The sequence below is a fragment of the Vibrio sp. QJM3NY_39 genome (assembly GCF_057785895.1).
The window spans coordinates 2,188,791-3,111,536 of the sequence record NZ_CM173505.1 but is presented as its reverse complement, the minus strand read 5'-3'; the positions used below and the strand labels follow the sequence as shown (position 1 = coordinate 3,111,536).

Below are 922,746 nucleotides of genomic sequence, written 5' to 3'. Positions count from 1 at the left end.
ATGAACATACTGGTCGTACTATGCCAGGTCGTCGTTGGTCTGAAGGTTTACACCAAGCTGTTGAAGCTAAAGAAGGTGTGAAGATTCAAAATGAAAACCAAACGCTAGCATCGATTACATTCCAGAACTTCTTCCGATTGTACGAAAAACTGTCAGGCATGACAGGTACTGCTGATACTGAAGCTTTCGAATTCCAGTCTATCTACGGCCTAGAAACGGTGGTTATCCCAACCAACAAGCCTATGGTTCGTAACGATATGCCAGATGTGGTTTATCGTACTGAAGAAGACAAGTTCAATGCGATCATTGAAGACATCAAAGACCGTGTTGCGGCTGGTCAGCCATCACTGGTTGGTACGGTTTCTATCGAGAAATCTGAACTGCTGTCTAACGCACTGAAAAAAGCAAAAATTAAGCACAACGTACTAAATGCTAAGTTCCATGAGATGGAAGCTGAGATCGTTGCGCAAGCTGGTATGCCGAGTGCGGTAACTATCGCAACTAACATGGCAGGTCGTGGTACCGATATCGTGTTAGGTGGTAGCTGGCAGGCACAAATTGAGAAGCTAGATAATCCAACGAAAGAGCAGATCGACAAGATCAAAGCTGACTGGAGAGTTGTTCACGATACAGTTCTTGAGTCAGGTGGTCTGCACATCATTGGTACTGAGCGTCATGAATCTCGCCGTATCGATAACCAGCTACGTGGTCGTTCTGGTCGTCAAGGTGATGCGGGTTCTTCTCGTTTCTACCTATCAATGGAAGATTCTCTACTACGTATCTTTACGTCTGATCGTATGGCTGGTCTTATCCAAAGTGGTATGGACGAAGGCGAAGCGATTGAATCTAAGATGCTGTCTCGCTCAATTGAAAAAGCTCAACGTAAAGTGGAAGGTCGCAACTTCGACATCCGTAAGCAGCTTCTTGAGTACGATGACGTAGCCAATGACCAACGTAAGGTTGTTTATGAGCTACGTGATGAACTGATGAGTTCTGATGACATCAGCGAGATGATCGAACACAACCGTGAAGATGTACTTGCGTCAGTCATTGATGAATACATCGCTCCTCAATCTCTTGAAGACATGTGGGATATCGCGGGTCTGCAAGATCGTCTGAAGAATGACTTCGACCTAGACTTTGATATTCAAGGTTGGTTAGACGAAGACGACAAGCTTTATGAAGAAGCATTGCGTGAGCGTATTCTTGGTATGGCGGTAGATTCGTACAAACAGAAAGAAGAAGTGGTTGGTGCTCAAGTACTGCGTAACTTCGAGAAGTCTGTGATGCTACAAACGCTAGACGGTCTTTGGAAAGAGCACTTGGCTGCGATGGATCACCTTCGTCAAGGTATCCACTTGCGTGGTTATGCTCAGAAGAACCCGAAACAAGAGTACAAGCGCGAGTCGTTTGAACTGTTTGAAGGCCTACTAGATGTACTGAAAACAGACGTTGTGACCATCCTTTCTAAAGTTCGCGTTCAGCAACAAGAAGAAGTTGAAAAGATGGAAGCTCAGCGTCAAGCTCAAGCTGAACAAGCGGCGCGTCGTGCACAGGCACAACACGCAACGGCTGAAAACCAGCTAGGCGGCGATGAAACTGATGCAGTATCTCCACAAACGGTAGTACGCGATGAGCGTAAAGTGGGTCGTAACGAACCATGCCCATGTGGAAGTGGTAAAAAGTACAAACAGTGTCACGGTAAAATTGACTAATGCTTTGCTGTAGTGGCTGATAACTTCGTCGGCGATGCTCATTTACACTTGTAAACTCCGCGCCGCCTCCTCGTTCTCAACCAATATAGCTTTGCCTTAATATAATTTTGATAAAAAGAGTCGCTTAGGCGGCTCTTTTTGTATGTAAATTTCATGACTTATCTTTTTGTCGAAAGGAAAGTCGTCATTCCCTATAGTGAGGAACGAGCGCAGTAGGGAATCTTGTTTGATAGTTTGGCTTAAGGTTGTTGTATGAGCTTCCCAACTCAGTCGTTACTCCTCTGGAGAATGACGTATTCAGGGGCAGCTTGAGCGAAGCGTTTTATTAAGGAACATCATCATATGAAAAGAATCCATATTGTCGCGGGCATTATCTTCAACCAAGATAAGTCACAGGTCTTTATCACTAAACGCCCAGACGACAAGCACAAAGGCGGTTTCTGGGAATTCCCTGGTGGTAAAGTAGAAGCGGGCGAAACCATTGAGCAAGCGATGGCTCGTGAACTTGATGAAGAGATTGGCATCAAGGTGACAGAGCAGTCTCTGTTTGAGCACCTTGAATTTGATTACAGTGACAAGTCGCTTAAGTTTGATTTCATTCTTGTGACTGATTTCGAGCAACAACCTTATGGTAAAGAAGGGCAACAAGGTGAATGGGTCGATCTTGAATCATTGAGCCAATACGCATTCCCTGAAGCGAATTTGCCCATTTTAGAGCGAGTAATAAAAGAGTTTTCGTAATTGCTAGCCTGAGTTTGAGATTGTTGTTAGTTTAAAGAGATTAATCGAATGAACGTTGCTGCGACAGATGAGCAGTGACGGTAACCAAAACAATGGAGATATTCGCAGTGGTAAGAATTGCAATTGCAGGAGCAGCTGGCCGTATGGGTCGTAACTTGGTGAAAGCCGCTCACCAAAATTCAGAAGCAAGCGTTGGCGCTGGTTCAGAGCGCCCAGAGTCATCTTTGGTCGGTGTTGATGTTGGCGAGTTATGCGGTGAAGGTCGTTTTGATGTAGCTCTAGTTGATGACCTTTCGAAAGCGATTGAAGAGTTTGATGTGATCGTCGACTTTACCGCACCTGTGAGCACATTAGCGAATATTGAACTTTGTAAGCGTCACGGTAAAAAACTGATCATCGGCACTACTGGTTTCTCTGAAGAAGAAAAGCAGGTCATCGATGCAGCATCAAAAGATATGTCTATTGTAATGGCACCAAACTACAGCGTTGGTGTGAACCTAGTATTTAAGCTGCTAGAAAAGGCCGCTAAAGTGATGGGCGATTACTGTGATGTTGAAATCGTAGAGGCTCACCACCGTCATAAAGTCGATGCACCTTCTGGTACTGCGATTGGCATGGGCGAAGCGATAGCCGGAGCGATGGGCAACGAGCTAAATGATGTCGCTGTATGGTCACGCGAAGGCATTACGGGCGAGCGTACAAAAGATGAGATCGGTTTTGCGACCATTCGTGCCGGTGACATCATTGGTGAGCATACCGCTATGTTTGCTGATATTGGCGAGCGCGTTGAAATTACCCATAAGGCAACGGATAGAATGACCTTTGCCAATGGTGCGATCAAGGCGGCTGTTTGGCTAAATGACAAGCCAGCAGGCTTTTATACCATGACGGATGTCCTTGGTTTGAATGACCTGTAAATAGATATTTATGCGCTGGCAATTGCCGGCGCTTTCTTTATTTGGTGGCTTTTCCTTAATAATCTCTCTTCTACGATCTTCCTTCTACTTTCTTTTTATCGCCATTTTTTCTCTATTTTTGTGCTATTTATGCAGTCTTTAGTGTGTTTTTTGTTTTAGGTCTTTAAATTACTATGTTTTCTCTTGGTATTTATCGATTGCGTTTTGTTGCTGATATTTTTGGCACTCTATGGTTAGCTAAAATGACGGGTTAAAATTAGAAAATCGTAATATTCCTATTAATAGAGTGTAAAAGTTGAACTTTTGAAGCTTTGATGGGGGAAATTGAATTAGTTCTTACAAATGTTTAATTTCTTTCTCGTTAAATGTTGACACGTATCACGCAGATCACTAGAATATCGCCAATTTGTCTAATTTCCATAAACACGCAGTTTTTGGTGTTACAGGAAGGTAGATTTGCAAATTAAATCAATTTTAATGCATTTTTATTTCTGGAGGTTGTCTTGAAGAAGTCAGCACTACTCGTCCTAGAAGATGGGACAGTATTTCACGGTGAAGCCATTGGCGCTGTAGGTTCTGCAGTTGGTGAAGTCGTTTTTAATACCTCGATGACGGGGTACCAAGAAATCCTCACTGATCCTTCCTATTCTCAACAAATCGTTACCCTTACTTACCCTCACATTGGCAATACCGGAACCAATTCCGAAGACGAAGAATCTTCTTCAATCCACGCTCAAGGCCTTGTGATTCGCGATCTCCCTCTAATCGCTTCTAACTTCCGTAATGAACAATCCCTTTCTGATTACCTTAAGTCGCAAAACGTTGTTGGTATCGCGGATATCGATACTCGTAAGCTGACGCGTATTCTTCGTGAAAAAGGCGCACAGAACGGTTGTATCGTAGCGGGTAACAATTTAGACGAAGCTTTGGCTCTAGCTAAAGCAAAAGAATTCCCTGGCCTGAAAGGTATGGACCTTGCGAAAGAAGTTACAACAAAAGAAGCGTATCAATGGAAACAAGGTTCGTGGACGCTTACGGGTGGACTTCCTGAAGCGAAAGCAGACTCTGAATTGCCATACCACGTTGTTGCTTATGACTTCGGTGCAAAACGAAACATCCTACGAATGCTTGTTGACCGCGGCTGCCGCCTAACGGTTGTTCCTGCTGAAACTTCAGCAGAAGAAGTACTCGCTCTAAACCCAGATGGTGTTTTCCTTTCAAATGGCCCTGGTGACCCAGAACCATGTACTTACGCAATTGAAGCAACAAAAGTGTTCCTAGAAAAAGGTTTACCAATCTTTGGTATCTGTCTAGGTCACCAGATTCTTGCTCTTGCGTCAGGCGCTAAGACAGTGAAGATGAAGTTTGGTCACCACGGTGCAAACCACCCGGTTAAAGATTTAGATCGTGATGTTGTGATGATTACTTCACAAAACCACGGCTTTGCTGCTGACGAAGACACGCTTCCAGAGACATTACGAGCGACTCATAAGTCTCTATTTGATGGTTCTCTACAAGGTATCCACCGTACAGACAAACCAGCATTTAGCTTCCAAGGTCACCCAGAAGCAAGTCCAGGTCCAGAAGATGCGGCACCGCTATTCGACCACTTCATTGAATTAATTAACCAGTCTGTTGCAAACAAACAAGACAAAGCGTAATCCGGAGTAGTAGATAATGCCAAAACGTACTGACATTAAAAGTGTTCTAATTCTAGGTGCTGGTCCGATTGTTATCGGTCAAGCATGTGAGTTTGATTACTCTGGTGCTCAAGCTTGTAAAGCACTTCGCGAAGAAGGCTACCGAGTTATTCTTGTAAACTCGAACCCAGCGACAATCATGACTGACCCAGACATGGCTGATGCGACTTACATCGAACCTATCCAATGGGAAGTGGTTCGTAACATCATCGCTAAAGAGAAGCCAGATGCAGTTCTACCGACAATGGGCGGCCAAACTGCACTTAACTGTGCGTTAGATTTAGAAAAATACGGCGTACTTGAAGAGTTCGGCGTAGAGATGATTGGCGCAACTGCTGACGCTATCGATAAAGCTGAAGACCGCTCTCGTTTTGATAAAGCAATGAAATCGATTGGTCTTGAGTGTCCAACAGCTGATACAGCGAAAACGATGGAAGAAGCTTACAAAGTTCAAGAAATGGTTGGTTTCCCTTGTATCATTCGTCCGTCGTTTACGATGGGTGGTACAGGCGGTGGTATCGCTTATAACAAAGAAGAATTTGAAGAAATCTGTCGTCGTGGTTTGGACCTATCTCCAACCAACGAACTTCTTATCGATGAATCACTTATCGGTTGGAAAGAGTACGAGATGGAAGTGGTTCGCGACAAGAACGACAACTGCATCATCGTATGTGCGATTGAAAACTTTGACCCAATGGGTATTCACACTGGTGACTCGATCACAGTAGCTCCGGCTCAAACGCTAACAGACAAAGAATACCAACTAATGCGTAACGCATCTCTAGCAGTACTGCGTGAGATTGGTGTTGAAACAGGTGGTTCAAACGTACAGTTTGGTATCAACCCGAAAGATGGCCGTATGGTTATCATCGAGATGAATCCACGTGTATCTCGTTCTTCTGCACTTGCTTCTAAAGCAACAGGTTTCCCAATCGCTAAGATTGCAGCGAAACTGGCTGTTGGCTTTACGCTAGACGAGCTAATGAATGACATCACTGGCGGTGCAACGCCAGCATCATTCGAACCAACAATCGACTACGTAGTAACTAAGATTCCTCGTTTTAACTTCGAGAAGTTTGCAGGTGCTAACGACCGTCTAACGACTCAAATGAAGTCGGTTGGTGAAGTTATGGCTATCGGCCGTAACCAACAAGAATCTCTACAGAAAGCACTTCGCGGTCTAGAAGTTGGCGCAACTGGTTTCGACGAAATGGTCGACCTAGATGCACCTGACGCTCTAACGACGATTCGCCATGAACTTAAAGAAGCTGGTTCTGACCGTATTTGGTACATCGCAGACGCTTTCCGTGCTGGTATGTCAGTTGATGGTGTATTCAACCTAACGCAAATTGACCGTTGGTTCCTAGTTCAAATCGAAGACATCGTAAAACTAGAGCAAGAACTTAAAGCGAAAGGCTTTGCTGGGCTGAATAAAGACGAGCTAATGAAGCTTAAGCGTAAAGGTTTTGCTGATGCTCGCCTGTCTAAGATTCTAGGTGTGGCAGAAAGTGAAATTCGTCGCCTACGTGACCAATACGATATTCACCCAGTCTACAAGCGCGTAGATACGTGTGCGGCTGAGTTCTCTTCTGATACGGCTTACATGTACTCATCTTACGATGACGAATGTGAATCGAACCCAACAGACAAAGAGAAAATCATGATCTTAGGCGGCGGTCCAAACCGTATCGGCCAAGGTATTGAATTCGATTACTGTTGTGTACACGCATCTTTAGCACTACGTGAAGATGGCTACGAAACAATCATGGTTAACTGTAACCCTGAGACCGTTTCGACAGACTACGATACGTCTGACCGTCTGTACTTCGAACCAGTAACTCTGGAAGACGTACTAGCAATCGTTCGTGTTGAGAAGCCAAAAGGCGTTATCGTTCAGTACGGTGGTCAAACACCACTGAAACTGGCTCGTGAGCTTGAAGCTGCTGGCGTACCAATCATTGGTACTAGCCCAGACGCAATCGACCGTGCAGAAGACCGTGAGCGTTTCCAAGTTGCTGTTGACCGTCTTGGTCTTCTACAACCAGAAAACGCGACAGTAACAACAATGGAGCAAGCGGTAGAGAAATCTCGCGAAATCGGCTTCCCATTGGTTGTTCGTCCTTCTTATGTTCTTGGTGGTCGTGCGATGGAAATCGTATATGACGAGCAAGACTTACGTCGCTACTTCAACGAAGCAGTAAGTGTTTCAAACGAATCTCCAGTACTGCTTGATAGCTTCCTAGATGATGCAATTGAAGTCGACGTTGATGCGATTTGTGACGGTGAGCGCGTTGTTATTGCGGGTATCATGGAGCATATCGAACAAGCGGGTGTTCACTCAGGTGACTCAGCATGTTCTCTTCCTGCTTACACGCTAAGCCAAGAAATCCAAGACGTAATGCGTGAGCAAGTTGAAAAGCTAGCGTTCGAGTTGGGTGTTCGTGGTCTAATGAATACGCAGTTTGCTGTTAAGAACAACGAAGTGTACCTAATCGAGGTTAACCCTCGTGCAGCACGTACAGTACCGTTCGTATCGAAAGCAACAGGCGCAGCAGTCGCTAAGATTGCAGCTCGTGTTATGGCGGGTCAATCGCTAGAGTCTCAAGGCTTTACGAAAGAAATCATCCCACCATACTACTCAGTGAAAGAAGTTGTTCTTCCGTTCAACAAATTCCCTGGTGTTGACCCACTATTAGGCCCAGAAATGCGCTCTACTGGTGAAGTTATGGGTGTTGGTGCAACGTTTGCTGAAGCATACTCTAAAGCTGAATTGGGTTGTGGCAACATCTACCCAGAAGGCGGCCGTGCACTTCTTTCTGTTCGCGAAGGCGACAAAGAGCGTGTTGTTGACCTAGCATCTAAGCTATCTAAGCTTGGCTACCAGCTAGACGCAACACACGGTACTGCAGTTATCCTTGGCGAAGCGGGTATCAACCCACGTCTAGTAAACAAGGTACACGAAGGTCGTCCTCATATTCTTGACCGTATCAAGAACAATGAGTACACGTACATCGTGAACACTGCGGCTGGCCGTCAAGCGATTGAAGATTCTAAAGTTCTTCGTCGTGGCGCACTGGCTGAGAAAGTGAACTACACGACGACGCTAAATGCTGCATTTGCGACTTGTATGGCGCACACTGCAGACGCGAAAACGTCAGTAACTTCAGTTCAAGAACTGCACGCACAGGTTAAAGCTTCTCTAGCTTAATTGACTAACATGTATCGCTGTTAAGCGGATATAAATGCTCAAAGCCCACTCTTCGGAGTGGGCTTTTTTATGCCTGTCATCTGGTGAAAATCTGGTAATGGCTAAATGATGAAAATTTGGAATAGGTTACAATCTTGTGTTTCGTTGTTGATTGTTTGCTCACGGTGGTAAGTTGTCGCTACACGAGAATTTAAGGCGTTGGGTATATGGAAATCACTCTAGAAATATTGGCTATCTTGTTTGTTGTTGCAACGGCAGCAGGCTTTATTGATGCAATGGCTGGCGGCGGTGGGTTATTGACTCTACCGGCATTGCTAGCGGCTGGAGTTCCACCAACGCAGGCACTGGCAACCAATAAACTCCAAAGCTCCTTCGGCAGCTTCTCTGCGAGTTGGTATTTCGTGCGCAATGGTATCGTTAGTATTAAGGAGATGCGCCTCGCTATCTTTTGTACCTTTATTGGTTCTGCAATTGGTGCCGAGCTAGTCCAACACATTGATGCGAGCTTACTGACCAGTGTTATCCCGTTGCTGCTCATCGCTATCTCTCTCTATTTCCTGTTAGCCCCCCCAACTAGAGCATCTGAAGGAAAACAGAAGATCTCTGAGGCGATGTTTGCTCTGTGTGTTGGTGGCGGTGTGGGTTTCTATGATGGCTTTTTTGGCCCAGGAACAGGTTCTATCTTCACCGTCTGCTTTGTTGCGATTGGTCACTTCTCGTTAGTCGATGCAACGGCGCGCACTAAGGTACTTAACTTTACCTCGAATATCGCGGCCTTAATTTTCTTTATTTTGGCTGGTTTGCCAATTTGGGAGTTAGGATTAGTGATGGCGGTTGGTGGCTTTATGGGCGCTCAGCTTGGCGCTAAAGTAGTAGTGACAAAAGGGCAGAAATGGATTCGCCCTCTTGTGATCGTGATGTCGATGCTAATGGCGTCTAAACTGCTTTGGGAACAGCATCAACAATGGATTCTATCAGTGTTTTAACTCGCGGAGACTGGTAGCTATTCGGTCTGACACAGATATGAATTGGTCGAATTAAACCTGTTAATTCGTGGAAGCTAAACAGGTATTGAGACTTAATATTGAGTGTTTTTACGATTGAGAGTGGGATTAAGGCTGGTCCAGTCCCACCCAATGCAAGTTGCGCTGCTGCGGTGTAGGCATCCATCTCCATCAAGGGTTTAATTCCAAACTTTTCTAACACTGAGAGCTGATAAGAGTTGGCAGGGTTGGTCATATCGTTGGTAATCACCAATGGAGGAAGCTCCGTTAACGGCGACTTACTCACTATGTAAAACGGCTCATCAAATAGATGAAAGGTCATCAACCCATGATGCGGTGGCAACAAGCCAGCACACAACCCCAAGGTCGCCTTGCCAGATTGCACTCGCTCTATGATTCTTGGCGTGTGGTTGGTGGTTATGGTGATGTACTTATCTTGCTGGATAAATTGGCCCATCATCTCACCTAAATAACCGGCTATCAGAGACTTAGAGCTGTCTAGGGTGATGAGAGTGGTATCTTCCAACTCTTGCTGTTCATAAATAAGCCCGCGAAGTTCATTGAATGTAGGGCCAATACTCTCGATTAATGCAAGCGCATCTGGCGTGAGTTTTATCTGTCGGCCACTCGGCTCAATGAGCTTTTTACCTAGCTTCTTTTCTAAATTCGCAATCCGTTTACTGACCGCTGATTGGCTGATATAAAGCAAACTGCCTGTGCGGCTCATGGTCTTTGCTTTACTCAATACCAGTAGAGTTTCGATTCCTTCGAGTAGCATTGGGGTATATTCATGAAAGTTGGGAATGATTGAATCAAGTTACCTGAAACGACATTCATTCTCTAGTCTTGAGCTCATAGATATCAAACAAGCTAGGAGTTTTGAAGCTAGCCCGTCAGTTAATTAGTCAGTTACTTAGGTTCTCTTAACTAGGCTCGCGATGCGTTGGCCGAAATAGAAAGCAGTCTGAAGATCGTTGCTGTTGATGTGATTACTGGTGCTATCTGCCATCTCATCTTCACTGGCGACCAAACCAATGCTTGATCCTGTGCGATTCAAACCTAAGTTATCAATGTGCTTTGAGATATCAAGCCCTGCCCAAATCATGCCATGCTGACAAGCCAGAGTGAAAAAGCTCAACAAGGTTTGTTGTTGCTCACCGTTAAGGCTGCCGCCAGTGGTAAAGCCTGCTGCGAGTTTATTTCGCCACGCTTTCTTACAGTAGCTATCACTGCTTGCATCCATAAAACTCTTAAACTGCGCGGCTGGTGAACCCATGTAAGTCGGGGATCCAAAGATAATGGCGTCACAGTTATCTAATGACTTGAGCTTATCGTCATTGTCATACCTTCCTTCGACCACTTCAGAAGATAGCACTTCGACAAGGAGTACTGAGTTAGGTTGTTGAGTGTTAATACCTTCAGCGATTGTCTCTGCAACTTGCTTAGTTGCTCCATTCTTAGAGAAGAAAACAATGCCCACTTTACCAATACCCATCTTGAACTCCCGTTTGCCAATGTTAGTAAATAAAATCTTTTATAAAGCTATTTGTTTATTAATATAGCCTGTGGACTAGATAAGTAAATAAAAAACATTACTAAATTGGTGGGCTAATGGACTAACTAAATTGAGTTTTAGGAAAGGAGGGGATCTTTGATGAGTGGAAATAGAGGGTATAGTGATTTGAAACCGGATCAAAAAAGGCTCCTTTACGGAGCCTTTCTCTTTGTAATGATAGCTTATTTGATGGCGAAGGTCGGCAATGATAAATGCCAGCGAATAGCGCCAAGTCTAATCAATAGTGTTGAGAACACGCCGGCCAGAAATGCAGTTTCTGAGTCGTGCCCCATACTGATCGCCATGGTGTGGAAAGCGCCACCAATGATACAAGCGGTCGCGTAGACTTCACTTCTTAGAATCATTGGCACTTCACGGGCAAGTACGTCACGGATAATACCGCCACCGCAGCCGGTGATGACACCCATGATGATAGCAACTAATGCAGAATCTTGATAAATCAGTGCTTTTTCTACACCAATGCCAACAAATACCGCTAAGCCTATCGCATCACATACTGGCAGGATCCACCAAGCCAGGCGTTTGGGGCGTCTTACTATAATCATGGTCAGCAAGCAGGTGGTGATGATGACCCAAAGATAGGTGGTGTCGGTGATCCAAAACACGGGAGTTGCACCCAGAGCCATGTCTCGAATTGTACCGCCACCAATTGCGGTTACACTGCCTAAAACGGCTACGCCAAAGGGGTCCATCTTAAGACGGCCAGCAACAAAAACGCCTGAGACGGCAAAGATGGCAGTGCCAAATAAATCGATAATATAAAGCAGCATGGAGTCCATGATACTGGTGCTCTTATGGTTAAAATTGTAGGGACAGGTCGGTGGCGAATTGTACGAAAAAACGCAGCAAATAGTTAGTGATTTTGCCTAGCTCTATCGAAGAAATCGCACACTTGTTGGATCGCTTGCAAAGTTCTCGTTGTTGGGCGATTAATCCAGTCAGAATTGAGTGACCAAATCTGATTTTGAGCAACTGCTGGGATCTCATTTTGCCAAGTTTGCCACATGGTTCCATTCTCAATCGCGTGCTGAGACGTGAAGATCACTTGCGGTTTCCTTAATACAACTTGTTCAATACCAACTTGCGGATATGGGGAGGCGCTGTCTTCAAAAATATTGTGGCCACCACAAAACTCAAACACCTCACTTGGCCAGTGCCCTTGAGCAACAGTGATGATTGGCTTCTCACTGAGTTGGTAGAAGTAGTTTACTGGCTCGGCATCTTTGTATTTTAGTCTCAACGCGTTGAGCTGCTCTCTGTATTGCTGAGCATTATTTTCGCCAATACTTGGATCGCTAGCGTATTGGCTCAGTTGTTCAATATTGGTTGCGATACTGTCTAGGCTTTTGGTCTTGGAGTAGTAAATATTAAAACCAAATTGCTCTAGTTTCGCGAGCTCTCTGGGCGGGTTTCCGGCTGGCCACGCAAGAATCAAATCAGGCTGAAGAGCGATGATCTTCTCAACCTTGATACCTTGATAGTTTGCCACTTTTTCAAGCTTATCGGCTTGTGGTGGGTAATCACTTCGTTCACTTACGGCAACAAGGCTGTTGCCTAAACCTGCGCTGTACGCGAGCTCAGTGGCATGAGGAGCAAGGCTGACCACGCGTTGAGCTGGCTGTACTTTTTCTTGAGTCCGTGGTGCTTCTTCTGCAAATGATAAAGGCAGCCATAAGCTGGAAGACAAAATAGTAAGGCTTGTAACAAGTGCTGAAGGTTTCACTCTAAATCCCTTGGTGAATAAATAGTAAGGCTAGGCTTTGTAAAAATATCCAGATAGCGATGCGACCAAAGAGTAGTTTCTGAACCTGAGACAGATGCAGAGCTGACGGTGCGATTCTTCCGCCTAATTTCGCGCGAATGGCTTTAGTGTTGTCGTAAATCGCAGGACCACCTAATGATAACTCCAGCTTGTTGCCAACGGCCGTGATCAACCAGGCAGGGCCGGGCAGTGGCCAAGAGCGACTCTGAACTAACATCATCTTAAACGTGTGTGTGGCTTTATCACCACATACGATCATCAAAGCAAAAAAACGCATCGGTATAAATTCGAGAATCGCGACTATCTTGATCGCCGTTGAGCCGAACGGAGAAAATTGCTTGCGACTTGGCGACCAAGCTCGAGCTAATTCGACCACAAGGCGATACATTAACGCGGCGATTCCACCACCAATGGCGTACCAGAACAACACACAAACTACGTTACGAGCGTAGCCCATGATGATGGTTTCTGTGGCGGCTTTGCCTAGGCCAAGTGACGAAAGTGATTCAGTTTGACGATTGATAATCGGAGCCAGTAACTGACGAGCAGCAGCTTTATCTTCTCGGCCTAATGCTTTGATTAACTGATTTGCCAGCTTTTCATTATTGCGCCAATCAATTGCGAGTAATAACAGTGCTAATTCAAATAGTTGAGATTGCCAAACCAATGGTTGCAGTGCCAGAAGAATAACCAGAGTCGGCAGTACCATTAACCCCCAGGCTAATGTGCCTGAGATTAAACTTTGGGAATAGTTGTGGTTGTTATTAACCTTGCTTGCTAAAAGCTCAGCAAACTTATGCAATAAGGTCGTGGGGTGTGCGGCATGGGGGATAGGTAAAATTAAATGAAAAAGCAGTGCTCCCCACATCACAAGGAGCACGCCATTTGCAAATACCTGATCAAACAGTGTTTGCATGTCTAGTCGCTTACTTTAGTAGGGCAACCATCTTGATAACCATTTCAGAAGAGCTTTGCGCTGCTAGTGGCAGGAACTCTTCGAAGCTCATTGGTGACTCTTTGTCTGCAACGTCAGAGATTGCACGAACAACCACGAATGGTACTTGGAATTGGTGACAAGCTTGAGCGATAGCGGATGCTTCCATCTCTACAGCAACGACAGATGGGAAGTGCTTGCGGATGAACGCTTGGCGTTCTGCTGTGCAAACAAATGCGTCGCCAGTACAGATAAGACCGCGAACGGCATGCTTATCTTCCATTTGAGCTAGAGCTTGTTCAGCAACAGCCATCAGTTTGTCGTCAGCTTTGAACGCTGCAGGTTGACCTGCCATTTGGCCGATTTCGTAACCGAAAGCTGTAACGTCTGCATCGTGGTGACGAACTTCAGTTGAGATAACCACATCGCCAAGATTCAGTGTTGAATCAAAACCGCCAGCAGAGCCAGTGTTCAGAACGACATCTGGTTGGTATTCGCTTAGTAGGATTGAAGTACCAACAGCCGCTGCTACTTTACCAATGCCAGATTGAAGCAAAACAACGTCAACACCATTTAGCTGACCAGAGAAAAAGGTACAACCGCCTTTATTAACTTCAGTAATGTCTGAAATTGCTGCTTTTAGGATCGCAACTTCTTGCTCCATTGCGCCAATGATGCCGATTTTCATGTGTAGTCTCTTAATAAATAATATTTAAACAGTAGAGCGAAATTGTAGCATGGATAAGAAGTGTCGAGCGATTGCCCAGAGGTACTTCTCATCCGAATAGCAGCGATTTATCTGCGTATTCTTTTATCTACTTGATTAGGCCTTCGCTTTTCAAGCTAGCACGAAGTTGTTCAGCTCGTTTTCGGTTTACGCCAAAATCAGAATGGCCAGTACGAGACTCTGAACGCACGATCAGTTTGCCATCCGTGATCTTAAGCTCTAAGTCATCGACAAAGCGCATGATGCGAGAGGTACATTCAACACGCAGATAATCTTCTGTTTTACTCGCGGTTTTCGATCCCGGTAAGGTTAGTGCAACCTGCTCAATCGCATCTAGGTTTGCTGAATCTGATAACTCAAACGCGGCCAATGCGTGCTGCTCACGATCATCTTGAGTTGATACGCAGTTTGGTTTGTCTCCACAAGGTGATGAAGTTCTATCTTTCATGTCCGTGATTCCTTGGCTGCATGCGGTTAATGTTAAAAGTGATAGCGAGAGGAGAGCGGCTTTTTTCATAGTGTTTCCTATGGCTTGTTTTTAATTCTAATTGTAGTTATCGGTATTGGCTTATTTGTAATTGTTTTACGTATTTTCGTTGTGCTTTTGATAAACGAATCTAATTCAAAAAAGGATCCATCATTGGATCCTTTTTTATAGTAACGAACTGAGTAATAAAGGAAACCTAATCACACTTCTAGGTAATCTAATATCCCTTCTGCTGCTTTGCGGCCTTCATCGATAGCGGTCACCACCAAGTCAGATCCTCGAACCGCATCACCACCTGCAAAGATCTTGCTGTTGGTGGTTTGGTATTGAAACTCTTGTTTGCCGGAGGCTTTGATTCGCCCCCATTGATCGAGTTCCACACCGAAAGGTTCTAACCATTCCATCGCATGAGGTTGGAAACCAAATGCCATGATCACAGCATCGGCTTCAAGAATATGTTCACTGCCTTCGACAGGTTCTGGACGACGACGACCAGCTTCATCTGGCTCACCCAAAGCAGTTTTCACGACTTTGACACCAACCACATGACCAGCGTTGTTAAGCTCTAAGCCAATAGGTTGTAGGTTGAACTTGAACTTCACACCCTCTTCACGTGCATTTTTTACCTCACGGCGAGAGCCCGGCATGTTCGCTTCATCTCGGCGATAAGCACACACAACATTCGCGGCATGCTGACGTATCGAAGTTCGGACACAGTCCATCGCGGTATCACCACCACCAAGCACGACCACTTTTTTGCCCTTCATGTCGATGAATGGCGTTGGGTTATCCAGTTCCATGACTCTGTAGGTATTGGAAACAAGGAATGGTAGGGCATCATAAACGCCCGGTGCTTCTTCATTATCTAACCCAGCACGCATGTTTTTATAAGTACCGACCCCTAAGAAAACAGCATCATAGTCATCGACAAGTTGTTGTAGTTGAACGTCTTTACCGATTTCGGTATTCATCTTAAACTCGACGCCCATACCACTAAAGATACGGCGACGGTTTTCCATGATGCCTTTCTCGAGTTTGAACGATGGGATACCAAACGTTAGTAGGCCACCGATCTCCGGGTAGCGGTCAAATACCACGGCCTTCACACCGTTTCGAACTAAGATATCAGCTGCAGCAAGACCTGCGGGGCCAGCGCCAATGATCGCGACCTTTTTGTCGGTCCATTCAACGTGAGACATGTCTGGTTTCCAGCCCATCTCAAACGCTTTGTCATTGATGTATTTTTCAATGTTGCCGATGGTTACTGCGCCGAAATCGTCGTTGAGGGTACAGGAGCCTTCACATAGACGATCTTGAGGACAAACTCGGCCGCAAACCTCAGGCAAGCTGTTGGTTTGGTGGGACAGTTCAGCCGCTTCGATAATGCGTCCCTCATTGGCAAGTTTGAGCCATTGAGGGATGTAGTTATGGACTGGGCACTTCCATTCACAGTAGGGGTTACCACAGTCTAAACAGCGGTCGGCCTGTGCCTTAGCTTGTTGCTTCGTGAAAGGTTCGTAGATCTCTACAAACTCAATCTTACGTATCTTGATTGGTTTCTTCGCTGGGTCTACGCGATTCACATCAATAAATTGGTATACATTCTGGCTCATGATTGGCTCCTTCCAATTATTGCGCTTGAACACGAAGTTCAGCAGAGCTGCGGCTTTGGTGACCGAGCAAGGTGTTGAGATCCGCCGTCTTCGGCTTCACTAGGTAGAACTTTGGAATCCATTCATCAAAGTTCGCCAGAATAGCTTCAGCGTGTACTGAGCCAGTCTCTTCTAAGTGCTCCGCAATCAGGCCGCGTAGATGTTCTTGGTGGATAAATAGATCAGACAGAGAAAGTGCTTCGACCGATTCGTTGTTCACTCGGCCTTGGAAGTCGTCATTCTTGTCCATCACATAAGCAAACCCACCTGTCATACCGGCGCCGAAGTTCACTCCGGTTGCGCCAAGAATGGCAACAATACCACCGGTCATGTATTCACAGGCATTGTCACCTGCACCTTCAATCACGGCAACGGTGCCTGAGTTACGCACGCCAAATCGTTCGCCTGCAGTACCTGCTGCAAATAGCTTGCCTCCGGTCGCACCATACAAGCAGGTATTGCCGATGATAGTCGCTTCATTACAAACAAATGCAGTGCCTTGGTGAGGTTTGATAACCACCTTACCGCCCGCCATGCCTTTGCCGACATAGTCATTGGCATCACCCGTCAGATACAGCTCAACGCCGCCAGCGTTCCAAACCGCAAAGGATTGGCCTGCTGTACCATCGAGATACAACTTAATGGGTGAGCCTGCCATGCCTTGGTTACCGTAACGTTTGGCAATTTCGCCAGAGATTCGAGCACCAATCGAGCGATCGGTATTGATCACGTTGTAGTAAAGGCTGGTGGATTGACGTTTCTCAATCGCATCGATTGCATCATCAAGGATCTGTTGGTTGAGTTGAGCCTTATCAAAGGGTGCGTTTGGCTCTGTCCAAAACAGTGGATGACCTTCAGCAGATACCGGAGCTTCCAATATCGAAGAGAGATCGAGCTTGCTCTGTTTCGCCGTGAGGCCTTGAACGGCTTCAAGCAAATCAGTACGACCAATCAGATCAGTAAGTTTCTCTACGCCAAGTTCTGCAAGGTACTGGCGAACTTCATCGGCTAGGCCAGTAAAGTAGTTCACCACCATGTCTGGCAGGCCTTTGAAGTATTCACGGCGTAGCGTTTCATCTTGAGTCGCAACACCCGTTGCACAGTTGTTTAGGTGACAAATTCGTAAGAACTTACAACCCATCGCGACCATTGGCGCAGTCCCGAAACCAAAGCTTTCAGCACCGAGAATCGCGCCTTTAATCACATCAAGGCCAGTTTTCAGACCACCATCGACTTGTAGACGGATCTTATGACGAAGCCCGTTAGCAACCAATGCTTGCTGGGTTTCCGCGAGCCCTAGCTCCCAAGGACAGCCAGCGTATTTCACCGAAGTCAGTGGGCTTGCCGCGGTACCGCCGTCGTAACCTGAAATGGTGATCAGATCCGCATAGGCTTTTGCTACACCAGTAGCAATGGTGCCCACACCCGGTTCCGATACTAACTTCACTGAAACCAAGGCTTTAGGGTTCACTTGCTTAAGGTCGAAAATAAGCTGCGCTAGATCTTCGATAGAATAAATATCGTGGTGCGGAGGAGGGGAGATCAGTGTTACCCCTTGAACTGAGTATCTCAGTTTGGCGATTTCTGCGGTGACTTTATGTCCTGGCAGTTGGCCACCTTCGCCCGGCTTCGCACCTTGTGCGACTTTGATTTGCAGAACATCTGCATTGGTTAGGTAATGTGGCGTCACACCAAAGCGACCGGAAGCTATCTGCTTGATACGAGAATTACGATCAGTACCAAAGCGTCGTGGATCTTCACCACCTTCACCAGAGTTAGAGTAGCCTCCTAATCGGTTCATCGCCATGGCCAGTGCTTCATGAGCTTCAGGGCTTAAGGCACCAATCGACATCGCTGCAGAGTCGAAGCGCTTAAAGAGATCGCTACTCGGCTCGACTTGTTTTAGTGGCAGAGGTTGATCGGCTTTTTTGAGGATCATTAAGTCGCGCAGCATAGCAGCAGGACGAGCATTAACTTGCTTCGCAAAAGATTGATAATCTGATGTTTCGCCTGTCTTTACGGCTGTTTGTAAGGTACTGACTACGTCTGGGTTGTAGGTGTGGTATTCACCGCCATGTACGTATTTGAGCAAGCCACCATGTTCCAGTGGTTTACGTTTAGTCCATGCTTTACGAGATAGGTTATAGATATCTTGTTGGAAGTCGCTAAAGCTAGCGCCTTGGATACGAGTCGTTACACCTCGGAAACACAAGTCAACGACATCGGTATGCAAACCGACCGCCTCAAATAACTGCGAGCAGCGATAAGAAGCAATCGTCGATATACCCATTTTCGACATGATCTTATACAGACCTTTGTTGATGCCGTTTTGGTAATTTTGCAATGCAGTGCGATAGTCTTTATTTAATGAACCGTCGTCCAACATTTTGCCCAATGCTTCATAAGCGAGATATGGATAAACTGCGGTTGCACCGAAGCCAAGCAGAACTGCAAATTGGTGCGGGTCACGTGCGGTTGCAGTCTCAACCACGATGTTAGCATCACAACGCAGGTTGTTGTCAGCAAGTCTGGTTTGCACCGCACCGACAGCCATCGCTGCTGGAACCGGCAGCTTGCCTTTCTCTAAGTGCTTGTCTGAAAGTACAATCAAAACAGCACCATCACGGACCTCTTGCACCGCACGATCACACAAGTCATTAATGGCTTGTTCGAGAGCTTTATCAGCAGGAGCATAATGCATGCTAAGAATCGCGTGGCCATAGTGTTTTTGATTTAACTGCAGAAGTTGCTGCATGTCAGAGTAGACCAGAACGGGCGAATTAAATGTCACACGATAGGCGTGACCGTCGGTTTCGCAGAACACGTTCATCTCTTGGCCGATACTGGTAGCTAAAGACATAACATGCTTTTCACGCAGTGGGTCAATCGGTGGGTTGGTGACCTGTGCAAACATTTGACGGAAATAGTCAGTGACGAGACGCTCTTTCGAAGAGAGCACAGCCATCGGCGTATCATCGCCCATCGAGCCTACTGCCTCTTGTCCCATATCACCAAGCACACGCAATACTTGGTCCGACTCTTCGTTGCTCATCGCAAACTGTTTTTGGTAGGTCTTGAGCGTGTCATCGTCAAAGCTGCGCTTACCGACTTGCTCATCGGGCAGATCGGAAAACGGTGTGAGTTTGTGAACGTTCTTTTCCATCCACTCTTTATAAGGGTGGCGACCTTTAAGGTCATTGTCGATCTCGTTAGATTGCCACAGTTTACCGCGGCGTGTATCTATGACGAGTAGTTCACCTGGGCCGACACGCCCTTTCTCTGCCACTTCGTCTGGCGCGTAATTCCAGATGCCCACTTCAGAGGCCAGCGTGATCAGGTTGTCTTTGGTAATCACATAACGCGCAGGGCGTAAGCCGTTTCTATCTAGGTTACACGCAGCGTAACGACCATCAGAAAGGACGATACCTGCAGGGCCATCCCACGGTTCCATATGCTTGGAGTTGAAGTCGTAGAATGCACGCAGATCGGGATCCATGTCTGGGTGGTTTTGCCAAGCGGGCGGCACGAGCATACGCATCGCTCGGAATACATCCATACCACCGGCAAGGAACAGGTCGAGCATGTTATCTAGGCTTGATGAATCTGAGCCTGTCTCATTCACAAAGGGTGCGGCCGTTTGTAAATCGGGCAGCAGTGGTGAAGAGAATTTATAGGCACGAGCTTTAGCCCACTGACGGTTACCTTCGATGGTATTGATCTCACCATTGTGCGCCAAATAGCGGAATGGCTGAGCCAGTGGCCAACGCGGCTGAGTATTGGTAGAGAAGCGCTGGTGGAACAGGCATATCGCCGATTCCATACGTAAGTCAGCAAGATCGAGGTAAAATCGTGGAAGATCGGCCGGCATACACAGACCTTTGTAAACCATGACTTGTGTCGAAAGGCTACAAATATAGAAATCTTTATCTTCGGTGATCTGTTTTTCAATTCGACGACGAGCGATGTAAAGGCGTCGTTCTATATCGCGTTCACGCCAACCCGCGGGAGCTGAGATAAACACTTGTTGAATATTGGGAACAGAATCTTTGGCTATTGGGCCTAAAACATCGGTGTTGGTTGGCACGACACGCCAGCCAGCTACGGTTAAAGTCTCTTGAGCGAGCTCTTTATTGACGATGTCTTGCGCGGATTGCGCTTTGATTGGGTCTTGGCTGAAGAAAATCATGCCGACAGCGTATTGCTTGCCGAGCTTGAAGTTATTCTCTTCTGCAATAATTCTGAGATAAGAGTCTGGCTTCTGTAGCAATAAGCCACAGCCATCTCCTGTTTTACCATCCGCAGCAATACCACCACGGTGTGTCATGCGATCGAGGGCTGAAATAGCAGTTCGTACCAACTTATGACTCGGTTGGCCTTCCATTTGCGCTATTAAACCAAATCCACAGTTGTCTTTTTCAAGACTAGGATCATATAGAGCCATTGCAATTCTCCCTTTTGCTTCTCTGTCATCCAGACAGTAAATGACTAACTATTCATATACTTGTTATTTTTTATAAGCTTATAGTTTGTCTTTAACTAGTTAAAACGTTATTGGTTGTGTTAACAAAACCGATTGGTTTTATTTTCACCAGCTTTACAACGTATAGCTAATTGTGTTTAAGGTCAAGTTCATGGTTAATTATCATGCGTAAACGCGATTAACCACGTAATAATCTAAAATAGTAGAATGATATCAAAGGGATATAAAAGGTAGGTGTTAATGGGATTTAACATGTGCAACGAAGGGAATGTCCCAGGAGCCGTAAGGTAGATAGAAAAAAGGCTAGCATCGAGTGCTAGCCAAACATAAAAGTTAGGAAGGGTGTTGCTTTTCCTCTAGGCTAACGTCATCGACGTTAGCCCGAGAAATATTATGCGGAAAGCATGAGTGAATCAGCTTTCGCTTCTAAGTTTGAGTTACCCATTAAGAAGTCATCAATGGCAATTGCACATTCACGACCTTCATTAATACAACGTACAACCAGAGACTGACCAGTACGCATATCACCAGCAGCGAAAACGCCCTTCTGGTTCGTCGCAAAACCTTCAGAAGCGACGTTACCGCGCTCGTCCAGTTTAATGTCTAGTTGAGCAAGCACGCCTGTAGGCTCTGGGTGTAAGAAGCCCATTGCAAGGAATGCCATGTCACATGGAATAACACGTTCAGAGTTCGCTACTTCATCAAAACCTGGACGTTCGCCTGGTTTTGCGTCTTGCCAAACGATGTCAGCGATACGTAGACCCGTTACTTGACCTTGATCGTCGCTAATGAACTCTTTGGTTAAGATGTTCCAATGACGTTCACAACCTTCTTCGTGAGAAGTGGTGGTTTTCATGATCATTGGGTATTGAGGCCAAGGCATATTTGCAGGGCGTTTCTCTGGTGGGATCGGCATGATCTCAACCTGAGTAATGCTTGCTGCTTTATGACGGTTTGATGTGCCTACACAGTCAGAGCCCGTATCACCACCACCGATAACCACAATGTGCTTATCTTTAGCGTGAAGCTCTTCTGTTTTTAGGTCTAAGTCGTTGGCACGGCGGTTGTTTTGACCAAGGAATTCCATGGCAAAGTGAACGCCTTTCAGCTCACGACCTGGGATTGGCAAGTCACGTGGAACCGTAGAACCACCTGTTAGCAATACCACATCAAACTCTTGGCGTAGCTGTTGAGCATTAACATCAACACCGATGTGTTGGTTCACTTTAAACTCAACGCCAGCTTCAGCCATTAGGTTGATCTTACGATCAATTACGTCCATACCCAGTTTGAAATCTGGGATACCGAAGCGAAGTAGACCACCCACTTTCTCGTCACGTTCAAATACCGTTACCGAGTGACCTGCACTGTTTAGCTGTTCAGCTGCGGCTAAGCCTGCTGGGCCTGAACCGATAACTGCGACAGTTTTCCCTGTGCGAGAGCGTGGTGTTTTAGGCTTTGCGTACCCTTCACGGTACGCAGTTTCTACAATCGTTTTCTCTATATTACAGATAGTGATTGGGTCTTGGTTGATGCCAAGAACACAGGCACTTTCACAAGGAGCAGGACAAACACGACCTGTAAACTCAGGGAAGTTATTGGTAGAGCTAAGAATGTTCCAAGCCTCTTCCCAGCTGTCGCGATAAACAGCGTCATTGAATTCTGGGATGATGTTACCAATCGGACAGCCGTTGTGACAGAAAGGTACGCCACAGTCCATACAACGAGATGCTTGAGTATTGATCTTTTCACCAAACTCTTCGTTAAGTACGAACTCTTTGTTGTCTTCAATTCGAACTGACGGGTCGAGCTTCTTTGGAAGCTCACGACCGTGTTCTAAAAATCCAGTAGGCTTACCCATTATACTGCCTCCACTTCTTCCGTTTGTGCCTGTTGTGCTTCAGCTTTACGCTTTTGAAGAACCGCTTTGTAGTCGCGTGGCATTACTTTAACTAGCGATGCAACACTTGCTTCAAAGTTGTCTAGGAAAGACTGAGCAACTTCACTTCCTGTGAATTCAACATGCTTAGTTAGCATATCTAGTAGAAGATCTTTATCTTCTTGTTCAATTGGATCTAGGTCTACAAGTTCTGCGTTGAGCTTAGTCTCGAAGTCACCTGCTTTATCCCAAACATAAGCGACACCGCCACTCATACCTGCTGCAAAGTTACGACCTGTTGAACCAAGGATAATTGCTGCGCCACCTGTCATGTATTCACAACCGTGGTCACCAACACCCTCAACAACAACCTTCGCGCCAGAGTTACGAACACAGAAACGTTCGCCAGCCATACCGCGAATGAAAGACTCACCAGAGGTTGCACCGTAGAAACATACGTTACCCACCACGATGTTATCTTCAGCAACGATAGTAGATCTTGCATCTGGGTACAGTACCAACGTACCGCCAGACAGACCTTTACCCCAGTAATCGTTCGCGTCGCCTTCTACTTCGAACTTAACGCCTTTCGCAAGGAACGCACCGAAAGATTGACCAGCACTACCGTGGAACTTAACGTTCATTGGCTGTGGTAAACCTTGGTCTTTGTAAACCTTCGAGATTTCGTTCGACAGCATCGTGCCTGCTGAACGGTCCGTGTTGATGATAGGGAACTGAGCGGTAACCGCTTCACCTTTCTCAAGCGCTGGGATTGCAGCCTGAATCAACTTACGGTCTAGAACATCTTCAAGATTATGATTCTGTGTTGTCTGGTTGTAGATACCATCTTCTGCACGAGCCTGCTCAATGTGCAGTACCGGTGTTAGATCTAGGTTCTTGTACTTCCAGTGACCGATGTCATCACGAACTTTAAGTTTGTGTGATTGACCAACCATCTCATCGATAGAACGGAAGCCAAGTTCAGCCATTACTTCACGTAGACCTTCAGCCATGTATTGGAAGAAAGTGACTACGTCTTCTACGCGGCCGTCGAAACGCTCACGAAGAGTTTTGTTCTGTGTTGCGATACCAACAGGACATGTATTCTTGTGACACTTACGCATCATGATACAGCCTTCAACAACTAGAGCAGCTGTAGCTACGCCCCATTCTTCAGCGCCAAGTAAGGTTGCGACTGCAAGGTCACGTGGTGTTTTCATCTGACCATCAGACTGAACAACGATACGGTTACGTAGGCCGTTTTTCAGTAGTGTTTGGTGCGTTTCCGCTAGACCCAGCTCCCAAGGCAGACCGGTGTGACGGATAGAAGACATCGGAGATGCACCCGTACCACCATCAAAACCTGCGATAAGTACTACGTCAGCTTTCGCTTTTGCTACACCTGATGCAATCGTACCTACGCCAGCTTCTGATACTAGCTTTACGTTGACACGGCCATTACGGTTCGCGTTTTTCAGATCGTAGATCAGCTGAGCCAAATCTTCGATTGAGTAGATATCGTGATGTGGCGGTGGAGAGATAAGACCTACGCCCGGAGTCGAGTGACGCGTTGCGCCGATCCAATCATCAACCTTATCACCAGGTAGTTGACCACCTTCGCCAGGTTTCGCACCTTGAGCCATCTTGATTTGCAGCTCATCAGCGTTAGATAGGTAGTAAGACGTTACACCAAAGCGACCAGAAGCCACCTGTTTGATTGCTGAACGTTCCCAGTCGCCATTTTCTTTACGCTCGAAACGTGCTGGGTCTTCACCACCTTCACCTGAGTTCGACTTCGCGCCAATGCGGTTCATTGCAACAGCGAGTGTTGAGTGAGCCTCATGCGAGATTGAACCGAAGCTCATTGCGCCTGTTGCGAAACGCTTAAGGATTTTCTCAATAGGTTCTACTTCCGCTAGAGGAATAGAGCCTGCTGGGTTCTTGATGAAATCAAGTTGGCTACGTAGTGTTGCTGCGTTGTCGCCTTGAGCATCAACGGCGTTCGCGTACTTCTTGAATTGACCGTAATCTTTGTTACGCGTCGATTCTTGAAGTAGAGAAATGGTTTCTGGGTTGAATAAGTGCTTCTCACCACGTTGTTTCCACTGGTAAACACCACCAACATCAAGAACTTGAGCTGGGATTTCACGAGCAGGGTAACCAACACGGTGACGAACCAGTACTTCTCGTGCGATATCGTCGATCGTTAGACCTTGGATACGAGAAACAGTACCTGTGAAGTATTTTTCAACCACTGATTTGCTAACACCAAGTGCTTCAAAGATTTGAGCGCCGTGGTAAGACTGCAGCGTAGAGATACCCATCTTCGAGAAGATCTTCAGTAGACCGCCGTTAACACCCTTACGGTAGTTATCGAATAACTCACGTGGATGAACGTTTGGATCTAGCTTCTTAGTACGTTGCAGTTCAACAATCGTTTCGATAACTAGGTATGGGTTAACTGCGTTTGCACCGTAACCAATTAAGGTTGCAAAGTGGTGTGTCTCACGAGCGTCGCCCGTTTCAACCACGATGTCACACTTAGCACGTAGCCCTTTACGGATTAGGTGGTGGTGAACCGCGCCAACCGCCAGCATTGCTGGGATAGCGGCATGGTTTGAGTTAACCGCACGGTCAGTCAGTAGAATGATAGAGTAACCATCAATAACCGCATCTTCCGCATATTGGCAGATACGTTTAAGTGCGCGCTCTAACTTACCTTGGTCTCCGTTCGCTTGGAATACGATATCCAGCGTCTTCGACTGAAGGTGCTCATTATCGATTGCACGCAGTTTTTCTAGCTCAGAGTTAGAAAGAACAGGAGACTCAAGTTCTACTTTTTGACAGTGTTCAGGTGTTTCAGCAAGTAGGTTCTGATCTTTACCTAGGTAAGTGTTCAGAGACATAACCATACGCTCACGAATCGGGTCGATCGGCGGGTTAGTTACTTGTGCAAACAGCTGTTTGAAGTAGTTTGAAAGGTGCTGCGATTGATGAGAAAGAATCGCGAGCGGCCAGTCAGCACCCATTGCAGAAAGTGGCTCGTAGCCTGTTTTTGCAAGAGGGAGAATGATTTCGTTTACTTCTTCAGAGCTCACACCAAACGATTGTTGTTTGTGTAGCAGTTTCTCTGGAGAAGGTTGGTTAAACTCGTTGCTCGCATCTGGTAGCTTTTTCAGGCTCAGAAGGTTCTCTTCAACCCATTTCTCGTAGGGTTGCGATTTAGCGATACCGTCTTTCACTTCTTCATCAGAAATGATGCGGCCTTGCTCAAGGTCAGCAACGAAGATACGGCCAGGTTGCAAACGACCACGATATTCAACGTTTTCAGGTGCGATCTCAACAACACCAGACTCAGACGCCATCACTAGGAAGTCGTCTTTAGTTACTGTGTAGCGAGAAGGGCGCAGACCGTTACGGTCAAGCGTTGCACCAACTTGAACACCATCGGTGAAACATACTGACGCTGGGCCATCCCATGGTTCCATTACGTTCGCGTGGTACTGGTAGAACGCACGACGAGTTGGATCCATGTTTTTGTTTTCTTGCCATGCTTCCGGGATCATCATCATCAACGCATGTGGCAGAGTTCGACCTGAAAGAACAAGTAGCTCCAGCGCCATATCGAAGTTTGATGAGTCTGAGCTACCTTCTTGACAGATAGGAAGCAGCATGTCGATTTCAGCTTGTGTAAACAGATCCGATTCTAGGATTGCTTCACGTGCTTTCATCCAGTTCAGGTTGCCGCGAACCGTATTGATCTCGCCATTGTGCGCGATGTAACGGAAAGGCTGAGCTAGACGCCAACGTGGGAATGTATTGGTAGAGAAGCGAGAGTGTACCAGTGCTAGAGCTGTCACCATAGTTGGGTTTTGCAGGTCTAGGAAGTACTGAGGAACTTGTTCAGTTGTTAGCTGACCTTTGTACACCAATGTCTTGTAAGACATAGAGTTGATGTAGAAGTCATCACCGATATTTGAAACGCTTTCTAGGCATACACGAACCGTGTAGTTACGTAGAACATACAGTTTACGCTCAAGCTCTTCTGGTGTGATACCAGGGCCGCCAGAAATAAATACGTGTTCAAATTGAGGTTCAGTGCTTAATGGGTCAGCACCAATCATTGAATTGTCAGTTGGAAGTTCACGGTAGCCGATAACTTCTAACTCAAGGCGTTGTGCATTGCGTTCTAGAATGTCACGACACTGTGCACGTTTGTATTCATCTTTAGGGAAAAGTACAACACCAACACCATATTTTTCAAAAGATGGCAGTTTAATTCCAAGCTTTACGGCTTCTTCTAGTAAGAATTCGTGCGGCTTCTGTAGCAGGATACCTGCACCATCACCAGAACACGGATCGCAGCCTTGGCCGCCACGGTGTTCCATACGTGCAAGCATATCGAGTGCTTGAGTTACTACATCATGAGATTTGCGATTCTTTAGATGCGCAACAAAACCGATACCACAAGCGTCATGCTCCAATTCAGGAGTATACAGACCCTGTGAGTTCTGCTCTTGATCTACCATAGATACATCCTTCCAGTTAAATCTAGGCGCAACTTATTTGTATTAAGTTAGCCTTGTCCTTTTATATTTATGGGTCTAAACCTGCCTATGCTGGCGGTTTGAATCCTTTCCGTATCTCGCAGGAAAAGTATTGCGAGAAAAACAATCCTTAGTGATATCCGTTTATTTTTAGCCACAAACTAGTGGTTTATATAGGTGGGATATGGGTATCACCGACTTATTGGCAAGTTTTAGGTGTAAGTAAATACTCAAAAATAGCCAATATGTGTAAGTATCCTACAATTTTGTCTAGGCGAATTGCAATGAAAGTTGGTCCATGTAGACCATTTTTTTCGTTTTATTTTGAATTTAATGTCTAACAAATGTGCAACATTAGGCAAATAGAGCCGATTTTTTGCATGTTTATTGATATTTGATAGGTTGCTCGCAAAAAGCCTTGCGTAAACTAATTGGTCGAATTTTGCAGGGATGTAATTTTTTTTCAGAAAAAGACTGAGATTCATTTTTATTTACTTGAGCACTTTGAAAATATGCAATTACACGAGTTGGTTAATACTATCGGCCAAGACCTTCAACGTCGTTATGGCGAAAAGGTTCACAAGCTGACACTTCATGGTGGTTTTAGCTGCCCAAATCGAGACGGCACAATCGGTCGCGGTGGTTGCACTTTTTGCAATGTGGCGTCTTTTTCCGACGAACAAACTCAGATTCAAAGTATTGCCGATCAATTAAAAGACCGTGCGGGTGAGATTGCCCGTGCTAAGAAGTATCTTGCTTACTTTCAGGCATACACTAGCACTTATGCTGAAGTGCAGGTGCTCAAGAATATGTACGAAGAAGCCCTTAAAGCTCCGGGTGCCAATATTGTTGGCCTTTGCGTTGGTACAAGACCCGATTGCGTGCCTGATTCTGTATTGGAACTGCTGTCGGGTTACGTGAAACAAGGCTACGAGATTTGGCTAGAGCTCGGACTACAAACGGCCAATGATAAAACCCTCAAGCGAATTAACCGTGGCCACGATTTCGCGGTGTATGAAACGATCACTCGGCGTGCTCGTGCTTTGGGGATCAAGATATGTACCCACCTTATTGTTGGCCTGCCAAAAGAAACCAAAGCGGACAACCTTGAAACTTTAGATAAGGTATTAGCCGTTGGCACCGACGGTATTAAGCTGCACGGGCTCCATATAGTAGAGGGCAGTACCATGGCTAAGGCGTGGAAGGCCGGAAAGCTAGAAGCACCAAACCTTGAGGAGTACATTGATATCGCGACTGAGGTGATTCAACGTACTCCAGCAAACGTGGTTTATCACCGAGTATCTTCTGCGGCACGACGCCCGACGTTACTCTCTCCTTTGTGGTGTGAGAACCGTTGGTTAGCGATGACTGAGATTGGCCGTTCGCTTGATAAAACTGGCGCACAAGGCATCAAAACTGGCTCTGCATTCGAGTACACGCTGCCCGTTTTAAACGCGGTCAATTGATAGGAAATGGTGACTGTCGGTAACAGCAGATAAAACCAAAAAATAGTGGTAACATTTCCCTCACAGATTTTATGGTATAGATTGAGAGTAAATGGAACTGGTAATGACTTGGTTGTGGGACAGGGCGTATGGCTACGGTATTTATATCGTTGTTGTATTGCTGATTGCTCTCATCTGCTGGCATCTTTATTCACGTTATCAGTCGCATCTTGAAAAACTTCTACTCGCTACTCCATCGCCACTCTACTTTGTTGATGTTCGAAGTGGAGAGATCTTATATGCCAATCGCCAAGCTATGCAGCTGCTTGGTATTCGCCAAATTGGCGTTAACTTTCGATTCCCTACCGTTGAAAGCGAGAATAGCTTTCGTCATTACTTAACCAATCACATCAACTCTCGATCATTTGAGCAGGTCTCACTGTGGGCGCTGTCTGAATTTGAGTCCTTTAAGATCAATTTGGTTGGTCGCAGGATCCGTTTTAGAAGTAAGAAAGCGTGGATGATTCACGCATCACCGTATAAAAATACAGATGAAGAGGTGTCCCAAGAAGTTCGTGAGCTTAATGTCGCGCGTACCGCTTTGGATTCTTTATCTGAGCTGATTTATGTAAAAGATCAAAAGGGTGAGTTGGTGACGAGTAATCGCTCGTTTAAAAAGTTTTGGCATGGTCGCTCAGAAGAGGGCACTTTGAGTGTTTCTGGCGGGGCTTTAAAAGGTCGAGTCAGTGAACGTTCGTGGACAACGGATCAAGACGGTAAGGGTTGCTTGCTTGAAACCTACCAAAGTGTCTTGCTCTCGCAAGATGGATCAACCATAGGCACGCTCTCAATTAGCCATGATGTGACCGATTGGCACGACATGCAGCAAAAGTTGCGCGGCGAAATGGAAAAGCGAAAAGATACCGAAGTCGCGCTCGCCCAACGTGACACCATCCTCCAAAACATCTTGGAAGCGAGCCCTGACTCGATTGGTATCTTCAACGAAAATATGGTTTACCAAGCGTGTAATAAGCCATTTGTGGCAGCGCTGGGTATCTCGGAAGTGAGTGATTTGGTCGGTAAGCGCCTGCAAGATGTGGTGCCTAATAGTATGTATATGCGTATTTCAGACACCGACCACCAAGTGCTTCATCAAGGTAAGTCATTACGCTATATCGATAAGGTCGTCTCTAGTGATGGCGAATACACTTGGTATGATGTGGTGAAATCACCGTTTAGAGATCTGGCATCAAGCACTAATGGTGTATTGATCATGGCGCGTGATATTACAGAACGTTACCTTGCGGAGCAGAAACTTGAAGAAGCCAACCTTGAGCTTGAGCGTCTTAGCTTTATGGACAGCTTGACTCAGGTTTCCAACCGCCGTCGCTTTGATGAGCAGCTTTCGACGCTGTGGCATTATCATGTGCGTGAGAAATTGCCACTGACGATTATGCTGTGTGACATCGATTTCTTTAAAGGTTACAACGATTTTTACGGGCATCAACAAGGTGATGATGCTCTGATCCAAGTCTCTCAGGCATTTAAGCAGGTGCTGAACCGTTCATCGGATTGTGTGGCTCGTTACGGTGGTGAAGAGTTCGGCTTTATTCTACCTAATACCACGGCTGAGGGTGCTCAGCTGGTGGCACAGCGTATCCATGACGGGATCCTTAAATTGGAACTGGCGCATGAGAAATCGAATGTCTCTGAATTCATCACGGTGAGTATTGGTATTATCTCTTACATTCCGACACCTGATGATGAAATGGATTCGGCGGTTGCCTTGGCTGACAGTGCGTTGTATCAAGCTAAATCTGACGGTCGAAACCGTTCTATGGTGCATCCTTCCTCAATTCGATAAGCACATTTATCTCTTGCTGCCCCTCTATTTATCCCACTTATCTGTTTTAAACAATATAACTGTAGCTCTCTTGCTGCGTGTGATGTAGCTAGCTTACCTCCTCTCTTTAAACAGGGTAGAATATTGCTAGTCTTATCGCATGGAGCGTTAAATGAAACCCATGAAAAATCTCGCTCAGTATTACGTGGATCTACTCGTAAAACTGGGGATTGTCCGCTTTTCTATCTTACTCGCCTTAGCGCTTGTAGCCCTCGCAGTTGTTGTGCAAGTGGGTATTACCCTCGCACTCAAAGGTAATGTTGATGATATCGACATTGTCCGTTCGGTTTTCTTCGGTTTAGTGATCACGCCTTGGGCGGTTTATTTCCTATCAGTGGTCGTTGATCAGCTGGAAGAGTCTCGTCAAAGGTTGGCGAAATTGGTCTCTAAGCTTGGTGACATGCGAGAGCGAGATCAAGAGCTCAACAATAAACTGCAACTCAATATCGAGAAGCTTAATCAAGAAATTGAAGAGCGTGAAAAAGCGGAAGAAGCGCGTGCAGAAGCAATGCACGATCTCGAAAATGAGGTGTTCCAGCGTGAGCGAACTCAGCTTGAACTTGCAGAGCGTACGGCACTGCTACGCTCATTTATTGATGCCTCTCCTGATCTTATTTACTATCGCAATGAAGATGGTGTGTTTTCTGGTTGTAACCGTGCAGTTGAAGAGCTTACTGGCAAGACAGAAAAAGATCTCGTTGGCTTAACGCCTTGGGATGTGTATAGCAAAGAGATCGCTCAACAAGTTGTTGAAACCGATAAGAAGGTATTTGCTGACAACCAAGCGCTGACTTATGACCAATGGTTGGAATACCCTGATGGTCGTAAGAGCTACTTCGAACTGCGTAAGGTGCCTTTCTACAGTAAAGAAGGTCGTCACTTGGGCTTGGTCGGTTTTGGCCGTGATATTACTGAGCGTAAAGAGCACCAAGAGTCACTGGAGAAAGCCAGTCGTGATAAGACCACCTTTATCTCAACCATTAGCCACGAGTTAAGAACGCCGCTCAATGGCATCATCGGTTTGAGTCGTATGTTGTTGGATAGCCAACTGACGACCGAGCAGCGCAAGCAGATGCAAACCATCAAGGTGAGCGCGGTGACATTGGGTAATATCTTTAACGATATTATCGATATGGACAAATTTGATCGTCGTAAACTTGAGTTATTCCCAACTCCGCTCAACTTTGAAGATTTCGTTGTCGAGATCGAGAGTATTTCTGCGTTAATGGCAGAGCAAAAAGGGTTAAGGTTTGATCTTGAAAGGTTATCGGATCTTCCTGCTGCGGTCGAAGTGGATGGTACTCGTCTTAGACAGGTGTTGTGGAACCTTGTTAGTAATGCCATGAAGTTCACCAAAGATGGTGGTGTGGTGATGACAGTCAGCGCTGAAGTTGATGGCGACTTTGCCAACATCACCATGGAAGTAGAAGACACCGGAATTGGTATTCCTGAAAGTGAAATTGAGAAGATCTTCGCGATGTACTACCAGGTGAAGTCGGGAACAGATAATCTACACGCTGTCGGTACCGGAATTGGTCTTGCCGTGTCTCAACAGCTGATCAATATGATGGATGGTCACATTGAAGTCACCAGTGAAGAGGGCTTTGGTAGTACCTTTACAGTTTCGATTCGAGTGCCTGTTAATCACGATACTCAGGCTCTGATCAAAACGCCAAGAAAGCAGTCCAACCTCAAGATCTTCATGGTCGAAGATATTGAGCTTAATATCACAGTAGCTCGCTCTCTACTTGAAAGCCTTGGTCATGAAGTGACAGTCGTAATGACGGGTAAAGAGGCGCAAATCGTTTTCAACCCGAAAGATTATGACTTGGTATTACTGGATATCCAGTTACCAGATATGACAGGCTTCGATATTGCTCAATACTACCGCGAGAAATACAGCAAGCTGCCGCCTTTGGTGGCATTAACCGCAAACGTATTAAACAACAAGCAAGAATACTTCCAGAAAGGCATGGACGAAGCGATCAGTAAACCACTGTCGGTTCGTGCAATCCAGGATGTCATCAGCGATCTTATCGAGGATGCGCCAGAGGTTATTGAGAAAGCCAAGGGTATTGATACAGCAAAGGATGTTGAAAAAGTAACCAGTGTTGAAAAAATAACAGGTGTTAAGAAAGTAACCGGTGCTGAGAAAGTAGTAGGTGTTAAAAAAGTAACAGCGAGTAAGCCTGCTCTTTCAACGATTGATACTACTTTGCTTGATATTGATATGCTAGAGTCTTATGTTGACATTGTCGGGTCGAAACCGGTTTTGGACAGCATCGTGATGTTTGAAGATATGATGCCGGAATATATGGAAATATTGAATTCCAACATGGTGGCGAAAGATCAAGACAGCATCGTTTCTGAAGCGCATAAGATTAAAGGTGCGGCAGGTTCAATTGGTCTGAAGCGCATACAGCAAGTTGCTCAGAAAGCTCAATCTCCAGATATGCCTGCGTGGTGGGAGAACATTTCAGATTGGGTTGATGAAATAAATAACGAATACCAGAATGACATTGAAGTATTAAAGAGTTGGTTAAATCAAAGGTAGAAGAATAATGAAAAAATTAGCATTCGCCGCATGTGTCGTGGCATTAGCGGGTTGTTCTGCACCACAAGTAGAGTGGCAGCAGGATAACCAAGTAGAAATATCTGCAGCGACAGTCACAATGAAAAGCAACCTGTGGCACAACAAGATGCCTACGATTGGAGAGGCTCAAGATAAGACTCTGCATGGTTCTATCTACCTAGAGTCTGACTCACAACTACCAGCAACGCTTGCGGTTGAGAGTGTGACGGTTAAACAGGGTGCGGATACCTTGTTGGTAACAGCTGACGATCTTGATTTAAGAACACACAGTGAAACTCAGTGGGAAGTCGCTTTTGTATGGCAGCTAGAGATCGATAGTGACAAACCTGTTGATGTTGCGATTGAACTCAAAGACGGCGAAACCGTGAAGTGGCTCGTCGAGAAAGACGTTAAGGTTGATACGGTTTACTAAAACCTTAGCGATCAATGAACAATAAAAAAGGGAGAATGCATTGGCATTCTCCCTTTTTAATCACTATTGATTACGCTTCGACTGTTAGAAGTACTATTGGTTTACAAGTACTATCAGTTTATAAGTACTAACGGTTTAGAAGTGCTATCGGTTTAGAACAGCTAACCGACTACAAGAACTAAACGGCCCGAAGCGCGAATCGAATTAGTCTTCTAGGTCACCACAAAAGCGGTAGCCTTCACCGTGAATCGTTGCGATGATTTCTGGCGTACCAGAAACAGACTCAAAGTGTTTACGAATACGACGGATTGTTACGTCTACAGTACGATCGTGTGGCTTAAGCTCACGGCCAGTCATCTTCTTAAGAAGGTCTGCACGTGTTTGGATCTTACCTGGGTTCTCACAGAAGTGAAGTAGAGCACGGAACTCTGAACGAGGTAGCTTGTAGCCTTCGCCATCTGGGCTAACCAGAGAACGACTGTTGATGTCTAGTACCCAACCATTGAACTCGTACTTCTCAACGCTACGCTTTTCTTCTTGAACAGAGCTTGTGCTCATTGAACGGTTAAGAAGGTTACGTGCACGAATAGTCAGTTCACGAGGGTTGAAAGGCTTAGTGATGTAGTCATCAGCGCCGATCTCTAGGCCAAGGATCTTATCAACTTCATTATCACGACCCGTTAAGAACATAAGCGCTACATTTGCTTGCTCACGTAGTTCACGCGCAAGTAGTAGGCCATTCTTACCAGGAAGGTTGATGTCCATAATTACAAGGTTAACTTGGTTGTCAGATAGCACTTGGTGCATCTCTTCACCGTCGCTAGCCTCAAAAACAGCATATCCCTCTGCTTCAAAAATACTCTTTAGAGTGTTACGAGTTACTTGCTCATCTTCAACGATAAGAATCTGCGGGGTTTGCATTTGGCGGTACCTAAATTTGTGACGAAACTGTGCTAATAGAATAAATTCTAGGCAAAAACATAACATACAGGTAATGTATTTTTGATGATAACTTAAAGTTTTCAAAAAAACACTTACTTCCAGCTATCTGCCTTCCTTGAAGTATTGCCCAATAACGTAGATCCAGTACGCCTTTCAATCATTCTGTTAGTGATTGCTGTGGATTCTATAATGTTAACAGCATGCTAACAACGCGAGAATGTTAATTCCATTCACTTTGTTGATTTACATCAATTGCCGTATCGCAACAAACTTTAATAGTATGGCTACAACTTGACCAATGTTATGGTGATTATTTAGCAGCAAAACTAGAATGATTATTCGAGATAGTTCTCACATCTCGCTTGCTAAAGACCAGATTTTGAACCAAGGAAGCTGAAAGCTGTCCTTAGAGTCTAGTAGATAAATATGCGCAATCAACTCTAATTCAATATTAAATTGAGCATAGAACAATGAAAACAAAGGATTAATTCTAACAACATATAAAAGCATAGAGGCACACCCGCATTAGACGGCAACGCCTTACTCACGGAGGATATATGCACGATATAACACCTGATTTGTGTGACGAGTTTGAAAGCAAAGTCACCCAACTGAACATGCCATTGCAGAACTTCGGTCAACGTGGCGCATTCTGGGGAAAAATTGTAACAGTTCGTTGTTATCACGATAATTCCAAGGTTCGCGAGGTTTTAGAGACTGACGGAAGTGGCAAAGTGCTCGTCGTAGACGGTAATGGCTCGTGTCAGAAAGCACTGCTTGGTGATCAATTGGCGATTCTAGCTATAGAAAACGGTTGGGAAGGCGTGATTGTGAATGGTGCGGTTCGTGATGTAGCGATGATGGCGCAGATGGATCTTGGTATTCAAGCGCTTGGGGCATCACCATTTAAAACCGAGAAGCACGGTGTTGGGCAAGTTAATGTCACGCTCACGGTACACAATCAACTGATTCAGCCTGGTGACTATATATATGCTGATTGGAATGGTGTGCTAATTTCAACGGAATTGTTGATTGAATCTTAACGGGCTTATCAATCACGAAATGAGATAGATTAGAAACGAAATCCTAATCCCACTTCAACACCTTGCTGCCACTCTTCATAATCAAGGGTGGCATGCAAATCTAGATTGTCGGTCAGTTGTACTCGGCTTGAAACCTCAGCAGCGACTGACTTTTCACTGTCCTCGGTTTCATCTTTATAAGTGTGCAGAGAACTGTTGAAAGAGACTCTCTCTGAGAATTGATAGCTGACACCACTCAAGAATCCACTCTCATATTTTAGTAAATCACTATTAATACGTGTACCAACATAAAGATCTACATCAGCAAACAGACTGTAAGAATAGCCACTATCGACTTTCCAAGTGTCAAAGCTTTCACTTGATGCATTTTGTGTTGAGATAAAAAACTTATGGGCAGAACGATCGATTTGACTGGGTAGCAAAGGCAAATTGTTTAACAGAGGTAGGCTGCTCGCTGAACAAACAACAGGCATAGCAAAGGCTAAAAGAATAAGTAATCTCTTCATTTCCCACTCCTGATGTCATTATTATTGTTCTTCGAACGTTATCGTTCAATTAAAGCACAAGATTTGTACGTTCGCTGCACAATCGATATAGCATTTTGTTATGGCTATATATGCAATGGGTTAACTTTGTTGTTCTGATATCAAACCCAACCTTTGAATTGTAGGCTTATAACCGCTGTTTTATCCCTGAAATGGCGGTTTGCTCTGAAAAATGGTGTGAATGTAAAAAAAAATCAACTTTTCATTGACGTGTAGTGCTAAAAATTGATACACGTAGAGTAAAGCACAAGCAGAGAATTTGATATGCAGCACGTAAGCCACCTAGTAATGACCACCACCATTATTATTACCGACATTCACATTGTTGGGGCAGGCTGCTAAGTAACGGATTTTAAAAAAAAGGCCTGTATCCAACAAGATACAGGCCTTTTTTTGTACCATTTTTATGACTTATGGAGAAAGGGATGCGCGTTTTAAAGTTTGGAGGTTCATCATTAGCTGATGCAGATCGTTTTTTACGAGCAGCAGATATCATCGCTAATAATGCCCAGCAAGAAGAGCTAGCCGTTGTACTATCGGCTCCAGGAAAAACAACCAATAAGCTGGTTGCTGTTATTGAAGCAGCACTAAAAAATGGTGAAGCAGACGTACAGATCACCGAGATCGAATCATCATTCGCTGCATTGTTTACAGAGATTCAAGCGGTATTGCCGTCAGTCGATGGCTCTGCATTTCAAGAGCAGGTCGATACCTCTCTTGCTCAACTTAAGCAGTTCGTGAATGGTATTAACCTACTGGGTATGTGCCCAAATCACGTAAATGCTCGCATCATCAGTAAAGGTGAGCGAATTTCAATCCAGTTGATGAAAGCGGTACTTGAAGCGAAAGGCCAACCGGCAAGCCTGATTGACCCAGTTCAATACCTATACGCTAAAGGTGACCACCTTGAAGCGATGGTCGATGTGGATGTTTCAACTCAGAACTTCCGTCAATCACCGCTTCCACAAGGTCACGTAAACATTATGCCGGGCTTTACGGCTGGTAATGAAAAAGGTGAGTTAGTAACGCTTGGTCGCAATGGCTCTGATTACTCAGCAGCGGTTCTAGCGGCATGTCTACGCGCTGATTGTTGTGAGATCTGGACAGATGTCGATGGTGTTTACAACTGTGACCCGCGTTTAGTGGATGATGCTCGTCTGCTTAAATCGTTAAGCTATCAAGAAGCGATGGAGCTTTCTTACTTCGGCGCTTCGGTTCTACATCCGAAGACTATCGCTCCTATCGCGCAATTCCATATTCCTTGCCTAATCAAAAACAGCTTTAACCCACAGGGTGCAGGCACTTTGATTGGCCAAGACACTGGCGAAGATAACCTAGCGATCAAAGGTATCACTACGCTAAGTGACCTAACCATGGTTAACGTATCTGGCCCAGGTATGAAGGGCATGGTAGGCATGGCGAGTCGTGTGTTTGGCGCGATGTCTTCTGCAGGCGTTTCTATCGTCCTTATTACTCAATCTTCTTCAGAGTACAGCATCAGCTTCTGTATTGAATCGGCTGACAAAGTGAAAGCGAAGCAAGTGCTGTCAGACGCGTTTGAACTTGAACTTAAAGATGGCCTATTAGAGCCTGTTGAGTTCATGGATGATGTTGCGATTGTGACGCTGGTGGGTGACGGTATGCGTACTTCACGTGGCGTTGCTTCTCAGTTCTTCTCTTCTTTAGCTGAAGTAAACGTCAACATCGTTGCTATCGCGCAAGGTTCTTCTGAGCGTGCGATCTCTGCGGTTATTCCTGAAGACAAAATCTCTGAAGCGATCAAAGCGTGTCACGAGAACCTATTTAACTCAAAGCACTTCCTTGACGTATTCGTTGTTGGTGTTGGTGGTGTTGGTGGTGAGCTTGTTGACCAGATCCAACGTCAACAAGGCAAACTGGCTGAAAAAGGCATCGTGATTCGCGTATGTGGTTTAGCAAACAGTAAAGGCTTGTTGCTAGATAGCGATGGTCTGCCGCTAGAGCAGTGGCGTGATCGCATGTCGAGCGCGACAGAAGAGTTTAGCTTAGCGCGCTTAAATGCACTTGTTCAACGTAACCACATTATCAATCCAGTATTGGTTGACTGTACGTCTAGCGAAGGCATTGCGGCGCAATACGCTGATTTCCTAGCGGCTGGTTTCCACGTGGTAACACCAAATAAGAAAGCAAATACAGCGAGCATGGCTTACTACCATCAGCTTCGTGAAGTTGCACGTAATTCACGTCGTAAGTTGATGTACGAGACAACAGTAGGCGCAGGTCTACCGGTCATCGAAAACCTACAGAACCTAATCTCTGCGGGTGATGAACTTGAGAAATTCAACGGCATTCTTTCTGGTTCACTGTCTTACATCTTCGGTAAGCTTGATGAAGGTATGACACTCAGTCAAGCAACCAATATTGCAAAAGATAACGGCTTTACTGAACCGGATCCTCGTGATGATTTATCGGGTATGGATGTGGCGCGTAAACTGCTTATTCTCGCTCGAGAAGCGGGCATGGCACTTGAGCTTGAAGATGTTGAAGTTGACCAAGCATTGCCACCGGGTTTTGATGATTCAGGCACGGTTGAAGAGTTTATGGCTCGCTTGCCAGAAGCGGATGCTTACTTCCAAGAACAGTCAGCGATCGCAGCAGAAGGAGGCAAAGTACTTCGTTATGTGGGTGAAATCGCCGATGGTAAGTGTAAAGTTCGTATTGCAGCTGTTGATGGCGACGACCCAATGTTCAAGATTAAAGATGGCGAGAACGCATTAGCATTCTACAGCCGTTACTACCAACCGATCCCTCTAGTATTACGTGGCTACGGTGCGGGTACTGAAGTTACAGCAGCAGGCGTATTCTCTGATGTGATGCGTACTCTTGGTTGGAAATTAGGAGTTTAGGAATGAGTTCAAGTGATATGGATGTTGTTGTTTATGCACCTGCATCAATCGGCAATGTCAGTGTAGGGTTTGATGTGCTGGGGGCAGCTGTGTCTCCAGTGGATGGCACGCTGCTCGGTGACCGAGTTATGGTTAAAGCAGGTGATGAATCATTCTCACTAAAAACAGCAGGCAGTTTTGTTTCTAAGCTGCCAACTGAAACCAAAGAAAACATTGTCTACGACTGCTGGGTTGTGTTCTCTAGAGAGCTTGATAAAAAAGGCGTTGCGGTTAAGCCTTTGGAAATGACACTAGAAAAGAACATGCCTATTGGTTCTGGTTTAGGTTCAAGTGCTTGTTCAATTGTTGCGGCACTGGATGCTTTAAACCGTTTTCATGGTCAGCCACTGAATGAAACTGAACTGCTTGCTCTGATGGGCGAAATGGAAGGTAAAATTTCAGGTGGCATCCACTACGATAACGTTGCACCCTGTTACCTTGGTGGTGTGCAATTAATGCTGGAAGAGTTAGGTATCATTAGTCAAGAAGTGCCATGTTTTGATGACTGGTACTGGGTAATGGCATATCCGGGCATTAAGGTTTCAACGGCAGAAGCTCGCGAGATTCTACCTTCTCAATATCGTCGCCAAGATGTCATTGCTCATGGTCGCCATTTAGCGGGTTTCATCCATGCTTGCCACTCTGGTCAGCCAGAGCTAGCAGCGAAGATGATCAAAGACGTGATTGCTGAACCATATCGTGAGAAACTGCTTCCAGGGTTTGCTGATGCGCGTAAATACGCAACCTCAGCTGGAGCGCTTGCTACTGGGATCTCCGGTAGTGGTCCAACTCTATTTAGCATTTGCAAAGAACAAGATGTCGCCGAGCGTGTTGCACGCTGGTTAGAACAAAATTACGTACAAAACGAAGAAGGATTCGTCCACGTTTGTCGCTTAGATAAGCAAGGTTCGATCGTTACAGGAAGTGAGTTATGAAGCTGTACAACATCAAAGAAAATGACGAGCAAGTCTCTTTTGGCCAAGCCGTTCGTCAAGGTCTAGGCCGCAATCAAGGTCTATTTTTCCCATCTGAACTGCCAAAGTTTGATGATATCGATGCGCTGCTAGCAGAGGACTTTGTCCCTCGTAGTTCAAAGATTCTTTCGGCTTTAATCGGCGATGAGCTACCAAAAGAACAGGTTGCTCAATTGGTAGATGCGGCGTTCCAGTTCCCTGCACCTATCAAGCAAGTAAAAGATGGTGTTTACGCGCTTGAGCTTTTCCACGGCCCAACACTCGCGTTTAAAGATTTTGGTGGCCGCTTTATGGCTCAATCTTTAGCAGCTGTTTCAGATGGTGGTCAAATCACTATTTTAACGGCAACATCAGGTGATACTGGTGCGGCGGTTGCGCACGCTTTCTACGGTATGGAAGACATCAATGTTGTGATCCTTTACCCGAAAGGCAAGATCAGCCCACTGCAAGAGAAGCTGTTTTGTACGCTAGGTAAGAACATCCATACTGTGGCGATCGATGGAGACTTTGATGCGTGTCAGGCGCTAGTGAAAGATGCATTTGACGATGCTGAGCTGCGTAAAGAGATTGGCCTTAACTCGGCAAACTCTATCAACATCAGCCGTTTAATGGCTCAGATCTGTTACTACTTTGAGGCGGCTTCTCAGCTGACTAAAGAGCAACGTGAGAACCTTGTTATCTCAGTACCAAGTGGTAACTTTGGTAACCTTACAGCAGGTCTACTTGCTAAAGCACTAGGCCTACCTGTGAAGCGTTTCATTGCTGCAACCAACGAAAATGACACGGTTCCTCGTTACCTAGAAACAGGGCAATGGGATCCAAAGCCAACGGTAGCAACAACATCAAACGCGATGGACGTGAGCCAACCAAACAACTGGCCTCGTATTGAAGAGCTTTGCCAACTGAAAGGTTGGGGCTTAGATACACTAGGTAAAGGTAAGGTATCTGACGAGCAAAGTGCTGAGTCAGTACGTGATCTAAAAGCACAGGGTTACCTATGTGAACCACATGGTGCGATTGCTTACCGTCTACTGGAAGAGCAACTGCAAGAGAACGAAACTGGTCTGTTCTTGTGTACTGCACACCCAGCGAAATTCAAAGAAGTGGTTGATGATATTTTAGGTACGGATATTGAACTGCCAGGCCCGCTAGCAAAACATGCGGCGATGGAGTTGTTATCTGAAGATCTTGATAATGATTTTGAAGCGCTAAAAGTAGTGCTTCGTCGAGTTCAACCGTAACGTACATCTGTATTGTTGAACAAATAAAAACGGCGCTCAATGAGCGCCGTTTTTGTATTCTAATTCAAGCTCTAAAAATTATAGAGACTCAGTGAACGTACGTGCGATAACGTCACGTTGCTGTTCAGTTGTTAGAGAGTTGAAACGTACAGCGTAACCCGATACACGGATAGTTAGCTGTGGGTAGTTCTCTGGGTTAGCAACTGCATCTTCTAACGTTTCACGCTTAAGAACGTTAACGTTTAGGTGTTGACCGCCTTCGATGCGTGGTGCTGCTTCGATTGCAACTTCACGGCTTTCGTAGTCGCCTAGGTCTGCAGATGAGATAACTTGGTCAGCTTCGAAACCTGCAGTAGCAACAACACAACGAGCTTCATTCTTTTCGTTGTCTAGTAGCCAGATTGAGTTTAGTAGGTCATCGTTTGCTGCTTTAGTAATTTGAATACCTTGGATCATAACTATCTCCTAGTCCACTGAATGTGGTTTGATTATGGTGTTAACTTTCGATTTTTGTTGAGCTGGGTAATATATACCTAATATCTGTAAGGTTAACATTGATTTAAGTCAAAAAACAACCAAAAACCATAATTTTACAAAGGTGATTATATTGAGGTAAATCAATAAAACCTTTGAAAACAAAGTAATTACAAAATATTTTAAAGTATAAAAAATATTTAACAGTCTTATTTGTTGTAAGTTTACTACATTTGTTGTGTTTTTATTGAACTACAAACGATACGACCCTTTATTTATTAAGCATTCTGAAAGTGTAAAGTGATTTAATGACAAACAATAATTCATCCTCAAAACCTCAAACCAATATTAAGTTTATTGGTGCTCATGTGTCTGCTGCTGGTGGTGTTGATCAAGCGCCAATGCGCGCAAGAGAGATCGGTGCCAATGCTTTTGCGCTGTTTACCAAAAACCAAAGACAGTGGGCAGCAAAGCCGCTGGAAGCGAAAACCATTAGTGCGTTTAAAGCCAACTGTAAGATGTTGGGCTTTAGTGCTGAGAATATTCTTCCTCATGACTCCTACCTTATTAACCTAGGAGCACCAGAAGAAGAGAAGCTAGAGAAATCGCGTGCGGCTTTTATTGATGAAATGGAGCGTTGTAATCAACTAGGACTCACGCTTTTGAATTTTCATCCTGGGAGTCATTTGAAGAAAATCTCAGAAAGCGAATGTTTGGCCAAGATCGCTGAGTCTATCAACTTGGCTCACCAAGCGGTGCCTGATGTAATTGCAGTGATTGAGAATACCTCAGGGCAGGGGACTAATCTGGGTTGGAGATTTGAGCACCTAGCAGAGATCATCGACCAAGTAGAAGATAAGTCGCGTGTCGGTGTGTGTTTAGATACTTGCCATACGTTTACGGCCGGTTATGACTTACGAACAAAAGAAGCGTGTGAGCATACTTTTGCTGAGTTCGAGCGCATTGTGGGTATGCACTATCTAAGAGCAATGCACATCAATGATTCAAAAGCTGAGTTTGCGAGCCGAGTCGATCGACATCATTCTTTAGGAAAAGGCGAGATTGGCTGGGATTGTTTTGAGTATATTGCCTCGGATTCTCGCTTTAATGGTATTCCTCTTATCTTGGAAACCATTGATTCGACGATCTGGAAAGATGAAATTCAACAACTTAGAATGTTCCATCGCTCAGCAACGGCAGTGAGCGAAGAAGCGTAATAATAGAGGGGGAAATTTATTTCCGTCTATTTCTAAAAATTGGCACCTTTCTTTCATAGTACTAAAGTGAATATGTAGTTCACGATGTCTTAGAGGAGGTGCCTTTATGTATTCAATCACCCAAACTTCAACTGTTGCTGTCGCACGCCGTTTACCAACACCAAACCGTCACGTGCATAACCACGGGCACCATCGTACACAGCAGAAAAGTGGTTAATCGAGATAAACACAACTTGAACTGATTATTATGATTCATCAACAAGTTAACCCTACACATCATGTTTATTGATAGCTGTATGAGGTATAACTAGAGCCTAATTTAGGACAGTTAGCCGATACAGCTATTTTTTTGTCTGGCGAAAGCCGCTAGAAACCTTGATGATTGGGAAGTAAAACGATGAGCGCACCAAAGACTTGGGAATCCATTATTAATGATGAACGTGACAAAGAGTACTTTCAGAGTGTGCTCGCGTTTGTTGAACAGCAACGCAATAGTGGGAAAACCGTCTACCCTCCTCAAGAGCAGGTGTTCAGTGCTTTTGATATGACGCCTTTTGAGTCTGTACGCGTGGTTATCCTTGGGCAAGACCCTTATCACGGTGCCAACCAAGCTCACGGCTTAGCATTCTCTGTGCTGCCTGGCGTTAAAATCCCACCGTCTCTACGTAATATCTACAAAGAACTCGCACAAGATATAGACGGCTTTGAGATCCCGAGTCATGGTTACCTCGACACTTGGGCATCTCAAGGGGTATTAATGTTGAATACGGTACTTACAGTAGAAGAGGCAAAAGCACACTCACATGCTAAGTGTGGTTGGGAAACCTTTACCGATGCCATCATTGCTGAGCTACATCAGCGTTCTGAGCCGATCATATTCTTACTCTGGGGCGCGCATGCCCAAAAGAAAGGCCAAGCTATTGATGAAAACAAGCATCATGTTTTGGTCGCTCCTCATCCATCGCCATTATCCGCCCGTCGTGGCTTCTTTGGTTGTCAGCATTTCTCAACAACCAACAAGCTACTTTCTTCTATGGATCAACAACCTATAGATTGGCGATTACCAACAGAGTTGTAGGTTGGTGGTTTTCTGAGCAGGGTCAAATCATAAATGAGTATCTTCGTATACACTTGTAAATAGTAGGTGTAATGGAGTGCAATACTATGATGATTGAAAGGATAAGACGAGAGCATGGCTATATGGCTCGTTTGCTCGCGATACTCAACAATAAGTTAGAGCATCTAAAACAAGAGCGAGAAATAAACTATAGCTTGATCGCAGAGGTGGTTCATTATCTCATGAACCATTCAGATAAGGTGCATCACCCGAAAGAAGACGTTATTTATCGTTACTACCTCAAGCAATATGGCAGCGAGCAAATGATTGAAGACTTGGAGCTGGAACATCAATTGCTTTCTGAGAAAACAGCGGACTTTTTAGGTGTGGTCGATATGATCCTCCAAGATGCGGTTGTTCCTCAACAAGTCTTTATTGAACAGCTTGAAGCCTTTGTTAAAGCTCAACGAAAGCACATGGAATATGAAGAGAAGCATGTGTTACCGATGATTGTGAAGGCATTCACGGTCAAAGATTGGCAAGAAGTAGAGTCTCAATGGCTTCAACCGGAAGACGACCCTGTCTTTGGAGAGACAATTGCCGATCAGTACCGCCAACTTGCGGCTCGTGTTCGACAGAATGAGCAAGAGTGCGTGTAGCCTGTTGTCGTATTGAAACGCTGCTATTATTAGGCGCTCTCTATTAAGACGCTCGCTTTCAAATTGTGCTCTAAATCGAAGAGTGGTTTCATACAATAAAAAAGGTTCATCGCGGCTTTCCGGGGAAAGCCGCTTTTATCTTCAAGAAGAAGTAGTCTGTATCTCGATACCCATACCCCATTCGCTTGATTAACTTTATCTTGTTGTTTATCCCTTCCAGTGTGCAGGTGTTCAACGGATAACTTGCCGATGCGATAATGCCGTGAAGATAAGGACTCAGTTTTCGTGCGAACTCTTTCAATGGCTTAATTCCACTCTCTTGCACTTGTTCCCACCACGTGTCCCAGAGCCCCTTCGCGTGCCCTTCGGATTCACAATACCAAAGCTCTTTGAGTTGGGCTCCGAGTATATAAGTGGTCATTAAGTCCTTATTGATATTCAATATTTCAGTAAGATAGCTATCTTGACGTGTATTTAAGTTGCCTCTATTTTTCAGCAGTACCCACCGTGAGCGCTTCACCCATTGCCTCGCTTTTTTATCTTGCTTGAGTTTGTTGGCTTGGTCGACTCTGACTCTATCCATCACCTCGCGACCGAACTTAGCAACAACATGGAATAAGTCGTAAACGATTTTTGCGTTCGGGCAGTGCGCTTGAACTTCAAGGTCAAAAGCCGTATTCATGTCCATCGCTACTGCTTCGATATTTACCCCATTCTCGCCTAGCTGCTCGAAGAACGGCCGTATGTCCTTGCGGCTGCGGCCTAATCCAACCCAAATGACTTGATGAGTCTTCGCATCAGCGATGACGGTGGCATATCGATGCCCTTTAAAGATGGCGAACTCATCCATCACGAGCTGCTTTAGCTCACCCCATTTCACTGGCGGCACCACTTGTCGAAGTCGGCGTTTATCTATTTCTTTAATGGTGTGCCAATGAACGCCCGTAATTTGGGATATATGCTTAATGGGAAGCAGGGGTAGCAGTTGTTCTATATAGCTTTTTAGGCGCTTTGTTATACGAGCATAAGGCTCTAACCAAGAGAGAGATTCTGTTTTTATGCCGCAGTCACGACACTTAATCCTTCGAGTTTGAACGGAAAGTTCAACAGGCACACCGAGCAACATGGCATCCTTTACGTGACGCCATTGATACTCATGGATAGCCTCGGCCTCAAGACCACAAAGGCATTTAGCCTCAGAGCTAGGTTTAAGAGTCAGGGTAATAAGTGATGCTGTCTGGAGAGACTTTACTATTTGAAAGCCTTCCCAGAATGAAGATAGGAAAGTATGATTCGGCATAGAAACGGTAGTTTGTGTATGATTTTTGTTTGGCGACTAAACCATATCACTTACTACCGTTTTTGTTTTTAGTTCCCGCTAATCCGCGATGAACCAATAAAAAGCCCCATGCAGTTCTCTGCATGGGGCTTTTCTTTGTCTGGTTTATTATTGTCTGGCTTGTTATCAGGCTAAATAACTAGGCCTCTAATTTTAATTACCGACTCAAACCGAGAGTAACTCATTAACCAAGAGTGACTAATTAACTAAGAGCTACTAGTTTTGCTCTTCACGCTTGAAGACGAGCTCTTTCGCGTTCGACTCTTCTTCAACGAAGTAGTAACCCGCCGTATCAAATTTGGTCAGCGCTTCAACGGAATCAATTTTGTTCTCAATGATGTAGCGAGCCATCATGCCACGCGCTTTCTTGGCGTAAAAACTGATCACCTTGTACTGACCATTCTTACAGTCTTTAAAAACTGGCGTGATGATTTGACCATCGAGGCTCTTCGGCTTCACAGCTTTAAAGTATTCGTTCGATGCTAGGTTGATCAACATATTGTCGCCTTGAGCATTTAGCACTTCATTCAGCTTGTCTGTGATGATGTTGCCCCAGAACTGGTACAAGTTAGTGCCACGCTCATTAGCTAAGCGTGTGCCCATCTCTAGGCGGTAAGGCTGCATCAAATCCAATGGCTTCAATAACCCATATAAGCCAGAAAGCATGCGCAGGTGATTCTGTGCGTAGTCAAAATCATCGTCCGACAGTGTTTCAGCATCTAGGCCAGTGTACACATCGCCCTTAAAGGCTAGGATTGCTTGGCGTGCGTTGTCTTGGGTAAAGGTCTCGCTCCATTGCTCAAAGCGCGCTACGTTCAGCCCAGCAATCTTATCGCTTACCTTCATCAGAGCTGAAACATCAGCAGGTGTCAGCTTGCGGCACTCTTCAATAAGCTCTGCAGAGTGTTCAACAAACTCTGGCTGGCTGAAGCGCTCAGTCGCTAATGGTGATTCGTAATCTAATGTCTTGGCTGGAGAAACGACAACTAACATAACTTTACCCTAATCGGTTATCTAACTGGATGCAGCTAGAGTATAGAAAAAACATCAACTTGTCTTTATGACTCTTCCTATTACTTTGATAGACAGATAGAAATTGCAAACAGATAGAAATCGCAGACAAAGAAAAAGGCTAAGGTCGAAACCTTAGCCTTTCTAATGATTTTAGGATGAGTGATGAATCACTCCAACAAGATTACTTCTTCTTGTTGTTAACCCAAATACCATCTTCCAATTGAGCCTTAAGCTCTGGGAAATCATCCGCATCAAACGTGGGTACTTTACCCGCGTCTAATTGACGGTTGTAGTCTTTCGCTAGCTTAATCACGATGCCCGATAGCAAGATGATCGCTACCAAGTTCACAATCGCCATTAGACCCATCGATACGTCAGCCAATGCCCATACCGTTGGCAATGTCGCCAAAGAACCGAACATAACCATACCCAGTACAACGATACGGAACAGCACGAGGCCCTTCTTATTGTTGTGCTCTAGGAAGATAAGGTTTGTTTCAGCGTACGAGTAGTTTGCAATGATTGAAGTGAAAGCGAAGAAGAAAATCGCTACCGCTACAAAGATGCCACCCCATTCGCCCACTTGTGCCGTTAGTGCACGTTGCGTGAGTTCGATACCCGTGACTTCACCGTGTGGTACATATTCACCAGACATCAGGATGATTGCTACTGTTGCAGAACAGATAACAATTGTGTCCATGAACACACCTAGCATTTGCACATAACCTTGCGATGCTGGGTGCGGTGGGTAAGGCGTAGCAGAAGCTGCTGCGTTTGGCGCAGAACCCATACCCGCTTCGTTCGAGAACAAACCACGTTTGATGCCGTTAATCATCGCTTGTGCGATCGCGTAACCTAGGCCACCAGCTGCTGCTTCTTGCAGACCGAATGCACTCTTGAAGATAAGAGCCAGAACTTCAGGCACTTTCTCAATGTTCATTAGCATTACGTAGATAGCGATAGCTAAGTAAGCCAGTGCCATGATTGGAACAATGATTTCTGCAGTGCGGGCAATCTTACGGATACCACCGAAGATAACGAATGCAGAGATAATTACGATACCAACACCAACGTAGCCACGCTCAAAGTCGAATGCCGTGTTCATTGCACTTGCAATCGCGTTCGCTTGAACCGCGTTGAATACTAGACCAAATGCGATGATTAGGAAGATAGAGAATAGAACCCCCATCCAACGCATACCTAGGCCTTTCTCCATGTAGTATGCAGGGCCGCCACGGTAGTTACCGTCGTTATCACGCGTTTTGTATAGCTGTGCTAGTGTGCTTTCAGCAAATGATGTTGCCATACCTAGCATGGCGATTAGCCACATCCAGAAGATAGCACCAGGGCCACCGGCGGTTAGTGCCACAGCAACACCTGCCATGTTACCTGTACCTACACGAGCAGCAAGACTAGTACAAAGAGCTTGGAAAGAAGAGATACCAGCACTGTCTGCTTTACGGCTGTTTCTAAGAACAGAGAACATGTGGCCGAAATGGCGGAATTGAATGAAGCCTAGTCGTACAGTGAAGTAGATACCCACACCAACGAGTAAGTAAACTAAGATAGATCCCCAAAGGAGATCGTTCATCAAATTGATTAAGTCTGTCACGTGAACCTCGTAATTGAGTTTAAGCACCGATCTTGCGTCCGAGCCTTCCTCTAGATCACCTATGCCAGTGTCAATAGTTGTGTCGGCATTAGATTTATATTTATTTGTTGCGATCTAGATTGTAAATGTCGCTTCATGCATCCATTTTACGTATCAGTGTATTTTTTGACGGGCGGATAATGCAGCGAGACGGCCTAAAAATCAATATGCAAATACATTTATATTAAAATGACATTTCACTAATAACACACCTTTTGTTAACACAATTTTCAACAATACAGCCCAATAAAAGTCACATTATCGGGACATAATATCAACAACAACCAAGGCACCTCCAAAACAAGAACGACATCCTATAAAGATGACGTCAGCCTAGGTTTTACAAGGTATAGTGAAGATCTGTATTTTTTTCTAGGGCAATGAGAACCCTCTACCGCACGGCACAATACGCACTTAAATGCATTGTAGTAAAAATACCATTCCATTCGCACAATGAATTAACATTCCATAACCCCTAATTTAATCGTTTACTTAGGTTTGTTTGCTTGTTTTTTGTACATAAAAATCCCCACAATGTGTGAGCATGCATAAGAAAACAGAACAAAACCTTCATAGATTTGAAACAAATGAGAAACAAATCAAGGTTATTGTGAACCTAAATATGATATTTAATGGTTCGTAAGAACGATTCCCACGGAAGGAGATATGGCTTATGGATAGCTTTCAATTCGATGAACTATCAGAACTAGAAATGCCTCGTGCAACTCAAAAAACTCGCTCTAAACCGCTCAAGCGTAAATGGCGTGAAATCGAGGCTATCAACGATCGTAGACAGCTTGAGAAAGAGCTCAGAGAGATGAATCTCGGTCTCGATTTTAGCCTTGATGATATAAAGCTTTAATCTGCACGACAAGAAATCAGATAGCAAAAGGCACCTATACAGGTGCCTTTTTTATGGTTCATCGCGGATTAGCGGGAACTAAAAACAAAAACGGTAGTAAGTGATATGGTTTAGTCGCCAAACAAAAATCATACACAAACTACCGTTTCTATGCCGAATCATACTTTCCTATCTTCATTCTGGGAAGGCTTTCAAATAGTAAAGTCTCTCCAGACAGCATCACTTATTACCCTGACTCTTAAACCTAGCTCTGAGGCTAAATGCCTTTGTGGTCTTGAGGCCGAGGCTATCCATGAGTATCAATGGCGTCACGTAAAGGATGCCATGTTGCTCGGTGTGCCTGTTGAACTTTCCGTTCAAACTCGAAGGATTAAGTGTCGTGACTGCGGCATAAAAACAGAATCTCTCTCTTGGTTAGAGCCTTATGCTCGTATAACAAAGCGCCTAAAAAGCTATATAGAACAACTGCTACCCCTGCTTCCCATTAAGCATATATCCCAAATTACGGGCGTTCATTGGCACACCATTAAAGAAATAGATAAACGCCGACTTCGACAAGTGGTGCCGCCAGTGAAATGGGGTGAGCTAAAGCAGCTCGTGATGGATGAGTTCGCCATCTTTAAAGGGCATCGATATGCCACCGTCATCGCTGATGCGAAGACTCATCAAGTCATTTGGGTTGGATTAGGCCGCAGCCGCAAGGACATACGGCCGTTCTTCGAGCAGCTAGGCGAGAATGGGGTAAATATCGAAGCAGTAGCGATGGACATGAATACGGCTTTTGACCTTGAAGTTCAAGCGCACTGCCCGAACGCAAAAATCGTTTACGACTTATTCCATGTTGTTGCTAAGTTCGGTCGCGAGGTGATGGATAGAGTCAGAGTCGACCAAGCCAACAAACTCAAGCAAGATAAAAAAGCGAGGCAATGGGTGAAGCGCTCACGGTGGGTACTGCTGAAAAATAGAGGCAACTTAAATACACGTCAAGATAGCTATCTTACTGAAATATTGAATATCAATAAGGACTTAATGACCACTTATATACTCGGAGCCCAACTCAAAGAGCTTTGGTATTGTGAATCCGAAGGGCACGCGAAGGGGCTCTGGGACACGTGGTGGGAACAAGTGCAAGAGAGTGGAATTAAGCCATTGAAAGAGTTCGCACGAAAACTGAGTCCTTATCTTCACGGCATTATCGCATCGGCAAGTTATCCGTTGAACACCTGCACACTGGAAGGGATAAACAACAAGATAAAGTTAATCAAGCGAATGGGGTATGGGTATCGAGATACAGACTACTTCTTCTTGAAGATAAAAGCGGCTTTCCCCGGAAAGCCGCGATGAACCTTTTTATTGAATCATTGAAAGGCGGTTAGATTACTTGTTCTTAACGGCTTTCTTTTTCTTAGCGATTTTCTTTTTCTTAGCAATTTTTTGCTTCGCAACCGCTTTCTTGTCTTCTTTCTTCGGTTTCTTCTTCTTCGTTACCGCGGCTTTCTTATGCGTTGGGCGCATGCCTTCGATGAAGCGTTCTTTGATCGCATCTTCAGTGTAACGAGCCACACGTTCAATCATTAGCTGATCGTGCGCTTCAATGATAGAAACCGCGTTACCTTTCTTACCTGCACGAGCCGTACGGCCGATACGGTGAAGGTAGACATCTGCTGTACGCGGCATGTCGTAGTTAATAACGTGGCTCACATCTGGAAGATCGATACCACGAGCTGCGACGTCAGTTGCCAGCAGTACGTTGATAGAACCATCGCGGAAACGAGAAATCGCGTTGTTACGACGATCTTGAGGCATTTCACCTTGGATCCACACACATGGAATCTGTGCGCTTTCTAGTTGACCTCGTAGCTCGCCTAGGCGATCACGCGTCTTCAAGAAGATGATGCTGCGTTCAGCTTGCTCTGTGATGATATGTTTTAGGATATCAAGCTTGTGCTTAGCTGAATCGGCGCGGTGATACCATTGAGTGATCTTCTTACGTTCACGCAGTGATGATTTAGCATCGATCTCTGCTGGGTTTTTCAGTAGATCTTCAGTGAAACCTTCAATGCCTTTACCTTCTAGCGTTGCTGAGAACAGTAAAGTTTGTTTACGCCAGCGACACTCTGCAGACAGACGGTCAACAACAGGGCCAAAGCCCATGTCTAGCATACGGTCGGCTTCATCGAGAACCAGCCATTCAATCGCACGACAATCGAAACGCTCGCCTTCGATGTACTCCATTAGACGACCGGGTGTTGCCACCACGATATCTTGGGTTGTACTTAAGATGTCAGCGTGCTCTTGGTACATCACACCGCCCGTGATCGTAAAGATGTTCAGGCTGGTGTATTTAGCAAGCTCACGTGCTTGTTCGGTGATCTGCATTGCTAGCTCACGCGTTGGCGTCAGGATAAGCATACGTGCAGGGCCAGATTTCTTACGTGGGAAATCCAGTAGGTATTGCAGTGCTGGCAATACAAATGATGCTGTTTTACCAGTACCTGTTGGCGCAGAAGCCAAAACGTCTCTTCCATCTAACGCTTGCGGGATTGCTTCAGCTTGTATCTGTGTTGGACGTTCGTAGCCCATTTCGTCAATTGCTTTAAGCAGCTCTTGGTTTAGATCGAGTTCTGCAAAGGTTCTGATCACTGTTGTTTCTCCACAAGCAATAAATGTTTCTGCCTCAAAAAGCAGACGATAAAAAAGAGTAGTCGGACATTATAGAAGCATTAGTGATTAGGATCACATGGTATTTGCTACATCTTGAGATAAAAATCTTTAGTAAGGGCAATAAATGCCTCGCTATAACCGCCATCGTGATGGATCGTAAGCGATTCACGCTGCAAATCTTGCTCACAAACAGGATCTTTAGACAATTCAAACAGGACTCGAATTGCCGGTTTTCTGTCTGTTGTTTTTACATCAAGGCGCTTCGCTAGGTACCAACCACATTGTTGGGCAAGCTTGATGAAGCCTTCTCCCTCGGTCGTCGGCAGTATAAAACTGGCTGTGGCGGCATCGGTCGTTATCTCGAAACAACGCTGAGCAAGCTCAAGGTGATCCAAGCTGTTGGTGTGCCTCGCGGTGGCTCTTTGGCTTTGCTGTGCCTGCTCTCCAGAGTTGAAGTAGGGTGGATTACAAATTATCGCATCAAATCGTTGCGATAAATCCGTGGTTAACACGCTGCCATGATGAAGGGAGATGCGATCTTGCCAAGGCGACTGCTCAATATTGACTGTTGCTGCATCAATAGCGTGCTGATCAATATCTATCGCAGAGATTGAAGCATCCTCAAAACGCTGCGCGGCCATCAAGGCCAACAGACCTGTTCCTGTTCCAATATCGAGTACACATGATCTTTGTGGCAGGCTTACCCAAGCGCCAAGTAACACGCCATCGGTACTGACGGGCATGCCACTTTGTCCTCCGTAAATAGAGAATTTTTTGAAATTGAAGCTTTTGGTTTCGGTTTTTTTGTCTTTCATGAATGTTCTGGATATCGATATATTTTAAGTGATTAGCTCTAATGTTAATTAATTGTATAGCTCAATGTTCTATTTGAGAGTTCATTGTTGTTAATTATGGTTAGTTTATAATTATGGCAATATTTCCATATCTAGTGGAATCCACTGCTTTTGGTTCTCAAATGCAAATTTATATGGTGTTTTTTTGTGGTGACTTGCAGCTAGCCAAGTGTTTCGTCATTATGCGCGACTATTTTATAGATTGATTGGCAGCTTCTTGCTGTAACATTCACGTAAGCACAACATAAATTCATAAATATAATTAAGGATTATCTGTGAAACAGAGTCTAAAACTAACAGATATAATGGCATTGGGCTTTATGCTTTTTGCGTTTTTCTTAGGTGCGGGTAACATCATCTTCCCACCTCTTGCTGGCCAATTAGCTGGTGACCACTTTCTTCCAGCGATGTCTGGTTTCCTGCTGACCGCCGTTGGTCTGCCGTTAATCACTATCGTCGCAGTTGCAGTGGCTGGTGGCTCTTGGGGTCATCTAACCAAAGATCTTCCAAAGCGAGCTGCAACTATCATGGCTGTGCTGATCTTTATCATCATCGGTCCTGCATTTGCTGCGCCACGTACCGGCCTTGTTGCTTATGAGATGGCGGTGAAACCGTTCTTCATCGATGCCTCTCAAGCTCACCTCACTCTTTTTTCGATTGCATTCTTTGTGGTAGCGATGTTCTTCTCATGGTCGCAAGGTAAGCTTATCGACGTAATCGGCAAGGTACTGACACCTGCACTATTTGTTGGTTTGGTTGTACTGGCAGTTGCTGTGTTCGTTAACCCACAAGGCGACATTCTTGCGGCTCACGGTGAGTACATTACTCAGCCACTGACCAAAGGTTTCCTTGAAGGCTACAACACCATGGATACGTTTGCTTCGTTGATGTTTGGTATGCTGATTGTTGATGCGATTCGCAGCAAGGGCATTACTGATCGTGCAGCGACGACTAAGTACCTTATCAGCGCAGGTTGTATTGCCGCGGCTGGTCTAGCGTTTGTTTACATCTCTTTGTTCTTCCTAGGCGCAACAAGTGCAACAGTTGCAGCGGGTGCGGACAATGGCGGCGCTATCTTAAGCCTTTACGTTCAATCGTTGTTTGGCCCATCAGGTCAGCTAGTGCTTTCAGTGATCGTATTACTGGCATGTCTAACAACGGCGATTGGCCTTGTTTCAGCATGTTCTGATTACTTCAGCTCGCTAACGCCTTTGTCTTACAAGACTTGGGTAATCATCAACGGTGTAGCTTGTGCAACCGTAGCGAATGTTGGCCTTTCTCAACTGATTTCTCTGTCTGTTCCAGTACTGTTTGCATTGTATCCAGTCGCTATCGCGTTGGTTGCTCTGACGTTCTTGCGTAGCCGTTTCCCTAATCCAAAAGCCGCTTACCGTGTGGTTGTATTAGTGTCTCTACTGTTTGCTCTTATTGATGGTGCTAAAGTAGCGGGTGTCGATGTGTCTGCACTTAAGATGCTGCCATTGTTCGAGATTGGTATGGGTTGGTTGCTTCCAACTGCTGCTGCAATCATCTGTATGTTCTTTGTTGGTAAAGCAACAGAACAAGAGATGGCTGAAGAGACCGTTTAATCTTCCGTTGAGATTAAATCGTTAGTCTGTATTCAATACAAAGTTGAATGGAAAAGGCCTCATTACTTCGCAGTAATGAGGCCTTTTTGTATCTAATCGATGATGTTCTTTCTGCCTGAAGCTCTTAGCCTTGAACTCTTAGCTCGTAGTTCTTAGTTCTTAGTTCTGAACTCTAAGGAAGCAGAACTTATAGCTTTTCGCTGTACTCGACGAGTACTTGTTCAACCCAAGTTGCGATACGTTCGTCGCTGAGTTCGTACTGTGAATCTTCATCCAGAGCCAAACCAACAAACTGAGACTTGTCTTCTGTTAATGCTTTAGATGCTTCGAATTCGTAGCTGTCATCGTTTGGCCAGAAGCCGACAAACTCAGCGCCTGCGGTTTTCAATTCATCATGCAATAGACCCATCGCATCTAAGAACCACTCACCGTAGCCCTCTTGGTCACCTAGACCAAACAGAGCCACAACCTTGCCTTTCATAGGCGTTGTTGCGATGTCTTCCCACAACTCATTCCAGTCTTCTTGAATTTCACCGAAATCCCACGTTGAGATACCAAGTAGTAAAAGGTCGTAGTCCGCCATAAAAGAAAGAGGGGTTTCTTTCACGTTATGGATATCAACTAGGTCTTCACCAATAATGCCGCGAATTTTCTCTGCTGCCATTTCGGTATAGCAGGTGGTTGAGCCGTAAAATAATCCAATTTTCATAGCAAACGTTCGATTTTAATTTCAGATGGCGAATTCTAACCATAAATCGACTTCGATTGCAGCGATTATCCGCTCAAGTCGTAATTTTTATGGCATTCATATTTGCTCTGACATACTCTCAAAACAGTTTCCAATATTGTGAGTAACACTATGCAGTCGCCTCAAGGGCAGAGCGCAGACCACGGTCTCGTTGAGCAGTTTTTAGATGCTATGTGGATGGAGAGGGGGTTATCGGAGAATACGCTTGTCTCATATCGTACCGACTTGTCCAAGCTTCTAACGTGGATGGAAAAGAACAATTACCGCCTCGACTTTATTAGCCTTTCAGGGCTACAGGATTATCAAGGCTGGTTAGCCGACGCCGATTTTAAGCAGACTTCGCGTGCTCGCATGTTGTCGGCGATTCGTCGCTTGTTCCAATACTTGCACCGCGAGAAAGTGAGAGGCGATGATCCGAGTGCATTGTTGATCAGCCCTAAGCTGCCACAGCGCTTGCCAAAAGATTTGAGTGAAGAGCAAGTTAATGCACTGCTAGAGGCTCCTGATCCCAATGACCCTATTGAGCTTCGCGATAAAGCGATGCTTGAGTTATTATATGCAACTGGTCTTCGTGTGACCGAGTTAGTCAGTTTGACTATGGAAAATATCAGCCTAAGACAAGGCGTGGTGCGTGTTATTGGTAAAGGCGGTAAAGAGCGCTTGGTGCCAATGGGCGAAAATGCCGTGGACTGGATTGAGACTTTTATTGAACAAGGTCGGCCACAACTGCTCGGCGAAAACAGTTCTGATGTGGTTTTTCCGAGTAAACGCGCCAAGCAAATGACCCGTCAGACGTTCTGGTATCGTATTAAGCATTACTCGGTTGTTGCTGGTATAGATACAGAGCTATTGTCACCACACGTATTAAGACACGCTTTTGCGACTCATTTACTGAACTATGGCGCAGATCTCAGGGTCGTACAGATGTTGCTTGGGCATAGTGACTTATCGACAACCCAAATTTATACTCACGTGGCGACCGAAAGGCTGAAGCAAATTCACGCGCAGCATCACCCACGTGCTTAAATCCATTTATTTTTAAGGTGAACTTAATGAGCGTATTACGCCGTCTTCCTCTATTAGTGCTTCCTCTCATGATTACTGCATGTAATGCATCAGAAGCGAAAGTAGAACAAACATCAACAGCCGTAGAAGTTGCTCCAGCTCAAGCTATTGATACAGCAGCGTTAACTAAGCGTTTTGAAAAAATCGGTATCAAGGTAGAGAAGATCGTTCCTTCAGACATCGATGGCCTATTAGAAATTCAAACTAACAGTGGCATTATCTTTTCTTCTCCAGAGGGCGATCACTTTCTAGCCGGCACTCTTTACTCTCTGGATGATAACGGCAAATTCAGTGACGTTCTGGCTGAGCGTCAAGCTCCACTTAATGCTGAAAAGGTCGCGGCGATGTCGGATACGGTTATCGAATATAAAGCCGATAACGAAAAGTACGTTGTGACGGTATTTACTGACATTACCTGTGGTTACTGTGTTCGTCTGCACAGCCAAATGCAAGGCTATAACGATCTAGGTATTACCGTTCGTTACATGGCTTACCCACGCCAAGGTGCGACAGGACAAGTTGCCGATCAAATGGCGGCAATCTGGGCTTCAGATGATCCAAAAACAGCCATGCACGATGCTAAAGTAAACCGTCAAATGCCAGCGTCTGGCAAAGACCTAGCAGAGCAGAAGCAGATCATCGCCAAACAATACCAATTGGGTCGTGAGCTTGGCATCAATGGCACTCCTGCTATCGTACTAGCAAGCGGTGAGTTGGTGAGTGGTTACTTACCGCCAGCACAACTTCTTCAACGTTTAGAGCAATAATATCGTTTCTGTATTGCCAATTTATCCCTCATGTTTTTGATTTAAGGAGTGGCCTGATTAATATCAGGCCCATTTTTATATGATAGAGATCCAACGCCGTCCTGAGGTCGACACTTCAGTCTTACCTGCTCACTTACCTGACTTGTTAAAGCGCATTTATGTGAGTCGCGGAATCGACAGTGCTGACCAACTAGAGACAGCAGCGAAAGGCTTGCACTCTTATCAAAAACTGGGCGGCATTGATGCTGCGGTTGAATTGTTGTTCAAAGCCATTCAGCAGCAAAAACGCATCATCATTGTTGGTGACTTTGATGCCGATGGCGCAACCAGTTCGGCGTTGTCTGTGCTTGCTCTGCGTATGTTGGGCAGTTCCAACGTCGACTATCTCGTCCCAAACCGTTTTGAAGATGGCTATGGCTTGAGCCCTGAGGTTGTCGAACAGGCGATCGAACTTGGCGCTGAAGTGATCATGACGGTCGACAATGGCGTCTCTTCGATTGACGGTGTCCGTTTCGCTAAAGAGAAAGGGCTAGACGTTCTGGTTACTGATCATCACTTACCGGGCAATGAACTGCCAATCGCCGATGCGATGGTCAATCCGAACCTAGAAAGCTGTGCATTTCCTTCAAAAGCGCTAGCGGGTGTTGGCGTCGCCTTTTATCTGATGATGGCGTTGTGTGTTCACATGCGTAAGTTGGGTTGGTTTGCAGAGCGCGGTATGACAGAACCTAAGTTGATGGAACTGATTGACCTAGTGGCACTGGGTACTGTTGCGGATGTGGTTCCACTTGATGAAAATAACCGAATCTTGGTGCACCAAGGGCTACAACGCATTCGTGCGGGCAAAGCTCGTCCGGGTATTCAAGCCTTGATTGAAATTGCTAAGCGAGACGCTAAGCGTTTGGTTGCCTCCGATTTTGGTTTTGCGCTTGGTCCACGTATCAATGCGGCTGGCCGATTGGATGACATGTCTTTTGGTGTTGAGCTGCTAATGAGTAACAACATCCATGCCGCGCGTCGAATGGCCAGCGAGTTAGATGGCTTGAACCAAACACGTAAAGAGATCGAAGAGGGCATGAAACAAGAAGCGATGGCTTTTTGTGAGCGCCTTGAATTTGGTAAAGACGATTTGCCTTCTGGTTTGGCGCTGTTTCAACGTGATTGGCACCAAGGCGTAATCGGTATTCTCGCTTCGCGTATCAAAGACAAATATCATCGCCCAGTGATCGCATTTGCTGATGGTGGTGAAGGCAGCATCAAGGGTTCATGTCGTTCGATTCCAGGTTTGCACATGCGCGATGCGCTAGACAGAATCGATACTCAAAATCCTGGCTTGATCTTGAAGTTTGGTGGTCACGCAATGGCTGCTGGCTTAACCATTATGGAAAAAGACTTCGAGCGATTCAGCAAGATGTTTGATGACGTTGTGCGTAAAGAACTCGGTGAGACGGCACTTAAGGGCATTATCTTGTCTGATGGTGAGCTGTTACCTGAAGAGTTCTCAATGCATACCGCTGAGACGTTGCGTTCAGGTGGTCCGTGGGGCCAAGCTTTCCCAGAACCCATCTTTGATGGTGAATTTAAAGTGCTGCATCAAAAACTGGTAGGTGAAAAACACCTTAAATTGATGCTAGAACCTCTATACAAAGGCCACCCAACCAATGTGATGATTGATGGTATTGCTTTCAATGTTGATTTACGTCGCTGGCCAGATGCGTCCGTGAAAACGGTTCATCTTGCATTTAAGCTCGATATCAACGAGTTTCGTGGCAACCAATCGTTGCAGTTGATGGTTGACCATATTGAAGCCAAATAGTTGAAGCCAAATAGCGTTATCGTTCACTGAATGATGTTCATCATTTAGCCCCAAATTCAACAAGCTCTGTTCAAAAACAGGGCTTGTTTTCTTTCTTTCCCTTACAAATTTCACGTGTTTTTTCTGTCTGTCAATTTTATATTCCATTAAGTTGTTGAATCTTGGCTTTCCGCTCTAAAAAATTCTGTATCTCCGTCACACTTTTGAGTACAATTCTTCGGTTAAATTCTACTCATAAATGATGAGCTAAAATGTTTGAAATCAATCCTATTAAAAACCGTCTGCAGGATGTGTCTGAACGCACAAATATCCTGAGGGGGTATCTTTGACTATGACGCTAGAAAAGAGCGTCTAGAAGAAGTAAACGCAGAATTAGAACAACCGGATGTATGGAACGAACCTGAGCGTGCTCAAGCGCTAGGTAAAGAACGTTCTGCATTGGAAGCAGTAGTAGAAACGATCGACCAACTTGACCAAGGTGTTGAGGATGTTGAGGGTCTATTAGAGCTTGCGGTTGAGGAAGAAGACCAAGAAACGTTTGACGAAATCGAACCAGAACTTGCAGAGCTAGAAGCTAAGCTAGAAAAACTGGAATTCCGTCGTATGTTTGCTGGCGATCACGACGCATCAGATTGCTACATCGATTTACAGTCAGGCTCGGGCGGTACAGAAGCTCAAGACTGGACTTCAATGATGTTGCGTATGTACTTACGTTGGGCAGATTCGAAAGGCTTCAAGACTGAAGTGATCGAAGTGTCTGATGGTGATGTTGCTGGCCTTAAAGGCGCAACGGTACGTATTTCTGGTGAATACGCTTATGGTTGGTTACGTACAGAGACAGGTGTTCACCGTCTAGTTCGTAAGTCACCATTTGATTCAAGTGGCCGTCGTCATACTTCATTTGCATCTGCGTTTATCTACCCAGAGATTGATGACAACATTACGATCGATATTAATCCTTCTGACTTACGTATTGACGTATACCGTGCTTCTGGTGCTGGTGGTCAACACGTAAACACCACGGAATCGGCGGTACGTATTACTCACGTTCCAACCAACACCGTGGTTCAATGTCAGAATGACCGTTCGCAGCATAAGAACAAAGACCAAGCGATGAAGCAGCTACGTGCTAAGCTTTTTGAACTTGAGATTCAAAAACAAAATGCTGAAAAACAAGCGAGCGAAGAAACGAAATCAGACATTGGTTGGGGCAGTCAAATCCGCTCTTACGTACTGGATGATTCTCGTATCAAAGATTTGCGCACCGGCATCGAAAACCGTAATACTCAAGCGGTTCTTGACGGTGACTTAGACAAGTTTATTGAAGCTAGCCTGAAATCAGGTCTGTAAGCTTTACCAACTATTAAGCTTTACCAATAATATTGGTAAAAATGCCTATATTTTCAAAAATATAGCTGTCCAAATTATAAAAGCAAGGTACATCTCTAATGACTGATGCTGTTCAAAACGAAAACGCACAAGAAGCTTCTTCACCTGAAGAGAACAAACTAATCGCTGAGCGCCGTAGCAAGCTGGATCACATCCGCTTAAACTGCAAAGCGAACGGTCACCCAAATGATTTCCGTCGCGAGCACCTAGCTGGCGATCTTCAAGCGGAATTCGGTGAGAAGACTAAGGAAGAGTTAGAAGAGCTTAACCACATCGTTGCGATCGCTGGTCGTGTCATGGCGAAGCGTGGTCCATTCCTTGCGATTCAAGAAACTTCTGGTCGTATCCAAGCATACGCAGCGAAAGACGTACAAAAAGTACTGAAAGAGAAGTACCAAGGCCTAGATATCGGTGACATCATCGGTGTTAAAGGTGCGCTTCACAAATCTGGTAAAGGTGATCTTTACGTGAACATGGAAGAGTTTGAACTGCTAACGAAAGCACTTCGTCCTCTACCAGAGAAGTTCCACGGTCTAACTGACCAAGAGATGCGTTACCGCCAGCGTTACGTTGACCTAATCGTGAACGAAGACTCTCGTAACACATTCATCGTGCGTTCTAAGCTTGTGTCTTCAATCCGTAACTTCATGAGCTCAAAAGGCTACCTAGAAGTTGAAACGCCAATGATGCACGTGATCCCGGGCGGTGCTACAGCGCGTCCATTCATCACTCATCACAACGCATTAGACATCGACATGTACCTACGTGTTGCACCTGAGCTTTACCTTAAGCGTCTAGTAGTTGGTGGTTTTGACCGTGTATTCGAGATCAACCGTAACTTCCGTAACGAAGGTCTCTCTCCACGTCACAACCCAGAATTCACAATGATGGAATTCTACCAAGCGTACTCTGACTACAAAGATCTAATGGATCTAACGGAAGAGATGCTAAGCACAGCAGCGATGGACGTTCTTGGTTCTACTTCTATGCCTTACGGTGACGAAACGGTTGAGTTCGGTGGCACTTACGCTCGCATGAGCATGTTCGATGCAATCAAACACTACACGCCTGAAAATGCAAACATTCAAGCTCTGACTGAGGATGATCTTCAGAACAGAGAATTGATGGTTAAAATTGCAGAAGAAGTGGGTCTGTACGTTGAGAAATTCTGGACATGTGGTCAGCTTCTTGAAGAGATCTTTGGTGAAACGGCTGAGCCTCAGCTCATTCAACCAACGTTCATCACGGGTTACCCAGCGGACATTTCTCCATTGGCTCGTCGTAGCGACAGCAACCCATTCTTCACAGACCGCTTTGAGTTCTTCATCGGTGGCCGTGAAGTAGCAAATGGTTTCTCTGAGCTTAACGATGCACAAGACCAAGATGAGCGTTTTAAAGCGCAAGTTAACGCAAAAGACGCGGGTGATGACGAAGCGATGTACTACGATGCAGACTACATTACTGCACTAGAGCACGGCTTACCGCCAACAGCGGGTCAAGGTATTGGTATCGATCGTCTAGCGATGCTATTTACAAATACGCACACAATCCGTGACTTGATCTTGTTCCCGGCAATGCGTCCACAAGCGTAATACTCGCTTATGTGATGTAACAGCCCATCTAATTAAAAAAGCCACCTTCGGGTGGCTTTTTCTGTTTTTAGGCTGCAAAACCTAGCCTGTACCGCACTCTTGATTCGAAAAACCATTATTTCTGACATAGTCTTACTATTGAGACATAAAATCTAAGATAGTCTCACTACTATACGTCCTGCGCTGAATACGATCTCGTGGCATTTTGTCGAACGATGAAGCAGTGACTCGTATTAGCTTGATTTAAATAAAAATAGAATAAGGAAGAAGGATGGGAACTCAATTTAAGATGGATTCCTTACCAGGTTCTCTTATCGTCGTTGGTGGTGCGTACGAACCCTGGTTATCAGTGTTAGAGCAAGTGGGTTGGCAATGTACCCAGTGTGCAGATTTACGAAAAGCCGATGCCTTGATTGCTGACATTGGCCCATGCATTGGCATTGTGGATCTTAGTCATGATGAGTTTAGCCTTAACGGTATCGCTAATCTCGTGAGTAACAACAAGCAAGTAAGATGGCTCGCCTTTATTCGTGAATCGCAATTGAGCTCTGATACCATTTGCCAATTTATCGTGAACTTCTGTATCGACTTTTTCACGGCGCCAATCCCAGATGCCCAGTTATTGAGTACCATTGGTCACCAACTGGGTATGCTCAAGCTTGAGCAGAAAGTATGGCCAAACTACGGCATCAACAACAATATGGGCTTGCTTGGCGACTCTGTGGCTGTGAAGCGTTTGAGAGACCAAGTAAAGCGCATTGGGCCGACAGATGTCAGTATCCTGATTTACGGAGAGAGTGGAGCAGGAAAAGAGACGGTTGCACGCTCAATTCATCAAAACTCTTCGCGAGCGCAAAAGCCATTTTTAACGGTCAATTGTCGTGCCTTATCTGAAATGAGAATAGAAGCCGAGGTATTTGGTATCTCAGCACAGCCCGCTGCAGCACCTTGTCTGTTGGAAGAAGCCGACGGCGGAACCATCTTACTCAATGATGTATTGGCGATGCCACGTAATCAGCAGTTGAACCTGCTGCGTTTCTTACAAGAAGGTAAAATTGAAACTGCGGATGGTCCTAAACCTGTCGATGTGCGTATTCTGGCCGCGAACTCTTCTGATATCGAAAAGGCATTGATCGAGGGCGACTTCAATGAAGAGCTTTATCATTACATCAATGTTCTGCGTATTCACGTTCCGAGCTTGAAAGAGCGAGTGAGTGATATTTCAGTACTGGCTAATCATTTTTTACGTGAGTATTCAAAAGAGTTTAATGCTCAAGCCAAGAGCTTTTCAGACGATGCTATCCGCTCGATGAATCGTTATCACTGGCCGGGCAATGTGCGTGAGCTGATGAATCAAATTAAGCGTGTCGTGCTGATGTCGGATGCGGTGATCATTGACGATCAACAACTTGATTTACCAAAACAGAATGATGAGCGCCGCAGTCTCAAAAGTATCCGTGAGCGTTCAGAGCGAGATGCGTTGTTGATTGTTCTGGAATCTTATGGTGGTCAAGTATCGTTGGCCGCTAAGGAGCTTGGAGTTTCGCGTGCAACCATGTACAGATTGCTGAATAAACATGGCCTGATTTCTGAAGGTGTTGTTTAGAGCTCTCTATTCATTATTCTATCCAGTTAATGTAAATATAAGAGCCACGCATGATGCGTGGTTTTTTTATATCTATTGCTACAACTTCTCGTTGATCGTTGATCGTTGATCGTTGATCGTTGATCGTTGATTGCTGACAGATTGATAGATTGAGCTATTGGAGGCTCGGTCTTTAAGAGAGATGTTCTGTGATTTTATATAATCATAGTGAATATGTTATATATAAAGTGATATGCAACTGATATTTTGGGTGAATAATTTGTTTTGAAATTGTTAATCAATTATCGGTTGAATAATATACTCACTTGGTTAGACTTTAACCGTGAAAGCAATAGCTTAACAAAGACTTATTTGCTTTTATTATCTCATTTCTTTTTGGATTTTTTAGTTAGTTTGGAGGCGCAAATGAAACATTTCGATTTTATACAGCATATTTGCGCGTCGTTTGATCCGTGTACTGACATGGTGACTGTTATGTCACAAACATCAGCCATGGCCGATCGAAACACCCAAGATAAACCTAACTAATAGATCCGTACCCTTATTTGGCTGCGGAAAAATAGCAGCTAAGTGAGAAGCCCTCATACTATCTAACACGCTATTTTTCCTCAGTTTATTTTACAACTGGAGAGTTATTATGCGTCACTCAGTATACTTAAAACTAGCAACAGTCCTTATCCGTGCAGATCTTCGTCGTGAAGAACGTGAATGGCAACGAAAAGTTCGTCGTAGTTCATACGATCTACCATGGAACAATACTCATTTATTGAGAGATATTGGCCTTGAAGCCGATGGTCGACCAATTGGTTTTTCTGAACCTGAAGTCGTTACGATTGAACGTCGAGTTCGTCACCTTCGTCGAGTCTTAAGCGCGCGAATACCGACGTAATCTTGTGGGGTGATAGCGCCTTTCACCCCTTAAGATAAATATCAGTGATAGTTGTGGCGTCGAAAGTGCAAGCTTTTGAACTAAAACTGGCCAAAAAAGAGAAGCACTTGTTTCTCTTTTTTGCTTTTTTAAGCCGTTATGTGTGCTTTTTTAAGCCGTTATGTGTGCTTTTTTAAGTCGTTATCTAGTAAAGAAAAAGAGTTCTACTACGCTTTATAGAGCAAGGGAGGCTGGCTATGCAAAAGCATCAATTAGATATGTGGTTACATGGAGAGCACAAAGACTCTTATCAAACACCAAAGGTATACGTTATTGGCTGTTCCGATATCTCGGAATATCTATTAGCAGTGGAATATAAACACAAGCTAGAACCGGTAAAGCAAGACGGTGAGCCGCTTCACTTTGGATCCTTGGATCAAGTGAAAGAAGAGTTGCTCCGGCTCGGTTTTGAAAAGGCGTATCTTCGCTTACACAACGCCTATGACGAGTTTGGTAATGAGCCAAGCCAAAGCTACTGCGATATTGAACTGGCGCTCAAACCTCATTAGAGAGCGTTCGTAGCTAGAGATTGATTCTAGTTACAGGCGGTTTGTAACATACTGATAGTTTGGTCCATCTATGCTAGATAAGAGCTCTATGCGTAATGGGTTGTCAGCAATTTATGGGTGAATTGAGTCCGTAGATAGAAACCACGTGGCTTAGTCTTGATAGGTTTTCCACTTGCACCGTAAGCTTCTGTTAACACGCGACTGTTGGCCGCTTTTGGTCTTAAATGCAGTGCTTCACCGTGTCTTGCTGTTATCTGCTCAACGTTACCCAACACGATCAACTCCATCAGCTCTTCCCAATCTCTTTTCAGGAGTTCGTTTTCAGCTAGGCTTGGTGTCCAGAGTAATGGGGAGCCAACATGCCTTTCTGCCAGCGGAATCTCTCTTTCTCCCTCTACTGGGATCCACAACACTTTAGACAGCTTGTTTCGAACGTGACTGGTTTCCCAAGTTATGCCTTGCACGCCCATCAATGGAGCGACACAAACAAAGGTGGTTTCGAGTGGCTTTCCAGAGTAGCCAATCGGGATGCTTTTAAGCTCGATACCGAGTTTGGCAAAATCTTGTTCTGGTTTACTGCCAGCGGGCGCACCCAAGTGCCATTCCAATAGTTGTCCAACCCAGCCTTTATCACGCTTGAGGTCGTTTGGCATCACCATCTCAGCTTCATCGGCGAGCTCTTTAAAGGTCATTCCGGCGATAGCATACGCTCTATCTAGCAGCTCTTGTTGTGTTTGTGGTTCTGGTTTCATAATAAAAGACATGATCAAAAAAATGATTTTACCAGAAGTTATCACCATATGACGACTGGTTAAGAAATGATCTCCTTGTTAGGAAAGGGATCAAACTCATGGTTATCCACAGGACATAAAGGTAATTAATTGAAATATTAATTTAGTGGATAAATAAACAGGGGTTTATGGTGGATTAAATGCTTGCCAAATGGGGCTCAAAATGAATCTTTCGCTTACTAGTGTGGATAAACATCGGAGTGGTTGATCTTTAACCATGTTCTGTTTTTGAAAGATCTTTTACTTTTTTAATGTTTTTAAAAATGAAATTCTAATTCTAATTAATTGATTTTTAATTAAATAAATTATATTTACTCGACTTGGTGTTTTTGATGTTGATGAATCTATGGATTAAAAAAAACGATTGCGGGTAATTCTTCACATAGTTATTCACAGAAAAGGTGAATAAATGTGGTCTATGTCTCACTCTTGTGTGGGTAACTAGAATTTGAGCAAAACTTATCCATATTCTTAGTTAATATTCATAAATATAGCGCTTGTCACGTCACTAAGTTTGCTCCGATTGGGGATATGTGGAAAAATCAGAGTAATTAAAAATTTAGATAGAGGTTGGCCAGTGATAGATGGCGATGGTTACCGATTAAATGTTGGTATTGTAATCTGTAACAACCATGGTCAGGTCTTCTGGGCTAAACGATACGGGCAACATTCATGGCAATTCCCTCAAGGGGGAATAGATGAAGGTGAAACTCCGGAACAGGCAATGTACCGCGAGTTGTATGAAGAGGTTGGCCTTACTAAAAAGGATGTAAAGATCGTCGCGACAAGTCGTCATTGGTTACGCTATAAGCTGCCCAAACGACTGGTTCGGTGGGATTCTAAACCTGTCTGTATTGGACAAAAACAGAAGTGGTTCCTTTTACGCTTAGATTGCGATGAATCGCAGATCAATATGCAGCGTGGAAGTACACCTGAGTTTGATGGTTGGCGTTGGGTGAGTTACTGGTACCCAGTTCGACAAGTTGTTTCTTTCAAGCGAGATGTTTACCGTCGAGCGATGAAAGAATTCGCATCTTTAGCAATGCCGTTTAAAGAGCGAAAAACAAAAGGAAAACGCAAATTGCGTAGAGGTTAAGCATGCTCAGTCAACTAAGGGAAATAGTTGAACACGTATCAAGAGTTGAAGATGTGTCGACGGCTCTTGATATTTTGGTTAAAGAGACATGCAGTGCGATGCAGACGGAATGTTGCACCGTGTATTTGGCAAATAATGATATGCAGCGTCTTGAGTTGATGGCAACTCAAGGCCTGATCTTCAAAGGCAATAGCATTCACATTGGTTTTGACGAAGGTCTGGTTGGCCTTGTCAAAAGAAGTGCTGAACCTATCAACCTTGCACAAGCATCTGCTCACCCTGCTTATAAGTTTTTTCCAGAGCTTGGAGAAAAGGTTTATCACTCTTTTCTCGGCACTCCGATTATCCATCGCAAGCAAGTGCTTGGCGTATTGGTCATTCAACAGAAGTCTCCTCGTTTATTCAGTGAGATGGAAGAATCCTTCCTTGTCACACTCTCAGCACAACTTGCGGTTATTGTGGCGCACGCTCAAACTCAAGGCCATTGGCTTTTAGAGCAACAGAAGCTACCTAAGATTAAAGGTATTGCAGCTTCATCGGGCGTTGCGATTGGTGATTTATGGTGGGATAACACTCAGCCTGAACTCACCGATGTTTATCCAGCATCGACGCTTAATGTTGAAAGAGAGCATGAAATGCTGGCAGTCGCCGTCGAAAATGCTCTCAATGACTTTAAGCGAATGCGAAAGCGCCTAGACAGTGAAATAAATAAAGACGCGTTGGCGATCTTTGACCTGTTTACTCACTTACTCAACGATCCCATGTTGCGTAAGGATCTTAAGAGCCAAATCCAGAAAGGCGATAAGGCCGATTGGGCATTAAGGCAGGTTGTTGAGAGCTACTCGAATCGCTTTGCTCGTATGTCAGACGTGTACCTTCGTGAGAGGGCACAAGACATCCGAGAGCTTGGTCAAAGATTACTCTATTTCCTTCACAATTCTGAACATGAACTTCGCACGCTAGATAAGCCAATTATTTTGGTGGTTCGAGAGTTAACGGCTTCGGTATTGGCCTCTATTCCCAAAGAAAAACTTTTAGCTGTTATTTCTTTGGAAGGGGCGGCGAACTCACATGCCGCGATTTTATCTCGAGCTTTGGGTATTCCTTCTGTTATGGGGGTTAACCTAAATCTTGCTCAAGCTAATGGTAAGCAAGCGATTGTCGACGGGTATAGTGGCGAGATCTTTATTGAGCCGACTCAAAACCTGCTCAAAGAATATCAAGGGCTGATTTTAGAAGAGAGTGAGCTCTCTTCTATGGTCAATCGAGAACTATACTTACCGGCAAAAACGCAAGACAACCAGCAAGTCGAGATCCTGCTTAATGCGGGCTTGAGTGCCGACACCAATATCGCTATCAACCAAGGCGTTGATGGGGTGGGGCTGTATCGAACCGAAATTTCTTTCTTGTTGCAGCAGAGGTTTCCGTCAGAGGACGAACAGTTCAAGCAATACCGTTCTGTACTCGCGAGCTACCCTGAGAAGCAAGTGGTGATGCGTACACTCGATATCGGTGGCGATAAGGCCTTACCTTATTTTCCAATCGAAGAGGACAACCCATTCCTTGGCTGGCGTGGTATTCGTTTTACGCTCGATCATCCTGACATCTTTATTATTCAGTTACGTGCCATGCTACGTGCGAGCTGTGAAAGCCATAACTTGAGTATTTTGCTGCCGATGATCTCTGGTGCTCAGGAACTGGATGACGCGCTACAACTTATTGAACAAGCGTATGACGAAGTGCATGAGCTTGATAACCGAGTGCGTATGCCTCGCGTTGGTATCATGATTGAAGTACCATCAATGCTTTACATACTGCCGCTGATTGCTGATAAGGTCGACTTTGTTTCAGTCGGTACCAACGACTTAACTCAATATTTATTAGCGGTTGATCGGAACAATTCACGAGTATCTGATGTCTATGAATCAATGCACCCAGCGGTGATCATGGCATTAAAACAAATTCATGATACTTGTAAGCAACATCAATTACCTGTGTGTATTTGTGGCGAGCTAGCCGGTGATCCTATGGGCGCGTTGTTACTGATTGGGTTGGGGTATGAGACGTTAAGTATGAATACCTCAAATGTCGCGAGGACTAAATATTTGATTCGCCAATCTAACTTGAGTGAATTACAGGATTTGGCAAATAGAGCGCTTTCAAAACCATATGGTAGTGACATATATAGTATGATGCTGAACTATTTCGAAGAGCGTGAATTTACAGGCTTCATTCGAGCAGGTAAAAAATAGGATTTAACGTGTCATATGAACTGATAGGCTTGTTAGCGGGCCTTGGTGCTATTGTTGGTGTTTTAGCGGGCTTGCTAGGCATTGGCGGTGGTTTGCTGGTAGTTCCTGCCTTGCTATTTTTGCTTCCTAAAGCGGGTATTCCTCAAGAGTTTGCGATGCAAATGGCATTGGCTACCTCGTTATCAACCATTATTGTCACCTCGGGATCGTCTGCAATTAACCATTTAAAATTGGGTAATGTGGAACTTTTTGTCGTTAAGTGGTTGATGCCTGGCGTGGTGATTGGTGGTTTCCTAGGTTCTTTTGTCGCCGACGTTATTCCTGCTCAATATCTGCCAAAAGTCTTTGGTGTGATTGTCTTGGTATTGGCGTTGCAGATGTTGTTGTCGATCCGCTCTAAGAGTCAAAAGCTGATGCCGGGTTCAGCTAAGACCATGTTATGTGGTGGCGGTATTGGTTTGGTTTCAAGCTTGGCTGGTATTGGTGGTGGTTCTTTATCGGTACCCTTCCTTAATCATCACGGTGTGGAAATGCGCAAAGCGGTTGGCTCATCCTCTGTATGTGGTTGTGTTATCGCGATTTCGGGAATGTTAGGCTTTATTTGGCATGGCTCTTCTGTCGATGATCTTCCGGCGTATAGCTTGGGTTATGTTTATCTACCGGCTTTGATCGCGATATCTTGTACCTCAGTTCTGACCACACGAGTTGGCGCTAAACTGGCCACTCAATTACCAACCCCCGTACTGAAGAAATTCTTTGCGGTATTTTTAATGTTTATAGCAGCCACTATGCTGCTGTAGTGTCTTTTCTGTTAGCTGTTGAGTTAACCGTTATTCAATTTTAGATAGAGAGCCAAGTATGTCTCAGGGTTTTATCGAATTCCCAAATATCGATCCTGTTCTTATTGAACTAGGACCAATCTCAGTTCGTTGGTACGGCCTAATGTACCTTGTCGGTTTTATGTTTGCTCTTTGGTTAGCAAATCGCCGAGCTGATCAACCCGGTAGTGGTTGGACTCGAGAGCAAGTATCAGACTTACTGTTTGCCGGCTTTCTAGGTGTGGTATTGGGTGGTCGTATTGGCTACGTACTTTTCTACAATTTTGGCCTTTTCATTGAAGATCCACTCTACCTATTTAAGGTATGGACTGGCGGTATGTCTTTCCACGGTGGTTTGATTGGTGTGATCACCGCGATGTTTTGGTATGCCAAAAAGAACGGTCGAACCTTCTTTGGTGTCGCTGACATGATTGCACCATTAGTGCCATTTGGTTTAGGTATGGGGCGTATGGGCAACTTCATGAACAGTGAGCTATGGGGTCGTGTTACTGATGTGCCATGGGCGATTGTATTCCCTAACGGTGGTCCACTTCCTCGTCACCCATCTCAGCTTTATGAAATGGCGCTTGAAGGTATTGTACTGTTCTTCATCTTGAATTGGTTCATCAAAAAGCCGCGCCCTCTTGGTTCTGTATCAGGATTATTCCTAGCAGGATATGGTACATTCCGCTTCCTAGTTGAATACGTACGTGAACCTGATGCTCAGCTAGGTTTGTTCGGTGGATTTATCTCTATGGGACAAATTTTGTCACTGCCAATGGTTATCATCGGTGTGCTGATGATGGTTTGGGCATACAAGCGTGGTCACTACAAAGATGAATTACCACAACAAACGAAGTAAGGAATTGGTGTGAAACAGTATTTAGATCTCTGTCAGCGTATCGTTAATGACGGTACTTGGATTGAAAATGAACGCACAGGCAAGCGCTGCCTAACCGTAATCAATGCTGACCTTGAATATGATGTTGGTAATAACCAATTCCCACTGGTAACAACACGTAAAAGTTTCTGGAAAGCCGCAGTTGCTGAGCTGCTTGGCTATATCCGCGGTTACGACAATGCTGAAGATTTTCGCAAACTAGGGACTAAAACTTGGGATGCGAATTCTAACCTGAATGAAGCATGGCTGAATAACCCTTACCGCAAGGGTGAAGACGACATGGGCCGTGTTTATGGCGTTCAAGGACGTGCATGGGCAAAACCTGACGGCGGTCATATCGACCAACTGAAGAAGATTGTTGATGATCTAACAAACGGCATTGATGACCGCGGCGAGATCTTAAACTTCTGGCAAAAAATACCCCCGAAAAAACTACTAGTAAGTAATCGCTTGAGTAAAAAACCTTTTATATCAATACATTCTGCCTGGTTTAAATATGGTAGTAACTACCAGTACACACTACCAGTTGGCCAAGGAGTTTAATCATGAAACAGTATTTAGAATTATTGGAAGACGTATATAAAAATGGAGCACAGAAAGGTGATAGAACAGGAACAGGAACTTGTTCAGTGTTTGGTCGCATGTACCGTGTTGATTTATCAAAAGGTTTTCCGCTTTTAACTACTAAGAAAGTATTTTTCAAAGGTGTGATCAATGAGTTGCTATGGTTTATATCAGGTAGTACTAATGTAAATGATCTAGATGCAAAAATTTGGGATGAGTGGGCATTAGAAGATGGCTCTTTAGGCCCTGTATATGGTAAGCAGTGGACAGCATGGGAATGTAAAGATGGATCGATTATCAATCAAATTGATTATGTAGTGGATTTGTTGAAGAATAACGCTACATCACGTCGTATTCTATTCCATGGTTGGAATGTTGAATATCTACCCGATGAAAAACTTAGCCCTCAAGAAAATGCTAGTTTAGGAAAAATGGCTCTTCCTCCTTGTCATTTGCTATATCAATTTCAAGTGATTGATAATAAGTTAAATTTAATGTGCACGATACGTTCTAATGATCTTTTCTTAGGCCATCCATTCAACACGGCTCAAGCTGCTTTGTGGGTTCATATGTTGGCTCAACAGTGTGATTTAGAAGTTGGCGAGTTGATTATGTCAATTGGAGATGCACACATTTACAATAATCATATAGAACAAGTTGAAGAGCAGTTATCCCGTACTCCTAGCAAACTTCCTACTCTTAAGTTAAAACGTAAACCAGATTCAATCTATGATTACAAGTTAGAAGATTTTGAATTGGTTGGATATGATCCTCAACCCGCTATTAAAGCTCCAGTTGCAGTTTAAACCAGTAGAAATAATTCATCCGCTTTTAGCGGGTGAATATATAATATCGAATTTTTGTGGGATGATTTTAAAGCTTCTTTCAAAAGTAAATTCGCTAAATAGTTTTTTCCGTCAAGAGCGAAATGATTAATACTAAGTGATAAGATTGCACTGAATGTATTTCATGGAGGTTATTTTGTACATAGAGTATATATATACTGTCAAATCAAACGAGTCACTTTTGAGTAATGAAAGTAGTTTTTATCATTTACTTCAAGCGTATGATGAAATAAAGATAGAGAATGGCTGTGTTTTATTTTCAGAGTGTGAATTTAAGATTGAAATTGATATTTTCGATCCTGTTTCCACAAGTAAAAGATGTATCGCTATAAAGCTATCACTACTTAATGAAGGTGACGAGGGGAAATTTAAGAGTCTACTTAAATTAATTAAAGAGATCATGTATAAAGTTACTGAATCCTCCCCTGAAGTTGTCTGGGATGATCTAGCTAGTAACCTTTGTGAAAAGGCCTACCCAAAAATACATTATTCGGAGAATCTACTAAGAAGGTTAATTACAACATTTATGGTTGTTAATGTTGGGTTTGGCTGGCACAAAAAGTCGGTGCCTGATGAAGTAAACAACACTATAAAGAGTAATAATAAGAAGGTAAGTGAGAATTATTTATACCAACTGGATTTTATACAGCTTTCTAATTTACTATTTAACAAATATACAAAAGTTAATGTTGAAAAACGGATTTCAGAAATAACTAAATCTTTAGAGAATAAAAGTGAAATAACTTCTGATGACATAAAAAAAATCAAAGATGTATTACCAGAATCGAATTGGCAACGATATTTTAAACCTCTAATTAATTGTGATGATAGTTACTTGATTAAAAAGTGGGAGGATTTATATCAACTTCGATGTAAAGTTGCACATAATAGATTTTTATCAGAATGTGAGTTTGATAATATTGAAACTCTTACAAAAGAACTAAATGAAAAGTTCGAAGAAGCACTAAGTAATATTAGGAATGTTATTGTTAGTGAAGATGATAGAGATAGGGTGGCTGAAAATATAATATCAAACTCTAGCCCTACATTAGACGTTTTTTTAGAATCTTGTAAATCATTAGATAAATCATTAAGTGATCTTAAAAACCTCAGTGGTTTTAATAAAGATGCTACTTTTAGTGATAACTTGACTGAGATTATTGACTTTTTCAAACAAAAATCATGTCTAAATGACTTAGAGATATCAAAGGTAGTTAATATATTTAACCTTAGGGGTGACATTTTAAGTAATATTGATTTTTCTTCTGAGAGCCAAGATCTTACCGCGGATATATCGATTGTTCAGGATCTAATAGAAACAATTGAAGAGTATAATGAAGGGTTGCGTATTGGTAACTCTCGAATGCAAGGATATTTGTGGGAAGCATCTCTGCAAGCAAAGTAACTAACTGATAAATTTTTAACGCAAGTCAACAGCATTTAGAATTTGAGTATCATGCTAAGTTACGCTGACTCACACAACATTTATTAGTTGGATGATACCCAGATCATACTACATCGTAATCTAATTGGTGTCATAGGCTAGCCTTATAGAAATAGCTGCCAATCATAACATAAAGAGGTTGGCAGCATACTCGTTTATGATTCAAATTTTTCATCGTTGAATGGTAGTATTAATTGTTAGCTAAAACTTCGGCTCTAATGTCGGGTGTTGTCCTATGGATATGTAGCTAACAGCTTTTTTGAGTTTTGTAGAAGACGATCTGTAAATTCTTCGTTAGGTATATTCAATAACATTGCTAGCTTTACAGTTGTTTCTTCTAATAGTGCTTTATGAAAATCAGAGTTATAGGTCTTACCAGTAAAAGGTAAATCGGTTTCTATTAGCACAGATTCTCTAGGAATATGAGCCAGTAAATTTTGACCTTTTTTGGTTTTGACCATTTTATGATTGAAAGAGAATTTGGCACCAAGATCCAGTAGCTTACTAGCTTGCGGAAGTGAACCTGTAAACCAATGCATTATTGGTGTTAGTGAACTAGTGTTCATTTTCATTTGCAGGATGTTTATAAGCTTAGCTTCTGCCTTCAGGCTATGAATTGAAAGTATTTTCGTCGCTTTGCTGGCGGAGCTTGCTTCTAAAATTTTAGATAGTACCGCTTCTTGTACGCTCAAGCTTTCTTTGAATGTTGTTGAACCATCCAAACCTATCTCACCGACAATAAAGGCATCGTTTACATATTTAGTAAATGAATAATGATCATCGTAGCGGGAGTTTATAAGCTGAGGATGCATGCCTAGTGCAGGAATCATACCCGATATACGTCTAGATTCTTCCATATTCTTAGGCCATGCTAAAGGTGTAGTTGTGACGGCTATTGTTGCTACTTCTGGATCTAGTTTAAATAAGCCACTTTCAAAGCCAGGGAGTAGATCACAGTGACAATGAAAGTCAATATACTTAATGTCGTTACTAATCATGTAAATTAGTCCCTATCTAGTATGACTTAGTTACAGTCACATCTTTGACTATGCTATATACTTCGTTTAATCCACGTTCGTACATACAAGCTATATCATTCCATTCATTATATACACCAGTTAGTGTGCCAGATTTATGGATCTCGCTGCTAGGCTTGATTAGTCCATTTTCTAATCGGTATCCTGCAAACTGTACTGATAAAATGTCTTTCGATTCTGCATACACGCTACCATTTTTACCTGCTTTGATCTTTACTGCTTTGAAGTCTGGAATTGCGACATATTTAGACTTATCTGATATAGATGCTTTTTGGAAAGATGCTTTACGGATAAGGCAGGGATAGCAATAACCGCAATTACCAACCCCACCCGTACCACCTAATCTTTTGGATTTTAAGCCATGTTTATCCCAACGCATTTTTGTCGGTGAAGCACATGATAAGGTCTCGTGCGCATGTTTGGTTAACAACTGCTTGTTTTTACAGTTGCTCATCATTTCACCTTTGGTCATATGTCGATATGGATTTTCTAACTGAATATCTAAACCTAACCCAAGGAATATTTCTTTCATTTTGCACATGAAGTTGGGATGTACTGTTTTTGTGCTATTAGCTCCTAACCTAAGGGGGTCTAGGGGCACATTTAAAGCGATGAAGCCATTTTCAGGAACAATAAGCTTACACGGTTCACCCATGCCTGAAGCTAAGTAAGCAGCCATCGATACGAACATAAAAGAGCGTGATCTTTGACTGTTCTCCGAACCGATGTGTGTATTACTGTTTCTGAATACATTTTTGTCAAAAGTTAAGCAGCCTTTTACGTAGCCTTTGAAGTGGTTGGGATAGTGTTTTTTTAATGCATCCTCAACAGAGTTTTGATAGTTTTGCGTACCATCGGCTGTATAGTGTCCAACAAACAGAGAGTCTGTTTTTTCACTCAAAAGGTCAATTGCACCGATGAAGCTATCTAACCCTCCAGATAGCAGCGAGACGGCTTTTACTGACATCGGCGGCTCCGTACTTTTAACGCACTCCAAAAGATTATCTTTATCGCGCTCTCTAAATTGTATGTTCCAGAAATCACCAGTAATGAATGACAGAACTTCTTCTATTTTTCCTTTAAGTGGTAGCCATAAATTAATGTTGTTTACTGGGAAGTAAATATCAAATTCACGAGTCCACCCATCTTGAGAATACTCTTTTCGGCTAACTCTTGTATCGGCAGCATAGACTAGGGTTGATAGGTTTAGTAGTTCAGATGCATGTGCGTTTGGTTCTACTAGGTGCTTCTTTGCTCTTTTAACAAATGCACCTACACCGTATTTTGTCTTTGAATGAGCCTTCGGTAAATCTACGGAAACTACTAAACTGTTATTATCTCTCAGGGAAACATTATCACTTGAGTTTATTAAACCAATTACAGAACATCTTTTCATTATTCGTCACCAACCGACTCTAAGATCTCAAATACATTTGTATATATTTCATCTATTTTTCCAACCAACTCTGTATCCATGATATCTAATCCGTCCGAAATTAGATTTGAGATTGCATCGCTAGCACAACCTTCAATGTACCCCCCAAGCTCAAGGAGAGTTTTTTGTAATTGCTCAGGGTTTGCTTTTTCTGCCACAACATTGTTACCGATATCATTAATGATTCTCTCAGTGACGCTTTTACCAATAAAGCAGCTAAGACTGGCATTGATCTGCTCTGGAGTTATGCTACTTAAGTCAGTTATTCCCATTGTCGTTGTCATCTCAATGACTGTCTCGATATATGCACTTCGAGCAACAGCATCAGGAATGTTGCTAGTGGTAACATCACAGATTTGATCAGACACACGAAGTAATAATTCATCTGCGGTTTCGTTTGGCTTTAACGTTAAATTAAAGCTTTTGGCTACAGCATCAGTGCCACGTTGCGCTACATCAGTTAAGAATGAAAGTAAGTTGCTCGCAGCTTTTGTTGAACTCCCCATCCTTTTTACAGCGGAATTTTTTCCTCCCGTATTTTTAACGTAACGACTTATCCCACGCTTCATTGAGCCAGTGTCACCAGTTCGGAAGTAGCGATTCATATCGGTTCTAGGAGCTTTGAATCGTTGTCCACTTTCTGGTTTTATTTGCGGTTTTTGGGGTGTAGTCTGTTGCTGTTGCTGTTGCTGTTGCTGTTGCTGTTGCTGTTGCTGTTGCTGTTGCTGTTGCTGTTGAGACTCTCCGCTTCCACCCTCAAGCCAAGTAGGAACTAGGGGGTTATTGCTGTTGGGGCCTTTATTTGGTGTAGATGTACCCATTATTTACTCTTCTTTAGTTGCAGCTTAGCCGTTGCGGCAAGAGTTGTATTGTCAGCTTCCGCCCAGTCTTTGAGTAGTTCTTTAAGTTCGTTTCGAGCATCATCAGTTAACTCTGCTCGCTCCCAACCAGAAACTGCCCAAGTTCCAATTTTACGTTCAGGAATGTCGGTAATGCCTCGCAGGAGTTTTAATTGAAGCTCTTTAAAGCACTTACATAAAAGAATGGCCCCAAAGTAGTACTCTGGAGCTTTCTGTGTGCTGGATGTACTGTGAATTTTCGTAATCAAGACATCCATCAATTTATCGGCATCATCAGCGGATAATTGCTCTACAGTGCTTTGTGCTCCTGCAACCACGAAAGAATCTCCTGCGAGTAGTTTTAGTGATCGTTCAATTAACTCATTACTCTGGGTTAATCCAATGAATCTTACTTTTTCTCGCGTTAGGAAGAAATATGGAGCAAGGTTCAGTTCGGATAACTGCGGTTCAATTCTTATCCAGTTGGCTAACCAAGTATCTTTTTCTATATCGAATAAAGGCTTTTGTGCTGGTAGAGGCCCGTCAGTTTCTTCATCCAGATTCTCATTGAATGTAGATAGCTCTTGTACTTTTAGTGAGTGAGAAAAACCTTCGGAGGTACTTAGGCTATCTAATCTAAGCAACTCATACGCGTTGGGGTTAAATCTTTCTAAAAGCATGAGCTTAATCAGTACATTTTCTTTAATGGCTTCCTTGTAACCTGCACTTTCAGCAACTAATAGCCTAGTCATAAATGCATTTAAAAATCGCTTTATTTGACGTGGATTGCCTTTTGTACCCAGGTTTAAAGCAGGAGCAATTTGAGAGGTCATGAAGAATAAATCTTTGTCTTCTTTAGATAAGTTTTTCCCCGTCCATTTCTCAAATTGTTCAATGGAAATACTTCCTTTTGCCCAAGGCTCTTTTAGAATTGTGCGAGCATGTTCAAGAACAGTATTAAATTCATCGCTACCTTGTTTACATACATTTTCTGCTATGAGTAAGGTGAGATAAATCGACGTTTCATTTTCATTAAGAGCTGGAATCCTGAATGGGATCTGTATCAGTTTTTCAAGGTAGTTTCGCGTATACGCCATACCGCCAACTTCTTCTGATAGATTAGGGAAGTGACGACGAACTGAATACTCGATCATTGTTTCATCTGCAGCGACAATGAAAGCTGTATTTGGCATAAATAAAAACAGCTTCATTGCTTCCATCGTTGCAATTGCTGTATCTGGTAGGCAACGGTCAAGATCGTCAACCAAAATTACCAATCTGTCTATGTCAGCTGCTTTGAGTAGCTCTTTATACTCTTGTCTGAATTCTGTTATCTCAGTTACAACACGCTTGCTTTCTGTTTTTCCAATGCACTCCTTGAGCTCGGCCAACCCCTTCGACATATCTTCTTGTCCTAGATTTCCAGCGCTATTGGTTAAACTCTCAATTATCTTGGATAAACCTTGTATTGTTGCTGGAGTGGGCACTCCTGTTAAGGCTGTAACTCCCCAGTTCGTTACTGTTTTTGCTGTTTTAAACCAGTCAATTCGTTTTAGAAATGAGTCGGCTGATTCTTTAAACCCTTCTATTGATGATCTGCTTTTTATCAAATCATTAGTAATTTGCTGCATCAGTGCAGTCTGAGCGTCTTCAAGTCCCTGATATAGCCACGAATTAAATCTAACACATACTGTCTTTTCATCGCTTTCGTAAGACTGTTCAATCATCGATAAAACTGAAGATTTTCCCGCCCCCCAGTCACCATGAATACCTATAGAAACTGGCAACCTTTGTTGGTCGTCAAGTAATGTTATGATTGCTTTACTTATGGATTGATAGTTTAGTAGGTCTACATTTGATTCGTTGTCTGGCCAAAGCACTTTATTGTCCTTACCTAATTTGACTTAGGGTTTAGTCGATTTGGTCAGTGATTGCAGGGGGGAGTGCCACTAAAGTAGCCTTTTGAAAGCTGACCTGAACATTATTCATATGAGTGATATGCTACTGAGTTGTAAGTTATCATTCAACGAGTTAGTCAAGTTTTTGTGGGCAATGACTACAACTAAAATTTGGAGGGAAATATATTGTTGCGAATGGTTATTCTTACTTTGATCTAAAGCCTTTTATAAATGCTACCTGTGAAACACTGATGATGAAAACTGCACGTAAATTCTGGATATCTCGTCCCGTTAATAGTGAACGGAGCCACCCAGTATAGCTATTGTCTGTCAGTACGTCTGCATCGGTAAACTAAAGCCATTTTGCGGAACTATCTTTTCGAAGAGCATGAGAAAGATCCTTTGAACTACAACTTTCTACTGTCAAGTTATAGTCAGGCCATTAGCTGAAATGTTGGGAATACCACTCACAAAAGACTTATTAAGTACGCTGCAACTTTATCTCTGAAAGTGCGTCCACCTCCAGTTGCGTTTATCCAGAAACTTCCACTCGCATCTTTTTTAAATGCTGCACACTTACCCCAATGGGAAGCACTCTTATCGTAGTTCAATCGACCTAAAATCTGACCAGTAGAAAATAGCTCATCCTCGCTAAGATTATTATTGTGTGTTAAGTGATATGCGACGATGCCTAACGCTTGCCAGGTTTGCATAGAACGATGAAATCCGTTGCTATCTTGCTTAAACTTGGTTTCTAAGCACGAAATCCAACCTTTCATGAGTGGTATCACCGTTTTAAGAGCATCATTGATAACTTGCTCGGTGATTAGAGTTTTGTCTGGTAAGTGGGTAGGTAGCTGTTTTTCGATTCTAGCGCCTTTACCTCCCAAACTAGCAAGTAAAATTAACATGAGAGTACTTTTAGTTGTAACGTAACTATCTGATTTTGTTATTTTATTAAGTTCAGATACCCCACCAAATGCATTCAGGTTAAGAGCTAGTGCAATTTTTTCCGCACCAAGATTAAGTGGAGATTCTTGAACGTGTGTAGCGATATATTGTGAATAGACTCTGGTATCTATTGCATTGATATCAAAGAATAACTTCGATAGTACTTCTTCATTTACCGTTTCATTTTGTCGATAGTAAATACTAAGCTGTACATCGACAGAAGCGAGAGCTTGTTTTTGTTTCGTAGTTAGACCACTTTTGTCTGCTTTTTTGCCTGTAAATGGATCAACTCGATTTAGAAGGTTACTGAGTGCGCTTATAGCTAGAAAGCCATCCACAATCGCTGAGTCATTTTTATCGAATTGTAGACTTGCTAGTCTATTGTGCTGCATTTCGTCACGCACTTTTCTATATGCAACCAAGGAAATTTTAGGGATATCGATAGGAGTGTTATTTATAACACTCTTTAGGTAGTAATTTTCTAGTTTGCTGAGTCTCTCTTTGTTCACAGACCGTTCGTAGCTTGCGGAAAACTTTTCCTGAAACAGGTGTTCTTTAGGAAGGGAAGCCAGTAACTCCTCAATACTTATATAGCTTTGAAGTAACGATAAGCCGCCAAGCATGTTGGTACTTTGAATTCCACTTATGATCAGTTCGTCTGCGTTTCTCATTTGTTTTTTTTAACACATTGATTTATTTAAATGATAAAGAAAAAAAGAAAAAAACTCTTGATCGGGGCGTCGCCCCGATCAATGATGCGCCCATGAAATATTTAATGAGACATTTTTGATGAACAAACCTATTAATGAAAAGCGACGATTTGGGGCGACCACAAAGAAAGTGTTTGGTTGTGTAACACACACTCCGTTCAACGGTGTTTATACAATGTCCACTGTCATGTCTGTGGCAGATCTTTTACGATCTTGTTCATTTGATTTAATTCCTGCGCATCTAAAAGTTCTCTATAAAGAGATTCAGCGAGTTGCTAGTCCAAGCAGAAGGCAAGGCTTTGAGGATTATTGCTATAAGCATTTAACCGCCTCTACTGAGATTAGTGGGGTTATTCCGCCTGTTCTAATCGGTTGTATGTCAGAAGTTGATATCGAGTTCAGTGAAGAGCCACGATTGAATGACATGTTGATGATGCAACCAGATGAAAATTTCGTGGTTGATGGTGTAAACAGGCTCTCAACAGTTGCGACGATCTTAGGAGGATATGACCAGTCTCTTCTTAAAAACATTAAAGAGTCTGATGCTCGACTGAAACGTAGGGTTGAACTCTCAGGTCTGCTTCAAGAATTAAGTGTTCAAGTCTTGTTTATTTTCCGAAAAGACAAAGCTCTTTCTGAGGCTGACTTTTCTCAAATCTTCGCAGATGTGAATGGGCAAGCTACCCCTATGAGTACTAATAAGCTTATGAAATTAGCTAGAACAGATGATGTGGTCATGTTTGCTCGTGAGATTAGTGCATTACCTATTATTACGTCACATGGTGGCATGAGTTTTGATGCAAATACGGTCACGGTGAAAAGTGAATTTGTTCTTACTTTAAATACAGTTACCCGTTTTATTCTTGGTGCTTTAGGTGGTGAGCGCATGCAGGGGAAAGTGCGTGGTGTTCGAGAAATGCATGATGGAGCGATTCTTTCCAAAAAGCACTTAGACCCAATTAGAAGTGATTTAATACTGTTTTTTGAGACATGGATTGATTGTCAAGGCGATGCTTATTCACAGGATAGAACTGGTTTTCAGTTAGTTGCAACGCTCATTCAAGGTCTAGGATTAGTATTTAATAATCTTTGGGTGATATATGAAAGCATTGCTCCTGCAGAACGCACCAATCATATTTATCAAGCAGCAAAAAAGCTTGGGAACCTTGACTATTCACGTATGGCTACCCACTGGTCTGATTGTAGTTGTGTGAGTTTAAATGAAAATGGGATGTATATTGTGAATACTGGAGGCTCTAGTAGCAGAAAAGGTTTTGCAAAGCACTTATCAATTAGGTTAGGTGTTCAATATCGATCTAGGTAGTTCCAATCAACACAGAACTGAGCAATTTTTGAAGTGATCTTTACGCTTGCGTTAGCTCTTTTAGGGTTACAGGTTGGCTGTTACTTAGTAGGTAAGGATAGTAGATGGATAACGATTATGATGTAAGAAAAGAGCTTTTAGAGTTATTTGAGGAAGAAAAATTAGTGGATGAGTGGCTGAATAATCCTAAATGGTTTTTTGATGGTTTGACACCGTTAGAAATACTACTAGAGCCAGATGGGAAAGAAATGATTCTAACTATTCTGAATAAAATCCGTTACGGTAACCTCTCATAAGTGGCATTAAAGGACACTTTCGTATTTATATGGGTCTATGAATTACAACAGCCTTCAATAAAGGTAATTATGCACATTAGCTCAAGTTTGTAGTCATAGTACATATGATACAATACACATTGAATTGATGAGTGGATGCATGTATATGACAGAGTTGTTTATTCAAGGTGGTAGTGAAATTGATCGTACAGATTTAGAAAGTCACTTGTCCTCTTTATGTCAGCTAGAAAATGTAGGGATACTGCTAGGTGCAGGTGCTTCCAAAAGCGCTGGCGGTATGGTTATGAAAGATATTTGGTTAGACTTTATGTCTCGCAATGAGCTGAAGATACCGATACTTAGAGATAAATATAGGCTGATAAACCAAGAAGAGATTGAAGCTGACTCTGTTAATATTGAACTCTTGATCGATGAAGTGCTTAAAAACAAAAGTGTAGTAGATACTTGGCAGCAAGACTCATCTGAACTTCAAGATATTTTGGTTGAGTTATACCGTTCAGTTACAAAAGCTGCTTTGTTAGTTGACTCAGAATTCCCTGAACTTCATGTTGGACAGCATGAAAAGTTCGATAAACACAGAAATTTGTTAGAAAAGCTGCTATCTAATCGACAGCCAGGTCAAGCCGCTCCATCCATTTTTACTACAAATTATGATCTAGCCGTTGAGTGGTCAGCGGAAGAATCAGGGATCAACCTTGTCAACGGCTTTTCAGGCATTCACTCAAGAACCTTTCAACCTCATTCCTTTGATCTAGGGTTTCGAAATGTAAACGCAGTGGGTGAAGCACGTTTCGGGCATTACAATATGTACTTATATAAACTCCACGGCTCATTAACTTGGTATCAAGATGAAAGTGGGGATGTTATAGAGTGCACTAGTGCGAAAGCTTATCAGGATTTTATCAAACCACTGGTGACAACTAGTAATTTTATTGGGAACCAGCGTCTCATTTATCCTGGAGCAAATAAATACCACCATACAATAGGTTTTGTCTATGGTGAGATGTTTCGTCGATTCAGTGAGTTTTTGACTAAGCCACAGACTACCTTATTTATTAATGGCTATGGTTTCGGTGATTACCATATCAATAGAATCATTCTCGGTGCTCTACTTAACCCATCTCTTCATATTGTTATCTGCTATCCAGAATTGGCAGAACTTAGTGCAAACAGTCAACTTCAAAATGGATTGAGTCAAGCGCAAAGATGCATTGATAAAATTAGAAAGATGAAACTAAATCAAGTGACAATCATTGGTGGTACTGATGCTTACTTTGATAACTTCGTTGATTTGATTCCCAAACCAGTATTATTCCCTAAAAACAATGCGGCTAAGGTGATAGTTGAAGCTCTTCAAAACCTTGGTTTAAGTAGCAGAGGGGAATAAGTGATGAGCTATTACGAGATGTCCCAAATAGGATATGTGGTCTCACTCGAAGGTACTAGAGTTCGAGTTAACCTGCTGGATAGTCACAAGGGGCAACTAGCCTCGCATAGGGGCGGAGTAAACTCGGTGTCTCAGCCAGGAGACTTAATTGGTTTTGAGGCTGGTAGACATTTAGTAATAGCTCGTGTAGCTGATATGTCCTTTGTTGAACCAGAAAAAGCACATGCGACTAAGTTTGGTACGATGAATGTATCAGATATCCCATTGAGGCAGTTAGTTTGTCATGCGATTGGGCACATCAAGTCTACCGAAGACAGACTATGTTTTATTTCTGAAAACTGGATGCTGCCTCCTTTAGGAGCTAAAGCGGTTCCACTAGATAAAGAGCTTTTAAATGTTGTGTTCGGCATACCAGAAGAAGAACATAAGTTTTCTTTAAGGCTTGGCAGCGATGCCAGAACCCGTACTGTAGAAATTCGAGCTGGTGTAAATAAGTTGCTAAGTAGGCATTTAGCTGTGTTGGGTAGCACTGGCTATGGTAAATCTAATTTCAATGCTTTGATAACGAGACAGATAACAGAGCTTTTCCCGAGCGCTAGAATAGTAATTTTTGATATTAATGGGGAATATGCTCAAGCATTTGAAGGTTTGAAAAATGTTCGGCAAACTGTATTAGGCGTAGGTACAAATACAGAATCTAGTGACGTATTTGCAAAAGAGCATGTTAACTACCATCGAATACCTTACCAGTCATTAGGTTGGTCTGGGTTAATAAAGCTACTTAGGCCTAGTGATAAGACTCAGTTACCAGCGCTACGAAATTCGTTGCGTTCTTTAACTTTTGTAAAGGTGAATCCTGCAAATCCAAATGAAATGTTGATAGAGCAAGGAAGTACAATCTCTGGTAATGCAGCTAGTTTTCCTCTAGTAGATGATTGTAGTCAAGATAACCAAGCTCATTTAGGAGCATGGCTTAAAGCTTTACAGCAACAGAATGTGAATAGGCAACTTCAATGGCCCCCGTTTAAAGGGTTAGCCAACCTGGTTGCGGAGTTTGGTTGTGTAGCTGCGAGTAGAAATGCAGGTTCAAGTGAAAGGAATGCTTTCAACTATGGAAATGTTCTCCCTCTAATCAAGGTTATTCAACAACTATCTGAAGATTCTCGTTTTACTGAAGTGTTGGATACATCTGGTGGGCAAGCAATAAATACGTCGAATGCTTGGGATACCCCTTTACAGGATGAAGTTAATTATATCTTTGGTAATCCCAAAGGTGAGTCCCAGGATTGGAATGTACACATAATCAATCTAAAAGGCCTGGCAGATGACTTATCTCCATTAGTCCTAGGTGCTCTATTAGAAATGTATGCAGAAGTACTCTTTAAGCGAGGGCAAAATAACAGCCACCCAACGTTGCTTTTGCTAGAAGAAGCTCATCAATACCTCAGAGACCCATACGCTGAAGATGCACATCAATTAAAAGCCTATGAACGACTTGCTAAAGAAGGTCGAAAATTTGGTTGTTCATTATTAGTCAGCACACAGAGGCCATCGGAACTATCTTCTACGGTTTTAGCCATGTGTTCCAACTGGTTGTCATTAAGATTGACTAACGAGAGGGATCTTAATGCGTTACGACATGCAATGGAAAATGGGAATGAAAATGTTTTAAGCGAAATTTCTGGTTTACCTAGAGGTGATGCTGTGGGGTTTGGTTCTGCGTTTAATATTCCAGTAAGAATGACCATTGATGAGGCGAAACCTGGGCCAGCTTCCACAGATGCTAATTTTGCTGATATTTGGAGTACTCCAGTTTCTCCTATAACGTTGTGACGTTAAGTTAGATGACAAATTCGATAGAGTTATAGATACAATTTAAAAATCATAATTGTATCTGTTTGGTAACTAGCTCTCGTCACCATAAAGCAAATGTAATAAAAGTTGATGGGTGTTCTTGTTTTGTATTTAGGAGGTAAATGTGGGCAGGGTCGGAACTAAGCTAAAGATGAAGCGTATTAGGCCGTATTTATCAACTAAACTCCCCGAGTTTCAGCAAAATGAATCATTTGAAAAATATAAAGCTAGGTTGCCTTATCGACTCAGGCACATACCTGATGATGTATTAGAACAATGGCCGTTTGACGTTGATTTTGTTACAAAAGCACTTAATCAGGTGAAAAGTTTAGCGTGCTGGAAGTACCAACTAGTTGAGCTAACAAACAGTGAGATTTTAGCCATACGTCATTATCCATATGATGAAAGTAAGTTATTCCCTAAAGCGCATGAATGGTTAAAGCCACAAGGTCTTCCATTGCGGCCTGTATGGTTTGATTCAATGTTAGTACAAGGTACTTTCATTAGGCCGATCATCGTAGCTCACAATGCTAGCACTCAAGTCCATCCTATTTTATCTTTGGAGCACGCTAATTTAGAACCGATGTTCGCTCCATATCACCTTCTAGAAGGTAACAGGCGCTTATCATTACTTCGTGCCATGATTGAAGTAAAGATGGAAGTAGTAAAAAATAGGCACTTTGTGTGGCTCGTTAATATGAGTTGAAATCAAAAAGGGGGGCTTGAGCTTTACATGTGCACCTGTTAGCCCGAAACTGGCTGATTAGTCTGAACAATCCAGTAGCACTTGGAGTAATATTATTTTTTATTACAATATGTGGCGTGAAATTCAGATTCACTAATATCAAGCACGTCTTTCAAAGCATCTAGTTCAGCGGTAGTTAGCACGGTTTTCTTGTTTATCCCAAAACGGCCTCGATATATATCGTACCCTCTGTCTGATAAGTGTTTGAGTAGTGATGTGATAGCACCTTTTAGGTGCGATGTATACTTAGGCGAAGGTAACTGTTTATTATTGCTATTGTGCGTTTTTTGTTCGCTTAGTAGGATTGTACTGATATTATTATCAATATCAGTGTTGAGTTTCTTAAACGCGACTCTTAATGCGTTGTTTTCATTTCTCAATCCCTTGATCGTCTCTTCAAGTATTTTTACTTCTTGTGCAAGTACGGGATCTTGTACTTTCGCAGAGACTCCTGTTCTTTGAATGATGCTTCCTTTATCAATGTTTTGCTCTTGTTTTCGCAAGCGAACATACTCACCTAACTTCGAACCAGTGTTTGTTACTGTTGACACTGCTGGACTACCAAAAGAGTCAAGGCATCTTTTGGCAACACCGCTCAAGGAGATCTCGACTCCATCTGCTTTCATGTGATCGCAGGTGGTCTTTATATTCTGTGCGTTTTCTCTTCTTTTGCTATTAGCGGATTTACATAATTCATCGTATAAAATAGCTGACGGTGACGGTGACGGAGATACTGCGGTATTCATTTTGAGTTACTCCCAATCGATTCAAAAGTATTTGCGTCGAGTCTAAAAAGCTTCTCTTCGCTTTTACTCACTAATTCACTTATTTTATGGCTTAATGCAGGTAATTCTGATAATGCAACATCGCCATTAAGAAGGTTTTCAGCACTCTCTGCCCCGACATTGCTTATAAGCACATCTGTCATCAAGTTGGTAGCTTGTAGCCGCTGTTCGTTACTCAATTTAAACATAATGTCACCTAGATTATTCATAGCCATAAACTTAGCAATAGCCTGCTCTAAATCAGGAACAGAAGTGTCATCAGAGTCCATGAACTCAGGAAGAAACTCTGAAACTGTTGAGAGAAAATGAGTCAGTTCCAAGTTGCTTGATTCGCCAAAACTATACCGAATCTCTTCTTCTGTGGACTTGGTAAACATGGATACTGGCAGGTTAGAATTAGCCTCATTATTTTTGTCTTTATACGCCATCCACGCATCAAGTTTGGTTACTGAAGCCTCGTAAAATTTCATGCGCTCAGACCATTCAGTTAACATGTTAGAAAGGATTCGCAGTTCACGATCCTCACGACCCGATAACTTGTTGTATAACTGGGTATTACAATCGTCCTCAGCATCAATTATGGACTCTCTGATCTTGTCAATTGCAGCTACTTTTTTCTTGATCTTCCTTATTAACTGATTTCCTTCTACAACCTGACCTAAAAGAAACATCGGCCCAGTTATCCAAAATCGACATTGAGGGCAGGATGGCCCTCTATCTCCGACTGGGACAGGTGCACCATGTTTTCTGTAAGGATCAAGACCTCCTTCTTCACAACTTGCACCAGGGCAAATACCTGAAAGCTTTATAGATACGATTCCAGCGTTCTTTTTCAATGCATCAAAAGCTGTGTATCCATTGTTAGCATAGGTTTGGTTAGTAACAAAATGTTCACTAACTTGGTCAATTTCTGATTCAATAAATTCAAAATCAGACACATTGCTATCCTTATTACGTGCAGCCTCCAAATACTCCCTTACTTTCGCATGAGAAGGATTATCGTAATGAAGTGTCATAACATAAGTTTTATGTCCAGCAACAAACTGCTGAACAATTCCTAGAGGAACTCCTTTATCGAGCAAATCTGTAATTCCACTCACTCGCAATGTGTGGATATCGTAACGAGATTCGTTAGGTGCTCCCTCTTTAGTCAAAGATATTTTTCTGTGCGTGTCAGGAAGTTTTTCGTTTATTCGTTTCTCTGCTTCGCTACAGAGTAATCCCCACGCTTTTTTTATAATGTGGGTTGCAACTGGTTTTGATTGGTCGTCAGATCTCTGTTGTGATGGATCACGGAACAAGCAATAGAAAGTTTTGTCTGTTGCTATGCTTTCTTCGGTCAGAAGTTTTCCAAGAGAATCTTTTCCTCTTCGCTCTGGGTAGGGTGAGTATTTACGGAGCCATTGGTACTGGTTTTTCAATGATGCAAGTAGTTCATCACAAACCCAAGGGATATCGTAACCATCATCTGAAGTCTTATTGGTTGTAATGTGCAAGCCGAGTACGTCAGTAATTCCGAGAACACCTGATGGAAGTGTTTGCAATAAACCTTCTTGTCTTTTTTCGTTGCCGATCTTATTTTTGTTCTTAACTAGCTGCTTTTCCTCAAAGTCATAGATAAAGTCATCCCCTTCTCCTGAGTCAAGAAGTTGAGCTTGAATCTTTCGCGTTGGAATCCAGAGCATAAAGTAGAGAAGATTAGCAACGGATGGGCAGAATACGTTGTGTTCATATTCTCCAGTTTCATGATTTGTTAAATGCACATAAGCAAACGAGAATTCTTTTTTGGGGAAAGCGTAATCATTTTCAATGATTAAATTTCGAATTTCATTCATTATCCTTGATTCAATCGGTGTTCGCTTGGTTCCTGAACTGGAAGCCTCTGCAAATCTATCCCATTTAGTATCAACAGGATTAACAAATGTACTTAGCGTTTTACGATTGTCAGGCTTCTTGTAAAGAGTGTCATGGCAGTAATCAAAGAACTGCCTATACATTGTCAAGTGTCTGTTACAGGCTATAAGAGAGTAACTGTTCTTAAGGTGATTCCGCAGTGTTTGTCCTTCAGCGTAATCATTTATATGTACCGCTCTGACAATATCAAGTGGGGATTGCGGGATATGATTAAGTTCGGAAAGCCAATCAAGGAAGTATCTTGAAGAAGCCGTGCGTGATTGAACCTGAGTGTCATTTATAGATAAGCAAAAGCCAGAAAGAAGCTCAGTCCACAGCTTAAGTTCAGGCAGTTTGTCTGAGTACAAACTAAAGTCAACAAGGTCATAGATCGTCTTTTTAGTTCTCCTCATGTACTTTCTGTGCTTTAACTTTAGGTCGGGGTTATCATGTTTTGAGTTGAAAAGATCCCTACACATATTTGTGTAAGCATTAAACGTTGAGCCATTCTTTCTAGTTTGTGCTTCTGGTGATGATGTGGTTTGGTAATTCTTTTCATACAGAGCAACTTGCCTATCCAGAAATTCATCACTGACCTGTTCAATTCTGGTGAAAGTAGATGACCTCACCATAGTTTTAGCGTTACTACCAAGCTTCTTGTTTGCTCTAGTTGCTTCAGAAGCTTCATGTATACGACCAACAAAATCATATGTATCGGAGTTTACAAATTCAGGGTATTCACAGTGCTTTACATTGTTTTTATGAAGCATCCAGTATTCAAAAGGATTACTAGAGAGTTTTCTTACATACGGGAAAAGCACATACCCCTTGGTATGTAGAAAGCTTAGTAATTCAAGAGTGTTTCTTGGAGTTTTATTGGAATGTTGCCTCTTGAGTCTTTGTGATTTGATACCGCTATCTGCAACGACTTCATTTAAAAGCGAGGCCATCGCGTTTACAGCTTTAGCGAAACTATCCTGAGGTTTTATTATCTCATCTATGAATCTAGTACCGAGAGCGTCGTTGTAATGAAATGCCCCTTCTTTAAACAGGCTTTTTGCTTCCTCAAGGTTGGCTGGCTTGATTGTCTTTGCAAGTTTTCTTTGCTCTTCAAGGCTGAAGCTTTCTACCTTCAAATGGCACTTATAAGAAGTTTCTTCGCCTATAGCTTTCGTGTAACTGTCGGCAAAAATGTATGTCGGCATGTATTTTTTGTCATTACTTGAAGACTTAGTGGCAGCAAATAGCCTAATTCTATCACCATTAATTTTGCTAATACTTTTGTTGAGTGGCTCTAATAACTCTTTCCAAGTAAGTTGAATTTTTGCGCTCACATATTCTTTTAAGAGTTCGTCAAACTCCTCTTTTGACGGGGTTTTGAGTATACAAAATAAGTTACTAGATGGATTAAACTTAACTACCTCACTTGTTAATGGAGATGTATATTCTTCAAATTCATTCGTTACATAATCCATGTAGTATCTACCTTTGTATTAACATTGTGTCGATTTCTCCGCCAGTCAACCATGAAACCTTCCATGAATTTGGTAGTTTTGTAATTGCTGGGTTATTTTCGAATCTCTGCTGAATTTGCATCCTCTCTTCAACATCTGTATCGATTCTTTTTTCGAGTTTTGCCCTGTCTTGAGCATCTTGTAAGACTTGGCGAGCTTTTTCTGGTGATATGTGGGTGTAAATAGCAGTAGATGAGAGTTGTTTATGTCCCATATATTTGCGGATCATTAACAAATCCATCTCTAAAACGTCTGCACAGTAAAAACCATAATGATGTCTCAGACTATGTCCTCTACGCCCATCCAAATTGATACCATACTTTTTCTCTAGTCTTTTACATGCTCTATTTATGGCTTTGCGCATTGACCTCTTAGTCATTGGGTCGCCATTGTTGTTAATAAAGTAATATGGATGGTGTGAATACTGACCTCTCGCTTCACTCATATACTGTATGTGTAAGGTCAACAGGTATCTCTCAACCTCTTCTCTAATAAACCACATGGAAGAAGTTTCAGTTTGTTCGTCGTCATACTTTATGCCCTTCCACCCAGCGCTCGATGAAAGCGCACCCAGATTAATTCTTGGCTTAAGTCCGTACATTGTTTTAAGAAGCTCGCCACGAGTACCAGTGCGTTTCTTCCCCGTATTACAAAGCCAAGACATACTAGAGGTCTCTGGATGGGCAAGAGTTACACTCAATCTACCATTAACAGGTTCAACATCATTTACGAGAATTTGGAGAATCTCACACTGCCGCCTGCCACCATAAGCTGCCATTAACAAGATGATCTTATCGCGTACGTTTGTTGTCTCTTCGATAAGAAGTGGTACGTATTCTGGAGGGAAATACTTGACTACTGTCGTGCCAGATTTAGACCTTCTATGACCTCTTTTCGTTTCTGTATGCGCTGCTCTTGTACTGTTGGATTTTCTTTTGATATGAAATAGGAGACTGGTCTTCAGATGGGAACTGTATTCATAAGAGCGACTGATTGAGTCTTCAAGATCTCTTTCTTCCGCAGGGAGAAGCCTTCTTTCGTTTTTCAAGCCAAAAACAAATCGACAGAACTGTTTTGTAGTGTTTTTACAATATGTATAGTCGGCTGTTTTTGCAGATTTCCAGCCTAAAACAGAGCCTTTATCAAAAGCGTTCAAAAAGTCTTCAATAAGCATCTCCCAGTCATTGGTATTTTTTGTACTGGGTTTTGCAACTAGATAGTAATAGTCAAAAAGCAAACCAATGTAATGAACATCCTTGCTAATAGTCGCATAGGAGGCATGACCTTCTTTTTGAAGATAACGTGCATACCTAGCAACAATGAATGAGGCATGCGGCTCAATACTCTCAAGAAATAGGATTAGCGCAGGCATAGTTTCGTAGTCTGGTGCGGAAATCCCTAAATGAATAACTGTATGTATCGTGTTCATAGTTTAATACGCGCATCAGGCTGATTAAAAAAGCATCTATTGATGTTAGGACACATTAAGTAGTAGTACAACTAGTAGGGGGTATTGAGCGTAGAAATGATTGTTCAAAGGCTCATCTTTGTCGTTATTTTAGGAATCTATAAGATCAAAAAAGATGCCACTAGTAGTAAGGTGTAGGGGGTAATAATATAACCCAGGTGAGTTCCACATGGGTTGTTTGCGTCCGTGTATGTATAGCCACCACTTCTCTCTGCTTGGTGACACTTTGTACCTAAACAGTACTCAGCGCTCTTGTGATGTTCCATTAGGCCTGAACTTCAACATGGTGCAAGTGTATGTGTTCCTAGCAATCATGGCACAAATCACTGGTAAGAAAGCCGGTGTGGCTTACCACAAGCTGGTTAATGCACATATCTACGAAGATCAACTCGCACCTATGCGTGATATCCAGTTGAAGCGTGAGCCTTTAGCTGGGCCAACATTCCATATCAATCCTGAGATTAAGTCTTTAGAAGATTTGGAAACGTGGGTGACGATGGATGACTTCTGGGTTGAAGGCTACGAATGCCACGAAGCGATTAAGTACCCATTCTCGGTTTAATCTAATCTGCTTTGATTGACTGATTGATCGAAAGGCTGCCTCTGCGCAGCCTTTTTTATTTCTGATGCTTGGCTTGCTTACCATTCGTAAAACCAATAATCTTGAGTGGTCTTTTCTAACCACAGAACTACTATGACTCGCTCGCATTGCTTTGTATTGCAACACGACTTTCCTATTGCTTTCTACCCTGATAAAAACCAGTTGGTGATTGATAGTGAAGAGATTCATTTAGAGCCACTACAAGCAAGGCTGCTCAGCTATTTCATCGAGAAGCGCGGGCAAGTGGTTAGTACGCAGCAGATAGCTGCTGATGTGTGGCAAAGAACTCAAGTGTCTGACAACTTGGTCAGACAGGTCATCAGTTTATTGCGCAGTCAGCTTCTGGATAAAGCACGTCCGTATCGCATCATTCAAACCATTCCTAAGCAAGGTTATCTGTTTGATATTGAGATAATTCAGCCTAGCGTTGAGACTACTCCTGCAGAAGATATACTCCCACCTGAAACTAAAGTTGTTGTTTCTAAGCCCAAAAATAAAACTATCGCCTTTATTACAACCGCTGTATTAGCGTTCGGTTTGATCGCAATTTTGGCATGGAAAAGCGATGTCCCAACCAATGACACTGTGGGTATTGCCGCTAATCAAAGTAATATGATTCCCGTTTATATCCATGATATTACGCTCGATTCTGCGGACGATTATGAGATGTCGGAAAGTGTATACAACTATCTTTTCTATGGATTGAATTCGGCTAAAAACTTATCGGGTTACCACTTCTCTCAGCTATCGAAACAGGGCAAGCAATCACTTGCCAATAATGGTGTCGAACTTAAAGGTTGGCTCAAGAAAAAGGGCGGTGACTATGTACTGAGCGTGCTGATACAAAACAACCGCCAGCCCAATCAAAGCCAGAAAGTGGAAAAGAGCTTTAGCCAAGACAACTTCTTTGATGCTATTGGGGATGTGATTCTTGAGATTAAAGCCATAATTGCCCCTATGAGTTCAGAATACGGCGTAGTCAGTCATCGAGTGACCGCTATTGATAACTACGATGATTGGAAGGTTATTTCAGAGGGGATATCGCTTTTCTACCAAGGCAAAGGTGGACAGCCATTTGCAGAGATCGCACTTCAGTTGGATACGATTCAACAGCAAGGAAGAGACAATTATCTGGTCAATGCCTTATTGTCGTATTCGGAATCTTTGGCTTATTTGCAAAGTCATGAGCAAGAAGATCGCGAACATGCACTGCAACTGGCAAAGCAAGCCTTTGAGATGAATCCGCGTTGTGATATTGCCAACCTTACCTTGGGTCTTGCACTGTTAATCAACCAACATGCTAATCAAGCTTTCCCTTACCTTTTTTATGCTGCCGAAAGTACACCGAGCCCAATCAGTTTTTATCTACTTAGTGTGGCTGACAAGCTGTCGGATAACCCCGAAGGTTCGCAATACAACTATCAGCGCTATACCGAAGTGAAAAAAGAGTATAATGGCCAACTGTTTGATCTTATTGAATCTTTATAAAAAACAAACCTTTCCTAAACCACATAATTCTCTTTGAAGTGAAGACGTTGAGTTACCGCTAATAGTAACGGCTCTTCCGCAAGGTTTTCTTGTGCCGACAGGCTTCTCAACATGTTTGATTATTGTTTGGATTCAGGCTCGATTGCCTTGCATCAAGCGTAAAAATATCGACTTCCACATACTGGTAACCAAATCATTAATTATTTGGGGTACACACATGTTGAAGAAGTTTGCTGTTCAGATCATTCCAATTCAGATCTTCTTATTCGTCTTTTGGTTCAAAAATGGCTTTATCGATAAAGTGATGGGCGTTGTGCTTGTCTTTATTACGCCCGATACCGCTTATTCAGGTGACACTTGGGCTGGCTGGAAAGGCTATATTGTAGGAACTTGGGATAAGAGCCAAATCGGTCATGCTCTACTGAGTCCAACATTCGATTTTATGTTCCCGATTCTGATTGCTTTGCAATGTGTGCCGTTTTTACTGGTTATCCGTTCGGTACTTGCAGGTGAGTTCATGGTGGGTAAAGAGCGTCCGTGGTTGCTCTATGCTGCTTTCGCTTCTTTGTTTGTGACTGCTTGTATGGCTTTCACTCAAACCATCACTGGCGCAAGCGACGGGCAGTATTTATGGCAATTTATCGGCTTTGGCATGGTCGCCATTATGTATCTGCGTAATGAGCAAGGTAAGTAAGCGTTTTTTAGATGCGAATAAACGGGATGTGAGATACGAAGGGTAGCTAGATACGAGTAAACGAGATGCGGGATACGAAGAACGTGTTTAGATTTGAGTCAGTAAGATACGAAATATCAAAACGCAGATAATGAGAGGCAGTCGCTTTTCGTTATTCGTTTACCCGAATATCGTATCTGCTTTTAGCTCTTCGTTACTCGTTCACTCGCATCCCGTATCTGCTTTTTGCTTCCCTCATCTGCTCTTAAAAAGAAAAAGCCCGCAACCTAGGAGGTTGCGGGCTTTGTTATAAGCGATGTGTCTTGTTAGCGGTTAAGCTATCTAATTATTTAGCGATTAAGCCGTCAGTGCTAACACGGTACCAGGCAGTACAAGGAATACCGCAATAAGGTAACCAGCCACTACAGATTTATTCTTCACAGCCATGTCAGAAATAATATCAGCGGCTTTTACTGGTAGTTCACGTAGGAACGGAATACCAAAGATGAATACCGTTGCCATGATGTTGAACACCAAGTGTACTAGAGCAATCTGCAGTGCGAATACTGCGAACTCACCAGATACTGCTGTCGCTGCTAATAGCGCGGTAATACACGTACCGATGTTTGCACCCAGAGTGAATGGGTAAACGTCACGTACTTTAAGAACACCTGAACCTACTAGTGGAACCATCAAGCTTGTTGTCGTAGAAGAAGACTGAACAAGGATAGTAACGATAGAGCCAGAAGCGATACCGTGGATAGGACCACGACCAATTGCATTCTTTAGAATCTCACGAGCACGGCCCACCATCAGGCTCTTCATTAGCTTACCCATTACCGTGATAGCTACGAAGATAGTCGCGATACCTAGAACGATAAGCATGATACCGCCAACAGTGTCGCCAAATGTCGATAGTGGCTCTTTAATCGCACTGACTACTGGTTTAGTGATTGGCTTGATGAAGTTAAGACCACCCATGCTCATATCACCTGTTGCTAGCATCGGTGATACTAACCAGTGAGAAATCTTCTCTAGAATACCAAACGCCATCTCTAGTGGTAGGAAGATAGCAACAGCTAATAGGTTAAAGAAGTCGTGAATCGTCGCACTTGCGAATGCACGTTTGAACTCATCTTTACAACGAACATGACCAAGGCTAACTAGCGTATTGGTTACTGTAGTACCAATGTTCGCACCCATGATCATAGGGATTGCTAGCTCAACAGGTAAACCACCTGCCACAAGGCCAACGATAATTGAAGTAACTGTACTTGATGATTGAATAAGTGCTGTTGCCACTAAACCAATCATTAAGCCTGCAACTGGGTGTGAAGCAAATTCGAAAAGAACCTTTGCTTGCTCGCCTGTTGCCCATTTGAAGCCTGTACCAACCATTGAAACTGAAAGTAATAGTAGGTAAAGCATGAATGCCAAGTTAGCCCAGCGTAGCCAACGAGTTGTGCTCGAGATAGGCGCTGCTGCAGTAGTAGCTTGGTTCATAATGTTTTCTCCATTGGACCGTTTAAGTCTGTGTTTGGTCTGTTTGTTTAATCTGAGCGTGATGTTAGAGGGGAAATATTTCAGTAATATTACATTTTGGTGTAGGTAAGACTTTTTTGTGATGATTTGCTGTTTAAATATTTTAATAGCAAATGTTGGTGATTTAAGTGACTGTTTTAGATGATCTTTATTGGTGATTTTAATGAGTGATATAGATCTTAAAAGTTAGAAAAAAATTGAAAATAATCGCCTTAATATTACATTATGAAATCACACACTTCGATAAAATAAGTGGTAATGGGTGTTTAGGTTAGGTTTTTCCGAGTTTGTTGAGTGGGAGTGTCATATTTGGTATAACAGGGTATCGACTCTTTCATTACGGCACATCTATGTCGCACCTCAACTATAACCACCTTTATTACTTCTGGATGGTTTGCAAACAAGGTTCTGTCACTAAAGCTGCAGAAGCTCTATTTTTAACACCACAAACGGTAACAGGTCAGATAAAAGCGTTAGAAGAGCGTATGGATGGCAAGTTAACTAAGCGGAATGGGCGCAGCGTTGAGCCGACTGAGCTGGGTCAGTTGGTATTTAAGTATTCAGACCGTATGTTTGGTTTGAGTTATGAAATGCTGGATATTGTGAATTACAGCCAACACTCAAATATTTTGTTTGATGTTGGCGTTGCGGATGCTCTGTCCAAAAGGCTCGTCAGCAAAGTTCTGATGTCGACCATCCCTTCAGATAACAGTATTCATTTACGCTGCTTTGAATCTACCCATGAAATGCTTTTGGAACAACTCTCTCAACATAAGCTTGATATGATCTTATCTGATTGTCCTGTTGATTCTAGCCAAAGCCCAGGCTTGTTTAGTAAAAAACTAGGCGAGAGTGGTATGAGTTTTTTCTGTTCAGGCAGTGTCGAAGACGTGAGTTTCCCCGCTGTATTAGAAGAAAGAAAACTGTTAATCCCGGGCAGCCGAACTTCTATGGGGCGTAAAGTTCTGCAATGGTTCGATAGACAAGGGCTTAAGCCTGATATTTTAGGTGAGTTTGATGATGCTGCATTGATGAAAGCCTTTGCTCGTTATCATCATGACGCCATTTTCTTAGCTCCCACACTCTATATGTCTGAAGTTGAAGAAGACACATCACTACAGTTGTTGGGTGGTATTGAAGAGTTAAAAGAGGAGTACTACGTCATATTTGCTGAGAGGATGATCCAACATCCAGCAGTAAAAAATGTATGTGACGCAGATTTTAGCAAATTGTTCGAGTGAGATTGTTTGTTAATGAATTGATATCGATTATCATAACCCTACCATATGCCGGAAATACTGATAGCCCGTAGTTGGCGTAAAGGTTGTAGGGAGCCAAACTATGAACTTAAAAGAGATGGAGAAGAACTCAGCACAAGCTGTGATTCTACTCAAAGCCATGGCCAACGAGCGTCGCTTACAGATCTTGTGCCTATTACATGGTACTGAGCTGTCGGTTGGGGAGTTGTGTGGTAAGTTGGAACTGAGTCAGTCTGCTTTATCTCAACACCTTGCGTGGTTGAGAAGAGATGGTTTGGTCGAAACTCGCAAAGAAGCTCAAACTGTGTATTACACATTGAGCAGTGAAGAAGTAAAAGCGATGATTAACCTACTGCATGGTATTTACTGCAAGTAGCTTATTGCTGGTAGGAGGGGGATTTCTTATCAGTGATAGAATGACACAAGGAAGTGTCAGTATTTCATGTCGAATGTTAGTGCCTATCTATTTACCTACCTACCTATTTATCTATTTTCTTGTCTGTTTTTTATATGCTTAGTTGTCTATCGGTCAGCGATATATCTTGTAGTAAGCTGGTATCTGTCGGCAAACCACGTGCTTTTAAGTAAGCTAAGTAATGTTCAGTAAGAAAAATCGCTGTGTTACTCAAAATTTAGATATAAAAAAACCGGCCGAGGCCGGTTTTTTTCGTTTTGCGTTGTAATCAAATTTCTATTAAAGAGCTTTGATTGCAGCAGCGAAACGAGACTTATGACGTGCAGCTTTATTCTTATGAATAAGGCCTTTAGTCGCCATGCGGTCTAGAAGAGGTGTAACTTCTACAAGAGCAGCAGTTGCAGCTTCTTTATTGCCAGCTTCAATAGCTGCAATAGTTTTTTTCATGTAAGTGCGCATCATAGAACGACGGCTAGCATTGTGCTGGCGACGTTTCTCAGCTTGGATAGCGCGCTTCTTAGCAGATTTACTGTTTGCCAAGGTCTAACTCCCAAAAACTTAGTTCGGTGACAATTTAAGGGCGAGGACTATCCCTCATAGGCGCTTAATTGTCAAATGATTTGTGCAAAAACCAATCTCAGCCAAAACAAATTTTGGTATGGAAAGGTCATCGCGGTTAAGATGGCGGGGATTCTAACAGCATTTTTAGACCAATGCTAATAATTATGCTTCTAAGGACAGGATAGTATTTATCCTTGCTTGAAAGTAATCAACCAGTGTCAGAGGTTTCTGTGAGTAAACGACTATTAAAGTCAGGCCTGATTGTCAGTGCAATGACTTTTGTTTCCCGTGTGTTGGGGCTAGTACGTGATGTAGTAGTAGCAAATTTGATGGGAGCAGGAGCGAGTGCCGACGTATTTTTCTTCGCTAATAAAATTCCTAATTTCTTACGTCGACTTTTTGCAGAAGGTGCGTTTTCTCAAGCGTTTGTTCCTGTATTAACAGAATATCACGCCGCAGGTGATAAAGATAAGACACGAGATTTAATTGCTAAAGTGTCGGGTACGCTCGGGGTTTTAGTGTCTATAGTGACCGTTATCGGAGTCTTGGGCTCGGGTGTGATCACTGCGATGTTTGGTGCAGGTTGGTTTATCGACTGGTTGAATGACGGCCCAGCAGCCCCTAAATTTGAGCTGGCGAGCTTTATGCTCAAGATTACCTTTCCTTATTTATGGTTTATTACCTTTGTTGCTTTATCTGGTGCCATTCTTAACACATTAGGTAAGTTTGCCGTCTCCTCTTTTACACCTGTTTTCTTGAACGTAATGATCATTGCTTGTGCTTGGTTTCTTGCTCCTAATTTAGAACAGCCTGAAATTGGCTTGGCAATCGGTGTGTTTCTTGGTGGTTTAGTCCAATTTCTTTTCCAAATGCCTTTCTTGATAAAAGCGGGTGTTCTGGTTAAGCCGAAGTGGGGCTGGAGAGATCCGGGCGTTGTAAAGATCCGCACGCTAATGATCCCAGCTCTGTTCGGTGTATCGGTCAGCCAAATTAACTTATTGTTTGATACCTTTATTGCTAGCTTCCTAGCGACCGGTTCGATCAGTTGGTTGTATTATTCAGACCGACTGCTTGAATTCCCACTAGGTCTATTCGGTATTGCGATTGCGACTGTCATTCTTCCTGCTTTGTCTCGTAAACACGTTGAAGCTCAAGGTGAAGGGTTTGCGCACACAATGGACTGGGGTGTGCGTATGGTGTTGCTGCTTGGCATTCCTGCGATGTTAGGCCTGATAGTGTTAGCTAAGCCGATGCTGATGGTGCTCTTCATGCGTGGTGAGTTTTCGCCACATGATGTACAGCAAGCATCAATGTCATTGGTTGCTTACGCATCGGGTTTGCTTAACTTCATGCTGATTAAAGTGTTAGCTCCGGGCTATTACTCTCGCCAAGATACTAAAACCCCTGTGAAGTACGGTATTATCGCCATGGTCACCAACATGGTGTTCAACGCGATTTTTGCGTATTTCTATGGTTATGTTGGTTTGGCGATAGCGACGGCATTGTCTGCCTTTGTGAATATGGCCTTGTTGTATCGTGGATTACATCTTGCTGGTGTGTATCAATTATCTAAGACAACCTTGTTGTTCAGTGCCAAATTGATTATCTCTGGCGTAGTGATGGTCGCGGCGATTTTATGGCAGTTGGATAATATGCAACATTGGCTTGAATGGAGCTTTAGCCAGAGAGCGCTGACATTAACAGGCTTGATTGGACTTGGTGGCTTTGTTTATATTGTTTCGGTACTGATTTTAGGTATCCGAGTAAAACATTTAAAAGCAGCGACAGATTAATACTGATTAGTATATAATCCGTCGGTTTCACACAATAAATGATGCAAATAACAGGTTTTAGCTGATCATAATGGAACTGATCCGAGGTATACACAATATTAAAGCGCAGCATCATGGCTGTGTATTAACCATAGGTAACTTCGATGGTGTTCATTTAGGACATCAAGAGGTTCTGAGTCAGGTTTCTAAACAAGCTGCAGCATTAGGGCTCCCTTCTGTTGTCATGACGTTTGAACCACAGCCTATGGAGCTGTTTGCCCGAGGTAAAGCGCCAGCACGTTTAACTCGCTTACGAGATAAATATGTGCAACTGAGTAAGCTAGATATCAGTCGGTTGTTGTGTGTGAATTTCAATCAGTATTTTGCAAGCTTATCCGCAGAAGCATTCATTAAGGATCTTTTGGTTGATAAGCTTGGTGTGAAATTCTTAGTGGTTGGTGACGATTTTTGCTTTGGCAAAGGTCGAACAGGTAATTTCGCGATGCTTAAAGAAGCGGGTGAAAAATATGGTTTTGAGGTGGTAAGCACCCAAAGCTATTGCTTAAATCAATTACGAGTAAGCAGTACTGAGATACGGAATGCACTAGCGGTCGATGATTTGGCTGCAAGTGCTACCATGTTAGGGCGTGACTACAGTATTAGTGGTCGTGTGTCTCATGGTCGTAAATTAGGGAGAACTATCGGTTTCCCTACCGCTAACATTCCATTAAAACGTTGTGTTTCTCCTGTATCGGGAGTGTATGTTGTTGAAGCATTGGATATCGACGGTGTTCCTGTCGGTGGCGTTGCTAATATTGGACAACGACCAACGGTTAATGGTGTAAGGCAGCAATTAGAAGTGCACTTTTTTGACTTTAAAGCCAATTTATATGGTAAACAGTTAGAAGTACGACTTTTGCACAAACTGCGCGACGAGATAAAATTTGAATCGTTCGACGCACTAAAGAATCAAATAGAATTGGATGCTGAAGCCGCAAGGGTGTGGCTGCTTCAGCTAAAGAATTAGTCGGATGATTCCACCGATTAACATAATGTCTAACTTCGCCCAATATAACGGAATTAAGAATCGATGAGTGATTATAAAGATACCCTGAACTTACCAGAAACAGGGTTCCCAATGCGTGGCAATCTGGCAAATCGTGAACCAGAAATGCTTAAGCGTTGGTACAAAGAAGACCTTTACGGTGAAATCCGTAAGGCAAAGAAAGGTAAAAAATCTTTCGTGCTGCATGATGGCCCTCCATACGCGAACGGCGACATTCACATTGGCCACGCGCTGAATAAGATTCTTAAAGACATTATTATCAAATCTAAGACCCTTTCTGGTTTTGATGCACCGTACATCCCAGGTTGGGACTGTCACGGTCTTCCAATCGAGTTAATGGTTGAGAAGAAGAAAGGTAAGCCTGGTCAGAAGATTTCGGCTGCTGAATTCCGCGAAGAGTGTCGTAAGTACGCTGCGGGCCAAGTTGAAGGTCAGAAAGAGAGCTTCAAACGTCTTGGTATCATGGGCGAGTGGGATAAACCTTACCGCACTATGGATTTCGGCACTGAAGCGAACATCATTCGTTCTCTAGGCAAAATCGCAGACAAAGGTCACCTTCTTAAAGGTTTCAAACCAGTTCACTGGTGTACTGACTGTGGTTCTGCTTTGGCTGAAGCTGAAGTTGAATATAAAGATAAAGTTTCTCCATCTATCGATGTGAAATTTACAGCAGCTGACGAAGCGGCGCTTCTAGAGAAATTTACTCTAGCTGAAGGTCACGCGGGTCAGGGCGAAATCTCTATCGTTATCTGGACGACAACACCTTGGACTCTGCCGGCTAACCGCGCAGTATGTCTACGTGATGATCTTGAGTACGTACTTATCCAAGTTGAAGCGAATGGCGAACAGCCAGCTCAACGTATCGTTGTTGCTTCTGAACTAGCAAAAGACGTAATGGATCGTACAGGTATCGAGCACTTCCATAACCTTGGTTTTGCGACTGGTGCTGATCTTGAGCTTTCTCAGTTCAATCACCCGTTCTACGACTTTACTGTTCCTGCTGTTCTTGGCGACCACGTTACAACGGATTCAGGTACTGGTGTGGTTCACACTGCGCCTGGTCATGGTCAAGAGGATTTCGTGGTTGGTAAGAAGTACGACCTAGAAATCGCTAACCCAGTAGGCTCAAACGGCGTTTACCTGCCAGATACTGAGCTATTTGCTGGTCAGCATGTATTCAAAGCGAACGATTCTGTTTTAGAAGTTCTAAAAGAGAAAGGTGCACTACTGCATCACCACGCTTACGAGCACAGCTACCCACACTGTTGGAGACACAAAACTCCAATCATCTTCCGTGCAACACCACAATGGTTCATCTCTATGGATCAAGCTGGCCTACGTGCAAAAGCACTAGAGTCAACGAAGAGTGTTGAATGGATGCCTGAATGGGGTCAAAGCCGTATCGAAGGTATGATCGAAGGTCGCCCTGAGTGGTGTATCTCTCGTCAACGTACTTGGGGTGTGCCAATTGCTCTGTTCGTTCATAAAGAAACATCAGAACTTCACCCAGATAGCCCAGCACTTATTGAAAAAGTAGCGAAGCTTGTGGAAGAAAAAGGCATTCAAGCTTGGTGGGATGTAGATGCTGCTGAACTAATGGGTGCTGAAGACGCTGACAAGTACGAGAAAGTACTTGATACGCTAGACGTATGGTTCGACTCAGGTGTAACGCACTTCTCTGTTGTGGATTCTCGTGAAGAGTACAACTTCCCGAATGAAGAAAGAACGCACAGTGCTGATCTTTACCTTGAAGGTTCTGACCAACACCGTGGCTGGTTCCAGTCATCTTTGATTTCATCTATCGCGATGAAAGACGAAGCACCATACAAGCAAGTGCTAACGCACGGTTTCGTGGTTGATGGTAACGGCCGTAAGATGTCTAAATCTATCGGTAACGTTGTTGCTCCTAAAGATGTAACGAACAAGCTAGGCGCAGATATTCTACGTCTATGGGTTGCTTCTACGGATTACACTAACGAAGTTGCGGTTTCTGACGAGATCCTTAAGCGTTCTGCTGATGCTTACCGTCGTATTCGTAACACGGCTCGTTTCTTCCTAGCGAACTTGAACGGTTTCAACCCTGAAACGGATCTAGTTCCTGCTGAAGAAATGGTCGCACTTGATCGCTGGGCTGTTGGCCGTGCTCAAGCTGCACAAGAAGAGATCGTTAAAGCATACGGTGAGTACAACACTCACGGTGTGACTCAACGTCTAATGCAGTTCTGTTCTATCGAAATGGGTTCTTTCTACCTAGACGTAATTAAAGACCGTCAGTACACAGCGAAACAGGGCAGCCATGCTCAACGTAGCTGTCAAACGGCGCTTTACTACATCGTAGAAGCTCTAGTTCGTTGGATGGCGCCTATCATGTCGTTCACTGCAGATGAAATCTGGAACGAGATGCCTGGCGAACGCGACACGTTTGTATTCACAGGCGAGTGGTTCGAAGGCCTATTTGGTCTTGCTGACGACGAAGAGCTAAGCAACGAATTCTGGACTGAAATCCAGTCAGTTCGTGGCGCAGTGAACAAGCTTCTTGAAGATGCTCGTAAAGAGAAAACGATCGGTGGTGCATTGCAGGCTGAAGTGACTCTATACGCTGACAACGCACTGGCTGCTAAAATCAACAAGCTAGAAGATGAGCTACGTTTCGTACTTATCACCTCTGCTGCTGTTGTTAAGCCGCTTAGCGACAAGTCTGATACGTCTCAAGCGACAGACGTTGCAGGCCTATACGTTGAAGTTGCAGCAACTGAAGCTGAGAAGTGTGACCGTTGCTGGCACCACACTCCAGATGTAGGCACAATCGAAGGTCACGAGAAAATTTGTGGTCGTTGTGTGTCGAACATCGACGGTGAAGGCGAAGTGCGTAAATACGCATAACGACTCAGAGAAAGACTGAACTTTTTGTAAAAATCATAGCCCCAGTATCAACTGGGGTTATTTTTAATTATAGGAAATGTGTTTAACCGAGTTGAGTGCTCATCATCCCTTAAACAGGATGATTAAATGGGTACTGGCTTCGTAAATACTAGGAATAGAAATGAGTGAAGTTTCGTTAAAACAATCTGGTGTGCGTTGGTTATGGCTGGCTCTGTTGGTCTTCCTTGCAGATATTGGCATCAAACTATTCGTTATGGACAATATGGGTTATGGCTGGGCAAACCGTATTGAGGTGTTACCATTCTTTAACTTTTTGTATGTCCATAACTATGGTGCAGCATTTAGCTTTCTGAGCGATCAGAGTGGCTGGCAACGTTGGTTGTTTACTGGTATCGCCTTTGCGGTAACGGGTATGCTGACATACTGGATGAGTAAACTACCTGCGGCAGAGAAGTGGAATAACATTGCTTATGCGATCATCATTGGTGGCGCTGTTGGTAACGTATTTGACCGAGTAGTACACGGCTTTGTTGTCGATTACTTAGATTTCTACTGGGGTACTTACCATTGGCCTGCATTCAACTTGGCTGATATGGGGATCTGTATCGGTGCTGCGATGATTATCTTAGATGGCTTTCGCAAGAAAGATGAAAGTAAATAGGCGACTCAGGCATTAATGAGTATTAAGTAAATCGCTTTTAAATAGATTGCCCTAAAGTCAGTCTATGACTCACAGAATAGAATAGCCCTAAGCGCTGTCGGTTGATTCCGACGGCGCTTTTTTTTATGCTTCAGTCAACAAGGAAGCAAAGCACAGCGCATCCTCAAATAATAAAGAAATCTAAGGAAAGTAACGTGGCAGCAATTAAAAATGATTCAGCAGTAACTCTACATTTTACGATTAAAATGAAGGATGGTTCAGTTGCCGATAGCACCGAAAATATGGGTAAGCCTGCGAAGTTCGTTATGGGTGATGGCAGCCTAAGTGAGAACTTTGAACAGTGCCTGATTGGTCTTGAAACGGGGACTGAAAAGTCTATCGAATTGAAGGCGCAAGACGCCTTTGGTATGCCAAATCCAGATCATATCCATCATATGGATCGTGCTAAGTTTGTTGGCGATTCTGAAGTCGAAGTTGGCACTATTATGGCTTTCTCAGGTCCTGATGGTATGGAAATCCCAGGTATTATCACTGAGATCGCGGGTGATTCAGTGACGGTTGATTTTAATCATCCATTAGCAGGCCAAGACGTTACGTTTGACGTCAACATCTTAGCAGTGGACTAACTATCTTAGCGTTAGAATCGCTATCTTAACTTTAGAATCGCTATCTTGACGGTTGAATAACATCACCTTACAGCTGTGATGTAACCCAGAGCTTCACTGTCTAGGCGCTTCACTGTAGAATGCGAGCCTCGCTGACAGCGAACTCTATAGAAGCAACCTTAGTACCGCGGTAAATGATGAGCAATGAAATGAAAATAATGTTAGCTAACCCTCGTGGCTTTTGTGCCGGTGTCGATCGTGCGATCAGTATTGTTGAGCGTGCACTCGAAATGTACCAGCCACCGATCTATGTTCGTCATGAAGTGGTACACAACCGCTTTGTTGTTGAAGGGCTCAAGCAGCGTGGTGCTATTTTTGTCGAAGAACTGAGTGAAGTGCCAGACGATAACATCGTAATTTTCTCTGCTCACGGTGTCTCTCAAGCGGTTCGTAAAGAAGCGAAAGAGCGTGAACTCACGGTATTTGATGCAACATGCCCATTGGTAACTAAAGTACATATGGAAGTTGCTCGTGCGAGCCGCAAGCATATGGAAGTAGTACTGATTGGTCACGCGGGTCACCCTGAAGTGGAAGGCACCATGGGTCAGTACGCTAGCAAAACCGGTGGAATGTACTTGGTTGAGAAACCAGAGGACGTACAGAACTTAGTGGTGAACGATCCGAGTAACTTGCATTACGTTAGCCAAACCACATTGTCCGTTGATGAAACTGCTGATGTGATTGAAGAGTTACGCCGTGTGTTCCCTGAGATCCAAGGCCCACGTAAAGACGACATCTGCTACGCGACTCAAAACCGTCAGGACGCAATTCGTGAGATGGCCGGTGATGTTGATGTGGTGATAGTTGTTGGTTCTAAGAACTCATCGAACTCAACTCGTTTAAAAGAGCTAGCTGAGAAGCTCGGTACGCCAGGTTATCTAACAGACTGCCCTGAAGACATTCAAACTGAATGGGTTGAAGGGAAAAAGAAAATCGGTGTAACAGCCGGTGCTTCTGCTCCTGAAGAGTTGGTAAACCAAATCTTAGATCGTATTCGTGAGCTGGGTGCTACCGAGGTTGAAGAGATTCAAGGTCGTGAAGAGAACATGTTCTTCGAAGTACCGAAAGAGCTGCAGATTAAGCAAGTCGACTAATCACTATTGATGTGTGACAAGATCGATTCGTAACTCTATCAATTCGCAAACACTATCGATTTGTAAACACTATTGATTTGTAAACAGCAGGAAGCCAACGTTGATGCGTTGGCTTTTTTGATCGTGCTTTGGAGCCGGTTGTCGAGTTTCTAACGGGTTACTGGAGACCGAGTAGCTCTTTCAGTGTCTTGAGGTAGCGGCGGCTGACAGGCACTTCAAAACCAGTCAGTGTGATGATCTCCGCTAATCCATTTTCCAACAGTTTGATCTCTTGGATTGATTTTATGTTGATCAAATATTGTCGATGACAACGGATCAAATCGGTTTTCTCCTCCAAGATCTTGAGCGTTAACTGTGAGGTCGCCGTTTGTGAGGAGCTACGAACATGCACACCACTGATATCCGAATAAGCGCACTCGACTGTTTGGCTTGCCATAATCACTATGCGGTTATGGCCGATACATGGGATCTGTTCTAAACGGCAAGGAGCAATGGCAGAGATGTCTTGTTCCGGCGCTTTGTGGTTCTGCTTGATGACCTTATTCAGACGACAAACACTCTTGTTTAATCGACAAGGTTCAACCGGCTTGAGTAGGTAGTCAAAAGCGTTATCTTCAAATGCCTGAATTGCATATTGGTCGTAGGCAGTGACGAATACCACGTAAGGCATGGTATCTGGATCAAGCATGCTTAACAGTTCAATCCCGGTAACCTGCGGCATTTGGATATCCAAATACACCACATCAGGCTTGAGCAGATTGATCTGTTTAAGTCCTTCGATCGCGTTACTTGCTTGGCCGATGATTTCCACTTCTCCGGTTTCGGTCAGTAGTTCAATCAGTTCTTCGCGAGCAAAAAGCTCATCATCGACAACTAATGCCTTTAACATCCTACAATCTTCATCTTGGTTCTATCCCTGCTTGATTCACGCTTATCTTTTAAATGTCGGCTTCTAAATGTTTCAACTCGGAGCGATTCGTCTCCGAAAATACCTTTATTTTAGTATAGGTATGATAAAGCTCATTCGAGTGAATTGCTGTGGTTGAGATTCTATTTTTAGTGCTGAATCTTGTCCAAAGAAATTAGTGAGTCGTTTATCAACAATTTCCATCCCTAAACCGACATGGTCTTGAGAAGGCTTTTGATAGTTGCCTGCATTGTCTTCAACGGTCAACTTGACCCCACCCTTGAAAGCCTCGCTATAGATCTTCACTTTGCCACCTTCCAGCATGTTAGAAATCCCATGTTTGATGGCATTTTCTACTAGCGGTTGTAGGGTAAAGCTTGGCAGTTGCGACTCGTACAGTTGTGGGTCGATATCCCATTCCACTTCTAATCGATCGGTAAAGCGTGCTTTCTCTATGGTTAGATACGCATTCACGTGTGCCAGTTCATCTTTGAGTTTTACAGTGTTGATGTTCTGCTTCAGGTTACTTCTAAAGAAGTGAGACAGATGCTGAATTAGCTCCCGAGCTTTATCTGGGTCGCGACGTGTCACGGCACTGATGGTGTTAAGCGCATTGAACAAGAAGTGTGGGTTCACTTGAGCGTGCAGCAGTTTTATTTCTGCTTGGGTAAGCAGCGTTTGCTGTTGTTGATAATTACTAAACAGGATCTGGCTCGACAATAGCTGAGCGATACCTTCCCCCATCGACATATTGATGGTCGAGAATAGTTTCAACTTTGGCTCATACAGTTTGATGGTCCCGATGACTTCGTTTCCTGCTCTTAACGGGATAATTAGCGCGGAGCCTAACTTACAATCCTGCGAAAGGGAGCATTGGTATGGATTCTCTTTGCCATCAAGGTAGATGATGTCGTTCTGCTCCATCGAAGTGAGCGTGCTCTGCGATGAAATAGGGGTGTTCGGAATATGGTGTTCATCACCAATCCCGATGAACGCTAGGATTTTTTCTCGGTCGGTGATCGCCACCGCACCAACGTTAGTCTCTTCGTAAATGATCCGCACGATTTTTTGCGCATTATCCGAATTGAATCCACCATGCAAAATACCCACTGAACGCTCGGCGATGGTTAATGCGCGGCGTGAGAAAGTTGCCGAATACTTCTCGAAGATGGTTTTCCGATCTTGGATGATGCTCATGAACAGCGCCGCACCCACTGAGTTAGCAATGATCATTGGCGCGGCAATATCAGAAACCAGAGCGTAGGACTGCTCGAATGGTTTCGCGACCGCTAACAGAATTAGCATCTGAATAATCTCTGCAAACAAGGTAACAGAGAAAACCACCAATGGATTAAACAGCTGGCTCGCTTTGTTCTTTCTGACGAGATAAACGTGCAATAGGCCGCCAATCAAGCCTTCAGCGGTGGTGGAAATAGCACAAGCCAAGTCTGTGAAGCCGCCTAATGAGTAACGGTGAATACCGCCAGTAAAGCCGACGGCAAAGCCAACGACAGGGCCGCCAAATAGACCACCCATGACCGCACCCATCGCGCGCGTATTGGCTATCGCGTCATTAATCTGTAGTCCAAAATAGGTGCCCATAATACAGAACAGAGAAAACAGAACATAACAGCTGACTTTATGACTTAAGCGTGAAGAGATGCTCAACAAAGGGAGAATCAGTGGAGTTTTACTTAGCATGTAAGCAATTACTAAGTAAACACAGGTTTGTTGCAGCAGAGAGAGAATGAGTTCCATATTTTCACCTATTGAGACGCTGGTTAAGTGTAAAGCTCATTGCGTGGTAACGGTAGCTTTGCTTGTGTTTTCGTTGGTTATATCGAGTGACGATTGCTTGTCAGGTGGAGATACCAATATTGATGTACTAATGCTGAGATACAGTAAAGCCCATCACAGAGGACGGGCTTTAGTCTTAATTTCCACGAATCACTGGGTGATTACGGGAGCAAGCGAAGTGTGTTTGGCTTGTTCTTTCGTCTCTCTATGAAGACGTGTCTCTTGTTCTCAAGAGTCTGAAAGAACTAGGCGGTTTTGGTGACGCCTTTTGCTTCTTTTTCTTCTTCATCAGCAAGGTCGATATCGCCTTTGCCTTTTGAAATTTTGATAACGTAAGCCGCAATTCCGAATGCACTCACTACGCCGATGATGGTTGAAAGCTGCATTGGTAGACCGAAGCCCAGTTGGCTGTTGTTCAGGATGAATGTGATACATACAGATGTCATGAACACAGCTGGAACCGTTGTTACCCAGTGCAGTTTATTGTGACGAAGTAGGTAAGCTGAAGCTGTCCATAGCATCATGACTGCTGTTGATTGGTTAGCAAAACCGAAGTAGCGCCAGATGATGCCGAAGTCTACTTGAGTCAGGATGCCACCGATAACGAACAGTGGTAGAGCCATCAGTAGGCGGTTACGCAGTGTCTTCTGTTCCATGTTGAAGTATTCAGCAAGGATAAGACGGCTTGAACGGAACGCTGTATCACCAGAAGTGATAGGTAGGATAACCACGCCAAGGAAAGCAAGGATACCGCCAAATACACCCAGTAGGCCAAATGAAGCGCTGTATACCACATTACCAGGGCCGCCGTTTGCAATCGCGTCAGACAAAGACTCAACTGAACCGAAGAATGACAGAGCAAGCGCACACCAGATTAGAGCGATGATGCCTTCACCAATCATTGCACCGTAGAATACGAAGCGACCATTTTTCTCGTTTTCCATGCAACGCGCCATTAGTGGAGACTGAGTTGCGTGGAAGCCAGAGATAGCACCACAAGCGATGGTGATGAATAGAGCTGGCCAAAGCGGTAGATCGTTAGGGTTCATGTTAGTGAACATGTCTTTCATCTCGAAGCCACCCATGATTTGGTGCTCGTCAGATAGACCAATCGCAGTGATTAGGCCAACAGACATAAAGATAAGCAGTGCACCGAACAGTGGGTAGAAGCGACCAATGATTTTATCGACAGGGACAATCGTTGCGATGATGTAGTAAGCAAAGATGATGACAACCATAGTGCTCGTAGACATTACGAAATCAGTTTGGTCGTTCACTAGGTTAGTGATCATGCCTGCTGGAGCAGAAACGAATACCACACCAACAAGAAGCAGTAGAACAATGGCAAAGATGTTCATAAAGTGTTTTGCGCCATTGCCTAGGTAACGTCCAGTGATGGTTGGAACCGAAGCGCCACCATTGCGGATAGATAACATACCTGAGAAGTAGTCGTGTACGGCACCTGCGAAGATACAACCTAGCACGATCCAAAGCATTGCTGCTGGGCCGTAAAGGGCACCCATGATAGGGCCGAAGATTGGACCTACACCTGCAATGTTAAGCAGTTGAACTAGGTAAACCTTTGGCGTCGACATTGGAACGAAGTCCACGCCGTCTTGCTTAGTATGAGCTGGTGTTTGACGCTTTTCATTGATACCGAAAATCTTCTCGATAAAGGCACCGTAAATAAAGTAGCCACCAATGAGTGCTGCAACACAGGTAAGAAACCACATCATAATTTGTTATCCCTGAATGTATTAATTAAGTCAGGGTGTATATTAAAGGAGTGTATGAGAAGAAACTTCCGCTATGAGAGTGAGTGGTCGAATAGCTAATTAAGTGGTGTTATAACTGATTGAGCGGTTTGTTCTCTTGCTGAAGAGGACAACAATAGACAATGAGTGGACATCAGTACGTGTTCAGCGGAGAATCGCCACAATGGCAGTGCTTCGTCAGGAAGTGGTGAAGTAACAATATAAAGGATTGAAATGAAAAAAATAATAGCACTATTCGCCGTGGCATTTAGCCTTGCAGGATGCAGCGCCAATGTTCAAGATTTAGCGGCCGAAGGCAATTGGCAAGAGATTGGCTATCGTGACGGGATCAAAGGTAACACTCAACGTTCTTACCAAGAGATGACTAAGCTTGGAACGGTAGACCAATCAAGCTACAGCAAAGGTTACTATCTAGGTGTTGCTGAATACTGCAACCCAAACCATGCTTATCAAATTGGCTTATCTGGCCAGGTTTATGAAGGCGTTTGTTCAGGTACGGAAGACGCTCAACGTTTCCGTATGGAATGGCAGCGCGGCTGGGATGAGTTTTCTAACGACTACTAAGCTCAAACTAGCGATTAGAAAATAAAAAGACCAGTGCCGCATGTGTACTGGTCTTTTGTATGTCGTTAAAGTAGCTGTCTAAATGAGAAGCTACAAACCAAATTAAGATTACTGATTATTCTCGACCGCTTTTCTCAAGAAACCATTTTGTTGATCAAGTTGAGCCTTAGCTGATTCTAACCCCAGCCCTGTCAGAATCATCAAAATAGACAGTTTTACATCATAATCGGTGGTTTTAAGTGTCGAAACTGCAAGGGCTTTATCACACTCCGTCGCTTGGATAACGATACGAGCAGCGCGGGCAACCAATTTTTCATTGGTTGCTTTTACGTCGACCATCAGATTTTGGTAGCTCTTACCGATACGAATCATGCTGGCAGTCGTTAGCATATTTAGCACTAATTTTTGCGCCGTACCTGATTTGAGGCGTGTTGAGCCAGTCAATGCTTCCGGGCCAACCACTGGGCTTATCGCGATTTGAGCAATCTCAGCAATCGGAGAGCCAGGGTTACAAGACAGCGCAACCGTCACCGCGCCAATCTGATTGGCGTAGTTTAGTGCACCAATTACGTAAGGTGTGCGGCCACTAGCCGCGATACCTACCACGACATCATTTTCTGAAAACTGAATTGCATTCAGATCTTCAATACCGAGAGTCAGCGAGTCTTCAGCGCCTTCTTTGGCTTTTAAAATCGCTTCGGGTCCGCCAGCGATGAGGCCGATAACCATCTTGTCTGAAACGCCAAAAGTCGGAGGGCATTCTGAGGCATCTAAAACACCTAGTCGGCCACTGGTGCCTGCACCCATATAAATCAGTCGACCACCGTTTTGAAAAGCGTGAGCGATCTTATCAACCGCTTTCGCTATCTGGGGCAGTTCCGCTTCGATCGCCAGTGGAACCTGTTTGTCTTGTTGGTTAATCTTTTCAACCACTTCGAGAGAGGTGAGCAGATCAATATCCATAGTGTCAGGGTTTCTCCCCTCCGAAACGAGGTGCGAGAGCGCTGATATGAGAGCGTCGTTACTCATAATGATCCTTAAATGGTGATTCTAAAATGGTGGTTCTAAAGTTGTTTAGTCAGCACGATATAGAACGCCTAGAGAGGCAGGTCTACTTGCGCCAGTCACTTCTGGTAAATTACTTGGCAGTTGATGAACATGACGTTGAGCAAGCCACGCAAAGGCCATGGCTTCCATGTAATCGGCATCAACGCCTTTACTGGTCGTCGACTCAACCTCCCAGCTAAGAAGCAGTTGAGACAGTCTCTTCATCAACAATGGATTTCTCGTACCACCGCCACACACATACAGTGCAGGTTGGTTACCCAAGCGATAAGTTTCCACTTCATTGGCTATCGTCAATGCGGTGTATTCACAAAGTGTGTACTGAACATCTTCTGCTGCAAGGCCTTTAAATTCTGTTAATTGTTGCTCTAGCCACGGTAGATTAAACAGCTCTCTGCCAGTGCTTTTCGGTGGCATTTGAGATAGATAAGATTCGTTCAACAGCTGTTCGAGTAAAGCTGGACTTAGTTGGCCTTTTAGCGCGAACAGCGCATCACGGTCAAACTTCTCACCCGTGTGTTTATCTACCCAAGCGTCCATCAACATATTGCCCGGGCCAGTATCATAACCAAGAGTAGGCTGATTCGGGCGCAGCACTGAAATATTCGAGATTCCACCAATGTTCAACACCACAACCGAGCTGTCTCGCGGGTGAAAAATCGTATGGTGAAATGCTGGCACTAACGGTGCCCCTTGCCCGCCAAGCGCCATGTCTTTACGTCGAAAATCAGCGACTGTTTGAATCTGTGTTTTAGCGGCAATGATATTGGCATCACCCAGCTGCATGGTAAATGGTGAATCCCCCGTTGGCTGGTGGAATACTGTTTGGCCATGGTTACCAATCGCAGTCACGGATGATGCAGGCGTATCTGACTTGTTGAGAAGTTGTAGAACCGCATCAGCAAATAGATGACCAAGCTGGTGGTCGAGTTCACCAATGGCAATTAAATCCGTTTTCTGACCAATACAAACCTCAAGCAGACGGGCTTTTAGATCATCTGGCATAGGGAACTCATCATGAGCGAGTAATGTGATGCGCGAATCTTCAATCGACACTAAGGCCGTATCAACGCCGTCCATACTCGTCCCCGACATCACACCGATATACAGTTCTTTATGATCCATTCCTAAGCTCTTGCCCTGCATTCTTAAAGTCTTCCACAGATTGGTTTAAAAACATTGTAAAGCAAATTTAAAGAGAATAATCTCGGGAAGTTTATGAAATTAGGTTTAATAAGGGATAAATATGGGACCGTTGTGGGTAGATGTTGCGGGCTATGAGCTAACAGCTGAAGACAGAGAAATTTTAGAGCATCCAACCGTTGGTGGTCTCATCTTATTTGCTCGAAACTACCACGATAGCAAACAGCTTTCGGCGTTAAACAAAGAGATCCGCAAGGTAGCGAAACGTCCTATTTTGATTGGTGTTGACCAAGAAGGTGGCCGAGTGCAGCGCTTCCGCGATGGATTTTCAATTATCCCTGCCGCTCAAGAATTCGCGACTAATAATAATGGTGAGCAGTTAGCAGAACAGGCGGGTTGGTTGATGGCGGCGGAATTGATTGCCCATGATATCGATCTGAGCTTTGCGCCTGTATTAGATAAAGGTCACGACTGTAAAGCGATTGGTAGCCGAGCGTTTGGTGAAGATATTGATACCATCGTTCGCCACAGTAGTGCTTTTATTAAGGGCATGAAATCGGTTGGAATGGCGACAACAGGGAAGCACTTCCCAGGACACGGCGGTGTGATTGCTGATTCGCACCTTGAAACGCCTTACGATCCTAGAGACGACATCTTTGAAACCGACATGGCCATCTTCAAGGCGCAAATTGAAGCTGGAATATTAGATGCGATGATGCCCGCGCACGTGGTTTTTTCGCACTATGATGATCAGCCAGCGAGTGGCTCTGAGTATTGGTTGCAGAAAGTATTGAAGCAACAGCTTGGATTTAAAGGCTTGGTGTTCTCTGATGACCTAACTATGGAAGGTGCTGCGATTATGGGTGGGCCAGCCGATAGAGCGAAGGCTGCTCTGAATGCGGGGTGTGACATGGTGTTGATGTGTAATAAGCGAGATGCACAAATTGAGGCTCTTGATCACTTAGCGATTCAAGAGGTGTCTTTAGCCAACTCATTGCTTAAAAAGCACAGCTTTGATTTATCGACGCTTCACTCGGATAGTCGATGGAAAAAGGCCTCAGAGCAAATTAAGCGAATGTTAAACGCTGGGTGATAAATAAACACTCTATAAGTTTGAAGAAGGCGATATGAGAAATATCGCCTTTTTTGTATGTGTGGGGCGCGGTTTAAACTGGTTTGTGTATCAGAATGAATTAAAGAGGGTGTGTAAATTTTAATTTACAATAAATGTTTTTTATTGTTTACACTTGCAATCGTTTTTGTAGCTGTTATTGTGTTTTTAAAGATTGTTAGCCCAAATGGAAATGTTGGGTGTAAAAATAAATATACAGGTTGAGTTATGCAGAAAAGTGAATTAAGCAATGTCAATATCATCGACGAACAGGTACTGATTACTCCAGAGGAGTTAAAAGCAAAACTACCTTTGAGTGATAATGCTCGTCGTTTCATTCAAGAGTCTCGTGAAACGATAGCAAATATCATTCATAAGAAAGATCATCGCATGCTTGTAGTATGTGGCCCATGTTCTATCCATGATATTGAAGCTGCAAAAGAGTACGCGAAACGCTTAAAAGATTTATCTGAGCAGCTTAGCGACCAACTGTATATTGTAATGCGTGTTTACTTTGAGAAGCCTCGTACCACTGTTGGTTGGAAAGGCTTGATCAATGACCCACATCTAGATGGCACTTTCGATATTGAGCATGGTCTGCATGTTGGCCGTGAGCTACTTGTTGAACTCGCTGAGATGGAAATTCCACTAGCGACAGAAGCGCTAGATCCAATCAGCCCGCAATACCTAGCAGATACATTCAGCTGGGCAGCAATCGGCGCTCGTACGACTGAATCACAAACCCACCGCGAAATGGCGAGTGGTCTTTCAATGCCAATCGGCTTTAAGAATGGTACGGATGGCAACCTAGGTACTGCAATCAATGCAATGCAGGCGGCTTCTTCTAGCCACCGTTTCATGGGTATCAGCCGTGAAGGTCAAGTTGCACTACTAACGACGCAAGGTAACCCAAATGGTCACGTAATTTTACGTGGCGGTAAGCAGACGAACTACGATTCAGTATCTGTACACGAATGTGAGCAAGAGCTGGGTAAGTCTGGCTTAGAGGCGGCACTAATGGTTGACTGTAGCCATGCGAACTCTCGTAAAGATTTCCGTCGCCAACCGCTGGTGGCTGAAGATGTCATCCATCAGATTCGTGAAGGTAATAAGTCGATTATCGGCCTGATGATTGAGAGCCATATTAACGAAGGAAACCAATCTTCAGATATACCTCTCAATGAGATGAAATACGGGGTATCTATTACCGACGCGTGTATCAATTGGGAGTCAACTGAGGCACTATTGAAACATGCACATACGGAATTAGTCCCGTTCTTAGAGAACCGCTTGAAAGGTTAGTCAGAGTTTAAATTTAAGTGCCTCATCTAATGGGGCATTTTAAGATCTGTTGCTAACGAACCTGCATCAGTGCGGGCTTTTAGATTAGCACGGGCTTATAGATTAGTAAGGAATAAAATGGCCGTTGAACTGAACGAATTACGCGACCAAATCGATGCTGTCGATAAACAAATGTTGGATTTACTGGCTCAACGACTGGCTCTAGTAGAGAAAGTCGGAGAAGTAAAAAGTGAACATGGTTTACCTATTTATGTACCAGAGCGCGAAGCTGCGATGCTGGCGTCTCGTCGTCAAGAAGCCGAGAAAATAGGGGTTCCGCCACAGTTAATCGAAGATATTTTGCGTCGTACGATGCGTGAGTCTTATGCCAGTGAAAAAGATTCTGGTTTTAAGTGCCTTAACCCAGAGTTGCGTTCAGTGGTTATCGTTGGTGGTAATGGTCAACTTGGTGGTCTGTTTGGCCGTATGTTCAAGCTTTCTGGTTACGAAGTGAAAATCCTTGGCAGCCAAGATTGGGATAGAGCCGATGAGATCTTAGATAATGCTGGCCTTGTAGTTGTAACGGTTCCAATTCACCTGACAGAAGGTGTGATTGCGAAGCTGGGTAATCTACCAAGCGATTGTATTCTTTGTGATTTGACGTCGATTAAATCAAAGCCTCTACAAGCAATGATGAACATGCACCAAGGCCCAGTGGTTGGGTTGCACCCAATGTTTGGTCCTGATGTTCCAAGCCTTGCGAAACAAGTGATTGTTTACAGTGATGGGCGTGGCTCTGAAAGCTACCAATGGTTACTGAATCAATTTGGTATTTGGGGCGCGAGCCTTTGCCAGATGGATGCTGCTGAACACGATCACGGTATGACTCTGATTCAAGCACTACGCCACTTCACCTCTTTTGCTTACGGCTTGCACCTAAGTAAAGAGAACCCGAACATTGATCAGCTTCTGAAGCTAAGCTCGCCAATCTACCGACTTGAGATTGCGATGGTTGGTCGTCTGTTTGCTCAAGACCCGAACTTGTACGGTGATATCATTCTTTCTTCAGATGAGAACATTGAGATGATTCGACGTTTCCATAGTCGTTTCGGTGAAGCATTAGAAATCTTGGATGGGAAAGATAAAGCCAAATTCGTTGATAGCTTTAATCAAGTCAGTGATTGGTTTGGCGACTACTCGCAGCAGTTCTTGCAAGAGAGCCAAAATCTTTTAAAGCAAGCGCATGACTCGATTCATCGTGGCTAATACTGATTTGAAATCATAAAAAAGAGCGACCTGATGGTCGCTCTTTTTTTATCTAATCCAGAACTAAAAGTAGTTGGCCTACTGTAGGCTAAAAGCAATTAGATCATCATAGGTCAAACCAACAGATCTTGGCCATTAATAAATAGTTAGCCAGTAACAACTAGTTAGTCGTGATAGGTTTTTTGCTCTCTTCACTCGATACCGTGTCGATGGTCGAGCTAATGTAAGGCACGTTAGTCAGGTTGATCTGCAAGCGAACCACATTATCAATCAGTTGAACCAGTGGGCCCCACTTAACCTTTTTCTCTTTCTCGAACACGTAGTTGAAGTTTTCCGGTGTCCAATCCATCAAGTATTGAGGGTTCAGTGAACGACCAAGGAAGCGTACTTCATAATGCAAGTGTGGGCCGGTAGAGTTGCCTGAGTTACCACAGCTTGCAATCACATCACCTTTACTCACAAACTGACCGCTGCGAACTTTGAATTTTTGTAGGTGCGCGTAAGAACTCATGAAACCGAACGAGTGACGCATAGTAATAAAGTTACCGAAGCCTTTTTTACTTGGGCGTACCGTTTCAATGACTCCATCTGCGGGCGCTACAATATCTTCACCACGCTTACACGTTAGATCGATACCAGTATGTACATGGCGTTTACCTGAAATAGGGTTAGTGCGGCTACCATAAGAAGAAGAGATACGTTGATAAGCCATCGGACTGTCGTTTGGAATCAAACGGAACATTGTCGCTCTTACTGCTGAATCGACTGCAGCCGCATCAATGCGATCTTCTAAAGAAATATCATCGGTAAGCAGTTCTTCATCTGCAAGACCAAGCACGGATTCAACATCGAATACACGCTTACCAAGCAGTTGAATGGTGCCTTCTTTTTCTGTCAGTGTTTGCGATAGCGAATGGTTGGTTTCTACTTGCTCAGCGTAAAGAAACTCGGTTTGCTCTTTTTCAACAATCAGCGTTTCAATCAACTGTTGTGCATCACCCGCTTGCATTGCGAGCTCTTGTTTACCTTCGACGTGCATGTATGCAGCTCCGCCAATTAACAGTGGTACTGAAAAAATGGCAGTGGTGCACATGAGCACGGCTTTTCGGCCGAAGTAAAACGTCTGTTCCCCATTGTTAGAGGGAATAGTAATGGAAATTTTTTTAGACATGGTTCTGTATTAACTAAATGCTTCTAATAGAAAAAAGGGTAATGGAGACATTATTCCTTACCCAAATCGGTAAGGTGTTCAATCTCTCTGTAAAGCAGTTCATCGTCGCCGACATTAAGCTCAACAAGGCGCTTAAGGTGGCTAATACTATCAATATCTAAATGCTCTATGCGTAAACGCATTGAGGTATTGATGGTAGAGACTATCGTTGCTTCTAACTGAATATTGATATCACTGTTGGTGAGCTTAAAGCTGACTTGAACAGGAGCATCGTGGCTGAGTTGTTGCCATTTATCACACTGAATGAGTAAACCATGAAGAGATAAGTCTTGCACCGAGCCTGATACATTTACTTGTCCTTGTGAGATCTCAGTCGGGACTTGATAAATAACTCGTGAAAATTGACGTCTTTCAAGCATAGGTAATTTCTCTATATCAATAGGTAAATAGTAAGCCAGATATATCAAAGGCCGCTATTATCGCGGCCTTTGTTCAAAATACAAGCTAATTTACTTAGCAATACGCTTGTACTTGATACGGTGCGGTTCAGCCGCTTGTGCGCCCAGAGTCTTCTTCAGCCACTCTGTGTATTCAGTATAGTTACCTTCGTAGAAGTTAACTTGACCTTCATCACGGTAGTCTAAGATATGGGTCGCAATACGGTCAAGGAACCAACGGTCATGCGAGATAACCATTGCACAGCCAGGGAACTCAAGCAGCGCTTCTTCAAGTGCACGTAGAGTTTCGACATCAAGGTCATTGGTTGGTTCATCGAGTAGCAGTACGTTGCCGCCCGCTTTCAGCAGTTTAGCAAGGTGAACACGGTTACGTTCACCACCAGAAAGCTGACCGATGATTTTCTGTTGGTCGTTGCCTTTGAAGTTGAAACGAGAACAGTAAGCACGTGCAGGGATTTCGAAGTTGTTGATCTTAATGATATCAGCGCCTTCAGAGATCTCTTGGAATACTGTTTTGGTGTCGTCCATGCTGTCACGGAACTGATCAACAGAAGCAAGCTTAACCGTTTCGCCTAATTCAACTGAACCTGAATCTGGCTGTTCTGCGCCGCTTAGCATCTTGAATAGTGTTGATTTACCTGCACCGTTGGCACCTACGATACCTACAATAGCGCCTTTAGGCATGCTGAACGATAGGTCGTCGATAAGAACACGGTCACCAAATGACTTAGTTAGGTTCTTAACTTCAAGTACCTTGTCACCTAAACGCTCACCCGGCGGGATGAACAGTTCGTTGGTTTCGTTACGCTTCTGGTATTGGCCAGTCGTCAGTTCTTCAAAACGAGCCATACGAGCTTTAGACTTAGCTTGACGGCCTTTAGGGTTTTGACGCACCCACTCAAGTTCTTTCTCGATTGTCTTTTGACGTGCGCTTTCGCCTGATTTTTCTTGTTTCAGACGCTCATCTTTCTGCTCTAGCCAAGATGTGTAGTTACCTTCCCATGGAATACCTTCACCACGGTCAAGTTCTAGAATCCAGCCAGCAGCGTTGTCTAGGAAGTAACGGTCGTGGGTAATTGCCACAACAGTACCGCTGTAATCAACAAGGAAGTGCTCAAGCCAAGCCACTGATTCTGCATCCAAGTGGTTAGTTGGTTCATCAAGAAGCAGCATGTCTGGCTTCTCTAGAAGTAGACGACAGATCGCAACACGACGACGTTCACCACCGGATAGGAGTTCGATTTTCGCATCCCACTCAGGAAGACGAAGTGCATCAGCAGCACGCTCTAGAGCTGTCTCTAGGTTGTGACCGTCTTTCGCTTGAATCAGAGCTTCTAGTTCGCCTTGCTCTTTTGCTAGTGCGTCAAAATCTGCATCTGGTTCTGCGTAAGCTGCGTAAACTGCGTCGATACGTTTAAGTGCGTCTGCAACATCAGAAACCGCTTCTTCTACGATTTCACGCACTGTTTTTGATTCGTCTAGTACAGGCTCTTGCGGTAGGTAACCGACTTTAAGACCTTGTTGTGCACGAGCTTCACCATCAATATCAGTATCAATACCAGCCATGATACGTAGTAGGGTAGATTTACCTGAACCATTTAGACCTAAAACACCGATTTTAGCGCCAGGAAAAAAGCTAAGAGAAATGTCTTTAAGAATTTGACGCTTAGGTGGAACAGTTTTGCTCACCCGAGACATGGTATATACGTATTCAGCCATTGCCGATCGATCCTAATTTATTGTTCAAAATTGTCGTCTATTTTATACCAATATCCCCAAAGATGTTACTCCTAGGACAGAAAAGCCATTCTTGAACTAATCCTTACCTATTATTGTCACATTGGTCATTAAAACTATATTTAATAAGCTTCTGAGGCGAAGTGTTAAATATTAATAATATTTACACTCAATTTCTTTACATTTGATGTGATGTCGGGCGTAAATAGACTTCACGTATTCATACACGCACTAAGGAAAGAGCGAATGTTTTTCCGCATTGGTAATACGAAAATTGCTGTGGCTGCATCGGCAATTTTGTCTTCATTTTCACTGGCTCCGATGGCTATGGCTAGCAATGCCTCCGAGCTTGAAATGCAGCGTGATGTTTATGACAGAGCGCAAGAGATTTTAGACAACCGCGATCTAGAAGCTTATTCCGCGCTACGTAACAAAATTCAAACATATCCGTTAACGCCTTACACTGATTATCGCTCCTTCTTATTAGGCTTAGGTGATCGCACACCTGCTGAAGTGGATGCCTTTATTGAAGAGAATAAAGCCCTACCATTTTCGAATCGTATGCGTGCGCCTTATTTAGATTTATTGGCGGCTCAAAAACAGTGGAGGACGATCCTTGAGTTTCAAACCAAAGAGCCTGTTGGTGAAAAATATCAATGTATCTACTACCGTGCGAATTATGAACAAGGAAACAAAGAGCTCGCCTTCAAAGGTGCGAAGCAGCTTTGGTTGAGTGGCAGTGGTGTCGATGATAGCTGTGATCCGCTCTTCGAAAGTTGGGATGAGGCGGGTTTAAGAACGGATGAGCTGATATTACAGCGAATGCTATTGGCGTTTGATAAACGAAACGGCAAGTTAATGACCTATCTGATCAAGCAATTGGATCATGATGAGTCAATTGCTCAAGCTAAGCAGATGAAGGCGTTGTACAACAAGCCTGAAAATGTACTCGCGTTTGCTAAGAAGCACCCAGCGAATGAATTCTACCAAGCTCAAACAGAATTTGGTTTCGAGAAGCTAGCAAGGAAATCAGCAAACAGCGCTCAAGAGGTTTTTGATGATGTTGTGAAAGCTCAAAAGTTTTCGAAAGAAAAATCCCAAGAACTAGCGGACTACCTAACGTTCCGCTTGATCAATACCGACTCTGAAGAGTTGATGGCGTGGCGAGACAAAATGCTCGAGAGTTCATCAAAGCAAGTCTTGTTGGAAAGACGTGCTCGCTTAGCTATTCAGCATGCAGATTGGACTGGCTTGAAAGAGTGGATTGCGCGCTTAGGTGATAAGCATCAGGCTTCGCTCCGCTGGCAGTATTGGCAGGGTAGAGCAGAGATAGCACTCGGTGATACTGCTAAGGGTAACAAACGACTGTCAGATATCTTGGCTCAGCGTAATTTCTACAGTGTGGCTGCGGCTAAGCAGTTAGGTAAGCCAGTTCAGTACCCAACATCGACACTCAAATACAACGCTGAAACAGTAAAGCCATTTGAGACTTCTTTGGTTCGAATCGGCGAGCTGATTGACCGAGATAAAATTGCGGCAGCGAAGAGTGAATGGCGTTGGTTGTTAACCAATGCTGATAAAGATCAGAAATCAATGCTCGCAGCTCATGCTGCGACGCAGCGTTGGAACCACTTTACAGTCACAGCGAGTATCTCTGCGAAGATGTGGGACAACATAGATCTACGCTTCCCTGTTGCTCATAAGTGGTGGTTTAATTTCTACGCCGAAAAGCACGATATAGACCCGATTACCTTAATGTCTTTAGCGAGACAAGAGAGTGCGATGGATTCAGAAGCTCGCTCTCCAGTTGGCGCGCGTGGCATCATGCAAATTATGCCAAAGACGGCGCAATATACGGCGAACAAACATAAGATTAAATATCAGGGCAGCGATGATCTTTATGATGTCGGCAAGAACATTGAGATTGGTAGCCACTATCTAGATGGTCTATTAGCTCAATATGATAACAACCGTATTTTTGCATTTGCTGCTTATAATGCAGGCCCGAGTCGTGTGAAACAATGGCGTTCACGCAGCGATGAAAAGCTCGATGCATTTGCTTTTATCGAAATGATTCCATTCAAAGAGACTCGTGGCTACGTTCAGAATATCTTGATGTTTGAGACTTACTATCGAGATATCTTGGGCGAGAAAGGGATGTTTTTAGCGCCCCATGAGGCCGAAACGAAATACTAGGGGTTCGGTACTTTCTCTGAAACTGAGTAATATTAAAGGCAGTGAGTGCGAACCAGTTCCACTTGCTGCCTTTTTACATTGGATCAAAGCAAGTGTTTCGGTATAAAGTGTTAAACGCTTTCAATCATTAAGCGGCTACTTCAAGCCAAAATTTAAAAGTAAGTGTAGAGATATGGCATCACAACCTGAATATGAGAATTGGCAACAACTAATGGATTTGGTAAAAACAGCGGCTGAGAAAGATCAGCATGAACTGTTGTTGACCATGATGATGACACCTGATGAGCGAGATGCTTTGGTCGCTCGAGTGAATATTCTTTGTGAACTCATGAAAGGGGACATGTCACAAAGACAGGTGAGCCAAATGTTAGGTGTGGGTGTGGCTACGATAACGCGAGGCTCTAATGAGCTAAAGGCTAAATCTGAGCAAGAGAAAGCGGCAATTGCAGAGCTGTTACTTAAGTAAGCATTTAAACAGTAAGCCTAAGAACTTGATAAAAACGCTAACCATAGGTTAGCGTTTTTTGTTTTTATCCCGCTCAATGATATTACCTCTAGAGAGGCGAAATATCGTGTTTCTTAAACAAGACTAAGCAGGGAAGTGCTTAGGGTTAACAAATGGGATCAGCGCTAGGATTAAAGCTTGGCTATATACAGAACTGCGAGATAGTTGGTTATGTGTCAATAAGCCAATCGCACCGCCTTTTTGTTTTATGTTGTCGGTGCCGAAGACTTCATCCATCACATCACCTAGCTCATTCGCATGCTGGAGTTTATCAAGCACAACGGGTGGCAGCATCAAGCTTGCAGATCGAGATTCTCCGCGCTGACCGTTTGCTTCAACGACCATCCAAGCAAATGTAACCTTTCCTTCTATTCCAGACTCTAATCCAACATAAAAATCCGCATCAGGTTGAGCTTGAGTTGCGTTGTGAACGCGATTTACCGCACCTTGATAAGTCTCGTCGTTGCTCATCGGTTGATCAGAGACACCGCTAGGGACGCTGATGCCTTTGAAATCAAATTCAGTATCAGGAAAAGCAGATAAGAATGCACTTTTAACGGCGTTAATTTTAGCTGGGTTCAGCGATGCGATGATTACAGATTTCATGTATTGGATTCTTTTTGTTATCGATTAAATTGAGTTGATGCTGTCGGTACCAATCACTCAGTTCTTCTAATGGCATAGGTTTGCCGAAGTAATAGCCTTGCAGCATATCGCACTGTGCTTCTTGCAACCACTGATGCATGCTTTCAGTTTCGATGCCCTCGGCTGTGACCTTCTTACCCTGAGCATGACATAACCCGATAACCGGTTTCACTATGTTCTGATTATCGGTCTCAATTAAGGTGTCTAAAAAGGCTTTATCGAGCTTAATTTTTTGAGTTGGATACTGCACCAGTTGAGTGATGGAGGTGTAGCCAGATCCAAAGTCATCAATGGCTAATCGATAGCCCATATCAGATAGTTCGTTAAGCAGCGGAAAACCTTCAGAGTTTGAGTAAAAGGTTTCGGTAATTTCAAAATCAATCAAACTTGGCGGAATTCGATTTAAATCGGCGTGCTCTTTGATGAAGTCAGCAAGAACAGTCGTTTCAATCCCAGCAGAAGATAAGTTAATCGACAACTGAATTGCGTGATCAAACTGAGCCTGAAGTCGATGAAAAGAAGCAAATGCATTCTGAATGACCCACTGATCAACCTGATCGAATAATCCAGTCTGCTCGGCAATTGGAATGAATTCATCAGGTGGAACCAAGCCTAGTTGCTCCGAATTCCAACGTAATAACACCTCAACACCAATAACATGGGTTCCGGTTGAATCCATGTACGGCATATAAACGAGCCTAAATTCATCATCAAAGTTCTTGTCTCTGAGTGCGCGTTCAATGTTTGCTTGGCGTTGAATCGCTTTGTCTAAATCTCGTGAATAGTCAGCAAATTGGTTTTTACCTGCGCGTTTGGCTTGGTACATCGCGGTATCAGCGTTCGACAGTAGCTTTTCGATGGAGTGGCCATCATTGGGGTAGGTAGCAATACCAATACTGACCGTGATCGGAAAGCTCCCTGATTCTGTGATAAAACCTTTTTGTAGTGGCGTCAGTAAGCTATCAGAGAATCTATGCGCGATATTCCCTTGGCGAGTAGGCGCGTTAATGTACACAACGAACTCGTCTCCAGAAAGTCGGGCTGGCATACAATGAGCGTCAAACTCTGTTTTATAGTGGCTACAAATATCTGAAATACGCTGAGCAAAACTGACTAGAATGGAGTCGCCGATTTGATGTCCATATTTGTCGTTCACAAACTTGAAGTTATCTAGGTCAAAGTAGAGAACCCAGGTTTTGGTATTCGAGCTAGGCTTGGGTAATGATTGCTGAACGAAGGTTTGAAATTGATGCCTATTGGCTATTTGGGTTAATTGATCATTCTCGGCCAATAGCTTGGTCTGTTGGTAGGTGTTATCTAACTCTTGGTACATGTCATAAAAACGCTGTGATAGGCGGCCAAGCTCATCACGAGTGCCTAAGCGTTCGATGTTCTTACGTTGTTTTTTTTCGACTTGCTGCAGTTGTCGGTCGAGTCGTGTTATCGGGGATATCACACTGCGAGACAAAAGCATGAGTAGCAGAGCAACCGTCACAAACGCGGATAGTGCAAAGGACAAACTCAGCTTATTCCAAATTGATTCGAGCTTGTTTTCCAATAGGAATGGCGCCGGGTCAACTGTGGCGTATAGTTCTGGCGCAAGCTTGACTGAGTGGGTGACATTATTTTCCAGAGAAACCGCTATAGATGTGAAGAATAAGCTGGTTTGGTAGTCGAACTCTATCTGTTTTCTCAGCGCATTAAATTTATCGAGAGAGACTGACACAACAACAAAGAACACATCGTCGGGGTGATTGTTTGCGGTTGGGAAAATCGTTTTTTTGTCTACCTTTTCGTAGTGAACCAACATCCCTTCACCTTGAGAGTTTTGAATATAGTTGGTACTTGATGCTGCTAAGGTGTCTTGATAGTACTGATCCACAAAATCCAATATTTTGCTGTCAATCTGAGTGCGTGAGTCGCTGTTATTATCAGCGTAATAACTCAACTTTCGCTGACTATTGAGAAGCGCTAACCCGGTATAGCTTTCATCGTCATCTTGCAAGAAGTGTATGGCTTCTCGAAGGTTACTAACCAGTTCAAGATCGCGAGATAAGTTTTGTTCAGTGAGAAAGTAACGCTTCACCATGTCACTTTGGGTCAAGGTGTAAGAGTAGCTATTTAGGAACGAGCGAGACTGTCGAAAATATCCTGCCAACTTTTCCATGTTCAGCTGAAGTGCGTTGTCTTCGCGTTTGATAAAACTGCTTTTCTGCGTTGAATAAATAATATAGCTAGAAGCTGCGGTACTGATCAGTATCACAGGGGTTATCAGTAGTAAGATTTTCGTACTTAGCTTCATAGTTAATGACAACACTATTTATAATTTAAGCGCGTAAGTTTATGTTACTTAATACTTACTCGCTATTAATTACACGTAGTTCGATGATTTCCTGTGAAGGGGGTAAGGTTTTGTCTTTATTGATAAAAAAGCCACTAATGAGTTTTTTGTTAAGAAGGTGTTGAATGGTGTGGGTTAGAAGGCATGTACAGCCAGTGAAATAATCGAGTCATGTCTCAGGAATACGTAGTGTGAGTATTCCTGAGTACGAGTTATTCCACTAGCCGCAGGTTTTAGCATTTGGCCTACTGTAGGCCAAATGCTTATAGCAGATTTAAACTTATGCCAGCTTTAAACGTTTGTTCGTTAAAAACTTATGTTTGTTAAGAGCTTATGTTCGTTGAAAGCTATGACAACTTAACCTGCGTCGCTTTGATGTTTTCACTTGGATAACAACCCAACACTTTAAGGTGACGAGTAATGGCAGTTAGTTCTGTTATCGCTTGCTGCATATTATCTGCATCCAAGTGTGCTTCTAAATCAACGTAGAACATCTCTTCCCATGGGTTACCCATGATAGGACGAGATTCCAGCTTAGTCATGTTGATACCCAAGCGTTGTAGGATTAGTAGAGTTTCTACCAAAGAACCCGCCTCTTGAGAAGTCGACATGATCAGTGTCGTTTTAGCTGGGATTTGAGTTGATACTTCTACCGGCTTACGCGCCACAACGATGAAACGAGTGTGGTTCTCAGTTTGGTTTGCAATGTTGCCTTGGATTGGCTGAAGCCCATAAAGCTTGCCGCTCGATGCATTGCCAATTGCTGCCACATCATCGCCCTCCAGATCTTTAACCTTCTTCATTGCATCAGCTGTACTTGCGCAAGACTCAAGGCTGACACCTTTAAGACGACTCAAAAATTCACTGCACTGTTGGTGAGGTTGTGGGTGTGAATAGAGGGTTTTGATGTCTTCTAAACGAATATCATTTTTCGCAACTAAGCAGTGTTCGATAGGCTGAGACAGCTCACCCACGATGTATAGCGTTGTATGTTGCAGAAGGTCATAAACTTCGTTGATTGAACCAGAACTGGTGTTCTCAATCGGCAGCACACCGTAATCGGCATGACCAGATTCCACCGTCGATGCGACTTCTTTGAAGTGATTGCAGTTAAGCTCTATCAATTCCATATTCTTACGGCTGAAATATTCACGGCTAGCAAGGTGAGAATATGATCCCTTAGAACCTAAGAATGCAACCCGAGCCAGAGGTTTACGGCTTTGTGGGTTCGCTAGGTTTTGTAAGTATGACTGCTGTAGTAAAACGGAATCTTCGATGATGGTGTGAAACAGTTTAGTAATGTACTGCGCATCAAGCTCATATTTATCTTTGCCGTTGTTAATCAGCTTAACCAGAAGCTGCTGCTCACGAACGGCATCGCGTACAGGTTTTGATGTTTCTACCTTGCTTTTCGCAACTTCGATACTGAGTTTGCGACGTTCGGAAAGTAAACTCAGCAGTTCGTCATCTAAATCATTAAGACGAAGGCGGATATCATCCAGTGAAATTGAGCGGTCAGTCATAAATGTGTCCTTATAAAAAAGCCTCCCTAGTGTGGGAGGCTTCTTGTTCGTTTTTGACTTGTTTTTCTAAAACGACTCAGCCTCCGATTTACGGAAGAAAAAAGAAGTCAAAAATAAACAAAGATTGAGTGTGCATAAAAAGTGATTGTTTTATGAATGTTTAAACACAATAAGCAAGCGAGCTACGAGCGTCAAGCAAAAAAATAGCGCCCTGAGGCGCTATTTTTTAATCTGTTCTCTTTCCTTATTCTACTTCAGCTTCTAGCTCTTCGATTTCAGGCTTTTCAGCGCGGCGCGCTTCAGGTTTATGGCGTAGCTTGTTGAGTTGACGCTCTAGTTTTTGTTCTACTTCGTTGATAGCTACGTAGAGGTCGTCATGGATTGATGAAGCAACAAGTTGGCCTTTTGGTACGGTTAGAACCGCTTCAAATTTTTTCTTCTTGTTTGGTTCTTCACTAAAGCTCGCTTGGCAGCCAATGATGTCTACTTGCCATTTATCCAGCTTTTTAAATTTGCTTTCTATGTGATCACGGATTGCAGAGGTAATGTCGATGTTTTTACCAGTGATGTTCATTTTCATAGAAGTTTTCCTCTGTTGTATCCCTCATGGGTTAACTTCAGATTACGACTTTCAGGAATAAAGAATGTGATCTAGATCTTGTTTTGGTTGGGTGGGATAAGCATTAAAATCAAATGTGATCTCACGCAAGTCTTAGTATCTTTTTGGCGAAAAATGCTTGTTATCTCTATGAAAAACGATAACTTGGAGGCAAGGCTTCGCTAAAAATTAAACCAGTTTTTAGGGGCGCCTTACAGCTTATTGAAAGTGTTTGATTGAAATTTACCCAATAGTGTTTTGTGATGTAGATCTCGTGATATATATCACTATGTAAGCTTTCTCTGAATTTGATAAGCAAAAGCCGCATAAATTTTCTTATGCGGCTTTTGTGTTTTTAATTTTCCTTAGCACCTTAGCACCTTAGCACCTTAGCACCTTAGTTCCCCTGGCTCTTAGGGTTTAAGACAAACTAATCGTTGGTTTTTAGTAGTCTCGCTGTCCCATTTTCTCGGATAGCATTGATAGCTTGTAACTGCTTATAGATTACAAAGTAACGGTTGATGTTGGCGACATAGGTCACCGGTTCTTTGCTCACGTATTTACGAGTGATGATTTCTACGTTTTTAAACCAGATGTTTGGGTTGTAACCTTTCTGCTTGGCAATGCGCCTCATCTTTCTGATCTTAGCAGGACCAGCGTTGTAAGAAGCCAAAGTGAAGTAGATTTGGTTATCTGGCGTAATGGCAGGGTCGTCAAAATACCTGTCCTTAATGAAACGCATGTATTTCACGCCCGCATGGATGTTGTTATCCACCTTATGTATGTTTTTGATGTTGACGTTTTTGTCTTTGGCGGTACTCGGTAACACCTGCATCACACCAATAGCTCCACGGTGAGAAACCCGGCTTTGATCCAGTCCTGACTCTTGGAAACCTTGTGCAGACATCATCAAAGGGTCGAATTCGTATTTACTCGAATACTTTTCAAAAACATCTGACAGCTTAGCCACTCGGTCTATTTTATTTGGGTTGAGCGCTCTACCTAACCAGCGAGTGTTGTCGATGTATTTCTGATAGATAACATTTCCGAGTAGGGTACCTGTTCGTGCCGTCTTGACGTATTTGTTGATCTCTTTTTTTAGTTGAGGGCTATTTTTTCTTAATGCCCACGCTATTTGGCCATTTTCACGTAAGGGTAAATCGTGATGGACCTGAATGTTTTCCATTACGTCAGTCCATAACTTTGCTTTATGGCTATCTAGGATTGTGCCTTGTATATAGCCTTGGTTGACCAACTCTATCAGCTCGTAGTCTTGTAATGACTCCTCAATAAAGTGGACATGCAGCGGTGGTAAGTCTAATTCATTCAGTTCTTTATTGACTCTTTGTACACTCTCGAAGTAACTCGAACTTGCACGGATCCAAACCTCTTTACCGCTCAGTTGCTTGATTTCGGTGATAGGGGCTGAGTTCTTTCCTGTGATAATCAGTTCTTTTCCATCTTTAATCATTGGGTCGGAAAAATCGATGATTCGCAATCGCTTGTCGGTGATCGTCAGGTTCGCGACAGCGACGTCGCCATAACCAGATTCTAATGAGGGAAGTAGATCATCTCGCTGCACTGGGATGATTTGAACATTGAGGTAAGGGTGTTTCTTACGAAGGCTCTTCTCAAAGTGGTAGAGCATTTCAGCCACGATGCCTTTTGGTTTGCCATCCTCGATATAATAAAAACCAAGATCTGCAGACACGAGCACTCTAACCGTCCCTTTGGTTTTGAGCACATCTAAGTCACCCATGTAAGGCTTGTTGCTTAACGGGGACAGTTCTAATGCGTAGGATAATTGGCCAAATAGCGATATCCAGATAAATAATAACAACCTACTCACATCCACACTCCATGTTGATGTTTTGTTAAAAGTTATCTTTTGAAGATACCGTGTATTATGCGATTCATCAAGTTTACGAAATTAAGTTCAAAAAAAACGCGCTAATAAATTAGCGCGTTTTCGAATAAATATGACAACGTTGATTAAGGCAGTGGGTTTAACTCAATCAATTTTTCTGTTCTTGAAGCTGCGTCTTCTAAACCTAGTTGTTTATAAGCTTCTAACTGAATATCCAAAGACTTACGTGCAGCAATTGTGTCTGGGTAAGTCTTCTGCAGCTCTTGTGTTCGGTTTACAGCTGCAATCCAAGCTTCACGGCGTAGGTAGAAATCAGCGGTTGCTAAGTCATACTCTGCGAGGCGGTTCTTAAGTGCGAACATGCGTTTTTGCGCATCTTCCGCATAAGGGCTGCTAGGGAAGCGTTCCAGTAGTCGTTTGAAGTCAGCAAACGCGAGTTTCACTGGCTCTGGGTCTCGGTCACTACGGTCGATATTAAAAATGTCGTGCATGAAGTTACGGTCTTGTGCCATGTGCGTTAGGCCGCGCATGTAAAGCACCCAGTCTTGTTTTTCATGAGTCGGGTTTAAGCGTAGGAATCGAGAAATGGTGGCAAGGCCTAACGCCAAGTCATCATTTTTGTAGTACGCGTAAATCAGATCTAGCTGTACTTGTTCCGAATAGGCGCCGAATGGGTAACGAGAGTCTAAAGCTTCTAGCTTTTCGATTGCAGAAAGCCAGCTACCGCTCTGTAGGGACTCTTGAGCGTCAGAGTAAAGAACCGATGGTGGTACATCCGGTACTATTTCTTCAGTACTTGAACAGCCAACTAAGAGTGATACGGCTAATAGACCCGATAAAGTAAGGTGTTTCATGTCAGGCGTCGATTCCTTGAATTAAATATTTCGTAAGCTTCCGTTACTTTCTAACCAGTAACAGATACAATGATGCAATTATTCTATTTTATCCATACTAATGGGTATTAGTCTCACGGTTTTTAAAAAAGTTCGATATGGCTCAGCAGATAACATTAACAGACACAGTAAAAAGCAGCCAGTTAGGTCAACGTTTAGACCAAGCTGTCGCTGAACTATTTACCGATTTTTCTCGCTCTCGTATTAAAGAGTGGCTTCTTGACGGCAAAATCCAAGTGGATGGCGAAGTTATCACTAAACCGCGCACGATAGTTTTGGGCGGTGAAGCGATCATCCTACAAGCGGAGCTTGCAGATGAAGAGCGCTGGGAAGCACAAGATATTCCGCTAAACATTGTCTATGAAGATGATGATTTATTGGTTATCAATAAGCCTCGCGATCTGGTTGTACACCCAGGCGCAGGTACGCCGGATGGAACCATACTAAACGCATTGCTTTTCCATTACCCTCAGATTGCAGAAGTACCTCGTGCGGGTATTGTGCACCGTCTTGATAAAGACACAACCGGTCTTATGGTTGTGGCTAAGACGGTTCCAGCTCAAACTCGCCTTGTACGTGCTCTTGCTAAACGTCGTATTACTCGTGAATATGAAGCAATTGCTATTGGTAAAATGACCGCGGGTGGTGTGGTTGAGAAAGGCATTAGCCGTCATGCAACCAAACGTACTTTAATGGACGTGAATGAATTAGGTAAGCCTGCGGTAACTCACTACCGTGTTGCGGAGCACTTCCGCGAACATACTCGTATTCGCCTACGCCTAGAAACGGGTCGTACTCACCAAATCCGCGTTCACATGTCATACCTTCAGCATCCGTTGTTAGGTGATATTGCATACGGTGGTCGTGCACGTATTCCAAAAGGTGCATCTGAAGAGCTGACGACAATGATTCGTTCTTTTGATCGCCAAGCGCTGCATGCTGTAATGCTTAAATTTGTTCACCCTATTACTGGTGAAGAAGTTGAGTTCCACGCACCTGTTCCAAATGACATGGTTGTGATGGCAGAAGCATTACGTGTTGATGCTCGCGAAAACATAGAAGACGACATTTAATCGTGTCAATGATCATCCCTGACTGGAACGCACCAAAAAACGTGAAAGCATTTGCTTCGACTCGTTTCGATGGTTGTTCTACAGGTGTTTATCAAGGGTTAAACCTCGGTATGCACGTTGGGGATGATACTTCGTTTGTTGAAAGCAATCGAATATGGCTAAAGCAACAATCTAAGATGCCCACAGCTCTAGTATGGCTAAATCAAACTCACTCAACGGATGTCGTTACGGTTTTAGAACCGGTGACGAATGTTCTTGATGCGGATGGTGCATTTACCTCTGCAAAAGGTGTCGTGTGTTCAGCGATGACGGCTGATTGCTTGCCAGTACTTCTTACCGATACCAAAGGCACTCAAGTCGCGGCTGTTCATGCGGGTTGGCGTGGTCTTGCTGGTGGCATTCTTGAAAATGCCGTCGCAAAGTTTTCAAATCTAGATTCAGGTAATCAGATCATGGCTTGGCTTGGCCCTGCAATTGGCAAAGATGCATTTGAGGTTGGCAACGATGTGTTGGAAGCTTTTGTTCGTTTTGACCCTCAAGCTAAATTAGCATTTCAAGCCAAAGCTGAACCTGGAAAATGGCTGGCAAATATGTCTCAACTCGCGACTCAACGACTAATGAAAGTTGGCGTGACTTCAGTGACAAACTCGAATCTATGTACATACGCAGATTCAGATGCTTTCTATTCTTATCGCCGTGATGGCATTACTGGACGTCAGGCTACATTTATTTGGTTAGAGTAATCTCTGGCTAGCACAACCACTCATCCAGCTCATTTATATTTTCATATAAGCTCTATTCTTCACTCTTATCCCTTGAAAATCCGCGTTACCGTATCCATCTTCTAACCATAAGATAAACATATCTAAGAGTAGGAAGGTTGGCATGCGTCTCGATCGGTTCACTAGTAAATTCCAAATTGCGATATCTGATGCTCAGTCGCTCGCATTAGGTCGTGATCACCAATATATAGAACCTGTACACCTAATGGTGTCTTTGCTTAATCAAGATGGCAGTGCGATTCGTCCATTGCTTACTATGCTGAACATTGATGTTGTTCAATTGCGTTCTAAATTGAGCGAAATATTAGACCTAGTGCCAAAAGTAAGTGGTATCGGTGGTGATGTTCAGCTTTCGAATGCCATGGGAACTTTATTCAACCTATGTGACAAGGTCGCGCAAAAGCGCCAAGACAGTTACATATCTTCAGAAGTATTCCTACTCGCAGCAATTGAAGACAAAGGTCCTTTAGGGAACTTACTTAAAGAGTTAGGCCTTACTGAGCAAAAACTATCTCAAGCTATCGAGCAAGTTCGTGGTGGTCAAAAAGTCGATGACCCGAATGCGGAAGATAGACGCCAAGCATTAGAGAAGTTCACCATTGATCTGACTGAAAGAGCAGAGCAAGGCAAACTAGATCCTGTGATTGGTCGAGACGATGAAATCCGTCGTACTATCCAAGTACTTCAACGCCGTACTAAGAATAACCCCGTTATTATTGGTGAACCTGGTGTCGGAAAAACGGCAATCGTTGAAGGTTTGGCGCAGCGCATTATCAATAATGAAGTACCGGAAGGCTTGAGAGGGCGACGAGTTCTTTCATTAGACATGGGCTCTTTGATTGCAGGTGCTAAATATCGTGGTGAATTTGAAGAGCGCTTGAAATCGGTTCTCAACGAATTATCGAAAGAAGAGGGCAACATTATTCTCTTCATCGATGAAATTCACACCATGGTAGGAGCAGGTAAAGGCGAAGGCTCTATGGACGCCGGTAATATGCTGAAACCAGCATTGGCTCGTGGTGAGCTGCATTGTGTAGGCGCAACGACACTCGATGAACATCGTCAGTATATAGAGAAAGATCCTGCATTAGAGCGTCGATTCCAAAAAGTGATAGTCGATGAGCCAACCGTTGAAGACACAGTTGCGATTCTTCGTGGTTTGAAAGAGCGCTATGAACTTCACCATCATGTAGAAATTACTGACCCAGCTATCGTAGCGGCGGCAACGTTATCTCATCGATACGTTTCAGATCGTCAGTTACCAGATAAGGCGATTGATCTCATTGATGAAGCGGCTTCGAGCATTCGTATGCAGATCGATTCAAAACCTGAGTCGCTAGATAAGCTCGAGCGTAAAATCATTCAATTGAAGATCGAACAGCAAGCTCTCACTAATGAAAATGATGAAGCCAGTGAAAAGAGGCTTCGCACGCTGCAAAGTGAACTTTCTGAGAAGGAGCGGGATTTTGCAGAGCTTGAAGAAGTTTGGAACGCTGAAAAAGCGGCGCTTTCCGGGACGCAACATATCAAATCAGAGTTAGAACAAGCTCGTATGGATATGGACTTTGCAAGGCGTGCTGGCGATCTTAACCGAATGTCTGAATTGCAATATGGTCGAATCCCAGAGTTAGAGAAGCAGTTAGACCTCGCGACTCAAGCTGAAATGCAAGAAATGACCTTATTACGCAATAAGGTAACTGACGCTGAAATTGCCGATGTTCTTTCAAAGCAAACCGGTATTCCGGTTTCTAAAATGCTAGAGGCAGAAAAAGAGAAGCTTCTGAAAATGGAAGGTGTTCTGCATAAGCGGGTTATTGGGCAAGCCGAAGCGGTAGAAGTGGTATCGAATGCGATTCGTCGTAGTCGTGCTGGTTTATCCGATCCAAATAAGCCGATTGGTTCTTTCTTATTTCTTGGTCCAACGGGCGTAGGTAAAACCGAACTGTGTAAAACATTGGCTAACTTCATGTTTGATAGTGACGATGCCATGGTTCGTATCGATATGTCTGAGTTTATGGAGAAACACTCAGTGGCTCGTTTGGTTGGTGCTCCTCCAGGTTACGTTGGGTATGAAGAAGGTGGTTACTTAACTGAAGCTGTTCGTCGAAAACCTTATTCTGTGATTCTGCTTGATGAGGTAGAGAAAGCGCACCCTGATGTTTTCAATATTCTATTGCAGGTTTTAGATGATGGACGATTAACCGATGGACAAGGTCGCACGGTCGATTTCAGAAATACCGTAGTGATCATGACATCTAATCTTGGCTCTTCGAGAATTCAAGAAAACTTCAATACGCTCGATTACCAAGGAATAAAGAATGAGGTGATGGAAGTGGTAGGTAAGCATTTCCGCCCTGAGTTTTTGAACCGTGTTGATGAAAGTGTCGTGTTCCATCCATTAGGCCAAGCTCACATCGAGTCAATAGCCGCTATTCAGCTTGAGCATTTGAAGAAACGAATGGAAGACAACGGCTATGAGCTTGAAGTTTCGGACAAAGCACTGAAGTTGATCTCTCAAGTCGGTTTTGATCCTGTCTATGGTGCGAGGCCTCTTAAAAGAGCAATTCAGCAGAGTGTTGAGAACCCATTAGCGAAAGCGATACTTGCAGGGAAAATCAATCCGGATAAGAAAGTGCAGCTATTAGTGAATAACGACCGAATTATTGCTCACCAATAATCAAGGTAAGAACGATAGGTACGATTAGTCGAAATTAAGACGTAATCGTACCTATTTTGAACGCTTTGTGTGAATAGTGTCCGAACGATCGCCTGCTGCGGTCTTTTTTCGTTTTTGGCCTTGTGCAAAGGGGGATTCTCTCTATAATGCGCCTCCGTTGCCAGGGATAACTAAGCGGTTTGAACTAAGTAACGAGACGACATTAAGCATTTAAGATGCTTTGAAAAATTAGCTGGAAAAAGTGTTTGACACTGGAACCCAATTCGCTAGAATGGCCGTCCACTTAGAGAGGCTCCTTACTAAAAGGAACGCTCAATAAGTAAAGCTCTTTAACAATTTAAACCTATCAATCTGTGTGGGCACTCGTTGATGAATATCAAAACGTTTTATCTTCCCTTTTTATTAAGAGAAGTAAAACAGATTCCTCGGAATCAACTTTGGTTTCAATGAACTGAGTGACCAATACGAATAACTACTTTCTCTTGTAGAAAGAAAGTATTTGGCACAGTCAATTCATTATCTTTCTGTTGGAAAGATAATAGCTTTAGAATTACATGTTCATTTTCGAATGAATATTAGTTTTGAAGTCAGTATTCATTGAGCCGACAAAATCTTAAATTGAAGAGTTTGATCATGGCTCAGATTGAACGCTGGCGGCAGGCCTAACACATGCAAGTCGAGCGGAAACGACACTAACAATCCTTCGGGTGCGTTAATGGGCGTCGAGCGGCGGACGGGTGAGTAATGCCTAGGAAATTGCCTTGATGTGGGGGATAACCATTGGAAACGATGGCTAATACCGCATAATGCCTACGGGCCAAAGAGGGGGACCTTCGGGCCTCTCGCGTCAAGATATGCCTAGGTGGGATTAGCTAGTTGGTGAGGTAATGGCTCACCAAGGCGACGATCCCTAGCTGGTCTGAGAGGATGATCAGCCACACTGGAACTGAGACACGGTCCAGACTCCTACGGGAGGCAGCAGTGGGGAATATTGCACAATGGGCGAAAGCCTGATGCAGCCATGCCGCGTGTATGAAGAAGGCCTTCGGGTTGTAAAGTACTTTCAGTTGTGAGGAAGGGTGTGTAGTTAATAGCTGCGCATCTTGACGTTAGCAACAGAAGAAGCACCGGCTAACTCCGTGCCAGCAGCCGCGGTAATACGGAGGGTGCGAGCGTTAATCGGAATTACTGGGCGTAAAGCGCATGCAGGTGGTTCATTAAGTCAGATGTGAAAGCCCGGGGCTCAACCTCGGAACTGCATTTGAAACTGGTGAACTAGAGTGCTGTAGAGGGGGGTAGAATTTCAGGTGTAGCGGTGAAATGCGTAGAGATCTGAAGGAATACCAGTGGCGAAGGCGGCCCCCTGGACAGACACTGACACTCAGATGCGAAAGCGTGGGGAGCAAACAGGATTAGATACCCTGGTAGTCCACGCCGTAAACGATGTCTACTTGGAGGTTGTGGCCTTGAGCCGTGGCTTTCGGAGCTAACGCGTTAAGTAGACCGCCTGGGGAGTACGGTCGCAAGATTAAAACTCAAATGAATTGACGGGGGCCCGCACAAGCGGTGGAGCATGTGGTTTAATTCGATGCAACGCGAAGAACCTTACCTACTCTTGACATCCAGAGAAGCCAGCGGAGACGCAGGTGTGCCTTCGGGAGCTCTGAGACAGGTGCTGCATGGCTGTCGTCAGCTCGTGTTGTGAAATGTTGGGTTAAGTCCCGCAACGAGCGCAACCCTTATCCTTGTTTGCCAGCGAGTAATGTCGGGAACTCCAGGGAGACTGCCGGTGATAAACCGGAGGAAGGTGGGGACGACGTCAAGTCATCATGGCCCTTACGAGTAGGGCTACACACGTGCTACAATGGCGCATACAGAGGGCAGCAAGCTAGCGATAGTGAGCGAATCCCAAAAAGTGCGTCGTAGTCCGGATTGGAGTCTGCAACTCGACTCCATGAAGTCGGAATCGCTAGTAATCGTGAATCAGAATGTCACGGTGAATACGTTCCCGGGCCTTGTACACACCGCCCGTCACACCATGGGAGTGGGCTGCAAAAGAAGTGGGTAGTTTAACCTTTCGGGGAGGACGCTCACCACTTTGTGGTTCATGACTGGGGTGAAGTCGTAACAAGGTAGCCCTAGGGGAACCTGGGGCTGGATCACCTCCTTATACGAAGATACTTACGATGAGTGTCCACACAGATTGATTAGGTTTAGAAAGTTTAAGAGTAGAAATACTTTTCCAGATGGGGCTATAGCTCAGCTGGGAGAGCGCCTCGCTGGCAGCGAGGAGGTCTGCGGTTCGATCCCGCATAGCTCCACCATCTTTAAGTGTTTTTCTTTGAAAATATTTAAAAATGGTTCATTAGTTTGAATCAAGCTCTTTAACAATTTGGAAAGCTGACTGATTAGCTTAATTATTTTTACTTTTTAAAAAAGTAAAACAAAACGGCCAAGGCTGTGATTAAGTTAATCAAATTTAAAAGTTCTCAATGTTTATCTTATCATTAGATAAACACAACAAACACATTCAAGTGTCTTGTATTCGAATCAATGTTTACATTGATTCACAATTGAGTCCGGCAAACAGTTATCAAGAATTAACCCTTCTTGATGACAACCAAAACCTTGGTTAGTTGCCATACGCTTATTTGTCTTCACTTTTTAAAGTGAAAGCAAATAGAAACCCTTTCGGGTTGTATGGTTAAGTGACTAAGCGTACACGGTGGATGCCTTGGCAGTCAGAGGCGATGAAAGGCGTAATAACTTGCGATAAGCCCAGATTAGGTAGTAATAACCTTTTGAGTCTGGGATTCCTGAATGGGGAAACCCACGTGCATAAGCACGTATCCTGTTGTGAATACATAGCAACAGGAGGCAAACCGGGGGAACTGAAACATCTAAGTACCCCGAGGAAGAGAAATCAACCGAGATTCCGAAAGTAGCGGCGAGCGAAATTGGATTAGCCCTTAAGCTTTTAATGAGACAGACGAAGGCTCTGGAAAGTGCCGCAGTAAAGGGTGATAGCCCCGTAGTCGACATCTCATAATCAGTGAAAACGAGTAGGGCGGGACACGTGATATCCTGTCTGAATATGGGGGGACCATCCTCCAAGGCTAAATACTACTGACTGACCGATAGTGAACCAGTACCGTGAGGGAAAGGCGAAAAGAACCCCTGTGAGGGGAGTGAAATAGAACCTGAAACCGTGTACGTACAAGCAGTAGGAGCACCTTCGTGGTGTGACTGCGTACCTTTTGTATAATGGGTCAGCGACTTAATTTTAGTAGCAAGGTTAACCGTTTAGGGGAGCCGTAGGGAAACCGAGTCTTAACTGGGCGTACAGTTGCTAGGATTAGACCCGAAACCAGGTGATCTAGCCATGGGCAGGTTGAAGGTTGAGTAACATCAACTGGAGGACCGAACCGACTAATGTTGAAAAATTAGCGGATGACTTGTGGCTAGGGGTGAAAGGCCAATCAAACCTGGAGATAGCTGGTTCTCCCCGAAAGCTATTTAGGTAGCGCCTCGGACGAATACTACTGGGGGTAGAGCACTGTTAAGGCTAGGGGGTCATCCCGACTTACCAACCCTTTGCAAACTCCGAATACCAGTAAGTACTATCCGGGAGACACACGGCGGGTGCTAACGTCCGTCGTGGAGAGGGAAACAACCCAGACCGCCAGCTAAGGTCCCAAAGTATAGCTAAGTGGGAAACGATGTGGGAAGGCTCAGACAGCCAGGATGTTGGCTTAGAAGCAGCCATCATTTAAAGAAAGCGTAATAGCTCACTGGTCGAGTCGGCCTGCGCGGAAGATGTAACGGGGCTAAGCTATACACCGAAGCTGCGGCTACGTACCTTAGGGTATGTGGGGTAGGGGAGCGTTCTGTAAGCCGTTGAAGGTGGTCTGTAAGGGCTGCTGGAGGTATCAGAAGTGCGAATGCTGACATGAGTAACGATAAAGGGAGTGAAAAACTCCCTCGCCGGAAGACCAAGGGTTCCTGTCCAACGTTAATCGGGGCAGGGTAAGTCGACTCCTAAGGCGAGGCCGAAAGGCGTAGTCGATGGGAAACGGGTTAATATTCCCGTACTTCTTACAATTGCGATGGGGGGACGGAGAAGGCTAGGTGGGCCTGGCGACGGTTGTCCAGGTTCAAGTACGTAGGCGGAAAGTTTAGGTAAATCCGGACTTTCATTAACGCTGAGATACGATGTCGAGCTACTACGGTAGTGAAGTCATTGATGCCATGCTTCCAGGAAAAGCCTCTAAGCTTCAGATTGTAAGGAATCGTACCCCAAACCGACACAGGTGGTCGGGTAGAGAATACCAAGGCGCTTGAGAGAACTCGGGTGAAGGAACTAGGCAAAATGGTACCGTAACTTCGGGAGAAGGTACGCTCTTATCAGTGAAGTCCCTTGCGGATGGAGCAGACGAGAGTCGCAGATACCAGGTGGCTGCAACTGTTTATTAAAAACACAGCACTGTGCAAAATCGTAAGATGACGTATACGGTGTGACGCCTGCCCGGTGCCGGAAGGTTAATTGATGGGGTTAGACTTCGGTCGAAGCTCTTGATCGAAGCCCCGGTAAACGGCGGCCGTAACTATAACGGTCCTAAGGTAGCGAAATTCCTTGTCGGGTAAGTTCCGACCTGCACGAATGGCGTAATGATGGCCACGCTGTCTCCACCCGAGACTCAGTGAAATTGAAATCGCTGTGAAGATGCAGTGTACCCGCGGCTAGACGGAAAGACCCCGTGAACCTTTACTACAGCTTGGCACTGAACATTGAACCTACATGTGTAGGATAGGTGGGAGACTATGAAATTGCGTCGCTAGATGTGATGGAGTCGTCCTTGAAATACCACCCTTGTAGTTTTGATGTTCTAACGTTGGTCCCTGAATCGGGATTACGGACAGTGCCTGGTGGGTAGTTTGACTGGGGCGGTCTCCTCCCAAAGAGTAACGGAGGAGCACGAAGGTGGGCTAAACACGGTTGGACATCGTGTGGTTAGTGCAATGGCATAAGCCCGCTTGACTGCGAGAATGACAATTCGAGCAGGTGCGAAAGCAGGTCATAGTGATCCGGTGGTTCTGAATGGAAGGGCCATCGCTCAACGGATAAAAGGTACTCCGGGGATAACAGGCTGATACCGCCCAAGAGTTCATATCGACGGCGGTGTTTGGCACCTCGATGTCGGCTCATCACATCCTGGGGCTGAAGTCGGTCCCAAGGGTATGGCTGTTCGCCATTTAAAGTGGTACGCGAGCTGGGTTTAGAACGTCGTGAGACAGTTCGGTCCCTATCTGCCGTGGGCGTTGGAAAATTGAAAGGGGCTGCTCCTAGTACGAGAGGACCGGAGTGGACGAACCTCTGGTGTTCGGGTTGTCATGCCAATGGCATTGCCCGGTAGCTAAGTTCGGAATCGATAACCGCTGAAAGCATCTAAGCGGGAAGCGAGCCTTGAGATGAGTTTTCCCTGGCACTATAAGTGTCCTAAAGGGTTGTCGTAGACTACGACGTTGATAGGCAGGGTGTGTAAGTGCTGCGAGGCATTGAGCTAACCTGTACTAATTGCCCGTGAGGCTTAACCATACAACACCCAAGGGGTTTTGTGGACTCAGAAGTACCAGACCTTGAATGCGTTTGAAGAGAAATAACTTTTAGATAAGCTTTCCGAATTTTAAAATTTGCTTGGCGACCATAGCATTGTGGACCCACCTGATTCCATGCCGAACTCAGAAGTGAAACACAATAGCGCCGATGGTAGTGTGGGGTTTCCCCATGTGAGAGTAGGACATCGCCAGGCTTTAAATTAAATCTTTAGGTTGACCGACCTGGAGATATGGACGCTCACTTAGTGAGTTGACCACTGCGGAGTGGTAGTTCAGTTGGTTAGAATACCGGCCTGTCACGCCGGGGGTCGCGGGTTCGAGTCCCGTCCACTCCGCCACTTATTCAGAGGTTCAGCTCTTTAAAACTGAAATAGGGGTGTAGCTCCAATTGGCAGAGCAGCGGATTCCAAATCCGCGTGTTGGGAGTTCGAATCTCTCCACCCCTGCCATATTTAAGGCTCTAGCAGAAATGCTAGAGCCTTTTTGTTTTCTGAATCTAATATACGCAATTAGCAAAGCAGCGGATTCCCCGACTTACCAAAACAGCGCGTGTTGGGAGTTCGAATCTCTCCACCCCTGCCATATTTAAGGCTCTAGCAGAAATGCTAGAGCCTTTTTGCTTTCTGAATCTAATATACGCAATTAGCAAAGCAGCGGATTCCCCGACTTACCAAAACAGCGCGTGTTGGGAGTTCGAATCTCTCCACCCCTGCCATATTTAAGGCTCTAGACTGCGCGTCCCGGCAGAAATGCTCGAGCCTCTTTGTTTTCTATTATTTGGATATTAACCATCTCTCCAAATAAAAACCTCTCTTTATCTTCAAAATATCATCCTCGATATGCACCTATTTCCTAATGACGACTAGTATGAAAATAGAGATCATTTATTTGGAATTGTTATGAGGTTATTTTGTACATCAGCTCTTATCTTTTGTTCGTTTTACGTATCGGCAACCTCATGGGAAAAAGAAAAGAGCCCGACAAGACACTCAACCTCATCAATCGGAAGTTATGCCAATGGTTGCCTTGATGGCGCAGAGGCTTTGCCTATTGATGGGCAGGGCTACCAAATTATTCGCCCTCAGCGAGAACGCTACTATGGTCATACCGAGGCCATTCAATTTGTTGAAAGACTAGGTGTAATTACAAGCGAGCAGTTCAACACCAACTTATTAGTTGGCGACATTTCGTTACCTCGAGGGGGACGCTTCTCATCTGGTCATTCAAGCCACCAGACAGGGTTGGATATTGATATATGGTTAAGGCTCACTGATGAGAGACTTTCCGAGAATGAACTCGCGGTTCCTAAGCCTATAAGCGTTGTCGACCTTACCAATTACAAATTACGTAAATCAAATTGGACGAATGATCATTTTCAAGTGATTCGCTATGCAGCCAAAGATGAAAAAGTGGTACGAATTTTTGTTCATCCTGTCATTAAACAAACTCTTTGTGACCAAGAAAATTCTGATGCTAATGAGCGAGCTTGGCTAGGTAAAATCAGGCCTTGGTGGGGACACCATTCTCATTTTCATGTTCGTTTAAAATGTCCTAAAGGCAGTTCTAACTGTATAGCTCAAGCAAATCCGCCAAAAGGTGATGGTTGTGGAGATGAACTTGCAAGTTGGGCTCCGCAGACCATTCCAGTTCCTCCACCTAAAAAAGTGGCTAACGGTAAGAAAAAAAAGAAAGTTAAAGTGATGCCTAGCCAGTGTTTGGCTTTGATATCGAATAATTAATCGAGTTTATCGAGGCTTTTTACAATGGTAATGCCACTGGTTTTCTCGACCTTAAAACTGGAGAAATGCCACACTTTTGTCTAGAGTTTATAAACACGTAATTAAGAACATCGTTTGATATTAAAAAAACAACAACGACAACAGTAGGAACAATGGCGAATTTGATAACGTTTGGTCAGGGATGGAGAGTTTTGGGGTGAAAGATACGGCTTATGTGCAGTTGTGAAATCAGAGTCTGATACCCGTCGATAGATAATTCAAGGATAAGACTATGACTATGATTTGTGCAAAGGAATTTTCAGAATGGTTACGACATAGGTTCAGTACGGAAAACTCAGGTATTTCTATCTCAAGGGATGATATTAATCAACTGACCGGTAGACAACGATTAGACCCTAGTTTCGTCAATGATGTGCACTATGAATTAATGCAGTATGGAATGGCATTTGTAACAGACACCAGTAGGGAGAATTTTTATCTTGTTCCTATAGCGCAAGCGATAAATTGGCGAGAGCGACTCGAATATCAATTTGAAAAAGAGCTCTTCTGCAATATTTATCCAATTGGTAAATCGGGTTAAAAAAAAGGTTCAACTTGATGATTAAGTTGAACCTTTTCTTTTTTAGGTCAAGCCTTGAATGATAACAAACTTCTCTAGTAGCTCGTCGTCAGTTTCAATATGGTTTGGGTCAGTGATTATGCACTTTGTAATAGGGCACACTGACTGACATGTTGGCTTCTCATAGTGACCTTTACACTCAGTACATAAATCAGGATCGATTTCGAAGATACTGTCACCCATCGTGATTGCGCCATTTGGGCATTCTGGGTCACACATATCGCAGTTTATGCACTTGTCAGTTATTAACAGAGCCATTGCTTTCTTCTCAGTAGAGTTTCTAGGTAAAGTTATTTACCTGAAGCGTTACGTGTATCTTGGCCTGCGCTCAAGTTACGCATTAACAAACCAAATTCTAGGTCAAGGTCAGCCGGTACTGGAATAAATACAAAGTGACCGTTACCTTTTGCGTCATCTACTGGCTGAGATTTACGGTTCTCCATAACTTCTAACTTGAAAACGATGTTACCTTTTGGTGTCATCATTTCTAAGCTATCGCCAACTAGGAACTTGTTCTTCACTTCGACTTCCGCTAAGTCACCACGGCGGTTGCCAGTGAATTCACCTACGAATTGTTGAGTATCTGAGATTGAGTAACCGTACTCGTAGTTTTGGTATGTGTCGTGAGTGTGGCGACGCAAGAAACCTTCAGTGTAGCCACGGTGAGCTAGGCTCTCTAGCGTACCCATTAGGCTCTCATCAAATGGCTTACCTGCAACAGCATCATCGATAGCTTTACGGTAAACCTGTGCTGTACGTGCACAGTAGTAGAAAGACTTAGTACGACCTTCAATTTTCAGAGAGTGAACACCCATCTTCGTTAGGCGCTCAACGTGTTGGATTGCACGAAGGTCTTTTGAGTTCATGATGTAAGTACCATGCTCATCTTCAAACGCTGCCATTTTCTCTTCAGGTTTGTGTGATTCAGAAAGTAGAACGACTTCATCAGTTGGTTTACCAAGACCTAATGTGTTGTCTGGACGTTCGTCTTGAACTTCAATACCCTGAGTTTCGACTTCTTGAATAGCGACACCTGTAGGGTTAGCTTCAACGATCTGACCGTTCTCGTCTTCTTTTGCAGCTTCTGTCTTGTATTCCCAACGACAAGCGTTAGTACAAGTACCTTGGTTTGGATCGCGTTTGTTCATGTAACCAGAAAGTAGGCAACGACCAGAGTAAGCCATGCATAGAGCACCGTGAACAAAGATTTCTAGTTCTGTTTCTGGGCAGTGTTCGCGAATCTCTTCGATCTCTTCAAGAGATAGCTCACGAGATAGGATCACACGCTCAACGCCTTGAGTTGACCAGAACTTAACGGTCGCCCAGTTTACTGCGTTTGCTTGAACTGAAAGGTGGATCGGCATTTCAGGGAATGATTCACGTACCATCATGATAAGACCTGGGTCTGACATGATAAGTGCGTCTGGGCCCATCTCAACAACTGGCTTAAGGTCGCGAATGAATGTTTTTAATTTAGAGTTGTGTGGCTGAATGTTACATACAACATATAACTTTTTGCCTTGAGCATGAGCTTCATCGATACCGATTTGTAGGTTTTCGTGATTGAACTCGTTGTTACGAACACGAAGGCTGTAACGTGGCTGGCCTGCGTATACTGCATCTGCGCCATAGGCGAATGCGTAACGCATGTTTTTAAGGCTTCCTGCCGGTGATAATAGTTCAGGTACAAATGGTTTCTGTGTAGTCATTGCTTCGTTCTCTAATCTGATCTCAAGTCAGGTTGATACCACCAAGTGATATCAAAGGGGCGCAAATTTTACGCTAAAATGAGTTTGGTTGATAGCCCTAAAGATAACAATGGTATTAAGAAGCGAGTTGATAGGTATTGATAAGCGGGAGTAGGAAAGAAAATAAGCTCAGGTATCGTCGATACCTGAGCATCAAATTGAAACAATTAAGCGTTAGGTTGAGTTAACCCGCCTAATGATTCGAATAGGTTTGGTAGGAAAACACTGAACTCACCACAAAGTAGAGAGAAGTCTGCATCAAAACGTGCAGCTTGATCTTCGCGAGGAATATCGTCGTTCTCATCTTTTAGTTCATCACTGAATTTCAGGCGCTTGATACTGCCATCTTCAGCAAGGATGAACTCAATGCGATCTTGCCAGTTGATCAGAAGCTTAGTCACAACTTTGTTGGCTTCAATGTGGTTTTTAATCTCATCCGCTTCTAGTTCTTGTTTCTTAACTCGAACAATGCCGCCGTCTTCTTGGATTGATTTAAGCTCAGCTTCATCGAGCATGGTGATACCTTGAGGCGTATCACCTGATTTAACCCACTCAGTTAACGTTGTTTCAATCGCTTGCTCTGGAATTGCAGGTACTACTGGCAGGCTGCCCATTGTCTTACGTAGCAATGCCAATACATCTTCTGCTTTTTTGTAGCTACTAGCATCAACTACAATAAAGCCTTCTTTCGGCATGATCAGTGCGTAAGTGAAGTTACTGCGGCTGAAAGCACGAGGAAGAAGATCGATGATGATGTCTTCTTTTAGGCTGTCTTTCTCTTTCTTTTTCAGAGGAGTACCAGACTCCGCTTCAAGCGTTTCTACTTTTGCATTCAATGAATCTTTGATCACAGAAGCTGGAAGCATTTTCTCTTCTTTCTTTGCACAGATTAGAATGCGGTTTTCTGATACGTGCGTCATCATATCGCCGTGTCTACCCATCGCATTTACCCAACCAAACTTCTGTTTGTCTTGGCTACCACAAGGGGTAAAACGGAACTCTTCAAGTTGTTTCTCTAACTGATCTGCGTTGAAGTCTATATCACGATTAAAGCGATAGACGAGGCAATTCTTAAACCACATAAATATTTCTCATACCTTTATCTGAAGACGCTCATCATAGGAGATTTCGATCCATTTGTCTTATACCTGCAATAAAAATTAAAAGTGAAATGTTTGAGACAGTTATATGAAAATTTGTGTTCAAAGGTCACAAAAGTGTCATAATTAAACCAGATAATGCAATGCGTTGATTAAATACTAAGGCTATTCAATTATGTCGAGAAGGATTCTGGTCGTTGAAGATGAAGCACCTATTCGTGAGATGTTGTGTTTTGTACTTGAGCAAAAAGGCTACCAAGCAGTAGAGGCTGAAGATTACGATACAGCGGTAAACAAGCTATGTGAACCTTTCCCAGATCTAGTATTACTAGATTGGATGCTACCTGGTGGTAGCGGGATAAACTTTATCAAGCACATGAAGCGTGAAGAGTTAACTCGCAACATCCCAGTGGTGATGCTGACGGCTCGTGGTGAAGAAGAGGATAAGGTTCGCGGTTTAGAAGTGGGTGCTGATGATTACATCACCAAGCCATTTTCACCAAAAGAGCTCGTGGCTCGCCTGAAAGCGGTTATCCGCCGTGTAACGCCTACTGCATTAGAAGATGTGATTGATGTACAAGGCCTTAAGCTAGACCCAGTATCTCACCGCGTTACCGCAAGTGAAGGTCCAGTTGATATGGGCCCAACCGAATTCAAAATGCTGCATTTCTTTATGACTCACCAAGAGCGTGTGTACAGTCGAGAGCAACTACTGAACAACGTTTGGGGTACCAACGTTTACGTTGAAGATCGTACGGTAGATGTTCATATTCGACGTTTACGCAAAGCACTTGAATCTGCTGGTCATGACAAATTAATTCAAACGGTTCGCGGCGCAGGCTACCGTTTTTCTACAAAGGCTTAATGTGGCTTCACTGCCCAGTTTATGGAGTCCTGAATGGTTGAGAAGTTAACCTGGAAAAAGCTAGCCTGGGAGCTGGCTTTTTTTTACGCACCTTGGATTATAGTCGGATGGATATTCGGTTATTTACCTTGGTTATTGCTGGCTGCAACAGTATTACAGTTAGCATGGCATCTACACTATCAAATGCGTTTGTCTGCTTGGTTGTGGGATGAAAAGCGGTTAACACCCCCTTCAGGCTCTGGAAACTGGGAGTCTCTGTTTAACGGTATCTATCGTATGCAGCAGAGACAGCGTCGTAAGCGCAAAGAATTGACCAACCTTATCCGCCGTTTCAGAAACGGTGCTGAATCCCTTCCCGATGCCGTTGTGGTGTTTCGCGGTGAAGGCAATATTGTTTGGTGTAACAAGCTTGCTCAGTATTTACTGGGTTTTCGCTGGCCAGACGATTCAGGTCAACCGATCTCTAACTTGATCCGCACGCCGGACTTCATCAAGTATCTTAATAAACAAGACTTTTCAGAACCGTTAGAGATGCCTTCGCCACTTAACGTGGAGCGCATGCTTGAGCTTCGTATCGTACCGTATACCGAGGGCGAACACCTCATGGTAGTACGTGATGTTACTCAGCTAAAACAACTGGAAGGCATGCGTCGTAACTTTTTCGCTAACGTTTCTCACGAGCTACGCACTCCAATGACCGTACTTCAGGGCTATCTTGAAATGACGGAAGATCCAGACATGGTCGTTGGGCCTATGTGGCCTAAGGCTCATGGTGTGATGACTGAGCAATTGAATCGCATGAACAGTTTGGTCAATCAGCTTCTTACTCTTTCTAAGATAGAAGCGGCGCCAATGCATGAATTGGATGAAGTGGTTAACGTTCCGGCGATGTTGGAAGTTCTTGAAAAAGAAGCAGCTAGTCTCAGTGGAGAGCGAGAACACAAGCTGGAATTTGATATTGATAAGAGCTTACGCGTATTAGCTGATGAAGATCAGTTAAGAAGTGCGATATCGAATCTAGTGTACAATGCAGTGAAATACACGCCGCCTGGTGCGACCGTAAAGGTTCGTTGGTATCAAACCAGTCAAGGTGCGTGTTTGGATGTGTCAGACACTGGAGACGGTATCGAACCACAACACTTGCATCGACTTACCGAGCGTTTCTATCGTGTTGATAAAGCCCGCTCACGAGACACGGGCGGTAGTGGTCTTGGACTCGCGATTGTTAAACATGCGTTGAGTCATCATGATTCACATTTGGAAATTCAAAGTGAAGTGGGTGTTGGTAGCCGATTCCATTTCACGCTGCCTAGCCGACTGACAGTGTCATGAGTTCTTTAATACGCAGGATGCGTTTCCCCATCAGTTCATTATTAGCATTAGCTTTGGTTACCCCTGTACATGCCGAGCAAGGTGTAGATTCTCTTCCTGATTATTCTAAGGTACCGGGTATTTCTGGCAGCTTGTTGTCTGTCGGTTCGGATACTTTAGCGGGAATGACTACGTTATGGGTTGAAGAGTTTAAGTCTTACTACCCGAACGTGAATGCTCAAGTTCAGGCTTCTGGATCATCCACTGCACCTCCTGCATTAACGGAAGGTACTGCTCACCTTGGGCCGATGAGTCGTCCAATGCGCCTACGAGAAGTGGAAGCGTTCGAAAGGGAGCATGGCTATAAGCCGACGGCGCTTCGAGTTGCTATCGACGCGATTGGTCTTTTTGTACATCGTGATAATCCTATCGAGGGGCTTAATTTTCGCGAAATTGACAGCATATTTTCAGAGACATTGCGCTGCGGCGCGACTAAGCCGCTAAATAATTGGCAAGATTTGGGCATCGACCAACCGTGGGCAAAACATCGATTCCAACTATTTGGTCGTAATTCCGTTTCGGGAACCTACGGTTATTTCAAACAAAACGCATTATGCGGCGGTGACTTTAAGAACCGAGTTAATGAACAGCCAGGATCTGCGTCGGTTGTACAGTCGGTCGCTTCATCAATCAGCGGGATAGGGTACTCAGGTATTGGTTATCGAGTGGCCGGTGTTAAGTTGATTCCTATCGCAGAGTATGGTTCTGATTATGTAGAGCCGACTCGAACGAATATCTTGAGCGGTGATTACCCTCTATCTCGCTTTCTTTATGTGTATGTGAATAAGCACCCAGATAAACCACTTTCTCCTGTTGAAAGAGAGTTCCTCACTTTTGTGTTCTCAAAGCAAGGGCAAGAACTGGTAGAGAAAGATGGCTATTTAGCGATACCGTCAGAGTTTGCTGAGCAAGAGTTGGCAAAAATTGGACTCTGATTTAGGTACTATGAACGTCGAAACTTAACGTAGAAACAGCTTGCTAGCCGCAGGCTGTTTTTATTTTGTCGGCGCATCATTCAAGCTTCAACGACCACCCAACATCTTGCCAGCGTCGTTGTTCTTCTTTGAGTTCATAATCAAGCAGTTGATTTTCAGCTAACCAGTCGATGGTATCTCCTTCTAAACACCAATTCTCATCTTGCTCAATGGTTAATTTTACATTCGGTATTGGCGATTGGCTTCGCTGTCGATTGAGCAGGATTGCTATCCTCAGTATTCGAATTAACAACGCTACCTGCCCTGTATTGAATAGCGTGAGATCCGGTAAGTAACTAAGCTTAATCGCTTTTCTTTGATAGCGAACTAATGTTGAGATCAGACGCTGCTGCTCAGTATTGAAACCGGGCATAGTCGTATGTTTAAGTAGATAAGCTGAATGACGGTGATAACCTTGGAATGCGATACTTTGTCCAACTTCATGAAGCAATGCAGCCCATCCAATTAGATCATAAAGTTCATTATTTACCGCAGTACTCACCTGAGGTTGCGCTTGTTTCAGTAATGAAAGGGCGAGTGCTTTGACTTTCTGGCCATGAACTACGTCAACATGGTATCGAGAGACAAGCGTTTCGGCGGTTCTTGTTCGAACATCAATATCTTTAAACCGATCTTCCATGTCATAAAGAACCCCTTCTCTTAAGGCACTATCGGAGAAATGCAATTCATTGATGTTGAGCATATCCATAACTGCTGAAAGAATGGTGACGCCAGCGGCAAACACCGGCTTTCTTTCATCACTTAAACCTGAAAGGTCTAATCCCTTAGATGATGGAAATTCACATAAGTGGTTCTTCAAATAGGATAGGCGTTGCGGCGTAATGAGACCATCGGTGAACCCTAGGCCAATGAGTACCTCTTTTATTGATTTAGCCGTCCCTGATGAGCCAAAGGCAACTTCCCAAGAGATTTGTTTATATTCTTCAATTAATGGCATCAACAGGCGAGTAGCAGAGACATAAGCATCGGAGAAGTGCTGTGATGTCAGTCCTCCATCGGCAAAGAAGCGCTGAGTAAAACTGACGCATCCCATCGGTAAGCTACGCATTATTTGGGGTGTAAAGCCTTGCCCTGCGACGATTTCGGTACTCCCGCCACCGATATCAATAACTAATTTGGACTCGGAAGCGGTTTGAGTGTGCTCTACGCCGTTATAGATAATTCGAGCTTCTTCTTGACCTGAGATGATCTCTATTGGGAAAGGAAACAATGGTTTAGCTTGCTCTAAGAAGTCTTTGGTATTTTTAGCCTTTCTTAGGGTATGAGTCGCGACGACTCTGACATCATCAAGTTCAAAATCCGCTAGTCGTTCTGCGAATACCTTGAGGCACTCCAATCCCCGTTCGATAGCGCTTTCGGATAAGAAGTTACGCTCATCCAACCCATCGCCTAACCTCACTTTCTGTTTATGTCTGCTGACTAATTGCAGGTGTTGTTCGAATACTCGGGCAACCACCATATGAAAGCTGTTCGAACCTAAATCGATAGCGGCAATACATCGAGAATGTTTGTTATCAATTAGCGGCATGACTTCTTCTCTTGTTTGTACTTCTTGCGAGCAAGTTTCTCCATACGTTTAATATAGTGGTAAGTGGAGAGTTGTGACGTCGGGTAATCAAGTGGGTTTGCTGGTGGTTGTATGTAAGGGTTGCTCATCGATTGCTCTAGCACTCGGGCTTTGTTGCTGTCATCGAAATGAAATTCGGTGATATCGATAATGGTTTGCTTGATCTTTGGATCTAAAATTGGGGCTGCAACTTCGATACGATGATCAAAGTTTCGTGTCATCCAGTCTGCAGAGGAGATATAGACTTTTGGATTTCCAGCGTTACCAAAGATCATCACTCTCGGGTGTTCGAGAAAACGATCGACCACACTAACAATCTCAATCTGCTCACTGATGTTGGGGACTCCTGGTACGAGAGAGCACATACCACGAATGACCATTCTCACTTTTACATTGGCTTGGCTGGCCTGATAGAGCTTCTCAATGATCTCTCGGTCGACCAAATTGTTGAGTTTTAGAGTGATGCTTGCAGGCTTGTTCTCTATCGCGTTTTGTATTTCATTATCTATCAATTGATACAGACGTTTTCTTGTATTCTGTGGTGACACAATCAGTTGTTTGAACTGTGATTCTTGATAAGGGTTTTCAATGTACTTAAAGGCTTGTCTCACCTCTTGGGTCAAATCTTCATTCGCAGTGAGCAGAGAAAAATCGGTATACACGCGCGCTGTTACTTCATGAAAGTTACCGGTGCCAATATGAGCGTAATGCGCCGTATGCTTGCCTTCTTTCCGTTTAATGAGCAGCAGCTTAGAGTGAATTTTCAAACTTGGGATACCATGGATGACTTTTATACCGGCTTCTTGAAGTTTCTTTGTCCACTGAATATTGGCTTGTTCATCAAAGCGGGCTTGCAGCTCAACGACGACAGTTACTTTTTTACCATTGTGTGCCGCATCGATGATCGAGCTAAGGAGTTTTGAGCCTTCTGCAACACGGTAAACGTTTATTTTTATGGAGGTTACCTTCGGGTCAAAGGAAGCCTGCCTCACGAGTTCAGTAATGTGATTAAAGGTGTGATAAGGGTAATGCAACAAGATGTCACGAGCTTTGATCGCTTCGAAATAGTTTGGGTAGTGACTGAAATGCGCGCACTTAATCACGGGTAGTGGACGATTAACTAAATCACGTCGATTAAGGCTTGGGAACTCAGAGAAATGTTTGAAGTTATGATAGCGACCTCCGGCGATAACACTGTCGTAGTCAGATAGTTTTAGTCTGACTTGTAAGAAACTGAGCATTTCAGCTGGCATTTCTGACTCATAGATAAGGCGTATCGGTAGTGCCGTTAAGCGCTGTTCTAAACCTAAAGACATAGATTCTAATAAGCTGCTTTCATTGTTCTCTTGAAGGTCATAATCGGCGTCACGAGTCATTTTTATAGCAAAACAACGTAATGAGTCATACTCAAAGAACCCTTTGAGCAAGTCATCTAAACAAAATCGAACTATATTATCTAACAAGATCAAAGTCGTACGCTGTGAACCAGAAGCTTCCGGTAGCTTAACAAACCGAGGGAGGGCTTCTGATGGAATTTCGAGTAACACGTATTGAGAAGATGTCTCTCGCTCAATGTCGATGGCTAAGTAACTTTGCTCGTCTTTCATAATATTGAGCAACTGGCTATCTTCGTTCAAGAGAAACGGAGTTAAATGTGGAAGCACTTTTTTCTTAAAGTACTTTTTGATCCACTCACTTTGCTCTTCGCTGATTTGCTGTTCGTTGACCAGAAAAATACGATTGCGCGCCAGTTCCAATAGTAAGTCGCTATACAGTTCATGGAATCGAGCATCGAGCTTACTTGCTTTGCTCTGCATTTGAGTTAGTAGGGTTTTCTGCGAGTTGGCAGGTAATTGAGGATCTTGAAGTAAGATCTTTCGTTTCACATCAGCAAATCGGACTTTGTAAAACTCATCGAGGTTTTTCGAGTAAATACCTAAAAAACGAACTCTTTCGATTAAGGGAACTGATTTGTCGGCCGCTTCTTGGAGTACTCTTTCGTTGAAGGATAACCAGCTAAGTTCTTTTGTGACATAGTCTTTTTCCATCGAGATGATAATCCTTGAGTGCTGGCTATAGAGCTGATTACTTTAATTTAGAATGACAAAATTCACAAAATCTATGATCTTACTTTAAGAAATATGGTCAACAAACTTGTTATTAGTTTCAGTTGTTTAACGTAACTTGTAATATAATTGTCATCTAACGTACATATTATGTCAGTAGCTAAAAAAAGGTAGATAAACAGATGGCTTCAGCCCAATTTTCATTGAAAGAGCGCGACAAAAAAAGATGGTTAAAAGATCGTCTCGTCCGTTTTTCGGTGACATGTGGTGCAGTCAGTGTTCTAGCTGCTCTGGTGCTGATCTTTGTTTACTTGGCGATGGTCATTTTACCGGTATTTTCTGATACTGGTTTAGAGACTGACCAAGCCGTGAAGACCGTTGCTGTAGAAAAGCCTATCGCCTTATCCGTAGATGAATACGGTCAGCATGCGTTTACTATCGAAAAATCCGGTTTGGTTCAGTTTTGGGATTTAGAGTCTCAAAATACACATTCTTACTTTGAGCGTAATGTTTTAGCTAACCCCATCGCTTTTTCTCGAAATACCCCATCTGAAAACTGGTTTGCCTTTGCCGATAGCGCAAGCAACCTTGCTTTTTTCTACCCTGAGTATAGTGCGCCCGTGCTGCAAAAGGGCAGTGAAGCCGAACCTAAAATTGAGCAAATCGATCTCCCTGAACCATTTTTAAATGATGAATCATCAAACGGAGCAACAATCGAAAAATTCGCGTTCTCTAAGAATGGACGTGGTATCACGGTTGCCGCTCAGTTAAGCGATCAACGAGTTTTGGTTAAGTGGTACCAGAGTGATCTTACTGGTCAGTATGTTTTTCAAAAGAGACAATGGTTGTCGGATAAGTTGGGTTTACAGCAACAGTTGTTAGTCACACCTGATGGTCAAACCTTATATCTCCGAGCACAATCGGATTTAGTGATATTAAAGCTATCAGATAGCGGCTTCAATGTTCGTGAAGTGATTGAGCTTAGCTTGAATGATGCAAAGCACTCGGTGAAAAGTATCGATTTACTGTCTGGAGCTTATTCACTGTTGGTTACGCATGAGGACGGACAGGTTTCTCAGTGGTTTGATGTACTCAAAGATGAAAAGCGTAGCCTGACCCATATTCGAGACTTCCAACTTGCTGAACAAGTGCAATTTATTCTGCCCGATACTTATAGAAAAGGTTTTTATAGTTTCTATAAGAACGGCACATTACAAAGCCACTATACGACCAGTGAAAAGCTGTCGCTGTTCGAGCGCGCATTTGATAAGTCACCACAATTAGCGGCTATGTCTGCCAACGAACTGCATCTGGCTACGTTGATTGATGGCACCATCAGTGTGGCTAAGGTCGATAACGAATATCCGCAAATATCATTCTCATCGCTTTGGCAAAAAGTCTGGTACGAAAGCTACCCAGAGCCGCAATACGTTTGGCAATCAACGTCGGCGAACGATGACTTTGAAGAAAAATTCAGTTTAGTCCCTATCACGTTTGGTACCATCAAGGCCGCTCTGTTTGCGATGATGTTTGCCGTGCCAGTTGCTGTGCTCGGAGCCATTTACACCGCATACTTTATGTCTCCAAGAATGCGAAGAGTCGTGAAGCCGTCGATAGAACTGATGGAAGCTCTTCCGACCGTTATCATAGGGTTCTTGGCTGGGCTTTGGTTTGCTCCAATTGTCGAAACGCATCTAACGGCAGTCTTCTCATTAATGGTGTTGTTACCACTGAGCACATTGTTGACTGGACTTGTTTGGTACTGTTTGCCGAAGATGGTGACGAGCCGCTTCGCTAATGGTTGGCACGCCTTGATATTGATTCCGGTATTGATGATTACCGTGGTCGCTGTATTTGCTGGTGGAAACAGCATTGAAGCCTTGTTGTTTGAAGGTGATATTCGTACCTTCTTAGCTAGCTATGGCATCGACTTTGATCAACGTAATGCGCTGGTGGTTGGTTTCGCTATGGGCTTCGCTGTCATCCCTACCATTTTCACGATTGCAGAAGACGCTATTTTCTCTGTGCCAAAACATTTATCCGATGGCTCACTGGCTTTGGGAGCGACGGCGTGGCAGACACTTATCTATGTGGTTTTATTAACGGCTAGCCCAGGTATTTTTTCAGCAGTTATGATGGGACTTGGGAGAGCGGTTGGCGAAACCATGATCGTTTTGATGGCTACAGGTAACACCCCAATTCTTGACTGGAATATTTTGGAAGGGATGAGAACGTTATCGGCAACGATTGCTGTTGAATTACCAGAATCTGAGGTGGGCGGTTCTCATTTCCGCTTGCTGTTCTTGGCTGCACTCTTGCTGTTTATCTTTACATTCGCGGTGAATTCAGTTGCTGAGTGGGTTAGACAAAGACTGAGAGATCAATATCGTGCGCTGTAGTTTTAAAGGTTCACCTCAATCTCTATCAATGGCTGTTAGCTGTTTGATTAGCGTATCTCACGAACTTGGCTCTTTCTTGGGTTCAGCACGTCAGAGCAAGGTCGTTCATGATGAATAAACTGAAGTCATTATTGTCTTGGATTAAATCAGGCTCTCCGTGGATTTGGCTTACGGGCGGTGCAGTGAGCATCAGTATGCTCTCTGTTCTTGGCCTAATGCTGTTGATTGGCTGGAAGGGTTTAACCTATTTTTGGCCAGCTCCTTTGTATCAATGGCAAGTCGACTCCAAAGATTTGTCGTTAGTGGTCGATCTTGACGAAACGGTATCAAAGCAAGATGTATTGATTGGTCAGTTATATGAACGTAAATACATCCCGATAGAGCAAGTTCCACAAGTACACGACCTCTTGTCGCCTCAAAATTTGTCGACGGGACTAATTCAGCGCTTAAGTATCAAAGTCGCCAACAGAGAACTGTACCCTGCGGACTTTGTTTCTATTCTGGATGTTAACTTACGAGAACCAACAACTCCGCTTGATTGGATTGTGATTGAACGAAGTCGAGGTGGTTATTTCTTTGGTAAACCGGTTGGTTTTAAAACCGCTTCTGGCACCTTTGATTCGAACATAGACCAAAAACTCGAACAAGGCTTGGCGTTCGCTGATACGTTACGTAAAGAAACGTCGCGTGTTGTGAACCAAGAAATCCGCAATATCAGTTGGCAATTGGAAAATCTGCGCTTAGAAAAACGTAAGTTTGAACTCAATGAGTCAGTGAGCGATGAATACCTTAAAACTTATACTCAAACTAAACTGGAACTAAATCGCCAGTTAGCGGAAGCAGAAGTAAAGCTTGAGCATCTTAGAACACAGCTCAATGTCGAAAGCTTGTTGGTGGAAGATATGACAGGAGAGCAGGTTGAAATTTCGCTCAGTCATATCTTGGATTATTGGTACCCGAATAATATGTCTTATCTTGAAAAGGTTGGGCATTGGGGCAAGCAAGTTTGGAAGTTTTTATCTGAAAACCCACGAGACTCAAACTCTGAAGGTGGGGTGTTTCCTGCGATCTTCGGCACTGTGTTGCTGGTTATTCTCATGTCGATCGTAGTGATGCCACTTGGTGTCGTTGCTGCTATTTATCTTCATGAATATGCAAAAAACAACGCACTGACTCGTTTGATCCGTATTGCTGTAATTAACTTAGCGGGTGTACCGTCGATTGTGTATGGCGTATTCGGCTTAGGCTTCTTCGTCTATACCATCGGTGGTTCTATCGATTCTTTGTTTTATGCAGAGCGATTGCCAGCACCGACATTTGGTACTCCAGGTCTTTTATGGTCTGCATTGACCTTGGCGGTATTAACATTGCCCGTTGTTATTGTAACAACGGAAGAGGGCTTAACGCGTATCCCTAGCTCGGTGAGGCATGGTTCATTGGCGCTTGGTGCTACTCAGTTTGAGACCCTTTGGCGTATTGTTTTACCGATGGCAAGCCCTGCGATTATCACGGGGTTGATATTGGCCATCGCGAGAGCTGCGGGGGAAGTGGCTCCATTAATGCTGGTAGGTGTTGTGAAGCTAGCATCAAGCTTACCTGTAGATGGTCAGTTCCCATATCTACACTTAGAGAGAAAGTTCATGCACTTAGGCTTTCATATCTACGATGTTGGTTTTCAAACATCTAATATCGAAGCGGCACGACCTTTAGTGTATGCGACTTCATTTTTATTGGTTACGGTTATCGTTGGACTGAATTTAACAGCCATTAATATCCGTAATAACTTGCGTGAAAAATACCGAACCTTAGGACAAGATTAAATGTTCTCGATTAATGAAACCTTGGGTTACCAAGCACCACTTGATGTTCACAACCTGAAGGATGAGCAAATTGCTATCTCGATTGAAGGGCTGAATCTTTATTATAAAGAGAGCCAAGCACTCGATGATATTTCAATGCAGATCCCTAAGGGGCAGGTGACGGCTTTTATCGGCCCTTCTGGCTGTGGTAAGTCGACTCTTTTGCGCTGCATTAATCGCATGAACGATCTTGTTGAAGGCTGTAAGGTTTCCGGGAAAGTGAAGCTTCATGGTAAGAACGTGTATCACCCTAAGGTGGATGTCGCGACTTTACGACGTCGTGTCGGCATGGTGTTTCAACGTCCAAACCCTTTCCCTAAATCTATCTATGAGAATGTGGTTTATGGATTGAGGTTGCAAGGTGTGAGCAACAGCCGAGATCTTGATGATGCAGTTGAACGCTCTCTGCGCGCCGCGGCGTTGTGGGATGAAGTGAAAGACCGTTTGCATGAAAACGCTTTTGGTTTATCGGGTGGTCAACAGCAGCGTTTGGTTATCGCTCGTGCGGTTGCCATCGAACCTGAAGTGTTGTTATTGGATGAGCCAACATCGGCACTCGATCCGATTTCGACATTGACGATTGAAGAGTTGATCAACGAACTTAAGACTCAATACACCGTTGTTATTGTTACTCATAACATGCAGCAGGCAGCTCGCGTGAGTGACCACACCGCTTTTATCCATATGGGTAAGTTGATCGAGTACTCAGATACTGATTCTATATTTACTTCGCCATTGAAAAATCAAACGGAAGACTACATTACAGGTAGGTACGGCTAACGTTTAAGTTCGCGCTATCTAGAGCTAAGTCACTCTGAAATAAACGACTTTATTCATTTCTTTTAAGGAGCTGACATGCATTTTGGTCGCCACATCTCAGGACAGTTTAATGTCGAATTAGAATCTATCCGTACACACGTATTAACTATGGGTGGATTGGTAGAGCAGCAGTTGTCATTTGCGATGCAAGCGCTTCATAAAGATGACTCGGAACTGGCCAAAAAAGTAATTCGTGACGACCATAAAGTGAATGCGATGGAAGTTTCAATCGATGAAGCATGTACTCGTATTATTGCTAAGCGTCAGCCGACTGCCAAAGATCTGCGTTTGATTATGGCGATCATCAAAACCATTACTGATCTAGAACGTATTGGCGATGTTGCTTCTAAAATCGCACAGGGTGCGATTGAGATCCCTTCTACGAAAGAGCAAAAGTTTCACGTCTCGTTAGAGCCATTGTGTCGTCAGGCAATTACTATGTTGCATCAAGTATTAGATGCTTTTGCTCGTATGGATGTCGATGCTGCGGCAGAAGTACATAAACTTGATGATAAGCTGGATGCGGAATACGAGGCCGTCATTCGTCAGTTGATGACGTACATGATGGAAGATCCTAAGAACATCCCCAATATCCTACAAGTGATGTGGTCAGCCCGTGCGATTGAGCGAGTGGGAGATCGTTGCCAAAATATCTGTGAATACATTATTTACTTTGTGAAGGGTAAAGATGTACGCCACCTTGGTGATCAAAGCCTAGATGACGCACTGAAGTAGGTATTAACTTTAGAATCGAATAATTGCACCAAGGTTAAGGTTGATTGTTGTGTCGTAAGGCACGAACGTCTTATTGTGATCAAAAATATTCATATCAACACCAGCACGTAGCCCAAGCATTGGTGTCGCTTGGTACACGTAGGCACCGCCTAGGCTTAAACCATGTGCTGTCTTCTCTTCTACTTCACCTGAGCGTGTTTTCGTTCCATCATAACTTGCCACACCAATTTCAGCCTGAAAGCCATGGATTTGGTTTCTTCCAAACATGTTCTGGATACCAACACGATACGCATCAACCGTTTCATCATATCGATCGCTGTCATACCAAAGATGAGAGTAGCTTAGGTAAATGGCGCCTAGATTTGCAACATCAGTAATACCCGCCTGGATCCCAAAACCATGATAAGCGCCGATTTTTACTTCAGGAGATAGGTGAAGGCCGTTTGAAAATGCAGGTGTTGAAAATAAAGCGGAAGTGAGAAGGAGTGTTTTTAATTTCATGGTACCACCGAGGTAAATTTAGCTCTCCTTAGCATTATGTCGATCCATGGGGCAAGCCAATAAAGCGACTGGATAACACTCATATTGTAATATTTACAACAAGTGGACTAATTCGTATTGGTTATATCGATGATAATGTTTACTTATTGGTACGCATGATTACTTTGCTCACAACCCAAACAGATTGTGAACAAAGTGTTTAATTGATGGAAAGCTATTCTTAGAACTTGTATCCGACAGTGAAAGATAACTGATCGATGTCATAGTCATCCATCATGATGAAGTTGAAGCGTAGGTCGGTATAAAGACCGAAATCAAAATTTGCTCTAACTCCGGTGCCTAGCAATAGAGAAGTATTGTTGTCTTTGATACTTGCACTACCGTCAGGCGTATTTAACGTGATCTTTTCCTCTACACGAGCAAAACCAATAGCACCGTATGGCTTTACATCAAAGCCATTGAGGAAGAATGCATAGCCGATGTCTGTGTCTATTTTGAAGGTTGAAACTTTAGTCTCATATCCATAGCCTTCAAAATTTTCATCTTCTTTACTCGTATCTGATGAGATATTCACACCAAAGATTCGGTTAATGTCATAACCATATTCGAGCTTTAACCCATTACCTAAATCGCTTCGAGAGAAATTTGAATCTAGATGATCGACTTCACTAGAAACAATACCGAAACCAATACGATGTCCAGAATAGTCTTTCTGAGCATAAGCTGATGAAGCAGAAGTGATTGCGATAACGGTTAGTGCTGTAGTTAGTAATTTCATATAAATAACGCTCTTGATGTTTAATTATTGCATCCTTATATTTGATTGACTCCCTGTCGATGGAGTGAATATTAAACAGTGTCATATTTTTAAGCTAAATAGGTTCTCGTATATCTGTAATAAGCATTACTTATTAATCTGTTGTAGTAGCGCATGTTTGATTACATCGAAAAGCCAGGATATGAGAGGGTTATTGCGGTTTTTAGTGTGTATATGGCTGTAAACGCTGACATTTTTGTATTTAGTGTCAAGATCTACATCTATAGCTCTCAGCGTTGGGTAGTTATCTATGGGGAATAGGTTGGAATGTGGCATGTACATATCTGAGTTCGCCACGACATCGATGATAGCCATCAAAATCTCGGAACGAAAGCCAATACTGTGTGGAATTGAACGTGACTCTAATATGTTGGCTGCATGGCTAAAATTGTCGTTCCAGCCAGGAGATATCATTGATGCTATTTCATAACCTGCTAACTCTTCGGGACTGACTGAAGCTTGCTTTATCGGATGATCCTTTCTTACAAATAATCGTCCGGTAATTTCCACCAGTTTTTTTACATAAATTTCTTTTGATGTAAAAGGAAGCTCGTAAGCAACGCCTAATAGAACCTCTCCTTTCTGTATATCTTCACAAGATGAGGTAGACCAACTTACAAGCTCAAGTTTTGAATTTGGTGCTTGTCTCATAAGCTCTTTATATAAGGTACCGGATAAACAAGCGAGTACTACAGGTGATAACGCTATCTTTAAGGGGTAGTCAATTTCACTTGGATTAAATCGATTGGATGCATTCACAGCGGTCATTAGGCCATCAAAGTGTGGTGTTATTTCATTGATGAGTTGCTCACTGAATGAGGTAGGTTGCAGGCCACCATGAACCTTTACGAAGAGGTCATCATTGAAGTGATATCTTAGCTTCTGTAGGGCTTGGCTGACTGCTGGCTGCGAAACAAAGAGTCGCTCCGCAGCCTTTCTGGTATTTTTTTCTTGATAAACAATCAGAAATGTTCGTAACAGGTTTAAATCAAGAGAGCTGAATAAGTCTTTAGCCATATCTATCCATGAAAATTTTTTGCGCTATTTAATCTAATATACGTCAGTCAGTTAGATTAGTCAGCGAGGTTCTCTGGATTTGTGTTAGCGACTATTACCCTAAGCGTCGAGAGCGGCTCTCACGCTGGATATCTTGTTAACATCAGTTATTGGTATCTGATAATCATCAATATCATCACTGCCCATTTGAGCGTATGAATTGCTTTCCATTAAGCTAGGTCTTGTCGATTTACCTGAAAGGTGAAGTGCAGGTACTTGGGTATTGCTTCGAATCATCTTAGCATTCGTTGCGTTGACGCCAGCCCCAGCCATGATGTCGATTCTTCCATCTGCTTGTTTGACCATATCTGCTAATACATGGATTCCTTGCTCTGCATTTGCAGCAAGCCCTGATGTTAGGATTCGTTCACAGCCGAGCGCTATGACCTGTTCTAATGCTTTTTGGTAATCAGAGCTTTGGTCAATGGCTCTATGAAACGTAATTCCTAAGTTCAACGAGTGAGCCTTGTCTGCCAGCTGCTGCATTTTTGGCATATCAATACTTCCGTTCGGTGCTAATACGCCCAGAACCACTCCATTCAACCCTGCACTTGAGCAAGCTTCAATATCTTCAAGCATACATAGCATGTCGTCATCATCGAAAATGAAGTCGCCTTGTCTTGGCCGTATCATCGCGTAGACAGGAACGGATGAAATTTTTGCCGCTTGTTTCATCATTCCGAAGCTTGGAGTTAACCCGCCAAGTGCCAATGAAGAGCAAAGCTCAATTCGATTCGCGCCACCAGACAGTGCGTTATGTAGAGATTCTAAGTTATCGATACAGACTTCAATTTCGATGTTCATCATGTTTGCTCATTTAAAGAGATACTGACTAAATAATAGCAATCTAGGTATGATTTTGAATAGGTGTTAGCAGAGGGAAATAGGGGTAAACTTTTGCTTTGTCGCTACCCCAATTCACTTTCAGGTAGGGAAGTGGTGAGGTCGTGTAAAAACAAAAAGCCCGAAGCGTTAACTTCGGGCTTTTAATAGGACTTTACTTCTTAACTGATTGGCGGTGCGCTTTGCGCTATTAGCTTATGCTTTATTTCTCTTTATAGAGAGTCTTCCAACCATTAACCCGTGTTGAGTTCGGGCTTAAGAGGTAATTACTTGCTTAGGTCGTCAGCGTGCTCAGATAGGAACGCTGCAACACCTGTTGGTGATGCGTCCATACCTGCTTTGCCTTCTTCCCATTGTGCAGGACAAACTTCACCGTTCTTCTCGTGGAAGTTTAGTGCGTCTACCATGCGTAGCATTTCGTCGATGTTACGACCTAGTGGAAGATCGTTAACTACTTGGTGACGTACAAGGCCGTCAGCGTCGATTAGGAAAGAACCACGGAAAGCAACGCCTGCTTCTGGGTGCTCAACATCGTATGCTTTGCAGATCTCGTGCTTAACGTCAGCAATTAGAGGGTATTTAACTTGACCGATACCGCCATCAGCGATAGCAGTGTTACGCCATGCGTTGTGAGAGAATTGTGAATCGATAGAAACACCAATTACTTCAACGCCTTTAGCTTGGAAATCTTCTAGACGGTTGTCGAAAGCGATTAGCTCTGAAGGACAAACGAAAGTGAAGTCTAGTGGGTAGAAGAAAACTACCGCTTTCTTACCTTTAGTGAATTCTGCGAAGTTGAAGTTATCAACGATCTCGCCGTTACCTAGAACAGCTGCTGCAGTAAAGTCAGGGGCTTGACGACCTACTAGTACCATTTGGAATCTCCTAAAAAATTAGTTGGCCCAACACATCTTTGTTTGGGCTCCGTTTCTACGGGACAAACTATAGTACAATCGGTACTATAGAAAAAAGCGAATTAAATAGATTAAGTTAATCGAAAAAAGCGATGAGCTTATTCTTTGTTCAGTCCTTAGGTCTGCTGACCTTTGCCCAACTTATCCTACTCATATTACAGAGTAATTTCATGAATAAATGGCCAAGTCTTAAGCAACTTTATTATCTCGTTACTCTTCATGAAACTCGCCATTTTAGCGATGCTGCTGATCGCTGTTTCGTCAGCCAATCCACGCTAAGTAAAGGCATTCAAAATCTTGAAGAGCTGATTGGTTGTCCTCTCTACGAGAAGAAAGATAAAAAGAGCCCATTGGTTTTCACGCAAGCGGGTGAGCTGGTGGTGAAACATGGACGAGAGCTACTGGCGAAAGGACAAGATCTGGTTGAGCTCGGAAATTTATGTAACGGGGATGCGATGCAAGGGCAGCTGCGAGTTGGATGTATTCCTACCATTGCGCCATTCCTTCTATGTGATTTGGTGCAAGAAGCCAACCATCGTTTTCCACAGTTGAACTTACTGTTACGTGAAGACACGACGACTAACTTATTGGCTGCATTACGTCATGGTGAGTTAGATGTGCTGATTCTGGCTCTGCCTGTCGATATCGACAACATGGAGAGTAAAGTTGTTGGGCAAGACCCGTTCAGAATGGTGATCAGTCGTAATCAAGCAGATGGCATTCGTGTTCCGATTAAATACGATGACTTGCCAGATGAGTCTGTATTTTTGCTAGAGAACGAGCACTGCTTAACCGAGCACGCGGTATCAGCTTGTAAGTTAACCGATAAAGAGAAGATAAATCCGTTCACAGCCACAAGCCTCCACACATTGGTGCAAATGGTAGCAAATGGTTTAGGAACCACCTTTATTCCGCAGATGGCTATCGATCACGGCTTGCTTGAAAACCAAAACCTAGTGGTGATCGATCCTCCAGGCCAACAGGCATACCGAGATATTGGTCTGGTCTGGCGACCAAGTTCGTCTCGTCTAGAGACATTCCATCAGTTAGCGGATGTGGTGTCTGAGCTGCTTTAAAGTTTGTCACCTTACAACAGTACTTGATTGCCATGTTTGAATAAATCCATACGATTATGCTTAATCGTATGGATTTCTAGGTCTTGTTAAATGAGACTTTAAAGCTCCATAAAGTAAATAGAAAAGCACTGCAATACTCATATAAGCAGGAAGTGTTCCAAACAAGGATGAATAAACATCAAGTAGGCTACTATTTTTATTTCCTAGTATTATTTTTTCCCCATCGTTGATAAATAATACGTTATAGTATCGCTTCTCTATCAATTCAAAATTGAACTTATGTACAGAGCGCTTTCCCTCTATATCTAATAGATAGTAATAGGTTTTTAACCCTCTCATATGGACGTTAATATGATCAAGTTGTATTACTTTTGCTTGTTTTTCTATGCCAGATGTCCAGAATTTGTATGTATCTCCAACAATTTCGTAAAGTGCAAAAGATACAACAGCATAGCCTATTAGAAAAAAGAAAACTTTAAATATGGGAATGATTTATTCATAAACCGCTACCACATTTTTCTTTTGAAAGCGCAAACTTTTCTAAAAGCCCCAGAGAACTTCTCATCTTTAATATTGATCCGCAATATACATGACTAGTGCTTGTTTCTTTATACTCTTCAACCTTAAAGTAATAAAAAGTAGATAGCGATATGGCTATGATAAAATAAATACCGATATGATGATTTTTAGTTTGGTACTTATCATCCCTATTTTTTATTATCAGTGCTAACTGTGCCACGGTAAACACTAAGAGAAAAAATACAAAAAATGAGCTTAGTACAGTAACAAAGTAAACTCTATCTGAATCATACTCTCCAGAAGGGAAGTATATGAATGGGTAACTGCATACAGTGATGATAACTAGGCATATTATTGAATTTTTATAGTTTGATACTTTCATTTGTACTCTAAAGAACCGTAACTTTTTGGGCTCCTCATTATGAGATGCCAGTATATTCTCCGAACCATTAAGTGGACCAAATGAATAGTCGTCAATTGCTTTTATATAAGTTTCCAACACTCCGGAAGAAGCAGCTACATCCTCTACTGTGAATGTAACAACAGTGATACAAGCAATGACAGGAGCTGAATTCGTTATAACCTCTGCATCAAGCCTATTGATAAATATGATTTTTTCACTTTATTACGGAGGTGGTTGTATATGGCGGGTAATATAAACTTCATCAATACATTATTCAACTAGTTTTATATTTGATATGGTGTGCGGATTGGTTGTTTATTGTAATGAGTTACGGGGTAAGCGGCAGTGCATTTCTATCGATTAAAGTTACCTAATATTGAGCCTCATAGTTTTATGAGGCTCTTCTTATTGTCATATCACTCTACTTCCGCTTCTTCTGGCTCGACTTCTTCCTGTAGCTCTAATAAGTTAATCGCTATCGTGACAAAGTCGCTGTCTGTAATAATGCCTACTAGTTCGTGGTTTTCTACGACAGGTAAACAGCCCACTTTGTGTTTCTGCATATAAACAGCTGATTCTTTCAATCCTGCTCGTGGTTCTACAGACATTACGCTTTTGTGCATGATGTCGTTGAGCGGTGTAGCAAGAGTAAATGATTGAGCTTGTGGGATGTTTTGCAGGCTGGATTCTTGAGCGGCTAGAACGTCTCGCTGTGTGACGACGCCAAGTAGTTGCCTCTCGGAATCAACGACCGGAATATGGCGGATATCAAGCGCTTCCATCATGTGCTTAGCATCGGCCAGTGAGTGTGAGCGCAATAGGGTATGAGGGTTGCGAGTCATCATATCTTCAACCTTGATCATACGAACCTCCTTCTTTTTCATTTGTTGCTATTACTATAGTTTTTTATCCAAAAAATAACTGAGATCTGACGCATTCTTGGGTGAGTTTTATGCAACTAATTCTTTAGTTTGAGGTGGTGAATCAGTAGCACTATTTTACGCCTTTTTACAATAATCCAGTGCTGTAAACCTTGCTATTGCGGCTCGTGTGCCTATACTAGCCCACTGCGAAATTTTTAGTCGTGTTTGTGATGTGTTTCTGGTAACGATTGACTTACCGTAACGATTGATCTGCAACCATGATTTATTCTTCGTCAACAGCACAAATCTCATCAACTAAGACAAGACTACAAACATGCAAGTTTCAGATTTTCACTTTGACCTACCAGATGAACTTATTGCTCGCTACCCTCAAGAGGAGCGCACAGCAAGCCGCCTGCTTAAATTAGATGGCAACAGCGGTAACCTAGCTGATGGTTCGTTTAAAGACGTTTTAGACTTGGTTGAGCCAGGCGATCTTGTTGTTTTTAATAACACTCGCGTGATTCCTGCTCGTGTATTCGGTCGCAAGGCCTCAGGCGGTAAGCTTGAAGTGCTAGTGGAGCGTATGCTCGATGAGAAAAGCATTCTTGCGCATGTTCGTTGTTCTAAATCACCGAAGCCGGGCACGAAGTTGTTCCTTGGTGAGAACGATGAGTATGAAGCTGAAATGGTAGCGCGTCATGATGCGTTGTTTGAAATCCATTTCACATCCGATCAAAGTGTTCTAGAGATTCTTAACAGCGTTGGTCACATGCCACTGCCTCCTTACATCGATCGTCCTGATGAAGATGCAGATAAAGAGCGCTACCAGACTGTCTATAATGAAAAGCCGGGTGCGGTTGCAGCGCCAACAGCAGGTCTTCACTTTGATGACAAGCTCATGGCTGGCATGAAAGAAAAAGGTGTCGAGTTTGCTTACGTGACGCTTCACGTTGGTGCTGGCACGTTCCAGCCGGTAAAAGTAGATAATATCAACGATCACCACATGCACGCAGAGTACGTTGAAGTACCGCAAGAAGTGGTTGATGCCGTTGCAGCAGCAAAAGCTCGCGGCGGACGCATTATCGCTGTCGGTACAACCTCTGTGCGTTCACTAGAAAGTGCGGCTCAAGATGCATTGACAAATGGCACTGAGTTAGTTCCTTTCTTTGGTGACACAGAAATCTTCATCTTCCCTGGTTATGAATACCAGTTGGTGGATTGCTTGATTACCAATTTCCACTTACCAGAATCAACACTGATCATGTTGGTGAGTGCATTTGCTGGTTATGACAATGTGATGGGCGCATACGATCACGCAGTGAAGAGCGAATACCGTTTCTTCAGCTACGGTGATGCGATGTTCATCAATAAGAAAACGAGCTAATTTTAGCTGGTTATAAACGATATAAGCAGAATTTACGGGTGCTAGCAGTAAGCTAGGAGTCGGGCAGGGTGTCTGTCTAATCTCTCGCAAGGAATACGCGACCGCTCCTCATAGAACTCGCTAGATTGAACTTATGTTTAGCTTAAGGTTCTGAATTATCAGTCAGATTGTTTCTCTGGCATATTGGAGGCTTCGTGAAATTAAAATACGAACTTAAAAAAACAAACAGCGGCGCACGTCGTGGTCAACTTCAGTTTGAACGTGGTAGCGTTGAAACACCAGCATTCATGCCTGTAGGTACTTACGGTACGGTTAAAGGCATGACTCCTGAAGAAGTGAAAGACACAGGTGCTGAAATCTTGCTAGGTAACACGTTCCACCTATGGTTACGCCCTGGTCAAGAAATCATGAAACTGCACGGTGACTTGCACGATTTCATGAACTGGAAAGGACCTATCCTGACTGATTCAGGCGGTTTCCAAGTATTCAGCCTAGGTGCGACGCGTAAAATCACTGAAGAGGGTGTTCACTTCCGTAACCCTGTAAACGGTGACAAGATCTTCATGGACGCTGAAAAGTCGATGGAAATCCAAAAGGATCTAGGCTCAGACATCGTAATGATCTTTGACGAATGTACGCCTTACCCTGCAACGCATAAAGAAGCTAAAGACTCAATGGAGATGTCTCTTCGTTGGGCTCAGCGTTCACGCAATCACTTTGACAAGCAAGAAAACCCGAACTCACTATTCGGTATCGTTCAAGGTGGCGTATACGAAGACCTTCGTGATGTATCCGTTAAAGGCTTAACAGAGATTGGTTTTGACGGTTACGCTGTTGGCGGCCTAGCAGTAGGCGAACCAAAAGAAGACATGCACCGTATTCTTGAGCACACATGCCCTCAACTGCCTGAAGATAAGCCACGTTACCTAATGGGCGTAGGCAAACCTGAAGACTTGGTTGAAGGTGTTCGTCGCGGTATCGACATGTTTGACTGTGTAATGCCAACGCGAAATGCACGTAATGGCCACCTGTTTGTCACTGAAGGTGTGATCAAGATCCGTAATGCGAAGCATAAAACGGATACAACACCACTAGATTCAGATTGTGACTGTTACACTTGTAAGAACTACAGCAAGTCGTACTTGCATCATTTGGATCGTTGTAACGAAATCCTAGGTGCTCGACTGAACACGATTCATAACCTGCGTTTCTACCAACGAATTATGTCAGACATTCGTCAATCTATTGATGAAGACCGTTTTGAAGAGTTCGTTGCTGAGTTCTACGCAAGAATGGGGCGTGAAGTGCCACCGTTAGGTAAAGAATCTTAGTATTTCTTTTTTTGCGAGCCCCATCTCTATTCCTAGAGATGGGGCTTGAAAATAAAGGGGTACAACCCAATTAGACAAACAATTACCAAAATATAATAGAGGATGTTTTTAATGTTTATTTCTCAAGCTCACGCAGCAGTAGAAGGTGCACCAGCAGGCGGCGGTTTCGAAATGCTTATCATGCTAGGTATGTTCGCTGTGATCTTCTACTTCATGATCTACCGTCCACAAGCTAAGCGCGTAAAAGAGCATAAGAGCCTTATGTCTTCTATGGGCAAAGGCGATGAAGTTCTAACAAGCGGCGGTCTAATCGGTAAGATTACTAAGATTGCAGAAGACAGCGACTACGTTGCTATCGAACTGAACGCAAACAACGAAGTTGTTATCAAGAAAGACTTCGTTACAGCAGTGCTACCAAAAGGTACTCTGAAATCACTATAAACAGCTAGAGGATCCTCGCTGTGCTAAACCGTTATCCGTTATGGAAGTATTTGATGGTGGTGTTTGCCATCGCTATCGCCGCGTTGTACGCACTTCCGAATATATACGGTGAAGATCCGGCAGTTCAAGTTACAGGGGCGCGTGGCGCCTCTGTAGATCTGTCTACGCTGGATGCTGTCACCAATGCTCTGGAAGCAGAGAACCTTTCTACTAAATCCGTTGCTCTAGAAAACGGTTCCATTCTTGTTCGCTTTAATGATACAGATACGCAAATTAGTGCCCGTGATATCATCACAGAAGCACTAGGTGATGATGTTATCGTTGCTTTAAACCTTGCGGCTTCAACTCCTGATTGGCTTGAATCTATTGGTGCTGCACCAATGAAACTGGGTCTTGATCTACGTGGTGGTGTTCACTTCTTAATGGAAGTGGATATGGATGCTGCGATGCAAAAGCTAGTTGGCCAACAAGAAGAAGCCTTCCGTAGTGAACTTCGTGAAGAAAAAATTCGTTACCGTGCTATTCGCCCATCGGGTAAAGATGCAGTTGAAGTGATTCTACGTAACGAAGAGCAGCTTGCTGAAGCGAAATCGCTACTGCAATCTAAGCACCAAGATATGACGTTCGTAGATTCAGAATCTAATGGTCGTTTTTCTTTGGTTGCTCGTTTTACAGATGCTCGTCTTCAAGAAATCCGTAACTACGCAGTAGAGCAAAACATTACCATTTTACGTAACCGTGTTAACGAACTTGGTGTTGCTGAACCTTTGGTTCAACGTCAAGGTGCTAGCCGTATCGTAGTGGAATTGCCTGGTGTTCAAGACACGGCGCGCGCTAAAGAAATTCTTGGTGCAACGGCGACACTTGAGTTCCGTGAAGTTGATAGTAGTGCTGACTTAGCCGCTGCCGCTTCTGGTCGTGCCCCTGCGGGTAGCGAAATCAAGCAAGATCGTGATGGTCGCCCTGTGGTACTTAAGAAGCGCGTTATTCTAGGCGGTTCAAGTATTACTGATGCAAGCTCAAGTGTTGATGAATATGGTCGCCCACAAGTTAACATCTCGCTAGACAGCGAAGGTGGTAGCAAGATGTCTACATTCTCTCGTCAGAATATCGGTAAGCTTATGGCTACGGTATTTGCAGAGTACAAAGACAGCGGTCGTAAAACACCAGAAGGTCGAGTGATCTTAAGTAAGCACGAAGAAGTGATCAACCAAGCGACGATTCAATCTGCGCTAGGTCGTAACTTCCGTATTACGGGTATCGACTCAACGGCTGAAGCTCATAACTTGGCACTTTTACTGCGTGCTGGTGCATTGATTGCACCTATCTCGATTGTAGAAGAACGTACGATTGGTCCATCTATGGGTCAACAAAACATCGATATGGGTATCATGGCGATGGTTTGGGGTATGGCTGCAGTAATGTTGTTTACTCTGCTTTACTACCGTACTTTCGGTTTGATTGCGAACGTTGCTCTGATGGCTAACTTGGTGTTGATTATCGGTGTGATGTCGATGATCCCGGGGGCTACTATGACTCTGCCAGGTATTGCCGGTATCGTATTGACGGTTGGTATGGCGGTCGATGCCAACGTACTTATCTTTGAGCGTATACGTGAAGAACTTCGAGATGGACGCAGTCCACAACAAGCGATTCACCAAGGTTATGCGAACGCATTTAGCACCATCGCCGATGCCAATATCACCACACTACTAACAGCAATCATTCTATTTGCTGTAGGTACAGGTGCAATTAAAGGCTTCGCGGTAACGCTGTCTATCGGTATCTTAACTTCAATGTTTACAGCTATTGTCGGAACACGTTGTATCGTGAACCTGATGTATGGCGGCAAACGCGTTAAGAAACTGTCGATCTAAGGCTAGGAATTAATATGTTTCAGATTCTAAAAGCAGAAAAAATGATCGACTTTATGCGTTGGTCAAAGGTTGCCTTTTTATTCTCAATCTTGATGATTGGTACTGCCATCTTTACCTTAACAACGAAATCGTTGAATTGGGGTCTAGATTTTACCGGTGGTACTCTGATTGAAGTGGGTTTTGAGCAACCAGCAAACCTACCTGATATCCGTAGTGCACTAGAAGCGGAAGGTTTCGGTGATGCAACGGTACAGAACTTTGGTTCTGCACGTGAGGTCATGGTTCGTTTACGTCCACGTGACGGTGTTGCTGGCGAAACGCTTGGTAACCAGATCCTGTCTGCAATTAAAGATGGTACTGGTGAGCAAGTTGAGATGCGTCGTATCGAGTTCGTTGGCCCTAATGTGGGTGACGAGCTAACAGAAGCGGGTGGCCTTGCTATCCTTGTTTCTCTGATCTGTATCTTGATCTATGTATCAGTGCGATTCGAATGGCGTTTGGCAGCAGGTGCGGTACTAGCACTGGCGCACGACGTTATCATCACACTGGGTGTGTTCTCTCTAATGCAAATTGAGGTAGATCTTACCATCGTAGCAGCCTTGCTAACGGTAGTCGGTTATTCCCTCAACGATACCATAGTAGTATTTGACCGTATTCGTGAGAACTTCCGTAAGATGCGTAAGGGTGAAGCACCTGAAGTATTGAACAGCTCAATCACACAAACATTGAGCCGTACATTGATTACTTCTGGTACAACGTTATTCGTAGTTATCGCGCTGTTCGCTCAGGGCGGTGCTATGATTCACGGCTTCGCAACTGCACTTCTATTGGGTATTACCGTTGGTACTTATTCTTCTATCTACGTTGCATCTGCACTCGCTATGAAGTTGGGTATTACGCGTGAACACCTAATGCCACCACAAGTGGATAAAGAAGGTGAAGAGTTTGACGAAATGCCTTAGGCCTTGGCTTAACAATTTTCGCTGAACCAAAAAAACCGCTAGGCAACTAGCGGTTTTTTTACGTCTGTATTCTGTCGAGAAGCTCTACGCAACTTATTGGCGAAGTGCATTGTGCTCGTCGCAACTAAACAGCCATCTTGCTCGTAGCTCGTAGCTCGTAGCTCGTAGCTCGTAGCTCGTATCGCAGATACAAAAAAGCCCCGCAATAGCGAGGCTTTGAAATTTCTATGCGCCCTTGAAAAAAGGAGCATTAACGTAAGGTCTGAATTACTTCAGCATACCTTCGTTAGAGTTCTCACGAACGTGCTTAAGAATAGACTTAACACCACGTGCGCTTGAAGCAACAACATTACCAGACGTCATGTAATCAGTACCGCCAGCAAAGTCAGTCATGATAGCGCCAGCTTCACGAGCGATTAGATCGCCAGCTGCTAGATCCCATGGCTTAAGGCCTAGTTCTAGGTAACCGTCAACACGGCCAGCCGCTAGGTAACATAGGTCAAGTGCTGGAGAGCCAGTACGACGGAAGTCCGCACAATCAACGAATAGACCAGAGATGATCTTCATGAAAGATTCAGAGTGTTGTTTTTGCTTGAATGGGAAACCAGTCGCTAGAACAGTACCTTGAAGGTCTTTAAGTTGAGTAACACGCATACGAGCGTTGTTAAGTTGAGCGCCAGAGCCACGTTGAGCTGTGAATAGCTCGTTTAGCATTGGGTCATAAACACAAGCAACTTCTGTACGACCGTTCATACGAACAGCAATAGATACAGAGAAGTGAGGGAAACCTTTTACAAAGTTGTTGGTGCCATCTAGTGGGTCAACGATCCATTGTACGTCAGAATCTTTACCTTCAGTCAGGCCTGACTCTTCAGAAATAATGCTGTGCTCTGGGTAAGATGATTTGATTGTCTCAATAATCATGTACTCAGCTTCTTGAGCAATGTTAGTAACGTAATCGTTGTTACCTTTTAGAGACGATTCGATCTTATCAGTTGTTTCTAGAGATTTAGCAATATGGTTGCCAGCTTTACGCGCAGCGCGTATCGCAATGTTTAGCATTGGATGCATAGGTTTTTCCCACAAGATGTTAAAGAACAGTTTAAAGCGGCGGCGAGTATACCAAATTTTTTGCAAAAGGGAAGTGGTTGTTTTTTGAACTCTTGAATTCACATTACGAGAAGGGTCTGACCATTTTACTTAGCTATGTGTTAATATCTCGCGATTATTTTTAAAGTGGTGTCATATAGCATGTTAGACAATGTAAAAGTCGTTCTGGTTGGTACGTCTCATTCGGGAAATATCGGATCAGCAGCTCGCGCAATGAAAGTGATGGGTTTGAGTCAATTAGTTCTTGTAGACCCTCAATGTGAAGTTGACGAGCAGACCTTAGCACTGGCTGCGGGTGCTGGTGACATCGCAGAAAACGCGACCATTGTGTCTACATTGGATGAAGCAGTAAAAGACTGTGGTTTGGTGGTTGGTTCAAGTGCACGTTCACGTACGCTTGAATGGCCAATGCTAGAGCCTCGTGAGTGCGGACAAAAGTTTGCCGTTGAAGGTCAAAAGCACCCAGTCGCATTAGTCTTCGGCCGTGAGCGTACTGGCTTGACTAACGATGAGCTTCAGAAGTGCCACTTCCATGTATGTATCCCAGCCAACCCTGAATACAGCTCATTGAACCTAGCGATGGCCGTGCAGACGCTAAGCTATGAAGTTCGCGTGGCACACCTTGATATGGTTGCGAGCCAATATCAGCCACAGCAACAAGATGAGTACCCACGTCACGAAGAACTAGAAATGTTCTATGAACACCTTGAAAAAGTGATCATTGATACCCAATTTATCTCTAAGGATAAACCGGGTCAGGTGATGAACAAGCTACGTCGTCTGTTCAGCCGAGCTCGTCCTGAACTGCAAGAGATCAATACTCTACGTGGCATTTTGACTTCAATTGAGAAGAGCAAAAACGACAAATAAAACCCACTCTGCTTGTAGGGATGAATACCTGACTAAAATAGTCAACTAAATACTTGACCAATTTAGTCGGGTATGGGAAAATTCCAACCACATAAACAATGTGGATACGGTGTGATATGAAACTTACATCTAAAGGAAGATATGCGGTAACAGCTATGCTAGATGTAGCACTGCATTCGCAAAAGAGCCCAGTTCCTCTGGCTGATATTTCAGAGCGACAAGGCATCTCGTTATCTTACTTAGAACAACTATTTTCTAAGTTACGTAAAGCTGGCTTAGTTGCTAGTGTTCGTGGTCCTGGCGGTGGTTACCGTTTAGGTGCTGAAGCGAGCGACATCGCTGTCGGAACTGTGATTGCTGCAGTCGACGAATCAGTGGACGCAACTAAGTGTCACGGTCGAGCAGACTGCCAAGGTGGTAGTCGTTGTTTAACTCACACCTTATGGCGTGATTTAAGCTCCCGAATCAGCAGCTTCTTAAACGACATTACGCTCGGTGAGCTAATGAAAGATAACGAAGTTTTACAGATTTCTGATCGCCAAGATATCGATCTTGCGGTTAATAATGGTTTTGCACATAAAAATACGAGCACTACAACGATTAGTGCAGCACCTCACGGTGTTAATGCCCGCTCTTAGCGGTCAGTTTTTACATTGGAGTAGAAAATGAAACTGCCTATTTACTTTGACTATTCAGCTACATGCCCAGTCGATCCACGTGTTGCTGAAAAAATGGTTCAATGCATGACGATGGACGGTAACTTCGGTAACCCTGCATCTCGTTCACACCGTTACGGCTGGCAGGCAGAAGAATCAGTAGATAATGCTCGTGAGCAAATTGCCGATCTACTAAATGCAGACCCACGTGAAATTGTTTTCACGTCAGGTGCTACAGAGTCAGATAACCTTGCTATCAAAGGTGCAGCGCACTTTTATGAGAAGAAAGGTAAGCACGTAATTACGTGTAAAACAGAACATAAAGCGGTTCTTGATCCATGTCGCCAACTAGAGCGTGAAGGTTTTGAGGTTACATACCTTGAGCCAGAAGCTAACGGCATCATCGATCTAGACAAGCTACAAGCTGCAATGCGTGAAGATACAGTTCTTGTTTCTATCATGCACGTGAACAACGAGATTGGTGTAATCCAAGATATCGCTGCAATCGGCGAGTTATGTCGCTCACGCAAGATCATCTTCCACGTTGATGCGGCTCAGTCTGCGGGTAAAATCCCACTAGACGTAAAAGAGATGAAAGTTGACCTTATTTCATTTTCTGCACACAAAGCATATGGCCCTAAAGGCATCGGCGCTTTGTACGTTCGTCGTAAACCTCGTATTCGCCTAGAAGCGCAAATGCACGGTGGCGGTCATGAACGTGGTTTCCGTTCTGGTACGCTTGCTACTCACCAAATCGTGGGTATGGGCGAAGCGTTTGCTATCGCTAAACAAGACATGCAGAAAGATTACGATCACGCACTAGCACTTCGTGAGCGCCTACTTAAAGGTGTTCAAGATCTAGAAGCAGTAACAGTAAACGGCGACTTAGACCAACGTGTACCACACAACCTAAACGTGAGCTTTGCTTTCGTTGAAGGTGAATCTCTGCTTATGTCTCTAAAAGACCTAGCAGTATCATCAGGTTCTGCATGTACATCAGCAAGCCTAGAGCCTTCATACGTTTTACGTGCTCTTGGTCTGAACGATGAACTGGCACACAGCTCAGTACGTTTCTCATTCGGCCGTTTTACAACGGAAGAAGAAATCGACTACGCGATTGCACAAATTCGTGTAGCGGTAAATAAATTACGCGACATGTCTCCTCTATGGGATATGTATAAAGAAGGGATTGATTTGAACACTGTTGAGTGGGCTCATCACTAATCTCACGGAAATAGAGGATTCGAGGTAACTATCATGGCATATAGCGAAAAAGTAATTGATCACTACGAAAACCCACGTAACGTAGGTTCGTTTGATAAAGAAGACCCAAGTGTAGGTAGCGGCATGGTTGGCGCTCCAGCTTGTGGTGACGTAATGAAACTGCAAATCAAAGTATCTGCAGAAGGTATTATTGAAGACGCAAAATTCAAGACTTACGGCTGCGGTAGCGCAATCGCTTCTAGCTCACTAGTAACTGAGTGGGTTAAAGGTAAAAGTATTGATGAAGCAGCTGCAATCAAAAACTCTGAAATCGCAGAAGAGCTTGAGTTGCCACCAGTAAAAGTTCACTGTTCAATTCTTGCTGAAGATGCAATCAAAGCAGCGGTTGCGGATTACAAAAAGAAGCACTAATCGCTTCAATACCGTAATCACGTCGAAAAAATAAGTAATATTTGGGAGCACCCTTTGTGCTCCCACCTGAGTTCTCAATTTATATAAAACACAAGGTTGTAGTATGGCCATCACCATGACAGATACGGCAGCAAGCCGAGTTCAAGCTTTCCTAGATAACCGTGGTAAAGGTCTCGGATTACGCTTAGCAGTAAAAACTACTGGCTGTTCGGGTATGGCGTATGTACTGGAATTCGTTGACGAGCTTAACGAAGAAGACGAAGTGTTTGAGCATTCAGGTGTTAAGGTCATCATTGATCCAAAGAGCCTAGTATACCTAGATGGTACTGAGCTTGATTATGTAAAAGAAGGCCTAAACGAAGGTTTTGAATTCAACAACCCGAACGCGAAAGGCGAATGTGGTTGTGGTGAGAGCTTCAATGTTTAAACGCTTGAATCGTTAAGCGTTGTAAGCGAAGAATAAAATTAGGCTCTGAACAAAGAGCCTAAACTTAGGACCACCTTTACATGAATCATTTCGAATTATTTGGGCTACCACTTCAGTTTCAACTGGATGGTAGCCTTCTTTCTTCTCAGTTTAGAGATCTGCAACGCCAATTCCATCCTGATAAATTTGCGATAGCTTCTGAGCGTGATCGCTTATTAGCCGTGCAAAAAGCGGCACAAATCAATGATGCGTACCAGGTATTGAAGAATCCGATCAGCCGAGCAGAATACCTGCTGGTTCAACACGGTGAAGACATTCGTGGCGAACAACAGACCATGCAAGACCCGATGTTCCTGATGGAGCAGATGGAATTGCGTGAAGAGCTAGAAGACATCGCAGACAGTTCTGAACCCGAAGATGCGCTATTTGCATTTGAAGGCAAGGTTAGCAAAATGTATAAACAACAATTAAGCGCTATCCAACAAGAACTCGAAAGCGAAGCTTGGCTTGAAGCTGCAGACCGAGTAAGAAAGCTTAAGTTTATTGCAAAATTAAAGAATGAAATCGAATTAGTTGAAGATCGTTTGATCGGCTAATTTGTATAACAAGGACACCTCCATGGCACTACTTCAGATTGCAGAACCAGGGCAAAGCGCCGCTCCTCACCAGCATAAGCTTGCTGTGGGTATTGATTTAGGTACAACAAACTCGTTGGTTGCTGCAGTACGCAGTGGCGAGGCGAGTACACTCGTTGATCAACAAGGTCGAAGCATTTTACCTTCAGTTGTTCACTACCAATCGGAATCTTATACGACTGGTGATGAAGCGCGTGCAAATGCACAGACTGATCCTAAAAATACCATTATCTCAGTTAAGCGATTAATCGGTCGCTCACTGTCAGATATTCAACAGCGATACCCGTCTCTGCCATATCAGTTTGAAGAAAGTGATAATGGTTTGCCTGTGATTCGCACAGAGCAAGGTAATAAAAACCCAATTCAAGTATCAGCAGACATTCTGCGAGCGCTAGGTCAACGTGCTGAGTCAACACTCGGTGGCGAGCTATCTGGTGCAGTGATTACCGTTCCTGCGTACTTTGATGATGCACAGCGTGCTGGTACGAAAGACGCGGCGCAACTGGCTGGTCTTCACGTGTTACGCCTTCTTAATGAACCTACTGCCGCGGCGATTGCTTACGGTCTGGATTCAGGTAAAGAAGGGGTAATCGCCGTTTATGACTTGGGTGGTGGTACGTTTGATATCTCTATATTGCGCTTGTCTAAAGGTGTCTTTGAAGTACTAGCAACCGGTGGTGACTCTGCATTAGGCGGCGACGATTTTGACCATTTGATTGCAGAACATTTCCAAGCGCAAATGGGCTTATCAGAGCTAACGGCAGAACAGAACCGTATTCTTCTAGACGCAGCAACAGAAGCGAAGATTGGCTTATCTGAAGCTGAAAGCGTTGATGTTGATGTACTAGGTTGGTCTGGTTCATTAACTCGTGAAGAGTTCGAAGAGATCATCAAGCCGCTGGTTAAGAAAACGCTACTTTCGTGCCGTCGCGCACTGAAAGATGCTGAAGTTGACGCGGACGAAGTTCTGGAAGTGGTTATGGTTGGTGGTTCAACTCGTACCTTACTTGTCCGTGAAATGGTGGGTGGCTTCTTTGGTCGTACTCCATTAACCAGCATTAACCCTGATGAAGTGGTTGCGATTGGTGCGTCGATTCAAGCGGATATCTTAGTTGGCAACAAGCCTGACTCTGAGATGCTACTTCTAGATGTTATCCCACTTTCCTTAGGTATCGAAACTATGGGTGGCTTGGTCGAAAAGATCATCCCTCGTAACACCACGATCCCTGTTGCTCGCGCACAAGAATTTACCACGTTCAAAGACGGTCAAACTGCAATGACAGTGCACACCGTGCAAGGCGAGCGTGAAATGGTCGACGACTGTCGTTCACTGGCTCGATTTGCTCTGAAAGGCATTCCGCCAATGACAGCAGGTGCTGCGCATATTCGTGTCACTTACCAAGTGGATGCTGATGGCCTGTTATCGGTTACCGCGATGGAGAAGAGCACTGGCGTTCAAGCTGAAATCCAAGTTAAGCCTTCTTACGGTCTAAGTGACAACGAAGTGGCTAGCATGCTGAAAGATTCGATGACGTTTGCAAAAGAAGACATGCAAGCGCGCGCTCTGGCTGAGCAACGCGTAGAAGCGGATCGTGTTATCGAAGGCCTTATTGCTGCAATGCAAGCCGATGGTGACGAGCTGCTTGATGAACAAGGAAAACAACAACTTGTTCAAGCGATTGAAGCACTGATCGAAGTGCGTAATGGCGATAATTCCGATGCCATTGAACTAGAAATTAAGAATACCGACAAAGCGAGCCAAGACTTTGCTTCTCGTCGTATGGATAAATCAATTCGAGCTGCACTGTCAGGTCAGTCAGTCGATAATATTTAATAGTTAGAGAATAGATAAACATGCCAAAGATTATTGTTTTACCTCACGAAGATCTATGTCCAGAAGGCGCTGTTTTAGAAGCAAAAGCTGGTGAGACGGTTCTTGATGTTGCACTGAAGGCCGGTATTGGTATTGAACACGCATGTGAAAAGTCGTGTGCATGTACTACATGTCACGTTGTGATTCGTGAAGGTTTCGACTCATTAGAAGAAAGTGATGACCTAGAAGACGACATGCTAGATAAAGCATGGGGTCTGGAAATGGAATCTCGTCTTGGTTGCCAAGCTAAAGTGGCGGATACTGACCTTGTTGTTGAGATTCCAAAGTACACATTGAACCTAGCTTCTGAAGAGCACTAAGCACTCAGCTTCTGAAGAGCATTAAGAATTCAGCTCGACTAAACGTGTTAGTAAAACTGGCATAGAATATAAATCATGAAGATGACAAATCGTCGCTGATAAATATAAGGAAGTGTTATGAGCTTGAAATGGATTGATTCGCGAGATATTGCGATTGAACTATGTGATTTATACCCAGATACCGATCCTAAAACCGTACGTTTTACGGACTTGCATCAATGGGTGTTAGATCTTGAAGATTTTGATGATGAGCCGAATCACTCGAATGAGAAAATTCTAGAGGCCATTATTTTGTGCTGGATGGATGAGATGGACTAGCCCTCTTGTTCTATAATTTGGCCGTTGGTTGGAATTTATCCAATATAAAATACAGCCAAGTTAACAATTCTTACTAAAAAAAGCGGACCTTATGGTCCGTTTTTTTATCAAAATGACATTTTTCTCCTACATAATGCTAACATCAGTCCGCTAATAAAAAATAATCAGAACCACACACTCAAGGTGGTTCATGACAAGGAGAAATCATGTCTACACAGATGTCAGTATTTTTAAGTCAAGAAGCTGCCCAGCCTCAGTGGGGAGCAAGAGCTATTTTATCGTTTTCTGAAGCGGGAGCGACAATTCACATTGGTGAAGGCCACGACTTAGGGGCGGTTCAACGTGCTGGTCGTACGCTTGACGGACAAGGTATCGCATTGGTTTCACTTAGCGGTGAAGGGTGGGATTTAGAAAGCGTTTGGGCTTTTTACCAAGGCTACCGTGGACCAAAGAAAAAGAATGCATTGGAATGGGATACACTTTCAGAAACCGATCAAGCTGAGCTAGAAGCTCGCATTCGCTCTACTGATTGGACTCGTGACATTATCAACAAAACCGCTGAAGAAGTGGCACCTCGTCAATTAGCGACGATGGCTGCGGAATACATCAAGTCAGTAGCTCCTGCGGGCACAGTTAAAGCGAAAATCGTTAAAGACAAAGACCTACTAACCGAAGGTTGGGAAGGCATCTACGCGGTAGGTCGCGGCTCTGAGCGTACTTCTGCAATGCTTCAACTGGACTTCAACCCTACCGGCGACGAAGGCGCACCTGTATTTGCTTGTCTGGTTGGTAAAGGTATTACTTTCGACTCAGGCGGTTACAGCATTAAGCCAGGTCAATTCATGACAGCAATGAAGGCTGACATGGGCGGCGCGGCGACTATTACTGGTGGTTTAGGTCTAGCGATTGAACGCGGCCTGAACAAGCGTATTAAGCTTATTCTATGTTGTGCAGAGAACATGATCTCTGGTCGTGCATTGAAGCTTGGCGACATCATTACTTACAAAAATGGTAAGACGGTTGAGATCATGAATACCGATGCGGAAGGTCGCTTGGTTCTTGCTGATGGTTTGATGTACGCAAGTGCACAAAACCCTGAGCTGATCATCGACTGTGCAACGCTAACCGGCGCGGCTAAAAACGCACTGGGTAACGACTACCACGCGCTATTGAGCTTCGATGATGAGTTATCTCACCAAGCACTAACGGCGGCAAACCAAGAGAAAGAAGGCCTATGGCCATTGCCTCTTGCTGATTTCCACCGTGGCATGTTGCCTTCAAATTTTGCTGATCTTTCAAACATCAGCTCTGGTGATTACACTCCGGGTGCAAGTACCGCTGCTGCGTTCCTTTCTTACTTTGTAGATGACTACAAAAAAGGTTGGATTCACATGGACTGCGCGGGTACTTACCGTAAGTCATCAAGTGATAAGTGGGCTGCAGGCGCGACCGGTATGGGTGTTCGTACACTGGCTCGTCTTCTTATCGACCAAGCAAAATAATAATAAGAGTGAGCGGTATTTCGATACCGCTTATTCATCAACTCAGATCGAATGATCTTAGTAATTTCAGTATTTAATAACAAAAAAATGAAGTGAAGGAATCCCTATGGCTCTAGAAAGAACGTTCTCAATTGTTAAGCCGGATGCAGTTAAGCGTAACCTTGTTGGTGAAATCTACCACCGCATTGAAAAAGCAGGCCTACAGATTATTGCCGCTAAAATGGTTTCTCTTACTGAAGCGCAAGCAAGTGGCTTCTATGCAGAACATGAAGGTAAAGAGTTCTTTGGACCACTAAAAGAGTTCATGACTTCTGGTCCTATCATGGTTCAAGTACTTGAAGGCGAAAATGCGATCGCTCGTTACCGTGAACTAATGGGTAAAACTAACCCAGAAGAAGCGGCTTGCGGCACTATCCGTGCTGACTACGCAATCAGCATGCGTTACAACTCAGTACACGGCAGTGACAGCCCTGAGTCTGCAGCTCGTGAGATCGAATTCTTCTTCCCAGAATCTGAAATTTGCCCACGTCCAGCTGAATAAGCAGACAACAGCAAGTATCAATAAAGGCTTCACTTCGGTGAAGCCTTTTTCGTATGTGGACTTTGCATTCTCGATAATCTATTTAGTCGTCATTCCCGAGAGCGACGTAGGAGTGTAATCGGGAATCTTTTCTTCAAATTGGTTATTCTCAGACCGAACAAGACAGTTGTTCAAATTTTAATCGCTTAACTTTGAATGTCTTAATAAACACAGGGTTTTACAGCGCTTGTTGAAGTTGCGTAAAGCCTGTACAATTCGCGCCCTTAATTATTGTTCCGTCATTGAGAGGCATCATGACCACAGCTAAAGTCAATCTACTCGATTTTGATCGTAAAGGTCTTCGTAAATTTTTCACAGAAGAACTGAATGAGAAAGCGTTTCGAGCAGAGCAAGTGATGAAGTGGATTTATCACTTCGGTGTCGATGACTTCGAACAAATGAACAACATCAACAAAAAATTACGTGAGAAACTGCTGCATCGCTGTGAGATTGTTGCACCTATCGTTTCTGAAGCTCAGCACTCTGCAGATGGCACCATTAAATGGGCGATGAGCGTTGGTGACCAAGACGTTGAGACGGTATACATCCCAGACGGTGACCGTGCGACGCTATGTGTATCTTCGCAAGTAGGTTGTGCGCTTGAATGTAAATTCTGCTCTACGGCTCAACAAGGCTTCAACCGTAACCTGAAAGTTTCAGAGATCGTTGGTCAAATCTGGCGTGCTGCACGTGAAATCGGTTTAGAGAAAGATACGGGTCGTCGTCCAATTACTAACGTCGTAATGATGGGTATGGGTGAGCCTCTGCTTAACATGAAGAACCTAATTCCATCATTAGAGCTGATGCTTGATGATCTAGGATTCTCACTGTCTAAGCGTCGTGTGACAGTATCAACATCTGGTGTTGTTTCTGGTCTTGATCAGATGACAGACAACATCGATGTAGCTCTGGCGATTTCTCTACACGCACCAAACGATGCACTACGTAGCCAAATCATGCCAATCAACGACCGTTGGGATATCCAAGATTTCCTAGCATCGGTTCGTCGTTACATTGCTTCTTCAAATGCTAACCGCGGTAAAGTAACGGTTGAGTACGTTCTATTGGATCATGTGAATGATGATATGGACCACGCTCGTGAACTTGCTGAGCTAATGAAAGAGACGCCTTGTAAGATCAACTTGATTCCATTCAACCCTTATCCGGGTTCGCCTTACAAGAAGCCAAGTAACTCTCGTATTGATCGCTTCCAAAAAACGCTGATGGAATACAACTACACAGTAACGGTTCGTAAAACACGTGGCGATGATATTGATGCCGCATGTGGTCAGTTGGTTGGTGATGTCATTGATAGAACCAAGCGTACTAAAATGCTGAAAGCCGCCTCTGAAGCTAACTTAATCGCAGGTGATGTGATTCAAGTAAAAGCGGTTTAAATACCATTTAGATCTAAACAAGCCAGAAGGATTCCTTCTGGCTTGTTGCTTTTCTGGAAGGTGAATTTCCAAAAATTGGATTTTTTCCCCACGCTTTCTTACATTTTTCGTTAAATTTTGGACAAAACCATGAGCTGACGGTAAATTTTGTCGAAAGTGTTTTTGCCTTGTAATGGCATTAGCTTATGATTAAATAATCTTAAATTAATTTAAGTGCTCGCTTGTTACCCGATAATCGTCAATGTGTCTATTTAGGTTGGCTACTTGATAAACTAGCTTCCTGAGAAAGTCGCTCACCAACAGTGTGTGGTTTTCTACTTTAAGGGTTGATGAACCGGGTGACAGGAAAAATTCCACATAGTAGGTTGTAAGATTGAGCTTAAACGAAAATAAAAAATGCTCTCATCAACCTGCAATAATACTTTAGAAGTTCACTCTCTATGAACACAGAACAAGAAACACAAACGCAAGAAACTGTCGCTCCAGCAATTGAAGCGGGAACGCTGCTCAAAAATAAACGAGAATCTCTTGGTTTAACACAAAAGCAGATCTCTGATCGCTTGAAGTTACGCGTTACGCTTATCCAGCAAATTGAAGAAAACCAATTCGAGTCAGATCAGGTTGCCACCTTTATGCGTGGTTACATTCGTTCATACGCGAAATACGTCAATCTTGATGAAAAAGTCGTGTTGAACGCGCTTCATCATTCTGGTGATGCCCAACATCAAGAACAAGAAATGTTGAGCTTCTCTCGTAAGACTAAAACCGAGAAGCACAACAGCCGTATTATGCTCCTTACTTGGAGTATCTTTGCTGTGATTGTGGGTATCTCCTCACTTTGGTGGTGGCAGAACCAACAGCAAGACACCTTATCTCAATCTTTAGCCAATACTGAAAGCTCGGAAGAGCTAGTGGTAGAAGAGTCGCTTGATCCTGAGCTGACTTCATTAGAAGTGATTGAAGCCGAGCAAAACACAGAAACATCTCCTGTTACTGAAAATTCTGATGAGCTTACTGAAGTGAGTTCAGCTGAAAATTCAGTAACTCTTGACCCTGTTGAAGTCATTGAAGAAGCACCAGAAGCAGCGGACGTTACTTCTGTTACTGCAGAATCAGAGACTGTAGCGCCTGAAGCTGTGGTTAACGAGCTAGTGATGCAGTTTTCTGCTGATTGCTGGATCCAAGTGAAAGATGCTTCGGGCAAAACGTTATCTACCGGCATTAAAAAAGCAGGCCAGACATTAAATCTTTCTGGAACTGCACCATATAAAGTGATTCTGGGTGCGCCTGAAGGCGTATCGATGACATTTGCAAGTGAACCTGTCGACCTTTCTGGGTATACTTCAGGCAAAGTAGCTAGAATAACCTTACCTTAGAGTTAATATGCAACACGAATCTCCTATTATTCGTCGCAAATCAACCCGTATTTATGTGGGTGATGTGCCGATCGGTGATGGTGCACCAATTGCTGTGCAATCCATGACCAACACAAGAACAACAGATGTCGCCGCGACCGTCGCTCAAATTCGAGCTTTGGAAAAAGTGGGGGCAGATATCGTTCGCGTATCTGTACCGACTATGGAGGCCGCTGAAGCCTTTAAGCTAATCAAGCAGCAGGTCTCTGTTCCTTTGGTTGCTGACATTCACTTCGACTACCGTATCGCTCTTAAAGTGGCAGAGTATGGGGTTGACTGTCTGCGTATCAACCCAGGTAACATCGGTAACGAAAGCCGCATTCGCTCTGTTGTGGATTGTGCTCGTGATATGAATATCCCGATTCGTATTGGTGTTAACGGCGGTTCTCTTGAAAAAGAGATCCAAGAGAAATACACAGAGCCTACAGCAGAAGCGCTGGTTGAATCTGCAATGCGTCACGTCGATATCCTAGACCGTCTGAACTTTGATCAATTCAAAGTCAGCGTGAAGGCTTCTGATGTATTTCTAGCCGTCGGTTCTTACCGTTTGCTTGCTAAACAGATTGATCAACCACTTCACCTAGGTATTACTGAAGCGGGTGGAGCTCGTGCGGGTTCTGTGAAATCGGCTGTAGGTTTAGGCATGTTATTGTCTGAAGGTATCGGCGATACGCTGCGTATCTCGCTAGCAGCAGATCCAATCGAAGAGATCAAAGTGGGCTTTGATATTCTTAAATCTTTGCGCATTCGCTCGCGTGGCATCAACTTTATTGCGTGTCCAAGCTGTTCTCGTCAAGAGTTCGATGTTATCAACACCGTTAACGCCCTTGAAGAACGCTTAGAAGACATAGTGACTCCAATGGATGTCTCTATCATCGGTTGTGTCGTTAACGGCCCTGGTGAAGCTGAAGTGTCTCACTTAGGCCTTGCGGGCAGTGCTCGTAAGAGTGCCTTCTACGAAGACGGTAAGCGTCAGAAAGAGCGTTTTGACAACGATGACCTTGTCGACAAGCTTGAAGCGAAGATCCGAGCAAAAGCATCGGTGCTTGATAAAGCAAATCGCATTGATGTAGAAAACTTAGAAGATTAATACAACGCGATGGGGTGTGATTGTCTATTCGCACTAACACCTGGTCGTGAGAAATTACGGAATAAATACTGTGGCTAAAAATATCCAAGCAATTCGAGGCATGAACGACTGCCTACCAACTCAATCACCACTGTGGCAGAAAGTAGAAAGCGCAGTTAAAAGTGTGGTGAGTGCATACGGTTACAACGAAGTACGTATGCCTATCGTTGAAGAAACGAACCTATTTAGCCGTGCGGTTGGTGAAGAGACAGACGTTGTTTCTAAAGAGATGTACACCTTTGATGACCGTAATGGTGATAGCCTAACGCTGCGTCCAGAAGGCACAGCAGGTTGTGTACGTTCATGTATTCAAAACAGCCTTATCAACCGTGATGAGCAGCGCCTATGGTACATGGGTCCAATGTTCCGTCACGAGCGTCCTCAAAAAGGTCGTTACCGTCAATTCCACCAATGTGGTGTTGAAGTGTTTGGCCTAGACGGTCCAGACGTTGACGCAGAACTTATCATGATGACAGCACGTCTATGGCGTGAACTAGGCATCGATAAGCACGTTCGCCTCGAGCTGAACTCAATCGGTTCTCAAGAAGATCGAGTAAGCTATCGTACAGCGTTAGTGGCTTTCCTTGAGCAACACATTGATGTGTTAGATGAAGACTGCAAACGTCGCATGCACACTAACCCTCTACGTGTACTTGATACTAAGAACCCGGATGTTCAAGCTATCTTAGGTGACGCACCTCGACTATCTGAATATTTAGGTGAAGAATCGAAGCAACATTTTGCTGGTTTGTGTGAACTTCTTGACGCTGTTGGTATCGAATACCAAGTTAATGAGCGTCTAGTACGTGGCCTAGATTACTACAACCGCACCGTATTTGAGTGGATCACTGATAGCCTTGGTGCTCAAGGCACAGTTTGTGGCGGCGGTCGTTACGATGGTCTTGTTGAGCAACTAGGTGGCAAAGCAACCAATGCTGTTGGCTTCGCAATGGGTCTAGAGCGTCTGGTTCTTATGATGGAAACGCTAGAGCTAACAGAAGTTCGCCGTAGCGTTGACGTATACGTGGTTGCTGCTGGCGAAGGTACTATGATCGCAGGCATGCAGTTAGCGAATCAATTACGCGATACCGTTGAAGGCGTACGCGTAATGAACCACTTCGGTGGTGGTAACTTCAAGAAGCAATTCAAGCGTGCTGACAAAGTAGGTGCTGTTGTAGCACTGGTACTTGGTGAGAACGAAGTTGCTGACAATACAGTTGTGCTAAAAGATCTGGTTGGCGGCGAGCAAGAAACCGTGTCTCAAACGGACGTTGCAGAGAAAGTTGCTGCGCTAATCTAATTAGCCATTGAGCAAACGCTCATCATGAATATCAACGTCAGCACTATGCTGGCGTTTAAAGAATTAAAGAGGACAGGAAGTGGAACTTTACGATAGCGAAGAGCAACAAGTTGAAGCCATTAAAGATTGGTGGAAAGAGAACGGTAAAGCCGTAATCTTTGGTGCAGTTATTGGTTTAGGCGGTCTATTTGGCTGGCGCTATTACCAAGATTCAGTCGTTGAAGCGCGTGAAGTCGCTTCAGAAGGCTACACCTCTGTAATTTCAGCTCTTGATGCTAAGGGCGTTGATGCTCAATCTGATATTCAAGCTTTTATCGACGCTAACGAAGACGCTGAATACTCTGTACTTGCTGCTATGCAATTAGCAAAAGCGCAAGTTCAAGCGGGTGAGCTTGCAGCAGCACTTGAACAGCTTGAGTGGGCAAAATCGGCAACTAAGGATGCGGCTCTTACGCCACTACTGACTTACCGTGCTGCACGTATCAAAGCTGAGCAAGGTGAATTTGACGCAGCATTGACTGATCTTGAAGCGATGACTGACGAATCTTGGACTGGCCGTGTTGCTGAACTGCGTGGTGATATCTCACTTCGTAAAGGCGATACAGATGCGGCTTACAGTGCTTATTCTGAAGCACAACAAGCAGCTGATGCGAGCCAGACGCTTCAAATCAAACTTGACGACCTAGCTAAATAAGGCGCTTTGAATGAAGAAGATGTTTCCAAAAGCGGCGTTGTGTGCGATTGCTCTTGGCCTATTGGCTGGCTGTGCGGGTGAAGAAGACACCGTAATCATGGCGCCAGTACCAACAGTAAATAGCGAGTTCACTCCTAGCCAGGAATGGTCTACGTCGGTTGGTGATGGTGTTGGCCACTACTTTTCAAAACTAACGCCAGAATTGGCTTACGACAAAGTGTTTGTTGCGAGCCGTGAAGGTATGGTTAAAGCGCTTGACCCTGAAACAGGTAAAGAGCTGTGGAAAGTCGATCTTGAGAAAGAAGTACTGGCTCGTTTATCGGGTGGTTTAACGGCGGCTTACGGCAAAATATTTGTTGGTTCTGAAAATGGCGAAGTGATCGCTATGGATGAATCAACCGGTGAAGAGCTGTGGCGTGTATCAGTAAATGGTGAGGTGCTTGCATCCCCAGCAACTGAAAGCAACATGGTTATTGTTCATACCAGTCGCGGTATGTTGATCGCGTTAGATCAAGAAAGCGGCGAACAAAAATGGACGATTAGCACTGAAGTTCCAAGCCTAACACTTCGTGGCGATAGCTCGCCTGTTGCTGTTTCTGGCGGTGTATTCTGGGGAACGGCAAATGGTCGTTTAGCAGCCGCAATTGTTGACCGTGGTCAGCTTATTTGGCAACAGCCAGTAGGCACACCAAAAGGTGCAACGGAAATAGATCGTTTGGTTGATGTTGATGCATCACCGATTGTTCTTGGCGGCACCCTGTATACAGTAGGTATTAATGGTCAGCTAATCGCTATCGATCTTCGTTCTGGTAAGCCAATTTGGAAGCGTAACTATTCGTCAGCGATTGATTTAGCAAGTGACGGCAGTCGTTTGTTCGTTGTTACCGACAAAGACCATGTGGTTGCGGTTGATGCGCGTAGTGGTACTGAACTTTGGAGCACTCCATTGTTAGAAAACCGCTTACTGACAGCACCTGCTATTATTAATGGTTATGTAGTTGTGGGTGATACAGAAGGTTATCTGCACTGGTTAGATCGTTCATCGGGTGAGTTTGTTGCTCAACAGCTCGTCGATGATAGCGGCTTTGCGGTTGCGCCAATTGAAATGCCTGAAGGCTACTTAGTGACGACTCGCAATGGCGATGTAAAGAAACTAACGATTAGCCAATAAAAGCGTGATACAATTCACAGTCGGCTCCTGGTTGGTAACAGCTAGGAGCCGTTTTGTTGTTATAAATTAATAAACCGTGTGGTTATAGGTAAGAGTTTAAACTTGCGATCAAGTGCTTACCTATAACTACATTTAGAGAAGAAATTGTAGAGGTTGTTATGGTACCTGTTGTTGCTCTAGTAGGGCGTCCGAACGTAGGTAAATCTACGTTATTTAACCGATTGACTCGAACTCGTGATGCATTGGTTGCGGATTTCCCTGGCTTAACGCGTGACCGTAAATACGGTCATGCTCATTTTAGCGAGCATGACTTTATTGTTATTGACACTGGTGGTATCGACGGTACCGAAGAAGGTGTTGAAACTAAAATGGCTGAACAGTCGCTAGCGGCGATTGATGAAGCTGATGTCGTTCTATTTATGGTAGATGGCCGTGCGGGTCTAACACCTTCAGACGTGGCTATTGCTAAGCACCTTCGTCAACTAGAAAAGCCTTCAATGCTAGTAGTAAACAAGGTTGATGGTATCGACCCTGATGCTGCAAGTGCTGACTTCTGGCAGCTAGGTGTAGAAGACATGTACCAAATCGCTGCAGCGCACGGTCGTGGCGTAACAGCGTTGATTGATCTTGCTCTTAACCCGTTCGCAGAAGCGTTAAAAGCAGAGAATGGCGAAGTAAGCGATTTAACTGAGTTTGAAGACGAAGAAGAAGAGCAAGTTGATTTCACTGAAGAAGAAGCTGAAGAAGAATTCAAGCGCCTTCAAGATCAACCAATTAAGCTAGCGATCATTGGCCGTCCTAACGTTGGTAAATCAACACTAACTAACCGTATTCTTGGTGAAGAACGTGTTGTTGTTTACGATATGCCAGGCACAACTCGTGACTCTATCTACATTCCAATGCAGCGTGATGAGCGTGAATACGTTCTGATTGATACTGCAGGTGTTCGTCGTCGTAAAAATATCAACGAAACAGTAGAGAAGTTCTCAGTGGTTAAAACACTGAAAGCAATTGAAGATGCTAACGTTGTATTGCTGCTTATTGATGCTCGAGACAACATCTCTGATCAAGATTTAAGCTTGTTAGGCTTTGCGTTGAATGCTGGTCGTTCAATTGTTATTGCAGTAAACAAGTGGGATGGTCTAGACAGCGATGTTAAAGATCGCGTTAAGAAAGAACTAGACCGTCGTTTAGGTTTCGTTGATTTCGCACGTATTCACTTTATCTCTGCACTTCACGGTACAGGTGTTGGTCACTTGTTTGAATCTGTTCAAGAAGCTTACAAGTCAGCGACGACTCGTGTTGGTACTTCTGTGCTAACTCGTATCATGAAGATGGCGACTGATGATCACCAACCGCCTATGGTTCGTGGCCGTCGTGTTAAATTGAAATACGCGCACGCTGGTGGCTACAACCCACCGATTATCGTTATCCACGGTAACCAAGTACGTAACTTGCCAGATTCATACAAACGATTCTTGATGAACTACTACCGTCGTTCACTAGAGATTATGGGTACACCTATTCGCATTCAATTCCAGAACAGCGAGAACCCATTTGAAGCTAAGACAACCAAGCTGACAATTTCTCAAGAACGTAAACGTAAGCGTATGATGAGCATGGTTAAAGGTCGTAAGTAAACCTTTCCAATAGATTTGATACCCGAGCCTGTCTCGGGTATTTTTTTAAGCAAAATTCACGTTAAGCCATAACCTCATATCTCCATATCGTGATGGGTTAACGAATTAGACTCAATTTCAAAAGAAGAACGATATGACCACTAGCGATTCCATGACACCAGCGACATCCATGAAACCAATAATAGTTATCACACCAACCATCACTCAATTTTGTCATCAGGCTTGGCAGATCAAAGCAAAGGCGTTGTACGTTGAAAACGATGACAGCAAAACCTACCTGATCACCGACATGACACCTTTCCACCCAGTGAGTCATATTTGGCCAGATCACCCTGCAGACCAAGGCTTTGTTAATGTTGGTGACGTGCAATATCCCGTTGAAGACTGTCTTGTTGGTGCAATAGAACAATCTACTGGCAAGCTTCATATCGCAGCAGATATCCCTGTTAAGCGTGATACGGAAGGGTGGACGTTTGTGGTTGTCCACCAGCTACCTGTATCTGCTTCTATGATTAAGGTTAGCGACGAAGTCATGTTGACGGTTGATAAAGAGTATCAAGCTAGTTTGAGCCGTGGTCACAGCGCTGGCCACATCGCTTTCCTAGCCTTGAATAAAGTATTGGCTGAGAGCTACTGGCGTAAAGATGCAGATAGAAAAGATCCGCTTGGCAGTTATGACTTCAATAGCTACGCGCAAGTGACTAGCTTTGTGACTCCCGAGTTGTGTACCGATAAATATCGTTTGGGAAAAACCCTGAAGAAGCGCGGTTTGAATGTTGCAGACATGCTAACCAATCTTGATGGTATCGAAGCCGACATCAATCAGATGATTAAAGGTTGGCTCGCAGACTCGACGCCAGTAGCAATGAGACTGGAAGGTGAGGCATTAACAGACTCTCGCTATTGGGAATGGCAGTTGGATAGCGACACTTTAGTGTCTATTCCTTGTGGTGGTACTCACATCGAGAATACGTCAGAGCTTAAGTCTTTATCGGTTAAGTTTACCCAGTTAGATGACCAGCATATTGAAATGCTGACGCATGTAATACGATGATTTAGACTACAGATCGAAATGGCTTGTGCTGTTTATTTTATTTTTATATGTAACTTTTAATATAAATCACTATTTAAAATTGAAATGCAGCACATGTAACTTATGCTTTCGGTGTGTGGTGATATAAATATTCTTTTTGGGGTAGATCGCTGATCAAAATAGATAAAGCGAAAGATCAACCTATGATCTTCGATTGTGTGTACGGCTTATTTAGTGTGTTATTATTAACCAATAGCAAGCTTGCATAAGAACAAGCTGTACCCTATTACACAATTGAAAGCTTTAGTGAATGGAACAACAATTTTTATTAGAAGGCCATCGAGCCGTCAACAGTTTGCTGCGCAAGCTTGCTCTAGGGATGGATCGCAAAGATTTAAACCATAAGATCATTCAGCTTACCGAGCAGATTTTTGGGCAGCGCATGGCTTCAATTTTACTGCTCAACTCTGAGTCAAAGACTTTACACCTTGAATATGCCCCAAACCTGCCTGATTTTTACAATCAGCAGATAGAAGGGGTTGGGATTGGTGCAGGGATTGGCTCTTGTGGCGAGGCGGCTGCACTCAAGAAAGCAGTGATGGTCTCCAATATAAATACACATCCAAACTGGGCACCTTTCTTAGCCTTAACCAATCAAGCCAATTTACATGCCTGTTGGTCGGTACCTATCATCTCATCGCACGGTCATGTACTGGGTACCTTCGCCATTTATAGCCAGTACATATCTGAGCCGCATGAATTTGAGCTTGAGATCTTAGAGCTATTGGCCTCCCTATATTCGGTCGCATTAGAAAAGTTTGAACTGGAGAATCAGCTTAACTTTTTTGCCAATCGTGATTCTCTTACCCATTGCTTGAATCGTCGCGCATTGTTTAATGAGGCTGAGAAAGTGTTGGCTAAGCGATGTTTTGGTGACAAGGTTATGGCGTGTCTGTTTGTTGATGTCGATAAGTTCAAATCGATTAACGATACTTATGGTCATAGTTTTGGTGATGATGTGCTGTTGGCGGTTGCAAAAGTCCTCGATGAGGCTACCACAGCATGTGCCAAGATAGGGCGTTACGGTGGCGATGAGTTTGTGGTGTTCTCTTGCTTTGATGATCAAAAAAGCATTGTTAGCTTCTACCACGACTTAGAGAAAGCACTGCAACAAGCGCTTTATATCAATGATGTGCAGTTCTCAGTGAGTGTTGGGTTGTCTTGTGAGAAAGATCCTCAAGGATTAGACCAGTTGATCGCACAAGCTGATAAGAACATGTATCAAATCAAGCAAGCCAAGTCTCAGCGGTAGTAGATTGTAAAAATAGTAGTGAATTAGGAAATGCTAATGAGTGAAAATATCTGCCCTAAGTGCCAGTCTGAGCTAACTTGGGATGGCAAGTATCACTGTGAAAGTTGTCAGGCTCACTTTACTAAAGTTGGGTTTTGCCCTGAGTGCAGCAGCCAACTTGAGAAGCTTCAAGCCTGTGGTGCGGCGAGCTATTTTTGTAATGCCGATTGCAACGAATTGAAGTCTAAGTCGAGAGTAAAATTCGAATTCCAACCAGCGGAATAGCCTTAAGCTACATGGTTTGAACGATTATCGTTGATGCTTTATCAAAGACCCAATACCAAAGTGTTGGGTCTTTTTTGTATCTGATGAACAGGAATGTGTCATCTTGGTTCATTCTCATCGTCACTGCACCAGCATGAAACATAGTGACATGATCGCTATGCACTCCATTGGTGTGATTTTCTTTTAACTCCCATAAATACAACTACTTATAAATAATTTTGTTGGTTTATAAGTTTGGCACTCTTCTTGTAACTCTGTAATTGAATAACAAAAATACAATTATGGAGTAATATCATGAACAAGGTGTTCAATTTATCGCTAGCTGCACTGTGTACAACACTTTCATTTTCTTCTGCAACAGTGCTTGCTGCTGATGAGACCATCAAGGTCGGTGTTCTACACTCACTCTCTGGCACTATGGCGATCAGTGAAACCACGCTAAAAGATACCGTGCTAATGCTTATCGAAGAGCAGAACAAAAAGGGCGGTTTGCTTGGCAAGAAGTTGGAACCAGTGGTTGTTGACCCTGCGTCAAACTGGCCGCTATTTGCAGAAAAAGCACGTGAGCTTATCGAAAAAGAGAAAGTGGATGTGGTGTTCGGTGGTTGGACATCGGTATCACGTAAATCCATGCTGCCTGTTTTTGAAGAACTTAACAGCATCCTTTTCTACCCAGTACAGTATGAAGGCGAAGAGTCTTCTAAAAACGTTTTCTACACCGGTGCCGCGCCAAACCAACAAGCGATCCCTGCTGTGGATTACTTGATGGAAGAGCTTGAAGTTGAGCGTTGGGTACTTGCAGGTACCGATTACGTTTATCCACGTACCACCAATAAGATCCTTGAAGCCTACCTAAAAGATAAAGGTGTCGCAGAAGAAGACATCATGATCAACTACACGCCATTTGGTCACTCTGATTGGCAATCTATCGTTTCAGACATCAAAAAGTTCGGCGAAGCAGGCAAGAAAGCCGCTGTGGTTTCTACTGTGAATGGCGATGCGAACGTACCTTTTTATAAAGAGCTTGGTGCTCAAGGCATTTCATCTGAAGACATCCCAGTTATTGCATTCTCTGTTGGTGAAGAAGAACTGTCAGGTATGGATACAGAACCACTGGTTGGTCACTTAGCGGCATGGAACTACTTCATGAGTGTTGATACCGAAGCCAATGAAGAGTTCGTTGAAACGTGGCAGTCGTTCATCAAGAGTGAAAAGCGTGTCACCAATGACCCAATGGAAGCGCACTATGTTGGCTTCAACATGTGGGCTCAAGCGGTCACTAATGCGGGCACAACCGATCCTGAATCTGTGCAAGATGCCTTGATTGGCGTGTCTGTTCCTAACCTTTCTGGCGGCTACTCTACCATGCTGCCAAACCACCACATTACTAAACCAGTCCTGATCGGTGAAATCCAAGACGATGGTCAGTTCGACATCGTTTGGGAAACAACTGGCCTAGTGGCGGGTGATGCTTGGTCGAGTTACTTACCTGAATCGGCAAAACTGTTCTCTAGCTGGTCGAAGCCATTCTCATGCGGTGCGTTTAACGTCGAAACGAAGAAGTGTTCTGGCGGTAACTAGAGCGTCAATTCAGGAATATTGAGCCTTCGGTTTGGGAAGAACGCGTCTGTTTAACGGGCGAAGCGAACGGAAGGCTCATCGTTTCAGGTAACAACCACTATCCACACATCCTCCAAGTAAAAATAACAATATCTAACTTGGTTGGTTAAGGAAGCAGGGATGAAAAACGTATTAAACGTATTTAAGGCGCTGTTGCTCATAGCAGTCAGTGCTCAGTTGGCTTTTGCTGGAATAACGGATGAAGCTAGCTTTACCAAGGCGCTAGTTGGTAAGAAAACATCGGATAAAGAATTAGCTATCGATTGGGTGATTGAGACGCAAACGGAAGATGTGTCGAAACCTATTTTAGATGGCTGGTTAAACGGAAACCTTTACTACTTTAATGAGAAACAGAGCGAGCAGTACAAACAGCTCTACCTTATTCAAAACATCAAAACAGCGACGTCAGCTCAGTCAGTATGGACTGATTCAACGCTTAATATCGAGAATGCGAGACAGTTTAAAAAAGTTCGTGTGAATAACAAACTTCGCGGGATGTTACGCGGGGAAATTGCTTCTATTGGACTGAACAGCAGTAATACAGAGGTGCGTTACAAAGCGGTTCTGGATCTATTAGGAACCAAAGATTCTGCCATCATCGAACGACTCACTGAACTCAGAGCAAATGAATCAGATGGCAAAGTAGCCGAGCTAATGGATTTGTCGTTAGCCATTTCCACCTCTCTTAATAACAGTGCCACCATTGAAGATCGAGTCACGTCGATTGAGCGAGTCGGTGACTTCAAACACTCGGTTGTTCTGAAAACACTGAATCAACTACTGAGCAGTGAGCAAGACCCAAAAGTCTTGGCAGTGGCAGAGCGTGCGATGGACGGTTATCAACAGAGCCAAGCACTCTATTCGGGGGTTGAAACGGTATTCTTTGGTTTGAGCTTAGGTTCGGTATTGGTGCTGGCGGGCATTGGCTTGGCGATTACCTTTGGTGTAATGGGCGTTATCAACATGGCTCATGGCGAGCTAATCATGATTGGCGCTTACACTACCTATGTCATGCAATTGTTGATGCCCAATCATATTGGTTTGGCACTGATACTCTCTATCCCTGCTGCGTTTATTGTTTCTGGTTTGGTGGGCATTGTGATCGAGCGAAGTGTGATTCGTCATCTTTATGGTCGCCCATTGGAAACCTTACTCGCGACCTTTGGTATCAGCTTGATCTTGCAGCAAGCCGTTCGCTCGATTTTCTCTCCATTGAACCGCTCAGTAAGCACGCCTGAATGGATGTCTGGCGCACTTCAATTAAATCCAATGTTGTCTCTGACTTATAACCGACTTTATATCGTCCTGTTCTGTGGTTTGGTGTTTATGGGCTTATTAATGGTTCTGAAAAAGACACCACTAGGCTTGCAGGTTCGTGCCGTTTCTCAAAACCGTGGCATGGCTCGTGCGATGGGTATTCGATCGGAACGTGTTGATGCGATGACCTTCGGTTTAGGCTCTGGCGTCGCAGGAGTTGCGGGTGTAGCGCTTTCTCAACTGACTAACGTTGGCCCAAATATGGGGCAGGCGTACATCATTGATTCTTTCATGGTGGTGGTATTCGGCGGTGTTGGCAATCTATGGGGCACACTAGTCGCAGGGCTCAGCCTTGGCTTATTTAATAAGATTTTAGAACCATGGGCTGGTGCGGTTCTCGCCAAAATTCTAGTACTGGTTTTCATCATTCTATTTATTCAAAAACGCCCACGCGGACTCTTCCCGCAACGTGGTCGTGCGGCTGAAGGTTAAGGACAACATCATGCAGTCAAAATCATTTGTACTTTCGGCAATGCGTGGTGACAAAGGTGGCCAACTGACCATCCTTGCCATTCTTGCGGCCGTCATTCTTATCCCACTGGCTAACACCATGTTACCAAGTGGGCACCCGCTCCATGTCGAGACTTTCACTATCTCACTAATGGGTAAATACCTGAGCTACGCAATGTTGGCGTTGGCGCTCGATCTTGTGTGGGGCTATCTCGGAATATTGAGCCTCGGCCACGGTGCTTTCTTTGCGCTTGGTGGTTATGCGATGGGCATGTACTTAATGCGCCAGATTGGTGACCGTGGGGTTTATGGTGATCCAATCCTGCCTGACTTTATGGTGTTCCTTGATTGGTCGGCGTTGCCGTGGTTCTGGCAGGGTTTTGATCAGTTCTGGTTCGCGTGCTTAATGGTGGTGTTGGTGCCGGGCGCATTGGCTTACTTGTTTGGTTACCTTGCTTTCCGCTCTCGCGTATCAGGGGTTTACCTTTCTATCATGACTCAGGCGTTAACTTACGCATTGATGCTGGCATTTTTCCGCAATGAAATGGGTTTTGGTGGCAACAACGGACTGACGGATTTCAAAGACATCATCGGCCTGAGCTTGCAGAGTGATGGGGTCAAGATAGGTCTGTTTGTCGCGACTGGTATTGCGCTTATTCTCAGCTACATCGCTTGTCGTATGGTGGTGACCAGTCGATTAGGTCGTGTGGCATTAGCGATTCGTGATACGGAATCGCGTACTCGATTTATGGGCTACGACGTCGATGGCATCAAGCTGTGGGTCTTCGTTCTTTCTGCTGTTATCGCGGGTATTGCTGGGGCTTTATATGTCCCTCAAGTTGGTATCATTAACCCGGGAGAATTTGCCCCGCTTAACTCGATTGAGATTGTGGTTTGGGTTGCCTTAGGCGGTCGTGCCACTCTGTTTGGTGCCATTGTTGGGGCTTTGATTATCAACTACGCCAAGAGCTGGTTTACGGTTGAGTTCCCAGAGGTGTGGTTATTTGCTCTGGGTGGGCTATTCGTTCTTTCGACCATGTACTTCCCACAAGGTGTGATTGGTTTTGTCAGTGAAAAGTGGCGGCAGCTGCGCAAGGCATCGAATGGGAAAAACCAAGATAAAGATAAGGATGATCAGCACAAAGCCAAGGAGGTGATCGCATGACCACATTTAATAGCGTAAAGGAATCGGTTCAGGCGTTCACTCGTCGAGACCAAGTCTTTGATTACCTCAAACCCGATATTCATCCTGCCATCGATACCCGTCACAACGTGTTGTTGTACGTGGAAGGCGTCAACAAGAGCTTCGATGGTTTCCAAGCGATAAACGATCTGAACCTCTACATCAATGAAGGAGAGCTTCGCTGCATCATTGGCCCTAATGGCGCAGGTAAAACCACCATGATGGACATCATCACAGGTAAAACTAAGCCGGACACTGGCGAGGTGTGGTTGGGTTCGAACATCAACTTATTGAAGATGAACGAAGCCGAAATCGCCAATGCAGGCGTTGGGCGTAAGTTCCAAAAACCGACCGTGATTGAGTGTTTAACCGTGTGGCAGAACCTTGAGTTAGCGATGGCCGGTGACCGCTCAGTGTGGGCAACTTTCATTGCTGTGATGTCTGGTGAGCAGAAAGACAAGCTGACCTCGGTACTTGAGCTGATTCATTTAAAAGACGAAGCGGCGAATTTGGCAGGTAACCTGTCTCACGGTCAGAAACAGTGGTTAGAGATCGGCATGTTATTGATGCAAAACCCCAAGCTGTTGCTGGTGGATGAGCCCGTTGCAGGCATGACTCACCAAGAGATGGACCGTACCTCTGAGTTACTTAACTCACTAGCAGGCAAGCACTCGGTTGTGGTAGTCGAACACGATATGGACTTCGTGCGCTCCATTGCAAGCCATGTCACCGTGCTTCATCAAGGTCATGTGTTGGCCGAAGGCACTATGGAGCAAGTGCAGGCTCACCCAGAAGTTAAACAAGTTTATCTCGGAGAATAGGATGTTAGAGGTTAAATCAGTTAATCAATATTACGGTGAGAGCCACACGCTGTGGGATTTGGACATGCAGATCCCAGAAGGCAAATGCACAGTGCTAATGGGGCGCAATGGCGTCGGAAAAACGACTCTGCTGCAATGCATCATGGGATTGGTTAAGGTCGAAAGCGGTGATATCTCATTATCGGGTGAGTCGCTGCTGAAAACCGATGCTGAAGAGCGTGCGCGCCAAGGTATCGGTTATGTGCCGCAAGGTCGTCAGATCTTTCCGATGCTCACGGTTCAAGAAAACCTAGAAGTAGGCTTGCCGATTCGAGAAAAGGGCGACCGTAAGATCCCTGAGCTCATCTTCGATATATTCCCAGTGTTAAAAGAGATGCTGCATCGACGTGGTGGCGACTTATCCGGTGGTCAGCAACAACAACTCGCGATTGGTCGTGCATTGGTGGTTAACCCTAAGTTATTGATCTTAGATGAACCGACAGAAGGTATTCAGCCCAATATCGTGCAAGAGATTGGCGACATCATTCGCATGCTCAACGAGAAGATGGGACTCACGGTTCTGCTTGTCGAGCAAAAGCTACCATTTGCGAGAAAGGTCGGTGACCGTTTTTGTATTCTCGACCGTGGTCGTCAGGTAGCAGAAGGTGAAATGAAAGGGCTCAATGAGTCTTTGATTAAGGAGTACCTAACCGTATGAGCTCTCTATATTCTTCGAGTGAAGCAATAAACACCTCTTTAGCGGGAGTGTTGTCTCTGAATGAGACCATCGAGCAAGATATCCGAGACGGTTGGCAAGCGAGCTTAAACCTCACTTTTGTCGACCGCGGTGATAAAACCGTTTTAAAGAATCGTCAGCAGTCTGGTCCGCTTGCGGTGCAACGCCCCTTGTATCCTGATGGGGAAACGTGTCACACCTACTTACTCCATCCCCCCGGCGGAGTAGTAGGTGGTGACACACTCAATATTGAAGCGACCATCGAAAGCGGTGCGCATGCGTTGATCACCACACCCGGTGCGACCAAGTTTTATCGCTCAAACAACAAGTACGCCAAGCAGAAGCAGACCCTACGAGTGAAGAAAGGTGCACGCTTGGAATGGATGCCGCAAGAGAACATCTTTTTCCCGAATGCACACGTTCGTTTAGATACTGAAATTCGCCTAGAAAAGGGTGCACAATTTTGGGGTTGGGAGATGCACTGTTTTGGACGTCCTGCACAGAATGAGGGATTCGAGCATGGTCACCTCGTTGGGAAAACAGAAATCTATCTTGATAATCAAAGGCTTCTGACTGAAGGTTTTAATTTTCATGGTGGCGATAAGTTAATGATAAATATGGGATTACTTGACTATTCAATGATGGGAACCTTTTATATCACTTCAAATGAGAAGCAAGATTTAGAGTTGGTACAGAGCTTGCTCTTATCTATTACACAGCAAGCTTCACAGCAATCAGTTACATCAAAAACGTCGAGTGAACCCACATTAATATTGGGTGCGACTCAGATAGAAGGATTGATTGTGGTGCGAGCCTTGGGTAATTGGAGTGAAGACATCCTCCAGGCCTTTGGTCAGATATGGCAAGCAACTCGCTCTCATTTATGTGGTACGACTCCTGATTTACCAAGGATTTGGGCGACTTAGCGATTAGCCCTTTTTGTACCTAGGGTGACTTCCGACCCTAGGTACATTTTTTCAAGCTTGCTGTGATTGAATCCCACTTACTGCTCATGCGTTTTGAGCAATAAGAAAACAACACTAACAGCGGGCGGCTAAATGGAATTAACACCAAGAGAAAAAGATAAGCTACTTATCTTCTACGCAGGAATGCTGGCACAGCAGCGCAAAAAAAAAGGCTTAAAACTCAACTATCCAGAATCTATTGCACTGATCAGCAGTGCCATTCTCGAAGGTGCCCGTGAGGGTAGAACCGTTTCAGAATTAATGGATTTTGGGCGCACACTTCTTACTGTCGATGACGTTATGGAGGGGATCCCTTCCATGATCCCTGATGTACAAGTCGAAGCCACTTTTCCTGATGGCACCAAGCTGGTGACCGTTCATGAACCTATCGTGTAGGGAGAAGTAATATGGCTGGTTCCACAAAACAATACTCAGGATTCGTTCCCGGAAAAGTAGAAACCGCTCCCGGTGACATCACTCTCAATGAAGGCCGCGACACAACGTCAGTTAAAGTTCAAAACATTGGCGATCGTCCTATTCAAATTGGCTCTCATTATCACTTCTATGAAGCAAATCCTTCGCTGATCTTTGATAGAGAAATCACTAAAGGTTTTCGACTTAATATTCCTGCGGGCACTGCAACTCGATTCGAGCCGGGTCAGTCGCGCAGCGTCGAGTTAGTGCGTTACGCCGGTAAGTTAGAGATCTATGGCTTCCAAGGAAAGGTGATGGGCAAGCTTTAAGCGCTCTTCACGGAAATAATTAAAACAACAAAGGATTGATCATGGCGACGATATCCAGACAGGCTTACGCCGAAATGTTCGGGCCAACAGTTGGAGACCGAGTGCGTCTTGCTGACACTGATTTATGGCTAGAAGTTGAAAAGGATTACACCGTATACGGCGACGAAGTGAAGTTCGGCGGCGGCAAAGTTATCCGTGATGGACAAGGGCAAAGCCAACGTCCAAGTGCTGAGACACCGGATTTGGTGATCACCAACGCCATCGTATTAGACTACTGGGGCATCGTGAAAGCCGATGTCGCAATTAAAGATGGCCGAGTTCTGGCATTAGGCAAAGCGGGCAACCCAGATGTTCAACCGGGTGTTGATATTGTTATTGGTCCGGGCACCGAAATCTTAGCGGGTGAAGGCTCTATTCTGACGGCTGGTGGCATTGATTCACACATCCACTTTATTTGCCCACAACAGATTGAAGAAGCACTAGCATCGGGTGTGACTACCATGATTGGCGGTGGCACTGGGCCAAATACGGGTACCAACGCAACCACATGTACGCCGGGGCCTTGGAACATGCACCGCATGCTGGAATCACTCGATCAATTCCCAATGAACTTTGGTTTGCTCGGTAAGGGTAATGCCAGCCAACCGGAAGCTCTACGTGAACAAGTCGCCGCAGGCGCAGTTTGTTTGAAGTTACACGAAGACTGGGGAACCACACCTGCGTCAATCGATACCTGCTTGAGTGTTGCTGACGAGATGGACGTACAAGTTGCGATTCATACCGATACCTTGAATGAATCTGGCTTTGTTGAATCGACACTTGGCGCAATCGGCGACCGCGTGATTCATACCTATCACACCGAGGGTGCGGGCGGTGGTCATGCTCCTGATATTATTCGTGCTGCAGGTGAGCCGAACGTTCTGCCTTCTTCAACTAACCCAACACGACCTTACACCATAAACACCGTCGATGAGCATTTGGACATGTTGATGGTATGTCATCACCTTTCACCATCGATTGCCGAAGATGTCGCGTTCGCCGAATCGCGTATTCGCCGTGAAACCATTGCCGCAGAAGACATTCTTCATGATTTAGGTGCGTTTTCTATGATCGCTTCGGATTCTCAAGCGATGGGGCGAGTGGGTGAAGTAATAACTCGAACTTGGCAAACCGCGCACAAGATGAAAGTTCAGCGCGGTAGCCTAAAAGAAGATTCAGACTACAGCGATAACTTCCGTCTAAGACGTTATGTCGCTAAGTACACCATCAACCCTGCGATTACTCATGGGATGTCTCATGAAATCGGTTCTATCGAAGCCGGAAAATTAGCAGACTTAGTGTTGTGGAAGCCCGCTTTCTTTGGTGTGAAACCAAGCGTGATTTTGAAAGGCGGCATGATCGCCATGGCACCAATGGGTGACCCAAACGCTTCAATCCCAACCCCTCAGCCAGTTCACTACCGCTCTATGTTTGGTAGCTATGGCAAGGCATGTCAGAACACATCAATGTTGTTTGTCTCTAAAGAAGCCAAAGCTCAGAACATTGATAAACAGTTGGGTTTGCAGAGTTTGATTGGCGTAGTAAGTAACTGCCGAAACATCAGCAAAGCCGACATGAAACTCAATGATTGGATGCCGAAGATTGAGGTGGATTCTCAGACGTATCAAGTACGTGCCGATGGTGAATTGCTAACTTGTGAGCCAGCTGAAGAGCTGCCAATGGCTCAAAGATATTTTCTATTTTAATAGCTCGGCTGAAGGCTTTCATTTTAGCTCTGAGCTGAAGGTTCCTGTTTTAGCTCCTAATTGAGGGCTCTTTGGCTGAAGGCTCTTATTTTGAACGTTATAAATCTCACAAGGAGATTGAGGTAATAGCATGATTGAACTGACCCAACTGAATACTCAAATACAAAATGCACCGGACGGTTACTTGAGCCTGCCTATTGATAGCCGCATCAAAAGCCGCCTTAAGGTGATGCTAGATGACGGGCGCAATGCAGGGCTGTTTCTACCACGAGGTCATATCTTGCGTGGTGGCGAACAACTCTCAAGTGAATGCGGTTTAGTCGTAGAAGTGAAAGCGGCACCAGAAACTGTTTCGACTGTTTACTGTGAAGACCTGCTCCTTTTAACGCGAGTGGCGTATCACCTTGGTAACCGTCATGTTCCGCTGCAAGTGGAAGCGGGTTGGGTTCGTTACCAACACGACCATGTTTTGGATGAAATGGTGGAAGGCTTAGGCGCGAAGGTGACCACCGAGAAACAACCGTTTGAACCAGAAGGCGGTGCTTATGGCGGTCGCTCTGGTGGACATCATCACCATCATTAATCGAGTCATTGGTGACTCAAAAAAACATTGATTTAAACACCAACGATATTAATAACAATAATACCAATCACAGTAAGTAAGTGATCAACAATAGCGCAGAAAAAAGGCTTGAGAACAAGGCATAATTTTTCGATAAGTAGTTATTCTACAATCAAAAATTATAACGCAGTTATCGAGTATTTTAGCAAGCTAGGGTGAGCAATTATTTACTACGATTGGTATAAAGCAAGGAACTCGCGATGAACTTTAAAACAGCTGCAGGCTTATGCACTTTCACAATAACTTCTCTAACAACATCAACGATGGCTTTGGCTCACCCTGGTCATGGATCTCACTCGGTTCATGAGTCTCACTCGTTTATGTCTGGCTTAACTCACCCTGTGACTGGTATGGATCACCTGATCATGCTGATCGCTTTTGGTCTATTAATTGGCGCACTGTCGTTTTCAACCAAGATAAAAGCTGCTCTGATTGGCGGTGGACTGGCGTCTTTAGTGGTAGGGCTTATTGCAGGCCAAGCCTTAGGTTTCTCTGTAATTGTTGAGCCAGCCATTATCGCTTCTCTGTTCGTCGTCAGCTTATGTTTATGGCACGTGTTCTCACCATCAACCAAGCGTGTAAACAGCGTATTGGTCGCTTCTATTGCTATGCTGTTTTTCCATGGTTACGCACACGGTGTTGAAGCCGCGAGCAATCTGACTCAGTTCGCAACCGGTATGAGCATCAGTGCTCTGGCATTAATGGTTATCGGTACGTTTGTTGGCCGCGCGGTTTACTCTAAATGGATGTCGGTCGGTGTGGCTTCAGCAAGCGCACTATTGCTGTTAGGCGCGTAAGCTCTCGAACTTTTTGATTCTAGAAGACAGAGAGCAAGAGTATGACCACAACAGAAAATATCGCCATTTATCGTCTCTTTCAATTGATCAGTCCATCGTTGCCGATTGGTGGTTTCACTTATTCGCAAGGTCTCGAGTTAGCGGTTGAAGCGGGGTGGGTGACCAATCGCGATAGCATGGAACAGTGGCTTAATACCATCGTCAGTTCCAGTGTCGCGACTTTGGAATTGCCCATCTTAGAGCGCCTTTATCACGCTCTAGAAAAGGGTGAAATCGATGAGATTGAGCATTGGTGTAACTACTTATACTCAAGCCGTGAAACCAGTGAATTGCGAGCGGAAGAAAAGCAGCGCGGGCATGCCTTGAACACCTTGTTGAAGCGCTTGGATATCGATATTTCGCTGGTGGATTCTGTTGATAGTCACCCAAACCAATTGTTGGGCATGTGTATGGCGGCTCAGCACTGGGGCATTGATTTAGAAAGCCTCAAGCAAGGTTACTTATGGAGTTGGCTTGAAAATATCGTCACCGCAGGCGTCAAGCTAGTGCCTTTAGGTCAAACCGATGGTCAGTTGGCATTGATTAATATCACCAACACCTTTCCTGAGGTGATCGAAAAGGCATGCTCGATAGAAGATTGGATGATAGGCAGCTTTTCGCCATCAATGGCATTAGCAAGTTCACTGCACGAAACACAATACACACGACTATTTCGTTCGTAGCGGTTAGCACTAGCGATGTAGCAAAAAGAATATAAGGAAGTAGACAATGGAAAGTTATAAGCAACCCCTTCGAATTGGTATTGGTGGCCCGGTAGGGTCTGGTAAAACAGCATTGTTAGAGGTGCTATGTAAGGCGATTCGCGACAAGCTAAACATTGCTGTGGTAACCAACGACATCTACACCCAAGAAGATGCCAAGATACTCACACGTGCTGAAGCTCTCGAACCTGATCGCATCATTGGTGTAGAAACCGGTGGTTGCCCGCACACGGCGATCCGTGAAGATGCGTCGATGAACTTAGCTGCCGTAGAGGAGCTTGCTAAGCTGCATAAGAATCTTGATGTGGTGTTTGTTGAAAGCGGTGGCGATAACCTGAGTGCGACGTTCAGCCCTGAGTTAGCCGACCTTACTATCTACGTGATTGATGTTGCTGAAGGGGAGAAGATTCCACGTAAAGGCGGCCCCGGTATTACACGATCGGATCTGTTGGTCATCAACAAGATCGATTTAGCTCCGTACGTGGGTGCCTCGCTTGAGGTAATGGAGCAAGACACGCAGCGTATGCGTCCAACCAAGCCATATGTGTTCACCAACCTAAAAGAGAGCCAAGGCTTAGACTTCATTATCAACTTTATCTTGACCGAAGGGATGCTAACCATGAAGGAGCCTTCTACGACTGAGTAGGATTTGAATCAGGTCGTTTCTTTTTAAGCCAGTAGATACAAAAAAGCCCTGTCGATTATTCGATAGAGCTTTCTGGTTTTAAATGATTTTTAACGTCCTAGTTGAATCTAAAGCTCGCTCTTCGCGACTCTTGTTGTCACTTGCGATTCAATCACGCCATCTTCAACTTGAGTGGTGATCACTTCACCCACCTCAACATCATTAATCGATGACACGGTCTTGCTCGATGCAGAATGGGTAATGCTGTAACCACGCTTTAGAGTTGCCAGTGGGCTCACTGTTTCTAGCTTCTCGGCAGCCATAGCTAGCTGGTGGCGAGTGGTTAGTAGTGTTTTATCCATCGCATCCAATAGTTTTTGCTCTGAACGTTGCAGATGCAGCTTCTGTTCACCAAGGCGCTTTACTGGTGAGTTCAGCTGAAGTTGGTGCCGCTTACGCTCAACACGCTGTGCATGCTGCTTTAAGTATTGAGTCATACCACGACGCAAACGCATGTCTAAGTCATCAAGCTGCTGACTCTGCGTTTGCAGTTGGTAGCTCGGGTGTTGTTTCTCTAAGCGGTATTTCAACGTTTGAGTTGATTGCGCTTGTTTGATTAACACATGACGAATCGCACTCACTAAACGAGCACGTTTAGAGGCATAAGCTTGCTCTTTATGACTGTTGTCACGGCTAACCAATTCAGCGGCTGCTGATGGCGTTGGAGCACGCATATCTGCGACGAAATCGGCGATAGTGACATCGACTTCGTGGCCAACGGCGCTGATAATCGGGATCTGACTTGCTGCAATAGTGCGAGCAACGATCTCGTTATTGAAACACCATAAGTCTTCTAATGAACCGCCGCCACGACCCACGATCAATACATCACACTCGTTACGCTCATTGGCACGTCCAATCGCTTGAGCGATCTGAATCGAAGCTCCTTCACCTTGTACCATGGTCGGATATACGATGACTGGCAATGACGGGTCGCGTCTTTTCAGTACATCGAGAATATCGAAGAGGGCTGCGCCGGTTTTCGAGGTGATGACACCAACGCACTTAGGATGTTCTGGTAGAGTTTGTTTACTGGACTGAGCAAATAGCCCTTCTGCAGCGAGGTTCATCTTCAGCTTTTCAAACTCTTGCTGAAGTTTACCATCACCTTCTGGCTGCATGCTTTCGATGATGAGTTGATAGTCACCACGTGGCTCATAAAGAGAAAGACGAGCTTTGACTAGAACTTGATTACCGTTCTGAGGCTTAAAAGTCACACGACGGTTATTGCCACGAAACATAGCGCACTTAACTTGAGCGCGAGAGTCTTTAAGCGTGAGGTACCAGTGACCAGAGACAGGTGCAGAGAAATTTGAGATTTCACCAACGAGCCAGACTATTCCCATTTCGTTTTCTAATAGGAGACGAACCTCTGAGTTGAGGCGAGAAACAGTAAAGATGTTTGGATTAGTCATAAAAGCACTATCTTTCCTTGAAGGAAGGTCTTTCTTGGAATCTCACAGGGCGTGAGTATGGAAGATAGCGGCAATATAATACATAGCAAGGGGGTAAATGCAAATTAAAAATACAAAAATGTGTAGCCAAGCGATTTCGTTGGCCGTATAATCCGTCCGCAATATCTAATCCAAATGCAGTTTGATTTTCCTTAATTGGCTGCCCTCATTAGGCGAAACGATGAGATTGGATTGTTTCTTTTTACTCCTATTATTGTGAGATATTGCAAATGCTAAGAATTGCCAAAGAAGCGCTGACATTCGACGACGTACTGCTAGTGCCAGCACACTCCACCGTTCTCCCTAATACAGCTGATCTTCGCACTCAGCTGACGAAGAATATTTCCCTAAACATCCCAATGATCTCTGCATCGATGGATACTGTGACAGAAGCTCGCCTAGCGATTGCACTGGCACAAGAAGGCGGAATAGGCTTCATTCATAAGAACATGTCTATTGAACAGCAAGCTGAAATGGTTCGCCAGGTTAAAATTTACGAAGCAGGTGTGGTTTCTCACCCTGTGACTGTAAACCCTGACGCGACAATCGCTGATGTTGTAGCCCTTACTCAAAAACACGGCTTCGCCGGTTTCCCTGTTGTTACTGAAACAAACGAACTTGTTGGTATTATTACTGGCCGTGACGTTCGCTTTGTGACTGACCTTTCTAAGAAAGTTGACGTAGTAATGACGCCTAAAGCTCGCCTTGCTTCTGTTAAAGAAGGTGCAACTCGTGAAGAAGTTCAAGAGAAAATGCACGAAGCGCGTGTTGAAAAAGTTCTTGTTGTAAATGATGACTTCCAACTAACTGGAATGATCACTGCGAAAGATTTCCATAAAGCAGAACGTAAACCAAACGCTTGTAAAGATGAGCGCGGCAGCCTACGTGTAGGTGCAGCTGTTGGTGCTGGTGCTGGTAACGAAGAGCGCGTTGCCGCTCTTGTTGAAGCTGGCGTAGACGTTCTACTTATCGACTCTTCACACGGTCACTCTGAAGGCGTACTTAACCGTATCCGTGATACGCGTGCTGCATACCCTGATCTACAAATCATCGGTGGTAACGTAGCAACTGGCGCTGGCGCTCGTGCTCTTATCGAAGCGGGTGTTAGTGCGGTTAAAGTAGGTATCGGCCCGGGTTCAATCTGTACGACTCGTATCGTTACTGGTGTTGGTGTTCCTCAAGTAACAGCAATCGCAGACGCAGCTGAAGTGGCTAACGAATACGGTATTCCAGTAATCGCAGATGGCGGCATTCGCTTCTCTGGCGATATCTGTAAAGCTATCGTTGCTGGCGCATCTTGTGTGATGGTTGGTTCAATGTTCGCGGGTACTGAAGAAGCACCGGGTGAAGTTATCCTTTACAACGGTCGTTCTTACAAGTCTTACCGTGGTATGGGTTCTCTTGGCGCTATGTCTCAAGGTTCTTCTGACCGTTACTTCCAATCTGACAACGCTGCAGACAAGCTTGTTCCAGAAGGTATTGAAGGTCGTATCGCATACAAAGGTCGTCTAAAAGAGATCGTTCACCAACAGATGGGCGGTCTACGCTCAAGCATGGGCCTAACGGGTTCTGCAACTGTTGAAGATATGCGTACTAAAGCTGAGTTTGTTCGTATCTCAGGTGCGGGCATGAAAGAATCTCACGTACACGATGTTCAAATCACGAAAGAAGCACCTAACTACCGTTTAGGTTAATAATACGTCCAAACGTTTGAATAATGTGCTGATTTAGTCGGCACATTATTTTATCTACCGTCTGTTTTGTTAAAAGTCCGATTTTCTCAAAACACGTGGTTAAAGATATCTAACGAAAACGTTTGCTTTATTTCTTGAAGAGTTAATCAGAGGTGAGTAAACTCGCCTCCGTTTTATCACATAGCCAATAAGACTGCTTACAATGACTAAAAATATTCATGACCAACGTATTCTAATTCTGGACTTCGGTTCTCAATACACACAGCTAGTAGCTCGTCGTATTCGTGAGATCGGTGTTTACTGTGAACTTTGGAGCTGGGACGTAGAAGAAGCGGATATTCGTGAATTCAATCCAGACGGTATCATCCTATCTGGTGGCCCTGAAAGTGTAACGGAAGAGAATTCTCCACGTGCACCTCAGTACGTATTTGATTCAGGTGTTCCTGTCTTCGGTATCTGCTACGGCATGCAAACGATGGCTGAGCAACTTGGCGGTAAAGTAGCAACGTCTACTGAGCGCGAATTCGGCTACGCAGCGGTACAAGTGACAGGTGAATCGGCACTTTTCGCTGACCTTGAGACGACTCAAGATGTTTGGATGAGCCACGGTGACAAAGTGGTTGAAATTCCTGCTGATTTTACAAAAATCGCAGAGACAGACACTTGCCCATACGCAGCAATGGCAAACGAAGATAAGAAATACTACGGTGTTCAATTCCACCCAGAAGTAACGCACACTAAAAACGGCCTAAAAATGCTTGAGAACTTCGTTCTTAACGCGTGTGGTTGTGAAGGTCTGTGGACTTCAGCGTCTATCATTGAAGATGCAGTTGCACGTATTAAAGAGCAAGTAGGTGACGACGAAGTTATCCTTGGTCTTTCTGGTGGTGTTGATTCATCTGTAGTTGCGATGCTTGCTCACCGCGCTATCGGCGACAAACTAACATGTGTATTTGTTGATAACGGTCTTCTTCGTTTAAACGAAGGCGAGCAGGTTATGGACATGTTTGGTGACAAATTCGGCCTTAACATCATTAAAGTTGATGCTGAAGAACGTTTCCTTAACGCTCTGGAAGGTGAAGCTGAACCAGAAGCGAAACGTAAGATTATCGGTCACGTATTCGTAGATATCTTCGACGAAGAGTCTAAGAAACTGAAGAATGCTAAATGGCTTGCTCAGGGTACTATCTACCCAGACGTAATCGAGTCTGCAGCATCTAAGACTGGCAAAGCACACGTAATCAAATCTCACCACAACGTTGGTGGCCTTCCTGATGATATGGAAATGGGCCTTGTTGAGCCTCTACGTGAGCTGTTTAAAGATGAAGTACGTAAGATCGGCCTAGAGCTTGGTCTTCCATACAACATGCTTTACCGCCACCCATTCCCGGGTCCAGGTCTAGGTGTTCGTGTACTTGGCGAAGTGAAGAAAGAGTACTGTGATTTACTGCGTCGTGCTGATGCTATCTTCATTGAAGAGCTTCATGCTGCTGACCTTTACCACAAAGTATCTCAAGCATTTACGGTATTCCTACCAGTACGTTCAGTTGGCGTAATGGGCGATGGCCGTAAGTACGATTGGGTTGTATCTCTACGTGCTGTAGAAACTATCGACTTCATGACTGCTCACTGGGCACACCTACCATACGACTTCCTAGGTAAGGTATCTAACCGTATTATCAACGAAGTTAACGGCATTTCACGTGTTGTTTACGATATTTCTGGTAAGCCACCAGCAACTATCGAGTGGGAATAATCTCTTAGAGATTTAACCAGTTTTGATTAAGATCTTAAGCCTCGAACTCAGTTCGAGGCTTTTTTCTTTTCGATTCATTATATTGATTCATTGCATTAAAGGCTTATGAGCAATACCTCGAAACCAAATGAGTTGGAAACTAGATATCAGCTCAAGAAAGTATGAGACGCGTTGTTACGTGTAACTATACATAAAACTATCACTCGCACTTTTTATAAATTCATACCGCAACAGCTAGGCTATTCCCCGTGTGCCACATACTCTTTGATGGACTTATTAAGGACAGATAAGAGAATCCATCATGTTAAAAATCAAATATTTGGCGACAATAGTTGGCTGCACTTTAGCAGCTCACAGTTACGCGTCTTTGAACATTCAACCTGATCCGCAAAACCCGAATGGTTACCTTGTTGAAAAGTCGGCATTACAAGCTGCTGAACAAGCGAAAACATCCGATCCTATGTATGCGATCTGGTCACAAGCATTACAAACTCGTCCCAACAGTATTGTTGAAGCGATTGAGCCGGGTTTAGCCTCGAATCCTGAAAACGTAAAACGGGTTGAGCGTGTGTTCCCTCAATCTGAATGGGACTTCCTCACTCAGATGGCTGCGCCAGAATACACATACACTCGCTTCTTACGCGCGATTGGTAAATTCCCAGCCTTCTGTGGAGAGTACACCGATGGCCGTGACTCCGACGCTATCTGTAAAAAATCCATCATTACGGCCTTTGCTCATTTCTCACAAGAGACGGGCGGCCACATCGCAATAGACAACACCTCTGATAACCCATTAGCGCTAGAAGAGTGGCAGCAAGCGCTGGTGCATGTTCGTGAGATGGGTTGGTCTGAAGGTCAAGAAGGTTACACTACGGGATGTGGCCAGAACGATTGGCAAAATGCGCGTTGGCCTTGTGCCGCAGGGCAGGGTTACTTCGGGCGTGGTGCTAAACAGCTTTCTTATCACTTTAACTACGGCGCGTTCTCGGAAGTGATGTTTGATGGTGATGCGACGGTTCTATTGAATAACCCGGGGTTAGTGGCGGATTCTTGGTTGAACTTGGCTTCTGCTATCTGGTTCTTCCTTACGCCTCAAGCACCTAAACCAGCAATGCTGCACGTGATTGACCGCACTTGGACACCCTCTCAACGCGAATTGGATGCAGGTATTGGTTATGGATTTGGTACCACGATCAACGTGATTAATGGCGGTATCGAGTGTGGTGAGCAAAATAAAGACAAAGGCCAACCTGTTAACCGTATTCGTTATTGGGAAGGGTTAGCTGCGCACTATGAAATTCCTGTAGAAGCGGATGAAGCCAATACTTGTTGGCAGCAAACGCCTTACGGAAGCTTGAATCTCAACGGCGCGACCGATGTGTTGTACACCAACTGGGATGGAAACTGGAAATACTACGCAGACCGCCCAGAAGGCTACTCATTTGAATGTGAGCTTGTGGGCTTCCAAACCGCTTATTCTGCGTTGGTGGCTGGCGATTACGAGAAGTGTGTGACCAATTTTTATGGATCTCATGCGAGCTGGCCTGAAGTGAAAGTGGTCGACAAGCTTGATCCGGTAGACCCTGGTACTGATCCTGGTGGTAACGGTTGGAGTGCGACCAAGGTTTACAACGCTGGAGACCAAGTTACTCACAACGGTGCAACCTACGAAGCGAAATGGTGGACACAAGGGGATGACCCTGCCAATGGTGGCCCTTGGACATTGGTTACTGGAGAGCCAACTCCACCCGTGACAGATCCATCGCCAGTTGACCCTGCACCTGTCGATCCTGCTCCGGTTGACCCAACACCAGTTGACCCACCAATCACAGAACCGCCTGTTACCGAGCCGCCTGTCGTCGTTGATCCATCAGTGTTTATCACATGGCAAGCGGGCGTTAGCCAAGTGAGTAACGGTGATAAAGTGACGCATAACGGCAAGTGTTTCGTGGCTAAAAACGGCCCGGGTGTATGGGAAAGCCCGGTTCAGTCGAATTGGTTCTGGGATGAAATTAGCTGTAATTGATCGTCTGAATACTGAAAAGCGGTCTAACCGACGAGTTCAGTAGTACGACCATAATGATATAAATAGTCAAAAGCCGAAAGTTTCTACTTTCGGCTTTTTTTCGTTTCGAACTTGGCTATCTAAGCAGGGCTATTGGTCTATTTGGCTATGTTGAAGCGCATTTAAAGACTAATTATCCAGTTAGAGGATAAAGTTCTGTACAAATGGTGATTGTGAATTTATATTCAAATTTAATTTATATTTATTCTTTTTATTTTAGGGTTAAGGTGTACCTATGGAACAGACAGATATCACGTCACTCATCCCCATTGTGATTACTTTGGTGTTGTCGTTGGCGACAAGGAATGTAGTGATAGGCCTATTTGCAGGTGTGCTGAGTGGTGTGGCAATGCTCACTGGTATGTTTAGCGAACTTAACCCGCTTGATACGTTTGGTACTATGGTGAAAGGTTACTTAGTCCCTCAACTTACCGACAGCTATAACGCAGGTGTGATCATGCTGTTGGTGTTCATCGGTGGCTTTGTCGCTTTGATGGAAAAATCCGGTGGTGGTGTTGCGTTTGCCAAGCGTGTTACTCAATGGGTAAGCAACAAATGCCAAGCTCAAATCTCAGCATGGTTTGGTGGAATCGTTATATTTTTCTCAGACTTAGGCACCCCTTTAATTGTTGGCCCTGTTTTTCGTCCCCTTTTCGATAAACTGAAACTCTCAAGACAGAAGCTAGCATTCATCATCGACTCAACCTCGTCGCCCGTTGCTATTCTTATCCCTTTCATTGGATGGGGCGTTTACATCATGAGTCTGATTCAAAAAGAACTCACGGCGTTGAATGTCAACATGTCTGATTGGGATGCCTTCATCGGTGCGATTCCTTTTCAGTTCTACGCATTCCTAGCGATTTTCATAGTCCCGTTAGTGTCCGTTAAAGGTTTAGACTTTGGGCCAATGGCAAAAGCCGAGCGTGATTGCCAAGCGGGAATCGATACTGGCGTGAATAGCGACTCACTGAATCCGTTCTCGCATAAAAATGCAAAGGCATCTTTTGTTTGGGCTCCATTGTTAGTGATGCTGGTGGTGTTGTGTGCCATGTTAGTTCCACAAGGCTTCCCGTTTCAAAAGGTCGCGGGTTCATCGTTCAGAGCGGCTTTATCATCGGCTTATTTCTTTGCGGCGATTACCTTGATCTCGCTAATGGCTTACTACGGTGTAAGAAAGCTGTCTGATGGTGTTGCAGTGTATTTAAAAGGCATGGGAAACATGATGCCCGTAGCGATCATCTTAGTATTGGCATGGGCGTTAAGCACAGTCGGTAAAGAGCTAGGTGCAGCGGCCTATATCGCCGAGCAAGCACAGAGCGGCTTTCCATACTGGTTAGTACCAGCGGTCGCTTTTTTGTTGTCGGCGATTATTTCATTCGCAACGGGATCGTCGTGGGGAACCTTCGCGATAATGATGCCATTGGTTATTCCAACCGCGATTGCGATTGATGCACCGCTACTCGTCGCAATTGGCGCTGTGTTGTCTGGTGGTTTGTTTGGTGACCATTGCTCACCGATCTCTGAAACAACGATTCTTTCTTCAACAGGGGCAGGGTGTGACCAGTTTGAACACTTTAAGACGCAGCTACCTTATGCATTGATGAACGGCTCTATCGCTTTGGTTAGTTTTGTCGTGGCAGGCTTTACTGGAAGTGCATGGGTGGTTCTAGGTGCGCTTGTTGCTCAGCTTATCCTTGTGACTCTGTTAGCTAAGCGCGATGCAAGTAAAAACGCTTCTTCAGAAGTTCAATCTCAAGTGTCTGAATCTAAACCACAACAAGCGTAATTTAAGATTACAAATGAGAGACTAGATACGGGATGCGAGTAAACGAGTAGCGAAAAGCTCGCTCCCTATCGTTCGTCACTTTATACCTCATATTCCTTACTCTATCTGTCATTCCCTATAGCGAGGTATGAGCGTAGTAGGGAATCTCTCGCGTTTACTGTTGGTGTATATATTGAAAGGCAGATTCCAGATATCTCGTTCCTCGATTCTGGAATGACGACTGAGTGAGTAGATGCGGGATGCGAGTAAACGAGTAGCGAGTAGCGAAGAGCTCGCCCTCTGTTGCCTACGTTTGCTATTAAGGGGGCGCTTACTCAAATCTAAAGACTTTTTCGCATCTCGTATCTCGTTACTCGCATCTTTTTTATAGTGTGATAGGGAATCTGCTTATTGATAGTTTCTATGAATCAATGTGGCTTGTTATGAAACTAATTTTCCATAAGATCATTTGTACAATCTTAGTTTGCGATAACTGGATTACCTAGTTGTACGGTTTATAGATTAAAATTTTCTGATAATTTTTATCGTTTTTTTTTAATCAACCACTTTAATAAGGTAAATTCGCAATGTCCACCAAACTAGCTAACCCAGCGCCACTAGGCTTAATGGGTTTCGGTATGACCACTATTCTTCTTAATATCCACAACGCAGGTTTTTTCCCAATCGATTCTATGATTCTTGCAATGGGTATTTTTTACGGTGGTTTGAGCCAAGTTATCGTGGGCACTATGTGTTTCAAACGTGGTGACACGTTCGGTACGACAGCATTTACTTCATACGGCCTATTTTGGTTATCTCTAGTTGGTTTGATCGTGATGCCTTACATGGGTCTTCCAGCAAGCCCTGCTGCATTCATGGGTTGGTACCTACTACTATGGGGCATCTTCACAGGCTTCATGTTCATCGGTTCTCTATGTTACCCAGTAGCGAAGCAAGTAGTATTCGGTTCACTAACGATCCTGTTCTTCCTACTTGCAGCTCGTGATTTCACTGGCAGTGAACTAATCGGCACTATCGCTGGTTTTGAAGGTATTTTCTGTGGCGCTTCAGCTATCTACTTTGCAATGGCACAAGTAATCAACAACGAATACGGCCGTACAGTACTGCCTATCGGTGAGAAGAAAGCACCTCAAATGGCAACACAAGAAATCGCTGCTTAATACTCTAACTCGGGAACAGTTAGTTTGTTATAAGCCGTTTATTGGTTATGAATAAAACAAAAGGGGTTAGCCGAAATGGCTAACCCCTTTTTTATGCGTTATTAATAGCGCTATTTGTTAAAGCGATCTATTTGCTAAGGAAAGCTTAAGCTGAAGGTTGCTCTACAGGTTTAGTGTCTGCAGCTTCTGCTTCAGGAGACTTACCTGTTTTACGCTTGTACTTCTCTTCCCAGTAAGTAGCACCTTTGATACCTAGTTTTACAGGATTAAATGTGTACTCAGTTACGCCTTGTTTCTGTTGCTCTTCATAATCAGCAAGTGCTTTAAGCGCTGGCTTCGACATGAAGAAGATGATCAGAATACCTACGATGTTTAACCATGCCATCAAGCCAACACCAACATCACCCATTGCCCATGCAAGGTTAGCTGTTTTGACTGTGCCATAGAAAACCGCAGTGATAAGAACAAGCTTAAGTACGAACATCATGCCAGGGATCTTGATGGTACGACGTAGGTAAGCAATATTCGTTTCTGCGATGTAGTAGTAAGCAAGAATCGTTGTAAATGCGAAGAAGAACAGAGCAAATGCGATGAATGGCTTACCAATGCCTGGTAGCGCACTTTCAATAGCAAGCTGTGTAAATACAGGACCATTCGCGCCAATGTTTGCTGCTAGGTTCTGAACAAGGAACACGCCTTCAGCGCCGCCGTGAACGTTGTAAGCACCAGTGATGATGATCATGAACGCTGTAGCAGAACATACTAGAAGAGTATCGATGTAGATAGAGAACGCTTGTACCAAACCTTGCTGAGCTGGGTGATCGACATTTGCCGCTGCTGCCGCGTGAGGACCAGTACCTTGACCCGCTTCGTTTGAGTAAACACCACGCTTAACACCCCAACCAATTGCAGCACCAAAGCCCGCCATAGGTGTGAATGCATCGCCAAGAATCATTCCGAAAACAGCTGGCACTTGGCCGATGTTTAGCAAGATGATAACGAACGCGATAATGATGTAAGCCAATGCCATGAATGGAACAACAATTTGTGTGAAGTTCGCAATACGTTTAACACCACCAAAGATGATGAAAGCAAGGATGATAGCAACAACAGTACCAGTGAAAATTTTAGCGAAACTGAATGTACCGATAGCTGTTTCAATCATGTCGCCTGAACCAAATGCAGCTTCTACAGCATTACCAATACTGTTTGACTGAACACCTGGAAGCAAAATACCACATGCAAAAATAGTTGAGATAGCGAAGATCCATGCGTACCACTTCTGGCCCATCGCTTTTTCAATGTAGTAAGCCGGACCACCACGGAACTGGCCTTCGTCTTCTTCTTTGTAGATTTGCGCTAGCGTAGATTCTGCGTAAGCAGTCGCGGCGCCAAAGAAGGCTACAACCCACATCCAGAATACTGCACCCGGACCACCGAAACCGATAGCGGCAGCAACACCGGCAATGTTACCTGTACCTACACGGCCAGATAGCGAAACGGCAAGAGCTTGGAAAGACGAGATGCCTTTTGTAGAGCTTTTACCTGATAGTAGCAAGCGCCACATTTCAAAGAAGTGACGGATTTGAACAAATCGAGTCATGATGGAGTAGAACAAACCTGCACCTAAACATAGGTAGATAAGTACTGGGCTCCAGATTATTCCATTCAAAAAATCAACGAATGACTGCATGAGTATTTTCCCTGTTAGTTTTGCTTATGATTGTTTTTCGAACAACACAATACTTCACTTGTAACCCAAGTGTTAAATTATTTAACTGCGCATTAGGATTACTGTGACATAAAGCAAGTTACAGAGGGGGTTTGTTAACGCTTAGTTCTAATTCGATAATCGTTCCATTTAACTTTATATGCAACTGTGTGTATTTATTGGCGTTTTGCAGAGTGAATAAATAGTGATTAATACAAAAATGGAAATTTGAGCCATGCAGAAGAGACAAAATCGAGAGAAACAGAGGTGAAAATCGCTTAGCATGAACGGCTGATATATGAGTGGTGAGATGGATTTGATTGGAATATATCACCTGTATCGAGTGATCTCGCAGGCCTAAGAAACTGTGCATTTGAAGGCTCGAGAATTCTGGCCTTCATGTTTACTGAGTGAAAGTGGCTAGTTTGATACGTGTTTCAAACAACCACAAACCCTCGCTCCTCTAGTTCTTGAGCGAACTCAGACTGAGTATTTGGTTCGCCATGTATCAAATGCAGCTCTTTTGGTGGAACGGAAATTCCTGCTATAAATCGGTTGAGATCCTCTTTATCGGCATGAGCCGAGTAGCCAGACATGCCATGAATTTGAGCATTAACCTCAACGTCTTTGTTATCAATAAAAACCTGTGTTTTACCTTGTTGCAACTCGCGCCCGAGCGTTCCGTGTGCTTGATAGCCCGCTAAAATCAAATCGGTGCGTTTATCTGGAAGCAAAGCCGATAAGTAGTTCATGATCCTGCCGCCCTGACACATTCCAGAAGCTGCGACCACAATTGCGGGTTCACCTGTCGACTTAAGACGATTGACGATTTTCTTGTGCATTCTATGCCCATCAACGGTAATGCATTGCTCAAAAGCGAGTGGGTGACGTTTCAGCTCTAGGCGCTGTTTAGCTTCTTGACCCCATAACTCTTTAAAGCGTCGGTATGAACGCGTTACTTTCTCTGCCATAGGCGAATCGAGGATGATAGGAATATCGGCGCTGAGTTGATGCTCAAAGATCAGGTTTTCAATATCAAACAACAGTTCTTGTGTTCTTCCGATACTAAATGCCGGGATCAGGATGACACCACCATTGAGTAGTGAACGGTCAATAATTGCTTTGAGACGCTCAGAGCGTGTTGCAATATCGTCGTGCGTGCTGGTGCCATAAGTGGCTTCAATAAATAGGTAATCGGCTTGTTGTGGTGGTTTTGGATCCGGCAGCAGTGGCGTGTTACTTGGGCCCAAGTCGCCTGAAAAGACCACCACTTCTTGGTTTGGTAACTTAAGCTCAATATAGGCGGAGCCTAAGATATGCCCAGCAGTTTGAAAACGAGCATACAGAGTATTTGGCCTATGATGATCCCTTCCGTCGTTTTGCTGTTTAGAGACAATTGGAAACCACTCTCCATAAGGCTTGGGAGCAATCAACGAATGAATTTTTTTAAGGATGAGTTTGGATTGTTTATGGCTGAGCCCTTGCAGTTTTAAGCCGTCTTCAATCATTAAAGGAGCGAGTTCAGCCGTCGCCTGAGTGCAATAAATCGGTTGGTTAAAGCCACTGGCGAGTAACCAAGGTAATCGACCAATATGATCAATGTGAGTATGAGTCAGCAGCAGAGCGTTAAGGTGGGACGTTTCAAATTCAATATCAAGAGGGCGTGCGTCTTCCCCTTGAAGCTTTTTACCTTGAAGATCTAAACCTTGAAAAAGGCCACAATCGATGAGTACCGCTTGGCCTGAATCTCTTAATTCGTGACAAGATCCGGTGACAGTATGTTTGCCGCCATGGTGAATCACTTCCATCGTTTACTCCCATTGCTCTATAAAGCCATTAACACCTGTTTTTATTTTGCGGATAAGCGCCGGCATGTAAAACAAGAACAATGAGAGTTGCGATCGTTGAGTGTCTTTTTAAGTAACTGAGCGATGACTCAGTGTATTCGTTGCGAGTTAGCTCCTGTTCCCTCTGTGACTACCTTATTAACGCGTAGAAGAACGGTCTGAATCCAGCTCTGGGTTTTGTTGAGCCTCTAAACGAGCCACTTCGGCATCAAGCTCTGCTATTTTTTCTGCCATGAGCACATGACAGCGATTCGCTAACTCTCTTGCGTCGCTGAGCTTGTATCCGGATACATCTATAGGCTCAAGCATCTCGGTGATCACAATGCCATTATTAACTCGGTTGAGGTCAATCTTATTGTGCGTGGTGCTGGTGCACATAGGGGTGATAGGTACACCGGCTTCAATGGCCATTCGGAAAGCGCCCGTTTTGAATGGCAGTAATCCACGCCCTTTACTGCGCGTTCCTTCAGGGTAAACCCAAACAGACAGATCTCGCTGATGAATGGCTTCCGCCACTTGCTTGATGGTATCGCGTGCTTTGGATTTATCTTCGCGGTTAATCATGATGTTACCGGTGATCCAATACAGCAGACCAAAGAAAGGCACATACAACAAATCACGCTTGCCTAAAGAAACGGTGCGAGGCCTTAGCATTCCTGGGTCGGTCACAAAGTCTAATATGCTTTGGTGGTTAGAGATGTAGACGCTTTTTTCTGATGTCGGCGCATTGTCTAGGCCGCGCTGCACCAGTTTTACACCGACGATCTTTTGGAGTTGATTGAACCAACGGCAGAAAACGTACACATGCTTAGGGTTCTTGGGGCTAAACAAGCAGTAAACAAAAGCACATAGAGTGGTGAAAATAATAAACACCGTAGCCAAAATAATACGAAGAACAGCAAGCACAATTCACTCCTTACTCACCGCAAGATTGCAGTGATTAAATAGTTTTAGATGCTTGAAGTTTTCACTCTATTTAACCGAATTGCAACAATTAACTGTTCTAGGGTTCTTTTTTTAGATCTTTATATAAAACAAGGACTAACAATGGGTGTTTGACACGATTATCGAGCTTACACGTGTTCACCAGTAGGTAGGTATGTTCACCAATACTGTTTATTTGGATCCGACTTTTCTAACCATTCAGGATTTTGACGCGACTCTAAATAGAGTTGTAGGCCGTTATAGGACATGAAAGCTGCAGGGCCACCAAGATGTTCGAAATAGTCAAAATAATCATCTTCGAGTGAACAAAGGTGAGCTAAATCTTTAACGTTATTCATCATTGCCCATTGAATGGCAAATACAGGCGCTATTGAACCTGAAATACTGACCTCTTCGACATTTGGATTGAACAGTGAATTGGCTTGCTCAAGCTGTATCTCTTCTTGTTCAGACTCTTGCTGTAACACCTCTTCGATGATCTCTGAGCGTTTGGTATTAGAGACATTCTTGTTCAGCTTGGCGATTCGCAGTGCGTAGCTAAAACGGTCTGTTGAAACGATGTCGACAAGTTGCGATAGCAACTCTTTGTCTACGCCCGCAGCCTTGGTGAAATAATCGATACACGAATTGATTGAAGCATAACGAGTACCGTCGAGTTCAAAGCCACTGGTTTCGTCGTAGGCCTCGATTACAATGTCATCAACCGACAAAGGCCAACCTTTATAGTCGATTCGCTGTTTGGCGATTTGATACATATTCCAAGCACTGCGCCCAAACCCGCCAAGCGTCGAGCCAGAGAAATCTGAATCAATAAGCTCTTGTTCCGTCCAATTTTCCCCAATCCCTAAGTGCTTTGCGTACTTATCGATGAGTGCGTGTTTTATCTGATCGCGCACAGCCCAAATCGAAGTCAGATCTTTTGCATACCTAACACTCGCGCACTCTTTACAAGCTGGCAGTGCAATCGGTGAATAGTCTATCTTGGCAATAGCTTGTGCAGTCTTAGGGAATTCAACAACATCATTGGAAGGTTCACCACAAAACCAACAGGTGTGGCGCAGGTTGAATGGGATGTCTATGTGTGAGTATGTGGTCATTAGTCTTTTATCGGCTGGGTGCTTGGGTTTGTTTGGTTATCAAAACAATTATCCCTGTTCAGGCTTGTCCTTGCACGCTGTTATTGGGGCTTCTGACTATATTTAACCAACGACAATAATAAAATCAACGCAATTCGGAGGCTGTATATGCTGTTTACTCTCGCTTTGCTCTGCATTTTTCTGGTGGGATATCTCGCCCAAACTACCGGCCTTTGTATGGTTCGGGGAGTTAAAGAGGCGACAAACGGATCACCAATGTTGATTGTCGCGATTGTGTTTAGTGGCTCATTGGCTTGGGTGTTTATGGCATTAGGATCGGCAGTGGAAGGGCGATCGTTATCTTCTGCGTTTTGGCCGAGTCTGTTTTCCCTGTTTGGTGGTTTTCTATTTGGTATTGGAGCGGCAATTAATAGTGGTTGTGGCGTCTCTACGGTGAGCCGCTTAGCTCGTGGTGAAGTGGTTATGTTGGCGACCATATTAGGGTGGTTCATCGCATGGTTGTTGTTTGTTCCGGTGTTGCCGACGGAGTTAAAAGGATCTCGGTTGGTATTATCTGATTTTTCCCGATATGCATTCCTTGGGATCATTTCGTTCATTATTGTGGTGAGTTGCTACTTCATGAATGCGATAAATCGCAAGTTATGGTTCTCAATGTTAGGGATTGGGTTAATGGCGGGCTTTGTTTTCTTGTATGAACCGCATTGGACGCCAAGTGGGTTATTGAAATCAATGGGTACTTCACTCTGGCATGGAAAAGTTGAAGATTGGCCAAGCAGCGAGCGTTTTATATTAATGGCCATGCTATTGGTTGGCATGGTCAGCGCCGCGTTATTTACTGGGTCTTTTTCTTTGAGGTTGAGCTCTATACGTCGATTGGGCAAACATTTGGTTGCTGGTGTACTTATGGGATTTGGAGCAGTAATGGCTGGTGGCGGGAACGATACTCAGCTGTTAGTGGCGATGCCTGTGCTGTCGTTGGCGGGTGTTTTTTCTGTGTTGAGTATTATTGTGGGCATATACACCGGAGTTAAGTTGATTCAAAGCCGATAGTTAGAGACAGTACGTAAATAACATGAGCACGTAATTTGAGAACATAATGAAATACATCGGAATTGATGGCTGCAAGGCGGGTTGGATCGCTTGGATTGTCTCTGATAACGCGGTGCCAGCGTATAAAGTGGTAAACACGCTCGATGAGTTGGTTGATGATCTTACGGAAGCAACGACGTTAATTGATATGCCTATCGGCTTTAGTGATTCACAGACTCCGGATAGGTTATGCGATAAAGCGGCAAGGCGTTTTCTAACCAGCAAGCGCGGTTCTTCAGTGTTTCCGGTACCGTGTCGTGAGGCGGTTTACCAAACTGATTATATTGCAGCGTGTAATGTGAATGTGGAACAGCTTAGCAAGAAGTTCTCGAAACAGACTTGGGGGATTGTTCCTAAAATCCGAGAGTTGGATAAACTTATCGATGATCACCCAAACTTATTGATCAGAGAGTCTCACCCTGAAGTGGTGTTCGCAGCATTGAAAGACGAACCGCTGACGTTTTCCAAACGAACACAAGAAGGCAAAGAGGAACGGCTTTCTATTATTCAGCAACTCGCCCCTCAATGGTGTGACGGCTTGTCGTTGGCCATTTCAAATACCAAGCGTAAAGACGTCGCGATAGACGATATTTACGATGCGTTCGTACTTATGTTGGTTGCCTATTACGCTCCGCAATTATCGACCTTACCTGAGCCTTCAGATGTTGGTGGAGAGGCGGATGTCGACCAGAACGGACGAGTTCGAGAGATTGTTTATTGGAACAAAACGCGCTAACAAAGCGTGCGCTCAACTTGGCTTAATATGTTACTTTCCAACTTCTGCTACTTTTCACTCTTACTATTTTTGAGTCTTTGATATGAAACGTTTTATTGTCGGCTGGCTGGCCACTGTGCTCAGTGCTGTGAGTAACGCCCAAGTTGCCCCTATATCTCAATGGCAATGCGACATGATGGAAAAGAACAACGTCTTGAGTAGTGGTGCGCCTGTTGGTTGTGAGCGACTATCCAAAGTGGATTTCGATTTCATTAATTTCAAAGGGGAAATGCAACAGGGTAATATGATCGTGCTTGATGTTATTGCGCCTGCTGTTGAACAAATCTTTTCAGAGCTCAAACAGCGCAATTTCCCTCTTCATTCTGCTCGCTTAATGCGTGAATTCAGAGGTGACGATAACGCCTCAATGGACGCGAACAACAGCAGTGCGTTTAACGCTCGTCCTATTACTGGCGGAGGGGGTTGGTCGAAGCATGCCTATGGTGTGGCGATAGACATCAACCCAGTTCAAAATCCTTTCTTAGAGTTCGATAGCCACGGACAAATCACGGTAAAGCCATCACAATCGGCAACCCGCTATGTGAACCGTACTCGCTTTCGTGCTCGTGACGAAATTGAACGCCGAGGCATGGCAGAAGATGTGGTTGAGCTGTTTGCCTATCACGGATTCATGATCTGGGGAGGGGATTGGAACAGCCCAATCGATACTCAGCATTTTGAGGTTGGCTCAAAAAAATTCGTTAACCAACTGCTTTCTAAACCGCTACCTGAAGCTAAAGTGCTATTTGATCGCTACGTCGAATTTTATCGACAATGTTTTAATAAGAACCACAGTGATTCAAAAAATAAAGGTGAGAACGCAGAAAAAGCTCGAGCTATCTGTGCAAAGAAAACAGTCGGGACTTTTTAGTGCTATGTTTATCTAGAACCGTTTGTGTTTTAGCAAGTTAAACTCGCTTCAGGTGTGTTTTGAATCGCTAAGGTCAGCGCTAGTCGTTGGCCTTTTTTGTATTCATTTCTTCAATAGAACACCGAGTATTGAAAAGGTTATTGGGTATCCATTCGTCAATCATCAATAATCGAATACAGCGCAAAGTCATCGGTTTGTCATCGAAAAACTCATAGCGTTAACGTTATGTGAGAACCATGGCTGGTGGGGGAACTATTTGTCGAATCGCCAGTATTATTAGTGAACTGATCACAACGGACCAACTAATGAAAAAGATACCTTTGGCTTTAACTCTTTTAAGCACTCTACTTTTTTCACAATATACTTTGGCTACAGACTCTTCAAATACCACTCAAAATCCTACTTACGAACTCGATGGTAAGGCGGTATTAGGCCGAACTGAGAATGTGTACCTCTCTAGTGTTCAAGGGCTTAAAGACGTTCCTTTCATTGGTAAAATTGATACCGGTGCAGAAACCACTTCTATGCATGCTGAAGACATTCATGTGAAGAGCACGAATGCCGATTACAAGAATCTTAAAGACAAAGAGCTGATGGCGGCATTAACCGAAGACCTGTTGAACAATTCCGATGTTGATTACGATGATTGGAATGGCAGTACCTTTGCGAAATATGAAGCTGTGGTGTCTTTTAAAGTTCAAAACCCGCGCACGGGAGATATGGTATTAATCGAAGCGCCTTTAGAGCGTGTCAGCATGATACGTAGCCGCACCAGCAGCACGCCTTTACTTCGTCCTACCGTAAAAATGTCACTCACCATTGCGGATCAAGAATTGAAAACAGACGTTAACCTTACCGACAGAAGTCATTTTTCAGCACCAGTGCTGATTGGCAAAACTTTTCTTGCTGAAAACGCTTTAGTGTTTGCGGGCTATGACTACTTGCAAGAGCAGGAAAACGCGACAGTAGTAGGTCGAAAAGAGGTAGTGTCTATTTCGGGAATGGCGATGAATGCGACCTTCTCTTTAAAGAATCGTTACAGCATTTTGCATTCAAAAAATATCGATGTAGACAAGAAAAACAGCGAAGTCACGTTTGATATGGTCGACAACGACGGCAAGCAAAAAGAAATGACGCTGCCATTAGTTCGTATGTTGAGTGTGGGCGGTAAGAAGAGACCTTTAGTGTATGTGCCCGTCCAACTCGATGAAAACACAACACGAGATGTTCTAGTTTACTTACGTGACCGTTCTAGCAGTGAGTCACAGTTGAGATTTGGAACGAGCACCGCTAGCGAATTTTTCATGATTGATACCAACGCTGAAAATATTCTCTCTAAAGGTTCTGAGAGTTTCAGCGAGGTTGCGAAAAAGAGTGAGCCGTTGATTATCTCACCGGAGGAAGGTATCACCTTAGATGGTTTCCCTATGAAGGCAGTTGCCTCATTCACCGTAAACACGCCTTTGCTAAAGGTTGATAGTTTTGAAATGACAGGAAAGGGCAAAGATACGTCCGTTGAATTTTTCCTTATTGATGCGAATGGTGAACAACAGAAAGTCATTAAGAAAGTAATTAAAAAGCTTCGAGTCGGTGATGATGTTCGCCCAGTTGTTAGTGGTGAGTTTTTAGGCGCTGGTAAAGTTCGCCAACAAGAGTTTGCTATCGACGTGTTGAACACTAATGAAAAAGAGGCTTACTTCGTCTTAGGTAAGAAGATGGCGAAAGATGGGGTATATGTGAATACTCGTTCTGACTATCTTTTGAAATCGGAGCCTTTGTTTAAAGTAGGGCATATAGAAGTTGTTGAAGTGAACGGTATGAAATTCCCTGCCAAGCTAGACACTGGCGCGGATGTCAGCTCAATGAATGCAGTCAATATCAAGCGATTTAAGAAAGATGGCCAAGACATGGTGAGTTTTACCTATCAAAACAACCAAGGCGATAAGCAAGAGTTCACCAAGCCAGTGATTGATGTCATGCGCATTAAAGCCAAGAAAGGCGAGAAGGTGAACATTCGCCCTGTCGTCGAAATGAAGGTTAAGTTAGGTGACTTAGAGAAAGAGGTAAGGGTAAACCTTCAAGATCGCTCTCGCTTTGAATACAGCATGATCCTAGGTAAGAACTTCTTAAAGCACGGCGCAGTAGTGAGCAGCGATGAAGATTACTTGTTGGGTGATATGGATTAACCTCTAAATCGATCTCGTTTAGGTTTGCAATAGAACTATTTTAAATGACCACATACTTCTACGTTGGAGTGTGTGGTTTTTTATTAATTCTATATTTTTTTAATATCAATGGTTTGGGTCGATTTGTGATTTTAAGTACCTAATGTTTAGGCAAAAAAAGGGCCAACTCTTTCGAGTTGGCCCTTTCCAAACGTTTGGTGGAGCTGGCGGGAAGTGAACCCGTCGCCCTGCTTTTCTCATCAAAATCAACAGGTTAAAGTGTGTGGTTTTGGTTTGTAAATCAGCTTTTAGTACCCATATCTTGTACCATGTTAGTACCTATTTCAATACCTATTTTAGGTGAGTGGTGATTCTTTTTGTTGGGAATCAGTTAGTGGTTCAGTTCTTTTTTGGGGAGTTGAACTGGCGTCCAATAGTTCTTAAATTAATAAAAATACGAGCTTTGATTGAAGAGTGACTTTCAAGTTTCTTATCCATTCTTAATGGCTTTAAGAATTCTTAAAACTAACGTATAAAATTAAGAATTAGACTGTTTTTTAGTCAAAAGTAACAATTATCCTGCCAGAGGGGGATTGTAATAGGCTAGTCAACGTGATGACTATTTCTGTATAGATAGGCCATTTTGCTTGAAAGCAAAAAGCGGCACTGCTTAAAGTTATATCTGCGTTTTTCACTCGCCCTTGCCTTGAAACGTAATAGCACAAGCCTTGTGGTTACGTCTTTGCCAATTTTGGATGAATTTAGCTTTCGTTGAAGTGCATCAAAGCAATTGCTCATTTGGAAAAACGTCAGATTAACGGGCTCGTTTGGGAAAAACGTCAGATTAACGGGCTCGTTTGGGAAAAACGTCAGATTAACGGGCTCGTTTGGGAAAAACGTCAGATTAACGGGCTCGTTTGGGAAAAACGTCAGATTAACGGGCTCGTTTAGGAAAAACGTCAGATTAACGGGTTCGTTTAGGAAAAATGTCAGAGTCAGCTTATTTCTCAGTTTTCCTGTCTATATCTGGGCTAAAACTTAGGGTTAAAATGAAAATGAAAATGAAAATGCAACTGTTTACTACTGGCACTCATATTGATTTATGTGGATGCACTTAATGAAAACCAGATCTGGTTTTTGATTTTCTGTTAGCAAATCCCATCTAGCCACCATTGATAATCTAACAAGGCTCAATGTCCATTTAAGCTAAATATCAAATCAATTATTGATGACGCTCTTTACTATCAACATAAACAGTTCATAACAGCAATTATCGCCTTCTTTTGCCGAAGGCAAGCCATCGAAAAATGACGGCTTATGCCAACGGCACAGCGTAGGCTACTCAGCCATTAGTTTTTCGTATTGATGTGCGTAATTTGAATCCTCGTTTCGGCAACTATCACATTGTAAGCACTCGACATCATCAGCTAGCTCAATAGCCTCTAGTAAGTCATCACCATCTAACTCAGCACTACAATCATTGTGGTAGCCGCCAGGGTCAGTAGAGCCTGTACAATGTTGCGACAGCCATGGTGATAGAACATACTTCTGAGCATGACTAAGACTATCAAAGCTCGTATCAATAGCTAACTGTGCAATGCCCCCCACCTTTTGCTCTTCATTGTCAAAGACACCACGCTCTAGTAGAGCTGCCAATAGTTTCTCAGTTACAGTCATAGATTAAATCTCCTTAATTTAAGTTTGGTAAACATTCAGTGATCCCTGCTCGTAAGGTTCTTAAATTGTTTAAATACGGCAGGTAATCACGGCTTTGCACCCCATGCCTTGCGATAAAATTGTGGAAATCACGTTGGCAATCTAGGTACTCGTCAAAGAACTCTCCACACTGTTCATTCTTTCTCATCGCTTGGTTGAAGCGCTTTCGAGAGTATGAATCCAGCATTTTCAGCCCTGGGTGATTAGCTTGAAATAGCTCAGAACCTTGCTCAAACCTTGCCGCAACAAGCTCCAATGCATATTGCTTATTCACATTCGCAAGGAAGCTATCAAAATCCATCACTATTAATCGCTCACCTGAGTTCAGTGCCTTGTCGTACATAAACTCCAACGCACCACGTTTAATGTTCTTTAACGGATCTTCGTAAACAAATAGAGTGGCTTCAGCATCACTGATCAGTGCGTTCTCATAGACCAGTGGGTACTTTTCATCTGTCGTCCCCGAGTCTTCCTGATACTTACACTCAATGTTCAATGTGTTGAACAAGCGAGTTTTGGTGATCTTGTTACCTTTGAAATCCAAGGTTTCAAATGTCAGAGATATGTTCTCCGCTCTGAACTCCATCTTGGTTTTGTGCTTGGTTGAATAAGCACTGTAGATAGATGGATAAGGAATATCTTTAATCACATTTACGCCAGGGATCTGCTTAAGTACTGCAAAGATCTTTGACTCAAATGCTTTACCATTTTGTACCGCTTTTTGTCCGTTCATGATTTTTGCTCCATTCATTTACTGCAAATAATCTTATGATCGGTTTGAAATTAAGTCAACTTAAAATTTGCAGTTTTTTATTCCTGCATTTTTTCTTGACGTATTTGCTTAAAGTAACCACAATGGGTGCAAGTTAAAATTTGAGGTGTTGGAATGAGACTACGACTATCAGAGGTAGCGGATATTCATGCTGGCTACCCATTTCGCGGGTCAATCAAACATGACCCAAATGCTTCCGTCCAAGTAGTGCAAGCAAAAGACATCAGTGACCTAGGTGAGTTGCAAAGCACCGAGTTGGTGAGAACGGAATTAACAGGTAAGAAGCAGCCTATGTGGCTTGAACAAGGCGATGTCCTGTTCATTGCCAAGGGGATGAGAACCTATGCAGCTTACGTTCCTGAACAAATAGAGGACGTAATTAGCTCTCCTAGCCTGTTTCAGATCCGCATCAAGTCATCGCAACTAGATAAGATAAACCCAATGTTTTTGGCGTGGCAGCTCAATCAAAAGCCTGTTCAGCAGTACTTTAGAAAGAGTGCTGAAGGCAGCACACAAACAAATATCAGAAAGCCAGTATTGGCCGATGTTGAGCTAGCGATACCAGAGATAGAAAAACAGAACACTATTGCGAAGCTCTATGCAGCAAGCATTAAAGAAAATGCCTTACTTCATGAACTTATAAAGAATCGTCAGCAGCAGCTTAATGCTATAGCTACTGACTTAATCCAGAATTCTGAACAATTTAAGGGCTAGGAAATCATGCCACACACTAAAATCAATCAAGATGACATCAACAAAGCGGTATGGGGAGCGTGTGACACCTTCCGAGGTACGGTTGATCCGTCTATCTATAAAGACTTCATCCTTACTACCTTGTTCCTAAAATACATCTCTGATGTTCACCAAGACAAAGTCGATGAACTGAAAAAAGAGTACGGTGACATCCCTGAACTGATCTCAGAAATGATGGAAAGCCAATCTTTCAAAATCCCTGTAGGTTCAACATTTTGGGATCTGTATGAAGCTCGTCATGAACCTGGTAATGGTTCTCGTATCGACCAAGCTTTACATGCGATTGAAGAAGCCAACGGCACTAAGCTCAAGAATGTCTTCCAAGACATCAGCTTTAACACCGACAAGCTAGGAGATGAAAAGCAGAAGAATGACATCCTTCGCCATCTGTTGGAAGACTTTGGTAAAGATACGCTAAACCTTCGCCCAAGCCGCGTTGGTTCACTGGACGTGATTGGTAACGCCTACGAGTACCTCATCAAACACTTCGCTGCTGGTAGCGGTAAATCGGCGGGCGAGTTCTATACACCACCAGAGGTTTCAGACCTTTTATCTATCATCCTAGAGCCGCAACAAGGCGATAGCATTTGTGACCCAGCTTGTGGTTCAGGCTCACTATTGATGAAGTGTGGCAAGCAAGTACAGAACAACTTTGCAGGCTCTAAGCAGTACGCTCTGTTTGGTCAAGAAGCGATTGGCTCTACTTGGTCGTTAGCGAAGATGAACATGTTCCTACATGGTGAAGATAACCATCGCATCGAGTGGGGCGACACCATTCGTAATCCTAAGCTGCAAGACAAAGAAGGTGGTCTATTGCATTTTGATGTAGTAACAGCCAACCCTCCGTTTTCGCTCGATAAGTGGGGGCATGAAGATGCAGGTAATGACCACTTTGGTCGCTTCCGCCGTGGTATCCCACCTAAGACCAAAGGTGACTACGCATTTATCTCACACATGATAGAAACTTTGAAACCGAAAGCAGGCCGCATGGGTGTGGTTGTGCCTCACGGCGTATTGTTCCGCGCTTCATCTGAAGGAAAAATTCGTAAGCAACTAATTGATGAAAACCTGCTAGATACCGTAATTGGCCTACCTGAAAAGCTGTTTTTCGGTACCACTATTCCTGCTGCAATTCTTCTGTTCAAAAAGCAAAAAGACGATAACAAAGTACTGTTTATTGATGCTTCTCGCGAGTTCAAGTCTGGTAAGAACCAGAACCAGCTCACGTCTGAGAACATTCAAAAAATTGTTGATACTTATAAGGCGCGTGAAACCACGGACAAATACTCTTACCTAGCTTCGCGAGAAGAAATTGCCGAGAACGACTACAACCTCAACATCCCTCGTTACGTTGATACCTTTGAGGAAGAAGAAGAGATCGATTTGGTTGCAGTTCGTACCGAGCGATTGGCACTACAAGATGAACTTTCTGACCTCGAAATTGAAATGGCAAGTTACCTAGAGGAGTTGGGTTATGGTGCCTAACGGTTGGGACTTTGGAAGAGTTGACGATTTTTTTGTTCTTCAACGTGGTTATGACCTGACGAGTAAGAATAGAGTAGAAGGGGCTGTTCCCGTTTACTCATCTTCAGGATTAGCATACTTTCATAATGAAATTAAGGTCAAAGGGCCAGGGATCGTAACGGGTCGAAAAGGCAGTGTAGGTAAAGTGTTCTTGGTACAAGAAGATTTTTGGCCCCATGATACAACCCTGTGGATCAAAGATTTCAAAGACAATCATTTAGAGTTCGTGGCCTATTTTCTAAGATCCTTGAAGTTAGAAAGACTTGATGAGGCTTCTTCAGTGCCAACGTTAAACCGTAATAATGTGCATCGAATCAAAGTTTCATTTCCTCCAGTTTCAGAACAACGCAAAATCGCAAAGGTTCTTTCAACATGGGACAAAGCGATTACTACCACTGAAAAGCTGATCGAAACTAGCAAGCAGCAGAAAAAAGCCCTGATGCAGCAGATTTTGACGGGTAAAAAGCGTTTGGTTAATCCTGCAACAGGCAAAGCGTTTGAGGGGGCGTGGGAAATTACCCATCTCAAACCTTTGTTGATTGAAGAGAAGTCTCGTAACAAGGATAACAGGGTAACTCGTGTACTTAGTGTTACCAATCACAGCGGCTTCGTTTTGCCTGAAGAGCAATTTTCGAAACGAGTAGCAAGTGACAATATCAGCAATTATAAGGTAGTAAAACAGGGGCAATTTGGCTATAACCCTTCTCGTTTAAACGTTGGATCATTTGCATGTTTAAAGCAATTTAGTGAAGGCGTTCTTAGTCCTATGTATGTTGTCTTTAGTGCTGATAATACCAAGCTTCAAAAGGAGTATCTGAGCTTTTGGATGCAATCAAATGAAGCTAAACAAAGGGTAAAAAATAGTACTCAAGGCTCTGTAAGAGAATCTGTCGGGTTTGATGCTTTGTGTCGCTTCCCTTTCATTTTACCGACTCTAGATGAACAGAATAAAATTATTTCTGTTCTTTCTACTACAGAGAAAGAAATCAAAGTGCTTGAAGCCAAGCTTGCTCACTTCAAGCAAGAGATAAAGGCATTGATGCAGCAGTTGCTGACAGGCAAGCGCCGAGTAAAAATCGATGAGGTTGAAGCCGCTTAATAGAGTATCCCCTCTCCATGAGAGGGGGTTAACTACTTCGGTTTCGGGCAAGGGATAAATTTAACGGGTTCATAATGACATGAAATTAAAAACATTAACTTTAGAAAACTTCCGTGGCTTCAAACGTTTTGAGTGCGATTTTCAGCCTGGCATTAATGTATTGGTTGGCTTAAATGGGTTTGGTAAATCGTCTCTGCTTGATGCGGTTATGTTGGCGTACGCTCAATTCATTGGCGGGTTTGGAACCGCCAGTAACAAGAATATCTCAGACGCTGATATTCATAAGGCTAAGCATCTTTTAGGTGAAACCGAAGATGATGGATTCAACATGGAATATCAATTGCCGACCTCGGTCACTATCGATACTTACCCTAGCGAATGGCATGATTTTCCTGAGTCATGGTCAAGAGTTAGGAATACGTTAAAAGGTGGGACAAGTAACCCTTCTGAACCTAAAAAGTGTGCTCACAACTTACAATCTCTTGTCAGAAGTAATGAACCAGTCACTTTGCCATTATTTAGCTATTACGGTACATCTCGACTTTGGCCTTCAAATAAGATGAACCTGAATTTTTCGAAGCTTGGCCCTAGCCGATTAGATGTCTATACAGACTGTTTAGATCCTGCATCGAAGTATGACAAGTTTAGTTCTTGGCTGAAAAAAGAAACGATAGCTGATCATGAACGTAAGATGCGCATCATTGAAGAATCTGGGTTAGAAGGTGCAATTGTAAAAGGTTCCACTGTTCGAGGACGCTTATTAGATGGAGTGAGACAGGCTATTAATATTTGCCTAGCTAACAGCGGTTGGAGCAATATTCGATACAGTGCAAATGCTGAAGAAATTGTAGCAACACATAGAGAGCAAGGGGATATTCCCGTTTCTCACCTAAGTGATGGCGTGCGCAATATGATTGGAATGGTTGCTGATATTGCTTACAGAGCTGTGAACTTAAACCCTAAACTTGATACTAAAGCCGTAGTTGATACTCACGGTATCGTGCTGATAGATGAAGTTGATATGCACCTTCACCCACAGTGGCAAAGATCGATTCTTGGTAGTTTGAGAGACGCATTTCCAAATATTCAATTTATTGTTACTACGCATTCACCTTTGGTTATCAGTGATAGCAAAGGCATTCATGTCAACTTGTTAAATCACTCAGAAAAGGCAACTCCATTACCTGAATTATATGGTCAAGATGCTAACTCTGTTCTTCTCGATATTATGGATACCGATATTCGAAATGCTGAAGTGAATACGAAAATCGGGGATTTGCTTGATGCTATCCATGATTCAAATATCAAGACGGCAAAACAACTACTAGCGGACTTACAAGCCGACTTGCCAGCGGGTAACTTAGAACTATCTAAAGCAAAACTATTGCTTCGTAAGAAGGAGCTAAGAATTGCGAAAGATAACTAAACTTGCAGGGTATGAGCCGCAACAATTGACGGATTGGAAACGAGCCAATCCGAATAAGCGATATCCACAGCTTAAAGATGGAGGTGTTCGCCAAGCAATCCGCACGGAAGCACTCGCTGAACAACACTTCTTATGTGGTCATTGTTGTCAGGCTTTATCTGGTGATGGCGATTGTCATAATGAACATGTAGAAGCACAAGACATCAATCAAAATCGAACTTTGGATTTCAGCAATATCATTGCTAGCTGTAACACATTGAACCAATGCGGTGATTCACATAAATCTCAAGCTCTTCCACTCACCCCGTTTATGGATGAATGTGAGACTGACTTAGTCTTTAAACTCAGTGGTCGTGTTTCAGGTAAAAGCCCTGGTGCTATTGAAACTATCAGGGTTCTAAATCTTGGTGATACCGAAAAAAATAATAAAAGCCTAATCGAAAAGAGAAAGCAGTTATCTCTCGCTTTATTGACTGAGCATGCCATTGCTCCAGAGGATGAAGAAGAGTTGGCAGAAGACCCAGAACTGCTTGCAGACGTTATCAATGACCTCCTTACCCCTGATAATGGCAAACTGAAACCTTTTGCGCCTGTGGTGGCTAATGTATTAAGGCAATGGATCGCATAATGAACAATTCCAATAACGTACCTAACTTCCGAGAAGAGCAGAGTGCTAAAATCCCTGCACTGACTCTGCTAACTAATTTAGGCTACACCTTTATCCCACCTAATGAATGTTCGGTTAAACGTGGAAGCCAATCAGTGGTTATTCTTCCTGATGTGTTACGTGATGTGCTTAAACACAAAACCTACAACTTCATGGGCAAGCAGCACAAGCTATCAGAAGCTGCCATCGATAAAGTTATTCATGAGCTGGCGAACCCAGCCATGAATGAAGGCTTAAAGGCCGCGAATGAGAAGCTGTACAACGCCCTCACTTATGGCATCAGTGTCACCGAGTTTATCGACGGTAAGAAAGCGAACCCGACCATCGACATCATTGATTGGGAAGCACCAAAAAACAATAAGTACCACTTCACCGAAGAGCTAGAAGTAGAAAATGCTTATGGGACAGGTAAGCGTATCCCTGATGTAGTGTGTTTTGTAAATGGCCTTCCTTGGGTAGTGATAGAAGCGAAACGCCCTGATTCCTCTTCTGAAGGGAAACCAACTGTATCGGAAGGTATCTCGCAGAACATCCGTAACCAAAAGGTAGATGAGATCCCTCATCTGTTCGCTTATAGCCAACTATTGGTCTCTGTGAATGGTCACGAAGGTCTATACGCTACCTGCGGAACGCCTGAAAAATTCTGGGCGAAATGGAAAGAAGAAGAGATCACTGAGGCAACCTTTGCACGTTTAAAGAACACGCCATTAGCACAAGACAAACTCAACCTTATCTTCAATCACCGTTCTGCCAAAGTGCGTGACGAGTACCTGTCACTGATTGCTGGTGGCGATCTTGTGGTTACCGACCAAGACCGTTTATTAGTCTCACTCTTACGTCATGACCGCCTATTGGAAATGACTCAGCTTTTTACACTGTTTGATAAAAAGGCTGGCAAAATTGTCGCTCGTTATCAGCAAGTCTTCGGCATTAAAGCGTTAATTGAACGTGTTACCTCTTTTGATGAGCAGGGCGCACGTAATGGTGGCGTGATCTGGCATACAACAGGCTCAGGTAAGTCGTTCACTATGGTCTTCTTATCCAAAGCCCTTATTTGGCTTAAAGAGTTAGCCAAGTGCCGTGTCGTTGTAGTGACTGACCGTGTAGATCTTGAAGACCAACTTGCCCGTACCTTTGCTTCAGGTGGCGCGTTATCGGATAAAGATAAGAAATCGGCAATGGCGACGACAGGTCGCCGTTTAGCAGATCAAATCGGTAAAGGGAACGAACGTATTATCTTCTCCATCATCAATAAGTTTGGTACGGCTATCGAACTCCCAGAGTGCTATAACAATAGCCCAGATATTATCGTATTGGTTGATGAAGGACACCGTAGCCAAAACGGTGAGAACAACATTCGAATGCAACAAGCCCTGCCGAAAGCCGCTTATATTGGCTTTACGGGGACACCATTGTTGCAAGACGATAAAACCGAGAACAAGTTCGGTAAGATCATCCACTCGTATACGATGCAACAAGCTGTAGAAGATAAAACGGTAACACCTTTATTGTATGAAGAACGTATTCCTGATCTCAGCACTAATGACAAAGCCATTGATGCGTGGTTTGACCGTATTACCGATAAGCTGTCTGAAAAACAACGAACTGACTTGAAGAAGAAGTTTGCTCAGAAAGGTCAAATCTATCAAACCGAAGGTCGATTGGAACTCATCGCCCATGATATTTCCGATCACTTCCAAAACTTCAAACACCAAGGTTTGAAAGGTCAACTTGCCTGTGACTCAAAAGCCTCTGCTATTCAATATAAGAAGCTTTTAGACCAAATAGGTAAAGTGACTTCCGTTGTCGCAATGTCTGCGCCTGATACTCGTGAAGGCCACGATACTGTCGATGGTGAAAGCAAAGACATAGTGCAAAATTGGTGGAAGGAAAACGTCCTTAATTCTGATTTTGGTCAAGATGAAAAATCCTATACCCAGCACATCATCGATGAGTTTGGTAAAGATGATGGCCCTGACATCATGATTGTCGTGGATAAGCTTCTGACAGGTTTTGATGAACCCAAGAATACCGTGCTTTACATCGATAAGCCGATGAAGCAACACAACTTGATTCAGGCGATTGCTCGTGTAAACCGTCTCCATCAGAAAAAACAATTTGGTTACTTGATTGATTATCGCGGCATCTTAAAAGAGTTAGATGCGTCGATTGCCAGCTATCAAGAGCTGGAAGAGCGTATCAAAGGCGGATTTGATATTGATGACCTGAAAGGTCTCTATAGCCGCATGGACACTGAATATAAGAAGCTACCAGGTTTCTATAGTGACCTGTGGGCAACGTTTGAAGGTGTACAGAACAAGCAAGATGGTCAAGCGCTTCGTCAAGTACTAGCACCCAAGATTGACACGATTGATGGCCAGCTTACCGACACCAATTTGAAAAAACGTGAGGACTTTTATGCATCACTCACAACGTTTGCTAACTGCCTGAAAGTAGCTTTGCAATCAGCGACATATTTTGAAGATAAGAGTTTTGATGATAAGCGTGAGCTGTACAAAAAGACGTTGAAATCGATGTCTGAGTTACGTCGCCAAGTCCGTGAAGATGCGGAAGAGACCGTTGACTACGATGAATATGCTGAAAATATCCGAACCATGCTGGATAAGCACATTGGCGGTGTAGAGATCCAAGAGTCTCAAGGCGTCTACTTAGTCGGTAACATGGGTAAAGATGTTAAACCTGAAGAAATGACCGACGATGAAGCTCGTAACAAAAAAGATGCTATCACTGGTCGTGTCACTAAGATGATTGATCAGGATCTCGCAGATGACCCATATGCTCAGGAGTATTTTTCTAAGTTGCTAAAACAAGCCATCGAACAAGCGAAAGAAATGTTTGATGCCCCAGTAAAGCAATACCTGTTGTTTGCTGATTTTGAAGAACAAGTAAAAGAGCGAAATGTCGAAGGTATGCCTATTGACCGTTTCTCCGAACTTGATCCAAAAATCAAACGTCACGTTCAAGCTTACTACGGGTTATTCCTGAAAAACCTAGCCGATAGCAATGCGCTAAGTGAAGATGAACGCTTCGATTATGCAATGCAAATCGATGAGGTGGTGACGGCATCTGTGGCTGAATTTTCAATTAACCCACAAGAGATTGAAAACCACATTCGCCGTAAACTGCTACCTGTGCTGTTTAAAGCCGTCGGCATGGACACTGCGAAGGTGATTATTACCGATATTATCCAAATCACTCGTCTGGGTGTGGCAGGTCATCATTAATGACTTCAGTAAGTTCTAATGAAGGCAATAAAGAGGAATACAGCTTCATCTATGGTGATGAGGCTGTTACCTACGAAGTCGTTCGTAAGCCCGTCACAGAAGGCCAAAAGCGAAAGATAACCATCAAAGTTCATCCTAACTGTGAAGTGGCAATTACCGCACCAGAAGATACCGAACGTGGAGATATTCATGATGCGGTAATGAAGCGTGCTAAGTGGATCTATGACGCACTAAAGGAGTTTCGTACTCACTTGGAGTATGTTCAACCCAAGCATTATGTCAGCGGTGAAATGCAGTTTTACTTAGGGCGCAGATATGTACTTAAAGTTGTGGAAGACATTGAGGCTTTACCTTCGGTAAAAATGAATCGAGGTAAGCTCTTGGTAACCTTAACTCGTTTTAATGAAGACAAGACTGCTATGGTTCGAGCTTTGGTAAAGAACTGGTACCAAGTTCGTGCAGAGCGTATTTTTCATGATCGTCTTGCTGAACTTCTTCCACAAGCGACTTGGGTTGAGGGAATACCCAGCTTTCGTGTTCTTCCCATGGCGAAGCAGTGGGGTAGCTGTTCAGCAAAAGGTAACTTGATGCTCAACCCTCACTTAATCAAAGCACCAAAAGAGTGTATTGACTATGTGATCCTACATGAGCTTTGCCATATCGCAGAGCACAACCATAGTGAGCGTTTCTGGCGCTTGTTAACTAGCGTCATGCCACACTGGAAGGAAGTAAAAAGTAAACTGGATGGTATGGCTGAGTTGTATTTGAATGAGTAAGATAGCTTACAAGAATTTGAAATATAACTAAATTACATTGTACAGGGTCATAGTATAAAGCAATGTACCCTTTACTCTGCACTAAAAACGAAACAAGGATAGGATCTCGTGATAGACAATAAAAACAACGAAAAGCTAATACAAGGTCAAATTGATACCGCTTGGTTCGTAGGTGCAACTTACGGCGATGATGATCAGCTAGATAACTTTATTGAGCAAGGTATTTGGAAGAATGGATATAGTGACAAATACCTAGATCAAGTTAGGTCTATGCAAAAAGGCGAGAAAATCGTCATTAAGTCTGCTTTTACGCGCAAATACGAACTTCCATTTGATAACCGTGGGCATATGGTTTCTGTCATGGCTGTCAAAGCCATTGGCACAATCACTAATAATTTAAACGATGGGCAAACCGTTCAGGTTGACTGGTTAGAAAAGTTTGATGAGCCAAAGCAGTGGTACTTCTACACCAATCGAACGACTGTCTGGCGCATCGACAATACGAGCTGGATGAATAAAGCGCTTCTCGATTTTACGTTTAAGGGTGCTCAACAGGATTACGGCAAATTTGCCAATGCTCCATACTGGAAAGAACGATTTGGGGACTCACCTAAAAATGATGTTCGATTCAAGTGGGCTAACTTTTACGAATCGTTTGCAGATAAACTGCTCTCGCACAAAAGTGATCGTAAAGCGCTCACTGCTTTTATCATTGAGCTAGCTAACGAATACCAGCTCTCTTACATTATCGGTAAAGACCTCGATGATATTTGCCCATTTACAGTAATGGGTATTTTCAACCGTGGAGTAACAGAGCAAAACCGTAAAGCTCTTGCTAGCGCCCTAGCCCAGTTTTTGTCCGTAGATGAACCTATTCCAGAATCCTTTGAAGCGATCCCTATCCTCAATAACCAGAAGTCATGGTTCTTTGCTTATGAGAAGAACAGAGGTGAGAAGGATATCGATAACCTATGGTCTATATACGAATCTGCATTAACGTATGCAGACTCTGAAAATGAAGACACTCAGAATGCTTTTGCAACTCTATATAATCAGGTATCCAGCCAACTGGGTGTAGGTTGGAACTTAACCATGGGGCTGTTTTGGATCAGGCCATGGGCATATCCTACGTTGGACACGCAATCTCGGGACTACCTGAGTTCATTAGGGATTAACTTAAGTAAAACGGGAGCTAAAGCTCGTTGTAGTGCTAAAGATTACCTAACATTAATGAACAATTTGGAAATTCGCTTCTCAGAAGAAAAATTTCCTGTCCACTCTTACCCTGAACTGTCATTAAAGGCTTGGCAACAACCATCTAAGAAGATCAGTAAAGAAGATAACTCTCCAGATAAACGAGATGGCTGGAAGCCTCTAATACTTGAGCGTATTGAGCGGCTTTGTCGCTCAAATGAGTCAGCGGTATTCACTAGAGAGCAATTTCATACAGGGTATTTGGAAGAGCTAAGCAGTCTATTTCCCGACAATAATACACCTGACATGACTATAGACCGTCAAATGCAAATTTTACGAGATGAGTCAATTATTGGCTTCTTAAAACGAGGCCAATACGAATGGTATGGATACGAAGATATTGTTGATGATCTTAGTTATGTCAATGAATCAGTCGAGTATTTAGAACCTTACAATGTCACTAACATCATCAATGACGGTTGCTTTCTAACGGAAGAAACAGTGACGCACTTACTTCAAAGACTAAGGGATAAGAAGAACCTAATTCTTCAAGGCCCACCAGGTACAGGGAAAACTTGGTTAGCTAAGCGTTTAGCTTATGCCTTAATCAACGAGAAAAAAGAATCGAACCTTTGTGCCGTTCAGTTTCATCCAAACCTATCATATGAAGATTTTGTGAGAGGTTGGCGTCCATCAGGAGATGGTAAACTCACACTGTGTGATGGGCCATTCCTCGAAACTGTCGAACTAGCTCGTGAGAATCCAAATCAAAAGTACGTTGTTGTCATTGAAGAAATTAACAGGGGTAATCCAGCACAAATTTTTGGTGAGATGCTGACACTCTTAGAGGCAGATAAGAGAACACCAAGTGAAGGCTTAGCTCTAAGCTACAAGAAGAATAATAACGAACGTGTTTATATTCCAGAAAACCTATACGTGATTGGAACAATGAATATTGCCGACCGTTCTTTAGCCCTCGTTGATTTGGCATTAAGACGTCGATTCGCATTTTTTACTTTAGAAACGACCCTAGATGATACATGGATGAATTGGGTTTCAACGGCTAACCAGATCCCTATTCCCTTTTTGCTTACTGTTAAACAAAAGATCGATCACCTAAATAATCTCATTGAAACCGATCAAAGATTGGGGAAACAATTTAAAGTCGGCCATAGTTATGTCACCCCATCGTTTAGCAGTGAGATCACTGACCCTTTATCTTGGTTCTCTGATGTTGTTAACACTGAGATTTACCCGTTACTCGAAGAATATTGGTTTGATTCCATAGAAACGGCTGAAAACGCGCGATTAGCTCTTTTAGAAGGGTTGTAATGAGTAACTGGGAACGGGAAAAAGTTGGAATCATTCCAGTTAAAAATCTCTGGCTGCTAATGCTGTATGCGTCTGACTGTCGCTATCTAGCTGAGCACCTAGCTGATTCAGAAGCATCGCAACATGATGCGCTTGAACTGGTTGGTAAAGTGCTTTGTGATCTCCTTGAATCTAGGATGAGAAGAGAGCTATCCAAGTCTTTCATCAACCGAAAAAACGAGTTGAATCGTGTGAGAGGGAGAATAGATGTTCTTCAATCAGAAAGAAAAATGTCACTCTATAGGGGAAAAGTAGTCTGCCATTTTGAAGAAGTGTCAGTCGATACTGCCCGAAACCGCTATACCTTAAACGCTTTGCAAAAAATCCAAAAAATCACGCAAAATAAAAACCTTTTAGTTCGTTCAAGGGTAATTAGCCAGCAATTAAAACAACTAGGTATTAGCGACACACTGGTTGTTGGATATAGCCCCTTCAACGAAAGATTTGGTCGCCATGAAAATGAAGATCGAAAAATTATCCAGCTAGCTGAATTGATCCACAGCATGATGCTAATCAGTGAATCGATGGGGTCTAAATTGCTACCCAAACCAGAGAAACAAGAACAGTGGGTCAGAAAACTGTTCGAGAAGGCAGTTTCTGGATTTTACAAGCTAGCACTGCCAAGACAGGGGTGGAAGGTTTCATCAAACAAGCAACTCAGATGGCAAGTTGAACAAGAATCAACTCTCATACCATCTCTATTACCAACAATGGAGCTGGACATTCAACTTGATCATCATCAACTCAAGCAACGAATTGTCATAGATACAAAATTCACGAATATAATAACAAAAGGACGCTTTGATAATACGACGTTTAAGAGTGGGTACATTTACCAACTTTATGCGTACATCATGAGCCAGAAGAAAGAGCAGGATCTACTTTCGCTGGCATCATCTGGAATGCTTTTACACCCATCAGTGGGAGAGCATTATGATGAAGTAGTGACAATTCAAGGGCATCAACTACGATTTTGTACTGTTGATTTAATGGCTAAACCGAGTGAAATAACAAAGCGCTTAGAAAGCCTGATACTCTAATTTTTTACAGGTGTAACGACTAGGCACGAGTAAAGTCGTGAAGCTCATATTCTAGCAATGCTATCTGGAACTAAGAGAGCTGCTCTTCTTTGTTCCAGTGTCGCTTCACGGTAGGTAATGAGAGACTAGTCGCTGCTGCTACTTTCGATTGACTAAGCCCTTTTGCTTTATATTCTTGAATTTTAATTGTAGTTGCTGTTGCCTCAGGTCTGCCAACTCGCTTACCTTCTGCTCTAGCACGGGCTTGCCCTTCCATCGTTCGTTCACGAATCCGATTTCGTTCGAACTCGGCAAAGGCAGAAAACATTTGCAGCATCAACCGCCCTTCAGCAGAGCTAAGGTCTTGGATTGGCAAATCTAATGATATTGGAGTGATCCCCTTTTCAAGCAACATACTAATCGTATGCTGAACATCAATATTGTCTCTACCCAGTCGATCTAGTTTTAAAACAATCAGGCTATCACCAGGTTCCAACTTATGCTCAACCAAAGTTCTGAATGCCTGTCGTTCCATTGCTGGCGCGGAACCCGAGATAGTTTCGGTGACCACTCGATTTGGCTGGATTTCATATCCAGCATTACGAATAGCTAAAATTTGGTTGTCAGTGGTCTGTTCACTTGTTGATACACGACAGTACGCAAATACACGACCAGAGCTCATAATAAACCTCGCATTGGTGTCATAACTGGTATCAAATATATCAATGGTATCATAAATGTTCAATTGGTATTTTATGATACTAGTATTTGACTATCTTTTCAGGGTGTCAATAAATGGATGTTTTTTGATACCATTTTAATTAGAAAGGGTCGGCATCAGTGTAGTAACTATTCATTACTCTCAGAAAGCAGAGTTTGTGATTTGATATACCACTGTCATTATTTTTGTATTGGTTAGTTGAATGTGTATTGTTGCTATTTGTTGTTTCACCTTTGAGCATTTGAATAAACATTTGCTTTTCATGAGCCGCACTATCTGTGTACGTTCCATGAGTATCGATATAGTCATTAAATACATCTAGGACTGATTGTTGTGCGGCGGGCTTTTGTTGACAATAAGGAATGAGCTTTTTCAGTTGATAGTTATCTACCATTGGAAACGCATATCTCCAATTTGGGCTTCTCTGCAAGTAATGAGTTAACACATCGCTATTAACATTGTTGACGCAGACAAATTGAACATTTTCTAACTGTAATAATTCCGATACGAGATATTTAAAAAAACCTTTACGTCGATAATCGGGGTGCAAATAAATCAGCCCAATCGCGGGACAAGATCTCAGGATATTTTGCCATTCAGTGAAACTTTGCGCAGACCGCTTCTTTTTTCTCAGTTTATAGACAGCGTTTGCAATAAGAGGAGGGAAGGTATTAGGTGCTCTGATTTCTAGCTCAAGAAAATCGAACTTAAGATAAAAAGCCTGCTCAGGATAAGTTTTTGACTCATTATAGATCTTTGCGATTTCTTTAGCAGCGTCGCGGACAGTGTCCATTTTTAACCCCGTATAATTACTAAACCTCAGACTATGAATGTTATAGTACGCATTCGGGATTTTGACAATATATTCTTTTAAATCAATTATTTAAGTTATAATAAGTGCGATAATTGGAGGGAGGGGAGGAGGAGCTTTTGTCTAAGTGTCCCACACTCTGGTAGTGCGACTAATTTAAATAATAGATAAACCTGACATTTTAAATTTTTTCAGTATTAATAATTGTTAACTTTAATTTTGTTGGAGTTTAAATCTTAATTTTAATTTAAGTTCGATCAAAAATATGGTATAACAATTATAACTTTCATAACAATTATAAATTTATATAACTTATGTAAGGAGTGAATTTTCACCAGGTGATTAACTGTGGAAGTTCTGGTTTTCTTTACATTTAAAATCGTGCCTCACATGGCAACATGACTGCCACGGGTGGCAACGTTAATGCCACAGGTGGCAATTCGGTCGCACTCCGTGAGTGCGATAAATTAAGAACACTGCACTCATTGTATGCTCTTAATTTAATGTAATTGTTGCGATTTCCAAGTTAAGAACACTATAAATAATGCGTTGTTCGAACATTTTTCTCGAGAAAATTGAATTTTACTATTTGTTCGTTTTGATACAGTAAAATTTCCAATTAACTGCTCATCAATCTTTGTTTCTTAGTCTTGTTTGCTTTACGGCGGTCTGCTTTCAATAGCTCTCTTTCTGTTCTACTGATGTGCTTGACTAGATCAAATGGTTGGACTTTTAGAAAATCCCAATTAAGTAGGTCGATGTATGGTTTGAGTACATCAGGTCGAAATTCTGAGCCATAGCGATCGAATGTAATGCTACCGTGCTTGTGTCCGACGATCCCTTGCGCGAAGCGTGTTTCAACATCATTTTTCTGCTTATACATATTGAGCACGGTGTGTCTAAAAGAGTGAAATGTATACCCTGTATTAGCTTCTATTCCTAATTTTGTTTTGTATGTTTCGTTAAACCAACGTGATGCTTCTTTAGCGTACCCCTTCCCTTCATAAAAAGGTAACCCAGTAGCAAATAACCGATCCTCGCAAGATTCTACAAAATGAAGAAAACCTAACTCAATTAATGTGTTATGAATTGGGGTAATACGTTCTGATGAATCAGTCTTAAAATCTTGTGATGGATGGCATTCAGTAAAACTGATGCACCAAATATCATCAATTTTAACGATGTTCTCTCTAAATAGCTGAGCTAACTCATTCTGCCTTGCGCCTGTGTAAAGAGCGAGAATTGGAAGCCAATAGTGAAAGCTATGCAGCATATCGTTATGTGTAAAGATGGGGGTAGAGAAGAGTTTAAGAAGCATGTCATCACTAAACGGATGTCTATCGTCACTCTCTTTCTTACTTTCTTTTTTTGTTTGTGTTTTGATACTTTCGAAATGATTATGATCGAGATATTGATGCCGTATAGCCCATTTACAAAGGCTCGACACCTTTTGCAAGTAGTCTTTTACCGTGGTTTTACCTAAGGTGTCTAGAGGCTTTGGTAGTGCTTTGTTTTTTTTAATAGCATCTAGTAACGATAGTCCCGCAAACTCTTTTTTCTTATGAATGTTTGAAGGCAATTCTAGTAAGGCGTCTCTTATGATAACAGCCTCTCTTCGGTTGATACTATTGGCTGGTTTGTCATGCAACAACTCGGAAACCGAATGAACTTTTGCTCGAGATAGGTCTAGAGATCTCGGTTTTATAGATAACTTCTTTTCTTCCTCATATTCTTCGAATAGCTCTTTTAGTGACCGATTATCTTTGACTGTTGCAACATTGGATATGACCTGAGCCGCAGGCTCAGAAGATAGCGATTTAGCTAGGTCAGGATCGGAGTCGACTTTGAGCATAACTTTTTCTAACTGCTTTACCACGGCTTCACATGCTTGCTGATCACTATTTTTTAGTGCTAATTGAGCATCTTTTGCGTATTGAAATACTTGAGTTAGGGCTTGTCGCGTTTGCCATACTAAGGGATCTATCGGTGATAACTGAAACTGGGTCAATGCTTCGTTGGCAAGTTCAGTTGGAGGTTTCTCTGATTTATAAAGGTACTCCACAGGAGACATCAGAGTATTTATGTTCTCTGCACTCAGGTTATCAAATTCCGCGACCTGACTAAGCATATCTGCCATGTAGGCTCGTGAGAGTCCCCCCATCGGATCTATAGCACATTCGATTTTCATCAGTGTAGCACCAGTATGTACGGCAATAAGTTCGTTTGCAGCTTCGAGAGAGAGGTATTGCTTAATAGTCATGATCCGTTCTTTGATAGTAGCTTCCAGCTTGAGTGCTTTTACATGAGCTGTCATTTTATCTGATGTATGAAGTGATTTTTTGATTTCGGTTCGATTGCCGAAAAAGCGACGATACAAAAAAGGCACTTGGTATCGAAAATACCAAGTGCCTGTCTTTTTTTGAGTTAAGTATTTCATTTTAGTACCTATTTCTAGTACCACATACTCAACTTTATCACTGTATACTTGTAAGTCTATGTTCTTACATACAAAGATTTTGATTTGGTGGAGCTGGCGGGAGTTGAACCCGCGTCCAAAAATCATTCATCATTGGTACTACATGCTTAGTCGATCTTTAATTTCACCAGCAACCTGCGAACCGACACGCTAGTTAAAGGCTAACCTGAATTGTTATTCGCGCTTTTCCTCTCAGGTGGGAGAATCCGCGCTAGCTAGTTTGGGTTTGATCTCTTATTGGTCCCCGTCTTACGAGCGGAAGCTAGGGTAAGAGAGCTCTGAGCAGGTTATTAAGCTGCTAGTGCGTAGTTTTCGTCGTTTGCGACTATTTTTTTGCGGCTTTTAACGTGGCCAACCGCCCCACGGCATGCACCTCAGACTTCAAAATTCCTGTCGAATCCTAAATCAGCCCCAAGTGTTATTTGCATAGTACCAGAAAAGCTTTGTCTGTCTAGCACTGTGCGTTTAAGTGCTTAAAATTAACGCAAATTACTCTTCATAATTCGTGCTTTATCTCTCGCCCAATCTTTTTCTTTCATATCAGTACGTTTATCGTGCAGCTTTTTACCTTTCGCTACGCCAACTTTAATCTTCGCCCAAGAGCGAGACCAGTAAAGTGCGGTTGCGACAAGTGTCATGCCTTCACGGTTAATACGACCGATAAGGTTGTCGAGTTCTTTTCTCGACATTAGTAGTTTACGGATGCGTGTTGGGTTCGCCACGATATGAGTGCTCGCTTGAGTTAGCGGAGTAATCGTCATACCACTGATGAATGCTTCGCCGTCTCGGATGTAGACGTAGCTTTCTGCGATATTGGTTTTGCCTTCACGTAGGGATTTTACTTCCCAGCCTTGTAGCTCAAGCCCCGCTTCTATCTCATCATCGATGAAATATTCGTGGCGAGCTTTCTTATTAAGCGCAATGGTATTGCTACCGGCTTTTGATTTTGATTTATTCTTTGCCATAATGGCCTCATTATACGGATTGCACCCTAGTTGGGGAATCCTTTTTATTTGCGCTCTGGCCCAATACAATTAAAATTGCAGTTTGTGTTAATGTAACGCTGTCTTTAACAGGAGTCTATATGCCAAAGGTTACTCGTTCAGCATTAGTGTCTTTTAGTGCCGACCAGATGTTCAGCTTGGTCAATGATGTTGCTCGTTATCCTGAGTTTTTGCCAGGATGTTCTGGTTCTCGTGTGATCGAATCTTCAGATTCTGCGATGGTGGCTTCGGTTGATGTCTCTAAAGCGGGGATCAGCAAAACATTTACTACGTCAAATCGAATGGCAGATGGTGCTGAGATCTTAATGGAGCTGGTGGACGGCCCGTTCAAAAAGCTGCAGGGTGGTTGGTATTTCACTCCACTAGATGACCAAGCTTGTAAGGTCGAGCTTAAGTTAGAGTTTGAATTTTCTAGTCGAATGATAGAAATGGCATTTGGTAAGATTTTCAATGAGCTGACGAGCAATATGGTCAGTGCTTTTACTCAACGAGCTAAACAGGTTTACTAAGCCATGACTATTGAATCCGATATGATCCACGTAGAAGTTGTGTTTGCGCTTCCACATGAGCAGCGTGTATTTACCTTAGTGGTGAATAAGAACGCGACCGTTGAAGAGATTATTGCACAGTCTGGTGTTTTAGAATTGTATCCAGAGATCGACTTGGCGAAAAATAAAGTGGGTGTATTCAGCCGCAACGTTAAGTTGGATGCAACCGTTCGAGATAAAGATCGTATCGAAATCTATCGAGCGCTACTGGCCGATCCAAAAGAGATTCGACGTAAGCGTGCAGAGCAAGCAAAAGCGGCGGCTGCTAAATCGTAATACCAAACAAATTTGAATGATAAAGAAGCTCGCATTGGCGAGCTTTTTTGTACCTGCTGGTTAGTTCGATGAAAATTTATTTGTTAACGGATATTAAAAAGCCTGCTCATGTGAGCAGGCTTTTGCGATTCATACTTTGTCGACTGATAGCTTTGTTGGTTGAAAGCTAGCGAAGGCTTTCGAAGAACTCATCACTGGCTTCAAAGTCACCATTGATCGTTACTAAGGTGCCAGTCGCATCAAAGTTAACAACAAGATTTTTTTGAATCGAGTCTTCATGGCCTTTTGTGTGGAGGTAAATGTAGTACCACGTATCTGGGTAGCCATTTTCGATAAGCATAGGTGAGCCCATAACGTAACGAACTTGTGTTTTTGTCATGCCAAACTTCAGCTGGTCGACAGCTTCTTGTTCAACATAGTTACCCTGATTGATGTCAATTCGATAAACCAACTTCTCTAGTAGAGAGCAACCGGTCAACATTGTTAGTGCAAGTGGAACTGCAACTAACCACTTTTTAATTCGCATAGTCTGAGATCTTTCTTCGCTAAAATACTGCCTGATAATAAACAAGCTCCAGCAAGAAGTAAAAAGCTCCTTGCGCTTTGAGCTTGTTATGACTGGCAATTTTGAATTAAGTTGCAAAATTGCCAAGAATTTTCGGTAATTTATCAGAAATTTGCTGAATGTTTAACTTAAGCTGCGATTAATAATTCTTTTGCGTTGGCTAATGTCGACTCTGTAATCTGGCTACCACCGAGTAGGCGAGCAAGCTCTGAAATACGTTGTTGTTCATCCAAGGTATGCATTTGCGTTTCTGTTTTGCCTGATTTTGTGTTCTTCGCAACGAACAGTTGTTGGTGCCCGCAACCAGCTACTTGAGGTAAGTGAGTCACACACATCACTTGGGTAGATTCTCCCAGCGTACGCAGCATTTTTCCGACTACGGCAGCGGTTGGCCCACTGATACCTACATCGACTTCATCGAAAATTAGGCTTGGTGTATCTACTTTTTGCGCAGTGATCACCTGAATCGCTAATGAAATACGTGAAAGTTCACCACCGGAGGCTACTTTAGCAATTGGCTGCATCGGTTGGCCCGGGTTAGTTGAAACAATGAAGGTCACGTTATCCATACCCAATGGCGATGGGTGCGTGTTGGTGTTGTTTACTTCAATGGCAAACTGCGCTTTTTCCATACTGAGTTCGTGCATGCTCTGAGTAATCAGCTTATTGAGCTCTTTCGCGTAACGAGTTCGTGACTTATGAAGTTTATCTGACTTAGTCACGAACGACTGATATTGATTCTCGACGTCGTTTTCTAACTCATCCAATTTTTCATCGGAGCAATCAAGCGCTTCGACTTGCTGTAATAAATCTTGGTGGTGTTTATACAGATCTTCTGGCAACACGTGATGTTTACGAGACATCGACATCACTTTTGAGAAGCGTTCTTCAACGTAAACCATGCGGCCTGGATCGACATCAATGCTGTCTAGATAAGTTCTTAGTTCATTGTTGGTCTCTTCAATCTGAATGATGGCTTCAGAGAGTAGGTTAGGCAGATCAACTAACCGTTCATCAAGCTCTGCTAATTGAATTAGGGAGTGATTGGCCGATTGCAGAATACTAAGCGCATTAACTTCTTCGCCTTCAAAAATAAGCTCGATAGCCTGCTGGCAGGTTGAGGCCAATTCTCCGCTATTGGAGAGGCGCTTATGCTCTTGTTCGAGGTCTTCATATTCTTCCTCTCCAATAGACAGCTCATTTAACTCTTTGATTTGATATTCAAGGAGCTGTTTTTGAGCCTGGTTTTGCTGGCTATTTTCACGTAACTCTTTTAAGTGATTATCTGCTTGTCGCCATGCTTGGTAAGCATTACGTGTTGATTTCAAAAGGTTCAAATGACCAGCGTATTGATCAAGCATCACCATTTGATAGTCGCTTTTCATTAACTGATGGTGCGCGTGTTGACCATGAATGTTGATCAACAACTGACCTAGCGATTTCAATTGTGAAAGAGGAACGGGGCTACCGTTGATGAATGCACGAGAGCGACCTTCTTTAGAGATAGTTCTACGTAGGATACATTCACCGCCATCAAGCAGTTCATTGTCTTCTAACCAGCGGGTTGCATGCAGATTGTTCTCAAGTAAAAAAGCCGCACTGACTTCGGTTTTATCTTCACCTTGTCTTACCATTCCCGCATCTGATCTTCCCCCAAGACATAAGCCTAAAGCATCGATAGCGATAGATTTACCTGCACCAGTTTCACCGGTGATTGTTGTCATGCCTTTAGAGAGTTCTAGCTGTAAAGACTTAACAATAGCGAAATTATTAACACTTAAATGAGCCAGCATTTTATTTACCTGTATAACTGAACAATACTGTATATAAGCTCAGTATATACTGTTTCTTTATACAGTAAAGTCGACAGGTGAAAATTTTTTGTGACAGCTCTCAGAATTGATGCTGTTCGTAGGGCTCTGAAACTACTATAGATTCCCAACTCAGTCGCTCCTCCCTCTTGAGAGTGACGATGTGAATCATTGAGACGAAGAGAGAGCGGGCTTTTTACTGGCAATAAAAAAGGCTGACGCATGTCGTCAGCCTTTCAAATTTCGGTTATTACTAGAGTCGTTTGTTTAGAACAGCTTACTCGACCAACCTAGTTTGTTACGTAGAACATGGTAGTAATTGTAATCTTTAGGGTGGATCAGCTTGAGCACATTCGGGCTTTGGTAAATGTGGATCTCATCGCCAGGGGAAACTGGAAGCGAGATTTGGCCATCGCAGCTGACTTCCTGAGTACCGCGGTTATCAGGCGATACGATCAGCTTGATACGACGTTTTCCATCCACCACCAGTGGGCGGCTTGAAAGAGTGTGCGGGAACATCGGTACTAATGAAATTGCATTTAGGCTTGATGATAGGATAGGGCCGCCGCCAGAAAGCGAATAAGCAGTAGAACCTGTCGGGGTTGAGACGATCAAGCCATCAGAGCGCTGTGAGAAGGCGAAGCTGTCATCGATATACACTTCGAACTCGATCATGTGCGCGACTTGGCCGGGGTGCAGTACAGCCTCATTAAGGGCTGCATTGTGGCTTTTTATCTGGCCGTGACGATGAATTTCAGTTTCAAGTAAGAAGCGCTCTTCTTCCATGAACTCCCCCTTAAGCACATCAGTCAGCGCGCTCTGGAAGTTTTCAGGGTTGAGATCGGTTAGGAAACCAAGATTACCTCGGTTAACACCGATGACTGAAATGTCGAAACGCGACAAAATACGAGCGGCACCGAGCATATTTCCATCACCACCCACTACAATGGCGAGATCGGCACGTTTACCTAATTCAATCAGGCTAGAAAAATGTTCTTGTGGGATATCGTCCAAAATGCTGGAGAGCCTATCATCAACAAACACTTGATAACCCTCAGTACTTAACCACTGATAGAGCTCTCTATGAGTCTGAATTGCTTGCTGATCTCGAGGTTTACCAATAATTGCGATGACTTCAAATGGCTTTTTCATAACGTTTCCAAACGAATTAGGCTTGAATCAAAATTCTTCATCCCCATAATAAAGGCAAGTTGAACGTCTATGCGAGTGTTTTATATCAATTTGAGGCGCAAACACGCCTGTCACTGGCATTGAAAACGAATTCTGGAGATATCATGAGCAACGAAGAAAACAAAGTAACCGAAGAAGAGCTAGATCAGATCATTGCTGAAGCTGAGAAAGTTGAAGAAGCTGAACTGAATGAAGACGCGGCTGATGAGCAGGAATCAAAAATTGCTCAACTAGAAGCCGCACTGCTTTCTAGTGAGTCTAAAGTGAAAGAGCAGCAAGATTCTGTTCTTCGCGCAAAGGCTGAAGTTGAGAATATGCGTCGTCGTACTGAGCAAGAAGTGGATAAAGCACGTAAATACGCGCTAAACAAATTCGCTGAAGGCCTACTACCTGTTATCGATAACCTAGAGCGTGCGGTACAAGCTGCAGATGCTGAGAACGAAGCGGTTAAGCCGATTCTTGAAGGTGTTGAGCTAACCCACAAAACGTTCGTAGATACAGTGGCTAAATTTGGTCTTACAGAGATCAACCCTGAAGGTGAAGCATTCAACCCTGAATTCCACCAAGCAATGTCGATTCAAGAAAGCCCAGACCACGAGTCAAACACTGTGATGTTTGTTATGCAGAAAGGCTACGAGCTTAACGGCCGTGTTATTCGCCCTGCAATGGTAATGGTTGCTAAGTAATTGAGTAGCCGCTTGCTAAGCAGTTGATTATTGTAGTTGTGAAGTAAGACAATAGCGGCGACAAAACAATTCACAGGTTAACATGAAATGAAAAGAGAGGCATATGCCTCTCTTTTTTTATGCCTGTAACTTGAGAGTCCACGTGAATAGTCACCAAAATCGCATTAAGAATGTCGTTCTTTTTATTTTATTCAGAACAGTGATTTAGAGTTTTATATTATGAAACTGGTTGTTAATGAAGAAATGTTTTGATGTCACACTTGTAATGTTTTTGTAAATAAATGCTTTTAATTGTTACCTTTGTATGTAAAATCCACTGCAATATAGCGATTTGGGTCGCATATATAACTATAAAAGTACAATTTTTAAACACAACAAACTGGAGAAGAACGATGGACAAATCGCTCTCAAGTAAGATTTTTGTAGGCTTGTTTGCCGGCCTTATTATTGGTACTGCTATTCAGTACCTATTCAGCGGCATTGCTATTTTTGATACGTACCTACTCGGCGCAGCTGAAGGTGCTGGTGGTATGTTCGTATCACTTATCAAGTTGCTTGTAGTACCTCTTGTATACGTATCTATTGTTTGCGGTATCGTTGAGCTAAAAGATATTCGTTCATTCGGTCGTCTTGGTGGTAAAACCTTTGGTCTTTACATTATTAACACCATCATCGCGATTTCTGCAGCGCTAACGATTGGTCTTATTTTCCAACCGGGTGCTGGTGCGAATCTAGCGGGTACAGTTTCTGAGACAATTGCGCTTACAACAACTGAAACGCCAGATATCTTCTCTCTTGTTGTAAACATCGTTCCTAGCAACCCTGTAGAAGCGTTTGCAAGTGGCGACATGCTGCAAATCATCTTCATGGCTATTCTGACTGGTCTTGCTATCCAAGCTCTTGATTCTCGTGGTGGCCCAGCTATCAAGACATTCAAGATGGCTAACGAAATCATGATGAAGCTTATCGGCCTAGTAATGAGCCTTGCGCCATACGGTGTATTTGCTCTGATGATTCAATTAGGTGCAACACTTGATGCAAACACGCTAATGTCAGTTGCTGGCTATGTAGCGCTTGTTGTAGCAATGCTTGTGTTCTGGATCTTCTTCTTCTACCCAATGATGGTTGGTTCATTCACTGGTATTTCTCCAAAGCAGTTCCTACGTGCAACTCGTGAGCAAATCCTTTTCTCACTATCGACTGCAAGTTCGAACGCGACGATTCCAGTAACAATGCGTACTCTAACGGACAAACTGAACGTATCTAAGTCAGTGGCAGGTTTCGGTGTACCACTAGGTGCAACAATGAACATGTCTGGTGTATCTATCTACATCGCACTAGCAACTATGTTCGTAGCAAACGCATTCGGTCAGCCAATCAACACTGCTGACATCTTCACTCTAGGTCTAACTATCCTGCTACTGTCTATCGGTGCTGGTGGTGTTCCTGGTGGTGGTGTGGTTATGGTCGGTGTTCTATTGCACCAACTAGGTTTGCCACCAGAAGGTCTAGCGATTGTTGCTGCTGTTGACCGTATCTGTGACATGTTCTGTACTTCTTCTAACGTTGTTGGTGATACTGCGGTTAACACTATCGTAGCGAAATCTGAAAACGAAATTGGCGTTGAAGCTAACGAAGAAGCTGAGCTAAAGAAAGCAGAAGCATAATTCTTAATTAAGATTCGATAACTAAAAGCCCCGCTCAATGAGAGCGGGGCTTTTTTGTCTCTGCTGAGAAGTGCTTTGGGTTATCTGATAACTTGGCTAAAAAGATCTTTGATTGGTGTTAAGTCTCATTTTTTCTTTTTACTCGTGCCGAATTGGCCATCAGTTTTCAATCTTTAATATAGATCACATATAATAATACAATATTATTTTACTGTTCTGGCAACCTACATTATGACGACATAAAGGAAACCCAATAATGAAGCTGTCTTACCTTAGCCTACTGACTGCCAGCCTTTTAGCCGCTCCCGCTCTTGCTTCTAATCACGATATTGGTCAACAGTTCAATCTTGACCCTGCAAAAGCACCAGCACAAAACTTCGATTTATCTAAATGGAAAATTAACTTACCGGAGCTGACGACTGAAGGGTCTAGAAAAGGTAAAACGCTGGAGATTGGTAAAAAGGAACTGTCGAATGTAGACACGCCTTACGTTCACCCTAAATGGTTCTACACGGATGCTGAATCTGGTGCGATGGTGTTTGTGGCTCCGAATACAGCTCCAACGACGCCAAACAGTAAAAACACGCGTAGTGAGCTAAGAGCTATGCTAGCGGATAGCTACTCTGCTCCGAGTAACAATTTCGCTATTTCAAGCCACGAGAACGCTGAAGAGTTTGGTTCTATCGGTGGGCAGATGACGGCAACACTTTCTGTTGATCAGGTGAGTACCAGCGGTAACTATAAGAAAACTGGTGCATTCTCTGTGGTTATTGGTCAAATCCATGGGTCGGATAATGAACCTCTGAAAATTGTTTACCGCAAACTACCGGAGCATGAGCATGGTTCGTTAACGTGGAACTATGAATTAAACCCGCCGACAGAGATGAAAAATGCGAAGGATGAAAACGGTAAGAAGCTTCGTAAAGACATTCGCCATGATGTATTTGGCCAATACAACCTGAAAAAAGGCAGCTCTGATCCTACTGATGGTATCAAGTTAGGTGAAGTGTTCTCATATGATGTGAATATCAAAGATAACATCATGCATTTAACCTTTATTAAAAATCCAAACTCAGCCGACCCTATTGTGAAGACGTATGATGTTGACTTGGCAAAGGGTAAATATCAGGGGCACGATATCGATCTTGGCTATGGTCAAGATTGGATGTACTTCAAAGCGGGTGCGTATAACCAGTGTAATACTAAGAAGTCGAGTTCCGCCTGTGAGTGGCGTGGTATGGAAGCGGGTGACTACACCCAAGCAAGCTTCTACCAGTTAGTTCTTAATCAATAATATTGCCTAATCAAAAATATTGCCGAATCAATAACGGTTCGACGCGCTGTTAGTTGAAAAAGACCTTCCATATGAAGGTCTTTTTTTATGCGAGATAGAATAGGGAGACATTTTATTTATGAAGATGAACGCGTGAATATGTCAACTTTCGAGCCTTAAGCAGTAAGGGGTAAGCCACTTTTTACCTTTAAGTAGAAAGATAGAGGGAAAAACAGATTTTTTTTACCTATTTCCCTTGAAAATTAGTTTGCAGCCCTTATCTATGGTGCATACGAAAGCAAAATACATTTGCATTTAAATTTTGTGTATTAGGGTTGAATCCCTGATTACTACCCCCCACATAGTGGGTATAGCAAAAAACTAAATAGAATTTATTCGGAGAAAGCCTGATGGGTCGAATCATTGGTATTGATTTAGGTACTACTAACTCTTGTGTTGCTGTTCTTGACGGTGACAAACCACGCGTATTAGAAAATGCTGAAGGCGAACGCACAACAGCATCGGTAATCGCATACACTGAAGGCGAGACGCTAGTTGGTCAACCTGCGAAACGTCAAGCAGTTACTAACCCTCAAAACACGCTATACGCAATTAAGCGTCTAATCGGTCGTCGTTTTGAAGATGAAGAAGTTCAACGCGATATCGAAATCATGCCTTTTAACATTGTTAAAGCTGATAACGGTGATGCATGGGTTGAAGCGCAAGGCCAAAAAATGGCTGCTCCTCAAGTATCTGCTGAAGTTCTTAAGAAAATGAAGAAAACAGCTGAAGACTTCCTAGGCGAAGAAGTAACTGGCGCAGTAGTAACTGTTCCTGCTTACTTCAACGATGCTCAACGTCAAGCAACGAAAGATGCTGGCCGTATCGCTGGTCTAGATGTTAAACGTATTATCAACGAACCTACTGCTGCTGCTCTGGCTTACGGCCTAGACAAGCAAGGTGGTGATCGCACTATCGCTGTATACGACCTTGGTGGTGGTACATTCGATATCTCTATTATCGAGATCGATGAAGTAGAAGGCGAGAAGACTTTCGAAGTTCTTTCAACTAACGGTGACACTCACCTTGGTGGTGAAGATTTCGATAACCGCATGATCAACTACCTAGTAGATGAGTTCAAGAAAGAGCAAGGTATCAACCTTAAATCTGATCCACTAGCAATGCAGCGTGTTAAAGAAGCAGCAGAAAAAGCGAAAATCGAGCTTTCTTCTACTACTCAAACTGACGTAAACCTACCTTACGTTACTGCTGATGCGACTGGTCCTAAGCACATGAACATCAAAGTGACTCGTGCGAAGCTTGAGTCTCTAGTTGAAGACCTAGTTCAACGCTCTCTTGAGCCACTAAAAGTTGCTCTAGCAGATGCTGATCTATCTGTAGGCGAAATCACTGACGTTATCCTAGTTGGTGGTCAAACTCGTATGCCTATGGTTCAAGCTAAAGTAACTGAATTCTTCGGTAAAGAGCCACGTAAAGACGTGAACCCTGACGAAGCTGTTGCAATGGGTGCTGCTGTTCAAGGTGGTGTACTAGCTGGTGAAGTTAAAGACGTTCTTCTTCTAGACGTTACTCCTCTATCTTTCGGTATCGAAACGATGGGCGGCGTAATGACTAAGCTTATCGAGAAAAACACAACTATCCCTACTAAAGCGGATCAAGTGTTCTCTACAGCTGAAGACAACCAAAGCGCAGTAACTATCCACGTTCTTCAAGGTGAACGTAAGCAAGCGACTTACAACAAGTCTCTTGGTCAGTTTAACCTAGAAGGTATCCAACCAGCACCACGTGGCATGCCACAAGTTGAAGTAACATTCGACCTAGATGCTGATGGTATCCTGAACGTATCTGCTAAAGATAAAGCGACAGGTAAAGAGCAGAAGATCACTATCCAAGCATCAGGCGGTTTGTCTGAGGAAGAGATCGAAGCAATGGTTCAAGAAGCAGAAGCTAACAAAGAAGCTGACAAGAAGTTCGAAGAGCTAGTAACTGCACGTAACCAAGCTGACCAAATGATTCACGGCACTAAGAAGCAAGTAGAAGAAGCTGGTGAAGCTCTACCTGCAGACGAGAAAGCTAAAATCGAAGCAGCTATCGAAGCTCTAGAATCAGTTAAGTCTGGTGACGACAAAGAAGCTATCGACGCTAAAGTTCAAGAACTTATGCAAGCAGCTCAAAAGCTAATGGAAATTGCTCAACAGAAAGCTCAAGCTGAACAAGCTGGTGCTGACGCTGGTGAACAACCTAAGCAAGACGACGATGTGGTAGACGCAGAGTTTGAAGAAGTTAAAGACGATAAAAAATAATTTCGTCGCAGAGTAGCCTGATTTCATTGTCGGAAGTGCTCACCTACTAGCGTAGGCTCCGCGCTTCCTTCTAGAACTCAAGCTACTTGCTTAGAAATTCATTGTCTCAAAGACTTATTAATACGGGCGTCAGAGGTAACTCTCACGCCCGTAAATTTGTATTTAGACTTGTCGATCTAGATAATAGCTTTATTCGGCGTTTCAGCCGGCAGAACTTTTATCTAGATTGATACATAGACTACTGAAGTGATCATTCGGTAGTAGCAATTATTTGGTGACCTAGAACATGTCAAAACGTGATTTTTACGAAGTATTAGGCGTAAGCCGCGATGCATCAGAGCGCGATATTAAAAAAGCGTACAAACGCTTAGCGATGAAATTCCACCCGGACCGTAATCAGGGTGATGACAGCGCAGCAGACAAATTTAAAGAAGTAAAAGTAGCGTACGAGATCTTAACCGATGCTCAAAAGAAAGCAGCTTACGACCAATACGGCCACGCAGCTTTTGAACAAGGTGGCATGGGTGGCGGCGGCGGTTACGGCGGCGGTGGCCAAGGTGACTTTGGCGATATCTTCGGTGATGTGTTTGGCGATATCTTTGGCGGCGGTCGTCGCGGTGGTGGTCAAGCGCGTGCACAACGTGGTTCTGATTTGCGTTACAACATGGAGCTTTCTCTAGAAGAAGCCGTTCGTGGTGTATCTAAAGAAATCGAAGTACCAACTCTTGTAGAGTGTGATATTTGTGACGGTAGCGGCGCGAAAGCGGGTTCTTCTGCACAAACGTGTGGTACTTGTCATGGCCACGGCCAGGTACAAATGCGCCAAGGTTTCTTTGCGGTTCAACAGACTTGTCCTACATGTAACGGTAAAGGCAAGATCATCAAAGACCCATGTAACTCATGTCATGGTCAAGGCCGCAAACAGAAGACGAAAACGCTTAACGTTAAGATCCCAGCAGGTGTTGATACTGGTGATCGCATTCGTCTATCTGGCGAAGGCGAAGCAGGAGAGCACGGCGCTCCAGCCGGCGACTTGTACGTACAAGTACACGTAAAAGAGCACAACATCTTTGAGCGTGACGGCAACAACCTTTACTGTGAAGTGCCAGTAAGCTTCTCTATGGCTGCTTTAGGCGGTGAAGTTGAAGTTCCAACACTAGATGGTCGTGTAAACCTTAAAGTGCCAGAAGAAACACAAACGGGCCGTATGTTCCGTATGCGTGGCAAAGGCGTGAAAGGCGTTCGTGGCGGCGGTGTAGGTGACCTAATCGTTAAACTAGTGGTTGAAACACCGGTTAAGCTAAGCTCTCGTCAGAAAGAACTATTACGTGAATTCGAAGAGACATGTTGTGGTGAAGCGGCAAGCAAGCACAAGCCAAAGTCTGAAGGTTTCTTCAGCGGCGTTAAAAACTTCTTCGATGACCTAACTAAGTAATTGATAGTGATTTGAAAATCTTAAAGCCTGCCAGTGTGCAGGCTTTTTTGTATCTGTAGATCAGAGAAAAGAAGCTCAGAGAAGAAAGAGTCGATATTTCTCAGACAAACTATCGAGCCCTTTGGTGGTTGCTCTTGTTACTTCCAACACGCTTCTGGCTCTGAAACACCCGAGTGGTGTAATTCCAACTTATCGGTAGTTGAGTCTAAGCACTCATCATTCACTTGTTGAGAAAGCGGTTCTGCTTGAATGGCATAGGTTGTACTACTCGCCGAAATCGCTAACGTGTATCGGCTGGTGTCGGTATCGCAAAACAAACATGTCCCTCCGGAAATAATATTCTCCGCTGCGGATGCATAGTTCCCCGTGTACAGCGTCTCCATTTCCAATTGTATCTTTGTTATATCAGCTATCGCGGTGACTCGGTGCGCTTTAACTACATGGCTCGTATAACTTGGATACGCAATGGCACCAAGTATCCCCACGATGGCGACAGCGATCAATAATTCGATCAATGTCATCCCTCTAATGCTTAAGTTGTTGTTGTTGCATATATTTCTTCGAATCATCGCGAGTAGTTTCCTTTAATATCTCTGCCTATTTTTCTCCGGTGGTAGCATCGGCGCAAGATTAAATACGGTTACGAACGGTATTACATAGGAATTTGGGAAATGACTCGCGGGTTTACTTTAATAGAGCTGTTAATCACGGTGTCGGTGTTATCGATACTGATAGCCACGGCTGCCCCGAGTTTTAGTTCAGTAACGAAAACTGTGAAGATGCAGCGATTGGCTGGCGAGTTGAATGGTTTTCTTATTCAGGCTAAGTCAGAGTCAGTAAAAAGGAATCAAGATCTTTGGGTTCATTTCTCGATGGAAAAGAATGAAGTGCAATCAACTGGAGATTGGACTATTTGGTTAAAACCGACCGAAGACTTGTCAGGAGAAACCTTACTGCAGTTGTCGGGCGAACCCTTTCGCGACCTTTCTTTTTCTCATAACTACACCGGAGACAGAATCACTTTTGAGAGCGTTCGTGGAAGGCCTTCTCGCGGGACTCTCTATCTGGCTCCTAATGCAGATTCAACCGATCGGCTTTTGATCAAATTATCCAGCCCTCCAGGGCGAATTAAGGTGTGCGGTGAGTCGAGTGCACAGTATGGCTATGATGCGTGTTAAATCGACAGCTGTAGCTCCTAGCAAGCAGCAAGGCACATCACTGATTGAATTAATGGTGGCCTCTGTGATTGGCGTGTTCGCTATTTCGATTATCGGCAGCGTCTTCATTACGGGGCAGAGAATTGCTAAAGATAAAGGCATTGAGTTATTACTGCTGCAAAATCTAACCAGTACGATGCAGGTCATGAAAGAAGATATCCAACGAGCGGGCTACGATGGCTCTAATGGTTACTCAATCAAGTTATCTGGAGCGAGCAATACCATCCAAGTGAGTGGCGGTGTTGCCGTTGGGTTTGTCTATTTCAGAGAGGGCTCGAACGGAAACAAAGATAATCGAAATATCGTTTATCGGAAAGATGGAACCAAGCTACAAATTTGTGAGAAGGGCACCACTGTATCTGAGGCGATTCCTACTTTTAATCAGGTTACTGGATGTTACTCACTTTTCGATGACAGCCTGATCGAGGTAGACGCATTCAGCATTGATGCTCAGTTATTAGAGCAACACTCTATTAAAACCACGCTTACCGATATCAGCATTACGGCTTCAATTCCAACCGCAGGTGTTACCAAATCGGTTTCGGTTTCCGTTAAACAAAGGAATTGGCAATGATGGTGTTTAGAAAGCAACGCGGCGTGGTGACCTTGTTGATCACATCGGTGCTTTTAGTTGGTGCTTTAGTGGTGACGTTAGGCGCGTATCGCAGTGTGTTTCATCAAATTAAAGTTGCCCAAAATGAGGTGGAAGGGCGCAAAGCCCACTGGTTAGCAGAAGGTGGTTTAGAGTGTGGTTTCACTTACATCGCTGAAAATGATCTGACTGCTATTCCCAATGATTTAATGGATCATTGTCAGCAATCGAAAGTCGTTACGTTGGAATCAGAAGCCCTCACACCGAATGTATTGGTATCGAGCTCTGAGTCTTTATCGTTGAACAAAGAGATTAGCTTTGAAGACGCTTCGGGATTAGGAGTAATGCAAACCAATTCGAGTTTAGAATTTATTTCTGATCACAACATCGACATCAATCCCGATATTGCTCTTACTGCTGTTGATGGTATTAACGAGTGTGTCTCTGTTCGATTTTTAGATAGTGTTATCTATAAGCAAAAGGGAGGAGGACGTTTAAAGACAATTACACCAGAGTCACCTCCTTTTCCTTCCTTCGAGTCATGTCAACAAACCACCAATATTAGCAGTGATGCAATTATCGACTCTTCGGGTTCATTACCTTCAAACTCATTTCAATCAGACTTCAAATTTGATCCTGATATAGATACGTTCTCTAATTATTTTGGAGTACCTAAAACGTCAGAGAACATCGACCAAATTAAGCTTGATTATCATGTTATCGACCTGATTGACCGGACTACATCTCCTCCTAAACATTCAGACTTGGTTAGTGGGAAATATGAAGGTAATAAGTGTAGCAAAGCTATTAATGATGCCTTTTCAAGTGGGGAAAATAAGGTCTGGGTTATAGGTGATTGCGTGGTTTACTCACCTGCGATTAATGTCGTTGAACCTATCCCAGGAGTTATTACGCCACGTTCATTAGTGATTCAAGACGGCATCGTTGCGAACGGTAACGCAAGCGTATTTGATGGATCTTTTTATCATCTAAATGATATGAGTATATTTGATAATCCTAACTCTCCCGATGTCGATACCGACCTATTGAGTGGTTTGTGGGCTAAAGTTCCAGATACGGTTCCTATCGCAGGTTTAGTACAGATCAATTCGGTTTATATTGGATTTGCTTCTTTTTTTCCTAAAGGAGGGATGTTCTTTGATTCCGTTGGTGGGTTATCGACAATTCAGGGGTCAATCAATCTGGTTTATATCGGTGAATACAACCCTCATAGTGCTCCTTTGAAAGCGAAGTGGAAGCGAGGATCATGGAATGATTTCTAAACACTCAGGTTTTAGCCTGATAGAGGTTCTTATCTCTTTTCTATTGATCGGTGTAGCTTCTCTAGGGTTGGTTAAGCTGCAAGTTTATGCGGAGCAAAAGTCGGACTTTGCGCTTCACAGTGTGGAGGCTCTGCATTTTGCTGAAAGGCAGATGGAATATTATCGGACTCGTGTCTCGGATGTGAGTGGGGCGGTCGGGCTAATTCCTTTTTCGGAACTTAATCAGGCGAACCATTGTCTCAACACTGTAAGTTCAGACCCCTTATCCGGTTTATCAAGCTCTGCCTATGCGATGACTTGTGAGGTGTCCAATGCCAATGGTGCTTTGTCTGGCGCTTTGAAAAACATTACGGTGACTGTTGCATGGCAAGATCGCATGAACAAACCGCAAAGTATTTACCTAGAAACTATGCTCTCCAAATACAGTGAGTTTGATTGATCTATTAAGCAAACGTTTACTGCACGCCAAGGCCTACGCATCCCCTTTACTGATAGTTTTCACTCCTCGGACATTGTTTACGTGCCAGTTAAAACTCTGTATATGGAATGGTGTTTTTTGTGTTTTTATATTGTTGCTGTTGTACAGTATTTTTGCAAAATATGTCTCCATTTATGGAAAATGATGTGGAACCTTGTGCTTTTTAACAGCGACTTTAATAGAATATGTGCTGCACCAATAGGCCATGGTCAAAACTTTTATTAGGCCTAAACAAACAACATCACATATGGAGTTACAATGAGTAACCAAGCTGTAAAAAAAGCACCATCGACTGAGAAGATCAGTGGGATGGATCGCTTTCTAAACTTCATTGAACGCGCCGGCAACAAAATTCCAGACCCTGCAATTCTGTTCTTCTGGGCTCTAGTTATCGTATGGGTAGCATCTGCACTTTTATCGAATCTTTCATTCGACCTAATCAACCCTCAAACGGGTGCTGCTCTAGAAGTAAACAACCTATTAACTGGTGAAGCGCTTGCTAGCTTCCTAGCGAATATGGTTACCACGTTCACAGGCTTCGCACCGCTAGGCATAGTACTTGTTGCTATGCTAGGTGTTGGCGTTGCTGACTCTTCAGGCTTCATTACGACTGGCCTTAAGAAGATGCTGAACTTCACGCCAGCTAAGCTATTAACGCCAATGCTAATCTTGGTTGCTATCGTGTCTCACACAGCAGCAGATGCAGGTTACGTTCTAGTAATCCCTCTTGGCGGTATCATCTTCCACGCAGCGGGTCGTCACCCTCTAGCGGGTATTGCAGCAGCGTTTGCTGGTGTATCAGGTGGTTTCTCAGCGAACTTCATTCCTTCAGGTATTGACCCGCTACTAGCAGGCTTCACTCAAACAGCGGCAAACGTTCTTGACCCTGCATACGTGGTTAACCCTCTAGCGAACATTTTCTTTACTGGTTTGTCTTCAGTTCTCATTGTTGGTATCGGTTGGTACGTGACAGAGAAGATCATTGAACCTCGTCTTGCAAAAACACCAGTAGATGAAGATGCTGAACAAGCACCGGATCTAGGTACGTTCACAGCGATTGAATCTAAAGCATTCAAATTCGCGGGTTGGGCAATGGTGGCTGGTATTGGTTTGCTAATCGCAGCTTTGGTTCCTGAAAACTCAGCACTTCGTTCACCTGAAGGTGAGCTAACAGCGTTCTCAGCACCAGTGATGAAGTCTATCGTTCCTCTGATCTTCATTCTGTTTATTATTCCGGGTATCGTCTACGGCCGTGTAGCAGGTACTTTCAAGAATAGTAATGATGTTATCAAAGCAATGTCTGAGACGATGGCAACGATGGGCGCATACATTGTAATGTCGTTCTTCTGTGCTCAGTTCCTTTCTGCATTCGCTCAATCAAACATCGGTACTATGCTGGCGCTTTACGGTGCTGAAGGCTTGAAAGCGATGGATCTTCCTGGTGAAGCAACGGTTGTTGGTATGATTCTACTAACGGCTGCAGTTAACCTTCTTGTAGGTTCTGCTTCAGCTAAGTGGGCACTGATTGGTCCTATCCTAGTTCCTATGCTAATGGTTGTGGGTATCTCTCCAGAGCTATCTCAAGCGGCTTACCGTGTAGGTGACTCAGTGTCTAACATCATCTCTCCACTGATGGTGTTCTTCCCACTGGTTGTTGTTTACTGTCAACGCTACGTTAAGTCGACTGGTATCGGTACTCTAGCTTCTCTAATGATGCCATTCTCGATTGCTATGTTAATCGGTTGGTCTATCTTCTTGCTAGGTTACTGGGCTCTTGGTATCCCACTAGGTATCCAAGCTCCTTACACTTACACAATGTAAGATTGAACTAAGCAAAATTAAGCTTTATTCATTACTAAGCCCGCACCGAAATGTGCGGGCTTTTTTTTCGCTATTTTTTTCTATTTTTTTTATAGCCAAAACTTTCTATATCCAAAACTTTTTATATTCAAAATAAAGGCTCTCAGCTTATACTCCGGATCACGGCTAATTGTTGGCCGGTAAAATTAGGAAATCCAAACCACATGAAGATTCTGCTTTTAGTAGGGTTAATTGTTTTAAATGGTCTGTTTGCCATGTCAGAGATTGCATTGGTAGCAGCAAAAAATAGTCGGCTGAAACGCTTAGCCGAAAAACATCGCTCCGCTCAGATTGCTCTTGAGCTCAAAGAAAACCCAACCCGCTTCCTTTCAACCATTCAAATCGGTATTACGGTAATCGGCCTACTCAGCGGTATTGTGGGCGAGGCGACGCTCTCTGGGCCACTGGCCGTTCAACTTGAGCTGTGGGGATTCGACCCAACACAAGCGAATATCTTGTCTACTGCAGTAGTCGTTGTCGGTATTACTTACTTCGCGATTGTTGTGGGTGAGTTGGTACCAAAGCGTTTTGCTCAGTCTCAAGCTGAAAACATCGCCGTGTTAGTCGCGCTGCCAATCTTCTGGTTATCTAAAATCGCGACGCCGTTTGTGTTTGCGTTGTCTGCATCAACCGAAGGTATTCTCAAGTTAATGGGACGTGGTGGTGAAGAAGACAGTGTGACTGAAGACGATATTCATGCACTGGTGAAAGAGGGCTCTGAATCAGGTGTGATAGAGCGTGGCGAGCAAGAGATGATTCGCAATATCTTACAGCTTGATGACCGCCTTGTGAGCTCTTTGATGACGCCACGCCGAGACGTCGACTTTCTAGATATTGAGCAACCTGTAGAGCAGATATTTAAGAAACTGCGCTCTTCAAAGCACAGTGTATTTCCATTATGCCAAGATCATCTCAATAAAGTGGTCGGTACGGTGTCGTCCAAAGCCTTGCTGAATCAGGCGGGCAATTTAAGTATTCAAGTGATCATGGGGCTGTCTAAGTCGCCGATCTATGTTCCAGAATCGATGAAGGCACTGCGGCTACTTGGCTACTTTAAAGAGTCGGGTACCGAGATGGCATTCATTGTCGACGAGTATGGCGATGTGCAAGGCCTTGTGACTCATTACGATATTCTTGAAGCGATTGCAGGTGAGTTATCCAATAACCCCAATGACCTATGGACAGAGCAAGTGGAAGGCGGGTTGCTGGTGGATGGATTAATCCCTATCAGTGAGCTCAAGAACCGTTTAGAGCTGTCAGAGTTAGAAGGGGAAAGCGAAGGCTTCCAAACATTGAATGGCCTTGTGACTTGGTTAATCGGGCGTTTACCCGATACGGGAGAAGTCGTTCAGTGTCAGCAATGGCAGTTTGAAATTATCTCGGTCGAGAACAACCGTATTGTGAGTGTGAAAGCGACAGAAATAGTCAATGAGCTAGGCGATGCTGTTAGTTAGATAAGTCGCTAGATATTTAACGAACAAGCCTGCGCTTGTTGTTCAATATCTCTTTATTGTTCATAATCACTAAGATTAGGTATGCTTCTCCGCATACCTTTTTTTGTTCTTATCCTTTGTTTTCTGGAGTTCCCTTTGTCAGACCATCAATTCACCCCTCAAGATGAAATCTTCATGCGACGCGCCATTGAGGTTGCTAAGCAAGCAGAGAAAGAGGGAGAGGTTCCCGTTGGTGCCGTGTTGGTAAAGGAGGGTGAGATTATTTCTGAAGGTTGGAACCGTTCTATTGGAAGCCACGATGCCACGGCACACGCAGAAATCGAAACCTTGCGTAAAGCTGGGCAAGCTTTAGAAAACTATCGCTTACTCGATACCACCTTATACGTCACGCTTGAGCCTTGCCCAATGTGTGCAGGTGCCTTGTTACACAGCCGAGTAAAGCGCATTGTGTTTGGTGCCCCTGACTTAAAAGCGGGTGCAGCAGGTACGGTATTGAATCTCTTTGAAAGCCAAGCCTCATACCACTATGCAGACGTGGAAAATGGTTTGTTAGAACAAGAGTGCCGTGATCAACTGCAAGCGTTTTTCAAGCGTCGTAGAAAAGAGATAAAAGAAAAACGAAAGCAAGACCGTCTGTTGGAAGAGCAGTGTTTAGAATCTGACAAGGCAAGTAACAAGAATAACGTCAGTAACAAGAATAAGGTCTGTAACAAAAAATAGCAGCAAGCTTTCGGCACTCTCGATAGCAAGAGTGCCGCAGAAAACTTACTCGGTATATTTACTCAGAAAGTATCTGCATGAAAGCACGGTTGCGCCAAATGATTTTCTTCTTATTATTTGAAAGCATACGCTTACGACGGTTTGCAGCAACGGTCTTATCAAGGCGCTTCGATTTCAGTTTACTCTTCATCATTTCAACGATTTCCTATTTGTCGTCTGGCTTTGTAATTATGACTTCAGTTTTAATTATAGTGGTTATTTGTTTATGAGCTCTGTCGCGAACTTAGCGATACCTTTTGAGTAACCATCGCGATGGCCAGTGTCTGAATACAACAGAACATCATGGCGCTTATGGTGTGTCGTTATAAAGTTCGATTGTTACTGCAATATGACACCTCAAGTTTAACTGTCACTTTGCTGGTTTAGTTTCTCAATGCGAATTAGCCAATACGAACCAGTGGCTCATGTATAAAAAAAAAGAGCAACGCTATATAGAATTGCTCTTTTTTATTTATTTGGAAGACTCAGCTTCGTCGACAGCGGATTCAGCCGCACTGATTGTCGATTCAGCGCCCGAGATCTCTAAAGGTGGGATAACCACCAAACCTTCGAGGCTCGCTTCTTCTTCTTTATTTCGCTTATTCACATGACCAATAATGCTTTGGTAATAACGGCGAATATTCTCAACGTAATTCCTTGCTTCATCACCACGCGCATAGCCGTATCGAGTTTGGCTGTAGTACTTCTTTTGTCTCAATAGAGGAAGTCGATCTTTGACATCACCCCAAGCGTCAGGGTTGCCGCCTTGTGCTTTAGTTAAGCGGCGAGCATCCATCATGTGACCGTAACCTACGTTATATGAGGCGAGGGCAAACCAGATCTTTTCATGTTGAGTAATTGAGTCAGGAACTCGATTCACGATACGACGTAAATATTCCACGCCACCTTGTACCGACTGTTTCGGGTCAAGACGATTGGTTACACCTACGCTCTTCGCGGTTGGCAACGTCAACATCATCATGCCACGAACACCTGTGGGAGAACGCGCGACTGGGTTCCAGTGTGACTCTTGGTATGCCAAAGCTGCGATTAAGCGCCAATCAAATTCTTGCGAGTATTTCTGAAATAGTGGCGACCATTTAGGTAGCTTGCTGTCCAATGCGCGGATAAAGGCACGAGTATCAACGTAGTCAAAGGTACCAATGTGACCGATGTATTTCTCTTCCAGTGAAGCCAATTCACCAGACTGTTTAAGGTTACCGAAGAACTCAATCAGCAACGCATACAGGCTTTCATCTTCTGAACGTTCTAAGTACCAAGAGATAGGTTGGTCTTCTGTAAGTTCAAAAGCCAAAGCCACGTCTGGGTATAAACGTTGTGCGAGTGACAGCTCAATCGAATCCGCCACAGTAAACAAGCGTTCCCCTGTAGAGACTTCTTTTAGCAGGTCGTTGATGTCAGCATTGCCGATCGCATCGTAGATAAAGTCATCGTGTGTGTTTTGCAGCTGTTTTAGTGTTGGCTCAAAGTGTGAGTCTTTCACTACAACCAAAGATGGCGTCAATGTGTCAGTAGACGCTACCTCTTCTGGTTCAGTTTGTGCTTTTACGAAATCAGCCTGACGCTCATTCTCAAACCTGATCAGTTGCTCAAGGTTTCTTGGTCGCCACTGACCTTTTTTGTACACGACTTGTTGGCTTACATAGTAATAAGCAGGCGCAGCGCGATAGGCACGTGTCAGGTTGCTGTTTTGTGTTAACCCCGTTGCGATAAGATCGATCTCGCCTTTCTTTAACGCCGGAAATAGGCCGGATAGACGGTAAGCGGGTTTAACCTCAAGCTTTACACCAAGTTCTTCTGCAAACTCGCGAGCTAACTCGTAATCCAAGCCAGCAGGACCATCTGGACCGATGTAATAAGAGAGTTGGTTATTCAGGGTGCCGACACGAAGAACGCCACGCTCTCGTATCTGCTCAAGGACACTTTTAGGTTCAGATTCAATCTGGCATCCAGCCAACCCAAATAGGGCAATAGCGAGCAGAAGAAACTTAGACGAAAAGATGAGCGTAAATTTAGGCATCAAAATGAAATCTCGAAAAGTGGAAGCCCCTTTATACCAAACCCCGCAAGGCTGGCAAAGCAGGTTTATTTAAACAGTTGTAAAAGTGGTGATAAATGCAGCAAAAGTACCATTTACACAGAAAGATAAAAAAAATAACGCAAACGGTTGCTTTTGGTGTTACGTCACAAAAAGAAATGCTTTATAATGCGCTCGCATTGAAGAGGTGGAATCGGCATAGGTTTGGCAACCTTCGGGAATAGCTTCGAAGAAAACAGTTAGGTTGTTCCTATAACCCACTGAATTTATTCCAATACTACCTTAATCAACTGCATAAGAGACGTAAGCACATGAGAATTTTGCGTGGCTCCCCAGCTCTATCTGAGTTTCGTGTTAACAAGCTTTTAGAGCTTTGTCGTGAATTAAGCTTACCTGTAACAGGTATTTACGCTGAGTTTGCCCACTTTGCTGATCTAACGGCAGACCTAGATGAGTCTGAAGTTGAGAAGCTAGAAAAGCTACTGACTTACGGTCCAACGATTGAAGAGCATGAACCTGAAGGTTTACTGCTGCTTGCAACGCCACGTCCAGGCACTATCTCGCCTTGGTCTTCAAAATCAACAGATATCGCACACAACTGCGGACTGGCTAAAGTGTCACGTCTAGAGCGCGGTACTGCTTTCTACATTGAAACCTCTTCTGAACTTTCTGAGCTTCAACTTGTTGAGCTGAAAGCAATTCTGCACGACCGTATGATGGAAGTGGTTTTCACTGACTTCGAATCAGCAGCGGCACTGTTCACTGTTGCTGAGCCTGCTCCTTATGCGGAAGTTGACCTACTAACTGGCGGACGTAAAGCGCTTGAAAAAGCAAACGTTACCCTAGGTCTAGCACTTGCAGAAGATGAGATTGATTACCTTCTTGAAAGCTTCACTGAGAAGCTAGGTCGTAACCCGACTGACATCGAGCTAATGATGTTTGCACAAGCGAACTCAGAGCACTGTCGTCACAAGATCTTTAACGCTGATTGGACTATCGATGGCGTTAAACAAGAAAAATCATTGTTCAAGATGATTAAGAACACTTTTGAAACGACACCAGAGCACGTTCTGTCTGCTTATAAAGATAACGCAGCGGTAATGACCGGTTCTGAAGTCGGTCGTTTCTTCCCAGATCCAGAAACTCGTCAGTACAACTATCACCAAGAGAAAACACACATCTTGATGAAAGTTGAAACGCACAACCACCCAACGGCAATCTCTCCATGGCCGGGCGCATCAACAGGTTCAGGCGGCGAAATCCGCGATGAAGGCGCGACAGGTATTGGTGGTAAGCCAAAAGCGGGTCTGGTTGCTTTCTCTGTATCTAACTTAAAAATTCCTAATTTTGTTCAACCGTGGGAAACGGACTTTGGTAAGCCAAGCCGTATCGTGACTGCGCTTGATATCATGCTTGAAGGCCCTCTTGGTGGCGCAGCATTCAACAACGAATTTGGTCGTCCAAACCTACTAGGTTACTTCCGTACTTACGAAGAGAAAGTAAACTCTCACGCAGGTGAAGAAGTACGCGGTTACCACAAACCAATCATGCTGGCGGGTGGTTTAGGCAACATTCGTGATGATCATGTTCAGAAGAAAGAGATCCCAGTAGGTGCAAGCCTAATAGTTCTTGGCGGTCCAGCAATGAACATTGGCCTTGGTGGCGGTGCTGCATCTTCAATGGATTCGGGTTCTTCTTCTGAAGACTTAGATTTTGCTTCTGTACAACGTGAAAACCCAGAAATGGAACGTCGTTGTCAGGAAGTTATCGACCGTTGTTGGCAGCTTGGTGATGCGAACCCAATCGCATTCATCCACGATGTGGGCGCGGGCGGTATCTCGAATGCACTTCCTGAGCTAGTCGACGACGGTGAACGTGGTGGTATCTTCAACCTACGCGACGTACCAAACGATGAGCCGGGTATGAGCCCACTTGAGATTTGGTGTAACGAATCTCAAGAGCGTTACGTAATGGCGGTTGCTGATAAAGACTTAGCGACATTTGAAGCGATTTGTAAGCGTGAACGCGCTCCATTCGCGATTGTTGGTAAAGCAACAGAAGAACGAGATCTTAAATTAGAAGATTCACACTTCGACAACACGCCAATCGACATGCCGATGGACATCCTATTAGGTAAAACGCCTAAGATGCACCGTGACGCGAAAACGCTAAAAGCGAACAACCCAGCGATTGACCGTTCTGGTATCGAAATGAACGAAGCGGTTGACCGTATTCTTCGCCTACCAACAGTGGCAGAGAAAACATTCCTTATTACTATAGGTGACCGCTCGGTAACTGGCCTTGTAGCTCGTGACCAAATGGTTGGCCCATGGCAGGTTCCTGTCGCTAACTGCGCAGTAACTGCAGCAAGCTACGACTCTTACCACGGTGAGGCAATGTCTCTTGGTGAGCGCACTCCGGTTGCACTTCTAGACTTTGGAGCATCTGCTCGTCTAGCGGTTGGTGAAGCCATTACTAACATCGCAGCGACTAACATCGGCGATATCAAACACATTAAACTGTCGGCTAACTGGATGTCTCCAGCGGGTCACCCTGGTGAAGATGCAGGTCTTTACGAAGCGGTTAAAGCCGTGGGTGAAGAGCTATGTCCGGCACTGGGTCTAACTATCCCAGTGGGTAAAGACTCAATGTCGATGAAGACTAAGTGGGAAGAGAACGGTGAGCAGAAAGAAGTGACTTCTCCGCTTTCTCTCGTTATCACAGCGTTTGCACGTGTTGAAGATGTTCGTAAGACGATTACGCCACAACTTCGTACAGACAAAGGTAACACGTCACTGGTACTTATCGACCTTGGTAACGGCCAAAACCGCATGGGCGCAACAGCACTTGCTCAGGTTTACAAGCAGCTTGGTGATAAACCAGCAGACGTAGACAACGCGGCACAGCTAAAAGGCTTCTACGAAGGCGTTCAAGCACTTGTAGCTAACGACCAAGTTGTTGCTTACCACGATAAAGGCGATGGCGGTCTATTCGTAACGCTAGCTGAAATGGCGTTCGCAGGTCACTGTGGTGTTAATGCTGATATTGCAGCCCTTTTAGCTGCATCAGAGAACAGCGAAGACACGCTAGCAGCACTCTTCAACGAAGAGCTAGGTGCGGTAATCCAAGTTCGCAACGATGACCTAGACGCTGTTCTTTCTACTCTTGCAACAAATGGCCTAGAAGCGTGTTCACACGTAATTGGTTCTGTTGAAGCATCAGACGAAGTAGTGATTAAGTCAGGCGCAGATGTTGTAATCCAACGTAACCGTACTGAACTGCGTACTATCTGGGCTGAGACTACGCATAAGATGCAAGGTCTACGTGATAACCCAATCTGTGCAGATCAAGAATATGAAGCGAAGAAAGACAACTCAGACCCAGGTCTGAACGTGAAACTAAGCTTCGACGTAAATGAAGACATTGCAGCTCCTTACATCAACACGGGCGCTAAACCTAAGATGGCGATTCTACGTGAGCAGGGTGTTAACTCTCACGTTGAAATGGCAGCAGCATTTGACCGCGCAGGCTTCGAAGCGACTGATATTCACATGAGTGACATCCTAACGGGTCAAGCGGTACTAGAAGAGTACAACGGCCTTGTGGCATGTGGTGGCTTCTCTTACGGTGATGTACTGGGCGCTGGTGAAGGTTGGGCTAAATCAGTTCTGTTTAATGATTCTACTCGCGACCAATTTGAAAACTTCTTCAAGCGTGAAGATACTTTCTCTCTAGGTGTGTGTAACGGTTGTCAGATGTTGTCTAACCTGCGTGAACTTATCCCGGGTGCTGAGTACTGGCCACGTTTCGTTCGTAACGAATCTGAGCGTTTTGAAGCACGTTTCAGCCTAGTTGAAGTTCAGAAATCTGATTCTGTATTCTTCAATGGCATGGAAGGTTCTCGTATGCCAATCGCTGTTTCTCACGGTGAAGGCCGCGTAGAAGTGCGTGATAACGACCACCTAAACGCGATTGAAAACTCAGGTACAGTTGCTCTACGTTACGTTGATAACAACGGTAACCAAACGCAGCAATACCCGAACAACCCGAATGGTTCACCAAACGCTATCACTGGTTTAACGACTGCAGATGGCCGCGTGACTATCATGATGCCGCACCCAGAGCGTGTATTCCGTACGGTTGCTAACTCTTGGTCTCCAGAAGGTTGGGGCGAGAATGGTGCTTGGATGCGTATGTTCCAAAACGCACGTAAGAACGTGGGGTAATCAGGACGCGTTAATCTAGATTAGATTAAGCAAAAACCAAAAACGCAGATCGAAAGGTCTGCGTTTTTTTATTAGATTTGATGTTTCAATAGCTAGGATCAAAAAAGCCGCTGGATTTAACCCCAGCGGCTTCGTATTCTAGCGCTTAGATTAGTTGTTGCTGTGTAGTTCGCTGTTTAGTTCAACAGCAGACTTGTTCGCTAGGCACTCAATTTGACCTGTGATCGAGTTGCGACGGAACAGAAGATCAGAAACGCCAGCTAGGTCGCGAGCTTTGATGATTTCTACTTCGTTACCTTCTTTATCTAACATGCGAACCTTAGTACCCGCAGTCACGTAAAGACCAGACTCAACCGTACAACGGTCGCCCATTGGGAAACCAAGACCTGCGTTTGCACCTAGTAGACAGTTTTCGCCGATAGAGATAACCATAGTACCGCCACCAGACAGAGTGCCCATGATAGAAGCGCCGCCGCCGATATCAGAACCGTTACCCACAACAACACCCGCAGAGATACGACCTTCAACCATGCTTACGCCAGTAGTACCTGCATTGAAGTTGATGAAACCTTCGTGCATTACTGTTGTGCCTTCACCTACGTGTGCGCCAAGACGAACACGAGAAGTATCAGCAACACGAATACCTGTTGGTACCACGTAATCTACCATTTTAGGGAATTTGTCTACGCAATCTACAGACAGAGCGCGACCCGCAAGGCGAGCTTCGATTTGACGCTCAGCTAGTTCAGGAAGGTCGATAGGACCTTCGTTTGTCCATGCGATGTTGTGCAGTAGACCGAAGATACCGTCTAATACCGTACCGTGTGGTTGTACTAGGCGGTTAGAGATAAGTTGTAACTTTAGGAAGCCTTCGGCAACAGATGCTGGCTTCTCGTCAGTAGCAAGAACAACAAGAACAAGTGGCTGTTCAGACGCTGCCGCTTTTTCTGCGAAAGATGCGTTTGCTGCATCGTCGTTTGCTGCGAATGCTTTCGCTAGTTCTGCGCTTTGTGCAGCAGAGATTTCTATAGCTTGGTTGCCTTCAGCGTAACCTGACACTTCAGCTACAGTTGCTACAAGAGCGTCGCTTGGGTTTAGAAGTGGGTTAGGGAAGAACGCTTCAATGATTTTATTGTCGCGGTTTTTGGTTGCCGTACCGAAGGCTAGTGAAAAATAAGCCATGTTGAATCTCCATGTGTTGAGTCTTGATTTTGCTATTCATAGCAGTGACTCGAATAATGAGTGCTGCCGTTAGCAAAGTTAATTTAATTGCGTTCATCATAAAGAGAGCGCCCTCGTTATGAAAGGGCGTATCGGGATAAAGTCTGTAAAATGATATTGCTTGTCTTTTTAGCGATATTTTTTATTATCCGGATATTATACCTCGCTCTTAAATATGGGCGTGCTTACTTAAGTAGCGCGGTGCCATTTCATTTCCACACCTGACACTTATCTTTAGCCCATCCTCTTGTTAGCAGTATCAATAGAGTGAGTCACACTTTCTTTATAAATTCATGTTTATTATCAGAATTATTCGACTTCTGTTGATTAATCGCTTGTGCCTACAGTTAGGGTAAATACTCAATTTCCCAGACGTGTAATTAAGAGAACGATCACTAAAACCCTGCAAGATGTCAGTATATTGCCTGCCATAACGACATTAAAACGATTAATAAAGGATCTTCTATGAATTTTACTAAGTCTTTACTGGTGCTCTCTATCGGCGTAGCGATGGTTGGTTGTGGCTCGGATAGTGACGATATCACAGTGACATGTGATACCGCGGAATCTTGTACCAAGTTTACTGTTTTACACACCAACGATAACCACGGTCGTTTTTGGGAGAACAGTAAAGGTGAGTATGGAATGGCTGCACGAAAGACCTTGATCGACAGTATTCGTGCAGAAGTCACTCAAAACGGTGGTGAAACCATTCTATTGTCTGGTGGTGATATTAATACTGGTGTGCCTGAGTCTGACATGCAGGACGCGGTACCAGATTTTGTTGGTATGAACCTTCTTGGTTACGACGCAATGGCATTAGGTAATCACGAATTCGACAATAGCTTAGATGTACTAGAGATGCAGGCGGAATTGGCTGATTTCCCGATGCTAGCAGCGAATATTTACATCAAAGATGGAGACACAGTTACTGATGAACGCCTTTTCTCTCCATATAAAGTCTTTACTATTAATGGGTTAAAAGTTGCGGTTATTGGCTTAACAACCAAAGACACAGCGAAGTTGGTTAATCCTGACAACGTTGCGACGATCCATTTTGCTGACCCACAAGTCGAAATCAAAAAAGTGCTAGAAGAAATTAAAACCAAAGAAACGGTCGATTTGGTTTTTGCTACTACTCATATGGGGCATTATGCGAATGGTCAACATGGTAGTGAAGCGCCTGGCGATGTATTACTTGCTCGGTCTTTAGAAGAAGGCCAATTAGACGCAATTATTGGCGGGCACTCTCAAAACCCTGTTTGTATGGAAGGCAATGAATATGCTGATTTTAATCCGGGAGATGACTGTAAACCTGATCAGCAAAATGGCACTTACATCATGCAAGCTCACGAGTGGGGTAAGTATGTAGGTCGAGCTGACTTTGAATTCTATGACGGGAAGCTGCATTTAGTGAAGTACGACCTAGTTCCCGTGAATTTGAAAGAGAAGGATGAAAACGGCGATTATCAGTTTATCCAAGCTGAGATTGAACCAGATTCAACAGTGATTGCGACGCTTTCTGCTTATCAACAACAAGGTCAAGAGTTGCTTGATGAAGTGATCTCAAATACAGATGCGAAGCTTGAAGGTGACCGTAATGTGGTTCGTTCTGAACAGACTAACCTTGGTCACTTATTAGGCCAAGCTTACCGAACCTACGACTTAGTGAATGCTGATTTCGGTGTGATGAACTCTGGTGGTGTACGTGATTCGATTGAGGCGGGGGATGTGACTTATCGTGATGTGTTGACGGTCCAGCCTTTTGGTAATTTCGTAACCAAAGCAACGATGACGGGGGCTGAAGTAAAAGAGTATTTAGACGTTGTTGCGACGATGACGGCAGGTTCTGGCGCTTATGCCCAATTGGAGAATATTAGCTTGACCGTAAATTGTGACTCGAGTGATGTGACCATACGTGACATTAACAATAAAGGTTTCAGCTTAACTGATACTTATACCTTCTCTGTGATCAGCTTTAGTGCGGCTGGTGGTGATGATTATCCGGTAATCGATGTTGAATCGACGCAGTTGGCGGATGCCTTCGTACTTCGTGAGTTCTTTGTGAAGCATCCTAATATAACAGCTGCAAATTATGCACCAGAAGCTGGTAAGTTAATCTATATGAGTAATGGCTTGGAAGTGAAAGGCTGCCCTGCGAGCTAATTCATTGATATCGTAAAAATAGCCAGCGAATCGCTGGCTATTTTTTTATCATAATTTAATGGTTCAGAGCTTAAACAAACAGCGCCTTATGCGCTTGTTCAATCCCTTCAATCAGCATCTGCATACCGATAACCGCGAGTATCAAACCCATCATTCGAGTAATCACGTTCAGTGCGCTTGGCCCTACTGCTTTCACGAAGCGTTCGCCAAACACAAACAATACGTAGGTTAAGATGCACAATAGGCCGAAAGCGATGATGGTGATGACGGTTTCATAGATGCCTTCGGTACTAGCAAAGTTCATTGCGGTGGCAATGGTGCCCGGGCCAGCTAGTATTGGCATGGCTAGTGGTGATACTGCAATACTTAGCGCCGCGTCTTGTTGGGCATCTGAGTTGACCTTCTCTTTTGCTTTCGAGTGTGTCGATTCACCTTGTAGCATGTGGAAGCCAATCAAGAAGACCAGAATGCCACCAGTAATGCGCAATGCGTAAAGTGTGATTCCAAAGAGGTCGAAGATCAGCTTGCCAGAAATGGCAAACGTGCTGACGATGATGAATGCGATAAACACTGATCGGAAGGCAATTGATTTGACTGTTTCCCTATCATTGTCACCGGTTAATCCAAGAAATATAGGCGTATTGGCAATAGGGTTCATGATGGCAAAAAAGCCCATGAACACGGTAATGGTATGAATGATGAGCTCTTTCATATTATTCCTTTGAAAAGATGCAGTTAAATACAAATATTGAATAAAAATAAATACTAGAGCAAGTATGAATAAAAAACAGCCAGCATAAGGCTGGCCGTGTAGTTTTAGTGATAGGAGTAGAGTTTTGGTTGTTCGTTATTGTCGTATTTCAATCAACACTCCGATCTTGGCAGCTCGGAGCTGACAACCACTTCTATTGTTATGCGTTTTGATATTCACTCACTGCCACAGCTAATGCAACCGTCGCACCTACCATTGGGTTATTGCCCATACCGATGAAGCCCATCATGGCCACGTGAGCAGGAACAGAAGAGCTACCAGCAAACTGAGCGTCTGCGTGCATTCTGCCCATGGTGTCTGTCATGCCGTAAGATGCAGGGCCTGCAGCTACGTTGTCTGGGTGTAAAGTTCGACCTGTACCGCCGCCTGAAGCGACTGAGAAATAAGGCAAACCTTGGCGAGTACGCTCTGCTTTATAGATACCTGCAACAGGGTGTTGGAAGCGCGTTGGGTTAGTTGAGTTACCCGTAATACTTACATCCACTTCTTCTCTGTGCATAATCGCTACGCCTTCACGTACATCATCAGCGCCGTAACACAAGATCTCTCCGCGAGGGCCTTGTGAGAAGCGGCGACGTTCTGTTTCAACAAGTTCACCGGTTTGGTAATCGTATTGAGTACGAACATAGGTAAAACCATTGATGCGAGAAATTAAGTAAGCCGCATCTTTACCTAGACCATTTAGGATTACTTTCAATGGGTTTTGACGTGATTTGTTGACGTTTAGCGCAATTTTAATCGCACCTTCTGCTGCAGCAAAAGACTCGTGACCCGCAAGGAAGGCGAAGCAGTGACTCTCTTCATTGAGAAGACGCGCAGCTAGCGCACCGTGGCCGATCCCCACTTGGCGTTGCTCAGCAACACTGCCAGGTTTGGTGAATGCTTGAAGGCCTTCACCAATGATATTTGCTGCTTGTTCTGCGCTGGTGGCTTTGCGAAATAGCGCCAGTGCTGAGCCAAGGATATAAGCATCGGCAGCGCTTTCAAAAGCAATAGGTTGGGTATCCATCACTAACGCTTTTGGGTCGACATTGTGTGATAGACAGTATTGGTTCGCTTGCTCTAAAGAGTCGAAGTTCATTTCTGCCAATACGCGAGTTACTGATTCATTAAATTGAGTGTTCATCATATCTTTCCTCTAAATTGGCAAAATTACTGTTGGCGTGGGTTAATAGTGGTCACGGCTTCATCGAAGCGGCCATAGGTCCCTGTCGCAAGGTCGGCCGCTTCATTCGCTGGCACGCCTTGGTTAATCGCCTTCATCATTTTGCCGAGGTTGAGATATTCGTAGCCAATCACTTCGCTGTGATCATCAAGTGCAAGCTTGGTCACGTAACCTTCTGCAAGCTCTAGGTAACGTACGCCTTTTGCAGCGGTTGAGTAACTAGTACCCACTTGGCTGCGCTGTGTTTGACCTAAGTCTTCTAATGCAGCGCCAATTTCTAAGCCGCCTTCAGAGAATGCAGACTGAGTTCGACCGTAAACAAACTGCAGGAAGATTTCACGCATGGCTACGTTAATAGCATCACATACTAAGTCGGTATTGAGCGCTTCAAGAATGGTTCTTCCGGTGAGGATTTCTGCTGCCATCGCGGCTGATTGAGTCATGCCTGAACAACCAATCGTTTCGATTAGTGCTTCTTCGATGATGCCGTTTTTTACGTTCAGCGTTAGTTTTGCTGCACCTTGTTGTGGTGCACAAGTGCCGACGCCATGGCTTAAGCCAGAAATAGCGATGACATCTTTTGGACTAACCATAGCGCCTTCAACTGGAATTGGTGCTGAAGTGTGTAGATCACCCCTTTGAATAGGGCACATTGATTGAATTTCTGAAGAGTAGTGCATAATGTTTTCTCACAGTTAGAGTCGTTGAAGACCTAGGGCGTTGAGAAAACAGGACGTGTTGGAAGAGGTGCGGCTAATTCACTACAGATCTTGAGTATCGATAATCCAAAGGCGTCATGGAACTTGGCCTTAATAGACTAAGTCCATTTCAAAATGGAGGAATAGCGATACATCCAACAGTATTACCTGTTTTCGATTCTGTAGGAGTCATTAGCACTGTTCGGAAGAACGGGCGGTTGAAGCAAAAGCTTAGGTGGAACCCCATCACCTGATGGCTATAGATTAGATCTTTATCACACTTTCATGCAAGCGAATGTTTAGAGCAATTTCGACTATAAACAAGCTTCATTATATTTCGATAAGTATAAAAAAAACGCCAATAACGAACTCTGATTAGAGGCGTCATTGGCGTTTTTTAGAAAGCGATCAGCTAGTTACGCTGCATCTTCTTCTGCGTCTTCAACAGCTTCAAGCTTCTTAGCTTTTTTCGGAGCTGGTTTACGCTTAGCACCTAATGCGTAAAGAACTTCTTCTTTGTTCTTCGCTAGGTACATTGCAAGTTCTTCTTGCTTGCCTTCATCTTCAACTAAATCGCTTTTGCCTAAAAGTTCAAAAAGCTCATCAGCCATATCCAGCATTTTGTCGTATGCGTCGGCTTCGGCTTTAGAGGTAAAAGTCATTTTCTCTTCTCCGTTGCGTTCCACCACGTACTTGACGATAACAGCCATGGTTAATCCTCTAAGTTTGATAAATTTTACTGGCTTTTTATACAGTTTCTGATGTTAAAAGTCCAGTTGGAGCCCTAACAATGCGGCCTCAATCTTGATGTGTAGCCCAGTCTTCACAATAACTCATGAAAGATTTCAGCAGCGGGCTCTGGTATTTGTCTTTGTGTACCAGCATCCAGAAACGTCGTTTCATGTCGAGTGGCACATCGAGCGCTTTTACTCGGCCTGAATCAATCGCTCGTTGTGCCGCCAGTCGTGATAGACATGCGAATCCAAGATTGGCGGAAACTGAATTGATGATCGCCTCTGTGGTGTTGAGTTCAAAGGATTCATACCAATGTTCGATGCGCGGTGCGACGGCACGAAGGAAAAACTCACGAGTCCCTGATCCTGATTCACGCAGGATCCAGTGACTATTTTCTAAATCGCTTAAAATCACTTTTTCTTTGGCAACAAGAGGATGTTGATTACTAACAATAATACACATTTCATCGCTGCTAAACTGACTCGAAATGAGTTCTGGATGTAATGTTTTTCCTTCAATTAACGCGATATCCAGTTCATAATCCACCAACTTTTGACAGATCAGGGCACTGTTTGAGATGAACAAGCTTTGGTCTTGGTGCTGAGTTTTTTCTCGAAAGCCAGACAAAATAAAAGGTGCAACCTGATTACCGATCGTGTCACTCGCGCCAACCTTGAGATTGCCACTTAAGGGCTGGTCGTCACGGAACAGAACATCGATGCCTGCTGCCCGGTGAAGAATCTCATCAGCTAAAGGAAGCAGTTTATGTCCTTCTTGATTGAGAATTAATCGGTTGTTGACCCGGTCAAATAGAGAGTGCCCTAGCTGTTTTTCCATTTCACCGAGTGCCATGCTAACCGCGGCTTTAGAGAGAAACAGAGCTTCCGATGCGGCGGTAAGTGTCGAATGCTGGGTAATGGTGACAAACACTTTGAGCTGTTTGATTGAGATATTAGCCATCAGGTTCCTACTTTTACGCTGCTGGTGGAATTGGTTGTTCAGTATTGGTGAACGCTTGTTATATATAATTGGATATAACTTAACGAAGTGCAAGCGTATTATGGCTTCAACAAGCTGATGAGTTCACAAGTTTTGTGAATTAAGTTCAAGAGAGGCTCACATGATTCAACGTATTAAATATAGATTAACAGGAGCTCCAACACCCATGGCTGGGTTAGCACTAGCAATCGCAAGCTTAGGCTGGTGCTGGGATGGCGTATTAGTCGCACAAGGTATTTTGCATACTCCAGGCTTAGTGCAGTGGATCAGTGCAGGTATTGCAGCGGTATTGCTTCTTGTTTTAGCTGTGAAATTTTTGATTCACGGCCACTTATTACGTGAAGACCTTGCTCATCCTGTTGTCGGCAGTGTTGTACCCACATTCGCAATGGGTTGTATGGTGGTGTCTGCTTCGTTGGCTCCAATCTCTCAATTCTTTCAAGAAGCTGTGTGGCTCGCTTCGGTAGCGTTACATGTCGTGTTCTTGGTGGGCTTCTTATACCACAGAGCTAAAAACTTTGAGATTCACCACATGGTGCCAAGTTGGTTCGTGCCACCAATCGGTATTATCGTGGCAGACGTTTCTTTTTCAGGTAACCCAATCTTAGAACCTGTTGTTCACGCGACTTTAGTCTTTGGTTTATTGGTTTATGCCGTAATGCTCCCGCTCATGATCTACCGTTTGATCTTCTCTCATGAAGTGCCTGACGCAGCAAAACCAACCATTGCGATTATGGCGGCACCAGCAAGTCTATCTTTAGCTGGCTACCTAACGGTGACGGCAAATCCTTCGCCAGTGATCATTGGGTTACTCTTTGGCATTGCAGTGTTGATGACGTTTATTATCTACATCGCGTTTTTCAAACTACTTCGTCTGCCTTTCAGCCCTGGCTATGCGGCGTTTACATTCCCAATCGTGATTGGTGCAACGGCGTTATTCAAATTGGCGGCTTGGATGCAAACTGTTGGTGTGGAAACTCACTATGTGGATCAAGTCTTCAACCTAGCGTATCTAGAATTGATTGTGGCAACGTTTGTGGTGGGTTATGTGGCGGTTCGTTATTACATGAATTACAAACCTCACCGTGTTCTAAGCGCGGTAGGCAGTAGATTGTAAGAAGCAATAGTTCAAAAGATAAACGGACCTTAAGTTTTCAGTATTTCATAAGCTTATATTCCTAATCCAAACTCGGCACTTATGCTAATCTGGCTTTATATTGTGGCAAGATTAGCGTGAGTGCACTTTGTTTACTGTTTACCATTCCAATAAAGTCGATACTTTAAAAATCCTTCTCGTTCACTTAATCAAAAGTGATCCTTTAGCCAACCCTTTCGAAAAAGAGCAGATCTTGGTTCAGAGCCCAGGTATGTCTCAATGGCTTAAGATGGAACTCGCCAAAGAGTTTGGTGTAGCAGCAAATATAGACTTTCCTCTTCCAGCAACCTTCATTTGGGATATGTTTACCCAAGTGCTTCCTGATGTACCTAAACGCAGTGCTTTTAACAAAGAAGCGATGACGTGGAAGCTGATGAGTTTGCTATCCGCTAAGCTTGACCACCCTGATTTCTTACCCCTACAGCGGTATCTTGAAAACGACGAAGATGACTCTAAGTTGTATCAATTAGCCGAGAAAATTGCCGATATCTTCGATGGCTACTTAGTGTATCGACCTGAATGGATGGCGATGTGGGAAGCAGGAGAGCCTGTTGCTGAATTGGTCGATGATGAAGGGCAGCAAGAGCACCCTTGGCAACCGATTTTGTGGCAAGCACTCTATGAGCAAACCCTGTCTCAAGGCCAATCAAAATACCACCGTGGCAATTTGTACCACGACTTCATTGAAGCGCTAGCCAATCAACAAGGTCAATTGCAACATCTGCCGAAACGCTTATTTGTGTTTGGTATTTCTTCGTTGCCTCCTCGTTACATGGATGCGTTGAAAGCACTCGGTGAGCAGATTGATGTGCACTTGATGTTTACCAACCCTTGCCAACATTACTGGGGCGATATTCGCGACCGTAAATATTTGGCAAGAGTTGAAGCCCAGCGTCGTAAGCAGTTTGCGTTGGTTGATGGTTTACCTCAACTAGAAGGCGAAGTATCACCATTGAAAGATGGTATTGAAGCCAACGTTGAAGATGAACTACACACCAGCCAAGCCGTGGGTAATAGTTTACTTGCGTCTATGGGTAAGCTGGGTAGAGATAACCTGTTTTTGCTGTCTCAATCAGACAGTGAAGAGCATGAGTTCTTTATTGATGTTGAGAGGGATAACCTACTGCATCAACTGCAAGCCGATATTCTCCAGCTAGAAGAGCATCAAGACGACCACATCTTAGACTCCAGCAATCATAAACAGGTGGTTGAGCTTGGCGATCGCTCGTTGACGGTACACGCTTGTCATAGCCCAATGCGTGAGGTTGAAGTCCTTCATGATCAGTTGTTGGCGATGTTTGATGCCGATCCAACACTAAAACCACGCGATATCATCGTAATGGTGTCTGATATTAATGCTTATAGCCCAGCGATTCAGGCGGTATTTGGTAATGCTCCGGGTGAGCGTTATATCCCTTACTCGATCTCTGATAGAACCGCAGACCAAGAAAGCCCGATTCTGACCGCGTTCATGCAGCTGGTCGCGTTGCCGAATACGCGTTGTTTAGCTTCTGAATTGTTGGAGCTACTAGAAATCCCAGCGATGATGGCACGCTTTGGTATTGATGAGTTTCAATTCGAGCAAGCTAAGCAATGGGTTGAAGAAGCGGGTATCCGTTGGGGTGTCGATGCTTCAACGGCGACAGAATTTGATCTACCTGCGACCGAGCAAAATACTTGGCTATTCGGCATTCAGCGCATGTTATTAGGATATGCGATGTCGGACTCTGCAGGTTTATTTGAAACTGAACACTCTCCGATTGCCGCTTATAACGAAGTTCAAGGCATTAACGCCGAACTTGCAGGTAAGTTAGCGCACTTTATCGATCGTATTGCCCATTACCGTCAACGCTTAACTGAAACACAATCTATCGATAATTGGCGTGAAACCTTGCTGCAAATGATTGATGATTTCTTTGCGGTTGAGCTGGAAGGTGAGGTGGTGCTCAAATCGATTCGCGATGCACTTTCGCAACTGAATGAACAGCTTGATGATGCCTTGTATGAACAAGAGTTGTCGCCAAGCATTATCTACCAGTACCTCAATAATAAGTTATCTGGCGCGCGTATTAGCCAGCGTTTTTTAGCTGGCCAAGTTAACTTTTGTACCTTGATGCCGATGCGTTCTATTCCGTTCAAAACGGTTTGTTTGTTAGGTATGAATGATGGTGTTTACCCTCGCTCAATGCCGCCAGAAGGTTTTGACTTGATGAACGGACGCACACTACCGGGGGATCGTTCTCGCCGTGATGATGACCGCTATCTATTCTTAGAGGCGATGCTGTCAGCGCAAGAATGCTTGTACATCAGCTATGTCGGCCGTTCGATTCAAGATAATACTGAGCGAGTGCCATCGGTGCTGGTTTCTGAATTGATTGAATACTGCCAGCAGAACTACTGCTTAAGTGAAGACCAAGCCTTACCAAGTGATGATTCAGGCATCAACCTGACTCAAGCGATCAGCTTTGAACACACCATGACACCATTTAACCCTGCAGCCTTTACTCAAGGTGACGCAAACCATGTGCTGAGTTACGCCAAAGAATGGCTTCCTGCGGCTAACCGTTCCGGTGAACGTAGTGGTGAATTCAATCGTGCCTTGGATGACTATTTGTTGGGTGCAACGTACCCGTTGGAATTGGATCTGGTTGAGTTACAGCGTTTTTGGCGTTTGCCAGTGCAGTACTTCTTTAATCGTCGTCTAAAAGTGTTGTTTGAGCCGCCACTTCCTGTGATGGAAGACGATGAGCCATTTGTACTTAATGGTTTAGAGAGTTTCCAACTTAAGGATGCTTTGCTGCAAGTGTTGCTGGACCATCCCGAAGGCGCAGACGAAGCGGTGCGCCTGTTTGTCTCTGAGCAAAAAGCACAGGGCCGATTACCGGTCGGCGCCTTTGGTGATATCGAATTTGAAACCAATCGTGTTCAAGCGGAAGACTTAGCTAAAGAGATTCGATTTGTGAGCGGATCACCGCAACAAGATCTCGAAGTGAATATCGAATTTGATGTGTTGGGCGAAGGTAAGCCTGTTCGCTTGATGGGCTGGTTAACTCAAAACTATCAATCAGGGCTAGTTCGTTTTCGTAGCGGAAAAATACGCTCTCAAGATTACTTGGCTGCGTGGATTGATCATCTATGTTGTGCAGTCATGGGGCACGGAAAAACGACTCATATTATTGGCTACGACAGAAAAGAAGGCGTGGTTCACCAAACGCTACAACCTATCGGCGATGCGCAGCAGGCGAAGAGCTTGCTGGCTGAATTAGTGCGACTGTTTTATCAAGGCATGACAACACCGCTACCTTACTTCCCGAAAACCGCATTGGCTGGCGTTGAGGCTGGCTTTAGTCGTGGTAAATGGGTCGATGACGAAGAAAAGTCTCTTAAGAAAATGGCCGATACCTTTAATGATAGCTTCGCCTTTACGGGCGAGGGCAGAGATACTTATCTCTCTCGAATTTGGCCTAAGTGGGACGATGAGTTGGCTGTTGAGTCACGTATGTATTCAACGCTTGTGTTACAGGCCGCAAGACTTGCCGCTGCCGATCTTGAAGATCAGGAATAATCGACAGTGATCAGTAAGATCGCCAACGATACTAACGTCAAAGAGATGCGTTTGAATAAAGGCATGGAAAATAAAGAGTTAGATGTAAATTTGGAGTGCAGTGCTTATCAAAAGGTTAGAGGTAATCGAGGTATAAGCTTAGTAAAAGCGATAGATAGTGATTTGCGGAAAGTCAGGGTACAGGAAATAAAGTGGCCGCCAGTAAATCATTATTAGTGTAGGGCGTTCGCTGTACGGCCACAGGTCAGAGGGACCATTATTCAGTGGTTCAAAGTAACGCATGAGTATAAAACTCGTAGGCGCTCCTGAACTCGTGGGCGCATAGTAGCGAGGCGATCTGAATTGATCCGTGAGAGAGATCGCACTAACTATTAACAAATTGGCGTAGGACGTAAATTGAATGACGTTTTCTACGCTAGGTCACATTTGTAACAGACTAATTTATCAGAAGGCAGTAAGGCATGACGACCACAAGCAGTGTTCAGGTAATCGCTCCACAGACACTCGATACCATGACGTTTCCACTTCATGGCGCGCGTTTAATTGAAGCATCAGCGGGTACGGGTAAAACATTTACCATCGCTGGCTTGTATTTGCGCCTACTGCTTGGGCACGGTACCGCTGCGCCGCAAGGTGATCTGACTGAAGCTACTCGACACCATGAAGAGCTTACTGTAGACCAAATTCTGGTGGTGACCTTTACTGAAGCCGCAACGGCAGAGCTACGCGATCGTATCCGCGCTCGAATCCATGATGCACGCATTGCGTTTGCTCGTGGGCAAAGTGACGACCCAGTGATTGCTCCTTTATTACAAGCTATCGATGATCATGCTGGCGCTGCGAAAACTCTGCTCAATGCTGAAAGGCAAATGGATGAAGCGGCGGTATACACCATTCACGGTTTCTGTCAGAGAATGTTGACTCAGAATGCCTTCGAATCTGGAAGCCGTTTTGATAATGAATTTGTGACCGATGAAAGCCATCTGAAAGCACAAGTGGTAGCCGACTATTGGCGTAAGCAGTTCTACCCGCTGCCAATTCAACTGGCTGGTGAAGTGCGAAATATTTGGGGCTCTCCCGCTTCGTTATTGGCTGACGTAAATCGCTACCTGACAGGATCTCCGCTGAAGTTGACCGTAGATGCGATGTCGGGCGACTTACAAACGCTACACAACCAAAACCTAGACAAAGTGAAGCAACTTAAGGCGTTGTGGTGCGAATCCGAAGCGGACTTTTTGGCTTTGATTTCAGGTTCAGATGTGAACAAACGCAGCTACACCAAGAAGTCTCTGCCTACTTGGTTAGAAGCCGTCACAGCATGGGCGCAGAGCGACACTCATGATTACCAGTTTCCAGATAAATTAGAGAAGTTCTCTCAAGCAACCCTAATTGAAAAAACACCAAAAGGTACTGCCCCTCAACACGCGGTGTTTGAGGCTATTGAGAATTTCTTAAACTCTCCTGCAGACCTGAAAGCCCCGTTGTTGGCACATGCGATTACTCATTGTCGAACTATGTTGGCTAAGGCTAAACAGCAGAAGCAGTGGCTATCATTTGATGACTTGCTAACTCAGTTATCTGCGTCCATTGATGTGGATGAGCAGTCATTGTTGGTGGAGCGAATTCGAACCTTATACCCAGTGGCGATGATCGATGAATTCCAAGATACCGATCCGCTGCAGTACAGTATTTTCAGCCGAATTTATCTCGATAACCCGCAGTGTGGTCTGTTTATGATCGGTGACCCGAAGCAGGCAATTTACGGCTTCCGTGGCGCAGATATCTTTACCTATATCAAGGCGAGAAACCAAGTTAGTGCTCACTATACATTGGGGACTAACTGGCGTTCGAGTGCTGATATGGTCAGTGCGGTAAACCAAGTGTTTATGAATTCGGATAGCCCGTTTATCTACGACCAAGATATTCCATTTTTGCCCGTCGCAGCCAGCCCATCGGCTGATAAACGCCAATGGGTAATGAACGGAGAAACTCAGCACGCACTTACCTTTTGGCTGCAAGATGCTGAAGATAAGCCCTTACCAAAAGGCGAATATCACAAAGCCATGGCCGAGGCGACGGCGAGTCAAGTTCAAACCATTCTGACGGCTTCTCAAAACGAACAAGCCTATTTTGATAACGGCAAAAAACAACATGCCGTGAATGCGGGTGATATTGCTGTCTTGGTTCGAACCGGTAGTGAAGGTCGCCTGATTAAGAACGCGTTGTCTGAACAAGGCATTGCAAGCGTGTATTTGTCTAACCGAGATAGCGTTTTCACCAGCTTGGTCGCACAAGATATTCAGCGTTTATTACAGGCGGTGCTGACACCTGAAAATGACCGTGCATTACGCGCCAGTTTAGCGTCGGAGTTGTTTGCTCTGGATGCCGCCTCATTGGATGAACTCAACAACGATGAAGTGGTTTGGGAAAATGTCGTTAACGAATTTCGAGAATATCGTAAGTTGTGGCTGCAACGTGGCGTGCTACCAATGCTTCGCTGCGTGATCAGTAAACGACATCTCGCGGAACGTTTACTGGAAGAAGAAAATGGTGAGCGCTCACTCACTGATTTGATGCACATTGGCGAATTGTTGCAACAAGCAAGACAAGAGCTCGACAGTGACTATGGCTTGTTGCGTTGGTTGGCAGAAGCGATATCAGATGCACAAAATGGTTTAGGCGGTAGTGATGACGACATTCAACGCCTTGAATCAGAAAGAAACTTGGTTCAAATCGTTACCATTCATAAGTCGAAAGGCTTGGAATATGACCTCGTATTTTTGCCGTTTGTCGCGAGTTACCGTGAGGCGAGTGAAGGCAAGTTCTACGATCACGATTCAGATACCACAGTGCTTGATATTACCGGTAGCGATAGCGCATTGGCACAAGCCGATAAAGAGCGATTGGCAGAAGATTTACGTTTGATTTACGTGGCGCTTACTCGTGCTGTTTATGGATGTTTCATTGGCATGGCACCGCTACGTAAAGGGCGTTCAGCCAAAGAGCCAACAGGCGTTCACTTGAGTGCTATGGGCTACTTGGTTCAAAACGGACAAGAGCAAGGCATCGCCGAGTTACATCAAGCTCTGTCAGCGATTGAGGGTAAGAATTCAAGCGTATTACTGTCTGAAACACCAACCGCTCACGAGCAAGTGTTTGTTCAGGCAGAACAAGTGAGTGACGACCTACAGGCTAGCGAACTGAAGGCTTCAATTGACCGAGCTTGGCGTATCACCAGTTACTCGGGGCTTGTAAAACAAGGCAGTCACGGAGCAAGCCATGACGCTACGATTGAGGTGTCTGGCTTCGATATTGATTCAGCCGATGAGCAAGATGAGTCGGAACTGATTGAACCGGAACGTTCTATATTCACGTTCCCTCGCGGTGCTCGCCCTGGTACCTTCTTACATACCTTGTTTGAGGATGTTGAATTTACCGAGCCAGCAACCAGTGACCATAACACGCAAGTAATCACTCACTTGTTAGAGTCAGAGCAATACGAAATCGAATGGTTACCGGTGCTTCAACAGCTTGTTGATACGGTGCTAAACACGGCTTTAGATGGAAAGAACTTAAAGCTGAGTGAGAAAGACTCAACTCAACGACTGGTTGAGATGGAATTCTTGTTGCCGATCGAAGTATTAGCATCCTCTGAACTTAATCAAACCATCCAGTATCACGATCCATTGTCGGCAAAAGCGGGTGATTTAGGCTTTCAAACGGTGCGAGGCATGTTGAAAGGCTTCATCGATTTAGTATTTGAACATAAAGGCAAATACTATGTACTCGACTGGAAATCGAACCACTTAGGTGATGATGTTTCTGTCTACCATGGTGAGGCATTGAAATCGGCGATGGCCGACCACCGTTATGATCTGCAATATCAAATCTATGCGTTGGCATTGCACCGCTTCTTACGCAGCCGCGTAGCAGGTTACAGCTATGAACAACATTTCGGTGGCGTTTATTACTTGTTTTTAAGAGGAATGGACGGCCAATCTCAACAAGGTATTTTCTCGGCGAAACCTACATTGGCTTTGCTCGATGAAATGGATCAATTGATTGACGGTAAAGTGATAGACAGACGTTCAGCACAATTGAATGACAATGAAACTGGACAGATGGGGCTTCTATAATGACAACAACGACCATTAATACCAGCATAGAAACAGCGAGCTCAGTTAAGCCAGTTTCACTTATCCCTGAACAGCTCATGGATGTATTGAAGTTCCTCGCGGATAAGGGCTCGATTCGTCAGCTGGATTATCAGTTTGCTCGTTTTATTGCGCAGCAAGCGACAAGTCATTCTCAAAAACTCGGCTTTCTTGCTGGGGTCGTGAGCCATGAACTAGGCAAGGGGCATATTTGTACTCAGCTTATACAAGCTCAAACGGCAGGCCCTGAACTAACGACAGATCTAGCTCAGTTACTCGGTTTGTATGGTGAAACGGCGCTGCAACTGAACCAAAAATTGTTGGGGATTGATTGGGGTATGACCTTGCAGTCGTCCAATCTTGTCGGCACAACTAATGACTGCGTTAAGCCGCTGATGTTTGATGGGCAGCGTGTCTACTTGCAACGTTATTGGAACTACGAAGTTGTGTTGGCTGAGATCTTAAACCGTTTAAGTAAGCCAGTAGAGTTCAATATTGAGCAGAAAAAAGCGCTGACTGAAACGCTCAATCAACTATTCGCACGCAGTTACCATTTTCTGTTCAATGCCTTAGCAAAGGCTGAAGCAAACCAACAAACCTCTCAAGTGTTGCGCCAGCAGCTGGTGTGTGATCATCTAGATATCGTCGATGAACAGGCTTTGGATTGGGGTTCTATCGATCAAGCGATTGTTCAAGCCAAGCAAGTGACCGATTTAGATGTACTGGATAGTCTAGTGCCGTTATCTGTCTGTTTGAACTGGCAAAAGGTCGCGGCAGCGGTGGCGTTAAGTCGTCGTTTCGCGGTGATTTCTGGTGGGCCGGGCACGGGTAAAACCACTACGGTAACCAAATTACTATCGGCGATGGTTGAGCAATCGTTAAGCCAAGGTAAAACACCGACGATCAAGCTCGTGGCACCGACAGGTAAAGCGGCGGCACGTTTAACTGAGTCGATTGGTAAAGCGATTGAGCAGCTGCCATTAGCACCTGAAGTGAAGGCCAACATACCGACGGAATCGAGTACCTTGCACAGACTGCTCGGCGCGATTCCTAATCGAGCGGAGTTTAGACACAACCGACGTAATCCACTTCACCTTGATATCTTGGTGGTGGACGAAGCATCGATGGTCGACTTATCCATGATGTATAAGCTGGTGGATGCACTTCCTGAACACGCAAGGCTGATTCTACTTGGTGATAAAGATCAGCTCGCTTCAGTAGAGGCTGGTGCGGTGTTAGGTGATATCTGCTCGTTTAATTCAACAGGCTACAGCACAGCGCAAGGCAATTTGATTGCGGAAATGACAGGCTTTGATGCAATAGCGAATACACAACAAGCAAAAGCGGGAGTCGTTAATCCTCCGGCGATTGCAGATAGCTTGTGTATGCTGCAGAAGAGTTACCGCTTCGATGCGCGTTCAGGTATCGGGCAGTTGGCAAAAGCGATCAATAACGGTTCTGCTAATCAGGTCGATCAAGTGTTTGCTAAAGGGTTTGGAGACATTGAAAATCACCCGCTGTCGAGTGATAGCTATAACTTGATGCTGCGAACTCTGGTCAATGAGTATGGTGCGTATCTGAACCGAATGAATGTACCGTTAGAAGAATTAGAAACTCAAGAAGCGAGAGCTAAATCGGTGCTCGACTTGTTCAGCCAATGTCGATTGCTGTGTTCCATTCGTGAAGGTGACTTTGGTGTTAAAGGCCTTAACCACAGAATCGAAAGGGCGCTTGCAGCAAGACGGTTGGTGAATCCACACAACGATGAACTGTGGTATCACGGGCGACCAGTAATGGTAACGCGCAATGATCATGGCTTGGGCTTATACAATGGTGATATTGGTATCTGTATGCTTGAGGCTGATGCAACGACTTTAGAGTTAAATAGTGCGAATTCCACACCTAGATTGAAGGTGTATTTTGAATTGCCCGATGGCAGTGTGAAAGCAGTGCTTCCAAGCCGAGTCCCCGATCATGAGACCGCTTATGCGATGACGATACACAAATCTCAAGGCAGTGAGTTTGATCTGACCTTAATGATCTTACCGCCAGACTTCAGCCCTATTTTAACGCGCGAGCTTATCTATACAGGGATTACGCGTGCTAAGAAACGACTGATGATGTTCAGCGATACAAATGTGTTGAAGCGTGGGATTAAGGTGAAAACAGATCGAGTGAGTGGTTTAGGCAGTCGCTTAACGAATTAGTCGTTAATAGCCGCTAGAAAAGGGCTTGAACTTAGAGCTAGATAAACACAAAGCAACCATCCCTGGTTGCTTTGAACGTTATTAAGACTCTTTGCCTAAAAACGCTCGAGTAAATGATATATGGTTTATCTTGTATTTTGCTTGGCAATTCAAGATAAACTCTTTTAGATTTTCGCTCACAGGGAACACGCAGTGTACGTCTAGCCCTTCTAAGAATTGGTTATCAGCCATATCCCAAAAACTTTGCAGCGAGTTACAAACAATGGTTCTCATATCAATGTTGCTCTTTTTGCTGTTTATATCAACGGTCAGAACGGCTTCTAGCGTGTTGACCGTTAACGGGTATAGCAATCCGTGCAGTGGCCACCTCAATGAGTTCGATATGACTATCGAGATGGCAATTCCAATAAAAACATTTGTTAATATTATAAAGCGCCTAAATTCTATACAATTATTCCTGTGAGTGAAAGTGCATATTTGATAAATCTCATATAGTAAACGATTACATTTGCAATTATTTTTCTATTAAATTGAGATTCCGCTCCAAAACTTTATTTATACGTTTAGCGCTAAGATTTTTGAGTTTCTCTGATAGTTATAAAGCCCCTGTTTTTCCATCGGTAATTCATCAACACCTATCTCGTAAAAACCCTGTTCGCGGAACCAATGAAGGCTATGTGTGGTGAGGACAAAAATCTGGTCGATATCACGAGATTTCGATTGATGACGCATGTAATCCAGCAATAATTGTCCACGGTTTCCATCTCGATAATCAGGGTGGATAGCGACGCACGCCATCTCTGCCATGTGATCTTCTGGATACGCATATAGTGCTGCGCAGCCAATAATTAGACCGTCTTTTTCGATAATGGTAAAACGATGGATCTCTTGTTCTAACTGTTCTCTTGAACGACGAACGAGAATACCTTGTTCTTCAAGCGGGCGAATAAGGTCAAAGATACCTCCGATGTCATCGATCTGAGCTTGTCTGACTTGCTCTGCACTCGCCATAACCACTTGGGTGCCAATACCATCAAAAGAGAACAGCTCTTGGATTAATGCGCCGTCGACTTTGTAGCTGATTAGGTGGCAACGAGGGACTCCGGCACGACAAGCGGAGATCGCACCTTTCAAGAAGCGCAGTGTTCCTGTGCTCATGTCTTCGGCTGGTTTTTGAGATTCCGTTAAGCGTTCTAGAATTTGTTTGGCGTCTTTAGGGAAGAGTTCGGCGAGTACATTGCCGCTTTCATCTGTTACCCCTTGTTCGGAGCAGAAACCAATCAGCTTGTCGGCCTTTAAACGAATAGCAACCTGAGTTGCGACTTCTTCAGAAAGCAGATTAAAGCTTTCGCCTGTCACGGAGCTAGCTATAGGCCCAAGAAGGACGATGGAACCTTGGTCAAGTGTGCGATTAATCCCTTCGATATCGATTCGACGAATACGCCCGCTGTGGCAATAATCCGTACCATCATCGACACCTAGCGGCTGAGCGGTAATGAAGTTACCACTCATGACATTGAGTTGAGTGCCTGCCATTGGGGTGTTGTTTAGACTCATTGAAAGTCGAGCTGTGATGGCCAGTTGTAGTTGACCAGCGGCTTGCATTGCCACACCTAAAGAATATTCGTCGGTGACTCTAATGTTCTTGTGATAAGGCGTATGGCAATCTTGCTTTGCTAACAGTTGGTTGATCTGTGGTCTGGCTCCATGCACGAGAACAATCTTGACTCCCAGGCTGTGGAGGAGGGCTATATCACTAATAATGTTCCCGAAATTCTTATCGGCAACGGCTTCGCCTCCCAGCATAATGACCATGGTTTTGCCACGGTGAGCATTCACGTAAGGTGTTGATTGTCTGAAGCCTTTTACTAGCGCTGTACTTCTTAATTTCACAGAACAAATCCATTTGTTTATTTATTCGTTAATTTAGCATTTAAATTCAATTCTAAACAACATGTTTTTGGAATAAAGCGCAAACTATTCTCATCGAGACTTCATTATACAAACTGTCTCAGTGTAGAATGTATACAGCATCTTTATGAGTAGTAACCGAATGCAACAAGCGCCAGCACGAAAGAACAAGATCGATGAAATAACGAAAAACCTTTACAGTGAAGCAGAACAACGCAATCAATCTAAATTGAAGCGTAAGATCATCGAACGTTGCTTGATGGTATTAGCCTTGGTGGGCTCATTTGCTGTGGTTTCTTTATTTAGCGATGTGCTTTCTCGAGTACAAGATGCAGCAACGCCTGACCACTTGCTATACGGTACTTGGGTAGAGCAGGATGTTGCCCATTATGCGACAGATGAGTTTGTGCTCAATGCGAATGGTGTGTCAGTTCGTGGCTCGGTTGTGTCGACTAACTTTGACTTTGACGGTAGCTACTTTGAATATGAAACAGGTGATAAAAAGTACCGCTTTCGTATGACTAATGCTGACAATACCGAAATGGTGCTCGATTCAGGTGCTCACTACAATCCTATCTTCCGTCTTAAGGGATATATCGATAATTCAGTTCGATAGGTTATCTTACTGTAAACTCTTACAATCTAAGATTGTGTTATCTGACCGTTTTTGTCATCCTCGATGCATAGAATTTTTAGGATGACTCTTGTGATTAAAAAATGGCTTCCCCTTGTTGCCGCCTCTTTCTTATTTGGCTGTGCTCAACCCACCGATCGTGCTCAACAACACCTTGATGATGAATTTCCCCGTACCTTAAATAAGGTCGATCAGGTTGAATCCAACAAACCAAGAGACTACACCGCGTTTTCAGAACAAGCTGAGATGGTGGTTTCTAAGTCCCCTTCAATGGCTAAGATCTATGAACCGCTGTATCAACAACTCAACGAGTGGGCGATGCTGAGCGGTGATCCTAGCGAATTAGCTAACTTTGGCGTTCAAACCGCTCAACTTGGTGGTGGAGATAAGCAAGGTAATGTTTTGTTTACCGGCTATTTTTCTCCTGTCATAGAATTGCGTCATGAAGCGAATGAAGAATATCGTTTTCCTGTTTATGGACTTCCTGATTGTGATAAAGAGTGTCCGACTCGCGAAGAAATTTATAATGGTGCATTAGAAGGGCAAGGCCTTGAACTTGGCTATGCAGCAAACCGTATCGATCCGTTTATGATGGAAGTGCAAGGCAGTGGTTTTGTGCATTTTGGTGACGACGATACGCTCAAGTACTTTGCTTATGCTGGTAAAAACAACAAAGCTTACGTGAGCATTGGTCGTGTATTGATCGACCGAGGCTTAGTTCCTCGCGAAAAAATGTCACTGAAGGCAATCAAAGAGTGGGTATTGGCGAACGAGCCTGAAGTGGTAAAAGAGCTACTTGAACAAAATCCTTCTTTTGTCTTCTTTAGTTCTAGAGAAGACTTGTCGGTAATGGGAAGTGCTGGTATTCCATTGTTACCAATGGCTGCGGTTGCAGGTGATCGCTCTATTCTCCCTATGGGAACACCAATACTTGCGGAGGTTCCATTACTGAATGCCGATGGTACTTGGAGTGGCGCGCACCAACTAAGATTGTTACTGGTTTTGGATACCGGTGGCGCAGTTAAGCAGAACCATTTAGATCTCTACCACGGTATGGGCCCAAGAGCGGGTACTGAAGCGGGTCACTACAAGCATTTTGGTCGTGTATGGAAGCTTGGCTTAGATGGCAGTGCAACCGAAGCGCCTTGGGCTTTGCCTCCTGAAAAGGTCGAGTAAACAACAATAAAATAGGGCATTGAAAGCGAATCGCTAATCCCCTAGACTTTTAATTCAAGAGTGCGTATAAAACGCACTCTTTTCTTTTTCTCAGAAATAAATTGGCGGCAATAATGCGTGAATTGACCACACCAGCTTCAGAAAACTATGACCAACGATTTGGTGGTACTCGCCGCCTATATGGCAATAGTGAAGTCGACATACTTAGAGCAGCGCACGTGTGCGTGATCGGTATTGGTGGCGTAGGTTCATGGGCTGTTGAAGCGCTTGCTCGTACCGGTTTAGGTGAGCTGACTTTGATCGATATGGACGATGTGTGTGTGACTAACATCAATCGCCAGATCCATGCAATGTCGGGTACCGTTGGCAAAAGCAAAATCGAAGTGATGGCTGAGCGCGTTAAGCTGATTAACCCTGAGTGTAAAGTTAACTTGATTGATGATTTCATTGGCCCTGACAATCAGGCTGAGTACTTGTCGAAAGAGTTCGATTTTGTGTTAGATGCGATTGATAGCATGAAAGCCAAGGCTTCGTTGTTGGCGTATTGTCGTAGTAACAAAATCAAAGTGATCACCACGGGTGGCGCGGGTGGGCAAGTCGACCCAACTCAAATTAAAGTCGCCGATCTGACTAAGACAATTCAAGATCCGCTAGCGAAGAAGCTTAAAGATACTTTACGTCGTCACCACAATTTTCCTAAGAACCCAGATCGTAAATTTGGTATTGATTGTGTGTTTTCTACTGAGCAACTTAAATACCCTCAAGCTGACGGCAGCGTATGTGCTGCGAAAGCGACTGCAGAAGGGCCAAAACGCATGGACTGTGCGACGGGGTTCGGTGCTGCGACAGTAGTCACTGCAACTTTTGGCTTTGTGGCTGTTTCTCGTATCGTAGAAAAGATCGTTCAAAAGCACTCTAAGTAGTTCTCTCTTGTTTGCTTAAGAATACTTAATCATCGTCATCTTTACACTTAGTCATAATCTATTGGATATTAACATGATGTCATTCCCAAGCTCTCCATTTGGCTCTGAAATTACCAGTGATGATATTGTCGCAAAAATGCAGACATTCAGCGGTTGGGAAGACCGTTATCGCCAAGTGATTCAATGGGGAAAGAAACTGCCCAACATGCCTGATGAATTGAAAAATGAGCAGGTTGTTGTGTCTGGTTGTGAAAGCCAAGTGTGGCTAGTCTCTCAGAATGTCGATGGGGTTTGGTCTTTTTGTGCAGATTCTGATGCTCGTATCGTGCGCGGTCTGATTGCATTAGTGATGGCTGCGTATGACGGCAAAACATCAGAGCAGATTCAAGCGTTCGATATTGACGACTACTTTGAAAAAATCGCTCTAATCACACACTTGAGCCCATCTCGCGGTAATGGTTTAAAAGCGATTGTTGCTCAAATCCAAGAGCTAAGTACGTAGTCCATTACGAACAAGCAAATATAAAAAGGGTTGACGAAGAACGCCAACCCTAAACAATTTCGCTACTCGCTACTCGCTACTCGCTACTCGCTACTCGCTACTCGCTACTCGCTACAGCATATCTACTGCTTTTTCTATCGCAGCTATAAGCTTATCAACATCATCCATGTTGTTGTAAATCCCAAATGAAATTCGTACCGTTCCTTTCACATTAAGCGCATCCATTAATGGATGAGCACAATGATGTCCTGCGCGTACCGCGATACCTTGTTGATCTAACAGTGTCGCAATGTCTTGATGGTGAACACCATCCATTACAAAAGTAATCACGCTTGCGTTGGGCTGATACCCCAAAACCTGAATATCATCCAGTTTACTGAGTGCACGGTAGGTTTCGTGTTGAAGCTGGTGGATATGATTTTCGACATATTGCTGTGCAAAACCACTCAACCATTCTATTGCGGTGCTTAATGCTATCGCACCGGCTACATTTGGTGTTCCGGCTTCGAACTTACCAGGCAGTTCAGAAAAAGTGGTGCCAGAAAAAGAGACTCGCTCAACCATTTTGCCACCACCGTGCCAAGGTGGCATCGCTTCGAGCAATTCAAGTTTGCCATAAAGTACACCGATACCCGCAGGGGCATAGAGCTTGTGTCCTGAAAATACGTAGAAATCCGCACCTAAAGCAGCAACATCAACTGGTTCATGAACGATGCCCTGTGCGCCATCGACCACAACAATCGTATTCATCTTGTGGGCTTTTTCTATGACAGCTTCAATTGGCTGACGAGAACCCGTCACGTTGGTTATCTGAGCTAATGCAACAATCTTGGTTCGTTGATTTAAAAGCGTATCAAACGCGACTAGGTCAAATTCGCAATCCGATGTCATCGGTAATTTAATGACTTTAGCCCCGGTTTGTTCTGCCACAATTTGCCAAGGCACAATGTTGGCGTGATGCTCCATTTCGCTAACTAAGATCTCATCGCCAGGCTGAAGGGTACTTCTTGCGTAGGTTTGAGCGATCAAGTTAAGTGCTTCGGTGGCACCGCGAGTCCAGATGATCTCTTTTGAAGATCTTGCACCAATAAACTGAGCGACCTTATCTCTTGCCGCTTCAAACTGACTGGTCGCGTTCGCTGTTAAGCTATGACTACCACGGTGAACATTGGCATTTTGTTTGGAGTAATATTGGCTAATGGCATCAATAACCACCTGAGGTTTTTGTGTTGTTGCCGCGCTGTCTAAGTAAACCAACGGTTGTTGATTGATGGTTTGTGATAACGCAGGGAACTGCTCTCGGATGTGATTGATATCAAGCATCTATTCTTACCTAAAATCTTGGAAATTGGTGCTAGCGTTATGCTTAGCGGTATCGTTATTTTATCGCGACTTGTTAACCGTTGCTGACTAATCTTGATGATTCCAGCTATTTTCTCGTTCTTTGACTTGAGCAAACAGTCTTTGGTTAACGGGAACGTCTATCTGATGCTTGAGTGCAGTCTTAATAAGGTAGCCGTTAATGAAGTCGATCTCTGTCTTGCGTTGGTAAAACATATCTTGCTTCATGGATGAGTTGTTCTGCGCCGTGGCTTGGATAACCTGTTTGACGCTTGCTTCCAATTCATCGAATGAACAAACGATCCCTTCGGCTTGCATAACCTGCGTGAGCTCTTTAACGATAGAACTCAAAATATCCTCAAACCTTTTATCTGCAAGTTCGCCATTCTTGATCTGTTCAAGGCCCGTGAGTGGGTTGATCGCACAATTGATGGCGAGCTTAGTCCAAAGCGCGGTTTCTATTTGTGGGTTCCAACGCACAGCAGGGAGAGCATCATCTAAGACATCAACTAAAAACGTACACTGTTGGCCAGTTTGGTTGAAAGCACCCAATTGAGTTTGGCCCAATCCCGTGTGGTATACATTGTTGCGGTTGGGCTTGAATGCCGCTTGGGTGGTGGTCGCTAGTACTACCGGGTGAGTATCAATTTGAGCTGCTATCTGATCGACCGCGCCCATTCCGTTATGCATGAACATAAGAATGGTGTCAGAGTCGAGATATTGAAGTAACGGAGTAGTGGCTTCTTCTACTTGCCAAGCTTTGACAGTGAAAATAACCAAGTCACTCGCTAATAGCTTTTCGATATTGTTGTTACTGAAGGGATTCGAAGTTTGGTCATCAAGTGATAAGTCTATTGAGTTATCAGTGGAGCGGCTCCACAAAGACACATTATGACCAGCTTGAAGTAGTTTTATCGCCCACAAAGAGCCGATAGCCCCAGGTCCAACAATCGTGATGTTCACAGCAATACCGAGATAAGAAAGTGATGCTGAAAGGATAACGAGACATTAAATGAAAGCAATAAAAAATGGCACCCGAGGGTGCCATTTAGGAAACTTTCTTAGAAGTTCGATTAGAACTTGTAAGTTACTGCTAGGTAGTGGCTCACACCTGAAGTTTTACCTGCGAATCCACCGTCTTCTAAACCGTAAATAGTTTCGTATGCTTTTAGGCCGTAACCTACAGCGTAACGATCTGAGTGCCAGTAGATGCCGTTATACATTGCGCCGCCGCTGCTTTCTGCGCTGTACTCGTCTTCCATCGCAAATTGCCAATCAATGTAACCTTGGTAAGAGATGAATGAACCGTTCTCGAAGAAGTAGAATGGTTTGAACCAGTTCATAGAAACTTGGTAGCCGTTCCAATCTTTAATGTTTGAATCGTAGTTACCGTAAAGGTTTAAGCCAATTTTGCCTAACCAAGGAACCATTACGTCAGAACCTAGACCGATTTTTTGTTGGTTAACACCAAAAGTAGTGTCAGTTGTGTTAACGCCGTCCCAAGTGATTTCAGAAGCTACGTAAAGCTCTTGAACTGGACCGAAAGACAGATCTGTACCAGTTAGGCCGTCAAGAGACATACGTGGAGCAAACTTCATGAACATTTTTGCTTGGCTGTCTGCTTTATCGCTACCTGGATCCGAAAGTAGGTTAAATACATCAACATAGCCATATAGGTCGAAGATTCCTGAACGACCGCCAAATTCCATCTCTAGGTAATCATGTGATGATTCACCTGGAAGCTCATCAAATGCACCCATAAGGTTGAATTGCATCCACTTGTAATCATTTTTGTGGATGTCGCCGTCAGAATAATCAGCCGCCATTACTGGAGCAGATGCTGCTGCAAGTAGGCCAAGAGTTAAAAGTGATTTACGCATAATGGAACTCTCTATGTTTAAAATAAGTAACCCGCTAATCCGTGCGTGTTTGTATGTCCGAATGCCGAGCATAATAGCGATTTTGTTCTCAAATAAAAGTGAGACAGAGTGAAAACTATAATTATTATGGTGAGGTTGATCACACTAACGATCTAAATGATGGAACTTTAAGATGGTAATGCATCTTGATGCACCCCTGTTTCTATTGATTTTGTGAAATTAGATTATTTTGTGGATAAATCGGTGAAATACTGCGCTAAGCAAACGATTCTACTAAATAGAGTGACATGCATATCAAAATCAACAGTATTCCTTTCTAATAGTTTTCTCTTTAAAAATGACTCATTCAAACCTCCTTTCAATCTTGTCTTTGATCTATTTTTGACCAACTGCGTAGTGATGTTGGAATCAATTGATGAACAACTCATGTGATGACTGACTAGGAATTTCAACCTAGCTACTTTTTGAATCACGGAGAATTAAAGACAGTTCACTGCACTAGATTTTGAGACAATTTTTAAAGATTAGTTATTGGACTAATCATTTGTGTGACGAACTGGTCTAACTTTTTTGGAGAGAAGACCGATGAAATATTCACCATTATTCGCTGTTGTGTTGTCAGCCCTGTTCATTGTTGGGTGTGATGATGACGATGAACCAACAACTCAACTACAAGCTGTACATGCATCGCCAGATGCTCCGTTGGCTAATGTCTTAGTAAATAGTCAGGCTCGTTGGAGCGGTGTCGATTATGCTCAAGCATCCGGATATGCCTCAGTAGATCAAGGTCAAACTACCCTGCAAGTAGATGCCCAACTCCCAGGTGACGCAGTAGCGACTGTGATTCCGCCAAGCCAATTCGATTTGAGCGGTGATCTAGATTACACCGTAATGGTGGTCGGCGATGCTGATGGTTCTAATAACCCGGTTGAGGCGTTAGTTGTTACAAGGCCTGCTGAGGGAACGGCAACAAGTTCAAGTTTAGATGTGCAAGTTGTTCACGCGGCAACAGGGGTTGGAGATGTGAACTTATACGTAACGGCACCGAATGATCCATTGGGCGCTCCGCTTGGCACTCTCGCTTATAAAGACTTTACTGACGTACTCAATATTCCAGCAGGGCAATACCGAGTGAGATTAGAAACAGTGAGCGGCAGTGCTATTGCTTTTGACTCTGGAGAAATCACTCTGTCTGGCGGTAGTGAGCTAACCATAGCGGCGGTGCCAAGAGCTGACTCCAATAGCGCTTCACCTGTAAAATTGATGGTGATGGATGGAACTGGATCATCTTTAATCTACGATATGGCAGAAACTGCAGAAGTAAGAGTCGGGCATTTAGTCGATGGTGCACCGGATGTCGATGTGTTCGTTAACGCTACTAAGTTTGCTCCTCTTGATGCTCTGATGTTTAAAGAGATTCGCGGCTTCCTAGACTTGGCTGCAGGTAGCTACGATATTGATATTTACGAAACTGCAACGACGACTCCAACATTTATCGATGTTGATGGTTTAGCTGTATTTGCTGGAATGGATTACAGCATTTATGCAGTGGGGACTGTCTCTCCATTGAACTTTGAAGCACTTGTCGTTCCTGAAAACCGTCGTCCGGTAGCGACTAGCGCAGTATTGAACATTACCCATGCGGCGGCAAACCCAGTTGCAGCTTCGGTTGATATTTACTTGACTGAAAACGTGGGAATCTCTGGTAGCACTCCGGCACTAAGTGATGTGAAGTTCAAAGATTACGCGAATGGTATTTATGTGGCAGCGGGATCTTACTACGTGACAATTACTGTAGCAGGAGCCCCAACTACTGTTGCCATTGACTCTGCGCCTGCAACTTTGGCTAACGGAGTTGTGTATCAAGTCGTCGCGATTGATGACTCGACGGGAACCGGTTTTAACTTAATCGTAAGTGATACAACAGATTAGCGTTTAAGTCTCTGCTGGCAGAAAGTAAAAGAGGGTAGCACTGGGCTACCCTCTTCTCTTCTCTTCTCTTTTCTTTTACTCTTATTCGTGGTTGTTTTTGGCTTTTTCTAATAAATCAGTGAAAAAGTGGCGTAACGAGTAGAGCATGATCAAACTTGGAATCACCATTAATGACGTTAGTATAAAGAAGGTTGACCAATCATTGAGGAAGTCGACCAGCTCACCGCTAAATGAAGCCAGAGTTGTACGACCGAAATTTCCCAATGATGCGAGCAAGGCATATTGCGTTGCCGAGAAAGCTTGCCCAGTTAGTAGCGTTAAGAAGGAAACGAATGCCACTGTCGAAAAGGCGGTTGTGAAGTTATCGACAATAATCGTTGCAAGGAATAAGTTTTCATTGGGTCCTACTTGAGCAATCCATGCAAACATTAGGTTACTGGCTGCCATTGCTACGCCGCCAATCATTAGCCCACGTACAATACCAAATTTCACATTGAAGACACTGCCTAGCAAGGTGAAGAATATTGTTGCACCCCAACCAATTAACTTGGAGTAGTGGCCGATTTGTTCATTGCTAAAGCCGATCTCTTTATAGAAGGGAATTGACATTCTGCCTAAGAAGGCTTCACCTATCTTAAACAGGAATACGAACAGCAGAAGCGTAATAGCAACTTGAACACCGTTTCGCTTAAAGAAATCGTAGAAAGGTTCCAACACTGTAACGCTTAGCCAGGCCACAACTTTAGAGCCCACAACTTTATTATGGCGCTGTTGTGCTTCTTTTTGTAATGCTTCACGTTGTGTTGTTGGTTCTCCGACAAACAGGGTGAATAGCATCAGAATGATAACGACACCGGCCATACCGTAATAAACACCATTCCAACCTATGGTATCGGCGTTGATAAAGGCGAGATAACCAGGAAGAGAGTAGCCTGTCCACCATCCCATCACTGCCATTGCGGATGCTTGCGGTAATTTGGTAGATTCAGATTTAGGAAATGAATCAATACGGAAGGCATCAATGGCTATATCTTGGGTTGCCGACGCAATCGCAATTCCGAGAGCCAACATTGAGGTGAACATCAAGTCATTGGCAGGGTTTACCCCGGCAATGAACAGCGTGCAGATCAATACAAAGCTTTGGCATAGAAATATCCAACTGCGTCGTTGACCCAATATCGCATGTAGAATCGGCAGTTTGACTCGGTCTACCAGTGGTGCCCAAAGAAAGTTAATGGCATAGACGGCAAATACACTACCGAAATAACCGATAGCAGCACGAGTTAATCCTGCATCTTTTAGCCAGCCTGACATGTTAGAGCCGATAAGAACCCAAGGAAAGCCACTCGAACAACCCAACATAAACACCCAAAGTAGGCGTTTATCTAGGTAGCTACGGAAAGTCTGCATCCAAGAAAGAGAGGGAGTGCCAGATGACATAGGGCGTCCTTGTATAGAAAAACGCCCTTAAGAGGTTAAGGGCGCTGTATGAGATTACTTAAGAAGTGTTACTTTGTTGATGATGATAGGGTCGACTGGAATATCGGACATGCGGCCCATTCGCTTAGTCGGAATGGTTGCCATCTTTTGAACGACATCAAAGCCCTCAGTCACTGTACCAAATACAGCGTAACCAGGGTTACCACCTTTAGCATTTAAGAAATCGTTGTCAGCAAAGTTAATGAAGAACTGACGAGTCGCAGAATCTGGCGCATTAGTGCGAGCCATTGCTATCGTTGCTGTATCATTCTTTAGACCGTTACTGCCTTCATTTTTGATAGGAGCATAAGTCGCTTGTTGATTCATATCTTGATCAAAGCCACCACCTTGAGCCATGAAACCAGGAATTACTCGGTGGAAGATAGTGCCTTCGTAGCTGCCGTCTGCCACGTATTTTAGGAAGTTTTCAGTACTAACCGGAGCTTGCTCTTGGTTTAGCTCTATCGTGAAGTCGCCTAATGTTGTTTCAACGTTCACTTTAGGGCCTGCCCAAACGCTCGCGCTCACTAGCATTAATACAATATAAGTTAGAATACGGCTCATTAGAAACGTTCCTTCATGTAGTTTTGTAGTTCAGGGTCGTTCGCGATTTCAGTAAGAACCAAGTTGATCACATCGTTAAGAACCATTGAGATGTCGTCGTTTGAAGCACTTAGCGCTCCAGTACGAGTTGCGGTACCGTTGAATGTTTTAACTAGCTTACCTTCAGGTGTCTCGGCCGTTACTTCAAGCGTTACTTTACCGTTCATTTTGTTTTCCATAATGGTGTGTTCTACGGTAACAAGTGCTTCTTGAATCTCTAAAACAATGGAGTTTTCACTGTTTACGCTTGCTCGAAAACCTTGAGACTCTAACTGTTGAGCTACTGCGTTCTCTAGCGAAATACGCATGTTTTGTTTAGCGTGAATTGGCTGAATGTTTGAACGGCCACTATCAACCAAGGCTACATATTGAGCGGCACGAACATCTTTACTGGTTAGTGTGTATGTTTTGCCTTGTACAAGGTTGCTTGAGCTTAGTGAAGCTTCTGGCATTACATTGATCTGTTCTTGCTGAGGGGCAGAACATGCTGTCAATGCCATAATAGAAGCAGCCAAAATCAGTTTTTTCATTCCTTTATCCTTTCTAAATTCACACCAGAAGCTCGGTATCTTAAATTCTTGTGAAGTCGTTTCTGCTTATTTATTAAAATTCGCAGGCTCTCTTGTTGCTTGTAATATCTCAAATTTTTGGTTTAGTTCAAGCGTTTCAACGTTAGCTTCACCAAATAGTCTTGCTAGTTTGACATCGTATCCGAGGTGTCGGTTGCCAATAACAATTAATTTGCCTCCGTTGCTAAGAACATGCTTTGCATCACAGAACATTTGCCATGCAATGTGGTCTGTAATCGCTTGTTGCTGGTGGAACGGAGGATTACACATAACTAAGTAAGTGCTGTTCTTCTTGAAGCCATCTAAACAGTTGTTGGCAATGAACTGGAAGTTGCCTTCTTCACCAAGGTTATCCTTGACGTTTTGGCGCGCCGATTCCACCGCCATAAAGCTTTCATCCACACAGGTGATACGAGCTTGTGGGTTCAATTGCCCAGCTTTTACACTCAATACACCGTTGCCACAGCCTAAGTCGATAATATGACGTAGCTCAGGATCTTGAGGGATGTGCTCTAGCATATAACGAGCGCCTTGATCGAGTGCTTCCCCTGAGTAAACATTGGGTAAATTTTTCAGGCGGATATCTTCACCGTCTACGTCCCATTCAACATAAGGTTCTACTGTTTGAATCGGTTGGCAGTTTGGAGAAGAGAACACAAGGCGATGCTTTTTCTTAGCCAGAGAGGTTTTGGTTTCACCCAGATATTTTTCAAACAGGTTCAGTGTTGAAGTGTGAATCTCTTTTACTTTATTCACACCAATCACTTGGCAGCCTTCAGGCAATGCTTGGCGCAACTGGCTCAACTGCCATACTAGGTGGCGGTTGGTTTTTGGCAATTGCATGATCACAAGGTCGATACCGTGTGGAATATCATCCATAGTGTTTAAAAAGTTCACACGGTTGCTTTGATTACGTTGCAAGTTTTTTAGCGTTCCGCGATGAGATATAAAAGAGTCACTCATCATGGTCACGTCATGATCTTTGGAGAACCAAGCGGATAGGGCACCAAAACTGTCGTTCATGATCAGAATGTGTTTACCAGGTTCAAGATTCATCTCTTCAACATGGCTAATCAGGTATTCGTCGCCGGCATCCCAAGCTTGAAGGGTTTCATTTGAACGATTGGGGAAACGATTTAGGGTTAAAGTTCTATCGTGAAGGGTAAGTTCAGTTTTCATTGCTTGAGATACTTATGTAAGAAATAACAAAGATATTGTCTCAAATGCAGCCTGAACAAGATATAAAAAACTCGACTAAACCCCACGAGTCAGCGATGAAATACTCAGACAGTCGGTTAGTTAGGGTTTATACTGGAGCGACAGATAATGCCAATACGCTATTTAAGGAATCACAATGATCCAAGAAGTTATCGAAACAAAATTGCACAATGAGTTTTCACCAAGTCATTTAAACGTGGTGAATGAGAGCTATATGCACAATGTTCCGGCTGGTTCTGAGAGTCATTTTAAAGTGATTGTTGTCAGCGATGTGTTTGAAGGTCTGCGTCTTATTGCTCGTCACCGAGCAGTAAATAAAGCACTTTCAGAAGAACTGGCGAATAATATTCACGCGCTATCCATTCATACCTATACAAAAGATGAATGGATGAAGCAGTTAGATAACGTGCCAGACAGCCCTATGTGTATGGGCGGTGGAAAGTAATAGATTCAATACATATAAAGAGAGGTGGTTATGCCGCCTCTTTTGTCATCAAAACTATGTGTTTTTAGGTTTTATATCACTCAGATTGATGTCAAATTGAGCTGTCAAAAATACCTACAATGAGTAATGTTTTTATTAACAGTGTTTCAACATAACACGTAAAATATTAGTTTGTGACAGAGTATTAATCTCTTGTTTAAAACACGTTCTAAAAGCCATTCTATCTGTGCGGCTCGTCAAATTTATACATATTTGAGAGTCCATATGCTTCAAATCTCACCAAATAAAGGCCGTATTCAAGTTATTGGTCATGGCATCAAGTTGTCAAAAAATGCTAGAATATGGCACCTGATAAATCTCACATAATTCTTGTGATGAGTTTATTAATGTATTGTTGCGATTTTGGTATCTCAAATTTACCAAAACCGGACACTGTAATGTCGTGTCTAAGGGCGATTTTAAAACGTCCTGAATTTACGCAATTAAAAGAATCTTTTTCCCGATAAAGTAGTGCAAGTGCGTATGATTACAATAAAGAAGGGTTTGGATCTTCCTATCGCAGGAACTCCATCCCAGGTGATTAATGATGGTAAGTCCATCACTAAAGTCGCCTTGCTTGGCGAAGAGTACGTTGGTATGCGTCCTACGATGCATGCTCGCGTTGGTGATGAAGTGAAGAAAGGCCAAGTTCTTTTTGCAGATAAAAAGAACCCAGGTGTTGTATTTACTTCTCCAGCAAGCGGTAAAGTTATTGAAGTGAACCGTGGTGCTAAGCGTGTTCTTCAATCAGTAGTGATTGAAGTAGCAGGCAATGAGCAAATCACGTTCAATAGCTATGAAGCTAACCAACTAGTAGGCCTTGACCGTGAAACGGTTAAAGCTCAATTAGTTGAGTCTGGCGCATGGACCGCTTTGCGAACTCGTCCGTTCAGCAAGGTTCCAGCAGTTGATTCTGAAACTCAGGCTATTTTCGTTACTGCTATGGATACTAATCCGCTAGCAGCTGAGCCAGAATTAATCATTAACGAGCAGTCTGATGCTTTCGTTGCTGGTTTAGATCTTCTTTCAACTCTGACTAACGGTAAAGTGTACGTTTGTAAAAAAGGTACTAGCTTACCTCGTTCAGCTCAGTTTAACGTTGAAGAACATGTTTTTGATGGCCCACACCCTGCAGGTCTTGCAGGCACGCATATGCATTACCTGTATCCGGTAAATGCACAAAACGTAGCGTGGAGCATTAACTACCAAGACGTGATCGCATTCGGTAAGCTTTTCCTTACTGGTGAGATTTACTCTGAGCGCGTTGTTTCTCTGGCTGGTCCAGTAGTTAACAACCCTCGTCTAGTTCGTACTCAAATTGGTGCTAGCCTTGAAGAGTTGACGGACAGCGAGTTGATGCCAGGTGAAGTTCGCCTGATCTCAGGTTCAGTGCTATCTGGTGTTCACGCTTCAGGTCCACATGCTTACCTTGGCCGTTACCATCAACAAGTTTCGGTTCTTCGTGAAGGTCGTGATAAAGAGCTATTCGGCTGGGCTATGCCTGGTAAGAACAAGTTCTCTGTTACTCGTTCATTCCTTGGTCACGTGTTTAAAGGTCAGTTGTTCAACATGACAACGACAACGAACGGTAGTGATCGCTCTATGGTTCCAATTGGTAACTACGAGAAAGTAATGCCATTAGATATGGAGCCTACTTTGCTGCTTCGCGATCTATGCGCTGGTGACGTTGATAGTGCACAAGCACTTGGTGCGCTAGAGCTAGATGAAGAAGATTTAGCACTGTGTACCTTTGTATGTCCTGGTAAGTACGAGTACGGTCAGTTACTTCGTGAATGCCTAGATACAATTGTGAAGGAAGGGTAATTTTCATGGGCCTTAAAAAGTTTATTGAAGACATCGAGCATCATTTTGAACCAGGTGGTAAACACGAAACGTGGTTTGCGCTTTACGAAGCAGCAGCAACACTTTTCTACACACCAGGTACTGTTACAAAGAAAAGCTCGCATGTCCGTGATAGCGTTGATTTAAAACGTATCATGATCATGGTTTGGCTTGCGGTATTCCCAGCAATGTTCTGGGGTATGTACAACGCAGGTGGTCAGGCTATCGCAGCACTAAACCACATGTATTCAGGTGCAGAACTAGTTTCTATCATTGATGGTAACTGGCACTACTGGCTAACCGAAATGCTTGGAGCCTCCTTAGGGGCCGATGCAGGTTGGGGTAGTAAGATGCTCTTGGGTGCGACTTACTTCTTACCTATCTACGCAACGGTATTTATCGTTGGTGGTTTCTGGGAAGTACTGTTCTGTATGGTGCGTAAGCACGAAGTCAACGAAGGTTTCTTTGTTACTTCTATCTTATTTGCGCTTATCGTTCCGCCAACGCTTCCTCTATGGCAAGCAGCACTAGGTATTACCTTTGGTGTTGTTGTTGCGAAAGAGATCTTCGGTGGTACGGGTCGTAACTTCTTGAACCCTGCTCTTGCTGGTCGTGCGTTCCTGTTCTTTGCATACCCTGCACAGATTTCAGGTGACGTAGTTTGGACTGCTGCAGATGGCTTCTCTGGTGCAACTGCTCTTAGCCAATGGGCTCAAGGCGGCGGTAGTGCACTAATGAACGTAACATCAGGTGAAGCAATCACTTGGATGGACGCATTCATTGGTAACATTCCAGGTTCTATCGGTGAAGTTTCAACGCTTGCACTTATGATTGGTGCAGCAATGATTGTTTACATGGGCATTGCTTCATGGCGCATCATTGCGGGTGTAATGATAGGTATGGTTGCAGTATCAACACTATTTAACGTGATTGGTTCTGACACTAATGCAATGTTCAGCATGCCTTGGCATTGGCACCTAGTTTTAGGTGGCTTCGCGTTCGGTATGTTCTTCATGGCGACTGACCCAGTATCAGCTTCATTTACCAATAAAGGTAAGTGGTGGTACGGCATCCTAATCGGCGCAATGTGTGTAATGATTCGTGTAGTTAACCCTGCATACCCAGAAGGCATGATGCTTGCGATTCTATTCGCAAACCTATTTGCTCCTCTGTTTGACCACGTTGTAATCGAGAAGAACATTAAGCGGAGACTAGCGCGCTATGGCAAGTAATAACGATAGCATTAAAAAGACGCTGTTTGTTGTTATCGCATTGAGCCTAGTGTGCTCAATCATCGTTTCAACAGCTGCAGTTGTTCTTAAACCTAAGCAACAAGAGAACGCGGTTCTGGATCAGCAAACTAAGATCCTTGAAGTTGCGGGCATTGAGCTTACGGGTAAGATTCCAGACCTGTATAAAGAGAACATCGAACCTCGTCTAGTTGATTTCGCTACTGGCGATTTCGTTGACGGCGACGCTGCTGCATACGACCAACGTAAAGCGGCAAAAGATCCAGCTCAGTCAATCAAGCTTTCAGCTGAAGATGACATCGCTAAGATCATTCGTCGTGCTAACACGGGTACGGTATACCTAGTGAAAGATGGCGCTGAAACTTCTAAAGTTATCATCCCTGTTCACGGTAACGGTCTATGGTCAATGATGTACGCATTCGTTGCGGTAGAAACTGATGGCAACACAGTTTCTGGTATCACTTACTACGAGCAAGGTGAAACTCCTGGACTTGGTGGTGAAGTTGAGAACCCAACTTGGCGCGCTCAATTCGTTGGTAAGAAATTATTCGACGAAAATCACAAACCTGCTATCCAGGTTGTTAAAGGTGGCGCTCCTCAAGGTTCTGAGCACGGTGTAGATGGCCTTTCTGGTGCAACACTGACCAGCGTTGGTGTTCAACATACATTTGACTTCTGGTTAGGTGATATGGGCTTTGGTCCGTTCCTAGCAAAAGTTCGTGACGGAGGTCTGAACTAATGTCTAGTGCAAAAGAAATTAAAAAGAGCATCTTAGCGCCTGTGTTGGATAACAACCCAATCGCGCTACAGGTTCTTGGTGTGTGTTCTGCTCTTGCGGTAACCACTAAGCTAGAAACAGCATTTGTTATGACTATCGCGGTAATGTTCGTTACTGCTCTGTCTAACTTCTTCGTTTCTTTGATCCGTAACCACATTCCTAACAGTGTGCGTATCATCGTTCAGATGGCAATTATCGCATCATTAGTAATCGTGGTAGACCAAGTGCTTAAAGCATACTTATACGATATCTCTAAGCAGCTATCTGTATTCGTTGGCCTAATCATTACTAACTGTATTGTAATGGGTCGTGCTGAAGCATTCGCAATGAAGTCTGCGCCAATCCCATCTTTCATCGATGGTCTTGGTAACGGTCTTGGTTACGGTTTCGTTCTTATCACTGTTGGTTTCTTCCGTGAGCTTCTAGGCTCTGGCAAACTATTTGGTATGGAAGTACTACCTCTAGTGAGCAACGGTGGTTGGTATCAGCCAAACGGCTTGATGCTTCTAGCACCTTCTGCATTCTTCCTAATTGGTTTCTTGATTTGGGCAATTCGTGTGTTCAAACCAGAACAAGTAGAAGCGAAGGGGTAAGGTAGTCATGGAACATTATATTAGTCTGCTAGTTAAATCGATTTTCATCGAAAACATGGCACTTTCTTTCTTCCTAGGTATGTGTACGTTCCTAGCGGTATCTAAGAAAGTTAAAACTTCTTTTGGTCTTGGTGTTGCGGTAGTTGTAGTTCTTACAATTGCTGTTCCTGTAAACAACTTGCTTTACACCAATATCTTGAAAGAAAATGCACTGTTTCCTGATGTTGATTTAAGTTTCCTTAACTTCATCGCATTCATCGGTGTTATCGCGGCACTTGTACAAATCCTAGAGATGGTTCTAGACCGTTTCTTCCCACCTTTGTACAACGCACTAGGTATCTTCCTTCCATTGATCACAGTTAACTGTGCAATCTTTGGTGGTGTATCTTTCATGGTAACTCGTGACTACAACTTTGCTGAATCTGTTGTTTACGGCTTCGGTTCTGGTGTGGGTTGGATGTTAGCTATCGTTGCTCTTGCGGGTATCCGTGAGAAGATGAAGTACTCTGACGTACCTCCAGGTCTACGTGGCCTTGGTATCACGTTCATTACTGTTGGTCTGATGGCGTTAGGCTTTATGTCTTTCTCTGGTGTTCAACTGTAGGGTAAGCACCCAGTAATAAGGAATAACAAATGCAAAGCATTATTCTTGGCGTAGCGATGTTTACCATTATTGTATTGGCTCTAGTACTAGTGATTCTTTTCGCTAAGTCTAAGCTAGTACCATCAGGTGACATCACTATTGCTGTAAACGGCGACCCTGAAAAGGCGATCGTTACTCAACCTGGTAGCAAGCTACTTGGTGCCCTAGCTGGCGCTGGTATCTTCGTATCGTCTGCTTGTGGTGGCGGTGGCTCTTGTGGTCAGTGTCGTGTAAAAGTTAAGTCTGGTGGTGGCGACATCCTACCAACTGAACTTGATCACATCACCAAAGGCGAAGCTCGCGAAGGCGAACGTCTTGCATGTCAAGTTGCTATGAAAACTGACATGGAGATTGAGCTAGACGAAGACATCTTTGGTGTTAAGAAGTGGGAATGTACAGTTATCTCTAATGATAACGAAGCTACTTTCATCAAAGAGCTAGCACTTGCTATCCCTGAAGGTGAAGAAGTTCCGTTCCGCGCGGGTGGTTATATTCAGATTGAAGCTGAACCACATCACGTGAAATACGCAGATTACGATATTCCTGACGAATACCGTGGTGACTGGGATAAGTTCAACTTGTTCCGTTACGAGTCTATCGTTAAAGAGCATTCGATTCGTGCTTACTCTATGGCTTCATACCCAGAAGAGAAAGGCATCATCAAGCTTAACGTGCGTATCGCAACTCCGCCGCCAAACAACCCTGACGTAGCTCCTGGTGTGATGTCTTCATACATCTGGTCTCTTAAAGAAGGCGACAAATGTACTATTTCTGGTCCATTTGGTGAGTTCTTTGCTAAAGACACAGACAATGAAATGGTATTCATCGGTGGTGGTGCAGGTATGGCGCCAATGCGTTCACATATCTTCGACCAACTTAAGCGTCTTAACTCTACTCGTAAGATGTCTTACTGGTACGGTGCACGTTCTAAGCGTGAGATGTTCTACATTGAAGATTTCGATGGCCTAGCGGCTGCAAACGAGAACTTCGTGTGGCACTGTGCACTGTCTGATCCTCAACCAGAGGACAACTGGGATGGTTACACAGGTTTCATCCACAACGTATTGTACGAAAACTACCTGAAGGATCATGAAGCTCCTGAAGACTGTGAGTACTACATGTGTGGTCCACCAATGATGAACGCGGCTGTTATCGGCATGCTGAAAGATCTTGGTGTAGAAGATGAAAACATCCTACTAGATGACTTCGGTGGTTAATCCATTTAAGTGATTGATATTATGGCTGACTCTTATGAGTCAGCCATTTGTTTTTCTAAGACTACTCGTGACAACAAACTGGCTTATATAAGAAAGAGTAAGGCATTCAAAATACCTATTTTTTACTCTTATTTTTCCTTATATAAACCCTTAACCTTAAACAGGAGTAAGCAAGTGAGAATTTGGCTTGTTGCATTAACTTCTTTGATTTTTCTTGCGGGCTGTGATCAGGCAAGAGAGCAAGTGCATTTAAGTGGCCCTACAATGGGTACCAGTTACAATATTAAGTACATCAATGGTGATGAATTTCCTGAGTCTAACGAAGTTCATACCGAGATCGACCGTCTGCTTGAAGAAGTGAATGATCAAATGTCGACCTACCGTGAGGACTCAGAACTTAGCCGTTTTAACCAGCATAAAGGTGCCGATGCATTCGAAGTATCTGAACAAACAGCTATTGTTGTGAAAGAAGCGATTCGTTTGAACGGTCTTACTGAAGGTGCATTGGATGTTACGGTTGGGCCATTAGTTAACCTTTGGGGTTTTGGTCCTGAAGCTCGTCCTGAAGTGGTTCCATCAGATGAAGAGCTTGTAGCTCGCAAGGCTAAGGTTGGTATTCATCACTTAAGCGTTGAAGGTAATAAGCTAAGCAAAGACTTGCCTAACTTGTATGTTGACCTTTCAACTATCGCAAAAGGTTGGGGTGTGGATGTCGTTGCTGATTACCTTGATTCAATTGGTATTCATAATTACATGGTTGAAGTAGGTGGTGAAATCCGCTTGAAGGGTTTAAACCGTGAAAGTGTGGGTTGGCGTATCGCCATAGAGAAGCCAACTGTCGACGAGCGCAACATTCAAGAGATCATCGAGCCGGGTGATATGGCGATCGCAACATCTGGTGACTACCGTAACTATTTTGAGCACGATGGTGTTCGTTACTCACACATCATCAACCCTGAAACAGGCAAGCCGCTTCATCATAAAGTGGTTTCTGTAACCGTTTTAAACCCGTCTTCAATGACTGCAGATGGCTTATCTACAGGCCTTATGGTCTTAGGTGAAGAAAAAGGACTGGAAGTCGCGAACCAACATAACATCCCTGTGTTCATGGTGGTAAAAACAGCAGATGGCTTTAAAGAAATTGCTTCTGAAGCATTTAAGCCATACTTAGGTAAATAAGGTAAGCGAGATAATTATGAATACATTTCTGATTACATTTGGTGTTTTTCTTGCAGTAATCGCAGCGATGTCTATTGGCTATATTATCCAAAAGAAAGTTGTGAAGGGTAGCTGTGGTGGCTTAGGGGCTGTTGGTATTGATAAAGTATGTAACTGTCCTGAACCTTGTGATGCGCGCAAAAAGCGTGAAGCACGTGAAGCGTACCGCGAAGAGAAACTGGCTGAGCGTCAGCAAAAAGAAGCTTCTTGGAATAAAGATCGTATTGCTTAATTGCGATTAGCAGCAATAACGATTAGGAGCGAAACCTGCTCCTCAAAAAACAAAGAGCCCAAGGTTAACACCTTGGGCTCTTTTCATTTTAAAGGCTGACTCGATTCGTGCTCTAGGAAAACAGGAGTTACTCATTAACGCGTTGAAGGTTATTACGAGCGCATATCAACTGGTTTCGACCTTGCTTTTTCGCGGTATAAAGTAGCTCGTCTGCTGCTTTGATTTGCTCGTCTAAAGAGCCTTCTTGGTCGGTCACGCCAATGCTCATGCTCACTTTAATCACATGTGAATCATGCTGTACTTCATGATTTTCAATTGCGACTCTCATCGACTCCAAGGTCTCTATAAAATCTTCAAATGGTTCGCATGACTGAATGCAAAACTCTTCGCCACCGAAGCGAGCCGCTAAATCATCTTTAAAGTGCTCTTTGATGATTTTACCAATCTCAATTAATACCGCGTCACCACCGTCGTGGCCGTAGGTATCATTCACCTTTTTAAAAAAGTCGATATCCATCATGGCGATACTGCGATGTTCGCAGCCTTTACATGTTTGATTGAATAGGTAGCGACGGTTCCAAAGTCCGGTCAGAGCATCCTCGTTTGCATGACGAAACAGTTCGTTGGTCGCTTCTTTCATGTCGAGTAATTGGTGAATACGGCAGAAAAATTCTTCTTGGTTAAATGGCTTATAAAGGAAGTCGTTGGCGCCAGCTTTAAGGAAGCGAGCAGTCATTGTGCGATCATCACTGCCAGATAGGCCGAGAATAGCGAGTTGATTACGATCGTGTTGGACTCGAATATCACGGGTCATCGAAATGCCATCTTTGTTCGGCATGTCATGGTCGGTAACGACAAAAGTGATATCAGGATCGTTTTGGAGGAGCTCTAGTGCTTGCTCTCCATCTTCCGCTTGAATCGTTTGAATATATTGATGCTCAAGAAGTTGGACGACATATCGACGAACCACAGCAGAATCATCAACAACTAAAGCTTTATGGTATCGGTTATTCGAGATTCGATTAACCAGAGGAAGTAAGTAACTGACTGACGACATGCTGTCTTTGAGGATGTAATCAAGCACACCTTTTGCGAGTACTTGCTCTCGAAGTGTGTTGTTGAACATGCCCGTGAGCACAATGATTTTTTGTTGATAGCCGAGTACCAAATCAATGATCTCACCATCTTGGCCATCGGGTAAGCAGTAATCGAGCACCGCACACAAGAAATCCGTCTCTTGCTCTAAGATAGCTTTGGCTTCTGCTACAGATTCAGCCAGTGAAACATCATAGCCATCATTTTTAAATTGCTGGTACAGGTAGTTTCTGAATGCACGACTGTCTTCTACTACTAGTATTTTCTCACTCAAAAGCTATCCCTACTTATAGACTAAATACTCCTTAACAATACTATCAGAATAGTAGGCGGCTATTGAAGAGAAACCTCTTGAGCTGGACTCCAGATCATTTTAAATCTAGGAATAATTGATTATACTGTTCATAGATACAGTTGTAAGGTGAGTTATTCCCAAATGTGTAGTGCGGGCGAAGAGAAAGTTAGAAAAATAATCCATGTTGATATGGATTGTTTTTACGCAGCTGTAGAAATGCGAGATAACCCATCTTATAGAAATCGCCCGCTCGCCGTCGGGGGACATGAAAAACAGCGCGGGGTTTTGAGTACATGTAATTACGAAGCTCGCAAGTTTGGTATTCGTTCTGCAATGCCAACAGGAAAAGCGCTGCAGCTTTGCCCCAACCTGTTGGTTGTCCCTGGGAGAATGTCGGTCTACGTCGATATATCGAAAAAGATCCGCGAAATTTTTTCTCGATACACATCCATCATCGAACCTCTTTCTTTGGATGAAGCTTTCCTTGATGTCACCGATTCCAAGCAATGTCATGGTTCGGCCACACTGATTGCAGAGGCGATTCGTCACGATATCTGGAATGAACTCAACTTGACCGCTTCGGCTGGCATCGCTCCAATAAAGTTTCTAGCGAAAGTAGCGTCAGATATGAACAAACCTAACGGACAGTTTGTGATTCCTCCACAAGACGTACAAGCCGTGATTGATGAGCTCCCACTCGAAAAGATTCCCGGTGTTGGCAAGGTCAGTATCGAAAAACTGCATCAAGCAGGCTTCTTTACTTGTAAGGATATTAAGGAGTCTGATTATCGCGATCTATTGCTCAGGTTTGGCCGTCAAGGTGCATCACTATGGAAGCGCAGTCATGGAGTTGATGACCGAGAAGTTATCATCGAACGTGAACGAAAATCGGTAGGTGTGGAGCGCACCTTTACTCAAAACATTTCTACCTACGAGGAATGTTGGCAGGTGATCGAAGATAAGCTGTTTCCTGAGCTTGAAACTCGTCTCGAAAAAGCCAGCCCAAGTAAAGCGATCATCAAGCAGGGCATTAAGCTCAAGTTCGCCGACTTTCAACAAACCACAATTGAACACATCCACGCCTCTCTAGATCGTGAACACTTCAAAGAACTGTTAAGTGAAATACTGAAAAGACAACAGGGGCGAGAAATACGCCTGCTTGGTTTGAGCGTGATGCTACAACCCAAAGATCAAATGCGTCAGTTGAGTTTCTTTTAGGCTGTCTTGTTTAGAGAGTAATAAGAATAGAGGGTAGGTGAGGATAGAGGATAAGTGGGAATAGAGTAATGAGATGTGCACTGATAAGCACCGACTAGACTTCATAGCCTAGCCAGTTTCTATATCAATACGTGAGATGCCTTATCTAGGAAGCTGTTTAACTCGCGCTAAGGTATCACTGAATGGTTGCTGCTCTAACTTTCCGTAACCGACCATTTTGCTGGCTTTAAGCTTAGTTGAAAGCGGGGTTGCTATTCCGCATAGAAAACGCGTAATGGCTTCGTCGGTGATCAATTGTTGGCTCTTAGATACAAATTCATGAATCCATGTCATTACGGTTTCGTCGTCAACGGGTTCAATATCGACGGTTGGTAATATTGCCACCTCACCACGGCATACCGAGCAATGACCACATTTTTTTGGTGCCTTATCATCGGCAAAGTAGCTCGCTAGGCGTGAGCTTAGACAAGTGTCTGCCTCAAAGAAGCTCAGCATTTGGTTAAGACGGTTTATTTCACTGTTCTCTTTTTCTTTAAACAATTCAGTTAGACGTTCCGATAACTGCATCATGTCTTCAGAGGTGTTGTGGATCGCATATACATCTGTGATCTGCTTACTTTCCAACTCAATCCAACCTTGTTCATTGAAATAATCGATTGCCGCAATCACACGCTGACGATCAGTCTGGAAATGTGTCCACAGCGCATCGAAATCAACTTGGCACCAGACTCTGGCTTGAGGCGAGCACTGGAAAATCGCTTCGACAAAATGACGACGTTCGCCTTGGAACTGTTCGGTGATCTGCTGCTTCGGGCGAACGAACTTAAATTTGTAGTCAGCAAAGTAGCTGTACTTCGGCTCAATCACGCCTTCAATTTCGAGATACACCAGTAGCGTTTTTAGCGGCAACTGACGAATGTTGGATTCACGTGATAGCTGGTTAAGCATAATCTCCCATTGGTTTGAGCCAGAAGCGCCAATGTTTTGATTTTCGTAGATCTCTTTCAATACTGCTTGAATCGATATGTTGTCTGGCGTATCGCCAAATACGAAGTTCTCTAGTGTACTGAGGCCGTACTTGTTGGCGAGAAGAAGACATTCTGAAGGCTGGCCATCTCGGCCTGCTCGACCGATCTCTTGCGAGTAGTTCTCTATCGATTTAGGTAAATCAAAGTGAATGACTCGGCGAATGTTCGATTTATCGACGCCCATACCAAACGCAATGGTGGCCACGATACAGTTTACGTCATCATTCATGAATTGATGTTGAATTACATCTCTGTTTTCTGGCTTAAGACCTGCATGATAAGCAACAGCATTAACGCCAGCGTTACGAAGTTGCTGAGCCACCATCTCTGCTGTTTGTTGAAGGGTGACATAAACAATAGTCGGATCAAGAGAAGCTTGATTAACGACGTTGCACAAGGTTTCTAGTTTGCTGGTTTGTTCGCAAGGTTGAATCGACAGATCGAGGTTTTGACGATAGAAACCCGTAACCACAACACGTTCCTCATCGATATCAAACTTAGACTTCATATCTTGGATAACTGATGTGGTCGCGGTTGCTGTCAGCAGCAGTACCTGAGGAATATTGAGCTGTTTTTGGTACTGGGGAAGCTTTAGGTAGTCTGGTCTAAAGTTATGCCCCCATTCTGAAATACAGTGCGCTTCATCGACCACCAGTAACGAGATTGGTACTTGGGAGATAAACTGGCGAAAGCGTTCGTTCTTAAGACGCTCAACCGAGATCATCAGGATCTTGGTGTCTCCGTTACGTACCGACTGCATCACTTGTTGGGTGGTTTGTCTGTCTTGGCTTGATTCGATTGCAGCTGCGCTAATGCCTTTGCTGTGCAAGAAGCTGAGCTGGTCTTTCATTAAAGCTAACAGTGGCGATATCACTAAGGTTAAATGTGGCAATGCTAGCGCTGGCAACTGATAGCAAAGCGACTTACCTGATCCGGTTGGGAATATGGCCGCCGTCGAATGACCAGATAGAACATTATCAATGACTTGCTTTTGCCCATTACGCAGTGAGTCGAATCCGAATACTTGTTTTAACTTCTGCTCAATCATTTATGTTCTACCTGAATTATTAAGTGTCGTATTGATGATAAAGCGAGCGTCCATTCATGATAGCGTCGCTTGATGAATCAAATGTCTTGCACCTGATTGTACCTAATTCTATTCTGTAGCTCCTATAGAAAAGCACCCCAATAGTATGAATAAGTCTGAGCTTCGCCAAATAATCTTAGAGCAACTCGAATCCCGACTACGTATCGCCCAATCTGCGACTCAGCGTGCGATTGATGCTGCCACCGATGAAGAGACCGTGCCAGAGCACAAGTACGATACATTGGCATTAGAAGCTTCGTATCTTGCTCATGGCCAAGCCGTAAGAGTGCAAGAGTGTGAAGACGACATTCAGTGTTATCGTAACTTAGTGTTACGCGACAGTGAGCGAATTACGGTGAGCAGCTACGTTGTGGTCATTGACGAGCATGATCAATATAAACACTTTTTTATGGGGCCGAGAGTCGGCGGACTTTCTGTCTCGTGGAATGAGAATGAGATTGCCATCGTGACGGCAAATGCACCTTTTGGCCAGGCTCTAATGGGTAAAGAAGTCGGTGATGAAATTGAGTTTAAGGTCGCAGATAAACAGTTTTGCTACGAAGTAATATCTATCGACTAACTGAGTAACGGATATATATAAAACGTTTCTCTGACAAAGAAGCATATACCAAGGGTATAGTAATCGGTCAGATTGATGAGAGGGTGTTATGAAAAAAAGCGTATTAATTGCATCATTAACAGTGGTTACCGCTGTTGTGAGCCTGCCAACTTTTGCAGCTCAGTGTCGAGTTGATTTGAAAAATGAATTACGAATCGATGACCAAAAAGTCGAAATCCATCAAGTGAATGGTGATACTGCCGTTTTCGATGGCAACAACGACTTATATATCCATGGTGAGAAGGTTGAGCTTGATGCCGACCAACAAGCGGCGATTGAAAAATACCGCGAAAGCATGAGTGAGTACTTACCACGAGCGAAACAAATGGCGAACGATAGCCTAGCGTTAGCGAATGACGTGATTGATGATATTGCGGCTAGCCTAGATTCACCGGATTCATTTGATAATGTAAAAGAATCAATGAAAACCTACTTTGCTGAACTGGAAGCTCGTTACTACAAAGATGGCGAGTTAGTGTTACCAGCAGACAGTTTTGATTCGATGGCCAATGGTTGGTCTGAAGATTTCGAAAAGGCTAAGGAGATCTTTAACCAAGAGTTTATCTCAAGTGCCTTTAATGCGATGTCAGAAAAAATGAAGCAAGACGGCGGACTAAATCTGACCGAAATGGCTGATAGCATGGCTGAATTAAAGCTTAAAGTTGAAGAGCGAATGAAAGAACACTCTCAACAAGTGCAAGAGGAAGCGAATGAGTTCTGTGATTCACTTGATGAGATGGCAGAACAAGAGCAAGAGCTGCATGAAATCATTCCGAACCTAAAAGACTATCAAGTATTCACGATCTAATCTGAATTGACTGATGAATAACAAGAGCACCGTTTGGTGCTCTTTTTGTATGTATGTGCTTATGGATGTGGGTGTTTATGGATCTATGAATTCAGCCGCACGAGCATTTAACCCGATATATTTTCTTCGTTTCTTCGTTTTCCTAGGTCTACATCTTGACTGATCGTTATTTGGCGAACGATAACACCGGTAGATTGTTAACTTTGTGGTTGTAAATAGCGCATTGATTGTAAAAATTAGAGAATTGTTCATTTATTGGTTGTACCTATCATTGCTTTTTATTACTGTACTTCTAAACTAGTTCACTGATTTTTGATGCGGGCAATATGGACCAACAATCTTCCTCTTCAAGAGAGCACTTTAGCTCTCGTTTGGGTTTTATTTTAGCAGCGGCGGGTGCAGCTGTTGGCTTAGGTAATATTTGGGGTTTCCCAACTCAAGTTGCCAGTAACGGCGGTGGCGCTTTTCTGCTTGTTTACCTAATCATGATTTTCGTGGTTGCTTTCCCGATGCTGGTGGTTGAGATGGCGATTGGCCGCCATGGTCAAGCGAACCCTGTCGATAGTATGCGCTCGTTGACGACAAATCCGTTAGGTAAGAAAGTCGGTGAATTTGTCGGTTGGATTGGCCTAAGTGTCCCAAGTGCCGTGTTGGCATTTTATAGTATTGTTGGAGGCTGGTTGATCTGCTTCCTCATTGGTGCTGTCGCTGATCTGATAGGTCTAGAGGCTGTTGCTGATTGGTTTAAAGGCTTCAGTGTTGAGCGAAATGTATTTGGCACTGTCGCATTCTATGTGCTGACTATCTTGATTGTTCAGGGCGGTGTTAAGCAAGGTATCGAGAAATGGTCGACTCGTTTGATGCCTGCGCTGTTTGTTTTGTTTGGCTTACTGTTTGTTTACATCATGACCCAAGCTGGCGCGATGGAAGGCCTGAAACATTACCTAGTTCCAGACTTTGAGAAAGTTTGGGACAGAAAACTGATTCTAGCGGCAATGGGGCAAGGTTTCTTCTCGCTGACTATTGGCGGTTGCTCGATGTTGGTTTATGGCTCTTACTTAAGTAAGAAAGAGAACCTGCCAAAAATGGCAATGAACGTTACCTTAGTCGATACTGCTGTTGCGTTTATTGCGGGTTTAGTCGTCATGCCTGCAATGTTTGTAGCGATGCAGAAAGGGGTACAAATCTACGCTGAAGATGGCTCATTATTAAGCTCTGACACGCTAGTATTTACGGTTCTGCCTTTGATGTTTGATAGCTTAGGCGTACTTGGTCAGATCTTCGCAATTGTCTTCTTCTTGTTGCTAACGATTGCTGCTCTTACTTCTTCAATTTCGATGCTGGAAGGACCTGTAGCGCTAGTGAGTGAGCGTTTCAATACAAGACGAACGCCAACAAGCTGGGTGATTGGTGGTGCCATCGCATTGTTCAGTGTGGTGATTGTTTACAACTTTGCCGCGATGTTTGGCATGGTGGCGATGATTGCGACTCAGTACCTTCAACCGATTGCTGCACTGATGTTCTGCGTGTTTGGTGGTTGGGTATGGAGTCGAGCTTCTAAGGTGAAAGAGCTTGAGCAAGGTTGCCCTGATTTCCAATTGGGTTGGTTTGGTAAAGTTTGGCCAATGTATGTGAAGTTTGTGTGCCCAATCCTAGTCGCAACGGTTATCTGGGCATCTTTCGGCTAACGCTGATCCCTATCTGGACTCTCTGTAAACCCTCAGAAGAACTTGAAACGTTAAGCACAAAGCCACTCATAAAGAGTGGCTTTGTTGTTTTTAAGTGGCACGAACAAGATAGAAAAAAGGCGCTGAACATAATAGTCAGCGCCTTCGTATTTCTAGTTAAGCAATCGTGATTACTTAATTTCCATACCTTGAGCCTGTAAGTCTGCATGGTAAGAAGAACGTACAAACGGACCACAAGCGGCGTGAGTGAAGCCTAGCTCTAGAGCAATTTCTTTCAGCTCATCGAACTCAGAAGGCGGCACGTAGCGTTCTACTGGTAAGTGGTGACGGCTTGGTGCTAGGTATTGGCCTAGTGTCAGCATCGTTACACCATGTTCACGAAGGTCTTTCAGTACTTGAACGATCTCTTCTTTCGTCTCACCAAGGCCCATCATCACCCCTGATTTTGTTGGGATAGTTGGGTGCTGCTCTTTGAATTTCTTCAATAGATCAAGAGACCATTTGTAGTTCGCACCTGGACGCGCTTTGCGGTATAGACGCGGCGCTGTCTCTAGGTTGTGGTTGAAAACATCTGGCGGGTTGTCTTTCATTAGATCAAGTGCCACATCCATACGACCACGGAAGTCTGGTACCAGCGTTTCGATACGAATATTTGGGTTTTGCTCGCGAATTTCACGGTTACAGTCAGCAAAGTGTTGGGCACCGCCGTCACGCAAGTCATCACGGTCAACTGAAGTGATTACTACGTACTTCAGTTTCATGTCTTTAATCGTCTTAGCCAGTTTCTTCGGCTCTTCTGCTTCAGGAGCAACAGGGCGACCATGGGCAACATCACAGAACGGGCAGCGACGAGTACAGATAGCGCCAAGAATCATAAACGTTGCCGTACCGTGGTTAAAACACTCGGCTAGGTTAGGGCAAGACGCTTCTTCACAAACTGAGTGCAGGTTGTTTTTACGCATTGCTGATTTGATTTCTTGAATACGATGGCTGTCTGAAGGAAGTTTAATCTTCATCCATGCAGGCTTACGTAGAACTTCTTTCTGTTCAGCAGGCATATTCTTTACGGGAATTAATGCCATTTTGTCAGCGTCACGATATTTAACGCCTTTTTCCATTTGGATTGGTTTGCTCATGATTTTATGCTTCTGCTGTAATGTTACTGGTGGCTTGAATGTCTACTTGGTCATAGCCGAGTAGTTCTACTAGCTCTTGTATTAACTGTTGCTCAACGTTTTCTAGTTCACTTGGTCCGCCGAGTTGGCTTACCTGCGCCATTTCCATGCCTTGGTAACCGCATGGGTTAATACGTAGGAATGGAGACAGGTCCATATCGACGTTGAGTGCTAACCCGTGGAACGAGCAGCCACGTCGAATACGTAATCCGAGTGAGCAGATTTTCTTGCCATCGACATAGACACCAGGAGCGTCAGGTCGGGCAGTTGAATTTATATTGTAAGCTTTCAGAGTGTTGATTACGAGGTTCTCAATATGAGTCACCAAATCACGTACTCCGAATTTTTTGCGGCGGATGTTAATCAAAAAGTAAGCGACTAACTGACCTGGGCCGTGATAAGTCACTTGGCCACCGCGATCGCTTTGAATGACAGGGATATCACCAGCATTTAGTACATGCTCGGCTTTGCCTGCTTGTCCTTGAGTGAAGACAGGGTTGTGTTCAACCAACCAAACTTGGTCTACGTCTTCTTCTGTACGTTCGTCTGTGAACTTATGCATGGCTTTCCATACAGGTTCGTAATCCTGACGGCCTAATTTTTTTACGATTAGCTTATTTTGCAAAGTAGCACTCCCCCAAGGATTAATAAAGTGAACGCATTATAAACGCGAAACATGATTCTAACTACAGACGGACTGCAAGGTTTTTCAACTTTCTTTGTGTTTATTGAAAATTAAGTTGAATGAATTTGACCTAGATAGGGTGCTTCAAACAAAAACAGCGGCAATAAGCCGCTGTTTTTCATGTGTAATCGGAGATTACAGAACCATACGAACGATTTCTATCTCGCCCAGTTCTTTATAAAGCGTTTCTACTTGCTCAATTGAAGTCGCCGTAATATTTATAGAAACAGAGTGGTAGTTACCTTTCGCACTCGGTTTTAGCGTTGGGCTGTAGTCACCAGGAGCGTGACGCTGGATCACTTCTAGCACTAGCTCAGTAAGTTCTGGCTTTGCATAGCCCATTACTTTGTAAGTGAATGAACAAGGGAACTCTAAGAGATCTTTTAGTTTTGCATCAGAATTGATGTTCATGAATAGCTCCAAAAGGCTAGACTCTCGCAAATTGGCGAAATGTCGATAAAAAGCGTGTTCGGTCAACAGACACGAGTAATAGGGCGGAATATTACGTGTAAATATCTCTGAACTCAAGATCAACAAAAGCCGCACATGGCGGCTTTTAGTTCGTCAATGAGTAAATAATGAACTTACTCATTGAGTTAGCTTTGCACTGAGCTTGTGTATTGCTCAGTGCAAAGCTTTGACTGGTTTAGAATAACCCCTTAAACAGCAATACTAGGTAGTCCCATAGACGGCTAAATAAGCTGCCTTGGTCTACATCTTCAAGTGCAAGTAGTGGGTATTCAGCAACGTCTTCACCATCAACTTGGTAGAATAGTTTACCGACAACATCGCCTTTGCTAATTGGTGCTTCTAGTTCCTTTTCAAGAACGAAGCTTGCTTTTAGGTTCTTAGCTTGACCACGAGGTAGGGTAACGAAAGTATCTTCGTCGACACCTAGTGCAACTGTATCCTTGCTACCCATCCAGATCTTCTCTTCTACGAAGGTTTCACCGGCTGTGTGTGGCGCCACTGTTTCGAAGAAACGGAAGCCGTAGCTAAGCAGCTTTTTGCTTTCTGTTTTACGAGCGTTAGCATTTTTAGTTCCCATCACAACAGCAACTAGGCGCATTTTGCCTTCGGTTGCTGAGCTTACTAGGCTATAACCTGCCTTGCTTGTATGGCCCGTTTTGATGCCATCTACGTTCATGCTCTTATCCCATAACAGACCGTTACGGTTGTACTGGGTGATGCCGTTGTAAGTGAATTTTTTCTCTGAGTAGATACGGTACTCATCAGGAACATCGCGAATCAGCGCCTGACCAAGTAGCGCCATATCATAAGGTGTTGAGTATAGATTCGGGTTGTCTAGACCGTGCACGTTAGCAAAGTGCGTGTCTTTCATGCCGATAGAGCTTGCCCATGCGTTCATTAGGTCAACGAATGCATCTTCAGAACCAGCAATATGTTCAGCCATTGCAACAGTAGCATCGTTGCCTGATTGAATGATGATGCCACGGTTCAGTTCTTCCACTTTAACCGTTGTGCCCACTTCAATGAACATTTTCGATGAATCTGGGAAGTTTTTAGCCCAAGCATTCTCACTGATTACAACATCGTCGTTTAGATTGATGTTGCCACGTTCTAGCTCTTGGCCGATCACGTAGCTCGTCATCATCTTGGTTAAACTTGCTGGAGAAAGTTGAGTGTTCATCTCTTTCTCTGCTAGTACTTTGCCTGAATGGTAATCCATCAGAACAAAACCTTTAGCGGCGATTTGCGGTGCATCAGGGACTACAATTGGAGCGGCGAATGACGATATAGCTATCGTTGCAGAAAGAGCAACAGAAGTAGCAAAAATCGATTTAACAAGTTTATTAGATTTAATCATTTTGAATGCAATTATTTGGTGAACTATTCATATATTAACAGAATCACTCTGTCACACCAGAGCGCTGATTACCAGAAGTAACTGTTAGATTAATTAGCGGGTTAGTGTGTGTTTTTTTATATAAGCTGACGGGTAACCCATTAGCTTAACTTGTTCTAATTTCTCTTGAGTCAGAGCATAGTCATGAAATGGCCCAAGCATCAGACGGTAGTTATCGTCATTTGGCTGCAAGAACGTTGCTACAGCTAGCTTTTCACCTAGATCTTGGGCTAACTTCTCGGTTCTGTCTTCATGTGGAGAAGTGGCTACCTGAATAATAAATTGTGGCAAAGCGGCCTTTTTATTCGCGTCGGTTGGCATCGCTACGGTGATGACTTCTATCTCAACATTTGCGGTGCCGGTTCTCAACACATCGAGCTTATAAGCTGCCGCATAACTAAGGTCAATGATTCGGCCTTCATGGAATGGACCGCGGTCATTGATACGAACAATCGTCGTTTTATTGTTATCAGTATTCGTCACTTTTACATAGCTTGGAATTGGCAATGTTTTGTGCGCTGCCGACATGGAATACATGTCGTAGATCTCGCCGTTAGACGTTAAGTGACCATGAAATTTCTTACCGTACCAAGAGGCTTTGCCTTTCTCGGTAAAACCTTCGGTCTTCTTTACGATCTTGTAGTCTTCGCCACGCAAAGTGTAATCCGTGTTACCACCTAAACTATAAGGTTCATATTGAGGGTGAGCATCTTCTAGATGCTCCACCGAGATAGGTGCATCCGGTGCAATATCCGAATCAATATCGTAGCGACCGGTTGGCTTTTGTGAAGAGCAGCCGTTGATCAAAATCGCCAAGCCTAGAATAGAGGCTATTTTTTTGATTGGCAGCTCATCAACCAAAGATGCTTTTCTTTGAAATATTGTAATAGACATCGATTAGGTCGCCTTTGAAAATGCTTTTCTGTGTGTATGGATCGACATTAAAATACCAAAACCAGCCATAAGGGTAACCATTGAAGTACCGCCATAGCTGACGAGAGGTAGAGGAACACCAACCACGGGTAGAATACCGCTTACCATGCCAATGTTTACAAAGATATAAACGAAGAAGCTCAGTACAATACTGCCGCCCATCATTCGACCAAATGCTGTTTGCGCTTGGCTCGCGAGTACTAAACCCCGTCCAATAATGAATAGGTAGATAGCAAGCAAGAACAAAATACCAATCATGCCCCATTCTTCGGCTATTACCGCAAAAATGAAGTCAGTGTGACGCTCTGGAATGAATTCCAGTTGGGATTGAGTTCCTTGTAGCCAACCTTTTCCTGATATACCACCAGAACCTATCGCAATCTTACTTTGAATAATGTGGTAGCCCGCACCTAATGGATCTGATTCAGGCTCAAAAAGGGTTCTTACTCGTACTTTTTGATATTCACGCATCAAAAAGAACCATAAGATTGGGATAAATGCCCCTAACGCTATTGCGGCACTGGTAATGATTTTCCAACTTATACCAGCCAGGAATATCACGAAGATACCGGATGCGGCGATAAGGATAGATGTACCCAAGTCGGGTTGCTTAGCGATTAAAATGGTAGGTACAAACACCATCACTAGCGAGATCGCTAATGTTTGAAAGGTTGGCGGCAGTGATCGTTTACCGATAAATCGAGCCAGCATCAAAGGTACCGCAAGCTTTAATAGTTCAGAGGGTTGGAATCGAACAAAACCGAAATTTAACCAACGTTGGGCACCCTTAGATGCCTCACCAAAGAACAACACGCCCAAGAGTAAGATGACACCGCCTGCAAATAACAGCGGGGCCAAGGTTTCATACGTACGAGGCGAAAGTTGTGCTAAGAAGATCATGACACCTAAAGACAGCACCATACGCATTGCTTGGCGATCCATCATCGCAAGACTTTGTCCGCTGGCGCTGTACATGATCAATAAGGCAAAGCCCATCAACACCAGAATGCCAAGCAATAGCGGCAAGTCGATATGCAGCCGTTCAAATAGGGCTCTATTTCGTCCAGTAGAAGGATCAAGTTTCATTATTTTGTTGCCTTACTTTCATCTTCTTCAGCGAGAATAATATGGTCTAATATTTTTCTAACGACAGGGCCGCCATTTGATGAGCCACCACCTGCGTTTTCTAATACGATAGTCACAACCGCTTCTGGATCTTCAAAAGGAGCATAACCGGTAAAGAGTGCATGATCGCGTAAATGCTCTGCGATTTCGTCCGCGTTGTATTCTTCGTCTTCTTTGAGACCGAATACTTGCGCAGTTCCTGATTTACCAGCGGTTTGGTAAGACATCTTTTGGAATGAACGTCTTGCAGTACCTTTCTTACCGTGGTTTACCAGTCTCATGCCTTCTTGCGCGATATCCCAGTATTTCTGCTTAACACCAGTGATTGGAGGATAAGTTTCGATCTCTGATACCGTTTGGTCATCGAATGGCTGACCATTATCGATCGTCGCACGTAATAGGTGAGGCGCTGTTACTTCACCTTCGTTGACCAATACAGACGTGGCTTTAGCGATTTGCATCGGTGTTGCCGTCCAATAGCCTTGTCCGATACCAACAGGGATGGTGTCACCTTGATACCAAGGCACACGGTGTCTTGCCATTTTCCATTCACGAGTTGGCATGTTAGCTTTACTTTCTTCGTAAATATCAATGCCTGTGTAGTCACCAAAGCCGAATAGCATCATCCATTGAGATAAACGGTCGATACCTAGATCAAAGGAGATTTGGTAGAAGAAGGTATCAACTGATTCTTCAATCGCTTTCTCTATATCAACAACACCGTGTCCCCAACGTAACCAGTCGCGAAACGGCTTGGTTTTGGAGTTAGGTATTTTCCAATAGCCTGGATCATTACGCGTTGTATTCGGTGTAATCACACCTTCTTGTAGAGCAGCAACGGCAATAAACGGTTTGATCGTAGAAGCTGGTGGATAAATACCCAATGTGGCACGGTTAACCAAAGGTCGATCTTTGTTCTGTAGTAGAGCGTTATAACCTTTAGAGGAGATACCATGTACAAAGGCATTTGGGTCGTAGCTTGGGCTAGACACCATTGCTAACACGCCATTGTCTTTCGGGTCAAGAACGATGGCAGAGCCACGGCGTCCATCGAGCAGTTTGTGCACGTATAACTGAAGATTGATGTCTAAGTTAAGTACAATATCTTTACCCGGAACCGAAGGGACAAATTTTAGTGTGCGAATGACTCGTCCACGGCTGTTTACTTCAACTTCTTGATAACCCGCGGTGCCGTGCAGCATGTCTTCGTAGTAGCGCTCAATACCAAGTTTACCGATGTCACGTGTTGCTTTGTAATTGGCGTCTTTTTCTTCTCGTACTAAGCGTTGTATATCGCGATCATTGATGCGCGATACATAGCCAATAACGTGAGTCAGTACATCACCATACGGATAAAAACGTTTTAATGTGCCTGTTACCTCAACACCCGGAAATTTATGCTGGTTTACAGAGAAGACCGCAACTTGCTCTTCGGTGAGCTGATTTAGAATAGGCACTGACTTGAAGCGTCGTGAATTGCGGCGGTCACGATTAAAACGCTCGATACGTTCAGGTGGAATCTCGATTAACGTTTGTAGACGGACGAGCGTGTCATCCATATCTTTGATTTTTTCGGGCGTAATTTCTAGGTTGAAAACGGGGCGGTTTTCGGCAAGAAGTACACCGTTGCGATCGTAAATCAAACCACGGTTAGGTGCGATTGGAACGACCTTGATACGGTTGTCGTTAGAACGGGTTTTATAGTCTTGATATTGGTTGACCTGAATGTTGTACAGGTTAACAACCAACATCGACATCATGACTATGATCCCCGCAAACGCAACAAAAGCACGACTAGTAAATAGTCGTGCTTCTGCTTTGTAATCACGGATTTGGCTACGTTTACGTAACATTAACGCTTATTCTCGATGATAAGGGTGGTTAGCAGTAATGCTCCAAGCTCTATACAAGCTTTCAGCCATGATAACGCGTACTAATGGGTGAGGGAGAGTAAGCGCCGATAGAGACCAGCTTTGGTCTGCAGCCGCTTTACACGCAGGTGCTAATCCTTCAGGCCCGCCAATAAGGATAGAAACGTCGCGTCCATCCAACTTCCAACTTTCCAATTGCTCTGCCAGTTGTGGGGTATCCCACTTTTTACCTGGGATATCAAGCGTGACAATGCGGTTGCCTTTTGGCACTGCTGCCAACATTGCTTCGCCTTCTTTTTGAAGAATACGTGCAATATCAGCATTTTTACCACGTTTTCCCGCAGTGATCTCAATGAGTTCTAATGGCATATCATGGGGGAAGCGGCGTTTATATTCTTTAAAGCCTTCTTCAACCCACTTTGGCATTTTTGTACCAACTGCGATTAACTGGATCTTCAACGCTTAGCCCCAAAGTTTTTCTAGTTGGTACAGCTCACGATGTTCTTCTTGCATAACATGAAGCATGCTTGTTCCCATATCTAGAACAACCCATTCACCTTCTTGCTGCCCGTCCATGCCTAGTGGTTGCATACCAGCTTTACGCACTTCATCGGCAACGTGTTGTGCGATAGAGGCAACATGGCGCTTAGAGGTGCCAGTACAAACAATCATGTAATCAGTAACACTTGACTTGCCTTCTACATCGATAGTAACAATCGATTCTGCTTTCATGTCGTCGGCTTTGTCTGCAAGAAAATCTTTTAGTTCTTCACGTAACACGGGGTGTTCCTTTAATCTGAATTTAGCTTTTTAGGATCTGTTGACCCTAGAATATACCACGCTTTTATGCGTGAAATGGGATTGAAGCTGAAGGGATACAAAACTCTACGCTTAACTGATGAATTAGTGGCCAAGGCGACTGTTCATATTGAGTTTTTGTCATCAATTCGGCTTGAGTCAGCAACGCAAACAACGAATGTAATTGAGAAATCGAAACTCTTGTTAGCGCAGCGTTATAAAGAGGCTTTTTAGATTGCCAGATACGGTGTTTTTCGAATACTTGGCCGATCGGCATCTGTTTCATTTGTTGCTGCATTTGTAATAGCAAGGCAAGTTCACGTTGTATGCTACGCAGTAAAATGACTGGCTCTACACCTTCAGCTTCCAGTTGCCTTAGAATTCGTTGTGCACGATTACCTTTTCCAGCCAGTAACGCGTCACTCCAATGGAATGGAGTAAAGTGGTTGTGGCGGCTCAGTGATTCTTCTAAGCGTACTAGGGTAAGTTTTCCGTCAGGGTATTGGAGCGCTAGCTTTTCTAGGCTTTGAGTGAGAGCAAATAGGTTACCCTCGTGCCATTGTGCCAGCATTTGAATCGCTTCAGGGTCTGGAGATAAGCCTATTTGACGGCAGCGCGCTTGGACAAACTGAGGTAAGCGGCTGACATCTGGCGTTAGGCAACTGATCCAGTGACCCTGATTAGACAGTGCTTTAAACCATTTAGCACTTTCTTGAGCCTTGGTTAGCTTCGTACCAATCAAGACCAACAGAATATCGCTGTGGATATGCTCTGAGATTGCCAGTAACTCTTTGGCTATAGCTGCATTGACTCCTGATTCCGGCAGCTCAAGCTCGATGATTTGACGGCTAGAGAACAGGCTTAATGCTTGAGTACAGTCATAGACTTGATTCCAGTCCAGACTGTTATCAATAGCAAAGCGGTGACGTTCATCAAAGCCTTGCTGTTTTGCAACCTTTTGAATCGCTTCTCGACTCTCTTGTAACAGCAGAGGCTCGTTACCGAAAATGAGGTAAACATTACTTAGCTGTTTAGCAAGTTGCTCTGATAAGCGGTCAGCAAAAATACGCATCAAATAAACCTATTGTTCAGCTGATTCGACGGGCTCTGTCGTTTCCGTAGAACTTGGATCTATTTCGACATTCTTGATGTTGTATTGTTTCTCAAGCTCTTTCACTTGAACCTGTTCAAGCTGGTCTAGGTTCATACTATCAGCTGAAATGTTCGCTTTTAGTCGAGCCATCTGACGAAGAATTTGGCTTGTTGCAAGCTTACGCATTTCATCTTCAATCATGTCGCGCTCAACCGATTTTGCGAGTGCCGTTAGCGGGTTATCTAGGTAACTACGAGTCACGCTGGTTGAGAATGTTTTTGAACCTAGATCGGGAATGGTCACTCGATATGAAGCGTAGAACGTCAGCTCAATTTCTGCTGCTCGAGTATTCTGATAAAGAGATAAAGTTCGTTCGCCAACACCCTCACTAATAATGTGCAAGTTAGGTGTGTTCTCAGCCGGTGGCACAATTTCTACATCATTCATACGCAGCTGGCCTTTCATCATACGTGTGAACGTACTGTATTGGTCGTAACTGGTCACAGAGATCTTGTTGAGCTCTTCTGGTACGGAGTAATCACCACGTAGGTGGAAACCACAGGCACTCAGTAGGCTAACGGTTAAAACAACAACAGTAACTTTCAATGAAGATAGTGAAATCAGGCGCATTATTTGATGGCTCTCATGAAGGTAGAATACTTATTTAAAGGCTTTAATTCGTTAGAATTGTTGAGCTATGAATCTAAAGCGCTTAAATAAGTAGACAGGGCGATGTCGCACCCTGTCTAAAGACTGCTGAAAACAAAATAAGTTCGCTTCAGCAGTTATATGTGCAGACTAAAGCTGGTTCGCTTTAATCTGCAACTGTTAGTTTGCCAATGTTAGCTAGCAAATATTAGTTAGCTACGATGTTTAAAAGTTTACCAGGTACGAAGATAACTTTACGAATCGTTAAGCCATCTAGGAACTTCATAGCGTTTTCATCGTTTAGACCAAGTTCACGAACTTGCTCTTCTGTCGCGTCAGCTGCAACCGCTAGTTTCGCTCGTAGCTTACCGTTGATCATGACAACGATAGTCTTCTCGTCTTCAACTAGTGCTTTCTCGTCAAACGTTGGCCATGTTGCTGAGTCTACGTTTGATTCACCCAGAGCAATCCACATTTCGTAAGAGATGTGTGGAGTCATTGGGTAAAGCATGCGTACTACCGCTTTTAGCGCTTCATCAAGGATTGCACGATCTTGTACAGATTCTTGAGGTGCTTTCGCTAGCTTGTTCATCAGTTCCATGATTGCAGCGATGGCTGTGTTGAACGTTTGGCGACGGCCGATATCGTCCGTTACTTTCGCGATAGTCTTGTGAATATCACGACGAAGTGCTTTCTGGTCACCAGATAGCGCAGAAGCGTCAACAGCTTCAGCCGCACCCTTAGCAGAGTGAGCGTGAACCAGTTTCCAAACACGCTTAAGGAAGCGGTTTGCACCTTCAACGCCAGACTCTTGCCACTCAAGCGTCATATCTGCAGGTGATGCAAACATCATGAATAGACGTACTGTATCAGCACCGTACTTGTCTACCATCTCTTGTGGGTCTATACCGTTGTTTTTAGACTTAGACATTTTGATCATGCCTGAGTGCTCAACGTCGCGGCCTTGGTTGTCTACAGCTTTTTCAATGCGACCTTTCGCGTCACGGTCGATAGTCACGTCAGTTGGAGCAATCCACTCTTTCGTGCCTTTCTCGTTCGTGTGGTAGAACGCATCAGCCAGAACCATGCCTTGACATAGAAGCTGCTTGAACGGTTCATCAGATGTCACGTAACCCGCATCGCGTAGCAACTTGTGGAAGAAACGAGAGTAAAGCAGGTGCATACATGCGTGCTCGATACCACCAACGTATTGGTCAACTGGCAACCAGTAGTTTGCTTTCTCTGGATCTAGAATGTCGTCAGCTTGTGGTGAACAGTAACGTGCGTAGTACCATGAAGATTCCATGAACGTATCGAACGTATCAGTTTCACGTAGCGCTGGTTCGCCATTGAATGTTGTTTCAGCCCAAGATTTATCTGCCTTGATTGGGCTAGTTACGCCATCCATTACCACGTCTTCTGGAAGAATGACTGGCAGTTGGTCTGCTGGTACTGGGTGAACTTCACCGTCTTCAGTGGTTACCATTGGGATTGGAGCACCCCAGTAACGCTGACGAGATACACCCCAGTCACGCAGACGGAAGTTTACAGTCTTCTTACCTTTGCCTTCTGCTTCAAGCTTCGCAGCAATTGCATCGAATGCTTCTTGGAACGCAAGACCATCGAATTCGCCAGAATCGAACAGTACACCTTTCTCAGTGTAAGCCGCTTCAGACACATCTAGCTCAGAACCGTCTTCAGGTTTGATTACTGGGATGATATCGATGCCGTACTTAGTTGCGAATTCGTAGTCACGTTGATCGTGAGCGGGAACCGCCATTACCGCACCTGTGCCGTAGTCCATAAGAACGAAGTTCGCTACGTAAACAGGAACAACACGACCGTTAAGAGGGTGGATAGCCGTTAGGCCAGTATCCATACCTTTCTTTTCCATCGTTGCTAGTTCAGCTTCAGCCACTTTGGTGTTACGACATTCTTCAACGAATGCTGCAAGCTCAGGGTTGTTCTGTGATGCTTTCTCTGCAAGAGGGTGACCTGCAGCTATACCAACGTAAGAAACACCCATTAGTGTGTCTGGACGTGTTGTGTACACTTCTAGTGGCGCTTCTTCACCGTTAACAGCGAAAGACAGCTCAACACCTTCAGAGCGGCCGATCCAGTTACGCTGCATGGTTTTCACCATTTCAGGCCAACCTTCTAGGTTGTCTAGGTCGTCTAGTAGCTCTTGAGCGTATTCAGTGATCTTAATGAACCACTGTGGGATCTTCTTTTGTTCTACTGGAGTGTCACAACGCCAGCAGCAACCGTCTTCTACTTGCTCGTTCGCTAGTACAGTTTGGTCGTTTGGACACCAGTTAACAGAAGAAGTCTTCTTGTAAACTAGGCCTTGTTCGTAAAGTTTAGTGAAGAACTCTTGTTCCCAACGGTAGTACTCAGGAGTACACGTTGCGAATTCACGTTTCCAGTCGTAACCAAAGCCTAAAAGTTTAAGCTGGTTTTTCATGTATTCGATGTTTTCGTAAGTCCACGGTGCAGGCGCTGTGTTGTTTTTTACAGCTGCATTTTCTGCAGGTAGGCCGAATGCATCCCAACCGATTGGTTGCATTACGTTTTTGCCTTGTAGACGTTGGAAACGAGATACCACATCACCGATGGTGTAGTTACGCACGTGACCCATATGCAGTCGGCCACTTGGGTACGGGAACATAGAAAGACAGTAGAATTTTTCTTTATTTGGGTCTTCACTTACAACGAAAGTCTCGCTGTCATCCCAGTGTTGTTGAACCTTTTGTTCAATCTCTTGCGGGTTATATTGTTCTTGCATCGATGGTATCCGGTTATCTTGGAATTTGTGAGTTCGGTTAGAACAGAATCTTACAGATCGTCATAGAATACCTAAAGGAGCTTAGTACAACAATAGTTATACCCTTCATACTTGCAGTTGCAGCACGGTTGATTGCGTAAATTCAACCAAATTACTTAGGACAGCTATACTTAAGGGTATGAATTGCATTTGTTTGTTAGGGACTGGTCGCTTCACTTAAGGTCAGTTCACTAAGATAAAGCTTGGTCATCTTAAGGAGGTCGTTATGCCGAAGAAAAAAGCACTCTATGAAGAAGTCGTCGAAGAGGTGATAGAAACGCTGAAGCATAGTCCTGAAGAGCTTAACAACAAAATAGAAACGTCAGGTAAATATGCGAAAGCAGCCAATGATATGACCAAAGATGAGCTCTCATTGATCTCTGCCTACGTGAAGTCGGACTTAAAAGAGTTTTCCGAAAGTTATGAAGAGAGTAAAGGTGGTTCATTTTATTTAATGATCACAGATTCTATTTGGCAAGGACTCTTGGATATCACTGATCGCACTAAGGTTGAATGGGTTGAACTGTTTCAAGACTTAGAACATCAAGGCTTGTATCAAGCTGATGAGGTTATTGGGCTCGGGACACTTGTCTGTGATGAGTGTGGGCATCAAACCGAATATAACCACCCAACGACGATTATTCCGTGTATTAAATGTGGCTCGACAGGGTTTAGCCGCAAAGCGCTTAAGCCGTAAATACTGGCGGCATAGCATCTTCAACTTTACACCGTAGTAATAAAAAGGGTTGACTGAATCAGCCAACCCTCAACAACTTTCCGTCGAATCTCGAATCTCGAATCTCGAATCTCGAATCTCGAATCTCGAATCTCGAATCTCGAATCTCGAATCTAGTCTTTTCTTCTCATAAACCAGCCAGCTACCAAACTAAGCAACGCCCAGATATACAGTGGCCAAGTACCGACCACGTGATAAGGGGTTTGACCATCCGTTGAAATGAGTTCAGCTTTCAATACTGCGGTTTCAAACTGCGGTATTTGCTTGATGATCCTGCCTTTGTGATCCGTTACTGCCGTTACACCATTGTTGGTGGAGCGAATCAGCGGCTTACCCAGCTCCAGAGCACGCATCTGTGCGATTTCCATATGTTGCAACGGGCCAATAGAACGACCAAACCACGCATCGTTAGAGAGTGTTAAGATAAAGTCAGTTTCATCTGTTACGTTCTGCCTAACTTGGTCATTAAAGATGATCTCATAACAAAGCGCCGGTGCTAGATGACGTCCATTTGCCACGATGTTTGGTTGAACAAAGTCGCCACGGCTAAATGATGACATTGGCAAATTAAAGAAAGGTGCTAATGGGCGCAGGATATCTTCAAACGGAACAAACTCACCAAACGGTAACAGGTGGTGTTTATGGTAGCGTTCGTCTGGATCGTAGCTGTACTCACCATATGGATTAACACCAAGAGAAAGAACACTGTTGTAGTATTTCTTATCTTCAGACTGGTTAAGCACACCAGTAATGATCGAGCTGTTGTTCATCTTCGCTGCGCTATCTAAGTTACGTAGGAAAGATGGGATCTCAACTTCGAATGCTGGAATAGCCGCTTCAGGCCAGATGATGATATCCGCTCCCCAATTTTCTCTGCTTAGGTCGGTGTACTTCATCATGGTTGGCCAGCGATGACTCGGCAGCCATTTGCTGTCTTGATCGACGTTGCCTTGTATTAAGACGACTGACGTTGTTTTTTCAGGGTTCGGCGTGACCCAATCGATGTTGCGAATACCAAAGCCAGCGCAAAATACGACAGCGGGAATAATAGCGATACTCCATGCCCTGTTAACAATCGCATAAGCGAATGCAGAGGCTGAAACAATGATCGCTAGAGTTACTAGCTCTACGCCGCCAATCGGTGCAAATGAACCTAATGGTGAATCGATTTGGCTGTAACCTAGCCATAACCACGGGAAGCCAGTCATTACCCAACCACGCAGCCAATCACTGATTAACCACAATGCAGGAGCCGCGAGGAAAAAGCGGCTTAGGTTATTAGCAGGGAAGTACTTGTTTAAACTCCAAGTAAATAGGCCGGAGTAGACCGAAAGATAACCGACAAGCAATGCCATTAAGAATAAATTGGCAGCCAGAGGCATTCCGCCAAAGCCATCAATACTGACGTATACCCAACTAATACCAGTCGTGAATTGGCCTAAGCCCCATGCGTAACCAATCCAAAGCGCACTTTTAGTAGAACGGTTGTGGATCAGTAACAGCAACAAAGCTGGGCTGAGAATAGCAAGAGGCCATATTGAATATGGAGCGAATGAAAGGGTTGTTATAGCGCCAACAAAAACGGCCGCAAGCGGCCGTAATAGGCGATGAATAAAGGTCTTAGTCATCTAATTTCTGTCATCTCTTTAGAGAGAAGTTGTTATTCTTCGATAGTCGGAAGAGGCTGCTCGTCAGGGATGGTTACCTGTAGCTGAATCACACGACGGTTATCTGCTGATGTTATTTTGAAATGGTAGTTTCCGATTTCTACAATTTCGCCACGAACAGGCAGATGACCGAGTGCTGTCATTACCATACCACCCACAGTATCGACTTCATCATCACTGAAGGAAGTGTTAAACGTATCGTTGAACTCTTCAATGGTGGTTAAAGCTTTAACCGAATAGGTATGCTTACTCAGCTTACGAATATCTAGCTCTTCTTCATCGTCGAACTCGTCTTCAATTTCACCAACGATTTCTTCGAGGATATCTTCAATGGTTACCAGGCCAGAAACACCGCCAAACTCATCGACAACAATAGACATGTGGTAACGCTCTTCTTGGAACTCCTTGAGCAGGCGATCAACTCGCTTACTTTCAGGAACAACCACGACAGGGCGAATCACTTGTTCGATATCAAATGGGGCACTTTCTGAACCCAAATACTTAAGTAGGTCCTTCGCTAATAGAATGCCTTCAACATGGTCTTTATCTTCACTGATCACTGGGTAGCGAGAGTGTTGAGCATCAGTAATAAGCGCAATCAATGTATCTAAATCATCGGTGCGTTCAACTGTAACCATTTGAGAGCGAGGCAGCATGATATCGCGTACTCGCATCTCTGAAATTTCCATAACACCCTCGAGCATGTCGCGTGTGTCGTGGTCAATTAGGTCATTAATTTCTGAGTCGCGGATTACATCTACGAGCTCTTGGCGATCTTTTACTTCACCTTGAAATAGTTGGCCTAGGCGTTCAAAGAAGGACTTTCTACTCGGACCTTCAGATTTTTTACTTCCCTCAGAAGTGGGGGGGTTACCTTCGTTCATGATTTCTCAAAAAATAACGCTATCAGAAGTGTGATAGCACACGTTACAACTCAGATTCCTGCGAAAATCACAGGTTCGATGAGTTATTGTTTCTCTGCAACCTACTTTACTAGAATCAATTTACTTTTCTAGAATATACGGGTCTTCAAACCCCATAGTTTGCATGATTTCTGTCTCGAGTGACTCCATCTCTTCAGCTTCATCATCTTCGATATGATCATAACCTAGCAGATGCAGACTGCCATGTACAACCATATGAGCCCAGTGTGCTAGCAGAGGCTTATTTTGCTCTTCTGCTTCTTTTTCGACAACTTGGCGGCAAATAATGAGGTCACCCAGTAGATCTAATTCCATTCCTGGTGGTGCTTCAAATGGGAAAGACAGCACGTTAGTTGGCTTATCTTTTCCACGATAGTCATGATTGAGCTGGTGGCTCTCTTCTGTATCAACAATACGAACGGTGAGCTCGGCATTCTCTTGAAACTGAGGAATTGTCTTATCTAACCAAAGCTGAATATCTTGCTCAGTTGGAAGTCCTTGCTCATTTTCGACCGCTATTTGCAGGTCTAGTTCAATAGACATCTATTTATCACCTTGTTCTGTAATTACAGAGCTATTTTGTGTTGCTAATTGTGTCGTAACGGCTTGCTGAGCTTCAAGAAGTTTGGCTTCACGCTCTTCACGTTTGCGCTTTTCAAACTCTTTGCGCTCTTTCTGGTCTTTTGCTTCCCACTTCTCGTACGCATTGACGATACGAGCAACGACAGGGTGGCGAACGACGTCTTCAGAGATGAAGAAGTTAAAGCTAATGTCATCCACTTCGTTGAGTACTTCAGTTGCATGACGTAGACCTGACTTAGCTCCACGAGGTAAATCGATTTGTGTAATATCACCAGTGATCACAGCGCGTGAGTTAAAACCGATACGGGTTAAGAACATCTTCATCTGTTCTACCGTGGTGTTTTGGCTCTCATCAAGAATGATAAACGCATCATTTAATGTACGACCACGCATGTAAGCCAGTGGCGCAACTTCAATCACGTTGCGCTCAATCAGCTTTTCAACACGCTCGAAGCCAAGCATCTCAAACAGTGCATCGTAAAGTGGACGCAAATATGGGTCTACTTTTTGGCTTAAATCACCCGGTAGGAAACCAAGCTTCTCACCGGCTTCAACTGCAGGGCGAGTCAGCAGAATTCGGCGAACCTCTTGGCGTTCAAGTGCATCAACCGCAGCCGCAACAGCTAAGTATGTTTTACCAGTACCAGCAGGTCCAATACCAAAGGTGATGTCATGAGTTACCATGTTCATTAGGTATTGAGCTTGATTGGGTGTGCGTGGTTTGATGACGCCTTTTTTAGTCTTAATGGTCACTTCTTTGCCGTAGTCGATTTCAGACTCGACGTGTTGCTCCAAAATGCCAGACTCAGTGACCGCCAGATGTACTTGCTCTGGTTCGATATCGATTATGTTGCCTTTAACTGGAGCCGTTTCAACATAGAGGTGTTTGATGATGTCTAAAGCTGCGGCAGTTGTGTGAGGCTTACCGACAATGGTGAAAAAGTTGCTACGGTAATTAATCTCAACACCCAGACGACGCTCAAGGTGCTTGATGTTGTCGTCAAATGGTCCGCATAAACTTGCCAAGCGCTTGTTGTCTGCTGGCTCTAGATTTATCTCTAAGGTAACGATTTTATTGCTCAAATTAGCCTCTCATTTTGTGCCACTCACTCTTAAATAAAAAAAAGAGCAAGAAGCCCGATTTAGACCGGGCTTCTGATGGTGATTCCCTATTTCTAAGATGGTCACTTAGTTAGGTAATTTCAAGCTTTGTGTTTGAGCTTTGTGCTCAAACAGTTGTATTACCTATGGCGTAAACGTGGCTACACCTAGCTCGTCTTCACGTTTTGTTTTTTCCATCATTTCTGCTGGAGACATTACAACGCGTAGACCCATGTCTTTTTCTGTGCGAACTAGCTCACCACGTAGTGAGTTGGTGTAAACCTCAGTGATCTTCACGTCTACGAACTGACCGATTAGGTCTGCAGAACCTTCGAAGTTCACAACACGGCTGTTTTCAGTACGGCCACGCAGTTCCATTAGATTCTTTCTTGATGGACCTTCAACAAGGATACGCTGCTCTGTGCCTAGCATTAGGCGAGAGAAACGCATAGCTTGTGTGTTGACTGTCTGTTGCAGCTCCCACAGGCGATCTTTCTTCTCTTGTGCTGGTACATCACATGGGTAATCTGCGGCAGGTGTACCTGGACGAGGAGAGAAAACAAAGCTGAAGCTCATATCGAAATCAACTTCTTTAATTAGCTTCATTGTATCTTGGAAGTCTTGCTTAGATTCACCAGGGAAACCAACAATAAAGTCAGAGCTGATTTGAATATCAGGACGAGCTTTACGAAGTTTGCGGATAATAGACTTGTACTCGATTGCCGTATGCGGGCGTTTCATCATCGTAAGAATACGGTCACTACCACTTTGTACAGGCAAGTGTAAGAAGCTCACTAGCTCTGGCGTATCTTTGTAAACTTCAATGATGTCATCACCAAATTCAAGCGGGTGGCTTGTAGTGAAACGAATACGGTCGATACCATCGATAGACGCAACTAGGCGAAGTAGTTCTGCAAATGTGCAGATGTCGCCTTCGTAAGTAGGGCCACGGAATGCGTTTACGTTTTGGCCTAGTAGGTTTACTTCACGTACGCCTTGCTCTGCCAGTTGTGCAACTTCGTAGAGCACATCATCCATTGGACGGCTAACTTCTTCACCACGAGTATATGGAACAACACAGTAAGTACAGTACTTAGAGCAGCCTTCCATGATAGAAACGTAGGCTGTTGCACCGTCTGCTTTAGGTTCCGGCAAGTTATCGAACTTTTCGATCTCAGGGAATGAGATATCCATTACTGGCTTTTCGTTAGACAGTGATGACTTAATCATCTCTGGCAGACGGTGTAATGTTTGTGGGCCAAAGATAACGTCTACGTACGGTGCTCGTTGACGAATGTGATCGCCTTCTTGAGTTGCTACACAGCCACCCACACCGATCACTACACCTTCTTTTTTATCTTTAAGCGTTTTCCAACGACCAAGCTGGTGGAATACTTTTTCTTGCGCTTTTTCGCGGATAGAACAAGTATTCAATAGTAGTACGTCTGCTTCCTCAGGTACTTCAGTTAGCTCGTAGCCATTTGCAGCGTTAAGCAGGTCGGCCATTTTTGATGAATCGTATTCATTCATCTGACAGCCCCAAGTTTTAATTAGCAGTTTCTTACTCATTATATGTTCGCTCGATCGTTAGTTTAATTTAAGGGAGCAAATCGCCCATTATTCATCCGCCAGTAGTGTTTGTCATAATTCGGTATTCAATTTTATGACTGGCTCTAGCGGCAAGCGGCGTATTGTACTGGTTTCAAAACCGACTGACTAGTAGTCTGAACAAATCTCTTATGTAGTGGTTTTTATTATTGTTAACGCCATATACCATAAGGGATAACCCTTTTTTCGAATAAGGTTTTTGGTTACAAGTTAGTTATGAAAAAGTACAATCAAAAACAGTCAAAGAATCAAACTGATAAGTACAAAATATGAACAGTTACGATATTGTGGTAGTCGGTGGCGGCATGGTTGGCGCAGCAACAGCGGTCGGCTTTGCGAAGCAAGGGCTGAGTGTTGCGGTGATCGAAGGTTTTGCCCCACAAGCTTTTGGTGAGTCACAAGCGATGGATACTCGTGTGTCTGCGATTTCTCAAGCATCGGTCGATTTACTTGAAGGTCTTGGTGCGTGGCAAAGTATCGCAGCGATGCGCGTGTGTTCTTACAAGCGTTTAGAAACGTGGGAGCATCCAGAGTGTCGTACTCGATTTGATGCTGCATCACTGGATCTGCCCCGTCTAGGCTATATCGTTGAGAATAGGCTCATTCAACTAGGATTATGGTCTCAATTTGATGCCTACGACAATCTCGAACTGTTATGCCCAGAAAAGCTGGATGAGATTGAGTTTGGTGAAACCAATATCGTTAAGCTTCAATCAGGAGCTGAATTATCAGCGAAGTGGGTGGTTGGGGCTGATGGCGCGAACTCAGCCGTTCGTCAGCAAGCTGGAATTGGTATTACAGCGTGGGATTACCGACAACACTGCATGCTTATCAATGTCGAAACCGAGCAGCCTCAACAAGATATTACTTGGCAGCAATTCCTACCAAGTGGTCCTCGTTCATTTTTGCCATTGTGTTCTCTAACCTCTGACGGTCAAGAAGTCGGGCAGGGATCGTTGGTTTGGTATGACTCCCCATCTCGTATAAAACAATTATCATCGATGAGCCCTGAAAAGCTGCGTAATGAAGTACTCGCTAACTTTCCTAAAGAGCTAGGTGATATCAAGGTATTGAATTCTGGATCTTTTCCTCTGACACGACGTCATGCTCAATCATACTCGAAGAATAATTGTATTTTAGTCGGAGATTCAGCGCATACGATTAACCCTTTAGCAGGGCAGGGGGTTAACTTGGGCTTTAAAGATGTGGCTGCACTATTGGATATCACCAAAGAGAAAGGTGAATTGAATCAATCTGTGGCGAGACGCTATGAAGTGATCAGAAGAGGTGACAATCTAATGATGCAAAGTGGCATGGACTTCTTCTATAAAACGTTCAGTAATGACATTGGCCCGTTAAAGTTTGTCCGCAATGCTGCACTAAAGTTAGCAGAAAACTCAGGGCCGATTAAAGCTCAAGTCTTGAAATACGCCTTGGGCCTTTAAAACGGTTAGATCAGGTTGTTTATATAGAGAAGGAGAGCCGATGCTCTCCTTTTTTGTTTTTGTTGTAATGCTTATTGTTGCTGAGTGACACAAACTGGTGCATCAAGGTCTAACGAGTAACCGGTATAGGTCAGAGAACCATCTTCAATGTTACGCGTGAATGAGGTGATGCTGTTGGAGTGCTGGTTTGCGGAGATAAGCCATTGTCCGTCATTAGTGATATGAAAGTCGCGAGGGAACTTGCCTTCAATATCGTAACTGTCCATAAATATGAGCTTTTGAGTAGTTGAATCTATTCGAAAACAACTGATTCTTGATTGATGTCGGCAAGATACGTAAAGGAATTGCTCATCTGGCGATAGCTTAATTGCAGCCGCGGCTTCTCCTTTCTCCGTATTAGGAAGTGCGTCAACCTCTTCCACAATATTCCACAGCCCTAAAGACTTCTCCAAAATCAATATCGTTTCCGAGAGCTCACACACCACATAGGCTTTATCTTCAGCTTGGTTAAAGACTAGGTGACGAGGTCCATTCCCTGCTGGCACTTTAATAGACTGCATTGGCTCATCAAGGAATTCTTCTTGTTCTTCGTCGAAGCAATAGAAGTTGATTCGATCGGCTCCGAGATCGACGGTAACAAACTGCGGAGAGTTATTCAGGAAAAGGCTTTGATGAGCATGTGGGCCAGTTTGTCTTTCTTTGTTCGGCCCTGAGCCAACCATTTTGAGAGTTTTGAGTCGTTTATCGATATTACCATTGATACTTAAACTAAAGATATCGAATGTCCCTGACGAGTATTGCGATGTAATAGCAAACTTATTGTGGGGATCTATCGCAACGTGGCAGGGGTGATCCCCCGAGATGAGGCCTGTATTGGACGTGATTTGTGAGTCAACATTAGGTATATGAATGAGCTTCGGTTGTTTCTTTTGCTCAACCTCAGCTGCTGTATAGATTCCAGACTTTGTCGCGGTGATAAAAGAGGGGTTATGACATTCGGCAATAAGCTCTAGAGGTAATAGTTTTCCTGTTTCTAGATCTAACTGAGTTTGATAGACACCTTGGCTATTACTTGGAGAATCTGTGTAGCAACCGATCGTTAAAGGGAGGGTTTTCATAGGTAGTCATACTCAGTTAGGAAATGGAGCAGACATTGTCTAATAAAATCGCAGTAAAAGTGAGGTTATAGAAGAGAATACTTGGTGACTTGGCTTGCAGATTTACATATTCCAGATAAAACAAAACCCAGCTAAAAAGCTGGGTTTCATTCAATGATGGTGCGGTCGGAGAGACTTGAACTCTCACACCTCTCGGCGCCAGAACCTAAATCTGGTGCGTCTACCAATTCCGCCACGACCGCAGCAAAGCTTTTACTCTAGCGAAGAGTATAGTCATATCGACATTGGTGATTCAATATAACGTTGTTTGTACTTTTTCTTTCATAAAGAAAGAATGGTGGCTACTGCGGGATTCGAACCTGCGACCCCATCATTATGAGTGATGTGCTCTAACCAACTGAGCTAAGTAGCCAATAATGAATTTTATGTATTCACTATTTTATCTCTAATTAAAGAGAAATAATGGTGCGGTCGGAGAGACTTGAACTCTCACACCTCTCGGCGCCAGAACCTAAATCTGGTGCGTCTACCAATTCCGCCACGACCGCAGCAAAGCTTTCCTCTCTACTAAGCAAAGAGCTTAGCGAAGAGTATATAGTTAAGAAGACTTATGGTTTGTCTAAGTAACGTTGTAATGGCTGGGCTACCTGGATTCGAACCAGGGAATGCTGGCATCAAAAGCCAGTGCCTTACCGCTTGGCGATAGCCCAACAGGATATCAATTAAGACATCTAAATAATGGTGCGGTCGGAGAGACTTGAACTCTCACACCTCTCGGCGCCAGAACCTAAATCTGGTGCGTCTACCAATTCCGCCACGACCGCAGCAAAGCTTTTACTCTAGCAAAGAGTATAGTTAAGAAGACTTATGGTTTGTCTAAGTAACGTTGTAATGGCTGGGCTACCTGGATTCGAACCAGGGAATGCTGGCATCAAAAGCCAGTGCCTTACCGCTTGGCGATAGCCCAACAGGATATCAATTAAGATATCTAAATAATGGTGCGGTCGGAGAGACTTGAACTCTCACACCTCTCGGCGCCAGAACCTAAATCTGGTGCGTCTACCAATTCCGCCACGACCGCAGCAAAGCTTTTACTCTAGCAAAGAGTATAGTTAAGAAGACTTATGGTTTGTCTAAGTAACGTTGTAATGGCTGGGCTACCTGGATTCGAACCAGGGAATGCTGGCATCAAAAGCCAGTGCCTTACCGCTTGGCGATAGCCCAACAGGATATCAATTAAGATATCTAAATAATGGTGCGGTCGGAGAGACTTGAACTCTCACACCTCTCGGCGCCAGAACCTAAATCTGGTGCGTCTACCAATTCCGCCACGACCGCAGCAAAGCTTTCCTCTCTACTAAGCAAAGAGCTTAGCGAAGAGTATATAGTTAAGAAGACTTATGGTTTGTCTAAGTAACGTTGTAGTGGCTGGGCTACCTGGATTCGAACCAGGGAATGCTGGCATCAAAAGCCAGTGCCTTACCGCTTGGCGATAGCCCAACAGGATATCATTTAAGATATCTAAATAATGGTGCGGTCGGAGAGACTTGAACTCTCACACCTCTCGGCGCCAGAACCTAAATCTGGTGCGTCTACCAATTCCGCCACGACCGCAGCAAAGCTTTTACTCTAGCGAAGAGTATAGTCATATCGACATTGGTGATTCAATATAACGTTGTTTGTACTTTTTCTTTCATAAAGAAAGAATGGTGGCTACTGCGGGATTCGAACCTGCGACCCCATCATTATGAGTGATGTGCTCTAACCAACTGAGCTAAGTAGCCAATAATGAATTTTATGTATTCACTATTTTATCTCTAATTAAAGAGAAATAATGGTGCGGTCGGAGAGACTTGAACTCTCACACCTCTCGGCGCCAGAACCTAAATCTGGTGCGTCTACCAATTCCGCCACGACCGCAGCAAAGCTTTCCTCTCTACTAAGCAAAGAGCTTAGCGAAGAGTATATAGTTAAGAAGACTTATGGTTTGTCTAAGTAACGTTGTAATGGCTGGGCTACCTGGATTCGAACCAGGGAATGCTGGCATCAAAAGCCAGTGCCTTACCGCTTGGCGATAGCCCAACAGGATATCAATTAAGACATCTAAATAATGGTGCGGTCGGAGAGACTTGAACTCTCACACCTCTCGGCGCCAGAACCTAAATCTGGTGCGTCTACCAATTCCGCCACGACCGCAGCAAAGCTTTTACTCTAGCGAAGAGTATAGTTAAGAAGACTTATGGTTTGTCTAAGTAACGTTGTTTGTTCTTCTTTCATAAAGAAAGAATGGTGGCTACTGCGGGATTCGAACCTGCGACCCCATCATTATGAGTGATGTGCTCTAACCAACTGAGCTAAGTAGCCATCTGAGAGCGAAGTAATATAATATAATCTCGCTTCCAATGCCATTATCTTTTTAAAGATAATTACACTTTAAATTGTGGCTGGGCTACCTGGATTCGAACCAGGGAATGCTGGCATCAAAAGCCAGTGCCTTACCGCTTGGCGATAGCCCAACAATGATATCAATTAAGATATCTCAATATGGTGCGGTCGGAGAGACTTGAACTCTCACACCTCTCGGCGCCAGAACCTAAATCTGGTGCGTCTACCAATTCCGCCACGACCGCTTTACTTTCCTAAAAACTCTTTGTTGTTAAGAGACAGATGTTTAATAACAAACAGAGTGCTTAGGAAATGGTGGCTACTGCGGGATTCGAACCTGCGACCCCATCATTATGAGTGATGTGCTCTAACCAACTGAGCTAAGTAGCCATTTCCAAATTGTTGCTCATTTCGAGACGTTGCCGCTTCGTTGTGAACGGGGCGCATTATGCGGAGTTGAGCGAAACCCGTCAACTTTTTTTTTGAATAAATCGCGAATAAACATCTGTTCGGTTTCTTTTTAGGCAAAGAGGTGTATTTGTCGACAAAAAACAGGTCTAAAAGGCGATATATATAGGAAGTTAAGTTTTGGATGTGGGGCTATTTCTAAAGGGGGAAAACAAAAAGGCCAGTGAATTCACTGGCCTTTTTTCTAGATGTTTAATCAGAATTATACGTTGAAGCGGAAGTGAACTACGTCACCATCTTTAACGATGTATTCTTTGCCTTCAAGACGCCATTTACCTGCATCTTTTGCTCCGCTTTCACCGCCAAATTCGATGAAATGTTCGTAGCCAACTACTTCTGCACGGATGAAACCTTTCTCGAAGTCGGTGTGGATCTTACCAGCTGCTTGCGGTGCTGTTGCACCGATAGGAATAGTCCAAGCACGAACTTCTTTAACACCGGCAGTAAAGTAAGTTTGAAGAGTCAGTAGCTCGTAACCAGAGCGGATCACTCGGTTAAGGCCTGGTTCTTCAATACCCATGTCAGCTAGAAACTCTTCACGATCTTCATCGTCAAGCTCAGAAAGTTCAGATTCGATTGCAGCACACACAGCAACAACAACGTTGTTCTCTTTTTCTGCATATTCGCGAACGGCGTCTAGGTAAGGGTTGTTTTCAAAACCATCTTCAGCAACGTTTGCAATGTACATTGTTGGCTTAAGCGTTAGGAAGTTAAGGTAGTCGATTGCTGCTACTTCTTCTTTGCCAAGTTCAACAGTACGAGCCATACCACCTTCAGTCAGGATAGGTAGAAGCTTTTCAAGAACTGTAGTTTCAAATTTAGCGTCTTTATCTCCGCCTTTTGCTTTTTTAGCATTACGGAAGATTGCACGTTCACAGCTATCTAGATCGGCAAGAGCAAGCTCAAGGTTGATCACTTCGATATCTTCGATTGGAGATACTTTGCCTGAAACGTGAACGATGTTTTCGTTTTCAAAGCAGCGTACAACGTGACCGATAGCATCAGTTTCGCGGATGTTAGCTAGGAATTTGTTACCTAGACCTTCACCTTTAGATGCGCCAGCAACTAGGCCTGCGATATCTACGAATTCCATTGTCGTTGGAAGGATCTTCTGTGGATTAACAATTTTTGCTAATGCATCTAAGCGTAGATCTGGAACCGGAACGATACCTGTGTTTGGTTCGATCGTACAAAATGGAAAGTTTGCTGCTTCGATGCCTGCTTTAGTCAGTGCGTTAAACAGAGTTGACTTACCAACGTTTGGTAGACCAACGATGCCACATTTAAAACCCATGATATAAACCTTATTCTGCTTTGAACGTATGTAAGCGATTTTGTGCTTTTGGTAGGCCATCTTTCAATAAGATGTCTAGGCTACGAACCGATTCGTCAACGACAGCCTCGATACACTCTTGCTCTTTCGCAGGAGCTTTGCCTAATACATAACCTGCAACTTTATCTTTGTGTCCTGGATGGCCAATGCCTAATCTAAGACGATAGAATTCTTTATTGTTACCCTGCTTGCTGATGATGTCTTTCAGACCATTATGTCCACCATGACCACCACCTTTTTTAAACTTTCCAATACCTGGAGGAAGATCTAACTCATCGTGAGCGACCATGATCTCTTCTGGTTTAATTTGGTAGAACTTTGCTAAGGCAGCAACAGCTTTGCCTGACAAGTTCATAAAAGTCGTTGGGATCAGCAAGCGAAGATCTTCACCATGAACCATGATACGACCCGTTAGGCCAAAGAACTTTGGTTCGTTCTTTAGTGTTACGTTATGTACACGCGCTAATTCTTCAACTACCCAAGCACCCGCATTGTGGCGAGTTTTGGCGTATTCTGGACCTGGATTAGCCAGTCCAACGAGAAGTTTTATTTGTTGGCTCAAGGTATGGATCTCTCTTGGGATTTCAAAAAGCGCCGTATGATATCACAGTTTATGAAAAAGGTGCGAGCTAGCTGATAGCAACACGATGATTCCTGACTGTGGTGAATTGCGGCTTAATATTGGTTAGACATAAAAAAAGCACTTCATTCAATGAAGTGCTTAATATGTCTCTCTCACGAGTTTCTAAAACAAAGCTTTTCTACAACAAAGCTATAGAGCTTTGATTAGTTAAACATCGCTGAGATTGATTCTTCGTTGCTGATGCGGCGAATTGCTTCAGCAAGCATGCGAGAAAGGCTTAGCTCAGTCACTTTGCCTGTCGCAGCCATCTCTGGAGAAAGCTTGATTGAATCTGTAACAATAACTTGGTCTAGAACTGAGTTACGGATGTTTTCTGCAGCAGTACCAGAGAATACAGCATGAGTAGCGTAAGCGAATACACGCTTAGCACCGCGCTCTTTAAGCGCTTCAGCTGCTTTACACAGTGTGCCACCAGTATCGATCATGTCATCAACGATAACACAGTCACGACCTTCAACATCACCGATCAGGTTCATTACTTCAGAAACGTTAGCACGTGGACGACGCTTATCAACGATAGCGATGTCAACATCACCTAGCGCTTTAGCGGTTGCACGAGCACGTACAACACCACCAAGGTCTGGAGAAACCACTACTGGGTTTTCTAGGCCACGGTTAGCCATGTCTTCTAGAAGAACTGGAGTGCCGAAGATGTTATCAACAGGTACATCGAAGAAGCCTTGGATTTGCTCTGCGTGTAGGTCGATAGTAAGAACGCGGTCAACACCAACGTTAGAAAGGAAATCTGCAACAACTTTTGCAGTAATAGGCACACGAGCAGAACGTACACGACGATCTTGACGGGCATAACCGAAGTAAGGGATTACAGCAGTAATACGGCCAGCAGAAGCACGGCGCATTGCGTCAATCATTACCACCAATTCCATAAGGTTGTCATTGGTTGGTGCACAAGTTGATTGAATCAGGAATACATCGCTACCACGAACGTTTTCATTGATTTGAACAGCGACTTCGCCATCAGAAAAACGGTCTACAGTAGCATCGCCAAGAGAGATGTATAGACGATCAGCAATACGTTGGGCTAGTTCAGGTGTTGCGTTACCAGCAAATAGCTTCATATCAGGCACGGTGGAAACCTCGGGTTGCGTCCAGTTTTAAATAGATTGTGGGTGGGCTGATTGGTATTCAGCCAAAGTTTCTTTCAAAGGCGAAATGTTTCGTCCTCTCGCGACAAACGCGGAAACTGTGTCAGGCAGTTGCTCTAGCACCGATTCGGCTTCTTTTTTGCTGCTAAATTCAGCAAAAACGCATGAACCCGTACCAGTCAATCTCGACGGCGCGTATTGTAGCAGCCATGAAAGTTGCTTATCAACCTCTGGGTACAGCATTCGCACAATTTTTTCGCAATCGTTTACGTATTCTTGCTCTAGAAGCGTTGCTAGTGCTCGCTTCGGCGTATTTCGAGTTAATTCTGAATGTGTGAATATGTCTACAGTTGCTATGCTCACTTGAGGTTTGACAACGAGATACCATTTTTCATCCGGATTAGCGGGCTGTAGCTGTTCTCCAACCCCTTCGGCAAAGGCGGCGTGGCCTCGAACGAAGACCGGAACGTCAGCACCAAGCTGCAAACCGATTTCGGCAAGTTGATCATCAGAGAGGTTGAGTTGCCATAAATAATTAAGCGCGACCAGCACGGTTGCTGCATTTGAAGAGCCCCCACCAATGCCACCTCCCATTGGCAACACTTTCTTGAGTTCAATATCCGCACCGAAAGACGTTGAGGTATATTGCTGCAGCGCAGTAGCGGCTTTCCAGATCAAGTTGTCTTCAAGTGCTACCCCAGGAATTTCTGGTGTGATTGTTATCGAGCTAGTTTCTGAGTTTGCACTAACCGTCAGTTCATCGCCAAATTCGACAAACTGAAATAAGGTCTGAAGTTCGTGATAGCCATTGTCGCGTCGGCCAGTGATATAAAGAAATAAATTCAGTTTAGCCGGCGAAGGCCAGTGGGTTGGCGTTGTTATCATTTTTTCAGTGTCCACTTCGAAACTACAATGTTGATTTTGTTCTCGTCTTGCTTGAATGACAATCGAGTAGGGAGTGGGATTGTCTCTACCTTAGTGTTGTCTTCACTAGAGTTCTTGTTGTCTTCACCAGATAATAGTTTACTCGGCATCTCTGTATTTCGATAGTTATCAAAATTCAGTGTCCATAGTTGGTTGCTAACTTGTTTGGTGAGAGATTCAAGCGTGTTGGTGGTGTTCAATTGGTAGCTATCGGCTTGATCTGGAATGCCAAGGAACCATTGTGGTAGATGGTCAATAGGAATCTGTAATCCAGTAAGTTGCTCTACCAATACAGATGCACTTGCGTGAGTGAACACCTGATCATCATAAGTGACTACCTTGGCACCCGATGGATCAATGGTGAGGTTCAAGGCGGTTTGACCAAGGAAAGTGGTCAGTCTTAATTGACTCTGATTTGGTGAATGCTTCCAAATGAAATTTAGGCTTTGGCGTTGCTCTGGAGAAATGTAAGCGAGCTTGCCTGAGGCTTGGTAGTTTTCTATCTGTAAAAGCCGGTCTTGGTGACTTTGCCACTCGACGCTGGTCGGTTGTTCTGGGATAGAAGAGCAACCCACCATAATTATGGTCATAAAAATAAGAGACGTGATTTTACGAAGCTTGTTCATATTTGCTCACAACTTGTTCAAATTTATCTAAAAAACGTCTCAACTATAGCATTGAATTCACGAAGTCAGGAAAACAAATCCCGCTTGCTCTTTAAATAGAGCCATGCATCAAGTAAAATTCGCCCCTTGTTTCCATTCCCTGATCGAGAACTTCTGATACATGTCTTTGCTTGCCGTAGGTATCAATCACAATACAGCGTCGGTTGAATTGCGAGAAAAAGTCGCTTTTGGTCCAGATAAATTATCTGAGGCACTCAAGCAACTTAACGCAAATGCACACGTAAATGGAAGTGTCATACTTTCTACCTGTAATCGAACTGAAGTGTATTGTGACGTCAAAGGCGTGGCAAAAAACAAGCTCATCGATTGGTTGTCAGTTTTCCATCAAGTTAGCCCTGAAGAGCTAAAACCCAGCATTTATATCCATGAAGAGCAGGCCGCGATTAAACATTTAATGCGCGTAGCTTGTGGTTTGGACTCCTTGGTATTGGGTGAGCCGCAGATCTTAGGTCAGGTGAAGCAAGCTTATACGGACTCGCGAGAGAACAAATCTGTTGATGCTTCAATGGAAAAACTGTTCCAGAAATCATTTTCTGTCGCCAAGCGTGTTCGAACTGAAACTGAAATTGGCGGAAGCGCAGTGTCTGTTGCTTACGCAGCCTGTACGTTAGCTAAACACATCTTTGAGTCGATTGCCGATTCAACCGTGTTATTGGTTGGTGCGGGTGAGACGATTGAATTGGTGGCTAAACACCTTTCTGCGAATGGCTGCATTAAGATGATAGTGGCTAACCGAACTCGTGAGCGTGCTTTAGGTCTAGCTGAAGAGTTTGGTGCTGAAGTGATCAGCCTGAATGAGATTCCTGACCATTTGCATAGAGCGGATATCGTGATCAGCTCAACTGCAAGCCCGCTGCCTATTATTGGTAAGGGCATGGTAGAGACCGCACTTAAGACAAGAAAACATCAACCTATGTTGTTGGTTGATATTGCAGTTCCTCGTGATGTGGAATCTCAGGTCGGCGATCTGAATGATGCTTACCTATATTCCGTTGACGATTTGCAGTCGATCGTTGATGGCAATATTGAACAACGAAAAGTAGAAGCGATTCAAGCTGAAGCAATAGTTAGTGAAGAAAGCGCCGCGTTTATGAGTTGGATGCGTTCACTGCAAGCGGTAGACAGTATTCGTGATTACCGTAAATCGGCCAATGAAATCCGAGAAGATTTATTAAGTAAGAGTTTACAATCACTTGCCGCTGGCGGTGACCCTGAGAAAGTCTTACTTGAGCTAAGTAATAAGCTCACAAACAAATTGATCCATGCTCCAACGCGTGCACTTCAAAGTGCAGCTGAGCAAGGAGAACCTGCAAAATTAATGGTCATTAGACAGAGTTTGGGCTTAGAAAACCCTCAATAATATTCGACCTCCAACAGAATAAGACATTATGAAAGCCTCGATTCTAATAAAGCTTGAAACACTTGTTGAACGCTATGAAGAAGTTCAACATCTACTTGGTGATCCCGGTGTACTTGGGAATCAAGACAAATTCCGTGCCTTGTCAAAAGAGTATTCTCAATTAGAAGAGGTGACGGGGTGCTTCAAATCATACCAGCAAGCTCAAGAAGATTTAGAAGCTGCTGAAGAGATGGCAAATGAAGACGACGCAGAAATGCGCGAAATGGCTCAAGAAGAGATCAAAGATGCGAAAGCGAACATTGAACGTCTGACTGATGAGCTGCAAATTCTTCTGATTCCAAAAGATCCAAACGATGAGCGTAACTGTTTCTTAGAGATTCGTGCCGGTGCTGGTGGTGATGAAGCGGGTATTTTTGCGGGTAACCTTTTCCGCATGTACTCTAGATTTGCCGAGAAAAAAGGTTGGCGCGTTGAGGTGATGAGCAGCAATGTTTCAGAGCAGGGCGGCTTTAAAGAGATGATCGCTAAAATCAGTGGCGACGCTGTTTACGGCACCATGAAGTTTGAGTCTGGCGGTCACCGTGTACAACGTGTGCCTGAGACTGAATCTCAAGGTCGTGTTCATACATCAGCATGTACCGTTGCGGTTATGCCTGAGATCCCAGAAGCGGATCTACCAGAAATCAAAGCGGGCGATCTTAAGATTGATACTTTCCGTGCATCTGGCGCGGGTGGTCAGCACGTTAACACCACGGATTCAGCAATCCGTATTACTCACTTACCAACAGGTACAGTAGTAGAGTGTCAAGACGAGCGTTCTCAGCATAAAAACAAAGCGAAAGCGATGGCGGTTCTTGCAGCTCGTATCGTTCAAGCTGAAGAAGAGCGTCGTGCTGCTGCGATTTCAGATACACGTCGTAACCTATTAGGTTCTGGTGACCGTAGTGACCGTATTCGTACGTACAACTACCCTCAAGGTCGTGTTTCTGATCACCGCATCAACTTAACTATCTACCGCCTGAACGAAGTTCTGGAAGGTGATATGCAAAGCCTGCTTGATCCTGTTCTACAAGAGCACCAAGCCGATCAGCTAGCAGCACTTGCTGAGCACAACTAATTACTATGCAGTCAGCATATACGGTTGAAAGTGCTTTAAAGTCAGCAATCGTACAGCTTCAAGAGGGCGATAACACATCGCCCTCGATTGATGCTGCGGTACTGCTTTGTCACGCCTTAGATAAACCTAGATCTTACCTACTGACTTGGCCTGAGAAACATCTCACTTCAGAACAAGAATCCGAATTCCATACCCTTCTAAAACGTCGTTTAACCGGTGAGCCAGTTGCTTATATTGTTGGTGAACGTGAGTTTTGGTCACTGCCTTTAAAAGTCTCTCCTTCTACTTTAATCCCGCGTCCAGATACGGAACGTTTAGTTGAAGTGGCGTTAGACAAAACGTATGGCAAGCAAGGTGCGATTCTCGATTTAGGAACTGGAACTGGTGCGATTGCTTTGGCATTAGCGTCTGAGATGCCGAACCGACAAGTGACGGGTATTGATCTTCGCCCTGAAGCGCAGCAACTTGCGACAGAAAACGCTCAGCGATTAAATATCACTAACGCCACTTTTTTACATGGCAGTTGGTTTGAACCTTTGAACTCGGTGAATTCTGAAGAAGAAGCGGTAAAGTTCTCATTGATTGTCTCGAACCCACCTTACATTGAGAAGAATGACCCTCATTTATCTCAAGGTGATGTGCGTTTTGAACCGATCACAGCGTTAGTTGCTGAAGAGAAAGGTTTAGCTGATATTCGATACATCTCTGAAAACGCACGCGGTTTTTTAGAAAACGAAGGCTGGCTAGCATTTGAACACGGCTATGACCAAGGCTTGGCGGTACGTGAGATAATGCAACAACTGGGCTACTTGGATGTGGTTACAGAAAAAGATTACGGTGATAATGACCGAGTGACACTAGGTCGTTACTGTTCATAGGCTGCTGTTCATCATCTTGTGATCAATAGATGATTAACTGGCTAAATTGATACCTTTAACTCGACAATACACTTAACTCGATAATGCATTTAACGCGGAAATACAGAGAATTAACGCAGAAATACAGGGCATTAACGGGTATTGTTTGGCTCGTGTTAACGAAAGCACATATAAAAATATAAAGGAATACCATGTACGAAGGTTTAAAACATTTTCACCTACTAACGATTGCTATAAGCGCGCTACTTCTTTCGATTCGTTTCGCTCTGATGATGGTTAACTCACCAAAGCTTAAGCATCCTTTCTTGCAGCGTTTCCCTCATATCAATGACTCGTTGCTGCTGCTATCGGGTATTGGTTTGATTTTTATCACTGGCTTTATTCCATTTACACCAGCAGCGCCATGGTTAACCGAAAAACTAACTTGTGTTATGGCTTACATCGCACTGGGCTTCTTTGCACTTAAGTTGGGTAAAAACAAGCTATTGAGAGTTTTCTCTTTCTTTGGTGCGCTTGGCTGGTTAGCGATGGCAGGCAAAATTGCAATGACGAAGACACCAACATTTTTCGGTTAATTATCTCCTTATTTCGGTTAGTTACGTATGTACGAATTTTTTGATGAAGACTTTGACCAGCTAGAGTTAGCTGAAGGTGCATTGATCTTAAATAAAGCGATTAACCCAGAAACTCAAGACAGCTGGGCTGAGCAAGAACTGGCGAGATTGTTAAAAGACGCTGAGTTTGCTTTGGTTAATGAAACCGATGAGCAGCAGAAGTTTGAATCTTTTATTCGACTATTCTTTTACGAGTGGGGTTTTGCTGGCGATAAAGATGCGTACTTCTCTTCGGAAAACGCATTCATCGATAAAGTGCTCGAGAGAAAGAAAGGCATCCCTGTGAGTCTTGGTGCGATTTTTCTTTTTCTAGGTCGCAAGCTAGGCTTCCCTGTAGAGGGCGTCTCTTTCCCTACTCAATTCTTGCTAAAAGTGAGTTGGTACGGGCAAGCAGCCGTCTATATTAACCCTTACAACGGTGAGTATGTTGGCGTACAAACTTTACGAGCTTGGTTAATCGGCCATGATGGCCCACTCGCTAAGGTGAAAGCGGAACACTTAGAGGTTGCCGATCACCCAACGATTATTGGTAAGTGGCTAGCGTTGCTTAAGAGTGCATTATTGCGAGAAGAGCGTTATACGCTTGCATTGAAGTGTACTGATCTTGCGTTAACGTTTGTGCCGGATGATCCGTATGAAATCCGTGACCGTGGCTTTATTTATCAGCAGCTAGACTGTCATCAAGTTGCTGCAACGGATTACCAATACTTTATCGACCAATGCCCAGATGACCCTGCATCTGAGTTACTGAAATCTCAAGTGAACGTCATGAACGAAAAGACAGTGGTTGTTCACTAATTAATAATTATTTAGAGAGAATATGATGGAACAGAAAACAGTTCACATTGGTGACATGCCAATTGCTAACGACAAACCATTTACGCTATTTGCAGGCATGAACGTTCTTGAATCTCGCGATCTAGCAATGCAGATCTGTGAGCACTACGTGAAAGTAACAGAGAAGCTGGGCATCCCTTATGTATTTAAGGCGTCTTTTGATAAAGCGAACCGCAGCTCAGTTCACTCATACCGTGGTCCAGGTATGGAAGAAGGTCTTAAAATCTTCCAAGAGCTGAAAGATACCTTTGGCGTGAAGATCATCACTGATATTCACACTGAAGCACAAGCTCAGCCTGTTGCTGATGTGGTTGATGTAATCCAGCTTCCAGCGTTCCTTGCTCGTCAAACTGACCTTGTTGAAGCGATGGCTAAGACCGGTGCTGTAATCAACGTGAAGAAGCCTCAGTTCATGAGCCCAGATCAAGTGGGTAATATCGTTGATAAGTTTGCTGAGTGTGGCAACGACAACATCATTCTTTGTGAACGTGGTTCTTGCATGGGTTATGACAACTTAGTTGTTGATATGCTTGGTTTCGGTGTAATGAAAAAATCATCAAACGGCAGCCCAATCATCTTTGACGTGACTCACGCGCTTCAAATGCGTGATCCATCAGGTGCGGCCTCTGGCGGTCGTCGTGAGCAAACGGTTGAACTTGCTAAAGCAGGTCTTGCGACGGGGATTGCGGGTCTGTTTCTTGAGGCTCACCCTAACCCGGATCAAGCACGCTGTGATGGCCCATCGGCGCTACCTCTAGATAAACTAGAGCCGTTCTTGAAGCAGATGAAAGCACTTGATGACCTTATCAAAGGCTTTGAGCATATTGATATTAAATAATTGAGATGGATGTGAAGTAACGGAAACGTTATTTAACAAAAGTTGAGTTAAGAAAGCCCAGTTCCTTGAATTGGGTTTTTTTTATCTCGTAAAAGCAGCCGAACATAAATCGTTCATTTAAATCGTTGTTAACGAGGCGGGTTATTACCTAAGAAACTCGTATATGAGTATGAGGTCTGTCCTGTTTATAGTGAATTACTGATGTTCATCACACTTTATAAGTAAACGATTGCCTGTGATGCAGGGGAAGTTTGAGTGTAATCTCATAATTTTGTTACACTTAACTGCCGATCTATGCGTGACCAATTCGACATAAATATGAAATCGTCGTGTTACATCTAGAATGTTAATTTAAGATTAGTCATGTTGAAGTCTTATTGTTCGAACTCCAGGAAAGGGGTCGCAATAGATTATAAAAAGCAGTGGATTCCCCTAAAAGTTCAAAGGTATGACAATGAAGCAACGCCTTATTCTAAAGACAGCACTAAGTGCTGCAATCCTAGCTACTCTAGCTGGGTGTGCGTCTCAATCAACTCAAGATTGGAACCAAGACGAAACTTACAAGCTAACGATTCTTCACACAAACGACAACCATGGTCGTTTCTGGCAGAACAAATACGGTGAATACGGCATGTCTGCGCGTAAAACGCTTGTTGATCAACTTCGTGCTGAAGTTGAAGCAGAAGGCGGTAGCGTGTTGCTTCTATCTGGCGGTGACATCAACACTGGTGTGCCAGAGTCAGATCTTCAAGATGCAGAACCTGATTTCAAAGGTATGAATAAAATTGGTTACGATGCAATGGCATTGGGTAACCACGAGTTTGATAACTCACTAGACGTACTACAAAAACAGATCGATTGGGCTAACTTCCCAATGCTGTCTGCAAACATCTACGACAAAGCAACAGGTGAACGCAAGTTCCAAGCTTACGAGATGTTTGAAAAGCAAGGTATCAAGATTGCGGTTATCGGTCTAACAACTGAAGATACGGCAAAAATCGGTAACCCTGAGTTTATCGCTGGTATCGATTTCCGTGACCCGAAAGAAGAAGCGAAGAAGCTGATCGCTGAACTTAAAGAAACAGAGAAGCCAGACTTAATCTTCGCTGTGACTCACATGGGTCACTACGAAAACGGCCAACGTGGTGTTAACGCACCGGGTGATGTAGCACTTGCTCGTTACCTAAACGAAGGCGACCTAGACATGATCGTTGGTGGTCACTCTCAAGAGCCTGTATGTATGGAAGGCCCTAACGTTGCGAAGAAAAACTTCAAGCCGGGTGATGAGTGTAAACCAGACGTACAGAACGGTACTTACATCGTTCAAGCTCACGAGTGGGGCAAGTACGTAGGCCGTGCTGATTACGAATTCCGTAACGGCGAACTAGAGATGGTGAGCTACGATCTGGTTCCAGTTAACCTTAAGAAGAAAGTTAAGATTGACGGTAAGAAGCAACGTGTTCTTATTCAAGATGAAATCGCACAAGATCCAGAGCTACTTGAATTCCTACGTCCTTTCCAAGAGCAAGGCCAAGCACAGCTAGAAGTTCAAATCGCTGAGACAAATGGCAAGCTTGAAGGCGATCGTAACGTGGTGCGTTTCCAACAAACTAACCTAGGTCGTTTGATTGCGACTTCTCACATGGAGCGTGCACAAGCAGACTTCGCTGTGATGAACTCTGGTGGTGTTCGTGACTCAATTGAAGCGGGCAATGTCACTTACAAAGATGTACTGAAGGTACAACCTTTTGCAAACATCCTGACTTACACAGACATGACAGGTAAAGAAGTTCTAGATTACCTAAACGTTGTGGCGACGAAACCAATCGATTCTGGTGCTTACGCGCAGTTCGCTGGCATTTCAATGACAGTAGCAAACGGTGAAGTATCGAATGTCTTCATCGGTGGCAAACAGCTTCGTTTAGACGAAACATACCGTTTCACAGTGCCAAGCTTCAACGCGGCTGGTGGCGACGGTTACCCTAAACTTTCTGATCACCCTGGTTACGTGAACACAGGTTTTGTTGATGCTGAAGTACTGAAAGAATACCTAGAAGCGAACAGCCCAGTTGACGTGAACAAGTACGCACCTTCTGGTCAAATGGTTTACAAGTAATTGAACCCAGTTGATTGAGTCAATAGGTGCTAAATTAGATTGACTCTAGCACCATGATAAATTTAACTAAAGCGACGCCTCGGCGTCGCTTTTTGTTTATCTATCGTTTGGATTTGTTATGACCCCTGCAATCAATCTCGCTAAGAAAAAGAAAATCGCTCATAGCGTGCATCAATATCACCATGATGCGAATAATACGAACTACGGATTAGAAGCCGTTGAAGCGCTTGGGCAGGATCCTAAACGTGTATTTAAAACGCTTTTGTTCTGTTTGAATGGCGTCGCTAAAGATTTAGCTGTTGCCGTTATTCCCGTTGATCAGAAGCTAAACCTGAAGCTTGCGGCAAAAGCGGCAAAAGGCAAAAAAGCAGAGATGGCGAACCCTGATATTGCTCAGAAAACTACGGGTTATGTGGTGGGTGGGATCAGCCCTCTTGGTCAGAAAAAAGCCTTGCCTACCTTTGTTCATTCCAGCGCGACAGATTTTGAAACGATATGCGTGAGTGCAGGGAAGCGCGGGCTAGAAATTGAACTCGACCCGAAAGACTTAGCGCTACTGACTCGCGGTCAGTTTGCTGATCTATGTTTATAGATTGTCGTCGTCATGATGATATAACTACCAAATGACAAACAAAAGCGCCCGCTAGATTAACCTAGCGGGCGATTTTATATTGAGTGTCTATCCTGAAATGTGCTTGTACATTGAGGACGAATTATGACTACTTCTTCAGACCTAAAGTACCACCAACACGCTTCGGTGCAGGCTTACCGCTTCGACGATCGTTATTGTTGCGATCTGTGCGGGTGCGATCCGAATTGTTTCTATCTGAATTAGAACGCTCTGAACGAGAGTTCGATTTCCAGTTCTCGGTATTGCCACCGCTTTCACCATTCGATGAGTTACGGCCACGTTTCGAGTTAGGCGCATGACGGAATTCATCCGCATTATTACCGCGATAGGTGCGAGTACGGTTCTCGTTTTGATTACGGCGCGCTGTGGAAGTTTGGTTTTCTTCACGGCTATCAAAAAGTTTTGCGTCTGTCGCTTTGCGAATGCGTTGACCTTTCGCGTTCATTTTTGATGCATCTTCAGTACTTACAGAGCCTTCACACATCGCTAAAATTTCAGTGATCTCTTCGTCGCTCAGGTAGCGCCATTTCCCGTTAGGAATGCCGTCTAATGAGATGTTCATAATACGAACTCGGCGCAGCTTAAATACCTCGTAACCCAATGCTTCACACATACGGCGAATTTGGCGGTTAAGGCCTTGCGTTAGTGTAATTCGGAACGAAAACTTGGTTTCTTTCTCGACCTTACATGGCAAGGTAACAGTATCGAGAATATGAACGCCAGCGCCCATTTGCTTCAAGAACTCAGTCGTAATCGGCTTATCTACACGCACCACATATTCTTTCTCGTGGTTGTTACCTGCACGTAGGATTTTGTTTACGATGTCGCCATCGTTGGTCAAGAAGATAAGACCATCAGAAGGCTTATCTAGACGACCAATAGGGAAAATACGTTTGTGGTGGCCGATAAAGTCGACGATGTTGCCAGGAATATCACGTTCAGTAGTACAGGTGATGCCTGTTGGTTTATTAAGAGCAATGTAGATTGGCTTCTCTTTTGAGCGAACAGGTTTATTGTCGATCTCAACATCATCACCGGGCAAGACTTTAGTACCCATTTCAGGGATCTTACCGTTAATAGTAACTCGGCCTGCATCAATGAGTTTGTCGGCTTCGCGGCGTGAGCAAAAACCAGTTTCACTGATGTATTTATTAAGGCGTTTAGCTTGGGGTTCTTGTGACATGATATTCTCTTAGCGTTTCACAACGGAAATATAGATAAACAAAAAGCAACCTTTTGATAGTTGCTTTGAGTTGGGATTCGTTAACTGAGGACGATTTTAGCACTTGGTGTGAGTCTAGGCACGAAATATCGATCTTGATGCAATTCGCTATCAGTGTACTTATCTGTTTCAACCAGTTAACTGGTGCGTTTTTGATGGCGCTCTCTGTTCTCCAGCTTTTTCTCATTACTCTTTCTGAGCATAACGTAGACTGCGCCAGTGCCACCATGAAATTGCTGAGCAGAGTGAACACATTGAACGTCGTTAATTTGCGTGAGCCAATTCGCTACGTAGCTTTTCATCATTGCTGGTGGGTTCGAGCGCTCACCTTTACCGTGAACAATGATAACGGTGCGAACATCCATTCTTAAACACTGGCGTAAAAATGAGAGTACTTCGTTACGAGCGTCTTTCAGTGTTTTCCTATGAAGGTCGAGTTTGGCTTGAATAGGGTATTTGCCTAAGCGCAGCTTTTTGTATACGCCTTCTTGTACACCATCTGTCTTGTAAGCAATGACGTCGTCTGGCTTGATCATTGGTGAGTAGTCTAATGATAAGTAGTCTTTCTCGTCGTCAGACAGCCACATAGCGGCTTCACGCTTAGCAAGGTGAGATTCTGTGACTCGGTGTACTTTCTGGTGTTCGGCGGTGTCATGGTCGATACGTTTAACATCGCCCATCATTTCTTGGAATAGGTCTAAGTCGTCATCATGAGACATAGTGTGTATCTCAAGTTGGAGAAGGATAGGGTAAGTATACCTAAGTTGAGGCCGGGTTTAAAAATGAAAAAACCGGAGAAGACAATAAGTCTGCTCCGGTGCAAAGCGTTTTTACATCCACCCAAAGAAAATGATACTTAAAAGTAGATGATTTAGGCTGAGCGATTCTAGTGAGGAGATTTTTCAGTCATAACTTTGTAGATGAAGAAGCCTCCATAAAACATCATGAGACCCAGAGCCCCGAATATTACTATCATTGAAGATAGCCCCACTGCATTACCAAATAGGAGTTCTAGCCAAAAGTCCATGTGTATACCTCAAAGTTATATGACATGGCTCAGTGTATTAATTAGCGTTATCAATTCACTGATCTGGATCAATCCTGTTTCATAAGTTAAATACTTGTTGTTGAGTGTGTGTTTTTCGTCACATCAGCCGTTAGGTTGTACGTCTTTTGTTCGAACGATTCGATATTGTAAAAAAGAGTGAAAAAAGCTCTTGCGCATAAATTCAGAATCCGTATTATACGCTTCATCGACAGGCAATCAGCCAGTTAGATATCTCGGTGAATAGCGCAGCTTGGTAGCGCATCTGGTTTGGGACCAGAGGGTCGGGGGTTCGAATCCCTCTTCACCGACCACATTAAAGAAAGCCGTAGCAGAAATGCTACGGCTTTTTTGCATTTCAGGATAAAGATAATCACTTGGTCAACGGGTTCGCCTGATGTTCAAAACAAGCTCTTCACTGACCGTATTAAAGAAAGCCTGCTCATTGAGCCGGCTTTCGTCGTTTCCGGGTATGAGAAATGGGATTAGAACTTAGGTAGGGTTCGCCTGATGTTCAAAATAAGCTCTTCAACACCACATTAAAGAAGCCGTAGACCATTTATTATAGAGAAGGGCTACGACATTTTTGCATTCAGGTATATGCGACATTCCCTAGAGCGACGAAGGAGCGAATAGGGAATCTATTGTTGTTCTAAATATCCCACATAGAGAAAAGGATTGACTTAATAAGCCCGTCCCAAATCTGTTTACTTCACATCACAAGTAATGTTTTTGATTGGTGTCTCTGAGGTAACAAAGCAAATATACGCTTCAACAGGATTATTTGGACCAATTCGAATGTAACCTGCCTGTACTTCATCTTCGTTAAAGGTCACCGAGTGAGAGTTACCTGTCTTGCCATCGTAAAAGCTTGCTTCAAAATTACCATTCATTTGGCTTGCGATACGGTTGCGTGTCGTAGACGTCGTGAACGTAATATTCGCGCATCGCATGGGTGGCTTCTCAGTAATCAAAAACTGTCCGCTTTCTTTATCTAGCACGCCGCCTTTTGTATCTGGCTGAATGTCGATGGCTTGAAACTGTTCGATGGTACAAGTTTCTTTGGCAGACGCTGCCGTGGGCATCAGGATCGCGAGGGCTAAAGGTAAAGCGAAGAGTACTGGTTTCATGAGAACAACACCGTGTATAAAAAGAGCGAAAGATAATAGCACCGTTATGGTGCTATTAAATGTAATGATTCTGTTATTAGGTAATGGTTATATTATGAGAAGGTCATGGTATCGAATTTAGTTAGTTGTCGTCACTAACCTCAAATTGACACTGAGCCTGTTGGCTTTGTGATTGTTGAGTGACATTAAAACCTTTCTCTTTTAACAACTGCAAAAGGTTACCTTCGCCAACTAGATGCAAGGCGCCAACCACGATCAAATAATTCCCATTTGAATCGAGTTTCCAATTATTGGCGGATAGTTTGTTTGCCCAGTCGATATTGCGATCAGTTAAGAATGCTTTCTCGAGTTCAGGCGACATCTCAGACAGCTCTGCGAAGGCTTCCAGCTTCGCTAAATCACCTGCTTTCCAGCTTTCGATTAAGCAATGAACCACACGATCAGTTTGGTCAAATTCTTCAAGGCTACTGACTAACCATTCTTTACCGTCGTCCTTTTGTTTTGTCATCAGGTCTATTTGGAACTGTAGGGGCTCTAAACTGATTACCGGAACATCTTGGATCGTTGCTTTGTGAGCTAGTGTCGCATCAACGCCGCTGGCGGAGCCATAACCAAGGTTTTTTAGCTGCTGCATCTGTATGGAAAGAGAAGTCGCCCAAGGCGGTGAGCTAAGCAGTTGTTGCGTCGGCATCTCCAACGATTTTGATATGTCGGTTAATAATTGCAGTTGTTCTTCATTGAGCACATCGGCTGTGGTGAGTTTGCTGTGAGGATATACAACGCCATCAGACTTTCTGATATCCGTTTCGATAACTAACCCATCACTGTTTTTTAGCGCATCGGTGATCGCTGAAGGAAGTGGGTACATACTCTCGTCCCCAACGTGCACGGAACCTAAGATAGTGAGTGTCAGTTCATCCTTTTTTGCTTGCCAATAAAGGGGCTCGGCGACCGCTTGCCTAGCTGAAAAAGCGAGAACGAATAAAGTCATGTAGAAGAATGGGCGCAAAGGGAGCTCCTTTAGGAAGTCTTAAACTCGTTAAAATCGATTTTGACGGTGTTTTTTAACGGTTTTTTTTGAGAACGATGTCACGTTGTTTGTACGAAAAGTATAACAACACCAACAAACTCTTAAACCTTTCTCAGTAACAACGACATGATTTTATGAAATCCTTTCAAAAGATTGTGATTCAATTCTCAAATATTACGTCAAAATAAAACTGACGGAACTGTCGATGTCGGTAACTTTATGATTTTAATCAGGTTAATTTTATCAATATTTTTTAGATTTGAAGCCGATCACTTTATTAACTTGATTTAATTCACGGCGAAAAATAAGGCCATATAGTTTATCTAACTTTTGAAGCGTTCTATTTTGCTTCTGACTCAATTTTTTAAATTTATGGGTGAATACGATGTTGAAGAGAAACTTACTATCTGTAGCGGTACTGGCTGGTTTAACGGGTTGTGCGGTAACACAAGCACCAGAACAAAAAGTGGTTAATGCACTGGCTGATAACCTTGATGTGCAATACGAAATCTTGACGAACCACGGCGCAAACGAAGGCATGGCTTGTCAGGATTTAGGCGCAGAGTGGGCATCATGTAACAAAGTGAACATGACTCTGAGCAACGACGGTGAAGCGATCGATTCGAAAGATTGGACTATCTACTTCCACAGTATTCGCCTTATCTTAGATGTTGATAATGAGCAGTTTAAAATCACTCGTGTAACGGGCGACCTACACAAACTAGAACCTACAGATAAGTTCGATGGTTTTGCCGCTGGTGAAGAAGTGATTCTTCCACTAACAAGTGAATACTGGCAACTGTTTGAAACCGACTTTATGCCGGGTGCATTTGTAACGGCGCCAAACGCTGAACCTAAGATGATTGCTTCATTGAATACGGAAGATGTCGCGTCGTTCGTAACAGGTTTGGAAGGAAACAACCTTAAGCGTACACCTGATGACAACAATGTCATGGCAACAGCGGTTACTCGCTTTGAAAAGAATGCTGATCTAGCAACGCAAGATGTATCCACAACGCTTTTACCAACCCCAATGTCGGTAGAAGCGGGCGAAGGTTCAGTGAGCATTGCTGGAGGTATTGCCCTACCTAAAGACGCATTCGATGCTGAGCAGTTCGCTGCAATTGAAGAACGTGCAGATGTGGTAAACGTAGATGTGAGTGGCGACCTACCTGTTAGTGTTGCTGTTGTTCCTACTCAGTTTACGGGTGATTTAGCGAAATCTGGCGCTTATGAACTAAGCATCTCGGAAGAGGGGATTGCGATTAAAGCGTTTGATCAAACAGGTGCTTTCTACGCCGTTCAGTCTATTTTTGGCCTAATAGACAGTCAGAACGCTGAATCATTACCACAACTGTCGATCCAAGATGCGCCACGCTTTGACTACCGCGGTGTGATGGTAGATGTTGCTCGAAACTTCCACTCAAAAGATGCCATCCTAGCCACGCTAGATCAAATGGCAGCCTACAAGATGAACAAACTGCACCTTCACTTAACGGATGATGAAGGCTGGCGTTTAGAAATTCCGGGTTTACCAGAGCTAACGGATGTAGGGTCTAATCGTTGTTTTGATTTGGAAGAGCAAAGCTGTTTACTGCCTCAGCTAGGTTCGGGTCCAACAACAGACAACTTTGGCTCCGGTTTCTTTAGTAAAGCGGATTACGTCGAGATCTTAAGCTACGCAAAAGCGCGCAGCATCGAAGTAATTCCAGAAATTGATATGCCAGCACACGCTCGTTCTGCTGTGGTATCAATGGAAGCGCGTTACACTCGCCTAATGGCGGAAGGCAAAGAAGCTGAAGCAAGTGAATATCGCTTGATGGATCCACAAGATACTTCAAACGTGACGACGATTCAGTTCTACGATAAGCACAGCTTCATCAACCCATGTATGGAATCATCGACTCGCTTTGTTGATAAAGTGATTACTGAAATTGCAGCAATGCACAATGAAGCGGGCATGCCGCTAACGACTTGGCACTTTGGTGGCGATGAAGCGAAAAACATTAAGTTAGGCGCAGGCTTCCAAGATATTAATGCAGAAGACAAAGTGGCGTGGAAAGGTAACATTGAGCTCGACAAGCAAGATAAGCCATTCCAACAGTCTCCACAATGTCAGTCTTTGATTGCTGATGGTTCAGTGAGTGATTTCGGTCACCTACCTGGCTACTTTGCAAAAGAAGTATCAAAAATTGTTGCAGACAAAGGAATTCCTCACTTCCAAGCTTGGCAAGATGGCTTGAAGTATGTGGAAGAGGGTGAATCTGGCTTCGCTACTGATACGACTCGCGTTAACTTCTGGGACGTTCTTTACTGGGGCGGCACTTCATCAGTTTACGACTGGTCTGCGAAAGGTTATGACGTAATTGTTTCTAACCCAGATTACGTATATATGGATATGCCATACGAAGTAGACGCAGCAGAACGTGGTTACTACTGGGCAACGCGTGCAACCGATACTCGTAAGATGTTTGGCTTTGCTCCAGAGAACATGCCACAAAACGCAGAAACGTCATTAGACCGTGACGGCAATGGCTTCAGTGGTAAAGGTGAGATTGAAGCGAAACCTTTCTACGGTTTGTCTGCGCAGCTTTGGTCTGAAACTGTACGTACTGACGAGCAGTATGAATACATGGTGTTCCCTCGCGTACTTGCAGCAGCAGAGCGCGCATGGCACCGAGCTGATTGGGAAAACGACTACAAAGTGGGCGTTGAATACTCTCAAGATACTGACTTAGTGAATAAGCAGTCTTTAAACAGTGACTTTAATCGCTTCGCGAATATTGTAGGGCAACGTGAATTGGCTAAGCTTGAGAAAGCTGGCATTGATTACCGACTGCCAGTACCGGGCGCTCAGGTTGTTGATGGCAAGCTAGCGATGAACGTACAATTCCCAGGCGTAGAGCTTCAATACTCAGCTGATGGTGAAAACTGGCTGACTTATGATGAGCAGCAACGTCCTTCGGTTTCTGGTGAAACGTACATCCGCTCTATCTCTGAAAGTGGCGAGAAAGTAAGTCGAGTAACTTCGGTAAAATAATCGACAAGCAACATTAATAGAAGAGCTCCCTAGCTTTTATCTGATTCAGATAAGAGTGGGAGCTTTTTTTTCGTCCAAATCAAGTTAGCCACTTCTCTTAAACTGAAACATATAGAAATAGCCTTTATGTATATCGTCAACAATGTACATAAGGTGAGTTCCATCGCAAAAGTGACGCGCTTCTCATTATTCTCTTCAAAAAATAAGTCTCTCATCAAAAACTCTAAATCAGGTGTGATTGAACTAACTTAATCTAATTTTGTGACGTGAAATAACGTGATCTCGATCTGTGTATTTTTAAGTCTTAACTTTTTTATTAAATTTTATATTTTTAAGTGATTGATTTAAATATATTAAATAACTTGTTCTTTTTTGATAGTGAGAGAGATCACTCTGCTTACTCTTTTATTTTGAAACGCAAATTAATTCGAGCAACATAGATTTCATGCCAGGGAGGCAACTAACTACTCAAGCGGTGAAGGTGAATGATGTACCGAAGATGTGCCGCTGAAAAAATCAAACTAAGGCAGTTTACTATGAAAAAAATTATTGCTCTAAGTGCACTTTCTCTTGCTTTTGCTTCTAGTGCTTTTGCTGGTTCTTCTTACGTTACAGGTAACATCCAAATTCATGACGATGGCCGTATCCACGGTTCTGATATGACTTCTACGCTAGAAGCTGGTCACACGTTTGACAACTCTCTAGGCGGCTTCACGGTTTATTCTGAGTTTGATGGCATCCAACTTGGCAAACTTGAATCTGAAAATGGCGGTGCAGGTAATACTACTCCAGGCATCACTGTCGGTGGTGAGCAATCTTTCAACATTACTGACAAATTATGGGTTGCTGCTGGTTACCAACACCTATTCTCTGCAGGTGAGAGCATTCAGTTCCGTCCATTAGTTAAGATCGGTTACAACTTCGATAACGGTATCTCTATTAGCAACCGTACTCGTGCACACATCGATGATACTTCGGCTAATGCTGACACAGACTACCGCATGGATAACCGCATTGGTTACACAGTGAATGCTGACCTAGCACTTAGCTACAACAACGTATACATGATTGATGCTGAAGCGATGGACCATGAGTTACGTGCTACATGGACTCGTCAAGGTGTTCAACCTTACTTTGAGTTCCGTAGCCAAGCTAACGGCGTAGATTTCGCAAACGGCGATTCTAAGCAGAACAACGCATTCGTATTCGGTGCTTCTTACGGCTTCTAAGCCGATTCACTTGGCTGCTTAGTCGATTAGATTATTAGCCGAGTGAGCTTCTTCGCTAAATAGCTTTTTGTTAAATAGCTTCTTAGCCAATTAGCGAGAAATATAGCGGCACTAACAGCCCGGTTGGTACCGCGACAAGATTTGCTTTACTGTCCAAAAGCAAAGAGCCTAGCAAGTAAACCACAGTCTTGGGTTTACTCATGCTAGGCTCTATTTTTATGACTTCTTTTAATTGCTTGGCGTTGGTCTAGTTAAGCTTTATTTTCCGTTGTAATGACGGTACTCAAACACCTGACCTTCTTCATTAAACGCATACACAGAATACTCGTCTTTCTTATCGCCATATTCCATGCCCGGAGAGCCCATTGGCATGCCTGGAACCGCTAAGCCAATCGCATTACGTGGTGGATTTTCTAAAAAGGCTTTCACGTCCTCTGCTGGAATGTGCCCTTCAAATACGTAACCGTCGATCTCTGCAGTGTGGCAAGAGGCTAGTTTTTGCGTTACCCCTAACTTCTGCTTTATTGGATTCATATCATCGTGGAGCTTCTCTGTAACATCGAACCCAGCATCTCGCATATGTTCTGTCCATTCTGTGCAGCAGCCACAGTATGGAGACTTATGGTTTCGAACATCAGTCGCGAGAGCTTGTCCTGAAATTGCAGCGAGTGCTGTAAGAGTCATAATTTTACGAATCATGGTTAACCTCATGAATATGGTTTTTGTTGATATTAGAATGTGTGGGTTTGAAAAGTCTTAATCTGTTGGCATTGCTTACTACCGTGATTGACGACATCGCCATCGCAGCGCCTGCAACGACAGGGCTAAGCAGAAATCCGAAAAATGGGTAGAGCACACCGGCTGCGATAGGAATACCAAGGGAGTTATAGATGAAGGCACCAAACAGGTTTTGCTTCATGTTTCTCACGGTCGCTTGAGATAGCTCGATCGCGTTGCTTACTGATAATGGCGATGAGTTGAGTAGCGTCATTTGCGCACTTTCAATCGCGACATCACTGCCACTGCCCATTGCGATTCCTATATCTGCTTGAGCAAGAGCTGGTGCATCGTTAATACCGTCTCCGACCATAGCAACACTCTTATATTGCTGTTGCAGCTGAACAATATGTTGAGCTTTCTGCTCTGGAAGCACTTCCGAGATAACCTCGTCGATACCGACGTCTTTACCTATTGCTTGAGCCACAGAGTCATTGTCACCCGTTAATAGCACAGTGTGAATTCCGGCGGATTTTAGTTGAGCTATCGCCTGTTTGCTATCTATTTTTAACGCGTCTGAAATGCCCAATATGCCTTCCAGTTTTTGGTCAATCACAATGAAAATAGGCGTCCACGCTTGCGAGCGGCAAAGTTCGATAAAATCCGCGCCAATCTCAGTATTGATGCCTAACTGGGTTAGGTATTTAAGCGAGCCAACTTGCACGTTCTTGCCGTTAATTGTTGCCTGTACGCCAAGCCCTCGTTGGTTTTCGAACTCGCTATGAGGTAGTGCTGAAACTTGTAGGCTCTCTGCATATTGGCAAACGGCTTTGGCGAGTGGGTGCTCAGATCCCACTTCTACTGAATAAGCATAAGCCAGTAACTCTTGCTCCGTTAGATTAGAGTAAAAGGCCTGTTGAACGGTTGGTTTGCCTTGGGTCAACGTACCTGTTTTATCAAACACAACAGCATCGATCTTGCTGGCAGACTGCAATACATCCGCATCTTTAATAAGAACGCCAAACTCAGCGGCTTTACCCACGCCAACAGTAATCGACAGTGGCGTTGCTAGGCCTAACGCACATGGACAGGCGATAATCAGTACAGTGGTTGATACCACGAGCATGTAACTTGCACTAGGTTGCGGGCCAACAAGAAACCAAACTAAGGCGGCAATGGCGGCGATTGCGACCACAACAGGTACGAACACGGCCGAGATAGAATCGGCAAGCTTAGCAATCGCAGGTTTGCTGCTTTGTGCTTGGCGAACCATCTGAATGATTCGAGCCAGCATGGTGCTTGAGCCAATTCCAGTCGCTTTAATCACTAAGCTGCCATCACCATTAATGGTACCTGCTGAAACGCCATCATTAATCGATTTAACGTTGGGAAGCGGTTCGCCGGTCAGCATTGATTCATCGATGTAGGATTCACCCGAAACCACAACGCCATCGACAGGGACTTTTTCTCCCGGTTTTACACGCACTTGCATACCGACTTGAATGGCTTCGACGGCGATGGTCTGTTCTTTACCATCGACGATAACCACGGCTTTTTGAGGCTGTAAGTTAATCAGTGCCTGTAAAGATTTGGTGGTGCGTGCTTTGGCTTTGGCTTCAATGTAGTGTCCTAAAGAGATAAGGCCGATAATCATTGCACTTGCTTCAAAATAGACATGACGCGATGGTTCTGGGAACCATGATGGAATCAGTACAACCAGCATTGAATAGAACCATGCTGCACCCGTGCCTAAAGCGACCAAGGTATCCATGGTCGCACGCTTATGCATGAGAGACTGCCAAGCATTCGTGAAGAAGCTGCGTCCCGAGGTCGCAAGCAGTATCAAACAGACCACACCAACCAATCCCCAAGCCAATTGGTCGTTAAATGTAACAATGGTCATGCTGCCACCGAACAGACCCCACGCCATCAGCGGAGCTCCGATAACCAGCGCGCTTACTGAATTCTTTAGGAAAGCTTTTTGGGTACGAAGTTGTTGTTCTTGCTGTTTTTGCTGTTGAGTCGCCGCGTCATCAACGAACTCGGCACTATAACCTGCGGTTTTTACCGATTCTATTAGCGCGCTTTCGATGACGTCCCGTGTTTTAGAGGTGAAAACCAAGGCTGTCTGTTCAGCGAGGTTGATCTGAGCTTGGTCGACGAACTCATTCTTTTTCAGTGCCTTCTCTACCGAAGAAACACAACTCGCACACGTCATTCCCTCAAGAACAAGGTGATAGGTATATTGGCTAGCAGCAGGTTTATTTGGTGTCGGCTCCACTGGCGCTGTTTTTTTATCGTCTTCTGAATCTGAATTAGATAAAGGCTCATTAACTTCAGAGTAGGAAGCCGCGTGATAACCCACGCTTTCGATCAACTCAATAAGCTCGGATTCTGAAAGCAGAGTAACCAACGACAATTCATGTTTGCTGATTTCTAGGTCTGAGGTTTGCTCGGTTTGTTCAAGTGCTTGTGTCAGCTTGTTCACGCACTTACCGCAGCTAAGACCGGATAACGAAAGGTGCAGTTTATTGCCCATGCTATAACCAAGCGTCGCTAACTGTTCGTTGAGTTGAACGTAATTAATTGGAGTCGAAATATCGATGTGGGTCGGCGATATATCATTGATCGTCGTATTGTCGAGTTCGCCAAACAGTGTGCGAACTTTCTTCGCACAACCCATGCAATTTAGGCCGTTGAGCGCGGTTGTGTAATGGTTCATATCGATACTCCAATTCTCATCTACGCCTAACATAAACCTTCCCGTAAGGGTAAGGTCAAACATAAATTCAAGAATTTGATCTTAGTGGCATGTGAATGAGTGGGGTACGTTGGTGAAATAAGCGGGAGCTAAAGAAAAGCGTGGCTATAATTTATGGGCTCAGGCTATAGATTTGCTACATCGAAGCTGAATTTGGCCTTTCTACAGTGGCTTTCGCACAAGATCCGCGCATTAATCATTCACTACTGATTGTAGATTTAAGCGGTGGTGATAAAATAGCGCCCAAAATTTAGTGATATTTGGCTATTACAGACTTTGTATTAGACCCCACTAAAAGAATCACCTACATAATCAAGGTATTTAAATGACGGTTAAAACTCGTTTTGCTCCTAGCCCAACTGGCTATCTTCACGTTGGTGGTGCACGTACTGCACTTTACTCTTGGCTATTCGCTAAGAACCAAGGTGGTGAATTCGTTCTACGTATCGAAGACACGGACCTTGAGCGTAACTCTCAAGAAGCGGTTGATGCAATTCTAGAAGGCATGCAATGGATGGGTATGGAATGGGATGAAGGTCCTTACTACCAATCTAAGCGTTTTGACCGTTACAACGAAATGGTTGATAAGCTACTTGCTGAAGACAAAGCATTCAAATGCTACGCGTCTAAAGAGCTGCTTGACGAAATTCGTACAGAGCAAGAAGAAAACAAAGAAATGGCTCGTTACGATGCGAACCACCCTAAAATTGTTGCAGCAAACGAAGCAGCAAAAGAAGGTGATGCGTGCGTTATCCGTTTCCGTAACCCTAAAGAAGGCAGCGTAGTATTTGATGACCAAATTCGTGGTCGCATTGAAATTTCTAACAGCCAACTTGATGACCTAATCATTCGTCGTACAGACGGTGCTCCAACTTACAACTTCGTAGTGGTAGTGGATGACTGGGATATGGGTATTACACACGTTGTTCGTGGTGAAGACCACATCAACAACACACCTCGTCAAATCAACATCTACGAAGCACTAGGCGCGCCAGTTCCAACTTTCGCTCACTGTGCAATGATTCTTGGTGATGACGGTGCGAAGCTTTCTAAGCGTCACGGTGCTGTTTCTGTAATGCAATACCGCGATGAAGGTTACCTACCAAATGCACTGAACAACTACCTAGTTCGTTTAGGTTGGTCTCACGGTGACCAAGAGATCTTCTCTCAAGAAGAGATGATTGAGTTCTTCAGCCTTAAAGCAATCAGCAAGTCTGCATCTGCATTCAACACTGAAAAGCTGCTTTGGTTGAACAACCACTACATCAAGACTTCTGAGCCTGAGTACGTTGCAAAATACCTGCAATGGCACCTAGACGCACAGAAGATCGATACAACAAACGGCCCAGCGATCACTGAAGTGATCAAGCTAGTTGGCGAGCGTTGTAACACACTTATCGAACTTGCTGAGCAGTCTCGTTACTTCTACGAAGACTTCTCTGAGTTTGAAGCTGGCGCAGCTAAGAAGCACCTACGTGGTGTTGCTAAAGGCCCACTAGAACTTGCTCTTGCGAAGGTTGAAGCACTTGAAGATTTCACTACTGTAAACATCAAAGACGGTGTGATCGCAGCGGTTTGTGAAGAGCTAGAGATCGGCATGGGTAAAATCGGTATGCCACTTCGCGTAGCAGTAACAGGTGGCGGTCAGTCTCCTTCTGTTGATGCTGTGATGGAGCTTGTTGGTAAAGAGCGCGTAATCGCTCGCATCAAGATGGCTCTTGAGTTCATCGCTGAGCGTGAAGCTAACGCTTAATTGAGCGATTGCTAGATTCAAAAAAGGGTCAGCAACTTGGTTACTGACCCTTTTTATTTGTCTTGAGCTTCGTCGCTTAGAGCTTTGCCGATTAGCGCTTTTTCGATTAGAGCTTTGTCGATCCGAATTCTGCTGATCAGAACTGGATTCGTTATAGCTTGTCGTCAGCAATCATTTGGGTCGCTTGAGCCGCTGTTTTCTTATCGAACAAGATATCCATCATCGCTTTGATGCGTTCCATATCGTCGCCAAACTTTGATAAATTTCCGCTATTCGGTGCTTTAAACTCAACGTTGCCTATGCGTTGTTGATCTTGATAAGCTGAGATCTTAGCATCCGCCACAAAGGTTCTGAAATCCCAGCTCCAGCGAGAGACATAATCAAGCGTAATGTCCTCTGGATTATGTTCTGAACCGTCGGCAACCACTTTACATTTAACCTGATTATTCAGACACCAATCAAGCATAGAATCGAGGAAAATGCTGCGTGTTTTTACATCTTCCACGATCGTGATATTTTCGATGTTGTTTGCTTCAGGAAGTGCATTGCCCGAATACTTCGGAGCACTGCAACCTGCGAGTAAAAAGACAACAGCAAGAGCTAGCCAGTTTTTCATTATCTATCCTAGATTTTTTTGAAGATGATGGAAGTGTTGATCCCGCCAAAGGCAAAGTTGTTGCTCATTAGGTATTCAACATCCAGTTCGCGGCCTGAGCCCGTGATGTAATCAAGTTTACCGCAGCGTTCGTCAATGTTTTCAAGGTTCAATGTTGGACTGAACCAGCCTGAATGCATCATCTCTAGGCTTAACCAAGCTTCAATCGCACCACATGCGCCAAGCGTATGACCAAAGTAGCTTTTTAATGAACTGATTGGCACTTCGCCAAAGATATTCGCGGTTGCGTTACTTTCTGCAATATCGCCTTTTTCAGTCGCAGTGCCATGTGCTGAAACATAACCAATCTTCTCAGCTGGAAGTTGAGCATCCTTTAGAGCTTTTTCCATACAGATTTGCATGGTTTCCATCTGAGGTTGGGTCACATGAGCTGCATCGCAGTTGCTGGCAAAGCCGACAATCTCAGCGTAGATCTTTGCGCCGCGAGCGACGGCATGTTCATACTCTTCGAGCACAAGCGTACCTGCGCCTTCACCGATGACTAGACCATCGCGCTCACTGTCGTAAGGGCTAGGGGATTTTTCTGGTGTGTCGTTTTTTAAACTGGTAGCAAAAAGGGTATCGAAAACGGCAGACTCAGTTGGGCATAGTTCTTCACCACCACCAGCAACCATCACGGTTTGGTAGCCGTGTTTGATCGCTTCATAAGCGTAACCAATCGCTTGGCTCCCTGAAGTGCAGGCACTGCTGGTGGGAATCACGCGTCCGCGCAAGCCAAAGAACAGTCCAACGTTGACCGCAGCAGTGTGTGGCATCATTTGAACATAGGTAGTTGCTGTGATTGCTCGTGTCGATTTCTCGTTAAGCATTACACCGAATGCGCCAACTGCATCGGTACTGCCAGTTGAAGAGCCGTAGGCAATGCCTGTTTCGCCGTTAGTCAAAACATCATGTCCAATCAACCCTGCTTGTGTTAAAGCACCTTCAGTCGCGACAGTGGCTAAGCGAGAAACCCGGCCCATGCCTCGAACCTGTTTACGTTTGTAGTGTTTTGGTAACTGGAAGTCATCAATAGGCGCAGCTAGCTTAGTGTTGAGGCCATCATACTGCTCAAAGCTTGGCATATATTGAGTGGCATTTTCACAAGCTTTCAGTTTTGGCTCGATGTGCTGCCAATCATTACCAAAGGCAGTAACACCAGACATGCCTGTTACAACAACGCGGCGGGTCATACTAGGCCTCCATTAACTGAAATTACTTGGCGAGTGACGTAGCCTGCAATATCAGACATTAGGTAGCTGACTAGGCCTGCTACTTCTTCTGGCTCGCCCATTCGGCGCAGTGGCACTTGAGGAAGGGCATGATCTTTCACGTGTTCGTCAACCATACCGGTATCAATTAAACCTGGAGCGACACAGTTTACCGTGATCTTGCGTTTCGCTAGCTCTAAAGCTAGAGACTTAGTCGCGCCAATCACGCCGGCTTTTGCTGCAGCATAGTTGGTTTGACCGCGGTTGCCCATGATGCCAGATACCGACGCCAGAGTAACGATTCGACCGCCTTTGCGTTTTTGAACCATTGGCATCACGCACGGGTGAAGTACGTTGTAGAAGCTGTCGAGGTTGGTATGGATAACACCATCCCACTCTTCTTCAGTCATGGCTGGGAATGCTGTGTCACGAGTAATACCGGCATTATTTACAACACCATAATAAGCGCCGTGTTCGGCAATATCTGACTCAAGCTTTTCGCGACATTCGCTGCGATTGCTGATATCAAATCGGATCAGACGTCCTGCGCCACCGAGCTCGGTGATCGACTTTAATGTGTCTTCAGCACCTTGCTTGTCACCCATGTAGTGAACGGCGATTTCAAAACCGTCTTTCGCGAGTTGAATAGCGATCGCTTTACCAATGCCTTTGCTGGCACCTGTGACTAAAACCTGACGGCTCATGATGGGCTCCTAGTTTTCATTTCTTGTAATTTTTGTTCGGTCGGCACGTAGACGTTGAGTTGACATTGAGCCACTAACTCACCTTGGTCTTCGACTCGGGCGGTAAACACGGCCATGCCACTGTCTTCCATCAGTTGCTCGGCGTAGATATCAAGTGTCTGACCTTGAGTGAACTCATCACATAGTGACTTGTAGCGACGAGAACCAAGTAAGAAGCCGATTGGAGGAGTCGTGCCGTTTTTCAGCGCATGGTATCCAGACCATGCAGCCACAGATTGCGCCATAAATTCGATACCGACATAAGCCGGTACGGTTTGAGATTCGGCATTAAAGAACAGGTTATGAGCACCAATATCGACCTGACAGTGAATCGACAACGCCTCTACATTGATAGCACGATCGATTAATATCATCGGATCATCGTGTGGAAGAAGTTGGTCTACAGAAGGGATATCAGTCATTTACTACACCAAAGATCAGGCTAATGTTGTTGCCACCAAAAGCGAACGAGTTGCTTAAGATGTTCTTTACTTTAAGTTTCTGGGAACAGTTTACCAAATCAATCTCAATATCTTCAGCTTTATCCTGACATTTTTGTAAGGGAAGCGGTAAGTCATATTTTAAAATATGCCATGCTATTGCAGCCTCTATCGCACTTGCGGCTCCAAGAGTATGCCCGGTGAGAGGCTTGGTGGAACTGACGGGAACCTTGTTTGCAAAAATACGATGAATGGCTTTGCTTTCCATTGAATCATTGAGTGGAGTTGCGGTGCCATGAGCATTGATATAACCGATATCTTCTGCTTGTAACTGTGCAGATTTTAACGCCTTTCTCATCGCTTGTTCTGCGCCGTTCCCTTCTGGATGGGGCGCTGAAATATGATGTGCGTCAGAGCTATCGCCACAGCCTAACAAGGCAATGCTAGGTATATTCTGGTTTGTATTAGCAACATTCAGTTTTGTTTTGCTGAGCAACATAAATGCTGCCGCTTCTCCGATGTTGATGCCATCTCGAGAGGCGCTAAACGGCTGACAATGTGTGCTTGAAAGTGCTTCAAGACCATGAAAACCATTGAGCGTCAGCTTACATAAGGTGTCGACACCTCCAACCAACACAGCATCAGCCATTCCAGAATCTAACAAGCGTTGAGCGGTAAGAAAAACACGGCCGCTTGATGAGCAGGCGGTCGAGATTGCGTAGTTTGGCCCTGTTAATGAGCAATATTGACTAACAAACTCAGAGGGATTCCCTAGCTCCTGTTTGGAGTAGTGATAATGCTCAGGAAACTCACCGTTTGCCAATTTATGTTTGAAAGCGGCTTCACCATCAGAAATCCCCGAGGTGCTTGTGCCGATAACAACAGCAATTCTATCTGCGCCAAATTGTGATTTTGCTTGCTCGATAGAGTCTTGGATTTGATTTAGAGCTGATAACGCCAGTTGATTGTTACGAGTGGCGTATTGTGCGAGATTGGATGGAACCTCTGGCAGTTCGCCTGCGACCTTACCCACGATAGTGTGCTTACCATCATTCAGCATATCGCTTACTTCAACCATGTTTGATTCGCGTGTATCTTTGAGGCAGCCATGAATGTCAGCAACGCTTGAGCCTAATGCGGAGTGGAAACCACAGTCTTGGATATAAATAGGCATGATGTTTAGCTCTTACTTGGGTTATCGACAATCGTTGAGTTCAACGTTTGTATAGTGATGGTGTAGCCTTGAATCAAATGCTTGAAAACAATGTCTCCAGAGAGCTTCGGCTCATTAGCTTTTGCTTGATACTCTATACGAATAATGGCTTGTTGGTCGTCGTCAAACACGGTTCTTGTATTGTCAGTATCGACTAGATGCCAACTTATGTTTTGCAAAGGCTGAGTCCAGGCTTCAGTCGGCCATAAGGTCAGCATCAAATTAAATAGCACCTGTTCAGGTTGTGGCAAAGTTGCGCCAAGCCCAGACAAAACCTGCGTATCAATCACTTGATTTTGATATTGCAGCGATAGGATGCGAGTACCCCAAGAAGAAAACCCCGCCAAAACCACTTTATCCGCTGTCACTTCGACTTGAACAGGAAGTTGCTGCGTATCGTCTTGCCATGTTGCGCTGATCAGTTGGCTCGCCGTAAATGAGTATCCCAGTTCAGCAGGCAGCGGCAAGGCTAGCTCGGTGTCTTTGTCGATTGCGACACTTGCACCTGTAGGCTGTTGAGACACCATCGAACAAGCGCTGAGTAATAAGCTCAATCCAACGGCTAGCGCTACCTTGATTGTTTTGTTCATCTAAAAGCCTCTCGAGAGTTTGATTTTTCCGCTGCTTGTTCGTTGTTGATTGCAAGTGGAGAAAGCAACCACGCGACGAAAATACCCGTTAGGACGGTAACACCGAAGCTATGAATGGCATGAGTCTGACTCAGTGACAATAAGCCAAATGAAAGTAGCGTCGTGAGGCCTGACAAAGTAATCGCCAATAGGGTACTCAGGGATTTCTTCTGCTCAGCAAAGAACAGGGTATAGTCGATACCAATTCCTAAAATTAGAATTAGTCCAAGCAGATTAAACAGATTCAGTGTCGAGCCTAAAATGCCCGTGACCGCTAAACCTGCGACTCCGGCAATCAATGAAGGCAACAGCATTAATAGGCTTTGCTTCACACCGTAGCGCCAACCTAAAACCATCCCAATAGCGGCCAAAGCTATCAATAATAGCTCGGTGATCTTGACTCTGTATTCCGCAAAGAGTGCGGAGATTTCATCGGCTTTATTAAGGTATTTAACACCTTGTTGCTGAGCAAAGCTTGAATCGAGCCATTGAGAGAACAGTGCTGAGTTTGTAACGTCTTTGATCAAAATGACTGACGCCGCTTGTCCATCGATAGGTTTTAACCAAAGTGGTCGAACAGGTTCTGACACCGGTGATTCTAAAAATCCAGATACCGTGATTGCTTCGAACTTAGGTAATTCTGGAAAGCTAGGCCAACCAAGCGTGTTCTGTAAGATATGGCTTTGCTGGCGATAGAGTTGTTCAACCAATTGATAGTTATCATGCTGGTCTTGTTTACTTAACAACTGTTGATTGATGCTGCGATATCCTGAGATACCTTGGCTATCGATTAAAGAGTCTAAGCTCGCGGTGATTTCTGCCAGTTTTTTGAGTAGCTTTTGATCGCTCTTAGCGGTCACCAGCAGCATATTTTGGCCACTGCCTAATCCTGATATATCAGTAATGGCTTGCTCTTGCTGTTTGAGTTGATCAGGCATCGCTTGAAGTTGGCGAATATCGTCGTCGTAGCGAATTTGACTGAGTGATATCAAGCTAACGACAGTCACTATTAATGGTAAGCCAATTCTAAACTTTTGGTTGCTCCAGAGACTTAACCAAGTATGCCAAAGCTTCGACAAGGGAAGCGGGCGTTCTTGGCTTGGTTTTGCAGCTAAAACTGGGTACCAACACACCACGCTGGCGTAAGCCGCAATAAGCCCAATCGACGAAAACAGAGCAAGTTGCTGTAAACCCGGGAAAGGTGCCACCAACAGACCTAGGTAGCCAATCAAGCTGGTGATCAGCCCCAAGGTGATCGCAACGATAATATGTTTCAACCCTTTGTCGCTTTGCCATTGGTTACCAGCCGCCAAACGGTCAGTCAGGTAATGAAAGGAGTAATCGATGGACACGCCAATTAAGCTGGCACCGAACACCAAACTAAATAGGTGAACCTTGCCGAAGATAGCGACGGTGCTTGCAAGAGCAACCAACAACCCAGTGCTGATGGAAAGCAAGGATAAGGCAAGTGGTAGGGCACTACGAAACGTCAACCACACCAATAAAATAACACCGGCTAATGAGCCCAAACCAATGGTACTGATTTCTGATTTCGCGCTTTCGGTGCCGTAATTTGCGTAGAACACCACACCGGTATGCTGCACTTTGACGCTAAACTGTTTTTCGACCTCGCGCTCAATTGAATCAAGATCAGGAAGTTGTTCTTGAATCGCCAAGCTATAAGGCGAGCCCGCCAGAGTCGCCGTGACCAAAATATGAGTTTGATCATTAGATTGAGCGGTGAGGTACCCCTCTTTCAGAACAAAGTTACTTGATTGAACGCCAACAGCACTGATGTAGTCGCGAAATAGTAGAAATGGGTCCATCGACAGTTCGGCTGCAGTGACGCCTGAGAACGGATTGTACAGAGACTGAATCACATATTGAGCTCGTGAATCAGGCGAGTGGGTCAGCGTCTCTTTTTGTTGTTGGGTAAGCAGTTGAGCTCGGTGACGAAAGTAGAAATCGCTCCATTGGCTTTGGGTGCTGGCGCTGATTTTGCCTTGAACTTGCTGAAACAGAGTTGGCTGACTTGAAAAAGCTCTTTGGTTGAGAGCTTTTTCAAAAGCGTCGGTCGCAATCATTGCTTGGTCGATGTCGGGGGCGCTGATGATAAACACTACTTGCTCGCTCATCGAGCTGGATATCTGCTGAAAGGCTTGCTCTACCATTGGGTCTTGCTGGTTTTCTGGTAGTAACTTTAGAATGTTGCTTTCAATCGGTACCGACGAAGAAAAAGCGAATTGTTTGATTAACAATCCGCTAAATAGTACTACGATAACAAGCCAAACAAGGGCCAGACTAGAGTTGGAATTGTTGCGCTTCAGCATCTGATAATACTTCCGGTAGATGGCTTAATTGGCTAAATTCGATCACCGTGCTGTCTCCACGAATCTCTCTCAACTCAATACGTTCAATATCATTTTTACCTTGCAGCGTAATGGCTTCAAACACCGCGTTCATCGGAGCACTTTTCGGCTTTAGAGTGAGTGTCCATCGTGTGTCTTGTGAACTTGCGTTTGCACTTTCATCAGTGTTTGTAGTGGTTGCAGGCTCAAAGTCGAGTGAGAATTGTTCTTGGAGTTTTTGCGTATCCCCGTGGAACACCGATAAGAATATATGGCTGAAATAAAACGCCATTGGGTTTTCTTTGTCGGTGATGATTTTAGCGGGTTGATCGGCAAACCTTTGGCTCAGTTTGTTATCGGTTAGCACCAAGCTAACAGGAAAGGGGGTAGTTTGTGTCCAAAGCAAACCATTCGACTTGTCTAACAGGAAAGTACCTTGTGATGTTAGAGGCTGGGCGAACATTTCCATGTTGCGCGTTTGGGTGAACTCACCACGCACTATGTTGTTTGCGCTTAATACTGTTTGCAGATCTGAAATAGAACCAACCGTAGCTGTACTTTCATTAGCAATAACAAAACTACTCGCCATCATTGAGGCAAGCCCTAGTAGTGCGATGCTGATGTGTTTGCGACTGCGTTTAAACAGACTCATGTTTCACCTGCTGCTGTGTGTTAGATACTTGAGGTTGGTCTGATTGTTGGTCGCTTGGTTGCTGCTCAGTTGATTGGGGTAAGCAGCCAAACTGGTGCCAGTACTCGACTTTATCTGTAAACACTTTCGGTGAAGCGAAGCACATCTCTTGTTCTTCAATGGTCACCGCAACCTGCATTGTGTGGGCGCGTGTCATGCGAACACCTGTGTTGGCATCGTGAATTTCGTAGTCAACACGCAGGCGGTTTTCCCATTCAGTCAACTTAGCCGATACCTTGATCTGATGATTGAACGGTATCGCCTTAATGTACTTTACACGCGTTTCGATGATCGGCCACATGTAGCCTGAGTCCTTCATCTCATGGTAGTTGTACTCAATCTTATCCATCATGATGCGCCTTACTTCTTCAAAAAATCGGAAGTAATTACCGTGATAGATCACGCCCATCGGATCGGCATCTTGGAATGAGGTAATCAGAGTCACCTCAGATTGTAATGGATGAAGGATTTCAGACATAAATCACTCTCAACAATATTGCGTAAAGGGTTGGCTACTTTATGAAGTTAGCTACTCTATGAGTAAAGTGACCAGTGCTGACTTTGAATACGAGCAATGAAGTGGCGTAGATCGCCTTCAAGTGGTCGATCTTCTACGATAAATTCAAACTCTTTAAGCACTTCGTCGCGAATATGCTTTAGGTTTTCACTCATGTGGTGCTCATCAAGCTCATTGTGGCGTTTACGAAGCTCAAGCGCTTGTGTACCCGCCAGAAGAGATGCTGCCGCAACTTGTTCAGTCAGTTCAAGAACACGTAGACAATCACGAGCCGCAATGGTGCCCATGCTGACTTTGTCTTGGTTGTGACACTCTGTTGAACGAGAGAACACGCTTGCTGGCATGGTGTGTTTCAATGCCTCTGCTGTCCAAGCTGAAACGCCAATCTGCACCGCCTTGAAGCCATGGTTGATTGGCTTACGTTCGCCTTCTGCGCCTGTTAGGTTAAATGGCAGACCGTTATTGAACTTGTAGTCCATCAACTGCGCCATTTGACGGTCAAGTAGGTCTGCAAGGTTGGCTACCGCTGTTTTTAGTGTATCCATTGCCATTGCGATATGGCCACCGTAGAAGTGTCCACCGTGCAGTACGCGCTCATTGTCGCCATCGATAATTGGGTTATCGTTAGCGCTGTTCAGCTCGTTCTCAATCATTTGGCGTAGCCAAGGTAGAGAGTCTTGAACCACACCAATAACATGTGGAGCACAACGCAGTGAATAACGATCTTGTAGGCGATCACTGTTGCGTGGCGGGCGATCGGCTTGCAGGTCATCGCGTAGCCATGCAGCAACTTGTTGTTGACCAGGGTGAGGTTTCACTGCGAACAAGGCTTCATCGAAGTGGAAATCGTTGCCTTGCATACCCACAGACACCATTGCCGTGATCTTAGTCGACAGCTGAGCTAGGTATTCTGCGCGCTTGTAGGCGATACAAGCCAGAGCCGTCATTACTGACGTGCCATTCATCAATGCTAAGCCTTCTTTTGGCTTAAGCTTGATAGGGTTAATCCCTAGCTCTTTGTAAACGTCACTAGTAGGGCGAACTTCACCTTTGTAGATAACATCGCGCTCACCAATCAGTGCTGCCGCTAAGTAAGACAGCGGCGTTAAATCGCCACTGGCACCCACCGATCCTTCTTGAGGAATACGTGGTGAGATATCTTGGTTGATCAGAGTAACGATCTGGTTGAGCAAATCATGAGTCACACCAGATACACCTTGTGACAATGAACAAAGGCGTGTTGCTAATACCGCACGAGATTGTTCGTGAGACAATATTTCTCCTAAACCACAGCCATGAAAGCGCGTTAGATGCAGTGGTAATTCATCAACAAGGTTTGGCGGAATCGCAACGGTACATGAGTCACCGTAGCCCGTTGTCACACCATAGATCACGCCTTCTTCTTTCAATAGGCGTTCTAAAAAAGCGACACCACGGTCGATTTTTGATGTGAATGCTTCACTTGAGTTCATCGAGGCTTTTGCGCCTTGTGAGATAGCGACAACGTCCTCGATCGTGAGGCGTTCGGCACCAAAGGTGATGCTATTTGGATTCTTTTTCGTCATGGTGCTTGCTCAATGTCCAAAAATTAAAAAAGTTGTACCACTGAAGCGGTGCTTTCAGTGTGTAGTGCTCAAGTCGGTCTGCGTATTTTTGCACGACTTGCTGTAAAGATTGTTCGCGATTTTTTCTGGGTAGTTCTATCTTGTCGCTAAAATGCTCGAAATAGACATTAAAATGCGGCTTAGATTGTGAGTCATCACGTAGCCCAAATAATAGAAATACTGGCGCTTTGAGAACAGAGGCTAACATAAATGGCCCTTGAGGGAAGGGCGCTTCCTTACCCAAGAACTCAGCCCATACTGAACGGCTCTCTTTGCTGGTGGAGGTTCTATCGCCAACAATTACAATCCACTCACCTTGTTCCAGTTTCTGTTGCAACAAGATAGCAGTATCAGGCCCCATTGAAGTTACCTGAATCAGGTTTAAATCAGACTGCGGGTTGACCGCTTTCATCACCGAATTAAAACGCTCAGCGTGCTCGGTAAAAACCAATGCATTGATTTTGATGTTCGAGTGTCTGCGACCCAAAGCTCGACACAGTTCGATGTTGCCAAGATGAGAACCTAGGATTAGCACACCTTGCTTATTTGCCACCATGCTCTCAAATTGTTCTTGACCATGAATGCTCAGGTTATCGACCGAAAAATCCCCTTTCCATGCAACCAACTTGTCTAGCATGGTATGGCCAAACGAGAGCAAATGGTTATAACTGGTTAATTCAGCGGGTAACTCAATATTCTGTTGTTCAGCGTATGCCTTAAGCTGAAATAGGTACTGTTCTGAGGCGTTTCGTGCACGTTTGCCCGTTAGGTGGTAGTAACGCATCACGCCGCGTAAAATCAGATTAAATACGCCTCGGCCTAACAAGGTATAAACGGCCAATAACAGTTTGATTCCCAGCACAGTGCCGCGTTCTTGAGTACGCGACCAATGGGGTTGTTCTGGACCTATTTGTTCGGAATTTACTTGTCTTGAATCTGCCGAGGAACCTTGGCTATTTTCAGCTGGCAAACTCTTAGCTGCAGATAAACTCTCGGCGGAATCTGATTTGAAATGACGAGCAATCAATTTTGGTGCTCTCGGCAGCATGCCGAAGAACAGTCTTGTGTGCATCCAACTGATTTTTACGTTGTCCCACAGTGCATCGAAATGAGAGATACCATTTTCTGGGTAGATAACACGCGTTTCAACGAAGTCGATATCGCAGCCTTCCCAATACAGGCGAACCAGAATCTCGATATCAAAGTCCATTCTCGAACCGACATCGTATTTATTCAGTACGGTTTGCGTCTTATCGATTGGATACGCTCTAAAGCCACACATGCTGTCTTTAATCGAGAGAGATAGGGTTTCTATCCATACCCAGATATGTGTCGCGTAGCGTCCGTAGAGCCTTGCCTTAGGTACGCTCTCGTCATAGACAGGCTGACCAGAGATAAGGTGCTGGGGCTTAGTTTGTGAAGCTTGGATTAATGCGGGTAGGGCGTCTAGGTCATGTTGCCCATCAGCATCAATCTGAATGGCATGACTAAAGCCGAGCTCTTGCGCTCGCTTAATGCCCGCTTTTACCGCGCCGCCTTTGCCTTGGTTGTGATCAAGTGTTACCAAAGTCACGCTTGGGCTATCGGCAAGTGGAGTCAGAAACTGTTTGGTCGCGAGTTCACTGCCATCATCAACAATAATGATCGGAAGTTTGAAATTAAGAAGTGATGAGACCACAGTTGGCATGGTTGCACCGTGGTTAAAGCACGGTATTAGGAAGCAAGCCTTGTAGTTGCTTTCTTCAAGTGCGTGTTGAGAAACAGCCTCAGCGCTATTCACTTTTCTCTCCCAGCTTCATTTTGCCTGAAGAGTGAATCTGTTCGCCGTTGTTTGAGGTGTAACTAAAGCTAAGTTTGTCTTTGTCAGCGTCCCACTTGAGTGACAACTGTATGGTCGAGTCTGGCAGGATCGGTTCTTGGAATTTGATGACTTCCATGCCTTTAAAAAAACCAGGGACACTCAGTTCTTGGACTGCGTAGTGAAGTGCCCAATCAATCTGTGTAACACCAGGAAGAATAGGAAAGCTCTTGAAGTGCCCCTTAAAATCGGTGATGTCTCCAGTAATATGGAGTGTCAGGGTCGATTCTTTCTCTGCAGTGTCAACAGCAATGATGTTTGGTTTTCTCTTATCCATAGCGTGTGCTTAGAATCCTTGGGCTGAAAATGGGTGTTGTGACAAAAATATAAAAAGACAGTCTCAGTGTAAAACACGATAAGCGATTTCTATGATTTTACGAGCTGCTCTATGTGAGAGGTTAACCGCTTACCTTGGCTGTTGAGTGGAATCTCATCAACAACACGATATTTTCTTGGGATGGCGATCGGTTCTAACCACTTTCTCAACTCTGAACGCAGCATCAACCAGAATTTACCTTTACTCATGGTTGCGAGTTTCGCTTGGCCTTGATCTGATAATACCAAAACCGACGCTAAGATTAAGCGCTCAGGTTCTTCAAATGGAATCACCACGCATTCACTGACCCAAAGGAGTTGCTCTAGTCGTTTTTCGACTTCAACCAGTGATACTCGTTTTTCTTCTATCTTGATCACTCGATCGGTTCGGCCTTTCAATATGAATTGATTGCTCGAGACCATTTCGCACTCATCGGCGGTTTGATACCAGTTGTTTTTGTCGATGTAGGGCGACAATAACTTAATGCAATTCTCACTGTTGAGACTAGCCTCAATACAGTCAAAAAGCTGCCAAGGTGTTTGAGCGCTCTGTTGCTGACGAAATGCGATACCGCCGGTTTCAGTGCTACCAAAAACCTCGATGGGGAAATGTCCTAACAAGTTAAGAGCTTGGTGAGCCGATTCGGTTGGTAAAGGGCCACCAGAAGAGAACACACCAGCTAGCTGTGCAGGTTTTGTCTCGTGTTTTAATCGCTTGAGTAGCGCAGGGCTACTGATCAGCACGCTCTGTTTGTTAGCGTGAGATAGGATTTGTTCAGGGTACTCAAGATTGTGTCGAGCAAATGGAACACCAGAACAAAGTGGCCATAAAATTCGGAACAACAGACCATAGATATGTTGGTGTGAGACCGTACTGTGGACTCTGTTGCCCTTAAGTAAATCGCCCCAGTTTTTGTCTAGCTGAGCGATTTCAATATCTAGGTGCTCTAAGGTTTTGTCTATAGCTTTGGGCGTACCACTTGAACCTGAAGTAAACAGGGTCAATTGGATGGCTGCCAAATCAATGGGCGTAAGATTATCGATTAGAGGTTGTTGTGCTTTGGGGTTTGAGTCCAATAAGTTTTGGATATTGCGAACGTTACTAACATCAACTTCACCAATCGAGTCATCAACTAACAGGCAGTCAAAATGTTCACTCAATTCGGCAAGTGCACAAGGTTGATAGTTACCCGGTAAGATGATGTGTTTTTTGCTGACAGCACATGCCAAAAAGGCCACCGAAAATAGGCAGCTGTCTTGGGTACAAATCGCGACTCGTTGAACAGGGAATGGAGATAAAAGGTGTACGAGTTGAGATAAGTCGTCGTTAAATGTTTGCCATGTAATCTCGCAATTGTCGTCAAAGCAAACAATAGAGTCAGGCGATCTATTTTGACTGAGAAGATCAGACAACGAAACATAGGTTACAGTTTGGGTCATAACAATTTAACTCTGGCGAATGCGCTGTCTAACTACCCACTCACCCGCAAAGAGTAACCCGGCAAACAAATAGCTGAGTAGGCCATTGTATAAGGTCCATATTTCAAGCGGTTGGAAGCAAGTGTAAAGTGCGATTGAGCCATTAATAACGAAGAACAGACACCAAATTTTGGTGACTTTTCGTGTGTAATCAACGCCACTTTGCGGAAGTTCAGGCTCTTGGATGCGAGCAAGGCGTTCGATAATTGTTTGAGGTTGCCATAGGCTTGTAGCAAATACAGCCAACATACAAACGTTAACGATAACGGGATAGTAGGTTAACCAACCATGTTGCTTGAACGTTAACCCTAATACCAACAGAACAATTCCGGCACTTCCACTGATCCAAGCTAAGTGTTTTAGCTCTTTGATTTTAGCCTGACCACCAGTGAAAATGCGTACAGTAAAGATAACGGCCAGAACAATGCCAACGGTTTGTAGACCAAACTTGTTGAGCCCAAAGTAAACCGCTATTGGATAAGTGAAAAGTATGATTGCCGACAATAAAGTCAGCAGAGGACGCATTATGCGTCCTTCAATAGTTCAACCACAGACTCTACAACGTCATTAACGGTGCGTACTGCTTTGAACTCTTCAGGTTTGATCTTTTTACCCGTTACGTTTTGTAGATGTACGACTAGATCAACGGCATCAATGCTGTCTAGGTCAAGATCGAGATAAAGGTGAGCTTCAGGAGTGATATCTTCAGCATCAAGCTCAAACAGCTCAATCAGCGCATCTTTAACCTGGTTGTATACTTCTTGTTGGTTAGCTTGTGTCATAAAGATCTGTCTAGTTGTTCGTTTGAGATGAGATGTAATTAGCTAGGTTTTCAACCGAAGCAAAGTGCTGGCGAGTGTTTGAATCGTCGGCATCGATAACAATGTTATATTTTTTCTTGATAGCAAGACCAAGCTCAAGGGCGTCGATAGAATCCAGTCCAAGTCCATCGCCAAATAGTGGAGCCTCTGTTTCAATTTCATCAATGCTCATATCTTCAAGGTTCAGTGCGTCGATGATCAGTTGTTTTAATTCGTTGTGTAATGTTTCCACTTTGGCCTACTTAGTGCTTTATCTGAAATACTGCTTCAAGGGGGCGATTCTACATTATGCGTTGTATTTTCGAAATGCTGATATCGCCGTCGTTTTATTGAAGAGCTAAATACTTTCTTCGGAAGGGAAAATACTTTGTGCAAGATGATGGTTAAGGCGTCTTGCTGCCGAAGTTAAGTTGTTCGAATTCTCAATAAATGGTGCGACTTCTATTTTACCTTTCACCGCGACATGAAAAAAGGGTTTCGTAACAGGAACTTGATACCATTTTTTCTCTTTCGTTAAGAATGTCGGAGAAACCGTAATGTGAATCACGCGTAAATCGGTTTGCGTTCGAGTGGCTATTTGTGCTGCACCACGTTGTAATGATGGTTCAATTCCTGGCGTTGTGCGAGTTCCTTCAGGAAAAACAAGCAACACGTTGCCACGTGAAAAACGTTCTTCACAGCGCTCTAAAAGGTCGTCAGGTGCTTGGTTAGGTATGTATCCCGCCGCTTTGACGATCCTTTTCATAAAAGGGTTTTCCCATATTGCAGCCTTAACGAGGCAATCGCATTGCGGCAGTTGAGAGGCGATCAGCACGTAGTCAATCAAACTTGGGTGATTGGCGATGATGATGCAGTTGCGATCTTCACGGAGCAGTTCGGCGCCATCAATTCGATAGTCAATAGCGCCAGTGAACTTCATTATTTGGCAAAAAGCATTGAATGAAAAGCGAATCAGTCGTTGAGCTTTAAGCTCTTTTTTAATGGTGTTAGATGTGGTGAGTGCGATCGACGGCAAGATCAAGAAGCTGAGAACTAAGCCTCCTAGACCAAAGATGGAGAAGCAAAGCCCTGTCGCGAATACTCGCCAATATTGATCGACCTTACTCATTCTTGAGTTCCAGTTTTTACGTTGTTGACCCACGACCAAGCTTGGTGCTTGCCTGCAATCGTCCAACGTTGGGTATCCAAAAGGATATGTTGTAGCGTTTGAAGGCCTTGTGGCAACTCGGATACTGATTGACTTGTTTCTACTGCTCTATAAATAGAGTAGTCATCGCCCGCAGTGAGAATTAAGCCTAACGCGTAATCTGCGTAGTTTTGCGTCTCATATTCCTGGTAGAGCTCTGGCAGAGGTTGGTCGAAATCAATGACTAAAACACGGTGCGATGGATGTTGGTAGAGGTAAAGGTACGCCTCAATCAATGCATTATGGAAGGTGTCTTGTCCGGCCGCTATTGAGGTCAGTGGAATTGGTGCTTTCGCGGCAATCGTTGTGAGGCCAGCAGCCGTGTTGTGTACTGATTGCGAGAATGCCATTGGCGAGGCATCATCACCTTCTAATATAGATTGAATTAAGATGGCGGTTCGGTGCAGTTCACCATGCCGACTGGCAAACACTAGGTAATCAATCGAGGTGTCTTTTAACAGAACCAATGCGGTTTGGACAGCAAGCTTGCTTTGTACGCTCATTCGGCGGCGCATCATTGGCGGGATGGCTTTAAATTCAGCTGTACCATTGTCTGGCCAAGCTAAATTAGCGCTCCATGTTTGCCATTCGGCATCAGAATTAAGACCGGCCGCATTTGCAGACCATTTCTCAATATTAAACGACATTAATTTGGATTGATTTGACATAGAGTATTGATTTGCTTTGGGTCTAACTAAATACTATGCGCGCTTATAAATAAACACAGGTAAGGGATTTAAATGAAATTACTAAAAATAGCCGTTTCAATATTGTTCATATTCGTTCTTGCAGGCTGCGGACGTGTACAGCCAGTAATGAATGTTGAGGATACTCCAGTTGCACTGAATCTTCAAAGTAAACAGGTGAAATCAGCTATTTATGAATCAGCTGAGAACCGAGGTTGGTTGGTTTCAGAGATAAAGCCTGGCTTGATCCGTGCAGAGCTGTATGTTCGCTCACACCATGCTGTGGTTGAAATTCCTTATAGTGACAAATTTTACTCTATTCTTTACGTTGAATCAGAGAATTTGAAGTATGACGATGGTGAAATACACCGTAATTACAACCGTTGGGTTAATAACTTAAACGTTGATATTAAACGTAAGCTTGCACAAATGGCAGCTGAGTAATCCTCTATTATTTAAAGTTAGGTTTTTCGTGTCGGAATATAAATTAGATCCATTCAACGCTTTAGAAGCAAAAACAGAAGCGCAGAAATTGTCTTTCGCTCCCATTGTTTTTCATACTGCCCGTACACTTCGTGATTTAGGTATCTTGCAATCGTTAGATGACGCGGGTATTAGTGGTTTACCTGCGGAGACTCTTTCGGAAATAACGGGCGTATCTGAGTACGGCGTAAAAGTTCTGCTCGATATGGCGTTAAGTGCTCATATTGTTATTTGGGACAAACCTAACTATAAAATGGCTAACCTTGGTTTCTACCTTCTGCACGATGGGATGACCAACGCGAACATGGACTTCACGGCTGATGTTTGTTACGCCGCGATGATGCATTTAACGGAAGCGATTGAAGAAGGCACACCTGCGGGCTTAAAAGAGCTAGGTGACTGGGAAACCATTTACCAAGGTTTGTCTCAATTGCCAGAAAAAGCAAAAGAGAGCTGGTTTAAGTTTGATCATTTCTATTCAGACCGTTCGTTCTCTGTTTTGCTTGAGAAGGTCTTCAGCAAGAAACCTAAGTCGCTGGTGGATATCGGCGGTAATACGGGTAAATGGGCGATGCAGTGCTGCAACCACGACTCAGATGTTGATATAACGATTGTAGATTTGCCACAGCAACTAGAAATGGCAATGGCAAACGCGACACTACATGGCCATCAAGACCGAGTAACGCCATTCCCAGCCAACATGCTCGACAAACAACAAGTGTTGCCGACGGGTGCGGATGTGTGGTGGATGAGCCAGTTCCTTGACTGCTTCTCGCCAATGGAAATTCTAAGCATATTAAAACGAGTTCGCTCTCATATGTCAGAAGAGGCGACTGTCTATATCCTGGAACTGTTTTGGGATGCACAGAAATACGATGCGGCGTCTTATAGTTTAAATGCGACTTCTCTTTACTTTACTTGTTTGGCCAACGGTAACAGCCGTTTTTACCGCAGTGAAGATTTCTTAGAAATCGTTGAGGAAGCTGGCTTTGAAGTGGTGACTCGTACCGACGATATCGGCCTCGGTCACACACTGCTTGAATTGAAAGCTAGCGCGCAATAAAAATAACAAATATGGCTTAAATAAATGAAGAAAATATCAACTCAAGTGGTGATCATCGGAGCTGGACCATCAGGGTCTGTTGCCGCGTCTTTGCTTCACAAGAAAGGCATCGATGTTCGAGTGATTGAAAAGAGTCTTTTTCCTCGCTTTTCTATTGGCGAAAGCCTGTTACCTGCTTGTATGGAAGTGATTGAACAAGCCGGTATGAGCAAAGCAGTAGCTGAAGCTAACTTCCAATTTAAAGATGGCGCGGCTTTCCGTAAAAATGACGTTTATACGGCGTTCAATTTTGAAGATAAGTTCTCTTCTGGACCGGGAACCACGTTTCAAGTTCAACGAGGCGCCTTTGATAAGGTGTTAGCCGATGCTGCTGAAGCACAAGGTATTACCATTGATTATCAACATGAGTTGATGGGCATTGATTTCACCGAAGGCAGCACGACTTTAGATGTCCAAGTTCTTGATGGAGAGCGTTATCAGCTCGAAGCTCAGTACGTTTTGGATGGCAGTGGCTTTGGCCGAGTACTGCCTAAAATGCTTAACTTGGAAGAGCCGTCATCGCTTCCTCCACGCAAAGCTATTTTCACGCACATTAACGATCATATTTCAGCAGCAGATACTGAACTAGAATATGACCGCAATAAAATTCTCATATCAGTGCATCCATCTAATCCTGATGTTTGGTACTGGTTAATTCCGTTTAGCAACGGCGTCTCATCATTTGGTGTCGTCGGTGAGCCTAAGTTCTTCGAGTCATACCCGGAAGATAAGATTGCCGCTCTTAAGCAATTAGCAACCGAAGAGCCTGGATTAGCTGAAATTTTAGCAAATGCCGAATACCCAAACCCTGCAGGTGAAATAGGTGGCTATTCTGCCAACGTAAAGCACCTTGCAACGGATAAGTATGCGCTGCTGGGTAATGCCGGTGAGTTTCTTGACCCTGTATTTTCATCAGGCGTTACGATTGCGATGAAGTCGGCCCAGTTTGCCGTAGAGTGTGTGGAAAAGCAGCTTAATGGTGAGAACGTCGATTGGGAGCGCGATTATGCGGCTCCGTTGATGGTGGGCGTAAACACTTTTAGAACGTATGTTGAGGGGTGGTACTCAGGTACTTTGCAGGATGTGATTTTCTATCAAGATCCAAACCTGAAGATTAAGCAAATGGTATGCTCGATTTTAGCTGGTTACGCATGGGATCAAACTAATCCGTACGTGAAAGAATCGCAGCGTCGATTGGCGACACTGGCAGAGATATGCCGAAGCTAGGTAGTCTATTCAGTGTGTGAGAGTATCTTCAAGCGCTAAGGTGACTAACCTACAAACAAAAACAGCCGCAAATGCGGCTGTTTTTGTTTCTGAAAATATGGGATTTCAATTCAATCGAGTGAAGACTACTTCAAGTCGATGCTGTTCAGTCGTCCCATAAATATCAACAGATCAATCACATCTTTATGGGCATCAAGCAGGGCGCGTTTGGTTTGGCTATAAGCGGCAAGTCGTCCATGCTTTCTGATTGAGCACACTTTGGTTTTGTATTTGTAGTCGCCGTTATCTGAGAATACACGCCACTTAGCGATGTAGCATTCGTCGCGGTGTTCAGGATCAGTCTGGGTAGGATTAGGCTTGAATACAATTTTTGGCTCTAAACTATGAGGTAGGCGCGTCATCAGATAGGGCTCTTTGAGGACTTTGGGCCAAAACTTGCCCCAAAGCTGTCTGCCCAGTTCGTCTCGTAACTTGATGGTTTTCTTTAGTGCTTTGTCTTCACCCATACGAACAAAACCGACAGAACGATGTAACACCGTATCTTCGGGAGTATGGATGTGGATTTTAAAAGCGGTTTGGCCTTTCGATATAAATCGATAACCGGTCGCACCAATTAGATTATTCTGGCTCATAGTTTGCTAAATGATGATTATGTTATTAATAAGGTTACGACAAATACGTTAAAACCGAAACTAATCATCATGAAAAAAATATAGCCTTAACAAAAGTGCTAAGGCTTTATTAGAAACTATGAAGTGAGCTTGTCGCTAACTACATGATTTTCTGCATTACATCACCAATTTGAATGCTTCCAGCAAGGCTAGGTTGATCAATCGTGAGTTCAGCTTCGTTCTCATAAACGCGAGAAACGGTCAGTGTGATATCGCTTTGAGAGACCTTATTACGTGGCAAGCCTCGTTGGTCGATAAACGAACCGGTGTGCCACAGTTGCAGTTTGTCACCTTGTTGAACGCCATGCATTCGACCTAAATCAATGGTCACAGTGTTACCAAATACTGCAGCCACCTCTGGAAGCGTGATTTTACATGATACTTCTGATTCCAAGTCCAACATAATATTGCGGCTGACGCGAAGCATCATACTGCCGTAGGTTGATGCCCAGAAACGAGCACTGCGCGTATCAACCTCACTGGTCTTAGCAAAAGGCCATTTTGCCACTTCACGATAGCTGCGGTTATAAACCTGATGACCTGTTTTGCCATCGAAGACTTGCATTTCTAAGGCAAACTGGCGGTTTATAATGTCGTCTTTTAGAAGCTTGGATTCAATGGTCGCAGTTAAATCGGTGATATCACCGCCGATAATGTACTGTGCTCCCGTGTCTTGTGCGATCATTTTGATCACTTCCGGTCGACGCTTGTCGATATCGTAATTGGTTGTACCAACAGAAACAAAGCTACGAGATTCTTGGGCCAGTTGTCGGTCAACGACATGGCTAAAATCATCACCAATATTATAGATTCTGCCCATTACAGCTTGTTGTGGGGAAGTCACATCAATGTTGCCGACCAAAAATGTTTTCTTATATTGGCTCTCATGGCAAGCATTTGCCGAAGGGTAGATGTCGATCCTTGCAGTGACCATTATATTGCCACTGCGTTTTTTCTCTTTTTCTACCAAGATGTAGCGCACTTCATGATTGGTAAATTGAAACTCTTTCTTGTTTGCGTCGAGATAGGGCGTGAGGTTGGAGATACTACCAATATCAGCACCTGAGAACTGGATTGCTTTATATACCGCGTCTTCCAGAGCATGGACCCTTGCCGTTTCCTCTGACGATACGATGGCTGCGGTACCGGTAACTTCATACCAAGAGGCATGAGCACTGAAGCTTATGGTTATCAGTGAACTTATTGAAAATAAGTAAGAAATTATTTTTTTCATCTATTCGTTACCAGTTGGGTATAAATATTGCTTAACAAATAACTATAAGCTTGAAGCTGACTTAAGTGCGTTTTTCTTAATCTGAACCATTAATGAAAAGCAAAGACTGTTCCAACATTGTAATCCATTGAAAAGAATAATGGTGAGAACATATTGGAATAGGTAGCACTAAACATATCTGGAGATTAGAGAATGAAAAAATGGCTCGTAGTAATGAGTGTCATGTTACTGACATCATGCGCTTATTCGCCGATCTATAACGGCAAGTCTGAATATTCAGGCAGTCAGTTTATGTTGATGGACAGCCCTCGTCATACCATGGACTTTTTCGTGGAAAGTATGACTGAAGATTTGATCATTTCGAATACGAGTATTTCAGCAAGAACTCCAATTGCGATAACTTCGTTTGTTGACCTGCAACACATGGACACAACAAACTGGCTAGGAAACTCGGTATCAGAAGGCTTCATTCATCAGTTTCAGCGTCGTGGCTTCAAGGTGGTTGATTTTAAAACAACAGGTTCTATCCAAGTCACTCACCAAGGTGATTTTGCATTAAGCCGTGATTGGAAAGACTTAGCTCAAGAGCAAGATGTCCAGTACGTGCTGACAGGCACTATGCTTCGCCAAGAGGGCGGTGTTCTAGTTAATGCTCGTGTGGTAGGTATGCAAACTCGTATTGTGGTAGCTTCCGCGCAAGGCTTTTTGCCAGCGGATCGTATTGGTCGAGATCTAGATACTCTGAACAGCATTCGAACTCAAGATGGTGTCATTATTCGTTCTGATCCAACGATGACTCAGCCTTACACCGTTATTCTTCGCCCCTAGGAGTTCGAGATGAAGAAGTTAATATTTGTTGTTGCCGCTTTACTGCTTGTTGGCTGTCAGCCTCTGCAAAACATGAGGCCAGATGATTACTTAGTTGCCGTTGGTTACGCGAGTATCAGTGAGCAAAAGGGACGTAACGACGAGGAAAGGCGCATTCGTGCGATGAGAGCTTCCAAGATCGATGCTTATCGTGAACTTGCTGAACAAGTGTATGGCATGCGAGTGAGCGGCCGAGCAGAGCTGGAAGATCAACGCCTTGGCACTGAACGTACTTCTGGTGCAGTTGATGGCGTAATCCGTGGCGCAGAAGTAGTGCGCAGCTACCCAGTGGGTGATAGCTATGTAACAGAGCTCCAATTAGATATCCGTAAGATGGAACAGCTACGTAATTACGGTGAAGTTCAGGCAGTGCCTGAGAAGAGACAACAAACGTTGTTCTAGTTTTAGGAGCATCCAGTTTAGTTTACCTAATTATATTGGCTGCCACTCGCTTTCCAGATGGCGTATCGGCAACCAATAACGGTTATGACTAAGAAAGCGGCAAGTATAAAAATACTTGCCGCTTTTTTGTGTTTATCGTTTATTAGGGGCATTTACAGGTTTAGAGAGACTTTGACGGTGTAGCGAGAAGGGTAGGCTGAGATACAGATACAGATACAGATACAGATACAGATACAGATACAGATACAAGCAAGAAGGGTGTTGTGCGAAGAAGATTAGACCAATTAGGCTTTTACATTGGTTCCCAGCGTAGAAATCGTATGCGTTTGGCCACCGGCATTGTAAGTCATACCAATTTTACCATGGCTTTGCTGCATCATATTGCTGAGTTTTTTGAAACTAAGGTGTGCTCGATTCAAGGCTTCGCCATTGACTAGGTTCGCTTGGTGGCAGTCGTGCACTATGGACTTGATGGTCGCGACTAACTGAGCAAGTTCAGGGTTCTCGGTCAATTCTGAGATATTGGTATGGGTAGCAATTCGTTGATCGGTTGATTTTAGCTGTTCAACAAGGACCACTTTTTCTTTGGCGATTCGCTCAATATCGTTTGATTGTCGGCTCGTAATAGCGGTTTTCTCTGAACTTAGTAATTCAGATAAGGCTTTGGCATTTTGAAGTTGAAAATTAACTAAATCTGCTAGTGCCGCCATAACGTAAACCTATTCATAACCTCGTGTACTTTAAGACAATAACTTCAATGAAAAGTTAGTGTTTTCTTAAAGGCCTTTTAATTCATCTTCGAACTTGATCATGTTGTCAGCCAGTTTTTCTGGATCGACAGTGTATGAACCATTCGCAATCGCTTCTTTGATCGCAGCAACTTTTACAGAGTCAAAGCTTGGTTGTGCAGCCATGTCTTGATGGAGCTGACCAATCGCTTTGCCTTGTTGGCTTAGTGAAACCGCGTCTTTGCTTGCTGGTGATTTAGTTGACACATCAGAACGTGATGCCTCAGAGCTAGAATCAGAGCGTACTGTTGGTCGGTTAGTGGTCGTTAGGGTTTGCCCTGAACGAATATTATCAATGCCTGCCATAGTTAAGCCTTTTTCTTCAAAAATGGGAACCTGTACAGTCAATATCGACCAAGGGTTCGAATACTTTAGCAATTTTTAGCTCAATAGTCGAAAAGGGACAAAACACCGCAGCCGTTATATTTTGGCGTTAAAGTTGAGAGCAAAATAACTAACGATACCGTCAATTTAGAAGTAAAGAGTTAAAAGTAAACCGTGACTTCAGACATGCTGGTAACAATACCTTCAATTATACGCTGTGATTTATCATTTTTCACTCTTACTTGATCACCCATTGAGCCATCCGTAAGCGCAGTCCCTTTGGTGGTAATGGTCATGCCACCTTTTACTGCCTGTATGATAACCTTCTCGTTTCGGCATACGACACAGATATCGCCTCTTTCGACAACATCACCTGGCCTCAGGTTCTTTTTTACCTTAGCGCCGATCACTTGTTGGGGAGCGGTGAAACCTTGGCGACGAAACTTGTTAAGCGAAATCATAGCGGTGGTGACATCGTATTGACCAACGATTTCGCCTCTTGCTAGTGAGCGTGTTGTTGTGACTAGTGGTACTGACATTGAAAGGCGTACCGGCACGTAAACTCGCCACTCATCAGGAACACATTGCACTAAAACCGTAATACTACTGCGGGTATTGTTGGTGGTTGAGGCGCTGGTATCTAGAGGAATAGGGCAATCTGTTGCTTTGATTCTAGAGTCCACATTTGCTGAGTTAACAAAGAGTTCGCCGCCTTGTGGCTGCTCAACTGTCTCTAGGATGTGTTGTTCCGCCGCAGACTGAATCATTTCAATTTGCTCTGGAGTCGCAGCTTGTACAAAAAAACTAAACAATATTGATAAAATGCCGATAAACTTAGCGACAGTTTTAAAAGTAGCTCTACACATTGCTATGGAAAAAAGCGGCAGATTTGTTTTATGATATATCATTCCGTTTCTCTAGTGGTTCGTAGCCTGCAGTAGACTAACACTTTTTATCCAAAAAAGTTTGATATGGAGATGAGCTCATGACGGGTATTCTTGATTCAGTGAATCAGCGTACGCAACTCGTCGGTCAAAACCGATTAGAATTACTAACCTTTCGCCTAATGGGGCGTCAGCGTTACGGCATTAATGTTTTTAAAGTAAAAGAAGTACTTCAGTGCCCTAAACTGACAAAAATGCCAAACTTGAACCCACTGGTTAAAGGTGTAGCACACATTCGTGGCCAAACGATCTCTGTAATCGATTTGAGCTTAGCGATTGGTGGCCGTCCTACAACGGATGTTGAAAAGTGTTTTGTGGTTATTTCTGAGTTTAACCGAACCATCCAAGGTTTCTTGGTCAGTTCAGTAGAACGCATTATTAACATGCACTGGGAGTCGATTCTTCCGCCGCCAGATGGTGCAGGCAAAGCCCACTACCTGACTGCAGTCACCAACATTGATAATGAGCTGGTAGAAATTCTTGATGTAGAAAAAATTCTAGCGGAGATTTCACCTGTTGATGAAACAATGGACAGCAAAATTGCTGAAGAAATCGCAGAAGTAGAACAAGGTAAAGAATTGGTTCGTCGTATCTTGATTGCTGATGATTCAACCGTTGCTCGTAAGCAGGTTCAGCGTGCGATTGAGTCGATTGGTTTTGAAGTTATTTCGGTGAAAGATGGTAAAGAAGCCTATGAGAAGCTGGTGGAGATGTCATCAGAAGGCAGTATTTACGATCAGATTTCATTGGTGATTTCAGATATCGAAATGCCAGAAATGGATGGCTATACGCTAACTGCTGAGATTCGTCGTCACGCCGAACTTAAAGATCTATACGTAATTTTACACTCATCATTGAGTGGTGTATTTAACCAAGCCATGGTTGAGCGTGTAGGAGCTAACTCCTTCATCGCGAAGTTCAACCCCGATGAGCTTGGTGCAGCGGTAAAAGCTGCGTTAACTAACTAAAAGAGACATTAATGACTGCTATAACAATAAGTGATCAAGAGTATCGCGATTTCAGCCGTTTCTTAGAATCTCAATGTGGCATTGTATTAGGTGACAGCAAACAGTACTTAGTGCGCAGCCGTCTAAGCCCATTAGTAACGAAGTTTAAGTTAGCTTCGTTGTCTGATTTGTTGAGAGATGTAGTAACAGGTCGAAACCGTGAGCTGCGCGTGGCTGCAGTCGATGCCATGACGACGAACGAGACACTTTGGTTCCGTGATACTTACCCGTTTGCTGTGCTTGCGGATAAACTTCTACCGGAAATAGCGGCAAATAAACGTCCTATTAAGATTTGGTCTGCGGCAAGCTCTTCAGGCCAAGAAGCATACTCAATGGCAATGACGATTCTTGAAACTCAAGCTCGTAAGCCAGGTATGTTGCCAAATGTATCGATTACCGCAACTGACATCTCAGCAAGTATGTTGGATATGTGCCGCACTGGCGCGTACGACAACCTTGCATTGGGACGTGGACTTTCTCCTGAGCGTCGTCGTACTTTCTTTGAAGATGCGGGCGATGGCCGTATGAAAGTGAAAGATAACGTTAAGCGCATGGTGAACTTCCGCCCTCAGAACCTGATGGACAGCTATGCATTGTTAGGTAAGTTCGACATCATCTTTTGTCGTAACGTGCTGATTTACTTCTCGCCTGATATGAAATCAAAGGTACTTAACCAGATGGCAAACAGCCTGAATCCTGGTGGTTACCTATTATTGGGTGCGTCTGAATCGTTAACAGGCTTAACGGATCGTTTTGAAATGGTTCGCTGTAATCCAGGCATCATCTACAAATTAAAGTAATGAGTGGCACCAGTACTAGGTGCAACGTTACTGCCTAATTTCAAAACCCAGCCAAGTGCTGGGTTTTCTTTTTCCGGCTTAACCTATATCTTTAAGTCAGAGTGACATTCCAATTTACTCTATTTTTTGGCTTGTATATTGCAAGTTTACCCACGAGTAACCTGTAAAAGTATTGATAGCCCGCTTTGTTTTAAAAGTTGGTATATATATTGCTTTGGTTATCTCATAACAGTCAGTTCTTGAGTTGAGGTTTACATGGCTATTTCTTTTGACAATGCTTTAGGCATTCACCAGCACACAGTTGGTGTACGTGAGCGTAACGCTGAGGTGCTTTCCACCAATATCGCGCAAGCAAACACGCCTGGGTATAAAGCAAAAGGATTAGACTTTAAGAAATCGCTGCAAGCGGCAAGTTCTGGGGCAAGCATTGGTCTTAGCCGTACAGATGGTCGGCACATTTCTGCCTCAACAACGGTGAACGGGGAAACGAAGTATCGAATTCCTACCCAACCTGATACAGGAGATGGCAACACGGTTGATTTGGATTTGGAAAGAAACCTTTTCATGCAAAACCAAATTAGGCATCAAGCCTCTCTCGACTTCCTAGGAAGTAAGTTCAAGAATTTAACTAAAGCGATTAAAGGGGAATAATTAGATGAGTTTATTCAATGTATTCAATGTGACTGGTTCTGCGATGAGTGCTGAATCTGTTCGTCTAAATACGACCTCGAGCAACCTTGCGAATGCGGACAGTGTAAGTAGTTCTGCTGAAGAAACTTACAAGGCTCGCCACGCAGTGTTCGGCGCTGAGTTAAATAAAGCACGCAACAGTGGTCACACTGTGCCTGTGAAAGTATTAGGTATTGTGGAAAGCGATAAGCCGTTGAGCGCGGAGTACAACCCAGATCACCCATTAGCGAATAACGAAGGCTATATCTACAAGCCTAACGTGAACGTTATGGAAGAAATGGCAAACATGATTTCGGCATCACGCGCGTACCAAACAAACGTGCAGGTTGCTGACTCGAGTAAACAAATGCTGCTGCGTACGCTGCAGATGGGTCAATAAGGATAAGGAGGTAGCACATGGCTGGAATCAACAACAATGTTGGTCAAAGCGGCTTGTCCTATGTTGACCAGCTGAAGAGTCTTCAAGATGGCGCTAAAAAGCCCGACGAAACAACAGGTAAGCAGGATCTTAAACAAGAAGACTTCTTATCTTTGTTGACTAAGCAATTAGCCCAACAAGACCCTTTTAAGCCGGTTAGCAATGACCAGATGATTGCGCAAATGGCTTCATTTGCGACCGTAGATGGCATTGGCAAAATGAATACACAGTTTGAAAGCTTGAATTCATCAATGACTTCTAACCAAGCATTACAGGCATCCTCTTTGGTTGGCCGCGATGTATTGGTTCCTGGTGCGGCAGGTGTGAAACCCGGTGATGGCGGTATGGCGTCAATGGTTAAGCTTCCTCAGGCAATGGACAATGTAATCGTCCGTGTTGAGAACGAAGTTGGACAATTGGTTCGCACTTTTGATATCGGCTCTAAACCATCAGGCGACACACGTGTTGAATGGGACGGAAAAGACGAAGACGGTAACCCATTGCCGGCTGGTAAATACAACGTGAAAGCGTCGGGTTTACTGGATGGCGAGAACACAGAGTTCCAAGTTTCCAGTTATGCGAACGTGAACAGTGTGCTTCTTGGTAAGGGCGATGGCAACGTACTACTCAATCTGGCTGGTTTCACATCGCCAGTACGACTTGCTGAAGTACTAGAAGTTGGTAAAGCGTAACGCTTTAAAAGAGTGATTATGCTAGCTAGAGAGATTAGGAGAATATTGGAATGTCATATGTAGCTTTAAGCGGTCTATCCGCTGCACAACTAGACCTGAATACAACCAGTAACAACATTGCGAACGCAAACACATTCGGCTTTAAAGAGTCACGTGCGGAGTTTGGCGATGTTTACTCAAGTTCGTTATTCACTAACGCAAAAACGACGGCAGGTGGCGGTGCGCAAGCTAGCCAAGTGGCGCAACAGTTCCATGAAGGTTCAAGTATTTATACGAACAACCCAATGGACTTACGTGTAAGTGGTACAGGTTTCTTTGCAGTATCGAAAGACCGTATGGTACCGGAGATCAATGAACTAACGCGTAATGGTGCATTTCACCTAAACAAAGACAACTACATGGTTACCGCTAACGATGAGTTTCTTTTAGGTTACGATGTTGATCCAAACTCGGGTGAAGTTCTTTCTTACGCGCCAAAGCCTCTCGACATTCCTGCTGAGTTTGGTAAGCCAAAACAGACAGAAAACATTGAAGTAGGAGTTAACCTTCCTGCAAACGGTGATCTTAAAGACCCGGCTGCATTTAACTTCAAAGATGCTGATACTTATAACCGTGCAACGTCTTCGACGGTATACGATTCTATGGGTCAGTCTTACAAGTTAACGACTTACTACCTCAAAGATCAGACTCAACCAAACACTTGGCAGACGTACTACACCATGTCAGATGAGAACGGTGAAAAGCCGGTCAACATCACGGGTGGTGATGCAACAAATGCACAAGGTCATGTTGGTCACACAATGAAGTTCAACAATGACGGTACATTGGCGAGCCTTAACAATGGCCAACCAATTAACTCTGAAGCACTAGGTGCAGGAGCTAACCCAATTGATTTGAACGGTGCAGATCCAACGCAGGTGCTTAAGTTTGGTCTAGATTCATCAACTCAGTTTGCCGCTCCATTTGAACTGACTAAGTTCGATGAAGATGGCGCGACAACAGGTTTCTTAACTAAAATCGATTTCGATGAGTACGGCAGTGTTTTAGGTACTTACTCAAATGGTGAAAACGTGATGCTTGGCCGTGTAGGCTTGGTTCGTGTACCCAATGAGCAAGGCCTAGATAAGAAAGGCGGCACTCAGTGGGATTCTACTAATGACTCAGGTTCTAAAATCTGGGGTGAATCGAACAAAGGTTCATTTGGTAGCATCAACAACGGCTCGCTAGAGCAGTCGAACATCGATATGACTCAAGAACTGGTTGATTTGATTTCTGCTCAACGTAACTTCCAAGCGAACTCTCGTTCTCTAGAAGTACACAACCAACTGCAACAGAATATTCTTCAGATTCGTTAATCGTTTCGAGCGTTTGAATCATCTGCGAATACCCAATTCAATGTTATTGAATTGGGTATTGTTGCTGAATTTGATATGGCTGTTTACTTTTCTATTTGCCGCCCCTATTGCCGCACGGTAATGCCACTGGCAACAATTCTTCCTCAATGATCCTTTTGTGATCCCTCTTCTTCGTTGTTTTCTATTTAAACTATTGATAAATAACAGTTAAAAATACTGGCACAGTGTTTGCTTTGTTAGCCCCAGAAGATGATTTTTTGGAGCAAAATTATGGATCGCGCACTGTTTCTTGCCATGAGTGGCGCTAAGCAAAATATGCAAGCTTTGCAGCTACGTGCTAACAACCTTGCCAACGTAAGTACAACGGGTTTCCGTGCTGATTTAGCACAAGCACGTTCAATGCAAGCGTACGGTGAAGGCATGCCTACTCGTGTTTTCAGCATGACAGAACGTCCGGGTCATAATTTCGCACAAGGTAGTGTGGTCACCACTGGCCGAGATCTTGATGTCACTATTCAAGGTGATGGTTGGATTTCAGTGATGGATAACACAGGCCGTGAAGGTTTAACGCGTAATGGTAATCTAAAGGTTGACCAAAACGGTTTGTTAACCAACGCAAGCGGTCACTTGGTGTTAGGTGAGAATGACGCACCAATCACGCTCCCAATCCCGGTCAGCAAAGTAGAAATTGGTACAGATGGTACGATTTCGGTGATTCCTCAAGGCGCTCCAGCTGAAGAATTAGCGATTGTTGACCGTATTAAACTTGTACGCCCAGACAACCAAAGTTTGTTTAAAGATACGAATGGTCTATTCCGTTCGAAAAACCCAGAGCAGGCATACGAAGCAGATGCAGCGGTAACGTTGCTTAAAGGTGCCATCGAAGGCAGTAACGTAAATGCTGTAGGTGAAATGACCAGCCTAATTGACTTACAACGTCAGTTTGAAATGCAGGTCAAGATGATGAGCACAGCAGAGGAAATGGACAAATCGTCTGATTCACTGCTTCGTATGAGCTAATAGAATTTAAAGGAATTTGCTATGCATCCAGCATTATGGGTAAGTAAAACAGGTTTAGACGCACAACAAACCAATATCTCAACGATTTCGAACAACCTTGCCAACGCCTCGACCATTGGTTTTAAAAAGAGCCGTGCGGTATTTGAAGATCTGTTCTATCAGAATATCAACCAGCCAGGTGGCCAATCGTCTCAAAATACTGAGCTGCCAAGTGGCTTGATGTTAGGTGCAGGTTCAAAAGTAGTCGCAACTCAAAAAGTGCACACTCACGGTAACGCGCAAACGACGTCTAACAGCTTAGATATGATGATTGAAGGCGACGGCTTCTTCCAAGTTGAAATGCCAGATGGTGAAACAGGTTACAGCCGAAATGGTCAGTTCACTCTGAACGGTGACGGCGCGATCGTTACATCAGGTCAAGGTTATGCTCTGCAACCAGAAATCGTGATTCCTGAAGATGCGATTTCGGTAACTGTTGGTAACGACGGTGAAGTATCAGTACGCCTACGTGGTGAGCAAAACAACGTCGTGGTTGGCCAAATCACCATCACTGACTTCGTAAACCCAGGTGGTTTAGAGCCTGTAGGTCAAAACCTTTACTTACCAACCGGTGCTAGTGGCGACCCGCAAGAGGGTGTTCCTGGCTTTGATGGCTTAGGTAATATTCGTCAGTCGATGCTAGAAACATCGAACGTCAACGTAACCGAAGAGCTGGTTAATATGATTGAAGCTCAACGTGTTTATGAAATGAACTCGAAAGTTATCTCGTCGGTAGACAAGATGATGAGCTTTGTTAACCAACAGCTGTAATTGGTTTATTTGCCGTTTACTTTTTTAATTAATAGATCTGTTTTTGCTAATTGATCCATTTACCACTGCCTGCTGAGAGTATATTGCCATGAAACGTATTTTTTGTTTAGCTCTGTTTATGTCTATGACGGGTTGTGCTGTACTGGATCCGATCGAGACTCCAGCAGAAGAAAACGCAACCACAGTAGTTGATGCAGTGGAAGGTGATAAGTCGGCTCAAGAGAGCTCAGGCATTATCGACACGCTTCGTGGTCGTACCGATCCAGTTGCTGGTGACCCTGCATGGGCGCCAATCAACCCAAAAGAAAAACCAGAACACTACGCAGCAGCAACGGGCTCACTGTTCAATGTTAATCACATTGGCAGCATGTATGACGACTCAAAACCTCGTGGTATTGGTGACATCATTACCGTGGCGTTGGACGAGAATACTCGAGCGACCAAGAAAGCCAACGCAGACATGTCTAAGTCGAATGATGCAACAATGGAGCCGCTGGCAGTTGGTGGCCAAGAGTTGACGATCGACAAGTACAATTTTTCTTATGATCTGAGTAACACCAACACCTTTGCCGGTGATGCGTCAGCCAACCAAAGTAACAGCATCAGCGGCTACATTACCGTTGAAGTTATCGAAGTATTAGCCAATGGTAACCTAGTGGTTCGTGGTGAAAAGTGGATGACACTGAACACGGGCGATGAGTACATCCGCCTAAGCGGCACTATTCGTCCTGATGATATAGACTTCGAAAATACCATCGCTTCAAACCGTGTTTCTAACGCACGAATTCAGTATTCAGGTACGGGCGTGCAGAAAGATATGCAAGAGCCTGGATTCTTGGCACGATTCTTTAATGTATCACTGTAAAGCTTGAGAGGGTGTCGAGATACTGACAGCCTCTATCACGCAGCCATATTTAGCTAAGCTATTATAAATTAAAGCAATACAGACAGGTTATTCAATGAAAAAACTAACACTCGTACTATTCGGCATGCTATTTCTTGCCACCAGTGCCCATGCTGCGCGTATCAAAGACGTGGCAAAAGTGGCGGGTGTTCGTAGTAACCAACTTGTCGGTTATGGTTTGGTGACTGGTTTACCGGGTACAGGTGAGACAACTCCCTTTACCGATCAAACGTTTAACGCGATGCTGCAAAATTTTGGCATTCAATTGCCGCCTGGCACTAAGCCAAAAACCAAAAACGTAGCGGCAGTAATTGTTACCGCTGAGCTTCCTGCGTTCTCTAAGCAAGGTCAGGAAGTTGACGTAACAGTGTCTTCTATCGGTTCAGCAAAAAGCCTTCGTGGTGGTACCTTGCTACAGACCTTCCTGAAAGGTCTAGACGGTCAAGTGTATGCGGTCGCACAAGGTAACTTGGTAGTAAGTGGCTTTAGTGCACAAGGTAACGACGGTTCTAAGATTGTCGGTAACAACCCTAACGTCGGTATCATATCTAGCGGTGCGACGGTTGAGCAAGAAATCCCAACTCCATTTGGCCGTGGTGACTACATCACTTTCAACCTAATCCAATCCGATTTTACAACGGCTCAGCGCTTGGCTGACGCGGTTAATAATTTCCTAGGCCCACAAATGGCTTCAGCGGTCGACGCGACGTCAGTCAAAGTTCGCGCTCCTCGTGAAATCAGCCAACGTGTGGCTTTCTTATCTGCCATTGAAAATATTGAATTTGACCCTGCAGAGGGTTCTGCAAAAATCATTGTTAATTCTCGTACCGGTACCATTGTGGTTGGTAAGCACGTGCGCCTAAAAGCGGCAGCGGTAACGCACGGTGGTATGACGGTCGCAATCAAAGAAAACCTCAACGTGAGCCAACCGAATGCATTTTCTGGTGGTCAAACGGTCGTCGTTCCTGATTCTGATATCGAAGTCACCGAAGCCGATGGCAAGATGTTCAAGTTTGAACCGGGTCTAACGCTGGATGATTTGGTTCGAGCGGTCAACGAAGTGGGCGCAGCGCCTTCTGATTTAATGGCAATCCTTCAAGCACTGAAACAAGCCGGTGCAATTGAAGGCCAATTGATCATTATCTAAGGAATAAAGCATGATTAAGAATAACAATGACATCGGCTTTATTCACGACATCGGTAGTTTAGACCGTCTTCGTCAACAAGCCGTAAACGGTGAAGAAGGCAGCGAGAAAGAAGCATTAACCGCGGCGGCAAAACAGTTTGAATCGATTTTTACTTCAATGCTGTTTAAGTCGATGCGTGATGCTAACTCTAGCTTTAAGTCGGATATGCTGAACAGCCAGAACGAGCAGTTTTATCGTCAGATGCAAGATGACCAAATGGCGAGTGAGTTGAGTGCTTCAGGTTCATTAGGCCTTGCGGACATGATTGTTGCTCAGCTAAGTGCAGGTCAAGCAAGTGATGCGACAGAAGACAAGGTTCGCAGTGAAGGTTTTGATACCTCACTGGAAAGACCTCAGTATTCAGGTCGTTCAGAAGAGAAAGTCTCTGAAGTTCAATCTGCTAAGTCAACAACAGACGTGTCAGCAGCAAAACAACCCGCTTCATTTGATTCGCCAGAATCTTTTGTTACCTCAATGAAGCCTTACGCTGAAAAAGCGGCGAGTGCACTTGGCGTTGATTCGTCACTGCTATTAGCACAAGCGGCACTTGAAACAGGTTGGGGCTCTAAGATGATTAAGAACTCTTTGGGCAACAGCAATAACTTATTTAACATCAAAGCAGATAGAAGTTGGAAGGGCGATAAGGTCGCGACTCAAACTCTTGAGTTCCATGGCAAAACCGCCGTTAAAGAGTCAGCTTCCTTCCGTTCTTACTCTAATTTCGAAGATAGCTTTAATGATTACGTGAAGTTCTTGAACGAAAATCCAAGATACGAAACGGCGCTACAGCATCAAGGCAATTCAGAGAATTTCATCAAGGGTATTCATCAGGCTGGTTACGCAACTGACCCTAACTATGCAGACAAGGTTTTACGAGTTAAAGCCAAGATTGATGAGATGAACTAGCGTCATAAATCAACATAGAGAGCTTGCTACTGGCAGGCTCTTTTCTTCTCCGTCCCTTCAGTTCTTACGCGTAATCCATAGTTATCTCCTTACACTTCAATAAATTATTGTCTTTTAACTCTCCATCGTTTGTGTTGGCACATATATTGCTTTTATCTTAGTAATATGCGGTTGTAGTTAATCAGTTCATTCTGGTTTTGTTAAGTTTTTTTGGGGGCATTATGGCGTCGGATCTTCTGAATGTAGGGGCACAAAGTGTTCTTACGGCTCAGAGACAGCTCAACACCACAGGTCATAACATTTCTAACGCCAACACAGAGGGCTATAGCCGCCAGTCTGTGATTCAAGGTGTGAATGACCCGCGCCAGTACGGTGGGCAATCCTACGGTATGGGTGTGCATGTGGAAAATGTTCGCCGCTCTTGGGATCAGTTTGCCGTCAAAGAACTTAACTTATCGACAACCAATGCCGCCAACAAAGGCGATACCGAAGCCAACCTCGATATGCTGTCGAGCATGTTGTCGTCGGTCGCTTCAAAGAAGATTCCAGAAAACCTCAACGAATGGTTTGATTCCGTTAAGACTCTCGCCGATACCCCGAATGATGTGGGTGCGCGTAAGGTCGTGTTAGAGAAAGCTGGGCGTGTCACTAAAACCTTGAATGAATTCCATGAAACGGTACGTCAACAGTCTGATTCTACGAATAAAAAGTTAGAAGTCGGCATTGAACGTGTTAACCAAATTGCGGTTGAGATTCGTGATGTTCAGCGTTTGATGATGCGAACACCAGGGCCTCACAATGATTTACGAGATCAGCACGAAAAGCTGATCAATGAGTTATCTGGCTACACCAAAGTGACAGTAACGCCACGCTCTAATGCGGAAGGATTTAACGTCCATATTGGTAATGGTCATACCTTGGTTTCTGGTAGCGAAGCAAGTCAACTGAAGTTGGTTGATGGTTTACCTGATACGCATCAGCGTCGACTGGCGATAGTTGAAGGTAAGTCTTTGAAGCCGATTACCAGTAATGATATCGATGGTAAAATCGGTGCCATGCTCGATATGCGAGACGAACACATTCCTGACATCATGGATGAACTTGGGCGTTTGGCGACGGCTTTCTCGGAGAAAGTAAACTCACTTCAATCACAAGGTTTGGATCTCAATGGCAATGTTGGCCAAGATATCTTCACCGATGTGAACTCTGAGCGAGTGGCGAAATCACGCGTGACGGCTGGCAGCCAATCAAAGGCTGATGTTGCCGTATATATTGATGACACCTCTGCCTTGAAAGGTGGCGAGTATGGTCTTAAGTATGACGGCAGTGACTATGTCGTGACCAAACCTGACGGTGAAACGGTAAAAGTCAGCACAAATTCAGCAGGCAATGCTTTTTATCTAGATGGGATGCGAGTCGAAGTTCGAAACCCGCCTGAATTGGGTGAGAAGCTGTTACTGCGTCCAACGCGTAACTTTGCGGCTCAGATTCAGATGGAAACCAAAGACCCTAGAGATATTGCCGCACAAAGTTATGAGGCATCGACCACGTTTGCGAAAGGCTCGGCGGGGTTCAAAATCCTAGCGGCCGGTCAATTGCGTGAATTTGAAGTGATTGTTTCACCAAAAGGTGAGCAGTTTGCCGTGACTGACCCGAAAGGCAATATTTTAATGCAGCCGCAGCCGTACCCACCTGAAGGGCCGGTTACGATTAATGGTACAACTTTCGAGTTAACCTCTGGCGCTGTGGCAAACGATAAATTTACGGCAAACCTTGTCCCATCAGAGGGTGACAACGGTAACTTGCGTAAGCTGCAAGATCTCCAAACTGGAAAGATCTTGAATGATGGCGAGTCTACGATTTTAGACCTTTACCACAACTTGAATACCAACACGGGCCTGAAAGCGTCGACGGCAAATCGCTTAAGCGACATTGCCACCTTAGAAAAGGAATCCGCTCAGGAACGTATTGCTTCAGTGTCGGGGGTTAACCTCGATGAAGAAGCGGCAAATATGATGAAATTTCAGCAAGCGTACATGGCTTCCTCACGCATCATGCAAGCGGCCAATGATACGTTCAATACTATTTTGGCTCTGAGGTAGGAAGTATAAATGTTGAATCGTATTTCTAGCTTCCACAATTACCAATCTGTTCAGAACGACTTGCGCCGTCAAGAGAACAAGATACATCACAATCAAGCGCAACTTGCTTCTGGTAAGAAGTTGCAGTCGCCAAGTGATGATCCTCTTGCGACTCACTATTTACAGAATATTGGTCAGCAATCAGAGCAGCTTAAGCAATATAGTGACGCAATCGTCTTGGTTCGTAATCGATTAGAGCATCATGAGGTATTGGTCTCCAACACCGAAGGCTTTGCTGATGAAGCAAAACGAACCGTGATGGAAATGATTAACGGTGCGCTTTCTCCAGAGGACCGTTTAGCGAAGAAACGCGAGATCCAAGAGCTATCAAATAATTTTCTGCATCTAGCTAACTCTCAAGATGAGTCGGGTAACTACACGTTTGCGGGTACTAAGCCGAAGAATCAACCCTTCTTTAGAGATAACCAAGGTAACGTCAGCTATCAGGGCGATGACTATCAGCGAAAGATGCGTGTAGCGAGTAGCTTCGAGATGGCGATGAATGATCCAGGCAGTAAGTTATTTATGGAAATAGATAACCCGTTTGGTGATTACGAACCGCAGTACGAACTCGAACCCGCTTCTGAATTACTTTTGGAACGTGCGACGAACTCAGCTGAAGATGGGTCAACGTATAAAGTGACGTTCGTTGATATGCAGACAGGAAATTATGCTTATCAACTTGAAAAAGATGGCGCAGTGGTGGCCGCAGAAGACTTTGATCCTTCGACTGGCATTGTCTATGAAGGGCTGAATATCCAAATCAAAGGCCAAATCACTAAAGGTGATTCGATCACCTTAGAACCGCGAGAGACTTTCTCTATCTTTGATACGTTCAAAGAAGCTGCTGAGCAGGCTGAAAACCCGGTATCGGATGCATCAGCAACAGCGAAATTGCACCAAGTAACCGAAGAGTTCCACGCCGCGTTTATCCATTTGACCAAGGCGAGAACCGATGTTGGTGCGCGTTTAAGTACGCTGGATATTCAAGAGCAACAGCATGAAGATTTTAAGTTGTCTTTAGCCAAAGCGAAAAGCAACTTTGAAGATTTGGACTACTCGAAAGCCATCATTGAGTTCAATGAAAACTCTCGAGCATTGCAAGCTTCTCAACAAGCGTTTGGTAAAACCAAAGACCTGACCTTGTTTAACTATATTTAATGATCAATCGATATTTAGTGGTGAACTAACACTCACCATTGAAGTTAGATTCTTTGCCGTATGTGCTATGCCGTATGAGCGAATCACTTCAACCTTTGCCGGTTTTTTATACAAGATGTCATCTGTCTGAAAATAGCGGCAAAAAGCGGCAATGGGTCAACGAAGGTACTTTTTGTTCCCCAAGCTAGTTAAACCAAATCGAGTTAAGTTTTAATTTAAGTGATTGATTTTATATATATTAAAAATTAATCGAAACAGTATTAAACTTGGCATATAACTTGTATCTGTATTGGTCATTAAATGATTTATACAGATCTTAAACCCTGCATAGGGTTTAGCGAGTAATACACGGTCAGTGCTTATCCATATGAGAGTAAAGCTGGCCGCTTCGCAGAAAGTTTGCGAACTCATAAGGAGAGCAAAATGGCTATTAATGTAAGCACTAACGTTTCTGCTATGACAGCACAGCGTTACCTGAATAAAGCGTCTAATGATTTAGCGACCTCTATGGAGCGTTTGTCGTCAGGGCATAAAATCAACAGCGCGAAAGATGATGCAGCTGGTCTGCAAATCTCTAACCGTTTAACGGCGCAATCACGTGGTTTAGACGTGGCAATGCGTAATGCCAATGATGGTATTTCAATTGCACAAACCGCTGAAGGTGCGATGAACGAATCAACCAACGTGCTACAACGTATGCGTGATCTGGCGATTCAATCATCAAACGGTACGAACTCGGCAGCGGAACGTACAGCGCTTAATGAAGAGTCTTCGGCACTTCAAGATGAGCTAAACCGTATCGCGGAAACGACCTCGTTTGGTGGCCGTCGTCTGTTGAATGGTTCATTTGGTGAAGCATCTTTCCAGATTGGTTCTAGTTCTGGTGAAGCGATGATTATGGGACTCACTAGTGTTCGTGCTGATGACTTCCGTATGGGCGGTACTACGTTCGATTCTGAAAACGGTAAAGATAAAAGCTGGGAAGTGCCGCCAACCGCGAGCGACCTTAAGTTTGAATTCAGAACCAAAGCGGGTGAAGACATCGTTTTAGATATCAATACCAAAGCGGGTGATGATATTGAAGAGCTTGCTACTTACATTAATGGTCAATCTGATCTTGTGAACGCATCGGTTACCGATGATGGTCGCATTCAACTATTTGTTGCTGAACCTGACCTTGAAGGTGCAATGTCGATCTCTGGTGGCCTAGCATCTGAGCTAGGTATTAAGAGTGAAGGCCGTGCAACATCGGTTCAAGATATCAGCCTGACTAGCGTTGCAGGTTCACAAAACGCAATCAGCGTGATTGATTCTGCAATGAAGTACGTAGATTCACAGCGTGCTGATTTGGGTGCTAAACAGAACCGTCTAAGCCACAGTATTAATAACTTGGCAAACGTTCAAGAGAACGTAGACGCTTCTAACAGCCGAATCAAAGATACGGACTTTGCGAAAGAGACGACGCAAATGACCAAATCACAAATTCTGCAACAAGCAGGTACTTCGATACTTGCTCAAGCAAAACAGTTGCCTAACTCTGCAATGACACTATTGCAATAGTTATTGGTTGAACTTGCTGCTCGTGTTCAGACGTGAGCCATGCAGCAAGGGAAACTGGCAAGCATACTTACTATGAGTGTTTAGCTCTCTCATCTCTCACCTGCTATTCATTTTTACGGTAAGAATGCAACGGCGAGTCAGAAATGTGTTCATTTCTCGATGATCTCCACACAGGCTCTGACCTGCCAACTAGCCCCGGTTCTCTCAAAGGAAAAGGGGCTTTTTCCTTTCTGTTATTTATCTCTCTGTTTTCTATCTTTCTTATTTCTATCTTTTTGCTTTCTACCTTTTTGTTTTCCTGTCTTTTGCGTTTCCCACTGGTTTCTAACTTTAGATTTCTGATCCTTAAGTTTGAATTCACCCCATTTTCTTCGTTACAAATGTTCTGACTGGCTAGATAAATTGCACAATCTTTATGCCCATCAATGATCTTTGGTGATTGATCATTTCTGAGCTTTGACTAATTTGAACGACAGTTAGCGTGTTTTTTGAACAAGTTAGGATCTTTAGCCCATTAAATCCAATAGCTGTTTTAGAAAAGTGAGAAATTTAAATTGCTGATAAATAAAGAGTTAATATTTTATTTGTGGTTTTTTAAAAGTTTTTCTAAAGCTTCGGGATTTTGAGCCGTTATTAAAAGTAACTTTGAGAGAACTACTTGGTTTTCCGAGACGTCGGAAACCGCTATACCGGAAAATCAATTGGAGAAATCACCATGGCAGTGAATGTAAATACAAACGTTTCAGCGATGACAGCGCAACGTTACCTAAACAACGCAAACAGCGCACAACAAACATCAATGGAGCGTCTAGCTTCAGGCTCTAAAATCAACAGCGCGAAAGATGACGCTGCGGGCCTACAAATCTCTAACCGTTTGAACGTTCAGAGCCGCGGCCTTGATGTTGCTGTACGTAACGCGAACGACGGTATCTCTATTGCACAAACTGCTGAAGGTGCAATGAACGAGACAACCAACATCCTGCAACGTATGCGTGATTTGTCTCTACAATCTTCAAACGGCTCAAACTCAAAATCTGAGCGTGTAGCGATTCAAGAAGAAGTAACAGCACTGAACGACGAACTAAACCGTATCGCGGAAACGACGTCTTTTGGTGGTAACAAGCTGCTTAACGGTACTCACGGTACTAAATCATTCCAAATCGGTGCGGATAACGGTGAAGCGGTAATGCTTCAACTGAAAGACATGCGCTCTGATAACGCTCAGATGGGTGGTAAGAGCTACCAAACTGAGAATGCGAAAGACAAAGACTGGAACGTTCAAGCTGGCGCAAACGACCTAAAAATGTCGTTCACTGATAACTTCGGCCAAGCACAAGAAATCGATGTGTCTGCGAAAGCGGGCGACGACATCGAAGAGCTAGCAACGTACATCAACGGTCAACAAGACTCTGTTAAAGCGTCTGTAACTGAAGACGGTAAGCTACAAATGTTTACTGGTAACAACAAAGTTGAAGGCGAAGTGGCATTCTCTGGCAGCCTTGCTGGCGAACTAGGTATGCAACCTGGCAAAGACGTAACGGTTGATACTATCGACGTAACATCAGTTGGCGGAGCACAAGAGTCTGTAGCAGTTATCGATGCGGCACTTAAGTATGTGGATAGCCACCGTGCTGAGCTAGGTGCTTTCCAAAACCGTTTCGACCATGCGATCAGCAACTTAGACAACATTAACGAAAACGTTAATGCATCTAAGAGCCGTATTAAAGATACCGATTTCGCGAAAGAAACGACTCAGATGACTAAGTCTCAGATCCTTTCTCAAGCTTCAAGCTCGATTCTTGCTCAAGCGAAGCAAGCTCCGAACTCGGCACTTAGCCTACTAGGTTAATTGATTTAAAGGCCACGTTGCCAAGTTGGTTATAAGCGCTGTTGATCATAAGTGCTGTTGATCATAAACGTTAACGTTAGGCTTCCACAAATTAGCTCGTGGTGAGAGATGAGCGCTAAACAGACCCAGCTTCGGCTGGGTTTTTTATTGCCTGTAATTTGGCGAAGGTGTATTTGGAAAAGTGCAATGTTGGTAAGCAGGAGCAAAAGCGAGATTCCCTATCACGTTCGTCCCCCGCTGTAGGGAATGACGGAATGTAAATCAACAAATTGAGCCGTTATTCGTCATCCCAGAATCGAGTAGAACGAGATATCAGGGATCTCTTTTGGTTTTTATATTCAATACCATGCTCATTAATCTAAGCCGACGGGAAGCTTTAGCGAATGTCGCCCTATTAATTGAAGCCCGATCACACTTTTCCTTGTTGTTGAAAATAATACGAAAAAACTCGCAATTTTTATTAAAGCTTCTAATTAAGGGGCCGTTAAAGGGATTGAGAGAAATGATATGTACCAATGTAAGGTGAGAGAGACACTGGTGCATAAACAAAATTGACATGTATTTGTGTGAGGTGAGAGTCACATAAGTACATTAAAAAATGCCTAAAGGAGATCAACTATGGCGATTAATGTAAGCACTAATGTGTCTGCAATGACGGCTCAGCGCTACCTAAATAGCGCGGCTGAAGGTACTCAAAAATCAATGGAGCGTTTGTCTTCTGGCTATAAAATCAATAGCGCAAAAGATGATGCTGCAGGCCTACAAATCTCTAACCGCTTAACGTCGCAAAGCCGTGGCCTAGATATGGCTGTGAAAAACGCGAATGATGGTATCTCTATTGCACAGACAGCTGAAGGTGCAATGAATGAGTCAACCAACATTCTGCAACGTATGCGTGACCTTTCTCTTCAATCTTCAAATGGTTCAAACAGCAAATCTGAACGTGTTGCGATCCAAGAAGAAGTCTCTGCTCTAAACACAGAGCTTAACCGTATTGCTGAAACGACCTCTTTTGGTGGTAACAAGCTTCTTAACGGTACTTACGGCAGCCAATCTTTCCAAATCGGTGCAGATTCTGGTGAAGCAGTAATGCTGACGATGAATAACATGCGTACTGACACTCAAGACATGGGTGGCAAGAGCTACGGCGTTACAGAAGGCAAAGATGCTTCTTGGCGTGTAGCTGCAGGTTCTGATCTGACTATCAAATACAACGATAAGTTTGGTGAAGCACAAGAGTTGTCTATTTCTGCGAAGGAAGGCAACGATATGGAAGAGCTAGCAACTTACATCAATGGTCAGAGCCAAGACGTTAAAGCGTCAGTTGGTGAAGGCGGCAAACTGCAACTTTTCGCTTCAAGTCAAAAAGTTGAAGGTGATGTTGAGTTCGGCGGCAGCCTTGCAGGTGAACTTGGTATTGGTGCAGCTAAAGACGTGACTGTTAACGACATTGACGTAACATCGGTTGCTGGCGCGAACGAAGCGGTATCTATCATTGATGGCGCACTAAAATCTGTTGATAGTAACCGTGCTTCTCTTGGTGCTTTCCAAAACCGTTTTGACCACGCAATCAGCAACTTAGATAACATCAACGAAAACGTTAATGCATCTAAGAGCCGTATCAAAGATACTGATTACGCGAAAGAAACGACAGCAATGACGAAGTCTCAAATCCTACAACAGGCGAGTACTTCTATCCTAGCTCAAGCAAAACAATCACCATCAGCAGCTCTAAGCTTATTGGGCTAAACTTACCTCGGTAAGTAGCGGTAAACTCTACTCTGGGTAGAGTTTTACTGTATGGCTCACAAAGGAGGGAGGGAGACTGTTATGGAAATACCATCCAACGCATCGAACATCCAGCCTTATGGCTCACCTAATGGCATTAAATTTGCAAGCGATGAAGGTAGTAGTGCGTCGAGCACTTCACGACTGAAAGAAGCAACATCTTATGGCAAGGTAGAAAAATCGAAAGAGCAAGCTACTGAAGCGGCGATTCAATTAGCTCAACATCGACAAGAGTTAAACGATGAAGAGCGAGTCAAGATGGTAGAGAAGGTAAACGAGTTTATCTCCTCTCTCAACAAGGGTGTTGCCTTTAAAGTCGATGAAGAGTCGGGGAGAGATGTGGTTACCATTTATGAGACCACAACCGGTGATATTATTCGCCAGATCCCTGACGAAGAAATGCTTGAAATTCTAAGACGCCTAGCAGCCCAAAACTCAAATAGTAGAATATTTGAGGTGAAGGTTTAAGTCGTATTATTGAGGTGATTTAATGAGTTTTGGCCCAATGGGGATTTCGTCTGGCATGGATATCAATTCCATGGTCAGCAAAATTGTTGATTCGGAGCGTGTACCTAAACAGCAACGAATTGATAATGAACGAACGCGAATTGATACCAGTATTAGTGCCTATGGAAGACTCAGAGAATCCCTTGATTCGATGAAAAACCTGATGACAAACTTTCGTCAGGAAAAAGCTTTTGCTGTGCGAACAGTTGAAAGTACCGATGAAGGTCTTGTCTCTGCAACCGCGACTACCGAAGCGATCGCTGGCAAATATGCCATCGATGTGTTGCAGCTTGCCCAGAGTCATAAAGTGGCTTCTGATGTACTGTCAGAGGACATGAAATTTGGCCCAGGTAAGCTGCAGGTTTCGCTTGGTGATGACAGCTTTGATGTGCAAGTTGGCGACAGATCGAAACTTATCGATGTCGTTCGCAGTATAAACGGCGCAGATAGCAATCCAGGCGTTCGTGCATCTATTATCAATGATGTCGAAGGCCCACGACTTATTGTCGCCTCGAACCAGTCTGGTTCAGATCAGCAGATCAGCATTAATGTAGAGTCTGATGCTGCTAATCCTCTAAAAAAACTCGAATACAAAACTCTAGAAGAGCGTGTGAAGGCGCTTGAGAAAGCGCGCCTTGCTGCACAAGATGTTCTTGCTCTAACCCCTGCAGGAAAAGCCGTTGAACTCATCGATGAAGCGATCGCTAACGATGACCCAAATGCGAGTGAAAAATTCGATGAAGACGGAAATGTTATCCCAGCAACCCAAACCGATTCTGCCTCAGATGTTGACGGAGACTCTCAAAGTCTTAGCTACGGCGAGCAAGCTGCAGCCGATGGTCAAGTTGCCCTAGATGCAGCTCAGGCGTCAAAGTCTGTGATGCCCGAAGACAATATCCCAGGTTGGACTGAAACAGCCTCAGGAACTCTTTTAGATTCTTACTACACACCAGAACTTGAGCTTGATGAAAAAGCAATAGAGAAGGCGCCTGATGTGCCGGGGTGGTCAAATGCTGCCTCGGGTACTCTGACCGATTCCTACGTGACGCCGAAAGAAGCTCAGCAAAAGCTGGAAGCTGAACAAGCGCGTATCGAAGATAAAATTTCACAAGAAAAAGCCGATTTGGCTGAGAAAGTTCAAAAAGGCGAATTGACCGCGGAACAAGCCAAAAAAATTGAGCGTGCGAAATTAGAACCCGAAGAGCGTGAGCTTTTAGAGAAAGTCGATAAAGTGCAAGCTGAGCTCGAACAGGCACAACAGTCTTTTGATACCTATAGCGGTATGGCTGAAGTTCAGGCGGGGCAAGATTCAATGGTCGTTCTAGACGGCGTCGCACAGCTTTCGAGTAATAACAATGTGATTGAAGATGCCGTAGAAGGTATCGATATCACGGTGAAAGGAAAAACGCCAAAAGATAAGCCACCGGCTGAAATCGGTGTTGAGTACGACCGTAATAGTGTGCGCCAAGACATTGAATCTTTCGTTAACTCTTACAATCAGTTTTATCAAGTGTCTAAGAACTTGGCGGGCGTTGATCCAACGACTGGCCAAAAAGGGCCGCTTTCTGGCGACAGTACTGTACGTAATGCCGACTCGCGATTGAAAGGGGTGTTCTCATCAAGTATTGAAGGCGCGCCTGATAATCTCAAGTCATTGACTGAATTTGGTATCACGACCACAAGGCAAGGCTCGCTAGAAATTAACTACGACATGCTTGATCGTCAACTTAATAATAACTTCGATAAGTTGGGTGAGTTCTTTGGCGGCAACAATGGTTTCGCCAAAAAAGTGGAAGATGCGATTCAAGGTATCACAGGTATCACAGGTTCGATTCGTACTAGAGAAAAGAGCTTAGTCGAGCAAAATTACCGCTTGGTTGATGATCAAAGCGCACTCGATCGCCGCATGGACAGCCTAGAAAACCGCACACATTCTAAGTTTACTGCCATGCAAGATGCGACTAGCAAGATGCAATCCCAGCTGGGCAGTATGATGAATGCGTTGGGCTAATAGATGAACAGTCAGCTGCAAGAGCTTTGTGAACTCGATCAATTAATTATCTCTAAGCTTGAATTTAGTGAAATTAATGCTGAAGAAATAACGCGGCTTGTCGATAACAGAGAACAGTTATTGCAAAACGTGCTTCAAATAATCGACTCACACCCCGACGTTAAGCAAAGTTCTGAATGGTTTGAAGCCATTACCAGAACCAGAAAATTAGTCGAATTGATGCAGTCTGAGACGACTCGAGTAGGTAAGAACCTACACAAATACCGTCACGGCGCTAAATCAGTTCAACAATACAAAAAGTTTTTATAAAAGAGGTTTACTATGCGCGGTTCTTTACAGGCATATAAAAAGGTATCAGTGGATAGTCAGCTAACAGCTGCCTCACCGCATAAGATTGTACAAATGCTAATGGCAGGTGCTATCGAGCGCTTGATTCAAGGTAAAGCGGCAATGCAAGCGGGCAACATCCCAGTGAAAGGCGAGCGACTTGGTAAGGCTCTGGATATCATTATTAGCCTACGTAGTTGCCTGTCTATGGACGATGGTGGCGATATTGCGAAAAACCTAGATCAACTTTATGAGTTCATGATCACGCAAATTTCTGCGGCAAATCACAAAAATGACCCACAGCCTATTGATGATGTTATCGATATTATCCGCGAAATTAAGAGCGCTTGGGACCAAATTCCGAACGAATATCACAACTTGACGTCTGCTGACGTAGGTATTTAAAGAAAAACTGCAGTTTTAACCAATCTCATATCCCTTAATTGGTTGGTTGCCTTATTTTTTTAATCAAATAAAATAGAAGCCATTAGATAGCCTAATGGCTTTTTTCGTTGCTGATTTCCTAAATTTGTCCACGTAGACCATAATCATTGATACTTTTCTCTGTTTTATCGATTACGTCGCTCACCGTTTTTCTGCATCGCACCAAAATAAAGGCAATAATTCCTACTTATGCAAGGTTTGGCAAAACTGCTTGTCGTCGACGATAGCGCTCAAGATCGTCACAATTTAAGCACAATATTAGAGTTTGTAGGAGAGAGCTGCGAAGTAATCAGCTCTGAACAAGCACGTAAAGTTGATTGGTCACTACAGTGGGCCGGCTGCATTATTGGTACCATTAAAGGTAAAGGCTTCAACGCATTACTGAATGAAAAGCTTGTTCACGCCAATCACATCCCTTTACTGGTGATTGGTAAAAACAATCACCCGGTTGACGAGCTAACTAACTATGTTGGCGAACTTGAACTTCCTCTTAACTACCCGCAATTAAGTGATGCATTAAGGCACTGTAAAGATTTCTTAGGCCGCAAGGGTGTTCAAGTGGTGTCTTCGGCACGCAAGAACACACTGTTTCGCAGCTTAGTAGGGCAAAGTGCTGGCATTCAAGAAGTACGTCACTTAATTGAACAAGTCTCTTCTACGGAAGCGAACGTGCTGATTCTTGGTGAATCTGGTACAGGCAAAGAAGTCGTAGCGCGTAATATTCACTATCACTCTAAGCGCCGTTCTGGGCCTTTCGTGCCTGTGAATTGTGGTGCTATTCCACCAGACTTACTCGAAAGTGAGTTGTTTGGTCATGAGAAGGGCGCATTTACTGGTGCGATTACCGCACGAAAAGGTCGCTTTGAATTGGCTGAAGGTGGCACACTGTTTCTTGATGAAATTGGCGATATGCCAATGGCAATGCAAGTTAAGTTGTTGCGTGTACTGCAAGAGCGCTGTTTTGAACGCGTAGGTGGCAACAGCACCATTAAAGCTGACGTTCGTGTGATTGCAGCAACACACCGCAATCTTGAAGACATGATCGACGATGACTCGTTCCGTGAAGACCTTTATTACCGCTTGAATGTGTTCCCAATTGAAATGCCGGCGCTTCAAGATCGTAAAGAAGACATTCCACTGTTGCTTCAAGAGCTAATGACTCGAATGGAAGCGGAAGGCAGTATGCCTATCTGCTTCACGGCACGTGCTATCAATTCTTTGATGGAGCACTACTGGCCAGGTAACGTTCGTGAGCTAGCGAACCTCGTTGAGCGAATGGTTATCCTGTATCCGAATAGCTTGGTTGATGTGAATCATCTACCCACTAAATATAGATACAGTGATATCCCTGAGTTCCAGCCTGAATTTAATCGCTTTGTGTCGGAAGAAGAGCAAGAACGTGATGCACTTTCTGATTTGTTCTCAGAAAATTTCAGCTTTGACCAGCAAGATGATCTTGCCGATAACGCGAATGCGCCTCAAGAGTTACCACCAGAAGGTGTTAATTTGAAAGAGCTGTTGGCGGATATGGAAGTGAACATGATTAACCAAGCCTTGGAAGCGCAGGGTGGCATTGTTGCCCGTGCTGCAGACATGCTTGGAATGCGCAGAACCACTCTGGTTGAAAAAATGCGTAAGTATAATCTACAGCGATAGAGCTCAGATCCGTGTTCAGCGATATCAAATTAAGACGGGTGTTGAGTTAAAGCATCGTTTTGGTTGAGAGAATAGAGAGGGCATAGTCGAGTTGTTGCTTGCTTAACTATGTGATAAATATAGCAAATAGCCTGACGCGTGTTTTACGTGTCAGGCTGTTTTAGTATTTGAGGCAAATTTTTGACATGCACGGATCTAACGAATCAGAAAATCAGTCACACCTAGATTCAGTTGAACAGCAGGTTGAGCGCTATAAGCAAGTGCTTGATGTGATGCCAGCAGGTGTCATCTTGTTAGATACTCATGGTGAAGTAAGGGAAGCGAACCCAGAAGCGCACCGAATTTTAGGTGTGGAACTGGTGGGCGAGAAGTGGTTTTCGGTTATTCAAAGTGCCTTTGATCCAAAAGACGATGATGGACATGAGATCTCACTGAAGAATGGGCGTAAGGTTCGTTTGGCTATTTCAGCTTCTACCACGGGTCAACTTATCTTGATTACCGACCTGACAGAAACTCGTCTTCTACAGTCTCGCGTGAGTGATCTTCAGCGCTTGTCGTCGTTAGGCAGAATGGTAGCCTCGTTGGCACACCAGGTTCGTACGCCACTTTCTAGTGCGATGTTGTATGCATCCAACCTTGCCGCGCCGAACCTGCCGCCAGCAACAAAAACGCGCTTTCAATCTAAGCTTATGGATAGGCTCCATGACTTAGAGAAGCAAGTGAATGACATGCTGTTGTTTGCTAAAGGTGGCGACAACAAGGTTGTGAAGCCATTTACCGTTGCTGAACTGATCACTGAATTTCACCCAATGGTGGAAGCGGCATTAAAATCGAACCAGATTGATTATTGCCAGGAAGTGGAAGGCGAAGAAACTCAGATGTTTGGCAATGCTAATGCTATAGCTTCTGCTCTGAGCAACCTAGTTTTGAACGCAGTGCAAATTGCGGGTAAAGAATCGCAGATTGATGTTTTTTTTAGGCCCGTAAACGGCGAGCTTAAGATATCAGTGCAAGACAGTGGCCCCGGCGTACCGAAAGAGCTTCAAGGTAAAATTATGGAACCCTTCTTTACCACTCGTTCGCAAGGTACAGGTCTAGGTTTAGCCGTTGTACAAATGGTCTGTCGAGCACATGAAGGCCGACTGGAATTGATATCAGAAGAAGGGGACGGCGCATGCTTTACTATGTGTCTACCGCTGGAAAGAAGCGCTTCTTCTGAAGACTAATAAGTTTTAACTGAATTTACACTGGAGAATCCTATGGCTCAAAGCAAAGTGTTAATCGTCGAAGATGATGAAGGTCTACGCGAAGCCCTTGTCGACACTCTCGCGCTTGCTGGCTATGAATGGCTGGAAGCGGATTGTGCGGAAGATGCTCTGGTAAAATTGAAATCGAACTCCGTTGATATTGTTGTCTCTGATGTGCAGATGGCAGGTATGGGCGGCTTAGCACTGCTAAGAAATATCAAGCAGCATTGGCCAAATCTACCAGTATTGTTGATGACAGCGTATGCCAACATTGAAGACGCCGTTGCCGCAATGAAAGAGGGCGCTATAGACTATATGGCAAAGCCATTTGCGCCTGAAGTACTGCTCAATATGGTGAGCCGTTATGCTCCGGTAAAATCGGATGATAATGGCGATGCCATCGTTGCCGATGAGAAAAGCATCAAGTTAATGATGTTGGCTGACAAGGTGGCTAAAACCGATGCTAACGTCATGGTGTTGGGGCCAAGTGGTTCTGGTAAAGAGGTCATGTCTCGCTATATTCACAACGCTTCGAGCCGTAAAGACGGTCCGTTTGTTGCGATTAACTGTGCCGCGATTCCAGATAATATGTTGGAAGCAACACTGTTTGGCTACGATAAAGGCGCATTTACTGGTGCTATTCAAGCTTGTCCTGGTAAATTTGAGCAAGCTCAAGGCGGTACTATTTTGTTGGATGAGATCAGTGAAATGGATCTTAGCCTACAAGCGAAACTACTGCGCGTGTTGCAAGAGCGCGAAGTTGAACGTCTTGGTAGCCGCAAGAGTATCAAACTGGATGTTCGTGTTCTGGCAACCAGTAACCGCGACCTAAAGCAGTATGTTTCTGAAGGGAATTTCCGTGAGGATTTATACTACCGCCTGAATGTATTTCCAATTACTTGGCCAGCACTGTGTGAACGTAAAGGCGATATTGAGCCGCTTGCGAAGCACTTGGTTGAGCGCCATTGCACCAAGCTTGGTATGCCCGTTCCTGTTCTGTCCGAGCAAGCCATTAGTAAGCTCGTCAATTATCCGTGGCCGGGTAATGTGCGTGAACTGGATAATGTCGTGCAGCGCGCTCTAATTCTGAGTGAGCAAGAAAATATTTCAGGTGAGCACATCTTGCTTGAAGGTGTCGATTGGCAAGACGCAAGTGGTCTACAGCAAATTGTTGAAGGCAATAGTGTTGCAGCGCCAGATATCAAGCCGATTGCTGAAGCGAACCCTATTGGTAAAGTCGTGGCTGCCAGCGAAGGGCTTGGAAATGAGCTTCGAGATCAAGAGTATGCAATTATTCTTGAGACGCTGATCGCTTGTAATGGCCGACGTAAAGAAATGGCAGAAAAGTTGGGCATTAGCCCTCGCACATTGCGTTATAAGTTGGCGAAAATGCGCGATGCTGGAATAGATATCCCAAACTGAGGATAGATTAGTAGTGTCAGCTTTCTGACTAGTGTAATACGATATCTAGTCAATTTAATGTGTGGCACGCTAATTGCTCTGTCAATAATACAGCTAAATAGATAGTCATAATTTTGACTCCTGAGGTAGTAGATGAGAATAGATGGTTTACAAGGCGAAATGCAGGCAATGATGGTTGAAGCTGCTAGCGCGCGTCCTGCTGCAACGGGGCAAGCGGTCGGTGCAGATTTTGGCAACATGCTGACGCAGGCCATTAATAACGTGAACTCATTACAAAAAACCTCAGGTGATCTTCAAGCTCGTTTTGATAGTGGCGACCAAAGCGTGTCTCTATCGGACGTGATGATTGCTCGTAATAAATCTAGTGTGGCTTTTGAGGCGACGATCCAAATTAGAAATAGATTGGTCGAATCGTACAAAGAGCTGATGAATATGCCGGTATAAGTTGGGTAATTAAATAGTGGCAGATAATAGTCAAACAACAGATTTAACCGTAAGCGATAGCAATGACCATGCACTCATTGCAGGTTCGGAGCTTGATGGGGAAGGGCAAAATCCCGATCTAGGTGAACGCAGTTCCTCTAAGTTCGATATGGCCGTCGGTGATCTCGATTTACTTCGTCAGGTCGTCTTAGTCCTATCTATTTCTATCTGTGTAGCGCTGATTGTGATGCTGTTTTTCTGGGTGAAAGAGCCAGAAATGCGTCCATTAGGGGCTTATGAAACAGAAGAGTTGATTCCCGTTCTTGATTACTTGGATCTACAAAAGATCGAATACACTCTTGAAGGTAACACTATCTCGGTACCGGCTAGTGAGTACAACTCATTAAAGCTTAATATGGTACGAGCGGGTTTGAATCAAGAGCGAAACGCCGGTGATGACATCCTCATGCAAGACATGGGTTTTGGTGTATCACAACGTTTAGAGCAAGAGCGCCTTAAGTTAAGTCGTGAAAGACAGCTTGCGAAAGCCATTGAGCAGATGAAACAGGTACGTAAAGCTCAGGTTTTATTAGCCTTGCCAAAGCAGAGTGTCTTTGTTCGTCACAATCAAGAAGCCTCAGCTTCCGTATTTCTGACTCTGAAAACGGGCAGTAACCTCAAGCAGCAAGAAGTTGATTCTGTTGTCGACATGGTGGCAAGTGCCGTTCCGGGAATGAAAACCTCACGTATCACGGTGACCGATCAGCATGGCCGACTGTTGAACTCAGGTTCTCAAGACCCGATGTCAGCTGCGCGTCGTAAAGAACATGAGCTAGAGCGCAATCAAGAGCAAGCGCTGCGTGAAAAAATTGACTCTATCCTAATTCCTATTCTTGGGTTTGGTAACTATACCGCTCAGGTTGATATTCAGCTTGATTTTAGTGCAGTGGAACAAACGAGAAAACGTTTTGATCCGAATACGCCAGCGACTCGAAGTGAATACACGTTAGAAGATTACAACAACGGCAACACTGTGGCTGGTATTCCTGGTGCTTTGAGTAACCAGCCTCCTGCAGATGCTTCAATTCCCCAAGATGTTGCTCAGATGAAAGACGGTGCGATGACGGGGCAAGGCTCGGTTCACAAAGAAGCGACCCGAAACTTTGAGCTAGACACAACCATCAGCCATGAACGTAAACAGAGCGGCACGGTTAACCGTCAGACGGTATCGGTAGCGATCAAAGACCGTCAATCACTGAACCCTGATACGGGCGAAGTGGTTCATACGCCAATCCCTGCCAGCGAAATTAATGCGATTCGTCAGGTACTGATTGGTACTGTCGGTTTTGATGAAAATCGTGGCGATTTACTCAATGTGTTAAGCATGCAGTTCGCACCACAAGTGACGGATGTTGTCGCTGATGTGCCAATTTGGGAGCATACAAACTTCAATGATTGGGTACGCTGGTTTGCGAGCGCGTTGGTTATTATTGTCGTGGTATTGGTACTTGTTCGCCCTGCAATGAAGAAACTGCTTAACCCAGCAGCTGACGACGACGACCAAATGTACGGCCCTGATGGTATGCCAATTGGTGCCGACGGCGAAACCAGCTTAATTGGTGGTGATATTGAAGGTGGCGAGTTGTTTGAATTTGGTTCAAGCATCGACTTACCAAACCTTCATAAAGACGAAGACGTGCTGAAAGCAGTACGTGCACTTGTAGCGAATGAACCAGAGCTAGCAGCTCAAGTAGTTAAGAATTGGATGGTAGATGGCTAACGAAATAGTTCCACAACAAACGGAAGGCGGTGAAGTGCTTGATGTCTCTAGCGTGGATATCGATTCTATCTCAGGCGACGAACGTGCTGCGATCTTGTTACTAAGTTTAAATGAAGAAGATGCTGCTGGTATTATTCGTCACCTAGAGCCAAAGCAGGTTCAGCGTGTGGGTAGTGCAATGGCGCGAGCGACTGATCTATCCCAAGAAAAAGTGGGAGCGGTTCATCGTGCTTTCTTAGATGATATTCAGAAGTACACCAACATTGGTATGGGCAGTGAAGACTTCATGCGTAATGCGCTGGTCGCTGCCTTGGGTGAAGACAAGGCGAATAACCTTGTTGACCAAATTCTTCTTGGTACTGGCTCGAAAGGTTTGGACTCACTGAAGTGGATGGATCCTCGTCAGGTGGCGAGTATCATCATCAACGAGCACCCTCAGATTCAAACCATTGTGTTGTCGTACCTCGATTCTGATCAGTCGGCTGAGATTCTGTCTCAATTCCCAGAAAGAGTTCGTCTGGATCTGATGATGCGTATTGCTAACCTTGAAGAAGTTCAACCTTCGGCTCTTGCTGAATTGAATGAAATCATGGAGAAGCAGTTTGCGGGTCAAGCGGGTGCTCAAGCTGCCAAAATTGGTGGCCTGAAAGCCGCGGCTGAGATCATGAACTACATGGACAATAATGTGGAAGGCGTCTTGATGGATCAAATCCGAGATCAAGACGAAGATATGGCAACGCAGATTCAAGATCTTATGTTTGTCTTTGAAAACCTTATTGAAGTTGATGACCAAGGTGTTCAACGACTGCTGCGTGATGTTCCACAAGACGTTCTACAGAAAGCGCTTAAAGGTGCTGATGACGGTCTACGTGAGAAGATCTTCAAGAACATGTCTAAACGTGCTGCCGATATGATGAGAGACGACATTGAGGCGATGCCGCCAGTAAAAGTCTCCGACGTGGAAGCGGCTCAAAAAGAGATATTGGGTATTGCGAGGAAGATGGCAGACAGTGGCGAGATTATGCTGTCTGGTGGCGCCGACGAGTTCCTTTAATACAGAAACCTCAAGAGCCCCACACTGTTGGGGCTTTTCTTTATCCAATCTCGAACCCAAGATTAACTCCGTTCAACGGCTTGAATTTACAATGCAGCTGGACGCATTCATAGGTAGGTACTGATATGTCAGGTGATAGAAAACGCGGCTTCCTTCGCCCTGAAGAAGATAATACGGTTGCCCAACCTCAGAAATGGGGGTTGCCTGACTACACCTCTGATGTGAATAAACAAGCCAAAGAAACGGCCTTTAATTACGATCCTAGTTGGATGCCGACGGTTGAAGAAGCCATTGAAGACGAAGAGCTTGTTCTGACTGAAGAGCAAATCGAACTGATTAAGCAAGGTGCTTATCAGGAAGGGCTTCATCAAGGCCAAGAAGCTGGCTTTAAACAGGGTTACGAAAAAGGTAAAGAAGAAGGGTTTGCTGCAGGCCACGAAGAAGGCAACCAAGCCGGCAAGCTTGAAGGCGTGACTGCTGGTCAAGAGTACATTCAGCAGCAAGTTGCCATCTTTATGGGGCTAGCCAACCAGTTTGCTCAACCGTTAGAGCTGATGAACGCTCAGGTAGAGAAGCAATTGGTGGACATGGTACTGACCATGGTCAAAGAAGTGGTTCATGTTGAAGTGCAAACCAACCCACAAATCATATTAGATACCGTCAAAGAGTCGGTTGAATCGTTGCCGATCTCAGGTCATGCGATCACATTGAAGCTTAATCCCGAAGACGTCGCGATTATTCGTTCTGCGTATGGAGAAACTGAATTGGATTGCCGCAATTGGACGTTAGTTGCAGAGCCGGCACTCAACCGTGGTGACGTACAAATCGAAGCGGGTGAATCGAGCGTTAACTACCGTATGGAAGACCGTGTGAAAAATGTCATTCAAAACTTCTGTGGCGCAAACCGTCATCAGGGTCATGAGTAATGCTTGAATTAGCAAATCGTCTTAGCCAATACAAAGTCGAAGGGCTAAAATCGCGACCAATTGCCTCTGGTAAGTTAGTACGCGTTGTTGGCTTAACGCTCGAAGCGACCGGTTGTAAAGCACCCATCGGCAGCCTGTGTTTAGTAGAAACCATGTCTGGTCAGATGGAAGCCGAAGTCGTCGGCTTCTCTGGCGATAACTTATTTTTGATGCCGAGTGAACAAATCACTGGGATACTACCTGGCGCTCGTGTGACCCCCGTGACCACTGAAAGCGGCATTCCTGTCGGAATGGAATTGCTTGGCCGAGTGATAGACGGTGTGGGTAATCCACTTGATGGGCTAGGTCCCATCTATACCGAACAACGCGCTTCATTTAATGCTGAGCCAATCAACCCTTTAGCTCGAAAACCGATTTCTGAACCGCTTGATGTCGGCTTGAAGGCCATAAACGGTTTGCTGACGGTAGGTAAAGGTCAGCGTATTGGTCTGTTTGCTGGTTCCGGTGTCGGTAAGTCGGTCACGCTCGGGATGATGACTCGAGGCACAACCGCGCAAGTGGTGGTGGTGGGTCTAATCGGTGAGCGTGGACGAGAAGTTAAAGAATTTATTGAAGAGATTCTTGGCGAAGATGGACGCAAACGATCTGTGGTGGTCGCTGCTCCTGCGGATTCATCGCCACTGATGCGATTGAAAGGTTGCCAAACTGCACTGGCTGTCGCTGAGTACTTCCGCGACCAAGGTTTAGATGTTCTTTTATTAATGGATTCATTGACCCGTTTTGCTCAGGCTCAGCGTGAAATTGCTCTGTCTGTGGGTGAGCCGCCAGCAACTAAAGGTTATCCGCCATCAGTATTCGCCAAGCTTCCTGCGCTGGTGGAACGTGCGGGTAACGGCAACGATGAACAAGGCTCTATCACGGCTTTCTTTACCGTTTTAACTGAAGGTGATGACTTACAAGACCCCATTGCCGATGCGTCACGAGCGATTCTTGATGGTCACATTGTTTTATCGCGTGAGATGGCCGATGCCGGACATTATCCTGCGATTGATGTCGAGAAATCCGTCAGTCGTGTTATGCCGCAAATCACCACCGAAGAACATGTATTGATGTCGAAAGCGGTGCGCCAAGTACTCTCTATCTGTCGTAAAAACCAAGATTTGGTATCGATTGGTGCTTACAAACCGGGGACTGACCCTGCCATTGATAGTGCCTTCACCTTGAAACCGAGGTTGGACGAGTACTTACAGCAAAAAATGAAAGAAACGGTTCCCTATGACATGTGTGTCAACATGTTGAAACATGTATTGGGTGGCTAACGAGTGAATAAGGTTAGTCATGGATAACGCATTAGAATTTTTGCTCGATCAAGCCAAGGATCAAGAGAACCAAGCCGTACTAGCGCTCAACAAAGCGAATTCAGAGCTTCAAGGTTACTATGAACAGGTCGCTCAGATTGAAAAGTACCGACTTGATTACTGTCAGCAACTTATTGACCGCGGAAAAGCTGGACTCACAGCGAGTCAGTATGGTCACTTGAATCGTTTCTTAACTCAACTAGATGAAACATTATCTAAACAGAGAGAAGCGGAGCACCATTTTAAAAACCAAGTCGACAACTGCCAAAACTACTGGATGGAGCTACGTAAAAAGCGTAAATCGTACGAGTGGTTGATGGAGAAAAAACAGAAAGAGAAGGCAAAGCTGCAAGATCAAAGAGAACAAAAGCAAATGGATGAGTTCTCGACGCTGATGTATGGCCGAAAGAAGATGTGATCCTAAGCCCTGAATGACGAAGGTGTTGCCGTTCAGATTGTGAAAACAGAACTAATAGGCATGTTTCTTGCTCCGTTTTATATAAAATTGCGCGTTATGCCCAGCAAAGGCATGAAAAGCACCCGACTTTCTTTTTGTTGTCCGATTTATGGCAGCAAAGCTAGTAGATAGAGCTTGTATATATGAATGTTAGCCTTTCCTCAAATTCAGCGACCAACAAAACGTCATCGTTGTTGGACACCGGTTCTGCCTCTTCCAAGGTAGAAGAGACCGGCGACTCTAAAGGTTTCTTAGAGTCTTTTAAAGAAGCGCTAGGCTTTGAAGAAAGTGACAGCAAAGTGGCAGTAAAAGACACTGATGGCACCCCAAAATCAGATGAAAAACAGACCTCTTCGGAAGACGAAGTATCGGCTGAAAAGACTAAAGGTGATTCAACTGAGTCTAAGATCGCTGATGAGGCTAGCGAAGCTCAAACCAAGCAGGCTAAAGCAGCGACGGATGCTGAAAATACGGCTACTAGCAACGCAGCTACTGAACAGACGTCTGAACTAAATTCACAGTCGAGCGATAAAGCCTCGTCGAAACCGTCTGATGACGATACCTTGGCTGCGGCTCAGCCCAAAGGTGATTCTGATACACAATCCGCAGAGCTGAATGCTCAGGGGGCATCTCAAGCTAGTGCTGCGATGAGTGAAGGCAATAAATTGCTTGGTCAGTTGGACGAGGCAAACAAAACACTGAATCAACCTGACAACGGCAAAGGCTTGCCTCAGCAAGTGAAGGCTGATGAAGCTCAAGGCAAGATTGTAGGTGCCACTGCTGTGGGCGTTCTTGCGACCGACACCGTGGGTAAACCGGCACAACAAACCAATGCAACAAATCAAGAAAACGGTCTTGAGGTCGATTCTGAAATTGCCGTGCTTACCGGAGGTAAGGGTGTTTCACAGTTGACTGATGATGAAATTCGACAGTTGATGGATAAAGGCGTCACCCCAGAACAAATTGAAGCGAGTATGAGCCGAGAGTTGCGCCAAAAGAACGCGGCCAGTGCGGTTGCTGCCGATCAGAGTCAAGCATTCTCAGCAGCAGATATGGAACTCGCAAAACAGGTTGATGCCCATACCAAAGCGTTAAACCAATTGAATGGACAAATCGAATCAGAACAGTCTGTTGTCGATGGTCTGGTTCAAAAGCAACAAAGTGGCGCTAAGTTGACGGTCGATGAGCAAGCTGCGCTGGCTCAAGCAACCTCTAACTTAGAAGTATTGAATCAACAGCTAACCAATGTTCAACAGCAAGCAACGGCTTTACTAAGCCAAGCTCCGAACGTGAACAGCACACCCGGTGAACCCGCCGCTATTGATTGGGACAACAATGATTCAAATGAAGCCAAAGCCTTAGCCGCGGTGGCATCAACAGCTGCAGTAGCGACGGCTGCACAACAAGTATCAGCGCAGGCCGCTTCTCAATCAACAAATAATGCTCTTACGGATAAGGCGGCAATGCTGCACGCCAATAATGCGCATGCGGCTCAACAGGCAGCAGTTCAGCAATTACAACAAGGGAATGCAGCTCCAATGCAGCAGCAAGCGGCCTTAGATCCTAGCCTAACGGCACAAAGCCTAGCGATGAATGCAACGCCAGCTGCCACAAAAGTAGGCTCGACTGATGCGCTTCTTAAAGCGGGCGCTGGTGCCGCTGCATTGTCTGGTTTGGGTAAAGCGGGTGCTAAAGAAGATTCTAAAGACTCGACCTTTGCTCAGCAGATCGCTTCTGCGGCTGGAGCACAAGGTACAGCAACGGTTGGTTCAGCACCTACACGAGCTGAAATTCAAGCTGCTCAACAAGCGCCTTTACAGCTCACCAAAGAGCTAGCCAATGAGCAGGTCGCGGAAAAAGTCCAAATGATGATGTCTAAGAACCTCAAGAACTTGGACATTCGTCTCGACCCACCAGAATTGGGTCAGATGAAAATCCGAATGACCATGAATAATGATGTGGCGAACGTGCACTTTACGGTTAGTAATCAGCAGGCAAGAGAGGTGATTGAACAAACCTTACCTCGCTTGAGGGAGATGCTTGCTCAACAAGGCCTACAACTAGCCGATTCGTCAGTTCAGCAACAGAGCTCTGGTCAGGGACAGGATAGATACAACAATGGTGAGCAACAATCCGGCACTAACCGCACAAATGATGGCCAAGGTGATGAAAACCTTGATAGTGGCAGCAATCTTGAATTGAATGTCGCATCAAAGCGTGATGGAATTAGTTATTATGCCTAATATCAGGCTAAGAACACTTGGTTGATAGAAAGAACCATCAGTTAATAGAAAGTACTGTTAGTTAATAGAAAGAACCGTCAGTTAATCGAAAGAACAGGAAGTTAGAGTAAAGTATGGCAGAAGAACAAGATGCACCTAAAGGGAAGAGCAAGCTCCTTATCATCATTATAGCGGTAGTCGTTTTGCTGCTTGGCATAGGTGGTGCGCTGTTCTTTTTCTTAGGCTCCGATGATAGTGCCTCTGAATCTCAGTCTCAGCCAGCCACCGCAGTGGTCGCAGCAGAGCCTGTCATGTATGTTAATATTCCTCAGCCTTTCTTGTTTAATGTGACGGGGGATAAAAAAGATCGCCTAGTTCAGATAAAAGCACAGCTGATGGTACGTGGCAGTAAGAATGAAGACCTCGCACGTTACCACTCTCCACTCGTAGAAAGTACGCTACTGGCCACGTTCGCTTCGGCAACGGTTGATCAATTACGCTCACCTACTGGGCGAATTGAACTGCGTGACAAGGCAACTGAAGATATTAAAGCAAGTCTGGCTCAAGCTGTTGGCCAGCCTGTGATTGAAAAAGTGTTATTCACTGACTTCGTAATTCAATAGGTAATTTGTGACCGATTTATTAAGCCAAGACGAAATTGATGCGCTATTACATGGCGTTGATGATGTTGAAGAAGTTGAAGATGTCTTAGAAACCGAGAATGACAGTGCGGTCAATTTCGACTTCTCATCTCAAGATCGAATCGTCCGTGGTCGAATGCCGACCCTTGAACTTATTAACGAGCGCTTCGCACGTCATATGCGGATCAGTTTGTTCAATATGTTACGTAAAACGGCTGAAGTGTCGATCAATGGCGTACAAATGATGAAGTTTGGTGAGTACCAAAACACATTGTATGTACCCACCAGTTTAAACATGGTTCGTTTCCGCCCGTTGAAAGGTACGGCGCTGATCACTATGGAAGCACGCCTTGTATTTATTCTTGTAGAAAACTTTTTCGGTGGTGACGGCCGTTTCCACGCCAAGATTGAAGGTCGTGAATTCACGCCAACAGAAAGACGAATTATTCAGTTACTGCTGAAAATTGTTTTTGAAGATTACAAAGAAGCTTGGTCTCCAGTGATGGGGGTTGAGTTTGAATACTTGGATTCTGAAGTGAACCCAAGCATGGCGAACATTGTGAGCCCAACCGAAGTGATTGTTGTGAGTTCATTCCACATTGAAGTGGATGGCGGTGGTGGTGATTTCCACGTCGTGATGCCTTATTCCATGGTTGAGCCGATTCGTGAATTGCTTGATGCCGGTGTTCAATCAGACAAAATGGAAACCGACGTTCGTTGGAGCACCGCGCTGCGTGATGAAATCATGGATGTGCCAGTCAATTTTCGCGTGAACTTGTTAGAGCAAGATATTTCCCTGCGTGATTTGATGGAATTGCGCCCAGGGGATGTCATTCCCATGAATATGCCTGAACACGCGACGATGTTTGTCGAAGAACTGCCGACTTATCGTGTGAAAATGGGGCGTTCTGGTGAGAAGCTCGCGGTACAGATTTCGGAAAAAATTCAAAGACCGCATGTGGTCAAAACTGATCTCGCTTTTCTAGGCAAAGACCTAATGTCTGAGCTCGAAAACAGCGATGATGACGAATAGCAAAATAGATAAAAGTATAGGAATTGGTAATGGAACCTAGTGAAGATCAAAAGCTAGCAGACGAATGGGCTGCAGCACTTGGTGAAGACCCTTTAGCACCGTCAATTGATGTTGATGATGTGCTTGCGGCACCACTTGATGAGCTAACCGATTCATCATCTCCGATTTCTGAAGATGAGCGTCGTAAACTGGATACCATCATGGATATCCCAGTGACTATCTCGATGGAAGTTGGCCGTTCTCAGATCAGTATCCGTAACTTACTTCAATTGAACCAAGGTTCGGTAGTAGAGCTCGATAGAATTGCTGGTGAGTCACTAGATGTGATGGTTAACGGTACTCTGATTGCTCACGGAGAGGTGGTTGTGGTGAACGACAAATTTGGTATTCGTCTGACTGACGTAATTAGCCAAACAGAACGAATTAAGAAGCTACGTTAATGCGCTTTTCGCCAAAAAGATTGGTGGGTTCGTCTCGCGGAACATTGGGAATAGGGCTGTTGTCTACGCCTTCTATTGCTTTTGCCGCGCCTCCTTCTCTTGATTTAGCGACCACTTTTGGGTCGCTAATTTTCGTTATCGCCTTCATCTTATTTATTGCTTGGTTACTCAAGCGAATGCAAGTGCCTGCGATGTCGAATCAACAAGGTTTGGCTATTGTTAGGCAAATTCCTGTTGGTACTAAAGAACGCATTGCGATTGTGCAAGCAGGTGATGAACAGTTCTTAGTAGGCATTACCACACAGTCGATTCAGCTGATCTCTAAGCTCGATAAACCTCTTACTCAGGAGATGCTGGAAAAAAGTACATTTTCAAGTCAGCTTTCCCAGCTAATTAAAAAAGATGCAAACAAGTAACGGACTTTTCACCTCATCTTACCTTTGCCAAATCGGATCTTTTCGAGCGGTAAAAGCGTTGTTGGTTCAGCTCATCCTCCTCTGTTCTTTAGTGTTCAGTGTATCGGTATTTGCACAGGCTGAAGATGGCACTGTCATTCCAGCGAATGCAGCAGGCTCAGAGTCGGTTACCATCAGCACGATGGAACAAGATCAAGCTAAATCGCAAACCATGACCACTGGTAGTTTAACGGGCAATGGTGGTGGCATTCCTGCCTTTACCATGACAACCAACGCCAATGGCGGTGAAGACTACTCGATCAATTTACAGATATTGGCTCTAATGACCATGCTTGGCTTCTTGCCGGCAATGGTAATTTTGATGACGTCGTTCACCCGTATTGTGGTGGTGATGTCGATTTTGCGTCAGGCAATGGGTCTCCAACAAACGCCTTCAAATCAAGTGATTATTGGTATCGCGATATTTTTGACCTTTTTCATCATGTCACCAGTGATCAATCAAGTGAATGAACAAGCGGTTCAGCCTTATCTCAATGAACAAATATCGGCACGACAGGCGTTCGACGTTGCCCAAGGCCCGATCAAGTCTTTCATGCTCAAACAAACCCGAATCAAAGATCTAGAAACCTTTGTTGAGATCTCAGGTGCGGAAGTGACTAACCCTGAAGATGTTTCCATGGCGGTTCTGATTCCAGCGTTTATCACGTCGGAGTTGAAAACGGCTTTCCAAATCGGCTTTATGCTGTTCTTACCTTTCTTAATCATCGACTTGGTGGTCGCCTCGGTATTGATGGCTATGGGTATGATGATGTTGTCACCGATGATTGTATCGTTACCATTTAAGTTGATGCTGTTCGTTCTTGTTGATGGTTGGAACTTGATACTCTCCACTCTCGCCGGCAGTTTTGCCTTGTAGCTGGGGGAATAATGAATCCTGAAATATTCGTAGAGTTGTTCCGAGATGCACTTTGGATGGTACTGATAATGGTATGTGCCATTATTATTCCTAGCCTATTGATTGGTTTAGTCGTAGCGGTTTTCCAAGCTGCGACGTCTATCAACGAACAAACATTGAGTTTCCTACCGCGTTTGATCGTGACGTTATTGGCGTTAATGATGTTTGCTCACTGGATGACTCAGATGATGATGGAGTTTTTTTTCGAACTCATCGAACGCTTGCCGCAAGTTCTGTATTAAACCAATATGGAATACCCAACGAGCCTTGTACTAGAGTGGTTAGCCAATTATTTTTGGCCATACACTCGCATCTCAGCCATGCTGATGGTGATGACGGTAACAGGGGCACGCTTTGTGTCGCCGCGTATCCGTCTGTATTTAGGTTTGGCGATCACCTTTGCTGTGATGCCCGCAATCCCAGCAGTTCCTAAAGAGATTGAGCTGCTGTCCTTCCAAGGATTCTTGACGGTATTTGAACAAATCGTGATTGGTGTCGCCATGGGGTTTGTTACTCAGTTTTTGATTCAAACTTTTGTTATGCTCGGTCAGATTTTAGGTATGCAATCGAGTTTGGGTTTTGCCTCTATGGTCGATCCTGCGAACGGTCAAAATACGCCAGTACTTGGCCAACTGTTCATGCTGTTGGCGACCATGTTTTTCTTGGCGACCGATGGTCACTTGAAAATGTTGCAACTGGTGGTGTTTAGTTTTAAAACCTTGCCGATTGGCAGTGGGTCTTTAACCGCCGTCGATTTCAGAGAGCTGGCATTGTGGCTTGGCATCATGTTCAAAACAGCATTAGCGATGTCGTTATCGGGTATTATTGCGCTGCTGACGATTAACCTTTCATTTGGTGTAATGACACGTGCGGCACCTCAGCTAAACATATTTTCTTTGGGTTTTGCATTTGCGCTACTCGTGGGTCTGTTACTTTGTTGGTACATCCTTGGCGGCTTGTTTAGCCACTATGAGCTATTTTGGATACAAGGCGAGCAACAGATATGTCGTCTAATCCGGTTAGATTGCTAGGAGACTGAAATGGCAGAGTCAGACGGTCAAGAACGCACAGAAGACGCCACGCCCAAACGCTTGCAACAGGCCAAAGAGAAAGGGCAGGTTGCAAGGTCAAAAGAGCTGGCGTCAGCATCGGTATTGATAGTCGGTGCGATTTCTTTAATGTGGTTTGGCGAATCGATGGCGAAGGCTTTGTTTGAGGCCATGCAACGCCTGTTTTCACTCAGTCGTGACGAGATTTTTGATACTAACAAGCTACTGGAAATAGCGGGTGGCGCATTAGTAAACTTGTTGTTCCCACTGTTCTTGATTCTCATCACTTTGTTCGTTGCTGCTGTGATTGGCGCTGCGGGTGTTGGTGGGGTCAATTTCTCAATGCAAGCCGCTATGCCAAAGGCATCTAAACTCAATCCTTTGAGTGGTATCAAGCGTATGTTTGGCTTACAAAGCTGGGTTGAACTGCTGAAATCTATCTTGAAAGTGGCTTTGGTATCGGGCATGGCCATTTATCTGATTCAAGCTTCTCAACATGACTTGATGCAGTTGAGTATGGATGTGTACCCACAGAATATATTCCATGCCTTAGATATTTTGCTCAACTTTATCCTATTGATCAGTTGTTCTCTACTCATCGTGGTCGCCATTGATATCCCATTCCAGATTTGGCAACACGCCGATCAGCTGAAGATGACCAAGCAAGAAGTTAAAGACGAATTCAAAGACACTGAGGGTAAGCCCGAAGTGAAAGGTCGTATTCGTATGCTGCAACGAGAAGCCGCTCAACGTCGAATGATGGCTGACGTTCCTCAAGCGGATGTGATTGTGACCAACCCTGAGCACTTTTCAGTGGCGCTTCGCTATAAGCAGAATCAAGATAAGGCACCAATTGTGGTTGCTAAAGGTGTCGATCACATGGCGATGAAGATCCGTGAAATCGCACGAGAAAATGACATCTATATTATTCCAGCACCGCCATTGGCTAGGGCGCTTTATCACACCACAGAGCTAGAACAACAAATTCCTGACGGTCTGTTTGCAGCAGTTGCACAAGTGCTTGCATATGTTTTCCAGCTTAAGCAATACCGAAAAAAAGGTGGAGAGAGGCCAAAACTGCAAGATTCTAATATGCCGATCCCACCTGATTTACGACATTAGATCAATTGCTTGAGCTCAGCTTGATGAACCCTGATAATAGCAACTTAGCTACCCCTCTTGTTTCCGAGGTGATGGCGATAATTTGACGTGAGATGTTGGTACAGTGTTTGCTATATCAATTCCGAACATATTAGCCCATAGCAACATAGCTTAGACCTAGGCCTCAATCTGCTTAGTGAGATAGCTACAACATAGCGAAACTGCCTAGATTTATGAAATTCACCCTGCCTTTTGCGGACAAGCTACCTAAAATTCCTAACCGTGCCATGCCTGCGATTGGCGCGCCTGTTATGGTGCTTGCAACGCTAGCTATGGTGGTGTTGCCCATTCCAGCTTTCTTGTTGGATATGTTCTTCACCTTCAACATTGCACTGTCTATGGTTGTGCTATTGGTTTCGGTTTATACCCGTCGGCCTTTAGACTTCGCTGCATTCCCGACCGTACTCCTGATTGCGACTCTGCTCCGCTTGGCCCTGAACGTTGCTTCGACACGTGTGGTATTGCTCCATGGCCATGAGGGTGGTGACGCTGCCGGTAACGTTATTGAAGCCTTTGGTAACGTGGTTATCGGTGGTAACTATGCGGTTGGTTTGGTGGTGTTCTTGATCCTGATGATCATCAACTTCATGGTTGTCACCAAAGGTGCGGGTCGTATCTCGGAAGTAAGTGCACGTTTTACCCTTGATGCTTTACCAGGTAAGCAGATGGCAATCGATGCCGACTTAAATGCAGGTTTGATCGACCAAGATCAGGCTCGTACTCGACGTTTTGAAGTAACCAAAGAAGCCGATTTCTACGGTTCAATGGACGGTGCATCTAAGTTTGTTAAAGGTGATGCGATCGCCGGTATCTTGATCTTGTTCATCAACATTATTGGTGGCTTGAGTATTGGTATGGTTCAGTTCGACCTTGGTTTTGGTGAAGCAATCGAAATCTATACACTACTGACTATCGGTGATGGTCTGGTTGCTCAAATTCCATCGTTATTACTTTCTATCGCTGCTGCGATGATGGTAACGCGTCAAAATACTGATGAAGATATGGGGCAACAGCTCTTCTTCCAACTGTTCGACAATCCTAAATCCTTGATGATCACCGCCGCTATCCTTGGCATAATGGGTATTGTGCCGGGTATGCCTCATTTCTCGTTCTTGAGCCTTGCTGTCGTTGCAGGTGCCGGTGCCTATTACATTGATAAAAAGAACAAGAAAAAAGCTGAACAACCCAACCTTCCAGCTACGGTTGAAGCGAGTGGGGAGACGGGTTCTCAGAAAGAACTTTCGTGGGATGATGTTCAGCCTGTTGATATTATTGGCTTAGAAGTTGGCTACCGCTTGATTCCTCTAGTTGACAGAGACCAAGGTGGCGAATTGCTTGAACGCGTTAAAGGGGTGCGTAAGAAGCTGTCTCAAGATTTTGGTTTCTTGATCCCAGCAGTACACATCCGCGATAACCTAGAATTGACGCCAAACAGTTACCGACTCACCTTAATGGGGGTTGCGGTTGGTGAGGCTGAGATTAAGCCGGATATGGAATTAGCCATTAACCCAGGCCAAGTGTATGGAATGATCGATGGTGAGCCGACGATTGACCCTGCCTTTGGTCTAGAAGCCGTGTGGATTCGTGAAGAGCAGCGTGAACATGCGCAAGCCTTAGGTTACACGGTTGTTGATTCATCAACCGTGTTGGCCACTCACCTCAGTCAACAGCTAACGAATAACGCATCACAACTGATTGGTCACGAAGAAGTACAAAACTTACTTGAGATGCTTAGCCGTTCAACGCCTAAGCTGGTAGAAGGCTTTGTACCGGACCAATTACAGCTTGGCGTCGTTGTGAAAGTGCTACAGAACCTATTGAATGAAGCCATTCCAATTCGTGATATTCGAACAATAGTCCAAACTTTGTCGGAGTACTCAAGTAAGAGTCAAGAACCTGACATACTTACGGCGGCTGTTCGTATCTCTTTGAAACGACTAATTGTTCAAGAAATCAATGGTATAGAGCCAGAATTGCCCGTGATAACCTTGATCCCAGAGCTGGAACAAATCTTGCATCAAACCATGCAGGCATCCGGCGGAGAATCTGCTGGTATTGAACCTGGTTTAGCCGAACGTTTACAGACCTCACTCAGCCATGCCACACAAGAGCAAGAGCTGAAAGGTGAGCCAGCAGTGCTACTGACCTCTGGTGTATTACGTTCAACTCTGGCTAAGTTCGTGAAGAACACGATCCCAAGCTTGAGAGTGTTATCTTACCAAGAGATACCGGACGAAAAGCAGATACGTATAGTACAAGCTGTTGGTAATTAAGCCGCCTAATTAGAACGGACGATCGAATTGAAAATTAAACGATTTTTTGCAAAAGATATGCGAACCGCACTGCTCCAAGTTAAAGAAGAACTTGGCTCAGAAGCGGTGATCATGTCTAACAAAAAGGTCGCAGGTGGCGTGGAAATTGTTGCCGCTATTGATGGCGAATCTAGCCCGTCGACAGCGAGCCAGAGATTAAATAAACCTCAGCAGCCTGCGCAAAGCCAATATACGCAAATGGCCGCGCCCGCAGCACCGGCAGGGCGTCGTCAATTAGACGATGACAAGGTTAGCCTACAGACAAGTGCTGAAGGTGGACGCTCAATGACCAAACGCTTTGCGAATATGCTAAAGCAATACAGTCATGGTGCCGATGATGACCCACAACACCGTGCAGAAAATGAAGACTCGTTGTCAGCATTGCTAAATCGCCAATCCAGCACGGGTCATAAGCCACATAGTAATCATCAGCCACACAATAATCGTCAGTCTCTCGGCAACCAGCCGTCTCTTGGCAATCAACAATCTTCCGGTAATCAGCAATCTCACGGGAGCCTCGATTCAGCATTTGCTCGTGAAACCGGCTTATCTAAATTGATTGCCGAAGACCGCAGAGTAGAGCGTCCGGCACCTCGTTTGGATCCTACCCGTTATGATCGTGGTCGTGAGAACCCTCAATCGAAAGGTTCAGATGCAGAAATGGAGACGATGCGTGAAGAGATGACCTCAATTCGTCGTCTGTTAGAGCATCAAGTATCAGGGCTAATGTGGCAAGAAGTTGAGCGTCGTGAACCGCTTAGAGCAATGCTTATCAAACGCCTTGAGCGTATGGGTGTATCTGCCGAACTTGCCGATCAAATGGCTTGCTACATCCCTGAAGATACCAAGCCTGCACGTGCATGGAAGGCCTTGTTAGCACTGGTTGCTGACCAGATCTCGGTAACGCAAAAAGATATTTTAAAACGCGGTGGTATTGTGGCCTTATTGGGCCCGACTGGCGTAGGTAAAACAACGACGGTTGCTAAGCTAGCAGCACGCGCAGCCATGGAATATGGCGCCGACAACGTCGCACTAGTGACAACGGACACATATCGTATAGGTGCACATGAGCAGTTATCGATTTATGGTCGAATTATGGGTTGTCCTGTAAGAGTTGCTAAAGATTCTAGTGAATTGGCCGATGTAATATATCAGTTACGTAATCGTCGCCTGATTCTGGTCGATACTGCAGGCATGGGACAACGAGATGTTCGCCTATCTGAGCAGTTAGACACATTGATGCAAGAGAGTGGTTCCGTTATCAATAGTTACCTTGTGTTGCCTGCAACCGCACAGCGCAAAGTACTACAAGAAACCATTGAACACTTTAGAAGAATCCCGTTGTCGGGATGTATCCTGACTAAGCTGGATGAATCCCTTAGCTTGGGTGAGTTCATCAGTGTGGTAATACAAAATGCATTACCAGTTGCTTACATAGCAAATGGTCAACGAGTTCCTGAAGATATCGTCATAGCTCAGCCAAAGTATATGATTGCTAAGGCCAATGAGTTATTAGAAAAATCTACAGAGAATGAACCTCATTACTGGAATAGCGATTCTGAAGGGCTCTAGGCGGCGGATAAATATGAATGAGAATATGATATACGATCAAGCTAGCGGCCTCCGTCGCTTAACCAAGCCTTCACTCACAAAAGTTATCGCTGTAACCGGTGGTAAGGGAGGCGTCGGTAAATCGAATGTGACGTTAGGTATGGCTATTTGTATGGCTCGCCAAGGCAAGAAAGTCATGGTACTGGATGCCGACTTAGGGCTGGCTAACGTAGACATCATGCTGGGCATTCGTTCTAAACGAAACCTGGGTCATGTGTTGGCTGGCGAATGTGAACTTAAGGATGCGATTGTCGAAGGGCCGCACGGAATTAGAATTATTCCAGCGACATCTGGCACACAAAGCATGACTGAACTTTCACACGCTCAACACGCTGGGTTGATTCGTGCATTTGGTTCGCTTGAAGATGAGATGGATATCTTGTTGGTTGATACCGCTGCGGGTATTTCAGACATGGTAATTAGCTTCTCAAGAGCGGCGCAAGACGTGGTTGTTGTGGTTTGTGATGAGCCTACCTCAATCACAGATGCATATGCACTGATCAAGCTTTTGAGCCGAGAGCACCAAGTTCAGCGATTCAAAATTGTTGCAAATATGGTCAGAAGCTACCGCGAAGGCCGAGAATTATTTGCAAAGTTGACTTTGGTCACAGAGCGCTTCTTGAATGTGAGCCTCGAACTCGTAGCATGTATTCCTTTAGATGATAAAGTACGTCAATCAGTCAAGAGACAGAAAATCGTAGTAGATGCGTACCCTCGCTCTCCAGCTGCATTGGCAATCAGCTCTTTGGCTAATAAAGCATTGACCTGGCCAATACCAAAAACGCCAAGTGGACACTTGGAGTTCTTTGTTGAAAGGCTGCTGAATCGTACTGAATTTATAGAGGAACCATTTGGTGAATAAAGCGCTTACTTACGATCAACATGCTAATCACAATAGCCAACAGGCTTTTTTTGAGAAGTATTCTGTGTTGGTTAAACGTATCGCTCATCACTTGTTGGGGCGATTACCGCCTAATGTCTTGGTTGATGACTTAATTCAAGCTGGCATGATTGGCTTGATTGAAGCGCAACAAAACTATGATGGTACCAAAGGCGCAAGCTTTGAGACGTATGCAGGTATTCGGATTCGCGGAGCTATGTTGGATGACATTCGCCGTGGTGACTGGGTGCCGAGATCGGTTCATAAAAACAATCGAGAAATCAGCAGTGCAATCGCGGAATTAGAGGGTACCCTCAACCGCGACCCAAGTGATGCCGAAGTAGCAAAGCACATGGGGCTGAGTTTAGACCAGTACCACAACGCTTTAACTGATATTAATTGCTCAAGACTTGTCGGGATCGAAGATTTAGGCGTCTCAGATGATGTAATATCTCCGAATGAAGACTCTCAAGATAACACGCCTTTTCAAGGGGTTGCTGATGAGTCATTTCGTCAAGCTTTGATCGATTCGATAAAACAACTTCCGGAAAGGGAAGGCCTCGTGCTTTCGCTTTATTACGACGAAGAACTCAATTTAAAAGAGATTGGGGAAGTACTAGGTGTCAGCGAATCTCGTGTCAGCCAAATACTGAGCCAATCTATGCAGCGTTTACGCACTAAGTTAAGTGCTTGGACACAGAACGACTAACAACACTGATTCTATTCAGTGGAGGCTAATTTGAACAAAAACATGAAAATTCTCATTGTTGATGATTTTTCAACGATGCGCCGAATTGTTAAAAACCTACTTCGCGATTTAGGTTTCAACAACACTCAAGAAGCAGACGATGGCTTAACCGCGTTACCTATGCTGAAAAAAGGCGAATTTGATTTCGTGGTAACTGACTGGAACATGCCAGGCATGCAAGGTATTGACCTGCTTAAACACATTCGCGCAGATGCAGAACTTAAGCACCTTCCAGTGCTTATGATCACTGCGGAAGCGAAGCGTGAGCAGATCATCGAAGCAGCGCAAGCGGGTGTTAATGGTTACATTGTGAAGCCTTTCACTGCTGCAACGCTGAAAGAGAAACTTGATAAGATTTTTGATCGCTTATAAGCATCAATAAGTTTTAGGCACTTCTAGGCAAACACTGACCGATAAGATCTCTGTTTATCTCGATAGCCTAAGCGCACAAAGTATGCGGAGTAAGGCCGAACTCAGGATGATTTCATTAGAACAAGCAAAAAAATTAGTAGAGCTGCTTGAGAACGATAAGCAGCAAGATGCTGATTCTCTTGTTAGAAGCATTTATGAAGACAATTTTAGTCTTCAAGACAATCCAATGCTTCAAGAAATAGGAAGTTTGACTCGCGACCTCCATGACTCTTTGACTCAATTCAATTTCGATGAGCGCATCAGCGTTATCGCAAATGATGAAATCCCTGACGCAAGGGATCGCCTTCAGTATGTCATTGATAAAACGGAAGTTGCGGCAAATAAGACGATGGACGCTGTCGATCGTTGTATGCCAATTGCAGACAACCTACACGAGTGTTTACTTCAAGTAAGGCCTCAATGGAATGAACTGATGCATGGCCGCATTGAGCTGGCACAATTTAAAGCTTTATGTCACCGCATTGATGGATTGCTTGTCCAAGTAGAAGGCGATAGTACTGAACTACGTGGACAATTGACTGAAATCTTGATGGCTCAGGATTTCCAAGATTTAACTGGGCAGATAATTAGCAAAGTTATTACCTTGGTGAATGAGGTTGAAGGACGTTTGGTCGAGATTCTCACCGTATTCGGTGCGAATCAAACAGAGCCAACTCCAGAGTCAGAGAAGAAAGCATCTATCGCGCCTGAAGGTCCGATTCTGAACCCAGAAGAGCGTGAAGATGCTGTTGCATCTCAAGATGAAGTCGACGATTTGTTATCCAGTCTTGGATTTTAAAGGTAACGTATGAGCTACGATTTAGACGAAGATATTCTTCAGGACTTTTTAGTCGAAGCAGGAGAGATCCTTGAACTCCTATCAGAACAACTGGTAGAGCTTGAGAATAACCCTGACGACAAAGACCTATTAAATGCTATTTTCCGTGGTTTCCATACAGTAAAAGGTGGTGCTGGTTTCCTAGCATTGACTGAGCTGGTGGATACTTGTCATGGTGCTGAGAATGTGTTCGACATTCTACGAAACGGCCAGCGCAGCGTAACATCAGGTTTGATGGATACCATGCTGCAGGCGCTAGATACAGTTAATGTACAGTTTCAAGCCGTGCAAGATCAGGAACCTTTAGTGCCAGCTGATCAAGCTTTATTGGATGAACTTCACCGCCTCTGTAAACCACAGTCGACCGATGAAGCTGCTCCAGTAGAAGCCCCAGCACCAGTAATCGCTGAACCCGCTTTTGAAGCGCCTGCTGAACCGATCGCCGAAAGCGCAAGCATTAGTGCATCTTCAGTGGATGATATCTCTGAAGATGAGTTTGAGCGTCTGCTTGATGAGCTTCATGGTAAAGGTGGTTCACCAACAGCATCTTCTGTATCAACACCGCCGCCAGCTCCTGTTGCTCCTCAGTCAGTTGCTGAGAGTGGTGATATTACGGATGACGAATTCGAAAAGTTATTAGATGAACTGCATGGTGCGGGCAAGAGCCCGACGGCAGTAGGTTCAGCGCCTCCTCCTCCGCCAGCACCTTCTTCCGCACCCGTTTCGGCGATGTCTGAAGGTGATGACCTGATGAGCGACGAAGAGTTTGAGAAGCTACTAGACCAGTTACATGGTTCAGGTAATGGACCAACTATTGAAGAGCTAGATGCAGCAACTAAACCTGCTGCAGCGAAGCCTATTGCACCAGTGCCTGCTCCACAAGTCGCTCCTAAGCCATCTGCTCCAGTCGCTGTTAAAGAAGCACCAGCGAAAGCTGAAGTTAAAGTGCCAGCGAAGAAACAACAAGCCGACGCTACAGTTCGTGTCGACACGTCAACACTGGATACCATCATGAATATGGTGGGTGAGCTGGTGTTGGTTCGTAATCGACTTGTAAGCCTTGGCTTAAACAGTAACGATGAAGAGATGGCAAAAGCTGTCTCGAATTTAGATGTTGTTACCGCAGACCTCCAAGGTGCGGTAATGAAGACTCGTATGCAGCCGATCAAGAAAGTTTTTGGTCGTTTCCCACGAGTTGTCCGCGACCTTGCTCGTAGTTTGAAGAAAGACATTGTTCTTGAAATGCGCGGGGAAGAAACGGATCTTGATAAGAATTTAGTTGAAGCACTTGCCGATCCTCTGATTCACTTAGTGAGAAACTCTGTGGATCACGGTATTGAAATGCCTGAAGCCCGTATTGCGGCTGGCAAATCACAAACGGGTAAAGTGATTCTTTCCGCCTCGCAAGAAGGTGACCACATTGAACTGGCTATCGTTGATGATGGCGGCGGCATGGACCCTGATACGTTGCGTGCTATTGCGGTTAAACGTGGTCTGATGGACGAAGATGCCGCATCTCGTTTATCAAACAAAGAATGTTTCAATCTTATCTTTGCTCCTGGCTTCTCAAGTAAAGAAAAAATCTCGGATATCTCAGGTCGTGGTGTAGGCATGGACGTTGTGAAAACAGCGATCAACACACTGAATGGCTCGATTGATATTGATTCAGAGATGGGACAAGGCACCAAGATCACGATCAAGGTTCCATTGACGCTGGCGATTCTGCCAACCTTGATGGTCGGTGTTGCTGGTCATCCATTTGCATTGCCATTGGCTTCTGTAAACGAGATCTTCCACCTAGATTTAAGCCGTACAAACGTGGTTGATGGCCAGTTGACGATTATCGTTCGCGATAAGTCTATTCCGTTGTTCTACTTGCAAAACTGGCTGGCACCTAAAGCGGGTATTGTGGAATTGCGTAAAGGACACGGCCATGTTGTTATCGTACAACTTGGTAGCCAACGTGTTGGTTTTGTTGTTGATACGCTTATTGGCCAAGAAGAAGTAGTGATCAAACCACTTGATAAACTACTACAGGGCACGCCAGGAATGGCAGGCGCGACAATTACAAGTGATGGACACATTGCATTGATTCTAGATGTGCCGGACTTGTTGAAGCAGTACGCAGCTGCGTCAAGAATTTAATTTAAGGATAAATATGGCGATTAAAGTATTAGTCGTTGATGATTCGAGTTTTTTTCGTCGTCGCGTTAGCGAGATCATCAACTCAGAGGCTCGCCTAGAAGTCATTGATGTAGCAGTAAACGGTAAAGAAGCGGTTGAGAAAGCGAAACAGCTGAGACCTGACGTAATCACGATGGACATCGAAATGCCTGTCATGGACGGCATCACCGCCGTTCGTGAAATCATGGCTGCGTCGCCAACGCCTATTTTAATGTTTTCATCGCTAACGCATGATGGTGCGAGAGCAACGTTAGATGCGTTAGACGCTGGTGCTCTAGACTTCCTACCTAAGAAGTTTGAAGACATCGCACGTAACCGCGATGATGCTGTCGCATTGCTTCAACAACGTGTGATTCAGATTGCAGCAAAGCGTGCGTTTATGCGCCGTGCTCCTATTGCGCCACGAGCTACAGCCACACCGGCAACAACTTCAACACCATTGCGCCAACCGATTTCAGCCGCAGCTTCAGCAGTGAAACCAGCGGTTGCATCAACGGCGAAATTCAGAGCTTCGGGTAAAAAGTATCAATTAACTGCAATTGGTACTTCTACTGGTGGCCCTGTTGCACTACAGAAAATTTTGACGCGCATCCCTGCACACTACCCACATCCGATTGTGTTAGTTCAGCATATGCCAGCAACGTTCACTGCCGCTTTTGCTAGCCGACTGAATACCTTATGTAAGATTGAGGTTCGCGAAGCACAGGACGGAGATGTGTTGAAACCTGGAGTGGCTTATCTTGCTCCTGGTGGTAAACAGATGATGGTTGACGGCCGTGCAGGATCTGCTCGCTTAAGAATTATCGATGGCGGCGACCGAATGAATTACAAACCTTGTGTGGATGTAACCTTCGGCTCTGCAGCGAAGATCTACGGTGACAAAGTCTTGTCTATGATACTGACCGGTATGGGCGCTGATGGTCGAGAAGGTTCGCGTATGTTAAAAACTGCGGGCTCGACAATCTGGGCGCAAGATGAAGATAGCTGTGTTGTATATGGTATGCCTCAAGCTGTAGCAAAAGCTGGCATTTCTACTGAAGACCTCCCTCTAGACCGCATTGCGGAAAGGATTTTGGTTGAAGTTGGGTTAGCTTAGGTAAATCGAAATGATTGTTTGGAGTGTTGCAAACCAAAAAGGTGGTGTTGGTAAAACGACCTCGACCGTGACCCTAGCAGGTTTACTTGCGTTGAAGGGGCACCGTGTTCTGTTGGTTGATACTGACCCGCATGCATCACTAACCACCTATCTGGGTTACGACTCAGATACGGTGGAATCGAGTCTGTTTGATCTATTTCAGTTGCGTGAGTTTAGCGCGCCGACAGTAAGACCTTTGATTTTACAAACTGAAGTCGAAGGTATCGATATTATTCCCGCGCACATGTCTTTGGCAACATTAGACCGTGTGATGGGAAATCGAAGCGGTATGGGGTTGATCTTGAAGCGTGCTTTGGCCGCTTTGAAAGACGACTATGACTATGTACTTATCGATTGTCCGCCGATTTTGGGCGTGATGATGGTCAACGCATTGGCTGCCAGTGACCGTATTTTGATTCCGGTACAGACTGAGTTTTTGGCAATGAAGGGCTTAGAGCGCATGATTCGCACTTTGGCTATCATGCAGAAGTCTCGCAAAACACCGTTTAAGGTGACGATTGTCCCGACGATGTACGACAAGCGAACTAAAGCATCACTGCAAACATTAACTCAGCTAAAAGAAGATTATCCAAATCAAGTTTGGACGTCCGCTGTGCCGATAGACACTAAGTTTCGAGATGCTAGCCTAAAGCGCTTACCAGCATCTCATTTTGCATCGGGTAGTCGTGGTGTATTTGCTTACAAACAGCTGCTTATTTATCTCGAAAGGCTGGCGATAAATGAGCGCGAATAAAGAATCAACAATGGCGCGATCAAGTTTATCAAGTGAACAAGCACTTGATGATTACTTTACTGCGCTGTTAGGTGATGAAATGCTGGATTCTGACGAATTTTTTGTTGACGAGACCAGCGATGAGTCATCATCTGCAGAGCCAGAGCCAGAGCCAGAGCCAGAGCCAGAGCCAGAGCCAGAGCCAGAGCCAGAGCCAGAGCCAGAGCCAGAGCCAGAGCCAGAGCCAGAGCCAGAGCCAGAGCCAGAGCCAGAGCCCAAATATTCGAGTTACTCGACCTATGCCGAGTTGCGAGAAGCTGAATTTGAAGTGCCCAATCTGGAAGACGTTCAAAAATTACTGAGCCGCTTAGAAGCGACGAACGTGGTTGATGAACTGAATCTTGATGAATTAATGGATCAGAACACGCAGAAAATCGCTCAGCAAGCAGACATGCAAATGTTTGATGCTGCGGTGGAATCCGTTCAGCTTTCTGTAGAGTCTGAGATTCAAGACTGGAACCTCCCAGAGTCAGATTCGTCAATGGTTGTTGATCGACCTGTTGAACGACCAATTGAGCAGCAAGCCGAGTCTCCAATAGCGGAAGAGTCACCAATAGCTGAAGAGTCGCACGTTGAAGCTCTGCAAGACGGAACTCACACTGAAGAGTCAGAAATTGAATCTATCAGTGAACCCGAGGTTGAGGTTGAGGTTGAAACTCAATCTGGCGGTATTGAACGGTTTACATCTTGGGAAACTACGGCTCGAACAGAAGATTTTCAGGTACTGTATTTTGATGTCAACGGGGTAACATTTGCTGTTCCTCTTGATGAGCTTGGTGGTATTCATCGCCTTGAAGAGCTAAGCCATTTGATTGGTAAGCCTGCTTGGTATTTAGGTTTGCAAACAAACCGAGAGAGTCAGTTAGATGTGGTCGACACCGCAAAGTGGGTGATGCCTGAAAAACTAACGAATGATGAATACAAAGAAAACTATCAATATATAGTGATGCTTGGCGAAAGCTTATGGGGGCTTGCGGGTACTGAACTGAAAGGTACCGAGCTTCTTAATACTGATAAAGTTCGTTGGCGAGAAATGGCAGGTAAACGCCCATGGCTCGCTGGTATGGTAAAAGAAAAAATGTGTGCTTTGATTCATGTTGAAGCATTGATCGCCATGCTAAACGCAGGGCTAGATGTAAAAGCATTAAGCTAGTAATAAGCATTAGGCTAACAATAAACGCATCAAGTTAATAATAGTGGTCGGTAACGACGGCAAGAGGATTAAATATGTCTCATATGAGTGAAATTGAAGTAAGAAAAGACCCAACCAATGATGAAGTACTTCAATGGGTGACATTCCAGCTAGAAGAAGAAACTTACGGCATTAATGTTATGCAGGTACGTGAAGTACTTCGCTACAGTGAAATTGCTCCAGTACCGGGTGCTCCAGATTACGTTCTAGGTATTATTAACCTACGTGGTAACGTTGTTACTGTTATCGACACTCGTTCTCGCTTTGGTTTGATGCAAGGTGAAATCACAGACAACACTCGTATCATCGTTATTGAATCTGAGCGTCAAGTCATTGGCATTCTAGTAGACAGCGTTGCTGAAGTGGTTTACCTACGTTCTTCTGAAATCGACACAACTCCAAGTGTTGGTACTGACGAAAGTGCTAAGTTCATCCAAGGTGTTAGTAATCGTGATGGCAAGCTGCTTATCTTGGTAGATCTAAACAAACTATTAAGCGAAGACGAATGGGATGAGATGGCTCACCTGTAATGTTTGAAGCGCTTCCTTTAAGCCCTGTTGCTCTGATTGCCGGAGTCGGGGTTTTTACATTATTCATCGTGATTTTGATTAGCAAAGTAAAACGTGCGATTCAAAAGCAGCTCGATCAGTCACGCCTGCAAGTTCGTAACTTGGACAAAGAGCTTCAAAAATCGAGCAAGCAATTGCTTGAGGTTCGCTCTGTCGTGGTTGGCCTTGGTCAGAAAGTGACGGAACAGCAAGATCTAATCAAGCACTTGAATGAACGCATTGTAGAGCTGGAACATGTTGATACCGATGGGCGCTTGTACACGCGTGCAACGAAGATGGTTCAGCTTGGTGCAGGGATAAACGAACTGATCGAAGAGTGTGAATTACCTAAAGCTGAAGCTGAGCTGATGATGTCTCTGCAGAATAAGCTCGCGGGTAAGGAAAAAATCCCTTCGCTAAGAAGTAACCCTTCATCGTACGATGAACAACCAAATGCATCTCATAAGCGCAGAGACCCAACTCGACGTCGTTAAATTGAGCGCTCGCTGCGTGTTGAGTAATTGATGTTTATCGTGCACTCCTCTTAAAAGAAGCTTCGGCTTCTTTTTTTATGCCTGACAGCTCTATATAGAACGATGTTTATAAGTGCTTGTATCTAAGGCAGTATCTTGTTTGTTGATGAAAATGTGTAAATTGTGATGCGGTGGTAACAGTTTCTTACGGAGTTTGTTCTATCGAAAACGCCTAGTCCTGTTTTGTCACCATATTGGTGTGCTACTATAGCCCTTTCATTACTCGACTAAATTTACCTATGCTTGAAGTCTCAAATTTAACTGCTATTCGTGACGACAGGGTTCTATTTGAATCGTTGTCTTTTCAATTGAAACCCGGTGAGCTGGTTCAAGTTGAAGGTCGTAACGGTACTGGGAAAACGACACTCCTTAGGATTATCACCGGCTTAGGTGATCGTGATGAAGGTACTATCTCTTGGGATGGTGAGTCCATTGAAACGAGTCGAGATGTGTATCACCAAAATTTGCTTTTTCTGGGTCACCAAACTGGCGTAAAACGCGAGCTTAGTGCCTATGAGAACCTGAGCTTCTATCAATCGATTCACAGCAGTGGAACGAGTAAGGAAGAACTTTACAATGCATTGGCTCAAGTCGGCCTTGCTGGACGAGAAGACGTGCCTGCAGGTCAACTTTCGGCGGGTCAACAGCGCCGTGTAGCATTGGCTCGTCTGTGGTTAAGTAAGCAAATGTTGTGGATTCTAGATGAACCGCTGACTGCCATTGATAAGCAGGGCGTTAAAGTTCTTGAGTCTCTTTTTTCTCAGCATGCAGACAACGGTGGCATTGTGTTATTGACCACACACCAAGACATGTTTGCTGATAGCCCGAAACTAAGAAAAATAAAGTTGGGTGAGTAATATGATTTCTTCAATGACAACGATCATTCGACGTGAGCTGTTGATCGCATTTCGTCGCCAAGCCGATATCTTTAACCCTCTGTGGTTTTTTATCATTGTCATCACCCTTTTCCCATTGAGTATCGGCCCTGAGCCAAACCTACTTGCGCGTATCGCAGCGGGCATTGTTTGGGTTGCTGCTTTACTTTCTGCATTACTCTCTCTCGAACGACTATTCCGAGATGATTTTCAAGATGGCGCCCTCGAGCAGATGATGCTGATGCCCATCCCGTTGCAGTTGGTAGTATTGTCCAAGGTCATAGCGCACTGGTTATTGACAGGGTTACCATTAATATTGATCAGTCCGTTGTTAGCGGTACTGCTGTCCTTAGATTTCGATACTTGGTTATCGGTGGTCTTAACGTTATTGGTTGGTACGCCTGCATTAAGCTTTATTGGTGCGATTGGTGTCGCTTTAACCGTTGGATTACAAAAAGGCGGTGTGCTGTTAAGTCTGCTTATTTTGCCGTTGTATATCCCAATTCTTATATTTGCTACATCAGCGATTGATGCGGCAGCACTAGGCGTTGCGTATAACGGTCAATTAGCTGTGTTAGGGGCAATGCTAATGGGCGCAATGACGCTCACCCCATTTGCCATAAGCGCAGCGCTGAGAGTGAGTGTTAACTAGTTAATTATCTGATTAAAACTAGCTAACTAAGCGTTCACTTCCACTTTGTTTGTTCAGAGTGAACTAATTGAAGCTTTTAAACTCATAGAGTCACTGAAAGAGACAGTAAGCCAAATAAATTATAATAATTATAGCTGTAATAGCTGTAAGCAATATGAAGTAAGAGTGAGATTACAACATGTGGAAATGGCTCCATCCCTATGCCAAAGCAGAAACCTCTTATCAGCTTGCTGGTAAACTTCTGCCATGGTTCTCTATCCTAGCGCTATTGTGTCTATCCGCCGGTACTGTGTGGGGGCTTGCATTTGCGCCTTCTGATTACCAACAGGGCGATAGCTTCCGTATCATCTATATCCATGTTCCGTCTGCAATTTGGTCGATGGGTGTATACATGTCGATGGCAATTGCGGCATTCATCGGCTTGGTATGGCAGGTGAGATTATCAGACATGGCTGCATTGGCTATGGCGCCTATTGGTGCTGTATTTACCTTCATAGCGCTGCTAACCGGTGCTGTTTGGGGTAAACCAATGTGGGGTGCTTGGTGGGTTTGGGATGCGCGTTTGACCTCAGAGCTGATTCTTCTATTCCTATACTTGGGTGTGATTGCACTACACCACGCGTTTGACGACCAAAAAACCGCAGCGAAAGCAGCAGGTATTTTGGCGATCGTTGGTGTCATCAACCTACCTATCATTCACTTTTCAGTAGAGTGGTGGAATACACTTCACCAAGGCGCGACGATTACTAAGTTCGATCAGCCTTCTATTTCAAGTGACATGCTATGGCCGCTTCTTCTCAACATCTTCGGCTTCGCCTTTTTCTTTGGTGCTGTGACTATGGTTCGTTTTAGAAACGAAATCATCAGTAAAGAAAGTCACCGTCCGTGGGTTCGTAAACTCGCGGCTGATAAAGCGTAGTAGGGTAGGTAATTATGTATTTTGAATCTCTGAGTGATTTCTTTGCCATGGGTGGCTACGCCTCATATGTATGGAGTGCATTTGGAATCACATTCCTCGCGATGATCATTTTACTGGTCTTAAGCGTTCGTCGTGGTAAGCAATTACTAAATGAAGTACAAGCTAAGATTGATCGTCAAGCTCGTATCGATGCAGCAAAAAATATGGAGAACACTCTATGAACCCAAGACGTAAAAAGAGGCTGGGCATTGTCTTAGCGATCTTTTTTGGTATCAGTGCAACTGTTGGATTAATGGTTTATGCGCTTAACCAGAACATGGATCTGTTCTACACGCCAACTGAGCTTGTTAACGGCAAAGACGGCAAGAAACCTGAAGTTGGCCAACGTCTGCGTATTGGTGGCATGGTTGTAGTCGGTTCTGTAAGCCGTGACAACGAATCACTACGTGTAAGCTTTGACTTGAAAGATGTTGGTCCTAAAGTAACGATTTTATACGATGGCATTCTTCCTGATCTTTTCCGTGAAGGGCAAGGTATTGTTGCTCAAGGCGTTCTGAAAGATGCGACAACAATTGAAGCTTTCGAAGTCTTAGCGAAACACGATGAAGAGTACATGCCTTCTGAAGTTGCTGAAGCAATGAAGAAAACCCATGAGCCAATGCAGTACTCGACAGAACAAAAAGAAGGAAGTGCTCAATGATAGCCGAGATCGGCCACTTTGCCATGATCCTGTCCTTAGGGCTGGGATTGCTATTGAGTGTGCTCCCGCTGTATGGGGCAGCTCGAAATAACACATTATTAATGAATAGTGCACGACCGCTATCATGGGGTATGTTCGGATTCTTAGCGATTTCGTTTTTTATCTTGTGCTACGCGTTCTACACCAATGATTTTACGGTTCAATACGTAGCAAGTAACTCGAATAGCCAACTTCCTTGGTACTACCGAATCACAGCGGTTTGGGGTGCTCATGAAGGTTCATTACTGCTTTGGGTTCTTATCCAAGCGGGTTGGACGGTTGCAGTAGCGACGTTTAGCCGTGGTATGCCTCAAGAGTCAGTGGCTCGCGTACTGGCTATCATGGGTTTGATTACTGTCGGCTTCTTGCTGTTCATTATAGTAACGTCTAACCCGTTCTTACGTACACTGCCTTACTTTCCTGTCGATGGCCGTGACTTGAATCCACTACTGCAAGACCCGGGTTTGATTATTCACCCGCCTATGCTTTACATGGGTTATGTAGGTTTCTCGGTTGCGTTCTCTTTCGCTATTGCTTCTCTAATGAGCGGTCGTTTAGATACGGCATGGGCTCGTTGGTCTCGTCCTTGGACAATCGCGGCATGGTTATTCCTAACGGTAGGTATCGCACTTGGTTCATGGTGGGCTTACTACGAGCTTGGCTGGGGTGGCTGGTGGTTCTGGGATCCAGTAGAAAACGCTTCATTCATGCCTTGGTTGGCTGGTACAGCGCTGATGCACTCGCTTGCGGTAACAGAAAAGCGTGGCACATTTAAAGCCTGGACAGTATTGCTGGCTATCTCTGCATTCTCTTTAAGCTTACTAGGTACATTCTTAGTTCGTTCGGGCATCTTGGTATCTGTTCACGCATTCGCGTCAGATCCTGCTCGTGGTATGTTTATTCTAGGTTTCCTAGTGTTCGTTATCGGTGGTTCACTGCTGTTGTTTGCTGTTAAAGGCGCATCGGTTCGTGTCCGTGGTAACTTTGATTTGGTTTCTCGTGAAAACGCACTACTCGGCAACAATATCTTATTGATTGCTGCGTTAGTGGTTGTGTTAGTGGGTACGTTGTTACCACTTGTTCATAAGCAGTTAGGTCTGGGCTCGGTTTCAATCGGTGCACCATTCTTTGATATGTTGTTCTTCTGGTTAATGATCCCGTTCTCGTTCCTATTGGGTATCGGTCCACTGATCCGTTGGAAACGTGACAACCTGTCTAAGCTTATTAAGCCAATGTTAGTTTCGGGTATCTTCTCGTTAGGTTTAAGTGCACTAATGGTGACCATGCTAGCTGACCGCTTCAGTGGTACTGCTTTTGCTGGTTGGGTGATGGCGTTCTGGATCTTCTTCATGCATGGCTTTGAGCTGCATGAGCGTGCAACACACCGTCATACCTTCATGAAAGGCCTAACTAAGCTGCCTCGTAGCCATTGGGCAATGATCTGTGGTCACATGGGTTTAGCTGTAACAGTGATCGGTATCGCGATGGTGCAAAACTACAGCATCGAACGTGATGTGCGTTTAGCGCCAGGCGAAAGCTACCAACTTGAAGAATACAGCTTCCTGTTTACCGGGGTTCGTGACAAAGATGGCCCTAACTATGATGGTTACATTGCTGACTTTGAAATTACCAAAGAAGGCAAATACATCAACACGCTTCACGCTGAAAAACGTTTCTACACTACAGCTAAGTCTATGATGACTGAAGCGGCGATTGATCGTGGCGTAACGCGCGACCTTTATATCGCAATGGGTGAGCGTTTAGACGACAACAAATCTTGGGCTGTACGTATCTACTACAAACCATTTGTACGTTGGATCTGGGCGGGTTCTTTGATCATGTCGATTGGTGGTGTGATTGCTATCAGTGACCGTCGTTACCGTTTCCGTAAGCCAACGAAAAAGTCGGCTCAAGAGCAGGAGGCTTAATTCGAATGAACAAGAAGATTTTATTCATTCCATTGATTGCGTTCATGGTTCTAGCTGGAATCTTTGCAACTCAATTGATGCGTAACCAGTCGGGTGATGACCCGACTAAACTTGAATCCGTATTGATTGGTAAGCAGGTTCCTGAGTTTGGCCTAGAGGATTTGGAACAGCCGGGTAAGTTTCATGATCAAGCTATCTTTAAAGGTGAGCCTCTGCTTCTTAATGTGTGGGCGACTTGGTGTCCTACTTGTTATGCAGAGCACTCTTACCTGAATAAGTTAGCGGATCAAGGTGTTAAGATTATTGGTCTTAACTACAAAGATGATCGTAATAAAGCGGTTGGTTGGTTAAAAGAACTGGGCAACCCATACTTAATCAGCTTGTTCGATGGCAACGGCATGTTAGGTCTTGACCTTGGCGTATATGGCGCTCCTGAGACCTTCCTCATTGATGCCAGCGGCGTGGTTCGTTACCGCCATGTTGGTGACGTGAACCCGACTAACTGGGCATCGACGCTTCAGCCGATGTACCAAGAGTTATTGGAGGAGGCGAAATGATTAAACAAACACTTGTAGCAATGTTTGCCACCTTCGCTATCTCTGCGTCGGTAACGGCTGCGCCTATCGAATTTCATGAGTTTGATACGGTTGATCAAGAGCAACAATTTAAAGATTTGAGCAATACGCTTCGTTGCCCAAAATGTCAGAACAACACGATTGGTGATTCGAACGCGGAACTTGCGGTCGACTTGCGTCAAAAAGTGTATGAGATGACAAAAGAAGGCAAGTCTGAGCAAGAAATTATTGATTATATGATTGCTCGTTACGGTAACTTTGTAACGTACAACCCACCACTGACCTTAGCCACATCGATCCTATGGGTTGGTCCGTTTTCGGTTGTTGTATTAGGTTTTGGTTTGATTGTTTTACGAAGCAGAAAGTCAAAATCAAAAGCAGTAGAGTCCAATAAAGACTGGGATGCAGACAAAGAAGCACGTTTAAAAGCGTTACTCGACGAAGAGAACGACGGAGATAAACAGTAATGACTCTATTTTGGATTTCTACAATTGTCCTTTCGCTAGCAGCGATTTTAATGATTGTTCTGCCTTTTTTGAACAAGAAGGAAAACAACGATGAAGTGCTTCGTGATGAGTTGAATAAAGCCTTCTATAAAGATCGCTTAGTTGAATTAGAAGTAGAAGCTGAAGAAGGCCTTGTTGATAACGAGCAAGAACTGATCGCTGACTTAAAACAGTCGCTACTTGATGACGTTCCAACGGAAGAAAAGGTCAAGAAGACACAAATATCTACGCTGGGTGTCGTTGTACCATCAGTGATCCTGGTTCTGGTTGTGACTTATGGTATGTACTTTCAATTTGGTGCATTAGATAAGGTTCAACACTGGCAAGAAGTGAGTTCGAACCTTCCTGAGTTGTCAAAAAAGTTAATGTCATCAGAAGGTGGCACGCTTACCGATGATGAACTTGAAGATTTGACTCTAGCGCTTCGTACTCGTCTTCACTATCAACCAAAAGATTCAACCGGTTGGTTACTGCTTGGCCGTATTGCATTAGCAAACCGTGACGCAGAAACAGCGAAAGATTCAATGGAAAGAGCCTACAAGCTTGAACCTAAGAATGAAGATGTTCAGTTAGGTTTCGCTCAAGCACTAATGCTTTCTCCTGATGAAGCCGATCAAAACCAAGCGCGTTTGATTTTGAGCCGTTTGATCCAAAACGATTATGTCGACCTTCGAGTGTTCTCACTGCTAGCGTTTGATTCTTTTGAACGTCAAGATTACCCGGGTGCTGTGAAGTACTGGAGCATCATGCAACAGATGATTGGTCCACAAGACAGTCGCTACGAGATGTTGTCACGCAGTATTGAAAGTGCTCAGAAGAAAATGGGCGACACCATGGGGGTTGACCAAAGTAAGAGCGTTGCAGTAACGCTTGAGCTGTCTGGCGATGTGAACGCTGATCCTAAGTCTGTGTTGGTTGTTTCAGTACATAGAGCTGATGGTTCGCCAATGCCGGTCGCTGCAGCCCGTTACCCATTGGGTTCTTTCCCTCGCACTGTTGTTCTCGATGATGGTAACAGCATGATGGAAGGCTCGAAGTTGTCTAGCCTTGAAACTCTGATGGTTAGAGCTAGGCTTGATACAGATGGTAACGTTTCAACTCGCGATGGTGATTGGTACGGTGAAAGTGAAGTGGTTGAACTGGGTGCTCCAGTGACCATTAATATAAATAAGCAATATTAATCATCATTTTGCATAGGTGTTAGCTATTCCGATTTTGCAACAAACGGTATAGACTTACGCAACCAATTGAGGCCAGCGATTGCTGGCCTTTTTTTATTATATGAATTCCTTATGGAAAAGGTGATATGTCTGTCAGTGTTTTAAGACTCTCGAGTTTACTTTTTATCGCAAGCTTAACGGTGGGCTGCTCTAGCGCGCCAGATGAAAGCACAAACGATAATAACCTCGAAACCTCTGAATACGTCGAAGAGTCCCACCCGAATGACCCTTTCGAAGGGTTCAACCGAGCGATGTGGGATATCAACTACGAATATCTTGATCCTTATTTAGTTCGTCCTGTTTCACTCGCTTATGTTGGCTACACCCCTGTTCCAGTTCGCTCTGGTATCTCAAATTTTTTAGCCAACTTAGATGAACCTGCAAGCATGGTGAACAACATATTCATGGGTAATGGCGAGAAAGCACTCGACCATTTCAACCGTTTTTGGATTAACTCAACTTTTGGTCTGTTGGGCCTAATCGATATTGCCAGTGAAGCGGGTATCACCAAATATGACGACAAGTCATTTTCTGATGCGATTGGTCATTATGGGGTAGGGAATGGGCCGTACTTTATGGTGCCGGGTTATGGTCCTATTACGACTCGTGAAGTGACGGAGCAAGTGGATAGCTTATATGTGCCTTTAGCTCTGTTGAACTTCTGGGCGAGCCTCGGAAAGTGGGCATTTGAAGGTATGGAGACTCGAGCTCAGTTAGTTTCTCAAGAAGCTTTGTTGGATGACTCGCCAGATCCATATGCTCTGACTCGTGAAGTTTACATTCAGCGTCGTGACTTTAAAGCCGAAATCGAACCGGAAGAAGTCGATCTGGAAGAAGAAGATTTCATTGACGGATACCTAGAAGATTACTAGATATAAGATTTTGAATAACTGATAAAAGAAAGGCTTGATGTTGAAAATAACATCGAGCCTTTTTTATATTTGCTACTTTAGATTAAGTAACCAGATTAGAAACGGTAGTTAGCTTGGATACCTACTAGCCAAACATTACCAGTCGTTGTGCCGATAAATTGACCGCCAACAGCTTCGGCTGCATCGTCAGATGCGTAACCACGAGATTCTGTGATCGGAGCATCTTTAGCAATGATGTAAGTAAAGCCAGCATCCAATGAAAGCTGTTCAGACCATTGGTAACCAGCACCAACACTTAACCATGTGCGGTCAGTTTCTGGAATAGTGATAGTACGGTTTTTGTCGCTAACTGCAGAAGTATCGTAAGCTACACCAGTACGTAGTGCTAGTTTTGGGTCAACTTGGTAAGTTGCACCTAAAGCAAGGCGGTAGTTATCTTCCCAGTTTTCAACTTTAACTGTATGGCTGCCATATGTGTTCAGCTCTGCTTGAAGCTTCTCGAAAGAGCTCCAATCAGTCCAGTTGAAACTAGCGTGAACTGCCAATGCTTTTGTTAGTTGATGGAAACTTGCAAGTTCTGCTGTTGCAGGAAGTGCTAACATCATATGGCCGTTGTCACGTTGACCTGGTGTCATGCCAAAGCCAATGCCTTCTGCGTGACCTTCTAATTTCAGTTCAACCTCAGACTTGTAAGCAAAACCGATGCGGTGGTCTTCGTTGATCTGCCACGCTGTACCTACTTGCCAACCCCAAGCTGTATCATCGCCTTCCATATATTTCAATGTAGTACCAGCAGGAACGGAGATTGGCATTTTATTTGAGTCTAGTGCGACTGCGTTTTTTGCTGGTGCTGTTGCGCCAAAGCTACCTTCACCCATAACGTAACGAATACCACCACCAATGCTAACTTGCTCAACAATTTGGTAAGCAAAGTTTAGGTTAGCTTCTTTAGTGATTACGCTTGCTTCGTTACCGAAGTGAGAAGCATTGAAGTCATCCCCTAGATTAGTTTCCATGCCGTAGTTTGTGCCAAATGCAAAACCGATAGCGAACTTTTCATTATAACGGTGAGAAATGTAAAGATTCGGGATAATAGCGTCATCTGCGAAATCGTTTGAAGATGCTTGGCTTTTACCTAATGCAGGGTGAGCGTGGTTTACTTCACCTTTAACATCAATGTTAGGGTTAACGTAAATGCCACCAACAGAAACCTGTGTACCTTCTAGGTAAGTCAGCATTGCAGGGTTACGCCACTGTGCGTCTGCACCGTCAGCCATTGCAGCTTCACCAGCATACGCGCGGCCTAAGCCTGTTGCTGAGTATTCTGCTAGTTGAAAACCAGCCGCTTGAGTGACGGTAGAAGTCGAAAGTAGTCCAACTGCCACTGCAGCAGATAGAAGAGTCTTATTCATTTTCATTATTATGTTCGCTGAATCATAAGTATTTAGTGTCGTGATTCTACTTTTAGAGTCATTACTTTAAAAATGAAATTCGAATAAAACAGTGTTTTAGGGATTAAATGAGTAAATGTGTTTAATTATTAGAGAAATAATCTAAATGTTTCGGCTGTGTTGCGAAGTTTGAGCGTACACTTGTAGGCATATTTTGCCTCTGCAGGCTACAGTTGTAAGCTTAAATTGATGTTGGTCAGTGGGTTATGCAATAAAAAAGGGTCGCATAATGCGACCCTTTGGGATTACTCATTAGCTTATATTAGAAGCTGCGGCTGTATTGCAGACCCATCAGAATTGCATCAGCACGAGTTGTTGCTGAAATTGACGAAACAACAGAAGTTGATTCGTTGACTTTAACATCGTCGCCCATTAGGTATGTGAAACCAAAGTCTACGTTTGATGCTTCGTTGATGTGGTATGTGAAACCAGCTGAGAACCATTGGCGGTCTGAATCTGGCACTGAAACTGAAGTTACTTCATCTTGTGCGCTAGTGTCATACATGTAGCCGGCACGAAGTGTCCAATCACGATTCATGTAATATGTACCACCTAGAGAGTAGTGCATACCATTTTGCCATTCGTAATTATTTAGAACACCCGCTTTTTCTGCTTCTAGCTTGTCAAATGAGCTCCAACCAATCCATTGTACTGAATAGTGAACCGCGAATTTAGTATCTTCGATTTTGTGAAAGCCAGAGAACTCAACAATATCAGGTAGAGGCATATAAAGAGTATCATCTTTATATTCAGTGCCTTGGTAACTGATATCTCCTTCAGCTTCAAGTTTCGGAGAGTAGTGATAAGCCAAACCAAAACGGTTGTTTTCATTCAATTCGAAAACAGTACCAAGGTTAAAGCCAACAGCCCAGCCATCTGCTTCAGCGTCAAGAACGGTTTGTCCTGCTTGAGGTAGCAATGGGCTAGGTGGAGTACCAACTTCTGAACTCATTGTTCGTTTCAGCTCGCCTTTACCGTAAATAAGATCAAGGCCAGCGCCGAAGCTCCATTGATCGTTTAAACGGTACGAACCAGCTAGGCCAAAGTTAACACTTTTTACATCTGTAAGACCGCCGTATTCACCACCCACATAGCTATCGCTGAACTCAGTTTTTGTACCAAAGTTCGAATAAGCATTGAAGCCTACAGCAAACTTTTCGTTGATAGGAACAATAAGGTGAATATTTGGAGCTATAGAAGTATCACCAGCATCGTCATAATCAGCATTGCTGGAGGTGCTTCCCATGAAGCCTTTATAGGTAGCATCCTTAACTTCAATCATTGAAGTAATACTTTCAAAACCAAGAGATAGCTCAGTTTTGTCAAATAGTGCCATTGCTGCAGGGTTACGTGCCATTACTGATGCGTTATCTGCGATTACTGCATCACCAGCGAAAGCTCGGCCGATGCCGGTTGCTGATTGTGCGTTAAGTTGGAAACCTGCTGCCATCGCTTGCGAAGACGCCAGTGTGATTGTTACTGCTAAAAGAGACTTTTTAAACAGACGCGTGTTGTTGGTAGTCATTCATTTATTCCTTTATATATCCGCCTCTACAGGGCGATTAATTTGAGCAATTGCTCAATGGTGGCTGATCCTATTCGCAAGTATACGATATACAAATCCGACCATTGGAAATTTTGAGGGTAAAATTATGGAAATGACGCCTATCTGGCACGAAAATGGTGTGAAATGCTGTTTTTTAGAGTTTTAACTCTAGAGGTATTGGTGTGGTGAATGGTTTTGCGGTTTATTGATAAATAAAGCCCAGCAATATCAGTGATATACTTGCTGGGCCTTTTGTTACGGGGCTTTGAGAGCGAATTAGCTCATCGGTTTAATCATTTTGGTTAGCTTTTCGGCGATTTTAGAGACATCCTCGCCATCTTCGCCGACAAGGATCAAACTGCTGCCATCGATCGGTGTTACTGAGCCTGACATGCCTTTTTCATCAAAGTCGATAGACTTGTCAGTCGGAATTCCAGTTAAAAACAGAGTGACTTTGCCTTTTTCACCTTGGAAAACCATGTGCATTGCGTTGGACTTACCAAAACCGCAATGGTTTAGGTAATACACATGATAAGGGAATGCTTCATCAAACTGGTAAGCAAATGGATTCATTTTTGCGTTGATCTGTTGTGATGTAACTTGTTCGTCGATTGAACTAACAAAACTTTTCTCATCAACAACATGTTTCATCGCGGTATCGACCAAACTTGCTTGAGCTGGAGCAACCAGTGCGTTTCCCCAATTAACCTGTCCAACCAATAAGCCTGCAACGAACGCAACTGAAGCGGCCATCGCCATTGCTCGTCGAGCAAAAGTAGGTCTTACGACTTTACTTTCTTCGCTCGATGTTTGATTGAACAGAATGCGATCAGCAAGATCGTCTGGCACATCAACATTCATTGCTGAATGGATCTGCTTATCAAGCGATAGTACATCGTCTAAGAAGTGACTATTGGCTTCACTACTTGCTACAGCATCGATAATATCTGGTGTTCGTTGTTTAGGTTCCGACAAAACACGACGACGAAATTCTAAATCATCCATTATGTTGCCCCCTCTCTGCCTCTTCTGTATCCAGCATCTCTTTCAACTGATTTCGAGCTCTGAATAAACGTGTCATTACTGTGTTTTTGTTGAGATTGAGGATATCTGCAATCTCTTCACCACTAAATCCACCAATCACTTGTAGGAAGAGTGGTTCACGGTAATCAACTTCAAGTTTCATGATCTGAGCTTGCAACCACAAATGTTGATGGTGCGGGTCATCACTGACACTAGCATCATTACCATGATCGTCGATATCAACTAGATCAAACTGTTTGCGTTCAAAGCGACGTGCGTTCTCGCGCCTCAAGATAGTAATAAGCCAAGACTTAGCGGCTTTTTCATCTTGAAGGCTATCTAATGACTTCCATGCACGAAGGCAAGTTTCTTGCACTAAATCTTCGGCAATGGTTTTGTCTTTGCATAACCAATAAGCGTAGCGAAAGAGGTCACGATGATAAGCACGCACGAGTGCTTCGTATTTTCTTTGTTTGTCCATATCAGAGTTGACCGGACGCTTGGCTGTTTTCTTTCCAAACATTTTTATTATTGACACACGAGCCTCCATAATTGCTCTGCGTATAGCTGTCCTCTATACGTTGTGCTTCGTTTTTATATTCTGTTTCGTTTTTAGGGCTAACGATCGGCAGGAAACCGTAAAATCACATTAAAATTGATCTACTTCAAAATCTAAGGCCTCGAACAAGCTATAGTACACCTTGTCGTCTAGTTAGTCATTCGTGGCTAGCATGTTGAGCAAGACGACACTTCCTTTTGAAGGCTGACTTTACTTTCTCCTAATCAGGAAACTGATTATTTCAATTGGCGTTAAGTTAATTGCTTTATATACATTCCGACCACACAGTTTTGTGTGGTTTTTTTTTGCCTCAAGAAAACCATTCCCTACACAGCGATAACAGTCTTTGCTTACAATAGTTTAGTCTCTTACGACAACCTTTCCCCCCAAAAGGTTCGCCTGAATGCGCAGTTATATTTTCAAACAGTGAGATACTCGTATCACGTTTATTTAAACGCTCGTTTGATTTAATTAACAACTTCTTTACAATGCTTCAGGTCAGACCTCTTAACATTAAGGAGAAACCATGGGCAAACAGGAAGTCAAAACCCGTTCTGGAGAACGTGTTGCCGTTGTCGCTGGATTACGAACCCCATTCGCTCGTCAGAGCACAGAATTTAGTCAGGTGCCTGCAGTCGACCTAGGCAAAATGGTTGTGAGCGAAATGCTTGCAAGAACAGATGTCGATCCTGCGCTTATTGAACAAGTGGTGTTCGGCCAAGTAGTGCAAATGCCAGAAGCACCGAACATTGCACGTGAAATCGTGTTGGGTACAGGCATGGACATCAATACCGATGCCTACAGTGTGACACGAGCATGTGCGACCAGCTTCCAAGCGGCAGTTAACGTGACCGAGAGCATTATGGCTGGCACGATTGATGTCGGTATTGCAGGCGGTGCGGATTCTTCTTCTGTATTGCCAATCGGTGTTTCGAAAAAGTTAGCGGCAAACTTATTAGCGCTCAGCAAAACCAAAACAATGGGTCAAAAGCTTAAGATTCTTAAAACGCTTTCCGTTAAAGATCTTATGCCAGTACCACCGGCAGTCGCAGAATACTCGACAGGTTTATCCATGGGACAAACCGCAGAGCAGATGGCAAAAACTCATGGTATCACTCGTCTAGAACAAGATGCGCTCGCTCATCGATCTCACTCTCTGGCTTCTCAAGCATGGAAAGAAGGCAAGATTAAAGATGAAGTTATGACGGCATTCCCGGCACCTTATAAAAAGTATCTAGCGGAAGACAACAATATTCGCCACGACTCAACGGTTGAAGGCTACGCTAAATTACGTCCAGCATTTGATAGAAAATACGGCAGTGTAACGGCAGCCAATGCCACGCCTCTTACCGATGGCGGCGCTGCGGTGATGTTGATGCGCGAAGGTAAAGCTAAAGAGCTAGGCTTAGAAGTGCTTGGCTATATTCGTGGCTATGCATTCTCAGCGATTGGTGTTGAAACGGATATGTTGATGGGGCCAACTTACGCGACCTCTCAAGTATTGAAGAATACCGGTCTAGAATTATCAGATCTAACGCTTATCGAGATGCACGAAGCATTTGCAGCCCAAGTTCTGGCTAACGTTAAAATGTTTGCAAGTGACGAATTTGCTCAGAAAAACCTTGGCCGTGAAAAAGCGCTTGGCGAGATTGATATGGAGAAGTTCAACGTTCTGGGTAGCTCAATTGCTTACGGACACCCGTTTGCAGCGACTGGCGCACGCATGATGACCCAAACACTACGTGAACTGAAACGTCGCGGCGGCGGCTTAGCACTGAATACAGCTTGTGCGGCTGGTGGCTTAGGTGCAGCAATGATCTTGGAGGTGGAATAATGTCTACGACTCTTGATGTGAAAAAAGAAAAGAAAGCAGTCAAAAAAACGGATTCAACTCCAGTGGCTGCATCCAAAAATGACAAGACAGTTACAAACGATGAAGCCGTAAAACAGGCGACCGCATTTTCTTTAACTATCGATGACCAAGATATTGCATGGCTAGCGATCGATGTGCCAAACGAAAAAATGAACACGCTACAAGCGGCGTTTGCCGAAGAAATGAAAGCCATCTTCGAGCAGTTGAAGGAAAAGCAAAGCCGAGTTAAGGGCTTGATCGTTCATTCACTAAAGCCAGATAACTTCATTGCTGGTGCTGATGTTCGAATGCTGGATGCTTGTAAGACGGCTGATGAAGCGCAGTCTCTCGCTCGTCAAGGACAGGAGATGTTCCAAACACTCTCAGATCTTCCGTACCCAGTAGTCGCAGCGATTCACGGTCCATGTTTAGGTGGCGGCTTAGAGTTAGCTCTGGCATGTGATTACCGCGTATGTACCGATTCAGACAAGACTCGTCTTGGTTTGCCAGAAGTTCAATTAGGTTTGTTGCCTGGCTCTGGTGGTACACAGCGTTTACCTCGCCTTATCGGTTTGCTGCCTTCTCTTGACCTTATTCTTACGGGTAAACAACTGCGTGCTAAGAAAGCGAAATCGCTCGGTGTAGTCGATGCTTGTGTGCCAGAAACTATCTTGCTTGAAGTCGCTAAGAGCTTTGTTGAAAAGAACTCAGGCGGAAAAAAAGGCAAGCGTCTTGCATCTAAAAGCCAAGCTTCGACCAAAGAGAAGCTTATTTCACGCACGGGTCTTGGTCGCAAGGTGATTTTTGAACAGGCTTCGAAGAAAACTAACCAGAAAACACGCGGCAATTACCCAGCAGCAGATGCGATTCTAGATGTAATTCGCTATGGCCTAGAGAATGGTTTTGATAAAGGCCTTCAGTATGAAGCGAAGCGCTTCTCTGAATTGGTGATGACCGCAGAATCTAAAGCTCTCCGCTCTATTTTCTTCGCAACCACTGAAATGAAAAAAGAACACGGTGCAGACGCAGAACCTAAAGCCGTTAAGCGCGTTGGTGTATTGGGTGGCGGTCTAATGGGGGCGGGTATTAGCCATGTTAGCGTTGCTAAAGCTAAAGTACCGGTTCGTATTAAAGACGTATCCAATGAAGGTGTTCTGAACGCACTTAACTACAACTTTAAGTTGTTCGACAAGCAACGTAAACGTCGCATTTTGAGTAAAGCTGAACTTGAAAGTAAAATGCTACAGCTTTCTGGTGGTATCGACTTTACGAGCTTTAATCACACCGATGTCGTGATTGAAGCCGTGTTCGAAGACCTCGATCTTAAGCAATCGATGATTGCCGACATTGAGGCGAATGCGAAACCTGAGACTATTTTTGCGACCAACACTTCTTCATTGCCAATCCACAAGATTGCAGAGAAGGCACAGCGACCTGAAAACGTTGTCGGTCTTCACTACTTCAGTCCTGCAGATAAAATGCCATTGGTTGAAGTTATTCCTCATGAAACAACGTCAGAAGAGACGATTTCGACAGTTGTTGCATTAGCGAAGAAGCAAGGCAAAACGCCAATTGTTGTTAAAGACACGGCGGGTTTCTACGTGAACCGTATTCTTGCTCCGTATATGAATGAAGCTGCATACTTATTGTTGGCAAATGAGCCGATTGAAAAGCTCGATAGCACGTTATTGGACTTCGGTTTTCCGGTTGGCCCTATCACCTTATTAGATGAGGTGGGTGTTGATATCGGCGCGAAGATTATTCCAATTTTAGTGAATGAGCTTGGCGATCGTTTCCAAGGCCCTGATGTGTTCGATATTCTTTTGAATGACAACCGTAAAGGCCGTAAGAGTGGCAAAGGTTTCTACACTTACAAAGGTAAGAAGAAAGAAGTCGATAAGTCAGCTTACAAGCTGCTTAAGCTGCAACCAGATCCTAAGTTGAGCGATAACGATATCGCGATGCGCTGTGTGTTACCTATGCTAAACGAAGCGGTTCGTTGTTTGGATGATGGTATTATCCGCAGCCCACGTGATGGCGATATTGGTGCTATTTTCGGTATCGGTTTCCCTCCATTCTTAGGAGGTCCGTTCCGATACATGGATCAAATTGGTATTAAGTCATTGGTCGAAATGATGAACGACTTCGCTAAGAAGTACGGTGATCGTTTTGCGCCATGCGATGGCCTACTGACACGTGCTGGTTTGGATGAGTCTTTTTATAAGTAACTCTCTCTACAAGTAACGTTCTAGCACATTGATTATCAAGCCCGTATCAAGCAATTGATGCGGGCTTTTTTTATTTTTTTGAGTGTGCGAAAGGAAGGAGATTTCCGACTCAGTCGTTCCTCCTTCTCAGGAATGACGGGGGAGTGTGTGTTCTGTCAGGTAGCGTTGGCTTGGTGTGGGAGATTCCCGGCTCAGTCGTTCCTCCTTCTCGGGAATGACGAGGAGAGGGATGTGTTTTGCCAGATATTATCGGTGTGTCGGGAGATTCCCGATTCAGTCGTTTCTCCTTCTCGGGAATGACCAAAGAGAGGTTGAAAGTAAGCTATTAGTGTTAATAGGGGGATTGTGGCTAATGCATTGCAATCGAAACTACCGTCATCTCCTAAAGCGACGAAGGAGCGTAATAGGAGATCTGATTTTGTGCTTCATCCAAGAAAAAAGGTTGATGCTTTCACATCAACCTTATGATTTTTATTCCAGTTTTATCAGCCAAGCTCACAGTCTTTAGGGCGTAACTGAAACTCATCAATTGAGCCAATCTCCACACCTGCCGACAACTTCTGTTCCTCATTATGAGCATTACCATGGGCATGCATGATCAGACGATTTGCCGTGCGAGGTTTAAGTTGGCTGACAACAAAACGCATCATGTCTGAGCGTGTTAGACCTTTGAGGTCTTCCAAGACACGTTCTCTCTGATTGAATTCCAAGTCCTTATTGCCTATCGCAACCCATAAACGTTGAGCGCGACCGCGCAAGGTGGTATCTGGCGTTGAAATCTGATTCCAGAGGCCGCGTTTACTGCTATGCCATTGATAGTCGTTAAGCTCCAGCAGCACCATGTAAAAGGCATTGAGGAACTCATCTATAGAGGCTAATAAGTCTGCCGGGGCAGCATTCGGTGATTGCACATACAACACAATACCTGGGTGTCGGTTCAACGGCATATTGCCAGTGCCGACCATATAGCCTAGCTGCTGCTTGGTACGAATCTCATGGAAGAAGGTGGCTGACATCAAATGGTTGGCCAATGAATACAGCGCAATATTTTTAGGTGAAATATCAGCACACTGGTAGTAAACCACGATGGCTGAATCATCTTGATTACATACGACTTCGCGTTGGAAGCTACCGTTTTCACCCAACATGATTAACGGGCGTAGTGACTCTTCGTAAGCTTGGTCTTGAACACGTAATGCATCTTTTAGCGTTTCAGCCATCTTGTGTGCATCGGCTTTTTTCCAATCACCATACACAAACATTTCGACATGCAGTTCTGCCAAAATCGCTTGAACAAAAGAAGAGAGTTCATCGACCTCAATCGTTTCCAATGCTTCAATTAAAACGGAATAAGGCGGGTTATTTGGCTGAAGTATTCCGGTCATCGCATTAAACAGTTGCGAAATAGGACGATCTTGCGACGCATTATTCCAGTTTCTGAGCAATTGGTGCTTAATAGTTTCAAAGCGTGTTGGACTAAAGTCGCGTGCTTGGAAGCGCTCAAGGATCATATTGAGCAGCTGTGGTTGCTTTTCGCTGAATCCCGAAAGCGTGAGTGTTACACCGCCCTGATGGGTATACATGTTGTAGCCCATACCCGCAATCTCAGCCTGATACGTATCTTTTTCAAGCGAGTCCAAGAACATCTCTACACACAAGCGTGTTTTAACGATGTTTCTCGGGGTGGCGACTGAGTGTGGGCTGTCGATAGCGATATACACCACACCTTTAGGTACTCGAAATTGATGGTCTTGGAGGTGCCATAACTTAAAGCCATCCAGTTCTTCTAACAGTTGTGGGTGCTTAGCATCACCTTCGAGTTCAGCAGGGTCTAAGTCGTAGCAAATAAATGGGTTTTTACTTGGCAGCTCAAACATCCAGCCGGGGTTGATGCACGTAAAGCACTGGGTCTGCTCTGGGCTAAAAGGTGTGACGGAGTAGGGCGTAAAGTACCACTTCGCTTCTCTATCATACTCGAAGCCTTGAGCTACGATGGTGACCCGCATGTTGTCGACAGATAAGTAGGGAAGCAAAGATCGTTGTAATTCTTCGTCAAAGTGCGACATCTTATAATCGCCATACACTACGTCTTGCTCTTGATAGTGCTGCATGTTAATAACAAGATGACTGACGACATCGAGCGGTCTGGAGGGCTCTTGAAAGCGGAAAGCGGACTCTAAAACGGCGCGCTTTTCAAGATAACGCCACTCTTCGATGCCTTGTTGTTCAATGAGTTTGATGTACTGAAATATTGCTTGAACGACGTTATCGGTTTTGGTTAAGCCTTCGATGGTCATTGAACAACTGATCGTGAAATCACGATAGTTACTGCCACTTGCGCCGCCACCTGCCGAGAGGGAAGTAATCCAACCTTTCTCTTTCAGCTGCATCATCAAACTGCCTTCGCCTTCGTAACCGATAAGGTGTGCAAAGAATGATAATGGCTTAATCCCATAGTGCTCGTCCATGCTTGGCATAGGGAAGGTTAAAATTAGCTTTCGTACTTCTTTTATCGGCTCTACGTGTACCTGTACGCCAGTGCTTAACTCGCCAATAATCGGTACTTCAACCTTTTTGCCTTGTAGTTTGTGATTGGTAATCGAGCTAAAACGCTCCTCAACCCAACTTTGCATCTCATCTAATGATTGATTGCCAGACAGTGTCAGCGTCATTAGATCGGCTGAATATTGTTGCTGGTAGAAAGCCAAGATCTCTTGTCGAATCGTTTCACCGTTTCGGTCACCCAACGTCTCGATATTACCGACAGAAAACTTCGAGAATGGATGATTGTTATTAACCAGTTCTTTGGTAACTTGGTATAAGCGTCGCGAGTCGTCGTTGAGTTTCATTTTGTATTCTGAATCAACGGCTTGGCGTTCTTTGTCTAGTGCTTCTTCGTTAAAAAGTGGTGCTGTGAAAAATTGGCTGAAGCGATCGAGTGCGGTTTCAAAGGCATTCAATTCAACGTCAAAAAAGAAGCAGGTGTGTTCGGTTCCGGTCCAAGCATTGTTGCTACCGCCATGTTGGCTGATAAAACTTTGGAACTCTCCGACCTTTGGATACTTTTCAGTTCCTAAAAATAGCATATGCTCTAAGTAGTGCGCTAAACCCTCTCGGTCGGTAGGGTCATCAAAATGCCCGACATTAACGGCGAGTGCGGCTGCAGCTTTTTGAGCGTTCTGATCGTGAACTAACAGTACTCGCAATCCGTTATCCAAGGTTACGTAACGGTATTGATGTTCATCATTAGGGCTTAAATGCACAGAAGCATCTCCAGAGAAGGTGGTTTTTAAATTATGTACGCGATGATTTGAGGTGCAAACCTTGCGATCACATTTTGGGATATGAAGAGCTTTTTGGCGACTTCTAAATCATTTTTATCGATTTTTATCAGTGATTTATTTTCTTTTAATAAGATTGTTAAGAAAGTCGAACTCTTTAGCAAGTGACTTGATATAATTATTTATATAGACTGCGGCTTCTCTAGTTTGAGAGCCAAACGCTAAGTAGCGTATCGCTGATATGGGATATATCGACTTTCGAAATGTTACGTAGACAGGACTGAACATGAAAATATTCATAATGCGCCACGGTGAAGCAGAACATTTTGCGGACTCGGATGCAGAACGAGCGTTAACCAAGCGCGGGAAAATGGCATCTCTTGCAGTGGCTCAAGCTGCAAATGAGCAGGGGATTAGTCAATTCGATAAAGTGCTTGTGAGCCCATATTTAAGGGCACAAGAAACGTGGTTAGAAATATCTCAGGCGTTTTCCGGAAAGAAAGTAGAAACCTGTGATGATATTACGCCTTATGGAATGTCTGACGACGTGTTTGATTTGACTTTAGCGATGGCTGAAGTAGAAAAACTAGAGACCATTTTGTTTGTTTCTCATTTACCTCTAGTTGGCTACTTAACCGCTGAGTTCGCGACAGGCATGGCACCACCAATGTTTCCGACTTCTGGATTAGCTTGTATCGAATTCGACCTTGAGACACAAAAGGGCGAGTTACTTTGGAATATTAATCCATAGACTAGACAAAGCTCGTTGGGCTCTTTTTTTACAAAAAAAAGACAAAGTTGAAGACAAATAAAAAGGGCACCTCAATGCAATTGAGATGCCCTTTGTCATTTCTGAAACGCTGTTTGTACGAATCAATAACTGGCTAGTTAACTTTTGTTGAATAAACAGCAAACTAGAGGTTATTTATCGGGAATGGAAAGTAAAACCAGCAGCGCGCCGTTGCCGCCAAACTCTAATGGTGCTTGGTGAAAAGCCATTACATCCGGGTGCTGTGCTAACCACAAAGGCACTTTCTGTTTTAGAATGTGCTTACCGATACCATGTTGAACACAAGCACACGCGACACTTTCTTTAATGCAATGAGCAATCATTGCACCTAACTCGCGTTTCGCTTCTTGTTGAGTCATACCGTGCATGTCAAGATACACATCAGGTACGTAGACACCACGACGTAAGCGCTTCACCTCATACTTAGAGACATCATCACGCGCATAACGTGTTGGGCCTTCTTCGCTAAGATGCGGAATGAACTCATCCGAGAAATAAAACTCGCTATCACTGGCTTGTCTTGCCGTGCGAGTAATTTCTTTTTGCTTGGCATTTCTTTTTGGCTGCTGGACTATGGTATCCTGTTGCAACTTTTTAACGCCCTTTACTGCATCGTTGAATAGGGCGAAATCGTCATCGAAGTCGGTGTCTTTTTTGCTCATCAGGTTATGAATTCTAATTAGAAACGTAATTAGCAGTATTGTAGCGCTTTTCGGAGACAATTTTGGATAAGATTTTTGTAGAAGAAGCGGTATCAGAACTACACACGCTTCAAGATGTGATTCGTTGGACTGTTAGTCGCTTTAACGCAGCGGGCCTTTTTTATGGTCACGGCACTGATAACGCGTGGGATGAGGCGGTACAACTTATTTTACCTACTCTTTATCTGCCGATTGATGTTCCTTCGCATGTGATGAACTCTCGTCTAACGAGCAGCGAACGTCTGCGTATTGTTGAGCGCGTAATCAAGCGTATCAATGATCGTACACCAACGGCTTACCTAACCAACAAAGCTTGGTTCTGTGGTCTAGAGTTCTTCGTTGATGAACGTGTTCTTGTGCCTCGTTCGCCAATTGGTGAGCTGATCGAAGCTCAATTCCAACCTTGGTTAACTGAAGAGCCAACGCGCATCATGGACCTTTGTACGGGTAGTGGCTGTATTGCTATTGCTTGTGCTCATGCATTCCCTGATGCTGAAGTAGACGCGATTGATATCTCTACTGACGCATTGCAAGTTGCTGAGCAGAACGTTCAAGATCACGGCATGGAGCAGCAAGTGTTCCCAATCCGTTCAGATCTTTTCCGTGATTTACCAAAAGAGAAATACAACCTGATCGTATCGAACCCACCGTACGTGGACGAAGAAGATATGAACAGCCTGCCAGAAGAGTTTACTCATGAGCCGGAACTTGGCCTAGCAGCGGGTACTGATGGCCTTAAACTGGTTCGCCGTATTCTTTCTAACGCACCAGATTACCTAACTGATGATGGTATCTTGATCTGTGAAGTGGGTAACTCAATGGTTCACATGATGGACCAATATCCAGAAATTCCATTTACTTGGATTGAGTTCTCGAATGGCGGTCATGGCGTATTCATGATCACTCGCGAGCAGTTAGTGGCTTGCGCAGATGAGTTCTCTATCTACAAAGACTAAGTTTTTTATAGACTAAGTTTGCACAGACTAAACTTTGTATCGAAAAAGCTTCTTTGATTAGATTCGGGTTACCTTCGTTATTAAAGAAACCCTATCTGTATTAATTTAAACGCCATGCAGCAGTGCATGGCGTTTTTTATTGCCTAAATTTTGGATATCGTACTTAGCGTTGAGGATTGGTTTCATATTATTTAGTTGCTTAATGTGAATAACTATCACATATTGATATTCAATGTTTACTCGTTTTAGTGAGTTAAGGAGAATTCGCGATGAGCTTTGATACATGGATTTATTATTTATTAGCTGTGCTGGTTTTGACAGCTTCGCCCGGGCCAAGCTCTTTATTATGCATGACCAAAGGTGTGCAATCTGGCTTTAAATTATCGATATTTACCGCGCTGGGTAGCTTAACTGCGATTACTGGAATTCTAACGTTATCGTTTACTGGGCTGGGTGTGATTATCGCTTCGTCTGAGGTGGTGTTTAATGTCATTAAATGGACCGGTGCTGCTTACCTTATTTATCTTGGTTGGAAGTCACTACGTTCTAGCCAACAAGATTATGACAGCCTATCCAATCAACAAGCCGATTCTAAATCTGTTAAAGAAAGTGCTGCGCAGCATTATTTAAGTGGCTTCATTGTTGGTGCGAGCAATCCCAAAGCTATCCTATTTTTTACCGCACTTTTTCCGCAATTTATTGACCCATCGATCGCTCTGGTTCCACAGTTCACCGTGTTTGCTTTGACCTTTATTGTAATGGAATTGTCTTGGTTATTGGTTTACGCCTATTTAGGCGCGAAGTCGTCAAATTGGTTGTTTGCTAAAGGCCGAGCCAAGGTATTCAATCGTGTAACAGGTGGTGTATTTATTGGTGCTGGAGCACTGCTTTCGACGACAAGCCGAGCATAATTGATGAAGTGATTGATGGCTTGAATAGTTACAGAATATTCTTGATGCTGTAATAAAAGGTTAATATTAATGTGCTTGCTGATATCGGTGTAAAGTCGATATATTGGTGTTACACCATCACGTTCTCAGGAGAGACATATGCAGCATCAAGAAATGATTCAACACAGTAATTTTGGCGTAATCAGTCGTACTTGGATTTTCTCTACCCTTTCTCTTGTGGGTATTCTTGCTCTAATGTAGTCATTTTATGGCTCTATATTTTTAGTTTTTATTATGAATACACTTTTCAAAAAGTCTTCAAAGTTAGAACTCTTCCTCTCGTAAATGTGGCTTTTCTCATCAGGCTAGCCACTTAGCTTTTTCCTAGTAACTATTTTTATTAACATCCACTTCCTTCTAAATAGCCACTTTCTAGTTAGTAGCGATTTTCTCTGAGTAAACTCCTTCTTTTCGCAAAGCAACCAAGTCGCCTTCTCTTAACAGGCTAGACATGTAACCTGCTCTGAAGTTGTTACCAAACTGTGATAATCTTAAATCATCTTTTATCTACAGTGTGCCTCTCATGTCTGTCTGGGATTCTATTTCATTTAACAATCGATTTATCGTATTACCTCGACTGTTCTATACCCCAATTCAACCTACACCGCTCAGCAATGTCCAATGGCTCGCATGGAACCATAATCTTGCGAATGAACTTGGCTTTCCGTCATTTGAAAACGCTTCCGAGGAATTGCTTGAGACGTTATCCGGTAATGTTGAACCTGAGCAATTCTCACCAGTAGCAATGAAATACGCAGGCCACCAGTTTGGCTCTTATAACCCTGATTTAGGTGATGGAAGAGGGCTGTTATTAGCTCAAGTGGTAGCGAAAAGTGGTGAAACGTTCGACTTACACCTTAAAGGTGCGGGTAAAACTCCATATTCTCGTATGGGCGATGGCCGTGCTGTTATTCGCTCAACCGTTCGTGAGTATCTATGTAGCGAAGCGATGGCGGGGCTTAATATCCCAACCACACGTGCATTGGCAATGATGACCAGTGACACGCCTGTTTACCGTGAGAAGAAAGAGTGGGGTGCATTGTTGGTGCGTGCTGCTGAGTCACATATCCGTTTCGGTCACTTTGAACACCTGTTTTATACCAATCAGTTGGCAGAACATAAATTATTGGCCGACAAAGTCATCGAATGGCACTTCCCAGAATGCCTCGATGAAGAGAAGCCCTACGCAGCCATGTTTAATGAGATTGTTGATCGCACTGCAGAAATGGTCGCATTGTGGCAAGCGAATGGTTTTGCTCATGGAGTGATGAACACCGATAACATGTCAATTATCGGGCAAACCTTCGATTACGGCCCATTCGCGTTCCTTGATGAATATGACCCAAGATTGATCTGTAATCACTCGGATTACCAAGGTCGTTATGCTTTTAATCAGCAGCCAAGAATTGGATTATGGAATTTGTCGGCACTGGCTCATTCTCTTTCGCCGCTGGTGGATAAAGCCGAACTTGAGGCTGCACTCGAACAATACGAACCACAAATGAATGGTTATTTCAGTCAGATGATGCGTCGTAAGTTGGGGCTGCTTTCGAAACAAGAAGGTGACAGTCGTTTGTTTGAATCTATGTTTGAGCTGATGTCGCAAAACAAAGTCGACTACCCAAGATTCTTTAGAACGCTGTCGAACTTGGATACCTTGTCGCCACAGGAAGTGATTGATTTGATTATCGACCGCGAGGCAGCAAAGCTATGGATGGATAACTACTTACAACGCTGCGAATTAGAAGACCGTTCAGTGGCAGATCGCTGTGAAAAGATGAGACAGGTGAACCCGAAATACATCCTCAGAAATTACCTTGCTCAACTCGCCATAGATAAAGCGGAACGCGGTGATAGCAGCGATATTGAAGCACTAATGGTGGTTCTGGCTGACCCTTATGCAGAACACCCAGACTATGAACACCTTGCAGCTCTGCCTCCTGAGTGGGGCAAAGCCATGGAAATCAGCTGTTCCTCTTAACCTTCGATGATTCTTTGAGTCGCTAAGTACAGGTAGAGGTCACTAAGATGTGATCTTTATCTGTTTGTTCGTCTAACTTTACAAACATGTCAATAATCAAATAATCGTCCAGCCTATACACTATGTGAATAAGTTGTAAATTTAATAGGTTTGGGCGATGCCAACAAATACTCGAATTCTCGTGGTGGATGATGATCAAGAAATCCGCGAGCTGCTGGAAGAGTACCTCACAAAATCGGGTTTCGATGTCTCTTCTGTTGGAGACGGTGTTGAATTAGAAACCCACCTGCAAAGCCAAGGTTATCCCGATCTGATTCTGCTCGATGTTATGCTCCCCGGTGACGATGGTTTTACCTTGTGTCAGCGAGTTCGAAAGCAATCCAATGTGCCAATCATCATGCTGACTGCAGTCTCGGATGAAACCGATCAAATTATTGGTTTAGAAATTGGTGCCGATGATTACATTGCCAAGCCATTTAGTCCGCGCCAATTAATGGCTCGTATCAAAGCACTACTACGCCGTGTTCAAGTGGTGGATGACAAACCGAGTGATGCACTGCCAAAGCAAATCATTTTTGGTGATTGGACACTTGATACGCTCGCGCATCGAATTTCCCACAATGAAAATTCAGAAGAAATGGACTTGTCGGGCAGTGACTTTTCTTTGTTAATGCTGTTCTTAACTCGTCCTAACGAAGTTCTCGACCGAGATACTATCTCTTTCGCAACCAGAGGCCGAGAAGCGCTGCCTTTTGAACGTGGCATTGACGTGCAGCTTAGTCGCCTGAGAAGCCGATTGGGCGACAGCGGTAAATACCCTCACTACATCAAAACCATGCGCGGCAATGGCTACATTCTTGCTGTGCCTGTTCAGTATGAGCACTAAGCATGACCTATTGTTAATGAAGTAATGCTAATTAAGTATTTCCAATGAAGTATTCTGTATGAAGTATCTCGTATGAACTGGTTGAGCAGGTTAAAGCCAAACTCTTTGGTCGCAAGAACCTTGTTGCTGACGCTGTTAGCGGTGGTGATCGCTCAGGGTATCGCAACGTCTATTTGGTATAGCGAATCCAAGCACAAAGAACTGGAGGGGATTCGTTCTGCCTCTTCGAGCATGGCGAACATGTTTGCCTCAACGGTGACTTTCTTCCAGTCTCTGCCCGTTAAATATCGTCATATCGTGTTGGATCAGATCCGCAATATGGGCGGTACGCGTTTCTTTGTTTCTTTTAATAAAGAGGCTTTGATTGTCGAACCGATCCCAGATACCCGCTTAAAAACCGCCTCGATTGAAGCCATAGAAAGTGTTTTGAGTAGCAAACTCAATAAAGTGGCGTCAGTGCGGGTTGATTTCTCTCGACCTGAACACCTTCGCTTGCTTAAAAACGACATCTACTTAAGCGATCTTCCGCGATCATGGGCGCATCATACGTTAACGTTAGAACCTCTTAATCCACCTATCTTGGTTGTTCAGATTGAATTAGCCAGTCACGAATGGGTGTACATTGCGGCATTGTTGCCAGCGCCATATGTGAAGCTCGACGATACGATTCTTGGCAGAGAGCAGGTGATCTTCTTAGTTTCTTCAACGCTCATTCTACTGGTGCTGACTTACTTGATGATTCGTCGTCAAGTGCGACCTCTTAAAAAGCTGGCAAGAGCGGCTAATGAAATGAGCATGGATATTCAGCAGCCCCAACTAAAAGAAGAAGGGGCAACGGAACTGGTGACGGCGACCCGAGCTTTTAATCGTATGCAGCAACGGATTCGTCGTTATGTTGCCGACCGAGAGCATTTGTTCTCGGCTATCTCTCATGACTTGAAGACGCCAATCACCCGTTTAAGGCTTCGAGCCGAGCTATTGGAAAGTGAGGTCAAGAAAGACAAGTTCAACAAGGATTTGGATGAGCTTGAGATGATGGTGAAAGGCGCATTACAAGCGGTCAGAGACACCGACCTTCATGAAAATAATGCCATTATCGATCTGAACGAGATGATGCTCTCTGTGATTGAACTACACAATCAATACCAAACTCAGGTCGAGTTTGAACCTGCAGTGATTGAGCCTTTTGTTGCCAAACCGCTAGCGATCAAACGCGTGCTTACTAATCTTATCGATAATGCTGTGAAATATGGACAATCAGCTGAGGTGGATATCAGCAGTGATTCTGTGTGGGTCATTGTGACGATTCAAGACCATGGCAAAGGTATCCCTGAAGACAAGTTAGAGTTGGTTTTCGAACCCTACTTTAGGCTTGCAACCGACGACCAAGGACACGGTCTAGGGCTCGGGATCTGTCGCAATATTCTGCATGGACACGGCGGAGATCTCATTATTCGCAACTCCTCTCAAGGTGGCTTAGAAGCCAAAGTCTATATACCAAGAGGCTTAGAAGTGTAATGTAACAATTGTGTTACATAGGGCTTACCTTTTGTTTCAATCTTATAAATCAGAATAAGTAGACTCTTTATTGAACCGGACGTCGAGTCCGCTAAACATGGAAGATTATAATGAAAATCAATAAAACCCTACTTACTCTATCTCTTCTTGCTGCCTCAACATTTTCTCAAGCTGGTGAAGTGGAAGTGCTTCACTGGTGGACTGCCGGTGGCGAAGCGAGATCCGCAGCGGTACTGAAAGAGATGATTGAAGAACAAGGCCATACTTGGAAAGATTTTGCTGTTGCTGGTGGCGGCGGTGAAAGTGCGATGACTGTTTTGAAAACTCGAGCAGTATCGGGCAATCCACCTTCTGCAGCGCAGATCAAAGGTCATGATATTCAAGAGTGGGGTGGTTTAGGTTTTCTAACGTCTCTCGATGCGACTGCTAAACAAGAACAGTGGGATGAACTACTACCAGAAGTAGTGACTAAAGTGATGAAGTGGGATGGTGAATATGTAGCAGTTCCTGTCAACGTTCACCGTGTTAACTGGCTTTGGGCTAACCCTGTTGTTTTAGAAAAATCAGGCGTTACGGTTCCAACGACATTAGATGAGTTCTTTGTTGCTGCAGACAAGATTAAAGCGGCTGGCTTCATTCCACTGGCTCACGGTGGTCAACCTTGGCAAGACGCGACGGTATTTGAGGCAGTAGCACTTGATGTACTAGGCAGTGAAGATTACAACAAAGCGTTCGTTGATCTTGATATGGACGTATTATCTGGCGACAAGATGGTGGAAGTGTTCACCAAATTCAAAAAAATGCGCGACTACATCGACAGCAACTCTCCAGGTCGTGATTGGAACGTCGCAACTTCAATGGTTATTAATGGCGAAGCCGCGATGCAAATCATGGGTGACTGGGCGAAAGGTGAATTTACTGCGGCAGGCAAAGTACCGGGTAAAGACTACATCTGTGCACCAGCTCCAGGTACTGACGGCCAATTTACCTTCAATATCGATAGCTTTGCGTTCTTTGAGTTAAGTGACAAAGAGAACCAAAAAGCGCAGCAAGACCTAGCGAAAACCATTCTTACTAAAGACTTCCAAGAAGTCTTCAACCTTAACAAAGGTTCAATCCCTGTACGTCTAGATATGGACATGTCTAAATTCGACCAATGTGCGTTGGACTCAATGGCAACCTTCAAAGCAAGTGCTGAATCTGGCGATCTTGTTCCGAGTATGGCTCACGGCCTAGCGACAACAAGCTACGCTCAAGGCGCTATCTATGACGTAGTGACCAACTTCTTCAATGATAAAGATGCCGATCCTAAACAAGCGGCAGCTAAGTTAGCTAAAGCAGTGAAAGCCGCTATCTAATCTAACTTGATAAGCAACGCACAACGCACGTGAGTGACGGGATGTGTTGCTTTATCGAACCCCCAGGGTGGGTAGGCTCGTAGGGAGTCTATCTGCTCTTCACTTCTAATTCTGATATGCGTGATGCTGATGTGGTGCCGAAAGGTAAGCCATTGGCTCGATTGTGCAACAAGGATAAGTTATGGAGCATGTTTTGACTGAGTCGACTCCAAAATCCACAAGGAGCCAGCCTGCGCCAAAACCAAGTTTTGCTGACAGGTTACAACATTGGTTACCTAAAATTGTACTGGCGCCAACTGCGTTAGTGACCGTGGTGTGCATCTACGGCTACATTTTTTGGACGGCAGCGTTGTCGTTCACCAACTCTCGATTTCTGCCGAGCTTTAACTTCGTTGGTTTAACCCAATATGAAAAGCTGATGGACAACGATCGCTGGATTACCTCAATCACCAACCTCGGTTTGTTTGGTTTTCTATTCATGGCGATTGCTATCTTGCTAGGTGTTGGCTTAGCAGTATTACTTGACCAGAACATCCGCCAAGAAGGCGCGATTCGTACCATCTATTTATACCCAATGGCGTTGTCGTTCATCGTGACGGGTACGGCGTGGAAATGGATTCTTAATCCGGGTCTTGGTATTGAAAAACTGATGCATGACTGGGGTTTTACTGACTTCAGGTTCGATTGGCTCGTCAATTCAGAAATGTCGGTCTACACCTTGGTTATCGCAGCACTTTGGCAGTCTTCAGGTTTCGTGATGGCAATGTTCTTAGCGGGGCTGCGCGGTATCGATTCATCAATCATTAAAGCGGCACAAATTGATGGAGCAAGCTTACCCACTATCTATCTCAAAATCATTTTACCTTGCTTGCGCCCTGTGGTTTTCAGTGCGGTGATCATTACTTCTCACATTGCAATTAAGAGCTTTGACCTTGTTACGGCAATGACGGCGGGTGGCCCAGGTTATTCATCGGATCTTCCTGCTCTATTCATGTACGCACACTCCTTTACTCGTGGACAAATTGGCCTTGGTGCTGCTAGTGCCATGATGATGCTTGCCGGTATCTTAGCGATTCTCGTGCCTTATCTTTACTCTGAACTTAGGGAGAAAAAGTCATGATGAATAACGTCAACTTTGCTCGAATCTTTATTTATTCAGCACTGCTTTTCTTCTGTTTAGTGTACCTAATGCCATTATTCGTGATGGCGCTGACGTCATTCAAAACTCTGCCTGATATCAAGGCGGGCAACCTGATGAGCTTGCCGAAAGAGTGGGTGTTCGATGCTTGGTATAAAGCGTGGGATACCGCCTGTACGGGCGTGAAATGTGAAGGCATCAAAGGCTACTTCTGGAACTCATTCCAAATGGTGATTCCTGCGGTTGCGATTTCAACATTGCTCGGTGCATTCAATGGTTATGTTGTGACGAAATGGCAATTCAGAGGCTCGAATCTGTTCTTCAGCTTGCTGTTGTTTGGTTGCTTCATCCCATTTCAAGTGGTGTTGTTACCAATGGCAACCATGCTTGGCAAGATGGGGTTAGCGAACACAACCATCGGCTTGGTGATTGTGCACGTTATCTACGGTATGGCATTTACCACACTGTTTTTCCGTAACTTTTATATCTCGATTCCTGATGAATTGATCAAAGCGGCAAAGCTTGATGGTGCAGGTTTCTTTACGATTTTCTTCAAGATCTTATTACCGATCTCGACACCGATCATCATGGTGACGGTGATCTGGCAGTTCACCGCAATCTGGAATGATTTCTTGTTCGGGGTGGTCTATTCCGGCTCAGAAACTCAGCCGATCACCGTGGCATTAAACAACCTAGTCAACACCAGTACTGGCGTTAAAGAATATAACGTCGACATGGCTGCCGCGATCATCGCCGCACTGCCAACGCTGTTGGTGTACGTCTTCGCAGGAAAATATTTTGTTCGTGGCCTAACGGCAGGATCAGTAAAAGGATAATTACCCATGGCAACATTAGATTTAAAACAGATCCGTAAAACCTATCGCAACGCGGACAACGAAACGTTAAAGGGCATCGACATTAGTATCGATTCGGGGGAATTTTTGATACTTGTCGGCCCTTCGGGGTGTGGAAAATCCACCCTAATGAATACCATCGCTGGGCTCGAAAATATTAGCTCGGGTGAAATCGTGATTGATGGTGTCGATGTGGCGCAGGTTGAACCTAAAGATCGCGATATTGCGATGGTGTTTCAGTCTTACGCGCTTTATCCAAACATGACGGTACGCGGCAATATCGCTTTCGGTTTGAAGATCCGCAAGATGCCGCAACAAGAGATCGAGGCTGAGGTTAATCGAGTGGCAGAAATGCTGCAAATCGAACAGTTGCTTGATCGTAAACCGTCGCAACTTTCTGGTGGTCAGCGTCAACGTGTCGCGATGGGACGTGCTCTAGCTCGTCGTCCTAAGCTGTATCTGTTTGATGAGCCGCTTTCTAACTTGGATGCCAAGCTGCGTGTTGAGATGCGTCATCAGATTAAACGTCTGCACCAGAAGCTGAATACCACGATTGTTTATGTAACCCATGATCAAATCGAAGCGATGACTCTCGCTGATCGCATCGCAGTAATGAAAGACGGTGAACTGCAGCAGTTAGGTACACCTCAAGAGATCTACACCAAGCCAAACAATATGTTTGTGGCGGGCTTTATGGGTTCACCTTCTATGAATTTCATTAAGACCATGGTGGATCTTGATGATGAGCAAAACCCGATCATCAAAGTGGTGGGTACCGCCGAACAAGAACACCATATCCGATTGCCACAGAGTATGCGTGACCAAGATGGCAAGGAATTGGTCATTGGATTGCGTCCTGAACACATTACCGAGCAAGAAGGTGATGATGTGTCGGCAACCACAAAGCTAGACCTGCAATTGGAAGTGTTGGAGCCAACAGGGCCAGATACCATCGCAATGGTTAAAGTGAACGACCAAGAAGTAGCGTGTCGTTTATCGCCAGAATTTGAAGTGTCGGTTGGGCAAATGGCGCCGCTTCATTTTGACTTATCAAAGGCGGTATTCTTCGATGCTCAAACCGAAGCGAGAATCGAATTCTAACTTCTAGTTGCTGAGTTAGTTTAACCATCAAAGTTCATGTCTAAATCAAAGGCAGTATCACCAACGAGTAATAAGTAATGTGATGCTGTCTTTTTCGTTGTCTATACTTGCTTTTTATTCCTTATAAAAACAGAGGGGTAAACGATATATATACTTCTACTGCAATAATATCGTGATTTAGTATCCCTTAGCTCTATAAAGCTGACGTAGAAACGCGTAGGATCACACTACTTTAGATCAAACACTAGGTTGCACTTTGGTGCATAGACAGAATAAAACATGAAACTAACAGCAAAACCAGCGGCGAATAACGCTTTACTTATTTCTATTACGACACCGGATTTTAAAGGTGACGAAGCAAAAGAGTCTCTTGCCGAACTTGCTCGCTTAGTGTCAACCCTAGGGTTTAAAGTCGTCGGTACGCAATCGCAACACCATAGTTCATCTCAACGACAGAATGTGTTGGGTGCAGGTAAGCTTGCCGAAATTGCACATCTAACTGGTTACCAAGGCTCTATTGAAGAAGCTGAAGATGAAGATTTTATTGATGAGTCGTTTGATTTTAGTTCTGAAATCGATGAGCTAGATTTTGATGATCTTCCAACGGGCAATTTCCAATACGGTGCCGCTGATGTTGTGGTATTCGACTGTGATTTAAGTCCATCTCAAATGCGTACTGTTGAGGCGAGTTTGGGTGTGGAAGTATTTGACCGTACTGGCATCATCATCGAAATCTTTAGTCGTCACGCTCGTACTCGTACTGCCCGTCTGCAAGTTGATATCGCTCGTCTAAACTACTTAGTGCCACGACTTCGTGAAACGGCTGAGGGTGATAAAGAGCGTCAAATGGGTCAGGGCGCAGGTGAAACTTCACTAGAGCTAGACCGTCGTAACGTACGTGACCAAATTGCTGCGCTTAAGCGTGAGCTAGTAAGCGTACAAGATGAAATGAAGACCCGACGCACAAGGCGCGCGGAGCTTTTCACTGTTGCTTTAGTTGGCTACACCAATGCCGGTAAGTCTTCGATGATGCGTGCAATGACCGCAACCGAAGTGGTGGGTGAAGATAAACTGTTCGCAACGCTAGATACTACGGTTCGTGCACTTCAGCCGATTACTCAGCCACGTATCTTGGTTTCAGATACCGTTGGTTTCATCAAGAAACTGCCACATGATCTGGTTGCTTCATTCCACTCAACGCTAGCAGAAGCGCACGATGCTTCATTGTTGCTTTATGTGGTTGATGCTTCAGACGTTTCATTCCGAGCTCAGCTTGATGTGGTACACGACGTATTAGCACAAGTGGGCGTTGAAGGTAGCGAAAAACTATTAGTGCTCAATAAGTGCGATAGATTGACTGAAGAACAGCAATTAGAGCTGATCGAAGAATTCCCTGATGCGATGCTAACGTCGACTCGTGATCCGTTAGATATCACGAAACTGCACAAGTACATCGTTGGTGTTGCTGAAGAAGGCATGATCGAAGAAGAGATCACTATCCCTTATTCTGGACAAGGCATCATCGGTGAGATTCGCTCAAACATGAGTGTGGTTAAAGAAGAGTACGACTACGAACACATCAAATTAACGGTTCGTTCAAGCGCCATTGATTTAGCGCGACTGAAAAAGCGTATGCAAAACTCTTAATCGTCTATCAAATTTAGATAAGAACACCTAAAGAAAAAGCGACCTAAGTGGTCGCTTTTTTTATTCGTTGAGCCTAGCTAATTTAAGTTTAGCTAAGTCATGAGTCACTTAAGCCATTCTTTGAGTTGGCTTCCAGCGTGCTAGCTCTGGATCAAGCTTGATGCCTTGTGAGGTCAGCAAGTTAATGCGAGCCAAGTAGGCTGCGCCATGCATTAGGTGTTTTGCTAGATCAACGGCATTACGCTGTTGGTAATCATCTAGGTAGCTGTCTTTTGCCCATGCGTTGAATGCGCCAAGTGCAGGGCCTGCCCATACTTGGTAATCCATTTCACGCCCTTGTTCACCTGTGTTTGACCAACGGCTCGAAAGACCCAAGTACCAACGGAAGATCAACGCCATTTTACGTTTCGGATTGCCTTCAGCACGTTCGATTTGTTTAGGGTCGCGCTCGTTAAAGTGCGCCACAGTGCCAGCCCAAATGTCATCCAGTGTTGAACGGAATACTTGCTTCTCTAACTTCAGGCGTTCTTCTGCTGGAATCGCTTCAATTGAATCGTAGCGCGTGTATAGCTCGTATAGCTTGTTTGCACGCATTGGGAACAAGGTGCCGCGTTTAACCACTTGCAGTTTCACACCCATTTCGAACATGTCTGCCGCCGGAGCCATAGTCACGTCAGCCATTTCGGTTGTCGAAAGCAGCTTACGTGTGTGTTCGCTTGCGCCAGCCTCAACACACGCTTGGTTGATTGAACCGGTAACAATGTAAGCAGCACCCATGTTAAACGTCGCTAGAGCAGCGTCAGGCGTGCCTACGCCACCACCACAGCCAACACGCAGCGGAGTTTTGAATTGGTACTGTGCTTGGATTTGCTCTTTCAGTGCAAGAATCGTTGGTAGTAGTGTTACTAGCGGACGGTTGTCGGTGTGACCACCAGAATCCGCTTCTGCGGTAATGTCATCAGCCATAGGAACCAGCTGTGCCAGCTCCATCTGTTCTGCTGTGATTCGGCCTTCATCAACCAAAGCTTGCAGCATTTTTACAGGAGCGGGCTGCATGAACTTACTTGCGACTTCAGTACGGCTTACCTTAGCAATAACTTTGTTGCCGATCTGAATCTCACCTTGTGCATCACGGCTAAGGCCAGCTGCACGGTAGTGAACGATTTGCGGTGTTAGACCTAAGAAGGCAGAAGCCTCAACAGTTTTCACTTTGTGCTTCAAAAACAGCTCTACACTGCCGCGCTCTAGTGCGGGTTCGCTTGGGCTATGAATCAGGTTAAACGCATAAGGGCCGTTTGGCAGTGCTGCTTGAATACGGTTGATCGCTTGCTCAACGCGAGACGGGATTAAGCCCGCCGCGCCAAATGAACAAAGAATGCCAGCTTGACCAAGCGCAATCACTAACTCTTCAGATGAAATGCCGTTTGCCATTGCACCTGCATAGTAAGCGTATTTTACGCCGTGGCAGCGACGAAAATCTTCGTCGCCTAGGCTTTGTGTACCAAGAGCTGGAGCAAATGCGCTAACAGGCTGGCTGTTTGCTGCGCTAGCTGAATCGCCCGATGTAATCTCAGCTTGTTGGCTTACGCCTAAGCCTTTTTCTGGGTGGTTCACGACGTAACAAGCAAGGCTTAAGTCTTTCAAGATTGTCGACATTGCTGCGTTATCGAAATGAGTAGTGCTCCCTTCAATCTGCCAAGGCCACGGAGATAGCTTTTCGTTATTGATTGTAGTTTGAGTTGTCATACTAAATTCTTTCCTAATTCTTTGTCTCTAATGGCGGCTTAAGCTTTATTGATAACAGAGGCTTCTTCGATACAAATTGCGATGTCTTTCACTTCATAAATACGCAGACCATCTTTGCTCAGGTTTGCGTCGCCAACGATGATGCGTTTGCCGTCTTCGTCTTTGATTGCAGTGATGTGTACATCCAGTGACATCTGTTTGTTCAGAGGGTTAATCTGACCACGGTATTTCCATTTCACTTCAGATTGGATTTGGCCAAATTTCGGATTGCGGAAGCCAGCGCCAAGCTCTTTGTTTAGTGCGTAGGTTTGCATTAACTCGATGATCGCTTCGACACCTAGAGAACCTGGCATTACTGGGTCTTGATGGAAGTGGAACTGGAAGAACCAATCACTTGGGTCAATCGTACGCTCAGCGTATAGGTAACCCAGACCGTCTTTACCACCATCGCTAGTGATCTGCACTGTATCGATAAAGTTCAAGCGACCGCCAGCCAATTTGTAGTGCTCTTGCACTTGGCCAGTAGCCGAAACGGGTGCATTGAAGTAACGCGTCGTTTTGTCTAACAGATTGATGTTTACATCCGGTGTACGGTTGTTATCAACGTGCCAAGGGTGGGTCACCTTACCGTTGTCCAAACCAAGTTGGTCTTTCAGTGCTGCACCTTTGAAGTAACCAAATACCGCTGTACCTTGGTAGAACGGCACGCCATCGGTGCTCAGTTCGAAGCTAAAGCTCTGTACGATGTTGGTGCCCATCATTACGGTTGAAAGCAGGCGAGAATCGTTGGTGATCGTTTTGCCACGTAAATCGACGTTACGCAGCATTTTGCCGCTGCCGTCTAGGTTACGGAAAAACAGTTCTTCACCTGGGAAGCCCAGAGTGGTGCCCATGTAGCCTGAGATGAAGCCGTTTGGCTGCAATGAAATTTCCATCAATACCGAGTAAGGCATCAAGGTGTGATGGCTGTTTTCATCAAAGTACCATGCGTTTTCTGGCACTTCGTATTCAGCGATACATGAAGATGGTTTCTTGAATTCACCACGTTTACCTTCAATCTCAACCACACGTGTAGTTAGCTGCAAGTCGCCACACGGAGTACGTGGTGGAATCATTCCGCGGTAGATAGAGAAATCAGGACCGAAACATTTCTCAATATCACCAGTCGCGAATTCGAACATGTGGTAAGGCGTGAACGGAACTGTGTCTGGCGTGCGGTTCGGGTAATCAGGTGTTACCGGCGCTTCAACGTGTTGAAGTGGAACGACACCTTTGTTTGGCGCTGTTGCTAGGTCTTCGATTTGAGCCATTAAGGGCGCATTAGCTGAAGCCTGTTGGTTAACCGCTGGTGTATGACCCAAGTTTTTAATCACAGGAGTCGCGACCGTTGTCTCTGCTACGGTGTCAGCAACTAAGATCTTAGCTGTCTCTAAAGAAGGCAAGTAACGAGTACATTCGTCGTCTTCTTTGATCATCACACCCAAGTTTTGGAAATCAACAATCACTTTGCCGTTCAGCAAAATATCGATGTTAGCTTTCGCGTATGGGCGAGGGCTTAGACCAATCTCAGTTACTTCCATGCGGTAAGTCAGTTCTGCCGATTGTGGTAGAACTTGACCACGACAACGCACTTGTTGAGGGGCATTTTCAAGCGGTTGGAAACGACCATTTTGAACAAGCGTGTGCATGCCAAGATGCATCATGAAGAATTGAAGCAGTTGACCACAACCTTCTGCCATCAAAGAGCCAGCCATTACTGAGTCATCTTTGAAGTGACAAGGGAAGTACCAGTGCTCAGGCTCTAGCTGCTTGTGACCTTCAATCAGACCAAGTCCCCATGTGCCGCCTTGCGGTTCAACACGGCTAACCTTTTCGATCATCATGAACTTCTCTGAGCTGAAGCACAAAGAAGGCTGGTGGCTATTGGATTGGTGAGTTGGGCCAAAACATTCTGCAATGTTGGCAGTCAGTAGATGACGCAGTTCTTGGTGGTTAAACTGGGTTTTAGGACAGTGCAACATAGGGTTGAAGCGTTGCTTAGTGGCAAGTTTACGAGCCTTGATTTCATCTTCAGTGTGAATCACACCTTTGCCATCTGCTAACTCTTCATCAGTGAAGAAGCCCGCACAGCCGTTATCCATTTTCAAGATCATCTTGTCGCCAACGAAACATTCGTACGAGAAGAAGAACAGCAGCGTGTTGCCATTGCGAGCAAAGTTGTTGATTGAGATATCGTAACGCAGTGTATCGCCACCACGAGGCAAGTCGCCAAGGAAGGTCAGCGTACAATCTAACAAGCGGTAAACACGCTCGCCTTTGTTTTCAAAATCGATACCTAGGTAGCTGATCAGCATTAGGTCACACTGACCAGATTCTACCGCTACAGCCCAAGGGATCTGACCATCAACAAGATACGGCGCATCAACAGGGATGTCGTATTCGGTGGTCATTGTGCTTGGCTTGTAGTCGTTAACGGTCGCATTGAGCTTAGTCACACGAGATACCAATAGGTAGTCGGTGGTTGGCAAGCGAACGCGGCGCGAGTAGCTATCGATAATCGCGTAATCAGGACCAAATACGTTGGCGATATCGCCTTCAGCGTATTCAACCAGATCATCGTAATCCCAGATACATGGCTTACGGATAGGTTTTACTGGTGCAGGCGTCGCAAGTACGTTGACTGGCATTGACTGAACCTGAGCCGGTTGAGCTTGAACAGGCTGAGCTGATGTTTGTTGACCACTCGTTTGTTGACCATTTTTTTGTTGGCTAGTCGTTTGTTGAATCAGGGCATTGCTATCTAAACCAGATGTAACTGCGTTTAGCTGCGCTTTTAATAGTGCATCAGCCATTTGCATGCCTTGGGCACGAGTGTGCAAGAATGCTTTGTGTACCTGCTGCGCTGCTTGCTGGTTTTGAGCAAAAGCTTGGTTGTGTGGTGTTACAGACGGCTGTGATGCTGCATCCGTATTAGCGTCGATATTCGATACGCCATTTTTAGCGGATAGGACATGAGTCATATTGCTGTGGTTACCTGTTAGCTGACTGTGGCGAGTTGGCGCCAGAGTAGGTGATACTGATGTAGGAGTTTCGATGACTTGCTCTACCGCGTTCTGCGCTAATGCGTTCTTCTCTAACTCTTTTTGCGCAAGGGCTGCTTTGATGTTTGCTGTCGTTGGAACCGACGCCACTCTTGCTGCTTGTTTACCAGAAGCTTTCTGTTGAATCGTTGCTAAGTTAGTCACTGGGGTTTGGGCAATATGTTGATAGATATCGCGACCACCAAGAGTCACTTGCTTAACCAATTGACGTTTAGCATCACTCGCCAGTTCACTGCTTAAACGAACCGATAGTGATTGAGATTCAACACTCGATTGGCTTAGTAGCAGCTGTGAACATTGTCCTTCGCTGATGTTGGCAACAATCGCGCTCTTAGAGTTGACATTTGGATTTAGAGACTCAAGGTTCAGGTTGAGCAGACCGTGTAGCAGGCTTGCCATGCCAGAAGCTGCGGAGCAGTGACCCACACGTTGGCTTGCTTGAGTCGTCCTTGTGTTCCCTAGGCTGAGAGGCGAAGACTCTGGTGCATGGTTAAGCTCAAGCAGAGAAACATCGTTCGAGCTCATACCGACTTGAGTCAGTAACTCATCAACAACGGCGTTGTTACGCTCGCTTGAACCAAAGGCCAATGCGTTGATGCTGCCGTAAGCCGTATCTTGGTCGCTCGCTACTCGGTTTTCTTCAACAAGTACAATTGCACCAGCACCTTCGCCTACATTCCAACTGCCGTCTTGCGGTTGTCCGAATTTTGGAGCAAGCGACACTGGGCTCATGCTGTTCTTCAGAATCACATGCTCTGCACTGCCACTAAGGTCAACGGCTGCAATCACGACTGCGTCCATTGATTCTTGCGACATTAGGTTTTGCGCGACATCGATACAACGAGCAACCGACTGTTCAGCGGCTGAAATCGTAAACGCAGGGCCGTTAAAGTCCCACAATGAAGAGATACGCGAAGCCATGATGTTGCCAATGAAACTGGTGTATTGGTTCAGCTTGGCTGCGTCCATCACACTGTCCATCGCGATGGTTTCTAGCGCTTGGTATTCGTCTTGAGTTAGTTCGATACCCATGTTGGCAAAGCTGTCAGCCAATTGGCTATGCAGGTTTACGCGTCCACGGAATTGGTGCATCTCAAGCTCTGTTTCCATCGCAACTAAAACCGCAACCTTTTGGCCTGCAACAAGCTTGGCATCTTTGATGGCTTCGTCTGCCACTTTCATCAGTAGCAACTGTTGAGAGATCAAACGGTCATCTTCATTAGGCGGCACTTTAAAGCGTAGGAAATCGAGATCGAATTGATCGATGTACGCTCCGTTTGGAATGCCGTGTAAACCAAATTGATTCAGTAGTTCTGGATGTTGGTCTAAGCCTTTCCAGCGTTTCTTAGGCAAAGCAATGAAAGCATCGTTGTTGGTCTCAATCGCAGTGCTTAGCGCATTGATGCTTTGCAGAGAACCGAAGTGAGACGCGAGGCCAGTAATGCTTAAATTAGACGGCTGTAGGCTTGGAGACGCTGACTCTAGAGTCTGGTTTACATGACTCGTGTCTGAATACGCTTCAAGCAGTAAGTGAGCGTTACAACCACCGAAACCAAATACAGAAACACCCGCACAGCGCTCTGAGTTGCCCGCTTTACTTGGCCAAGGTTGAACCTGCGTTGGCAGAGTTTGTGAGCCAAATAAACCTTCAGGCGATGATAGTGGCTTGTCCAAATTAATACTTGGAGGAAGCACGCCTTCTTTCATCGCAAAGATCATCTTCATGATCCCTGGCATACCTGCCGCAGTCAGTAAGTGACCGAGGTTTGACTTCGCAGAGCCAATCAATGGTGGGTTAGAACCATTTAATTTGTCAGCAAAGAAACGCTCCATTGAGGTTAACTCAACCTTGTCACCTAATGGTGTGCCGGTTGCGTGACACTCAATCACCTCAATGCTGTCTGGTGTTAGGTTTGATGCTTCGTAAGCGCGTTCAAAGGCTTGGACTTGCCCTTTGCTATTTGGGCTTAATACGAACTGACCACGACCATCGTTCGACAAGCCAATACCGCTAACGACTGCGTAAATGTTGTCGCCATCACGCTCTGCATCAGCTAAGCGTTTTAGGACTAAAACACCAGCACCTTCGCCAGCAAACAAACCTTTACTGTTGCTATCAAACGGAACCGACACACCGTGGTCTGGGTAAGCGTGGAAGATGGAGAAACCCATGTTGATGAAGAATGGGTCAGCACCGGATACCGCGCCTGCTAACATCATGTCGGCTTTGCCTGTGTTCAAGTAATCACACGCTAACTTCAATGAATACACTGAACTTGCACATGCCGCATCTAGGCTAAGTTGCACGTTACCTAAACCCAATGCATCAGCCACTAATTTAGAGGCGTTATGTGCAGCTGCACCATTGATCGGATTGAGGGCTTGCGCGGTTTTATTGGTTGGTAGCAGTGAAAATTGGTCATTAGCCAATTTATCTTTAAGTGCTTTCTCGACCACCGAGTGATACATCGGCAGAAACAGGTCGTTTGAACGTGTGGTTGGGAACGAAAGGGCACCCATGATCACGCCTGTGCGCTCTAAAACATCGGCATTTAAATTAATGCCTGCGTCGGCTAACGCCTTACGACTGGTATCCAAAGCCCATAGGAAACTCTGGTCAACACCGTTGAATGATTCTGCTGTCAATCGGTAGCCATTGCTGTCGAAATTGAAGTTTTCGATATAGCCGCCTTTATCACAGTAAAAGCGGTCTGACTCACCTTGCACGCCCTGATAGCTTTCAGGTTCAGCACCTAATTTTTCAGCGCTTAATGTGGTTCGAGAATCTTTTTTATCTAGCAAGTTTTGCCAAAAGTCTTTTGGCGTATCCGCTTCTGGGTATTGGTTAGCAATACCGACAATCGCGATCTTATTGCACTTCACTTGCTGTTTGTTCTGAACTTGAGCCTGAGCCTGAGCCTGAGCTTGATATTGAGATGACTTCGATTGAGAACTCATACTAGCTCTCCTTGATGATTCACTGCGCTGCCTTGAGACACACCACTTATTTGCTTAGCGGCGGTGATCTGTTGTTCTAGCCCTTGGATAAGAGGCTCGACAGACAGCGGGATTTGATGAGTAATGAGCTGACCAATGCATTTGATGAGCGTGACAACATCGTCACCGCCTTTGGCATTGGAAGCGATTGTGCAGTACTGGCCGGCTACGTCGTCGCTACGATTGATCTTGTCGATCAATGTGCTGGTTTGACGATCGGCACCGACTTCGACAAACAGACGCGCACCTTGTTGACGTGCACTCTGGATCAACGCGGTGAAATCCAGCGTCGAACAGAAAGTGTCGGCAATCGAAAGGGCGATGCTGTCGCTGTCTATATTGATTGGTGCGCCAGTCGGTAGACCTGCTGCGCTGATAAAGCGGATGTGCTTTGGCAATTCGTCGAACAGTGGTTGCGTGTAAAACTCACGCACTTGGCTATGTTGGCTCAATGCTGGTGTAGTGTGCATTGCGGTAACACGGTTAGCGGCAATGCCACGTTTACCCAGTTTCTTGAGCAATGCACGACAGGTGCTTTCACAACCTGCCAGTACGCAAGTGTCACCTTGGATGATAGCGAGATAAGCGCGTGGGAATTCTGGTAACAGAGCCTCAATCGCTTGTGCATCACTGCGAACCACAAAGCTATTCCACTGGATATTTTCGTCGCTGTTTAGCTGCCAATCCCGACGCACGGCTGTGAGTTCACCAGAAATAGCCGTGGTAAAAATAGGGCTGGTTTGAGTCATCTCAATCAGCGCATGTGGGTTCTTCCAAACATTTAAGCTGGCCCACATCGAGGCTTCACCTTTGGAGTAACCCAAAGCGAAATCTGGCTGCACTTTGAATTCATCACATAGCAGTTGTGTTAACAGATAACTGCTGCCTACACCGGCAATTGCCAATTCACTAAGCGACATTTCTTGCGAGTCGTCAGCGTAGGTTTTGTCAGCCTGCAGCATCTCTTTCAAGTTACCTTCACGTTCTAAACGAGCAAATAACTGTGGGAAATGGTGGTGAAACTCGCGCAACATGCCGGGATAAACCGTGCCAACACCAGGGTAAACAAATGCAACGCCACCTTTGCTTTGAGGCATCGGTGAGAAACAACTGCCCGCTGGCGTTTTGTATTGGCTATTGTCAGCCATTACTTTTGGCAACGCATTTTCTAGCGCTGTGATCTCTTGTAGTGCAGCATCGATTGAAGCGGCTTGAATCACGATGTTTGCGTTAAGGCCAACATTGTGCTGAACGCTTTGAAAGTGGCTTAGGTTTGAATACATCAAGCTGGCGATAGCAAGTTCGCTGTCCGCCGAATCGCTAACGCATTTAAGCTCAGCTCTTAGTGAGGCTAGCTTAGAAACTAATTCAGCTTGGTCATTGCCAGAAACCACAAACATCAAACGCTCGCTCGATAGCAATGGCTTTGGTTCGTGCAAACCGGTCGCTTGAGTCAATATCAGGCTGGTGGCTTTTTGGCTATCGTCACTGAAAGTTAACGCAGCAACCCGTGCTTTGTTCGGTTCAGTAAACCAGTAATTGTTAGGTAATGAATGGCTCGGCAATGAACGGCTCGATATCGCCTCAATCATATTCAACAATTCATTAAACTGCTGCGAAGCAGATAGGGTTGAGTATTGTTGTTGATGGCTTAAATCTGAAGCGGGGCGGCGTGACATCTCTAGAGCAAGTTGAACGCTATCTCCATTATCCAAATCGAGAGTTTCGGCAAAGCCCGCTAAATTCGCGTGTGGGTGAATCTTATTCTGAGCAGCATTTAACGCACTTAACATCAACAATGATGGTGAGTGAGAATCCAAACAGAGTTTAACAGCAGTGCCTTGATTTACAGTCTCAATCGCACGGCTAAGTGCTTGATTAAAATTGCCATCAACGACAACGGTTATCATGTCTGGGAGCGAGGGGAATAAGTCGGCAGAAAGCTCAGCCGCATTTGCTGGCTGAGCTAAAAGAGCGATGCGCAACGGCATCGCTTTATTAGAAGGAACAGTCACTATGACAATTGCTCCTTTTCTGCGTTCTTAGTAGCTTCTTTTTTCGATACTGCTGAGCTAGACTTCGGCAAAAATGCGTCGTTTAAGCTCTTGCTGATGGTGACTTTTGCACCTTTCATTACTGCGCTTAAACGACCATCTTGGTGGTAAAGCGAGATATCAGCTTGCAGCGAACGAGCCGTGCTTTTTATCACGCTCAGCTCTAGCCAACCTTGGTCACCATCGTGCATAGGTGCGTAACAAATAAACTCACCGATTGCAGACGGTAGGCTTGCCGCGCCGTATTTCAATCGAGCCCATACCAACATGGCTTGCAACAGATAATCTTCAGCAAATGGCTGGCTATCGCCAAAGCCTTGCTTAGGAATAAATGCTCCGCAGTCGCTGTTTTCAATCTGGGGCAACTGGCATTGAGCCAATAAACCTAAGTCGTCGAAGCGTTCGACTGAGGTAATACCTTGCAATCTTGGTCCATGAAACAGAGTGCCGTCACTGTATAGAGCTTGTGCCGTTGTTACAGGTGCTGAAGTGTTGGCCTCAAAGCGTTTTACTGACGCTTGTTGAACATCTTCAGACACTTGCACAGAGGCAACTTGCAACTGAGCTTGATACTGTGGTCGCCCTTGGCAACTGATCACCGCTTTTAGCTGATCTTTTGATTTAGCATCAGAAGAAAGAACCAGTTTCAGCTCTTGCATTTCATCGGTATCAAAAATCACACCTTTCAGCAGTTTGTAGTTGTGAACGCTAACGTTCACCCCTAACAGTTGCTCAGCGACTTCACGCATCCATTGGATGGCACACACTGTCGGTAACACTGGGTTACCGGCAATGCAGTGATCTTGAATGAAAGGCAATGCCTTTGGATCAAGATGACGTGTCACAGTGATGCTTGTATTCAGCGGACTCTTTGCAAGATGCACAGACTCCGCATTAAGCTTTTTTACAGCAGCTTCCTTGTTGTCAGAACCTTGCATGCTTGTACCAACCAGCAATTGAATGCCAGTTTCGTTCAGTAGTTGAGAGCTAAACAGCTCTGCACCTGCTTGAAGAGGAATTACGTACACACCACGCTCTGTGAACATACGTTTCAGTGCTGCATTTACCATGCCGCCATCCCACGGTCCCCAGTTGAAGCTCATCACTTTTGCTTGAGGGTTACGAGCAGACAGCTGCAGAGCCGCTTTGTTTAGGATTTCGTTAGACATCGAGTAATCACTTTGGCCTGTGTTTCCGTAGAAACCCGCCGCCGAAGAGAACATCGCAATCAGTTTTAGCTTGCTGCTATCAAGACCACCAAGAACCGCTTCTAGTCCGCCCACTTTCGTGCCGTAAACCATGTTCAGTTCATCAAGCGTTTTATCTTGAATGTGCTTGTCAGCCAGTACGCCTGCACCGTGGATAAGACCTGTGATGCTGTCGAAATTCGCCAGCGTTTTAGCTACTGACTCATGGTTCGATACATCTAGGCTTAGGTATTCAGCGCTCGCGCCAATCTCGTTGAAAGCGGCAAGTGCTGCGTTGATTTCAAGGCTGCTCAATACCGGTTTTAGCAAGGCATCAACTTTTTTCGGTGTTGGTTTGTCACCTGTTGCTTGTAGGTGAGCAATAGCCGCTGGTTTTAGCTCTTTCTCTTGCTTGCCCTGTGCCCACTGAGGTAGCTCAGCTGAAGTAATATGCTTACTACGACCTGCAAGAATGAAATGAGACTTACATTGCTTAGCAAGCGTCAGTGCACATTCAAACGTCACGCCTTTAGCGCCACCAGTTACGAGAACTTTGTCGCTCTTGGTGAGTTGAGCGCCTGTGTTCTTCGTTTGTGCAGCTCCTGGTGTTGCCGCAATCAATGTTGCACGACCAGATTCACCGTTTTCCGCATGGCTAAGGCCGATTTCAACCGTGTTGGTATCGATATCGAACAGTTCGCCTGTGATAGCTTCAGCTAGGTGACGAGCATCAATAGAAGCGTCAGCATCCAATGCACGGCAGAACACGTTTGACCATTCATGGCTCAGTGTCTTAGTTAGACCAGACAGCGCCGCTTGGTTAAGTTCTGCGTTCGCTAATTGCTTAGTATCTAGGTAACCAAAGCCACCATCGATACGGCTTAGTGTGAAAAACACGCTGCGACCAGAAACGGTATTCAGCTGACCATTTAGGTGCTTCGCGAATAAGAACGCTGTGGTTAGTGAAGCTCTTGAGTCTGCATTCAAGTTAACCGCTTGCTCGTTGCTTTGTTTCGCATCAACGATAGCTTGTAAATGAATGAAGCCAGCAATCACTTTGTTCGACGTTTTAAGGTCTGCTTCGATGTCGTTAATAACTGCAGTCACACCAGCATCATCGACGCTGTTGAGTGTGTAGCTTGCGATTTCACTGTTTAAAGGTGACGCGGCAGAAAGGGCACTACGCACTACGGCAACTTGAATGCCGTTAGCGGTCAACTTTTCTGCTAGAACACCAGCGTTGTGACCATCATCTGTGATCACGACACAAGCGTCTTTTGAGAAACAATCGACGAGTTTATCTGCCGCTGGTAGCTTTTTTAGCGCTACCTCATTGTGTGGAGGAAGTTCCGCTGTCGCTGTTTCTGCGATAGGCGTTACTGACTCAGCTTTTGGAGTCGCTACGGGTGCAGCAGCGGATAGCTTGCTTTGCATGTAAGTAACGATTTCACCAAGCGTACGACACTCAGCTAGGTCTTCAGGGTTTAGTTCTGGCAGCGTTGGTAGCTGGTCTTGAACTGTACCTAGAATTTCAACACGTTTGATTGAGTCGATACCAAGGTCTGCTTCCATGTCCATCGCTAGGTCAAGCATTTCTGCTGGGTAACCTGTTTTGTCGGCAACCACTTCCATCATTGTTGATTGAACATGAGCAGGGTTTAAGTCGTTGCTCGTGCTTTCTACTGCAGCTGTAGCTGCTTCTGGAGCAGGCGCAGCGTTAGGAGCTAACTTACTGTTCATGTAATCAACGATTTCGCCCAGTGTACGACACTCAGCTAGATCTTCAGGATTTAGCTCTGGCAGTGTTGGTAGCTGGTCTTGAACCGTACCAAGGATCTCAACACGTTTGATTGAGTCGATGCCAAGGTCTGCTTCCATGTCCATTGCTAGATCAAGCATTTCTGTTGGGTAGCCCGTTTTATCCGCTACTACGCTCAGCATTGTGCTTTGAACTTGCTCGGCGTTTAAACCGTTTGATACTGCTTGCGCAGGTACTTGAGCCGCTACAGGAGCAGAAGCCGGAAGCTTGCTGTTCATGTAGGCTACGATTTCGCCTAGAGTGCGACACTCAGCGAGATCTTCAGGGTTCAGTTCTGGAAGAGACGGTAGCTCGTCTTGAACAGTCCCTAGAATTTCAACACGCTTGATTGAGTCGATACCAAGGTCAGCTTCCATATCCATTGCTAGGTCGAGCATTTCTGTTGGGTAGCCCGTCTTCTCTGCTACTACTTCTAGCATGGTTTTTTGAACGACAGCCGCATCTAGTCCGCTAGCTGCTTGAACTGAAGTTGCTGCAGTTTGAGCGACTACTGGTGCCGAAGCTGGAAGCTTGCTGTTCATGTAAGCAACGATTTCGCCAAGAGTACGACACTCAGCTAAGTCTTCAGGGTTTAGCTCTGGAAGAGTAGGCAGTTCATCTTGAACCGTACCAAGAATCTCAACACGCTTGATTGAATCGATACCAAGGTCTGCTTCCATGTCCATTTCTAGATCAAGCATTTCCGTTGGGTAACCTGTCTTCTCAGCAACCACTTCTAGCATGGTTTGTTGAACGACTTTTGCATTAAGACCGTTAGCTGCTTGAACAGGAGCGGTTGCGCTTGGCTGTGCTGCCACAGGCGCTGATGCTGGCATCTTGCTGTTCATGCTTTTACTGTTCATGTAGCCGACGATTTCGCCAAGAGTACGACACTCAGCTAAATCTTCAGGGTTCAGCTCAGGTAGGTTTGGCATTTCGTCTTGAACGGTACCAAGAATCTCTACGCGCTTGATTGAGTCGATACCAAGGTCTGCTTCCATGTCCATTTCTAGATCAAGCATCTCCGTTGGGTAACCTGTTTTCTCAGCGACCACTTCTAGCATCACTTTTTCAGCATCTGCTGATTGTACTGCTACTGGTGCAGCCACAGGAGCTGGTTGTGCTTTAACTGGCACAGGCTGAGCTGCAACCGGTGCTGCTGCTTGAGCGGCTACTTGTGGTGCAGGCACGGCTTTCTGGACTGGAGCTTGCTGAGCTGTTGTATTTTGAACTGGTGCTGCTTGAACAGACTGAGCTTGTACAGGAGTCGCTTGTACTTGAGCTACAGGCTGTTGAACGATAGCTGCTGAAGTAGTTGGAGTAGCTGGTGCTTCAATTGCTGGTTGAGCATTTACTGGCGCAACGAAGGTTGGTTGCGCTGTTTGTACTGAACCTTGCGTCAGCATGTTAAGTGCAGAGCTGTTGCTGTGTGCTTGCATCTCTAGGTAATGAGCGTGCGCTTTTAGCGTTTCAGCTTGGTGCTGGTGGAACATCTCCATAGAACGCTGTAGGTTCTCAGGAATTGCTACGCCTGCTGTTGCCATTTTCGCTTGCTCAGACATTAGGGTGTTGAACGTGTCACCGTATTGCTGAGGAATCGCAAGGAACTGCTGATGTACTTCTGCTGCTTGTTGTTGAGCATTGAAGAATGACTGCAATGAAGACTCATCAACCGTTACTGAAGCTGTTGGCTGAACAGTTGCTGGTGCAGGTTGTGCTACTTGAGGCTGCTGAGCTGCTGTTACTACTTGTGCACTTGGTGCTGGAGCAGTTGACGGTTGTACATTTGAAGCTTGAGGAGCAGCCACAGGTACTTCAACGATTTCTGTTTTGAACACTTCTTTTTCCACGATTTTCTCGACTTCAACTTTCACTTCAACAATCTCAGTCTTTTCGGTGACGTTGCCCGAAGCCAATGATTGATCCATTTTCTTACGAGTAGCAGGGCTGATGTAGTTGGTTGCATTCAGCTTGATGTTCATTGGTGATGCCTTCGCAGGTTCAGCAATGTCAGCTTGGTAAGGGTCAATGTTGTCTAATGAAACACCTGCTACGCAAAGTTGAACCGCAGCTAAACGAAGCTGTTGGTCACTGTCGCCTTTAGGGCTTGGGTTGATGCTGATTGCGTAAAGTTCTTCGTTCTTATCAGCCAGTGTTTTTTCAACCAGCTTTTGAAGAATGTTCTTTGGACCGAACTCAACGAATACACGCGCGCCTGCTTCATACATCGCTTCAATTTGCTCGCTGAAACGAACCGATTGCAGCATGTGCTGTTTGAATGCTTTCTTGATTGCTTTAGCGTCTTTGCTGTGCAGTTTGCCCGTTGCGTTTGAGTAAAGCGGCAGCGTTGGAGCGCTGAATGAAGCTTTATCAATTGCAGCAGCAAATGGTTTTTGAGCGTGAGCAACAAGCGGTGTGTGGAACGCGCCAGAAACAGGCAGAGCAATCGCTTTGAAGCCTTGATCAGTTAGCGCTTGTGCTGCTTGTTGAACCGTCGCAGTTGGACCTGCAATAACCAGTTGAGTCGGAGCGTTGTAGTTGGCAATGCTCACGCCTTCGAATTGGCTGATGCAGCTTTCAACGGCTGGAAGTTTGTCTGCGTCTAGGATGACCGCAAACATAGTACCGCTGTCGTCTTGTTCTGGTGTCGCAGCCATAGCATCGCCACGAGCGAAAGCTAACTGGTAGTAATCGTCTTGCGAGATAACACCCGATGCACATAGTGCACTTAACTCACCAAAGCTGTGCCCTGCGACCATGTCGGCTTTGAAGCCAGCTTGAGTCATGATGTCGAACTGACCCATAGACACAGTACCAATCGCACTTTGCGCATTGGCCGTGTTGGTTAGTACCGCTTCTTGAGCTTTGGTTGCTTCTGGTGTGAAAGTTGGAATTGGGAACAGAATCTGCGACAGAGCCGTTTTCTTGTGTTGACCAAATACTTGATCCGCTTGAGCAAGCTGTTGGCGCATCTCAGGGTAGTGACACGCAAGCTCGCGACCCATGTTGAGGTATTGCGAACCTTGACCTGCAAATAGCGCTGCCACTTTACCTGCGCCGTTTGCAGCAATCAGTGCCGACTCACGGTAGCTAGTTCCGTTTGGCATCTGCCAATGTGCTTTGGTTTGGCTCTCAAGCATAGAAAGCGCTTGAGTCAGTTGCGCTTGAAGGTCTACTTGGTCAGTGACAACTAAACCAATACGAGCATGCTTAGCGTCAATTTCGCGTAGAGCGTGTTGCTCAGCAAGCGCTTCCAGCTTGAACGCAGCATCTGCAGTTTGAGTTGAAACCTGTTTTAGTTCATTGATCAGTGCTTGACGAGATTCTGCGCTGAATAACAGAGTTTGCGGTACTTGGCGCTGACGGTATTTGTCACCGCGAGCGTGTTCTGGAGTGTACTCTTCCAATACAACGTGGAAGTTAGTGCCACCAAAACCAAATGAGCTGATACCTGCACGGCGTGGTGTGCCGTCAACACGTTTCATCCAAGGACGCGTTTGTGTGTTTAGGTAGAACGGTGAGTTCTCGATATCCAACTTAGGATTCGGAGCCGATACGTTGATCGTTGGCGGCAGTACTTTGTGGTGTAGTGCTAATGCAGCTTTGATTAAACCTGCAGTACCCGCGGTTGATTTAGTGTGACCAATTTGAGATTTCACAGAGCCTAACGCAATGTGTTGCTTCTCTTCATTGTTCTCACTGAATACCGAGTTTAAGCCGCCAAATTCAGCAACATCACCTGCAGCAGTGCCTGTACCGTGCGCTTCTAAAAGGCCAAGCGTGTGCGGTGCGAAACCAGCATCATCGTAAGCACGTTTTAGTGCTTTTGCTTGTCCTTCAGGGCGAGGTGCGTAAATACTCTTGAACTTACCATCCGAAGAAGAACCCACACCTTTAATCACTGAGTAGATTCTGTCGCCATCGCGCTCTGCATCTTCAAGACGCTTAAGAGCAACCATGCCGATGCCTTCACCAATCATCATGCCTTTTGAGTCGATGTCGAAAGGTTGAATGGTTTCATTGGTGGTAAATGCAGGTGTTTTAGAGAAACTCATGTACATGGTTGGCGAGTTATCAGTACACACGCCACCAGTGATCATCATTTCACTGCGGCCTTCAACCAGCTCACTAAGAGCCATGCGCATTGCGGCTAGAGAACCTGCACACGCAGCATCTACGACACAGTTGATGCCACCAAGGTCAAAGCGGTTAGCAATACGACCTGAAATTACGTTACCCAATGAACCAGGGAATGAGTTCTCTTCCCAGTGGATGTATTGGTCTTGGAATTTTTTGATCAGCATTTCGCTGTCTTCGTCGTTGATGCCACTGCTCTTGAAAACTTTTTTCAAAACAGGGTATTGCAGACGAGCATTCAGGCTTTGAGCGATCTTCTGACCACCACCCACACCGAGCGTGATACCGATCTTATCGCGATCGTAGCCTTCAGGCAGCTTGGCATCTTCAAGAACTTCTTTAGCAACGATCAGAGAAAGCAGCTGTGAAGTGTCTGTCAGTTCTAGGATATTTGGCGGAAGGCCGAACTCCATTGGGTTGAAGTCTACTTCTGGGATGAAACCACCGCGCTTACAGTAAGACTTGTCTGGCGTAGTACGATCTGAATCGTAGTAATCTTCTGGACGCCAGTGCGTATCTGGTACTTCAGTAATCGCATCGATCTTTTCGCTGATAAGATCCCAAAATTTATTCAGGTAGCGAGAGTTTGCAAACATGCTCGCCATACCAACGATAGCGACAGGCATATCTTTAAGGCGTTTATTCAGTCGAGAATCGTCGACTGATTCCGGTGTATTTGTCTCGGGTTGGCTCATTATGAGTCTCCACTAGAAATCACAGAAAGTGATGTCGTGTTTTGAGGCTGCGCTTTTAAAGCTATAGAAAGAAAATCTGAAACAGACTTAGGGAAGCGCAGCTGAAAATTCAGGTTGCTGAGTGGCGGCAACCAGATAGAAATTAGTTTTTCGAAGTGCGTTGACTTACGAGAGTAGGGGAGGTGTTTCATGCGCGACGGTGGCATTCAAATGTTGAGGCGATGTCCATTAAAATCCTGTTCAAAGTCTGACTAAACGACAAGTCGGTATCCGCAAAGAAAACGTGTGAATTTGTTTAATGGTTGAGCAGGCTACCCGAGGTGAGTGGTCGATACAATGCTCCCAGAGGCCACTATGATCTGTTCAGACCAGATGAATTTGGCATGGTTTTGATTTTTGTATTTTTAATTTAATTAACTTATTGATAATTAATGGGTATGGGTTGTTTTTTAGTGTTTTTACTCTATATTTTGACTTGGTGAGATCTATGTCATATTTTTGTAAGTAACATTTAATGGATGCCTCTTGTGTAAGGCTAAGTGTGATCTATGTTTTAATTTGTTATTATTTGAAAAATTAGTTTTAAGTCCTCATATGAAGGGGGTTTCCCTCCCGTATTCTCTAGGTTCTGCTTAATTCATAGGTGAGTTAAATTTGTTCGATTGGGTTGTTCCAATCGTGTTGTGAAGAGTGATTTATAGAAGTGAGTGCGAGCTAAATGAAAACTCCAGTTGTTGATTTGTGGCTATGTTCTCTGAGTAACTTAAATGACCAGCCAAACAATGTATCTCAGCTCAAAAAGAGGCTGACAATCGACGAGATAGCCAAAGTTGAGCGCTATCGAATGCCCTCATCTCAGACTCAAGCTTTGTATGTTCGAAACTACCTAAGAAAGGTGCTGTCTAGCTATTCTGATTTGATGCCTGAAGCGTGGCGTTTTGAATATGGTCAGAAAGGAAAGCCAAGCTTAATTGAGAAACAACAAATAGAAACCGGCCTGAATTTCAATATCAGCCATAGCAAAGAGCATTTGTTGATCGCAGTTTGCCAATTCCAAGAACAACCACTTCAACTAGGTGTAGATATCGAACATGCAAGAAGCTCGACCAATATCGATTCGATCATGAAGCACTATTTTTCAGATGCAGAACTTACGGATTTACTTGAACTCAACAAAGAAGAACAGAGAGAGCGTTTTTTCGATCTGTGGGCATTGAAAGAGTCGTACATCAAAGCGACGGGCAAGGGACTAGCGACATCGTTGCGAAGCTTTTCGTTTGATTTCTCTAATTTGACGGAGCAAACATTGCCAATTCACTCTTCGGATTTTCAACCAAACTTGCAGGATGAAATTAGATTGTATAGCGAAATCAGGCTATATAGCGGGATTGGGTTGGATTTGGATTCTGCTCAAGAAGACGATATTTCTACAGATTGGCAATGTTGCTTGGGTCGATTAGATGACCAGTACCGTTTTGCCGTGACTCTTGGTGGAAATTTGCTACCCATGCAGATAGAGATGAGAACCTTTTCGTTGTCTCATCTCTTTTAAGCTAGTTTGGTGAGGTGAAGTTAACTCGTTTCGCCAAGCATCGCTTTTAATACTTTGGCAGGCACGGGCTGCAGTTGCTTGTCTTTATCTAGGCAAACCATTTCGATATCACCAATCACCGCAGGCTTAGTTGCATCTTTGCGCCACACTTCTTGTCGCCATAGCGTTTTGTATTTTCCATCGAGTTCAAAAGAGGTTCGGATGTCGCAAATCTCAGCGAACTCAACTCCATCTTGAAAAGTCATGTTGGCTTTATAGACCGCAAACCCCAGTCCATGCTCGTTCCACAAGGTTGCCAGTTTATCGCTACCCAAGACGTGTTCGCGTGCACGCTCAAAGTACTTTAGAAAGTTAGGGTGATAAACCACACCTGAGTGATCGGTATCTTCATAGTAAATTTGTACTGGGTGATGGTAGATCTGACTCATTGGTATCAACTCTTGTTAAGTAGTGAAGTGGTAAATATGGCTAAGTTGTGCAGCACTTTACAGGATAGGTTGAAATTACTTCAAGGCATCATAGCCAAACTCGCTTTTGGTCAGACCTCATTTGGCCTCATTCATTACTAATACGTTGGTCAGCTTCCACCCATTTACAAATATTCTATGTGTCACTTCCCACCCATTAATTTTTGCAGCGAGTTGGCGACTACTACAGGCAGATCTCATGAAGCCTTATGGTTAAAGGGTTGTTAATGCCTTGTTTCAATGTGGCGCGCTAATTGCCTTAATGAAAGCACGCAGTTCCCATTGATGGGCTGCTTTGTTTACTAAGGAGAATAATAATGTTTAAGCCTCTTACCCTGCTGTCTGTCTCTGCTCTGGCACTCACTAGCTTCAACGCTGCCGCTAACTGTGATCCAGGTGAAATTGTGATTAAGTTCAGTCACGTAACCAATACTGATAAGCACCCGAAAGGCATTGCTGCTTCTTTACTAGAAGAGCGAGTAAACACGGAAATGAACGGCAAAGCTTGTATGCAAGTTTTCCCGAACTCAACACTTTACGATGATAATAAGGTACTGGAAGCCCTGTTAAATGGTGATGTTCAAATGGCAGCGCCATCGCTGTCTAAATTTGAGAAGTTCACTAAGAAATACCGCATTTTTGACCTTCCTTTCCTATTTGAAGATGTAGAAGCTGTTGACCGTTTCCAAAACTCAGAGTCAGGCGAAAAACTGAAGAATGCAATGAAGCGTCGTGGCTTACAAGGTCTAGCGTTTTGGCACAATGGCATGAAACAGATGTCGGCGAACAAACCTCTGATCAATCCTGAAGACGCGGAAGGTTTGAAATTCCGTGTTCAAGCATCAGATGTATTGGTGGCTCAGTTTGAACAACTAGGCGCTAACCCACAGAAGATGTCTTTTAAAGAAGTATACGGCGGCCTGCAAACTAAGGTTATCGATGGCCAAGAGAACACATGGTCAAACATCTACGGTAAGAAGTTCTTTGAAGTACAAGACGGCGTAACTGAAACCAATCACGGTATCTTGGATTACCTAGTTGTAACGTCAAACGACTTCTGGAAAGACCTACCTGAAGATGTACGTACACAGCTTGGCACTATCGTTCAAGAAGTATCTGAAACACGTAATGCAGAATCTTCAAAAGTTAACCTAGCGAACAAAAATAACATCATCGAAGCCGGTGGTGAGGTTCGTACACTTACGCCTGAACAGCGTGAAGCATGGGTAGCTGCACTTCAACCAGTATGGAAGAAGTTTGAAAAAGACATCGGTTCAGACCTTATCGATGCAGCGTTAGCTTCAAACCAATAACACCGCTAAGGGAGTGGCGTGCATTTCGCCACTCCTTATTAAAATAACTATAAGCGGAGTCAATTATGGATAATCCTCAAATGGAACAACCAAATTCTAGCGAATCAGCACTGGAAACCTCTCTTTTTTCCAAAGTCGGAAGAGTTACGGATGTGATTGAAGAGTCATTAATCGCATTTTTCCTTGGCGCAATGACGCTACTTACTTTTGCCAATGTGGTATTCAGATACGCATTCAATGGCAATATATTGTGGGCACTAGAACTGACTGTGTTCATGTTCGCTTGGATGGTGTTAGTAGGCGCATCTTATGGCGTTAAAAAACACTTTCACATTGGTGTTGATGTCATTATTAACCTTGCCCCAGAGAAGCTACGTAAAGTGTATGCGTTAATCGCCGTTACAAGCTGCCTAGCCTTTTCAATCCTACTTCTTATCGGTTCTTGGAATTACTGGTACCCGTTCGCGACCGAGCGAGCTTGGTATGAAACCGATGATATTCCAATGCCAGAGATGCTTCAGTTTCTTGCCGACTGGCTGAATGAAGGCGAGCGATACGAGAAACTGCCACGTTTTATTCCTTATATGGCGCTGCCGATTGGTATGGCAATGCTGACGTTCCGATTTATCCAAATCGCTTATCAAGTGGCGACGGGCAAGCTTGACCGCATGATTGCAGGCCATGAAGCCGAAGAAGAGCTGGATGCATTGAAAGCTGATGTGTTAGCGGGTTCTGATGAAGACGCGACAGCAGTATTGGACTCGAACACGTCAAATAAGACGAGCGAATCGGGTACAAAATCTAACGGTAAGGAAGACTAATCATGGCAATGTTATTTCTATTTTTAATGGTAATTGCTTTCATGTTGGTCGGTGTACCAATTGCGATTTCCCTTGGTTTATCGAGCGTCATATTCTTGTTGATGCACTCTGATGCGTCACTAGCTTCGGTTGCACAAACGCTGTTTAATGCATTTGCAGGCCACTACACACTCTTAGCGATCCCTTTCTTTATCTTGGCCTCTAGTTTCATGTCTACAGGTGGTGTGGCGAAACGTATTATCCGTTTTGCTATCGCAATGGTCGGCTGGTTCCGCGGCGGTTTAGCGATGGCGTCGGTTGTGGCATGTATGATGTTCGCAGCGTTATCTGGATCGTCTCCAGCAACGGTAGTGGCAATCGGTAGTATTGTTATCGCTGGTATGATCAAAAACGGCTACACAAAAGAGTTCGCGGCAGGGGTTATCTGTAATGCGGGTACTTTGGGTATCTTGATTCCACCGTCAATCGTGATGGTAGTTTACGCTGCGGCGACGGATGTATCTGTAGGTCGTATGTTCCTCGGTGGCGTGATTCCTGGCCTGTTGGCAGGTGTGATGTTGATGATTGCTATCTACATTGCAGCACGTATTAAGAAGATTCCTGCACAGCCGTTTGTGGGCTGGGGTGAGATGTTCGCAGCAGCAAAAGACGCAAGTTGGGGTCTGCTACTGATTGTCATCATTTTGGGTGGTATCTACGGCGGTATCTTTACACCGACGGAAGCGGCGGCTGTTGCAGCGGTATACGCGTTCTTTATTGCCAACTTTATCTATAAAGATATGGGGCCTTTCGCTGACAAGAAGAATACAAAGCCTGCTTTGGTTAAGGTGTTCCAAACCTTCTTCCATAAAGATACCAAAGACACGCTCTATGATGCAGGTAAGCTGACGATCATGCTGCTGTTTATCATTGCCAATGCTCTGATTCTTAAGCATGTACTGACAGAGGAACGCATTCCTCAGATGATCACTGAGTCTATGCTTTCTGCAGGCTTAGGTCCGATCACCTTCTTGATTGTGGTGAACGTTCTACTCTTGATTGGTGGGCAGTTCATGGAGCCATCAGGCTTGCTGATCATCGTTGCGCCATTGGTATTCCCAATTGCAATTGCACTGGGCATCGACCCCATTCACCTAGGCATCATGATGGTTGTGAACATGGAGATAGGGATGATAACGCCGCCTGTGGGGCTCAATTTGTTTGTGACCGCCGGGGTCGCGAAGATGTCGATGATGAACGTGGTAAAAGCAGCGTTGCCGTGGGTTGGCGTGATGTTCTTGTTCTTGATTATCGTAACTTACGTACCTTGGGTATCAACATGGTTACCGACCACCTTGATGGGGCCAGAGATCATCACTAAGTAGATAGTGAAGTAACAACGAAGTGATGAGGAGGGTTAAACCTCCTCATCGATAATCTTGCCATATCTAGAACCTGAATCAATCTGCTCATACAGCGCTCTTTTTGCCTCTAATTCTGGCGTGTATAGATCGACATGATTGTCAGTATAAAAAATACCATCTATCTCGAAAGTATCGGTGATCGAGGGAACTCTTGTTTTCTCACCCATAGTTATTTCCTTATTACTTTGATTGCATAACATCCTGTTATCAAAATAAGTATAGGTGATCTTGCTCCCAAATCTAATTTAGTTTTCGTTTTGTCTGTATGACTCTTTCACTAACTGGTGTTTTTGCATCTTATCGTAGAGTGTTTTTCGGGGAAGTTGCAGCCGATCCATCGTCTCTTTGATGCTGCCATTACACTCAATAAGCGCTTGCTTTAACGTGTTTTTCTCAAAATCACAAACCAGTTCTGCTAACGACAAATGTTGGGTCGACTCCGAAGTACTGTCTGATAAGTGAGATAGCTTGCCTAAAAGTACGAAACGCTCCGCAGTGTTACGCAATTCTCGTACATTTCCCGGCCAATCGTGGGCTAAAAGCTCGTGCAGTTCTTTCTGTGGAATTGCCGGGGCTGTTTTGCCATAACGTGCCGCAGCGACCAGTAAGAAGTGGTGGAAGAGTGCTGGGATATCTTCTTGGCGGCTTCTCAACGGCGGTAAATCTAGGGTGACAACATTCAACCGGTAGTAAAGGTCTTGTCTGAAAGTTCCTTCTTCAGCTGCCTTTTTCAAGTCAACTTTGGTTGCGGCGATTACTCGAATATCAAGTGGGACCAATCCGTTTGAGCCAACTCTTTCGATGACGCGTTCTTGCAAGACACGTAACAGGCGAATTTGTGCCTGCATCGGCATGGATTCTATCTCATCTAAAAATAGGGTTCCGCCTTGAGCAAACTCGAACTTGCCAATGCGTTTACTCTCAGCACCTGTGAATGCGCCTTTTTCATGGCCATACAACTCACTTTCAATCAGATTTTCTGGAACCGCCCCGCAATTGACGGCAACAAAGTTTTGTTCTCGTCGACTGCTTTGCTCGTGTAGGGATCGTGCGACTAATTCTTTGCCCGTGCCTGTCTCACCAAACAACAAAATATCGGCGTTAGTGTCGGCAACGTGGGTGATGATAGAACGCAGCTCGGTCATTGATTGCGTGTCACCAATGATTCTTGGTCCAAGCGCTTTACTGGCTTTGAGAGAGCGCTTCAATTCAAGATTCTCAAGGGTAAGTTGGCGTTTTTCTATCGCTCGCTTAGTGGTTTCGATTAGACGTTCATTGGCGAACGGCTTTTCAATGAAGTCATAGGCGCCGTCTTGGATTGCTTGCACGGCCATGGAGATATCGCCGTGGCCAGTGATCATGATTACGGGGACTTCTTTGTCTTTGTGCATTACGGTGTTGAGCAAGTCATGCCCGGAAATACCCGGTAAACAGATATCAGTGATGATGACGTGGGGTAAGCCGTTCTCTTGAATTGCGAGCAGAGCTGATTCGGCATCGGGAAAGAACTCCGCTTCAATATCGGCGAGCTCAAAGCTCTGTTCAATCGCCATTCTTAGGTCGGATTCATCATCAATGAAATAGACGTGACACATAGTGATTCCTTTACTTCTTTGTATTCTGATTATCGCTGAGTTTTTTGCTTGTTGGTTGACTCGCTTGTTCAATAGCTAGCTTGCTAACGGTTTAATCTCAGTCTGTTGTTTTTGGTTTGGGTGTTGGTTTTTTTTCTTTTTGTTCTTGCTCAACAAGGGGCAACTCTATGCTGAATCGAGCGCCACCTTGAGGGCTGTGACCGGTAACGAGCTTGCCGTTGATTCCGCGGATTATTTGTTGAGAAATCGATAACCCAAGTCCAAGTCCGTTTTTCTTGGTGGTATGGAAAGGTTCAAAAAAAACTCCGCTCGAAGAAGAAGTGAAGCCGGGGCCATTATCATCGACATGAATCAGCAAGGTGCTGGCTTGTTGATGGTCGGATTCCCTAATCTCTAACAGAATAGCTAATTGTTTGTCGTCTTGTTGTTCCATCGCCTGAATCGCGTTGGTCAGCAAATTAATGATCACTTGTTCCAATTGAATGGCGTTGGCGAGCACGCAAGCATCAAAGGTTTTAGGGAGTTCGTTGACCTTAACTCGTTCACTCTTGAGTTGTGGTTTCATCAGCTCTCTTGACGAGTGCAATACGGGAAGTATCTGCAACGTATGTAATTCTTCCGCGGTGGATTTCTTTGCAAAAGAGCGAAGCTGGTGGCTGATTTTCGCCATGCGATCAGTGAGCGCTGAGATTCGCGAGAGGTTGTCATCGACACGATCGATCTTTTCTTTGGCAAGAAACAGTCGGCCGTTGTCGGCATAACTGCGAATCGCAGCGAGAGGGTTATTTAACTCATGGCTGATGCTTGCCGACATTTGCCCTAGCACCGCCAGTTTCGCGGCTTGGATGAGTTCGTCTTGTGTCTGTCTCAGTACATGTTCGGTTTCGATACGATGTTTAATTTCGACGTGCAGCTCTGATGTGCGCTCAAGCACTTGAAATTCTAGCTTTTGCTTGGCTTCAGATTGCAGCCTATCAATTTGGGCACGCCTTTGTTGTCGATGGTGATTGAGCTGCATCGTTAGATAAATAATCGCAAAGATAAGGCTGAGAACTACAAGGTAAGCCACCAAGTCCCACCAAACTAAGTGGGTCGGAGAAAATACTCGTATGGTGAGTTTCGGTTCGGCTAAGAAGCGTGAAGAGCTAAAGAATTGCTCTTGGACGAGCTTGTGCGGAGACTCAATATTGCTAGTAGCACTCTCGAAATCACCAGAGAAGTGAAGGCTTTCTATTTTGGTATCGAGATATTGTCTGCTTTCTTGAATTCGAGCTTGCTGTGCTTGGCTCAGCGGCTGAAGGCTCTTGAACAGCCATTCAGGATTACTCGACATGAATACGATTTGGTCTTTATCGTCAGCAACAAAAAAACTCTGTTTGCCTTTCCAACTTGCTTCAATCAGTGATAAATCCATCTTTACGACAATGACGCCAATAATCTCAGCGGCATAGGAGACGGGGTAAGAATAATAATAGCCTCGCTTCCCAGACGTTGAACCTAGCGCAAAGTATTGATTTTCATTACCTTGAATGGCTTCTTGATAGTAGGGACGGAAAGCAAAGTTTCGACGAATAAAAGAATGCGGTTGATTCCAGTTACTGGCTGCGATAGTGGTGCCAATGCTGTCTAATAAATAAGTGTCGGACGCTTGAATCACCGAATTTACGTGCTCTAGATAGCGATTGGTGAGTTCGATTTGCGCAGAGTTACTTGGAGAGTGAAGGGCATCGACCAGTTCTTTGTCTTTTGAAAGCAGCTCGGGAATGTGCGCGAACTTATCCAATTGGCTTGAAATATGAACCGAAAAGCGGTCTAGCTTAGATTGATGATCATTTAACAAACTTTCATGACTTGTACTCCACACCCAATGACCGCCAAAGACCATCAGTAGACTGTATATGGCCATTAATAGTATTGGGATTCTAAAAGCTTGAAACATGAAGGCTCTCCGCTAATTTCTTTGGTAATCAATCAAGCCCGTCTTCTCTCATTTATGGTAGCAAATAGCGGTAGTTTTTGCTGAAAGGAGAAAGTCGACAGGTGGGGGTAGGTTAAGGGTTTGTAACGGGGATTGTTGAAAAAGTTATCGACTCTGAGGGGTAAAACAAGAGCAAGATCTCTTTTTAAGGTTTTTAGCAAAAAAAGCCCTCGATTCCCTTGAAAAAGTCGCTATTGTCCCCATTTCTGTTGTGCTAAGTGATGATTTGATCGTTTTTGTATCATTTAGTTGGACGAATTTAGAGCATTCATCATCATGCAGAGGTGAACGGCTCGACAGAGATTAAACAGATCGCTAGAATGTCGCATCTAAAATTTCTGTCCTGAGGCTAATCGGAGATACCTTTCTTGTTTCCGAAAACAAGCTTCACTGCTTTTTATAAGTGCGTGAAAACGTTTTATAACTGCGTGAGAACGTTCAATAAGCATGTGAAGAACGAAGATATCGCTGATTAGTCTGGTGTTTGGTTGAATAATCAATTCAGACATCAATGCTCGATTTTAAATTAGGTGTTCGGATAGAGCACTACACAAGAATGCAGCCAACAACGTCGGCTTTTGAATTAAAGCTAAGTTACGGCTCATATGCTCAGATTACTGAGCCAGTTTTGAGGTTTATATAATGCAAGTTACTGTTGAAACGCTAGAAGGCCTAGAGCGCCGTCTTAATATTACTGTTCCTGCTGCTAACATCGAAGATGCAGTTACAGCTGAACTACGCAACATCGCGAAAAACCGTCGTTTCGATGGTTTCCGTAAAGGCAAAGTGCCTATGAAGATGGTTGCTAAAATGTACGGCAAAGCAGTACGTCAAGACGTGATGGGCGAAGTAATGCAACGTCACTTCATCGAAGCGATCGTTAAAGAGAAAATCAACCCAGCTGGCGCACCTACTTTCGCACCAGTTGAAAACAACGAAGGCGCTGACCTAGTATTCAACGCAACTTTTGAAGTTTATCCAGAAGTTGAGCTGAAAGGTCTAGAAAACATCACTGTTGAGAAACCAGCAGTAGAAGTTAAAGAAGCTGACGTTGAAGAGATGATCGAAACTCTACGTAAGCAACAAGCAACTTGGACTGAAGTTGAAGCTGCTGCTGACGCTGGTTCTCGTGCAACTATCGACTTCGTTGGTTCTATCGACGGTGAAGAGTTCGAAGGCGGTAAAGCTGAGAACTTCCCACTAGAGATGGGTGCTGGTCGCATGATCCCTGGTTTTGAAGACGGTATCGTTGGTAAAACAGCAGGTATGGAATTCGAAATCGAAGTAAACTTCCCAGAAGATTACCACGCTGAAAACCTAAAAGGTAAAGCTGCTAAGTTCTCTATCAAGCTGAACAAAGTTGAAGCTCGTGAGCTTCCAGAACTAAACGAAGAATTCGTTTCTAAGTTCGGCGCAGCTGAAGGCGTTGAAGGCCTTAAAGCTGAAGTTCGTAAGAACATGGAGCGTGAGCTTAAGCAAGCTGTTAAGAACCGCATCAAAGAGCAAGCAATCGACGGTCTAGTTAACGAAAACAACATCGACGTACCTTCTGCTCTAATCGATCAAGAGATCGGTGTTCTACGTCAACAAGCTGCTCAACGTTTCGGTGGCAACACTGAAGCTGCTGACCAACTTCCACGTGAGCTGTTCGAAGAGCAAGCTAAACGTCGCGTAGTTGTAGGTCTTCTTCTTGGTGAAGTAATCAAGACTGAAGAGCTAAAAGCTGACGACGAGAAAGTTAAAGCTATCATCGAAGAGATGGCTACAGCATACGAAGATCCAACAGAAGTTATTGCTTACTACGAGCAAAACGAGCAAATGATGAACAACATGCGCAATGTTGCTCTAGAAGAGCAAGCTATTGATGCAATCATCGCTAAAGCTCAAGTTTCTGATAAAGAAGTTAGCTTCAACGAGCTAATGAATCAGCAACCTGCTTAATATAGTAATATCTGACGTAGAAGGTTGACGTACGGTCAACAATTCTGCTAACAATGGTCCGTATGATTTAATCATTCGGGCCATTTATTTTAGGGACATAAGAATATGAGCTACCAAGAAAAAAATACAATGCCATCGATTATGGACGCACTAGTTCCTATGGTGGTTGAACAGACTTCCCGTGGTGAACGTTCTTACGATATTTATTCTCGTCTATTAAAAGAACGTATCATTTTCTTAACAGGTCAAGTGGAAGACCACATGGCAAATCTTGTCGTGGCTCAACTGCTTTTCTTGGAATCAGAAAACCCAGACAAAGATATCTATCTTTACATCAACTCACCTGGCGGTAGCGTAACAGCGGGCATGTCTATCTATGACACAATGCAGTTCATCAAGCCAAACGTGAGCACAGTCTGTATGGGTCAAGCTTGCTCTATGGGTGCATTCTTACTAGCGGGTGGTACTCCTGGTAAGCGTCACGTGCTTCCAAACTCACGTGTAATGATTCACCAGCCACTTGGCGGCTTCCAAGGCCAAGCGTCTGATATTCAAATTCACGCGCAAGAGATCCTAACGATCAAACAAAAGCTAAACAAACTATTGGCAGAGCACACTGGTCAGCCTTTAGAAGTTGTTGAGCGTGATACAGATCGTGATAATTTTATGTCTGCTGATCAAGCAGTAGAATACGGCTTGGTAGATTCAGTTCTTAATCACCGCGGTCAATAATTGCACGGCAATTGTTTAACGCAAAGTGATTCAAATTGATATACACTCAAGCATAGAGAGTAAAGGCTAAGAGGTTAGCGAATGACAGATAAAAGCAAAGAGGGTGGTAGCGGTAAACTGCTTTACTGCTCTTTCTGTGGCAAAAGCCAACACGAAGTTCGCAAGTTAATCGCAGGTCCTTCTGTTTACATTTGTGATGAATGTGTCGATCTTTGTAACGACATTATTCGTGAAGAAATTAAAGATGTTCTTCCTAAGAAAGAATCGGAATCGCTGCCAACGCCGCGTGAGATTCGTGAGCATCTTGACGACTATGTAATCGGTCAAGAATACGCGAAGAAAGTGCTAGCAGTTGCGGTATACAACCACTACAAGCGTTTGCGTAATGGTGACACGACAGCTGAAGGCGTAGAGCTAGGTAAGAGTAACATTCTTCTTATCGGTCCTACTGGTAGTGGTAAAACGCTACTGGCTGAAACACTGGCTCGTTTCCTAGACGTTCCTTTCACAATGGCAGATGCAACAACACTAACCGAAGCCGGTTATGTGGGCGAAGATGTTGAAAACATCATCCAGAAGTTGCTTCAGAAGTGTGATTATGACGTAGCGAAAGCAGAACGCGGCATTGTTTACATCGATGAAATCGACAAGATTTCTCGTAAAGCTGAAAACCCATCAATCACGCGTGACGTGTCTGGTGAAGGTGTACAGCAAGCTCTACTTAAACTTGTTGAAGGTACAGTTGCTTCAGTTCCACCTCAAGGTGGTCGTAAGCATCCACAGCAAGAGTTCTTGCAAGTGGACACGTCTAAGATCCTATTTATTTGTGGCGGAGCGTTCTCTGGCCTAGATAAAGTGATTGAGCAACGTGTAGAAAAAGGTTCGAGCATCGGTTTTGGCGCAGAAGTGCGTTCAAAAGATGAAGCAAAAACTGTGGGTGAACTGTTCACTCAAGTTGAACCTGAAGATCTGGTGAAGTACGGTCTAATTCCGGAATTCATTGGTCGTCTACCCGTGACAACGACATTGACAGAACTTGACGAAGAAGCTCTAGTTCAAATTCTTTGTGAACCGAAGAATGCGCTTACTAAGCAGTACGCAGCATTATTTGAAATCGAAGAGACTGAATTAGAATTCCGCGACGATGCTCTACGTGCAATTGCGAAGAAAGCAATGGAACGTAAAACGGGTGCTCGTGGTCTGCGTTCTATCTTGGAGGGTGTTCTACTAGAAACTATGTACGAACTGCCATCTTCGACAGATGTAAGCAAGGTTGTGATTGATGAGTCGGTAATTAATGGTGAGTCAGAACCACTGTTGATTTACAGCAACTCAGATAACCAAGCAGCGGTTGCAGAGTAGGTCTTTTTTAGACAAGTCACTCAAATTGAAAAAGGAGGTAAGCAATTACCTCCTTTTTTTTATTCTTCCATTGAATCCAGTCGTTTAAGCCCCATATACTGCTTTATAAGTTAAAGCGGAAGAGAGAAATATATGAACTTGGAACGTTCCGAGCGTATCGAAATCCCCGTGCTACCTCTACGTGATGTAGTGGTTTACCCACACATGGTTATTCCATTGTTTGTCGGTCGTGAAAAATCGATTACTTGCCTTGAATCGGCAATGGAAGCTAACAAACAAGTACTACTTGTAGCGCAGAAAGAAGCGGACACTGATGAGCCTTCAATCGACGACCTATTTAACGTAGGTACAGTCGCTACTATTCTTCAGTTGCTAAAGCTGCCTGATGGTACTGTGAAAGTACTTGTCGAAGGTCAGCAGCGTGCAAAAATTCACCAGTTCAAAGAGAGTGAGTTTTTCTTAGCGGATGCCGAATACGTTGTAACCTCAGAACTTGACGAAAAAGAACAAGAAGTGGTTGTTCGCAGCGCGATCAATCAATTCGAAGGCTTTATTAAGCTAAACAAGAAAATCCCACCAGAAGTTTTGACGTCTCTGAACGGTATTGATGAGGCTGCACGCCTAGCCGATACGATTGCAGCGCACATGCCACTTAAATTGGTTGATAAGCAGCACGTTCTAGAAATTGCAGATGTGACAGAACGTCTGGAATTCTTAATGGGCCAAATGGAGTCTGAAATTGACATCCTGCAAGTTGAAAAACGCATTCGTGGCCGCGTTAAGAAGCAGATGGAGAAATCTCAGCGCGAGTACTACCTGAATGAGCAAATGAAAGCGATTCAGAAAGAACTGGGCGAGATGGACGACGCACCTGATGAATTCGAGACTCTGAAGAAGAAGATCGAAGATTCAAAAATGCCTCAAGAAGCTCGTGAAAAAACCGAGCAAGAACTGCAAAAACTGAAAATGATGTCGCCAATGTCTGCTGAAGCAACAGTAGTACGTAGCTACATTGATTGGATGGTTGGTGTTCCTTGGGCTAAGCGTTCAAAAGTTAAAAAGAATTTAGCGAAAGCGGAAGAGGTCTTGAATGAAGACCACTACGGCTTAGAGCGTGTTAAAGAACGTATCCTTGAATACTTGGCAGTACAAAATCGAATTAACAAGCTAAAAGGTCCAATCCTTTGTCTTGTTGGTCCTCCTGGTGTAGGTAAAACCTCGCTAGGCCGTTCGATTGCAGCGGCAACGGGCCGTAAGTACACTCGTATGGCTCTTGGTGGCGTACGTGATGAAGCGGAAATCCGCGGTCACCGTCGTACTTACATCGGTTCACTTCCGGGTAAACTGATCCAGAAGATGTCTAAAGTTGGTGTTAAGAACCCACTGTTCCTATTAGATGAAATCGATAAGATGTCTTCTGATATGCGTGGCGACCCATCTTCAGCGCTTCTAGAAGTGTTAGATCCAGAGCAAAACGTTGCATTCAACGATCACTACCTAGAAGTAGATTACGATCTGTCAGACGTCATGTTTGTTGCAACGTCTAACTCAATGGACATTCCTGGCCCGTTACTGGACCGTATGGAAGTGATTCGTCTGTCGGGTTACACAGAAGATGAAAAGCTGAACATCGCTAAAAGTCACTTACTGGACAAACAAGTCCAACGTAACGGCCTTAAGCCTCACGAGATTAATATCGAAGATTCAGCTATCGTTGGCATTATTCGTTATTACACGCGTGAAGCGGGCGTGCGTAATCTAGAGCGTGAAATCTCGAAGATTTGTCGTAAAGCAGTTAAGAATATCTTGCTAGACAGCAGCCTTAAGTCTGTAACGGTTAACATTGATAACCTGAAAGAGTACTTAGGCGTTCAACGTCATGACTTTGGTAAAGCGGATGAGAGTAACCGTATTGGTCAAGTGACGGGTTTAGCGTGGACTCAAGTGGGTGGTGACCTACTGACTATCGAAACTGAATCAATGCCAGGTAAAGGTAAGTTAACGCAAACCGGTTCTCTTGGCGATGTGATGAAAGAGTCGATTCAAGCAGCCATGACTGTGGTTCGTTCTCGTGCGGAAAATCTGGGTATTAACACAGATTTCTACGAGAAACGTGATATTCACGTTCACGTACCGGAAGGTGCAACACCAAAAGATGGCCCAAGTGCGGGTATCGCAATGTGTACTGCATTGGTATCCAGTCTAACGGGTAATCCTGTGAAAGCTGAGGTCGGTATGACCGGTGAAATTACCCTTCGTGGTGAAGTTTTACCTATCGGTGGTTTGAAAGAAAAACTGCTTGCAGCACACCGTGGCGGCATCAAAACTGTCTTGATTCCTAAAGACAATGAGCGTGATTTGGAAGAGATTCCAGACAATGTAATCGCTGACTTAAAGGTGATTCCGGTCCAATGGATTGATGAAGTACTTAAAGTCGCGCTAGAACGAGATCCGTCAGGGGTCGAGTTTGACGTGAAAAAATAGTGATGCATAGCAAAAATAAGTAAAGAATTACGCTGATAGACCCGAAAAGGCTTGTCAGCGTTTTTTTTGGACGCTAAGTTATTTGACTAAAGCTGCAGCCCTTTTGCAATAAGGCTTGCGGCTAAATTAAAACCAAAATGGAACGTATAGTCATCGAGAAGTAGTCACAGATGACACATAGGGGAAAAACAGTGAATAAAACACAACTAGTAGAATCAATCGCAGAAAACGCAGACATCTCTAAAGCTTCAGCTGGTCGCGCTCTAGACGCTTTCATCGAAGCAGTTGGCACAACGCTACAATCAGGTGACCAAGTTGCACTTGTTGGCTTTGGTACTTTCAGTGTTCGTACTCGTGCTGCTCGTACAGGTCGTAACCCAAAAACTGGTGAAGAGATCCAAATCGCAGAAGCTAAAGTACCTGGCTTCAAAGCAGGTAAAGCACTTAAAGACGCATGTAACTAATTTTCACTGCTGAAACCTCAATTTTAGAGAGGGGAAGGCAGTAAAATGCGTTTACTGTTTGAAAAATGATGTTTCATTCTTAGACAGTATGTGTGCAAAGCACATTGAACTTATTTAAATTATGCGCATCCTACTGATGCGCATTTCTTTTTCTGATAATATCGCGTGAATAGATTTTTATTTTGAAGCCAATGCTTCATATCCGGAGAGCACTTAAATTATGATGGATCGATTACGCGAAGGCGTGAATAGCATCGCGGTAAAAATTATCCTTGGGTTGATTATCCTGTCATTCGTATTCGCAGGTGTAGGCAGCTACATCACCGGTGGCGGTAACAACGCAGCAGCTAAAGTTGGCAACACAGAAATTGCTCGTGGTGAGTTCGAACAAGCTTACCAAAACGAACGTAATCGTATGCAGTCTCAACTTGGCGATTACTTCGCTCAAATGCTTGCAGACCCTGCATACGTAGAGTCTTTCCGTAAATCAGTACTTGATCGCATGATCAACGATGTTCTACTTGAGCAGCAAGCTGAGTCACTAGGCCTACGAATCAGTGATTCTCAAATCCGTACAATGATTCTAGAAATGCCTCAGTTCCAAACTGCTGGTCAATTTGATCAAGAAGTTTACCAATCAGCACTGCGTCGTGCAGGTTTCAGCGCAGAAAGCTTCGCTGAATACATGCGTCGTGACCTAATGCGTAACCAGCTTGTGACTGCGCTTCAAGGCAGTGAATTTGTTCTTCAAGGCGAAATCGATACGCAAAGCAAACTTATTGCTCAAACTCGTGACATTCGTACAGTGACCTTGTCTGTTGCTGATCTAGCGAAAAACATCAAGCTAACTGACGAGCAAATCGAACAGTACTATTCTGAGAGCCCTCAAGCTTACACTCGTCCAGAGCAAGCTAAGGTGTCTTACATCGAGCTTTCAGCTGAAGCACTTAAGTCTCAGCTTGAAGTAAGCGATGAAGAAGCACAGAAATACTATCAAGAGCACCTAGACAAGTACTCAACTGAAGAGCAACGTAAAGTTAGTCACATCTTAGTTCAAGGCGATGACGAAGCGAAAGCTCAGTCAATCCTAGACGAGCTAAATGCAGGCGCTGATTTTGCTACGCTAGCGGAAGAGAAATCTGACGACTTCGGTAGTGCAGATGTTGGCGGTGACTTAGGTTGGATTGAACGCGATGTTATGGACCCAGCATTCGAAGACGCGGCTTTCGCTCTTGAGAATATTGGCGATACTACTGGCCTAGTTAAATCTGATTTTGGCTACCACATCATCAAGCTAGACGAAGTAAAAACGTCTCAAGCTCAGCCTTATACAGAAGTAGCGGCTGAGATTAAGCAAGAACTACTAGATCAGCATGCTGTAGACCAGTTCTACGAACAGCAAACTGAACTAGAAAAAGTAGCGTTTGAATTCCCAGATTCTTTGGATGATTCTGCTGAAGCTATCAATGCGAAGATCACGACAACTGATTTCATCTCTCAAGTTGACGCTCCGGAAGTTCTGATGACGCCTGCAGTTATGCAAGCTATCTTGAGCCCTGAAGTGAAAGAAGACGGTCTGAACTCTGAAGTTATCGAAGTTGCACCTGAGCACGTGATTGTTGTTCGTGTAGAAGAGACTCGCGACGAGACAGTTCTTCCTCTAGCTGAAGTGAAAGATCAAGTTGTCGCTGCATTGTCTGCTGTACAAGCTGAGCAACAAGCAGTTGAGCTAGGTGTTTCTCTAGTGAACGAGCTTAAGCAAGGTAACGAAGCAGTACTTGCAGATAACAACCTTGAGTTCACTGAACTTGAAACGATTGACCGTAACTCGCCATTAGCGGCGTCTGTATTCGCTCTAGCGAAACCAGAAGCAGGTCAAACTGTGTTCGGTCAATCTAAAGACCAAGACGGTAACATCGTTGTTGTTGAGCTTTCTAAAGTAACGGCTGAAATCAACCCGGCTTACAGCACTCAAATTGGTGCACAGTTGGAACGAGTTGGTAATCAGCAAGACCTTACTAATGTACTAAACGTACTGCGTAAAAATGCAGACGTTGAATACTACGTAGTGGGTCAGGGTCAGTAAGCTCAGGTTAGTTTGAGTTAGCTTAGCTCGGTAGTTAAGCCTGTTAGGTGACTGACTACCGAGAATCAACATGCGATGGTTGTTGTTTTGCCAATTAGGTTTATTCGATAAATCAGATTTGCGAGCCAACAAACAAGCTAATGAAAACAAGATGTATAACGAAGCGGGTCACTTAGGTGACCCGCTTTATTTTTATCTGGTGATTGTGTTATCTAGTGCGGCAAATGCATAAATTACGTTTTTTGTTCAAAGGAACGGTTTATGCGCACGATATGTTCAACACTACTTCTTTCATTTCTGATGGCCCTTAGCTCCCCAGCGTTTTCTGATAGCCCAACTAAAGCTGAGCTTTACGATGGCATCGAGATTACGGTAAACATCAATACTGCGACGGCAGAAGAACTCTCAGCGCTATTAGTTGGTGTTGGGGACAAGAAAGCCCAAGAGATCGTCGATTACAGAGATCAAAACGGTGCGTTTACGACTGCTGATGATTTGGTGAGTGTGAAAGGGATAGGTGAAGCCACGGTTGAAAAGAACCGCGAAAGAATTCAACTTTGATCCGTTTTTCTACTTGTTAGAAATGAAGCGATAGATATGAAGCCTCCGGCCAGTGCACCTGCTAGGTGGGCTTCAATCGCGACACGAGCATTAATCAGTTCGCCAGTGGTGCTAGAAGGGCCAACAAGCTGCTCCCAAGCGATTTTAGTGATTAATCCCAATACTAACAGCCAACTTGATCTCCTACCGTTTAAAGCCTCACTGAGCGCGAATAAGCCAAACAACCCATGCAAAGTGCCAGATAGGCCAACATAGATCTGAATACTCGAAAACAACAGAGCGATCCCAGTCACTAAACTAATCACAAGCAGAGCCAGAACAAGCTGTTTTTTACTCGGTTGAAACAGATAGCTGATGATCCATAAGCCTGCTAGATTCATAAGAAGGTGCGAGTAGTTGGTATGTGAAAAGTTTCCTGTTAGGATTCGCCACCATTGCCCCTCGGCAATCGCATTGTTATCCCAAACGACCCAAGCTTGTATTGGCTCAAATTGGAATAAGACGCATAAAAGTGAAGTGAAAATTAAAACAGGGTACACATTAAATCCATGTCTCGTTATTGCCCCCAATGCAGTAAGGCTTTGAAAGCTTGTATTTGTCAGTGGGTTACACCACTCGAATCGAATGTTGAGCTTATCATTCTTCAGCACCCATCAGAAGAGCATCGCCCGATGGGAACTGCGCGTATCCTCTCGTTATCTCTAAATAACAGCGTGACGCTTGTCGGTGAAGATTTTTCAGACAACGAACAATTGAATGCATTGCTGGCCGATGAACAGTACCAACATGTAATTTTATATCCAAGCGAAAACTCTGTTTCAGTTGAGTCGGCAACATCTCCTAATAAGAAGCTGCGTGTGATTTTATTGGATGGGACGTGGAAGAAGGCGTTTAAGATGTGGCAGGTGTCGAGTAACTTGCATGCGCTGAGCACCGTTCACTTACCGAAAGACCTCAAGGGTAATTATCGAATTCGTAAAGCGCCAAGTGAAAACAGCCTTTCTACCGTCGAAGCTGGCTATCATTTGCTTAGCTTGCTAGAGAGTGATGGCGACTTTACCCCGTTACTAACGGTATTTGACCAAATGATTCAGTTTCAAATCAATCAAATGCCGCCGGGTGTGTTTGAGAAAAACTACTTAGATTAAGCCGATTCATTGGTGCGAGTCAGGAATTAAAACTCGGTATGCGCCGAGAACAGTTGCTGATGCATTTTCTGTGCAAGATCATCGGTCATGGATGAGATGTAATCGGCTATCACGCGCATCTTTCTAGATTCATCTTGATGCTGTAGCCATTGCTTCTTGATGGGCAGTGGCAGCAAGCGTTCAGGATCAGCGCTGAACGCTTCAAACATGTCCATGATGATCTGTTGGCCCTTATATTCGATGACCTGAACCTGAGGGACTTGAATCACGAACTCGCTGACAAAGTGTTTCAGTTTATCGAGTGTGCCGTCCATGCTCGGTTCAAGCACGGCATTGTAAGCCAACAGCACATTCTCAAAGCTAGCATCCACTCGTTCAATCGAAATACTGGTCAACAGAGCGTTAACTATCCCACCAATCGCATCTTTTCGACGATACTGCTCACCAGAGAAAAGCATCTCTGTAATTGAATCTAGGTGTTCACAAATCCAAGGATCGGCCATCTCTTCAAGTTGAGGGTAAGCTGAATCTACCCATTGAGCTTTGGTCACAGAGCCAAGCACAATCGCATCTTCTAAATCATGCACGCCATACGCGATGTCATCAGCCAACTCCATGATTGAACAATCAAGTGACTTATATTTGGTCTTATTGTGCTCAAGTGGCTCGGTATGCGTTTTTCTTTTCTGTTTTAGAAGCTGTTGGTCGCTACTTGAAAGCGGCTCCAGTACCCAGTTAAAAAGTTCTTCATCATGATCGTAGATGCCTTTTGCTGGCATCCAATCTTTGGCTCGGAGTTGTCGTTGGTGCTTAACAGGCTCAGACTGTAATTTAGCTTGAACTTCGCTAAGAAGTGAAGGGTATTTAATCAGCCCCAACAGAGTGCGTCGAGATAGATTCATCCCGTGATGTTCGGTGTAGGGTTCTAATTGAGTCACTATTCGGAACGTTTGGGCATTGCCTTCAAAGCCACCATGGTCGCGCATCATATAGTTCAACGCGACTTCACCACCATGCCCATAAGGCGGGTGGCCAATGTCGTGAGCTAAACACAGTGAATCAATCAAGCTATCTGAGGGGAGAAGATCTCGAAACTCGGGCTGCTTTTTCTTGAGTTGAGCGACAATGCCAGTACCAAGTTGTGCGGCTTCTAGCGAATGGGTAAGGCGAGTTCGGTGGAAATCGTTTACCGTGGTGCCATGAACTTGAGTTTTTGCTTGGAGGCGACGAAAAGCCGCAGAGTGAAGCACACGCGCACGATCGCGTTGATACGGGCTGCGGTGGTCATCACGTCTTATTTTATGTTCATCATCATTTCGATGTTGCCATTCTTGTGCGAGTTCAAATGATGGTTCGAGTTGGACAGTCAAAATAGCACCTATCAATCTGATTTATTTAGCTAATTACACTCAAGTTATACCTAGCTAGCTGATTTCGTCTAGTGATAATTCAAAACTCGGTGCAAAGGTGGTGAGAAAGTAATCCATTTCTGGGCTTTTACGTTGTTCGAGAGTCTCTTCCAACCTGCGTTTAGCTTGCTCGTATTCGTGATTGCCCGCGCTGAGTTCTTCCAGACATTTTAGGTAAGCACAGATAGTGTCTGCTTGTTTCACAATGCTTTGTTCTTCTTCGCTTGCCGTCCCGGATATTAAGAATGGGGCGAAGTCATCTTGAAACTCTTCTGGCAGCATCGAAAGTAGCCTTTGTTCTGCTGCCGCTTCTATCTTCTTATACTCTTGTGCGATGTCTGGATTGTAGTATTTAACTGGCGTCGGTAAATCCCCCGTTAGTACTTCACTGGTATCGTGGTACATACCAAGCAGCGCAATGTGCTCGGGGTTGAGCTGGCCAGCAAACTTCTTATTTTTAATTAATGCCAAGGCGTGTGCGACGAAAGCAACTTGCAGGCTGTGTTCTGAAATGTTCTCACTTGAGACTGATCGCATGAGGGGCCAGCGTTGGATAAGCTTCATACGGGCAAGATGGGCAAAGAAATGGCTTTGTTTCATAAGAGTCCTTATAGTACCAATCGTAGTAAATAACTGGTCATCCTAGCTTGTTAAAAAACTCGATAACTATGTTAGAATTTTTGATTGTAGAATAACTACTTACCAAAAAGTTCTGCCTTGTTCTCAAGCTTTTTCACTACGCTATTTCTAAACACTTACTTACTGTGATTGGTATAAACAATGCTCCACTCGTACCTTATGTTTGCCATAAACTGCACGAGACAGCGGATACAAAAAAGGCTCCCAAACAGGAGCCCTTTAAGCATAGAAGTGATTGATTACAAGTTAAAGTCTTTTAAAACAGCAAATTGTAGTCATCTTTCTTTGTGCTAATTAACCTTCGATGAGGTCGTCTTGGTTGTAAGTTTGCAAGAAGCGCTCAAGACGACCAATCGCGATTTCTAGGTCTTCTATATGTGGCAGAGTCACGATGCGGAAGTGATCCGGTTTTGGCCAGTTGAAGCCAGTACCTTGAACCAATAGCACCTTCTCTTGCTTAAGGAAATCGAGCACGAATTTCTGATCGTCTTTGATGTTGTACATGTTGGTGTCGATCTTAGGGAACAGGTACATCGCGCCTTTTGGTTTCACACAAGAAACGCCAGGGATCTTGTTGATCAGTTCCCATGCACGGTCACGTTGCTCAAGCAGTCGACCACCAGGAAGAATCAGTTCGTTGATACTCTGATAACCACCGAGTGCTGTTTGGATGGCGTGCTGCATTGGTACGTTGGCACACAAACGCATCGAGGCCAGCATTTCTAGCCCTTCAACGTAGCCTTTCGCTATGTGCTTCGGACCCGTTAAGAACATCCAGCCACCACGGAAACCACACACGCGGTAAGCCTTAGATAGACCATTGAATGTGACCATTAGTACGTCTTCAGCAAGCGTTGCGACTGAAGTATGTACGGCACCGTCGTAAAGCACTTTGTCGTAGATCTCATCAGCGAAGATGATTAGGCCGTGCTCACGTGCGATTTCGACAACTTGCAGTAGGAAATCACGGCTGTATACCGCGCCCGTTGGGTTGTTCGGGTTGATAAGAACGATGCCGCGAGTCTTTGGTGAGATCTTCGCACGCATGTCGTCTAGATCTGGATACCAATCAGCATCTTCATCACACAGGTAGTGAACCGGTGTACCACCAGAAAGCGCAACAGACGCTGTCCATAGTGGGTAGTCCGGAGCGGGAACTAAGATTTCATCACCATTATCCAGTAGCGCCTGCATAGACATAACGATAAGCTCTGATGCGCCATTACCAATGTAAACGTCTTCTACATCAAGGTTACGTAGGCCTTTTTTCTGGTAGTGCTGAACAACCGCTTTGCGGGCTGAATAGATGCCTTTTGAGTCACAGTAACCTTGAGATGTCGGTAGGTTACGGATTACATCAACAAGGATTTCATCAGGGGCGTCAAAACCAAATGGGGCGGGGTTACCAATATTAAGCTTTAGTATTTTATGCCCTTCTTCTTCCATGCGCTTAGCATGTTTGAGTACAGGCCCCCTGATTTCGTAGCATACGCTGTTGAGTTTTGACGACATCCCGATATTTTGCATTGCCGATTTCCTGAAATTAATTTAAATACTTTATTAAAGTACCGCAAAATGGGGTTTGATAGAATAAAAATCTGATGAATGTCGCATTTCAGTGTCACGTTTGGTCTTTTTGTTGTCACTCTTTTCTAAATTTTAATTAATCGCTTTCTTTGTTGTTGTCTAAGATGAATAAAGAGGCTGGATCGCTTAAAATCACAGGAATGTTCAAAAGATATAGTAGATTCTTGATCTAAGTGGGTGCTGCCCATAAAGTATCAAACTAATATAATAATAATTTAGATGTGAACGAGGTCGATTTGTCACATTTCCAGCAAACTATCTCCGCTTTGATTGAGCGAGTACAAAATGCCCAAGCAAGTGAAGTTCGTTGTGTTGAAGTTCTAACGCAAAAACCATCGTTTGCATTTATAGAATGGCTTCATGCTCAACCGCTCTTTCCAAAGTTCTACTGGCAGTCACGTGACACTCGTGAAGAGGTCGTCGCGCTCGGTCAACTGCACACTTTTTCTGATCCTGCTCCCGCATACGCAATTCTTGGTGAAGACCAACGAATCTGGGGTGGACGTTCATTTGATGGACATACCGCAAAGAACCGTCGTTGCATGGAATCGTTTTTCTTCCTTCCTCAGGTTGAATTAATCCGCTTTGACGACACTTGGTCGCTAGCGGTTAACTTGTCTCCTGATCGCGTTGCCTCCATTAATGCTTTGAATAAGCTTTCTGTAGAAGCGGCGATATTGGCACCTTTGTCGGCTCACATTGAACAGATTAACCACGTTCCAGAACGAGAACAGTGGGGTAATTTGGTCGATAAAGTGCTTCAGGGCATTAGCGACGAAGAGTACAAGAAAGTTGTTTTAGCGCGTAAAACCACACTGCAGCTCGATGCGCCAATCTGCGCGGCTCAATTACTCAAGGCCAGCTACCTGCAAAACCATCACAGCTTTCACTTTATGTTGGTATTAGATTCTAAACACAGCTTTATTGGCTCAACGCCAGAGCGTTTGTATAGCCGGTATGGGACAGAGCTGGATACTGAAGCTCTAGCGGGAACCATTGGTCGCGGAGAAAACGCGACAGAAGATATGGAGTTAGCGAACTGGCTTTCTCAAGACAGTAAAAACCTCAATGAGAACCAGTATGTGGTCGACGACATCATTGAGCGCCTAACTCCTCATTCTCAAACGGTCCATGTTGAAAAGGATACGCGTCTTGTGCGCTTGCGTAAGGTGCAGCATCTTAAGCGTAATATCCACGCTCAGCTTAATAATGGCGTTAACGGTGTGCAGTTGCTTGCTGCATTACAGCCGACTGCTGCGGTGGCGGGTTTACCGCGTAAAGAGGCGATGGACTTCATTCTTGAACACGAACCGTTTGCGCGAGGCTGGTATGCAGGCTCTGTTGGCTATATCAGTCATCAGAGAGCAGAGTTTTGTGTCGCGATTCGAAGTGCGTTAGTTGTAAACGATCAAGTACAGCTGTTTGCTGGTGCGGGGATCGTGCCGGGGTCGGTTGCCGAGTATGAATGGCAAGAATTGAACAAGAAGATGTCGACCTTACTCAGCTTGATTTCGGATCACCCGCCGTTGGGTGTGGCGTCATGAATCACGACCAAGCCGTATTAAATAGAGTTTGGAGTCACACATTACTTGAAGAGCTAGCACGCAACGGTGTTGAACATGTTTGTGTTGCACCGGGCTCTCGCTCAACGCCGTTAACTCTCGAAGCTGAAGCCAACCCCAAGTTAACCTTACACACGCACTTTGATGAGCGTGGTCTTGGATTCTTAGCTTTAGGTTTAGCTAAAGCCAGTGATAAGCCAGTTGCCGTGATTGTTACCTCTGGTACTGCTGTCGCTAACCTTCTCCCTGCGACAGCTGAATCTGGGCTGACACGAGAGAAGCTGATTTTGCTGACCTCTGATAGACCCATCGACTTGGTCGACTGTGGTGCCAATCAAGCGATTCAGCAACAGGGTATCTTTTCTTCCCATGTTGAAAGTGCTTTAAACTTACCAAGCCCTAGTACACAAGTTTCTCTGAATTGGTTGCTGACATCGGTTGATCACGCGCTGGTGAAACAACGCAATGTTGGTGGTGCGATTCATATCAACTGTCCGTTCCCAGAACCTCTATATTCTGCGAATAGCGCGGAAATGTATGCGGAATACACATCCAGTGTCGCTGGGTGGAAAGCTTCGACAAGCCCGTATACCAATACCTACTTGCCTAACCATTTGAATGAACAGCCAGTCGCGCCGGGCGATTACGTTGCCCGTAAAGGTGCGGTGATTATTGGCTCTATCGATAATAAATCAGCGAGAAAAGCAAAACAGTTTGCATCAGCTTTAGGTTGGCCAATTTTCTGCGATCCTCAATCGGGCGTAAGCAGCGATTGGAAACATTATGATCTTTGGATGCAGAGTGACGTAGCGAAAGAACAACTTAACCAATGTGATTTCATCCTTCAGTTCGGTGAGCGCATTGTTTCTAAGCGCCTTAATCATTGGATAAAGTCGCAAGCATCATCATTCTGCTCATCACAATATATTGTTGTGTCACCAGATACGCACCGAATCAACCAAGATCATCTGCCTCAAACTCATATCGTTGCTGCTATCGAGTCATGGGTATCAGAGCAGCATTTACCCACCTTGCTAGGCCAGCATGCAGGTTGGGCGGCTCCTTTAATCGAGGTCGCAAATACTGTTCAGCAACTCGCCCTCGCGCAAATATCCAACAATGACCAATTGACGGAACTCAGTGTTGCCGTTGACTTGTCGTCTAGACTTAAAGGCAGAGAGCTATTTGTGGGAAATAGCTTGATGGTAAGGCTGGTGGATATGCTGTCATCAATATCTGCGAATCAAGTTTACAGTAACCGTGGTGCATCGGGCATTGATGGCTTGGTGGCGACGGCTGCGGGCGTGGTGAAAGCCAACCAGAATCCTTTGTTGATGTTGATTGGTGATACCTCTTTGTTGTACGACCTCAATTCACTGGCTCTGCTGACTCATAATTTAACGCCGATGGTTATTGTTGTGACCAACAATGATGGTGGTGCAATCTTTGACTTGTTGCCGGTACCAGAGCAGCAAAAACAGTCACTTTATCAAATGCCTCATGGTTTCAGTTTTGAACACGCTGCTGCGCAGTTCCAACTTGGTTACGCTGCACCAGAAACCTTGAATTGCTATCAAAACATTATCGAACAACATTTCGAACAGGGTCAGGGTACCTTGCTCGTTGAAGTTAAGACGCCTCCCGAACAAGCGTCTACTTTGCTGAAACAATTCAGTTCAATGCTCACCGAGGCATTAGCCTAAGGACTTTACATGCTTTACTCCAATTATTACCCAGCTGTACAAGAACCTTCCGACAAACCTTTGCTTGTTTTTTTACATGGTTTACTCGGAAGCGGGGATGATTGGAGTGCATGTCATCCATATCTAGAGGATTTTCCTCGTCTTTGCATAGATTTGCCTGGGCACGGACAAAGCCGCTTTATCGATCCGGTAGGCTTTGATCATTGCTGCAAGAAAATCGTTCAGTGCATTACTTCTCAACTTGCCCTCAACGATCTTCCTGCGGATTACTCTATCGTGGTAATTGGCTACTCTATGGGAGGAAGGCTCGCCATGTATGGGGTGACAAGCCCTTGCTTCGAAACACTCAATCTAGAGAAAGTCATTATTGAAGGTGGCAACTTTGGTCTGGAGCGTGATGAAGAACGAGCACAAAGGTTAGTACATGATACGCAGTGGGCTGTCCGCTTTGCGCAGCAGTCGATTGAAGATGTTTTAGACGATTGGTATCAACAAAGCGTCTTTTCTTCACTAAATCATGAGCAAAGACAAACTTTGGTCATAAAGCGTAGTGGTAACCTTGGAGTATCCGTAGCAAATATGTTGTTATCTACTTCGTTAGCTAAGCAACCGGATTTACGTGCCACATTGAAATCTCATGAGCATTTATTGCATTATGTGTGTGGAGAAAAAGATCGTAAATTCATGGAGCTAGCTGAGAATAGTGGCTTTGAATATAGTCAGGTTGATTACGCGGGTCATAATGTTCATTTTGAGCAACCAGAGTTGTTTTCAAACTTGATCATCCAATGTATCGCCAGTCGTCGCTAATCTGACTGAGCGGATCTCTAGTCTCAAGCACTATCAAAAGCAGAGCAACACCGTCACGACTACTTGTTAGTCGTGGTCTCTAATAGAACAATGGGAATCACCATGGCTAAAACAGTAGGCATCACAGAAGAAGAACTTTACGCGGCAGTTAACTGGAGCGATGAAAGCAGTCAATTCGAAGATATTCAGTACCACAAGTCTGACGACGGTATTGCGAAAATCACGATTGCGCGTCCTCAAGTCCACAATGCGTTCCGTCCACAAACCGTAAAAGAGATGATCAATGCGCTGGCTGATGCTCGTTATGACGAGAAGGTTGGCGTAATCATTTTGACGGGTCTTGGTGAGAAGGCGTTCTGTTCTGGTGGTGACCAAAGTATTCGTGGTGACTACGGCGGCTATCAAGATGATTCAGGTACACATCACCTGAACGTACTTGATTTCCAACGTCAAATTCGTACTTGTCCAAAACCAGTAATCGCAGCGGTATCGGGTTGGGCGGTCGGTGGTGGTCATGTTCTTCACATGATGGCAGACCTTACCATCGCAGCTGAAAACGCTCAGTTCGGTCAGACAGGTCCTAAAGTCGGTTCATTCGATGGCGGTTGGGGTGCTTCTTACATGGCTCGTATCGTTGGCCAAAAGAAAGCGCGTGAAATCTGGTTCTTGTGTCGTTTCTACGATGCTCAAGAAGCATTGGACATGGGCCTAGTAAACACAGTGGTACCTGTTGCTGATCTAGAAAAAGAAGCCGTTCGTTGGTGTCGTGAAGTTCTTCAACACAGCCCAATGGCGCTGCGTTGCTTGAAAGCCGCACTAAACGCAGACTGTGATGGTCAAGCCGGTCTACAAGAGTTGGCGGGTAACGCAACCATGATGTTCTACATGACAGAAGAAGGCCAAGAAGGCCGAAACGCATTTAACGAGAAGCGTCGACCTGATTTCGACAAGTTCCCGCGTAACCCATAGTCTTTCTCTTCTTTAAAATGAGTCGCTAATAGCGGCTCGTTTTGTTTTGATGTTCCCCGTTTTTTAGGAAACTTTATGAACTCAGTGAATTCTCAGCGTCACGCTAAACTCTACCGTTATCAACTACCTATGGATAGTGGTGTGATTCTTCGTGACAATAAGTTGAACGAACGTGTTGGCTATGTCATCCAACTTGAGTGTGACGGTAAAACTGGCTTTGGCGAAGTTGCGCCTTTGCCAGGTTTTAGCCTAGAAGATGCCGAGCAAGTCGGTATTCAACTGCAACACGAACTAGAGCTTTGGAGCCACAACAACCCTCAAACGCCTTTTGATGAGCTATATCCTTCTGTTGCCTTCGGCTTTTCGATGGCGATGATGGAATTACGAGGCGAGCTCAACGCAGAAGGTAACTACCAAGCGGCGCCGTTGTGTACAGGAGATCCAGATGAACTTATTCCTGTGCTTAATGAGATGAAAGGCGAGAAGGTCGCTAAGGTAAAAGTTGGCCTTTATGAAGCAATCCGTGATGGCATGTTGGTTAGCTTATTTCTTGAATCGATTCCTGATTTAACGCTAAGACTAGATGCTAACCGCGCGTGGAAACCTGAAAAAGCGAAGCAGTTCATTAAGTACATTTCGCCGTCACTGCGTCAGCGCATTAGCTTTATAGAAGAGCCTTGCCAAAAGCCAGAAGGCAGCTTGGCATTTGCCATCGACCATGGCGTTGCGATTGCATGGGATGAAACCCTGCAAGAAGCGGTAAGAAGCCCTGAGTTTGATCTTAGTGATTTAACGGGTGTTAAGGCGGTTGTGATTAAACCAACCTTGATTGGCTCAGTAGAGCGTTGTGTTGCTATCATTGAACGCGCGCAACAACTTGGTATTAAACCTGTACTAAGCTCAAGCATAGAGTCTAGCCTTGGCTTAACTCAGATTGCTCGATTGGCGCAGCAGTACTTGCCTAATGAAGTTCCAGGGCTTGATACGATTGGCTTGTATCAGCAACAGCTAGAAGTCTCTTGGCCGGGTTGTCAGCTTCCAGTTTCAACGCTTGAACAGCAACAATTGATTTGGTCTTCTTAGGCTGATCGTTCGATTGGCTTAGACCGTTCTCAATCTATAACTTGGTTATCTTATGATGCGCCCACAATCTAATCATCACCCGCTCTGGGTACAGTGGGCGCAGCAGAACCCACATCAAACAGCGTTAGTGACTCCTAACCGCGCTTACACTTGGCAGCAAGTGTCTGTGCTGGTGAGTGAGTACCAACAACAGTTGTCTCATCAAGGCCTATCTGCAGGTGATGTACTGACGATTGTCGGTAAGAACCAAACTGAAGTGATTCCTGTGTATCTTGCGGCCTTAAATTTAGGTGTGGTTTGTGCGTTTACAATGCCTCAGCCAGCAGCTCGTTTAACGCAGAAGCTTGAATCCCTCTATGGTCAGTTAGACAGACGTTACCTTTGGCTATTAGATAGCTGTGGGTTAGATCATTCTGATGTTGTTGACCTCAAGACTGTATTGGTGACGCTACCTTGCTTGAACGAAGTTAAGGTCGATGGTGATGACAAACCAACAACACCGCAAAATCCTAACTTTAATCCTCAATCTTTAGCGAGCATCGTATTCACTTCTGGCTCTACCGGAAACCCGAAAGCGGTGGCTCACACGCTGCAGCAACACTTATGTTCAGCTCAGGGTTTACTCGACGTTTTCAACTTTGAACAAGCTGACACTTGGTTGCTTAGCCTACCTATGTACCATGTGTCAGGATTGGCGATTGTCCATCGTTGGTTGGCGGCTGGTGGCTGCATCAAAATAGGGTCAGGTAAGCTTGAGTCAGACATCGAAGGTTGCAGTCATGCCTCTTTAGTGGCTACTCAACTACATAGGTTATTGCAGAGTAAGCAAGCACTTACTCTAACTCATGTGCTTTTAGGCGGTAGCCATATCCCAGAAGCGCTAGGGCTTGAAGCTCAACAAATGGGCATTGAAACTTGGCTTGGATACGGCATGACAGAAGCGGCTTCAACAGTGACCGCGAAGCAAGTCGATTCTAGTAATACTGCAGGTTTTGTTCTCGACCAACGCCAGTTGAAAATTGAAGATCAACGTATCTATATTGGCGGTAATACACTTGCTTCTGGTTATTACTATCAAGGTGACTTTACGCCACTGGTGGATGACCAAGGTTGGTTTGACAGTAAAGACCTCGGTGAATGGGATGGCGAACAAGTATCGATTATTGGCCGAGCGGATAACCAGTTTATTTCCGGTGGTGAAAACATCCACTGTGAAGAAATTGAGCGAGCACTCAACCAATTACCTGAAGTTAAACAAGCCTTTGTGGTCCCTGTTGAAGACAGTGAATTTGGCTTTAGACCGATTGCGATTGTCGACTGCGATGAACTACCTACCAAAGAGTGGTTTGCAGAACAGTTACAAGGAAGCCTAGAGCGATTTAAGTTTCCTATCGAGTATTATCAGATGCCTGAGCAAGAACAGCAGGGGATCAAAGTCTCGAGAGCAGGCTTGGCATCTTGGTTGTTGAAGCATAGAAACTAAAAGCCGAAGAACACTGGAAGATGTGTGTCGTTTGCTAGATTGAGAGGCGGTTAGTTAATTTAGCAATTAGATAGTTCAAAACAGAATTTATTATCTTTATAACCATCCATCATAATAAGCCCTATAAATAACGGATTATAGAATAAGGTCTTATTATGAAAATTGCTCTCATCATTGCGGTTTTACTGCAGATAGGCCAAGCAGTGACGTCGTCTGGGCTAACTCGATCGTTGGCTGAACTCACCGCATTTGTATTGGTTGTGGTACTTGTTTTGATGAAAAGGGAGAGCCAAAAGAGTGAAAAGCCCCTGTTTGACTAGTGACTGTTGTAACAATGAATATATACGATAAAGGCAAAGCCCATTTGAGCTTTGCCTTTTTGTTTTGTTGCTCGCTAATCTGAGTGTCTAGGTAACCGAACAACCAGTTAAAGCGTTTCTTTGCGAACTAAGCAAGAGTTAACCACGCCAAAGAACCTGTCGAAATCATCGTCCACATCGTAATACCAAACATCAATGGCTTCGGCCCTGCTGCTTTTAACTTCTCTACAGAAATACCACAGCCAATTAAGAACAGACACACAACCAACGCGCGTTTGGACACATCAAAGATCCCTTGGTAGACCATCTCAAATTGTGGCAGCAAGTCACTAATAGCAATGGCAGCGCAGTAGAAGAAAATGAAGTAAGGAATCGTAATCTTCTTTTGATCGTTCTTGAAGATCATCGCGCTGACTAAAGCGATTGGGATGATCCAAAGTGCACGAGCGAGCTTCAATGTTGTCGCTGTCGTCAGTGCTTCTTCACCGTAAGCCGAAGCTGCACCTACCACAGAAGATGTATCGTGAATCGCAATGGCGGCCCAAGTCCCAAATGTTTGTTGGCTTAACTCAAGCGCGTGGCCAATCATCGGGAATAAGAATAGAGCTACCGAGTTCAACACAAATACCGTAGCTAACGCCAAGCCAATCTGTTCATCGTCCGCTTTAATCGCAGGTGCTACAGCTGCTATCGCGCTACCACCACAAATAGCGGTACCTGAAGAGATAAGGTAGCCCGTGGTGCGATCCAATCCCATTCGTTTGGCTAAGAACCAACCAATGACTAACGTACCAATGATGGTCGTGACAATTAAACCAATACCGTCGCCTGTTACCGCCAATGCTTTTTCAAACTGAATGCCAAAGCCTAAGCCGACAATCGAGTAGGCCAGTAACTTCTTTGTGAGTTTGCCTACTTCTAGATGCTCAGGGACTAAACCTAAACTAGCAAGCAGGAAGCCAATAACGAGGGCCGTCGGTGAGCTTACCCAAGGTGTTAAGCAAAACAGTGCAGCAAGATAAAATGGAGCAGACTTTTTTAGGTTCATTGTATTTAGAGTCTTGTTGTGTTGTCACGTTATTGTAATGAGACCACTATACGTTCAATAAAATGATAAGTAAGTCTAAATGAATTGAACAAACGTTAAGGAAAACTTAACGCTTGTTCAGCTGATATGAATAAAGGGCTGGTTAGCTAGCGTAGTGTTCCGCGAAGGTCTGAAACTGACTGCCGAAGAGTTTTGCATGAGGCATCTTTAGCGAGAATTGGCTTGCCAGCTTCTATCTCTAACTTGGTCCAGAAGCGGGTTGGTAGTCCTTTGCAGGCACTGCCTTTGTAACGACTGAAGTAGCTGCCCCATAGCCCTTTGAGAGCCATTGGAATGACAGACACAGGAGATCGTTTGATAATCAGCTCCATTCCACGCATGAACTCTGCGACTTCACCATCAGAGGTTAGCTTTCCTTCTGGAAAAATACAGACGATGTGGCCTTCATGCAGGGCGCGTTCTACTTCTTTAAAAGCATTTCGAATAGAGCTACGGTTGGTTGCGGAGATTGGAATAACCCCAGCTCTTTTCAAGAAACGTCGAATAGGCGGCAACTTGGTGTAATCTTCTTCCATCACAAAGCGGATCAAGCGAGGGCAAACGGCGCTCAGCAATAATGCATCCATATAACTCACATGGTTGCAGATAATCAATGCGCCGCCTTTTTCTGGAAGGTGATGTAAATTTTTATGTTTAACTCGGTACATGGTGTGAGTGACCACCCACGTAAAGAAACGGAAAGCGTAAATAGGCACCTGATAAAACAGATACAGCATAACCAAAGTGTTTCCTATCGCGAGCAGTACAAATAGCTGTGGAATTGAAAGCTCCAGAATACTAAGGCAAACAATACCTAAAACAGCGCTCCCGACCATGAATAGCGAGTTGTAGATATTGAGCCCGGCGATTACTTGAGCTCGCTCATTTGGCTTTGCCCGTAGCTGCATTAGAGAGTAAAGCGGAACAATAAAGATACCGCCAGAGATCCCCAGTAGTAGAAGATAAGCAAACAGCGGCCATAGTTCTGAATACGTCACAAACTGATGGAAAGAGTTAAAGTCAGGCAAAGACTCTGGAATGGATATCGCCATCAACAGGCCGAAGATCGAAATACCTAGGCTGCCCATTGGCACGATGCCGATTTCAATGCGGTGATTAGATAACTTATCGCAAGCCAACGAGCCAATCGCAATGCCTACCGAGAACAGTGCCAATAAAAACGCGACAGCGCTTTCAGTACCGTTTAGGTAAACCTTGGTGAAGTTGGGAAACTGAGTGAGGTAAGCTGCACCGAGGAACCAGAACCAGCTGATCGACATCAGTGCTTGAAAGGTTGGGCGGTCTTTTTTGGCAATAGCGAGTGTTGCGCGGGTTAGCTTTACTGGCTGCCACTTTACTTTCAGATCTGGTGCATTACTTGGCGCTTCTGGGATAAAGTAACTTGATACATACCCGAGTACGGCGAAAGAAACAATACACACAGCAGCAATGAGTTTTGCGCTTTCTTCTGACGCAATAATACCAGCACCTAGAGTACCGATTAGGATGGCTAAGAATGTGCCTGTTTCAACCAGAGCATTTCCGGACACAAGCTCTTTGGTTTCTAACTGTTGCGGAAGTAGGGCGTACTTAACGGGGCCAAAGAAGGCACTTTGTGTCCCCATCAAAAACAGAAGTAGCAGTAATATTTCGTAGCTTTCGTAGATAAATCCGACCGCACCCAGTGACATTATCACCACTTCAAGAAGCTTAACTTTACGGATAAACCACGATTTTTCATATTTGTCTGCCAGCACACCAGCCAAAGCAGAAAATAGGAAGAAGGGCAGAATAAAAAGGCCAGCGGCCAAATTAATGAATAAATTGCTGGAAATAGGTAGCGTGTCTACGCTTGCGAAAGCAACAAACAGTAACAGAACATTTTTGAATATGTTGTCATTAAAGGCTCCCAGAAATTGGGTAATAAAGTAGGGTAGGAACCTTTTTTGCGTTAACAGCGAAGATTGGCTGCTGTTGTTCATTGTCTTTCCTTGGATGATTACCAGTTGGTTAAGTAGTTTGAGACTAGGTTATTGATCAACTCTTTACCATCGATAGGCTCAGAGGCGAAAAATTTATCATCAACGCTAAGTAGAGTAATTCCATGTACTCCAGACCATAATACACGGCTGGCTTTAACGACTTCGCTTTCAGTATGTTCAGGAGCAATCGCGATTAATAGTTGCTCTAGCATACCTGTCATTCTATCGATACGGTTCGATTGCCATTCAGGAAGGTTTTCACCGTTCATGTTGTGCTCAAAGATAAGCTGCCAACGGTGAGGGTGTTTTTGTGCAAAATCGTGGTAGCAGTAGGCTAGGTTGAATAGAGCTTGCTGAGGATTGCTCGATTGTTCAACTGCTACAGCAGATTCTGACGCCAGTTCATCTAATGTTTGAGCAACAACATGCAATAGCAATAGGTTGTAGTTGCCGAATACATTCACCAAGGTACTTGGAACATAACCAATCATATTGGCGATTTTGCGTAGACTTAACTCGTGATAAGAGTGCTCTTCTAAGAAGTCGGTCACCGTTTTTAAGGTTAATTGCACTAATTGTTCGCGAGTGTGATCGTTTCGTCTTGCCATGGGTACTTTCTATTAAATGAACATCGTTCAATATTTTAATGCTGCCCCAGAGTGCCGTCAATCCCTTCGCTAGTTTAGTAATCAATTAATAGCCGCAATATTATGATACATGTGTAAACGTCGTGAATATTTCATTGTTCTTTGTTAACGAGTATGATTAAGGTGTCGAAAGATAAAAAACCTATAAAGGATAATAATGAAACGATTTTTCTCACTAGTCGCGATCCTGTTGGTAACAGTCGCGGTGACGCCAATCGCGGAAGCGAAAAAGTTTGGTGGTGGTAAGTCATTTGGCAAAAGCTTTAAAACGGCTCCAGCACCAAAACAACAAAACACGAATTCGATCCGTCAAGATCAAACAGGTAAGAACACAGCAGCTAACTCTAGCAAGAAAGGCCTTATGGGCGGTCTGCTAGGTGGTTTACTTGCTGGTGGTCTTTTAGCTGCATTCTTTGGTGGCGCATTTGAAGGTATCCAGTTCATGGATATTCTGATTATGGGTCTGATTGCTTTCCTAGCGTTTAAATTCCTACGCGGAATGTTGGGTGCGAAGCAGGGCTCAATGAATCAGCAGAATGCACGTGGCCAACAGCCAGCATTCGGCGGCATGGGTCAGAACAAGTTTGAACAACCTAAGCAACAACCAAATGTTCATAACTTCGAGCAAGCACAACCTCAATCACAAGGCACTGCTGGTGGCTTCGGTTTTGGTGCACAAAGCGATGTTCCACATAACTACCCGCCGGGCTTTGATCAAGCGGCATTCATCAATGGTTCTCGTGAGCACTACCGTACACTGCAAGGTGCATGGAACCACAACGAGCTAAACACGATTGAAGAATACGTATCTCCAAGCCTATTTGAAGACCTAAAAGCTGAGCGTAATAAGCTAGACGGTGATCAGCACACAGACGTAATGTACGTTGATGCTGAAATCGTTCGTGCAGACCACGATGGTAGCAAAGCACAGCTAAGCCTTCAGTTTAGTGGTCGTTACCGTGACACTGCGGATGGCGTTGAAGAAGATATCACAGATATCTGGCACCTAGAGCGTGACCTAACAACTGACAATGCACCTTGGTTAATTGTTGGTATTCAAGGCTAATTCCAAGATTTAACTCAACATCAATATGATGTAGTTATTCGGAATGACACCAAATAATTGAAAGCCCCTGCTGAGAAATCAGCAGGGGCTTTTTTGTGTGCTAAGGATATGTATCTGTAAGTTGCTGTTGGGAAATTGGCTTTGAGCTTTTTTTGGGGAGGAGAGAGAGCTTTAGATTCACGGAGCAATACCAATATGACGAAACATGCGGAACAGACAAATAACATGAGTAAAGGAAGAGTGTCATCACGACAAATATTAGGAGATGTATCTTATTCAAAGATTGGATTAACCTGAGACTAACTAGTTTTATTTGGATTTGATGAGTAATGACAAAGTTCTTTGAACCCGTATTGGATCCTGAGATTAGTTTGCAGCAGAAACAGATAATTGCGAATGAATGCGAAGAATATGTATCGATCAATTGCTTAGGCTGCGCTGCTTATCTGGTTTGTGAGCGTCATGCTGAAGTATGGGATCACTGATGTTTGAATAGGCTAGTTCGCTTAGTCTTTTTTGCTGTAGTGTGGGTTGGTGTTTAGTTAGTTGAGGGCCGTGTTTAGAAAGATAGGTTCGGCAAGATACGTTTAGAAAGATATAAAGTTCAGAAACGAAAAAAGCCAACTCAATGAGTTGGCTTTTCGATTTTCCAATTAAGGATAATATGGTGGAGGGAGACGGATTCGAACCATCGAAGGCAGTGCCGGCAGATTTACAGTCTGCTCCCTTTGGCCACTCGGGAACCCCTCCAGGGTGTGTCTTACTCTTCACAAAGTAAGCCTAAATTGATGTTTTCCCATAAGCCCATCAATCAGGTTGTTCTCTTAACTCTTATAAAGAGGTAAGAAGAATATGGTGGAGGGAGACGGATTCGAACCATCGAAGGCAGTGCCGGCAGATTTACAGTCTGCTCCCTTTGGCCACTCGGGAACCCCTCCAGGGTGTGTCTTACTCTTCACAAAGTAAGCCTAAATTGATGTTTTCCCATAAGCCCATCAATCAGGTTGTTCTCTTAACTCTTAAAAGAGGTAAGAAGAATATGGTGGAGGGAGACGGATTCGAACCATCGAAGGCAGTGCCGGCAGATTTACAGTCTGCTCCCTTTGGCCACTCGGGAACCCCTCCAGGGTGTGTCTTACTCTTCACAAAGTAAGCCTAAATTGATGTTTTCCCATAAGCCCATCAATCAGGTTGTTCTCTTAACTCTTAAAAGAGGTAAGAAGAATATGGTGGAGGGAGACGGATTCGAACCATCGAAGGCAGTGCCGGCAGATTTACAGTCTGCTCCCTTTGGCCACTCGGGAACCCCTCCAGGGTGTGTCTTACTTTTCACAAAGTAAGCCTAAATTGATGTTTTCCCATAAGCCCATCAATCAGGTTGTTCTCTTAACTCTTATAAAGAGGTAAGAAGAATATGGTGGAGGGAGACGGATTCGAACCATCGAAGGCAGTGCCGGCAGATTTACAGTCTGCTCCCTTTGGCCACTCGGGAACCCCTCCAGGGTGTGTCTTACTTTTCACAAAGTAAGCCTAAATTGATGTTTTCCCATAAGCCCATCAATCAGGTTGTTCTCTTAACTCTTAAAAGAGGTAAGAAGAATATGGTGGAGGGAGACGGATTCGAACCATCGAAGGCAGTGCCGGCAGATTTACAGTCTGCTCCCTTTGGCCACTCGGGAACCCCTCCAGGGTGTGTCTTACTTTTCACAAAGTAAGCCTAAATTGATGTTTTCCCATAAGCCCATCAATCAGGTTGTTCTCTTAACTCTTAAAAGAGGTAAGAAGAATATGGTGGAGGGAGACGGATTCGAACCATCGAAGGCGGAGCCGGCAGATTTACAGTCTGCTCCCTTTGGCCACTCGGGAACCCCTCCAGGGTGTTTTTTCCTATCTCATAATGGATAGGCTAAAGAGATGTTTTTCCCAACGCATCTCTCAAGTGCGGAGCGCATCATAGCAAACACGTTAAACCTGTAAAGAGTTTTTCTTATGGTTTTGTGTTAAATGCTGCCTTTTTGGGCAAAGATGGCGAAAAGTATGCATATTGCTCGTGAAGTGAACACCTACGCTCAGGTTTACGTAGTGACAGGTAACACCTTGAGGTAACTGGCTTTCTGTATTGTGTTTGGTTTGTGTTATTGGCGAAGAAACGTAAATGGAATTTAACCTAGATTTACACTTCTTGACGTTACAGCATTCATCAGTTGATAGAATACGGTTAATTTCATTTATAGATAATAAATCTTACTTGCAGACCATTATTATGAAGCATAAATCTGTTTTAACCCTGCTTAGCTTGTCGATTCTTATGGCGTCTCCAGCCGCACTCGCAAAACGCATGGGCCCAAGTACTGTTACTGTTGTTACTGAGCAGGTTGATATTCACCAAGTTAGCCAGTCTCTTTCTTTGGTCGGTAAGTTAGAAGCCGAACAATCTGTGATCATTACTTCTGAAGTGGCTGGTAGAGTTGACTCTATCAACATCAAAGCCAACCAAGACGTCACTAAAGGGCAGATGTTGGTTCAATTAGATGATGACAAAGCCAAGGCCGCGGTTGCAGAGGCTCAAGCGTACCTAAAAGACGAAAAACGTAAGCTAGCGGAGTTCCAACGATTAGTTAAACGGAATGCGATTACGCAAACTGAAATTGACGCGCAGAAAACCAATGTTGAAATTGCCAATGCTCGCCTAGCTGCCGCCAATGCCAATCTTAAAGACTTACACATCAGCGCGCCTTTCTCTGGCACGGTCGGTTTTATCGACTTTAGCCGCGGAAAAATGGTGACAGCAGGCACTGAACTCGTGACCTTAGATGATTTGTCTGTGATGCAGTTAGACCTTCAAATTCCGGAGCGCTACCTTTCTAAGCTGTCTAAAGGCATGACAGTGACGGCTCGCACCAGTGCATGGGGCGAGACTCAGTTTACTGGCACAGTGGTAGGCATTGATTCTCGTATTAACGCTGAAACCTTGAATTTACGAGTTCGAATCCACTTTGATAACAACAATGATTACTTGAAGCCGGGCATGTTAGTAGCCGCGGATATGGACTTCCCACCAGTCGAAGCACCGATTATCCCTGTTCAAGCGTTGGAGTACTCAGGTACGAAGCGTTTTGTTTATGTGATTGGCGAGGATAACAAGGCAACTCGAACAGAAGTGTTCTTGGGTGCGCGTATCGATAACGAAGTCGTGATTGATAAAGGCATCGAAATTGGTCAGAAGATCGTGGTGCAAGGTATCGTGAACATGCGTGACGGAGTCTTGGTTCAAGAGCTTGCCGTTAATCGCCCAACTGATGCAGCAAGTGATAAAAAAGCACAAGAAGGCGCTAACTAATGTTGTTATCTGATGTTTCTGTAAAGAGACCAGTAGCGGCTGTCGTATTGAGCCTGCTTTTGGTTGTGTTTGGTATCGTCTCTTTCAATAAGCTCGCGGTTCGTGAGATGCCAGATATTGAAAGTCCAGTGGTGTCGATCAGTACTCGTTATGAGGGTGCGTCTGCCACCATCATTGAAAGTCAAATAACCTCCAATCTTGAAGACCAATTATCCGGTATCAGTGGTATCGATGAGATCGAATCCACAACGCGTAACGGCATGTCGCGTATCACTATTACCTTTGAGCTTGGTTACGACCTCAATACGGGGGTGAGTGATGTGCGTGATGCGGTCGCTCGTGCTCAGCGATCATTGCCTGATGAAGCCGACGACCCCATTGTTTATAAGAACAATGGTAGTGGCGAAGCCTCGGTCTACATTAACTTAAGCTCGACTGAGATGGACCGAACGCAGTTAACCGACTACACCGAACGTGTGTTGATTGACCGCTTTAGTTTGATCTCAGGCGTGAGCTCGGTGGATATCTCGGGTGGCTTGTACAAAGTAATGTATGTGAAGCTGAAACCAGCCCTAATGGCGGGTCGTGGTGTTACTGCTTCTGATATTACTACAGCGCTAAACAATGAGAACATTGAAAGCCCAGGCGGTGAAGTACGTAATGACGCGATCGTGATGTCGGTTCGTACTGCACGATCTTACACTGAAGCCAAAGATTTCGAATACCTAGTCGTAAAACGTGCGTCTGATAACACACCTATCTATTTGAAAGATGTGGCTGATGTGTACATTGGCGCAGAAAACGAAAACTCGACGTTTAAGAGTGACGGCATTGTTAACGTTAGTATGGGGATTGTGCCTCAGTCAGATGCGAACCCACTTGAGGTTGCCGACTTAGTGCACAAAGAAGTTGAGGCGATTCAGAAGTTCCTGCCTGATGGGACTCGTTTGGCTGTTGATTATGACTCAACGGTGTTTATCGACCGTTCGATCTCTGAGGTATATAGCACACTCTTTATTACGGGTGGTTTGGTTATCCTCGTGCTTTACGTCTTTATTGGCCAAGCTCGTGCGACACTTATTCCAGCGGTGACGGTTCCGGTATCTTTGATTTCGTCATTTATTGCTGCGTACTACTTCGGTTTCTCTATTAACCTGATTACCCTGATGGCACTTATCCTGTCGATTGGCCTAGTAGTAGATGACGCCATCGTGGTTGTTGAGAATATTTTCCATCACATCGAACGTGGTGAGTCGCCACTGCTTGCGGCCTATAAAGGGACGCGTGAAGTAGGCTTTGCGGTAATCGCAACCACGCTAGTACTGGTCATGGTGTTCCTACCAATCTCGTTTATGGATGGCATGGTAGGTCTTCTGTTTACAGAGTTCTCAGTGTTACTCGCGATGTCAGTGATCTTCTCGTCGGTGGTCGCACTGACGCTAACACCAGTGTTAGGCAGTAAAATCCTGAAAGCGAATGTTAAACCGAATCGTTTCAACCTATTTATCGAACGTGTGTTTGGCAAGTTAGAACTTGGCTATAAAGCGGTACTGCGTCGTGCTTTGAATTGGCGTTGGGCAGCTCCAATCATCATTATCGCGTGTATGGGCGGTAGCTACGGTTTAATGCAACAAGTGCCGTCACAACTGACTCCGCAAGAAGACCGCGGTGTTATATTTGCATTTGTTCGTGGCGCTGATGCAACCAGTTATAACCGCATGTCTGCCAACATGGACATCGTTGAAGAGCGCCTAATGCCTCTGCTTGGTCAAGGATTCTTAAAATCATTCAGCATCCAATCGCCAGCGTTTGGTGGTAATGCCGGTGACCAAACGGGCTTCGTGATCATGATCCTGGAAGATTGGGATGAACGTGAAGAGACCGCTCAGGAAGCGTTGAACGAAGTTCGTAAATCTTTAAATGGCATTCCTGATGTACGTGTATTCCCGTTCATGCCGGGCTTCAAAGGTGGTTCAAGTGAGCCTGTGCAATTCGTACTGGGTGGCTCTGATTACTCTGAGCTTCAGAAATGGGGCGAACTGTTAAAGCAAGCGGCTGAAGATTCACCAATGATGGAAGGTGCGGACATCGATTACTCGGAGAAAACACCAGAGTTATTGGTAACCGTAGATAAGCAACGTGCAGCCGAGTTAGGCGTTAGCGTTTCGGATATTTCAGATACGTTAGAAATCATGCTTGGCGGGCGCAGCGAAACTACGTTCGTTGATCGTGGTGAAGAGTACGATGTTTACCTTCGTGGTGATGAAAACAGCTTTAACAACGCTAATGACTTAAGCCAAATCTACATGCGAACTCAGTCTGGCGAGCTAGTTACGCTCGACACGCTGACGCACATTGAAGAAGTGGCATCCTCGATTCGTTTATCGCACTACAACAAGCAGAAATCGGTGACCATTAAAGCGAACCTAATGGAAGGTTACACGCTGGGTGATGCTCTGGATTTCCTTGATGAACAAGCGATTGAGCAGTTACCAGGCGATATCTCAGTGAGCTATTCTGGCGAGTCAAAAGACTTTAAAGAGAACCAATCAAGTATCTTAGTGGTATTTGCGCTAGCGATGCTGGTCGCGTACTTGGTACTGGCCGCGCAGTTTGAAAGCTTCATTAACCCGCTGGTGGTGATGTTCACCGTACCTATGGGTATCTTTGGTGGCTTCTTAGGTTTGGTGTTGATGAATCAAGGGCTTAACGTCTACAGCCAGATTGGTATGATCATGTTGATCGGTATGGTGACCAAAAACGGTATCTTGATTGTGGAGTTTGCTAACCAACTTCGTGACCGTGGCATTGAGTTTGAAAAGGCGATCATTGATGCTTCGGCTCGACGTTTACGTCCAATCCTGATGACGGCGTTCACCACACTAGCCGGTGCAATCCCATTGATTACTTCAACGGGCGCGGGTTATGAAAGCCGAGTGGCTGTGGGTACGGTTATCTTCTTCGGTATGGGCTTTGCAACTTTGGTTACTCTGTTCGTAATCCCTGCGATGTATCGACTGATTTCGGGCTCAACACGTTCTCCAGGTCATGTGGAAGCGGTTCTAAATAAAGAGCTGAGCCACGATAACGTGGGAAGAAGCTCTCACGGCTAATGAACACGCACGGCTAATGAACATGGAATAGTGTAACAATATTGAAAAGCCTGCGTTTGCTCCTAGCGAATGGCAGGCTTTTTTTGTATAACAAACAGAGCTCAACGAATTAATACAATAAATCGAATAAAGGAAAGTAAAGTGGCTGAATTTAAATACAAAGATCTTTCTCAAGAAGAACAAGACAAACTAGACGCAGCAACCTTTCGTCGCCTGTTAGCACATTTAGATAGCAACAAAGATGTGCAAAACATCGACCTGATGATCTTGGCGGGCTTCTGCCGCAACTGTTTCAGCAAGTGGTACAAAGCCGAAGCTGAGCAACAAGGCCTAGACTTGGATATCGATGACGCTCGTGAGCGCGTTTATGGCATGACTTACGATGAGTGGAAACAAAACCATCAGCCAAAGGCGACGCCTGAACAGCTAGCAGCATTTGAAGCGAAGCAGAAGCCAGAATAATTTGTCGATTTAGCAGCAACGATTTATAGATCAAGCAGCACTTAGAACAAACCGCATATAGCAAAAGAGCCCATCAGGGCTCTTTTTAATTTTGTACATTGTCTTAGCTTTGAATGCTAACTTCGAACTTAAGCCAGCTCACCTGTTTGCGAGAAAGCTTCTAGCTTCGCTGCATAAGGTTGTAGGTCACCAATATTTAGATTTACCCACTCGTCATTAAAGTAAGTATCTAAGTAACGTTCGCCACTGTCACATAATAAAGTCACGATAGAGCCTTTCTCTCCGCGTGCTTTCATTTCACTGGCTAGTTGAAGCACACCGTACATATTGGTACCGGTTGATGCGCCAACTTTGCGGCCAAGAATATCAGACAGCCAATGCGTAGTAGCGATACTTGCTGCGTCTGGAATTGTACGCATCTCATCAATCACACCTGAGATGAAGCTAGGCTCTGCACGTGGGCGACCGATACCTTCAATTTTGCTGAATGTGTTGCCTTTGACATCCGCGTTGCCTGTTTTGAAAAATTCATGGAATACAGAATTCTCAGGGTCGACAACACAAAGTTTAGTTTCATGCTGTTGGTAGCGAATAAAACGACCAATGGTTGCTGATGTACCACCTGTACCTGGGCTCATTACCACCCACGTTGGAACTGGGTGATCTTCCATCTGCATTTGATTGAAAATTGAGTTGGCAATGTTGTTGTTACCACGCCAGTCGGTTGCGCGCTCAGCGTAAGTAAACTGATCCATATAATGCCCATTCAACTCTTCAGCCAAACGACGAGACTCTGCGTAGATTTCGTCAGAACGCTCAACAAGGTGCGCTTGACCGCCGTAGAATTCAATCTGTTCAATTTTCTTTTTCGCTGTGCATTTTGGCATTACCGCAATAAACGGAAGGCCAAGCAGGCGAGCAAAGTACGCTTCAGACACCGCTGTACTGCCTGATGAAGATTCAATGATCGTGGTTTCTGGGCCAACCCAACCATTACAAATCGCATAGAGGAAAAGGGAACGCGCTAAACGATGCTTCAAAGAGCCTGTTGGGTGTGTACTTTCATCTTTAAGATAAATATCAATGCCTTCTACGCTAGGTAGATCGAGCTTGATCAGGTGCGTATCCGCTGAGCGTTGGTAATCGGCTTCAATTTTACGAATCGCGTTGTTAATCCATTGATGGTCAGTACACATAGGCGTTCTCCTGAGACTAAGTAGGAATTCTTTGTAATTGGTATGGTTATAATTTAGCGATATCCAAGGAGAAAAACTTTGCCATATTTCCTTTGTTTTGCTTAAATTGTAGAAAATTATTCTCTTTAAAACTGATTTGGTGAAAGTGTGATAGATGCCGTAGATAAAAAGATATTAAGGTTGTTACAAGAAGACAGCACGCTGTCGTTGAATGACATATCTGAAGCGGTCAACCTGACGACCACGCCTTGTTGGAAAAGACTTAAGCGGCTTGAAGAGAATGGAGTTATTGAGAAAAGAGTCGCGTTGTTGAACCCTGAAAAGCTCGATCTTTCCTTTACCGCGTTCGTATTGATTAAAACCAGTGATCATTCTCATGAGTGGTATGGTCGTTTTGTGAATACTGTGTCTGAATTTCCAGAAGTGATGGAGTTCTATCGTATGGCGGGCGAGTATGATTATATGATGAAGGTTCAGGTGAAAGACATGAAGTGCTTTGACGACTTTTACAAACGCTTAGTGAATAGCATTGATGGTATATCTAATGTGACGTCGACTTTTGCGATGGAACCACTGAAGTACACGACAGCATTGCCGCTTTAAGCTCAACCTAATCTTATGCTACCTCTCGTTTCAGTTTAGACATCGCCTTTGCGATAAAGAAAAGGATTATTCATGTTTGCAAAAGTATCTACCGCAATCCAGTTGGTATTAGCGGTCGCCATTTTTTTCTTGGGCTACACCATCTATTCATTTACCAATAAAGTCGGGGAGATCGTCGATACTTATCCGCAAGTTATTGAAGACTTATCGGGTCTTACCAAGGGACTAAAAGTGGAAGAGCTATTAGCGTTTGCTGAGCATGTTAATGAGCTTGCTCCTCAGGTGTTGAATACTGTAGAAGATGTCCGTAAAACCATCGATGAAGTTAATCAAACTGTTTCATCGGTCGATAGCAAAATCCCCGCTATCTTAGATGAAGTTAAGAGTGTTCGAACCGAAGTAGAGCAAGTAAGAACCGATGTTATTCCCCCAACATTGACAGAATTAAAACGATACCGTGTCGATGTAATGCCGCCAATGCTCGCTGAAAGTAAATCTTATCGAGAGCAAACCATTCCAGTGATTGTCACTGAATCCGAAATGCTTAGAGCTGAAGTGCCTGATATTTTGGTGCAAGCTAATTTGCTAGCCGATAAGAGTAGAGAGTTAGCTCAGGGAGCTGCAGAAGGTGCGGTGAAAGGGGTGGTGCTATCACCATTTAATCTACTGCGAGACGCTGGAGATGGCATTAAAATGCGAGTACAGAGTGAATTCGAGCCGACGTTAGAGGTTGAATAGACTTTACTGTTTTTGTGTGACGTTCTTTCGTCAGCGTTACTAAAAAGGGGCTAGGTATGATACCTAGCCCCTTTTGGGTTTGAACGTGCTTGTTCGCCGTTTCTAAAAATGTACGTCGCTTTTAAAAAATGCTCACAGTTATAAAAAGTGTTTGCTCGTTACTTGGTAAAGCGCATCACACCTTCTTGAACGGCTGTCGCGACTAGCTCACCTTTTTGGTTGTAAATCTCACCACGTACTAAGCCGCGAGTGTTGGCCGCGGTCGGGCTTTCAATCGCATATAGCAGCCATTCATCCATTTTGAATGGACGGTGGAACCAAATAGAGTGGTCAATCGTCGCAACTTGGAAGTTTGGCGTCATGATCGATACTTCATGAGGGTGAAGCGCTGTCACCAAGAAGCCCCAATCAGACGCGTATGCCAACAAATATTGGTGAATAAGCTGGTTGTCTGGCAACGCACCATTTGCTCTTACCCACAGGTATTGTTTCGCTTCGGCTTTTTTAGGGTTTAGTGGATTAACGACCGTAACAGGGCGCATCTCAATCGGTTTTTCTCCACAGAAGGTTTTGCGTAGCTTCTCTGGTAAGAATTCAGCGATATGGCTCGCTAACTCGGTTTCTGATGCAAAGTTCTCTGGCCCTGGAATATCAGGCATTGCAATTTGGTGTTCAAAGCCTGGAGCATCGCCATGATAAGAAGCTGTGAGATAGAAAATAGGGCGGCCATTTTGAATTGCTTTAACACGACGTGTGCTAAAGCTGCGTCCATCTCTTAGGTTTTCAACATCGTAAATAATTGGCTTTTCAGGATCACCAGGGTACAGAAAGTAACTATGGAACGAGTGAACACTACGGTCGTCTTGAACGGTATAGCGAGCCGCAGAAAGCGCTTGTCCCAATACCTGACCGCCATAAACCTGGGGAAGACCTAGGTTCTCACTTTGCCCTCGGAATAAACCTTCTTCCAGCTTTTCTAGCTGAAGTAAACTGAGTAATTCTTGTAAAGGTTGACTCATCGCCAGCATTCCTCTTCGTAAAATGGGTGTCAGATTAGTGTGCTAATCATTTAGCTTAGTCAAATATCTGTCAATAAATCATAGGGTTTCGAGACAGAATATGAAAGCTCTCTTATAATTAGGCCGTAGATTTGTCGATTCCGACAAACATGTTGAGAGAAATTGAATATGAAAAAGGCTCTAATTTTTATTACGTCTTTATTATCGTTTGGCCTATTGGTTGGTTGCCAAGCAACATCAGAAATGAATGCTTCTCAAGAAGCCGTTGCAGAGAATACCCAAGTGATTTCAGGTACAGTAAGCTATCGTGAACGAATTGCATTGCCAGAGAATGCAGTTATTACCGTAACGCTAGAAGATATTTCACTTGCTGACGCACCATCAACGGTGATTGCGACTCAAGAATTCACAGCTGATGGTAAGCAAGTCCCTTTCGCATTCGAATTGAGCTACGACAACAACAAAATTCAAGCTAACCACCGTTACAACATGCGCGCAACGATTCATGTCGACGGTAAGTTACGTTTCACAACAGACACAATTAAGTCTGTAATTACTGATGTAGAAAACACGCAACAAGCAGACTTGCGCTTGGTTGGTGTTCGTTAACTAGGAATGGATGCCATATCAAGGCATCTTGATTAGCTGATTAGCTGATTAGCTGATTAACTAGTTATGTAATTGATGGCAGCTCTAGGGCTGCCATTTGTATATTCTGAGTTTTACCTTTCCTGCGTCACTCACTTCAACCCCTTCTTCGACCAGATGCTTCTTTTGGCGATCAAACGAATCACCCTTCAAAGAGATCTCACCTTTGCTGTTAATCACCCTATACCAAGGTAGTTTACTTCCTTCAGGCAAGTTGCCTAATGCTCTACCTACATGTCGTGCATAGCCCGGAAAACCTGAAAAACGTGCTATGTCTCCATAAGTTGTTACTTTCCCATATGGAATTTGGTGAATCACAGCAAAGATTTGGAGCAAAAATTGGTCCATACTAAAAGTTCCTAGTTCATTAATACCACGGATCGGTAGAAGGAGAGGGCTATGGTATTTTCAACGTTTCAGTTCTTGATAACCACATTATTAGCGGTTGTTTGCGCGAGAGCAATCAGTTTAAGTGAGGGAGACATCCCAGTACTTGCAATGGTTATTCCTGCTTTATGGATCTTACCGCAGGGAGGCATCGCAGGGTTAGCTTTGCTCGCATCCATGACTGCCTATGGTTTAACCCTGCCTTTACAACCCATCACGCTGTCTGTCAGTGCGTGGGTATTATTCCCACTGCTTATGGTGGTCTTTTCAAAACGCAGTAGTTTATCCGTCGTGATTATTTCTGGCTTGATTGTAGCAACTTTGCAAGTCGGGATTATGGTCACGCAGTCAGCAGGTAAGCTTGATGGCGCTCCCTGGATTACCACACTACAGACTTTGTCGATCATTGTGATTTGGTGGGCAGCGAATCACCTTAAACCAGCCAGCCGACACAGCTGGTGGTCATTAGGTTTGATTCTTCCATTGTGGATAGCCGACTTACCTTATGCAGCTTTGGTTGCCTTGTGTGTTACAGGCATTATGGCATCGATGGAAACACTGACGCGTTTGAAAACCTTCCGATGGAATAAGCTATTGTGTTGGACATTACCAACGGTCGGTTTTGCTGCTCTGGTGATTACTCCAAGCATTGAGGTTCCAAGTCCGGTATTTGTGGTTTGGTTGTGCCTGTTAGGCACGGCATGGATGACAGATTACATCCTTCGCACCGAAGATAACGAAGATATAGATATCTAGCACCACAGAAACTCAAGCCGTTAGAACGCAGGTAAATGGTGAATTTACCTGCGATTTTCTAGTGGTTTGAATAAAGGATAAGCACTTAGACAGCAATTGTTCAAAAATAGGGTCGAAGAGCTTGCAATGGTTGCTGCGATGCTTAATAATCCAATCACTCTTTGAGGCAAGCCTCTTAGAAAAAGAATCTATGGAGGCTCTGGTCCTCCCGCAACACTAACTTGTGAACTCGGTCAGGCCTGGAAGGGAGCAGCCGCAGCAGGCGACGTGTGTGCCGGGATGTGGCTGGGGCTTCCACCCATATAAAAAGCCGCTCTTAATGAGCGGCTTTTTGCTATCTCAAGCTTTTTAATTGTAGTTTTAAATAACGTCTTTAAGTCTATTGATTAGCTACTCTAGCGCTTACTTGTCTTGTACTAATCGCTCTTTATCTAATAACGCGCGTTTACGTTCCAATCCCCAACGGTATCCACCTAGCTCCCCATTACTTCTCAGAACGCGATGGCAAGGTATCAGCACGCCAATTCGGTTTTTACCACAAGCTGATGCTACCGCTCGAACGGCTTTTGGTTTGTCGATCTCATCGGCTACTTCACTATAGCTCACAATATCGCCTTCTTTGATGCTCAATAAAAACTGCCATACCTTAATCTGAAATGCAGTTCCTCGAATATCCAGTGGCAAATCAGGTCTTGGGGCGCCTTGACTGATGTGTTGATCGAGTGCTTCTATCCAGAAATCCAACTCGGGCGTATCTAGTGACGCAGAAATTGTCAGTTCGGCTTTTGGGAACTCGCTACTCAATTGTTCTAATAGTGCTTGTTCATTGTCACCAAATTGCACGAAACAGACGCCTTTATCGGTCGCGGCCATCATCATGAAACCGAGTGAGGTTTGGCGGCATGCATAATTGATTGTTTCGCCAGCGCCTCCTGCTCGATAGGCTTTTGGTGCCATACCGATGTTGCGAGTTGCTTCTCCATAGACACGACTGATTGAGCCAAAACCAGAGGCGTAGATGGCGTCGGTTACGCCGTCTCCTTGTTTTAGAGAGCTCTTAAAGTGACGCATTCGAACGGCATCTTGATACGCTTTAGGTGACACTCCGAATGCTTCCTTGAACAGCCTTTGTAATCGTGAGGGAGATAATTCCGCAATTTCACCTAAGCGAGAAAGTGTGAGTTTCTCATCAGCGTGCGCTTCAATGTGGCGTGCAACTTCTACCAATTTTTCCACTCGAGAGTTTCCCGGAAAAGGGTGGCAGCGTTTGCATGGCCTGAAGCCTGCCAACATCGCCATTTCAATGCTTTCAAAGAACCTCAAGTTCTCAGGTTTTGCAGGCCTCGCAGAACACGATGGCAAGCAATAAACACCCGTAGTGATAACACCATAGAAAAATTGCCCGTCGAAAGACTTGTCTCTGACGGCTATCGCTTTTCTCATTTCGAGTTCTGGTGGCATTGGCATGGCTTAATCTCTACTTAATTACTGGTCTATCACTATCTAACCGCATGTTCGGTGATGGTTCCATCCGTTTCTTGCTAACTAATTTTATTATAAGCACTTGAGGTTCAATCGCTCTTGGATTGAACAATATAGATATAACGCAAAAATCGGATGTTTTGTATTTCTGTGGGTCGCTAAGATTGATCATATACCAATTATTTAAGAGTGAACTGAACCATGACATCGACTATTAATATCTCAATGAATGCCCGTGTGTGGGCAATGCTGATTGTTCTTTCCATGCTATGGGGAGGATCGTTCTTCTTCGTTGGTGTTGTGGTTACTGATCTTCCTCCGTTAACCATAGTCGCGCTTAGAGTGGGAATTGCTGCCATCACTTTGTGGATTATTGCTTTGATGATAGGGCTTCGCCCGCCTAAAGAGTTGCGTGTTTGGGGGGCCTTTTTAGGAATGGGTTTACTTAATAATGTCGTCCCGTTCGCGCTTATCGTATGGGGGCAAACTCAAATCGCGTCTGGGCTAGCGTCGATCCTTAACGCAGCGACACCGATCTTCGCGGTTGTGGTGGCAGGAATACTATTACCTGATGAGCGTGTAACACCGCTAAAACTCGTGGGTGTCGGCATTGGTTTTGTTGGTGTGGTTGTGATGATAGGGTTGCCTGCTCTGAGCGGAGGTGGCAGTTTTATTGCTCAGTTGGCAATCATCGCGGCTGCTTTGTCATACGCTTTTGCAGGAGTGTACGGTCGTCGATTCAAAGCTATGGAGATCAATCCGATTATCACAGCGGCAGGGCAAGTAACAGCATCAACGATTGTTTTAACCCCTGTTGCGTTAATGGTGGATGGCCCACTTGATGTTGTAGCAATGAGTGGATATACATGGGCGGCTATCGCTGGGCTTGCAGTTTTATCGACAGCGGTCGCTTATGTTCTGTACTTTAAAATTCTAGAACTGGCAGGGGCGACCAATGTTTTACTCGTTACCTTGTTAGTGCCTGTTTCCGCCATCTTGCTTGGTTCTCTGTTCCTCAATGAGTCGTTAGAAGTTATTCACTTTGTTGGCATGTTGTTGATCGCTATTGGCTTGTCGGCCATCGATGGAAGATTGTGGCGCCGTATTAAACTGGCGAAGACTTGAGTGGTATATCGCCCCCAATCTTCATCACAAAGCCGTTTTTAGTAAACGGCGTTAATTCGCAGGCAACACAACAGCAGACGCTTCTTCGTCTGAATCTTCTTTGTCTTCTACTTGTTCAGCAACCCAATCAATTGTCTTTGTTAAGTAGAGCTTGTTGGTTTCTATATCACACCAACTTTTTGACAGCCCTCGGCGATTAAACTCACTGCCAATCGCTGCGAGTGTTTGGTTGCTTGAGCGCCCGTAATACAAGGTGTCGCACAGTTGCAGGTTCGACATCGATTGAGGATACGTATTGACTGACGAGGCGTTCATACTTAAAGCTTTGGATTGATTGTGTGTGCAGCCAGTTAGGCTCAGGAAAAAGAAAAGGATTAGCGTATTTTTCATGGTGTATCAGGTCTGTTGCCGATGATTAGAAGAGAGTATTGCCATGATTGCCACACTAATTTGTCAATTTCTCGCCAACTAGTTATAGACCAAGACTTTCCTCCCAGTTAGAAAGCGTTATTAAGCCAACGACGAAAACGGTATTAACGACCAAATGCGCAATTTTGTACAAAAGTTGTGAGAGCCTATAGAGTAGACTGATAAGTCGCTCGATAATTAAAAGGCTTGGGGATGGTTATGGATAACAAAAAGCGTTCTAAAGAGAAAGCCGAATACAAGATCACAGAAGAGCTCGGTGGCCTTGAAATCCTCAATGCAGAATATGAAAAGCAGAACTTCTCACGTCACAGCCATGAAGGTTACACTCTCGGTGTGATTGAGCAGGGTGCTCAGCGCTTCTATCGAACGGGAGGGCATCATGTCGCGCCTCAAGATGCCATCATTCTGGTTAATGCTGATGAAGTTCATAGCGGTCATTCTGCTACCGAAGGTGGTTGGGCGTATCGTGCAATGTATCCACTGCCAGAACAACTTGCCAAAATCACGCAGGAACTCAATCTGCCGAATTACGGGGCTCCTTACTTCCCTAGAGCGGTGGTTGAAGATCCTGAACTAGCCAATCAACTCAGATTAGTATTCAACACGATTGATGAATCAGATAATCGCCTGCTAAGAGAAACCTTAATGTACGGGATGTTGGTTAAACTGATTAGCCGACATGGCAAATCGAGCCTTAAACCTCAATTAGATGGAAAAACTCAACGGCAACTTATTCTAGTGAAAGAGTTTTTAGACGATTTTCCACAAGCGGATGTGTCATTGGAAGAATTGTCGAAGCTTGCGGCTTTAAGCCCATTTCACTTGGTGCGCTCCTTTCAAAAAGAATTTGGTCTTCCGCCACATGCATATCAAATTCAATCCCGACTCAGGCTTTCGCGTAAGTTGCTAAAGCAAGGGCATTCGATCTCGGACACTGCTCAAGAGTGTGGCTTTCACGATCAAAGCCATTTTCATCGACATTTTAAGAAAGCCAACGGTTACACCCCAGGTCAGTATATTAAGATGCGTTGATCTGATCGCTTTTAACTTTGTGCTTTGGCGATAAAGCAAATTTGTACAATCGAATAAGTGAGTGCTCTTTTACAGTGGAAAACCAATGTAACGAGAACTAGGAAAATATGGATAACAACACAATGGATAAACGTACGCAGTTATGGAAAGGCGTTATGGCAGCGATGCCGTTAAGTATTGCCGTCATACCGTGGGGCATATTAGCGGGCTCGTATGCGATAGATGCTGGACTGAATCAGCTTTAAGCTCAGGCTATGTCTGCCATTTTATTTGCAGGTTCAGCTCAACTGGTGGCTGCGGGTATGTTTAAAGCGGGCATTGGTTTAGGAACTATGTTGTTAACCACGCTGTTTATTACGTCAAGACACTTTCTTTATAGTGTCTCTATGCGTGACAAAATTAGTCATCTGCCAGCTCGTTGGCGTTTATTGCTTGGTTTTTGGCTCACTGATGAGCTGTTCGCGATTTGCAGTGGGCAATCCCAACAAGAGTTTAATCGTTGGTATGCCGCAGGCGTAGGCGGCGGATTTTACCTCGTTTGGAATATTGCCAGCTTTGTCGGCATTGTCGCAGGTAGTCAAATTCCATCACTTAACGAGATTGGCCTCGATTTTGCGGTCGCCGCGACTTTCATTGCTTTGGTTTTTCCTTTGATTCGAACACTGCCAACGGTGGTGTGTGTTGTGGTGTCATTGGTGACCTCTGTGGCAATGGCGGTCAATCAGGTTGAAGGAGGGCTAATGATTGCTGCGATTTCAGGTATGTTGGCGGGCTTCATTAGTGAATCATTTGTTGAACGCAACAACGCTCAGAAACAAGCCAATGAAGGAGAGTCTGCATGATTTGGTTATCGATCGTACTCATGACCGCGATTGTTTTTTTCAGTCGATATGTGTTTCTAGAACCTACAATTCCTCTTCGGCTAAATAGCACAGCGAGGCGTCTACTACGTTATTCAAGCCCTGCGGTATTAACGGCTATTTGGGGGCCGATAGTGTTTGCACCAGAACAAACATTTTGGCCAAGTCTAGATAATCCTTACTTGATTGGTGCGGTGGTGACAGGCTTATTGATCTGGAAAACAGGCAATGTGCTGCTAACGATCGGTGTCAGCATGGCGGTGTTCTTGTTCTACAACCTTGTCGTGGTTGATTTCCTTTTCCATTAATACGCAGCTCAATTGATACGGTGTGTCGCGGCATTAGTTATCCTCGTGTCAAGTTTATGAGTCATTACTTGAAACGAGTTCCCCTAGGTTCAATTTAGTATAAATACCTGTGCTCCTTTATTCAGAGGCGATCTGTCCTTACCTCCCTAAACATTTCCGAATGATGTTTCTTATTTGAATGCAATTGATTTTATATGACTTCGTGCTGTTTAATTCGTTTTACTTATGGATCAAAAGAAAGTAAATTTGCAAATAATTCAACATGTTGAGTTGCTATTTTACGTATGTAGATTTCGCAATTAGGTAAGATTTAAATGAATTGGTTTATTGAAGTATTAAAGAAGCCTATGGAGTTTCGAGGGAGAGCTCGTCGCAAAGAGTACTGGTACTTTTTCGCTGTAAGCGTCGTAATTACTCTCGTTTTAACTCTCATAGATCAAGGGCTAGGTTGGTATAACTCGAATTCTGCGATTGGAATTTTAAGTGGGGTGTTCTCTTTATTTATCATCTTACCAAGCTTATCAGTCACGATACGCAGGTTACACGATATGGGAAGGACTGGATGGTGGGTACTTCTCTTTTTTGTTCCAGTAGCCGGCTTTTTTATCATGCTATGTTTCTTAGCATTCAATGGTACTGCAGGAGCAAACAAGTATGGTGATAATCCTAGATCGGTAACCCAAGTTTAATTTGCTCAATATGATGCGTTATCCGCGGCATTTAAGGGTGTGTTCGATGATCTATCTATATGTCGAACGCATCGCGTAATTAATTTAACAGGATATAAGGACCTAACAATGTACAGATTTCTCGTAATCTTATTTCTACTCGTACCTCTGAAATTATCGGCTGCGCAAGATACTAAGCAAGCATTAGTACAAGAGCTTCTTCAGATCATGGATGTCGATTCCACGTTGGACGCGGTATACGTTCAAATGGATAGCATGATGACCAATATGTCTAAAGAGCTAGAGGTTTCGGAGTCAGAACGAGCTATCTTTGATGATTACTATCAGAGTATGAACGAGTTGATGAAAGAAGAGGTCAGTTGGCAAAAGCTGGAACCAAAAATTGTAACGATCTACAGTAATCAATTCACTGAAGATGAGCTCGGTGCGATGATTGATTTCTACAAAACAGAACATGGGAAAAGCATTCTGAAAAAAATGCCAACTGTGACGACAGAGTCGATGGTTATGACTCAGTCATTAATGCAGCAAGTGATACCTAAGGTTCAAAAGTTAACGATCAAACTAAAACAAGATCTAAAAGCACATAGAGGCTCCTAATTAGAAGTCATCAGGTTGGTGATTCTAATTAACGCTCTATACTTGTTCGATAATGCCTCTATTCTCACAACACCGTGTGTATTCCATGTAATGACTTATGTGTTGCGAACGTAATCAGGCATAATAGCGTCCCCACAGCTGAATCATTTTAGGTGTGGGGTTCGTGTTTTAAGGTTTTGGTAAGGAGTTAATTTGGCTAAGAAGTATTATGTGGTTTGGAAAGGTCGTATACCGGGTATTTTTACCACTTGGAATGAGTGTAAATCGCAAGTTGATGGCTTTGCTGGTGCGAGATACAAATCGTTTCCTACATTAGGTGAGGCTGAATCTGCTTTCGGTGGTAAAACGTCGTCTGCGTCAGGTTCTTCGGCTACAAAGCCAAGCTCTGCGGGTAAGGCGACTAAAGCGAAGGTTCCGCCCCTCTCTCAACAACAAATCACTGATATGCCTTTTGATATCAAGATCTTTACTGATGGCGGTTGTGAGCCAAACCCAGGTGAAGCCGGTACAGGCTTAGCGGTGTACCAGAACAACGATTTAACTGAGTTGTGGTATGGTCTTTACCAGCCAATGGGTACTAACAATACCGCCGAGCTACAAGGTTTGAAGCAAGCATTTATAATTGCAAAAGAGAAACTGCAAGCCGGCTTGTCTGTTGCAATTTATAGTGACTCAAAATACTCGATTGACTGTATTACTAAGTGGGCAACGGGCTGGGAGAAAAAAGGTTGGACGAAGTCGGGTGGTGAAATCAAAAACCTCGATATCATCAAGCCAGCTTATGCGATGTACCAAGAGCTCGCTTCTCAAATCACTATCCACCATGTTAACGGTCACGTTGGTATTGAAGGTAATGAACTTGCAGACCGAATGTCTATCGTTGCGATTGCTTCTAAAGAACAAGATCTGAATCGATATACAGAGACAGACGATCTTACTGAGATATTAGCGTTGCGAGCGGGTTAAGAAAGCTCGGCGAGCTGTTTTTAATCACGGAAGCAAGTCTAGCCCAGCGTAGGGCTAGTTTTATCCAAACTAATACCATATTAAGCGTTACAGTGCGCATCAATGTAACGCTATGGTTTGTGTCTTTCTCTTCTAGTTTCTAATTCATTTCACATCTATTTACGTGTTTTTAGATAATCTTAAACTGGGTTTTCTATCCAATGAGACAGCTGTTGAGCTTGTTTAAGAGAGTTAAATCGCTTCTCTACTCTGGTTCTTGCCATCATTCCCATTTCTGTTTTGTCCTCGCTACTTAATTGCGCAAAACGCTCTATGCTTTCTCTTAACTCTTCGACGTTTTTTTCATTCACTAAAAATCCGGTGTCAGATGTGACAATTTCCTTACAGCCCATTATGTTGGTTGTAATCACGGGAGTCCCGACTGCCATGGCTTCTTTTAGTACTAACGGTCCAGTATCGACACAACCTGTTTCTGAAAAGCAGAAAGGAGCGACTAAACAATCGTAGCTCGGTAAGTGCTCTTTTACCCACCCATGAGGCTTTGAACCAAGAAAGCTGACATTTCGAGTTAGCCCTTGTTGTTCGACTTGCGTTTTTAACTGGGACTCTAGATCTCCAGTACCGACGATATCGAGATGAATGTCCAGAGGCTCGGCTATGGGTGCTAAGGCATCAATGAGAAAGTGGATACCTTTTTGTTCAACTAATCTTCCAAGGAAAACAAAGCGAAGCTGCTTGGTTTCGGTCTTTGGGTGTAGTTGAAATTGCTTGGTATTTACACCGCAATGCAGGAGCTTAATATTACCTTTTGCCATGTGATTAAAGTCGGTGAGCATGTCTTTACAGACCGCGACCACAAAATCGCTCGATGTAATCTTATGTTCAATATCGTAAGCGAATTCGTAAACATCATGGCCATGGGCGACAAACGAGCAAGTGATGTTGAGAAGCTTAGCGGCGACAATAGCGTGGGCAGTGGTGTGTTGGCAGAAGTGAGCATGGACATGGTTAACGTCTTTTTCTGCGAGTTGTAACGCCAACTTAAATCCATAAGCGAAAAGTGACTTCTTCGGCATGCTAGTCTGCTTAGATACAAACGAAAGCGCTTTGACAAAACCCACCCAGTTGATGCTAGTTATCTTGCCCGCCCGAACATCCTTGCCAATTTTCACGATGTCATAGTCGAAAGCTTTTTCACTTTCTTCTACTTCGAATGCCATTACGCATACCTGATGCCCACACGCTTTCACGGAGTCGACTTCTGTCTGAATGAATGTCTCGCTCAGTACAGGGTAGGTAGGCGCTATAAATGCTACTTTTTTCATTTTTTGCTCCTTTTACTGGCCACTAAAATGGATTAAGCAAGATACGAACCAAGATGAAAGAGTATTTTTTCGGCGCTTCTTAATGGTTTTCTTGTGGTTATCGTTAGGTTGCTACTGGTTTTCTCAAAATGGCATTCAAATTGGAGATTTGAGTATTTCTGCAGGCAGCGCTTGGTCGTCATTTTGCGAACAAGCACGTAGGCTGCTGATATAAAGCCAGTTTAATAGTGAGGAATGCTCGGCACAGGATATGCAGAAGTAGCTGTACAACGTATAAATTTGAGAGCGTCACTATGGCTAAAGTTAGTATTGTTATTCCTACTTATAATTGTTTGGACTATCTTCCGAAGGCAATCGGCAGCGTACTCAAACAGACTCATCAAGATATCGAATTAATCATTATTGACGATAACAGCAATGATGGAACGTCAACTTATCTCGCATCCATACACGACGAACGCATAGTTAAAATAGCGACTCTGGGTGTAGGTGCACCTCAAGCCAGAAACCTAGGGATTGAAAAGGCGACCGGTGAATTCATCGCTTTTTTAGATGCCGACGATTTCTGGTATCCAGAGAAAATCGAGCGACAGATCGAGTTCCATCAACGAAACCCTGAGTTGGCGATGAGTTTTACCAATTACGAACATCTCACTGAAGACTACCAAGTGATTATTGACTGCTTTAGCTATTGGTCACAGTTCCAAGAGAAAGATGAGTTGTTCTTCAATATTGAAAAGCCACTGGAGTTCATTATTGAAAACAACGTGATTGGTACATCGACAGTGATGGTTAGAGCTGATGTGTTCTCTCAAACAGACAGTTTTAATGCTGATATAAAGTATGGGGAAGATTGGGAGTTGTGGCTTCGACTAAGTGAGAATCATCAGATTGGTGTGCTGAATTCAGTGCAGGTTGGTTATTTAATGAGGTCGAGTTCCGTCACTCAAACTGAAAGCTTCAAATTGAGGAATTTGCAGTCTATAGAGACTATTCTTCAGCGTTACCAAAATGGCAGTGAACGTTGGAACCTGCCTTCTTCTAGCTTTAAAATCGCAAAGGCGAGAATACTAGAAGGCTACGCTGACTATTATCGAAGCCTACACCACAACAAACAGGCGGTTGCTTATAGCTTTCGATCTTTGGTTATGGCCCCTCAAAAGCGAACGTTACGACACCTAATCGGTGACTGTAAGAGTTTCCTAACACCCGCATGGTAAGGAACAGGTGATTGCTATGGGGTCTTTAAAACAGTCAGCCTATTACGCCATTGGTATTGTGATGATGAAAGGAATATCACTAGTGATGATTCCTTACATTACTCACAAAATGACGCTAGCAGAATACGGTTCTTTAGAAGCGATTGTTTTGTTAGCCGATATTGGAACGATATTGTTTAGCTTTGGTATCGTTGAGGCAATGTACCGTTATGTGGGCGTGGTTGATGGCGATGAAAAACGGGAACTCATCTCGAACTGTTTTACGTTAAGTGTTTTGGTGTGTGTACTAGGAGGGCTATTAATTGCGCTCAGTATGCCGTTGTTACTCTTAATGTTGCCCGTCGAATTTCAACCCTACCAAATTTTACTACTGCTTATTCCTACGATGCTTGATGGGGCAATCTCTATTCCTCTTACCCTAATGCGAATGAACGCGATGGCGAAGCGATTCTGCTTGCTTAATGTATTGAAAGCGGGTGTTCAAGCCTTCATGACTTTTGCGCTGCTTGAGGCCGGATATGGTATTGATGGTGTGTTGATTTCGGCTGCAGTCTCTAGTGTGCTGCTAATGATCTGTTTAGTCCGCTATCAATGGCAAGAGATGGGAACATTTGGTTGTTTTAAATACTCCACTAAGATCTTGAAGTTTGGGTTACCCGCTTTGGTCGGGGGGGCATCAATGTACATGATCACGGGTTTAGATCGTTGGGTCATGGCAAGTTTCGTTGGAGTCGAAGAGCTGGCGATTTATGCAGTCAGTGGTAAATTTGCGTTGATTCTCGGATTGTTATTACAACCCTATGCACTTTGGTGGTTCCCAAACCGTGTCGCCATTCTTCAACAAACAGGCGGCAGTAAACATTGTGCTGATAAAGCCTTAGTCGGCGTTAATTTTGCCATCGTATTGGGTGCTTTGATGATTCTAACTGTTCCAGGTTTTATCGCTTTAATTTTGCCAAGTAGCTATCAATATGCGGGTACGATTGTTGTCGCATTGCTTGCCATTAGTGTTATCAAGAACGCAGGTGACTATTTGAATCTTGGCTGTTTCAGTGGAAACTCAAGTCAATCACAAATGTGGATTCAAGGCGGATGCGCGATCTTGGCCGCTATTGGTTATGTCACCGTGACGCCCATTTATGGCGTGTGGGGTGTTATTGTTGTTCTCTGTGGCACTTACATATTGCGATTACTACTTTTATATTTCGTTAGTCAAACAATGGAGCCGTTACCTTATCAGCACAGTAAGTGGATTGTAGCGCTCAGTATTGCGGTAGTTGCGGTCACTTGTGATCGATTGCTCGGGTTGGTGCTCGTTGATGTTCATGACTTTATTTTAGGAAGCTTTATGGCAGTGATGACGCTTGTGGCCTTTATTAAATACTCGGTCATCATGATCCCTCAGGCGGTACTTGATAGGTTCACGTCAAACAAACCTTCACAGGTAAGTTGATATTACCTCCTATTCAGAACTTGAATGTTTCTAAGTCAGTGAATCAAAAGTCTTAGAAGTTTTAAATAAAACACTGTTCATAATGTTTATGATTAGATAGTATTTATAGGTTTGATGAATATTAACTATGGAAAGAATTATGAATAAGTGGATTGTACTTTCAGCTCTGTTTTCGACCTTCTCTTACGGTGCCTTAGACCTTTCTAACTCTGATTTATCAGCGGGAGACTTTGATGTACCAGAAGCCATCTCGTTGGAACAACAAAACATCGTATGTGAAAGTGTTGTTTGTAATTCTGTCTCTGAACCTAAATCTGTTCCGGTTGTTGGCGACGTACCTGAACGCGAGCCGAATCAAACGTTAGAAACTCTCGCGAGTGCGATTTATATCGTCGGTGAGATTGGGGTTGCGGAAAACCTGTCGACTCCAGAATACGAGCAATTCTTCGAAAACTAATTCAAGGGGTGTGGCAGAGTATTGGCACAGCTTTCAAGTGTTACTATAAAAGATTTCAAATGCTGTTATAAAAGGTAATATTGCGGTTAAACGATTCAATAACCTTGGCATATTGTAACTAGGAAGCCCCAATGGAAATATGGAAGTTGCTGCTGTTTATCCCTGCTTGTTTTGCGCTCAACATGACGCCAGGCCCAAACAATTTGTTATCAATGAACAACGCTCGCTGTTATGGATTTCAAGCTGCTTTAGTTGCTGGGTTAGGAAGAATTGCTGCCTTTTCTGGCATGATCGCGTTAGCTGCATCGGGCTTAGCCGTTGTGCTTTATACTTCTGAAACCTTGTTCTTTCTCATCAAGCTGTTTGGCGCCATGTATTTATTGTGGATTGCGTTTAACTTATGGCGCTCACAAGCCAGCCCTATTGTTGGAATTGATCGTAACAAAAATTGGTTCGGCCTAGTCAAACAAGAGTTTACACTCGCAGCTGGCAACCCTAAAGCCATTCTTATCTTCACCGCATTCCTTCCTCAATTTGTCGATGTTTCAGCGAACGTAAATGCTCAATTCTTTGTTTTAGGAAGCACGTTCCTTGTGTTAGAAATGCTCGCTATTTCTATCTATGCTGCTTTTGGCTTATATCTACGAAATTGGTTTTCAAAACCTCAAATGGCCAAGCGCTTCAATAAAGCCTGCTCTGTGTTTCTTGCTCTATCTGGTGCGAATTTGTTAGTGAGCCGTCAGTAGGGTTCGTTCTGCTGTTTACACGGATAGAAGGAATGCGATGAGTAATCAAGACCTTTCACAAATGGGCGCTGCGCAGGTTTCTTTAACTGAGCGTAATGGCTTTCCTTGTATACATAAACAAGGGGCTGGCGAGGTTGAAGTCGCTTTTTACCAACACGCAGCGCAGCATCTTGATGGAGTGAATACGCCTCGACTTCTTGCGGTCGATGGCTGTGAGCTGTATCTCGAATACATTCCTAATTCGGTTTGTCTTGCCGAGCTACAAACGACAAGTGATGTGTTTCAGCAGCTCGCTAGTATTCACTGTTCTCAATATCGACCAACATTTGAAGTTAAGCGCCATCAATGGAGTTTAGATGACACTGCGCCGGCTTTATCTTCCCTACAATTGCCTCAAGTTACGCAAGACAGTCTTAAGTATATTCAATCTCAGAGTGATGCGATTTTTAACCATGACACGTTAATTTCGGGTGACTCCAATGAAGGGAATTGGGGGAGAAGAGATAATGGACAGCTCGTGCTATTTGACTGGGAGCGTTTTGGTTTTGGCAGCCCTGCGATAGATTTGGCACCACTCGTTTCGCGAATGGGTTCCTTGCCAGATTATGAGCGTATTGTTGATCAGTACCTTTGCTATAACATCTTGATTCCGCGTGAAGATTTAATAAAGCAATTGATCATGGCTAAAAGCTGGATTGTAGTCGAAGTCACGAATATATTAGTCACGCGTAACAACCCTGAAGCTTCGAAATACATTAATTGGTTTAGAGAGCAATTGCCAACTTGGCTGGCTTCAGTTGAAGGCAGATTGTAGCTGAAGGGCGGTTGTAGTTAATCTATAAAGGTCTATCTATGAATATTGTCTGTGCGGAAAAACAAGAACTGGCTGATATCTACCAGCTTGAACATGCTTTGTTTGGCGACCACGCCTATCCGCAGTTTTTCTTTCGTCAGGCCTTTGATTGCTGGGGAAAAGGCTTGTTGGTGGCGAAACAGGATTCGCAAGTTGCGGGTTATGTGTTGATGACACCAACAGACAAGCCACAAGAATATTGGATTTTGTCACTGGCCGTTGATGGTCAATTTCGAGGTATGGGAGTGGGACGTTCGTTGATGGAACAGGCGATAACGATGCTGCCTAAAGAATCCAAGGTGTTGCTTACCGTTGATCCAAATAATGCGTCGGCTTGTGCGCTTTATGTGTCTATGGGTTTTGTCACTATCAAAGAAGAGTCGAACTATTTTGGCGATGATGAGCCAAGGTTGGTAATGCAGCTCATTGTCTAGTTTCTTGCTAACGTTGTTTATTCAAAGGCGCACACCTTAATTAAAGGTTCACAGACCTAGGTCAACATCACGATACCGTGCATCAACACCACGCTAGAGGTCAGTCGGGTTCGCATATCAAAATAGCCATCGGGGCCTTCACTTTGGTTCTCTTCTCTCATCGACCTTTCCGCCCGCCAAACCGCAATATAGCCGATGATAAGAATCAGGGTGGTGAGAAACTCTTTTTGTTCCCCAAGTAGCACCTCTACCCACGCGACTAACACAATCACGTTACTTAGAACCAGAGCCTTATTGCTAGATTGGCTTTCGAAATTTTCGATGCCATTTCCCCACAAAATACCCGACAAAAAACTCAAGATGACCACGCTGTAGGTGATGAAGAGTGTCTCGCCACTCAGGCCTAGGAATTGGCTGTCGGTCAGAGACAACAATAGGCCAAATAGAAACGGGATTAGCCCCATGTAACCCAGCTTGGCCATGGTATTGCGGGTTTGAGTTGTCGCCATATAATCGGATCTCATAGCTGTTGCTCAATCGCATTTTTGAGTGTCGCACTCACCGGTGATGTCGAGCTAGGGAAGGTTGCCACCACTTTACCCTCTTTGCTGATCAGGAATTTGTAGAAGTTCCACTTGGGTGTCACACCAGCTTGCTGTTGTATCTCTGCAAAGACAGGGTTAGCGCTACTGCCAGATAACGTAGCTCTCGCCATCATTGGAAAGGTAACGCCGTAGTCTAGGTAACAGATTTTAGCTGATTTTTCTTCGCTTCCTCTGTCTTGACGAAAATCATTGCTCGGAAAGCCGACAACCGTGAAACCTTGGTCTTTATAGGTTTGATGCAATTGCTCGAGTTGTTCGAATTGAGGAGTGAAACCACATTGGCTGGCTGTGTTTACAACCAAAAGGGTTTTGCCTTGAAACTCTTCACACAGCTCTATCTCTTCGTTCGAATTTAGTAACCGTTGTTTACCGTTGAGTATCTCAGGGCAACTCGCTGCAAAAGCGATAGAGCTCGTTAGGCTTGCAATCAGGGCGGTGGAGCAAAGCAGTGAAGATTTCATGGGTTTGGCTCATTTTAGTTGGCGTAACTGTTAGTACTCTTGCGCAGCGCGAAATGATCACTTTTCTGGTCATTAACCGTCACTATTTATGAACTAATCAAGTGTCATCGCTGATGAGATACGGAGCGACCAAACGACTTATGTTCACCCTTGCGCCAAGGCGAGCGGCTAACAGATACATGCCTCCGATTTTACGGTGTAGGAACAGGGCGTCTGCTGGTGGTGTGTGCCAAAACTCTTGTTCCATGCTGAGTATAGTTCCGGCTTCGCGTAGCTTTTGAGCGAGTCCACTGGCTTTAAAATCGTACTCTTCGTCGACCAACATAGGTTCACACGCCATTGTCACTAAGTTGAGAATGGCTTGGCGCTGATCGGGGAGAATCGTCTCGCTAAAGAACCCAATCTGCTCTAGCGCCTTGTTGAGGCCTTGTTCATCGTGATTAATCACAGAGGTAAAAGCCAAGCGATAGCCATCACTGAAGCGGTCGGTGTATTCACGGGTTGCTCCAAAATCTAACAGCCCAATCTGGCGCGTGTTTTCAACGTAGAGGTAGTTGGCAAAATTAGGGTCGGTCTGCACCATCTGCAAGTCGAACAACTCCCTGAACATGAGTTCGAGCAAGCTGCGCATGACAAAATCACGAGTACTTTGATCGTAACCTTCTATTTTCTCAATCGAGACGCCTTCAATGAAGTCCATCGCAAGCACTGATTCTGAAGACATTTGAGGGTGAATCTTAGGTACAACGAAGTGAGCGTGTTCTTTCAGTGCATGATAGTAACGAGTCGCGTAGTCAGCTTCGCGAGCATAATCTGCTTCATCATGGAGCTGTTTCTTTGCTTCTTCTAATAAGCTTTTGTAATCGACAGACTTGGGTATCAAACCGACGATGTTAAGCAATGTACCTACGTTGTCCACATCACTGTCGATGCTTTTTCGAATGCCTGGATATTGGACTTTGATGGCAAGTTTGTCCCCCGCATCACTGTAGGCTTGGTGAACTTGTCCGATGGACGCACTGGCGATAGGTTTAAAGTTGAAGGAAAGGAATTCGGCTTTCCAGTTGATGCCGAGTGAGCTTTCTAACACTTGGTTGAGTTGCTTTGTTGGTAGTGGGTCGGCGTCTGAGCGCAGGCGAGAAAGAATGTCGGCGAGTTCCGGTTCGAGGACATCGCCCGCGTCCATTGATAACATCTGCCCAAGCTTCATGGCAGCACCGCGCAGGTGGGCGAGTTGATCAGTCAGGCGTGCAATGTTCTGCGGGGTGAGTAATAAGTCTTTTGCTTTGGGCCTGTTGCCTTGTGCAATCTGCTTGGTGCCTTCCGTTATCACGTTGCCCGCGACCCTTGTTGCCAGCGAGGCAAACTTGCTGAATCTAGAAATTCGATGTGTAGGAAGGTTTCTCTCTTTTGCCGACATAAAGGTTCTCACTTAGTTATCAAGACTCACTACAAAGTTCTATCAATCATTACCCAACCGAATGTTTTGTTGTGGTAACTTGTCTCGCGAAACAGTAAACAGAATTTAAAGGACAAAACATGAAGTTTATTTGGTTAAAAGTCGCGGTTACCGTTTTAGTTTTTGCTGCGCTGTTTGGTGTGGTGTATTACAAAGTCGCAAGTGGTATGTCTTAACCAAGTACTATTTTGTGCAGCTGTTACCATCGCAGCGTGACTTTCCAGTTAGCCAGAAAGAGACTTTGTATCGGTTCTTGGCAAACCGAAGATAACACCAGTCGGCCACTGGCTTGAATATCGCCCAACGTAAAGGGGCGTATAGCCAACCTTTTCCTACTAAGCGCCACGCTTGGTAGGTCACGTCTAAGCCCAGCAGCAGTTTTCCATTCTCATCCAGTGCATGCAAAATGGTGTTGGCTGCGTCGGCATCAATCTGAGGGTAGTCTGAAAAGGCTTCACTGTAGATATCGATGGTTTGAATCTTATTCTCGGCATCATGCTTTGCAAGTGCCGCCATCTCCTTTGCGCACAACGGGCATGTCCCATCGTAAAATATCGTAAGTTGTGTCATCGTCTGTTCGCCTATCATTTCACGAGTGAACCTTCAGTTACCCGTTAAGTCGGCACCCGTCAATTCAATCACTTGTTATTCAATAATCTAGCAATGGCTACGTTATTGCACCTTTTAAAGATCACTTACCTTGTATCCAAAGCTCTAAGAATGTCTGACGTAGACACTTTGTTCATCCTTTCAAGTCCTTGATTGTTTGGTCAAATCTCGGGTTTATGGACAAATGATAACAAAGCGTCCAATAAAGGTGTGCCTTCAATATATAAACATCAATCAATTCAATAAGTTGAAATTGGCTTGGAATATGCTCTATCGAACCTACGAATTGCTAAAGGATTTTCTCTAATTTGGGCATGGCAGAAAACCCTAAAAGCATAAGTACGGATAAATGGAGAGAGAACATGAAGGTTATAAATTATTTACTTAGTGTGCTTTTGTTGTTTAGTAGCCCCCAGTTGGCATGGGCTACGGTTGATGTTATGGAACTCGATGGTAACGCGACCAGCGATAATAGTGGTATTGATTGGGACGATGTAAATAACCCCAACAGCATGGTCGGGATTGCGGAGTTTTTCCAAAAAGACCGTAACGGTGTGGATCAAATCTTTTGGAAGGGTGGATCGAAAGATGATTCCGACATTACGGATTGGGCATTTCGAAGTGCGTCGCCACAACCGAAAGATGACTTTACCAATGCGTATGCCGCTGCCTTTGAAAGCGAAGGTGACTTGCTGATTTACTTTGGTGCAGACCGATATGCGAACAATGGTGATATGTACATTGGCTTCTGGTTCTTACAAGACCAGGTTGGATTGCCGGATGGGAAAACTAAAGGCGACTTTGTTGGGCAACATGTCAATGGAGACATCCTTGTGCTGATTTCATTCCCACAAGCAAGTGGCGGTAATCCGTACATAGAAGTGTTGCAGTGGGATTTGAATAATGGTGATGTCACCGACAACATGACGAGAATTTTCCAAACTGACGGTGACCCTAAATCGAATGATTTTGTGGGGGCAAGATGTGGCAGTGGCGCAGTCGGCGTCGAAAAGATCTGTGCGATTTCAAATGATGATTCTATCGGTGCAATTGCTCTACCCAATGTACAAGGTTGGGACTATCTAGCTAAAACGGGTGAAACAACCTCTATTCCAACCGAGAGCTTTGTGGAAGGTCGATTAAACTTGTCAGCTCTGTTGAATGATGAGTTCGGTATTGAGGATATTCCTTGTTTCAGTAGTTTCTTAGTGGAGTCTCGAGCTTCTCGTTCGATTGATGCATCTTTGGCTGACTTCGTTGTCGGTTCATTCAGTTTATGTAGCATCAATATAGCGGCGACTTGTAACACAACCAGCTTTACGGTTGATGGCATGTTCAACATCGATTACACCGTGACGGTAACCAATACCGGCCCTGGTTCGTTAGGCACCAATGGTGATTACGAAGTGGCCTTTTTATCTGAGTCACCAATCTTAGGTGCGCTTCCTGTCGTGGGTAACGGTGATGAAGTGTGGAGTGTCGGCGAGTCATTCTCATTCATGGGGAATTATCTGTCTGTAAATAACGGAGCCGTCGGCGTGATAGATGGTGCGGTGGATCTTGATGGGCTTATCGTGAATGCTCAAGCGCCAGTGGCTTACAATTGTCCACCAATAGACTTGAGCCCGATGGTTGAGATTTCTAAGGTGTGTAATAGCTTCTTAGAGGTTGATGGCGGCCAAGTTGTGCTTAAGAAAACCTATGATGTTGAAATATGTAATACCGGTGATATCCCATTGGCCATTGAATCGCTGGTGGATTCTAAGGATGACTCTTTGAGTCGTTCTGATTTACCTACTGAAGTAGTCAACAGCAGTTATTACCTCGACTTTGCTTTACCTTGTGATGATCTTGAGGATGTGACCACATGTGGTGCTGGTAATATGTGTAGTGCATTAAGTGCCGACCCTGAGCTGTTTGCTTGTAAAACGGGTGAAGGAGAGTGGATACCGAACTTTGGTGATGCGATTGGTCAAGTGTGTACACAAGTAAGTAAAACTTATGCACCAAATGTGTTACCAACCGGAACTGCAGGGATGCTATCTAATCAAGTGACAGCAACGTTTGACTCGCTGTTCTTGCAACAAGCATTTATGGAAACATCGAACATTGCAACCTGTGATGTTTGTCCATTTACTGTACCTGAGCCTTAAGTACTTTCATTAATTGAGTACAACTAAACTCCAAAGCAGCCTAGTTCGTTAGGCTGCTTTATTAGTTTATTAGTTAGCTTAGCTAGCTAGGCGACTTAAATTACTATCTGATGTTTTTTTATCAGCTTATATAAGGTCGTCCGAGAAATAGATAACGCTTTGGCGGACTGGGAAATGTTGTAGTGGTGCTGCTGAATCACTCGACGAACATTTTTTGAAGAAAGTCGAGTATCATTTTCTACGTCGGGCGACGCGTCTTTCAATTGAATTCCCATATGACGAGTAGAGAGGGCGCTTGAATTAGAAAGAACGATCGCCCTTTTTATGCAGTTGAATAACTCTCTGACATTGCCCGGCCAATGGTACTGTTTCATTTGCTCAAGGGTGTCACTAGGCAGTTTGGTTTTGGATGCGTAATTGTGCTTCAGCTCAAATCGAACCAAATCTTCAATGTCTTCTTTGTGATCATTGAGTGGCACTAGGTCCAATGGAAGTACATTGATCCGATGAAAGAGATCCTTTCGAAATTTACCTGCAGCAACGGCTTGTTCGATATTGACGTTGGTGGCGAAAATCACACGGCAATCTATGGGTAATTGGTTGTTACTGCCTAATCGCTCTATCAAGTTATTTTCTAGAAAGTGGAGTAAGTAGGTTTGCAGCGACAGTTCAAGGTCGCCGATCTCATCCAAAAATAGCGTGCCACCATTCGCTCTTTCCACGTGTCCGACGTAGCGTTTGTTTGCTCCCGTGAACGAGCCTTTTTCAAAGCCAAATAACTCTGAGTGAATCAAGGATTGTGGAATTGCGCCACAATTTACAGCGATGAAAGGTTTCTGACTGCGGGCAGAGGCTTCATGTATCAAACGTGCGCATAGGCTTTTTCCTGTACCGGTTTCCCCTTGAATCAGCACTGGGAAATCGTTGTTAGCGATCTTGGCTATCTTCTTTTTAAGTTGCTGGATGGTTCTGGATTGCCCCACCAATTGACATTCATTGCACGAGACAGGCTTAGGTTTAGTTTGCTTGGTGTCTACCATGCCATACGCATGCCCTAAATTTCGACAAAGCCATTCTGTATCAATAGGGAGGTGGTAATAATCCCAAAAGGTTTGCTTAATGAGTGATAAGTTACGGCTTGGTGGTTGGCTGCAGATAGCAATTGCTTTTAAACTTGGAAAGCGAGCCTTCAGCATTGATATTTGCTCACATTGCTTGTCTATTGAGGATGATGCTAGACAAGAAACCACAATTGGTGCGTAGCTGTCGCTGCGTTTATCGAGTAAGTGAATGGCCTGTTCGGTCGTTTCTGCAATTTGAGCTTCCCAGTTATGGAGACGCAGTTCTCCCACCCACTGATTATGGTGCGGGCATGCGGTGTTGCATAACAAAATCACAGAACGAGTTATTGGCTCAGGTGATACTCTTTTTGATGACATTGTGCTCACTCTTCATGCTTCGATTCCACGATGAAACCTTCAGTAAGCCCCCTAAATGTCCCATAAGCTTAGAAGCAAAATTCAATTAATTCGAGTACACAAATCTGATGGCGTTTGGCTGACAAGTGCCATTCTCTCAAGCGGGAAAGCCAATCTGGTGCTTTACTTACTGATATTTATGCTTATTAGTAAAGGTATTCACGAATATCGTGTTTTTACTGTTTTGTTTATTGATGATCACACAGTAAACTCCGCGCTAGTCACTAACGATAAAGAGCTGATATTGATGATAATTAACGTAGCAAAAAAGTTCATTTTGGCAGCGTCTGCGCTGGTGCTAAGTGGTTGTGTGAGCTATAGCGTGACTGAACAAGAAATGACGAACTACCTACAAGATTCAGTGATGTTAGATCAAGAAGTCGGTGTGCAAAACGTTATGTATGCGCAAGTGGCTGTCGATGACTTAGCGGTGAAAATTGGCCGAGCTGATGCCGAGCGCGTTTCTGTTCTGGCGAATACCAATGCACAAGTTCAGGTGTTTAACGTGCCGAACATGAGGTTGGATCTTGATATCGAGTTCAGTGCGATTCCTGAATATGACAAAGAGAGTGGCGAGATTTATTTGAAATCACTGCGTTTAGAGCGCTTTGAAGAAAAAGATAAACAGCTTTCGCCTGAGGTCGCCAAACTACTTAAGCCTGCCGTTTCTATGATTGGCTTTGCTTTGTCCCAGTCACCGGTTTACAAACTGGACAGCAATAAGGTTCAAGAGTCATTGATCAAGTCATCGGAACCTAATCTTGTGATTAAAGACAACAAGCTGGTCATCGAGTTATTCGATTAACCATTAACCATTAGCATTTAGCTTAGACTTAGATTTAAAACACAATGGCTGCCGATTTAGTGGCCATTTTTGTTTGCGTTGAACAAGTAATGCTTCTGTTTTTGGGCTGTCTATTAAGCTTGTTTTCTCAGGCCCATTTATTGAATTCGCTGCGTATCTAATCTTTACTTTACTCTTGTGAGCAAGTCATCGCTTCAGTCATCAAATCATAAGAAAGAAAAGGTGAGCGAACTATGAAGAATCCAGTGATAGCGGATACCAAGCCAGTCAAAGTAGAGCTAACAGAAGGGGAGGAGTATTACTTCTGTACCTGTGGTAAATCGAAAAACCAACCTTACTGCGACGGCTCTCATGCAGGAACCGGCTTCAAACCGAAGAGTTTCGTGGCCGAGGAAAACGGCGACGCTTACCTGTGCCGCTGTAAGTATTCAAACAATCTCCCTTTTTGTGATGGCACCCATAAACAGTTTACGGCTGAGCAAGTGGGTCAAGAAGGCCCTGATGTTCATATCCAAGCAGCAACGCCCGATCTCTCGCCAGCAGCTTCTGCAACCAAAGAAGAACCCACGGTTGAGTTCATTCATCAATTAGCACGAGATGGTTTATCTAAGGTCGGGCATCACGGTCCAATGACCTCAATGGGCGTGCCTAGGTACTTGTTACCTCACTGGGACGATATTCAAGTGATGGTTGCACAAATGGCGACTAAGCCTTTGTTGGAGAATGTGCCAGTCGGTACTGAGCTTATTATTGGGCCAAAAGCGAAAAAGCCGCTTAAATTGAACATCTCCTTGTTTGTATCTGACATGAGTTTTGGGTCTTTGTCTGAAGAGGCGAAAGTGTCCTTGGCGACGGGCGCGGAGCTTGCGGGAACGGGGATCTGCTCGGGAGAGGGCGGAATGTTGCCCGAAGAGCAAGCCGCGAATTCTCGCTACTTTTATGAATTAGCTAGCGCACAATTTGGTTACGACGAATCTAAGCTCAAAAACGTTCAAGCCTTCCATTTTAAAGGCGGGCAAGGTGCCAAAACCGGAACAGGCGGTCACCTACCGGGGGTGAAAAACATTGGCAAGATAGCAGAGGTGCGCGGCATTGAAGCGGGTACAGCGGCGATTTCTCCACCCACCTTTGTTGATCTAAAAACGGTCGAAGATTTCAAAAAGTTCGCCGACCGAGTTCGAGAAGTGACGGGCGGAATCCCAATTGGCTTCAAGTTGAGTGCCAATCATATTGAAGAGGATATTCAGTTCGCACTCGATGCCAGTGCCGATTACATCATTTTGGATGGTCGAGGCGGTGGTACTGGGGCGGCGCCAGAAATGTTCCGTGACCATATTAGCGTGCCCACTATTCCAGCACTTGCTCGTGCCAGAGCCTATCTAGACAAGCAAGGCGTAAGTGACAGAGTCACCTTAATCATTACTGGTGGGCTTCGTGTTCCAATGGACTTTGTAAAAGCGATGGCGCTTGGCGCAGATGGTGTCGCTATCTCAAACAGTGCCATGCAGTCGATAGGGTGTGTTGCTGCCCGAATGTGTAACACCAACAATTGCCCGGCGGGTATCGCGACTCAAAAAGCCGATTTACGCCAACGGTTAAATGTCGAAAAGGCATCGAACCAATTGAAAAACTTCTTCGAAGCCTCGACTGAGTTGATGCAAGTGATGGCAAGGGCGTGTGGGCATGATCATTTGAATCAATTCAACCCTCATGATTTGGCAACATGGAATCGCGAGATGGCAGAGCTATCGGGCGTTGCTTATTCGGGTATCGGTTCATTAAATCAACTTAAGTAAACAGCATTTCGATACAGCACACCTACTGCATTTGTGGGTGTGCTTATTTTTGCCTGTGTCATACAACGCCATACTTCACCCGTCGTAATTTTCTGATTTATAGGTTCTTTTGAATTATTTTCTATTTTTTGAAAATATCGCTTTACCTTAAGTTAACTTGAGGTTTTATCATCCTCCCCAATCTAAATACACAGACAATCGCCTCTGAAACCATGAATGTGGAAGGTGATACAAATGAATTAGGAACCAACAATGAAAGTACTAGCGATTGGCGCGACCAACAGTAAAGCATCGATTAACCAACAATTAGCAGCGTACACTGCAAGCTTAGCCGAGGGCGCGCAAGTAGAGGTGCTCGATCTTAATGATTTCGAGATGCCTATTTACAGTGAAGACAGAGAAAAAGAGTCCGGCGTTCATCAACACGCGCAGCGTTTTTTTAGCAAGATTGGCGAAGCAGATGCTGTGGTCATCTCTTTTGCAGAATACAACGGTTCATACACTGCAGCCTTTAAGAATGTGTTTGACTGGACATCACGAATCGACATGAAAGTGTACCAAGGCAAGCCTGTTGTTATGCTCTCCACATCACCAGGCCCAGGCGGCGCAAGCTCTGTGTTGTCGTCTGCAGTAAGTTCTGCACCTTACTTTGATGCTGATGTGAAGGGGTCGATGTCAGTGCCGAGTTTCTACGACAACTTTAATGTAGAAACCGGTGAGATCATCAATGCCGAAATGGCGGAGAACTTGAAATCGATCATGAGTCAGATTTAGAAATCGAATGACATCTGATTCAACAAATCAGTTATGATCGTGGCTGATTTTCGTTGAGCTCTCTGTCAAAGTTTAAGGTTAATCATTGGTGAGGGCTGGAATAGGCCGCTATTCTAAAGTTAAAGTAAGCTTTAAATATTTATGATCTCAAGGATAGTGTAACAATGAGAAACATTGTATACCTCACCATAGGCCAGTTGGCAGAGCGCAGTGGCGTGGCTCCTTCTGCCTTACGTTTTTATGAAACTAAAGGGTTGATTGCTTCGATTCGTACTAACGGAAATCAACGCCGTTATCAGTCGGCGATGTTGAGACGAATAGCGTTGATACAAGTGGCGCAGTCGATAGGTTTCACGTTGGAAGAGATTACCGAAGAGTTATCGACACTGCCGATGAACCATACCGCGACTAAGCGAGATTGGGAGCGAGTTGCGAAGAAGTGGCAGGGGCAGCTCGACAGCAAAATGGCGCAGATTAAATCGCTACAAGAAAACCTAACCGGCTGTATCGGTTGCGGATGTTTGAGTATGCAGAAATGCCACTTGTTGAACCCTGAAGATATTTTGCATGATCAAGGGCAGGGCGCACAACGGATCGTTGAGTAGCCCTGACTTAAGGTTCCCTATTTGAGATCGTCGAATCCAATGCACTCAATCTGATGGTCAGCTAGCCACTGTTTTAGCTCTGGGCTAGTGAGAAGCTGATGCTCTTCGACGCGTTTATCACTGTAGCCTGATAGTGATTTTAGCTCTTCATCAACACTAAGTGATGGATGACACATCAACTCGACAGTACCGTTAGGCATGGCAGTTTGGTAGCTCAACAGAATATCTTGCAAGTTGCTAAGAGAGACCCCGTCATCAAAAAAGCGCATGTCAAAAGCATTAGGTGTCGGTACTAAGAGAGAATCTTGCCCGTTCACAATGTTGTCGATGCGTCTTACAGGCAGGCCAATCGTATTAGCTGATCGAGTAAACGCCGCTTTGAGAGGTTTAAATACGCCCCCAAAATGATGGCTATCGATATGGTTGATCTTTAAATCTGCATTGATAGCCGCTTGGTATTGCGCGTTAAGTTCAAGCACAACTTCGCCTTCGACCACATCGACTTTGTTGAACAAGGCTGCTTTGTCTAAGAAATTACCTTGATCATCAACCAAACTTGGTACTAATTCAGGTGCGCTAAGAGGTTTTCCCGCAGTAACCGTAAAGTGCAAGCCTACTTCCGGAACCAAACCTTGGTGATAAAGCTCAATGGCGTGTTGGGTTCCAGGTTGGTTCATCATGATGGTGGTTGACTTCACTACGCCTGCTTTGAAGCACTCAACAATGCCATGATTTACCGTTTCAGTGAGGCCGAAATCATCGGCGTTCAGTATTAGTTTCATCGTGACCTCTGGTGACTAAAATGGATTGTGAACAACTTGAATTAATCTAATTTCGACTGAGTTAATGTACATAAGGTTACTGCTCACTTTGTGTTAATCGATGAGCGAACGCAGGCATAAAGTCTAAGTTTTCTCGAATCGTTTCTAATAACGCCTCATCAATGTGTGAGCCGCTATCAACAATAGGATTAAGGATCAAAGCGCGTTTAGCTAATGCAATATCCCCCGTCATCGCGGCCTTCACTGTTAAGGTTTCAAACTCTTTCATTTGTTGGATTAGGCGTAACGTATCGTTATCAAAAGGTTCGACATTCAATGGAAGGATCGCGCTGTTAGTAATAACTGAGCTGACTTCTACCGCGCAGTCATCAGGAAGCCCTTGAATCGCCCCATTATTGCGAGTGTTGACGTGCATGATAGAACGCTTGTTGTTGTGAATACTGCTCATTAGTTCACAAGCTGCTTCAGAATAATGGGCACCACCTCGTTCTTCTAATAATTTCGGTTTGGTATCCAGCATTGGGTCTCTGTAGATTTCGAGCAATTGTTGTTCAACTTTTGCAACCAAGTCGGCGCGATTAGTGCTGTTTTCAGACGCAGCAAACTCTTTGTCTAAGATGTCTCTGGATTGGTAGTAGTAACGTAGGTAAGCACAAGGAACGATGTTCAGAGAACGAATCAGTTCAGCGTCCCATTCAAAGGGAGGGATGTTTTGAGGCATCATTTGGTCATTGCCTCCGAGGAGTTGGTCTATCACTTCTTGGAGCTTGTCTTCGCCGTTATGAAGTACTTTTCGGGCCCACACTAGATGATTCAAACCTGCGATTTGCATGGTGATGTCTTCGCGTACAGCGCCAAGCATTTTTGCTGCTCCGCGCTCCATGTTCACGGGGATATTGCACAAGCCGACCGTCTTGATGGTTGAGTGCTTAATCAAGGCCTCGGTCACCATACCTGATGGATTGGTAAAGTTGAGCAGCCACGCATTGGGGCAAAGTGTTTCCATCTCTTTGGCGATCTTTAATGCAATTGGTATGGTTCGACAAGCATTAGAGAAACCACCCAATCCGTTAGTTTCTTGCCCTATCATGCGATACTTTAAAGCAATTCTTTCATCACGTAGCCTTGCTTCTAATCGACCTGCCCTAAACTGAGAACAGACAAAATTCGCGTCCACAAGCGCTGCTTTTCGGTCTGTCGTGAGGTGCACTGTGATGTCACAGTTCGCTTTTCTAATCATTCGCTGCGTCAAATCTGCAATCACTTGAGCTTTTTCCATACCTTCTTCGATATCGACAAGCCAAAGATCAGAAATAGGTAATTCGTGATAGCGTTTTAGTAAGCCTTCGATCAGCTCAGGGGTGTAACTTGATCCACCACCAATGACCGTAACTTTGAGTTTTTGTGCTTGCTTCATTTGACTCACCATTATTATGTAGATTATATGGTTTAATCTATATGATGAGTCAGTACGTCTACAAACCAGTATTGATGATTTATGAATTAATGAGGTTAATCTATGGGGCTGTTTGAAAATCGCCAACAAACATTGTCGTTGCTGCACACCTTCAGTGTGGCGGCTAAACATTTAAGCTTCACCCTTGCCGCCGATGAACTATTTCTGACTCAAGGTGGAGTCAGTCATCGCATCAAGAAACTTGAGCAGCAGCTTAAATTTAATCTATTTGTGCGTAAAACGAGAAAGCTAGAATTGACCCCAGAAGGACAACGCGTTCTCTCGATGCTGAGTGTCTCATTCGAATCTATTTTCTCTGAACTGATGGACATTCAAACTGGAGAGTTAAGTGGCGAATTGTACATAGCAACCTCTCCTTATTTTGCGTCGTCTTGGTTAATGCCGCGCCTACCAGAGTTTAGACAGTTATACCCGAATTTAAGTATTAAATTACAAACCAAACAGAACCAATCTGACTTTCAGTTTGAACCTTATGACGTGGCAATTTTCTACAGCGAGGGTCACTATCCGAATCATTATAGTGAGCGACTATTTTCAGGGATTAGAACGCCTGTATGCAGTCCTGAATATGCGAAGAGGTTCAATCTTGAGAAGGGCTTGCAACAATTGGATAGTGTGCAGTTTATTCATAGTGGAGACGTGACGGCTTGGCAGCGTTGGTTGGAAGCGGCTCAAAGTGAGGTTGATTGTACTCTAAAGTGTGATTACTACAGTGACAACCGTATAGCGATGGACGCGGCAAGGTTATCGATGGGTGTAGCACTAGGAAGACTCGAGTTTGCGACAACTCAAATTGAACAGGGTGGGTTGGTTGCTCCTTTTATGAGTATTGAGTCGGGTAAAGGTTACGATCTTGTATGTCCGAAAGGGATGGAGCAACGGACTAAGTTTCAAGTGTTTACTCAATGGGTTAAGCAGCAGTTATGACAGAATAGCATGCCTAGACAAAAGCGAATTTAAGGTCTAGTTTGGGTGGTTCTTTCTTTCAATAAAAAGAGGTGAGTTATGTTCAGCCATGTTTTTCTCGGAACCGAAGATATTGAACGTGCGAAGTCGTTCTATGATCCAATTATGAAGATGCTTGGTTACAACGAAGGCTCAATCGATCCTAAAGGGCGTTGTGTTTACGTGAGCAAAACGGGTGTACTAGGTTTAACCAAACCGATTGATGGTCAGCCAGCGACTTATGGCAATGGTATGACGGTAGGATTCTTGGCGAGTTCACCAGAAATGGTGGATGAATGGCATCGCATCGGCGTCGAAAATGGTGGTACTAGCATTGAAGGTGGCCCCGGAGCGAGAGGTTCTGACGAGCGTCGCTTGTACATGGCTTACTTGCGAGACCTTGATGGAAACAAGATTTGTGCAACTCACTTTATGCCATAGTTTACGTTATGCCACAGTTCACCTTATGTCATAGTTAACTTTATGCCACAGTGGCGTATAATTAAGTCATATTGATTGTTCAGGGTTAGTTTATGATGCTCTGAACTAACCCGTTATTTTAAAGACTGGCTGACTATTGCAAAGGACTTGCTAGATGAAACCGAATGAACTGTTTTATGAAAGCTTCGAGCGTTGCCGGATTGATCAAGAATTCTTGGAAAGCTTTCTGGCAGACTTCTGCGAGCATAACCCAAGGTTTTCAGAACGTTTTGAAAAGATAGGGTTAGAGCAGCAAACTAAGATGCTTAAGGCCTCGATCATTCTTATTTATAATTCCTCTGGTCTGCCAAGTGTGCGGAACTCGGTCAAGAAACTGGGTAAAAGGCACAAAGATTTGGGGTTGGACATTTCAGAAATTGAATTAAACGAATGGTTTAATTCGTTGCTCAATACGGTTAAAAAGTACGATCCTCATTATGATGAGAACGTAGAACGAGCTTGGGCAGAAACGCTGGATGCTGGTCTAACGATCATGAAAAAAGAGTGTGTTGAAAAATAAGATAAGCTTCGCATAACAACACGAGGTTTATCTTATTTTTAAATTATGGCTTTTAATTCATTGCCCTAAATGGTTTTTATTCAGGGTAATGAATATGTTGGCTTAAAAGGTAAAGCCAGTTTGAATACCTAAAGTTGTTTCCTTGGTATACCAATCATTTGAACCTCCGAGCTCATACCAATCAAACCCTACACGAGTCAACAGCTTGGAGTTGCCAAACAATGGTTTTGATGACTTGTACTCTGCGCCGATACCGTAAGTTAAGCCAAAATTACCATGAGAACCTTTATGAACTTCATTTCCTTTGCTAGAGCTATACACCAACTTTGTATCTGAGTGTGAATAGAAAGCACCAAACTTGCCCAAAATAGCAAAATTTTCACTGAAACTGTGTTTGTACACAGGCGTCAACGAGAGCATTAAGGTGTCGAACTCTTCCTTTCGTTGTACTGTCTCGTTGTTGCTGTAATCAACGTAACTGTCTTTGTCATCGACGCTGGTAATAAACAATGTTGATTCTACATACCAGTTGCTTTGTGCGATCTGGCTACCCAGTGTGAACTGGCCACCGACATCATCACTATCCATACCAACACCACCTAAAGCATACATTTCATTTGCTGCGAATGCTGAAGAGCCCGTAACTGATGCAATGGCAAGCGCCGCTAAGACTAATTTTTTCATTTTATTCTCTAAGGTTCGTAAATTTCGGGAGAGGATTCTAGCGATATTTTCAAAATAAAAAACACTGTTCGAATGAGTGGAGAGACGATTAAATAAAGATTAAATATATCAATAATGAGGAGGGTAGGTTTGAAGGCTCGGATTATATTTTTTTAGGTATGATAGGGAGTGTTGAACCTCAATTTAATTATTGATTTTTAGCATTTTTATTGGCTTTCGGATTATTTGTACCTCAATGAAAAAGCCCTAGCGGTGAATCTTCGCTAGAGCTTCATTTAGATTGAATTAGAGAGCAATTTAATAGAGATTAAATACTAGGGATGACTAGTCTTTCCGCTTGTGCGTAAGGGTAAAGTAACCAGTGGCTTAAAAGTGAGCAGCCCAGCCAACCAGGAAGCCTTGTGAAGCGGTATCGTATTCAAAGGTACCTTTGTTTTCGTAATCAACCCAGGTCGATTTGTAGGCGACATTTAAGTCAGACCAATTGTTTATCTGGTATCGCACGCCAGTTAATAGAGATGAGGTAAAGTCGGTGTCACTGCCAAGCCCTGCATCAATAGTTGCGTGAAACTTCCAATCCTTATTGATCTGCGTTATCCATCTCACACCTATTTGGTAGTCAACCCAATCTTCATCGAGTGATCGGTCTGCACTTAGATTACCACCTGAACCGTAAAGCTTGGCATCAATGTCGTTATCCCACCAACGAAGCCCAAACAGATAATCAATCGTGCCAAAATCGTACTGGTAGCGCTTAAAACCCTTCACATCTAAAACACCTTGTCGGATATCAAGGTTGCCCCTCAATACCTCTAGGTTGCTACCTAACACTGAGTTTGTTTTTCCGCTTAGCTTCATGTAGCTGTAGTCGAAATAGTAACCCCACTGATTGTCATAAATGCCCTCTAAGCGCAGCATTGCACCCATATCGATATGATCCATGATGAACGCAGGATCAACATCGACATCTGTGGATATTTTTCCAATCGTACTATCACCACGAATATTTAAAGCAAGCGCATAAATTTCTATGCTGTGTTGCCACTTTTTCGTGTCCGATTGTGAACTTGCTTCTTGTGCATTTACGGTTGAACTCGCAGCCAACACTGATGCGATTAGGTAATGCCATTTAGCCATATTGATATCCTTATCTGGTTTGAAGAGTGCACACTATAAATGTATGTATTAATTAGCCATTTTCTATATATGCAACTTGTATATTGCTGATTGTAGACTATGTTTTTTTAAAAAGAGCCAAATTTAAAGAGTGGGAATATGAAGCTACAAAGTGTTTTCTTGTTGGTAGCGGTTTTAGGCTTAACGCCTATTGCGTTGTCTTACGGCTACGCCCCCGTTATTTCTATGGATTATCTTTTCGGAATTGATGCTAGTTCTATCAACGTGACTCATATTTTTCGAGCCGTGATGGGGCTGTATTTGGCACTGGCTCTGTTTTGGGTTAGTGGCGCATTGATAAAAAAGTATCGACTGCCAGCGCTTTATAGTTTGGTGGTTTTTATGTTGGGTTTGGCTGCAGGCCGAGTGATTAGTTTAGTCTTAGATGGAATGCCACACTGGCTGCTTTTTGTCTATCTAATTTTAGAGCTTGGCTTTGGTTTGGTCGGAATAAAAATGATTCACAAAGAACAATCTGAAACAATATAAGGACATTATATGAAAGGGATTTTTCACCTTCTTACCTTGAGCGTGTTGAGTAGCTTTTCGCTATCGGCATGGTCGGCACAAGAACAACCTAATATCTTCGTCATTTTCACCGATGATATTGGCATCTCAAACTTGAGTGCTTATCACAATGGCGTGATGAGTAGCGAAACACCAAACATCGATAGTATTGCTGAGAAGGGAATGCTTCTGACAGACTACTATGCGCAGCCATCTTGTACCGCGGGTCGTTCTGCTTTCTTAACCGGGCAATTACCAGTTAGAACCGGAATGCACTCTGTTGGGTTACCTGGCGGTCCCGTTGGTTTAAGTGCGGATACGCCAACGCTTCCAGAGATGCTCAAAACGATGGGGTATGTGACTGGGCAATTTGGTAAAAACCACCTTGGTGATAGAGATGAATTTTTACCGACAATGCACGGTTTTGATGAGTATTGGGGTTGGCTGTATCACTTGAATGCGATGGAATATACCGAAGATCCAGATTGGCCAAAAGATGGCTCTTTGGATGCCTTTGCACCTCGTAATGTTATTTACGCAAAATCAGATGGCAAAGGTGGCCAAACGATCGAAGACGATGGTGCATTGTCGATTGAGCGTATGCGTACACTCGACGATGAAGTAAATAAGCATGCTATCAACTTCATTGAACGAGCCGTAGAAGCGGATAAACCATTCTTTACTTGGTACTGCCCATCTCGTGGCCATGTATGGACGCACCTTTCTCCTGAATATGAAGCGATGCTTGGCCAAAACGGTTGGGGGCTGCAAGAAGTGGTCATGAAAGATCTTGATGACCACGTCGGGGAAATGATGGCGAAAATGGAAGAGTTAGGCATCGCCGATAACACCATTATCATTTTCACGGCAGACAATGGCCCTGAGATCATGACTTGGCCTGATGGCGGCATGACGCCTTTCCATGGTGAAAAAGGTACCACTTGGGAAGGTGGCGTAAGAGCGCCTGCATTGGTGAGTTGGCCGGGTAAAATCCCTGCGGGTAGCGTAGGCAATGGCATCTTTGATGGTATGGACTGGTTACCAACATTGGTTGCAGCCGCGGGTGGTCCAACGGATCTAAAAGAGAAAATGCTGAAAGGTCACGATGGCTTTAAAGCGCACCTTGATGGTTACAACCAAGTGGACATGTTGACAGAGAAAGGCGAGTCAAACCGTAAAGAGATTTACTACTACGAACGAGATAAGCTGCAAGCGGTTCGTATTGGTGATTGGAAGGCACACTTTGTGGTTCAAAATCACGGTTGGAGTGGTCCGAAAGAAGAGCTTAACGCACCGTTACTCTTTAACTTACGTCGTGACCCATATGAGCGAGCGGCAGAAGAGTCGGGCATGTACTTGAAGTGGATGGGGCAGAAAATGTGGGCATTTGGTCCTGCACAAGCTGCTGTTCAACAACATCTAGCAACTTTCCAAGAGTGGCCCCCAGTGACACCAGATTTACCAGCTGAGAAAACAGGTGGTGTGGGTAACTAATACGCACTTGTCTCAAGTAGTTGGGACAGTAAAGGCTGAGTAGAAATACAAAATCCCGTTGGAGACTCTAATCGTCGCCAACGGGATTTTTCTTTTCCGTACTCACGCTACTATTTTGTTTCTACTTTGAACGAGTTTACTGAATCTTCAGCGTGGTATTGCGCTCTATAAATTGAACAGGAACCATTAATTTTACTAAGCTGGTGTCTTGTTCTTGAATTTGGTTAACCACAATTTTCACTGATTCACGCGCAAGGCGTCTAAAATCCTGCTTGAAGGTGGTCAGTTGGTAGTTGAGCCATTGAGTCTGCGGGATATCATCAAAACCAATCACTTGCAGGTCTTCTGGGATACGAAGCCCAAACTCTAAACGAGCTACATCCATTACCGCCATCGCAAGGTTATCTGTCGCACAAAACACCGCTTGCGGATTCGTTGCTTCGTTGAACATGTCGCGGATGATCTCTAACGAATCAAGGTAGTCGTAATCAGCTTCAATAACTCGAGCCTGTTTGCCTGTTAAGTCTTCAAATTCTGTGCAGAAACCGACTTGGCGCTCGCCATTAGTAAACGTTGGCACATTACCCGTCACATAAGTCGCAGTCTTGATACCAAGTTTATGAAAGTGTTGCGCTGCAAATTGCCCTGCCGCGTAGTTATCACTCACAACATGGCTACTCTTCGTCCCTTCAACAACACGCGCGAACTGAACGATAGGGATGTCAAACTCTTCACACTCTTCATAAAGTGACTTATTGAATGTCGCAGAAGCAGCAATCACACCATCAACACGATATTGGAAAATATTCGGAATCGAGTGGATGTCGTTACCGTCGACTTGCCAAGGGATAAGCACAGCAGAATAGCCCTGTTTTTGTAACTCAGTAGAGATGAGTTGCAGGGTTTTCATGTGAATTGGGTAATCAGCATCAGGGAAGACCAAACCAATCAACTTAGATTCATTTGTCGTTAGGCTACGAGCAAAGGCATTCGGGCGATAGTTGAGTGCTTTTGCGGCTTCGAATACTTTCTGTTTGGTCTTTTCAGACACCGAACTGCCCGGAACAAATACACGAGAAACGGTAGATTGAGAAACGCCAGCCAGCTTAGCGACATCTTTTGAAGTAACGGTTGGTTTTGACGCCGTGGAGTGTTTTGGAGAGCTCATAGAAGATACTTTTGAACTAAATTGACAGTGCACAGAGTACCATAATTAGGTACGTATTCAAAAATACAATATGCCATGATGGGATGAAAAATAAGGGTTAATAGAGAATGTTGGATATTATTCTGGGTATGACCCAAAAAAAGCTCTGCATTAAGAGCAGAGCTTTGTTTAGCGAATTTATGACTCGATTAACTGGGTGTTAGAAGTAGTAACGGATACCCGCAGCGAATTGGTCATCGCTGTTTTCGTAATGGTTACCTACGGACTTGTCGTTACCATTATCGAATTGGTATTCAGTCCATACTAAGAACTTGTTCTTCTTAAAGTGGTATTCAAGGCCAGGGATAATCAACTGACGATCGTAGCCATTAGCGTTGTCGTCTGTGTCCGTTAAGTAGTTAACGTTAAAGGTTGGACGCAGACCATTTTCAAAGTGGTAGTAGGTGAAGAATTCAGCACCACGGTGGTCGTAGAATTCTGCTTTGCTGGTGGTTTCCCAGTTAGAACCTTGGCTGTAGGTGAAACCGACAAATAGGCCATCATTGGTGTAGTTCACACCTAATAAACCGATGCGCTGTGTGTCGCCATCTTTGATGTTTTTCACGCCAGCATCAACATCATCAAACTCATTCTGGTGGTAAGCCAAACCAATGGTTAAGCCATCCATAACCGTGTATAGGGTTGATGCGCCCATACCGTTTTTCAGTGTTGCGGTTAAACCATCCGCAAGGCCAACATCTTCACGAGTTGTCTGATAAGTGAAGCCGTATTTCCAGTTATCGCTGATGTTGTTGCGGTAAGTGACAGAGTTTTCCGCGCGGCCTGTGCCTGATGAAATACCCCAGTCAGACAGGTTGTAGTAACCAGAACCACGCGAACCAAAAACACGACCCATATCGGTAAACCAAGCCACATCGTAGAAGGTAGACCACTGTTTAGTACCCGCGGCAATCTTGCCGTATTTCTCGTGCTCTACACCTGCGTATAGAAGTCGGTCGTAAATATTGTCGCCGTTAGCACCTGAGTTGTAACCCCATTCGGCATGGCCAAAGCCAGTCCAATCGTTGTCTAGTCCCATTTGACCTTTAAGGCCGAAACGAGAACTACCGCTGTTCCATTCGCCATTATCTTTTTCCCAAGAATTGGTATCTGAGTTAAAGACTTCTCCTTTATCTTGGTAACGAACGTCAAAACGGCCATCGAGAGTGAGGCTATCGCCTGCGTCATTGGTAAAAGTATGTGCAGCAAAAGCAGAACCCGACGTAAGCGCCGTCAGGATCACTGCTGAAAGAATCGACTTTTTCATTGTTATTCTCTTTATTCGAGCCGTAGAAAGCCGCCGTGCTTTCAAGCTCGTTATATTAGTAATGGTTTGGCAGGGTGTACCCCATCCATGAGGCACTAATTGGATCAATTATTGGTGGAGCAATTATTGATTGATGAAGCAATTAATTGATTGAAGCATTGATTGGTAGAGCACTTGCTAGGAGCGAGAAGGATCTTCTAGCAAGTCATAGCAACCCAAATTAGATGTCGGCTTGGGTTGCTATTGTTTGGTTTCTATCTTTTGGCTTTTATCGCTAGGATTAAGGCATTTTTATTAAAGCACCTGTATTAAAGCATTAGGATTACAGCGTTGGGTTCATGATAGATGAAGTGCGTTCGAACACGTCCAGACCTTGCTGCTGTAGCCAGTAAGGAAGGTCAATAAGAACCCAGTTCTCAGACAGCTTGTCACCGTCACGGTAGTAAACGTCAACCACTTGCATGTTTGCGCGTACTTCGCCGCCAGTCATACCTAGGAAGCCACCTGTAGGGGTGTTTGATAGGTTTGGCCAACCGAAGAAACAAGAGAAGTTACCTTCAGCGAAACGACAAACGTGGCCGTTGAATTTCTTGTCTTTCAGGTTGTTACGGAAAGGAAGTTGGTGCTGTTGTTGGTAACGAGGAATCGTGTAAGACGCGCCGATACCACATGGGCCGTACCAAATCATGTCTTTTGACCAGCTCTTCGCTAGTACTTCTGGTGGGCAACCCATCGCGCCGCTGTCGTTAAGAGCAGACAGGTCATCAACCATTTTGTTTACTAGAGCAAGTGTCGCAACACCTTCTTCTGGAGCCGCATCTTCAAACAACAGACCATCGTGATTACGTGGGCCAGGGTAAACAAAGTGCTTACCGGTTGATGGTGGAAGTGGGTAGCAACCCGCTTGATCCATCATGCCTAGTAGATCTAGGAACAGGCCAGTTTTTGTGATTTTGCCGTTAACAACACAGTTAAACTCTGCGTAGCGAACGTTCATGATCTTGCCTGTAGGGCGCATGCCTAGGTATTCAGCGTCGAACAGACCCATGAAGTGACCCATGCTCATTACCCAAATTTCATCTGGGTTAACTTCGTTGTTACCGCCGATGAAGATATCTTGACGACGCTGCATGCGTGTCATTGATTTCATCATTGGTGCCCAGAATACGTCAGCCGCTGCTTGTGCGCCTTCTTGCTCACGGAATGGGTAAACACCACGCCACAAGTAATCTTCAGAAGTGTGTGCTTTTAAAACTTCAGCCACGTTCTCGTGAGTAGCGTTTTCGATAGCGTCAAAGTAATCGCGAACAATGCGTTTAGCTTCTTGATATTTAGACATAGTAAATTCTCTTTTTTGTTGTCGAGCCAACATTCGGAACAGGACTCGATTTGGATTTTGTTACCGGCTGATTTCTCAGCCGGATTGATGTTTATTTCGTGTCTTTAGAGGTTTTCAACTTTTAAAGGTTTTCAACTAAAGGGGATTAAGCTTTTGCTGTTTCCGCTTTTTTGCTCTTGTCGAAAATGCCGCCTTTCAATGTTTCTGGTAGAGATAGCCACAGTAGACCAGCCAGAATCCATACGATTGGTGAACCCCACATTGCTGTTGCTAGGTCTGAACGCTCTTGGATGAATACCAACACCATTGGGGCCCACATGCCGATGATACGACCACCGTGGAACAGCGCTGCACCGAAGCTACGTAAGTGAGCTGGGAACAATTCAGAGAAGTAACCACCCCATACCGCTGAAGCAGACAAACCGAAGTTGTAGATAAGGCCTAGGATAGCCAGCATGTTTAGGCTGCCGATCATCACGTCGCTTGGTGCCACGAAGAATACTGAAGCCATTACACCCGCAAGAATGAAACCAAACGCGTTCACTTTACGACCGTATTTGTCAGCGATTGCACCCCATACCCAAGCACCGAATAGCGAACCGAATGCAGAGATAGAGAAGATGATGCCGATAGTCGCACCGTCGAATTGACGCACGTCTTTTAGGTACGTTGTCACAAAACCAGAGAAGAATTGGTAACCGTAGAAATTAAGACCAGCCAGCAATAGACAAGTAATCGTTAGCTTGCGGTATGGTGCGCTTAGCATTTCACCCCAAGAACCTTTCTTCGCTGGTTTATTCGATGCTTCAGCAGCGGCTTGCTCTTCTTCACCGTAGGCGATCACTTTCTTGTCGCTAGGTAGGATGAAGATCATTAATGCAGCAGCAACGAGAGGAGGAATACCACCCACCCACATTAGGCTCTGCCAAGGTGCATCGATGCTAGAAATAAACGCCGCGTATGCGCCCATTGCCATTAGGGCAACCGAGAACATAGAAGAAGCGAATGCCGTTAACTTACCGCGAACGCTTGGTGTGAATAGGCCGATCATCAGGCTTACTGCTACGGTGAAGTAGCCACCTAAAGAAATACCGATGATGAAACGCATTGCTGCCCACATCGCGTAGTCAGTAAACATCATGTTGATGATGGTTGCGCCACCGTTCAGTGCAGTGATGACAATAAGAGTCGATTTCTTACCAAAGTTTGATGCCACCCATGCACAGCTTAAGGCACCAATAAGTGCGCCAACCGACTGCCATGTATAGAACTGAGCGGTATCCGCTAAGTTAATACCATCATACGCATCAACGATGTATGGGCGTACGTAGTCAATAATTACAAAGTTATAACAATAGAAAAAATAGCCAACTAGAATTGCAAGATAAGCAGCTACCCTTTGAATCATAGGAACTTCGCTCATGTGTTTTTTAGTAGTCATGACCGATAAACCTTTATTTTTTATAGGGTGTTTTTAGTTTCGATTATTGTGTGGCGGTTATTGAATATCACCACACCATCTTCATTTCGGGAGAGATAATAGAATTTTTGTGGTTATTAGATCCGTGATCAAAGTCAATTTTAAAATGAGTGCGTACCCATTTTGTGCATTTTAGTGATCTTGATCTCATTAGATCGTTGTTTTGGGACTTTTTGAGCATTTAGAGTGTTTAATCATCTATCTTAGTGACAATACTCACACTTACTGTGGGTTTTTGAGGGAAAATATCGATTTTTGAGTACTATTGGCGGCGAATGAATTGCGAAATATAATAAACGGAATCTAAAAATGGTTACGTACTCAAGTTTTGTGGTTATTGCTTTATATGTGCTAACTACATTATTTATCAGTTACTTAGTGAATAAGCGTTATAGCGTTGGTGGCGATTTCTCAACGGGCGGAAAACAATTTGGTTGGTTTACGGCAGGTGTGTCGATTCTTGCAACCTACATCAGCGCGATGACGTTCGTGGGCATGCCGGGTTGGGTTTATAGCTCAGGCATGGAAGCAATGAGCGTCCATTTGAATTACCCAATAGTGATCTTTTTCGCTGTGGTTTTCTTTGTCCCGGTGTTTTACAAACTCGGCCTGACTTCGATTTATGAATACCTAGAGCACCGCTTTGGCGTTGTTGCTCGCACGATCAACTCAATCGTGTTTATTGTGGTTCAGTGTATTTCGGCTGGGGTAATTTTGTATGCAGTAGCACTGATCTTGGTGCAAGTGTTGCCGGTGAGTATCTCCGAGGCGATCATCTACATCAGCTTATTTACGGCTTTGTATACCTATGCGGGCGGTATTTCGACCGTCATATGGACAGACATGCTGCAGTCGGCGGTGCTGATCATTGGCAGCATTGCGATCTTTACCTTATTGCTGATGAAGATTGATGCGGGTGAGGTGTTGTCTCCTGAACATCTGAATATCATCAATCTCGATTTCGACTTGGGAGTTGATACTACACTGTGGGCGGGTGTGGTTGCCGTGAGTTTCTTACATCTGAGTGTGTATGGCACTAACCAGTTGATTATTCAAAGAACATTGGCAACAAAAAACGTTGAGACGGCACAGAAATCGATGCTGCTTTGTGGTTACGGCGCCTTCTTTATCTACCTGTTTTTCTCTGTTATGGGCGTTCTTCTGAGTGTCTTTTATCAAGACCAAAGCTTTGAAAACAGCAATGAAGTGATTCTCGATTTTGTATTCAATCATACCAACCCAATCATTGTTGGACTGGTGATTTCAGCTCTGTCGGCAGCGGCAATGTCGACCTTGGATTCAACCTATAACTCAATGGCAACGGTCGCAACGTTCGATTTCTACAAGCGCTTTTTCCGTAAAAAAGCCTCTGATGCACACTATGAATCGGTGGCAAGAAAAATGAGCCTCGTCGCGGCGGCTTCGGTTGTTGTGCCAGCTTTACTGGCCGTTTCAAATGAATCAGTGCTCAAGACTATCGCTAGCCTGACTTCCATTTTTGTCGGCATTCGTCTTGGCTCTTTCATCCTGGGTTTGTTCTTTAAACGAGCTAACGAGAGCGGCGTAATTGCGGGCAGTATTGGCAGTGTGGCTGTGGTGTTCATTGCAAAATACTATGGCATATCTTGGCCTTGGTTCGCCTTAATCGGCACTGTGGTTTTCTTAGTGCTAGGTGTTGTCGTTAGCCATTTCTATGGGCAAGTAACTGAACAACAAAACGAATTCATCGCCAAGCAAAAACACTTGTTTGCAAAACCTACGGCGAGCCATTACGGCTTGCTAGTGTTCGCTGTCGTCACGATTGCGGCTTGTACTGTTATTCCTGATTGGCTTTATGCCGCTCTTTCTTAATGAGTAAATCTTCTCAACTGGCTAATTTTTAACAGGTAAATGTATGCTGTCCATTTTTGATATCTACAAAATTGGTGTGGGGCCATCGAGCTCACACACTAACGGCCCAATGATTGCGGGTTTCCATTTCACTCAATTAGTCGCGGATAAAATCACGGAAGTGGTTCGTGTTCAGGTCGATCTTTATGGTTCGTTATCGTTAACAGGAATTGGGCACCATACCGACAGAGCAACTATTCTAGGTTTGCTTGGCAATAAGCCTGATACGATTAAAATCACTAGCGCTAATGAAGCGATGCGCCTTGCTATCGACAGTGGTGAAATGCAGTTGAGTGGCCATCACACCATTGGCTTCAACTATCAAACCGACATGCTATTTCACGAAGACAATCTGCCTTTACATGAAAATGGCATGATGATTACCGCGTTTGACCAAAGTGGTAATGTGATTGTAGATGAAACTTATTACTCGATTGGCGGCGGTTTTATCGCAACCGCTGATGAACTGAAAAATGGCACTCAAACCCAAGCAGTAGAAGTCCCTTTCCCATTCAAAAATGCCGATGAAATGCTGCGAAAAGCAGAAGACAGCGGCATGAGCTTGGGTGGCATGATTCTGAAAAATGAAGCGGCTTTCCAAGGCGCTGATGTTATCTCAGAAAAGGCCGATCAAATCTGGCGAGTGATGACTCGTTGTATGGAACGCGGCTTTGAAACGGAAGGCATTCTTGATGGCGGTTTGAACGTGACACGTCGTGCACCGAACCTGCTGAAAAAGCTGGAAGCAAATGCGGCCGTTGAAAACGACCCAATGGAAATCATGGACTGGATTAACTTGTTCGCTTTTGCGGTGAGTGAAGAAAATGCGGCTGGTGGCCAAGTGGTGACATCACCTACTAATGGTGCAGCGGGCGTTATCCCTGCGGTGTTGATGTATTACCATCGCTTCATTAAAGAACTCGACACTAAGCAACTGAAAGACTTTTTGGCCGTATCGGGTGCGATTGGTATTTTGTACAAAACCAATGCTTCAATTTCTGGTGCCGAAGTAGGGTGCCAAGGTGAAGTGGGCGTGTCGTCTTCTATGGCGGCAGCGGGTTTAACGGCGTTACGCGGTGGCAGCAATGAGCAGATTTGTATTGCTGCCGAGATTGCGATGGAACATTCACTCGGTATGACATGTGACCCGATTGGTGGCTTGGTACAAGTGCCATGTATTGAACGAAATGCAATGGGTTCCATGAAGGCGATTAATGCTTCACGAATGGCACTCAAACGTAACAGCAAGAGCCTGATCTCATTAGATAAAGTGATTGCCACTATGTATCAGACGGGTAAAGACATGAATAAGAAGTATCGTGAAACGTCATTAGGTGGTTTGGCGCTGATTCATTTAGCTCACCCTTGTGAATAGAAAGCGTAAATAAACGATATACGTTTCAAAATAACAAAGCCCGGCGCATCTAGATTTTAGATACCTTAGATAGCTGGGCTTTTGTTTTCCGCTTAAAGAAAAGGGCCGTATCGCGAAGTGAACTAGTCTTCTAGAGGAAGCAGATAGCTGTTCTTCAGTTCCTTAACCGAGATGTTGGATTGAAGCGCGCTCACGCCTTTGACTCGCCTGATCGAGCTAATACGCTCAAAGTACTCTTCCAAATCTTTAGCCAGCACTTGAACCATGTAGTCAGCACCACCTGCAATACAGTGGCACATCGGAATCCAATCGGTTACTTCAACAAATTCTTCAAACGGTTCGGTGTTTTCAACCTCGTGGTTGCCTAGAGTCACTAAGGTAAAGCCTGCTACGTGCAAACCTAACTTCTTGCGGTTGAGTTTGGCGGCGTAACCATCGATATAGCCTGTCTCTTCCATACGTTTCCAACGGCGCCAGCATGGGGTTTCGCTGAGGTTAACCTTTTCAGCGAGCTTACTGTTGCTCATGCGACCGTCTTGTTGGATGTGTCCTAAGATGGCGATATCTGTGTCATCTAACACTTCTTTAGTGGATTCTTTCTGTTTCATGGCTATTTTAGAAAAGTATTGCTCAAATTTGCATTAATATTAGCCTATATAGCAATTTAATTCCTAGTCGAATCTGTAAACTCTCTCCGTATAAATACTTTACTTATTAGGAGTGAGAGGAAATGAGCTCTCAGTTAATGCTGGCGTTCTTGCTGTTTTCAATATCTATTGCAATTACACCTGGGGCAGGAAATATCGCATTACTTGGGATATCAAGTCGTTATGGGTTTGCCGCGACTTTACCTTTTATATCTGGAAACGCTTTTGGCATCATCATCGTACTGGCGGGTTCTAGCGTCGGTTTGGTGAGTCTATTCACCCTTTATCCAGAGCTATACAACATTTTGAAATACGCGGGCGCGGCTTACTTGCTGTTCATGGCGTGGTCGATTGCGAATATGCAAATCGAAGAAAGCACCGTCGACAATCGCTCGGGTTTCATGTCTGGCGTATTGGTGCAGGTGTTGAACCCTAAAGGTTGGATTGCTTCGCTTACGGTCTTTTCGCAGTTCATCACTCCGAACGCAGACTACCTGATTCAAGTGGTGACCATTATCGCTGGTATGGTGATCACGGGCGTACCGTGCATGTTGGTGTGGGCGTATTGCGGCACCATGCTTAAAAAGCTACTGCAATCACCAAAACAGATGATGTTTGTGAACCGTTGCTTGGGCGGAAGCTTAGCGATGGTGGTTGCCTTTATGCTTTATCAACCAGCATAAAGCCTCTCTACAAATAAAAAAACCACTCCTAAATCCATAGGAGTGGTGTCTAAAAATCGACTAAGTCGTTAACAATAAAGTATTAAGCTAACAAATATTTAAGGAATCTTGAGTTAAAAGCTTTTAAGCCTAAAAGCTTTTAAATATAAAGGTTAAGCCGTTTCAGCCTCTTTAACCGGAGCTGAGTTACGGATTAGATGGTCAAATGCACCTAAACTTGCTTTCGCGCCTTCACCCATCGCAATGATGATCTGTTTGTAAGGTACTGTTGTTACATCACCCGCCGCAAATACACCTTTCATTGATGTTGCACCATGAGCGTTAATCTCAATCTCACCGCGTGGTGACAGCTCAACTTTTGAACCCTTCAACCATTCACTGTTTGGCATCAGGCCGATTTGAACAAAGATGCCGGCAATGTCGACTTGCTTCAGCTCATCGGTGTTACGATCTTTATATTCCAAAGCCGTTACGCGGTTGCCATCACCAATCACTCGCGTTGTTTGCGCCATCTTGATGATTTCGATGTTTGGTGTTGCGTTCGCTTTGTCGATCAGCACTTGGTCTGCACGCAGTGTGTCTGCAAATTCAAGTACGGTTACGTGTTCAACGATACCCGCTAAATCAATCGCCGCTTCGATACCGGAGTTACCGCCCCCAATAACCGCTGTTTTCTTGCCTTTGAACAGTGGGCCGTCACAGTGTGGGCAGTAAGCAACGCCTTTGTTGCGGTATTCTTGTTCACCCGGAACATTCATTTCACGCCAGCGAGCACCAGTACTGGTGATTACCGTGCGAGATCGTAGTGTTGCGCCGCTCTCTAGTTCAACGTGGATGTAGCCGTCTTCTGTGTCTTCGGCTGCTATGATGTTCGCAGCGCGCTGCTCAGTCATTATTTCTACACCGTACTCTTTTACGTGCTCTTCTAAGCTAGCTACTAGCTTAGGGCCGGTGGTTGCTTTTACTGAGATAAAGTTTTCAATCGCCATGGTATCCATCACTTGACCACCGAATCGGTCAGCAACAACACCAGTGCGAATGCCTTTACGTGCCGCATAAATTGCCGCTGAAGAACCCGCAGGGCCGCCGCCTACAACCAATACATCAAACGGTGCTTGTTGGTTTAGGTTTGCCGCTTTCTTTTCTGCTGCGCCTGAATCGACTTTGTTCAAGATTTCTGCCAGTGACATACGACCTTGACCAAATAGTTCACCGTTAATGAACACGCTTGGTACTGCCATAATGTCGCGAGACTTCACTTCGTCTTGGAATGCGGCGCCATCAATCATGGTTGTCTTAATAAGCGGGTTAATCGCCGACATCATGTTGAACGCCTGAACTACTTCTGGACAGTTTTGGCATGAGAGTGAGATAAAGATTTCTACATTAAGCTCTTGATCTAATTCTTGAATTTGCTCAATTACGTCAGCTTCAAGCTTGATAGGGTGACCACCACTATGAAGCAGTGCGAGTACCAGTGACGTGAACTCGTGACCCATTGGCAAGCCAGCGAAACCGATCGCAGTGCCTTTCTCTTGGTTCACTACCTGCATGATAGGGCGGCGAGTGCTTGCGTTATCATCTCGAATTACTTCAATTTTGTCGGTGAGAGAGGCGATGTCATTCGCCAGATCTTGAAGTTTGTTCGCGGTGTCGCTGCTATCAAGGCTCAGCACTAACTGAACATTGGTTTTTAGGTTTTCTAAGTATGCTTTTAGCTGCTGCTTCATTGCTTGATCTAACATAATCGTGCCTGCTCTTAAATTCTGTGTCTTGGTATTGACCAATACCTTCTTGCTGAAAAAGGAAAATAAAAAGTGGGCGCAAGTCGGCAAATATTGTGGTGTTGATGGTTTGAAAGGGTGGCGCGCAACTGCCCTTTAGGAGGGAGGCCGAAGCGCGCCTGTAGAACCGTTTAACTGTTCTGTTTTACTTGTTCTTTCTTAGCAGTTCTTGTTTGAACTCGGCTTTGATTAAATCTTGCCTACTAGGTCTAGAGATGGCGCTAGAGTCTCTTCGCCTTCTTTCCATTTAGCTGGGCAAACTTCACCTGGGTGAGCGGCGACGTATTGTGCTGCTTTAACCTTGCGTAGCAAGTCTTCAGCGTCACGGCCAATACCTTCAGCAGTGATTTCCATTGCTTGGATAACGCCTTCTGGGTCGATTAGGAAAGTTGCACGGTCTGCAAGGCCTTGACCTTCGCGCATAACGTTGAAGTTGTTTGTGATGCTACCTGTTTGGTCGCCTACCATGAAATATTCGATAGTGCCGATTTTGTCAGAAGTATCATGCCATGCTTTGTGAGAGAAGTGAGTGTCAGTTGATACTGAGAAAACTTCTACGCCGCGAGATTGAAGCTCTGCGTATTTGTCTTGTAGGTCAACTAGCTCAGTTGGACATACAAACGTGAAGTCTGCTGGGTAGAAGAAGAATACAGCCCACTTGCCTTTAACGTCTTGCTCAGTGATTTCTACGAACTCGCCGCTTTTGAATGCTGTTGCGTTGAATGGTTTGATTTCTGTGTTGATCATGATTCGACTCTCTTTCTAATTTGTAGTGTTTAACGCTATCCCGCGTCGATGGAGATATATTGCATTCGCACCGGAAATTAGTGAAATCGGACATTTCTATAGATTCAATAGGCAAATCCTATCTTTGAAAGAACAAGGCTATCGATAAAAGCTATCAACAAGAATTATCAACAGAACTTATCAACAAAAACTATCAAAGTGGGCAGGGCTCTATCTGGGTAGCTATGCTCTTTAGGTTGTTATCTATTTAGGCTTATCTCTATTCGCGCAAACATCTATTCACGTAAACATCTATGTAGGCATGGCTTCTTTAAGTGAGAGGAGGTTTCATGTTAATCGGTAAATAACGAAATATTATCATTAATATAATTTATGATAATTTCAGTTAATCACTGTCTCTCCCTATACTCTCTTCATCGAAACGAAACATCGAAGCCAGTCTTCGAAACGCACAGAATTAAAAACGAATTTGGAGCAAGTTATGAAAATGAATCACGTAGGCCTAATGGTTGGCGATATGGACAAAGCAGTTGAGTTTTACACGAAAGCTTTAGGTCTAAGAATCGTAATGAACAACACCAAAGTGATGGAAGAGCGCGAATCAGCAATCGGCCGTATGTGTATCGCAGTATTTGGTGAAGGCTTCAAAGGCTTCAACATTGCTCACCTAGTAACGTCTGATGGTATTGGTGTTGAGCTGTTCGAAATGAAAGATCGCCAAGAGCGTCACGACGTTGATTTCTCTCGCTTAGGCATCTTCCACTTCTGTCTACAGCTTCCAAAAGAGCAGTTTCATTCAGCTATTAAGCGCGTTGAAGAGTATGGCGGAAAGGTTCGTATGGACATCATGCGTTACCACCCAGAAGACGAACTAAAACAAGCACAAATGGTTTACCTAGAAGACCCGTTTGGCAACCTATTCGAATTTTACTCGCACACATACGAAGATACGTACGCGACTGATTACGAGTAATAGCGTTATTGCCTTCTATAGGTAGAAAAATTGAAACACCCCCTAAAGAGGATTGGTAGAGATACCAATCCTTTTTTTGTGTCTGCGGTATAGGGTTAGAAGTTACAGATAAGCCAGAGCAAGTGAGTGCTTTGTATGTTCTCGGTTGCACTAAAACAAACCGACAGTGTTGCTCTATAGTGCAGCATTGGCTTGAGCGAAAGCTTAACTGATTGATAAGTATAATGTTAAATCATTGGCATATATGTTGCTCTATTGCCTTTATGTAAATTGTATACAATAAAAAATACATAAAGGAAGTCACATGGAACAGAACAGTGAATTGATCTACGGATTAGACGATCGACCATCAGTCAAAGCAGCCAGTTACGCGGCGCTGCAGCATGTATTAGCCAGCTTTGTCGGCATTATCACACCCACGCTCATTATTGGCGGTGTCTTAGGATTGGGTGAACACATCCCTTATTTGATCAGCATGGCACTGATGGTGTCTGGGGTTGGTACCTTCATCCAAGCTAGGAAAATAGGGCCAGTTGGCGCAGGGATGATCTGTGTCCAAGGGACCAGCTTTGCGTTCTTAGGTTCTGTCTTAGGTGCGGGTTTTCTTGTTAAAGCGAATGGAGGTGGGCCGGATGAAATGCTCGCCACCATTTTTGGTGTCTGCTTCTTTGGTGCATTTGTCGAAATCGTCCTATCGCGCTTTATCGAAAAACTCAAAGTAGTGATCACGCCCGTTGTGACCGGTATCGTTATCACGACGATTGGTGTCTCTTTGATTAAAGTCGGCGTCACTGATATCGCTGGTGGTGTTGGCGCAGAAGATTTTGGTTCTGGAAGCAACCTGATGTTGGGTGCGATTGTGCTCGGAACCATAGTGGCACTTAACCTAAGCAACAACACCATGGTAAGGCTGTCGTCGATTTTAGTCGGATTGGTTGTAGGGTGGGGCGTTGCTATTCTGATGGGCAAAGCGCCAATGGTTTCTTTTGCATCTCAACCGCTATTGAGTATCCCTGTCCCATTTAAATATGGTTTCGCTTTTGATTGGCAAGCCTTCCTCCCTATTGCTTTTATCTACTTGATTACTGTTATTGAAACGACGGGCGACCTTACTGCCAACAGTATGTTCTCAGGACAGCCAGTTAAGGGGCCAAAATACATCAATCGACTCAAGGCGGGCGTGCTAGGTGACGGTGTGAACTCGCTTATCGCCGCTGTATTTAATACTTTTCCGAACACGACTTTCAGCCAAAACAATGGTGTGATTCATTTTACCGGAATCGCGAGCCGCTACATTGGCTACTTCATTGCGGCAATTCTTTTTCTATTAGGTCTATTTCCCATCTTAGGCGCGGTATTAATGACGATTCCAAAGCCAGTATTAGGCGGAGCGACATTGGTGATGTTTGGTACGGTTGCTGCGGCGGGTATCAAGATTATCGCTAGTGAGAAGCTGGATCGTCGCAGAATCATGACGATTGCCATCTCATTAGGTTTAGGACTGGGGGTAATGCTGGTACCGGATTTATTGAAAGAAGCCCCCACGCTAGTGCAAAGCATATTTGGCTCACCAGTAACGATGTCGGGTGTTGCTGCTCTTTTGATTACAGGGCTGATGTCTTTGGTTCCAGAAAACAAAACCAAGCCTGTGGCAAGTTCGGTACAAACCAGTAAAGCGTAACTTATACAGCCGAGAAGAAACGTAGGTGACTGATTACGGACAATTGCGCTTAAGGCAGAAAAGTCGAAACATCTCTTAAAGAGGATTGGTATAGATACCAATCTTCCTTTTTGGGTTGTTTATGATAGACATGGTTCGACTTATACATCGTCATCAGCTAAATACCTTCTGCTGACGTACGAGATACAAAAACTAAAGAGTAGTTCCGAAATGCTCAGTGAGGAAATCCAAAAACACTCGAACCTTGCTCGGAACTAGCTGGCGGTTTTGATAGATTGCGTATGTGCTGGTTTCATAGTTACATGGGCTAAACGTAAACTCAGGAAGCAATTGCACCAATTTACCTATTTTAAGTTCTTCTTCAATCGCCCATTGTGGGAGCAGGGCAATACCACCACCGTTTAATATCAATTGCTTTTGCCCGTTCACAGAGTCGACTTCCATGTAATAAGAGATGTCGATTTTTTGCGGTTTTCTATCCAATACAAACCAATCATGCCACCCCTTGTAGCCATAAACCAAGCAGTCATGTTTTGCTAGATCTTCAAAATGTTGAGGAGCTTTTTTTCTTCTTACATAGTTAGGGCTGGCGCATAGAATAAAGTTGTTTTGGACGAGCTTCTTAGCGATTAAATTAGAATCCGGTAGTCGGCCACTGCGAATCGCGATATCCACATTTTCTTCGATCAGATCGACCACTCTTTCAGTGATTTCAATTTCAATATCGACCTCGGGAAAGGCAGCCCTAAAGGTAGGAACAAGGGGCAAGATTTTGCTTTCTCCAAACGCAACGGTCGTGCTTATTTTGAGGCTCCCTCTCGGCGAGTGATGCAATGCGCTGACGACTCGTTTCGCTTCATCAAACTCGCCCGTAATTCGCTTGGAATATTGATAGAACAATTGACCTGCTTCAGTGACCCCTACGTTGCGTGTCGAGCGCTCTAACAGTCGCACATTGAGTTCTTCTTCCAACGCCGAGAGCTGTCGTGAGATAGAAGAGGGCTGAATATCAAAAATCCGACTGGCTTTGGAGATACTTCCTTGTTCAACCACGCAGTTGAAATAGGCAAGACGATTGAAAAGGCTCATGTGTATTCCTCATTAAACGACGGTTTCAGTTCTTTCAAAATGCAGCCTTCTAAATAAGATGGTTGGCGCCCGCAGCATAAGTGACATAGATGTTTTAACTGTTCTTTAATGTTAGCTTAATTGCTTTTAAAGCAAAACTGAATTGCTTCTCGGCAGATTCAAACCTTAGGTTGTTGTCTTTATGATTCTCCACATCATTACCAACAACGAGCAATAATCATGAATGCAATTAAAACAGCCACTATCGCAGCCTGCTTTTCGGTAACAGCCCAACATTTGATAGAGAAGCTCATTACGAGCGGAACCCGTGTCGTCGCTTTTGGGCGTATCGGCGATGAAGCAAGAGCAAAAAGCTTAGAAGATAAGTATTCAGGTCATCTGACCGTGTTACTTGGAGACCTTACGGATGAAGTGCAAAGCCAAGCGCTTGCTGCTGAGGCTTCAAAAATCTTAGGTCATATCGATGCTCACTTTCATTGCTCTGGCATTTATATCTGGAGTCATTGGACTGATGTGGAAGTGAGTAAAATGTCTGACTTATGGAACGCGAACTTTATGACGGCGTTTGTCTTCGGAAGAGAAATGTTTAAATTAATGAAGTCGCAAGGGAAAGGTTCAATGATGTTCGTTTCCGCTCGTGATACAGCACGTAACATACCCGCAGGATTCGGGCCTTACATGGCATCTAAAATAGCATTGAATGCTTTGGTCGAAAGCTTGGCTGCAGAGGCGGCTTCATCTAATGTTCAAGTGAATGCGGTGTTGCCGACCATTGTTGATACTGAAGTAAATCGACAAGCACTTCCTGAGGCTGACCACTCTACGTGGGTAGATCCTGCTGATTTGGCAGATTTGATGATGGAGTTGACCCAACCTAATAAAACTTATCTAAGTGGTTCTCTAATAACCGTTAACAACAAGATGCATTAATCATAAGTTAGTAAGTTTGGATAGCATTGTGCTATCTGCAACAAACTAACAACCGAATTACCCCTAAAGAGGATTGGTAGCGATACCAATCCTTTTTTTGTGTCTAAATTAAGGAAATAGTCTTTAAAGTCGCTGAATAATCGTAACTAACCAAATTGTCAATATCGAACTAAGCTTTCTTAACGATATTAGCTTAAATGGAAGGTGTCTAATGAGAAGAGAATTTGAGCGATGGATGGTCAAACAAGAGCGTAAAAAGCCAAATACTTCCTACCAATATGCTCAGGCTATCGAGAAAGTATCAAATCACTATTCGACACATACTCAGCAGAATATTGATTTATACAGAATTCTAGATACTGATCTTTTATGGAACATTAAAGAAGATTATTCCATGCATGGGAAGTTTAGCGAGTTTGGTGGGAAAGGAAATGGGACGATTAGAAACGCTGTGGCAACTTATTACAGATATAGAATGGAGTGGGCAGTAAACTCATCTTTACCTAAAGATCTTGAGGAAGAAGATATCTCGACATCTGATTGTGGTAATAGGGATGCTTCGGACGATAAGTCTTTCAATTTATCTTACGAGCGTGATTTACAATCATCTATGATTCTTCAAATCGACTCTCTTTTCCCAGAATATCAAATATATGGTGGCGATACTTTAGAAGGGGTGGAGTTTGCCATTAACGGAAAAAGAATTGATATTCTTTTAGAGCACCAATTAGACAAGACATTTTTAGCGCTGGAATTAAAAGCAGGAATAGCTGATTTTAAAGTGTTTGGCCAAGTCGCGATGTACCTAGGGTTATTAGAAGAAAGATTCCCTGATCGGAGCTGTAAAGGAGTGATTGTTTGCGGCCAGGTCGATGAGTCATTAGCTCTTGCTTGTAAAATGAGCAATAGGGTGGCCTTAAAACAATATGATATGCAACTTGTGCTAAATGATTATAAATAAAGATCCCTTTTGATTCGAGGGTATAAATTAGGCTTAGCCTTGTGTGGTTATTAAATATAAGGGAAAGATATGAATACCGACAACGCCCCTATTGTTGTTGCTCCTGATAATAGCACCTCAGCTCTTCAACGAGTGAATATCATGGATAATAGCTATTACAGTGAAAAGTGGCTCCAAGAACTGATATTTAAAAATGAGCGACTGCTGCCGTTTTATGAGATTGAACCTGATTATGTAGGGGCTTTTCCTGTGTGCATGGAGCTACCAACGCGATCCGGTAGGGTTGATTGTCTACATGTTACTAGTACGGGACGATTAGTTATTACTGAAGTGAAGCTATATCGAAATCCAGAATCAAGACGAGAAGTTATGGGGCAGATTCTGGATTATGCGAAAGATCTTGTGTCTATGGATTATATGATGCTCGATGAGAGTATTAAAAAAAGTACAAACGGTCGTTCACTTTATGATTTCGTTCATGACATCGACAAAAACGTTTATGAAGCCAATTTCATTGATGCCGTACAAAAGAATTTGAAACGAGGGCGCTTTCTACTGCTAATTGTTGGTGATGGAATTCGAGAAGGTGCGTTTGATATTAAGGAGTTTTTAAACCGAAACGCATCAATGGAGTTTACATTTGCAATGGTTGAAATGCGTGTCTTCCATATGAATGACAAGCATTTTCTTGTACAACCGCAGGTATTGCATAAAACGAATATAATTCAAAGGCATGTTATATCTATAGAAAATCACTCGAGTGACCATGTAGTCGAACTTATCGAGGATGCCCCTCCTCAAAACTCTCCATTAATGCAGAAAGCTCAAGATCGTTCTGAATTTAATGAAACATTCTGGCGTGTATTTCTTCTTAACATCAAACTAAATGATAAGACTCAACCTCTTCCTACAGCGTCAACCCAAAGCCATATATCCTTCCAGTTACCACCTACTACTTCTGTGAGTTGGATTACAGTGTATAAGCTTGATAATGGAGAGGTAGGTGTATTTGCCCGTTTTGCTAAAAGCCCACAAGGAGAAAAACTTTACCAAGATATACGCTTATCCAAGAGTCTTTTTCAAGAGTCATTATTGGGAGAGGCGATTTGGGTAGATACTGAGAGGAAAATAATCTTGCCCAAGATGAAGTTCAAATTAAATGACCGTGGCAATTGGAAAAAAGCTCATGAATACTACCAGACCCAACTCAATATTTTGATTGATGAACTGCGACCGCTTCTTAAGCGTCTAGTCAGTAACGATAATTTTGACCCCGTTTAAATGAACTTGAAAATTGCCTTAATGGATTGGTCGAGATACCAATCCTTTTTTGTTTGGATTTTTTGGAACAGTAGCTTATCTATATGCGGGTGATTGAGAAATGTACAAATTTAAGACGTTGTTAAAGTTGACGTTTTGACGATAAAACCTTTCATGAATATGACGGAAGAAAGTGTCGTTCATGAAAACATTCCGTCATCATACCGAATGGTAGCCTTGGCTGAGCAGTGACTATACTCAGCATTATATTGCTAACCGACAACAACGAAAATAGAGAAACATGCAGAGATTAGCGCACACAAACCACATGAAAAAATTACATATTATCTTTACCGCTCTTGTTCTTATGATATTAGCCGGATGCACCTCAACGTCGGCTGTCGGCAGTTCTAAAACAAAGGAATATGCCAAGTCACATGCTCTTGTTGGTAAAGCTTCTTGGTATGGCGATAAATTCCATGGAAGGCTCACAGCAAGTGGTGAGACGTATAATATGAATGCGAATACTGCGGCTCATAAAACCTTGCCATTCGGCACTATCGTGAGAGTGACCAATACAGACAATAACAAGTCTGTTGATGTGAAAATTAACGACCGAGGCCCTTACGTAAAAGGCCGAGTTATCGACCTTTCGCACAAGGCATTTGCAAAAATCGGCAATGTTAAGCAAGGCACCGTGCCTGTTAAAATCGAGATTGTTGATGATAGTAATACCTTTCGATATAAACACTAGAATCCCCTCCTAACCTCCCCTTGGTGTACATCTACGATCCCTTACCAGTAGTGGGAAAGGGGAGGAACAGAACCTCGATATCGGTGAATCAATAGCTCATTTATGCTTACTCAATAAGGCTGCTTTGTAGCCTTTTTTGTGCCTTTCGATAATCCATTTTTAATAAGATTATCTTATTTCTAATATGTGGGTTGATGATGTTATGTGGTCAATAAATCAGTGTCTTAGCTTTCTTATTATTAGGGTTCATTGAAATTCATTGTGAAATAATGAAAAGCTGAATTAATCCAAAATTGGTTGTGGCGGGCGTGTAATAGAAAGGGGGAGGTACAATTGATGGGAGAAGAAGACTCTCAAAGTGAGGGAAATTACATTTCGTTACTCACTGAAGTAAATCTGAAATATTAGTGACACGGTTCTGAAATTTTTGGTGTTTAGCTTATGGGCTTCTATGTCGTATTCAAATAAGGAAATACCCGTGAAGCTAACCCCTGTCGTTGCAGCTGTAATTATGTCTTTTAGCTCAGCAAGCTATGCTTTCAGTCTGCAACAATCAGCCAATGAAAACAGTGAAGATCTCGTATGGACAGGGCACCTAAGCCCAGACAGCGACACGGTAATGTCTGCGATGCTCGCGGCTCATATTTATGGTGGAACGGCGACAGTGCCTGAGCCAATCAACCCTGAATCGACGTTTATCTTGAACTACTGTAATGCAGAATCGCCACGAGTAGAGACAGATTACTCTCCATATAGAGTAGGGCTGGTGGACTTCAACCAAGTGACTCAACTAGCGCCAACCATCGACCAAGCATCTATTGTTGCTGTGGTCGATCACCATGCGATTGGTGGCTCACCGATTAATACGGGCTTTGTTGCGTAATTAAATTTATAGATAGAGCTACCCCATTTCGTGTGTTTCTTAGTCAATACGACAAGTTTCAGGCATACCTAACCCAGTAAGCTTGTTCAACGCTTTTATCATCGCGTAAGTCTCACCCACCTGCGCATTGTAATGTCTTAAGCTCAATCGTCCTCCTAGTAACTGTTTAACTCGATACATCGCTGTTTCTGATAGTGAACGTCTGTGGTACCCATACCGCTCTTTCCAATACTTATTTGAGCCGTATAACTTCTGGCAACCCACGGCGAGGTTTCGAGGATGACCACGCTCCCAGAAGGCTGCCCCTTCTCTTGGGGGAATAAGCGCAATGGCTCCCTTACTCTTAATAGCAGCATGACACAATCTCGTGTCGTAAGCTCCATCACCAGACACCTCAAGGATACTTCGGCGTGTTTGTTTCAGTAAGTTCGGGAGGACTTCTCCATCTGTAACCGTCGATAAACTTAGCTCGGCTGCGATAATTTCATGAGTGCTTGTATCAACGGCAATATGCAGCTTTCGCCAAACTCTACGCTTGCCATCTGTCCCGTGTTTTTTGACTTTCCATTCACCTTCGCCATAAACCTTTAGGCCAGTTGCATCAATGGCCAGGTGCTGTATTGCTCCTCTCGCTTTAGTCTTAAATGAGACCTCAACTTGCTTTGCTCTACGACTGATGCAGGTGTAATGCGGACAACTTAATGGAACATGGGCAAGCCTAAATATTGAGTCGATAAACCCTTGCAGAGCTCTCAGTGGCATAGAAAAAACTCGTTTCACCATGAGCGCTGTCGTGATAGCTAAATCGCTGAACCGACGTGGCCTCCCGCGCTTACTCTGTTTGCTTTGCGCCCACCCGTTTATTGCCTCTTCATCAATCCAAAAGGTCAGAGAGCCACGGTTAATAAGTGATTGGTTGTATTGCTTCCAGTTGGTTGTTTTGTAACGAGGTTTAGGCATAGAGCTACGAGAAGGAGTGAACGTAGCTGATCAGATCGTAGGCTCTTGATTTAGTTCCATTGAATTACGCAACAAAGCCATTAATACGCCACAAATTGTTGAGATGGATATTCGAGGCTGGGGATCGGCTGCAACTATTCTGGCTGACAACGCTGAAAAGCTTGATGTGACTTTACCTAAGCACCTTGCTTGTGTCGGCTTAGGCGCGATTCTTTCTGATACCGTGGTGTTCCAATCATCAACCACCACTGAACACGATCGTGAATACGCAGAGAAACTGGCAAAGGTTGCAGGCATTTCAGACATCGAAGACTTCGGTCAACAGATGTTGATTGCTAAATCAGACCTTAGCCACCTTTCATCTGAAACCATCCTGACACTGGACTACAAGAACTTTAAGTACGGTGGCAAACAAGTGGGCATCGGCGTTGCTGAAACACTAACCGCTCAACAACTGATTGACCGTAAAGATGAGCTTTTGGCAGCGATGAAGTCTTATAAAGAAGAGAACGGCTTAGATCATCTGTTCTTCTCAATCACAGACACTAAGAACAAAGAAGCTAATTTACTGTGGGTGGACGAAAGCGATTATCAAGTCATTAAGTCAGCTTTCAATGCCGAACCAACAAGCGACATGCTGACCCTAGAAGGCGTCACATCTCGCAAGCGTCAGATTGGCCCAGCGGTTCAAAAGGCAATTGAAAGCTTGTAGATAGTAAGAGCCGTTATTTTATAAATAAATTCTGAAAGGGATTGGTAGAGATGCCAATCCCTTTTTTGTTTGGGTGTCTAAATGGGATTTGGACAAAAACGTTTCAGTAGTTTTACTAAATTAGCAACTCATGGATAACTACAGATATGGAAAATCACTCAATTTAGTGTTCAATATTGATGGTACGGAACGGTATGAAGAGACCTAATTACTTAAAACAGGAATCACTGTTTTACTCCACAATAAGGCTCTCTTACAGAGTGTACTGAAGACCCCTTTCGGTATTGACTTAAGGTTGAATTATACCTCAACTCTCCTCGGTTACTGTGCTTAGCTTGTTGCCACTGTTGGATAAGATAGTTTCTTCATAAATCCAAAATATCAGTGATCCTAGATTCATTAAGGCGTGATTATAGTGCAAGCATTAATGGTTAACATGACAAGCCCCCTCATCGACACAACTATACCGTAGTCAAAGCAACGCACCTGTTACCTAACAGGGTCGACAACGTTGCGATCATTGGTTTGTTAATGTAATCGCTTTCTACTGCTACGTCGTCAAGCCAGTAAATATCTGCAAGTAGGTGAAGATCTTCAATCAATGCTTGGCAACTTTCCTCAGTCACTTTTGAAATATCACTAGGGAAATCATCACTGAGATCGACAATGATCACTCGTTGATGCTTTTTTAGCTTCAATCTTACAATATCTTCTAAATCGGCCATGCTTTTCTCTCTGTGGAAAATAAACATCACACTTTGGCCCTCTCCGATATCGTAGATCTTATAGCGTCGATCATTGAGATAAATAATATTGAATTTCATGTTATCGATTCCTCGGGATTTAAATAATCAGCCAAAATGAAAATGTTGAGTTGGCATTAGACGTTAATTTTTAACTCAATGTCGTTTGAATTGAGTTTGCTTAACTTCACTTAAAGACTCAAAGAATTAGAGAAATTCAAATGTGAATCTCTCAAGTCATATTTGAATTTCTGTAAACCATATTCAGGACACTGTTGGTTATTTATGATCTCTGCATTCATGGTTTTCTAGGAAAGAAAACCTAATGCAGCAAAGGAGATAGGTTCAAAAAAGAATCTAAGTAGCATCAATTAACAGTTGTCAACCCAATGAAAAATATCAATAAATATCTTTTGTTATTCTCTCTTCTTGTAAACGGTTTTTTCTCAAGTTTTGCATGGTCTTCGAGCTCGATGTTGGAGGATGTGTCTGCAATAGCCAAGCTCATTTATGACAGTGAACCTCAAATTGAAGCGACGAGTGATGTCAAACAAATCAGTAATAATCAATCTCTGACGTATCGAATTACAAAGGCAGAAGCCGAAAGCGATTTGTGGTCGATTGTTATTATTGACGGACAAAGTGACGAGATAGCAGCTGGTGGTCAGCAATTGATTACTAATATCGACAATATGAATTTTCATCGAGAACTCGATGGTAGCTTACTTATCAAAATCTCGAAGTACCGACCTGGTGATGTGAACGCTACTAACTGGTTACAAGCCCCAGAAGGTAGCTTTTATCTCGTGAAGTATGTGTACTTATAGGGTAGATAACATGAAAAAAATATTTGCCTATTTCCTGCTAATTCTCTTATTGATTAGCGCTATACCGAGTTTTTTTGGCGAAAAGCCTGCATTGGTCCTTAATCACGCTGATAGTTCATTACCCATTGAGCCTTTGTTAAGCACATTAGTTAAAAATCAGATAACTCCGCTAGGTATTGAGAATCAACAAGACGAAACTACATTAATCTTTGAAAGTAAAAAAGAACAGCGAGAAGCGCAACAGGTATTGTCATTGGCGTTTCCGTTAGCTCATTCTCATTTTTCATTCGTCAGTGCAGCACCTCAGCTATTTAGCCAGGTAGGGCTAACACCCATTAACCTTGGATTAGATCTTCGTGGTGGCGTGCAGTTCATGCTGCAAGTTGAAATAGATGATAGCGTGAGAAGTTTGGTAGAAGCGACATCGACGAATGCTCGCCACGTGGCTCGTGCAGAAGGGATACGCAGTCGAATTGCTGACATAGACAACAATGGATTCTCGGTCATTATTACTAATTTAAGTAGTCGTGATTCAAACAGTATTCAAAACGTAACCGACCACATGCGTTCACAGTTTTCTGAATGGAAAATCAGTGTAAACGACAACGTATTACGTTTTTCGCTTGATGAAAGCATTAAAGAAGAGCAGGCAAGCCTCGCTATGCAGCAAACCCTAAATATTATGCGCCAGCGTATTGAAAGTTTAGGTATTACTGAGGCCGTCACCCAGCGTCAGGGGGCTGACCGTATATTGATAGAGCTTCCGGGCGTTCAAGATCCTCAAGTAGCGAAGCGTGTTATTGGTGCGACGGCGACGATCTCTTTTCATACGGTTGTTGATTCAAGCCAAGCTGCACAGACTCATACTACGCGTGATGGGGAATCTGTACGCTTGTCTAGACAACCGGTGTTAACGGGAGAGTACATTATTGGTGCATCCGCATCGGTTGGCGAGTTTGGACAACCTGAAGTGAACCTAGTGTTGAGCAGTGCGGGAGGCAGCAAAATGTCTGACTTCTCACGTAGTAACATCGGTAAACCTATGGCGACCTTATACAGCGAATATCATCAAGATCATAACAACCAACTTGTTCAACGCCATGAAGTGATCAACGTTGCTACGATCCAAAGCCAATTAGGAAGTCGTTTTAGAATAACGGGTATCGGGCAAATTTCCGATGCACAAGACCTTGCGCTAATTCTACGCTCTGGGTCATTGACCGTACCTGTGACCATTATTGATGAGCAAGTGATTGGTCCAAGCCTAGGTGAAGAAAATATCCAAAAGGGTTTGCTCGCGGTGATGGTAGGTTTAGCTCTGACATTTGTGTCGATGCTGGTTTTGTACCGAAAGTTGGGTGTTATAGCTTGTGCCGCGCTTATCACCAACATTGTCATGATTGTGGGTTTCTTATCATTGATACCGGGAGCAACGCTTACTTTGCCGGGTATTGCGGGCCTTGTACTCACCATGGGCATGGCGGTTGATACTAACGTTCTGGTGTTTGAACGAATCAAAGAAGAAATGCGTTCAGGAAGGTCGCTAGCGAGCGCGATACCAAGAGGCTACAAAGAGGCAAGAAGTACGATTATCGATGCAAACCTGACGTCGTTGATCACTGCGATTATTTTGTTTGCGATTGGCTATGGTGCGGTTAAGGGCTTTGCAATAACGCTCGGGATTGGACTGTTAACCAGTATGTTTACGGGATTACTCTATAGCCAAATGTGGATGACAAAACTTTGGGGGCATGACAATGACAAAGCTTAACCAACAAGTCGCTGATATTCAGTGGTCAAAAGTAAGGTGGAACGGTTTGTTAGTTTCACTAGGGTTGATGTTTATATCAATTGTCCTGATATCGACCAAAGGTTTCACGCTTGGGCTTGAGTTTACCGGTGGTATTTCCCATGTCGTCAATGCTGATGCCCCGGTGAGCTTGGAAGCGATGCAGTCAGCCTTGAATACGGTATTTGATGAATTACCCAATCTAGTGCCCGATGTTACCTACCAAACTTGGCAGTTACAGTTTCCTATTGGCGGAACGGGTGAATTGGAGTTGTTGCAGTGGTTAAGAGCTGTAGAGTTGGAGCTAGGCCATCCGCTTAATCTAGTGTCGAGCTCAGTTGTTGGCGCGCAGGTGGGTGAGCAATTATTTGAGCAAGGTGGTTTAGCCCTGATTGTTGCGTCTATCGCCATTATGTTTTACTTAACTGTGCGTTTTGAATGGCGATTAGCTCTGGGTGCGATTGTTGCTCTACTGCATGATGTGCTGGTGGTTCTAGCATTGTTTGTGGTGTTTTCGATTGAATTTAATCTCACCGCTCTTGCTGCGTTGCTTGCTGTGGTCGGTTACTCGCTCAATGACTCTATTGTGATCGGAGACCGAATTCGTGAGTACCTGACTCGCAGACCGGATCAGAGTACCAGTGAATCTACGGATCAAGCGATACGAGCGTCATTATTTAGGACTCTGGTGACCTCAGGAACGACGTTGTTGACGGTAAGCAGTATTGGCCTTATCGCAGGCGGTACATTAAGTGGATTTGCGTTTGCATTGTTTGCTGGGATTATTGTGGGCACTTGGTCTTCATTAGTGATCGGTACAGCAATACCGGAAAGGATCGGCTTGTCTTCTGAGCATTATAAGCCCAAAGCTCCTTTGTTAGATGAAGGCGGTAATCCTATTCATAGTGAATAGTCCACCGTTTATAGCTAATAGCTAATTGAAAACTTATGGCTCCTATATTGGAGCCTTTTTTGTGCCAAAGGAATTATTCATCATCTTTCGTCTAATGTACCAAATATGCTTTTAGATTTTAGATTTTAGATTTTAGATTTTAGATTTTAGATTTCCTATTGGTGACTATTTGGGATGTTATTGAAAATTTAAAATAGTAGTGTGCTCATTTTATCGAATGAATGTATGTTTATTAATAATTTACAGTGAGCTCTATTTTGAATTTCTGTAATTCGTCGTAAACAATAGTTGGTTAGGTACAATTTACTCGACATTAAATATTGAGGAACACATTATGAACAAAATTGTATTAACTATCTCTGCTATTTTACCTTTAACTCTTTCTGCTGTTGCGAACGCAAACCAGAACATCGACTTTTCAAACCCAGTGTCGACTTATTCTTATGCGAATCTAGGTTATGATAGTGATGGTTTTACAGCTGGCATTGCTGCAAGCCAGGAGCTAAACAATGGTTCAACCATGTTTGAATACATTGGTTCTAACGATTTCTACCAACATAATTTTATTGCGACATTAGCGAATAGTGATAGCGATGCCGCTCTTCAGTTGGATTACCTATGGGACACCGATTACAAGGATACAAGTAAAAACTCACATACGGTGTTTTTTAATGCCATAAAAACAACCTCTATTAACTCTAACCTCAGCCTTTCTCCATTAATGGGGCTAGGCTTTAATACCAATGACTTATCGACAAACACAAGTTATTTAGCTAATGCGGCACTGACGATGACCTACGCATTCACTAGTCAAGTTTGGCTTGATGTTACACCAGAATACACTTATAGCTTTAACGATCAAAAACAGAAAGTCGGCGGTAAAGAGAGTTACCGTGATTTATCTATTGAAACCAATTTAGGTTTCAAATTAGCGCCAAATCAGTTTGTTGAAGCGACATATCGTTACGATGAAAACAATGATCACCATACTGGTATCAGTTACAACATGAGCTTTTAACCCACAATATCCCCCTTTGTTAAGTGACTGTATTTACCCTAATTTTGGAGTGTACAGTTACTTAATGAATAATGTCTTTATTTTATTGACAATAACTAATAACCAGTAGCTAACAAATGATAGTTCAATTGATTATTAGCTAAGCGTAACGTTTGATTAAATGTTAAATGTTAAATGTTAAGTGATAGGTGTAACCATATATGGTAAATATAACTGCTCAGCCATTGATTCTTTATGGGAAAGTTCCCTTTAAATACATTTATTTTGGTTTATCTTCTTATGTAATTGTTATGTGTGGTTTTTTGTCTTTGATAGGAGGGATGGGTTAAAGAAAATGATCTTCATAGATAAGTTTAATCGCAAAGGGAAGTGTAATCGCATAGTGAAGTAATTCGCTATGCGATAGTTAAAGATAAAATATATTTATGATGATATTCGTAATGTTAGAAATGACATAAAAATCAAGTAACCAAGAATAACGGCAATAAGTGGGAAGTATTTCATGATTTATCTCCATCGATTATTGATGATTATTTATCGCATAACTACTTCACGAAGCACATGAATTAGAGAAATTCATTATCGCTCGAATTTATAATTAACCATTCTTAATTCATTTCAATTTTTATTCTTACTAATCATATTGATAGTAATAATAGTATTCCCTCTGAGAGGGGCTCTCTACTAAATCAAAGGTCAATTATGGTCGCTCGACTTTTAACACTTTTCTTTTCAATCCAAATTGTTTGGTTTAGTTCATTCGCTCACGGACAAGACAAGCCCAGTTTTGTGGATACCTCAACGCCCAATAGCACTCTATCTGGTTTTATTAAGTATTCTGAGCACGTGATCCATTATTGGCAGCTTGAGCAGCTCGATTTACCTGAAGCCCAACATGCTTATGCCCAAGTAACGCGTACCATGGATCTGTCGAACCTTCCCAATCGGAGTCGAACCGTGGTCGTGATGGAAAGAATCATTTTGCTGCACGAAATTCTAAATAGGTTAGGACAAGACGTTCAATTACATCCTTCAGAAATGGCATCACCAACGGGTGACACTGGTCACCAATGGCGCCTTGCTAATACAGATATTTTGATCGCTAGGCAGACGAATGGTGAGAAGGTTGGCCAATATCTATTTACGACCACTTCCATTAATAGCTTATCGAAATGGTATCGCCTGATCTCAGCGTCTACGGAGAAAAGTGAACATGACGTTGATTTGTACCATGAGTTTTTAATTCTCCCAGGCCCGCTATTTTCAATATCATTGATTAAATCTTTACCAGAAAGCTTTAATACCTTATACGCATCGATTCCTCTTTGGCAGTGGTTCGCTTTAGTGAGCGTCTTTTTGTTATGTCGATTTATGATTAAGTTAAGCTTCTCGCTTGGCGAACGTTGGAACTTACATTGGTATCGAAATGGACTGAAATGGCAAGTTGGCCGCCAGTTATCTTTGGTTGGGGTTGTCTTTATCCTGTTTATTACCCGAAAAGTGATTGATGACGGAATATGGATCACTGGAGGTATCTACCAGTTTTTGTCTACCTCTTTTTTGATTGGCCAGTTTTTCTTCGTTGCGTGGTTGATCATGACCATATTCAATTACTTTGCTGAGCTGTATGTATTTAATAAACACGAAGGTAAGTATGTTGACTCCTCTTTAATTACGGTACTCGCGCGTATTTTTGGTGGCCTCACGATTGCCATCTTGGGCATTTATGTGGTCGATTTTATGGGCTTCTCTATCTCCCCGATCGTGACGGGTTTAGGGGTTGGTGGTTTGGCGGTAGCACTCGCCATTCGTCCTGTACTGGAAAATGTGATTAATGGTCTGACTTTGTATGCTGATGGTGGAATTAAAATTGGGGAACTTTGTCGTTATGGCGACAATCTAGGGACGATTGAGAGCATAGGGTTACGGTCTACGAGAATTAGAACGCTAGAACGTTCATTAATTACTATTCCTAATTCCGAGTTTGCCAACATGGAAATTGATAATCTAGAGCGTCGTGATAAGCGTAGAATGAGCCACCGCTTGAGGTTGCGGCCAGAGCTGACTCAAGACCAACTCAAACTCCTGGTTGTTGGTATTAGGCGACTGTTGTTACAACATCCTAAACTGGATGAAGATCCGGTGAGAGCAAGGTTTGTGGGCGTTGGTGAGTTTGCGATACACATCGATATACTCGCTTATATTATATGCAAAGACCATGAAGAGTTTCTTGCTGTGCAAGAGGATGTGATGTTTTCGGTGATGCAGCAAGTTGAAGCGGTAGGTGCCCAGTTGGCATTCTCTAATCAATACCAACTTGCGCAAGCACTTAACCCTATTGAGGATGAACTCAAAGAGAAAGCGACCGAAACAGTTAAGCAGTGGCAGGATAACAATAACTACCCATTCCCTGACTTTAGTTATGAATTTAAAGATGGAATCAAAGACAGCATTATGTACCCTGCGAAAAGTTCATCGGTTCGCGCAAATGGAAATGGTTAAAACAGAAAGCTTTACCCTAAGGTGATCATCGCTAATTTGAATTTCTCTAATTCATCGTGTTTGCCTTCTATTTACTCCAAAGTAGCGTCAAAATATTTAAGCTACTTTGGAGATATCCATGCCTCGTATTCGTTCTTCACGCATACTTCTTTCTTTTTCTGTTTTACTTATGTCGATGGGGTGTTCGACCGAAGACTCACCACTGATTGGTGATACGCCTCGCCCTGTCCGTTTGACTGAAGTCCAAGCCGTGGGTCATCAAGAAATAAGACGTTTTCCTGCTCAAGTTTCTGCGTCGAAGGAAGTCGAGCTCGCTTTTAGAGTGGGTGGTGAAGTCGTTGAATTTAACTTAAAGCCATCGCAAAGAGTGACAAAAGGCGAAGTCATTGCTCGACTTGATCAGCGAGATTTTAAAACTGAAATCACATTGAAAAAATCGGAGTTTGATTTAGTCAAAAGAGAATTAGATCGAGCGACCCAAATGATGAAAAAGAATCTATTGGCTCAAGCGGAGTTTGATGGCATTCAAGCTCGTCTTCAAGTTGCACAGGGAGCTTTACAGCTTGCACAAGACAGGTTGAAAGATACCGTCATTACTGCGCCTTACAGTGGTCGAATTGCAACGACTCACATTGAAAACCATCAACAAGTGCAAGCTCACCAAGGTATCGTCCTTTTACAAGATCATGAAATGATAGATGTCACGATCCAGTTACCTGAAAACGTACTTAGCCAGATGGATGCTAAGAGAATTGACCCATCTTATCAGCCCTTAGCGACCTTTAATGGCTCATCGATTTCCTACCCTGTGACTTATAAACAGCATAAAACGCAAGCAACAGCAGGAACACAAAGCTATGAAGTGACCTTTACTCTGGTCGCGCCAAAAGATAACCATACTGTGTATCCAGGTATGGGAGCAACGCTACACCTTGATATCGATAAAATCATTGCAGATAAGCAAGGTGCTCAACGTTTTGTCGTTCCTGCTAGCGCCATTTTAGACAATGACCTGATTGGTCAACCTCAAGTCTGGGTATTTCAGAACGGACACGTTTCTCCGTTAGATATCACCATTCAAGGAGTGTCGGCACGTGGTGCTATTGTTTCTGGAGAGCTCTCTCAGAATAGCTATGTGGTGAGTGCTGGTGTCAGTCAATTGTCAGAGGGCATGAGAGTTACGCCCATCGTTCGCGAGCGAGGTTTATAATGAACCTAACTAATTACGCAATTAAAAACAAAGTCATAAGCTGGCTCGTCGTTGCCATTTTATTGGTGGGCGGTGTGCTTTCGTTTCGTGGTTTAGGGCAATTGGAATTTCCAGCATTCCCTATTCCACAAGCTATGGTTAACACCACGTACCCTGGTGCCTCTGCAATGCAAGTTGAGGAGGAGGTCACCTTACCGCTTGAGCGTGCGATTTCTCAGCTTGAATATGTTAGAGATGTCGAATCTTTTACCAGTGCTGGGCTGTCTCAGATTGCGGTGATATTAAAAGAGACCATACAAGCAGAACAACAACCGCAGGTATGGGATGAATTGCGCCGCAAGGTGAATGATATTCAGCCTAGAATGCCACCGGGAGTGAATCCATCGCAAGTCATTGATGATTTTAGCGATGTGTATGGCATTCTCTACAACATTACGAGTAATGAATACACTTATCGCGAACTACAAAATTACGGTGAATACCTTCAGCGTGAGCTTCTTGCCATTAAAGGGGTAAAGAAAGTTAACTTGGCCGGGCTAGTCTCTGAACACATTGTGATTGAGATTGCTCAGCAAGATCTTAATACGTTGAACCTTGACCCTGCTTGGCTTTCTCGTTTGATTCAAAATCAGAACATGGTGTCCAATGGTGGTGATTTACTACTTGATGGACAATCGATCCGAATCCATTCCTCTGGTGAGTTTAATGAAATTGAAGCGTTAAAATCATTTAAATTTAGCCCGCCGGGAAGCAATGACCTGATCCAATTAGGTGATATCGCAGAAGTAAGCCGTCAGTTTCAAGATAAAGCTTATACCTTGTATCGTAACAATGGTGAACAAGCAATTTCTCTTGGGATCTCGTTTGCGAACAGCGTCAATGTGGTTGATGTTAGTGAACGTGTCAGTAATAAATTGGCAGAACTCGATTTTGCTCGCCCAATTGGCATTGAATTAAACAAAGTGTACGACCAAGGCGATGCGGTTGATAAATCGGTGTCTGACTTTGTGATGAGCCTAGTCGAAGCGGTATTGATTGTTATTGTCGTGCTGTTATTTGCAATGGGTTTGCGTTCAGGCATTTTAATGGGGGCTATTTTATTACTGACTATCCTCGGCACCTTCATTGGAATGAGTATTCTAGGCGTTGAGATTCAAATTATTTCACTTGGTGCTTTGATCATTGCACTGGGAATGCTGGTTGATAATGCGATAGTGATAACTGAAGGTGTCTTAATCGGCCTGAAGCGTGGATTGACCAAACGTAAAGCCATTGAATCCGTTGTTAAACAGACCCAGTGGCCCCTGCTTGGTGCAACACTGATTGGTATTATTGCATTTGCCCCGATTGGTTTGTCTGCCGACGCAACGGGGGATTTCTTAGGGTCTTTATTCCAAGTATTAGCGATTTCTTTATTACTAAGTTGGGTGCTTGCTATCACGTTAACGCCGTTCTTCTGCGAACTGATGTTTAAAGAAGAAATAGCCAAAGGTGAATCAGAGCATATCGATCCTTATCGAGGGGTGATATTTACCCTGTATCGCACGGTTCTTAATACCGCACTAAAAAACCGCGTCGCGACTATGGTCATCACACTGGTCTTGCTTATTTCTGCTGTGATCGGGTTTGGCTCTGTAAAACAGGCCTTTTTCCCGCCATCGAACACGCCAATTTTCTATGTGGATGTATGGCTGCAACAAGGCACAGACGTTCGTGAAACAGAACAACGCCTAGAGCAGATCGAACGTACCGTGAGCGGGTTTAATGACGTTCATAATGTCACAACTGTCGTAGGTGCGGGTGCTCAGCGATTTATTCTGACTTATGCACCTGAAAAATCATACAGCAGTTACGGGCAATTGATTGTTGAAGCGAAAGACTTAGCCGCGATCGAAACGATGTTACCCCAGATGAAAGCAAGGCTTGAAAGTCTGCATCCGGATATTGATTTTAAGTTTAAGTTAATGGATTTGGGCCCTGCACCTGCCGCTAAAGTAGAAGCGCGCTTTTATGGTGCGGATCCACAAGTGTTGAGACAACTTGCTGCTCAAGCGAATGAGATCATGCGTAATGAGCCAAAAGCAACCGCAGTTCGTCACTCGTGGCGAGAAAAAACTCAAGTACTTGAACCACAACTTGATGGTGCAGCAGCAAGGCGAGTAGGTATAACAAAGAGTGATCTTGATAGAACCTTGTTACGCAATTTAAACGGTGAGCAGATTGGCTTGTTCAGAGATGGCAGTCATATCATGCCGATTGTCATGCGCGCGCCAGATGAAGAACGTTTTGATATCGATAGATTACCTGAGTTACAAGTGTGGAGCCAAGACCAAAGCCGTTATATCCCAATAACACAGGTCGTTTCCGACTTTAATTTGACGACGGAAGACTCTTTAATTGTTCGTCGTAATTTTAAACGCGTGATTTCCGTTATGGCCGATGTGACGCCATTTGGTGATGATACGGCTGAATCTTTGCGCCGTTTGGTCGCCCCTAAAATCGAAGCAATTGAACTCCCTCAAGGCTATCATTTTGAGTGGGGGGGGGAATATGAAAGTCAGCAAAAGGCGACCAACAACCTAATGGGTTCATTGCCAATGGGATACCTGATCATGTTCTTGATTACGGTATTGTTATTCAACACCATTCGTCAGTCTTTGGCTATTTGGTTGACGGTACCACTGGCATTAATTGGTGTGAGTGCGGGCTTACTATTAATGAATATTCCGTTCTCGTTCACAGCATTGCTAGGGCTATTGAGCTTATCAGGTATGATTGTGAAGAATGGTATTGTGTTGGTGGAGCAAATCAATATCGAAACCGACCAAGGTTCAAACCTTAACCGTGCGATTGTAGATGCGAGTGTGAGTCGTGTTCGACCTGTGTGCATGGCGGCAATTACTACCATGTTAGGTATGATCCCGCTGGTGTTTGATGCCTTCTTCCAGTCGATGGCGGTGACCATCATATTCGGACTTGGGTTTGCTACACTACTAACTTTAGTGGTATTGCCTGTGATTTATGCCTTGCTGTACCGAGTAAGCTATCGTTAACGTCTCAATGTTCAATACCTTTCATTAGGGTAAGAAAGAACGTCCAGAAGTGTATAGGATTAAGCTGATACCAATAATGTTGGTATCAGCTTTTTTGTTCGTATTAGCCTGGAGGAAGTGAACGATTTAGTACTCAAATTTGCAGAAAGATACGTGCTGTTATCAATGTATATAACAGTACTATTCAGCTAGAAAGCCACCAGTGTGACCACCTTAAAACGTCCATACATTGCTATCGAATCTCTGTGATGAAAACTCGGGAAGATGTTCGTTAAAGGCACCAATGTTTACTGGGCCGTCAATATATACTGGTTCAATGTTTACTGGTTCAGAGGAGCATTTACATAGAAGAACGTAGAGCAAGTCGAGCGATTAAAGTTAGAGTGGGTATTTTGAGGGGGATAGTATTGTGGGCTGTTGGAGTGGAAACTGGGTGCCGTTGTTTAAACAGAAAAACCCACACAATAAGCAATCTACAGTGCGGGGTTTGATACGAAAAATTACAGCAATGCGCCGATATCTTGTACGATTTCTGTAATACCGATAGTAAAGAACTGCACACCCATACAGATAAGCAGAAAACCCATTATTCGGGTAAACGCGTTAATACCATTTTGACCCAAAGCTTTAAGTAACGGGTAAGCCATACTCAGAATAAAAGCGGCGACTAAGCTCACGACACCAAATCCGCCAATGACTCCTGTATAAATACTTATCTTTTCTAACTCTTCTTCACTAGATGCGATTTCAGCAGCAAGGCTAATAATCAATGCCATTGTTCCGGGGCCGCACAGTGATGGAATTGTAAGGGGCACTAAAGCAATCGAATCTTGCCCGACACTGCCATCCATACTTTCTGGTTTTGGAAACAGCATGTTAAAGCCAATCGCACAAATGATGATCCCGCCACCCAAACGTAAGCTCGGAATGGAAATACTAAACAGCTCCAAAACAGAAGCACCAATAAAAAAGGTGATGCACATGGCGATGAATAGGTAAAGCCCAACGGTTTTCGCTTGTGAAACGATATAACTCTTGTCTCGGCCCTTACTTAAACCAAGAAGAACGGTGGCAGCGGCTGGTGGGTTCATCATTGGCAACAAGCCGAGAACAGTTAGAGTTAAATAGGTGAATAACGTTTCTATGTGCATACAGTTTCCTTTAAATGTAGGTGGATTTTTGTGTCATTGGGTAGTGGTTAAATTATTAGGTGTCGCTTAATCTCGAATCAAATTAATGACTAAATGGCTGACTAACTGAAATGATTGGCTAGATAAATGATTGACTAGTTAACTAAGTTAAAGAAGCATTAACTGTGCAAGATATAGAACACTAAAGAATGAAATCGCATCGGTTAATGTAGTGAGCAGTGGGCTAGATAACATGGCTGGGTCGAGGTTTACGCGCTTGAGAATTAGGGGCAAAGCGCCACCGATCATGACTGCACAAGTGGACGATATCGTGTAGGCAGCCGCGACTAACACCGGTAATAAATGACTTTGCTGACCATGGGTGAACAACATGAGTAGGGCAATAACCAAACCAATTGCAAGACCATTGATAGCGCCAATCGGTAACTCTTTGGCGACGACAAACAACCAGTCTTTAGCGGAAATATGCTTTGTTGATAATTCTCGAATAGAAACAGCAACGGATTGGTTGCCCGCGGCCCCGGATAAGTTAGCCACTAAGGGTAAAACGGCAGCTAATACGGCAACTTGTTCGATAATATGTTCAAAGGAAGCGATGATCGATACCGCGGCATAGCTCAAGATTACCGATGGCAACAAAAATGTGAGGCGTCGGATATTACGTTGTAATAGCGGCATAGTACGAAACTCGTCACCGCCAAATATACCGCTGGCTTCACGTTGTTGTTGTTCGGATTTCTCATATAACGCCTGGTTTAACTGGGTGTGACCAACGATACCAATTTGAAAGCCATGTTCGTTGATAACAGGAACGGTAGAGTGTGAGGTAGAGTCGAGCACACTTTTTAATGATTGGAGATCAAAATCTGCAGGTACGGTGGGGACACTTGTATCAATATGATCGAGCAATCTATCCCAAGATTGAGCGAGAAACAGTTCTCTAGTTTTGACCGTACCTAAGTAGTTACCGCGTTTGTCGTGTAAATAAATGTAGCGCCATTCAATTCGTTCAGAGCTTTGCTCGCCTTCACGCAAGACGGTCTCTAAGTCTGAAATGGTTGCCCAGCTTTCTAGTTTGATTATCTCATTCTTGCAAATTCGCCCAACGGAACCATTAGGAAAAGACATCGCGGATTTTTCTTCGTTTTCCCAAGTTTCGGGTAGTGAGGATTCAAGGGCTTTGTGAAGTGGTTTAGGTAGGCTACGTAATAGAGAGCGGCGAACGTCTGAACGCATATGTAAAAGAATGTCTTTCGCACTGTCGATAGGAAGGTTTGAAAATAAGAGTGCACGCTCTGGCTCTGTTAGGTAATCCAGAAAGTCAGCAGCCAGATTAGGCTGCTGAGTACAAAGCAACACCCAAAACTGCTCACACTGTGCGTTGGTGAATTTTCTAATCACGAATGGAAGATCGGTCAGGTTAGCACTTTCTATTTGTTTGATAATGCCATCACTAGTCCCGGACTGCATTGCTGAAATTAACTCGGAGTACAGCAGCTCGGCGTCAGTGTTAGGTAATGGAACGGTTATTAAGGTCATAATAATGGGCTACACTGCAATGTGATTACGTTTGCGAATGATTCGGATAAACAAGGTGATAAAAGCAATTGCCATCAGCATTAAGCTGGTGAAGAGAAACCACTTGGTGATGAGTTCTTGATGTTGATGTAGAAACGGGTGACGCATAATGGACTTTCCTGCATAAAGCAGGGTTAACACCCACACGATGGAACTGGTCATGCTGATCATGACAGTGCGGATAAAGCTCAGGTGTGCAATGCCCATCAGCATCGGGGTTAGAACTCGAACGAAAGGAATAAAGCGGGACACGAACAATGATAGGAACCCGAATTTATTGAGAAGGCGCCTTGCTCTAGGTAATGAATCGTCAGGCAGTACGACTTCAATTTTGTTCATGAAACGTGAACCTTCTAACCAGCGTCCTTGTAGATAACCGATAATGGTACCTAAACAAGCCGATAAGCTGAGAGCAGTCAGGGCGGTATAAAAATCCACAGCACCTAATCCAACTAGTCCACCTACAAACAAGACCAGTCCATCCCCAGGGAGAGGCAAAAACACAAAACTCGACTCTAGAAATAACACAACCGCAAGCAGTAGCAGCAAGATATGGAGTGAGTTGATCTCAAGTAGCGTGTCAAAATCTTGTATCCAAATGGCGGATAATATTTCATTCATACTCTTTCCTTAATGGTATCAAACGACGTAACAGCCAGATCGAATGATCTGGCTGTTGTGCTTCGTGTTAGTCGAACATCAAAATTAAATAAGCGAAGAAGAGGACAAGGTGGGTCGCACCATTCAGTGAGTTGGTTCTGCCGCTGCTAAAGCTAACGCTGGTCATAAGAAGCGTTGCAGCCAGTAACACCATTTCTGCGGGTTCTAAGCCTAATCTCAAGGGCTGGTCCATTACGCCAGAGATGAGTAAAACAGCTGGTACGGTCAATGCTATCGTTGCTAATACCGAGCCGAAAAACAGGTTGATGGCTCGCTGCAGTTGATTTGTTAGGGCTGCTTTGACGGCACCAACGGCTTCTGGCGCGAGAATAATAAGGGCAACAATAAGGCCGCCAAGGGCTGCTGGAGCACCCATCACGCTAATGCTGTCGTTAATTGGAATCGCTAAGCCTTTTGCCAGAAGTATCACGATGAGCAAGTAGCTAATTAACATCAAAGTATGAAATAAATTGCTGCTTACCGGGCCGTGGTGGTCGTGTTCACTTTTATTGTCGGCATCAATGAAGAAGTGTGTATGGCTACGTGTTTGTACGAACAGAAATACGCCATATAACGCAATCGAGGCGAGAACCAATGTGCCCATTAAGCTCAATGACATGTTCCCGTTGTCACTACTGCTGGTAAAGTTTGGCAAGATCAGACAAAGCATCGCAAGAGGAATAATGGCAACTAGATACGCTTTAATGCCATCCAAATTGTAGGACTGGGTGTGATACTTCATCCCACCAACTAATAAGGTAATACCGACAAAGCCATTCAATACCGCCATGATCACAGCGAACATCGTATCCCGGGCAAGGACTGGATTCGGATCGCCAGTCAGCATAACAGAAGAGATCATAATCACTTCTAATGAGATGACCGCTAACGTGAGGATAAGAGTACCAAATGGGTCCCCTAATTTGATGGCTAAAGAATCTGAGTGGCGAACCACCGCGAAAATTGCGGTCATTGCGACATAAAAGAGTACCGCTGTAGTGATGACATAAGAGAAGATTGAGAGACTTGAGGTCAGCATGCTTTCACCTAAAGTCTTGAAGAATATTACAGTCAAAATACCAAGGAGCAGCGTTTTCTCTTGTTTTAAAATCTTATACATTTGAGCTTCTCGTTGAGGCCAACATCGTAAGGTCCTAGTGACTTTGTCGGTTCGCGAATGTTCACTACGTCCTCCATAAGGTAGTGATTTGCTCATAGCTTATGGTTGTGGGAAGAGGTTGAATATGAATTAGAGAAATTCATAAATGCTTCAATTGTTGCCCCAATTCTGAATTTCTCTAATTCGTCGATTTTAAGTTCATTGATTTCAATAATGGCGTTAACAAACTGCAAACCGCAGTTCATAAATTGCCTTTGGAGTCACAATGAAAACATTACGCAAATGTATACCGACTAATTTAATTCCTACTACTCTTGTCTCTGCGCTTGTACTTAGTCTTTCAAGTACCTCGGTAATCGCTGATATCAACTTGGCTGAGCGCACGATTCCAACGCCTGTGGGGATATCGACAACGTTTGCTGAAATGATCGAAGGTAGAGGCAGCATTCCAGAGATTCCTGTCCCTGAAAGTACAGAGGAGTGGCTTGAATTTCAGTCTATGTTTGATGCACCCGGAGTTGAACTCGCGAAATCAGTAGCGGAACGTTTTGAAGTAACGTATGAAGCAAAAAAATTTGCAGGAGTAGATACCTTTTTTGTCACGCCCAAAATAGTCTCATCTGAATATAAAGATAAGTGGCTAGTTCATATTCATGGTGGCGCGTTTGTTTTTGGTGGGGGTGAATCGGCACTTCGAGAGGCAATTTGGGTCGCGAATGGGTTAGGGGCAAAAGTGATTTCAGTTGATTATCGTCAGCCACCATTACATCCATTTCCAGCTGCAATTGATGATGCCGTTGCTGTTTGGAAAGAGCTAATGAAAACTCAAACAGCAGAATCGACCGCTATTTTTGGCACATCTGCGGGCGGTAATTTAACGTTGGCAACGACACTAAAAATACAAGATATGGATTTACCGGCTCCGGGAGCGCTTTTTATTGGTTCATCGCGGATTAGCGGGAACTAAAAACAAAAACGGTAGTAAGTGATATGGTTTAGTCGCCAAACAAAAATCATACACAAACTACCGTTTCTATGCCGAATCATACTTTCCTATCTTCATTCTGGGAAGGCTTTCAAATAGTAAAGTCTCTCCAGACAGCATCACTTATTACCCTGACTCTTAAACCTAGCTCTGAGGCTAAATGCCTTTGTGGTCTTGAGGCCGAGGCTATCCATGAGTATCAATGGCGTCACGTAAAGGATGCCATGTTGCTCGGTGTGCCTGTTGAACTTTCCGTTCAAACTCGAAGGATTAAGTGTCGTGACTGCGGCATAAAAACAGAATCTCTCTCTTGGTTAGAGCCTTATGCTCGTATAACAAAGCGCCTAAAAAGCTATATAGAACAACTGCTACCCCTGCTTCTCATTAAGCATATATCCCAAATTACGGGCGTTCATTGGCACACCATTAAAGAAATAGATAAACGCCGACTTCGACAAGTGGTGCCGCCAGTGAAATGGGGTGAGCTAAAGCAGCTCGTGATGGATGAGTTCGCCATCTTTAAAGGGCATCGATATGCCACCGTCATCGCTGATGCGAAGACTCATCAAGTCATTTGGGTTGGATTAGGCCGCAGCCGCAAGGACATACGGCCGTTCTTCGAGCAGCTAGGCGAGAATGGGGTAAATATCGAAGCAGTAGCGATGGACATGAATACGGCTTTTGACCTTGAAGTTCAAGCGCACTGCCCGAACGCAAAAATCGTTTACGACTTATTCCATGTTGTTGCTAAGTTCGGTCGCGAGGTGATGGATAGAGTCAGAGTCGACCAAGCCAACAAACTCAAGCAAGATAAAAAAGCGAGGCAATGGGTGAAGCGCTCACGGTGGGTACTGCTGAAAAATAGAGGCAACTTAAATACACGTCAAGATAGCTATCTTACTGAAATATTGAATATCAATAAGGACTTAATGACCACTTATATACTCGGAGCCCAACTCAAAGAGCTTTGGTATTGTGAATCCGAAGGGCACGCGAAGGGGCTCTGGGACACGTGGTGGGAACAAGTGCAAGAGAGTGGAATTAAGCCATTGAAAGAGTTCGCACGAAAACTGAGTCCTTATCTTCACGGCATTATCGCATCGGCAAGTTATCCGTTGAACACCTGCACACTGGAAGGGATAAACAACAAGATAAAGTTAATCAAGCGAATGGGGTATGGGTATCGAGATACAGACTACTTCTTCTTGAAGATAAAAGCGGCTTTCCCCGGAAAGCCGCGATGAACCTTTTTATTGGCACACCAGCGGTTGATTTGAAAGAAACATCGGATACTTGGCACACATTGAAGGGGCTAGATTCATTAGGTCATCGTGAAGGATTAATTCAAGCGACATTTGATTTATATGCTGATGGTGAGGCATTGGATAACCCACTAATTTCACCTATTTACGCAAATATAGATGCTTTTCCACCCACTGTTTTTATTTCAGGAACTCGTGATTTATTACTGAGTGATACGGTTCGAATGCACCGATTACTGCGCAGCGCTGATGTTGAGACTGAGCTTCACGTTTATGATGGTCAGTCTCATGGTGATTATATGAATGGACTCGTTGCGGACATGCCTGAATCGGAAGATGCTATCAAAGAGATTGGCTTATTCTTCAATAAGCATATCAATTAGTTTTAGTTTACAAAAGTCTCCAAAATAAGTGACCGATATGAAGTAACTTGATGTTCAAGAGTTACTTCTCTGGTTGCACCACTTTATCGAAGAAGCTTTGCATCGCTTGGTGCAACAGTTGGTTCAATGGGAAGCCACGTTTAGATTGTAGGTAGCCACCGTTAATTTGAATGGACCTCATCTCTCTAGGGACAACAGGAAGAGGATAGCAACTCAACTCTGGTTCATTTTCTGTCATGAAGGTACTGCCGAATGAAAAGGCATCAGAGTGTTTTAACTTGTTAAGTAAAACTCGAAGACTATGAGTGGATAACACAATATTAGCCTTGTAGCCTTTCGCTAAATAAAGGTCTTCAACTGGCGCACGCTTCGAGTTAATTCCATCTGCGAGTATCCGAGTTATAGGAAGGTGGTGAATATCTTCCCAAGCACTGCCGTTACTAAGCACAGGGTGGTTTTTGCGGGCAATAAGGCTCAGCTTGATTTCTTTCAATTTATGTTGATAAATTTCTTGTGGTAATGGGAATTGGGCGAAGTGGAGCATATAGTCAACTTGGCCATTAAGCATGTCACTCAAGCTTTGTTCTTGCCAGTAAACCAGTTTGAAGTTGGCATTAGGTAATACGCTTCGCAGCTCACTAAAAATACCATCACCGTATTGCTCTAGCAGGAAAATGTTCATTGCTATCGATACTTCACCGGTGAACTGTTGAGGGTCAAAATTTTGATAAGACTCAACGACTTTAACCAATGGTGTGAACATTTCATCGGCCGCTTCTGCCAGTTTTTCAGCTAGTTCAGAAGGTTCTACTCCATGTGCTTTACGTATAAACAGTTGATCGCCAAACGTTTCTCTCAGCTTAGCTAGACCACGACTGACGCTAGTTTGTGATATCCCTAGTTTGTCTGCGGCCTGATGTGTGTTTCGTGTTTCTACAACCGCTTGCAATAGTTTCAGTAGGTTTAAATCTAAATCGCGAAGTTCTTTCATCGTCAGTCCTTAACTATTGAGAGAATTCCATTGTAGTGTTCCACACAAATGACGCAAACTTCTTTTTGTCAGTATTGACTTCTGAGAACCACCATTGGGATAAGTGGACAGCAGTACCTTCAATAAGGCGAATTATTGTTTAGCTTGGATAGCTCAGTCATTAAGAGGTTGCTTTCAGTTTTTAGTTGTTCAGCAGAAAGATCGCCATACGCACGTTTAACGATGATTTACCCAAAGCTAGGATAGTTCTTCAATAATCAGGTTTTGATTTAAGTTTGGAGTGTTTTCCGAGTCAATTAGCACTGCGATTTTTCTGTTGCCCATAATTTGTTTGTGACCATCCTTTATGTAGTTAGTTGTGCTATATCGGGATAAGTCACATTTGTTCAAATGAGAGCTCTCGAAAACATTAGAGTAATAACCCCAATTTAGGGTGGGGTATAAGTAATTTACGAAACAAGCTGCTTAGCTAACTAAAATAAACTCCTAACTTCTCCCCCAATCTGCGTCTTCGATCTATTGTAGTTCGCGGAAAAGGAGAGCATTCCCAATCAGACAAGCATTTCGATTCCCCCCAAAAAAATGGAACGCCGAAGCGTTCCATTTTTCGTATCTGATTTAACTTAAACTTGCTCGCTTGGGTGTCCCCACATTAGCTCGCTTGCGTAAGGGCCAGTGACGGTTGAAGTAGATTCTCCCACGCCGTCTAGTGCGCCAGGGGTCAGTGCTTTAGCGAACCAGCACTCAAGAGGTGCAAGTGTTTTTACTGGCGGAAGCACATTATGTGGCGTGTTGTAACGGTTTCCGTAATGGATAGGGTCGCCCATTACGAAGATAACGTCAGCGTCGAGTTGCTTCTCGGCTTCTTCCATCAATCGAGTCGCGTAGCCTTTGCCTTGGTATTCTGGCAATACAGCTAAAGGGGCAAGCACATAACACTTCAGGTGTGGTGCTGCGTCTATTGTGATTGGTGTGTAGCATGCGTGTGCTACGCTTTCATGCACGATAGAAAAGCTGCCATCGGCAATAAGATCGTCGGCAAACTCTGCGTACAGTTTTGCATGGCGTTCGTCGTAAAGCCCGCCTGCAGCGGCGAAAGCTTGGTATTGAATTTCATAAGGGGTTTTCATTTGAAAAATTCCTAACTTAAATTATTTGTTGCTAGCGTTCTCTGATAGATATCTTTAGATAGAGAGTTACTTTAGATAGCCAACAACGTTCTATTGAGCTTTAAGTGAGGTACTTATAAATCCAGCAGCAGTAAATACTTAGCTATGAAGCGCTCTTTAATTTGTTCTAACGGGTAATCACCATCCGAGAACAAGTAATTGAGTGCGATACCATCGATATCGGCGATTAACATGTGGCCGTCGACAATGCTGTTGGCATTTGGGATGTCACATAGAATAACTTCAAAAGAATCCATCATCAGTTGGTAGCGTTCGTCCAACAGGTCTTTTAATATCAGCCTTAACGACGGCTGACATTTCACTTGGTAATCAAGTTGATAAAACAGTTTTTGTTGTGGGTCGGCCATCGACAAGAAGATGTGCTCAATAAGGTTAATAAACCTCTCTTTTACCGACATTCCCTCACTAGACAAGTCAACACTTTCGCCGACTTCATTAATGATCTCTGCCATGCGAACAAACACCTGTCTTAGTAGGTCATCTTTATTTTTGAAATGATGAAAAACTAAACCCTTCGATACTTTTGCCGTTTCACACACCTGTGCGATAGACGTTTTTTCAAAGCCTTGTGTCGCGAATAATTCAATCGCGGCTTGGATTGCTTGCTGCTTCTTGTCCATGGGAATCACTCAATTATTTTACAGACCGACTATCCGGTCTGTAATTTGTAGTGCGGATAATATACAACATAAATGAGGATCACAAGATCTTTAAAGATCGTTGAATTTGAGTAGGTATAGGTTTGGGAGTAGTCGGCTCAAGATAGGCAATTATCTAGAGCCTAGGTGTTCAGCGTACCCATCAGTGATATTGGCATCATCAGCACTGTAAGCCTACGACTTTAGTCCGGTAGGAGAGTGCCCAGTCCAATTTTTGAATGCTCGACTGAATGCGCTCGAGTCTGAAAAGCCAAGTTCGTGAGCTACATAGGTAATATTGCCGTCGTTCTGATTCAGTAACGTCATGCTCAGTTCAAGTCGGTATTTATCGAACAAACGACGAAAGCTCACACCTTGTTGTTTAAGCTTACGATTCAGGGTTCGAGGGCTGATGTGAAGATTGTTCGCCACGCTATCTAGGTTGGTGTCTTTCACCGCGAGCACTTTGAACGTTTCATTCACTTTGTAGATCAGGTTAGTTTTTAATGTTTTTTCCATCTGTTGATCGGCGATTCGTACTAGCTCTGCATGAAAGTCAGCTTGGAATTGGCGAGGTTTCGTTTGGACAAGGTTGTTAGGAAAAAGGAGGTAGCGGGCTGGGAAGCCTTCCTTCATCTCTACATTAAAGACACGCTCATAGATGCTCAAGAACTCATCACCGATGGTGTTCTTGTGGATGTGAATGGCGAGCTTTTGATTCGGCGCATTAAGGTATCTGCGAACGAGCTTGATCATAATACTGAAATAGAGCCCCAAGCTGATGTGTGTCATCAGTGTGGTTTCGTCAATGTACTCGGGTGTGACGCCCCAAAGCTCAATTTCGCCACTCTCTGTTTCACGACTGAATATTTTCAGTAGCGGATGTATATGAATGGAGTAGCGACTCAGCAGTTGGCAAAAGCTGGCGAGATCTGGCGCGGTGAGCATGGCCATTACCGGCGCGCCCATTTCAAGCTCATCGAAGTAGCGAGCCGATTCATCAAATAAGTCGATCAGCTCATGATCAAAATGTTGGTAGATATTGTTGATGGCGGTTTGAAGCTGATAAGCCGAGATCGATTCGGCGGAGCAAAGTTGTTTATAGGCCTCTGTTCCCGACCAGATGTCGCTGCTGTCTCCAATTCTAGCCTGAATAGCAGAATCTAAAGTTTTAAACCAGAATATGGGCAATTGAGTACTGAAACTTTCCACCATAACTCCCTGTTATTACTGGTGATTGAAGAGTGTTCTTCTCGTTAATATGCCCAAATTAAAGGATTTGTTTACGGGTTACAAGCAATGAAACTCTCAGTTCAACTTTAGAATTTGTAATCAACACCTACTGAAATCACGTATTGCGATGATTGGTAATACTCAATATTCGAATTTGTTGTCTTGGCGCCAAGTAGTGATACCAAAGACCAGTTTTTTGTACCAAAGATATTGGTGTATTCATAAGCAACGAAGGCGCCAAAGTCTTTGTCTTCACGAGTCTCATTAAAGATTGGGTTCTCTTTATCATAGCTGCGTTTTGCTGCATTGAGTGTAAAAGCAAGGCCATGATTCCCAAATCTTTTCGCTAGGTTGATTTCCGCGCCAAGGCTCAAGAACGATAGTGCATCACCCTCAGAGTCTGATGAGAAAACATTCATTGAAGGTGTGAGAATGCCAGAGCCATCTTTCAATAAATACTGGTAACCAGACTTGAGATAAAAATATTTTCGTTCTCGAATCATTAGTGCGCGTTCTTCTTCAGTTAAACCAAGGCCCTTTAGGCCGGTGTTTTCTTTTTTAACGTCGGACTCACCAGAGGCGACATCGAGATTAAAGTTCGAGCCCATTATTCTTGAAAGCTGCATTCGAACGACATTACCGGTGAGGTCGGTTTCTTTTCTATTTGAGTCAACGGCATAAGGGTCATCCCATACTTCACCTGATATCAGAGTTGGTAAGATAGAAAATTCAACCACCATACCGTTCTCGACTTGCTGCCTATATCCAATTTCAAATGCCAACGTACCTGTGATGATGTCGTCTCTTGAGGTACCTAAGAAAAACTGTTTGTGATTCAAAGCGCCAAAGGTGTATTGCATTGAACCCAAAACAGCGACCATTCCCTCTGCTTCGGTATTACCCGACGACATTAAATCGGCTTGAGATTGATGATTGCTTTGCCCAACATCTAGGTTGCTTGAGTTTGCGGTGAAGCCTGTTAAGAAGGTCATGTTGCCACTGAAGCCTTCGCTTGGTGCTAGAGCTGCGTATGAGTAAGGTGCAAGCGTCAGACTCGCCAAAAATAGGAAAATAATATGTTTCATCAATAGACTCGTACTTGAATGATTTTCTAAATTGAACTGCTTCGAAAGTGAATTGCTTGTTAAAGCGCAATCGGGGCCTTTCTGTTTGCCCAAGGTTTGGCGTTTTCTAGTTGATAGGCCAATTCAAATAACAGGCGGTCGTTGCCCCTTGCTGCAGAAAAGTGGCTACCGACGGGAAGGTTCTGCTTGTTCCAATACAAGGGAACCGACATTGCCGGATTACCTGCCACGTTTTCGATTGGTGTATAAGACATTAATTTCTCTGAACGTGCCCATATCTCTTTGCCTGAGTGCGTTTGTTGGTCGAAATATTCAATATCTAAAGGAACATGGTTTGCACAAGGAGTCAGCCATACGTCGATGTCTTTAAAGAATTCTCGGTTGTGACTGAGTGCGAAATTTCGGCATCGCTCTTGAGAGTCGGTATACAAGCTAGGAGCGGCTTTCAAGCGCGCTTGCATCGTACGAGCTAAATAGACGATGTTATCGCTTACTTTGTCGGGCATCGATTCTAGCGGCATGCCTAGGCGGTCGAACTGCTCAGCAAAGCTTGCCATCTTGTTGCCAAATACGCCCATGTAGTTGTGCATGAATACATCGCCATCTTGTATCGGTTGATCAACTTCGATAACGATATGCCCAAGATTTTCGAGCAAAGAGACCGTAGAACGAATAGCTGCGAGCGTATCTTCATCGGGAAGCCTGCCGTGGATATCTTTGAGGGTGACGCCAATTTTTACCTGACGGTTAAGAGAAGCATTAACCATTCCTATGGGAGTTCGAGGAAAAGGCGTCTCAAAGTCATTTTTTGTATGATGCTCTGTGACTGATACAGCCAAAGCTGCATCACGAACGGTTCTCGACATAAACGATTGATGAGTAAAATCTTCGTTTGTTGAGCCGTCAGTTAGCCCTGAAATCAAAGATTCTCGACTTGGCTTAAAGCCAAAAATACCTGTCGCTGAAGCGGGCATGCGCGAAGAGCCGCCACCATCAGTGGAATGCACTAATGGTACATAGCCAGCAGCAATCGCCGCTGCGCCACCACCAGTCGATGAGTGAACACCTCGGCTTAGATCCCATGGGTTACGCGTCGCGCCATAAAGGGGATTCTGTGTGCAGCCTAGTGCCATCATCTCGGGGATATTCGTCATACCAATGGTGTTGAGCCCTGCATTCTGTGTTGCACGAATAAACCAAGAGGTAGCGTTGGGCTTTCTACCTTGGTTTAGCTTCGATCCCATGGTGCATTCAAGCCCGACAACATCAACGCAGTCTTTCGCTAAGAAAGGCACGCCTGCAAAAGGGGAGTTCGGGTTAAATGAGTTGGCACGCTCTAGCGCTAAGTCAAAGCACTCAGAAACAACCGCATTTACTTGATCGTTTGTCTGGCGAATTTTATAGATGGCTTCTTGTACGAATTCTTTTGGCGAGGCTTTTTTGTCTCTTATCAGATTTGCCATCTCAGTCGCATCCAGTGGCGAGTCAACGGTTTGGTGATCTGAAGGCAAATTTGTTGGTGAAGTTGGCGTTGCATTCGCTAAGGTCGGCAGAGAGAGAGCCGCAGCAGAAACAGCACCTTTCCCCATAACTTTGAAAAAATCTCTGCGTTTTAATTCATTGATAGTCATCGTTTCTATCCCAAGTTAGAAAGTCACTATCCTTGTTTCGAAACCTAGCTCGCTAGGCTTAGCGTCACTCCGTGTGCTTATTTATGGGATTAGAATAAAGATTAGCGTGTTGGCTTGCAGTGCAAATACCGCCAATGTTCATACCATTCACGCCAACTGGTTTGTCGGGTTATGTATAGGGAGAGGTTATCGCTCAGCTGTTAACCAAAAGCTGGACAAGTCTTCAAACAGAGCGTCATTGTCTAAAATACTGAGATGGTTTTCGTTGTAACCGCGAATTTGGTCGGCATTCAATTGAGCGGGGCGCGACAACTGGCTTGATAAATTGATGACGCCATCGCTACTGTTGGTATTAAATAGATCGCCCGAGTTATAACCAAAGGCCAAAAAGTGGGTATACATAAACAAACAGCATGAGTTTAATAGTAGCAATAAAACAACGCTTAATAAAAAGGCAAGCAAGCGACTAAAAAGTTCGCTTGCCTGCCTTTGAGTTTTAGTTACTCAGTGAGTAACTCTTGAACGCTAAAGCGTGTTTTTGTACACCTTACCGTCTTTCATGATGACTTTCTTAGCATCATCATTCATTACACACTCAACGCCTGCCAGTGGGTTGCCATCGATAATCAATAGATCGGCATACGCGCCTTCAACGATCTGACCTAACTTGCCTTCTTGGTATGGGTGTTGGTAAGTCGACATCTCGAACAAGCGTCCACAGTTTGATGTCGCCATGCGAAGTGCTGTGATGGTGTCGAATGTTTTCTCAATCGCACCAAGTTCATTCAATTGTGTAGCATGAACGTTGGTTTCACCCACGCAGTCAGTGCCAAAAGCAATGTTCTGAATATCGTATTTCTTAATCAGTTCCGCCGATTTGAACATGGCTTTACCTACGCGTTCTGTCTTTCGGTATGTCTCTTCGTTCGGCAGTGGGATTTTGCGTTCTGCAATCAATGAAGAGGTAAAGTAAGACGGAATCACCCAAATGCCTTTCTCTTTGATGATCTCGGCAATGTCGTCATCCATAATTGTCGCGTGTTCGAAAGACATCACGCCCGCTTCGGCTGCTCGGCGCATCGCATCAGAGGTGTGGATGTGCGCGGCAACATAAGTGCCATAATCAGAAGCGGCATCAACCGCGGCTTTCATTTCTTCTGATGTGAATTGCAACGTGTCTAGTGGGTCGAACGTTGAAGATGCACCGCCACCTGCCATGATCTTGATTTGAGAAGCGCCCATAAACAACTGTTCACGCACGGCTTTTAATACTTCTGAACGACCATCAGCAATTTTCATGGCACCTAGCTTCATCATTGGTGAATCTTCGTGACCGTTTGCCAAACGTTCTTGTGCTTGGTTCTGACGGTAATCGGAGTGACCACAGGTTTGAGATATAGCGGCCATTGAAGGAAGAATTCGTGGGCCAGTTGCGTAACCGTTATCGATACTTTTCTTTAGGCCAAGCGTGTTACCCGCCACATCACGAATAGTCGTAAAACCGCGCATCAACATCTCTTCTGAAATCTTTGCTGAGCGAATCGCCACTTCTTCACGGGTCATTGTATCAATGACATTAAAAGAGGCAGAGAGCGTGATATGAACGTGCGCATCAATCAGGCCTGGCATGACCGTGCCGCCTTGAGCATCAATAATTTCATCGGCTAACGTTGAATCAATCTCGCCAATCTGAGTGATCAAGTTATCTTCGATGAGGATTGATACGTTCTCGATTAAGTTGCTATCAACACCGTTAAATACGTTCGCGTTAGTGATTAGCTTTTTCATAGTCTGCACCTTTTGGAAATGAGTGTGTGTCGCTGATGGAGTCATAATATGGGGCGCAGCATTTGAAGAATGGCCATTTGGTGACAAGCAATAACGAGACTTATCTTTTGGTGCTTTTCTATATTTCTAAGTTTTTCCTATTCGAACGTTCAGGTGTATTTCAAATCGTCGTCACCTTGTTTTGAGAGTCAATTTACCGAACTGTAACCGGCTCTGAAACGGAAGGCTTAAGGAAAATACTGAATGAGTTCATTGGCTTATGAATTGAACGTTAAATTGACAATATCTTATAAAATGTTAAATCGGTGTCAGTATTTTGGGGCTCTGACATTGGTCTGAAATTTAAGTTCGTTCTATGAGGCAACATCCTTACATCAAGAAAAATATATGGTTAAGGATTAACTCATGAAAAAACAAAATATCTCGGCAGTCGCCCTTTTAGCACTGATTATTACAGGTTGTGGCGGAGAAAGTTCGTCAGGAGGTGACAGTACAACTTCTAACAACGCTAATGCTCCAAGTAATCCAAGTAATCCAAGTAATCCCGACTCATCATCTACCTCTCAGCAGCCTGACATTAAAGCTCTTAGCAACAATATGATTTTTGCTATCGAAGGCTTTGTCGATACAACGGCTCCGATCAGAAATTATTCTTCTATTTCCGTTAAAAATGAACTGCCTGCATTCAAAGGTGGGGATACTCAGAAGGTTGATGTGGATATCGCGGTACCAACGATCGTTATCGATAATGGCAGTAACTTTGTTAACGATTGGCACTGTTATGAAACCGCAGGGTTAAGGGCGCAAAGGAAAAGTCATCAGTTACTTGTGGACGGTACAATTTCTGAATATCGATACGATATGCAAAGCAACGCTTGTTCTAGTGAGCTCTTGGGATCGTATGTGTTTAATGATGTGGTGTTCGACAGTTCGTTGGAATTTAAAACCGTTGGCAGCGTAGTTTCCAAAGATGAGAACGGAGTGGAGTCTAATCTACCCACTTACGATTTTATCGCTCAAGCTTATGGAGAGCAGTCAAAAGAGCGGTTCGGTGATTCTTGGGAATTATTACAGCGCGACAAAATTAATGCAGCAGCTAAGGAGGTTGGGGCTTCGATCTTTGAATTGAACACTTCATCTGGAAAGATCGATTTGGATCTAGGTCAGCTTAATAGCGACACTCTTATCGATTTCGCTTCACTAGATACAAATCAATTATTGAATGGTGCGATTTGGGGGATGCCCGGTCAAGGCGTTGCCGATGAAAAATGGTGCCGAATTGTGAACATTCCGGAAGATTTAAGCCAGAACAGTATCAAGTACCAATCTGTTATCTCGACAAATTGTGCGAGGTCGGCACAACGTTATTGTGATGCCTTTGGTTCATCGTTTTCGAGTGGTAACTACCCACCAGCAGCTCCTATCGCTTGGGATAGTAACACGGCGAGTAATGCCCAATTGAACTCTGATGAGCAGTACCGAAGAGATGCTCAAGGTCACTTTGTTGTGAACAGTTCTGGTCAGAATGCGTTTGTCCTCTCATCCAATTCGGTTGTGATTCCTATTTTTGGTTACACCAGTCCGCGAAGTGATGGGCAAGTTAACAAAGCCGGTCTTAATAGTTGGGCTGGTCACGAAGGTCACTGCCAAAACGTGATGAATAGCCGACACACAAAGATGGGGATTGGATACAAAGTCAGTAAGTCAGATACATCGAAGATGTCTTATTGGACGCAAGATTTCAACTAACACACTCATTGCTTAAATATGGGTCATCCATTTAGCGTCTCTATTCTTTCTTTAGTTGGTAGTGGCAGGTTACTCGGTAGTGGAAGGTTACTTGGGAGTAGCAAATTACTCGAGAGTGGCACTTTGCTCGATAGTGCCATTTTACTTTACAGTGATACGTGGTCGATCAGGATTATTGAAGGTGGAGGTGCGAAGACATTATGACGATTCATTTGTGTTGTGAATGATTTTGAGTGGTGTCATGAAATGGTAAGTTTTGCTTCTATTCGAACGCTAAGATGTATTTCAAATCAAGGCTACTTATCAAATTAGAGAGAGACAGAATGACTAAATCAGACAAAGTTTACGGGTTCAACACACCACAACGCCTATTTGTAGGTTACACGTTAGCCGTGCTGGTGGACTTAGTCGTGCTTAACTTTTTCGATGAGTACTGGGACTTCGTCAATATTGAATCTTTTACTATTTCTTTGATAGCGGCGTTGTTACTGCAGTTATTGTTGAAGCTCTCTATTGGCTTAGAACACAAGGTAGCGGATTACTTCAAACAGAAATCTGGAACGGCACCTAAGGTGTATCGAGCGCTGTCGACATACATTATTCTTGTTGGCTCAAAATTTGTCATGCTAGAAGCGATAAACCTTATGTTCGGTGACAAGGTGAGCTTCACAGGCCCTTGGGGCGGTGTAGTTGCGTTCTTCGCTGTGGTATTTACGATTCTGGTTGCTGAAGTGATTGTGTCAAAAATCTACTTTGCTCTGGATGAAAAGCAAGAATCAAATGAGAAAGCACTAAAAGAGCCCAACGCGTAACAGAACTAAAATACATATGTGAATAACAGACGAGCCAGCTGAATAAGCTGGCTCGTTTTCGTTTGTGTGGCGATAACCAATTCGCTCCGCTTATTGGCTTTATTTTCCGTAAACCACACCCCCTCTTAACACCGTCATCAACACCTGAGTCTTGGCTATTTGTCTTGCTGACACTGTGGTGATGTCCCGGTCGAGAATGGCGAAGTCCGCTGATTTCCCAACCTCAATAGAACCTGTTACGTCTTCTATTCCAAGACTTTTGGCTGCATTGAGCGTGTAAGCGTCGATAGCTGTGTAGATATCAGTTAGGCCTGTTTTGCCCATGATTAAGCTATTTGCGATGCCAACTAAGGGATTGATGTCGTGTACGTTCCAGTCACTGCTCAGGGTGATATTGGCATCGGTTTTGAGTATCGCGTCTAGGTTCATCATGGCTTTGGCGCGGCGAGCACCAAGGAAGTCTTCGGCCCATTGGTGTTGGTGCTTGGCTACGTAATCGGAACCGACTTGGAAATCCGCCGAGACATTGAGTTGCTTGAAGCGGGGCACATCTTCATCATTGATTAACTCTATGTGAGTTAGGGTGTAAGGTTTTTGCGAACCTTGTTTACGCACGCTTTCAATTGCATCAAGCGATTCACGAACGGCGCCATCACCAATAGCATGAATGTGAGCGCTAAAGCCGATTTTATCGAGCGCGGTGAGCCACTCTCTCATCTGTGCTGGTGGAATATAGTTTAGGCCATTGGGAGATTGTGGCAGATAGGTATCTAAATAGGGCGCGAGTGTTTTTGCTGTACCGTTAATGAAGATGCCATCGCTGTACATTTTTACCTGATCGACAAGCAGCAAGCGGTTTTTGTCATCGGAATACATCTCCTCAAAGACTTCTAATTGAGAGGGAATCGCCATTGATGGGTAAACCCAAGGGCGCAATGACACGCGAGCAGTCAAATCTTGGTTTTGCTCGGCTTCTAGCCAAACGTCATACCAACCTCGTTTCCAATACATCCGGCCGTCACCAATGGTGGTAATGCCGTGCGCAGCGACTTCTTCAAGCCCGAACATTAACCCTTGATAGCTTTGTTCAAATAGCTCGCTTTGGCTGTTCCACGCCATCTCCATAATTTGGTCGCCAGCGTTGTCTAGTAAGATGCCGTTAAGCTTGCCGCTGTCTTGGTATTTTAAATAAGCGCCACCTTGTGGAGCAGGAGATTGTTGGCTGATTCTGGCTATTTTTAAGGCTTTTGAGTTGACCCACATCGAGTGAGAGGTTTGCTCCATAAGCACCACGGGGCGATCAGGGAAGATGCTGTCGATGATCTCAAGTGGTGTGTATTCAGAGTCGCTGTCGAGTGTTGACTCAAGAGAAAAACCATAACCCATCAGCCAACCTCTGCCATTGGTCTCGGCGTTGATTTTACAGGCTTCTAAGTAAGGGGTTTGTTCTTCGAGTGTGGCTTCAGAATCCAGTTCGCAATTACCACCCAACTCTGAGGCGGCTTCAAAAACATGGTTATGGTTATCAATGAACCCCGGCAAAACAAAGGCATTTTCTAAGTCGATGACATCGGTATTTTTCCCTTGAAAAGCTTTTGCTTGCGAGTTGTCACCGATGAAGATGATCTTGCCTTTATGGGTAACGATCGAGTCTGATTCGCGATGCCCATATATGTCGGCATTGGTAAAGATCTGGTCTGCGGTTAGGCTTTGAGAAAAAGCCGATGGCACAGTGACTAGGCTAGCGAATAATGCAATCCATGCAGTGCGTGGCAAAGTGAGCTTATTGTTCATTATTATTTATTCCATGTTCCACTGTTTGGTAAGTATAGAAAGCGAGTGGCCAGTGTGAAACTCTACATGAATGACAAATAAAAGCCGCGCCTAATCAATAAATTGTGGCTTGAACAAATCTTCAATCACAACTCTTTTCTTAGGCTTTCACACAGATCTTTTCTGTATTCGTCATAAGAGTTATAGCCATAGAGTTTCCAAGTGTGATCACCCTTAATGTTGTGGTTGTAGGTGATCTCGCCTATCCACTGCTGACGTGTGGCAAGAATCATATCGCGAATTTTTAATAATAAAGTGTCCATAGTTGCTCTCCTGATTAAGTTCACCTGAAGTATATTTAGCGGTGACAACCGGATGAGTATCGTTAGCGCAATGTTCAATACTTTTCAGTCAATGTACTCATCTGAATGGTTTGATGCGTATACTTTCAATATTAAAACGTCACTGAGCATCGCAATGAAAGGTTACTTGGAAAAAGTGCCACAACGAATTGGTACATCATGGCGCTATAAGAAAATCGTCGAGAACGGTAAAAGCTATGGTTGGCACCGACATGAAGAGTACGAGATCGCGATTCATCGTCACTTTACTGGCCATAGCTTTATTGGGCATCACCAAAGCGATGTGTTTCACAACCACATGATCTTGGTTGGGCCAGATTTACCTCATGCCATCTATTCGGACGAGAGCACTGATGATTCGCAAATATGTGAAACGCACGTAGTTTGGTTTCGCAAAGATTGGATAGAGCAATTGATAGCGTGCTGTCGAGAGCTCGAACCGTTACGTGCATTGCTAGAGGAATCAAAGAAAGGGCTTCAGTTTTCACCCGCTACTGCAGAGAAAGCGACGGAATTGTTGAACAAGGTGATGAACCAGTCGCCACATCAACAACTGCTTACCTTGTTCTCTTTGTTTGCACTTTTGCTTGAGGATCAAGAGGTAGTGCAGTTGATTAACCCTGTCTTCAACTCGGATGATGAAGATGAAGTCAGCGATAAGTTGGACAAGGTTGAAGCTTTCTTGGTGAACAATTTTAATCACGACATCTCGGTTAATGACTTAGCCAAGCATCTCTACATTAGTGAGAGTAGCGTTAGGCGCTTATTTCAAAAGCACTACAACGAGAGTTTTAGTCAAAGGCTAAAGAAAATTAGGCTCAATGTGGCGTGTGATTTATTGATTAATACTTCACTGCCAGTGAATCTGATTTTGGAGAAAGTGGGATACGACAACCAAGCCAACTTTAATCGCCAGTTTAAATCGTATAAGCAGGTGACTCCGACTCAATATCGAATAGCAATGAAACACCATTGATTCATTCACAGACTAAACAATTCACATAAGATTCTGAATAAATTACAGTTAGGTGAACTTTAAAAATGGATTTAACGTATTACCAAGGATGTAAGTTTATGTTTTCACAAGGCTTACTCTCATTACTAATAAAAAAAAGCCGAGGTTAGGATGAAAAAAATATTATTGCTGCTTAGTGTGATTCTATTGGGTGGTTGCGTGGGCATGCCTGAAACAGTAAAGCCCGTTCAACAATTTGAATTGGAACGATACTTAGGAAAATGGTACGAAGTGGCTCGTTTAGACCATTCGTTTGAGCGTGGCTTAGACAACATCAGTGCCGAATACAGCTTGCGTGATGATGGTGGCGTTAAGGTAATTAACCGCGGCTATTCGGCTGAAGATGGCGAATGGAACGAGGCGGAAGGCAAAGCGTATTTTGTGGAAGGCAGCGAACAAGGCTATTTGAAAGTGTCTTTCTTTGGCCCTTTCTACGGCGCTTATGTGGTGTTTGAGTTGGATAAAGAGAACTACCAATACGCGTTTGTTTCGGGCCCAGATACTGACTACTTGTGGTTACTTTCAAGAACACCAGAGGTTGCGCCAGAAGTGATGGAGAAGTTCAAAGCGATGTCTAAAGAGCGTGGCTTCAATACTGATGAATTGATTTACGTTGAGCACAGCAAATAAGCTGAGCGCGCGAAGTTAACGACAGTTGATTGAGAAAAAGGAACAGATGAAGAGTGCACCTGTTCCCTTTTTATTGGTTTCGTGTTTTGTATGAACTAGCCTTGTCGACGAACCTGCAACACGCTGAGCACCGATAGTGAAAGGAAGAACGCAGGATCACTCCAGCCGAAGCCAACAAAAATGCCTGTAAACGCGGCATACAGGGTGATGATGACACCCAGCATGTTGGCCACAACCAAACCTTGGATGAGCTTTTTGGCACTGACTCCGGGCTCAATATCTCGCAATAACCAGCTTATCGCGGCGATACCACCAAGGAAGATACTGGTGTGTTGAGATAGAAAGTAAGCGTACTTATCATTAATTTCCACGCCGTACATGGGCCACATCACCGTTGGTAGAAAAAACAGTGCGATGGCAAACCCTGCGTAAATGATGCCGTGTAGGCTTAAAAACGTTTTATTGTTCATGTTGTATCTCTCTATCTCGTGCCTTTTGCTGTTTCTATTTTCATTTCAATCGCTTTGTTTTCATTCAGCGGACGAACGACTTAACTAGTCGTTGATTGGGCCTTTGTTAATGGTAGTTAAAGGCTGATTAACGTCAAAAATTACACCACGTACTTCGTCGACGCCCATCTGTTTAAGGCGAGCGCTATGCATCGCTAGGTACGTCTCTGCACTGAGTTGGTCTTCAAAAAGATAGACACCACCGCCCAGTTTTTCAGCTTCGTTCTCTGTCCAGATTTTCCAGATCATACCCGGTTCGTTGTTAATAGACTTTGCTAGGTCAACGAGTGCGTTCGACATATCTTCACCAAATGGGCCGCTAAATTCAAAATCGACTTGTAATAATTTCATGGTTATTTCTCCAAACAGTTACTTGGTATTGTGCTGAGACTCATGGTCATTGCGCAAAACATAGGAGGCTTGATTGCCTGTTGAAATAGATATTACCTGTAAAAAAAAGACAGAAAAGTTCATAATATAGTCATTAACTGTCAGGATTTTAGACCAATGAGATTAAAAACCACCCTCGATCAGTGGCAAACCCTTTACGAGATTGACCGCGCAGGCAGTATTCAGGCAGCGGCATTGCAATTGAACAAGAGTCACACCACGCTGATCTATGCGCTGAGAAAGTTGGAAGATCAATTGGGTGTCTCTTTGGTTCAGGTCGAAGGTCGTCGGGCGGTGCTGTCGGAAGACGGAAAGTCACTGCTGCGCCGAGCGAGTAGCATGCTGGAACAAGCCAGAGAGTTGGAGTTGATCAGTGAACAACTGGCGAAAGGTGTAGAGTCTGAAATTGTGGTTGCGGTTGATCACTTGTGCTGTCTTGAGCGTCTTTATCAACCGATGGCTACATTTTTGACGGAGAACAACACCACATCGATACAAGTGATAGAAACATCACTTTCTAAAACAACGGAAATGGTGACTCAAGAACTGGCTGATGTGGCTATCATCAACTTGCCTATTACTAATTACTCAGCCGAAGCCTTTGGTTTTACGATGATGGAACCTGTCGTTGCTTGCTCACACCCGTTAGCTAGCATGTCATCCATATCGCTTAATCAGCTGTCGTCTCTTCCACAAATTGTGGTGAGAGATTTAGGTGCTCAAGCTAGTCAAGGCAGTAAAAAACAAGGTGAGAAAAAGGATGTAGGGTGGTTGAAGTCGAGTCAGCGTATTACGGTGGATAATTTCGACCATGCGTTTGGCGCGGTAGGGCAGGGTGTGGGCTATTGCCGATTGCCTAAGCACATTGTTGAAAGTCGAGGAAGTGACAAGCTCACTGTGTTGAATGTCGAAAATGGCAGTGGGTATCACGTTCCGCTGCACCTGACTTTGCCAAAAGGAGCCAAGACTGGCCCTGCTGCTAATCGTTTCTATGAACTGCTTCTTGAATCAGCCCAGAATGCGGACTAGGTGCTATGAGAAACTTAGCTATGGGCTATTAACGAGGCTGATTGCCGTTTAAGAATAGCGCGACACATTCGCGAGTGTAGTGAAGTCTTTCTTCTTCAGATTCTCCGCTATCGTGTCCGAAGAATCCCCAATACGCTGACTTACCATGGAACATAAGCAGCAGTTGTCTGGCTGCAATGACTGGCGAGCTTGATGTCGACAGTGTGAGATCACCAGAATCTATTTTCGACTGCAAATAATCAGCAAGTAACTTGGTGGTTTTCTGAGGGCCAGTTTCTAAATAGATAGAGGCGATCTCTGGATGCGTATTCGCTTGGCTAATGGCATTTTGAAAGGTTTGTCTAGATTGTTCATCAAGTAATAAATCCTGAAACTTCACACCAAATTTCACCAACTCATCACCCACCGCAGCATCCATATCAAAGGCAGCAGGACTGAGTTCTCGCTCCGCACACTTGGTTTGCATGCAGGTTTCGAAAAGTTCGTCTTTGTTTTTAAAGTGAGAGTAGACCGTTTGCTTGGAAACGTTCGCTGCTTTGGCTATCTGATCCATATTGATCTTGAAGCCATGTTCAGAGAAAAGTTGGCTTGCTGCGGTTAAGATCTGCGATCTCTTCTGTTCACTCTTGATGATTTTAGTCACGTGCTTGCTTCTCGTTACTTAGTGTTGTCTCGTTACCTAGTTTGTCTCGTTGCTTGGTGCCTGTTGGTGCTCAGTTCTATGTGTCTCGTTTTACGCTAAGCATTATGCTTTTTGTGATGGTTTTATCAATCATTAACGATGAAACTTATTTTTAACATAATCAAACTAGACAGTCTAGTTTGATTTGGTTAGTCTAAAAAAAGAACATAATTGAGTACCGCATAGGAACAGTACGTATGTATAAATTGATGAAGGGAAGCGCAGTGGCAGTGGCGTTGTCGGCTTTTCTTGTTGGATGTGGTGAAAAGGAACAAGCCCAAGAGTCGGTTGATTCAACCGCTGAAACGGCATCGAGCGTCCAAACCATTTTAACCGTGGAAACGATGGCCTTGGCGCTGTCTTCCTCTTATGCAGTACAACGCGAATATGTCGGTGTGGTTAAGGCGGGTCAACAGGCTAATTTAGGTTTCGAACTGGCGGGCAAAGTAAACGAGATTCTGGTGGATGTCGGTGACACAGTCACAACGGGTCAGCCGTTGATTCGATTGGATACCCAACTTTTGGAAACTGAATCTAGTCAGTTGAAAGCTCAAGCTGAAGAAGTCAAAGCTCAGTTGAGCCTTGTTGCAGCGAACCTTAAACGTCAGCGTTCATTGAAAGCTAAAGGCTTCAGTGCTGAGGCGGAAATTGACTCGCTAACCAGTGAGCAACGCGTATTGCAGGCGAACTTGCTGCGTATTGATGCCTCGGTAAAAGGCAATCAATTGAAGCTGGTGAAATCGACAGTTCGTGCGCCATATTCAGGGACCATCGCAACACGCTTTGTCTCGCTTGGAGATGTAGTGAATGTAGGGAATCCGACTCTTACACTGCTTGCCTCTGAAGGGAAAGAAGCCTTTATCGGTATTCCTGCCCATCAAATGAAAAAGGTTACTTCACTTTCCGCACCAAGTATTCGCGTCGGGCGAGATGAATTCGCTGTGAGCCTGTTGAATCCGGGCGCAATGGTTGACACACAGTCTCGCAGTGTCGGTTTACGTTACTTGTTTCCTGAACAATCGTCGGTGTTAGAAGGGCAACTTGCCTATCTGAAATTTGATGAGCAGATTGATGACCAAGGCTACTGGGTGCCATTAACGGGTTTGATTGACGGCCTACGCGGTGTGTGGAACATCTTTGTGATTGGTGAAGACAACAAAGTTGAGCGCCGAAGTGTTCAAGTGTTGTTTGCCAACAATCAACAAGCGTACGTGAGTGGGGCGATTGAAGACGGTGAACAAGTGATTGCCAGTGGTTTACATCGTTTAGTTCCCGGACAAACCGTGAAGCCAGCAAGCGTTACTGCTGAATAGGGAATAGCATGAAAATCATAGAGACTATTTCCAACACTCGGCTGCTTATCTTAATGACCGCACTGCTGATGGTGAGTGGTATTTCTGCGTTCATGACGTTGCCACGTGCAGAAGATCCGGTGATCATCAACCGTTACGCGAACATTACTACCAGTTTCCCCGGCGCCAGTGCCGAGCGTGTTGAAACCTTGGTAACAGAAGTTATCGAGAACAAGCTCCGCGAGTTAAGTGAGGTTAAACTCGTGAGCTCGACGTCAAGGCCGGGCGTGTCTATTGTCACCTTAGAATTGAATGACACCATCACCGAACCTGAGCCGGTTTGGTCTCAAGCTCGCGACAAGCTATCTGACATCGAATCCATTTTGCCTGCAGGCTCTCACTCTCCTGATCTCGACAGCGACCATACCTATGCTTTTACCACGATTACGGCGCTAACTTGGTCTGGTGCCGGCGAGCCTGACCGATTAACGTTGGGGCGCTATGCCAAAGAACTCGCTAAGCGATTACGAACCTTGTCGGGAACTGAATTCGTTGATGAATACGGGATGCCGCAAGAAGAGATTCAAATCAGCTTGCGTACTGCCGATGCAGCGGCGTTAGGGCGCTCAAGTGCCAATATTGCTGAGTCGCTAGAAGGGGCAGACGCCAAGAACTCCGCCGGTGAGTTAGTGAGTGCTTATTCTCGCTTTGGCTTAGAAATTAAATCTGAACTCGATTCTATTGAACGCATTAAGCAAGTGCCAATAGCCACTGATAGCAATGGTCACATCATCCGTATGGAAGACATTGCTTCTGTGAAACGTGGTGAGAAAACCCCACAAGACCAGATTGCTATTATTGATGGTGAGCCGGGTGTGATTGTCGCGGCAAGAATGCATCCTGATCTGCGAGTTGATAATTGGACGTCGCGAGCTAATGCTCTGATTGGTAAATTTGAGCAAGAGTTACCAAGTAACGTTAAGGTGACAGTGCTGTTTAATCAGCAAGGTTATACCGAGACTCGCTTAGACGATTTAGGCAAAAGCTTGATGATCGGTTTTGGTCTGATCTTGATTGTGCTGTTCGTCACCTTGGGTGTTCGTGCTGCAATATTGGTGGCGATTTCTTTGCCGTTAACGTCACTGCTTACATTGTCGATCATGAAAATGACCGGTGTGCCGATTAACCAGATGTCGGTGACGGGCTTAATTGTGGCGCTTGGGATCATGGTCGATAACGCGGTGGTAATGGTTGATACCATTCAAGCTTATCGTTTGAAAGGGCAACAACGAGCGGAAGCGACCATGAACGCATTGAAGCATTTATGGGTTCCGTTACTGGGCTCGACACTCACCACTGTCCTAGCCTTTGCACCGATTATTTTGATGCCTGGCGCATCGGGTGAGTTCGTGGGGGGAATTGCGATTACCGTTTCTTTCTCTTTGATCGGTTCTTACATTATTTCACATACCCTAATTGCGGGCTTGGCGACTAAGTTACTGCCGAAACAACTCAGTGATGTTGATAAGAAAGGTCAGCACCATTGGTACATGACCGGTTTGAGAATTCCGGCTTTGACGCGTTGGTTCTCGTCTTCTGTCCGCTTTGGTGTGACGCATCCAATCATCACGATTGCTCTGGTGTTGTTGGTACCGTTTACTGGTTATTGGAGTATGTCTCAGCTGACTGAGCAATTCTTCCCACCATCAGATCGAGACATGTTTGAGATTCAGGTGTACATGCCGCCGCAAGCGAGTGTTTATGCGACGAAGAATACCTCTGAGAAAATAGACGACATCATTCATCGTTACCCTGAAGTAGAACGTATCGATTGGCTGGTGGGCGCTAATTTCCCATCGTTCTATTACAATCTACAAGCTAGACAAAACAACGCGCCGTACTTCTCGCAAGCCATGGTGAAAACAGAAAACTTTGATCAAGCCAATGCGCTAATTCCTGAACTTCAAAAGGTGCTAGATAAAGAAGTACCACAGGCGCAGATCTTGGTGCGTAAACTGAACCAAGGGCCTCCATTTACCGCGCCAGTAGAACTGCGTGTGTATGGTGAAAACCTCGATACGCTGAAAGCGATTGGTGAGGATGTGCGCTTGATTCTGGCGGGTGTGCCTCATGTGACTCACACAAGGGAAACACTGCAACCGGGTACGCCTAAGGTGTGGTTGAAGGTCGATGAAGACACTGCGAAACTTAACGGTATTTCGCTCAATCAGTTCGCAGGTATGTTGCAAACTACGCTGACTGGTCGTGAAAGCGGCTCTGTGATAGAGGGCAGTGAATCGGTGCCAATTCGTGTTCGTGTCGCGGATGACGCGCGTGAAAACTTAGCGCATTTAAGCAATATCCGTTTGCCGATAAGCTCTGAGGTCTACTCGACGGGCATCAATGTGTCGACTCTGGCAGAGCTGGAATTGACGACTAGTCGTGGTGCGATTACTCGTCGTAACGGGCAGCGTGTGAATACCATCGAGGGTTACATTGAAGCGGGTGTCTTACCTCAAACTGTCCTTAATGAATTCCAAAAACGCTTAGCAAGCTATGAGATGCCATCGGGTTACACGATTGGTTTTGGTGGCGAATCCGCTGAACGAGACAATTCAGTCAATAGCCTGATATCGAATGTCGCCGTTGTGGTGGTATTGATGGTGTTGGTGGTGGTGATGTCGTTCAACTCGTTCCGAATGAGTAGCATCATCTTCATGGTAGCAGGACTGGCTGGTGGGTTAGGGCTGTTGTCGGTGTGGATTTTCGGTTATCCGTTCGGCTTTACGGTGATCATCGCGATGCTCGGGATTGCGGGCTTAGCGATTAACGCCGCCATCGTGATTCTGACGGAATTGAAACTTGATAAGCAAGCCTCATCAGGCAATGTGGATGCGGTTGTTGAGGCAGTGATGTCGTGTACTCGCCATATCAGCTCAACCACGATTACAACCGTTGGTGGCTTTATGCCGTTGATTATTGCTGGTGGCGGTTTCTGGCCTCCTTTTGCGGTCGCGATTGTCGGCGGTACAGTATTAACCACCCTTATCTCGTTCTACTTTGTACCTGTGATTTATCACTTGATGACTCGAAATCAGCGAAAAACCATCGCAACTCAAGCGGCATAACTGTTTTTCAATTTAACTACTCTTCAATTTAGCTACTCTTTAATTGCCCATAATCGAGCCGTATCAGGCTCGATTATGGTGTTGTTATTCTCGATAAATTCATCCCAATTCCTACCTTTTTGTTGTGCTTTTCACCGCTATTACACTCTCAATTAGTCAAATTATCCTTTCTGTGAGCCACAATATTCTTTCTGTTAGTCATTATATTCTTTCAATTCGTCACATTAGTGCATCGATGAATGCTTGATTATCTTGTTGGTGAATGAGTGGGTGTTTTGAATAATCTAACCTGTGAATACCTTGTAAATGGTATGTGAATTCACAATTTTGACGGGCGTCACACTTCTATTCATTCGCTCTTTCTAATGTACCTTGAACTTGCCCCGAGCTTTGGTGGTGAGCGAGTGTTGATCTACTTTTTCTAAATCCCTTGTCAGTACTGGTTCCATCTGTGTAGCACGCTATTAATGTGTGTCTTGATCGCTTACTGCTTCTTAGTTTTCGTCTTCATAAATGGAAGGTTAGTTTCCAAGTTTGTTTGGTGAGCTTTCAATTTCAACTCTTCATAATGCGCCAAATGTAACAATGTATTTCAAAGTGTAACAATTAAGTCATGTTTTCTGTGTGGTTTTAACTCAGCAGTAACGAGCCTTATTGCATTGCTTTTTGAGATGCGGCGTTTCACATGCTCAACACATAAATATTCTAATGATCATGACAACCAGTACTCAGACGTTCGTTCTGAGACTGGATAACCATCGAGAAAGTTAATGGAAGCTTCAAGATATAAACGCATTTTATCGAGGACAAATTTGTCGAAGATTGGTTTGCTGGGAACCGTTCTGATGCTCGAAGGATGTAACTCCGCATTGCTCGACCCAAAAGGTAGCGTTGGCGTTCAGGAAAAAGAGCTGATTATCACGGCTCTGTTGCTGATGTTGATTGTCGTCATCCCAGTGATTCTGATGACCATCTACTTTGCTTACCGATACCGCGAGAGCAATACCACGGAAGAGTATGCACCTGACTGGGCACACTCAACCAAGATCGAAGTGGTGGTATGGACGATTCCAATCATCATTATTGCGATTCTGGCCACCATCACTTGGCGAACAACACACGAACTGGAGCCTTCCAAGCCTCTGGAGAGTAACGTTAAGCCGATGGTGATCGAAGTGGTCTCTCTGGACTGGAAGTGGCTGTTCATCTATCCGGAGCAAAACATTGCGACGGTTAACTATGTTGCGTTCCCGAAAGATGTACCGGTGACGTTTAAGCTAACTTCAGACAACATCATGAACGCGTTCTTTATCCCGCGTCTTGGTTCACAGATCTACGCGATGCCAGGAATGGTGACCAAGTTGAATTTGATTGCAAACCACGAAGGTGACTTCAAAGGCTTTGCATCGAACTACAGTGGAAAAGGGTTCTCACAGATGAAATTCACCGCATCAGCTCTGCCTGATCAAGTGGCGTTTTTAAACTGGGTGGAGAAAGTGAAAGCAAGTCCTGATCGTATTGAAGATTGGGAGCAGTTCCGTTCATTGGCCGCGCCAAGTGTGGCTGAACCTGTGACTCTGTTTTCTAGTATTCCACCATTTTTATTCACTGATGTCGTGACCCAGCACCCTGGTTCAATGAACTGTTTGCCGGAAACCCAAGGATAATCGTCATGTTTGGAAGATTAACTCTAGACTCAATTCCCTACCACGAACCCATTATTTTGATCACCTTAACCACGATCGCTTTAGTGGGTAGTTTAGTGGTGTATGCGGTAACAAAAGCCGGTAAGTGGCAATACCTATGGAATGAATGGTTTACGTCTGTAGACCACAAAAAACTAGGCTTCATGTACATTGCGGTCGCGATGGTGATGTTAGTTCGTGGCTTCGCCGATGCGGTGATGATGCGCAGTCAGCAATTGCTTTCTGCAGCTGGTGAGACTGGCTATTTACCGCCACATCACTACGACCAAATCTTCACGGCTCACGGCGTGATCATGATTTTCTTCGTCGCGATGCCACTGGTTATCGGTTTGATGAACATCATCGTACCGCTGCAAATTGGCGCTCGTGATGTTGCATTCCCTTATCTGAATAACTTGAGCTTCTGGCTGTTTGTGGTGGGTATTATCTTAACCAACATGTCGCTTGGCTTGGGTGAGTTTGGCCGCACGGGTTGGTTGGCGTATCCGCCGTTGTCTGGCATTGAGGCGAGCCCGGGAGTCGGGGTCGATTATTGGATATGGGCACTGCAAATATCCGGTGTGGGTACCACGTTAACGGGTGTGAACTTCTTCGCGACTATTTTGCGCATGCGTACTCCATCTATGCCAATGATGAAGATGCCAGTGTTCACTTGGGCATCTCTGTGTGCCAACATCCTGATCATCATCTCTTTCCCAATCCTAACGGTCACCATCGCGTTACTGACTTTGGATAGATACATCGGCACGCACTTCTTCACCAATGACCTTGGTGGCAACGTGATGATGTATGTGAACTTGATTTGGGCATGGGGACACCCTGAGGTGTACATCCTAATCTTGCCTATCTTCGGTGTGTTCTCTGAAGTGACTGCAACCTTCTCTCGCAAAAAACTGTTTGGTTATACCTCGTTGGTATGGGCGACGGTGGCTATCACTATTTTAGCGTTTGTGGTTTGGCTGCATCACTTCTTCACCATGGGTTCTGGCGCCAATGTGAATGCCTTCTTCGGCATCGCGACCATGATTATCTCTATCCCAACCGGGGTTAAGATCTTCAACTGGCTATTCACCATGTACAAAGGTCGTATCCGCTTTACCACACCAATGATGTGGACGGTCGGTTTCCTAATCACCTTTACTGTAGGTGGTATGACGGGCGTATTGATGGCGGTACCGGGGGCAGATTTCATTCTGCATAACTCGGTATTCCTGATTGCGCACTTCCACAACGTAATCATCGGTGGCGTGGTCTTCGGCTGTTTTGCTGCAATTGGTTACTGGTTCCCGAAAGCGACCGGATTCACTCTGAACGAGCTTTGGGGAAAACGCGCATTCTACTGCTGGATCATCGGTTTCTTGATGGCGTTCTTGCCGCTTTACGCTCTGGGCTTTATGGGCATGACGCGTCGTTTGAGCCAAGACATCAATCCTGAATTCTTCCCTCTACTTGCGGTTGCGGCTGCAGGTACGGGCGTGATTGCAATGGGTGTGGTGTGTCAGTTCGTTCAGGTTTACGTGAGTGTTCGTGACCGCGACCAAAACCGAGATCTAACCGGTGATCCATGGGGTGGACGTACATTCGAATGGGCAACGTCTTCACCACCGCCGTTCTACAACTTTGCAAAACTGCCTAAGGGCGATGAGATCGATTCGTTCTGGTATCAAAAGCAAAGTGGCGAGTTTGATCCAACTCAGGAAGAAGAATACGAACGTATTCACATGCCGAAGAATACACCGACAGGTATTTATGTGTCTGCATGGGCGTTGGCATTTGGCTTCGCAATGATCTGGTACATCTGGTGGCTAGCGGCTGCAAGCTTAGTGGGCATCGTGGTGACGTGTATTCAACACAGCTACAACGACGATGTGGACTACTACGTGGAAGTTGAAGAGATCAAAGCGATTGAAGCGGCTCGACGTGCACAGCTTGCAGAAGCGAAAAAACAGTCAGTGAAAGGCGATCATTCTGGTCGTGGTAACAGCGCTGACAGTGATGCTGATAGTGGTAATAACGACAATAAAGATGACTTGGAGACGACGTATGCAAGCTAATACTCCGTCACACACTTATGATCTTGCAAATTCGCATGATCACCACCACGAAGCTGCGGGCAACAAGTTGTTTGGCTTCTGGGTTTACTTGATGAGTGACTGTGTCCTGTTTGCCACGCTTTTCGCGACTTATGCCGTGCTTGAGAGTGGATCGATTGCAGGGCCGACAGGTAAAGACATCTTTGAACTGCCGTTCGTGTTTGTCGAAACCATGATGCTGCTGTTCAGTAGTATCACATTCGGTTTTGGCATGATTGCGATGAAGCGCAAAGACGTGACCGGACTGAAGCGCTGGATCAAAGTGACTTTCGTATTGGGCTTAGCCTTTATCTGTATGGAAGTGTATGAGTTCCATCATTTGATTGCAGAAGGTTATGGCCCTCAAGAAAGTGCATTCCTTTCTGCATTCTTTACCTTGGTTGGCACACACGGTTTGCACGTAACGTTTGGCCTGATTTGGATGGCGGTGGCGTACCACCAACTTTCAACCAAAGGCTTGAACGACAACATGTCGATGCGCTTCCAGTGCTTGAGCTTGTTCTGGCACTTCCTTGATATCGTTTGGATTTGTGTATTTACCATCGTGTACTTAATGGGGGTGATGTAATGGAACAGCATCTAGACAGTGGTGCAACGGATTATGTGAAAGGCTTTATTGCGTCACTGATTCTCACCATTATTCCGTTCTACATCGTGTGGGCGCATGTGTTACCAAGCACAGAAACGTACGTGATCTTGTTCGGCTGCGCGTTGGTGCAAATTTTTGTGCACTTTAAGTACTTCTTACATATGGAAGCAAAATCTTCCGATGGACGTTGGAACTTGGTGTCACTGATGTTTACCGCCATTGTTGTATTGATTCTTATCGCTGGCTCGGTATGGATCATCTACAACATGAACGTCAACATGAAGTTGTAGGCTAGGGTATGCTGAAAAGATATCTGTCTATCACCAAACCGGGCATCATTTTCGGCAACCTGATTTCTGTTGCGGCGGGGTTCTTCCTCGCCGCAAAAACAGAACCAGCCAGCGCGATGTTGTTACTGACAACATTAGCGGGTGTAGGACTTGTGATTGCATCAGGTTGTGTTGTGAACAACATCTTTGATCGAGACATCGACCAAAAGATGAAGCGCACACAAAATCGAGAATTGGTTCAGGGCAACATCAATACAGACGTCGCGTTCGTCTATGCCTTGGTTTTACTGCTAGCAGGCACAGCGCTACTGTTTCAGTTCGCTAATCCGATCTCTGCGGTCATGGTGTTGCTTGGCTATGTGTTTTACGTCTTTTTCTACACCATGTGGTACAAGCGTACATCGGTTTACGGCACTTTAGTCGGCAGTATCTCTGGCGCAGTTCCGCCATTGGTGGGTTATTTGGCGGTGACGAATTACATCAGCCTTGAAGCGGTATTGTTGTTTGTGATGTTCTGCTTATGGCAAATGCCACACTCGTACGCGATCGCGATGTTCCGCCTTCAGGATTATCGAGATGCAGGCATTCCTGTGTTACCGGTGAAAGAGGGCGTCGACAAAGCGCATCAGCACATGAAAGCGTATGTTGTGGCGTTTGGCGCAGTCTCTTTAGCGCTGTTCCTACTCGGAGAAGCAGGTTATGAATACCTAGCGGTGTCGGCGGCGGTTTGCTTTATGTGGACCAAAGTGACATTTCGCAAAGTCGATTGCCTCAACTACATCCAGTGGTCAAAGACGGTCTTCAAGGTTTCTCTGCTGGTGGTGATGAGCATCAGTGGTGTGCTGGGACTGGAGTTGATTCCGTTGCCTACGTTTTTTTGATTTAAGTTTGTCGTTGAACTCTCAATGTTCTGAAGTCCGAGGGTTTGACGACTTTTTATCTGTCCCGCTTTAAGCTATTACCCTTCAAAAATATCACTAAACCAATCTTCAAGTTGCTCTCGTTTGTCTTGAGGGCCATTGATTACCACTAATCCATTCAGTGTCGCTTGCTCCCAAGAGATCGTTCCGTTGGCCAATGCATCGAACACGTCGAGCTCTGTAATAAGCAATAAATCTTTCTCTGTCGGCAAAGTGTCTCTTCCTGAAACGTTCACGCCTTTTTCAATGCTGATTTGGCTGTAGTGACCTTTAATCGCTTCAAATAAGTTGAATTCAATCTTACTCGGATGGGCCTTTGCGAGTGCTGACTTTATCGCAAACAGTTTGAAATGATCCGGTTTATCTAGGTTTCCGAACTCGTCATCTTGTCGAGCATTAATGATGTTGCCAAATACTTCTAGTGAACCGGGCTCTGTCACTAAGCTAAATCCGGTTTCTTGGTGTAAGCCGCAAGCTAATAGCAGAGAAGAACCGAGTGAAAGCAATAGAACAAAACGTTTTAGCATGTGCGAACCTTAAACGAAGTAGGGCAGCTTCCTTACTCCAACAATAGACCTAGATCGTTGAGTTAAGGTTGCGAACTGTACTAACAAATAAACGATAAAGGGACCACAATGAGTCCCTAAGTTATCGACTCGCCATCCTTAGCAGCCTTTGATAATTAACGAACGATGAGCATGATCTCTTCTGGAGTCATTGGCTTATCGAAGTAGCTCATGAATTGACCGAAGCCTTTGATGTCGCCATTCGAGAACTTGAATGCACCAGACTGTAGGTTGGTACCTATCACTTGTTGAGCGTTTGGACCCGCAATCAAGATTTGGTTCAGTACGGCACGAGTGGTGTCGATTTGAACGTCTGCCCCTTGAACCGATTCTTCGTGTAACTGAGCAATACCGTTACGGATTTCGATAGTGAATGCTTCGTTCGTATCCGAGAAGTTGTACGTCAGCATCATGTTCACGTCTAACGAGTTCTCAGCGATAAGTGTTGAAGTCATCATGTCGAAGATCTGCTTGCTTGGTAGCGCAGTAAGAACGTCAACAGAAGCGAAGCTGATCATGTTAGAGAAATCACGACTACCTTCTAGTTCAGCTGCAGCATTCAATGCCCAGTTGCGCCAGTTGATGTTCACTTGATCTGCAGACCATGCTTTGTAAGCTTGTGCTTTCAGTAAGCGTGCTTCCATGTCATCTTTGTTTACCGTGATTGGGTAAGAAAGAATCTCTGCTGCAAAGGTGTAGTTCTCAGCCTTAATTGCGGCTTGTGCAGTAGTAAGGATGTTGTCACGACCGCCCATGATCTCTACGAATGCTTTAGCGCGTTGCTCGTAAGCCATTGGCTCTAGCTGCCATGGATCCGCTTCGAAGAAACCGTTGTAACCTACGTAAATCTGACGCACGGCATGTGCCACAGTGCCGTAGTGCTCACCTAACCAAGGGTGCTCTGCAAGGTGCTTAGGAAGTTTAACCACTTCAACTAGCTCGTCTGGCGTCATACCTTTGTTCATGTAACGGATAGTTTGGTCATGCGTGTATTGAATCGCATCACGGTAGGCCGTTAATACGTCAGATACCGCTTCTTTACCTTCAACAGGACGACCGTGAGAGTTAATCATGATCTCAGTGTCGAACTGACGCATTACGTCGATGCCCTTGAACCACATTGATGGGTCACGGAATTTAGTACCACGGATGGTGTGAAGGTTAGGGAAGTTTTCGCCTTGAAGTACTTCAGCCGCGTGCAGGATTTTTTGCTCTGGGAAGTAAATCACTAGCTCATCTTTGGTTTCAGATGGCACGTTCTCGATGTGCATCTTAACGCCAGCAATTTCAATTTCGATGTGGCTTTGGCTTGGTACCAGCAGGTTTGGTTCAATGAACGAGATTGCACCTTGCATGAAACGTGGACCAAGGCCGTCGTTTACTGTGCCGTGCTCACCTTCTTCTACGTGCTTAGCACCTGTGTAAGAAGTACGATGACCAAGTAGAGTACCTAGGTTTGAAGACCAGTTAGCCACTGCTGCGGTTAGGCCTTCTTCAGCGATGATTTTTACTTCGCCTGATGCTACTTCTTCATCAGTCACCCATGCACGCACACCAGAGATGTGGTCGATGTGGTTGTGAGAATAGATGATTGCTTTAACCGGTTTGTCTGTGATTTGACGGAACTGTTCTTTAACCGATTGAGCCATTTCTACCGACTCGCCTGGATCAACAATGATGATGCCGTCCGTACCTTCGATCATGACAGGAGTGTCTAGACCGAAGCCGTAACCAAGATAAATATTGTCATCCACTTTGATGATTGCTTGGTCCATTTTACGACCGTGCTTGGTTAGAATTGGATGAACGTGATCAGATTCTTCTGTGTAAGCCAGAGAGTCGCCCGTTTTCGATACAACTTGGATACGCTCGCCTTTGCCCCAGAATAGGTTTGACTTGTGTTCGAATAGAACCTCGCTCTTGTAGCGAGCATCAAGGTCAATGTTTTGGTATTGCGCAGCATTTGCTGTCTGAAGTTCTTGGCCTACTTTCGATGTCGCTTCTACAGTTGGAGTTGCAGATGCAAAACTAGAAGCAAATAGAGCGCTCGCAACAGCAACAGCCATTTTTTTGAATGTATTAGTCATGGTAGTGACCTTATTTTGGATACAGGAATTGGATTTCTTGAGCCAAATGATAGAGGTGGGAAAGGTCGCTATCTACGCGCTAATAGGATATCGATATATCGATATATCGTTTTTTCGATGGTTTATTTATCTAATGATTGTATTGACGATTTATATTGATCTAAATCAATTAGTAACTGGGGCTTGCAACAGATACAAAAATGCCCTGAAATTCAGGGCATTTAATTTGGAACTAATGGCCGTTATATAAGTGTTTACCGAGAACCTTAATACTTACCGAGAACCTCAGTACTTACCAAGCACCTAAGTATGACTTGTAAGATTGTAGGCGAACCGTTGCTGCGCCGATTACATCAATGAAGCCCCAGAACGGATGTGGTTTCTCAGCCGAGATCCAAGCCGCGCCAGTTGAACCTATAGGGATGTTGTAACCTTCAGGTTCGATGATCTCAAGTACGATAGTACGACCTAAACCATTACCGTTTCTTACCACGTGTTGACCGACGCTTTGTGGTCCCTGAAGCGGAGAAATACTCGACTCACCGGTACCTGCATTAAAGCTGTGTACTTTTGCTCGGAATACATGCCCTGGGTAGGCATCAACGAAGAATTCAGCGAAGTCTCCTACTTGAACATAGCCATAAGTTTGGTCTGAAATACGCATCTCAAGGAACTTTTTGCTGGTGTTGTAGAGGTGCATGTTACCCATTACAGAACCTTCAGCAATATTCACTATCGAAACCTGACCATCAAATTCAGCCCTAATGGTTTTCTTCTCTTGCGCCCAATTTACTTTTTGTAGGTCGGCTTTTAACGACACAAGTTCAGCGTGCAACACTCGAAGATCGGAGTCGTACTTTTCTACGTCACGCATATTGAAGATTTCAGGTGACGTTTCAGCACGCTCTAAGTCGCGATTCATTTGCTTGATCTCTTCTTCTTTCTGAATAATTGAAGATTCGATCTTTGCTTTGTCGGCGGCAGAGTCAATGTCGACGAGTGTGTAAATTACGTCGCCTTCTTTAACCATTTGGTTGTGCTCAACAAGCACTTGGTCGATCTGCTGGCCAAAGATAGGTGACATCACCGCGTGTGGTGCTTTCACTGTGGTTGAGTTCGTTAAATCAACGGGTGCCCACAAGCGAGAGATAACCGCTAATACCGCAAGAATCGTTACACCGCCAATGGCAGCCCACGTGTAGTTTTTGAAGTTCTTCTTAAGTGCGCCTGTCGCAAACAGTGACCATACAATAAGGATGTATGGGATCATCATCTCTTTCATTATGCGACCTCTTTTTCTGTAGGGGATGGTTTTGTTGGAGTCTTTTCTCCTGAAGACTGTTCTTTTGAAGATTGCTCTACTGGAGCCTGTTGTGTTTGAGACTGATTCGTTTGAGACGGCTCTGTTACCGATTGTTCAGGTGATACGTGGACTGCAGCTGTCTCTGTATTGGTCGCGTCTTGTTTAGGTTGTACACCACGGCGAATCACATCACTCAGTGATTGACCAATATGTTTCCAATTCGCCAACGCGATAACCAAGGCGATAACCCAGAATGTTTTGCTGATGAAGAGTCCGCAAAGTGACAGTGCAAACACGATCTGTACGTGAGCGCTTTTGTGCTCTTTTGCTTTATGTACACCCAGTTCATGCAACTGCCACATGCCGTAAACACCGGCTAATACCACAGCAATTGTCACTGAAAACAAGTAACCAGAGAAGTATTCCATCTGGAAGAAGTTCATCATCATTTCATTGGGATGGTTGTTGAATTGAGACATGTCGATGTCTTTAGAATGGATAGTGCCTAACGGTGCAAGAGCCCATGCACCAGCAAACATCACCGCCATAAACAGGCAGAATTTAATCAAGACCATAGCAACGGCCCAGATCTTCTGGAAAACGATTTTTATAAAGTTCATATCTCAACCTACATCAATAAGAAGAGAGAATTTGCAGCCTAGAAGTCACCTTTAATGACATATTAAAAAGTAGATGTTTATTATGTGGGTAGATTGGTGCTCATAATAAACAAAAGTAATAGATGACATTTAAAGTGATATTGCTCAGTCCAGACAACCGATTCTCGGTATCAAGAAGCGAATATGCTCCTCTACAAATCAATCTCTATTATTTGTCAGCAGACGTAAATTAGATGGCTATGAGGCGTTCGAATTAATATTCGTGCGGCTTTTCAGCGACTGTCTTTATTACGTGTATTACCTCGGCAATCGAGGGGCTCTTCCATGACAATTGACATACCAAAGTAAAACATTTGTCAGTTTTCTGTTTGGGCTGATAATTGATTTGTTAGCAGGATAATAGGAAGAGTTTTGACCAGTATCTACCCAGAATTACGATTTGATAATATCGTAATTACGATTAGTAGTTATAACTCTAAATCGGTAGGTCGATTTATTTGAAAAGGCTCATATAGACATAGAAAACATTGTTCATTAACTTGGTTTGGATCAAGGAAATGATTAATAAAATCATCAGTAAGTAATTTATTGAAATTGATATTTTTACACATTTTTTACACTAGAAAGAGTGATGGATATGAATGATGAAATATATATGACTGATAATAAGTTTGGTCCGTAAAGGGAGTTATTCACTGAGTATTTGCAAGCTATATTAATGATATGCCAAATGTATGAGTATAGTTGTTAGAAAAGAAGTCTTTGTTGAATGTTGAATTAAAAATATTGTAGCTATTATTGGTCAAATGTATATCCCAATGCGTTGAACAAAGTGTCATGAAAAGCGAGACAATTGTATGTTCTATCGTTTTTACGATAGCATAGTACTTATGGTCGCCTAATGAGTAATGATATATGAGCAACGACATCCCCAACTTCAACCTACTTGCCGTGTTTTCTGCGGTGATGGAGCAGGGCAGTTTAAGTAAGGCTGCGGATCAACTCAGTACCAACCAATCGACCATCAGTACCGCATTAGCACGCCTAAAAAAAGAGATTGGCCAAGAGCTTTTTGTTCGAAAAGGACGTGGTGTTGTGCCCACATCCTATGCCCAAAGTTTGTATGAACAAATCAAAGCGCCGATCAATGAATTGAATGGCGTGTTTCAATCGATGGCTAGCTTTGATGAGCAAGTCTCTGAACGTAAGTTTGTTATTTCTTGTCCTGAACATCTTCAGTGGGTACTGCTCGACAGCTTTGCGGCGCTTCCCAATCAAAATTTGTCGCTAGAAGTCTTTGATCAACCAGACAGTGATGATCGCATCTATGAAGATCTTTTGACGCAAGAGTTCGATGCCATGATTGAGATAGTGGTTCCTGAACACCCAAGTATTGCGAGTGAAACCTTGTATCAGGGAGACTTTGCCATCGTGTGCCGTTCGGGGCACCCTCGTATTCAAGGTGAGATCAGCGAAGCGCAGTTCATGAGTGAAAAGCATGCCGTATTAGACAGAACGCGACGTAAAGTTCGCAGCTTGAGTCATTATACTTCTTTGGATTTAACCAAACGCAAAATCGCATTTCACGGACGGTCGCTGTTTAGCAATATTTTGCTGTGTAGTCAGTCGGATTATATCACGGTAGTCCCACTCTCTATGGCTCTGCAGTTCCAAGAGAGGCTCGGCTTACAACTCTTTAAGCCTCCTTTTGATTATGAGCAAATGTCTCACTACCTGATTTGGTTGAAGAAGCAAAATAGCGACCCTGCTCATAAATGGTTCAGAGAACAAGTGATTAATACGTCTGATGCAATGTCGAAAACTCTTAAAGATAGGCGTTTACGGTTTTAGTTGAGAGTCTAACTCGAAGGGAAGCATTGGCTTCCCTTTTTTGTGTCATTGAGTTCGATCTAGCCATAAAATTCATAACAAAAAATTATCACATTGAGAATTTTTGATAATTTCCTTAATTCCTCGCTGAATCGTATTATTTCACTCAGAGATTAGTAGATAACCTCCACTCAAAATAATAACGGCGCTATGCTTGTGGCGCTAATAAGGGCGAAATATGAAATTCCTACACACAATGATCCGAGTTACTGATTTAGACAAGTCTATCGAGTTCTACACCAAGGTATTGGGAATGACGGAACTTGAACGCCATGAAAACAAAGACTACCGCTACACATTGGTTTTTGTTGGCTACGAGCAAGGTGGTACGACGATCGAGCTAACGTACAATTGGGATACGAATGAGTACGAGATGGGCAGCGCGTTTGGTCATCTGGCATTGGGTGTAGACGATATTTACGCAGCATGCGACAAGATCAAATCGCTAGGTGGTAACGTCACTCGCGAAGCGGGTCCAGTGAAAGGTGGTTCAACTCATATCGCTTTTATTACTGACCCAGACGGCTACCAAATCGAACTGATTCAACTAGGTTAATCGAGGATATAACAATGACAAATGCATTATTTCAACCAATTCAACTTGGTAATATCGAGCTTAAAAACCGTATTGTTATGCCACCGATGACGCGTTCTCGCGCAACGCAACCTGGTAATTCAGCAAACGACATGATGGCGGCTTACTACGCTCAACGCGCTTCTGCAGGTTTGATTATCGCTGAAGGCACACAAATTTCACCTATGGGCCAAGGTTACGCTTGGACTCCGGGTATCTATTCTGACGAGCAGATTGCGGGTTGGAAAAAAGTCACCGATGCAGTACATGACAAAGAGGGTGTTATCTTCGCTCAACTTTGGCATGTAGGCCGTGTAACACACCCAGATAACATCGGCGGTGAACAGCCAATCTCGTCTTCTGCACTTAAAGCAGAAAACGTAAAAGTATTCATCGATAACGGCACTGATGAACCGGGCTTTGTAGATGTGGTTGAACCTCGTGAGATGACCAAAGAAGACATCAAACAAGTGGTTGAACAGTATCGCCAAGCGGCTTTGAACGCGATTGAAGCTGGCTTTGATGGTATCGAACTTCACGCAGCGAATGGTTACTTGATCAATCAATTTATCGATTCTGAAGCAAACAACCGCACCGACGAATACGGTGGTTCAATTGAAAACCGTTTACGTTTCCTTGGTGAAGTGGTTGAAGCTATGGTTGAAGCGATTGGTGCTGACCGTGTTGGTGTGCGTCTTGCTCCGTTCACATCGTTGAATGGTACCGTTGATGCTACGCCAGTAGAGACTTACACAGCTGCGGCAGCACTACTTAACCTATACAAAATTGTTTACCTGCATATTGCAGAAGTTGATTGGGACGATGCACCTGAAACGCCAAAAGCGTTCAAAGCGGCAGTTCGTGAAGCTTACGATGGTGTCCTTATTTATGCGGGTAAATACGATAGCGAACGTGGCGAAAAAGCGGTTGCTGAAGGCGTAACTGACATGGTTGGTTTTGGTCGTCCATTTGTTGCTAATCCAGATTTACCTGCTCGTATTCAAAATGGTTACCCACTTGCAGCCCACGATCCAAACACATTGTTCGGTGGTGCTGAAAAAGGTTTAACGGATTACCCAGAATACGCAGGCTAAAAACAGCTGCCTGAAGCAGAGTATTGAGATAGTATCTTGATCCTGTTGAATGTTTATAAAAAGCAACCTTGCAGAGTCGGGTTGCTTTTTTTGTTATTGGACCAAGTAAAATGATGAAAGCGATGCGCGGAGAGCTTTACCTCCTATATGCTACCCTGTTAGCTGGGATTGGATGGATTGCATCTAAGCTGGTGGTATTAGAAATGCCGGGGCCAGTGTTCATTGGTGTGCGATTCCTCGTCGCGAGTTTGATTCTTTTGCCATTTTGTATTCATCATATTCGTAAGCTTTCGCTTAAGCAGGTTCTTTCTCTTTGCGGCGTTGGTTTGCTGCTGTCTGCCTCATTGCAGGTATGGGTGTTTGCAGTATCGTTGACAGAAAGCTTGTCGGAAGGGGCATTCATCATGAGCTTAGCTATGATCCTTGCCCCCTTTGTGTCTTGGATTTTGTTTCGAGTTAAACCTAATCGTGCGTTTTGGATGTCTTTCCCGATCGCGATTATCGGCATGCTACTGCTGACTTTGGGCAATGGTTGGCATGTTGAGCAGAGTCAGATTTACTTCTTGTTAGCATCGATGTTGTTGTCTGTTCACTTTGTGATGAACAAACGTGTGATTACCAATATTAAACCTATCGCATCAATCTGTGTGCAACTGTTTGTGGTGGGTGTGAGTGGTTTAGCCTTTGCTTCCATGACGACTCAGCCGGAGTTCGAAATCACCAAAACTTTAGTCTTCTGGTTTATCGTGTCTGCGGTGATCGCGACGTCTATCCGTTACTTATTACAAACCGTTGGTCAGCATTCTGTGAACATGGAAGTGGCGGCATTGATCATGATTCTTGAGCCCGTGTGGACATTGTTATTGAGTGTCAGCGTGTTGGGTGAAACGGTTGAGATGCAAAAGTTGCTAGGCGGAGCGGTGATTATTGGTTCGCTATTTTGTTATATCAAATGGTCGAGACGAAAATAAAACACTCGGCGCAAGGCCGAGTATTGTTTGTTAGTGTATGTTTAGAACTCATTAAGCATGCACTAGCAATAAGATCCGGTCACAGTAAGATCAGACCGCTGCGATCATCTTTTGAAGTAGCTTGATCATCTGCTGTTGTTCTTCAGCGTCCAACTCATTCATTAATTCTTTGTTTAAACGAATAGGGATTGGAACGAGTTGTTCTTCGAGTGCTTTGCCTTTTTCCGTTAAGTAGATTCTGAAAGAACGACGACTGTTTGGATCGGCTCTGCGTTCAACCAACTCAAGCTTTTCTAGCTTGTCTAATGTTCGTGTTGTTGTCGAATTCTCGACTTTGGACTTCGCAGCAATATCACGCTGTGTAAGTCCTTCTTCTTCCCAAAGGCACATCATGGTTGGCCATAGAGCAATGGTTAAGCCATGTTCCTTCAATTCCGTGTCAAAATCTTTGGTCGCTTTATTGGCGATCACATTGATCATCCAACCAAAGCTTTTTTGTCTATCAAACTCTTCTGGCATCTTTCGCTACCTAACTTTACTGTGATATTACAACTATTGTCATCGTAACTAATACCGATGCAATTAGCACCAACAACGCTTTCCTATTTGATGAAAAAGCTAATTGACTGCCATTTATGAAATAATCCGTTGACGCTGAATGGTTTTGTTTACCTGTAATCATGGCAAGGACCAGCGGCTTTGAACGCAGTTTGTAGATGATAATGGCCACCAAGTGCAGTATGACAAATACCACTAACATACGTGCTGCAATGCCATGCACCGTACATAACACATCGAATACTGCATCAGTAATTACGAGTTCCGAACCTGGAATCGCATCAAAGAAACCAGCAATAACAAGCCCAGTTATACATTGGACAAACAGAGTCGTGATCATTCCTATCACCATCCACGCACCTAACGGATTATGCCCCGGTTTTGGTCGTGCTTTTCCGCGGAAGTAATTCCAAGCCGATTTTGGGGAGCTAATAAATTGAGAAAAGCGACTGGTATCGCTGCCGACGATTCCCCAAACCAAGCGCCATAAAATCAGACTGAACAGTGTGAGGCCTAAGTAAACATGAGGGCCTTGTCCGTTAAACCCTGACGCAGCAAGACCAATAAAGAGTGCGGCTTGAAGCCAGTGATAAAGTCGAGTTGGTAGATCCCAGATTTTCATAATGCTTTTCCTGTTTGCGAATTTGCTTGGTGGTGATAATTTACACAACAATAGTTGCGTATGCAATTATTGTTGTGTAAATTGAATGCGTCTCTTCGGTTACGGTTGAACTATCAAGCCGTAATTTACTAAGAAACCAATCAGTAATTAACGAACAAATCACTCAGTCAATTAGCCACTCAGTCAATTAAGCACTCAATCAATTAATCACTAGGAATGACATTATGAAAAAATTCACTATCGCTCTAATCATCGCACTGCCTACGATTACTCTACCTATGATCTCTATCGCCGCAGCGGATGCTGTAAATAATCGTCAGCAAGCTTTCAGTTCTATTGAAGAGGTTACTAAACAAGTTGATTCTGAACTGAATAACAGCGATGTAGATTGGCAGAGAGTGGGTGAGCTAAGTGAAATGTTGGTGGAACATGGAACCGTATTGAACGCGAGTTTTGCTGAAGGTGATACTGGAGGTAAGGCAAAAAAGGAGATTTGGAGCAAGCCTGAGAAATTTAACCAACTGATGTTGCAGATGAACCAAGGCTTTTCAGTGCTTTATCAAGCGAGTGTTGAGCAAGATCTGTCGAGCGCAGAACAAGGGTTAGATTCTGTGAACAATACTTGTAAAGGATGTCACCGTACTTACCGCTCTCGTTGGTAACGGTTCTAACAACGAGCTTTGAATATAGGTGGTAAAGTCGAACCCTTACCACCATAGCCCTATCGCGCTGCCTTCTTTTCTTTGTGCAATTAATTCGAATGCACTAGGGGCAGGAAAGCGCGTGAGTGAATTAGTCGCGAACAGTGACTTTAGTAATCACTATGTCTTCACACGGTACATCTTCATGTCCCCAGCGAGTGGTGGTTGGTGCAAGCGCAATCTTGTTTACCACATCCATACCTGCTGAAACCTTGCCAAACACAGCGTAGCCCCAACCTGAGTTGCTGGTTGCTGTATGATCAAGGAAATCATTGTCGTCAAGGTTGATAAAGAACTGCGCCGTTGCTGAATGGGGTGCGTCAGTGCGAGCCATTGCGAGAGATCCAATCACGTTCTTTAAGCCGCGGTTAGCTTCATTCACAATAGGTGCACGAGTTGGCTTTTCTGTCATGTCGATAGTGTGTCCACCACCTTGAATCATGAAACCTTCAATAACACGGTGAAATGTTGTGCCTTCGTAGAAGCCATCTTGGCAGTATTTAAGGAAGTTTTTCGACGTTACCGGCGCTTTTTCAAGGTTCAGTTCAATTTCAATGTCGCCAAAGTTTGTGGTCAGAATGATCATAAAGGTCCCAATATTTGAGTGTTAATATTTTGAATGCTACAGCACTGTGGATAGCTTAATTGAGTGCAGTATATGAAAAATTGTGGAGGATGCCAGTTAACAATACTTCCCAAGCGGATTTACGGGAATGGTGAGTGGCTAGGGAGACTTCATATATAAGAAAGCCAGCGATGAAATCACTGGCTTTGAGATGAAAAACGGACCTAGAGCGTTAGCAAGTAGTTAACTAGTTGGTTGTACTCTTCGTAGCTCTTGATTTGATCCGGTTTCACGATGTATTTATTGTTAACCAGAACCCCAGGAACACCTGTTAGTGTGCTTTGATCAAACTCTTTATCGAAACGTTTTTGCATCGAGTTCACTGCAAAGCTGTTGTATGCCGCATCAAACTTCTTCGCATCGATACCGTTATCAATGAAAACTTCACGCAGTTCTGCTTCATTTTTTGGTGTTTGTTGCTTCTCATGGATCTGAGCAAACATGGCAGGAACCATGCTTTCTTCAGCGTCTAGAGCAATCATGGTCGCGTAAGCCTTCGCCATTGGTACTGCCATGTTGTTACCCATAAAAGCGACGTGCACTTTTTTGAAGCTTGCAGACTTTGGCAAGTCTGCTTTTAGGTACTTAATGACCCCTTCAAACTTGTAACAATGCGGGCAGTAGAAAGAGAAAAATTCGGTAACGACAGGCTTGTCGGCCTTTGCTACATCAAGGATTTTGTAGTGCGTGCCTTCTTCAAATTGTGCGGCGTTTACTGAAGCGCTCAAGAGTAGAGCGGCAAAGAGACTAAATAGCTTTTTCATGTGTTTATTTCCTAAATTTGGATGTCATTTAATACAGCAAAAATGCTGTTATAACTTGGTGGCAGATATTGCCAAACAGGGACAAACGATTAGGAAATAGGGGGGCGGTATGGCGCTTGTGGTGAAACAATCGCTTTGTGCGAAGGCTCTTTTTCTATCAGTGCCAGTGATTCAATCTGCGGTTCGAAAGATTCAGAAACGATCAGTGGTGGCATTTTCAGTAGACAGACCGATCCACAACAGTGGTGCTCAACGGTGGGTTGTGCGGTGGGTTGTGCGGTGGAAAAAGGTGTTGGGGTGCTCTCTACAGAACTGATGTTAGAAGCAGAGAAAGAGAAGCTATTGGCAGAAGTTGATTGAGCTTGAGGGGCTTGCAGAGCATTGCTGCTCGCGATGCTGTCCACACTAATGGTGGCCATTAGCATAGCGAAGAGCATGAAAGCGTGTACCCAAATTTTGTTAATCAACTTTGGCATGAATTCTTAGTCTTGGTAAACAAGTGAAGCGGGTGGATGATACCTCACGCTTTTACTCTTCTCCAGTCAAACAAAGCAAAACTTAGCTCGGTTCAAACTTTGGCTTAGCTTTAGGTGACTCAGTGTCATGTGGCTTAGCTGTATGTGACTTAGGCTAGATGCAACTTAGATTTATTTGAATAAGCGTGATTCTGACTAAGCCTGATATTGCTTGAGGAACATCTCGACACTGGATTGGATGATCACCTGTTTGTGTTCCGCATCCGGTGACGGCGCATGACCAATGATTTGTGGCCAAAATGCAAAAGACTTTAACAGTGCAATAAATTGGGTAGATGCAAATAGAGGGTCTAGTTCAATTAAGCGGTCATCTGCCTGTGCTGCTTTAATCCAGGTTGTGAGTCCACTTTCTGCTTGGGAATATTTCTCCATAGCTTGATGCGCCAGTTCGGCGTTATGGAAATACTCTGAGAACAGCACGCGAGATAAATCGATAAAGCCTTCTGATTCTAAAAGCTCTAGTTCTTGATTAGCAATCGAAGCGAGCTGATCATTAAGAGGCAGTTCTGCTTGATAAGGGAAATGCGTCGCGGCGAGAGTCTTGCTCCAAATACTGTCTAGAATCTCATCTAAAAGCAGTTCTTTGCTGGCAAAGTGGTTGTATACAGTGCGCTTTGATACTTCCGCGCGGCTCGATATTTTATCCATGCTGGTGGCCTTGTAGCCGTGCTCAGTAAACTCTGCGATAGCAGCAGCAACGATCGATTCACGTTTTCTTTGGCTCAGCGTTTTTTTTACAGTCATTTGGATGTTACTCAATAGGTCGCAGTTAGCATTGCATACGATAATTTTACACCAGTAAGTTTACTTTTAGAACACCAATCCACGTATTGGTAATTAGGTCGATAGCAACTGAATCGCTTTGCAATGCACTGTGGGTATCATAGAATCGAAAGCGTATTCGAATTTTATTGATATCAACGGAAGAGAATAAACAATCAATGAGTAGTATTTTAGAGTGTATTCGTACAGTTGGACGAGGAGAAAGAGGGCGTAAGCCTTTATCGTTCGAACAAGCCTACCGCATCATGGATGAGTATTTAAGCGGAGAGGTCGGTGACGACCAAATGGCTATGCTATTGATGTTGATTCGTGTGCAGAATGAAACCAATGAAGAGATCGCAGGCTTTGTAAAAGCCTTTCAATCTCGAGTACCAGACTTAGGCGCTGATATTGACTGGCCGTGCTACGCAGGTAAGCGTAACGATACTGCCAGTGGTAAGCCTTGGAACTTGCTGGCGGCAAAAATCTTAGCTGATAATGGCTATAAAGTCTTAATGCATGGCTATATGGATAAGCCAAGTGGTCGCACACACGTCGAGACTCACTTGCATCTTGTTGGTGTTCGCAGTGCTGCCGACCCACAAGACGCAAAGCAGATCCTAGAAGCGGATGGCATTGCTTACTTACCTTTAGCGAACTTCGCTCCTGAAGCTCAAACTATGATCGGTTGGAAACACCGCTACGGACTGAGAACACCGATCAACACGGTAGTTCGAGCATTGAACCCAAGTGGTGGCCGTTTGGGTTTACGTGGAAGTTTTCACCCGGGCTTTCCTCAGTTACACGCTGAAGTTGAGCATGTCATTGGTAATAAATCCCACTCGGTGATTTCATTTAAAGGCATGAATGGCGAATCAGAATACAACCCTAAAGTGAGTCAAACTGTGTGGATGAGTTCTCCTGAGAAGGTGGAATCTTTCTACTGGGAAGGCACGATGAATGTTGAACTGCCTCTGCCTTCTGAATGTGTGCTGGGTACACCGGAAGATGAGATGGAGCTGATGGCGAACAGTGTTGTGGACAGTATGACTGCGATTTTATTCGCAGAAACGCACGATAAAACTGAGGCATATCAGAAAGCGGTGCGTCTGTGGCATGAGTATTGTGCGCGTTAGATGATGGTTTTTAATCAATGAGAGAAGGTCAGCGAGTGCTGGCCTTTTTTGTGCTTGATTTCTAGCAAAGGGCTTTCGTGAATGATCAAACAATAAGAGTTACTTTACTCGCATCAATCGATGCATCTTGTCTTCAAATTGAATCTCAATGACTTGTGAGATTTTCATCTTCTCTACTCGTTCAAGCATTGCTGTTTGATAGGCTCGTTTCTTCATCCACTCTAACGGTTCTTTAAAGCCATCTTCATTTATCACAAAGGACTGATCGGTGATGGAGTCTTCAAAGATATGAACCACCCAAATGCGCGATTGGAAATCTAACAATTCGCTTAAGTAGCTTTTTAGCTTAGGGATAAAGTGAGATAGAACAGTGTGAGGGGAACGAAGCGAAGTCATAGTGAACCGTTTGGACAATGAAAAGCGGTGCGACGGATGTTTCCAATTCGAGCGCTTATCGGTTAAAGCAGGTAATCATCGTCAATGTGATTACCTACTCAAGAACTTGCCACAAAATACGGTATTCATGTGTCGTTGACAATGCTTGTTGAGCTTGTCAGTTAAGACATGTGTGATGAGTCTGCTATTTAACGAACAAGCCGAAGTCGATTTCTTGCTCTCTTTGGTATTTGACCAGCTTTACTTTCAAATTGTGTTTTGCCGCCAGATCAATCGCTAAGCTAGACATGTGTTTTATCTCATCGACGCAGCTAGAGATAAGCGGCTTTTCTTGGTTATCGACAGTGGCGATGAGGGTATTTTCTGTACCATCGACACCGGAATAAATGTACGCGTACATACTGTTGTTGTGTTGCATAAACGGCCTAATTGTAACGATATAATTATTTATGGTGTGAAGAGTACAAGGTTTATTCATTCAAGCCAGTGTCATAAAGTAAGGCTTTGTAAGGACTCTATTTTTTATTTTTTTGCTCGCGTAAAAATGCTCACAAGCCTTTTGTGACCTTGTTTTCTCGCCTTGGTAGGTTTTACCTATCAATAAAATTGTTGAAATCCATTTAGTAAAATCAAGATTTTAGACAACAATTAGGTTAACAAGATAGAAAAAGACATGACGAAAAGTATTTAGGGAGAACGCAATGCATTCAATAAAAGTGAAAGATTACATGACGCCGCAGGTTGTGACATTCACTCCTGACATGCCGTTAAGTCTCGCGTTAGATAGAGTAATGAGCAGCCATCACATGGGCGGTCCAGTAATTGATGATAATGAGCAAGTTATTGGTTTCCTTTCTGAGCAAGATTTATTAGAAAAATTGGTGAAGGTAAGCTATTTCTGCCAAGACACACACATTGTGGGTGATTGCATGTACCAAGAGGTGCTGTCGGTCTCACCAGACTTATCCATCATTGAATTGGCAGATATGATGCAAGTGGGTAAACCCAAAGCTTATCCAGTGCTCGATAACAAAAAGCTAGTGGGTATGATCACCAGAACCGATGTTTTGAGAGCAATTGGCAAGAACTTGGAAGAATGCTTCAAACATCAGGTATAGTAGCGTGTTAAGAACGATTATTTTTCTCAATACCCTCAATTGAAAAAGGCGCACTAGCGCCTTTTTTCTGTATAGAGCTTTTCTTGGTAGATCCTTTCTTTGTGGCTCCCTAGCTTGTGGGACGCTAGCTTTGGGTCACTAGTTTAGGGAGCTTGCTTGTGGGTGTCCCAGCTTTTGGAGGTTTCATGTCAAATCAAACGGCAAAGTTTGTAGAAGGTTCAACGATGCGCCACATATTGGTGATGTCGGGGGCTGGCTCAGTCGGTTTGATGGCGTTATTCGTGGTCGATTTACTCGATATGTTGTTCATCAGTATGTTGGGACAAGTCGAATTGGCCGCTGCGGTGGGTTTTGCAGGCACGCTGACTTTTTTCTCTACCTCCGTTTCGATCGGTACTTCCATTGCTATGGGCGCGTTAGTTTCCAAAGCGATCGGTTCAAAGAATCAGGAACACGCTCGAAACCTCGCCACCAGTATTATGCTGACTGCTTTTGTCATCAGTTTGACGATTACCGCGGTGATGTTTGCTTATATCCCAGAACTGTTAGCCGCTATAGGGGCAAAAGGGGTTGCCGCAGAGCGTGCTCAAGCTTACCTACAGATTTTGCTACCAAGTGGTCCCTTTTTGGCGTTGGCGATGGCAGCGGGTGCGGGCTTAAGAGCGGCAGGTGATGCCAAACGTTCGATGTGGGCGACCTTGTCAGGCGGTATCGTTAATGCGATTTTGGACCCCCTGTTTATTTTTGGCTTTGGCTGGAATATAGAAGGGGCGGCTATTGCTTCTGTTTTTGCCCGTTTTTCGGTGCTTCTCTTCTCGCTGTATCCTCTGATTCGGAGTCATCACTTGGTTGCACCTCCTTCACTGGTGCAGTGGCGCATTAATATTCGCCCTATATTGGCCATTGCGCTTCCCGCCATTATCACTAACACCGCAACACCTATCGGTAATGCGATTGTGACAACGGGTATCGCGCAATACGGCGAGGATTTTGTCGCGGGCTTTGCCGTGATTGGTCGTCTAACGCCAGTTTGCTTTGCGGTTATTTTTGCCTTGTCCGGCGCTGTCGGCCCAATCATTGGGCAAAACTTTGGTGCAGAACGAATGGACAGAGTAAAAGAAACACTCAACAACTCATTGTTGGTTACTACGGCATACACCATCGCCGTCTGTATCCTGTTGTACTTTGTTCAAGATTATGTGATCCAAGGCTTTAGCCTGCAAGGTGATGCAGCAATTATTGTTGCGGCATTTTGTACTTATGTCGCCTTAACTTTTACTTTTAATGGCGCGCTGTTTGTTGCCAATACGTCTTTCAATAATCTGGGTAAACCGCTTTACTCGACAGCACTGAATCTCGGTAAAGCCACTCTCGGTACATTGCCGTTCGTCTACTTAGGCTCGCAATGGTATGGCGCATTGGGTGTGTTGTATGGGCAAGCTTTGGGTAATGTTTTGTTCGGAATACTCGGTACCTTGGTGCTTCGCTATCATATTGCAGAGCTTATGCAAGGTTCCCAAGTTGACCCTGTAGAAGACGATGTATCGATAGTGAGCTTGAATACACAGCCGTTTTGTTCACACGATGCGGTTCTTATTGATGATGTATCTACGAACAGAGAAGAGTGTAAAGAGTTCAAGTCGCAATAACACCGGCATTCCAATATTAGATTGGTCGGTTTGCAAATTTCTTCTTGGCCTTGGACAATTTCTTCTTGACCTTGGAGTAGCCTCCAAGGTTTATACTTTTGATGAACTTAAGGTTTGGTTGCTGTGACTAGCCGGCAACAACCTCAAGGCTTTTGAGTATTAAGGAGATACATTATGTGCGCAAAACATGCAGCGTGCCGCTCAACAAAAGTGGACGTTCAACCTCAAGCGGCAGGAGCAAGCTGTTCCAGCCCTAAAATTTCCAGCATCACGGCAGCGGGTACTTCATCATGCTGTAGTTCTACGACGGCTTCTGCATCAGCAGATGATTGTTGTGGTTCAGACAGTGGAGAAGAAGACCGGCTGCCCTTAACTGAGTCTCTCAACGCCCAATTTTCCAAAAGTTGGCTGGTTGCCGGAATGGACTGCCCAGCTTGTGCAAGAAAAATAGAAAACGCGATCAGTAATATTGACGGTGTTATTCAAGCGAAGGTTCTTTTTGCTACCGAAAAACTGGTTGTTAAATTCGATAATGAAAGTCTTGCCGACACCATTGAACAGGTCTCTATCAAAACGGGTTTCCCTCTTTCGGAAGTCGGTTCTAAGAAAGAAAAACAACAACCTGAGACTTTTTGGCAAGCGTACATCCAACCTAATTTTCAGATTATCGCGATTGCAGCTGCAATGCTGTTCGCTGCGCTTCTGAAAAGTACATATCCTCAATTAAGTGAAGGCTTATTCACCGCAACCTGTCTACTCGGATTATATCCGGTTGCTAAGAAAGCGGTTCAGTTGGCACGTTCAGGTACACCTTTCGCAATAGAAACGCTAATGAGTGTTGCCGCGCTGGGTGCCTTGTATCTGGGCGAAACCGCGGAAGCGGCGATGGTTTTACTGTTGTTTTTGATTGGTGAGCGCTTAGAAGCGTTTGCTTCATCAAGAGCAAGAAGTGGCGTTCAAGCGCTAATGGCATTGGTACCAGAAAACGCGACTAAGATTATCAACGGCGAGCGTGTCGAAGTTGCAGTCAGTGAACTGGTTCCCGGTGATGTGATTGAAGTGGCGGCGGGCTCTCGTTTACCTGCTGATGGCAAACTGATTACCGACGCAGCAAGCTTTGATGAAAGTGCGTTAACCGGTGAATCTGTTCCTGTTGAACATATCGAAGGCAATAGCATCATGGCTGGCGCTGTGGTGGTCGATAAAGTGGTGCGCATTACCATCACTTCAAAACAGGGTGAGAACGCGATCGACCGTATTCTTCACCTGATTGAAGAAGCAGAATCTCGCAAAGCGCCACTCGAGCGATTCCTCGATAAGTTCAGTCGCTGGTATACACCGTTAATGATGTTGGTTGCTCTTTTAGTCATCATCACACCACCATTGCTGTTCGCCCAGCCGTGGGAAACGTGGGTCTATCGTGGTTTAGCGCTATTGTTGATTGCTTGTCCGTGTGCGTTGGTTATCTCGACTCCAGCCGCGATTACGTCTGGTTTGGCAGCCGCCGCGAAACGTGGTGCGCTAATTAAAGGCGGCGCAGCACTGGAGCAGCTTGGTAAAATTCAAACTATTGCCTTCGATAAGACGGGCACACTGACTGAAGGTAAGCCTCAGGTTACGGACATTCAGCCTCTATCGGGTTGGCAACAAGATGCGATGCTTCGTGTGGTTGGAGCAATTGAAGTGGGTTCTACTCACCCATTGGCGCAGTCGCTAGTTGCTAAAGTGAAAGAACTGAATATTGAGATTCCTGAATCACACAACAAGACCGCGCTGATCGGTAGTGGTGTTGAAGGCGATGTCGACGGAATTAAGTATCAGGTTCTATCGCCTTCTAAGGTGACGTTCGATCTTGGTGCCGATGTTGTTTCTCAGGTTGAGGCATTAGAAGGCGAGGGCAAGACGGTTGTGGTTGCTCTTGAGCTTAAAGATCAAGAAGAATCAATCGAGCAAGCTGCGACTGTGATTGGTCTGATTGCTTGGCAAGACACGTTACGTAGTGACGCTAAGCTTGCGATTGAACGACTCAATGACTTGGGAATTCAATCTATCATGCTTACTGGGGATAACCCGCGAAGCGCGGCAGCGATCAGCAGCAAGATTGGTATGCAGTATAAAGCAAGCCTATTGCCAAGCGATAAGGTGTCTTACGTTGAACAGTTATCTCAGCAGTCACACGTCGCCATGGTGGGCGATGGCATCAACGATGCGCCGGCTATGAAAACCGCTAATGTGGGTATCGCAATGGGCGGTGGCACAGATGTGGCGTTGGAAACGGCTGACTCAGCTCTGACTCATAATCGCTTAACAGAACTCCCTGCGATGATTGAACTGTCGCAAGCGACTATGAATAATATCCGTCAAAACGTCGCACTTGCACTCGGTTTGAAAGGCGTGTTCTTGGTGACAAGCTTACTGGGTATTACCGGTTTATGGGTGGCAGTCTTAGCGGATAGTGGCGCAACAGCTTTGGTGACACTCAACGCTCTGCGTTTGCTTCGATTCAAATCAAAAGCGGATTAAGCACTTCTAGCTAATATTCACTATTTTGATGCAAATAAACGCCTTTAGTCTTAATAAGCTAAAGGCGTTTTTTGTCTCATTAGTATGCAACGTAGGCGTATGGATTGCTTATTTTTGTGATGCCAATCGGTTTTTCGTGAAACTTGAAATCTTGTTGCGATCATTGGTGTGACGCTCGTCACTTCATTTTGTAATGAGCTTGGTTAGAGTGTGTTCGTACCCCACGAATTTACTATGAGCTTAAATAAGGGTTAACAAAGCCCAATAAGCCAAAAGGAGCGAACTATGTCTCAAGCTGTTTTCCATTTAGGTGTTACTGAAGCAGATCTTAACGGTGCTACTCTTGCGATCATTCCTGGTGATCCTGCTCGTGTGCAAAAAATTGCCGAAGAGATGGAGAATCCTGTATTTCTTGCTAGTCACCGTGAATACACGCTTTACCGCGCAGAGCTAGACGGCAAGCCAGTTGTTGTATGTTCAACAGGTATCGGTGGTCCATCTACTTCTATCGCAGTTGAAGAGCTTGCCCAACTTGGTGTTCGCACTTTCCTTCGTGTTGGTACTACTGGTGCTATCCAACCACACGTAAACGTGGGTGACATGATTGTTTCTACAGGTTCTGTTCGTCTAGACGGCGCTAGCCTGCACTTTGCTCCAATGGAGTTCCCAGCAGTTGCTGACTTCGAAGTTGCAACAGCAATGAAAGCGGCAGTTGATGAATCAGGTGCAACAGTTCACATGGGCGTAACGGCTTCAAGTGATACGTTCTACCCAGGTCAAGAGCGTTACGACACGTTCTCTGGTCGCGTTGTTAAGCGTTTCCAAGGCTCTATGCAAGAATGGCAAGATATGGGCGTTCTAAACTTCGAAATGGAATCTGCAACGCTTCTAACTATGTGTGCAAGTTCTGGTCTTAAAGCGGGTTGTGTTGCTGGTGTAATCATCAACCGTACTCAAAAAGAGACGCCTGATCACGAAACACTAAAAGTAACAGAAGCTCGTTCAATCAAAGTGGTTGTAGAAGCTGCTCGTAAAATGCTTTAAGTTGTAAAAATACTTTTAGTCTTAAAGTGCTTTAAGTCTGTTTCCAAGATTTAAAAATGGCCGCATCGAATGATGCGGCCATTTTTTATGAGGCAAAGAAATTAAAGGCATAGATAGTTGAAAGATGAAAATAGAGCAAAACAGACGAATAGCTGGAGAAAAAAAGGCGAGTGACTCAATAGTCATTCGCCTTTTTAGATTTACTTAAGAGCGTTCAGCTCTCAAGAGTCTATTTATTTTTAGCACTCTAAATCTTCATCACCACCGGCGGCGGTAAACCATGCCGCTAGGTGTGTTTTAAGATCTTTTAATTCGTCAGGGCCAATCAATGCAAGGCCAAGATCTTCTGCTCGTGTGATGTCGTTATGACGAAGAGGTCGGAAACTCACTAACATTGCACGTGCTTGTAGGCCACCCAGAAGGTCTCTAAGCGATTCCAGTTTGTACAAGGTATCATCGCCATCATCACGCATACCTTTGGTCTTACACTCGATGATGTGCAGCTTATTGTTCACTACAGAAGCAACATCAAGCTCGTTACGCACCTCGCGCTCGCCGAGTTGACGATAAACTTGAACATTCAAAGAGCGATCTTGAATGGTCGGCATATCATCTTGGATCTGCTTAACTGTGCTATGAACCAATGTTTCAAGCCATTCGCCGTTTGAGAAGCGTCGTGCGTCTTCATTGGCAAACGTCAAAATACCATTGTCATAAGTGGCGATCTTAGCTTCAACCAAATCGCTCAACAGCATGTTTAGCTCGCGATAACCTTGTTGTTTCTCTGACAACCCTACATCAAGCCTCTGTTCTTTACGGCAGGTCGTTGCAAGGTAGTTCAATGTAGCGAGGCCAGGGCCGAGTTCTAGTGCATTACTTGCCCAGCGTTCACCTAGCTCATAAAGCTTTTGATCAAGTTGCGGAGACAGCTGTACATCGCTGAATTCACCACGAGCGCCGAACACAGTCAGGTAGTCGTCGATAGTGATTCGGTCTTGAACTTGTGCGTCTTCTTTGCCATTCGGGTAAAGCCAGCACAGCTTGTCACTGTTTGGTTCAACAACAAAGATTGGCCAGTGGTAAGTACGAAATACTTCGTAGACAGAAAGTAGGCGGTGACGAAGGCCACAACTTGCATTGAGTTTCACTTCTTCACCACGAGCTTTGAGGTCTTCGGCAAGGTTTTGGATAGACTCTTTAATCGCGGATGTATTTACGAGGGTTGGAATCTCGAAAAATTCACTCGTAATGTCGCGCTTCTGCAAAACGCTGTCTAAGCGTTGGTAAATACTGACTTGATTCTTGTCACCGATGAACACGATGTGAGTGCTGATCGTTCGGTTATCGAGTAGTGGGGTGATCAAGCGAATGGGATCTTGATCGATAATGCCAACATGAACAGCCATATAAATTCCTTAATAGCGGCTCGCTCATAAAGGTGAAAGAAAAAACGGGAAGCAGCAAGCCTTAATAATCATATAATGACAAAGATCATAAAAAACAAGGGCAACCCTTGATAAAAGTTGCCCTTGTTCAAATAGTTATCACTATTGGGTAAGAAGTCCCAATATTCTCACTAAATATCTATCAATTTCTCAGCTATCTATAGCTTGAACTGATGAACCAAATCACCTTGTTGGTTTGCGAGAATTGTTAGGTTTTGGCTTGCTTCAGCAATTGAAGACATCGCTTGGTAACTCTTATCTGCGATATGGTTGATGTCTTCTATATTCCGCGCAATATCACCAGAAGTTTCACTCTGCTCAGCGGCTGCTTGAGAGATGTGTGTACTCATGTGGCTGATCTCTAGAATCAAGGCTTGGATCTCTTCCATCGCACTATTGGCACTTGAAGCTTGTTGAACCGACATGTCCATATCGCTCATACAACTTTCAATTACGTTGCTTGCTGTTTTCGAGCTTGATTGCAGGTTGCTGATCATGGTCTCGATTTCAGACGTTGATTGAGTGGTCTTCTGTGCTAGCACGCGTACTTCATCGGCAACCACTGCAAAACCACGACCTTGCTCACCGGCACGCGCCGCTTCGATTGCCGCGTTGAGTGCAAGTAGGTTGGTTTGTTCTGCAATACCACGGATCACGTCGAGGATTGAGCCAATCTGGCTACTCATCTGTTGCAACTCACCTACAGCACCAACAGATTCAGTAAGACGAACCTCAAGCTGGTTAATGGTACTGATGTTGGTGTTCATTATCTGACGACCAGACTCAGAAGCCGATTCTACTTGTTGAACCATGGTAAGTGAGCTTTGCGCGCTGTTCGCCACTTCTTGTACAGAATGAGACATTTCTGTCATTGCGGTCGCGACAGTTGCCGTTTGCTCACGTTGGCTGTTCAGTTGAGCTTGCGTCTCTGTAGAGGTTTTCTGGTTTACGCTTGCGGTCTTCGTTAAGTCATCTGAAGCGTCATTCAGTTTCACCAGAATATTGCGTAGGTTGTCGGCTAAGGTGTTGATGTGACGACTCACTCGGCTGAATTCGTTGTCATAACGAATATCGATTCGCTGAGTCATATCGCCTTCAGTTAGGACTTCTAATGTACCCAGGATGCGAGTTAATGGCTCTCTTACGCTATGTGCAATATGGTAACCAATTGCTGCAGCGAATACGGTGACAACAATACCAATTGCAATCGCATTGAACAGGCCTTTGTCGTAGATGCTGCTTGCGTCTTCAAGTGAAGCGTTCAGTTGCTCTTCCGCAGTCACGTTGAATGAGTCTAAAACAGCCATGGCTTTGTCTATTTCTACGGCTAAGTTAGCAATGTTGATGTACAGAGCTTGTTTCGCTTTCAAGTAGTTGTTGTGCTTGTCCAACACACCGCCTTTTTGACCAACGTCTTTGGTGAATTTCTGAACCGATTCATCAAAGACATTTTTAAGTGCTGGCAGTTGTGTGGATAGGCCGCGATAAGCATAGTTAAGGTGAGTAACGGCCTTTTTGTTTTGGTTAACGGCTTTCTGAACGAAGGCAACATCAGAACTGGCTAGCGCATCAGAGGTAATCACTTCAGCATCTTGAAGTTTAATGAAGTAGCTTTTGGCCATCACTTTTACAGAGATGCTTTTTTGGTCGGCAACGTACTCTTTCATGCCAACAGCTAACTCTGAATGTAAGCGTTGGAAATCGCGAGATGCTTTCTGTACTTGCTCTTGAGCTTCAAACATCGCGACGTAGTTGTTCATCGCTTCGTCAGCTTCAGCGAAGTAGCGTTTTTCCATTGCTCTTAATTGGGCAATGCGTTCAGTGAGCGAAACATTGTTTTGGCTTGCCGCTTCTAAACTGCCGAGAACTTCTGAAAACGAGCTTTGTGACGCAGCAAACTCAGTACGCATTGCAGACATGCGTTCAGCGTTTTGTGTGGTTAAGTAATCTTTGAATGATTTATCAGCAGAAAGCAATTGAACACTTGTTTGATTTGAAAGCGCGACAAGTGGTAGTGAGGTTTCTGAGACACTCTCAAAATTGCTGTGTATCTGATTCATGCTGTTCATCATGATGGTTATCGTGACTGCGAACATGATGATGATCAGTGCGAAACCAGCGTACATACGCTTGATCACAGATCCCTTCATGGCTTTCTCCCTAAATAAAAATGCAGACCTAATGTCAGGTCAAAGTAAAACTAACAAAATTATCAGCATTCTATTGAGCTCCGTTTACGCATTTTATGACGCACACGTCAAAAATAGCCCTCAGTTATAACCAACATGCCATTCTTGAGAGCTAAGGCTCGTTTTCTTTGATTTGAACGGTGTTTTTTATTATGCTTTAAAGCAGATTTATTGTGGTTTGATGCGGCATAGCGCATACTCAAAGCATTAAAAAATAAATGTTTTATCGGAGAGATAACATGGCTGAAGAAACCATTTTTAGTAAGATCATCAATAAAGAAATCCCAGCAGATCTACTATACCAAGACGATTTAGTAACGGCATTTCGCGATATCAACCCTCGCGCGCCAAGCCATATCTTAATCATCCCAAACAAGCTGATTCCAACAACGAATGATGTTGAAGTAGAAGATGAAGCCATGATGGGGCGCATGTTTACCGTGGCTCGCAAGTTAGCAAAAGAAGAAGGCATCGCAGAAGATGGCTACCGTCTTATTGTGAACTGCAATTCTCATGGCGGCCAAGAGGTTTACCATATTCACATGCATTTGGTTGGTGGCCGTCCACTTGGTCCGCTATTAATGAGCTAATAAAAAGTTAATCAGCTAATGCAAAGCTAACAAGTTAATGAAAGCTAATGAGCTGGTTGAAACGAACTCACTAGTGGGTTAACACAAGTAGTTAGTTGGAAAATTTGTAGTTTGTATGCCAACTTTAAGTTCTATCTGTTGTCTGAATGTCGGCATCGCCTAGGCAGAGGCTAAATCAGTAGGGTTTCAAATGGCTTGAGATCCTTTTTACAACACGTTTCGTTTTGATAATGAGACTAGGGCCTGTTGATCTTTCGAGCTGATTTTTGCAGCACTTTGTGGGAAATTTCTACAAGGCAGAGGCTTTGAAGTGTAGCTAGCCTACATGAGAAGCTGATAACGCAGTAGAAATGAACCACAAAGACTGCCCGAAGGGTTCGGCTAGAATCGTTTTATGCTTTGTTAAGAAGTATTAACTTAGAATGACTAGGCTACATACTTCTTGCCGCGCCTAAAACGATTCTATCTCGAACAAAATTTAACCACGAAAGGTCAACAGACCCTAACAAAGTTGGCATTTTAAACATGCACGGAGACGATAAGTGAAGCAACAGTTTAGATTCGCTTCCATTGCCCTGTTATCGGCGTTGACTGTGGGCTGTGCAAGTATGTCTGCAGGAAACCTGTTCAGTCATTACAGCGCGCAAAACAAAGAGATCTACCAAGCCGTTAAATCTGGAGATTATTCTGAGGCTCAACAAGAGCTACCAGATTACGCTGCGGGTGACATCCTTGATAACTTTGAAAGAGGCAGAATTAACCTTCTGGATCAGCAATACCCAGAGAGTAAGTCTTCGTTTGAAGTGGCGGATCAGGCGGTAACTGAGCAGCAAAGAAAAGCCGTGATCTCGATTTCAGATAGTGCAACCAGCGTGGGTGCGTTGGCGGTGAATGATAATATTACCGAGTATGTGCCAGCCGATTATGAGCTGGGGTTTCTTCATCTGTATCTCGGTTTAAATTATCTCAAGAAAAACGATTTAGAAGGTGCGGTGATCGAAATGCGTCGCGCCAACCAAGTTCAAGAACAAGCAAAGAAGCAACGTGAAGCTGAGTTAGACCGTGCAGCCAGCGATGCGAAGAAGCAGGGGTTGTCTGCCAATGTGGGGAGTATCCTTGCAAACTATCCTGACGCGGGTAAAAAGCTGCAGTCGGTACAGAATGCGTATTTGATGTTTTTGTCTGGACTGCTTTACGAAGCTTCGAATGATTTAAACAGCGCATACGTTGACTATCGTCGTGCTTTGGCTGTTATGCCAGACAACCAAGAAATTATCGACAGAACGATGGCAACTGCCGCGCGTTTAGGGATGCGACAAGATTTAGCGACATTGGAAAAGCGTTACAAGCAATCATCTAAGCTTGGTGCAGGTGAAGGGCGAGTGATTGTGCTTCAAGAACAAAGCGCTGTACAAGCAATGGACAGTTGGCGATTAGATTTACCTGTTTATGACAGTCGCGATCAGGGCGCAATATACTCTTTGGCACTGCCCTATTATCCGAGCCAGAACGTGGAGCGCTTTTCTGCCTTGCGAATCAGCGGGCAACCGTTACAAGAGCATTTGATCACTGATGTAAACGCGATGGCGCAGAACGATTTATCTGAACGCATGACGAGTATTGTTATCCGTCAGGCTTTACGTGTGGTAGCTAAAGACCGCATCCGTAAAGAAGCGACCAAAGGCAACGATGTCGGCAATATCTTGTTCAATGTGTGGAATACTTTCACTGAACAACCAGACACTCGCAGTTGGCAATCTCTACCTGCTGAAATTAAGAGCAGCACGTTCGTAGCAAACAGCGGTCAATATACGCTAGAAGCGGGCGCTAAAACGTACGACTTTGATATCCGAGAAGGGCAGACCACTTTGGTGTGGGTTTCTCGACAAGGTAACAATGCAACAATGTGGCATAAACAGCTAGGGAGGCTGTAATGAAAAAGTGGTTAGTGAGTTTAGCAGCGGTTATGGCTCTGGCTGGTTGTGCTGATAATACAGCTGGCGTAAGGGTCGATAGTCTGACTCAGAACGTTTTCTTTGGTGACAAGGTATTGGGCAGCCGTTTACAGGTTGAAGATATCCGTACCGATCTGGTCGACGGTCATACGCGCGGAATCGTTCGTTTAAACAGTAACTATAAAGGCGATCAACATATCCTTTATCGTTTTTACTGGTACGACGATGCCGGGCTTGAGGTCAACCTAAAGCAAGGCCCTTGGAAGCAAGCGATCGTTCGTGGTTTTGAAAGTATTTCGTTGTCGGAAGTGTCGGTAAACCCGAAAGCGACTCAGTTCAGAGTTCAGTTCCGAGAGCAGTAAGTTAGATAAAACGGATCTAATGATTCGCCAATACAAGAATTTAAGAGTGAGGGTAAACCCACTCAGTGATAAGTTGAGGAAACAAAATGAAAAAGAGTGTCGTTGCGCTACTAGGTTTAGCGGTTATTTTAGGCGGTTGTTCAAACAAGGTAAGCTACGGTGATGCACAAGCAGTAGAAACCACGACAATCGATTTCGGTTCAACTGACCTTCAAACGATTGCGGGTGAAATGGTCGATAGCATGATGGCGTCTGGTTCTGTGTCTTACATTACTCGTGAACAGCGTCCAATCGTGTTTGTAGAGCGAATCAAGAACAAAACAAGTGAGCACATCGATACTGAGTCAATCACGGACACTATCAGTACTAAGATGCTGAACTCTGGTAAGTTCCGTTTCGTTGATATGGACCGTGTAGAGTCTGTTCGTGACCAATTGAACTTCCAAAACAATGATGAGCTTGTAAACCAAAGCTCAGCAATTCAATTCGGTAAAATGGTCGGTGCTCAATACATGCTGTACGGCAACCTATCAAGCATCGTTAAGAAAGACGGTAGCGACGAAGACGTCTACTACAAAATGACGATGCGTCTAATGGATCTTGAGTCTGGTTTGATTGAATGGGCTGACGAGACTGAAATCCGTAAGCAACAATCTAAGAGCCTATTGGGCCTTTAATTTCGCTTACTTGCCAACTAAACGCAGCCAGTTTTGACAGCGCATAGCTTGGCCACACATAGCTTGGTTATACGCCAATGCAGTGCATGATGTGCTGCTTATGAAGAGACACTGGCTTTTGGTCAGTGTCTTTTTTTGTAGGGAAATGAAGACGTTTATAGGGAGTAAATATGGCAATTTTTTCTTGGTCTGAAGCCAAGCTTCTTGATACCAGTTTGAGTTCGCTTGATGGATACTTTTCTGAGCCACCTGTTAGAGCGCAAACGCTGACCGGCGGTTTGACCAATCGATGTTGGAAGTTGGTTGATGCTGATGGTACTGCGTATGTTTGGCGGCCCATCACTTCCATCACCAAAGCCTTCTTCATCTCTCGTCATGAGGAGTATCAAGTGCTTTCCGCAATTGAGCGTCTAGGTATTGGACCAAGTCCAATAGTGGTCAATGAGCAAGGCTTATTGGTTGAATGGATTGCGGGTGAGACGCTTTACGAAGGCTTAGAGCTTGATGATTTGTTGAAGACTCTGATCTCGGTGCATTTGGTTAATACCGCGCGATTGCCGCTTCAACCGTTCAGTTTCACAGCGCGAGTCGATCATTACTGGCTCCAACTCGATGCGATTCATAAGACTGAAACCTGCACCAAGATCTATCAAGAGTGGCGCGTGGCTCCAAGTATCCCAAGTGTTGACCTGTCTTTGTGCCATTTTGATTTAGGTGGTTATAACTTAGTGAGAAATAGCGATGGGATTAAGATTATTGATTGGGAATATGCAGCATTAGCAGACCCTAGACTTGATCTTACGCTGACCATTGCTGTTGCAGGATTACCAGTTGCTGAAGCCGTAAACAAGTACTGTCAGCTGCGAGGCATCCATGATGTCCAACCTTGGCTTGATGGGGTAGAAGCATGGTTACCAAGAAGCCAAATGATGGCGATGCTGTGGTATTTACTTGCTCATCAGCTCTGGGGAGATGAAAGTTATCTGCGTGAAGCAGAGGCGCTGAGTCACACTTTATGTAGCTAGGATCACGTTTAGGAAGTGAAAAATATAATTTCGTTCGTGTTCCCTTTAAAACCTTATTTTTCATGTTAGATTAATTAAAACGTACCAATATTCAACAAGGAGGTACTAATGATTATTTATCTACATGGCTTCGACTCAACTAGCCCGGGCAATCACGAAAAAATACTGCAGTTGCAATTCATTGATGATGACGTTCGTTTCATCAACTACAGTACTTTGCATCCAAAACACGATATGCAACATTTGCTAAAAGAAGTGCATAAAGTGATAGAGCAATCCGATGACCCGCATCCGATCATTTGTGGTGTAGGCTTAGGTGGTTTTTGGTCTGAGCGTATTGGTTTCTTATGTGGTATTAAGCAGGTGGTGTTCAACCCGAATCTGCACCCTGAGAACAACATGGTAGGTCGAATTGATCGTCCAGAAGAGTACGAAGACATCGCGACTAAGTGTGTTGCTCAATATCGTATGAAGAACAAAGGTCGCTGTTTAGTGGTGCTTTCTCGTGAAGATGAGATTCACGACAATACCAAAACAGCTGACGCGTTAGAAGATTATTATGATGTCATCTGGGACGAAAAAGAGAGTCATAAGTTCAAAAAAATCGCTCAGCACTTGCAGACAATGAAAGCGTTTAAAAACGCTTAATTATTCCAGTTATTTTATAAAAGCAGCACTCAATTGAGTGCTGCTTTTTTACATCTGAACTCTAGATCCGAACATTAATCAAATGGTTGTAGCTATTTTTTCGAAGAGTTTGAGCATTTATAGATAAGTTTGCGCAAACGTTAACTAATTCGCCGCGAATCCTCATTGTGGGCAAGGATTTTTGTTGCGGTCATCTTTTTGCTATATATAATGTTCCCAAGCAAAATATTTTGATAAATATCAAGAAAAATTGAGAGCGAGTGATAAAACTTGCCCATTATTTGTGCTCTACCTCTCAGGTAGTCACCTTTTTTATCCACGTGAGCAAAGCGGCAAGCCAATGTTTGTTGCTTGTAATCCCTCTAACTACTCGGTGAGCTGTCGTTATTCTTTTTCGCAGTAATCCAATTTGTAACAGCCTTCGCATTCAAGGCCGAGTAGATACATAGAATTTATCGGTTGGAGTAATCGAGCCGAACCCCATTTATTCATTTTGTAGAGGATTGTCATTGTGACAAAAATTATCGTAGTAGGCGGTGGTGCTGGTGGTTTAGAACTAGCAACTAAGCTAGGCCGCACTTTAGGTCGTAAAAAGCGTGCTCAGATTACTCTGGTAGACCGTAAAGCAAGCCACCTATGGAAACCATTACTTCATGAAGTAGCAACGGGTTCATTGGACGAGGGTGTTGATGCGTTAAGCTACCGCGCACACGCAAAAAACCATTACTTCGATTTCCAAATGGGCAGCCTGAACGACATCGATCGTGAACGTAAAGTGATCGCTCTGAGCGAACTGAAAGATGATCACGGTGAACTGCTTATGCCAAGCCGTGAACTTGAATACGATATTCTTGTGATGGCGCTAGGTTCAACGTCAAATGACTTCAACACACCAGGCGTTCGCGACAACTGTATTTTCCTTGATAGTCCAGAGCAAGCGCACCGTTTCCGTACAGAAATGAACAACCAGTTCTTAAAGCTTCACGCTAAGAACGGCCAAGGCACAGTGGATATTGCTATTGTTGGTGCTGGCGCGACAGGTGTTGAGCTTTCTGCAGAACTGCACAACGCGGTTAAAGAGCTTCGTACTTATGGCTTTGGCGATCTAGATTCAAGCAAGCTGAACGTTAACCTTGTTGAAGCGGGTGAGCGTATTCTTCCTGCCCTACCTCCTCGTATTTCGAGCGCAGCGCACTCTGAGCTTACGAAGCTTGGTGTAACTGTGCGTACGACTACAATGGTTACACAAGCTGATGCTGACGGCCTAACAACTAAAGATGGTGAGAAGATCCCAGCACAAATCATGGTTTGGGCTGCAGGCATTAAAGCGCCAGATTTCATGAAAGATATCGGTGGTCTTGAGACGAACCGTATCAACCAGTTGGTTGTAAAAAATACGCTACAAACTACGCTTGATGACAATATCTTTGCTATTGGTGACTTAGCGCAATGTACGCAAGCAGATGGTTCATTCGTTCCACCACGTGCACAAGCGGCTCACCAGATGGCAAGTTGTGCGTTTAGCAATATCATTGCTAAATTAAACGGCCGCGACCTGAAAGATTACATCTATAAAGATAAAGGCTCACTTGTTTCGCTAAGCCGATTTTCTACGGTAGGTAGTTTAATGGGTAACCTAACTAAAGGTTCGATGATGGTTGAGGGTCGTATTGCTCGTATCGTTTACATCTCTTTGTACCGTATGCACCAGATGGCACTTCACGGACTAATTAAAACATCGCTAATGATGTTAGTTGGTCGTATTAACCGTGTACTTCGTCCAAACCTAAAGCTTCACTAATCAGGTAAGCCTTCTAAGGTCATTACGCTGATAATAAAAAAGAGCTCTTCGGAGCTCTTCGGAGCTCTTCGGAGCTCTTTTTTGATCGTGTCGACTACGTGTTGTTTTAGCCTACTTAAGAGGTTGGAGGTAATACGGAGTAAACCACGCCATCTCTCGGCTTACCGTTAAAGATAAAGCGATTCTTAGCAATGGTTTCACGTTCAGCGCCACATTTCTCGATCAGCTTTTGGCTGGGTAGGTTCTCTGTATCGCAGACAATCTCCAAACGCGTTAACTTGAGCAGTGCGAAGCAAAATTCAAATAAGGCAATCATCGCTTCCTTGGCTATCCCTTTTCTTTGAAATTCATCACCCACCCAATAACCTAAACTTGCCATGTTAAAGGTGTGGTAAAGCTCATTAATGGCCACCATACCGACTAACTTATTGCTTTTTCGCTCGAAGATACCAAAGCCAAACGCTTCGGCTTTAACCCAGTTTAAGCGAGTCGCCAGAATGAATTTCTCGGCCTCGATGATAGAAAACTCGTCGTGGCACCAGTCGAGCCATGGCAATAAACTCGGGGAGGACTTAACTAGCTGCGAAAATTCTTGAGCGTTTGAGGCTTCAATAATTTTGAGGCTGAGATTTTGTGTATTGATCTGAAAGTCAGGGCTCATAGGACGTACCAAATAACGTATAAGTAAGTACCGCGTGAATATAGCCTGTACTAATAAAACGCCCTCACAATGGAGGGCGTATTGAATGCATCAAGTTCGGTTCTATATAAGAATAGCTGAGTTACTGAGCTATTCTTATTATGCTAATTATTGCGCCACACGTCGAACTTGAATCACCATGCCAAGAAGCGGGTGATCAAGGTAGTGAGTCTCAGTACTGCGCATACGACGTTTTTGGTCCATGCGGTAGCTCTTAAGAAACTCTTCCACTTCAACCGTGGGAGAAATCTCAGTGAGGTTGCCCACTTGAACATTGCTTTCGGCGCCACTTACTGGTGAATCTAGCTCGATTTGTTGCTCTTGAAGAGTCACTTCACGAACGCTCGGCGCTTTTAAATCCAATGTCGTTTCAGCGTAGAGGTAATGCTGAACGTAGATTTGCAGCTTGCCATCTAATTCGTACAGTGGCTTATCAATGGTCTCTTCTTTGAAGCCATCAGTGTTTGCTACTGTTACTGCACCTTTCTCTGAACCGTCAGCGTTGAAGTCTTTAGAGAAATCTTTACCTGCTTGAATATGGAATACAGGTGCCGAGCTCTTACCTTGGTCGCCCTGACGCCAAGCGGTATGCATTAGCACTTCAAAACCAGCGTGTTTACGTAGTTTGTCTTTCTGAGGCGTTAACTTGTATTCCGAGTAAGGCAGCATTTGTACGCCTTTCTTTGCTCGGTATTGGGTGTCTTGAAATGAACCAACGCGCTCAAGTGAAATCTTAGGCTGTGTGTTAGGCCAAGATTCATTCACTTTTTCTGCATCAACAGCACGCTTAAAAATGATCACTTCTATATCAAATTGTCTCTGCGCCAAACTTGGCAGTGAGACGAACAATAGTAGCAGTGGGATCAGTCTTTTCATTTTTACTCCGTCTTCCAGCCGATCTATCGGCTGGATAATTTATATGTGCAAGTGGATTGGGTCTTATGCTGAAGGCAGCAAGTTCTGTCTGAATTCGCCCAATAAATCACTAACAAATTGAATTCGTTTCCGTCTGTCGACCAATGGTATCGTAAACTTGAACTTTGTTGGTCCTTCCATTGAAAACTTTTGCGGTTGAGATTGCAACAGTTTAACAAGGTAGGCCGGGTTTATGTCAGCATCTGGGTAGAATTCTAAGAATCCACCTTTATCGTGAGCTTCAATTTTCTTCGCTTTGATTGACGCCGCGGCTAATTTTAGCTCAGAAACTGACAACAAGTTCTTGGTAGCATCAGGCAGAAGGCCGAAGCGATCAATCAGTTCGACTTTCAACTCGGCCAATTCGTCCGTGTCACTCACACTCGCAATACGCTTATAGGTAGACAAACGTGTATTGATGTCTGGGATGTAGTCATCAGGCAACAGTGCTGGCAGGCGCATCTCAATTTCAGTTTGTTCACGCAGTAGGTCATCAAGCGATGGCTCTCTACCTTCTTTCAATGCTTCAACCGCCTGTTCAAGCATCTCCATGTAAAGCGTAAAGCCAACCGACTGGATTTGACCACTCTGTTCATCACCGAGTAGTTCACCTGCGCCACGAATCTCTAAGTCATGGGTTGCTAGCGTAAAGCCTGCACCTAAGTCTTCAAGTGAAGCAATGGCGTCTAATCGCTTGACGGCATCTTTGGTCATTGCTTTCGGGGGAGGTGTTAGCAAGTAGGCATAAGCTTGGTGGTGAGATCGACCCACACGCCCACGCAATTGGTGCAGTTGCGCTAAACCAAGGTTATCGGCTCTGTCCATTAAGATAGTATTTGCCGTTGGTACGTCGATACCCGTTTCGATGATGGTTGTACACACTAGCAAGTTAAAACGCTGGTGATAAAAGTCATTCATGATGCGTTCTAGCTCTCGCTCTCGCATCTGACCATGGGCAACGGTGACACGCGCTTCTGGAATCAGTTTTTGCAGTGACTCAGCCGTCTTTTCAATGGTGTCGACTTGGTTGTGCAGGAAGTAAACTTGACCACCACGCATGATTTCACGCAGTACCGCTTCTCTGACTATTGCGTCATCACTCTCGCGAACAAAAGTCTTTATTGCTAAGCGTCGTGCGGGTGGTGTGGCGATGATGGAAAGATCTCGCATACCGCTCATTGCCATATTCAACGTTCTCGGAATCGGTGTCGCGGTTAGCGTGAGGATATCGACATCCGCGCGCATCGCCTTCACTTTCTCTTTTTGGCGCACACCGAAGCGGTGTTCTTCATCAACGACTAACAAGCCAAGGTCTTTAAACTTAAGGTCACTGGAAAGCAGCTTGTGAGTACCCACTAAGATGTCGACCTTACCGTCGGCAACATCTTGCATGATCAACTTTTGTTCTTTAGCCGACTTAAATCGCGACAGTACTTCGACACGTATCGGTTGGTTCGCGAAACGGTCTCGGAAGTTTTCAAAGTGTTGCTGAGCAAGTAGGGTGGTTGGAACTAACACGGCTACTTGTTTACTGTTGTCGGTACAAACGAATGCTGCGCGCATCGCGACTTCAGTTTTACCAAAACCCACATCACCACACACTAAGCGATCCATGGCTTTTGCTTGGCACATATCCGACATAACGGCATTGATGGCCATTGCTTGGTCATCCGTTTCTTCAAACGGGAAGCCAGACTTGAAGGTCGCGTATTGGCCACGATCGAGTACAAACTTGTAGCCAGGTTTTAGTTCACGCTTAGCGTAAACATCAAGCAGTTCGGCTGCAACGTCACGGACTTTCTCTGCGGCGCGCTTACGAGCTTTCTGCCATGCTTCGCCACCGAGTTTATGCAGTGGTGCAGAATCTTCAGCGCCGCCAGAGTAGCGGCCGATTAAGTTCAGAGAAGCAACAGGTACGTATAACTTGGCATCATTTTGATACTCAAGCGTTACGTATTCGGTTTTCATGCCACCCGCTTCAAGTGTTTGCAGGCCGATGTAGCGACCAATACCGTGGTCAATGTGAACAACAGGTTGACCCGGTTTAAGTTCGGCTAAGTGACGAATTACAGTGTCGCTGTTAACGCTTTTCTTGTCTTTCTTACGACGTTGTACAACGCGATCACCTAGCAGGTCGCTTTCACAGACAAGGGCGATGTTTTGCTCTTCGTGGATAAAACCATGCTCAGCCGAACCTAGGATCAGGCTGAATTTATCTTTACCTTTAATCGCCGCGTCGAGGTTTTCAACTTCGCTTGGACGAACTTTGATGCCTCGAAGCAATTCACTCAATGCTTCACGGCGGCCTTCAGACTCAACCGAAAAGACCACTTTGCCGTCGAAGGCTTCAGTGAACTTTCTTAGGTTAGACAAAGGTTCTTTATTCTGATGTTGAACGCTGAGATCAGGCAGAGATACAACCGGAAGGTTGGTACGTCCGGCTTTTTCTTCAATTAAATCTAAGCTCAGATTGACCTGTGGCTTTTGTTTGAAATGTGCGAACAGTTCGTCTTTTTGTAGCCAAAGTTGTTCAGGTTTCAGCAGTGGTCGTAACGGGTCAACACCGCGTTGTTCGTATCGATGAGAAACGTCTGTTAGGAATGAATCTACCGCGGTCTCGACATCACCTAGAACGAGGATTTGCGCTTCATCGGCAACATAATCAAACAAGGTTTCAGTATGGTCGAAGAACAGCGGCTGCCAGTATTCAATACCTGCGGGCCAAGTGCCTTTTGAAACCTGCATATAAACCGATTCTGGTTCACGGCGCGCATCAAATTGTTGGCGCCAGCGAATGCGGAAATCTTCAATAGCACTTTCAGAGGTTGGGAACTCGTGAGCTGGCAGCAAACGGATCTCAGAGATATCTTCAATAGAGCGCTGATTTTCAGGATCGAAAGTACGAATGGTGTCGATCTCGTCATCGAAGAAGTCGATACGATACGGGTCTTTGCTGCCCATTGGGAACAAGTCGAGAATTGAACCTCGGCTCGCATACTCACCCGGGCCAAACACTTGGTCTACGTAACGATAGCCAGATTTTTCAAGTTGAAGACGCAGCTTCTCTAACGAGTACAGATCGCCCGTTTTCACCATTAAGGTGTGCTGCAACAAGAAGTCACGTGGCGACTGACGTTGTAGTAGCGTGCTGATCGGTACGATCGTGATGCCATCTTTTAACGTTGGCAGCGCATAAAGGCGAGCGATACGGTCTGAAATGATCTCTTGATGTGGCGAGAAGCTGTCGTATGGCAGTGTCTCCCAATCAGGGAATAGTGCCACTTCATGTGACGTAAACTGCTCAATTTCTGATTGAAGCTTGAGTGCGATTTGAGGATCGGGCACTGCAAGTAAAGTATGGCTGTTATGCTGCTCCGCAAGTCTAGCGATAGCAAGAGCGAGAGATGAACCAACTAGGTTACCGATGTGTTTTTTATCACCGGCACCTTTGAGCTTAGGTAGTGTAAAAATGGATTGTTTTGTCATGTCTATTTACTTGTTATCTCGTTCTAGAGAGCGTTGACGTAAGAGCTTTTGTTGTTGATGAAGCGCAGCTTTGATCAGCAAGTCTTGGTCAGTATCACGAAGATGAGCATATTTGAATTTGATTTCGAAACCTGAATCTTTAGGTTCACTAGCGAAGACTTCCGCGTAGCAATAAATAGCGGCGGCAGGGTGCTCGATAAAGAGCTTGGCTTTAACTAAGCGACCCGCTTCGATATCTGTTTTGGAAAAACAAGAGAACTGACTCGCGCCAAATGAATACGTGTGGGTACGAAATTGTTCATCATCTTGTTGCGATAACATAAAGCTCAACAAGAGGTTTAATTTAGAGTTCTGTGCATCCAATAAACTGATGACATTCTTCAAGTCGCTGTTTTTCAGTTCGTTGCGAGCACTGTCAGCTAATAGATCCAATTGGCTAAATTCACTTGCCACGACAAACGGGGCAGGGATCTCAGATTCGAATTGAATTTGAGAAGGTAAAGTGAAGCCGCTGTCCATTGGTTCAATATTCGCGGTGAGGCTGTGGTGAACGGTGAAAAACTCTTGTTCTGTCATGCGTTAGTTCCTTGAAGTGATCTATTGATTATCGCTATGTGGCCGCAGTAATCAAGGTCAGTTAATTGAAAGTCTCAAATAGTTGTTTGAAAGTTGGCTATTTGACAAGGTTCTGTTTTTCAAGCCTAACTAATTGAGTTAATTCACTCTATATTTTCAATTAACCCCTACACAGTAACGGCAATACCCGTTACATTAACCCGCATCTCCTTTAGATGGTTCAAAGTATGTTTCATCCTATTTCATTGTTTGTTGGCCTACGTTATTTGAAAGGTCGTTCAGGTGATCGCTTTAGCCGTTTTGTTTCTTATATGTCGACGGCAGGTATCACCATTGGTGTGCTGTCTTTGGTTACTGTTTTATCGGTAATGAATGGATTCGAAGCGCAGTTAAAAGACCGAATTCTCGGAGTCCTTCCTCAAGCCGTCGTTTACGAGCAAGGAGGCACAACGTCACTGTCTGCTCAAGCACCTAATTTTGCAGAGCAAATGTCGCTTAATGGTCACGTTGAACCTATTGTTCGCAGCGAAGCGGTAATTCAAAGTCCTGCTCAGTTATCTGCAGGTCTGTTGATCGGCATTGAACCTAATTCAGATGACCCTCTTCAGAACCACTTGATTGCAGGTAGACTGTCTTCACTCAAAGCTGGCCAGTATCAGCTATTTCTTGGCCATACCTTGGCGAGAAATTTGAAGGTATCTATGGGTGACAAAGTTCGCCTGATGGTGACCAGTGCCAGTCAATACACACCGCTCGGACGTATTCCTAGCCAGCGAAATTTCACGGTAGCCGGCATCTTCAATACAGGATCTGATATTGATGCTCAACTGATGGTGACAGATATTAAAGATGCTGGGCGTTTGATGCGCTATAAATCCGATACCATTTCAGGCTGGCGCTTGTTCTTTGAAGACCCGTTTGAAGTGGCGAAACTGTCTAATCAACCGTTACCTGAAGGTTGGTTGTGGAGTGATTGGCGAGACCAACGTGGTGAACTATTCCAGGCCGTTCGAATGGAAAAAAACATGATGGGCTTAATGCTTGGGCTGATCATCGGTGTTGCAGCTTTCAATATTATTTCGGCACTTATCATGGTGGTGATGGAGAAGCAGTCTGAAGTGGCTATTCTTAAAACCCAAGGCATGACCGATGGTCAAGTTATGGGGATATTCATGGTTCAAGGCGCAAGTAGCGGCGTGATTGGTGCCCTATCAGGTGGCGTGTTAGGCGTTGCTCTAGCGATGAACCTCAATACTATTTTAGAGGCGATGGGCGTTGCTCTGTTTTCATTTGGTGGACAGTTGCCAATTTTAATTAACCCAATTCAAATCGCCGTTGTTGTGGTTCTGGCTATTGCACTTAGCTTGATTGCCACTGTATTCCCATCTTATCGTGCATCGTCTGTGAAACCTGCTGAGGCCCTTCGTTATGAGTAATTTTCTTCAATGTAATGATATCCGTAAAACGTACCGTGAAGGCTCGTTAGATACTGAGGTTCTCAAGGGAGTCAGCTTTGAAATCGAAAAGGGTGAGCTAGTCGCTATTATTGGTACCTCTGGTTCCGGTAAGAGTACGTTATTGCATATTTTAGGTGCATTGGATGATGCTTCTGACGGCAGCGTGAGTTTTCTCGGGCAGGACTTAGCGTCTTTGAGTTCGAATAAACAAGCTAAACTGCGTAATCAGCACCTTGGTTTTGTTTATCAATTTCATCATCTTCTTTCGGACTTCTCGGCGCTTGAAAACGTAGCGATGCCATTACTTATTGGTGGTGAAAAGCCAGTGAAAGCGAAAGAAGAAGCACAACGTTTGTTGGATAAAGTCGGATTGAGTCATCGTGTTGACCACCGACCTTCAGAGCTTTCTGGCGGTGAAAGGCAACGTGTGGCGATTGCGCGAGCTTTAGTTAATAAGCCGGCTTTGGTGTTGGCGGATGAACCAACAGGTAACCTTGACCACAACACAGCACTGTCTATTTACGATTTAATGCGTGAATTGAATCGCGAATACGATACCGCTTTCTTGGTTGTAACCCATGATGGTGAACTTGCGGGCAAAATGGATCGCCAATTGCACATGCAAGACGGTTTGCTGGTTAACGTAGAAAAAGAGGAGAGCTAAGTGTTTTCTTCTTTATCTCTATTGATAGGCGGCCGATTTAGTCGGGCGAAGCAACGAGACAAAATGGTCTCGTTTATCTCTCTGTCTTCGACGATCGGTATTGCCGTTGGCGTCGCGGTGATCATCATTGGTTTGTCTGCGATGAATGGCTTTGAGCGTGAACTGCAGTCACGAGTACTTTCTGTTATCCCGCATGGAGAATTTGAGGGCGTCAATGAACCTGTGACTCGTTGGGAGCATGTGATCGAACAAGCGACCCAACATGATGATGTTGTCGCAGCTGCGCCTTATGTGAAAATTACCGCGCTTGCCGAAAAAGGCAAAGAGCTGAAAGCAATTGAAGTCCGAGGCGTTGACCCACAACTTGAGCAACAAGTCTCAAGCCTATCGAGTTTTATCGATAAGAAAGCTTGGAGTGAGTTTAAGGCAGGGCAACAACAGATTATCTTGGGCTCTGGCGTGGCCAATGTGCTCGGCGCGAAAGTGGGTGATTACTTAACTCTGATGATCCCGACGGTGAATGGGTCAGTGAAGGTTCAAGCACCTAAGCGTGTTCGAGTCAAAGTCGTTGGTTTGCTGACGCTTAACGGCCAAATAGACCACAGCTTAGCTTTGATCCCTATTGGCGATGCGCAAGTCTACGCAAACCTAGGCGAGGCAGTGACAGGGGTTTCTTTAAAAGTGACCGATGTTCTGAACGCAAACTCGATTGTGCGTGAAGTGGGTAACCAGCTTGATGTGTACGTGTATTTACGTAGTTGGCAACAGAAGTTTGGTTTCTTGTACCGAGATATCCAGTTGGTTCGCACCATCATGTATCTAGTGATGGTTCTGGTTATTGGTGTGGCTTGTTTCAATATTGTCTCGACACTAATGATGGCAGTAAAAGACAGAGCATCAGAGATCGCAATATTAAGAACCATGGGCGCATCAGACGGCCTTGTTAAACGCATTTTCGTTTGGCAGGGCGTATTCTCAGGCGTGTTAGGTAGTTTGGTGGGCAGTGCAATAGGCGTGTTAGTCGCGCTTAATCTCACAACACTTATCAAAGGGCTTGAAAAGTTGGTCGATCATCAGTTCTTGTCTGGTGATATCTACTTTGTCGACTTCTTGCCATCACAACTTGATATGACGGATGTTGTTGTGGTTTCCGGTACCGCGATTGTGTTGAGCTTATTGGCGACATGGTATCCAGCCTCACGAGCGGCTAAGTTAAACCCAGCCTCGGTGCTTAGCTCGAAGTGATTTTCGAAGTAATACGTCACGTTGCGCGATAGACTAACGGCATAAACAAAAAAAGGATCCCTGATGGGATCCTTTTTTATTGAATTCAATTCGTGTTCTTTACGACTTTCGTTACATGTCAATCTTGCAGAGTTCAGTGGTTCATCTGACTTTAACTTATGTGCGTTTTAAGAAAAGCGCATACAAGGATAGATTGAATAACAAGGAACGGTCGTTCAGTACCTTGCTTGTCGCTTCTTCCAGCTTCTTACTACTGAGTAACGCCATAACCCGCGAATACCAAAGTAGCCAACCATTGCAGAAACCACACCACAAATCAGACAACCCAGCAGGAACGGAGGTCCTATGGTGTTCATTTGCGCCAAGATGAAATCCCAAGACAGTTCGAAATGGAAGGCTTGAGGTGGCACATGCATCACAAACGCGCCTACTTTATAAGCAAAGTAGAACAGCACCGGCATAGTCACAGGATTACTGATCCAAACCAGTGCGACAGACAGTGGTAGGTTAACACCACATGCGACCGCAAGACCTGCAGACATAATCATTTGACTTGGTAAAGGGACAAACGCCATGAATAACCCAACAGCGAACGCACCAGCCGCAGAGCGACGATTAAGGCACCATAAGTTGGGGTTGTACAAAACATTGCCAAAAACTTTCAATGCTTTCTGACGTTTGATTAGCTCATGGTCAGGCATAAATCGTTTGATAAACTTTCTTGGCATAGGAGGAAGCTACTCTCTTGTTTAACACTTGGTTCTTGATTTCATTTGCTGCGACAGTTGTGTCTGCCAGCTTCTGGCCTGTGATGCCACATTGGGTTTGGGCATCATTGATGCTGTTGTTACTGCTAGCATCAACAAAGTATAGCGTTTTCCGGAGTGCAAGAGGTCTAGCAACAGCATTGATACTAGTTATCTGCCTAGGGAATGCGATTGAAATACAAACGAGTCGCTTATTTCAATCAGGGCAGAATACTACCATAAATGCTTCGGTTGTTAGCCTTTTTAGTGAAAATAGCCACGGTTTTGAAAGCGTAATAGTAGCCAGATCAATTGGCGGCGAAAAATTAATCTTTCCCCAATTGATAAAATTGCGTTTGTTTACTCCTTTTAAGTTGACGCTCGGGGATGATGTCTACTTATCGGCCTCAATAAAACCAGTGTGGGGTAAACTCAATGAAGCAGGCTTTGATCTAGAAAAGTATTTGTTTAGCACCGGTGTGGTTGCCAATGCAACTTACAGGGCCGATACCAAATATCGAATTCACACCAATACCAACATGCGGTCTCATTGGTTTGAAAACCGTCTTGAAAGGTTAAGTGAGTTAGCAAATCAAGACCTCATTATGGCTTTGAGTTTTGGTTATCGAGACCTTATCCATCCTCAGCGTTGGGATTTGCTTAAAAGCAGTGGTTTGATTCACTTGATGGCTATCTCGGGGCTACATATTGGGATTGCCTTTGGTATCGGCTATCAGGTAGGAAAGATATTCAGGTTACTCTCACCTTCATTTCTTTGGTTTCCCACAATATTCGGTCTCGGCTTAGCCTATTTCTACAGTTGGTTTGCTGGATTCACGCTGCCAACCTTGAGAGCTTTAGTGATGTGTATTATCGCGAGCTATTTCTTGTGGCGTGGGCAAAATATCAGTGTGCTTCGGTATGTCGTCTTAAGCCTGTGCGTGGTTCTGCTGATTTGGCCGTTTTCAGCATTGTCGAGCAGCTTTTGGCTATCCTTTGGTGCGTTGGGTGCCGTTATTTATATCGCCTCGAATAGTCGGCCATCATCTTCAAACGCCACTTTTATCGATCGAGGGCTGCAGCTCATCAAGATTCAGCTGATGCTGACATTTCTTATTGCTCCCTTTTCGATACTGTTTTTCAAAGGGGTGAGTTTAGTATCAGTTCTCTACAACTTGATCCTTTTGCCTTGGGTATCAATGGTGACGATCCCGCTACTGTTTCTTGCGATGTTACTGAGCTTAATATTGGAGTCAGTGCCGGAGGTGATTAGTTTAACAGCGTTAAGCAATGGTTTTTCTGAACAGCTATGGATGTTGGTCGACTTGTCGCTTGATCCTCTCGTATTTAGCCTTCCTTTCTCTGAACGATTTTGGATTCAAGTTGATAATCACACTATGGCGTTGTCTGTATTCCTCATCTTATTTTTCGGGTTCGTCAGTCGATACCTCAAACGAACACTATCAATATTGGTCATTGCAGTGTTTGTACTGTGGTGGGAGTTCGGTAAGCAGCAAAATAAATTAACAATCGATATCTTGGATGTTGGGCATGGGTTGTCTTTAGTTTTGGAAAATAACAATCAGGTCGTTGTTTACGATCTCGGCAACGCGTGGCAGGGAGGTTCGATTGTTGAATCCTTGCTGATTCCCACCTTGAATCAGAGAGGAGTTCATGAGGTGGAAGGTGTGATAGTGAGTCATTTCGATTCTGACCATGCTGGTGGCTATCCGGCGTTACTTGAAAATTACAATCCTAAGTGGATAAGAGCCAGTCAGAACATCAATCAGCAAACACAATCGACTGTTCAAGTTCAGTCGAATATCCGAACATGTACTTTTGGAGAGGTGTGGAACTGGCAGGGTCTAGAGTTTGAGGTTTTATGGCCACCTCAAAGAGTAAAGAGGGCGTACAACCCACATTCGTGTGTGGTCAGGATTTTTGAGCCCAATTCTGAGTTCTCGATGTTGCTCACTGGTGATATTGAACGGGTAAGTGAGTGGCTACTTGCTCGTGAAGGTCAGCGGCTCAAGAGCGACGTGATGCTTGTCCCGCATCATGGTAGTAATTCGTCGTCGATTAAGCCGTTTATTGAGGCAGTTTCACCTCAATTAGCAATCGCTTCTTTGGCCAAAGGTAATCAGTGGGGAATGCCCAGCAAATCTGTGATTGAACGTTATCATGAAACGGGTAGTGCTTGGCTTGATACCGGAGAAAGCGGACAAATAACCATCACTATTAGTAAGGAAGGTTGGAAATATCATACGATTAGAGAACAACAAGGCAGGCAGTGGTATAGGCAGATGCTTCGTAAGGGAGTAGAATAGATAGATTATTGTGAGAAAATTAAGCGATTCTATGTCAACACAAACAGATGAAACTACCTGGGTCACATTTAAAAGACTTTGGACTTATATTCGACTGTATAAGGCCGGCCTTGGTGTTGCGGTTATTGCGCTTATTATAAATGCCGTCTCTGATACCTATATGATTTCTTTACTGAAGCCTCTACTTGATGAAGGCTTTGGTAACGCTGAATCAGACTTCTTACGCACGCTCCCTATTATTATCTTTGCCATGATGTTCATTCGTGGTGTGAGTGGCTTCGTTTCAACCTATTGCTTAAGCTGGGTTTCTGGCAATGTGGTCATGGAAATTCGCCGTAAGATCTTTAGCCACTTTATGCACATGCCTGTTTCTTTCTTTGATAAAGAGCAGACGGGCGCACTGCTATCTCGAATTACTTACGATTCAGAACAAGTATCTGCTGCGACCAGTAAAGCTTTGGTGAGCATCGTGCGTGAAGGTGCCAGCATCATTGGCTTGCTGACGCTGATGTTCTGGAATAGCTGGCAGTTATCTTTAGTTCTATTTGCTGTCGCTCCTTTTGTTGCGTGGGCAATTAGTATTGTATCAAAGCGATTCAGAAAAATTTCTAAGAACATGCAAACCAGCATGGGACATGTTGCTTCTTCAGCAGAACAAATGCTGAAAGGTCATAAAGTGGTTCTAACTTACGGTGGTCAAGAGCTAGAAAGAGGCCGTTTTGATACGGTTAGCAACCAGATGCGCCAACAAAGTATGAAGCTGGTGACGGCTCAAGCTGCCGCTAACCCAATTATTCAGATGATTGCCTCTATCGCGATTGTTGTTGTTCTTTATCTCGCGAGTGTTGATTCAATTAAAGCTGAGCTAACAGCAGGTACGTTTACCGTTGTGTTCTCCGCGATGTTTGGCTTACTACGCCCCCTGAAAGCCTTAACCAATGTAACGTCTGAATTCCAACGCGGTATGGCAGCGAGTACGACCCTATTTGGTTTGATGGATCTAGATACGGAACAAAATAAAGGTACGTTGAAGCCTGAAACCGTAGCGGGTGAAGTCGAAGTAAAAGATGTGACATTTACTTACCAAGGTGCTGAGAAACCAGCGCTTGATAAGGTCAGTTTTAATATACCGAAAGGCAAGACCGTTGCACTTGTCGGCCGATCAGGTTCGGGCAAGAGTACCATTGCTAATCTGTTTACTCGTTTTTATGACGTAGATTCAGGCTCTATCGAACTTGATGGACATGATATTCGTGATTACGAATTGAGAAATCTACGTGAGCACTTTGCACTTGTTTCTCAAAATGTACACCTGTTTAACGATACGGTAGCCAACAACATTGCTTACGCAGCAGAAGCTAAATATTCTCGCGAACAAATCGAACACGCGGCTAAGCTTGCTCATGCTACTGAATTTATCGAAGGCATGGAAAACGGCATTGATACGATTGTTGGTGAGAATGGGGCAAGCCTATCTGGCGGCCAAAGACAACGTATCGCTATTGCAAGAGCGTTGTTAAGAGAGGCTCCAGTATTGATTCTTGATGAAGCTACATCGGCTTTGGATACTGAATCAGAGAGAGCGATCCAATCTGCGTTAGAAGAGCTGCAAAAGGACAAGACAGTATTGGTTATCGCACACCGACTCTCTACTATTGAACAAGCCGATGAGATCTTAGTGGTTGATGATGGTCGTATTGTAGAAAGAGGTGCACACGCGGAGCTAATTGCGCATGATGGCGCTTATGCGCAACTACACCGAATTCAGTTCAGCGGATAAGATTAGGTCTTGTTGTGATCGAAAAGATTTGGTTTAACAATCATCCGTTAAAATACCTTCTTTGGCCGCTACTGTGGCCATTGAGTCTGCTTTTCAAAATGATCAGCGGTCAACGACGTGACGCCTATCTATCCGGTAAAAAAGAGACCTACCGTCCGCCCTTACCAGTAATTGTTGTTGGTAACATAACAGCTGGAGGCAATGGAAAAACGCCTGTCGTGATTTGGTTAGTTGAAATGCTTCAAGCTCATGGCTTTAAGCCCGGAGTCGTTTCTCGAGGCTACGGAGCTAAAGCACCAAGCTACCCATTAGTGTTGGACGAAAATACACCAGCTGAGCATTCAGGTGATGAGCCTCGTTTGATTCGCAAACGGACTGGTGCGCCTGTCGCAGTCGATCCTGTGCGTGCAAACGCGGTGAAAGCTTTATTGAACGAAGGTGTTAATGTCATTATCACTGATGACGGCCTTCAGCATTATGCACTTGAACGCGATATTGAGTTTGCGGTTATCGATGGTGCGAGACGCTTTGGTAGTGAATGCCTCATTCCTTTGGGTCCATTAAGAGAGCCAGTATCTCGTTTAGATGACGTAGACTTTTTGGTTAACAATGGCGGTGAAGTGCAGGGGCGGGAATTCTCTATGTCTTTGCGACCAAGCCAAGCCGTTAACCTAAAGACTGGTCAGAAAATATCGGTAGCAGAACTACAGAAGTTGGTCGCTTTTGCTGGTATTGGTCATCCGCCACGCTTTTTTAAAACATTGGAAGATCTTGATGGTGATGTGGTTTTCACACAGGGCTTCGCCGACCATCAAGATTTTGATAAAGATGAACTTCATGCCTTAGCTAAGAAAGGTATGAATCTGATTATGACAGAAAAAGACGCTGTAAAATGCGAAGAATATGCTCAAGATAACTGGTGGTATCTTCCAGTTTCTGCGCAGTTTGATGAAGATTCGCAACAGCAAATTTTAAAAAGAATAAAAGAGGTTATGGAATACTATGGATCACCGTCTACTTGAGATCGTTGCTTGCCCTGTATGTAAAGGTAAACTAACTTTTGACAAAGATAAGCAAGAGCTTGTTTGTAAAATTGATCGCCTTGCTTACCCAATTAAAGAGGGTATTCCTGTTCTTTTAGAACCTGAAGCTCGCACCGTTTCAATGGATGAGGGTAAGTAATGTCTTATACGGTTGTTATACCTGCGAGATACCAATCGAGCCGTTTACCTGGGAAGCCGCTTGCTGACATTGGTGGAAAGCCGATGATTCAATGGGTATACGAACAGTCAATGAAAGCGGGTGCCGATAACGTTATTATCGCTACCGACGACGCTCGAGTTGAAAAAGCGGCTAAAGCATTTGGCGCGACCGTTTGTATGACATCTCCGAATCATGAATCGGGCACTGAACGCCTAGCTGAAGTGATTGAAGTTATGAAGATTCCTGATGATCATATTATCGTGAATGTTCAAGGTGATGAGCCACTTATTCCACCTGCGATCATTAATCAGGTTGCTAACAATCTTGCGAACAGTACAGCTCCGATGGCAACACTCGGTGTGGAAATTACTCATGCTGATGAAGTGTTTAATCCTAACGCTGTAAAAGTTGTGACGGACAAAGATGGGTATGCCCTGTACTTTAGCCGAGCTACTATTCCTTGGGATCGCGATGCTTACGCGAACAACGGTACAGCAGCGGAATCTCCACTGCTTCGTCACATTGGTATCTACGCTTATCGTGCGGGTTTTATCAATACCTATATCAATTGGGAACCAAGTACCCTTGAGCGTATTGAGTGCCTAGAGCAGTTACGTGTACTTTGGTATGGTGAAAAAATCCATGTGGCAGTTGCAGAAGAGGCGCCTGCTGCTGGTGTTGATACGCCTGAAGACTTAGAAGCGGTTCGAGCTATTATTGGCTAAGCTTCTTTGAGCTACTACTTCTTCTTTGCTCTACAAAATGCAAATTCATGAGCCTTGCTAGTTGCGAGGCTTTTTTCTACCTATCGAAAAGTGCGCTATCGAAAAGCGCGTGTGTGTCTTATTGACCTAAGCAAACGGATATTGGGCTGGTTGCATTGGTTTATGCATCATCAACTCGGAATTATCTGAGATTTACCTCGCTCGACTTCCAATTTTTCTCTATAATATGCCGCCTATAAAGTAGTGGCGAATCGCTAGTACAGAATAAAACTTACGACAAAACGTGGAGTAAAAGATGCCTTCTCAAAGCCCAGTGATTACGGTTGATGGACCAAGTGGTGCAGGTAAAGGTACCCTGTGTATGTTGCTAGCAGATAAGCTAGGCTTTCATCTTCTAGACTCAGGCGCGATCTATCGAGTATTGGCTTTAGCGGCAATTCACCATGGTGTGGATACTGAATCAGAAGATGCTTTAGTACCGCTTGCGACACACTTAGACGTGCAGTTTATTGCTGAAGGCGACTTAGTTAAGGTTATCCTAGAAGGTGAAGATGTGTCTGGTGAACTTCGCAAAGAAGAAACTGGCATGGCAGCTTCAAAAGTAGCAGCTTTACCTCGCGTTCGTGAAGCACTGCTTCGTCGTCAACGCGCATTCAGCGCGGCACCTGGTTTGGTTGCTGATGGCCGTGACATGGGAACGGTTGTGTTCCCTGAAGCTGAAGTGAAAATATTTTTAGATGCAAGTGCTGAAGAGCGTGCGAGTCGCCGCCTTAAACAGTTGCAACAGAAGGGGTTAGATGTTAAATTTGACGACCTTTTGAGCGAGATCCAAGAGCGAGACGATCGAGATCGTAATCGCCCAGTGGCGCCACTTCGCCCTGCAGAGGATGCTCTAGTGCTTGATTCCACCTCAATGAATATTGAGCAGGTAGTAGAAAAAGCACTACACTATATTGAATCGAAACTGGCTGGGTAATTTCGCCGAGCTAGTACGAACGTTGGTCGCAAGGATGATGACCGGCGAATTTATCAACCCCATGCGGTAGGATACCCATGGACGTTTAATTATTGAAGATTAAATAATGACTGAATCTTTTGCTCAACTCTTTGAAGAGTTTCTATCTGAAACTGAATTCCAACAAGGCAGCATCGTTAAAGGTACTGTAGTAGCTATCGAGAACGGTTTCGTTCTTGTAGATGCTGGTCTTAAGTCTGAATCTGCTATCCCTGCTGAACAATTCAAGAACGCTGCTGGCGAACTTGAAGTTGAAGTTGGTGCTGAAGTAGACGTAGCTCTAGACGCTGTTGAAGATGGTTTCGGTGAGACTCAACTTTCTCGTGAGAAAGCTAAGCGTCATGAAGCTTGGATCGTACTTGAGAAAGCTTGTGAAGAAGCTGAAACTGTTGTTGGTATCATCAACGGTAAAGTTAAAGGCGGTTTCACTGTTGAACTTAACGGTATCCGTGCTTTCCTTCCTGGTTCTCTAGTAGACGTACGTCCTATCCGTGACACTGCTCACCTAGAAAACAAAGAGCTAGAGTTCAAAGTAATCAAGCTAGACCAGAAGCGTAACAACGTTGTTGTTTCTCGTCGTGCTGTTATCGAATCTGAAAACAGTGTTGAGCGTGACGAACTTCTTGAAACTCTACAAGAAGGTACTGAAGTTAAAGGTATCGTTAAGAACCTTACTGACTACGGTGCATTCGTTGATCTTGGCGGTGTTGACGGTCTTCTACATATCACAGATATGGCTTGGAAGCGTGTTAAGCACCCATCAGAGATCGTTAACGTTGGTGACGAAATCCTAGTTAAAGTCCTTAAGTTCGATCGTGAGCGCACTCGTGTTTCACTAGGTCTTAAGCAACTTGGCGAAGATCCATGGGTAGCAATCGCTAAGCGTTACCCAGAAGGTCACAAACTTTCTGGTCGTGTTACGAACCTAACTGACTACGGCTGCTTCGTTGAAATCGAAGAAGGCGTTGAAGGTCTAGTACACGTTTCTGAAATGGATTGGACTAACAAGAACATCCACCCTTCTAAAGTTGTTAATGTTGGCGACGAAGTTGAGGTTATGGTTCTTGATATCGACGAAGAACGTCGTCGTATCTCTTTAGGTCTGAAACAGTGTAAAGCTAACCCATGGCAGTCATTTGCAGAAATGCAAGCTAAGGGCGACAAAGTTACTGGTAAGATCAAGTCTATCACTGACTTTGGTATCTTCATCGGTCTAGAAGGCGGTATCGACGGTCTTGTACACCTATCTGACATTTCTTGGAACGCTGCCGGCGAAGAAGCTGTACGTGAATACAAGAAAGGCGACGAAATCTCTGCTGTTGTTCTAGCAGTAGATGCAGAGCGTGAGCGTATTTCTCTTGGCGTTAAGCAAATGGAAAACGACCCGTTCAACGCATACGTTGCTGACAACAAGAAAGGTGTTCTTGTAAACGGTACTGTAACTGCAGTTGACGCGAAAGGCGCTACTATCGAGCTAATCGAAGGCGTTGAGGGTTACCTACGCGCTTCTGAAGTTTCTCGTGACCGTATCGAAGATGCATCTCTAATCCTAAGCGTTGGCGACAGCGTTGAAGCGAAGTTCACTGGTGTAGACCGTAAGAACCGCGTAATCAACCTATCTATCAAAGCTAAAGATGAAGCTGATGAGCAAGAAGCAATGGCTTCACTGAACAAGTCTGATGAAGGCGCGTTCGGTAACGCAATGGCAGACGCATTCAAAGCTGCTAAAGGCGAATAATAGCTTCTCATTAAGAGAATTATAGCTATATAGCCAAGAAAGGAGCCGCAAGGCTCCTTTTTTTTTGCTTATTTTTCCGATAGGTCTATAATTTCTAAAAAGAAAACCAACGAGGGTAACTATGACTAAGTCTGAATTGATTGAAAGACTGTGCGCTGAGCAAACGCACCTTTCTGCAAAAGAAATTGAAGACGCTGTAAAAGACATTTTAGAGCACATGGCTTCAACACTAGAAAGTGGTGACCGAATCGAAATTCGCGGTTTTGGCAGTTTTTCTCTGCATTTCCGTGAACCTCGTGTTGGACGTAATCCTAAAACTGGTGACAAGGTTGAGTTGGAAGGCAAATACGTTCCTCACTTTAAACCAGGTAAAGAGCTACGCGAACGAGTAAACTCAGGACTGTAGACTACTTATCGGAATTAAGAAAAGCGGCATACTATAATGTATGCCGCTTTTTTATGACCATAATATGGTGGTCTGATTAGTAATTTTCCTGCATAATCGTACAGCTAACTAACCAATGAGTGATGAACTATGAAAATTATAAAAATAGTCGCTGTTATCGCACTTTTCCTAATTGCACTGGCTTTAGGCTCTCAAAACCAAACAAGTGTGAATTTCAACTATCTGCTAGCGCAAGGTGATTTCCACCTATCAAGCTTATTAGGTGTTGTCTTTGTTTCAGGTTTTGGTCTTGCTTGGTTAGTCTTCGGCAATATGCACATGCGATCTCAACTGAGAATTCATCGTTTGAAGAAACAACTCAATAAGCAATCAAAGCAGGTAGCTGCTGATACCAAAGCTTAAAGGTCTTATTTGATGTTAGAGTTACTGTTCTTGCTCTTACCTATTGCCGCTGCTTACGGTTGGTATATGGGTAATCGTAATGCTCAGCAAGAAAAACAGAAACAATCACACCAGATTTCCCGTCAATACGTGACGGGTTTGAACCTATTACTGTCAGATCAGTCTGACAAAGCGGTTGATCACTTCATTGAACTCCTTCAAGTCGACAATGAAACCATCGATACTCACTTAGCTTTGGGCAACTTGTTCCGCTCTAGAGGTGAAGTCGACCGTGCTATTCGTATCCACCAAAATCTTATCTCTCGTTCGGGGCTTACTCTCGATCAGAAAAACCTCGCACTACAACAATTAGCTAAAGATTATATGGTCTCTGGCTTTCTTGATCGCGCCGAAAAAATCTTTGAACAGCTTGTTGAAGAACCCGATCACAAAGAGGGTGCTCTACAGCAGTTGGTTGCTATTTATCAACAAACTCGAGAGTGGAACAAGGCTATTCATTACGGAAATATCCTAGTTAAGCTCGGTAAGAAGAAAATGAAGATGCGCGCGACCGTTGCACATTTCTGGTGTGAACTTGCGATGCAAGAGCAAGCCGATGGTAATCGCTCTAAAGCGCTTCAGCATTTCAAAAAGGCACTTTCTGAAGACCCTAAATGTGTTCGTGCTAGCATTGCTCTAGGCAAGTTCCACTTAGCGAACGAAGACTACCAAAAGACAATCGATTGTTTGGAGTCGGTACTCGAGCAAGATATCGACTTTATTAGTGAGGTGTTGCCAACCCTTGCTGAGTGTTACCACAAGCTTGGGCAAGAGGCTCAATTGGTCGAGTTCCTTAAAGCTTGTATTCAGAATAAAGCTGGTGTATCCGCTGAACTGATGCTCGCTCAATTGGTTGCTCACCATGAAGATGTTGGTTCTGCTCAAGAGCTACTAACAAAGCAGCTAGTCAAAAATCCAACCATGAAGGGTTTTTATCGATTAATCGATTATCACCTAGCGGAAGCAGAAGAAGGTCGTGCGAAAGACAGCTTAACCACACTTCAATCTATGGTTGGTGAACAACTTAAGGTTAAGCCTCATTATCGTTGTCGTCAGTGTGGTTTCTCAACACACTCAATGTATTGGCACTGCCCTTCATGTAAGGGGTGGGGAACGATCAAGCCTATTCGTGGGCTTGATGGTGAATAGATTTGTGGTCATTTTAAGACCAAATTATTAATTGCAGCTTTCGGGCTGCATTTTTATGACTGTTATTTATGGCCTGATTGGTATAAATATTTTGTAGAAAGTTAACTGCGTTAGGAGATGAAATGAACGACCAAAAAATCATTGTAGCATTGGATTATGATAACCAAGCGGATGCGTTAGCCTTTGTTGATCGTATTGACCCAGCATCTTGCCGTCTAAAAGTGGGCAAAGAGATGTTTACCTTGTTTGGTCCTGAATTTGTTCGTGAATTGCATAAACGTGGTTTCTCAGTATTTTTGGATCTTAAATTCCACGACATCCCAAACACATGTTCAAAAGCTGTGAGAGCTGCCGCAGAACTAGGCGTTTGGATGGTGAACGTACATGCAAGTGGTGGTGAGCGCATGATGACGGCGTCTCGCGAAATTTTGGAACCGTATGGTAAAGATCGTCCATTGCTAATTGGCGTGACAGTACTGACCAGTATGGAGCAATCTGACTTGGCGGGTATTGGTTTGGATCTTGAGCCACAGCAGCAGGTGATGCGCTTGGCATCTCTGACTAAAAACTCAGGCTTAGACGGCGTTGTATGTTCGGCACAAGAGGCTTCTTTACTGAAAGGTGCACTTGGCCAAGAGTTCAAGCTAGTAACTCCTGGTATTCGTCCTGTAGGTGCTGATGTTGGTGACCAGAAGAGAATCATGACGCCTTCTAAAGCGATTGAGTCAGGTTCTGACTACCTTGTTATCGGTCGCCCTATCACTCAAGCGATAGACCCTGCCGCTGTACTTGCAGAGATCAACGGTACGCTAGCTTAGGTTTGCATCAGAAAGCTATTCGAATAAGAAGGCCAGCAAATTGCTGGCCTTCTTATTTGTGTTCGAGGCCTTTTCATTTGTGTACGAGGCATTGAATTGGTCTGGACTTGAGTTATCTTGTCTAGTCTAAACCGGAGCGCCGCTATGGAACTTAAAGTCGCTGTCTTCTGAAGTGATAAGTTCCGCTTCCACTTGCGCGAAATGAGCAATACGCTCTGAGATATCTTTCCCTGCGATCTGCTCTGCTAACTCAAGGTAATCTTGGTAATGACGAGCCTCTGAGCGAAGCAGAGACACGTAAAACTTCTCCATATCTTCTTCCAAGAATGGAGCTAATTTAGCGAAACGCTCACAAGAGCGAGCTTCGATAAATGCACCGATGATGAGCTTATCAACTAGAGCATCGGGTTCGTAAGTTTTGACTTGCTTGATTAAACCCTTTGCGTAGCGACCCGCTTCAATCGGTTGGTAAGTGACGCCTTTCTTAACCATCAATTCCATGACTTGGTAGAAATGATGCAGCTCTTCTTTGATCAGCAATACCATTTTATCGATCAGGTCAGCGCCGTAATTACAGCCTTCTTTCGCTGTAATTTGCTTTGATACGTTGCTTTTACCACGCAGAGACTCTAAGTCTCCGATACGACGGTAAGCAAATTGCTCGTAGGGCAAAATCCATTCATTCAGTTGCTTTGCGCTTTCTTTATCAACTGCGTACTTGCGGATAAGGAACAAAGCACTCTGTGCCGCCTTAAGCTCACAAAGCATGTGATCGCGTAGAATGATGTGAAGGTTTTCAGGCTTTTTGGCTTCATCGATCCATGAATCTGGCGTTTCAGCTTTAAGAAAAGAGTGGATTGGAGCTAATAATTCTTGATACATGGTCAGGGCAAGTTTGTTGATAATGCGGGATTTTATCACAGCTCAAGAGATCTCCCTATACAGAGAAAGGAAATTCAACAGCTACAAAAAAGGCCGCTAATTTAATGTAAATAAGCGGCCTTTAAGTATTGCGTTATACAGTTACCATTTCTTTTTCTGACCGAAGAGGGCGTCCATGTCTTCGTCACGCTCTTTAGATTCAATCTGTTGTAAATCTTGCGCGTTTTTATCTTGGCGCTTCTGATCAAGATCGTTAAGCATCTGCTGAAGCTTTTCTTTCGCTTGAGTAGAGTATGAATCGTTCTTAGTTGCTAATGCGTCGATACCTTTACGCAGTAACTGAATTGCTGTGCCTGGCTGTCCGCGAGAAATCGAGTCGTTTGCACGCTTGATAACATTTTCGATGTTGATGCGAATTTGAATCGTCTCTAAACGAGCGTTTTCAACCACATAAGCCTGAGTCTCGAAGCGGCCTTTATTGTGCTCGTTACGGACCGTATCACGTAGGCGCTTAACTAGCTTCAGCATCATGATCGCTTGTTTGTCACTGCTTGGAACGCGGAAGGTAGTACTTTCACCACCTTGGTAGTTCTCTTTAAGCTGAGTGATTTGTTGTTTTACGCTTTCAATACGTTGGGCAAGCTGCTTGTTTTTGGGATCGAGCTGATACATGTTTTCTAACGCATCAAGAATTCGATTGTTTAAGCATATAAGAAGATCTTGGCTAAACGGCATGTGATGAGCATTGCCAATCAACTCTTCTGTTCCGTCAATAATGGTTAGATAACGAGAAGCTTCCTGTTTCTTCGCTGTTTCTACCTTAACTTTGTATTGAAGCATGATGTTGTAGCCTAAAACCAACACCAAAAGAACGGCGACTAAGGCGATTATTAAACCAATATTCATATATTTGTGTCTGCTTGTTGTTTTCTATAGCTAACTTGAGAGGATACACGATTCCATTGTGTATCGGCACTCGTAAATTGCAATTTCTGATTATCTCTTGTTGAGCACAATCGGCAATCAAAACTTACCAACTAATGTATGAGAATGAGGTGTGGGTTGCAAAGCGTCAGTGATGTTTTTGTTTGTTAAGCTAGAAAAACTCATTATTTCTGTCATTTTGGTTCTCGAAGCGTTATAACTATTAATTATATTACACGAGACTATAAAGCTCTATTTGCAAATAAGTTAGCGCAGAAATGAGTAAAGGATTACGAGGTTAGATATGAAGTTACAGCAACTGAAGTACATTGTTGAGGTTCTAAACCATAACCTAAATGTTTCAGCGACAGCAGAGAGTTTGTATACATCTCAGCCCGGCATTAGTAAGCAAGTTAGGTTACTTGAAGACGAGCTAGGCATTCAGATTTTTGAACGTAGCGGTAAGCATTTAACTCAGGTTACACAAGCCGGTGAGGATATCATTCGTATCTCTCAAGAGATTTTGGCACGTGTAGAGAGTATTAAAGCAGTAGCGGGTGAGCACACTCATCCTGAGATGGGCACATTGAATATTTCAACCACTCATACTCAAGCTCGTTATGCGCTCCCTGATGTGATTAAAGGTTTCACGGCACGTTATCCAAAAGTGTCGCTTCACATGCACCAAGGTACACCAAGCCAGATGTCAGAAGCGGTTGCTAAAGGGACTGCGAACTTTGCGATTGCAACGGAAGCGCTGCACCTTTATCAAGATGCAATTATGCTGCCTTGTTATCACTGGAACCGTTCAATCGTCGTAACTAAAGATCATCCACTTGCGCAAAAACGAACTATCTCGATTGAAGATCTTGCTGCTTATTCTCTCGTGACTTATGTATTTGGTTTTACTGGCCGTTCTGAGCTTGATACTGCATTCAACAAAGTAGGATTAACACCGCGAGTTGTGTTTACCGCGACGGATGCAGACGTAATTAAAACTTATGTTCGTATGGGGATCGGAGTTGGTGTAATCGCGAGTATGGCGATTGACCACGAGCAAGATACTGATTTGGTTGCTATTGATGCGAGCCACCTATTTGGTGCTAGCACCACAAGCATTGGCTTTAGAAAAGGCACTTTCCTGCGTTCTTACATGTTTGATTTTATGGAGCGTTTTGCACCACACTTAACTCGTCCTGTGGTTGAACAAGCTATTTCTTTGAAATCGAATGAAGAAATCGAAGAGATGTTTAAAGATATCGACCTACCTGTTCGCTAAGGGTCATAGTCTTACCTAGATTCCTAATTCGGCCTGTTTACAGGCCGTTTTCATTTAAGCTCATTTGTGGTTTGCTTGCTGGTAGGTTGTCTTTATACAACCTCAATTTGTAACCTTCCTTTCCATTTTAGCCTCTTACCCCTACAATCCTCGCATCATAGGGGGAAGCATGCATTCACGATTTACAATACTCGACTCATTCTTGTTAGAGCACCAAGTTTATTGGCGTTCGGAGCCTTTTCATCTATGCCAAACTCACCATCAACCATGGAAAGATGTGAATCGTCCACTTGTCGATTGGTTAGAAGGTTTGAGTATTGAGCGCATTCAAACGTTAAAAGAGCAGCCTCCGCTTTTGGTCGAGGAACTGACTCGCTTCCTCCCTCGATTAGATGCTGCTAACCAAAATATCCAGTTTGATAATGCGGCTTTGATTGGATTAGACCTCCCACGTGGTACTGCTGATGGTATTCCCGGCAGAAAGCTGCAACAAATCGTGGCGATGGGAGAGGCTTCATTAGATCACCATCACGGTAAAGAGTGGCTTGAATGGTGCTCTGGCAAAGGCTTTCTCGGTCGAATCTTATCTCAGCAGTCAGATCAAAAGGTCACTAGCTTTGAGTGGCAACAGTCACTGTGTGAAAGTGGGCAAAAGATTGCAGATGCTCAACATCTAGATATGAGCTTTGTTCAAGGTGACGCGTTTTCAAAAGATGCAGATCGGGTGTTTAACTCAAATCAACATGCTGTTGCTCTTCATGCTTGTGGCGACCTTCATGTTGAACTAGTGAAGAAATCTGTTTCACATGGGCTTCCTGCAGTGACCATTTCTCCTTGCTGCTACCATCTTATTCGTGGTGAAAACTACCAAGCCATGTCTTCCGTCGCGAAAAGCTCTGCATTAGCCCTAAGTAAAAGTGATTTAAGAATCCCGCTTCAAGAAACCGTCACTGGTGGTGAAAGAGTAAAGAGACATCGCCAACTAGAGATGAGTTATCGTTTGGGCTTCAGCAAACTGCTCAAAGCTGAACGTCATATCGACGAATACATTCCAGTGCCAAGCATGAAGAAATCAGAGCTATCTAAGGGTTTTGAATCATTCTGCCGCTGGGCATCTGAAGTAAAAAAAATTTCGCTGGGTTCAGATATTGATTTTGACTCTTATTTGGTTCAGGGCGAAGCGCTTTTCTGGGAAATGGAGAAGTTGAGCTTAGTACAACAAGTCTTTAGACGCCCATTGGAGATATGGTTGGCCTTAGATCGTGCCATCTATCTGCAAGAACAAGGCTATGAAGCTTCGATTGAAGAGTTTTGTGAACGCAGTATTACGCCAAGAAACCTATTGATTCATGGGGTTAAAGTCGAGCGTTATCAGTAAACAGAACTGTTGCGTGTTTTACGATTTAAACTCATAAAAGCAAAGCAAAGTCATAAATGAAAAATGAAGCTATAAATACAAGACAAAGCTATAAATGTAAAAAAGCCAGCGCGACATAATGTCGTACTGGCTTTTTGTTTAATGCGTATGAGTTAACTGAACGCTTCAACGAGAAGGTTATTGCGTTCAGTTAGCCATTACATCATTAGTTAAACATCGCGATTGCTTCTGCAGGCGCTACGTATTCTAGGTCAAAGCTTTCAGCAACTTCTTTACAAGTTACTTTACCGTGAATAACGTTAAGACCTTCTAGGAAGCCTTCATCAGATAGAAGTGCTTCGCGGTAGCCTTTGTTCGCTAGCTTAACAATGTAAGGAAGTGTTGCATTGTTTAGCGCGTAAGTTGAAGTACGAGCAACGGCACCTGGCATGTTAGCAACACAGTAGTGAACTACGTCATCAACAATGTAAGTTGGATCTGCGTGAGTGGTTGCGTGTGAAGTTTCGAAACAACCACCTTGGTCGATTGCAACGTCAACAACAGCTGAACCTGGCTTCATCTTAGCGATGTGATCTTTTGTAACCAATTTAGGCGCTGCTGCACCTGGGATCAGTACTGCACCAATCACTAGGTCTGCTTCTAGAACATGCTTCTCGATAGCGTCTTCAGTAGAATAAACCACTTTTGCGCGACCTTGGAATTCTTCATCAAGACGACGAAGCGTATCTACGTTGCGATCAAGAATGGTTACGTCTGCGCGAAGGCCAACAGCCATACGTGCTGCGTTAGCACCCACAACACCGCCGCCAACAACAACAACTTTCGCTGGTTCAACACCAGGAACGCCGCCAAGAAGAAGGCCACAACCACCGTTAGATTTTTCTAGTGTTTGTGCACCTGCTTGAATAGACATGCGACCAGCGACTTCAGACATTGGTGCTAATAGTGGCAAGCGACCCATATTATCTGTTACAGTCTCATAGGCTACGCAGACAGCTTTGCTCTTGATTAGCTCTTCCGTTTGTGGAAAATCTGGTGCAAGGTGTAAATAGGTAAATAATATTTGCCCTTCACGAAGCATAGCTCGCTCGACAGCTTGAGGTTCTTTAACCTTTACAATCATCTCTGCTTTCGCGAAAACGTCAGCAGCAGTAGGAAGAATGGATGCGCCTACAGCGATGTAATCATCGTCTGAAAAACCGATACCAGTACCGGCATTGGTTTCAACAAAAACTTGGTGGCTATGTGAGATTAGTTCTCTCACGCTAGCTGGGGTCATACCAACGCGGTATTCGTGGTTCTTGATTTCCTTCGGTACGCCAATGATCATCCTGACTCCTCATTATATTATGGTTGTTTTATCTATGTGTAGGGTAATTCTGTCGAATTAATATCTAGTATAGATAGGTTTAGATAGAATTTGATACCGAATATTAAAAAGTTGTAGTATATTTTTTTGCAAGGAAGTAATAAGGTGGAATAAAAAATGGCAGACAATTATAAGAAGCCGTCCAAGGAACTAGATCGTATTGACCGCAACATTCTTAATGAGTTGCAAAAAGACGGTCGTATCTCAAACGTTGAACTCTCAAAACGAGTAGGACTTTCTCCCACTCCATGTCTTGAGCGTGTTCGTCGTTTAGAACGTCAAGGTTACATTACTGGGTACACAGCGTTGCTGAACCCACAGTATCTTGATGCTTCACTTTTAGTGTTTGTTGAAATTACGTTGAACCGTGGTGCTCCAGATGTGTTCGAACAATTCAACACCGCTGTGCAGAAACTGGATGACATCCAAGAGTGTCATTTAGTGTCGGGTGATTTTGACTATCTTCTAAAAACACGTGTATCGGATATGGGTGCTTACCGTAAGCTACTGGGTGATACGTTACTTCGTCTACCGGGCGTAAACGACACTCGAACTTACGTTGTAATGGAAGAAGTGAAACAAACCAATCAACTTGTGATTAAAACTCGTTAATCACAATTGGTGAAATGAAAGAAAGCGGACATTTGTTCCGCTTTCTTGCTTTCTGGAATTGGGTTTTTCTGTTTGATATGGTTAAATCAACAGTAGTTTCATTGAAACGGGCGGCTTTGGTCGCTCGAGATGTTTTATTCCGTTTAATTATTAAGTTGGTTTATGTTCAAGCAGAGCAGTAATAAAGTAGAAACAATCATTAAAACGAGTGAAGAGCCTCAGTCTCCTCGTTTGAATGGTTCTCAACGTCTAAAAGAGTGCAGCCTGATTATGGGTGTTCTCTTCTCTATTCTACTTGCCGTTGCGTTATTAACTTTTAGTCCTGCAGACCCATCATGGTCGCAAACGGCGTGGGGTGGTGACATTCAAAATGCGGGTGGCTACCTAGGTGCATGGTTGGCGGATACGCTTTTCTTTGTGTTTGGTTCTTTGGCTTACCCTTTACCTATCTTGGTAACGGTTGCTGCGTGGGTATTATTCCGTAAACGTAATGAAGACGAGCAGATCGATTTCATGCTGTGGGGTACTCGCTTACTTGGCCTTACGGTCCTTATTCTTACTAGTTGCGGTCTAGCCGATATCAACTTTGACGACATTTGGTACTTTTCGTCAGGTGGCGTCGTGGGTGACGTACTAACAAGCCTTGCGCTTCCCACGTTAAATGTTCTCGGTAGTACGCTAGTTCTTCTTTTCTTATGGGGAGCTGGCTTGACGCTATTAACCGGAATTTCTTGGTTAAGTATTGTGGAATGGCTAGGCGAATGTGCCATTAAATTTTTCACATCTGCTGTTAATAAGGCTCGTGGCCAAGATCAAGAGCTACTTGAGCCTGAATTGAAAGAATCGACAGACAGAGATTCTCTAACGGAACGTCATCAAAAGCCGACTTTCCGTGATGTCCCTGCGTTAGAAGATAATCTTATCGAAGGTAAGGCTATAGAAGGGTATAAAGAAGCAGAACAAGATCAGCTCGACCCTGCGATGAGTTTCTCTGCGACCAACGACTCTTCAGACACTGGCGTAAATGCGTTGGACAACAGTGCAACGTCGAAGCGTCATTACAATATTCATATGCCAGTAGAGGCTCCAGCTAAGCCAGAGGTTTCTACTTATGAAGCACCGCAAGTTCAACCTGAAATTCAACCAGAGCAACCTATCTCTGTCGCTCCTGTTTACCACGCGCCAGAAGAACCTTTAGAAGAAGGTATTGAGCGCTCGAAGCAGTTGAATGCGACGATAGAGCAGCTAGAAAATGCCGCTATGTATGAAGATGATCTTGCTGAGCAAGATCAGACTGATGCTCACGAATCTCAGGCTGCGTACCAACAATACATGCAGAACGACCAACCAGAAGTTGTCCCTACTGATATTGGCCTTGAAAGTGCTGAGTCAGCAGTCGATAGCACTTTAGAAGTTGATCGCACTCCAGAAGTTGAGAGCGAATTCGATACGGAAGATGTTCAACCTGAATCGTTATACGCTTCGCCAATGGGCGAACTAGAAGAAGCAAGTGAAAACGATTTCTCAGTACAAGCATCACCGTTTGATGTGGCTGAAGAACAAAGTTATGAACAGTCTATAGAGTTCGAGTCCGTATCGACTGAAGAAGATAATGCAGAGCAACCTGAGTCTTTAGTTAACCAACAAAATAATTCAGAATTTGAGCAATCAAACGAACAAACTCAAGAGCCAACGGTTGATCTTCCTTGGGAACAAGTAATCGAAGAAGAGCCTCAGCACGAAGATCAAGATGTAGCAGCCTTCCAAAGCCTTGTCTCTGAAGCACAAGCGAACATGGCAGCGACACAAAACCCGTTCCTGGTACAGCAAGATGTTAACTTACCGAAACCGGCCGAACCATTGCCAACGCTTGAGTTGTTGTTCCACCCTGAAAAACGCGAAACCTTTATTGACCGCGATGCGCTAGAGGCGATCGCTCGTCTTGTTGAATCGAAGCTAGCGGACTACAAGATTAAAGCTGATGTGGTTGATATTTTCCCTGGTCCTGTCATCACTCGATTCGAACTCGATCTGGCTCCGGGCGTCAAAGTAAGCCGTATTTCTGGCCTTTCTATGGACTTAGCTCGTTCGCTTTCTGCATTGGCAGTGCGTGTCGTCGAGGTAATACCGGGTAAACCTTATGTCGGTTTAGAATTGCCGAACATGAGCCGTCAAACCGTATTCTTCTCCGATGTGGTGGGTAGCCCTCAGTTCCAAGAAGCGAAGTCCCCAACGACCGTTGTTCTAGGGCAAGATATTGCTGGTGAAGCGGTTATTGCTGACCTATCGAAGATGCCACATGTTCTGGTTGCAGGTACAACCGGTTCTGGTAAGTCTGTCGGTGTAAACGTGATGATATTGAGTATGCTTTACAAGGCATCACCAGAAGATGTTCGCTTCATCATGATCGACCCGAAAATGTTGGAATTATCTATCTATGAAGGTATTCCACATCTGTTGTCTGAAGTTGTGACTGACATGAAAGATGCATCTAACGCCCTTCGTTGGTGTGTAGGTGAAATGGAACGTCGTTACAAACTGATGTCGGCTCTAGGTGTTCGTAACATCAAAGGCTACAACGACAAATTGAAGATGGCCGCGGAAGCGGGTCACCCAATCCATGACCCACTATGGAAGCCGGGCGACAGCATGGACCCTGAAGCACCATTGTTGGAAAAACTGCCTTATATTGTGGTTGTCGTCGATGAATTCGCTGATTTAATTATGGTAGTCGGTAAGAAAGTGGAAGAACTGATTGCACGTTTGGCGCAGAAAGCGCGTGCGGCTGGTGTTCACTTGATCTTAGCCACTCAGCGTCCTTCGGTGGATGTTATTACTGGTCTTATTAAAGCAAACATCCCAACACGTGTTGCCTTTACGGTATCAACCAAAACGGATTCAAGAACTATTCTTGATCAAGGTGGTGCAGAATCATTATTGGGTATGGGTGATATGTTGTACTTACCACCGGGTTCAAGCCACACAACTCGTGTACACGGTGCGTTTGCATCTGATGATGATGTACACGCGGTAGTGAACAACTGGAAAGCACGCGGTAAGCCAAACTATATTGAAGAGATTACGAACGGCGACCAAACCCCGGAAACACTGTTACCGGGTGAGAAGATGGAAGGCGATGAAGAAGTCGATCCACTGTTTGATCAAGTGGTAGAACACGTTGTCCATTCACGTCGTGGTTCAGTTTCTGGCGTGCAACGTCGATTCAAGATTGGCTACAACCGCGCGGCACGAATTGTTGAGCAGCTTGAAGCTCAAGGCATTGTGAGTACTCCGGGCCATAACGGTAACCGTGAAGTCTTAGCGCCAGCGCCACCAAAAGATTAGTTCCATTCGGAACTCATAACTATTAAGTCGGTCAAATCGAAAATATGACCGACTTATGTTCTAACAGGATTATTGATGAAAAAAGTATTCGCACTTTTATTTATGAGCTTTTCAGTATTGGCTTCTCCGAAAGAAGAACTGAGTAGCCGCTTGTCATTGAATGCAGGTTTTAGCGCCGACTTTAAACAAGTCGTGACTAGCCCTGATGGTGATGTTGTGATGGAAGGCGAGGGCACGGTTGAGATTGCACGCCCAAGCTTATTCCGTTGGGAAACGACTTTCCCTGATGAAAACGTGTTGGTATCCGATGGTCAAAGTTTGTGGTACTACAGCCCGTTCATTGAGCAGGTTAGTATTTACTGGCAAGAGCAAGCAACATCACAAACACCTTTTGTCTTGCTGACTCGTAACCAAGAAAGCGATTGGGACAACTACAATGTCGCACAAACGGGTAACCAATTTACGCTAACGTCAACAGCTGTGGATTCTAATCAGGGCGATTTCCAGATTAAGATCACTGAAAAGGGCATTGTTCAGGGTTTTAATGTGATTGAGCAAGACGGTCAGAAAGGTGAGTTTACCTTTAGCAATGTTGACTTAGGTAAACCTGCAGCAGACCGCTTTACTTTTGTGGCACCGGAAGGTGTCGAGGTCGACGACCAAAGAAACTGATCTAATGAAGCAGATCATTTGGTAGTACGTCGATAGGCACAGATGCCATCAACGAATCAAGAGATTGCAATTGAGTAATTACAGCTTAGATTTTGCGGGGGACGAAGATTTTCGTCCCCTTGCTGCTCGTATGAGACCTGAAACTGTCGAACAGTACATCGGTCAGCAGCATATATTAGGCCCAGGTAAACCACTTCGTAGAGCGTTGGAAGCGGGCCATATTCACTCGATGATTTTATGGGGGCCTCCGGGCACCGGTAAAACCACGTTAGCCGAAGTAGCAGCAAACTATGCCAATGCTGAAGTTGAGCGCGTATCGGCGGTAACTTCGGGCGTAAAAGACATTCGTATCGCGATTGAAAAAGCGCGTGAAAACAAACAAGCAGGGCGTAGAACGATTCTATTTGTGGACGAAGTCCATCGCTTTAACAAAAGTCAGCAAGATGCGTTCTTACCTCATATCGAAGATGGCACGGTTACGTTTATCGGCGCGACCACAGAAAATCCATCCTTTGAATTGAACAACGCTTTGTTGTCACGTGCGCGTGTTTACAAGCTGACTTCGCTTAATACCGATGATATTTCTCTCGTCATTCGCCAGGCTATTGAAGATAAACAGCGCGGTCTGGGTGATGTGACGGCTGATTTTGCTGATAACGTCTTAGATCGCCTCGCTGAACTGGTCAACGGTGACGCACGTATGTCGCTCAACTATCTTGAGCTGCTGTATGACATGGCAGAAGACAACGACAAAGGCGAGAAAGCGATAACGTTACAGTTGCTGGCTGAGGTAGCAGGGGAGAAAGTCGCTCGCTTTGATAATAAGGGCGATATTTGGTACGACTTGATCTCCGCTGTTCACAAATCGATTCGCGGTTCAAACCCTGATGCAGCGTTGTATTGGTCAGCAAGAATGATTGCTGCGGGTTGTGATCCTTTGTATATCGTAAGACGTTTGCTGGCGATTGCTTCTGAAGATATTGGCAACGCTGACCCAAGAGCAATGCAGGTCGCAATGTCCGCTTGGGACTGCTTCACTCGAATTGGTCCTGCCGAAGGGGAGCGTGCTATTGCACAGGCGGTTGTTTATCTCGCGTGTGCACCAAAGAGTAACGCCGTTTACACCGCTTGGAAGCAAGCGTTAACGGATGCACACAATCTGCCTGAGTATGAAGTTCCTCATCACTTACGAAATGCACCCACAACTTTGATGAAGGACATGGGCTACGGGCAAGAATACCGTTATGCTCATGACGAACCTGGTGCCTACGCAGCTGGCGAAAAGTATTTGCCCCCTGAAATGGGAGAGAAGCAATACTATTTCCCAACAAAACGAGGCTTAGAGACTAAAATTGGCGAGAAGCTAGATTATCTGGCGGATTTGGACGCAAAAAGCCCACAAAAACGCTATGAAAAGTAGTCTTTTTTGGATATCGTTACCTAGTCATAAAAATTCAATTAAATCGTTTGAAATTGGTCGAAATAGCACCAATTTTAGGGGTTTAGCAGTGATTCAGTAGCAATCTACTGAATATTCAAATAACTAAAGCATAGGATTAGCAATGCTGGATTCTAAATTACTTCGAGCTGAGCTGGATGAAACAGCGGCAAAATTAGCACGTCGAGGCTTCACCCTTGATGTAGAGACAATTCGTGAACTTGAAGAAAAACGTAAGTCCCTTCAGATGAAAACTGAAGAGCTGCAAGCGTTACGTAACTCTCGATCGAAGTCCATTGGTCAAGCGAAAGCAAAAGGCGACCATGAAGAAGCTGAGCGTATCCTTGCTGAAGTAGGCAACTTAGGCGCAGAACTAGACCAAGCTAAAGTAACATTGGCTGAGCTTCAATCTGAGCTAGAAACGATCACAATGTCGATTCCTAACCTACCTGACGCAGAAGTGCCAGACGGTAAAGATGAAGACGACAACGTAGAAGTTTCTCGTTGGGGTCAACCTAAGACTTACGACTTCGAAGTGAAAGATCATGTAGATCTTGGCGAAATGTCTGGCGGTCTTGATTTTGCTAGCGCAGTTAAAATTTCTGGTTCTCGTTTCATCGTGATGAAAGGCAAATTCGCACGTCTACACCGTGCTATTGCTCAGTTCATGCTGGACCTTCACACTGATGAACACGGCTACACAGAAATGTACGTACCGTACCTAGTGAACCACGATAGCCTATACGGTACTGGTCAACTTCCTAAGTTCGGCGAAGACTTGTTCCACACAAGCCCGCTAACTGAGCAAGTAAGTGATGTACCTCTTAAGACGCTATCGCTTATCCCTACTGCAGAAGTACCGGTAACGAACATGGTTCGTGACACGATTACTGATGAAGCTGAACTGCCACTTAAGATGACAGCTCACACCCCATGTTTCCGTTCTGAAGCGGGTTCTTACGGTCGTGACACTCGTGGTCTTATCCGTATGCACCAATTCGACAAAGTTGAATTAGTACAAATTACTAAGCCAGAAGACTCAATGGCAGCGCTTGAAGAGCTAACAGGTCACGCTGAGACAGTACTTCAACTTCTAGAGCTTCCTTACCGTAAAGTGATTTTATGTACTGGTGACATGGGCTTCGGCTCTGCGAAAACTTACGACTTAGAAGTATGGGTTCCAGCACAAGAGACTTACCGTGAAATCTCTTCTTGTTCAAACATGTGGGATTTCCAAGCGCGTCGTATGCAAGCTCGTTTCCGCCGTAAAGGCGAGAAGAAACCTGAACTTGTACACACACTAAACGGTTCTGGTCTTGCTGTTGGTCGTACTATGGTTGCTATTCTTGAGAACAACCAAGAAGCAGATGGCCGTATTGCTATCCCAACAGTACTTCAACCATACATGGGCGGCGTAACGCACATCGGTTAATTCGATATGGGTTAACCCAATATAGTTTGATCTAATGTTGGACGACCTAATTTGCTAGATATATTTGAAAGGCTTCGCTGTGATGGCAAAGCCTTTTTTATTATCTAAATTTCAAGAACCTAAAGAAATCTATTATCGATAGGTATTCGTAGTGTTTCTTATGTTGGCACACATTGATTTAGCTTTGTCGTAGATACGCGAATACTGCATATCTTGTAACTCTTGTGTAGTGTAAAGTTGTTGGATGATATCGTTACATTCGCTAATAATCGCGTTCACTTGTTGTGAACCCAAGGAACTTGGCCAAGCGAGAGTAAGTAACTTGACAATATTCATACACACTTTTTTTATCAGCGGCGCGCGTTTCTGAATGTTCAAGTATGTTGTTAATAGGGCTTTATGGCTTGATTGGGTATCTTCTAAAACAATATTTTGTGCTTTTAACCATTGCAATTTTCGTTCATTGTGACTTTTCAGTTCATTTAACATGGTCATTTGACTTGATATGATCACCGAACTTTCGCTCCTAACGATTAAAATTCCAATTCGTTGGATTGTTATTCCAAACTCGCGCTCACCACTCATCTTATCGAGTAACCAGGCATGATGATAAATGGTTGAAAAGTCAGTGAATGGGTTACTGTCGTGTAGGTCAGATAATATATCAATAGATTTTTTGTACTCTTTTTTATCAAAATACATATGTGCATCTATCAATGCCAAATCACAATCAATTTCAGGAGTCAGTTCCTTCTTAACTTTACTCAAAATGGAGTTAACCTGTTCGAGTTTCTCTTGTTTTTTAATATCATCGGAAACGGAATATAAAAGAAACCGAATGTGATTAAGTTTCATTGATACGTTGTCGCGGAACGTCTCTTTGTTGAAGTGGATGTAATTCTGGTAGTGCCTAAGCGCAGTTTCAGAGTCGTTGACAGATAGACACAAATTGGCAATAGCTAGTTCACGGTCTGAGTTTCCGGGCGTTAATTTGCTGGCTAGCTTAAAGTGAGCTATTGCAGCTGGTATTCGATTACTGATCAAGCTTACTTGAGCTGCTTCATCGCGATACAAAGTGTTGCTTGGTGCGTTTTCAATCAGTGTTGATATGATTTGATTAGCTTTGGTAAGTTGTCCTAAGTTAGCTAAGCTATTCGCCAAACCTGCCTGTGCCCAGTCGAAATTACCTCTTATAATCATACTCTCATACACCACTTTAGCTGCGTCAAACAGTTTGAGTTTAGAGAGAAAACGGCCTTTGAACTGCTCGATTGTAGAGAAGTATTCTGGATGAAAATGCGATAGAGCTTCACAATGATCAAGGCCATCTCGATAAAGATGCTCTCGATCGGCCTTATAGATCTCTTCCAGCGCTTTCTTTTTACGAATTGATGCCATAATTCGTAATTTTAAGGTTTCACGATTAAACGGTTTCAAAAGGTAGTTATCTGGACGTAATTCAATTATTGGCCTAATGGAAAGTGCCGAGTTTTCTCCGGTGACAAGTATGAAAACGCCATCATCTTTTAACTTCTGAGTTTGTTTTAGTTCTTCAAATAACTGCTTACCATTCATACCAACCCCAAAGTTGTAATCACAAATGATGACATGAAAGGGTGTTTCATTGACGAGTGATATTGCGACTTTTGGCGATGAAGCAATATATATGTATTTTTCAGAGAATCCTATGTGAATCAACATATTGCGAATCGTAGAAAGCACGATTGGCGCATCGTCGACAACAAGGACTTTCAGTTGATTGAACATCATTATTTTAAATCGTTCTGAGAGACTAACTCGGAAAAACTTGCAGGTTTGGATGTGAAGTAGCCTTGATATTTCGTCATACCAATTGAAGAAAGATAATCATAGTCTTGTTGTTGCTCAACACCTTCGATAATACATGACAGTCCTAAGTTTTTGGCTAAATTAATGCAGGCTTTAGTTAGTACTTGGTGCTTTTTATTAGTACTAATGTTGTATACAAAACTTCTATCTACCTTTAATTCCGTAAAAGGTAAATTTGAGAGTTGCGATAATGATGCGTAACCTGTGCCGAAATCATCTATAGAAAGGCCGATGCCGTACATACTTAATTTAGCTATGTTCTTGTAACAATTAGCATCAAGTAAAAAAGTTTCATGTTCAGTTATCTCTAACGTAAGTAACGAGGGGGATATATTGTAGCGGTTACACAAGCGTATTATTTTATCTGCCACATCGATTCGAAGTGTTGATTGCTCAATGTTAATTGAAAAGCTTAATGGTTCCTGAAGTATGGATATATCTTTCAATCCTTGTTCCAAAACAGTGTAAAATAGTTGGTCGAGTAAATTCAAGCGTCGAATAACTTCCATGAAGTGGCTCGGGGCGATTAGCCCAAATTCAGGGTGCATGATACGAGCGAGTAACTCTACTCCAACGACTTTGGCTTCATTTACGTTGTGTTGACTTTGGTACGCGTTGACAAACCAGTTGTTTTCGAATGCTAATTGAACCTGTTTGTTATTCAAAACGACAGGGGCACTTTGTATCTCAATTACTGTTTTTGATAAGGCATAAGATGAAAATAAACGTTTAATGTGCGAATCTCTGATTGGCTTACAAATAATTTCAACATTCTGATAACCGATCAAAACGCACATATTTTGTGTGGATTCTAATACCGAATGTGGCATAGCACTTAAGATAACCACCCGTTTAATAGATCTTACAGCCTGCGGTGATGCTAACAGAGATACGCCGTCAATTTGCGGTATTTTCAAGTCACAAAAAGCCAGATCAAAATCATGAATCTGACACATATTGATTGCTTCTTCGCCATTTGAAACGGTATATATTTTGCTGATTTCGTAGCGTTTTAGCAAGATTTCTATTGATGTTGCTTGGAGCAATGAGTCTTCGACGATCAACACTTTCACTATAGGTTTGGCCTTTTTAGTACGAGAGAAGTCGATTCAATCGACCTAGTTAGCTCATCAATTAATATTGTTAATTTTTTAGCGTTATTCGGATCTTTTTCGCAGTCTTTTGCTGCTCGATAAAGTGCCGTCAAACCAAGTAAACCAGCGGAGCCTTTGATACGATGGGATACTTCTTTTACATTCTCTTTTTCGCCTTGTAACATCGATTTATCAGCCGTGAATGATTCTAGTATCACGGTCGCCATCTGGTTTTGTTCGTCTTCTGAGTAATCTTCTGCCCATGGCTGATTGGGTTGTTGCTTTATGCTAGTTGCTGGAAGTGATTGTTTTAGAGCAAGTGCTAATTCGTTAAAAGAATAAGGTTTGTAAATCACCAGGTTCATACCAACCCGCTCAGCTTTTTCGACTACTAATTTAGAGTCTTCCGCTGTACAACCAATAACAGGACAATGGGATAACTCCGGCGAGGATTTGATTATTTTGGTTAACTCATAGCCATCCATATTTGGCATGTGGCAGTCGGTGATAACTAAGTCAACTACTTGAATCTTTAGTTTCAAAATATCGAGTGCTTCTTGTCCATCTTTAACGATGAAGGTGTTGAGTCCGAATTGATTTAATTGCTTAGCAAATAATAACCGGTTGATTGGATCGTCATCGGCTACCAGTACATTGCCCTCGAATTGATACCTATTTTTTGTATCAAGGGTTAGCGAGCCACTAGGTGTTATTGTTGATAATAAATGGTCAGGGTATAGATTTTGCCATTGGTTAGATCTAACGATATTCATTGTATTTTGTTCGTTGTAATTTTGGTGAGGAACTTCCCAAGCTTCAAGCCACTTCAATATTTCACGATCTTCTGTGTAGATTTCATCATATGGAATTATTATTTCAGACTTTGCCTCTATAGGAATGATGACTGAAATTTTGGTTCCTAACCCTTGCTTGCTCTCAATCTTTAACTCACCGTTCATCATCGTTACCAAGCGTTGAACCACGGTAATGCCTAACCCTGTGCCTCCGTAGCGACGGCTAATACTATGATCGCCTTGAGCAAATGGTTGGAATGCGCGAATAATTTGCTGTTTAGACATACCACAACCAGTGTCAGTTATAGATAGGTGTAATTGACGCTCGGCTACGATGACGTTAATGAGAATAAAGCCACTTTCTGTAAATTTAATGGCATTGTTGAGTAGGTTGTTGAGTATTTGCGTTACTCTTAACCAATCTAAGCTTGCTGAGTAAATCGTTCCTATCTTCCAATCCAGTTTGAAGTTGAGGTTATTCAGTCGTGCATGTGTTTCAAAAGTCCTGAAAATTGGGCATAGTTCTTGGTAGATATTGCTGAATTTTGATTCTAAATGAAGTTGATTAGCCTCCATTTTTGAAATATCTAAGATATCACTGACGAGCAATTTTAGGCGCTCTGCAGATACCTGAGCATTCGACAACAGTTCCATATTGTCTTTACATTCAATTTTGGTACTTAATAATTCCATTAGTCCGATCATGGCGGCAATCGGCGTGCGCAGTTCATGACTGACAATCGCTAGGAACAAATCACGAGCTTTGATGGCTTCTTGAGCTTTTGTATGTGAAATCTCTAACTCACGTTGTTGAGCTTCCGATCTCGTTAAGTCATCCAATACCGTGATTGTGTAACAACTCCCATCTGAGCGATCCATAATATGTTGCCGAATCACTCTAAAATGTTTTTCTTGTCCACTGCAATGGCACTTTATTTTCGTCCAGACTCCTAACGTTATCGTGTTTTTATCTTGGATTTCGGCTTGTTTAAGCCAACAAGATTCTGGTCTTTCATCGGCCAATAAACATAAATTTCTCTGTTTGTTAAATGCACTGTTGGACAAAACAAGTTTATTTTTTTGGTCATGGATCGATATCAAGTTTGGTAAGCTGTCTAGCAATGTCATTAGCCATTGAATTTGCTCATAACTTTGTTGTTCCGATTGTTTTGCTTTGCTTAACGAAATAGAAAGACGTCTGGTTTTGATCAATCCATAAGCAATGAGAACGAAAATAAAACTAGAAGATGCCAGTGTGTAAAGAACGATACGTTCTTCGCTGTAACCGTATTGGGCTGTAATGTTGTGGTGTTTGAGGTTTAGATGATCTATTTCATTTTGTGTAGTCATAGAAATAGCGGAGTTAATTACGTTCTGAAGGAAGGTTGAATCTTGATGTAAGATTACTCCGATATCTCTCCTCAAGGCGGCTTTACTCTCTTGAGCTACGATGTGAAATATATCGGTATATCCATTGTAAACGTACAGATTCGCAATACTCTGCGGGATGTAAGCGTGCGTTATTTTCCCGTTACTCATATCTTTAACTAGATCTTCTATATCTTGATATATGACGGCTTCATTGAAATCTAATCCCAATGATTTTTTCTGTATAAAATATCCAGTTCTATCAAGAATGGCTGTTTTTTTCTTTTTCACATTTTGGTTTGTTGCAATGTAAGCCCATTGAAGCGTCATAAATGGGTCGCTAGAAATAAACTCATTATTACTTTGGTTTCCTACCGCGAAACTAGGTAGAAAGTCGACCTCTCTATTGCGTAGCATTTCAATGACGTCTTTATCCTTGGGTGGAACATATTCAAAATTCACGCCAAGCTTTCTTGAAATAAGAGTGAATGCGTCGTGAATGAATCCGGTCGTTTTTTGTGTTGTTGGGTCAAAATATGAATAGGGGTAGATGTTTTCACAAACAGTGTACCGAATAGTTCGATCCCCATATTGACTTTTTATGACTTGATTTACTATGTCATCATAAAAATGGTAGAAATAGTTTGAGGATATTTGGTTAATATCTTTGAGTTTATGTTCAAGTAATGTGTCAATGATTGTTTTTAATTGAACTGCTTCCTTACTCATTAATACTTGAACGGGGAATGGAGGCAGATCCTTTGAAAATGAAAGTGTGCCTTGCCATTCACCAGGTGTCACAACGGAGTAATAACTTTGGACCGACGTTAAATCGATGACTGTCACATCAGCGGGGCTTTGTTGCGTAATTCAATGGAACTAAATCAAGAGCCTACGATCTGATCAGCTACGTTCACTCCTTCTCGTAGCTCTATGCCTAAACCTCGTTACAAAACAACCAACTGGAAGCAATACAACCAATCACTTATTAACCGTGGCTCTCTGACCTTTTGGATTGATGAAGAGGCAATAAACGGGTGGGCGCAAAGCAAACAGAGTAAGCGCGGGAGGCCACGTCGGTTCAGCGATTTAGCTATCACGACAGCGCTCATGGTGAAACGAGTTTTTTCTATGCCACTGAGAGCTCTGCAAGGGTTTATCGACTCAATATTTAGGCTTGCCCATGTTCCATTAAGTTGTCCGCATTACACCTGCATCAGTCGTAGAGCAAAGCAAGTTGAGGTCTCATTTAAGACTAAAGCGAGAGGAGCAATACAGCACCTGGCCATTGATGCAACTGGCCTAAAGGTTTATGGCGAAGGTGAATGGAAAGTCAAAAAACACGGGACAGATGGCAAGCGTAGAGTTTGGCGAAAGCTGCATATTGCCGTTGATACAAGCACTCATGAAATTATCGCAGCCGAGCTAAGTTTATCGACGGTTACAGATGGAGAAGTCCTCCCGAACTTACTGAAACAAACACGCCGAAGTATCCTTGAGGTGTCTGGTGATGGAGCTTACGACACGAGATTGTGTCATGCTGCTATTAAGAGTAAGGGAGCCATTGCGCTTATTCCCCCAAGAGAAGGGGCAGCCTTCTGGGAGCGTGGTCATCCTCGAAACCTCGCCGTGGGTTGCCAGAAGTTATACGGCTCAAATAAGTATTGGAAAGAGCGGTATGGGTACCACAGACGTTCACTATCAGAAACAGCGATGTATCGAGTTAAACAGTTACTAGGAGGACGATTGAGCTTAAGACATTACAATGCGCAGGTGGGTGAGACTTACGCGATGATAAAAGCGTTGAACAAGCTTACTGGGTTAGGTATGCCTGAAACTTGTCGTATTGACTAAGAAACACACGAAATGGGGTAGCTCTATCTATAAATTTAATTACGCAACAAAGCCCATCAGCGGTACCAACTGCGAGTGCTGTAAATAGTTCGGATGTACTGTTTACCATTAATATTTTGGTGAAACCCAAGTCTCTAATTATCTGACAAAACAATGAATGACGAATACACGCCCATCTAAGGTCTTTTTTCGAACTAGTTTGAGCTGTTTTATCTCGGAACCAAAAAACGTTAGGTACGTTGTATAAAGTGTTCGAAAAGATAAACTGTTCTGTTCGTTCACGTGTTTCGGCATAACCGAGTGTAAAGTCGACCTCTCCTTTTACTATTGCATCAAGTAGAGCGCGTGACGAAAAGTACTCTTTTATTTCAATGTTAACGTTAAGCTTTTGCTCGAGAAGGTTAATTACTTCGGTAGAGTTCCCTTTATTTTGACTGACGAATACCTCCTCCCAAGCGTGATTAAACAAGTGGGTAGGCTTAGCAATGACAATCGTTTTCTTTGTATGTAAGTAGTCTGTCTGGCTGGGAGTAAGCATCATTTCAGATGCAGCACATGCAAAAGACAGTGATAAAAAAACAAAAAAACAAGAGATATAGATTTTCATAAAATTAGAGGGTTAAAAAGTCTCGTTATTTTATGACGGCCATTTATCCAACAGCTAACACTCTTTTCATAATTATTTTTGTTGTAAGGATTAAAATCATTTCTAGCTTGTATCTGGACGAGTGAGTGATAGATAAATTGGACTTGTTAGTTAGATTCATTAATAAGGTGGCCTGCTTTTAGCGCCGATCACCTTTAAACTATTATTGAAATAATAAGGGATTTTTGAGGGCGGAATCGATAGAGTTTACAAGTTGTTCGATATGTTCAGGCTTGCTAATGAAGGGAGGCATCATATAAATCAATTTGCCAAACGGGCGTATCCAAACACCTTGTTCAACAAAGTGAGCTTGGATGGTTTCCATATCCACAGGCGTGTGAGTCTCAACAACGCCAATAGCGCCTAACCAACGAACGTCTTTGACAAGCTCGTGCTCTCGCAACGGTGGTAGCAATTCAGAAAAGAGTTGTTCAATCTGTTGAGTCTGATTTTTCCAATGGCCTTGCTCGATGATGGACAAACTTGCTGCACCCACAGCACAAGCCAATGGGTTGCCCATAAAGGTTGGCCCATGCATAAAGCAACCTGCTTCACCGCCACATACGGTGTCTGCGACTTCTTTGCTCGCAAGCGTCGCTGACAGCGTCATATAGCCACCAGTTAGCGCCTTACCTACGCATAAGATATCCGGTTTAACATCGGCATGTTCGCAAGCGAACAGTTTCCCCGTACGGCCAAATCCGGTCGCAATCTCATCCAAGATAAGTAATACGTTGAATTCATCACACAGTAAGCGAACTTGTTTTAGAAACTCAGGGTGGTAGATGCGCATGCCACCAGCGCCTTGAACGATAGGCTCTAAGATTACGGCGGCAACCTCTGCATGATGGGCTGTGAGTTTCTCTCGAAAGCTATTGACGTCACTTGAATTCCACTCATTCCAAAAGCCAGTTTTTGGCGAATCAGCGAAAATATGCTCAGGCAAAAAGCCTTTGTAAAGGCTATGCATCGAGTTATCCGGATCGGTCACTGACATCGCCGCGAAGGTATCTCCGTGGTAACCATCTCTTAGCGTTAGGAACTTTGAACGAGGTTGCCCTTTAGCATGCCAGTACTGCAGTGCCATCTTCAGGCTAACTTCCACGGCCACTGAACCTGAATCGGCCAAGAATACGTGTTCTAGATTACTTGGCGCCAAATTCAGCAGTTTCTTACATAAATCGATAGCGGGCTGGTGGGTGATACCGCCAAACATAACGTGTGAAACCTTATCGATTTGGCTGTGAGCCGCAGCATTGAGCTCTGGATGATTGTAGCCGTGGATGGTTGACCACCAAGATGACATACCATCAATAATTCGTTTTCCGCCTTCTAATTCTAGGTAAACACCGTCTGCGTTGGTGACTGGGTAGCAGGTCAGAGGTGTTAACGTTGATGTGTAAGGATGCCAGATATGCTGGCGATCAAAGGCGAGATCCATAGTAACTTCCATTCTTGATGTGGTTAAAAAATAACCAGATGTAAACTTTTGATATTATCAATGTGTTGACAGTCTAAAGCTTGTCGGTAGACTAGCCAAGCATAAATGCAATCTCTATTAATAGAGATGCAACATCAAATAATAAAAAAGGATCGACACGTGGAAGTTCGTCATGACTGGACAGTTGCTGAAGTAACAGCACTGCTTGAAAAACCGTTTATGGATTTAATGTTTGAAGCTCAAGTTGTTCATAGACGGTACCAAGAGCAAAACCACGTGCAAGTGAGTACGCTTTTATCGATAAAGACGGGTGCTTGTCCTGAAGATTGTAAGTACTGTCCTCAAAGTGCTCACTACCGAACGGATGTCGACAAAGAACGCTTAATGGAAGTCGAGCGTGTTTTGGATGCTGCGCTAAAAGCCAAGAATGCGGGCTCAACTCGCTTTTGTATGGGCGCTGCATGGAAAAACCCGAAAGAGCGCGATATGCCTCACCTTACCGACATGATCAAAGGTGTGAAAGGCATGGGCTTGGAAACCTGTATGACACTGGGTATGCTAACGCCAGATCAAGCAGGTGAGTTAGCGGACGCAGGTTTGGATTACTACAACCATAACCTTGATACGTCTCCTGAATTCTACGGCAGCATTATTACTACTCGTACTTACCAAGATCGTTTAGATACCTTATCTCACGTGCGTGATGCCGGTATGAAGATCTGTTCTGGTGGCATTATTGGTATGGGCGAAAGCACTAATGACCGTGCAGGTCTACTTGTCGAGCTAGCGAACCTTCCAGTCCACCCTGAAAGTGTACCAATCAACATGCTGGTAAAAGTGAAAGGCACACCGATGGAAAACGTCGATGATGTTGAGTCTTTCGACTTCATTAAGTTGATTGCGATCGCTCGTATCATGATGCCTATGTCTGCGGTTCGCTTATCTGCAGGCCGTGAAAACATGAACGAACAGATGCAAGCGATGTGTTTCATGGCGGGCGCGAATTCTATCTTCTACGGTTGTAAGCTACTTACTACGCCAAACCCAGACGAAGACACGGATATGCAGCTGTTTAAGAAGCTGGGTATCAACAGCCAACAGGTCGCTCAAAAACCTGACGAAATTCAAGAAAATGAACTGTTAGATCAAGTGGTGGAGCGCGTTGCTGCTCGTCCAACGAAAGATGACATGTTCTACGATGCCACTGTTTAAATCTCGCATCAAAAGAGCCCTTGCTCATCGCCGTGAGCAAGGGTTAACTCGTCAACTTAAGGTACTCGAAAACAGCAATAACTCTTTGCTTAATAGTGAAGGTTCTCGCTTTATTAACTTTTCGAGTAATGATTACCTAGGGTTGGCAAACGATTCTGAACTGGTCGATGCATGGCAAACCGGACTTTCCCAATATGGTGCCGGCAGTGCTGCATCGCCATTGGTCACGGGTTTTAGTTCTGCTCATAAAAATTTAGAGGCTCAGCTGTGCGAATGGCTTGGCTTTGAACGTGCCATTCTATTTAGTTCTGGTTTCAGTGCTAACCAAGCCTTGTTGTTTTCTCTGCTCGAAAAAGACGACTCTCTGTTGCAAGACAAACTTAACCACGCCTCCTTGATGGAAGCGGGGATGCTCTCACCTGCAACTATGAAACGCTTTAAGCACAACGACACGCAGCATTTAGAGTCTTTACTAAGCCGCTCTCCACAATCGTTAGTCGTGACTGAAGGTGTGTTCAGCATGGATGGTGACCAAGCGCCTCTCAGCCAGATATCTACCCTGACAAATCAATACGACAGTTGGTTGGCGGTTGATGATGCTCACGGTATCGGCGTGTTAGGTGATAAAGGGGCAGGGAGCTGCAGTGCGGCACAAATCTCACCCGATATTTTGGTGGTGACCTTTGGTAAAGCATTTGGCCTTTCTGGTGCTGCGATTCTTTGTTCGTCAGAAGTGGGTGATTACTTAACTCAGTTTGCTCGGCATCATGTGTACTCGACCGCGATGCCACCTTCACAAGCGGTGGCTTTGTCTCATGCGTGTCAGATGATTCAGACGCAAGAGTGGCGTCGAGAGAAGCTCATGGAGTTAGGCGCTCTTTATGCTGAGCAGATGGGTAGCGTGAAAGGTTTCATTGATACTCAGACTCCGATAAAGCCGTTTGTGATTGGTGAAGCCCAAGCTGCCTTATCTATTGCCGAAGAGTTAAAGCGTAACCAAGTTTGGGTAACAGCGATAAGGCCACCAACCGTTCCGACAGGGACTGCTCGTTTACGAATTACGTTAACGGCCAATCATAGTCAGGAGCAGATTCTTCAGTTAACTGATTCGTTGCTTCAAGCAATAGAGCGAAGCAACGACTCTGGAAGCCAACCAAGCATAGAACCAAGCTTTGAATTAAAGAAAGAGGCTCAGTAAATGTCACAAGAAGCAGTAGTGCATAATTACGTAGGCCACGATAAGAGTGCGATTGCCGAAGCCTTCGGTAAAGCAGCGACAACGTATGACAAACACGCTGAATTTCAGCGCGATGTCGGCCACCTACTACTGGATAAGCTACCGAGAGACCTCTCGGGCTTAAAGGTGCTCGATTTAGGTTGTGGTACTGGTTACTTCTCTGAGCAGATGATCAAGCGTGGTGCTGAAGTGGTGTGTGCTGATCTTTCTGTTGGAATGTTAGGAAGGGCAGAGCAGCGCTGTGGTACATCGGTTTCTTTATATCAACAAGCCGATGCTGAGCAATTACCGTTTGAAGATGGGTGTTTTGACATCGTTTTTTCAAGCTTAGCGTTGCAATGGTGTGATGATTTATCGTCACCTTTAAAAGAGATGAAGCGCGTTGTAGCGGTTGGCGGACGTATGGTTTTCTCAACTTTGCTTGATGGGTCACTGTTTGAACTGGAAAAATCATGGTCTAAAATTGACGCACATCAACACGTTAACCATTTTATTACAATCAATCAGGTAAAAATTGCGTTAGCGCAATCTAGCTGTACTGCTCATCAACTAGACTTGCCCACCATCACCGTTTGGTACGACACTGCGTTTGAACTGATGCGCGACCTTAAAGGTATCGGCGCTAATCACGTAAGTGGTCGCTCACAAGGTTTAACAAGTCGCCGCATGTTGCAGCTTGTTGAACGGGAATATCGAGAGTTTAAAAACCATCAAGGTTTCTTACCAGCAACATATCAAGTTTGTTTAGGGGTTATTCAATTATGATTGATGCATTATTCATTGCAGGTACGGATACCGAAGTGGGAAAAACTGTGGTTTCAAAAGCGATTCTTCAAGCTTTGGCCGCACAGGATTTATCAACAATTGGCTATAAGCCAGTTGCTGCAGGGTGTGAACAATACCCTGAAGGGTTACGTAATAGTGATGCATTGCACCTTCAAGAAGCTGCGACGCAAGATGTTGCTTACGAAGACGTTAACCCGTATGCATTGTTGCTACCATCATCACCTCATATCGCAGCTAAGCATGACGGTGTCGTGGTTGATGAAGCGGTATTATCAGCGAAGCTAGAACAGCATAAGCAAAACTCTGACATCGTTCTAGTTGAAGGTGCTGGTGGCTGGCGTGTTCCGGTTTCAGATGACGAATACTTATCTAGTTGGGTTAAGAAAGAGCAGCTTCCAGTTGTCCTGACTGTTGGTATTAAGCTGGGTTGTTTGAGCCACGCTCTGTTAACTGCTGAAGCGATTCGTGCAGATGGTCTAAACCTAGTAGGTTGGGTAGCGAACCGCATTAATCCAGGCACTGAACATTATGCTGATATTATTGCGATGCTTGAAGACAAGCTAGGTGCGCCGAAGTTAGGTGAAATCCCTTACGTACCAAGAGCAAAGTCTAAGAACATTGGTAAGTACATTGATGTGCAGCCTTTGCTTACGCTTTAATTCTCACCTAGTGTACTAAACAAGAAAAGGGCTGCGATTGCAGCCCTTTTGCTATTTTAAGCCTTTAAACCATACGTTTGTAAAAACCGGTCTTTTGAACAAGTTTGGGATTAATGTTCTTTTGTCAGTCCCATTAATGCTTGTTGCGTTTCTGTGATTTTTGTCTGTGCCGTTTGTGGTGTTAGGATTCCAATCTGCTTTTTCGCTTCTTCTTCAGTAATCCCTAGGTGACAGCACAGTAAATCAATAGCCATTTGAGTGTTAGTACCTTCAACCATGATCGTTCCCTTTTTGTACATGGACTAGCCAATAAATCATCTGAAGTCACTGTAAACGGATTGTTATATCGGCACCATACGACTTAGGTCTAATAGACTAAGGTTAATTCGAATATAGTCTCGTAATCAAATGTTGCAATTTAATGCTTAACCTTGTTTTCTTAATCTAAGACTATATGTATAAGTAAGTATAAGTCTTCAAGGTTGGAATCTATTGCTGTCTGCCTTGTCTATAACAATAAGTTTTATAAAAACAGCTTTCATGCGGAGATAAGTAATGAAGCGAGTAATGTTGTTCCTTGCAACCAACCTTGCGGTTGTATTGGTACTAAGTGTTGTTCTTAATATTGTATATGCAGTCACAGGTATGCAACCAGGAAGCCTTTCAGGCTTGTTGTTAATGGCTGCAGTATTTGGTTTTGGCGGTTCATTCATTTCATTAATGATGTCAAAGAAAATGGCGCTACGCTCAGTAGGCGGCATGGTCATTGAAAGCCCACGTAACGAAACAGAACATTGGTTGATGGAGACGGTAAGCCGTCAATCTCAACAAGTTGGTATTGGTATGCCAACAGTGGCGATATACGACTCGCCAGACATCAACGCATTCGCGACAGGTGCTAAACGTGACGATTCATTGTTAGCAGTATCAACAGGCCTGCTGCACAACATGACGCGTGATGAAGCTGAAGCGGTATTAGCGCATGAAGTGAGCCACATCGCGAACGGTGATATGGTGACCATGACGTTAATGCAAGGTGTAGTGAACACGTTCGTTATCTTCCTATCTCGTTTCATCGCCAACATTGTTGCGTCGAATGACAACGAAGAAGAGGGCGGCAGCAACATGATGGTGTACTTCGGTGTGTCGATGGTGTTGGAATTGGTATTTGGTTTCTTAGCAAGCTTCATTACTATGTGGTACAGCCGTCATCGTGAATTCCATGCCGATGCAGGTGCAGCGAACCTAGTGGGTAAAGAGAAGATGATTGCAGCGCTAGAGCGTCTAAAGGTGAGCCATGAGCCACAACTAGAAGGTTCTATGATGGCATTTGGTATCAATGGTAAGAAGTCTCTAACAGAGCTTCTAATGAGCCACCCACCGCTAGATAAGCGTATTGCGTCTTTACGTAACATGTAATTTCTAACACAAGCTGCTGTCGTTAAGTGGCAATATGTATTCTAAAGGCTTCCTTCGGGAGGCCTTTTTTGATCTTGGCATTTAAGGATGTTTGTCTAATGTGGCTTGCAGTATTTGAATGGGGGAGGTGAGTAGGACAAGTCAGGTTTGATTGACGACTGTTGTTTACTTAGGGACTACTGTTCGAGACATTTGTTCTACGCAACAAAAAGGCTTCCACATGGGAAGCCTTTGTCTATTCTGTGATTCGAAATTCGAACCCTACAGCTTGTCAGTTAGCTCGATTGCTTGACCGATGTAGTTCGCTGGTGTCATCTCTTTTAGACGTACTTTCTCGTCTTCAGGGATTTCAAGACCATCGATGAATGCACGCATGCCTTCGCCATCTACACGTTTACCACGAGTTAGCTCTTTTAGCTTCTCGTATGGCTTCTCGATGCCGTAACGACGCATTACTGTTTGTACTGGTTCAGCCAATACTTCCCAGTTCTTGTCTAGTTCAGCAAGTAGCGCAGCACGGTTAACTTCTAGCTTGCTAATACCTTTCAGAGTCGAAGTGTATGCAATGATTGCGTAGCCAACGCCAACACCTAAGTTACGAAGAACTGTAGAGTCGGTAAGGTCACGCTGCCAGCGAGAAACTGGAAGTTTTTGTGCAAGGTGGCTGAATACTGCGTTCGCTAGACCAAGGTTGCCTTCAGAGTTTTCGAAGTCAATTGGGTTAACTTTATGCGGCATTGTAGAAGAACCGATTTCGCCAGCAATAGTCTTCTGCTTGAAGTGACCAAGAGCGATGTAGCCCCAAACGTCACGGTCGAAGTCAAGAAGGATAGTGTTGAAACGAGCAACAGCATCAAACAGCTCAGCGATGTAATCGTGAGGTTCGATTTGAGTTGTGTACGGGTTCCAAGTTACGCCAAGAGATTCAGTGATGAACTCTTCGCTGAACTGGTGCCATTCAACTTCTGGGTATGCAGAAAGGTGTGCATTGTAGTTACCTACAGCACCGTTGATTTTCGCTAGAATCTCAACGTTTTCGATTTGCTTGTATTGACGTTCCATACGGTACGCAACGTTAGCCATCTCTTTACCCATAGTAGAAGGAGAAGCAGGCTGACCGTGTGTACGAGACAGTAATGGAATGTCACGGTACTCGTTCGCAAGCGCTTTGATAGCTTCAATTACGTTACGGATTTCTGGAAGAATCACGGTATCACGAGCTTCTTTAAGCATAAGCGCGTGAGAGGTGTTGTTGATGTCTTCAGAAGTACATGCAAAGTGAATAAATTCGTTTACAGCGTGAAGTTCAGGAACGCCAGCAACTTTCTCTTTCAAGAAGTACTCAACCGCTTTAACGTCGTGGTTAGTCGTGCGCTCGATCTCTTTGATACGTAGAGCATCTTCTTCACTGAAGTTAGCAGCTAGTTCATCAAGAAACTGGTTAGCTTCTGCACTGAACGCTGGTACTTCTTTGATTGCATCTGTAGCTGCAAGCTTTTGTAACCAACGAACTTCAACGATAGAGCGGTACTTTAGTAGGCCAAACTCACTAAAGATGCTGCGTAATGCAACAGTCTTGCTTCCGTAACGGCCGTCTACTGGTGAAACAGCAGTCAATGCTGACAGTTCCATGGTGTTCTCCTGAATTGAGTTTTCTAAATTTTGAGAGGTTTATACCAGTAACAATCTCAATTGTCACGCATATTGCGCAATCGTTTGCGCGAGAATTGTATTGGTACAAAAAACAAGCTCGCGACGAGGCGCGAGCTAATAAATTACATGCGAGCTAGCAGGATTTGAGCCTGCTCGATCATTTTTTTGCGACCGAAGATAAGGTGACGACGTTTGCCGCCAACCTGACGCCATAACACAGCGCTTCGAATTCCTGATAGCAGCAGAGCACGAACCTTATGCTGGCTCGATGTCTGTTGAAGTACTGCTGGCGTACCAGAAACCTGAATACGAGGGCCAATAGGGCTCACTACATCTAAGTAGATGCTCGCAAGGTTGCTGATCATTTGCTCGTCAAACAGATCGAAGTGCTCAGTTTGACGCTCTGCAGTTTGAATACGATCACCAAGCTGTGACATAGAGTCATTGCGAGCAGATAGTTTACGTTCAAGCGCCATCAAGCTGATGATGTAGCGAGTAATGTCGCTACCAGCAGGAGTACTGTCGATACCTTTTACTAAGCATTCAAGGCCTAGCTTTAGGTTCGCCTCACGGCCAAATACACCCACAGTGTTCGCTGGGTTAGTATTTAAAATGGCATTGAGTGAAGCTTCGAAGGCATCTTTATCACAACGGCCGTCTTTCGCTACTTGTTGAACCAAAGCCACAGCTTGGCAAATTCCAGCGAAAGCAATAGTACGGTCATAAAGTGTATTAGCCACGTAGTAACTCCTAGTTGTTTTCTATCGTTTGTTGTTCGTTCGATTAGATTAGATGCGTTTTTCGATGATACCACCACCAAGACAGACTTCATCTTGGTAGAACACAGCCGACTGGCCTGGCGTTACAGCGATTTGCGGCTCATCGAAGATAACCTTAATGTTATCATCGTCAATTGGGATGATTGTACAAGGAATATCGGTTTGACGGTAACGTGTTTTTACCGTGCATGTCATAACTTCAGTAATTGGTGTGCGATTAACCCAATGAAGCTGAGATGCGAACAAGCCTTCTGATTTAAGAAGCGGGTGGTCTTTACCTTGAACCGCGATCAGAACATTACGCTTAAGATCTTTTTCACCAACAAACCATGGTTCTTCGTTACCGCCGCCACCTTTAGTGCCGCCAATATGAAGACCTTTACGTTGACCCAAAGTGTGGTACATCAAGCCTTGGTGCTGACCAATAACTTGGCCTTCAGGTGTCTCGATGTTACCTGGTTGAGCCGGTAGATATTTGCCAAGGAACTCTGTGAACTTACGCTCACCAATAAAGCAGATACCTGTTGAGTCTTTTTTCTTCGCAGTGATCAAGTCTTGCTCTTCAGCAATACGGCGCACTTCAGGCTTCTCTAATTCACCCACAGGGAATAGGCTGCGTGCCACTTGATCTGAACTTAGCGTGTATAAGAAATAGCTTTGGTCTTTATTGCCGTCTAGGCCACGTAGCATTTCTGGTTTCACGCCAGCGTCTAGCTCTTCTTGAGTTGGGAAAGTACGACGAACGTAATGACCCATCGCAATGTAGTCTGCGTCTAATACTTCATCCGCAAACTCTAAGAATGCTTTGAATTTGATTTCTTTATTACAAAGGATATCTGGGTTCGGTGTACGACCGGCTTTGTACTCTTCAAGAAAGTACTCGAATACATTATCCCAGTACTCTGCGGCAAAGTTGATAGTGTGAAGGTGGATACCTAATTTGTCACATACCGCTTGAGCATCAGCAAGGTCTTCAGCTGCCGTGCAGTATTCTTCGTTATCATCTTCTTCCCAGTTTTTCATGAAAAGGCCTTCTACCTGATAGCCTTGTTGCTGAAGAAGATACGCCGATACTGACGAATCTACACCGCCGGACATACCGACAATTACTTTCTTTTCGCTGTTTCCAGAGCTGATATCTGACATGTCTAAACACCGTTACTATTACTTGGTCGCAGATTCTAACAGAAAGAGAAACACCGCGACAGATCCGAGACCGGAATCACAGTTTCATTTGCACAAATATTGCGCTGACTTCGTTAGAGAATCGCATGAACGCGAGGAGACTCGCTAGGATGTCAGATCTATATGTGGCATAGTCGCTCGAAATCCAAGACCTGAGATAAAAAATGTCTGAACAAAATGAGTTTATGCAAGAAGAACAGTTGATCGAGATTATCGAGAACCAACTTGAAGATGGCCAACCTGTAAAAGTGAAAGAGACGCTGATGCGTTTAATGATGACAGGTACTCCTCGTGAAGAGGCGATTACGGCTATGGCATGTGCACTGGCTATTGAAGTATTTGATGTAATGAAAAACGGCGCTGAGTTTAATCAAAAACGTTACGCCGAGCATTTGGGTATGCTACCTGACTTAAGCTTTATGGAAGGCGAATAAAAAAATAGCCTAGCAAACGTTTGCTATAGTTTGAAAGATTGCCGCGTTAAATATAGCGCGGTAGAATCCGCCACCTATTTCCCCTTGACTTAGACTAGCCTTATGAAATTCCCTGGACAACGTAAATCAAAGCACTATTTTCCGGTTCACGCTCGTGATCCTTTAGTAAGCCAAGCTCAAACTAGCAAAAGAATGTCACGTACTCATATTATCGGTATTGACCAAACTTTGGTGGATATTGAAGCGAAAGTGAGTTCTGAGCTAATCGAAAAATACGGGCTAAGTAAGGGACACTCACTGGTTATTGGTGATGAAGCTGCTGAATCCTTGTATCAAGAATTAAAAGAACAGTGCCTGATCACCAATGAATACGCTGGTGGCACTATTGGTAATACATTGCACAACTATTCAGTACTTGCGGATGACCGTTCAACGCTATTGGGTGTAATGAGCCAAGATATTAAAATTGGTAGTTACGGTTACCGCTATTTATGTAATACATCAAGCAGAATGGATCTGAACCATTTACAAGGGGTAGATGGCGCAATTGGTCGCTGCTTTGCATTAATTACAGAAGATGGTGAACGTACTTTCGCAATTAGCGAAGGACAAATGAACCAATTAAAACCAGAAAGCATCCCTGAGAAAATTTTCAAAAGTGCTTCTGCTTTAGTATTAACGGCGTATTTAGTTCGTTGTAAACCAGGTGACCCTATGCCTGAAGCAACAATGAAAGCGATCGAATACGCGAAGAAATACGATGTGCCTGTTGTTTTAACACTTGGTACTAAATTCGTTATTCAAGATGATCCAGAGTTTTGGAAAGATTTCCTTGAACAGCACGTAACCGTTGTTGCAATGAATGAAGACGAAGCAGAAGCCTTAACAGGTGAAAGCGATCCTCTTGCTGCTTCAGACAAAGCATTAGAGTGGGTAGACTTGGTTCTGTGTACAGCAGGCCCTGTTGGCTTATTCATGGCGGGTTATACTGAAGACGCGGTGAAGCGTGAAACTTCATTGCCGTTGTTACCAGGCTCGATTGCAGAATTTAACCGCTATGAGTTTAGCCGTCCTGCACATAAAGAGTTATGTGACAACCCAACGAAAATCTATTCGCATATCGCGCCTTACATGGGTGGTCCAGAAAAGATCAAGAATACCAATGGTGCAGGGGATGCGGCGCTGTCGGCTTTATTACATGATATGGCAGCAAATAAATATCATAAAGAAAATGTACCGAATTCTAGCAAGCACCAACATGCATTTTTAACGTATTCATCTTTCTCACAAGTTTGTAAATATTCAAACCGTGCAAGTTATGAAGTGTTGGTTCAGCACTCTCCTCGCTTGTCTCGCGGCCTTCCTGAAAGAGAAGACAGTCTAGAAGAAGCATACTGGGAAAGATAAGATATTTTTATCTTTTTCATTTATATTTCTAATAGTGAAATATAAAAAAGGCTCCGAAAGGAGCCTTTTTTGTTTCTGAATATATTGAAGCCGTAAATAATACTTTAGTCGACTTAATATTAATTCTATTGCTTAGTGTTTTATTGATTATTCACTTAGCAAACAGGATGCCTTAAAGAGCAAACTCTTCTAGAGATTTACCAGCATCTAGTTGTTCTTGGATAGCTGAAGGCGTACGGCCTTGACCTGTCCAAGTTTTCTCGTCGCCGTTTGCGTCTACGTATTTGTATTTCGCTGGGCGAGGAGCACGTTTAGCTTTAGTTGTTTTAGATTTTGCTTCACCAGAAAGTGCAGCAATAAGATCTGCAACATCAATTCCGTCTTTTGCAATTTGTTCAGCAATAGCAGAAAGCTTAGCTTCTTGTTCTGCTTTAGCAGCGCGTTCTTCAGCTTCAGACTCTTGACGCTCTTGTACAACAATAGTCAGCTTGTCTAGCGCTTCTTCAAGTTGCTCAAGAGTTAATTCACGTGAGAACGCACGAAGGCTGCGGATATTTAATAGTGTTTTTGTTAATTCAGACATGATATTTCCCATCAAGGTAAACTAAATAATCCTCCTAATAATAAACAGTGCCTAGGAATAAAACAAATAGTATTTCTTGTATTGGTTATTTAAATATAAAAGTGAGATGAATAGTTGAAAAAGAAACGACTCACTTTTGATGAATTTATAATAATTATTAAGATTATCTTAAAAATCGATATGTGACTGGTGGAGTAATTGCTATATGTAGACTATTTTTTTATTGATTAGTTCATTAACAAAAAGACATTTTTGTCGGAATGATATGTTGCATTGTTGCTCTTGATGGGTACAATTGCGGCTACCTGATGCGATGCTTTGGTTAATTTGTTGTTAAACTCTGGTTTGCACAGTTAATAATGTTATCGCACGTAGAGGCGCAATTATAAAAAGTAGTTTTCGTTGGGGTGATGCCAATGAACGGGAATGAAAGGTGTAATTGCCGAAGTAAATTGTATATCTAAACAATTTGCTGGGGTTGTGCTCAATAGGTACAACACTGCCATAGTCTTAATTTTAAACTATGGAGCGCTACTGTAGGGTTGGGTGAAGTGTTCACTTCCCTTTCGCTTAGTTCAACATGAGCTTGATAAACCGTATCAAGTTTGTCTGCAGTAGATCTCTAGCCAAATAAAAAACTGGTTTTTGAAGATCATGAATTTAATAGATTTTGCAACATCGCCTTTATCGCTGCTTCCTCCTTTGGTTGCATTGACTCTAGCTATTGTTACCCGCCGTGTATTGGTTTCCTTGGGTGTTGGTATCGTTATGGGTGCGATTCTACTTGCTGACTACTCAGTAGGTAACGCAGCTAGTTACGTGTTCACTAAAGCATCTGGTGTTTTCATCGAAGATGGTGGCATTAACACTTGGAACATGAGCATCATCGCATTCCTAATTATTCTCGGAATGACAACTGCATTACTCACACTATCTGGTGGTACTCGCGCATTCGCTGAGTGGGCACAGTCTCGTGTGAAGAGCAAACGTGGTTCAAAACTACTTGCTGCCTTCTTAGGCGTATTCATCTTTGTCGATGATTACTTCAACAGCTTAGCGGTAGGTGCTATCTCTCGTCCTGTAACAGACCGCTTCTACGTATCTCGCGCTAAGCTAGCTTATATTCTAGATTCTACCGCTGCTCCAATGTGTGTGATTATGCCGGCTTCTAGTTGGGGTGCTTACATCATCACTATTATTGGTGGCATCTTAGTGACACACGGTGTGACTGAGTATTCTGCACTGGGTGCTTACGTTCGTCTTATCCCAATGAACTTCTACGCTGTGTTCGCACTATTAATGGTATTTGCCGTTGCATGGTTCGGTCTAGACGTTGGTAAGATGCGTGAACATGAGATTGAAGCCTCTCAAGGCCGTGGCTTTGAAGGCGACAACGATCAAAAGCAAGCGCACGATCTAAACGAAGAGCTAGACATTCAAGAGAGCGAAAACGGTTCTGTCTCTGATCTTGTTATGCCAATCGTATCGCTAATCGTAGCAACAGTTGCTGCCATGCTTTACACAGGCGGCCAAGCGCTGACTGCTGACGGTCAAGCATTTAACCTGCTTGGTGCGTTCGAAAATACAGATGTAGGCAAGTCTCTTGTTTACGGTGGTGTTTTAGGTCTGCTTGTTGCGCTAGCGACAGTGTTTAAGCAAAAGCTACCAATGTCTGATATCGCAAGAACAATGTGGATCGGTGCTAGCTCTATGTTTGGCGCTATCCTGATTCTTGTGTTCGCTTGGACTATCGGTTCTGTCATCGGTGACATGAAAACAGGTTCGTACCTATCATCTCTAGCAACGGGCAACATTGATTACCACTGGCTACCCGTTATTTTGTTCCTTCTTGCTGGCCTAATGGCGTTCTCGACAGGTACATCATGGGGTACGTTCGGTATCATGCTACCTATCGCGGGTGACATGGCTGCAGCCTCTGACATCGCGCTAATTCTGCCTATGTTAAGTGCGGTTCTTGCGGGTTCTGTATTTGGTGACCACTGTTCTCCAATCTCAGACACAACGATTCTGTCTTCTACCGGTGCTCGTTGTAACCACATTGACCACGTATCGACTCAGCTTCCTTATGCGCTGTCTGTGGCGTTCGTATCGTGTATCGGCTTCATCACTCTAGGTATGACATCATCAACTGGCATCGCGTTCGGCGCAGCGTCTCTAACGTTTGTGGCAGTATGTTTTGCATTGGCTTATTTCTCACGTTGTAAAATGTCGACGTGCAAAAGCTAAACATCACTTGATTGAATAATGAAAAGGGAGGCGTTTGCCTCCCTTTTTTTGTGCTCGTTAATTTAATTTTAAATTTCGTGAAAAAAGTTCGAATAAATGGTTGAAAAAGGGTGTCAGCTTAGTTAGTGTGGAGACAAGACAGCAAACAACCTAAGAGCCGATAAGTATGCGTAAATTAGTAATGAACATTCATCACCATCATCACCCTATCTAGTCTTTCGGGGAGATTTACGTATACCCGGGAGCAAGAATTCTCCCGGAGGTTAAGTCAAAGAATTTAGATTTAAACCCTCGGGACGACAAAGTCTTCCGAGGGTTTTTTAGTTTTAGCACTTTTAAATAATCAATAAATTCAAATATTTGCACAGGGATACAGCAATGCAGACACAACGCCTAAGAATCGCAATTCAAAAGAAAGGTCGCTTAAGTAAAGAGTGCCAAGATCTACTTAAAAAATGTGGTGTTAAATTTAACATCATGGGTGAGCAGTTAGTTGTTCATTCACTAAATATGCCAATCGACTTGTTACTGGTTCGTGATGATGACATCCCAGGTCTTATCATGGACGGTGTAGTTGACCTAGGTTTCATTGGCGAGAATGAACTAGAAGAAGTTCGCCTAGACCGTATCGCTCTAAACGAGCCATCGCAATTCAGCACTCTACGCCGCTTAGATTTCGGTGGTTGCCGCCTTTCTATCGCTATCAACAAAGATGAAGAATACAACGGCCCACAAGATCTTGCGGGTAAACGTATTGCGACAACCTACCCACAACTACTTAAAGCCTACATGGACGAGCAGGGTGTTGAATTCAGCACTTGTATGCTAACAGGTTCGGTTGAAGTTGCTCCTCGTGCAGGTCTAGCTGACGCTATCGCAGATTTGGTTTCTACAGGCGCTACGCTAGAAGCGAACGGCCTGAAAGAAACGGAAGTTATCTTCCAATCTAAAGCAACTCTGATTCAACGCACTGGCGAATTTGATGCAGACAAAATAGCATTGATTGAAAAACTACTGACTCGTATGCAGGGTGTTCAACAAGCGAAAGAGTCTAAGTACATCATGCTTCACGCGCCAACGTCTCAGCTAGAGCAAATCAAAGCGCTATTACCTGGAGCTGAAGATCCTACTGTTCTTCCTCTATCTACAGACAAAGACAAAGTTGCCGTTCACCTAGTAAGTACTGAGAACTTGTTCTGGGAAACTATGGAACAGCTGAAGGAGTTGGGTGCAAGCTCGATTCTAGTATTACCAATCGAAAAAATGATGGGGTAGTGACGATGAGAACCGTTGTTTGGCAATCTTTAAGTGAATCACAGCAAGACTCGGTACTAGAGCGTCCAGCTATTACTGAAGGTGCAAACATCACAGCGACTGTTTCTGATGTTATTGCAAAAGTACGAAATGAAGGCGATGCCGCACTTAAAAAGCTGACTGAAAAGTTCGATCGTGTGACTCCAGAATCCATTCGAGTCAGCTCGACTGAGATTGAAGAGGCATGTGCTCGTTTAACACCAGAAATGAAGCAAGCGTTAGAGCAAGCTTATAGCAATATTGCTAAGTTTCACGAAGCTCAGAAGCCGCAGCCAATTAAGGTTGAAACACAGCCAGGCGTTGTGTGTGAGCAAGTGACACGCGCTATTAATACTGTTGGCCTTTATATTCCGGGTGGCAGCGCGCCACTTCCGTCAACGGTTCTTATGTTAGGTGTACCCGCTCAAATCGCGGGTTGCCGCAAGGTAGTGCTTTGTTCACCTCCGCCAATCGCGGATGAAATCTTGTATGTCGCTAATCTTTGTAAAATCGATGAGGTTTACAATGTAGGTGGTGCTCAAGCTGTTGCGGCGATGGCTTACGGTACGGAGAGTGTCTCTAAAGTAGATAAAATTTTCGGTCCTGGTAATGCGTACGTAACGGAAGCTAAGCGCCAAGTGAGTAACGACTTCCGTGGTTCTGCGATTGATATGCCGGCAGGCCCATCGGAGGTGATGGTGATTGCAGACGAAACTGCGGATGCTGACTTCATTGCTGCTGATCTACTGAGCCAAGCTGAACATGGCCCAGATTCACAGGTTGTATTAGTAACACCATCGCCAGTTATTGCCGACCAAGTAACCGATGCGGTTCAGAAGCAACTGAAAGAACTGTCTCGTGCGAACATCGCTCAGCAAGCATTGGCTTCAAGCCTAATCATCATTGCTGAATCGATCACTCAAGCGATTGCGATTTCTAACTTCTACGGTCCAGAGCACTTGATTGTTCAGACCAAGAACCCACGTGAATTGCTGCCGTTGTTAGACAATGCCGGTTCAATCTTCCTTGGTGACTGGTCTCCAGAATCTGCAGGTGACTACGCATCAGGTACAAATCATGTTCTTCCTACTTACGGCTATACCAAAACCTATTCAAGTTTAGGTTTGGCTGATTTCTCTAAGCGTATGACGGTACAAGAGTTAACGGCTGATGGCTTGAAAGGCCTAGCGCCAACGGTAGTCACAATGGCGGAAGCCGAAGGTTTGGATGCGCACAAACGTGCTGTGACTATCCGAGTTGAAAAACTAAATCGATTTGAACAGTTAAATAAAGCGAAATAAGGGTAGGGCATGGAAAAGTTAGCAAGAAAACAAGTTCAGGCTCTTACACCTTATTTGTCTGCAAGACGCATTGGTGGCAGCGGAGATGTGTGGCTAAACGCTAACGAGTCTCCGTTTGATAACGAGTACAACCTAAACTTGTCTCGTCTAAACCGTTACAGCGAATGCCAGCCGAAAGAGTTGATTGATGCTTACGCGCAATATGCAGGCGTGAAATCAGAGCAAACGCTGACTACTCGTGGCGCTGACGAAGGTATCGAACTTTTGATTCGAGCTTTCTGCGAGCCGAACGAAGATTCGATTCTGTACTGCCCTCCGACTTACGGTATGTATGCTATCAGTGCCGAGACGATTGGTGTTGAGCGCAAGGTTGTGCCTTTAACGGCTGAATGGCAATTGAATCTTCCTGCTATTGAAGCTCAACTAGATAACGTGAAAGTAGTGTTTGTTTGTAGCCCAAACAACCCAACGGGTAACTTGGTTGATCGCAAAGACATCGTCAAACTGCTTGAAATGACGCAAGACAAAGCGATTGTGGTGATGGATGAAGCGTATATCGATTTCTGTCCAGAAGCGTCAACGGTCGACTTGCTTGAGCAATACCCGAACCTTGCGATTCTGCGCACCTTGTCGAAAGCTTTTGCTCTGGCGGGTTTACGTTGTGGCTTTACGCTAGCAAACAAAGCGCTTATCGATGTACTGTTGAAAGTGATTGCGCCTTACCCGGTTCCAATTCCAGTTGCTGACATTGCCGTTCAAGCGCTTTCTGAACAAGGGCTTGCGCGAGCGAAGTTCCAAGTTCTGGATTTAAGTGCTAACCGAGCGTATTTGCAAGCAGGTTTGTTGGGTATGCCTCAAGTGACGGTATTTGATGGTTGGGGTAACTACTTGCTGGTTAAATTCCCGAACGGCGATGAGTTGTTCAAAGCGGCATGGGACACGGGTATCATCTTGCGTAATTCGCCAATTGAAGACTGTGTTCGTATTAGTATTGGTAACCGCGAAGAGTGCGAAAAGACACTTGGATTCATTCGTAACTTTTTTCAGTAACGAAAGGCTTACCATTAATAACATTTGTCAGTCTGAGTTGATTAAAAACAGACTGGCAAATGAAACCAATATTTTGGGTTAGCGTTTGATTTTAGCTAGGCCAGCAGATTTAAAATTAAAAGGAAGTTCAAGTGAGTAAACAACAGAAAATACTTTTTATAGACCGTGATGGCACCTTAATTGTTGAGCCGCCAGTCGACTTTCAAGTAGACCGTTTAGACAAACTAAAATTCGAACCGCTAGTGATCCCTAGCCTACTGGCATTGCAAGATGCGGGTTACCGTTTAGTGATGGTGACTAACCAAGATGGTCTAGGCACAGATAGCTACCCACAAGAAGAGTTCGATGCTCCACACAATATGATGATGGAGTTCTTTGAGTCTCAAGGCGTTAAGTTTGACGATGTGCTTATTTGCCCTCACTTTGACGAAGACAACTGCTCTTGCCGTAAGCCTAAACTGGGTATGGTTAAAGAATACCTACAAGGCGGCAAAGTCGACTTCCAACACTCTGTTGTCATTGGCGATCGAATGACGGATCTTCAACTTGCTGAGAACATGGCAATTCGTGGTATCCAATACGGCCCGGATGCAGAAACGGAAGGCACACTCAACTGGCCACAGATCGTTAAAGATTTAACGGTTAATGCCCGTGTTGCTGAAGTGGTTCGTACGACCAAAGAAACCGATATTAAGGTAGCCGTAAACCTTGATGAAACCGGTGGCAACAAGATCGATACTGGCATGGGTTTCTTCGATCACATGCTTGATCAAATCGCGACACACGGCGGTTTCCAAATGAACCTGACTGTGCAGGGCGACCTACACATTGATGATCACCACACAATCGAAGACACCGCTCTCGCTTTAGGCCAAGCACTTAAAGATGCATTAGGCGATAAACGTGGTATCGGCCGTTTCGGTTTCAGCCTGCCTATGGATGAGTGCTTAGCTCAGTGTGCTCTAGACCTATCTGGTCGTCCGTACCTAAAATTTGATGCTAAGTTTAGCCGCGAGCAAGTGGGTGACCTTTCTACGGAGATGGTGGTTCACTTCTTCCGTTCTTTAACCGATACATTGGCTTGTACATTGCATCTTTCTTCAGCTGGTAATAATGATCACCACATTATTGAGAGCCTGTTTAAAGCGTTTGGTCGTACTCTTCGCCAAGCAATCAAAGTTGAAGGTAATGAATTACCAAGCAGCAAAGGCGTTCTGTAAGGCTAACGTTAGCAAGGAAAAACAATGAAAGATCAAAAAGTTGTTATTATTGATACTGGTTGTGCCAACGTTTCCTCAGTGAAGTTTGCGATTGAACGCCTGGGCTACGCAGTTGAAATTTCGAAAGAACCAAAAGTTGTTCTAGCTGCGGACAAGCTGTTCCTACCCGGTGTAGGTACAGCAAGTGAGGCAATGAAAAACTTGCAAGAGCGTGACCTTGTTAGTCTTGTGAAACAAGTAGAGAAACCTTTGCTGGGTATCTGTTTAGGTATGCAGCTGTTAGGCAAACTGTCTCAAGAGAAAGGCCAAAAAGCTGACGAGTTAGTTGAATGCTTAGGATTGTGTGATGGCGAAGTTCGTTTACTTGAAACGGGTGATTTGCCATTACCACACATGGGTTGGAACACAGTAACCGCGACACCTAACCACCCTCTATTCAAAGATATTGAAGAGGGCGAGTACTTCTACTTTGTACATAGCTTCGCAATGCCAGTGGGTGACTACACAATCGCACAATGTGATTACGGTAATCCGTTCACTGCGGCAGTGCAAAGTGGCAATTATTATGGTGTTCAATTCCACCCAGAGCGATCTTCGAAAGCTGGCTCTAAGCTGATTCAGAACTTCTTGGAATTGTAATAAGGATTAGGCAGCGGCTACCGTTACCAGATAAGGAATGTAAATGATTATTCCCGCGTTAGATTTAATTGAAGGCCAAGTTGTTCGCTTATTTCAAGGGGACTACGGGCAAGTAACAGAATACAAAGTCGATCCAGCAGAGCAGTTCAATCTGTATCACCAAGCTGGCGCAGGTTGGCTTCACCTTGTTGACTTAACGGGTGCAAAAGACACAACCGCTCGTCAACTTGACCTCATCGCCAAGCTACTTTCTAGTACGCCTGCCAATATCCAAATTGGTGGTGGTGTCCGTAACGAGCAAGATGTGGTCGACCTACTTGAAGCTGGCGCACAGCGCGTTGTGGTTGGTTCTACAGCAGTTAAGCAACCTGAGTTGGTTAAAGGTTGGATGGAGAAGTACGGCGCGGAAAAAATCGTGCTGGCTCTGGACATCAACATTGACGAAAGCGGCACACGTAAAGTGGCGATTTCAGGTTGGCAAGAAGATTCAGGCGTGACCATTGAAGCGCTAATTGAAGATTACCTCACGGTTGGCCTTAAACACGTTCTGTGTACTGATATTTCACGTGATGGCACGCTAGAAGGGTCAAACGTAGAGCTCTATGTTGATCTTTGTAAGCAGTACCCACAAGTGCAATTCCAATCATCAGGTGGCATTGGCAGTCTAGCTGATATCGAAGCACTGAAAGGCAGCGGCGTTGCGGGTGTGATTGTTGGTCGCGCACTGCTTGATGGCAAGTTCACAGCAGAGGAGGCATTTGCATGTTGGCAAAGCGAATAATGCTATAGCCAGGTTGTGCCGAATATAAATCTTCATAGATATTATGAAGTGAAAGCGTGGTAATATATTGATTTTTATGGATATTTTGAGGTTAATCCAGTTTGGGTTGCCTCGGAATATTTATGGTGATTTATAAGAAATGTTGAAAATCTGATGAAAAAAGTTCAGGCTGTTGAACATGTGTTGAAAAAAATCATGGTCAGGAGTGAATGTTTATGCCAAAAATCGCATGCAATTTTAGCGAAAGCTGGGTGCAGGATGAACTAAAAAAGGAGGATGCTGGAAGCCGAACATTTAAAGACACTAACAAGAAAGCGAATGGCTTGATGTTACGAGTTTCCCCTAAAGGAAAGGGTGCTTACTTTGTCGAAGGGCGAATCAAAGGTGGCAACGGAAGTGTATTGAGACCGCCAGTCGGTGATCCCTCAAAAATGCATCTTTATATAGCTCGCAACATTGCCTCCGAATTCCATGATCTAATGGAGCAGGGCAAAGACCCTCGTCTTGCTTATTACGCTCAGAATCTATCAGCTACTATCAAATCTGTTCATATTGATTACGTCTCACAGCGAGATCTCAAAGAGTCGAGCCTAAAATCTGTTAATGGCTTTTTAAGCGCCATGAGTGACTCGTTCAAAGAAAAAAATATTCTAGGTATCAGGCAAGACGATATTATAAAAGAGCATCAGAGCATAAAGCGTCGCCACACAGGAAAAGTCGCTGATAAAGTGATGCGACATGTTGATGCTCTTTTCAGAATGGCTGCTGCTGTTTATCTTGATGAAGATGAGATGCCAATCGTGCAGCGAAATCCAGTTGACGTTCTCAAGATACAGAAAATGTGGTTTTTCAACAATGGTTATACGGGTCGTAAAGCCGAAACTATTGATACCATTCATCTGCCTGATCTATTGAGTGCAATCGATCAGATGAAGAGCTTCAGAGGCACTAAAAAATTTGTATACAAAGAAAATCAAAGCATGTTTGTCGCCGCCTGTTTTTTTGAGTTGCTTTTATTTACAGGGTGGCGTCCAGGTGACTCTGCGAGTATTGAATGGCATCAGGTATCGGAAGACTGCAAAGAAATCACGTGGACTGATGAGGAAGCCGCTGAGAAGTTAAAAAATGCAGAGGGGATGTATAAAGCTCCACTGAATAGACAAGCTCAGAATGTGTTGCTTGAACTCAAAGCGCGTAACTTTGAATGTAAGTATGTCTTTCCCAATGCTAGCTTAAGCAATCACCTTAAAGCGAACCCGACGGATTACAATGATAAGCTAACTCAGTTGGCAGATACAGGTCAGCGTTATACGGCAGGAATATTCCGAAAGGCTTACCAGACTTTTGCTGAGTATGTGGGCGTTAACTCGGTGACGATTAAGAGACTCGTATTCCACACGCAGAACCATTATACCGTTCAAGGTGGATATATCTTTCCTGAAAGGGAAAATTTAAGGAAGAAGAGTCAGAGAGTTGCAGATTTTATCTTGTACCATGGAGATCGTGCAAATGAGCTTAAGACGCTGGGTGTTCAGATTAACTCTAAATTGATCATGTACGCTCAAGAGGAGTTAAGTAGGGATGACTGCAAGTTTGATACGGTTGAAGATATAATCGATCACTGGTGCCTTCAGGGACGTGTATTTGAAGAGATGAAAAGCAAGTAAGCAATATGATTGATTCTAGTTACTTGCTGTTTTCTGTTGCGTTGAAACAGTAAAGCCACGACTCACTAGTCAAGCTAGACACCTTTCTGGTCTATATTTCTTCTATAGGAAAGCGTAGATTCTGATCTAGAAGTAATCAGTGCTTTTGATTAATAGATGTTACTTAAGGTCTTGATACCTCTGCCGCAGCAAGCTGCGAATAGTTCGATATTTGCCTAGCATGATTGCTGGCTGTTTTTTGTTCGATATACTCACTTTTTACTATTTATATATACATAATAGTAAAAAGTGAGTTGTTGGATGCTTGGTCAGTGGATAGTGAGTTTTGGTAAAAGATATACGGCTTTCTCAATTTCGTATTGTTATACATGTGCATCTTACAGGGACAAGCTCGGCTCATTTCTGCGCAGCAGGATGATTGGAGAAAATAATAAGAACGCAATTGCTCAACCATCAAATTCAACGCCAAAATCTAAGGTCAAAGACTCCAGTCTGACTGTAAAATCTACAGCATGCAGTCATTACACCCTATAAATTCTTAGATTATGGTTCTAGCCTGATAGTGAAGCTCAGTGGACTATTTTCAATGTGAGGCTAAAAGCCTCAACTCCACAAGGTGCTAATTCACCACGTGGTGTTGTGAGTTGCATATTTCTGTGAGTTCAAACGTCCATCTATGCTGTGATTCAATATATCTAGTTTCTTCATTATTAATATTTTAAAAATAACTTTGACTGCGACAAATTTGCGTAGTACTGTATCTGTATTGGACAGAATTAAAAATACAGGTTCACATGAAGGGATTAGAGAAGGCAAAGCATACAGCCCCGCACATAGCGCATAATATTGATTTTAGCGAATCTAAAAAGGTAGAAATCGCAATAGCTCCAGAGCGGATTACTAAGAGGATACTAGAACAAGATCCTCAAGCAAGAATCATTGAGGTGAGTAATGAGAGTGCAATGCCTGATGTTTTCGATTACTACTTAAATGACAAATCAATTAAGCTTATCGTTACAGTTAGTAAAGACAAGCTATCTGATGCTATTCAAGAACAACGTTTCACTTACAAGAGCGATGTTGTTTGTTTCGAAACTCGTGAACGCTTCAGTTTCAAAGACACTTTTAGTTTGAATGCACGTATGCTTATACTGACTGGCGATAGTATTTACAGAAATGCTTTGGTATCCATTATTCAGTCGATAATCAACGTAAAAATGGGTAAAGCAAAGCTGGTTAAAACTCTTACTAAGCTAGGTATGCCGCGACCAGTAACTGAAGATGTTATCAGCCGAAAAAATTGGAAGCTGGCGAACACGGTGAAGGGCAATTTGTTTTTGCCTAAATTTAATAATATTTTAAATATAAATAACATTAAAGAAGCATCTAATGCGGTGGCGTCAGCAATGAAAGCTCAAACTGGCTTAGGTAAAAATGTTGACTACATCGACCCTGCCATCAAGGAAGCTTTAGAGAATGGCAAGAAAGTGTCATTTATCACATCTCTAAAGGCAATTATTAGCAAGAATTCTAAAACGCATGAAGATGTTTGTGCAGGCTTTACCAGCTATGAGGTGGGGCAGAACATTATTGATGCTACAAATCCAAATGCATTCGCTGTGTGCATCAATTCTCTGAACCGAAAGATTTTTCTTGACCAAGTTCTTGGTAGCGATCTGGTTGTAATTGATGAAATCGAATCTTGCATTCGAGGAATCTTGTTAGGTAATGATAGTGAAAAATCTAAGCGACGCATGTGCAGGGCAGAGCGCAAGTCAATTATTGGGGCATTAGTGAGAGTAATTAAATTGGCACCGAGGCTGGTTGTTGCTGACGCCGATATCTCGCCACTGACTGCTAAATTTCTAGTTTCTATTCGTCCTGATATCCAAATTTATAACATTGAGCAGGACTATAGTGATATTACTGCAAGTGTTGCCACTAAAGCAATGGTAATGCAGGAAGCAGCAAACTTAATTCGAGGATGTAGAGACTATGTAGTGGTAATGTTTGACCAGGTAAGAGAGTTAAATGACTTCTTGAAAGGGTTAGACCTTAATGATGAAACTGCACTTGAAGCGGGCTTTCTGGTTCTAAACTCAGCAACGAGCGGTAGAAAGGAGCAGAAAGAATTTCTTGACGATCCAAACACTATATTAGCTCAAAAAAAGTATAGGGCTATTTTATGTTCACCGACCTTAGGACGAGGGTTTTCCATAACTTATCATTACACCAATAAAGTGTTTGTAATTGCCAATGGTGTGCTTGACCCTGCGAGCACAGTGCAGTTTGCAAGACGGTTTAGGACAGCTACAGAGATCGTATTTGGTGTTAGTACTAAGCACAAAATAACAGTCGATCATGTAGCCTTGCTAAAAACAGCAGATACCACAGAAGATGCAGCATTTGATCGAATGCTTGCTGAATACAAAACAGAGCATGAGCTGCTTACTAGCAATATTTCAATTACTCTCACTGAGACTCTCAGGGCTCTAAAGTTCTGTATGGCTGAGCACGCCTCTCTAAATGCTTCAGAAGAAGAGGTGAAGGCCGTAGAGGAAGGTGCTAAAAGCAATGCTAAAGGAAACAAAGAGAATGAAGTTAAGTGCACACTGGAAGCTGAGAATAAAACAGAAGCCGAAATAAAGGGGCTTGAGAAGAAAGTTGGTAGGACGAGACAAGAGCACTTTGAGGTTAAGCGTTATGAGTATCAGCAAAAAACTGGCATTAAAGAAATTACCAAAGCTGAGATTGATTTCTGTAATAAATTTTCAAAGAGTGCATTCAGGTTCTTTGAAAATGAAAATTCTTTAGTACGTGAGGCGTTTGAAAAAGCGATAGTTGGAAAGCCTGGTAACTCAGAGGTTTTGATCAATCAGAGTATTGCTATGGATATTTTTAAACAGATGCTGCCGAGCGTTGAAATTATCAATGAATCTCTCGTTCAGAATTTGCGAGTTGCAGAGAAAATGAGCCCGTCAGGTGTACAAAAGTCTGTTAAAGCGATTCTTGAAGCAGCAGGGTTTAGAAGTAGACGGCGGAAGCGCGTAATTGGTGGCAAATCAGTTAATGTGAACGTCTATACGCTATCACCACTTGCCATAAAAAACGCTAGATACTTTGGTTTAGAGACTAAAGGGTTGCAATATTTTTAAAATGAACATAAAATAATATTTTAAAAATAATTAAAGATGAGCTTGAGGGTGTAATGAGTATTGCAGAGCAATTCGAACAAAAATCAGAGCTGTCAGCGGAGGAGTTAAGAAAGCTTTTGCTAAGTCTTGGATATATGAATCATCTAAAAAAGCCTTGTTCTAAAACTCTCTCTTTAATGTTGAATGTAAGTATAAGGAGCGCCCAAAGGATGCTCAATGATGTTGGCTTATCAACAGTCTATTACGATCATTTGTTGTTCCAATTAGGTGTTAAAGAGCCTAGTTTCCCAATACATTAATATAATAAACTAATTCTCCGAAAGAACATTGTAGAGCCTTTAAATGTCCATAATTAATAATTTAAAAATAATGGCGGATGGTATTAATGTGCTGGTGAGAGTAGGTTTGATTAAATTATTATTGATGCATAGTGATTGTTTTCAATTTAATATATTAAAAATAAACAAAAGGTAGATTTGATGGCGAGGAAACCTTTAACTGAGTATGAAAAAGCTGTTAGGGCTGCCTGTAGATTACATGTGAAGCTTCAAGAGCTGATCGCTGCTGCACGGATGGAAACTGAAGAAGACCGAGAAGGAATTGTGGCTTTAAATAAATCTCGGCGCGGAAGACCTGCTCAAACGGCTAAAGATATTGCACTCAAAGCTCATGAGGGATATCAGGTTGCAGTTGCTCGTGTTCGCGAGATAGAGAACCAAGAGTCACGTACTAAAATGAGTGAATTTGATATTCAATCTTACAATGACCCTGTGATAAATAAGCCAAAAGGTATAGGTCATTCAGGGCAACCAAAAAATAATGAGATTGATGATTTAGAAGCTCTAATTAGACGTATCGGCAAACGTATTAATGCGATTAACCATGGCAAGGAAATATCTAAATATCTAACGAAAGAGGAAAAAATTTCTGGTTGTGAGAAGCAAATTCTAGATGCTGAAGCTCAAATTAGGGAACTTGAAGCGTTATTGACACCGCCAGAAGTCGCTTACCAACAAATTAAGCGTGCCCGCCAAGTTTGTAGAGAAGCGAGAGCAGAGTATAAGAAGCAGCGTATGATGTGTGCTTTGCATGGTAAGTCTGAAGAGTTTTTTGATGAAAGTGGTGTAATTAATGCTGAACTACTTTCGGCGAAAAACAACTTAAATGAAGCTGAGTCCCAAGTAGAAATATTAGAGAGCGCTTATAAAAAAGAGTTTGGGGACTTCAAGAATAGCGAGTGTGGAGCGGATAACCTATCTCGGCGATCACGAAAGAATACACTTGCAGCACAACATGCAGAGGTACTAATGGCAGAGCGAAAAGCAAAAAAACACCCCAAACAACGAACAGTAAGCTCCAGACATCTAGAGAAAGGAGATGAAAAAGTTGGTCAAAGGTTTAGGAAAACGAATGATTGAGGTGCTTAGTTCTTAGGAATTCTTAACCACTTTAAGAATTCTTAAATCCGCTAAGAACTGATAAGAATTAGAGTAATACATTCAGTATTGAAGAAGAGAGTATCCACTCGTCTGTTTTCAGGAAAACCAAACATGTTTGGTTTTTCTGGGGATGTAAAGCCTAACTAACCTTGAGTTTGAAAACGGACAGCCAATGGCCGTTTTCCATTAGCAAACTCATAATACATTAACTAACTTTCTATATCACACCATCTAATCATTTTGATTGTACCATGCTTGTGTTTAGAGTATATTTACCGTCAGACATTCTCAACAGAAGTTTCTGATGAAAAAACTCGAACAATTACCTCACGCACAACGAGAACGCCTAGCTTTTATTGATTTTAGCTTGAGCTATTTTGGCGAGATTACTAGAGCAGACCTCATCGCTAAATTCCAGACGGGTTTAGCAGCAGCAACTCGCGATTTTGCCACTTATAAAGAGTTCGCACCACTCAATTTAGAGCTAATCCATCAATCAAAGTCTTATCATCGTACAGAGCAGTTTTTGCCTCTGTTTGAGCACGATCCCGATACCGTGTTAGTGAGCCTTGCTAGAGGCTTTGGTGATGGATTGGCGAGCCAATTGGAAAACAGCCAAGTTTGTGTTCAGGCACAGCAGTTGAATAAACCTTCAACAGATATTTTGTCTGCGATCATGCGTGCTATCCACAAAAAGACAGCCTTAAAGGTTAAGTACGTTTCCCTAAGTTCAGGTAACTCCACAAGAAGCATTGTGCCTCATAGTCTTGCGAATAACGGCAGTCGTTGGCATGTTCGTGCTTATGACCGTTCGACAAGTTCGTTTCGTGATTTCGTTCTTACCCGAATCAAATCTGCGAGCCTTGCTCTAAACGAAGTCGACAGCATTAAAGAATCGATAGCAGCAGACAAACAGTGGAATCGAATTGTGGACTTGACATTAACTCCCCATCCTAAGGCTAAGCATCCAGAAGCGATTGAGCTTGATTACGGCATGGTTAAGGGAAGACTTCATGTGGAGAGTCGTGCTGCGCTGGCTGGCTATTTGCTAAACCAATGGAATGTGGATTGCTCAAGTACTTATCAATTAAACCCTCAGAAATACCATTTAGCACTGGAAGAAAATGCAGCCATTTATGGTGTTGAGACTGCGAACTTAGCTCCTGGTTACGAAGGTAACAGAAATGAATAATGAAGCTCAATTAAAAGCACTAGGTTTCAAGTTTGGTAATAGTGGTGCTCATACATCTCGTAGCATGATGATCGAAGAGCTGAAAATTTTACTATTTGGACGTCCTGAAAACGCGACACTCGAAGACTATAGAGAAGACATTGAAGTATTCAATGTCCTTCAAAAACCAAGCGAAAATGCACGTAAGTACAGTTTCCAACCTCTGGCTTCAATGTATGGTTTATCACCAGATATTTTCTTATTTCAAGTGTTTCGAGATTGGTGGGAGCAACATGAGGGATCTCAACCGATTCTAGCACTGCAACTTGCTGTAGCCAGAGATCCATTGTTGCGTAGTTCTGCTGAAGTAGTTCTTAGCTTAGAGCCAGGTCAGCACCTAGCTAGAGAGACAATGGAGACGTTCTTATCGAAGGATGATTCTGAACGTTTCAGTGCAGCATCACTAAAATCATTCGCACAAAATATTAATGGCACCTGGACGCAAGCTGGTTATCTATCAGGCAGGGCAAAGAAGTATCGAGAAATCCCAGAAGTAAGCTACGTGAACGTTGCTTATGCTCTATTTCTTGCCCACTGCCATGGACTTAGTGGTCAACGCTTGTTCGATAGTTTCTGGTGTCGCATGTTGGCTCAAGATAAAGAACGATTGTTTGAACTAGCACATAGAGCATCACTAAGAGGAATGATTAACTTCAAGCAGGCAAGTGAAGTGGTTGAAGTAACTTTCCCAGGTCTAGTCATGCCCGAATTTAATGAATCTGAGGACTAATGATGTCAGACCGATTATTTAAACTACTAACAAGCTTTGAAAAACACATAAGCATTCCGTGGCCTGTCGCGGTGTCTGCTGATGAGCGAACTATTTTTTTGGTCTACCACAAAGAAGACGAGCTAAAACTACGTGCGCGTGTCGAAGAGTTTGAGCAGGCTTGCGTTAAGCATGACCACCCTTGGCAACTGCTAGATTTGACTCATAGTTTTGAAAACTGGATGTCAGAGCAAGATTACAAAGAAACATACTTTGAAGATCCTGAGTATCTTAAAGGACTCTACGATGACTTCGCCGATGAGTTGGTGGATGAACTCATCAGTAAAGTTGAATCAAATCAATCGGAAGATGGGGTTATCACTCTATTAGGTTGTGGCACCTTATTTGGCTTTGCGTCTGTATCGGGCGTTGTAGAGTCGTTAGCAGAAAAGGTGACTGGTCGTTTAGTGGTCTTCTTCCCAGGCGAAGTACAAAATAACAATTATCAATTATTAGATGCGAAAGACGGTTGGGGATATCACGCAACTGCCATTTCAGCAACGTCATAAGGGCTTTATTCAATGTTAAACCGTGAAATTTTCGTTAACGATCCAATTGATAGTCGCTTGGCTAACAACGGGGTTGCTCAGGTAAAAGATGACTTATCAAAAGGTGCTTTAGACACGCTGGAATATGAGTTGCGTACATTCGTTTGTGATGGTGCCTATGCTAGAGGTATGGACAGCATTTTGAGCAACTATTTGTCAGCGTTTAAGACAAACAACGAACAACCAGGCGTGTGGATTAGTGGCTTCTTTGGTTCAGGTAAATCTCACCTTGCAAAGATGCTTCGTACTCTTTGGACAAACCAAACGCTAAACAATGGCTCTAATGCACGTTCAACCGCAGATTTACCTGAGCACATTGTGAAACACTTTGACGAGCTATCATCTATTGCAGCAAGCAACGGTGGGATTTACGCAGCATCAGGTACTTTAGGTGCAGGTGCTGGTGATAAAGTTCGCATGGCATTCCTCGGTATTATTTTTAAATCTGCTGGTTTACCAGAGCAATATCATCTAGCTCGCTTTGTTATGTGGCTAAAAGCTGAAGGCGTTTTTGAACAAGTTAAGTCGTTTGTTGGAGCTAAGGCAAAAGTGAAAGAGGGTGTAGATCCTTGGACGAAAGAGCTTAAAAACCTGCACGTATCTCCAATCATGCATGACGCAGTTCTGCAAGCAATTCCAGGTATCGGCGCAGATATGAAAGAAGTGCGCGAGATGCTACGCGCCCAATACAAGATTATTGATGATGTGACCAATGATGAGATGGTCTCTGCGATTGTAGATGCCATCTCTAATGACGGTGAACTACCACTAACTTTAGTTGTATTGGATGAAGTGCAACAATACATCGGTGATAACGTTCAGAAAGCGTTTGATGTACAAGAGGTAGTCGAAACCTGTAGCGGCGCTAGTGCGCTTAAGTCAAAGTTATTATTTGTAGCAACAGGGCAAAGTGCCTTGTCTGGTATGGCAAACCTTCAACGTCTAATGGGTCGTTTCCAAGTCCCTGTGCAGTTAGAAGATACGGATGTAGATGCAGTTATCCGAAAAGTTATCCTGCAAAAGAAATCTTCAGCAGAAAGTGCTGTTCGAACAGTAGTGGACGACAACCTAGGTGAAATCTCTCGTCACCTTCGTGGCAGTACCATCGAACACAATAAAGATGACGAACAATGGATGGTGCCAGATTACCCTTTATTACCTGTGCGTAGACGTTTCTGGGAGCGCATCTTACCAGCGCTAGATAAAACGGGCACAGGTTCTCAGCTACGTAACCAGCTACGTGTTGTTCATGAAGCACTAAAGACAACCGCAGACAAAGAGCTGGGCTACGTTGTACCTGCTGATTTTCTTTATGACCAGATTTCAACAAACCTACTGCAAACTGGTGTGATCTCTAAAGAAATTTACGAAACCATTAGCCGTAAGCGTGGTGGTGATGAGGATTCTCAACTGCAAGGTCGCTTACTATCTCTAATCTTATTAATCAGCAAGCTACCAGCAGAGATGGAATACGGCATTTATGCAACAGTAGATACACTATCTGACTTGTTATTAGAAGATCTTCACAACGACAAGCATAAACTGCGCCCGCTTGTGCCCAAGATGCTTCAACAATTGGAAGATGAACATGAGATTATGTCTCGTGAGACAGGTCAAGGTCGAGAGTTCAGTCTTCAAACGGTAGAAAGCCAAGCTTGGTATGATGAATTTCGTAAGCAAGAAAACGATCTTATGGGCAACCCTCAGACGTTAGAGGCGTACCGTTCGAAAGAAATCCAACGTTATATCACCCAACAAGTGGCACAAGCTCGAATTGTTCAAGGAGAAGTAAAGGAGCCGAGAGCAATTAATCCTTCATTTGATTCTGAATTACCAATTGGAGCCACAAAACGTATTTATGCTTGGGCGCCAGAGCAGACCGAGAAGCAGTTTAACGACCTTTCTCGTGGTGCAGATCCAGACAGTGCAACCATCTATGTCTATGTGCCAACCATCCATCGTAGTGAGTTGAAGAATGCGATTGTTGCGCTTAAGGCGGCAGAAAACACGTTAGAAGTACGTGGTCGAGCAACAACAGAAGCGGGTAAAGATGCACTGCAAGCGATGGAAACTCGTTTGAGCGAGGCTGAACGTGCTAAGAAAGGTTTCTTGAATGATATCTTCTCCCAGATCCAAGTTCGTTTGGCTGGTGGTCAGGAAGTGGAAGGTGAGACACTTGCAGAGCAGATGCAAAATGCAGGTGCTTTAGCTTGTCAGCGTTTGTACAACAAATTCAAAATGGCGGACAGCCGTGGCTGGGCAAAAGTTTATAGCCAAGCAAGTAAGCTTGCTGACCCTAACGCACTTGAAGCTGTAGAGTTTAATGGCGAAGCACATCAGCAACCAGTATGTGCAGAGGTCTACCGCTATATCGGTGCAATGAAAACGGGCAAAGATATTCGCGATAACTTCAAAGACGCGCCATACGGTTGGGGTAACGATGTAGTCGATGGTGCATTGTATGCAATGTTAGCAGCAGGCGTACTACGAGCATCTGATGTGCAAGAGCGTGCGATTGATGCCAAAAGCCTAGACCGAAGCTCAGTGACGCAAACTAAATTCCGACCTGAAAACGTAACGTTATCTAAAGTGCAGCTTATTAAAGTGCGTGGTGTCGTTTCTACCTTGCTTGAAGAAGCGTGCAATACAGGTGAAGAAGCAACTAAATTGCCCCTTGCCATTATTAATGCGAAAAATGTAGCCCGTAGTGCGGGTGGAGACGCGCCACTACCTATGGCACCAAGTACTGCCTTGCTATCAGATCTTGAAATGTACTCAGGTAATGACCAGCTGCAAAAAGCATTTGATAGCAAAGATCGTTTGATTAGTGATTTCCAGCAATGGAAAGATCAAGCGCATAAAGCTGAACTTCGTCTTAAGCTATGGAAAAAGCTCACTCAAGCGATGGAGTACTGCTACCCACTTGCGATATACAAAGAGCTACAACAAGAACAACAGGCGATCATTACTAACCGAAGCTTGTTATCTGATCCTTGCCCAGTAAAACCATTGTTGGATAAAGCGACCAATGAACTTCGAACTTCTTTAACTGCACATCGTGAGCGTTATGAAGAAGAATATCGAGCGTGCATGTCTGATCTATTAGCGGATGAAAACTGGCAAAAGCTTGATGAAGCGAAGCGTAATGAGTTTTTGAAGAAGCGTAACTTAGATAACATCCCATCAATTAATATTGCAGATGAAGATTCGGTATTTAACTCACTGGATGAAACCAGCTTTAATAGATGGAATGACAAAGTAGCATTGCTTCCTGGCATCTTTGATGCGGTATTAAAAGATGCGATCAGTGAACTTCAACCTAAAACGAAGTATTACAAGCTCAACAAGCCATTGCTAGAATCGGAAGATGACTTGCAGAAGTGGCTAGCTGACATAGAGCGAGAGCTACGCACGGAATTAGGAAACGGGCCAGTTGTACCACAGTAATATCACTTTGTTTTTAGATACCACCTTCTAAAAGAACATCGCCTAGGAGGTATTCTCCTAGGCGAATTGAAGTTTGTGGTTAACGAACACTATCTCAATAGTCCAAATGCTCTTATCTAGGTAGGGCAGACTAATAGAATTAAGAAGAACGATATGAGACAAGCATTAGATAAAACACTGCGTAAGAAGCTAGAAGATACAGTAGTTAAAGCCCGCGATATTGTAGAACAAGCTGTATTTGAAGCGCTACAACGTTTGGGTGTGGCAGAAGCGCAAGCTCCAAGCTATTTAAACGAAGAAGAACGTGCGCTACGTAATAAGTTGCGTGCCCACGCTCGTCAGCTCGGCGACAAGTTAGACTCTTCACCTGGAAACAAGGGTAAGCAAGAAACTGAGCGACTAATCAACGAAATGGCGTATGAGCATTGGCATCGTATGCTGTTTGCTCGTTACCTAGAGCAAAATGACCTATTGATGTATGACGAGTACACACCAGTCACGCTAGATGAATGTTTTGAGTTGGCAGAAGAAGAGCCAGATTGCAAAGATGGTTGGGAACTAGCTGGTCGCTTGGCGCAGAAAATGCTTCCACAAATTTTCCGTGTTGATTCGCCTGTTTTCGATATCAAGCTTTCAATGAACCGCGTTGAAGAGTTAGAAAATTTAATTGCACAAATAGACCCTAAAACTTACCAAGCACAAGACAGCTTAGGGTGGTGTTACCAGTTCTGGCAGACTAAGAAGAAAGAACAGGTTAACAAATCGGGTGTGAAAATTGGTGCGCAAGAGTTAAGTCCTGTTACCCAGCTATTCACTGAACCATACATGGTGAGCTTCTTGCTTGATAATGCTTTAGGCGCATGGTGGGCGAATAAACGTCTAACTCAAGATGATTTAATTCGTGCCAACAATGAGCAAGAACTTCGTCAATTAGCTTCGATTCCTGGAGTACCGCTAGAATATCTGCGTTTATCGAAGGAAGAGAATGCCGACAGCGAATCAAAAGCAGCTCAATGGAAATTAGCAGCAGGTGGGTTTGAAAAATGGCCTGAGCACTTGTCGGAGCTTAAAACACTCGATCCTTGCTGTGGTTCTGGTCACTTCTTAGTTGCTGTTTTCTTAATGCTTATCCCTATGCGTATGCACCTTGAGGGTCTCTCTGAGCAACAAGCTATTGATGCTGTACTGCGTGACAATATTCATGGTCTTGAACTTGACCAACGCTGTGTAGAGCTGGCGGCATTTGCACTGGCTTTAGAAGCATGGCGCTATCCAAACGCTGGTGGTTACCGTGTATTGCCTGAGCTTCAATTAGCTTGTTCAGGTATGTCGATTGAGGAAGCACAAAAAGAGTGGAAGGATTTAGCAAAAGGTGATGAGGCACTAACAGGTGCAATTGCTTGGATGCAGCATACCTTTAAAGATGCGCCAACTTTGGGGAGTTTAATTGATCCAACTAAGAGTCTTCAAAAAGGACAAACACCTCCTTGGGAGTTGTTGCAAAATTTAGTCAGCAATAAGCCTGGAGTTACCAGTAGCGCTAAAACATCGGCAAAGGGTTTGGCAAAGGCAGCTTCTTTATTATCTCACCACTATTGCTGGGTTATCACTAACGTACCTTTTTTAGGTTCAAAACGTCAAAGCTTAAAACTCAAGGATTATTGTCAAGAAAATTACCCATTGTCTCATGCAGGCTTAGAGACAGTGTTTATTGAAAAATTGATAGATTTGAGTGATGTTGACGGGATATGTTCTTTTGTATCAAATCAGACATGGACATTTCTTCCGACACTAAAGCATTTTCGTCAGTCATTGTTGAGTGATACCTCTTTTTCAATAGCATCACGACTAGGCTCTGGCGCTTTTGAAACAATTTCTGGAGAGGTTGTTAATGTATGCCTAGTTTCATTAGGAAGGAAATACAATAAAAGTCCTAATGAGTTTTCTTTATGGGATGTACAACAAACTTTAGTGTTGGACAATAAGAAAAGTGAACTAAAAAGCTCGCCACCTACGACTATAAATCAAGATGAAGTATTAAACTCTGCCGATTCAATTATAAGCTCAATTGATGTTAATGCATCGACATTATTTGACTATTGTACGGCTACATCTGGTTTAAAAACAGGCGACAGAGACCGATTTAATAAGAAAGTTTGGGAAGTTCCAGAGTTTGGGGCGGCATGGGATTATTATCTTAGTTCATCTAAAGATGGAGACTTATATTCTGGCTGTGACGAACTCATATATTGGGAAGAAGATAACGGTGAATTATCTAAACTTGCTGAAAGTGTTAAACACTTGAATCATGTGGTTCAAAATTACAAAAGAGGTCGGACGGCTTGGGGTAAAAAGGGTATAGCTGTTTCAGCAGTTGGAAAAATCAGCTCTAAGATATATTTAGGTGATAAGTTTGACAGTAGTGTTACTGTACTGATTCCTAAGAATGAAGAAAATTATAATGCGATACTGGCATATTGTACAAGCTCACAATTTCAAACAGATCTAAGAAAGTTAGATTCTAAAGTTGCTGTAACTACATCTGCTACTCTAAAAGTTCCATTTGATTTACACTCTTGGTCTGGTTCGTCTGCGATAAGTTTTATTAATGGTTTACCACAACCTTATACTAACAACTTAACTCAGTGGCTTTTCCACGGTCACCCATGCGCATCAGTTATTTGGGACGAAGAGGCTAAAACGACTGCTGTAGCTAATTTTCGCCAAGATGACACGGTACTTCAAGTTGCTGTAGCTCGTTTACTCGGTTATCAATGGCCTGCTGAACTTGACCCTGAAATGGAACTATCGCCAGAAATGCGTGAGGTGATGAAGAAGAACGCAGACTTCGCTGGTTTGATTGATGATGATGGCATTGTTTGTATTCCAGCAGTACGTGGTGAGAAAACAGCAGGCAAGCGCTTGGAATCGATTCTACACAAAGCTTATGGTGACGAGTGGACAAATACAGTAGAAGCTAATTTACTAAAAGCGGTCAAAGGTAAAGACCTAGAAAGCTGGTTGCGTGATAAGTTCTTTGACCAACACTCGAAACTCTTCCAACACCGCCCATTTATTTGGCAGATTTGGGATGGCTTGAAAGATGGTTTCTCTGCCCTTGTTAACTACCACAAGCTCGATTACAAAGGTCTTGAGCGCTTGATTTATACTTACCTAGATGACTGGATTAGTACTCAAAAACGTGACGTTGCTGAAGGCAAAGATGGTGCAGATATTCGCTTAACTGCGGCTGAAAACCTTAAAACACAGCTAGAAGCGATTCTCGCAGGCGACTCTTTACCTGGAGGGCCTGGCTTAGACATCTTCGTGCGCTGGAAGCCATTAGCAGAGCAACCGATTGGTTGGAACCCAGACTTAAATGACGGGGTACGTCTTAACATCCGTCCATTTATGTTAGCGAAAGACGTGAGCAAAAAAGGCGCTGGTGTACTTCGTGGTAAGCCAAACATCCACTGGAAAAAAGACCGAGGTACAGACGTAGCTTCCGCTCCATGGTTTGACCTTGGCCCAGTCTACGGTGAGAGTGAGGGCAGTCGTATTAACGATCACCACCTGACGCTCGCTGAAAAGAAAGCGGCTAGGGAACAAGTGAATGATTAAGTCGGTAGAAAACTACGCGGTTTCTGCCCTGTTTAGCGTAGATGAGAAAGTCATCTACGCTATCCCTAGGTATCAGCGTGAATACACTTGGGGTAAATGGCAGTGGGATACATTATTTGAGGATTTGCTCGACAATGATCCAAGCTACTTTTTAGGTTCTATTATCTGTATCAACCAAAGTACTGACGCACTAGCTGTGCAATCATTAGAGCTGGTTGATGGTCAACAGAGAATGACTACTCTGTCATTGCTTAAAGCAGCCATATACTCCTGCTTCAAGAACCTGGACGTAGAACTCGAATTTGAACAACAACTCGAACTTCATAACTTGAAGCATAAGCTGATTTTGAAAAGCAATGCAGATCAGACACGTATTGTGCCGCAGGTTCAAAATAGCAATCAGCAGGATTATTTCTGGGTATTAAATCAAGCGGGCGTACTCAAAGAAGCTGACTACCCATCAAATGCAGGTAATCGGCGAATTGTTCGAGCTTTCCGACATTTCAGCTCTCGAATTGAGGAATATCTCCAAGAATCAAGCGATAGAGTGTCAGCGCTAACATCGCTAATAGAAAAAGTGAATACTGCAACCTTAGTCAAGATTGAGGTGGCAAGTCATGCTGATGCGTACACATTGTTTGAATCATTGAACAATAGAGGTGTGCCACTTACCGCGATTGATCTTATTAAAAACAAGCTACTTGCTAAGCTTGAAAGTGATGATGAAGGCCAAATCGACAAGCATTTCAATAATTGGACGAAGGTATTAAGTTACCTCGGTGATGATTATGGCGTTCAGGAGCGCTTTTTTAGGCAATACTACAATGCGTTTAAGCCTAAGTTGAAAGACATAGTTAGTGTTCCTGTTGCGACTAAGTCGAACCTGATGCAAGTCTATGAGAAGCTTATCTCACATGATGCAGAGACATTTCTTGCCAAGATGATTAAGCATTCTGAGCTGTATGCACAGATCATTTGCCATAACCAGGTTCCTGAGCAACCAAGGCTTTCTTATTTGCTTGAAGATTTAGAACGTGTTCAAGGGGTGCCTTCTTATCTGCTTCTGATGCTGCTTTTTGCTAAGCAAGAAAAGCTAGGGTTGTCATTTGATCACCTAGAAAATATCACCAAGTTATTGATTGCTTTCTTTGTTAGACGTAATACAACCGACAAACCTGCCACTCGCGATCTTACTCGAATCTTTATGGATTTGACTGGGGTAATACCAACTCTTCAAGGGGATGAAATTGTTGATGCGGTGGCGACGAGCTTAAGTCGAGTTAGTGCTGATGACGAAACGTTTAAACGTGATTTGTCAGGCAACTTATACGCAGACAATAAGTCGGTGTGTCGTTACGTGTTGTGTGCGCTAGAGCAGAGTCGGATGACACGAGAGACAGAGCGCAATTTGTGGGTTGTTAAAGGTAAGCAGTTTGTCTGGACTATTGAGCATATCTTCCCGCAAGGAGAAAATATTCCTCAGTGCTGGGTCGATATGATCGCACAAGGTGATGAGGCTTTGGCGAAGCAGTATTTGGAAACACACGCTCATAAACTCGGTAATCTGACTATTTCTGGCTACAACAGTACGCTTGGAAACAAAAGCTTTATTGAAAAGCGAGATAGACAGGACAAGAAAGGCAGCCCTGTGGGATACAATAATGGTTTGTACCTCAATGCTGAGCTTGCTAAAGCTGATTCATGGTCGGTCGAGCAAATCGACAGTCGAACGCAAGATCTTGTGCAGCAGATTTTGCAGATGTACCCGTTACCAATTTCGAACAAAGAAAGGCTTTAATGTTAGTCGTCAATTATTTAATCGAGCAGTTGCGAAACTCAGCAACTTTTAATAAGTCGGTTCAAGTAGCACCTGCCGCCATTTTGTGGACAGACATTGATTGCCAATGGCAGTCCGCAATGCCATACATTAAACAGCAGTTGCCTGAGCTTATTGAGCTTGGTGACTACAAGCCAGAAGAGCGTACAGGCCCAGCGATTTGGGTTAAGTGTGCGATTGCTGGAAAACTGGAGGAGTGTGAACTACCAGAAGATAAAACGCCAATCATTTACCTTCCTGGCGTTGGGCGAAAAGATTTGCGAGCTATTGAGCAATGCCCTGAGTATTTACAGCCGTTGGCTGAACTGCAATACCGTGGTTGCTGGTGGGCGTATAACACGGCTGGGCGTGACTGGTCTGTTGGTTCGTTCTTAACTAATCCTAAAGTAGGTCTAGAACTCGACCTTGCAAAAGACACTAAAACTCAAGAAGCAATACTGAAGGTTTTGCCCGATCTACTAGAAACCCCAGCTACGAAGCTGTTGGGTAAGAAGTTAGAAGCGGAAGATTTCTACTCTATCGTTCTCGATGATCCTATCAAAGACATTTTGGGGTGGCTAAACAACCCAACCGAAAAAGCTGAGCAATGGCAAGGCAGTAAGTGGGATATTTTCAGCCAGTCATGCATTTCAAGATACGGTTTTGAACCGAGCGAAGCGAATATGGCACTTGCTTTGGAGTTGCTCTGTGATGCTCAAGGTGAATGGCAAGGTGTATGGGAGCGATTTGAAGAGACAGCAAGTAATCTTTCTGCATTGGTCGAACGCCTAAAAACAGTAGTACCATCGGGGCTTGCTTTTGACGCTCAAAATTACTTATCCGAAAACTTGCGTGATGAATCTGTTATTGAAGATGCATTTAAGCAAATTGCGGGCAGTAATCGTGAGAACCTGAAGCAGACGTTCACTGCACTGTGGAATAGCCAACAATCGCGCCAAGATTGGATTTGGTCTCAGCTAGGCTTTTCTCCTTGGCTAGACATTTTAGAGCAAGTTACGATTGTTCTTGAGCATACAGAGATTCCATTTACATCAGGTTCTCCAGAGGGCATGGCTGAGTTGTATACCAGTCGTTTTTGGCAGGCTGATGCAGCAGTGCTGAGTGCGATGGCAAAAGCGAAAGATATTCACCATCAGCAGTTGGTTGCTGATGTGCTGGCTGTTATATACACACCGTGGTTGGAAAGGGTAGCGCTTAACTTCCAAGATCAAGTCCGATTGAATGGTTACCCTGGAGATAAACAGTTAAAAGAAACATCAGCAAACTACTCTGTTGGTAGCCAAGTGATTTTCTTTGTGGATGGGTTGCGTTTTGATACTGCTAAGCGACTAGAGAAGAAGCTTTCTGAAATTGGCATTAATAGCGATCTTACCTCTCAATGGTCAGCACTTCCGTCATTAACTGCAACAGCAAAAGCCGCTGTGACACCACTGGCAGATCTGTTAACTGGTTTAGAAGATAATGATGATTTCATTCCCGCATTAGCGAGTACGCAAGCATCTTTTAGTAGTCACTACCTCAAGAAGCTTCTTTCTGAGCGAGATTGGCAATATCTAGATGGCCTTGAGACTGGTGAACCGAACGGCTATGCCTGGGTTCAGACAGGAGACTTAGACAACTTAGGTCACGAGCAACAGCTCAAGATGCCACAGTACATCGAACAGGTATTAGATGATGTGGTCGCACGAATTCGAGGTCTGTTGGATGTAGGATGGAAGCGAATCAAAATCGTCACTGATCACGGTTGGCTATGGGTGCCAGATGGCTTGCCAAAAGGTGAAATTCATAAGTCATTAGGAACAAACCGTCAGCGCCGCTGTGCGATATTGAAAAGCAATGTTCAATACGATGGTTTAATCGTACCTTGGTTTTGGAATCCTAGTGTATCTATCGCGATGGCTCCTGGCATCTCAGGCTATGTGTCGGGTGATCACTATAATCACGGTGGTCTGTCATTACAGGAGTGTTTGACGCCTGTGTTAAATATTAATCGATAAATAAAAGTGACTCGCATATGAAGTCACAATGATAATAAAGGTAATAAATGGCTGGGAACTTTGAACTTCTTGAGCAGCGTTGGCCTCAGTTAGCTAGTTTTGCTCAATACGCAGAGGGTTACGCATATACTGACCCTCAGTCGTCTTTAACAAAACTTCGTTGCTTCTGTGAGGCGATTGTTGGCGTGCTTTATCGTGAGCTTTCCTTACCGTGTGAGCCTAGAACTAACTTAATCGATAAACTCAAGTCAGATGAGTTTATCGAAGTTGTTGGCGATGATGTGTGTCAGAAACTTCATGCGCTTCGTATGAAGGGGAATAGAGCGGTACATCATGATGAAGGGACGACAGACGATGCTTTATGGCTAATTAAAGAGGCCTACTTTTTAGGTCAATGGCTATATAAAGCATACAGCGGTGAATCAGACAGAAGTTACCCAGCCTTTGTTCAACCAAAGAAACCAGATTCATCTGGGCTGCTCTCTAAAAGCAATGAAGAGTTGGAATCGCAGCTTGAAGTAGCTAAACAGGAGCTGTTATCTGTTGAAGCAAATGAGCAAAGTGCTTTAAATGAGCTTTCTAAACTTCGTGGAGAAGTTGATGTACTTAAACTTGAGAAGTTTAAGGCGAATGCAAATCAGGCTGCTCAATCTATTGATTTTGAACAAGAAGTAACTAATAAGAATATTTCAATTCATGATAGCTTTTCGGAATATAATTTAACTGCTGGGCAAGCTGAACTCGTAGAGCAATTAGAGCAATTTCTTTCAAATAAAGAAAAGAGTGTCTTTCAGCTAAAAGGTTATGCGGGTACTGGTAAGACTTTCATTACAAAAGGCCTTACTGAGTACTTTAGGTCAATCGGTCGTACGTGTGTACTATCTGCGCCTACAGGCAAAGCTGCAAAGGTTATCTCAAATAAAACGGGATTCAGCGCCTTTACTATCCATAAAACAATCTATTCTTTCAAAGATTTAGTTGAATATCGAGACGAATCAGGAGAAGAGTCTGAGACATACAAGCTCTATGCTCAGATCGCGGTAAATGAGTTATCTGCTGATACTGTATTCATCATTGATGAATCTTCTATGATTTCTGATGTATACAACGATAATGAATTTTTCCGATGTGGTTCAGGAAAGTTATTGAGTGATTTATTGAAGTTTGTAAATTTAGATCACAATGACCACCGTAAGAAAGTTATTTTTATTGGGGACGATGCACAGTTACCACCAATAGGAATGAGCTTTTCACCTGCACTCTCAGCAGATTACCTGAAACAAAAATTTGGTTTAGATACGGTAAGTTACGAGTTAACTGAAGTTGTCAGACAAAAAGCTGACAGCGGTGTAATGAAAAATTCAATTCAGTTACGTAATGCACTGAAAGCAGGGGTCTTTAACCAACTTAGTCTAGACACTACCTTTGCGGATGTTGAGGAAATTGAATTCGCTGATTTATTACCTAAATACCTTGAGTCATGTCAGGGGAAGATCAACGGTGAGTCTATAGTCGTTGCTGGTTCAAATCGTGATGTGATGCAATATAACAGTCGAATTCGAGAGCACTTCTTTCCAGAACAACCAGAAATTTCAAATGGCGATAAAGTAATCGCTGTCTCAAACAATGACCGCTATGGATTCTATATCTCTAACGGTGAGTTTGGCTTAGTTCGTCAGGTACTTGGGCCGAGTGAAATAAGAAGAGTCGTTTTAAACCCAAAAAGTAAAGAGAAGAGAGTAGAGGTAGAGCTGAGCTTCCGAGAGGTGGACATTGGTTTTAAAGATCTCACAGGAATCGCACGTTTCTTTAGGGCAAAAATAGTCGAAAATTTACTTTACTCAGAGCAACCACAGTTATCTTCTGATGAAAATAAGGCTTTGTATGTTGATTTTTGTATGCGGCATTCAAACCTACGTAGGAATAGCTTAGAGTTCAAAGAAACACTGCGAGCGGATCCGTACTTTAATGCACTTCGTGTTAAGTTTGGTTATGCAATAACATGCCATAAAGCTCAAGGTAGCGAATGGAATCATGTTTTTGTTAAATGTAAAACGCATCAGAATACACTCAGTGCAGGATATTTCCGTTGGTTTTATACCGCAATCACTCGTACCGCCAAGCAGTTGTACTTATTAGAGCCTCCCAAAATAAAACTCGGTGGGGGTTTGAAATCAGTAACAACCGTTGGTAATGGTTTCATAGAACCTGCTCCTAAAGTAAATGTGCACGAGACTACCGTTTCCGTCCAGCTTGAAGGCAACAACATTGATCAATCTCCAGTATTTGATCTCTCAGATGACAACACATTTGGTATACCTAAGAGTGAAGCATTTTTAATGCAGCTATTAGGCTCAGTTCGTGACTCCTTAAAAGGTAGTGGCTGTGCTGTAGTTGATATTGATCATAAGCAATATCACGAGGCATATACTATTCAACGAGGAAGTGAATTCGCTAGGGTCAATATTTGGTATAACGCAAAGGGAAAAGTGAGTCAGGTTAAGTTGATCGAAGTTAATCCGTTTAGTAGCGAGGTTGCAGAGCTACTAGCACCATTAAAATTTGGCTTGGTCAATGATTCGAGTGAAGCAGTTGAAGTTTTATTTTCGCAGGAATTTCAAAATCAGTTTCACCAGCGTCTGATGGAGCTGGTGAGTAGTGCAGGTATTACTTTGAACTCAGCGGAAGAGCAGCAATGGGCATTGAGATATACGTTTAGTAAGGGCAATTCTGTTGCAGTTTTTGATATTAACTTTAATGGTAAGCAACAATTTACTAAAAAGTCTGTTTTACCAAGTAAATGCGTTGGCTCTGATCTTGTCGCTGAGATTGACCTGATACTTACAGAGGGGCTGAGCGGATGATTACTAGTAAAGATGTTTTTGCTAAGCGTAAATCTGGGCAACTTGATGAAGCATATCAGATGGCTGTAGAGCTTGTTAAGGAAAATGCTTCTGATGAATGGAATTTTAAGGCATTAGCTTGGTGCTTAATAGATTTGTTGAAACGAGACTCTCAGTCCGATCAGCAACAAAACTTAGCTTATTATTCACAGCAACTGCAATCGATAGACGTTGCTGCAAGTGATGAGATATTAACGACTCAGGTTCAATACGCACTATCGTTGTGCAACCCTAATGGGCGATTGATACAAAAGGCCAAATCTTTAAGTAAACAAGGGAATCACCTACAGGCTGCTAATATTTATAAGCAGCTTTGTAGCGCAGGTGCAGGCGATTTGAATGTACAAACCTCTTTAGGGTGGGAGTTATTCCGACTCTTACAGCATTCGCTGGCTCAAGAGCATATAAATGTATCTAGTTCAAAAAGGTTGTTAGCTGATTATATTAAGCTCCAGCTTGTTGAAAAGCCTTCTCTATTACATTCAAGTATATTGCAGCAAGCAGCTAAGTTAGCTGGTAATTCTAGTTTTAGTCTGATCAGCTTTTCGAGGTATTGGCAGTTAGACTCCCTTAGAGAAGAGGACTATGAGCCTTATATCAACAATAACGGGGATCAATATCCATCATTAGCTGAAAAAGTTATTCAGCAGGCTGCCAAGGAATCTGTTGCTTCTGATATTCTCGAAAATTTACAATATATTCTCCCACATTTAGATAATGCTATTGAGCGTTTTCCTGAAAATATTTGGCTCAAGCTCAATAAAGCGAAACTGCTTTTAAAATTGGGACGAAGTAAAGAAGCCTTGCGTTTTTCTACCGACGTTACCCGTTCTAAAGCCAGTGATTACTGGTCTTGGGCATTGCTTGGGGAAGTTAATGCAGATCTTGATAAGTCAATTGAACTGAGTTGCTATTGCAAGGCTTTGCTTTGTTACACGGATGATAAATTTACAGCTAAAGTACGTATTAAAATGGCGCAAGCATTGGCTTCTCAGGGCGAATTTGCTGAAGCTAAACATGAAATAGAGAAAGTAATTACATCTAAAACCAAAGACGGACTGAAGGTTCCAGAAGACGCAGAGAAGCTCCAAGCTCAGGAGTGGTATAAAACCTTTACTGCTACAGAATCTAACAAGAAATACTATCAATCGAACGTATCAAAGGCAGAAGAGTTGCTATTTAACGATTTGCCATTGGTGAAAGCTTGTGTTGGGGAAAAATTCACGATACCCGATAAGCCAAATAAACCAAAAAGAAAGTTATATCTAGTACCGCAAGGCAAAAGTGAACCAATAGAAATTTCAGTTCCTGAAAACAAGTACAAATTTGGTGATGTTGGATCTGGGTTAAGCATTAAAGGTGATTTTGATGCTAGTGGTAGATACCAAGTTTTTTTGATAGCTCAGCGTGATTATGATGCTAACTGGGATATCTTTACCGATCATATCGCGGTAGTTGACCATGTGAATCAGAAAAAAGAGATGTTTCATTTCATCGTAAATAGGAAGGTTAGCTCAGTTGTTCACTTTTCGGATATCGATTTTAATGTAAAAGAAGGCGATTTTCTTGCTGTAAAAGTAGCTCAATTTAAAACTAAGCAGGGCGAGCGTTATAGAGTTTTATCAGTGAAACCAACAGATAAAGCACCTAGCTCACTCGTGTATAAAGACTTTAGTTGTAGTGTTAGAGCATCTAATGGAATGGGGTTTACTGACGACAATATTTTTGTTCCGCCAACACTTATGACAAACCACAATGTAGGCGACGGTGATACTATAACTGGTACTACGATACTAAATTACAACAAAAAAAAATTCCAATGGGGTTGGAAAGCTCTAAAGGTAGAGCATGTCTGCAAGCTCGAGCCTAACCAAAAAATTATAGAAGGTTGGGAAAGTATACAGGAAGCCGCAAGCAAATCCTTTCAGCATAGTATTACAGAAGACAATTATACAGATGATGAGAAATTGGAAGATTTGAGTCATTTTGATATGCGTACAGAGCAAGAAAAAGAAGATGATTGGACTCTAGAACAACGAAACAAGTGGGGACTTTAATTGTACTAATCCAGCACCTAGCGTCTCCATTAACTGACAACCCTGTTAACAAGAGCGCTAACTCGTAAAAATCTAAGCCTTACCTCAACCGTAATATTCATTTTTTCTATATCTTGATTCACAAAAAGCGGTAATTTATCGAAGACAGAGCCGCGAACATCGCGGCTTTGTTGTACCTAGAAGACACTGTTATGTCGTATACGAGTGGTATGAATTTCCTGGTTGACATTCGACTCATCATCTAAATCTTTTTCTGATATTGCACCTCGTTTGTAAAGAACAATCAAGGTGTCTCGGTCGTGTTCTACATCTAGTAAACTACAAATCTCCTCCAGATCATCTGAATCTAAAGAACGCTTAAAAGCGTCCATCTGACCAGAGAGGTTATAAGTACTAAAGATACTTGCCATTACCTTCTTATCTTCAGTTTTTTCTCCGCCGCCAGGGTTCACAACTTGATTAAATGATATTTCTTCTCCTTGATTCAACTGAGAAGTAAAGGCTAGGGTTCTTGCCTTTGCACAACTTGGAGTGCCATCATCATAAGTTGCACCGTTCACCCATTGTGCTTTGATCCAGTTCTGATGATCGCCACGAAGGGCGCGGTTTTTCTTTCTATATGGCCCATCATCACCTATTAGCTCTAGACGGATTAAGCTGATAGCATTTAGAAACTCTGGATCAGTTGTAAATTTGGAGAAGTCGAAGTTAGGATCTCGAAGTTTACCAGGAACAGCAATATAACCTTTGGTTGAGTATGATTTACTGTCAATAAGCTTCTTTATCACTTTAGTTTCAGAAACTGGAGCTACTGTTGTACCACGGTCAAACCCTCTTACCTCATAGCGTGAACAAATTTGCTCGAACAATTGATGAAGACCACCAAGCTCATGACTGTTGTGATTGGACTCTAAGTGATCAAGTAGTTCACCATAGGCTCTCGCCGCATCTAGGTTAGTATAGTGTTTTGCTGTTGTATTCTGATGATAACCACAAGCTCGACCAATATTAGCTTGTACAACTGCTGCAATATTGGCAATTGTGCTATCCCAAGAGTTGATCAGTGTCTCTTTCATCTCTTGACCGAAGTTAACGCCAGCCCTAAATCCAGCGACAGTGATTGCTATCAGTTTGTCATCAAATAATGCAGCAGTTTCGTATTCACGCTTAAAGTCATTGATAGAAGAAAGCTCGTGATCTTCGAGGCCAACAAGCTTTTGACCAATGATATGGATTTGATGTGGTTCAATACCATTAGATAGTAAAACTTCCCTTGCAATCTTAGCTTGGCTACTTGGTACGCGAATTAATGACCATCCTGATCCTTCGTGCTCTTTGATCTGACGGATAAAACGGTTTCGTAGTAAAGATGTATCACAGAAGTCTCGCGAATTTTCATCCAATTTAATGATTTGGTTGTTGCGATGCATTTGCCTAATGCCGTGGTACTCATCGCTGGTTTTATGGAAGACTAAAGAAGTATCGAAGTTATGGCGGAGTATTGAATCAGCGCCTGCGGCATAGAGCGCACTAAAAGGGGTTGCTGAGACAAAAGCGACATTACAAGCTTGGTTGTTGTGTTCAAGGTAATTGAAGATCTTGTCATATCGAACGCTATCACTACTCGAGCCATAGTGACACTCATCAATAATGATTAGCTTAGGGGCTTGAAACTTGAAGTGTGTTTTTAATGCTGTTTCAAAATTTGTAAAGTTACTAACAACAACGTTCTTACTAGCCGCAAGATCCTGCTTTGCTTGTTCCTGAAGAGCAAGGTCAGCCATGGTCACTAGGTATAAAGTGTCCTTCAGACATTTTCTGTCTACTATGGCTTCGTCCGAAAGTGATAGTCTTTGTAAGCAGGATAGGGCGAGAGCAATGCCAGATTTACCTGATTGCATTTCCGCAGCAATGACGACTGCTCTAGATCCTGCCTTAAACTGGTTGAATGCTTGTTGTGCAGCTTCGCGTTGGTGTGGATACGTATTATTTGAAATTGTATGCTCAGCAAGTTTGCGGTGCTTATCAGAGTTATTCATGGTTAGTACCAAAAATGGGAGCTAACAAGCCCCCATGAAGATTAGTTATGTACCGATTCGGTTTTGTCTGAAAAATGAGATTCATCGCTTAGATCTCCAGATTTTTCAGGCAATTCATTATGTTGTTTCTTCGCGATGGAACGTTCTATATCGTATTCACCACGCTTGTAAAGTACAAACATTGTGTCGTCTCGCTCGATATCGAAATAATCACACATGTCATAAACCTCTTCTAAGGTCATGATTTTTTTATCAACCTGGCGACGAGAAATATTGTATACGCTGAATATGGTCGCTGTAACTAGCTTGTTTTCTGATAGTTCGCCTGAACCAGGAGCGACAACACGGTTAAACTCAAGATACTCATCGTTGTCGAGCATTGTCGTGTAGAGCTTGGCTTTCTCTTCTTGAGTACCGTCCGCATGAGCTTTTTCAGGGTTATTGTAGCTATCACCATTGACCCATTGAGCTTTTATCCAGTTCTTCTTTTTGCCACGCATAGCTCGGTTGCCTTTAACGCTTGGCGCTCCTTTAGCAGTAAATTCGTTGCGAATTATCTCGATTGCTTGAAGAAGGTGTTTATCTCTGGTGTGCTGACTAAAGTCTGCTTCGTCTTCTAATAATTTTGCGGGTACAGCGATATAACTGTCAGTTCGGTATGTCTCAACGTCACCTATGGGGCGTCTACGTTTGTACTTGATGGTTAAGCCAACATCTAATCCATTAACTTGATATTCTTGACAAACATCTTCAAAGAATTCTCTTAGCCCATCAAAATCCGATGCGGCTTCCTCGGAGCAAGTTTTTTCTAAGTGATCCAAGATAGAGGCATAGGCTTCTGTTGCATTGAGGTTGGTAAAGTGCAGTGATGAATTATTCCCGTGATAACCACATGCACGACCTATGTTGGCTTGTACTACTGCTGCAACGCTAGCAACAGTGCTATCCCAAGTCGAGATGAGATTGTTCTTCATCATGGCACCGAAGTTGATGCCAGCTCTTGCTCCAGCAACGGTTATTGCAATTAATTTATCCTCGAAGATTTGGGCGTCATCAAACTCACGCTTAAAACGTTCTATGCTGCAATGTTCATCTTCGGGAACGCCAGTAAGTGAGTTACCTAGAATATAAACAGAACTTTCATCGATCCCTTGGCTAATTAGAAACTCTTTGGCGTCCATAGCAAAACCAGCAGGCACACGTACTAGTGACCAGCCCATACCTTCATGAGAATTGAATTGCTGAATAAACTCAGTACGTTCTGGTGAATCAACGAGGAAGTTTTTAGTATCTTGTTCAAGCCCTTTCACTTTACTGCTCTTAAGCATTTCACGAACACCGTAGTATTCATCGCTTGTCTTGTGAAATACTAATCGGGTATTGAAATCACGTCTCAAAATAGAGTCGCTAAGTGCACTTTGGGCAGCTAGTTGCGCCTCAAGAATAAGAGCCTGATCGTCCTCATATTCGGCTTCTTGCTGAATTTCAATCGCCTCTTGATATTCAGTTTCAGCGCCATATAGAGCGCCGAAAGGAGTTGCAGAAATGAATACAACTTTACAGCTATCGTTCTCTTGTTCAAGGTAATCAAAGATCTTGCTGTATCTGACGGCAGATACGTTTGAGCCGTAGTGACATTCATCAATGATGATCAGCTTAGGCGGATTTCCTTTAAAGTCATTCTCCAACGCTTTTTCAAAATTAACAAAGTTACTAACGACTACATTCTTCGCTAACCTTAGGTCAGCTTCGGCTTGCTCTTTTAGAGCGGTATCAGGCATGGTCACTAAGTAAAGCGTATCTTTGAGTTGCTTGCGATCACAGATATCGGTGTCACTTAAACTGAGTCTTTGTAAGCAGCATAAGGCAAGAGCTATTCCTGATTTACCTGCTTGCATTTCAGCCGCAGTAACAACTGCTCGAACATCACCAACTAGTGCATTAAACGTTTTGGTTGCTGCGTTAACTTGGTGAGAATGAAGAGTGTCTCCTTCAAGTATGGTATGAACCATATGACGAAGTTTGCCTGCTTTAATTGTCAACTTTCCTAGCCTATTTTATGCTCAATAATAGTTGCATATTATACTGTATTAAACGTACTTTGGTGAATAATTACGCGTACATATCAAGACTGATTGATCTTGTAGGTTCTTGTTTTCCAGACGACAAACTAGTTTGTTGTCCTGATCAATGTTCCGTAAACGGTTAAAGAGTTCATCACACAGTGCTGCTATCACTTAGATGGCAGCGTCTGCAAATAAATGTTTTAGAGTTACTATTTGTTACTAGATGGAAACTGGTTATGGCCCTAAACGATTGATGATTTCGGTGTGGAGCCCGAATCGCCGAATACTGATTACATCAATTACAATGTGTTCAGCTACTTGTAGCAGATCTAAAGGCTCTTTGTTCTTTTTTGCGTCATGGATTATTTCTTTTTTTTTGGAAACATCAAGCTCAAATCGATTCTGTGGATGCCCATCCTCATCAATGTATTGGACTAAAAGATATTGCTTATTGTGATCAAAAATTTGTTTATAGATCTCGAATAAGTCAGTGACTCTTTGGGTATCTTTTTTATGAAAAATGAAGGTGTTATTACGGTAGTTAAAATCAATAATTTCTAGCTTAAAGATAAGTTTAACAATGAGTATATCCGCAATGACTTTTGGTACCACTATTCCGCAGTTGTTGCTTATATCCATAGACAGCTCCAAATGTAAGCTTTGATCTATATGGCTTTTGTTTAGCATAATAACGACAATGTGATGTTGTCTTTCAATAATAAAACTAATCATCTTGAGCCTCTTCAGTTGTCCTATCGAATGATGAAGATATTCAGCCAGAGGATACCTTCATCATTAATACAGTCGTTAAAATCAACGATAGTCATCTAAGTTGAGAAGGTTATTTCGAGTTTTTTCGTAACCAGGAGCTAGGTAATATTCATCGAATCCTAGCAGTTCTCTTAAATGACGATAGCCACCCATGTCGTTGATGAATTTATCTGTAAGCTTTGATTCCATCAGAAATTGTTTTACTGTTAGATGAGGCTTTTTGGATAGTAAGTAAACGGCTTTGTACATATCTTTTAGCTGCTTACCTGTAGCTCCATGTTCTTGAAAGTTCCATAGATGCTCTATGTCATAACCCATATTTATCATTTCCAATATAGCCAAAAGTATTCGGTCACGAGTGTAGTTATCCATATGAATATCCTTGTTAAATTAATAAAAGATTAGGAAGGAAAGAAGCACGACAAAAGCACCGCATAGATGCAGTGTAATAATTTGACTTGGGAGTTAAATTTACGAAATTTGTTGTCATAACAGCCTCCAGATTTCAAAAAAAATATGCAAAAACTTATGGTCTTTAAAGACCTAGATACTTGGGTGCATCTTGTGCTTTTTATTCATATTATTTTTAAAATGTGGATACTGCTGAACCAGAAGTATCGTTGGCTCGGGTGAGAGCATAAGAACTATGCTATGAGCTAATAATTAACATACTGTATATTTAAACAGATTTCAACTTAAAAGTACTAAACCTCAAAGTGTTACTGCTTAGGAGGGGATTTGTTCATATCATAAATGTTTAGCAAAACAGTAGAGATGCCTTATTCAGTGACTGGTTGTACAAGTATGTTTTAAGGTCGACTGATTTAGAACCAAAAATGGAAGTACTTATATGGGAGTAGGTGAGTATTAAAAGTGATATTGAAGAGGTTGCATGGGTGTAAGCTAATGCAATGGGTTTAACGAACATGAGCTAGCGAAAGCTTTTTTTCCTGAGCGAAGGCGTTGATCCAACATTAAAATAGGATATAGATGATAGTGAATATTATTAAACTAGGTTTTGAAAAAATGAGTGAGGACGAGGTTAGAGCAAAGCTTCTTGAGTATAGCTATGAGTTGCCATCTGGTTTTGATTTTTTGCAGAATAGGTCGATCATGTTTGATACTGATCTTGGACGGGTTGTTGGAGTCGAAAAGTGGCCTTTTAGTTGCGAGGAATCAATTGATAAGCTGAAAAAAAGATGGGAACGGCAGACAAAGAATGGATCTCATTCGATAAGAGCTTAGAAAAAGCTGATTGCGACTTCCTGACGGAGCGAGTCGATGTTTTTGATGCTCAGCTTGAAATCGAAGAAGATGAGATAGACCGAGAACTCGTCAACAAAAGAATAAATTCGCCCGAAATTGACGTCGATTTAGATGAGCTTTGATTTAATGATGTAAAAGTACTCATACCAAAAAAGGCATTACAATCAGCTAGTCAATCAAGAGGGGGTCATTGATATCAAGTTGCGCAAGCTGTTTAAGTATCAAATAACGAGACTTTTGAACTATGGCTAATGCGAAAAGTTACGATGAAATGAGACGTCAAAAGCAAGAGTCGCAGAGGCGTTTTTATGATGATTTGTTTAAATCTCGTGATGACGGCAGCTACTCGATTGACAAAGAAAGTTTGAAATCTGTAGTGATTGATCCATCTAAGTTGCCCAACTATCCTCCAAAAGACATTCCAGATTTTGACTAAAAAAGATCATTGATATCGATAACTTTACGCGGATTAAAATCTTCTACTAATTCAATACCACAATATCCTCGCTGATTAGTAGAGTACCAGATACCGTTACTCATAAAATCGTTGCAGTGATGATTATGACCATAGAGCCAAATCGAGATTTTTTCAGCTAGTTCAGAGAATTCATGACAATCAGAGGCAAAAGCAGCATTAATAGGTGAGCCTTTGAACTTGGGCTGTATAGCTTCAACAGTCGGCAGATAATGGGTAACGATTACATTCTTTTTTTCAGTCGATGCCTCCACTGAGTTGTAGAGCCAGAGCCTAGATTCGGCATGTAGTGCAGCAGCAATTTCAGGAGTGAAATACTGGTCTTTATAAGTGATTTTTCGGTAATCGTTAATTGCATTTCGGGCATAATGCATAGAAAGAGTCGCGTTGTTTTCCAGTTTGAAATCCGTCCAAAATGTTGCTCCGTGGAACCTCACACCATCAATCAAAACACTCTCATTTTCTAGAAAATGAATGTTTGGGTATCTTCTAGCTTTGTCGCGGCATTTTTGAATTAGCTCATCAAACTGAGTGAACCCATAAAACTCATGATTACCTAGTATGTAAATGACTGGGATATCGAACTGAGAAGCCCAATCGATTCCTCTAGATCCAGCGTGAATATCTCCGCTTAAAACTACAATTTCAGCATCAGTTGTAGGAACATCCATTGAGCTAAATTCCAGGTGCAAATCAGAAAGATGTAAGATTTTCATTGGTAGTTCCTTTACGAAAATTATCTACGTGAGTTCTTATTGAGACGATAATTATTGCTGGGCTTGATGTCAACGTCGGTTTAACCGACAGAGCTGAAGGGGAGAGTCGGTGTAAGCACCGACTGACTTTTAAGGTGCCGCCTTCGGCGAATTGGTTGATTTTCTCCCTCTCCTTGGACTGTCTGCAACTGGTCTTCCGCAAGATTCTTCGTATACTTGCCTGGCTGACGATACTGTTCCTTTCGTTGCTGAGTCAGAAAGCGGGTCAATTAACGATTCATCACAATTCTTAAATCTGGCAATCTTAGTCTCGTCGTTCTGACATTTGAATACAGCATAAGTAGCGTGTGCTTTCTGTGCGATTGAGTCGTTTTTGTATTTTTCAGTATTGAACGATGTTACTCCGTATCCCAGTCGCTCCATAATGAATTCAAGTCGTGCAGCAGCTTGTTGTATATCTTGCGCTTCATCTGCTCTTAACTCATCAACGTATTCAATATTACTTACCCATTCACATAATTCGTGAATTGACACTGCGCACTTATGAATTTCTGTATCGTCAAAGATTGTGGCTCTACCGCGTAGCTGTGCTGCTCTTTCTGCATTGTTTGCATCAATAGCTGCTTTACAGTACATCTTAATCTTTTGATATTCGCGCTGCTGAAGGCTCATAATGCTATAGTTGTCTTTGAAGTATTGAGTTGAATATTTTAGTTCAAGCTTACGCTCACTTGGAATCTCAGCAACTTCTCTCAAGTCAACTTTAATGATTGACTGAGATTTTGATCTGGATGCAAACTCATTATTTTCATCGTACTCTGTAACGATAGCTCTCACGTCAACTATATTCGAGCCAAGTTTTAATTTTGGGCAGTTGTAAGAAACTGAGACCTTTTCTTTATTTGGTTCAATGGAAAGTGCGTTGTTTACATTATTTATTGCTTCTTTAAGTGTCATTTCAATCACCATCATTATTTTTATTATTAGTGCATATAAATAATTTAGCACTCAATAATGTTGGTGTAAATATATATTCCTATCAATTGTAATATTATTTTGAATAAGTGTAATCTGACAAAGAGTATTGATTTAATATATTATGAAAAATAAAAATATAGAGGTAAATATATATTATTCAAGTTAGGTTAAATGTTGGTTTAATATTAATTTTTAGAATCTATCTAACAAATAATATAATGCAAGTTCTAGGGTGATTGAGTGCAACCTTATTTGTTTGTTTACAGTTAGTTGTGGAGCTATGAGGGTGAAAGACATGAAAAAAGCCGCCCAGAGAGGGTGGCGGGTTTGTTTGCAAGCTCTAATTGAGTTACACTAACTTTCAGGTAAGAAGAGGGATTAGTCGAGTTGAAAAAGCCCCTCCACCCGCGCTACTACCTGCCCTGGTGCTTTGGGAGAAGCTTAATAGTAGAGCGACTGCGAAAAGCGTATTATAAAGGTAACTCGGTGATTCATCGCCCCCTGTGAGCAGGGGGCGTTTTTCTTATAGGGAGGGAGTCAGATCATTTGTAATAGTTCGAACTCGCGTAGTACCTCCTGAACTGACTTTTTTACGCAAGTGTTCTTCGAGGTCGATGACTTCTATATCTTCGTTTTTACGACCATCAGGGAGATATTCTTGATTATTAGTAAAGCCAAAAAGATTTTGGTATTCACCGTTAAGAAGTGCTTCTGCAAACTTAATATCAAATGCAGGTGGCTGCACTTCAACAGTACGAAATCCGAAAAATTCTAGAATCATATCGATAAACATCTCGGCCCATTTTAGCTCAAGATAAGCACGATACTCGGGGCCTGTCATTCTCGGTGTTTCTTCGAGATTTTTGACTGCAAATCGACGACTGACAATAAAAACTCCATCTTTTCGATGAGCTCTAAAGTTTCGTTTCTTACGCAGGATTTTGAGAATATGTTTGGAGAAATGAAGTTCGTCCATCTTGACTTGAACATCGTAAACCTTTTTGCCCAACAATCTTATGTCATCAAGCTTCTTGAATGCGATGATGTCCTTTTCTTCATCATCTCTCATCCTGGTTTCACGAGCTGATATTTCTTTCGCAATACTAAGTTGCTCATCGGTGATATGAGACAGTCTGTCCTTGATTTTTTTGAATCCAAACTTGCTTTGCTTTCCTAGTTTTGAGGCTGAACAGATAAAGTTCTCACCGCATTGAGTTTTGATTCTGTATGAGATGCCTTTGATTGCGCCATCTTTAGAGTATGTAAACTGAACGCCGATACTGGCTTCTCGTAGTGCTAGCATCCATTCGGACAGAGAGGGTTTTAATTGGGTTTCCGTGAGGAATTGGTCATGTACAACATTCAATCGCCTGATGATGTCGTTCACATGTGGCCTTCTGCGATCACCTTGTTCACTGTTATTAGGAACCATTTCATAAGTGCCATCAGGTTGTCGCTCTGGCTTTAGAAGGTCGCCTGGACTCGCTAGACGAGTTAGCTTGAAGTCTTTCTCTATCTGTCGAATTAATGGGAAGGAGCGCTCATGTTCTTTCCAATCTGGGATGACTTTGTTTGTCATCGTGTCGATTCGGCTGATGATGAGGTGGATGTGTGGGTTTGACTCTTTCGCGTGCTTAAAACAAATCCACTTGCAGTTTTCGTATCCGAGACCTGTCATAAATTGCTCTGCAACTTTTGCCCATTGGTGATTAGCTAAGTCTTCGCCCTCTGGGTTTGAGAGCACCCAGTGCTTGAGAGGGCGCTTGCATCTGTCGTTTCTGCTGCTAACTTCAATTAGCTCCTCGATGACATCGTCCCAGTTTTCAACGGTCGCGTTGGGTCTAAATATCATATCGTCTGCTGATCTCATTTCATTTGAAGTGATGAACTCGCTTACAGAGCCCTCCTTGGAGTTTGCGCTATATAGAAGCATCTGCTCTGCGTTTAGCTCAGTGTCATCTACGACTTCCAGTGGAACGGCGGCCTCCATGCCGCATTTACCCGCTTTAGACACATAACGCATCATTTGGATGACGTCTTTTGCAGTCTGAACAGACTCTTTCGGTTTGCATTCAAATCCAATCATGCATCACCTCTCGCTTTGCTGTTCTTAAGCTTATAGCCATTCACTACTTCTTTAACTTCATCAAGTGAAAGATTATTGATGGCGAGTGAGATTATGGTGTCGGTGCTTATGTCGCCTTTAATTTCCTCGCGAAGCCCCCTGATTTCATCTCGAAGACTTACTGTGTCTTCAACGAATACTTTCATGTGCCCATTCAGCTGTTCTCCCCGATGTAAAGAGTGCATCAATTGATTGAAGTTGCTGAAATAACTTCGTGAGCTTTTAAGAAATTCTAGCGATGTTTTAGTGATTATTGCTTTAGGCTTAATTGCACTAAAGACGCAGTCTCGAACATAGTCTGATTTATACTTATACCCAGCATCTTTGTATGCTCTCACTATAGCGTCGTTTTGAGCATTAGTGATTTTGCATCGTAGATCTTTGCTTTGTTTAAGGTGGGCTTCTTTTTTAGGTGCGCCACCTTTGTTTTTGCTTTCTTTATATTCGTTATTGTTTTTCATAGTTGTACCATTATTATTATTTTTTTTGGTAGTGAGTTGATTTTTTGTGCTTGGCACTGTTGTTGCCATTTGAGGCATCAGTGTTGCCAAATAAGGCACTGGTGTTGCCAAGCTAGGGATACGAAACCCAAATAAAGTCGATTTTGGCATCGAAGATGCCATTTTGGTCGTGAATCGACCAGCCAGCGAAAATTGCGAAGCGAATTTTAAAGAGCCAACGGAGTTCAAGCAGTTGAAGGGGTAGTAACGAAGTTACGTATCCTCTGAAACTCCAGCTTGCTACTCTTTTTAGCTTTAAAAATAAGAATAAACACTCTTTTGCTTATTCAAGTTATGTGTCCCTTGTATTATTTTAATTGCAGTGCATGTGTGCGCTGAAATATTGACACTTACATTTGTTTTTATATATTTTTAAAGAGCCGTACTTAATGTTCTCGGTACTTATATATATTAAAACTAATATTTTTAATAATCAACTGACTTCACACTTATTATTTATTATACTTGCATCTTTTTTAAAATATTATTATTGATTCAGAGTGGAATGGGAAGTTAGATAAATTGAATAATAATAAATTTCGAGTATATTCTTAAAAATAAATATATCGGATTCAATAACCTAATATTTTCAGAGTAAATCAGTGAGTGATTATTATTGAGTCAGAATCGCAATATAATTTGGTATGATTTTTTCAGAAAAAAATTGCGGCTGAGCCTAAATGAATCAGAAAAATGAGGTGAATTGCTCTGAAAGAGGGCTGTGAGCCCTCTGGATGATGGTTAGGACTTAGGGCGTGTTGACCTTTCGTGGTTCGAGATAAAAGCGTTTTAATCGCGACGAGGGGGAAGTAGCCTAGTCATTCTAAGTAAATCTCCCTCAACAAAGAGTAAAACGCTTTTAGCCGAACCCTTCGGGCAGCGTTTGCTGGTCATTTTTACTACGTTATCGGCTTCTCATGTAGGCTAGCTACACATCGACGCCCCTGTCTTGTATAAATGCCCAGCAACTCGCTGCAAAAATCAGCTCGAAAGATCAACACGCCCTAGTATTGTTGACGTTGCTTTTTGCGAACAACACAATATTTTTGAAGCTTATCCGAGTCCTCTTTGTCAAGTTCTGCCGCTGAAGCTTTAGATGATGTTCAATCTAAAGTTACTACTCACCCCTTTCTTTAGTTGCATAATCTTCGGCATCATCAATTAGTGCAGCCATCATTTTATCCCACTTGCTGTCATTCAAAATCCTGGATTGGCGCGATTCAACGATCCAAAAATAGAGCATGTTGAGCAGTATTATTTATAATAGAAACCAAGCTTAAACTGCTATATGCTTAGTCAATCAAAGCCCTAGAGTGGTGTGAATAATTACTCATCGCATGAATATGTATTGCATAAAGTCTCATTATATCTACTTGAGTTTATATGAAGTGTTGAAAATGTGATGAAAAATAATTTTAAAGGGAATTAGAGAGTTTGAGTAAAAATAAAGAAAATCAAGTAGTTAAAGAAGGAGAGAGAAGCGCCTTGGCAAAGCGAATAATCCCCTGTTTGGATGTCCGTGATGGGCAAGTGGTTAAGGGCGTTCAATTCCGCAACCACGAAATTATTGGTGACATCGTACCGCTAGCACAACGCTACGCAGAAGAGGGCGCTGATGAATTAGTATTTTACGATATTACCGCATCAAGTGATGGCCGTGTGGTCGATAAAAGCTGGGTAAAACGCGTAGCAGAAGTGATTGATATTCCTTTCTGTGTGGCTGGTGGTCTTAAGTCCGCGGAAGATGCAGCGCGTATTCTTGAGTTTGGTGCAGATAAAGTATCCATCAACTCGCCTGCATTGGCTAACCCACAGCTGATCACTGACCTAGCTGATAAGTTTGGTGTGCAGTGTATCGTTGTCGGTATCGATTCATACTTCGATAAAGAGACGGGTAAATATCAGGTTTACCAATTCACAGGCGATGAAGCGCGTACCAAAGCAACCAAGTGGGAAACCAAAGATTGGGTGCAGGAAGTACAGAAACGTGGTGCAGGTGAGATTGTGTTAAACATGATGAACCAAGATGGCGTTCGCAACGGCTATGATATCGACCAGTTAAACATGGTACGTTCAGTGTGTAATGTACCCCTGATTGCATCAGGTGGCGCTGGTGCGATGGAGCACTTTGCTGAAGCCTATAAAAAAACCAACGTGGACGGAGCACTTGCGGCTTCGGTATTCCACAAGCAAGTCATCAATATTGGTGAACTTAAACAGTATTTGAAACAACAAGATGTAGAGGTGCGACTATGAGTTTTGAACCCGTAAGCTTATCAAAAACAGAAGTAGGCGCATTGTCAGAGCGTATTGATTGGGAAAAAGTAGATGGCTTAGTGCCGGCTATTGTTCAAGATTACCAATCGAGCCAAGTGCTGATGATGGGATACATGAACCCAGCAGCGCTCGAGAAAACAGGTGAAACTGGCCAAGTGACGTTTTTCTCTCGCACTAAAGAGCGCCTTTGGACCAAAGGTGAAACGTCGGGTAACGTATTACAACTGCAAAACATGTCATTGGATTGTGACAACGATACCTTGCTGGTTAAGGTTAATCCCATTGGCCCAACGTGCCACACAGGTACAACAACGTGTTGGGATGGCGACAAGCAAGAAGAAACACAGATGGTGTGGCTTCATCAGCTTGAGCAGCTACTGGCTGCCCGCAAGGACGCAGACCCTGAGTCTTCTTATACTGCCAGTTTATATGCCCGTGGCACCAAGCGTATTTCGCAAAAAGTGGGCGAAGAAGGCGTTGAAGTCGCGCTTGCGGCGACGTCGGGCGATAAGGCGGAATTAGTGTGTGAATCAGCAGACTTGATTTATCACTTGATGGTTCTTTTACAAGACCAAGGCTTATCGATGAACGATGTGGTGAACAAATTAAAAGAGCGCCATAAGTAAGCTCTCTTTAGATTTTAAAAACCACGTAAAAGACAGATAAAAGCCCCGTAAACAACCATTTTTACGGGGCTTTTTAGCTTTTTAGCTTTTTAGCCTTTTAATTTTCAAGATTTCAAGATTTCAAGATTTCAAGATTTCAAGATTTCAAGATTTCTAAGTCCTACGCCACTTTTCTAACCTCTGACTTTGCGTCATTCCGAGGAGCCTAGGCGAGATCAGGAATCTCTTTCAGCATTTTAGTATTTTAAACGCAGCTCTTACCCGCAGCACTTCTTATATTTCTTTCCGCTACCACAGATACATGGGTCATTGCGGCCGATTTTAAAACTTTCAACCGTTTGGTTTAGACGCGGGTCAATCTCTGGCTCTGATCGTTCTTCTTGCTCAGGGAAGGTGCCATCAATGTAATACCAAAGACAGTCTTCACGAACAAAGCGCGAACGTTCTTGCATACAGAACTGCTCAGCCTCATCGTTGAAGTAAGCTTTAAACTCAACAAAGCCTTCGTTCTCATGTGAACCTGTGGCTGTACCGATGACTTCTAAACCCGCCCAATCACTATCTATGGATTCAGCAATACCTTCTCTCTGCGCTTCTGCATTACAAGTCGGGTGGTAAGTAGCAACCACATAATCAACTAAACCAAGTACATGTGCAGAATAACGTGAGCGCATTAATTGCTCGGGTGTTTCAACTGCACTGTGGTTAAGGTGTGCTGATTCGCAACATTGTTGGTAAGTATTTTTGCTACCGCATGGGCATAAAGGCATAGTCAGATCCTGTAAAAATGGCCTCTATTAAGAGGCCATATATGAATGCGTTGGAGTTTACCAAGAAACGATCGCTCACCAAAGCTTAGTTTCTATTGAAGCAGCAATGTGAAGTGAACTATTTCAACGAAGGTGATAACAGCTCTTGAGCCCAAGTAGTCGCTTCATCGTAAGCTTGACCAAGTTCCGCTTCACTTAGCTTGAGAAGTTTACGGATGCGCGTTGCTTCGTCCCATCGAGCTTGCTCATAAGCGATAACCATCGCCAAAATTGCACCCAGCACACCTTTTCGTTGAATCAGAGCTTGCTTGATCTCTTCATCGATTGGTACTGAGTCCAAGACTTGCTGTAACGGTTGGTCAAAGAGTGAATCAAGTAGAGAGAACATACCGGTCAAAAAGGCTTGTCCGGGTTCTACCTTTACATTCATTTTTTCTACTAAGAGTTCACACTCACGTGCTCGTAACACGGCTAAACCATAGAGTGAATCCGGCTTATCTTCTTTCGCTGAGGCAATCGCTACCAGTGAAACGAACTTACGCAGCTTTTGCTCGCCAAGGAAAATAAGTGCTTGGCGGAATGAACGAATGGTCGTTGCTGAGCCGCCTGCGGAGTTCACGTAGGCAAGTAACTTGTAAGACAGCGTGACATCTAGCGTAATTAAACGTTCTACTTCGCCAAAGTCGATAGGGTCGTGCGCAATCTCTTTTAACAGCTGAACAATCGTCAAAAACGCAGGGTTGAGAGCGCGAGTTTGAATCATTTCCGGCTTGCTGAAGAAATAACCTTGGAAGTAGGTGAAGCCTGCTCTATTTGCTTCTTGATATTCATCGTAAGTCTCGACTTTTTCTGCGAGGAACTTAATATCCAACCCTTTGAGAGAGTTCATGAACATCGAAGCTTTCGCGATTGAGATCAAACGGATATCAAACTTGATAATTGAAACGTACGGTAAAAAGCGCTTCCATGCTTTGCTTGGTACAAAGTCGTCTAACGCGATAGTGTAACCCGCGTCATAGATAGCTTTTATTGCTTCAAGTAGTTCGTCTGTTGGTTCGCAGTCTTCAAGAACCTCAACAACGAGGCTTTCTTTGGGGAACAGAGTCGGGACTAAGTTGATTAGGCTTGCATAAGGGAAGTTCACGAACCCCAATTTATCACCCAACGTATTATAGTGAGTTGATAAAAAGTGATCGGAAAGCAAACGGCTAGTAGCGAGCTCCGGCTCTACTTCAGGGAAAGTGTTCTTAGGACCATCCCTGAATAGCAACTCGTAACCTATGGTTTTCTTGTCTGTATCGAGTATTGGTTGACGCGCTACGTATGAATATTTCAACTTGGTACTGTGTTCGGTTTATTTCTGGTAGAGAGATAATAGCTAATTCAGTAGAAATTACCATACACTTTCTATGAAAGTCTGACCGATAATAATAATCAAAGTGAAAGTTTAAGAGTGATGTTAAAAGCGGTTGCTAAACTCTCGATTCTGTAGTTCAAAACTTTGCGGAGTGAACACCAGCACTGAACCTTGCGTATACCAATCACCCAATACGATACGAGTTTTAGTGCAATCATTGACGTTAAAGGTGTGGATGTCAGGGCGATGAGTATGGCCGTGGATCATAAGATCGACGCTGTTTCGTTCCATCACATCTTCCACTTCCTGTTGTGTCACATCCATGATGTCGAGGGATTTGGTCTGCTTGTCATCTTTGATGTCAGATTGAACCTTCGAGACAATTTTCTTCTTGATGAAAAATGGAATTCTGTTGAAGACCCATTGCAGCCAGGGTTGATGCACTTTTTCACGGAAGGCGAGGTATTTTACATCTTCGGTACACAGGGTATCACCATGCAACACCACCGCTTTTTGTCCGTAGATATCGATTGTTGATACTTCATCTAGAAGTTGCACGCCCGTTTGCTTGGCAAATTTTTTACCAACTAAAAAGTCGCGGTTACCTTGTGTGAAGTAGCAAGGTACGCCCGTTTTCACTAAGTCGATAAACGCTTGGCGGATAGAAGTCGCGAACTCACTCTTATCGTCGTCACCAATCCAGAATTCGAAAAGGTCGCCTAACACGTAAAGTGAATCAGCTTCTACGGCTTCTTTCTTCATAAAGGTTAAGAAGCAGTCAGTGATATCTTGTCGTGACGGAGTAAGGTGCAGGTCTGATATAAAATATGTTTTCATAGGTCTAAAAAAAGGGAGCGATTCGCTCCCTATATCCTGATTTTATCGGGTCATCAATTATTAATACTAGGGCGTGTTGACCTTTGGCGGTTAAATTTTGTTCGAGATAAAAGCGTTTTAATCGAGGCGAGGGATAGGAAGCCTAGTCATTCTAAGCAAATTTCCCTCAACAAAGAGTAAAACGCTTTTAGCCGAACCCTTTGGGCAGCGTTTGCTGGTTATTTCTACTGCGTTATCGGCTTCTTATGTAGGCTAGCTACACATCAAAGCCTCTGCCTTGTATAAATCCCAAGCAACTCGCTGCAAAAATCAGCTCAAAAGGTCAATACGCCCTAATCGAAAGCGATGAATTAAGCTTCGATTGTAGTACCAGTGATGATCACTTCTTCTAGAGGTACATCTTGGTGCATACCCATAGAACCAGTGCTAACACCTTTGATCTTGTTTACGATGTCCATGCCTTCAACAACTTCTGCGAATACACAGTAGCCCCAACCGTCTAGGCTTTCGCTACGGAAGTTTAGGAAAGAGTTGTCGTTAACGTTGATGAAGAACTGAGAGCTCGCTGAATGCGGTTCCATAGTACGAGCCATTGCTAGCGTACCAACTTTGTTCGCTAGGCCGTTGTTTGCTTCGTTCTTGATAGTTGCACGAGTTGTTTTTTCTTTAAGGCCAGAAGTCATGCCGCCGCCTTGAACCATGAAACCATCGATAACACGGTGGAATAGCGTGTTGTCGTAAAAACCGTCACGGCAATACTGTAGGAAGTTTGCGCTTGTTTCTGGTGCTTTTTCTTCGTTAAGTTGAACTTTGATGTCACCAAAATTTGTGTGAAGGATGATCATGATTGTTACCTTACTGTCTTTTTAATATGAAGTTCGAATTCTAGCGCATGTTGGCGGACTTTCAAATCACCAAATCATTAACTTAACTTGGTTGTTTGAGGTAATTACTGCTTTGGGGGATTACCTAATAACGCATGAATTGATATACTTGACCTCTTATTTTGATTAATACACAAATATAGATAGAGATCATGCTGAAAATTTATAACACACTCACAAGACAGAAAGAGGAATTCAAACCAATTACAGCTGGCAAAGTCGGCATGTATGTCTGTGGGGTAACCATATACGATCTCTGTCACATTGGTCATGGCCGCACGTTTGTTTCTTTCGATGTAGTAACTCGTTACCTTCGTTACCTTGGTTACGATTTGAACTTCGTTCGTAACATCACTGATATCGATGATAAAATCATCAAGCGCGCTAATGAAAACGGTGAGTCTTGTGATTCTCTGACTGAGCGCCTGATCGGGGAAATGCACGCGGACTTCGATGCATTGAACATGAAGCGCCCTGATGTTGAGCCTCGTGCGACTGAATTCATCACTGAAATCGTTGAGCTTGTTGAAAAGTTAATTGAGCGTGGTTTTGCTTATGTTGCAAGCAACGGCGACGTGATGTTCGAAGTTAAGAAATTTGACGAATACGGTAAGCTTTCAAAGCAAGACCTTGATCAGCTTCAAGCGGGTGCTCGTGTTGATGTTGATTCTGCAAAACGTAGTCCGTTAGATTTCGTTCTTTGGAAGATGTCTAAGCCAGGTGAACCTACGTGGGAATCACCATGGGGTCCAGGTCGTCCGGGTTGGCACATCGAGTGTTCAGCGATGAACTCTTCTATTCTTGGCAATCACTTCGATATCCACGGTGGCGGTTCAGATCTACAGTTCCCGCATCACGAGAACGAAATCGCACAATCTTGCTGCGCACACGGCACACAGTATGTGAATACTTGGATGCACAGTGGCATGGTGATGGTAGACAGAGAAAAAATGTCTAAGTCACTGGGTAACTTCTTCACTATCCGTGACGTGCTTCAGCATTACGATGCAGAAACAGTACGTTACTTCCTAATGTCTGGTCACTACCGCAGCCAACTGAACTACAGCGAAGATAACCTAAACCAAGCTCGTGCATCACTTGAGCGTCTCTACACATCACTTCGTGGCCTAGACGTTACAGCAGCTCCGGCTGGTGGTGAAGAGTACGTGACTCGTTTCTCTACAGCGATGAACGATGATTTCAACACTCCAGAAGCTTATTCAGTACTGTTTGAAATGGCTCGTGAAATCAACCGCATCAAAACTGAAAGTGTCGAAAAGGCAAGTGCACTAGGTGCATTGATGCGTGAACTAGCAGACATCATCGGTATTCTTCATCAAGATCCAGAGGCTTTCTTGCAAGGTGATGCGGCAGGCAACGATGACGAAGTGGCTGAAATCGAAGCGTTGATTAAGCTACGTAACGACTCTCGTGCTTCGAAAGATTGGGCGAATGCCGACCTTGCACGTGATAAGCTAAACGAGTTGGGCATTGTTCTGGAAGACGGCCCAGAAGGTACGACTTGGCGTCGTAAGTAAATCTTATAAAAAGGGCTGATTTTCAGCCCTTTTTTCTAGCAAAAATTCTTTAATTTCACCTTTGCTTTTATCTTCAACTTTTAAATAACAGGAATATTTCTGTGGCTCAGATGTATTTTTATTACTCGGCAATGAATGCGGGTAAATCGACAACGCTTCTTCAATCTTCATTTAACTACCAAGAGCGTGGCATGACGCCAGTGATCTTTACTGCAGCGCTAGATGATCGCTATGGTATCGGTAAAGTTAGCTCGCGAATTGGTCTTCAATCTGAAGCTCAACTGTTTAAAAACGACACCAATATGTTTGACGCAATCCAAAAACTCAATGAAGAAGAAAAGCGTCATTGCGTTTTGATTGATGAGTGTCAGTTCTTGTCGAAAGAGCAGGTGTACCAGTTAACAGAAGTGGTCGATAAACTGCATATCCCTGTACTTTGCTACGGTTTACGTACTGATTTTTTAGGTGAACTGTTTGAAGGTAGCCGTTACTTATTATCTTGGGCAGATAAACTGGTTGAGCTTAAAACCATTTGTCACTGTGGCCGTAAAGCTAATATGGTAATCCGTACCGACGAGCACGGTGTGGCGATTGCTGAAGGTGACCAAGTGGCTATTGGCGGGAATGATCAGTATGTTTCAGCTTGCCGTTTGCACTACAAAGAAGCGTTAGGTAAATAAGCCGATCTCAGAGTTCAGCTTGCTAAAACGAAAAACGGTGACCAAGTGTCACCGTTTTTGTTTATTGAGCCTGTGTTTTTGCTTTATTCCAAGTCGCGCCTTTGCTTTATTCGAAGTGGAGCTTTTGATTTATTCGAAGCCAAGCTGCTTCAAGGCTTGATAGGCATGATCAACGTCATCGGGGATTGGCATCTCAATTTGAAAGCCTTGGGCTGGGTAGAATTTGATTCGTTCATAATCAGTAATCAATGCGCCCAAAACCATGTCTAACGGCAACTCTTCATTAAAGTAATCATCCCAATTTTGCCATTGCGAAGTCACGGTAATTTCTACACTCTCTTCAGGCCATTGTTTACTAAACGTGGCGTAGGTGCGTTTCTCCATAAAGGGCTTCTGTACTAAGGTTAGTTTTTTCGGTGACAACCCTTGCTCAGTCAGCAGCTCGTGGGTGAATCGTACATTTTCCCCAGTATTGGTTGCGTGTTTCTCTATGATAATTGCAGAACCTGGTACACCACAATCTTGTGCGATAGAAGCGAAAGTTTCTGCTTCTGAACGCTCAAAGCTTCCTTCTGTAAAACGTCCCACACCACCAGAAAAAACGATGTATGGAGCAATTTTTTGATGATATAACTCGGCAGCGTATTCAGCGACACGAGTATCATTACTGCACAGCACAAAGATGCAATCTGAAGGCGTAACCTTGTGGCCCATAGACATGAAGTTCCAAAGGATGTCGATCGAACGATGTAGCTTAATCCTTGAGTTATTTGTTACAGATTGCTTAGCTATGGATTGATTAGTCATAAAGAGCGTCCAGCGTGGATTCAAATTTAAACGAGTAACCCAAGTCGAGAATCTTTTTCGAAGAGATCAGCTTGTCTGGTGTATCGACCACGAGGGGCAGCGGCTCACTGCTGTTGGCGCTTTTCAGTGCAGCGGCATAAAATTCCGCCTTACTCACCGTGTTCGGGGTCGTAACATTAACCACTTCGTTATGCAGTTGGTTGATAGCGAAGTTGACCGCGCCAATCGCGTCGTCAAGATGAAGCATGTTGGCAGGAGCTTGAGTGCTGACCTGTTTCAATTTACTTGCAAACCTAGATGGGTGGCGGCTAGGGCCGATTAACCCACTGAAGCGAAGGATGGTGTAGTCGATACCGGAATCAATGATGCACTGTTCTGCTTGTAGCATCACGCGTGCATTGTCCGAAAATGAGTTGGCTTGTTCATCGCTCGACGTAGAAATCGCTAATGAGGCATCTTGCTCGTATAAGATCCCTGGCTTGGTCGGGTAGACCGTAGTCGAGCTAACCATGATCAGCTTTTTGACATTGGCTTTCTGACAAGCATTGGTTAGCTGTTGCCAGTATTCAGCATATTCTTGTCCCGCACCTTTTCTAAAGCCGGGAGGGAAGCTACCAATGACGATCTCTGCATTATTTTCGAGTAACAGTGAATAGAGTTGGCCGATAGTATGCTCAGGCTCCGATGAGTCAAAGCTGAAAACTTCACATGGGATACGTTTGTTACCAATGGTGTCTGCACCCGCTCGGGTCGTTTTTGTGACCACCACTTGGTTACCATGTTTTTCTAGATGTTTAGATAAAGGTGCACCGACCCATCCTGCACCAACAATAAATATAGAAGCCATGTGTTCCTCACAACTGCAAATGACGAATTTACAATAAGCCTAACAAACCTTTGCCCAAAAATGAAAAAACTCCACGGCCGAGGCGAGTGGAGTTTTTACTGGAACAATGGAGATTTAGTTTAGTACGCGAAGTAGTTTGTCTGCGCGCTCTGCCATCTGTATACCTTCATCTGTTAGGTAACCGCCGTCTGGCTGAGTACAAAGGTTCTTTTCGAATAGGCGCTTAACAGCGTCTTGAGTTTCTTGAGCTGCCTCTTGATGAACTTTAATTCCAGTAGCGGCACTACTTACATCAAATTGAAGAAGGAGGTTTAAATCAGCAATGTTTTCAGCGTTGTACTTCATAATTAACCTATATATTCATAACGTTCTCTACCTTCACCTTAGTGCGCATTCACGGCTCAGGCAATAGCAAATAAAGAGAATTGATAAGTGATACCAAATTGATTGATTAATCATCGAGTGATGAGTTTATTTTGGTTATATTGGGTGATTTGCATCCACTTAAATCATCAGTGATGTTTATTGCTAAGCGGTTGTAATATATTGTGACTAGAAATAATTTGCATTGAGCGAATATTGTATAAAAAGGATATGCATAAGTGAGAGCGAACAAAGTAGCATTAATGATCAGTATGCTATTTGCTATCGCAGGGTGTCAGAGTACACCTTCAGAGCAGACAGACGCGAACCAAACCACAAACAACAATAACCAATCTACAATCGAGGTCCGTTCATTTCAGTCTGTCCAAAGCGTTTACTCCGAATGGGAGGCTAAGCTCGCAGACCACGCTCAGTTGTCTCTCTATGCTCCAGAGAATTACAATGAACTATTAGACGCTTGGGACGACGCTGAAAGCATTTATGCGGATTTACTGAAAGACGAAACTCGGCTCACCAAGAGTTATTCAATTTTTTCGAGCCTGACTTACGCTGAAGCTTTTGATGAAAAAATTGCGTTGATCAAATCAAACTATGACTCGATATTAGTGCTAAAGAAGAAGGCTGACCGAGTACTAGCGGATTCGATTGTGCAAATGGATTACCTCAAGTTCCTTGGCGCAGATACCATGTTTACCTCGAGCTACAAACGCTTGTATTCAGAATACAGCGAGTTGTTTGAGTATGTGCTGGTCGATGAGCTTGAAGACGCTCAAGAAGCACAGGTGGAGTTTCTTAATAATGCTCGCTTATTGGAAGTTAAAGTGGCACATAAGAAATACATCGAACCATTGAAGGACGAGTTAGAGTTCTTGGAAGATGAAGATTTTGATGACGTTGCTCCACTGACGTTTGCTAAAGCAGCATCTCAAATTGCTTTGGCAGAAAGCCAAGTCAAAGCCAGTCCTCGTGAAAAGTCGATCATTGAAGATGCGGTCCACGCTGCGGAGTTTGAGTTGAACCACGTGCGCAGTGTCGCTCATGAAGTCAAAGTGCTAGCGAGCGTAAAAGGCGACAAATTCGAACAGTCGGTTTTGAATGCAGAGAATCAGTTGTTGAGCATTTCACAAGTAGTTAATGATGAAGATTACCGAGATGTTGGGTTGCGTCAGCAATCTCAGAAAATTGTATCGAGTGTGAAAGCGTTAAAAAGCTTAGATATGACAGCGTCATTAAAGTCAGAAATTGAAACTTTGACTGAACAACTCGCTAAGCTAGAGAGTGATAATCAGAAGCAGGCGCAACAATTGTCTGAGGCGACTAAGCATAGCAATCTTCTAGATGAGCAGATTACCAAGAGTGATGCGCATATTAAGAGTTTAGAAGAGCTAGTGGACAGTTTGAGAAATCTAGGTGGTAAAGTTGCCAATGAAAGTGATTCTGATGTAATCCCTTTGAGTACTGGATCGAATCTAGAGGGCTCTGCTCTAGAACAATCATCAGAAGAAGTGATTGAACCTTCGGTTTAGCATCACTAATTTCTTTATTTGTGATTCAGTTAAAAGCGCCTAAGGGCGCTTTTTTACGTTCTGTTGATCTATATCAAAATCTAGAGGCAACAGCGATCTGTGAGTCATTATAGTGTACGTTATTCCTTTGCTTTCTTTCGTAACTTATTGATATTTATAAGTGTGCCATTTTTTAAGTTGATAACCTTTCATTCAGCATAGTTTTCTTTTTACTACTAAAGTTGTATGAATTTTGAATAACTTGGGCTATTTCCTTTCCACAAGGTTGTGGGAGGTATTTTGAGTCCCAAATAGCTCTTGAATTCAGAAATGAAAGAGAGGATTATCTCGCTCCCGACAACATGTTTCAAAATGTAAATCATCATGAATCTGAACCAATTTGACTCATTATTACCGCCACAAATGGCTGAGCGCGCTGCAGATATTGGCGTAGGTAAAGCAACCAAAGATCCAACCAAATCTTTTCTCCTAGCGATTTCAGCTGGCATACATATCGGCATTGCGTTTGTGTTCTACACAATTGTAACCACTGGCGCTGGTGATTTACCTTGGGGTATTACTCGCGTCCTAGGTGGCCTTGCATTTAGCTTGGGCTTAATCCTCGTTGTTGTTACTGGCGGCGAACTGTTTACCAGTTCGGTGCTCACTCTTGTTGCTCGCGCAAGTGGCAAGATTAGCTGGGGAACCCTAGTAAAGAACTGGGCGACCGTTTATATCGGTAACCTTATTGGTGCTTTATTGCTAGTGGCATGCATGCTTCTGACTAAACAGTACATGTTCGACCATGGGCAAGTGGGTTTGAATGCGATGGCCATCTCTCAGCACAAAATGCACCATGGTTTTATCCAAGCGGTCGCGCTTGGCATCATGTGTAACGTATTGGTTTGTATTGCGGTATGGATGACGTTTAGTGGACGAACATTGACTGACAAAATTGCAGTACTGATTTTACCTGTCGCGATGTTTGTATCATCGGGCTTTGAGCACTGTATTGCGAATATGTTCCAAGTCCCTTTAGCTATCGGTATAAAAACATTTGCTCCAGCTGAATTCTGGACAATGACAGGGGCTAATCCGGCAGACTATGTTGACCTAAACATGATGGACTTTCTGATGAACAACTTGCTGCCTGTTACTATCGGTAACATCATTGGCGGCGGTATCTTTGTTGGCATGTGGTATTGGTTGATTTATTTACGCGATTGATAAAGATGGCGGATCAACAAAGCTTGCGTGACAAGATTAGTTAAAGCTCAGTGAAAACATTGAACTGACTTATGACATTTACAAGACGGCCTGCATTGCAGGCCGTTTTTTATTTGTGGAAAACTTACTCGTTGATTTCTTAAATTATCATCTGAACGCTTAACAACGCAGTTCTGCTCGTGTGTATATGTCTTTGAAATCACCCAAGGATCAATGGCGATGATCTTTGCTCGAGCCGAAATGGACAAAAAAGGATCTATATTGATTTGGTTATCCACAATTTCTGTGGATAACCTGTATCAAATTCAGTGAGTAACCAGATCTAAGAGGAGTCGGGAGGTTATTTTGAAGGCTGTATTTGAGCGAGAACTCGCCCTTCTTTGGTCAAAGAAGTCTTTAAAGAAAGGTGAAGTGCGAGCGCCAATGAACTACTCATCATCACGAAAATAGCCAACATGATCATTAGTTGATACTTAATTGCGATCATTGGTGAAGCTCCCCCTAAGATTTGTCCTGTCATCATCCCCGGTAGCGTTACTAAGCCTGTGGTTGCCATTGAGGCCATAATAGGAGACATCGCTTTCTGTATAGCATTACGCACAAAAGGCGCTGCAGCATAAGTAGGAGACGCGCCTAACGCGATTGCTGCTTCATATTCTGATTTCTGTGTTTCAAAAGCACCAAACAGGTTCTGCAATGCCACTATATTACTGCTTAAGCTATTACCCAATAACATCCCTGCGATCGGGATAAGGTACTGAGCGTTAAAAACCGGTGTTGGTTTAATGATAAATAAGCAGATGAACAAGACAATGGGTACACAGGTTACCGTTAGGCTCACAGCCACAGGGACTAACAAGAGGTTTCGGGGTAACTTGGACTTTTCAACAATTGAGCTTGCCCCAACGATAATCATCGTAAATAACCACAGTAAATTGACCCACAAGCTATTCAAAGTGAAAAGGTATTCTAGGTAGAGGCCAACCAGAAATAGCTGAACAGTCATGCGAATGATGCTGATAGAAGCCTCTTTTCCAAGGCCAAGTTTTAGCTTGTGGTTGATTACAATTGGCAGCAAGAGAAGTGAACTGAAAAACAATAATTGCCACCAAGATATATCAATAACGTCTTGCATAATGCTTCCTTTTAATAAGGCTTCTATCATATCTGAAAGTGCCAAATGATGCATTTCAGCGTCAGACCTGTCGAACTCAAAAAAGGCTCAATTATTTAACATTCAAAGTACAAAATAATGGTTATTTGAGGGTTTTTTGGCTACTACTTAGTAGGTAAAACGTTAAAATTGGTTACAATTTGGTTGCGCAAATGTTGGTTTTTAACATTTGTGAAATATACTTAATTCTTCACATTTGTTAATACTTTTTAATAACTTTGTTTAACTAAAAACAAGTTTGGATGACCTCAAAAAAGTATTGATTAGCAAGGGATATAACAGGAGATTTGATTGAACCCTACTTTGTGTATGGTCTAAAATTTGTTGTTAGATACTCAAGAACTTTAGCTCCTTAGAATGAGCTACTCGAAATTACTAAATACAAAATAGGCAAAATGTATGAGTGATGTTAATAAAATTGAAACTGGCGAAAAACGCTCGTTGGAGTGGAAGTCATTCCTCTTCATTGCAGTGGTTCTCTTTCCAATATTAAGTGTGGCTTTTGTAGGAGGCTACGGCTTTCTAGTTTGGGCACTGCAAGTGTTTGTATTAGGTCCTCCAGGTGCACACGGCGGCATGTAATGCCCTCTTGCTATCACATTTTTATTAGAACTAATTTTTAAGAGAGCTAAACATGAAATCATTTTTAGTTAAATTATGGCGCACAATGACTCGCCCAGCAGTACACATCAGTCTTGGTGTACTAACCATGGGTGGCTTTATCGCCGGTGTTATTTTCTGGGGCGGTTTTAATACAGCGCTAGAACATACAAATACAGAAGAGTTCTGTGTAAGCTGTCACACCATGCGTGACAACGTATACGTAGAACTACAAGAAACGGTTCACTGGAAAAACACTTCTGGTGTACGTGCTACTTGTCCTGACTGTCACGTTCCACATGAATGGACAGCAAAAATTGCTCGTAAGATGCAAGCATCTAAAGAAGTATTCGCTCAAGTATTTGGTGACCTAGATACGCCTGAGAAATTCGAAGCTCGTCGTATCGAACTGGCTAAACACGAATGGGATCGTTTCTCTTCGAACAAATCTCTAGAGTGTAAAAACTGCCACAACTACGATTCAATGGATTTCGAAAACATGCGCCCAACAGCGCGTATCCAGATGAAGAACGCGGCAGAGCGTGATCAAAGCTGTGTTGACTGTCACAAAGGTATTGCTCACAACCTTCCATTAGATATGGCATCAGCGAGCGGTATTGTTGGCGAGCTAGAAAATGTAGCAAGCAGCACATCTTACGCAAATGGTTCTGACGTGATCTCTATTCGTCACCTACCAATGTACACAGATGAAACAGCAACAGTTGAAGCGGGTCTACTAAGCCCTGCAAGTAAAGTTGCGGTTATCGACGAAAAAGGCGATATGATCAAGATTCAAATCGACGGTTGGCGTAAAGCGAAAGGCTTCGGACGTGTAATCCAAGAAGACTTCGGTATGAACATCTCGACTGCAATCTTGACGAAAGAAGTATCTCAAAGTGACGTTATCACTGTTGGTGAGAAGAAAGAAGATGAGCTTACTGGCCTTCCATGGGAAGAAGTTAACCTAGCACTTTGGATGAAGAAAGAGTCTATGGTTGATAACTTCGATCCAATCTGGAACGCAGCGGGTCAAGCGTACCAATCTAACTGTTCAACGTGTCACTCACAGCCAGATGAAGCTCACTTCAGCGCCAACGGTTGGGTAGGCATGCTAGATGGTATGATTGCGTTCGTTAACTTCGATACAGATACAGAAGCACTTGTTCTTAAGTATCTACAGAAGCACTCATCAGATTTTTCTGAAGGCCATCACTAATAAGACGTCAATTGGAGTAACACAATGGCAATTACAAGAAGAAGTTTCCTGAAAGGTGTCGCTACTACAAGTGCGGCATCGGTTATCGGTCCAAGCTTATTGGCGTCGGCATCAGCGTCTGCTGCAGAAACAGACGGCGCGTGGAAAGTCTCTGGCTCTCACTGGGGTGCATTCCGAGCTCGCGTTTACGCGGGTAAAGTGCAAGAAATTAAACCTTTAGAAATCGATCAACACCCAACTGAGATGTTGAAAGGTATTAAAGGTATTATCTACAGTCCATCACGTGTGCGTTACCCTATGGTTCGCCTAGATTGGTTGAAGAAGCATAAATACAGCGCAGACACGCGTGGTAACAACCGCTTTATTCGTGTGACTTGGGATGAGGCACTAGACCTTGTTTACCGCGAACTAGAGCGCGTACAGAAAGATTACGGTCCATGGGCGCTTCACACAGGTCAAACTGGTTGGAGACAAACGGGTCAGTTCCATAGCTGTACTAACCACATGCAACGTGCAATGGCACTTCACGGTTACTCTGTGAAGAAAATCGGTGACTACTCAACAGGTGCTGGTCAAACGATCATGCCTTACGTGCTAGGTTCGACTGAAGTTTACGCACAAGGTACATCTTGGGAACTTATCCTAGAAAACAGTGACAACATTGTTCTTTGGGGTAACGATCCAGTTAAAAACCTTCAAGTAGGTTGGACATGTGAGACTCACGAGTCGTTCGCATACCTAGAACAGCTGAAAGAGAAAGTTGCTAAGAAAGAGATCAACGTTGTTTCTGTTGACCCTGTTCAAAACAAAACAGGCCGTTACCTAGAAAACGAGCAGATGTACATCAACCCACAAACTGATGTGGCGTTCATGCTTGGTGTTGCTCACGTTCTTTACAACGAAGACCTATACGACAAGAAGTTCATCGAAACTTACTGTCTAGGTTTTGAAGACTTCATCAAGTACGTTCAAGGTGAAACGAAAGATAAAGTTGAGAAGACACCAGAGTGGGCTTCGGCTATCTGTGGCGCAAGCGCGGACTCTATCCGTGAATTCGCTAAGATGCTGGTTAACGGTCGTACGCAGATTCTTGTTGGTTGGAGTATCCAACGTCAAGAGCACGGTGAACAGCCTTACTGGATGTGTGCAGTTATCGCAGCAATGGTTGGCCAAATTGGTCTTCCGGGCGGTGGTATCTCTTACGGTCACCACTACTCAGGTATCGGTGTATCTTCAACTGGTTTCGCTGCTCCGGGTTCTTTCCCGTTGAACATCGACCAAGGTCAATCACCTAAACACACGAATACAGATTACAACGGTTATAGCCGCGTAATTCCAGTAGCTCGTTGGGTTGATAGCTTGCTTGAACCAGGTAAGAAGATCAAAGCGAACGGTTCTACTGTAACGCTACCAGACATTAAGATGATGGTATTCAGTGGTAACAACCCGTGGCACCACCACCAAGATCGCAACAAGATGCGTAAAGCATTCAAGAGTCTACAAACTGTAGTGGCTGTTGATTTCGCTTGGACTGCAACTTGTCGTCACTCTGATATCGTGCTTCCAGCATGTACTCAGTGGGAACGTAACGATATTGATGGCTACGGTGCGTACTCTGGCCGTGGTTTGATCGCAATGCATAAGCTAGTGGATCCTCTGTTCCAGTCTAAGACTGACTTCGAGATCATGTCTAGCCTAACTAAGCGTTGGGGCCGTTACGACGATTACACGCGTGGTATGGACGAAATGCAGTGGGTTAAATCACTGTACGACGAATGTCGCGCTTCAAATGAAGGCAGCTTCGAAATGCCTGAGTTTGCTGAGTTCTGGGAAAAAGGTTTCCTAGACTTCGGTAAAGGTAAGCCATGGACTCGCCACGCTTCATTCCGTGAAGACCCAGAGATCAATGCATTAGGTACACCTTCTGGTTTCATCGAAATCACAAGCCGTACTGTTGGCAACATGGGTTACGAGCACTGTCAAGAACACCCAATGTGGTTCGAGAAATCTGAACGTTCACATGGTGGTCCAGGCTCTGACAAACACCCGTACTGGCTACAATCTTGTCACCCAGACAAGCGTCTTCACTCTCAGATGTGTGAATCTGAAGAGTGGCGTGCGACTTACGCGGTACAAGGCCGTGAGCCTATCTACATCAACCCAGTCGATGCTAAGAAGAAAGGCATCAAAGATGGCGATGTAGTACGTGTGTTCAATGACCGTGGTCAACTACTAGCAGGTGCTGTTCTAATGGATAGCTACGCTCCTGGTGTTGTTCGTATCGAAGAAGGTGCTTGGTACGGCCCGATCAACGAGAAAGTGGGTGCGCTAGATACATACGGCGATCCAAACACACTAACTCAAGACATCGGTACGTCTGAACTTGCTCAAGCGACTTCAGCAAACACATGTTTGGTTAACTTCGAGAAGTTCCAAGGCAAACTGCCTCCAGTAACTTCATTCGGTGGCCCAATCGAAGTTTCTTAAGTCTTGTACTTAAGAACCAAGATTAAAGCTTAAATTAAAGCCCCTGTAAGGATTCTTACAGGGGCTTTTTGTTTTTCTGGTGTTCGTGTTGGGGGTTTCTAATTAAGCATTGTAACAGCGCCAGAAGAGCGTTTTGGAGGCAGGCTGTAACGTGCTGTTTGAGGTAGGCTGTAGAAGCATGAAGCATGAAGCATGAAGCAGGAAGAGAATGTACAAAGAACCTGTTGTAAGTACTTAGGCAGACGGAAACAAAAAGGTCGATATAAAGTACCGACCTTACAGAAGCCTATGGAGTAAAGCTAAAACCTTGAATAAAAGCTTAAGCCTCGGATATAAACTTAAGCTTCAATTGCAAACCTAAGCTTCGAACGTAAGCCTAAAGTTCGAACATAAACCAGTAACCGTATGCACAAATCAAAGCGGGCACACTGGAATACAAGGTCGCGACAAGAGCGGCTTTCGGTGCCATCGCAATCGCAGGGAATAGCGCATCACCGTCATTAGAAATTGCGTTACCTACCTGAGCTGACAGTGGCAGAGCACCAGAAAGATACAGGCTAGTGACCAGCAACTGCGGACCACACCCCGGTAGCAAGCCCATCAACACTCCTGCCAGGGGGAGCATCATGCCCCAGCTTGAGAATAGCGTCGCAAAATCGACATTTGCTATCACAGAGCCAAATTCGAAGAAAAGAAAAGCAACCACCACCCATGCAGTAACGAAGTTAGTATCTTGAGCCGTTTTTTGTAGTGGATGAGAGCCTACACATTTCTCGTCTTCACTGACGGCTGATTTGTAATCTTCAATTTCACGGGTGAGACCCCATAGAAACATCGAGCTAATCAGCAAAATAGTGCCTGCCCATTCCATCGACATTTTGGGCAAAGCGAGCAACTCATTCACATCCACTTGAAAAGAGCCAAGTAGGGCAACCGCAGCACCTGGAATAATGAGTACAGACCAGAGATAGCCTTGTAGGTTGATCGCTTTTTTCGATACTGCTTCTTTGTCTTGAGATTGAGAAGAACAGCTGCTAACCGCTTGATTTTTTTCTGCTTTTTTTGGGAGTAAGAAGTCGTCTGCGTGAAACAAGTTAATGATTCGACCTGACGCAGTTCCGACGATGACGCCCATCGCCATCATGGCTAAACCAGTCTTGGGTTCGCTTGCAATGAGCAGGAAGGCCGCATCACCCATGGTTGAGACGAGCACAGCAACAACTGCGCCGAATCCGAGTTTGCCCGAGATAAATTGTGTGGTCACCACGATCGCACCGCCACAGCCGGGTAGCGCCCCCATAAGTGCAGCGAATACAACTTGGTTTGAACGGGATTGATGGACGAGCTTGTTGAATACGTTATCTTTGTTGATATACAGGCTTAACCCGTGGTAAATCGCTAAGGTCAAAGCAACATAACAAGACACGGCCCAAAAGGCGTCTGACAAGGTAGTGACCGTCAATTCTCGCGTGGCAGGTGCCATAACTAAAGCTGCAAGTGAGATAGGTAAAAGCAGGCGCTTAAAGGACATTGAAAACTGAGTTGTTTTCGCAGCGCTACTGCTTGGCAAAAAAGAGACTAGTCGATCCATAGGTGTTACTCAAAATTAGTGGCTTAAGATAAATATATACGAATGATAATAATTATCAATTGCATTTGTTGTTTTTTTATCTATTGTTACCATTGGCTAAACCTACGAAACATGACCAACCTGAAAAAATGAGGTAAAGTATGGCTAATAAAGAGAGGCTCTAAAGGTAGAGTCATAATTGTTAGTGTAATAGGAAGAAACATGATTTTAGTTGTTGGTCACAAAAACCCTGATAGTGACAGTATTTGTAGTGCGTTAGTTGCAACAGAGCTTCTTAAAGCTCGTGGCGAGGAAGCGACACCAATTCGCCAAGGCGAGATCAACCGCGAAACTCAACACATTCTTGAAGTCGCTGGTGCTGAAAAGCCAGAACTTCGTACTTCTGTTGCTGGTGAAAAAATCTGGCTAGTAGACTACTCAGATCTAGCACAAGCACCGGACGATGTTGCTGAAGCTGAGATCGTAGGTATTGTCGATCACCACCGTTTAGGTGACGCGATGACAGTTAACCCTATGGAAGCTTGGATCTGGCCTGTTGGTTGTACAAATACTTTACTTTTCAACATGTTCAAGATTGAAGGTCACTCTATCTCTCAACAAATCGCTAAACTGATGATGTCTGCAATTCTTTCAGACACGGTTGGTTTTGCTTCTCCAACATGTACTCAAAAAGACAAAGACGCTGTTGCTGAGCTTGCTGAAATCGCTGGCGTGACTGACATTGATGCATTTATCAAAGCGCTTCTAATCGCTAAGACAAACATCGAAGGCCTATCTGCTGCACAACTAGTAGAAAAAGACCTTAAAGGCTACCCATTCAACGGTCGTGATGTTGTTGTTGGTCAAGTTGAGCTTGCGACTCTTGAGCAAGTAGATGGCATGATTGAAGCGCTAGAAGCGGATCTTGAAGAACGTTGTGAGAAAGACGGTCTAGCATTTGCTGCGGTAATGCTAACAGACATCACTACTGCGCAAACTCACCTTCTATACAAAGGCGAGTGGGCTGATAAACTGGTTAAGCACGAGAAAGACGGCGTATTAATGATGGAAAATACATTAAGCCGTAAGAAGCAAGGCTGGCCTTGGTTACAGGGTGAGCTTGTTTAATCAAGTCGCTTAATTATAAACGCCTGCTAATTTAGCAGGCGTTTTTCTTTGAAGTGGATTTTCTTCTTCATCGAAAATGTTTGAAGTTAAAAGCTCTCGGCATAAAATAGCTTTAAGAGCAAAGTTACTGACTAAAGTAGGAAATTAAGATGACTACACAGCTAGACGATAAAAAAATCGCTGAAATCAATAAGTATACGGGTGAGCAACGCCTAAAGTACTGTGTGAAAGAAATCGTAGCGAACCGTGAAGTATGGATCTTAACCGATGAACACGGTTGTGTAATGCTGAACACAGAAGATGAAGACTGTGTTCCAGTATGGCCAAATCAAGAGTTTGCTGAATCTTGGGCTACGGGTGATTGGTCTGAGTGTAAAGCTGAGTCTATCTCGTTGAACAAATGGCACAGCCGTTGGACTAACGGTCTAGAAGACGACGAGCTTGCAGTGGTTGTGTTCCCGAACGAACAGGAAGAAGGTGTTATCTTGTTCCCGGATGAATTCGACTTCGAATTGAAAAAGCAAGCTGCTAAGCGCTAGTGCTTTCGTAACAGTGTTATATCGTTACATGGTAAGTCAGCGTTGCCTTTTTTTAGGCAGCGCTATCATTCTATTTTCTCATCTAAGCTGTTCAGACAAACAAAGTAACGTCCCTACCTATTTCCGTTAGTACTCAATTCTTCCGTTAGCCCTCAATATTCCTGTTCGTGGTTAGTTATTCCGTTAGTACTCGATCATTCCGTTAGTATTCAATATTTCTGTTCGTAGCCAGTTATTCCATTAGTACCCAATTAACTGATACAACGGTGCTTGCTGCGCGGCTTTTGAAGCTTGTTGGAGCACGCCAGTTTCGCTGTATTGCTTTAGTATCTTTCGAACAATAGGTTTTACTTCAGATTTTGTCATTCCAGCTTTCAATTCCGGCTCATACAGTAGCTTTAGTAGCACTACATCTAAGGGTGACAATAAGTCTTCTGGCGTATGGTCATTAAAAATAGAAGGGTAGGCTTTATCTGAATCATTGGGCAGGCCTAGAACCTGTGTGATTTCTTCCACGATACAGGCGACGAGCTTACCTCGAGATCTTGCTTGATCAACGGGAATAACAATCCCAGCGTAAACAATCTCACCTTTAGAATTAGTTCGATAACCCGCCGTGCAAATAGCGTTGTTTAGATGCTGAGTTGATTTGAGTTTGAGCACCGATTTCGCCTCAGATACCCACTGACTTTGCCGCGTGTATATCCATTTTACGTTCGCTTCAGACTCTTTGTTGACGATTGTTATCGGGTGCTGAGTGACTTCGGATAAGTGTCGGATATGAAGCTCTGTGAGCTCTTGATGCAGTTCTTCATCACCCACTCGATGATCGATCCAAATCTTGATCGGTTGTTTCCATTTGGCTAGTGGCTTGTTGCCTTGGGAATATTCGTGTTGAAGTGCGACGTTATAAAAGGCAGTTTCGACGAAGCTTCTATCTAACCAAGTGAGCGGTGTGCTTGCTGCGTTAAAGGAAAACAGCGCCAACAAGAGGGGAAGCATTGAAGCTATTCTTAACATAGTTTTCCCCTCTGTTGAATGTAGCGTGATTCGAGATTAGTGGTTCGGCGCTTTGGAGAAATGGCTCTCAACCAATCTTTGGGTGATTTGGTGAGTTGGGTTGGTCAGCACTTGATCCGTTTCCCCACTCTCAACCACATTACCTTCGTGCATGACGATGATTTTGTCGGTGATGTGCTTAACAATACCAAGGTGTTGAGATACGTAGACGAAGGACACACCCATCTCTTCTTGTAGCTCTAAGAACAAATTGATGATTTGAGAGCGCATTGCCATGTCCAAACCATTCAACGCTTCATCAGCAACGATGATCGATGGTTGAAGAATCAAGGCACGAGCCAAACAAACTCTCTGTTTCTGGCCTGCCGCCAGCATCTGTGGGTAAAAGTAAGCATGTTCCGGTAGTAGACCCACACGTAATAGGGTGTCTTTCACACGACGCATACGGGCTTCTGGTGGCATATTGGTGTTTCGCTTTAATGGACCTTCAAGAATTCGACCAATCTGAATGCGCGGGTTAAGCGAGGTGTTCGGATCTTGGAAGATCATTCGAATCAGCTTACAGCGAGTCGAGTAGTCCTTGTGCTCTAGCTTTTCACCGTTCACACGAATCTCGCCCGAAGTTGGATCTACCATGCCTGCTAGCATTCTTGCTAATGTCGACTTTCCTGAACCATTCTGACCGATAAAACCAATCGTCTGTCCCGCCTCAAGCGAAAAGCTCACTGGTTTCACTGCATGATGAATCTTTTTACGGAAAAGACCAGAGCGAGTCGTAAAGTCTTTAGATAAATCAATGACTTCTAATAATGCACTCATGATTTCTTTTTCTTCTCCATATTAAGAGGGAAGTGACAATTGAACTTATGGTTTTTGATTCGTTTGGTATAAGGAATCTCAACACATTGCCTTTGCGCATATGGGCAACGTGGTCCTAGTCGACAACCAATAGGAAGGTGCTGCAACGGAGGGATTGAACCTGGCAAAGACTGTAGCTTCTCTTTATGAGGAATCCAGTCGTTAAAGTCAGGTATCGCTTTCAGTAGAGCGACGGTATATGGGTGTTTAGGTGCATCTAACAGCTTCTGCGTATCCGCTGATTCCACAGACTGACCACAGTACATAACGGTAATGCGAGTTGCCCATTGGGTAATGGTGGTTAAGTCATGGCCGATCAGCACGATGGTCGTGTTATTGATCTGATTCATACGACTCAACAGACGCAATATTTGAGACTGTGTAATCGGATCTAGATCGTTGGTTGGTTCATCAGCGATCAAGACTTTTGGTTTGGCTGCGATCGCCATGGCGATCATAACTTTTTGACACTCACCATCGGTCAACTCATAAGAGTAACTGTCCATAAGACGAGAGTGATCTTTAATACCGACTTTGTGCAGTAGAGCGATGGCCTGCTTCTTACGCCATTTGAATCTCTGCCACCACCGACCTTCAAACGAATAAGAAGGAATCGCTTCAATCAGTTGATGGCCCACTTTTTCAGATGGATCAAGACAGGAGGATGGCTCTTGAAAGATCATCGCGATATCACGAGCAATAACTCGGCGTCGTTCTTTGGGTGTCAGTTGCAGGAGGTCGATATTGCCAAGGCGCATTCGGTCGGCAGATACTTTCCAGTTTTCTTTACAAACCCCAACGATCGCTTTTGCAACCAAGCTCTTGCCTGAGCCTGATTCACCTACTAAGCCGCGAATTTCCCCTTCATTGAGGGTAAGACTCATTCTGTCAACGGCTTTAACCATCCCTTGAGGGGTCTCAATCTCGATGGTTAGATGTCGAATATCAAGTAAAGGCATTATTCGATTCCTGCATTTAGCGCTTGGCGAACACCTTCACCGACGAGGTTAATCACGATCACTGTAAACATAATGGCTAAACCGGGTAGGGTTACTGTCCATGGTGCGAGGTAAATCAGCTCTACAGAGTCACCCAAGATTGAGCCCCATTCGGTACTTGGTGCTTGAGCGCCAAGCCCTAAGAAACCCAAAGCCGTGATATCAAGAATGGCGACTGACAATGCCAGAGTAATTTCAAGTGCCACCACGGTAAGAATATTAGGAAGGATTGAATTCCATAAAAGGTAGAAGTCGTTCGCACCATCGAGGCGAGAAGCCAAAATATAGTCTTTTTCTACCTCAGCGTGCACGGCAATGTATACCGAACGAATAAAGCGTGGAATCAATGCTAAACATAAGGCAAGCAAGATATTAAACTCGCCAAAACCAAGAAACGCCACGAAGATAATGGCCAGTAACAGAGACGGAATCGACATAACGGTATCAAGCAGGTGGTTTAGCGTGCTTGATAGTAATCCACGAGTCATCCCCGCAAGTACGCCAATCAGGCAACCAATGACTGCTGCGATAAAGGTAATCACAACCGCGGCACCAAACGTCAGCTGAGAGCCGATAATCAGACGAGAAAGAATATCTCGGCCTAAGTCATCGGTACCTAAGAAATACTCAACTGTTCCTGAGGGATCCCAAGAGGGTGGGGTTAACAGGTGTCCCGTTTGTTCTTGAGCATCATGCGGAGCTAGCCATGGTGAAGTGACGGTGATTAGAATGATTAAGGCCAAACACCACAGTCCAAACATAGCGAGATTATTGCCTCGGAAGCTGCGCCAGAAACGCTCGAACTGGGTTGGAATCTGCTCTTCTTGGTAGACGTTATTTGTTAGCATACCATTCCTTCCTTACCAGTGGATTGACCATCGCGCCCAATAGATCGGACAGAATGTTTGCGGTCAAAACCAAGGTTGCTACCACGATCACGCCCGCTTGAATTGAAACGTAATCTTGATTAGATAAAGCATCCAATAACCAGCGGCCAATACCCGGCCAGTTAAAGATAGACTCGGTAATAATAGCGAGCGTTAACATACTTGATAGTTGAACGCCGACCTTAGGAATAATCGGTGGTATCGCATTTCTTAACACGTGTTGCATCACGATCTCTCTGGTAGATAGACCTTTAATTCGCGCCGCGCGGATGTAGTTTTGCGTCATCACTTCAGCAACGGATGCTCTCATCAACCGGATAACTTGAGTCGTTGGGGCCAGTGCCAAAACTAGACAAGGCAACGCCATATGCTCGATGACACTTTGCAGTGCGTGTGCTCGGTATTTACCTTCAGCGAAAAAGGCATCAATGATGGCGAAACCAGTCACGTGTTCAATTTCGTAAAGTAGATCGTATCTGCCGCCCACTGGAAACATTTCAAAGTGTAAAGAGAACACCATGATCATCAGTAGTGCGACCCAAAATATAGGTGCAGAGTAACCAGCCATTGAAGTAAACGATATGGTGGTATCGACAAACTTGCCCTGTCTCATGCCAGCAATAGTGCCGAAAGGGATGCCGATAAACAACGCAAGCACAAAAGCAAAGAAACACAGTTCTAACGTTGCAGGGAATACCACGACAAGCTCATCGATGATAGGCGCTCCGTGTTTGCTCAAGCCAAAGTTCAGTGTCGATAATTCTGTGATGTAGCTAAGCCAACCGGGCCAAAAATCTTGAATCGCCCAAGGTGAGGTTTGGTCTAGTCGAAGCAGAGCGAACCCCACTAACGTCAGGATCCCCAGTGTAATAATGAATAAGTTTACACGTCTTAATGTATACCAAAACATCACTGCACCTCTCTTCTGACTTGATCAAAAGGTTGAGCATTGAACGGGCTCTGCTTAAAGCCACTTAGCGAACGATCGTGTACGCGGAATTGCACGCCATGAGCGAGAGGAATCACAGGAACTTCTTCATTGAGAATGTTTTGGGCTTGTCGATACAAGTTCACACGGTGCCTTTGTTGATTGATCTCTAATGCTAAGTCGAGAAGGAAATCAAAGTCTGAATTACACCACATAGAGACGTTTAATCCTGCTCGTCCTGAGCTACATGAAAGAAGCGGACGTAAGAAGTTGTCCGGGTCGCCCGTATTGCCGATCCAACCTGTGAGCAACAAGTCTGTTGAGGAAATGGATGACAGCTGCGTACGATCAAATCGGTCGTCGGTATAGAGCTTAAGTTCGATACCAATATCAGCTAAATTTGCTTGGATTAATTCTGCCGTTTTCCTTGGGCTCGGATTGTAGGCTCTTGGCTCTAATGGCACCCACATTGAAAGCTCTAGCCCAGGTTCTACCCCGGCTTCTTTAAGAAGCGCAACTGCGTAGTTGCGGTCATAGCGAACTTGAACACTGTCTTTTTGATAAGCCCAAGAAGTAGGGGGAAGTAAGGTGTAGGCTTTTGTACCTGTACCGTAGTACACAGAATCAAGAATGTTCTGACGATTGATAGCTAAGTTCAGCGCTTTGCGCACTCGTGAGTCACGCAGTGCAGGGTGCTCGGTGTTCAGTGCGATGAAAGAGACATTAACCGCAGGCGTGGCGGAAATCTTCAACTCTTCATGTGCTTGAATAATAGGAATCTGACTAGAAATCGGTGAGTTCAATACATCACACTCACTACGAAGTAGCTTGGCAAGAGTCCCTGTCCCACGTTGTGAAGTATCAAACACAACTTGGTCCATTTCTACGTCACCCTTCCAATAGTGCTTGTTCTTTTTCAAGCGAACTAGATCATTGATTTGGTATTCATCCAAGTAGAAAGGACCGGTGCCAACGGGCTTGGAGTCTATTTCATTCTTTTCATCCGTAGCAATGAGTTTATTGGCATATTCTTTAGAGTGAATGACCGCATAGCTGGTGGCGATATTGTTGAGGAATGAATTGTCTGGGCGACTTAATTGGAATTTCACTGTTAGGTCATCAACCGCAGTGATATTGACGATCAGGTTTTGGAAGTCGATACCAGCAAACCATGGGTATAGGCCGCCGCCTACATAATGAAATGGGTTTGAACTGTCAATGATTCGCTCAAAACTAAAGACCACATCTTGTGCATTCATACTGCGAGTTGGGGTAAACCAGTCTGTGGTTTGAAACGCAACATTAGGGCGCAGTTTGAAAGTGTACTCTGTACCCGATTCATCGACAGACCAGCTTGTTGCCAAGTTCTGTTTTGGTCGATAAGTCATTGGATCAAGAGTGAGCAGTGTATCGAAAATTTGAGGGCTCAGCGATTCTGAGGTAATGCCACTATCAACCAGTTGTGGGTTGAAAGTACTAGGATTACCTTGGCCGCAATAAATGAAGCCTTTTTCACGGATTTGCTCGTGATTCACACTCTCACCACATCCAGCTAAAAAGCTCAGCGTGCAGATGCTCAGTGATAGTCTTATTAGTGCTTTCATAAAAAGAAATACTTTTCGAAACGAGGCGTTAGAGGAACCTCAAGATCCGGACAATTTAACATTTTATTTATTCGGCTCCAAATAATAATCAAGTGCTGACAGTTATTTATCGTTAGCTTGTCCGACAATCGCGTACTTCCTCACCATTCCACGTAATTGGTTGTAGGTTAATCCAAGTAATTCTGCTGCTTGTTTCTGGTTGTACTTGCTTTGCTTTAGGGCTTGATTGAGCAGCTTGATGTCTTGTTGTTCTTGCCATGCTTTGTAATCAAGTGGCAAAGAAAACGAGCTCTCTGATGAAGTATGGCTGTTGGACGGCGCATTGCCAATTTCATGCGTGGAATCTTGATCTATTTTCCATGCGGGTTTGAATGGGTTAAACACCAAAGATTCAATAGGATATGGGTCTTTACCGTGCTGGTAGACTGCGCGCTCAATAACGTTCTTGAGTTCTCGCACATTCCCTGGCCATGAATAATCCAGCAGCGCCTCAACGGCAGACGGAGCAAAGCCAACAAACAACTCCAATTCTAATTCACGGCACATCTTAATGGCGTAGTATTCCGCCAGCAGCGTGATGTCTTCTTTTCGCTCTCGAAGAGGGGGAATAGTAATCACGTCAAACGCTAGCCTGTCCAATAAGTCAGCTCTGAATTCGCCCCTTAATGCCATGTCTGGCAAGTCAGCGTTGGTGGCGCAAACCAGTCTTACGTTGGCACTTAAAGCTTTTTGTCCGCCGACACGTTCATACTGCCCGTATTCAATAACGCGCAATAGCTTCTCTTGAACGGCTAGGGGCGTGGTCGCGAGCTCATCAAGAAACAGTGTTCCACCTTCCGCTCTTTCAAATCGACCCTGATGACGACCTTTTGAACCAGTAAAGGAACCAGACTCATGACCAAACAACTCAGAATCAATCAAACCTTCACTGAGCGTTGAGCAATTAAGTGAGATCAACGGCTGATCCCATCGCCTTGAAAGGTAATGCAGCCTTTGAGCTATGAGCTCTTTACCCGTACCACGCTCTCCAATGATCAGGATCGGTCTTTCGATTGGTGCGAGTTGAGATACTTTATCTAAAACGGAGAGAAAACTGGGTGATTCACCAATGAGGTTCTGCTGCATAGCGGGTCCTTGTGCGATTTGAGCGCCGATGGATGTGATTTAGAGAGCTTTATTTAGGTCACGTCATGTAAATAGCTTAAGTATAAGAGTCGTAGTGGTGAAAAATACCAATACTTGGCTAAATTCATCATAGCATGGTTCGGTTTAATTACCATTTTATTGTAAGTGTCTGATAATAAAGGGCTTAAAAGTTGGCACGCTACTTGGATTAATTATGGTAGGTTTAACAACAAACGTAAATTTTTGAGCAAGTGGATTGAGAAATCGAATAACGCTTTAAAGCACATTTGCCATCATTGTAATTAAGGAGTTCCTCATGGGTATTTTTTCTCGCTTTGCAGACATTGTAAATTCGAACATCAGTGCACTTTTAGACAAGGCTGAAGATCCTGAAAAGATGATTCGCCTGATTATCCAAGAAATGGAAGATACGCTGGTTGAGGTTCGCACTAACTCCGCTAAAGCTATCGCAGATAAAAAAGAGTTAGCACGTAAAGTTGAAGCTATCGAAACTCAGATTCTAGATTGGCAAAACAAAGCGACACTAGCACTGACTAAACAACGTGAAGACTTAGCTAGAGCGGCACTAATCGAAAAGCAAAAACTTGAAGATATCATCAAAAGCCTTCACACAGAGCAAACCTTGGTTCACGAAACCATCGAAAAGCTGACCAGTGAGATTGGTAAGCTCGAAACTAAAATCGTAGAAACTCGCGCAAAGCAGCAAGCATTGATGATTCGTAATAATGCTGCGAGCAATCGTCGTGATGTTCAAAAACATCTGCATTCAAGCAAAACCAACGAAGCAATGGCGAAGTTTGAGCAATTCTCGCGTAAAGTGGATGAATTAGAAGCCGAAGCGGACGTTTACGCGAAAACAGGTAACGCAAAATCGTTAGACCAAGAGTTTGCAGAGTTACAAGCTCAAGATGAAATTGAAAAAGAGCTGGCGAAACTGAAGCAACAAGTTGAAAACCGCGATAAATAATTTAGGAGTTGTCTATGTCAACATTTCTAATTGCAGGCCCACTGATTGTCTTTTTAATCTTCGTGGCACCGCTATGGTTGTTCTTACATTACCGTAGCAAGAAGAAATCCAGCAATGGTCTTTCAGAAACGGATCTTCAGCGTTTGCACAAGCTTTCTGCTCAAGCTGAATCGATGCAAGATCGAGTGAAAACACTGGAAAAGATACTGGATGCGGAGTCACCTAACTGGAGACGAAACTATGAGTAGAGAACTGTATCGCGACCCTATTAACGGTAAGCTGTCTGGCGTGTGTGCAGGGTTAGCGAACTATTTTGGCTTGGAAGTGTGGTTGGTTCGCATCTTGGTTATCTCGGCGGCACTGCTTGGTGGTAGCTTTTTGGTGTTATTAGCGTATTTAGCTTTGACATTTATGCTTGAAAAACAACCACCTCAGTATGTCGATCAGATGAAAGCCAAACAAGAGCACACGCTGAAGCAAAAACCTTGGGAAAAAGGGCAAACCGCAGAGTCGTTATTGGGCACTTTAGAGGGTGATTTCCAGAAATTAGAGACCAGTGTCCGCAATATGGAAGCTTATGTGACTTCGGATACTTTCAAAGTCGATCGCGCATTTAAGAACATGTAGTGGTAAACCTGAAAAACATTAGATAACGGTTTAGGGAAATTTATTCCAAGCCGTTATTTTTTTTAATAATTTTGTCTAAATAAATCTTACGATAACTGGTAAGTTACATGTGATTAATCTATGTTATAAAAATATTTATAGTTATGGATGATCACTAATGTATAGAGCCTCCGTTGTCCTATTGACAGCCTTAGCTGGGTTGTCTGGGTGTGGTAAGGAGCTTCCTCCCGTACCTGAACCTGATTCTAGACCCGCCAAACTCTTCACTGTCTCCGTCGGTAGTAATGCCTTTGAACGTAGCTTTCCTGCCACCACAGAAGCGGGTGACAAAGCAGTACTGGCATTTCGTGTTCCAGGGCTACTTCAGACTATCGATGTCACATCTGGTCAACAGGTTACCAAAGGTGATGGGCTTGCAACGCTTAATCCTGACGAATATCAGTTGTTAGAGAAGCAAGCGAGAGCCAACTTTAAGCTTGCCGATGTTCAATACCAACGTTCAATTAAGTTGCGCAAAGATCGCGTCGTATCTGAGCAAGACTTCGACCAAGCGAAAGCTAATCATAATTCTGCTAAAGCGGTGCTTAACCAAGCAAAAGCCAACCTACGTTATACCACCTTGGTTGCGCCTTACGATGGTACTATCTCCATCATTCCTGCTGAAAACCATGAATATATCGCTGCCAAACAAGGCGTGATGAATATTCAAACTAATCAAATCCTCAAAGTCGTATTCTTATTACCCGACCAACTTATCACGCGCTTTTCTTCAGGGTTTGAGACGGATGCAACCATGGTTTTTGATGCTTTCCCGGGTAGCTCCTACGCTTTAGCATTCCAAGAAGTGGATACCGAAGCGGATCCCAAAACCGGGTCGTACAAGGTCACCATGGTAATGGAGAGACCAACCGATGTTGGTATTTTGCCGGGTATGTCAGGCACGGTTCATTTAGTTTCAGCGTTAGCGGCCGCCACAAAAATTCCCACATCAGCAATGATGACTGATGGGGATGATGTCTCTGTGTGGCGCGTGAATAACGACGGTATTGTTGAAAATGTCGCAATCATCATCGATGAAAAACGCCATATTGTTTCAGGGTTGAACGATGGTGATCGCATCGTAACTTCTGGTGTTAATGGTCTTGAACCGGGCGTTAAAGTTCGAGAGTGGATCAAGGAAAGGGGGCTATAACATGAAAACACTTAAAGTGGCCGCTGGACTGTCGTGTTTGGCTTTACTTACGGCTTGTGAAGATAAACAAGTTGTAGAAGTGAATAACACACCCTTGGTTAAAGCTATCGAGATTTCAGTCATCGACTTTAGCGACAAACTCTATTTCCCTGCGGTTGCAAACGCTGCCGAGAAGGCTCACCTCAGCTTTCGAGTCGCTGGTGAAATCAATAAGCTTGATGTGAAAGAAGGTGAGCGTGTTTCACAAGGAGACATCATTGCAGAGCTTGACCCTACCGATTATCAACTGGATGTCGACAATGCTCAGGCGCGTTACACGGTAATTAACAGTCAATACAGACGTTCAAGTCCGCTAGTGAAGAAAGGTTTATTGGCGAAGTCACAGTTTGATGAAATTGCTGCTCAACGCCAGATCGCTTATGCCGAGCTGGAACTCGCAAAACTGCGCTTGTCGTTCACTAAGCTTCGTGCCCCTGTTGATGGGATCATTTCTCGTGTCAGTGTCGACCAATATGAAAATATTCAGGTAGGCCAACAAGTGGTAAATATCCACAGTGTCGAAGATGTTGAGGTTGTTATTCAGCTGCCTGACCAAATCTACGTCAACCAACCGAGTGAACAACTGTTATCGAACGTTGAGGCTGTGGTTAGAGTGCCAAGTGGCAATGAATACACAGCGGCTATTAAGGAGTTCACCACTGAACCTGACCCAAGCACGGGCACGTTCACGGTTACGCTTGCTCTACCTATGCCGGAAGATGATTTGATTCTGGATGGTATGGCCGTTGAGGTGACGTCAAATGGGCGAGATATCGGCTTGGAGTTAAAAGCTGGGGTACTTATCCCAATCGAAGCTGTGTTTAATGCGGATGGCGATGATTTAACGCGTCAGAACTCTTATGTATGGGTGCTCAATGACGACAATACCGTCTCGAAACAGCAAGTCGTATTAGGAAAAGCAAATCAGAAAACATTGCAGGTCATGAAAGGATTGGAAATGGGGCAGCATGTCGTTGTTGCAGGCATATCGCGATTGCGAGATGGGATGACAGTGGAAGTATTGTCTCAGGAGACGAACAATGAGTGAAGTAAATAACAAGCCCCAAAATGACGATCAACAAGGTGATGATCAGATCACAGGTGTTGCTTCTTACTTTATACGTAACAAAGTCATTAGCTGGATGCTATCTCTGATCTTTCTTATTGGTGGTGTCTCTGCCTTTTTCGGCTTGGGTCGTTTAGAAGATCCTGCCTTTACCATCAAAGATGCGATGGTTGTGACCTCTTACCCAGGGGCCACACCTCAACAAGTCGAAGAAGAAGTTACTTACCCGCTAGAAAAAGCGATTCAACAACTTACCTATGTGGACGAAGTGAACTCTATCTCTAGCCGCGGCCTATCACAGGTAACGGTGACGATGAAGAACAACTACGGCCCAGATGATCTTCCGCAAATATGGGATGAACTTCGCCGAAAAGTGAATGATCTCAAGGTTGAACTGCCACCCGGCGTCAATGATCCTCAAGTCATCGATGATTTCGGCGACGTTTACGGTATTTTGCTGGCGGTGACGGGGGATGGCTATAGCTACAAAGAGTTGCTGGATTACATTGATTACCTAAGGCGAGAGCTAGAGTTGGTTGATGGGGTCAGTAAAGTCTCCGTTTCCGGCCAACAACAAGAACAAGTGTTCATTGAGATATCGATGAAACGGATAAGCTCTCTGGGTCTGTCTCCAAGCACGGTATTTAACCTTTTATCGACTCAAAATATTGTATCCAGTGCAGGAGCGGTAAGGATTGGTGATGAATATATTCGAATCCATCCAACCGGTGAGTTCCAAAACGTTGAACAGCTTGGTGATTTGATTCTTACGGAAGGTGGCGCTCAAGGGCTTATCTATTTAAAAGATGTGGCGAATGTAACTCGTGGTTACGTTGAGGTACCGAGTAACATCATTGGTTATAACGGCGAACTCGCGCTTAACCTGGGTGTCTCTTTTGCGCAAGGCGTGAACGTGGTCGCAGTGGGTGAAGACTTTGATCGAAGACTCGCCGAGCTTAAATATCAACAACCCGTCGGTATCGACATCTCCGAGGTTTATAACCAACCTAAAGAGGTGAACAAGTCGGTAAGCGGATTTGTAGTGAGTTTAGGACAGGCGGTTGCGATCGTAATCGTGGTGTTACTGTTCTTCATGGGAGTACGATCGGGTCTGTTGATTGGTTTGATACTGCTATTGACCGTATTCGGCACCTTTATTTTCATGCAGTACTTCAAAATCGATCTTCAACGTATTTCACTGGGCGCGTTGGTTATTGCCTTAGGGATGCTGGTGGATAATGCCATTGTGGTGGTGGAGGGGATATTGATCGGCACGCAGAAGGGGCGAACCCGGATGCAGGCCGCCACTGATATCGTGACCCAAACTAAATGGCCATTGCTTGGCGCAACGGTGATTGCGGTCACCGCGTTTGCTCCAATTGGTTTGTCTGAAGATTCAACGGGCGAATACTGTGGCACCTTGTTCACCGTGCTATTGATTTCATTGATGCTGAGTTGGTTTACTGCCATCTCGATCACGCCGTTTTTTGCCGATATCTTCTTCAGAGGACAGAAGGTTGATCCCGATAACGAAGGCAAAGACCCATACAACGGGATGGTTTTTGTTATCTATAAAAACTTCCTTGAGTTCTGTATGAAACGCGCGTGGCTAACCATGATCGTTCTGGTGATTGGTTTAGGTGCGAGTGTGTACGGTTTTGGCTTTGTGAAACAAGCATTCTTCCCGTCTTCGACTACTCCGATGTTCCAAGTGGACGTTTGGATGCCAGAAGGTACTGATATTCGAGCAACTAATACCAAGTTGAGAGTGCTTGAGAGTTGGTTGTCGGAACAAAGTGAAGTTGAACATATCACGACCACGGCCGGTAAAGGTCTGCAGCGTTTCATGTTGACCTACTCACCCGAGAAGAGTTATAGCGCGTATGGCGAAATCACGGTTCGTGTGAAAGATTATCAGGTGCTTGAGGGGCTGATGCGTCGCTTCCGTGAACACGTTGACAGTCAGTTCCCAGAAATTGATTACAAACTTAAGCAAATTGAATTAGGTCCTGGTGGCGGTGCGAAAATTGAGGCTCGAATCGTCGGTTCAGATCCAACCGTGCTACGTTCAATCGCAGCTCAAGTTATGGACATCATGCGTGCCGATGACGGAGCGTTTAACGTTCGTCATGATTGGCGTGAAAGAACTAAGGTCTTAGAGCCTCAGTTCAATGAAAGCCAAGCGCGTCGTTATGGTATTACCAAGTCTGACGTTGATGATTTCCTAGCGATGTCTTTCTCTGGTAAGTCGATTGGTGTGTATCGTGATGGTACTACGCTGATGCCTATTGTGGCTCGTTTACCTGAAGATGAGCGAGTTGATATTCGCAACATCGAAGGTATGAAGATTTGGAGCCCGGCATTAAGCGAATATATTCCGTTGCAGCAAGTGACGCTTGGCTACGAATTGGAATGGGAAGATCCACTTATCATCCGTAAGAACCGTAAGCGCATGCTGACGGTAATGGCCGACAACGACCTATTGGGTGAAGAAACGGCTTCGACGTTACAGAAACGCTTACAGCCACAAATTGAAGCGATTGAGATGCCTCCGGGTTATTCGTTGGAGTGGGGGGGTGAATATGAGTCATCTGCTGATGCACAAGCGTCACTGTTTACCACTATGCCGATGGGTTACCTGTTCATGTTCTTGATTACCGTGTTCTTGTTCAACTCGGTCAAAGAGCCGCTGATTGTTTGGCTAACGGTTCCATTAGCGCTAATCGGGGTAACGACGGGCTTATTAGCCTTGAATACACCATTTGGCTTTATGGCATTGCTAGGCTTCTTGAGTTTATCCGGGATGCTACTTAAGAACGGTATCGTATTACTTGATCAAATTGAGATTGAAATGAAATCAGGTAAAGACCCTTATGTTGCGGTAGTTGATGCTGCATTGAGTCGTGTTCGCCCAGTATGCATGGCAGCGATTACAACGATTCTAGGTATGATCCCGTTACTGCCTGACATCTTCTTCAAGCCGATGGCAGTAACCATTATGTTTGGTTTAGGCTTTGCGACTGTACTCACGCTAATCGTAGTACCTGTACTGTATCGTTTATTCCATAAAATTGAAGTGGCTTAACGTCAACTAACCTTTGAAATAATGCCCCTATTTGGGGCATTATTTTTATGTACGATTACTAAAAGAGACTATCGAAATGGAAGCGAATACAGTGGATAGAACGTGTGCATGGGCGCTTAAACATGAGCTTGAAAGGGAGTACCACGATGCAGAGTGGGGCGTGCCTGTTTATGATGACCAAGTTCTTTTTGAGTTCATTACTTTAGAAGGCGCTCAGGCTGGTCTTAGCTGGATTACTATCCTTAAAAAGCGCGAAGGCTATCGTGCTGCGTTTGATAACTATGATCTCAATAAGCTTGCAGCGATGAACGAAGACAACGTGCCTCATATCATTGAAAACTTCGATGTGGTTAAGCATAAGGGCAAGATCGCCTCTGTATACGGTAATGCTCGAGCAACGCTTGAACTCCAGAAAGAGTTTGGCTCTTTATCAAATGCTTTATGGCAATTTGTCGATAACAAGGTGATAGAGAACAACTGGACTGAGATGTCTCAAGTTCCCGCTTCTACCGAGCAATCTAAAGCGATGAGTAAGTTTTTGAAGAAGAGAGGCTTTAAGTTTGTAGGGGAAACAATCTGTTACGCGTTTATGCAAGCGACAGGTATGGTTAATGATCATCTAGAAGGTTGTCCACACAAATAAAAGTGTTATTTCTCGTCGCGAAATAATTGCGTGAGAATTGGAAAATTTACTGGTCATTTGTAAACTATTCAATATCATATGCGACCGAATTCAAACCTAGAAGACGATAGTGAAACAACAAATCTACCAAATATGTGATGCTAGTTATGATCCCTTGCTTAGGCAGTTTGTGCGTGAAGATGGCCACGTAGAAACAATTGCGCCGTTAGAAGGTAAGGTGTTTCTATTCTTGCTTGAAAATGCTGGTGAGTGCATCGAGCGAGGTCTGATATTTGATAGGTGTTGGGGTAATGTAATTGTTTCAGAGCAAGCGCTGACTAACGTTATCTCAAAGATTCGAAAAACACTGTCTAGGGTAACTTGTGGTTGCGCGACGATTCGTACCGTTAGTAAGACCGGTTATTCTCTTGAAATCGACGAGTTGAGCCGGTCCACAGTAACTGAAGAGGTGCCTTCTCAAGCGAGTAAAGAAGTCTACGAACTAGATGTCTCGCTTGCCGATTCTACGTTGAAGCAAAACGTACCTTTGTCCCAAGAAATGTCCCAAGAAATAACCCAAGACCCGTTAACAATAAATGAAGTATTGATTGATGCAGATTCTGCGAAAGTTGTTTCTTCCGAGCTACCTAGTGACTCACATCTAGATCAGAGTGCAGTTAAGCAAGAACAGGAAAATGTTGTGTCTAATAGACACCTCGCTAAAGCCGGTTATTTGCTCGCTTTGGTTTGTGTCGCAGTAACGGCGTTCAACCTTTTCCAAACCTACTACACGCCTCTGCCTTATTTTATTGATAAAGCGGAATACCGTGACAGTTACACCGACAATACCAACCACTACTTCTTCCATATTGCTCATAATGACTCCTATTCGTTGCCTGCGGTCACTCAAAAGCTTACAGCTGTGATACCGAGCCACTGTAACGTTGATGTTTTTGTCCGTATTTACCCATCAGTCGACCAACCCGAAGATGACGCGTTATACATGTTGATTCAAAGGAAAGATGGTGAGGCTCTGAATTATAGTGCTTCGGTTTTCAATATAGAGTCGTCTTTTGATTCCTTTGCTCAGTATATGAAGAAGAGGAGTTACTTTTGCGACTAATTGGTTTACTCATTTTGGTGGTAATTACTGCTGCAAGTTTTTTGCCAGAACAGAACGTATTAGCGGGCACTCGATGGCATTGCAAAACGATTAAAACTGATTTTTTATCTCAGGCATTCCAACCATATCAATCGCTTTATGAGCGTATAAGCCTTACTTTTCAATCTGACCATACCTTTAGCATGAGAGAGTTTGTGACGATTACAGAGCAAGACGGTAAGGAGAGTACTATGGAAAATCTGTATTTCGGGCACTATGAGCTTGATGGGAATAATTTGTCGATGAGCATTATAGATGTGAGAACGGCGACCCCTTTCCATGATCCAATTATTAACAATGAATATAGTGAGTATAAAGGGGTGACGATTGATTACGCTATTGCAGTTAAGGAGCAGTCTTTGTACTTGTTCAATGAACACCGCTCTGAAATTTTCAATTGGGCGTGCTTTGACGTTCAGTAGCTTTTTAAAGCGATGTGTCTAATGCGCTAATCTAAAAAAGGCAGGAATATCCTGCCTTTTTGGTCTGAGTCTGCTAACGCTTTAAATTAAACGAGCGCGTTGTAACGCTCCAATCCTGCCTCTAGGTCCGCAATCAGATCGTCAACGTCTTCTAAGCCGATATGAACACGTACCAAGGTTCCAGCGAAGTTAGGGTTCGCTACTGTTCTTAGGCTATCAAAGCTGTTCGGTTCGTTCGCTAAAATCAAGCTTTCAAAACCACCCCATGAGTAACCCATACTAAAGTGCGTCATACCATCAAGCAGCGCTGTGGTCGCTTTTGTATTTGAGTTCTTCAGCACGAAAGAGAACAAGCCATTACCACCAGTGAAATCTCGTTTGAAGAATTCATGGCCTGGGCAAGACTCTATGGCAGGGTGACGAACATGATCAACCTCAGGTCGAGTCTCCAGCCATTTTGCGACTTTCAAGCTGCTCTCTGCATGTTGGCGTAGTCGAACGTCAAGAGTACGAATACCACGAAGGGCAAGGTAAGCGTCATCTGGTGATACACATTGCCCCATCAAATAGCTCTGTTCTCTTAGTTGATCCCAACACTTCTCGTTGGCAACAGCCGTACCTAACATCACATCAGAGTGACCAACAATGTATTTGGTCGCAGCTTGAATCGAGATATCAACGCCAAAATCAAACGGTGAGAAGTTCACACCAGCAGCCCATGTGTTATCGAGCATCACGATGATGTCGTGTTCATGAGCAATACGCGCTAGCGTTGGAATGTCTTGCACTTCCATGGTGACTGACCCAGGAGATTCGGTAAACAGCACCTTAGTGTTTGGCTTAATAAGGTCTTGGATGCCTTCACCGATCGTTGGCTCGTAGTAGGTCGTCTCTACACCCATCTTCTTCATGATGGTGTCACAGAAATCACGCGTCGGTTCGTAGCAGGTGTCGACCATCAGAATATGATCGCCTGTTTCTACAAAAGAAAGAATGGCATTTGAAATGGCCGCAGTACCACAAGGGTAAAGTGCACAGCCTGCGCCGCCCTCGACTTCAACCATGGCATCTTGGAAAGCGAAGTGAGTGTTGGTTCCACGGCGTCCGTAAAAAAGCGTTTTATTAGCGCGATTAATCGTAGCTTTACGCTTTTCTTCTACTGAGTTGAACACGACAGTAGAAGCGCGCTGTACTGGTGGGTTAACGACACCATTGGTCCACTTCTTATCACGACCTGCAGTGATCAGTTTAGTGGTTTTGTTCTCGGACATGCTGTGAATTCCTTATCAATCGGTTATGTCCTATTTAAAACATGCCAATAGCATTCAAAGCAAGAGCAGAGGGGGAGTTTTTATGCTTTTCTTTCGCTTTTTAACCTTTCACGTCGTTTATCGTGAAAGGTCAAAAATCTGATAAGCAGAGAGATATGAGTCGCAGTGGGTCCATTGATTGGATTACAGCAGTGGATTGAACAAATAGAACAATCGTTCGAAGAAGCGGTTACGTAAATTTCTCTGCTCCCATTGCTCCAATTCCACTGGATGAGATGATTCAATATAGGATTGCTGCAAATCAAACAGTTGCTTGGTGAAGTGCACGTCATCAACGGCTAGTGTCACTTCGAAGTTTAGCCAAAGGCTGCGCATGTCGATATTGACCGTTCCGATTAAGCAAAACTCTTCATCAATCACTACCGATTTGGTGTGAAGAAGGCCACCGTAAAATTCGTAAATCTTAACGCCAGCTTCAAGTAACTCTGTATAGAAAGCACGAGAAGCCCATTTAACCATCAATGAATCGTTGTTGTGTGGAATGATCAGTTCGACGTTTACGCCCCTTTGTGCTGTCATTTTTAGCGTTTCTAACAAGTCGGCACTCGGTACAAAATAAGGTGTAGTGATGCGCACAGAACGATTGGCTTGATTAATGGCAATAGTCAGAACTTGTAGGATCAAATATTCCGGCATACCAGGACCTGACGGAACGACCTGAACCGGATGGTGCGTCATTATTTCTTCAATCGGGCATTCAGGTAAATCAGGAAGAATGCGTTCGCCTGTTTCTACTTCCCAATCCCAACCATGAATAGCCGAAAGTACGTTAACGGTTGGCCCAGTGACTCGGACCATTACGTCGATCCATTGACCAACGCCTGAACTCTGTTTGAAATGCGCCGGATCCACCATGTTCATTGAACCGGTATAGGCGATGGATTCATCAATGACGATGATCTTACGGTGCTGTCTTAAATCAAGGCGACGTAAGAAAATACGCCATGGGCTTACTTCTAATGCTTGCACAACTTGCACACCAGCGTCTTTCATCATTGAACGCCAATGGCTTTTGAAAAAGCGTGGACTACCTGCTGAATCGAGTAAAACCTTAACATCGACGCCACGTTTGGCCGCTCGAATCAGTGCAGAGGCTACGGAGTCGGTTAGACCACCAGGATGCCAAATGTAGAAAACCATTTTGATACTGGTTTGTGCGTTTTCTATATCTTCGATAATTGCGTGTAGGATCTCATTGGGTGAAGCTTGCAGTGAAAGTGTGTTTCCACTAAGTGCAGGTATACCCATTCGATTATTACAAAGCTCATCAATCTTGTGGATTGGGGATCCAACTTTACCTGGAAGGTGAACCTGACAATCATTTAATTGGCGGAACCAATCACCGAACGGAGTAAACATGCGATGTGCGCGCTCAGCCCGCTTTCTACCTAGGTTTAGCTCGCCGAAAAGGAAGTAACAGGCCACGCCAACAATCGGGATAATGTAGATAACCATCAACCACGCGAGAGAAACGCTGACAGAGCGTCGTTTTAGTACGACACGAAAGGTCACACCGGCGACGAGAACCCAGTACAAAGCAACGGAAGCTAAAGTTAAAAAATGGTAGAGCTTTTCCACATTGAATACTCGAAAAAAGAGACACTTAGATAGTAATGCTATTTTGAGGATATGGGAATTTAAGGAATCAACTATTTACAAAATAGAGCAAAAGCTGTAAACAGGTTATAGTTGTTAAGTTTTGGTTAACTTAAGACGAAAACGATTGTTTTGTATAAAAAGACGGCATTTAACCATAAAAATTTACATTGGTAACGAAATATGTACGGTTCGGACTTCCAATTTTATTCTTAAACTGGTTTACTTGCCATACAACGAGCGTCAATCAAATCTTTTAAGTGTGTAAATTTTTTTATACACCTTATCTTTTAAAGACGCCACCCAAAGCAAAACACAACATCACACAACACAAAAGTTTGGAGTACACGTGGCTACTAGTAATACAACCACAACACCCCGCGATACCTGGGGTTCGAAGTTAGGATTCGTAATGGCTGCAGCAGGTTCTGCTGTTGGTCTAGGTAACATTTGGAAATTCCCTTACACAGCAGGCGAAAGTGGCGGCGGTGCATTCGTTGCAATTTACCTGTTTTTTGTAATCTTCATCGGTTTCAGTGTCATGCTGACTGAATTTGCGATTGGCCGTCATACGCAAAAATCAGCGGTAGGTGCATTTAAATCGACTGACCGTCGTTGGACGTTCGCTGGTGTTATCGGCGTAGTCAGTGGTTTACTTATCATGGGTTTCTACCCTGTAGTAGGTGGCTGGTCTATCGCATACATCGGTAAAATTGCTGGTGGTCTACTAGACGCACCTGAAGCAATCGGTGACAGCTTCGGTGGCTTTATCTCAAACCCAGTTCAACCACTTATGTGGATGGGCCTATACCTACTACTTAACGTCGTCATCGTTATGAAGGGTATTTCTGGTGGTATTGAGAAAGCGGGTAAGATTCTGATGCCACTTCTTTTCATTATCCTTATCGTGGTATCAATCAAAGGTCTAATGCTTCCGGGCGCGATGGCTGGTCTTGAATTCCTATTCAGCCCTGATTTCTCTAAAGTAGACAGCGGTGTAATTCTAGCTGCACTAGGTCAAGCATTCTTCTCACTATCTCTTGGTATGGGTTGTATGTTGACTTACGGTTCTTACCTTAAGAAGAAAGAGAACCTAGTTCAAACTACAGCTATGGTTACGGCGATGGATACAGGCGTTGCTATCCTAGCTGGTGTAGCTATGTTCCCTGCAATGTTCGCATTCGGCATGGAGCCTGCCGCGGGTCCTGGTCTAGTATTCGTTGTTGTTCCTCAGCTATTCGCTGAAATGGGCGGCGTAGTTGGTCTGCTATTTGCTCTAATGTTCTTCGTTGGTCTAAGTGTTGCGGCACTGACTTCTTCAGTATCTCTACTTGAAGTGGTGGTTTCGTACCTAATCGATGAGAAAGGCATGAAGCGTGTGACTGCAGTACTGTCTGCAAGTGTAGTTATGGCGATTCTATGTATCTTCGCTTCTCTATCACTTGGCGGCTTCGGTCCAACACTGTTTGGTACTGGTGCATTCGATATCTTCGACTTACTAACGGATAAAATCTTCCTAGCAGTTGGCGGTATGTTGGTATGTATCTTCGCTGGTTGGAGACTAAACCGTGCTGACCTAGAGAAAGAAATCACTAACGACGGTGAAGTATCTTTCCCACTATTCGGTCTATGGTACACACTTGTTAAGTACATCATCCCAGTAGCTATCGCTATCGTAGCGTTCATGGGTATCTCTTCTGGCTTCGACAGCGGTAAAGGTGCAATCATGCTACTAGGTATTGGTATCATTGCTGGCTCTGCGCTTATCTCTAAGAAGTTATAGTTCTGAGAAGCTATAGGTCTAAGAAGCTATAGCTCTAAGAAACCATAGCTCTTAGAAGCTACAATCCGCGAGTTAAAGTAAGTTAAGAAACGGGAGCCATTGGCTCCCGTTTTTTTATGCTACCAACTTAATTATCAAAGAAAAATAAATACTTAAAGTTATTGGTCTGGTAGCCGATATAATGAAAAGTAATAGCTGATTGAGCTGTATTTTATTTAAGTAGGTGTTGTGTGAAATTGTCAGTTAGGAAGAAGTTGTACGCTGGGTTTGGCTCTATATTGGCGGTGCTTGTCACGTTAGTCGGTATTGTATGGATAGAAGTCATTGGAGCTCACAAGAGCGCTGATGAAATTAGGATGGATGATGTCCCGGGAACGGTGACCTACCTTGTATTGATAGATGAGGCTGGGGATGTTTATCGCGATGCACTTGGTGCGATTACTCAGGCCGACAATGCGCTTAATGATTATCGAACCAACAAGAATGAATTTGCTCAGGCTATTAAAGAAGCAAAACGTTTAGAGAGTCGAGGTTCAGAAGACCATCGCCGTATTGAGCGAATTGAAGACCTGATGGGGCGCTTTACTCAAGAGTTTGAATCTAAGCTTGTACCTATGATCAACGATGAGTCTGCGCTGTTATCGAATATCCAGCAGCTTCGCTCCTTATATGAGAGCAATCTAATCCCGGTTGAAAACTTACTGGACCAAGCGTCTGCAAGTGAGCGTGCCGATACAGAACAATCGCTGCTTGTATTAACCGATTCGTTTACCACCATCGAACGCACCATCATGGTGTTGTCTGCCATTGCGATTGTGTTTGGTTGTGTGATTGCGTTTGTATTATCTAGCTCCATCACTAACCGTCTAACTCGTGTTGAACAAGTTGCGCGACGCGTGGCAAATGGCGACCTTACCGCTGGAGATATTGTTGATGATTCTGGCGATGAACTAGCCGATCTCGCTACTTCGATTAACCAGATGCAGAAATCTTTGGTCGACCTATTGGGTTCAATCTCTTCTGTGACGAACCAAGTTCAATCGGTGACAGGTGAGCTATCATCAATCAGTCAAGACATCGTTTCTGGTGCCTCTGCACAAGCTGATAAAGCTAACCTGATTGCGACCGCCGCAGAAGAGCTAAGCTTGACTATTTCGGAAGTCGCTCAGCAAGGTATTTCTACTTATGAAGAGGCGCGTCGCTCAGAAACGTCAGCAGAAGATGGCCGTAACGTGATTGTTGAAATGGTGGCAAGTATCCAACAAGTGTCGACTCAAATGAGCGACATGTCGGTACAAATGAATACGCTAGGTTCACATGGCGAACAGATTGGCAGTGTTATTAAGGTAATCGAAGACATCGCTGGACAAACCAACCTACTGGCGCTGAATGCTGCGATTGAAGCGGCACGTGCTGGTGAGTTTGGACGTGGCTTTGCGGTGGTTGCAGATGAAGTACGAGCGCTGGCAGAGAGAACGACCAAAGCGACTCAAGAAGTGTCTGGTATCATTCAGTCGATTCAATCTGGTACGCAAGAAGCGGTGACTTACACTCAAGATAACTGTCGTTTAGTTGAGATTGGTGTAGAGCAAAGCTCTGGCGCAGTTTCGGCGCTAGAAGCGATTGTAAGTGGTGCTGGCAATGTACAAAGCATGGTCAACTCTATCGCTACTGCGGCAGAAGAACAGACAGCGGTGACCAAAGAAATTGCAGCGGATATTACGGCGATCAGTGATATTTCTGAGCAGTCTTTGCAATTGGCGACTCGCAGCTCTGAAAATACCTCAGGCTTGAACGCTAAAGTTGCTGAGCTAGAAGCATTAGTCGGTAAGTTCAAACTAGCGTAGGGCGGGTGGCTTTGTTCTATTTTCCGAATGTTAATCGAGTAAAGACCAAGCACTGATCGCTACTTGCTAAAAAGAAGCCCAATGATTCAATATTTATTGAGTGAGTTGGGCTTTTTCGTAGCTGGAATCTGGGTTCAGACACGGTATACTCCACGTTCTACAATGGAGCTAGCCTTTAAATGTTCGACATTCTTCTGAACCACTCTGATTTTTTACTCATAAACAAACATCCTGGCGTCAGCGTCCATAAAGACGATGGCGATACCATGTTGTTGCAAGAAGTTGCTAAAGCAATCAACGAGCCGAAGCTATACCTAGTCCATCGTCTCGATAAAATGACATCAGGTATTCTACTGCTGGCAAAAAATGCTTCGGCAGCAAGTGAGCTTTCACAGCTGTTCGCAAAGCGTGAAGTCGAGAAGTACTACCTTGCGATTGGTTCGAAGAAACCAAAGAAAAAGCAGGGGCTGATTTCAGGAGATATGGAGCGTTCACGACGCTCAAGCTGGAAGTTACTGACAAGCAAAGAAAATCCAGCGATTACCCAGTTTTTATCTGCAACGGCTGAACCCGGTGAGCGTCTATTTTTATGTAAACCCTATACGGGGCGAACTCATCAGATCCGTGTTGCGATGAAGTCGATCGGCTCAGCCATTGTTGGTGACCCTATTTATAATCCATCGAGTGAGGCTGACAGAGGTTATCTGCATGCCTTCGCGATTCGATTTACCTATCAATCACAAGCCTACGAATATGTCTGCGATCCAAGAAGCCTAAACTCCTTGGGTGAGAAGTGGCATCAAGAGATCGTGTCTAATGGTTTAGACAACTGGCTTGAACCTTGGTCATTAACTTGGCCAAAGCTAAACACTAAGTGAGTGAAATAATGGAAGCATCAGCTTTACCTCTGTTTTTTAGTCATATTGAACAGCAACTTAATGAAGTGCCGAATGAGCTACGCCGTATTTTTCACGGTCGTGGTAAGTTTTGGCCAGGCCTAGATCAACTAACATGTGATTGGGTTGATGGGCAGTTATTGGTTAACGTATTCAAAGAAGTGGATGACGAATTCTTATCATCTCTTAAAGCGGGACTGGTCGATCTCACCAATAAAGATATCTGGCAAGTAAAGCAGGGCACCAGTATTGTTCTGCAACATCGTTATGCCGATGGTGCGCCATCAGAGGTTTTATGGGGTGAACTTAATGACTTACCCATCGTGGTTGAGCACGGTCTTAAGTACCAACTAGACATTGGCCGTAACCAGAACTTTGGTTTGTTCCTTGACATGCGTAATGGTCGCCAGTGGGTACAAGACAATGCTAAGGATAAGAATGTCCTTAACCTGTTCGCATACACTTGTGGTTTCTCAGTAGCGGCTATCGCTGGTGGTGCTCGCCAATGCATGAACGTGGACATGTCACGTGGCTCGCTAAACAAAGGCCGTGATAACCACCGCTTGAATGATCACGATATGCGTTCGGTGAACTTCCTTGGTTACGATATCTTTAAGTCTTGGGGAAAAATCAAAAAGGGTGGCCCTTACGAGTTGGTTATCATCGACCCGCCTTCGTTCCAAAAAGGCAGCTTTGCTTTAACTAAAGATTACAAAAAGATCTTACGTCGCTTGCCTGATCTTCTAACAGAAGGCGGAGAAGTGATTGCTTGTGTTAACTCACCAGCAGTATCGCCAAACTTCCTAATTGAGACGATGGCAGAAGAAGCGCCTAGTGTTGAGTTTATCGAACGTTTAGACAACCCACCTGAGTTTGTCGATGTCGACCTTGATTCAAGCCTAAAGGTATTGAGATTTCAAATTAAAGCCTCTACTGACGCTTAATTGAATTTCAGAATCAGCTAAAAAACGCCGCTCATATGAGCGGCGTTTTTGTTTATGAGGAATGCAGAAATTCATATTAGTTGGTTTGATTCTTGAGTGTCTGAAACCCAAAATAAATACGCATGAACGTAGTTAGCCAACACGCAGCACCAAAGGTATAAGCGATAACCGCAAAGTGTTGAGGCCAAATACAGAAAGCAATGAAACAAGCGATGGTTTCTGTGCCTTCGGTTAGTCCAGACATGTAATAGAGAGACTTATGTTTATAGACTGGGTTTTCAATGCCTCGCTTACCAGCCATAACCGCAAACGCTAAAAAGCTGCTGCCTGTGCCGATAAAAGAGAAAATCAAAAATGCACCGGCAATGGCGTTGTGTTCTGGGTTGGCGATAACAAAGCCAAAAGGGATTAACGAGTAGAAAAGAAAATCGAGGCTGATGTCTAGGAAACCGCCCGCATCACTAATGCCTTGGATTCGAGCTAAGGCTCCATCAAGCCCGTCACAAACCCTGTTAAATACAATAAACCCCAACGCCCATTCGTATTGTTGAAATGCCAATGCTGGAAACGCTAAACATCCCACCACAAATCCGAATAACGTGGTTTGATTGGCCGTGATATCAAATTGGTTCAGTAACTTAGCCGACTGATTTAATGGCCACTTAATGACCTTAATAGAGTACTTATCCAGCATGGTTACTTCTCCATGGCCAAGACAGAACTTTTGCCCCTTGAGGCACATCGGTTTGGTCGTGCGTCACCATTAATGTCGGAATATTCGCTTTAGTGAGTTGCTCAAATACCCAGTCGCGAAACTGGGCTCTGAGTTCTTGGTCGAGCTTACTAAACGGCTCATCAAGCAACGCCAATTTCGGTTTCGCCAATAGCATACGAGTTAAGCTAATTCTCGCTCGCTGGCCGCCAGATATTTGGTCGGGAAACGACTCAGCCAAGCGGGTCAGTTCAATGTCTTTTAATGCTTCCATTGCTTGTTGCTGGCGATCTGAACCCTTAACCGAGTTTGGTAACGAAAAGGCCAAGTTCTCCCATACTTTTAGGTGTGGAAACAACAAGTCATCTTGAAACAGAATGCCGACTTCACGCTGATGTGATGGGATCTCGTCTAGCTGAATATCGTTCAAAATAACGGTGCCAGAGTATGAGAACTCGTCATTCAGGTGACCCGCGATGGCATCTAACAACGTCGATTTTCCGCAGCCGCTTGGCCCCATCAACGCCAATATTTGGCCTGATTCTAATGTTACGTTTAGCGCTGAAAACAGCGATTCGCCACCGTTTTTATGGATGGCGAGGTCGTTGAGGTGCAGACTCATTAGTAAGAAAACCTTTAAAAGTAAGACGGCGATATCTAAGTTGAAGTCGGCTGACTAATATCGCTAAAGAGAAAAAGAACAGAGGCAACAAGGCCTGCCAAATGGCATAAATTGCGGTTACCCTGCGGTCGAAACCACTGTTTAGGGCAACGGCTTCTGTGGTGATGGTGCTAATACGACCAGCACCGAGCATCAATGTCGGCAAGTACTGAGCCAAACTCACACTGATCCCAACCGCCCAAGCGAAGGCGATGGCGGGCAGTAATATAGGCAGCTTGATCGAATACCAGCTTTGAAATGGCGATTTACCCAAGCTCAGTGAAGCTTTTATCAGCCCATCGTTGAAGCTTTTCCATGGGCCGTCCAAAGACAAGTACACAAATGGAAAGGCGAAGAAAACATGCGCCCAAATAACCCAAAGCTCATAGGCACTGCTGCCAATGTATAGGGTGGTGATTTGCATACCGAATAACACCGACAGTTGAGGTATCAACATGGGAATCGCGATAATAAAGCCTGGGACTTGCCACTTGTATTTGATTCTGTATTCGTGAGCAACCAGCGCAAGCAACAAAGCGATTGAAGCAGCAATCAGACCAATCCATAAGCTTTGACCAACGGTGCTCATGATGCCATCCCACTCGAACTCCCAGAAGCGCATGCTGTAGCGACTAGGCAGTAAATCAGGGAAGCGCCAGCGCTGCGCAAAACTCCAGATAATCATCAATGGAATGATCATCAGTGACAAAGCTGCAAGAGCTGTGAATACCGTTTTCCCCGGAAGGTTTGCTCCTGTTCTTCCTGAATACTGCCAAGTTCTAAAGTACTTAAGAATTGCCCATTCAACTAAACGCGCCAAGGCGATGATCAACGAAGCCAAGCCAAACAAAACGATCGCACCAGCAGCAGCTCGTGGTAGTAGATTAAGATCTGGGTCGTTGAACCATTGCCATACCAAAACGGCAAAAGTCGGTGGGTTGGTTGGGCCAATGATCAGAGCGATGTCGACAACCGATACGCTATAGGCGAGCACAGCCAGCATTGGGAAGCGAAGCTTAGTAAACCATTGCGGGAAAATACACTTCCACCAGATCTGAGCGCGGCTGTAACCGAGTGATGCACTCACCTTAGTGATACGTTCTACATCGATTTGTTGAAGTATCGATATGCTCATCAGCAACAAGAAAGGAACTTCTTTGAGTGCGAGCATAATGATTAGGCCAAACGCGTAAGGATCTTTGATCAGCAAAGCCAATTCAGAGCTTGTAGCCGATTCACCAAGTAAGTGATGCACGGCTCTTGCGCCAAGCCCTGTTGGGCTAAACAGAAAAGCAAAGCCGATAGCGAAAGCCACATGCGGAATGGCAAGCATTGGCGATAGCGTTAGCTCAATCTTTCTCCAAAACTTGTTTCCCCAAGAAGCCTGAAGAATACAAAAGGTCAGGAAGCAGGCAATGTAGCTGCTGGCGACCGCTGAACCTAGGCTTAAGCCAATAGAGTGCCAAGCCCCTTCCCATTGAAAGACTTGGCTAAAGCCGTTGAGTGTTGGCTTCTCTAAACCTAGGGGCGGGATGAAACTCAGTGACGAAGCCACGACTCCCGCTACCCCAGGAATGGTTGGGATAATGCACACAGCTATAACAACAAAATATAGAGCGCGAAGCATGGAGGTTAGTTACCGTATCGTTTAAGCCACTCTTTCTCGAGCGCGTTTTGCCAACTAGGATGCGGTTCATCAATCGATTTAAATTGCTGAGTATTTTTAGCGCTGCCGGTTAGGTACTTACTGCTCAATACAGAAGGGTCACCCCAGACATTGAGGTCACCTTTGCGAGATTGTGCTTCTGGGCTCAACAAGAAGTTGATGGTCACTTGAGCACCCGCGGTTGCATTGGCATTCCAAGGAATCGCAAGGAAGTGAATGTTAGACAGAGCGCCGCTTTCTAACGCATAAGCCTTGGTAGTTTCCGCTAGGCGGCCACTTGATTGTGCTGAATATACAGAGTTTGGATTGAACGTAATCGCGAGGTCGAGCTGTCCGTCATCCAGAAGTTGAATGCTTTCAGATGTACCTGCAGGAAATTGCTTTCCGCCTCTCCATGCCACTTTATGGAATTTATCTAAGTAAGCCCACAGTGGTTCCGTAACGTCTTGGAAGGTATCTTCTGAAACGGGTTTAGCAAGCGCAGGACTGTTGTTTGTTAGCTCAATCAGTAGAGACTTAATGAAGCTCGTACCGTGAAACTCTGGTGGGCGCGGGTAGCTTAAGCGATTCGGGAAAGCCTGAGCGTAGCTCAACATCTCTGAAAACGATTGTGGAGGATTGTGCAGTGTTTCTTGGTCGTGGATGAAGACAAGTTGCCCAACGCCCCAAGGTGCCTCCAAGCCTTCTGTTGGCTCCGAGAAATCGACATCGATCGGCAAAGACTTATCCACGTACTGCCAGTTTGGAAGTGTTTGAGTGAATGGTCCAAACAACAAGGCATTTTCTTTCATTGAACGGAAATTCTCGCCGTTAATCCAGACGATATCGACACTGCCTTCAGTGTTCTTTCCTGCCGCCTTTTCTGCGAGTAAGCGAGTGGTAGTTTCTGCAATATCGGTTACTTTCACATGTTTTAAGGTAACACCGTACTCACTTTGTAATTTCTTGCCCGCCCACTGTAGGTAACGATTGATTTCTTGGCTACCGCCCCAAGCGTGAAAGTAGACAGTTTGTCCCTCTGCCTGCTGTTCGATTTGGTTCCAGTTATTGGTTGATGTTGCTTCATCAGCATAAATGGTTGCGCTGTATGCAACGGTTGCCATGATTCCTAACGTACTTACTATCTTGTTCATAAACTTTTCCATTTGGTAGTGAACGGGTAAGAGCATTGTTATTTAGAACTCCCTACAGTTATTCTATCTGTTTCTAAAATAATTTCTAATTCAACAGTAAATTCAATCAATTACTTGAGAACAAGCAGGGAGGGCGCGCTGCTCTTTTTTGGTTGAACTTTGTTCGATATGCGATCGTCTCGAAAGCTCGACAGACTCTAGGCTCTTACCATCCTAGCAATAGACCGATAAACCAGTGAATTTATTGCATCTAAATGAGAGATATTTGAGGTTTATTGGAGGTTGGAACTAAAAGTAGGCGACGAGTGTTAATTTTGAAGGTGTAGTGAGGGTAAGCAGGCAATAAAAAAGGAGCCATGAAGGCTCCTTTAATCAATATCTATTTCGAGAACGGATTAGTTTACCCAATCACGAATTGTGTACGTTAGCGTGTGTACATCGTTTTTCAGTACTAGCGTATCGTTTGTTAGAGTTACGTCGCTCCACTCGCTTAGAGTAGCAGAAACCGACTGTTCGATTTCCATCGCAGAGCCGTGACACATTTTCATTGTCATGCCCATTTGCTTGATACGGAATTGGCCGTCTTTTAGCTCGCCTTGACCGAAGAAGTTGTTACAACCAGCCATGCCGTTTGCAGTCATCTTTTCGCCGATCTCTAGACGAGGAGCTGCTTGGTCTTCGCTTTTCACAATGTCCTTGCCATCAATTTGCGCAAGTTCCCAATTATGGTGCTGTAGATCGGTTGGTGTTACTTGCATCGCGTTGTCACCTGTTGTTGTGCATGCTGCTAGCATCATAGGTAAAGCGGCTACTGCTAGTAATTTTTTTGAACTAAACTTCATATTATAAGGCTCCAAAGGAAAGAACGAAGTTACCGAATAAGTGTAACTTGATGGGTTCAAAGTATAGTTTACAAAACACTATATGTGTCAGTATAAGGTCATAGTTTAGTATGAATTTCACGAGCTGGGCGACAAATTAATCGCTTATTTTTTAATTAGTAAGCTCGATTTTGATGTGTAAGGAGGCATGGTGGAGCAGTTAGAGTTTTTCCAGGTTCCAAGCCCTTGCGTTGGGGTTTGCTCAAGCGATGATAAAGGCTATTGCAATGGTTGTATGCGCAAAAGAGAAGAACGCTTTAATTGGATGTCGATGACTCCGTCAGAACAATTGCACGTGATTAAGCTTTGTCGTCAGCGCTATCGAAGGAAGATAATGAAGCAAAAAAACTTGGTTGGTAAGTCGGTCGACGAAGAGGGAAATACAAGTCCCCAAAGAGATCTTTTCGGTTAAAGAGGAAGTATCAAGATTTTATTTAACTCCGAAGTAACTATTACTTTACATAATGGTTGGGGTGTAATATTAAGGTAGGTACCTTTGTACCAGAAGGAGTGATGTCGGTATGAATAAAAAGAACGTAAAACTCAAAAAAGAACCGGTTAAAGCACTTGATCGAAAAAACATTGGGGCGAAAAATGACCCTGAAGAGAGCCCGCGTGATTGGCATTCGATGTCAGAAGAAGAACGAATGGAAATCCTTTCTCACCTTTCAGACATGCCTTTTCAATAACATCACTGGTTCTTCAGAGTCTTTCTTAACCCCTTGTTTTCTTAAATAAACAGCTTTCTGAAATAAACATATTATTAAACAAACATGTGATTCGCTTTCGTTACACCACGATGGTATGTACAAAATGTATCATCGGCCTCGGTGGTTTTACTATGAATCTTAATGTTGGTTATCACTTCTACAGCCCCAGCATCGTAACAAGCTTGCTCTGCCTTTTTAACGATATCGAGTAATTGATTGAGTTCACCTTTCATTGTGGTTTCCATCGCACCAATTTGGAAAGGCAGATCGGCTGCTTTCACCACTTCAATAGCTTTATCAACTACTTCGAAGTTGTTGCCTTCTTTAACGCGAGGGATCACTTGGAAGGCAACCATCACTTCTTTTTCTCTTTTTAACTCAGACACTTTCTGCTTACTCAATGATAGGGATTTGTTGCAGATGATAGGTTAATGCGGAGATAAATTCTACAGCGGTTACGCTGCTTTATTTATGACACGAGTGACTGGAGATATCGGACTACTTGCTACCCCAGTGGTCGCTAACCCAACCACCAATATGCTCATCAAAATGACTACCACTGAACCTCTGATTGCGTTCCACCGAGGTATCACAGTCGTCTTTGTTGTCGATTAGGTTTTGTATGTAGTTTGCCATTGGGTCATTGGAACTCTGACGATCTCGGCGAGTAGCCACTTCCTTAATCAGTTGTAATCGATATGTAGAGCTTGCACGTTTCATTTCAATGACCTCCCGGTTTTTAGACACTAATAGAAAAATCTAGTTGCCAGATATAGGGGCGTCAACGTGATCAGAAAGTATTTTTTTTGAGCAACCAAGAATCAATACCTTGGCACCATAATTCACAAAAGTGTCATTTAAAGTTGCATTTTGTCTGAGTCGACAGGTTGTGATTTTACATCTGATTGCATATAAAAAGCCCAGTACAAACTGGGCTAATCGATTTTCTATGGCTATTCTGATGAACTGGCTATTTCGAAGGACTTGGCTTGCTCTTAAATTGCTTAGCACTTTTCTTCTTTGCGGTTCTTCGGTTAGCCATTTTGTCTTTAGGTGGACGTTTGCGAGCTGTCGCTTCCGATGCAGGTTTGTCTGTAACAGGGAAACCTTCTAATGCTTGTAGCACAAGAGGCTTATTGGTCAGAGTACGAATCGCATTCAGGTAATCAGTTTCGCTGTGACTAACCAGAGAGATAGCGCAACCAGTGCTTCCTGCTCTTGCTGTGCGACCAACTCGGTGTACGTAAGTTGCGGAGTGTGTCGGCAAATCAAAATTAATCACGACAGGCAGCTGATCAATATGGATGCCGCGAGCCATCACGTCGGTGGCGATAAGCACACGAGTCTCGCCATTTTTGAAACTTTCTAATGCTTGCTCTCGTTCTTCTTGGCTCTTATTTCCGTGTAACGCACTCACATTGATTTTAGATTTATTCAATCGCTTGGTTAATGCGTCGGCATTGTCTTTCGCACCAATGAACACCAATACTCGCGGCCATGGGGTCTGATGAAGTAGGGCGATGAGCGCTTGAGCCTTACTGCCTTTGTTCACTAAATACAGAGTTTCTTCAATAGTCGCGACCACGCTGTTTTCTTGGTGTGTCGTGACTTTAACTGGATTTGAAAGAAGCTCTTCAGCTTGCCCCATTAATTCGGGCGGAAGTGTCGCCGAGAACAACAGTGACTGACGTTTGCTTGGTAGTGCTGCGGTAATTGCTTGAATATCTGGCCAAAAGCCCATGTCGATCAGTCGGTCGGCTTCATCAAGAACCAATGATACGCACTGAGCGACATCCAGTTCGCTACTTTTGATTAAAGCAAGTAGACGCCCTGGCGTAGCGATTGCTAATTGCGGTTGGGTTAGTAATTGTTGCTGTTTAACATCAGTATTCACGCCACCGGTTAAGGTTACGAATTTGATATCGAGCGCTGTCGCGACCGGCTCTAAAGATTCAGTCACTTGAGACGCGAGTTCACGTGTCGGGACGATGATAAGCGCTTGAAGTCCATTCACATCATGGATGATGTTGTTCAGCAAGGGTAAGCCGAACGCCAATGTTTTTCCGCTACCCGTTTGAGCCAACGCAAGTACGTCTTTACCCGCAATAATTGATGGAATTACCGCTTGTTGTATCTCAGTCGGTTTGTCGAATTGAGAAGGGATCGCTGTGACGGTTTTTGCGTTAAGGGTGAGGTTATCAAATGACATAAATGAACCAAGTATCAAAATAGAGGTGGAGTCTAACAGGGCTATAAATGTTAGAGAATGAGTTTTGCTGTGTTACAGGATAAACGGGTGAATTATACACGTTAAATTTAAGCGTTATCCATACAACTGAACTAAGGCAAGCTAATTAAACGTTTGGCATATTGTAATGGTATTGAATGGACGTACAATACCTGCCCTAAAATGATCAAGAAATGAATAGGAAGCTTTAAGGAAATGAGAGCGAAATGAGTTGGGAAAGTATCTGGCTGTTTATTGTCATCGTGTTTTTTATTGCGATCATTCCAGGCCCAAATGCTCTGTTGGTATTGAGCACGGCTTTAACTCAAAGAAAGTTGTTTGCGTTTATTAACGTGTTGGGTGTGTCATGCGGGTTCTTGTTTCATGCGTTTGTTTCTGCGAATGGCATGAGCTTACTGTTATCTCAGACTCCAATGGCCTTTGAGGGACTGAAGTGGGTGGGTGTATTGTACTTAGTCTGGCTTGGGTACAACCATTTTCGGGCGGCATTGCGAGCTCAAGAGGGCGTGCTTGCTATAGTGAGCGCATCGGGCAGTAAGCTTTATAACCAGTTTTTCAAAGGACTCTTCACTAACCTACTTAACCCTAAAATCGTTCTATTCTACCTTTCGATATTCCCTCAGTTTGTTTCTAAGGATCACATTGTGTCCGACAGTTTAATGCTGGGCGCGATACAGGCGACAGTGGTTGCTACATGGTTTTTGGTTGTCATTTTGATGGCTGATACGTTTAAGAAATTATTGACGAAAAAGCGCACGTCTCAATGGATGAACATTGTGTGCGGGTTGTTGTTTGTTGGCTTCAGTATTCAGTTGGCGCTGTTTCAGCTTTAGGGTTCATAGTTAATAATCGACCCCCTAGCATCTACGACTCATATCTCACTTTTTACTGAATACTCAACAATCCTTGTTTCTGTGCATAAATCTCTAAAGCATTAGCTCGTAAAGTCGATATAATGGTCAGATATCAATTCAGTGAATGTGTTCGTTCGAAATCCAATTGAAGCTAAAGGCTATTGCTTGACCGAATAAACAGAGACAGGGAGTCACAGATGAGTGAAGAGTCATTCACCCAGAAACGCAAATATTACCGCTTGAAGTACCCAAAAAAGGCACGTCCAGTGATGCGAATTAAGGATGAGCTTTTTCATGTGAGTGAAGTGTCTGAAAAGGGTGTGCGCTTGATGATGCGTAACATCATTCCTGTTTATCGAGGCTTCTCAATGGCGGGCAGTTTAAGACTGCACGATAACAACACCATTGATATTAGTGGTGCAGTGCTGCGACAAGAAGGCGATGAAGTGATCGTTCAGTTGTTAGAAGGACCAAGCTTCAAAGATATGGTGTCAGAACAAAGACACATTAGACAAAGATACCCAGTATTTTTTGCTAGCCTCAGAGTGGCTTAGAAAGCTTTTAAAGTTAGATGCCTTAAAGCCCAAGTCACTCATTTAGATCCGATATTAAAAAGCCCAGCACTTTCACAAGTGCTGGGCTTTGCTATATATGTAAGCAAACTAACTATACGGACAAACTAAGGCGCTTAGCCTGTCTATGGTTCGTTTTATAGCTCGTCTACTGTTGCCCAAACCGCTGCTAGCATGTCGTGACCAAATGCAACACTGCGCTCTGGAGACCAGCCGTAAAGTTCGTCAGCGTGGCTGATGTGATCTTTAAACGGCATCTCGACAGTGTAAGCCAGACATTTGAACTGCTCGCCGATCCAGTTTGTGCCGACGGTCATATTTGCTTTGCCCGGTTCGTCTTTATCGTAACCAAATTCATCTTGGAATTCTGGCGTGATAGTCAGAAGCGCTTGCTTGAAGTGGTTCTCCAGTTTTGCAATGCGCTCGTTGTATGAAGGTGTGCCTTCGCTACCTGCAACAAAGTTATACGGGATCGCTTCATCACCGTGAATGTCTAGGCACAGATCAACGCCAGTTTCTAGCATGCGCTCGCGCACAAGGAAAACTTCAGGACTGCGCTCTAGAGAAGGTGATTGCCATTCGCGGTTAAGGTTTACACCAATCGCATTAGTGCGCAGGTGACCACGGATGCTGCCATCTGGGTTCATGTTAGGCACAACACGGAAAACAACGCTGTCTAGAAGAGAGCGACCGACTGTGTCTGTCTCATCAAGCAGGCGTTGCAGCAGACCTTCGATTAGCCATTCAGCCATAGTCTCGCCTGGGTGTTGGCGACCAATAACCCAGATGTTTTTCTTATCTTCACTTGGCTCACCAATGGTTAGCAAGGTGATGTCGTTGTTGTCTAGCGTGTGACCTAGAGTTTCAAGCTTACAAGCCGGGTGCGTTTGAGCACTGTGCAGAAGATCTTGGTGACGATCGTATGAGTACGGCGCGAAGTACGCGAAGTACATTGAATCGTGTTCAGGGATGATATCAAAGCTTAATGTATCGCCATCGAACTGAGATGGAATTCGGAACCACTCTTCACGGTCATAAGATGCTACAACATCATAATCTTTCCACCCATCAGGGTAAGCAGATGTTGCCAATTGGCCGATTTCAAAGTGGTGAGCTTGTTGAGCTTCGCTTTCTAAACGGAAGTGAAACCACTGAGAGATTTCAGTCTGGTTGTCTGCTGGGATAGTCAGTTGAATATTTTGTGGTGAATCTGCTGAAACGACGTGAATGTTGCCGCTTTCGAAATTGCTGAAAATTTTCATTGTAGTTTTTATCTCGTAGTTGAGTTGCCGTAAGACTAGCACACTTTTTTTCGAGCAAACCACTAACTAAATCGTAATGAGATGTTATTTCAATTCTCAATTTTTTGTTATCTACGTTTAAGCTTTCTGATTTTGAACTAGCGGCGTTGGCAAGTCGTACAACCACGACAAGCAGAACGAGTGTAACGATCCAGCTTACTGCGTTGCACCTTACAGTAGGCATTTTTTAGTGCTCTTCGTCCAGAAAACCAATCATCAGGTTTCGAAAGAATCAGATAACCATTAAAGCGCTTCACAAGCTCTATTCTATTTTGGTCGATGAACTTGCTATCAAAGCCAATTTCAAAGTAATCAAGCGCTTGTTCGATGGCGGTGAAACGCGCTATTTTTTGCTGGAATTCTGTTTGGTTCATGTCTATTTCAGTACCGTAAATTTGCAAACATTGTATATGTGTTCGCTACTCCTTATCTTGATTCTAGTGCGTTTTTAATGAGGAAGTACGCCGTTATTTTTTATATGAATGTTATAAATCAATGTGGCCTTATTTGCTTTGTGAATATAAAGCTAAATGGTTGCGCAGTCATGGTTATAAGTGATTTGTATTTAGGTCTCATTGCTCGCTTTCTTTATTATCAATAAAGACAATTTATGACGTGAATCAATAGCGACTAACCCTAAAGTGTTATTCTGTTCGCAATTATTACTAATTGTTGAAGATGATTTCTAAATATGTCTATTAAAAAACGATATATCGCTCTTATTGCCGCTGTTGGTATAGGTATTGGCTGGTTAACGCTAGGCGGTACTGCAGCCGTTATGCACTACACATCGAGCTCTGAGTTTTGTGTGTCTTGCCACACCATGGAAACGCCACATAAAGAGTACCAAGGTTCGGTCCATTTCAGTAACGCAAAAGGCATTCGAGCAGAGTGTGCTGATTGCCATATTCCAACGGATCCTGTGGATTACGTGATCACCAAAGTGAGAGCGTCTAAAGACATCTACCACGAATTTATCTCGGGTAAGATCGACACGCCTGAGAAATATGAAGCGCATCGTAAAGAGATGGCTGAGACAGTTTGGGCTCAATTTCGTGAAAACGACTCAGCGACATGTCGCTCTTGCCACGATTTCGATGCAATGGAAACATTCGAACAATCTCGTGATGCGGCGAAAATGCATGCATACGGTCGTGAAAATGACCAAACATGTATTGATTGTCACAAAGGCGTCGCGCATTTCGCTCCTGAAGCTCAGCTAGATAGCAAAGCGTTCGATACCCTGATTGCATTTACGAAAAACACGCCAGCAGATGCGAAAGTGGTTTACCCAGTAACCGATATCGCAATGGGCGAATTTGGTAACCTAAACCCGACAGCAAAACTAGAAGTGATTAAATCGGATGGCGGCAACCGTAATGTGACTCTGAATGCGTTCCAAATGAAAGGTGCAGAGCAAGTGCTTTACTTCGGTGAAGGCCAACGCTCAATTGTTGCGACCTTGACTGAACAAGGGCAAGCCGCACTTAAAACGGGTGAATACAAGGCCGATGCTTACGGTAACGAGTGGCGTTCAGTTGCGCTAACGGGTGATATTACGTCTCCAGTTGTCGATAGCCTAGACCCAATTTGGTCTTATGCAGAAGAGTTAGACAACGTTTACTGTTCAACTTGTCACGCAAAAATTCCTGGTGAGCACTTCACCGTTAACGCTTGGGGACCGGTAGCTAAAGGTATGGGATCTCGTACAGATATCTCAGAACAAAACCTTGAACTTCTGACTAAGTACTTCCAAAACCACGCGAAAGACGTTGTTGGCCACTAATTGTAAGGAATAAAACATGACAGATATTACACGTCGCGGATTTTTAAAAGGCACAGGTATGACTGCTGGTGCGATGGCGTTTACGTCGTTCTCTCCAATGTCAGTCGCTTCGTCAAACACGCGTGGTAAAGGTGTTCTAACGGCTGGTCGTATGGGACCAATGCTATGTGAAGTGAAAGACGGTAAGCTAGTGTCTACAACGAATGCGGTACCTCAAACCGTTTTTAACAGCCTTCAAACAACTGGCCCAGACCAAGTACATACCAAAGCGCGTATTAAATATCCTATGGTGCGCAAGAGCTACTTAGATAATCCGTTAGCGCCTAAAGCCGCGCGCGGTAGCGATGAGTTTGTTCGCGTATCTTGGGAAGAGGCGTACAAACTAATACACGAACAGCACATGCGTATCCGTGCAAATAATACCCCAGATGCGATTTTCGCAGGTTCATACGGCTGGCGTTCAAGTGGTGTGCTTCATAAGGCACAAACCTTACTTCAACGTTACATGGGAATGGCTGGTGGTTATTCTGGTCACATGGGTGATTACTCAACAGGTGCAGCGCAAGTTATAATGCCACACGTTGTGGGCTCGATTGAAGTTTACGAGCAACAAACAACCCACCCAATGGTGCTAGAGCACAGTGATGTAGTCGTACTTTGGGGTCTAAACCCAATGAACACTTTGAAGATTGCTTGGAGTTCAACAGACGGTTCTGGTCTTGAGTTCTTCCATCAATTGAAGAAGTCTGGCAAAACCGTGATTGCTATTGATCCAATGCGTTCTGAAACTATCGAGTTCTTTGGCGACAATGCAGAGTGGATTGCTCCGCACCCAATGACTGATGTTGCGATGTTGATAGGTATTGCCCACACGTTGGTCATCAAAGGTAAACACGATCGAACGTTCATCGACAAATACACGACAGGCTATGACGTTTTCGAAGATTACCTGATGGGTAAAGAAGACGGCGTAGTGAAGGACGCACAGTGGGCGTCAAGCGTGTGTGGTGTGCCAGCTAAACAGCTTGAATTACTGGCTGATATTTTCAGCAGAAACCGAACCATGTTGATGGCAGGTTGGGGTATTCAGCGTCAACAATTTGGTGAGCAACGCCACTGGATGCTGGTAACTCTTGCTGCAATGCTTGGTCAGATTGGTTTGCCAGGTGGTGGTTTCGGATTCTCTTACCACTACTCAAATGGCGGTAACCCATCTCGTGACGCTGGCGTATTGCCTGCAATGTCCGCATCTTTAGGTGCTGTTGCGGGCAGTGATGAGCGTGGCTGGTCTGCGACAGGCAAGGTGATTAACTCGTTCCCTGTTGCTCGTATTGTGGAAGCATTGGAAAACCCGGGCAAAGCGTACAAGCATAATGGTCATGATCGTGTATTCCCGGATATCAAAATGATCTGGTGGGCGGGCGGCGGTAACTTCACTCATCACCAAGACACCAACCGTTTGATCAAAGCGTGGCAGAAACCGGAACTGGTTGTTATTTCTGAGATTTACTGGACCGCAGCTGCTAAGCACGCGGATATTGTTCTGCCTATTACAACATCGTTTGAGCGCAACGATCTGACGATGACAGGTGACTACAGTAACCAACACTTAGTACCAATGAAGAAAGCGGTTGAGCCTCAAGGTGAAGCTCGAAACGATTTCGATGTATTTGCAGACATGGCAGAACTGTTAGCGCCTGGTGGCCATGAGGTATATACCGAAGGCAAAACAGAAATGGAATGGTTGTACCAATTCTATAAAGCTGCTCAACAAGGTGGCCGCGCTGCACGTGTTGCAATGCCAAACTTCAGTAAGTTCTGGGAAGATAACCAACTGATTGAGATGAAGTGGAACGATAAGAATGCGAAGTTTGTTCGCTACGCTGACTTCCGTGAAAATCCAATTATGAACCCACTAGGAACACCAAGTGGCAAGATTGAAATCTTTTCTAGAACGATTGAAGGTTACAAGCTTGATGATTGTCCCCCACATCCAACTTGGATGGAGCCGACAGAGTACACAGGTAATGCTAAAGATGGTGAACTGCAATTGATGACATCGCACGCCGCGCACCGTCTGCATAGCCAGTTTAACTACGCGAAGATTCGCGAAGAGTATGCGATTTCAGACCGTGAGCCGATTTCAATTCATCCTGAAGATGCGAAAAATCGAGGTATTAAAACCGGTGACTTGGTTCGTGCACACAATGGTCGTGGACAAGTATTGGTGGGTGCATTAGTGACTGATGGCATCAAACAAGGTTCTGTATGTATCCATGAAGGCGGTTGGCCAGATTTAGATAAAGATACAGGTCTATGTAAAAACGGTGGCTGTAACGTGCTTACGTTGGATATCCCGACTTCTCGTTTGGCGAATGGCTGTGCTGCGAACTCTGCGCTTGTGAAGATTGAAAAATACACAGGCCCTGCATTAGAACTCACGGCATTTGATCCACCTAAAAATGGTTAATCTCTAACGAGAAATAGCCGACAGAATAGAGCCAGCTTAATCGCTGGCTTTTTTTAGGTTCATCGCGGATTAGCGGGAACTAAAAACAAAAACGGTAGTAAGTGATATGGTTTAGTCGCCAAACAAAAATCATACACAAACTACCGTTTCTATGCCGAATCATACTTTCCTATCTTCATTCTGGGAAGGCTTTCAAATAGTAAAGTCTCTCCAGACAGCATCACTTATTACCCTGACTCTTAAACCTAGCTCTGAGGCTAAATGCCTTTGTGGTCTTGAGGCCGAGGCTATCCATGAGTATCAATGGCGTCACGTAAAGGATGCCATGTTGCTCGGTGTGCCTGTTGAACTTTCCGTTCAAACTCGAAGGATTAAGTGTCGTGACTGCGGCATAAAAACAGAATCTCTCTCTTGGTTAGAGCCTTATGCTCGTATAACAAAGCGCCTAAAAAGCTATATAGAACAACTGCTACCCCTGCTTCCCATTAAGCATATATCCCAAATTACGGGCGTTCATTGGCACACCATTAAAGAAATAGATAAACGCCGACTTCGACAAGTGGTGCCGCCAGTGAAATGGGGTGAGCTAAAGCAGCTCGTGATGGATGAGTTCGCCATCTTTAAAGGGCATCGATATGCCACCGTCATCGCTGATGCGAAGACTCATCAAGTCATTTGGGTTGGATTAGGCCGCAGCCGCAAGGACATACGGCCGTTCTTCGAGCAGCTAGGCGAGAATGGGGTAAATATCGAAGCAGTAGCGATGGACATGAATACGGCTTTTGACCTTGAAGTTCAAGCGCACTGCCCGAACGCAAAAATCGTTTACGACTTATTCCATGTTGTTGCTAAGTTCGGTCGCGAGGTGATGGATAGAGTCAGAGTCGACCAAGCCAACAAACTCAAGCAAGATAAAAAAGCGAGGCAATGGGTGAAGCGCTCACGGTGGGTACTGCTGAAAAATAGAGGCAACTTAAATACACGTCAAGATAGCTATCTTACTGAAATATTGAATATCAATAAGGACTTAATGACCACTTATATACTCGGAGCCCAACTCAAAGAGCTTTGGTATTGTGAATCCGAAGGGCACGCGAAGGGGCTCTGGGACACGTGGTGGGAACAAGTGCAAGAGAGTGGAATTAAGCCATTGAAAGAGTTCGCACGAAAACTGAGTCCTTATCTTCACGGCATTATCGCATCGGCAAGTTATCCGTTGAACACCTGCACACTGGAAGGGATAAACAACAAGATAAAGTTAATCAAGCGAATGGGGTATGGGTATCGAGATACAGACTACTTCTTCTTGAAGATAAAAGCGGCTTTCCCCGGAAAGCCGCGATGAACCTTTTTTTATGATCTTTTTTGTGCCACAGAGACTATTACTCTGTGTCGAGTAGACAACTCATAATAATCAACGACATCACAGCGAGAGATAAGATCATGAACCGGATCAACCCAAAGAAGTTACTTCGTAGTAAATGGACCGCGGTTAGCCCAGTAAAGAAAGAAAAGCATTTTATGGTCACTGAGGTTGAGTTTGAAGAAGGGGAGGTGATTCGTTGCTTGATAGAAGCAGTGATGACCAAACGAGAGGAAGCCATTAATTGGCGAGATCTAACCGACAAGGAGCATGGGCTTCCAGGTTGGAAGTAAGGACGTGAAGTAACGAAGAGTATCTCAACTACGCCCGTTTTAACTGCCCGCTACCGTTTGCAATTGCCAGTATTTGAGTCCTTCTAACACACCTTCAGCGTGTGTTGCTCTGCTAGTATACACATTGTCTCGATCAGACAAGTGAGCGACCTCAGGATAATGGTTAGCCACTAATATTGAGTTTACGCCCTTTATCGTCAGCATAGAGGTGTCGTTGGCAGAGTCACCGGCAACGCACACTTCTTCAACGCTCAACTCATGTTGTTTAAGTAGATGATGAATCGCTGTGGCCTTATTGACACCTTTAGGCGTGATATCTAGGTACCAATCGTGAGAGTAAGTGAGGTGTACATCTATCCCGTGTAATTCTAAGCTCGATTCGATCAGTTCATGCTGAGGCTCTGAGAGCTTTCCTTCAAAAGTGATTTTGTAATCACCCTGATGGCTCTCTAAGCGTTCGCCCATGAAATCGAGTGGCGCCAGTGCTGACTCTACCTTTGATTTGTTCCAAGAAGCTTCTAATTGGTTGTGCCAAATATGATCAGGCTTTTGGGAGTGAACGTGATGAATTCTGGTGCCCACATCGCTGATAATACTGTGTGGTTTCGGGTAGTTATCTGATGCCAAACCCACCCGGATTGAGGGCAGAGTTCTACCCGTCGCGATGATAAAGCGGATATCAGGTTGCTCCGCTAAGTAGTCAAATAACTGATTAACCCCATGAGATGAACCCCCATCAAGCGTACCGTCAAAGTCACACACCAGCATTTTTATCATTCGAGCGCCTTGTCCTTTTTTTTAATAATCGCGGAAAGTATGTCGATTTCTTCTATAAATAATGGCTCAGCAATGAGGACTCTACAAGTTGTCTTTCGGCTTAGATAATCGACACTCATTAGTTTGCAGTAAGCATCACACTTGGCGTTATGTTTTGGATACTGAAGATAATTCTATCAATTTGACCAGTGTCAAACTTGGTTTATTCCATCGGCTATTTCTATTTTCATATAGTGACTTTCTGGCCCTCTATTGGTTTAAATGAGCGGTTGTGAATACCTCTGCGTTCTTGCCGAAGCTATACCGATCTTCTTGTTACATCGATAAAGAAGAAGGGGGGGAGGTTTTGCTCTCCGTAAAGAGCAAATTTCCAGTTTTTCGATATCGTTAAAACTACAATAAATAGTTTGTATTCGAATTATTTGTACACGAAGTATTTGCGTTGGATCCTAGTCTGTTTCACCCATTAATTTTTTTAATGTGAAATAAATATTCAATAATCTATCAGTAAGTAATAGATAATCTCGAACGCATTTATATCGTTTTAATATCCTTTATTATCAGTGTTTTGGTGGTTTTTGTCTGGATATTGAAACTTAATTTTGGTTGGCGAAATGATTGTTTTTGATAAGGCTTACCGAACGCAACCCCTTGATTTACAGCTCTACATTGCTTAGAGTGCTAATCGTTTTTCGAGCTTAAATAACCATTTTTAAGTTAAAATAGCTAAGAAAGGATTAGATTATATGGATCCCATACTGGAAGTTAAGGGACTGTACAAGGTGTTTGGTGAAGATACCGACCGTGCTTTTTCGATGATTAATGAAGGCGCGGATAAAGACAAAATTTTCGAAGAAACAGGGTTAACGATCGGTGTTAACGATGTTTCTCTTAGTATTCAAGAAGGCGAGATTTTCGTGATTATGGGATTGTCAGGATCTGGCAAATCAACCCTAGTACGCCTTCTTAACCGCTTAATCGAACCTACCAAAGGTAATGTGCTTCTTCGAGGCAAAGACATTGCCCACATCTCAGAAGATGAACTGCGCGAAGTCCGCCGCAACAACATCTCCATGGTTTTCCAAAATTTCGCACTGATGCCGCATATGACAGTTATCGAAAATGCTGCATTTGGCCTTGAGTTGGCAGGTGTTGAAGTAGATAAACGAAAACAGTCAGCATTTGAAGCGTTAGAGCGCGTAGGCCTTGGCGCATACTCAGAATCGTACCCAGATGAATTGTCTGGCGGTATGAAACAACGTGTTGGTCTAGCGCGTGCCTTGGCATGTGACCCAGATATCCTGTTAATGGACGAAGCGTTCTCGGCACTCGATCCTTTGATTCGTACTGAAATGCAAGATGAACTGATTCGTCTTCAAAATGACGATAAACGAACGATTGTATTCATCTCCCATGATTTGGATGAAGCGATGAGAATCGGTGACCGTATTGCCATTATGCAAAACGGTGAAGTGGTTCAAGTGGGCACACCAGACGAAATTCTTAACAACCCAGCGAACGACTATGTCGAAGCCTTTTTCCGTGGTGTAAATGTCGCAAGCGTACTTACTGTGAAAGATATTGCGCGTAAGAAACCGGCTGCGGTATTTAAAAAGTCAGAACACGACGGCCCAGCTTCTGCTCTGCAAATCCTAATGGATAACGACCGTGAATACGGCATCGTTGTTGAGAAGAGTAGTCTTTACTCCGGCATTGTTTCTATTGACTCTCTTCGCAAAGCTCACAAAGAGAACAAATCATTAGTGAGCGCGCAGCTCGATGATGGATTAACGCTGAACCCTGATTTACCAATCAATGACGTGCTTGGCCTTGTTGGTGGTGTGCCTTACTCAGTTCCTGTTGTGGATGAGCAAGGTAATTACTTTGGCGTGGTAACTAAGTCACGTTTGTTACAAACATTGGATAAGGGGTAGATCATGTCGTTTGAACAAACAAATAATGACCCATGGTCACAGTCTGCTCCTGCCGCTCAGCCATCAAGTGATCCTTGGGGTCAAGCCGCTGACACTTCACCATCGGCAGATTGGCTAAGCAGTGAAACTGTAGAAACCATTCCTTTTGATCCTCTTAATCCTTTTGCAGAAGCCGTTCTGCCTGTTGATACTTGGGTTGAGTCTGGATTGAATTGGCTAGTTGAACACGGACGACCATTGTTTCAAGCAATTCGTGTACCTATCGATTTCATTCTAAGTTCATTTGAAACGGCATTGGTGTCTACGCCAGCCCCATTTATGCTCATCATTTTGTTCTTGGTGGCATGGCAGTTTTCAAACCTGAAACTGGGTGTTGCTACGGCAGTATCTCTTACTATGATTGGTTTGATTGGCGCTTGGTCTGAAGCGATGACCACGCTTTCACTGGTGATGACATCTGTATTCTTCTGCCTGTTGATCGGTTTACCCATGGGGATATGGCTCGCCCGAAGTAACACGGCGGCTAAATTCGTTCGACCAATTCTGGACGCTATGCAAACCACGCCAGCCTTCGTTTACTTAGTACCCATCGTAATGTTGTTTGGTATCGGTAACGTTCCGGGTGTGGTGGTGACCATTATATTCGCACTGCCACCGGTGGTACGTTTAACTATCCTAGGTATTCAGCAAGTACCGGAAGATTTGATCGAAGCGGGTCATTCATTCGGTGCAAGCAAAAAGCAGATGCTTTACCGAATTCAACTGCCACTTGCATTACCAACCATTATGGCGGGCGTGAACCAAACACTGATGTTGTCGCTATCTATGGTGGTTATCGCATCAATGATCGCGGTAGGTGGTTTAGGTCAAATGGTACTGAGAGGGATCGGCCGTCTAGATATGGGACTGGCCGCTGTTGGTGGTCTCGGCATCGTTATTCTCGCCATCCTACTTGACCGCATTACCCAAGTTCTCGGGGTAAATGCAGGTAATACAAAATTACGCTGGTACCACATGGGCCCTGTTTCTCTTGTGCTCAATGCGATAAATCGCGGTAACAAATCAGAACTACAATTAAGGAAAAACACCAATGAATAATTCATGGAAGAGCAAACTTGCAGTTAGCATCGTTTCTACATTAGCAGTATCAACGAACGTGTGGGCAGCAAGCTTACCGGGTGAAGGTGTATCAGTTCAGCCAGTTCAATCGTCTGTAGCGGAAGAAACATTCCAAACGTTGATTGTTAACCGCGCTTTAGAAGAACTTGGCTATGACGTAAAATCAACACAAGAAGTGGACTACAACGTAGCTTACACCTCTATCGCAAAAGGTGACGCAACGTTCTTAACGGTAGGTTGGTTCCCGCTTCATGCTGATAAATACAAAATGGCTGGTGGTGATGAAAAATTCTACCGTGAAGGTCAATATGTAAGTGGTGCTGCGCAAGGTTACCTGATTGATAAGAAAACGGCTGAAAAATACAACATCACTAACATTGGTCAACTGACGGATCCGAAAATCGCGAAGCTGTTTGATGCTGACGGTGATGGCAAAGCAGACCTTACAGGTTGTAACCCAGGCTGGGGTTGTGAGATGGTGATTGAACATCAACTTTCAGCGTTCAAATTGGACGATACGGTGACTCACAACCAAGGTAACTATGCGGCGATCATCGCAGATACCATTTCTCGTTACCAAAAGGGTGAATCAATCCTTTATTACACGTGGACACCTTACTGGGTAAGTGGCGTATTGGTACCTAACGAAGATGTAGTTTGGTTAGAAGTACCTTTCTCAGCACTTCCTGGCGAGCGTTCGAATGTGGACACGACGTTATCTAACGGCAAAAACTACGGCTTCGAAATGAACTCAATGCGCATTATTGCGAACAAAGAGTTTGCTAAGAACAACCCATCAGCAGCGAAGCTTTTCGAAATCATCAAACTTAACATCAATGATGTAAGTGCTCAGAACATGATGATGAGTAAAGGTAAGAACAGCTCTGCAGATATCGAAGCGCACGTAAACGGTTGGATTAAAGCGAACCAAAGCACGTTCGATGGTTGGATTACAGAAGCGAAGAAAGCAGCACTGTAACTTTGACTTGTATTTGCTCTGTCTTACCAGACATTTTGATTTGAAATGATGAGCGTGTTGAGTGATTGTGTAGAGTCACTGAATCACCTTCAAATCAAGTGAAAAGGCGACAGAGTCAAACATTAAAAGGCCAGCAGTCCAATTTGGATTGCTGGCTTTTTGTTTTCTGTTTCTGTTTCTATTTTTGAGCTTTGAGCTTTGAGCTTTGAGCTTCTAGCTTTTAATTACAGCTCTAGCGTTCGCCTTGAACCTCAAAATCATCGCTGACTAAACGAGCGCAACCATCCGCTTCTAGTGCCCAGTGCTCACGATGTACAACACCAAACGCTTTGTTCATTGTCCAGCTAGCCGTAAGAATGTAGCCGCCTTCTGGGTGCTCTTCCCACTTAACATCGGTGTAATCAACGTCTTTGAAGCCTTGGTCGATGATATTTTGCCAAAACGCTTGAATCGCTTCACGACCTTCAAAAGTACCAAACGGACGCGCTTCCATTACACAGCTTTCAGTATATTGATCGGCACAGCCTTTCGCATCTTGGCTGTTGAAAGCTTTTTGCCACGCGTTAATGCCTTGCTTACATGCTTCTAAAATTTGGTTGTCTAACATTGTCTTTCTCCATAACAGTATTGTGTCGAGCACTGTTTTTTTGATTTGGTATCTCGATAAGTTGAATTGAGTTTAGTCTTGGAAATTAATTTGAAAAACAGAGATAATAGAAAATACTGTTTGTAAAAAGAGAACAATAAGATGAGTAAGTTAAAGCAGATGTCGATTTTCGCTCATATCGTAGAGCAGGGTTCAGTATCAGCTGCGGCTGAAAAGCTTGAGTTGTCTAAATCTGTCGTCAGTCAGCACCTCAAAATCTTAGAACAAGAGCTAGGCGCTTCTCTTCTCAAGCGCACAACACGCAGGCAATCGCTGACCAGTATGGGTGAGCGTTTTTACTTGAGTTGCAAAGACATCAACGTGATCGCTGAATCGGCTTGGGATATGGCAAAAGCCGAATTAGAAGAGCCACAAGGTCGGATTCGTATTACGGCGTCGAATGCTCTGATGGACTTGCTCGTCGTACCCGTCATTGCAGATCTGATGAAGCAATATCCGAAGCTAAAACCAGAACTGATAAGCGACGATCAGCATCTAGACTTCATGGAACACGATATTGATCTCGCAGTACGAGTGGGCAGTTCACGTGATAGCAACCTAAAGCAAAAGCGTTTAGGTGAATTTAAAGACGTGTTATGTGGTGTTGAAAGCATGCGATCTCATGAACTAGACGCTATTCCCTACATTGCAAATTCCTGGCAGGGAAAACAGGTGACTCATCACTTTAGTTCGCAAAATGAACAAGACTTTATTTACCAACAGCCAGCCAGCTGCATTACGAACTCCTTTCACAGTTGTCTCGCCTTGATCAAATCTGGCGTTGGTATCGGGGCTATTCCAGACTTTTACCTTCATCAGCTATCCGGTGAGGTGGTCGACATGATGCCAGCATTCCAACTACCGACCAACACGGTTTATGCGCTAAACCCATTCGCTTCAAATACGCCTATCGCTATCAAGCTGTGTATCCAAGCGTTGGAAGAGAAGCTTAAGAAGAATTTAGTATAAGCTTTCTATAGTTAGTAAAATGAGGTGCTTAACCATATTTATTAATGAATGCGATAACATTCTTGTTACTCAGTAATTCAATCTTGTCGATAGTTAGCACGCAGTAGCGGTAGTTTTTGTTTTTGAATGTGATGTTCGACTTTTCTTCTGTTGGTTCTGAAAATTTATAGATTTCAAATCCAATTTTCTTCATAATTTTCAGTGCATTTGGGTCTTTAATAAGCATAGAATACTTTTTAATCTTAGTGTTTCTTGCAAGAAGATTTATATCAGAAATTAAGTTCGCAATAGATTGTTCTCGCGTTTCAGAATGACCGGTAACCACCATGTAATTTAAATTCTGATTAGAGTCTAAAGAACAAGCTTGTTTAATATTCAGATGTTTGTTTTGGTATTGTTCGAATAGATCTTCGTTGAAGAAAAAGCCTAATCTATGACTAACAATATCACCGTTGACATTGACCATCTTTCTGCCATAAGCCTTTTTTTCACTGTAATATAAAAATAAATCGATAGTATCAAGCGCTGAAGGATCCACCTTGGTATATTGTGAAATCAGCTTTATTCTATCTATAATCGCTTTGTCATTCTGGCTTGTCATTAATGGCATGATCTGAAAGTCGTTATCTTCATTTCTCTCTCCTTTAACGATAGAAGATATTCGACTTTGAAATGAAAAAAAACGTTCATTAAGAAAGTCCTCAAGTATTGCGCTGTCTTCGATGTTTTCTGAATCAAAGGATTTCAATGTTGTATACAAGTCCAGGCCAAGACAGTTTAGTAGTTTCAGAGCTTTGTAATTACTTGGCTTTACTTTGTTATTTTCCCATCGATTTATTGTTACGACATCTACAGCTCTGAATTCATCATCTAATTGGTTGATGTATGCAGAAAAATCTTTTTGTGTCAGTTGCAGGTCTTTTCTTACTGCACGTAGTAAAGTTGGAAATGTTTTCATCGTTGAAGAATCACCTTTGATTAATGATATGACATGTCGATTTGTAAGGAACTTTAATTTATCGATACTCAATACACAGTATGGGTAGGATCTGTTTTTGAAAGTGATATTTGTGATGTCAGGTGAAGGTTTAGAAAATTTAAATAATTAAAACCCCATATTTTTCATTACCTTAATTGCTTTTGGGTCTTCTACTTGAACCGAGTATCTTCGTATGTTGTTGTACTTTGATAATAGTTTAATGTCAGAAATAATGTTATCGATGGTATGCTTTTTTTGTTCTGAATGTGAGCTTACAACAACGTAGTTTAAATCGTGATTTGATTGTAAAGAACAAGCCATGTTTAGCTCTATTCTTTTTGTTTTGTACTTCTCAAAAACATCACCTTTGAAAAAAAATCCGAGGCTATGGCTAATTATGTTACCGCTTGAGGCGATGATTTTTCGACCGTAAGCCTTTTTCTCATTGTGGTATAGAAATAAATCGATTGAATTTAATGGTGACATATCGACCTTCGTGAAATTAGAAATTAACTTTATTCTATCAATGAGGTCATGATCATGCCTATCTGTCATCAATGGGAGCACTTTGAAATCGTTATTATTTTTTTTGTTATGTAAACTTGAAATTGCAGAAATTCTACTTTGATAAGAAAAGAATTTTTCGGTAAAAAAACGGTCGATTAATACCTCTTTTTCCTCAGGCATAAATGCTCTTAATGTATCGTATAAGTCGAGTCCTAAACAATCCAAAATTTTCAAGATTTTGTAATTACTCGGTTTTACCTTTGTATTTTCCCAACGATTTATCGTTACGACATCGATTGCACTGAACTCATCATCTAAATGGTTTAAATACGTAGCAAATTCCGTTTGTGTAAATTTAAGTTCCTTTCTTACGTTCTGTAGCAACTGTGAAAATGCACTCATCGTAAAAAGCTTACCTTTTGATATTTAACTCAATGTACTTTTGATTCTAAATTATAAAATCAGACCGCTATTTAACATTGTCGGTAAATTGTTTTTTGTGAATGTTAATCGTTCTGGTTTTTTGAACTGTATGTTGACTGTAATCCTATTAGGCTAGAAGCCAAAATTGTGACGTCAAATATATGGCAGTGTGCCTATTGACTTGTCAACCTACTGTGAAGTGCGCGTTAATGTTCAGATACAACCTTGCCTTTTTATTATCCATTTTATTGTTTCCATTCGCCTCCTATGCGGATACGACGGGTCTAGTAATGGATCTATCTGTTGACCGTCCGTCTTATGACAATGATCAACAGGTGGTTTATACGCTTGTTTTAACCAATGAGTCGGATAGAACCATCGATGAATTTGATGTTAAAGATGAGCTATTAAACATCTTAACGACAGACGAGCAAGGGAATGTTGTTAACGCCTATACTGGGGCATCGATTCAAGCCCAGTCGAGCTTTCTTTCATCGCCGGGTACTTACAATCGCTTCGGAAATTTAGAAGCCACTGGCGTTCGAGTTACTGCTGGTGGATCTGTGACTTATACGATGTTAGCGACGGTTTCTAGCGATGCTGCAGGTACGATTGATAACGTTGCAAGTGCGAGATCTGGGCCTCTGGATTCTGTCGAATCCAATATGGAGTCGATTCAACGTAGCTTGTATATGCATGATGTCGTGGTATCTGTTGATAAGACAAACTATCAATTGAATAAAGAACTCACGTACACAATTAAGGTTGCTAATACTGGCGATATGGTGATTCAAACACTTGATGTTCAAGATGCTATTTCAGATATCAAGGCACTCGACATTGATGGCGTTCTTCAACCGGCTTTCTCCAACAATGTAAATTCTGCCGAGGTTGAAGGTGGTGAAAGTGATGCAGGTACCTTTAGTTCTTCAGGGGATTTGTCAGTCAACGATGCATCGATTGACATTGGAGGGTCTGTAACCTACAAAATTCGAACGACTGTTGCCGACAAACTCGTCGGCGACATTGTTAATGACAGCATAATCGCAGAAACGCGAGATGCGTTGGTCATGGGTGACGAAATTACAACGCCACCTACACAGCCTAATGTCACCCTGACACACACCTTGAATCAATCAGACAATTATCTTGTTGATGATAAATTCTCTTACACGGTTACCGTAGCCAACCAAGAAAACTCTGGTATCGCCTACCATTATTCTGTTCAGCAGCTACTTGCCGACATAGAGACCGGCTTAGGTAACGACATCAGCAACGATAAAAATGCTACCGATACCAAGGGTAATCCTTACGAATCTTGGACCAATCAGGTTATTACTATTGGGCCTAACAGTACCTCAGAACTGGTCGTTAGCGGCGTTGAATCAAATCGTTCACTGAACGATACCGTCTCAATTTACCCTGGTGAGGAGATCCTTTACTCGGTTGAGGTCGATGTAAGCCCTGTGTCTATTGGCGAAATTCCTAAAGTTATCGCGCGCGTCGTGGATGCTGAAGGTACGGCCGATTCTGCTGATGTAGTGACTAATCCTCTAAATACACAAGATGTTTTGGATTCTTCATCAAGCCAAATTACCCGCAACAAGAACACAACGGATACCACTTATGTGCCTGGAATATCGGGTGAAAGTGAAGTGGTTTACGACATTGTTATCTCCAACAAAGACACTGAATTTTTCGCTAACGATGTTGAAGTGATCGACAAGTTCGCTTGTATCGTGACAGAGCAAGCCGATGGTACTACCGATTCTGCGTTTTCCGAGTGGAAGCTAGAAGTGTATGAAAGTAGCGGTGAGGGTTCTAACTATGGCTCATTTAATTATGGGGCTTGGACTACAAACGACATCAACCTAAAAGTCGATCTGGCACCTGAAGGTTTTGTTCATTACAAGTTAACAGCAAAAGTAGCAGATACCAGTGTGGGTCAAATTGTTGATGATGGTACTGATGCAGGTTTGTGCCTAGGAGATAACCTTGGTGAGGTTGGTTCAGGCGTGCAAATGCCAAATTCCAAGTTAAAAGTACAGAAGGAAGTAGATTCACGCTACTACTCTGCAGGTGGCGATCTTAATTATGAAATTACTGTAGAAAACAACGGTGATGGCTACGCGATCGATGTGCCAGTATACGATGACATTGCATCAATCATGACCAAATCAATCACGGATGAGCCGACCAAAGCGTATTTGAGCTGGGTTGTGACGGCGAAATCTTATGGTTCGGATGACTTAGTCTCAATAAACAGTGATCCCGGTTTTAGCGGTGAAATTTCGGGTAATCAGAGTAATAAGAACATCTTAGATGTGAAGGCGAAGCTAGCCCCACACGACAAAATCATCTACAGCATTGCAGCGGTGGTAAACCCGATTGCCGATGATGAGATTCGAAATGAAGTGACGGTAGACAGCGTGCTTTATTCCGATAGAGGTTCATACCCACGAGATTACTACTTAGTATTGGATAAGCGTGTTGATGGTCATAACGAACAAAACGCGTATTCCGACACCACCAATACTGTTACTTATACGATCAGTATTACCAACCCAGAAGGGAACGGTTTTGCCTCTAACATCAATGTTAAAGATGAAATCAGTACGATAGAGGCTGAGTTACTGCATGAACCGGGTGAAACCAAGCCTGTGTTCTCATCGTGGACGATCAGTGCAGAAAGAGAAGCAGACTCTCCTTGGGTGAAAGCCGTAACTGACCCTGGGTCGTTCTCGGATAATAATGATTTGGATGCCACCGCTCAGATCCCGCCAGGTGCGACGATTACCTATACCATTGTTGGGACACTCGATCGTAGCGTAGACAGTGAAATTCTTTGGGGAGCGTTCACCAATACCGCAACAGTGACGGGACCAGATACTAACCTATCGGATACCGTTCGCACCTACCCAAATGAACCTAATCTTGTTGTCGCTAAGACAGCTCGTAATACCGATTTTGTTGTAGGTGAACGCGCTACGTTCGATATTTATATCTATAACCGTGGCATCGGCTACGCAAATGACGCAACGGTACAAGATAGCATTTCAGCACTTAATTTCTTTGATAGTTGGACTGTTGTTGGTTCAACCAACACTGATAAACCAGGTTCTCGTTACGGTGATATTGCTAACGACACTGACATCAATACCGACGTTGATATCACTCCTGGAGGGTGGGTTCATTACGAAGTGAGCGGTATTGTCAAGTCTGACTATGAAGAAGAACAAGTATCGAATCGTGTTGATGTTTACGATCCTATCACGGATCGTGACCACAGCTCTTCCGCTCAAATAGATAACTCACACAGTACCTATGACATCAATGTTTCACTAGCCAAAACGACCGATGTTGTTCGTTACACGCCGGGTGAAGATCTCACCTATACCATCGTTATTGGCAATAACAGCGACACTGATGAGACCGATCTTATCTTCATGGATCGCCTGAGTGAGATCACTACTACGCTAGCGAATGATAAAGATGGTGAAGTAGAAGATGTTCTTGAGCAAAACCCGTTTGACTATTGGTCTGTTGATACTGGTTCTGGTTTCGGCCCTCAAACGACTGAAGATGTGGAGTTTCCAGTTTCAATTCCCGCGAAGAGCTTTGTCACGGTGCGTATTAAGGCGCATGTCAAAGATAATGCGGTATCGAATGGCGTCGCAGATAGAGACGGCGGTATCATCCGCAACGAAGCTGTGTTGATTCATGATAACGATGCCGGTTGTACCGACGACTGCGAGTACGCGAAACGTGCCGTAGCTGAAAACCATCAAGTTCACAATAACGGTACAGTAGTTCGCACAACCAATATCAACCGTTACTCTCCGGGTGATGAACTGACTTACACCATCAAATACAACTCTCAAGATGGTCACGGCTATCGCAACAACGTTGACGTTAATGAACTGATCAATGATATCTCGGTTGAGTTACAAGATGGCACATCAGGCAATCCATTCTTCGACGATGCGGTGAGCACCAACAAGTTTACGGTTGCGGTAGCTAAGAGTGACCCAGCAAATGCAGGCACTACCGATGGTACAAAAGACGGTGAGGTTGTGGATGACACCAATATCGTGACCTCTATTGATATCGATGCCGGTGAAGACGTGACTTACACGGTAACCGGTACTGTTAGGCCTGACGCCGTCGGTGATATTCACTATCGAGATACCGTGGTCATCCCTGATGATTACCATTTAGATTTTGATAAAACCACCGATGAAGTGGTGTATGAACCTGCTCAGACGGTAACTTATCACTTGGTGATTGAGAATGACGGTAAAGGTAATGCTCACGATATTCCAATCGTCGATAACCTCGAAGATATTACGGTCAGCTTAGTGGATGGTAATACAGGACCTGCGTATTCAGATTGGACCATCACATCGATCGCAACCGGAACTGATTCTGAGTATGTTGACGCCGGTGCCGGTGCAGGCAATGTTTATACATCAACAGACAGTAGCTTGGATGTTGATGCTGATATTCCGATGGGAGCCACGCTTGAGTATCAAGTGGTCGCGACTATTAATGATAAAGCCAATGGAGGTGTTGTTAACGTTTTAACCGTTGATGGGGACACCATTTCACACGATATCCAGCAAACTGCTCGCCAAATTGATTATGAAAAGAACATTTTAGCTTACTACGATACAGATGGTAACGAAATACCGGGTGCGACAAGTTACATGCCTGGCGGTTACATTGAGTATGAAATCTATATTGAAAACATAGCAACAGCACACGTTGATGATATTAGTCTGCGTGACGATATCGACCAAATTAACACTCAATATTACGATGGAACTCGTGGGCCTGCATTTGATAGCTGGACTATTGACTCGTCTGCAGATAGTTCAGGGATCTCTGACCCAGATGTTGATAACTCGATCCAAGATAACCAACCGATTGATACACACTTCGATATTTCGGCGGATAATTTTGATCGTGTAATAGCGTCAGCTTTTGTGCGTTATGTCATTAAAGCCAAGATCAGTCCGAAAGCCGTTGGCTCGTTTACTAACAGAGCTTACATCGATGAAGATGATGGCAATGAACTGATTGCCATATCACCACCAGCAACGATGGCTGATCCTGACATTTCCTTCTCCAAAAAAGCATTTTATGATGCCGGTTTCTCCTCGGAAAAATTTGAATATTCTCAAGCGCCTGGCGAAAGTGAGGTTTATTACCGAGTTCAGATTAAGAATACGGGCAATGGCATTGAATATGGCTCTCATCTCGAAGATACCATTTCAGCAATTCAGACTCGCATTGCAGAAGACAGCACCACTTCAGGTGGTGATCCTGTAGGACAACCGTTCTTGGCTGGCTGGGAAGTTAGCCTAGATAAAACGACGGCGACAGGCTCTATTACCGACGCGATTGACTTTGTACCGGGCAATAACATCGATATTGATAACGACATTGTTATCGCACCTCAAGAAAGCCTAACGTTCACCATCCATGCTGTGATTCGTGAGGATGCGTTGGGTGATATTCAAAACAAAGCGAATTATGACGGTATGGTTCGCACTGCGACTCTAATGCCTCTTGGCAATAATATCAGCGTTGAAAAACGCGTGGTGTCGATTAATGGTAACCCGTTTAACGATGGAGGTACTTATCTGCCGGGTGATGAAGTTGAGTATGAATTTGTGGTCACTAACCCTGAAAACGGTTGGGCAAATGACATTCAGATCAAAGACACGGTAAAGGATATTCAAGTTGAGGTTATTGGCGGAACAATGGAATCTGCCTTTGTTTCGGGCGATATCACTCACGAAATCAGCAATGGTATTGATGCTAACGTAGATACCTATGTTCCTAGCTATAACCCAAACAGTAACCTAAATATTGAAACCGATATTGCCGCAGGTGAAGTACTGACGTTCAACTTAACGGGTGTCATCCGTGATGACGCTTTGGGGACCATTGAAGCCAACCGAGTGACGGCAGAAAATGAGTCAGCAACATCAGAAACGATTCCACCACAAACGGCTGAACTCGACTACTTCAAAACCTTGGTATACACCGATGGTGAATCGGCTGGCTGTTCAGTTCCTTCAAACGATGGCAGCAGCTGTACTTATGCACCACGTGGTGATGTTGAATATCAAGTCACGTTAGATAACACGGGCGATAGCATTGCCAATGATGTACGTGTTATCGATGCCATCCATACCATCAAAACGGAAGATGGCGATGATGCGTTCTCTGATTGGGCAACAGCGATTGCAGTTGAACCGGTAGGATCTTATGACGTACAGGGCGACTACAACGGAAGTGTCCCGTTGGATGTGACTGTCGATCTTCGCCCCGGCGAACGCATCGTGTTCGATGTTAAAGGCACGGTTTCAACATCGGCAACAGGTACCATTACTAACACAGCACAAGTGAACGGCGATGACACCAACGACATCGTACTTGACCCCGGTCGCTCGAATATCTTAATCGATAAGTGGACAGATACACCCACGTACGTACCGGGTGGAACGGTGAATTACTACATCGACATCACTAATGACGATGTGGATTCTGGCCTGTTCTCAATCCGCGACATCATCAGTTGCTTCGAAGTCGAAACGGTCGATGGTTCAATGCAAACCGCACTCACAGAGTGGCGTGTCGATTACGATGTTTTATACAACTCTGCACCATCTGATCCTGACGCGAACGATTTCTCAGAGTTAGACAAGCTGGTAGGAAAAAACAGTCCAGACATCGATTTACCTGCCGAATCCATCAAGATGGCAGGGCGTGACGATGCAGGTACGGGGGGCGGCAATAAGTACACAGTTATCCGTATTCATGTTCAAGGTAAGGTTCGTGATGATGCGATTGGACGCTTTACCAATACGGCTTATCTACGACATGGTTTGGACGATTCGAAAATCGCTCGCTTACGAGAAGGCTTTATCACGCCGAAGTCGGGTCAATTGGTGCTAACCAAAGAGACGACGCCAATTGCAGAACCTGATGCCAAATACCAACCGGGTCAACCAATCTCATACAAGATCACTGTGGCCAACACGGGTGAAGGTTACCTTGTGGATCAAGTCCTAACCGATCGTATCGACACCATCATGACAGAGGTGGCTAACAGCCCTGATCAAGAACAAGCGTTGACAGGTAATTGGGTTACTAGTGACGAACAGCTTGATGGCAGTGGCGATCCAGCACTGAACGCTCGTAAAGATGTGGTTAATAATACGCAGGGATATGGTGCGACTTACAGCATTCACCCAGGTGACAGTTATTCATTTGTCGTGACCAACACTGTTAATGATAAGGCGAAAGGCGAGATCACTAATGTCGTTAAAGTTGATAGCGACGACGGTGAGCACTCTGCCGACGCGACCTACATTCCAGAAGACGCGCAAGTTGAGATCACTAAAGATGTCGATAAAGCAGAGTACCTTCCGGGAGAAACACTTCAGTACACGGTAACCGTTAAGAATAACGGCTTAGGTTGGGCTGAAGATGTTGCTATTGAAGATACGCTGAAGTCGGTTGAAACCACGATTGCAGGTGGTGAGACGAATCAAGCCTTTGATCCTGCTTCAATCCAAATTTCAGCGGTATCGACGACGGGTGAAACGCCAGTACCAGACGCAACCAGTGGTGAAGACCTCAATGAGACGCTCGATATCGCACCGGAAGACAGCATTGTATTCACGATTCAAGTCATGATTAATCCGTTGGTGACCGGTGATATCACCAATATGGCATCAGCAACTTTTGACGGCATGACCTTTGATGACTCGGCAACCAGCATACCTGTGTTGGCGACGGTTTCTATCGATAAGACAGTCGACACACCATCTTATGAAGTGACCAAACTGGTTAACTACGAGGTAAGGATAACCAATAGTTCTGATGCCTTTGCTTCTGACGTTCAGCTGCAAGACATAATCAGTGACATTGAAGTGGATACCACAGCAGACAAAAAAGAATCGGCATTCCTAATGTGGGAAGTGAGTTTTGAAACTTCAGATGACCGCACGGTTGTGAATCCGAAGACTTTTGACCTCAGTGAAGATATCGACGTCAACATGGATGTTGCGCCACAGAGCACAGTGACTTTCCACGTTAAGGCGTTGATTCGTACTACGGCGATTGGCGATATCAGTAACACGGCAACCATCACTTACAACGGTACACCACAAGACTCGACGGTAATCATGACGCCGAAAGGCTCTGAGTTTGTTGCGACGAAAACCAACGTGCAGACCGAGTATGAACCGGGTGGTGAACTTGAGTTCCTGATCACCATTGAAAACACCTCAAACAACTACATCAATGATCTAAGCGTTGTCGATGATATGAGTACCATTGAGGTGAGCTATTACGATGGTACCACTGGACCTGCTTTTGTTGACGGAACCACTTCTTTGGTTGTTGACTCAACCACGGTCGGGACTACGACCGAGCAAGTTAGCCCGATTGAATACAACGTAGATATCGCTCCGCACGGTACGGTTGTGTTCCGCTCAAAAGGCACCGTAGTCGATACCGCGACTGGGCGTATCATCAATACAGCGCAAGTCGACGGCGGTGATGTGGTTAGCCCCCCGGTTCAAACTGTTGCCGCGGTTGTTCAAGCCGATCTCTTTACAGACGCACCTTATTACGTGCCGGGCGACCAAGTCGAGTATCACTTAGTGGTGCAAAACATTGGTCGTGGCATCGCTAAAGATGTCGCGCTTTACACCCAGTTCTCTGAGTCAATGGGTGATTACATTGATGGTTCTCGCAGCAATGCCTTCGATAATTGGACAATAACGGCAACGCTAGAAGGAGCTGAAACTCAACCGGGTATATATGAGAGCGACAAAGACCTCTTCACCTTGGTCGATATCGCGCCGGGCGGCAAGATTGATTACACATTCACCCTGACAGTTAACGAAGGCATGCTGACCAACATCGATGTGCTTGGCTATTACCTTGATTTAACCGGTAACCCAACGATGCGTGCTCGTTCTAAAGGCATGTTGGCATCAGAAACCTCGATGCAGGCAGTCGCCGATCAAGTATCAGCTCTGGATTTACCGCCAGTGGGTGCAGATCTGGTTGTCGAAAAGCGTTCAGACAAACCTGAATACACTGAAGATGACGACAGTGTCACTTATTACCTAGCCGTGACCAACAATGGTTTAGGTAATGCAGCGAACGTGCGACTCACTGATGAGATCAGCGAGCTGCAAAATAGCGTTGGCAACAAAGTGTTTACTGACTGGACGATTGAAGGCGTGGAAGTCGATGACACAGGCTCGGTGATTCAGCGTCATAGCTTCCCGTCGAGCAAAGACCTAGACACTACCGTTAACCTGAAGTCCCAAAAGCGAAATGCCTATGCATTTGAAGTGGTGGGTACATTAGGTAAAGGTTTGGATGACGACATTACCAATACCTTCACGGCGACCGAATCTGACGGTACCGAAACCTGCGACAGCGTAACCACTCACATCAAGAAGATTCCTGATAACTCTGGGGAATTGGAGCTGACTAAATCTGCACTGCAAGATACCGCGCAAGTCGGTGATGCGGTTGAGTACGAGATCATCGTTGAGAACAACAATGAATCTTACTTTAAGAATGTGGCGGTAGAAGACCGTTATCCGGGGGGCTTGAAGTATATCGTGGACACATCAGAAATCGTGTTGAGCGGTATTGATGGTGAGTTTGGTACGGAAGACGATCAGGTTCTTTCTCAAGAGCCATCAGACACTGGCAAGCTTATGTTCACTTCGTTGAACTTTGATCCGGGCGAGAAGCTACGTATTCGATACTTATTGCGTGTATCGGTAGGTGCCACCTTTGGTGACTACATCAACACCGCAGTCGCGAAAGTGGATGGCTCGGCTGTTTCCAATGAAGACACCGCTAAAGTGACCGTAGAGCCGGACAAAGTGTTCGATACCTCATCAATCATCGGTAAAGTTTTTGAAGATCACAACAAGGATGGATTCCAAGCTGATGCAACCGCTTTTGATGTTGAGTTGACTGCGAACCTATCAACGCAAGGCTACATCGCTGACTCGACACACATCATCCGTGATGGTCAAGACGTTGCTGTTCAAGATGGTGCGATAACCACTGGGCTTGAGCAGGGCTTGGATCTTGGCGATCTTTGGGGGCATTCAGTAAACCGAACACTGCCAGAAACCAGCAAAGTGGTGATTCAATTTAAGACTCGCACACAGCAGAGCTTTGATTTCTATGTCACAACCGATTCGGGCTCTCGTATTGAGTTCGACACAAAAGGTCAGATTCAGTTCAAGCATGAATCAGATAAGAAGAAGGGACTGAGCGCGGAAAACCTCAACGTAACCAGAAACCTGTATCGCGATGGCGAGGATTACCTGTGGGAAATCGTTATCGAGAACAAAGGTATTTACGAAGATGGTATTCCGGGCGTTAAGTTGATGACGGTTGAGGGAATCGTTATTTACACAGACCAGTACGGTCGTTACCACGTGCCCGACCAATGGGTACTCAATAAGAAAGGTAAGAACTTCCTAGTGAAGTTGGACACTGATTCGCTATCCACCTCTATGGAAGTGGTGAGCGAAAACCCGAAAGTGTTGCGAATTACCCCGAACAAGCTCACCAAGTTCAACTTTAGCGTTCATCGCAAAGATCAAGAAAGTGAACAGAAGTAAGCCATTGGAACCGTATCTGGAAATTGTATGAAAGTATTTAGTAAGTCTCGTTTAGCGACGTGTGTGTTGACTGCCATCCCAGTGATGGCGGTAGCGAAAGACACAGGTAAGCTTGAAAAACTCGGTTCTGAGACGACTGGCATTGAAATCACCAAACCGAATCAAGACCAAGACAGCTCACGTATTTACCTAGAGCAAGGCGCTATTTGGGCAAGCCGTGACATCACTCGCTTTGACCCAGTATTAGATGTCAGTGTCAGTGATGAATTAGAAGTCGAACAAGGCACACTGCGTGACAGCGTCGGTTTCACCATCACCACCAACTATGGCTATTACATCAAAAAGTACCAGTTAGAAGTGTATCGTGTCGGTGATTTTGGTTTGTCTGAGCCAATTGTTGTACTTGGTGGCGACAAACTGGCAAACGATTCTGATATCAACTGGGATGGCCAAACCGATGTTGACTACCAATTTGAAGTCGGTGAGCAGTTGATGTTCCGCCTAAAAGCGTGGGACAAAGATGGCAACATGGATGTGACCACGGTTGGTGTCACGGATTTGGTGAAGCCTGACTCTGAAGTCGATATTGATCGAAACGATAACGACGATGAAGAGAGCAAAGACAAAAGCTACGGACAAGCTAAGCTGATGCGTCACAATATCCCAACCAATGCGGGCTTAGCCAAGTTCATTGGTACCGGTTTAAAAGGCGTCGATAAAGTCATCATTGGTGAAGACGAATTTGACGTTGAAGACGGCAACTTATACGCAGAGCAGTACTTACCTACAGACTCCTATATTTTCCCAACCAAGGTTGTGTTTGATAACGGTGATGAACGCCGTTACAAGTTGTACGTTCGTATCCCAGATACTTATTACGCGCAAACGGGTTTGGCTGATCTTTATGTTGGTAAGAACAATGTTTCTGGCAATAGCGATGCATTAAGCGTCGATGACCAGTATCAAAATGACATCTATAATCAAGGTCGTTTAGCCTACTTTGGTCAAGGTAAATTTGGTGACAAGCTTCGCGTGACCACTCACTTCGATACTCGAGAAAGTGAGATCAAAGACATGTTCAAACATCCGTTCGCATCAGACGATTCGGATGTATTCGATATCCTCGAAGACGACGATGAGCTGTATTACGGTAACTATGGTGACAGCTCAAACATCGAAAAAGTGGTCAACACTAAGGGTAAGGTTTACCTCAATGTGGAATACGATAAATCGCAATACTTGTGGGGTAACTACAACACAGGTTTAACTGGTACTGAGAACAACGACTACAACCGTAGTTTATATGGTTTCAAAGCTGATTACCGCACTCGCGATACCACTCAATACGGTGAAGACCGCTTGAACGTGGTCGGATTTACGGCAGAAGCTGACTCCTTGTATGCGCATGATGAGTTCTTAGGTACGGGCGGTTCTCTGTATTTCCTTCGCCACGGCGAAGCGGTACCGGGAAGCGACAAGGTTTACGTAAAAGTAAAAGATGAATATGGCCTAGTACAAAATGAAATCCCACTTGAGCCGGGCGTCGACTATGACTTTGACCCGTACCAAGGTCGCATTATTTTGACCAAGCCACTCGACAACATCCTATCCGACAGCTTTGGCAGCGTGATTGAAAACGGCGACGACTACGAAAACTTTCTGGTTGTCGACTATGAGTACGTCCCACAAGGTTCTGACTCATTAGATGCGATGTCTTACGGTGGTCGTGCCAAAGGTTGGGTCAACGACTACGTTGGCGTGGGCGTGACGTATGCGACTCAAGAAAAGGACAACCAAGACTACGAGTCTTACGGCACCGACTTAACGTTACGTGCGACAGAAGGCACCTACATTAAAGCTGAATTTGCACACAGTGAAGGTACTCAAACAGAGTCGAATTTTGTTTCGGTTGATGGTGGTTTAACCTTTACGCCAATTGGCGACACATTAGAAGATCGTGAAGGTGACAGCATTCAAATTACTGCTGTGACGAGCCTTTACGATCTTGCCCCAACCATTTTTGGTGCAGTCGGTAATGACTTGAAACTTTGGTATCGAGACAAAGATGCAGGATACAGTTACGCAAGCAGTAGCGATGACCTAGAACAAGAAGCCTACGGTGCAGAACTTCGTTTGCAAGCGACCGATCGCTTGGCGGTTCTATCTCGTTTCTCTACCAATGAAGAGCGTGATGTCGACGGCAATTTAGAAGCGGATACTGAAACCATTGAGGTCGAGACTCAAGTTAAAATCACTGAACACATCAAGGTGTCTGCGGCGGGGCAACAAACTGAAGAGCTTAATCAAAACGACGAGCACAGCGATGCGACCTTAGCGGGTGTGCGTTTGGAATACATGTGGGACAGTGACAATAGCGTCTACATTAAAGGCCAAACCACAGTCTCTCAATCGGATGACTACGACGAGAACGATAGCGCATCGATTGGTGCTGAATTCCAAGTATTGGAAGACTTGTCATTGGGTGGTGAATACACCGACGGCGACCGTGGCCAAGTTGCTGAAGCAACGGTGACTTACGATGTATCCGATGACCACTCAACCTACGTAACTTATGTAGATGATAACTACGAAGGCCAAAACAACGTGATTGTTGGTCAGCGTGCAGACCTGACTAGCAGTGTCGATTTCTACCAAGAGAACCAGTTCGTTGATGAAAACGATGGCCACGGTCGTATAGACTCGTACGGCTTTGGTTACGATGTGACGGAAGATGTCGAGATGGGGATCGGTTATCAACTTGGGGGAATTGAAGATGACCAGAACATCACCACAGAGCGTGAATCTATTAGCTTCAATGCTTCAATTGACCTAGGTGACATCACCTTAAGTCACAAATTTGAATATCGAGTGGATAAGAGTGAAGACGACCCTGACATCGCTCAGCGAGAGCTACAACAAATCGTGACGACCAACCGTTATACGCATCACTTAACGGAAGAGTACACATTGTTCGGTAAGTACAACTACTCCATTACCAAAAGCGAGACTACGGGCGAAACCATGGCGCAATTTACCGAAGCCACTGGCGGCCTCGCGTATCGTCCGATCTACAACGATCGACTCAATTTACTGAGCCGCTACACCTATATTGCAGATTACGACCAACTGGATCGCGATGTGGATTATCAAGACGAAACCAGTCAGATCATTGAAGTTGAAGCGATCTATTCGATCGACCAACACTGGGATGTCGGTACTAAGTACGCGCACAAAGACAAACAGCAAGCTTTTGAACGAGCGTCTGGTTCGAATGAGCTGGTTAAAAGCGATATCGACCTATACGGGTTAAGCGCTTCTTACCGCGTGATGAAAGAGTGGGATGTGACGGGTGAATACCACTGGAAAACAGACACTCTCAACGATGAGCTAGAACACGGTGCACTAGTTTCGGTGAACAAGCACATCGGCGAGAACTTCAAAATGGGGATTGGTTATAACTTCTCTGCGTTTGATAGTGACTTAACCAATGATGATGACTACGACGCATCCGGTGTGTTCATTAACTTAGTCGGTAAGATCTAAGCCAGCCCAAAAGTGGGTTGAAAGTTAAGAGTTGAGAATTCGAAGTGACAGTTAAGAGTAAGATGAAAACAATTATTTTCCTAATAAGCGCAGTGATGAGTACGTTGCTGCTTTCCGGCTGTGCAACCGACACGTACGTGAGTCAGGAGAACCGAGACAAGTTTGCTGGCTTAGATGTGTCTAAGTTTTTAATCAGTGAATGTTTGGCGCCTGAACGTGAGGTGCATGTTGCTATCGCAGAGCATTTTGCGTTTGATAAATACAAAATACGCGACTTAGATGCGATCAACTTAGATGCCTTTGTAGAAGAGATCAGAGGTCTAAAAGGGCGTATCACAATTGTTGGTCACACCGACTACAAAGGCTCATTGGAATATAACCAACGTCTTTCACAGCGTCGCGCTAAATCCGTCGCAGACTATTTGACAGCGCACCTCGATCCAACGAATTACGATTGGGAAGTGAAACACCTTGGTGAGACTCAACCTCTGTTGTTTGGTAAAACTGATAAAGACCGAGCGGAAAACCGCCGTGCATTTATCGTATTTGAAGAGGCTCAAAAGTACGAAGAGATGCCTTTCTGTGAACCACCAAAACCAGAGCGTAAGGTGTACATGGCAATGACGCCGCACTTTGATTTTGATAAATCAGTGCTTAAGCCAGAAGACTTAACTCAGTTGGATGATTTCACGGCTCAGTTGAGTGGCTTGCAAGGCAGTATCATGGTAGCAGGGCATACCGACCAAGCGGGTTCGCTCTCTTATAATGAGAAGTTGGCCGAGCGCCGCGCCGAAACGGTGGTTGAATACCTCAAAACCAAACTCGACCCTAAGCAGTTCATTTGGGAAGTGAAGTCGTTTGGTAAACTACAGCCAGCGATCAATGAGCGCACTGAGAAAGCTGATGCGCTAAACCGCCGCGCATTTATCGTATTTAAAGAGTCAGATATTACTGCGGAGCAGAAAATGCTTTCTGGTAGTCAGCAACAGGCCATTTCTGACAGCGATCAGGAACCACAAACTAATAGCCAATAGATTAGTGTGAGAATTAGATATACAAAAGCCCCATACATTGGGGCTTTTTGCTCTGTGGATTTTTGATTTATGAACTTGCATTAGTATAGTTATTACTCAGAAGGTAGATTCTGTTTCAGTTCTAACAACATTTGATACGCACTTTCCCCAGACATTTCATATGGATTAAATTGATCAGAGGTTGAGAACTGTAAATTCAATAATGCGGTCAAACTAGATTGTGGAATGTCACCCATTGACCAATCACCAAACTGTCGGCTATCAATTTCTTTGTAATAAAGAATCGTCACGTTGCTGTGGCGTGGGTCATTGAGAATGTGATTATAGGTATTATTGACCGCATCTCTTGAACCTTCAATACACTGAAGAAAGTACTTTTGATTATGGCTCAGGAGCCCCGTTAGATGGCTTTGCTTATTGTGGTCACGGGAAATATCCAAAATATCGTCCAAAGCTTTAGAATCGCAACTTTCACAAAGCGTGCTGACATAAATCAACCGAGTTAGGAACATAAACACCACTTCACTTTTTGTTTAAAGGTTACTTACAAATATAAGCCAAGTTGATGGAATTGCTAATCGATTGGCAACTTTTGGTTGAATATAGAGTGGTGTACTTGTCTGTATTTATCTAGTCAAAAGGAGTTGTCGAGACCGGAACCCTAATCAATAAACGGTGAGCTATATTATCTAAGCCCACCATCTAAGTAATTGAATCTGATATTTAGTTCTTCACTACCGAGATCGATTCAACGTTTGAAGAAGCATCAAAACGAACATTGACCAATACACTCTCTCGTTCGAAAGTCACATCATCAAAGTCAGTAGCCGCGATCTTGAATCCATTTCTTGCGAATAAACTCGTCACTGTTGTTCGTTGTTTCTGTTCCATAGCGCATGTCAGTAGTTCATTCATCGTGATCTCCATTAGGTAACCGTGTGCATAGCGCAAGCGTACAGTCTCTTTGTTATGAGATCAATTGCTTAATTGATAAGCTATGTTGATATGTTCAATTGAATGATTTTGGTATTCAAAAAATCAATAATCAAGAGGGAGGGTGGCTGTTCTGATTATGGAAGATGGAGCGTTATGTGACCGTGGTTCAGCATTCCTAGATCGTGAGATTCATTGCAAAAATCTCTTTGATATAAGTAGTTACAAAGCAGGGTGAACCATGCCCGCCGTTTAGTATGTTCGGTCGATTATCGGAATCACTATCGGCCTATATCTCACTTAACTAAAGTACACCGATTTATGATGAGTAGATTCCTTAATAAGCCTTCTTTCTATTGAAATTTAACATGTAAGATGGTGTTGTTATAAGTGTTATTAATTACATAAGCTTGATTTTAATATTGGTTTGATTTATAAAATAAGCGCTCGTTCATTAACTTCATGATTATATTAGTTTTTACTAACCTTTAATAACATGGAGAAAGGCGATGAAAAAGAATCAAACACGCAACAGGTTAGCGAATTTAGTGCGACTTCGTAGGTCATACAAAGCATCAGACTTTCTGGTGAGCTCTAGCGAACTCCGAGTTAAGAAAGATGTGTATAGCTTACGTAAAATCAAACAGTTAGAAATTCGTCAATTGGGTCTTAAAGAAAACGCAATCAATATCGTTTCGTTGGCTTTAGTCCTCTCGGCTGCGACTTGGGCATTTGTTCCTCAGTTCGGTTTACCGATGCTCGCGCTGACCTTTATCTTGGCGTTTGTTACATGGCGAAGATATGAGTTGCGTGCAGAGTTTAAAGGAGCCGATGAAACTGGCGACCATTGGGTTTCCGTGGCGCGCGGTTGTACTCGAGAAGAGTTCAAAGTGTTGAAAAACGTTGAATTGGCTTTACGTGGTCAGGTGTCTTAATACTTTAAATTTCTTCGTATTTGGGCCTTGTTAATGCCAGGGTCTTATAACCGTTAAGCTCTCATAATCAATAAGGCTCGTCATTGTATGGCGAGCTTTTTGTTTTCTGAAAAACATCGATAGAGCCGGTTACTTTGAGAGACCAATGCTTATATGTGTAATGGGGATCGATATGAATCTTAAGTTACGGCATTTATGATGCTTTTTGTGGTTTTGAATATAGGGAGAGGGTGGAAATGAATACACGAGTCAGTGAGGGTTCTTTTAAAAGGCTTATCCAGTTAGTTGGTTGTGTTTTGATTATAGTGTTGAGCAATAGCCGACTCTCCAATGCTCAAAGCATCGAGTTTCCTACTTGTGCGAAGAGTGAGGTTTTGAATACAGAGATCCATCTTTATGTTGATGAATCGGTGTTAGCCGAATACTCCAAAGCATTTGTTGCCTCTAAAATAGCGACATGGGAAAGCTATTCGAATTTGGTATTGAAGAACTCCTGCATCCCTATGACGAGAAAAGTTACCAAGGTGACTTATACGCCAGAAATCGACAGCCTTTGGTTTCAAGATTTGGGCGCAGCAGAGAGGTTATTAAAACTCTCGATGGATGAGCCGATTCCAGAAACAACAGAAGACGGCGTCCCCATTTTTACTGGGATAGTATTTTCTAATTATAATTTTAGCTTTGAGTCTGATTATTGTGGTATGTCATCTTCAGTATCCTACTTTTTTTCTTTAGCGGTAAACTGCCCTGATTACTTAATGGAGCATGAAATTGGCCATTTAAGTGGTGCTAATCATGACTATAAAACGTTATTGAAAGATTTTGATAGTATCGAAAGTTACATTTCTGGAACGTATCCAAGAGCTCCTCAATACTCCTTCGGCGCAATTTGTGCTGACAGAGGGACAGTGATGTCTTATGAGAGAGATGTTATACCTGCTTATTCCAGCCCGGACATCAGAGTGGATGGCATAAAGTGCGGGGATAGCAAATACCACAACAATGCGAGAGTGCTTAGAGAGTTCGCACAAGCTTATTTGACCCCATGATTGCCTCGCTGCTAGCCTGTTGTTTTATCGAACTTTATAAGTCGTGGAGTTCAAAGTGGTCACCTTGTGATCTTTAAATTTGGAACGAGCGTATTTCTCCCAGTTAATTAAGGAAGAGTATGTATGATGTTATCCAAAGAGAATGAATCAAGAATTATTGAAATGGCGTGGGAAGACCGAACGCCATTTGAGGCAATAGAGCACCAATTTGGTTTAAATGAATCACAAGTGATTCGTTTTATGCGTAGCCATCTCAAGCTTGGCAGTTTTAAGCTGTGGCGTTCACGTGTTTCTGGGCGCTCAACCAAACACGTAAAGTTGCGCAGTTCGGGCGTTTCGAGAGGTTATTGTCCGACTCAGTACAAGCACCGCTAGATAGGGACTTATTTAGTCAGTCCAATGACATTTCATTATGGAATTAGAAAGGTGGCGTAATGCACTGGACGCACAAAGACCCTCGTAATCATCACACTCATGGTTGGTTGAAGCATAACGGGAAAGTATACGAGTAAACACCTCCGAGACTTTTCCCTTCATGGCTATAAAATAAAAAGGAATTTTGATGTTTAAGCTAGAAACTGACAAGTTGATTCTTCGAGATATGACGCCTCAAGATGAGTCTACGTTTGTTGCTATGTCTCAAGACGTAAAGTATCAGCGTTTCTATGACGAAAGTGATTGTGAACCTAACAAATATCGAGAGCTAACTCAGTTGTTTGTTGCACAGGCTTTGGAAGTACCACGCCAGTCCTATCAGCTAGCGGTTGAAAGCAAAGATTCAGGGAAGTTTATTGGAATCGTTTGTTTACGTCTTGAAGGCAACCTACAAGCTTCAATGGGCTGCGCTTTCTCAAGGGAAACTCAGGGAAAAGGGCTTTCTATAGAAGCATCTGAAGCCCTCGCTAATTTTGGTTTCTCAGAGTTAGGCATACACCGCATCTACGCCGAAACCATCAGTAAGAACTTGGCAGCCATCAAATTGTGTCAGTCACTGGGAATGAAAGAAGAAGCGCGCTTTGAGAATCATCGATTTTTCAAAGGTCAATGGTGGGATACAGTTGTGTTGGCGGCTCTAGATTCTGATTGGAAAAAGGCTTCGTGATGGAAAGTGGCATACAGAAGCTAGATAGAGGGCTCGATAGAGAAGGATTTATTCAAAATCTTTATTCGCCAAAGAACATTGCGCCTGAATTTCAAGAAGTGGTGTCAGCAGTCGTTGATTCGTTGCTCTGATTTGGATGTTTCTATCGTACTCGCTACGCCTGTTGGTCAGAGAGAAAAGGAAGTATTTAACCTACTTTCCGACACCATACCCCAAACCTATCCTCAAGTGACTAAGCTTGATATTGATCCAGGGTCTCTCTCAGAGGTTCTGCAGCCCAACGAAGAATTCCATTGGCAGTTTTGGCTCAAGCATTGTTGCTGTTGTATTTGGGGGAATGATTTATCTATAAAGTTTCCACGATATAAGCCCAGTAATGAAATAGCCCAAGCTCTTAATGGTGACTTGTCTACTTTTCTTAAGCAAATGCCCTCGAGTTTCAAAACAATGACTAATGCGGATGTCGTTAAGGTAATTGGTAAAAAGTTAGTGCGATCGGCGTATTACTTTGTGGCCGAGCAAGATGGCAGTTGGTACACCAACCTGAGCCAGTGTGCTGCAGTCGCCAAGCGCTATTACTCCAATCAAAGCGACGATATTGAGCTAGCTCATCAATACGCTCTCGGAAACTTGATATCTAAAACAGAAGCTTTTGAATTGTATGAAAGGCTGAGCAAAAAGCTGATTCGAGAGTAGGTGAATCGGCTAGTCAATTTGGGGGAATGGTGGTATATGCATACCACTTCGCATTTGTTTTATAAATTATAGTCAGTTTAATGTTTTAAAAACTGATGTGTTGTAGTTTCTCTCTTTCGTTATCGATAAGTGCTTGAGGAACAAGAATGTACGCCAATAAGTATTCAAATTTTTGGAGACGCTTCTTTGCTATCTGGATAGATTCAATCGTATTTTTGCCATTGGAATGGATAGATGATTACGTGCTTTCTGGAGTGATTAGTTCAGGTGGTGTTTTTGCTTGGGGAATTGTGAATTCACTAATAGGGATTACTTACTACGTTGGTATGCATGCCAAATATGGACAAACGATTGGTAAGATGGTCACGAGAGTAAAAGTGGTCGATGTATCTGAAAGCAGAAACCTAACCCTCAAACAGTCTTGTATGAGAGATATTGTCCCAATCATGCTTATACCTTTTAGTCTCTATGCTTATGCACAACTGTCGTTCTACGGCCAAACCTGGGAAAGCTTAGAGCAAGGCCGAGTCTTTATTTTTGTTGGTTACGCAATGATAGGTTGGGTTCTTTTAGAGTTCATCTCTATGTTGTTTAATCACAAACGCAGAGCGATTCACGACTTCATTGCGGGTTCTGTTGTCGTAAAGAAAGTCTAAATATATAAACTATGGCCTAAGGAAACCCCCAATGGATGTACACGAGTGTGTTTCTTTTATCTTGCTCAACGAATCACAAGTATTGCTGGAGAAGCGAAGCGAGTCTAAGGAGACCGAACCTGGCCTAATCACCATACCTGGTGGTCATATTGAGCACGGTGAGAATCAGGTTCAGGCGCTGTTTCGTGAACTCGATGAAGAGCTTAATGTAGCTCCGATTGATTACCAATACTTGTGTTCGCTTTACCATCCTACGAAGGAACTTCAGTTGATTCATTATTTTATCGTGAGTGACTGGAAAGGAGATATCACCGCTCAAGAGGCTGATGATGTTAAGTGGTATTCACTAGGTTCAGCTCCTGTTGGTATAGCAGCCGATGGTATTGCTTTGAAAGAAGTAGAGCGCGTGGGTAGGTATCTTTAGTTTGGATTCGATAAGATGTTTTGGACGTTTTTTGAGGGCTCAAAAACGGTGAAACCCCGATGTTGGTAGTAATCTTAGCTGTATGGTATTGATTTATATGAATTTCATGTATTTAGAGTTGGTGGCTAAGCTCTAATTGGCCTAAAAAACGGTTAAAAAGGCCAATAAAATAGTCAAATAAAATCAATGAATTAGCAACTTGGTACTACTGTATTAGTCCACCCTAACGTGGGCTTGAAATCGATTCGTTGAATAGTTTTACGCTTCGGGAATCCTTTTCGTTAATTGCTGCGCAAATAGAATGTCACTGAAAAAATCGTGCATAGTTTTTCTACCAGTAGATGAAAAATCTTAATTTTCATGTAGTGAGAAAGGTAAGGAGAACGACATGGCGACGCGTAAAATCAGACCTAGACAATTTATTGATGAGTTTTACCCTGATTCAGGGATATGCAACACCACCATCATAAACTGGATTAAACATGGCAAGCTCGAGGGTACTAGAACGCCAACGGGCCGATATTTAGTCTGTGTTGACGACGAGATAGGGAACCCTGCAGACAGGGTGAGTGAACTTCTAAGATTCTTGGAGTCATAAATGGTTGGTAGAGCTAGAAGCAAAGAAACGGCTCATTACCCTCCATTCTTGGTGAAAATGAGCCATAGGGGGCAATCTCGATTTACGACCGTAGATGGTGTGAAGAAGCTATTTCCTATCGGGACTGTAGAGCAAGAAGCGATACAAGCTGCGCATGTTTACAACTTGCAATATCGTCCTGAGCTAGGAAGCGCGTTTTCCCTTTCTGAGATGACCCCATTTCGCAAAGCTGTCTCCAAAGGCCGTAAGGACAAATTTAATCGGCCTTTAAAAGAGTGGCTTCCATTAGTGTTGTCTCGTGTGAAGAAAGAAGAACGGCTTTCCAAAGACGTTTATCGAAATTTGGAAAGGGACTGTAACCGCCTTGATGAGTTCATGGGGCGGTTGCCAACCAAATCGATCAAGTTACAGCACATCAATGAGTTCCTTTCGAAATACTATTCAGAGTTAAGTAATCGTCAGCTCAACAATAAGATCAGTAACCTTAAAAAGGTATTTTCCTATCTTGCTGATGAGAGCGCTATTGAGAGTAATTTTGTACTCAATAAAAAACAGCGTCGATTGACCAGAGAAGATTACACAAAAGCTCGCCACGACCTAGATATCGAAAACTACCAAAAAGTCTACGATGCAGCACCACTGTTTCTTAAGGTTGCAATGAGCCTAACTCTTGAGACGACTCATGCTGTGAGGGAGATCTATAGGCTTCGTTATCGTATATACAAACCACGGGAAGGTGTTTGTGGGATTCTTTGGAACCCTGACAAAGAGGTGGAGTATGTTGATGGACATGCTGTGTATGGAATGCTTTATGTTCACCGAGAGAAGGTGAAAAAGTCCGATGCTTCCACTGTGGCCATTCCTGTCACCCTGACGATTAAAGACATTGTTGACCTTTCTAAAACATCGAGATTGATTTGCCCTTATATCGTTCACCGTAAACCCAAACAGCAGCAACGTGGTATTTCAAAAGAGACGGACCATCTTTACCAAGTACATCACCACAATATAAGTAAAGAGTTCAGTAAGGTTCGAGACTCTTTAGGGCTTTATAGTCACCTAAAGAAATCGTTAAGGCCGACCTATCATGAAATTCGAGGGCTGGCTGCTCGAATGATTGAACAGCAAGGGCAGAGTGCTACCGAGCGAATGGCGCATGCGAACGCTAAAACAACAAAAATCTATACAGGCACAAGTGACATTATTTGGCACCAAGTACCACCTGTTGAGGTTATGCCGAAAAGTGGTCAGAAGTGATTTGTGTTAGTTGTTTAGTTATGGGGGAATTCGGAATCTGAAGGCAGAAACAAGTCGCCAAAGGGGCCCAAATCAGAAGCGTTCGCGTCCTATAGCCTCGGTCCACAATATAACGACTTATTTCTTAACCAAGAGCGATCAAACGCTATCCAAACTAAAATCAAAGAAAGTTAGGAAAGATGAAGCAGTTTCAAAGATAAAGGGCGTTGGTAATAAAACGGGTGATAAGTCGGTAGATGAAATCGTTGATATACTGCACTGTACTAGAAATGTGGCTGTGGTATGGAATCATAATGCTCAGCTAGTGAGTTGGTATCTAGACCCTCAAAGTGTCCCTAATAAGCTCATCCTCGACCAAGACCTGATGGTAGGACTTATGAAAGGTGCGGACATAAAATTGTCTGGTGAGATCAGCCGATTATATAATGACAAGCACTATAAAGAGAAAGGCTCTAAGGTCAACCAAATGGACTGTCAGATGTACATCCTGACCGCTACTGATGATCCTGTAACGTTTGTAAGGAAAAACGGAACACGCATTTATGAGCTCGGCGGCTGGTTATCTCGCTATAAGTTAGACAAAAATAAGTTTTTAGAGCAAATAATTCGCGGGTTGGAAAAGAGCACCTAAGGAGCTCGGTGTTGAGACTTAGTTTTATCTATCCCTATCCCTATCCCTATCCTTTAACGCCCGAAGATAATTGAGGGCCATCATTAGTGTCGAGTTAAACGTTTGAATCTAAGTGTCACGAATGAGGTTAAAGAAGTGGCATTAATAACCGCCCCGTAGGTTTAAGGGGCGCACGCCTCTTAAAGATTGAGAGTGGCTGGTTTACTGGAGTTTTAGAGAAATTTTGAATGCTACACAGACTTTCTATGGTTTGAGATCTAGATTAAAACTTAAATCTACAGAACTATCTGGCAGGGACGAGTTGGATACTCTATTTGAGGATGATTGACTAGCAATGACGTAGGTAACAAACTCCTGTCAGCGTGAAATTTGAACTAGTTTTCCTTTCCTTATGCATTTCAGTTGTCAACGTATAAGTCACTAACCCTAATTGAATAGAGGACATAGTCCGATTTTTGAGAGATTACTTTATAACCTCAATCAGCTAACATATTGTGAACTTACCATTTTTTAGAAGCACTCTAGATTGATAGACGAGGAATATTGCGATATTAGTTAGCTATGACTTAAAATTTTGGTAACACTCATGGCAGATAACTCTATCGATAAATCCGTTTCATTCGCCTCTGTCATTGAATTAGTAAATGCCTATTCACTGTTGCCTGCCGCTTTGCGTGAACAGGTAGAAGCATCTAATCACTTTGATGGTATAATGCTGGAGGCTATTCAAAACAGCGCTAAGCTAACGTTGTCGGCTCGACTTCCAGAAAGCCAAATGGTTGCCTTATGGTCACTACTCGAACAGCACCATCCATCGCCCGAAATTGGACTCATCATAGGGCAAACTATATCTCCTAAATCAAAAGGTGTACTCGCAAGTTGGGTAAGCCAATGCGCGACGTTAAGAGATGCATTTAACACGTTCCAAAGTAATATTTTTCTGATGAATGCTTCGGAGTGTTGGCAAGTGGATGACGATGGACAGCAGTGCCGCTTAACCCTCTCCATTGAATCACGCCATGATTACCCTAGAGCCGCCATTGAACGCAGCATGAGTGCGATGGTGGCATGGGCAAGAATGCTGAGTGCCCAGCCTTTCCCACTAACCAAAGCTAAATTTGGGTATTTAACTCCGCACTATGTGGATAAATATCAACCCGCCTTTGGAGAAATCATTGAATTTAACAGTGCTTATCACCAGTTGATATTTGAGTCGAAATGGCTCAACCTTCCCATTGCGACAAGTAGTGAGTATCTGAAAACGATGATGGCAAAAACCGCACAAAGTCATCTTGAGACACTAACCAAAACCCAACCTCTCCAGCAGCAAGTCAGGACCATAGTAGCAAACGCACTAGAAAATGGAGAACTGCTCAGCGTAGACAAAGTTGCGCAGCAATTACACTTCAGCCGACAAACGCTCTACCGCAAACTGGTAAAAGAGCATACCTCCTTCCAGAGTATTCTTGATGATACTAGAAAACAGCTAGCAGTCCGTTGGCTAACTCAAACCCCGCCTCCAAGCCTTACCGAGTTGAGCTATCGTCTTGGTTTTAAAGATACCAGCAGCTTCTACAAAGCGTTCAAGCGCTGGCACCAGGTTACTCCTAAGGCTTACCTTATCGAGATAAACTGTTTAAATGCCTCTGCTGATCGCTCTGGGACCTCTTCCATCGGTAAGTGTCCAACATCGTCATACACAATAGCATAAGAGCCCCGAATATCACGCTCAAATCTTCTCGCATTTTCAGCTGGAAAATAACGGTCTTCCTTCCCCCAAAGAATAAGCGTCGGCTTAGCAATTTGTGTTATCTTTTCCGAGTCCTCATCCAGCGATGCCTTGACGCGACGTGTGAATCCCTGTCGGTTTTGTTGGTAGGTAGTCAGTTCGTAGTAACGATCAATCAACACCGCACCCACAAGTTGCGGGTCGAAGTAAACTTCTTTAAGCTCATCTTCGAATATAAACCTTGGAGTGACATGTTCCATTATTTTATCGATGACGGGCCACTGGGCCATCTCAATGCCTGGCGGCCACGATTCTTGCGGGTAACCTAACGCATTTATCAACGTAAGGGTTATAACCTGCTCTGGATGTTGCAAACCGTACTCCCACACTATGCGTCCTCCTAAAGAGCTACCTACAAAATGTGCCTGTTCGATGTCGAGCTCTCTCGTAAATGCGTTCAAAAAGGCAATATCGTCAGCGATTTCGTACTGGTTTTGAGGCAGATGCCCAGTCAAGCCAAAACCCGGCAAGTCCATACGTACGACGCGGTAGTCTTGTTTGAGGATTTGCGTCCATTGCTCCCACGCGTGAAGTGACGACGAAGTGCCATGCAATAAAATCACCACCTCACCCTGTCCTTCATCTCGGTAATGCACTCGTTTACCTTCAATAGTGGCAAATTTAGAAGCGTGATTTGTGTATTTCTGTTCAATAGCTTGTGAGCTATTTTGTGCGCCACACCCTTGTAGCAAAATGACCAAAGCCATCATTGGTGCCACATTCCAATTCATACTTTCCTCTCCCTATTTACTGCGTTTTCCATTCTAGAAACTTGAGTGTAGAGGCTATGGTGGTGAGAAATAGGTCTTAGGGTTGCAATATAGTGTTTTTAGGGCTTATTTGACTTTAGTGAGGGAACAAGAACGAAGGAGGTGAAAGGAAAGAGTGATTTAGCACACAGACCAAGCCATGCCGGCTTGGTCTGTTCTCGTCTGGTTAGCTGACCTTCGAAGCATCTGATAATGTTTTGCCTGTTCACACTTAAAATTGAGCATGATCCTACCCTATTTCATCGGATTAGATTTAGTATGGAAAAAGTCTGTGAGCAGGATATGAATGAGTGAAAGGTCTACCAAATAATGGGGCAATTCTGAGTTACGAACCATCAGACACGCTGAACTTTCACATAACTTCCAGTATCGCAACTATACGGGCAGCCATTATGCAGCAATCTAAATTAACTCATTCATTACATGTTGATATTACGAAACCTTTAAAAGGATAGAAGTAACTAACCGATTAGGTAGGGTACATTGTTGCTTGGCTTCATTACCCACATAGCTTCATGGATCAATATTACGCATTTGATCATGCTTAATCGATAAATCTTCTTGCAAAAAATCCAACAAGTATCGATGTAACTTAGGCTGGTATTGTCTTGAGGGATACAGCGCCCATATGCCAACAGGGTTCACTTGACAGTCTGTTAGCAGAATAGTGAGAGCTCCAGCTTGTGCTTCATTGTCAATAAAAGGCAGAGGTAAACATGCTATACCTTTGCCATTAATCGCTGCATTAAGAAGTATGGAACTATCATTTACAGAGTAGTTACTTGTGACCGTCACATTAATGGGCTGAGCAGATTTAGATCCGACCTTAGGAACAAACAGCCAATCATTGCCTATTCGTTTGTGGATCAAGCAGTTGTGATCGAGTAAATCTTCAGGAGATAAAGGAGCGCCATGTTCTGCTAGATATTGAGGAGAAGCGCAAACCACCGATGGGCAATCAGCCAATTTCTTTCCAATTAAAGATTCGGGTAGGTCGTTACTTAATTCAATTGCCATATCAATTCCATGTTTAATCAAATCCAGTGAATGATTCGACAACGTGAGTTCGACTACAATTTCTGGGTACTTAAGCATGAATCTCTCAATAGCTTGAGCAAGATAAAGCTGACCAAATGAAATGCTCGTTACCAGGGATATTCGACCTTTGGGCTGAGATTGTTGCTCTTGAGCAAGGCTATATAACCGGTCATTTTGCTTCAAAATATTTTGGCAAAAAGGTAATAACTCTCGACCTACATTTGTAATTCCTAGGCTTCTTGTTGAACGATATAATAAACGGACACCTAGCGATTTTTCTAACGCAGCGATGTGGCGAGTCGCCATGGAGCGTGATATTCCTAGCTCTTCAGAGGCCGCAGTTAGGCTACCTAATTCCACAATAGAAACAAATACTTCCATCGATATGATTCTATCCATACACCCTCAATAGTTCGATTTATGCAACAATCTATTGACGTATAGCATATATATCAACTTCAAACTAGGATTTATACTGACCTTATATTCCAATACCGAGCCGAATAAAATGAAAAAAACAATGATGTTAGTCGCATGCCTCAGTGCAGGTTTAATTCAAAGCAATACACTATTTGCCCAGATTCAAAATCCTGAAAGCTCAACTTTGGCAATCATTGAGTCTGGTAAGCTTATGGGAAGCAACCATGATGGCGTGGTCACATTTTATGACGTCCCATATGCGCAAAACCCTTTTACGGCAGATCGCCGATTTCGAGCACCGCAAGCATACGAAACTTGGAACGGAGTATTAGATGCAACAAAAGCAGGTCAACCTGTCCCACAGCCTAGCCGAGATAAAAACACCACCTTGGTGGGGGCTCCCGATGATCTAACTCTGAACATTTGGACACCTACGAGCGCCGTAGCTACCAACAACAAGGCATCAAATAAAAAACTGCCAGTCATGGTGTGGATTCCTGGCGGCGCATTCATCCGAGAAGATGCGGCAGAGTTAGCCTACGACGGAACAAGCTTTGCTCAGAATGACGTGATTGTTGTAACGATTAATTATCGTGTAGGCGTTGATGGTTTTATGCACCTTGAAGGCGCACCGGATAATCGCGGCATTCTTGATCAGATCATGGCTCTTGAGTGGGTACAAAATAACATCGAAGATTTTGGTGGAGACCCTAGCCAAGTTACTGTTGCAGGTCAATCTGCTGGGGCAGAAAGTGTTGCCATTTTATTGGGTACCGAAAAAGCAGAAGGCCTATTCCAGAAAGCCATTATGCAAAGTCCTCCAATGGCATTTTTAACTCAGAAAGAAGCTCAGCAAATCACACAAAGCTATACCAAAAAACTGAATATTCCAGCCACCGTTGAAGGCTTATCGACCATTTCATTTCCTAAATTAGTTAAGAACGTTATTGATATGGGTTACGCCATACAAGATCGCGACAAATGGGGAATGATGACATGGGGAGGCACCGCATTTTTGCCCGTTGTTGATGGCGATATCATTGTCGAGTCTCCAATGAAAGATCTCACTAAAGCTTCTCCTTCTATTCCGGTCATCGTTGGTAGCACCGATCAAGAGTCACGCCTGTACCTTGTACCAAGTCATGCCGTAAACAATACGAGCGAAGAAACGAAGTCGCTACTATTGTCTGACTTGTCACTGGAAGGCCGCCCTGATGATGTGTATTCAACAAAAGACAACGGAAAATCTATTGGAGACACTTTTGCCGACATCCAATCTGATTTTACGTTTAGAATGCCAGCACTTCACATTGCTCAACAGTTAACTAAAAACGACAATAAAGTTTGGCATTATAACTTTTCTTGGATGTCACCAGCGTTTGATGGTCACTTAGGAGCCGCGCACTTTGTTGACGTACCGTTTGTGTTTAATACAACTGACAATGAACAAGCAAAAACATTTGTCGGCTCACAGCCTCCAGTTGAACTTATTAATACCATGCACAACCAATGGTTAACATTCATCAAAACAAGCAAAGCTGCTTGGTCTCCATACAACTTCTCGGAACGACCAACAATGCAATTTGATGTTACATCGAAACAGATCAATGACCCTAAGAGCTCAGTTCGAAAATTGTGGGAAGATTTTAAATTCTAAGTGAAAAGATTCAAATATTGGATGATGGTTGCTGACACAATTCAGATTAGAAAAAACTAGGTCCTCACGTGGCTTGGTTTTTTCTGTTGATAGATTTAGCTAAAAGATAACGGGGCATAACTTTGTCGATGACAATGTGAACCCTATTAAATAGGGTTCATTTCGACTAACAATCAGTGCCTTCTGAAAGTAGCAATGCATCTTCTAATTCAACACCAAGGTAGCGGATCGTGTTGTCTACCTTTGTATGTCCCAGTAAAAGCTGCACTGCTCGAATATTTTTAGTTTTTGCATAGACCAGTGTCGCTTTCGTTCGTCTCATCGAATGAGTGCCATACAGGTTCGGATCTAATCCAAGGTTTGACGCCCATTTCCTAACTAGAGAGCGATAGTACGAATAGCTTATAGCTTTATGCTCACGCCTTTGGCTTGGAAAAAGAAAATCTCGGCTGCTTAGTGAAGCAATCAAAATCCATTTCATTAGGCTTTGTTGAGTTCTTGACATTATCTCAAATTGAACTTCAATGTCTGTTTTTCGTTGGATATGCTTAACGCGATTAAATATCCTATCTTGCGAAGATACATCGCAAATTCTGAGAGCGAGCAAGTCACTCGCTCTAAGCTTGCTATCAATTGCTAAGTTGAGCAACGCAAGTTGCATCAAATTATTTTCAATTTCTAATCTGGTTCTGATCCGCCAAATTTCCTCAAGCCGAAAAGGTTTTTTGACGCCACTACGCTTCGTTTTGTTGAAAACCACCATGATGACCTCCTTTTTGATTGGTCATCACGAGTGTAGTTGGAAGGATTTTGGACAAAAGTTTGTCAGCGAATTTCCTAAATTATAAATTTATTAATAAAGACAGGTGTGGAAAATCGTTAACTTTATGTCCAGTATCAAAGGCGTAGACCATTCGACATATAGTGCAGGCTACTCAACACCAAAGTCCTTATTTTTAGTTTCAAGACCAATTTGCACAAGTGTCTCCATCTGAATAGTAGTTTGTATCATGTAGTCGTTGCGTGACACTCTCAAATCTTTGGTGATTGAAGCCAAACTTAGCTTAGGGTGTTTACGCATTGCCATTGCAGCAATTGTTTGCCCAGTTCTTCCAACACCAGCTCGACAGTGTACTATCGGCAGTAGTTTATCTGGGTCATCGACCGCACGACTCTTGCGCTTAGTATAAAAACTTCTCCTTTCCAGCAATACCGACTCAATCATTACAATCAGCTTTTCTGTATTCGCTGGGGTGATTGTGTGGTGATCTGGCCAATTATGAACGTGTATCACTGGTACTGTTAAGTTTGTTTGATAACCATCTATATCGAGGTTGTAAGTTTTAGCTTCAATCGAATCGGTAAGATCCACTTTACCAGTTAAAGTTGAAGTCGCCGTTATAGCCCCATAGATACCCGAAACAGAAAAGTAGTCAGGCATTTGATCCTCTACAATATCTTTATTACTTGCTAGCACCACTAATACTGGGGTTCTATTATCTACCAATAACTGTAAATGTGCTTCCAACTGGTGATGGTAAGGGTACTGCGTTGCAATAGCGATATTCTCACCATTGACCTTAATATAGTTGGCATTTAAGTCTCTACGAATACTAGTTTTTAGACTGTGGGGATATTAAATCGGTCCCTCCTTGAGTCAAACCGAATGCGTCTAGCAGACCCTTTGATCCCCATCAGTAGCTCGGCGGTATCAGAACTACTTCCAGAAATACGAACTCTCATACTCTTCTTCTCCCTGTAGTTAAATCTTTTTTGTGTACGGATACATACTACTTGTTAGGCGTTAAATTGTCGTATTTCAAATTTTAATAACTAAGGGATTTTATGGTTGACCAATTAAAAATCAATTATTTCGGATAAAATTGAGTATGGCAAACGCCCATGAACAGGATGTGAATGAGTAAAAGGTCTAGCCAACAATGGGGCACTTTAGAGCTAGAAGAGCCAACTTTTTCTCTGTGATCAACTTTTTCTCGCCAATTCAACCTAATTTGTTGTGAACTATTAGTAAAAAGAGCCAGCACAGCTAGTTCTGGCTCAGCATTGGAGATCAAGTTACTTTGATAAGTGGCCTTTTCTCATTTTGAGGATTTACTAGGCTTTAACCCTGGTGTATTTCCTGGCGTTTTTTTATTGTCACGTCGACGTTGATCTGGCTTTCCTGTCGATTTAGCGATTGGTTTTGGACCTGGTTTCAAACTCATTACTATATCCACTCTACTGTTAAGGTTATTCCTCATTCACGATCTGTGGGCAGCATTGGGACCTTTCAAGGCATGAGCAAAAAACAAATAAAAAGAATGTGAGTTCAATCGCTGAAATACGTTTCATGGCACTTTTGAGTTAGAAAGTGCCACGGGTAAAAATTCAGCCTATGAAGGTTCTGAACAGAAGCGAGTAGGGTACTAAGGGCGAAGTCTATCCTCCGGGTTAATATGACTTACACCCAATACACAGTCTTGAATGCCCGTATAAAGAGCAAATAGTTACGGAATATATAAATACTGCTTATTACACGAAAATGATTGAGTCTACTTAACAACGATTTTTTCCTTCATTTTAATGATTCCGTACTGAATCATATCACTCCATGTTAGTTGTTTGCAGATCGTCCAATCACGGAAACAAGGCTCTACAGAGAGAACCCATATCACTGCAACTAAACAACAAAATAAGATAACCATTACTATGCCCATGATGAAACTATAATAAGCGGGATATACACGAGCACCTTCCGGTAGTGGTTTGAATTCTGGCGTGATCCTTCCTATTCCAATCTTGATATGCAAAGGTTTGATTTGTGTATAGGTCGGCTTATCTTTCTTATTATTATTTTTCCAATGCGATATGTTGGGTGATGAGACCCCACACAGGTCTGCGATATCCTTTTGCTTGAGCCCCATTTGGATTGCTAAATCATAGATATTGTCGAAATTTTCTACCTTTCGATTATCGTAAGCGGGGTCTCTTAACCACATTCCCAAAAACATATTTACCCTTAAGTTGTTGATATATAACGGAATAAGTAGATATTAGCATCAATTAAGTATAATTAAGTATTCAAACCATGACAATGTAACTAGTTTTATCAAGCAACTCAAATGTGAACCACTCAGGTTAGGTAGGAAAAAATGAAATTAAGTTATGACGAAGAGATACCAAAGCATGTTGTAGATTTATTGGTTTATGTATTTCTAGAGCAGCAGGAAGAGAAAGAGCCTATCGCTATCTTAAATGAATTGAATACTTGTTGGGACCAAAAAAATTGGGGCTTAATTGAGGGGCGTGGTCAAACACAGGAAGAAGCTTTCGACAATGCCAAACAAAAAATCTCAAATCGATTCAGTAAGAGATTGAATGAAGTTACTTGGACGGGTAGTTGTAATATGCATGATTATGATGAACGAATTCGATTGCCCTATTACACTAAGTTTCATTATTTATCGCATAAGTACAAGGTAACGATAGTATTAACACAATCTGAATTTAATCAGCTAAATGGATGCGTTATGAGTTTAGGTAGTATTAAAGCGGTTAACTACAGCGATAAGAAGTCTCGTTATCCGCATCCTGCAACAATAGAACTTTATGCAAACAAGATTATTCAACGTGATGATGAGTCAATATTTGTCGATTTGATTCGTTCGGTTGAACCTGTATCTCCTACAACGGAACAAAGATTGACTGGTCTTCAGAAACTACCATTTGATTTGCTCTGCGACATTGATCAAGTAGGCTTTGGTGGGGACAACATAGATAATCGTATTTTGGCTTATCTAGAAGACCTTGACCCGTCGATTATTAATGAAATGCGATAAAAGGAGATACGTGCGCAAAACTTTCCGAGTAAAAGTGGTACAAGGTAGTACTACTCACAGCCCTATCATAGCTAAATATAGGCATAAGATGCAGTGAGTAGTACTTGTCGAACTGACTGTTCTGGCGCAATAGCGTTTTATAGTAGCCACACTAAGACGATTTTATCTCGTATCTAATTGGAAAAAGGAGAGTCTCATCGGTCTATAGGATTAATTACAAGTCGTATTTCCGTAGTCATCTGAATAGCATGTAGTACCGTCTGAGAATGTCGTATTCCCATAATCATCCGAATAAGACGAAGTCCCATCACTATATGTAGTATTTCCGTAATCGTCCGAATACGATGATGAACCATTACTAAATGTTGTATTCCCATAATCATCTGAGTACGAAGATGATCCATCACTGTACGTAGTGTTACCATAATCATCACTATAGCAAGACGCGGCATTAACATGTGCCGCACCTGATATAAGGGCTAGAATAAGAAGTCTTTGCATGATTTTGCTCTTGTTGTGACTAATTGTATAAAGTGTAGTAAGGGTATTTTAGCTTAATTGAGTCGCTTCCGTCTCTAAGCGGACAGTAACATATATGCGCTATCTGGTTGAAAAACCTCGCTCTGTCACCAAAGTTAATTCGCCACAACGTTTGTCTAACATACATATAGTATCGACTGTATCGCAGCTATCTAAATTATTTCAATATGCCTAAGCTACCACATAGCTCTTCAACTTTTGTATACGCTTCTGCGCCGCTATATAAGTTCTGAGAGTAGTGTGCTGTAGGCTTCTTGTATAACTCGTAAAAATAGGACTTACCTTTTAAGCAAACCTTTTCACCAAGAAAAATTGCTTCTTCACTATAACCAATATATCCAATGTATCCGACGTAGCCTCCAGCGTATGACTGTCCTGTGAGTTTGAGAACCATCCCATCTTTAAATGTTAAGATCTCATTAGATTCACCTTCAATATTGTATGACGTTAGTTCAGAAGCTGCGGCACTTCCGAGCATTGATAGCGCAAGTGACGTTGCAAGAGCTAATTTTACGGGCAATGACATAGGTTGTTACTTGGTAAACAGAGGGGAGGAGTTTTACTCAAAAATTACTAGCTCCTTTTGATTGAGATCACGATGACTTCATTCAAGTCGCTTTTGTACAGAAACGACTTAGACAGTTTTTCCTATAGTTGAATTTGGTTAAAAATACGCTAAGATTTTAATCAAGAAAAACTACTGTATAAGTCCACCTTTCGTCCACCCTTAATCCACCCAAGCAAAACTGGGATAAAGTGGGGAAGAGGAAAGTTGATTATTTTCAGTGTATTGCGCGAGATTTACGACATTTTTGAGGGCTCAAAAACGGTGAAACCCCGATGTTGGTAGCATCGGGGTTTCGAATTTCTAGATTTCTCGACTGGTAAGATCGATTATCTTTTCTATGCAGAAGGCTTGGAATTATCCAATCTTATTCCTTGGTAGGGAATTAGATACGGATGAAGTCCATGTGCTCAACTTTAGGCTTGAACGCGTGACGTTGAACGTCTTGCGGCTTAACCTTAACTTCTGCGCCGTCAATCAACAGAGTGATTGCTTCGTAGAATTCAGGCTTATCCATTTGGTTGATCACTTCAGCGTGAACAAGTTCGATAGCTACAGCTGCTGCTTCGCCACCGTAGATTACAGCTGGGAATTTACCAGCGTGACGTAGGCGGCGGCTCGCACCTTTACCTAGTTCAGTACGTACTACTGCTTCAAATTTCATAGTTTTACTCTCAAATTAGTAAAAATTAACTTCACACCTCAATGCGACCTTGAGTATGTGGTAAAGCTTATGCATAAACGAGTTCATGCTTAAGCGAGCGCGGATACTAACATCACATTCAAATCTGAGCAAGTCAGAAGCCCATCTCAAAGTGAATTTCCTTCGATAAATGATTCGTTTGAAGATAAAACGTTCACTAACTCTTATTTACCCCATTTTATCGTCTTTTACATTGCCAATGTTATCTATTTATAGCGCTGCTAAATCATTAAGTTAATGAACGGAAAATGAATGTTTGCCTAAGACTTGGTTAAGGCTTGGTTCGTTAATCTTAGTGTTAATCAAACAGCAGAATGAATAGGTGAAAATATGGAACCGGTAAGCATTGTCGTAATTACGCTAAACGAAGAGAAACGCATTAGCCGCTTAATGGAAGAGTTGAGTGTGCAAACCCACCAAGAGTTTGAAGTGATTGTTGTTGACTCCAACAGTGAAGACAACACAAGGGAAGTGGCACAAGCTTATGAAAACGCGTTGCCAAAATTAACTGTTCATCATATGGAAAACCGTGGTGTGAGCCTTGGCCGAAACACGGGTGCTTCATTGGCGCAATACAACAGAATCCTTTTCTTAGATGCTGACGTGAGCTTGCCTCGAAACTTCCTTGCGAAAGCACTTTATGAACTAGAAGAGAAGAAGCTTGAAGTTGCGGGTGTGTACATGAGTTCGAAAGGTCTGCCGCTTGTACACAAGTTTGGTTACGGCTTATTTAACGCAGGCTTGTTCACTACACAGTTCTTTTTCCCGACGGCGATTGGTGCCTGTATTTTCTCGACTAAACGCGCGCATGATGAAATCGGCGGTTTCGATGAAGATATCGTCCTGTGTGAAGACTGTGACTACGTAAAACGCGCGAGCAAGACATGGCGATTTAGATTTCTGAATATGACCTTTGGCTTTGACCCACGCCGATTAGATCAAGATGGCGTTGTGAAGACAGGCTCAACTTACCTTAAGGCGAATATAAGACGTTTCTTTAAAGGCGAAATGCGTAACAACGAGATGAACTACAAGTTTGGTCACTACAAAGAACAGTAAGTATTGAGGTTGTTATGTTTGATGGACTAGGGCTGTTTCTGGGGGCATTGGGTGATGCTCTCATTGGTCCAAACCTATTTGTACCGGGAGAGCCCTTTTTTATCGCAGCGGGCTTTCAACTGTATTCAGGTGCATGGATGGCGTTGTTTTTGGTAATGCTAGGTGGTTTGCTTGGTGACCAACTCAGTTATTTCATTGGTTATAAATACGGAGCTAAGGCGCAACGAAGGCTCATTAAGTTTCGTCCTAAAACCAAAAGATTAATTGCGCGCTGCCGCTATCTGGTTGCTCGCAAAGGCACATACATCATTCTTTTTGCTCGCTTATTAGGGCCTATCGCTTGGGTTGTGCCATTTATAGCGGGTTCGCATCGTGTACCGTGGCGCAATTTCAGTGTATTGGCGTTTATCGGCTTGGCTCTTGGTGGAGGGCAGTTCATTGCTTGGGGTATGTTATTGGCGCACGGCGTTGAAAGCTTTCCGTGGCTTAATAGCCTTAAGATATTTATCTCTGAGCATAATAGCTTGATCGCCGGTGTGTTCACGGTATTGGTCTTCACCATTATTGGTTATCGAATGAAGTGGCGACGCTTGGTGCTTAAATCCAGTGCGCTGTTGTTGGCGTGGATATTGTTTGCGAACTACGCTCACTTTTTCTGGAAGGCCGATGATTTTCAGAATCAACAAGAGACGGTTCAAATTGAAAAAGTCGACTGGAATTCGGTGACCTATAAAGCATTCCCAGGCAAATCTTCATTCTACTCGGCACAAGCGATCAACGTAATTTATGTTGGAGCCACTCCCAGAGATTTAATGAAGCAATTAGGCTGGATAGAGAATCAAACGTTCTCCCGAAACGAGATTGAATGGGCAGGTTACCTCGCATTGCTTAGAGACAAAACGCCACCAGTGTCTGATTTGTATTGGCGAGACAAGCCACAAGATATGGCGTTTCAATTGCCGGGTAACTTGATGAAGCGTAGCCATATTCGCTGGTGGCGTGCTGGTGTTGATATTAAAACTAACCAGCCTCAGTGGTTAGGCGCAATTAGCTATGATGATGGCCTTAAAGTCACCCCTTACTCGGGTATTGTTACCATACTTCATAACATCGACCCTAATGTTGATGAAGAGCGAGATAGGCTCGCTAATCAGATACGAACGTCACTGCCAGACATCGAGTTAGTTAAACACCCATTAGCAACGGTGGAAGTGATCGATGAAGATCATGACTATTATACTGATGGCAGGATCTTGATGATCGGAGTAGCAACCTACCGCGATGATTCACAAGCTTTGGATGTTGCTGTGAACGATATATAGAGTCGTATATAAGGTCGAGTGAACTAAGCCCTAGCATTACGCTAGGGCTTATTGCGTTTAATATTTACTGGATGTGGTTAGCCTTTACTTAGTTTAAGCACCAGAGAGGCTTTCAATCCGCCCATTGAGCTCTTGCTGAGCGTTAGGCTGCCTCGGTAGCTGTGCGCCATTTCATTCACGATGTTAAGCCCCAATCCTGTTCCCGGTGTGGTTTCATCAAGTCGAACACCACGTTTGGTGACTTGCTCAAGCTTCTCTTCAGGAATGCCTTGGCCATCATCTTCAATCACCAATTCAATGTTGCCATCGTCGAGTTCATTCGAATGGACTCGGATAATGCTGCTCGCCCATTTGTAACTGTTCTCGAGTAGGTTGCCGACCATTTCATCAAGGTCGGTTTTCTCTACCGCAACTTCAATCTCAGAGTCTAGCTCGTTAATCATGGTGACTTCGTTGGCGGCATACACTTTATCAAACGCCATTGAGATAGCTTCAACACGCTCACAAGGTGATGACTTCACCGAAAGAATGTTCATTGCACCTGCCATGCGAGCACGGCCAAGATGATAATCTATTTGGTTCTGAATCTGATGAATGGGTTGTTGTAACAATGTTTTGTCATCGTCTGGAAGTCGCTCTATCTCATTTTTCAAAACCGACAGCGGTGTTTTCAACGCGTGAGATAAGTTACCCGCGTGGTTACGAGCTCGCTCCAATAACTCTTGATAGTGGAAGAGTAGGGCATTGAGGTCAGAAACTAATGGGGAAACCTCTTTCGGATAGTTATCGCTTAACCCTTGTTGCTCGCCGTTTCTTAGCATCACCAGTTCGCGCTGCATTTTACTCAGCGGCAGTAGTGACCAACTGACTTGAATACCGATGAGCAGCAGGACACCCACAAACAACAACATCAAAATAAGCCAAACTTGGCTTGTCAGTTGATGAAGTGTCGATTCGAGTGGATCTTCATCAAGACCAATAGTGATGGTAACGGGCTCATTTAGTTCAGGTAAGTAGATATCTTGCTCAATGTAAATCAGCTTCTCATCTTGTGGCCCTTTGACCGATGTGTGGATAGGTGATCGCTTAATGGTGAGATCTTTATCCCATAGAGAACGAGAACGAATGGTTTGATCTTGAGTGGCGGCACGCCAATAGATCCCACTATAGGGCTGGTTGAATCTTGGATCTGAAAGTCGCTCGGACATGATGAGGTTGCCACTATCACTGGTTTCAATATTGGCGGTGAGCTCGTCCATGGTAAGGCTTAATTGCTGTTTGACGTCATCGACCAAATAATCGTTAACCAATTTTGGAATTCCGATACCGGCAGCGAGTATCATTGCCCCTAGCCAAAAAGCCGCAGCGAGGAGCAAGCGGCTTTTAAGGCTGATGTTTTTTAGTGTTCTTTTTTTTAGATTCATACATTTCTAGCCTGCCTTTGCTCGTCGCGATTTATCAGCATTACGATGATCAGAACAGGCTATCCACTTAATGATGTGTGTATTTGGTTGATGATTGCACTTATTATTGGTGATGGCGCTAAATTGACGACTGCGCTATTCAGCGTTCAGTTGGTAGCCGAGGCCACGAACGGTTTTGATGATCTTTGGCGCGATTTTTTTACGGATACGTCCGATAAACACCTCTACGGTATTTGAGTCGCGATCAAAATCTTGTTTGTATATGTGCTCAACCAACTCCGTACGTGAGATAACCTTGTTTTGGTTATGCATGAAGTACGCAACCACTTTATATTCTAGAGCCGTTAGGCTAACGGCTTGACCTTGCCACAGTACTTTTGAACTGCGCGTGTCTAGGCTTAGGTCGCCAATTTGTTGAATAGGAGCGGCACTGCCAGATGCACGGCGCAACTGAGCGCGGATTCGAGCAATCAGTTCTACCATCTCAAATGGCTTAGTTAGGTAATCGTCAGCGCCTGCATTCAAACCTTCTACACGCTGAGTCAGCGTATCTCTAGCGCTCAAAATTACGACCGGTGTATTGATGTTTTCGTCTCGAATACCTTTCAATACGGTTAAGCCGTCTAACTTTGGTAAGCCTAGGTCGAGAACAATCACGTCCCATTCTTCTGATGTTGCACGGTAGAGTGCGTCAATACCATCTTGAGAAAGCTCTGGTACCCAGTCTGCTCCCTCAAGTGTTTCAATAATTTGTTGGCCTAAACGAGGTTCGTCTTCAACGACTAAAATTTTCATGTTTTTACTCTTCTTATTGTTATGAATTATTAGTTGGTGTTTTTTATGGCGTCTTTAAAGTTTCGGCCTTTTATCATCAACATTTCTAGCGTTTCAGCGTTGTATTCGACTTTAATGATGTTGTTTTGATGATTAATTTTGAGCTCGTAAACCCAAATGTCGTCATCTTCTTCAAGCTCTACTTTAATGATTCGACCATGCAGATCGTTTTCAACTGCCGCATACATTTCTGAGAAAGGGCGAATATAGCCTTCTTGTACTGCTTCGTAGACTTCGTCTTGATCTTCTTCAAATTCGATACGAGTTCCTGCTTTATGAACATCTTGTACAAGGTCATGACCGTTATGATCTGAGTCGGCCCAGACATTGGCAGAAACTAATAAGCCTAAGCTGATAGAAAACAAAGAAATCATAGCTTTACTAAACATAGCGAATCCTAGAGAAGGTTGATAGCGTTCAGTATAAAAAAGTGATTCTGAACAGAAAGTGAACCTGATTAATAATGAGATTTAGGTTCTCGAAAAGTGAGACGTTAGCGCTGTTGAAGCTCGTCTTCGAATATTTTATCTCTCATTTTCCAAAAGCGTCCGACTTTACGTGCAATCACGAATTGAGGTGGGCGGAATCTATGTTGGTGAGCGACTACTTTCGTAGGTGAAGCCTCTTCAAAAGGGCGATGCCTGTCTGCAAGATGAGGACGAACAAATTGATCTTTGAAGTTTTGTTTTTGCTTCTTGGTGGTTAATGACCAAAATTCATGCACTTGCGCTTGGTTTTCGCCACGATAGGTGACTTTAAGTTGTGATTTACCTTTATCGTCTTTGAGCACGTTAAGATCCATCTCTAAGCATTCAAACACTAAGGCATCTTTCAGGTTCAGCGCTTCTTTAAGTTTTTTATCTGGGTCGACTAAGGTGGCATCGCACTCATGACAAATACGTGCGGCAATGTCGTTGTCAGCGCCGCATTCACCGCAGTATTTGGCTCGGAAGCGATAATTACAGTGTTCGCGTTCGCCCGTGTCTTCATCGGTAAAGTAGCCTTGGCATTTACGGCCAAAATGCTCGAGCAAGAAGCCATTGCTGTCTAGCTTGCCCCAGAAGTTATTGTTGAAGCCGCATGCAGGGCAGGGGATGGTGATGATTTCACTGTCTGAGTCGGGTTTAGGGTCGCCCACTTCAGGTTGGTAAAGATCGTAACTGTTGCCAGCATAGTCGAGCACCAAACACTCTTTTTTACCCGGGGATAGGCGTAAGCCACGGCCAACGATTTGTTGATACAAACTGATGGACTCTGTCGGGCGCAAAATCGCGATTAAATCCACATGAGGCGCATCAAAACCTGTGGTTAATACCGATACGTTAACCAAGAATTTGATTTTACGTTCTTTGAAGTCACTGATGATTTGGTCACGTTCGAGAGTTGGTGTGTCGCCGATTACGATCGATGATTCACCTTCGGGCAGTAAGCCAAGGATCTCTTGTGCGTGTCTAACAGTGGCAGCAAATACCATGATCCCTAACTTGTCTTTGGCCAGTTCAATGATCTGGTCGACAATTTGTGGGGTCGCACGTTTAGATTGCTCAATCACCATATCGAGTTCGGCTTCTTTGTAACGACCTGTACTTGCAGGTTTTAGCTGTGAGAAGTCATAGCTCAATACTGGCGCATCGATCATGCGTGCTGGTGTTAGAAAGCCTTCGTCCAACAAGTAGCGAATCGGCAACTCGAAAATACAATCTCTGAAAAACCTAGGCTCTTCAGATCGTACTTGTCCACGCGTGTGATACTGATAAAGCCAACCCATACCAAGACGATAGGGGGTCGCGGTTAGCCCAAGCACCTTGATCCCCGAATTATTCTCGCGTAAGTGAGTGATCACTTTTTGGTAGCTACTGGTCTTTTCATCGGGAACACGGTGGCATTCGTCGATAACCAACAATGAAAATTGGTTAGAGAATGAATCGAGGTTGCGAACCACAGATTGAACCGAAGCAAACACCACTTGTTGGTCTGTCTCTTTTCGCCCTAAACCCGCAGAGAAAATTGAGCCTTTCAGCCCATAACCTTCATACTTTTCATGGTTTTGTTCGACCAACTCTTTAACGTGAGCGAGTACCAGCACTCGACCTTTTGCAAGCCTTGCTAGCTCTGCAATCACAAGGCTTTTTCCTGCGCCTGTAGGCAACACAAGAACAGCTGGAGTTTGGTGTTTTCTGAAGTAATGAATCACTGATTTTACAGAATCAGCTTGGTACGGGCGGAGTGTATACATATCGCGTCTTGTAGGGTAGAAAACAAATAGTGTGAAATAGCTCAACTAATTGAGCAAAGGTGACTATAATAGCCGACTTAGATTAGTTGAGGTATTCATGCGTTTAGATAAATTTCTGTGCGATGCATTAGGCGTCACTCGAAGAGAAGCAACACACTTATTAAAATCCAAGGCAGTGACAGTAAATGATGTCATTCAAAAAAGCGGTTCACTCAAAGTAACTGAAGAGTGCATTGTGGAATGGCAAGGCAATGAACTGAATGTTCACGGCCCACGTTACATCATGCTTTATAAGCCAGAAGGCTTTGTTTGTTCGCATGAAGATGGCGCAAATCGTATCGCCTTTGAATTACTCGATGAAATCAAAATGGACAAGCTGCACTTTGCTGGTCGTCTAGATATTGATACGACGGGTCTTGTGTTGATTACCGATGATGGTAAGTGGTCTCACCGCATCACATCACCAAAGCACAAGTGCGAGAAGACGTACCGTGTGTGGTTGGTTGAACCTGTTGAAGACGATTACGTTGAAAAATTCAAAGAGGGCATCCAGCTTAAGAGCGAAGATGGCCTAACACTTCCAGCACACTTAGAAGTTCGTGCTGAGCGTGAAGTACTATTAACGATTCACGAAGGCAAATACCACCAAGTAAAACGTATGTTTGCGGCACTTGGTAATAAAGTTGAAGGGTTACACCGTGAGCGTATCGGTGAAATCGAGATGGATGAATCTTTGGAGTTGGGTGAATACCGTTACCTAACACAAGAAGAAGTCGACTCTATCTGGAAGTAATCTTTTCTGCTGTAGATGTAGCCGACTAAGGATAGCGTCGGCTGATTATTTTGACTGGTACTAGGACAGTTTCAGCCATTATTGCTATTTGTGTATTGTTATGTGCGTATTCGTGTATTGCCATGTGTATATACGAATATTCGTGTATTTATGACTGCATGTTCATTCTTACATAAAACCTAGTACTTAGTCGGAGAGTTATGCAAACGTCTACCCAACAGACCCCAAGCTCACAACCACAAACTCCTCAGTTAGGTTGGATGCTATTTTTGGTTCTGGGTGCGATTGGTGCACTGACACCACTCGCCATCGATATGTACCTGCCTGCTATGCCAACGATCGCCAAAGATCTAGGCGTCACAGCGGGTGAAGTACAAATCACACTCACAGCGTACACCGCAGGTTTTGCATTAGGTCAGTTGTTACATGGTCCGTTAGCCGACAGTTATGGTCGCAAGCCTGTTCTACTGATTGGTGTATTCTTTTTTGCGGTCGCGTCTGTTGTGAGTGCGACGACTCATGGCATTGAAGCGTTAACGTTAGTTCGTACGGCTCAAGGTTTTGCAGGTGCTGCGGCAGCGGTTATTATCCAAGCGGTTGTGCGTGATATGTTCGACCGTGAAGATTTCGCACGGACCATGTCGTTCGTTACCTTAGTGATGACGGTTGCACCACTTATCGCGCCGATGATTGGTGGTTACTTAGCATTGTGGTTCGGTTGGCGTTCAATCTTTTGGGTATTGGCTATTTTTGCGGTGATTGTCATTCTCGCGGTGATAATCAAAATTCCTGAGACATTGCCTGTCGATAATCGTCAACCATTGCGCTTTAAAACCACGATTCGTAATTACGCTCGTTTATGTAAAAACCCGACCGCTATGGGCCTGATTTTCTCGGGTGCGTTTTCGTTCTCTGGGATGTTTGCATTCTTAACCGCAGGCTCTTTTGTCTACATTGATGTCTATGGCGTACGTCCTGACCTGTTTGGTTACCTATTTGGTCTGAACATTGTTGCGATGATTCTGATGACGACAATCAATGGTCGAATCGTTAAGAAGGTCGGCTCTCATACCATGCTGAGAGCAGCGCTGGTCATCCAATTACTGGCTGGCGTAGGTTTACTTGTCGGTTGGGCATTGGATCTCGGGCTTTGGGGAATTGTGCCGTTTGTGATGCTATTTATTGGCACCATCTCTACTATTGGCAGTAACTCTATGGGTCTATTGCTCAGTGGTTATCCAAACATGGCAGGCACGGCTTCATCGCTTGCGGGAACATTAAGATTTGGTACTGGTTCTGTTGTTGGGGCTATCGTTGCGATGCTGCCAAGTGACAGTGCTGGGTCTATGGCTATGGTAATGGCTGCGTGTGCAGTAATGTCAGCATTACTATATTGGACATTAGGAAAGAAGGCATAATGTCAAAATACTATATTGAAATTCAGAAGTTAGTGAATGATGCGCTAGGCGAGCTATATGCTCTACATAAGTCTGGTAAGGCTATTGATGCGCCTATCGCGAACAACCTTTACCTTGTTCGATGGGTAACAAAGGCGATTAAATCCCAAGCTTATGATCGTGTGATTGTGCCTGACTTGGTTCGTTGGCAGAAACAGGGTCGCTCAAAAGGCAATAACTCTGATTTAACTTTTATCTTTAAACGTATTTCTGCGTTTTACGGGCGTTTTTTCCCTGAAGGCGAAGAGCCTAAGGCGCTAAAAGACAGCGATGTTGAAGCGTTCATGGACAAAATGTACGAGATGGGTTGGAGCGTATCGAGTGAAGATGAGCTAACGACTGGCGGTAAGATTCAATTCTTCACCGATGGTGAGCACTCTTTTGCTTTGTGTGGAAAACAGTGTGACGACTCTTTCGACGGTGAGTTGATGGTTAAGCCAATGAACTGGTTTGTTCGTGGTAACCACGCCGAGTTCATTCAAGCGGCGATGGAAGCGGGTTTCATGCTTCACAAAGTAACGGACTACAAGTCTGCGGTGAAGTATCACGGTGAATACATTGTTTACCCTGCTAACCAAGGCAACCAACTTGCAGAGATCCCAATTAGCGTTATTGGCTAGTAGTGGATTCTGGATACGAGGTGAGAGATACGAAGAGCGGAATTATCTGCTCTTTTTTTGCCTCTCATAGCGCGTGTCGCAAATTTGCTGTTAAGCCTTTTCGCATCTCGGCACTCGAATCCGCTTTTAATCGTTTCTCATCCCGAATCCGCTTTTAATCGTTTCTCATCCCGAATCCGCTTTTAATCGTTTCTCATCCCGTATCCGATTTTAATCGTTTCGCATCTCGTTACTCGAATTCCGTATCTGCTTTTAATCTTTTCGCATCCCGCCACTCGAATCCCGTATCTGCTCTTTAGCCTGCTTCTCAATCGCTTTAACCATGCCTTTAAAGATAAACAGGTGGGCTGGCATCATCGCAAACCAATACAGTAACCCTAGAAAGCCTTTTGGATGCCACCAAGCTGATATGTTCAGTTCACGTGAATCACCGTGATCAGAGACGGTAATCTCGAGTCGCCCCAACCCTGGGCCTTTCATACCGAAAAGCAGGGATAAAAACTGATTCTCTTCACAACGAATAACCTTCCAAGAGTCAATTTTGTCACCGACTTTTAGGGTCGGTCCTTCAGGCATTTGTCTAACCGGCACACCACCGCCAAAGAGAAGATCTAACCATTCGCGTGTGCGCCATAGAGCATTAGCAAAGAAGTAACCTTGCTTCGGGCTTCCTATTTGCTGAGCGACCTGCCAAAGGGATTCTAAAGATGCGCTTGAGGTGATACTTGCGCCTGTTTTCTTAGGATAATAGCCGTACCCAGCTTGCCAGCGTTTGAAGGCGGTCTTATCAAAGCCCCAAACATTACTTTTCACGAAGTTTCCTTCAGCGTGAATCGCTTGCTCAACCATATTTTCGAACGAGATAAGCTTCTGAGGGTACTTTTCTCTAATGATGGTCGAACTGGCAATAAAGTCATGCTTTAAGCCCGCGAGAAGCGCTCTGCCTATGTTAGACGGAACAGAAGTCACAACACCTAGCCAATATGACGCAATTGAGGGCGTGAGGAGTGACGTCGCCCAAAGCCTGAGTGGGCGATCGGCAGTTTTTGCAATGTGAGCAAATTGATTTCGATAAGAGACAATGTCTGGCCCGCCAACTTCGAAGGTTTGGCTTTCGCTAGGCGTGTCCTGTGCGAGTTTTAGCAGATAGTGGTTCAGGTTCTGCAAGGCAATAGGGTTGGCTTTAGAGTCGACCCATTTGGGCGCAATCATGATAGGTAAGTTGTACACGAAGTCTCGCATGATCTCGAACGCTGCAGAGCCTGGACCAATGATCACGCCTGCTTGCAGTTCAGTGACGGGGACTGGCCCTTTACGAAGCAGTTCTCCGGTTTTCTTTCTCGCTTGAAGGTGTTCTGAATCACCCGTTTGCGGTTGAAGCGAACTCAGGTAGATGACGTGTTGATTCTTTGGCCCAAGAGCTGAAACAAAGTTACGTGCCAAATTCAGTTCATAATCAATAAAGTCGTGGCCTTCTGCCATCCCATGAACTAAAAAGAAGACAAGATCAAAGTCGGGAACTAATGCTTGTGTTGCGGCTTGATCTGCAAGATCAAGATACTCTAGTGACAAGTTGTCATGAGGTTCGGTTCGTGCCTTTAAATAGTCGATATGCCTTGCTGCAGCAGTGACTTGATAGCCTTGCTCAAGCAGGAGAGGGAGGAGCTGCGAACCAACATATCCAGAAGCGCCTAAAACCAGTACTTTCTTCATTGTTACTCCATTTATATCTGTGGTTAAAAACCGAACATTGATATAATAGCGCGATATTTATCTTTATTCATCAATACGTTCCGTTTAGGTATCTCTATGTTGCTCTCTTCAATTATTCATCACACTCGAGGTGATTTTGTTCGTAGGCTTATTGCGATTGCTTTGCCTATTGCTTTGCAGAGCATTATGTTTTCAAGCCGAGGCTTAGTCGATGTGTTGATGTTAGGTCAGCTTGGGGAAGCAGACATTGCAGCAGTGGGGGTTGCGAGCCGTGCAATGTTTGTGACGACCATTATGCTGGTGGGTGTCACTACGGGCGGCGCTTTGCTAACGGCTCAATATTGGGGCGCGGGTAACAAACAAGGTGTCAGAGAAAGTACCGCACTGACGTGGCTAGTTTCGACCCTGTTTGCGTTGCTGACCATTGTTTTCTTTGTTTCTTTTCCTGCGCAAATCATGGGCGTGACGACCGACTCTCAAGAAGTCATCAGCCTCGGCGTTGAATACATCGTCATCACCTCATTCAGCATGCTGGCGGTGTCGTGCGTCAGCAGTATGGCGGTAGGTTTGAGAGCGATGCATAAACCTGGGTTAAGCACTTTCTTCAGCGGTATCGGCATTCTGTCTAATGTGTTCTTAAACTGGGTGCTGATCTTCGGTAACTTGGGCTTTCCATCGCTTGGAATCAAAGGAGCAGCGATTGCGACGGTATTGAGCGGTGCCATTGAAGTGGCGACTTTATATGGCTACCTCTATTTCTCTAAACACCTATTAGCTTTTAAACTTTGTGATATCAAAGCGGCTGCAACCGTTGAGAAAGTCGTTCGCTTCTTGAAGTTGTCTTTGCCTACCACGTTTAACTTTTTAGCGTGGGCGGGTGGCTTGTTTGCTTACCACGCGATCATGGGACAATCGGGCGTTCAAGGTTTGGCTGCGCTTTCAGTCATGACGCCGGTTGAATCTATTTCATTGAGTTTATTGATTGGTCTGTCTAATGCAGCAGCTGTTTTGGTGGGTAACCAACTTGGCGCGAAGAACAATGAAGCGGTTTATTATCAAGCATTAGGCTTAACGATTCTGTGTTTCTTAACCAGTATTGTTGTGGCGATTTTTCTCTATTTCGTCCAAATGCCAATATTGAATGCGTTCAGTGCGTTGACTGAAGAGACCAGAGCCCTCTCAGAGAAATTCATTCTAATTCTCAGCGTGGGTATTATTATTCGCTCGGTGCCGTTGACTGTGATCGTTGGTGTGTTGAGAGCGGGTGGTGATGTGAAGTTCTGTCTCTATCAAGATTTGATTGCTCAGTGGGTGATTGGTATTCCACTGGCTGCGATTGCGGCTATCTATTTAAAGTTTACACCTGAGTGGGTGTATTTGCTTTTCCTCACCGAAGAAGTGATTAAGTGGGGTGGGTCGCTCTATCGCATGAAAACAAGAAAATGGATCAAAAACTTGATAGGAAGTTGAAGTAGGGCGCATCGATCACATCACTTTATCGTTGGTGTGTGATCTATCTTTCAAAATACTTCCTCCTAACAGGGAATTAGTGTAGATTCTCCTTCCAAATTCTAACTAATGTGAGCTGTTTAATGTTAAAGCTGTCAGACCTATGTAAAGGCTATGTCGACGGGGGGGAATTTCACCCTGTTTTGCAAGGTGCTGAACTAACATTAAACCAAGGTGACCAGCTTGCACTAATGGGCGAAAGTGGCTCAGGTAAAAGTACATTACTGAATCTTATCGCGGGTTTAGACCTAGTAGACTCTGGCGAAATTGCTTTCCCAAACTTCAATATGCACGATTCGACAGAACGTAATCGCACCGCATATCGCCGAAATAATATTGGTCACATCTTCCAGCAATTCAACCTACTTCCAACGCTTAATATTGCTGACAACATTCGTTTTTGTCGCCAGTTAAAAGGCTTGCCTGAAGACAAAGGCCTCTGGAGACAGATTCTTTCTGCTTTAGACCTTATGCCTTTACTTGGACGTTACCCTGAAGAAGCGTCTGGTGGTCAACAACAACGCGCAGCGATTGCTCGTGCTCTGTACATGGAACCTAAAATTCTGTTAGCCGATGAACCGACGGGAAGTTTAGATGAGCGTAATGCAGAAGCGGTAATGCGTTTGCTGACCTCTTTGGCTCGCCAATTAGAATGCACTTTGTTGTTGGTGACACACAGTGAAAAAGTAGCACAGCACATGGACGGCAGAATCCGCCTACAAGGAGGGCAACTGCATGTTATGGCCCGTAGTTAAGGCACTACTCGGTCACTATCGACGCTACCCACTTCAGATTATTTTGGTATGGCTTGGTTTAACCCTTGGCGTATCACTTTTGGTTGGTGTTACTGCTATCAACCAACACGCCAAGCAAAGCTATGCGCATGGCGAAAAACTCTTTTCGAATCCTCTTCCTTATCGTATTCGACCAAAACACAACGCCAATAAAATCCCGCAAGGTTTTTATATCCAGCTTCGCCGTGAAGGCTTTCAACAGTGTTCTCCTTTTGACCACCATCGTATCACTGATGAAAATGGCGCGAACTTTATGCTTATTGGCATCGACCCTGTGTCTATGCTTCAGCTTCTGCCGGGTGTTGCGTTAAAAGATCTCACTACGTTAAACCTTATGAAGCCGCCATACCCAATCCTTGTGAGTGATGATCTCGCAGAACACATGGAATGGAATAACGGTGACTACATTCCTCTCATGGATGGTTCTGAGCTTGGTCCTATCGCTGTTGATCAAAAAAACCTGATTGATGGTACAAGGCTGATTGCAGATATCTCTTTGCTCAGAATGCTCAAACGCAGTGCTGGGCTGTCTGTGATTGCGTGTTCAGATATGTCACCTGAGAAGTTTGAGCGTCTTAAAAACATGCTGCCTAATGGTTTGACGATCTCTCGCAGCTCTAAAGCTGAGCTTGAGTCGCTGACCAGCGCGTTTCACTTAAATCTAAAAGCGATGGGTATGCTGTCGTTTGTGGTTGGCTTATTCATTTTCTATCAAGCGATGTCGCTGTCGTTTATTCAGCGCCAACCGTTAGTTGGAATCTTAAGGCAGACGGGTGTGTCGGGTTGGCAACTGGCTAAAGCGCTTTGTTTAGAATTACTGTTATTGGTGGTATTGAGCTGGATCTGCGGCAATGTATTCGGTGTCATGTTGGCAAACCAACTGTTACCAGCGGTATCTTCAAGTTTAGGTGACTTATATGACGCCAACGTTGGATTAACTATCGACTGGAATTGGCGATGGAGCGGTTACAGCTTATTAATGGCATTGCTTGGTGCATTCCTAGCGTGTGCTTGGCCATTGGTTCGTCTGCTTCGTTCACAACCGATTCGTTTGACCTCTCGTTTATCTTTGATGCGCTTTGCTGGTACTGAATTCACTTGGCAGGCTTTGATTGGTTGTGGTTTCTTGGTTGCAGCTGTCGCAGTCTATCAAGCGCCTCAGACTCAAGAAACGGGTTTTGCGATTATCGCGCTGATGCTTGTTAGTGTGGCTCTTTTTACGCCGTTCTTGATGTGGAAGTTATTTAACAGCCTGTCTTATTCATTACGCTGGGTTCGTGCTCGTTGGTTCTTCGCGGATGCCGCTTCAAGCATGAGTTACCGTGGTGTGGCGACAATGGCGTTTATGTTGGCGCTAACCGCGAATATTGGTGTAGAAACCATGGTCGGTAGCTTTAGAGATACCACAGATAAATGGTTAACACAGCGCTTGGCGGCAGACCTTTACATCTACCCAACCAACAATGGTGCTGCTCGTATGAGTAACTGGCTGTCAGAACAGCCTGAAGTGGATTCTGTTTGGTGGCGTTGGGAGAAAGATGTTGCATCTCCAGTTGGCAGTATTCAAGTGGTCAGTACTGGGCCTTCTGAAGGTGAGCTAGAAGCGCTGACGATCAAATTAGGTATTCCTAATTACTGGTATCACTTACATCATTCTAAAGGTGTGTTGATCAGCGAATCGATGTCTCTCAAGTTGGGTATTCGCCCAGGTGACTACATTGATCTCTATGACAATCTTGGCTCTGGTTGGCAGGTTGTCGGTGTGTATTACGATTACGGTAACCCTTACCATCAAGTCATGATGTCGCATCGAAACTGGCTGTATGGATTTGCAGGGCGGGGCAATGTGGGCCTTGGCGTAATACTCAAAGATGATGTGAATTCCGTAGGGCTTCGAAGCCGCTTAGAAAGCGTGTTCAGGCTTGGCTCGGAGCGTATTTTCGATAACAACAATATTCACAGCCAAGCGATGCGTGTGTTCGATAGAACGTTCGCGATTGCAGATACATTGGGCAACATCACATTAGTCATTGCAGTCTTCGGCATCTTCTTCGCAACGGTTGCGGGTGAAGTGTCTCGACAAAGGCATATTTCGTTACAGCGCTGTTTAGGTGTCTCAGCGAAAGAACTGATTCTGACCGGTAGCTTACAACTGTTTGTGTTCGGGCTTATTTCCTCCTTAATTGCTATTCCGCTCGGCTTAGCGTTGGCTAGTTTGATCGTCGATATCGTGATCAAGCAGTCTTTTGGGTGGTCACTCGAGTTGCAAGTGATTCCCTGGGACTATTTACAGACATTTGCGTGGGCTATGGCAGCATTGATGTTAGCTGGTGCTCTGCCAGTGATGAGAATGATTCGGAACACCCCGATGAAATCACTGAGGGATGCGCTTTAATATGCTTCAACGAAATGGCTCAACGAAATTCAGACACCGATTTGTCTCCTCTCTATTATTGATCGGTTTCTTTGGCACCATTTTAGGTGTCTGGGCGTACTACTCTTACTTTGTTGATGTTGGTGAGAAAGGCGTGAACGAGGTCAATTCAGTGCTTGTAAGCGAGCACTTTAATGTATTCGAGCCTGTGTTACCTGACCGCAGCGTTTCGTTACCTCGAGACTTCCAATTCCACCCAGAATTTCAACACGAGTGGTGGCATTACTTTGCTTCTCTAAAAGGGGATGATGGCAAAAAGTACTCGGTTCAATGGAGCTTCTTCCGAATAGCGACTGATGAACGCGAGACGCCGGGGTGGCAAAGCCCACAGGTCTATATCTCAAATGTCGTGATCTCTTCTGATTCTAAGGTTTGGAAAGAGCAACGCTTAGCGCGTGGCGGTATTGGCCAAGCGGGAATGACCAGTCGTCCGTTTAGAATTTGGATTGATAACTGGAACTGGCGCGCCCTTGGCAACACACCATTTCCAGGTCGCCTTCAAGTGAAAACGGATACGTTTGGTCTTGAACTCGACACCATTGCGAAAGGGCCATATGTGCTCAACGGCGATAATGGTTACCAGAAAAAGCACGATTTATTACCTGTCGCGTCTTATAACTTCAGCGCTCCATTTTTATCCCTAAGCGGTGTATTGAATCTGGACGGCGTTACCAAGGAAGTAGAAGGCACTGCTTGGGTGCATAAAGAGTGGGGCAGTGGCTTGCTCGGAGTGGGTCAACAAGGCTGGGATTGGTTCGTGTTTAATCTCGATGATGGTACAGCGTTGAGCATTAACCGTTACCGCCATAATCAACAACTGCCTTATGTTTTTGGAACATTGGCCACTCGTTCGGGCAAGGTGTATCAGTTAACGGACTCCGATATTTCTATCAAGCCTTTACAGAATACGACGCTACGGAATGGTAGAAGAATGCCGCTCCAATGGATTATTAACGTGCCACAGCACAATATTAACCTCACGACACGCATTAAACGCCGAGATATGTGGTTGCCATTTGTCATACCATATTGGGAAGGGCCAATTATGGCGAGCGGAAGTCATGAAGCGACAGGCTTTATGCAGTTAACTGGTTACTAAAAACACCTAAGGCTATCATTTGATAGCCTTTTTTGTGCTCATGATTTTTGTGAGCCCCTGATTAATTGTGCATACAGCCTTTGTGATCTCATCTATACTTATTTTATGGTGCATAACAACATTATGGAATATACGACGTATTGTTTAGTGTTTGTAGGAAAAACCGAAGTTAAACATCCGAAGAAGTGATTATCTATCGATTACGCTTGGATATAAACTCATGGTTATTCTTTGTTATTCGTTTATTTAAATAATAAATATAAGGGCGAAATCATGACCGACGTCATCCGTGACTTCTTTAAAATGGAATCTGCTGGCGGCATCATACTAGTCATCGCTGCGGCGATCGCAATGTTTGTAGCAAACTCACCACTGAACGAAATGTACCAAGGCGTATTGCATAGTTACGTTCTTGGTATGTCTGTGTCTCACTGGATTAACGATGGCTTAATGGCTGTCTTCTTCCTTCTAATCGGCTTAGAAGTTAAGCGTGAACTTTTAGAAGGCGCATTAAAGTCTAAAGAGACAGCAATCTTCCCAGCTATTGCAGCTGTGGGTGGTATGCTAGCTCCTGCACTTATTTACGTGCTATTCAATTCAAGTAACCCTGAAGCGCTTCAGGGCTGGGCTATTCCAGCAGCAACAGATATCGCATTCGCATTGGGTATCATGGCTCTTCTTGGTAACCGAGTGCCGGTAAGCTTGAAGGTATTCTTACTAGCATTAGCAATTATCGATGACTTAGGTGTTGTTGTTATCATTGCATTGTTCTATTCAGGCGATCTATCAACGCTTGCACTAACGGTTGGCTTCATCGCAACTGGTGTGCTGTTCATGCTAAACAACAAGCATGTGACTAAGCTAAGTATTTACCTCATTGTCGGTGCAATTCTGTGGTTCGCAGTATTGAAGTCTGGTGTTCATGCAACATTGGCTGGTGTAGTTATAGGTTTTGCTATCCCACTGAAAGGCAATAAAGGGGAGCGTTCTCCACTGAAACATCTAGAACATGCTCTGCACCCATACGTCGCTTTTGCAATTTTGCCAATCTTCGCATTTGCAAACGCAGGTATCTCACTTGAAGGCATCTCAATTTCAAACCTTACAGGCATGTTACCGCTTGGTATCGCTATGGGTCTATTGGTTGGTAAGCCGCTGGGTATCTTCCTATTCAGCTGGGGCGCAGTGAAAACGGGTGTAGCTAAACTTCCTGAAGGTGTGAATTTCATGAACATCTTCGCGGTATCTGTGTTATGTGGTATTGGCTTTACGATGTCTATCTTTATTTCATCACTAGCATTTGGTCCAACGAACGCAGACTTTGATACGCTCGCTCGATTAGGTATCCTGATGGGGTCAACGACTGCAGCTATCTTAGGTTACTGCCTGCTAAGTATTTCTCTACCGAAGACTAAGCAACAAGAAGTAAAGCTATAATTGGTAAGTAAAAGCATAGTTGGTAAGTAAAACTATATTCGGTAGTAGGTTCACTTGATAGCGAGCCTACTCACTGAGTAACAAGTCAACTCCTGAGTAGCAAGAAGAGTCACAGAGTCATCCCTCGACTCATGTGACAACAAAGAACAAAAAAGCCGTGATGGGCAACCCCATCACGGCTTTCTTGATCTTGCTGTTAAGCTGTCTTTGTAAGATAACCCGTCTTATAGATATAGTGACAATGTCACGTTATTTTTCTAGCGTGGTAAAAATGGTCCACTCTTCAACGATTTGTTCACTTAACCCAACCACGGTTGCCGTTACCTTACGGTTTAGTGCATGAGAAGTAGCATCATCCCCCTCGTTTTCTAGGCGTTCTTCACCATAACCGACAATTCTCACTCGATCTGGCTCTATACCATTCGACAGTAACTCATCTTGAACATTGTTCGCTCGTTTTTTTGATAAATCTAAGTTGTATTCGTTGGAACCCACTTTACTCGCGTAACCTTGTATTTCAATCGACGCACTTTTGTAAGTCTCAAGGAATTCAGCCATCGTGCTGATTTGATCAGAAAATATTGGGTTCACTTCAAATGAGTCATGAGCAAAGAGTATTTTTAACTGTCTGACTTCTTCTGCTCGAATCGTTTCACCACAACCGTCATTGTCGACTTGTGACGCTTCAGGCGTTCCTGGGCAGGTGTCTCGAGCGTTTACCACACCATCGTTGTCGTCGTCTTGCAGGTCTGCAATCTGTTCTGCTTCAGGTGTCTCGATGTAAGCCTCTTCCTGTTGGCTAGAACAGGCAAATAAAGTCATCGTTAATACGGGAAGTAATAAGTAAGTTACTTTCATCATTAATACTCCATAGCCGTTGTCCACTCTTCTGGAATATCAACCAGTAGAGCATTCAATAAAGAACCTGTTGCGTTCATTACACGGTATTTAGCGTACTGTTCAGAGTAATGGGCATCTAGATAATCTTTGCGGGCTTCAAATAGTTCGTTCTCAGTGTTGAGCAAGTCAAGCAGAGTTCGTTTGCCTATTCGGTATTGTTTTTCATATGCGATAACGGTTTCCGAAGCTGAATCAACATGATCAGATAGGAAGTTCTTTTGTTGTAGCGTGAGATCTAAGGCGCTCCATGAAAGGCGAAGGCCTTCTTCCACTTGGCGATAAGCACGATCTCTCAGATCTTTTGCCTTGTTTAATTGGTAAGCAGCAGCTTCAGAATTAGCACTGTCAGTTCCACCGTTGTACAAGTTATATCGCATTCTCAGCATCGCGAGCGTTTCTTGACTTGAGCCTTCATCGCCACCTGCATCGTCACGCCATGACTGTGATGCTTCAATGGAGAAGGTAGGGTAGTTCACGCCTTTCGATTGTTTGTATTGGAAGTGCGCAGCGTCAACATCAGCTGCCGCGATTTTGATCACGGGGTGTTTGTCTAAGGCATCAACAATGGCGTCCGTTAACGACAAAGGAATTCTAGAAATATCAGCTCTTGGGTAAATTAAACCTAGGGGTTCTTGACCTACCACACGTCTAAATTGGGTATGTGTATCGATCAAATTATTCTGTGCAGCCAATAAGTTACCATGAGCTTTTGCAATCCTAGCTTCTACTTGCGACACATCCGCTGTTGAACCTATACCAGAATTAGCTCGTTTCTTAATATCTTTATAGATTTTTTTGTGTATTGAAAGGTTGCTTTCTGACAGTGCCAACACCTCAGTGGCTTTCACCGCGTCTAGATAGATTTGTGTCACCTCCAGCGCTTTGTCTTCGGCATCTGCGATCAATTGTAGACGAACCGACTCGGCTTCTGCGGCGGTACGATCAATGTCGTATAGAGTCGCGGAACCATCCCACAGCAATTGCGTGAGGGAAATCGTCGCTTCCTTTCTTGTTAGATCGGTATCGGGGCCGTTATTTGGTGCAGGATTTATGCCTTCGTAACCAATACCAGCATCAAGGTCGATGCTGGGCTTGTACGCTCCTCCAGATGCATCATTACGTTTTTTCACGCTCGCATATTCGTTGAAGATGCTTTTTATCTCTGGATTCGTTGCCAAGGTAATAGCGACAGACTGTTCTAGAGTTTGAGCGGTGAGTGGTGGTGCAGCAACTAAGCAACACATGATGGATAATTTAAACAATTTCAAAGTAGCTCTCCTTCTACTTTCAATGTCTCATCCGTTTCCCAACCTACGTTTCCCGTTAGATTGAGAGAAGGGTATTAAACGAAGCTTAGGACATTTACAAAAAAATGCGAAGTTTGTTGGTTTTTTTTTGAATGTAAGTCGCTATTGCTATTGACTAATTTGAAAACCGCCAGATTTACACGCCCCTAGTGAGTTGATTATCAATAGTGGCACTACTAAATTTAGTGTAGGAAATAGCCACAGCGCAGAGTGGGATTGAATCCGCGTTTGGCATGTTCTGGGCAGAAGTGGGAATATGGATATGGGAAACATCAACCTAAATATACTAGGTCTTGCTAGCGGGAGTGTTGTGCTCGACGCTCAAGGCCAAGTTAGACGTTTGTCTCCGGGCGAACAACCAGCGGCTAGCGACGTAATTATCAGTTTTGATACTAGTGAAGAAAATGTGCCAAGTGTTTCTGCACGTTTTGTAGATAACCAGGGCCAACAAAATGCACTAGATACTGATGATGCGATCGCTCAAGTTCAGCGTGCTATTGAAGAAGGATTTGATCCAACGGAACTAGGAGATGAGTTTGACACTGCAGCTGGTGAGGAAGGCTCGAGTTTGACCAACAGCGGTAGGATTGAACGTACTGGGGCTGAAACTCAAGCTGCCACGAATTTTGAAACTGACGGGTTTGAGTCTCAAGGATTGTCAGAAACTCAAAGTATTGCTCTTTTTGATATCATCGCTTTTGCGCTTATTTCAGGTGAAACTGACGTTATTGAGTTTGAGCAGGATGAACCAATTGAGACCGGTGGCGCCTTAACCAGCGACGACCCGGACGTTACTTTTATTGGTAAAAAGGTCGCTGGAGACAATGACCTCGGTACCTTTGTCGTCAATGAGGATGGTACTTGGACCTTCGTAGCCAACAGTCCTTATGATGAACTTGCTGACGGAGAGCAAATTCAAGATACAACCACAGTACAAACTTCTGATGGAGGTGAGCAAGTCATTACAGTCACAATTATTGGTACTGATGATGCGGCTGTAGCCACTGATGATTCAGGCAGTGTGACTGAGGACATTGATGTCGATGACATCACCAACCAATTAGTGACGTCTGGTCAGGTCGTGATTACAGACGTAGATAGCGACACTCCTACCTTTTCGGCTGATGGTGAGTTTAACCTCGTAGGTTCAACAAACGACTCACAACTTGGCTTATTGAGCATCGAACCTGATGGCGCTTGGACTTACGTAGTCAATAACGATGACGTGCAGTACCTAGACGACGATGAATTCGTGACAGAGGTTTATACCGTTACAGCCAGTGACGGTACCACGAGCGAAGTAACCATCACTATCAACGGTGCCGATGACCCATCTGATATAACCGTTGGCGAAGGTGATTCAGACACAGGTGAAGTGACTGAGGATGTGGATGTTGACCAAGAGAGCAACAACTTAACAACCTCCGGAACGCTCACCATCACCGATGTAGACGACAACGACGTTGCTGCTTTTGAACCAAATGGTACGTTTAATCCAGAAGGTTCGACCAATGATACCGCGTTGGGTATGTTGACTATTACCGACGATGGCGAATGGACGTATATCGTCAACAACGATCTTGTGCAGTATTTAGATGACGACGAGACAGTCACCGAGGTTTACACGGTTACTGCGATTGACGGAACTACAAGTGAAGTGACTATCACCATCAATGGTGCCGATGATCCATCTGAGATCACCGTTGGTGAAGGTGACTCTGACATGGGTGAGGTGACGGAAGATGTCGATGTCGATCCAGAAAGCAACGACTTGATGGCGACGGGAACACTGACGATTACCGATGTTGATGCTAACGATGTCGCGGCTTTTCAACCTAACGGAACGTTTAATCCAGAAGGTTCGACCAATGACACCGCGTTGGGGATGTTGACCATTACCGACGATGGTGAATGGACGTATGTCGTCAACAATGATCTTGTGCAGTACCTAGATGACGACGAGTTTGTCACTGAAGTTTATACAGTGACTGCGATTGACGGCACAACAAGCGAAGTCACGATCACCATTAATGGTGCCGATGATCCATCGGAAATCACCGTTGGTGAGGGTGATTCGGATATGGGGGAAGTCACGGAGGATATCGATGTAGATGAGATCAGCAACAACTTGATGACCTCAGGGACACTCACCATCACTGATGTGGACGCTAACGACGTTGCGGCTTTTGAGTCAGAAGGAACATTCAATCCAGAGGGTTCTACTAACGACACCGCGTTGGGTATGTTGAGCATCACCGATGATGGCGCTTGGACTTACGTTGTTAACAACGATCTCGTGCAGTATTTGGACGACGATGAATTTGTCACTGAAGTTTATACAGTGACTGCGATTGACGGCACCACCAGCGAAGTCACGATCACCATCAATGGTGCGGATGATCCGTCTGAAATTACCGTTGGTGAAGGTGATTCGGATAAGGGAGAAGTGACCGAAGACTTGAATGTCGACTTAGAGACCAACGAACTCATGACGTCGGGTACGCTCACGATTACCGATGTTGACACCAGTGATATGCCGGCCTTTAAACCTAATGGTGTGTTTAGCCCTATTGGGTCTACTTATGCACTTGCTTTGGGGATGTTAACGATTACTCCCGAGGGGGCATGGAGTTATGTCGTTGATAATGATGCCGTTCAATATCTCGGTGACGACGATACCGTTATTGAGAACTATGTGGTCACTGCAATTGATGGTGTTGAACATGTCATCGAAATAACGATCAATGGTGTCAACGATGCCCCTGAAGCAACAAGCTTTGTGGTGGTTAATGATGACGATGCCGTGATCCCAATTCTGTTCGACTCTGAAGATGGTGGCATGCCTGATTACATCTCAGATATAGAAGATGATCACAATGAGATACCTCTAAATGTTCGCATTAACACCTTGCCAACCAGTGGCACCCTTCTTTATACCGATGAAAATGGAGACACCAGGGAAATAGTGCAGTCCGATGTGGATAGTGGTGTGCTGTTTGTTCCAAATAATATTAGCTTTGTTGCTGGGCCTGGAGATCTGTTTGAAATGGGCTTCAGTGGCGATCCTGAGGACATGCCTGACCTTGTTGATGGCTTCTATAACTGGGGAGTGGCGGTATCTCCAACGGAAAGGCTGATCACCTTAGCTAACGGCAATACCATTACGATATCGATTGATGACAATAATGACAAACCCCTACAACAGTATCAAGGTGAGCAGCCTCATGTTGGTTATGGGATTGGTGATACTGATGGTAAAGGTATGAACATGCAGGAGACATTGATCATCGACTTTACCAACAACCCACTTGAAGTTGTTCATTTTGGGTTAGATGGTATGGGAGGAGAGTTCAATACCAATAGCAGTGTACATATTGAAGTTACTTACACCTTTGCTGACGGGACTACAGCTAGCGAACAATACCAAAAAGACGAAGGCGATACAGGCAACCAGCAGATTCTGTACGAGTTCAGCTACTCGTCACCAAGTAATCCGATTGTTGGTATGGAGCTTTCATCTTCTGGTGGTAATTGGGAGCTGCGTTATGTCCAAGGCAACGAGGCAGTAACCGATGATCCTCAGTTTGACTATGTCGCAGTAGATTCAAGTGGCGCTGAAAGTACAGTCGAAACGGTGACAGTTGATACTGAAGAACCACAGCTATACAACGTGATCAGTGCTGCGAGTAACGAACCGCTGTTTGCTGCTGCTGGCAATGATTTATTGATTGGTGATAGTGAGGACAATATCTTTACTTGGTTAGACTCAGCGCTCGACAACGGTACAGACATCATTAAAGACTTTGAGCTTTATACTAACGGCTCTGGTGATTTAATTGACCTCAATGATCTAATTGAAGACCCGCAAGACGAAACTCAAATGGCAGAATTGCTTGATATGATTGAAGTCTCGATTGATGGTGAAGATATTGCTTTGTCTATTCCAATCAATGGTGGAGTCGACGTTCAAACAATCGTGGTAGAAGGGATTGCTACGGAAATGGGCGCTTCGGTTGATCTTGGTAGTGATCTCGCAATATTGGGAGAACTTATCAAAAACGATGCAGCTTAGTCGGTATCGTGAAGTGTTCTATGGCTTAACGTAATGAAAGCCCTCGGTTTCGGGGGCTTTTTTGTACCCAGCATTAGCCGAAGAAAAATTGCCTGAATCATAAGCAAAAAAAAGCCCAAACCAACACGGTTTGGGCGGATACAAGTATAGGAGTTAATAAGGAAAATGCAGTAATTAAGAAAGCAGGGGAGAGACAAGTTTGACGGCCTGTTAAACTTCTAAATACTCTGTTTTCTACTTAATTTATGACCCTCCATTTCTATTTCAGTTCCAAGAAAATTCATTAATTTTTCCTTTTTTTGTAAACATGCATCGATTCAATCGCTTAGTGAATAAAGCGATTAACTGGTACGACCAATTTGTGAAAATGTGATGTTGCTTGCTTGTTAAATAAATGTACTAAGCGTATATTTCAAACAGTTGTTTAATACGAGTGATTGAAATGGCACCAAGAAGTACAACCAAAGACAAAATCTTAGATGTGGCTGAAGGCTTATTTGCTGAGCACGGTTTTAATGACACCTCTTTACGCACCATTACGGGTAAAGCCAATGTCAATCTTGCTTCAGTGAACTACCACTTTGGCGATAAGAAGACTCTGGTTCGTGCCGTATTAAATCGATACTTAGAAGCATTTATGCCTGCACTGCAAGACGCTTTAGTGAACTTAAACTTGAACGAAACGTATTCTATGAGTGATGTGTTTGAGTCTTTAAGGCAGCCGCTAAGAGCACTGAATGATGTAAGGCCAAATGGTACCAGTCGATTTATGTTACTCATTGGTCGAGGTTATACGGATGTGCAAGGTCACTTGCGTTGGTTCATTACCACTCGCTACAGCGAAGTACTGACTCTGTTTACCAGCTCAGTGATGAAAGCCAACCCGAACCTCACTCAAGAACAGTTATTTTGGCGATTGCACTTCACCCTAGGGACTTGTGTATTCACCATGGCATCTAGCCAGGCTCTGATAGAAATTGCAGAGAATGACTATGACAGAGAGATAGATGCTAAGGCAGTGGTCGATATTCTCATTCCATATTTAGCCGCTGGCATGTCAGCAAAAGAATAAAACAATAAAAAGCAAAATATTCACAAACAATATAGTGAACAAAAGGATCTGAACTATGAGCTCTCTAAGACAAAAATGGGTAAGTGACCCAGCTTTTAAACTCTTTAAAAAAGTACTACCACCACTATCTAGCACCGAGAAAGAAGCGATGGAAGCGGGTAGCGTGTGGTGGGACGGAGAGCTGTTTTCTGGTAAACCAGATTTCACTAAGCTTCACCAGTACCCAAAACCTCAGCTGACAGCAGAAGAGCAATCGTTCATGGATAATGAACTTGAAACTTTGCTCGCTATGCTTGACGACCACAAAATTGTGAAAGAAGACCGAGACCTTCCAGAGGAAGTTTGGAACTTCTTACGCAAAGAGCGTTTCTTCTCGCTAATTATCGCGAAAGGGTACGGCGGTCGTGAGTTTTCGGCGCACGCCAACTCTACAATCGTAACCAAGATTGCAACTCGTAGTATCAGTACTGCGGTTTCGGTAATGGTTCCAAACTCTCTTGGCCCTGGTGAGCTGCTGTCTCACTACGGTACTCAAGATCAAAAAGACTACTGGCTACCACGTCTTGCTGACGGTACAGATATCCCTTGTTTCGCACTAACAGGCCCTGAAGCGGGTTCTGATGCGGGTGGTATCCCTGATGTCGGCACTGTGTGTATGGGCATGCACGAAGGTAAAGAGACACTAGGTATCAAACTTAACTGGAACAAGCGTTACATTACGCTAGCACCAGTGGCAACGGTACTTGGTCTGGCTTTCAAACTGCACGATCCAGAAAAGCTACTGGGTGACAAAGAAGACATTGGTATCACTTGTGCGCTTATCCCAGCTGGCCACGAAGGCGTTGTGATTGGTGAGCGTCATGACCCTCTTGGTCTTGCGTTCATGAATGGTCCAACTCGCGGTCACGATGTATTTATTCCTATGGAGTGGCTAATCGGTGGCGCAGATTACGCAGGTAAAGGCTGGCGTATGCTGGTGGAATGTCTGTCTGCAGGTCGTGGTATCTCATTACCAGCACTGGGCACGGCGATGGGCCACCTAACTGCGAAAACGACTGGCGCATACGCTTATGTTCGTAAGCAGTTCGGTATGTCGATTGGTAAATTTGAAGGTGTTGCAGAGAGCTTAGGCCGTATTGGTGGTTTAACGTATCTATTAGAAGCGACTCGTACACTGACAACCACTTCACTGGATATGAAAGAGAAGCCGGGTATCGTAACGGCAATCGCGAAGTATCACATGACAGAAATGGCTCGTACTATCCTGAATGACTCAATGGATATCCACTCAGGTCGTGCAATTCAAGATGGCCCAATGAACTACTTGGCTGCGCCTTACCTAGGTATTCCAGTTGCTATCACAGTAGAAGGTGCGAACATCCTAACTCGTAACCTTATGATCTTCGGTCAAGGTGCGACACGTTGTCACCCATACGTATTGAGCGAAATGGAAGCGGCAGCGAACCCAGACGAGAAGCAAGGTGCAAAAGACTTTGATAGCTTGTTGTTCAAGCACATCTCACACGCCACTAAAAACACCTTCGGTGCTTTTGGTGCGGCACTAACGGGCTCTAAGTTCATTAAAGCCGACATGAGCGGCCCAACGAAACCTTACTACCAAGATTTGACTCGTTTAAGCCGTGCGCTTGCAGTCAGTGCGGATTTCGCAATGTTGACATTAGGTGGCGAACTGAAACGTAAAGAGCTTATCTCTGCACGTTTGGGTGATGGTCTAAGTTACCTATACATGGCTTCTGCTGCACTTAAGAAGTATGAAGACGAAGGTCGTCAACAAGCTGACTTAGACTACGTACATTACGCGGTTCAACACTGTTTCCACAACGCGGCTAAATCGCTACAAGAAGCGTACCGTAACTTCCCGAACAAGATGGTTGGGAAAGTACTTAAAGGTCTAGTTTTCCCTGTAGGTAACCACTTCGAAAAACCAAGTGATAACCTAACAGTTCAACTAGCAGAAAGCTTGATGACTCCGGGCGCACACCGTGAACGTCTGACTCACCTTTGCTACATCGGCAAGGAAGAGGATGATAGTGTTGGTCTTATGGAGAACGCTTTCAATGCGATGTACAGCATCAAGCCTCTGGAGCGTAAGATCTTCAAAGCAGTGAAAGAAGGCAAAGTGGCTCGTAAAGGCTTGCTGGCAGACAAATTGGCTCAGGCACTTGCTGCCGATGTTCTAACGCAAGAAGAAGTCGACCAAATTGTTGCTGCTGATAAACTACGTTACACAGCGATTCAAGTTGACCACTTCAGTCATGACTTTAGTGAAACTTTGACGCGAAAAGAGTTAAAACCTAAGCTAAATAGCGTTGCTTAGATAACGAAATGATAAAAGGCACCTATTAAGGTGCCTTTTTTGTTTTTGTCGTAGAAGTCTCAATAGAAGCGTTAACAAATGGCGACTTAGTCAGCAAATATCAGTTGAGTGCTCCAACCACTTGCATTTTCACCACATTTTTACAGAAATTAGATGCCATTTGCGCACGAAACTCTTATCCTTAACCTGATTTTTTAAGGAAGTTGAATATGATCATCAAACCTCGAATTCGCGGATTCATCTGTACTACAACACATCCAGTCGGTTGTGAAGCTAATGTAAAAGAACAAATTGCTTACACAAAAGCTCAAGGCCCAATCGCAAACGCACCTAAACGTGTACTAGTTGTTGGCTCTTCAAGTGGCTACGGCTTGTCTTCACGTATTGCGGCAGCATTTGGTGGCGGCGCTTCTACTATCGGTGTTTTCTTCGAGAAAGCCGGTACTGAGAAAAAAACTGGCACAGCTGGTTTCTACAACTCAGCAGCGTTCGACAAGCTAGCTAAAGAAGAAGGCCTGTATTCAAAAAGCCTTAACGGCGATGCTTTCTCTAACGAAGCAAAACAGAAAACAATTGACCTGATCAAAGAAGATCTAGGTCAGATCGATATGGTTGTGTACTCACTGGCGTCTCCAGTGCGTAAAATGCCAGAGACTGGCGAAGTAATTCGTTCAGCTCTTAAGCCTATCGGTGAAACGTACACATCTACAGCTGTAGATACAAACAAAGATGCGATCATCGAAGCAAGCGTTGAGCCTGCTTCTGAAGAAGAGATCAAAGACACTGTTACTGTAATGGGCGGTGAAGATTGGGAACTTTGGATCAACGCACTTTCTGAAGCAGGTGTTCTGGCTGACGGTTGTAAGACTGTTGCTTACAGCTACATCGGTACCGAGCTAACGTGGCCAATCTACTGGGATGGCGCGCTAGGTAAAGCTAAGATGGATCTAGATCGTGCAGCGTCAGCGCTTAACGAAAAACTAGGCCAAACTGGCGGTACTGCAAACGTTGCTGTTCTTAAGTCTGTTGTGACTCAAGCAAGCTCTGCGATTCCTGTTATGCCTCTTTACATCGCTATGGTGTTCAAGAAGATGCGTGAAGAAGGTATTCACGAAGGTTGTATGGAACAGATCTTCCGTATGTTCAGCCAACGTCTATACAAAGAAGATGGCAGCGCAGCAGAAGTGGATGAAGTGAACCGTCTACGTCTAGACGACCTAGAACTTCGTGACGACATTCAAGAGCATTGTCGTAACCTATGGCCTCAAATCACAACTGAAAACCTAAAAGAACTGACTGACTACGTTGAGTACAAAGAAGAGTTCTTGAAGCTGTTCGGTTTTGGTGTTGAAGGCGTTGATTACGAAGCTGACGTTGATACTGCTGTTGAATTTGATGTAGCTGACATCTAATTCAAACAATCGAATCAAAACGAAATAGGCGCTCATTGAGCGCCTATTTTTTTGTCTGTCGTTTGAGGTAAGAGATTAAAAGCAGATGCGGGATTCAA

At 44.0% G+C, this 922,746-nt stretch carries 763 protein-coding genes, 30 tRNA genes, 3 rRNA genes, 2 other RNA genes, 11 pseudogenes, 2 riboswitches and 3 other annotated features (1 of these 814 cut by a window edge); of the genes and pseudogenes, 484 read left to right on the top strand and 325 right to left on the bottom strand.

Features of this window, described 5'->3' with window-relative positions; genetic code table 11:
* The 6 genes from secA to AC3CHU_RS13775 all read left to right on the top strand — a co-directional run.
* Positions 1-1,715, top strand: the 3' portion of a protein-coding gene (secA, locus tag AC3CHU_RS13800; RefSeq protein WP_171308558.1) for a preprotein translocase subunit SecA. Its footprint begins 1,012 nt before the window's first position; the window shows 1,715 of its 2,727 coding nt (coding positions 1,013-2,727); its start codon lies off the left edge, out of view; its stop codon occupies positions 1,713-1,715.
* A gap of 342 nt (positions 1,716-2,057) precedes the next feature.
* Positions 2,058-2,456, top strand: coding sequence for an 8-oxo-dGTP diphosphatase MutT (gene mutT, locus AC3CHU_RS13795; protein WP_061024525.1), 399 nt, complete (start codon positions 2,058-2,060; stop codon positions 2,454-2,456).
* A gap of 92 nt (positions 2,457-2,548) precedes the next feature.
* The gene (gene dapB, locus AC3CHU_RS13790) at positions 2,549-3,373 is read left to right on the top strand and encodes a 4-hydroxy-tetrahydrodipicolinate reductase (RefSeq protein ID WP_488525499.1); all 825 of its coding nucleotides are present in this window, start codon (positions 2,549-2,551) and stop codon (positions 3,371-3,373) included.
* 503 nt (positions 3,374-3,876) lie between these two features.
* A complete protein-coding gene (carA, locus tag AC3CHU_RS13785) occupies positions 3,877-5,034 on the top strand; it encodes a glutamine-hydrolyzing carbamoyl-phosphate synthase small subunit (RefSeq protein WP_017072829.1) in 1,158 nt (385 codons plus the stop codon).
* Positions 5,035-5,050: 16 nt separating this feature from the next.
* Complete coding sequence (carB, locus tag AC3CHU_RS13780; protein WP_017077692.1) at positions 5,051-8,281, top strand: carbamoyl-phosphate synthase large subunit; 3,231 nt, start codon at positions 5,051-5,053, stop codon at positions 8,279-8,281.
* Positions 8,282-8,487: 206 nt separating this feature from the next.
* Complete coding sequence (locus tag AC3CHU_RS13775; RefSeq protein ID WP_019825246.1) at positions 8,488-9,267, top strand: TSUP family transporter; 780 nt, start codon at positions 8,488-8,490, stop codon at positions 9,265-9,267.
* Here AC3CHU_RS13775 and AC3CHU_RS13770 read toward each other — a convergent pair.
* From AC3CHU_RS13770 to gltB (AC3CHU_RS13720), 11 genes are all read right to left on the bottom strand, one after another.
* Positions 9,218-10,063: a LysR family transcriptional regulator gene (locus AC3CHU_RS13770; protein WP_019825244.1), complete on the bottom strand. Its 846-nt coding sequence runs from the start codon at positions 10,061-10,063 to the stop codon at positions 9,218-9,220. The two genes, AC3CHU_RS13775 and AC3CHU_RS13770, sit on opposite strands and share 50 nt — an antisense overlap.
* A gap of 135 nt (positions 10,064-10,198) precedes the next feature.
* Positions 10,199-10,780 carry a flavodoxin family protein gene (locus AC3CHU_RS13765; RefSeq protein WP_102478680.1) on the bottom strand — a complete coding sequence of 194 codons (582 nt, stop codon included), beginning with the start codon at positions 10,778-10,780 and terminating at the stop codon, positions 10,199-10,201.
* Positions 10,781-11,022: 242 nt separating this feature from the next.
* Positions 11,023-11,640 carry a TRIC cation channel family protein gene (locus tag AC3CHU_RS13760; RefSeq protein ID WP_016789753.1) on the bottom strand — a complete coding sequence of 206 codons (618 nt, stop codon included), beginning with the start codon at positions 11,638-11,640 and terminating at the stop codon, positions 11,023-11,025.
* A 74-nt stretch (positions 11,641-11,714) separates the two neighbouring features.
* Positions 11,715-12,584 carry a vitamin B12 ABC transporter substrate-binding protein BtuF gene (btuF, locus tag AC3CHU_RS13755; RefSeq protein ID WP_048662665.1) on the bottom strand — a complete coding sequence of 290 codons (870 nt, stop codon included), beginning with the start codon at positions 12,582-12,584 and terminating at the stop codon, positions 11,715-11,717.
* Between the two features lies 1 nt (position 12,585).
* Positions 12,586-13,539, bottom strand: coding sequence for a cobalamin biosynthesis family protein (locus tag AC3CHU_RS13750; RefSeq protein ID WP_488524748.1), 954 nt, complete (start codon positions 13,537-13,539; stop codon positions 12,586-12,588).
* Positions 13,540-13,549: 10 nt separating this feature from the next.
* Positions 13,550-14,245 carry a 5'-methylthioadenosine/S-adenosylhomocysteine nucleosidase gene (gene mtnN / locus AC3CHU_RS13745; RefSeq protein ID WP_017100512.1) on the bottom strand — a complete coding sequence of 232 codons (696 nt, stop codon included), beginning with the start codon at positions 14,243-14,245 and terminating at the stop codon, positions 13,550-13,552.
* A gap of 127 nt (positions 14,246-14,372) precedes the next feature.
* The gene (locus AC3CHU_RS13740; protein ID WP_017070085.1) at positions 14,373-14,801 is read right to left on the bottom strand and encodes a DUF1499 domain-containing protein; all 429 of its coding nucleotides are present in this window, start codon (positions 14,799-14,801) and stop codon (positions 14,373-14,375) included.
* A gap of 170 nt (positions 14,802-14,971) precedes the next feature.
* Positions 14,972-16,384, bottom strand: a complete 1,413-nt coding sequence (locus AC3CHU_RS13735) for an FAD-dependent oxidoreductase (RefSeq protein ID WP_488524747.1) — start codon at positions 16,382-16,384, stop codon at positions 14,972-14,974.
* A 16-nt stretch (positions 16,385-16,400) separates the two neighbouring features.
* On the bottom strand, positions 16,401-20,864 hold the full coding sequence (gene gltB, locus AC3CHU_RS13730) for a glutamate synthase large subunit (protein WP_488524746.1): 4,464 nt from the start codon (positions 20,862-20,864) through the stop codon (positions 16,401-16,403).
* 430 nt (positions 20,865-21,294) lie between these two features.
* The gene (locus AC3CHU_RS13725; RefSeq protein WP_004734985.1) at positions 21,295-22,764 is read right to left on the bottom strand and encodes a glutamate synthase subunit beta; all 1,470 of its coding nucleotides are present in this window, start codon (positions 22,762-22,764) and stop codon (positions 21,295-21,297) included.
* Positions 22,764-27,311 carry a glutamate synthase large subunit gene (gltB, locus tag AC3CHU_RS13720; RefSeq protein ID WP_004734986.1) on the bottom strand — a complete coding sequence of 1,516 codons (4,548 nt, stop codon included), beginning with the start codon at positions 27,309-27,311 and terminating at the stop codon, positions 22,764-22,766. The genes AC3CHU_RS13725 and gltB (AC3CHU_RS13720) overlap by 1 nt, the downstream gene beginning before the upstream one ends.
* Before the next feature lie 530 nt (positions 27,312-27,841).
* Between gltB (AC3CHU_RS13720) and mnmL the strand changes: the two genes are divergently transcribed.
* From mnmL to AC3CHU_RS13700, 4 genes are all read left to right on the top strand, one after another.
* Positions 27,842-28,795: a tRNA modification radical SAM protein MnmL/YtqA gene (mnmL, locus tag AC3CHU_RS13715; RefSeq protein ID WP_488524745.1), complete on the top strand. Its 954-nt coding sequence runs from the start codon at positions 27,842-27,844 to the stop codon at positions 28,793-28,795.
* Between the two features lie 91 nt (positions 28,796-28,886).
* Positions 28,887-30,638, top strand: a complete 1,752-nt coding sequence (locus AC3CHU_RS13710) for a sensor domain-containing diguanylate cyclase (RefSeq protein WP_017077703.1) — start codon at positions 28,887-28,889, stop codon at positions 30,636-30,638.
* A 151-nt stretch (positions 30,639-30,789) separates the two neighbouring features.
* Positions 30,790-33,231, top strand: a complete 2,442-nt coding sequence (gene arcB, locus AC3CHU_RS13705) for an aerobic respiration two-component sensor histidine kinase ArcB (protein ID WP_171328941.1) — start codon at positions 30,790-30,792, stop codon at positions 33,229-33,231.
* A 7-nt stretch (positions 33,232-33,238) separates the two neighbouring features.
* Complete coding sequence (locus AC3CHU_RS13700) at positions 33,239-33,682, top strand: hypothetical protein (protein WP_004734990.1); 444 nt, start codon at positions 33,239-33,241, stop codon at positions 33,680-33,682.
* A gap of 204 nt (positions 33,683-33,886) precedes the next feature.
* Here AC3CHU_RS13700 and arcA read toward each other — a convergent pair whose 3' ends face one another.
* A complete protein-coding gene (gene arcA, locus AC3CHU_RS13695) occupies positions 33,887-34,603 on the bottom strand; it encodes a two-component system response regulator ArcA (RefSeq protein ID WP_004741534.1) in 717 nt (238 codons plus the stop codon).
* Positions 34,604-34,975: 372 nt separating this feature from the next.
* Complete coding sequence (locus AC3CHU_RS13690) at positions 34,976-35,134, bottom strand: hypothetical protein (protein WP_004734992.1); 159 nt, start codon at positions 35,132-35,134, stop codon at positions 34,976-34,978.
* A gap of 47 nt (positions 35,135-35,181) precedes the next feature.
* Here AC3CHU_RS13690 and AC3CHU_RS13685 point away from each other — a divergent pair, with 47 nt between their 5' ends.
* Complete coding sequence (locus tag AC3CHU_RS13685) at positions 35,182-35,667, top strand: putative 4-hydroxy-4-methyl-2-oxoglutarate aldolase (RefSeq protein WP_004734993.1); 486 nt, start codon at positions 35,182-35,184, stop codon at positions 35,665-35,667.
* 29 nt (positions 35,668-35,696) lie between these two features.
* Here the strand turns inward: AC3CHU_RS13685 and AC3CHU_RS13680 are convergent, their stop codons facing one another.
* Positions 35,697-36,173: a ribonuclease regulator gene (locus tag AC3CHU_RS13680; RefSeq protein ID WP_488524744.1), complete on the bottom strand. Its 477-nt coding sequence runs from the start codon at positions 36,171-36,173 to the stop codon at positions 35,697-35,699.
* 316 nt (positions 36,174-36,489) lie between these two features.
* Positions 36,490-36,608 (top strand) — a sequence feature (Thr leader region).
* 29 nt (positions 36,609-36,637) lie between these two features.
* On the opposite strand from AC3CHU_RS13680, the gene thrA reads away from it, so the two are divergent.
* From thrA to thrC, 3 genes are read left to right on the top strand one after another with little or no spacing between them, the layout of a single operon-like run.
* The gene (gene thrA / locus AC3CHU_RS13675; RefSeq protein WP_488524743.1) at positions 36,638-39,097 is read left to right on the top strand and encodes a bifunctional aspartate kinase/homoserine dehydrogenase I; all 2,460 of its coding nucleotides are present in this window, start codon (positions 36,638-36,640) and stop codon (positions 39,095-39,097) included.
* 17 nt (positions 39,098-39,114) lie between these two features.
* A complete protein-coding gene (thrB, locus tag AC3CHU_RS13670; protein ID WP_004734996.1) occupies positions 39,115-40,071 on the top strand; it encodes a homoserine kinase in 957 nt (318 codons plus the stop codon).
* Positions 40,068-41,351: a threonine synthase gene (gene thrC, locus AC3CHU_RS13665; protein ID WP_004734997.1), complete on the top strand. Its 1,284-nt coding sequence runs from the start codon at positions 40,068-40,070 to the stop codon at positions 41,349-41,351. Before thrB ends, thrC begins: the two co-directional genes overlap by 4 nt.
* 78 nt (positions 41,352-41,429) lie before the next feature.
* On the opposite strand, the gene grcA is transcribed toward thrC, so the two are convergent.
* On the bottom strand, positions 41,430-41,807 hold the full coding sequence (grcA, locus tag AC3CHU_RS13660) for an autonomous glycyl radical cofactor GrcA (protein ID WP_488524742.1): 378 nt from the start codon (positions 41,805-41,807) through the stop codon (positions 41,430-41,432).
* Between the two features lie 326 nt (positions 41,808-42,133).
* On the opposite strand from grcA, the gene nfo reads away from it, so the two are divergent.
* The 3 genes from nfo (at position 42,134) to AC3CHU_RS13645 (ending at position 44,758) form a co-directional block, all read left to right on the top strand.
* Positions 42,134-43,042 (top strand): deoxyribonuclease IV, encoded by a 909-nt coding sequence (gene nfo / locus AC3CHU_RS13655; protein WP_488524741.1) that lies wholly within the window; start codon positions 42,134-42,136, stop codon positions 43,040-43,042.
* A 397-nt stretch (positions 43,043-43,439) separates the two neighbouring features.
* Positions 43,440-44,120 carry a uracil-DNA glycosylase gene (gene ung, locus AC3CHU_RS13650; protein WP_488524740.1) on the top strand — a complete coding sequence of 227 codons (681 nt, stop codon included), beginning with the start codon at positions 43,440-43,442 and terminating at the stop codon, positions 44,118-44,120.
* Between the two features lie 86 nt (positions 44,121-44,206).
* Positions 44,207-44,758, top strand: coding sequence for a hemerythrin domain-containing protein (locus AC3CHU_RS13645; protein WP_054547802.1), 552 nt, complete (start codon positions 44,207-44,209; stop codon positions 44,756-44,758).
* Positions 44,759-44,864: 106 nt separating this feature from the next.
* On the opposite strand, the gene AC3CHU_RS13640 is transcribed toward AC3CHU_RS13645, so the two are convergent.
* The 3 genes from AC3CHU_RS13640 to AC3CHU_RS13630 form a co-directional block, all read right to left on the bottom strand.
* Positions 44,865-46,058, bottom strand: coding sequence for an ISL3 family transposase (locus AC3CHU_RS13640; RefSeq protein ID WP_488524348.1), 1,194 nt, complete (start codon positions 46,056-46,058; stop codon positions 44,865-44,867).
* 255 nt (positions 46,059-46,313) lie between these two features.
* On the bottom strand, positions 46,314-47,090 hold the full coding sequence (gene yaaA / locus AC3CHU_RS13635) for a peroxide stress protein YaaA (protein WP_488524739.1): 777 nt from the start codon (positions 47,088-47,090) through the stop codon (positions 46,314-46,316).
* Positions 47,091-47,292: 202 nt separating this feature from the next.
* Positions 47,293-48,723, bottom strand: a complete 1,431-nt coding sequence (locus tag AC3CHU_RS13630) for an alanine/glycine:cation symporter family protein (RefSeq protein ID WP_017084788.1) — start codon at positions 48,721-48,723, stop codon at positions 47,293-47,295.
* A 712-nt stretch (positions 48,724-49,435) separates the two neighbouring features.
* On the opposite strand from AC3CHU_RS13630, the gene AC3CHU_RS13625 reads away from it, so the two are divergent.
* Together AC3CHU_RS13625 and AC3CHU_RS13620 are read left to right on the top strand one after the other, a co-directional pair.
* Entirely contained in the window at positions 49,436-49,624 is a 189-nt protein-coding gene (locus AC3CHU_RS13625) for a DUF3545 family protein (RefSeq protein WP_004735002.1), read from the top strand.
* Between the two features lie 150 nt (positions 49,625-49,774).
* Positions 49,775-50,968: an ISL3 family transposase gene (locus tag AC3CHU_RS13620; protein WP_488524348.1), complete on the top strand. Its 1,194-nt coding sequence runs from the start codon at positions 49,775-49,777 to the stop codon at positions 50,966-50,968.
* Positions 50,969-51,001: 33 nt separating this feature from the next.
* On the opposite strand, the gene srmB is transcribed toward AC3CHU_RS13620, so the two are convergent.
* On the bottom strand, positions 51,002-52,267 hold the full coding sequence (gene srmB, locus AC3CHU_RS13615; protein ID WP_054547801.1) for an ATP-dependent RNA helicase SrmB: 1,266 nt from the start codon (positions 52,265-52,267) through the stop codon (positions 51,002-51,004).
* A gap of 107 nt (positions 52,268-52,374) precedes the next feature.
* A complete protein-coding gene (locus AC3CHU_RS13610; RefSeq protein ID WP_488524738.1) occupies positions 52,375-53,103 on the bottom strand; it encodes a tRNA1(Val) (adenine(37)-N6)-methyltransferase in 729 nt (242 codons plus the stop codon).
* A gap of 314 nt (positions 53,104-53,417) precedes the next feature.
* On the opposite strand from AC3CHU_RS13610, the gene brnQ reads away from it, so the two are divergent.
* Positions 53,418-54,731, top strand: a complete 1,314-nt coding sequence (gene brnQ / locus AC3CHU_RS13605; RefSeq protein ID WP_017077715.1) for a branched-chain amino acid transport system II carrier protein — start codon at positions 53,418-53,420, stop codon at positions 54,729-54,731.
* Positions 54,732-54,918: 187 nt separating this feature from the next.
* On the opposite strand, the gene fldB is transcribed toward brnQ, so the two are convergent.
* Positions 54,919-55,440 carry a flavodoxin FldB gene (gene fldB, locus AC3CHU_RS13600; protein WP_004735008.1) on the bottom strand — a complete coding sequence of 174 codons (522 nt, stop codon included), beginning with the start codon at positions 55,438-55,440 and terminating at the stop codon, positions 54,919-54,921.
* Between the two features lie 150 nt (positions 55,441-55,590).
* On the opposite strand from fldB, the gene xerD reads away from it, so the two are divergent.
* The 8 genes from xerD (at position 55,591) to AC3CHU_RS13560 (ending at position 65,151) form a co-directional block, all read left to right on the top strand.
* Complete coding sequence (xerD, locus tag AC3CHU_RS13595; protein ID WP_004735009.1) at positions 55,591-56,505, top strand: site-specific tyrosine recombinase XerD; 915 nt, start codon at positions 55,591-55,593, stop codon at positions 56,503-56,505.
* A 26-nt stretch (positions 56,506-56,531) separates the two neighbouring features.
* Positions 56,532-57,311 (top strand): thioredoxin fold domain-containing protein, encoded by a 780-nt coding sequence (locus tag AC3CHU_RS13590; RefSeq protein ID WP_017077716.1) that lies wholly within the window; start codon positions 56,532-56,534, stop codon positions 57,309-57,311.
* Between the two features lie 79 nt (positions 57,312-57,390).
* The gene (gene recJ / locus AC3CHU_RS13585) at positions 57,391-59,127 is read left to right on the top strand and encodes a single-stranded-DNA-specific exonuclease RecJ (RefSeq protein ID WP_488524737.1); all 1,737 of its coding nucleotides are present in this window, start codon (positions 57,391-57,393) and stop codon (positions 59,125-59,127) included.
* 251 nt (positions 59,128-59,378) lie between these two features.
* Positions 59,379-60,477, top strand: a protein-coding gene (gene prfB / locus AC3CHU_RS13580) for a peptide chain release factor 2 (protein WP_099426155.1) whose coding sequence is annotated in 2 segments (ribosomal slippage) — positions 59,379-59,453 and positions 59,455-60,477 — 1,098 coding nt in all. Because the reading frame shifts where the segments join, the coding sequence is not laid out codon by codon here.
* A 98-nt stretch (positions 60,478-60,575) separates the two neighbouring features.
* The gene (lysS, locus tag AC3CHU_RS13575) at positions 60,576-62,108 is read left to right on the top strand and encodes a lysine--tRNA ligase (protein WP_488524736.1); all 1,533 of its coding nucleotides are present in this window, start codon (positions 60,576-60,578) and stop codon (positions 62,106-62,108) included.
* 271 nt (positions 62,109-62,379) lie between these two features.
* The gene (gene vpsR, locus AC3CHU_RS13570) at positions 62,380-63,714 is read left to right on the top strand and encodes a cyclic-di-GMP-binding transcriptional regulator VpsR (protein WP_054547795.1); all 1,335 of its coding nucleotides are present in this window, start codon (positions 62,380-62,382) and stop codon (positions 63,712-63,714) included.
* Positions 63,715-64,351: 637 nt separating this feature from the next.
* Positions 64,352-64,603 (top strand): hypothetical protein, encoded by a 252-nt coding sequence (locus AC3CHU_RS13565; RefSeq protein WP_004735015.1) that lies wholly within the window; start codon positions 64,352-64,354, stop codon positions 64,601-64,603.
* A 236-nt stretch (positions 64,604-64,839) separates the two neighbouring features.
* The gene (locus tag AC3CHU_RS13560) at positions 64,840-65,151 is read left to right on the top strand and encodes a DUF6482 family protein (RefSeq protein ID WP_004735016.1); all 312 of its coding nucleotides are present in this window, start codon (positions 64,840-64,842) and stop codon (positions 65,149-65,151) included.
* Between the two features lie 86 nt (positions 65,152-65,237).
* Here AC3CHU_RS13560 and mutH read toward each other — a convergent pair whose 3' ends face one another.
* Complete coding sequence (gene mutH / locus AC3CHU_RS13555) at positions 65,238-65,903, bottom strand: DNA mismatch repair endonuclease MutH (protein WP_086027492.1); 666 nt, start codon at positions 65,901-65,903, stop codon at positions 65,238-65,240.
* Between the two features lie 616 nt (positions 65,904-66,519).
* On the opposite strand from mutH, the gene rppH reads away from it, so the two are divergent.
* From rppH to AC3CHU_RS13520, 7 genes and pseudogenes are all read left to right on the top strand, one after another.
* Complete coding sequence (gene rppH / locus AC3CHU_RS13550) at positions 66,520-67,038, top strand: RNA pyrophosphohydrolase (protein WP_004735018.1); 519 nt, start codon at positions 66,520-66,522, stop codon at positions 67,036-67,038.
* A gap of 2 nt (positions 67,039-67,040) precedes the next feature.
* On the top strand, positions 67,041-69,290 hold the full coding sequence (gene ptsP, locus AC3CHU_RS13545) for a phosphoenolpyruvate--protein phosphotransferase (protein WP_004735019.1): 2,250 nt from the start codon (positions 67,041-67,043) through the stop codon (positions 69,288-69,290).
* Positions 69,291-69,298: 8 nt separating this feature from the next.
* Entirely contained in the window at positions 69,299-70,090 is a 792-nt protein-coding gene (locus AC3CHU_RS13540) for a sulfite exporter TauE/SafE family protein (RefSeq protein ID WP_054548383.1), read from the top strand.
* Between the two features lie 58 nt (positions 70,091-70,148).
* Positions 70,149-70,970: a prolipoprotein diacylglyceryl transferase gene (gene lgt, locus AC3CHU_RS13535; protein ID WP_054548382.1), complete on the top strand. Its 822-nt coding sequence runs from the start codon at positions 70,149-70,151 to the stop codon at positions 70,968-70,970.
* Between the two features lie 9 nt (positions 70,971-70,979).
* Positions 70,980-71,420, top strand: a pseudogene (locus AC3CHU_RS13530) (thymidylate synthase); the annotation flags it as partial.
* A gap of 134 nt (positions 71,421-71,554) precedes the next feature.
* Positions 71,555-72,379, top strand: coding sequence for a thymidylate synthase (locus tag AC3CHU_RS13525; RefSeq protein WP_479258103.1), 825 nt, complete (start codon positions 71,555-71,557; stop codon positions 72,377-72,379).
* 220 nt (positions 72,380-72,599) lie between these two features.
* On the top strand, positions 72,600-73,823 hold the full coding sequence (locus tag AC3CHU_RS13520) for a hypothetical protein (protein WP_488524735.1): 1,224 nt from the start codon (positions 72,600-72,602) through the stop codon (positions 73,821-73,823).
* 272 nt (positions 73,824-74,095) lie between these two features.
* On the opposite strand, the gene AC3CHU_RS13515 is transcribed toward AC3CHU_RS13520, so the two are convergent.
* The 5 genes from AC3CHU_RS13515 to AC3CHU_RS13495 all read right to left on the bottom strand — a co-directional run bounded on the left by AC3CHU_RS13515 (position 74,096) and on the right by AC3CHU_RS13495 (position 80,693).
* Complete coding sequence (locus AC3CHU_RS13515; RefSeq protein ID WP_488524734.1) at positions 74,096-74,860, bottom strand: TatD family hydrolase; 765 nt, start codon at positions 74,858-74,860, stop codon at positions 74,096-74,098.
* Between the two features lie 16 nt (positions 74,861-74,876).
* On the bottom strand, positions 74,877-76,295 hold the full coding sequence (qatC, locus tag AC3CHU_RS13510; RefSeq protein ID WP_479258106.1) for a Qat anti-phage system QueC-like protein QatC: 1,419 nt from the start codon (positions 76,293-76,295) through the stop codon (positions 74,877-74,879).
* Positions 76,295-77,155, bottom strand: coding sequence for a Qat anti-phage system associated protein QatB (qatB, locus tag AC3CHU_RS13505; RefSeq protein ID WP_488524733.1), 861 nt, complete (start codon positions 77,153-77,155; stop codon positions 76,295-76,297). Before qatB ends, qatC begins: the two co-directional genes overlap by 1 nt.
* Positions 77,155-79,053, bottom strand: coding sequence for a Qat anti-phage system ATPase QatA (gene qatA, locus AC3CHU_RS13500; RefSeq protein ID WP_479258108.1), 1,899 nt, complete (start codon positions 79,051-79,053; stop codon positions 77,155-77,157). The genes qatB and qatA overlap by 1 nt, the downstream gene beginning before the upstream one ends.
* Positions 79,054-79,538: 485 nt before the next feature.
* A complete protein-coding gene (locus AC3CHU_RS13495) occupies positions 79,539-80,693 on the bottom strand; it encodes a hypothetical protein (protein WP_488524732.1) in 1,155 nt (384 codons plus the stop codon).
* Between the two features lie 118 nt (positions 80,694-80,811).
* On the opposite strand from AC3CHU_RS13495, the gene AC3CHU_RS13490 reads away from it, so the two are divergent.
* From AC3CHU_RS13490 to AC3CHU_RS13470, 5 genes are all read left to right on the top strand, one after another.
* Positions 80,812-82,056: a ParB N-terminal domain-containing protein gene (locus AC3CHU_RS13490; RefSeq protein ID WP_479258110.1), complete on the top strand. Its 1,245-nt coding sequence runs from the start codon at positions 80,812-80,814 to the stop codon at positions 82,054-82,056.
* A gap of 104 nt (positions 82,057-82,160) precedes the next feature.
* Complete coding sequence (locus AC3CHU_RS13485; protein WP_479258111.1) at positions 82,161-82,352, top strand: antitoxin Xre/MbcA/ParS toxin-binding domain-containing protein; 192 nt, start codon at positions 82,161-82,163, stop codon at positions 82,350-82,352.
* 145 nt (positions 82,353-82,497) lie between these two features.
* On the top strand, positions 82,498-83,739 hold the full coding sequence (locus AC3CHU_RS13480; protein WP_479258112.1) for an SIR2 family anti-phage-associated protein: 1,242 nt from the start codon (positions 82,498-82,500) through the stop codon (positions 83,737-83,739).
* A gap of 126 nt (positions 83,740-83,865) precedes the next feature.
* Positions 83,866-85,572 (top strand): ATP-binding protein, encoded by a 1,707-nt coding sequence (locus AC3CHU_RS13475; protein ID WP_488524731.1) that lies wholly within the window; start codon positions 83,866-83,868, stop codon positions 85,570-85,572.
* Positions 85,573-85,717: 145 nt separating this feature from the next.
* Positions 85,718-86,299 (top strand): hypothetical protein, encoded by a 582-nt coding sequence (locus tag AC3CHU_RS13470; RefSeq protein WP_488524730.1) that lies wholly within the window; start codon positions 85,718-85,720, stop codon positions 86,297-86,299.
* Positions 86,300-86,391: 92 nt separating this feature from the next.
* Here the strand turns inward: AC3CHU_RS13470 and AC3CHU_RS13465 are convergent, their stop codons facing one another.
* From AC3CHU_RS13465 to AC3CHU_RS13455, 3 genes are read right to left on the bottom strand one after another with little or no spacing between them, the layout of a single operon-like run.
* Positions 86,392-87,084 carry a hypothetical protein gene (locus AC3CHU_RS13465; RefSeq protein ID WP_488524729.1) on the bottom strand — a complete coding sequence of 231 codons (693 nt, stop codon included), beginning with the start codon at positions 87,082-87,084 and terminating at the stop codon, positions 86,392-86,394.
* On the bottom strand, positions 87,081-90,491 hold the full coding sequence (locus AC3CHU_RS13460; RefSeq protein WP_488524728.1) for a VPA1269 family protein: 3,411 nt from the start codon (positions 90,489-90,491) through the stop codon (positions 87,081-87,083). Before AC3CHU_RS13460 ends, AC3CHU_RS13465 begins: the two co-directional genes overlap by 4 nt.
* Before the next feature lie 7 nt (positions 90,492-90,498).
* Entirely contained in the window at positions 90,499-91,959 is a 1,461-nt protein-coding gene (locus AC3CHU_RS13455) for a tyrosine-type recombinase/integrase (RefSeq protein ID WP_488524727.1), read from the bottom strand.
* 187 nt (positions 91,960-92,146) lie between these two features.
* Here AC3CHU_RS13455 and AC3CHU_RS13450 point away from each other — a divergent pair.
* The 3 genes and pseudogenes from AC3CHU_RS13450 to AC3CHU_RS13440 form a co-directional block, all read left to right on the top strand.
* Positions 92,147-92,560: pseudogene (locus AC3CHU_RS13450) on the top strand (thymidylate synthase); the annotation flags it as partial.
* 132 nt (positions 92,561-92,692) lie between these two features.
* A complete protein-coding gene (locus tag AC3CHU_RS13445; RefSeq protein ID WP_146457892.1) occupies positions 92,693-94,087 on the top strand; it encodes a winged helix-turn-helix domain-containing protein in 1,395 nt (464 codons plus the stop codon).
* A gap of 217 nt (positions 94,088-94,304) precedes the next feature.
* Positions 94,305-94,781, top strand: coding sequence for a hypothetical protein (locus tag AC3CHU_RS13440; RefSeq protein WP_488524726.1), 477 nt, complete (start codon positions 94,305-94,307; stop codon positions 94,779-94,781).
* Between the two features lie 336 nt (positions 94,782-95,117).
* Here AC3CHU_RS13440 and AC3CHU_RS13435 read toward each other — a convergent pair whose 3' ends face one another.
* Positions 95,118-96,263 carry a Na/Pi symporter gene (locus AC3CHU_RS13435; protein WP_004735026.1) on the bottom strand — a complete coding sequence of 382 codons (1,146 nt, stop codon included), beginning with the start codon at positions 96,261-96,263 and terminating at the stop codon, positions 95,118-95,120.
* A 389-nt stretch (positions 96,264-96,652) separates the two neighbouring features.
* Between AC3CHU_RS13435 and nhaR the strand changes: the two genes are divergently transcribed.
* Both nhaR and AC3CHU_RS13425 read left to right on the top strand, forming a co-directional pair.
* On the top strand, positions 96,653-97,543 hold the full coding sequence (gene nhaR / locus AC3CHU_RS13430) for a transcriptional activator NhaR (protein WP_017072875.1): 891 nt from the start codon (positions 96,653-96,655) through the stop codon (positions 97,541-97,543).
* Between the two features lie 100 nt (positions 97,544-97,643).
* On the top strand, positions 97,644-97,937 hold the full coding sequence (locus AC3CHU_RS13425) for an ArsR/SmtB family transcription factor (protein ID WP_004735028.1): 294 nt from the start codon (positions 97,644-97,646) through the stop codon (positions 97,935-97,937).
* A gap of 318 nt (positions 97,938-98,255) precedes the next feature.
* Here the strand turns inward: AC3CHU_RS13425 and rpsT are convergent, their stop codons facing one another.
* A complete protein-coding gene (gene rpsT / locus AC3CHU_RS13420) occupies positions 98,256-98,516 on the bottom strand; it encodes a 30S ribosomal protein S20 (RefSeq protein ID WP_012603273.1) in 261 nt (86 codons plus the stop codon).
* A gap of 251 nt (positions 98,517-98,767) precedes the next feature.
* Between rpsT and murJ the strand changes: the two genes are divergently transcribed.
* The 6 genes from murJ to ispH all read left to right on the top strand — a co-directional run bounded on the left by murJ (position 98,768) and on the right by ispH (position 106,678).
* Positions 98,768-100,330 (top strand): murein biosynthesis integral membrane protein MurJ, encoded by a 1,563-nt coding sequence (murJ, locus tag AC3CHU_RS13415; protein ID WP_065207270.1) that lies wholly within the window; start codon positions 98,768-98,770, stop codon positions 100,328-100,330.
* A 70-nt stretch (positions 100,331-100,400) separates the two neighbouring features.
* Positions 100,401-101,336, top strand: a complete 936-nt coding sequence (ribF, locus tag AC3CHU_RS13410; RefSeq protein ID WP_017077722.1) for a bifunctional riboflavin kinase/FAD synthetase — start codon at positions 100,401-100,403, stop codon at positions 101,334-101,336.
* A gap of 63 nt (positions 101,337-101,399) precedes the next feature.
* Entirely contained in the window at positions 101,400-104,258 is a 2,859-nt protein-coding gene (gene ileS, locus AC3CHU_RS13405; protein WP_488524725.1) for an isoleucine--tRNA ligase, read from the top strand.
* Positions 104,259-104,418: 160 nt separating this feature from the next.
* Complete coding sequence (lspA, locus tag AC3CHU_RS13400) at positions 104,419-104,919, top strand: signal peptidase II (RefSeq protein ID WP_004735054.1); 501 nt, start codon at positions 104,419-104,421, stop codon at positions 104,917-104,919.
* Positions 104,920-105,113: 194 nt separating this feature from the next.
* Positions 105,114-105,545 carry an FKBP-type peptidyl-prolyl cis-trans isomerase gene (fkpB, locus tag AC3CHU_RS13395; protein WP_012603277.1) on the top strand — a complete coding sequence of 144 codons (432 nt, stop codon included), beginning with the start codon at positions 105,114-105,116 and terminating at the stop codon, positions 105,543-105,545.
* Between the two features lie 176 nt (positions 105,546-105,721).
* Complete coding sequence (gene ispH / locus AC3CHU_RS13390) at positions 105,722-106,678, top strand: 4-hydroxy-3-methylbut-2-enyl diphosphate reductase (RefSeq protein WP_054548384.1); 957 nt, start codon at positions 105,722-105,724, stop codon at positions 106,676-106,678.
* A gap of 157 nt (positions 106,679-106,835) precedes the next feature.
* Here the strand turns inward: ispH and btsR are convergent, their stop codons facing one another.
* From btsR to AC3CHU_RS13375, 3 genes are all read right to left on the bottom strand, one after another.
* Positions 106,836-107,567: a two-component system response regulator BtsR gene (gene btsR, locus AC3CHU_RS13385; protein ID WP_004735051.1), complete on the bottom strand. Its 732-nt coding sequence runs from the start codon at positions 107,565-107,567 to the stop codon at positions 106,836-106,838.
* Positions 107,568-107,672: 105 nt separating this feature from the next.
* Positions 107,673-109,343 carry a LytS/YhcK type 5TM receptor domain-containing protein gene (locus AC3CHU_RS13380; RefSeq protein ID WP_488524724.1) on the bottom strand — a complete coding sequence of 557 codons (1,671 nt, stop codon included), beginning with the start codon at positions 109,341-109,343 and terminating at the stop codon, positions 107,673-107,675.
* A 284-nt stretch (positions 109,344-109,627) separates the two neighbouring features.
* The gene (locus AC3CHU_RS13375) at positions 109,628-111,118 is read right to left on the bottom strand and encodes a carbon starvation CstA family protein (protein ID WP_017077728.1); all 1,491 of its coding nucleotides are present in this window, start codon (positions 111,116-111,118) and stop codon (positions 109,628-109,630) included.
* A gap of 252 nt (positions 111,119-111,370) precedes the next feature.
* Here AC3CHU_RS13375 and AC3CHU_RS13370 point away from each other — a divergent pair, with 252 nt between their 5' ends.
* On the top strand, positions 111,371-111,721 hold the full coding sequence (locus AC3CHU_RS13370; RefSeq protein ID WP_017091341.1) for a DUF2799 domain-containing protein: 351 nt from the start codon (positions 111,371-111,373) through the stop codon (positions 111,719-111,721).
* 108 nt (positions 111,722-111,829) lie between these two features.
* On the opposite strand, the gene murQ is transcribed toward AC3CHU_RS13370, so the two are convergent.
* Both murQ and AC3CHU_RS13360 read right to left on the bottom strand, forming a co-directional pair.
* Positions 111,830-112,750 (bottom strand): N-acetylmuramic acid 6-phosphate etherase, encoded by a 921-nt coding sequence (gene murQ / locus AC3CHU_RS13365; protein WP_428785683.1) that lies wholly within the window; start codon positions 112,748-112,750, stop codon positions 111,830-111,832.
* Between the two features lie 45 nt (positions 112,751-112,795).
* Entirely contained in the window at positions 112,796-113,911 is a 1,116-nt protein-coding gene (locus AC3CHU_RS13360; RefSeq protein WP_488524723.1) for an anhydro-N-acetylmuramic acid kinase, read from the bottom strand.
* A gap of 121 nt (positions 113,912-114,032) precedes the next feature.
* On the opposite strand from AC3CHU_RS13360, the gene nagZ reads away from it, so the two are divergent.
* From nagZ to tyrA, 3 genes are all read left to right on the top strand, one after another.
* Positions 114,033-115,022, top strand: a complete 990-nt coding sequence (gene nagZ, locus AC3CHU_RS13355) for a beta-N-acetylhexosaminidase (protein ID WP_488524722.1) — start codon at positions 114,033-114,035, stop codon at positions 115,020-115,022.
* Between the two features lie 246 nt (positions 115,023-115,268).
* Positions 115,269-116,342, top strand: a complete 1,074-nt coding sequence (locus AC3CHU_RS13350; protein WP_102447140.1) for a 3-deoxy-7-phosphoheptulonate synthase — start codon at positions 115,269-115,271, stop codon at positions 116,340-116,342.
* Positions 116,343-116,459: 117 nt separating this feature from the next.
* The gene (gene tyrA / locus AC3CHU_RS13345; protein ID WP_017084805.1) at positions 116,460-117,587 is read left to right on the top strand and encodes a bifunctional chorismate mutase/prephenate dehydrogenase; all 1,128 of its coding nucleotides are present in this window, start codon (positions 116,460-116,462) and stop codon (positions 117,585-117,587) included.
* Positions 117,588-117,747: 160 nt separating this feature from the next.
* On the opposite strand, the gene AC3CHU_RS13340 is transcribed toward tyrA, so the two are convergent.
* From AC3CHU_RS13340 to ettA, 3 genes are all read right to left on the bottom strand, one after another.
* The gene (locus tag AC3CHU_RS13340) at positions 117,748-118,758 is read right to left on the bottom strand and encodes a M23 family metallopeptidase (protein WP_054548371.1); all 1,011 of its coding nucleotides are present in this window, start codon (positions 118,756-118,758) and stop codon (positions 117,748-117,750) included.
* A 50-nt stretch (positions 118,759-118,808) separates the two neighbouring features.
* A complete protein-coding gene (locus tag AC3CHU_RS13335; protein WP_004735041.1) occupies positions 118,809-119,177 on the bottom strand; it encodes a PilZ domain-containing protein in 369 nt (122 codons plus the stop codon).
* 90 nt (positions 119,178-119,267) lie between these two features.
* Positions 119,268-120,935: an energy-dependent translational throttle protein EttA gene (gene ettA, locus AC3CHU_RS13330; RefSeq protein WP_004735040.1), complete on the bottom strand. Its 1,668-nt coding sequence runs from the start codon at positions 120,933-120,935 to the stop codon at positions 119,268-119,270.
* A gap of 264 nt (positions 120,936-121,199) precedes the next feature.
* Between ettA and sltY the strand changes: the two genes are divergently transcribed.
* Positions 121,200-123,149: a murein transglycosylase gene (gene sltY, locus AC3CHU_RS13325; RefSeq protein WP_488524721.1), complete on the top strand. Its 1,950-nt coding sequence runs from the start codon at positions 121,200-121,202 to the stop codon at positions 123,147-123,149.
* A 172-nt stretch (positions 123,150-123,321) separates the two neighbouring features.
* Positions 123,322-123,615, top strand: coding sequence for a trp operon repressor (gene trpR / locus AC3CHU_RS13320; protein WP_017084809.1), 294 nt, complete (start codon positions 123,322-123,324; stop codon positions 123,613-123,615).
* A 123-nt stretch (positions 123,616-123,738) separates the two neighbouring features.
* On the opposite strand, the gene yjjX is transcribed toward trpR, so the two are convergent.
* The 6 genes from yjjX to AC3CHU_RS13290 form a co-directional block, all read right to left on the bottom strand.
* Positions 123,739-124,260, bottom strand: coding sequence for an inosine/xanthosine triphosphatase (gene yjjX / locus AC3CHU_RS13315; protein ID WP_017087561.1), 522 nt, complete (start codon positions 124,258-124,260; stop codon positions 123,739-123,741).
* A complete protein-coding gene (locus tag AC3CHU_RS13310; RefSeq protein ID WP_488524720.1) occupies positions 124,223-126,601 on the bottom strand; it encodes a putative bifunctional diguanylate cyclase/phosphodiesterase in 2,379 nt (792 codons plus the stop codon). The genes yjjX and AC3CHU_RS13310 overlap by 38 nt, the downstream gene beginning before the upstream one ends.
* Before the next feature lie 386 nt (positions 126,602-126,987).
* On the bottom strand, positions 126,988-128,163 hold the full coding sequence (pheA, locus tag AC3CHU_RS13305) for a prephenate dehydratase (RefSeq protein WP_004735035.1): 1,176 nt from the start codon (positions 128,161-128,163) through the stop codon (positions 126,988-126,990).
* A 12-nt stretch (positions 128,164-128,175) separates the two neighbouring features.
* Positions 128,176-128,297: a sequence feature (Phe leader region), on the bottom strand.
* 110 nt (positions 128,298-128,407) lie between these two features.
* On the bottom strand, positions 128,408-128,743 hold the full coding sequence (hpf, locus tag AC3CHU_RS13300) for a ribosome hibernation-promoting factor, HPF/YfiA family (protein WP_004735034.1): 336 nt from the start codon (positions 128,741-128,743) through the stop codon (positions 128,408-128,410).
* 448 nt (positions 128,744-129,191) lie between these two features.
* Positions 129,192-130,616 (bottom strand): MltF family protein, encoded by a 1,425-nt coding sequence (locus AC3CHU_RS13295; protein WP_488524719.1) that lies wholly within the window; start codon positions 130,614-130,616, stop codon positions 129,192-129,194.
* A 137-nt stretch (positions 130,617-130,753) separates the two neighbouring features.
* Complete coding sequence (locus tag AC3CHU_RS13290; RefSeq protein WP_004735032.1) at positions 130,754-131,482, bottom strand: outer membrane protein assembly factor BamD; 729 nt, start codon at positions 131,480-131,482, stop codon at positions 130,754-130,756.
* Between the two features lie 137 nt (positions 131,483-131,619).
* Here AC3CHU_RS13290 and rluD point away from each other — a divergent pair, with 137 nt between their 5' ends.
* From rluD to AC3CHU_RS13235, 11 genes are all read left to right on the top strand, one after another.
* Complete coding sequence (gene rluD, locus AC3CHU_RS13285; protein WP_054548366.1) at positions 131,620-132,594, top strand: 23S rRNA pseudouridine(1911/1915/1917) synthase RluD; 975 nt, start codon at positions 131,620-131,622, stop codon at positions 132,592-132,594.
* An 8-nt stretch (positions 132,595-132,602) separates the two neighbouring features.
* The gene (pgeF, locus tag AC3CHU_RS13280; RefSeq protein WP_488525498.1) at positions 132,603-133,337 is read left to right on the top strand and encodes a peptidoglycan editing factor PgeF; all 735 of its coding nucleotides are present in this window, start codon (positions 132,603-132,605) and stop codon (positions 133,335-133,337) included.
* Between the two features lie 142 nt (positions 133,338-133,479).
* Positions 133,480-136,053, top strand: coding sequence for an ATP-dependent chaperone ClpB (gene clpB, locus AC3CHU_RS13275; RefSeq protein WP_488524718.1), 2,574 nt, complete (start codon positions 133,480-133,482; stop codon positions 136,051-136,053).
* A gap of 615 nt (positions 136,054-136,668) precedes the next feature.
* Positions 136,669-138,223, top strand: a 16S ribosomal RNA gene (locus AC3CHU_RS13270).
* A 78-nt stretch (positions 138,224-138,301) separates the two neighbouring features.
* Positions 138,302-138,377: transfer RNA gene (locus AC3CHU_RS13265), tRNA-Ala, on the top strand.
* A gap of 378 nt (positions 138,378-138,755) precedes the next feature.
* Positions 138,756-141,649, top strand: a 23S ribosomal RNA gene (locus tag AC3CHU_RS13260).
* A gap of 98 nt (positions 141,650-141,747) precedes the next feature.
* Positions 141,748-141,863, top strand: a 5S ribosomal RNA gene (gene rrf, locus AC3CHU_RS13255).
* Together the 16S, 23S and 5S rRNA genes with 3 tRNA genes alongside form the textbook arrangement of a ribosomal RNA operon.
* Positions 141,864-141,930: 67 nt before the next feature.
* Positions 141,931-142,007, top strand: a tRNA-Asp gene (locus AC3CHU_RS13250).
* A 34-nt stretch (positions 142,008-142,041) separates the two neighbouring features.
* Positions 142,042-142,118, top strand: a tRNA-Trp gene (locus AC3CHU_RS13245).
* Positions 142,119-142,568: 450 nt separating this feature from the next.
* Positions 142,569-143,408 (top strand): penicillin-insensitive murein endopeptidase, encoded by an 840-nt coding sequence (gene mepA, locus AC3CHU_RS13240; protein WP_488524717.1) that lies wholly within the window; start codon positions 142,569-142,571, stop codon positions 143,406-143,408.
* A 271-nt stretch (positions 143,409-143,679) separates the two neighbouring features.
* Positions 143,680-143,988, top strand: a complete 309-nt coding sequence (locus AC3CHU_RS13235) for a hypothetical protein (protein WP_054548116.1) — start codon at positions 143,680-143,682, stop codon at positions 143,986-143,988.
* Positions 143,989-144,030: 42 nt separating this feature from the next.
* On the opposite strand, the gene AC3CHU_RS13230 is transcribed toward AC3CHU_RS13235, so the two are convergent.
* The 3 genes from AC3CHU_RS13230 to rdgC form a co-directional block, all read right to left on the bottom strand.
* Entirely contained in the window at positions 144,031-144,285 is a 255-nt protein-coding gene (locus AC3CHU_RS13230; RefSeq protein WP_004735061.1) for a YfhL family 4Fe-4S dicluster ferredoxin, read from the bottom strand.
* A 32-nt stretch (positions 144,286-144,317) separates the two neighbouring features.
* Positions 144,318-145,736, bottom strand: coding sequence for a prephenate-dependent tRNA uridine(34) hydroxylase TrhP (gene trhP / locus AC3CHU_RS13225; RefSeq protein WP_017087856.1), 1,419 nt, complete (start codon positions 145,734-145,736; stop codon positions 144,318-144,320).
* A 206-nt stretch (positions 145,737-145,942) separates the two neighbouring features.
* Positions 145,943-146,857, bottom strand: coding sequence for a recombination-associated protein RdgC (gene rdgC, locus AC3CHU_RS13220; protein WP_004735063.1), 915 nt, complete (start codon positions 146,855-146,857; stop codon positions 145,943-145,945).
* Positions 146,858-147,050: 193 nt separating this feature from the next.
* On the opposite strand from rdgC, the gene phoB reads away from it, so the two are divergent.
* The 3 genes from phoB to AC3CHU_RS13205 are packed head-to-tail and all read left to right on the top strand — an operon-like array spanning position 147,051 to position 150,046.
* Positions 147,051-147,740: a phosphate regulon transcriptional regulator PhoB gene (phoB, locus tag AC3CHU_RS13215; RefSeq protein WP_004735064.1), complete on the top strand. Its 690-nt coding sequence runs from the start codon at positions 147,051-147,053 to the stop codon at positions 147,738-147,740.
* A gap of 33 nt (positions 147,741-147,773) precedes the next feature.
* Positions 147,774-149,072: a phosphate regulon sensor histidine kinase PhoR gene (gene phoR / locus AC3CHU_RS13210; protein ID WP_017106503.1), complete on the top strand. Its 1,299-nt coding sequence runs from the start codon at positions 147,774-147,776 to the stop codon at positions 149,070-149,072.
* Complete coding sequence (locus AC3CHU_RS13205; protein WP_171309463.1) at positions 149,069-150,046, top strand: PstS family phosphate ABC transporter substrate-binding protein; 978 nt, start codon at positions 149,069-149,071, stop codon at positions 150,044-150,046. Before phoR ends, AC3CHU_RS13205 begins: the two co-directional genes overlap by 4 nt.
* A gap of 76 nt (positions 150,047-150,122) precedes the next feature.
* Here AC3CHU_RS13205 and ppx read toward each other — a convergent pair whose 3' ends face one another.
* Positions 150,123-151,634, bottom strand: a complete 1,512-nt coding sequence (ppx, locus tag AC3CHU_RS13200; protein WP_054548113.1) for an exopolyphosphatase — start codon at positions 151,632-151,634, stop codon at positions 150,123-150,125.
* Positions 151,625-153,721: a polyphosphate kinase 1 gene (gene ppk1, locus AC3CHU_RS13195; RefSeq protein WP_488524716.1), complete on the bottom strand. Its 2,097-nt coding sequence runs from the start codon at positions 153,719-153,721 to the stop codon at positions 151,625-151,627. The genes ppx and ppk1 overlap by 10 nt, the downstream gene beginning before the upstream one ends.
* Positions 153,722-153,921: 200 nt before the next feature.
* On the opposite strand from ppk1, the gene AC3CHU_RS13190 reads away from it, so the two are divergent.
* The 4 genes from AC3CHU_RS13190 (at position 153,922) to phoU (ending at position 159,551) form a co-directional block, all read left to right on the top strand.
* The gene (locus AC3CHU_RS13190) at positions 153,922-156,138 is read left to right on the top strand and encodes an ABC transporter permease subunit (protein WP_488524715.1); all 2,217 of its coding nucleotides are present in this window, start codon (positions 153,922-153,924) and stop codon (positions 156,136-156,138) included.
* Between the two features lie 110 nt (positions 156,139-156,248).
* On the top strand, positions 156,249-157,958 hold the full coding sequence (gene pstA, locus AC3CHU_RS13185; RefSeq protein WP_488525497.1) for a phosphate ABC transporter permease PstA: 1,710 nt from the start codon (positions 156,249-156,251) through the stop codon (positions 157,956-157,958).
* Entirely contained in the window at positions 157,959-158,777 is an 819-nt protein-coding gene (pstB, locus tag AC3CHU_RS13180) for a phosphate ABC transporter ATP-binding protein PstB (protein WP_004735071.1), read from the top strand.
* A 75-nt stretch (positions 158,778-158,852) separates the two neighbouring features.
* Complete coding sequence (gene phoU, locus AC3CHU_RS13175; protein ID WP_488524714.1) at positions 158,853-159,551, top strand: phosphate signaling complex protein PhoU; 699 nt, start codon at positions 158,853-158,855, stop codon at positions 159,549-159,551.
* 9 nt (positions 159,552-159,560) lie between these two features.
* Here phoU and AC3CHU_RS13170 read toward each other — a convergent pair whose 3' ends face one another.
* The 5 genes from AC3CHU_RS13170 to AC3CHU_RS13150 all read right to left on the bottom strand — a co-directional run bounded on the left by AC3CHU_RS13170 (position 159,561) and on the right by AC3CHU_RS13150 (position 163,643).
* On the bottom strand, positions 159,561-160,052 hold the full coding sequence (locus tag AC3CHU_RS13170) for a hypothetical protein (protein WP_488524713.1): 492 nt from the start codon (positions 160,050-160,052) through the stop codon (positions 159,561-159,563).
* Positions 160,053-160,272: 220 nt separating this feature from the next.
* Entirely contained in the window at positions 160,273-160,830 is a 558-nt protein-coding gene (locus AC3CHU_RS13165; protein ID WP_010440457.1) for a porin family protein, read from the bottom strand.
* 126 nt (positions 160,831-160,956) lie between these two features.
* Complete coding sequence (locus AC3CHU_RS13160; RefSeq protein ID WP_488524712.1) at positions 160,957-161,886, bottom strand: LysR family transcriptional regulator; 930 nt, start codon at positions 161,884-161,886, stop codon at positions 160,957-160,959.
* A gap of 99 nt (positions 161,887-161,985) precedes the next feature.
* Complete coding sequence (locus AC3CHU_RS13155; protein ID WP_488525496.1) at positions 161,986-162,729, bottom strand: copper homeostasis protein CutC; 744 nt, start codon at positions 162,727-162,729, stop codon at positions 161,986-161,988.
* Between the two features lie 305 nt (positions 162,730-163,034).
* Positions 163,035-163,643, bottom strand: coding sequence for a peroxiredoxin C (locus AC3CHU_RS13150; RefSeq protein ID WP_004735077.1), 609 nt, complete (start codon positions 163,641-163,643; stop codon positions 163,035-163,037).
* A 209-nt stretch (positions 163,644-163,852) separates the two neighbouring features.
* Here AC3CHU_RS13150 and AC3CHU_RS13145 point away from each other — a divergent pair, with 209 nt between their 5' ends.
* The gene (locus tag AC3CHU_RS13145) at positions 163,853-164,758 is read left to right on the top strand and encodes a hydrogen peroxide-inducible genes activator (RefSeq protein ID WP_054548107.1); all 906 of its coding nucleotides are present in this window, start codon (positions 163,853-163,855) and stop codon (positions 164,756-164,758) included.
* Positions 164,759-165,254: 496 nt separating this feature from the next.
* Here the strand turns inward: AC3CHU_RS13145 and AC3CHU_RS13140 are convergent, their stop codons facing one another.
* Together AC3CHU_RS13140 and AC3CHU_RS13135 are read right to left on the bottom strand one after the other, a co-directional pair.
* Positions 165,255-165,659, bottom strand: a complete 405-nt coding sequence (locus AC3CHU_RS13140) for a hypothetical protein (RefSeq protein ID WP_488518485.1) — start codon at positions 165,657-165,659, stop codon at positions 165,255-165,257.
* 437 nt (positions 165,660-166,096) lie between these two features.
* The gene (locus tag AC3CHU_RS13135; protein ID WP_488518486.1) at positions 166,097-166,543 is read right to left on the bottom strand and encodes a CBS domain-containing protein; all 447 of its coding nucleotides are present in this window, start codon (positions 166,541-166,543) and stop codon (positions 166,097-166,099) included.
* Between the two features lie 334 nt (positions 166,544-166,877).
* On the opposite strand from AC3CHU_RS13135, the gene queA reads away from it, so the two are divergent.
* The 5 genes from queA (at position 166,878) to secF (AC3CHU_RS13110) (ending at position 172,541) form a co-directional block, all read left to right on the top strand.
* Positions 166,878-167,930, top strand: a complete 1,053-nt coding sequence (gene queA / locus AC3CHU_RS13130) for a tRNA preQ1(34) S-adenosylmethionine ribosyltransferase-isomerase QueA (protein WP_488518487.1) — start codon at positions 166,878-166,880, stop codon at positions 167,928-167,930.
* Positions 167,931-168,124: 194 nt separating this feature from the next.
* Positions 168,125-169,261, top strand: a complete 1,137-nt coding sequence (gene tgt / locus AC3CHU_RS13125; protein ID WP_004735086.1) for a tRNA guanosine(34) transglycosylase Tgt — start codon at positions 168,125-168,127, stop codon at positions 169,259-169,261.
* Between the two features lie 111 nt (positions 169,262-169,372).
* Positions 169,373-169,702: a preprotein translocase subunit YajC gene (yajC, locus tag AC3CHU_RS13120; protein WP_004735087.1), complete on the top strand. Its 330-nt coding sequence runs from the start codon at positions 169,373-169,375 to the stop codon at positions 169,700-169,702.
* A gap of 20 nt (positions 169,703-169,722) precedes the next feature.
* The gene (secD, locus tag AC3CHU_RS13115) at positions 169,723-171,579 is read left to right on the top strand and encodes a protein translocase subunit SecD (protein WP_004735088.1); all 1,857 of its coding nucleotides are present in this window, start codon (positions 169,723-169,725) and stop codon (positions 171,577-171,579) included.
* Positions 171,580-171,593: 14 nt separating this feature from the next.
* Entirely contained in the window at positions 171,594-172,541 is a 948-nt protein-coding gene (secF, locus tag AC3CHU_RS13110; protein ID WP_004735089.1) for a protein translocase subunit SecF, read from the top strand.
* 267 nt (positions 172,542-172,808) lie between these two features.
* Here secF (AC3CHU_RS13110) and suhB read toward each other — a convergent pair whose 3' ends face one another.
* Complete coding sequence (gene suhB, locus AC3CHU_RS13105; protein ID WP_004735090.1) at positions 172,809-173,612, bottom strand: inositol-1-monophosphatase; 804 nt, start codon at positions 173,610-173,612, stop codon at positions 172,809-172,811.
* 180 nt (positions 173,613-173,792) lie between these two features.
* Here suhB and trmJ point away from each other — a divergent pair, with 180 nt between their 5' ends.
* The 34 genes from trmJ (at position 173,793) to ureG (ending at position 206,207) form a co-directional block, all read left to right on the top strand.
* Positions 173,793-174,521 (top strand): tRNA (cytosine(32)/uridine(32)-2'-O)-methyltransferase TrmJ, encoded by a 729-nt coding sequence (trmJ, locus tag AC3CHU_RS13100; RefSeq protein WP_004735091.1) that lies wholly within the window; start codon positions 173,793-173,795, stop codon positions 174,519-174,521.
* A 116-nt stretch (positions 174,522-174,637) separates the two neighbouring features.
* Complete coding sequence (gene iscR / locus AC3CHU_RS13095; RefSeq protein WP_017079865.1) at positions 174,638-175,159, top strand: Fe-S cluster assembly transcriptional regulator IscR; 522 nt, start codon at positions 174,638-174,640, stop codon at positions 175,157-175,159.
* Between the two features lie 27 nt (positions 175,160-175,186).
* On the top strand, positions 175,187-176,401 hold the full coding sequence (locus tag AC3CHU_RS13090; protein WP_017074110.1) for an IscS subfamily cysteine desulfurase: 1,215 nt from the start codon (positions 175,187-175,189) through the stop codon (positions 176,399-176,401).
* A gap of 33 nt (positions 176,402-176,434) precedes the next feature.
* Positions 176,435-176,812 carry a Fe-S cluster assembly scaffold IscU gene (gene iscU / locus AC3CHU_RS13085; RefSeq protein ID WP_004735094.1) on the top strand — a complete coding sequence of 126 codons (378 nt, stop codon included), beginning with the start codon at positions 176,435-176,437 and terminating at the stop codon, positions 176,810-176,812.
* A gap of 103 nt (positions 176,813-176,915) precedes the next feature.
* Positions 176,916-177,239, top strand: coding sequence for an iron-sulfur cluster assembly protein IscA (iscA, locus tag AC3CHU_RS13080; protein WP_004735095.1), 324 nt, complete (start codon positions 176,916-176,918; stop codon positions 177,237-177,239).
* Between the two features lie 80 nt (positions 177,240-177,319).
* A complete protein-coding gene (hscB, locus tag AC3CHU_RS13075; protein ID WP_004735096.1) occupies positions 177,320-177,835 on the top strand; it encodes a co-chaperone HscB in 516 nt (171 codons plus the stop codon).
* A 22-nt stretch (positions 177,836-177,857) separates the two neighbouring features.
* The gene (hscA, locus tag AC3CHU_RS13070; RefSeq protein ID WP_488524711.1) at positions 177,858-179,708 is read left to right on the top strand and encodes a Fe-S protein assembly chaperone HscA; all 1,851 of its coding nucleotides are present in this window, start codon (positions 177,858-177,860) and stop codon (positions 179,706-179,708) included.
* A gap of 20 nt (positions 179,709-179,728) precedes the next feature.
* Positions 179,729-180,067: an ISC system 2Fe-2S type ferredoxin gene (gene fdx, locus AC3CHU_RS13065; protein ID WP_076644811.1), complete on the top strand. Its 339-nt coding sequence runs from the start codon at positions 179,729-179,731 to the stop codon at positions 180,065-180,067.
* Positions 180,068-180,184: 117 nt separating this feature from the next.
* Complete coding sequence (gene iscX, locus AC3CHU_RS13060) at positions 180,185-180,385, top strand: Fe-S cluster assembly protein IscX (RefSeq protein ID WP_004735099.1); 201 nt, start codon at positions 180,185-180,187, stop codon at positions 180,383-180,385.
* A 206-nt stretch (positions 180,386-180,591) separates the two neighbouring features.
* Positions 180,592-181,887: an aminopeptidase PepB gene (gene pepB / locus AC3CHU_RS13055; RefSeq protein ID WP_488524710.1), complete on the top strand. Its 1,296-nt coding sequence runs from the start codon at positions 180,592-180,594 to the stop codon at positions 181,885-181,887.
* 106 nt (positions 181,888-181,993) lie between these two features.
* Positions 181,994-182,428: a nucleoside-diphosphate kinase gene (ndk, locus tag AC3CHU_RS13050; protein ID WP_004735101.1), complete on the top strand. Its 435-nt coding sequence runs from the start codon at positions 181,994-181,996 to the stop codon at positions 182,426-182,428.
* 293 nt (positions 182,429-182,721) lie between these two features.
* A complete protein-coding gene (gene rlmN / locus AC3CHU_RS13045; protein ID WP_004735102.1) occupies positions 182,722-183,864 on the top strand; it encodes a dual-specificity RNA methyltransferase RlmN in 1,143 nt (380 codons plus the stop codon).
* A 440-nt stretch (positions 183,865-184,304) separates the two neighbouring features.
* A complete protein-coding gene (gene rodZ / locus AC3CHU_RS13040; RefSeq protein ID WP_171308761.1) occupies positions 184,305-185,240 on the top strand; it encodes a cytoskeleton protein RodZ in 936 nt (311 codons plus the stop codon).
* A 7-nt stretch (positions 185,241-185,247) separates the two neighbouring features.
* A complete protein-coding gene (gene ispG / locus AC3CHU_RS13035) occupies positions 185,248-186,369 on the top strand; it encodes a flavodoxin-dependent (E)-4-hydroxy-3-methylbut-2-enyl-diphosphate synthase (protein WP_004735104.1) in 1,122 nt (373 codons plus the stop codon).
* A gap of 70 nt (positions 186,370-186,439) precedes the next feature.
* Positions 186,440-187,708, top strand: a complete 1,269-nt coding sequence (hisS, locus tag AC3CHU_RS13030) for a histidine--tRNA ligase (protein WP_054548098.1) — start codon at positions 186,440-186,442, stop codon at positions 187,706-187,708.
* A gap of 79 nt (positions 187,709-187,787) precedes the next feature.
* A complete protein-coding gene (locus AC3CHU_RS13025) occupies positions 187,788-188,402 on the top strand; it encodes a YfgM family protein (RefSeq protein ID WP_488524709.1) in 615 nt (204 codons plus the stop codon).
* A gap of 10 nt (positions 188,403-188,412) precedes the next feature.
* Positions 188,413-189,573: an outer membrane protein assembly factor BamB gene (gene bamB / locus AC3CHU_RS13020; protein WP_004735107.1), complete on the top strand. Its 1,161-nt coding sequence runs from the start codon at positions 188,413-188,415 to the stop codon at positions 189,571-189,573.
* A 158-nt stretch (positions 189,574-189,731) separates the two neighbouring features.
* Positions 189,732-191,213, top strand: a complete 1,482-nt coding sequence (der, locus tag AC3CHU_RS13015; RefSeq protein ID WP_004735108.1) for a ribosome biogenesis GTPase Der — start codon at positions 189,732-189,734, stop codon at positions 191,211-191,213.
* Positions 191,214-191,346: 133 nt separating this feature from the next.
* Positions 191,347-192,267 (top strand): alanyl-tRNA editing protein, encoded by a 921-nt coding sequence (locus AC3CHU_RS13010; RefSeq protein ID WP_488524708.1) that lies wholly within the window; start codon positions 191,347-191,349, stop codon positions 192,265-192,267.
* Between the two features lie 289 nt (positions 192,268-192,556).
* Complete coding sequence (locus AC3CHU_RS13005; RefSeq protein ID WP_488524707.1) at positions 192,557-193,558, top strand: GGDEF domain-containing protein; 1,002 nt, start codon at positions 192,557-192,559, stop codon at positions 193,556-193,558.
* 36 nt (positions 193,559-193,594) lie between these two features.
* Entirely contained in the window at positions 193,595-193,822 is a 228-nt protein-coding gene (locus AC3CHU_RS13000; RefSeq protein ID WP_114633017.1) for a zinc ribbon domain-containing protein, read from the top strand.
* Between the two features lie 294 nt (positions 193,823-194,116).
* Positions 194,117-195,403 (top strand): urea ABC transporter substrate-binding protein, encoded by a 1,287-nt coding sequence (gene urtA, locus AC3CHU_RS12995; RefSeq protein WP_488524706.1) that lies wholly within the window; start codon positions 194,117-194,119, stop codon positions 195,401-195,403.
* Positions 195,404-195,562: 159 nt separating this feature from the next.
* The gene (gene urtB, locus AC3CHU_RS12990; RefSeq protein ID WP_488524705.1) at positions 195,563-197,191 is read left to right on the top strand and encodes an urea ABC transporter permease subunit UrtB; all 1,629 of its coding nucleotides are present in this window, start codon (positions 195,563-195,565) and stop codon (positions 197,189-197,191) included.
* Positions 197,192-197,201: 10 nt separating this feature from the next.
* Positions 197,202-198,374, top strand: coding sequence for an urea ABC transporter permease subunit UrtC (urtC, locus tag AC3CHU_RS12985; protein ID WP_488524704.1), 1,173 nt, complete (start codon positions 197,202-197,204; stop codon positions 198,372-198,374).
* Positions 198,371-199,213 (top strand): urea ABC transporter ATP-binding protein UrtD, encoded by an 843-nt coding sequence (gene urtD / locus AC3CHU_RS12980; RefSeq protein WP_488524703.1) that lies wholly within the window; start codon positions 198,371-198,373, stop codon positions 199,211-199,213. The genes urtC and urtD overlap by 4 nt, the downstream gene beginning before the upstream one ends.
* Position 199,214: 1 nt before the next feature.
* A complete protein-coding gene (urtE, locus tag AC3CHU_RS12975) occupies positions 199,215-199,910 on the top strand; it encodes an urea ABC transporter ATP-binding subunit UrtE (protein ID WP_171329508.1) in 696 nt (231 codons plus the stop codon).
* Positions 199,907-200,854, top strand: coding sequence for an urease accessory protein UreD (locus AC3CHU_RS12970; protein ID WP_102537820.1), 948 nt, complete (start codon positions 199,907-199,909; stop codon positions 200,852-200,854). Before urtE ends, AC3CHU_RS12970 begins: the two co-directional genes overlap by 4 nt.
* A gap of 132 nt (positions 200,855-200,986) precedes the next feature.
* Complete coding sequence (gene ureA / locus AC3CHU_RS12965; protein ID WP_488524702.1) at positions 200,987-201,289, top strand: urease subunit gamma; 303 nt, start codon at positions 200,987-200,989, stop codon at positions 201,287-201,289.
* Between the two features lie 11 nt (positions 201,290-201,300).
* Entirely contained in the window at positions 201,301-201,636 is a 336-nt protein-coding gene (locus AC3CHU_RS12960) for an urease subunit beta (RefSeq protein ID WP_488524701.1), read from the top strand.
* Between the two features lie 41 nt (positions 201,637-201,677).
* Positions 201,678-203,381 (top strand): urease subunit alpha, encoded by a 1,704-nt coding sequence (gene ureC / locus AC3CHU_RS12955; protein WP_488524700.1) that lies wholly within the window; start codon positions 201,678-201,680, stop codon positions 203,379-203,381.
* Between the two features lie 130 nt (positions 203,382-203,511).
* On the top strand, positions 203,512-203,964 hold the full coding sequence (gene ureE / locus AC3CHU_RS12950; protein WP_004735122.1) for an urease accessory protein UreE: 453 nt from the start codon (positions 203,512-203,514) through the stop codon (positions 203,962-203,964).
* Positions 203,965-204,203: 239 nt separating this feature from the next.
* Positions 204,204-204,800 carry a HupE/UreJ family protein gene (locus AC3CHU_RS12945; RefSeq protein WP_488524699.1) on the top strand — a complete coding sequence of 199 codons (597 nt, stop codon included), beginning with the start codon at positions 204,204-204,206 and terminating at the stop codon, positions 204,798-204,800.
* 41 nt (positions 204,801-204,841) lie between these two features.
* Positions 204,842-205,522 (top strand): urease accessory protein UreF, encoded by a 681-nt coding sequence (locus AC3CHU_RS12940; RefSeq protein WP_488524698.1) that lies wholly within the window; start codon positions 204,842-204,844, stop codon positions 205,520-205,522.
* Positions 205,523-205,568: 46 nt separating this feature from the next.
* Entirely contained in the window at positions 205,569-206,207 is a 639-nt protein-coding gene (gene ureG / locus AC3CHU_RS12935; protein ID WP_102550945.1) for an urease accessory protein UreG, read from the top strand.
* A 107-nt stretch (positions 206,208-206,314) separates the two neighbouring features.
* Here the strand turns inward: ureG and xseA are convergent, their stop codons facing one another.
* Positions 206,315-207,661, bottom strand: a complete 1,347-nt coding sequence (gene xseA, locus AC3CHU_RS12930) for an exodeoxyribonuclease VII large subunit (protein WP_488524697.1) — start codon at positions 207,659-207,661, stop codon at positions 206,315-206,317.
* Between the two features lie 269 nt (positions 207,662-207,930).
* Between xseA and guaB the strand changes: the two genes are divergently transcribed.
* From guaB to AC3CHU_RS12905, 5 genes are all read left to right on the top strand, one after another.
* The gene (guaB, locus tag AC3CHU_RS12925) at positions 207,931-209,394 is read left to right on the top strand and encodes an IMP dehydrogenase (RefSeq protein ID WP_004735127.1); all 1,464 of its coding nucleotides are present in this window, start codon (positions 207,931-207,933) and stop codon (positions 209,392-209,394) included.
* Between the two features lie 202 nt (positions 209,395-209,596).
* Positions 209,597-211,150 (top strand): glutamine-hydrolyzing GMP synthase, encoded by a 1,554-nt coding sequence (gene guaA / locus AC3CHU_RS12920; RefSeq protein WP_017079884.1) that lies wholly within the window; start codon positions 209,597-209,599, stop codon positions 211,148-211,150.
* A 301-nt stretch (positions 211,151-211,451) separates the two neighbouring features.
* On the top strand, positions 211,452-213,176 hold the full coding sequence (locus tag AC3CHU_RS12915; RefSeq protein WP_488524696.1) for a chitinase: 1,725 nt from the start codon (positions 211,452-211,454) through the stop codon (positions 213,174-213,176).
* A gap of 274 nt (positions 213,177-213,450) precedes the next feature.
* Positions 213,451-215,001 carry a Na+/H+ antiporter NhaC family protein gene (locus AC3CHU_RS12910; RefSeq protein ID WP_488524695.1) on the top strand — a complete coding sequence of 517 codons (1,551 nt, stop codon included), beginning with the start codon at positions 213,451-213,453 and terminating at the stop codon, positions 214,999-215,001.
* Between the two features lie 566 nt (positions 215,002-215,567).
* Positions 215,568-216,161: an acetate uptake transporter gene (locus AC3CHU_RS12905; RefSeq protein ID WP_010440610.1), complete on the top strand. Its 594-nt coding sequence runs from the start codon at positions 215,568-215,570 to the stop codon at positions 216,159-216,161.
* Positions 216,162-216,306: 145 nt separating this feature from the next.
* Here the strand turns inward: AC3CHU_RS12905 and AC3CHU_RS12900 are convergent, their stop codons facing one another.
* From AC3CHU_RS12900 to AC3CHU_RS12885, 4 genes are all read right to left on the bottom strand, one after another.
* Complete coding sequence (locus AC3CHU_RS12900; RefSeq protein ID WP_065206930.1) at positions 216,307-217,854, bottom strand: alanine/glycine:cation symporter family protein; 1,548 nt, start codon at positions 217,852-217,854, stop codon at positions 216,307-216,309.
* Positions 217,855-218,309: 455 nt separating this feature from the next.
* Positions 218,310-219,680 (bottom strand): MBL fold metallo-hydrolase, encoded by a 1,371-nt coding sequence (locus AC3CHU_RS12895; protein ID WP_488524694.1) that lies wholly within the window; start codon positions 219,678-219,680, stop codon positions 218,310-218,312.
* A gap of 177 nt (positions 219,681-219,857) precedes the next feature.
* The gene (locus AC3CHU_RS12890; protein ID WP_488524693.1) at positions 219,858-220,625 is read right to left on the bottom strand and encodes a 1-acylglycerol-3-phosphate O-acyltransferase; all 768 of its coding nucleotides are present in this window, start codon (positions 220,623-220,625) and stop codon (positions 219,858-219,860) included.
* Positions 220,626-220,822: 197 nt separating this feature from the next.
* Positions 220,823-221,761, bottom strand: coding sequence for a hypothetical protein (locus AC3CHU_RS12885; protein WP_488524692.1), 939 nt, complete (start codon positions 221,759-221,761; stop codon positions 220,823-220,825).
* 255 nt (positions 221,762-222,016) lie between these two features.
* Between AC3CHU_RS12885 and AC3CHU_RS12880 the strand changes: the two genes are divergently transcribed.
* The 4 genes from AC3CHU_RS12880 to AC3CHU_RS12865 all read left to right on the top strand — a co-directional run bounded on the left by AC3CHU_RS12880 (position 222,017) and on the right by AC3CHU_RS12865 (position 226,682).
* Positions 222,017-222,811 carry a YeeE/YedE thiosulfate transporter family protein gene (locus AC3CHU_RS12880; protein ID WP_488524691.1) on the top strand — a complete coding sequence of 265 codons (795 nt, stop codon included), beginning with the start codon at positions 222,017-222,019 and terminating at the stop codon, positions 222,809-222,811.
* A 46-nt stretch (positions 222,812-222,857) separates the two neighbouring features.
* Entirely contained in the window at positions 222,858-223,586 is a 729-nt protein-coding gene (locus tag AC3CHU_RS12875; protein ID WP_488524690.1) for a DUF429 domain-containing protein, read from the top strand.
* A gap of 82 nt (positions 223,587-223,668) precedes the next feature.
* On the top strand, positions 223,669-224,496 hold the full coding sequence (locus AC3CHU_RS12870) for a M15 family metallopeptidase (RefSeq protein WP_488524689.1): 828 nt from the start codon (positions 223,669-223,671) through the stop codon (positions 224,494-224,496).
* Between the two features lie 305 nt (positions 224,497-224,801).
* Complete coding sequence (locus AC3CHU_RS12865; protein ID WP_488524688.1) at positions 224,802-226,682, top strand: ATP-dependent zinc protease family protein; 1,881 nt, start codon at positions 224,802-224,804, stop codon at positions 226,680-226,682.
* Between the two features lie 1,317 nt (positions 226,683-227,999).
* Here the strand turns inward: AC3CHU_RS12865 and AC3CHU_RS12860 are convergent.
* A complete protein-coding gene (locus AC3CHU_RS12860) occupies positions 228,000-228,338 on the bottom strand; it encodes a hypothetical protein (protein ID WP_054542201.1) in 339 nt (112 codons plus the stop codon).
* 13 nt (positions 228,339-228,351) lie between these two features.
* Positions 228,352-229,110 carry a PD-(D/E)XK nuclease superfamily protein gene (locus tag AC3CHU_RS12855; protein WP_488524687.1) on the bottom strand — a complete coding sequence of 253 codons (759 nt, stop codon included), beginning with the start codon at positions 229,108-229,110 and terminating at the stop codon, positions 228,352-228,354.
* 153 nt (positions 229,111-229,263) lie between these two features.
* Between AC3CHU_RS12855 and AC3CHU_RS12850 the strand changes: the two genes are divergently transcribed.
* From AC3CHU_RS12850 to AC3CHU_RS12810, 9 genes are all read left to right on the top strand, one after another.
* The gene (locus tag AC3CHU_RS12850) at positions 229,264-229,863 is read left to right on the top strand and encodes a restriction endonuclease subunit S (protein WP_488524686.1); all 600 of its coding nucleotides are present in this window, start codon (positions 229,264-229,266) and stop codon (positions 229,861-229,863) included.
* A 6-nt stretch (positions 229,864-229,869) separates the two neighbouring features.
* Positions 229,870-231,387: a type I restriction-modification system subunit M gene (locus tag AC3CHU_RS12845; RefSeq protein WP_488524685.1), complete on the top strand. Its 1,518-nt coding sequence runs from the start codon at positions 229,870-229,872 to the stop codon at positions 231,385-231,387.
* A complete protein-coding gene (locus AC3CHU_RS12840) occupies positions 231,377-232,525 on the top strand; it encodes a restriction endonuclease subunit S (RefSeq protein WP_488524684.1) in 1,149 nt (382 codons plus the stop codon). Before AC3CHU_RS12845 ends, AC3CHU_RS12840 begins: the two co-directional genes overlap by 11 nt.
* A 79-nt stretch (positions 232,526-232,604) precedes the next feature.
* A complete protein-coding gene (locus AC3CHU_RS12835; protein WP_488524683.1) occupies positions 232,605-233,951 on the top strand; it encodes an AAA family ATPase in 1,347 nt (448 codons plus the stop codon).
* On the top strand, positions 233,935-234,579 hold the full coding sequence (locus AC3CHU_RS12830) for an HNH endonuclease family protein (RefSeq protein ID WP_488524682.1): 645 nt from the start codon (positions 233,935-233,937) through the stop codon (positions 234,577-234,579). The genes AC3CHU_RS12835 and AC3CHU_RS12830 overlap by 17 nt, the downstream gene beginning before the upstream one ends.
* Positions 234,579-237,863 (top strand): type I restriction endonuclease subunit R, encoded by a 3,285-nt coding sequence (locus AC3CHU_RS12825; protein WP_488524681.1) that lies wholly within the window; start codon positions 234,579-234,581, stop codon positions 237,861-237,863. The genes AC3CHU_RS12830 and AC3CHU_RS12825 overlap by 1 nt, the downstream gene beginning before the upstream one ends.
* Positions 237,863-238,639, top strand: coding sequence for a M48 family metallopeptidase (locus AC3CHU_RS12820; protein WP_488524680.1), 777 nt, complete (start codon positions 237,863-237,865; stop codon positions 238,637-238,639). Before AC3CHU_RS12825 ends, AC3CHU_RS12820 begins: the two co-directional genes overlap by 1 nt.
* Before the next feature lie 270 nt (positions 238,640-238,909).
* Positions 238,910-241,165, top strand: a complete 2,256-nt coding sequence (locus AC3CHU_RS12815) for an McrB family protein (protein ID WP_488524679.1) — start codon at positions 238,910-238,912, stop codon at positions 241,163-241,165.
* On the top strand, positions 241,165-242,244 hold the full coding sequence (locus tag AC3CHU_RS12810) for a 5-methylcytosine restriction system specificity protein McrC (RefSeq protein WP_488524678.1): 1,080 nt from the start codon (positions 241,165-241,167) through the stop codon (positions 242,242-242,244). Before AC3CHU_RS12815 ends, AC3CHU_RS12810 begins: the two co-directional genes overlap by 1 nt.
* A gap of 70 nt (positions 242,245-242,314) precedes the next feature.
* Here the strand turns inward: AC3CHU_RS12810 and AC3CHU_RS12805 are convergent, their stop codons facing one another.
* The 5 genes from AC3CHU_RS12805 to smpB form a co-directional block, all read right to left on the bottom strand.
* The gene (locus AC3CHU_RS12805; RefSeq protein WP_488525495.1) at positions 242,315-242,905 is read right to left on the bottom strand and encodes a recombinase family protein; all 591 of its coding nucleotides are present in this window, start codon (positions 242,903-242,905) and stop codon (positions 242,315-242,317) included.
* Positions 242,906-243,044: 139 nt separating this feature from the next.
* Complete coding sequence (locus AC3CHU_RS12800; protein ID WP_488524677.1) at positions 243,045-243,737, bottom strand: hypothetical protein; 693 nt, start codon at positions 243,735-243,737, stop codon at positions 243,045-243,047.
* Positions 243,738-244,374: 637 nt separating this feature from the next.
* Positions 244,375-246,192 carry a DUF6538 domain-containing protein gene (locus tag AC3CHU_RS12795; protein ID WP_488524676.1) on the bottom strand — a complete coding sequence of 606 codons (1,818 nt, stop codon included), beginning with the start codon at positions 246,190-246,192 and terminating at the stop codon, positions 244,375-244,377.
* 85 nt (positions 246,193-246,277) lie between these two features.
* Positions 246,278-246,644, bottom strand: a transfer-messenger RNA (tmRNA) gene (gene ssrA, locus AC3CHU_RS12790).
* Between the two features lie 66 nt (positions 246,645-246,710).
* The gene (smpB, locus tag AC3CHU_RS12785) at positions 246,711-247,196 is read right to left on the bottom strand and encodes an SsrA-binding protein SmpB (RefSeq protein WP_004735156.1); all 486 of its coding nucleotides are present in this window, start codon (positions 247,194-247,196) and stop codon (positions 246,711-246,713) included.
* Between the two features lie 119 nt (positions 247,197-247,315).
* Between smpB and AC3CHU_RS12780 the strand changes: the two genes are divergently transcribed.
* Positions 247,316-247,744, top strand: coding sequence for an SRPBCC family protein (locus tag AC3CHU_RS12780; protein WP_017074163.1), 429 nt, complete (start codon positions 247,316-247,318; stop codon positions 247,742-247,744).
* 3 nt (positions 247,745-247,747) lie between these two features.
* Positions 247,748-248,059: an RnfH family protein gene (locus tag AC3CHU_RS12775; RefSeq protein WP_004735158.1), complete on the top strand. Its 312-nt coding sequence runs from the start codon at positions 247,748-247,750 to the stop codon at positions 248,057-248,059.
* Positions 248,060-248,225: 166 nt separating this feature from the next.
* On the opposite strand, the gene bamE is transcribed toward AC3CHU_RS12775, so the two are convergent.
* The 3 genes from bamE to nadK form a co-directional block, all read right to left on the bottom strand.
* Positions 248,226-248,585, bottom strand: a complete 360-nt coding sequence (gene bamE, locus AC3CHU_RS12770; RefSeq protein ID WP_029224935.1) for an outer membrane protein assembly factor BamE — start codon at positions 248,583-248,585, stop codon at positions 248,226-248,228.
* Between the two features lie 167 nt (positions 248,586-248,752).
* The gene (gene recN / locus AC3CHU_RS12765; protein ID WP_488524675.1) at positions 248,753-250,417 is read right to left on the bottom strand and encodes a DNA repair protein RecN; all 1,665 of its coding nucleotides are present in this window, start codon (positions 250,415-250,417) and stop codon (positions 248,753-248,755) included.
* Between the two features lie 285 nt (positions 250,418-250,702).
* On the bottom strand, positions 250,703-251,587 hold the full coding sequence (gene nadK, locus AC3CHU_RS12760) for an NAD(+) kinase (protein ID WP_004735161.1): 885 nt from the start codon (positions 251,585-251,587) through the stop codon (positions 250,703-250,705).
* A 143-nt stretch (positions 251,588-251,730) separates the two neighbouring features.
* On the opposite strand from nadK, the gene grpE reads away from it, so the two are divergent.
* The 5 genes from grpE (at position 251,731) to dnaJ (ending at position 259,011) form a co-directional block, all read left to right on the top strand.
* The gene (gene grpE / locus AC3CHU_RS12755) at positions 251,731-252,312 is read left to right on the top strand and encodes a nucleotide exchange factor GrpE (protein ID WP_017059864.1); all 582 of its coding nucleotides are present in this window, start codon (positions 251,731-251,733) and stop codon (positions 252,310-252,312) included.
* 392 nt (positions 252,313-252,704) lie between these two features.
* Entirely contained in the window at positions 252,705-253,979 is a 1,275-nt protein-coding gene (locus tag AC3CHU_RS12750) for a dicarboxylate/amino acid:cation symporter (protein WP_004735163.1), read from the top strand.
* A gap of 256 nt (positions 253,980-254,235) precedes the next feature.
* A complete protein-coding gene (locus tag AC3CHU_RS12745; protein ID WP_488524674.1) occupies positions 254,236-255,273 on the top strand; it encodes a polysaccharide lyase family 7 protein in 1,038 nt (345 codons plus the stop codon).
* A 389-nt stretch (positions 255,274-255,662) separates the two neighbouring features.
* Positions 255,663-257,576, top strand: coding sequence for a molecular chaperone DnaK (gene dnaK, locus AC3CHU_RS12740; protein ID WP_114633039.1), 1,914 nt, complete (start codon positions 255,663-255,665; stop codon positions 257,574-257,576).
* A 286-nt stretch (positions 257,577-257,862) separates the two neighbouring features.
* Positions 257,863-259,011 carry a molecular chaperone DnaJ gene (dnaJ, locus tag AC3CHU_RS12735; protein WP_017087727.1) on the top strand — a complete coding sequence of 383 codons (1,149 nt, stop codon included), beginning with the start codon at positions 257,863-257,865 and terminating at the stop codon, positions 259,009-259,011.
* 137 nt (positions 259,012-259,148) lie between these two features.
* Here the strand turns inward: dnaJ and AC3CHU_RS12730 are convergent, their stop codons facing one another.
* Positions 259,149-259,580, bottom strand: coding sequence for a type IV pilin protein (locus tag AC3CHU_RS12730; protein WP_488524673.1), 432 nt, complete (start codon positions 259,578-259,580; stop codon positions 259,149-259,151).
* A 102-nt stretch (positions 259,581-259,682) separates the two neighbouring features.
* Between AC3CHU_RS12730 and AC3CHU_RS12725 the strand changes: the two genes are divergently transcribed.
* The 7 genes from AC3CHU_RS12725 (at position 259,683) to tadA (ending at position 266,615) form a co-directional block, all read left to right on the top strand.
* On the top strand, positions 259,683-260,189 hold the full coding sequence (locus AC3CHU_RS12725; RefSeq protein ID WP_488524672.1) for a GspH/FimT family pseudopilin: 507 nt from the start codon (positions 259,683-259,685) through the stop codon (positions 260,187-260,189).
* Positions 260,170-260,802, top strand: a complete 633-nt coding sequence (locus tag AC3CHU_RS12720; RefSeq protein ID WP_146457554.1) for a PilW family protein — start codon at positions 260,170-260,172, stop codon at positions 260,800-260,802. The genes AC3CHU_RS12725 and AC3CHU_RS12720 overlap by 20 nt, the downstream gene beginning before the upstream one ends.
* Complete coding sequence (locus tag AC3CHU_RS12715; protein WP_488524671.1) at positions 260,799-262,103, top strand: hypothetical protein; 1,305 nt, start codon at positions 260,799-260,801, stop codon at positions 262,101-262,103. The genes AC3CHU_RS12720 and AC3CHU_RS12715 overlap by 4 nt, the downstream gene beginning before the upstream one ends.
* Positions 262,093-262,542, top strand: a complete 450-nt coding sequence (locus AC3CHU_RS12710; protein WP_488524670.1) for a prepilin-type N-terminal cleavage/methylation domain-containing protein — start codon at positions 262,093-262,095, stop codon at positions 262,540-262,542. The genes AC3CHU_RS12715 and AC3CHU_RS12710 overlap by 11 nt, the downstream gene beginning before the upstream one ends.
* Before the next feature lie 297 nt (positions 262,543-262,839).
* On the top strand, positions 262,840-264,402 hold the full coding sequence (locus AC3CHU_RS12705) for an AbgT family transporter (protein ID WP_004735172.1): 1,563 nt from the start codon (positions 262,840-262,842) through the stop codon (positions 264,400-264,402).
* Between the two features lie 203 nt (positions 264,403-264,605).
* Positions 264,606-265,895, top strand: a complete 1,290-nt coding sequence (locus tag AC3CHU_RS12700) for a hemolysin family protein (protein ID WP_488524669.1) — start codon at positions 264,606-264,608, stop codon at positions 265,893-265,895.
* An 81-nt stretch (positions 265,896-265,976) separates the two neighbouring features.
* Positions 265,977-266,615: a tRNA adenosine(34) deaminase TadA gene (gene tadA / locus AC3CHU_RS12695; protein ID WP_108091797.1), complete on the top strand. Its 639-nt coding sequence runs from the start codon at positions 265,977-265,979 to the stop codon at positions 266,613-266,615.
* Positions 266,616-266,673: 58 nt separating this feature from the next.
* Here the strand turns inward: tadA and AC3CHU_RS12690 are convergent, their stop codons facing one another.
* Positions 266,674-266,808, bottom strand: coding sequence for a hypothetical protein (locus tag AC3CHU_RS12690; protein WP_004735176.1), 135 nt, complete (start codon positions 266,806-266,808; stop codon positions 266,674-266,676).
* A 318-nt stretch (positions 266,809-267,126) separates the two neighbouring features.
* Positions 267,127-268,695 carry a membrane-bound lytic murein transglycosylase MltF gene (gene mltF, locus AC3CHU_RS12685; RefSeq protein WP_488524668.1) on the bottom strand — a complete coding sequence of 523 codons (1,569 nt, stop codon included), beginning with the start codon at positions 268,693-268,695 and terminating at the stop codon, positions 267,127-267,129.
* A 329-nt stretch (positions 268,696-269,024) separates the two neighbouring features.
* Here mltF and purL point away from each other — a divergent pair, with 329 nt between their 5' ends.
* Positions 269,025-272,939, top strand: coding sequence for a phosphoribosylformylglycinamidine synthase (purL, locus tag AC3CHU_RS12680; RefSeq protein WP_488524667.1), 3,915 nt, complete (start codon positions 269,025-269,027; stop codon positions 272,937-272,939).
* 150 nt (positions 272,940-273,089) lie between these two features.
* Here the strand turns inward: purL and dapD are convergent, their stop codons facing one another.
* Entirely contained in the window at positions 273,090-274,121 is a 1,032-nt protein-coding gene (gene dapD, locus AC3CHU_RS12675; protein ID WP_488524666.1) for a 2,3,4,5-tetrahydropyridine-2,6-dicarboxylate N-succinyltransferase, read from the bottom strand.
* A 504-nt stretch (positions 274,122-274,625) separates the two neighbouring features.
* On the opposite strand from dapD, the gene ushA (AC3CHU_RS12670) reads away from it, so the two are divergent.
* Complete coding sequence (ushA, locus tag AC3CHU_RS12670; protein ID WP_488524665.1) at positions 274,626-276,326, top strand: bifunctional UDP-sugar hydrolase/5'-nucleotidase UshA; 1,701 nt, start codon at positions 274,626-274,628, stop codon at positions 276,324-276,326.
* Positions 276,327-276,396: 70 nt separating this feature from the next.
* On the opposite strand, the gene AC3CHU_RS12665 is transcribed toward ushA (AC3CHU_RS12670), so the two are convergent.
* From AC3CHU_RS12665 to AC3CHU_RS12645, 5 genes are all read right to left on the bottom strand, one after another.
* On the bottom strand, positions 276,397-277,038 hold the full coding sequence (locus tag AC3CHU_RS12665; RefSeq protein WP_488524664.1) for a MarC family protein: 642 nt from the start codon (positions 277,036-277,038) through the stop codon (positions 276,397-276,399).
* Between the two features lie 199 nt (positions 277,039-277,237).
* Positions 277,238-278,227, bottom strand: coding sequence for a GGGtGRT protein (locus tag AC3CHU_RS12660; RefSeq protein WP_488524663.1), 990 nt, complete (start codon positions 278,225-278,227; stop codon positions 277,238-277,240).
* A 23-nt stretch (positions 278,228-278,250) separates the two neighbouring features.
* Positions 278,251-278,943, bottom strand: a complete 693-nt coding sequence (locus AC3CHU_RS12655; RefSeq protein ID WP_048608014.1) for an iron-sulfur cluster assembly scaffold protein — start codon at positions 278,941-278,943, stop codon at positions 278,251-278,253.
* Between the two features lie 194 nt (positions 278,944-279,137).
* Positions 279,138-279,221, bottom strand: a riboswitch (Fluoride riboswitch).
* A 156-nt stretch (positions 279,222-279,377) separates the two neighbouring features.
* The gene (locus AC3CHU_RS12650; RefSeq protein ID WP_008223840.1) at positions 279,378-279,671 is read right to left on the bottom strand and encodes a YebG family protein; all 294 of its coding nucleotides are present in this window, start codon (positions 279,669-279,671) and stop codon (positions 279,378-279,380) included.
* An 88-nt stretch (positions 279,672-279,759) separates the two neighbouring features.
* Positions 279,760-280,656 carry a LysR family transcriptional regulator gene (locus AC3CHU_RS12645; protein ID WP_488524662.1) on the bottom strand — a complete coding sequence of 299 codons (897 nt, stop codon included), beginning with the start codon at positions 280,654-280,656 and terminating at the stop codon, positions 279,760-279,762.
* Between the two features lie 160 nt (positions 280,657-280,816).
* Here AC3CHU_RS12645 and AC3CHU_RS12640 point away from each other — a divergent pair, with 160 nt between their 5' ends.
* From AC3CHU_RS12640 to recD, 4 genes are all read left to right on the top strand, one after another.
* Positions 280,817-281,812 (top strand): TDT family transporter, encoded by a 996-nt coding sequence (locus AC3CHU_RS12640; RefSeq protein ID WP_488524661.1) that lies wholly within the window; start codon positions 280,817-280,819, stop codon positions 281,810-281,812.
* A 127-nt stretch (positions 281,813-281,939) separates the two neighbouring features.
* A complete protein-coding gene (gene recC / locus AC3CHU_RS12635; protein WP_488524660.1) occupies positions 281,940-285,416 on the top strand; it encodes an exodeoxyribonuclease V subunit gamma in 3,477 nt (1,158 codons plus the stop codon).
* 461 nt (positions 285,417-285,877) lie between these two features.
* Positions 285,878-289,552 (top strand): exodeoxyribonuclease V subunit beta, encoded by a 3,675-nt coding sequence (recB, locus tag AC3CHU_RS12630; protein ID WP_488524659.1) that lies wholly within the window; start codon positions 285,878-285,880, stop codon positions 289,550-289,552.
* Positions 289,552-291,777: an exodeoxyribonuclease V subunit alpha gene (recD, locus tag AC3CHU_RS12625; RefSeq protein ID WP_488524658.1), complete on the top strand. Its 2,226-nt coding sequence runs from the start codon at positions 289,552-289,554 to the stop codon at positions 291,775-291,777. Before recB ends, recD begins: the two co-directional genes overlap by 1 nt.
* A gap of 81 nt (positions 291,778-291,858) precedes the next feature.
* On the opposite strand, the gene AC3CHU_RS12620 is transcribed toward recD, so the two are convergent.
* Together AC3CHU_RS12620 and argA are read right to left on the bottom strand one after the other, a co-directional pair.
* Positions 291,859-292,050 (bottom strand): hypothetical protein, encoded by a 192-nt coding sequence (locus tag AC3CHU_RS12620; RefSeq protein ID WP_029224107.1) that lies wholly within the window; start codon positions 292,048-292,050, stop codon positions 291,859-291,861.
* 282 nt (positions 292,051-292,332) lie between these two features.
* Positions 292,333-293,670: an amino-acid N-acetyltransferase gene (gene argA, locus AC3CHU_RS12615; RefSeq protein ID WP_488524657.1), complete on the bottom strand. Its 1,338-nt coding sequence runs from the start codon at positions 293,668-293,670 to the stop codon at positions 292,333-292,335.
* 160 nt (positions 293,671-293,830) lie between these two features.
* Here argA and AC3CHU_RS12610 point away from each other — a divergent pair, with 160 nt between their 5' ends.
* The 4 genes from AC3CHU_RS12610 (at position 293,831) to csdE (ending at position 296,923) form a co-directional block, all read left to right on the top strand.
* Positions 293,831-294,304, top strand: coding sequence for a DUF2850 domain-containing protein (locus AC3CHU_RS12610; protein ID WP_029224941.1), 474 nt, complete (start codon positions 293,831-293,833; stop codon positions 294,302-294,304).
* Positions 294,305-294,385: 81 nt separating this feature from the next.
* Positions 294,386-295,498 (top strand): murein transglycosylase A, encoded by a 1,113-nt coding sequence (gene mltA, locus AC3CHU_RS12605; protein WP_017074197.1) that lies wholly within the window; start codon positions 294,386-294,388, stop codon positions 295,496-295,498.
* 113 nt (positions 295,499-295,611) lie between these two features.
* Positions 295,612-296,421 carry a tRNA cyclic N6-threonylcarbamoyladenosine(37) synthase TcdA gene (tcdA, locus tag AC3CHU_RS12600; RefSeq protein WP_488524656.1) on the top strand — a complete coding sequence of 270 codons (810 nt, stop codon included), beginning with the start codon at positions 295,612-295,614 and terminating at the stop codon, positions 296,419-296,421.
* 73 nt (positions 296,422-296,494) lie between these two features.
* Complete coding sequence (gene csdE, locus AC3CHU_RS12595) at positions 296,495-296,923, top strand: cysteine desulfurase sulfur acceptor subunit CsdE (RefSeq protein ID WP_488524655.1); 429 nt, start codon at positions 296,495-296,497, stop codon at positions 296,921-296,923.
* A gap of 111 nt (positions 296,924-297,034) precedes the next feature.
* Here the strand turns inward: csdE and csdA are convergent, their stop codons facing one another.
* From csdA to AC3CHU_RS12580, 3 genes are all read right to left on the bottom strand, one after another.
* On the bottom strand, positions 297,035-298,246 hold the full coding sequence (csdA, locus tag AC3CHU_RS12590; RefSeq protein ID WP_488524654.1) for a cysteine desulfurase CsdA: 1,212 nt from the start codon (positions 298,244-298,246) through the stop codon (positions 297,035-297,037).
* 87 nt (positions 298,247-298,333) lie between these two features.
* Positions 298,334-299,227, bottom strand: a complete 894-nt coding sequence (panE, locus tag AC3CHU_RS12585) for a 2-dehydropantoate 2-reductase (protein ID WP_488524653.1) — start codon at positions 299,225-299,227, stop codon at positions 298,334-298,336.
* A 110-nt stretch (positions 299,228-299,337) separates the two neighbouring features.
* A complete protein-coding gene (locus AC3CHU_RS12580) occupies positions 299,338-300,144 on the bottom strand; it encodes a nucleoside-specific channel-forming Tsx family protein (protein WP_488524652.1) in 807 nt (268 codons plus the stop codon).
* Positions 300,145-300,729: 585 nt separating this feature from the next.
* On the opposite strand from AC3CHU_RS12580, the gene AC3CHU_RS12575 reads away from it, so the two are divergent.
* A complete protein-coding gene (locus AC3CHU_RS12575) occupies positions 300,730-302,076 on the top strand; it encodes a DUF4397 domain-containing protein (protein ID WP_488524651.1) in 1,347 nt (448 codons plus the stop codon).
* An 81-nt stretch (positions 302,077-302,157) separates the two neighbouring features.
* On the opposite strand, the gene AC3CHU_RS12570 is transcribed toward AC3CHU_RS12575, so the two are convergent.
* The 4 genes from AC3CHU_RS12570 to AC3CHU_RS12555 form a co-directional block, all read right to left on the bottom strand.
* Positions 302,158-303,516 (bottom strand): AmpG family muropeptide MFS transporter, encoded by a 1,359-nt coding sequence (locus AC3CHU_RS12570; protein WP_017079927.1) that lies wholly within the window; start codon positions 303,514-303,516, stop codon positions 302,158-302,160.
* 54 nt (positions 303,517-303,570) lie between these two features.
* A complete protein-coding gene (locus AC3CHU_RS12565; RefSeq protein WP_488524650.1) occupies positions 303,571-304,119 on the bottom strand; it encodes a peptidylprolyl isomerase in 549 nt (182 codons plus the stop codon).
* Positions 304,119-304,688: a YajG family lipoprotein gene (locus AC3CHU_RS12560; RefSeq protein ID WP_488524649.1), complete on the bottom strand. Its 570-nt coding sequence runs from the start codon at positions 304,686-304,688 to the stop codon at positions 304,119-304,121. The genes AC3CHU_RS12565 and AC3CHU_RS12560 overlap by 1 nt, the downstream gene beginning before the upstream one ends.
* Before the next feature lie 66 nt (positions 304,689-304,754).
* On the bottom strand, positions 304,755-305,906 hold the full coding sequence (locus tag AC3CHU_RS12555; protein WP_102437463.1) for a methyltransferase: 1,152 nt from the start codon (positions 305,904-305,906) through the stop codon (positions 304,755-304,757).
* A 175-nt stretch (positions 305,907-306,081) separates the two neighbouring features.
* On the opposite strand from AC3CHU_RS12555, the gene bolA reads away from it, so the two are divergent.
* The 9 genes from bolA to nqrM all read left to right on the top strand — a co-directional run bounded on the left by bolA (position 306,082) and on the right by nqrM (position 314,202).
* A complete protein-coding gene (bolA, locus tag AC3CHU_RS12550) occupies positions 306,082-306,390 on the top strand; it encodes a transcriptional regulator BolA (RefSeq protein WP_017064186.1) in 309 nt (102 codons plus the stop codon).
* A 522-nt stretch (positions 306,391-306,912) separates the two neighbouring features.
* Positions 306,913-308,253 (top strand): Na(+)-translocating NADH-quinone reductase subunit A, encoded by a 1,341-nt coding sequence (locus AC3CHU_RS12545; protein ID WP_488524648.1) that lies wholly within the window; start codon positions 306,913-306,915, stop codon positions 308,251-308,253.
* A 5-nt stretch (positions 308,254-308,258) separates the two neighbouring features.
* Positions 308,259-309,503, top strand: a complete 1,245-nt coding sequence (locus tag AC3CHU_RS12540; protein ID WP_004735208.1) for an NADH:ubiquinone reductase (Na(+)-transporting) subunit B — start codon at positions 308,259-308,261, stop codon at positions 309,501-309,503.
* Positions 309,493-310,260: a Na(+)-translocating NADH-quinone reductase subunit C gene (locus AC3CHU_RS12535; protein ID WP_102440779.1), complete on the top strand. Its 768-nt coding sequence runs from the start codon at positions 309,493-309,495 to the stop codon at positions 310,258-310,260. The genes AC3CHU_RS12540 and AC3CHU_RS12535 overlap by 11 nt, the downstream gene beginning before the upstream one ends.
* Positions 310,260-310,892, top strand: coding sequence for an NADH:ubiquinone reductase (Na(+)-transporting) subunit D (locus AC3CHU_RS12530; protein ID WP_004735210.1), 633 nt, complete (start codon positions 310,260-310,262; stop codon positions 310,890-310,892). The genes AC3CHU_RS12535 and AC3CHU_RS12530 overlap by 1 nt, the downstream gene beginning before the upstream one ends.
* 7 nt (positions 310,893-310,899) lie before the next feature.
* Positions 310,900-311,496, top strand: a complete 597-nt coding sequence (gene nqrE / locus AC3CHU_RS12525) for an NADH:ubiquinone reductase (Na(+)-transporting) subunit E (protein ID WP_102554235.1) — start codon at positions 310,900-310,902, stop codon at positions 311,494-311,496.
* A gap of 29 nt (positions 311,497-311,525) precedes the next feature.
* Positions 311,526-312,752, top strand: coding sequence for an NADH:ubiquinone reductase (Na(+)-transporting) subunit F (nqrF, locus tag AC3CHU_RS12520; RefSeq protein WP_004735212.1), 1,227 nt, complete (start codon positions 311,526-311,528; stop codon positions 312,750-312,752).
* Positions 312,753-312,926: 174 nt separating this feature from the next.
* On the top strand, positions 312,927-313,931 hold the full coding sequence (locus AC3CHU_RS12515) for an FAD:protein FMN transferase (RefSeq protein WP_488524647.1): 1,005 nt from the start codon (positions 312,927-312,929) through the stop codon (positions 313,929-313,931).
* Between the two features lie 16 nt (positions 313,932-313,947).
* On the top strand, positions 313,948-314,202 hold the full coding sequence (gene nqrM / locus AC3CHU_RS12510; protein ID WP_004735214.1) for a (Na+)-NQR maturation NqrM: 255 nt from the start codon (positions 313,948-313,950) through the stop codon (positions 314,200-314,202).
* 127 nt (positions 314,203-314,329) lie between these two features.
* On the opposite strand, the gene AC3CHU_RS12505 is transcribed toward nqrM, so the two are convergent.
* Positions 314,330-315,571 carry a diguanylate cyclase gene (locus AC3CHU_RS12505; protein WP_065206871.1) on the bottom strand — a complete coding sequence of 414 codons (1,242 nt, stop codon included), beginning with the start codon at positions 315,569-315,571 and terminating at the stop codon, positions 314,330-314,332.
* A 162-nt stretch (positions 315,572-315,733) separates the two neighbouring features.
* On the opposite strand from AC3CHU_RS12505, the gene dinB reads away from it, so the two are divergent.
* Positions 315,734-316,810: a DNA polymerase IV gene (dinB, locus tag AC3CHU_RS12500; protein ID WP_054548040.1), complete on the top strand. Its 1,077-nt coding sequence runs from the start codon at positions 315,734-315,736 to the stop codon at positions 316,808-316,810.
* A gap of 141 nt (positions 316,811-316,951) precedes the next feature.
* Here dinB and AC3CHU_RS12495 read toward each other — a convergent pair whose 3' ends face one another.
* Entirely contained in the window at positions 316,952-318,886 is a 1,935-nt protein-coding gene (locus tag AC3CHU_RS12495) for a RecQ family ATP-dependent DNA helicase (protein ID WP_488524646.1), read from the bottom strand.
* A 145-nt stretch (positions 318,887-319,031) separates the two neighbouring features.
* Between AC3CHU_RS12495 and AC3CHU_RS12490 the strand changes: the two genes are divergently transcribed.
* From AC3CHU_RS12490 to AC3CHU_RS12480, 3 genes are all read left to right on the top strand, one after another.
* Positions 319,032-319,505: a GreA/GreB family elongation factor gene (locus AC3CHU_RS12490; protein ID WP_102482321.1), complete on the top strand. Its 474-nt coding sequence runs from the start codon at positions 319,032-319,034 to the stop codon at positions 319,503-319,505.
* Between the two features lie 88 nt (positions 319,506-319,593).
* On the top strand, positions 319,594-320,352 hold the full coding sequence (locus AC3CHU_RS12485) for a YggN family protein (protein WP_171329420.1): 759 nt from the start codon (positions 319,594-319,596) through the stop codon (positions 320,350-320,352).
* Positions 320,353-320,678: 326 nt separating this feature from the next.
* Positions 320,679-322,040 carry a sodium-dependent transporter gene (locus tag AC3CHU_RS12480; protein WP_488524645.1) on the top strand — a complete coding sequence of 454 codons (1,362 nt, stop codon included), beginning with the start codon at positions 320,679-320,681 and terminating at the stop codon, positions 322,038-322,040.
* A gap of 170 nt (positions 322,041-322,210) precedes the next feature.
* Here AC3CHU_RS12480 and lipA read toward each other — a convergent pair whose 3' ends face one another.
* From lipA to leuS, 12 genes are all read right to left on the bottom strand, one after another.
* On the bottom strand, positions 322,211-323,176 hold the full coding sequence (gene lipA / locus AC3CHU_RS12475) for a lipoyl synthase (protein WP_004735240.1): 966 nt from the start codon (positions 323,174-323,176) through the stop codon (positions 322,211-322,213).
* Positions 323,177-323,180: 4 nt separating this feature from the next.
* Positions 323,181-323,840, bottom strand: a complete 660-nt coding sequence (gene lipB, locus AC3CHU_RS12470; RefSeq protein ID WP_017079937.1) for a lipoyl(octanoyl) transferase LipB — start codon at positions 323,838-323,840, stop codon at positions 323,181-323,183.
* Positions 323,841-324,035: 195 nt separating this feature from the next.
* Positions 324,036-324,311, bottom strand: a complete 276-nt coding sequence (gene ybeD / locus AC3CHU_RS12465) for a DUF493 family protein YbeD (RefSeq protein WP_017079938.1) — start codon at positions 324,309-324,311, stop codon at positions 324,036-324,038.
* Positions 324,312-324,546: 235 nt separating this feature from the next.
* Positions 324,547-325,728, bottom strand: a complete 1,182-nt coding sequence (locus AC3CHU_RS12460; protein WP_488524644.1) for a serine hydrolase — start codon at positions 325,726-325,728, stop codon at positions 324,547-324,549.
* Between the two features lie 93 nt (positions 325,729-325,821).
* Complete coding sequence (locus tag AC3CHU_RS12455; RefSeq protein ID WP_146457503.1) at positions 325,822-326,661, bottom strand: septal ring lytic transglycosylase RlpA family protein; 840 nt, start codon at positions 326,659-326,661, stop codon at positions 325,822-325,824.
* A gap of 3 nt (positions 326,662-326,664) precedes the next feature.
* Positions 326,665-327,786, bottom strand: coding sequence for a rod shape-determining protein RodA (gene rodA, locus AC3CHU_RS12450; RefSeq protein WP_488524643.1), 1,122 nt, complete (start codon positions 327,784-327,786; stop codon positions 326,665-326,667).
* Positions 327,786-329,678, bottom strand: coding sequence for a penicillin-binding protein 2 (gene mrdA, locus AC3CHU_RS12445; RefSeq protein WP_054548034.1), 1,893 nt, complete (start codon positions 329,676-329,678; stop codon positions 327,786-327,788). Before mrdA ends, rodA begins: the two co-directional genes overlap by 1 nt.
* A gap of 6 nt (positions 329,679-329,684) precedes the next feature.
* Positions 329,685-330,155, bottom strand: coding sequence for a 23S rRNA (pseudouridine(1915)-N(3))-methyltransferase RlmH (gene rlmH, locus AC3CHU_RS12440; RefSeq protein WP_004735246.1), 471 nt, complete (start codon positions 330,153-330,155; stop codon positions 329,685-329,687).
* Between the two features lie 3 nt (positions 330,156-330,158).
* Positions 330,159-330,476 (bottom strand): ribosome silencing factor, encoded by a 318-nt coding sequence (rsfS, locus tag AC3CHU_RS12435; RefSeq protein ID WP_004735247.1) that lies wholly within the window; start codon positions 330,474-330,476, stop codon positions 330,159-330,161.
* A gap of 64 nt (positions 330,477-330,540) precedes the next feature.
* Positions 330,541-331,566: a DNA polymerase III subunit delta gene (gene holA, locus AC3CHU_RS12430; RefSeq protein ID WP_054548033.1), complete on the bottom strand. Its 1,026-nt coding sequence runs from the start codon at positions 331,564-331,566 to the stop codon at positions 330,541-330,543.
* 9 nt (positions 331,567-331,575) lie between these two features.
* Positions 331,576-332,217: an LPS-assembly lipoprotein LptE gene (locus AC3CHU_RS12425; protein WP_488524642.1), complete on the bottom strand. Its 642-nt coding sequence runs from the start codon at positions 332,215-332,217 to the stop codon at positions 331,576-331,578.
* Between the two features lie 226 nt (positions 332,218-332,443).
* Positions 332,444-335,020: a leucine--tRNA ligase gene (gene leuS / locus AC3CHU_RS12420; RefSeq protein WP_488524641.1), complete on the bottom strand. Its 2,577-nt coding sequence runs from the start codon at positions 335,018-335,020 to the stop codon at positions 332,444-332,446.
* Positions 335,021-335,285: 265 nt separating this feature from the next.
* On the opposite strand from leuS, the gene AC3CHU_RS12415 reads away from it, so the two are divergent.
* Positions 335,286-335,756 (top strand): zinc ribbon-containing protein, encoded by a 471-nt coding sequence (locus AC3CHU_RS12415; RefSeq protein ID WP_488524640.1) that lies wholly within the window; start codon positions 335,286-335,288, stop codon positions 335,754-335,756.
* A 152-nt stretch (positions 335,757-335,908) separates the two neighbouring features.
* Here the strand turns inward: AC3CHU_RS12415 and lnt are convergent, their stop codons facing one another.
* The 5 genes from lnt to miaB form a co-directional block, all read right to left on the bottom strand.
* Entirely contained in the window at positions 335,909-337,423 is a 1,515-nt protein-coding gene (gene lnt / locus AC3CHU_RS12410) for an apolipoprotein N-acyltransferase (protein ID WP_488524639.1), read from the bottom strand.
* 32 nt (positions 337,424-337,455) lie between these two features.
* Complete coding sequence (corC, locus tag AC3CHU_RS12405) at positions 337,456-338,346, bottom strand: CNNM family magnesium/cobalt transport protein CorC (RefSeq protein WP_004735253.1); 891 nt, start codon at positions 338,344-338,346, stop codon at positions 337,456-337,458.
* Positions 338,347-338,466: 120 nt separating this feature from the next.
* On the bottom strand, positions 338,467-338,928 hold the full coding sequence (gene ybeY, locus AC3CHU_RS12400; protein WP_065113503.1) for an rRNA maturation RNase YbeY: 462 nt from the start codon (positions 338,926-338,928) through the stop codon (positions 338,467-338,469).
* Entirely contained in the window at positions 338,929-340,050 is a 1,122-nt protein-coding gene (locus AC3CHU_RS12395) for a PhoH family protein (protein WP_146457496.1), read from the bottom strand. It abuts the gene before it with no gap.
* 162 nt (positions 340,051-340,212) lie between these two features.
* Positions 340,213-341,637: a tRNA (N6-isopentenyl adenosine(37)-C2)-methylthiotransferase MiaB gene (gene miaB, locus AC3CHU_RS12390; protein ID WP_146457494.1), complete on the bottom strand. Its 1,425-nt coding sequence runs from the start codon at positions 341,635-341,637 to the stop codon at positions 340,213-340,215.
* Between the two features lie 308 nt (positions 341,638-341,945).
* Between miaB and AC3CHU_RS12385 the strand changes: the two genes are divergently transcribed.
* On the top strand, positions 341,946-343,121 hold the full coding sequence (locus tag AC3CHU_RS12385; protein ID WP_488524638.1) for a 2-octaprenyl-3-methyl-6-methoxy-1,4-benzoquinol hydroxylase: 1,176 nt from the start codon (positions 341,946-341,948) through the stop codon (positions 343,119-343,121).
* Between the two features lie 71 nt (positions 343,122-343,192).
* Here AC3CHU_RS12385 and AC3CHU_RS12380 read toward each other — a convergent pair whose 3' ends face one another.
* From AC3CHU_RS12380 to lolB, 25 genes are all read right to left on the bottom strand, one after another.
* Positions 343,193-344,239 (bottom strand): lactonase family protein, encoded by a 1,047-nt coding sequence (locus AC3CHU_RS12380; protein ID WP_488524637.1) that lies wholly within the window; start codon positions 344,237-344,239, stop codon positions 343,193-343,195.
* 157 nt (positions 344,240-344,396) lie between these two features.
* A tRNA-Leu gene (locus tag AC3CHU_RS12375) sits at positions 344,397-344,481 on the bottom strand.
* Positions 344,482-344,574: 93 nt separating this feature from the next.
* Positions 344,575-344,651: transfer RNA gene (locus tag AC3CHU_RS12370), tRNA-Met, on the bottom strand.
* A gap of 51 nt (positions 344,652-344,702) precedes the next feature.
* Positions 344,703-344,787 (bottom strand) — tRNA-Leu (locus tag AC3CHU_RS12365).
* A gap of 87 nt (positions 344,788-344,874) precedes the next feature.
* Positions 344,875-344,949 (bottom strand) — tRNA-Gln (locus AC3CHU_RS12360).
* 29 nt (positions 344,950-344,978) lie between these two features.
* Positions 344,979-345,063, bottom strand: a tRNA-Leu gene (locus AC3CHU_RS12355).
* A gap of 68 nt (positions 345,064-345,131) precedes the next feature.
* A tRNA-Gln gene (locus tag AC3CHU_RS12350) sits at positions 345,132-345,206 on the bottom strand.
* A 29-nt stretch (positions 345,207-345,235) separates the two neighbouring features.
* Positions 345,236-345,320, bottom strand: a tRNA-Leu gene (locus tag AC3CHU_RS12345).
* A gap of 68 nt (positions 345,321-345,388) precedes the next feature.
* A tRNA-Gln gene (locus AC3CHU_RS12340) sits at positions 345,389-345,463 on the bottom strand.
* 29 nt (positions 345,464-345,492) lie between these two features.
* Positions 345,493-345,577, bottom strand: a tRNA-Leu gene (locus AC3CHU_RS12335).
* 87 nt (positions 345,578-345,664) lie between these two features.
* Positions 345,665-345,739: transfer RNA gene (locus tag AC3CHU_RS12330), tRNA-Gln, on the bottom strand.
* A 29-nt stretch (positions 345,740-345,768) separates the two neighbouring features.
* A tRNA-Leu gene (locus AC3CHU_RS12325) sits at positions 345,769-345,853 on the bottom strand.
* A 93-nt stretch (positions 345,854-345,946) separates the two neighbouring features.
* A tRNA-Met gene (locus tag AC3CHU_RS12320) sits at positions 345,947-346,023 on the bottom strand.
* Between the two features lie 51 nt (positions 346,024-346,074).
* A tRNA-Leu gene (locus tag AC3CHU_RS12315) sits at positions 346,075-346,159 on the bottom strand.
* 87 nt (positions 346,160-346,246) lie between these two features.
* Positions 346,247-346,321 (bottom strand) — tRNA-Gln (locus tag AC3CHU_RS12310).
* 29 nt (positions 346,322-346,350) lie between these two features.
* Positions 346,351-346,435: transfer RNA gene (locus AC3CHU_RS12305), tRNA-Leu, on the bottom strand.
* A 91-nt stretch (positions 346,436-346,526) separates the two neighbouring features.
* Positions 346,527-346,603, bottom strand: a tRNA-Met gene (locus tag AC3CHU_RS12300).
* Between the two features lie 77 nt (positions 346,604-346,680).
* Positions 346,681-346,755: transfer RNA gene (locus AC3CHU_RS12295), tRNA-Gln, on the bottom strand.
* 29 nt (positions 346,756-346,784) lie between these two features.
* Positions 346,785-346,869 (bottom strand) — tRNA-Leu (locus tag AC3CHU_RS12290).
* A 68-nt stretch (positions 346,870-346,937) separates the two neighbouring features.
* Positions 346,938-347,014 (bottom strand) — tRNA-Met (locus AC3CHU_RS12285).
* A 280-nt stretch (positions 347,015-347,294) separates the two neighbouring features.
* Complete coding sequence (gene ychF, locus AC3CHU_RS12280) at positions 347,295-348,386, bottom strand: redox-regulated ATPase YchF (protein WP_026012356.1); 1,092 nt, start codon at positions 348,384-348,386, stop codon at positions 347,295-347,297.
* Between the two features lie 10 nt (positions 348,387-348,396).
* Positions 348,397-348,987 (bottom strand): aminoacyl-tRNA hydrolase, encoded by a 591-nt coding sequence (pth, locus tag AC3CHU_RS12275; protein ID WP_010439162.1) that lies wholly within the window; start codon positions 348,985-348,987, stop codon positions 348,397-348,399.
* 224 nt (positions 348,988-349,211) lie between these two features.
* The gene (locus AC3CHU_RS12270; RefSeq protein ID WP_012603389.1) at positions 349,212-350,156 is read right to left on the bottom strand and encodes a ribose-phosphate pyrophosphokinase; all 945 of its coding nucleotides are present in this window, start codon (positions 350,154-350,156) and stop codon (positions 349,212-349,214) included.
* A gap of 27 nt (positions 350,157-350,183) precedes the next feature.
* A complete protein-coding gene (ispE, locus tag AC3CHU_RS12265; RefSeq protein WP_004736233.1) occupies positions 350,184-351,059 on the bottom strand; it encodes a 4-(cytidine 5'-diphospho)-2-C-methyl-D-erythritol kinase in 876 nt (291 codons plus the stop codon).
* On the bottom strand, positions 351,056-351,724 hold the full coding sequence (gene lolB, locus AC3CHU_RS12260; RefSeq protein WP_054542530.1) for a lipoprotein insertase outer membrane protein LolB: 669 nt from the start codon (positions 351,722-351,724) through the stop codon (positions 351,056-351,058). The genes ispE and lolB overlap by 4 nt, the downstream gene beginning before the upstream one ends.
* Before the next feature lie 160 nt (positions 351,725-351,884).
* Between lolB and hemA the strand changes: the two genes are divergently transcribed.
* From hemA to ybaK, 8 genes are all read left to right on the top strand, one after another.
* Positions 351,885-353,144, top strand: a complete 1,260-nt coding sequence (gene hemA / locus AC3CHU_RS12255; RefSeq protein ID WP_488524636.1) for a glutamyl-tRNA reductase — start codon at positions 351,885-351,887, stop codon at positions 353,142-353,144.
* Between the two features lie 28 nt (positions 353,145-353,172).
* Entirely contained in the window at positions 353,173-354,261 is a 1,089-nt protein-coding gene (prfA, locus tag AC3CHU_RS12250) for a peptide chain release factor 1 (protein WP_004736236.1), read from the top strand.
* Positions 354,262-354,266: 5 nt separating this feature from the next.
* The gene (gene prmC, locus AC3CHU_RS12245) at positions 354,267-355,139 is read left to right on the top strand and encodes a peptide chain release factor N(5)-glutamine methyltransferase (protein WP_488524635.1); all 873 of its coding nucleotides are present in this window, start codon (positions 354,267-354,269) and stop codon (positions 355,137-355,139) included.
* Positions 355,140-355,330: 191 nt separating this feature from the next.
* On the top strand, positions 355,331-355,714 hold the full coding sequence (locus tag AC3CHU_RS12240; protein ID WP_004736238.1) for a SirB2 family protein: 384 nt from the start codon (positions 355,331-355,333) through the stop codon (positions 355,712-355,714).
* Between the two features lie 27 nt (positions 355,715-355,741).
* Positions 355,742-356,551, top strand: coding sequence for a SirB1 family protein (locus AC3CHU_RS12235; protein ID WP_017084479.1), 810 nt, complete (start codon positions 355,742-355,744; stop codon positions 356,549-356,551).
* A gap of 22 nt (positions 356,552-356,573) precedes the next feature.
* On the top strand, positions 356,574-357,428 hold the full coding sequence (gene kdsA, locus AC3CHU_RS12230; RefSeq protein ID WP_186733011.1) for a 3-deoxy-8-phosphooctulonate synthase: 855 nt from the start codon (positions 356,574-356,576) through the stop codon (positions 357,426-357,428).
* 454 nt (positions 357,429-357,882) lie between these two features.
* Positions 357,883-359,544, top strand: a complete 1,662-nt coding sequence (ushA, locus tag AC3CHU_RS12225) for a bifunctional UDP-sugar hydrolase/5'-nucleotidase UshA (RefSeq protein WP_102550805.1) — start codon at positions 357,883-357,885, stop codon at positions 359,542-359,544.
* Positions 359,545-359,662: 118 nt separating this feature from the next.
* On the top strand, positions 359,663-360,136 hold the full coding sequence (gene ybaK / locus AC3CHU_RS12220; protein ID WP_017076861.1) for a Cys-tRNA(Pro) deacylase: 474 nt from the start codon (positions 359,663-359,665) through the stop codon (positions 360,134-360,136).
* A 127-nt stretch (positions 360,137-360,263) separates the two neighbouring features.
* Here ybaK and rluF read toward each other — a convergent pair whose 3' ends face one another.
* From rluF to AC3CHU_RS12205, 3 genes are all read right to left on the bottom strand, one after another.
* Positions 360,264-361,358, bottom strand: a complete 1,095-nt coding sequence (rluF, locus tag AC3CHU_RS12215; RefSeq protein ID WP_488524634.1) for a 23S rRNA pseudouridine(2604) synthase RluF — start codon at positions 361,356-361,358, stop codon at positions 360,264-360,266.
* Between the two features lie 176 nt (positions 361,359-361,534).
* Complete coding sequence (gene smrA, locus AC3CHU_RS12210; RefSeq protein WP_488524633.1) at positions 361,535-362,116, bottom strand: DNA endonuclease SmrA; 582 nt, start codon at positions 362,114-362,116, stop codon at positions 361,535-361,537.
* A gap of 167 nt (positions 362,117-362,283) precedes the next feature.
* Positions 362,284-362,424 (bottom strand): DUF3149 domain-containing protein, encoded by a 141-nt coding sequence (locus tag AC3CHU_RS12205; protein ID WP_004736246.1) that lies wholly within the window; start codon positions 362,422-362,424, stop codon positions 362,284-362,286.
* Positions 362,425-362,679: 255 nt separating this feature from the next.
* Between AC3CHU_RS12205 and AC3CHU_RS12200 the strand changes: the two genes are divergently transcribed.
* Positions 362,680-362,756 (top strand) — tRNA-Pro (locus AC3CHU_RS12200).
* Between the two features lie 393 nt (positions 362,757-363,149).
* Here AC3CHU_RS12200 and AC3CHU_RS12195 read toward each other — a convergent pair.
* Together AC3CHU_RS12195 and AC3CHU_RS12190 are read right to left on the bottom strand one after the other, a co-directional pair.
* On the bottom strand, positions 363,150-363,572 hold the full coding sequence (locus tag AC3CHU_RS12195; RefSeq protein ID WP_428783700.1) for a hypothetical protein: 423 nt from the start codon (positions 363,570-363,572) through the stop codon (positions 363,150-363,152).
* 121 nt (positions 363,573-363,693) lie between these two features.
* On the bottom strand, positions 363,694-364,581 hold the full coding sequence (locus tag AC3CHU_RS12190) for a TraB/GumN family protein (protein ID WP_488524632.1): 888 nt from the start codon (positions 364,579-364,581) through the stop codon (positions 363,694-363,696).
* Positions 364,582-364,987: 406 nt separating this feature from the next.
* Between AC3CHU_RS12190 and AC3CHU_RS12185 the strand changes: the two genes are divergently transcribed.
* A complete protein-coding gene (locus AC3CHU_RS12185) occupies positions 364,988-367,642 on the top strand; it encodes a beta-N-acetylhexosaminidase (protein WP_488524631.1) in 2,655 nt (884 codons plus the stop codon).
* A 536-nt stretch (positions 367,643-368,178) separates the two neighbouring features.
* The gene (locus AC3CHU_RS12180) at positions 368,179-368,871 is read left to right on the top strand and encodes an oligogalacturonate-specific porin KdgM family protein (protein ID WP_004736127.1); all 693 of its coding nucleotides are present in this window, start codon (positions 368,179-368,181) and stop codon (positions 368,869-368,871) included.
* Between the two features lie 258 nt (positions 368,872-369,129).
* On the opposite strand, the gene AC3CHU_RS12175 is transcribed toward AC3CHU_RS12180, so the two are convergent.
* Both AC3CHU_RS12175 and AC3CHU_RS12170 read right to left on the bottom strand, forming a co-directional pair.
* On the bottom strand, positions 369,130-369,570 hold the full coding sequence (locus AC3CHU_RS12175; protein ID WP_488524630.1) for a DUF411 domain-containing protein: 441 nt from the start codon (positions 369,568-369,570) through the stop codon (positions 369,130-369,132).
* On the bottom strand, positions 369,560-372,343 hold the full coding sequence (locus AC3CHU_RS12170) for a copper-translocating P-type ATPase (protein ID WP_488524629.1): 2,784 nt from the start codon (positions 372,341-372,343) through the stop codon (positions 369,560-369,562). Before AC3CHU_RS12170 ends, AC3CHU_RS12175 begins: the two co-directional genes overlap by 11 nt.
* Positions 372,344-372,674: 331 nt before the next feature.
* Here AC3CHU_RS12170 and gltX point away from each other — a divergent pair, with 331 nt between their 5' ends.
* Positions 372,675-374,102: a glutamate--tRNA ligase gene (gene gltX, locus AC3CHU_RS12165; protein WP_076668680.1), complete on the top strand. Its 1,428-nt coding sequence runs from the start codon at positions 372,675-372,677 to the stop codon at positions 374,100-374,102.
* 151 nt (positions 374,103-374,253) lie between these two features.
* Here the strand turns inward: gltX and AC3CHU_RS12160 are convergent, their stop codons facing one another.
* From AC3CHU_RS12160 to AC3CHU_RS12075, 18 genes are all read right to left on the bottom strand, one after another.
* Positions 374,254-374,718 (bottom strand): Sbal_3080 family lipoprotein, encoded by a 465-nt coding sequence (locus AC3CHU_RS12160; protein ID WP_114633088.1) that lies wholly within the window; start codon positions 374,716-374,718, stop codon positions 374,254-374,256.
* Between the two features lie 8 nt (positions 374,719-374,726).
* A complete protein-coding gene (locus tag AC3CHU_RS12155; protein ID WP_488524628.1) occupies positions 374,727-375,950 on the bottom strand; it encodes a beta-ketoacyl-ACP synthase in 1,224 nt (407 codons plus the stop codon).
* Positions 375,947-376,672 carry a 3-ketoacyl-ACP reductase FabG2 gene (locus AC3CHU_RS12150; protein WP_146454418.1) on the bottom strand — a complete coding sequence of 242 codons (726 nt, stop codon included), beginning with the start codon at positions 376,670-376,672 and terminating at the stop codon, positions 375,947-375,949. Before AC3CHU_RS12150 ends, AC3CHU_RS12155 begins: the two co-directional genes overlap by 4 nt.
* The gene (locus AC3CHU_RS12145) at positions 376,669-377,133 is read right to left on the bottom strand and encodes a hotdog family protein (protein ID WP_017106323.1); all 465 of its coding nucleotides are present in this window, start codon (positions 377,131-377,133) and stop codon (positions 376,669-376,671) included. The genes AC3CHU_RS12150 and AC3CHU_RS12145 overlap by 4 nt, the downstream gene beginning before the upstream one ends.
* Positions 377,126-378,325, bottom strand: coding sequence for a beta-ketoacyl-[acyl-carrier-protein] synthase family protein (locus AC3CHU_RS12140; RefSeq protein WP_488524627.1), 1,200 nt, complete (start codon positions 378,323-378,325; stop codon positions 377,126-377,128). Before AC3CHU_RS12140 ends, AC3CHU_RS12145 begins: the two co-directional genes overlap by 8 nt.
* Before the next feature lie 5 nt (positions 378,326-378,330).
* Complete coding sequence (locus AC3CHU_RS12135; RefSeq protein WP_488524626.1) at positions 378,331-378,954, bottom strand: DUF3261 domain-containing protein; 624 nt, start codon at positions 378,952-378,954, stop codon at positions 378,331-378,333.
* The gene (locus AC3CHU_RS12130) at positions 378,951-381,323 is read right to left on the bottom strand and encodes an MMPL family transporter (protein ID WP_488524625.1); all 2,373 of its coding nucleotides are present in this window, start codon (positions 381,321-381,323) and stop codon (positions 378,951-378,953) included. Before AC3CHU_RS12130 ends, AC3CHU_RS12135 begins: the two co-directional genes overlap by 4 nt.
* Positions 381,295-381,993: a LolA family protein gene (locus AC3CHU_RS12125; RefSeq protein WP_102456943.1), complete on the bottom strand. Its 699-nt coding sequence runs from the start codon at positions 381,991-381,993 to the stop codon at positions 381,295-381,297. The genes AC3CHU_RS12130 and AC3CHU_RS12125 overlap by 29 nt, the downstream gene beginning before the upstream one ends.
* Positions 381,980-382,510, bottom strand: a complete 531-nt coding sequence (locus AC3CHU_RS12120; protein WP_488524624.1) for an acyl-CoA thioesterase — start codon at positions 382,508-382,510, stop codon at positions 381,980-381,982. The genes AC3CHU_RS12125 and AC3CHU_RS12120 overlap by 14 nt, the downstream gene beginning before the upstream one ends.
* A gap of 56 nt (positions 382,511-382,566) precedes the next feature.
* Positions 382,567-384,114 carry an HAL/PAL/TAL family ammonia-lyase gene (locus tag AC3CHU_RS12115; protein ID WP_065104919.1) on the bottom strand — a complete coding sequence of 516 codons (1,548 nt, stop codon included), beginning with the start codon at positions 384,112-384,114 and terminating at the stop codon, positions 382,567-382,569.
* Positions 384,092-385,933 (bottom strand): glycosyltransferase family 2 protein, encoded by a 1,842-nt coding sequence (locus AC3CHU_RS12110; RefSeq protein ID WP_488524623.1) that lies wholly within the window; start codon positions 385,931-385,933, stop codon positions 384,092-384,094. The genes AC3CHU_RS12115 and AC3CHU_RS12110 overlap by 23 nt, the downstream gene beginning before the upstream one ends.
* A complete protein-coding gene (locus tag AC3CHU_RS12105) occupies positions 385,926-386,288 on the bottom strand; it encodes an ApeI family dehydratase (RefSeq protein ID WP_474355761.1) in 363 nt (120 codons plus the stop codon). The genes AC3CHU_RS12110 and AC3CHU_RS12105 overlap by 8 nt, the downstream gene beginning before the upstream one ends.
* An 89-nt stretch (positions 386,289-386,377) precedes the next feature.
* Positions 386,378-387,766: an AMP-binding protein gene (locus AC3CHU_RS12100; RefSeq protein WP_488524622.1), complete on the bottom strand. Its 1,389-nt coding sequence runs from the start codon at positions 387,764-387,766 to the stop codon at positions 386,378-386,380.
* A 6-nt stretch (positions 387,767-387,772) separates the two neighbouring features.
* Entirely contained in the window at positions 387,773-388,330 is a 558-nt protein-coding gene (locus AC3CHU_RS12095; protein WP_488524621.1) for a COG4648 family protein, read from the bottom strand.
* Positions 388,330-388,587: an acyl carrier protein gene (locus AC3CHU_RS12090; protein ID WP_004739745.1), complete on the bottom strand. Its 258-nt coding sequence runs from the start codon at positions 388,585-388,587 to the stop codon at positions 388,330-388,332. The genes AC3CHU_RS12095 and AC3CHU_RS12090 overlap by 1 nt, the downstream gene beginning before the upstream one ends.
* 10 nt (positions 388,588-388,597) lie before the next feature.
* A complete protein-coding gene (locus AC3CHU_RS12085; RefSeq protein ID WP_004736154.1) occupies positions 388,598-388,858 on the bottom strand; it encodes a phosphopantetheine-binding protein in 261 nt (86 codons plus the stop codon).
* Positions 388,859-388,963: 105 nt separating this feature from the next.
* Positions 388,964-389,734: a lysophospholipid acyltransferase family protein gene (locus AC3CHU_RS12080; RefSeq protein WP_016794547.1), complete on the bottom strand. Its 771-nt coding sequence runs from the start codon at positions 389,732-389,734 to the stop codon at positions 388,964-388,966.
* The gene (locus tag AC3CHU_RS12075) at positions 389,731-390,459 is read right to left on the bottom strand and encodes a beta-ketoacyl synthase chain length factor (RefSeq protein ID WP_016767046.1); all 729 of its coding nucleotides are present in this window, start codon (positions 390,457-390,459) and stop codon (positions 389,731-389,733) included. Before AC3CHU_RS12075 ends, AC3CHU_RS12080 begins: the two co-directional genes overlap by 4 nt.
* A 93-nt stretch (positions 390,460-390,552) precedes the next feature.
* Here AC3CHU_RS12075 and AC3CHU_RS12070 point away from each other — a divergent pair, with 93 nt between their 5' ends.
* From AC3CHU_RS12070 to AC3CHU_RS12060, 3 genes are read left to right on the top strand one after another with little or no spacing between them, the layout of a single operon-like run.
* Positions 390,553-390,942, top strand: a complete 390-nt coding sequence (locus AC3CHU_RS12070) for a hypothetical protein (RefSeq protein WP_010439254.1) — start codon at positions 390,553-390,555, stop codon at positions 390,940-390,942.
* Between the two features lie 28 nt (positions 390,943-390,970).
* Entirely contained in the window at positions 390,971-392,044 is a 1,074-nt protein-coding gene (locus AC3CHU_RS12065) for a methyltransferase (protein WP_102363251.1), read from the top strand.
* A gap of 24 nt (positions 392,045-392,068) precedes the next feature.
* A complete protein-coding gene (locus tag AC3CHU_RS12060) occupies positions 392,069-393,310 on the top strand; it encodes an NAD(P)/FAD-dependent oxidoreductase (RefSeq protein WP_488524620.1) in 1,242 nt (413 codons plus the stop codon).
* Positions 393,311-393,435: 125 nt separating this feature from the next.
* Here the strand turns inward: AC3CHU_RS12060 and AC3CHU_RS12055 are convergent, their stop codons facing one another.
* Together AC3CHU_RS12055 and AC3CHU_RS12050 are read right to left on the bottom strand one after the other, a co-directional pair.
* Positions 393,436-393,942, bottom strand: coding sequence for a Fe3+-citrate ABC transporter substrate-binding protein (locus tag AC3CHU_RS12055; protein ID WP_488524619.1), 507 nt, complete (start codon positions 393,940-393,942; stop codon positions 393,436-393,438).
* A 139-nt stretch (positions 393,943-394,081) separates the two neighbouring features.
* Positions 394,082-395,215, bottom strand: a complete 1,134-nt coding sequence (locus AC3CHU_RS12050; protein ID WP_017095995.1) for a flagellar assembly protein FlgT — start codon at positions 395,213-395,215, stop codon at positions 394,082-394,084.
* A gap of 192 nt (positions 395,216-395,407) precedes the next feature.
* On the opposite strand from AC3CHU_RS12050, the gene AC3CHU_RS12045 reads away from it, so the two are divergent.
* Both AC3CHU_RS12045 and flgP read left to right on the top strand, forming a co-directional pair.
* Positions 395,408-396,043 (top strand): FlgO family outer membrane protein, encoded by a 636-nt coding sequence (locus tag AC3CHU_RS12045; RefSeq protein ID WP_004736167.1) that lies wholly within the window; start codon positions 395,408-395,410, stop codon positions 396,041-396,043.
* A 9-nt stretch (positions 396,044-396,052) separates the two neighbouring features.
* Positions 396,053-396,484 (top strand): flagellar assembly lipoprotein FlgP, encoded by a 432-nt coding sequence (gene flgP, locus AC3CHU_RS12040; protein ID WP_004736169.1) that lies wholly within the window; start codon positions 396,053-396,055, stop codon positions 396,482-396,484.
* Between the two features lie 284 nt (positions 396,485-396,768).
* On the opposite strand, the gene AC3CHU_RS12035 is transcribed toward flgP, so the two are convergent.
* The 3 genes from AC3CHU_RS12035 to flgA form a co-directional block, all read right to left on the bottom strand.
* Positions 396,769-397,194: a flagella synthesis protein FlgN gene (locus AC3CHU_RS12035; RefSeq protein ID WP_488524618.1), complete on the bottom strand. Its 426-nt coding sequence runs from the start codon at positions 397,192-397,194 to the stop codon at positions 396,769-396,771.
* Between the two features lie 66 nt (positions 397,195-397,260).
* Entirely contained in the window at positions 397,261-397,578 is a 318-nt protein-coding gene (gene flgM, locus AC3CHU_RS12030; RefSeq protein WP_004736171.1) for a flagellar biosynthesis anti-sigma factor FlgM, read from the bottom strand.
* A 179-nt stretch (positions 397,579-397,757) separates the two neighbouring features.
* Positions 397,758-398,504: a flagellar basal body P-ring formation chaperone FlgA gene (gene flgA / locus AC3CHU_RS12025; protein ID WP_488524617.1), complete on the bottom strand. Its 747-nt coding sequence runs from the start codon at positions 398,502-398,504 to the stop codon at positions 397,758-397,760.
* 77 nt (positions 398,505-398,581) lie between these two features.
* On the opposite strand from flgA, the gene AC3CHU_RS12020 reads away from it, so the two are divergent.
* The 61 genes and pseudogenes from AC3CHU_RS12020 to AC3CHU_RS11720 all read left to right on the top strand — a co-directional run bounded on the left by AC3CHU_RS12020 (position 398,582) and on the right by AC3CHU_RS11720 (position 459,828).
* On the top strand, positions 398,582-399,508 hold the full coding sequence (locus AC3CHU_RS12020) for a chemotaxis protein CheV (RefSeq protein ID WP_004736173.1): 927 nt from the start codon (positions 398,582-398,584) through the stop codon (positions 399,506-399,508).
* 11 nt (positions 399,509-399,519) lie between these two features.
* A complete protein-coding gene (locus AC3CHU_RS12015) occupies positions 399,520-400,347 on the top strand; it encodes a protein-glutamate O-methyltransferase (protein ID WP_004736174.1) in 828 nt (275 codons plus the stop codon).
* A gap of 255 nt (positions 400,348-400,602) precedes the next feature.
* Positions 400,603-400,998, top strand: a complete 396-nt coding sequence (gene flgB / locus AC3CHU_RS12010) for a flagellar basal body rod protein FlgB (protein ID WP_004736175.1) — start codon at positions 400,603-400,605, stop codon at positions 400,996-400,998.
* A 4-nt stretch (positions 400,999-401,002) separates the two neighbouring features.
* Positions 401,003-401,416 carry a flagellar basal body rod protein FlgC gene (gene flgC, locus AC3CHU_RS12005; RefSeq protein WP_004736176.1) on the top strand — a complete coding sequence of 138 codons (414 nt, stop codon included), beginning with the start codon at positions 401,003-401,005 and terminating at the stop codon, positions 401,414-401,416.
* A gap of 17 nt (positions 401,417-401,433) precedes the next feature.
* Positions 401,434-402,147, top strand: a complete 714-nt coding sequence (gene flgD, locus AC3CHU_RS12000; RefSeq protein WP_004736177.1) for a flagellar hook assembly protein FlgD — start codon at positions 401,434-401,436, stop codon at positions 402,145-402,147.
* 50 nt (positions 402,148-402,197) lie between these two features.
* Positions 402,198-403,502: a flagellar hook protein FlgE gene (gene flgE, locus AC3CHU_RS11995; protein WP_017076830.1), complete on the top strand. Its 1,305-nt coding sequence runs from the start codon at positions 402,198-402,200 to the stop codon at positions 403,500-403,502.
* Between the two features lie 270 nt (positions 403,503-403,772).
* Positions 403,773-404,522: a flagellar basal-body rod protein FlgF gene (flgF, locus tag AC3CHU_RS11990; RefSeq protein ID WP_488524616.1), complete on the top strand. Its 750-nt coding sequence runs from the start codon at positions 403,773-403,775 to the stop codon at positions 404,520-404,522.
* A 21-nt stretch (positions 404,523-404,543) separates the two neighbouring features.
* Positions 404,544-405,332, top strand: a complete 789-nt coding sequence (gene flgG / locus AC3CHU_RS11985) for a flagellar basal-body rod protein FlgG (RefSeq protein WP_004736180.1) — start codon at positions 404,544-404,546, stop codon at positions 405,330-405,332.
* A gap of 88 nt (positions 405,333-405,420) precedes the next feature.
* Positions 405,421-406,197, top strand: coding sequence for a flagellar basal body L-ring protein FlgH (gene flgH, locus AC3CHU_RS11980; protein WP_065206830.1), 777 nt, complete (start codon positions 405,421-405,423; stop codon positions 406,195-406,197).
* Between the two features lie 94 nt (positions 406,198-406,291).
* Complete coding sequence (locus tag AC3CHU_RS11975) at positions 406,292-407,383, top strand: flagellar basal body P-ring protein FlgI (protein WP_017106350.1); 1,092 nt, start codon at positions 406,292-406,294, stop codon at positions 407,381-407,383.
* 10 nt (positions 407,384-407,393) lie between these two features.
* Positions 407,394-408,329, top strand: coding sequence for a flagellar assembly peptidoglycan hydrolase FlgJ (gene flgJ, locus AC3CHU_RS11970; RefSeq protein WP_004736183.1), 936 nt, complete (start codon positions 407,394-407,396; stop codon positions 408,327-408,329).
* A 221-nt stretch (positions 408,330-408,550) separates the two neighbouring features.
* A complete protein-coding gene (gene flgK / locus AC3CHU_RS11965; RefSeq protein ID WP_488524615.1) occupies positions 408,551-410,431 on the top strand; it encodes a flagellar hook-associated protein FlgK in 1,881 nt (626 codons plus the stop codon).
* A gap of 9 nt (positions 410,432-410,440) precedes the next feature.
* Positions 410,441-411,631, top strand: coding sequence for a flagellar hook-associated protein FlgL (gene flgL / locus AC3CHU_RS11960; RefSeq protein ID WP_004736186.1), 1,191 nt, complete (start codon positions 410,441-410,443; stop codon positions 411,629-411,631).
* Positions 411,632-412,054: 423 nt separating this feature from the next.
* Entirely contained in the window at positions 412,055-413,191 is a 1,137-nt protein-coding gene (locus AC3CHU_RS11955) for a flagellin (RefSeq protein ID WP_017076826.1), read from the top strand.
* Positions 413,192-413,906: 715 nt separating this feature from the next.
* Positions 413,907-415,040: a flagellin gene (locus AC3CHU_RS11950; protein WP_004736189.1), complete on the top strand. Its 1,134-nt coding sequence runs from the start codon at positions 413,907-413,909 to the stop codon at positions 415,038-415,040.
* A gap of 618 nt (positions 415,041-415,658) precedes the next feature.
* Positions 415,659-416,789: a flagellin gene (locus tag AC3CHU_RS11945; RefSeq protein WP_004736190.1), complete on the top strand. Its 1,131-nt coding sequence runs from the start codon at positions 415,659-415,661 to the stop codon at positions 416,787-416,789.
* A gap of 81 nt (positions 416,790-416,870) precedes the next feature.
* Positions 416,871-417,296 carry a flagellar protein FlaG gene (gene flaG / locus AC3CHU_RS11940; RefSeq protein WP_004736191.1) on the top strand — a complete coding sequence of 142 codons (426 nt, stop codon included), beginning with the start codon at positions 416,871-416,873 and terminating at the stop codon, positions 417,294-417,296.
* Positions 417,297-417,318: 22 nt separating this feature from the next.
* Positions 417,319-419,346, top strand: coding sequence for a flagellar filament capping protein FliD (gene fliD / locus AC3CHU_RS11935; protein WP_488524614.1), 2,028 nt, complete (start codon positions 417,319-417,321; stop codon positions 419,344-419,346).
* Between the two features lie 3 nt (positions 419,347-419,349).
* On the top strand, positions 419,350-419,655 hold the full coding sequence (fliT, locus tag AC3CHU_RS11930; protein WP_488524613.1) for a flagellar protein FliT: 306 nt from the start codon (positions 419,350-419,352) through the stop codon (positions 419,653-419,655).
* Between the two features lie 12 nt (positions 419,656-419,667).
* The gene (gene fliS, locus AC3CHU_RS11925) at positions 419,668-420,078 is read left to right on the top strand and encodes a flagellar export chaperone FliS (RefSeq protein ID WP_004736194.1); all 411 of its coding nucleotides are present in this window, start codon (positions 419,668-419,670) and stop codon (positions 420,076-420,078) included.
* 228 nt (positions 420,079-420,306) lie between these two features.
* Complete coding sequence (locus AC3CHU_RS11920) at positions 420,307-421,773, top strand: sigma-54 dependent transcriptional regulator (protein WP_488524612.1); 1,467 nt, start codon at positions 420,307-420,309, stop codon at positions 421,771-421,773.
* 185 nt (positions 421,774-421,958) lie between these two features.
* On the top strand, positions 421,959-422,999 hold the full coding sequence (locus AC3CHU_RS11915; RefSeq protein ID WP_017076823.1) for a sensor histidine kinase: 1,041 nt from the start codon (positions 421,959-421,961) through the stop codon (positions 422,997-422,999).
* 33 nt (positions 423,000-423,032) lie between these two features.
* Positions 423,033-424,442, top strand: a complete 1,410-nt coding sequence (locus AC3CHU_RS11910; RefSeq protein WP_065206827.1) for a sigma-54-dependent transcriptional regulator — start codon at positions 423,033-423,035, stop codon at positions 424,440-424,442.
* Between the two features lie 132 nt (positions 424,443-424,574).
* Positions 424,575-424,886 (top strand): flagellar hook-basal body complex protein FliE, encoded by a 312-nt coding sequence (gene fliE / locus AC3CHU_RS11905; RefSeq protein WP_004736198.1) that lies wholly within the window; start codon positions 424,575-424,577, stop codon positions 424,884-424,886.
* Between the two features lie 16 nt (positions 424,887-424,902).
* Positions 424,903-426,645: a flagellar basal-body MS-ring/collar protein FliF gene (fliF, locus tag AC3CHU_RS11900; protein WP_488524611.1), complete on the top strand. Its 1,743-nt coding sequence runs from the start codon at positions 424,903-424,905 to the stop codon at positions 426,643-426,645.
* The gene (gene fliG / locus AC3CHU_RS11895) at positions 426,638-427,699 is read left to right on the top strand and encodes a flagellar motor switch protein FliG (protein WP_004736200.1); all 1,062 of its coding nucleotides are present in this window, start codon (positions 426,638-426,640) and stop codon (positions 427,697-427,699) included. Before fliF ends, fliG begins: the two co-directional genes overlap by 8 nt.
* Before the next feature lie 125 nt (positions 427,700-427,824).
* Positions 427,825-428,625: a flagellar assembly protein FliH gene (gene fliH / locus AC3CHU_RS11890; RefSeq protein ID WP_061024945.1), complete on the top strand. Its 801-nt coding sequence runs from the start codon at positions 427,825-427,827 to the stop codon at positions 428,623-428,625.
* Positions 428,625-429,944: a flagellar protein export ATPase FliI gene (gene fliI, locus AC3CHU_RS11885; protein ID WP_010439337.1), complete on the top strand. Its 1,320-nt coding sequence runs from the start codon at positions 428,625-428,627 to the stop codon at positions 429,942-429,944. Before fliH ends, fliI begins: the two co-directional genes overlap by 1 nt.
* 19 nt (positions 429,945-429,963) lie before the next feature.
* Positions 429,964-430,401 (top strand): flagellar export protein FliJ, encoded by a 438-nt coding sequence (gene fliJ, locus AC3CHU_RS11880; protein ID WP_017076818.1) that lies wholly within the window; start codon positions 429,964-429,966, stop codon positions 430,399-430,401.
* A gap of 182 nt (positions 430,402-430,583) precedes the next feature.
* Positions 430,584-430,997: pseudogene (locus tag AC3CHU_RS11875) on the top strand (flagellar hook-length control protein FliK); the annotation flags it as partial.
* 45 nt (positions 430,998-431,042) lie between these two features.
* Positions 431,043-432,683: pseudogene (locus AC3CHU_RS11870) on the top strand (flagellar hook-length control protein FliK); the annotation flags it as partial.
* A 113-nt stretch (positions 432,684-432,796) separates the two neighbouring features.
* The gene (gene fliL, locus AC3CHU_RS11865; protein ID WP_004736206.1) at positions 432,797-433,285 is read left to right on the top strand and encodes a flagellar basal body-associated protein FliL; all 489 of its coding nucleotides are present in this window, start codon (positions 432,797-432,799) and stop codon (positions 433,283-433,285) included.
* Positions 433,286-433,292: 7 nt separating this feature from the next.
* Positions 433,293-434,336, top strand: a complete 1,044-nt coding sequence (fliM, locus tag AC3CHU_RS11860; RefSeq protein ID WP_004736207.1) for a flagellar motor switch protein FliM — start codon at positions 433,293-433,295, stop codon at positions 434,334-434,336.
* Positions 434,337-434,365: 29 nt separating this feature from the next.
* A complete protein-coding gene (fliN, locus tag AC3CHU_RS11855; protein ID WP_004736208.1) occupies positions 434,366-434,776 on the top strand; it encodes a flagellar motor switch protein FliN in 411 nt (136 codons plus the stop codon).
* Entirely contained in the window at positions 434,776-435,192 is a 417-nt protein-coding gene (gene fliO, locus AC3CHU_RS11850; protein ID WP_017091071.1) for a flagellar biosynthetic protein FliO, read from the top strand. Before fliN ends, fliO begins: the two co-directional genes overlap by 1 nt.
* Entirely contained in the window at positions 435,179-436,108 is a 930-nt protein-coding gene (fliP, locus tag AC3CHU_RS11845; protein ID WP_065206821.1) for a flagellar type III secretion system pore protein FliP, read from the top strand. Before fliO ends, fliP begins: the two co-directional genes overlap by 14 nt.
* 11 nt (positions 436,109-436,119) lie before the next feature.
* The gene (gene fliQ / locus AC3CHU_RS11840; protein WP_004736211.1) at positions 436,120-436,389 is read left to right on the top strand and encodes a flagellar biosynthesis protein FliQ; all 270 of its coding nucleotides are present in this window, start codon (positions 436,120-436,122) and stop codon (positions 436,387-436,389) included.
* Positions 436,390-436,395: 6 nt separating this feature from the next.
* Positions 436,396-437,178: a flagellar biosynthetic protein FliR gene (fliR, locus tag AC3CHU_RS11835; protein WP_004736212.1), complete on the top strand. Its 783-nt coding sequence runs from the start codon at positions 436,396-436,398 to the stop codon at positions 437,176-437,178.
* Positions 437,179-437,187: 9 nt separating this feature from the next.
* Positions 437,188-438,318, top strand: coding sequence for a flagellar biosynthesis protein FlhB (flhB, locus tag AC3CHU_RS11830; RefSeq protein ID WP_004736213.1), 1,131 nt, complete (start codon positions 437,188-437,190; stop codon positions 438,316-438,318).
* Between the two features lie 212 nt (positions 438,319-438,530).
* On the top strand, positions 438,531-440,630 hold the full coding sequence (gene flhA, locus AC3CHU_RS11825; RefSeq protein WP_004736214.1) for a flagellar biosynthesis protein FlhA: 2,100 nt from the start codon (positions 438,531-438,533) through the stop codon (positions 440,628-440,630).
* 27 nt (positions 440,631-440,657) lie between these two features.
* Positions 440,658-442,241 (top strand): flagellar biosynthesis GTPase FlhF, encoded by a 1,584-nt coding sequence (gene flhF / locus AC3CHU_RS11820; protein WP_488524610.1) that lies wholly within the window; start codon positions 440,658-440,660, stop codon positions 442,239-442,241.
* A 13-nt stretch (positions 442,242-442,254) separates the two neighbouring features.
* The gene (locus AC3CHU_RS11815; RefSeq protein ID WP_488524609.1) at positions 442,255-443,142 is read left to right on the top strand and encodes a MinD/ParA family protein; all 888 of its coding nucleotides are present in this window, start codon (positions 442,255-442,257) and stop codon (positions 443,140-443,142) included.
* Positions 443,135-443,869: an RNA polymerase sigma factor FliA gene (locus tag AC3CHU_RS11810; RefSeq protein ID WP_017076812.1), complete on the top strand. Its 735-nt coding sequence runs from the start codon at positions 443,135-443,137 to the stop codon at positions 443,867-443,869. The genes AC3CHU_RS11815 and AC3CHU_RS11810 overlap by 8 nt, the downstream gene beginning before the upstream one ends.
* Before the next feature lie 42 nt (positions 443,870-443,911).
* The gene (gene cheY, locus AC3CHU_RS11805; RefSeq protein ID WP_016767062.1) at positions 443,912-444,280 is read left to right on the top strand and encodes a chemotaxis response regulator CheY; all 369 of its coding nucleotides are present in this window, start codon (positions 443,912-443,914) and stop codon (positions 444,278-444,280) included.
* Between the two features lie 106 nt (positions 444,281-444,386).
* The gene (locus AC3CHU_RS11800) at positions 444,387-445,118 is read left to right on the top strand and encodes a protein phosphatase CheZ (protein WP_004736219.1); all 732 of its coding nucleotides are present in this window, start codon (positions 444,387-444,389) and stop codon (positions 445,116-445,118) included.
* A gap of 9 nt (positions 445,119-445,127) precedes the next feature.
* On the top strand, positions 445,128-447,302 hold the full coding sequence (locus tag AC3CHU_RS11795) for a chemotaxis protein CheA (protein ID WP_171309203.1): 2,175 nt from the start codon (positions 445,128-445,130) through the stop codon (positions 447,300-447,302).
* A gap of 13 nt (positions 447,303-447,315) precedes the next feature.
* Positions 447,316-448,437, top strand: a complete 1,122-nt coding sequence (locus AC3CHU_RS11790; protein WP_017076809.1) for a protein-glutamate methylesterase/protein-glutamine glutaminase — start codon at positions 447,316-447,318, stop codon at positions 448,435-448,437.
* A gap of 10 nt (positions 448,438-448,447) precedes the next feature.
* Complete coding sequence (locus tag AC3CHU_RS11785) at positions 448,448-449,230, top strand: ParA family protein (protein ID WP_004736223.1); 783 nt, start codon at positions 448,448-448,450, stop codon at positions 449,228-449,230.
* Entirely contained in the window at positions 449,217-450,422 is a 1,206-nt protein-coding gene (locus tag AC3CHU_RS11780) for a chemotaxis protein CheW (RefSeq protein ID WP_488524608.1), read from the top strand. Before AC3CHU_RS11785 ends, AC3CHU_RS11780 begins: the two co-directional genes overlap by 14 nt.
* A 74-nt stretch (positions 450,423-450,496) precedes the next feature.
* Positions 450,497-450,991 (top strand): chemotaxis protein CheW, encoded by a 495-nt coding sequence (locus AC3CHU_RS11775; protein WP_004736225.1) that lies wholly within the window; start codon positions 450,497-450,499, stop codon positions 450,989-450,991.
* Entirely contained in the window at positions 450,991-451,503 is a 513-nt protein-coding gene (locus tag AC3CHU_RS11770) for a DUF2802 domain-containing protein (protein ID WP_488524607.1), read from the top strand. Before AC3CHU_RS11775 ends, AC3CHU_RS11770 begins: the two co-directional genes overlap by 1 nt.
* A 278-nt stretch (positions 451,504-451,781) precedes the next feature.
* Complete coding sequence (ccmA, locus tag AC3CHU_RS11765; RefSeq protein ID WP_012603450.1) at positions 451,782-452,399, top strand: cytochrome c biogenesis heme-transporting ATPase CcmA; 618 nt, start codon at positions 451,782-451,784, stop codon at positions 452,397-452,399.
* A 1-nt stretch (position 452,400) separates the two neighbouring features.
* Positions 452,401-453,069 (top strand): heme exporter protein CcmB, encoded by a 669-nt coding sequence (gene ccmB / locus AC3CHU_RS11760; RefSeq protein WP_004736228.1) that lies wholly within the window; start codon positions 452,401-452,403, stop codon positions 453,067-453,069.
* 178 nt (positions 453,070-453,247) lie between these two features.
* Entirely contained in the window at positions 453,248-453,988 is a 741-nt protein-coding gene (locus AC3CHU_RS11755) for a heme ABC transporter permease (protein ID WP_054548164.1), read from the top strand.
* Positions 453,989-454,002: 14 nt separating this feature from the next.
* Entirely contained in the window at positions 454,003-454,209 is a 207-nt protein-coding gene (gene ccmD / locus AC3CHU_RS11750) for a heme exporter protein CcmD (protein WP_004736230.1), read from the top strand.
* Positions 454,206-454,688: a cytochrome c maturation protein CcmE gene (gene ccmE / locus AC3CHU_RS11745; RefSeq protein WP_017076805.1), complete on the top strand. Its 483-nt coding sequence runs from the start codon at positions 454,206-454,208 to the stop codon at positions 454,686-454,688. Before ccmD ends, ccmE begins: the two co-directional genes overlap by 4 nt.
* Entirely contained in the window at positions 454,685-456,655 is a 1,971-nt protein-coding gene (locus AC3CHU_RS11740) for a heme lyase CcmF/NrfE family subunit (RefSeq protein WP_017084525.1), read from the top strand. Before ccmE ends, AC3CHU_RS11740 begins: the two co-directional genes overlap by 4 nt.
* A gap of 5 nt (positions 456,656-456,660) precedes the next feature.
* A complete protein-coding gene (locus AC3CHU_RS11735) occupies positions 456,661-457,212 on the top strand; it encodes a DsbE family thiol:disulfide interchange protein (protein ID WP_017076803.1) in 552 nt (183 codons plus the stop codon).
* A complete protein-coding gene (locus tag AC3CHU_RS11730; RefSeq protein WP_102447220.1) occupies positions 457,209-457,697 on the top strand; it encodes a cytochrome c-type biogenesis protein in 489 nt (162 codons plus the stop codon). The genes AC3CHU_RS11735 and AC3CHU_RS11730 overlap by 4 nt, the downstream gene beginning before the upstream one ends.
* Positions 457,697-458,917: a c-type cytochrome biogenesis protein CcmI gene (gene ccmI / locus AC3CHU_RS11725; RefSeq protein WP_488524606.1), complete on the top strand. Its 1,221-nt coding sequence runs from the start codon at positions 457,697-457,699 to the stop codon at positions 458,915-458,917. The genes AC3CHU_RS11730 and ccmI overlap by 1 nt, the downstream gene beginning before the upstream one ends.
* 125 nt (positions 458,918-459,042) lie before the next feature.
* On the top strand, positions 459,043-459,828 hold the full coding sequence (locus tag AC3CHU_RS11720) for an MlaA family lipoprotein (RefSeq protein ID WP_017076800.1): 786 nt from the start codon (positions 459,043-459,045) through the stop codon (positions 459,826-459,828).
* 95 nt (positions 459,829-459,923) lie between these two features.
* Here the strand turns inward: AC3CHU_RS11720 and AC3CHU_RS11715 are convergent, their stop codons facing one another.
* From AC3CHU_RS11715 to AC3CHU_RS11700, 4 genes are all read right to left on the bottom strand, one after another.
* The gene (locus AC3CHU_RS11715; RefSeq protein WP_488524605.1) at positions 459,924-461,246 is read right to left on the bottom strand and encodes an outer membrane protein transport protein; all 1,323 of its coding nucleotides are present in this window, start codon (positions 461,244-461,246) and stop codon (positions 459,924-459,926) included.
* A 295-nt stretch (positions 461,247-461,541) separates the two neighbouring features.
* The gene (locus tag AC3CHU_RS11710) at positions 461,542-462,804 is read right to left on the bottom strand and encodes an outer membrane protein transport protein (RefSeq protein WP_065605063.1); all 1,263 of its coding nucleotides are present in this window, start codon (positions 462,802-462,804) and stop codon (positions 461,542-461,544) included.
* 297 nt (positions 462,805-463,101) lie between these two features.
* Positions 463,102-463,830, bottom strand: coding sequence for a DUF3379 domain-containing protein (locus AC3CHU_RS11705; RefSeq protein ID WP_145565706.1), 729 nt, complete (start codon positions 463,828-463,830; stop codon positions 463,102-463,104).
* Positions 463,823-464,371, bottom strand: coding sequence for a sigma-70 family RNA polymerase sigma factor (locus AC3CHU_RS11700; protein ID WP_029224857.1), 549 nt, complete (start codon positions 464,369-464,371; stop codon positions 463,823-463,825). Before AC3CHU_RS11700 ends, AC3CHU_RS11705 begins: the two co-directional genes overlap by 8 nt.
* A gap of 562 nt (positions 464,372-464,933) precedes the next feature.
* Between AC3CHU_RS11700 and fadI the strand changes: the two genes are divergently transcribed.
* Both fadI and fadJ read left to right on the top strand, forming a co-directional pair.
* The gene (gene fadI, locus AC3CHU_RS11695) at positions 464,934-466,241 is read left to right on the top strand and encodes an acetyl-CoA C-acyltransferase FadI (protein WP_488524604.1); all 1,308 of its coding nucleotides are present in this window, start codon (positions 464,934-464,936) and stop codon (positions 466,239-466,241) included.
* Positions 466,241-468,487: a fatty acid oxidation complex subunit alpha FadJ gene (fadJ, locus tag AC3CHU_RS11690; RefSeq protein ID WP_488524603.1), complete on the top strand. Its 2,247-nt coding sequence runs from the start codon at positions 466,241-466,243 to the stop codon at positions 468,485-468,487. Before fadI ends, fadJ begins: the two co-directional genes overlap by 1 nt.
* 485 nt (positions 468,488-468,972) lie before the next feature.
* On the opposite strand, the gene AC3CHU_RS11685 is transcribed toward fadJ, so the two are convergent.
* On the bottom strand, positions 468,973-471,750 hold the full coding sequence (locus AC3CHU_RS11685) for an insulinase family protein (protein WP_488524602.1): 2,778 nt from the start codon (positions 471,748-471,750) through the stop codon (positions 468,973-468,975).
* A 304-nt stretch (positions 471,751-472,054) separates the two neighbouring features.
* Between AC3CHU_RS11685 and sixA the strand changes: the two genes are divergently transcribed.
* On the top strand, positions 472,055-472,519 hold the full coding sequence (gene sixA, locus AC3CHU_RS11680) for a phosphohistidine phosphatase SixA (RefSeq protein ID WP_054548175.1): 465 nt from the start codon (positions 472,055-472,057) through the stop codon (positions 472,517-472,519).
* Positions 472,520-472,689: 170 nt separating this feature from the next.
* On the opposite strand, the gene smrB is transcribed toward sixA, so the two are convergent.
* Complete coding sequence (smrB, locus tag AC3CHU_RS11675; RefSeq protein WP_171309194.1) at positions 472,690-473,220, bottom strand: endonuclease SmrB; 531 nt, start codon at positions 473,218-473,220, stop codon at positions 472,690-472,692.
* A 62-nt stretch (positions 473,221-473,282) separates the two neighbouring features.
* Here smrB and prmB point away from each other — a divergent pair, with 62 nt between their 5' ends.
* The 10 genes from prmB (at position 473,283) to hflX (ending at position 485,648) form a co-directional block, all read left to right on the top strand.
* Positions 473,283-474,215, top strand: coding sequence for a 50S ribosomal protein L3 N(5)-glutamine methyltransferase (gene prmB, locus AC3CHU_RS11670; RefSeq protein WP_054548177.1), 933 nt, complete (start codon positions 473,283-473,285; stop codon positions 474,213-474,215).
* Positions 474,216-474,484: 269 nt separating this feature from the next.
* Entirely contained in the window at positions 474,485-475,126 is a 642-nt protein-coding gene (locus AC3CHU_RS11665) for a LysE family translocator (protein ID WP_065206805.1), read from the top strand.
* A 562-nt stretch (positions 475,127-475,688) separates the two neighbouring features.
* Positions 475,689-477,146 carry a protein adenylyltransferase SelO gene (locus AC3CHU_RS11660; RefSeq protein ID WP_488524601.1) on the top strand — a complete coding sequence of 486 codons (1,458 nt, stop codon included), beginning with the start codon at positions 475,689-475,691 and terminating at the stop codon, positions 477,144-477,146.
* Between the two features lie 157 nt (positions 477,147-477,303).
* Complete coding sequence (locus tag AC3CHU_RS11655) at positions 477,304-478,032, top strand: response regulator (RefSeq protein ID WP_017076788.1); 729 nt, start codon at positions 477,304-477,306, stop codon at positions 478,030-478,032.
* A gap of 72 nt (positions 478,033-478,104) precedes the next feature.
* Positions 478,105-479,550, top strand: coding sequence for an ATP-binding protein (locus tag AC3CHU_RS11650; RefSeq protein WP_146456856.1), 1,446 nt, complete (start codon positions 478,105-478,107; stop codon positions 479,548-479,550).
* 110 nt (positions 479,551-479,660) lie between these two features.
* Entirely contained in the window at positions 479,661-480,908 is a 1,248-nt protein-coding gene (locus tag AC3CHU_RS11645; RefSeq protein WP_488524600.1) for an ABC transporter substrate-binding protein, read from the top strand.
* Positions 480,909-481,089: 181 nt separating this feature from the next.
* Positions 481,090-482,028 (top strand): carbohydrate ABC transporter permease, encoded by a 939-nt coding sequence (locus AC3CHU_RS11640; RefSeq protein ID WP_065206801.1) that lies wholly within the window; start codon positions 481,090-481,092, stop codon positions 482,026-482,028.
* Positions 482,025-482,882, top strand: a complete 858-nt coding sequence (locus AC3CHU_RS11635; protein WP_050052727.1) for a carbohydrate ABC transporter permease — start codon at positions 482,025-482,027, stop codon at positions 482,880-482,882. Before AC3CHU_RS11640 ends, AC3CHU_RS11635 begins: the two co-directional genes overlap by 4 nt.
* A gap of 6 nt (positions 482,883-482,888) precedes the next feature.
* The gene (locus AC3CHU_RS11630) at positions 482,889-484,001 is read left to right on the top strand and encodes an ABC transporter ATP-binding protein (RefSeq protein WP_488524599.1); all 1,113 of its coding nucleotides are present in this window, start codon (positions 482,889-482,891) and stop codon (positions 483,999-484,001) included.
* Between the two features lie 279 nt (positions 484,002-484,280).
* Complete coding sequence (gene hflX / locus AC3CHU_RS11625) at positions 484,281-485,648, top strand: GTPase HflX (RefSeq protein ID WP_054548182.1); 1,368 nt, start codon at positions 484,281-484,283, stop codon at positions 485,646-485,648.
* A gap of 108 nt (positions 485,649-485,756) precedes the next feature.
* On the opposite strand, the gene pfaD is transcribed toward hflX, so the two are convergent.
* From pfaD to AC3CHU_RS11600, 5 genes are read right to left on the bottom strand one after another with little or no spacing between them, the layout of a single operon-like run.
* The gene (gene pfaD / locus AC3CHU_RS11620) at positions 485,757-487,394 is read right to left on the bottom strand and encodes an eicosapentaenoate synthase subunit PfaD (protein ID WP_065206799.1); all 1,638 of its coding nucleotides are present in this window, start codon (positions 487,392-487,394) and stop codon (positions 485,757-485,759) included.
* 38 nt (positions 487,395-487,432) lie between these two features.
* The gene (locus tag AC3CHU_RS11615) at positions 487,433-493,453 is read right to left on the bottom strand and encodes a hotdog fold thioesterase (RefSeq protein WP_488524598.1); all 6,021 of its coding nucleotides are present in this window, start codon (positions 493,451-493,453) and stop codon (positions 487,433-487,435) included.
* A complete protein-coding gene (locus AC3CHU_RS11610) occupies positions 493,450-495,507 on the bottom strand; it encodes a PfaB family protein (protein ID WP_488524597.1) in 2,058 nt (685 codons plus the stop codon). The genes AC3CHU_RS11615 and AC3CHU_RS11610 overlap by 4 nt, the downstream gene beginning before the upstream one ends.
* Entirely contained in the window at positions 495,507-503,363 is a 7,857-nt protein-coding gene (locus AC3CHU_RS11605; protein WP_488524596.1) for a phosphopantetheine-binding protein, read from the bottom strand. Before AC3CHU_RS11605 ends, AC3CHU_RS11610 begins: the two co-directional genes overlap by 1 nt.
* Positions 503,363-503,554 (bottom strand): hypothetical protein, encoded by a 192-nt coding sequence (locus tag AC3CHU_RS11600; protein ID WP_017098773.1) that lies wholly within the window; start codon positions 503,552-503,554, stop codon positions 503,363-503,365. The genes AC3CHU_RS11605 and AC3CHU_RS11600 overlap by 1 nt, the downstream gene beginning before the upstream one ends.
* Positions 503,555-504,081: 527 nt before the next feature.
* Here AC3CHU_RS11600 and AC3CHU_RS11595 point away from each other — a divergent pair.
* Complete coding sequence (locus tag AC3CHU_RS11595; RefSeq protein WP_065206795.1) at positions 504,082-504,915, top strand: 4'-phosphopantetheinyl transferase family protein; 834 nt, start codon at positions 504,082-504,084, stop codon at positions 504,913-504,915.
* A 20-nt stretch (positions 504,916-504,935) separates the two neighbouring features.
* Here the strand turns inward: AC3CHU_RS11595 and AC3CHU_RS11590 are convergent, their stop codons facing one another.
* Positions 504,936-505,343 carry a thioesterase family protein gene (locus AC3CHU_RS11590; RefSeq protein ID WP_065206794.1) on the bottom strand — a complete coding sequence of 136 codons (408 nt, stop codon included), beginning with the start codon at positions 505,341-505,343 and terminating at the stop codon, positions 504,936-504,938.
* Between the two features lie 356 nt (positions 505,344-505,699).
* Between AC3CHU_RS11590 and AC3CHU_RS11585 the strand changes: the two genes are divergently transcribed.
* The 3 genes from AC3CHU_RS11585 to AC3CHU_RS11575 all read left to right on the top strand — a co-directional run bounded on the left by AC3CHU_RS11585 (position 505,700) and on the right by AC3CHU_RS11575 (position 508,880).
* Complete coding sequence (locus tag AC3CHU_RS11585) at positions 505,700-506,695, top strand: TRAP transporter substrate-binding protein (protein ID WP_004736072.1); 996 nt, start codon at positions 505,700-505,702, stop codon at positions 506,693-506,695.
* 65 nt (positions 506,696-506,760) lie between these two features.
* On the top strand, positions 506,761-507,516 hold the full coding sequence (locus tag AC3CHU_RS11580) for a TRAP transporter small permease (RefSeq protein ID WP_065206793.1): 756 nt from the start codon (positions 506,761-506,763) through the stop codon (positions 507,514-507,516).
* 2 nt (positions 507,517-507,518) lie between these two features.
* Positions 507,519-508,880: a TRAP transporter large permease gene (locus AC3CHU_RS11575; RefSeq protein WP_004736074.1), complete on the top strand. Its 1,362-nt coding sequence runs from the start codon at positions 507,519-507,521 to the stop codon at positions 508,878-508,880.
* A gap of 32 nt (positions 508,881-508,912) precedes the next feature.
* On the opposite strand, the gene AC3CHU_RS11570 is transcribed toward AC3CHU_RS11575, so the two are convergent.
* From AC3CHU_RS11570 to AC3CHU_RS11560, 3 genes are all read right to left on the bottom strand, one after another.
* Positions 508,913-509,086, bottom strand: a complete 174-nt coding sequence (locus tag AC3CHU_RS11570) for a hypothetical protein (RefSeq protein ID WP_004736075.1) — start codon at positions 509,084-509,086, stop codon at positions 508,913-508,915.
* Between the two features lie 78 nt (positions 509,087-509,164).
* On the bottom strand, positions 509,165-510,514 hold the full coding sequence (locus AC3CHU_RS11565) for a sigma-54-dependent transcriptional regulator (protein ID WP_017092585.1): 1,350 nt from the start codon (positions 510,512-510,514) through the stop codon (positions 509,165-509,167).
* A 97-nt stretch (positions 510,515-510,611) separates the two neighbouring features.
* Positions 510,612-512,453, bottom strand: a complete 1,842-nt coding sequence (locus AC3CHU_RS11560; RefSeq protein WP_488524595.1) for a sensor histidine kinase — start codon at positions 512,451-512,453, stop codon at positions 510,612-510,614.
* Between the two features lie 163 nt (positions 512,454-512,616).
* On the opposite strand from AC3CHU_RS11560, the pseudogene AC3CHU_RS11555 reads away from it, so the two are divergent.
* The 9 genes and pseudogenes from AC3CHU_RS11555 to AC3CHU_RS11515 form a co-directional block, all read left to right on the top strand.
* Positions 512,617-512,799 (top strand): annotated as a pseudogene (locus AC3CHU_RS11555) (hypothetical protein); the annotation flags it as partial.
* Positions 512,800-513,134: 335 nt separating this feature from the next.
* Entirely contained in the window at positions 513,135-514,433 is a 1,299-nt protein-coding gene (gene tig, locus AC3CHU_RS11550; RefSeq protein WP_004736079.1) for a trigger factor, read from the top strand.
* A 105-nt stretch (positions 514,434-514,538) separates the two neighbouring features.
* Positions 514,539-515,165 (top strand): ATP-dependent Clp endopeptidase proteolytic subunit ClpP, encoded by a 627-nt coding sequence (gene clpP / locus AC3CHU_RS11545; protein WP_004736080.1) that lies wholly within the window; start codon positions 514,539-514,541, stop codon positions 515,163-515,165.
* Positions 515,166-515,246: 81 nt separating this feature from the next.
* Positions 515,247-516,527: an ATP-dependent protease ATP-binding subunit ClpX gene (clpX, locus tag AC3CHU_RS11540; RefSeq protein WP_004736081.1), complete on the top strand. Its 1,281-nt coding sequence runs from the start codon at positions 515,247-515,249 to the stop codon at positions 516,525-516,527.
* A 132-nt stretch (positions 516,528-516,659) separates the two neighbouring features.
* The gene (gene lon, locus AC3CHU_RS11535; RefSeq protein WP_017076773.1) at positions 516,660-519,011 is read left to right on the top strand and encodes an endopeptidase La; all 2,352 of its coding nucleotides are present in this window, start codon (positions 516,660-516,662) and stop codon (positions 519,009-519,011) included.
* A gap of 191 nt (positions 519,012-519,202) precedes the next feature.
* Positions 519,203-519,475, top strand: coding sequence for an HU family DNA-binding protein (locus AC3CHU_RS11530; RefSeq protein WP_004736083.1), 273 nt, complete (start codon positions 519,203-519,205; stop codon positions 519,473-519,475).
* A 220-nt stretch (positions 519,476-519,695) separates the two neighbouring features.
* A complete protein-coding gene (gene ppiD / locus AC3CHU_RS11525) occupies positions 519,696-521,561 on the top strand; it encodes a peptidylprolyl isomerase (protein ID WP_488524594.1) in 1,866 nt (621 codons plus the stop codon).
* A 70-nt stretch (positions 521,562-521,631) separates the two neighbouring features.
* Positions 521,632-521,793 carry a hypothetical protein gene (locus AC3CHU_RS11520; protein ID WP_155758808.1) on the top strand — a complete coding sequence of 54 codons (162 nt, stop codon included), beginning with the start codon at positions 521,632-521,634 and terminating at the stop codon, positions 521,791-521,793.
* A 29-nt stretch (positions 521,794-521,822) separates the two neighbouring features.
* Positions 521,823-522,122 (top strand): ComEA family DNA-binding protein, encoded by a 300-nt coding sequence (locus AC3CHU_RS11515; protein ID WP_488524593.1) that lies wholly within the window; start codon positions 521,823-521,825, stop codon positions 522,120-522,122.
* On the opposite strand, the gene rrtA is transcribed toward AC3CHU_RS11515, so the two are convergent.
* Entirely contained in the window at positions 522,113-522,661 is a 549-nt protein-coding gene (gene rrtA, locus AC3CHU_RS11510; RefSeq protein ID WP_488524592.1) for a rhombosortase, read from the bottom strand. The genes AC3CHU_RS11515 and rrtA overlap by 10 nt on opposite strands.
* A 9-nt stretch (positions 522,662-522,670) precedes the next feature.
* On the opposite strand from rrtA, the gene AC3CHU_RS11505 reads away from it, so the two are divergent.
* Positions 522,671-523,270, top strand: coding sequence for a tRNA-uridine aminocarboxypropyltransferase (locus AC3CHU_RS11505; RefSeq protein WP_488524591.1), 600 nt, complete (start codon positions 522,671-522,673; stop codon positions 523,268-523,270).
* Between the two features lie 26 nt (positions 523,271-523,296).
* Here the strand turns inward: AC3CHU_RS11505 and AC3CHU_RS11500 are convergent, their stop codons facing one another.
* From AC3CHU_RS11500 to AC3CHU_RS11490, 3 genes are all read right to left on the bottom strand, one after another.
* Entirely contained in the window at positions 523,297-524,640 is a 1,344-nt protein-coding gene (locus AC3CHU_RS11500) for an anti-phage deoxyguanosine triphosphatase (protein WP_488524590.1), read from the bottom strand.
* A 54-nt stretch (positions 524,641-524,694) separates the two neighbouring features.
* Complete coding sequence (gene yfbR, locus AC3CHU_RS11495; protein ID WP_488524589.1) at positions 524,695-525,279, bottom strand: 5'-deoxynucleotidase; 585 nt, start codon at positions 525,277-525,279, stop codon at positions 524,695-524,697.
* A 333-nt stretch (positions 525,280-525,612) separates the two neighbouring features.
* Positions 525,613-526,845, bottom strand: coding sequence for a pyridoxal phosphate-dependent aminotransferase (locus AC3CHU_RS11490; RefSeq protein WP_054548195.1), 1,233 nt, complete (start codon positions 526,843-526,845; stop codon positions 525,613-525,615).
* A gap of 296 nt (positions 526,846-527,141) precedes the next feature.
* Between AC3CHU_RS11490 and AC3CHU_RS11485 the strand changes: the two genes are divergently transcribed.
* The 7 genes from AC3CHU_RS11485 to AC3CHU_RS11455 all read left to right on the top strand — a co-directional run bounded on the left by AC3CHU_RS11485 (position 527,142) and on the right by AC3CHU_RS11455 (position 534,835).
* A complete protein-coding gene (locus tag AC3CHU_RS11485) occupies positions 527,142-528,449 on the top strand; it encodes an isochorismate synthase (protein ID WP_171316822.1) in 1,308 nt (435 codons plus the stop codon).
* Positions 528,446-530,170: a 2-succinyl-5-enolpyruvyl-6-hydroxy-3-cyclohexene-1-carboxylic-acid synthase gene (gene menD / locus AC3CHU_RS11480; protein ID WP_488525494.1), complete on the top strand. Its 1,725-nt coding sequence runs from the start codon at positions 528,446-528,448 to the stop codon at positions 530,168-530,170. Before AC3CHU_RS11485 ends, menD begins: the two co-directional genes overlap by 4 nt.
* A gap of 9 nt (positions 530,171-530,179) precedes the next feature.
* The gene (gene menH / locus AC3CHU_RS11475; RefSeq protein ID WP_171309180.1) at positions 530,180-530,980 is read left to right on the top strand and encodes a 2-succinyl-6-hydroxy-2,4-cyclohexadiene-1-carboxylate synthase; all 801 of its coding nucleotides are present in this window, start codon (positions 530,180-530,182) and stop codon (positions 530,978-530,980) included.
* Positions 530,981-531,082: 102 nt separating this feature from the next.
* Complete coding sequence (gene menB / locus AC3CHU_RS11470; protein WP_065206783.1) at positions 531,083-531,949, top strand: 1,4-dihydroxy-2-naphthoyl-CoA synthase; 867 nt, start codon at positions 531,083-531,085, stop codon at positions 531,947-531,949.
* Positions 531,950-532,024: 75 nt separating this feature from the next.
* Complete coding sequence (gene menC / locus AC3CHU_RS11465; RefSeq protein WP_488524588.1) at positions 532,025-533,032, top strand: o-succinylbenzoate synthase; 1,008 nt, start codon at positions 532,025-532,027, stop codon at positions 533,030-533,032.
* Positions 533,033-533,084: 52 nt separating this feature from the next.
* Complete coding sequence (gene menE / locus AC3CHU_RS11460) at positions 533,085-534,515, top strand: o-succinylbenzoate--CoA ligase (protein WP_171311984.1); 1,431 nt, start codon at positions 533,085-533,087, stop codon at positions 534,513-534,515.
* A 155-nt stretch (positions 534,516-534,670) separates the two neighbouring features.
* Positions 534,671-534,835: a hypothetical protein gene (locus tag AC3CHU_RS11455; protein WP_171311987.1), complete on the top strand. Its 165-nt coding sequence runs from the start codon at positions 534,671-534,673 to the stop codon at positions 534,833-534,835.
* A 127-nt stretch (positions 534,836-534,962) separates the two neighbouring features.
* Here AC3CHU_RS11455 and AC3CHU_RS11450 read toward each other — a convergent pair whose 3' ends face one another.
* The 3 genes from AC3CHU_RS11450 to AC3CHU_RS11440 form a co-directional block, all read right to left on the bottom strand.
* Positions 534,963-535,883, bottom strand: coding sequence for a YeiH family protein (locus AC3CHU_RS11450; protein ID WP_004736106.1), 921 nt, complete (start codon positions 535,881-535,883; stop codon positions 534,963-534,965).
* 146 nt (positions 535,884-536,029) lie between these two features.
* Complete coding sequence (locus tag AC3CHU_RS11445; RefSeq protein ID WP_488524587.1) at positions 536,030-537,904, bottom strand: MFS transporter; 1,875 nt, start codon at positions 537,902-537,904, stop codon at positions 536,030-536,032.
* Between the two features lie 17 nt (positions 537,905-537,921).
* Positions 537,922-538,512: a TetR/AcrR family transcriptional regulator gene (locus AC3CHU_RS11440; RefSeq protein ID WP_004736110.1), complete on the bottom strand. Its 591-nt coding sequence runs from the start codon at positions 538,510-538,512 to the stop codon at positions 537,922-537,924.
* Between the two features lie 196 nt (positions 538,513-538,708).
* On the opposite strand from AC3CHU_RS11440, the gene AC3CHU_RS11435 reads away from it, so the two are divergent.
* Complete coding sequence (locus AC3CHU_RS11435; RefSeq protein WP_054548202.1) at positions 538,709-539,617, top strand: Tim44 domain-containing protein; 909 nt, start codon at positions 538,709-538,711, stop codon at positions 539,615-539,617.
* 665 nt (positions 539,618-540,282) lie between these two features.
* On the opposite strand, the gene AC3CHU_RS11430 is transcribed toward AC3CHU_RS11435, so the two are convergent.
* From AC3CHU_RS11430 to AC3CHU_RS11400, 7 genes are all read right to left on the bottom strand, one after another.
* Positions 540,283-540,367 (bottom strand) — tRNA-Tyr (locus AC3CHU_RS11430).
* Between the two features lie 103 nt (positions 540,368-540,470).
* Positions 540,471-540,555, bottom strand: a tRNA-Tyr gene (locus AC3CHU_RS11425).
* 102 nt (positions 540,556-540,657) lie between these two features.
* Positions 540,658-540,742 (bottom strand) — tRNA-Tyr (locus AC3CHU_RS11420).
* Between the two features lie 102 nt (positions 540,743-540,844).
* Positions 540,845-540,929, bottom strand: a tRNA-Tyr gene (locus tag AC3CHU_RS11415).
* A 103-nt stretch (positions 540,930-541,032) separates the two neighbouring features.
* A tRNA-Tyr gene (locus AC3CHU_RS11410) sits at positions 541,033-541,117 on the bottom strand.
* A 102-nt stretch (positions 541,118-541,219) separates the two neighbouring features.
* Positions 541,220-541,304: transfer RNA gene (locus tag AC3CHU_RS11405), tRNA-Tyr, on the bottom strand.
* 102 nt (positions 541,305-541,406) lie between these two features.
* Positions 541,407-541,491 (bottom strand) — tRNA-Tyr (locus AC3CHU_RS11400).
* A 389-nt stretch (positions 541,492-541,880) separates the two neighbouring features.
* Here AC3CHU_RS11400 and AC3CHU_RS11395 point away from each other — a divergent pair.
* The 3 genes from AC3CHU_RS11395 (at position 541,881) to AC3CHU_RS11385 (ending at position 546,532) form a co-directional block, all read left to right on the top strand.
* Positions 541,881-542,957, top strand: coding sequence for an efflux RND transporter periplasmic adaptor subunit (locus tag AC3CHU_RS11395; protein WP_146457141.1), 1,077 nt, complete (start codon positions 541,881-541,883; stop codon positions 542,955-542,957).
* Positions 542,957-546,070, top strand: coding sequence for a vibriobactin export RND transporter permease subunit VexH (gene vexH, locus AC3CHU_RS11390; protein ID WP_488524586.1), 3,114 nt, complete (start codon positions 542,957-542,959; stop codon positions 546,068-546,070). Before AC3CHU_RS11395 ends, vexH begins: the two co-directional genes overlap by 1 nt.
* Positions 546,071-546,211: 141 nt before the next feature.
* Complete coding sequence (locus tag AC3CHU_RS11385; RefSeq protein WP_010439576.1) at positions 546,212-546,532, top strand: DUF1244 domain-containing protein; 321 nt, start codon at positions 546,212-546,214, stop codon at positions 546,530-546,532.
* A gap of 128 nt (positions 546,533-546,660) precedes the next feature.
* Here the strand turns inward: AC3CHU_RS11385 and AC3CHU_RS11380 are convergent, their stop codons facing one another.
* Positions 546,661-547,728: a PLP-dependent cysteine synthase family protein gene (locus AC3CHU_RS11380; protein WP_171309352.1), complete on the bottom strand. Its 1,068-nt coding sequence runs from the start codon at positions 547,726-547,728 to the stop codon at positions 546,661-546,663.
* Between the two features lie 147 nt (positions 547,729-547,875).
* Here AC3CHU_RS11380 and AC3CHU_RS11375 point away from each other — a divergent pair, with 147 nt between their 5' ends.
* Both AC3CHU_RS11375 and AC3CHU_RS11370 read left to right on the top strand, forming a co-directional pair.
* The gene (locus AC3CHU_RS11375) at positions 547,876-548,331 is read left to right on the top strand and encodes an Lrp/AsnC family transcriptional regulator (RefSeq protein ID WP_017073561.1); all 456 of its coding nucleotides are present in this window, start codon (positions 547,876-547,878) and stop codon (positions 548,329-548,331) included.
* A gap of 72 nt (positions 548,332-548,403) precedes the next feature.
* Entirely contained in the window at positions 548,404-549,069 is a 666-nt protein-coding gene (locus tag AC3CHU_RS11370) for a hypothetical protein (RefSeq protein ID WP_488524585.1), read from the top strand.
* 158 nt (positions 549,070-549,227) lie between these two features.
* Here AC3CHU_RS11370 and tesB read toward each other — a convergent pair whose 3' ends face one another.
* A complete protein-coding gene (gene tesB / locus AC3CHU_RS11365; protein ID WP_029224851.1) occupies positions 549,228-550,088 on the bottom strand; it encodes an acyl-CoA thioesterase II in 861 nt (286 codons plus the stop codon).
* Positions 550,089-550,256: 168 nt separating this feature from the next.
* Between tesB and AC3CHU_RS11360 the strand changes: the two genes are divergently transcribed.
* A complete protein-coding gene (locus AC3CHU_RS11360) occupies positions 550,257-550,697 on the top strand; it encodes a YbaY family lipoprotein (protein ID WP_488524584.1) in 441 nt (146 codons plus the stop codon).
* A gap of 84 nt (positions 550,698-550,781) precedes the next feature.
* Here the strand turns inward: AC3CHU_RS11360 and AC3CHU_RS11355 are convergent, their stop codons facing one another.
* Positions 550,782-551,084 (bottom strand): MGMT family protein, encoded by a 303-nt coding sequence (locus AC3CHU_RS11355; RefSeq protein ID WP_102450202.1) that lies wholly within the window; start codon positions 551,082-551,084, stop codon positions 550,782-550,784.
* A 51-nt stretch (positions 551,085-551,135) separates the two neighbouring features.
* Between AC3CHU_RS11355 and AC3CHU_RS11350 the strand changes: the two genes are divergently transcribed.
* Together AC3CHU_RS11350 and ffs are read left to right on the top strand one after the other, a co-directional pair.
* Complete coding sequence (locus AC3CHU_RS11350; RefSeq protein WP_017073556.1) at positions 551,136-551,879, top strand: VP0952 family biofilm-associated protein; 744 nt, start codon at positions 551,136-551,138, stop codon at positions 551,877-551,879.
* Positions 551,880-552,076: 197 nt separating this feature from the next.
* Positions 552,077-552,173, top strand: an RNA gene (gene ffs / locus AC3CHU_RS11345) — signal recognition particle sRNA small type.
* Between the two features lie 108 nt (positions 552,174-552,281).
* On the opposite strand, the gene AC3CHU_RS11340 is transcribed toward ffs, so the two are convergent.
* On the bottom strand, positions 552,282-553,346 hold the full coding sequence (locus AC3CHU_RS11340; RefSeq protein WP_488524583.1) for a bifunctional transcriptional activator/DNA repair enzyme AdaA: 1,065 nt from the start codon (positions 553,344-553,346) through the stop codon (positions 552,282-552,284).
* 216 nt (positions 553,347-553,562) lie between these two features.
* Here AC3CHU_RS11340 and AC3CHU_RS11335 point away from each other — a divergent pair, with 216 nt between their 5' ends.
* Entirely contained in the window at positions 553,563-554,486 is a 924-nt protein-coding gene (locus AC3CHU_RS11335; RefSeq protein WP_488524582.1) for a DMT family transporter, read from the top strand.
* 51 nt (positions 554,487-554,537) lie between these two features.
* On the opposite strand, the gene AC3CHU_RS11330 is transcribed toward AC3CHU_RS11335, so the two are convergent.
* Positions 554,538-554,876 carry a hypothetical protein gene (locus AC3CHU_RS11330; RefSeq protein WP_488524581.1) on the bottom strand — a complete coding sequence of 113 codons (339 nt, stop codon included), beginning with the start codon at positions 554,874-554,876 and terminating at the stop codon, positions 554,538-554,540.
* Between the two features lie 237 nt (positions 554,877-555,113).
* Between AC3CHU_RS11330 and AC3CHU_RS11325 the strand changes: the two genes are divergently transcribed.
* From AC3CHU_RS11325 to AC3CHU_RS11300, 6 genes and pseudogenes are all read left to right on the top strand, one after another.
* Entirely contained in the window at positions 555,114-555,947 is an 834-nt protein-coding gene (locus AC3CHU_RS11325) for an AraC family transcriptional regulator (RefSeq protein WP_029189447.1), read from the top strand.
* A gap of 107 nt (positions 555,948-556,054) precedes the next feature.
* Positions 556,055-556,789: pseudogene (locus AC3CHU_RS11320) on the top strand (AzlC family ABC transporter permease).
* Positions 556,786-557,115 (top strand): AzlD domain-containing protein, encoded by a 330-nt coding sequence (locus AC3CHU_RS11315; RefSeq protein ID WP_488524580.1) that lies wholly within the window; start codon positions 556,786-556,788, stop codon positions 557,113-557,115. Before AC3CHU_RS11320 ends, AC3CHU_RS11315 begins: the two are co-directional and overlap by 4 nt.
* Positions 557,116-557,429: 314 nt before the next feature.
* Positions 557,430-557,804 (top strand): DUF805 domain-containing protein, encoded by a 375-nt coding sequence (locus tag AC3CHU_RS11310; protein WP_016768489.1) that lies wholly within the window; start codon positions 557,430-557,432, stop codon positions 557,802-557,804.
* Between the two features lie 108 nt (positions 557,805-557,912).
* The gene (locus AC3CHU_RS11305; protein ID WP_488524579.1) at positions 557,913-558,404 is read left to right on the top strand and encodes a DUF2059 domain-containing protein; all 492 of its coding nucleotides are present in this window, start codon (positions 557,913-557,915) and stop codon (positions 558,402-558,404) included.
* A 192-nt stretch (positions 558,405-558,596) separates the two neighbouring features.
* Positions 558,597-559,370 carry a ribonuclease H family protein gene (locus AC3CHU_RS11300; RefSeq protein ID WP_016785724.1) on the top strand — a complete coding sequence of 258 codons (774 nt, stop codon included), beginning with the start codon at positions 558,597-558,599 and terminating at the stop codon, positions 559,368-559,370.
* Positions 559,371-559,549: 179 nt separating this feature from the next.
* Here the strand turns inward: AC3CHU_RS11300 and AC3CHU_RS11295 are convergent, their stop codons facing one another.
* Positions 559,550-560,695 carry a glycosyltransferase gene (locus AC3CHU_RS11295; RefSeq protein WP_488524578.1) on the bottom strand — a complete coding sequence of 382 codons (1,146 nt, stop codon included), beginning with the start codon at positions 560,693-560,695 and terminating at the stop codon, positions 559,550-559,552.
* Positions 560,696-560,988: 293 nt separating this feature from the next.
* On the opposite strand from AC3CHU_RS11295, the gene AC3CHU_RS11290 reads away from it, so the two are divergent.
* From AC3CHU_RS11290 to AC3CHU_RS11265, 6 genes are all read left to right on the top strand, one after another.
* Positions 560,989-561,915: a glycosyltransferase family 2 protein gene (locus tag AC3CHU_RS11290; protein ID WP_016785722.1), complete on the top strand. Its 927-nt coding sequence runs from the start codon at positions 560,989-560,991 to the stop codon at positions 561,913-561,915.
* A 16-nt stretch (positions 561,916-561,931) separates the two neighbouring features.
* A complete protein-coding gene (locus AC3CHU_RS11285) occupies positions 561,932-563,368 on the top strand; it encodes a lipopolysaccharide biosynthesis protein (protein ID WP_488524577.1) in 1,437 nt (478 codons plus the stop codon).
* Between the two features lie 139 nt (positions 563,369-563,507).
* Positions 563,508-563,825, top strand: a complete 318-nt coding sequence (locus AC3CHU_RS11280) for a hypothetical protein (protein ID WP_016768495.1) — start codon at positions 563,508-563,510, stop codon at positions 563,823-563,825.
* Between the two features lie 131 nt (positions 563,826-563,956).
* The gene (locus AC3CHU_RS11275; protein ID WP_065205630.1) at positions 563,957-564,571 is read left to right on the top strand and encodes a LysE family translocator; all 615 of its coding nucleotides are present in this window, start codon (positions 563,957-563,959) and stop codon (positions 564,569-564,571) included.
* Between the two features lie 37 nt (positions 564,572-564,608).
* Positions 564,609-565,385 (top strand): phosphotransferase, encoded by a 777-nt coding sequence (locus tag AC3CHU_RS11270; protein ID WP_488524576.1) that lies wholly within the window; start codon positions 564,609-564,611, stop codon positions 565,383-565,385.
* 38 nt (positions 565,386-565,423) lie between these two features.
* Positions 565,424-565,858: a GNAT family N-acetyltransferase gene (locus AC3CHU_RS11265; protein ID WP_146457163.1), complete on the top strand. Its 435-nt coding sequence runs from the start codon at positions 565,424-565,426 to the stop codon at positions 565,856-565,858.
* A gap of 56 nt (positions 565,859-565,914) precedes the next feature.
* Here AC3CHU_RS11265 and AC3CHU_RS11260 read toward each other — a convergent pair whose 3' ends face one another.
* The 4 genes from AC3CHU_RS11260 to AC3CHU_RS11245 all read right to left on the bottom strand — a co-directional run bounded on the left by AC3CHU_RS11260 (position 565,915) and on the right by AC3CHU_RS11245 (position 568,953).
* The gene (locus AC3CHU_RS11260) at positions 565,915-566,382 is read right to left on the bottom strand and encodes a DUF3429 domain-containing protein (RefSeq protein WP_488524575.1); all 468 of its coding nucleotides are present in this window, start codon (positions 566,380-566,382) and stop codon (positions 565,915-565,917) included.
* Positions 566,379-566,924, bottom strand: coding sequence for a glutathione peroxidase (locus AC3CHU_RS11255; protein ID WP_488524574.1), 546 nt, complete (start codon positions 566,922-566,924; stop codon positions 566,379-566,381). The genes AC3CHU_RS11260 and AC3CHU_RS11255 overlap by 4 nt, the downstream gene beginning before the upstream one ends.
* 97 nt (positions 566,925-567,021) lie before the next feature.
* Positions 567,022-568,344 carry an ABC1 kinase family protein gene (locus AC3CHU_RS11250; protein ID WP_488524573.1) on the bottom strand — a complete coding sequence of 441 codons (1,323 nt, stop codon included), beginning with the start codon at positions 568,342-568,344 and terminating at the stop codon, positions 567,022-567,024.
* Between the two features lie 222 nt (positions 568,345-568,566).
* Positions 568,567-568,953: a thiol-disulfide oxidoreductase DCC family protein gene (locus AC3CHU_RS11245; RefSeq protein ID WP_428786238.1), complete on the bottom strand. Its 387-nt coding sequence runs from the start codon at positions 568,951-568,953 to the stop codon at positions 568,567-568,569.
* A 401-nt stretch (positions 568,954-569,354) separates the two neighbouring features.
* Here AC3CHU_RS11245 and AC3CHU_RS11240 point away from each other — a divergent pair, with 401 nt between their 5' ends.
* A complete protein-coding gene (locus tag AC3CHU_RS11240) occupies positions 569,355-571,145 on the top strand; it encodes a hypothetical protein (RefSeq protein ID WP_054546749.1) in 1,791 nt (596 codons plus the stop codon).
* A gap of 95 nt (positions 571,146-571,240) precedes the next feature.
* On the opposite strand, the gene AC3CHU_RS11235 is transcribed toward AC3CHU_RS11240, so the two are convergent.
* A complete protein-coding gene (locus AC3CHU_RS11235) occupies positions 571,241-572,584 on the bottom strand; it encodes a sigma-54 interaction domain-containing protein (protein ID WP_488524572.1) in 1,344 nt (447 codons plus the stop codon).
* Between the two features lie 286 nt (positions 572,585-572,870).
* Here AC3CHU_RS11235 and AC3CHU_RS11230 point away from each other — a divergent pair, with 286 nt between their 5' ends.
* From AC3CHU_RS11230 to soxR, 4 genes are all read left to right on the top strand, one after another.
* Positions 572,871-573,428: a YceB family lipoprotein gene (locus AC3CHU_RS11230; RefSeq protein WP_029189613.1), complete on the top strand. Its 558-nt coding sequence runs from the start codon at positions 572,871-572,873 to the stop codon at positions 573,426-573,428.
* Positions 573,429-573,661: 233 nt separating this feature from the next.
* The gene (locus tag AC3CHU_RS11225; protein ID WP_065205621.1) at positions 573,662-575,224 is read left to right on the top strand and encodes a glutamate synthase-related protein; all 1,563 of its coding nucleotides are present in this window, start codon (positions 573,662-573,664) and stop codon (positions 575,222-575,224) included.
* Positions 575,225-575,476: 252 nt separating this feature from the next.
* Complete coding sequence (locus tag AC3CHU_RS11220; protein ID WP_065205620.1) at positions 575,477-575,998, top strand: NADPH-dependent FMN reductase; 522 nt, start codon at positions 575,477-575,479, stop codon at positions 575,996-575,998.
* A 164-nt stretch (positions 575,999-576,162) separates the two neighbouring features.
* Complete coding sequence (gene soxR, locus AC3CHU_RS11215) at positions 576,163-576,603, top strand: redox-sensitive transcriptional activator SoxR (protein ID WP_004736387.1); 441 nt, start codon at positions 576,163-576,165, stop codon at positions 576,601-576,603.
* Positions 576,604-576,620: 17 nt separating this feature from the next.
* On the opposite strand, the gene AC3CHU_RS11210 is transcribed toward soxR, so the two are convergent.
* On the bottom strand, positions 576,621-577,385 hold the full coding sequence (locus AC3CHU_RS11210) for a carbohydrate deacetylase (protein WP_016785707.1): 765 nt from the start codon (positions 577,383-577,385) through the stop codon (positions 576,621-576,623).
* Between the two features lie 76 nt (positions 577,386-577,461).
* On the bottom strand, positions 577,462-578,802 hold the full coding sequence (locus AC3CHU_RS11205) for a 6-phospho-beta-glucosidase (protein WP_171311318.1): 1,341 nt from the start codon (positions 578,800-578,802) through the stop codon (positions 577,462-577,464).
* Between the two features lie 102 nt (positions 578,803-578,904).
* On the opposite strand from AC3CHU_RS11205, the gene AC3CHU_RS11200 reads away from it, so the two are divergent.
* From AC3CHU_RS11200 to AC3CHU_RS11190, 3 genes are all read left to right on the top strand, one after another.
* On the top strand, positions 578,905-579,789 hold the full coding sequence (locus AC3CHU_RS11200; RefSeq protein WP_065205619.1) for a LysR substrate-binding domain-containing protein: 885 nt from the start codon (positions 578,905-578,907) through the stop codon (positions 579,787-579,789).
* 78 nt (positions 579,790-579,867) lie between these two features.
* Positions 579,868-580,248: a VOC family protein gene (locus tag AC3CHU_RS11195; protein WP_488524571.1), complete on the top strand. Its 381-nt coding sequence runs from the start codon at positions 579,868-579,870 to the stop codon at positions 580,246-580,248.
* 154 nt (positions 580,249-580,402) lie between these two features.
* Positions 580,403-580,807, top strand: coding sequence for a globin family protein (locus tag AC3CHU_RS11190; protein ID WP_010439685.1), 405 nt, complete (start codon positions 580,403-580,405; stop codon positions 580,805-580,807).
* Between the two features lie 102 nt (positions 580,808-580,909).
* Here AC3CHU_RS11190 and AC3CHU_RS11185 read toward each other — a convergent pair whose 3' ends face one another.
* Both AC3CHU_RS11185 and AC3CHU_RS11180 read right to left on the bottom strand, forming a co-directional pair.
* On the bottom strand, positions 580,910-581,491 hold the full coding sequence (locus AC3CHU_RS11185; protein ID WP_016785703.1) for a hypothetical protein: 582 nt from the start codon (positions 581,489-581,491) through the stop codon (positions 580,910-580,912).
* Positions 581,492-581,857: 366 nt separating this feature from the next.
* Positions 581,858-582,628 carry a hypothetical protein gene (locus AC3CHU_RS11180; protein ID WP_488524570.1) on the bottom strand — a complete coding sequence of 257 codons (771 nt, stop codon included), beginning with the start codon at positions 582,626-582,628 and terminating at the stop codon, positions 581,858-581,860.
* Between the two features lie 138 nt (positions 582,629-582,766).
* Between AC3CHU_RS11180 and AC3CHU_RS11175 the strand changes: the two genes are divergently transcribed.
* Both AC3CHU_RS11175 and AC3CHU_RS11170 read left to right on the top strand, forming a co-directional pair.
* Positions 582,767-583,156 (top strand): DUF4345 domain-containing protein, encoded by a 390-nt coding sequence (locus AC3CHU_RS11175; protein WP_016768515.1) that lies wholly within the window; start codon positions 582,767-582,769, stop codon positions 583,154-583,156.
* A gap of 9 nt (positions 583,157-583,165) precedes the next feature.
* Positions 583,166-584,668 carry an arylsulfatase gene (locus AC3CHU_RS11170; RefSeq protein ID WP_016785700.1) on the top strand — a complete coding sequence of 501 codons (1,503 nt, stop codon included), beginning with the start codon at positions 583,166-583,168 and terminating at the stop codon, positions 584,666-584,668.
* A gap of 136 nt (positions 584,669-584,804) precedes the next feature.
* Here AC3CHU_RS11170 and AC3CHU_RS11165 read toward each other — a convergent pair whose 3' ends face one another.
* From AC3CHU_RS11165 to AC3CHU_RS11150, 4 genes are all read right to left on the bottom strand, one after another.
* Complete coding sequence (locus AC3CHU_RS11165) at positions 584,805-585,836, bottom strand: LacI family DNA-binding transcriptional regulator (RefSeq protein WP_488524569.1); 1,032 nt, start codon at positions 585,834-585,836, stop codon at positions 584,805-584,807.
* Positions 585,837-586,035: 199 nt separating this feature from the next.
* Entirely contained in the window at positions 586,036-587,142 is a 1,107-nt protein-coding gene (locus AC3CHU_RS11160; protein ID WP_488524568.1) for a porin, read from the bottom strand.
* A 322-nt stretch (positions 587,143-587,464) separates the two neighbouring features.
* Complete coding sequence (locus AC3CHU_RS11155; protein WP_372193101.1) at positions 587,465-588,481, bottom strand: nuclear transport factor 2 family protein; 1,017 nt, start codon at positions 588,479-588,481, stop codon at positions 587,465-587,467.
* 145 nt (positions 588,482-588,626) lie between these two features.
* Positions 588,627-589,922, bottom strand: coding sequence for an MFS transporter (locus AC3CHU_RS11150; protein WP_146457191.1), 1,296 nt, complete (start codon positions 589,920-589,922; stop codon positions 588,627-588,629).
* Between the two features lie 348 nt (positions 589,923-590,270).
* On the opposite strand from AC3CHU_RS11150, the gene AC3CHU_RS11145 reads away from it, so the two are divergent.
* A complete protein-coding gene (locus tag AC3CHU_RS11145) occupies positions 590,271-591,812 on the top strand; it encodes a sodium:solute symporter family transporter (protein WP_372193099.1) in 1,542 nt (513 codons plus the stop codon).
* Positions 591,813-591,855: 43 nt separating this feature from the next.
* On the top strand, positions 591,856-593,226 hold the full coding sequence (locus AC3CHU_RS11140; protein WP_488524567.1) for an L-serine ammonia-lyase: 1,371 nt from the start codon (positions 591,856-591,858) through the stop codon (positions 593,224-593,226).
* A 122-nt stretch (positions 593,227-593,348) separates the two neighbouring features.
* Here the strand turns inward: AC3CHU_RS11140 and AC3CHU_RS11135 are convergent, their stop codons facing one another.
* Positions 593,349-593,834, bottom strand: coding sequence for an Lrp/AsnC family transcriptional regulator (locus tag AC3CHU_RS11135; RefSeq protein ID WP_016787969.1), 486 nt, complete (start codon positions 593,832-593,834; stop codon positions 593,349-593,351).
* A gap of 122 nt (positions 593,835-593,956) precedes the next feature.
* Between AC3CHU_RS11135 and AC3CHU_RS11130 the strand changes: the two genes are divergently transcribed.
* Entirely contained in the window at positions 593,957-594,556 is a 600-nt protein-coding gene (locus AC3CHU_RS11130) for a LysE family translocator (RefSeq protein WP_017092547.1), read from the top strand.
* Between the two features lie 152 nt (positions 594,557-594,708).
* Here the strand turns inward: AC3CHU_RS11130 and ahpF are convergent, their stop codons facing one another.
* Positions 594,709-596,301, bottom strand: coding sequence for an alkyl hydroperoxide reductase subunit F (ahpF, locus tag AC3CHU_RS11125; protein WP_488524566.1), 1,593 nt, complete (start codon positions 596,299-596,301; stop codon positions 594,709-594,711).
* Positions 596,302-596,529: 228 nt separating this feature from the next.
* Complete coding sequence (ahpC, locus tag AC3CHU_RS11120; RefSeq protein WP_488524565.1) at positions 596,530-597,087, bottom strand: alkyl hydroperoxide reductase subunit C; 558 nt, start codon at positions 597,085-597,087, stop codon at positions 596,530-596,532.
* Between the two features lie 481 nt (positions 597,088-597,568).
* Between ahpC and AC3CHU_RS11115 the strand changes: the two genes are divergently transcribed.
* Both AC3CHU_RS11115 and AC3CHU_RS11110 read left to right on the top strand, forming a co-directional pair.
* Positions 597,569-598,060 carry a VOC family protein gene (locus AC3CHU_RS11115; RefSeq protein ID WP_145563559.1) on the top strand — a complete coding sequence of 164 codons (492 nt, stop codon included), beginning with the start codon at positions 597,569-597,571 and terminating at the stop codon, positions 598,058-598,060.
* Positions 598,061-598,364: 304 nt separating this feature from the next.
* Entirely contained in the window at positions 598,365-599,741 is a 1,377-nt protein-coding gene (locus AC3CHU_RS11110) for a uracil-xanthine permease family protein (protein ID WP_372296655.1), read from the top strand.
* Positions 599,742-599,933: 192 nt separating this feature from the next.
* Here AC3CHU_RS11110 and AC3CHU_RS11105 read toward each other — a convergent pair whose 3' ends face one another.
* Positions 599,934-600,830, bottom strand: coding sequence for a LysR family transcriptional regulator (locus tag AC3CHU_RS11105; RefSeq protein WP_488524564.1), 897 nt, complete (start codon positions 600,828-600,830; stop codon positions 599,934-599,936).
* A gap of 219 nt (positions 600,831-601,049) precedes the next feature.
* Here AC3CHU_RS11105 and AC3CHU_RS11100 point away from each other — a divergent pair, with 219 nt between their 5' ends.
* From AC3CHU_RS11100 to AC3CHU_RS11080, 5 genes and pseudogenes are all read left to right on the top strand, one after another.
* A complete protein-coding gene (locus AC3CHU_RS11100; RefSeq protein WP_054546729.1) occupies positions 601,050-601,760 on the top strand; it encodes an SDR family oxidoreductase in 711 nt (236 codons plus the stop codon).
* 211 nt (positions 601,761-601,971) lie between these two features.
* Entirely contained in the window at positions 601,972-602,721 is a 750-nt protein-coding gene (locus AC3CHU_RS11095; RefSeq protein ID WP_054546728.1) for a PDDEXK family nuclease, read from the top strand.
* A 69-nt stretch (positions 602,722-602,790) separates the two neighbouring features.
* Complete coding sequence (locus AC3CHU_RS11090; protein ID WP_054546727.1) at positions 602,791-604,002, top strand: PDDEXK family nuclease; 1,212 nt, start codon at positions 602,791-602,793, stop codon at positions 604,000-604,002.
* Between the two features lie 280 nt (positions 604,003-604,282).
* Positions 604,283-604,735 (top strand): septal ring lytic transglycosylase RlpA family protein, encoded by a 453-nt coding sequence (locus AC3CHU_RS11085; protein WP_372290269.1) that lies wholly within the window; start codon positions 604,283-604,285, stop codon positions 604,733-604,735.
* Between the two features lie 478 nt (positions 604,736-605,213).
* Positions 605,214-605,603: pseudogene (locus AC3CHU_RS11080) on the top strand (manganese-dependent inorganic pyrophosphatase); the annotation flags it as partial.
* Positions 605,604-605,657: 54 nt separating this feature from the next.
* Here AC3CHU_RS11080 and AC3CHU_RS11075 read toward each other — a convergent pair.
* On the bottom strand, positions 605,658-606,578 hold the full coding sequence (locus AC3CHU_RS11075; RefSeq protein ID WP_488524388.1) for an IS5 family transposase: 921 nt from the start codon (positions 606,576-606,578) through the stop codon (positions 605,658-605,660).
* Between the two features lie 79 nt (positions 606,579-606,657).
* On the opposite strand from AC3CHU_RS11075, the pseudogene AC3CHU_RS11070 reads away from it, so the two are divergent.
* A pseudogene (locus tag AC3CHU_RS11070) lies at positions 606,658-607,290 on the top strand (DHHA2 domain-containing protein); the annotation flags it as partial.
* A 461-nt stretch (positions 607,291-607,751) separates the two neighbouring features.
* On the opposite strand, the gene AC3CHU_RS11065 reads toward AC3CHU_RS11070, so the two are convergent.
* Entirely contained in the window at positions 607,752-608,114 is a 363-nt protein-coding gene (locus AC3CHU_RS11065) for a hypothetical protein (RefSeq protein WP_488524563.1), read from the bottom strand.
* Positions 608,115-608,422: 308 nt separating this feature from the next.
* Between AC3CHU_RS11065 and AC3CHU_RS11060 the strand changes: the two genes are divergently transcribed.
* The 7 genes from AC3CHU_RS11060 to AC3CHU_RS11030 all read left to right on the top strand — a co-directional run bounded on the left by AC3CHU_RS11060 (position 608,423) and on the right by AC3CHU_RS11030 (position 619,345).
* On the top strand, positions 608,423-608,860 hold the full coding sequence (locus tag AC3CHU_RS11060; RefSeq protein WP_114634749.1) for a DUF1214 domain-containing protein: 438 nt from the start codon (positions 608,423-608,425) through the stop codon (positions 608,858-608,860).
* A 10-nt stretch (positions 608,861-608,870) separates the two neighbouring features.
* On the top strand, positions 608,871-610,631 hold the full coding sequence (gene secD / locus AC3CHU_RS11055; protein ID WP_488524562.1) for a protein translocase subunit SecD: 1,761 nt from the start codon (positions 608,871-608,873) through the stop codon (positions 610,629-610,631).
* A complete protein-coding gene (gene secF / locus AC3CHU_RS11050) occupies positions 610,618-611,562 on the top strand; it encodes a protein translocase subunit SecF (protein ID WP_488524561.1) in 945 nt (314 codons plus the stop codon). The genes secD (AC3CHU_RS11055) and secF (AC3CHU_RS11050) overlap by 14 nt, the downstream gene beginning before the upstream one ends.
* 334 nt (positions 611,563-611,896) lie before the next feature.
* Positions 611,897-612,580: a hypothetical protein gene (locus AC3CHU_RS11045; protein ID WP_488524560.1), complete on the top strand. Its 684-nt coding sequence runs from the start codon at positions 611,897-611,899 to the stop codon at positions 612,578-612,580.
* A 702-nt stretch (positions 612,581-613,282) separates the two neighbouring features.
* A complete protein-coding gene (locus tag AC3CHU_RS11040; RefSeq protein WP_488524559.1) occupies positions 613,283-615,082 on the top strand; it encodes a mechanosensitive ion channel family protein in 1,800 nt (599 codons plus the stop codon).
* Positions 615,083-615,200: 118 nt separating this feature from the next.
* Positions 615,201-616,292 (top strand): efflux RND transporter periplasmic adaptor subunit, encoded by a 1,092-nt coding sequence (locus AC3CHU_RS11035; RefSeq protein ID WP_488524558.1) that lies wholly within the window; start codon positions 615,201-615,203, stop codon positions 616,290-616,292.
* Positions 616,292-619,345 carry an efflux RND transporter permease subunit gene (locus tag AC3CHU_RS11030; protein ID WP_488524557.1) on the top strand — a complete coding sequence of 1,018 codons (3,054 nt, stop codon included), beginning with the start codon at positions 616,292-616,294 and terminating at the stop codon, positions 619,343-619,345. The genes AC3CHU_RS11035 and AC3CHU_RS11030 overlap by 1 nt, the downstream gene beginning before the upstream one ends.
* Before the next feature lie 500 nt (positions 619,346-619,845).
* Here the strand turns inward: AC3CHU_RS11030 and AC3CHU_RS11025 are convergent, their stop codons facing one another.
* From AC3CHU_RS11025 to AC3CHU_RS11010, 4 genes are all read right to left on the bottom strand, one after another.
* Positions 619,846-620,496, bottom strand: coding sequence for a MarC family NAAT transporter (locus AC3CHU_RS11025; protein ID WP_054545826.1), 651 nt, complete (start codon positions 620,494-620,496; stop codon positions 619,846-619,848).
* A gap of 147 nt (positions 620,497-620,643) precedes the next feature.
* Positions 620,644-622,035: a magnesium transporter gene (locus AC3CHU_RS11020; RefSeq protein ID WP_114634756.1), complete on the bottom strand. Its 1,392-nt coding sequence runs from the start codon at positions 622,033-622,035 to the stop codon at positions 620,644-620,646.
* A gap of 9 nt (positions 622,036-622,044) precedes the next feature.
* On the bottom strand, positions 622,045-622,695 hold the full coding sequence (locus tag AC3CHU_RS11015) for a DedA family protein (protein ID WP_248391936.1): 651 nt from the start codon (positions 622,693-622,695) through the stop codon (positions 622,045-622,047).
* A gap of 67 nt (positions 622,696-622,762) precedes the next feature.
* Positions 622,763-623,854 (bottom strand): calcium:cation antiporter, encoded by a 1,092-nt coding sequence (locus tag AC3CHU_RS11010; protein ID WP_488524556.1) that lies wholly within the window; start codon positions 623,852-623,854, stop codon positions 622,763-622,765.
* A gap of 265 nt (positions 623,855-624,119) precedes the next feature.
* Between AC3CHU_RS11010 and AC3CHU_RS11005 the strand changes: the two genes are divergently transcribed.
* The 3 genes from AC3CHU_RS11005 (at position 624,120) to AC3CHU_RS10995 (ending at position 626,484) form a co-directional block, all read left to right on the top strand.
* Entirely contained in the window at positions 624,120-624,821 is a 702-nt protein-coding gene (locus AC3CHU_RS11005) for an alpha/beta hydrolase fold domain-containing protein (RefSeq protein WP_488524555.1), read from the top strand.
* A gap of 68 nt (positions 624,822-624,889) precedes the next feature.
* Positions 624,890-626,083, top strand: a complete 1,194-nt coding sequence (locus tag AC3CHU_RS11000) for an ISL3 family transposase (protein WP_488524554.1) — start codon at positions 624,890-624,892, stop codon at positions 626,081-626,083.
* The gene (locus AC3CHU_RS10995; RefSeq protein ID WP_488524553.1) at positions 626,080-626,484 is read left to right on the top strand and encodes an alpha/beta hydrolase fold domain-containing protein; all 405 of its coding nucleotides are present in this window, start codon (positions 626,080-626,082) and stop codon (positions 626,482-626,484) included. The genes AC3CHU_RS11000 and AC3CHU_RS10995 overlap by 4 nt, the downstream gene beginning before the upstream one ends.
* Positions 626,485-626,545: 61 nt before the next feature.
* On the opposite strand, the gene AC3CHU_RS10990 is transcribed toward AC3CHU_RS10995, so the two are convergent.
* From AC3CHU_RS10990 to AC3CHU_RS10955, 8 genes and pseudogenes are all read right to left on the bottom strand, one after another.
* Entirely contained in the window at positions 626,546-627,475 is a 930-nt protein-coding gene (locus AC3CHU_RS10990; protein ID WP_054545821.1) for a LysR family transcriptional regulator, read from the bottom strand.
* Positions 627,476-628,098: 623 nt separating this feature from the next.
* Positions 628,099-628,605, bottom strand: a complete 507-nt coding sequence (locus AC3CHU_RS10985; RefSeq protein ID WP_488524552.1) for a GNAT family N-acetyltransferase — start codon at positions 628,603-628,605, stop codon at positions 628,099-628,101.
* 113 nt (positions 628,606-628,718) lie between these two features.
* A complete protein-coding gene (locus AC3CHU_RS10980; protein WP_054546720.1) occupies positions 628,719-629,285 on the bottom strand; it encodes a TetR/AcrR family transcriptional regulator in 567 nt (188 codons plus the stop codon).
* Positions 629,286-629,498: 213 nt separating this feature from the next.
* The gene (locus AC3CHU_RS10975; protein ID WP_488524551.1) at positions 629,499-630,518 is read right to left on the bottom strand and encodes a helix-turn-helix domain-containing protein; all 1,020 of its coding nucleotides are present in this window, start codon (positions 630,516-630,518) and stop codon (positions 629,499-629,501) included.
* Positions 630,519-630,622: 104 nt separating this feature from the next.
* Positions 630,623-631,621 carry a DUF2860 family protein gene (locus tag AC3CHU_RS10970; RefSeq protein ID WP_488524550.1) on the bottom strand — a complete coding sequence of 333 codons (999 nt, stop codon included), beginning with the start codon at positions 631,619-631,621 and terminating at the stop codon, positions 630,623-630,625.
* A gap of 59 nt (positions 631,622-631,680) precedes the next feature.
* Positions 631,681-633,252: an amidase gene (locus tag AC3CHU_RS10965; RefSeq protein WP_171311283.1), complete on the bottom strand. Its 1,572-nt coding sequence runs from the start codon at positions 633,250-633,252 to the stop codon at positions 631,681-631,683.
* A 186-nt stretch (positions 633,253-633,438) separates the two neighbouring features.
* Positions 633,439-633,645, bottom strand: a pseudogene (locus AC3CHU_RS10960) (alpha/beta fold hydrolase); the annotation flags it as partial.
* A gap of 132 nt (positions 633,646-633,777) precedes the next feature.
* Positions 633,778-635,040 (bottom strand): metal-dependent hydrolase family protein, encoded by a 1,263-nt coding sequence (locus AC3CHU_RS10955; RefSeq protein WP_488524549.1) that lies wholly within the window; start codon positions 635,038-635,040, stop codon positions 633,778-633,780.
* 405 nt (positions 635,041-635,445) lie between these two features.
* On the opposite strand from AC3CHU_RS10955, the gene AC3CHU_RS10950 reads away from it, so the two are divergent.
* Together AC3CHU_RS10950 and AC3CHU_RS10945 are read left to right on the top strand one after the other, a co-directional pair.
* Positions 635,446-636,789 carry a CAP domain-containing protein gene (locus AC3CHU_RS10950; protein WP_488524548.1) on the top strand — a complete coding sequence of 448 codons (1,344 nt, stop codon included), beginning with the start codon at positions 635,446-635,448 and terminating at the stop codon, positions 636,787-636,789.
* A 323-nt stretch (positions 636,790-637,112) separates the two neighbouring features.
* Positions 637,113-637,601, top strand: a complete 489-nt coding sequence (locus AC3CHU_RS10945) for a hypothetical protein (RefSeq protein WP_010439759.1) — start codon at positions 637,113-637,115, stop codon at positions 637,599-637,601.
* A 99-nt stretch (positions 637,602-637,700) separates the two neighbouring features.
* Here AC3CHU_RS10945 and AC3CHU_RS10940 read toward each other — a convergent pair whose 3' ends face one another.
* Entirely contained in the window at positions 637,701-639,395 is a 1,695-nt protein-coding gene (locus tag AC3CHU_RS10940; protein WP_488524547.1) for an amidohydrolase, read from the bottom strand.
* A gap of 125 nt (positions 639,396-639,520) precedes the next feature.
* Positions 639,521-639,697, bottom strand: a complete 177-nt coding sequence (locus tag AC3CHU_RS10935; RefSeq protein ID WP_171329314.1) for a hypothetical protein — start codon at positions 639,695-639,697, stop codon at positions 639,521-639,523.
* A 52-nt stretch (positions 639,698-639,749) separates the two neighbouring features.
* Here AC3CHU_RS10935 and AC3CHU_RS10930 point away from each other — a divergent pair, with 52 nt between their 5' ends.
* Positions 639,750-640,712, top strand: coding sequence for a helix-turn-helix transcriptional regulator (locus tag AC3CHU_RS10930; protein WP_488524546.1), 963 nt, complete (start codon positions 639,750-639,752; stop codon positions 640,710-640,712).
* 150 nt (positions 640,713-640,862) lie between these two features.
* On the top strand, positions 640,863-641,381 hold the full coding sequence (locus AC3CHU_RS10925) for a lipocalin family protein (protein WP_488524545.1): 519 nt from the start codon (positions 640,863-640,865) through the stop codon (positions 641,379-641,381).
* 95 nt (positions 641,382-641,476) lie between these two features.
* On the opposite strand, the gene AC3CHU_RS10920 is transcribed toward AC3CHU_RS10925, so the two are convergent.
* Positions 641,477-641,851, bottom strand: coding sequence for a hypothetical protein (locus AC3CHU_RS10920; RefSeq protein WP_488524544.1), 375 nt, complete (start codon positions 641,849-641,851; stop codon positions 641,477-641,479).
* A gap of 84 nt (positions 641,852-641,935) precedes the next feature.
* Entirely contained in the window at positions 641,936-642,241 is a 306-nt protein-coding gene (locus AC3CHU_RS10915) for a monooxygenase (protein WP_488524543.1), read from the bottom strand.
* Positions 642,242-642,397: 156 nt separating this feature from the next.
* Between AC3CHU_RS10915 and AC3CHU_RS10910 the strand changes: the two genes are divergently transcribed.
* Positions 642,398-643,309 (top strand): LysR family transcriptional regulator, encoded by a 912-nt coding sequence (locus tag AC3CHU_RS10910; protein WP_016791090.1) that lies wholly within the window; start codon positions 642,398-642,400, stop codon positions 643,307-643,309.
* A 28-nt stretch (positions 643,310-643,337) separates the two neighbouring features.
* On the opposite strand, the gene AC3CHU_RS10905 is transcribed toward AC3CHU_RS10910, so the two are convergent.
* Positions 643,338-643,952 carry a TetR/AcrR family transcriptional regulator gene (locus tag AC3CHU_RS10905; protein WP_004736309.1) on the bottom strand — a complete coding sequence of 205 codons (615 nt, stop codon included), beginning with the start codon at positions 643,950-643,952 and terminating at the stop codon, positions 643,338-643,340.
* A gap of 236 nt (positions 643,953-644,188) precedes the next feature.
* Here AC3CHU_RS10905 and AC3CHU_RS10900 point away from each other — a divergent pair, with 236 nt between their 5' ends.
* From AC3CHU_RS10900 to cyoE, 7 genes are all read left to right on the top strand, one after another.
* Positions 644,189-645,304, top strand: a complete 1,116-nt coding sequence (locus tag AC3CHU_RS10900) for an efflux RND transporter periplasmic adaptor subunit (RefSeq protein ID WP_054541070.1) — start codon at positions 644,189-644,191, stop codon at positions 645,302-645,304.
* An 8-nt stretch (positions 645,305-645,312) separates the two neighbouring features.
* The gene (locus tag AC3CHU_RS10895) at positions 645,313-648,411 is read left to right on the top strand and encodes an efflux RND transporter permease subunit (protein WP_488524542.1); all 3,099 of its coding nucleotides are present in this window, start codon (positions 645,313-645,315) and stop codon (positions 648,409-648,411) included.
* Positions 648,412-649,181: 770 nt separating this feature from the next.
* Positions 649,182-650,078, top strand: a complete 897-nt coding sequence (gene cyoA, locus AC3CHU_RS10890) for a ubiquinol oxidase subunit II (RefSeq protein ID WP_488524541.1) — start codon at positions 649,182-649,184, stop codon at positions 650,076-650,078.
* Positions 650,079-650,083: 5 nt separating this feature from the next.
* Positions 650,084-652,171, top strand: a complete 2,088-nt coding sequence (gene cyoB / locus AC3CHU_RS10885; protein ID WP_488524540.1) for a cytochrome o ubiquinol oxidase subunit I — start codon at positions 650,084-650,086, stop codon at positions 652,169-652,171.
* The gene (gene cyoC / locus AC3CHU_RS10880) at positions 652,161-652,778 is read left to right on the top strand and encodes a cytochrome o ubiquinol oxidase subunit III (RefSeq protein WP_488524539.1); all 618 of its coding nucleotides are present in this window, start codon (positions 652,161-652,163) and stop codon (positions 652,776-652,778) included. Before cyoB ends, cyoC begins: the two co-directional genes overlap by 11 nt.
* Positions 652,778-653,089: a cytochrome o ubiquinol oxidase subunit IV gene (cyoD, locus tag AC3CHU_RS10875; RefSeq protein ID WP_004736302.1), complete on the top strand. Its 312-nt coding sequence runs from the start codon at positions 652,778-652,780 to the stop codon at positions 653,087-653,089. Before cyoC ends, cyoD begins: the two co-directional genes overlap by 1 nt.
* 8 nt (positions 653,090-653,097) lie before the next feature.
* The gene (gene cyoE, locus AC3CHU_RS10870; RefSeq protein WP_428783612.1) at positions 653,098-653,970 is read left to right on the top strand and encodes a heme o synthase; all 873 of its coding nucleotides are present in this window, start codon (positions 653,098-653,100) and stop codon (positions 653,968-653,970) included.
* A gap of 77 nt (positions 653,971-654,047) precedes the next feature.
* Here the strand turns inward: cyoE and AC3CHU_RS10865 are convergent, their stop codons facing one another.
* From AC3CHU_RS10865 to AC3CHU_RS10850, 4 genes are all read right to left on the bottom strand, one after another.
* Positions 654,048-654,536 carry a hypothetical protein gene (locus AC3CHU_RS10865; protein WP_488524538.1) on the bottom strand — a complete coding sequence of 163 codons (489 nt, stop codon included), beginning with the start codon at positions 654,534-654,536 and terminating at the stop codon, positions 654,048-654,050.
* A gap of 155 nt (positions 654,537-654,691) precedes the next feature.
* A complete protein-coding gene (locus AC3CHU_RS10860) occupies positions 654,692-656,662 on the bottom strand; it encodes an alkyl sulfatase dimerization domain-containing protein (protein WP_488524537.1) in 1,971 nt (656 codons plus the stop codon).
* Positions 656,663-656,954: 292 nt separating this feature from the next.
* On the bottom strand, positions 656,955-657,944 hold the full coding sequence (locus tag AC3CHU_RS10855) for an efflux RND transporter periplasmic adaptor subunit (protein ID WP_054546696.1): 990 nt from the start codon (positions 657,942-657,944) through the stop codon (positions 656,955-656,957).
* Complete coding sequence (locus AC3CHU_RS10850) at positions 657,944-658,585, bottom strand: magnesium transporter (RefSeq protein ID WP_488524536.1); 642 nt, start codon at positions 658,583-658,585, stop codon at positions 657,944-657,946. Before AC3CHU_RS10850 ends, AC3CHU_RS10855 begins: the two co-directional genes overlap by 1 nt.
* A 915-nt stretch (positions 658,586-659,500) precedes the next feature.
* Here AC3CHU_RS10850 and AC3CHU_RS10845 point away from each other — a divergent pair.
* From AC3CHU_RS10845 to AC3CHU_RS10830, 4 genes are all read left to right on the top strand, one after another.
* The gene (locus AC3CHU_RS10845; RefSeq protein ID WP_054546694.1) at positions 659,501-660,436 is read left to right on the top strand and encodes a LysR family transcriptional regulator; all 936 of its coding nucleotides are present in this window, start codon (positions 659,501-659,503) and stop codon (positions 660,434-660,436) included.
* 217 nt (positions 660,437-660,653) lie between these two features.
* Entirely contained in the window at positions 660,654-661,031 is a 378-nt protein-coding gene (gene gloA, locus AC3CHU_RS10840) for a lactoylglutathione lyase (RefSeq protein WP_054546693.1), read from the top strand.
* A 14-nt stretch (positions 661,032-661,045) separates the two neighbouring features.
* Positions 661,046-662,143 (top strand): alkene reductase, encoded by a 1,098-nt coding sequence (locus AC3CHU_RS10835; protein WP_488524535.1) that lies wholly within the window; start codon positions 661,046-661,048, stop codon positions 662,141-662,143.
* A 110-nt stretch (positions 662,144-662,253) separates the two neighbouring features.
* Positions 662,254-663,114 carry a DMT family transporter gene (locus AC3CHU_RS10830; protein ID WP_488524534.1) on the top strand — a complete coding sequence of 287 codons (861 nt, stop codon included), beginning with the start codon at positions 662,254-662,256 and terminating at the stop codon, positions 663,112-663,114.
* Positions 663,115-663,204: 90 nt separating this feature from the next.
* Here the strand turns inward: AC3CHU_RS10830 and AC3CHU_RS10825 are convergent, their stop codons facing one another.
* Positions 663,205-663,633: a MarR family winged helix-turn-helix transcriptional regulator gene (locus AC3CHU_RS10825; RefSeq protein ID WP_488524533.1), complete on the bottom strand. Its 429-nt coding sequence runs from the start codon at positions 663,631-663,633 to the stop codon at positions 663,205-663,207.
* Positions 663,634-663,649: 16 nt separating this feature from the next.
* Complete coding sequence (locus tag AC3CHU_RS10820) at positions 663,650-664,294, bottom strand: cytochrome b/b6 domain-containing protein (RefSeq protein WP_488524532.1); 645 nt, start codon at positions 664,292-664,294, stop codon at positions 663,650-663,652.
* A 224-nt stretch (positions 664,295-664,518) separates the two neighbouring features.
* Here AC3CHU_RS10820 and AC3CHU_RS10815 point away from each other — a divergent pair, with 224 nt between their 5' ends.
* On the top strand, positions 664,519-664,956 hold the full coding sequence (locus AC3CHU_RS10815; protein WP_488524531.1) for a c-type cytochrome: 438 nt from the start codon (positions 664,519-664,521) through the stop codon (positions 664,954-664,956).
* 130 nt (positions 664,957-665,086) lie between these two features.
* On the opposite strand, the gene AC3CHU_RS10810 is transcribed toward AC3CHU_RS10815, so the two are convergent.
* From AC3CHU_RS10810 to AC3CHU_RS10795, 4 genes are all read right to left on the bottom strand, one after another.
* Complete coding sequence (locus AC3CHU_RS10810; protein ID WP_004736286.1) at positions 665,087-665,581, bottom strand: peptidylprolyl isomerase; 495 nt, start codon at positions 665,579-665,581, stop codon at positions 665,087-665,089.
* 203 nt (positions 665,582-665,784) lie between these two features.
* Positions 665,785-666,384 (bottom strand): thiol:disulfide interchange protein DsbA/DsbL, encoded by a 600-nt coding sequence (locus tag AC3CHU_RS10805; protein WP_488524530.1) that lies wholly within the window; start codon positions 666,382-666,384, stop codon positions 665,785-665,787.
* 89 nt (positions 666,385-666,473) lie between these two features.
* On the bottom strand, positions 666,474-666,860 hold the full coding sequence (locus AC3CHU_RS10800; RefSeq protein WP_488524529.1) for a hypothetical protein: 387 nt from the start codon (positions 666,858-666,860) through the stop codon (positions 666,474-666,476).
* A gap of 195 nt (positions 666,861-667,055) precedes the next feature.
* The gene (locus AC3CHU_RS10795) at positions 667,056-667,664 is read right to left on the bottom strand and encodes a TetR/AcrR family transcriptional regulator (protein ID WP_237290714.1); all 609 of its coding nucleotides are present in this window, start codon (positions 667,662-667,664) and stop codon (positions 667,056-667,058) included.
* 197 nt (positions 667,665-667,861) lie between these two features.
* Here AC3CHU_RS10795 and AC3CHU_RS10790 point away from each other — a divergent pair, with 197 nt between their 5' ends.
* Entirely contained in the window at positions 667,862-668,818 is a 957-nt protein-coding gene (locus AC3CHU_RS10790) for a glycosyl transferase family protein (RefSeq protein WP_488524528.1), read from the top strand.
* A gap of 99 nt (positions 668,819-668,917) precedes the next feature.
* Here the strand turns inward: AC3CHU_RS10790 and AC3CHU_RS10785 are convergent, their stop codons facing one another.
* Complete coding sequence (locus AC3CHU_RS10785; protein ID WP_488524527.1) at positions 668,918-669,214, bottom strand: hypothetical protein; 297 nt, start codon at positions 669,212-669,214, stop codon at positions 668,918-668,920.
* 184 nt (positions 669,215-669,398) lie between these two features.
* On the bottom strand, positions 669,399-669,632 hold the full coding sequence (locus tag AC3CHU_RS10780) for a hypothetical protein (protein ID WP_004736278.1): 234 nt from the start codon (positions 669,630-669,632) through the stop codon (positions 669,399-669,401).
* A gap of 283 nt (positions 669,633-669,915) precedes the next feature.
* Here AC3CHU_RS10780 and AC3CHU_RS10775 point away from each other — a divergent pair, with 283 nt between their 5' ends.
* From AC3CHU_RS10775 to udp, 4 genes are all read left to right on the top strand, one after another.
* Positions 669,916-670,332, top strand: a complete 417-nt coding sequence (locus AC3CHU_RS10775) for a CBS domain-containing protein (RefSeq protein ID WP_054546682.1) — start codon at positions 669,916-669,918, stop codon at positions 670,330-670,332.
* Positions 670,333-670,517: 185 nt separating this feature from the next.
* Positions 670,518-671,981 carry an MATE family efflux transporter gene (locus AC3CHU_RS10770; RefSeq protein ID WP_171329350.1) on the top strand — a complete coding sequence of 488 codons (1,464 nt, stop codon included), beginning with the start codon at positions 670,518-670,520 and terminating at the stop codon, positions 671,979-671,981.
* Between the two features lie 174 nt (positions 671,982-672,155).
* Entirely contained in the window at positions 672,156-674,504 is a 2,349-nt protein-coding gene (locus tag AC3CHU_RS10765) for a zinc/cadmium/mercury/lead-transporting ATPase (protein WP_054546681.1), read from the top strand.
* 285 nt (positions 674,505-674,789) lie between these two features.
* Positions 674,790-675,548 (top strand): uridine phosphorylase, encoded by a 759-nt coding sequence (gene udp, locus AC3CHU_RS10760; RefSeq protein WP_004736272.1) that lies wholly within the window; start codon positions 674,790-674,792, stop codon positions 675,546-675,548.
* Positions 675,549-675,787: 239 nt separating this feature from the next.
* On the opposite strand, the gene AC3CHU_RS10755 is transcribed toward udp, so the two are convergent.
* Both AC3CHU_RS10755 and AC3CHU_RS10750 read right to left on the bottom strand, forming a co-directional pair.
* Positions 675,788-676,954, bottom strand: coding sequence for a DUF1887 family protein (locus tag AC3CHU_RS10755; RefSeq protein WP_004736271.1), 1,167 nt, complete (start codon positions 676,952-676,954; stop codon positions 675,788-675,790).
* Positions 676,955-677,151: 197 nt separating this feature from the next.
* The gene (locus tag AC3CHU_RS10750) at positions 677,152-679,143 is read right to left on the bottom strand and encodes a methyl-accepting chemotaxis protein (protein WP_488524526.1); all 1,992 of its coding nucleotides are present in this window, start codon (positions 679,141-679,143) and stop codon (positions 677,152-677,154) included.
* Positions 679,144-679,421: 278 nt separating this feature from the next.
* On the opposite strand from AC3CHU_RS10750, the gene hinT reads away from it, so the two are divergent.
* The 7 genes from hinT (at position 679,422) to AC3CHU_RS10715 (ending at position 686,240) form a co-directional block, all read left to right on the top strand.
* Positions 679,422-679,772 carry a purine nucleoside phosphoramidase gene (gene hinT, locus AC3CHU_RS10745; RefSeq protein ID WP_004736268.1) on the top strand — a complete coding sequence of 117 codons (351 nt, stop codon included), beginning with the start codon at positions 679,422-679,424 and terminating at the stop codon, positions 679,770-679,772.
* 542 nt (positions 679,773-680,314) lie between these two features.
* Positions 680,315-681,706, top strand: coding sequence for a COG3014 family protein (locus AC3CHU_RS10740; RefSeq protein ID WP_488524525.1), 1,392 nt, complete (start codon positions 680,315-680,317; stop codon positions 681,704-681,706).
* Positions 681,706-682,089, top strand: a complete 384-nt coding sequence (locus AC3CHU_RS10735) for a YcfL family putative periplasmic lipoprotein (RefSeq protein WP_017060222.1) — start codon at positions 681,706-681,708, stop codon at positions 682,087-682,089. Before AC3CHU_RS10740 ends, AC3CHU_RS10735 begins: the two co-directional genes overlap by 1 nt.
* 86 nt (positions 682,090-682,175) lie before the next feature.
* The gene (gene lpoB, locus AC3CHU_RS10730; RefSeq protein WP_004736264.1) at positions 682,176-682,766 is read left to right on the top strand and encodes a penicillin-binding protein activator LpoB; all 591 of its coding nucleotides are present in this window, start codon (positions 682,176-682,178) and stop codon (positions 682,764-682,766) included.
* Between the two features lie 170 nt (positions 682,767-682,936).
* Positions 682,937-683,791: a phosphotransferase gene (locus AC3CHU_RS10725; protein ID WP_488524524.1), complete on the top strand. Its 855-nt coding sequence runs from the start codon at positions 682,937-682,939 to the stop codon at positions 683,789-683,791.
* Positions 683,792-683,899: 108 nt separating this feature from the next.
* A complete protein-coding gene (gene ycfP, locus AC3CHU_RS10720; RefSeq protein ID WP_488524523.1) occupies positions 683,900-684,439 on the top strand; it encodes an alpha/beta hydrolase YcfP in 540 nt (179 codons plus the stop codon).
* A 511-nt stretch (positions 684,440-684,950) separates the two neighbouring features.
* Positions 684,951-686,240 (top strand): NAD(P)/FAD-dependent oxidoreductase, encoded by a 1,290-nt coding sequence (locus AC3CHU_RS10715; protein ID WP_004736261.1) that lies wholly within the window; start codon positions 684,951-684,953, stop codon positions 686,238-686,240.
* Positions 686,241-686,355: 115 nt separating this feature from the next.
* On the opposite strand, the gene AC3CHU_RS10710 is transcribed toward AC3CHU_RS10715, so the two are convergent.
* The 4 genes from AC3CHU_RS10710 to AC3CHU_RS10695 form a co-directional block, all read right to left on the bottom strand.
* A complete protein-coding gene (locus AC3CHU_RS10710) occupies positions 686,356-686,901 on the bottom strand; it encodes a GNAT family N-acetyltransferase (protein ID WP_488524522.1) in 546 nt (181 codons plus the stop codon).
* 147 nt (positions 686,902-687,048) lie between these two features.
* Positions 687,049-687,816 carry a peptidoglycan binding protein CsiV gene (locus tag AC3CHU_RS10705; RefSeq protein WP_488524521.1) on the bottom strand — a complete coding sequence of 256 codons (768 nt, stop codon included), beginning with the start codon at positions 687,814-687,816 and terminating at the stop codon, positions 687,049-687,051.
* A gap of 63 nt (positions 687,817-687,879) precedes the next feature.
* Complete coding sequence (mfd, locus tag AC3CHU_RS10700) at positions 687,880-691,341, bottom strand: transcription-repair coupling factor (RefSeq protein ID WP_488524520.1); 3,462 nt, start codon at positions 691,339-691,341, stop codon at positions 687,880-687,882.
* A 6-nt stretch (positions 691,342-691,347) separates the two neighbouring features.
* Positions 691,348-691,917, bottom strand: a complete 570-nt coding sequence (locus AC3CHU_RS10695) for a hypothetical protein (RefSeq protein WP_004736257.1) — start codon at positions 691,915-691,917, stop codon at positions 691,348-691,350.
* A 227-nt stretch (positions 691,918-692,144) separates the two neighbouring features.
* Here AC3CHU_RS10695 and lolC point away from each other — a divergent pair, with 227 nt between their 5' ends.
* The 3 genes from lolC to lolE are packed head-to-tail and all read left to right on the top strand — an operon-like array spanning position 692,145 to position 695,283.
* Positions 692,145-693,353, top strand: coding sequence for a lipoprotein-releasing ABC transporter permease subunit LolC (lolC, locus tag AC3CHU_RS10690; protein WP_032546254.1), 1,209 nt, complete (start codon positions 692,145-692,147; stop codon positions 693,351-693,353).
* Positions 693,346-694,038: a lipoprotein-releasing ABC transporter ATP-binding protein LolD gene (lolD, locus tag AC3CHU_RS10685; protein ID WP_102571472.1), complete on the top strand. Its 693-nt coding sequence runs from the start codon at positions 693,346-693,348 to the stop codon at positions 694,036-694,038. Before lolC ends, lolD begins: the two co-directional genes overlap by 8 nt.
* Positions 694,039-695,283 (top strand): lipoprotein-releasing ABC transporter permease subunit LolE, encoded by a 1,245-nt coding sequence (gene lolE, locus AC3CHU_RS10680; protein WP_102266564.1) that lies wholly within the window; start codon positions 694,039-694,041, stop codon positions 695,281-695,283.
* 215 nt (positions 695,284-695,498) lie between these two features.
* On the opposite strand, the gene AC3CHU_RS10675 is transcribed toward lolE, so the two are convergent.
* Complete coding sequence (locus AC3CHU_RS10675; RefSeq protein ID WP_488524519.1) at positions 695,499-696,011, bottom strand: DUF2062 domain-containing protein; 513 nt, start codon at positions 696,009-696,011, stop codon at positions 695,499-695,501.
* 17 nt (positions 696,012-696,028) lie between these two features.
* On the opposite strand from AC3CHU_RS10675, the gene AC3CHU_RS10670 reads away from it, so the two are divergent.
* From AC3CHU_RS10670 to pyrF, 11 genes are all read left to right on the top strand, one after another.
* Positions 696,029-698,356 carry a DNA internalization-related competence protein ComEC/Rec2 gene (locus tag AC3CHU_RS10670; RefSeq protein ID WP_488524518.1) on the top strand — a complete coding sequence of 776 codons (2,328 nt, stop codon included), beginning with the start codon at positions 696,029-696,031 and terminating at the stop codon, positions 698,354-698,356.
* A 31-nt stretch (positions 698,357-698,387) separates the two neighbouring features.
* The gene (gene msbA / locus AC3CHU_RS10665) at positions 698,388-700,136 is read left to right on the top strand and encodes a lipid A ABC transporter ATP-binding protein/permease MsbA (protein WP_237290707.1); all 1,749 of its coding nucleotides are present in this window, start codon (positions 698,388-698,390) and stop codon (positions 700,134-700,136) included.
* 14 nt (positions 700,137-700,150) lie between these two features.
* A complete protein-coding gene (lpxK, locus tag AC3CHU_RS10660) occupies positions 700,151-701,158 on the top strand; it encodes a tetraacyldisaccharide 4'-kinase (RefSeq protein ID WP_488524517.1) in 1,008 nt (335 codons plus the stop codon).
* Positions 701,139-701,318 carry a Trm112 family protein gene (locus AC3CHU_RS10655; protein WP_004736429.1) on the top strand — a complete coding sequence of 60 codons (180 nt, stop codon included), beginning with the start codon at positions 701,139-701,141 and terminating at the stop codon, positions 701,316-701,318. Before lpxK ends, AC3CHU_RS10655 begins: the two co-directional genes overlap by 20 nt.
* The gene (gene kdsB, locus AC3CHU_RS10650) at positions 701,318-702,064 is read left to right on the top strand and encodes a 3-deoxy-manno-octulosonate cytidylyltransferase (RefSeq protein ID WP_004736427.1); all 747 of its coding nucleotides are present in this window, start codon (positions 701,318-701,320) and stop codon (positions 702,062-702,064) included. Before AC3CHU_RS10655 ends, kdsB begins: the two co-directional genes overlap by 1 nt.
* Positions 702,065-702,359: 295 nt before the next feature.
* Positions 702,360-703,040: a (d)CMP kinase gene (gene cmk, locus AC3CHU_RS10645; protein WP_488524516.1), complete on the top strand. Its 681-nt coding sequence runs from the start codon at positions 702,360-702,362 to the stop codon at positions 703,038-703,040.
* 106 nt (positions 703,041-703,146) lie between these two features.
* Positions 703,147-704,817, top strand: coding sequence for a 30S ribosomal protein S1 (rpsA, locus tag AC3CHU_RS10640; protein WP_017057038.1), 1,671 nt, complete (start codon positions 703,147-703,149; stop codon positions 704,815-704,817).
* Between the two features lie 121 nt (positions 704,818-704,938).
* Positions 704,939-705,223, top strand: a complete 285-nt coding sequence (gene ihfB, locus AC3CHU_RS10635) for an integration host factor subunit beta (protein WP_017073307.1) — start codon at positions 704,939-704,941, stop codon at positions 705,221-705,223.
* Positions 705,224-705,352: 129 nt separating this feature from the next.
* Entirely contained in the window at positions 705,353-705,625 is a 273-nt protein-coding gene (locus tag AC3CHU_RS10630) for a LapA family protein (RefSeq protein WP_004734544.1), read from the top strand.
* A 12-nt stretch (positions 705,626-705,637) separates the two neighbouring features.
* Positions 705,638-706,813 (top strand): lipopolysaccharide assembly protein LapB, encoded by a 1,176-nt coding sequence (lapB, locus tag AC3CHU_RS10625; RefSeq protein ID WP_004734543.1) that lies wholly within the window; start codon positions 705,638-705,640, stop codon positions 706,811-706,813.
* 122 nt (positions 706,814-706,935) lie between these two features.
* Positions 706,936-707,631 (top strand): orotidine-5'-phosphate decarboxylase, encoded by a 696-nt coding sequence (pyrF, locus tag AC3CHU_RS10620; RefSeq protein WP_017078954.1) that lies wholly within the window; start codon positions 706,936-706,938, stop codon positions 707,629-707,631.
* Positions 707,632-707,757: 126 nt separating this feature from the next.
* Here the strand turns inward: pyrF and miaE are convergent, their stop codons facing one another.
* The gene (gene miaE / locus AC3CHU_RS10615) at positions 707,758-708,552 is read right to left on the bottom strand and encodes a tRNA isopentenyl-2-thiomethyl-A-37 hydroxylase MiaE (RefSeq protein ID WP_012604394.1); all 795 of its coding nucleotides are present in this window, start codon (positions 708,550-708,552) and stop codon (positions 707,758-707,760) included.
* A gap of 102 nt (positions 708,553-708,654) precedes the next feature.
* A complete protein-coding gene (locus tag AC3CHU_RS10610) occupies positions 708,655-709,419 on the bottom strand; it encodes a hypothetical protein (RefSeq protein ID WP_004734562.1) in 765 nt (254 codons plus the stop codon).
* 322 nt (positions 709,420-709,741) lie between these two features.
* Between AC3CHU_RS10610 and cysB the strand changes: the two genes are divergently transcribed.
* Together cysB and AC3CHU_RS10600 are read left to right on the top strand one after the other, a co-directional pair.
* Entirely contained in the window at positions 709,742-710,716 is a 975-nt protein-coding gene (gene cysB / locus AC3CHU_RS10605) for an HTH-type transcriptional regulator CysB (RefSeq protein WP_004734561.1), read from the top strand.
* Between the two features lie 169 nt (positions 710,717-710,885).
* A complete protein-coding gene (locus AC3CHU_RS10600) occupies positions 710,886-712,094 on the top strand; it encodes a methyltransferase (RefSeq protein WP_488524515.1) in 1,209 nt (402 codons plus the stop codon).
* A 205-nt stretch (positions 712,095-712,299) separates the two neighbouring features.
* Here the strand turns inward: AC3CHU_RS10600 and ald are convergent, their stop codons facing one another.
* Positions 712,300-713,424, bottom strand: a complete 1,125-nt coding sequence (gene ald, locus AC3CHU_RS10595) for an alanine dehydrogenase (protein ID WP_017107652.1) — start codon at positions 713,422-713,424, stop codon at positions 712,300-712,302.
* 156 nt (positions 713,425-713,580) lie between these two features.
* Here ald and lrp point away from each other — a divergent pair, with 156 nt between their 5' ends.
* The 5 genes from lrp to serS all read left to right on the top strand — a co-directional run bounded on the left by lrp (position 713,581) and on the right by serS (position 720,962).
* Positions 713,581-714,075 carry a leucine-responsive transcriptional regulator Lrp gene (gene lrp / locus AC3CHU_RS10590; RefSeq protein ID WP_004734558.1) on the top strand — a complete coding sequence of 165 codons (495 nt, stop codon included), beginning with the start codon at positions 713,581-713,583 and terminating at the stop codon, positions 714,073-714,075.
* Positions 714,076-714,237: 162 nt separating this feature from the next.
* The gene (locus AC3CHU_RS10585) at positions 714,238-717,420 is read left to right on the top strand and encodes a DNA translocase FtsK 4TM domain-containing protein (protein ID WP_488524514.1); all 3,183 of its coding nucleotides are present in this window, start codon (positions 714,238-714,240) and stop codon (positions 717,418-717,420) included.
* Positions 717,421-717,495: 75 nt separating this feature from the next.
* Positions 717,496-718,092 (top strand): outer membrane lipoprotein periplasmic chaperone LolA, encoded by a 597-nt coding sequence (lolA, locus tag AC3CHU_RS10580; RefSeq protein WP_488524513.1) that lies wholly within the window; start codon positions 717,496-717,498, stop codon positions 718,090-718,092.
* Positions 718,093-718,156: 64 nt separating this feature from the next.
* Entirely contained in the window at positions 718,157-719,512 is a 1,356-nt protein-coding gene (locus tag AC3CHU_RS10575) for a replication-associated recombination protein A (RefSeq protein WP_241907509.1), read from the top strand.
* Positions 719,513-719,654: 142 nt separating this feature from the next.
* Complete coding sequence (gene serS / locus AC3CHU_RS10570; protein WP_488524512.1) at positions 719,655-720,962, top strand: serine--tRNA ligase; 1,308 nt, start codon at positions 719,655-719,657, stop codon at positions 720,960-720,962.
* 132 nt (positions 720,963-721,094) lie between these two features.
* Here serS and AC3CHU_RS10565 read toward each other — a convergent pair whose 3' ends face one another.
* Genes AC3CHU_RS10565 through AC3CHU_RS10555 form a run of 3 tightly spaced genes read right to left on the bottom strand, consistent with a single transcriptional unit; the run spans position 721,095 to position 726,867 of the window.
* On the bottom strand, positions 721,095-722,732 hold the full coding sequence (locus AC3CHU_RS10565) for a response regulator (protein ID WP_171307789.1): 1,638 nt from the start codon (positions 722,730-722,732) through the stop codon (positions 721,095-721,097).
* The gene (locus AC3CHU_RS10560) at positions 722,732-723,883 is read right to left on the bottom strand and encodes an EAL domain-containing response regulator (RefSeq protein ID WP_488524511.1); all 1,152 of its coding nucleotides are present in this window, start codon (positions 723,881-723,883) and stop codon (positions 722,732-722,734) included. Before AC3CHU_RS10560 ends, AC3CHU_RS10565 begins: the two co-directional genes overlap by 1 nt.
* Positions 723,883-726,867 (bottom strand): ATP-binding protein, encoded by a 2,985-nt coding sequence (locus AC3CHU_RS10555; RefSeq protein WP_488524510.1) that lies wholly within the window; start codon positions 726,865-726,867, stop codon positions 723,883-723,885. The genes AC3CHU_RS10560 and AC3CHU_RS10555 overlap by 1 nt, the downstream gene beginning before the upstream one ends.
* Before the next feature lie 132 nt (positions 726,868-726,999).
* On the opposite strand from AC3CHU_RS10555, the gene AC3CHU_RS10550 reads away from it, so the two are divergent.
* Complete coding sequence (locus AC3CHU_RS10550; protein WP_488524388.1) at positions 727,000-727,920, top strand: IS5 family transposase; 921 nt, start codon at positions 727,000-727,002, stop codon at positions 727,918-727,920.
* On the opposite strand, the gene AC3CHU_RS10545 is transcribed toward AC3CHU_RS10550, so the two are convergent.
* Together AC3CHU_RS10545 and bioA are read right to left on the bottom strand one after the other, a co-directional pair.
* On the bottom strand, positions 727,880-728,458 hold the full coding sequence (locus AC3CHU_RS10545; protein ID WP_488525493.1) for a transporter substrate-binding domain-containing protein: 579 nt from the start codon (positions 728,456-728,458) through the stop codon (positions 727,880-727,882). The two genes, AC3CHU_RS10550 and AC3CHU_RS10545, sit on opposite strands and share 41 nt — an antisense overlap.
* A 271-nt stretch (positions 728,459-728,729) precedes the next feature.
* Positions 728,730-730,007 (bottom strand): adenosylmethionine--8-amino-7-oxononanoate transaminase, encoded by a 1,278-nt coding sequence (bioA, locus tag AC3CHU_RS10540; RefSeq protein ID WP_488524509.1) that lies wholly within the window; start codon positions 730,005-730,007, stop codon positions 728,730-728,732.
* Positions 730,008-730,166: 159 nt separating this feature from the next.
* Between bioA and bioB the strand changes: the two genes are divergently transcribed.
* From bioB to bioD, 4 genes are read left to right on the top strand one after another with little or no spacing between them, the layout of a single operon-like run.
* Positions 730,167-731,219, top strand: coding sequence for a biotin synthase BioB (gene bioB, locus AC3CHU_RS10535; protein WP_102456034.1), 1,053 nt, complete (start codon positions 730,167-730,169; stop codon positions 731,217-731,219).
* The gene (gene bioF / locus AC3CHU_RS10530) at positions 731,206-732,417 is read left to right on the top strand and encodes an 8-amino-7-oxononanoate synthase (RefSeq protein ID WP_488525492.1); all 1,212 of its coding nucleotides are present in this window, start codon (positions 731,206-731,208) and stop codon (positions 732,415-732,417) included. The genes bioB and bioF overlap by 14 nt, the downstream gene beginning before the upstream one ends.
* Positions 732,418-733,221, top strand: coding sequence for a malonyl-ACP O-methyltransferase BioC (gene bioC / locus AC3CHU_RS10525; RefSeq protein WP_054546662.1), 804 nt, complete (start codon positions 732,418-732,420; stop codon positions 733,219-733,221). It abuts the gene before it with no gap.
* On the top strand, positions 733,218-733,901 hold the full coding sequence (bioD, locus tag AC3CHU_RS10520; protein WP_054546661.1) for a dethiobiotin synthase: 684 nt from the start codon (positions 733,218-733,220) through the stop codon (positions 733,899-733,901). The genes bioC and bioD overlap by 4 nt, the downstream gene beginning before the upstream one ends.
* A gap of 110 nt (positions 733,902-734,011) precedes the next feature.
* Here bioD and AC3CHU_RS10515 read toward each other — a convergent pair whose 3' ends face one another.
* Positions 734,012-734,179 carry a hypothetical protein gene (locus tag AC3CHU_RS10515; protein WP_017078977.1) on the bottom strand — a complete coding sequence of 56 codons (168 nt, stop codon included), beginning with the start codon at positions 734,177-734,179 and terminating at the stop codon, positions 734,012-734,014.
* Positions 734,180-734,456: 277 nt separating this feature from the next.
* On the opposite strand from AC3CHU_RS10515, the gene htpX reads away from it, so the two are divergent.
* Positions 734,457-735,320, top strand: coding sequence for a protease HtpX (htpX, locus tag AC3CHU_RS10510; protein ID WP_488524508.1), 864 nt, complete (start codon positions 734,457-734,459; stop codon positions 735,318-735,320).
* 261 nt (positions 735,321-735,581) lie between these two features.
* On the opposite strand, the gene purB is transcribed toward htpX, so the two are convergent.
* The 3 genes from purB to mnmA all read right to left on the bottom strand — a co-directional run bounded on the left by purB (position 735,582) and on the right by mnmA (position 738,898).
* Positions 735,582-736,952, bottom strand: coding sequence for an adenylosuccinate lyase (purB, locus tag AC3CHU_RS10505; protein ID WP_488524507.1), 1,371 nt, complete (start codon positions 736,950-736,952; stop codon positions 735,582-735,584).
* A 143-nt stretch (positions 736,953-737,095) separates the two neighbouring features.
* Positions 737,096-737,713 (bottom strand): high frequency lysogenization protein HflD, encoded by a 618-nt coding sequence (hflD, locus tag AC3CHU_RS10500; protein ID WP_004734565.1) that lies wholly within the window; start codon positions 737,711-737,713, stop codon positions 737,096-737,098.
* Positions 737,714-737,761: 48 nt separating this feature from the next.
* On the bottom strand, positions 737,762-738,898 hold the full coding sequence (gene mnmA / locus AC3CHU_RS10495) for a tRNA 2-thiouridine(34) synthase MnmA (protein WP_102517596.1): 1,137 nt from the start codon (positions 738,896-738,898) through the stop codon (positions 737,762-737,764).
* A 203-nt stretch (positions 738,899-739,101) separates the two neighbouring features.
* Here mnmA and AC3CHU_RS10490 point away from each other — a divergent pair, with 203 nt between their 5' ends.
* The gene (locus AC3CHU_RS10490) at positions 739,102-739,371 is read left to right on the top strand and encodes a hypothetical protein (protein ID WP_488518667.1); all 270 of its coding nucleotides are present in this window, start codon (positions 739,102-739,104) and stop codon (positions 739,369-739,371) included.
* Positions 739,372-739,473: 102 nt separating this feature from the next.
* Positions 739,474-740,778, top strand: a complete 1,305-nt coding sequence (locus AC3CHU_RS10485; protein WP_004734568.1) for an inosine/guanosine kinase — start codon at positions 739,474-739,476, stop codon at positions 740,776-740,778.
* Between the two features lie 172 nt (positions 740,779-740,950).
* Here the strand turns inward: AC3CHU_RS10485 and AC3CHU_RS10480 are convergent, their stop codons facing one another.
* Positions 740,951-741,361: an H-NS family histone-like protein gene (locus AC3CHU_RS10480; protein ID WP_004734569.1), complete on the bottom strand. Its 411-nt coding sequence runs from the start codon at positions 741,359-741,361 to the stop codon at positions 740,951-740,953.
* A gap of 364 nt (positions 741,362-741,725) precedes the next feature.
* Positions 741,726-741,903, top strand: a riboswitch (Lysine riboswitch).
* Positions 741,904-742,015: 112 nt separating this feature from the next.
* Here AC3CHU_RS10480 and AC3CHU_RS10475 point away from each other — a divergent pair.
* The 19 genes from AC3CHU_RS10475 to AC3CHU_RS10385 all read left to right on the top strand — a co-directional run bounded on the left by AC3CHU_RS10475 (position 742,016) and on the right by AC3CHU_RS10385 (position 774,563).
* Complete coding sequence (locus tag AC3CHU_RS10475; RefSeq protein WP_102557357.1) at positions 742,016-743,608, top strand: Na+/H+ antiporter NhaC family protein; 1,593 nt, start codon at positions 742,016-742,018, stop codon at positions 743,606-743,608.
* Between the two features lie 189 nt (positions 743,609-743,797).
* Positions 743,798-743,933 (top strand) — a sequence feature (His leader region).
* 53 nt (positions 743,934-743,986) lie between these two features.
* Positions 743,987-744,883: an ATP phosphoribosyltransferase gene (hisG, locus tag AC3CHU_RS10470; RefSeq protein ID WP_029224816.1), complete on the top strand. Its 897-nt coding sequence runs from the start codon at positions 743,987-743,989 to the stop codon at positions 744,881-744,883.
* Positions 744,883-746,202 (top strand): histidinol dehydrogenase, encoded by a 1,320-nt coding sequence (hisD, locus tag AC3CHU_RS10465; RefSeq protein ID WP_102271102.1) that lies wholly within the window; start codon positions 744,883-744,885, stop codon positions 746,200-746,202. Before hisG ends, hisD begins: the two co-directional genes overlap by 1 nt.
* A gap of 9 nt (positions 746,203-746,211) precedes the next feature.
* Complete coding sequence (gene hisC, locus AC3CHU_RS10460) at positions 746,212-747,252, top strand: histidinol-phosphate transaminase (protein WP_102494321.1); 1,041 nt, start codon at positions 746,212-746,214, stop codon at positions 747,250-747,252.
* Positions 747,253-747,383: 131 nt separating this feature from the next.
* On the top strand, positions 747,384-748,472 hold the full coding sequence (hisB, locus tag AC3CHU_RS10455) for a bifunctional histidinol-phosphatase/imidazoleglycerol-phosphate dehydratase HisB (protein ID WP_488524506.1): 1,089 nt from the start codon (positions 747,384-747,386) through the stop codon (positions 748,470-748,472).
* A 24-nt stretch (positions 748,473-748,496) separates the two neighbouring features.
* Positions 748,497-749,111, top strand: a complete 615-nt coding sequence (gene hisH, locus AC3CHU_RS10450) for an imidazole glycerol phosphate synthase subunit HisH (RefSeq protein WP_004734575.1) — start codon at positions 748,497-748,499, stop codon at positions 749,109-749,111.
* Positions 749,112-749,154: 43 nt separating this feature from the next.
* Entirely contained in the window at positions 749,155-749,892 is a 738-nt protein-coding gene (gene hisA, locus AC3CHU_RS10445; protein ID WP_488524505.1) for a 1-(5-phosphoribosyl)-5-[(5-phosphoribosylamino)methylideneamino]imidazole-4-carboxamide isomerase, read from the top strand.
* 215 nt (positions 749,893-750,107) lie between these two features.
* Entirely contained in the window at positions 750,108-751,559 is a 1,452-nt protein-coding gene (locus AC3CHU_RS10440) for a hypothetical protein (RefSeq protein WP_488524504.1), read from the top strand.
* Positions 751,560-752,353: 794 nt separating this feature from the next.
* Positions 752,354-754,714: a hypothetical protein gene (locus tag AC3CHU_RS10435; protein ID WP_488524503.1), complete on the top strand. Its 2,361-nt coding sequence runs from the start codon at positions 752,354-752,356 to the stop codon at positions 754,712-754,714.
* A gap of 479 nt (positions 754,715-755,193) precedes the next feature.
* Positions 755,194-756,132, top strand: coding sequence for a hypothetical protein (locus tag AC3CHU_RS10430; RefSeq protein WP_488524502.1), 939 nt, complete (start codon positions 755,194-755,196; stop codon positions 756,130-756,132).
* 325 nt (positions 756,133-756,457) lie between these two features.
* On the top strand, positions 756,458-757,345 hold the full coding sequence (locus tag AC3CHU_RS10425; protein ID WP_488524501.1) for a helix-turn-helix transcriptional regulator: 888 nt from the start codon (positions 756,458-756,460) through the stop codon (positions 757,343-757,345).
* On the top strand, positions 757,338-758,114 hold the full coding sequence (locus AC3CHU_RS10420; protein ID WP_488524500.1) for a hypothetical protein: 777 nt from the start codon (positions 757,338-757,340) through the stop codon (positions 758,112-758,114). The genes AC3CHU_RS10425 and AC3CHU_RS10420 overlap by 8 nt, the downstream gene beginning before the upstream one ends.
* A gap of 2 nt (positions 758,115-758,116) precedes the next feature.
* The gene (locus tag AC3CHU_RS10415; RefSeq protein WP_488524499.1) at positions 758,117-758,662 is read left to right on the top strand and encodes a BREX protein BrxB domain-containing protein; all 546 of its coding nucleotides are present in this window, start codon (positions 758,117-758,119) and stop codon (positions 758,660-758,662) included.
* A 12-nt stretch (positions 758,663-758,674) separates the two neighbouring features.
* Complete coding sequence (gene brxC / locus AC3CHU_RS10410) at positions 758,675-762,148, top strand: BREX system P-loop protein BrxC (RefSeq protein WP_488524498.1); 3,474 nt, start codon at positions 758,675-758,677, stop codon at positions 762,146-762,148.
* Positions 762,149-762,301: 153 nt separating this feature from the next.
* Positions 762,302-765,769 carry an Eco57I restriction-modification methylase domain-containing protein gene (locus tag AC3CHU_RS10405; protein ID WP_488524497.1) on the top strand — a complete coding sequence of 1,156 codons (3,468 nt, stop codon included), beginning with the start codon at positions 762,302-762,304 and terminating at the stop codon, positions 765,767-765,769.
* Positions 765,762-767,567 carry a DUF262 domain-containing protein gene (locus AC3CHU_RS10400; RefSeq protein WP_488524496.1) on the top strand — a complete coding sequence of 602 codons (1,806 nt, stop codon included), beginning with the start codon at positions 765,762-765,764 and terminating at the stop codon, positions 767,565-767,567. Before AC3CHU_RS10405 ends, AC3CHU_RS10400 begins: the two co-directional genes overlap by 8 nt.
* Positions 767,567-769,603, top strand: a complete 2,037-nt coding sequence (gene pglZ, locus AC3CHU_RS10395; RefSeq protein WP_488524495.1) for a BREX-1 system phosphatase PglZ type B — start codon at positions 767,567-767,569, stop codon at positions 769,601-769,603. Before AC3CHU_RS10400 ends, pglZ begins: the two co-directional genes overlap by 1 nt.
* Positions 769,604-769,650: 47 nt before the next feature.
* Entirely contained in the window at positions 769,651-772,467 is a 2,817-nt protein-coding gene (locus tag AC3CHU_RS10390; RefSeq protein WP_488524494.1) for an ATP-dependent DNA helicase, read from the top strand.
* On the top strand, positions 772,464-774,563 hold the full coding sequence (locus tag AC3CHU_RS10385) for a DUF7017 domain-containing protein (RefSeq protein WP_488524493.1): 2,100 nt from the start codon (positions 772,464-772,466) through the stop codon (positions 774,561-774,563). Before AC3CHU_RS10390 ends, AC3CHU_RS10385 begins: the two co-directional genes overlap by 4 nt.
* 176 nt (positions 774,564-774,739) lie before the next feature.
* Here the strand turns inward: AC3CHU_RS10385 and AC3CHU_RS10380 are convergent, their stop codons facing one another.
* From AC3CHU_RS10380 to AC3CHU_RS10365, 4 genes are all read right to left on the bottom strand, one after another.
* Positions 774,740-776,602 (bottom strand): DEAD/DEAH box helicase family protein, encoded by a 1,863-nt coding sequence (locus AC3CHU_RS10380; protein ID WP_488524492.1) that lies wholly within the window; start codon positions 776,600-776,602, stop codon positions 774,740-774,742.
* Between the two features lie 41 nt (positions 776,603-776,643).
* On the bottom strand, positions 776,644-778,644 hold the full coding sequence (locus AC3CHU_RS10375; RefSeq protein WP_488524491.1) for a glutathione synthase: 2,001 nt from the start codon (positions 778,642-778,644) through the stop codon (positions 776,644-776,646).
* A 258-nt stretch (positions 778,645-778,902) separates the two neighbouring features.
* Positions 778,903-779,400, bottom strand: a complete 498-nt coding sequence (locus AC3CHU_RS10370) for a hypothetical protein (protein ID WP_488524490.1) — start codon at positions 779,398-779,400, stop codon at positions 778,903-778,905.
* An 81-nt stretch (positions 779,401-779,481) separates the two neighbouring features.
* A complete protein-coding gene (locus tag AC3CHU_RS10365) occupies positions 779,482-779,811 on the bottom strand; it encodes a hypothetical protein (protein WP_488524489.1) in 330 nt (109 codons plus the stop codon).
* 827 nt (positions 779,812-780,638) lie between these two features.
* Between AC3CHU_RS10365 and AC3CHU_RS10360 the strand changes: the two genes are divergently transcribed.
* Both AC3CHU_RS10360 and AC3CHU_RS10355 read left to right on the top strand, forming a co-directional pair.
* Positions 780,639-780,827, top strand: coding sequence for a hypothetical protein (locus AC3CHU_RS10360; RefSeq protein ID WP_488524488.1), 189 nt, complete (start codon positions 780,639-780,641; stop codon positions 780,825-780,827).
* 122 nt (positions 780,828-780,949) lie between these two features.
* Positions 780,950-781,141, top strand: coding sequence for a hypothetical protein (locus tag AC3CHU_RS10355; RefSeq protein WP_488524487.1), 192 nt, complete (start codon positions 780,950-780,952; stop codon positions 781,139-781,141).
* Here the strand turns inward: AC3CHU_RS10355 and AC3CHU_RS10350 are convergent.
* The 4 genes from AC3CHU_RS10350 to AC3CHU_RS10335 form a co-directional block, all read right to left on the bottom strand.
* Positions 781,138-781,896: a metallophosphoesterase gene (locus AC3CHU_RS10350; protein WP_488524486.1), complete on the bottom strand. Its 759-nt coding sequence runs from the start codon at positions 781,894-781,896 to the stop codon at positions 781,138-781,140. The two genes, AC3CHU_RS10355 and AC3CHU_RS10350, sit on opposite strands and share 4 nt — an antisense overlap.
* A 129-nt stretch (positions 781,897-782,025) precedes the next feature.
* Positions 782,026-782,853, bottom strand: a complete 828-nt coding sequence (locus AC3CHU_RS10345) for a hypothetical protein (RefSeq protein ID WP_488524485.1) — start codon at positions 782,851-782,853, stop codon at positions 782,026-782,028.
* 544 nt (positions 782,854-783,397) lie between these two features.
* A complete protein-coding gene (locus tag AC3CHU_RS10340; protein ID WP_488524484.1) occupies positions 783,398-784,960 on the bottom strand; it encodes a relaxase/mobilization nuclease domain-containing protein in 1,563 nt (520 codons plus the stop codon).
* Positions 784,957-785,610: a hypothetical protein gene (locus AC3CHU_RS10335; protein ID WP_488524483.1), complete on the bottom strand. Its 654-nt coding sequence runs from the start codon at positions 785,608-785,610 to the stop codon at positions 784,957-784,959. Before AC3CHU_RS10335 ends, AC3CHU_RS10340 begins: the two co-directional genes overlap by 4 nt.
* A 1,374-nt stretch (positions 785,611-786,984) precedes the next feature.
* On the opposite strand from AC3CHU_RS10335, the gene hisF reads away from it, so the two are divergent.
* Together hisF and hisIE are read left to right on the top strand one after the other, a co-directional pair.
* Entirely contained in the window at positions 786,985-787,755 is a 771-nt protein-coding gene (gene hisF / locus AC3CHU_RS10330) for an imidazole glycerol phosphate synthase subunit HisF (RefSeq protein ID WP_488524482.1), read from the top strand.
* Complete coding sequence (hisIE, locus tag AC3CHU_RS10325; RefSeq protein ID WP_004734578.1) at positions 787,752-788,402, top strand: bifunctional phosphoribosyl-AMP cyclohydrolase/phosphoribosyl-ATP diphosphatase HisIE; 651 nt, start codon at positions 787,752-787,754, stop codon at positions 788,400-788,402. Before hisF ends, hisIE begins: the two co-directional genes overlap by 4 nt.
* Before the next feature lie 257 nt (positions 788,403-788,659).
* Here hisIE and AC3CHU_RS10320 read toward each other — a convergent pair whose 3' ends face one another.
* The 4 genes from AC3CHU_RS10320 to AC3CHU_RS10305 all read right to left on the bottom strand — a co-directional run bounded on the left by AC3CHU_RS10320 (position 788,660) and on the right by AC3CHU_RS10305 (position 792,211).
* The gene (locus tag AC3CHU_RS10320; RefSeq protein ID WP_372244309.1) at positions 788,660-789,172 is read right to left on the bottom strand and encodes a YchJ family protein; all 513 of its coding nucleotides are present in this window, start codon (positions 789,170-789,172) and stop codon (positions 788,660-788,662) included.
* A gap of 118 nt (positions 789,173-789,290) precedes the next feature.
* Positions 789,291-790,508 carry an EAL and HDOD domain-containing protein gene (locus AC3CHU_RS10315; protein ID WP_017093549.1) on the bottom strand — a complete coding sequence of 406 codons (1,218 nt, stop codon included), beginning with the start codon at positions 790,506-790,508 and terminating at the stop codon, positions 789,291-789,293.
* A gap of 123 nt (positions 790,509-790,631) precedes the next feature.
* Positions 790,632-791,366, bottom strand: coding sequence for a UDP-2,3-diacylglucosamine diphosphatase (lpxH, locus tag AC3CHU_RS10310; protein WP_488524481.1), 735 nt, complete (start codon positions 791,364-791,366; stop codon positions 790,632-790,634).
* A 350-nt stretch (positions 791,367-791,716) separates the two neighbouring features.
* Positions 791,717-792,211: a peptidylprolyl isomerase gene (locus AC3CHU_RS10305; protein ID WP_004734582.1), complete on the bottom strand. Its 495-nt coding sequence runs from the start codon at positions 792,209-792,211 to the stop codon at positions 791,717-791,719.
* 191 nt (positions 792,212-792,402) lie between these two features.
* Between AC3CHU_RS10305 and cysS the strand changes: the two genes are divergently transcribed.
* A complete protein-coding gene (gene cysS, locus AC3CHU_RS10300) occupies positions 792,403-793,788 on the top strand; it encodes a cysteine--tRNA ligase (protein ID WP_004734583.1) in 1,386 nt (461 codons plus the stop codon).
* Between the two features lie 101 nt (positions 793,789-793,889).
* Positions 793,890-794,468 carry a thymidine kinase gene (locus AC3CHU_RS10295; protein ID WP_004734584.1) on the top strand — a complete coding sequence of 193 codons (579 nt, stop codon included), beginning with the start codon at positions 793,890-793,892 and terminating at the stop codon, positions 794,466-794,468.
* Between the two features lie 129 nt (positions 794,469-794,597).
* Here the strand turns inward: AC3CHU_RS10295 and AC3CHU_RS10290 are convergent, their stop codons facing one another.
* The 3 genes from AC3CHU_RS10290 to AC3CHU_RS10280 form a co-directional block, all read right to left on the bottom strand.
* Positions 794,598-795,275: a YdcF family protein gene (locus tag AC3CHU_RS10290; protein WP_488524480.1), complete on the bottom strand. Its 678-nt coding sequence runs from the start codon at positions 795,273-795,275 to the stop codon at positions 794,598-794,600.
* Entirely contained in the window at positions 795,268-796,122 is an 855-nt protein-coding gene (locus AC3CHU_RS10285) for an NAD(P)H-binding protein (RefSeq protein ID WP_171307778.1), read from the bottom strand. Before AC3CHU_RS10285 ends, AC3CHU_RS10290 begins: the two co-directional genes overlap by 8 nt.
* Positions 796,123-796,236: 114 nt before the next feature.
* The gene (locus AC3CHU_RS10280) at positions 796,237-796,467 is read right to left on the bottom strand and encodes a TIGR02647 family protein (RefSeq protein ID WP_004734587.1); all 231 of its coding nucleotides are present in this window, start codon (positions 796,465-796,467) and stop codon (positions 796,237-796,239) included.
* A gap of 257 nt (positions 796,468-796,724) precedes the next feature.
* Here AC3CHU_RS10280 and AC3CHU_RS10275 point away from each other — a divergent pair, with 257 nt between their 5' ends.
* The gene (locus AC3CHU_RS10275; RefSeq protein WP_114633233.1) at positions 796,725-798,032 is read left to right on the top strand and encodes an ATPase; all 1,308 of its coding nucleotides are present in this window, start codon (positions 796,725-796,727) and stop codon (positions 798,030-798,032) included.
* A gap of 363 nt (positions 798,033-798,395) precedes the next feature.
* Positions 798,396-799,238: a formate transporter FocA gene (focA, locus tag AC3CHU_RS10270; RefSeq protein WP_488524479.1), complete on the top strand. Its 843-nt coding sequence runs from the start codon at positions 798,396-798,398 to the stop codon at positions 799,236-799,238.
* A gap of 340 nt (positions 799,239-799,578) precedes the next feature.
* On the opposite strand, the gene AC3CHU_RS10265 is transcribed toward focA, so the two are convergent.
* Positions 799,579-800,373, bottom strand: a complete 795-nt coding sequence (locus AC3CHU_RS10265; protein WP_488524478.1) for an ABC transporter permease — start codon at positions 800,371-800,373, stop codon at positions 799,579-799,581.
* A 438-nt stretch (positions 800,374-800,811) separates the two neighbouring features.
* Here AC3CHU_RS10265 and torE point away from each other — a divergent pair, with 438 nt between their 5' ends.
* Genes torE through torA form a run of 3 tightly spaced genes read left to right on the top strand, consistent with a single transcriptional unit; the run spans position 800,812 to position 804,715 of the window.
* A complete protein-coding gene (torE, locus tag AC3CHU_RS10260; RefSeq protein ID WP_004734591.1) occupies positions 800,812-800,994 on the top strand; it encodes a trimethylamine N-oxide reductase system protein TorE in 183 nt (60 codons plus the stop codon).
* Positions 800,995-801,046: 52 nt separating this feature from the next.
* Positions 801,047-802,228: a pentaheme c-type cytochrome TorC gene (gene torC, locus AC3CHU_RS10255; protein WP_004734592.1), complete on the top strand. Its 1,182-nt coding sequence runs from the start codon at positions 801,047-801,049 to the stop codon at positions 802,226-802,228.
* Positions 802,229-802,252: 24 nt separating this feature from the next.
* Positions 802,253-804,715 (top strand): trimethylamine-N-oxide reductase TorA, encoded by a 2,463-nt coding sequence (gene torA, locus AC3CHU_RS10250; RefSeq protein WP_488524477.1) that lies wholly within the window; start codon positions 802,253-802,255, stop codon positions 804,713-804,715.
* Between the two features lie 376 nt (positions 804,716-805,091).
* Here the strand turns inward: torA and AC3CHU_RS10245 are convergent, their stop codons facing one another.
* Complete coding sequence (locus AC3CHU_RS10245; RefSeq protein ID WP_488524476.1) at positions 805,092-806,306, bottom strand: putative manganese transporter; 1,215 nt, start codon at positions 806,304-806,306, stop codon at positions 805,092-805,094.
* 201 nt (positions 806,307-806,507) lie between these two features.
* On the opposite strand from AC3CHU_RS10245, the gene AC3CHU_RS10240 reads away from it, so the two are divergent.
* Positions 806,508-807,413 (top strand): manganese-dependent inorganic pyrophosphatase, encoded by a 906-nt coding sequence (locus tag AC3CHU_RS10240; protein WP_488524475.1) that lies wholly within the window; start codon positions 806,508-806,510, stop codon positions 807,411-807,413.
* Positions 807,414-807,562: 149 nt separating this feature from the next.
* Positions 807,563-807,952, top strand: coding sequence for a DUF2750 domain-containing protein (locus tag AC3CHU_RS10235; protein ID WP_004734596.1), 390 nt, complete (start codon positions 807,563-807,565; stop codon positions 807,950-807,952).
* Between the two features lie 240 nt (positions 807,953-808,192).
* Here the strand turns inward: AC3CHU_RS10235 and AC3CHU_RS10230 are convergent, their stop codons facing one another.
* The 7 genes from AC3CHU_RS10230 to pspF form a co-directional block, all read right to left on the bottom strand.
* Entirely contained in the window at positions 808,193-808,972 is a 780-nt protein-coding gene (locus AC3CHU_RS10230; RefSeq protein WP_488524474.1) for a DUF2927 domain-containing protein, read from the bottom strand.
* 36 nt (positions 808,973-809,008) lie between these two features.
* The gene (locus AC3CHU_RS10225) at positions 809,009-809,791 is read right to left on the bottom strand and encodes a peptide ABC transporter ATP-binding protein (protein ID WP_171314770.1); all 783 of its coding nucleotides are present in this window, start codon (positions 809,789-809,791) and stop codon (positions 809,009-809,011) included.
* A complete protein-coding gene (locus tag AC3CHU_RS10220; protein ID WP_488524473.1) occupies positions 809,788-810,789 on the bottom strand; it encodes a peptide ABC transporter ATP-binding protein in 1,002 nt (333 codons plus the stop codon). The genes AC3CHU_RS10225 and AC3CHU_RS10220 overlap by 4 nt, the downstream gene beginning before the upstream one ends.
* On the bottom strand, positions 810,789-811,676 hold the full coding sequence (sapC, locus tag AC3CHU_RS10215; RefSeq protein ID WP_017078998.1) for a putrescine export ABC transporter permease SapC: 888 nt from the start codon (positions 811,674-811,676) through the stop codon (positions 810,789-810,791). The genes AC3CHU_RS10220 and sapC overlap by 1 nt, the downstream gene beginning before the upstream one ends.
* Entirely contained in the window at positions 811,663-812,625 is a 963-nt protein-coding gene (locus AC3CHU_RS10210) for an ABC transporter permease (protein ID WP_171307773.1), read from the bottom strand. The genes sapC and AC3CHU_RS10210 overlap by 14 nt, the downstream gene beginning before the upstream one ends.
* Positions 812,625-814,247: an ABC transporter substrate-binding protein SapA gene (gene sapA, locus AC3CHU_RS10205; RefSeq protein WP_488524472.1), complete on the bottom strand. Its 1,623-nt coding sequence runs from the start codon at positions 814,245-814,247 to the stop codon at positions 812,625-812,627. Before sapA ends, AC3CHU_RS10210 begins: the two co-directional genes overlap by 1 nt.
* Positions 814,248-814,349: 102 nt before the next feature.
* Positions 814,350-815,372: a phage shock protein operon transcriptional activator gene (gene pspF, locus AC3CHU_RS10200; protein WP_004734603.1), complete on the bottom strand. Its 1,023-nt coding sequence runs from the start codon at positions 815,370-815,372 to the stop codon at positions 814,350-814,352.
* A gap of 316 nt (positions 815,373-815,688) precedes the next feature.
* On the opposite strand from pspF, the gene pspA reads away from it, so the two are divergent.
* The 9 genes from pspA to AC3CHU_RS10155 all read left to right on the top strand — a co-directional run bounded on the left by pspA (position 815,689) and on the right by AC3CHU_RS10155 (position 824,575).
* Positions 815,689-816,360 carry a phage shock protein PspA gene (pspA, locus tag AC3CHU_RS10195; protein WP_076676587.1) on the top strand — a complete coding sequence of 224 codons (672 nt, stop codon included), beginning with the start codon at positions 815,689-815,691 and terminating at the stop codon, positions 816,358-816,360.
* Positions 816,361-816,374: 14 nt separating this feature from the next.
* Complete coding sequence (pspB, locus tag AC3CHU_RS10190) at positions 816,375-816,608, top strand: envelope stress response membrane protein PspB (protein ID WP_004734605.1); 234 nt, start codon at positions 816,375-816,377, stop codon at positions 816,606-816,608.
* On the top strand, positions 816,601-816,987 hold the full coding sequence (gene pspC / locus AC3CHU_RS10185; RefSeq protein ID WP_029405178.1) for an envelope stress response membrane protein PspC: 387 nt from the start codon (positions 816,601-816,603) through the stop codon (positions 816,985-816,987). Before pspB ends, pspC begins: the two co-directional genes overlap by 8 nt.
* Before the next feature lie 157 nt (positions 816,988-817,144).
* Positions 817,145-818,179: an efflux RND transporter periplasmic adaptor subunit gene (locus tag AC3CHU_RS10180; RefSeq protein ID WP_054546642.1), complete on the top strand. Its 1,035-nt coding sequence runs from the start codon at positions 817,145-817,147 to the stop codon at positions 818,177-818,179.
* Between the two features lies 1 nt (position 818,180).
* On the top strand, positions 818,181-819,266 hold the full coding sequence (locus AC3CHU_RS10175) for an efflux RND transporter periplasmic adaptor subunit (protein ID WP_488524471.1): 1,086 nt from the start codon (positions 818,181-818,183) through the stop codon (positions 819,264-819,266).
* Positions 819,259-822,369, top strand: coding sequence for an efflux RND transporter permease subunit (locus AC3CHU_RS10170; protein ID WP_017079006.1), 3,111 nt, complete (start codon positions 819,259-819,261; stop codon positions 822,367-822,369). The genes AC3CHU_RS10175 and AC3CHU_RS10170 overlap by 8 nt, the downstream gene beginning before the upstream one ends.
* A gap of 76 nt (positions 822,370-822,445) precedes the next feature.
* The gene (locus AC3CHU_RS10165) at positions 822,446-823,012 is read left to right on the top strand and encodes a DNA-3-methyladenine glycosylase I (protein ID WP_017093177.1); all 567 of its coding nucleotides are present in this window, start codon (positions 822,446-822,448) and stop codon (positions 823,010-823,012) included.
* A gap of 109 nt (positions 823,013-823,121) precedes the next feature.
* On the top strand, positions 823,122-824,114 hold the full coding sequence (locus AC3CHU_RS10160; RefSeq protein ID WP_237290672.1) for a winged helix-turn-helix domain-containing protein: 993 nt from the start codon (positions 823,122-823,124) through the stop codon (positions 824,112-824,114).
* Positions 824,105-824,575 (top strand): hypothetical protein, encoded by a 471-nt coding sequence (locus AC3CHU_RS10155; RefSeq protein ID WP_171314777.1) that lies wholly within the window; start codon positions 824,105-824,107, stop codon positions 824,573-824,575. Before AC3CHU_RS10160 ends, AC3CHU_RS10155 begins: the two co-directional genes overlap by 10 nt.
* An 86-nt stretch (positions 824,576-824,661) precedes the next feature.
* Here the strand turns inward: AC3CHU_RS10155 and AC3CHU_RS10150 are convergent, their stop codons facing one another.
* Together AC3CHU_RS10150 and cls are read right to left on the bottom strand one after the other, a co-directional pair.
* On the bottom strand, positions 824,662-825,846 hold the full coding sequence (locus tag AC3CHU_RS10150) for a cystathionine beta-lyase (protein WP_171314779.1): 1,185 nt from the start codon (positions 825,844-825,846) through the stop codon (positions 824,662-824,664).
* Between the two features lie 183 nt (positions 825,847-826,029).
* The gene (gene cls, locus AC3CHU_RS10145) at positions 826,030-827,484 is read right to left on the bottom strand and encodes a cardiolipin synthase (protein WP_004734615.1); all 1,455 of its coding nucleotides are present in this window, start codon (positions 827,482-827,484) and stop codon (positions 826,030-826,032) included.
* A gap of 367 nt (positions 827,485-827,851) precedes the next feature.
* Between cls and AC3CHU_RS10140 the strand changes: the two genes are divergently transcribed.
* From AC3CHU_RS10140 to AC3CHU_RS10125, 4 genes are all read left to right on the top strand, one after another.
* The gene (locus tag AC3CHU_RS10140) at positions 827,852-829,285 is read left to right on the top strand and encodes a sodium-dependent transporter (protein ID WP_012604350.1); all 1,434 of its coding nucleotides are present in this window, start codon (positions 827,852-827,854) and stop codon (positions 829,283-829,285) included.
* 230 nt (positions 829,286-829,515) lie between these two features.
* Positions 829,516-831,132, top strand: coding sequence for a methyl-accepting chemotaxis protein (locus AC3CHU_RS10135; protein ID WP_488524470.1), 1,617 nt, complete (start codon positions 829,516-829,518; stop codon positions 831,130-831,132).
* A gap of 179 nt (positions 831,133-831,311) precedes the next feature.
* Complete coding sequence (locus AC3CHU_RS10130; protein WP_004734618.1) at positions 831,312-832,010, top strand: TIGR01621 family pseudouridine synthase; 699 nt, start codon at positions 831,312-831,314, stop codon at positions 832,008-832,010.
* An 8-nt stretch (positions 832,011-832,018) separates the two neighbouring features.
* Positions 832,019-832,972 carry a class I SAM-dependent methyltransferase gene (locus AC3CHU_RS10125; RefSeq protein WP_488524469.1) on the top strand — a complete coding sequence of 318 codons (954 nt, stop codon included), beginning with the start codon at positions 832,019-832,021 and terminating at the stop codon, positions 832,970-832,972.
* Positions 832,973-833,048: 76 nt separating this feature from the next.
* Here AC3CHU_RS10125 and AC3CHU_RS10120 read toward each other — a convergent pair whose 3' ends face one another.
* From AC3CHU_RS10120 to AC3CHU_RS10100, 5 genes are all read right to left on the bottom strand, one after another.
* On the bottom strand, positions 833,049-833,666 hold the full coding sequence (locus AC3CHU_RS10120; protein ID WP_237290670.1) for a CDP-alcohol phosphatidyltransferase family protein: 618 nt from the start codon (positions 833,664-833,666) through the stop codon (positions 833,049-833,051).
* A complete protein-coding gene (locus AC3CHU_RS10115; RefSeq protein ID WP_065205522.1) occupies positions 833,656-834,306 on the bottom strand; it encodes an ATP-binding cassette domain-containing protein in 651 nt (216 codons plus the stop codon). Before AC3CHU_RS10115 ends, AC3CHU_RS10120 begins: the two co-directional genes overlap by 11 nt.
* On the bottom strand, positions 834,272-835,972 hold the full coding sequence (locus tag AC3CHU_RS10110; RefSeq protein WP_488524468.1) for an ABC transporter permease: 1,701 nt from the start codon (positions 835,970-835,972) through the stop codon (positions 834,272-834,274). The genes AC3CHU_RS10115 and AC3CHU_RS10110 overlap by 35 nt, the downstream gene beginning before the upstream one ends.
* A 5-nt stretch (positions 835,973-835,977) precedes the next feature.
* Positions 835,978-837,144: an ABC transporter substrate-binding protein gene (locus AC3CHU_RS10105; RefSeq protein ID WP_026012260.1), complete on the bottom strand. Its 1,167-nt coding sequence runs from the start codon at positions 837,142-837,144 to the stop codon at positions 835,978-835,980.
* A 395-nt stretch (positions 837,145-837,539) separates the two neighbouring features.
* A complete protein-coding gene (locus AC3CHU_RS10100) occupies positions 837,540-837,986 on the bottom strand; it encodes an META domain-containing protein (protein ID WP_004734625.1) in 447 nt (148 codons plus the stop codon).
* A gap of 187 nt (positions 837,987-838,173) precedes the next feature.
* On the opposite strand from AC3CHU_RS10100, the gene AC3CHU_RS10095 reads away from it, so the two are divergent.
* Both AC3CHU_RS10095 and AC3CHU_RS10090 read left to right on the top strand, forming a co-directional pair.
* Complete coding sequence (locus tag AC3CHU_RS10095; RefSeq protein WP_017079017.1) at positions 838,174-838,437, top strand: DUF1289 domain-containing protein; 264 nt, start codon at positions 838,174-838,176, stop codon at positions 838,435-838,437.
* Between the two features lie 109 nt (positions 838,438-838,546).
* A complete protein-coding gene (locus tag AC3CHU_RS10090) occupies positions 838,547-838,714 on the top strand; it encodes a hypothetical protein (protein ID WP_017079018.1) in 168 nt (55 codons plus the stop codon).
* 74 nt (positions 838,715-838,788) lie between these two features.
* Here the strand turns inward: AC3CHU_RS10090 and AC3CHU_RS10085 are convergent, their stop codons facing one another.
* From AC3CHU_RS10085 to AC3CHU_RS10075, 3 genes are all read right to left on the bottom strand, one after another.
* The gene (locus AC3CHU_RS10085) at positions 838,789-839,091 is read right to left on the bottom strand and encodes a thiamine-binding protein (protein ID WP_488525491.1); all 303 of its coding nucleotides are present in this window, start codon (positions 839,089-839,091) and stop codon (positions 838,789-838,791) included.
* A 142-nt stretch (positions 839,092-839,233) separates the two neighbouring features.
* Positions 839,234-839,455 carry a hypothetical protein gene (locus tag AC3CHU_RS10080; protein ID WP_004734659.1) on the bottom strand — a complete coding sequence of 74 codons (222 nt, stop codon included), beginning with the start codon at positions 839,453-839,455 and terminating at the stop codon, positions 839,234-839,236.
* Positions 839,456-839,705: 250 nt separating this feature from the next.
* Positions 839,706-840,944 carry a DEAD/DEAH box helicase gene (locus AC3CHU_RS10075; RefSeq protein WP_488524467.1) on the bottom strand — a complete coding sequence of 413 codons (1,239 nt, stop codon included), beginning with the start codon at positions 840,942-840,944 and terminating at the stop codon, positions 839,706-839,708.
* A 245-nt stretch (positions 840,945-841,189) separates the two neighbouring features.
* Here AC3CHU_RS10075 and AC3CHU_RS10070 point away from each other — a divergent pair, with 245 nt between their 5' ends.
* Together AC3CHU_RS10070 and AC3CHU_RS10065 are read left to right on the top strand one after the other, a co-directional pair.
* A complete protein-coding gene (locus tag AC3CHU_RS10070) occupies positions 841,190-841,816 on the top strand; it encodes a LysE family translocator (RefSeq protein ID WP_171307763.1) in 627 nt (208 codons plus the stop codon).
* A gap of 218 nt (positions 841,817-842,034) precedes the next feature.
* The gene (locus tag AC3CHU_RS10065) at positions 842,035-842,391 is read left to right on the top strand and encodes a hypothetical protein (protein WP_054546628.1); all 357 of its coding nucleotides are present in this window, start codon (positions 842,035-842,037) and stop codon (positions 842,389-842,391) included.
* Between the two features lie 155 nt (positions 842,392-842,546).
* On the opposite strand, the gene AC3CHU_RS10060 is transcribed toward AC3CHU_RS10065, so the two are convergent.
* The gene (locus AC3CHU_RS10060; protein ID WP_114633252.1) at positions 842,547-843,671 is read right to left on the bottom strand and encodes a M14 family metallopeptidase; all 1,125 of its coding nucleotides are present in this window, start codon (positions 843,669-843,671) and stop codon (positions 842,547-842,549) included.
* Positions 843,672-843,808: 137 nt separating this feature from the next.
* On the bottom strand, positions 843,809-844,084 hold the full coding sequence (locus tag AC3CHU_RS10055) for a nitrogenase-stabilizing/protective protein NifW (protein ID WP_114633253.1): 276 nt from the start codon (positions 844,082-844,084) through the stop codon (positions 843,809-843,811).
* 317 nt (positions 844,085-844,401) lie between these two features.
* Between AC3CHU_RS10055 and AC3CHU_RS10050 the strand changes: the two genes are divergently transcribed.
* From AC3CHU_RS10050 to AC3CHU_RS10035, 4 genes are all read left to right on the top strand, one after another.
* Complete coding sequence (locus tag AC3CHU_RS10050) at positions 844,402-845,496, top strand: NapC/NirT family cytochrome c (protein WP_488524466.1); 1,095 nt, start codon at positions 844,402-844,404, stop codon at positions 845,494-845,496.
* A gap of 16 nt (positions 845,497-845,512) precedes the next feature.
* Complete coding sequence (locus AC3CHU_RS10045; RefSeq protein WP_488524465.1) at positions 845,513-847,966, top strand: molybdopterin guanine dinucleotide-containing S/N-oxide reductase; 2,454 nt, start codon at positions 845,513-845,515, stop codon at positions 847,964-847,966.
* Between the two features lie 151 nt (positions 847,967-848,117).
* On the top strand, positions 848,118-849,311 hold the full coding sequence (locus AC3CHU_RS10040) for an ISL3 family transposase (RefSeq protein ID WP_488524348.1): 1,194 nt from the start codon (positions 848,118-848,120) through the stop codon (positions 849,309-849,311).
* A gap of 98 nt (positions 849,312-849,409) precedes the next feature.
* The gene (locus AC3CHU_RS10035) at positions 849,410-849,622 is read left to right on the top strand and encodes a TIGR02450 family Trp-rich protein (protein ID WP_488524464.1); all 213 of its coding nucleotides are present in this window, start codon (positions 849,410-849,412) and stop codon (positions 849,620-849,622) included.
* Positions 849,623-849,661: 39 nt separating this feature from the next.
* Here the strand turns inward: AC3CHU_RS10035 and AC3CHU_RS10030 are convergent, their stop codons facing one another.
* Positions 849,662-850,399 (bottom strand): HAD-IIB family hydrolase, encoded by a 738-nt coding sequence (locus tag AC3CHU_RS10030; RefSeq protein WP_171314801.1) that lies wholly within the window; start codon positions 850,397-850,399, stop codon positions 849,662-849,664.
* A 746-nt stretch (positions 850,400-851,145) separates the two neighbouring features.
* On the opposite strand from AC3CHU_RS10030, the gene proV reads away from it, so the two are divergent.
* From proV to proX, 3 genes are read left to right on the top strand one after another with little or no spacing between them, the layout of a single operon-like run.
* On the top strand, positions 851,146-852,333 hold the full coding sequence (gene proV / locus AC3CHU_RS10025) for a glycine betaine/L-proline ABC transporter ATP-binding protein ProV (RefSeq protein WP_017079026.1): 1,188 nt from the start codon (positions 851,146-851,148) through the stop codon (positions 852,331-852,333).
* Positions 852,334-852,336: 3 nt separating this feature from the next.
* On the top strand, positions 852,337-853,431 hold the full coding sequence (gene proW / locus AC3CHU_RS10020) for a glycine betaine/L-proline ABC transporter permease ProW (RefSeq protein WP_488524463.1): 1,095 nt from the start codon (positions 852,337-852,339) through the stop codon (positions 853,429-853,431).
* Positions 853,424-854,431 carry a glycine betaine/L-proline ABC transporter substrate-binding protein ProX gene (gene proX, locus AC3CHU_RS10015; RefSeq protein ID WP_065205515.1) on the top strand — a complete coding sequence of 336 codons (1,008 nt, stop codon included), beginning with the start codon at positions 853,424-853,426 and terminating at the stop codon, positions 854,429-854,431. The genes proW and proX overlap by 8 nt, the downstream gene beginning before the upstream one ends.
* 232 nt (positions 854,432-854,663) lie before the next feature.
* On the opposite strand, the gene AC3CHU_RS10010 is transcribed toward proX, so the two are convergent.
* Positions 854,664-855,038, bottom strand: a complete 375-nt coding sequence (locus AC3CHU_RS10010) for a YybH family protein (protein WP_029222090.1) — start codon at positions 855,036-855,038, stop codon at positions 854,664-854,666.
* A 141-nt stretch (positions 855,039-855,179) separates the two neighbouring features.
* Between AC3CHU_RS10010 and AC3CHU_RS10005 the strand changes: the two genes are divergently transcribed.
* Positions 855,180-856,046: a LysR family transcriptional regulator gene (locus AC3CHU_RS10005; protein WP_479298040.1), complete on the top strand. Its 867-nt coding sequence runs from the start codon at positions 855,180-855,182 to the stop codon at positions 856,044-856,046.
* Between the two features lie 28 nt (positions 856,047-856,074).
* On the opposite strand, the gene AC3CHU_RS10000 is transcribed toward AC3CHU_RS10005, so the two are convergent.
* Positions 856,075-857,004, bottom strand: coding sequence for a helix-turn-helix domain-containing protein (locus tag AC3CHU_RS10000; RefSeq protein ID WP_488524462.1), 930 nt, complete (start codon positions 857,002-857,004; stop codon positions 856,075-856,077).
* Positions 857,005-857,151: 147 nt separating this feature from the next.
* On the bottom strand, positions 857,152-857,934 hold the full coding sequence (locus tag AC3CHU_RS09995; protein WP_488524461.1) for a helix-turn-helix domain-containing protein: 783 nt from the start codon (positions 857,932-857,934) through the stop codon (positions 857,152-857,154).
* 311 nt (positions 857,935-858,245) lie between these two features.
* Between AC3CHU_RS09995 and AC3CHU_RS09990 the strand changes: the two genes are divergently transcribed.
* The 3 genes from AC3CHU_RS09990 (at position 858,246) to AC3CHU_RS09980 (ending at position 873,214) form a co-directional block, all read left to right on the top strand.
* Positions 858,246-868,637, top strand: coding sequence for a hypothetical protein (locus AC3CHU_RS09990; RefSeq protein ID WP_488525490.1), 10,392 nt, complete (start codon positions 858,246-858,248; stop codon positions 868,635-868,637).
* A 27-nt stretch (positions 868,638-868,664) separates the two neighbouring features.
* Positions 868,665-872,180, top strand: coding sequence for a hypothetical protein (locus tag AC3CHU_RS09985; protein WP_488524460.1), 3,516 nt, complete (start codon positions 868,665-868,667; stop codon positions 872,178-872,180).
* A 62-nt stretch (positions 872,181-872,242) separates the two neighbouring features.
* On the top strand, positions 872,243-873,214 hold the full coding sequence (locus tag AC3CHU_RS09980; protein WP_488524459.1) for an OmpA family protein: 972 nt from the start codon (positions 872,243-872,245) through the stop codon (positions 873,212-873,214).
* A gap of 92 nt (positions 873,215-873,306) precedes the next feature.
* Here AC3CHU_RS09980 and AC3CHU_RS09975 read toward each other — a convergent pair whose 3' ends face one another.
* Complete coding sequence (locus AC3CHU_RS09975) at positions 873,307-873,726, bottom strand: BLUF domain-containing protein (RefSeq protein WP_065205509.1); 420 nt, start codon at positions 873,724-873,726, stop codon at positions 873,307-873,309.
* Between the two features lie 211 nt (positions 873,727-873,937).
* A complete protein-coding gene (locus AC3CHU_RS09970) occupies positions 873,938-874,129 on the bottom strand; it encodes a hypothetical protein (protein WP_237290660.1) in 192 nt (63 codons plus the stop codon).
* 527 nt (positions 874,130-874,656) lie between these two features.
* Here AC3CHU_RS09970 and AC3CHU_RS09965 point away from each other — a divergent pair.
* The 12 genes and pseudogenes from AC3CHU_RS09965 to AC3CHU_RS09910 all read left to right on the top strand — a co-directional run bounded on the left by AC3CHU_RS09965 (position 874,657) and on the right by AC3CHU_RS09910 (position 883,206).
* Positions 874,657-875,082 (top strand): hypothetical protein, encoded by a 426-nt coding sequence (locus AC3CHU_RS09965; RefSeq protein ID WP_488524458.1) that lies wholly within the window; start codon positions 874,657-874,659, stop codon positions 875,080-875,082.
* A gap of 236 nt (positions 875,083-875,318) precedes the next feature.
* Positions 875,319-876,131, top strand: a complete 813-nt coding sequence (locus tag AC3CHU_RS09960) for a hypothetical protein (protein WP_054546618.1) — start codon at positions 875,319-875,321, stop codon at positions 876,129-876,131.
* Between the two features lie 123 nt (positions 876,132-876,254).
* Entirely contained in the window at positions 876,255-876,506 is a 252-nt protein-coding gene (locus tag AC3CHU_RS09955) for a TIGR03643 family protein (protein ID WP_054546617.1), read from the top strand.
* Between the two features lie 47 nt (positions 876,507-876,553).
* Positions 876,554-876,643: pseudogene (locus AC3CHU_RS09950) on the top strand (DUF3465 domain-containing protein); the annotation flags it as partial.
* Between the two features lie 50 nt (positions 876,644-876,693).
* A complete protein-coding gene (locus AC3CHU_RS09945) occupies positions 876,694-877,233 on the top strand; it encodes a GNAT family N-acetyltransferase (protein WP_488524457.1) in 540 nt (179 codons plus the stop codon).
* An 11-nt stretch (positions 877,234-877,244) separates the two neighbouring features.
* Positions 877,245-877,929, top strand: a pseudogene (locus AC3CHU_RS09940) (nucleotidyltransferase domain-containing protein).
* Between the two features lie 146 nt (positions 877,930-878,075).
* Positions 878,076-878,585, top strand: a complete 510-nt coding sequence (locus tag AC3CHU_RS09935) for an RDD family protein (protein ID WP_076645430.1) — start codon at positions 878,076-878,078, stop codon at positions 878,583-878,585.
* Between the two features lie 31 nt (positions 878,586-878,616).
* Positions 878,617-879,009 (top strand): NUDIX hydrolase, encoded by a 393-nt coding sequence (locus tag AC3CHU_RS09930; protein ID WP_488524456.1) that lies wholly within the window; start codon positions 878,617-878,619, stop codon positions 879,007-879,009.
* A gap of 388 nt (positions 879,010-879,397) precedes the next feature.
* Positions 879,398-879,607, top strand: a complete 210-nt coding sequence (locus AC3CHU_RS09925; protein WP_010434910.1) for a MerR family transcriptional regulator — start codon at positions 879,398-879,400, stop codon at positions 879,605-879,607.
* The gene (locus AC3CHU_RS09920; protein ID WP_488524455.1) at positions 879,608-880,864 is read left to right on the top strand and encodes a site-specific integrase; all 1,257 of its coding nucleotides are present in this window, start codon (positions 879,608-879,610) and stop codon (positions 880,862-880,864) included.
* 277 nt (positions 880,865-881,141) lie between these two features.
* Positions 881,142-881,495 carry a hypothetical protein gene (locus tag AC3CHU_RS09915; RefSeq protein ID WP_488524454.1) on the top strand — a complete coding sequence of 118 codons (354 nt, stop codon included), beginning with the start codon at positions 881,142-881,144 and terminating at the stop codon, positions 881,493-881,495.
* A gap of 586 nt (positions 881,496-882,081) precedes the next feature.
* The gene (locus AC3CHU_RS09910; protein ID WP_488524453.1) at positions 882,082-883,206 is read left to right on the top strand and encodes an AraC family transcriptional regulator; all 1,125 of its coding nucleotides are present in this window, start codon (positions 882,082-882,084) and stop codon (positions 883,204-883,206) included.
* Here the strand turns inward: AC3CHU_RS09910 and AC3CHU_RS09905 are convergent.
* Both AC3CHU_RS09905 and AC3CHU_RS09900 read right to left on the bottom strand, forming a co-directional pair.
* The gene (locus AC3CHU_RS09905) at positions 883,110-884,015 is read right to left on the bottom strand and encodes an alpha/beta fold hydrolase (protein ID WP_488524452.1); all 906 of its coding nucleotides are present in this window, start codon (positions 884,013-884,015) and stop codon (positions 883,110-883,112) included. The two genes, AC3CHU_RS09910 and AC3CHU_RS09905, sit on opposite strands and share 97 nt — an antisense overlap.
* A gap of 552 nt (positions 884,016-884,567) precedes the next feature.
* Entirely contained in the window at positions 884,568-885,491 is a 924-nt protein-coding gene (locus AC3CHU_RS09900; RefSeq protein ID WP_488524451.1) for a LysR family transcriptional regulator, read from the bottom strand.
* Positions 885,492-885,612: 121 nt separating this feature from the next.
* Here AC3CHU_RS09900 and AC3CHU_RS09895 point away from each other — a divergent pair, with 121 nt between their 5' ends.
* Positions 885,613-887,169, top strand: coding sequence for a carboxylesterase/lipase family protein (locus AC3CHU_RS09895; protein ID WP_488524450.1), 1,557 nt, complete (start codon positions 885,613-885,615; stop codon positions 887,167-887,169).
* A 166-nt stretch (positions 887,170-887,335) separates the two neighbouring features.
* Here the strand turns inward: AC3CHU_RS09895 and AC3CHU_RS09890 are convergent, their stop codons facing one another.
* From AC3CHU_RS09890 to AC3CHU_RS09880, 3 genes are all read right to left on the bottom strand, one after another.
* A complete protein-coding gene (locus tag AC3CHU_RS09890; protein WP_488524449.1) occupies positions 887,336-887,932 on the bottom strand; it encodes a tyrosine-type recombinase/integrase in 597 nt (198 codons plus the stop codon).
* A 168-nt stretch (positions 887,933-888,100) separates the two neighbouring features.
* Positions 888,101-888,727, bottom strand: a complete 627-nt coding sequence (locus AC3CHU_RS09885) for a protein-tyrosine phosphatase family protein (RefSeq protein ID WP_488525489.1) — start codon at positions 888,725-888,727, stop codon at positions 888,101-888,103.
* A gap of 994 nt (positions 888,728-889,721) precedes the next feature.
* A complete protein-coding gene (locus AC3CHU_RS09880) occupies positions 889,722-890,180 on the bottom strand; it encodes a helix-turn-helix domain-containing protein (protein ID WP_488524448.1) in 459 nt (152 codons plus the stop codon).
* A 141-nt stretch (positions 890,181-890,321) separates the two neighbouring features.
* On the opposite strand from AC3CHU_RS09880, the gene AC3CHU_RS09875 reads away from it, so the two are divergent.
* Positions 890,322-891,008, top strand: coding sequence for a hypothetical protein (locus AC3CHU_RS09875; protein WP_488524447.1), 687 nt, complete (start codon positions 890,322-890,324; stop codon positions 891,006-891,008).
* 697 nt (positions 891,009-891,705) lie between these two features.
* On the opposite strand, the gene AC3CHU_RS09870 is transcribed toward AC3CHU_RS09875, so the two are convergent.
* Both AC3CHU_RS09870 and rplY read right to left on the bottom strand, forming a co-directional pair.
* Positions 891,706-892,074: a hypothetical protein gene (locus AC3CHU_RS09870; RefSeq protein ID WP_488524446.1), complete on the bottom strand. Its 369-nt coding sequence runs from the start codon at positions 892,072-892,074 to the stop codon at positions 891,706-891,708.
* A 424-nt stretch (positions 892,075-892,498) separates the two neighbouring features.
* Positions 892,499-892,777: a 50S ribosomal protein L25 gene (rplY, locus tag AC3CHU_RS09865; RefSeq protein ID WP_017079048.1), complete on the bottom strand. Its 279-nt coding sequence runs from the start codon at positions 892,775-892,777 to the stop codon at positions 892,499-892,501.
* A gap of 369 nt (positions 892,778-893,146) precedes the next feature.
* Between rplY and AC3CHU_RS09860 the strand changes: the two genes are divergently transcribed.
* Positions 893,147-893,875 carry a glycosyltransferase family 2 protein gene (locus AC3CHU_RS09860; RefSeq protein WP_065205493.1) on the top strand — a complete coding sequence of 243 codons (729 nt, stop codon included), beginning with the start codon at positions 893,147-893,149 and terminating at the stop codon, positions 893,873-893,875.
* A 14-nt stretch (positions 893,876-893,889) separates the two neighbouring features.
* A complete protein-coding gene (locus tag AC3CHU_RS09855) occupies positions 893,890-895,197 on the top strand; it encodes an LssY C-terminal domain-containing protein (RefSeq protein ID WP_488524445.1) in 1,308 nt (435 codons plus the stop codon).
* A gap of 77 nt (positions 895,198-895,274) precedes the next feature.
* Here AC3CHU_RS09855 and AC3CHU_RS09850 read toward each other — a convergent pair whose 3' ends face one another.
* The 4 genes from AC3CHU_RS09850 to radD all read right to left on the bottom strand — a co-directional run bounded on the left by AC3CHU_RS09850 (position 895,275) and on the right by radD (position 899,691).
* Entirely contained in the window at positions 895,275-896,621 is a 1,347-nt protein-coding gene (locus AC3CHU_RS09850) for an ATP-binding protein (protein ID WP_488524444.1), read from the bottom strand.
* Positions 896,622-896,756: 135 nt separating this feature from the next.
* Positions 896,757-897,416, bottom strand: coding sequence for a response regulator transcription factor (locus AC3CHU_RS09845; RefSeq protein WP_102552778.1), 660 nt, complete (start codon positions 897,414-897,416; stop codon positions 896,757-896,759).
* Positions 897,417-897,445: 29 nt separating this feature from the next.
* Entirely contained in the window at positions 897,446-897,844 is a 399-nt protein-coding gene (locus AC3CHU_RS09840; RefSeq protein ID WP_017074641.1) for a PepSY domain-containing protein, read from the bottom strand.
* Between the two features lie 104 nt (positions 897,845-897,948).
* Positions 897,949-899,691: a DNA repair helicase RadD gene (gene radD, locus AC3CHU_RS09835; RefSeq protein WP_004734668.1), complete on the bottom strand. Its 1,743-nt coding sequence runs from the start codon at positions 899,689-899,691 to the stop codon at positions 897,949-897,951.
* A gap of 97 nt (positions 899,692-899,788) precedes the next feature.
* Between radD and rsuA the strand changes: the two genes are divergently transcribed.
* The 3 genes from rsuA (at position 899,789) to AC3CHU_RS09820 (ending at position 902,561) form a co-directional block, all read left to right on the top strand.
* A complete protein-coding gene (rsuA, locus tag AC3CHU_RS09830) occupies positions 899,789-900,484 on the top strand; it encodes a 16S rRNA pseudouridine(516) synthase RsuA (RefSeq protein WP_171307737.1) in 696 nt (231 codons plus the stop codon).
* Positions 900,485-900,684: 200 nt separating this feature from the next.
* Positions 900,685-901,902, top strand: a complete 1,218-nt coding sequence (locus AC3CHU_RS09825) for a Bcr/CflA family multidrug efflux MFS transporter (RefSeq protein WP_017079054.1) — start codon at positions 900,685-900,687, stop codon at positions 901,900-901,902.
* On the top strand, positions 901,902-902,561 hold the full coding sequence (locus AC3CHU_RS09820; protein WP_054546588.1) for a DUF2913 family protein: 660 nt from the start codon (positions 901,902-901,904) through the stop codon (positions 902,559-902,561). The genes AC3CHU_RS09825 and AC3CHU_RS09820 overlap by 1 nt, the downstream gene beginning before the upstream one ends.
* 252 nt (positions 902,562-902,813) lie before the next feature.
* Here AC3CHU_RS09820 and AC3CHU_RS09815 read toward each other — a convergent pair whose 3' ends face one another.
* Positions 902,814-904,274, bottom strand: a complete 1,461-nt coding sequence (locus AC3CHU_RS09815) for a DUF2867 domain-containing protein (RefSeq protein WP_488524443.1) — start codon at positions 904,272-904,274, stop codon at positions 902,814-902,816.
* Positions 904,275-904,370: 96 nt separating this feature from the next.
* Between AC3CHU_RS09815 and AC3CHU_RS09810 the strand changes: the two genes are divergently transcribed.
* The 5 genes from AC3CHU_RS09810 (at position 904,371) to nhaA (ending at position 911,547) form a co-directional block, all read left to right on the top strand.
* Positions 904,371-905,744 (top strand): MATE family efflux transporter, encoded by a 1,374-nt coding sequence (locus tag AC3CHU_RS09810; protein WP_488524442.1) that lies wholly within the window; start codon positions 904,371-904,373, stop codon positions 905,742-905,744.
* Between the two features lie 122 nt (positions 905,745-905,866).
* Positions 905,867-906,538: an ABC transporter ATP-binding protein gene (locus AC3CHU_RS09805; RefSeq protein WP_004734674.1), complete on the top strand. Its 672-nt coding sequence runs from the start codon at positions 905,867-905,869 to the stop codon at positions 906,536-906,538.
* Positions 906,519-908,972: an ABC transporter permease gene (locus AC3CHU_RS09800; RefSeq protein WP_488524441.1), complete on the top strand. Its 2,454-nt coding sequence runs from the start codon at positions 906,519-906,521 to the stop codon at positions 908,970-908,972. Before AC3CHU_RS09805 ends, AC3CHU_RS09800 begins: the two co-directional genes overlap by 20 nt.
* A complete protein-coding gene (locus AC3CHU_RS09795; RefSeq protein ID WP_488524440.1) occupies positions 908,962-910,110 on the top strand; it encodes a lipocalin-like domain-containing protein in 1,149 nt (382 codons plus the stop codon). The genes AC3CHU_RS09800 and AC3CHU_RS09795 overlap by 11 nt, the downstream gene beginning before the upstream one ends.
* Before the next feature lie 273 nt (positions 910,111-910,383).
* Entirely contained in the window at positions 910,384-911,547 is a 1,164-nt protein-coding gene (nhaA, locus tag AC3CHU_RS09790; protein WP_054546583.1) for a Na+/H+ antiporter NhaA, read from the top strand.
* A gap of 249 nt (positions 911,548-911,796) precedes the next feature.
* Here nhaA and AC3CHU_RS09785 read toward each other — a convergent pair whose 3' ends face one another.
* Complete coding sequence (locus AC3CHU_RS09785; RefSeq protein WP_065205487.1) at positions 911,797-912,408, bottom strand: OmpA family protein; 612 nt, start codon at positions 912,406-912,408, stop codon at positions 911,797-911,799.
* A complete protein-coding gene (locus tag AC3CHU_RS09780) occupies positions 912,408-913,715 on the bottom strand; it encodes a TolC family outer membrane protein (protein ID WP_114633277.1) in 1,308 nt (435 codons plus the stop codon). Before AC3CHU_RS09780 ends, AC3CHU_RS09785 begins: the two co-directional genes overlap by 1 nt.
* A 301-nt stretch (positions 913,716-914,016) precedes the next feature.
* Here AC3CHU_RS09780 and AC3CHU_RS09775 point away from each other — a divergent pair, with 301 nt between their 5' ends.
* The 4 genes from AC3CHU_RS09775 (at position 914,017) to fabV (ending at position 922,648) form a co-directional block, all read left to right on the top strand.
* On the top strand, positions 914,017-917,826 hold the full coding sequence (locus AC3CHU_RS09775; RefSeq protein WP_488524439.1) for a VCBS domain-containing protein: 3,810 nt from the start codon (positions 914,017-914,019) through the stop codon (positions 917,824-917,826).
* A gap of 442 nt (positions 917,827-918,268) precedes the next feature.
* Positions 918,269-918,898, top strand: coding sequence for a TetR family transcriptional repressor PsrA (psrA, locus tag AC3CHU_RS09770; protein WP_171327477.1), 630 nt, complete (start codon positions 918,269-918,271; stop codon positions 918,896-918,898).
* A 55-nt stretch (positions 918,899-918,953) separates the two neighbouring features.
* The gene (locus AC3CHU_RS09765; protein ID WP_488524438.1) at positions 918,954-921,236 is read left to right on the top strand and encodes an acyl-CoA dehydrogenase; all 2,283 of its coding nucleotides are present in this window, start codon (positions 918,954-918,956) and stop codon (positions 921,234-921,236) included.
* A 209-nt stretch (positions 921,237-921,445) separates the two neighbouring features.
* Positions 921,446-922,648 (top strand): enoyl-ACP reductase FabV, encoded by a 1,203-nt coding sequence (gene fabV, locus AC3CHU_RS09760; protein ID WP_237299405.1) that lies wholly within the window; start codon positions 921,446-921,448, stop codon positions 922,646-922,648.
* Positions 922,649-922,746 lie beyond the last annotated feature (98 nt).

What these genes read in the sequence shown, in the direction of transcription:
- mutT (WP_061024525.1), top strand. Translation starts at nt 2,058, where the DNA reads ATGAAAAGAATCCATATTGTCGCGGGCATTATCTTCAACCAAGATAAG.
- dapB (WP_488525499.1), top strand. Translation starts at nt 2,549, where the DNA reads ATGGAGATATTCGCAGTGGTAAGAATTGCAATTGCAGGAGCAGCTGGC.
- carB (WP_017077692.1), top strand. Translation starts at nt 5,051, where the DNA reads ATGCCAAAACGTACTGACATTAAAAGTGTTCTAATTCTAGGTGCTGGT.
- AC3CHU_RS13775 (WP_019825246.1), top strand. Translation starts at nt 8,488, where the DNA reads ATGGAAATCACTCTAGAAATATTGGCTATCTTGTTTGTTGTTGCAACG.
- AC3CHU_RS13770 (WP_019825244.1), bottom strand. Translation starts at nt 10,063, where the DNA reads ATGCTACTCGAAGGAATCGAAACTCTACTGGTATTGAGTAAAGCAAAG.
- AC3CHU_RS13765 (WP_102478680.1), bottom strand. Translation starts at nt 10,780, where the DNA reads ATGGGTATTGGTAAAGTGGGCATTGTTTTCTTCTCTAAGAATGGAGCA.
- AC3CHU_RS13760 (WP_016789753.1), bottom strand. Translation starts at nt 11,640, where the DNA reads ATGGACTCCATGCTGCTTTATATTATCGATTTATTTGGCACTGCCATC.
- AC3CHU_RS13750 (WP_488524748.1), bottom strand. Translation starts at nt 13,539, where the DNA reads ATGCAAACACTGTTTGATCAGGTATTTGCAAATGGCGTGCTCCTTGTG.
- mtnN (WP_017100512.1), bottom strand. Translation starts at nt 14,245, where the DNA reads ATGAAAATCGGCATCATTGGCGCAATGGAGCAAGAAGTTGCGATCCTA.
- AC3CHU_RS13740 (WP_017070085.1), bottom strand. Translation starts at nt 14,801, where the DNA reads ATGAAAAAAGCCGCTCTCCTCTCGCTATCACTTTTAACATTAACCGCA.
- AC3CHU_RS13735 (WP_488524747.1), bottom strand. Translation starts at nt 16,384, where the DNA reads ATGAGCCAGAATGTATACCAATTTATTGATGTGAATCGCGTAGACCCA.
- gltB (WP_488524746.1), bottom strand. Translation starts at nt 20,864, where the DNA reads ATGGCTCTATATGATCCTAGTCTTGAAAAAGACAACTGTGGATTTGGT.
- AC3CHU_RS13725 (WP_004734985.1), bottom strand. Translation starts at nt 22,764, where the DNA reads ATGGGTAAGCCTACTGGATTTTTAGAACACGGTCGTGAGCTTCCAAAG.
- gltB (WP_004734986.1), bottom strand. Translation starts at nt 27,311, where the DNA reads ATGGTAGATCAAGAGCAGAACTCACAGGGTCTGTATACTCCTGAATTG.
- mnmL (WP_488524745.1), top strand. Translation starts at nt 27,842, where the DNA reads ATGCAATTACACGAGTTGGTTAATACTATCGGCCAAGACCTTCAACGT.
- AC3CHU_RS13710 (WP_017077703.1), top strand. Translation starts at nt 28,887, where the DNA reads ATGGAACTGGTAATGACTTGGTTGTGGGACAGGGCGTATGGCTACGGT.
- arcB (WP_171328941.1), top strand. Translation starts at nt 30,790, where the DNA reads ATGAAACCCATGAAAAATCTCGCTCAGTATTACGTGGATCTACTCGTA.
- AC3CHU_RS13700 (WP_004734990.1), top strand. Translation starts at nt 33,239, where the DNA reads ATGAAAAAATTAGCATTCGCCGCATGTGTCGTGGCATTAGCGGGTTGT.
- arcA (WP_004741534.1), bottom strand. Translation starts at nt 34,603, where the DNA reads ATGCAAACCCCGCAGATTCTTATCGTTGAAGATGAGCAAGTAACTCGT.
- AC3CHU_RS13690 (WP_004734992.1), bottom strand. Translation starts at nt 35,134, where the DNA reads ATGCTTTTATATGTTGTTAGAATTAATCCTTTGTTTTCATTGTTCTAT.
- AC3CHU_RS13685 (WP_004734993.1), top strand. Translation starts at nt 35,182, where the DNA reads ATGCACGATATAACACCTGATTTGTGTGACGAGTTTGAAAGCAAAGTC.
- AC3CHU_RS13680 (WP_488524744.1), bottom strand. Translation starts at nt 36,173, where the DNA reads ATGAAGAGATTACTTATTCTTTTAGCCTTTGCTATGCCTGTTGTTTGT.
- thrA (WP_488524743.1), top strand. Translation starts at nt 36,638, where the DNA reads ATGCGCGTTTTAAAGTTTGGAGGTTCATCATTAGCTGATGCAGATCGT.
- thrB (WP_004734996.1), top strand. Translation starts at nt 39,115, where the DNA reads ATGGATGTTGTTGTTTATGCACCTGCATCAATCGGCAATGTCAGTGTA.
- thrC (WP_004734997.1), top strand. Translation starts at nt 40,068, where the DNA reads ATGAAGCTGTACAACATCAAAGAAAATGACGAGCAAGTCTCTTTTGGC.
- grcA (WP_488524742.1), bottom strand. Translation starts at nt 41,807, where the DNA reads ATGATCCAAGGTATTCAAATTACTAAAGCAGCAAACGATGACCTACTA.
- nfo (WP_488524741.1), top strand. Translation starts at nt 42,134, where the DNA reads ATGACAAACAATAATTCATCCTCAAAACCTCAAACCAATATTAAGTTT.
- ung (WP_488524740.1), top strand. Translation starts at nt 43,440, where the DNA reads ATGAGCGCACCAAAGACTTGGGAATCCATTATTAATGATGAACGTGAC.
- AC3CHU_RS13645 (WP_054547802.1), top strand. Translation starts at nt 44,207, where the DNA reads ATGATGATTGAAAGGATAAGACGAGAGCATGGCTATATGGCTCGTTTG.
- AC3CHU_RS13640 (WP_488524348.1), bottom strand. Translation starts at nt 46,058, where the DNA reads ATGCCGAATCATACTTTCCTATCTTCATTCTGGGAAGGCTTTCAAATA.
- yaaA (WP_488524739.1), bottom strand. Translation starts at nt 47,090, where the DNA reads ATGTTAGTTGTCGTTTCTCCAGCCAAGACATTAGATTACGAATCACCA.
- AC3CHU_RS13625 (WP_004735002.1), top strand. Translation starts at nt 49,436, where the DNA reads ATGGATAGCTTTCAATTCGATGAACTATCAGAACTAGAAATGCCTCGT.
- AC3CHU_RS13620 (WP_488524348.1), top strand. Translation starts at nt 49,775, where the DNA reads ATGCCGAATCATACTTTCCTATCTTCATTCTGGGAAGGCTTTCAAATA.
- AC3CHU_RS13610 (WP_488524738.1), bottom strand. Translation starts at nt 53,103, where the DNA reads ATGAAAGACAAAAAAACCGAAACCAAAAGCTTCAATTTCAAAAAATTC.
- fldB (WP_004735008.1), bottom strand. Translation starts at nt 55,440, where the DNA reads ATGAAAATTGGATTATTTTACGGCTCAACCACCTGCTATACCGAAATG.
- xerD (WP_004735009.1), top strand. Translation starts at nt 55,591, where the DNA reads ATGCAGTCGCCTCAAGGGCAGAGCGCAGACCACGGTCTCGTTGAGCAG.
- AC3CHU_RS13590 (WP_017077716.1), top strand. Translation starts at nt 56,532, where the DNA reads ATGAGCGTATTACGCCGTCTTCCTCTATTAGTGCTTCCTCTCATGATT.
- recJ (WP_488524737.1), top strand. Translation starts at nt 57,391, where the DNA reads ATGATAGAGATCCAACGCCGTCCTGAGGTCGACACTTCAGTCTTACCT.
- lysS (WP_488524736.1), top strand. Translation starts at nt 60,576, where the DNA reads ATGACTGATGCTGTTCAAAACGAAAACGCACAAGAAGCTTCTTCACCT.
- vpsR (WP_054547795.1), top strand. Translation starts at nt 62,380, where the DNA reads ATGGGAACTCAATTTAAGATGGATTCCTTACCAGGTTCTCTTATCGTC.
- AC3CHU_RS13565 (WP_004735015.1), top strand. Translation starts at nt 64,352, where the DNA reads ATGCGTCACTCAGTATACTTAAAACTAGCAACAGTCCTTATCCGTGCA.
- AC3CHU_RS13560 (WP_004735016.1), top strand. Translation starts at nt 64,840, where the DNA reads ATGCAAAAGCATCAATTAGATATGTGGTTACATGGAGAGCACAAAGAC.
- mutH (WP_086027492.1), bottom strand. Translation starts at nt 65,903, where the DNA reads ATGAAACCAGAACCACAAACACAACAAGAGCTGCTAGATAGAGCGTAT.
- ptsP (WP_004735019.1), top strand. Translation starts at nt 67,041, where the DNA reads ATGCTCAGTCAACTAAGGGAAATAGTTGAACACGTATCAAGAGTTGAA.
- lgt (WP_054548382.1), top strand. Translation starts at nt 70,149, where the DNA reads ATGTCTCAGGGTTTTATCGAATTCCCAAATATCGATCCTGTTCTTATT.
- AC3CHU_RS13525 (WP_479258103.1), top strand. Translation starts at nt 71,555, where the DNA reads ATGAAACAGTATTTAGAATTATTGGAAGACGTATATAAAAATGGAGCA.
- AC3CHU_RS13515 (WP_488524734.1), bottom strand. Translation starts at nt 74,860, where the DNA reads ATGATTAGTAACGACATTAAGTATATTGACTTTCATTGTCACTGTGAT.
- qatC (WP_479258106.1), bottom strand. Translation starts at nt 76,295, where the DNA reads ATGAAAAGATGTTCTGTAATTGGTTTAATAAACTCAAGTGATAATGTT.
- qatB (WP_488524733.1), bottom strand. Translation starts at nt 77,155, where the DNA reads ATGGGTACATCTACACCAAATAAAGGCCCCAACAGCAATAACCCCCTA.
- AC3CHU_RS13495 (WP_488524732.1), bottom strand. Translation starts at nt 80,693, where the DNA reads ATGAGAAACGCAGACGAACTGATCATAAGTGGAATTCAAAGTACCAAC.
- AC3CHU_RS13490 (WP_479258110.1), top strand. Translation starts at nt 80,812, where the DNA reads ATGAACAAACCTATTAATGAAAAGCGACGATTTGGGGCGACCACAAAG.
- AC3CHU_RS13485 (WP_479258111.1), top strand. Translation starts at nt 82,161, where the DNA reads ATGGATAACGATTATGATGTAAGAAAAGAGCTTTTAGAGTTATTTGAG.
- AC3CHU_RS13480 (WP_479258112.1), top strand. Translation starts at nt 82,498, where the DNA reads ATGACAGAGTTGTTTATTCAAGGTGGTAGTGAAATTGATCGTACAGAT.
- AC3CHU_RS13465 (WP_488524729.1), bottom strand. Translation starts at nt 87,084, where the DNA reads ATGAATACCGCAGTATCTCCGTCACCGTCACCGTCAGCTATTTTATAC.
- AC3CHU_RS13460 (WP_488524728.1), bottom strand. Translation starts at nt 90,491, where the DNA reads ATGGATTATGTAACGAATGAATTTGAAGAATATACATCTCCATTAACA.
- AC3CHU_RS13455 (WP_488524727.1), bottom strand. Translation starts at nt 91,959, where the DNA reads ATGAACACGATACATACAGTTATTCATTTAGGGATTTCCGCACCAGAC.
- AC3CHU_RS13445 (WP_146457892.1), top strand. Translation starts at nt 92,693, where the DNA reads ATGACTCGCTCGCATTGCTTTGTATTGCAACACGACTTTCCTATTGCT.
- AC3CHU_RS13440 (WP_488524726.1), top strand. Translation starts at nt 94,305, where the DNA reads ATGTTGAAGAAGTTTGCTGTTCAGATCATTCCAATTCAGATCTTCTTA.
- AC3CHU_RS13435 (WP_004735026.1), bottom strand. Translation starts at nt 96,263, where the DNA reads ATGAACCAAGCTACTACTGCAGCAGCGCCTATCTCGAGCACAACTCGT.
- nhaR (WP_017072875.1), top strand. Translation starts at nt 96,653, where the DNA reads ATGTCGCACCTCAACTATAACCACCTTTATTACTTCTGGATGGTTTGC.
- AC3CHU_RS13425 (WP_004735028.1), top strand. Translation starts at nt 97,644, where the DNA reads ATGAACTTAAAAGAGATGGAGAAGAACTCAGCACAAGCTGTGATTCTA.
- ribF (WP_017077722.1), top strand. Translation starts at nt 100,401, where the DNA reads ATGGAACTGATCCGAGGTATACACAATATTAAAGCGCAGCATCATGGC.
- ileS (WP_488524725.1), top strand. Translation starts at nt 101,400, where the DNA reads ATGAGTGATTATAAAGATACCCTGAACTTACCAGAAACAGGGTTCCCA.
- lspA (WP_004735054.1), top strand. Translation starts at nt 104,419, where the DNA reads ATGAGTGAAGTTTCGTTAAAACAATCTGGTGTGCGTTGGTTATGGCTG.
- ispH (WP_054548384.1), top strand. Translation starts at nt 105,722, where the DNA reads ATGAGCAATGAAATGAAAATAATGTTAGCTAACCCTCGTGGCTTTTGT.
- btsR (WP_004735051.1), bottom strand. Translation starts at nt 107,567, where the DNA reads ATGTTAAAGGCATTAGTTGTCGATGATGAGCTTTTTGCTCGCGAAGAA.
- AC3CHU_RS13380 (WP_488524724.1), bottom strand. Translation starts at nt 109,343, where the DNA reads ATGGAACTCATTCTCTCTCTGCTGCAACAAACCTGTGTTTACTTAGTA.
- AC3CHU_RS13375 (WP_017077728.1), bottom strand. Translation starts at nt 111,118, where the DNA reads ATGATGTGGTTTCTTACCTGTGTTGCAGCACTCATTGGTGGCTACTTT.
- AC3CHU_RS13370 (WP_017091341.1), top strand. Translation starts at nt 111,371, where the DNA reads ATGAAAAAAATAATAGCACTATTCGCCGTGGCATTTAGCCTTGCAGGA.
- murQ (WP_428785683.1), bottom strand. Translation starts at nt 112,750, where the DNA reads ATGAGTAACGACGCTCTCATATCAGCGCTCTCGCACCTCGTTTCGGAG.
- AC3CHU_RS13360 (WP_488524723.1), bottom strand. Translation starts at nt 113,911, where the DNA reads ATGGATCATAAAGAACTGTATATCGGTGTGATGTCGGGGACGAGTATG.
- nagZ (WP_488524722.1), top strand. Translation starts at nt 114,033, where the DNA reads ATGGGACCGTTGTGGGTAGATGTTGCGGGCTATGAGCTAACAGCTGAA.
- AC3CHU_RS13350 (WP_102447140.1), top strand. Translation starts at nt 115,269, where the DNA reads ATGCAGAAAAGTGAATTAAGCAATGTCAATATCATCGACGAACAGGTA.
- tyrA (WP_017084805.1), top strand. Translation starts at nt 116,460, where the DNA reads ATGGCCGTTGAACTGAACGAATTACGCGACCAAATCGATGCTGTCGAT.
- AC3CHU_RS13340 (WP_054548371.1), bottom strand. Translation starts at nt 118,758, where the DNA reads ATGTCTAAAAAAATTTCCATTACTATTCCCTCTAACAATGGGGAACAG.
- AC3CHU_RS13335 (WP_004735041.1), bottom strand. Translation starts at nt 119,177, where the DNA reads ATGCTTGAAAGACGTCAATTTTCACGAGTTATTTATCAAGTCCCGACT.
- ettA (WP_004735040.1), bottom strand. Translation starts at nt 120,935, where the DNA reads ATGGCTGAATACGTATATACCATGTCTCGGGTGAGCAAAACTGTTCCA.
- sltY (WP_488524721.1), top strand. Translation starts at nt 121,200, where the DNA reads ATGTTTTTCCGCATTGGTAATACGAAAATTGCTGTGGCTGCATCGGCA.
- trpR (WP_017084809.1), top strand. Translation starts at nt 123,322, where the DNA reads ATGGCATCACAACCTGAATATGAGAATTGGCAACAACTAATGGATTTG.
- yjjX (WP_017087561.1), bottom strand. Translation starts at nt 124,260, where the DNA reads ATGAAATCTGTAATCATCGCATCGCTGAACCCAGCTAAAATTAACGCC.
- AC3CHU_RS13310 (WP_488524720.1), bottom strand. Translation starts at nt 126,601, where the DNA reads ATGAAGCTAAGTACGAAAATCTTACTACTGATAACCCCTGTGATACTG.
- pheA (WP_004735035.1), bottom strand. Translation starts at nt 128,163, where the DNA reads ATGACTGACCGCTCAATTTCACTGGATGATATCCGCCTTCGTCTTAAT.
- hpf (WP_004735034.1), bottom strand. Translation starts at nt 128,743, where the DNA reads ATGAAAATGAACATCACTGGTAAAAACATCGACATTACCTCTGCAATC.
- AC3CHU_RS13290 (WP_004735032.1), bottom strand. Translation starts at nt 131,482, where the DNA reads ATGAAACACCTTACTTTATCGGGTCTATTAGCCGTATCACTCTTAGTT.
- rluD (WP_054548366.1), top strand. Translation starts at nt 131,620, where the DNA reads ATGGCTCAGCAGATAACATTAACAGACACAGTAAAAAGCAGCCAGTTA.
- pgeF (WP_488525498.1), top strand. Translation starts at nt 132,603, where the DNA reads ATGATCATCCCTGACTGGAACGCACCAAAAAACGTGAAAGCATTTGCT.
- clpB (WP_488524718.1), top strand. Translation starts at nt 133,480, where the DNA reads ATGCGTCTCGATCGGTTCACTAGTAAATTCCAAATTGCGATATCTGAT.
- mepA (WP_488524717.1), top strand. Translation starts at nt 142,569, where the DNA reads ATGAGGTTATTTTGTACATCAGCTCTTATCTTTTGTTCGTTTTACGTA.
- AC3CHU_RS13235 (WP_054548116.1), top strand. Translation starts at nt 143,680, where the DNA reads ATGACTATGATTTGTGCAAAGGAATTTTCAGAATGGTTACGACATAGG.
- AC3CHU_RS13230 (WP_004735061.1), bottom strand. Translation starts at nt 144,285, where the DNA reads ATGGCTCTGTTAATAACTGACAAGTGCATAAACTGCGATATGTGTGAC.
- trhP (WP_017087856.1), bottom strand. Translation starts at nt 145,736, where the DNA reads ATGACTACACAGAAACCATTTGTACCTGAACTATTATCACCGGCAGGA.
- rdgC (WP_004735063.1), bottom strand. Translation starts at nt 146,857, where the DNA reads ATGTGGTTTAAGAATTGCCTCGTCTATCGCTTTAATCGTGATATAGAC.
- phoB (WP_004735064.1), top strand. Translation starts at nt 147,051, where the DNA reads ATGTCGAGAAGGATTCTGGTCGTTGAAGATGAAGCACCTATTCGTGAG.
- phoR (WP_017106503.1), top strand. Translation starts at nt 147,774, where the DNA reads ATGGTTGAGAAGTTAACCTGGAAAAAGCTAGCCTGGGAGCTGGCTTTT.
- AC3CHU_RS13205 (WP_171309463.1), top strand. Translation starts at nt 149,069, where the DNA reads ATGAGTTCTTTAATACGCAGGATGCGTTTCCCCATCAGTTCATTATTA.
- ppx (WP_054548113.1), bottom strand. Translation starts at nt 151,634, where the DNA reads ATGCCGCTAATTGATAACAAACATTCTCGATGTATTGCCGCTATCGAT.
- ppk1 (WP_488524716.1), bottom strand. Translation starts at nt 153,721, where the DNA reads ATGGAAAAAGACTATGTCACAAAAGAACTTAGCTGGTTATCCTTCAAC.
- AC3CHU_RS13190 (WP_488524715.1), top strand. Translation starts at nt 153,922, where the DNA reads ATGGCTTCAGCCCAATTTTCATTGAAAGAGCGCGACAAAAAAAGATGG.
- pstA (WP_488525497.1), top strand. Translation starts at nt 156,249, where the DNA reads ATGAATAAACTGAAGTCATTATTGTCTTGGATTAAATCAGGCTCTCCG.
- pstB (WP_004735071.1), top strand. Translation starts at nt 157,959, where the DNA reads ATGTTCTCGATTAATGAAACCTTGGGTTACCAAGCACCACTTGATGTT.
- phoU (WP_488524714.1), top strand. Translation starts at nt 158,853, where the DNA reads ATGCATTTTGGTCGCCACATCTCAGGACAGTTTAATGTCGAATTAGAA.
- AC3CHU_RS13170 (WP_488524713.1), bottom strand. Translation starts at nt 160,052, where the DNA reads ATGAAATTAAAAACACTCCTTCTCACTTCCGCTTTATTTTCAACACCT.
- AC3CHU_RS13165 (WP_010440457.1), bottom strand. Translation starts at nt 160,830, where the DNA reads ATGAAATTACTAACTACAGCACTAACCGTTATCGCAATCACTTCTGCT.
- AC3CHU_RS13160 (WP_488524712.1), bottom strand. Translation starts at nt 161,886, where the DNA reads ATGGCTAAAGACTTATTCAGCTCTCTTGATTTAAACCTGTTACGAACA.
- AC3CHU_RS13155 (WP_488525496.1), bottom strand. Translation starts at nt 162,729, where the DNA reads ATGAACATCGAAATTGAAGTCTGTATCGATAACTTAGAATCTCTACAT.
- AC3CHU_RS13150 (WP_004735077.1), bottom strand. Translation starts at nt 163,643, where the DNA reads ATGGTACTAGTAGGTCGTCAAGCCCCTGACTTTACTGCAGCAGCTGTT.
- AC3CHU_RS13145 (WP_054548107.1), top strand. Translation starts at nt 163,853, where the DNA reads ATGAATAAATGGCCAAGTCTTAAGCAACTTTATTATCTCGTTACTCTT.
- AC3CHU_RS13140 (WP_488518485.1), bottom strand. Translation starts at nt 165,659, where the DNA reads ATGAAAGTATCAAACTATAAAAATTCAATAATATGCCTAGTTATCATC.
- AC3CHU_RS13135 (WP_488518486.1), bottom strand. Translation starts at nt 166,543, where the DNA reads ATGATCAAGGTTGAAGATATGATGACTCGCAACCCTCATACCCTATTG.
- queA (WP_488518487.1), top strand. Translation starts at nt 166,878, where the DNA reads ATGCAAGTTTCAGATTTTCACTTTGACCTACCAGATGAACTTATTGCT.
- yajC (WP_004735087.1), top strand. Translation starts at nt 169,373, where the DNA reads ATGTTTATTTCTCAAGCTCACGCAGCAGTAGAAGGTGCACCAGCAGGC.
- secF (WP_004735089.1), top strand. Translation starts at nt 171,594, where the DNA reads ATGTTTCAGATTCTAAAAGCAGAAAAAATGATCGACTTTATGCGTTGG.
- suhB (WP_004735090.1), bottom strand. Translation starts at nt 173,612, where the DNA reads ATGCATCCAATGCTAAACATTGCGATACGCGCTGCGCGTAAAGCTGGC.
- trmJ (WP_004735091.1), top strand. Translation starts at nt 173,793, where the DNA reads ATGTTAGACAATGTAAAAGTCGTTCTGGTTGGTACGTCTCATTCGGGA.
- iscR (WP_017079865.1), top strand. Translation starts at nt 174,638, where the DNA reads ATGAAACTTACATCTAAAGGAAGATATGCGGTAACAGCTATGCTAGAT.
- AC3CHU_RS13090 (WP_017074110.1), top strand. Translation starts at nt 175,187, where the DNA reads ATGAAACTGCCTATTTACTTTGACTATTCAGCTACATGCCCAGTCGAT.
- iscU (WP_004735094.1), top strand. Translation starts at nt 176,435, where the DNA reads ATGGCATATAGCGAAAAAGTAATTGATCACTACGAAAACCCACGTAAC.
- iscA (WP_004735095.1), top strand. Translation starts at nt 176,916, where the DNA reads ATGGCCATCACCATGACAGATACGGCAGCAAGCCGAGTTCAAGCTTTC.
- hscB (WP_004735096.1), top strand. Translation starts at nt 177,320, where the DNA reads ATGAATCATTTCGAATTATTTGGGCTACCACTTCAGTTTCAACTGGAT.
- hscA (WP_488524711.1), top strand. Translation starts at nt 177,858, where the DNA reads ATGGCACTACTTCAGATTGCAGAACCAGGGCAAAGCGCCGCTCCTCAC.
- fdx (WP_076644811.1), top strand. Translation starts at nt 179,729, where the DNA reads ATGCCAAAGATTATTGTTTTACCTCACGAAGATCTATGTCCAGAAGGC.
- iscX (WP_004735099.1), top strand. Translation starts at nt 180,185, where the DNA reads ATGAGCTTGAAATGGATTGATTCGCGAGATATTGCGATTGAACTATGT.
- pepB (WP_488524710.1), top strand. Translation starts at nt 180,592, where the DNA reads ATGTCTACACAGATGTCAGTATTTTTAAGTCAAGAAGCTGCCCAGCCT.
- ndk (WP_004735101.1), top strand. Translation starts at nt 181,994, where the DNA reads ATGGCTCTAGAAAGAACGTTCTCAATTGTTAAGCCGGATGCAGTTAAG.
- rlmN (WP_004735102.1), top strand. Translation starts at nt 182,722, where the DNA reads ATGACCACAGCTAAAGTCAATCTACTCGATTTTGATCGTAAAGGTCTT.
- rodZ (WP_171308761.1), top strand. Translation starts at nt 184,305, where the DNA reads ATGAACACAGAACAAGAAACACAAACGCAAGAAACTGTCGCTCCAGCA.
- ispG (WP_004735104.1), top strand. Translation starts at nt 185,248, where the DNA reads ATGCAACACGAATCTCCTATTATTCGTCGCAAATCAACCCGTATTTAT.
- bamB (WP_004735107.1), top strand. Translation starts at nt 188,413, where the DNA reads ATGAAGAAGATGTTTCCAAAAGCGGCGTTGTGTGCGATTGCTCTTGGC.
- der (WP_004735108.1), top strand. Translation starts at nt 189,732, where the DNA reads ATGGTACCTGTTGTTGCTCTAGTAGGGCGTCCGAACGTAGGTAAATCT.
- AC3CHU_RS13010 (WP_488524708.1), top strand. Translation starts at nt 191,347, where the DNA reads ATGACCACTAGCGATTCCATGACACCAGCGACATCCATGAAACCAATA.
- AC3CHU_RS13005 (WP_488524707.1), top strand. Translation starts at nt 192,557, where the DNA reads ATGGAACAACAATTTTTATTAGAAGGCCATCGAGCCGTCAACAGTTTG.
- AC3CHU_RS13000 (WP_114633017.1), top strand. Translation starts at nt 193,595, where the DNA reads ATGAGTGAAAATATCTGCCCTAAGTGCCAGTCTGAGCTAACTTGGGAT.
- urtA (WP_488524706.1), top strand. Translation starts at nt 194,117, where the DNA reads ATGAACAAGGTGTTCAATTTATCGCTAGCTGCACTGTGTACAACACTT.
- urtB (WP_488524705.1), top strand. Translation starts at nt 195,563, where the DNA reads ATGAAAAACGTATTAAACGTATTTAAGGCGCTGTTGCTCATAGCAGTC.
- urtC (WP_488524704.1), top strand. Translation starts at nt 197,202, where the DNA reads ATGCAGTCAAAATCATTTGTACTTTCGGCAATGCGTGGTGACAAAGGT.
- urtD (WP_488524703.1), top strand. Translation starts at nt 198,371, where the DNA reads ATGACCACATTTAATAGCGTAAAGGAATCGGTTCAGGCGTTCACTCGT.
- urtE (WP_171329508.1), top strand. Translation starts at nt 199,215, where the DNA reads ATGTTAGAGGTTAAATCAGTTAATCAATATTACGGTGAGAGCCACACG.
- AC3CHU_RS12970 (WP_102537820.1), top strand. Translation starts at nt 199,907, where the DNA reads ATGAGCTCTCTATATTCTTCGAGTGAAGCAATAAACACCTCTTTAGCG.
- ureA (WP_488524702.1), top strand. Translation starts at nt 200,987, where the DNA reads ATGGAATTAACACCAAGAGAAAAAGATAAGCTACTTATCTTCTACGCA.
- AC3CHU_RS12960 (WP_488524701.1), top strand. Translation starts at nt 201,301, where the DNA reads ATGGCTGGTTCCACAAAACAATACTCAGGATTCGTTCCCGGAAAAGTA.
- ureC (WP_488524700.1), top strand. Translation starts at nt 201,678, where the DNA reads ATGGCGACGATATCCAGACAGGCTTACGCCGAAATGTTCGGGCCAACA.
- ureE (WP_004735122.1), top strand. Translation starts at nt 203,512, where the DNA reads ATGATTGAACTGACCCAACTGAATACTCAAATACAAAATGCACCGGAC.
- AC3CHU_RS12945 (WP_488524699.1), top strand. Translation starts at nt 204,204, where the DNA reads ATGAACTTTAAAACAGCTGCAGGCTTATGCACTTTCACAATAACTTCT.
- AC3CHU_RS12940 (WP_488524698.1), top strand. Translation starts at nt 204,842, where the DNA reads ATGACCACAACAGAAAATATCGCCATTTATCGTCTCTTTCAATTGATC.
- ureG (WP_102550945.1), top strand. Translation starts at nt 205,569, where the DNA reads ATGGAAAGTTATAAGCAACCCCTTCGAATTGGTATTGGTGGCCCGGTA.
- xseA (WP_488524697.1), bottom strand. Translation starts at nt 207,661, where the DNA reads ATGACTAATCCAAACATCTTTACTGTTTCTCGCCTCAACTCAGAGGTT.
- guaB (WP_004735127.1), top strand. Translation starts at nt 207,931, where the DNA reads ATGCTAAGAATTGCCAAAGAAGCGCTGACATTCGACGACGTACTGCTA.
- guaA (WP_017079884.1), top strand. Translation starts at nt 209,597, where the DNA reads ATGACTAAAAATATTCATGACCAACGTATTCTAATTCTGGACTTCGGT.
- AC3CHU_RS12915 (WP_488524696.1), top strand. Translation starts at nt 211,452, where the DNA reads ATGTTAAAAATCAAATATTTGGCGACAATAGTTGGCTGCACTTTAGCA.
- AC3CHU_RS12910 (WP_488524695.1), top strand. Translation starts at nt 213,451, where the DNA reads ATGGAACAGACAGATATCACGTCACTCATCCCCATTGTGATTACTTTG.
- AC3CHU_RS12905 (WP_010440610.1), top strand. Translation starts at nt 215,568, where the DNA reads ATGTCCACCAAACTAGCTAACCCAGCGCCACTAGGCTTAATGGGTTTC.
- AC3CHU_RS12900 (WP_065206930.1), bottom strand. Translation starts at nt 217,854, where the DNA reads ATGCAGTCATTCGTTGATTTTTTGAATGGAATAATCTGGAGCCCAGTA.
- AC3CHU_RS12895 (WP_488524694.1), bottom strand. Translation starts at nt 219,680, where the DNA reads ATGGAAGTGATTCACCATGGCGGCAAACATACTGTCACCGGATCTTGT.
- AC3CHU_RS12885 (WP_488524692.1), bottom strand. Translation starts at nt 221,761, where the DNA reads ATGACCACATACTCACACATAGACATCCCATTCAACCTGCGCCACACC.
- AC3CHU_RS12880 (WP_488524691.1), top strand. Translation starts at nt 222,017, where the DNA reads ATGTTGATTGTCGCGATTGTGTTTAGTGGCTCATTGGCTTGGGTGTTT.
- AC3CHU_RS12875 (WP_488524690.1), top strand. Translation starts at nt 222,858, where the DNA reads ATGAAATACATCGGAATTGATGGCTGCAAGGCGGGTTGGATCGCTTGG.
- AC3CHU_RS12870 (WP_488524689.1), top strand. Translation starts at nt 223,669, where the DNA reads ATGAAACGTTTTATTGTCGGCTGGCTGGCCACTGTGCTCAGTGCTGTG.
- AC3CHU_RS12865 (WP_488524688.1), top strand. Translation starts at nt 224,802, where the DNA reads ATGAAAAAGATACCTTTGGCTTTAACTCTTTTAAGCACTCTACTTTTT.
- AC3CHU_RS12860 (WP_054542201.1), bottom strand. Translation starts at nt 228,338, where the DNA reads ATGACTGTAACTGAGAAACTATTGGCAGCTCTACTAGAGCGTGGTGTC.
- AC3CHU_RS12855 (WP_488524687.1), bottom strand. Translation starts at nt 229,110, where the DNA reads ATGAACGGACAAAAAGCGGTACAAAATGGTAAAGCATTTGAGTCAAAG.
- AC3CHU_RS12850 (WP_488524686.1), top strand. Translation starts at nt 229,264, where the DNA reads ATGAGACTACGACTATCAGAGGTAGCGGATATTCATGCTGGCTACCCA.
- AC3CHU_RS12845 (WP_488524685.1), top strand. Translation starts at nt 229,870, where the DNA reads ATGCCACACACTAAAATCAATCAAGATGACATCAACAAAGCGGTATGG.
- AC3CHU_RS12840 (WP_488524684.1), top strand. Translation starts at nt 231,377, where the DNA reads ATGGTGCCTAACGGTTGGGACTTTGGAAGAGTTGACGATTTTTTTGTT.
- AC3CHU_RS12835 (WP_488524683.1), top strand. Translation starts at nt 232,605, where the DNA reads ATGAAATTAAAAACATTAACTTTAGAAAACTTCCGTGGCTTCAAACGT.
- AC3CHU_RS12825 (WP_488524681.1), top strand. Translation starts at nt 234,579, where the DNA reads ATGAACAATTCCAATAACGTACCTAACTTCCGAGAAGAGCAGAGTGCT.
- AC3CHU_RS12820 (WP_488524680.1), top strand. Translation starts at nt 237,863, where the DNA reads ATGACTTCAGTAAGTTCTAATGAAGGCAATAAAGAGGAATACAGCTTC.
- AC3CHU_RS12815 (WP_488524679.1), top strand. Translation starts at nt 238,910, where the DNA reads ATGCAAAAAGGCGAGAAAATCGTCATTAAGTCTGCTTTTACGCGCAAA.
- AC3CHU_RS12810 (WP_488524678.1), top strand. Translation starts at nt 241,165, where the DNA reads ATGAGTAACTGGGAACGGGAAAAAGTTGGAATCATTCCAGTTAAAAAT.
- AC3CHU_RS12805 (WP_488525495.1), bottom strand. Translation starts at nt 242,905, where the DNA reads ATGAGCTCTGGTCGTGTATTTGCGTACTGTCGTGTATCAACAAGTGAA.
- AC3CHU_RS12800 (WP_488524677.1), bottom strand. Translation starts at nt 243,737, where the DNA reads ATGGACACTGTCCGCGACGCTGCTAAAGAAATCGCAAAGATCTATAAT.
- AC3CHU_RS12795 (WP_488524676.1), bottom strand. Translation starts at nt 246,192, where the DNA reads ATGAAATACTTAACTCAAAAAAAGACAGGCACTTGGTATTTTCGATAC.
- smpB (WP_004735156.1), bottom strand. Translation starts at nt 247,196, where the DNA reads ATGGCAAAGAATAAATCAAAATCAAAAGCCGGTAGCAATACCATTGCG.
- AC3CHU_RS12780 (WP_017074163.1), top strand. Translation starts at nt 247,316, where the DNA reads ATGCCAAAGGTTACTCGTTCAGCATTAGTGTCTTTTAGTGCCGACCAG.
- AC3CHU_RS12775 (WP_004735158.1), top strand. Translation starts at nt 247,748, where the DNA reads ATGACTATTGAATCCGATATGATCCACGTAGAAGTTGTGTTTGCGCTT.
- bamE (WP_029224935.1), bottom strand. Translation starts at nt 248,585, where the DNA reads ATGCGAATTAAAAAGTGGTTAGTTGCAGTTCCACTTGCACTAACAATG.
- recN (WP_488524675.1), bottom strand. Translation starts at nt 250,417, where the DNA reads ATGCTGGCTCATTTAAGTGTTAATAATTTCGCTATTGTTAAGTCTTTA.
- nadK (WP_004735161.1), bottom strand. Translation starts at nt 251,587, where the DNA reads ATGAAAAAGCCATTTGAAGTCATCGCAATTATTGGTAAACCTCGAGAT.
- grpE (WP_017059864.1), top strand. Translation starts at nt 251,731, where the DNA reads ATGAGCAACGAAGAAAACAAAGTAACCGAAGAAGAGCTAGATCAGATC.
- AC3CHU_RS12750 (WP_004735163.1), top strand. Translation starts at nt 252,705, where the DNA reads ATGGACAAATCGCTCTCAAGTAAGATTTTTGTAGGCTTGTTTGCCGGC.
- AC3CHU_RS12745 (WP_488524674.1), top strand. Translation starts at nt 254,236, where the DNA reads ATGAAGCTGTCTTACCTTAGCCTACTGACTGCCAGCCTTTTAGCCGCT.
- dnaK (WP_114633039.1), top strand. Translation starts at nt 255,663, where the DNA reads ATGGGTCGAATCATTGGTATTGATTTAGGTACTACTAACTCTTGTGTT.
- dnaJ (WP_017087727.1), top strand. Translation starts at nt 257,863, where the DNA reads ATGTCAAAACGTGATTTTTACGAAGTATTAGGCGTAAGCCGCGATGCA.
- AC3CHU_RS12730 (WP_488524673.1), bottom strand. Translation starts at nt 259,580, where the DNA reads ATGATTCGAAGAAATATATGCAACAACAACAACTTAAGCATTAGAGGG.
- AC3CHU_RS12725 (WP_488524672.1), top strand. Translation starts at nt 259,683, where the DNA reads ATGACTCGCGGGTTTACTTTAATAGAGCTGTTAATCACGGTGTCGGTG.
- AC3CHU_RS12720 (WP_146457554.1), top strand. Translation starts at nt 260,170, where the DNA reads ATGGCTATGATGCGTGTTAAATCGACAGCTGTAGCTCCTAGCAAGCAG.
- AC3CHU_RS12715 (WP_488524671.1), top strand. Translation starts at nt 260,799, where the DNA reads ATGATGGTGTTTAGAAAGCAACGCGGCGTGGTGACCTTGTTGATCACA.
- AC3CHU_RS12710 (WP_488524670.1), top strand. Translation starts at nt 262,093, where the DNA reads ATGATTTCTAAACACTCAGGTTTTAGCCTGATAGAGGTTCTTATCTCT.
- AC3CHU_RS12705 (WP_004735172.1), top strand. Translation starts at nt 262,840, where the DNA reads ATGAGTAACCAAGCTGTAAAAAAAGCACCATCGACTGAGAAGATCAGT.
- AC3CHU_RS12700 (WP_488524669.1), top strand. Translation starts at nt 264,606, where the DNA reads ATGAAGATTCTGCTTTTAGTAGGGTTAATTGTTTTAAATGGTCTGTTT.
- tadA (WP_108091797.1), top strand. Translation starts at nt 265,977, where the DNA reads ATGCTTCTCCGCATACCTTTTTTTGTTCTTATCCTTTGTTTTCTGGAG.
- AC3CHU_RS12690 (WP_004735176.1), bottom strand. Translation starts at nt 266,808, where the DNA reads ATGATGAAGAGTAAACTGAAATCGAAGCGCCTTGATAAGACCGTTGCT.
- mltF (WP_488524668.1), bottom strand. Translation starts at nt 268,695, where the DNA reads ATGCCTAAATTTACGCTCATCTTTTCGTCTAAGTTTCTTCTGCTCGCT.
- purL (WP_488524667.1), top strand. Translation starts at nt 269,025, where the DNA reads ATGAGAATTTTGCGTGGCTCCCCAGCTCTATCTGAGTTTCGTGTTAAC.
- dapD (WP_488524666.1), bottom strand. Translation starts at nt 274,121, where the DNA reads ATGGCTTATTTTTCACTAGCCTTCGGTACGGCAACCAAAAACCGCGAC.
- ushA (WP_488524665.1), top strand. Translation starts at nt 274,626, where the DNA reads ATGAATTTTACTAAGTCTTTACTGGTGCTCTCTATCGGCGTAGCGATG.
- AC3CHU_RS12665 (WP_488524664.1), bottom strand. Translation starts at nt 277,038, where the DNA reads ATGAAAGAGCTCATCATTCATACCATTACCGTGTTCATGGGCTTTTTT.
- AC3CHU_RS12660 (WP_488524663.1), bottom strand. Translation starts at nt 278,227, where the DNA reads ATGATGAACACTCAATTTAATGAATCAGTAACTCGCGTATTGGCAGAA.
- AC3CHU_RS12655 (WP_048608014.1), bottom strand. Translation starts at nt 278,943, where the DNA reads ATGCACTACTCTTCAGAAATTCAATCAATGTGCCCTATTCAAAGGGGT.
- AC3CHU_RS12650 (WP_008223840.1), bottom strand. Translation starts at nt 279,671, where the DNA reads ATGGCTGTTATCGTCAAGTACGTGGTGGAACGCAACGGAGAAGAGAAA.
- AC3CHU_RS12645 (WP_488524662.1), bottom strand. Translation starts at nt 280,656, where the DNA reads ATGGCTAATATCTCAATCAAACAGCTCAAAGTGTTTGTCACCATTACC.
- AC3CHU_RS12640 (WP_488524661.1), top strand. Translation starts at nt 280,817, where the DNA reads ATGATTCAACGTATTAAATATAGATTAACAGGAGCTCCAACACCCATG.
- recB (WP_488524659.1), top strand. Translation starts at nt 285,878, where the DNA reads ATGACGACCACAAGCAGTGTTCAGGTAATCGCTCCACAGACACTCGAT.
- recD (WP_488524658.1), top strand. Translation starts at nt 289,552, where the DNA reads ATGACAACAACGACCATTAATACCAGCATAGAAACAGCGAGCTCAGTT.
- AC3CHU_RS12620 (WP_029224107.1), bottom strand. Translation starts at nt 292,050, where the DNA reads ATGAGAACCATTGTTTGTAACTCGCTGCAAAGTTTTTGGGATATGGCT.
- AC3CHU_RS12610 (WP_029224941.1), top strand. Translation starts at nt 293,831, where the DNA reads ATGCAACAAGCGCCAGCACGAAAGAACAAGATCGATGAAATAACGAAA.
- mltA (WP_017074197.1), top strand. Translation starts at nt 294,386, where the DNA reads ATGACTCTTGTGATTAAAAAATGGCTTCCCCTTGTTGCCGCCTCTTTC.
- tcdA (WP_488524656.1), top strand. Translation starts at nt 295,612, where the DNA reads ATGCGTGAATTGACCACACCAGCTTCAGAAAACTATGACCAACGATTT.
- csdE (WP_488524655.1), top strand. Translation starts at nt 296,495, where the DNA reads ATGATGTCATTCCCAAGCTCTCCATTTGGCTCTGAAATTACCAGTGAT.
- csdA (WP_488524654.1), bottom strand. Translation starts at nt 298,246, where the DNA reads ATGCTTGATATCAATCACATCCGAGAGCAGTTCCCTGCGTTATCACAA.
- AC3CHU_RS12580 (WP_488524652.1), bottom strand. Translation starts at nt 300,144, where the DNA reads ATGCGTAAATCACTTTTAACTCTTGGCCTACTTGCAGCAGCATCTGCT.
- AC3CHU_RS12575 (WP_488524651.1), top strand. Translation starts at nt 300,730, where the DNA reads ATGAAATATTCACCATTATTCGCTGTTGTGTTGTCAGCCCTGTTCATT.
- AC3CHU_RS12570 (WP_017079927.1), bottom strand. Translation starts at nt 303,516, where the DNA reads ATGTCATCTGGCACTCCCTCTCTTTCTTGGATGCAGACTTTCCGTAGC.
- AC3CHU_RS12565 (WP_488524650.1), bottom strand. Translation starts at nt 304,119, where the DNA reads ATGAGCCGTATTCTAACTTATATTGTATTAATGCTAGTGAGCGCGAGC.
- AC3CHU_RS12560 (WP_488524649.1), bottom strand. Translation starts at nt 304,688, where the DNA reads ATGAAAAAACTGATTTTGGCTGCTTCTATTATGGCATTGACAGCATGT.
- AC3CHU_RS12555 (WP_102437463.1), bottom strand. Translation starts at nt 305,906, where the DNA reads ATGAAAACTGAACTTACCCTTCACGATAGAACTTTAACCCTAAATCGT.
- bolA (WP_017064186.1), top strand. Translation starts at nt 306,082, where the DNA reads ATGATCCAAGAAGTTATCGAAACAAAATTGCACAATGAGTTTTCACCA.
- AC3CHU_RS12545 (WP_488524648.1), top strand. Translation starts at nt 306,913, where the DNA reads ATGATTACAATAAAGAAGGGTTTGGATCTTCCTATCGCAGGAACTCCA.
- AC3CHU_RS12540 (WP_004735208.1), top strand. Translation starts at nt 308,259, where the DNA reads ATGGGCCTTAAAAAGTTTATTGAAGACATCGAGCATCATTTTGAACCA.
- AC3CHU_RS12535 (WP_102440779.1), top strand. Translation starts at nt 309,493, where the DNA reads ATGGCAAGTAATAACGATAGCATTAAAAAGACGCTGTTTGTTGTTATC.
- AC3CHU_RS12530 (WP_004735210.1), top strand. Translation starts at nt 310,260, where the DNA reads ATGTCTAGTGCAAAAGAAATTAAAAAGAGCATCTTAGCGCCTGTGTTG.
- nqrE (WP_102554235.1), top strand. Translation starts at nt 310,900, where the DNA reads ATGGAACATTATATTAGTCTGCTAGTTAAATCGATTTTCATCGAAAAC.
- nqrF (WP_004735212.1), top strand. Translation starts at nt 311,526, where the DNA reads ATGCAAAGCATTATTCTTGGCGTAGCGATGTTTACCATTATTGTATTG.
- nqrM (WP_004735214.1), top strand. Translation starts at nt 313,948, where the DNA reads ATGAATACATTTCTGATTACATTTGGTGTTTTTCTTGCAGTAATCGCA.
- dinB (WP_054548040.1), top strand. Translation starts at nt 315,734, where the DNA reads ATGTGTAGTGCGGGCGAAGAGAAAGTTAGAAAAATAATCCATGTTGAT.
- AC3CHU_RS12495 (WP_488524646.1), bottom strand. Translation starts at nt 318,886, where the DNA reads ATGATTGAGCAGAAGTTAAAACAAGTATTCGGATTCGACTCACTGCGT.
- AC3CHU_RS12490 (WP_102482321.1), top strand. Translation starts at nt 319,032, where the DNA reads ATGAATAAGTCTGAGCTTCGCCAAATAATCTTAGAGCAACTCGAATCC.
- AC3CHU_RS12485 (WP_171329420.1), top strand. Translation starts at nt 319,594, where the DNA reads ATGAAAAAAAGCGTATTAATTGCATCATTAACAGTGGTTACCGCTGTT.
- AC3CHU_RS12480 (WP_488524645.1), top strand. Translation starts at nt 320,679, where the DNA reads ATGGACCAACAATCTTCCTCTTCAAGAGAGCACTTTAGCTCTCGTTTG.
- lipA (WP_004735240.1), bottom strand. Translation starts at nt 323,176, where the DNA reads ATGAGCAAACCAATCCAAATGGAAAAAGGCGTTAAATATCGTGACGCT.
- ybeD (WP_017079938.1), bottom strand. Translation starts at nt 324,311, where the DNA reads ATGAACATCAATTCTGATGCAAAACTAAAAGATCTCTTAGAGTTCCCT.
- AC3CHU_RS12460 (WP_488524644.1), bottom strand. Translation starts at nt 325,728, where the DNA reads ATGATTAAATCTAATAAACTTGTTAAATCGATTTTTGCTACTTCTGTT.
- AC3CHU_RS12455 (WP_146457503.1), bottom strand. Translation starts at nt 326,661, where the DNA reads ATGTCTATTACAATATTTCAAAGAAAAGCATCTTTGGTTGATGAGCTG.
- rodA (WP_488524643.1), bottom strand. Translation starts at nt 327,786, where the DNA reads ATGAAACTTGATCCTTCTACTGGACGAAATAGAGCCCTATTTGAACGG.
- mrdA (WP_054548034.1), bottom strand. Translation starts at nt 329,678, where the DNA reads ATGTTACGTAAACGTAGCCAAATCCGTGATTACAAAGCAGAAGCACGA.
- holA (WP_054548033.1), bottom strand. Translation starts at nt 331,566, where the DNA reads ATGCGTATTTTTGCTGACCGCTTATCAGAGCAACTTGCTAAACAGCTA.
- AC3CHU_RS12425 (WP_488524642.1), bottom strand. Translation starts at nt 332,217, where the DNA reads ATGCGCCTGATTTCACTATCTTCATTGAAAGTTACTGTTGTTGTTTTA.
- leuS (WP_488524641.1), bottom strand. Translation starts at nt 335,020, where the DNA reads ATGCAAGAACAATATAACCCGCAAGAGATTGAACAAAAGGTTCAACAA.
- AC3CHU_RS12415 (WP_488524640.1), top strand. Translation starts at nt 335,286, where the DNA reads ATGCCGAAGAAAAAAGCACTCTATGAAGAAGTCGTCGAAGAGGTGATA.
- lnt (WP_488524639.1), bottom strand. Translation starts at nt 337,423, where the DNA reads ATGACTAAGACCTTTATTCATCGCCTATTACGGCCGCTTGCGGCCGTT.
- corC (WP_004735253.1), bottom strand. Translation starts at nt 338,346, where the DNA reads ATGAACGAAGGTAACCCCCCCACTTCTGAGGGAAGTAAAAAATCTGAA.
- ybeY (WP_065113503.1), bottom strand. Translation starts at nt 338,928, where the DNA reads ATGTCTATTGAACTAGACCTGCAAATAGCGGTCGAAAATGAGCAAGGA.
- miaB (WP_146457494.1), bottom strand. Translation starts at nt 341,637, where the DNA reads ATGAGTAAGAAACTGCTAATTAAAACTTGGGGCTGTCAGATGAATGAA.
- AC3CHU_RS12385 (WP_488524638.1), top strand. Translation starts at nt 341,946, where the DNA reads ATGAACAGTTACGATATTGTGGTAGTCGGTGGCGGCATGGTTGGCGCA.
- AC3CHU_RS12380 (WP_488524637.1), bottom strand. Translation starts at nt 344,239, where the DNA reads ATGAAAACCCTCCCTTTAACGATCGGTTGCTACACAGATTCTCCAAGT.
- ychF (WP_026012356.1), bottom strand. Translation starts at nt 348,386, where the DNA reads ATGGGTTTTAAATGTGGCATCGTTGGTCTACCAAACGTTGGTAAGTCA.
- ispE (WP_004736233.1), bottom strand. Translation starts at nt 351,059, where the DNA reads ATGATAACAACGCCAACCCACTGGCCTTCGCCGGCTAAACTGAATTTA.
- lolB (WP_054542530.1), bottom strand. Translation starts at nt 351,724, where the DNA reads ATGAACAAGCTTCGTAAAATCACGTCTCTTATTTTTATGACCATAATT.
- hemA (WP_488524636.1), top strand. Translation starts at nt 351,885, where the DNA reads ATGTCTTTGCTTGCCGTAGGTATCAATCACAATACAGCGTCGGTTGAA.
- prfA (WP_004736236.1), top strand. Translation starts at nt 353,173, where the DNA reads ATGAAAGCCTCGATTCTAATAAAGCTTGAAACACTTGTTGAACGCTAT.
- prmC (WP_488524635.1), top strand. Translation starts at nt 354,267, where the DNA reads ATGCAGTCAGCATATACGGTTGAAAGTGCTTTAAAGTCAGCAATCGTA.
- AC3CHU_RS12240 (WP_004736238.1), top strand. Translation starts at nt 355,331, where the DNA reads ATGTACGAAGGTTTAAAACATTTTCACCTACTAACGATTGCTATAAGC.
- AC3CHU_RS12235 (WP_017084479.1), top strand. Translation starts at nt 355,742, where the DNA reads ATGTACGAATTTTTTGATGAAGACTTTGACCAGCTAGAGTTAGCTGAA.
- kdsA (WP_186733011.1), top strand. Translation starts at nt 356,574, where the DNA reads ATGATGGAACAGAAAACAGTTCACATTGGTGACATGCCAATTGCTAAC.
- ushA (WP_102550805.1), top strand. Translation starts at nt 357,883, where the DNA reads ATGAAGCAACGCCTTATTCTAAAGACAGCACTAAGTGCTGCAATCCTA.
- ybaK (WP_017076861.1), top strand. Translation starts at nt 359,663, where the DNA reads ATGACCCCTGCAATCAATCTCGCTAAGAAAAAGAAAATCGCTCATAGC.
- rluF (WP_488524634.1), bottom strand. Translation starts at nt 361,358, where the DNA reads ATGTCACAAGAACCCCAAGCTAAACGCCTTAATAAATACATCAGTGAA.
- smrA (WP_488524633.1), bottom strand. Translation starts at nt 362,116, where the DNA reads ATGTCTCATGATGACGACTTAGACCTATTCCAAGAAATGATGGGCGAT.
- AC3CHU_RS12205 (WP_004736246.1), bottom strand. Translation starts at nt 362,424, where the DNA reads ATGGACTTTTGGCTAGAACTCCTATTTGGTAATGCAGTGGGGCTATCT.
- AC3CHU_RS12195 (WP_428783700.1), bottom strand. Translation starts at nt 363,572, where the DNA reads ATGAAACCAGTACTCTTCGCTTTACCTTTAGCCCTCGCGATCCTGATG.
- AC3CHU_RS12185 (WP_488524631.1), top strand. Translation starts at nt 364,988, where the DNA reads ATGTTGAAGAGAAACTTACTATCTGTAGCGGTACTGGCTGGTTTAACG.
- AC3CHU_RS12180 (WP_004736127.1), top strand. Translation starts at nt 368,179, where the DNA reads ATGAAAAAAATTATTGCTCTAAGTGCACTTTCTCTTGCTTTTGCTTCT.
- AC3CHU_RS12175 (WP_488524630.1), bottom strand. Translation starts at nt 369,570, where the DNA reads ATGATTCGTAAAATTATGACTCTTACAGCACTCGCTGCAATTTCAGGA.
- AC3CHU_RS12170 (WP_488524629.1), bottom strand. Translation starts at nt 372,343, where the DNA reads ATGTTAGGCGTAGATGAGAATTGGAGTATCGATATGAACCATTACACA.
- gltX (WP_076668680.1), top strand. Translation starts at nt 372,675, where the DNA reads ATGACGGTTAAAACTCGTTTTGCTCCTAGCCCAACTGGCTATCTTCAC.
- AC3CHU_RS12160 (WP_114633088.1), bottom strand. Translation starts at nt 374,718, where the DNA reads ATGAAAAACTGGCTAGCTCTTGCTGTTGTCTTTTTACTCGCAGGTTGC.
- AC3CHU_RS12155 (WP_488524628.1), bottom strand. Translation starts at nt 375,950, where the DNA reads ATGACCCGCCGCGTTGTTGTAACAGGCATGTCTGGTGTTACTGCCTTT.
- AC3CHU_RS12150 (WP_146454418.1), bottom strand. Translation starts at nt 376,672, where the DNA reads ATGAGCCGTCAGGTTTTAGTCACAGGTGCCAGCAAAGGCATTGGTAAA.
- AC3CHU_RS12145 (WP_017106323.1), bottom strand. Translation starts at nt 377,133, where the DNA reads ATGACTGATATCCCTTCTGTAGACCAACTTCTTCCACACGATGATCCG.
- AC3CHU_RS12140 (WP_488524627.1), bottom strand. Translation starts at nt 378,325, where the DNA reads ATGCCTATTTATATCCAAGACTGTGGTTTCCACTCCGCATTAGGCTCA.
- AC3CHU_RS12135 (WP_488524626.1), bottom strand. Translation starts at nt 378,954, where the DNA reads ATGAACAAAACAATCAAGGTAGCGCTAGCCGTTGGATTGAGCTTATTA.
- AC3CHU_RS12130 (WP_488524625.1), bottom strand. Translation starts at nt 381,323, where the DNA reads ATGCTGAAGCGCAACAATTCCAACTCTAGTCTGGCCCTTGTTTGGCTT.
- AC3CHU_RS12125 (WP_102456943.1), bottom strand. Translation starts at nt 381,993, where the DNA reads ATGAGTCTGTTTAAACGCAGTCGCAAACACATCAGCATCGCACTACTA.
- AC3CHU_RS12120 (WP_488524624.1), bottom strand. Translation starts at nt 382,510, where the DNA reads ATGTCTGAAATCCTTCATCCATTACAATCTGAGGTGACTCTGATTACC.
- AC3CHU_RS12115 (WP_065104919.1), bottom strand. Translation starts at nt 384,114, where the DNA reads ATGACGAAAAAGAATCCAAATAGCATCACCTTTGGTGCCGAACGCCTC.
- AC3CHU_RS12105 (WP_474355761.1), bottom strand. Translation starts at nt 386,288, where the DNA reads ATGGATAAGAGAAAACCAAACATCATTGCTGTTGACACTGCAGAGAAA.
- AC3CHU_RS12100 (WP_488524622.1), bottom strand. Translation starts at nt 387,766, where the DNA reads ATGACCCAAACTGTAACCTATGTTTCGTTGTCTGATCTTCTCAGTCAA.
- AC3CHU_RS12095 (WP_488524621.1), bottom strand. Translation starts at nt 388,330, where the DNA reads ATGCGTCCTCTGCTGACTTTATTGTCGGCAATCATACTTTTCACTTAT.
- AC3CHU_RS12090 (WP_004739745.1), bottom strand. Translation starts at nt 388,587, where the DNA reads ATGACACAAGCTAACCAACAAGAAGTATACAACCAGGTTAAAGATGCG.
- AC3CHU_RS12080 (WP_016794547.1), bottom strand. Translation starts at nt 389,734, where the DNA reads ATGAGTAAGGTCGATCAATATTGGCGAGTATTCGCGACAGGGCTTTGC.
- AC3CHU_RS12075 (WP_016767046.1), bottom strand. Translation starts at nt 390,459, where the DNA reads ATGTCGTTTAATATTGAGAAATGGTCTGCAAATGCGGCCGGTCTTAAT.
- AC3CHU_RS12070 (WP_010439254.1), top strand. Translation starts at nt 390,553, where the DNA reads ATGAAATTACTAAAAATAGCCGTTTCAATATTGTTCATATTCGTTCTT.
- AC3CHU_RS12060 (WP_488524620.1), top strand. Translation starts at nt 392,069, where the DNA reads ATGAAGAAAATATCAACTCAAGTGGTGATCATCGGAGCTGGACCATCA.
- AC3CHU_RS12055 (WP_488524619.1), bottom strand. Translation starts at nt 393,942, where the DNA reads ATGAGCCAGAATAATCTAATTGGTGCGACCGGTTATCGATTTATATCG.
- AC3CHU_RS12050 (WP_017095995.1), bottom strand. Translation starts at nt 395,215, where the DNA reads ATGAAAAAAATAATTTCTTACTTATTTTCAATAAGTTCACTGATAACC.
- AC3CHU_RS12045 (WP_004736167.1), top strand. Translation starts at nt 395,408, where the DNA reads ATGAAAAAATGGCTCGTAGTAATGAGTGTCATGTTACTGACATCATGC.
- flgP (WP_004736169.1), top strand. Translation starts at nt 396,053, where the DNA reads ATGAAGAAGTTAATATTTGTTGTTGCCGCTTTACTGCTTGTTGGCTGT.
- AC3CHU_RS12035 (WP_488524618.1), bottom strand. Translation starts at nt 397,194, where the DNA reads ATGGCGGCACTAGCAGATTTAGTTAATTTTCAACTTCAAAATGCCAAA.
- flgM (WP_004736171.1), bottom strand. Translation starts at nt 397,578, where the DNA reads ATGGCAGGCATTGATAATATTCGTTCAGGGCAAACCCTAACGACCACT.
- flgA (WP_488524617.1), bottom strand. Translation starts at nt 398,504, where the DNA reads ATGATATATCATAAAACAAATCTGCCGCTTTTTTCCATAGCAATGTGT.
- AC3CHU_RS12020 (WP_004736173.1), top strand. Translation starts at nt 398,582, where the DNA reads ATGACGGGTATTCTTGATTCAGTGAATCAGCGTACGCAACTCGTCGGT.
- AC3CHU_RS12015 (WP_004736174.1), top strand. Translation starts at nt 399,520, where the DNA reads ATGACTGCTATAACAATAAGTGATCAAGAGTATCGCGATTTCAGCCGT.
- flgB (WP_004736175.1), top strand. Translation starts at nt 400,603, where the DNA reads ATGGCTATTTCTTTTGACAATGCTTTAGGCATTCACCAGCACACAGTT.
- flgC (WP_004736176.1), top strand. Translation starts at nt 401,003, where the DNA reads ATGAGTTTATTCAATGTATTCAATGTGACTGGTTCTGCGATGAGTGCT.
- flgD (WP_004736177.1), top strand. Translation starts at nt 401,434, where the DNA reads ATGGCTGGAATCAACAACAATGTTGGTCAAAGCGGCTTGTCCTATGTT.
- flgE (WP_017076830.1), top strand. Translation starts at nt 402,198, where the DNA reads ATGTCATATGTAGCTTTAAGCGGTCTATCCGCTGCACAACTAGACCTG.
- flgF (WP_488524616.1), top strand. Translation starts at nt 403,773, where the DNA reads ATGGATCGCGCACTGTTTCTTGCCATGAGTGGCGCTAAGCAAAATATG.
- flgG (WP_004736180.1), top strand. Translation starts at nt 404,544, where the DNA reads ATGCATCCAGCATTATGGGTAAGTAAAACAGGTTTAGACGCACAACAA.
- flgH (WP_065206830.1), top strand. Translation starts at nt 405,421, where the DNA reads ATGAAACGTATTTTTTGTTTAGCTCTGTTTATGTCTATGACGGGTTGT.
- AC3CHU_RS11975 (WP_017106350.1), top strand. Translation starts at nt 406,292, where the DNA reads ATGAAAAAACTAACACTCGTACTATTCGGCATGCTATTTCTTGCCACC.
- flgJ (WP_004736183.1), top strand. Translation starts at nt 407,394, where the DNA reads ATGATTAAGAATAACAATGACATCGGCTTTATTCACGACATCGGTAGT.
- flgK (WP_488524615.1), top strand. Translation starts at nt 408,551, where the DNA reads ATGGCGTCGGATCTTCTGAATGTAGGGGCACAAAGTGTTCTTACGGCT.
- flgL (WP_004736186.1), top strand. Translation starts at nt 410,441, where the DNA reads ATGTTGAATCGTATTTCTAGCTTCCACAATTACCAATCTGTTCAGAAC.
- AC3CHU_RS11955 (WP_017076826.1), top strand. Translation starts at nt 412,055, where the DNA reads ATGGCTATTAATGTAAGCACTAACGTTTCTGCTATGACAGCACAGCGT.
- AC3CHU_RS11950 (WP_004736189.1), top strand. Translation starts at nt 413,907, where the DNA reads ATGGCAGTGAATGTAAATACAAACGTTTCAGCGATGACAGCGCAACGT.
- AC3CHU_RS11945 (WP_004736190.1), top strand. Translation starts at nt 415,659, where the DNA reads ATGGCGATTAATGTAAGCACTAATGTGTCTGCAATGACGGCTCAGCGC.
- flaG (WP_004736191.1), top strand. Translation starts at nt 416,871, where the DNA reads ATGGAAATACCATCCAACGCATCGAACATCCAGCCTTATGGCTCACCT.
- fliD (WP_488524614.1), top strand. Translation starts at nt 417,319, where the DNA reads ATGAGTTTTGGCCCAATGGGGATTTCGTCTGGCATGGATATCAATTCC.
- fliT (WP_488524613.1), top strand. Translation starts at nt 419,350, where the DNA reads ATGAACAGTCAGCTGCAAGAGCTTTGTGAACTCGATCAATTAATTATC.
- fliS (WP_004736194.1), top strand. Translation starts at nt 419,668, where the DNA reads ATGCGCGGTTCTTTACAGGCATATAAAAAGGTATCAGTGGATAGTCAG.
- AC3CHU_RS11920 (WP_488524612.1), top strand. Translation starts at nt 420,307, where the DNA reads ATGCAAGGTTTGGCAAAACTGCTTGTCGTCGACGATAGCGCTCAAGAT.
- AC3CHU_RS11915 (WP_017076823.1), top strand. Translation starts at nt 421,959, where the DNA reads ATGCACGGATCTAACGAATCAGAAAATCAGTCACACCTAGATTCAGTT.
- AC3CHU_RS11910 (WP_065206827.1), top strand. Translation starts at nt 423,033, where the DNA reads ATGGCTCAAAGCAAAGTGTTAATCGTCGAAGATGATGAAGGTCTACGC.
- fliE (WP_004736198.1), top strand. Translation starts at nt 424,575, where the DNA reads ATGAGAATAGATGGTTTACAAGGCGAAATGCAGGCAATGATGGTTGAA.
- fliG (WP_004736200.1), top strand. Translation starts at nt 426,638, where the DNA reads ATGGCTAACGAAATAGTTCCACAACAAACGGAAGGCGGTGAAGTGCTT.
- fliH (WP_061024945.1), top strand. Translation starts at nt 427,825, where the DNA reads ATGTCAGGTGATAGAAAACGCGGCTTCCTTCGCCCTGAAGAAGATAAT.
- fliI (WP_010439337.1), top strand. Translation starts at nt 428,625, where the DNA reads ATGCTTGAATTAGCAAATCGTCTTAGCCAATACAAAGTCGAAGGGCTA.
- fliJ (WP_017076818.1), top strand. Translation starts at nt 429,964, where the DNA reads ATGGATAACGCATTAGAATTTTTGCTCGATCAAGCCAAGGATCAAGAG.
- fliL (WP_004736206.1), top strand. Translation starts at nt 432,797, where the DNA reads ATGGCAGAAGAACAAGATGCACCTAAAGGGAAGAGCAAGCTCCTTATC.
- fliN (WP_004736208.1), top strand. Translation starts at nt 434,366, where the DNA reads ATGGAACCTAGTGAAGATCAAAAGCTAGCAGACGAATGGGCTGCAGCA.
- fliO (WP_017091071.1), top strand. Translation starts at nt 434,776, where the DNA reads ATGCGCTTTTCGCCAAAAAGATTGGTGGGTTCGTCTCGCGGAACATTG.
- fliP (WP_065206821.1), top strand. Translation starts at nt 435,179, where the DNA reads ATGCAAACAAGTAACGGACTTTTCACCTCATCTTACCTTTGCCAAATC.
- fliQ (WP_004736211.1), top strand. Translation starts at nt 436,120, where the DNA reads ATGAATCCTGAAATATTCGTAGAGTTGTTCCGAGATGCACTTTGGATG.
- fliR (WP_004736212.1), top strand. Translation starts at nt 436,396, where the DNA reads ATGGAATACCCAACGAGCCTTGTACTAGAGTGGTTAGCCAATTATTTT.
- flhB (WP_004736213.1), top strand. Translation starts at nt 437,188, where the DNA reads ATGGCAGAGTCAGACGGTCAAGAACGCACAGAAGACGCCACGCCCAAA.
- flhA (WP_004736214.1), top strand. Translation starts at nt 438,531, where the DNA reads ATGAAATTCACCCTGCCTTTTGCGGACAAGCTACCTAAAATTCCTAAC.
- AC3CHU_RS11815 (WP_488524609.1), top strand. Translation starts at nt 442,255, where the DNA reads ATGAATGAGAATATGATATACGATCAAGCTAGCGGCCTCCGTCGCTTA.
- cheY (WP_016767062.1), top strand. Translation starts at nt 443,912, where the DNA reads ATGAAAATTCTCATTGTTGATGATTTTTCAACGATGCGCCGAATTGTT.
- AC3CHU_RS11800 (WP_004736219.1), top strand. Translation starts at nt 444,387, where the DNA reads ATGATTTCATTAGAACAAGCAAAAAAATTAGTAGAGCTGCTTGAGAAC.
- AC3CHU_RS11795 (WP_171309203.1), top strand. Translation starts at nt 445,128, where the DNA reads ATGAGCTACGATTTAGACGAAGATATTCTTCAGGACTTTTTAGTCGAA.
- AC3CHU_RS11790 (WP_017076809.1), top strand. Translation starts at nt 447,316, where the DNA reads ATGGCGATTAAAGTATTAGTCGTTGATGATTCGAGTTTTTTTCGTCGT.
- AC3CHU_RS11785 (WP_004736223.1), top strand. Translation starts at nt 448,448, where the DNA reads ATGATTGTTTGGAGTGTTGCAAACCAAAAAGGTGGTGTTGGTAAAACG.
- AC3CHU_RS11780 (WP_488524608.1), top strand. Translation starts at nt 449,217, where the DNA reads ATGAGCGCGAATAAAGAATCAACAATGGCGCGATCAAGTTTATCAAGT.
- AC3CHU_RS11775 (WP_004736225.1), top strand. Translation starts at nt 450,497, where the DNA reads ATGTCTCATATGAGTGAAATTGAAGTAAGAAAAGACCCAACCAATGAT.
- AC3CHU_RS11770 (WP_488524607.1), top strand. Translation starts at nt 450,991, where the DNA reads ATGTTTGAAGCGCTTCCTTTAAGCCCTGTTGCTCTGATTGCCGGAGTC.
- ccmA (WP_012603450.1), top strand. Translation starts at nt 451,782, where the DNA reads ATGCTTGAAGTCTCAAATTTAACTGCTATTCGTGACGACAGGGTTCTA.
- ccmB (WP_004736228.1), top strand. Translation starts at nt 452,401, where the DNA reads ATGATTTCTTCAATGACAACGATCATTCGACGTGAGCTGTTGATCGCA.
- AC3CHU_RS11755 (WP_054548164.1), top strand. Translation starts at nt 453,248, where the DNA reads ATGTGGAAATGGCTCCATCCCTATGCCAAAGCAGAAACCTCTTATCAG.
- ccmD (WP_004736230.1), top strand. Translation starts at nt 454,003, where the DNA reads ATGTATTTTGAATCTCTGAGTGATTTCTTTGCCATGGGTGGCTACGCC.
- ccmE (WP_017076805.1), top strand. Translation starts at nt 454,206, where the DNA reads ATGAACCCAAGACGTAAAAAGAGGCTGGGCATTGTCTTAGCGATCTTT.
- AC3CHU_RS11740 (WP_017084525.1), top strand. Translation starts at nt 454,685, where the DNA reads ATGATAGCCGAGATCGGCCACTTTGCCATGATCCTGTCCTTAGGGCTG.
- AC3CHU_RS11735 (WP_017076803.1), top strand. Translation starts at nt 456,661, where the DNA reads ATGAACAAGAAGATTTTATTCATTCCATTGATTGCGTTCATGGTTCTA.
- AC3CHU_RS11730 (WP_102447220.1), top strand. Translation starts at nt 457,209, where the DNA reads ATGATTAAACAAACACTTGTAGCAATGTTTGCCACCTTCGCTATCTCT.
- ccmI (WP_488524606.1), top strand. Translation starts at nt 457,697, where the DNA reads ATGACTCTATTTTGGATTTCTACAATTGTCCTTTCGCTAGCAGCGATT.
- AC3CHU_RS11720 (WP_017076800.1), top strand. Translation starts at nt 459,043, where the DNA reads ATGTCTGTCAGTGTTTTAAGACTCTCGAGTTTACTTTTTATCGCAAGC.
- AC3CHU_RS11715 (WP_488524605.1), bottom strand. Translation starts at nt 461,246, where the DNA reads ATGAAAATGAATAAGACTCTTCTATCTGCTGCAGTGGCAGTTGGACTA.
- AC3CHU_RS11710 (WP_065605063.1), bottom strand. Translation starts at nt 462,804, where the DNA reads ATGACTACCAACAACACGCGTCTGTTTAAAAAGTCTCTTTTAGCAGTA.
- AC3CHU_RS11705 (WP_145565706.1), bottom strand. Translation starts at nt 463,830, where the DNA reads ATGGATGATTTAGAATTTCGTCGTCGTGTTTTGTCGGAACCTAAACAA.
- AC3CHU_RS11700 (WP_029224857.1), bottom strand. Translation starts at nt 464,371, where the DNA reads ATGTTTGGAAAGAAAACAGCCAAGCGTCCGGTCAACTCTGATATGGAC.
- fadI (WP_488524604.1), top strand. Translation starts at nt 464,934, where the DNA reads ATGGGCAAACAGGAAGTCAAAACCCGTTCTGGAGAACGTGTTGCCGTT.
- fadJ (WP_488524603.1), top strand. Translation starts at nt 466,241, where the DNA reads ATGTCTACGACTCTTGATGTGAAAAAAGAAAAGAAAGCAGTCAAAAAA.
- sixA (WP_054548175.1), top strand. Translation starts at nt 472,055, where the DNA reads ATGAAAATATTCATAATGCGCCACGGTGAAGCAGAACATTTTGCGGAC.
- smrB (WP_171309194.1), bottom strand. Translation starts at nt 473,220, where the DNA reads ATGAGCAAAAAAGACACCGACTTCGATGACGATTTCGCCCTATTCAAC.
- AC3CHU_RS11665 (WP_065206805.1), top strand. Translation starts at nt 474,485, where the DNA reads ATGAGCTTTGATACATGGATTTATTATTTATTAGCTGTGCTGGTTTTG.
- AC3CHU_RS11660 (WP_488524601.1), top strand. Translation starts at nt 475,689, where the DNA reads ATGTCTGTCTGGGATTCTATTTCATTTAACAATCGATTTATCGTATTA.
- AC3CHU_RS11655 (WP_017076788.1), top strand. Translation starts at nt 477,304, where the DNA reads ATGCCAACAAATACTCGAATTCTCGTGGTGGATGATGATCAAGAAATC.
- AC3CHU_RS11650 (WP_146456856.1), top strand. Translation starts at nt 478,105, where the DNA reads ATGAACTGGTTGAGCAGGTTAAAGCCAAACTCTTTGGTCGCAAGAACC.
- AC3CHU_RS11645 (WP_488524600.1), top strand. Translation starts at nt 479,661, where the DNA reads ATGAAAATCAATAAAACCCTACTTACTCTATCTCTTCTTGCTGCCTCA.
- AC3CHU_RS11640 (WP_065206801.1), top strand. Translation starts at nt 481,090, where the DNA reads ATGGAGCATGTTTTGACTGAGTCGACTCCAAAATCCACAAGGAGCCAG.
- AC3CHU_RS11635 (WP_050052727.1), top strand. Translation starts at nt 482,025, where the DNA reads ATGATGAATAACGTCAACTTTGCTCGAATCTTTATTTATTCAGCACTG.
- AC3CHU_RS11630 (WP_488524599.1), top strand. Translation starts at nt 482,889, where the DNA reads ATGGCAACATTAGATTTAAAACAGATCCGTAAAACCTATCGCAACGCG.
- hflX (WP_054548182.1), top strand. Translation starts at nt 484,281, where the DNA reads ATGAAACTAACAGCAAAACCAGCGGCGAATAACGCTTTACTTATTTCT.
- pfaD (WP_065206799.1), bottom strand. Translation starts at nt 487,394, where the DNA reads ATGACAACTCAAACTACAATCAATAACGAAAAGCTATCTCCGTGGCCT.
- AC3CHU_RS11615 (WP_488524598.1), bottom strand. Translation starts at nt 493,453, where the DNA reads ATGAGTTCTCAATCGAAGTCATCTCAATATCAAGCTCAGGCTCAGGCT.
- AC3CHU_RS11605 (WP_488524596.1), bottom strand. Translation starts at nt 503,363, where the DNA reads ATGAGCCAACCCGAGACAAATACACCGGAATCAGTCGACGATTCTCGA.
- AC3CHU_RS11600 (WP_017098773.1), bottom strand. Translation starts at nt 503,554, where the DNA reads ATGAAACACCTCCCCTACTCTCGTAAGTCAACGCACTTCGAAAAACTA.
- AC3CHU_RS11595 (WP_065206795.1), top strand. Translation starts at nt 504,082, where the DNA reads ATGAAAACTCCAGTTGTTGATTTGTGGCTATGTTCTCTGAGTAACTTA.
- AC3CHU_RS11590 (WP_065206794.1), bottom strand. Translation starts at nt 505,343, where the DNA reads ATGAGTCAGATCTACCATCACCCAGTACAAATTTACTATGAAGATACC.
- AC3CHU_RS11585 (WP_004736072.1), top strand. Translation starts at nt 505,700, where the DNA reads ATGTTTAAGCCTCTTACCCTGCTGTCTGTCTCTGCTCTGGCACTCACT.
- AC3CHU_RS11580 (WP_065206793.1), top strand. Translation starts at nt 506,761, where the DNA reads ATGGATAATCCTCAAATGGAACAACCAAATTCTAGCGAATCAGCACTG.
- AC3CHU_RS11575 (WP_004736074.1), top strand. Translation starts at nt 507,519, where the DNA reads ATGGCAATGTTATTTCTATTTTTAATGGTAATTGCTTTCATGTTGGTC.
- AC3CHU_RS11570 (WP_004736075.1), bottom strand. Translation starts at nt 509,086, where the DNA reads ATGGGTGAGAAAACAAGAGTTCCCTCGATCACCGATACTTTCGAGATA.
- AC3CHU_RS11565 (WP_017092585.1), bottom strand. Translation starts at nt 510,514, where the DNA reads ATGTGTCACGTCTATTTCATTGATGATGAATCCGACCTAAGAATGGCG.
- AC3CHU_RS11560 (WP_488524595.1), bottom strand. Translation starts at nt 512,453, where the DNA reads ATGTTTCAAGCTTTTAGAATCCCAATACTATTAATGGCCATATACAGT.
- tig (WP_004736079.1), top strand. Translation starts at nt 513,135, where the DNA reads ATGCAAGTTACTGTTGAAACGCTAGAAGGCCTAGAGCGCCGTCTTAAT.
- clpP (WP_004736080.1), top strand. Translation starts at nt 514,539, where the DNA reads ATGAGCTACCAAGAAAAAAATACAATGCCATCGATTATGGACGCACTA.
- clpX (WP_004736081.1), top strand. Translation starts at nt 515,247, where the DNA reads ATGACAGATAAAAGCAAAGAGGGTGGTAGCGGTAAACTGCTTTACTGC.
- lon (WP_017076773.1), top strand. Translation starts at nt 516,660, where the DNA reads ATGAACTTGGAACGTTCCGAGCGTATCGAAATCCCCGTGCTACCTCTA.
- ppiD (WP_488524594.1), top strand. Translation starts at nt 519,696, where the DNA reads ATGATGGATCGATTACGCGAAGGCGTGAATAGCATCGCGGTAAAAATT.
- AC3CHU_RS11520 (WP_155758808.1), top strand. Translation starts at nt 521,632, where the DNA reads ATGCGATGGTTGTTGTTTTGCCAATTAGGTTTATTCGATAAATCAGAT.
- AC3CHU_RS11515 (WP_488524593.1), top strand. Translation starts at nt 521,823, where the DNA reads ATGCGCACGATATGTTCAACACTACTTCTTTCATTTCTGATGGCCCTT.
- AC3CHU_RS11505 (WP_488524591.1), top strand. Translation starts at nt 522,671, where the DNA reads ATGTCTCGTTATTGCCCCCAATGCAGTAAGGCTTTGAAAGCTTGTATT.
- yfbR (WP_488524589.1), bottom strand. Translation starts at nt 525,279, where the DNA reads ATGAAACAAAGCCATTTCTTTGCCCATCTTGCCCGTATGAAGCTTATC.
- AC3CHU_RS11490 (WP_054548195.1), bottom strand. Translation starts at nt 526,845, where the DNA reads ATGCAAAATATCGGGATGTCGTCAAAACTCAACAGCGTATGCTACGAA.
- menD (WP_488525494.1), top strand. Translation starts at nt 528,446, where the DNA reads ATGAATCACGACCAAGCCGTATTAAATAGAGTTTGGAGTCACACATTA.
- menH (WP_171309180.1), top strand. Translation starts at nt 530,180, where the DNA reads ATGCTTTACTCCAATTATTACCCAGCTGTACAAGAACCTTCCGACAAA.
- menB (WP_065206783.1), top strand. Translation starts at nt 531,083, where the DNA reads ATGGCTAAAACAGTAGGCATCACAGAAGAAGAACTTTACGCGGCAGTT.
- menC (WP_488524588.1), top strand. Translation starts at nt 532,025, where the DNA reads ATGAACTCAGTGAATTCTCAGCGTCACGCTAAACTCTACCGTTATCAA.
- menE (WP_171311984.1), top strand. Translation starts at nt 533,085, where the DNA reads ATGATGCGCCCACAATCTAATCATCACCCGCTCTGGGTACAGTGGGCG.
- AC3CHU_RS11455 (WP_171311987.1), top strand. Translation starts at nt 534,671, where the DNA reads ATGAAAATTGCTCTCATCATTGCGGTTTTACTGCAGATAGGCCAAGCA.
- AC3CHU_RS11450 (WP_004736106.1), bottom strand. Translation starts at nt 535,883, where the DNA reads ATGAACCTAAAAAAGTCTGCTCCATTTTATCTTGCTGCACTGTTTTGC.
- AC3CHU_RS11445 (WP_488524587.1), bottom strand. Translation starts at nt 537,904, where the DNA reads ATGAACAACAGCAGCCAATCTTCGCTGTTAACGCAAAAAAGGTTCCTA.
- AC3CHU_RS11440 (WP_004736110.1), bottom strand. Translation starts at nt 538,512, where the DNA reads ATGGCAAGACGAAACGATCACACTCGCGAACAATTAGTGCAATTAACC.
- AC3CHU_RS11435 (WP_054548202.1), top strand. Translation starts at nt 538,709, where the DNA reads ATGAAACGATTTTTCTCACTAGTCGCGATCCTGTTGGTAACAGTCGCG.
- AC3CHU_RS11395 (WP_146457141.1), top strand. Translation starts at nt 541,881, where the DNA reads ATGAAGCATAAATCTGTTTTAACCCTGCTTAGCTTGTCGATTCTTATG.
- vexH (WP_488524586.1), top strand. Translation starts at nt 542,957, where the DNA reads ATGTTGTTATCTGATGTTTCTGTAAAGAGACCAGTAGCGGCTGTCGTA.
- AC3CHU_RS11380 (WP_171309352.1), bottom strand. Translation starts at nt 547,728, where the DNA reads ATGTGTACTGACCATCAATGGATTAACAACGCGATTCGTAAAATTGAA.
- AC3CHU_RS11370 (WP_488524585.1), top strand. Translation starts at nt 548,404, where the DNA reads ATGTTTGCAAAAGTATCTACCGCAATCCAGTTGGTATTAGCGGTCGCC.
- tesB (WP_029224851.1), bottom strand. Translation starts at nt 550,088, where the DNA reads ATGAGTCAACCTTTACAAGAATTACTCAGTTTACTTCAGCTAGAAAAG.
- AC3CHU_RS11360 (WP_488524584.1), top strand. Translation starts at nt 550,257, where the DNA reads ATGAAAAAGGCTCTAATTTTTATTACGTCTTTATTATCGTTTGGCCTA.
- AC3CHU_RS11355 (WP_102450202.1), bottom strand. Translation starts at nt 551,084, where the DNA reads ATGGACCAATTTTTGCTCCAAATCTTTGCTGTGATTCACCAAATTCCA.
- AC3CHU_RS11350 (WP_017073556.1), top strand. Translation starts at nt 551,136, where the DNA reads ATGGTATTTTCAACGTTTCAGTTCTTGATAACCACATTATTAGCGGTT.
- AC3CHU_RS11340 (WP_488524583.1), bottom strand. Translation starts at nt 553,346, where the DNA reads ATGCCAATGCCACCAGAACTCGAAATGAGAAAAGCGATAGCCGTCAGA.
- AC3CHU_RS11335 (WP_488524582.1), top strand. Translation starts at nt 553,563, where the DNA reads ATGACATCGACTATTAATATCTCAATGAATGCCCGTGTGTGGGCAATG.
- AC3CHU_RS11330 (WP_488524581.1), bottom strand. Translation starts at nt 554,876, where the DNA reads ATGAAAAATACGCTAATCCTTTTCTTTTTCCTGAGCCTAACTGGCTGC.
- AC3CHU_RS11325 (WP_029189447.1), top strand. Translation starts at nt 555,114, where the DNA reads ATGGATAACAAAAAGCGTTCTAAAGAGAAAGCCGAATACAAGATCACA.
- AC3CHU_RS11315 (WP_488524580.1), top strand. Translation starts at nt 556,786, where the DNA reads ATGATTTGGTTATCGATCGTACTCATGACCGCGATTGTTTTTTTCAGT.
- AC3CHU_RS11310 (WP_016768489.1), top strand. Translation starts at nt 557,430, where the DNA reads ATGAATTGGTTTATTGAAGTATTAAAGAAGCCTATGGAGTTTCGAGGG.
- AC3CHU_RS11305 (WP_488524579.1), top strand. Translation starts at nt 557,913, where the DNA reads ATGTACAGATTTCTCGTAATCTTATTTCTACTCGTACCTCTGAAATTA.
- AC3CHU_RS11295 (WP_488524578.1), bottom strand. Translation starts at nt 560,695, where the DNA reads ATGAAAAAAGTAGCATTTATAGCGCCTACCTACCCTGTACTGAGCGAG.
- AC3CHU_RS11290 (WP_016785722.1), top strand. Translation starts at nt 560,989, where the DNA reads ATGGCTAAAGTTAGTATTGTTATTCCTACTTATAATTGTTTGGACTAT.
- AC3CHU_RS11285 (WP_488524577.1), top strand. Translation starts at nt 561,932, where the DNA reads ATGGGGTCTTTAAAACAGTCAGCCTATTACGCCATTGGTATTGTGATG.
- AC3CHU_RS11280 (WP_016768495.1), top strand. Translation starts at nt 563,508, where the DNA reads ATGAATAAGTGGATTGTACTTTCAGCTCTGTTTTCGACCTTCTCTTAC.
- AC3CHU_RS11275 (WP_065205630.1), top strand. Translation starts at nt 563,957, where the DNA reads ATGGAAATATGGAAGTTGCTGCTGTTTATCCCTGCTTGTTTTGCGCTC.
- AC3CHU_RS11270 (WP_488524576.1), top strand. Translation starts at nt 564,609, where the DNA reads ATGAGTAATCAAGACCTTTCACAAATGGGCGCTGCGCAGGTTTCTTTA.
- AC3CHU_RS11265 (WP_146457163.1), top strand. Translation starts at nt 565,424, where the DNA reads ATGAATATTGTCTGTGCGGAAAAACAAGAACTGGCTGATATCTACCAG.
- AC3CHU_RS11260 (WP_488524575.1), bottom strand. Translation starts at nt 566,382, where the DNA reads ATGAGATCCGATTATATGGCGACAACTCAAACCCGCAATACCATGGCC.
- AC3CHU_RS11255 (WP_488524574.1), bottom strand. Translation starts at nt 566,924, where the DNA reads ATGAAATCTTCACTGCTTTGCTCCACCGCCCTGATTGCAAGCCTAACG.
- AC3CHU_RS11250 (WP_488524573.1), bottom strand. Translation starts at nt 568,344, where the DNA reads ATGTCGGCAAAAGAGAGAAACCTTCCTACACATCGAATTTCTAGATTC.
- AC3CHU_RS11245 (WP_428786238.1), bottom strand. Translation starts at nt 568,953, where the DNA reads ATGACACAACTTACGATATTTTACGATGGGACATGCCCGTTGTGCGCA.
- AC3CHU_RS11240 (WP_054546749.1), top strand. Translation starts at nt 569,355, where the DNA reads ATGAAGGTTATAAATTATTTACTTAGTGTGCTTTTGTTGTTTAGTAGC.
- AC3CHU_RS11235 (WP_488524572.1), bottom strand. Translation starts at nt 572,584, where the DNA reads ATGTCATCAAAAAGAGTATCACCTGAGCCAATAACTCGTTCTGTGATT.
- AC3CHU_RS11230 (WP_029189613.1), top strand. Translation starts at nt 572,871, where the DNA reads ATGATAATTAACGTAGCAAAAAAGTTCATTTTGGCAGCGTCTGCGCTG.
- AC3CHU_RS11225 (WP_065205621.1), top strand. Translation starts at nt 573,662, where the DNA reads ATGAAGAATCCAGTGATAGCGGATACCAAGCCAGTCAAAGTAGAGCTA.
- AC3CHU_RS11220 (WP_065205620.1), top strand. Translation starts at nt 575,477, where the DNA reads ATGAAAGTACTAGCGATTGGCGCGACCAACAGTAAAGCATCGATTAAC.
- soxR (WP_004736387.1), top strand. Translation starts at nt 576,163, where the DNA reads ATGAGAAACATTGTATACCTCACCATAGGCCAGTTGGCAGAGCGCAGT.
- AC3CHU_RS11210 (WP_016785707.1), bottom strand. Translation starts at nt 577,385, where the DNA reads ATGAAACTAATACTGAACGCCGATGATTTCGGCCTCACTGAAACGGTA.
- AC3CHU_RS11205 (WP_171311318.1), bottom strand. Translation starts at nt 578,802, where the DNA reads ATGAAGCAAGCACAAAAACTCAAAGTTACGGTCATTGGTGGTGGATCA.
- AC3CHU_RS11200 (WP_065205619.1), top strand. Translation starts at nt 578,905, where the DNA reads ATGGGGCTGTTTGAAAATCGCCAACAAACATTGTCGTTGCTGCACACC.
- AC3CHU_RS11195 (WP_488524571.1), top strand. Translation starts at nt 579,868, where the DNA reads ATGTTCAGCCATGTTTTTCTCGGAACCGAAGATATTGAACGTGCGAAG.
- AC3CHU_RS11190 (WP_010439685.1), top strand. Translation starts at nt 580,403, where the DNA reads ATGAAACCGAATGAACTGTTTTATGAAAGCTTCGAGCGTTGCCGGATT.
- AC3CHU_RS11185 (WP_016785703.1), bottom strand. Translation starts at nt 581,491, where the DNA reads ATGAAAAAATTAGTCTTAGCGGCGCTTGCCATTGCATCAGTTACGGGC.
- AC3CHU_RS11180 (WP_488524570.1), bottom strand. Translation starts at nt 582,628, where the DNA reads ATGGCTAAATGGCATTACCTAATCGCATCAGTGTTGGCTGCGAGTTCA.
- AC3CHU_RS11175 (WP_016768515.1), top strand. Translation starts at nt 582,767, where the DNA reads ATGAAGCTACAAAGTGTTTTCTTGTTGGTAGCGGTTTTAGGCTTAACG.
- AC3CHU_RS11170 (WP_016785700.1), top strand. Translation starts at nt 583,166, where the DNA reads ATGAAAGGGATTTTTCACCTTCTTACCTTGAGCGTGTTGAGTAGCTTT.
- AC3CHU_RS11165 (WP_488524569.1), bottom strand. Translation starts at nt 585,836, where the DNA reads ATGAGCTCTCCAAAACACTCCACGGCGTCAAAACCAACCGTTACTTCA.
- AC3CHU_RS11160 (WP_488524568.1), bottom strand. Translation starts at nt 587,142, where the DNA reads ATGAAAAAGTCGATTCTTTCAGCAGTGATCCTGACGGCGCTTACGTCG.
- AC3CHU_RS11155 (WP_372193101.1), bottom strand. Translation starts at nt 588,481, where the DNA reads ATGTCTAAATATCAAGAAGCTAAACGCATTGTTCGCGATTACTTTGAC.
- AC3CHU_RS11150 (WP_146457191.1), bottom strand. Translation starts at nt 589,922, where the DNA reads ATGACTACTAAAAAACACATGAGCGAAGTTCCTATGATTCAAAGGGTA.
- AC3CHU_RS11145 (WP_372193099.1), top strand. Translation starts at nt 590,271, where the DNA reads ATGGTTACGTACTCAAGTTTTGTGGTTATTGCTTTATATGTGCTAACT.
- AC3CHU_RS11140 (WP_488524567.1), top strand. Translation starts at nt 591,856, where the DNA reads ATGCTGTCCATTTTTGATATCTACAAAATTGGTGTGGGGCCATCGAGC.
- AC3CHU_RS11135 (WP_016787969.1), bottom strand. Translation starts at nt 593,834, where the DNA reads ATGAAACAGAAAGAATCCACTAAAGAAGTGTTAGATGACACAGATATC.
- AC3CHU_RS11130 (WP_017092547.1), top strand. Translation starts at nt 593,957, where the DNA reads ATGAGCTCTCAGTTAATGCTGGCGTTCTTGCTGTTTTCAATATCTATT.
- ahpF (WP_488524566.1), bottom strand. Translation starts at nt 596,301, where the DNA reads ATGTTAGATCAAGCAATGAAGCAGCAGCTAAAAGCATACTTAGAAAAC.
- ahpC (WP_488524565.1), bottom strand. Translation starts at nt 597,087, where the DNA reads ATGATCAACACAGAAATCAAACCATTCAACGCAACAGCATTCAAAAGC.
- AC3CHU_RS11115 (WP_145563559.1), top strand. Translation starts at nt 597,569, where the DNA reads ATGAAAATGAATCACGTAGGCCTAATGGTTGGCGATATGGACAAAGCA.
- AC3CHU_RS11110 (WP_372296655.1), top strand. Translation starts at nt 598,365, where the DNA reads ATGGAACAGAACAGTGAATTGATCTACGGATTAGACGATCGACCATCA.
- AC3CHU_RS11105 (WP_488524564.1), bottom strand. Translation starts at nt 600,830, where the DNA reads ATGAGCCTTTTCAATCGTCTTGCCTATTTCAACTGCGTGGTTGAACAA.
- AC3CHU_RS11100 (WP_054546729.1), top strand. Translation starts at nt 601,050, where the DNA reads ATGAATGCAATTAAAACAGCCACTATCGCAGCCTGCTTTTCGGTAACA.
- AC3CHU_RS11095 (WP_054546728.1), top strand. Translation starts at nt 601,972, where the DNA reads ATGAGAAGAGAATTTGAGCGATGGATGGTCAAACAAGAGCGTAAAAAG.
- AC3CHU_RS11090 (WP_054546727.1), top strand. Translation starts at nt 602,791, where the DNA reads ATGAATACCGACAACGCCCCTATTGTTGTTGCTCCTGATAATAGCACC.
- AC3CHU_RS11085 (WP_372290269.1), top strand. Translation starts at nt 604,283, where the DNA reads ATGCAGAGATTAGCGCACACAAACCACATGAAAAAATTACATATTATC.
- AC3CHU_RS11075 (WP_488524388.1), bottom strand. Translation starts at nt 606,578, where the DNA reads ATGCCTAAACCTCGTTACAAAACAACCAACTGGAAGCAATACAACCAA.
- AC3CHU_RS11065 (WP_488524563.1), bottom strand. Translation starts at nt 608,114, where the DNA reads ATGAAATTCAATATTATTTATCTCAATGATCGACGCTATAAGATCTAC.
- AC3CHU_RS11060 (WP_114634749.1), top strand. Translation starts at nt 608,423, where the DNA reads ATGAAAAATATCAATAAATATCTTTTGTTATTCTCTCTTCTTGTAAAC.
- secD (WP_488524562.1), top strand. Translation starts at nt 608,871, where the DNA reads ATGAAAAAAATATTTGCCTATTTCCTGCTAATTCTCTTATTGATTAGC.
- secF (WP_488524561.1), top strand. Translation starts at nt 610,618, where the DNA reads ATGACAAAGCTTAACCAACAAGTCGCTGATATTCAGTGGTCAAAAGTA.
- AC3CHU_RS11045 (WP_488524560.1), top strand. Translation starts at nt 611,897, where the DNA reads ATGAACAAAATTGTATTAACTATCTCTGCTATTTTACCTTTAACTCTT.
- AC3CHU_RS11040 (WP_488524559.1), top strand. Translation starts at nt 613,283, where the DNA reads ATGGTCGCTCGACTTTTAACACTTTTCTTTTCAATCCAAATTGTTTGG.
- AC3CHU_RS11035 (WP_488524558.1), top strand. Translation starts at nt 615,201, where the DNA reads ATGCCTCGTATTCGTTCTTCACGCATACTTCTTTCTTTTTCTGTTTTA.
- AC3CHU_RS11030 (WP_488524557.1), top strand. Translation starts at nt 616,292, where the DNA reads ATGAACCTAACTAATTACGCAATTAAAAACAAAGTCATAAGCTGGCTC.
- AC3CHU_RS11025 (WP_054545826.1), bottom strand. Translation starts at nt 620,496, where the DNA reads ATGCACATAGAAACGTTATTCACCTATTTAACTCTAACTGTTCTCGGC.
- AC3CHU_RS11020 (WP_114634756.1), bottom strand. Translation starts at nt 622,035, where the DNA reads ATGACCTTAATAACCGTTCCATTACCTAACACTGACGCCGAGCTGCTG.
- AC3CHU_RS11015 (WP_248391936.1), bottom strand. Translation starts at nt 622,695, where the DNA reads ATGAATGAAATATTATCCGCCATTTGGATACAAGATTTTGACACGCTA.
- AC3CHU_RS11010 (WP_488524556.1), bottom strand. Translation starts at nt 623,854, where the DNA reads ATGTATAAGATTTTAAAACAAGAGAAAACGCTGCTCCTTGGTATTTTG.
- AC3CHU_RS11005 (WP_488524555.1), top strand. Translation starts at nt 624,120, where the DNA reads ATGAAAACATTACGCAAATGTATACCGACTAATTTAATTCCTACTACT.
- AC3CHU_RS11000 (WP_488524554.1), top strand. Translation starts at nt 624,890, where the DNA reads ATGCCGAATCATACTTTCCTATCTTCATTCTGGGAAGGCTTTCAAATA.
- AC3CHU_RS10995 (WP_488524553.1), top strand. Translation starts at nt 626,080, where the DNA reads ATGAACCTTTTTATTGGCACACCAGCGGTTGATTTGAAAGAAACATCG.
- AC3CHU_RS10990 (WP_054545821.1), bottom strand. Translation starts at nt 627,475, where the DNA reads ATGAAAGAACTTCGCGATTTAGATTTAAACCTACTGAAACTATTGCAA.
- AC3CHU_RS10985 (WP_488524552.1), bottom strand. Translation starts at nt 628,605, where the DNA reads ATGAAAACCCCTTATGAAATTCAATACCAAGCTTTCGCCGCTGCAGGC.
- AC3CHU_RS10980 (WP_054546720.1), bottom strand. Translation starts at nt 629,285, where the DNA reads ATGGACAAGAAGCAGCAAGCAATCCAAGCCGCGATTGAATTATTCGCG.
- AC3CHU_RS10975 (WP_488524551.1), bottom strand. Translation starts at nt 630,518, where the DNA reads ATGGTGGAAAGTTTCAGTACTCAATTGCCCATATTCTGGTTTAAAACT.
- AC3CHU_RS10970 (WP_488524550.1), bottom strand. Translation starts at nt 631,621, where the DNA reads ATGAAACATATTATTTTCCTATTTTTGGCGAGTCTGACGCTTGCACCT.
- AC3CHU_RS10965 (WP_171311283.1), bottom strand. Translation starts at nt 633,252, where the DNA reads ATGACTATCAATGAATTAAAACGCAGAGATTTTTTCAAAGTTATGGGG.
- AC3CHU_RS10955 (WP_488524549.1), bottom strand. Translation starts at nt 635,040, where the DNA reads ATGAAAAAGCTAATCACTAACGCGAACGTATTTAACGGTGTTGATAGC.
- AC3CHU_RS10950 (WP_488524548.1), top strand. Translation starts at nt 635,446, where the DNA reads ATGAAAAAACAAAATATCTCGGCAGTCGCCCTTTTAGCACTGATTATT.
- AC3CHU_RS10945 (WP_010439759.1), top strand. Translation starts at nt 637,113, where the DNA reads ATGACTAAATCAGACAAAGTTTACGGGTTCAACACACCACAACGCCTA.
- AC3CHU_RS10940 (WP_488524547.1), bottom strand. Translation starts at nt 639,395, where the DNA reads ATGAACAATAAGCTCACTTTGCCACGCACTGCATGGATTGCATTATTC.
- AC3CHU_RS10935 (WP_171329314.1), bottom strand. Translation starts at nt 639,697, where the DNA reads ATGGACACTTTATTATTAAAAATTCGCGATATGATTCTTGCCACACGT.
- AC3CHU_RS10930 (WP_488524546.1), top strand. Translation starts at nt 639,750, where the DNA reads ATGAGTATCGTTAGCGCAATGTTCAATACTTTTCAGTCAATGTACTCA.
- AC3CHU_RS10925 (WP_488524545.1), top strand. Translation starts at nt 640,863, where the DNA reads ATGAAAAAAATATTATTGCTGCTTAGTGTGATTCTATTGGGTGGTTGC.
- AC3CHU_RS10920 (WP_488524544.1), bottom strand. Translation starts at nt 641,851, where the DNA reads ATGAACAATAAAACGTTTTTAAGCCTACACGGCATCATTTACGCAGGG.
- AC3CHU_RS10915 (WP_488524543.1), bottom strand. Translation starts at nt 642,241, where the DNA reads ATGAAATTATTACAAGTCGATTTTGAATTTAGCGGCCCATTTGGTGAA.
- AC3CHU_RS10910 (WP_016791090.1), top strand. Translation starts at nt 642,398, where the DNA reads ATGAGATTAAAAACCACCCTCGATCAGTGGCAAACCCTTTACGAGATT.
- AC3CHU_RS10900 (WP_054541070.1), top strand. Translation starts at nt 644,189, where the DNA reads ATGTATAAATTGATGAAGGGAAGCGCAGTGGCAGTGGCGTTGTCGGCT.
- AC3CHU_RS10895 (WP_488524542.1), top strand. Translation starts at nt 645,313, where the DNA reads ATGAAAATCATAGAGACTATTTCCAACACTCGGCTGCTTATCTTAATG.
- cyoA (WP_488524541.1), top strand. Translation starts at nt 649,182, where the DNA reads ATGGAAGCTTCAAGATATAAACGCATTTTATCGAGGACAAATTTGTCG.
- cyoB (WP_488524540.1), top strand. Translation starts at nt 650,084, where the DNA reads ATGTTTGGAAGATTAACTCTAGACTCAATTCCCTACCACGAACCCATT.
- cyoC (WP_488524539.1), top strand. Translation starts at nt 652,161, where the DNA reads ATGCAAGCTAATACTCCGTCACACACTTATGATCTTGCAAATTCGCAT.
- cyoD (WP_004736302.1), top strand. Translation starts at nt 652,778, where the DNA reads ATGGAACAGCATCTAGACAGTGGTGCAACGGATTATGTGAAAGGCTTT.
- cyoE (WP_428783612.1), top strand. Translation starts at nt 653,098, where the DNA reads ATGCTGAAAAGATATCTGTCTATCACCAAACCGGGCATCATTTTCGGC.
- AC3CHU_RS10865 (WP_488524538.1), bottom strand. Translation starts at nt 654,536, where the DNA reads ATGCTAAAACGTTTTGTTCTATTGCTTTCACTCGGTTCTTCTCTGCTA.
- AC3CHU_RS10860 (WP_488524537.1), bottom strand. Translation starts at nt 656,662, where the DNA reads ATGACTAATACATTCAAAAAAATGGCTGTTGCTGTTGCGAGCGCTCTA.
- AC3CHU_RS10855 (WP_054546696.1), bottom strand. Translation starts at nt 657,944, where the DNA reads ATGAAAGAGATGATGATCCCATACATCCTTATTGTATGGTCACTGTTT.
- AC3CHU_RS10850 (WP_488524536.1), bottom strand. Translation starts at nt 658,585, where the DNA reads ATGAACTTTATAAAAATCGTTTTCCAGAAGATCTGGGCCGTTGCTATG.
- AC3CHU_RS10845 (WP_054546694.1), top strand. Translation starts at nt 659,501, where the DNA reads ATGAGCAACGACATCCCCAACTTCAACCTACTTGCCGTGTTTTCTGCG.
- gloA (WP_054546693.1), top strand. Translation starts at nt 660,654, where the DNA reads ATGAAATTCCTACACACAATGATCCGAGTTACTGATTTAGACAAGTCT.
- AC3CHU_RS10835 (WP_488524535.1), top strand. Translation starts at nt 661,046, where the DNA reads ATGACAAATGCATTATTTCAACCAATTCAACTTGGTAATATCGAGCTT.
- AC3CHU_RS10830 (WP_488524534.1), top strand. Translation starts at nt 662,254, where the DNA reads ATGATGAAAGCGATGCGCGGAGAGCTTTACCTCCTATATGCTACCCTG.
- AC3CHU_RS10825 (WP_488524533.1), bottom strand. Translation starts at nt 663,633, where the DNA reads ATGCCAGAAGAGTTTGATAGACAAAAAAGCTTTGGTTGGATGATCAAT.
- AC3CHU_RS10820 (WP_488524532.1), bottom strand. Translation starts at nt 664,294, where the DNA reads ATGAAAATCTGGGATCTACCAACTCGACTTTATCACTGGCTTCAAGCC.
- AC3CHU_RS10815 (WP_488524531.1), top strand. Translation starts at nt 664,519, where the DNA reads ATGAAAAAATTCACTATCGCTCTAATCATCGCACTGCCTACGATTACT.
- AC3CHU_RS10810 (WP_004736286.1), bottom strand. Translation starts at nt 665,581, where the DNA reads ATGATCATTCTGACCACAAACTTTGGCGACATTGAAATTGAACTGAAC.
- AC3CHU_RS10805 (WP_488524530.1), bottom strand. Translation starts at nt 666,384, where the DNA reads ATGAAAAAGCTATTTAGTCTCTTTGCCGCTCTACTCTTGAGCGCTTCA.
- AC3CHU_RS10800 (WP_488524529.1), bottom strand. Translation starts at nt 666,860, where the DNA reads ATGCCAAAGTTGATTAACAAAATTTGGGTACACGCTTTCATGCTCTTC.
- AC3CHU_RS10795 (WP_237290714.1), bottom strand. Translation starts at nt 667,664, where the DNA reads ATGACTGTAAAAAAAACGCTGAGCCAAAGAAAACGTGAATCGATCGTT.
- AC3CHU_RS10790 (WP_488524528.1), top strand. Translation starts at nt 667,862, where the DNA reads ATGAGTAGTATTTTAGAGTGTATTCGTACAGTTGGACGAGGAGAAAGA.
- AC3CHU_RS10785 (WP_488524527.1), bottom strand. Translation starts at nt 669,214, where the DNA reads ATGACTTCGCTTCGTTCCCCTCACACTGTTCTATCTCACTTTATCCCT.
- AC3CHU_RS10780 (WP_004736278.1), bottom strand. Translation starts at nt 669,632, where the DNA reads ATGCAACACAACAACAGTATGTACGCGTACATTTATTCCGGTGTCGAT.
- AC3CHU_RS10775 (WP_054546682.1), top strand. Translation starts at nt 669,916, where the DNA reads ATGCATTCAATAAAAGTGAAAGATTACATGACGCCGCAGGTTGTGACA.
- AC3CHU_RS10770 (WP_171329350.1), top strand. Translation starts at nt 670,518, where the DNA reads ATGTCAAATCAAACGGCAAAGTTTGTAGAAGGTTCAACGATGCGCCAC.
- AC3CHU_RS10765 (WP_054546681.1), top strand. Translation starts at nt 672,156, where the DNA reads ATGTGCGCAAAACATGCAGCGTGCCGCTCAACAAAAGTGGACGTTCAA.
- udp (WP_004736272.1), top strand. Translation starts at nt 674,790, where the DNA reads ATGTCTCAAGCTGTTTTCCATTTAGGTGTTACTGAAGCAGATCTTAAC.
- AC3CHU_RS10755 (WP_004736271.1), bottom strand. Translation starts at nt 676,954, where the DNA reads ATGGCTGTTCATGTTGGCATTATCGATCAAGATCCCATTCGCTTGATC.
- AC3CHU_RS10750 (WP_488524526.1), bottom strand. Translation starts at nt 679,143, where the DNA reads ATGAAGGGATCTGTGATCAAGCGTATGTACGCTGGTTTCGCACTGATC.
- hinT (WP_004736268.1), top strand. Translation starts at nt 679,422, where the DNA reads ATGGCTGAAGAAACCATTTTTAGTAAGATCATCAATAAAGAAATCCCA.
- AC3CHU_RS10735 (WP_017060222.1), top strand. Translation starts at nt 681,706, where the DNA reads ATGAAAAAGTGGTTAGTGAGTTTAGCAGCGGTTATGGCTCTGGCTGGT.
- lpoB (WP_004736264.1), top strand. Translation starts at nt 682,176, where the DNA reads ATGAAAAAGAGTGTCGTTGCGCTACTAGGTTTAGCGGTTATTTTAGGC.
- AC3CHU_RS10725 (WP_488524524.1), top strand. Translation starts at nt 682,937, where the DNA reads ATGGCAATTTTTTCTTGGTCTGAAGCCAAGCTTCTTGATACCAGTTTG.
- ycfP (WP_488524523.1), top strand. Translation starts at nt 683,900, where the DNA reads ATGATTATTTATCTACATGGCTTCGACTCAACTAGCCCGGGCAATCAC.
- AC3CHU_RS10710 (WP_488524522.1), bottom strand. Translation starts at nt 686,901, where the DNA reads ATGAGCCCTGACTTTCAGATCAATACACAAAATCTCAGCCTCAAAATT.
- AC3CHU_RS10705 (WP_488524521.1), bottom strand. Translation starts at nt 687,816, where the DNA reads ATGAAAAGACTGATCCCACTGCTACTATTGTTCGTCTCACTGCCAAGT.
- mfd (WP_488524520.1), bottom strand. Translation starts at nt 691,341, where the DNA reads ATGACAAAACAATCCATTTTTACACTACCTAAGCTCAAAGGTGCCGGT.
- AC3CHU_RS10695 (WP_004736257.1), bottom strand. Translation starts at nt 691,917, where the DNA reads ATGACAGAACAAGAGTTTTTCACCGTTCACCACAGCCTCACCGCGAAT.
- lolC (WP_032546254.1), top strand. Translation starts at nt 692,145, where the DNA reads ATGTTTCATCCTATTTCATTGTTTGTTGGCCTACGTTATTTGAAAGGT.
- lolD (WP_102571472.1), top strand. Translation starts at nt 693,346, where the DNA reads ATGAGTAATTTTCTTCAATGTAATGATATCCGTAAAACGTACCGTGAA.
- AC3CHU_RS10675 (WP_488524519.1), bottom strand. Translation starts at nt 696,011, where the DNA reads ATGCCAAGAAAGTTTATCAAACGATTTATGCCTGACCATGAGCTAATC.
- msbA (WP_237290707.1), top strand. Translation starts at nt 698,388, where the DNA reads ATGTCAACACAAACAGATGAAACTACCTGGGTCACATTTAAAAGACTT.
- AC3CHU_RS10655 (WP_004736429.1), top strand. Translation starts at nt 701,139, where the DNA reads ATGGATCACCGTCTACTTGAGATCGTTGCTTGCCCTGTATGTAAAGGT.
- kdsB (WP_004736427.1), top strand. Translation starts at nt 701,318, where the DNA reads ATGTCTTATACGGTTGTTATACCTGCGAGATACCAATCGAGCCGTTTA.
- cmk (WP_488524516.1), top strand. Translation starts at nt 702,360, where the DNA reads ATGCCTTCTCAAAGCCCAGTGATTACGGTTGATGGACCAAGTGGTGCA.
- rpsA (WP_017057038.1), top strand. Translation starts at nt 703,147, where the DNA reads ATGACTGAATCTTTTGCTCAACTCTTTGAAGAGTTTCTATCTGAAACT.
- ihfB (WP_017073307.1), top strand. Translation starts at nt 704,939, where the DNA reads ATGACTAAGTCTGAATTGATTGAAAGACTGTGCGCTGAGCAAACGCAC.
- AC3CHU_RS10630 (WP_004734544.1), top strand. Translation starts at nt 705,353, where the DNA reads ATGAAAATTATAAAAATAGTCGCTGTTATCGCACTTTTCCTAATTGCA.
- lapB (WP_004734543.1), top strand. Translation starts at nt 705,638, where the DNA reads ATGTTAGAGTTACTGTTCTTGCTCTTACCTATTGCCGCTGCTTACGGT.
- pyrF (WP_017078954.1), top strand. Translation starts at nt 706,936, where the DNA reads ATGAACGACCAAAAAATCATTGTAGCATTGGATTATGATAACCAAGCG.
- AC3CHU_RS10610 (WP_004734562.1), bottom strand. Translation starts at nt 709,419, where the DNA reads ATGAATATTGGTTTAATAATCGCCTTAGTCGCCGTTCTTTTGGTGTTG.
- cysB (WP_004734561.1), top strand. Translation starts at nt 709,742, where the DNA reads ATGAAGTTACAGCAACTGAAGTACATTGTTGAGGTTCTAAACCATAAC.
- AC3CHU_RS10600 (WP_488524515.1), top strand. Translation starts at nt 710,886, where the DNA reads ATGCATTCACGATTTACAATACTCGACTCATTCTTGTTAGAGCACCAA.
- ald (WP_017107652.1), bottom strand. Translation starts at nt 713,424, where the DNA reads ATGATCATTGGCGTACCGAAGGAAATCAAGAACCACGAATACCGCGTT.
- lrp (WP_004734558.1), top strand. Translation starts at nt 713,581, where the DNA reads ATGGCAGACAATTATAAGAAGCCGTCCAAGGAACTAGATCGTATTGAC.
- AC3CHU_RS10585 (WP_488524514.1), top strand. Translation starts at nt 714,238, where the DNA reads ATGTTCAAGCAGAGCAGTAATAAAGTAGAAACAATCATTAAAACGAGT.
- lolA (WP_488524513.1), top strand. Translation starts at nt 717,496, where the DNA reads ATGAAAAAAGTATTCGCACTTTTATTTATGAGCTTTTCAGTATTGGCT.
- serS (WP_488524512.1), top strand. Translation starts at nt 719,655, where the DNA reads ATGCTGGATTCTAAATTACTTCGAGCTGAGCTGGATGAAACAGCGGCA.
- AC3CHU_RS10565 (WP_171307789.1), bottom strand. Translation starts at nt 722,732, where the DNA reads ATGATGTTCAATCAACTGAAAGTCCTTGTTGTCGACGATGCGCCAATC.
- AC3CHU_RS10550 (WP_488524388.1), top strand. Translation starts at nt 727,000, where the DNA reads ATGCCTAAACCTCGTTACAAAACAACCAACTGGAAGCAATACAACCAA.
- AC3CHU_RS10545 (WP_488525493.1), bottom strand. Translation starts at nt 728,458, where the DNA reads ATGCTTACTCCCAGCCAGACAGACTACTTACATACAAAGAAAACGATT.
- bioA (WP_488524509.1), bottom strand. Translation starts at nt 730,007, where the DNA reads ATGGATCTCGCCTTTGATCGCCAGCATATCTGGCATCCTTACACATCA.
- bioF (WP_488525492.1), top strand. Translation starts at nt 731,206, where the DNA reads ATGCCACTGTTTAAATCTCGCATCAAAAGAGCCCTTGCTCATCGCCGT.
- bioC (WP_054546662.1), top strand. Translation starts at nt 732,418, where the DNA reads ATGTCACAAGAAGCAGTAGTGCATAATTACGTAGGCCACGATAAGAGT.
- bioD (WP_054546661.1), top strand. Translation starts at nt 733,218, where the DNA reads ATGATTGATGCATTATTCATTGCAGGTACGGATACCGAAGTGGGAAAA.
- AC3CHU_RS10515 (WP_017078977.1), bottom strand. Translation starts at nt 734,179, where the DNA reads ATGGTTGAAGGTACTAACACTCAAATGGCTATTGATTTACTGTGCTGT.
- htpX (WP_488524508.1), top strand. Translation starts at nt 734,457, where the DNA reads ATGAAGCGAGTAATGTTGTTCCTTGCAACCAACCTTGCGGTTGTATTG.
- purB (WP_488524507.1), bottom strand. Translation starts at nt 736,952, where the DNA reads ATGGAACTGTCAGCATTGACTGCTGTTTCACCAGTAGACGGCCGTTAC.
- mnmA (WP_102517596.1), bottom strand. Translation starts at nt 738,898, where the DNA reads ATGTCAGATATCAGCTCTGGAAACAGCGAAAAGAAAGTAATTGTCGGT.
- AC3CHU_RS10490 (WP_488518667.1), top strand. Translation starts at nt 739,102, where the DNA reads ATGTCTGAACAAAATGAGTTTATGCAAGAAGAACAGTTGATCGAGATT.
- AC3CHU_RS10485 (WP_004734568.1), top strand. Translation starts at nt 739,474, where the DNA reads ATGAAATTCCCTGGACAACGTAAATCAAAGCACTATTTTCCGGTTCAC.
- AC3CHU_RS10480 (WP_004734569.1), bottom strand. Translation starts at nt 741,361, where the DNA reads ATGTCTGAATTAACAAAAACACTATTAAATATCCGCAGCCTTCGTGCG.
- AC3CHU_RS10475 (WP_102557357.1), top strand. Translation starts at nt 742,016, where the DNA reads ATGAATTTAATAGATTTTGCAACATCGCCTTTATCGCTGCTTCCTCCT.
- hisG (WP_029224816.1), top strand. Translation starts at nt 743,987, where the DNA reads ATGCAGACACAACGCCTAAGAATCGCAATTCAAAAGAAAGGTCGCTTA.
- hisC (WP_102494321.1), top strand. Translation starts at nt 746,212, where the DNA reads ATGGAAAAGTTAGCAAGAAAACAAGTTCAGGCTCTTACACCTTATTTG.
- hisH (WP_004734575.1), top strand. Translation starts at nt 748,497, where the DNA reads ATGAAAGATCAAAAAGTTGTTATTATTGATACTGGTTGTGCCAACGTT.
- hisA (WP_488524505.1), top strand. Translation starts at nt 749,155, where the DNA reads ATGATTATTCCCGCGTTAGATTTAATTGAAGGCCAAGTTGTTCGCTTA.
- AC3CHU_RS10440 (WP_488524504.1), top strand. Translation starts at nt 750,108, where the DNA reads ATGCCAAAAATCGCATGCAATTTTAGCGAAAGCTGGGTGCAGGATGAA.
- AC3CHU_RS10435 (WP_488524503.1), top strand. Translation starts at nt 752,354, where the DNA reads ATGAAGGGATTAGAGAAGGCAAAGCATACAGCCCCGCACATAGCGCAT.
- AC3CHU_RS10430 (WP_488524502.1), top strand. Translation starts at nt 755,194, where the DNA reads ATGGCGAGGAAACCTTTAACTGAGTATGAAAAAGCTGTTAGGGCTGCC.
- AC3CHU_RS10425 (WP_488524501.1), top strand. Translation starts at nt 756,458, where the DNA reads ATGAAAAAACTCGAACAATTACCTCACGCACAACGAGAACGCCTAGCT.
- AC3CHU_RS10420 (WP_488524500.1), top strand. Translation starts at nt 757,338, where the DNA reads ATGAATAATGAAGCTCAATTAAAAGCACTAGGTTTCAAGTTTGGTAAT.
- AC3CHU_RS10415 (WP_488524499.1), top strand. Translation starts at nt 758,117, where the DNA reads ATGTCAGACCGATTATTTAAACTACTAACAAGCTTTGAAAAACACATA.
- brxC (WP_488524498.1), top strand. Translation starts at nt 758,675, where the DNA reads ATGTTAAACCGTGAAATTTTCGTTAACGATCCAATTGATAGTCGCTTG.
- AC3CHU_RS10405 (WP_488524497.1), top strand. Translation starts at nt 762,302, where the DNA reads ATGAGACAAGCATTAGATAAAACACTGCGTAAGAAGCTAGAAGATACA.
- AC3CHU_RS10400 (WP_488524496.1), top strand. Translation starts at nt 765,762, where the DNA reads ATGATTAAGTCGGTAGAAAACTACGCGGTTTCTGCCCTGTTTAGCGTA.
- pglZ (WP_488524495.1), top strand. Translation starts at nt 767,567, where the DNA reads ATGTTAGTCGTCAATTATTTAATCGAGCAGTTGCGAAACTCAGCAACT.
- AC3CHU_RS10390 (WP_488524494.1), top strand. Translation starts at nt 769,651, where the DNA reads ATGGCTGGGAACTTTGAACTTCTTGAGCAGCGTTGGCCTCAGTTAGCT.
- AC3CHU_RS10385 (WP_488524493.1), top strand. Translation starts at nt 772,464, where the DNA reads ATGATTACTAGTAAAGATGTTTTTGCTAAGCGTAAATCTGGGCAACTT.
- AC3CHU_RS10380 (WP_488524492.1), bottom strand. Translation starts at nt 776,602, where the DNA reads ATGAATAACTCTGATAAGCACCGCAAACTTGCTGAGCATACAATTTCA.
- AC3CHU_RS10370 (WP_488524490.1), bottom strand. Translation starts at nt 779,400, where the DNA reads ATGATTAGTTTTATTATTGAAAGACAACATCACATTGTCGTTATTATG.
- AC3CHU_RS10365 (WP_488524489.1), bottom strand. Translation starts at nt 779,811, where the DNA reads ATGGATAACTACACTCGTGACCGAATACTTTTGGCTATATTGGAAATG.
- AC3CHU_RS10360 (WP_488524488.1), top strand. Translation starts at nt 780,639, where the DNA reads ATGGGAACGGCAGACAAAGAATGGATCTCATTCGATAAGAGCTTAGAA.
- AC3CHU_RS10355 (WP_488524487.1), top strand. Translation starts at nt 780,950, where the DNA reads ATGGCTAATGCGAAAAGTTACGATGAAATGAGACGTCAAAAGCAAGAG.
- AC3CHU_RS10350 (WP_488524486.1), bottom strand. Translation starts at nt 781,896, where the DNA reads ATGAAAATCTTACATCTTTCTGATTTGCACCTGGAATTTAGCTCAATG.
- AC3CHU_RS10345 (WP_488524485.1), bottom strand. Translation starts at nt 782,853, where the DNA reads ATGACACTTAAAGAAGCAATAAATAATGTAAACAACGCACTTTCCATT.
- AC3CHU_RS10340 (WP_488524484.1), bottom strand. Translation starts at nt 784,960, where the DNA reads ATGATTGGATTTGAATGCAAACCGAAAGAGTCTGTTCAGACTGCAAAA.
- AC3CHU_RS10335 (WP_488524483.1), bottom strand. Translation starts at nt 785,610, where the DNA reads ATGCCAAAATCGACTTTATTTGGGTTTCGTATCCCTAGCTTGGCAACA.
- hisIE (WP_004734578.1), top strand. Translation starts at nt 787,752, where the DNA reads ATGAGTTTTGAACCCGTAAGCTTATCAAAAACAGAAGTAGGCGCATTG.
- AC3CHU_RS10320 (WP_372244309.1), bottom strand. Translation starts at nt 789,172, where the DNA reads ATGCCTTTATGCCCATGCGGTAGCAAAAATACTTACCAACAATGTTGC.
- lpxH (WP_488524481.1), bottom strand. Translation starts at nt 791,366, where the DNA reads ATGAAAACATATTTTATATCAGACCTGCACCTTACTCCGTCACGACAA.
- AC3CHU_RS10305 (WP_004734582.1), bottom strand. Translation starts at nt 792,211, where the DNA reads ATGATCATCCTTCACACAAATTTTGGTGACATCAAAGTTCAACTTAAC.
- cysS (WP_004734583.1), top strand. Translation starts at nt 792,403, where the DNA reads ATGCTGAAAATTTATAACACACTCACAAGACAGAAAGAGGAATTCAAA.
- AC3CHU_RS10290 (WP_488524480.1), bottom strand. Translation starts at nt 795,275, where the DNA reads ATGACTAATCAATCCATAGCTAAGCAATCTGTAACAAATAACTCAAGG.
- AC3CHU_RS10285 (WP_171307778.1), bottom strand. Translation starts at nt 796,122, where the DNA reads ATGGCTTCTATATTTATTGTTGGTGCAGGATGGGTCGGTGCACCTTTA.
- AC3CHU_RS10280 (WP_004734587.1), bottom strand. Translation starts at nt 796,467, where the DNA reads ATGAAGTACAACGCTGAAAACATTGCTGATTTAAACCTCCTTCTTCAA.
- focA (WP_488524479.1), top strand. Translation starts at nt 798,396, where the DNA reads ATGAATCTGAACCAATTTGACTCATTATTACCGCCACAAATGGCTGAG.
- AC3CHU_RS10265 (WP_488524478.1), bottom strand. Translation starts at nt 800,373, where the DNA reads ATGCAAGACGTTATTGATATATCTTGGTGGCAATTATTGTTTTTCAGT.
- torE (WP_004734591.1), top strand. Translation starts at nt 800,812, where the DNA reads ATGAGTGATGTTAATAAAATTGAAACTGGCGAAAAACGCTCGTTGGAG.
- torC (WP_004734592.1), top strand. Translation starts at nt 801,047, where the DNA reads ATGAAATCATTTTTAGTTAAATTATGGCGCACAATGACTCGCCCAGCA.
- torA (WP_488524477.1), top strand. Translation starts at nt 802,253, where the DNA reads ATGGCAATTACAAGAAGAAGTTTCCTGAAAGGTGTCGCTACTACAAGT.
- AC3CHU_RS10245 (WP_488524476.1), bottom strand. Translation starts at nt 806,306, where the DNA reads ATGGATCGACTAGTCTCTTTTTTGCCAAGCAGTAGCGCTGCGAAAACA.
- AC3CHU_RS10240 (WP_488524475.1), top strand. Translation starts at nt 806,508, where the DNA reads ATGATTTTAGTTGTTGGTCACAAAAACCCTGATAGTGACAGTATTTGT.
- AC3CHU_RS10235 (WP_004734596.1), top strand. Translation starts at nt 807,563, where the DNA reads ATGACTACACAGCTAGACGATAAAAAAATCGCTGAAATCAATAAGTAT.
- AC3CHU_RS10230 (WP_488524474.1), bottom strand. Translation starts at nt 808,972, where the DNA reads ATGTTAAGAATAGCTTCAATGCTTCCCCTCTTGTTGGCGCTGTTTTCC.
- AC3CHU_RS10225 (WP_171314770.1), bottom strand. Translation starts at nt 809,791, where the DNA reads ATGAGTGCATTATTAGAAGTCATTGATTTATCTAAAGACTTTACGACT.
- AC3CHU_RS10220 (WP_488524473.1), bottom strand. Translation starts at nt 810,789, where the DNA reads ATGCCTTTACTTGATATTCGACATCTAACCATCGAGATTGAGACCCCT.
- sapC (WP_017078998.1), bottom strand. Translation starts at nt 811,676, where the DNA reads ATGCTAACAAATAACGTCTACCAAGAAGAGCAGATTCCAACCCAGTTC.
- AC3CHU_RS10210 (WP_171307773.1), bottom strand. Translation starts at nt 812,625, where the DNA reads ATGTTTTGGTATACATTAAGACGTGTAAACTTATTCATTATTACACTG.
- sapA (WP_488524472.1), bottom strand. Translation starts at nt 814,247, where the DNA reads ATGAAAGCACTAATAAGACTATCACTGAGCATCTGCACGCTGAGCTTT.
- pspF (WP_004734603.1), bottom strand. Translation starts at nt 815,372, where the DNA reads ATGCAGCAGAACCTCATTGGTGAATCACCCAGTTTTCTCTCCGTTTTA.
- pspA (WP_076676587.1), top strand. Translation starts at nt 815,689, where the DNA reads ATGGGTATTTTTTCTCGCTTTGCAGACATTGTAAATTCGAACATCAGT.
- pspB (WP_004734605.1), top strand. Translation starts at nt 816,375, where the DNA reads ATGTCAACATTTCTAATTGCAGGCCCACTGATTGTCTTTTTAATCTTC.
- pspC (WP_029405178.1), top strand. Translation starts at nt 816,601, where the DNA reads ATGAGTAGAGAACTGTATCGCGACCCTATTAACGGTAAGCTGTCTGGC.
- AC3CHU_RS10180 (WP_054546642.1), top strand. Translation starts at nt 817,145, where the DNA reads ATGTATAGAGCCTCCGTTGTCCTATTGACAGCCTTAGCTGGGTTGTCT.
- AC3CHU_RS10175 (WP_488524471.1), top strand. Translation starts at nt 818,181, where the DNA reads ATGAAAACACTTAAAGTGGCCGCTGGACTGTCGTGTTTGGCTTTACTT.
- AC3CHU_RS10170 (WP_017079006.1), top strand. Translation starts at nt 819,259, where the DNA reads ATGAGTGAAGTAAATAACAAGCCCCAAAATGACGATCAACAAGGTGAT.
- AC3CHU_RS10165 (WP_017093177.1), top strand. Translation starts at nt 822,446, where the DNA reads ATGGAAGCGAATACAGTGGATAGAACGTGTGCATGGGCGCTTAAACAT.
- AC3CHU_RS10150 (WP_171314779.1), bottom strand. Translation starts at nt 825,846, where the DNA reads ATGTCCGAGAACAAAACCACTAAACTGATCACTGCAGGTCGTGATAAG.
- AC3CHU_RS10130 (WP_004734618.1), top strand. Translation starts at nt 831,312, where the DNA reads ATGTTCGACATTCTTCTGAACCACTCTGATTTTTTACTCATAAACAAA.
- AC3CHU_RS10125 (WP_488524469.1), top strand. Translation starts at nt 832,019, where the DNA reads ATGGAAGCATCAGCTTTACCTCTGTTTTTTAGTCATATTGAACAGCAA.
- AC3CHU_RS10120 (WP_237290670.1), bottom strand. Translation starts at nt 833,666, where the DNA reads ATGCTGGATAAGTACTCTATTAAGGTCATTAAGTGGCCATTAAATCAG.
- AC3CHU_RS10115 (WP_065205522.1), bottom strand. Translation starts at nt 834,306, where the DNA reads ATGAGTCTGCACCTCAACGACCTCGCCATCCATAAAAACGGTGGCGAA.
- AC3CHU_RS10110 (WP_488524468.1), bottom strand. Translation starts at nt 835,972, where the DNA reads ATGCTTCGCGCTCTATATTTTGTTGTTATAGCTGTGTGCATTATCCCA.
- AC3CHU_RS10105 (WP_026012260.1), bottom strand. Translation starts at nt 837,144, where the DNA reads ATGAACAAGATAGTAAGTACGTTAGGAATCATGGCAACCGTTGCATAC.
- AC3CHU_RS10100 (WP_004734625.1), bottom strand. Translation starts at nt 837,986, where the DNA reads ATGAAGTTTAGTTCAAAAAAATTACTAGCAGTAGCCGCTTTACCTATG.
- AC3CHU_RS10095 (WP_017079017.1), top strand. Translation starts at nt 838,174, where the DNA reads ATGGTGGAGCAGTTAGAGTTTTTCCAGGTTCCAAGCCCTTGCGTTGGG.
- AC3CHU_RS10090 (WP_017079018.1), top strand. Translation starts at nt 838,547, where the DNA reads ATGAATAAAAAGAACGTAAAACTCAAAAAAGAACCGGTTAAAGCACTT.
- AC3CHU_RS10085 (WP_488525491.1), bottom strand. Translation starts at nt 839,091, where the DNA reads ATGGTTGCCTTCCAAGTGATCCCTCGCGTTAAAGAAGGCAACAACTTC.
- AC3CHU_RS10080 (WP_004734659.1), bottom strand. Translation starts at nt 839,455, where the DNA reads ATGAAACGTGCAAGCTCTACATATCGATTACAACTGATTAAGGAAGTG.
- AC3CHU_RS10075 (WP_488524467.1), bottom strand. Translation starts at nt 840,944, where the DNA reads ATGTCATTTGATAACCTCACCCTTAACGCAAAAACCGTCACAGCGATC.
- AC3CHU_RS10070 (WP_171307763.1), top strand. Translation starts at nt 841,190, where the DNA reads ATGAGTTGGGAAAGTATCTGGCTGTTTATTGTCATCGTGTTTTTTATT.
- AC3CHU_RS10065 (WP_054546628.1), top strand. Translation starts at nt 842,035, where the DNA reads ATGAGTGAAGAGTCATTCACCCAGAAACGCAAATATTACCGCTTGAAG.
- AC3CHU_RS10060 (WP_114633252.1), bottom strand. Translation starts at nt 843,671, where the DNA reads ATGAAAATTTTCAGCAATTTCGAAAGCGGCAACATTCACGTCGTTTCA.
- AC3CHU_RS10055 (WP_114633253.1), bottom strand. Translation starts at nt 844,084, where the DNA reads ATGAACCAAACAGAATTCCAGCAAAAAATAGCGCGTTTCACCGCCATC.
- AC3CHU_RS10050 (WP_488524466.1), top strand. Translation starts at nt 844,402, where the DNA reads ATGTCTATTAAAAAACGATATATCGCTCTTATTGCCGCTGTTGGTATA.
- AC3CHU_RS10045 (WP_488524465.1), top strand. Translation starts at nt 845,513, where the DNA reads ATGACAGATATTACACGTCGCGGATTTTTAAAAGGCACAGGTATGACT.
- AC3CHU_RS10040 (WP_488524348.1), top strand. Translation starts at nt 848,118, where the DNA reads ATGCCGAATCATACTTTCCTATCTTCATTCTGGGAAGGCTTTCAAATA.
- AC3CHU_RS10035 (WP_488524464.1), top strand. Translation starts at nt 849,410, where the DNA reads ATGAACCGGATCAACCCAAAGAAGTTACTTCGTAGTAAATGGACCGCG.
- AC3CHU_RS10030 (WP_171314801.1), bottom strand. Translation starts at nt 850,399, where the DNA reads ATGATAAAAATGCTGGTGTGTGACTTTGACGGTACGCTTGATGGGGGT.
- proV (WP_017079026.1), top strand. Translation starts at nt 851,146, where the DNA reads ATGGATCCCATACTGGAAGTTAAGGGACTGTACAAGGTGTTTGGTGAA.
- proW (WP_488524463.1), top strand. Translation starts at nt 852,337, where the DNA reads ATGTCGTTTGAACAAACAAATAATGACCCATGGTCACAGTCTGCTCCT.
- proX (WP_065205515.1), top strand. Translation starts at nt 853,424, where the DNA reads ATGAATAATTCATGGAAGAGCAAACTTGCAGTTAGCATCGTTTCTACA.
- AC3CHU_RS10010 (WP_029222090.1), bottom strand. Translation starts at nt 855,038, where the DNA reads ATGTTAGACAACCAAATTTTAGAAGCATGTAAGCAAGGCATTAACGCG.
- AC3CHU_RS10005 (WP_479298040.1), top strand. Translation starts at nt 855,180, where the DNA reads ATGAGTAAGTTAAAGCAGATGTCGATTTTCGCTCATATCGTAGAGCAG.
- AC3CHU_RS10000 (WP_488524462.1), bottom strand. Translation starts at nt 857,004, where the DNA reads ATGAAAACATTTCCAACTTTACTACGTGCAGTAAGAAAAGACCTGCAA.
- AC3CHU_RS09995 (WP_488524461.1), bottom strand. Translation starts at nt 857,934, where the DNA reads ATGAGTGCATTTTCACAGTTGCTACAGAACGTAAGAAAGGAACTTAAA.
- AC3CHU_RS09990 (WP_488525490.1), top strand. Translation starts at nt 858,246, where the DNA reads ATGGATCTATCTGTTGACCGTCCGTCTTATGACAATGATCAACAGGTG.
- AC3CHU_RS09985 (WP_488524460.1), top strand. Translation starts at nt 868,665, where the DNA reads ATGAAAGTATTTAGTAAGTCTCGTTTAGCGACGTGTGTGTTGACTGCC.
- AC3CHU_RS09980 (WP_488524459.1), top strand. Translation starts at nt 872,243, where the DNA reads ATGAAAACAATTATTTTCCTAATAAGCGCAGTGATGAGTACGTTGCTG.
- AC3CHU_RS09975 (WP_065205509.1), bottom strand. Translation starts at nt 873,726, where the DNA reads ATGTTCCTAACTCGGTTGATTTATGTCAGCACGCTTTGTGAAAGTTGC.
- AC3CHU_RS09970 (WP_237290660.1), bottom strand. Translation starts at nt 874,129, where the DNA reads ATGAATGAACTACTGACATGCGCTATGGAACAGAAACAACGAACAACA.
- AC3CHU_RS09965 (WP_488524458.1), top strand. Translation starts at nt 874,657, where the DNA reads ATGAAAAAGAATCAAACACGCAACAGGTTAGCGAATTTAGTGCGACTT.
- AC3CHU_RS09960 (WP_054546618.1), top strand. Translation starts at nt 875,319, where the DNA reads ATGAATACACGAGTCAGTGAGGGTTCTTTTAAAAGGCTTATCCAGTTA.
- AC3CHU_RS09955 (WP_054546617.1), top strand. Translation starts at nt 876,255, where the DNA reads ATGATGTTATCCAAAGAGAATGAATCAAGAATTATTGAAATGGCGTGG.
- AC3CHU_RS09945 (WP_488524457.1), top strand. Translation starts at nt 876,694, where the DNA reads ATGTTTAAGCTAGAAACTGACAAGTTGATTCTTCGAGATATGACGCCT.
- AC3CHU_RS09935 (WP_076645430.1), top strand. Translation starts at nt 878,076, where the DNA reads ATGTACGCCAATAAGTATTCAAATTTTTGGAGACGCTTCTTTGCTATC.
- AC3CHU_RS09930 (WP_488524456.1), top strand. Translation starts at nt 878,617, where the DNA reads ATGGATGTACACGAGTGTGTTTCTTTTATCTTGCTCAACGAATCACAA.
- AC3CHU_RS09925 (WP_010434910.1), top strand. Translation starts at nt 879,398, where the DNA reads ATGGCGACGCGTAAAATCAGACCTAGACAATTTATTGATGAGTTTTAC.
- AC3CHU_RS09920 (WP_488524455.1), top strand. Translation starts at nt 879,608, where the DNA reads ATGGTTGGTAGAGCTAGAAGCAAAGAAACGGCTCATTACCCTCCATTC.
- AC3CHU_RS09910 (WP_488524453.1), top strand. Translation starts at nt 882,082, where the DNA reads ATGGCAGATAACTCTATCGATAAATCCGTTTCATTCGCCTCTGTCATT.
- AC3CHU_RS09905 (WP_488524452.1), bottom strand. Translation starts at nt 884,015, where the DNA reads ATGAATTGGAATGTGGCACCAATGATGGCTTTGGTCATTTTGCTACAA.
- AC3CHU_RS09900 (WP_488524451.1), bottom strand. Translation starts at nt 885,491, where the DNA reads ATGGATAGAATCATATCGATGGAAGTATTTGTTTCTATTGTGGAATTA.
- AC3CHU_RS09895 (WP_488524450.1), top strand. Translation starts at nt 885,613, where the DNA reads ATGATGTTAGTCGCATGCCTCAGTGCAGGTTTAATTCAAAGCAATACA.
- AC3CHU_RS09890 (WP_488524449.1), bottom strand. Translation starts at nt 887,932, where the DNA reads ATGGTGGTTTTCAACAAAACGAAGCGTAGTGGCGTCAAAAAACCTTTT.
- AC3CHU_RS09880 (WP_488524448.1), bottom strand. Translation starts at nt 890,180, where the DNA reads ATGTTTTTGGGAATGTGGTTAAGAGACCCCGCTTACGATAATCGAAAG.
- AC3CHU_RS09875 (WP_488524447.1), top strand. Translation starts at nt 890,322, where the DNA reads ATGAAATTAAGTTATGACGAAGAGATACCAAAGCATGTTGTAGATTTA.
- AC3CHU_RS09870 (WP_488524446.1), bottom strand. Translation starts at nt 892,074, where the DNA reads ATGTCATTGCCCGTAAAATTAGCTCTTGCAACGTCACTTGCGCTATCA.
- rplY (WP_017079048.1), bottom strand. Translation starts at nt 892,777, where the DNA reads ATGAAATTTGAAGCAGTAGTACGTACTGAACTAGGTAAAGGTGCGAGC.
- AC3CHU_RS09860 (WP_065205493.1), top strand. Translation starts at nt 893,147, where the DNA reads ATGGAACCGGTAAGCATTGTCGTAATTACGCTAAACGAAGAGAAACGC.
- AC3CHU_RS09855 (WP_488524445.1), top strand. Translation starts at nt 893,890, where the DNA reads ATGTTTGATGGACTAGGGCTGTTTCTGGGGGCATTGGGTGATGCTCTC.
- AC3CHU_RS09850 (WP_488524444.1), bottom strand. Translation starts at nt 896,621, where the DNA reads ATGAATCTAAAAAAAAGAACACTAAAAAACATCAGCCTTAAAAGCCGC.
- AC3CHU_RS09845 (WP_102552778.1), bottom strand. Translation starts at nt 897,416, where the DNA reads ATGAAAATTTTAGTCGTTGAAGACGAACCTCGTTTAGGCCAACAAATT.
- AC3CHU_RS09840 (WP_017074641.1), bottom strand. Translation starts at nt 897,844, where the DNA reads ATGTTTAGTAAAGCTATGATTTCTTTGTTTTCTATCAGCTTAGGCTTA.
- radD (WP_004734668.1), bottom strand. Translation starts at nt 899,691, where the DNA reads ATGTATACACTCCGCCCGTACCAAGCTGATTCTGTAAAATCAGTGATT.
- rsuA (WP_171307737.1), top strand. Translation starts at nt 899,789, where the DNA reads ATGCGTTTAGATAAATTTCTGTGCGATGCATTAGGCGTCACTCGAAGA.
- AC3CHU_RS09825 (WP_017079054.1), top strand. Translation starts at nt 900,685, where the DNA reads ATGCAAACGTCTACCCAACAGACCCCAAGCTCACAACCACAAACTCCT.
- AC3CHU_RS09820 (WP_054546588.1), top strand. Translation starts at nt 901,902, where the DNA reads ATGTCAAAATACTATATTGAAATTCAGAAGTTAGTGAATGATGCGCTA.
- AC3CHU_RS09815 (WP_488524443.1), bottom strand. Translation starts at nt 904,274, where the DNA reads ATGAAGAAAGTACTGGTTTTAGGCGCTTCTGGATATGTTGGTTCGCAG.
- AC3CHU_RS09810 (WP_488524442.1), top strand. Translation starts at nt 904,371, where the DNA reads ATGTTGCTCTCTTCAATTATTCATCACACTCGAGGTGATTTTGTTCGT.
- AC3CHU_RS09805 (WP_004734674.1), top strand. Translation starts at nt 905,867, where the DNA reads ATGTTAAAGCTGTCAGACCTATGTAAAGGCTATGTCGACGGGGGGGAA.
- AC3CHU_RS09800 (WP_488524441.1), top strand. Translation starts at nt 906,519, where the DNA reads ATGTTATGGCCCGTAGTTAAGGCACTACTCGGTCACTATCGACGCTAC.
- AC3CHU_RS09795 (WP_488524440.1), top strand. Translation starts at nt 908,962, where the DNA reads ATGCGCTTTAATATGCTTCAACGAAATGGCTCAACGAAATTCAGACAC.
- nhaA (WP_054546583.1), top strand. Translation starts at nt 910,384, where the DNA reads ATGACCGACGTCATCCGTGACTTCTTTAAAATGGAATCTGCTGGCGGC.
- AC3CHU_RS09785 (WP_065205487.1), bottom strand. Translation starts at nt 912,408, where the DNA reads ATGATGAAAGTAACTTACTTATTACTTCCCGTATTAACGATGACTTTA.
- AC3CHU_RS09775 (WP_488524439.1), top strand. Translation starts at nt 914,017, where the DNA reads ATGGGAAACATCAACCTAAATATACTAGGTCTTGCTAGCGGGAGTGTT.
- psrA (WP_171327477.1), top strand. Translation starts at nt 918,269, where the DNA reads ATGGCACCAAGAAGTACAACCAAAGACAAAATCTTAGATGTGGCTGAA.
- AC3CHU_RS09765 (WP_488524438.1), top strand. Translation starts at nt 918,954, where the DNA reads ATGAGCTCTCTAAGACAAAAATGGGTAAGTGACCCAGCTTTTAAACTC.
- fabV (WP_237299405.1), top strand. Translation starts at nt 921,446, where the DNA reads ATGATCATCAAACCTCGAATTCGCGGATTCATCTGTACTACAACACAT.